The organism is Paenibacillus dendrobii (genome assembly GCF_009807035.1).
GTDB classification, from domain to species: Bacteria; Bacillota; Bacilli; order Paenibacillales; family Paenibacillaceae; genus Paenibacillus_AQ; species Paenibacillus_AQ dendrobii.
Genome location: NZ_WUBI01000002.1, coordinates 281,084 through 1,004,011, shown reverse-complemented (window position 1 = coordinate 1,004,011; position 722,928 = coordinate 281,084). Strand labels below are relative to the sequence as shown.

Here is a 722,928-nt window from a genome sequence, read left to right as displayed (position 1 = left end):
CCCCTCAAGATGAGATTTCCCAGTATGTAAGACCCCTTGAAGACGACGAGGTAGATAGGTTGGAGGTGGAAGTGCAGCAATGCATGGAGCTGACCAATACTAATCGGTCGAGGGCTTATCCTAATAAACTAAAACACAAATTCGTTTCGTATCTAGTTTTCAGGTGATCAAATCGCTTGAATCGTTTGGTGGCGATGGCGGAGGGGTTCCACGCGTACCCATCCCGAACACGACCGTTAAGCCCTCCAGCGCCGATGGTACTTGGACCGAAGGGTCCTGGGAGAGTAGGACGCCGCCAAGCATACATATTCCCTGATAGCTCAGTTGGTAGAGCACTCGACTGTTAATCGAGTTGTCACAGGTTCGAGTCCTGTTCGGGGAGCCATTAAGGCCCGTTGGTCAAGGGGTTAAGACACCTCCCTTTCACGGAGGTAACAGGGGTTCGAATCCCCTACGGGTCACCATTACTATTTAGCTTCGATCGGGGATGAGAATCCATAAGGGTTCGTCGGAGCATGAAGTTCGGTAGCGCTGCTTCGCAGTCTCGAACGAAGTGAGAGTATCCCCTACGGGTCACCATTATCTTTAATAGTATAATCCTATGGAGGCTTAGCTCAGCTGGGAGAGCATCTGCCTTACAAGCAGAGGGTCGGGGGTTCGATCCCCTCAGCCTCCACCATTTTACCCCAAAAAGTGAAGATGAAGCTTTGTAGCTTATTCCGAATACTTTCCGGGGAGCCAAGAACTAAATACTTATTACTGACGCGGGGTGGAGCAGCCCGGTAGCTCGTCGGGCTCATAACCCGAAGGCCGCAGGTTCAAATCCTGCCCCCGCAATTACTTTCTCACATAGAAAGTGCCTCTGTGGAACCGTGGTGTAGAGGCCTAACATGCCTGCCTGTCACGCAGGAGATCGCGGGTTCGAATCCCGTCGGTTCCGCCATTTAAATTTGCTTCAGGGATGAGAATCCGGTTATCGGGTTCGTCGAAGCATAAACCTCGTTAGCGCTGCTTCGCAGTCTCAAACGAAGTGAGAGTATCCCTTCTTATTATTGATTAAGAGCCATTAGCTCAGTTGGTAGAGCACCTGACTTTTAATCAGGGTGTCGAAGGTTCGAGTCCTTCATGGCTCACCAGTTTTATTTTATATGCGGACGTGGCTCAGCGGTAGAGCATCGCCTTGCCAAGGCGAGGGTCGCGGGTTCGATTCCCGTCGTCCGCTCCAATATTTGCGCCCTTAGCTCAGCTGGATAGAGCGTTTGACTACGAATCAAAAGGCCAGGAGTTCGAATCTCTTAGGGCGCGTTTTATATAAGCCGGCGTGGCGGAATGGCAGACGCGAACGACTCAAAATCGTTTGGGAAACCGTGGAGGTTCGAGTCCTCTCGCCGGTACCATAATAATGAACGAACAGTCCATTAGAGTATATCTCTAATGGGCTTTTTTGTTTGGATTTTTGTCCACCGTTCATTGCTTGTCATTGCGTACTCACTGAGACCTAACCCGATTCCTGAACTTCTTTCATGCCTACGCCACTGGCTAAGAGCAGACTCGTGCAGCTATGACGAAGTCCAAGCCGGGGAAGTGGTCGCTAAGGCTTTAATACGACCATCATGGCGCTCTCGCTGTATTGCTTTTGTTTTCCGGAACTAACCAGCGTTTCAACATCAGGAGATGTTAAATGAAAGATTTTTATTAAATTAGGCTACTCAATCAATGGGCAGGACAACAATGGTTTCAAACATTTCTCCAGCGGTTGTGGTAAGATGGCCGCCGTATTTTTCGGTTATGTGCCGGATATTGAGTAAACCGACTCCATGCAATTCGACATTTTTCTGCGATCTCTTTTTATTGTTAGGAATATAAGGATTTTTTGCATGAATGGTCAGCATATGATTGTGCGTGAAAATGCGAATCGATATGAAGCGGCTTTCAGGTGCAGGAAGGAGTTGAGCAGCTTCGATTGCGTTATCCAGGATATTTCCGATTACAATGCACAGGTCATACGAATCTATCGCGTCTATAATGTCTAAGCTCACTTGATGCTTAAATTGAATGTTTTTTTCATTCGAAATGCTTATCGCATTATTTAACAAAGCATCAATGACCAAGTTGCCTGTGGCTATCGTAAAATAAGAGTTTCCCATCTCTTTCAGGGTTTTACTAATATGATTAAGAGCCTTTTCCTGCACTCCTGTTTGAATACAGGCACGAATGTAAACCAAGTGTTTATTTGTATCATGGATAATTCGTTTGGTCATTTGAAAGGAGTTCGAGATTTTCTGATAGCTTGTATTTTGATATTCGTTTTGTTTATGTAATTGATTCAATTCATCCTTTATCTGAAAGCTCTCAATTAATTCATCAAAAAGATAAATGATAGTAACGTTGATCAGCAGGACGCCGATGACTGAAAGAATATACATATTGCTTTCCTTCGCGTAAAAGAAAAGCGTATTTAAGATCAGAAGACTGATTACATGAATGAGTGCCAGGACAATATAATGCCATTTGGTGAGCTTATAATCACACTGCCGCTTGAACATCTTAATCAGCACAATGAATAAGAAATAAAAGAGTGATGAAAGCAGTAAAATGAGCAAGCGTGTTTCTTGATTACTCAAATCCGTGACAACAGGAGCAAGTTTAAGTTGTGAAATAAATCCATATGAAAGTATTTCCGCTACGAAACCTAAAATGACATATAGAATTGAAAAGAATGCTTTCGACTCGATCCGAGCTGAGTAACACCAGGAAATGATAAATGCGCTGCTGAGTGATAATAAACCTGTAATCAAAACAGGAAAAAAGGAAATTGACGATAGATAGATGATCATACCGCTCAGTAAATAATGAACATTCGTATGGAGTCTACTTTTGTGAGAAGAGCCAAGTAAAGCAAAAAAATAACGATTCAGCAGAATGAGCTGCAAGAGAGTCGTTCCTAGAAAAAAGAGAAGGGTCAGTTTCATATGATAAATCTACCTGCCATGTAATGAGTATAAGTATCTTTGATTTGCTTCATTTGAGTGCGGCTTATAGGGAATTCCTGATGATTGCTCATGATGACGGAATTAGCTGTAAACCTGCGAATATAGTCCATATTTACAATGACTGATCGGTAAACGAGCAGAAAGGGTGATCCTAATTTCAACGAATAGGATGAAATCGTGCCTGTCATGAAAAATTCCTGATCTGACGTAATAACCTTCAATTTATTTTGCGCCAAGGCATGTTTCAATTTTAATATTGCGATAATTTCTGATAATGGTACAATGTTTTGCCCTCGTTCATCTTTCAAAAACATGACATGATTATTCGTTGAAGAGAGGTGGTCATAAAGTCGCATCGCTTTAGACTCAAAAACGTCGTACGTCAACGGCTTGAGTAAATATTGGAATGTTAATACGTCGAAGCTGTCCATGACATACTCCGGGTAACTGCTTAAAAATAGGATGATTACTTCTTTATTGGGGAGGGAACGAATGTGTTTGGCTGTTTCCAAACCATTTATACCCGACATTTCAATATCTAGAAAGAGAAAATGAAAGTTTGGCTCATTTTTGCTATGGTAGTGCTCAAGTAACTCCTCGCCCGATGAAAAATGAGTCAAGATAATCTTGCGGTTGATCCTTTTTTCAAAATTAGCAAAGAAACGACTTAATTCTTCGTGAACCTCTTTTTCATCATCGCATACTCCTCCATACAGCATTGCCATTCTCCTCCATATGACTTTACCATTGTAACCCTATTATACCATATATTTAAAGACTAACGAATTCAGGAGACATCGTTCAATACAGGAGCAATCAATAGTGATTAGATCCATCCATACAAGTTACAGAAGAAAGTAAAACACTTTAAAAATTGCAATTCGCATAGATTCTAATACAGTTCGCATAAATTGTATTCCTTTAACCGGTTAATCCTTATATATTGTTTTTTAATGGAGATGGAAAATAATGATAGAATTTCTAGTTGATGCTGCGAGTGATAGGATGATTCGCCACAAGGTGATCATGCAGAAGGATTTACCGGTAGTTCGATATGGGTTACGTGCCATGACCGAAACATTGCTTATTTTCAGTACCATGATCATCGTTTCTATTTTTGGGGGACAAGTACTGGAGGCGCTGGCCTGGATTGGAACGGTCTTCGTAGTAAGGAGTTTGGGGGGAGGGAGACATGCCGGGTCATTTTTACAATGCTATTTCATATCTGTAGGTGTTTTTGTAGCTTGCTTGCTCGGGGTACGATTCGTCGAGGATTCTTTTATTTCATATCTGATATTTTGGGGTTCAGCGCTTTTATTAGTTTGTTCCCAAGTGTCGTTACGTAAAAGAACAAGACAAGGGAAGCTGCAGCAAGTAAGTACGCTGATAACTGCTTTGATGATATTTTTATATGGCATTCTTCTTTGGTTCCAAATCATGAATAGCATAATGCTGTCCAGTTTGTTGGGTTTAATTGCATCACAAATATCCAGTGTATTAGGAAAGGAAAATTACCTATGAATATTGCTCTGATCAAGAGACTTCCATGGAAAGTTATTAGTTTATTAGCTTTTGCTTTTGTTCTGCTACGAATAAACACAATGTGTTGGTGGATTGCTCATGAACCGGAAATGCCGGAGGAAGTCAAAAAAATGAAGTCGTTCTAAGTTATAAAATACTACTTGCATCAAGATTGTTGTTGATATTCTGCGACTATTGAAATAATACAATGGTACTGTTTTTTTAATTGTAAGGGTTGGAAGTAGGTAGCTAAATGGATTGGTATGTGCTCTTTGTAGAAACGGGAAAAGAAGATATCGTACGGACGTTGATTAGCAAATATTTCGATAAATCCGTAATTCGTGCAATTGTTCCTAAACGGAAAATAACGGAGCGAAAGCTAGGTCATTCTTACGAAGTTTGCAAAACGATGTTTCCTGGCTATGTGCTTGTGAATACTCGAATGAACATGACAATCTACTACGGACTTAAGCGAATACCGATGTGCTATCGGCTGCTGAATCGAACTCAGAACCTTTTTGATACGATGGAAAAGAAGAATGTAATCTACAACGAGGAAGATACGTTCGAAACGCACACATTATCCAAAATCGAAGATGAAGAAATAGCATTGATCCTGCAACTCATCGGGAAGGGTGAGGTCATCGACTACTCCACGTTATACATTGAGAACGCTAAGGTGAAAGTATCTAGCGGTCCGTTAAAAGGAAAAGAAGGGATCATTAAAAAGATCGATAAGCGTAAAAGGCGGGCCAGAATCGCGCTCCATTTTATGGGATACGAAAAGCTGCTGGATGTCGGGATTGAACTGTTGGAAACACCGATGGAAAATTAGAATGATCGGCTTTATGAAAAATTCAGAGTGATTCTAATCGATGCTTCGGTACGTTGGCGTAGCTCTGATGTAATATCATTCGCACTAGTAGTGTATATGTTACATATAGACGACCGAGCGAAGCTATGTCTGAATGTCGCCAGAGATCATGCGGAGTACGCTATGGATTTGGAATCGTTAAATGATGTGATTGTTAGAACGCGTTGAATTAGCTCCTTTCATTGATGCAATGGAAGGGCATTTTTTTGTGATAAAACGATACAATATGTATCGTTTTTGTTTTATGTGCAAACAAGGAGGCTATCATCATAACGAAGAGGCATATAGCATTTATGTTTGGCGGACAAGGTTCCCAATATTATCAAATGGGGATTGAATTATACAGGATGCATCCTGTATTTCGGTCTTGGATGAACCGTTTAGACTCACTGGTTTCGGAGATTGCAGGGTTCTCCGTCATTGCCCATTTGTATGACGATCGTAAATCTTTAGTGATGGATTTTGACAATCTTACCCATACGCATCCCGCCATATTCATGATCCAGTATTCGCTCGCACGCACGTTGATGGAGGAAGGAATCGAGCCGGATGTTTTGTTAGGTCTCAGCTTGGGCGAATATGTATCGGCAGCCGTAGCTAATGTGGTTGAGGTAGAGGCTATGCTAGAAACCGTCCTGTTACAATCGGAATTGATTCAATCGGCTTGCGAGAAGGGCGGGATGATTGCGATATTGTCAAATTCGGATTTGTACGATACCTTTCCGCAGCTTCATATGGCGAGCAGTCTTGTGGCTGTCAATTATGATGGCCATTTTGTGATTGCCGGAAAAGAAGCAGGTCTGTCGAGCGTCGAAAGTTGGTTAAGCACAAATGGTATTCTGCACCAGAGGCTTCCGGTCTCCTATGCGTTTCATTCTGCTTATATGGAGCCCATAAAAACCGCATACATGCATCATCTGCGAAGCTTGACATACCAAGCGCCTACTGTGCCGTGGCTGCCCTGTGCATCAGGAGACTTCTGCGAAGCCGCGAATGCCAACCACTTGTGGCAGGCAATACGTGAACCGATGCGATTAGGAGAGGCGCTGAAGATACTGGAGCAACAACAGCAAGATTATATGTATGTGGATTTGAGCCCGTCCGGTACATTAGCGGCAATGGTCACGAAAATCCAGGGACGAAGCGATAATTCCAGGATTCTCCCCATTATCACAAAGTTTAATCAGGATGCTTCTCATTTAAGGCGGGTGATAGACTGGGGCTTGAATGGATTAGCGCGATAAATAGCTTTTTCATTAGAAAGCAGACAAGCTTGGAACATATGTTTTTCGAGGGAAGCTTTGAACCTTGCAGAATGGGCGTCAGCAGAGTTTAAAGCAGCTTACAGAGAGTTAAATGAAATCGTTTTCATTATATAAGAATATATGGAAAATTTTTTTATAATAGTTTAGGATTGGGAAAATAGAGTGTGGAGGGATCAAAGTGAAGGCTCAAGAACAAATGTTTAAAGGAATGTTTGAAGGTCCGATTATTCCAATGATCGTGAGAATTGGATTGCCCATTCTGATCGGTAACCTGCTGAATTACGTTTATCTGATTATCGATACGTACTACATTGCTATGCTGGATCCCACTTCGTCCGCCCTTTTGGCAGGAACAGGCCTGTTATTCCCTCTGTTTTTTATCTTTGAAGCCATTGCTTCCAGTTTGGCAGTTGGTCTCAGTACAGTGACGGGACGCTTGATTGGCGAGAGAAGGTTTGAAGAATGCAAAAGTCTTGGGATCAGCGGCGTAATGATGGCTTTGGTGCTCGGGATACCGTTCATTCTCGTCTGTTATTTGTTCGGGCCTGATTTGATCAATCTGCTCGCGGGAAGCGGGCTTAGTCCGGAGGCCAAGACATACGGGCTCGAATTTTTGTATTCGTTAGCACCAGCGTTGATATTCATGATCTTGATCCAGGTTTATGGAGGAATCCTTCTAGGCGAAGGACTTACCCACGTTCTGGCGATCGCATTTACGCTCATGACGGTTCTCAACCTGATCCTCGATCCGATTATGATTTTCGCTCTGGGCTTGGGAGTGACCGGTGCTGGATTGTCGACGTCGATCGCGATGTGCTTTGCTTTCCTATACGTTGTGCGGTTTCTGCAAAAAGGGAAATCGAGGATTCCTTTAACGTTCAGCCTTTCGCGGTTTAATAAACGAATTGTGAAGGAAATTGTTCGCATTGGGCTGCCGCAGCTGTTAATGACCGTTTCCATTTATGGGATTACCGTTGTTTACAATAAAATCATTACGACCAACTTCAGCGAAAATGCGATGAATGCCTGGACCTTAACGGGAAGGTTCGATCAGATCCTAATTATTCCGGTTATCGCGGTTGCAGGTGCGACGACGGTTTTTGCTTCCCAGAATTTCGGTCGTAACCAACTTGAGCGGATCAAAAAGACGCTGAACGTCAGTACACTCTTCGTTTTCGGGATGTGTACTGTCATAGCGGCTCTCTATGTGTTATTGGCGCCCTGGTTATTCTCAATGTTCACTTCCATACCTGAAGTGGTGGAACTCTCGGTCAGGCAGGCGCTCATCATCTCGTTTACGTTCGGGTTCATGGCCGTAACATGGATCAGCGGCTCCTTCTTTCAAGCGACAGGCCGGCCAATGCCCGCCGTTATTATTCTCTATATCAGGGTGCTCATCATTATCGCGCTAGGCCTGTACTTCATCTATGGGCTGGATATGGGAATGAACGGTATTTTCATCTCCATGGCCATCGGAAATGCATTGTCGTTGCCGATCGCGTTCTTGTGGGTGAAGGGACATCTCAAGAAAGTGAAGTTCACATCCATTTTTGATAAGCATTCCCCGATAGCGAACGAACAGAGGGGATAAATCTTCTGCATAGGTAATTTAGGTGACAGTTTCAGTGCCTCCATGATCCATTGACCGCAGGGCGTAAGCAGGCGGACAGGATCATGGGGGCATTTTTCCCTTTGTGACACTTCTCAGCCTTGATACCCGGGGGATGTTTTACGTCCACTTTTTTGAAAAATATTTTCAATAGAAGGTTGTAGAGCGTTTTCTCCATATCAGGTCTGAGGATGACTCAATATAAACTTATTTATAGGAGGAGAACAAATGAAATTTAGTTTCTGCACGATTGCCTGGAGACATCGGACGTTAAAGTTGGATGATATGGTCTATATTATAAGCTTACTCGGTTATGAGGGGATCGAGATTTGGAGTAAGCACTTGTTCGAATATCAAGCCGCATTGCCTGCTTTGAAGAAGCTGCTTGCTCACAGTAAGCTCAAGGTACCGATGATTACGCCTTATTTTGATTTCACGTCAACCAAAAAGAAATGGAGAGACAGCATTTTGGAAGCGGAGACGTACATCCATTTGGCAAATGAGATCGATTGCCGCATTATTCGCTGTTTTACGGGTAAAGTTGGAAGCGAGTTTGCGACGCAACGGGAGTGGGACAATGGCGTGGAGGGAATACAGGTCATTGCGGATAAAGCGGCTGAATTTAATATCAAAATAGCAGTTGAAACGCATGTGAATACGCTCGCGGACCGCATTGAATCGATCCAGAAGTTATTGAAGGATGTTAACCGGCCGAATGTCGGTTTGGTGCTCGATTTTTATAACCTGTATGAAAATGAAAAAGGAATGGACCCTCTGCTCGTTATTGATGAGCTTTATGAGCATACGATCCATGTGCATGCCAAAAATGCGGAAAGCAACTTAGGGTTAATTACGCCATTCAATTATGTCATGGACAAGGATCGAACCATACTCGGCATTCGGAACCTCAATGACGGCGATCTCGATTATCGGGCCATTCTGCATGAATTGAATCGAAGAGGTTATCAAGGCTTCGTATCCGTTGAATGTTTCGAAACGAACCGCAATCCGATTCGCGTCGCCATGGACGAAATCAAATTTTTAAATCAAACCAAACAGCTGGATTTTCAGCCGATTGTATAAATTAACGAAATCCTAGGAGGTAAGAATGGGAAAAAGAACGCTGAATTTATCGGATGAACTATACGATTATATCCTGGACAATTCGCTCAGAGAGCCTCCGGTTGCATTGGAGCTTCGGGAAGAGACGAATCAAATGCTCATGTCCGCGATGCAAACTCCGCCAGAACAAGGGCAGTTTCTTGCGATGATGGTTGAATTGATGAATGCCAGGCAAATTCTTGAGGTTGGTACATTTACCGGTTACGGCGCTTTATGGATGGCGCTTTCTTTGCCTGAGGGCGGGAAAATTACGAGTCTCGATGTGGATGAGAAATGGAGTGCCATGGCTAGGAAGTATTGGCGTCAGGCAGGGGTAGAAGAGAAGATCGAATTAATCATCGCGCCTGCTTCCCAGTCCATGCGTCAGCTTCTTAACGATCATAAAGCGAATTATTACGATATCATTTTTATCGATGCTGATAAAGAAGGTTATTTGGATTATTACGAATTGGCGATCAAGCTTGTACGAGTCGGCGGCCTGATCTTGCTGGATAATGTGCTATGGGGCGGCAGTGTCATTAACGAGCTCAATCAGGGACGGGACGTTCGCGCCATCCGTGAAGTCAATAATAGGGTTCATCTTGACGATCGGGTTACGATGAGCCTAATGCCTATCGGAGACGGTTTAACCTTTGCTATTCGTAGAAAATAATGAAAGGAGCTACAGAATGGAACCTCTCAAGCTATTGGATACGTTAGCCAGCTGGAACATTCATTATGGATTCCATAAGGGCGAACTCTATTTTAAAAATACTAAATTAGACCAGGATATCCAAGCCTATCTCGTCAATCATAAGGAGCAAATTATCGATTTTATTGAGAGTCGTCAATTCATGGATTTGGCGGCGGGGGATTCGGATACACGCGACAAAGGCGGGGCCGGACTTGATTTTTTATTTGTTGAACCTGGAAACAGTATGCAAAAGGTTCCGATTTTACACCGAAGCTTTCTGGTAACGGATAAGATGTCTGACTGGAATCTTCTTAACTTTGCCGGCATCATGATTGCTTTATTTGTTCGCTATATGGACGACAATGCCACCACTTGGAGCATCGAGTGCAGAGGAACGCGAGTGAAATTGGACACGGCAAACTGCACGAAACAATCCAAGCTTGCAGATGTCGTGAGGAATATGGCCTCCTTGTTGTTGAAGGAACCCTCCGATCCTCACGATTGGGACAGTCTCAATTTGGCAATAAGCAACGCTGACTCCAATCATGTGCTGGCTATCAATATGTCGTTTAACGGAGATAGCGTCATCGCCACGATAAAATATAACGCTCGCATGATCGCTGGAAATACGATCGATCGAATTGTAAATCATTATTCGACCTATTTAACCGGGTTTATCGAAAATCCGGAGGCAGCCCTGTCCGCGCATTCTTATCTTTCGGTAGATGAAATCGACAGGATCAATAGATGGGCAGGCGGAACGGCCCGATATCCATTCCAAGAAACGCTGTATGATGTATTCGAACGACAAGCCCATCAAACTCCAAAGGACATTGCTATTATTTATGACGATCATAAAAGCAATGTTTTTTATATTTCTTTCATGGACTTACTTTGTTCCGTCGATCACTTGGCATTAGAAATTTCGCAATTAAACCTAAACAATCAAGTCATTGGCTATTATGGCGAACGTTCCATTTATACGGTCATTGCGATGCTTGCAGTGTGGAAGTCGGGCAATGTCTATATTCCCCTGGACACATCCTATTCGAAAGAACATCTTCATTACATGATTGAGGACGCGAAAGTCGAATTGATATTTACAACCGAGCATAACGCGAGGGAAATATCGAACGATAAGACATTCGTAATGAGCCAACGTCATATCATGGATGCCGATTCCTACGAGCCAAGCATTTCGGCAAGCAACAACTCCTTGGATCGCGACTGCTTAATTATGTACACATCGGGCTCGACCGGAAAACCAAAGGGTGTTATTCACAAGCAGCAGCAATTGATCAATCGTTTTAACTGGCTCTGGTCCCGATACCCGTTCACAGAGACGTCTTGTATGGGTCAGCGGACGAGCATGAATTTCATGCCCTCCATGTGGGAGTTTCTGGGGGGACTGTTGAAGGGCGTTCCCACCATCGTTTTGGCCGATTCGATTGTAAAAGATCCGAATCAGCTGGTTCGTGCGGTTGGTCGCCATCAGATCTCGCATCTTACCGTCGTCCCTTCGCTTTTAAAACGCATTTTGGAGTCTCCGGAAGATAAGGGATTACTGTCGACGATGCAATTGTGCGTTACCGCGGGTGAACCGCTAACCGTTGATTTACTGAATCAATTTAAAGAAGTTGTGCCTCAGGCCACGTTATTAAATGATTACGGTGCAACGGAGGTCAATGGGATTTTATATGTCGATTCCAAAACCAAAACAGGTAGAAATAATAAATTGCCAGGGTTCAAACCGATCCGGAACGTCAAAGCGTACGTGCTCGATTCGGATTTGAATTTTGCGGGAATCGGAGTTGCGGGAGAACTGCATATCGCAGGAGCGGCATTAGCGACAGGTTATCTTCATGACGATGAAGGCAATGCTGCAAAGTTTATTGAAAATCCGTTCAATGATCATTCAGGTCCCCGGCTATATAAAATGGGCGACTATGGACGTTATTTGCCAGACGGAACGATTGAGCTGTTGGGCCGGCGTGATCATCAAGTGAAGATCAGGGGGATTAAGCTTGAATTGACGGGCATCGAACGGGTAATGGAGCAAAACGATGCGATTGCCGAATGTGCGGTTTTTGTGAAAGAAATCAATCCGGGAGTCAGCCGACTCTATTCGGCAATCGCATTGAAGGATCGGAAATCGGTCACAGACGAGCAGTTGCATGATTTTCTGAAACCCAAATTATCCGACTACATGATCCCTTCTTCATTCATTCGAGTCGATGCATTGCCAAGAACCCCGAACGGGAAAATTAATCGGCAACAATTAGTAAAGCTGACCGAACTACCGGCAAACAATGAAAAAAAGAATCGCATCTCTGAGAGTGACATCAAAGAACAGCTCGTTTCTCTGGCGGCACAAACGTTATCCGTTGAACATTCCTTGATTGAGAGCGGGAAAAAGTTCTATGCATTAGGCTTTGATTCGCTTACTATCGTAGATTTCTTAAACGCTGTTAATAAGAGGTTCGGTATCTCGCTGGCCATCACGGATTTGTATGATCATGCAAGCTTAGACGAGTTAATGACTTTTATCCATTCCAAGGACAATGTGAAGCCGGAATTGCAACCTGAACCTAATATGGCATCCAAACCCGAACCAACCGCTAATGATAAAACCCCGTCTTCTATAGACGGTACAGTCATGAACGATATATTGGCTACGCTAGCGGCTAAAGTTCTTAAAGTTGACCGTTCATTGATTGAAAACGGGAAGAAATACTATGCCTTGGGCTTTGACTCATTGACGATTGTGGACTTTTTGAATGAAGTGAATAAACAATTCGGGACCGAGCTTGCTGTAAGTGACTTATACGATTACTCAAGCATCGATGAGCTGAGCGTATTTTTGACTGGTCAGAAAAGCATCAGCGCAATGCATGAAACTATTGCGTTTGCTAGTCACATTCCGGATCTGCCGAGTACAGTAGCCCGCAATGAACCCAAAGAAGCAGCGAACACGGCGAAAAAAATAGCCATCATCGGATTGGCGTGCAAATACGGCGGTGCTGATTCAGTTGATGAATATTGGAATAATCTCAAAAACGGCATTGATTCGATCCAGATTGTTCCTGAACATCGCTGGTCCGTTGAGAATTATTACGACCCCGACATGAGAGCAGATCACAAAACAATAAGCAAATGGGGAGGATTCGTAGCCGATATCGATCATTTCGATGCCGATTTTTTCTCGATTACACCAGTTGAAGGCGAGAACATGGATCCGCAACAGCGAATTTGTCTCGAAGAGTGTTACCATGCGCTGGAAGATGCGGGATATTCGGAACTTGATCTGAGCAACAAAAATATAGGGGTTTTTATAGGCGCAAGGCCAGGCGATTATATCGACCTCATCAAAGAAGGGGGGCACCCGCCTAATCCATACAGCTTGATGGGCAATGATTTTGCAATTCTGGCGGCGCGGGTTGCCTATTTTCTCAATCTAAAGGGACCTGCGATAAGCCTGGATACCGCCTGCTCTTCTTCGCTCGTTGCCATCCATCTTGCGGCAGAAAGCATTCTAAAAGGCGAATGCCAGATGGCCCTTGCAGGGGGCATCTGCATCATGTCTACTCCAGATCTTTATTTGACGTCTTCCAAGCTGGGCATGTTGTCACCCGATGGCAGATGCAAGGCTTTCGACAACCGGGCGAACGGGTTTGTTCCGGGCGAAGGAGCAGGAATCATTGTGCTGAAGGAGTTGGATCAGGCGATTGCTGACAATGACCATATTTATGGCGTGATCTCCGCTTCCGGCATCAATCAGGATGGCAAGACGAACGGAATTACCGCGCCCAGTGCCATGAGCCAAGTCAATCTGCTCCGAACGATCTATGAGGATAATCAGATCGATCCGGCTTCCATTGATTATGTGGAGACGCACGGAACAGGGACGAAACTGGGCGATCCAATCGAGATCAAGGCGCTCGCCGATGTATTCGGAGAGACTGCGAATGCAAAGCATTCTTGTCCAATCGGATCTGTCAAAACGAACATCGGGCATACGATAGCCGCCGCAGGCGTCGCCGGGTTAATCAAAATCGTCATGTCCCTGAAGCATCAAGCGATCCCTCCGACGCTGCATTTTGAACAGGCGAACGAGCATATCGACTTCAAGAACAGTCCATTTTACGTGAATACGACATTAAAAGAATGGAGACCGAAATCCACCCCAAGAAAAGCCGCGGTCAGCTCATTCGGGTTCAGCGGCACGAACAGTCATCTGGTCATTGAAGAATATAAGGACGGCACGAATCGGCCGGCTACCGGTCAGCCTTATTATTTGATCCCGGTATCCGCCAAGTCGAAAGAGAGCTTATTGCGCAAAATCGAACAGCTTAGTGATTGGTTAAGGGCATCGAACGGACAATCTATAGCGGATATGTCTTATACGCTTAGCGTAGGTCGGAATCATTTTGACGAACGGATCGCTTTTGTAGTGGAGAGCAAGGAGCAGTTGATGACCGCGCTGGAAAAAGGTTATTCGAATGTACAGGCGAAGCTGAGCGATCATCCCGATTCGGCCTCATGCGATACCCTGATCGACCTATTAACGACATCGGAGCTTCATGCTGCCGCGTACAAGGAACAATTGGAATGTTTGAGAGACCTTTATGTCAGCGGAAGCGAGATCAACTGGGCAAAATTGTATGCGAACCGTCGGTATCGGAAAATTTCATTGCCTGTTTATCCGTTCGAGAAGAAACGGTATTGGATCGAGCCCGCGCGCAGCGAACAGGGCTTTTTTGCTGCGCCGATTCGCCATGCTTTTTTTGACGGCATTGTCAGGGAAAGACACAACATGCACTATACGGTGAAGTTGAACCATCAAAGCGAGCTTGTGAAGGATCACGTCATTCATGAGGCGGTGGTCGTTCCCGGTTCCTTTTATTTGGAAATGGTCATGAAAGCATTGGAATTGCGCCATGTCGCCCATGATGAAATCGCAATCGATAACATAAGTTTTCTGCAATCTGTAAGGCTGGGCGAACAAGATACATGCATAACACTTTCGATGGATACGTCTGCCCTGACATTTGTTGTCAGCAACGGGGATGACATCGTGGTAACGGGTGCGTTCAGCACATCGCAGAATCGCATGCCTGAACGGTTCGATGTCGACCATTTTATCAACTATGCCCATGCAAGCTACGATAAACGCGATATTTACCGGCAGCATCTGAGCTCAAAGTGCCAGTATGGCCCGGCGTATCAAGTCGTCCAAACGGTGTATAGTCATCACGATGAACTATTGGCGAGCTTGGATGATGAATCGTCTCCTATTCGTTATGAAAACGGGATCATTCATCCGGTCATGCTTGACGGCGCCTTGCATGCCGTTGTTGGCAGTGATCGCTTGAAGTCATCCAATACGACGTATTTACCTTACTCGATGGGCAAAGTACGTGTTTATCGGAAGCTGTTGGCTCCTTGTTATTCGCGGATCAACATCACCGATCATAACGAAACGAGTCGATATGTGAAATGCCAGATCGCGATTTATGATCAAGACGGCCAGGAGCTGGCGACAATCGAGGATTTCGTACTGAAGGCTCTTCCGGAGAAAGAGCAGCAATTGATGTTTTATACGCCGCAATGGATAGAAAAGCCGCTGCGCACCGGGCAAAGTTACAGGCACGAAACGGTCATTTTAATAGATCGGGATGAATCGAATTACAGGGCTTTAACCGAGTCGGATCTGGTCGGAAGCGTCATTCTGGTCAAAGCAGGCAACCGCTTCAATGCCGCACATCCGATCTATCATATCAATGTCCATGAAGAGCGTGATTATCTTACGCTGTTTGAACATTTCGCATCGCATGCGATTGATTTTACGAATATGCTTATCGTTCCCGATATCCCCAACAGCAGCGAATCGCCATTGGTCCGGGCAAAAGAAGTGGCGCATCCGTTGTTTGTGTTATGTAAAGCACTGATGAACATAGCCGGGGAACGAGATTACAATATCATGGCCCTGATCGACGCTAAAAATCATGAAAACTATCCTTTTTATGCGGGACTCGGATCCATGATGCGAACGATCGGCTTGGAATATCCGGCCCTCCGATTCCGAACACTGGCCCACAACTGGGTGAAAGCGGATGGTCAAAAGGTGATCGGAGAGCTCTTCCATCATGCTTCTTCTTCGGCAGAAATCAAATACGACCAATATATGAGAATGGAACGAGAGCTGAAGAAAGTAGAGGTTGAATCGCCAAGCAACGTTGATTTCAGGGGCGTCTATCTCATTACCGGCGGATTGGGAGGCATTGGCCTTGTTATCGCCCGTTATCTTAGCCGCTATCCTTTAGCTACCATTGTGCTGCTTGGCAGATCCCCGCAAGAGGCGAGTACGGATCGAATACTGGCTTCAATCCCAGGAGGCCGTGTCGTTTATGAAAGCTGCGATCTTGCAGTTGAGAGCGATGTAAAACAGACATTAGATGGAATCAAGCGGAATTTCGGGCCTATCAAGGGTATTTTCCATTGCGCCGGGGTCATTAAGGACCGGCTGTTGTTCCATAAAGAATGGAGCGACTTTGAAGAAGTGATGAAGGCCAAAGTGGCTGGAACATTCTATTTGAAAAAATATGCTGATCGTTTGGACTTCATGGTTTATTTCTCGTCGGTTACCTCTATTTTTGGAAATAAAGGTCAGTCCGATTATGCATATGCGAATGGGTTCATGGATTGTTTTGCCGAATATCGCGATGGCGAATGTCAGAAAGGAGAAGCATCCGGCAAAATCATTTCGGTCAATTGGCCGCTTTGGTTGTCAGGCGGTATGCAATTATCGGATTCGGAGAGACATCGCTTGAAGCAGGAAAAGGGATGGGAAGGTTTACCTGACGGAGTTGCGCTGGATGCGCTCATTTCGATTCTATCAAGCAGCTACCGGAACATCGGCGTTCTCTATGGGAACGGTAAGGATCTTCGTCTTCATTCAAACCGGACTATTACCGATCTCTATGCGGATTCCAGCCATACCCGGAACGAAACGAGTCAGCCAGGGATTGATAAAGAGAAGATAAAAGAAGAAATTGCAGGGATCATTGCCGCCGTTACCAAAATGTCCGTGAAGCAAGTGATCGGCAAAAAGAGCTTTGAGCAGTTCGATTTCAATTCACTCATGATCATGGAGTTGACCGGTCGGCTGGAGAAGGTTTTCGGTTCATTATCCAGCACATTGTTCTATGAGTACAATTCGCTGGATGAACTTGCCGATTACGTTATGAATCATCATCGTGAAGTCTTGAAGGTCAAATATGCAGTAGCAGATCAAGCAGCTAGGGATGAACATGAACTGATTAAGGATCGGACATTACCGGCATCCGAACGGCAATCGGAGATGAGAGAGTTTCCAGCCGCTTTAGACAGTCAGGAAAAAACGAGAGCCGCGAGCATTGGCAGTGATCCCGGCGTACAGGATATTGCCATCATCGGCTTAGCCGGACGTTATCCCGGGGCTAACCATATCGATGCGCTATGGGAGATGCTGAAGAACGGAAAAAGCGGCATTTCCGAAATTCCGAAGGATAGATGGGATTGGAAAACGTATTACACCGAGGATAAAAAGGCATATGGCGGAATTTACTCCAAGTGGGGCGGTTTTATAGAGGATATCGACAAGTTCGATCCGATCTTTTTTGGCATATCGCCAAGAGAAGCCGAGCAAATGGACCCGCAGGAGCGATTATTCTTGGAGACGGTCTATGCGAGCATCGAGGATGCGGGATACACGCCCGATAATTTGTGCGCATCGCGAAGAGTCGGCGTTTTCGTAGGCGCAATGAATGCGGACTATGTTACGGGGGCCTCATTCTGGTCGATTGCGAATCGCGTTTCCTACGTCATGAATTTTCAAGGACCGAGCATGGCTGTCGATACGGCTTGCTCTTCGTCGCTGGTCGCGATCCATTTGGCGGTGGAGAGTCTTTATAACGGAACATGCGAATGCGTCATTTCAGGGGGCGTCAATTTAATTGCAGATCCTTACCATTATGAGCGCTTGTCCGGTAAAACGATGCTCTCTTCAGGGCGTGAATGCAAGGCGTTTGGGGCGGGAGCTGACGGCTTTGTAGACGCGGAGGGAGTCGGCGCCGTCGTCTTAAAGACGCTGTCAGCCGCAGAACGGGATGGCGATCATATCTACGGCGTGATCAAAGGGACGATGATCAATGCGGGAGGAAGAACGAACGGGTATACCGTTCCCAATCCGAATATGCAGCGCCAATTGACCAAGGAGGCGCTGCGGCGAGCCCAAATGGATGCAAGGACGATCAGTTATATCGAAGCACATGGCACGGGCACGGAACTTGGCGATCCGATAGAGGTTGCGGGACTTACAGGTGCATTTGAAGAGAGTACGAGCGATAAGCAGTTTTGCGCGATTGGTTCGGTCAAGTCGAACATCGGACATTTGGAAAGCGCGGCAGGAATCGCAGGTTTGACCAAAGTACTTCTGCAAATGAAACACGGACAGATTGCGCCTTCCTTGCATGCCAGGGAACTGAATCCGCGCATCGATTTCGGCAAAACGCCATTTGTTCTCCAGCAGGAGCTGTCCGAGTGGACGCGGCCGGTTATCGACAACAGGCGTTATCCGCGGCGCGCAGGACTATCCTCCTTTGGCGCGGGGGGCGCAAACGCACACGTCATTATTGAGGAATACGGGATGGTAGAACCAAGAAGTGAGCACTTGACGCATAACGGCCATATGCCGGTCATCATCGTATTATCGGCCAAGAGCGAGGAAAAGCTTCGGGAGCAAGCAGAAAATTTGTTGGTTTGGTTAAGAAAGGGTCAACATGAAAACCGGGATTTGATCGATATCGCGTATACGCTTCAGGTCGGACGTGTGGCAATGGTGGAGCGTTTGGCGATGACAGTGACTTCCCTGGAGCAATTGGAACATAAACTCAACGCATATGTCGAACATCGAAGCGAAACGGAAAATATTCATCGCGGGCATGCGTCGGGAGATAAAGCATTGGGGGCGCTGCTAGGGTTTGACGAAGACATCCAGCTCGCCGTGGAATCGTGGATCAACAAAAGAAAATACGATCGGCTGCTTGATTTATGGGTCATGGGCCTGGACCTCAACTGGGACAATCTGTACGCCCACAGTAATCCCGGAAGAATTAGCTTACCAACGTATCCTTTCGCCCGGGAACGTTACTGGCTGACGGAAAGAGAGACCGAGGCGGAGAATACGAACGCAATGGGCCTGCATGCTGTGGGTTATTTGAATCCGCTGCTCCATCGCAACACATCGAATCTGGAAGAACAGCGATTCAGCAGTATATTTACAGGCAAAGAGTTTTTCTTGAGGGACCATGCCGTGAGGGGCAAGAACATATTGCCCGGAGCGGCATACCTGGAGATGACACGTGCAGCGCTGCGGCAATCCGTGCAATGGGGACAAGATCACGCCATCAAATTAAAAAATATCGTCTGGTCAGCACCATACGCCGCAAACGGACCAAGCCAGGAGTTGCATATCGGAATCTATCCGGAAGAAGAACGGGAAATCGGCTTTGAAATATACAGTACAGGCCCAATTGGGGAAGAAGAGACGGTCATCCATTGTCAAGGACGAGCTGTCTTCATGCCAAGAAGCCATTCCGATCATGCTCAGGGGATCGATATTCGCACAATACAAGCCGAATGCAGTGATCGCATCATCGGCGACGGCGAATGCTACGAGCAGTTTAGCACCATGGGTGTTGAATATGGAAGCGGGCATAGAGCGATTAAGTGCTTATACGTCGGGGAAGGTCAGGTATTGGCAAAGTTGATGATGCCGGAATCAGTAAGCGCGGTGTCGGATGACTATATATTGCATCCAAGCATGCTGGACTCCGCGATACAGGCCACAATAGGCTTGTCCATCGCCAGTGCAGCCAGTTCTGGAATCGCCGGAGCGAAGCCGAGACTGCCTTTTGCACTCGAAGAGCTGGATATCATCGGCCACTGCAGTGAGCACATGTGGGCATTCGTTAGAATGAGCGAAGGCATCACAACTGACAGTCACATGCAAAAGCTGGATATCGACCTGTGCGATGAGGATGGGACGATCCAGATACGAATGAAGAAATTTGCATTCAGAGGGCTGGAAGCGGAAAGCGAGGTCATAGCCTATGTTGGTTAACACGAATGAAGGTAATCACTCCGACGAAGGTTTTCCTGTCAGTGGAGATCAAGCGGCCGTTGGTGCCTTGATGCTGCATCCGGTATGGAAAACGTCGGAACGGGTCCCGGCAGCAAGTACAATGTATGAACGGCACGAAGTCATTCTGTGCGAAGCGGACCATCATATAACCTCGGAACAGGTGGAATCCCAGCTCCAAGGATCGAGATGCCGAATTTTCCGAAGTGAAGCAAAGGATTTGAATATCCGGTACGAACAATACGCGAAACAATTGTTTGTTGCCGTAAAGAGCATGCTTACCCGTAAGACGAAAGGCCATGTTCTCATTCAACTTGTCGTGTTTACAGGCGGCGATACAGAGCTTTTCCGAGGTTTGGGAGGAATCTTGAAGACCGCCCGGCTCGAAAATCCGAAGCTTATCTATCAAATCATTCAACTGCCTGCCGGAAGCAAGATGGAGCAAGTTGCGGAAAGGCTGCGGGCTGATAGCCGAAGCCTCGCTGATCATGAGATTAGCTATGTGGATGACGTAAGGTATACGAAAAGTTTGGAAGAGACAGGTATGCCTGAGAGAACCGGGGAACAAGACATTCCGTGGAAGGAAGGCGGCGTCTACCTGATAACCGGCGGTGCCGGAGGTTTAGGATTAATCGTCGCCGAAGAGATTGCTGGGCAAATCAAGGATGTCACCCTGATCCTGACGGGACGATCGGAGCTTTCGGACGCGAAGCTGTTCCGATTGAACGAGTTGAAGGAAAAGGGAGCCGTCGTTGACTACAGGCAAATGGATATAGCGGACAAAGAGCAAGTGAAGGCTTTGATCACCGGTATCACGGAAGGTTACGGCAGGTTAAACGGAATTTTTCATAGCGCGGGCATCATCAGGGATCAATATATACTTCACAAAACAGAAGAGGAATTCGCCGAGGTGCTGAAGCCCAAAGTAAGCGGCCTGCATTACCTCGATACGTTCACAAGCGGGATGAATATTGACTTTATCCTACTGTTTTCGTCAGGAGCAGGGGAGACGGGGAATCCGGGACAGGCCGATTATGCGGCAGCCAACGCGTTCATGGATGCCTTCGCGAACTACCGCAATCGTTTGGTAGGGAAAGGAGAACGGAGGGGGAAAACCGTTTCGATCAATTGGCCGTTATGGAGGCAAGGCGGCATGCATGTCGACAAGGAGATCGAGCGGCGCATGTATGAGCGTATTGGGATGATCCCTTTAAATACCAATACCGGCATTCAGGCCTTGTATCAAGCATTGGCCCAAGATCATGATCAGGTGATGATCATGGAGGGAGATCGTGAGAAGCTTCGCGGGGAGTTCCTTAACCAGGTTAGTGGGAGCATCGCTTCCGTGGCAACTCTTGAAGACGCAGGAGAAAGCCGTCCTCGGTTTGCGGCTTCGCAAGAAACGCTGCAAGAAAAAGCGGAGAATTATTTCAAGAAATTGCTCTCAACGGTCATTAAGTTGCCGATTAACCGAATCGAATCAGACGCCCCGATGGAGAATTACGGAATCGATTCGTTGGTCATCATGCGAATGACGGATGAGTTGGAGAAAAGTTTTGGTTCGCTCTCGAAGACACTGTTCTTTGAATATCAGGACATCCGATCGATCGCCGGTTACTTTCTCGAATTCCACCGGGATAAACTGATGGATCGGTTGGGCGTGGCATATAAAATCCAGCAGCCCGTCGCCGCCGCTGAATCAACAGCATCTGCAGCCGGTCCGCTGTCTGTGCAACCGCCGACGAGTAGATCGAGACGCAAGCGTCAAAGGTTCGCGTCAGCGAACGAACCGGAAGCTGCTGCACCCGTGAGGGAGGATATCGCGGTCATTGGCATTGGGGGACGATATCCGCAAGCGGGAAATTTGGATGAATTTTGGGCAAATCTGTGCAGCAGCAAGGATAGCATTACCGAAATACCGAAAGAGCGCTGGGATCATCGTCTGTTCGGAGAGGAAAGCAAGAAGAGAAAAGGCAATACGATAGCTCGATGGGGTGGATTTCTGGACGATGTGGATCGGTTTGATCCGTTATTTTTTAATATTACACCGCGCGAAGCCGAATTTATGGATCCTCAGGAACGGTTGTTTTTGGAGTGCGTTCTGGAGACATTGGAGGATGCCGGTTATACGAGAGAAGCGTTAAGCAAAGTTCAAGGTTCCGGCTTGGAGGGGAACGTTGGAGTTTACGTCGGCGTTATGTATGACGAGTACCAGCTGTTTGGCGCGCAGGAACAAGCGAAAGGCCGCATGGTTGCGCTTAGCGGGATAACATCCTCCATTGCGAATCGAGTCTCTTATTTTTGCAACTTTCACGGCCCAAGCATCGGATTGAATACGATGTGCTCCTCATCATTGATCGCGATCCACCTGGCCTGCCAAAGCATCCGGCAAGGAGAATGCGAGCTTGCGATCGCTGGCGGCGTGAATGTCTCGCTTCATCCGAATAAATACTTGGTGCTTGACCGCGGCAATTTTATGTCGAGCAAGGGAAGATGCGAAAGCTTCGGTAATGGTGGCGACGGTTATGTGCCGGGAGAAGGTGTTGGCGCTATTCTGCTTAAACCATTGTCTAAAGCGATCAAGGACCAGGATCAGATTTACGGGGTAATTAAGGGTTCGTCGATCAATCATGGCGGAAAGACGAATGGTTACACCGTGCCGAATCCCAATGCCCAAGCGAGCATGATCCGAAGAGCGATGAAAGAAGCGAATGTCGATGCCAGACATTTCAGTTACATTGAGGCTCATGGCACGGGAACGGCGCTCGGGGACCCGATTGAAATAACGGCTCTGACCAAGGCGTTTGAAGACCATACGGACGACAAGCAATTTTGCGCAATTGGCTCTGTCAAGAGCAATATTGGGCATCTGGAAAGCGCAGCAGGGATTGTAGGCGTGACGAAGGTGCTGCTTCAGATGAAGTACGGGAAACTAGTGCCGAGCCTACATTCCAGCGAATTGAATCCAAACATCGACTTTGAGAAGACGCCGTTCAAGGTGCAGCATGAGCTGGAAGAGTGGAAACGCCCGGTCATCGAGCGGGATGGCGTCAAGAAGGAAGTGCCCAGACTTGCGGGGATATCGGCCTTTGGCGCGGGGGGATCGAACGCTCATCTTGTAATTGAGGAATACATGCCTAGGCACCAACCAGGAGGGGTCCCCGTCATAACGATTGATAAACCCGCAGTCATTTTATTGTCAGGGAAGGAGGAGGAGAATCTCAAAGAACGGGCTAGACAATTATTGCGAGAGATAGGGAAAGGAAGATATGAGGACCAAGATTTGCCGAATATCGCATATACGCTGCAAATCGGCCGCGAAGCGATGGAAGCCCGATTGGGCATGACCGTGACCTCAGTGCGCGAGTTGGAACAGAAACTAAACGGATATTTGGCCGGCCAGGATGACGTGGAAGACTTATACGTCGGTCGTGCCACGAGAGAGAAGGATACGCTGGCTGTCTTCAAAGCGGATAATGACCTGCAGCAGGCGATCGATTCCTGGATTGGCAAAGGGAAGTATGGGAAGCTTCTCGATTTCTGGGTGAAGGGCTTGGATGTGAATTGGGAAAGCCTCTACCCGGGGACAAAGCCTAAACGAATCAGCCTGCCGACCTATCCGTTTGCGAAGGAAAGATATTGGATACCGGGTGTAAATACAAGCGCTGATCTATCCGGAGTACATGTGCCGGAGCGTACGGTGGAAGCCGAGCGTGTGGCACCCGTAATTGAACGGGAAGAACGAATGGCTGTTCACGCGGGCAAGGTACAGCTTACTCCGGCGATAATGAAAGAAAAGACGGTCCAGTATTGCAAGCAACTGCTCGCATGGGTAAGCAGCATTCCTGTCGACCGGATCGAATCGGATGTTTCGCTGGAGAACTACGGCATTGATTCTGTCATGATCAAGCAGCTTGCGGAAGAATTGAAGAATACACTCGGGCCGATTTCAATGACGATCTTCTTTGAATATCAAACGATTCGGGCATTAGCGGATTATTTCACGGAGACCTATAGCGATAAGCTTATGGAAATGTTCGGGTTTCACGCATCGAATGACGAGGCAGTGAACGAGACGGATGAATCACAACGAGCTACCGCAATGATGCCGATTCTTCAAGAGTCCAACGAGTCGGATCGTAAGTGGGATTCGGATCCGGAGCAAGACGGGGGCAATATGGACATTGCAATTATCGGCCTCTCCGGCCGATATCCCCAGGCTAACAACATCCACGAATTCTGGGAGAATCTGAAAGCGGGAAGAGACTGCGTCATCGAAATTCCAGAGGACCGCTGGGATTACAAGCGCTATTACGATGCAGACAAGTTCAAGGTCGGGAAGATCAATAGCAAATGGGGAGGATTTATCGAAGATGTCGATAAATTCGATCCGTTGTTTTTCAATATCTCTCCCGAGGATGCGGAATTCATGGACCCGCAGGAGCGACTATTCCTGGAATGCGTCTATGAAACGATAGAGGATGCCGGATATACAAGAGAGGCATTAAGTCAAATCAGTAGTGATGCGGTGAGAGGCAATGTAGGCGTTTTTGTAGGGGCTACCTTCATGGACTATCAGCTTCTTGGCGTAGAGAGCCAAATGAAGGGCAAGCCTGTCGCGTTATCGGGGATTGCATCCTCCATCGCGAATCGCGTCTCTTATTTTTGCAATTTTAACGGACCGAGCATGGCGATTGACAGCATGTGCTCCTCGTCCTTAACGGCATTGCATGTGGCATGCGATAGTATCATGCTAGGCAGATGCAGGCTTGCCGTCGTCGGGGGAGTCAATCTTTCCTTGCATCCTAACAAGTATTTATTTTTGAGCCGGCATAACTTCATGTCCAGCAAAGGCAAATGCGAAAGCTTCGGCAGTGGGGGAGACGGCTACGTGCCGGGCGAAGGGGTTGGCGCGATACTATTGAAGCCGCTTAAGCAAGCTGTGGCGGACGGCGATCAAATCTACGGGGTCGTTAAGTCGACGGCCGTTAACCACGGCGGCAAGACGAACGGGTATTCCGTACCCAATCCGGCCGCGCATGCCCAAGTCATTCACAGGGCATTCACGGATGCTGGTGTGAACCCGAGAATGATCAGTTATATCGAAGCCCATGGAACGGGAACTTTGTTGGGTGATCCAATCGAAATTGCTGGATTGACGAAAGCGTTCGATGCTTACACGATCGACCGCGACTTTTGCTCCATCGGATCGGCGAAGAGCAACATCGGTCATTTGGAAGCGGCAGCGGGGATCGCGGGGATAACGAAAGTATTGCTGCAGATGAAATATAAGCAATACGTACCGAGTATCCATTCAGAGCTGTTGAATGCCAATATCGATTTCCAGCAAACCCCCTTCAGCGTGCAGCAGAGACTGGAGGAATGGAAACAGCCTATCATCGAGATCGATGGCGAACAGAAGGAATATCCGAGGATCGCGGGAATTTCGTCCTTTGGCGCCGGTGGTTCGAACAGCCACGCCATCATCGAGGAATATGTGCCTAAGAAGAAAGTGGTCGAACCCATTGCGGTAACAGGGCACAACCCCGCGATTATCGTATTATCGGCCAAAAAGGAAAACAGCCTCAAAGAGCAAGCGATGCGGCTGTTGGATGCGATAAATGCTCAGGGCTTGGAGAACAAACATTTGGCAGATATCGCCTACACGCTGCAAGTAGGGCGGGAAAGCATGGAGGAACGGCTGGCTGTCGTCGTAACCTCTATTGAAGATTTATCCGAAAAGTTAGAGGGTTATGTGCAAGGGAAGCATGACATTGCCGATCTTTACAGAAGCCAAAGCAATAAGCAACGAAATATGCTTGCCTTATTTAATTCAAATGAGGAATTGCAGGACGTGCTTCATCTCCTCGTCGAACGGAAGAAATACTCGGCATTGTTGGAATTATGGATTACGGGCATAGACGTTGATTGGGAGCGGTTGTACATCCATCGCAAGCCGAAGCGAATCAGCTTGCCAACGTATCCATTCGCGCGGGAGAGGTACTGGTTTTCGGAGATGCAATCGGAACCACCGGTTAACGTTGCGGCAGATCTAACTTCGGCAGTATATTTGCATCCGCTGCTCCATCGGAATACGTCGAATTTGGAAGGCCAAAAATTCAGCAGCACATGGACCGGGAATGAATTTTTCCTGAGAGACCATGTCATCCTGGGAGAAAAATGGCTGCCCGAAGCGGCATACCTGGAGATGATCCGAGCAGCCATTCTTGAATCTGTACCAGAAGCCGCGGAACATACGATCATGTTGAACAATATAGCATGGTCAAGTCCGGCCGTCGTAAACGGGCACCAACTAGATCTGCATATCGGCATCTATCCGGTGGAAGACGGCGAGGTTGGCTATGAAATCTATAGCGCTGGCCGGGCGGATCGGGAAGAAGCAACCATACACAGTCAAGGCCGGGCGGTACTCGTTCCGAGGAAGGAGTACTCGCAACCGGAGCGTGTGGAAATTAATAAGCTTCAAGCCGAATGCAGCCGTGCCGTCCTCAGCGAAAGCGAATGCTACGGGAAATTAAGCGGCATCAAATCCGAATATGGAAGCGGGCTTCAAGGGATTGAGCGTCTGTACGCGGGAGATGGTAACGTATTGGCTAAGCTCGCGATGCCGGAATCGGTAAGGAATGAGTCGGGATCTTATATTCTGCATCCGACGATGCTGAACTCGGCCATCCAGGCGATGATCGGTTTAGCGATCGGACAAGGTGAGACCCAAAGTCGAGCAATGATACAGCCATGGCTGCCTGTCAGCCTGGAGCAGCTGGAACTGCCGGGCAAGTGCACGGAGAGCATGTGGGCGATGGTACGAACGAGCGAAAGCGTGCATTCCGATCCTACCGTTCGTATCGTCGATATCGACTTATGCGATGAGACCGGAAACATACAGGTGAGAATGAAAAAATTCGCATTCAGAACGCTTCAAGCGGGAGACGATAAAAACACCCGTATCGGGTCGATAATGCTTCATCCCGTATGGGAGAAATCGGCCGTTATTCATGCGGAAAGAACACCCGAATATGTACAGCGCAAGATCTTCCTTTGCGAAGCGGATCAATCACTAACCGCCGAAGCGATCGAGTCTCTGACACAAGGGGCGAGCAGCCAAATATTCCGAAGTGAAGCGAGCAATTTGCATGTTAGATTCGAGCACTATGCCGTCCAATTGTTCCGTGAGGTTAAAAACATGCTTACGAGCAAGCCGAAAGGCCAAGTTCTCGTTCAATTCGTCGTCTTCGCAGACGATGATCGAGAGTTGTTCCGGGGATTGGGAGGGCTGCTCAAGACAGCTCAGCTCGAAAATCCGAAGCTGATAGTTCAGATTATTCAACTGTCTGCCGGATGCAGCGTGGAAGAAATCGCTGCGAGGCTGGAGGCGGACAGTTGCAGACCGAAAGATCGGGATATCAGCTATGTTGCTGGTACGAGATATACCAAAAACTTTGAAGAATCGGGGCTGCCCGATAGAAGCGAGAAAGATGAACTGCCGTGGAAGGAAGGCGGCGTCTATCTGCTGACCGGAGGGGCCGGAGGATTAGGATTCATTTTCGCCGGAGAAATGAGTCGCACGATCAAGGATGTCAACCTAATATTGACGGGACGATCCGCATTGTCCGAGACGAAGCAGGCCCAGTTGAACGACTTGAAGGAAAGAGGGGCAAACGTACAATACAGGCGGGTCGATATAACGGATCGAGAACAAGTCCAGTCCTTGATCGCCGGAATTGTGGAGGACTATGGCAAGTTAAACGGCATTATTCATGGCGCCGGGATTATCCGGGATCAATTGATTATCCAGAAATCCGAAGAAGAGTTTGCAGAGGTATTGGGGCCGAAAGTTAGCGGATTGCTCCACCTCGATGCGTTTACGAGCGGGATGAATCTCGATTTTATGATCCTCTTCTCATCAGGAACAGGAGAGTTCGGGAATCCGGGGCAGGCGGATTATGCGGCTGCCAATGCCTTTATGGATGCTTATGCAAGTTACCGCAATACATTGGTAGCCACAGGAGAGCGCCAGGGGAAAACCGTGTCGATCAATTGGCCGTTATGGGAACAAGGCGGCATGCATGTCGACAAAGAGATCGAGAAGATCATGTTTGACAATGTAGGCATGGTTCCGATGAAGACTGAGACCGGCATAAAAGCCCTCTATCAAGCGCTGGACCAGAAACAGGATCAAGTCCTTGTTATGGAGGGCGATACAGACAAGATCAGAGTGAAAATACGTATGGCCGAATCAGTCGACCATACGCGGCAGCCGAAGAAACAAGCGAAGGAAGTCAATTTCGACGAATTGAAAGAAAAGGTGATCGACAAACTGACGGTCCTATTCGGAGAAAGCATTAAACTACGCAGCGATCAGATTAACGCACAGGAGCCTTTCGAGACGTATGGCGTTGATTCGGTCAAATTGACGCTGCTGAATAGGAAGCTGGCCGATCATTTCAGCGATGTCTCCAATACGATCTTTTTTGAGTACCGGAACTTTGCCGCCTTGTCCGGGTATTTGGCTTCTGAATTCCCTTATGAATGCATGCAGTGGATCGGAGATGACATACCGGCAGAGAATGCTTCCCAGCCTGAACAGTTAATACCGGAAAATCCGGTTGCGAGAAGTGGTGATGTGTTTCAAGCGTTGACGCCGAAGCGGAACAAGCTTGGAGCAGTGAAGAGAATTGGGGAGAGCGCTGATACCGGCCGAAAGGATGATGAGCCGATAGCCGTCATTGGCGTAAGCGGACGTTTTCCGATGGCGAGAAATATTGACGAGTTCTGGGACAATTTGAAAGTCGGTAAAAATTGCATTACGGCGTTGTCTGAAGAACGCTGGCCGCTCGACGGCTTCTTTAATCCTAATCGTGAAGATGCGTTAGCCAAGCAGCAAAGCTTCAGCAAGTGGGGCGGATTCCTGGAAGGGTTCGCCGATTTCGATCCTTTATTTTTTAACATCTCCCCGGCAGAAGCGATGCGGATGGACCCTCAGGAACGCATTTTCCTGGAACAGTGCTGGAAGGCGGTTGAAGACGCGGGCTATGTGCCTTCGAGAATCGATGAAAGCCTCCGCAATCAGATCGGTGTATTCGGGGGTGTGACCAAAACAGGCTTCAATTTATGGAACGGGACTACCCATCAATTTTACAATACGTCTTTCGCGTCCATAGTCAACCGTTTGTCCTACGTTATGGACTTCCATGGTCCGAGCGTTCCGGTTGATACGATGTGCTCCTCCTCGCTTGCGGCGCTTCACCAGGCTTGCGAAGGCATCAGGCACGGGGAAATATCGATGGCTGTCGTGGGAGCGGTAAACTTATATGTCCATCCAAGCAACTATACAAGTCTCGCACAGGGAGGATTGCTCTCCGATCGTTCGAGCAGCACTGTATTCGGCAAGGGCGGCAACGGATTTATTCCGTCTGAAGGCGTGGGAGCGGTGGTCCTGAAACGATTGTCCGACGCGGAACGGGACAACGACCATATTTGGGCGGTCATCAAAGGCAGCGCTGTTTCCCATAGTGGAAGAACGAATGGCTATAATGTGCCCGATCCGGCGAAGCAAGCAGCCGTTATCCAAAAGGCTATGGACGCGGCCGGCATCGATCCGAGAACCATCCGGCATATCGAAGCTGCGGCAAGCGGTTCGGAGATGGTCGATGCAATCGAAATGTCCGCAATCACCAAAGTATTCGGAACATCCCGCGACCGCGAGAACGGGCTCTATACATTAGGTTCAATCAAAGCAGGCCTGGGACATGGGGAATCGGTATCGGGAATGGCGCAGTTTATTAAAGCTCTCTTGCAACTGAAACACAAGCAGATATGCCCGACTTCTTTGCCGGATCAGTTGAATCCGAGCATCAATTTTGACACCTTACCATTCACGGTTGAAACGAAATTGGCGAACTGGCCGGAGATGGAGCTTAGCGGGGAAAGAAGTCCAAGACGTATCGGAATTAACAGTTTTGGAGCCGGTGGCGTCTATGCGCATGTCATCGTGGAGGAATATGATCATTCGGCTGAAGAAGAGGACAGGAGTTATGCAGCCGCCGACGGAGCACCGAAGCTGTTCGTTTTCTCTGCAAAAACGAATCATGCGCTCCGAGATGTTGTGAATATTTGGAAGGCGTACCTGAAAGAACATCCCGGACTGGATTTGCGCCAACTCGCCTATGTACTGCAATTGAAACGTGAACCGATGAAACGACGCTTTGCCGCCATCGCTCACAATGCGGGAGAATTGATTGCCAGCATGGAGCAATTCCTGTTGGAGGAGCCTACCCAGCATGCCGGGTCCGCATTACTTGAGCCGAATCATGACGAGCGAATCAAGCGGCTGATAGCGGAGAAGGATTGGGCAGCTTTAGCACAATTTTGGCTGAATGGCGCCACCATTCCTTGGGAGGATCTTTATCTTGATTATGCGCCGAAGCATATTCCACAACTTCCTACGTACCCGTTCAGACCGAAGTCGTTCTGGCCTAACGAAATGGATCAGCAGTTTCCTAAGCAGACCGAAAACCATTCGTTTATTTCGGTAGACGATATCTTAGGCATTCATCCGGAGCATATGGCGACTTCTCTAGTCACTGAGCCTGAAACCGAGTCCGGATTTATACCTGTGGTAAGCGATGAGGATGACGAAGCGTTGTACGAAGCAGCGGATATCGAACGACGAATCAAGAGCATTTTGGTTGACCTTTTATACTTGGACGAATTCGATGAATTTGATGTGGATGGGAGTTTTATGGAGCTTGGGTTGGACTCGATTCTGGTCGGAAAATTTATCCATGCCTTGAATAGTGAAATGGATCTGTCTTTAAGCGATACGATCGTATTTGATTATTCGACGACTTCCCAGCTCGCTAAGTATATGGCTAAGCATTTGAATTCAAGGAGGTTGAATAAAAATTATGCTTAACATACATGCGAACGAAAAACTGCTGCATGCCTCCGTGCAGCAGTTTTTTCCCGATGTCAGCTTCGAGGGTCCGTTGAAAAGCGGAGAGCATCATAACGATTATTTTGTCAGACGCGATTATCTTGTCCGTTTAGCAACAGCAGGCGATATTGAATCATTAATGGAAATTGAAGGGGAATGTTGGGCGGTTCCTCTCCAAACTGACCGTGAGGAAATTAAGCAGCGATTGATCGATCCGGCTTGCTTCACCTTTGTATTGGAATACGAGGGAATCGTACGAGGTGTTATTTATACGCAGCGTATTCAAAAGGACAAGATCAAACAAATCAAATCGATGACGGTGCCAGCATTTCGGGATTTAAGCGGTTCGGCCATCCAGTTTCTAGCGCTCAATATGATGCCTGTCTATCAAGATCATGGATGGGGCAGCGAACTGATTGAATTTGTCCTCCAGTATTTTTCCTTGCATCCGGAAATCCATCATGTTTATGCCGTTACTCGCTGCCGCGATTTCATGAAATCCAATTGCGCTACCCTTCAGCAATATTTGGTCTACATTCATCGGGACGGCCTGTTCGACGATCCGATATTGAAATTTCATCAATTGCACGGAGCTACGATATTAGGTTTGTTGGAGAATTACAGACCGAAGGATGATGAGAATCAATGTTATGGCGTATTGATTGAATATGACGTCGATCACCGGCCATGGGGCGGGAAATTATTGGCTAGAGGCCCGGCGAAGAAACAACCAGGTGCCGAAAAACAATTATTGGAAATGCTCAACCGAAAATTAAATAGGGCGCATCTGGATGAACGGCAATGCTTGCAAACGCTTGGCCTCGATTCCCTCGATTTCGCTGAAGTGCTGAGCTTCATGCACGACAAACTAGGACTTGCGCTATCGATCCGCGATCTTAACGATCGGAGCCTGGGCGAGATTCTTCGGTTATGCGGTGAAGGGGATAACGCCTCAGCCTCAGCTTCGGCACCCGCCGCGCAACCGTTGAAAGAACGGCTTCGCCAGCTTATCCGGCAATATCCGGAAATCGTGCCTTTATCCGCAAATGGGGACGGACCGTGCACATTCTGGATTCATCCACTGTCTGGGGATGTCGGCATCTATAATCGGATTGCAAACCAAGCGGACGGCGCATTCCGCATCATTGCCATTAAAGCGCGCGGTTTCCTGTCCTATGAGCATCAACCCTTCACATCGCTTCACGACATGGCCCGATACTATTGCGAAATCATTACAGCCGTACAGCCGGAGGGGCCGTACCAATTGGCAGGGTTTTCGTTCGGGGGGACTGTAGCGTATGAAATGGCCCGTCAATTGCAAATGCTGGGTAAACGGGTTGAAACGCTCCTTCTGGTGGAATCGCCCTGTATTTTGGGAGACGAATCCGAATTTTTTCAAACAACGTTCAGAAACAACTTGTTGATGAATGCAAATTTCTTGCTGCTAACGCTCCTGAATCGGAATGAAGCTTTTCTGCAAAAGCGGCCTGACGGAGAGATCGATTGGAATTTCTATCAAATGACGGACGATGATATACGCGATGTTTCGGATTATGCGTTAGTCCCCCATATCGTCAAGCTCTGCAAACAAAAAGGATTGAATCAGTCCGAAGAAGAACTGGCATTCAAATTGAGCTCGATGTCGGAGGTACATCAGTCCAATCTAAACGCTATTCAGAATTATCGGGTACAGAAGCTCCCCCGTCCGAACGAGCTGACAGCCACGTTATTTCGAACCGAATCCGCTGACGCCGTATCGCGTTCTGTCTGGAACCCGGACTATTTGGAGCGCATCCAGCGCGAAATGGGATCATTTTTGCCGCTGCTTGAGGGATGGACATCCTTTTTGCCGAATCTGCAAACGATCATTCTAGAAGGCGACAACCATTTCGATATTTTGCACGCGGATCACAGCATTAAAATTTTCTATGATCATTGCAAAAGCATTTTTACGAATCGCATGCATACCTCCAGGCATGACGGACGATCCGCCGCCGGCAACGATAAGCCGCCTTCATGTCCAGCCATTGCGATTGTCGGGATGTCGGGAAGATTCCCGGATGCGGACAATGTGCAGCAATTTTGGGAAAACTTGAAAACCGGACTCGACAGCGTAAAGGAAACGCCTCGCGACCGGGGCTGGGATATAAACGATTATTACGATCCCAATCCGAAAACACCGGGAAAGACGTACTCGAAACGGGGAGGATTTCTAACGGATATCGATAAATTCGATCCGTTATTCTTCAAAGTTTCGCCGCGGGATGCGGAACTGATGGACCCTAGCGAGCGGCTGTTCATCCAGGAAGCATGGAAAGCGATAGAAGATGCAGGCTATGACCCGGGGGGTCTGAGCGGCAAGTCTTGGGGCGTATTTGCCTGCGCCAAAGGAGATTATTCCATCACCATACAGCAAGAGATCGAGACCTATTACCTTCCGACCGATTCATATTCCGCATGCAGGCTTTCCTATTTGCTAGATTTAGTCGGGCCGGCGATGAGTATCGACACGTCTTGCTCTTCGACCTTAGCGGTTCTGGCGGAAGCCTGCGACAGTCTTGTATTGGGCAACTGTGAAGCCGCGATTGCAGGTGGCGGAGCGGTATATACGACGCCCAATGTTTTAATAGGCTCAAGTCAATCACTTCTCTTGTCGCCCGACGGCCTCTGTTATACCTTCGACGAGCGGGCGAACGGAACCGTAGTGGCTGAAGCGATAGGTGTTGTCGTCCTCAAACTTTTGGATAAGGCGATTGAAGACAACGACCATATCTACGGGGTTATCCGGGGCTGGGGAATGAACCAGGATGGCAGAACGAATGGAATGACCGCTCCCAGCGGATTGGCGCAAAGCCGGCTGCAAACCGGTATTTACGAGAAGTTCGACATCGATCCGGCAAACATCACGATGTTTGAAGCGCACGGGACAGGCACGAAACTAGGCGACGCCATTGAATATGAAGCACTGACGGAATCCTTCCGGAAATTTACGGCAAAGACTGGCTATTGCGCGCTGGGAGCTTTAAAAAGCAATATCGGTCACGCTTTCTTCGGCTCCGGGATCGCGGGTCTAATTAAAGTGCTGCTATCAATCAAGCATGGACACATCCCCCCAACCTTAAATTACGAAAATGGAAGTTCCAACATGTCTGTTGCGAACAGCCCTTTTTATGTAAATACGACGTTGAAACCATGGGAGACGGCTTCGAATCAGCCGCGCTGCGCGGCGATCAATTCGTTCGGGGCAACAGGAACGAACGTGCATCTGGTCGTCGAGGAATTTGCCCATTCGGACAATCAGGATTCTCAAACATGTCAAGCAAGCAGCAGGGTTCAAAATCCCGCCTTGTTCGTCCTGTCGGCGAAGGACGACAGCAGGCTGGACGAGTATGTCCAACAGTATGTCCGAACGTTGGAGAAGGGAGAGTATACGGATCGAGACTTGACGGATATCGCGTATACGATGCAGGTTGGGCGCGGAAGCATGAATGCCCGTTTGGCCATGACGGCAACCTCGATCCAAGAACTGAGGATAAAGATGCACCGTTATTTGGAAATGGGTGCAAGCGGGGAGGGCGTCTATCGCAGTCCGGCCAAACCCAAGAAAGGCGAATCGGCGCGGTCGACGGCAAGTACGGACATTCGGGAAGCGGAGGAGCGATGGCTGGAGCTCGGCGATGCGAGTCAGCTGTTGGATCTATGGGTGAATGGCGCCGTGATCGATTGGGAACGGCTCAACCTTAATGGCAAGTCGAAGCGAATCTCTTTGCCCACGTATCCGTTTGCCAAAGAACGATGCTGGATTCAAGCGAACGCAGCGGAAGGTAAGCATGATACGTGGAAAACGATTGCCAGGTATCGCCCAGATTCCGATACAGAACCGCCGGGTATGAATGATGGAAAGCCGGAAGAATCTCATGAAACGATGATGTTTACAGAGGATTGGGAAGAAACGCCTTTGTCAGATTATCGGGCGATCGAGCTGAACACCATCGTATGCTTTCTCTCTGATCCGACCAATCAGAACAGGGTCAAGAAATACATTCAAACCCGGAATCCGGGATGCAATATTGTGTTCCTATCCCAAAATAATGATTTTCGGAACAATTACGAGCAGACATACTACATGGACAGGCATGCAAAGCGGGCGTATGAAGAGGCATTTCGCAGCATACGGGCCGCACATAACGAAATTTCTGCGGTCCTCTACCTATGGCCGTACGAAGATCGTGCGCTTACCGAAGATTACAGCAGCATCGTCTATATTTTACAAGCGATCGCATCTGCCAAATTGGAACCGGAGAGGCTTCTGTTGGGCGCATCGTATACGAATGAACGTGAACGCTGCTATCTGGAGTCGTGGATTGGCTTCGAACGCTCCATCGGATCAATGGTGTCGAAGACGCGCGTAAAGGCAGTCATCCAGCAGGAAGATGGCGCGAATCCCCAAGGGCTGACGGAAGAAATAACAGCGCGGCTATACAAGGAGCTGGAGGCTGCTGGCAAGATCCAGAGCGTGCTGTACGAAGAAGGACAACGATACGAATGCAACATGAAAGAGACGGGCGCAATTCCGGGGGCAGCTCCGTTGAAAGCGGGAGGCACCTATTTTATAACTGGTGGACTCGGCAAGCTAGGGCTTGTTTTCGCAAGACATCTCGCGCAAAAATACGGTGCCAATCTGATCTTAAGCGGTAGATCGAAGCTGGATGCCAAGAAGCAGGAGACCGTCCGACAAATCGAGCACCTGGGTGGCCGTGTCAGATATATCCAGGCGGATACCTGCGACAGGGAACGGATGAGAGAAGGCCTGGAGTCTGCGAGACGGCAATTCGGGGAGATTGACGGCGTCATCCACGCCGCAGGTCTCGTCGATCCGCAAAGTATTTTCAAGAAAGAGCTCACAAGCTTCGAGCAGGTCATCGCCCCCAAAATTAATGGAACGCTCGTGCTGGACGAGTTGCTGCAGGGAAGAGCTCTTGATTTCGTTTGTTACTTTTCATCGTCTGCCGCTATATTGGGAGATTTCGGCACTTGCGACTATGCTGTGGGGAATCGCTTCCTTATGGCCTATACCCGATATAAAAACAAGCTGGAGGCGAAGCGGGAAACGTTGGGCAAGACGGTTGTCGTCAATTGGCCATTATGGCGGGACGGCGGTATGGGGTTGGATCAGGACAATAACGAGAAATATCTGAAATCCAGCGGCCAGCGTTATTTGGAAACCGAAGAGGGATTATCCATCTTTGAGCGTATCTTGACGCAGCCTCATTCCCAGTACCTGATTATGGCAGGCCAAAGAAGTATGGTGTATCGCTTCTTAAAACTGCAGCAGGAACATGAGCCGGGAATCGTTCCCGCCAAACTTCCAGTCGTTTCAAGCGGCATGGCCGAAGAAGAAGGACCTTTCGATGTGAAGCGATTCGTAGAACGGGATTTGAAGGAGGCAATAAGCCAGCTGCATCATGTGCCTGTCGAGAAGCTGGACGTTGACGAGCATTTGTTGGAGTACGGCTTTGACTCGATCAATTTATTTGAATTTGCCGATAGAATCACGAGCCTATACGGCGTTAATATTACGCCATCCTCACTGCTAGGTTATTCCACAATCGGCAAAATCATTGAATATTTGGTGCAGGATCATGAAGCGACGGTCAAATGGTATTATCGGGGGGAAATGGAGCAGAAGCTTGTAAGTAACGCTGCGACTAACCCAGAGATCGGGCAGGAGAATACTCCGCAAGATCGGGGGAATAAGGGAACGGATATCGACCCCATTCGCACTGAGAAAATAATCGAGCCAATCGCCATCATCGGGATGAGCGGACGATTTCCCCAGGCAGATTCGGTGGAAATGCTTTGGCACAATCTGAAACATCGTAAAGAAAGCATTACCGAGGTACCGCGGGATCGTTGGGATTGGCGGGATTATGATGGAGAAGCACCGGGTGCCGTTGGAACGAGCCATGCGAAATGGGGAGGATTCCTTACTGACATTGATCGCTTCGATCCGTTGTTTTTCAAAATTTCCCCGAAGGAAGCCCGTATTATGGACCCTTGCCAGCGCTTGTTTCTGGAGGAGTCCTGGCATGCTCTGGAAGATGCAGGGTACATGGGCGAGCGGATTAAAGGGAAATCGTGCGGCGTGTATGTCGGGATCGAAGAAGGCGATTATGGATTCATGGTGAAGCAGCAGGGACTTTTTTACAGCAATCAGAATGCTGTCCTATCCGCTCGCATTGCTTATCTGCTGGACTTGAAAGGGCCGAATTTATCGGTTACAGCGTCTTGCTCCTCCGGTCTGGTTGCCCTGCATCAAGCGTGCCAAGCTTTACGACAGGATGATTGCGAAATGGCTTTGGCCGGCGGCATCAACCTGTTTGTCTCGCCATCGGCGCATATCGGGATGAGTATGCTGGATTTGGTCTCTCCTACCGGGAAGTCTTATGTATTTGATGAGCGAGCCGACGGGATGGTGCCAAGCGAAGCCGTTGCCGTCGTGGTGCTCAAGCCTTTATCGAAGGCCATTCGCGATAAGGATCATATCTATGGCTGCATTAAGGGCAGCGGCGTTAACCATAACGGGAAAGGTCATGGCATGATGGCGCCGAATCCGGTCAGGCAGGCGGAGTTGATGCGCGACACGCTCGATAAATACCGAATCGATCCGTCAGGTATCCAATATATGATTTCGCATAGCGTAGGGACGAAACTGGGAGATGCTGCGGAAATGGACGGTTTGCGTAAAGTATTCGGCAGCTCCGCATCCGATAAACCTAGAGGTTATATTGGTTCGATCAAACCGTTAATCGGACATACCTTCGCTGCTTCGGGAATCGTCAGTTTGATGACGATGCTGATGGCGATGAGAGAGCAGACGATGCTGGGCTTGCATAATTTTGAAACGGGTAATGCTGATATCGATTTCTCGAAAGCGCCATTTCAGGCGAGTGAAAGCGACCGGCCATGGATAAGGCAGGATCATCGACCGCGGCTGGGGGCGATCAGCACATCGGCGAATAGCGGAACGAACGCATTCACCGTGATTGAAGAATATGTCGATCCTTCGGCAGAACAGAATCTGCCTGATGTTTCCGATCCAAGCCGGATTTTTGTCTTTTCGGCTACTGACGTCGAAAGGCTGCATGCCGTTGCGAAGGGGATGCGCGATTATATCGCCTCGAACGGTAAGATCTCATTGATCGATCTTGCCTATACGCTTCAAGTCGGAAGGGAAGCGTTGGCGAGCCGGTTAGCCATTGTGGCGAAGCGCAAAGCAGAGCTTATTCAGGGGCTGGACGACTTTTTGCAATCCAAGCCGGACGTTCAACCGGTCGATAGCGCAGTTCCGATGTTTATCGGGAACGCAGAGGGCGGATTGCACGGGAACGCGCTGTCCTTGATGAACGATGAAGAATCGATGGCACAACAGTTTAGGAACAGCCGTGATCTCGACATCATCGCCATGTACTGGGCGAAGGGTGGAAAAGTAGCTTGGAGCCTCTTATTTCAGGAGGCAAAAGGCCGCGTGATCTCATTGCCAAACTATCCATTCAAAAGGGAACGTTACTGGATTCCGGCGGAAACGGATAAAAGCTTAAACGAGATCGTTAAGCAGTATGAGGGAAGAGATTCAGTAAATGAAAAGGCTCCGATAATAATGGGCGCTAAGGAGAATGAAGCGGATTTTGAGAATGGGAATGATCGCGGCGGATCGTTAGTTCAGGAAGAGGTCGAACGATATCTTGTCGGCTTCTTCTCGGAAAAGCTCGAAATGGCTGAACAAGACATCAATGTGTGCCGTGATCTGCAAGACTATGGCGCGGATTCGATCCTGATGATGAAATTGATTCGAGAGGTCGAGCAACGTTACGATCTCAGTATTTCAGGCCGGGAACTTCTCAATTACCCGACGATTCGTTCCATTTCGGCCTTATTGGCCCCGAAGCTGGAAACAGGTCAGTCTGAATACCAAGATCTAAAAGTCATCGAAGCGATGGAGAAGTTTGTCCAAGGCGTTATCAGGCTTGACGACCTAGAAAAAAGGATAGGAGTAGATGGATAATGATAGCGAAAGAGCTGTTGGACAAATATAAGGAAGGCGAATTATCAACATCCGAACTGCGCCAAAAGCTTCAGGAGCTTACCCGTCAATCGTTGGCCAAGAAACCGCTATCCGAAGGGCAGAAAGGCTTATGGATGCTGGAAAAAGTAACGCCCGGCATGAGCGCTTACAATCTGCCGATCTGTTTCCGTATTCGAAAGCACTTGGATGCCGATCTGTTTCAGCAAGCGCTGCAATATATGTTTGAGCAGCATCCGATTTTAAATACCATCATCGAAGAGGAGAACGGCATTCCCTTCCAAATCATTCAACAATCGCAGACGCAAGTATTCACGAGCGAAACTATTTCCCATATGGACCAGGAAGACATTCTTCCATTCATTCAATCCAAGGCCAGCGAGCCTTTCTCGCTTAATGAAGGGCCATTAATACGCGTCCATTTGTTCAAACGATCCGAGACCGAGCACTGGGTGTTAATCAATGTCCACCATATTATTTTTGACGGTAGTTCGATTGCTATTTTCGTAAAGTCCCTATTGGATGCTTATCTTGATCTTGCGAAGGGAAAACCGCTAACAAGCGGTTCTTCCCCTGCAAGCTATCATGATTTTATCGATTGGGAACAAGAAATGCTGGTAGGACGAAGGGGGGAGGCGCATCGTGCTTATTGGAAGCAACAGTTGTCGGGAACGCTGCCGATTCTAGAGCTCCCAACCGATCTGCCGCGTCATTCGGCAACCGCATATAAAGGGAAAACGCATCGTGTATCCATCTCATCCGAGGTTAAGGATACCATCAAATCGTTCTCCAGGCGGCAGCGCATCAGCCTGCCGGCTTTCTTCCTGGCGGTATGGAATGTGCTCCTGCATCAATATTCGAATCAGCGGGAGCTGATCGTAGGGATGGTAAGCCTCGGAAGACCAGCCGATCGGTTCGAGTCATTGATCGGGTATTTCATCAACATGATTCCAATCCGCAGCCGAATCGACGACGAGGAGAGTTTTGCGAAGTTTGTGGAACAATTACAGTTGACGATGCTGGACGGAATGGATCACGCGGACTACCCATTCCCTGCCATGGTAAGAGAATTGAATCTGGCACGCTCATTATCGAACGCACCGGTATTCCAGGTCGGTTATTTCTATCAAAATTTCATATCGTCCAGCCAGATGCAGCAGTTTGCGGAATATCATCACGCCCTTGATTTTGAGCTCGTGGAGGAGGTTCATCAAGAAGGAGAATATGAACTTGCATTAGAAGTCTTTGAGCACGACGATCGGTTCCAAATTAATATGAAATACAATCCTGAACTTTATCACGCTTCCACCATCGAGCGGATGACTGATCATTTTGTTCGGCTAACGGAAGAAGCGATCCGTAATGCGGAGCTCGCGGTGGGCCGTTATCCGCTGCTCTCGGCCGAAGAAGAACGAACGATCCTCGTGGATTGGAATGCAACGGAGGTCGCGTATTCCAAGGGCAAATGTATGCATGAATTATTCGAAGAACAGGTTAAGAAGACGCCTGAGGCGACCGCTGTTATCTATGAGAACGAGTCGCTGACTTACCGGGAACTGAACGAGAGAAGCACAACGCTTGCGGTCTATCTACAGCAGCAAGGCGTGAAGCCGGGCACCCTGGTAGGAATCAGCTTCGAACGGTCGTTACACATGATCGTTGGTTTGCTCGGGATACTGAAATCCGGCGGTGCATACGTTCCTTTAGATCCGGAATATCCCGCCGAACGCTTAAGCTATATGGTCAAAGATAGCAAGATCTCGATTGTCATCAGCCAGTCGGCGTTAATGGAGAAGATGAATGAACTACTAGGCGATGACGTTACAGCCGTTCCTTTGGATACGGATTGGGAGACGATCGAGCAAATGGCGAGCGGGCAGGAGGGACTCCAGAGACAAACAGGAGCGGATCATTTAGCATACGTGATGTATACATCCGGAAGCACAGGGAACCCGAAAGGCGTTATGATTCCGCATGCCGCTCTGACTAATTTCCTGCAATCGATGGGACGCAAGCCGGGCATTACTTCCGAAGATAAATTGCTCGCTGTAACGACGTATTGTTTCGATATTGCCGGTTTGGAGTTGTATTTGCCCCTGATTCACGGAGCCGTCTGTTATATTTGCAGCACAGCGAAGCAGAAGAACATCGAGCTGCTTTGGCGCGAAATCCAAACGATTAACCCGACGATCATGCAAGCGACGCCCGCGACGTGGACGGCGCTTTTTCTTTATGGCTGGCGGAACGAAGAACGAATTAAAATTCTTTGCGGAGGAGAAGCCCTTCCGGAACGGTTAAAGCAGTTCTTTATTGAAACGAATAGCGAAACGTGGAATATGTTCGGCCCGACGGAAACGACGATATGGTCTACGCTCAAGGAAATTAAGCGTCATGAACCTGTCTCAATCGGCAAGCCGATCGCCAATACGCAAATTTATATTCTGAACGACCGGAGGAAGCCGGTTCCGGTTTGCGTCCCCGGTGAGCTCTATATCGGCGGGGACGGATTAGCCAGCGGGTATTTAAATTTGCCCAAATTGACGGCGGAGCGGTTTATCGATAATCCGTTCCAGCCCGGAACCAAGCTATATCGGACAGGAGATTCGGCAAGATGGCTTGCGGACGGCGAAATCGAATATTTGGGACGGATCGACAACCAGGCGAAACTGCATGGATTCCGTATCGAACTGGACGAGATTGAAACGAGACTCAACCTGTATCCAGGGATTCGGGAAAGCGCCGTCGTTATCTACAACCATCAAGAACATGTGCAGTTAAGAGCTTATTATGTGCGCAGCGTTCAGGACCCTCATCGCGCGCTTGGTTCGAAAGAACTGCGCAGCTATATGAAAAAATGGCTTCCTGCCCATATGATTCCGAGCGTATTTACTGAGCTTGATTCGATTCCGCTGACGCCAAACGGCAAAGTTAACCGATTGGAGCTATCCAAACGAAAGGAAGCACAACCTGTGGACCGTGAAGCAAGGAAGGCGATATCGGAGCCTGAAACCGAACAAATCATTATGGGGATTTGGAAAGAAGTCATCGGCGTTGACGAAATTGCCATGGAGGACGGTTTCTTTGATGCAGGCGGAGACTCCTTCACTGCGGTAACGGTAGCGGACCGGATTAGCAGGAAGCTTCACTGCGATGTCAAGGTAACGAACCTTTTCGAGCATGCCAATGTCAGAGAGTTAAGTCGATTTATTCTTGAATTAAAGAGTGAGCGATCGCTTCATGTTAAAGCGAATAGCCTTTCTGATACCATACCCGCTCCTTCGTACCGGACGGACAATAGCCATGAGGACGGGAATCGGCAAATCGACCATCCGGCATACGTACAAGATAGCGTTGCCATCATTGGCATCTCGTGTCAATTCCCCGATGCGAACAACTACCGTCAATTTTGGGAGAACTTGCGGGAAGGCAAAGAAAGCGTCCGGCTTCTATCCGGTGAAGAGCTAAACGAGCTCAACATCGGCAAGCAGCTGATTGATAATCCGGCTTATGTCCCGATCCAATTAACTATAGAAGGTAAAGAATTGTTCGATCCCGAGTTTTTCAAAATCTCGCCGAAGGATGCCGAAATGATGGATCCGCAGATGAGGCTCTTATTGCTTCATTCGTGGAAAGCGGTAGAGGATGCCGGTTATCGTGCCAAGGATATCCCGAACACCGCCGTATACATGTCCTCAAGCAATAACTTCTATCAGGCGCCGGACGATCAGGATCAGGTTCATGTCGTTGATGACGCCGACACGTATGTATCTTGGATATTAGGCCAAGCCGGGACGATTCCGACGATGATTTCCTATCAATTGGGACTCAAAGGCCCGAGCTTTTCTGTCCATTCCAACTGCTCCTCTTCCTTAGCAGGGTTGTATTCGGCGTTTCAAAGCCTGCACTCGGGGGAGAGCGATTACGCATTGGTCGGAGCGTCGACGATTCATGCTTCAACCAGTGCCGGCTATGTCCATATGCCGGGCTTGAATTTCTCGGGCGACGGACATTTGAAAGCATTCGACGCTTCGGCTGACGGGATGATCGGAGGAGAAGGCGCTGCGGTTATCGTGCTGAAGCGTGCGAAACAGGCTATCGAAGAGGGGGATAACATCTACGCGCTGTTAAGAGGCATAAACCTGAATAACGATGGGGCGGACAAGGTCGGATTTTACGCACCGAGCATCAAAGGGCAATCCGATGTCATCCGAAACGTACTGGAATCGACGAAGGTCGATCCGGAAACGATCGGTTACGTCGAAGCGCATGGAACGGGCACGAAGCTGGGTGATCCGATCGAAATTGCCGCACTTAGCCAAATCTATAATCAATACACGTCTAAGAGGCAATTTTGCGGAATCGGGTCGGTTAAGACGAATATCGGACATTTGGATAGCGCGGCAGGCTTGGCGGGTTGCATTAAGGTCGCTTTAAGCTTATATCACAACCAGATTCCGGCCTCACTGAACTTTAAAGAAGCAAATAAGGAGATCGATTTACGTCACTCACCTTTTTATGTGGTAGATCAGCTGCAAAGCTTGGAAGAGCGTCCTCACCCGTACCGGGCGGCGCTTAGTTCATTTGGGATCGGCGGGACGAACGCGCATGCCATTTTCGAGAAATATACGGAGGTGAGCCGACTCGAAAGTTATGCAGAATCCGATAATGGTCGTTCATATTTGATTCCGCTATCGGCCAGAAACGATGATCGCCTCAAAGCGTATGCGCATGAACTCCTTCTCTACTTGAGAAGTGACCATCGCCATCCGAATCTGTCGAACATCGCGTATACGCTTCAGATCGGCCGCGAAAAGATGAACAGCCGCGTCATTTTTCTGGTCCAAAATGCCGACGATTTAATTGGTAAACTGGAGGCTTATGTAGACGGCAAGAAGAACATTGACAATTGTTTTGAGAAGAAGGGCAAGCAGTCCGAAGCATCTGTTCAATGGTTGGATTGGGATGAGGATTCAAGCGAGTTGATCGACAAATGGATCATGAAGGATAAGAAGGATAAGCTGGCTATGTCGTGGGTGAACGGGCTGGAGCTGGACTGGACCTTGCTCTATCCGGAATCGTCTCTCCCACGCCGCGTCAGTCTGCCGACGTATCCGTTTGCGCAAGAGAGATATTGGAAAGCCGAACATACTCGGAAGTCTGCGGTAGTGGCAGAAGCGCAAGATACAGCCGGGAAACTTCACCCGTTCATCGACCGAAACACATCCGATTTCATGGCGCAGAAATATACGACGACACTGACCGGCAACGAATTTTTCCTCCGGGATCATGTCATTCATGATCAGAAGGTCTTGCCGGGCGTAGCTTACATCGAGATGGGCAGAGCGGCCGGCGAGATGGCTGCGAAGCAGAAGATCCATAAGATTAAACATATCGTTTGGTCACGTCCGATCATTGTAGAGACGCCTCGTGATGTGGATATCATGCTTACTCCCCATGAGCATGAGCGGGAGATTGAATTTATAGTATGCTCGTACGACCAGGGCCAGCAAGTCATTCACGCACAAGGAAAACTTGAAGTTCGAGCGGATGCAGCAACGGATATGAATGCCGCGGAATCCCACGAAACCTTTGATATTGAAGACTGTCTTGCAAGATGCGCAGGCCGCATCGAGCATACGGATTTCTATGAATCCGACAGGGCTGCGAATGCCTACCAATACGGGACGACGTTCCGGCCGATCAAGGCGCTTTATTATAACGGTTCGGAAGCGATATCGCGAATCGAATTGCCGGTTGAGAGAGAACGGGATTTTGACGCGTTTACGCTTCATCCGTCCTTGCTGGAAGGTTGCCTGCAAACGATCGTCGGATTGCTTCAAGGAAGAGATACCTCGCCCTTCATGCCGTTCTCGATTGATGAGGTCGAAATGATACGTCCGTTCCCGAAGCAATGCTACGTCTATGCGACACGGGCGGATCAAGCTTCCGACAAGCCGGGCGCTTCGAAGTTCAATTTGAACTTGTACGATCCGCAAGGCCGAACGGTGGTCATCATTCGTAACTATACGATTCGAACCATTCCGGCTGCTACGGATACAGCTTCTTCGGCATCGGAAAAGCTGGAGACCTTGTACTATCACAGCTCATGGGAGAAGGCTAACTTTATGGAGAGCCACGGTGAATTCACGGAACCTCTGCTTCTTTTTACCAACAGCGAACAGACGCGGGATGCCTTCAAATCGGATCGGCCTATCATTCTCGTGACGCCCGGTGAAGAGTTTAAAGATTGTCGCAACGATAACTATGTGATTCATCCGGGGCGGGAGGACGATTATCGTAAACTGCTCGCGGATCTGAAGCAGAAAGATCGACTGCCGAATCAGGTTATCCACATGTGGTCGCACAATTCGTCGTCTTATGAGCTGGATGCGGTAATGGATAAGGGGATATATTCACTGTTTTATTTGACTAAATCTCTCGCGGAAGAGGCTCCGAACGAAAAAGTGAAGCTGCTGCTCATCTACAACGAGGAGGATAACATTGCTTCGGCGCTCAGTGAGGCGATCAGCGGTTTTGCCAAAACCGTCCGGCTGGAGAATCCGAAGTTGGTCTACAAAGTCATCCGGCTTCAATCGGATGCAATTCGTCCTGAGCTTATCGCAGCCGCTGAATTTGAAACAGAGGACGGCGATGAAATTCGTTACACGGAGGAAGGGCGATTCGTGAAACGATTAAAGGAGGGAACCCCAGAACAAGAGACGGCCGATAAGCCGATGCCTTTCCGAAACAACGGCGTTTATATCATTACCGGAGGCATGGGCGGGATCGGGCTTGTCTTGGCGAAGCATCTTGCCAGTACGTTACAAGCAAAATTGGTACTGATCGGCCGCTCGAATCTGAACGACGACAGACAGGCGGTTCTTGCGGAGCTGGAGTCTTTGGGCTCGGAAGTTCTCTATATTCAGGCGGATATGTCTGTGCGCGAAGAAGTCGAAAATGCGCTAGACCAAGTACGAAGCCGATTCCGGACGCTGCACGGTATCATTCATTGCGCGGGAATCCTTGATGACAAGTTGATTGCCAATAAAACTTACGATGAAATGAAGGCTGTCATTGCACCGAAAGTGAACGGCACCATTTGGCTGGATGAAGCTTCTAAGGAGGAAGCGCTGGATTTCTTTATTTTATTCTCGTCCCTGTCGCACTTAGGTAATGCAGGACAGTCAGATTATGCCTATGCCAACAGCTTTCTCAATTCTTTTGCGGAATATCGCGAGAATCTTCAAATCCGTAACAAACGTTCGGGCAAGACAATCAGTATAAACTGGCCCTACTGGGAAGAAGGTGGTGCGCGGAATGCGGTTAAGTGAAGAAACGATCAAGCTGCTCAAAACGACTAAAGGCATTCATCCGATTACGGGCGAAGTGGGGTTGCATGCACTGGAGCAAGCGATGCTGCAAAACAAAAATCAAATTATGGTGTACCATGGCGACCCGGCCAAAATTAGACGCAGTACGGGGTTTCAACCGTCTGAAGCCCAGCCGAAGCAAGCGGAAGCCCGTCCTCCTGTAGTACGAACGGATCATAAAGCATTGTTCGAAAAGGTCAGCCAGGATTTGCTGGAGACGGCTTGCAGATTACTGAAGATTCAGAATATGGATATCGATCATGACATGATGCAGTATGGTTTCGATTCCATCAACATTACCGTATTCACGAATAAAATCAACGATTTGTACGAGCTGGACGTGATGCCGACGATTATCTTTGAACTGGAGCAACCGACGATCCGGTCGTTGACGCTACATTTATGCGAGAAGCATGTCGATCGTCTTCGATACTATTATCGGCATGACCTCATGGACAGGGCGGATACGGCAAGAGCCGATCAAGTTGCGGACGTTGTGCCGAATCCGGTTCTGAAGCCCTCTTATATCGAGGAAGATGACCCGTTCAAAGCAGCCGACTCCAAAGGCCCGATGCGTTTTATTTATTCCGAGCGAAAGGACGACATTCATCGAGACAGCAGGGACGAGGAAGAGCCAATCGCGATTATCGGCATGGACGGAATTTTTCCGCAGTCCGATGATCTCGATGAATTCTGGGAACATCTTCTGCAGGAGAAGCGGCTAATCACCGAAATTCCTGAAGAACGGTTCGATTGGCGAGCATTCGATGACCCGAGAGTAAAATGGGGCGGGTTTATGAAGGAGGTTGATAAGTTCGATGCAGCCTTCTTCGGCATATCCGATCGCGAGGCGGAAGTCATGGATCCGCAGCATAGACTATTCCTTCAAGTAGCTTGGAGCGCGATTGAAGACGCCGGATATAAGGCTTCCGATTTATCGGGATCGGATACCGGAATTTTTGTCGGCATCGGCACCCAGGATTATGCGCAGCTTATCGATCAGCATTTGACCGAACATAACCCGTATGTGCTTACGGGAAGAACGCCTTTCATGCTTGTCAATCGAATCTCCTCCTTGTTGAATTTGCATGGCCCTAGCGAGCCTGTCGATACGGCATGCTCCAGTTCGCTGATAGCGGTTCATAAAGCGGCAGAAGCGATACGCAAAGGCACGTGCAAAATGGCGATCGCAGGTGGCGTTAACGTGATCCTTACGCCTTCGGTTCATCTATACTTCAGCGAGGCGGGGATGCTCAGCGATGACGGTCGGTGCAATGTTTTTGACAAAGATGCAGGCGGGACGGTTCGGAGTGAAGGCGTAGGCGCGATATTGCTGAAAAGAATGAGCGATGCCGTTGCCGACGGGGATCATATCCATGCACTCATTCGGTACTCGGCGCAGAACCATAAAGGCAAAAGCGCCTCCTTGACCGCTCCGAATGCGAACGCGCAGGCGGATCTATTGATTGAGGTATACGACAAGGCGAAAATAGACCCGACAACGATCGGCTACATCGAAACCCATAGTACAGGGACAAGGCTAGGGGACCCGATTGAAATTGCCGGTCTCAAGAACGCCTTCAGCGAACTGTACCGCAGAAATGGTGTTTCATCAGTCCAATCTCATTGTGCTTTAGGCTCGCTGAAAACCAATATCGGACATCTCGAAACAGCCGCCGGGATCGGCGCGGTCATCAAGGTGCTTCTTTCTTTGAAAAACGAAATGATTCCGGGTACGCCCGGATTTAACGAACTGAATCCATATATTAACTTTTCCCAAAGTCCTTTCTACATCAACGAGAAGAGTACGCCATGGAATCGAATTCAGCCGGATATTCCGCGTAGGGCGGGGGTCAGCGCATTCGGTTTTGGCGGCGTAAATGCCCATGTCATGATCGAGGAATATATGGCTCAGCGTTCCGAACGTCCCCAGGAGAAGATCACGCAACAAAATCCCGCTATCATCATGCTGTCTGCAGCCAATATAGGACGTCTAACCGAACTGGCCAAGCAATTGCTGGACGCGACGGAGAAAAGGCAGTTCCAAGATGAGGACTTGCCGAACATTGCCTACACGCTGCAGGTCGGGCGCGAGGCTCACGGAGAACGATTGGCACTAACCGCCGCTTCCATCGATGAGCTTCGGAAGAAGCTTTCGGCATGGCTTCATGGTGATCACACGGTGGGCAAAGCGGTTCACCGGGGGACAGTTAACAAACGCGACGATGTCGTCGCCTTGCTGGCGCAAGATGAAGGCATGGAGGATATTATTGAAGCATGGATCAAGAAGGGCGAGTACAACAAATTATTAAGCTTATGGGTGCGAGGTCTGGCATTGGACTGGAACAGGCTCTATCCAAACGCCAAGCCATGCCGTATATCGCTTCCGACCTATCCGTTTGAACGACAGCGTCATTGGATAAAGATTTCTAATCCAGAGATGCGCCATGCGGAGAAGGAACCCAGCCGCCAGACTGCAAAAATCGCCACAGTGAACGCGAGCGTAAACGGCATTCCAACCGAGGCCTCCATCAGTGACAGAATCGTCAACCTGTTTGCCTCGCTATTAGGCGTCAATGCTTCCGAAATCGATAGAGATCAATCCGTCGTGGAACTGGGAGCAGATTCCATCATCCTGACCCAAGTACTGCAGCAGTTGCAATCCATCGATCCGTCTATTGATTTTGAAACCTTATATCATTGTACGTCGATAAGCGAAATTATCGGCGTTATTCGCATACCGGAAGAATCGAGTACAGAGAAAAGAATTAGGATCGAACAGGAAGCATTAGAAGTCGCCGTTACTCGACCGTCCGTGACTACCGAATTCGACCAGCGGTCCGAATATCCGGAGCTTATCAGATTGAACAAAGCGAATCAGAAAAGACCGGTATTTTGGTTCCACGGCGGTTTTGGCGGCGTTGAAATTTACCGCTTGATCGCGAATAAAATAGTGCGGCCTTTCTACGGCATTCAAGCAAAAGGATATATGACCGAAGATGAGCCGATCGAGGGAATAGAAGCGATGGCCGCCTATTATGTCGAGATGATTCGATCTGTTCAGCCGGAAGGACCGTATGATTTCGGCGGGTTGTCGTTGGGCGGCATGATTGCCTATGAAGTCGCGCGTCAGATGCAAGAGCAGGGTCAGACGGTGAATTCCATCATTATGCTGGAATCGATATATGTAGACGAAATGATGAAAGATTATTGGCTGACAATACCGCAGGCTAACTTAAAGAAAGACCGGATGTTAAGAGCGATTAACCTTCTGCTAGCTTTCTCGTCAGCTGAACAATTGGTGCTTATTGCTGACCATGAAGTCCAAATCGATGTTTCTGACAATGCGTTTCTCGATCAGCTCGTCCTGCTGGCCAAGCAGAAAGGCATCACGAAACCCCCTCATCAATTGCGCAAGTCCGTGATTCAATATGAGAGAATTTTAGATACGCTTGATATGAGTACGACGATTTATGACGGGTTGCCTTTGCTTGATCCGAATAACGTGCCGTGTTATTACTTCTGCAACCCGGAAGGCACATTATTTGGAGAAGACGAATCTTATTTCCGGCTCGTTGATAAAGGTCGCGTCTATGATTACGTAAGTTTTGCTGCGAAGTGGAAGGAAAAGATGCCTGCATTGACAGCCTTAAGGGTAGATGCATCGAATCATTTGACGTTATTGACGGAGCCTGAGTCTCAAGAACGAATAGTTACATTTTGCGAAAAATTATATTCCGATGAACCTTTATCAACCGCCTATTTAAAATCATTGTCGATCGAATAGGATCAGTTCTCTTTTTAATAGAGAGTCGGATTGCCAGCAGATGATGCTCGCAATAGCACGAGGTTAGGATTCATGTGAATATGTCTTTCGCTTACGAGTTTGAAGCCCGCGCCCCTAGTCATTACAGCTGTTTTGCATGAGAAGGGGCAGTGTTAAGACTACGGCTGCGCACACGCACTCATCCACTCATTTCAAGACCGATCCCAAGAAAAAGTTGATTCTTTTTTTAGTATATTGTATACAAGAAATGAAGTATTTTACAGTAATGGGAGATGAAAAGATGAAGAGTATAAACATTAAGGCAGCGCGTGTTCACAACCTCAAAGAAATCGATATCTCCATTCCCAAAAACAAGCTCATAGTCGCGACAGGCGTCAGCGGATCAGGCAAATCCAGTTTAATGTTCGATATCATTTTCGAGGAAGGGCGCAGGGAGTATCTTCAGTCCATCGGGATGTTCGCGGGACTTGAAGACGAACGAAAGTTCGACAGCATTTCAGGCATAGGGCCTACAGTCGCTGTGCAGCAAAGTATCGTGCGTCAAAGCAATCCCCGGTCAACAGTGGGATCAAGGACGCATCTGCTGGGTCTTCTCAGTCTCCTATATTCCAGCGAAGGCCAAAACTCTTGTTCCGAGTGCGGGGCGCTTATCGAGAACGGTTTGACCTGCAGCGAATGCGGAAATGAGGAGGAACGGCTGGAACTCGGTTATTTTTCATACAACAACGCTAACGGGATGTGCATGAAGTGCTCAGGACGCGGCGCTTATTATCATGTCAATATGGAGAAGTTGGTTCCAAATGATAAGACTACAGTTCGCGAAATTTTTAAGTCGATCGGCGTAACACCAGGTATCGGCAGAGTACTGGAACGAAATCTCAAATCCAACATGGATATGCCGTACTCGCAATTGTCAGAGGATATTAAAGATGAAGTCATCAATGGCCATTACATCAATAATAACAGCGCCAACCAAAGTTTCTGCTTGTCCAGAATATTGCAGATCCGTCATAAGAAAGGTGAATACCTGAACGGTCTTTACGAGCTGGTCGCATGTCCCGAATGCAATGGGTTCCGCATTGGAGAAGAAGCGCGCAGAGTATTCATAAACGGCAAGCATATCGGGGAAGTTGGCAAGATGACGCTTGTAGAGGCGAAGACTTTTTTTGAGTCCGCGTTGGAGCAGGGGAGATTTACACAATCCGGAATGAATCTAATTCAGGATATTCTGCGCAAGACAACGTCTTTAATCAAAGCGCGTCTGGGGCATTTGTCGCTCTACAGGGAAATGTCTTCCTTAAGCGGGGGTGAAATTCAACGATTGTTTCTGAATTCTCATCTGGAATCCAAGATGGAGTCGATCATCTATATTCTCGATGAGCCGACGGTAGGTTTGCATGAATCGGAAAAGACCGAGCTGCTCAAATCGATCTATGCACTCAAGGAATTGGGCAACACCGTCATCGTCGTGGAACATGACAAAAGCACAATCGAAATGGCCGACTATATTATCGACATCGGTCCCAAAGCGGGGATCGAAGGCGGGAAAGTGATCTATGAGGGCAGCTATGAGGGGCTGCTGCAATGCGAAAATTCGTTGACTGGCCAGTATCTGTCCGGCAGAGCGAAGATGCCTTCCAGAACGTTGAAAACGGATATCTTCCAGGATGATACGACCCCAAGGCTGACCATCCGGAATGCCAGAACGAATAATCTGAAAGATGTGACTGTATCGGTCCCGCTCGGCGTTATTGTTGGCGTAGCCGGTGTTTCGGGCTGCGGTAAAAGCTCACTCATTTCCGATACGCTAGTCCCTTTCTTACGAAGCTATTTCCGGGATCAATCGAGGAGCAGCAGCGCATCAAGTATCGAAGATGGCCCGAATGACTTCGAAGACGATTCCGCCTTTATTGAAACGATCGCGGAAAGTCTGGACGGCGTAGAATACCTCTCGGGATTCGCGGAAGTCTCGCAAGCGCCGATAGGTAGGAACAATAACTCCAATCCGATCACCTTCATTAAAATCTGGGACAAAATCCGCAAGCTGTTTGCCGAGGAACCGGAAGCCAGACGGCTCCATTTGTCAGCCGGGCACTTCTCGTTCAATTCGGAGGGAGCCTGCTCAGAGTGCGGCGGTAGCGGCCGTAAAGCGATTTTTCCTGGCGCCACGATGAAGATCTATACGACATGCGGAGAGTGCAAAGGCAAACGCTACAATGATGAGGCGCTGAAGGTTCGCTACAAAGGGAAAACTATTTCGGAAATTCTGGATTTACAAGTATCGGAAGCCGTTTCCTTCTTTAAGGAGCATAAGGCGATCGTATCCACCTTGGAAGTTATGGAACGGATTGGTATGGGATATATCACGCTGGGCCAACCGACCTCGACCATGAGCGGAGGAGAGGCGCAAAGGCTCAAACTCGCAAAGGAAATCGGCAAAAAGAGGAATGGCAATATCCTCTATGTGATGGACGAACCGACAACGGGGCTTAGCCTCTATGACACGGCTCAGCTCATTAAGCTGTTGAACGAGCTTGTCGCGAGCGGGAATTCTGTGATCGTCATTGAACATAATCATGAGGTTTTGGAGTCGTGCGATTGGATTATCGAACTTGGTCCTGAAGGAGGAGCGGGGGGCGGAAGGGTTATCGCGGAAGGGTCGCCACAAGCCTTGAAAAACAATCCGGATTCGATCACCGGCAAATACTTGGAACTTCATTCATAAACAGGGGGGATTAGCGAAATGAATCAGGTAATGGAATGGGAGACACGAGATGCCGAATCCGTCGGCATCCGTCCGGAGAAGCTGAAGGAACTAGATAACGGATTGAACTTCCAGCTTGGATTTATTCACAGCGTCGTCGTTGTCAGAAGAGGAAGCATTGCGTATGAGAAATACTTTCACGGCTTCGGACCTGAAGATCCTCAAGATGTGACCTCGGTTACGCAAGGGATTATTTCCGCTTTAATCGGAATCGCGATCGATCAAGGCCATATCCAAAGTGTCGACCAGAAAATTATCGATTTTTTTCCGGAGGCAGCCCCTAGAGCAAGCGATTTATTGAAACGTACGCTGACGATTAAGCATCTTCTCACGATGACGGCGCCATACGCCTGGAAGGGCAGCGATCCTTTGGATCGGCTGCGGAGGCAAAAAAACTGGACGATGTTTATTCTTGAAATGCTAGGTCAGAAAGGAAGAGCCGGCGATTTTCAGTACAGCCTGTCTAGCGCGCATCTGCTTTCGGCTATCCTGACACGAAGCACGGGCGTATCAACACGAGAGTATGCGAACGAACATTTATTTCGGCCGCTCGGGATACGAGAAATTCCGGATCAAAAAATGAAGTCTTTCTCGAAAGACGACGTGTTTGGAAAGAGCATTACCGGCTGGATCAAAGATCCTCAGGATTACAACATTGGTGGATGGGGGCTGACCTTAACGCCTAGAGAGATGGCCCGTTTCGGATATTTATATGTGAATCGCGGCAAATGGGGCGATAAGCAGATTGTTTCGGAGAAATGGATTGAAGAGTCGTTATCGCAGCAACTTGAGGATTATGGTTACTTATGGTGGCTGCGGGAAGATAACGGCATCTTCACTTATATAGCAGTAGGAATAGGCGGTACGTATATTTACTGCATCCCGGAGAAAGAACTGGTTGTCGTCGTTGCATCTAAGATGGACAAAATGATTATCGACCGCTGGGAGCTTCTGGAGGATTACATTATTCCCGGATTAATCGATTAAGGTGCGTTTCGACGATCCGAATATACCAAAATGATAAAGATAAAGGAGAAGTCTATGAAAACCTACGTATTCCCAGGGCAAGGCTCGCAAGCGAAAGGCATGGGGGAAGGTCTCTTCGAAGCATTCCCTGATTTGGTCGAAAAAGCCGATACGATTCTAGGTTATTCGATCAGAACACTTTGTCTCGACAATCCCGGCGGAAAGCTTCACTTCACGCAATATACGCAGCCCGCCTTATATGTAGTCAACGCATTGACCTACTTGAAGAAGCTTAGAGATGGGAGCCCAAAGCCGGATTTTCTGGCCGGACATAGCTTGGGCGAATACAATGCGATTCTGGCTGCCGGTGGTTTCGATTTCGAAACAGGCTTGAGATTGGTGAAGAAAAGAGGCGAATTAATGGGCCGGGCCTCCGGCGGTGCAATGGCAGCCGTTGTCGGACTGACCGAAGATCAAATCAAAGCGGTACTGGGAAACAACGCCTTGACGGATATCGATATCGCGAACTTAAACACAACGACGCAAATTGTAATTTCAGGAAACAAGGACAGTATCGATCATGCTAAGCCTTATTTTGAAAGGGAAGGCGCCGATTATATCCCGCTGAATGTCAGCGCGGCTTTCCATTCCCGCTACATGCAGGAGGCAAAGGATGAGTTTGAACAGTATCTGAAAGAATTCTCCTATTCGGACCTCGCCATTCCCGTGATTTCGAATGTGAATGCCAAACCTTACGATCCTGCTGAGATCGTACCCAATCTGGCCGAACAGCTGCGTTCTTCCGTTAGATGGGCAGATAGTATACGGTACTTGATTCGCCAAGGGGAAATGGAGTTTGAAGAACTTGGTCCGGGCAGCGTGCTAACCAAAATTATCGCGAAAATAAAAGCCGAAGCTCCAGTCGTTCAACAGGGAGTTGCCGTTGGTTCGGTAGGGACGAACGCAATCGATCGCATGAAAGAGGATACGGAAGGCAGAACCGAATTTCAACGGAGAATCAATGCCGCTTATCAGCAAACCGCGGACTGGAATAAAGCCTATCCGATCGGAACGAAGGTAACCTGCAAAGGGTATAAAGATGTATTGATAACAAGAACCGAAGCGATGGTGTTGTTTGGCCACAGGGCCGCTTTATATGTAGAAGGTTATAATGGATATTTTGCCTTGGATGAAATAACGGCTGGATAAAAAGTCTAACGTTTCAATGCAAGAAGCGATCTGCGGCAACGATCCAGATGTAGCGCGTTTCAAAGCCTACATCTGGGGCTGTTTGCGAATCAGTAATTCAGCTAATTGTTCCTTGTGGTCGTCGTTTAGCCTGGATGGCTTTCTGGGTGAAGGTTTTATGAGAAGGCCGTCCAGATTTTTTTCTTGTAAGCGCGTGCTTTTTTTAACTGTCAAAATTTACATTTGACCAAGATAGTTAGCTACTATATAATAGGGAATGTTGAGGCGATTATGAGAATGAAGCAAGTATTGCTTGCTAGAATGATATATTCGTCATACATATTCATTACGGGATGTAGCTCAGCTTGGTAGAGCACCTGGTTTGGGACCAGGGGGTCGCATGTTCAAATCGTGTCATCCCGATTCGAGAACCGTCGGAGGAATCCGGCGGTTTTTTGCTGTATAAATATGTAATCCCCAGGTCACAATAAAAGAAAAAGACAGGGAATAGAAGGGGATTACTGTGAATGCAACCAGAATTAAAAAGAAGCTTCAAAAACAGTGGCGTTGGTGGAAACGGCGGTCTTTGACTTTAGGATTATCTTCGCTTGTCGTCGCGATGGTATGGGGCAGCATGTATTTGCCGGATAAAGTGCAACGCCTGCTCAGCACCAAGCCGCCCGTAGCTATAGAGACGCTCCAATATTACCAGCAAACCGAGGCCATGGACGATTCGAAGGATGACCCGAATTTTTGGAAGGAATTGAATAAGACCAAGCAGGTGGACGAGGTTATTGTCCGGCATAGTTACGTTTGCGGCGAGGAAGAACGCACCCTTGGCAAACTGAATACGGATGAGATCTATAATCTGCTCAATGAGCACCCAAGCTGGAAAGGGCAGTTTGCTGGACAAGGAAAGTTGGTGCTGAACGAAACGATTCTGGACCTATCGCCTACATGTAAAGAACGGGCATATATGAGCCTGGATAAGGACGGGAACTTATCCTTGTTTGACGGGCCGCCTCAGCAGGATAAGGTCATCAAAACATTCTTCCAACTCGACATCAGCTCGATGGAATCTTCCTTGCCTGACGAGGCGCTGAGACATTTTTACGACGGCATTCGAATTCAGGATATAGACGAATATAACAGTGTGTTATCCACATTCAGTGATTATGCCCGTGAGGGCTAATCGAGTTAACAGCAGCTTCCTGGTATCAGCCAGAGAGCCTGCTGTTTTTTTATGTGTTCCTCCAAACAACTAAAAAATGACCGGATAGTTCATGTTTTTATCATATTATTCATATTCAACTCTCCGATTTTCCTTTACGATAGAACCATACGAATAATAGCATAAGCGGGCAGGTTGATTCAGGGGCTGGAATCTGACTTCCTAAACAAGTTGATCGACTACGCACCGCAAAATGAGAGGGAGAAGGAAAATCATGAGCTCAAGTACACATTCGGTAGTTATTGTAGGTTACGGCGGTATGGGCAGTTATCATGCCAAGCTTATATTAGACAACACGCGTCTAAAAGTTACAGGGACGTTTGATGTACTGGCTTCACGCCGGGAAGCATCGCAAAATGACGGATACCCGGCATATGAAAGCTATGAAGCCGTATTAGGCGATCCGGCAGTTGACGTCATTTTGATTGCGACACCTAACGACGTTCACAAAGAACTGGTCATTTCGGCTTTGAAGCATGGCAAACACGTGATTTGCGAGAAGCCGGTGACCATGTATGTGAAGGATTTCGAAGAAATGATGGCGGTTGCAGAAGAAACCGGCCGCGTTCTCATGGTACACCAAAACCGCCGCTGGGACGAAGACTTCCGGATTATTAAAGAGATGTATGATAAAAAAACGATCGGGGATTTGTTCCAGATTGAATCCAGAGTGCATGGGGCCAACGGCATTCCGGGAGATTGGCGTCATCTTGAAGCCTATGGCGGCGGTATGCTGCTGGATTGGGGCGTGCATCTTCTCGACCAGTTCGTATTCATGATAGATAGCAAAATTACAAGCGTAACAAGCCGGCTTAGCTTTATTCTAGGCGACGAAGTGGACGACGGGTTCGATGCGGTCCTGGAATTCGAAAATGGCGTGACGGCCATCGTCGAAGTGGGTACGACCAATTTCATCACCCTTCCACGCTGGTATGTCAAAGGAACCGAGGGCACGGCCGTCATAGAGGATTGGTCGCTGACCGGACGTTCTGTCGTTCAGAACCATGAAGTGGGCAAAATCGAGCCGAAGCCGATCAAAGCCGGAGTCGGGCTGACCAAAACGATGGCTCCGCCATCAGAAGAGGCAACCCTTACCGAAGCGCTGCCGAAGGCATTCGAGCACGAGAGCAGCTTCTATGACAACTTTGCGGCGGTCGTGGAAGGTACTGCCGAACCGATCGTGAAGAATAGCGAGGTCCTGCGGGTCCTGAATCTGATCGAAAATGTATTTAAGTCGGCACGCACCCGCGAAGTGATCAAAGACTTCGATACGTACGAGCCTAAAAAATAAATTGCATCCTTAACACAGAAATAAGAGGCTGTACCCCATCATGAACGCGAAGGGGACAGCCTCTTTCTTTTGCAAAAAGAGAAAGGGATATTCCGCGAAGTCATGGCGACATCGGGAATATCCCTTTTATGGATGCGATTCTATGATTAAAACGTCATGGTCCAGTTCCGCGTATCCTGAAGATGTCCGGATTGCAGCCCTGTAATGGTATCATACAGCTTTTGCGACAATTCGCCGATCTCGCCGTTGTTGACCTCCATCGTGTGCTCGTTCCAGTGAAGCTCGCCCACAGGCGAAATGACCGCTGCCGTACCGGTGCCGAATACTTCCTCCAGATTGCCCTCTTTGTAGGCATCGTAGATTTCTTCAATGGAAAGTTTGCGTTCCTCCACGGGAACTCCCCATTCCTGAAGCAGGGTCAGCACGGAGCTGCGGGTGACGCCTTCGAGGATGCTGCCGTTAATTTCAGGGGTAATGACTTTGCCGCCGATTTTGAAGAAAATGTTCATGCTGCCAACTTCTTCGATGTATTTCTTTTCGATGGCATCGAGCCACAGAACTTGGGAATACCCTTCTTTTTTGGCGTTCTCCTGGGCTTTGATGCTTGCCGCATAGTTGCCTGCCGCTTTGGCAAAGCCGATTCCGCCGCGAACTGCGCGGGTATAGGAGCTCTCCACATTGATTTTAACGGGTTCAAGACCGCTTGAGTAATAGGCGCCAACCGGCGAAAGGATGACCATCAGCTGGTAAGTGTATGAGGAACGTACTCCGAGGCAAGGCTCGGTTGCAATGATAAATGGACGAACATAGAGCGAGGTTCCCTTTTCCGTCGGAATCCAGCTTTTATCCACTTCGATCAATTTCTTGATCGCTTCAATAACAAACTCTCCGTCCACTTCCGGAATCCCCAGACGGTCATTGGAGCGGTTCAGACGCTTCATGTTTTGGTCGGGTCTGAACAGCAGCACTTTACCGGAATCCGTCAAATATGCTTTCATGCCTTCGAATACCGCTTGGCCGTAGTGGAACACCATCGCTGCCGGATCAATCACGATCGGTGCATACGGAACAATGCGCGGATCATACCAGCCCTTGTCCTTGTGATAATCCATAATGAACATATGGTCCGTAAAATATTTGCCGAAGCTGAGATTGTTGCTGTCGGGCTTCTCGCCCGGCTTGGTGGTTAACTGAACTTTGATCTCCTCGCTCATGATCACGCGCTCCCATCGTACGTATATAATATGTTTACTATAGTTAACAAAAAATGATTGGTCAATTCAATGTTATCAATTAAAATAATAGTTATCAACTATGATGGAGGATCGGACCATGGACTTTCGTCTGCTTGAATATTTTATGGCCGTCTGTGAGGAACTTCATTTTACCAAGGCCGCCATTAAGCTTGGAATCAGTCAGCCTACGCTCAGTCAGCAAATACGGTTGTTAGAGGAAAGAGTGGGCACGCCCCTGTTCCGCCGCATAGGTAAACGCAATTATCTGACCGAAGCGGGGCAGACGTTAAAGGAACATACCCAGCATATTTTCCATGAGCTTGAACAGGCGCAGACCGAGATTAACGAGCTAAAAGGAATGGCGCGCGGGAAACTCAGGATCGGATGTTCGGGCAATCATCTGCTGACGCAAACGTTGATATCTTTTCATCAAAAGGCGCCTGGTATTTCCATATCGGTGCATGAGCTAGCAACGGAAGAAACCAAAAACGGATTGCTGGAAAACAAACTGGATCTTGGCGTGGTTTTTCTGCCGCTGGATGATGAGCAGTTGGTCAGCATGGAGCTGTACACCGAGGAGCTCAGTCTTGCCGTGTCCACCTCGCACAGGCTCGCCCGGTGTGATTCGGTCATGCTGGAGGAGCTCGTCCAGGAGCCCTTGGTACTGTTTCCGGAAAAGTTCCTGGTTCGGCAGATGATCGACGGTTACAGCAAACAGGCGGGCATCCGCTTGCAGCCGATCATCGAATTGTCCACAATGGACTCCATGCTTCAGCTCGTCCGGCTTCATGTGGGCGCCACGATCCTTCCCAAATCTTATTTGAATTCGATGGTCCGCCCGGATCTGAATATTATCTCCATTGTGAACCCGGTCCCCGAGAAAAAGGTAGGCATCGTCTACCGGAAACAAAAGTTTATGAATGCCTCGATGCTTGCCTTTATCCGTGAACTCACGCAAACCTTCCAACCGTCCGAACCTGTGGGCCATTCGCTGCCGTAAACGAATCTCCCAAATCATATGTCTACTTCTTTCGAGAGGGTCATAGACTTGATAGGAAGGTTTACATTATAATGAAGAGAACGAATACATATGTTCGCTTTATGGCAAGGGAGAGAAAACATTTGCGTATTTTAGGAATTGACCCGGGGATTGCAATTGTCGGTTTTGGATTCATCGATAAGGCCGGCAGCAAGGTGACTCCGGTGCAATACGGCTGTATCCAGACGGAAGCCCACACACCCGACGAGGAGCGGCTGCTGCATGTGTATGAAGCCATGCTGCAGCTGATCGATAAATATAAACCGGACAGCGTCGCTTTTGAAAAGCTGTTCTTTAACCGGAACGTCACGACCGCAATGTCTGTCAGCCAGGCGCGCGGAGTTTTGATTTTGGCGGCAACCCAGCGCGGTCTGCCTATTGCTGAGTATACGCCAATGCAAGTCAAGCAGGCTGTAGTTGGTTACGGCAAAGCCGAGAAGAAGCAGGTTCAGGAAATGGTACGGATGTACTTGAAGCTGCAGGCCGTGCCGAAGCCCGATGATGTCGCGGACGCTTTGGCGGTGGCGATCTGCCATGCCCATTCGTACACGTTAAATTCCAAAATAAACGAGGTATTGCGAAAATGATCGACTTTTTAAGAGGACCTGTCGTCCATCTGGAGAATGAGTATATTGTGCTTGACGTCCAAGGGGTAGGATACCGCGTATTCTGCCCTAATCCTTTTGTATTCGCCAAAACGGAAGGCCCTGTGACAGTATATACCCATCACCATGTCCGTGAAGACGCGATGCTGCTGTTCGGCTTTCCAAGCCGGGAGGAGCAGAGATTGTTCCGCAAGCTGATCGAGGTGTCCGGGATCGGACCGAAGGTCGCGCTCGGCATTCTTGGCGGAGGCACGCCGGATCACGTGGTCACGGCGATTTATCAGGAGAACATCACTTTCTTGACGAAGCTTCCGGGCATCGGCAAAAAGACCGCGCAGCGCATGATCCTCGACCTGAAGGACAAGCTGGACGGCTTCGGCACGGCTTCACTAGCCACCGGGCTGTTCGCCATGCCGGAGCCACAGGAGGGCGACGGCTCGGCATGGTCGGAAGCGCGCGAAGGACTCAAGGCTTTGGGTTATACCGATACGGAGCTTGACCGCGTATGGCTCAAAATCAAGGATGACACCGCGTTTGGCGATTCAGTGGATATTTTGATGAAAAAGGCGCTTAAGCTGCTCTATGCAGGTTAATAGAGACACACGGCTGCTGAGAAAGGGGCGACACGAATGGATGACCGGATCATATCGGCGAATTTAATGATGGAAGACCAGGCGGTGGAGCTCAGCCTTCGTCCCCGGTATTTGAATGAATATATCGGACAAAACCAGGTCAAGGAAAACCTGAAAATCTATATCGAGGCGGCAAAAATGCGTAATGAAGCGCTGGATCATGTACTGCTGTACGGTCCGCCGGGACTCGGAAAAACTACCTTGGCGAATATTATAGCCAACGAGCTTGGCGTGAATCTGCGAACTACGTCGGGCCCTGCGATTGAGCGTCCCGGTGATCTGGCGGCTCTGCTCACCAATCTGCAGGAAGGCGATGTGTTGTTCATTGACGAAATCCATCGTCTGCACAGGACGGTGGAAGAAGTGCTGTATCCGGCCATGGAGGACTTTGCGCTGGACATTATGATCGGGAAGGGGCCAAGCGCACGCTCCGTACGCCTGGATTTGCCTCCGTTTACGCTAATCGGAGCGACGACGCGCGCAGGTCTGCTGTCCGCACCGCTTCGCGACCGTTTCGGCGTCGTAAGCCGCCTGGAGTTTTATACGGTGGATGAGCTAAGCTACATCGTTTCGCGCGGGGCGGATATTTTTGGCATTGAAATCGTGGGGGATGCGGCCGACGAAATCGCTCTGCGATCGAGAGGAACACCGCGGATTGCCAACCGGCTGCTGAGAAGGGTGCGGGATTACGCACAGGTGCGCGGCGACGGCATGATCACGCCGAACATTGCGGAGGAATCGCTGAAGATGCTTCAGGTCGATCCGCGCGGACTCGACCAAATCGATTATAAAATGCTCACAGCGATGATCAACAGCTTTAGAGGCGGCCCGGTCGGACTCGATACGATCGCGGCTACCATTGGGGAAGAAAGCCAGACAATCGAGGATGTATACGAACCCTATTTGCTTCAAATTGGCTTCCTTCAGCGGACGCCTCGGGGAAGAATGGTGACGGCGGCAGCGTATCAGCATTTAGGACTGCCGATGCCGGAAATCCGTTAACCGAAAGGTTAGCGGATCATCTGCTTTTTTAATGAAACGATTTCTTAGACTTCATGGGATGCAAGGAGGAAAATAGCGAGTGGGAAATATGACGATACCAAAGGTTGTATCCTGGTGCGGTAAAGGGCTAATGACCGTTGCTCTGGCTGCCGGATGCTTTCAACTGTCAGGCACGGCCTCGGCCCTTCCGGTCGATCAAATACGGGTGGGCATGTTCATGGATTTGGGCAGCACCTATAAATCCACGACGGCAGCGGTCACGCTCACTTCCAGTCAGGCATTGACAATCGGATTCAATACTTCGAGCGGGCATTCGTCACTGGTAACCTTGGGAGCTGGCGAAACGGCAAGATTCAGCGTGGACGGCTTCCGCGTCAAGGTATTGGAAACGGCGGACTCGTCTGCGGCAGCAGCTGCTTACAAAAAATTGGCGGCTACGGCAGATAAACCTATTCTATTTACGGCAGCAACTTCCGGTGGTCAGGTCTATCAGTTATATACAGGCAATTATGCCAGCGAGCAGGCTGCTTCCACGGCTGCTGACCGGGTCGCGAAGGCGGTCTCCTCCTTCCTGAACGGACAGACGCCTGCAGTTAAAGGAGCCAAGCATTTATCCGCCGGCACGTATGCATCGGAAGCAGAGGCTGCTGCGGCAGCAACCAGCGTCAAGTCAGCAGGCTTTGATGCGACGTTGGCCTTGGAGCAGACGACTGACGGTGGCAGCCGGTATACCGTATGGATCGGGGAAGCGGCGAATGACGGCGAGTTATCGGCGCTTCGCGGTTCGGTGAGCGCCAAACTCCCGCAGCTGTCTTTATCAGATACGGACGCTAACATCCCGGCCTTCATGGTGCGGCAGGACGTGAGTCTCGGACAGGCAGTGAAGCATTATCAGCTTAGCGGCAATGAAGCCAAAGGCTGGATCGACAGCGGCGGTTCGGATATTAAAGTGCAGGAAAGATCTTCCCGCTCGTACAGGGGCTCCATGGAAATCAGTTCCCTGAGCGGACAATTGGCTTTGGTCAACGTGCTTCCGTTCGAACAGTATCTGTATTCGGTTGTCGGCGGTGAGGTACCGTCTTCCTGGTCGGCGGAAGCTTTGAAGGCACAGGCGGTAGCCGCCCGGAGCTACGCAGAGTTTCAGGCAAGCAGCCAAAGCAGCAGATTTAAAATCGCCGATGTGGTAGATACGACGCTGAGCCAGGCCTACAACGGCATATCCTCCGAAGCCGCCAGCGTGATCCAGGCGGTTGACGCGACGCAAGGCGAGGTCATTCTGAAAGACGGCAAGGTCGTTGAAGCCGTATTCTCTTCCAATGCCGGCGGCGTCTCGGCGGATCCTTCGGAAGTATGGAACAGCGGCGGCGACGCTTTTGCGAGCGTTGCGAGCGAAGGCGATGAAGCTGCGGTAAAAGGTCAAAAAATGTGGTATCATGTTCTTCTGTCGAATGGCGCAAACGGATATGTCCGGGAGGACAACGTGAAGGAAACGGGAACATTCACCGGCGGAGGGCTGGCGAAAATCACTGTGACCGCAAAGGATACGAACGTGCGGCCGCTGCCTCAGATTCAGTCGGACGAGGCTCCGGTTGCAAAGCTGAATCCGGGCGAGACGGCGGTTGTACTGGAGACGGTTCCGGAATCGGGCACCTATGCCTGGGTACGCGGACCTTACACATCAGCCCAGCTCTCGAAGAGCCTCCAGGGCAAGACAGCGACACCGGCCCCTTCTTCAATCCTGACGTTGGAAGTGACCCAACGGGGACCTTCCGGCCGCGCGACTGAAATCAAAGCAAACGGCCAAATTCTTGACGTCAAATACCCGGATTTGTTCCGATCGGCGATGAACGGACTTCCGAGTACTTTGTTTGATATTGTGCAAACAGGGAGCTATACTGTACTGAGCGCTAACGGAACGACATCCAAAATCACCGGTTCCTCAAGCACCACGGTGCTTTCCGCTTCCGGCCAAAGCACATTGCAAGGAGGCGGCACCGTCGTGATGAACGGAGACCGGAATGCGCGCAGCATTGATGCCGGAACGGGCTTTATGTTCCTGGGCCGCGGTAATGGCCACGGCCTTGGACTCTCGCAGTGGGGTGCCAAAGGGATGGCGGATGCTGGGTATGGTTACCAGGAAATATTGAAACACTATTATCAGAACGTTACTATTACTAAGGAATGACGAAATATGAATGTAGATTTGTATGATTTTCATTTACCTGAGGAATTGATCGCACAAACTCCGCTAATGGAGCGGACGGCATCACGATTACTGACATTAAACAAGCAGGATGGGGCCATTGCCCACCATACGTTCAAGGACATCGTGGATCAGCTCCAGTCTGGAGACACGTTGGTGCTCAATGATACCCGCGTCATACCTGCAAGGTTGTTCGGGGTCAAAGAAGATACCGGCGCTAAGGCTGAAGTCCTCCTGCTGAAGAATCTTGGTGAAGACCGCTGGGAGGCACTTGTGAAACCCGGCAAGAAGCTAAAAATCGGCAGCGTCATCGTATTCGGCGACGAATTGAAAGCCGTCATCGAAGAAGAGGGCGACATGGGGGAACGGGTGCTGAAGTTTTCCTATAAAGGAATCTTTCAGGAAATCCTCGATCGACTAGGACAAATGCCGCTTCCTCCGTATATTAAAGAGAAGCTCGATGACAAGGAACGCTATCAGACCGTGTACTCACGGCATGAAGGCTCTGCGGCTGCTCCAACGGCAGGACTGCATTTTACGAACGAGCTTCTTGACGAAATTCGCAGCAAAGGTGTTACGATTGCGTATCTGACCCTTCATGTCGGACTCGGCACGTTCCGCCCGATGTCCGTTGACAAGGTGGAGGATCATGTCATGCACGCGGAATATTACTCCGTTTCGCAGGAGACGGCCGATATATTAAATTCGGCACGCAGCCGCGGCGGACGTGTGATCGCGGTTGGGACCACTTCTTGCCGGACGCTGGAAACGATCGGCAACCGGTTTAAGGGTGGAATGCTTGAACCGTGTAATGGCTGGACGGATATTTTCATTTATCCGGGTTATGAGTTTACGGTCGTGGATGCCCTGATCACGAACTTCCATCTGCCGAAGTCCACGCTGGTGATGCTGGTCAGCGCGCTGGCAGGCAGGGAACATATTTTGCATGCGTACGAGGAAGCCATCAAAGAGCGGTATCGCTTTTTCAGCTTTGGCGACGCGATGTTTATTTATTAAGTCCGGTAACGCGGAATATAGAGGATGGTATATACATGACAGCAGCAGTTTACTACGAACATATTAAAACCTGCAAACAATCCGGAGCGCGTCTAGGTCGCGTGCACACGCCTCACGGCGTGATCGAAACGCCGACGTTTATGCCGGTAGGAACGCAGGCTACGGTGAAAACGATGAGCCCGGAAGAGCTCAAAGCGATGGATGCTCAAATCATTTTGAGCAATACCTATCATTTGTTCCTTCGTCCGGGTCACGATATCGTGCGCGAAGCGGGCGGACTTCACAAGTTCATGAACTGGGATCGCCCGATTCTGACGGACAGCGGCGGCTTTCAAGTGTTCAGCTTGAGCGAAATGCGCAAAATCACCGAAGAGGGCGTGCATTTCCGTTCCCATTTGAACGGCGACAAGCTGTTCTTGTCGCCGGAAGTGGCGATGGAAATTCAGAATGCGCTCGGGTCGGACATTATGATGGCATTTGATGAATGCCCGCCATATCCTGCAGAGTATGACTATGTCAAAAAATCGCTTGAGCGCACAACCAGATGGGCCGAGCGCTGTTTGAACAGCCATGCCCGTCCGCAGGATCAAGGACTGTTCGCCATCGTTCAGGGCGGCATGTATGAAGATTTGCGTAAACAAAGCGCCCGTGATTTGACTTCCATGGATTTCCCGGGGTATGCTATTGGTGGACTCAGCGTTGGAGAGTCCAAGCAGCTGATGTATGAAGTGCTGGATTATACCGTTCCTCTCCTTCCGGACAACAAACCGCGTTATTTGATGGGTGTTGGTTCTCCGGATGCCCTGATCGAAGGCTCGATCCGGGGTGTGGATATGTTTGATTGCGTTCTTCCGACACGTATTGCACGTAACGGGACAACGATGACAAGCCAGGGACGCCTTGTGGTCCGAAACGCTCAATACGCCAGAGACTTTGGCCCCCTTGACCCCGCATGCGATTGTTATACTTGCCGGAACTATTCAAGAGCCTATCTGCGGCATCTGATTAAAGCCGATGAGACTTTTGGCCTGAGATTGACAACGTACCACAACCTGCATTTCCTCATCAATTTGATGAAGCAAGTGCGGCAGAGCATCATGGAAGACAGGCTGCTTGATTTTCGCGATGAGTTTTTTGAAAAGTACGGGCTTCATAACAATGATAAAGGTTTTTAAACAGGGATTTTCTCATTAATCCTGAAACGGCATTTACGGGGTTAGTCCATGAAAGGGGGGAAAGAATATGTTTGAAAGTTTTGAATTAGCAGCAGATGCCGGCGGTGGCGGAGGCAGTATTGTCAGCTTGATTTTGCCACTCGTTCTGATGTTTGCGATCTTTTATTTCCTGCTTATTCGTCCACAGCAAAAGAAACAAAAAACCCGCAATTCGATGCTGGGTTCTTTGAAAAAGGGAGATAAGGTCGTGACGATTGGTGGGCTCCATGGAACCATCATGGAAATTACAGACGACATCGTTGTTCTTCGTGTAAATGATGTAACCAAGCTTACATTTGACCGTAGTTCAATCAGCCATGCGACTAAAGTGAGCGAAGGCGAAGCATAGGTTGAGATTGACATAAAGACCAGACAGCTCACGCTTACTTATAATGAAAAGAGGCAGTTCCTTTGAGGAACCGCCTCTCTTTTATTCGGCAACCATTCTTTTTTATTACAGGCTGTCGTACATGTTGTGGCGCTGGTAAAGCATTGCGCCTTCTTTGCCTCTCAGGGACATCTTCGCAAATAAGATACCAAGGTTGGAAGCCAGAAGGCCCAGGATCGTGCCGGCAACCATATCTGTCAGCCAGTGAATGCCTAGGTAGAAGATGCTGAAAATAATGATGATTGCGCTGATTGTGGTCATGATGCCAAAACGGCGGTTGCCCGACCGCAAACCCAACACCATCATAGTGACCGAAATGGAGGTGTGAAGACTTGGAAAACAATTATTGAGCCCGGATAGGGGCCTGTACTCCTCCTCGAATTTCGGGAAAATATCGAGCATCAGAAACGATACGCCAGAAGGCGGATAAGACCAAACCTCGTTGACGGGGAAGAAAAGATAGAATGGTATGGCAACCGCATAATTAATAATGATGGCGAAACAGGTTGCGATAACGAACACTTTATTTTGATCCGAAATATAAACTCCGACCGAAGCGATCAACAGCGATTGAAATACGATCACATAGAAAAAAACAGAGACTGGCGTGATATAGCTGCTGTGGAAGAAGTCCTGCAAATTCTTTACGAAATGTCCCTCGAGACTATAAACCCAAGGCGTAAAGTCTTTGTGATAATCAAAGCTATTCTCTATTTTCAATTCGTATTTATTGGCCAGGAGAATACATACCATAATGAAAAACAACAGCAAAAATTTGCGTGAGGTCAGCAGTTCCCTAATAAAAAGGTATGCCGCCTTAAACGGATTGCGGAGCGTACCCAGCCAGATCAACAAAATGACGACAACCGTTGATGCGATGGATATACTCTGCATGGATTGAAATAGCAAAGCAGAAAAAGCCTCCTCTTGTAAGAATCACGTGAAATCAGTTTAACACATTTTAAGAGAAGAGACTCTATAAATTATTTCTAATATTCACCCCGAACATGCCCCCGATGGCAGCGGATGCAAATACGGTTCCCAAGAGCAGCAAATCGCCTATGCGGAGGGAGCTGTCCAGCGCGAGAAAACCTATAACTATGATTAGAAGGCCGTATAAAATACCGGTAAGCCCCCCATGATACCAGCCCTTTTTCCCCGAGCGTTTTCCCGCTACCATTCCACCGAATACGGCTGCAATCGCATGAACCACATAAATATAGTGCGATAAGCTCTGCTCTTTCATACCGCTGGACCACAGCAAGAGTGAGAGGATTAGCGCGCCAAGCATCATCCAAAAAAAGGAATAATACAGCCCGGAAAGAATTGGATTTCCGATTCGAAAAGAAAGTACGCGCCGGATCATGTGCATAAAAAGAACCCCCTTAATATTCCATAAGTTATTGTAAATCTATGTCCAAGCTATCCCGGGTAGTACAAGTTTTCCAATAATTAATCGGTACGGAAGTGCATGGGGAAACTGGGTATCGGTCAAAATAGACAGCGAAAGTTGCTCGTGAAAAATGGCGTTAAAAGGAGTGTTTGGCATATGGCATCTCATATCCTGATCCCCGTTTTTCGTACCGTACTCATGTATTTCGTCATCTATTTCACACTCAGAATTATGGGGAAACGTGAAATCGGGAAGTTGTCCATCTTTGATCTGGTCATTTCCATCATGATTGCAGAAATTGGCGTTTTTGTGCTGGAAGACATCAAGCGTCCCATCTATGATGGTTTATTTCCAATGGCTACCTTGGTCATTATTCAGATCACCATCGCTTTTATCAGCCTGAAGAGCCGGAAAGCTCGCCTGCTTTTTGAAGGTAAGCCAAGCATATTAGTCTCAGGCGGCAAGGTGCACAGGGCTGAAATGAAGAAGCAGCGTTATAACCTGGATGATCTGCTGCTGCAGCTTCGCGGACAAAATATTGAAAATATTGCGGATGTGGAATTTGCGATTCTGGAGACATCCGGACAGTTGACCGTAATTCCTAAATCGCAGTCCAATGATCAATCGGGTCAACAGCAAAGCGTAAAGAGCTCTTTGCAGCAGCATCAAAATTCTCCTTCACAGCGTCAGCCGATCACCCAGCCAGGGCTCAAGTCGAAGGGGGACATTCGGTCTTCAGACAGTCAAGGACAGGATGAACCGGGTGGGTCCGCATCTGCAGCCTCCAAGCCTAATAAGAAAATTTTGGTTCCGTCCGGTAAATTCAGCTACGGCGTACTTCCCGTTCCATTGATCATGGATGGAAAGGTGCAGGATGACAATTTGCAAAGACTGAAGAAAAACCGGTTCTGGCTTAAAAATCAAATTCAGGAGCAAGGCGTCAAAGAATTCAAAGATGTTTTCTTATGTTCCATCGATCATAAAGGCAAGGTGTATGTGGATCGGAAATAAGCCGAGCCTGTTAAGCTGCCGGATTTTTCGGTTCAGGGGAGGATGCAAACCATTTGCCGATAAGAGGCATTCTTTTCATGTCACGGCGAGAAACAAGTTTTGCAGAGAAAACAACGATCAGGAAACCGGCAGTGCCGATAAACAGAGCTGCGAAAAACTGAATCCAGCTGGATTGATGAAAAGGCAGATGACGAAAAGCGTAGGTGGTAACGGCTGCCATGATGAGCATTGCGCAAAGCAGCTTCAGCATATCCAGCAGCTTGAAACGGTAAGCTAACATGCGGCTGACGCTGTATCCGTGAAGGAACGTAACGATGATACTGTTGATAATAATCGCGATAATCGCTCCATATATGCCGTATTCGGGCTGGGAAGACAGATACCAGATCAGTGACAGCTTGATGATCGCGCCAACCAGAGTGTTGAATAGGGCTCTGCCGGGACGATCCAATGCCTGCAGTGTTGCCTGCAGCGGAGCCTGTACATACAGAAATAGCGCAAAAGGGGCGAGCATGCGCAGCATTCCCGAGATGTCTGTGTTGTTGTAGAGCAGCTGGCACAGCGGTTCGGCTAGAACATACATAATCACGGAGAAAGGGGCACCAGTCACGAGCGCAAGGCGTATAGTCTGGTTCAGCCGCTTATGGATCGTAAGACGGTCTTTACGCGCCGCAGCTTCAGATAACGAAGGAACCAGAGACACCGCGAGCGAAGAAGTCAGAGCGCCGGGCAGCAGCAGCACGGGGATAATCATGCCTTGCAGCGCGCCGTATTGTGCTGTGGCTACAGAAGTCACGATGCCCGCGATGGCCAAGCTTTGGGCGGTAATGATCGATTCAAACAAATAAGAGAAGGACCCTACAAGTTTACCGGCTGTAACCGGAACGGTGATTCCCATCAAACGCGGGAATAATCCGCGGCTTGCAGCTTCGTGACGGGCGCCCTTCTCTATTCTCGCAGTGCGAGATTGATCCCTGCGGAATTGCCATAACAGCGCCAGCAGGCCTACGAACTCCCCTGCCATGACCCCCAGCATGGCCCCCGCCGCTGCAAAAGCAATCCCCTTAGGCAGCAGCAAATACGAAAACCATAATGTGCATACGATTCTGGCAAATGTCTCCATAATGGAAGAAGCGGCGGAGGGAATCATGTTCTGCTTGCCTTGAAAATACCCCCTATACACGGATGAAACGGCTACAATGACAAGCATAGGGCTCATGCTCACAAAGGTGTAATATACCCGCGAATCTGTCAGGATGCTGCGCGTGACCCAAGGAGCGAGCCAAAGCGAGAGCGCCATGAACAGAATGCCGAGACCAACCGTTAGCATGAGACTGACACGAAGGACAAATCTTGAATTCTGCGGTTTGTTCTCCGTTTCGGCTTCGGATACGAGCTTGGCCACGGCTAGCGGAATTCCCCCCGTAATCAAGGTAACCAGTACCAGAAAAAAGGGATATCCCAGCTGGTAAATTCCGACACCCTCAGCTCCAATGATCCGGGGCAGGGCGATCCGCGGAATAAAGCCTAAAATCCGATTGATGATTCCGGCCGCAAGCAATATCATCGTACCTTGAATAAACGTCTGTTTCGTGGATGTCTGCTTATTAGGCGTTAGCTTGTTCAAATGTCCACTCCCTCTTCCGTGTCGAAGCTCTGTTGCGGCAGTAATTGTGACAGACCTTTTGTATATATGGATATGCTCTACTCGTCCATTCATACCACGACTTTTTACACAAGAAGCTTCGGGCAAAAGAAGGAATGGGAACCGCTTGGGTCGAATGTAGTTTATGAACGCTAAACTTGTTATCAGACATCAGGCAGAGAGGAGGCTACGCATGTGAGCCCGGAGAATATGAGCGAAAGCGAGATGGACGCTACCATTGAGGCTTTGTGCCGAAGCAAGGCGGAGGAATTCAGACTCGTGGGGTACGAACATGTCACGAGCAAAGACGTTTGGAACTGCGTCAGCAGCAAATACGAGAAGGAAGGGATTCCTCCGCTGTACAAGCTGGTAAACGATATTCTCTCTCTAAAGGTGTTGACGTTTATGAACTTTATGACAATATCTGCATATAAAGGTTCCTCTTTCGATTAAGGGAGAGGAACCTTTTCTGGTAAGCTTGTAGAGGGGGAAAAGCTAGCTAAAATATAGAAACGACATATATTGATAAATTGACTGCATTTTGACGCATGGCTATAATAGGAATATTGAGAACGAAAGGGGAACTAGGAACGGCATGAAAAGACTTGCTACTTTTATTATCGTCGTGCTCGTTGCGGTGGGAGTCATGGCCTGGTCCACGCCGGGATTGCTTGACAGCGTCCGGTTAGGCCTTGATCTTAAGGGAGGCTTTGAAATATTATATGAAGCTTCTCCGCTCGAACAGGGACAAAAAGTTACAAAGCAGTCCCTCACACGTACGGCAGAAAGTCTGGAAAAGCGCGCCAATGCGCTAGGTACCAGCGAACCTGAGGTAACCACGGAGGGCACAAACCGGATTCGCCTCAAAATCGCGGGAGTGACGAACGAAAAAGAAGTCAGAGAGAAAATGAAGGAACCTGCTTCGCTGACTTTCCGCAGCGCGGACGGCTGTAAAGCGCCTGCTGCAGACTCGTCAAATCCGGATAAAGATAAATATTGTAAGGTGGAGCTCGTCGGCAGTGATTTTGTCGAGAACGGGGCTTCCGTCGGTTATGACCAACTGAATCGTCCTGTTATTGATATCAAAGTGAAAGACAAGAAGAAATTCGCCGATGTTACGAAACGGCTGATCGGTCAGCCTCTGGCTATTTTCCTGGACGAAACCATGCTGTCTGATCCAACGGTTCAAGCCGAATTGACGGATGGTAAAGCACAGATTTCTGGCGGTTATTCCCTGGATGAAGCCAAGAAAATCAGCGATACCATCAACCTGGGTGCCCTTCCGCTCAAACTGACGGAGAAATACTCCCAGAGCGTAGGCGCGACACTCGGTAAACAATCGCTGGACAAGACCATACAGGCCGGTATTATCGGCTCCATTGTGATTTTGATCTTCATGATTGCGATGTACCGTTTGCCGGGCATTATTGCAAGCTTTGGCCTTATCGTTCATACCTGGCTGTTGATTCTGGTATTCGTATGGGCGGATTTCACCCTGACCCTGCCGGGCGTAGCCGCGTTTATTCTCGGTATCGGTATGGCGGTCGACGCGAATATTATTACCAATGAACGGATCCGGGAAGAAATTCGCAATGGCAGAAGCGTCATGTCTTCAGTTAAAGCGGGTAACAAATCTTCCTTGCGCACCATTCTGGATTCGAATATTACGACCATTATTGTCGGTGCGGTTATGTTCGCTTTTGGTACAGGCGCCGTTAAAGGCTTCGCGCTCGTACTGATCGTGGAAATCGTACTGAGCATTCTGACCAACGTGTATTTCACCCACTACCTGCTTAGCCTGCTGGTCAAGGCTGGCCTGCTTAAAAAACCGAAGCAGTTCGGGGTAAAGGAGAGTGAAATCAATGCACTTTAAAAAGGAATTTAACTTCGTGAAGATGAGCAAAGCTGCCTTTATATTCTCGATCGTGATTACGATTGCGGGTATCATCGCGCTTGCCGCTTTCGGTTTGAACTATAGCGTTGATTTCCGTGCAGGCTCGAACGTGGACGTGAAGCTTTCCCATAACGTAACGAAAGCCGAAGTGCAGCCACTGCTCGATGAGATCGGAATCGGCAAGGATGCTACCGTTTCTCCAGGTGACAACCGCGTGAACATTCGTTTCACGAAAGTATTATCACCGGAACAGGATGACCAGCTCAAAACATCTATTCAAAAGCTGGACAAGACAGCTTCCTTCGAAATCAACACCGTAGATACGGAAATGGCGAAGGAGCTCGGACGGAATGCGATTTACTCCGTGCTCATCTCTTGTATCGGGATCATCATATACGTAAGTATCCGTTTTGAATGGCGCTTTGCATTGGCGGCGATCATCGCGCTGCTGCACGACGCATTTATGGTCGTGGCGATCTTCTCGATCTTCCGTCTGGAAGTCAGCCTGACCTTCATCGTCGCGGTGCTGACCATTATCGGTTACTCGATCAACGATACGATCGTTATCTTTGACCGGATACGTGAAAACCTGCGTTTCGGCAAGCAGAAGACACGCGAGGATTTGGCGAATCTGCTCAATCACAGCGTCAATCAAATGCTGATGCGTTCCTTGTATACCGCATTTACGGTATTCATTGCAGCATTCTTCCTGTTCCTCTTCGGAGGAGAGTCGATCAAGATGTTCTCGCTCGCGATGGTGATCGGACTTATCTTCGGTGCGTATTCTTCGATCTTTATTGCAAGCCCACTGTGGCTGTTCCTTAAGTACAAGCAGAAACCGAAAGGGAAAGCGGTCAAGCCTTCCAAAGCGTAACATAAAGCAGTACGGGTGAAAGCCGCGTCTAATGCGACGCGGCTTTCATTCTGATAATGAACCTTCCAGGTGTTGACTCATCCATGGCTCATTCATCTCGAAGAAGCGGATGTCTTCCATTCAGGAATGACATCCATTCCACAGAAAAGAATCGGCATGTTGGGACTGCCGGAGAGGAGGCAAACATGAGCATACAACGTTCACATTCTTCCGATACCGTCAGCTGGACGGGGATGATCGGAGATTTATCGCTCGCCGTGTTTAAGGGCGCAGTAGGTTATTTCTCCGGAAGCAAGGCCTTGCTGGGCGATGCCTTGTATTCCGCCTCCGATGCTGTCTCTGCACTGAACCGGCTCATTCCGAGGCGCCCGTCCGTGAAAGGATGGGGGACAAGCAAGCAGCCGAGCCGTGCACACCGAACCGAGCCGATCTTCGCGATCCTGTTCGCGGTGCTGGTGTTAATGGGGGGACTGCAAATTGCGGTTGCTTCCATTCGGGAAATTGCATTGGGCAAGATTCATGTACCGGATCAATTTGCAATGATTGCCATCTTCGTATCTTTGGCGGTCAAAGAAGCTATATTTCAGTTTCAGTACCGCTATTCGAAAAAACAGGGAGACGGTCAGTACACGGTTTACGCTGAAGAGCACCGTTTCAGTCTGTACACATCATTAACCGTATGCGTCGGGGTGTTCTTATCCGTGGCAGGCGATTCCCTCGGGTGGAAGGCCATGATGTACATGGATCCGATTTCTGCCTTGATAGTTGCTTGTTTTGTAACCCGAAAAGGGTATCTGCTGATTACGAAATCTGTGTACGGCTCATTGGTTCAGGAAGCAGAGCAGGAGGATGCGATCAGCTTCATTGAGACCGTTCAACGGGTGCATGGAATTATAACCGTCGATGATTTAAAAGCTAGAGAGCAGGGGCATTATGTCACGGTTGATCTTAAAATCAGCGTCAATCCTCGGATTACCGTGCTTGAAGCGAATGAGATCGCCGAACGGGCCAAAAAACTGCTGATGCACCGCTTCGTGCATATCAGTGACGTGAATATTCAAGTCGTTCCTTATGATCCCGGTTATCCGTATAAATCCAATCATCAGCTGACGGATAATGAAATGCCGACACTGCTTCAATAATCATCCATGGGATATTACTCATGATAGGCAGGGAAAGAAAGGTGAACACGATTGTTTGAATCAAAATATACTTGGCAAGCCCCGAAAGGAAACGAAGAGACGGCCCGTAATTTGGCGGAGGAGCTCTCTGTTTCTTCTTTGACCGCTTCGTTGCTGGCCTCAAGAGGGATCAGCAATGCCGAAGAAGCAGGTATGTTTCTGAATGGGAATCTAGAGGCTTTGCATGATCCCTATTTGCTGCTGGGTATGGAGAAAGCAGTACCCCGCATCCGGCAGGCGATTGAAAATGAGGAGCATATCCTGATCTACGGAGATTACGATGCGGATGGTGTTTCCAGCACTTCATTAATGATTTATTTTATGCGCCATTTGGGTGCTTCCTATGATATCTACATTCCACACCGCTCCAATGAAGGCTACGGATTGCATAATCACGCGCTGGATTGGGCGCATCAGCAGGGAGTCAGCCTGGTCATTACGGTAGATACCGGCATCAGCGCAGTCGAACAGATCGCGTATGCCAATTCTTTGGGGCTGGATGTTATTGTCACAGACCACCATGAGCCGCCTGAGATGCTCCCGGATGCTTATGCTCTGATCAATCCGAAGCAACCCGGATGTCCTTATCCCTTCAAGGGCTTGGCTGGAGTTGGGGTAGCTTATAAATTGGCGCAGGCTGTGCTGAAGGATCCGCCGGTGGAATGGACGGAAATCGTAGCCATCGGAACCATTGCTGACTTGATGCCTTTGACCGGAGAAAACCGCATTTTGGTCAGCCGCGGCCTCGAATGCATGCGTCACACAGCATTTCCGGGTATTCAGGCATTAATGGAGGTAAGCGGGATTAAGATGGGAACGGTAACATCCATCAATGTCGCTTTTGGCATGGCTCCAAGAATCAATGCCAGTGGTCGACTGGATCATGCCGGTTCGGCGGTAGCACTGCTGACCACGGAGGATTTGGATGAGGCTCAGAAGCTATCCCATGCGCTGGATGAGCTGAATAAGGAACGGCAACAGGTTGTGGAAGCCATTGTCGAGGAAGCTTTAATCCAGCTCCAATGCAAAATGACTGATGGAGCCGTTCCGGATGTCATCGTCATTGCAGGTGAAGGCTGGAATGTGGGCGTAGTCGGCATTGTGGCTTCGAAAATTCTGGAACGGTATTACCGTCCGGTTATCATCCTTGGCATCGATCCGGCAACGGGCATGTGCAAAGGGTCCGCAAGATCGATTCCAGGACTGGATATTTTCGAAGCGCTGACTTCCTGCAAAGAGCTGATGGATCATTACGGCGGTCATCCGTCGGCAGCAGGCATGAGTCTAAACCGTGAGCAGTTGCCGGCATTTGAGGAAGCTCTCAATCGTTTCGCCGCGCAGGTCATGTCGGAAGAGGACTACATACCCGTTACTTCGACGGACGGGGAGTGGATATTGTCCGATGTACCGCTTGCTGTGATTGACGAGATGGAGATGCTGGCTCCTTTTGGAATGTCCAATCCGGTTCCCAAGCTTGTCTTTCGGGACACACAGCTCGTAGAGCTGCGAAAAATGGGGAAGGAAGGCAAACATTTGAAGCTCGTGGTCCGTCAGGGAGAAGCGCGGATTGAAGCTGTTGCCTTTGGCCGGGGAGAATTGGCTGGTCTGCTGGAACCTGGCATGACGCTAGATATTCTCGGGGAAATTTCCGTCAATGAGTGGAACGGTTCGAGAAAGCCGCAGTTGATGCTGCAGGATATGAAGATCACGGGCCCGCAGGTATTTGATTTACGTGGTTGCAAGGAGCCCTGGGGAGAAATACAGCGGATGGTTGATACCGTTGCTCCGCATATGCGGCTGGACTACAGGCATATCGCAGCCGTGTTCAATCCGAGTCTTGAAAGTTCCCCCAAAATGCATTTGAATGATTGCACCCTTTGGGTATATGATAAGAAGGCTGGAATTTCGGCATTTAACGATGCGGCGAATATGTATGGCAAAGATCAAATCACGACTTTATTTATGGTTCATGTGCCGGATTCTGCGGAACAGCTGGATGCGCTGCTCGCTTCGTTCAAGAATCTCTCGAATGTGTTCCTTCTCCATGCAGGCCGCAGCAAGGGAGAGCAATTGACGATACCGAGTCGCGATCAGTTTAAATTGCTGTATGTTTTATTGATGCGCATGGCTGCAGAGCCAATCAGGGAGCAGGAGGCACTTGCCAGACTTAGCCAGCAATCTTCCTCATCCTTGCGGATGGTTACTATGATGATGGATGTATTTGAAGAGCTTTCGTTTATTGAGCGACGCGACGGGGATATTGTGGTGATTCCTAAACCGCCGAAGCGTGAGCTCAGCAGTTCCATGCATTTTACGAATTTGGGCAGTTTGGCCGAAATGGAACAGCATTTGGTGTATGCAGGCACTCCGCAGTGCACGAGCTGGATCATATCCCGATGGGAAGGCGTCAGCTAAACGCATGACCGTTTTGTATAATTTTTAGGAGGAGATTATGTTGGATTATAAAGAGTACATTCGGGTGATACCTGATTTTCCGCAGCCGGGTATCAGCTTTAAAGATATTACGACTTTGCTTCAGAACGGGGAAATGTACAAAAATGCCATCAATGAGCTTAAGAAGATGGTTTCTGCTCTGAAGATTGATGTCATTGCCGGTCCGGAGGCACGCGGATTTGTGGTAGGAGCTCCTCTTGCTTATGCGCTTGGCGTTGGTTTCGCACCGATCCGCAAAAGCGGAAAGCTGCCTTACGAAACCATCGAGGTTGGATACGACCTGGAGTATGGTAAGGATCGTCTTGCGATGCATACGGATGCCATCCAAAAGGGGCAGAATGTCCTGATTGCGGACGATTTGCTGGCGACGGGAGGAACGATCTCCACCTCGGTCGATCTGGTTCAACAACTTGGCGGCAATGTGGTAGGAGCGGCTTTTCTGATTGAGCTGTCTGCCTTGAATGGTCGTGCTAAACTGCCAGGCGTTGAAGTATTCTCCCTGATGACATACGAAGATTAATAGGAATTGTCATAAAACGGGAAGTTCCGTTTCCCGGGAAATAAAACACTTTTGGGTCCATTCAGACCTGAAGGTGTTTTTTTATTTGTCTTTTTCGTATATTGAAATTCACTATTCCGAAAACCGGCAGGAAATGAAATGAAAAAGGAGGAAAATTCCACGTTAGATAATAAAATAGAAAAATAACTTTTTTATTCATTTCAAATTTGCTATAATTTCCCTTGAAAGCGGTTTAAAAGTGGAAAAATCCGTTTTATGGAACCGCAGCCGTTGGATAAATCTTTTAATAATCATGTAAAGGGAGCCGAGAAAATGAAAAAGAGCAAAAAGGGAATCGTAATCACGTTATTGTCTGTTTTAATGCTGTCCTTCATGTTAAGCGCCTGCGGGGGAGAGAAATCAGATTCTGCAAAAAGCAGCAAAGCCGGTCCCGTCAAGCTTGAATTTTGGACGATTTCACTTCAGCCAACCTTTACCGATTATTTCAACAAGCTGATTGCGGACTATGAGAAAACCCATGAGGGAGTGACCGTTGAGTGGAAGGACTATCCATATGATGCGGTGACCAACAAGCTTTTGACCAGCATTGCCAGCGGCAGCAGCCCGGATGTCGTTAACCTGAATACGGAATTTGCCAGTCAAATGGGTTCCAAGGGAGCGGTTGTGGATCTGAACCAGTTTCTGACTGATGAGCAGAAGCAGTCTTATTTTGACGGGATTTTCAATTCAACGGTGATCGACGGTAAGGCTTATGCATTGCCATGGTACACCGGGACCGAGGTTCTGTTCATGAATACCAAAATCGTCAAGGAAGCCGGTCTTGATCCAGCCAATCCGCCGAAATCACAGGATGAACTTGTGGCATGGGCGAAGCAGATCAAGGAAAAAACGGGAAAAACGGGCTACTCGACGCAGTGGGTATCGAATCTGTTTCCGAAAGAGGGAATCAAGATTTTGAATGACGATAAGACGGCTGCAGCTTTTAATACGCCGGAAACGAAAGCCATTCTGGAAAATACGAAAAAGAAAATTGCGGACGGCGTCATTATGAAAGAGGATGTTCCTTTTACCAAGCAAATCCAATATTACTCCAGCGAACAGGTTGCTTTTGAAATCGCGGGACCCACGTTCATCAACTTCCTGAAAACGTCCGCGCCTGATGTATATAAGAATACAATTGCGGTTCCAATGCCTACAAGCAAAGCCGATGTGCGTTTGTCCAATAGCATGGACGTGGTGGTCCCTGCCAAGTCCAAGCATCAGAAGGAAGCGGTGGAGTTTGCAGCCTTTATTACGAATGCGGATAATCAAACGGCCTTTTCCAAAGCGGCCAACACTCTGCCATCCACGAAAGATTCGATCAAGGATCCGTTCTTTACCCAATCGGACAATACGCTGGAATCACAGGCTAAGATCGCTTCTGCCAACAGTTTGGATAAAGCGGTCGATTATATGGTGGGCGTGCCTAATGCATCGGATATCAATGCTGCCATTGCCAGAGGCCTGCAGAAGATTATGTTGAATGACGCAGACCTCCAATCCACGCTTGACGCGATGGAGCAGGAAGTCAACCAGGTTGTGAAAAAGTAGCTTGCGCTCTTTGAGACCAAGCGGGAGTGCGATTGCATCGATAATCAGATCCTGCGGCTGCGTTTCCCCGTTGCAGGATCCTCGAATAGGACGGTGAGCAGAGCATGAAGAGATGGAGATGGTCAGAATCCATGACAGCTTGGGCTTTTATGGCACCTGGCCTCGCTCTCATTGCCGTGTTTGTGTTTTGGCCGATCATCTACGGGATTCCACTATCTTTTACCGATTATTCCGTTATTTCCGAGACGCACTACATTGGCTTTGATAACTTCGTCACGGCATTTCATGATAAGAACTTCTTAATATCCTTATGGAATTCGCTTCTGTATGTCATCATTGTGCCGATCATCCAGATCTTTTCGATCCTGATGGCTATATTGGTCAACGGCAAAATTCCCGGAGTGAAAATATTTCGGACAGCATATTACATTCCTGTCGTGACGTCCATGGTGGCCGTCGCCCTGATCTGGAGTTGGCTGCTCAGCAGCAATGGGGTCGTGAATTTTTTCTTGCTCAAGCTCGGTTTGATCAACGAACAGATCGCCTGGCTGTCGACGAGCAGTACAGCCTTGTTCGTTCTGATGTTCATTACGATGTGGAAGGGACTCGGCTACTACATGATGCTGTATCTGGCAGGTCTGCAGGGCATTCCTTCGGACTTATACGAAGCAGCCCGAGTGGATGGTGCCAGCCGCTGGCGCGTGATATGGAGCATTACGATTCCGCTGCTGCGGCCGCACATCCTGTTTTGCACTTTGATCTCGCTGATGGGAGCCATTCGAGTCTTCGACGAGGTCTATATCTTGACGAAGGGCGGCCCGGGCACCTCAACTCTGACCTCCAGCGTGTATATTTTTCAAAAGGGCCTGGAGCAGTTTAATTTCGGTTACGCCTCGGCGCTGGGGCTGATCGTCAGCATCCTTATTGGTATCCTCAGCGTGCTGGTATTCCGGTTTAATCAGAAAGGCGGTGTCAATCCATATTGATGACAGCGACCCATCGATCCCGAAAAATGGCTGCAGGCATTCGGCTGACGATCGGCTATGTGCTGCTGCTGGCCCTGGCCCTGTTTATGATGGGACCGTTCTTGTGGCTGCTCAGCGTGTCGCTGATGCCAGGCAAAAACGTGTTCGCTAATCCGCCGGCCATTCTCCCGACGTTTATTGATTTCGACAACTACGTTAAAGTATGGCAGTTTATGAATTTTCCAAAATATATCTATAATACGGTGGTTATCACGGTTATGGGTGTGGTTTTTAACGTCATTCTGGCTGCGTTGACGGCATATCCGCTGGCGACTTTCCGGTTCAAAGGACGAAATCTGGTATTCACGCTGCTGATCGCGACGATGATCATTCCCTCTTCCACAGCCATGATCGTGCATTACTTAACCATTCAGTGGCTGCATCTGACGGGCTCCTTTCTGGGCGTGGTGCTGCCGTCTGCCGTATCCGTATTTAACATCTTCCTAATGCGCCAGACCTTCCTCGGTATACCGCCAGATGTCCGGGACTCGGGCAAAATGGATGGGGCATCGGAATTTAGGATATGGTGGCAACTCGTGCTCCCGCTCGTAAAGCCGGCCATAGCCGTCATTTCGCTGCTTGAAATGATGTCCTTCTGGAATAATTTTCTGTGGCCGATTGTCGTGCTGGACGACCCGCAAAAGTATCCGCTTGCCGCAGCGCTGACCTTTTTGAACGGGCAATTCTCCTATAACTTCGGCTGGATCGCCGCGGGTACGATGATTTCGGTGCTGCCGATTATTATCGTGTTCCTGTTCACCCAACGCTACTATATGGAGGGCATCGCAGGGGCGGTAAAAGGATAATGCCCTAACAGCCGCATACATGGTGATAGACAGCCCAAGCGGTCGCAATGAACAAGTTTATAACGAATTTAAGCATGTTTAAAAAGGAGAGCTGACAACGATGGGGAAGCTGGGGAAAATCGCTTTCGTTCCGCTCGATGAGAGGCCGTGCAATTACGAATTTCCTTATCTGCTTGCGCAGGGGACGGAAATAGAACTGGTGCGACCGCCGATAGAGATGATGGGCCTTAAAAAGAGGCCTGGCGATACGCACAAACTGTGGAGCTGGCTGGAGGAACAGGCGGCGGATGCGGACGGGGCAATCATTGCGCTCGATACATTACTGTACGGCGGCATTATCCCGTCGAGGCTGCACAGTATGGAGCATTCGCAAGTGGCCGAGCGTCTTCAGAAACTTCGGAGCTTGAAAGAACGGAATCCGAACCTCAAAATCTTTGCTTTTCAGCTCATTATGCGATGCCCGCAATATTCGATTGCGGATGAGGAACCGGATTACTATGCCGATTGGGGCCGGGAGATTTTCCGGCAAGGGTATATCGGCCACAAGCGGGAGCTGGGGATTGCATCCGCGGAAGATTTAGAGGAACTGGAAGAGATCGGGCGAAGGCTTCCGTCTGAAATCATGGATGACTACATGCTTCGCAGATCCGTCAATATTGATGTCATTCAAGATGTGCTCGGATGGGTCACCGAAGGTTGGATTGATTTTATGATTTTCCCGCAGGATGATTCGGCACCGTTTGGCCATACGGCCAAGGATCAGCAAAGGGTGAGGGCCATGATATCTGAACTTGATCTTGAGCTGAAAACTTATATGTATCCAGGGGCGGACGAAGCAGGCTGCACGCTTTTAGCCCGCATGATCAATGACGGAAAGGGCAGGATTCCGCTGGTCTATCCGCGGATGGCTGCGGTGCAGGGACCGTTTGTAACCCCGCTATACGAGGATCGCTTTTTCTATGAGAGCCTGAAATATCAAATCCTGGCCGCAGGGGGGCTGATCGCAGCTTCGGCGGAAGAGGCAGATCTCGTTCTGCTGGTGAACACGCCGGGCGAGACCATGATGGAAGCTGATTCACAGGAGCATCCGTTTTTGAGCTATGATGTGTACCGCAATATCATCGAGCTGGTGGAGTATGGGAACTACACGCTGGTCCATAAAGGGAAACCGGTAGCCGTTGCCGATGTTGGATACGCCAACGGTGCAGACCGGAAGCTCGTAAAGCTGCTGAAGCAAAAAGAGATGCTGTTTGAGCTTGCCGGATACGCCGGCTGGAATACCAGCTCGAACTCCCTGGGAACCGTGATAGCCCAATCCATGTTATATTTGCATTATGGCAGGACGGCGCAGCACTTGGATTTCCTTTCGTTGCGTTACGCCGAGGATCTCTGTTATTGTTCGGTTGTCCGCATGGGACTGAATCAAGGCGAGGTTGAAGCCATGGGGTTCAGCAAATTTGAGCTGGATGGCCGGCGGGGAGAGGTTTCCCGTTTGGTGAAGCAGCAGATTGCCGAAGAACTGGATAAACGGATTAACGGTCCTCAAGGGCAAGTTGAAATTACGGATTGCTATATGCCGTGGAACCGGACTTTTGAGGTGGGTCTCAGTGTACGGTATCATTCATCAACATAATCGCTTGCAGCAGAAGTTGTTCATAAAAAAAGAGCCGGCAGCGCTCCCTGACAGGGGCTTGTCCGGCTCTTTATTTGATTTGAGATCAGTCAGGAATTTTTTCGACGAGCTCATCGTTCTTTTCGTTGGAGAGCCCGAGCACCTCGATCAGTTTGAAGAACAGGCTCAGCACCATACCGACGATCGTGGCCAGCGCCATACCTTTCAAATGCACGTTGCCTAAATCGAGCTGCACGCCGCTGATACCTACGACGAGAATGATCGTGGCCAGGATCATATTGGTCGCTTTCGAGAAATCGACCTTCTGCTCAACGAATATCCGCAGACCCGATGCGGCAATGACGCCGAACAATAGCAGGGATACGCCGCCCATGACCGGAACCGGAATGTTCGAGATAATGGAGGAGAAGGTGCCCGAGAAGGATAATATGATGGCGATAACAGCCGCTCCGCCGATCACGAACACGGAGTATACCTTGGTAAGCGCCATGACGCCGATATTTTCACCATAGGTCGTGTTTGGTGTCGATCCGACGAACCCGGAAATAATGGTTGAAATACCATTGCCCAGCAGCGAGCGGTTCAGGCCGGGATCTTTGGAGAGATCCTTGCCGACAATGTTGCTGGTGACAAGCAAATGCCCGATATGTTCGACAATAACGACGAGGGATACGGGAATGATGGTTAGAATGGCGTTCAAGTCAAATTTAGGAGTCGTTATGGTTGGTACAGTCAAGAAATGAGCACTTGCTATAGCTCCCTTATCAATCATGCCCGGCATAAAGTAAGCGATCACGTATCCAGTCACGATCCCGATGAGGATGTGAATGATTTTCGGGAAACCCCGGAAAAGAACGGCTCCGATCACGGTTACGCCAAGCGTGGTCATCGAGAGAATGACCGCATTGGGATTAAACCAATCTGCGGAAGCGCCATCCTGCGGGATGATACCGGCCATACCGGCCGCGGTAGGTACGAGTTCGAGCCCGATCGTTGCTACGATGGCACCCATGGCTGCCGGAGGGAATACGACGTCGATCCATTTGGTTCCTGCATATTGTACGGTGAGCCCGATGGCGATGAAGATAACGCCGGTAACGATGAAGGCTCCGAGAGCAAGAGGGTAATTGTCCGTATTATCAAGCAGAACCATTTGCACGGGGGCAATGAAGGCGAAACTTGAACCGAGATATGCGGGGATTTTTCCGCGACAAATGAGAATGTAGATAAGTGTTCCGATTCCGTTCATGAGCAAAATCATTCCAGGGTCTACATGGAACAAGTTAGGCACCAGCACCGTACTGCCGAACATGGCGAACAGATGCTGCAGGCTGAGAAGGAACCCCGGACCTAGCGGAAGCCTTTCATTTACTTGAATTTCGCGTTGCAATGAGCTCACTCCCAAATCGAATATTTTTCGTATCGAAAATTGCATTCAATCTAGATTAGCCAAGAAACCGACATTTTTCAATCATTTTTTTAATAAATGTTCGGGAATTGCCAAAAAGTGAAGTTTGTTGCCGTCAGCGCTTCCTGATCCTGGCAAGAAATATTGACGTAGAGCCTTTCAAGCGTCATAATTATATAAAATCTCGTTTGAACAATGAACCTGCTAAAGATGGAACGTCGGCGGGTTCTATTTCATATAGAAGGGAAACGGAAACGACTAGAATGGGCATAGAGCGATTACTTGAAAAGGCTGGGGCCTATATAAAAGAGCCAGATTTGGAACGCATCCGGGAAGCTTATCATTTCGCGGATCAAGCCCATCACGGCCAGGTCCGCAAATCCGGTGAACCTTATATTCTGCATCCGCTTGCGGTTGCAGATATTGTCGTGAACCTGATGATGGATACGACATCAATCGTTGCCGCGTTGCTGCATGACGTCGTTGAGGATACAACTGTATCGCTGGAGGAAATACGCGAGAAGTTCGGAAATGCCTGCGCGATGCTCGTTGACGGGCTGACCAAGCTGGAGCGCATCCAGTTCCGTTCCAAGGAAGAGCAACAAAATGAAAACTATCGCAAAATGTTCATCGCCATGGCGCAGGACATTCGTGTGATCGTGATCAAGCTGGCCGACCGGCTTCATAATATGCGTACATTGAAATACCAGTCAGAGGAAAGTCAGCGGCGAATTGCTTATGAAACGCTGGAGATTTTCTGTCCGATTGCAGATCGGCTTGGTATTTCTGCCATTAAGAGCGAAATGGAAGATCTTTCGCTTCGTTACTTGAATCCTCAGCAGTATTACCGTATTGCCAATTTGATTCATAAAAAACGCGCTGAACGCGAGCAGTTTGTCGATATCGTCATATCCCGTATCCGCGAGAAGCTGGATGAAATGGGCATTGAGGGTGATTTGTCAGGCCGACCAAAGCATATTTACAGCGTTTTTAATAAGATGACAACGAAGAACAAGCAGTTCAATGAAATTTACGATCTGATTGCCATCCGCATTATTGTGGACAACATTAAGGACTGCTATGCTACGCTGGGCATTATCCATACCCTTTGGAAACCCATGCCGGGGCGATTCAAAGATTATATTGCCATGCCAAAGGCGAATATGTATCAATCGCTGCATACGACGGTGGTAGGACCGAACGGGGAACCGACGGAAGTGCAAATCCGAACCTCGGAAATGCATCGTACCGCCGAATACGGGATCGCAGCCCACTGGGCATATAAAGAAGGTACGTCTCCAGGCGGCAATTTCGAGAATAAAATGACCTTTTTTCGTGAAATTCTGGAGCTGCAGCATGAAGCGAAGGATGCATCGGAATTTGTGGAATCGCTCAAGATGGACTTTTTCTCCGATCTTGTCTTTGTCTTTACGCCGAAGGGGGAAGTTGTTGAACTTCCGTCAGGCTCCGTTCCTCTGGATTTTGCGTACCGCATTCATACGGAGGTCGGCAACCGGACGATCGGGGCGAAGGTTAACGGCAGGATCGTACCGCTGGATCACCGCCTCAAAACGGGTGATATCGTCGAGATTCTGACCTCCAAGCATTCTTATGGCCCAAGTGGGGACTGGCTGAAAATTGCCCAATCTTCCCATGCGAGAAGTAAAATCAAACAGTGGTTCAAGAAGGAGAAACGGGAAGAAAATGTGGAGAAAGGCCGTGATATGGTCGAGCGTGAGCTCAAGGGACGCGGACTTGATCCTTCCGAATGGACCACGGATGATAAGCTGCTGGAGGTAGCCAAGAAGTTTGCCTTTAATGATGTGGACGATATGTTGTCGGGCATTGGTTTCGGCGGGATTACGGCAGCCCAAATCTGTACGCGTCTAACCGAGCGTCTCCGCAAAGAGCAGGAAGAGGCGAGCTTGCTTGAATTGACGTCGGAGAAAAAGGAAATTAAGCTTCCTTCCGAGAAAAAGTCGCGTCCAACCAATGGCGTTCGCGTCAAAGGCATCGACAATCTGCTTGTCCGCTTTGCCCGCTGCTGCAATCCCGTACCCGGGGATGATATCGTGGGATATGTGACCCGAGGACGCGGCGTTTCCGTCCACCGGGCCGATTGTCCGAATCTGCCGACCTCAGATGAAGGCGAGGAAGCTGCGCGCGTGATTGAGGTGGAATGGGAAACCGAGATCGAAGCGAACTATAGTGTCGATATTGAAATTACCGGCCATGACCGCAATGGTCTACTGAATGAGGTTCTTCAGGCCGTATCGGAGAGCAAAACGAATATGTCAGCCGTTACAGGGCGTTCGGATAAGAATAAAATGGCGCTCATTCATATGACGATCCTGATCCGCAACACGGATCATCTGCATTCTGTCGTGGAACGGATCAAGCGCGTAAAAGATGTGTATACCGTGCATCGGATTATACAGTAAGAAGGAGCGTAGCACATCAGCATGAGAGTTGTCGTTCAACGTTGCAAGGAAGCGAAGGTTACCGTGCATGGGGAAATCACAGGCCAAATCAGCCAAGGGTTGATGGTACTGGTGGGTGTCACTCATGATGATACGGAAAAGGATGCGAAGTATCTGGCCGACAAAGTGGCTGGATTGCGTATTTTTGAGGATAGTGAAGGCAAAATGAATTTCAGCGTCACGGATGTGGGTGGAGCGGTATTGTCCGTTTCCCAATTTACGTTATACGGAGACTGCCGCAAGGGCAAACGGCCTAATTTCATGGCTGCAGCCAAACCCGATGCAGCGCTTGCTCTGTACGAATGCTTCAACCAAGAGTTGACTGCGAAGGGACTAGAGGTGGCCACAGGACGGTTTGGAGAAATGATGGATGTAACATTTACCAATTGGGGACCGGTCACTTTGATGATTGACAGCAAAACGACGGCATAGAAAAGCATTCTGGCGGGAATGCTGTTCATATGAGCTACACTAGTTTTCAGCCGAAGGAGCCGTCATTTTATGCGTCAATCCTCCCATGCGTTTGCACTGAAACAGATCTCATATATGCCGCTTGAATCCGTCAAGGAGGCTGTAAAGCTGGAACGGACGGGCGAAATTCCCTTTCCCTTATGGAACGGATACAGCAAGGGGAAGGGAACTCCTCATCAAATGCGGTAGAACATTTTGCCGTCATCGACTAGAATTGCAGGCTTCCCTTTTGGGGAGCCTCTTTTTTTTGAGATTATACAAATTAATAATTCAATAGACGTCGAGACGTTTTTCTTGTCCCTCAAGAATGGGGCGAAGAAGGTCTAAGTTTTTGCGGCTACTGTTATAAAGGGAGATCATTGGGGTAATAACAAAGCGTGGACAACAACCTGAAAGGAGATCGAAATCCATGAGTAAAGTTGCTTTTTTACTGGCTAACGCATTTGAAGATTCAGAAATGAAGGTACCCTATGATGAAGTGAACAAAGCAGGTCATAAAACGGATATCATCGGCCTCCAGAAAGGCGAAACATTGAAGGGCAAAAACGGCGAGGCAACTTACACCGCTGAAAAATCGATTTCCGAGGTTAATGCTGCCGAATACGATGCAGTCGTTATTCCCGGCGGTTCATCTCCGGAGAATCTGCGTCTGGATCCTGACATACTGACATTCGTAAAAGAAATGAACAGCTCGAAAAAGCCGGTCGCGGCGATTTGCCACGGTCCGCAAATTCTTGCGAGCGCCGATCTGCTGAAGGGCCGGACAATCACTTCGTATCCGCCGCTTCAGGACGATATGGTCAACGCAGGAGCGGAATTCAAGGATGAAGAAGTTGTCGTAGACGGCAACTACATTACTTCACGGACTCCCAAAGACGAACCGGCCTTTGTCCGGGAACTTCTTAAAGTGCTGTAATCCATCATGGAGGAGTGTTTTGAAGCTGAGCCAATGATTCATTATGTGAAAAGGATTTGGCAAAAACCCCAAATTTGAGGAGGTAATGATCATGACAAAGCAAATTCAAGCTTACTTCAAGACCGAGGATGACGCGGAGAGCGCGAAGACCCAATTAATCGGGACCCAAACCGAACATCTTGAGGTCAGCCGTTTAGGAACGACGCTGGATGGAAACAGACATATCCTGCTGCCGATTGCTACCGTAAATATGGTAGGCAATATGAATACTGGCGGTGCGATCGGCGCTGCAGGCGTGCCGGGGATGGGATATGCAGCACCGGTAGTTCCGGTTGAGAATGACGAGAACGACATATATCAACAAAGTGAAGACACCCCGCCGGAGGAACGCGTAACGCGCCGCGGGGTGAACGGGGATGAGACGCTGCTTGGTGTTACCGATGCAAATGCCGATCCGAAAGACTATCAAGACCTGGAATATGTTCTATCTTGCAAAGTACAGGACGGGGACTATTCGAACGTGTTGAACAAGCTGCGCAACAATGGCGGTTACGTCGAAATTTTCGACTGATGTTTAGAGAGCTTTCCAAGAGCGTGCAAAACGTACTTGGAGAGCTTTTTCTTACCCGCATTAATAAAGCGCTTTCCCGTTTGTAATATAACTGTAATATTAGTTTCATCATCCCTTAATATAGCCTGTTTATAATAACAGCATGACCCCCTTTTTTAATATAAAACCTTTTGACCTACAATCCGTATTGTAGGTTTTTCTTTTGTCTGCCACTTGACTTTAGTGTAGCAGTTCATTACAATCTAAAAATAATCTAAATTTGATTCGATGACGGGACCAAGTAGTCCGTGCCCCACCATGCAGAGAGGAATCCCTTAGGCTGGAAGGATTCTATGGATGACCGGATGAATGACTTCCCCGAGAACAGGCGGCGAAAACAGGCAAATCTCCTTTTGGCAGGAGGGCTGTTAGTAGACGTTCTGCGCGGAACGGGCGTTAATCGTATGAAGCGGATGCACGGAGAGTTTGCGGGTATCCGGAATGTGGGTGGCACCACGGGTGATTGATCAAGTACAATCTCTCGTCCCTGTTTGCTTGTTAAAGCAGCAGGGCGGGGGATTTTTTGTTATATCCTGATATGTAAACCCATGCTTTGATAGGTAAAGCTTTTGCATACAGAAGAGATTAATTTTGGATGGGGGTAGAACTATGGCTTACCAAAAACCGACAGGTACACAGGATTTTTTGCCGGGTGTGGTGGAGAAGTGGCAGTTTGTTGAAGAAAAAGCCAGAGACTTGTGCCGGCGTTTCAATTACCGTGAAATTCGTACTCCGCTATTTGAACAGACGGAACTGTTTGAACGAGGCGTTGGCGAAACGACGGATATCGTCGAGAAAGAAATGTATTCGTTTAAGGATAAAGGCGACCGCAGCATGACCCTCCGTCCGGAAGGGACCGCAGGCGTTGTACGTTCCTACGTGGAGAACAAGCTGTACGGAGAGCCTGATGTCAGCAAGCTGTATTATATCGGACCCATGTTCCGTTATGAACGTCCTCAGGCAGGACGTTACCGCCAGTTTCACCAGTTTGGTGTAGAGGCTTTCGGTGCGGTAGATCCGGCAATTGACGCAGAAGTGGTTTCACTTGGCTATCAATTCTGCAAGGAACTTGGGCTGCAGGGCGTTAAGGTGGAGATCAACTCCGTCGGCAATCCCGAGAGCCGCGCGGCATACCGCGAGAAGCTGCTGGAATTCCTGACTCCGATGAAAGACAGCTTGTGCAAAGACTGCCAGTCCCGCATGGAGCGCAATCCGATGCGCGTACTTGACTGCAAAGTCGATCAGGACAAGTTTACGAATGCACCTTCGATTCTGGACAGCCTGGACGAGGAATGCACGAATCACTTCGAGCAGGTGAAAAAATACCTCACGGATATGGACGTGGACTTTGTCGTGAATCACCGCCTCGTGCGCGGTCTCGATTATTACACGCATACTGCGTTTGAGTATAAGGCGCAAGGCATTGGTGCTATCGACACGATTGGTGGCGGGGGACGTTATAACGGCCTTGTCAGCGAAATCGGGGGACCCGAGCAGCCGGGTATCGGACTTGGGCTGGGTCTCGAACGCATCCTGCTCATTCTGGATAAACAAGAAATCGACCTGAATGCGGTCAAACCGCTGGATGTGTATTTTGTTGCTTTGGGCGAAGCCGCTGATCGTGAGATCACGAAGCAGCTGTATCTTGTCCGCAAAGACGGCCTATCGGCAGAACGCGACTATCTGGGGAGAAAAATGAAAGCCCAAATGAAGTCCGCAGACCGGTTTAATGCCAAGGTGACGGCAATCCTAGGTGACGATGAGCTGGAGCGGGGCGAAATTGCTCTGAAATCCATGGCAACAGGTGAACAGCAGACCGTGAAGCTCAGCGAGCTGGCGGCAAAATTAAGGGAATTCGCCGAAAAGGCATAAATCATAGAAAAGGGGTATGAGAAACATGCATAGGACTCATCAATGCGGAAGCCTGACCACAGGCCATATTGGAGAAACCGTAACACTGAACGGCTGGGTACAAACCCGCCGCGACCTTGGAGGCGTATTGTTTATCGATCTGCGCGACCGAAGCGGCATCGTACAGGTTGTATTCAACCCTGCTTACTCCGGTGAAGCTTTGGCCATTGCCGATAAAGTTCGTAGTGAATATGTGCTATCCGTTTCCGGTAAAGTCGTACAGCGCGATGCCGAGACGATCAATCCGAATCTGCCGACTGGCCAGATCGAAGTGCAAATTACCGAGATCGAAGTGCTGAACGCGGCCAAGACGCCTCCATTCTTCATCGAAGATGGCGTGGAAGTGGACGAATCTCTTCGCCTGAAATACCGTTACTTGGACCTGCGCCGCCCGGAAATGCAGAAGACTCTACTGCTTCGTTCCAAAGCGTCTAAAGTGTTCCGTGACTTCCTGGACGGCGAAGGCTTCATCGAAGTGGAAACACCGATCCTGACGAAAAGCTCCCCTGAAGGCGCACGCGATTATCTCGTGCCAAGCCGCGTGCATGACGGCGAGTTTTTCGCTTTGCCGCAATCTCCTCAGCAGTACAAACAGCTGCTGATGGTGGGCGGCCTCGAACGTTATTTCCAAATCGCTCGCTGCTTCCGTGACGAAGACCTGCGCGCTGACCGCCAGCCGGAATTTACACAAGTCGACATCGAGACCTCCTTTTTGAGCCAAGACGAGCTGCTGGGCATGATGGAAAAGCTGGTGGCCCGCCTGTTCAAAGAAACGGTCAATGTCGACATTCCACTGCCGTTCCAACGCCTGACTTATGCCGATGCAATGGACAAATACGGTTCTGATAAACCGGACCTTCGTTTCGGGCTTGAATTGATCCAAGTCAGCGACCTGGTTGCATCCAGCGGTGTCAAAGTGTTTGCTTCCGTCGTCGAAAAAGGCGGAGAGGTCAAAGTGCTGAACGCCAAAGGCTGCGGAACATGGAGCCGCAAGGAAATCGACGATTTGGGTCCGTTTGCGGCCCGTTACGGCGCTAAGGGATTGGCTTGGATCCAAGTGAAGGAAGGCGAATTCAAAGGGCCGATCGTGAAGTTCTTTACGCCTGAAGAAATCGAAGCGCTGAGAGAACGCACTGGAGCCGAAGAAGGCGACCTGCTGCTCTTCTCCGCTGACAATAAAAAGGTTGTGGCCGACGTTCTTGGCGCACTGCGTCTGAAAATCGGTAAACAACTGGGCCTCATCAACGAAAATGAGTTCAAATTCGCCTGGGTTGTCGACTTCCCGCTGCTCGAGTGGGATGAGGATGAGAAACGTTATGTCGCTCTGCACCATCCGTTCACCCGTCCGCGTGATGAAGATCAGCATCTGTTCGATACGGATCCGAGCCAAATTCTGGCTCAGGCTTACGATATCGTACTGAATGGCTACGAAGTAGGCGGCGGTTCCATGCGGATTTACAAACGTGACATGCAGGAAAAAATGTTTGCAGCCCTTGGCTTGTCGCCAGAGGAAGCGAAAGACAAATTCGGCCACCTGCTGGACGCTTTCGAATACGGCACACCTCCGCATGGCGGCATTGCATTTGGGCTTGACCGTCTCGTTATGCTCCTGGCCGGACGCACCAACCTGCGTGAGACCATCGCATTCCCGAAAACGGCCAGCGCAACGGATCTGCTGATGGATGCTCCGTCTCCGGTCGATGCATCGCAGCTTGACCAGCTTCATATTAAATTGGCTAAAAAACCTGAAGATAAAAAAGTGAATGCCTAAAATAAAGGGAGGCCTCCATACATTATGCTCAACCAGTTTTCCCGTACGGAACTCGCGATAGGACCGGAAGGTCTGGAAGCGATGAAGAACAGCACGGTGGCTGTGCTCGGTATCGGCGGTGTGGGCTCCATTGCGGTGGAGGCCCTCGCCCGCACGGGTGTCGGCAAGCTGATCCTGATTGACAAGGATGTCGTGGATATCACGAACATTAACCGTCAGATTCATGCGCTTACCACAACCGTCGGACAGAAGAAAGCCGATCTGATGGTCGAGCGGGTCAAGCTGATCAATCCCGAATGCGAAGCCATCGCGCTGAATATGTTTTATACCGAAGAAACGTATGAGGAGCTTTTTAAATTTGATCTGGATTACGTGCTTGACGCGTCCGATACCGTCTCTTACAAGATCCATCTGATCAAGGAATGCCTTAAGCGTAAAATTCCGATGATCTCCAGCATGGGTGCTGCCAACAAGATGGACCCGACCCGTTTTCAGGTTGCCGATATTTCCAAAACGACCGTCGATCCGATTGCCCGGGTCATTCGCACGAAGCTCCGCAAGGAGGGCATCAAAAAAGGCGTGAAAGTCGTATTCTCGACGGAAGAGCCGATGAAGCCGCGCGTGGACGTAACGGAAAAAATCGTACCCGAAAATGCTCCTGCTATCCGTAAAGCCAAGCAGCCTCCGGCCAGCAACGCTTACGTTCCGCCTGTAGTCGGCCTGATCATGGTCAGCGTGGCCGTGAAGGATCTGCTGAAAAAGGCGGGCATCGAAGTATAAATAACAGCACTGCCTAGAGTTGAAATGTGGTACAATCATATGGCGTGAATGGCCGTATCTAACGGCGGTCACGCCTTTTTGTTTCGGTTCAGCTTGAGGCGTTAGCTGTGCTTATTTGGTGGTAATGAGTTAGAGGAGGATTTCTTTGAAATCAGGTTTTTGGCAGAAAGGTCTCGGACTCAGACCGGGAGATAATTGGAAAAAGGAGCTTATTGCCGGAGCGGTTTCCTATTTTTCCGTTGTTTATATAGTCATGGTCAACGCAAATATCCTTCATGATGCAGGAATGCCGCTGAAAGCGGCTATGATCGGTACGATATTGACTTCCATCGTAGGATGCTTACTGATGGCGTTCGGCGGCAAATCGCCGATCGTGGTTGTACCTGGCATGGGAATCAACGCATTCTTCACCTATACGCTGGTGCATTCCATGAATTTGGGCTGGCAGGAGGCTCTGATGGTCGTAGCCGTTACCGGTGTGCTATTTACGATCGTTACGTTTACGTCATTGTATCGCATCATCAGTGAGGCCATACCGCAAAATCTCCAGCATGGAATTACCGTCGGGATCGGCTTGTTTTTGACCTTCATTGGGCTGCAAAAGAGCGAAATCGTCATCGCGCATCAGACCACCTTTGTTACCATTGGCCATTTCAGTGATCCTGCCGTGATCGTGTCCTGCATCACGCTGCTGCTTGCGCTGGTGTTGTTTATCCGCGGGATTCAGGGTGGGTTGTTGATCAGTATTCTCGCAGGTACGGGACTGGCCTACGTGCTTGGAGCCGTGAAACCGGCTCAACAGATGGAATCCGGCCATGTTTTCAAACAATACGGTTCCATATTCGGACACTTATCCTGGTCGGGCATCGGCAGCCTGGTATTCTGGATTGCCGTATTCCTGCTGCTGCTGATCGTCGTGTTTGAGAATATCGGATTGATCGCCGCGCAGACCCGTATGATCGGCCGTCCTGAGAATTTCAAGGGAAGCTTACGGGCTTTGTCCGTCACCAATATCTTTGCCGGCATCTTCGGCAGCAGTCCGGTCGTGGCTGCAGCAGAGACAACCGCGGGGATCGCGGCTGGAGGACGGACAGGTTTGACTTCACTGGTATCAGCGGTGTTGTTCGGAGCCACGTTCTTCTTCATCCCGCTGCTTGCTTATATTCCGGATAGCGCTATTGCTCCCATACTGATCGTGATCGGTGGACTGATGGTGCAAAATGTAAAGGAAATGGATTTCAGTGATTTGACGGAAGCTTTTCCTGCATTTTTGATCATGGTCATGATTCCCTTCACATACAGTATTGTGGATGGCATGGCTTTCGGATTCATCGCCTATCCCATCGTTAAGCTCGCACGGGGACAAGGCAGCGAGGTATCACCGGTGCTCTATGGCATCGCTGTCTTGTTTGTCGCCAATTTTGTGCTGCATGCACTACTATAGGCAAGGAATTCACGCAACTGAAAATTGTTTTCTTGGAGTGTTATAAGTTTGGGAGAGGAGGAATGACATGACACTCATACAATCATTTACAGAAGGACAGGAAGTTACAGGACATTATCTATTGAAATCTGCATTGGTGAAGCAGACGAATTCTACGCCGCCTAAGGACTATCTGGATCTCATTCTTGCGGACACCAGCGGGGAAATCTCGGCCAAGTTTTGGGACGCTTCATCGGTGGATAAGGAAGCCTTTTTTGCGCCGATGCTGGTCAAGGTGCGTGGTGTGGTACAACTGTACCGCGATCGCCTGCAGTTCAAGATCAATAAAATTCGTCCGGCGACGGATGAAGACGGATTTAATATTACGGATTTTGTACGTGCGGCTCCCGTACCGCCCAATGATCTCGTATACACGATCAAAACGGCCGCTTCAAGCATTGACGATGTGGAGCTGCAGGTCATTATTGAACACTGCTTTGGGAAAGTTGGAGATAAGCTGATGCATTATCCGGCAGCGAAAGGCATGCATCATGCGTTCTACGCAGGCCTGGCTTACCATATGGTCCGCATGCTGGAGCTGGCCGAATTCGTATGCAAACAGCGCCCATTTCTGAACAGGGATCTGCTCGTTGCCGGCATCATCCTGCATGATATCGCCAAGACGGAAGAGTTGACGGCTGAGCTTGGCATTGTGAGCGAGTATAGCTTTACCGGTAAGCTGATCGGACATATCCCGCTTGCTGCAAGCTGGATCACCGAAGCTGCGATTACCCATGGCATGGATGTAAACTCGGAAAAAATCGTGCTGCTGCAGCATATGATTTTGGCACATCATAATTTGCCGGAATGGGGCAGCACCGTCCAGCCGCAAATTCCTGAAGCGCTCGCACTGCATCTGATCGACCAGATGGATGCCAAACTGCAGGCTGCGGAGGATGCCATTTCCATGATGCCAAACACGGAGAATTGGACTACGCCGGTAAGAGCCTTGGAGAACAAAGCGTTTTACCGGGCTAAAGGGGAATAGTCGAATTAACGGTATAGGAGCGAACTCGACAGTGATAGAGAAGCATAACAACGCTCCAAAAGCATCCCGGTTCTCAAAGAGGAACGGCAAGAAAAACGTTGGAAAGGGTACGACGCCCATTGCAGGTTTTCCGCAGCTGGCAGACCAGCTGCAGCACGCCGCCGTGTGGATGCGGGAGATGGAGCAAATCGTTGCATCTCCCGGCTCAATGATCTCTACTGAATGGAGGCCGGGAATACGGATCAGGCATAGGCAGCATCCGGAATACGGAACGGGAATGATCCGGGTGATCATACCTGGCGGTTTGTCCGCCTACTGCAGCTTTGACCGGTTTTCTTTATCGTCCACAGACTGGACGCCTTCCGGCTATTACCGCTTGAGTCAACTTGAGATTGCTGGGGATATTGACAAAGAGCATTGTACTCTTTTATAATGTTTGGCGTAACTATCTATAAAAATTTGACGACATGAGGTGGAAAGGAAATGGAAATATTATCTACTGTTCTTAGAAGAGAATTGTCTTAAAGCGGGAGAAGTCTGCCCTTTTTTAAGCCATCTCGAGAACAGTTGATATGATCCGAATCCTTTCTTACTCTGCTATAGCATCAACGGGTAAGGTGTGTTCGCCTTACCCGTTTTTTGTTGCCCGTAAAAGGTAAGAGAAGCATATACACACCAACATTCTAATTTCATAGCTGCTGATTCTCCGGATGGCCTTCACTTTTACATGAGATGAAACCAAAAGGAGAGTAATAATCATGAGTATTTTACAAGTAACGGATCTGACGCATATGTATGGCGATCAGCTGACGTTTGCACATATGAATTTCCGCTTGCTGCCTGGAGAACATGCCGGGTTGGTCGGTGCTAATGGAGCGGGCAAATCAACCTTATTCCGCTTGCTAACCGGCAGTCTGCTGCCGGACGCAGGCAAAATCGAATGGGCATCGCAAATACAGGTCGGGTTTCTGGAGCAGCATATCGGTCTGCAGGCAGGAACCACCATAAGGCAATACCTCGAACGGGCATTTTCGCAACTGTTTGCGATGGAAAAGGAAATGAACGATATCGCGGAGCGGATGGCGGATGAGGGTGCTGATCTGGATGCTCTTTTGCGAAAATACGGAGAGATTCAGGCGGCGCTTGAGCATCACGAGTTCTATCTGGTCTCCTCCAAAATTGAAGATATCGCTTCCGGCCTTGGCATCACAGAAATCGGACTCGAAAAAGATGTCAGTCTGCTCAGCGGCGGGCAAAAAACGAAACTGCTGTTGGCAAAACTGCTGCTTGAAGAGCCGCAGGTGCTCCTGCTGGATGAACCAACCAACTATCTGGATTCGGTACACATTGAATGGCTGACGGATTATCTCAAACGATACAGGCATGCTTTTATGGTGGTTTCCCATGATGAACATTTTTTGAACGAGATTACGACGGTTATTTTTCATTTGGCCCATCAGAATATCAAGCGTTATGCCGGGAACTACGCATACTTCAAAAAGGAACTGGCACTAGGCCAGGTGCAGCAGCAAACCGCCTATGAAAAGCAGAGCAAAGAGATTGAGAAGCTCGAAGCCTTTATCGATAAAAACCGCATTCGTAAAGCCAAGCAAGCCAAAAGCCGCGAGAAAATGTTAAGCCGGATTGTTCGTGTGGAGAAACCCACGGATGGACCCGAACCGCGGTTCCTATTTTCAATTCCGGGCGCCACGGCAGGGGCAGCGGTTTTTGAGACGAAGCAGCTGATTGTCGGATATGACAGCCCGCTTTTTCAACCCGTATCCCTTAAGGTGCGAAGAGGCGATAAAATTGCGATCGTCGGTGAGAATGGAGCAGGGAAATCGACGCTGGTGAACACCTTGCTGGGCCTCATTAATCCGCTTGGCGGTGAATTGATTGCTCCGGACCAAGTCAAAACCGCTTATTACAGGCAGGAGGACACTGCGCCGGCAGAAACGCCGATGGAAAAAGTATGGGCGCTGCGGCCGGATTTAACGCAAAAGGATATTCGGAAAGTACTTGCCATGTCAGGTCTTACCTCTGAGCATATTCGCAAGTCGATCCGGACGCTTAGTGGGGGCGAGCAGGCTAAGGTGCGATTGTCGGAACTGATGCTTACCCCGAGCCACTTGCTGGTTCTGGATGAACCAACCAATCATCTCGATGTAAGGGCCAAGGAGGCGCTGAAAAAAGGACTGATGGAGTTCAAAGGAACTGTTCTGCTGGTTTCCCATGAACCCGACTTTTATAAGGGCTGGGCCACCGACGTGTGGACCGTTGGGGACTGGCGGCTTAGCGCAAGGTAATATGATTCATACAACCATCCCGCGGCGGCTGCCGTGGGATGGTTTTTCGCATCTTTTAAACCATGACAAAATGTGTTGAATACACGCGCAAATGGGGCATAATATCCGTCATACGAATCAGAGGAGCGGACTTTACAGCGTATGCATCGATATGAATCCCGTATTTTAGTGATTAAAATCTTCATTCTAGTGGCGGGTATCGGATTGATCGTGGGGCTATGGCATCATCAAACGAAGGGCATTCCCCCTGCATCCAGTAAGCAGAGCGCCACCCGAAACTCCGTTGTCGCTGCGCGGAATGAGCTTAATCGAATCTATCCTTTTCATGAGCCGCCTGATCAACGTAGAGCATACTTCGGGGCGGCTGCAGGCTGCCATTTGATCGTTGTACAGCTCGAGTCCTTTCAGAATTTCCTTATGAATGCAGCTCTACAAGGCCAACCGCTAACACCTGCGATGAATCAATTATCCAAGGAAAGTCTTTATTTTCCGCACGTATTTCAACAAATCGGAATCGGTAATACGTCGGATGCCGAATTTCTGAGTAACACATCGATGTATCCCCCGGGAATGTTTCCGTCATCCTCCCAGTATGGAGACCGTAAAATCATGAGTCTGGCGCGAATCCTGCGAAACCGCGGTTATCGTGCAAATACGTTTCATGTGAACGACGTCACCTTTTGGAACCGGAATCAGCTGTATCCCGCTTTGGGCTTTGACGCGTATTACGATAAAGCGTTTTTCCGCCGCGAGAGCTTTAACCGGTTCGGCGCTTCTGATGAGGAGCTGTTCCGGGTAGGCATTGACAAGATGGTAGCCTCCGATGCCTGTCACGAAAAGTTTTACAGCCAGTTCATAACGGTCTCCAGCCATGCTCCCTTTACAATCCCGAAGGAGCATAGACGGCTTAGCCTGCCCCAGGATATTAAGGACCGGAGGTTAGGGGATTATCTTACCGCGGTCAATTATGCAGATCATGCTCTAGGTACCTTTATCCGCAGGCTGAAAGAAACCGGCTTATGGGACAAAAGTGTGCTGGTCGTGTATGGCGATCATTTTGGACTCCATAAAAAATACCACCAGCCCGAAGCCATCAGTGAATGGCTGGGTGTCCCCTACCATAAGCAGATCAGTACCTACAATGTACCGCTTATCATCCATCTTCCGGGGCAGCAGCAGGGCAAGATCATCCGTCAGTCAGGCGGACAAATCGATATTTTGCCGACCTTGGCCAATATTATGGGCATGAAGCCTGACAAGGAAGGGCTGGCCACTTTTGGACATGACCTGCTCAATGTCGAACATAACATCGTGGGCATGCGGTATTATTTGCCGACAGGGTCTTTTATCAATGATGATGTGCTGTTTATTCCAGGCAAGAAAGGCTTCTTAGACGGCGAGGCGGTATTCATCAGGACCTTGAAGCCCGTCCGAGATATTCAGAGATACAAGCTGGAATACGACTATATCATTCAATGGATGAATCTGTCAGACCGGTATGCGAAGCAGCAGCCTGTCCGGAAGGATGCGCAGGGTGGGGGGAAGGCAGAGCCGTGAGGTCCATTCGGGCTTGATTGCAGCAGATGTTTTTCCAATGAAAAATGGGCTCTGGGCAAGTTTCCGAATGGTGCTGTTTTCAAAACCGTTTTTCAAAACGGTCTATGGTGAATACTTCTTCAGTGTGATATACTGAAAATCCTTTCTAAGCGGGCTTAAAGCTCACGACTAAGCATCAGCTTACCAGGGTAGGGACGATTCAGAGATTAATTTGGCGAAACGTATGTTTTGTCAAAAGCTTTGAAGCGGTCTCCAAAACTTTTAGGAGGTAACTGAAATTGGAGCAAACTTTTCAAAGTGCCTATCAAGAGGAAGAACAGAGGCTGAATGCGACGATAGCGGAAATTGATAAACAGCTGGATCGCTTGCGCGGAATCGAGGTCTATACAGGACATGACTTTACGGAGCAGGTGCTGGAGGCTGGGCGTGAAGAGAAAAGGCAGTCGCTGGCCAAAAGTCTGACGGCGCCATATTTCGGAAGGCTTGATTTTCAAGGGGATAGGGACAAAACCCCCAAACCGCTTTACATCGGAAAAATCGGGGTCGATCATGAGGAAGTCGGGGATCAGCCGATGGTGATCGACTGGCGGGCGCCAATTGCCAGCGTATTTTATTCTTTCACCGGGGGCGACGATCCGGCAGCGTATGAAGCACCTGAGGGGACGATAGAAGGGCTGGTGTACCTGAAGCGCAATCTGGTCATCCGGAAACAGATCTTGGAACGGGTATCCGATACATATGACCGCAATAGCGATCAGCCGGCCGTATCGGATGAATTCTTGGTGTACCGGCTCGGCGAGAACAAGGACAACAAGCTGCGCGATATCGTATCCACGATTCAGGCGGAGCAAGACAAAATCATCCGTGCAGCGAAAAATACGGCGCTCATCATCCAGGGGGTAGCGGGCAGCGGTAAGACGACCGTGGCACTGCACCGTCTGGCCTATTTGCTGTATCAGTATAAGGAGCAGGTGACGGCTGAGAAAATGATTATTTTCGCGCCCAACCATATGTTCCTCGATTATATTTCGGATGTTCTGCCCGAGCTCGGCGTGGGCGACATCCAGCAGAACACTTTTGCCGACTGGGCTTTGAAGCTGCTTGATCTCGGGCTTCCGCTTGCGGACGCGTCTGAGACGCTGGATTACTGGTTCGAGTCGGAGGGTGGGATGCCCGAAGTGAATGACGAGGTACCTGGCCGGTTTAAAGGCTCCATCGGATTCATGAATATGATCCGCAGTTGCCTGGAATCCATGGAGGGTGCTTCGGTACCTGAAGCGGACTTTATGCCGTGGGAAGGGGCCGTGCTGAAGCGAAGCATGATTCTTCACTGGTTCAACGAGGAGTACAAACCTTATCCTCTGGCGAAGCGCAAAGAGCGTGTCATGGCAAGGATTCATCGCTGGGTCGAGATGGAGCTGAAGAAATCGCCTTCGGCGGCAGCGCTCAAGGAGCGGAAGAAGAAGGCATCGCAGCGAGAGAAATCCTATGCTGGCAAATGGCCTAAATACGAGCCTTTGGTTCTGTATAAGCAAATGTTCAAAGCTTTGAAGCTGCAGGCAGGATGGCCAGAAGAACTGCTTGAGGGTATTCCGGATGGCGTGTTGAAATCCACCCAAAAGGATTTGAAGAAAGACGTGATCCGTGAAGAAGATCTGCCGGCACTTCTGTATATCCATTATCTGTTGAATGATATCTCGAGTGAACAGCGGTTCGACCACATCGTCATTGACGAAGCGCAGGATTTTTCTCCTTTCCAGGTTGCCGTGCTGGATCTGTTTGTCAAAGGGCATTCCTTTACCATTCTCGGGGATCTCTCCCAGGGAATTCATGCATACAAGGGAGTTCACGACTGGGAAGAGTTGAGTTCGTTGTTTGCGGCGAAGCAGACGGCTTACTTTGCTCTTACCCGAAGTTACCGATCGACGATGGAAATCATTGAGTTCGCAAACCGCATCCTGGAAAAGGGCGTGAACAGCGATCTTCTTGCGGTGCCGGTGTTTCGGAGCGGAAATCCGGTACGAATGATTCCTTACGGCGGTCAAGCGCAGAAGAGGCTGGAGGATCTCCGCCAAGGGATGCACAAGCTGTCCTCTGGAGAATACCGCACGGTTGCCATTTTGACGAGAAATCTTAAGGACGCGAATGAGCTGTACGAACAGCTGCTGCCGGACGTGCCGGAACTTCATCTCATTGACGGCAAGAAACAGGCTTACGAGGGAGGCCTTTCGGTTCTGCCGGTATACCTCTCGAAAGGTCTGGAGTTCGATGCGGTCATTGTGGCGGACGCAGATCCGCAGCATTACGGCGCCTCGGCATGGGATGCCAAGCTGATGTATGTAGGTTGCACGCGTGCACTGCATGAGCTGTGGCTGATGCATGAAGGTCCTGTACCGGAATATTTGCAAAATATGCATGAGGATATAGCGGCCACGGGTTGGTAGGCCTGATCGAAACCAAATGAAAGAACTGTCTTGTACAAGACAGTTCTTTTTTTATCGTGTTTTTATTAATCAATGTGTTTAGTTTGTTGACAAAAGGAAAAAAACGGAATATATTGATTTTAATAATGAATGAATGGTTCATTCAAAATGAGGAGGAAAAACAATATGTTGGATATTCTCGAAGAAACGACGGCTTCTTTACCTTGGACGATTCGGAATAAATATGTGCTTATGACAGGGGCAACCAATGGCATTGGGCTTGCAGCGGCACATGCGCTAGCCAAGAACGGAGCGAGGCTGGGACTCATTGCCCGGAATAAAGACAAAGCTGAGGCATGCGCTGCGCGAATACGGCTGGAAAGTGGACTCAGCCATGCACACATCGATATTTTCATCGCGGATATGAGCTCAATGCATTCGGTACGGACGGTTGCGGAAGAAATCCTCGAGGCTTGCCCGCGCATCGATGTGCTGATCAATAACGCTGGTGCCTTTTATGATCGCAGATACTGGAGTGAAGACCATGTGGAGATGACATGGGCCTTGAATCATCTGGGCCCCTTTCTGCTCACGACACTCCTGCTGAGCCGTTTAAAAGAAAACGTGGAATCGAGGATTATTTTCACTTCCTCTCACGGCCACAAAATGGCGAGAAACGGTATCGGCTACGGGGATTTGGATGGCAGCCGTTTATACGGCCCGTTCAAAAGATTCTTAGGAGGTGCCAATTTACGTTACGGCGAGACGAAACTGGCGAATCTTTTGTATACTGTGGAACTAGCCAAGCGACTTCAGGGTACGGGTATAAGCGCCAACTGCTTTGATCCCGGACTCGTGTCAACGGGCTTTAATATGAACAACGGCATGCTCGCCAAAATGACCATGTCCTGCATGAAACCTTTCTCGCGTATGCCGGAAAAAGGGGCTGAGACGCTGGTGTGGCTGGCGGAATCAACCGAATTAACAGGTCAAAGCGGGAATTATTACAAAGACCTGAAGATCGGGAATCCTTCCAAGGCTGCTCAAGATTTGAGCAGCGCGGCTCGGCTTTGGGAAATCAGCGAGCAGCAGATCAGCCATATCCTGTCCTGAACAAGGTACTTGAAGCTCCGAGGAGGCAGCCATACAATAGAACCATGGGAAAAATGAAGTGATGAAGATTCACAAGAAGAACGGAGTTGAAATAGCCCTTGTCGCCATTAACCGATCATCAGCTTGAACGGATTCATGAGGAACGCAAATTGCAAATCAAGAAAGCGGCGTTGAAGATATTTGCGCTGTATGGCATTACCGGAACGAAGATGAGCTCGATTGCGGCCGCCGCGGGCATAAGCCAGGGACTATCCTACAGGTATTTTTCTTCCAAGGAGGAGCTGTATACCGAGCTTCTGCAGGAAGCGCTCACTGAAGCGGATTCTGCTCTGGACCGGATGGATGAACTTCCGGGCTCGCCTTCGGAACAGCTGGCCGCTTTTACGAGATTGATGCTTGATCCCGAGAACCGAATGTCCTTTTTGTTGATCCGGCAGGTTCAAATAACGGATGATGTTCCCGAAGCGGCTAAGCAACTCATCAAAGAGCATCCCCCGGAGAAGACAGTCGGACGAATGGTTCCCATCTTTGTCAAAGGTCAAGAAGAGGGCGAATTTTTCGAGGGGGAGCCGGTAAGCCTGCTGTTATGTTATTTCTCCGCCATTACAGGATTGATGCTTCAGGAAAGCCCGAATGGCGAAGATTTTTGGGCGAGCCACATAGACGTCTTTATGAGGATGATCAAAAAAATATAGGTAAAGAACATCTATACTTGTTCTTTCGCTTGAAGAGAAGCTCCAAATATGAGTTAATAAAGGTGTCGGACGGCCGACAACTTTCCTAAAGAAAGGAGATGATTCAGTTTTGATCACAAATTACGAGGTGGTTTCCGCCTAAAGCGGAAATCGCAAAGTGCAGGGAGGCCGGCATAGGCCTCCCTAATTACCTTTTTAAAATACATGGTACATAACTAGAAGGGAGGTAACGATAAAATGTTCAACGCAGAAATCGTAGATTGGAACAATCATCCGTCTAAGGAGGACGTTTATCGTGAATTACAGAAACGGGAGGGATGTGCTGCCCCCTAGTCTGCTGAAAGAGCTTCAGAAGCATATTGAGGGTGAGCTGATTTACATTCCCAAGAAAAGCAATGAGCGTGTCGGTTGGGGAGTCAACAGCGGCACAAGACAGATGATCGAACGCAGAAACGAAGAGATTTATAATCTCTACTGCAGCGGTCATTCGGTGGAATGTTTAACGAAAACTTATCACTTATCCGTGGACAGCATCCGGAAAGTGATCTTAAAAAAGCGCACGGAACACGAGGCTGAGGCTTTGAATCAAAAAGTGTCCGCGCAGCGTTAGATTTGTTCTAGGAAGGTTCATTCTCCGTTGAATCGTCAATATCATATCCGTTCAGCTCAACCACAAGCCGTTCAATAGAGAACGGCTGTTTTTTTGGTTGGTTAAGCCTGAATGTATAGGAAATACATATATGGCTTAAGGCTTCTGACATGGAATAATCCCGGTGGTATGAATCCTTAAAGCTGAGGTACAATGGGAGAGAGATATGTTTCAAGCGGTCATGGAACAGCAAGAAACGCTTCATTCGTGATAGCCTTGAACCGTGAGAGGTGAAGAAATGGATTTGAAAGGTTTTACAGTCAGAGAAATGTTGAAGCTTCCTGTCATGGAACAGGCAACGTTGATCAGCGGGGAGGCGGGTCTCGACCGGATCGTGCAATATGTCGACATCTGGGAGGTACCCGATATCGGAAACTGGCTGCGGGAAGGCGAGATGGTGTTGACGACAGGTTATTCAACCCGCAACAACCCATCACTTCTGACGGAGATGATCGAACAGCTCGCAAAAGTCAATGGAGCAGGGGTGGCCATTAAACCGGAACGATTCATCCCCCATATTCCGCAGGAAATGATTGATAAAAGCAATCAGCATCAGGTGCCGATTATTCAGCTCCCTATCGGAATGGCTTATATCGATATAACGTATAATGTCATGGAACAAATTTTAAATAGACAGTCCGTGCTGCTGAAGCGGTCCGAGGAAGTCAACAAAGCACTGACCGGGCTTGTGCTGAACAACAAAGGGATCCAGGTCGTTGCTGATAATGTGTCTGAGCTTATCTCCTCGCCTATCTGGATTATCGATAAAGCAGGCGAAGTGCTGGCCTCATCCCCGGAAGGGTATCCTTTGGGTTCATTGAAGGATTACCGGCAGTGGGAAGTGAATGTAGATAACAAAATATTAGGCAAATTCGTGGTGGAAAAGCGTGAATTCGATGCACTCGACTTGATGCTGATTGAACAGGCACGGTTGGTTTTTTCACTCGAATTAATGAGGGATAAGATTGCTGCAGATACCGAGACCAGGCTGCGGGGAACGTTCTTCGAAGAGCTGATTCTGAATCCGGTCGCGGATGAGAGGATCACAGCTTCAAGAGGGCGCCAGCTTGGACTTGCTCCGGATTGGTCATGGGAAGTCGCCGTTATTGAGGCGGATGAGCCTTTTTATAATGATGAATCCCCGATTGTAGCAGACATTCAAGCGTTCATACGCAAGGCTTCGTCAGATCGCAAGGTCCGTTCCCAGCTTCAGATCCACGGGGGGAGAATTGTATTGTTTCTGCCGTCGTCCAGGTCTGCCCACATGAAAAATCATGCTCGTGACAACCATGCGCCGATTTTTTGGAGCGAAGAGCTTCAGGAACAGGCTTCAGCTTGGGAGTCGGTGCGAATCGGCATTGGCCGGCCTTGTTCGCTATATGAAGCACACCGGAGTTATAACGAAGCCAGGACAGCTGTGTCGATAGGATTCCGTTTAAACCGGGGGCGTCAGCTTTTCAAATACACAGAGGTTGAGATGATTCAACTGCTGCTGGAAACGACGGATCTTGTGCGGCTTGGAAAGTTCGTTGAGGAGAAAATCGGTAAGCTTGCCGAACATGACAAGGAAAATGGAACCAATTACCTGAGCACGCTCTATCATTATTTGGCAACAGGAGGCAGTCTGAACGAAACCTCGAAACGGATGTACATCCATCGTAATTCGGTTAACTACAGGATCGATCGCATCAAAACAATCACCGGATTCGATCTGGGCAGCGCCCAGATTCGGTATGAATTGTATCTGTGCTCTGCTTATTATTTGCTGAATCATTCTTGAGAGGAAGGTTCATGTTGTACTCAAAAGAAGACATATCGTGTAATATATACAGTTTTAATCGCGCCTTCTTGTGCTCCCGGCACAAGGGGGCGTTTTTAGTTTTGGTAAGCGAGTACATTGTTGCCAAACAGGTAAAAGAATAAAATCTTAACTAATAAAAAATTAACATATAAAAAAGGGGCGAAAGGGTGATCGGCTTTGATAGGGTTAATTCGTGTATTTACCGCAAAAGATAATGAAGTGGTTCAATCGCATGGAAAATTGATTCAAGAGAATTACGCTGTTCCTGTGATCAGCAGAAGTATCCCCGATCAACCGTATGGCATCTACGATGATGAAACGGAAAAAACGGCTATTCCCAAAATCGTCGATCTAGGAGTGCAGTTGGAAAAAGAAGGATGCCGCATCCTTATTATCAGTTGTGCCGCCGATCCCGGAATAAACGAACTTCGCGCACGGGTTTCGATTCCGGTCATCGGAGGGGGAAGTTCAGCGTCGCTGGTTGCTCGCTCGCTTGGCCTGCCGGTTGGCCTGATGGGGATTACCGAAGGGGTTCCTCCCGTAATGAGAGAGTTGTTGGGCGAGCTGATTGTCGGCTACATCCGTCCCGATGGAGTAACGAATACGACGGATTTGTTAACGGAAGAGGGGCGCAGAGCGGCTCTTGAAAGCGCACGATCCCTGGTAAACCAAGGTGCAAAAGCAATTGTATTCGCTTGCACGGGATTCTCAACCATTTCGTTTGCGGGCGAGATTCGAAGGGAGTTAGGAATTCCGGTCATCGATACCGTAGATTCAGAAGGCCTAATCGCTGCCAACTTTTATAAACAAACACGCTGATCGGCATGCAGATTAATCATGGATCTACGTCAGACGGCCCTCGTCGTTCTTCTATAGGTCTTCGATTTGAATGTCGTGAAGAAATGCAAAAAGAGAAAACAACTTAGACAAATTGGAGGCAAATGGATGAGCGAAATGAAGAAAGAAGTGGAACAAGCAAGCAAAAAAGAGAAGCACCCCAGCATATTTGAACCATTTGGCTTGATCCTCAATGTGGTTACGGGCGTTCTTGGCGCGATCGTCGGCATTCAGATTGTAACGACGCTTGGCGTAACGCCAAATACAGCGATTATCGGTGCGCTTGTAGCTATGCTCATCGCAAGAATACCGATGGCAGTATTCAAAAAATACAAGTCGGTGCACCGTCAAAACTTGGTTCAAACTTCGATCTCCTCCGCGACGTTCGGAGCTGCTAACAGCCTATTCATTCCCATTGGCATTCCGTTTGTCATGGGTGAGACGAAGCTGATCATCCCCATGCTGATCGGCGCAGCCCTCGCGATGTTCGTGGATTCGGCGCTTTTGTACAAATTGTTTGATTCGAAGCTGTTTCCGGCATCGGGAACCTGGGCGCCAGGCGTTGCAACAGCAGAATCGATCATTGCCGGCGATAAAGGCGGCAAACGTGCAGGTCTGCTCGGCGTCGGGACCGTTATAGGCCTAATCGGTTCCTATTTCCACATTTCCATGTCCGCTTTCGGCGTGGCTTTCATCGGTAATATTTGGGCACTGGGCATGTTCGGAATCGGGCTTTTGATCCGTCAATATTCGATTCCATGGTTCAATATCGACGTTGACAAGCTGTATATCGCGCATGGCGTCATGATCGGCGCGGGTATTGTTGCCTTGGTACAAGCAGCCATTCTGATCTTGAAACGCCCGAAGAAAGAAGATCGGGAAGCAGAAGCCGGCAATTACACCCGTTCGGAAGGCGAAGCGAGACGCGCGCTCGGCTTTGGATTTGTCGCTTATCTGATTATCGCTTTGATCATCGCGCTCATCGGCGGTTTGATCACTAAAATGTCCTTTGGCATGTTGATCGGATTTCTTGTGTTCGCCGCATTTGCCGCGTTCGTCCATGAGCTGATCGTCGGCATTGCAGCAATGCATTCAGGCTGGTTTCCGGCATTTGCCGTCGCTTTCATTACGCTGCTGTTCGGCATGATGATCGGTTTTCCGACGGTTGCGCTTGCTCTCCTGGCGGGCTTTAGTGCCGCAACGGGCCCGGCGTTTGCAGATATGGGCTACGATCTGAAAACCGGATACATCCTTCGCGGTAACGGGGAGGATCCGGAATTTGAACGGCACGGCAGAAGACAGCAGTATATAACGGGCGTGATTGCTTTTGGCGTAGCGGTCGTTGTCGTGGCCTTAACGTATCATTCGTATTTCTCGCAAAATCTGGTTCCGCCGATCGATACGGTTTATGTGTCGACCATTCAAGCGGGAGCTTCACCAGATGTAGCCATGAAGCTGCTGCTGTGGGCGATACCGGGTGCGATCCTGCAATGGGTCGGCGGAGCGAAGCGCCAGGTAGGCGTCATGTTCGCGACCGGTTTGCTAATCCTTACACCAAACGCATGTTGGGCGGTTCTTGCGGGTCTTCTGATCCGGATCGTCGTACTGAAGGTAAAAGGCAAGGAAGCAGAGACTCCAATGAGTATTTTGGCGGCGGGCTTTATTGCCGGCGATGCCATCTACAGTTTCTTTAATTCCATATTTAAAATTAGAAAGTAGGTGCAGATGAATATGGCAACAATCAAATTGGACGAAGGAATGATGAAAAGCGCCGTATTCGGCGGCGCCGTATTGGGCGGTGGCGGCGGAGGCTGGATCGAAGAAGGCCTCCAGATTGGCCGCTTGGCTCTGGAACTGGGAGAGCCGGTACTGCATACGATTGATGAATTTGCGAACGAAGATACATTCGTGACGGTATCTCTTGTCGGAGCTCCCGGAGCGAAGGATAAATATTTGAAGCCTATTCATTACGCGAGATCGTTGGAAATGCTGGCACAGGGGTTGGGCAAGCCAATCTCTGCCATCCATACGAACGAGAACGGGGCAGGAACGACGGTAAACGGCTGGTTGCAATCCGTCATGACCGGCATTCCGCTGGTGGATTTTGCCTGCAATGGCAGGGCTCATCCGACTGGAACGATGGGGGCGATGAACCTGACGGAAGTCGAGGACTACGTGTCCCATCAAACGGCGATCGGCGGCAAGGGCGAGAACTACCTCGAGTTTAGCGTTTCGGGGTCGCTAGGAAAAGCAGCTTCGCTGATCCGCAAGGCCTCCGTCGAAGCGGGCGGCTTGGTTGCGGTAGCGAGAAATCCGGTGACGGCTGCTTATGCCAGAATGAACGGAGCTCCTGGAGCAATCACGCAGGCGATTGAAGTGGGCGAAACGCTGCTCGGCGCACACGGGGAAGCAGCCATCGCTGACGTCGCTACAAAGCTCGGAGGACGAGTTGTGGCGTGCGGGGAAGTAACGGAGTTCGAGCTTGAAACAACCGGGGGCTTCGATGTCGGAACGGTACAGATCGATGGCTTCGAGATGACTTTCTGGAACGAATACATGACCCTGGAAAAGGGCGGAGAGCGTTACGCGACGTTCCCGGATCTGATGATGACGCTTGATGTCAAGACGGCAAAACCGGTCGTTACGGCCGCCCTCGAGAAAGGACAACAGCTTGCAGTCATTGTTGTGCCGAAAGAGAAATTGCTTCTCAGCAGTACGATGAACAACAGAAAGTTAATGCAACCTGTCGAAGATATCATTAAGAAACCGGTGTTGGACTATATTTTCTGACTTATACAGGGCATACGATTTCAGACTAGCTAGAAAATGGAGGTATCGGAAGATATGACACTTAAACAAACGATGATCGCGCTGGACGCGCTGGACGATGCGAATGCAAGCGGAGAAAAGGTAAGGGAGCTCTTTGGCAGCTATCCGGATGTTAGCATCGAAGTCAAAGAAGTGACGGGTGAAAAGGGCAGCACCGATTTTATTAAAATTCTGATCCCGGGAACCGATGGCAAGGCGAAAGGAGGCAGCGCTCCGACCTTCGGTATCGTGGGACGCCTCGGCGGGATTGGTGCCCGTCCGAGCAGAATCGGGCTTGTCTCGGATGCGGATGGTGCGGTAGCCGCCGTTGCTTCTGCCCTGAAACTGGCTGACATGCAGGTGAAGGGAGACCGTTTGAAGGGTGATGTCATCGTAACGACCCACATTTGCCCGGATGCTCCGACCCGTCCGCATGAGCCGGTTGACTTTATGGATTCGCCAGTCGATATCGGCGCGATGAATACCCATGAGGTTCTGCCCGAGATGGAGGCTGTCCTATCCATTGATACGACCAAGGGCAACCGCGTGATCAATCACAAGGGCTTCGCCATCTCGCCTACCGTCAAAGAAGGCTATATCCTGCGGGTTAGCGAAGACCTGCTGCGCATCATGGAAATGACCACAGGACTTTTGCCGGTGACTTTCCCGATTACGATGCAGGATATCACGCCGTACGGCAACGACTTGTATCATATCAACTCGATCCTGCAGCCTGCTGTAGCAACCGATGCACCGGTGGTCGGCGTTGCGATTACGGCGCAGTCTACCGTACCGGGCTGCGGCACGGGAGCCAGCCATGAAGTCGATATTGCGGCGGCAGTCCGGTTCGCCGTAGAAACGTCCAAGGAAGTAACGGAAGGAACATGCGCGTTTTACGATAAAGAAGAATTTGAACGGATTAACAAGCTTTACGGATCCATGAAAACTTTGCAAACCGCAGGTCATGTCCAAGGCAAATAAATAAGAAAGGGAAGGGGCGTAAGTTCTCTTCCCTTTTTGGCAGCTATCCGTATGGAAAAATCGTTCACGAAATGAAAGATTCAAGCTTGCATGGTTCAGTTAAATGAGGGCATGGGGGAGGATCATCGATGACGAAGCTGGGAGTTATCACCATTGGCCAAGCGCCACGTAAGGATGTCACGCCGATTCTGGAGGCGCATTTGCCAAAGCGGGTACAAATCATTCAATCAGGTGTGCTGGATGGGTTGACCAAGGCATATATCGACGCTCATTTACAGCCAGGGGAAGATGACTATACGTTGACTTCACGTTTAACAACCGGTCAATCCGTCAAAATGGGGCGGAATAAAATCCAGCCTATTTTGCAAAATAAAATATTCGAGATGGAAGATCAAGGCGTGAAGCACATTTTGCTGCTATGTACGGGTGTATTTCCGGGTCTACACACGAAAGAGGCCTTTCTGATCGAGCCAGATCATATTATTCCCCCGGTTGTAAAAGCGATGGTGGGAAGCAGGAGGCTGGGCGTCATCGTTCCGCTTGATGAACAAAAGGTAACTTTAAGGCCGAAATATGAGCCGCATGGACTTGATCCACTGTTTGCCGTTGCCTCTCCGTATATATTCAACGAAGGGAATTTTCAAGCCGCGGCAAGCGAGTTGAAGGATAAGGCAGATATTTTACTGCTCGATTGCATGGGGTATACGGAAGAGGCACGGGAGCTTGTCGCCGCAGAGGCGGGCCTTCCGGTCATCTTATCGAATGCTCTTATGGCTAAAATCGTGTCAGAAATGATATAATTCGGCCGGTATCGGATATTTCTTAAATGAAAGGAAGCTAATGAAAAGATGAGCGAAAAAATCATTGAAATAAGCATGAAAACACTGGTGGATTGCCTCGGACTCAAATCCGGAGAAACCTTTTTGGTCGTTACTGACGACACCCGGAAAGAACTAGCAGAATCGCTTTATGAAGCGGGAAAACGCCTGGGGGCAGAGGCAATGCTGATGGTGATGAAGGAGCGCGGCAAGTCCGGAGAGGAGCCTCCTGCGGCCGTTTCTGCAGCTATGGTTAACGCACAGGCCGTCGTGTGCATTACGAAGCATTCGCTTACGCATACACAGGCACGCAAGCAAGCGGCAGCGGCTGGAGCTCGCGTTGCCACGATGCCGGGGATCACGGAGGACATGTTCCTGGAAGGTGCGATTGCCGCCGACTATACGCAGGTTAAGGCGCTCACGGAGAAAGTCACGGGCATGTTAACCCAAGCCCGCAAGGTGCGGATCGAGAAAGAGGGCCGTTCACTGGAGTTTTCCATTGAGGGACGCGACGGCGTGCCAAGCACGGGCATGTATCTGGAACCGGGACAATCTGGAAATCTCCCATCAGGGGAGGCTTATATCGCACCCGTAGAAGGCTCAGCTGCAGGACAGATCGTCGTTGACGGTTCGATTGCCGGCGTGGGCAAACTCGCGGGCCCGATTGTCCTGAGCGTTGAGAATGGGCGGCTTGTGGCTGCCGAAGGCGGCGAAGAAGGAAGCAAGCTGCTGCAGATGCTGGGAGACGGCGATGGCAGATTTCTCGGGGAGTTCGGCATCGGAACGAATGAAAAGGCGAGAATCACCGGCGTCGTTCTGGAAGACGAGAAAGTATACGGCACGATCCATGTGGCATTTGGCAGCAACAACACGTTCGGCGGAACGGTTGCGGCTGGTGTTCACATCGATTGCGTTGTCGGCAAACCGTATGTTTACTTGGATGATGAACTTATCATGAAAAATGGCGAGCTCATCGGAAAATAACAGGTTTGCCGTAATCTGAAAATTTCACTGAATCAGAATAAAGAAACACCGCGGAGCTATATTTTTGTCTGCGGTGTTTTTTTGCCTACTATGGCACTAATGAATTCCAGGGATTGGGATGTTATAATATGAAAAGTAAAATGAAAGCGTTTTATTCAAATTGAAGCTTCCTCTGGGAACGAATGTGCACCATATAGGAAAACTCCCGGAAGAGAATAACCATCATAAGGAGAGGGAGCCGATGCAAAGCCGCAAATGGTTTTATCGCCAGCTTTTTTCGTACATGCCAGCTTTTTTCATTGTCATATCTTTTATTTTTTTCGTGTTTTTTCAGCTCCTGAGCGATCAGAGCCGCAAGGAAGCCGTGAAGGCGAACGAGACCCTTCTATTGCAGGCGATGAGTTCCATTGACGCCTCCCTCAAAACCATTGAGCAGATGTTGATGACAAAAATGCTGAAAAATACGGATATATCCGCTTTTTATAATCGAGGCACGCAAAATGATTACTATATGAATATTAAGCTTGTGGAGTTTATGAATGGCTTCAAGAACGCGTATCCGCTGGTCGACTCCATTTATTTCGTCAGGACCAAGGACAGCTTCATCTTGAGCAGCGCGACAAGCTCGAGCCTACGGGACTATCCGGATTACCCCTTTATTAGGCCGTACATCAATCAAGAGATGAAGGATGTCGGCTGGACCAGTGTCAGGAATTTTGAAGAATTCAGCATCAAGGGACCCAAAAGGGTCGTCACATTGGCGCTAAAAGCCCCTTTTCTCAAAACGGGCCAAGGTTTTTTGGTCGTCAACGTATCTGCCGATGCCATCAATAATTCGATTGCAAGCATGTATAGTCAGGATGTCAGCTATATTCATATTCTTGACGAGAGCGGGAGGGACATTCTTCCCATTAATGAGGCGGCAAAAAAGCAAAATATCGTTTCCAGTGCCATTTCTCCCGTGACCGGATGGGAATATCAGAGTGGTCTGATGAACGGGAAGTGGTTCAGCGTAGCCAATCAGTTGTACAATATTTGGTTCATGCTGGGGATACTGATGATATTAGCCGGAGTTGCCTGGATTGTGTACGCTGCCAAAAAAAACTACAGGCCGATCGAGCAGATCGTTACGCAGGTGCAGAAGTTTTCGCAAAACAAGGCGACGACCCTGTTGCATGGAAACGGCCAGGATGAATTTACTTTTCTCCAGACAGCCATCAATCAGATGCTTGAGCAATCCAACAGCTATCAACGGCAATACCGCGAGGATCTTCACGTGAAGAAAGCGTATCTGTTTCAGCAGTTGATGGAAGGGCAGCATTTCACAAGACCCGAAGAATGGGAAGCCATGCGGAATACGATGCAGCTGAATGATTTTGCGAAGCGCCAGGTTGCTTGCGTCGTCGAAATGGATAAATACGCTCAGTTTTGCAGTTTGTTCACCCAGCAGGATCAGTATTTGATGAAGTTTGCCCTGAAGAGCGTCATTCAGGAAACGGCCCAGGAGCATGGCAGTTTCGCGTGGTCTGAATGGGTTTCGAATGACGCGCTGGGCGTTCTGTTGCAAGTCGAGGAGCCCGGGAATCAGATTGCGGAGATTTTGGATCACGCCAGGAGATGGGTGGAAGAGCATTTGAAGCTCACCGTAACGATTGGTGCGGGGGGCACGGCCTCTAGCTTCTCTGAAATTCCCGATTCCTATGCTCAGGCACAGCAGGCCTTGAAATATAAAATGATTCTGGGGGATAACCGTATTATTTTCTATGATCTTCTCGAGAAGGAAGAGCATGGCGGCATGTTCGATTATTTTCAGCTTGTGCATTCGATAGCCCAATCGTTCAGGCTCGGAAAAGAAGAATGGCGGGAAAAATACAAGACGCTGATCCGCAGCATCGAACAGAATCTATTGAGCAGCGACCATATTTTAAGCCTTGCGGATTACTTGATCTACTCCATCGGGCGGGAAATGAATAAAATGACGAAGGAATACCAGGAGCTGTGGGAACATGCAGGACGGTCTTTATTGCAGGAGGCAGTTCAGGTATCGGATACGCTTGAGCAGGTCGAGACAGGCTTCGAGGAGGCGCTGGGACGGTTTTACGGCGAACTTCAGCAAATCCAGGAGACGCGGAACCATTCGGAGACCATTCGCAGGGTGAGGGAGTACATGGACCTGAATTTTGCGAATCCGGATCTTTGTCTTGATTTGTTAAGCGACCGGTTCAGCCTGCCTTCGAAGACGCTCAGCAAGTTGTTTAAAGAGGAAACCGGACAGAAATTCGTGGATTATCTGATCGAACTCAGAATCGGCTATGCTCAGGATTTGCTGGCTCGAACCGATCTTACGGTGCAGGAGATTGCCGAAGAAGTCGGTTATGTGAATGCCATATCTTTCGGACGCATGTTTAAAAAAATCGTTTGCTTGTCTCCGGGTGAATATCGTGATCAAGTCATCCGGGAAAATCGAGATATGACCGCGCTGTAGCAGCTGGTTGTCTGGGCTGCCGTCTGAATCAGTAAGTCCCGCCGGATGATGTTTCCTGCGGGATTTTTTGCTGTTTTCTCAAGGGGATAAAGGGAATGAAAAAGGTTTGCCTGAGAAAAAAGTTTACCGGGCAGAAGCTGCCAGTGTTCGCTACATCCACGGCTCTCATGGAAATAAGTTGGTTCTGAGAAACATGCATATTGTACGAATGCAATGCCTGCCTATAACATGAAAAGCAACAAAACGCGAAGGAGAGTCGGCAGGTATGGAAGTGACAAGCAGCAAAGCGGTTCCGCCGAATCCGTCTGAACGGATTACCCCGCGGAAGAAGGCGGGGACAAGCGCAGGCCGGAAGATCATGAAGCATTGGCAGTTTTATTTGCTCGTCTTTCTTCCTTTGCTTTACATCATTATCTTTAAGTACATTCCCATGTTCGGCGTGATCATTGCCTTTAAGGAATACAACGTCGTGCAGGGCATACTCGGAAGTCCATGGGCCGGGCTGAAATATTTCAAACAGCTGTTTGAGGTTCCATTCTTCTGGCAGTATTTCAAGAACACGCTGGAAATATCGCTTTACGGCATGGCCATCGGATTTCCCGCACCGATCATCCTGGCGCTTGCCCTCAATGAAATACGAAACGGCATATTCAAAAAATCAGTTCAAATGGTGACCTACGCTCCTTATTTCATCTCGACGGTGGTCATCGTGTCGATCCTGATTGTGAACTTATCCCCGAATGTGGGACTGCTGAGCAATGCTTTCCGGGCGCTCGGGATGGAGCCGGTCGATTTCTTGGGCAAAGCTGGATTTTTTAAAACGATATATGTTTTCTCCGATGTGTGGCAGTTTACGGGTTATGGTGCCATCATCTATATTGCGGCCCTGTCCGGTGTCAATCCGGATTTATACGAGGCGGCTAAGGTGGATGGAGCGTCCCGGTTTCAAAAAATCATCAATATCGATATTCCAAGCTTGATTCCGGTCATCGTTATTTTGCTGATCCTGAACTTGGGGCAGATGATGAGCCTCGGATTCGAGAAAATTTACCTGATGCAAAATCCCCTGAATCAGAATACGTCGGAGGTCATTTCCACTTATGTGTACAAGGTTGGCCTTCTGGGAGCCAATTTCAGCTTCTCGGCAGCGATCGGATTGTTTAATTCTGTAATTAACTTTGTTCTTCTGATCCTGGTGAATTTCATTTCCAAAAAGATTTCATCCAACAGCTTGTGGTAAGGAGGGATATGTATTGAACCAAACATTAATAAAGGAATCGGTCACCGACAAATTGTTTCTTAGCATCGTCTATATTTTTCTATCTATTGTCCTGATCTTGATCCTGTTTCCGCTGCTGCATATTTTAAGCGCTTCCTTCAGTTCGCCTTCGGCGGTCACTTCGGGGAAAGTGTGGCTCTGGCCGGTTGACTTCACCCTTGTAGGCTACAAGGCTGTATTCCAAAATTCGGATATTCTTGTGGGTTTCGGCAATTCGTTTTTCTACACCATTGTGGGTACGCTGGTCAATGTTGCTTTTACCGTGATGCTCGCCTATCCGCTCGCCCGCAAAACTTTCTATGGACGAGGCCTCATCATGATCCTGATCGTCTTCACAATGTTTTTCGACGGGGGCCTGATTCCCAATTATTTGCTGGTCAAATCCCTTGGCATGGTGAATACAAGATGGGCGATGATCATTCCGGGGGCTCTGGCCGTTTTCCAGGTCATTATCGCACGAACCTTTTTCCAGTCGATTCCGGAGGAGTTGGCCGAGGCGGCGGAGATGGATGGCTGCAGCGACATGAGATTTTTCCTGCGGATCGTGCTGCCTCTTTCGAAGCCAATATTGGCTGTGCTGTTTCTCATGTACGCGGTCGGACACTGGAACGCCTACTTTAACGCATTGATTTATTTGAAGGACAGCAGCATGTTCCCTCTGCAAATTTTCCTGCGGAACATTCTGATCCTGAATTCGGAAAATTCCGATATGCTGACGAATGTGAACAGCCTGCTGGTCCAGCAGGGATTGAAGGATCTGCTTAAGTATTCCCTGATCGTCGTTTCGAGCGCTCCGGTTCTGATCATTTATCCGTTCGTTCAAAGGCATTTCGTCAAAGGTGTCATGATCGGATCACTTAAGGGCTGACTGATTTATTCGGGGTGATTTCTTAAAGGAGGTGTGTGCCGGACGTTTTGAAGCGTGAAGTCCTTAATCAGGGGAGTAGTGAGAACATTATTCAATAAGGAGGAGATTCTTTGAAAAAACGGGCATTCATCGGAATCAGTATCATGATGATTTTAACTCTAGTATTATCTGCATGCGGCAGTTCCCAAAAGAAGCAGGAAGATGCCGGGGCTTCTTCAAGCGATCCGAACAAACCGGCAGCGCTGACCGTATTTGCACCGCAAAATGTAGGCATTGAGAACCTGGACGTCAATAAGCTATCCAAGTATATCGAGGAGAAGCTGAACATCAAATTCAACTGGAATACCGTACCGGATGCTGCTTTTGGCGACAAAAAGCTGCTTCTGCTGGCCAGCGGAGATTACCCCGCCGTCATTATGAATGCGGGAATATCCAAAGCGGATCAGATCAAATACGGACAGCAAGGCGCCTTTCTCCCGTTAAACGATTTGATCGACGAGTATGCTCCGAATATTAAACAAGCGATGGAAAGCGTGTCTTACCTGAAGCAAGGAATGGTGGCACCGGACGGCAACATCTACGCGATTCCCAAGCTGAATGAATGTCTGCACTGTACTTATGGACAAAGAATGTGGATCAATACGGATTGGCTGAAAAAGCTCGGGTTGACCATGCCGGCGACCACGGATGAATTTTATAATGTCCTGAAGGCCTTCAAAGAGAAAGACCCGAACGGCAACGGCAAGGCGGATGAGGTTCCTTTTACAACTTCAACTTCGGATAATGTCTGGGGCGGCGGGGTCGATACATTCTTGATGAACGCCTTTATTTATGACAATGGCACGGATTATTTAACCGTAAAGGACGGCAAGGTTATGTTTGCTCCGGCACAGGCGGAATGGAAGGAAGGGTTGAAATACCTGCGGAAGCTGTTTGCGGAAGGACTGATGGACAAGGGCGTCTTTACCCAAAACAACGATGCGGTGAAGCAGATGGCCAATAAGCCGGACGCCGAGGTGGGGGCTGTAGGTTACGCCTTGATCAGCAGCGTTTTCGCGGTGGATGATTCCCATCCAAGGCATAAGGATTACGATGTCGTTCCGCCACTGAAAGGGCCGGATGGCGTGCAGCTTGCCGGATATAGCGTTGGTGCGGGCGACGGGCAGTTCGTGATTACGAACAAGGCTAGCAAGGAGCAGCAGATTGCAGCAATCAAGCTGGCGAATTTCCTCTGGTCTGAAGAGGGGACGGTCATGCAATCCTGGGGCTTTGAAGGGGAAGGCTGGAAAAAGGCTGACAGCAGTCAGCTCGATTATAACGGCAAACAGGCAAAATACGAAGTGGTTTCCAAGCCTGCCTCAGCCAGTGGAGAGACCAAACCGGATGATTACTGGTGGCAGCTCGGCACCATGCAGATGCTGAATTCAATCCGCGAATCCTTTGTGGCGCCAGCCGATCCGCTGGGGAATGGCGCTTATGAATACCGTTTATGGCTGGCGGCCAAAAAATACGAACCGTTCGCCAAACCTGAAGTGGTGTATCCGTCCGACACCTTCGTAGATCCGGCGGATGCGCTTACGGTAGCTCAAATGCAGAAGACGCTTTCGGACTATGTCAAATCGAATCTTGCGCAATTCGTAACGGGCAACAAGGATATCGACAAGGATTGGGACAGCTACCTCGCCGGGTTCAAGGGTCTCCAGCTGGAGCAGTACCTGGCGATTTATCAAAAGGCGCTGAAACAATAATGGATGAAATGAAGGATACCTGCGGTATGCAGCAGGTATCCTGTTTTTCTGGGAGAATGTAAATAAGATACAAACGTGTCAAACACACAATGGGAGGATTCAGCGATGAATGAAAAGATTCAATATGCGGCACAGGTAAAGCCAACGGAAAGACAATTGTCCGTGCAGGAAATGGAGTTTTATTCATTTATTCATTTTACGGTCAATACATATACCGATGAAGAGTGGGGGACGGGCGAGGAAGATCCGGCGATCTTTAATCCTGCTGAGCTTGACGCGGATCAGTGGGTTGCTGCGGTTAAATCGGCCGGGATGAAGGGCCTGATCCTGACCTGCAAGCATCATGACGGTTTTTGCTTATGGCCGAGCAAGTATACAGAGCATTCCGTCAAGAATAGTCCATGGAAGAACGGGCAAGGAGACATTGTCCGGGAAGTATCCGATGCCTGCCGCAGAGGCGGTATCAAATTCGGCATTTATCTATCTCCCTGGGACCGGCATGAGCCTACATACGGCGATTCCGACGTTTATAACGAGTATTTTAAAAACCAGCTGCGCGAGCTGCTGACCGGATACGGAGACATCTTCTGCGTTTGGTTTGACGGTGCATGCGGGGAAGGACCTAACGGCAAACGCCAGGTCTATGACTGGGATGCATACTATGCCTTGATCCGCGAGCTTCAGCCGGGAGCCAGCATTTCCGTATGCGGTCCGGATATCCGCTGGTGCGGGAATGAAGCGGGACACTGCCGGGAATCGGAATGGAGCGTCGTTCCTGCTTCGCTTCAGGACAATGAGAAAATCCACGAAAAATCTCAGCAGGAGGATGACCGTGAATTTGCCCGTAAACACAGTTCCGAAGACGAGGATCTGGGCAGCAGGGAGATCATCCTTGAAGCGCAGAAGCTGATCTGGTATCCGGCGGAAGTGAACACGTCGATCCGTCCGGGATGGTTCTATCATGCATCAGAGGACGACAAGGTGAAATCATTGGAGGAGCTTCTGCATGTGTATGAAGGATCTGTCGGCGGTAATGCGACATTCCTGTTGAATCTGCCGCCGGACCGTCGCGGACTTATTCATGAGAATGACGTACGGAGGCTGCAGGAACTGGGAGATGCCATTCAGCGTCGTTACCGTATCAATCTGGCGGAGAACGCAGCAGCCAGCGCGTCAGAAGCGGCCGAAGGGCATGCAGCGAAGCAGGCAGTGGACAGCAGCCGCGACTCGTTCTGGGCACCGAATCCGGGGACGGAGCAGGCCTCGATTGAGATCGATCTGGGCCAAGAACAGACCATCGACCGCGTGATCCTGCAGGAGTACCGCTACAGCCAGCGGATCGAGCGCTTCACGCTCGAATGCAAGATTGGCGGTGAATGGAAGGTCGTTTATAACGGGACCGTGGTCGGATACAAAAAAATATGTGCCTTCGACACCGTCAGCAGCCGCTACCTGCGCCTGAACATCGCCGAATCCCGGTGGTGGCCGAATCTTTCTGCGTTTGAAGTGTACGGCAGCAATACGAACGCATGATCTGAGCTGGCTGATGTGTTATGATAGGAGGACAAATCATAACGAAATTAGCCAAGGACGTGAATACACATGGACTTATTTTCTTTCCAGCAGGAGTCGGAGCCGAGCAGCAGGCTGCTGGCTGACCGGATGCGTCCGACCAGTCTGGATGAATATATCGGGCAGGAACATATCATTGGCCCCGGCAAGCTGCTTCGCCGGGCGATCGAAGCGGATCAGATATCTTCCATTCTTCTGTATGGTCCGCCAGGATGCGGGAAAACGACGCTGGCGCATATCATATCGCAAAAGACGCAGGCGGATTTTGTTCGCCTGAATGCGGTAGACGCTTCCGTCAAAGACGTGCGCGAAGTGATCGACCGTGCGCAGACGAATAAAGCCATGTATGGTACCAAGACGATCCTCTTTCTGGACGAGGTGCATCGCTTTAACAGCTCGCGGCAGGATGCCCTGCTGCCGGCTGTAGAGAAGGGGACGATTATCTTTATCGGCGCAACGACGGAGAATCCGTTCCATTATGTCAATGGGGCCTTGATGAGCCGCTCGACATTATTCCAGCTGCAGCCTCTGACGAAGGAACATTCCCTGATTGCCATGAAGCGTGCGCTTGCCGATTCGGACAAGGGACTCGGATTCATGAAGCTACAGGTGGATGAAGAAGCCCTTGAGCATATTGCGACAATGGCGAATGGAGATATTCGCAGAGCGCTGAATGCGCTGGAACTTGCGGCCATGACGACGCCGCCGGAAAACGACGGCACGGTTCTTATCACGCTGGAAGTGGCGGAGGAGTCCATTCGCCGTCCCATTGTTCGTGCGGACGAGTCGACGCAGTATGACGTGTTGTCCGCGTTTCACAAAAGCATCCGCGGATCGAGCGACGCAGCGCTCTTCTGGTTCCTTTATGCGGTCGAGAAGCTGGGGATGGACCCGATGGTATTTATCCGACGGCTGATCGCTGCCAGCAGCGAGGATATCGGTCTTGCGAACCCGCAAGCGATGGTACAGGCCGTGAGCGCGCTTGATGCTTACCGGAACAATGGCTGGCCGGAGGCGAAGCTTAATATTGCGCAGGCGATATTGTTTGCGGTCGAAAGTCCCAAATCCAATGCGGTATACACGGCGATTTCACGGGCGATGTCGGCCATTGAAGACATGAAGTCGGCGGAGGTTCCTTTGCATTTGCGTGACACGCACTATAAAGGCGCCGTGAAGCTTGGGCATGAAGGCTACAAATATCCGCATGATTTTCCGGGCCATTACGTCAAGCAGGATTATCTGCCAAAAGAGATTTCGCGCCGGGTATTCTACCAGGCAACCGAGCAGGGGAACGAATCCAAGATTCAGATCAACCAAGAGCGGCGACGCAAACAGTTCCTTTCCGGGGAAGAATAATCGTATTACGGGGAAATATTCGAATTAACGAGCAGGATTCCACCTGTGTCGTAGAGAATCTTTTGCACAGACGAAAAAAGCCACTGCCGCAGATATGCTGGGCAATGGCTTGCGTCTGTGCTTTATTTTTTTTGCAGGGCGGGCAGCTTGTAAGGGATTTTCTCCACTTTATCGATCGTACCGCCGCCAAGGCAGAGATCATCCGAGTAGAATACGACGGCCTGTCCAGGCGTGACCGCCTTCTGCTGCTCTGCAAATTGGACGTGGACGGTTCCATTCTCGAGCCATTCCAAGGTGACCTGTTGATCTGGCTGCCGGTAGCGGAATTTGGCAGTGCAGTTGAAAGGTTCTTTGGGCACATTCCCTTCGCCTGCAATCCAGTTCACGCCTGTGGCAATCAGTCCTGTCGAATACAGGCTTGGATGCTTGTCTCCCTGCACGACATACAAAATGTTCTGTTCCAAATCTTTATCGGCCACGAACCAAGGTTCGCCGTTACCGGAACCACCGATACCCAGACCTTGGCGCTGGCCGAGCGTGTAATACATCAAGCCATCATGACGGCCTTTGATCTCGCCGGTAGCAATATCCACCATATTCCCGGACTTCGCAGGAAGATACTGGCTGAGGAATTCCTTGAAATTGCGTTCACCGATGAAGCAGACGCCGGTGCTGTCCTTTTTCTTGGCCGTATACAAGCCTGCAGCTTCCGCAATGCGGCGTACTTCAGGTTTGGGGAGATGGCCGATCGGGAACATGGCCTTCGAAAGCTGCTCCTGGTTGAGCGCATTCAGGAAGTAGGTTTGATCTTTGTTACCATCAACGCCGCGAAGGAGTTTATAGACTCCGTCTTCTTCCACGACACGTGCGTAATGACCTGTGGCTACATACTCAGCGCCTAGATCGAGCGCTTTATTCAGAAATTCGCCAAACTTGATTTCACGGTTGCACATGACATCAGGATTCGGAGTGCGACCCGACTTATATTCATCCAGGAAATAGGAAAATACTTTATCGAAATATTCCTTTTCGAAGTTGACCGTGTAATAGGGAATATCTATCTGTTCGCAAACGCGGCGCACATCCTCCGCATCCTGCTCGGCGGTGCAAACCCCGAATTCGTCGGTGTCATCCCAATTTTTCATGAAAATGCCGATGACATCATAACCCTGCTCCTTGAGCAGGAGGGCGGTAACCGAGGAATCAACGCCGCCGGACATGCCGACGACTACGCGCGTATTTTGATTGTTGTTTGACAAGAGTAATCACCATTTCTATTTGAAATTGTGCCCATGATCGTATTTTAACACAACCTGAACCGGATCACACCAGAAAAGCTTTGTCCGCGGTAGATGAACATTTTGCAGTTTTGTCATTGTTTATTTACCAAAAAGCTGGCGGATATGTTAACATAAGCAAAGGGTTATGATCGGAATACGCAGATATAGCTTGAGGTACAGATCTGCAAATGGATCCGGACATATAGAAAAACATGAACAATTGAAAGAGGTGCCACCTTTGAAAATATCAACAAAAGGGCGTTATGGCCTGACTATAATGATGGAACTTGCGGCAAAATACGGCGAAGGTCCCATCTCACTCAAAAGCATCGCAGAGAAAAACCAGTTATCTGAACACTATTTGGAGCAGTTGATCGCGCCGCTCCGGAATGCGGGACTTGTAAAAAGCATCCGCGGTGCATACGGCGGCTATATTCTTTCCCGTGAAGCCGGTGAAATTACCGCTGGAGATGTCATCCGCGTTCTCGAGGGACCGATCTCTCCAGTCGATTTTACGGAAGAGGACGATCCAGCCAAGCGTAATTTGTGGCTTCGCATCCGTGACGGCATTGCGACTGTACTGGATTCGACCACGCTGCTTGATTTAATTTCCTATCAAGAACAAGATGCAAAAGACAACTACATGTTTTACATTTAAAAAGGAGATGCAATAATGAATTCCATTTATTTGGATCATGCGGCATCCACACCCGTACATCCAGAAGTAGCTCAAGAAATGATGAACGTGATGACAGGGCAGTACGGCAATGCGTCCAGTGTTCATGCTTTCGGACGTTCCGCCAAGCGTACGGTGAGCAGAGCACGAGACCTTATCGCGAATTCTCTGGGCTGTCAATCCGACGAACTGGTCTTTACCGGCGGCGGAACGGAAAGCGATAATCTTGCCTTGTTTGGCGCTTTATCCGCAATGGAAGGCTCCGGCAAGCATATCATTACTTCATCGATCGAGCATCATGCGGTACTGCATGCCTGCGAAGAGCTAGAGAAGCAGGGATACCGCGTCACCTATTTACCTGTGGATTCCACGGGTAGGGTACGGATCGGGGATGTGGAGAATGCCCTGACGGAAGATACCGTGCTAATCAGCATCATGTATGCCAATAATGAAGTCGGAACCGTCCAGCCAATCGCGGAAATCGGGGAGCTTGCGAGAAGTCGCGGGATTCTTTTTCACGTCGATGCCGTGCAGGCCTTGGGAGCAATTCCGATATCCTGCCGTGATTTGCCGGTTGATCTCATGAGCTTTTCCGCCCATAAAATCAATGGTCCCCAGGGAGTCGGTGCACTATATGTCCGCCGCGGAGTGCATCTTGTACCCAGACTGCATGGAGGACTGCAGGAGAAAAAACGCCGCGCTGGAACTGAAAATATGGCGGGGATTGCCGGTTTCGGCAAGGCCGCCGAGATTGCGACTGCCCATTTGGAGGAACGCAGAGAACATGATCTGATGCTCAGGCATACGTTTATCCGCATGCTGGAACAAGAACTTGGACAAAACTCGTTTATCATCAACGGAAATCCCTCTGAATTTTTACCTCACATTCTGAATATCAGCTTCCCGGACACAGACACGGAGACTCTCTTAATGAACCTGGATATGGAAGGCATCGCGGCAGCCAGCGGCTCGGCGTGCACCTCGGGTTCTCTTGAAGTGTCCCATGTACTTCAGGCTATGAAACTTCCACAAAATGTTTTACGCTCCGCGATTCGTTTTAGCTTTGGTTTGGGTAATACTACTGAAGATATGGAATACACCGCCCAAAAAATTGCAACTATTCTGCGTCGTTTACGTAATAGAAGTTAAGGATTCTCTATGTATGGACAAGGAGGGAAGGAAGTATTCCATACCATCCGGAAATCGAAGGTTGATGCCCCCGGGGCATCAGTCCCGCGCAGGCGGGATTCCTTTGTTTCAATCTGAATAGGATAGGTGGGATCCTCGCCATGAAGTTCCAAGAATTGATCGGACTTGCCGTATTTGATGTGGAGGAAGGCAAGGAGATCGGCAAAATCAGCGATGTTTTGATCAGCGTAGACTGGAAAATTCAAGCCTTGGAGCTAGAAGGCAAAGGATTCTTCAACAGTTCGGCCAAGTCGGTATCCTGGGAGGATATTATGGCTTACGGCGAAGATGCTGTGATGATTCGTAATCAACAGGCTGTTCGAAAGACGGGGGCCGACGACATACAATACACGTATATTCTGGGTAAAAATAAATTAAAGGACTTGAATGTATTGACGGAGGATGGCGTCTTGCTAGGGAAAGTTACGGATGTTTATTTTGACCAGGAAATGGGAAATACAATATTAGGCCTGGAAATCAGCGACGGCTTCGTCTCGGATTTGATGGAAGGCCGCAAATGGCTGCCGCTTACACAGGACATGTCCATCGGAAAAAATGCGATTATGGTCCCTCCCATGAGCGAAGAGCGCTTGGAGAAAACCATTCATTCTGTTAACGGATAGGTGATAAAAGAATATGAGATGTCCCAACTGCAATTCCAAAGATATCGGTAAAATCGGTTCCCACCAGTTTTATTGCTGGGGATGCTTTATCGAACTGACGGTGAACGGAGAAAAAATGTCCGTATACCAAGTAGAGGAAGATGGAACGCTCAGTTCGCTGGATGATCTGTTTTTTGAAGAAATCCCTCAGGATTTCCCGCAGATTCATGCATCCAACTGAAAGTGAACTTATGAACATGCTTTTCGGTTAAAAAAAGAAACCCATCACTAGCGCCCGCTTGCGGCGCACGTTAGTGATGGGTTTCTTTTGGCATGATGACCGTTTTCGTCCTGGACTTGAGGTTAATTTTTTCCTTTCGTACATATAATAACGTGTACAGCAAGTCCGAAAGGAGGAAGAACGCTTTGGAGAAGATGACCGGGAACAAATGGTTCCGTCTCTTAATATGGTTTATTCTAGGTCTTATTGCGCTCTATTTCATATGGCAGCTGCGCCCCATGTTCATGAATATATATCATTTTCTCAAAGCGATTCTGGCCCCGTTTATCGTGGCGATGATCATCTCGTATGTGCTGAATCCCGTCGTTTCCATGCTGGCTGATCGAAAGATGCCGCGGGGAATCGCGGTGCTGCTGATCTACGCCGTGTTTCTGACCTGTCTCGCGGTCATCCTCATCAATATGATTCCTATGCTGCTGGAGCAGATGGAGGAACTCAACGAGCATATGCCGGAGATGACCATGCATGCCCAAAGCCTCATGACGAGACTGGATCAGAAACTGCTGCCCGATGGGGTGATGGCCGGCGTAGATCAGTGGTTTTTGCAGTGGGAAGACAGGCTCGCGAAAGGAATTTCCGATTTTATCGATAACATCGGCACGACGATTAACGTCGTTTTGAATCTTTTCATCATTCCTTTTCTCATTTTCTATATTCTGAAGGACTTTGACGTCTTTGAGAGGGCTATTGTTTCTTACCTGCCACGGTCCCGGAGAAAAGCGACGGTCAGTCTCCTCAAGGAAATCGATCTTGCTCTTGGGAATTACGTCCGGGGGCAGTTTCTGGTTTGTTTAATTATTGGCGTTCTGGCTTATATAGGCTATATGCTGATCGGTATGCAATATGCGCTGCTGATGGCGAGCATTGTTGCGGTGTTTAATATCGTTCCGTATCTGGGTCCGTTTCTGGGAGCGGCACCGGCGGTGGTTATGGCATCGACCATATCCTGGAAAATGGTGCTGCTCGTCATCGTCGTCAACTGGGTCTGCCAGTTGCTTGAGAGTAATGTGATCTCTCCGCAGGTGGTCGGCAAAAAGCTTCATCTGCATCCGATGGTGATCATCTTTGCGCTTCTGGTTGGCGGTGAGCTCGCGGGCATCGTTGGTTTGATTCTGGCGGTACCGTTTTTCGCGGTGCTCAAAGTGCTCCTTCAGCATCTATTCACTTATTATGTGAAGCGTAAAACCGTCTAAGTGTCTCATTGACATTCAATTGCCGCGCCGATATACTTGTTTACATATGAGCAAAATGGACAAAACGGCGATGAAATAGAGTACGGCAGGAAAGCTTCATGTGACAGAGAACGGATTCCTTCGCGTTTAATCGTGTTGGCTGCAAGAATCCGCATGACGGCACTGACCGGAAAGCTGATTTCGGAGTGCGGGCAAACCCCGCCGGCTGGCCCCGTTACAGGCTGTTACGAGGAGATCGCTCCTGAGTTGAAGCGGAAGGGCACGAAATGTGCTGGAATACTGCAGATACAACGAGCGATAACCAGGGTGGTACCGCGATGATATGATCGTCCCTGAAATATTTCAGGGGCGTTTTTATGTTGTTTTTTGGCTCAAAACAGAAATAAGTTCTTGACCGTGTGCAAGGTGGCCGCTGCGGTTACGGATCGTTCTTCCGATCGCTGCCGCTTCTTCCGATCGATTCCGTCTCCTTCGCTACCTTTGCTTTTTGTCAAACAATGTTTATGATGTTGAGCCGTTTTTTGGAAACTAATTTGAAGCTGGAGGCTGAAAATCATGAAAGCAAGTGAAATCCGTTCCAAATGGTTGGAATTTTTCGCAAGTAAAGGACACAAAATCGAACCGAGCGCTCCGCTCGTTCCGCACAATGACCCATCGCTGCTGTGGATTAATGCCGGGATGGCGCCGCTTAAACCTTATTTTGACGGGCGGATCAGCCCGGAGAATCCGCGACTGACCAACTCGCAAAAATGTATCCGTACCAACGACATCGAAAATGTGGGTAAAACCCGCCGTCACCATACGTTTTTTGAAATGCTCGGCAACTTCTCCATTGGGGATTACTTCAAAGAAGAAGCCATTACTTGGGCTTGGGAGTTTCTCACGGGGAAAGAATGGATCGGCTTCGATCCGGAGCGTCTGTCTGTAACGGTATATCCGGAAGATGAGGAAGCTTTCAAACTATGGAATGAAAAAATCGGGCTGCCGGCTGAACGTATCGTGAAGCTGGAGGACAACTTCTGGGATATCGGCGAAGGCCCATGTGGTCCATGTACCGAAATTTTCTATGACCGCGGAGATGCCTACGGCGATCTGTCCGATCCTGAAATGTTCCCAGGCGGGGAAAACGAACGCTTCCTGGAAGTGTGGAACCTTGTATTCTCCCAATTCAACCATAATAAAGACGGCTCTTATACGCCGCTACCGAACAAAAATATTGATACTGGTGCAGGCTTGGAGCGCTTTGCTTCCATTTTGCAAAACGTCGATTCGAACTTTGACACGGATTTGTTCCAGCCGATCATCCAGCAAACAGCGAAGCTTGCCGGCGTGAACTATAACGATAGCGTGGAGAAGGATGTGGCGCTTAAGGTCATTGCCGATCATGCCCGCACAGTAGCTTTTGCCGTTGCGGACGGTGTGCTGCCTTCCAATGAAGGACGCGGTTATGTCATCCGCCGCTTGCTGCGCCGTGCCGTTCGTTACGGAAAAGTATTGGGTCTGGACCGTCCGTTCCTCCATACGCTTACGGAAACCGTTGGCGATATTATGGGCGTGTATTACCCAGAAGTTGTCGAGAAACGCGAGTTCATCGAGAAAGTCATTCGTACAGAGGAAGAACGATTCCATGAGACGCTTTCCGAAGGTCTTGCCATCCTGGAAGACATCAGCAAGAAAGCACTGGAGCACAGCAGCAAAATGATCAGTGGCTCCGATGCCTTTAAACTGTACGACACTTATGGATTCCCGCTGGATTTGACCGAAGACTATGCCATGGAGCACGGACTAACCGTGGACCGTGAAGGCTTCGATGCTTCCATGCAGGAACAGCGTGACCGTGCGCGTGCAGCACGCCAGGATAACGGCGGCATGAAAGTGCAGGGCGGCGTGCTCTCCGACTACACGGTTAAAAGTGAGTTTGTTGGATATAATGACACCGTAATCGAATCGAAAATTTTGGCTATTATTGTGGAAGATGCCATGGTCGACACGGCCGGTGAAGGACAATCCTGTCAGGTTATCCTGGATGCAACTCCTTTTTACGCCGAAAGCGGCGGCCAAGTCAGTGACCAAGGACTTCTGCGCGGCGGCAGCGTAACCGCAAAAGTCGAAGGCCTCTATAAGGCTCCGCATGGTCAGCATGTGCACGTGGTGACGGTAGAAGCAGGTGAACTGAAGGTTGGCGATACGGTGAAAGCCGAGGTGGATCAGGCCAAACGCCGCGATATCGTCAAGAATCACACCGCAACCCACCTCTTGCATAAGGCACTTAAACAAGTGCTGGGCGAGCATGTCAATCAGGCCGGTTCTTTGGTAGAGCCGCAGCGCCTGCGTTTCGACTTTTCGCATTTTGGCAGCATTACGCCGGAAGAGCTTACTGATATCGAACAACGCGTCAACGAACAGATTTGGAACGGTATCCATGTTAATATTGAGCTCAAACCGATTGAGGAAGCCAAGTCGATGGGCGCCATGGCTCTCTTCGGTGAAAAATACGGTGATATCGTGCGTGTAGTTCAAGTAGGGGATTACAGTCTGGAGCTTTGCGGCGGCTGTCATGTCAACAATACGTCGGAAATCGGTATTTTCAAGCTTGTGAGCGAGAGCGGCATTGGTTCCGGCGTCCGTCGTATCGAAGCCGTTACCGGACGTTCTGCATACCAATACATCGAAGGCCAACTGGATCTCCTGAAACAGTCGGCAGAACTCTTGAAATCCAATTTGAATGATGTGCCGAAACGAATCGAAACGGTGCATGCTCAAATGAAGGAGCTTGGACGCGAGAACGAATCGCTGCAAAGCAAGCTGAGCATGATTGAGGCTGGGCAGCTGACCGATCAAGTGAAAACTGTTGGCGGTAAGGAACTCCTCGCAGTTCGTGTCAGCGTTGGCAGCATGGATGGACTACGTACCCTGGCAGATGAGCTGAAGAACAAGCTTCCATCCGCAGTGCTGGTTCTCGGTGCAGCGATTGAAGATAAAGTCAACTTCGTCGTATCCGTGCCTCAGGAACTGATCAAGTCGGGTCTTCATGCAGGCAAGCTGGTAAAAGAGATCGCTTCTGTATGCGGCGGTGGCGGTGGCGGCCGTCCAGACATGGCACAGGCAGGCGCCAAAGACGCAAGCAAGCTGGATGATGCCTTGAAGCTGGCCGAAGAGCTTGTAGCTCAGTCCTAAAATAAATTAATAAAGGATTTTGCAAGCAACCGGATGACGGTCTTGCAAAATCCTTTTGATTAAAAATGAATGGAATGGCATATAATTTCGAATAAATTTCGTTTTATTTGTCCTTGGAGTTTCCTTACTGCGGGATGAGTATGTTATATTATAAGAAGATATGAAGCCTTACGAATCAATTCGTCAAAGGTGCCTTAGGCATCCTTTTGAAGAAGCGAGGTGTCACAAAATGGACTCCATGGATAAGACGATGAAGTTTAATGTTAAGGGCGATGAGAAGGAAGCATCCTCCAAGGATATTCTTCTTACGGTGTATGACGCTTTGGTTGAAAAGGAATACAATCCGATTAACCAGATTGTCGGCTATCTCCTCTCCGGAGACCCGGCGTATATCCCGCGTCATAACAATGCCAGAAGCCTGGTCAGAAAAAAAGAGCGTGATGAGTTGATTGAAGAGCTGGTCCGGTTCTACTTAGCCAATCACCGATAGGAGAGCTTTATGAGAATCATGGGATTGGACTACGGCGACCGCAAAATTGGTGTTGCCGTCAGTGATTTATTCGGATGGACTGCCCAGGGGCTTGAAGTTGTTGAGCGCCGTCGCGATGGTTCTGAGATGCAGCGTATTGCGGATTTGGTCCGGGAGTACGAGGTGGAACAGATCGTCGTCGGCCTGCCCAAGAACATGAACGGCAGCATCGGTCCCCGTGGTGAAATCTGTATTGATTTCGCTGACAAGCTTAAAGAAATGCTGGAATTACCCGTCCACCTGTGGGATGAACGGCTGACAACCGTGTCTGCCGAGCGGACGCTGATAGAGGCTGACGTCAGCCGGAAGAAGCGAAAGCAAGTTGTGGATAAAATGGCTGCAAGCTTGATTTTGCAAAATTATTTGGACTCAAAGACTAAAGGGTGAGGGTGATAACAGATGACCAATGAGCGTAACTATTTTGAGGAAGAACCGGATATTATTTATATTCCAGATGACGAAGGCAACGAGGAAGAATTCGAAGTCATCATGAAGTTCGAGGTCGATGGATCGGACTCCAAGTACATGATGGTAGTTCCGCTGGAAGCAGGGGACGATGATTCCGACGAGGTTTACGCTTTCCGTTATGAAGAAGACGGGGACGATCTTAAGCTTTACATGATTGAGGATGACGCAGAGTGGCAGATCGTGGAGGAAACCTTCAACACGCTGGTCGCTGAACTTGATGGAGGTAATGATCATGAATGATTTTTCTGCAGACCAGGCTGTATGGACTTCCGTACTTAAGGAAGCGTTCGGCCCGACTGTAGAGCTGGAGGATGAAGACGGTTCCACGGAAGTCTATGATCTTTCAGCGGAATTTGAAGTGGGTGGCCAAACCTATGCGGTGCTGCAAAGCCCGGATGAAAAAGACGGAGAATACAATATTCTGAAAGTCGTTAAGGCTGCTGACGGAAATTTGGAACTGGTTACCATCGATGATGACGATGAATGGGAAAACATCACCGAGCTCTATGACGAAATGACGTTTCCTGACATCCAGGAATAATTGACGGATTTACAGCTTCTTAAGGGCAGACAAAAAATTTCAAAATGAATAAACCTTAGAGGGCGGTGCAGACCGTCCTTTTTGGTTGTGAAGGGTTGGATTTTTCTTGAAAGCTGTCAAAGTTGTGATTGTTATACTTGTCATTCTCCTGCTTGGAGCAGGGGGAGGAGCGTATTACATATGGAATGGCCTGCAGCCTGTCAAGGCTGCGGACAAGCCCGTTAAATTTACCATTGAATCAGGTATGGGTACTTCGAAAATTGCAGGGGTACTGCATCAAAACGGTTTGATCAAAAATGAGACGGTTTTCAAAGGGTATCTGAAATGGAAGAATGAAGGTTCCCATTTTCAAGCTGGCGTATATGAAGCGAAGCCTGGAGCAACCTTTGATGAACTGATCGCCAAGTTGAACAGCGGGGAAGTGGTGAAGGAGGCCATGACCCGAATTACGATTCCGGAAGGCTATACCATTGAGCAAATTGCCAAGAAGGTCAGTGAAGCAACAGGGACTGCAGCAGATGAATTCCTGAAGATTGCAGATCACCCGGGGAATGAAGCCATAGCGGCTTTTAAAAATGTCCCCCAAAATGGCGATTTGAAGCATGCGGCAGAGGGATATTTATTCCCGGACACGTATGAGTTCAAAAAAGGAACAAATGACAGTGACATTTTTCATAGAATGATGGAACAAATGCAAAGTAAAATTGACAGTATTCCTGATTTGCAGCAGAAGCTGAAGGACCGGGACATCACACTGCACGAGCTTCTGACCATTGCTTCCCTGATTGAGCGCGAGGTCGTGGTAGATGAGGAGCGGCCTTTGGTCGCTGGAGTCATTTATAACCGCCTGGATAAAAAAATGAAGCTGGAAATCGATGCTACGGTGCAGTATGCGCTCGCTGAACCGAAGGAACGGCTGCTTTATAAAGACCTCAAAGTCGAAAGCCCATATAACACCTATTTGCATGACGGGCTCCCTCCCGGACCCATTTGCAGCCCAAGCCTTGCCTCCATCGAAGCGGCGTTAAGTCCTAAAGCATCCGAGTATTTGTATTATGTCACCAAGAAGGATGGTTCACATGAGCATCTGTTTGCCAAAACGTATCAAGAGCATTTGAAAAACATTAAGAAGAGCAATAGCACGACGAAATAAATGAGGTGCCGTATGACGAAACAACATGAGCTTATGGTTACAGCCGGCTCATTGCAGGAATGTTCTGCATACATGGATGCGGGAGCAAGCGAGCTGCTGATTGGTGATGCACGATTTGGACTTCGATTGCCCGGGCATTTTTCGGAAAAAGATATTCGTGAGGCTGTGCGCATGGGACAGGCTCGCAGCGTTAAAGTGATTCTGAGCCTGACCAATATCATGACCAATGAAATGCTAAGAATGCTGCCGGATTACATTTTGTTTTTGCGTGACGCCGGCGTGAATGCGGTGGAGTATTGCGATCCTTCCGTTCTTGCAGCGGTAAAGACCTATGCTCCTTCTATTAAGCTGCACTGGAATGCGGAGATGATGTCGACCAACTATGCCACAGCGAATTATTGGGGGCGCAAAGGGGCATCGCGCATTGCCGCTGCGAAAGAACTCAGCATGGACGAGATCCTGGAGCTCAAGGCGCACTTGGAGATCGAATCTCAGATTCAGGTGCATGGCATGACGAATATATACCATTCCAAGCGTAGAATGGTTGAAAGTTATATGGTTCACCAGGGGCGACCGGTCAAGGGAGGCAATCTGGGCAGGGAACGCGGTCTGTTCCTTGTAGAGGCGGACCGGGCTCAGGAGAAGTATCCGATCTTCGAAGATGAGAATGGCACCCATATCATGAGTTCGGATGACATCTGTATTCTTGAAGATCTCCATGTGCTGATGAAGGCCGGAATCGACAGCTTTAAAATTGATGGGTTTATGAAATCGCCAACCTATAACGCCGTGGTCATCAATGCCTATCGGACGGCGATGGATGCATATGAGGCAGATCCCGCCAGTTATCGTTTCCGCGAGGAGTGGCTGGATCCGATTCGTGAGCTTCAAGATCCGGAACGGGAGCTCACCTTCGGATTCTTTTATAAGGAACAAGTCTACTAAAATAAATTGAATCAAAGAAAAGATTAACTTTCTCCTGTTGTAACAACATGGGGTCCAGGAGCTGCAGAATAAACTTATATAGAAAGGAAGGTGTCCCCATCGTGGAGAACATCCTTTCCAAGCCCCAATACCTTGGGAAAAGAGTCCGGCTCGAAAAGCCGGAGCTGCTGGCACCTGCCGGTAACCTGGAAAAACTTAAATTCGCCATTCATTACGGAGCGGATGCCGTATATATTGGTGGACAAAAATACGGCTTGCGATCGAATGCGGACAATTTTACATTCGAGGAAATGCGCGAAGGCGTGGAATTTGCGAAAAAGTACGGTGCCAAGGTATTTGTGGCGACGAATATTTATGTGCACAATGAAGATATTGAGGGCATTGAAACCTATTTGCGCAGCTTATACGAAGCCGGCATCACGGCCATTATTGCCGCTGACCCGGCCATTATCGAAGTAGCGCAGCAGACCGTTCCATTGCTCGAGGTACACCTCAGTACGCAGCAGTCCACGTTAAACTGGCAAGCGGTTAAATTCTGGAAGGATGAAGGACTTCCTCGCGTGGTTCTTGGCAGGGAAGCGAGTCTGGAAGAAATCGCGGAGATTAAAAATAAGGTCGAGATTGAAATCGAAGCCTTTATTCATGGTGCGATGTGCTCATCCATCTCAGGCCGCTGCGTGCTCTCCAATCATTTCACAGACCGCGATTCCAATCGTGGCGGATGCTGCCAATCCTGCCGCTGGAAGTATGATCTTTTCGAAGATGGCAGGGGTAGCGAGGGAAATCATGCCGAGGCGGGTCAACCCGAGGCCCTCTTACCTGGAATTACGCAGCTTCCGCTTTTTGAAGAAGAAGACAGCGCGTTTACCATGGGATCCAAAGATTTATGTATGCTGGAGCATATCCCGGATTTAATCGAAGTGGGCATCGACAGCTTTAAAATTGAAGGACGGATGAAGTCCATTCATTATGTGGCAACGGTCGTTAATGTGTATCGTCAGGCCATTGACGCGTATTTTGAGGATCCGGAGCATTATGTTCTTAAGCCAGAATGGTTGGATGAGCTACATAAAGCGGCTAACCGTCCGCTGAATACGGGCTTTTTCTATGATACTCCCGATCACGAGGATCATATCTATGAGCCGGAAAATAAGGCTGCGCCATATGATTTTGCCGGACTAGTGCTTGAGTATGATGAATCTACTCGCATCGCTGTTATTCAGCAGCGCAATTATTTCAAAATAGGGCAGGAGATCGAGTTTTTCGGCCCGAAGGGTACCTTCTTTAAGCAGCGGATAACTGAAATGTGGGATGAGGAAGGTCAGCTTATCGAAACGGCAAGGCATCCATTACAGCAGATTCACATGAAAGTGGATCAGCCGGTTAGCTACTTCGACATGATGCGCAAAAAACATTAGACTCCATCTGACAGGCGAATCCCTTGTGAATCCCTTTTCCTAAGCCGCTGGACTCTCAGAGTCCAGTGGTTTTTAGCACTAAGGACGTATGAATCATACATATTAGGAAAATAGTTATAATTAATTTTGAAAAAAACCAAAGGATAATGGTGGAAAATGTCGAAGAATAAAGTAGGGGATTGCTTACATATTACGTGAAGCAAGAATTTAATGCGGTAGGTGAGGAAATGGGAGAGGTTCAGAAGAAGGATCAACATGAAGGCAAGAAAAATCGTTTTGGGAAACAACGGCGAAAGGAAAAGCAAGAAGCTGGAGCCGTATCCGGACAAGCTGGCGCCAATAAAGATATATTTAACTTGCGCAACGTGGGTTCCCAGTTCAAACGGATGAATCCTGTTAAGTCGGTCGGGGTAAAGCTGTTCTTGATATTTTTTATCGCCATTGTATCTTTTGTCTTAATATTAGGACTCATGTCTTATAATAAGGCCAAGAGCACGATTAAGGAAAATGCAGCATCCGCGAACAAGCAAACCATGATACAAACTTCCCAGAAGCTTGACATTATTCTAAAGCAATTTGAGGATATTTCGCTGCAAATCTTCTTCGACCCGGAAACACAGACGCTACTCGATGATTTGTCCTCATCGCAGACGAGCGCATATGATTTGTTTGTTTTGAATGATAAGATCAGTAAAAAATTGAGCAATCAGATTAACAGCAACAGCACGATTAAAGCAATTTATATGGTTCCTCCACAAGCGGACCAGAATCCGATCATGGCTGGCAGTGCCGGCAGTGACCTGAGCACGATCCGGGATGAAGCCTGGTTCAAGGAAGCCAAAGGACAGAGTAAGGGCTTTTGGGTTTCTTCCGAAAAAGGCAAAGACGGATCCGAAAATTTCAAACTGGTGCGTCCTTTGCAAACCTTAAGCCGCGGTGGTCTTTCCTATGTCATCGTCATCGAATTGAAGACTACATTGATTGAGGAGCAGTTGAAGGCCATCAATTTGGGCGAAGGAAGCAAGCTTCAGTTGGTTACCTCAGACAATAAAGTGGTAGGCTCAAGTCAGGAAGACGAAGCAGGAGCCGTATCCGACCTGACATTCATGAAGGATCAGAAGGATGAGACCAACAGTCTGTACACGAAGGATGCTCAGAAACGCAGTGTTTTGGCTGTCTACAATACACTCGCCACGAACGGATGGCGGCTGGTAGCCGTAACACCTGAAGAATTGCTCATGAAGGACGCACAGGGCATCCTGCTGCTGACCTTGGGGTCTGTATTAGCGGTAGCAATCATTGCCATTCTGATTGGATGGTGGATGGTTCTGCTGATCGCAAGACCGCTGAGCAAACTTAAGGACTTAATGATTGAAGGTTCCAAAGGAAATCTGAAGGTGCGGACAGAGCATAAGTCTTCCGATGAAATCGGCGAACTTGGCAGAAGCTTCAACCTGATGATGGATCAGATTACCAAGCTTGTACAACAAACGAATACCACGGCGCAAGCGGTGCTTGAAACGGCAAGCGAATTGACGGATGCTTCGAAAAAGACGGCTTTATCCGCCAAAGAAATCGCGGTTGCGACCGAAGAAATCGCCAACGGTGCCAGCAGTTTGGCGACCGAAGCAGAGCGAGGCAATGAGCTGACGGATAATATCTCCCGTCAAATGCAGCTGGTCGTAACAGCCAATGAAGAGATGGGCAACGCTGCCCACCATGTTGAACAGTCCAGTGAGCGGGGAACCAAGCATTTAAGCAACTTGATGGACAAAACGCATCAGACGGAAGATATGACTCGTTCCCTGATGCATAAAGTGGACAACCTGAAGCAGACCACCATGTCCGTCAACAAAGTGCTTGAAGTTTTGCAAAATATTACGAAACAGACCAATATCCTGTCACTCAATGCAACGATCGAAGCAGCGCGTGCAGGAGCGGCGGGCAGAGGGTTTATGGTGGTTGCAGATGAAATCCGCCAGCTGGCTGACCAATCCAGACAATCGATCGATATGGTTGGACAGATTACCGAAAAAATTATGGGTGAAATGAACGAAACGGTTGAGGCTCTGCAGGAAGCGAACCCGTTATTCCAGCAGCAAATGATTTCGGTCAAGGAAACCAATGACATTTTTGTATCCGTGCAAGAGCAGATGGCCGACTTTACGCAGCGTCTGGATTCCGTTACGCAATCCATTGAAAACTTGAATCAATCCCAGGAAGTGCTGTCTGACGCCATGAGTAACGTCAGCGCGGTAGCCGAGCAATCCTCCGCTACATCCGAGGAGGTTGCTTCGCTCAGCAACGAGCAGCAAAGCATCGGCAGCCAGCTGGTACAATTGTCCGGCAAACTCGAAAATGTATCCAATGAGCTTAAGGACACATTATCGCGCTTCACGATTTAATCCAGCCTTTCCTTATGGCTGCAAGATTCAGAAAAAAGGGTTGTCCCGAAGGTTTGTAGACCTTCAGGGACAACCCTTTTTCTATTCTGTCCAAGGTTATCCGCCAGAACCGATTGGAAGCTTCATGAATAGGACATAATGGAAAAAAACGTCGAACTAAGGGAACGGTGTGCATTCATGTTTAAGCAGAAGCAGCGGATCTTTTATGGACTGGTCATCATAACTGGCATCCTGACCTTATTAATTCTGAGATTGGCTTATATTCAGCTTGTGTTTCGTGCCACGAAACTGCCGGACAGCGTGTATACCCTTCAGGAAATGTCGGTCCTTCAACGTGAGAGGGGAGTTGTGCTGGATTCCGGGAGAGGGAATATAGTTGACCGGAACGGAGTCCCCATCACGGGAGAGACTGTTTCTGCAGCCGTTTTGTTTCCGATCGATAAGAAAGCTCTAGGTAATGAAGATGGAAGCATCGACAAAGTGGCGGGTGCTCTGGGCATAGAGACGGCGAAGCTGACCACGATGTGGAACAAGCTAAGTGTTCCCGCTTTGTGGCAGGGACCACTCAAAAACACGCCGCTGGCTCTGAGCCCAAGGCAGGCCGGGCGCATTGCCGATCTTCATTTTAGCGGGATTGAAGTCCTGCCTTATACGCAGCGGTATGTGAATAAGGTAAGCGGCATGCAGTGGCTTGGATTTTTGTCCGAACGTCCGGATCAGAAGCACATGCCCCATACCGGTTTCGCCTTCAAGGAAGGAGCTGCAGGCCTTGAAAAGACACTGGAGCCGCTGCTACGAGGGGCGGGGCAGACGACGGCTTATTACTCCGTTGACGGTACGAACCGTGCCATTCCCGGAACCGGCATCCAATTGAAATCACCGAATAATTCTTATTATCCACTGCGTATCCGAACAACCATAGATCTCTCCCTCCAGCAAAGAATCGAAGCCCTGGTTCAAAAGGCGGGTATGAAGGAGGGGGCTGTTGTGCTGCTTGACGCAAACAATGCTGATGTGATTGCAATGGTATCCCGTCCTTTTTATAATCCATTGGATATTCATCCGCAGCAAGGAGTCTGGAATAACAGGGCGGTGCAGGCAGCTGCCCCGGGGTCGATTTTCAAAACTGTAGTCGCCGCAGCTGCGCTTGAAGCCGGGGTGACATCTATTGATGAGCCATTCTACTGCACAGGAAAGTACGGTAAGTACGGCTTATCCTGCTGGAAGCCTTCAGGGCATGGAGCTTTAACGCTGCAGAAGGCTTTCGCCGAATCCTGCAATATCGTATTTGCCGAGTTGTCGGAGCGTTTGACAGGAGAAGAGCTGGAGAGAACCGCCAGTAAAATGGGACTGGGCCGCACCGTAGGTTGGGAAGCAAAAAATGTGGCAGGCATGGCCCTACTGAAGCCGTTTGATCATGAGGAAGCAGGAACCATCTATTCAAGTGATGCCGCTTCGTTGGATGGTGGAACGAGAGCACAGTCGGGGATCGGACAAAGGGATGTGCGAGTAACGCCATTGCAGGCGGCAAATATGGTCGTCACGCTGTTACATGGAGGTCAAGTTCGGGCGCCGCGTATTTTAGAGAGCATTTCTTATGCTAATGGGCAACTCATGGAAGCATTTAAGCCTCATCTTTCTCCTTCTAATGAGGGAAGCATACGGAGGGAAACAGCCCGTCTGATTAGCGGCTGGATGGAAACGGTCGTCACGGAGGGGACAGGGAAACAGCTGCTGAAAGCGAAGTGGAAGCTGGCGGGAAAGTCAGGTACGGCTCAGGTTACGGTTCAGGGACGGCAGCGCAACAACCAGTGGTTTATCGGGTATGGCCCCGTCGACCGGCCGAAATACGCTGTTGCCGTCCTGTTCCAGGATATGCCCACTGAGGGCAGTAACCAAGCTACGGTGTTATTCGGTGAAATTATGAATCTGCTGGCTTCTCAGAAGTCGTAGCTTCCGGAGCTGCCGTCCCGTTGCTCATATCAAAAGGCGATACGTCAAACTCTTCCTGCGGGAGCCGAATCCAGCGCTGTAGATATCCCTGCTGCAAAAGCTCTTTTAACAGAATCAGTAGTACAGGCGAGAGGATCAGGCCTGCAACGCCGAAGATTGAAAGCGAAATAATCATAAAGGATAGCATTAGAAAAGCAGATGAGATGCCGATGGAGTTGCCTGTAATCCGCGGCTCGAGGAGCTGTCTTGTCAATAGGACAACGACCAGGAGTATACATAGTCCGATAGCCAGGCTGATGTTGCCGACAATGAACAGATACACGATCCATGGAATCAGAATCACAGGTACACCAACCAATGGCAGAATATCGAATATGGCGCAAACGAGAGCAAGTGACAATTCGTTGCCTGTCCGCAAAATGAGTAAACCTATGTAAATCAAAACCATTGTGATCAGTACCATAATGAACTGGGCTTTTATGTAGGAACCGATGGCTTTAAGCACGTAAGTTTTTAAAAAGGCATAGGCATTTTTTAAGGTTTTCGGGGACTTGTCCTTCACGATTTTGCGCCATCCGCCTATCTCCGTGCTAAGGAAGAAGGCGAGAATAATCGCTATGCCGAAATTAGCCATAAAAGATGAGAACGAGCTGAACATGGAAACCATATACTTTAAGAAACTGGTTGCCCATCCGGTCGCATAGTCGGTGAAATTCTTGAAGTTTTCGTTCATCTTCTCGGTGATGTTCGGAGGGAGAGCTTCTATTTTATGCTGGAGAAATGCAGTTGTTTTGGTAAATGCCGTTTGTATCATTTGTGTGTATTGGGGCAAATTATCTTGGACCTGGGCGATCTGGGAGACGACAATCAGCCCGATTCCGAACAGGATGCCTAAAATGACCAGGACGAACAACAGGACGGAAATGGCTGCCGCAAGTGTTTTGGGTAAGCCCCTGCGGTTCAGAAATTTAGCCAGAGGCTCGATCATGAAAAAAACGAGAAAGGACAGGAAGACGGGGGCAGCGATTTGGTAGAGCTTGCTGAATACGTACATAATGAGCAGCACGGTCAGCACGATCATCCCGATATCGATGAATGTCCTCCAGTATTTTTTGTACAGCGGCAGCATGAATGAACATCACTCCTTAACGTTTGTATTTTTCATCTGAACTAAATTTATAAAAAAACGCCTATTTCGCGGGAGGCTGTGATAAAATAAAAGATAGCGTCTTTATATTTTTCATCGAACGTTTGATTTTTTATGCAGAAATGAGACGGGTTTCCTATATTGGTAACAGCTTTCCGCTCTTAGTTCATTCTATAGAGTAACCTGCCTTTCGGCAAGTCAAAGTCAATCAGAGAAAAGTGGGGATTATGACATGCAGACTTTGCTGCTTTGGTTGTTTTATATTTCATCGTTTTATGCGTTCATACCCGGACTCATTACCCGTATTTTTGGTTTCCGCGTATTTCGGAGGGGCAGCGGCGAGCATGAATATGCGCTGACCTTTGATGACGGGCCTGACGCGCACTATACGCCACTGCTGCTGGATCTATTGAAGCGTTATGACGCCAAGGCGACCTTCTTCGTTGTTGGCTCGCATGCCGAGCAGAATCCGGAGCTGGTCAAACGGATGCATGACGAAGGACATCTGATCGGTATTCATAATTACGTTCACAAGTCGAACTGGCTGATGCGGCCCGCGACCGTGAGCAAGCAGATCATGAAGACCGACAAGATCATTCATTCCATCACAGGTGAGCGTACGTCGTATTACCGCCCGCCTTGGGGGATCGTCAACCTTTTCGATTTGAAAAAGAGAGGCGGCAAATTCAAGATTGTGCTCTGGTCCGCCATGTTTGGCGATTGGAGGGAAAGAATCGGCGCAGATCGGTTGACGGAGCGGATTCTTAACAAATTGCAGCCGGGAGAGGTGCTGCTGCTTCATGATTGCGGCACGACGGCCGGAGCGAATCCCGATGCGCCGCAGCAGATGCTTATCGCTCTGGAACGAGTACTGGAAGAAGCACAGAGCCGCGGACTGAAAAGCATTCGGGTTGACGAAATGATTAAGGCCAAGGAGAATGCCCCGGAGAAGAAGCTTCCCCGCAGCAAACTGGCGGTCGTGAAGCTGTGGCTGATCTGGGAAACGATTTTCCACAAGGCGTTCCGGCTTAAGACCGTGAATCCGCATGATCCGCTGCTCCATTACCGGCTGCGCAAATACAGCGGCGATACCATCGAGCTGGATAACGGCGAGTTACTGCGGAAGGGCGACAAAGTCGTTGAACTGCATTTTGACAACGAAAGATTGTTCCGCTTCGGAATCAGGTCCCGCTCTACGGTTCATCTGGCGATTCAGATGATCCGATCCATGGAGAAGGAACTGCCAACGCTTGCGCATCAGATGATGGAGAATCCTGCCACCAGAAAAGCAAAAGCGCTATATGGCGTAACCATGGTGAATCGCGGGCCTCAGCAATTCGGCTTCCAAATCGTCGACTTGAAGGACGGGCTCTTTGCAAGATCAACACGTCTTTATTTGAAATTTCTACTCAGCGTTGTTCACCCTTCAGGACAATCCCGTTTGAAAGAACATGCACAGCTGCTGATCCCGAAGATGCTCCTGATGCCAATCAGCGTTTTAATGGAGCGCTATGCAGAGAATGGATCGCATCGTCATCATCAGGAAATGAAGCGTACAAGAAGCGATCAGCCGGAAACGGCTGACAACGGCGATCTCGCACTGACAGCGGCGCAAGGACTGGAAAGCTCAACTCCTGCAATCTAAACATTATTAACTTATACCCAAAGAGAACCCTGTTGGCCAAATGGTCAGCAGGGTTTTTTGGTATTGATAATTTCACCCATTATATAGAAAAAAGTACTTGCATTCCCTTTCTGAATAGCATATTATAGGCGTATAGGAACATTTGTTCTGATATGGTGAGGAGGGGATCATCCGATGTTTAAGAAGCTGGAATGTGTATGTATTCATACAAAGGATATTGATAAATCTTTGTCGTTTTACACCTCGATGGGACTGAAAGAGAACTGGAGAATCGAACGGGTTTTGGACAGTGGTTTTGTATGGACATTGGTCGGATTGATATTCCCTGAGCTGAATAGCTCGGAACTCGTGCTCAGCAACCATCCTCAGAATCAGTCTACAGAAATCGAAATCCTCGTGGATGACGTGCGGGAAGCCTATAATGAGCTGAGCAAACATGAGGAGATAGAATGGATCGGTCTGCCTTTCGAGACCGAGTCGGGGCATGTGGCCATTATGGAAGCGCCGGATGGCAATGTTTTCGTACTGGTTGGGAAATAAATTACCGCTGAATAACAACGCTCGGAGAGGCTCCTACATCCGACGAGCCGTAGATCAGCGTCATATAGGAGGGCGTTTGTTAGCAGATTTTTTATTCTGCTAACAAACGTCCTTTTTATTTATATGGCAAAGGCTTGGAATGGCGGATAATAATGCAGTCAGTTGAAATGCAATGCACAAATCTGAGGCTGTTAATTTTTGCGATGAATGAATAGCGTTTGATGCGACCCTACATGCATGCAGACATGAAGAAAGGGCAGCAGCCCCGATCTTCATCGGTGCGTACTGCCCTCTGGGTATAAATAGAATTAGATCTTCATGACGCCGCCTTGGCTGGCGTTGGTTACAAGCTTGGAATAACGGGCGAGATAGCCTGTTTTTACTTTCGGCTCGAAGCCCTTCCACTCGTTGGTACGGCGGGAAGCCATTTCTTCTTCGCTCACCAGCAGTTCGATCTTCCGGTTGTTCAGGTCCAGCTCGATGATATCTCCGTCATGAACGAAAGCGATCGGTCCGCCTTCAGCAGCTTCTGGAGAGATATGACCGATGCTGATGCCGCGGGATGCGCCAGAGAAGCGTCCGTCTGTGATCAGGCCGACTTTGGCGCCAAGACCCATACCGACGATCTGGGAAGTAGGAGCCAGCATTTCCGGCATGCCTGGTCCGCCTTTAGGGCCTTCATAACGGATAACGACGACCATGCCTTCTTTAACTTTACCGTTTGCGATGCCTTCGAGCGCTTCTTCCTGGGAGTCGAAGCAGATCGCAGGCCCTTTATGATATCCGCCAACCGAAGCGTCCACCGCGCCGACTTTGATAATCGAACCTTCCGGTGCCAGGTTGCCGTACAGTACGGCCAAACCGCCGCGTTCGGAGTAAGGCTGATCGATCGGGTGGATGACGTTTTTGTCCTGAATTTCGCAGCCCGCCACGTTCTCGGCAATCGTCTTGCCGGTTACGGTCATGCAATCACCGAAAAGGGCGTCCGGTTTCTTCAGGAGTTCATGCAGCACGGCGCTGACGCCGCCCGCAATATGAACGTCCTCGATAAAGTAATCGGAGGCAGGTGCCAGCTTCGAAATATGAGGCACGCGGTTAGCTACTTCATTGATCCGCTCGAGCGGATAATCGATGCCTGCTTCTTGGGCAAGCGCTAGCGTATGCAGTACAGTGTTGGTAGATCCGCCCATAGCCATATCAAGAGCGAATGCGTTGTCGATCGATTCGCGTGTTACGATATCGCGAGGTTTAAGATCCATTTTTACGAGTTCCATCAGTTGGCGTGCAGATTGCTTCACGAATTCTTTGCGTTCTTCAGCAACAGCCAAAATCGTACCGTTACCTGGCATCGCGAGGCCAAGAGCCTCTGCCAGGCAGTTCATGGAATTGGCTGTGAACATGCCGGAGCAGGAGCCGCAGGTCGGACAACCGTATTGTTCGAGTTCCATTAGCTCGTCATCGGTGATTTTGCCAACCTGGTGGGCACCGACGCCTTCGAAGACGGACGTAAGCGAAAGTTTGCGGCCTTTGCTGTCTACGCCGGCTTTCATCGGTCCGCCGCTTACGAAGATGGTCGGAATGTTCACGCGAAGTGCACCCATCAGCATGCCTGGAGTGATTTTATCGCAGTTCGGAATGCAGACCATGCCGTCAAACCAGTGAGCCGAAACGACGGTTTCGAGAGCATCCGCGATGATTTCGCGGCTTGGCAGCGAGTAGCGCATGCCGATATGGCCCATTGCGATGCCGTCATCGACGCCGATGGTATTGAATTCGAATGGAACGCCGCCAGCTTCACGAATGGCTTCTTTTACGATTTTGCCGAATTCCTGCAAATGCACATGTCCTGGGACGATGTCGATGTACGAATTGCACACGGCAATAAACGGTTTGCCGAAATCCTCTTCTTTTACGCCTGCTGCACGCAGCAGACTGCGGTGCGGAGCGCGGTCGAAGCCTTTTTTGATCATGTCTGAACGCATTTTATTAGCTGCCATGATGTCTCTTCCCCCTATTAGTGAATGTATAAACCCAACTCGCTTTAGCGCGGTTACTCAAAAAAGTGCCCGAATAAACGATTTTAAATGAGTCTATCACAAAATGAGAGGTTTTTCTAGCGCAGAATCCAAGGCAGGGAGCGGGCAGGCACGGGAAAATGACATAAAAAAGGCATCCCCCGATCCGAATCGTCGGATGGAAGATGCCTTTTTCCGCCATTGTTATGCTTCGTCAAGGTATATTAGTTCTTGCCGCCTTTACGGCCAATTTCTTTATAGAAATCCTTGTCGTGGGAATCGGATGTGGCTTCTCCACCTTTACGGCCGATCTCTTGGTAGAAGTCTTTATCATGCGACTTGGATGTAGCGTCTCCGCCTTTTTTGCCGATTTCCTGATAGAAGTCTTTGTCATGGTTTTTGGCCGTTGCTTCTCCACCCATGCGACCTGCTTCTTCTCTGCTCATTTTACCGTTATTATTACGTGCCATTACAAATCACTCCTTGGTAGTCGTTTTTTGTTATTGTTGCGCGCATCATTTACTTACCACCTTGGAATTGGAGTGAAACAATTAAATTGCATAATAAATGGTAAATAACTTGCTTGAATCTTAAATCTTAGCTGTTTATGCTGTAAAATCTGCTTAAGAAAAAACGTACCAACAACGTCTGGAGCGGGATCGTTATAAGGGTTTGCCTAAAGCCAAGCGTTCCAGGCGCATAATCCAGGTTACCGATGGTTCGACTACTGGATGGGCGAATTTTCTGACGGCAGGCTGGGCCAGCGCAATAGTTAGTAGAACGGCTCCCCCAATAAGCAGAAGAACTGCCGCAGGATGCTGGATATGGCTGTATATTCCCGAAATTGCCGCCAACCGGATGATAAACCCGTGAAGCAAGAACACATACAAGGTACGGCGTCCCAGATCGGTCATATGACTTTCTCGAAAAGGTACCCAGGCGAGGAAAGCAGCACCCGAGATGAACTGTAGTCCGTACAGGGCGATCCGGTATATTCCGGCGTACCATTCCGGATGTCCAAGCTGCATGTATGTCATGCTGCCGAAAAGCCACCCTTCTGGTATACCCAGACCCCATAAAGCGATAATGGCGAAAAGAATGACCGATGCGGCAGCGGCGATGAGCTTCTTTTGTTTGGTGAAAAGTATCACAAAGTTTTCGAACGAAAAATGATAGCCAATGACAAAGAAGGGCAGGTATACAAAGGTCCGGCTAAAACTCAGCCAAGCTCCATCCAAACGGAGATAGCCGACAAGGATGCCCAATACCAGCGACAGAACTATCTGCGCGGCAGGGGGGAATTTATGCATACCGAGTGTCACTAGGCGCCATCCCACATGGCTTGCCAGAAACCAGAGCAAGAGATACGGGGCGAAGAACGAATGGTGGATATGCTGTACCTGAAACACGGTAAGATCCAGAATCGAGTACAGACTTTGAAAAATGATGTACTGCAGCCCGATCTGCAGCAGCGTTTTGCGTCCCGCAGCGCCGCCTAGCGCGCCTTTGGCGAAATATCCGGTCACGAAAACGAACAGTGGCATATGAAAGGTAAAGATCCATAGATATAGCGCATGGATGCTGTCCATCTGCCGGATCAGCGGTTCAATGGCGTTTCCTATAAAAACGGTAAGGATCAATATAAACCGCAAGTTCAAAAAGTAGGTATCTCCCTGTGTGGCTAAAGTCTTCTCCATGATGATTCCCTCCATTTTCCTCACTTCTAAAGTACTACGCATGAAATGCTTACATTGTGATATAAATCACATGGGAAAACGCTAACATTCGCTTTAATTTTGTCGAAGTAATGAAATTGTTGCGTATTGACAACCTATCCCACTCCGCAGACAATAGGAACAGATTCAATTACGGAAAGGGGACTATTATGCAGCAGGACACAGCCATTTTGACACCTGAATTGGTAACCTTCGGCGAGAGCATGGGATTGTTTACGGCACAAGATTCAAGAGGACTTGAGTACGCCTCGACTCTGCATAAGTCGTTTGGCGGGGCTGAGAGCAATGTGGCAATAGGCGTTGCGAGATTGGGACACCGCGCCGGCTGGTTTGGAGCGCTTGGCAGCGATCCGATCGGTACGATGATATATAAAGCGATTCGCGGCGAAGGAGTGGACGTATCGCGTGCAGTGCTCAACAGCGAGGCACCGACGGGTCTGATGATCCGTGAAAATACGGCGGGCAAGTCTTCGGTGTATTATTACCGCAAAACATCTGCAGCCAGCCGAATGCAGAAGGAGCAATTAGACGCTTCGTATATCCAGAGTGCCAAAATTCTTCATGTAACCGGTATTACAGCTGCGATTAGCGCTTCTGCCCTGGAATGCGTAGAGAGTGCGATGGATCTGGCACGCAGTGCCGGAGTCAAGATCAGTTTTGATCCCAATTTGAGGCTTAAACTGTGGACATTGGAAGAAGCACGGGGCGTACTTTTGCGGCTCGCCGAGAAGGCGGATTATTTCCTGCCCGGGCTGGACGAATTGAAACTTCTGTATGACGTGGAAGAGGATGAGGCGGTTTTCGCAGAGCTGTCCCGGTTGAAAGCTGTATCGATTATTAAGGGCGGACCGGATTTGACCTATGTACTCGAGAATGGTACCCTGACGGAAGTTCCATATTTTAAGGCTGAGCAGGTGCTCGATACGGTAGGAGCAGGCGATGGCTTTTGTGCGGGTTTCATTGCAGGACTGCTTAAAGGGCGTTCCACTGTGGAAGCGGTACGTTTGGGCAACCTGATGGGCTCCATGGTCATTCAGGCAGTCGGAGATTGGGAAGCGCTACCAACCTGGGAACAGGTGGATGCTAAATTAGGGCACAAAGTGCACATTGAGAGATAGTTGCAATCATTTATTGAAGTACATAGTTTGGAACTGAAATCCCTGACATTATTGCCCATTGATGGCATCCATAGACATTTTGGCAGGATTTCCATATAATGAGTGAAAAGGAGCATTTATAGTGAAAAAACTCCAGGTAATACAGAAGATTATCGATAACGGTGTGGTGGCTGTCCTGCGCGGGGACTCTGCGGATCAGGTCTTCGCCATGGCCGAAGCGGCCATCGCCGGAGGAATAAAAGTCATCGAGGTTACGTTGACGGTTCCCAATGCGCTGCAGGCGATAGAGAAGCTTAGCCGCATGTACAGCTGGAAAACGGATGACCCGGATAAATTTGCCGTAATCGGCGCAGGTACCGTGCTTGAACCGCAAACCGCGCGTGCAGCGATCATGGCCGGCAGCGAATTTGTGGTAGGTCCATCCCTTAACCCGGAGACCGTTAAAATATGCAATTTATACCGTATTCCCATTATGCCGGGCGTGATGACCATCGCTGAAGTGCAGCATGCATTGGAGCTGGGCGTGGATATCGTTAAACTGTTCCCGGGTAACTTGTATGAGCCGGGCATTATCAAGACCATGAAGGGCCCGATGCCGCAGGCGAACTTTATGCCAACAGGCGGCGTATCCCTGGCAAATCTGAAAGACTGGATCCAGGGCGGGGCTGTTGCCGTAGGCATTGGTTCGGACTTGACGAACGAGGCAGTGAAGACGGGAAATATGGATTTGGTGCGTCATAAGTCAGAGCAATATATGCAGGCTTTCCGCGACGCCAAAAAGTAGTGTCGTATAGTAGCAATAGGCAAAAGCCCCTGCGGGGCTGATAAACGGCCCTTAGACTTTATCAAAGCTGAGGGGCTTGTCGAGACAGCCTGCCATCCCATTGGGAGGCAGGCTGATCACATATCTGCGGTTTCAATAACAGATTCAGAGAGCATGATTTAACATTATATACTTATGGAAACAACCCGATCATATGTGGAGGTGCACGAAGGGTGCAAAAGATTGAAACATTGGCTTCTTGGATTGAGCAGAGTGAAACAATCGTCTTTTTTGGCGGAGCCGGTACCTCTACAGAGAGCGGTATTCCCGATTTTCGCTCCGCCGCAGGGTTGTATCAGACCGAGCAGCATTCTCCTTATCCCCCTGAGCTGATGCTCAGCCGCTCTTTTTTCGTGAAAATGCCCGATATCTTCTTTGATTTTTACCGGGGCAAAATGCTGCACCCGGATGCCAAGCCGAATGGCTGTCACCATCTCCTGGCTAAGCTTGAGGAGCAGGGTAAGGTGAAGGCAGTGGTGACGCAAAATATTGACGGGCTGCATCAAAAGGCGGGGAGCAAGGAAGTTTTGGAGCTTCACGGCTCCGTGCATCGCAATTACTGCATGGGATGCAAGCAGTTCTTTGGACTCGAGCAGGTCATGGCAAGCAAGCATCTCGTACCCCGCTGCCCTTACTGCCAAGGAATTATCAAACCGGATGTGGTCTTGTACGAAGAGCCGCTGGACCAACAGGTTCTGATCAGTTCGATGGATGCGATTGCGAATGCGGATTTGCTGCTTGTCGGCGGAACTTCGCTGACGGTGCATCCGGCAGCAGAGCTTGTATCTTATTTTGAAGGGGAACGCTCCGTACTGTTAAATATGGATCCGACACCTTATGACCGAAAAGCCAGTCTGATCATCAATGATAAGATCGGGGAAGTCATGGATCAGGTTGGAAAGCTGCTTGGCTTTTGAGGGATAGGGAGATCGCTACCCATGCGGCATGTAATCGGTTTCTTGTCAAACGTATCGCAAAAGAGATATGATTCTTTGTAAGCAATGGTACCTTATCATAGAAAGGCGGATTGCAATGGCATACACACCAAGCGAAGCACGTTATGAAGAAATGGTATATAACCGCTGCGGCCGTTCAGGCCTCAAGCTTCCGGCCATATCCCTTGGCCTATGGCATAACTTTGGCGGTGTGACTACGCTCGAGAATGCCCGTAATATGGTTATGAGGGCTTTTGACCTGGGCATAACCCATTTTGATTTGGCCAACAATTACGGTCCGCCTCCAGGCTCTGCCGAGGAAAACTTCGGAAGAATTCTGCAGCAGGATTTGAAGGGCTACCGTGACGAGCTGATTATTTCTTCCAAGGCCGGATATTACATGTGGCCGGGACCATACGGGGAATGGGGCTCCCGCAAAAACCTGATCTCCAGCCTTGATCAAAGTCTGAAACGGCTGGGCTTGGACTACGTGGATATTTTCTATTCGCATCGGTTTGATCCGAACACGCCGCTTGAGGAAACCATGATGGCGCTGGATCATATCGTGCGTTCAGGCAAAGCGCTTTATATCGGCATTTCCAACTATACAGCCGAACAGACGGCTGAAGCCATCTCCATCTTGAAGTCATTAGGCACACCGCTGCTGATACACCAACCTAGCTATTCCATGCTTAATCGTTGGATCGAGAACGGTCTGCAGGATGTTCTTGAGGAGAATGGCGTGGGCAGTATCGCCTTTACGCCACTGCAACAAGGAATGCTTACCAATAAATATTTGAACGGTGTTCCGGAAGACTCCCGGGCTGCAAGCTCATCGGTATTTTTGAATTCCCATGATATTACCCCTGAAGTGCTTCGTAAAATCCGTGCATTGAACCAGCTTGCGGCTGCTCGCGGTCAAAGCTTGGCGCAGCTTGCATTGGCTTGGGCTCTCCGCGGCGGCAAAGTCACTTCAGCGTTGATCGGGGCAAGCCGTGTGAGCCAGATTGAAGATAACGTTGCTGCTCTGAAAAATCTGGAGTTCAGCAGCGAGGAACTGGATCGGATTGAAACGATTCTCAAAACGGAAAACGAGTCATAAATATCCTGATTGTGATTGGATGATAGAAGCCCGCTTGCTCTTGTCTGAGCAGCGGGCTTCTTCTTTATTTAATAGAGGCAGTCATGTTGGAAGGAAGGCGAGGAGGCGACAAGCGAGCGGTAATGGCTCGGCGAATGGCCGCATAGACGTTTAAATTGACGCGAGAAATAGAGAGCATCCGTCAGCCCCACCGATGCCGCGACCTGTTCAATGGACAGCTCGGGACGTTCCCTGAGCAGTTGGCGTGACTTGTCGATCCGCAGTTTCAGCAGATAGGTTACCGGGGACATTCCGGTTTCCTTTTTGAAGATACGGGACAGGTAAGCGCGATTGTAGCCCAAGCTTTCGCACATCTGTTCAATGGAAACGGGATGCGCATACTGGGCGGACATATAGTGAATCATCTGTTTGACAGTCCGCTGAACCTGGGATTCGGTCCCGGTCAGGTGGATTTCGCTCGTCAGGATCTCCCGGGCTTCGGAAAAGATCAGATAGAGGTAACCGAGTGCCGCCATATCTGCGCTTTCCTTTTTACTGTAGAAGGCGTCCGCGATCCGGTTGATGGAGGAAGGGATCAGGCTGCCGCTGTTCGTGAAGAGCACGGATTGACCGCCCGAGAAGCCGGCCGATTCGACAAACGCCTGTGCCTCGCTTCCGGAAAAGGCAGTCCAGCGGTAGCTCCATGGCTCGGCAGCATCCGAAGCATAACTAACAAGCCGGCCCGGATGGATCAGAAAGCAGCTCCCTTCTCCAAGCTCATAGGTATGCTGCTCTGAGCGAAATTGTCCCTTGCCGCTTTCCACATAGTGGAGCAGATAGTAGTCATATATTTTCGGCCCGACGATATGCAGGGGCTTGGTCTGGCTTTCGCCGGCAAAAAGCACATGCAGCGGGCTTTTGTCATGATAAACTGGATTGGAGGCTACGCTGTAGCTTTCCTGAACTGCCATTCTAAGGACTCCTTTCGGGTTCAGATGGGTAATGATAGATATGAGTTAATGCTATTATAATCTTAAAAGTCACATATATCCATATAGAACAAACATAATTGCATTAACGAAAGGCAGGACTGTTTCTATAATGAAGTAAGAAAAACAGATATCTACACTGTAGACAAACCGCTTTCAGATGTAGTTTACAGAACGTAACCATAAGGAAAGGATGGTGCATCGCAAATGAAGATAGATTCCCTTAAACAACAATTTATTGAGAAGTACGGCGACAGCAAGCATGACGTGGAGGTGTTTCTCGCACCGGGACGCGTGAATCTGATTGGGGAGCATATCGACTATAACGGAGGTTACGTGCTTCCGGCAGCGCTTGAATTCGGCACGACGCTACTGGCCCGTCAGCGTGACGATGAGAAGGTTCGTCTTGCTACAACCAATTTTCCATATGAAAAGGAATTTAGTCTCAAAGAGATCGGTAAGGAGAAGACCGGCGAATGGGTGGATTACGCGGTTGGCGTGATGGTCGAAAATAAAAAGGCAGGCTGTCCGCTAACGACAGGGTACGACCTGTTGTACCACGGTGAGATTCCAAACGGAGCAGGCCTATCATCTTCGGCTTCCATTGAAGTGGTCACGGCTTTTGCCCTGCAGACCATGGAAGGCTGCAAGACGGATACCGTAAAAATTGCCTTGCTGGCACAGCGCGCAGAGAACCAATACGTTGGCGTAAACTGCGGCATCATGGACCAGTTCGCGGTGGCGAACGGCAAGCAGGACCATGCGATTTTGCTGATGTGCGATACGCTTGAATATACGCATGTTCCGTTCCAAACGGGAGCCTACAAAATCATTATCGGAAACACCAACAAGCGCAGAGGATTAGTGGATTCAGCTTACAATGAGCGCAGACAGCAGTGCGAAACAGCTTTGGAGATTTTAAAGAAGGATATTCCTGCTTTGAAATACTTGGCACAGCTGAAGCCGGACCAGTTCGAAACACTGCAAAATCATATTCCGGATGAAACGGTGAGACGGCGCGCACTGCATGTCGTGGAAGAGAATCAGCGGGTCCTCGATTCCGTGGAAGCTTTGAAAAACAATAACCTGGAGCAGTTCGGCAAGCTGATGAACGAATCTCATGAGTCGCTGCGGTATCTCTATGAGGTCAGCTGCGAAGAGCTGGACGTGATGGTGGAGGAAGCGCAGCGCATTCCGGGAACGCTTGGAGCGCGTATGACGGGTGCGGGCTTCGGCGGCTGCACGGTTTCTCTGGTACATGAGGATTCCGTGGAGCAATTCGTGCAGCAGGTAGGCCAAGCTTATGAAGAGCGTACAGCTCTGAAGGCGGAATTCTATGTATGTGGTACAGGCGATGGCGTAAAAGAGCTGAAGGAGGAGAAATAAGATGGCGATTCTGGTAACGGGCGGAGCGGGATATATCGGATCTCACACGGTAGCGGCGCTTCTGGAGCGCGGCGAAGAGGTTGTTGTACTGGATAATCTGCAGACGGGACACCGCGATGCGCTGCTTGGCGGCAAGCTATATGAAGGTGATCTGAGAGACAAGGAGCTGCTGGCGAAGCTGTTCAGCGAAAACAGCATTGACGCTGTCATTCACTTTGCTGCCAATTCTCTTGTCGGCGAAAGCATGCAGAAGCCTGTTAAGTATTACGACAATAACGTGTTCGGCACGCTTTGTCTGTTGGAAGCGATGGATGCGGCGAATGTCCGCAGGATCGTATTCTCCTCCACGGCGGCAACCTACGGCGAACCGGAACGCGTGCCGATCATGGAAGGGGACCGCACGCAGCCAACGAATGTGTATGGGGAAACCAAGCTGATGATGGAGCGGATGATGTCTTGGTTCGATCAGGTGCTTGGCATCAAATACGTGGCTTTGCGGTATTTCAACGCAGCCGGTGCGCATGACAGTGGTAAAATCGGTGAAGATCACCGTCCGGAAAGCCACCTGATTCCGCTTGTGCTGCAAACCGCGCTGAAGCAGAGAGAAAGCATTGCGGTATTCGGTGATGATTATCCGACGGAAGACGGCACCTGCATCCGTGACTATATTCATGTGAGCGATTTGGCTGACGCCCACCTGCGTGCCGTGGATTATCTGCGCAAGGGCGAGAGCAGCAACTTCTTCAATCTTGGCATCGGTGAGGGATTCTCGGTCAAAGAAGTGATCGAAACCGCGAAAAAGGTGACAGGTCTGGATATCCCGGTGGTGATGCAACCGCGCCGTGCCGGCGACCCGGCAGTTCTGGTCGCTTCATCGCAGAAGGCAAGAGAAGTTCTTGGCTGGAATCCTTCCCGCGAAAAGCTGGAGGATATCATTCAAAGCGCATGGAGCTGGCATCAGAGCCATCCGCAAGGCTACGGCGAGGAGTAAGGGGGAAGAGCATTGAACACAGCAACGACAACAACCAGAACGCCCCACGAGCAAAAAGCGCTGCAAGCCATCGACCGGCTTGTACGCTTCGCGCAGGAACGCAAATTGATCGAGCAGCTTGACGAAGACTACAGCCGCAACCTGCTGCTGGAACTTTTCAGCTTCAGTGAACCTTATCTTGGGGAAGAGGAACTGGAGGCGCTTGAGGGACCACAGCCCGCTTTGGACGTATTGATTGACTACGGCTGCACCATCGGTCTGATCCCTGAGAATACGGACACCTACCGCGACCTTCTGGATGCCAAGATCATGGGCAACCTCATGGCTCGTCCTTCGGAAATAATCCGGGAATTCAAGAGCCTGGAGGATGCACAAGGTATTGAAGCAGCGACAGACCGGTTCTATCAGTTATCCATAGATACCAACTACATCCGGATGGATCGTGTGAATAAGAACGTATATTGGGAGCATGAATCCGAATATGGGGTTATCGAAATGACGATCAATCTCTCCAAACCGGAAAAAAGTCCGAAGGAAATTGCCATGGCGAAGCTGTTGCCGCCTCCGGTTTATCCGAAATGCCAGCTGTGTCGCGAGAACGTCGGATATGCAGGACGGGTCAACCATCCGGCACGCCAAAACCTCCGTGCAATACCGCTTGAGCTGAACGGCGAGCCGTGGTTTTTCCAGTATTCGCCTTACGTGTATTACAACGAGCATTGCATCATATTCCATCATGATCACGTGCCGATGAAGCTGACAAAAGACAGCCTGCGGCGCCTGCTGGCATTCGTGGATCTCTATCCGCATTATTTTATCGGTTCGAACGCAGATCTGCCTATCGTAGGCGGTTCCATTCTGACTCATGACCATTTTCAAGGGGGGCGTCATACCTTCCCGATTCAAAATGCGCCGAAAGAAGCGACTTTCTCGCATCCGGACTTTGCAGGCGTAACGGTCAGCATCGTCAAATGGCCAATGTCCGTGCTCCGTTTGACCGGAAAAGACAGCGGCGTATTGCTGGAGTTGGCCGATATGATCTATGAATCCTGGAAGCGGTATAGCGATCCGGCTGCGGACATTTTGGCCTTCAGTGAAGAGAACGGGGAAAAGGTGCGGCATAACACGGTCACGCCGATCGTACACCGTACCCCGGATGGAAGCTACGAGATGGACCTGGTGCTTCGCAACAACCGTACCAGCGAGGAGTATCCGGCAGGCATTTTCCACCCGCATGAGGAGATGCATCACATCAAGAAGGAAAATATCGGTCTGATCGAAGTAATGGGACTCGCGATTTTACCGGGAAGGCTGAAGGAGGAGCTGGATCTGACGGCTGACGTTCTTGCTGGCGATAGCGCCCTTTACGATGCCTTGATGAAGCAGGAAGATCATGCCTTAAAACTCCATAAGCCTTGGATCGTTCAGCTTGTTGCGGATTACGGCACGAACCATAGCAAGGAAGAGGCCAAGAAGCTCGTTCAGTCCGAGGTTGGCAACATCTTTGTGGAGATATTGGGCCATGCGGGCGTGTATAAGAGAAACGATGAGGGCAAAGAAGCCTTCCGCCGTTTTGTTTCAAATATCGGATGTAGTCCTGCGCAATAGTGATTTTTATCTGAAGACCGCTTCTGGCCTCTAGGCTAAATTCTTAATAAACCGCTCATTTCCGTGTATTCGGGGAAGGGCGGTTTGTTTCTTGTCAGCGCACAGGGGTATAATAGTTGAGCAACATTTATTTTTTTGACCTGGAGGCGATTTTGAAGTGAATTCTTTTGAATTTTATAATCCGACCAAGCTGATCTTTGGCAAAGGCAAGCTTGATACATTAAAGACTGAAGTGCCGAAATACGGCAAAAACGTTCTGTTAGTATACGGCGGCGGCAGCATCAAACGCAGTGGTTTGTACGATAACGTAAACGCGCTGCTGAAAGAAATCGGGGCAGAAGTGACCGAGCTGAGCGGCGTTGAACCCAATCCGCGTTTATCAACGGTCCATAAAGGTGTAGACCTGTGCCGCGAAAAGAACATCGATCTGATTCTTGCCGTCGGCGGCGGCAGCGTCATCGACTGTGCGAAGGCAATTGCCGTAGGGGCGAAATATGACGGGGATATGTGGGACTTCGTGGAACGCAAAGCGGCTCCGAAGGATGCCCTGCCGCTCGGAACCGTGCTTACGATTGCGGCAACCGGCTCGGAAATGAACGGCGGCTCGGTTATTACCAACGAAAAAACACAGGAAAAGATGGGATGGGGCAGTCCGCATGCTTACCCTGTCTTTTCGATTCTCGATCCGGTAAACACCTTTACGCTGCCTAAAGATCAAACGGTCTATGGCATGGTGGATATGATGTCCCATGTACTGGAGCATTATTTCCATACGGAAGAGAACACGCCGGTACAGGACGGTTTCTGCGAAACGATCCTTCGCACTGTGATGGATACGGCGCCGCGCCTGATCGGAGATCTGGAAAATTACGAGGATCGTTCCACCATCATGTACTGCGGAACGATGGCGCTGAACGGGATGTTGAACATGGGGTATGCCGGCGACTGGGCTACGCACAATATCGAGCATGCCGTATCGGCTGTATACGATATACCGCATGGCGGCGGCCTGGCGATCCTATTCCCGAACTGGATGAAATACAATCTTCCCACGAATCCCGAGCGTTTCCAAAAGCTTGCCGTGAACGTATTCCATATTGATCCAAGCGGCAAAACCGCCGAGCAGGTAGGTGAAGAGGGCATCCAGGCACTTCGCGAGTTCTGGAGCTCCATCGGCGCGCCAAGCCGCCTGGCGGACTATGACATCGACAACAGCCAAATCGACGTCATGGCCGAGAAGACGGTTCGTTTCGGGCCTTTCGGCAAATTCAGAACGCTCCAAAAAGAAGACGTGGTTGAAATTTATAAAATGTCTTTGTAAAAGGAAACGCTCCAAAGGCTTCCCGACGTGGGAAGCCTTTTTTGATGTTTTATTTTAATTTTGATCATCCGTCCAGGTTGCTTCCGCTTTAACGACCATACGGTCAAAATATTGGCCGTCCACGTAGATCAGAAGTCTCCATAATCCGGTTTTGGGCAGTTCCATGGAGCTAGGCAACGATTGATGTTTCTGGCTGCCGCTGAGCTTGGTATCGAGTATGGTAAGGACTTGCGTGGAGTCTTTCTTTACAGCCTTGACGTGCAATTGTCCGGACAAATTCTTCGTATCCCAAAGGTGCCATAGAAGTTTCCTGCGAAATATCATCAGCCGCCTTCTTTTTTTTTCGTGATTAAAAAAGCGAAATGCCAAACATCCTGCCCATAACCCTGCATCAACTCCTGTAGCGCGTCAGATGGATCATCAGAGATCATAACGCCGCCAGCGCTTTCCATACGTATTCCCCCCTCTTGTTGAAGTAGACAATCGACCGGAATTAAAGTTCCCGTGAAATCAAAAGTCGACATTTTCCTTTCCAAGATTTCATCAAGCAGGAAAGATTTGAAACAAGATCGAACCTTAATACGTATATCCTTATATAGACAGTTTGGAACATATTTAGGAGGATGCTACCATGGAAACGCTTTTTTGGAGCTGTCTGGCAGGCGGAATCCTGTTTGCGGTGGTCAGTGTGGTTTTGGGAGACCTGGTCAGTCATGCCCTTGACGGACTGCTCGACTTTTTGTCGGTCGATTTCCTGAAACCGATGGTCATCGCAAGCGCGGTAACGGTGTTTGGCGGAGCGGGCATTTTATTGACGCATTATACCTCTTGGGGCGGCGTGATTGTGGTTCTGCTGTCGGTGGTGATCGCTATATTGATCTCTGCGCTTGTGTACTTTTTTTATGTCAAGCCTATGGACAACAGCGAAAATTCCACCGGGTACTCCATCCGCGAGCTTTCCGGACGCATTGGCGAGGTTACCATACCGATTCCCGAAACGGGCTTCGGGGAGGTTATGATCAAGCTTGGTGCCGGAAATACCGTGCATATCGCCTCCAGTTTTGAGCGTCACCTGCTGTCTGCCGGTACACGGGTCGTTGTCGTCGATGTGCTTGACGGAGTACTGCGTGTCACCAAATTAGATGAGAGAAGAGGAGATGTTGTTTAATGGAATTGCCTGAGTACCTGATGATTCCCATTATTGTCGTAGGGGTTATTATTGTTCTGGGTTTGGCTTTTTGGGCTCGCTACAAGACGGTGGGACCGGATGAAGCCATGATCGTGACGGGGTCCTTCCTCGGCAGCAAAAATATTTCGGAGGATGATTCCGGCCGTAAAATCAAAATCGTCCGCGGGGGCGGCACGTTTATCCTGCCTGTCTTCCAGCAGTCGGAGTTTATATCGCTGCTCTCCCATAAACTGGACGTATCAACACCTGAAGTTTACACTGAGCAAGGCGTTCCTGTCATTGCCGACGGTGTCGCGATCATCAAGGTCGGAGGAACGATTGAAGATGTCGCTACAGCTGCGGAGCAATTTATCGGCAAGCCGATAGAGGCGCTGAAGAGCGAAGCCCAAGAAGTGCTCGAAGGACATCTGCGCGCGATTTTGGGCTCCATGACCGTGGAGGAAGTGTACCGTAACCGCGACAAGTTTGCGCAAGAGGTTCAAGGCGTTGCAGCACGCGATTTGAAAAAAATGGGCCTGCAAATCGTTTCCTTCACCATCAAGGATGTCCGCGACAAACAGGGTTATCTGGATGCACTTGGTAAACCGCGGATCGCAGCGGTGAAACGGGATGCCGAAATCGCTGAAGCTGAAGCCGTGCGTGACGCGCGTATTCAAAAGGCGAACGCGGAAGAACAGGGGCAGAAGGCGGAGCTGCTGCGCGATACGAATATCGCGGAAGCATCCAAGGAGAAAGAACTGAAGATTGCATCATTTAAGAAAGATCAGGATACAGCCAAGGCGGAAGCCGACCAGGCCTATCATATCCAGGAAGCGCGGGCCAAGCAGACCATGGTTGAAGAACAGATGAAGGTGGAGCTGGTCCGTAAAGAGCGGGAGATCGACCTGCAAGAAAAGGAAATCATGGTTCGGCAGAAGCAGTATGACGCCGAAGTGAAGAAAAAAGCGGATGCTGACCGCTACGCAGTCGAGCAGGCAGCGGAAGCAGATAAAGCACGCAGAATGCGCGAAGCAGACGCATTGCAGTACTCGATCGAAACGCAGGCCAGAGCGTCCGCAGAACAGAAGCGTCTGGAAGGCCAGGCGGTTGCCGATGCAGAGCGGGCTAAAGGTACGGCGGAAGCGGAAGTTATCCGCCTGCGCGGTTTGGCGGAAGCGGAAGCCAAAGAAAAGCTGGCGGAGGCATTCCAAAAATTCGGCGAAGCGGCCGTGCTCGACATTATCGTCAAGATGTTGCCGGAGCTGGCAGGGAAAATTGCCGAGCCGATCTCCTCGATCGACAAGCTTACGGTGGTCGATACAGGGAAAGGCGAAGGCGCAGCGCGTGTCAGCAACTATGTGACCGAGCTCATGGCTACGGCGCCTGAAATGCTGAAAAACGTGTCCGGCATCGATGTTGAAAGCCTAATCAAGAGCCTGACAGGCAAATCGAAGGTTGCTCCGGCGGTTGCCCAGCGTACTCCGAGTGAGCATGAACTGGTTAGCCTGGAAGCGGGAGCGGCACAAGAAGACTAATATGTAGTTTGCAGCTTTTTAATCCAGATCGGAGGGCTTGGGAGGAGTTTCATAGGGGTACCCGTCCCATGCCCTCTCACCGAAGTGTGCTGCAAGTGGTATTGAAGTTTGGGAGCTGCCAGCTATTGCCGGAAAGCTTCGCATACTCGGAGTCTCTCTAAGAAAAAGGGGTATCCCTAAGGTCTGTGGACCTTCAGGGATACCCTTTTTTAGATGCAAGCACAATTTGTTCCATTTGTACGATAAGATGCTGTCTAACTAGTCATCAACTTAGCTGCAGGCGCAGTTCAGGACTGGCTTGCGTGCAGCCGTCGTTTCGTCCAAACGGGTGACCGGCGTATCGTAGGGAGCATTCAGCAGCAGTTCAGGCTGCTCCTCGGCTTCCTTGGCAATTTGAATCATCGTATCGATGAAAGCGTCGAGCGTATCCTTGCTTTCCGTCTCAGTCGGTTCAATCATCATGCATTCCTCGACGTTGAGCGGGAAGTAGATGGTAGGCGGATGATATCCAAAATCAAGCAGCCGTTTGGCCACATCCAATGTGCGTACGCCGTATTTCTTCAGCGGCGTGCCGGACATGACAAACTCATGCTTGCAAATGCCTGGATACGGTATGTCAAAGTAAGGCTCAAGACGCTTCATCATATAGTTGGCATTCAGAACGGCGCATTCGGATACGCGGCGCAGGCCTTCCGGACCGTAGCTGCGCATGTAAGTGTAAGCGCGGACCAGAATACCGAAGTTGCCATAATAGGCTTTAACGCGGCCGATGGATTGGTCGCCGCTGTCGTCCAGCGTGAATGATCCGTCCGCGGTTTTCGAAACGAATGGACGCGGAAGGAACGGTACAAGCCGACTTTTAACGCCCACCGGACCGGCGCCGGGACCGCCGCCGCCGTGCGGCGTACTCATCGTTTTATGCAAATTCAAGTGAACAACGTCAAATCCCATGTCTCCTGGACGGGTAATGCCCATAATGGCATTGGAATTAGCTCCATCGTAATACAGCAGGCCGCCGGCTTCGTGTACGATTGCAGCGATTTCCTGAATTTGTTCTTCGAACAAGCCGAGCGTATTCGGATTGGTCAGCATCAGTGCAGCCGTATCGCTTCCGACGGCTGCACGGAGTGCCTCCAGATCGACAAGACCTTTGTCCGTCGAAGGGATGGTAATGGTCTGCAAGCCGGCAACGGACGCACTTGCTGGATTGGTGCCGTGGGAAGAATCCGGCACGATGACCTTGTTACGCTGCTCCCCGCGGCTTTCATGGTAGGCGCGGATCATCATCAGACCGGTCCATTCGCCGTGGGCTCCGGCAGCAGGCTGCAATGTAACGGCATCCATGCCAGTGAGTCCTGCGAGGTCTATTTGCAGCTGATACAGCAGTTCCAATGCGCCCTGGATGCTTTCTTCAGGCTGGTAGGGATGGATCTTCGCAAAACCGGCATAGCGGGCCACGTCTTCATTCACCTTCGGATTATATTTCATCGTACAGGAGCCAAGCGGATAGAATCCGTTGTCGACGCCGAAATTGCGTCGTGAGAGCTCCGTGTAATGGCGGATGACATCAACCTCGTAAACCTCCGGCAGAGCCGCAGGTTCGCTTCTCAGCATGGAGGATGGTATGACGGATTCAGCCTCCACCGCAGGTACGTCGAGCTCCGGCAGGGAATAGGCGATGCGGCCAGGGTGGCTCAGCTCAAATATCAATGCTTTTTCCTGTATCATAAACAGCCCTCCAGCAGTGATGCGAATTGGTCAATTTGTTCTCTGGTTCTGCGTTCCGTCACGGCTACCAACATATGGCCTTCAAGCTCCGGATAAGACCGGCCGAGGTCATAGCCACCGAGGAAACCTTCCTTCAGAAGCTTCGAATTCACTATGGAAGCGGACACGCCGTCAGGAAGCTTGATCACAAACTCGTTGAAATAAGGGGATGTAAAAGGCAGCGTCACACCAGGCACCTTGGCCAGGCGGTCTGCGGCATAGTGGCTCTTTTGCAGGTTCAGACGACCCACATCAATCATGCCTTGCTTGCCCATCACGGACATATATACGGAAGCGCAAAGCGCAAGCAGCGCCTGGTTCGAGCAAATATTGGAGGTCGCTTTTTCGCGGCGGATATGCTGTTCACGAGCCTGAAGCGTCAGCACAAAGCCGCGTTTTCCATTTCGATCTACCGTTTGGCCGACAATTCGGCCCGGCATTCTGCGCATATGATCTTTGGAAACCGCGAAAAATCCGCAAGTTGGGCCGCCAAGCGAAGAAGAGATGCCAAGCGGCTGGGCGTCACCCACGACAATGTCCGCTCCGAGTTTGCCCGGGCCTTCCAAAAGTCCGAGAGACATTGGATTGGTGCTTACGATCATCAGCCCTTTATGACCATGTATCAGATCACCGATTGAAGAGAGATCTTCGATCGAGCCGAAAAAGTTAGGACTCTGCACCAGTACGGCAGCAGTATCGTCGGAAACGGCCTTCGCAAGTTCCTCCAGGTCTGTCACGCCATTGGTTGTGCTTACCTCAACGATTTCAAGTCCCAGTCCATGCGCGTAGGTGTGAAGCACTTGTCTGGATTCCGGATGAACTGCTTTGGAGACTACGAGTTTGCTGCGCTTGGTGGCGGCACTTGCCAGCGAACCGGCTTCGGCTAGCGCCGTTGCGCCGTCATACATGCTGGCGTTGGCGACGGCCATGCCTGTCAGTTCACAAATATAAGATTGGAATTCAAAGATTGCCTGCAGCTCGCCTTGGCTGACTTCAGGCTGATAAGGCGTATAAGCGGTATAAAATTCCGATCTCGATACGACATGATTGATCACGGATGGAATATGATGGTCATACAGGCCGGCTCCCAGGAAACTTGGGTATTGGTCGGTATTGGCGTTTTTGGCGGCAAGCGCGGACAAATGGCTTGTAAGGGCATATTCGTCCAGCCCTTTCGAAACCGGCAGCTCACCCTTAAAGCGGATTTCGTCGGGAATATCTTTGAACAGATCTTCGATGGAATTCAATCCAACGGTTTTTAGCATTTCCTTCTGATCCTGCTCGGTCATGGGCAAATAACGGTGCTTCACTTGGAGTCAGCTCCTTTTCGGGCTCTTTTGTAGAATGGGGCACTTACCACTTCGGCTTTCAAACGTTTACCGCGCACGTCCACCTCAACCTGCGTGCCGATCGCGGCGTAGCTGCTTTCGATCAAGGCAAGCCCCAGATTGCGCTTGAGCGTCGGGGATTGAGTCCCGGTGGTGATTTCACCGATTTGCGTGTCGCCGGCATAAACCGGGTAATGAGAGCGCGGGATGCCGCGGTCGATCATTTCCACGCCGACCAATTTACGCGGAATACCGTCGTTCTTTTGCTGCTGCAGCGCTTCTTTGCCGATGAAATCATCGGCTTGGTTCAACTTCACGAAAAAGCCGATGCCGCCTTCCAGCGGGGAAATCTCCTTGGACAGCTCTTGCCCGTAGAGCGGCAACTTAGCTTCGAAACGAAGCGTGTCGCGGGCGCCAAGCCCGGCAGGCAGAAGTCCGTGAGCAACGCCATGTTCAAGCAATCCCTTCCATACGGCGGGTGCGTTTTCCGATGGCAGGTAAATTTCAAAGCCGTCTTCGCCGGTATAACCGGTTCGCGAAATCAGAACGGATGCTCCGAACAAAGTCACATGTTGTAAGAAGTGAAACGCTCCGAGCTTTGCCAGATCCGCATCAACGAGAGGGGCAATAATATCTTCTGCTTTGGGTCCCTGAAGTGCCAGGAGAGCTGTTTCTTCCGATTGATTGGTCATTTGAACGCCATCGCTCAGATGCTGTTGCAGCCATTCCCAATCTTTTTCGATATTCGATGCGTTAACCACCAGCATGTAGGACTGCTCTTCCAGCTTATAAACAAGCAGATCATCCACGACGCCGCCGTCCGGGTAACACATAGCACTGTACTGCGCCTGTCCGGGGACGAGGGCGGTTACGTCATTGACGGTCACTAGCTGGATAAAGCTTTCGGCTTTCGGGCCGCTTACCATGAATTCGCCCATATGGGATACATCGAATAGACCGGCTGCTTCGCGGACAGCCTCATGCTCTTTATGGATACCGCTGAACTGGACGGGGAGATCCCAGCCGCCGAAATCGATGCAGCGCACGCCGGAAATCTCAGCATACAAAGGATAGAGCGGAGTTCGTTTGAGCTCGGACACGTTAGTCACCTTCTCTTTTATTATTTTTTGATATAAGAATGTTGAAATTTCGAAGAGCTAACAACCTTATACCGCAAGAAAAGCTTCCGTAAAACGCAATCTGTCTTTTGTGAAAGTACGTCGATAGAGTTTTTCTTAACACAAAAAGGACAGGCAGAAGAACAAGCATGCCGTTTTTACGGCATACTGATCTTCATGCTCTGTCCTTGGTACCTGAGAGTTACCTTGCTATCCGGGCCAATAAGGGTTGAAAAGAGGTTCAAACCGTTTTAGCACCGGTCAACAAATTTCCCCTTGGGTGATTCTTCCGTTTAAGAATTCTCTCCAGAGATGCGTCCAATAATGGTCCTTTTGCCTGAGAGATTCACCCTCTTGCAAGGGCTTACTCCTTCGGCGTCACTAATAATCAGTAATCTCTCCCATTACCTTCATCCGCTATTGAATTGTCTTATTATCATTAATACTCAAAGGCCTGGGGAATGTCAACAAGATTATCCGTTGGAGGGCCTGATTCCCGGCAAGGAAGAAGCGCGTACCTACATACGGTTTTTCACTTATTTTTATGTATTGATTACAGTCCGAACGCGCTACAATACTTACAGGATACACCATTACGATCAATTCCAGGAGGTATCAAGCATGGAAAGAGTGGTCGGCGTCGATATCGGTTGCACGAAAATGTATCTGTATGCACAGGTTGACGGGCAGCATGTTGAAAAGAAGGTGCCCACCGGGCTGGATTGTCCGCGGGAGCGGCTGAAGCATGATATCGATACTTTTATTGACGCTCTGCCGTTTGTGCCGGACGGATTAGGCATGGCGGTACCCGGCCTGGTTGAAGGAGATTACCGGGTGAAACTTTCGGATATCGGTTCCCTGAGCGGGATTTCGACCGATTATTTTGGCGAAGGCAGATTTCCGGTACGGTTCATTAATGATGTGAAATCCGCTACCGTGGCCGAAACCGTTCACTACCGGGACAAAGACACCATTGCTGTCATTATGGCAGGCTCGGGCATCGCAATCGGCGTGTACTCGAAGGAACGCATGTTTACCGGAGCCCACGGCTTTGCCGGTGAATTGGGCTATTGTATAACGCAAACCGAACATGGTCCCAAAACGCTGGATAGCCTGGCAGGAGGCATCGGCATTCTCACGCAGGCCAGCTGCGGTATTGACGAATTTCTCGGGCGGATCACCAGAGAAGAGCCGGATACAATGGAGCTGCTGGCTCAAGCAGGTCATCATTTTGGACTTGCGCTGACGAACGTGATCCACTTGTTCAATCCGGACGTCATTGTTATAGGTGGTAGTACCGCCACTTATCCCGGATATATGGAACATGCGCTGGCAACTGCCCAGAAGCATACGATTCCCGAGATGTTCAAGAATTGCCTGATCGCAAAGGCAAGAGACAATAAGCGGATTGTGGCCCTTGGCGCCATGGAATACATACGAAGCGGGATGCAGTTATAGGCTGCTTAAACCATAACGGGAAGTTGGAGCAATCGTGCAGTGAAAACGCGGTGGCGGCAATATCGAGAAAAGGGGTTTCTGTTATATTGACACCGCCGCTTCGTCTGCATTATTCTTAAGGGGATTAGGATTGTAAATGGTTCCAAAATATAAATGATTTCCATATATAGCGGATGAAGGCGAACGGGAGAGACTGCCCTAAAGAAAGGGCGGCACCGAAGGAGCAAGCTGCACGCACGCACATGCTGGCGGCTAATCTCTCAGGTACAAGGAACCGTCGCCGGACGCGGCTCTGGAGAGAGCGTCAGCCACCCAAGGGGAACGCGAAAAAGATGATTTTTCGCTCAAACTCTCAGGTACAAGGGACAGAGAAAAAGGTGCTGCATACCTTTTTGCTGTCTTTTTCTTTTGGAAATTTGTAATGCTGATGGATCTGTTATCGTTATTCCATTTTGAAAACTGTGCAATTTCCTGACATGAATACCTATTACAGGAGCGTGGAAGTTCTTGAGATTCAAAAATGTATTTTCCATCATTGGACCGTCCATGGTGGGACCCTCCAGTTCCCACACTGCCGGCGCCGTACGCATCGGAAGGGTGGCGCGCCAGCTGCTGGGCTGCCAGCCGGAGAAGGCACAGATGACGTTGTTCGGATCATTTGCCGAGACCTACTGGGGACATGGTACGGATTTGGCTTTAACGGCCGGGCTGCTTAATTTTGATACGGATGATGAACGGATCCCGGAAGCGGATCTTGAAGCCGAGAAGGCCGGCATGGAGTTGGAATGGGTACAGGGAAGAGGCAACGGTCCGCATCCGAACTCCGTGAAGATCACGCTGCAGGCTGGTGGATGTAAGGCGGAGATTGTTGCGGCTTCCATCGGCGGAGGCACCATCGCCGTTTACTCTCTGAACGGTTTTGACGTGCAGATTACAGGGGAGTATCCTACGATCGCGGTTACCCACTCCGACAGCCAAGGCGTGCTTGCGAGCCTGACATCCCTGCTAAGCAGTGAGGGCATCAACATCGGCTATATGGACGTGGACCGCAAGGGACGCAGCGGAGCGGCGATGACCGTCTTTGAACTGGATTCGGCTCCGGCGAGGGTCCTGATTGAAGAGATGCTGAGGCTGCCTCATATTTTGGAAGTGACGATGATTGATTTGACCCAAAGGAGCTAGTTGACCTATGAGATTCGAAACGCTGGAACAGCTGGCAGACATCTGCCTGAAAGAGAACAAAACGATTGCCGAAGTGATGCTGGAGGATCAGGCCAAGGAAACGGGCGTCTCCGTTTATGAGGTTTTCCGTCAGATGGCCGAGTATTACAAGGTCATGAAGGAAGCCGTTCAGAAGGGGCTGACCGGCAACACCAAATCCCGGAGCGGGCTGACGGGAGGCGACGCCAAGAAGGTAGCGGATTATATGCAGCAGGGCGAATCGTCTCTTGGAGGACCGTCTGCCACGGCGATGGCCTATGCGCTTGCCGTCTCGGAAGTGAACGCCTCGATGGGCAGGATTATCGCCACGCCGACGGCGGGCTCTTGCGGGATCATTCCCGGCGTGTTCGTCAGCACGCAGGAACGCTTTGGCTGGGATGACGACAAGCTGGTTTACGGCTTGTTCACCGCCGGCGCGATTGGCTATGTCATTGCCAACAATGCTTCGATATCAGGGGCTGAAGGAGGCTGCCAAGCCGAAGTTGGATCGGCAATTGGCATGGCAGCCGGCGCCATGGTAGAACTGAGGGGAGGCTCGCCGCAGCAAGCGGTTCACGCGGTTGGCCTTGCCTTGAAAAACTGCCTTGGCCTCATTTGCGATCCGGTTGCCGGGCTCGTGGAAATCCCCTGTATCGTGCGCAACGGGCTGGGAGCTGTCACCGCGCTGGCTGCCGCCGATATGGCGCTTGCCGGCGTGGGGAGCATCATCCCTGCCGATGAAGTTATCGGCGTCATGCTGGAGGTGGGCAGTGCCATGCCGACCAAGCACCGCGAGACCGGCAAGGGTGGCCTAGCCGCAACACCTACCGGACGCAAGCTGACCAAAGAATTGGTGGAGCAGCGCCGAAGAAAAGCCAAGGAAGCCAAGCAGCCATCGTCAGACATGAATTAATGGGCTCATCCACAGTGAATGTCATCTGATCTTTACACTAATCGAAGGAGAGTTGAAAAAAATGAGCAATGTGAAAGAGAACCGTTGGTACAGCAAGGATCATGAATGGGTTGAAAAAGTAAGCGGAAACGTCGTGCGGATCGGCATTAGTGATTTTGCGCAGCATCAGCTGGGCGATATCGTGTTTGTGGAGCTGCCGGACGAAGGCACGGAAGTCAAAGCCGAGGAAACCATCGGGACGATTGAATCCGTAAAAACTGTATCCGACCTGTTTAGCCCTGTCGGCGGTCAAATCACGAAAATCAACTCGCAATTGAACGATGAACCTGAGCTCGTGAATAGTGAGCCTTATGAAGGCGGATGGATGGCAGAGATCGAAATTCAGGGTGACCTGGAGGAGCAATTGTCGGCACTGCTGAGCGCCGAGCAGTATGAGAAGTTCTTGGAAGAGTAGATTTAGGTAAGCAGAAAGGGCGTGCGGTTGACTCTGTCATCTGGCACGCCGTTTTTTATATCTATAGATCTTCGATAAGGTCTGGCGGAACACCCCCCGTGACCATGACAAGCAGTATTAAGCTAACAGAGGCAGACGGCTTTTCCGGCTGATAAAGCGGCTAAGCCGTTCCGGAGTCGATGACTGCGGGGGTTAATGCTGTAACTCTATTAAGTTTTTTCGTGAATCGATGTGCAATTTTGCTCCCGGACAAGCTTTTTGCTATTCAGCAAGCCGTAATTTGGGCCGATATAACGCATATAAACCCTTGCAAATGGCAACAAAGACACATAGGATGTGTTGAAAGCGATTTTGCATACATCGAATGTCAATTTTATGGTGGTGTATAAATCATGAATGAATGGAATGTTTACTATGATGGCCGAGATCTGGGGTGCAATTACTCCAGGACGGAAAGTATCTTTAAGCTTTGGGCACCGAAGGCAGAGAAGGTTACGCTGGCTCTCTATCAGGATGCGGGAAGCTATAATGCCGAGGGCGAAGTTTCCGTTCACACAGACGGTTTGGAGATCGGCATGAAAAAGTGGAAAGACGGCGTCTGGTTTCTGCGCTTCTACGGTGATTTGGCCGGTCGTTACTATATGTACAAAATCGAGGAGACAGATGGCAGCATCCGCTACGCGGCAGATCCTTATTCACGGGCAGTCAGCGCGAACGGAGCCAGGTCGGCGATCGTCGATTTGAAGGCTTGGAATCCGACAGGCTGGGAGGATGAGAAACGGCCGCCTTTGGAAGGCTCTCAGGACGCCGTGCTGTATGAGCTGCACGTGCGCGATTTTTCGGCAGATCCGACATCGCCCTTTGAGTATAAAGGCAAATTTAAAGCGTTTACGGAAACGGGTCTTCGCGATGGCGAGGGAAACCGTATCGGCATCGATCACCTGCAGGAGCTGGGCGTGACCCACGTGCATCTGCTGCCGGTGTTTGATTTTAAAACCGTGAACGAGCTTCAGGTGGATCATCCGGAATGGACTGGACAGAAGTATAACTGGGGTTACGATCCGCAGCATTTTAACGTGCCTGAGGGATCATACTCGACCGATCCGCAAATGCCGGGGGTCCGAATCCGCGAATTCAAGGAAATGGTGATGGCGCTTCATCAAAAAGGCATCCGTATCATCATGGACGTCGTCTATAATCATACGTTCGGCGTGGATGACGGTCCTTTTGAAGCGGTGGTGCCAGGTTATTACTATCGCAAAGACGCCGAAGGAAAGCTGGCGAACGGTTCCGGTGTCGGCAATGAGCTGGCTACGGAGCGTCCCATGGTCCGGAAGTACATTGTGGATTCGGTGCGTTATTGGGCTGAGGAGTACCATATCGACGGGTTCCGTTTCGACTTAATGGGCTTGATCGATACGGACACGATGACGCAGATTGCCGAGGAGCTTCACCGTGAGGTTGACCGGTCGCTGCTGATCTATGGGGAACCATGGACAGGGGGGAACACGCCGCTGCAGCAGCAAACGCTGAAAGGCAGTCAAAGAAGCCGCGGTTTTGCCGTGTTTAACGACCACTTCCGCGGCGCTATTAAAGGGGACAGCGACGGCGGCGGAAAGGGCTTCGCCACAGGACAGCCGGCGCAGGAAGCGGCGATTGTGGAAGGCGTCAAGGGAGCGGTATCCGATTTTGCGGATTCGCCGCTGGAGACGATTAATTACGTAACGGTCCACGATAATCTGAATTTATGGGATAAGGTTTTGATGACGCAGGGACTTCGCAGCGAAGCCGGATTCCAGGAGATTCGGGACGGCAAGCTCACAGGCGGCGGCGATCTTCGGGAAGCAGTGGAAGGTGCGGATCCGTACCGCAGCGTGGGGAGCGATGATATTTTGCAAAGTGAGACCGTGAAAAGAGCGATTCTTGCCAATGGCATCGTGCTGACCTCCCAGGGGATACCTATGATCCAGGCCGGCGACGAGCTGCTGCGTACAAAGTACGGCGATCATAACAGCTACCGCAGCGGGGATATCATTAATGCGATCCGGTGGGAAAACAAACGGAGATTTAAGCCGGTATTCGACTACTACCGGGGCCTGATTGAACTTCGAAAAAGCCATCCTGCTTTCCGCATGACCTCGAAGGAGCAGGTAGAGAAGCATTTGGAGGTGCTCCGATCTCAGGATAATACGGTAGCGTATATGCTAAGAGATTTTGCCAATGGCGATACGTGGAAAAACATCATCGTCATATACAATGCCAACCCTCTTGACATCCGGATGGGGCTTCCATTCTCCATTACTGGCTGGAAAGTGGCCGTGAATGACAAACATGCCGGGAACAAAGCGCTTGATTTCACGGTGGATGAGCAGGTAAGCGTTCCGGCTTTGTCCATGATGGTGCTGTATGAAGAGGTGGGTGGCACGCCGCGGCCGGCAAAGCGGGTCGAAGTTCAATATGAGCGTCCAGACGGCAAATACGAAGGTTGGAATTTGTGGGTTTGGGGTACCGGACTGCGCGAGCAGCGAGTGGATTTTGAAAGAGTAGAGCACGGCAGGGCTATAGCTTCTTTTACCGTCCCTGTCTATGTGAAGCGAATCGGATATATTGTCCGTCTGAACGATTGGGAGGAGAAGGATGTGGATCAAGATTGTTTCATCGACCTGGGACAGAGTCAAAGCGCCATTTCCGTGCTCATCCGCAGCGGATCGGACGACTGGAAAAAGATCAGCTGATGCCGTCATGACGAAAAAATAGGTTTGACAAGTCCAATCAACAAAGCTAAAGTAAAACGTGAAATTGAACTTTATACGAAATCCACTAGGGGAGCCGCGCCAAAAGCGGCTGAGACAAGGAACGCTTGGACCCTTTGAACCTGATCCGGATCATACCGGCGTAGGGAAGTGGAGACGGACTTCCCATGCTCGGATTGATGTTTTTTCATGATGATTAGGCGAAGCCGCTCCATTTCGGAGCGGCTTTTTTTGTTGCTGCTCCGATGCTCCCTGTTTGGATTTCATCCAAATTTATGCGGAGGTGCATGAGATGACCCGTTTTACCGAAGAATTGAGAATCGCGGCGGATCCGATTTTTAACGCCATTTTTGACCACCCGTTCGTGCGGGGGATTGCGGATGGAACGCTGCGTAAGGAACAGCTGATTCACTATGTTAAGCAGGATTTTGAATATCTGAACGCCTATATCCGGATTTACGGAATGGCCATTTCCAAATGCGATGACCGCGATACCATGGCACTTTTTAATGAACAAATTTCGTTTATTCTGCACAGTGAAACGCATCCTCACCAGAATTTTTGCGAGGTCGCCGGTGTGACGTATGAAGAGATGCAGAGCTTCCCGCTTGCCCCTTCTGCCCATCATTATATCCGTCATATGCTGAATGCCGCTCATGAGGGGAATATGGAAGACATCATAGCAGCGCTCCTGCCTTGTCCATGGACTTATGCTGAAATTGGAAAAAGATTGCTGGAGGAAGTAAAACCGAGCCGGACTCATAAGTTCTATGACTGGATGCACTTTTATGGGGACCGGGAATTCGGGATCACGGAGCAGATGCGCCTGCTGCTGGATAAGTGGGCGGAGCCATTGTCACCAGAGCGGAAAAGGCGTCTCAAGGAGCATTATTTAACCAGCTGCCAGCTGGAATACATGTTCTGGGACATGGCGTACTCGTTAGAAGAGTGGCCGGTTAACGCGATGAAAGCAGAGGGGGTGGGACGATGATGGTTTCACACATGCAGCTGTTGCCTCATTTTATCAAACAGCGGCGACCCTTAGTACATAACATTACAAATGTGGTCGTCACGAATTTTACGGCGAACGGGCTTTTGGCTATTGGTGCTTCTCCCGTGATGGCTTATGCGCGGGAAGAGGTTGCCGATATGGCCAGGATGGCTGGAGCATTAGTGCTGAATCTGGGTACGCTCAGCGCTGAACTGGTTGAAGCCGCGATTCTGGCAGGACGGTCGGCCAATCTCCATGGCATCCCGGTACTGCTCGATCCTGTGGGGGCAGGAGCAACGCCATTCCGGACGAGGTCGGCTCTGGAAATATTGCGAGAGGTCCGGATTGCCATGGTTCGCGGCAATGCGGCCGAGGTGGCCCATTTAATCGGCGAAGCCGCAGCCATAAAAGGAGTTGACGCAGACGGGGCAGAGGAGGAGACACCGATCGATCTTGCTGCGAGGGCTGCTCATCGGATTGGCACGATCGTAGCTATAACGGGTAAGGAAGACGTCATAACGGACGGCACGAAAAGTTATGTTATCCGGGGAGGTCATCCGATCATGACCCGGGTGACGGGCACGGGTTGCCTGCTGACCTCGGTGATGGGAGCTTTTGCTGCGGTAGAGCCTGATTTGCTGACAGCAGGTGCAGCCGCCCTCGCCTTATACGGTGCGGCGGCAACCAGGGCATACGACGCTGCGGGATTCCGTGGTCCGGGAAGCTTCCAAACCGCATTTCTTGATGCCTTATCCGAAATGGACCAAATCCCGGTTGAGGAGGAGGCGGTCATCTGTCACCGGGTTTCAGCAGGAAGAGGATTTTTGCAATGAGCGCTCCAAGAGCTCTGACCATCGCAGGCTCCGACAGCGGTGGAGGCGCCGGTATTCAGGCTGATATTAAAACATTCCAAGAGCTTGACGTATTCGGGATGACGGCGATTACGGCTGTGACGGTCCAAAATACGTTGGGCGTACAAGGCGTATATCCATTGGCCGCCGCCGCCGTTGCGGAACAGATTCAGGCAGTGGGTGAGGATTTGGGGGTCGATGCCCTAAAGACAGGGATGCTGTTCAGCGCGCCTATTATTGATGCGGTGGCTGATTGCATACAAGCCTTCGGTTGGAAAAATGTCGTCGTAGACCCGGTGATGGTGGCGAAGGGAGGAGCGGATCTGCTGCTTCAGGATGCAGTTGATGCATTGAAATATAAGCTGCTGCCACTCGCCCGGATCGTTACGCCCAATATACCCGAAGCAGAAGTCCTTGCCGGAATGGCGATCTTAACACTGGAGGACCGGCGTGAAGCGGCGGTAAGAATTGCCGAATATGGCGCCCGTATGGTCGTCATCAAGGGCGGACACGATCCATCGACCGATCAGGTCGTGGATCTGCTGTACGATGGCCATACCTTCACGCTGCTTGAAGGACGGAGAATTGCCACTAAACATACGCATGGAACGGGCTGTACATTTTCGGCCGCGATTACGGCTGAGCTGGCCAAAGGGAGCGAGGTGCTTGAAGCGGTTGGTACGGGCCGGAAGTTTATTCAGGCCGCGATCGAGGATGCGGTGGAACTTGGAGAAGGGAGCGGACCCACGAATCATTGGGCATACCGCCGCCGAAAGGAGCTTGTCCGATGAGCCGAGTCGATATTGAAAGCTTGAGGAAGTCCTTACGCCTATATCTAGTCCTCGGCAGTGCCAATTGCCATGGTGATCCTGCAGCCGCCGTAGAGGAGGCGGTTCGTGGCGGAGTTACGATGGTACAGTTTAGAGAGAAGGGACGAAACGCCCTGAAGGGGGCTGCTAAGGAGGAGCTTGCCAGGCGTATCTTGGTTATCTGTCGTAGTTTTAGCATTCCTCTGATCATTAATGATGACGTTGACCTGGCGCTGGCCATAGATGCGGATGGCGTTCATATCGGACAGGATGATGAGCCTGCGGAGCGGGTACGAACCCGGATAGGAGACAAGATTCTGGGGCTGTCCGTCCATTCGGTCGAGGAAGCAAAGCGGGCTGAGAACCTGGCGGTCGACTATTTCGGCGTAGGGCCAATTTATCCGACGCAATCCAAGGACGATGCGCGCGAAGCTCAGGGACCAGGGGTCCTGCGGGATCTAAGACGGGAAAACGTATCGCTCCCGCTGGTCGGCATCGGCGGAATTACCGCAGAGCGTGCAGCAGACGTGATTGGTGCCGGAGCGGACGGCATTGCCGTGATATCCGCGATTACCGGGGCGCAAGATCTGCGGCAAGCCGCACAGCAGCTGGCCCATAAGGTTCGGGCCTCGTCGTCCGGACGCATATAGAATGAACGAAAGAACAGGAATACTTTAACGGAGAAGACGGAATTATTCTGAAGAAATGAATGGATCCCAAAAACAGAAATTCGAGGGCAACAGAATTCGTAATAATCATTAGCATGTGAAGTGATGACAGGCTCTCATCTTATTTCGTTAAAGTCATTTCCACCTTCTAAAAGAACCTGTCGTTATCATGGCAGGTTCTTTTTTACGAAGTCAGGTATCGTATGTCGGCTGCTGGAACAGAATTTTAGGAAATCATTTCTTTGGCGCTTGATCGATTTTGATGTAAGAAAGGAGCCAAGGAAAATGAATCTAAAACGTATCTTGACGTGAAATTGGGTTGCCCGTTCAATAATGGTAAAATATAAGCATCAAAGTTACCGAGAGAAAGGATGTCATGAATTGGACGATCTCACTATCCGCATACATAGCGGTCTCATAGAAGGAATCAGACTAAACGGCGTTAAAGCCTGGAAGGGAATCCCTTTTGCGGAGCCGCCCGTTGGAGATCGCCGGTTCCGCAGACCGGCTCCTGTCGAACCATGGACGGGAACAAGGAAAACGCAGGCTCCCGGTCCTCTGGCTCCTCAGCCGGTGGATCCGACAGGGGGAGCTTTTGGGCTCAAACGCGGCGACATTCCTCAGTCGGAAGACTGCCTATATGTTAATGTTTGGGCACCTGAAACGCCGGCGGCATCCTCATTGCCCGTGATGGTCTGGATTCATGGCGGAGCATTCGTAACTGGTGGAGGAGGTCTTCCGATCTATGACGGTGGCAATCTAGCGGACCGCGGCGGACTGATTGTCGTCTCAATAAGTTATCGGCTAGGACCGCTGGGATTTGCGCCTCTAGGTCATTATTCTGAAGGCGATGAGGATGGTTATGTCAGCAATGCCGGCCTCCTCGATCAGATTGCAGCGCTGGAATGGGTTCGTGACAATATTGCCGCATTCGGGGGCGATCCGGGCGACGTCACCGTCTTCGGCGAATCGGCCGGGAGCATGAGCATTGCCGCGCTGATGGCGATGCCGAAGGCGAAGGGCTTGTTCAGGCGTGCCATTATGCAGAGCGGCGCTTCGCAAGCCATTTCGGAACGGCATGGACGTACGCTGGCAAAAGCTTTGCTTGATGAGTTGGGCGTCCGGGAGGACGAACTGGATAAGTTGCTTGCCATACCGGCTGAAGAGATTCTCCGCGCGGGGGACAAACTGAAGCGTGCTGCAGGTGCCGCAGCCGTGATGTTCTTCCAGCCTGTTATAGACGGAACGGAGCTGCCTCGTCCCCCGCTTGTGAGTATCGCCGAAGGTTCGGCGGAAGGGATTCAGGTGGTCATTGGGACCAACCGGGACGAAGGAGCATTGTTTATTAAGGAAGACACGCCGATGCTGCCAGCTGAAGCAAATGCCAAAGCATTCGTTACGGTAACCGGTACGCCTGAAGCTGCTTCCTGGATCGAAGGGTATCCTTTAACGGCCGAGGGCCAGCGCCAAGCCATGACCGATCTGTACTTCTGGAGATCGTCGCTGCAATTTGCCGAGGCTCAACGTAAACATGCGCGTGTGTGGATGTACCGTTATGATTTCGGAATGATTCCAGGACATCCTTTGCTCGGCAAAGCTTTTCACTCGGCTGAAATACCGTTCGTTCTGGGAAATCTGGATCTGCTGCAGGCAGCGGGGATTCCAGTTGATGCGAGAATGCGGCGCATGGCAGATCAGATGCAGGCCGCCTGGATTGCTTTTGCTAAGAACGATAATCCGTCTGCAGAGGGATTGGAGTGGCCTTTTTATGAGAACAATACACGGTGGACGATGGAGTTTGACGAAGAGAGCGGCACTGTCCAGGATCCGGAATCCGGGAAGCGGAAAATGTTAACGGGCGAGCGTTAAGATGTTCCCGCTGACTTTGCATTCAAAACGGGCAATCATAATGAAATGGCATCACAAGCTATCTGCGCTCGGAATCTGATCATTTACAAGGCTGGACAGTATTTGATAAAGTAAATGGCAGATTCCCTTTGTATAAGGTTGTTACAATAGGATTTGTATAATTCCCGATATAGAAAGAAGGATAAATATGAACCAAACGTTGTTGTCTCCCTTGGTGAAAACCTTGGACCTGCAGCCTCATCCGGAAGGCGGTTGGTATAAAAGACTTTGGGAAGCATCATTCGAAATTCCCAAGGAAGTTCTGGATCCGAAATACTCCGGTTCGCGTCCGGCAGCTACATCCATTTATTTCTTGCTTCACCCTGGTGAATTCTCCAAGTGGCATCGTGTATTCTCAGACGAATTGTGGATGTGGCACTCGGGGAGTCCACTGATGTTGGCGCTTGGCGGCGATAGCGAGAATCCGGGAGAACGCACCGAAATCATACTTGGGATGGATATGGAAAAGGGACAGGTTCCCCAAGCGTTGGTTCCCGCCAATGTATGGCAGGAAGCACGACCGCTTGGTGACGAGCCGGTTCTTGTATCCTGCGTCGTGTCACCGGGATTTCACTTCGATGATTTTACGATGATCGATTAAGCTGACAATGATGATAAGTTTTATGAAGAAAACCTGCTGCGGTTCTTTGCGGCAGGTTTCTTAGCGTTAAAAGCAGCCATATGGGGAATACTTCTTAAGGAAACGTTTGTTTTGTCTTCGGAATGGGTAATACATAGATATGCCGTCTAACTTGCGGCTAGAGTAGACAGCAACTATCAAAGGAGGTTATTCAAGATGTCATCACATTCACTTACAGCAGAACGAAGAAGCGACACCAAACATTCAAGCTTGCGCAGCCTTAGAGAAAAAGGTCGTATTCCCGCCGTCGTATACGGGACTCAAACCGAAAACATTCCGCTTAGCGTGGATGCTAAGGAACTCGCAAAGATAGCCAGAACGGGACGTACGGAAATGTTCAAGCTTAAAGTGGAGGGCTCCTCCGATCTTAATGTCATTATTAAGGATTTTCAGAAAAAGGGCGGGGAATGGAGCCACGTTGACTTTTTGCAAATTTCCGCAAACAAACGGTTGAAGGTTCGTGTTCCGATCGAATTCCACGGAACTGCCTTAGGAACCAAATCGGGCGGCGTTCTTCAGCATCAGGAAACAGAGCTTGAGGTCGAAGCTCTCCCTGCGAATTTGCCGGCTTCCATCGAAGTGGACATTTCCCATTTGAATATGGGCGACAAGCTTGTGGCAGCGGATATTAAGCTTCCTGAAGGCGTTACGTTGGTCGCTTCACCGGAAGAGCTGATTGCATCTGTCACAGCTCCGCGTGCAGTACTGGAAGCGGAAGGCGAAGAAACCTCCGAAGAGGATGCGCCGGAAGCATCGCCTGAAGAATCCCAGGAATAATCTCATAGAGATTAACATACATGCATTAAGAAGCCCGGCCAACTATGGCCGGGCTTCTTGATTTGAATCGGTGCTAAGCTTCGGTTTCCAGGATTTCCAGAGCGGAACGGTATCCACTTAGCAATGGGTCAATCTGTGGAATTCATCCAACCCTCATACAGCTGCTGCAGGAGGTCCTTGAGACGTTCGGTTTCGTCATGCAGCTCCGCAAGCCGATTTGCATCACAGGCTATTGCAGGATCCAACATTTGCTCCTCAAGAATTTGGAGTTGTTGTTCGGAGCTTTGAATTTCGTTTTCCCAGGGAACAGATGTCGCTTTTGGCATGGATTGGCGTTGTTTTCTGGAAGCATATGCTGGGACAGGGTTACTCTCGACCTCTTTTGCTTCTGGCAGATTTTCATAGACGGGACGGATTTGGTACTGGTCAAATCCTCCGGAGATGATACTCAGCTTGCCTTGCTCGAGACTCCAAATGGTATCGGCAAGGCGGTTAATGAAGTAGCGGTCATGCGACACCGACAGGATGGTTCCCGGAAATTCCTCAAGCGCTTCCTCAAGCACCTCCCTCGAATCGATGTCCAGATGGTTGGTCGGTTCATCAAGAATAAGGAGGTTTGGTTTCAGCTCCATCAAAACGGCAAATCGCAGACGCGTCCATTCCCCGCCGGAGAGGCTGGAGACGCTTTTGAACACATCGGCTCCGTAAAACAGAAAGCGAGCCAGTCTACCGCGTGCCTCTCCCTCCTCGATGGCTGCCTGCTCGCGGTAGAACTGAAGCACCGTCTGCCGCGCATTTTCCGGGTGCTCCTGCTGGGCCAAATAGCCAATGGAGACACGGGAACCCAGTACAATGGCCCCTTCGGTAACTTCCTCGCTGCCCAAAATCATTTGAAGTAAAGTACTCTTACCGCAGCCATTCGGACCAAGAAGCATGACCGTTTCACCGTATCGTAGGAGCCCATTCACACCGCGGAACAGACTGCGTTCACCGAAAACCTTGCCGACTTGGTCGAAGAGAAGCACCTGTTTGCCGGAGCGGTCATCCTGCTGCAGGTACAGATCCATTTTCTTTCGTTCGAGCACGGGCCGCTTCAGTTTGACCATGCGATCCAGCGCTTTCTGCATTGAGGCTGCGCGGCGGTGGAAGCCCGGATTCGGAGGATTGGCCTCGTTACCCCATTGAATCAGCTGTTTGATGCTTTCCTGCATTTGTTTGATTTTTTTCTGCTGTTCCTGATAATGAGCAAACTGCAGGAGCAGGCGTTCTTCCTTCTCTTTCTGGTAGCCGCTGTAGTTGGTGTGATAAACGAAAGCTTCGCCGTCCTCGATCTCGATCACTTTCGAGACAAGCCGGTCCAGAAAATAACGGTCATGGGATATGGCCAGCACGGTCCCGTCGTATTCGGCGAGAAACTGCTCCAGCCACTGAATGGCTCCCATATCCAGATGGTTCGTCGGTTCATCGAGCAGCAGGACATCGGGTTTTTCAAGCAGCAGCACCGCAAGCCCGACCTTCGTTTTCTCTCCGCCGGAGAGGGAAGTGAAGAGCCTTGAAAATTGAGTGGATGGAATGCCTAGGCCATTGGCGACCCGGGCAACGGAAGATTCGACTTCATAACCGCCAGCTCGTTCGAACCTCTCCTGTACCTTGCCGTATTCCTCAAGCCAGTCTGCAAGGGCATGCGGATCCGCGCTTTTTTCAGGATCTGACATGAGAAGCTCCAGGGTACGCATCCTCTCCTGCCACTCCAGCACATTGGCAAAGGGACGCAATAGCACATCGTATACCATTTCCTCCTCCAATGCCTCCGGGACCTGCGCAAGCAGGCCGATCCGCGCGCCTTTTTGGATGGCAATGCTTCCTTGATCCGGATTTTCTTCACCTTTTAGCAGGTGAAACAGGGTGGTTTTGCCGCTGCCGTTGCGGCCGATGAGAGCGGCTTTTTCTCCATGGGAGATTTCGAGATTAATATCTGACAGCACCAGCTGGGCGCCGTGGTATTTTTGTACGTTTTTGCATTGAATCATCATCATGAATTCCTCCATAGATGCCGGGCCTACAGAAAAAAAGCCGCAGGGAAATGTCCCCGCGGCTGAACGTTCAACGCATAAGTTCCGTTGAAGTTAAGGTAGGAGCGGCATTTCACATTTTTTGAGAACAACCGAATATTGAAAAATGGACAGACGTATCCCGTTCATGGCTGTTTCATGAATAATTCCGGATAATGCCAACGGAAGCTGATCAATCCGGTTGTTCGAAAAATGTTGTGCCACTGCTACCTCACCTCCTGTTGTAAAAAAGTTATATTTATTTTATACATTTTAATGTTGAATAGCAAGAGGGGCAGGCTAATTAATCGGGGAATAGCTGCACTTATATAAAGTCCGCCTGTATAATACAATAGCAACAGGATGTTAAAGGGACTTGCCAACCGTATATCCATTCCGATGGCATCCGCCGTGTGTACGACCTTTCCGGAGACGGGCGAGATCATAGGCAAGGAAAAGACCCATTATGTCGGAGCCGTCATCCGGCAAGAGCTGCAGCGCGGTCATGCGGACCGGGGCAGGGCATTCTGCGGATTTCACAAGAATAAGCCGGTGGTGCTGATCATGGGGGGAAGCCTCGGAGCCCGCAAAATCAATGAGACCGTCAGGGCGGCGCTTCCGGTGTTGGCAGAACATTTCCAGATCGTCCATCTTTGCGGAAAAGGCCAGTTGGACCCTAACATCGGCGTAGCCGGATACAAGCAGTATGAATACTTAAACGAGGAGCTGCCGGATGTTTTGGCCATGTCGGATATTGTCATTTCACGAGCCGGGTCCAATTCCATTTTCGAATTTTTGTCACTTCAAAAACCGATGATGCTCATTCCGCTGACCAAGCAGCAGAGCCGGGGCGATCAAATCCTCAATGCCCGTTCGTTTGAGAAGGCAGGGTACTGCCGGGTTCTGGAGGAGGAAGGATTGAATAGCGATTCCTTGGTCGCCGAAGTGACGGAGTTATACCACAATCGGGAAAAATTCGTTGATCATATGAAAAGCAATAAGCTTTCGGATGCCCTTTCGGCAGTATTCCGACTGATTAAGGAGAAAGCGAAGTAATGCATCGCATTCGCGATTAGCTGGGGTATTTTCCTCGATCATAGGAAGAGCGTGCTCAAAAGATAATTTTTTGGAAATGCGAAAAACAGAGAACAACAGTTCTCTGTTTTTCGCTTCTTTCGTTCTTTTTATGGTATATTGAAAAGACGAATATGGTACTTACGGAAAGGATACAATCATTCATGCTGGCATTCACTGCTCAACGGATCAAGACCCTGTGCGGCGTCACAGGCTTCAAGCGTGGAGAGACGATGGTGGAGCAGGGGCAGGTGATGGTGGTGGAGCGCGATGACGAGGACCGCTGCCGGAGGGCTGTCGTGCAGGACCAGGAAGTCTTCCATGTGCATATCGATATCGACGGAATGGACTTCAGCGCGGAATGCGAATGTGCCGGATACGGCGGATATTATCCATACTGCAAGCATATCGCGGCTGCACTGATCAACATGCTGGAGGAAGAAAAAAACGGCGTGGAGCCTTCGGACCGGCGCAGAGGAGAAGTGGTGCCCCTGCCGACGCCGGGCGTTACCTCGCGCGATATCCGTCTTACGGGCGGCTTGATCGAGTTGTTCGACAAGGCTGCGGACCAGGGACGCGTAAAAGCAGGACAACGGCTTGCGAATGCGTTAAAGGAGACGCTGAGCGTTGAATTCGTTTGTAAAATTACGGACGAGTTCCTGCCCGATCCGAAGTTCAGAATCGAGATGAAGGTCGGACTGAAGCGGCTGTACGTCGTGCAAAACATTCGGCAGCTGCTGCTTCATATTGAGGAAGGCAAGACGCTTCCCTTCACCAAGCTCTTTACCTATGACCCGAGCCAGCATAGCTTTCGCGATGAGGACTGGGCGGTTATCGAGCAGCTGCTGCGCATCGCAGGTAGCGAGTTTGCTTATGACGAAACCGGGAGATTCTATGCCGGATATGCTTCTTCCGGGAATCAGCGTCTCTTGACCGTGCCTCCCCTTGCCTGGGAATCCCTGTTGCCCCGTTTGGTTGCAGCAGGTGCGCTGTTGGAACGAGATCTCGGCGAGCCGGTACTCATGGAAGCATCGGAGGACAAGCTGCCGGTCTCGTTCGAAATCAGCAGCGGGAGCGGCGATGCGTATGGCTTGGAAATCCGGGGATTGAAAAGGGTCATGGTCATGAATGCTTACAAATGCGCCGTGCTGGAAGGGAAGGTATATCTCCTGCCGGAGTCCGAGCTGTATTTGCTCTCGGAAATGAAGTCGCTGCTGTACCGTCATGATCATACGAAGATCCGGGTATCTCCGCATCAAATGGATGCGCTTATGGAAAGGGTGGTTCCTGGGCTCCGCAAAATCGGCAGGGTATCGGTGGATTCCGCCATCCGTGACCGGATCGTTCAGCCCGAGTTGTCTGCGAAGCTTTATCTTGACCGGGATGAAACGGCTCTTTTTGCAAGGGTTGAATTTGTATACGGAGGCATTGTCATCGATGCGCTTGCCGACGACTGGGAAGCGCGTAAAGACAGCGACCTGATCCTGGTCAGGGAAACGGATAAGGAGAAGAAGCTGCTGGATGAGCTGAACGCAAGCGACTTTGTCCGGCTGGATAAAGAATGGTCGCTCGATTTGTCGGAGGAGGACAGCATGTATGACGTACTCTACCACCTGCTGCCACGTCTTGAATCCTGGGTTGAGGTTTACGCTACGGACACCGTCAAGCAGATGATGTATTCGGGGCGCAAAGCACCCAAAATCAAGGCGGATACCGACCAGACCACCAATTGGCTGGAAATCAGCTTTGAGCTAGACGGAATTAAGGAGAAGGAAATTCGCAAAATTCTGTTGAGCATCGTAGAGAAAAAGAAATTCTACCGGCTGCAAGAGGGTTCGTATTTGTCGCTTGAGGGAGAAGCTTTTCAGCTGTTTGCCGAACTGTATGATGAATTGGGCTTGAAAAAGGGAGACGTTACCGGCGGGCAGATGCAAATACCGGTATTCCGGGGACTGCAGCTTAGGGACCGTGACAGCGGCAGTCTTCAGCTTGGCAAATCCTTGCGCGGCTTGCTTGATCATATGATGCGCCCCGAGCATAGGGAATTCCCTGTTCCGGCGGAGTTGTCTTCCGTGCTGCGGGATTATCAAAAGGAAGGCTTTCAGTGGCTGAAAACGCTTGGATCGTACCGCTTCGGTGGCATTTTGGCCGATGACATGGGGCTTGGCAAAACGCTGCAAAGCATTGCCTTTATTCTGTCGGAAACGCGGGAGCAGTCTGCACGCCAGCCTGCGTTGATCGTTGCTCCGGCATCGCTTGTATACAATTGGGAAAATGAGTTTCACAGGTTTGCTCCATCTTTGAAAGTTCAGGTGGCTCTAGGAGCGCGCAAGGAACGCAGCGACATGCTCCTGCGCATGGCGGATATTGAGCCGGGATCGGAGTCAGCCGAGGAAGAACATGCTCCCGATTATGATGCGGATGTCATCATCACGTCCTATCCTTCACTGCGCAAGGATATCCGGATTTACAAGGAGATGGCGTTCAGCACGTTGTTTCTGGATGAGGCACAGGCCATCAAGAATTCTTCGACCCAGACTGCACAGGCAGTGCGGGATATTACGGCAGGACGAAGATTCGCACTGACCGGAACGCCGATCGAAAATTCGGTGGATGAATTATGGTCCATTTTTGATGCCGTATTCCCGGGGCTGTTTGACGGCCTGAAGAATTTCCGCGGTCTTTCCCGTGACCGGATTGCGCGAATCGTCCAGCCTTTCATTCTGCGCCGACTGCGTGCAGATGTGCTCGAAGAGCTGCCTGAACGGATCGAGACCGTGCAGCAGTCCGAGCTCAGCCGGGAACAGAAGAAGTTGTATGCCGCATATCTGGAGGAATTCAAGGAAGAGACGATGCGCGATCTAGAATTCGAGGGATTCCAGCGGAGCCGGATGAAAATATTGGCCGGAATCACCAGACTTCGTCAGCTGTGCTGTCATCCGGCTTTGTTTGTCGACGGCTACGAGGGGGAGTCCGGGAAGCTGCAGCAGCTGCTGGAGGTGGCGCAGGATTGCCTGGAGAGCGGGAGACGGATTCTGATTTTCTCCCAGTTTACCAGCATGCTTCGCATCATACGCAGCGAGCTCGGAAAGCTAGGCATTCCGGTCTTTTATCTGGATGGACAGACGCCGGCCAAAGAACGCGTGGACACCTGTGCACGCTTCAACCGCGGGGAGAATGATGTATTCCTTATTTCACTCAAAGCAGGAGGAACGGGACTGAACCTTACTGGGGCAGATACCGTTATTTTATACGATCTATGGTGGAACCCGGCTGTGGAAGAGCAGGCAGCAGGGCGGGCTCACCGGATGGGGCAGAAGAATGTCGTTCAGGTCATCCGGTTGGTGACGAAAGGTACAGTGGAGGAAAAAATGCTGGATCTCCAGAAGCGGAAAAAAGATCTGATCCGCGAAGTCATGGAGCCTGGGGAAGAGGTGCAGACCGCACTCTCGGAACAGGAAATCCGCGAACTTCTTACATTGTAGGGGATAGGATATATAGATAAGAGAAGAGGAAGAATCCTGTGAAACATAGGGTTTTTCCTCTTTTTTTGCTCATTCGATCATAATTTCTTTTTGGATTTAAGGATTTATGAAGGATTTTCGGAGGGTATGGCGAAATTTAGCTACATAACTCTAGTCTATTTGACCTATGATCTGTGATCGATTCATGGATTTTGATATGAGGAGAAAATGATATGGGATACAGATACCTTGATGGCATGAAAACATCCGTATGGCCAAGGCTGAGCAGCCAGGAAAATGGCGGAAGATCCGTGGAGAACGAGGCTGATGAAGAGCAGCCGGCGGTAGTTCCATCGTTTCATTCGGAGGCAGCTCCAATGGCAGCAGTTTCAGGATTTACATTTATGCAGCCCTTTCACGAACGAAGAATTCAAAGCAGTGCTTGTCTGAAAAGACAGGAGCTGATTGCGAGAAGGAGCACCAGACAGAGGGAGCAAATCGAATGGAGCGATGCGGAAAAATCCGCATTTGAGGCTGAATGGTATCATAATCAATTAGAATGGATCGAATCCATTCATCAAATATGCGGGGAACCTATCGATTGGGAACGGCTTGCTGCTTTGGCATCTCCTTTCCGCAGAGGAGAGATAGGACCTCATGAAAGGCAGGCTGAAGCGGACTTCGCGGATTATAAGCCGACCCGGATGCAGAAGCTGCTGAAGCAGGATGCAGCCGTGAAGCAGGAGCTTCAGGACCAGATTGTTTTGGCAAAAGAAAAGGACCAACAGGAATACACAGAATGGAGACGTCTTACGGATTTTGCGAGGGACATCCTTGAAGGAAACCGTACTGCATACCTTCGAGTTCTTGAGGAAATTGCGCCTCTTGAGGATTTATTAGCCTTAGGTAGCGGATTGGAATATAACGTGCTCAATTCAGCCGCAGTGGAAGTCGAGCTGGATGTGAATTCAGGCGAGATCATTCCGCATGAATCCAAGATTCTGAATGAAACGGGAGAACTCTCTCGCAGCCGCTTAAGTAAAGAGGATTATCATGAACTCGAACGGAAATACGTATGCGGCTCCGTGATACGGATTGGCCATGAGTTGTTCGCTCTGCTGCCGCTGGAAACGGTTCTCATTCATGCGCGCGATACGAAGGTCAACCTGGAAACGGGGCAGGAGGAATACGTGACGGTATTATCAATTCGGTTCGAAAGGAGTGCTGTGCCGGAAATGGATCTGGCTCAGGAGGCTTGTCCGCAGCTTCTGGCACATTTCGAGCATCATATCCGGTACGATGCTTCCACTGGTTTTGATCCGGTCGAGAAGCTGAGCCGTCCATAAATACGATCATGCCGCTATTCCGCGGGGGTTTTGCCTGATGAATGCATTGGAGGCAAAAAGCTGCGGGACAGCGGTTTTTTAACCTATGACCGAGTGCCTAAAGTTCCATTGGAGCAGATCCGCTGCATCGTTAGGAATCCATTCATTGAATAAGCTATCAACCCGCGTCTCTTCACTGTGTATTGGAATAATGCCATGTGTGGGGACTCTTTATTTTTGTGAGGAATGGAGCTTGCAGGTACTCTCATTTTGGTACCTTCTCCTCTTGTTTCACCACAGGTAACATTTGTTAATATATAAAGAAATAGAAAACACTTGATTCACCTAGAGAGAAAAACAACAAGAGTGCCAGGATAGGAGTGAGTGAATGAAGAAATGGATGCTTGTAATCGTAGGTCTTGTTTTCGTATTCATCATGACAGGCTGTGGCGACAAAAAGAGCTTTTCCATGGATCAAGTGGATACGAGAGCTTATATTATGCCTGACGGAGACTTATATGTGGAGGAATTATTCACGTACACCTTTGAAGGCAGCTTTAAAGGGACAACCCGGTATATTGATCAAGGCGAACATAAGGGAGTCGAGTTCTTCGAGGCCTATGTTCCGCCTCCAGGAAAGAAACTCGGCGAGTTTTCCTATGAAAATCTTCAGCGCTTGAATTCGGAATGGGATGGGAAAAACGATACTTACTACATATTCAATAGCGCGAAGGATGAAGTGAAGCAGGTCTATTACCGCTATCGTATTGATCAGGCAGCCATCAGATACAGCGATGCAGGCAAGCTGGATTACAGCTTCTTCGAGCACAGCAATCAGGAGATTCATCATGTGAACGTGGATGTGTTCTTGCCTTCGAACGATACTAAAGCCGATGTGCATGCCTTCCTGCATGACCGTACCGGAGGAACGGTGACGACCGATGGGGAGCCGGCGGTTCATTATGAGAACGAAAAGCTGTCCAAACATGGAAACGCCGAGATGCTGGTGTTTTTCCCGCAGGAGCAGTTGTCCCAAATGAAAGCCAGCCAGAAGGAAATCTCTCTTAATCAGATCTTAGCATCTGAGCAGAATCGGGCGGATCGGCTGCAGCTGCGTGATGGAAGGATGCAGGAAGCCGGGAAAGTGATCCGGATACTGATGGTTGTCTTCCTTCTTGGCGCTATCCTGTGTTTGTTTTCATGGAAAAGAATATCGGCATGGGTCAAAAGGGGAGAGGTTTCCAAGGATGAGTTGGAGCAGCTCGATCCGCTGATCAAAACGTACATTCTCCGAAAAAGCAAATTGAAGCAACAAGATTTTATCGCAGGACTATTGTCTTTGCGCAGCCAGGGATTCGTGACCGTTAAGGAAGTGCCGTCTTCCCCGCGGTTTCTGGAAGAACCAACCGCTCCGGATACCACCCTGCTGTTTACGTTTCAGGGGAATGTGGAGCAGCTGAATGCGGCAGAACGTCAATTGGTTCAGTGGCTGTTTAGTGAAAAGAACGGGGTACTGGAATTCCGAATGGATTCCTTGGCGGGACCGACTTTTAAAGAAAAGCAAGACGACAAGCTCATTGCAACATACCGCCAAAAATCGATGCAGCATGCCGAACAATTTAAAAAGTGGAAAAAAATCCTGACAAACACGGAGCCGTACGCAAATGAGGTCAAGAAAAATGCATTTCTCAAGTTTCTGGTTCCGCTGATGGTGATTGTCCATTATGTACTTCTGCTTTATTTGTACTATGCGGATGTCGCTTCCCGATTAAGCATGATTTTAATTGCGATTTTGCTGGGAGCCGGCGGGTTATTGACTTGTTTCACATATAAATCCAGGTTGTGGATTATGCTCTATCATGTAGCTTGCTTCATAATCGGAAGCCAGATAGTGCATGAGGACGGCGCAGGAAGTTACGTTATTCTCGTTGTCTGCTCTGCACTCTTTGCTGCTGTATTGCCGAGATACCGGATGTCCTTGCAAACGCAGCAGTACCGGTTTGCGCTCAAGCGTTGGAGAAGAGAACTCCGAAACGGCGTTGACGCTACCACAGAGGATCCGGCACGAGCGGAGCGGGATGCGGAGCATGCAGTTTTGCTTGGAGTTATCCCCAAGTATGTTCAGGGGCTGAATCAACATGAACCAAGGGATTCGGAAGCTTACGATGTAGCCATTCCGCTTCTGTTCAGCGCTCCTATATTATCATCCATGCATTACACGCAAAGTCATCTCAGCTTCATTACGGCTGGTTCTTCAAGTAGCAGCTCCGGCAGCAGCTTCAGCGGTGGAGGCGGGGGTGGCGGAGGTACGGGGGCTTTCTAGCCCCTGTATTTTTATGCATAAAGTTTGTGCTTTTCCTCACATCGGATGGCATGTATCAGTAAATCTGTTTATAATAGAAAACAGCAAGAGAAAAGACACTTTATAGATTGCTTTGGGAGGATTATATGAAACAAATTACGGTTGGTATTGTGGGATATGGTAACTTGGGAAGAGGCGTGGAAAAGGCGATTCGCCAGAACCCGGACTTGCAGCTTGAAGCGATCTTCACCCGCCGCGAGCCGAATGGCGTTGAAGCTGGCGTGCCGGTTGTTCATATCTCGGAAGCGGAAAAATACATTGGTAAAATCGATGTCATGATTCTGTGCGGAGGCTCAGCGACGGATTTGCCGGAACAAGGTCCGCAGTTTGCCAAAATGTTCAACACGGTCGACAGCTTTGATACGCATGCGCGTATTCCTGAATATTTCGCGACGATTGACGCTGAAGCAGCGGCTAACGGACATGTCAGTGTCATTTCGACAGGCTGGGATCCAGGTCTCTTCTCACTGAACCGGATGCTTGCCGAAGCCATTTTGCCTGAAGGCAAAGAATATACTTTTTGGGGCCGCGGCGTGAGCCAAGGACACTCCGATGCGATCCGTCGCGTTGAAGGCGTGAAAAATGGCGTCCAATATACCATACCGGTAGAAGAAGCGGTTGCTAAGGTGCGTGCCGGAGAAAATCCGGAACTGACAACTCGTCAAAAGCATCTGCGCGAGTGCTTCGTCGTAACGGAAGAGGGCGCAGACCAAGCCCGCATCGAAAAAGAAATCAAAGAAATGCCAAACTACTTCTCCGATTATGACACCACGGTGAACTTCATTAGTGAAGAAGAGCTGAAAGCCAATCATTCGGCTATGCCTCACGGCGGTACCGTGCTGCGCAGCGGACGTACCGGCGAGAACAGTACCCAAATCATCGAATTTGGCCTGAAGCTGGACAGTAACCCCGAGTTTACGGCCAGCGTGCTGGTAGCATACGCTCGTGCGGCTGCCAAGCTGTCTGCTCAAGGAGACAAAGGTGCCAAAACCGTATTCGATATTCCGTTCGGTTTGTTGTCGCCTAAATCGGCGGAACAACTGCGCAAGGAATTGCTGTAAATTTAATCCGGAACAAGTTGAAAAGAGGCATTATTCCATCCATAATGGGGGAATGATGCCTCTTTTTCTGTAGAAAATACAAGGCGTGAAACGGAAGGAGCTGATCTACTCTTGTTAAACCCGCGTTCTTTATATTTACGGAGTATGATGCTGAAAAGGGAGGAGGTGCCTTCCTTCCGGAGCTATCCCTTTAGTCTGCCGGCAGTTCATGATTTCTATAGTCTTTCATTTCAAAAACCGGTCACCTTCATTGTTGGAGAGAACGGTTCGGGCAAGTCCACGCTGCTGGAAGCGATGGCCATTGCTTGGGGGTTTAATCCGGAGGGAGGCACGAAGAACTTCTCCTTCGAGACCCAGGCATCCCACTCGGAACTGCATCAGTATATACGTCTCGCCCGGGGCGTGATAAGACCAAAGGATGGATTTTTCTTCCGGGCGGAGAGCTACTATAACGTGGCGACGAATATTGACCAGTTAGATGCCGAAGAGGGAGGCCCTCCCAGCCCTGCCATTAGGGACTCCTATGGCGGCAAATCGCTGCACGAACAGTCGCATGGGGAAAGCTTTTTTGCGACCTTTATGCATCGGTTCGGGGGCAGGGGGCTCTACCTGATGGATGAACCGGAAGCAGCCTTGTCGCCGTTGAAACAGCTATCCATGCTGTCCCGTATGCATCAGCTGGTTAGCAAACAGTCGCAGTTCGTGATCGCGACGCATTCGCCGATCCTGATGTCCTACCCGCATGCCGAGATCTGGCTGCTGGACGAAACGGGCATGCGCCAGGTAGAGCTGGAGGATACGGATCATTATATTATTACTAAGAAAATGATGAACGACCGCGAGCAGATGCTGAACATTTTGCTGGAGGAAGACATATCGGAGTAATGCAAAAAAGGCTACTCCAATTGAGGGAGTAGCCTTTTCTCTATTCATAGTATCTTTGGATTAATGGTGAACAAGCGGAGCGCCATCTGTGAGCAACACGTTCACTTTTGATGAAGAACGAACATCCAGAGCAAGCAGCTGGAGGGGTAGAGGTTTCATGATGAACAAGCAGAACACCAGCGGAGAGGACAGACGAATGCGTACAAGCGTCAGCGTTCGCCTTTGGCTCCGAATTTCACCGATTAAAAATAGATCAAAAAAATTTGGAGACAACAGCGATGGGAGCATCGTCTGACCGCGGAGCGCCATCTGTGAGCAACACGTTCACTTTTGATGAAGAACGAACATCTAGAGCAAGCAGCGGGAGATGTAGAGGTTTGAATGAAGAATAAGCAGAACACCAGCGGAGAGGACAGACGAATGCGTACAAGCGCCAGCGTTCGCCTTTGACTCCGAATTTCACCGATTAAAAATAGTTCAAAATAAATTTGGAGGCAACAGCGATGGGAGCATCGTCTGACCGCGGAGCGCTCAAATGCGTCAAAAGTTTATTATCTTTAACACAGTGCTTATCAAATGGTGTAGTAACAAAACAGGCCCTATTCATCCGGTCATCTCGAGACCTTTTGAACAGAGCCTGTTTAGAAATCAGCAGCCTTTATTTACGCATTCACAGCCATAACGGCTTCTCTGCACTCGTCAGAGCAGAAGGATTGATGTTCTTCTTCGCAATCCGTGCAGCAGACATGCTGCTTGTTGCACACAGGATTAGCGCAGTTGATGTAACGGTCTTCAGTAGTTCCACAGTGATGGCACTTCGCGATAACCGTGTCTTCTTCCGTACGGTTGATCGGCACAGAAATGCGCTCATCGAACACATAGCATTTGCCATCCCATAAGTGACCTTGAACCTCAGGGTCCTTACCGTAAGTGACGATACCGCCTTCCAGCTGGGATACGTCCTGGAAACCTTCCTTGATCAGGAATCCGGTCAGTTTTTCGCAGCGGATGCCGCCTGTGCAGTAAGTAAGAACGGTTTTGTCCTTGTACTCGCCCATGTTATTGCGGATCCACTCGGGGAATTCGCGGAACGAACCAACGTCAGGACGGATGGCGCCACGGAAATGACCGATTTCATATTCATAATCGTTACGGCCATCAATGACAACAACGTCATCTCTCTGCAGCATTTCATGCCATTCTACAGGAGATAGTCTTTTGCCGCCAATGACATTCGGATCAAGCTCTTCTTCGTAACGGAATGTGACCAATTCTTTCTTGTAGCGCACAAAAATCTTCTTGAACGCATGTTCTTCCGAATCATCGATCTTGAAGACGGTATCAGCGAACAATGGGTTAGCTTTCAAGTCATTCATGTACTTTTCAGTCTGTTCCACGGTTCCGGACAACGTCCCGTTAATGCCTTCAGAAGCTATCAGAATGCGTCCTTTGACTCCTAGATCCTTGCAGTATTGAAGGTGTTCGGCTGTAAATTGCTCCGGATCAGGAATGTTAACAAATTTATAATATAGCAGAATACGGTAATCATTAGATGCTGTCATTATTTCTTCACCTGTCTTGTAAATTTATCTAATATTTTTGAATGCGTTCATTTCCAAGTGGAGTGAACAAATTCAATAATCGCAAGAAAAAATCCCTCTCAAAGAGTCCTTCTTCCGCGCTGTTACGTCACTGACGTTTTTTCTTCATTTATTGTAGATGAACCTGCCATGCATAGTCAACTTAAAAAGTATGGAATGTTCCCATTATTGGCAACAATTCAGTGAATTAATCGTTTTTGATATGCTTCATGGATAAGAGAATAAATTCGAGAAAATGAAGAAGATAATCCATAGAGTGTCATCGTCAGGACCGATATAGTTAAATTAAATGAACTAATAAAAGGCATCCGTCTCGAATCAGTTCAAATGCTATTGATTTTACCATTTTATATTAGCTGTAAGGTCATATAAGGGGGATAGCCGATGCGAGAGAGATCATTAAGGGAGTCGTTCCGCTGGAACCCGCTGCGGTCCATCGGAACAAAGATTGCATTGATCATGGTCGCTGCCATCATTGCTTTTGTCGCAGTGACCGGAGTGGTATCGTATCAAATCTCGAAAAAAGCGCTGGAGCGTGAAGTCACGAGCGCGTATTTGGAAACTGCTATGCAGACGAGTCAGAAGCTTGATTTTTTGTACAATTCGTTTAATAAACTCCTGCTGCAAATGATGGTAGACAAAACGATGCAGAATACGGTTCTGGAGATGTTCGAACAGAAGGATCATCCATCGGAATATACACAGCTGGCGGACCAGTTGGACACGATCTTGCAGTCCTATATGTTCTCCGATGCGTATATTACTTCCATTGAAGTACTCGATACGGACGGGACAATCGTTCCTACGCTCTCCGGACTGCTCGCGAGCGGAAATTACGGCAATGAAGACTGGTTCAAGACCATAGTACAGAGTGGGGGCCAATCCGTTTGGATTGATCACAACCTGCAAGGAAACCGGAATACGAATCCGACCATTACGCTAGGCAGGGTGATTTCCGGAGAAGGCGTATCCGAGGGATACTGCGTCATACTCATTGATATTGACCTGGCAGCCATTAAGGAACAGGTGGAAAATGTACATATGGGTGAAGGCGGAAGCATCCAGGTCATCAGTCCCCATAATCAGATTATTTACAGCAAGTCATCCTCTCAAATCGGCAAGTTGTCTGACGTGACGCTACCGCCCGAGGGAATGAGCAATCCGAAGTACTCGTTCCGGGCTCCGGATAAATCCGAGCAGGTCGTGATGGCCAAATCAGAAACCAATGGCTGGTTTACGATCGGCATGATTCCGGTAAGCGAAATGCTGAAGGACACGAGGCAGATTTTCCAGGCTACCTTGTGGGTGCTTGCAGTTGCATGTATTCTGGCTATTTTGATCGGATGGTTCGTTGCCCGTATGATCGGCAAGCCGCTGGTTAATCTGCGGAGGCTGATGAAAGAGGGAGCTGACGGAAATCTGCAAGTAAGAACCCATACAACCTCCAAAGATGAAATTGGACAGGTCGGCAGAAGCTTTGACGAGATGATGCAGCATTTGACGGAACTGGTGCATCACACCGGGCAATCTGCTGCTGAGATGCTTGAAATGGCTAGCGAGCTTTCACATGTATCCCTGAACACGGAAGAAACGGCCAAAGAGATCGCCTCTGCCACTTCGGATATTGCCAAGGGCGGTGAAGGCCTGGCAAGTGATGCGGAGCGCGGCAAGATGTTGGCGCAGAGATCCCAAGAACAAACGGAGACGCTCGTTTCGACCAGCAAGGAGATGCACAGTCTCGCTGAGGATGTGAATGCGACCAGCCGTATGGGAACGGAGTATATGCATGAACTGATCCACAAAACCGGGGATATGGAAGAGAGAATTGGTTCGATCACCGGCAAGGTTGGTAAATTGCAGGACAGCACCAAGTCGATCTCTGAGGTGCTGGATATTCTGACCCAATTAATGAAGCAAACGAATGTCCTCTCCCTGAACGCTACCATTGAGGCCGCCCGGGCTGGAAGCTACGGCAGAGGGTTCAGGGTGGTGGCTGATGAAATCCGGGCTTTGTCTGAACAAGCTAAGCGATCGGTAGATGCCGTTGGCCAGATCACGGAGGCGATTCAGCAGGATATTGAGGAGACCGCAATCGTATTAAATGATTCAAGTCCTATCTTCATGCAGCAAATTTCATCAGTGAAAAATGCAGATAAACTCTTCAATCAGGTAGGCTCACAAATGGGCGAGCTCATGAGCCACTTGGCTCTGGTTAACAGCTCGATTCTTGAACTAGAGCAATCCCAGCTGCTACTTTCGGATGCGATGGTGGGAGTAAGCGTAGTATCGGATCAATCATTAGCTACCTCGGAAGAGGTTGCTTCACTCAGTAATGAGCAGCTTGGAATTAGTACAGGTCTGGTCCATCTCTCTAAGAAGCTTCAGGTGCTTTCCGGCGTATTAAAAGACTCCCTATCCCGGTTTAAGATTTAATCCCGGGAGGGAGTCTTTTTTTGTTCTTTTACATCCATATTATAGCGGCATTTGCTTGGTTGCAGCGCCGTGTACCTGATTATGTTTGCTGTTTTCAAGGCCGGCAAGTCTCTGGAAGACAGGAATGGCAAACAAACAGGCAATGGTGATGAATACGATAATGCCAAAGGCCAAACCCTGCATCTCGGTCAGCGTAAAGGTCAGGCTAAGAAGCAGGCAGCGTGTAAACACCAGAATGCATTCGCGCCAGACAAGAAACGTTCGCTTGGTCGCCGGATCCAGGTGTTTGATATATTTGAACTGCTGCGCATTCCATACGATGGAGAAGTAAAACATGCCGATAGAGGTGAGGACGTTCGATGTAATCAGCATCGCGGGATGATGGAGCAATGCGATCACAAACCCGAGCGCAAGCAGCGATGTTCCAATCCATAACCACCACATTTCGTTAAACTTGATCCGTCGGTACAACAAGAGACCAAGCAAGGAGGATAGGGTATACAACAAATTGAGCAAAGCAATCAGCAGTTTATTCTGGGTGACTGAAAAGGTGAACAGAAGGGCAAATAAATTCTGGAACTGCAGGAAGACTCCCGACGCGAGCAGCGACAGCAGAACCCATTTGGCTCCAGGATAGCTGAAGGCAGAGCGGAAACCTAAAGTATAGAAAGGTTCACGAGGCTCTTGGAGAGAAGTAGGGGCAGGCAGGTAGATACGCGGCATTGTTGCTGAGTACGCCAGCATGATTATGATGAAGATGAGCATGGTAATAAAAGATCCCCGGTAACCGAAGCCCTGGATCACAGCAGCGGATAGAATGGGAACGGCCATGTTGAGCGCCTGAGAAGTGATGTTGATTGCGGCAAAATAAGGCGCAAGTTCGTTTTCTTTACCTTGCATGGCTACGCCCAGGTTCTGCGAGGATTGGGAAAAGCCGAACATCATGCCCACAGGGATCCCAAGCAGCGTAATCCAGAGCCAGCGGTTATCAAGATGAACGGTCATCAAATACACGAATGCTGCGGCACCGCATAAAGCCGAGATCGCGAGCAGCAACCTGATGGAATACTTATTGATGAGCTTGGAGGCGAGGGCGAATGTGAGCCCCCAGCATATGTACATGGACAAATTATAAAGAGAGACGTCGCCGATTCCGTTGCCCTCTTCCCAGATATACAGATTGACAAAGATGGCGATATAAATGGAAATAATGGAGCTGATGATGTTCATGATCAGAAGTTTTCGTATATCCTTAGACACGTTGTCCGCTCCCTTTTCGCATTGGAGATAAATGTAAAATGGACTTAAAAAAAACAATAACCTTAGAATGGAAACTCCCAGACTAAGGTTTGTTTGGTTGTGTTTTCGTGGCTAGCCTAGTCAGCCGATGTCGGCTACTTAACGGCGCCTGCCGTAATTCCGCTGGCAATCTGGCGCTGGAAGAACATATAGACAACGAGTACAGGAACCATGGTAATCAGCAGTCCTGCGAAAAGAGGACCCCATTCCGTACGATACTGCATTTGGGCCTGCATCATAGCGATGCCGACTGGCAATGTGTAATGTACCGGATCGTTTACCAGAATGGTACCGATAATATATTCGTTCCAAATGTTCAGCACGTTGACGATTCCGACCGTTATCAGACCAGGCTGAGACAGAGGGAGCATGACCTTGAAGAATATGCCGAAATAGGATGCACCGTCAATTGCAGCGGCTTCTTCCATTTCTTTAGGCAGGCTTTTGAAGAAACCGACCAGAACGAAAACGCCGAAGGCAATCAAGGTGGAGGCATATACCAGAATCAGACCGAAGGAAGAGTTGGTCAAGTGCATGGAATTTAACAAGAAGAATAATGGGATCAGCGCTAAGCTGAAAGGTATCATCATCGATGCGATATAAATCAGGTAAAGGAAATTGCTGCCTTTGAACTGATATCTTGCCAGCACGTATGCTGTAGTCGCGGCGAGAAATAATCCCAGCAAAGTCGAACCGATCGTAACGACGACGGAGTTCATAAAGTATTTATCGAAGCTGAATTCACTCCATACGTACGTAAAGTTGCTCCATAGCAGCGGAATATCCGGCAAAGACCATGGCATTTTACGGAAAAATTGATCATTGTTTTTCAGGGCGTCGAGCAATGTCCAGAGCAGCGGATAGAGCACGGACAAGCCCCATATGATCAGAATAGCAAAGAATATGATTTTGAAAATTGGATTTAAACCGCCTGATTTCATAATTTGTTCCTCCCGTGCTATTTCAAATCAGCTGATTTCAATAGTTTCCTGATGCATTAAGCGTTGCAAAATAACAGTCGTAATGAGTGAAACGATCAAAATCAGTACGCCGATGGCAGCACCATAGCCGAAATGATATTGTGTGAAGGCCATCTGATACAAGTAGGAGCCCATAACCTGCGTGGAGTTGTCGGGTCCGCCGTTCGTCATGATCATAACGATGACAAAGGATCCGTTCAGCGTCGTCATCATGATATTCAGGATGGATACCTTCATTTGTTCCCAGATCAAAGGCAGGGTGATGTAGCGGAACTGCGTCCATTGTCCGGCGCCCTCCAGACCTGAGGCTTCGTAGTAAGATTCCGGAATACTTTGAATGGCTGCAATCAGGAGAATCATGTAGAAGCCGATACCCGCCCAGATCGCCGGAGGAAGAAGCATCCAGATCGTATGACTGGTAAAGCCCAGCCAAGTAATGTCCACTTTGTCTTTGGTAAACAGGGACAGAAAGGAGTTCAAAAAGCCGATCTGCGGGTTATAAATGAAATTCCATAGTACGCCGATAACGACAACGGAGATTACATTCGGAATGAAGAAGATGGAGCGGAAAAAGTTTGATAATTTGAAACGGAACCGGGTTAATGCGATAGCGAAAAAAGTGGCCAAAATCATAATGCCGATAATTTTGCCTACAACGAGAAAGTAGTCGTTGCCCATCGCGTTCCAGACAATCGGGTCATGAATCATTTCTTTGAAGTTGTCCAAACCGATAAACGTTTTATGATCCGAAGAGCCAGACCAGTCGAACAAGGAATAATACATGGCTTGTATGACAGGATAGATCATAAACACGCAGAAGAACAGAAACGTGGGTAGAATGAAAGTTGCGATAAACAGGTTACGCTGCCACTTGGTTGTTCCCAATTTCATCTGGTTAAACCTGCCTTTCCAAAATAATTTAAGGAGGATGACCGAAGAGTATATCCTCGTCATCCTCCGTCTTTATCGTCTGTTGCTATTTATTATTTTGATGCTTTTTTTGCTGCTTCTACTACACGTTCTACCCATTGTTCTGGGGTGATCTTGCTAATGGTCAGGGCGTCTGTGGCATCCTGCATAGCCTTGTCAACGTCGGCGTTGAAAGTAATGGCAGGTACTACGACGGTGTTGGCATCGGTCAGGTATTTAGCTGCGTCTTTAACATGGCTAGGCGCGTTGGAAGCACTGATGTCGCCTTTGATATTGGAAGGAGCGCCGCTAAGCTCTGCCCATTGGGAAGCTTGAGCTTTGGAGAATACGAACTCCAGGAATGCTTTAGCTGCTTCTTTATTCTTCGCGTTTTTCGCGATGGCTACGTTTGCAGTAGATGTGTTCGCAACAACTTTACCGCCGGCATCTTGCGTAACCGATGGGATGAAGCCGAAGGAGAATCCGCCTGGAACGTCTTTAGCCATTTCGTTAGGCAACCAGAGGCCGTTTGGAATAAATGCATCCTTATGTTGCAGGAAGAGCATTTGGGAATCCGTATGGTTGATCTGGATGGAAGCTTTGTCGATGAACCCTTTATCGCGAAGCTCCACGATTTTCTTCAGGGCAGTCATTACAGCCGGTTGTTGGAAGGCTTCAACTTTGGATGCTGCCATGTCCTGAAGGATCGAAATGTCGTTGTTATTCGCAGAAACGATAGCCGGATACAGGATGGCACCGTTAATGTAGTAAGGATATTTACCTGTATGGATGAAAGGTGTCGTTCCAGCGGCTTTGATCTTATCGCTCACAGCCAGGAAGGACTGCCAGTCGGTTGGCTCTTCCCATCCTTTTTCTTGGAAGAGAGCCTTATCCCAGAACACGCCCCAAGAGTTCAGAACGAGAGGGATGTCGTAGACTTTACCGTCAAATTCTTGCGGAGGTTGTGCCAGAATATCGGTGATTTTATCGCCGTCGATATTTTTGGCATCCTTCAGCCAGTCGGTCAGATCTTCGAGCTGTCCGTCTTCAACCATTTGGCGGTCGTTCAGGTTAGGTCCGTCGATGTATACGAAATCCGGCGGATTGCCTCCGACCCAGCGGGGTTTCATTTGATCGTTGATCTTAGGACCGCCGCTTTCTTTAACCTTCAGATCCGGGTTTGCAGCTTGGAAGTCGGCAATGACTTTCTTCCACCATTTGTCGCCGTATCCGCCAACAAAGTATTGGATTTCAAAATCGCCTGTCAATTTCTTCGTTCCGCTGTCGGTTGGTTCTGTTTTAGTGCCTTCATCCGTTTTGGTTGTTGTTTCATCTGTTTTTGCGGGTTCCGGTTGTTTAGCTTCTTCTTTGGAACTGCCGCAACCTGCAAGTGGAGCCACGGCCAACAATGCCGCAATACCCAAAGCAGCCAATCTTGTTTTTGAGACCATAAAGCTAACCCTCCTCAAGAATAATGTTCACGCCATATCGTCTACTGTCTTGAATTACAGCGCCTACATTTATCATAGTGAGATGGGACGTGCGGCTCCATCGAAATTCTTCCACGAATTCTTTATTATTTTCTTTTCTGCAAAAAATGAATTTTCGTCATAACTCTATCTATAACTTATTCGGTCTAATCCAAAATAGAAGGGTCCGCGTAGAAAGGCTGTAAGAATGCACAAGAAGAGCCGGACAATGTCCGGCTCTTCTTGGATCTGATCAAGGTTAATCAAGCTTTGAAGCAAGCTTAGACCATTAATTCCTTATTGGCGTTGATGCTTTTTAAGCTCTTGCTGTTCTTCTTCAGCAAATTTCTGAAGCTGATCCAGCGCCTGCTTGGGGGTAACATCGTCATGAAGCACCGCATCTCCCATTTTACGCGCCGTGTCCATCACGGCTTGCCATTCGGGCTGCTGGATCGGATAGTAGCTCGCCTCGCGCAGCGCGGCAAGGTCTGCCTTCATCTCCTCGTTGGCTGACCCGAGTCTCTCGCCTGTAAGCTCAGTAACGGGCAGGAAGCCCTCCTGCTGGATGATTTCTTCATATACCGGGCTGGAGTAGAGATAATCGAGAAATTTGGAAATGGCCACCTTGTTGGTATGATCGGTTTTGAAGGAAACCAGCGTGTCTTGGACGCCAAAATTAATCGGCTTTACGCCGTCCTTAACCGGTATAGGGCCTTTATCGTATTCCAATTCCGGGAATTCGCGCGGAACGACCAAATTGAAATAGTTGCCTGAGATCATCATGCCAAGCTTGCCGTCTCCAAGCACACGTTGTTTCTCATCCCGGGTGGTCACGGTAGGATCGGAATCGGTCAATCCCTGTAAGTACATTTCTTTAAGGAAAGTCAGCCCCTCCACGTTTTCGGGAGAATTGATGGTCCATTTGCCATCCTTGGTCCAACCGCCTCCGGCGCCAAGGAAAAAGTAGGAAAGGTATGCCTGGATTTCATTGTCTGTCAGATCCACGCCAAAGCCGGAGGCCATGCCGGTATCTTTGATTTTTTGGGCGTCTTGTTTCAGTTCGGACCATGTCTTAGGAGGCGATTCAATGCCTGCATCCCTGAACAATTGCTTGTTGTAATACAACTTTCGTGTCGAGGATACATAGGGAATGGCATACTGTTTTCCGTTCCAGCTGTCCAGCTTCAACAGATCCGGGTAAAACTTTTTCTTGAGCTCCGGTGAGATGAGATCATCCATGTCGTTTAGCAGACCGTCGTTGGCGAAGTGGGTGTATACATTGGTGTTGAGCAGGTCCGGCGGCTGATTTTTGCTGATCAGGGTGGTGTAGATGATATCGAGAATATCCCAGTTGGCCACTTGCAGATTGATGACGATATCCGGATTTTTGAGCATGAAGTCCTGAACTATGTTTTCAAGCAGTGGCCGCGTTTGAGAACTGTACTCCGATGCAACAAAATTAATGACTGCAGCCGGATTATCCTTGGGCTTCGGCATTTGCTTGGGCTCGTTCGTATTGGAGCAGGACAAGAGCAGCGGCGGTATGACCAAAAGGGAAAAAGACAACTTAGCCAGGCTGGTAAGCAGGCGGGAGTTCATCTGGCGCTCACACCTTTCTTTTAGGATCTCTGAAATGGTTATTTATCGATAAAAGGGAATAAGAGTTTCTGATTTTCCGGGGAGTACATGTTTTCTTTCGTGACGACAATCGAATTCGTATAGGTCACAGGCTTGACCTTTTTTCCATCCAATAAGTCCAGCACGGTTTGTACTCCCAAATATCCAATATTGAAAGGCTGCTGTACGACAGTCGCATTCAGCGTTCCTTCTTCCAGAAGCCGGATCTCATATACGGAGGTGTCAAAGCTGATCAGTTTGATGAGACCGGTCTTATTGGCATCTTTAATGGCCTTGGCCGCTCCCAGCGCTGCCGATTCGTTCAGGGCAATGATCGCGTTCAGGTCATTGTGCTCCCTCATAATCGTTTTGGCTATGATGTACGCACGTTCCTCAGAATCCGAATTGTAGTAGGTTCCGTATACGCTTTGCGAGAAGGGGAGAAGCGCTTTTCGTACTCCTTTTTCCCTTTCTGCAGAAACTCCCGAATTGACGAAATCACTGATGATGACGGATTTTGGGCTGTCTTTGGTCTGCTCCAGCGTAACCTTGCCTGCCTGCATACCTGCCGTGAAATGGTCATTGGAGACCAAAGCAGGGGCGGAATTCTGACTTACGGGCGTATCGATGATAACCAGAGGGATTTTGGCCTCTTGAATTTTTTCCATTTCTGCGGTGACCCGGTCATCATTGATGGGGGCGATCACGACTGCTTGGGGCTTTTGCTCCAAGACCTCCTCCAGCAATCGGATTTGCGCATCGATATCGGTTTCCTGGAGCGGTCCGTTAATCGTGATGTTCACCCCGGATTCCTTGGCAGCCGCTTCGGCTCCCGCACTGACGGTCTGCCAAAAATCCGAACGGATATTATGCTCTTTCAGGATCACGGTGATATTGTGCTCCTGCTCGGGCGTTGGGATAAACAGCTTGAAATATAAAATGATATACACAACGGAAGCAATGAAAATGATCGTCATCAGAAGAGTGGCACGTTGTATTCGCATAGGCTGCTACTCCTTTATTTTCGGAATGATGATGGTTACGGTGGTACCCTCTTCCGGCTCGCTTTGGATTTGAATACCGTACATACTGCCAAAAAACAGCTTGACCCGCTCGTTCACGTTTCCGATTCCGATTCCGCTTGTTGTCTTGGTTTTCTGCTGCTTGTCATGTACCGTCCAGATGTCTTCAAGCTGCTCGGGAGTCATGCCCATGCCGTCATCCTCGACTTCAAAAATAATGACCTGGTCCTGCTCGCGCCCGCGGATCGTGATTTTTCCCGGTTCCGGTTTATTGCGGACGCCATGATAGATGGCATTTTCCACAAATGGCTGCAGGAGGATCTTCAGCGTCTTGTAGTGCATGATATCAGGAGATATATCGATCTCGTACTCAAGCTGCTCGTCATATCTCATTTTCTGAATCAAAAGATAGTTGGTGATATGCTCCACTTCCACCCGGATCGGCACTAGCTCCTTATCCTTGGTAATGCTTGCTCGGAACAGCTTGGCCAGGGCGGAGGTCATCAGAACCACCTCTTCGTGCTTTTTCTGCTCACCCATCCAGATAATCGAATCGAGTGTATTGTAGAGGAAATGGGGATTGATCTGTGATTGGAGCAGCATGAGCTCGCTTTTTCTTTTGCTTTCTTGCGTATCGATGATCTCTTCCATCAAATTCTTGATCTGAGCCAGCATCAGATTGAAAGAGCGTCCCAGTTGGCCGATTTCATTAATGGGCTCGATATTGGTTCGGACATCAAAATTGCCGCGTTCCACTTTTTTCATGTCGCGCTGCAAAATGCGCAGAGGTTTGGACATGCGGTAAGACAGGAAAAGAGACAGCAGCAATGAAAAGAGAATCCCGGTAATGGCATAGAGCAAAATCGAATTGCGGATCGTGCCTTCATTGGCAATCAGGTCATCGGTATATGCTACGCCCACGATCTTCCAGCCAAAATTGGTATCCTGAACGGAATAGACACGTTTGCCCTTATCATCATCAACGGTAAAGGAGGTGCCGCTCTGGGCTCCCGCCGCCTTAACAATCGGTTCTGACCGCAAATTGCTGTATAACAGCTGCTGCTGCGGATGATATACAATATTGCCGGAATTGTCGACGATAAAGACGTATCCTTTTTTGCCCATATTGATCTTGCTGCAGATATCGTTAATAATGCTCAAATTCAAGTCAACCAGAAAAATGCCTTCCCCCCGGATTCCATCCGTGCTCTTTAGCTCCCGGCTCAGTGAAACGACCCACCGGTATTCATTTTGGATAATGTTCTGAACGTGGGGAGGTGAGATCACCGATTGGCCGCCTTTGCTCTTGGCCTCTTTGTACCAGGACTGGTTTTCCAGCTTGGTGTAAGGGTTCAGGAGGGTAATTCTCCGGTCAGAAACAGAAAAGCCGTTATACCCAAACACCATAATGGCCGAAATATCCTTGCGCGAGTAAAGAATAGCCTGAAATAAGTCCGAGATACGCTTTTCGTAGGGTCTCCGGTCCCCTTTGCTGATAAAGCTGTTGTTGGAAATATAGTATTTGACGTCTTTATTGGTCATGGCCAGCATACTGATGTTCTCCATATTGTCGATATAGGATTGGATGTTGGAATTGACCTGTTTAATAATTTCCTGCACATAGCTTTGAGAATTCGTCTCCACGGCATCGACCGACAAACGATAGCTGTTTAGACTGATGACCATGACCGTAATCAGAATCAGGCATGAAAAGGTGAAAAAAATGCTCGATTGAATGCTTTTGAACGGCAGGAAGGGAATGAAGGAGGCGCTCTTTCTAGATCTGGACATCAGGCTCAGCTCTCCTTGGCGTGCCGGTCACGATACTCCCTTGGTGTCATGCCGGCATGTTTTTTGAACAGAATGCTGAAGTAGTTGGGATCTCCATAACCGACCTTCCCGGCGATTTCATAAAACTTCATGGTGGTATGCTGAAGCATTTCCTTGGCCTTTTCCATACGGATCCGGGTTAAATATTCCACGAAGGTTTCCCCGGTGTGCTGTTTAAACACGAGACTGAAATAACTGGTGCTCATAAGCACATGACGGCAAAGATCCTGCAGCGAAATTTTTTCTTCGGCATAATGGGTTTCGATATATTCAACCGCTTTGCGGATTTGAGTCAGAGTATAGTGGTTACGATTCTCGGAAATCGCCGTCATGACGGAGGATACCGTTTCTTCTAGCCATGCCTCGATCTCGTCCAATGTTTTGAATCTATACACATCGGTCAGATGGATTTGGCGGCAGTCTTCACCAAGTCCAAGCTCCTGCGTCGTATTCATGAGGGAAAGAATGACTTTCTGGATATGCAGCAGACAGGAATCGAGCGGAACCATGCTTTCTTTGAGCTGTGCCACAAATCCCTGAATAAACTGATGAACCTCCTGTATGGAGCCGGTCTTGACCACGGAAGCGAGCTGGCGGTCCCAGTCGCTTTGCGGCTGATTGCCGTACGACGGCCTGCCTTCGAAATCCAGTATGCTGAGCACGCGGTTCTTGCCAAGCAAGAATCGGTAATCAAGAGCGGACAGGGCGCTTTTATAGGAAAGAGGAAGCTCTTCAGCCGTTCTGCATGCTTGTCCGACACCGATGCTGACGGTGAATTTTAAAAATTTATCGATATAAAAACGCGCTTCCTCCGCAATGCGGTATGCCTGTTCATAAAGAACGGTTTCATCCTCTTCGCCGGAAAATACCAAAACAAGCCGCTCCTCGCGCGTACGGAAAAGCAGCAAATTCTCGCGATTCGCAATTTCCTCAAAAACATTAAATGCCGCATAGCGGAGAATTTCGGTATCGTGACCGGTATCGGTACGGATATTGCGTATGCCAAAATCATCAATGTCGGCGACCGTCACCAGCTGCAGAGGAGAAAGCGGTGTCAGGCCGAAGTATTGAAAGCGTTCGTTGATCTCCGCCGTTCTCAGGCCGTTCACTACGAGACGTTCCAGGAAGCGCTCTTTTAGCAGCGGTAGACTTTGCTTCAGTTGATTGTACAGTCTGCTTAAATCCTCATGCTGCTGGGCAACCTCATCCATTTCACGCTTGACCTTGTGCAGCAAATCTCTCATTTCATGGGCCGTGATCGGTTTCAAAATAAAATCGGAAACCTTGAGCCGAATCGCCTGCTGCGCATATTCAAACTCATCAAAGCCTGTAAGGATAATCATTTTTACATATGGATATTTTTGCGATACGGCGGCTGCCAGCTCCAGACCGTCCATAAAAGGCATGGATATATCGGAAATAATGACATCCGGCACCGTATGTTCCATGACTTCAAGCGCTTCGCGTCCGTTCGGATAGTCTCCAATCAGCTCAAAACCATGCTCTTGCCAATTAATCGTTCGTTTTAACCCATCCCGGACAACCGCTTCATCATCGACGATAAAAACCTTGTACATCGGTGTCCCCCCTTGTCTATTTGCGTCGCCGCAAGGCTATGTTCTGGAATAATTATACTTTAAAAGGAGATTTGTGAACACTGAATTATCCGCTTTTCGGCATCGCAAGCTTCAGCGATATTTGTCTGCGGAGCGCTTTTTTTAAGTGAAATATAATATAAAATAATAAAATGGAAAAGAGGGGGAGCTGCGGGTGGATAGAACTTCATTCGTTCATTTGGATGGAATTCGTTTGTTATATCAATTTTGACAGGATATCGGCACTATGATTTAATTATGTGAATATGTAATCCTATCCAGTAAAATATATTGAAATCAAGAAACTCAGGAGGTGAGCGGATGGCAACAATAAAAGACGTGGCGAAGTACGCGAATGTATCGACGACGGTCGTATCCAAGGCATTGAACGGATATACCGATGTAAGCGAGGAAACGAAGAAGAAAGTGCTGAAGGCCGTGGAAGAGTTGAATTACTCTCCGAATATGCTGGCCAAAAACTTGAAGCAGAAGGTAACCAAATCCATTGCACTTATTTTTTCGAATTTTGAATATTCCAATGGCAAAGACGGCGTTTTGTTCAAAATGATGACAGGTATTTTCGAGGCAGCCTCACATTACAATTACGAGGTTCTTTTATATACCCGGAACTTGTCCGAGCAGCAGGATAAATCCTACTGGCAGTTTTGCAAAGAGCATAAAGTCTCCGGAGCGGTGATTACCGGACTCAAAACGACGGATCCGTATTTTCTGGAGATTGTCGATAGCAACTTTCCCTGCGTCGTCATTGATGCGGATATTACGGGGATGCATACCGGCTCGATTATGACCGATAACGTTGAAGCGGCAAAATGCGCGGTTCAGCATTTAATTAACCATGGCCATAGGCATATCGGTATGGTGAATGGTCACAACTATGCGGTCGTAAGTAAAGAGCGTCAGGAGGGGTATCGTCAGGCGCTGGAACAAAATGGCCTCAAATATGACCCGTCTCTTGTCGTCAACGGCGACTATACCGAGGAATACGCCTACGAATTGGCGGATACCTATTTGCAAGCGCATCCGGAGATGACAGCTGTTTTTTTTGCCAGCGATTTAATGGCGATCGGCTTCATGAGCCGTTGCCGCGAGTTAAATGTCCACATTCCTGCAAAACTGTCCATCATCGGCTTCGACGATATCGTTCTTTCCAGCTATACCACTCCAAGGCTTACGACCGTCCATCAGGATTTTCAACACATGGCTTTTATGGCTTTTGAGCAGGTCATCCGGATCCTGGAAAAGCAGGAAACAGGACAGCATCAAAAAATTTCATTTCATTTGGTTGACAGGGAATCTGTAGCGATGCTATAATCACCTCGGAAGCGCTTTCATATTTTAACAATATTTTTTTGCGGTGTTCGAAATCGATTTCGTTTCAATGCGGATCGGGGATGCCACGGTTGATGTGAAGCTGCTGTCCAAGCAGGGGACATTGCAGGCGGATATTATCAATCCGTCCGGGTATAAGATCATCCTCGAGTGGAAGGGTCAGACACATATTTCCAAAGAGACACAAATATCGATTACGATGTAAAACTGAAGTTACAGATATTTTCATAGATGAAGGTTAGGCGATCAAGGAGGCACAAACATGAAATTGCAGGCCGTACTATTCGATTTGGACGGAGTCATCACGGACACGGCCAAATACCATTTTACCGCGTGGAAGCAGATGGCAGAGCGGATCGGAATTGAGATCGACAGCGACTTCAATGAATCGCTGAAAGGCATTGAGCGCATGCAGTCATTGGAGCGCATCTTGGTTCACGGACATCAGGAACAGAAATATTCACAGGCCGAGAAGGAACGCCTCGCTCAGGAAAAAAACGATGAATATGTATCGCTGCTGGCTGGTCTTACGCCTGAAGATACGTATCCAGGGATTAAGGAGCTGCTGACCGAACTTCAGGAGAACAAGATTCCGGCAGTGATTGCTTCAGCCAGCAAAAATGCTCCTTTGATTCTGGAAGCACTACAGCTGAATACTTACTTTCATGCGATCGTTGATCCGGGCGGCATTCCCGGCAAGCCTGAACCCGATATTTTTGTGAAGGGTGCAGAGCAGGCAGGGGCTGATTCGGTTTATTGTATCGGAATTGAGGATTCCCAGGCCGGCATCGAGGCGATAAAAGCAGCCGGCATGTATGCGGTGGGAATCGGAGAAGAGAGCATTCTCGGACCTTCCGGAGCGGATATCGTGTATCCATCCACAAAGGAGCTCACTCTTCAGCGTCTGCTTACAGCGGCACAGCTGGCATAATAGCATCATCAAAAAGGCAGTTCAAGCCATTCGGCTTGAACTGCCTTTTCTTTGACGGGAGAGCGTCGATCTGAATCGCAATATCGCAACACTTCATTTGAAGTGGATCCATGTCTTTTCGCGGTATTCCATGGGAGAAACGCCTTCCAGCTCACGAAAGACCCGGTTGAATTGTTTGACGTTTTCGAAACCGACCTGATCTGCAATCTCGTAAACTTTCCGGTGCGTTTCTTCCAGCAGGTCTTTGGCTTTGTCAATCCGGACTTTCTTCAGATAGGGAACAAAGCTCATTCCCGTAAAATGTTTAAAAGTTTCACTGAAGTAGGAATAATTCAGCGAGACGTGGTTGGAAACGGTGGCCATATTAAGCGGTTTGTCGTAGTTTTGCCCGATATATTCGATCGCTGCTTTCATTTCAGCATGCCCGATATGGGCTTCTTTAATATCTTTGATGTATCCGTCCAGCCGCAGCAGCAGATCTTCCGCATCATGGATATAGTCGCTGATCGTCTCGCTATGGTACAGATACCCGATTTTTTTGTAGCTTTTCAGAATTTCCACCGAGGCTTCGCCGTAGCTTGTAAACACCTGGTCAAACACCAGCTCATTCACCAGTCTGCTGAGTTGCTCAAGATACGAAATGTTATGGCGTTTGATTGTCTGTACATTAAAAATGCAATGCCACAGCTCTTGTATTTCCTGCTTCCTGCCGGTTCCAAGCAGATTGGCCAATCTGCGGATCTCCTCTTCCGGAAGGCCTTGCGGCATGGTGAGGTGGTTGACATCCTTGTAATAATAGATGGAGGCATCCTTCTTGGCTTGCAGGATTTGATATTTCAGAGCCTGCTTCGCCTGAAAATAACTGTGTTTTACTTTCTCGGGTTCCTTGTTGACGGCGCTGACGCCAATCCCAACATGCAGCCGTTTTTCCTGCGCATATACAATAAAATCTGTGAAAAGACTTTCATCGGAAGTAATAACAACCAGGTTGCGATCCTTATCCGTGAAGGCTATGGAATTCTCGCCGGTGAAATGCTCCGCCCACAACTTTTTAAAATCGGAATCCTGCCTAGGTTCGCCTTGGATCACTCCGGTCACATAGGGCTGAGTCAAGAGATGGAGACCGGCTTTGGCACAGCGGCTGCGGATTTCTAGCTCAGGGATATCCGGATGAAGAAAAATATAGTTCAACTGGTCCGCAGCCTGCTCATCCTTGTACTTATTCAGCTTCTCAAGTTCTTGGTTCACCTCATGCTCCTGCTTCAGATCATCCGTAATACGGTTTAAGGCTTGATATAATTCTTCGCGAACAATGGGTTTGAGCAAATATTCCCTGACCCTGTACGTTATCGCTTCTTTGGCATATTGAAAATCATCGTAGCCACTTAGAATAACGACGGCTGGAGGAAGAGGGGAACGGTTCAATTCCTGGATCAGCTCCAGACCATCCATGCCGGGCATGCGTATATCGGTTATGATCATGTCTGCTCTCTCATCGCGGTACAGTTCAAGTGCTTCCACGCCTCCGGCAGCCAGCCGAATGCTGTACAAGGAAGGATACTCCCTTTCAATCATGGCCTTAAGACCGATTCGTATGTTTCTTTCATCATCAATGATTAGAAGTTTGTACATATCAGGCTACGCCTCCATTCAGGTTGAAGTTGGGGACCTTCATCATGACCCGGGTGTATTTTCCTTCCTCACTTTCGACCCACAGGCCATACTCATGACCATAAAACAGCTGTAGACGCTGGTGAACGTTGCGCAGTCCGATCCCGTTGCCGCTTTGGCCTTCCAGAGGAAGGGCATTGGTTTCAAGACGAGGAGATGCAGATGGGACACCCGTCTCCGGAGAACGTATTTTGAGGTTAAGCTGTTCGGTCCTCTCAAGGGACATTCCCGTCCCGTCATCCTCAACGACAATAATCTGCGTCCGCTTATCCGCAAGAGTCTTCACCCTGATGTTCAGATCGGAATCGCCTGAGGTACTGCTGCGTAGTCCATGCTTGACTGCATTCTCAATAATCGGCTGCAGGGACATTTTCAGAACCTCGAGGTCGAGATCGGGCTCTAGCAGTTCGCTGTGAAAATGGATTCGTTGGTCAAAACGCAAATTCATCAGTGAAACGTAATGCCGGATATGGCTCATCTCCTCGCGCAGCCGCACATATTCGCTGCTCCATCTCAGGTTGTAACGCATCATGCTCCCGAGTGAAGTTAAGGCATCGGATATAGGCTGCTGGTTCTCCACTTCGGCGAGCATCTTGATGTTTTCCAGTGTATTGTACAAAAAGTGGGAGTCGATTTGATTCTTCAGCGTTTTCAGCTCGGCTTCCTTGGAGGCAGCCTGCTTGTTGACCGCATCGGCAATGAGCTCGTTGATTTTATTGATCATTTTCCGGAAATGATGGGTAAGCTCACCAACTTCGCTGCCGCCGCCCACGGGAAGCTGGATGTTGAAATCGCCGAGACGTATTTTTTTCATGGAAAGCGTCAGCTGCCGCAGTTTTTTCAGAATCAGCGAATTGAGAAAAAAGGTGGAGACGGACAAAATAGCAATCAGGATTACATTGACCAGTAAAATGGTGTTCCGCGTTTTATTCAGTTCAGCGAGCACGACCTGCATGGATGTCATTTGCACGACGTATGCGTGGATGCTGTCTATGTAGGTATACACGACAAGGTAAGGCTTGCCGGACAGGTTCAAATTAAAATGGACAAGCGTTTTTTCATCCGTAGGGTGTAGCCTCTCATTAAGCTTTGCATCCGCAAGCTGGTAGACAGAGAGCAGGGGAGCCGTATTGGGATAATACAGCCGGCCGCTTTCATTCATAATTACCATCTGCGATTGCCCGTTGTCTTGGACTTTATATGTGCTGGAAAAGAAGTTGTTTAGCAGCATATCAATTTGAATCAAGCCGACATGCCTGCCTTTCGGATATTCGATCTCGCGCAGCAGGGACATTTTCTGGCGGTATTCCTTTTCATCCAACACAAGATTATGAATCGGTTCCTTGTCCCGTTCGGATATTTGCCATAAGCCTGCTCCGTCCATGCGATTGAGCTCCTCGTACCAAGCCTCGCCCTGCACACGGCTTTCTTTCAAAAAAACGGGCCAGATTTCACTAATGAAAGGATTATCAGAAAAAATGCGGATATGCTCGATATCCGGATTGTTGAATTGAAGCCGCAGAATATTATTCACGGTACTGTTGCTGAACTCGATCAGCTCGGATGTATCCGGATCGCTCGAACGGTCAAGATAATACATGACCTCCCGATCTGAAAGGGCCAGCTGGACCGCTCGTTCCATCGTCTCCATATTGTTCCTGATGTTCGTCTTCTCGATTTCAATCGAGCTCTCGCTTTTACGCAGGACATCCTTCGTGAAGTTTTCGTTTAGCTGCCTGAATATAATGAGCGAGAACACGATGCTCGGGATCAGAATGATAATGATATAGGAGAAAAACAGGCGCTGCTGCAAAGAGTAATGCTCGAGCCTGTGTACGAATTGCTGTACTAGTGTGCGTAAGCGTCTGAGCAAAGGGATCACGTCCGGAATGATATTTTGGAAATACAAGACGAAAATCCAAAAAGCCCACGCAAAAATGGGGCTTTTTGGATATAATTTTGCTGTTATACGGATTACTTCAGGAATTCCTGAAGCTTGTTCACGTTATCCTCAAACTTGGTTTGCTTGAAGGCATCAACCTTGGCGAGTCCTGCTTTATCCCGCTTTTCGAGGAAATCGCTCCAAATCTTATCAAATTCTTCATCCGATTTGCTGAGCAGGAGTTTCGGCAGCGTTTTGCCCCAAGTCTGGGCAATTTTATTGCTGGCGACGCCTTCCTCGGAGTTGCCAGTCGGATTGATGTTATCGTATTGCGAGAAGCTCTTCGTTTTGCCTTTGGTCCAATCCTCCATTTGTTTGAATGGTTCGACACTTGCCGGCTGCCATTGCAGGATCATGTTCGTGTCCTGCATCATCCAGAAGGTAAGAGAGGAGCCGTATTTTTTGTCAAAAGCAGAGCGGTCCTTATTGAGAAGGTCGAGCACTTCCGGTTTAAACTGGTCTTTGCCGTCAATCGTGTCATAGCTGACGCCTTTTTCTCCAAGGAACAGATCCTTTTGTCCTTCTTCGCTGATCAGATACTCCAGGAAGCGAATGGCTCTGGCTTTGTCTTTCACTTTTTTGGAGATCAGCGTTACCGTCCAGCCGGAAATACCTGGTCCCGCCAGCGTCGGAGGATCCAGCTTCGAGTTGGCCGGGCCATCCACGGCGATGTATACGGAATTCGGATCTTTGGCATAAAGCGCATTTTCTTGGGCAGTCATGTCACTGCGCTGGTACATCATGGCGAAATAGCGGCCTTGCGCGATCTTCTCTTCCATCTGCGGACGTTTGTCAATGAATACATCCTTGGCAAGTAGCCCGTCTTGATTGGCCTGGCGGAATGTCTTGAGCCAGCGGAGATATTCAGGATCTGTCGTGCGATCATACAGCTTGCCGTCTTTTTCATACGGGATGGCTAGGAAGTTTTGCAGGTATCCTTCAAGACTTCCATTGCCCACATCGTTAAATTCAGTCAACCCGAACGGAATCAGAGGCTGACCTTCGACTTCAGGGAATTTCTCTTTCGCCAGTTTCAGCGCGTTCAGGAAGCCTTCCGGTGTGCGCATATCCGGTTTGCCGAGCGCTTCATACATATCTTTGCGGACAAGGAAGGTCTGATTAGAGAGATAGTCTCCCGAATATTTCTCGAAATCCTTTGGCGAAGAGGATGAGTTCGGATAGACATAGGTATTGCCGTCATCCTGCTTATACCAGGACATCTTGGCCGGGTCTGCCACTTTCATAAAATAAGGATCATACTCATCCGCCAGCTTGTTCAGCGGGAGCACCAGATCGCCCTCGATCATGGATTTGACGCCGTCTTCCCACCAGCCCAGCGTGATGAAATCGGGAAGGCTGCCGGATGCGATCATCGTGTTCAGCTTCTCGTTTTCATTCCCGGCAGGTACGATAAAGTTGAGGTTGACGCCGGTTTTCTTCGTGACGTATTGGGAAGTCGGATCCACACCCCATTTGTTGGCGAACCAGGAGAAGTTCAAATACCAGTCGAATGTGATCGGCGACGTGTCGGCTTTCCAGCCTGGTTCATCTGCAGATACCGTTTTCGTTTCCGCCGCGGGTTCGGTTTTGCTGCCTTCCGGTTCCGCGTCTTTGGTCTCTGTCCCGGAAGAACCGCCGCATGCGGCAAGCGACAGCATCAGTGTGAAGGCTAGGAGCAGCAGGCTGCTCTTGCGAAATGCGTTTTTTCTCATCATGGTTTACCCCTCTAGATATATTTTGGTGAATCATGTGTTGCCGTCCAGGAAAAAAATTCCTATGCTCCTAACCTTTGATGGACCCGATCATCAGACCTTTCACGAAATACCTTTGCAGGAACGGATAGGCGAGCACGATTGGGGCGGTCGTAACCACCATGGTAGCCAGCTTGATGGATTGGGAGGTCACATTTTTGGATATGCCTCCCGGCATGGCTGAAGCCATCTGGTTGGAGCTGGATTGCGCGACAATCCGGTATAAGTAGGTTTGGATCGGCTGCAGATCCATGTTGTTGATATAGATCATGCCGGTGAAATAATCATTCCATTGATAGACCCCGTGAAAAAGGGCGATCGTGGCGATGACCGGCATGGATACCGGAATGATGACGCGCACGAAAATGGAAAGGTCATTCGCTCCATCGATTTTCGCCGCTTCTTCCAAACCGTCCGGAATTTCCCGGAAGAAGGTCATGAAGATGATCAGGTCAAAAAAGTTGAACATCGCTGGAATGATATAGACCAGAAAATTATCCAGCAGATGCAAATCGCGAATCAAAAGATAGTAGGGAATGAGGCCGCTGTTAAAAAACAAGGTGACGGTACCAAGCAAAATATAAGCCTTTTGTCCGACCAGATCTCTTCGGGAGAAGGCGTAGGCGACCATGGCGGTAAAAAAGACATGTACCACGGTACCGAGCAGGGTCTTGGCGATCGTGATGCCCATCGCTGTCATGATGCCGCTGCTGCGAAAGACGGCTTGGTAGCTTTCTAGGCTGAATATCCGGGGCCACCAATAGATGCCTCCCCGCATGGCGTCCTGTCCTTCGTTGAAGGAGTTCACGAGTACATACCAGATCGGATATAGCGTGATAAAGCAGACGGCAAGCATGATCAGCACGTTGAAGGCGTCAAAGGTCACATCCCCGGCGGTTCTTCGATTTAGTTTAAACATGGGACTTCAACCACCTTTTCATTAGAATAGGGATGTATCGTTGATCTTCTTGGAGACCGAATTGGCAATCAGGAGCAGTATCAGCGCAATCAAGGATTTGATCAAGCCCACAGCCGTGGAATAAGAGAAGCGGTTATTCACAAGGCCTGTCTGATACACATACACGTCGATGACACTGCTGGCGCTCTCATTGAGCGAGTTGCGCAGCACCAGGATTTGATCGAAATTGGAATTCAGAATGCCGCTGACGGCCAGTATGAAAAGAATCGTGATGGTGCTTTTGATGCCCGGGAGCGTAACGTACCACATTCTCTGAAAGCGTCCTGCCCCGTCAATGGTCGCTGCTTCGTGCAGATCAGGGGAGACGCCAGCGATAGCCGCCAGATAAATAATGGCTGACCAGCCCAGTTCCTTCCAGATATCGGATGTGACGATGATGCCCCAAAAATACTTGGGCTCTGCCAGATAGCTGATCGGTTCTTTGATGACATGCAGCGCCATTAGAATATGGTTGATAATCCCTACATCCGCGAGCCAGGTGGCCAAAATCCCCCCGAGAATAACCCAGGACAGGAAGTGGGGCAGATAAGAAATGGTCTGCACCGCTTTTTTCAGCCGGATCGACCTCAGCTCGTTCAGAAATAGTGCAAACAGGATCGGGAGCGGAAAACCGATGATCAACTTAATCAGGCTGATGCCTAGCGTATTCCAGATTACGCCGGGGAGCTCTTCATCCTCAAAAAATTCTTTGAAATTGTCCAGTCCGACCCACGGCGCCTCCGATATGGAGTGGGTGATGACGTACTGTTTGAAAGCAATGATAATGCCGTACATGGGTATGTAGTTGAAAATAATCATCCAGGCGACACCAAGCAGTGCCATCACCTGTAGATATTTCTGGCTGAGCAGCCTGCGCAGCAGTGTTCTCTGCTTGCCTGCTGCCGGTTTAGGCTGCTGGGTAAGCTCTGCGCCGAGTTTGGCACTCATGTGATCCGACCTCCTGTGCTGATTTTGCAAACTTTGATTTGTAAACCGCATTCTGGCATGGTTGCAAAATCCTCGTGTAAGTGCTTTCATTATGCACTTCTAATTGTAGGTTGGGAGGGAAGGAAGAAACAGGTGTGAAATTTCGTTTTTAGGGTTGCGTTTTTCGGGTCTTGCCAAAAAAATATGATACATACGTTATTGTGAAAGGAACGTATGTTTGTTACGATCAAGAAAAAGTCGAGATCATGGACTCGCTAATGATGAGGGAGTGAAGAAAACCATGTTTCAATACACAGACCAGCAATATGAAAAAGTGGATTTTAGTCAACAGGATTTAAAGAATGGGGAATTGAAGGGCTGCACCTTTACCCGCTGCATCTTCCGGGGGACGTCGATGGATGAAATCTGGACAAGCGGCTGCCAGTTTATCGAGTGTGATTTTGGAGGCGCGACTTTTAACGCATCCCTCCATACGCGCTCGGCTTTTACAAACTGCCGATTTGCGGGGACAAATCTTTTCGTGGCGAAATTTGAGGATTGCAAGATGATCGGCAGCGACTTCGCCGGTGCCCTGATGGACGGGATCACGATACAGGGCGGGGACTGGTCATATACGAATCTGCGGCAGGTGAATTTGTCCAAACAGGTGCTAAAGGGCATTCGTTTAGTAGAAGCCGATCTCAGTCAAAGTAATTTTCAGAAGGCGGATTTACGGGAAGCGGATCTTACGGGGGCCAAGCTGACCAAGACCGTATTCAAAGGGGCAGATCTCAGAGGTGCAAAAATGGACCGCATCGACTACAGGGCCTTTGATCTTACGGGCGTGCGGATAGATCTGGAGCAGGCTGTCAACGTTGCCCGCTCCTATGGGGCCAAGGTGGATTAATTATATTTTTTGTACATGCCGACGGATGCCGGAGCGCTGTGTTCAAAGCCGAATTGCTGATATAGCCTGTCGGCTGGGACATCGGCCATCAGGCTGACATAAGCTCCCTTCACGGCATTTCGGTCCAGATAGGCCGTAACTTCGGACATGATTTTTTTGCCGAGACCCTTCCCTTGATGCTCGGGAGAAACGGCAATATCAACGACATGAAACATGCAGCCGCCGTCGCCGATGACCCTGCCCATGCCAATCAGTTCTCCGTGAAGCCGAAGGGTGACGGCGAACAGGGAATTCGCGAGTCCTCTTCGGGAGGCTTCGATGTCTTTCCCGCTTAGGCCAGCCTTCAGGCGCAGGTTTACGTATTCCTCCGCGGCTGGAGGTTCATGAAATACAGTTATGTCATGGATCATCATCATGTTCCTTTCGTATTAGCGTTCGCTCCAACATCATATTATATAATAAAGGATCCTGGCTATTCAATCGCCGGGATCCTTTATTTTGCGTCTCATTTTGGGCTTTAGAGAGGTCGGTGTTAACGCATCATGACGCTTCCGCCGTCAACCATGATCGTCTGGCCAGTCATGAACTTGGCATCTTCGCTCAACAGGAAGGAGACAACACGGCCGATATCCTGTTCCGGATCGCCTAGGCGGCGAAGCGGGATCGCGCTCACCATTTGATCGTAGGCTTCAGCATTATGCTGTCTCCATTCGGCAACACCTTCCGATGCGGCGATCGGGCAGACGATGTTGATGTTGATGTTGTCCGGACCCCATTCATTCGCAGCAACGCGGGAAATACCACGGATAGCTTCTTTGGCGGCAGCGTAAGACGTTTGTGTTAACATGCCTTTCAGTCCGGCACCGGAAGCGAAGTTCACGATGGAGCCTTGGTTTTCCTTCAGGTGAGGGTAGCTAAGTTTCATTAGGTGGAATGTAGGCCAGAAACCTGTACCAAAAGCAAGCTCGAATTCTTTTTCCGTGGTATCCATGAAAGGCACATTTTTGGATGCCTGCGCACAGTTTACGAGACCATGGATGGTCTTGTATTTGTCGATGACTTTTTGAAAGCCGGCAACAACGTCCTCTTTTTCCATCAGGTTGACTTTAACAAACATGCACTCCGAAATTTTGCTGATTTCCTCCTCGGTTGCTTTTCCCTTTTCTTCATTAATATCAAAAAATGCTATGCGTGCTCCTTCTTTAGCCAAAGCAGTAACGAGGCCTTTACCGATTCCGCCTGCGCCGCCTGTAACAAGAAACGTTTTGTCTTTAAATTTCATATATTTAGACCTCCAATTATTAAGTAACTTACATGTTTATTTTAATCCGTTGCTTGTCAACATGCAAATGTGAAAAGTGTGTGACAGTGCTGGACATGGCGATAATAATGTGTCAAGCGCTTTTCCGACATATTCGGCTATAATTCTGCAAATTCTGGATACAATATACATTATCGCGGAGCGCTTGGACCCGGCAAACTTGGCGATCCGGTGCTAGAAGAGGAGGCGGTTCATTGATTAACAGTGATGAGTGGGTCACCCACCTGACGGAGCTTCGCAAACGGCTGATCTGGGTGATGCTCTTCTTTATCCTGACCTTGGCTGCGGGCTTGTACATGTCGCCGAAAGTGCTGCTTTACATTAAGAACAGGCCTGCCGCCGCCGATATTGCGTGGAATGTGTTTTCGCTGACCGACGGCATGTTCATCTACATGAAATGCGGTTTTTTGGTGGCTGTTTTCTTCACCGTTCCGCTTGCGCTGTATCATGTGTGGGCGTTTGTGCGGCCAGGACTGACCAATGATGAAGCGAAAAAAACCTTTTGGTTCGTTCCGATGGCTTTCGTGCTTTTTTCCATCGGAGTGGCATTCAGCTTTTATGTCGCGTTTCCCATGATGGTTTCGTTCCTCTCCAAAATGAACAAAACGGTTGGAGCCGTGGAAACTTATGGCATGGACAGGTATTTTTCATTGATGTTCAGCGTCGTGTTTCCGCTTGCTTTGGCTTTTGAAATGCCGGCTGTCGTCCTGTTTCTGACCCGGCTCGGGATTCTCGGACCGTCTCTGCTGAAAAAAGTGCGCAAGTATGTCTATCTGGCCCTTGCCGTCGTCGGTTCGATGATCTCGCCTCCGGACTTTGTATCTCATCTGTCCGTGACCATTCCACTGATCTTGCTGTTTGAACTCAGCATTCTGGTATCCCGGTGGTATCTGCACCGCAAGGAGCTGGACAACCTACTTATTGACCCGAAGGGAGGCGAAAGCCATGTTTAATAATATTGGATTACCGGGGCTTCTTATCATTTTGATGATTGCGCTGGTCGTGTTTGGACCATCCAAGCTCCCGCAACTCGGACGCGCTGTCGGAGATACGCTTCGTGAATTCCGTTCTTCGACCAAAGGCGTCGTGGAAGAAATTACAAACGAGGCAACGGTTGAACCGGAAAAGCTGGCCGAGAAAAATTAACATGAATCCAAAATCAAAAACACCTCCTTATAACGCTTGTGCGCTTGAGGAGGTGTTCATGTATTTTAAGGTCTAATTTACCGGCTTATGCGCTTGGTGATTCGTCGTGGTATGCAGCTGGGCATTCTTTTTAATGATCTGCATATCACGGTTCATTTGCTTCACGGATTTCCCGGCACGGAGGGCTGTTTTGACCTTTTCAATGGTTTGAATGGCTTTCGGATCATGAACGGTATACAATTTCACCTTTTTGCCGTATACGCCATTGACCTCTTGGTGGATTAAGCTCAGGTTGCTTTCGTTAATGTCGCGCGATCCAATGGAATAACCGGTTCCTTTTTGGCTCATATAACCTTTGCCTGAGGCCCCTTCATTCGGGCTCAACACCTTATGCGGCTGGGGCTTGGAATTATTCGTATGGGTATGCTTCTCTGGGTCGCCGATGTACACCGAGTCACCAAGAGCCAATACTTTTACCCCGGTAATACCCGCTGATTCCAGGCGATTTTCAAGCGTGATCGATTCCGGAGTATCATGCAGGCTGGAAGTGCCGATGCGGCTATAAATTCCGGAGCCCATTCCGCTATAGGTTGTTCCGTTTTTGTTGGTCGTGCGGACTTTATCGCCGTTAAAATGCGGAATCACCTTGATATTGTCTACGTGAGGATGGCTTTCCGTGATGTTCGCATGGTGTGTGCCATGTTGTGTGTCCATATGAGATTGAATTCTGACCGGTTTGGTTTGCGCTTTCTGATGCATGTTAGTGTTACAGCCGGTCAAGGCAATCGCAATGCAGAAAGCAGGAACGGTTATTTTTGCCCAAGATCCTTTCATGGATAATCCCTCCCTAGATATGTTGAACATACAATTATGATTATCTTTCGGAGGATGTATTATTTGTGGGATTTTTCGACAAAATAACAAAAAAATGATGTTTAATCCAATCCATATTGGAGAACATTCACATTCAACAGGAGGTAACTGATATGGCTAACGAAACGGAAGAGCAGGATTTGAAAGACCATAAGGAGCCCGACCAGTCCAGACGGAATTTCTTGAAAAATACGGGATATGCCGTTGGCGGTCTGGTGGTCGGCGGAGTTGTCGGCAGCTTGCTCCGGTCTCCGAATAAATCGACGACTAACAATAATACGGGAAATACAACCGAGAACAAAGCACCAGCAGGCGAGGCAGTTAACTTCAACCAGGCGTTGATGTATTTCACCCAGGAGCAATTTTTGATTACGGAAGCCGCCACCGAACGCCTTTTCCCGGCAGATGATAATGGACCGGGGGCTAAGGAGCTCGGGGTTGCCTATTTTATCGATCACCAGCTTGCAGGCGAGTGGGGGTTAAACGGCAGGGAGTACATGCAGGGTCCTTTCTTTAAAGGGGAGACCACGCAAGGTTATCAAGGCCGGTTGAAACGCAGGGAAATCTTTGATATCGGACTTCAGGAAATGCAGAATTACAGCAATAAGAAATTCCAGAAGAAATTCAAGGACCTCACACCGGAAGAGCAGGATACCGTCCTGAAGGCTTTTGAAACGGATGAGGTAAAGCTTACCACGATTTCCGCCAGCGGTTTCTTCAAAACGTTGTTCGGAAGCACCATGGAAGGGGCATACGCTGACCCGCTCTACGGCGGTAATGGCAATATGGGGGGCTGGAAGCTGAAAAACTTCCCTGGCAACCAAATGTCCTACACGAAGATTATCGAACAGGATAAGTTCGAAAAAATAACACCTGTCAGCCTGAGAGAACATCTTCCACATTCCTAAAATAAATGAAGAGGTGATATGAGATGGCAACCAAACTGCCAAAAACGGATGTCGTTATTGTCGGTGTCGGCTGGGGCGGAGGCATCATTGCGTCGGAGCTGACCAAGAACGGCTTGTCCGTGGTTGGTCTTGAACGCGGCAAGGAACGCAAAACCGAAGATTATTACATGGTCCATGATGAACTGCGTTACGCTTTGCGGTATGAGATGTTTCAGGATTTATCGAAAGAAACGATCACCTTCCGCGGCAATGAGAAGATCAAGGCGCTTCCGATGCGTTCTTACGGTTCCTTCTTGCTGGGCGACGGGCTTGGGGGTTCTGGTGTTCACTGGAATGGACAAACCTTCCGCTTCCTTCCCTATGATTTTGAGATTAAATCCAAAACAATTGAGCGTTACGGGAAAAGCAAAATTCCGGACGGGATGATTATACAGGACTGGGGCATTACGTACGATCAACTGGAACCGTATTTCAACAAATTCGAAAAGACAGCGGGGATATCTGGCGACGAGAATCCCCTTGGTGGCAAACGCTCGGAAAAGTACCCGACGCCTGCGATGAAAACGACGCCGGGCATGAAAATGTTCTCCGATTCCTGCAAAGGACTCAATTATCATCCGTATCATATGCCATCGGCGAATCTGTCGGAGCAATATACGAATCCGGATGGTATCGCACGGGCGGCCTGCCAATACTGCGGTTATTGCGAGCGTTTCGGCTGCGAATACGGCGCCAAGGCGGATCCGGTGGTTACGGTGATTCCGGTAGCCAAAAATACAGGGAAGTTCGAACTGCGTACACACTCCAATGTCAGACGGATCCTACATAAGGGCGGCAAAGCAACAGGCGTCCTGTACACCGACACCACGACCGGTGAAGAATACGAACAGCCTGCCGACATTGTAGTCATGACAAGTTATGTCTTTAACAATACACGTCTGCTGTTGATGTCCAATATAGGGAAACCGTATGATCCCAAAACCGGAACAGGCGTTATCGGTAAAAACTACGCTTATCAGGTGCTTAAGGGTGCGGGCGTTGGTTTCTTCGAAGACAAGGAATTTAATATATTCGCCGGTGCCGGCTCGCTGGGCATGTGCATCGACGATTTCAACGGAGACAACTTTGATCACAAGGACCTCAAGTTTATTCATGGGGCAAACATCTCCTACAGCCAAACCGGCGCGCGTCCGATTCAGAACAACTCGGTTCCGCCGGGTACGCCAACCTGGGGCAAGGACTACAAGGCGGCAACCGTTAAATATGCAAACCGTCATATTAACGTGGGTGCCCAAGGTTCATGCATGCCGTTCCGCCACCATTTCCTTGATTTGGATCCGGTCTATAAGGATGAATTCGGTGACCCGCTCATGCGGATCACATTTGACTTCGAAGATCAGGACCGTGAGCTTGTAAAGTTCATGGGAGCGAAGTGCGGCGATATTCTGAAGAAAATGGGCGCGGATAAAGTGGTTGCCAATACCGAGCTGGCGCCTTATGAAATTACGACCTACCAATCGACCCACAATACCGGCGGCGTTATTATGGGCGATAGCCCGGATACATCCGCTGTGAATAATTACCTGCAAATGTGGGACACCGAAAATCTCTTTGTCATCGGGGCCTCCGCCTTCCCGCACAACAGCGGATACAACCCTACCGGTACCGTTGGTGCTTTGGCCTACCGGGCAGCTGAGGGGATTATGAAGTATCACAAGAAACCCGGGAGCCTCGTTTAAGCTCCGCTAAACCTTGCAGGGACAATAGAAAATCACGATGAGGTGACATGATGGCAACCAAACTCCCTAAAACAGATGTCGTTGTTGTCGGCGTAGGTTGGGGCGGCGGAATTATCGCTGCCGAGCTGACCAAGGCAGGGATGAATGTCGTGGGTCTGGAGCGCGGCAAGGAACGCAAGACCGAAGACTATTACATGGTCCATGACGAACTGAGGTATGCGTTACGATATGAAATGTTTCAGGACTTGTCCAAGGAAACGATTACCTTCCGAGGCAACGAAAAAATCCGTTCGCTCCCCATGCGTTCATACGGTTCCTTCTTACTTGGAGATGGCCTTGGCGGCGCCGGCGTGCACTGGAATGGGATGACCTTCCGTTTCCTGCCTTACGACTTCCAGATCAAGACGCAAACCATTGAGCGGTACGGCAAGAAAAAAATCCCTGATGGCATGACGATTCAGGATTGGGGCATCACCTATGACGAGCTTGAGCCGTATTTTCTGAAGTTCGAAAAGATGGCTGGCATCGGCGGTGAGGAGAATCCACTTGGCGGCAAGCGCTCCGAGAAGTATCCGACCCCTCCCATGCAGGTATCGCCGGTGATGAAGCTTTTTTCGGATGCCTGCAAAGGACTGAAGTATCATCCTTACATTATGCCGTCGGCGAATCTGTCCGAACAGTATACGAACCCGGACGGCGTTGCACGGGCAGCCTGCCAATACTGCGGCTTTTGCGAACGTTTCGGCTGCGAGTACGGCGCAAAGGCGGATCCGGTCGTCACGGTGCTGCCGGTGGCAAAAAACACGGGGAAATTCGAGCTCCGCACCCACTCGAACGTCAGACGGATTTTGCATAAGGGCGGCAAGGCGACCGGCGTCTTATACATTGACACCACCACCGGAGAAGAATACGAACAGCCGGCGGATATTGTCGTCATGACCAGCTATGTGTTCAATAATACGAGACTTTTGCTGCTATCGAATATGGGCAAGCCTTATGATTCCAAGTCTGGAACCGGGGTCATTGGAAGAAACTATGCTTATCAGGTAGAAGCGGCAGCCGGCGTCGGATTTTTTGAGGAGAAGGAATTCAATCTATTCTCGGGCGCAGGCGCCATGGCGATGACCATGGATGATTTCAATGGTGACAATTTCGATCACAAGGACCTGAATTTCATTCACGGCGGCAGTATCAGTTATAGCCAGGGAGGCAACCGGCCGATCCAGAATAACACGGTCCCTCCGGGAACGCCTGGCTGGGGCAAGGACTTCAAAGCCGCCTCGATCAAATATGCGAACCGGAACGTCTCCGTATGGGCAGAAGGATCTTGCATGCCGTACCGGCATCATTTCCTGGATCTGGATCCGGCCTACAAGGATGAATTCGGCGATCCGCTGATCCGGATTACGTTTGACTTCGAGGAACGTGACCGCGAAATGGTCAAATTCCTCGGGGCTAAATGCGGTCAAATATTGAAAGAAATGGGTGCGGATAAGGTTGTAGCTTATACGGAGCAAGGTCCTTATGAAATAACGCACTATCAATCCACGCACAATACGGGCGGCGTGATCATGGGGGATAGCCCCGACACATCGGCGGTAAACAACTATTTGCAGATGTGGGATTTCGATAACTGCTTTGTCGTGGGTGCCTCGGCCTTTGCCCATAATGGGGGCTATAACCCGACTGGCACCGTAGGCGCATTATCCTACCGAGCCGCGGAGGGCATTATCAAGTATCACAAGAAGCCTGGAAGTCTGGCATAAGCAATAAAAAGACCATGAAGGAAGAACTCCCTTCGTGGTCTTTTTTTACGGGGGATATGCGAGACGTATATCACGTCAACCATAAAGTGAACATAGAGAAGACCGGCCATCGGATAATCCATGGCCGGTCTATTATTTTTGTGGACTATCCGCTAATATAATTATTCGTTCCAGGCAGCTTCCGCGCTTTTGCAGGCTTCGCTTTTTTCTTCGCCGGGGCCGAGAAGGGTTTATAGCCGCCCGGATACATCATGCCTATTTTGCAACCCAAAGCCAAAGACAGCTGTTCTGCTGAATTGTGCTCCTCCTTGCGGATCAGGTTGAGCAGCACATGGGCGCAGGCTCTCGCATCATCAAGCGCATCATGGTGATGAAGCGGGATATCGTACCAGTCCGCGAGTACATTCAGCTTATGCGAAGGCATCCAGTTCAGCATTTTTTTACTGAGCAGATACGTGCAGTAGTATTGAAAGCTCGGATAATCAACGGAAACCTTGTCGAGACAATAGCGCAGCACGCTCATATCGAATGAAGCGTTATGCGCTACCACGTTCTTCCCCTCCAGCAGGGGATGTAAGGTAGGCCAAAGCTCGTGGAAAGCGGGCATTCCCTCTACCATGGACTCGGTAATGCCATGAATGAGCACATTCCGATAATCGAAGGGCTGCCCCGGATCGATAAGCCAGGATTGTTCAGATATAATTGCGCCGTCCCGCACTTCTACAAGACCCAGGGAGCAGGCGCTTGAGCGGTTAGCGTTTGCCGTTTCAAAATCGATAGCTACAAAGTCCATATGTAAAAACTCCTTACTGATAGAATCCGTGAGTGATGTTTTCAAGAGGTATCTACCATACTAAAGCAGGAACAAGGGAATTACAATCTTCCATTTCTTTTGCGGGAAGAGTGTTGAAAATGATACAATAAAGCGTAAAAACAAAGTGAAGAGGCGATAACCATATGACAGTTGAAAACCAGCGCATGCTCGTATTCGTGGGTTCGTATGCCGAAGAATCCTCGGACGGCGTGTACGTATATGAATTTGATGAACAACATGGGGACCTTACTCGTCTGGATCAGGTATCCGGGCTTAAAAATCCGACGTTTCTGAACGTAGATGTACCGAAGCGTCGCTTGTACGCCATCAGCGAGACGGTTGCAGAGGATGGGACCAAACGCAGCGATGCCGTATCTTTCAATATTCTTGCAGAGAATGGGAAGCTTGCGGAGACAAGCCGTGCTGACGCGCTCAACGGTCCATCCTGCCACATTCAGCGCAGCGCCAATAACCGCTTTCTGACACTAACGAGTTATCACAAAGGATCCGTGAGTCTTGTGGAACTGAAAGAAGAAGGTACTGTCGGCGGCATACTGGATATCCAGGAGCATAAAGGGCAGCAGCCGGATCAGAAATCACATGTGCATTCCTCCTTTTACAGTCCGGATCAGCGTTTCTTGTTCGTATGCGATTTGGGCCTGGATACGATCTTTACATATCGGATTAATGCAGAAGAAGGCAAGCTGGTTCTTCAAGGAGAAGCGAAAGTTAAGGAAGGCGCGGGTCCGCGACATCTTGTATTCCATCCAAGCGGGAAATTCGCATATGTTATTAATGAATTGCAATCGACCGTAACGGCGTTTCGTTATGATGCAGAGCACGGGGCCCTTACGGAGATCGAAACCGTGTCGACGCTGCCGGCAGATGCTCAAGTCGAAAACGGATGCGCGGAAATCACCATTTCGGAGGATGGAAGGTTCCTGTACGGGTCGAACCGGGGACATGACAGTATCGTCGTGTATGCAGTGAATCCGGAAACGGGAAAACTGGAAACCATCCAGCATGTGTCTGCAGAAGGCAAACATCCGCGTCATTTTTCCATCGTACCGGGTGGCCGTTACGTGCTCACGGTAAACCGGGATACGAACAACTTGGCGGTGTTTACGAGAAATTCGGAGAGCGGTAAGCTGAGCTATACAGGAAAATCGATTGAAATTTCGAAGCCTGTATGCGTATGGGCCGACCGGTTTTAAGAATCATAAGACGGCGCTGCCAGTTAAGCGGGAGATATGTTCCCGTGCACGGGGCGCCGTCTTTTTTGCAATCATTCGGTGAGCAAGCAGGACGAAGGAGGGGAAGCGGTGTTTTTTGAAGAAATCAAGTTAAAAACGGCAGAACTTGTAACCTTGAAACAGTTTTACCAGGATACACTGGGCGTGCCCGTGATAGCAGAGGAAGACGGTTTGTTTTCTTTGCGAATCGGGGACACCTTATTGACATTTGAGCAGGCGGCAGAAGGGCAGCCTTTTTATCACTATGCCTTTAATATCCCCGAGAACCAGTTCAAGGAGGCCAAGGCATGGCTTTCGAATAGGGTAACGTTGAACCGGGAAGAAGGGGAGGACGAGGCGGATTTTGAATCATGGAATGCCTCTGCGGTGTATTTTGAGGACCCGGCTGGTAATATTGTGGAGCTGATTGCGAGGCATAACCTGAACAACGCATCAGGAGAGCCTTTTAACGCCAACAGTCTGCTTTGTGTGAGCGAAATCGGAATTGTGAGGGATGATGTCCGGCTATTTGTAGAGGAATTGCAAAGCAAGGGTTTTCCAAAATGGAGAGAGGGCAATGACGGTTTTGTTCCGGTTGGAGATGAGCACGGGCTGCTGATCGTCGTCAAGAAAGACCGTCGCTGGTTTTTTGCCGAGAAGGATTCGGAGATTTTTCCATTATCTATAAGTATACGGGGAAAAGGCATTATGGAATTTCGCTGAGATGATGAGTTACGCTAAGGAGGCAGAGCATCTTCCGTTTCGGGAAGAAGTGATGTCTCTTTTTTGAAAAGAATATAATCAGCAATCAATACAACAGGATGTCTTCCGTCATAGTACCTTCAGCTGATGGCTGAAGGAGAGTATATTAGCTGAAAAACGATGATGGAATAAACTGTATATACATGTATTGTTATAGAATATTATGATGTAAATATATGTTTGAATATCTGTTATAAAGATGGTATTGTTTCGTGTAAAGGCATTCCCTGAATTGTTAATATTAGGAAATTTATTCGTCAAAAAGGCGGGCGATGGTGTAACTATCATTATGCGATGGGTGGTCATTCTTAAAGTATTAATTTTAACCAGCTTGTGCAATACAAGAGTCTGTTAATATCGGGGGTTCAGATCGTTGAAGACGAATGAAGCGCTACAGCTGCGCGATGCAAAGGTATTAAGGTTGGATTTTATAAGAGAGTTGAAAGTTTATCATGCGGCTCTTTGCATATATTCAAATTCGAGTCAAGAGGTCTTCCCAGAGATGGAGCAAGTACTCCATCCCACGGAGCTTGCGTATGGTTCTACACTTGTCTATGAGAAGAGACGGCAAGATTATTTAATTGGTAGATATGCTGCAAAGATCGCGATCCACGCCTTCGATCCATCCACTGCGATGTACGATGTTCAAGTCGGTCATGGGGTGTTTCGACAACCGATCGTCAGGCATCCCAATGAGTCACGAATAGGGGTATCGATTTCGCACAGCGAGGGGCTTGCTGCGGCAGTAGCATTTGAAGAGGAGCATCCGATGGGAATTGATATCGAGTATGTACCGCGCCTTTTATTGGACACGGTACTTGAGCAACTGACCGATTTCGAAAGAAGGTTATTGGGGAGTGGGCCATGGAGCAAGCAGGATTCGGCAGCGGCGTTATGGGTTTCCAAGGAAGCTTTGTCCAAGACGCTTAAAACAGGTCTTACGACTCCGCTTCATATTTTTGAGATCGAAGAGGCACGATTCGAAAAAGGTCTTCACGGTATCCTATTGATTTGCACGTTTCGTAATTTTTTTCAATATAAATCGGTTGTGTTTAAGTGGGGGGATTACATGTGCTCTTTATGTTTTCCACGCAAATCAGAAATGAGTTATGCAGCGAGAGAGTTGGACGAACCGCCATGTAGATGAAGTGGGCAGACCATAAGCTTCCGATTCTAAGCAGTACAAAAAGATGATTCCTTTTGCATGAATGCGCAAGATTCAGCAACCAAAGGGCTAACCCGGCATCTGTTAAGATACAGAGTCTAATCATTCGAGAAACCCTGTATCTTTTAAAAATATATAGGATTCTCTTACTTCTGAGGTGCTATGTTAAGCACCCTTTTTGTTTCATTCCTCTCGATTATCCACATTCGTGGAGCGTTAAAAGAAGATTCCTACCGAACGAATAATACCACCTGCAGTGTGCTTCCTATCACCAAAATACAATTAAATTCCAGATATCTCCCCGTAGCGTAAATATGCTAAGTTATAAAATCATATTGACACTTTGAGTCAGTTATCATAAATTCTCTTTAGAAAAATTGCTGTCAATGTCGTGTTTGTATAGAAAGTTGGTAACTTTCGCGAGTGTGCATATTAGTCATATCGAGGAATTGATTGATGACAAACCAGTTAGCTGGTGATCTTAAGGAGGAATTCATCGTGCATAGTATGAAATCGCCCGGAGGTTCATTATTCCCTTATTACTACAAGGGTGGAGAATTACACTGTCTGAAATATGGAAGTTTTTTTTCGAATGCGGATGCGTTATTTGCATTAATGAAGGCAGAAGAAGAGTTTATTTCAAGCAGAAATCGCCAGTTAAATATTTGGGTTGATTTTTATGAAACGCAGCTAACGGATTCTGTCTTAATCAAGTTTGTGGAGAATATCAATTGTCTGCAGAACCATACGAAAAAACTAGCTATTGTAGGCTTTACTTTTTGGGACAAGTGGCGATTGCGTCAAAAGATAAAAAAAACCACCGTTCCATTTTCGATGCCGATTAAATATTTTGACGATCCTGAGGTGGCTAAAACTTGGCTTGTAAGCGAGTGAGGTTTAACTAGAGAATTTCGATACCAAAGTCAATTAATAGTTCCGCACCAAGTATCGTGAGTAAGACTTTAGCTCTTTTTTTATGCTTATCGATCTTCTTAATAAAACGTTCCATTCCTTTCAAAGGCCCTGCTCGTACAACAAAATTCGAGTTATCGACACACACTTGGGAATATTCGATGGTATCATCTTGGTTAATGAGATTGAGTACAACGAACATTTCCTCCATTGGTATTTCTTTGAAAAAATACGATTCATCTAGCTTTTCCAATTGGTTATCAATGAGTAGAGTGTCGATGGATTTCATATTTCTATCTTTTAGATTATTATAATTTAATGTTTGGTAGATAAGTGAATTTTCCTTTAACCGGTAATATGTGGAGAAATTCATTTTGGTTTCCACAAATACATAACCTGGAAATAAGGGCTTCACTACATGATATTCTTGACCTCTTTTTTTCTCGGGAACTTTACGTTTAGGAATAATACTATATAACAGGTTTCCATCGAATCTAGCATCAAGCCAATGTTTGACTTGGGATTCGAATCCTGATTTGACAAATAAAACATACCAAGCCACTTCACTTCCACCTCTTCTTTTTTTTTGGATATCTTAACACGGTCGAAATGAAAACGATGTCGAAATATGAAATATGTGTTAAAAAATGTATTATCGATTAGGTAATGGGATAAAAATAAATACTTTACAAATGATTTAAAATATAGTAATTTAATAATCGTAATTTGCTTATTTTAATAATAACTCAAGTGTACTTAATCGGCGTTTAGGCGCGTTAAGCAAGCTTAAGGTTCATAACTTAGCACATGAGAAAGACACCCAATGCTTACGGAACCTCCTCACAAGGGAGGTGCCGTAGGCATTTTTTTGTCTTTTTGAAAAAAATAGTGAGGGGGACTGCAGAGGATCATGCCCGAAGTTTGCAAGGAAATAATCGTTGAGCATTTGACTTTAGGAGAAATGGAAGTTGAAGACCAGGAAGCAGTGTGCGTTTTTCATTTTTTAGCTAAGTCCTGCCGAAAATCGCCTTGGCTCACTTACATCCCCATGAATTAACGTATTATCAATCGCTTAAGTTATGCGAATCTTATATGAAGGATGGTAGAAACGTATGATCACTTACGTATTTCCAGGGCAAGGTGCTCAAAAAAAAGGAATGGGTGAAGGATTGTTCGACGAGTTTCGTGAATTGACGAAGCAAGCCGACGAAGTGTTAGGCTATTCGATTCAAGAGCTTTGCCTGAATGACGCAGGGGGGAACTTGCACCAGACTCAGTTTACACAGCCGGCTTTATACACGGTCAATGCGATGAGCTACCTCAAGAAAATTATTGATACGGGACAACGTCCGGATTTTGTAGCGGGTCACAGTCTAGGGGAGTACAATGCTTTGTTCGCGGCAGGCGCGTTTGATTTCAAGACAGGGTTGGAGCTGGTCAAAAAAAGAGGAGAATTAATGAATCGCGCTACCGATGGCGGTATGGCTGCTGTTGTTGGATTAACTGAAGAGCAGATTCGGGAAGTACTGCATACCAAAGGGCTGTCCGGCATTGATATTGCCAATTTAAATGCTCCAACCCAAATCGTTATCTCTGGAACCAAGGCCGATATTGACCAGGCACAGCCGGTTTTTGAAAGCACAAAAGGGGTCGAGATGTTTGTTCCTTTGAGAACAAGCGGAGCATTTCATTCCCGGTATATGCAAGAGGCCATGCGAGAGTTTGAAAATTTTCTTGAAAATTTTCAATTTCTAGACATGAAGATACCTGTCATTTCCAATGTGCAAGCCCGGCCTTACATCGCTTCTGCATTAAGTGAAAATTTGGTGCGGCAAATTACCCATCCAGTGAAGTGGACAGAGAGTATCCGTTATTTAATGGGCAAGGGTCAAATGGCCTTCGAAGAAATTGGTGTCGGTAAAGTGTTGACGGGTCTTATTGCACGTATCCAAGCGGAGGCTGGGCCTCTCATCGTTACAGAAGAAGAGGTGCAGTCACAACCCATGGAAAGACGAGCAGGTACAAAGGTAGTGACAGCGATGAATACGGAAAGCGAAAGCCCGAAGTCTTCCGTAGCTGTACTCGAGCGAGATGGCCTAGTTCCTGCGGAGAAGAAAAGCCTTATGGCCGCGACTCTAGGAGACGCAACGTTTAAGCAGGATTATAACTTGACGTATGCGTACATAGCGGGTGCGATGTATCGAGGCATTGCCTCGAAAGAAATGGTTATTCGGATGGGGCGAGCAGGAATGCTTGGTTTTTTTGGTACAGGAGGTCTAGGATTTTCAGTCATTGAAGCGGCGATTACGGATATCCAGAAAGAGCTGAATCAAGGACAGGCGTATGGTTTTAATTTTCTCCACTTGCCATCCGATCCCCGAAAAGAAGAACAGTTGGCGGATCTTTTTATTGCCCGTCAAGTCAAGGTGATTGAAGCCTCGGCTTTTTTGAGCGTTACTCCTGCTTTAGTCAAGTATCGTGCGAAAGGATTAGTGCAGGATGAAAATGGCTTATTCTCCAGTACGAATAAAATCATTGCCAAAGTCTCCCGTCCAGAAGTCGCGGAAGCCTTCTTGAGCCCTGCTCCGGAAAGGATCGTAGCCAAACTGCTAGCGGAGCAGTCGATTACGGAGAAGGAAGCACAGTGGCTCATGAAAGTACCGATGGCCGACGACCTGACGGTGGAAGCAGATTCCGGAGGACATACCGACGGAGGTGTGGCTTATGCCTTAATGCCGGCTATGCGAAAATTACGGGATGAGATGATGGTTAAGTATCGGTATCCAAAGCGGATACGGGTGGGGGCGGCTGGTGGTATCGGGACGCCAGAGGCGGCCGCGGCCGCTTTTATTATGGGCGCAGACTATATTGTAACGGGCTCAATTAACCAGTGTACGCTGGAAGCGGCCACAAGTGACGCCGTGAAAGATTTACTCCAGCAAATCAATGTCCAGGATACGGAGTATGCTCCTGCAGGTGATATGTTTGAGATGGGTGCGAAAATTCAAGTTCTTCGCAGAGGTGTGTTTTTTCCGGCAAGAGCCAATAAACTGTACGATTTGTACCGTATGCATGCTTCTTTGGATGACATCGACGAGAAGACGAAGATCCAAATTCAGGATAAATATTTTAAGAAGAGTTTCGACCAGGTTCTCACAGAAATAAAGGCTTACTACACTCCAGAAGAATGGGAACACGCTCTCAATAATCCAAAGCAAAAAATGGCCATGTTGTTCAAATGGTATTTTACGTATTCTAGCCGGTTAGCTTTACAGGGGAGTGAGGAATCCAAGGTAGATTACCAGATCCATTGCGGTCCTGCATTGGGAGCTTTGAATCAGGAGCTGAAAGGAACGACACTGGAAAACTGGAGAAACCGACATGTGGATGAAATCGCGTTGATCTTGCTCAGCGGGGCAGCGCAGTGTCTTAAGGATCGATTGAACGCCATTCTGGGTGCGGACGAACGACGCACTGACATGTGAGGAGAAGGTTGGATGAGCGAAGAACAAGCGGTAAAACGGATTCTGATTTCGGCTACTTTTACAGCAGATCCGGTGTTAAAGACGTTGGATTCTTGGCAAAAGAAGCTTCAGCTGGCGTACACTTCCGAAGTGCTTGCCTACAATCAAGTGTTCCAGGAATGGCTTCAAGCCGAAAGCGCGTTGCGCAAAAATCAAGAAGGGTTGAATGTTGTCATGCTCCGCTGGGAGGATTGGCTGCCATACCAAGGCAAGGAAGCTGTTGATTATGCATCATTGAATCCAGAGGATAAGCCGTTCTTGCAGATGCGAGAGGCTTTATCCACTACCGCAGCCGATGCGGTCCAAGCGCTACGTACTTTCATCGCTCATTCTTCTTGTCAAACTCTGCTGTTGATCTGTCCGTCCTCTCAGGCCTACGAATCGCAACCGCATTGGCGGTCTTGCTTTGCGGAGCTTGAACAAGTGATTCAGGAACAGGCTGATCAATCCGAGCTAATCCACGTCATCAAGGCGGAAACGTATCATGACAAGTACCAAATCGAAGCTATCGATGATCCAGCCCGCAACGAGCTAGGGCATATTCCTTTTGTTGATACGTATTATGAGTTTCTGGGGACTTTGCTGGTACGCTATTATTATTCGCTGCAAAGTCAGCCGTACAAAGTCATCGTGGTCGATTGTGATCACACTTTATGGTCGGGTGTCTGCGGCGAGACAGCTCCAAAGAAGCTGGATGTACAAGGCGCAACGTTAGAATTGCAGCATTTTCTGATCCATCAAAAGGAGCAGGGGATGCTGCTTTGTCTTTGCAGCAAAAATATCGAAGAAGATGTATGGCATGTATTTGACAACCGTTCGGATTTTCCGTTGAAACGGGGGGATCTGACGGACTTTCGCATCAATTGGCAGCCTAAATCGGATAATCTTCGATCGCTGGCCGAGTCGCTGAATGTGGGCTTGGACAGTTTTATTTTTATCGATGATAATCCGATTGAATGTGCTGAAGTTGAGGCTAATTGCCCCGAGGTTCTAACCTTGCAATGGCCTGCGGAGGAAGAGTCAAGATTAGAGCTGCTCCGTCATAACTGGGCGTTTGACCATTTCACCGTTACAGCGGAAGATGCCAAAAGAACGGTGATGACGCAGCAAAATCTACAACGCAAATCACTACTGGAAGAGTCGGCGGATTTTCATGCTTTTTTACATAAGCTGGAGCTTAAAGTTGACATGGCGGACATGGAGCATAAGCATCTGGCCCGGGTGGCGCAGCTGACGAAACGAACCAATCAGTTTAACTTCACAACGATTCGCCGCAGTCAAAAAGATATTCAGATGCTGCTCGATAAAGATGGTTATATTTGCAAAGTGGTGCATGTTAGCGATCGTTTTGGCGATTACGGTCTTGTCGGCATGGTCTTGTATAAGCTAGAGGAAGATAGTCTGAATGTGGACACCTTTATCTTGAGCTGCCGGGTACTGGGACGCGGGGTTGAGCACCAGATGATGCGGACTTTGGGTGAGCTGGCGCTTGAAAAAGGCTTACCTTATGTCGATGTTCGGTATGTGAGCACCAGTAAGAACAAACCGGTCAGCGACTTTATAGAATTTGTGTTGAAATCAATACCGAAGCAGTCACGAGTCAGTCAGTTAGAATCAGGACAAGTATACCGGTTGAAAGCGGCGTTTTTGAACAAAGTCACACTAGTGCCGTCTGGTCCAGACGCCGAGCCCTCGGATCAAATTGCCTCACCGGTTCTGCCGCGGCAGGATTCGTATCTGGATATTCTGGAAGAAGTCAAGGGATTGGTCGGAGGTATCCTTTCGATTGAAGCAGGAAGCATCGACGCAAATGCCGGATTGGAAACTTACGTGCACGATTCGTTTAAAGTCGTGGAACTGACGATTGCGCTGCAGAACCGCTATCCGAACGTATCCGCCACTTTTTTATATGAGTATTCCTCCTTGGCTGAAATTGCAAGCGCCTTGTGCAACGAGGAGGAGCAGCATGCGGCCACCTCAGCGGCATCTGAAAAGGAAGGTGCACACTTGGCATCGGAGCCCGTACATGTTCACTCGGATGATGACAAGATAACCGAACATTCCGGGAATGAGCCTTACGAAGTGGCAATTATTGGGATCAATGGGCGTTTTCCGCAAGCGAACAACGCGGCTGACTTTTGGCAAAATTTATTGAAAGGGACGTCTTGTATCTCGGAAGTTCCTCCGGATCGTTGGGATACGGATTTGTATTATGATCCTGTAAGTGAATCCACGGACAAAAGCCATAGCAAATGGGGAGGCTTTATCGAGGATGTGGACAGTTTCGATCATGCCTTTTTTGGCATTTCGCCGAGAGAAGCTGAGTGTATGGATCCGCAGCAGCGAATTTTTCTGGAAGTTGTGTGGGGCTTGCTGGAAGATGCCTGCCACACAAGAAAAAGTCTTGATGTGAATACGGGCGTGTTCGTTGGCGTGATCTCTAATGATTACAGTTTATACGCCAGTGAAGCTGCCTTGTATGGATTCAGTGCATACCGGGGTGCTGAATTGTATCAAATCCCTAACCGCGTGTCCTATTTCATGAACTTCAGCGGGCCTAGTATGGCCATTGATACGGCTTGTTCGTCATCCGGAACGGCGATTCATTTGGCATACGAAAGTATGCGCAGAGGGGAATGCCAAAGTGCAATCGTTGGCGGCGTCAATTTGTTTTTGCACCCGGGACGTTATATTCAATATTCGCAGATGCAAATGCTTTCCAAAGATAAAGATTGTTGCCCGTTTGGGGCTAATGCGGCGGGTACGATTTTTGGCGAAGGCATCGGAGCTTTGCTGCTGAAACCACTGCATCAAGCCCAATTAGATCAGGATCACATCTATGCTGTAATCAAAGGGACAGCGGTTAATTCTGGTGGCAAGACGAATGGATTCACGGTTCCAAACCCCAATGCCCAGGCGGATCTGATCGCTACAGCCCTAAGCAATGCTTGCGTACCCGCATCAACCATTAGTTACGTCGAGGCGCATGGTACGGGCACGCCCTTGGGAGATCCGATCGAAGTACGTGGATTGATCAAGGCGTTCGAGCAGAATGCGGTGGATTCGGATGTTTCTGTTGCTTCCAAGTCTTGTGCGCTTGGTTCCGTAAAATCGAACATCGGTCATCTGGAGTCCGGGGCTGCGATCGCAGGGATCATGAAGATTCTGCTACAAATGAAGCATAAAACGCTGGTGCCATCATTGAATTCGTCTCAGCTTAATCCATTGATTCCTTTCGATTCCTCTCCATTTTATGTGCCGCAGAAGGTACAAGAATGGCAACGGCCGGTATGGACGGACATGAACGGCATTTCGGGCACGGCACCGCGACGGGCGGGAATAAGCTCGTTTGGAGCAGGCGGTTCCAATGCTCATATTATCTTGGAAGAGTATGAAGATGAAGAAGTGCAACTTACTAATGAGGACTGGGTTCCGATTGTAGTGCTGTCCGCCAAAAGTGAGGCAGCTTTGCAGAGAATGGCCGAACGGCTCAGGGATTATATTGATACTGAAGGGATCCAGGAAGCGGAATTAGGTTCGTTGGCGTATAGCTTGCAGGTAGGCCGGGAGCAGTTCAAATATCGTGCAGCGTTCATATGCGACTCCTTGCAGGATCTTCGTGATAAACTGGAAGACTTTGCTGAAGGGCGCGCAGGCTTTGGAAAAGTCGTTACTGGCGTCGTGCAAAGCCCGCTCTCCGAACAGCTTCAATTTGGCGAAAAAGATGCGGATCAGACATTCCTGCAAAGCTTGCTTCAGGATAAGGACTACACCCGCATAGCGATGCTGTGGGTGATGGGTGCGGAGATCTATTGGCAATGTCTGTACATCCATGGGCGTCCTCGCCGGATGAGCTTGCCTGCATATCCTTTTGCCAAAGATCGTCACTGGCTTCCTGCACGACATGAACTGGCAAAAGGCGGGAACAGGGCAATGCCGCTGCAGCCACTGCTTCATCGCATCGATCCCAAAGAAACGGTCAAAATGGGAACGGGACTTGTTTTTGAAACAACCTTGGATCCGGGACATTCCCTTATCCAAAGTGACGACACATCCGGTAAGCCCAAGCTACCTGCTGCGGCCTATCTGGAAATGGTCCGTGCAGCGATGAATGAAATCGCAGGGGACGATACCATCGTTATCGAGAACATCGATTTGTTGGAACCTCTTGTCGTTGAGGAACAGACTCGGATTTATCTGGTCTTGAGCGCTGTGGATGAACGCCAATATGTGTTCCGTATCCAATCTGGGGGAGCAGAGCCCAAGCTTTACAGCCAGGGTACCGTGAGTCTGGATGAGGATAGGGGTACAGTCTTCGATGTGACAGCGATTTTGCATGATCAAATGTCCCAAGTAGATCCGGAAGTGTTTTATGCAGCATGCGAGAAACATGAAATCCGTCATGAAGGTATATACCGTCAAATGACACGATTGTGGGACAACGGTAAGGACGTATTGGCGGAGCTGCACATGAAGGAGACCGAGTTGGTAAGAGGATACAGTATTCACCCGGCTATGCTGGAGTGCGCATTGCAACTGCGGGCACATTGTTCGGATGAAATCAATGAGATCGCGAGTATGAGAGATGTTAGAATAACGGGCAAAGCGCCGGCTAACTCATATGCGTACGTACAGCGTGACGAGTATGGAAGTAGGAGTCAAGTTTCCTTGCTAGGTCCATCTGGGGAAGTCATTGTCCACGTCGGGCAATTAATGACACGTAAGTTGAAAAAACCGTGGGACGAGCTGATGTACGTGCCGGTGTGGGAAGAGCTGGAACGGCTGCCGGCGCGAACGCATACCCCGCAAACGGTACTGATTGTGGATTCTGAATCTTCGGCATCTCTTAGTGAATCTTTGAACGAATATTATACAAGCGTGCCTAAAGGGTCGCAAATTGTCCATATCCGGTTAAGTGAACATACGGAGAAAATGCAGGGTCTCGAGCATAGCTGGCTTTGCGGAGCGGAGGATATACACGGGTTTGAAATGTGTCTGAAGCAGTATGCTTCCATCGATCGCCTGTATTTTCTATCGGATTGCCGGGCATATGAACCATCGGTTGATTTGAAAGATTTGATTCAGAGCCAACCGAACAATGAAGTTCAACTGCTTCGGCTGATCAAGGCCCTTAGGCAGAAAGAGACGGATGGTAAGAGGATCGACACGTTTATCATTACGCAGGACAGCTACCGGATTACAGATTCAGAGGTTAATCCTTACGGCGGTGGAGTTACAGGGCTGACTTATTCTATCGCGCATGGTGACTACCGGTTTTCGGTAAGAAATATTGATATTTCCGCCGATGATCTGCTAACAAAAGAAAGGCAAACCGCACTGCTGGGAAATATCATCAATGAAGAACCTTCCGATCGCGGAGACGTCGTGAAGTTCCATTTGGGACGCAGATACAAGCAAGTTTTTGTCAAACTAGATACAGACCGGTTTCAGCAAACTCAAGGACTACAAAAGAATGGCGTTTATGTCATTTTGGGAGGCAGCGGATTAGTGGGCGGCATTATGACCCGCTATCTGATGCAGGATTATCAGGCCAAAGTGGTATGGATCGGACGTTCTCCTGAAACATCGCCTGCGATACGAGAAAAATTGGACTCATTCGCAGCATTAGGAGAACCCCCGCTATATATTCAGGCGGATGCAACAAGCCTGGTTCAAATGCAGCAAGCGGTAGCCCGAATCAAAATGCAGCACCCGGTCATCAACGGAGCCATTTTCTCTGGGATTGTGATTTCGTTTGAAAACTCCATTGCCCAAACAACTGAGCGTGAATTTATGGATATTTTAGATGTTAAATCACAAGGCAGCATCCATTTTTATAAAGCTTTTGAACAGGAGAAGCTGGATTTCTTATGTTATTTTTCATCTGGGCAAGCCTTTTCCTTCTCGGGTGCGGCAACGCTGTCGGCTTATGCATCAGGGATTACCTTCGCGGATACATTTGTCCGGTATATGCGGCCGCAGGCAGCTTTTCCTATCGGCATTATCAACTGGGGATTCTGGAAACCTGCAGAGACGAATCCTTCGTTAAGCAAGAATATCGGGTTTTTAGAAGCGCGTGAGGGATTCATCTGTTTTGAACAATTCACGGGGATGCTGCGGATGGGCGCAGTCCAGCAAGTCATGTGCTTAAAAGCGTCGCAGCCCGTTCTCGAATTGATGAAATGCAAAGAGTCGGAGGCTGTGTCGGTCTTGGAGAGGGACTCGGGTCTAAGGGTAGGATCACTATGGAACAAAGAGATTGTGATGGAACATCAATTGCCGGAGTTATATGCGATTAATGATCAAGAAGAGCTTCAGCTTTGGATGCTAAAACTGCTTTACGTGCAGATGCAGGAAATGGGCTTCTTTCATCGTAAAGGAATTCGGGTTGAGACACTCGCGCTGCGCAAAGCCGCAGGTATTCTGGATAAATATGACCGAATGGTCGAGGAGTGCCTGAGTTTGCTGGGAGCAAAAGGTTTCGTCCAGCGCGAAGGGACTGTGGTGATTGCAACGGAACAGTCTGAGCTCGAAAATGGCGCAAGGATATGGAGAATGTGGGAGACGGCGAAGGAGACCTATTTGAACGATGCCAATTGGCAGACAAAAGTGCGTTTGGTAGATGCCTGCCTTCGGAAGTTGCCGGATATCCTGCGCGGCACGGTGATGGCGACGGACATTTTGTTCCCCGATTCCTCGATGAAGATGCTGGAAGGCGTCTATAAAGGAAACGCCCTTTCGGATTACTTCAATAACGTCGTGGCGAATACGATCGCGGAATATGTGCGCAAGCGTATTCAGGAGAACCCTATGGCAAAGGTGAAAATCATTGAGGTAGGAGCGGGAACGGGAGGCACCAGCGCCATGGTGTTTGCCAAGTTAAAGCCTTACAGCGATTCTGTCGAGTACAGCTATACGGATATTTCCAAAGCGTTTTTGTTGTTTGCGGAGGAGAAGTACGGCGTACATCATCCTTATATCGAATTTAAACTGAATAACATTGAGAAGCCGCTGGCTGATCAAAAAATAGAGGCAGGAAGCTATGATATCGCGATTGCTACTAATTGCTTGCATGCGACCAAAAATATGCACCGCACCTTGCGTAATATGAAAGCAACCCTGAAAGCCGGCGGGCTTTTGCTTTTAAACGAAGATACAGACAAGATGATTTTCACAACGCTGACGTTCGGCCTTCTGGACGGATGGTGGCTGTACGAAGATGAGCATTTGCGTATTCCTGGAGCTCCGCTATTGTATCCCGAAACCTGGAAAACCATTTTAGAAGAAGAAGGCTTCTCTCATGTTGGATTTCCTGCAAGTTCAGCTCGCGGGCTGGGTCAACAGATCATCGCAGCCGAAAGCAACGGCGTAATCCGCCAGCCGATCCGCAGCATAACACCGTCACAAAAAACGGAAGCTGCTGCACCTGCGGCACTTTTGGGACCGAAGGTGGAAAAGAGAAGTTCAGGGAGCTATTCGACAAATACGAAACCACAGGTAACCGTGAAAGAAATGCGCAAGCCAGAAATGGTCGTCGCAACGCAGGCAGCCGGGAGCGCGGGAGAAAGTCTCGACACCTACGTGAAGAGCGTGATTCTTGATAAGTTATCGAAATCATTGAAAGTAACGGTGGACAGCATCGACACCGCGGCAGCCTTTTCTGATTACGGGGTCGATTCCATTATCGGAATTTTGTTTGTGAAACAGACCAGTGATGGGCTGGGGATTCCCTTGAATAGTGCGATCTTGTTCGAATATCCAACAGTGGATCGCTTAATTCAGTTTATTGTGAAGAACTACAAAGATCAGTTGCAAGCAAAAGCGACAGTAACCGGACAGCCTGTTACAGCATCCAAATTAACCCGCGATGTTGCTGCAGAGCTGCTAGAGGAACAATTTTGGGCAGATGAAATTTCTATCGAATCGTTAATCCAGAAGATCCAACAATAAACGTGTTGAGAGGTTGCCTATGAACCCTATAAATTTTCAAACCGTTGTTGAAAAGTTGCGGAACAAAGAGATGAGCGAGCAGGAAGCTAGAGAGCTACTGAGCACGTTAAAGAGCCGTAATAGCGACCCATTAGGGAACCCAAAAGAAGAGGAGCCAGCCATGGCTCCTTCTGTGCGGGATTGTAAGATCGAATCATCTGATATCGCTGTGATCGGGATGTCAGGACAGTTTCCTGACGCAGTCAGTGTCGATGAATTTTGGCACAACCTGATCCAAGGGCATGATGCGGTTCGTGAGCTTCCCTCTCATTATTTGAAGCAAAGTCCGCTAATCAAGGACTATAGATGGGGAGGCATTCTGGAAGAGCGGGATTGTTTTGATCCATTATTCTTCAACATATCCCCGCGTGAAGCCGAGTCGATGAATCCTCATCAACGTCTGATTCTTCAAGAAAGCTGGAAAGCATTGGAGGATGCCGGTTATAATCCGAAATCGCTCGCTGAAGCTCAGGTAGGCATCTTTATTGGAGCTGAGCCCACGGGCTACCTCCACGAGTCATTTACAGGCTATTCCGATGCGCTTGTCGCCTCGCGGTTATCCTACTATTTGGATCTAAAAGGGCCGGCGCTTGTCGTCAATACCGGCTGCTCCTCTTCAGCCGTCGCGCTCCATCTGGCATGCGACAGCTTGCGCAGCGGGGAATCAACCGTAGCTCTTGCAGGGGGTGCAGCGACGCTGCTGGATCAGTCGATATTATCCAGACTGTCCGACATCGGTATGCTGTCCCAAACGGGAAAGTGCCACACATTTGACGAAGCGAGCGACGGCACGGTCATTTCTGAGGGCTTGGGCGTTGTCGTTCTGAAAAGGTTGTGTAACGCAATTGCTGATGGCGATCCTATTTACGGTGTGATTAAAGGTTCAGGAATGAATCAGGATGGGGCGAGCAATGGCATTACGGCCCCCAATGGGGTGGCACAAGAACAGTTGATAAGGAACGTGTATGAGCAATTTAACATAGATCCTGAAGCCATCACTTATGTGGAAGCGCACGGTACAGGCACTCAGCTTGGTGATCCCATCGAAACGAATGCGTTGATTCGCGCATTCAGGCATTTTACGGACAAAGAAACCTACTGTGCCATCGGTAGCGCGAAATCTTTTATTGGGCATACAGGAGCGGCCGCAGGTGTCATCGGGCTTATCAAAACCTTATTGTCACTTAAGCATCGGCGTATTCCTGGTTTGATAAATTTTAAGACCTTGAATCCATTTATTGATTTGCATGCTTCGGCTTTTTATGTGAATACATTGGGGACGAGATGGCAATCCGCCACGGGTCAGCCTTTGACGGCGGCTATTAACTCTTTCGGACACAGCGGAACGAACGTTCATCTTGTCCTTCAAGAATACGAGCCACCTCTTTCCGGTATGATGGACAGTCCTATGGCTAGTGGACCTCACCTCATCCCTCTATCGGCTAAAACCCAAGATCGTTTGCTCGCATATGCAGATAAACTGCTGCGTTATCTAAAGGGCCAGAGCGTCCAACCGCTGATCGAACCCCGAACCGCTGCCATCTTGCCTCAAGTGAATACCGATCTGGAGCGGCATATTCGCCGCTTGCTTTCGGATATTCTCCTTGTGCAGGAAAGCGAATTGGAGGACGATTTGCAAGAGTGCGGCATGGAACCTATTCATTTCAAGCAATTGGAACAACAGCTGCACGGTGAACTTGGCATTGAGGTTCCGCTTCAGGTGCTGCGCGAGAACCATTCGATTCAAGCTATTGCTGCGTACGTAGCCGCTTCATCCGGGGGAGCATCAGCATCCCGCGTAGAGAGTTCTCCGAAGACAATAGATCGTTTCGTTGAGGAAGAACAGGGGATTTCGGACATTCAATTAGAGAAGATCGCTTTTACGCTGCAAACCGGGCGGGAAGCGATGGAGGAAAGAGTCATTTTTCTTGTCCAAGATGTAACGGATTTGATCATTGGACTAGAAGCTTTCATTCAAGGGAAAGACGAGCCCGGGAGCATTTGGCGCGGTCAAGTGAAGAAGCAGAAATCGGCCGCAAGCGTTGTTGGTGAGAATCTGAACGAATCCATAGAACGTTGGATGATAAGTGGCAATCGAAAGAAGTTGGCCGAGTCGTGGGTGCAGGGAGCGGATATAAGATGGGAACGACTTTATAAGGATGGAATTCCCGGGAGAATGAACCTTCCGACCTATCCGTTCGCCAAGGAGCGTTACTGGAAACCGGAGGCGGGCTCTGAGAATAATCCTACATGGACAGCTCCGGTGCCGACCGTTATTCATCCTTTGCTGCATACAAACACTTCGGATTTGAACGAACAAAGGTACACTTCCACTTTTAATGGTAACGAATTTTTCCTTGCTGATCATGTGATTCAAGGCCAACGGGTTTTGCCCGGCGTGGCCTATTTGGAGATGGCGCGGATGGCCGTAAACATGGCGGCGGGAGATATAGATCCCGAACAGAACGCGATTTATATGAAGAATATGGTCTGGGCCCGCCCGATCACGATCAGGGATCAGCCTGTTCAAGTGCATATTGGACTCTATCCGGACAATGATGGGGAAATCGCTTATGAAATTTATAGTGATGAAAGTCTAAATGCACAATCATCCGAGGAGCAGATTGTTCACAGCCAGGGCAGCGCGTCAGTGGTTCGACGGACAGATACTCCTTGTGTGAACCTGTCTGATTTACTGGATCATTGTGCGCTATATACGATTTCAGCCCGTGAATGTTACGAAGCCTACAAGGGAATGGGGATTGATTATGGTCCGGGGCATCAAGCGGTTGAATCGATTCGGGTTGGCCAAGGGCAAGCATTGGCGAAATTGAACTTGCCGGCGGGGATCGCTGATACCCAAGATGTATATCAGCTTCATCCGAGTTTGATGGATGCGGCTTTGCAAGCAACGTTAGGCTTGCGGATTAGTCTAGAGGATCCTCATGCAATTATTCCTACAGCACTTCCGTTTGCTATGCAGGAGATGGAGATTCATGGTGAATGTCCTTCATCTGTGTGGGCTTGGGTACGTTATAGTGAAGCAAGCCGGTTATCTGATAGCCTGCAAAAAATGGATATTGATATATTCGATGATCTTGGTAAGGTTTGTGTTCGAATGAAAGGTTTCGCCATGCGGGGGCTGGAAAGAGAAGGATCTTCAACCTCATATGAAACGAATGAAACGTTATTGTTCGAACCTTGCTGGGAGGAACAAGCAGCGGTGCCGGGAACGGCGGCTTATGCGGAGAATTGGGTTCTACTGTGTGACCCCTCCGGCCATCTTAAGCAAGCTCAAATAGAAGCTCAATTAAACGGATTGCATTGCATATGGCTTCAGTCTGATGCAGAAGACACCGGGGGACGTTTTCAACAGTATGCCATTCAGGCATTCGAACACATCCAACGAATCTTGTTGAATAAACCGAAGGAAAGCGTTCTGGTACAAATTGTTACGGTTCATCAGGGTGACTTACTGAGCGCCCTATCCGGCCTGCTCAAAACAGCGCATCTCGAAAATCCGAAGCTGATCGGGCAACTCATTGCGTTTGACACGGAAGAGGATTTGGAGGCAATTGCCGACAGAATTAGGGAAAATAGCTCGAGTAAGCCCGAGCAGCACATTATGTATGATGCCGGGCGGCGGTATGTAGCAGGCTGGAGCGAGATGGCAGTCACGAACAATGCAGATGAAGAGATGCCCTGGAAAGACGGGGGTGTGTATTTAATCACTGGAGGAGCGGGCGGATTAGGCTTGGTATTCACAGAGGAGATTGTGCATAAGTCTAACGGTGCAACAGTCATTCTAACCGGACGCTCACCACTTTCTGATCGTAAATGGAACCGAATGAAGGAATGGGAAGCACTTGGTGCCAGAATTATTTATAAACAAGTCGATGTATCTGATCGGACAGCCGTCGAAGACTTGATGTCTGAGATTCAGACGGAATATGGACAATTAAACGGGATTGTACATAGCGCCGGTGTAATTCGGGATAACTTTATTTTGAAAAAGACAAAAGCCGAAATGTTGGAAGTGATGGCTCCGAAGGTGTCCGGTCTTATAAACCTGGATATGGCGAGCCTAAGCATTCCTCTGGATTTCTTCATCAGTTTTTCATCGGGTTCGGGCGCACTGGGCAATGCAGGACAGGCTGATTATGCCCTGGCGAATGCATTTATGGATGCTTTTACGAAACATCGTCATGGGCTGGTCATCGCCGGAAAGCGCCATGGAAGGTCACTGTCCGTGAATTGGCCATTATGGAGAGACGGTGGGATGCGTGTAGATGCCGCTGTCGAACAACAGATGAAGCGGCAACAAGGCATGGTCGCTATGCAGGCCGATGAGGGCATCCGTGCCTTGTACCTCGCGCTCGCTTCCGGTAAGGACCAAGTGATGGTCATTGCTGGTGAACGGCAACGAATTCTTGATCATGTTCACAGAAGTCCGTATGAGTTAGAGATTAAGAAGGCTGTGGTGACTGACCAAGAGGACAGCCATGTGTTCGCTTCGAATAAGAATCATGCTGCCCTAACGATTAGTGAAGATCAACTGGAGGAACAAGCCGTTCAGTATATCCGACAAATGCTGTCAACCGTGATCCGTTTGCCGGCAAGCCGGATTGAAGCGGAAGCTTCTCTAGACACGTATGGAATCGACTCCATTATGGTGATGAAACTGACGAATGAATTAGAGAAAATCTTCGGTTCTTTGCCGAAAACATTATTTTTTGAATATCAAACGATTACGGCTGTAACCGGTTATTTCCTTGAGTCTTACCGGGATCAATTGATAGATCTGTTAGGTGTGACGTCAGATTCATCTCGCGTGGAAGGCCAATCAAGGATACAAGACGCTGAGAGCAATGGGGAAAGTGAATTGTCGAAAGGGGTTCGGCCCGGGCGTAAACGGTCCCGTTTCGTTCCTCAACGTATCGATAGAAGTCCAGAACATCACGATGAGACCCTTGATATTGCCATCATCGGAGTCTCGGGCCGTTACCCCGGGGCCCGCAACATAGAAGAATATTGGACAAATTTACAGGAAGGCAAAGACTGCATTACGGAAATTCCAAAAGATCGCTGGGATCATAGTATTTATTATGACGCGGATAAGGATAAGCCAGGGAAAACATACAGTCGCTGGGGTGGATTTATAGACGGTGTGGATCAGTTTGACCCTCTATTCTTTCACATATCACCCCGTGAAGCTGAACTCATGGACCCGCAGGAACGGTTGTTCTTGGAAAGTGTATACGAGGCGATGGAAGACGCCGGGTATACACGCCAAACGCTAGGGCAGAAGCACCAGGGATTTGGTCTGGAAGGGAATGTCGGAGTTTACGTTGGAGTTATGTATGAAGAGTATCAACTGTACGGGGCGGAACAGACCTTGCTTGGCAACCCGGTATCACTAGGGGCTAGCCCATCATCGATTGCCAACCGGATTTCATACTGGTGTAATTTTCATGGACCAAGCATGGCTGTAGACACGATGTGTTCCTCTTCGCTGACGGCAATTCATCTCGCCTGTCAAAGTTTGCAGCGGCATGGCTGTGAATTAGCCATAGCAGGCGGCGTCAATCTTACTGTACATCCGAACAAATATTTGATGCTCGCTCAAGGCAAATTTGCTTCCAGCAAAGGTCTTTGCGAAAGCTTCGGCGAGGGCGGTGACGGTTATGTGCCCGGGGAGGGCGTCGGTGCCGTTTTGCTTAAACCTGTGTCCAAAGCGATTGAAGATGGGGACCACATCTATGGGGTTATTAAAGGAAGCTCGATTAACCACGGTGGCAAAACAAACGGATATACGGTGCCTAACCCAACCGCTCAGGCTGCACTCATCACCCAAGCCTATCAATCCGCTAAGATTGATCCAAGGACGATCAGTTATATGGAGGCTCACGGAACAGGAACATCGCTTGGCGATCCGATTGAGATTGCGGGTTTGACGAAGGCATTCAGGGTATACACTCCGGATCAGCAGTTCTGCGCTATCGGTTCAGCGAAGTCCAACATTGGACATTGTGAAAGTGCAGCTGGTATTGCGGGTTTGACGAAAGTATTGTTGCAAATGAAACATGGTCAGTTGGCTCCGTCCTTACATGCAACAACGTTGAATCCGAATATTGACTTCAGTACAACGCCATTCACTGTACAACAGGAGTTGACGGAGTGGAAACGGCCATGGATTCAAATGAACGGCGAGATGAAAGAGATTCCGCGGCGGGCGGGATTATCTTCCTTTGGTGCCGGTGGTTCGAATGCGCATTTGGTCATTGAGGAATATCAGCCTCCTCAGATGGCTAACGTCATTGCAGTCACACCTCAACGTCCGGTGATCATCCTGTTATCAGCGAAGAGCGAGGACCGCTTGCTGGTTCAAGCGGAACGGCTGCTGGGTGCTATCCGAAATCAGCAGATCCCTGAGGATGACTTGCTGAATATGGCTTATACGCTACAAGTCGGTAGGGAAGCGATGGAGGAACGAATGGGCTTCTTAGTCAGTTCATTGAAGGAACTGGAGGAGCATTTGCATATTTTTGTTCAGCAGCAGGACCGAGGATTACAGGTATTCCGGGGACAGGTGAAGCGGAACCAAGATTCGCTGGCTGTTTTTGCGGCGGATGAAGATATGGCTCAAACCATTGAAGCCTGGATTGCAAAGGGAAAATATGCGAAGCTGCTTGACCTTTGGGTGAAGGGACTCGTATTCGATTGGAACAAACTCTATGGCCAGAACCAACCGCGCCGGATCAGCTTGCCAACCTATCCTTTTGCAGAGGAACGTTACTGGGTGCCGCAGACGTCATCTGTTCGGCCTGAAGCACATGCAGCCGAAGCAGTCATTCATCCGCTGGTGCATCGTAATACTTCGGATTTTGCAGGGCAGCGTTATAGTTCGACGTTCACAGGACAGGAATTTTTCCTTCGTGATCATGTGGTACAAGGCAAGCGGATTTTACCTGGCGTGGCACATTTGGAAATGGTTAGAGCAGCAATGACTGTAGCGGCGGGGACCGTCAAGGAGGAACGTATCGGCGTCCGTTTGAAGAATATTGCCTGGGTCCGGCCAGTTGTTTCCGAGGATCGGCCGCTCCACATTCATACAGAACTTTTCCTGGAGGAAAATGGGGATGTTAGATTCGAAATAACCGGCGAAGCGGAGTCGAAAGACGCGGAACCTGTTATTTATAGCCAAGGGATCGCGGTATTGCGTTCGGCTGAGGATACGCCTGTGCTGGATATCGAGATGCTGAGAGCTCGATGCAGCGATCTTGTGCTAGAAGCCGAGTCTGTATACGAGTCGCTGGAACAGATGGGCATCTCTTATGGAATAACGCACCGGGGCATCGAGACGATATATACGGGGTCGGATCAGGTGCTCGCGAAGCTATCGCTGCCTGCGATTGTTCAGAATACATTAACGGATTATATGCTGCATCCGGCTATGGCTGATGCAGCTCTTCAAGCGTCCGCCGGACTCTGGCTGGGGGCTGGGAACATGGGGCCGACGCTACCTTTTGCCTTGCAGGAGTTGGATTGTTGGGGGCATTGCGATGCGGACATGTGGGCCTATATTCGCCGCAGTCCAGGCATCGGGGCCGGAGATTCCGTGCAGAAGTTAGATATTGAGCTATGCGATCTAGAAGGAAACGTCCGCGTGCGGATGAGAGGTTTTTCGTCTAGGGCAGCCGTAGCTGCGGGCGAAGATGCCACTCTTTCCATGCAAAGCGCGCTGCCTCCTGAAGAAGAGGGGGTGTTGCTATTAACACCTTCTTGGAGGGAAGCTCCCGTAGCTGCAGATGCGACGACTCCTGAACTTACGGAACATAAGGTGCTGCTTTGCGAGCTGGACCATGTTACGTCGCAAGCAGTTGAAGCAGAGCTTGGTCGTGTTGTCCGTTGCTCAACGCTGCAGTCCGATGCGGAAGGCGTCGATGCTCGTTATGAAGCATATGTTATTCAGATATTAGGCGAGATACAACGAATTTTGAATATGAGACCTAAAGGTAAGGTGTTGTTACAAGTCGTCGCACCATACAATCAAGAAAATCAGTTATATCGGGGCATCGCAGGCATGTTCAAAACGGCATCGCTGGAAAATCCTCTTTTCCATGGACAATGGCTGGAGGTGGAGGCAGATGAAACCGCTCTAGACATCGCCCATAAGATTCAGGAAAATGCGTGCAGCCCGCTGGACCAGGAAGTAAGATACCAAACTTCCAAGCGGTATGTTGCTGATTGGAGCGACATTGTTTCGGAGAGTGAGCCTGAGGGCACATTGTTGCCATGGAAAAACGGTGGCGTCTATTTAATCACAGGTGGAGCGGGTGGATTAGGAGCAATTTTTGCGGATGAAATTGCTGTAAAGAGTCGAGAAGTGACACTGATCCTAACGGGCAGATCGATTCTGAGCGCGGAGAAGCATGCCGAGCTGGAAGCGAGAATGGCTGCGGGGACGAAGCTGGTGTATAGACAAACGAATGTGGCAGACAAACAGGAAGTACAGGCGCTCATCACGAACGTAAGGCAGGAATTTGGTGCGTTGGATGGGATCATTCACAGCGCGGGAGTCGTCAAGGATAGTTTCATTCTCAAAAAGACGGAAGCAGATGTGCTGGAAGTACTGGCTCCAAAAGTGAAAGGCGTCTTGAATTTGGATGAAGCGAGCGCGGAAGTGCCACTGGACTTCTATGTTATTTTTTCCTCTGGATCAGGCGCAGTTGGTAATGTGGGACAAGCGGATTATGCTGCGGCTAACGCTTTTATGGATAGGTATGCGTACTACCGCAATACGTTGGTTGCAGCCGGGAAGCGTTGGGGACGGACATTGTCGGTCAATTGGCCATTGTGGAAAGAGGGCGGCATGCGGGTCGATGAGGACACAGAACAGCGGATGCAGCAGGCGACGGGCATGGTACCCATGCAGACACACTCAGGCCTGCAGGCATTGTATCAAGCTCTAGCCAGTGGCCATGATCAGGTACTTGTAGCCGAGGGGAATGTCCGGAGGTTGCGAAGCTCATATACAAGCATCGTACATGACCCGCCTCAAGGAGCGGCAAAGCCGCTCTCTGATAAACCAAGCCAGCAAGGAAAGCAAACAGATTCCATTGCTAAACTGCAAATGCTACGCGATAAAGCCATTGTTTTTTTCAAGGAGATGTTGTCCTCGGTCATCAAGCTTCCAGCTCATCGGATTGATGCGGACGCTTCGCTTGATAAATACGGCATCGATTCCGTGATGGTGATGAATATGACGAACCAGTTGGAGAAATCATTCGGTTCCCTATCGAAAACGCTGTTATTTGAATATCAAAGTATTCATGAATTAACGGATTATTTTATGGAAATGCATCAAGTCCAACTCACGCAATGGCTAGGAGTCGAGGATAAAGAAGAGGTACCTTTAACCCGTCATTCTACCTTAGCGAATTCAGCCGAACCGGTAAGTGCTGTTATCGGAACGGGGAGACGGCGTGCTCAAACAGCTCTGCGTGTGGAGGCTCAACCGCAATCCTCCGCACTGGATATTGCGATTGTGGGTATTTCGGGTCGCTATCCAGGTGCTCAGAATATCGAGGCATATTGGGATAATTTGCGTGACGGTAAAGATTGCATCACTGAAATTCCAGCGGATCGCTGGGACTTCAGTCGATACTATGATATCGACAAGAATAAAGCTGGTAAGACGAATAGTAAATGGGGCGGGTTTTTGGATGGGGTGGATCGGTTCGATCCGTTATTTTTCCATATATCCCCTCGGGAAGCCGAGCTGATGGATCCGCAGGAGCGTTTGTTCCTGGAATGTGCGTATGAGACGCTGGAAGATGCAGGCTATACTCGTGAGATGCTCGGATCGCAGCAAGATCCGGGCGGGACGAACAATGTGGGTGTATTTGTCGGTGTCATGTATGAGGAATACCAGCTCTATGGAGCGGCGGCGCAAAGTCAAGGAAGACCCGTTGCTTTACACGGGAATCCTTCGTCCATTGCCAATCGCGTATCCTATTTTGGAAATTTCCACGGTCCGAGTATGGCTATCGATACGATGTGTTCTTCTTCGCTCACCGCGATTCATCTGGCTTGCCAAAGCATCCGGCAGGGCAGCTGTGAGCTCGCGATTGCGGGTGGGGTCAATGTCTCTATTCATCCGAACAAATATTTGCTGTTAGGACAGGGTAATTTTGCCTCCAGCAAAGGACGGTGCGAAAGCTTCGGAGTAGATGGAGACGGCTACGTGCCAAGCGAAGGTGTAGGGGCCGTTCTACTGAAGCCTCTATCTCGGGCAATAGCTGATGGGGATCAGATTTATGGCGTCATTAAAGGGACGGCCATCAACCATGGCGGTAAAACCAACGGCTATACGGTTCCAAATCCGAAGGCGCAAGCGCGAGTAATTGAGCAAGCTTTCCAAGAATCGGGCATCGATCCGAGGACAATCACATACATGGAAGCCCACGGTACGGGCACTTCATTGGGTGACCCGATCGAAATTTCCGGTTTGACGAAAACGTTCAGCGCGTATACGACGGATAAGCAATTTTGTTCAATCGGTTCAGTCAAATCGAATATCGGTCATTGTGAAAGTGCAGCAGGGATTGCCGGATTGACTAAAATATTGCTCCAAATGAAGCATCGCAAGCTCGTTCCGACTCTGCATGCGGAGACGTTAAATCCGAATATTGATTTTGAATCTACGCCGTTTGTCGTTCAGCAGCAGCTCGCCGATTGGAACCAGCCTGCATTCGTGATTGACGGACAATCTCGGACGTATCCGAGACGAGCGGGGATTTCTTCATTTGGCGCTGGGGGTTCCAATGCCCACATCGTAATTGAAGAATATGTATCTAGTGAAGGAGAGCAACCACTTGTTGCGTTCCAATCGGATCATCCCGCTGTCATCGTATTATCTGCAACGAATAAGGAAAGGTTGTATGAGCAGGCCAAAAGGTTAAGGACTGCGATTCAAAGGCGGTCGCTGACGGATGCGGATCTGGCCAATATGGCGTATACACTGCAAGTTGGCCGGGAAGCCATGGAGGAAAGGCTTGCGTTACTGGCAGATTCTATGAAGGATCTTGAACGTAAGCTTGACGATTTCTTAGGCAATCAGGAAGGTTCGATGGATGTATATCAGGGTCAGGTCCGTAATCAAAAAGATCGGCTGGCCTTATTTGATGCGGATGAAGATTTACAAATCGCTATGGAAGCGTGGCTAGATAAAGGAAAATACGCCAAACTACTGAATCTCTGGGTCCATGGCGTACCTTTTGACTGGAACAAGCTGTACGGAGATCATAAGCCACGGCGGATAAGCTTGCCGACTTATGCTTTTGCGCGTGAGCGTTATTGGTTGCCTGAGACAGAAGCCAAGACGCATAACGGGAGCCAGATTGTCAGCGTGAAAAGTCAATTTTCTTTGGACAAAACGTATTTGGACCGTCTCCTTGACGATGTTCTTAATGAAGCGATAACCGTTGATGCAGCATTAATAGAAATGGCCCAAACGAGGAGGGAGCTATGAAAGATTTTCTTCAATACGTTCTGACCGAAGTGAAAAACAAGCGTGTGGACAAAGAGGATGCCATTGCCTGGATTGAACAATTTCAGACCTCGGGTACTGCCCAGGAAAAATGCGATCTTCATCCGCTATTGCACGAGAATACGTCGGATCTATCGGAGCAGCGGTTTAGCTCAGTATTCTCTGGTGATGAGTTTTTTCTGAGGGATCATGTTGTAAATGGTCAAGCTGTCCTTCCGGGTGCTGTTTATTTAGAAATGGCACGTGCAGCACTCGGTTTAGCAACGACGGGCAGAGATTCTGCCTCTGCAGGTGTTCGCCTGACGCATATCGTTTGGGTGCGTCCTCTATCCGTAGGAGATCGGGCTATCCGGGTACACATTGGGCTGTATCCCGAGTCGAATGGACAAATTGCTTTTGAGATTTATAGCGAAACTCCAACACCTGAGGGGGCGCTCGAGTTCGTCGTTCATTGCCAAGGTGTGGCTGAACTATCTTCTTCGGTTGAGCCGGCACAAGTTTTGGAATTACCAGCCTTACGGGATGCCTGCCAAGAACATGTTCTTTCTTCCGCAGAATGTTATGAGCAGTTTCACGATATAGGCTTGCACTATGGTCCGGCGCATCAAGGTATTGAAGAGGTCTATACAGGAAAAGGGCAGGTATTGGCGAAGCTCGTCAGACCGGCTCCCTCAGGGAATACGGATTCACTCTATATTCTGCATCCCGGTTTCATCGATTCGGTCTTCCAGGCAACCGCAGGTCTTGCAGCGGGGAACAGCGTGCTCACTCAGGCGCTTCCCTTTGCTTTGGAAACATTAGATATACTAGGCGAGCTCTCATCAGAGATGTGGGCCTGGATCCGCCCCAGCCGTAGTAACGGAGACAGCCCTCTACAAAAGCTCGATATCGACGTGACTGATGGGCAGGGAAATATCGCGTTGAGGTTACACGGCTTTACAACCCGCAGTTCTCATAACAGGGATACTCACATCGAAAAGGTAACAGATCCCGAAAATGTGATGTTTCGGTCTGATGAGCTGCAAGGACAGGATATTCAGAACGAAGCCATCGATCATGGTCCCCGCGATTATGGATCAGAAAGTGACTATATTCTAGAAGAAAACGCGGTTCATTATTTCAAGAAGCTGCTGTCTTCGGTTATTCATCTGCCTGTTAACCGGATTAATGCGGATGCGCCCCTTGAGAAATATGGTATCGATTCGGTTATGGTGTTACAAATGACCAATGATTTAGAACGCGTATTCGGCCCCTTATCGAAGACTTTATTTTTTGAGTATCAATCGATTCAAGAAGTAACAGATTTTTTTCTTCAATCTTACCGTGAATCCTTGAAACTTTTACTTGGCATTGACGATAACAAGGCCGAAATTGAAGGGCCAGCGATTGCTCCTCAGGCGGCTCCTCAGGAATCTGAAGCGCTGGTTCGTCCTAGAAGGGAGCGCCCCCGGTTCCTATCATCGGGAGACGGGGCTCTAGAGACGGATCATAGGAACGCCAGGGATCAAAAGCCAAGTATGGACATTGCTATTATCGGTTTGTCGGGTCGTTATCCTGGCGCAGACAATGTTGAACATTATTGGAGTAATCTCAAAGAAGGCAAAGACTGTATCACAGAAATTCCGCAAGAACGTTGGGACTATCAATTGTACTATGACTTAGATAAAAATAAATCGGGCAAAACGAACAGCAAATGGGGAGGTTTTTTGCAGGGAGTCGATCAATTTGATCCTCTTTTTTTTCAAATCTCACCTCGCGAAGCTGAAATCATGGACCCTCAGGAACGGTTATTTTTACAATGTGTTTACGGAAGTATGGAGGATGCGGGGTATACCCGTGAAGCGCTCGGCAAACATGGAGGGCAAGTGGGGGTTTATGTCGGTGTCATGTATGAGGAATATCAAATGTACGGGGCTGAGCAGACGCTCCTCGGGAACCCGCTCTCGCTTGGAGGCAGCCCTTCTTCGATTGCGAACCGTATCTCGTATTGGTGTAATTTTCATGGGCCAAGCATGGCCGTGGATACGATGTGTTCCTCTTCCCTCACAGCGATTCATCTAGCGTGTCAAAGCTTAGCGCGAGAAGGTTGTGAACTGGCCATAGCGGGCGGCGTCAATGTATCGGTGCATCCGAATAAATATTTGGCGCTGGGACAAGGGAACTTCGTCTCGAGCAAAGGACGCTGTGAAAGCTTCGGCGAAGGCGGCGACGGTTACGTGCCTGGTGAAGGCGTTGGCGCTGTGCTGCTGAAACCGTTATCTAAAGCAATTGCCGATGGCGACCAAATTTATGGTGTTATCAAAGGCACGGCTGTTAATCATGGCGGCAAAACAAATGGATACACGGTACCTAACCCTCAGTCACAAGCGGACGTAATCGGTCGTGCATTGAACGAAGCCGGGATCGATCCGCGGACGATCAGCTATGTGGAAGCTCATGGAACGGGAACTTCCCTGGGAGATCCGATTGAGATTACGGGATTGACGAAGGCGTTCCAGGCATACACACAGGATCAGCAATATTGTGCCATCGGTTCGGCGAAGTCGAACATCGGTCACTGTGAAAGCGCAGCGGGGATTGCCGGCTTGACGAAAGTATTGTTACAAATGAAATACGGTCAAATAGCTCCTTCTTTGCATGCCCGGACGTTGAATCCAAACATTGATTTCAGTACGACACCATTTACAGTTCAACAGGAGTTAACGGATTGGGAACGTCCATTGATTCAAGTAAATGGCGGGTTGAAGGAATTTCCTCGTCGCGCAGGGCTGTCTTCTTTTGGGGCGGGCGGTTCGAATGCGCATGTGGTGATTGAGGAGTATCGGCCATTGCCGGCGGCATCTGAAGTGGTTGTTACCCCGCAGCGACCGGCTATTATCCTGTTGTCGGCGAAGAATGAAGAGCGCTTGCTGGCGCAGGCCGAGCAAATCCTGGCTGTGATACGGAGGAAGGAACGGGCTGAGACTGACTTAATGGATATAGCTTATACCCTGCAAGTTGGGCGGGAAGCGATGGAAGAGCGGCTGGGCTTCTTAGTCAGCTCCCTGAAGGAGCTTGAGGAGCATCTATCAAGCTTCGTACAGCATCAGGATAGCGGATTACGAATGTACCGTGGACAGGTGAAACGAAATGAAGATTCGTTAGCGGTTTTTGCAGCCGATGAAGACATGGTTCAAGCGATCGATGCCTGGATTGCCAAAGGAAAATACGCTAAACTACTGGATCTTTGGGTGAAAGGGTTGGTGTTCGACTGGAACAGGTTGTATAGCGGGGGAAGACCTCGCCGCATCAGCTTGCCAACATATCCGTTTGCAAAAGAGCGCTATTGGGTGCCACAGAAGACGGCGGAATCGGTAAGAGGAACACGAATGATTGACACGGCGATTCATCCGCTTGTGCATCGTAATACATCCGATTTCGCTGGTCAGCGCTTCAGTACGACGTTCACGGGGCAGGAGTTTTTTCTGCGTGATCATTTGGTGCAAGGCAAGCGTATTTTGCCGGGAGCAGCTCATCTGGAAATGGTCAGAGCAGCGATTGCTTTGGCTTTGGAATATAGGGGCGATGAACGCATTGGCATTCGTCTGAATCATGTAGCTTGGGTTCGTCCCATCGTCGTCGAAGAAGAAGCGATCCAAGTTCATACGGAGCTATATTTAGAAGAAGACGGAGTTATTACCTTTGATATTTGTGGAGAATCAGAATTGGACGACGCTGAACTTATGGTTTACAGCCAAGGCAGTGCCGTACTAAGTCCAGTAGAAGAATCGCCGCTTACTCTCAATTTGGATGAACTACGAGAAGGATGCGTGGAGCGCGTTTTTGAAGCAGAGTCTTGCTACGCTGCATTTGAGCAAATGGGAGCTGCATATGGACCGGCGCAGCGTGGAATCGAAACGATCTATGCCGGGGCGGACCAAGTGTTGGCCAAACTTTCGCTACCTGTAGTAGTCAGGGATACGCTGTCAGACTACATGCTCCACCCGGCGATCGTGGACGCAGCTTTTCAGGCGACGATCGGGCTGAAGCTGGGGACGGGAGAGATTCGTTCAGCATTGCCTTTTGCCCTGGAGGAACTGGTTCTGTATGGACCTTGTACTGCAGAGATGTGGGCGCACATTCGCCGCAGTCCAGGCAGCGGATCGGGAGATCCGGTGCAGAAGCTGGATATCCAGATATGTGATACAGAAGGGAACGTTCGCTTGCGGATGAGAGGTTTCACATCACGACAAGCAGAAATCGGCACTGGAGTCATGCCTGTGGCTAGCCATGCTCAACCCCTGGAACCATCAGAGGTACTTATGCTCACGCCTACTTGGAAGGAAGTGCCTGCAGCGGCGACGTCCACTGCTCCAGAGTTTGTTGAGCATGTGGTGCTATTGTGCGGACTTGCTCACGTATCGCCGGAAGCGGTTGAAGGGGAGCTGGGTGAAGCTGCTCGATGCATCAATTTGCAATCCCGTGTTGAAAATGCCGGGGAGTGCTATGTAGATCACGTCATTCAAGTATTCCACGAGGTACAGCGGATTTTAAAATCGAAACCGAAGGGAAACGTGTTGCTGCAGATTGTAGCCCCGTTTGATAGAGAATACCAGTTAACTCGGGGAATCGCGGCTTTACTCAAAACGGCAGCGCAGGAGAACCCTCTGTTCCATGGACAATGGCTAGAGATTGATATGCATGATAATGCCGCCAGCATCGCCCAAAAGCTCCAGGAAAATATGCGCATTCCCCATGATCGCGAGGTGCGATACATCGAATCCAAGAGGCATATCATCGGTTGGGACGATGTCGTTTCGGAGAAGGGACAGTTCAGTTCCGTAGGGCCATGGAGGGATCGCGGTATCTATCTGATCACAGGCGGTGCAGGTGGACTCGGGGCGATATTTGCGGAGGAAATTGCCACGAAGAGCCGGGATGTGACGCTGATTCTAACGGGTAGATCTTCTCTGAGTGAAGAAAAGTGCGCAGAGCTGGAGACAAAGCTAGCACCTGGAACGAAATTGATTTACAAACAGACGGATGTGACCGACAAGCAACAAGCTCAGGATCTAGTCGCTAACCTACAGCAGGAATTTGGCACCTTGAACGGGATCATTCATAGTGCGGGAATTGTTAAGGATGGTTTTATTTTCAAAAAGACGGAATCCGATGTGCGTCAAGTCCTGGCTCCGAAGGTCAAAGGTGTGCTACATCTGGATGAAGCGAGCGCGAATGTGCCGCTTGATTTCTTTATTTTCTTTTCATCCGGATCAGGCGTTCTTGGGAACGTGGGGCAAGCCGACTATGCGGCAGGTAACGCATTTATGGACATGTATGCGTTCTACCGCAATGATTTGGTGACAGCAGGGCAACGGAGTGGAAGGACACTTTCCGTCAATTGGCCGCTATGGCAAGAGGGCGGCATGCATGTGGATGCGAGCACGGAAAAGCGGATGCAGCAGGCCACAGGCATGTTGCCCTTACGTACTACGGTAGGTATTCAGGCGTTGTACAAGGCAATGACGAGCGGAAAGGCTCAGGTGTTTGTAGCCGAAGGAGATACGTCCCGTATGGAGCAGACATGGTTTCCGGGGAGGCATCGTCCACCAGCGATTCATCTGGTGCGCGATAAGTTGCTCCAGTCGGTGGCTGCGTTGTTGAATGTGAATGCGACTGATCTGGATCTCCATGCAGGATGGGAAGAGTTTGGGTTCGATGCGATGACTTGGGCAGAATTAACGGATACCTTAAATGGTATTTACGGATTGGAGTTTAAACCTTCCGAATTGATGGCTCAAGACAATTTGAGCAGTCTGTCTGATTATGTAGTGCGTCAAGTTGGCGTTGGGACCGGGAAGCCAGAGACCCGGAGAGAGGTGCATGCACCACCAGAAGTCGGACTGAACAAACCATCTACGCATGCAAGCGAATCAGAGCTTCAGCATCAAGCGACGGAGTATTTCAAAAAGGAGATTTCATCCGTACTTAAGCTTCCAGTTCACCGCATCGATGCGAGTATGCCGCTTGAAACCTACGGCATTGATTCGGTTACGATTTTGCAGTTGACGACAGAGTTCGAGAAAACGTTTGGCCCACTGCCTAAAACTTTATTCTTCGAATATCAAAACATTAGAGAAGTAACAAGTTATTTCCTCGAAGGTTATGGGGACATCATACAGCAATTACTGGGTTATAAAGGTAAGGCGGATACTACCGCGGTAAGCGATAAAGGCTCTGTCAGGGAGAAAACAGCAGCAACTTTGCCTCTCTCTACGCAGGCGCGCAAACGTTCAAGGGCCATGCGTACCGTGCAAAAGCAGCCGGAACAGGAGGCTTCCAAAGGGCTGGATATTGCGATTATCGGTCTTTCGGGACGTTACCCCGGCGCGAGAAACATTGGGCAGTTCTGGGATGCATTGAAGAATGGGAAGGACTGTATCACCGAAATTCCTAAAGAGCGCTGGGATCATCGGTTGTATTTTGATGCGGACCAAGATAAGCCTGGTAAGACCTACAGCAAGTGGGGAGGATTTCTCGACGGCGTGGATGAATTCGATCCGAAGTTTTTTAATATTTCGCCGCGTGAGGCCATCTCGATCGATCCGCAGGAACGGTTGTTTTTGGAATGTGTATTCGAAGCTATGGAGGATGCTGGCTATACCCGTGATATGCTTGCCAGAATTTCAGATCATTCGGGGGAGAGCAGTCCAGGCGGCAACGTCGGAGTGTACGTCGGTGTCATGTATGAAGAATACCAGCTTTATGGTCTTCAGGAGCAAATGCAAGGCAAACATGTGGCAATTGTCGGCAATTCATCTTCCATTGCTAACCGGGTTTCGTATTACTGTAATTTCCATGGACCGAGTCTTGCGTTAAATACGATGTGTTCTTCTTCACTTACTACAATCCACTTGGCATCCCAAAGTCTATCCCGGGGCGAGTGCGATGTGGCGATTGCTGGTGGGGTCAATGTTTCGATTCATCCCAATAAGTATTTGGCGTTGGGACAAGGGAAGTTTATTTCAGATAAGGGCCGCTGCGAAAGTTTTGGCGAGGGCGGCAACGGCTACGTGCCCGGCGAAGGCGTTGGAGCAGTGCTACTTAAACCATTGTCTAAAGCGCAAGCGGACGGGGACCATATTTACGGCGTTATTAAAGGCAGTGCGATCAATCACGGCGGAAAAACAAACGGTTACACCGTACCAAATCCTTCTGCCCAATCGGATGTGATTAAAAAAGCTTACGAGTTGGCGGGCGTTGATCCGCGTACGGTAAGCTATATCGAAGCTCATGGGACAGGAACGTCTTTGGGAGATCCCATTGAAATTGCCGGACTGACAAAAGCCTTCCATGAATATTCGAAGGATAACCAGTACTGCGCGATTGGATCGGCGAAGTCCAACATTGGGCATTGCGAAAGCGCCGCTGGCATTGCTGGGATCACGAAGATTCTACTGCAATTCAAACATAAACAAATTGCTCCATCCTTACATTCAAAGGTACTGAATCCGCACATCGATTTCACCCAAACGCCGTTTATTGTTCAGCAGCAATTGGCAGAGTGGAAACGTCCGGTTCTTGGAGGAAGCGAGGTACCAAGACGTGCAGGCATTTCTTCATTTGGCGCTGGAGGATCAAATGCGCACTTGGTGTTGGAAGAGTACGTGCCGAAAACGGATGAGCGTACTAGCGAAAGGGATGTTGCACCAGACAACCCTGTCTTGATCGTGTGGTCTTCCAAGCAAGCGGAGAATCTTAAGGTTCAAGCACAGCAATTATTAGAAGCTATTCAAGACGAGCAGCTGACAGATGCGGATCTCGCCCGTATAGCTTATACCTTGCAGACGGGTCGTGAAGCGCTGGAGGAGCGGGCGGCCGTTATCGTAAGTTCAATCCTCGAGTTATCGGAAAAGCTGCGGGCATTCGCGACTGGGGATGAATACGTATCTAACCTTTATCGTGGTCAAGTCAAGAGTAGCAAAGACGCATTGTCGCTATTTACTATGGATGATGAATTGCAGGAAGCGATCGAGAAGTGGTTGATCCGCGGGAAATTCACTAAGCTCGCAGAACTATGGGTTAAAGGCGTCGATATGGATTGGAGCCCCCTTTATAGTGAGCATAAGCCACGCCGGATCAGTTTGCCGACGTATCCTTTTGCTAGAGAACGATATTGGATTGTGAAGCCGGAAAAGACGGACACTCCGTTATCAGAAACGGCTTCCACGGCGAAACAGGGTACCGTGTTCCCGCGTTCACAGGAAGACCTTGAACAAGTGAGTCCTGAACTAGAGAACACGGTTATATCGGAGCAAGTCTCCGCAGTGAAGAGGAAGCTGGATATTCAGCCAACTTTCTCTATGCGCGAAGAGCCAACGGCTCCAACCAAAATAGTATTAAAAGCACTTGGTGACATGGAGCCTATTGGACTAACAGAGGCGTCTTCGTCTGGGATTCAGTCTCTGCCACAGGCGGAGGCTCCGCAGCGAACAATGATTTCTAATATACAGCTAGAGGGTGAACTCGCAGTTGGCTTGGCGGACATCTTGTATATGCAGGTTGGCGATATTGATGCGGACACTCCATTCATTGATTTGGGCTTAGATTCCGTGGTTGGCGTGGAATGGATCAAATTGCTGAATAAACAATATGGGGTCACATTGGCCGCTACTAAAATCTATGATTACCCTAACCTCCACGAGTTTGCTTTGTTTTTATCGCAACAGTTGGTGCAGGTGGAGAGTGATGACGAGGTTAGCGAGGGGGCACTGGATGTGGTGGATTCAAAACCCATTCAGTCAATCAAGCTGCAAGCGCTGGATGCTCTGGTTACCGATGCCGTTCAGCAAGATAAGCCCAATGAATGGCTAGCCGTTGAATCTATTCCGGTGTTAAAACCAAATGATTCGGCTGCGCTGCCTGACTTAACGGGTTCGGGCTTGAAAGCTGCCGCCGTACCATCGCAGGTCTTGATTGATGAACTGGCTGCGAGCTTGGCGGAAGTGCTATACATGAATCCGGAAGAAGTCGAAGTGGATCAAAATTTTATCGAAATGGGCCTGGATTCCGTGGTTGGCGTAGAATGGGTCAAACTGCTAAATAAACGTTATGGTACTTCGATAGCTGCTACTAAAATCTATGATTATACGAATGTACGCGAGCTGGCAGGATATGTGCTGCTTCAGATGCCAGAGCCAGAACCCGCTGCTGTGCCCGAAATAAAGCCGAAACCCGGGCAACGGCAGGAGGAACTTGGAGAAAGTTATGGTCTCGTACTTTCGACGGTTCATTCAATAGATGAAATTTCGCTCTGCCCATGGGCAGTAGCAAATCCTTCCGAGGCTGAAGTTCAAATTCGAGTAAAGGCATCTGCGGTTAATTTTCCCGATGTGATGTGTGTCCAAGGGCTATATCCAACGATGCCGGCATATCCGTTCGTACCAGGTTTTGAGGTCGCAGGCGTTATTTCGTCGATAGGAGCAGGAGTAACCGATTTCCGTGTAGGCGATGAAGTGATTGCTCTTACTGCTGGGCAAATGGGCGGCCATGCCAGCCATGTCAATGTTCCGGTCGCAAACATGGTACGCAAACCTGCGAATATCTCATTTGAAGAAGCGTGTAGTTTGCCAATTGTGTTTGGAACGGTGGCTCATGCCCTCAACGTCGGTCGTTATATGCCAGGTGACCATATTCTGATCCAAACGGCAACAGGCGGCTGTGGGTTGATTGCAATTCAGCTTGCTAACCTTCAAGGGTGTGTCTGTTACGGCACGTCCAGCAAAGCGGATAAACTGGATATTCTCAAGCAGCTGGATGTTCCGTATGCCATCAACTACAAAGAAGGCGATTTCGATCAAGAGGTCCGGCGGTTGTCGAACAATCGCGGGGTAGACATTGTACTCAATACATTATCCGGTGAAGCCATTCAAAAAGGATTGAATTGCCTGGCGCCTTCTGGTCGTTACCTGGAGCTTGCTGTGCATGCGTTAAAAACAAGTCACAAGTTGGATTTATCTAAGCTCCTGCAAAATCAGTCCATTCACAGCATTGATTTGCGCCGATTAGGTTTGGAAGGCGGTGTTGATGCTAGGAAGATTCTGAATACGATGGTAGAGATGATCGAATCGGAGCAGATCGTTCCGATTGTTTCACGGATATATCCGATCGGCCAAATTCAAGAAGCACTGGATTATGTCGGCAAAGGACAGCATATCGGTAAAGTGGTGATCAGCCATACAAGTCGGGAGATGGTTGATCTGACCGAGCACTGTATTCAGCGTCTGCAAGAGCAGAAGCGCAGATGCGAACAACGTAGTAAAGATATTCCACAGGAGCCGGTTGCGCTCATATCTAACATCGTTAACAGTCCGCAAGCCGACCCTCTGCTTGAAGGTGTTGCCGTTATCGGGATGTCCGGGCAATTCCCCCAAGCGGATTCCCTAGCGGACTTGTGGAACAATTTGGCGCTGGGCAAAGATTGCGTGTCTGAAGTTCCTGCTACGCGCTGGCCTATCCACGAATATTACGATGAAAATCCGGATACTCCGGGTAAAACATACAGCAAATGGATGGGTGTATTGGAGGGAGCGGATCAATTCGATCCGTTATTCTTTAATATTTCCCCGGCCGAGGCCGAACTGATGGACCCGCAACAGCGATTGTTCTTGAAAAATAGCTGGCATTGTATTGAGGATGCCGGCATCAGTCCATCCTCGTTATCGGGCAGCCGTTGCGGTGTGTTCGTAGGTTGCGCAGGCAATGAATACGGCCAGATGGCTCAAGAACAAGGACTAAGCGCTCAAGGCCTGATGGGAGAAGCGACTTCGATTCTAAGCGGTCGTATTTCGTATTTTCTTAATTTGAAAGGACCTTCTATTGCAATCGAAACGGCCTGCTCCTCTTCTCTGGTAGCTATTGCGGAAGCTTGCAACAGTCTAGTATTGCATCATTGTGACTCGGCACTTGCTGGCGGAGTGTATATTACGGCAGGCCCCTCGATGCATATCAAAACAAGCAAGTCCGGCATGCTCTCCAAAGACGGTCGCTGCTTTACTTTTGACACACGGGCTAACGGATTTGTTCCTGGCGAGGGAGTTGGTGTCCTGCTGTTAAAAAGGCTTTCAGATGCGGTGCGGGATGAAGACCCCATCTATGGTGTGATCCGCGGATGGGGCGTGAACCAGGACGGCAAGACAAACGGAATCACAGCGCCGAGCGTCAATTCGCAAATCATGCTGGAAAAGGAAGTCTATGAGCGCTTTCACATCCATCCTGAGACGATTACGTTAGTTGAAGCACATGGCACGGGGACGAAGCTCGGCGACCCGATTGAGGTGGAGGCACTGACCGAATCGTTCCGTGCTTTTACCGATAAGACGTCCTACTGCGCGCTCGGTTCTGTGAAAAGTAATCTCGGCCATTTGATGATGGCCGCCGGAGTAACGGGCGTGATGAAAGTACTGTTGGCGATGAAACATGAGCAGATTCCGCCTTTGGTCCATTTTGAAAAATTGAACGAACACATCCAGTTAGCGAACAGTCCTTTTTACCTGAATACCGAACTGACGCCGTGGGTACCTCATACAGCGGGGCCACGGCGGGCTAGTGTCAGTTCCTTTGGATTTAGTGGAACGAACGCACATCTGGTTGTTGAAGAATATGTACCTGCGCATCATGCGGTTAGGCCTATGACTAACCAACCAGATTGCGGGGTGCTTTTTGTATTATCGGCAAAAAGCAAATCTCAATTGGAGGTTTATGCATTACGAATGGCTCGCTTTTTGACATCCACTGAAGATCTGCAACTCGCAGATATAGCTTATACGTTACAGGAGGGGAGGGATGCAATGAACTTCCGGCTGGCATTCGTTGCATCCTCCCAAGAGGATGCAGTCCAGGCGCTGAAAGCTTTTTCTGAGGGGACGCCACGGGAAGCTTTGCATTCCGGACGGGTCCACAAAAGACGGAGTCCTGCCGACATTCAGTCCGGTAGTGAGGCTGTGCGTGCGGGACTGGCAAATCTACGCTTGGATGAGGTGGCGAGATGGTGGGTACAGGGAGCCGATGTGGATTGGAGCCAGTTATATCCTGGGAACAAGCCGAAAAGGATTCATATGGAGGGGTATCCTTTTGCCGATAAACGCTATTGGATTCCAGAGGTTGAGATCCAGACGGGAACTAATCCTGATCAGGCCACAGCAAGGGAGACTTTGATACACCCGCTGGTACACCGGAATACTTCCAATTTTACCGAACATCGTTATAGCTCGACCTTTACGGGGAATGAGTTTTTCTTAGCCGATCATCAAGTCAATGGCTGCCGCGTGCTGCCGGGAACTGCTTATCTGGAAATGGCGCGTGCTGCTATAATGTCGTCTCTTGACATGAAGGACACGCCAGAAATCATGTTATCTGATGTGATTTGGCTGCGGCCTTTGACGGTTAAGGAGCATCCGGTAGAGGTGCATATCAGGCTATTGCCAGAAGACAACGGGCAGATTTCCTATGAGATCTATACAGAGGATGAGCATGAGCATGAGGGACAGTTGAAACTCATTACGCATGCCCAAGGAAATGCACGAGTTCAAGTGAAGTCTAGCTCCACCGCTGTGAATCTCGAAGATTTGCAAAAGGAATGCTCTCTAAGCATCCTTTCGTCTGCGGAGTGTTATGCCAAATTCAGTGCAATGGGACTGGATTATGGCCCAGGGCATCGTTGTATCGATTATATCAGCGTCGGAGCCAACCAAGTGCTGGCCAAGCTGTCTTTACCGGCTAGCTTAACGCATACGTCTACCCATTTCGGACTGCACCCAGGCTTATTGGATTCAGCGCTGCAAGCTTCAATGGGCTTGCTTTCTGATGGAAACAGTTCCTATACAATGTTGCCTTTTTCGGTGCAACACACGGAAATCGTTGGAACTTGTTCTTCGAATATGTGGGCTTCTGTCCGGTTTGCAGAGGGGAACCGCAGAGGACAGGACAGACAAATCTTAGATATCGATTTGTACGATGAGCACGGGCAATTATGTGTAAGGATGACAGGGCTGTCGCTGCGCCGATTGGAGCGTGAGTCCAGCATCGCGATTGAAGAGACAGAACTGATGCTGTTTAAGCCTCATTGGGAAATGCAGGCGGTAGGAGAACAAGATTCACTTTCATATACGAAGCATTTGGTGATGCTTGTTGAGTTGGATGCGGAGCATCGTGATCAGGTTGCCGCTCAATTGACCAGCGCGCGCTGCGTACCGTTGGAAGCCTCCGCTGAACTCGATATAGCTGAACGATTCCATTGCTATGCGGAACAGGCACTACTTGAAATACAAACGATGCTATCAGAGAAACCCAAGGGTAACGTGCTCATCCAAATCGTCGTTCCTTCGGATGGAGAGCGTTCACTGTTCGCAGGGCTGGCTGGATTACTGAAAACTGTGCGGCTAGAGCATCCCAAGTGCTACGGACAATTGATTGAAACGGATGAGATTGTAGTAAGCGAGCTTGTCCGGAAGCTGCGAGACGAGAGCCGGAACCCTATAGAGCAGGTTGTCCGCTATACGAATAACGAGCGCTGTATCGTCAACTGGCGCGAACTGGAGGTTTCCCGAGATGAGATACGCATCCCTTGGAAAGAGCAAGGCGTATACCTCCTTACGGGTGGCGCAGGCAGTTTAGGTCTTATTTTCGCAAGAGAAATTATCTCACAAGTCTCGAATGTTACGCTGATTCTGACAGGACGTTCGCCGCTGACGGTTAATCAGCAAGAACAGATCGAGCAGTTAAAAAGTCATGGGGCGCAGGTTGTTTATGAGCAAGTGGACGTGTCGGATAAGGAAGCCATTTTTACCTGTACAGAACGCGTTGTGGCACAACACGGCCGTTTAAACGGTATCCTTCACGGGGCCGGGATTCATAGCGACAGCTTCTTGATGACGAAGACGAAGGAAGAACTTCATAGCGTACTTGATCCCAAAGTGAACGGCTTGGTTTATTTGGATCAGGCTACCCAAGGGATAAGACTGGATTTCTTTATTCTGTTCTCATCTCTTGCCGGGAGTTTAGGTAACCCGGGGCAAGCCGATTATGCGGCTGCTAATGCCTTTATGGACTCATTTGCTTCGTACCGCAATGCATTAGTGATGAGGAATGAACGTTACGGACAGACGATTTCCATCAATTGGCCGCTCTGGCAGGAAGGTGGTATGCAAATGGATGAAGCGACGAGCCGACTGCGAATGGAACGGGTTGGCATGGTGAGTATGCAAACGGAAAAAGGTATACGAGCTTTGTACCAGATTGCATCGGCCGGGGCTGGTCAAGCAATGGTCATGGAGGGCAATGTAGCCCAATTAAGAGCATCGATCACCGCGGATCAACGCCCGGCTAAATCGATGAAAAGGAATGCTGTTGTTGATTCCAATGAGTCTGTTTTGTTCGATGATGCATTCTTTTTAAACTTAACGCAGCAGATCAGTAACGGTGAACTATCGGAAAAGCAGTTGATCGAAATTCTGAATGTTCGCCAATGAGAGGGTAGGTAACCCAAATGGATGATCAAATTAAACTGGTGTACAAACGGATTCAAGATGGAATGTTGGACCAGGCAGAGGCAGTGAAGCAATTGAAGTTACTCGCTTCAAAGCATGTTCCCCAAGCTTCCGGCCGATTGCAGAATCAACTGCAAGCTGCTTTAACGGATATCGTGTGTGAGTTGCTAAAGGTGGATATCCAAGATATTGATGCAGACACGGAACTGAGCGAGTATGGATTTGATTCCATTTTAATCACGGATTTTGCTAACGCGCTGAACCGGAAGCTGAAGTTGAACCTGACTCCAGCAATATTTTTTGATAATCCTTCGCTGCAGGCATGTACGCAGTCATTAATGGATCAGTACGAAGAAGAAATTGCATCCTATTTTGCGGTTCAGGCTCCTTCTTTAAAACAGGGCGGCGACGAGGAACAGGGTTTGGCACGGGTGAAAACGGTGTTGCTGCAGGTGGTCTCCAAACTGCTGAAAGTGAGTGTGGACGATCTGGATACAGATACGGAGCTAAGTGAGTATGGCTTCGATTCCATTATGTTAACCGAGCTGGCCAATCGCTTGAATCGTGAATACCAACTGGAACTGACACCGGCCATGTTCTTTGATAACCCAACGATTCACCGCTTCGCTGAATATTTGCTTGAAGATTACGAAGGGGTATTTGCTCTTCCGGCTCAGGTCGAACAGCATTCTGTATTTCATGAAAATCAGACAGTGCATTCCGGATTAGATACAGCTCCGAAGCCGCTGCCCCAACCCCAACCGACTAAGCACGCGGATACCGTTGAACCGATTGCCATCGTCGGCATCAGCGCCAAATTCCCGCAAGCCCAAGACGCGGATGAATTTTGGAACAATATTATAGAAGGAAAAAACTGCATTACGGAAGTTCCGCTTGATCGGTGGAATTGGCAGGATTACCTTGGACTTCGCACAGATCCTTCAGCTGATACAGGCTTGAAGTGGGGCGGGTTTATCGATGGGGTGGATGAATTCGATCCGTTATTCTTTAAAATTTCTCCGCGCGAAGCCGAGATGATGGATCCTCAGCAGAGGCAAATGCTGAGTACGGTTTGGCATGCGATGGAGGATGCGGGCTTGCATCCCGAAGAACTATCCCGGCATACAACAGGCGTCTTTATAGCTGCCGGTCCGGGGGAGTACAAAGAGATCGTTACAATCCCGGCGAGTGACCCGATGGCTCCAGTAGCAATTGTGCCGTCAACGATCCCAAGCCGCATTTCGTATGCTCTGAATTTACGGGGACCGAGTGAATATTGCGAAGCAGCCTGCTCCTCAACGCTGGTTGCTTTGCATCATGCGGTGCAATCCATTCGACGGCAGGAGTGTGAGCAAGCTATTGTTGGCGCGGTGAATTTGCTTCTGTCCCCGATGGGATTTGTCGGTTTCGAGGCCATGGGCAACTTAAGTACAGACGGAAACGCGAAGTCGTTCCAGGCCGATGCTGATGGTTATGCCCGAAGCGAAGGTGTGGGAGCTCTCATTATTAAACCGCTGCATAAAGCTGAGGAGAATGGGGATCACATTTATGCTCTGATTCAAGGGACTGGTGTGGCCCATGGAGGTAAAGGCATATCGATGACTGCTCCTAATCCTGCTGGAATGCAGGCGGCGATATCTCAAGCCTATGAATCCGCAGGTATTGATCCAGTCACGGTGTCCTATGTGGAAGCGAATGGCGTTGCTTCGCCGTTGGGAGACAGTATTGAGATCAATGCTTTGAAGTCGATCGCTCCGCAAGAACGAAGTACAGGATTCTGCCAGGTCAGCAGTCTGAAGCCTTGTATTGGTCATGGTGAAGTCGTCTCCGGGATGGCTCAGCTTATCAAGGCGGTATATGCTTTGCGCCACCGGGTGATCCCGGCGGTACCCGGGTTCACCCGTCTGCACGAGCACATTTCCCTCAAAGGAAGTGCATTGCAGATTAGCGCGGAGAACCGTGCTTGGGAGATTAATACGGATGCGTCCGGACATGTTCTGCCAAGACGGGCCGGGGTTAACAGTTACGGTTTCGGCGGCGTGAACGCTCATGTGGTATTGGAAGAATATATACCTGAGTCAAAACAAGAGGTTGTACATTCCGTTACCCCTCAGCCGCAGATTGTCGTGTTTTCGGCAAAACATCGTGAACGCTTGCAAGCAGTGGTTCGTCGTATGCTTTCTTTTGTGGAAACGCATAGCGACTGGTCTTTACCGGATCTGGCTTTTACGCTTCAAACGGGGCGCCAGGCGATGGAATGCCGAATGGCTGTGATTGCTTCGGATAGGAATGATTTGGTCCAGAAGCTTAGAGCATTTTTGGATGCGGGTTCCCCAGAGCATATGCCAGACTTATCCCTTTCTGTCTTTTTAGGAGAACAGAAAGAGGAGCGCTCTGGCACGAAAAACCTGATCTCAGGAAACATCGAGGAGACCGTGGTTCGGATGCTTTTGGCTGAAAATAACTTGGAAAAATTGGCGCTTCACTGGGTACAGGGAGGCCATATTCCTTGGAAATCACTCCATCCGTCAGGCCAGGTCCACAAATTATCGTTGCCAGTGTATCCATTTGAGCGGAAGAGGTATTGGCTGGAATCGAAATTCCAACACGCCACCAGTTCCGAGTTCCCAGGGGAGCTTGCTGGGGGGCAAAACCTGTCCGGGCGAGATCCGGGTACGATTCTTAGTTGCTTAAAGCAAGGCATTAGTGAAGTGCTGGCTATTCCTGTAGATGAATTGCGGGTAAATCAATCGCTGAGTCATCTGGGATTCAACTCGATCCAAGCCGTTACGCTTCGCTATATGCTGGAAAGAACATTTACTGTAGCTATTCCGATGGGCAGCATTAGCGGTGCTGAGACGATTGGACAAATGGAGCAAAATTTGCGTGATATCGTGGTTCCTGCTCAATCAGAATCCAATGAACTCTTGCGTAAAGATGTAGATTATCCTCAAATTGTGATTCAACCAGAAGGACGATTCCAGCCATTTCCGCTGAGCGACATTCAAGAATCATTTCTGACTGGACGCAAATTACGCATCGGCAAGGATTGGGTCGGCTGTCATATTTATTTGGAACTTGCCGTGAGTGAATTGGATATTTACCGTCTTCAGCAAGCTTGGGAGCGATTGATTGCCTATCACGATATGCTGCGTACGAAAATTATGACGACCGGGCAGCAGCAGGTTCTGAAAGATACGCCGACGTATGTGATTAAAGCCGTTGATCTGCGGTTGAAAACGGAGGCGGAGCAGGAGGTTCATATTAGCAAAGTTCGGGAGACAATGTCGCACAAAGTATACGAAACAGATCAATGGCCGCTTTTTGAAATTCGTGTCAGTATACTTCCTAATAAGAAATATGTCATTCATTTCAGCATCGATGAATTCATTACAGACGCCGGAGGCGTGCATATGCTCTTGCAACAATGGCGGCAGCTGTACGATGATTCGACCCAAGCGTTACCGGAACTGCAGCTTTCTTTTCGGGATTATATCTTAGCAGTCAAAAAGTTTGAGGAGTCGCCTAAATATCATCAAGACTTGGATTATTGGGTTACAAAGTTGGAGCAGATGCCACAGGGGCCTGATCTTCCGAGAGCGACGAAACCGCAGGATAACCGCACCTATGAACGGAAAAGGCTAAGCGGCTCGCTAAGGGAGGATGAATGGATAGCGTTAAAAAAGAAGGCGAAACAATGGAATATATCCTCCACGGTATTAATCCTGACAGTGTTCACCGAATTCTTGCGAGTATGGAGTGACCGTAAAGCATTTTCGTTAATACTCACTTACTATAATCGGCTCCCGCTTCATCCGCAGTTGCATCAGGTGTTAGGACCATTTATATCGTCGACGATTTTTGTGGCTGACGATTGGAAGGAGCAAACGGCAGGCGGGATAGATTCATTGGAGGCAAGAGCCCGGCATCATCAAGTCCGCTTATGGGAGGATTTGGACCATAGCAGCGTCAGTGGGGTCCGGGTGTTAAGGGAGCTTAAATCAAGAAATAAAATGAGCAGCTCCACCACTTTGCCGGTTGTATTTACATCGTTGCTAAACAATGATTTTGAGCTTGCAGACGGTTTAAAACAATCTAGTTTCTTTAACCAGATCAGCTATATGGTGACGCAAACGCCGCAGGTGTATTTGGATCATCAAGTTTTTGAACAGGATGGTTGCTTACATTACAGTTGGGATGTGGCCGAGTCGTATTTTGGAACGAACGTGATTACTGATATGTTTGCAGCTTATAGCCAACTGCTGGAAATGCTTAGCAGGGAAGAGGGGGCTTGGATCGTTGACCAGTGGGCACCTGCCATGTATAAAATTCGGGATGAGAATGCCGCGCAGGAGGGGGTCTCAGCCGAGCTGCCTTCGGGATTGATGATTGAGGCTGCGTCCTCTGAGCGATATCAGGCTTTTCCTTTGACCGATCAGCAAATGGCTTATGCATTTGGCAGAAGCGGTCTGATGGCTGGAGAAGAGAATGGTTGTCAGGTCTACCAGGAGATCGAAGTAGAATCTCTGGATATCTCACGGTTGGAGCAAGCTTGGCAGAAGCTGATTTCAACCCATGACATGCTCAAAGCCGTGATCAAGCGGGATGGCAGTCAGGTTATTTTAGAGGAAACGCCCGCGTTTTTTATCGAGGCCTCAGATCTGCGGGGCGGCCGCGATGAGGAGATTCAGGAGCAATTAAAGCTGACGAAAGATGCTATGGTTGAGCATGTCTACGCGTTGGATCAGTGGCCCTATTTTGACTTGCGCGTATCGGTTATTGACAACCTAAGATCCCGAATTCATTTCTGTATTGATATGCTGATCGCTGACGGCAATAGCATCAATCTATTGTTAACACAGCTTCTGCATACGTATGAACACATGGGAACCGATTTGAAAAAGGCCGAAATCTCCTATCGGGACTATGTTCTTGCGCTACATCGTTACCGGAAGTCAGAGAACTATCAGACAAGCCTGGGCTACTGGATTCAGAAATTTACCGGTATTCCCTCCGGACCGCAATTGCCTACCACCGTTGTATCGAAGGGGAGACAATCGGTTCAGCGTAGGCAGTTGACGGGTGTGATAGAAAAGTGGCAGGTCTTAAAAGAGAAGGCTGCGCTTTTAGGGGTGTCCCCGGGTATGGTTCTACTGACGGCTTATGCTGATGTATTGGCAGCTTGGGGACAAAAGCTTCCTTTCACTATCGTTATTCCAAGCTGGGAGAGGTTGCCCCTTCATCCCGATATCATGGAGGTCGTTGGTGATTTCACAGCGATGAGCTGGGTAGTGGTTCAACCGGAAAACAGAAGCTTTGCACAAAAAGTGCGCGATTACCATGCTGTAGTTCGGGAAGATTTATCGCATATGGCCGTAAGCGGATTGAATGCTTTACGGAGAGTGGCGATGGGTGGCAATAGGAAGCTTACGTTTCCGGTGGTTTTCACAGATTTGTTCACCCCGTCTGAAGCAGCGCTGCCGCGGGGGTTTGAAATCGGAGAAAAACAGAGTAAAACGCCGCAAGTGCATTTGGATCATATTAGTGAGGAACGGGATGGTCAGCTGCATATTTGCTGGGACGTGGCCGAAGATGTGTACCCGAGAGGGATGATGGAGGAGATGTTCGCAGGTTATCAACGGATGATCGAGGCGCTGGCGAATGAGCCGGAATATTGGGATCGTCATCATGTTGACGATTTGATTGGGGCACGCCCTGATCACTATATGTATGATACCGCAAATGACGGGAGGGTTATTTAGAGATGGTTACAGGACTTCCTATATCAAAATTGGACATCCGTCAGGCCGGACACAATGCGGGCGGGAATGATCGGATGCATCCATGTCTGCATCATTATTTTGAAGAACAGGCTGCACGCACGCCCCACCTTCCGGCCGTCCGGTTTAAAGATGAACAGATGAGCTATGGGGAATTAGACGCGCTCACCAATCAATGCGCCCGTTATTTAAGAAGCATCGGCGTTGGCCCGAACCGGATTGTAGGAGTTCTGATGGATAGATCGCCGGAGATGATCATAGCGCTTATGGGGATTTTGAAGGCGGGCGGCGCGTATTTGCCTCTGGATCCGGCTTACCCGGAGGAGCGGCTATTATTTATGCTGGAAGATGCGGGCGTTACGGTCGTCTTGTCGCAAGCCAAGTGGCAGGAAGCGTGGGCCGATTACGATGGCACGTTCTGCTGTTTGGACAGCCATTGGGAACTCGCCATTGCGCCGGAATCCACCGGCAGACTGGACGCTGTAGCGACACAGGATGATTTGGCTTACGTCATCTATACTTCGGGATCGACCGGAAAACCGAAAGGATGCATGCTATCGCACCAGGCCATCTGTAATCGGTTATTGTGGATGCAGGGTCAGTACGAGTTGGATGAACGTGATCGTGTGTTACAAAAAACGCCGTTTACCTTCGATGTATCGGTATGGGAATTGTTCTGGCCTTTGCTTGCAGGAGCTTGTTTGGTTATCGCGAAACCGGGTGGGCATAAGGATAGCCATTATTTGGTGGAGACCATCGTACAAGAAAACATTACAATCTGTCATTTCGTTCCGTCGATGCTCCGCTTTTTTATTCAACATCCGGGTGCTGGCCGCTGCACGGCGCTACGGCATGTGTTCACCAGCGGCGAAGCGCTCCCCTATGATTTGATGATGGAAGCCATGAACAGGTTGCCGGCAAAACTTCATAATTTGTACGGTCCAACTGAAGCCGCAGTGGACGTAACTTATTGGGAATGTGAAGACAGACCGGATAAAAAGGTACCCATTGGGTTGCCGATCACCGGGATTCAGCTCTATATACTGGATGATCAGTTGCAGGAAGTACGGCGCGGGGAAGAAGGCGAATTGCATATCGGAGGACAAGGATTGGCAAAAGGATACTTGAACCGGCCGGAAATGACCGAAGAAAAGTTCATCCGAAATCCGTTTAGCATGGACCAGGACACCAGGTTGTATAAGACGGGCGATAGAGCCAGATTACTCCCTGACGGCACAATAGAGTTCTTGGGACGCATCGACTTTCAGGTTAAATTACGCGGGAACCGCGTAGAACTTGGCGAGATTGAAGAGGTGATCAGAGAGTATGAGGCCGTGAGCGATTGTGTCGTGGCGGTAAAGGAGAGTGTGGCTGACGATCCCAAACTGGTAGCCTACATTGTGGCAAATGGATCCCCGCCTTCGCCCAAACAATTGCGGGATTACGTCCGCAGCAAACTGCCTGAATTTATGGTGCCGAATATCGTTGTGGTATTGGATGGCCTTCCCGTGACGCAGCATGGCAAACTTGATCGGGCCGCATTGCCGTGGCCATTGAAGGAAGAGACGATCTCCCAAGATTCAGGCTTGGAACTTTCGGTTTCGAGTGCTGGCTATGCCCCTATTCAGGATGCCAGACCAACTACGAGTGGGCATGGCAGTGTAATAGCCGACAGAGCCAACCGGATTCAATATCTGCTGACGTATTTGAACGAGTCTTTAGGCCTCGTCGTATCCGGAGAAAACGATGATTTATTCGATGCGGGAGCCACTTCGCTGACCTTGGTCCAGGTGGTGGATAAAGTTCAGCAAACGTATGGTGTACAAATTCCGGTTGATGTCCTATTGGAATCACCTCACGTGAAGGCAATTGTGGATTATGTCGTTGAGCATACGGATGCACGGGAGTTGAAGCAAGAGACGGGTAAAGCGCCACGGACTGTTATTGCTCCATCAAGTGAAATATTGAATAACCGAAGTAAGGTTATTCAACTGACGGATGGTCCCGAAGGGAAACAGAAGTATGTTCAGGATAGTTACATCCGGGAATTCGTACCTTCGGTTATTCCGGTAGACCAGTTTGGACGTTATCTGTCTCTGCTGCGAAGTGAATCTGTACATGGTGAATTGAAGTATCTGTACCCTTCCGCGGGTGGTTTAAATGCGATTCAAACCTATGTCTTTATCAAAGAACATGCTGTGGAAGGCCTTGAGGCGGGTATCTATTATTACGATCCGGACCAACATGCTTTATTTGTAATATCCACTCCGACGGGGTTGGATCGGACGGTGTTTACTATAGATGATCGTGATATGTATGATGACGCTGGATTTGTCTTGTTTTTTATCGCGGAACTTCATGCTATCGTTCCAGTCTACCAAGGAATTAGTTCAAGCCTGGTTACCTTGGATGCAGGGTATATGGGGCAACTCATGGCAGATGGCCTTGAAGAGGTTGGTTTAGGCGCATCACCGACAGCAGGAGTGGATTTTGAGCGTATTCATCATTTGTTTCAATTAAGCTCAAATCACAAATTTATTCATTGCCTGTTGGGGGGCATCCCATCTAAGGATGTTTCGCGAGATCGGGAAGTCGATGCATGGCGATCCACAGGTAAATTGGTCACCGACCATATTTGCGATTATACGGGAGATCGTACATTTGCCTCATTTTTAACGATTGATCTAAAGAATACGTTGCAGAATATGAACCCGCAGGCCAAAGCGAAGCCAGATGAACATCCGGCCCATTTGAGACAGTTCCCCAGAGGAACAAAGACCATTCCGCTGGTCCGTCAATCGTTTGCGCCGAGCCATTATGTGCGGCGTTCCAGTCAACGCGATTATTTGGATAAACCACTGACTTTGCAACAATTGGGCAGTGTATTGTCTTTGTTTATCCAAACCGGTCGGAAAGAGAATAACGGCCATCGAATTATTCCTTCCTTGTCTGGCGCTTATGGCGTTCAGGCTTATTTGTATATCAAAGAAAACGGTGTGGAAAATCTGGAGGAGGGTATTTACCAGTACGACCCAATGACGCATACGTTGATATCGGTATCATCTCAATTGAGTAAACCGATTAAGGGCAGTTACACACCATTCAACCGAAAACAGTTTGGAAAAGCGGCCTTTTGCCTGTTTTTCATCGGGCAGTTGGATCAATTGAAGCCGATGTATGGCAGCGACAGCTTACACGCAGCTTTGTTGGAAGCTGGTTATTGGGGACAACGTCTGATGAATCGGCAGGCTGAATTCGATATTGGCGTTTGTCCCATTGGCGGTCTGGATTTTGAGCGGATCCGCACGGATTTTCATTTGGACAACCATCAGGTGTTGTTACATAGTTTCACCTGCGGCTGCTTTGTGCGTGAACTTTCTGATGAATTATCGGTCCATCCTGCTGCAGGGCCTATATTGGCTGACTTTACGCGTAAAAGAGAAGCGGTTCAACATGATATGGCTATTGTCGGTATCAGCGGGAAATATCCAGGAGCAGAGGATCTGGAAACCTTCTGGGCTAATCTGAAGACGGGCATAAGCAGTTTTCAGACATTGCCTGAGGAACGGAAAAAATGGTGGAAGTCAGGTGGGGATCATCCCCAATCCGCATCGGAAGTTACGGAGCGTGCGGGTTATTTAAATGACATCGATTGTTTTGACAGTCTGCTGTTTCATATTTCTCCGGGTGAAGCGCGAAGGATGGACCCGCAAGAGCGTCTATGTCTGGAAGCTGCTTGGGCCTGTTTGGAAAATGCGGGGTACACCGCTGCCGGCTTGACACAGTCTTGCGGTAAAGTGGGCGTCTTTATTGGCGCAATGTGGAGCGATTACCAAAATCAAAATACGGGGGATTCACTGGGAAACCATGATGTAAAAGCGACTTCTCTGCATTCGTCTATCGCTAACCGGATCTCGTATTTCTTTAATTTTAACGGACCAAGCCTAGCGGTGAATACGTCTTGCTCTTCTGCTTTGACAGCCCTGCACCTGGCGGGTGAAAGCGTGAAGAAGGGGGAGTGTAACGCAGCGATCGTGATTGGCGTGAATCTGATGACTCATGCATATCATTCGGATGTACTGGAGAGTCTGGATTTTCTATCCCAAGATGGAACATGTAGACCATTTGGCGCGGAGGCTAACGGATGGGTGGCTGGTGAAGGCGTAGGGGCTCTTTTGCTGAAACCTATTGAGGAAGCTGAACGAGACAGGGATTATATCCATGGATTGATTAAAGGGACAGCTATAGGGCATACCGGGAAGTCGGCCCGGTTTGGGGCGCCGAAATCGGCTGCGCAAGCGGAATCGATTGAACAAGCTTTAGCAGACGCGAGGGTAGCGCCTGAATCGATCAATTATATTGAGGCCGCTGCACCTGGAGCAGGTCTTGCGGATGCTTCGGAGATGGATGCGATCAAAAAAGTGTTTCAGCACAAATTCAGCGACAATGATCCTTGCTATATCGGCTCGGTGAAGGCGAATATCGGTCATCTGGAGTCTGCTTCAGCCATGTCGCAAATTGCTAAAGTATTGCTTCAAATGAAGTATGGAGCGATTGCACCGACATTGAACACCCAGCCCCGGAATCCGTTCATTCAACTTCAGGGAAGCGGGTTGGACATTGCCGATACCTATATGTCCTGGCCTGTGCAGAAGCAGAATGGTCAGGGTAGCGTCAAGCCGTTCCGTGTGCTTGTTAATGCATTCGGCGCTACGGGTTCTGGCGGACACATTATCATGGAACAGTATATTCCATCTTATGAAGATCGGGTGAGGAGAGCCGGACACATCGTTATCCCTTTATCAGCCGCATCCCGCGAGCAGTTGAACCAGTTGGCTGGCAGACTGTATGCATATCTGTGGAATCATAAACAGGCGAATCTGACAGATATCGGCTACACACTTCAAACGGGCCGGAACGAGATGAGTGAAAGAATGGCTTTCGTGGCAACAAGCACGGAGGATCTGGTTCGTATATTGGATAATTACCTTCAAGGAACCAAAGAGGTATCGGGTCTTTACCAGGGAATTGCGAGCGCTGAGGCTGAATCAGCAGGTCTGCCGGATAAGAAAAAGGCAAATCTAAACGACCCATTTTCAATTGCAGAGCACTGGGTGCGTGGCGAAGAAATTACATGGGAAGCGACTCATCAAGGCAATGAAAGGAGGGTTCCACTGCCAACGTATCCGTTTGCTAAAGAAAGTTATTGGATGGGTATCGATGCCGAGGAATCCGTGCCAACCATCCAACGGCCGAATCTTGCCGTAGAAGTGCCGGGAAGATTAGCGCAACTTGAAGACTACTTAAAACAGCGCTTTTCCGAGGTTTCGGAAATTCCGACAGCAAGAATCAGCGCAAAAGCTGCGCTTGATCAATATGGAATCAGTTCGCTGATGATTACAGCTTTAAATGCGAAGCTGGAGCGGGATTTTGGCGAGTTACCCAAAACTTTATTTTTTGAATATCAGACGCTGCATGAGTTAGCGCAGTATTTGTTAGAGACCTATGCGGCGCAAGTGGATGCATTATTTCCATCAACGGTTTCGGTAACCGATCTTTCAGAAGTCTCAGCCCCCGATCTGGTTGAGCGCCAGGCAGATATGAAGGGGAATAAGACAACTCTCCAAGCCAGCAGTCAGATGGACGTAGCCATTATTGGTGTCAGTGGCCGCTATCCACAAGCGCAAAATATAGCGGAATTCTGGGAGAAACTGAAGCACGGAGTGGACTGTATCACGGAAATCCCTGCAGCGCGTTGGGAGCATGGAAATTATTACGATGAACAGAAATCAGCACCTGGAAAAACGTATAGTAAATGGGGCGGGTTCATAGATGACGTGGATAAATTTGATCCGCTCTTTTTTAATATTTCGCCGAGAGAAGCCGAGCGGCTTGATCCCCAGGAACGTCTGTTTCTGGAAACGGTATGGCACACGATAGAGGATGCCGGATATAACCGCAAAGAGCTAAAGCGGAATTTTCACGACCAGGTCGGGGTTTTTGTAGGCGTTATGTACGGGGAATACCAGCTTTTAAATAACTCCGATACTGGTTCGTCGCTCATTTCTTCTTATGCTTCGATTGCAAACCGGGTTTCTTATTTCTTTGATTTTCATGGTCCTAGTATAGCGATCGATACGATGTGCTCTTCGTCGCTAACGGCCCTCCATTTGGCCGTAGAAAGCATGAGGCGAGGTGAATGCCGGGCGGCGGTCGTAGGTGGCGTTAATCTGTCCCTGCATCCTTCCAAATACATTGCGCATTCGCAGTTAACGATGTCATCCACGGATGGCCGCTGTCGCAGCTTCGGCGAAGGGGGCGACGGGTTCGTTCCCGGCGAAGGGGTCGGCGCGCTGCTTGTGAAGCCACTGGATCAGGCAGTTCAAGATGGAGATCACATTTATGGTGTCATTAAGGGAACTTCCGTCAACCATGGCGGTAAAACCAACGGATATACCGTACCTAATCCGGCCGCACAAAGTGACCTTATAACAGAAGCTCTGGAGAGCTCCGGTATTGATGCAAGGACGATCAGTTATGTAGAAGCCCATGGAACCGGTACCTCTTTGGGTGATCCAATCGAAATTTCAGCGCTATCTAGAAGTTTTGGAGAGCATACGGCTGATCGCCAGTACTGCGCGATTGGGTCGGTCAAATCCAATATCGGTCATCTGGAGGCTGCAGCTGGTATTGCCGGCATTACGAAAGTGCTGTTACAAATGCAGCATAAACAGCTGGTGCCTTCCTTGCACGCTCAAACTCTGAATCCGAATATTTCTTTTGAAAAAACACCGTTTACCGTTCAACAGCAACTTCGCGTGTGGGAGCAACCATCCATCGAAATGAACGATGGAGTGGTAGCAACTTATCCAAGGCGTGCTTCTGTCAGTTCCTTCGGGGCAGGCGGAGCAAATGCGCATGTCATTCTGGAAGAATATGAGGCTCAGCTTACGGACAGCAAAGAAGCGGCTCACCAGTCGGAGGCATATGCGTTCGTTCTATCCGCTAGGAATGAAGAAAGACTTCTGGCTTATGCCCGCGAGCTTAGTGAGGCATGGGAAGACGAGGCATGCGCGGTACCCGTTCTTGCCGATCTGGCCTATACCCTCCAGGTCGGACGGGAGCCGCTTGAAGAACGTTTGGCATTCCTTTTCGGATCTTTCGCGGAGCTGAAGGAAAAGCTGCGAAGCTTTGTAGAAGGTCGAGGTTCCTTTAGCGGTTTGTTCCGTGGACAAACCAAGGAGAATAAAGACGCCTTAGCCGCTTTTACCGATGATGAGGAACTGCAAGAAGCGTTAGACAAATGGTTATCGCGCAAAAAATATACAAAGCTTTTGGAGTTTTGGGTCAAGGGACTGGATTTGGACTGGCAAAAACTTTATACCCGTGAAAGACCGGAGCGTATCTCGCTTCCTGTGTATCCGTTTGCCAAGGAGCGATATTGGATTAAGGTGAATGATACGCCAACCGTGGCTGCATCAGTCGCGGCGTCCTTTCTTCATCCATTATTGCACCGTAATACGTCGGATTTATCCGAACAGCGGTTTAGCTCGACGTTCACAGGCCAAGAATTTTTCCTGAAAGACCATGTGATACATGGCAAATCCGTGTTGCCTGGTGTCGCCCATCTGGAAATCGCCCGTGCAGCGGCTCTATTGGCAACAGGCAGGCAAGTCGATGCTTCGACAGCCATATCTTTGAAGAACATCGTTTGGACGCGGCCGGTTATGGTGGATGTGGAGCCAGCGGAAATTCATATTGGCTTGTATCCAGAGGATACGGGAGAAATCAGCTATGAAATATATAGGATATCAGGAACAGGCAGTAACGAACATGAAGATGACTCTGTAGTGTACAGTCAAGGTGCAGTGTCGTTTATAACAAATCCGCTTCCCTTTTATTTGGATCTGCCTGCTCTGCAAGAGCAATGCCAAGCAAAATCATACTCCCGCGATGTTATCTATGAGACGTTGAGCGCGATGAGTATGGCTTATGGTCCAGCCTTCCAGGGTATCGAACAGCTCCACGTTGGAACCGGTCAAGTGTTGGCTCGGCTTGCGATGCCTGCTGGGGTTGAAGGTGCTGGAGAAGGTCTTGTATTACATCCATCCATCATGGATGCAGCTCTTCAATCCTCGATCGGATTAATGATGGGTTCCATGGAATCCGGATATGAAGGAACTGTACAGGCGCTGAAGCCCGCTGTGCCGTTTGCTCTACAGGAGATCGAAATTTTGTATCCATCTGCAACGGCCGTGTGGGCTTGGATTCGCTATTCTTCAGGAAGCACCGAGGACGATAAAGTGCGCAAATTGGATATCGATTTATGTGATGAACATGGAAGGGTGCAAATTCGCATTCATGGGTTCTCAACTCGAGTATTGGAGGGCGAGGCAAGTGTAGCGAGTTCCACTGAGCATGATATGTTGATGCTCGAGCCGGTTTGGAGCGAGCAGGAGGGAAGTCATGATCTATCATCTTTGGACTATGAGCAACAGATCGTATTTCTATGCGAAATGGAGCACCTGCATCCGACCTCACTGGAGACGATTTTGAAAAACGGTGCACCTACTGCAAGATGCGTGGTTCTGTCCTCCGGGGCTAGCGATATCAGCGAGCGCTTCCAGTCTTATGTGGGCCAGATCATATCTGGGATTCAAGTCGCCTTAAAGGAAAAGCCGCAAGGCAAGATATTCATTCAAGTCGTGTCGTCACGGCAGCAGGAGGGGCAACTATTCTCTGCTCTTTCCGGCATTTTGAAAACGGCGCATTTAGAGCACGCTAGGCTGATCTGTCAGCATATTGAACTTGAAGAACAGGAAGATGCAGAACAGCTGGCGGCCAAACTGAAAATGAATGGGCTGTACCCGGGAGATATCCGCATCCGTTATCAGAACGGCAAGCGCTGGGTAGGCGGCTGGCGCGAAAATGAGCAGCTTCTGGATGACAACAGTGTATCGATGATCCCTTGGAAAGATGAAGGGGTCTATTTAATCACGGGTGGAGCAGGCGGATTAGGGCTTGTTTTTGCGCGGGAAATGGTCTCACGTGCAAAACAAGTGACGCTTATTTTGGTGGGCCGCTCCGAACTTCGTGAGAGCGCAAGAAATATCATCAACGATTTGGAAGCGTTAGGAGCCACGGTAGTCTACAAGCAACTGGACATCACGAAGACTGCCGAGGTGTCACGATTCATTCACGAAATTGTTCAGAACTTTGGAGGACTTCATGGCATTCTTCATGCCGCAGGTCTCATTCGTGACCAACTCATTATCCATAAATCCGCAGAAGAGTGTCGGGAGGTGCTCGGTCCAAAGGTAGCAGGACTCGTGAATCTGGATCAGGCAACCAAAGATCTTAACCTTGATTTCTTTCTGCTTTTCTCCTCCTTGTCGGGTGCGATGGGCAATCCGGGGCAGGCAGATTATGCCTGCGCGAATGCGTTTATGGATGAGTTTGCGGCATACCGCAATTCGTTGGCAGCTTCGTTGAAGCGTACAGGCCAAACGATATCGGTCAATTGGCCATTGTGGAAAGATGGCGGCATGCGTCTGGACGCGGCGTCCGAGAATAACATGTTCCAGCATACAGGAATGGTCAGCATGTCCACGGACAGCGGCTTTTTTGCTCTCTATCGGGCCTTTGCAGCGAAACGTCCGCAGTTCCTCGTAGCCGAAGGCAATGGGGAACGAATCCGGCGGAAGCTTTTACCGCAAGCAGCGGCTTTGATCACCAAGCCTGCGCAGGACGTTGCGACGGCACAACCTGTCATGGTTGCCTCTACAAGAACAGGAATGGATAACCAACATGCGCAAGTTCAAAGCTTGCTTATTCAACAAGTGTCTAAACTGCTTAAAGTAAATCCTCAAGATATTGACGCACACACTGAGCTTAGTGAATACGGATTTGATTCCATCACGTTGACGGAATTCGCCAATTCCTTGAACCAAAGCTATGGAATTGATTTGACGCCAGCACTGTTTTACGAGCATTCGACGCTTCAAAGGGTCGCAGCATATTTGATGGAAGCCTATGCGGATATATTTGCGGTTGCTATGAAGCCCGCAGAAATAGAACCGAAAAGAGAGGAACTGCTGCATCAAGAGATTCATGAACCGTTACCAAGCTTGCCATCTGGAAGAAAGAGCCGTCGCTTTGCAGGAAACAGTGCTGTGCAGTTTACATCTTCGCCCGGAACTCAGGCTGAATCGCCGGCACGTCAGTCAGCACCAGAGCCGATTGCGATTGTAGGGGCAAGCGGTACATTCCCGATGGCTCGGGATTTGGATGAGTTTTGGAGTAACTTGGTACAGGGGAAAGATTGTATTACTGAAATACCTCTAGCGCGTTGGGATTGGCGGGAGTATTACGGCGACCCGACCAAAGAGGCTAATAAAACGAACATCAAATGGGGCGGATTCATAGACGGCGTTGACGAATTTGATCCATTATTCTTCGGTATATCCCCGAGAGAAGCTGAATCCATGGACCCGCAGCAGCGATTGTTAATGACATATGCATGGAAGGCTATTGAGGATGCAGGTTACTCTGCGCAAAGCTTATCCGGTACGAAGACAGCGATCTTCGTCGGGACGACAGCGAGCGGTTACAGCGAGCTGGTTTCCAGGGCGAACGTAGCCATGGAAGGCTATACCTCCACAGGTATGGCGCCATCGATGGGGCCTAACCGCATGAGCTATTTCCTGAATGTTCATGGCCCGAGCGAACCGATCGAAACAGCTTGTTCAAGTTCGCTAGTTGCTATTCACCGGGCTGTAAGCGCGATAGAGAGTGGTTCCTGTGAGATGGCGATTGTCGGCGGGGTGAACACGATCGTCGTCCCATCCAGCCACATGATGTTCAATAAAGCTGGCATGCTATGCGAGGATGGACGCTGCAAAACCTTCTCCAGTGAAGCTAACGGTTACGTAAGAGGAGAAGGCGTCGGAATGCTGTTCCTTAAAAAGTTGAAGGACGCCGAGGAAGCGGGCGACCATATTTATGGTCTGATTCGCGGCACTGCTGAGAACCACGGAGGTCGGGCTACGTCTTTGACGGCACCTAATCCGAGGGCTCAAGCCGATCTATTAGTATCCTCTTATATGAAAGCTGGCATCGACCCACGGACAGTCGGATACATCGAAGCTCACGGTACAGGCACCGAATTGGGTGATCCAATCGAGATTAACGGGCTGAAAGCCGCCTTCAAGGAATTGTACGAAAAGACGGGAGATTCACAGGTGCTGGATGCCCATTGCGGGCTTGGTTCGGTCAAAACCAATATAGGACATCTGGAACTAGCTGCAGGAATTGCAGGCGTGATGAAATGCTTGATGCAGATGAAGCACAGAACACTGGTGAAAAGTTTGCATAGTGAAAACTTGAATCCTTATATTCAACTGAAGGACAGCCCGTTCTATATTGTTCAGGAAGCCCGCGAGTGGAAAGCCATTCAGGATGAAGATGGCAATGAATTGCCTCGTCGTGCAGGAGTCAGTTCGTTTGGTTTTGGCGGTGCGAACGCGCATGTCGTGCTTGAAGAATATATTCCTAGGAACCGGGAAGTGCACAGTGGAGCGATTTCTAGCCGTAACCCTGCGCTTCTTGTCTTATCCGGTAAGAATGAAGCAAGACTTCTTGAACAAGCAAGCCTCCTGCTGCGCACCTTGGAAGAGAAGCGATTCACGGATGCGGATCTGGAGGATATCGCTTATACGCTGCAAGTTGGAAGGGAAGCGATGGATGAGCGTCTAGGCATTATCGCAGAATCGATCCAAGAGCTGGTGCATAAATTACAGTCTGTTGTTGACGGAGAACAAGGCATCGCGGGCGTATACAGGGGACAAATCAAAAGCAGCAAAGAAGCGATGGCGATTTTTGCATCCGATGAAGATATGGGCGGAATCGTGGATGTGTGGATCGCAAAAAGGAAATATGCGAGGATGCTTGAGCTTTGGGTTAAAGGCCTGCAATTCGATTGGAATAAGCTGTATGTAAACCGTAAGCCTTCCCGCGTCAGTCTGCCGACCTATCCGTTTGCCAAAGAGCGGTACTGGGTGAAGCTGGATGATGAGGAGAACAAACCTAATAGAATTAAACATACAACCACACAAATCGTAGAACATGCGAAGGAACCGCAGAATGAAGAATGGTCAGAAGCGGGTCTGGAAGCGCGGTTGACCCAAATTATCGCCGAGCTCGTCCGAATTCCAGAAAGCCAACTTCGAAAAGATGAAGATCTTGCTGCTTACGGGCTCGATTCGATCGGATTCATGGGCTTGATCAACACGGTCCGCGAGTTATATCAGGTGAAGCTCTCGCCTAAACAATTGCTTGCTTACGATACGATAAGTAAGCTTGCGCAATATATTCTTCATGAGATACCTGGGCAAAATCAAGCTTCCGCTGCTTCACGGGAACCGGATAAATTCATGTTGTCCAGTGGGCAAAAGGGACTGTGGTTAATCCATCAGTTAGCTCCTGAGGGTTATGCCTATAACATCCCGAATACGTATCGCATCCGGCAGTATCTTCATATGGACGCGTTGCGCGCTGCATTCAGAGGCATCGCGCTGCGGCATCCTCTTTTGCGTGCAACGATCCGTATGCAAGATCAAGAGCCAGTACATGTCATTGGGTCGGCTGATCGTATTTCGGTGCAGACGGAAAATGTAGCACATCTAACGCAGAGTCAGCTGATGCAGCATGTATCGACGATAGCTCGGCTTCCGTTTGATTTGGAGCAAGGTCCGCTCCTTCGAGTACATGTATTCACTTTGTCGGAGCATGACCATATCTTGTTGATGAATGTGCATCACCTCGTCTTCGATGGAACATCGGTACTCATTTTGCTGAGGGAATTGCTGCAGCTTTATGCGGAAGAAGTAGCAGGCGGAGGTCAAGCCGAATATCTTCCAAACGGGAAATCCTATTCAGATTTTGTGGAGTGGCAGACCCAGTTTTTGCAAAACGATGAAGGGCAGGCAAGCCGGGCATATTGGCAGGAAAAGCTAGCAGGCGAACTGCCTGTGCTGAATCTTCCGATGGCGAAACCACGCAAGGAGATATCCTCTTTTAAAGGGGCGTCTTACAACATCGAGCTATCTTCAGAACTTTCAGCGAGGATTCAATCTGTTTGCCTAGACGAGAGAGTATCTCCTTTTGTGCTGATGCTGAGCGCTTTAAAGGTGCTTCTGTACCGTTATACGAATCAAGAAGATATCATGATCGGTACTGCCGTTGAACGAAGACCGGGTACGGATTTCCAAGATACGATTGGGTATTTCATGAATATGGTATTGATTCGCTCCCATGTGGAAGGTCATTCGACGTTCCGGCATTTATTACAAGAAGTACGCATTAACACACTTGAAGCATTAGAGCATGGGGATTATCCTTTTTCAGAAATCGTCAAAGACATGAAGGGAAACAGGCAGAGAGGAGACTCTCCGCTTATTCAAGTTGCGTTTATTTTTCAAAATTGGTTCCAGTCAACGGATCAACTTGTAACTGGGGAAGCTGACATGAATAGAGGACAGTTACTGCAACTTGAACATGTCAAAGACGTCCACCAGGAGGGAGAGTTCGATCTCACGCTGGAGATTCTCAAGATGGAGGACCGATACCAAGTCTGCTTCAAATACAATCCGGACCTTTTCGAAGGCGGGGCCATAAGCAGAATGTCCGAGCATTATATGGAATTGCTTCGTTTATTTACGGTCGACCACAAGCAAACCATCGGTAAAGTTGATTACCTGACCACAGAAGAAAAAGCGAGTATAGCTGCATGGAACAAAACGGAAGCGGCTTTTCCGCAAGATCGTTGTGTTCATCAGTTATTTGAAGATCAGGTGGAACGCACGCCAGATCAGACTGCCGTCATATTTAAAGATCAGATACTGACGTACGCAGAACTGAATGCGAAGGCCAATCAATTAGCTCGCGTTCTTCGGCAAAAAGGACTCAAACCGAACATGGTTGTCGGCATCATCATGGAAAGATCGCTGGAAATGATGGTGTGTCTCTTTGGTATTTTAAAGGCAGGCGGCGCTTATCTGCCGATTGACAGAGAGTATCCGAAAGAACGGATGGACTACTTGCTGGAGAACAGTAATGCGAAGTTTTTGATTCTTCAACATCAAGGTATTGCACAAATTGAATTCGACGGGCAAATCATTAGCCTGGATCAGCCGGATTCGTTCCATGCAGATGACAGCAATCCTGTGTGCGTGAATAAGCCGAACGATCTTGTTTACGTGATCTACACGTCAGGTTCGACGGGCAAGCCGAAAGGCGTAATGATTGAGCATCATTCGCTCATTAATCGGCTGAAATGGACGCGCAGTGTGTATGCGTTATCGGGCAAAGATGTCCTGCTGCAAAAAACGCCGTATACGTTCGATTGTTCTGTATGGGAGTTGTTCTGCTGGTCGATCGAAGGGGCCCAAATATGTTTCCTGCCGCCACATGCGGAAAAGGACCCTGAGGCAATCATGGAAGCGGTAGAGAACAATCAGGTAACCTTGATCCATTTTGTCCCTTCCATGTTGAATCTATTTTTGGAATATCTCAAAGGAAGCCCATCACTCTCCCGGTTGTCAACGGTGAAACGGGTCTTTACGACAGGCGAAGCATTGACGGTTCCGCAAGTCGGCTTGTTTAACGCAACATTGCATCGTGTGAATGATACACGACTCATGAACTTATATGGACCCACCGAAGCGACGATCGAAGTATCTTATTACGATTGTCCGACTGAAGGGACTATGGAGCGTATTCCCATTGGTAAGCCGATGAATAATGTCAAGTTCTATGTCGTGAATGCATTTGACCAGATGCAGCCTGTAGGCGTGCCTGGCGAATTGTGTATTGCGGGTGTGGCTTTGGCAAGAGGCTACATCAACAATCAGCATTTGACGGATGAGAAGTTCGTAGCAAATCCTTTTGAGCCGGGAAGCAAAATGTATAAGACAGGAGATCTGGCGAGATGGCTGCCTGACGGGAACATCGAATACTTCGGCCGAACGGATCGTCAAGTAAAGATCCGAGGTGTCCGGATGGAATTAGGAGAGATTGAAGCCGCTATTTTGGAACATGCGCTGATTAGTGAGGCTTGCGTGGTCGTGGATCCGGAGAAGGACCGTTCCGGCAACTCCCGCCTTAAAGCTTATATCGTGACCAAAGATGGCAAGAAACTAACGGGTGAGATGCTCAAGAGTTACCTCAAAGGTTCGCTCCCTGAATACATGATTCCATCGGTATTCGTGCAATTGGACGTGATGCCGCTGACGCCTCATGGCAAGCTGGATTTCAAAGCATTGACGGCCTATATAGAGGAAGTAGCTGAACCATTGCCTGACAAGCCGAACAGAGATTCTAACTTACGGAGTCTTATTACCACCGTGTATCAAGAGATACTGGAGTTGGATGAGATTGATCCGCATGCGAACTTCTTCGACCTGGGTGGGCATTCTATGTTATTGGTTCAAGTGGCGATTCAATTGCGAGAAGTTCTTGGGCGAGAAGTTACGCCTGCGGAATTATTCAAGTATCCGTCCATCCAATCGCTGGTGGCGTATTTCGACGAGCCGACAAAACCTTTACCTTTTGAAGGAAGCAAACAAAAAGCCAATCGACAACGCGACATGCTGATGAAGCTGAGTCAAGCAAGAAAATAACAAGGATAAGTCCTCCGACGAATGGATCGGGGGACTTATTTTTGAATGGAATTAAATAGTAAAATATGAAATAATATGAACCGAAAGGAGAACATGACGATGAATAATGAGTTGGATATTGCCATTATCGGAATGTCGTGCAAGTTCCCGCAAGCGAACGATACGGAGCAGTTCTGGAACAATCTGGCGAGCGGGAAAGAGACGGTAACCTTCTTCTCCGATGAAGAATTGGCAGCCAAAGGGGTTTCTGAGGCGCTATTGTCCCATCCAGATTACATCAAAGCAGCATCGGTATTAGACGATCCTGATCAATTTGATGCAGAGTTTTTTGGCTATAATCCGAGTGAAGCGACCTGTATGGACCCGCAACATCGCATTTTCCTGGAGAATTGTTGGCAGACCTTTGAACATGCAGGCTATGATCCGAGCTCTTTTGAAGGGGATATCGGGGTTTTTGCCGGACTCGCCATGAATACGTATTTATCCGACGTTCTGACCCGAAACAGCGACTTCATTCGCTCTGTCAGCCAAGAACAATTGATGATTGGCAATGACAAAGATTATCTCCCGACGATGGTTTCTTACAAGCTGGGCCTGAATGGTCCAAGCATCAATGTCAATACGGCTTGCTCGACCTCCTTGGTCGCTATTCATCTGGCTAGACAAAGTCTGCTTTTGGGCGAATGTGATATGGCACTGGCCGGTGGCGTTTCGATCGTGCTCCCCAACAGCAAAGGGTATATGTATATGAAAGATGGTATACAATCTCCCGATGGCCATTGCCGTGCGTTTGATGCGAGAGCAAAAGGTACGATTTGGGGCGATGGCTGCGGCGTCGTACTCCTCAAGCGGCTTGCTGATGCTCAGGCAGATGGGGATCACATTTATGCTGTCATCAAAGGCTCCGCAGTTACCAATGACGGGTCCAATAAGGTTGGCTATACGGCTCCAGGCGTCGATGGGCAGAGTAGAGCCATCGTAGAAGCGCTGACGGTTGCTGGCTTGTCGCCCGAAGATATTCAATACGTAGAAACGCACGGAACAGGCACGCAGTTGGGCGATTTGGTTGAAATGACGGCTTTGACGCAAGCCTATCAGTTTGGTACGGAACGAACGCAGTTCTGTCCGATTGGTTCGGTCAAAACAAACATCGGTCACTTGAATGCGGCTGCTGGTATAGCTGGCCTAATGAAGACGGTTCTTGCCATGAATCATCAAAAAATACCGCCAAGCATCAATTACGATGAGCCCAATCCTAAAATCAATTTTGAGGACAGTCCATTCTATGTCAATACGCACATGTCTGACTGGAACAACGGCTCTGAACCGCGTCGCGCAGGCGTAAGCTCCATGGGCATCGGCGGGACAAACTGCCATATTGTTGTGGAAGAGGGGCCGGCACCCGTGCAGTCAAAGGTATCCAGTCCGGATGATGTTCATATTCTTATTCTGTCAGCCCGCTCGGAAGAGGCATTGGAAAAACAGATGGATCAATTAGCAGACTATCTCGAAGCGCATCCTTCATTACCGCTTCAAGATGTAGCGTTCACCTTACAATGCGGACGCAGGTCTTTTGCATACCGAAAAGCGCTGCGTTGCTCTTCGCTGCAAGAAGCCGTGGACACGCTGAGAAACCGGACATCTCGCCCATTATTTGATGTTCTTTCTCGAAAAGATATCGTCGGAGAACGACTTTCCTTGTGGCTGTCTGGGGAGGATGCAGATTGGCAGGACGACTGGGTGGGACAGACCGTGCAGCGCATAGCACTTCCAACATATCCATTCCAAAGGAAACGGTTTTGGGTAGACTCCGATCCTGAGGCTCCTTCGACAGATTCTCCCGCTTCAGAGCATTACTATAAGAAACTGGACGATATGGCGGATTGGTTCTATTTGCCGTCCTGGAAAGAAACATTATTGCCATTCGAGGCCCGTAAGAGCGATGCGCAAGTTTACTGGTTATTCGCCGACACTCTGCAGATCGGAACGGGTCTTGCACGGAGGCTGGAAGAAGAAGGTCATACCGTGGTCGTGATGGAAACTGGCGATGACTATGCTTGCTTAAGCCCGAATTTGTTTGTTCTTGATCCCGCTGATCAAGATGGTTACAGGCAAATGATTCGTACGATGCAAGTAGAGAATCTGCTGCCGGACCGAATTTTATTTATGTGGAACTTGGAATATAGCGAGCCGGAGACCGTGGAACTAGATTTGAATGCGTTATTCGAGACACAGAATAAAGGGTTATTCAGCATTCTCTATTTGACGCAGGCCTTGGCTGATTTAAATGTGAAAAAGGCATGTGAATTCATTGCGCTAACCAACAATGTATTTAATGTCATCGGCAATGAGCCTATCAGCATCCATGCAAGTACCATCCCAGGGATGTGTACGGTGATGCAGCAAGAATATGATCATATGCGCTGTAAGGTCATTGACCTGTTGCTTCCTGCACATGGGAGTGTGCCCTATGGGGCGATAGTAAATTCGATAATGAAAGAGCTGGACAGCGATTCTAATGAGTTCGTTTGTGCCTTCAGACATTCCAAACGCTTCGTGCGCAGTTTTGAGCCGGTGCGGATTGAGGAGAATGCTCCGCATCATCGTCCCATACGACAAGAGGGAACCTATCTGGTATTGGGCGGTTTGGAGGCGGTTGGTTATTCTGTATCCGAGTATATTGCCAAGAATAAGGGCGCTAAGCTTTTAATGATGGAAGAAGAAGGATTTCCTGAGCGAGCGGATTGGGAGCGTTGGATCACGCGTTATGGAGAAGAAGATGCGACCAGCGTCAAAATCCAAAACGCGCTGAGGCTCTTGGAACATGGAGCCGTCTACATAGGGACAATCGCAGACCTGTACAATGATGAACGGTATATCGACATTCAGGAGCAGCGGTATGGTCAGATTCGAGGGATTGTCCATGCATCAGGATCCTCCGGCGTTAAGCGGAGAGAATCACTGCGAACGTTCACCCGGGACATGTGGCAAGAACATTTTAAAGCGGTGAACTATAGTTTGATGATTCTGGACAGGGCATTCGCTGATCGGGATTTGGATTTTCGGATCAATATCAGTGGGCTGGTCTCTGTATTAGGCGGATTTGGATCGATCAGTATTGCAACGATATCCAATCATGTGAAAGCCTTTGTTGCCAAGCAAAGCCGAACGGCTCAGCAATCTTGGGTCGTACAATGCTGGGACGCTTCCGAAACGGTGTGGGGAAGAGTCAAGCAATACATGCCAACGACTATGTACGATCGGATCGAGGATGTGGCACTTTCCGACGAGCAGGGCATTCAGTGTTTGGAAAGAACGTTTGCAGCAAGAGATATTCTTGAACTGGAGATATCTGCAACGAATTTAGTCAATCGTTATAATCGCTGGGTCAGATTGAAAGACAGGAAGACATTGGACGAAAATAAAGTCGTAAGTGTGCGACACTCTCGGCCTAACCTGTCGACGGCTTATGCGGCTGCAGCCCAACCCACAGAACAAATGCTGGAGCGCGTTTTTAGCAGTTTGCTGGGTATGGATCAAGTCGGCGTGAACGATGACTTTTTTGAACTTGGGGGACATTCCTTGTTGGGGGTTCAACTGGTGTCCAAGTTGCAAGATTTGTACCAGATTGAGATCGATCTGCCTATTATCTATAGTTATCCAACGATTGCGAGCTTGTCCACCTATCTGGAGTCAACGGGCAAATCAATGGTTACTTCGTAATTCACTTACAAACGATCCCGCTGGGGGAAGGAGATTGACATGGAGAACAATATTCAAGTAACACCTTCGGAGCATGAGACGGTCCTGGAGAAAAACGAGGCTGATACTGAGGGTGTGCTAAGCGGGCCAATTACTCGCACCACAATTAAAATGAGTATCCCGATTTTTATTGCACAAATATTAATTTTTGCCTATGTCATGATCGATACGTTGTTTATTTCAATGATCGATAAAAATTCCTCGGCGCTACTGGCCGGTACAGGTCTGGTGTATCCGATCTATATGGTCGTGTTCAACATCTCTACCAGTTTGTTTGTCGGTTTAAGCTCAGTCGCTGCACGGGTCATCGGACAAAAAAATAACGTAGTGATCAAAAAGATCGCTGATTCTGCCTTCGTCTTATCCCTTATCATAGGCGTAATCACGCTGGTTGCGGGTATTCTGTTTGGCAAACAAGCGCTTCAATTCTTAGCGGGCAGCCAAATCACACCGGAAGCGTTGCAATATGGCGTTGATTTCTTCTATTACATGTTACCTTGCATGGTGCTGCTGCTGTTTTTCAATGCGTTCGGTGGTATTCTGCAAGGGGAAGGGAAAGCGAACCAGGTTGGATTAGCGATGATTTCTTCCCCCGTATTGAATGCGATTTTAAATCCAATCTTTATTTTCGGTTTGGATATGGGCGTAAAAGGCTCCGGGCTTGCCAGTTCGATTGCCACTGCAGTGCCTATCATCTACTTTGTCTTTGTATTACTAAACAAGAAGGCACAAATTCCGCTTACGCTAAACCTTGCTAACAGCAGTAGGAATATTATCACAGAAATATTGCGTATAGGTGTGCCTGCCTCTATTGGTCTATTTCTAATTAACGTATCCACGATGATCTTGAACAACGTGGTGGGATCGATCAGTGAAACGGCGATGAACGCATGGATATTAGTCAGTCGAACCGATCAATTATTTTTGATTCCTGCAACGGCGATTGCCATGGCTACGATACCGATGATTGGACAAAACTTCGGTAGCGGCAATCATCAAAGAGCACGGAATATTTTCAATGCAAACCTGCGATTGTGTCTGGGCGTTTGTATCGTGCTGGCCGTTGTCTATATTATATTTGCTCCCCAGGTGATGGGTTGGTTCACGAACATTCCGGAAGTTATCGATAACAGTGTCCGGCAAGTGAGACTTCTGGCAATTACGTCGGCTGGCGTAGCAGGTATCACGGTCATCGGATCGGCTTTTCAAGCGACGGGTAGACCAGCTCCGAATTTAATCAATGACGTGATTCGAATGGTGATTATATCCACGCCGCTGCTGATGGTCTTTTTCCAAATTACGCTAACGAACATGACACCTGTGTACATCAGTTTAGCGGTGGGGAATCTCTTGCCCTTTGTCATTGCCTATGCATGGGGAAGATATCACTTTAAACATTTGCAAAGTAAGGCGAAATCAATTCAAGTCTAAAAGGGTTAGATGCGCCTCCCTCGATTGAGGGAGGATTTTTGTGCATTCTTATATTGCGATGAAAATGGAGGAGGAACGTTGATGAATACAAACGAGCTGTTTCAAATTATTGTAAGCCATACCCGTGAGGTGCTTCCAGAACTGCAAGACCATCCTATTCAGCCCGAGGATCGCTTGGCTGATCTGGGGGCGAATTCCGTGGACCGTGCTGAAATCATTATGATGACGATGGACACGCTATCATTGCGAATTCCTAGTGTAGAGCTGTTTGGCGTCAATAATATTGGCGAATTAGCTGAGGTACTGTATGCCAAATTACAAACCAGCTGACTTGTTCATGACCGGTCTTGGTGTCACTTCGTCCATTGGACAAGGTGTCGAGAACTTTACCGCTGCGTTATTCGAAGGTAGACAGAACTTTGCGGTGATGCAGCGACCCGGTCGTCAGCATGACAGCTCTTTTATTGGTGCAGAGATATCGGATTTATCTTGCCCAGAGCGCATCCCTGCCAAGTTGTGGCGATCTGCCTCTTTCGCAGGACAGGTTGCGATGGTGACGCTGCAGGAAGCTTGGGAGGATGCCAAGCTGGACCTCGCTGATCCCAAACGCATCGGACTGGTTATTGGCGGATCTAATGTGCAGCAAAGGAACTGGATTGAACTGTATGAACGTTATCGGGATAAAGTTTCCTTTGTCCCTCCCTCATATGGGGTTTCTTTTTTGGACAGCGATCTTTGCGGGTTGTGCACGGAGCAGTTTGGTATCCAAGGTTTTGCATATACCGCCGGAGGTGCGTCAGCCAGTGGTCAAGTGGCCGTCATTCAGGCAATTCAAGCTGTGCGATCCGGTCAGGTAGATATATGTATTGCAATGGGCGCTCTGCAGGATCTTTCCTACTGGGAATGTCAGGCCTTGCGTTCTCTAGGGGCCATGGGTACAGACCGCTATGTCCATGATCCGGCCATGGCTTGCCGTCCTTTTGATCAAGGCAGGGATGGTTTTATTTATGGGGAAAATTGTGGCGTCATCGTCATTGAACGAGCTGAAAGCGCGGAGGCCCGTCAAGCAACCCGGTATGCCAAAGTTTCAGGATGGGCCATGGGCATGGACGCCAATCGCAATCCGAATCCTTCCTATGAAGGGGAGACGCGTGTGATTCGGCAGGCATTGGAGCATGCCGGCTTGTCAGCAGGAGATATCGATTACGTCAATCCTCACGGGACGGGATCTCCAGCAGGTGATGATGTAGAGCTGCGCGCTTTGCGGGATTGCGGACTCGCTCATGCCCACGTGAATGCCACCAAGTCCTTGATTGGACATGGATTAAGCGCGGCAGGCACGGTAGAGCTCATTGCGACTGTTCTCCAGATGAGAGCTTCACGTCTGCACCCGACGCGCAATTTGATCGATCCGATCGATCCCTCATTCCGGTGGGTTCAAGAGAAAGAGATATGCTACGGCATTAACCATGCCATCAGCTTGAGTATGGGATTCGGGGGAATGAATACCGCGATTTGTTTACAGAAAATATAATCCATCGCATAGTGAAGGAGAATGAAAATCATGGCCGTGGGCATTGAAGCGATGAATGTTTTTGGTGGAACCGCCTATCTAGATGTGATGCAATTAGCCAAGTATCGTCAGTTGGATACGAGCCGGTTTGAAAATTTACTAATGAAGGAAAAAGCGGTTGCGCTTCCATATGAGGACCCGATTACGTTCGGGGTGAACGCCGCCAAGCCTCTGATCGATTCCTTATCAGCAAGCGACAAAAACCGTATTGAGCTGTTGATTACATGCACGGAATCAGGCATTGATTTCAGCAAATCGATGAGTTCGTATATCCACCATTATTTGGGTTTGAATCGACACTGCCGCATGTTTGAATTGAAAAACGCTTGTTATTCCGGGACAGCTGGCCTACAGACGGCGATTCAGTTTATTTTGTCACAAACATCGCCAGGCGCCAAAGCGCTTGTTATTGCGACTGATATTTCCCGCTTCATGGCAGCGGAGCGAGGCGGGGCATTGTCTATGGGTGGTGCCTATGCCGAACCGAGCTCCGGTGCAGGTGCTGTCGCACTACTGGTCAGCGAACAGCCTTATGCTTTTCAGATCGATGTGGGTGCTAACGGGTACTATGGGTACGAGGTTTGCGATACTTGTCGCCCCGTTCCGGACAGTGAGGTAGGTGATGCTGATCTATCCTTATTGTCCTACTTGGATTGCTGTGAACAAGCGTATTTGGCATACCAAAATAAAGTGGAAGGGGCCGACTACCGGAAAACCTTTCAATACTTGGCCTTCCATACGCCCTTCGGCGGGATGGTGAAAGGGGCTCATCGCACGATGATGCGGAAAATGGCCAAGGCCGCTCCGCCGGAGATTGAAGCAGACTATGCGCAAAGAGTTGTTCCAGGATTGGTCTACTGTCAGCGTGTCGGCAATGTGATGGGCGCAACGTCGCTGCTGTCGCTGGCGAGTACAATTGATAACGGGCAGTATGGCTCGCCCAAACGAATCGGCTGTTTTTCGTACGGCTCAGGCTGCAGTTCCGAGTTTTACAGTGGCATCGTGACGGCGCAAGGACAGGAACGCCAGCGTGCTTTTGCAATTCAGCGTCATTTGGATGAACGATATCCATTGTCCATGGATGAATATGAGACTCTGCTGACCGGCAGCAGCTCCGTCAAATTCGGCACGCGGAATGTCCAGCTGGACATTGACTTGATTCCGGGAGCAGTTGCTGCTCATGCAGGTAAAAGTCGTTTAGTGCTAGATCGAATCCATGAATTCCACCGGGAATACAGGTGGATTTCATGAGTTATCATACGATTCAGGTCCGCTTTCAAGGACCTGTTTGTTTTATTCGGTTTTACCGCCCGGAGGCGCGCAATACTATCAACGGTCTGTTGGTGAAGGAGTGTCATCAGGTGCTCGATGAATGCGGGCCGGACACCAAGATTGTTGTTTGGGAGGGGCTGCCGGAGGTGTTTTGTGATGGTGTGGATTTCCAGGAGATACATGCGGAGATGGCATCAGGACAGAGCAGCGAAAATAACCCGGAGCTTCTATACGATCTGTGGCTCAGAATGGTCGAAGGGCCGATGGTCAACGTTGCTCATGTAAGGGGGAAGGCAAATGCAGGCGGTATAGGTTTTGTTGCCGCCTGTGATATCGTCCTAGCGGATTCCACAGCACAATTTGGCCTGTCCGAGTTGTTATTTGGGCTGTTTCCCGCTTGCGTGCTCCCCTTTCTGATTCGCCGAACCGGCTATCAGAAGGCTCATTATTTAACGTTAATGACGCGTCCGATTTCCGTGGATCAGGCCCATGCGTGGGGCTTGGTCGATGCATATGAAGCGGAAAGCGGGTCCTTGCTGCGCAAGCACTTGCTTCGTCTACAATGCCTATCGGCACAAGGTATATTGCGATATAAACGGTATATAACAGGGCTGGATTTGTCCCTTCATTCCGCTAAGGCTGGAGCAGTAGCTGCCAATAAGGAAGTGTTCGCCGATCCCCATAACCGGGAGGCGATTTACCGCTATATCGAAAAAGGGATATTTCCCTGGGAAGAGTAACCTCAGATTCGTGTACTTTAACTTTGGGAGGGGTATCATGACAGAATCTGTCGTACAGGTCATCGAAGTCGAACCAGGCATTATACAAGTCACGATGCAGGACCGGGTTCACAAGAATACATTTTCCAAGGCGTTGCTGCAAGGCCTCATAGAGGCTTTCCAGATGATTCAAGCCAATGATCAGTATAAAGTCGTCATTTTAACCGGGTATGACAATTACTTCGCCTCTGGCGGCACCAAAGAGGTGCTTCTGTCTATTCAGGAAGGGAAATCGAAATTTACGGACGGCGGTGACACGAATGTCTACAGCTTAGCTTTGGATTGCCCGATCCCGGTCATTTCGGCAATGCAAGGGCACGGTATTGGTGGCGGCTTCGTCATGGGATTGTTCGCTGATTTTGTGATTTTGAGCCGGGAAAGCATCTATACGACGAATTTTATGAAATACGGATTCACCCCTGGCATGGGAGCGACGTACATTCTTCCCAAAAAACTAGGCATTAGCCTAGCAGAGGAGTTCCTGATTCGGGCCGGCAATTATCGTGGGGCGGAACTTGAGAAACGGGGGATTCCGTTTCCAGTGCTTCCCCGGGATCAAGTGATGGAACATGCCTATACACTCGCACGGGAAATTAATGAGAAACCGAGGATTTCATTGATGACTCTAAAAAAACATTTAGTGGCTTCACTACGGGAAGAGCTGCCTGGCGTCATTGAGCAAGAAGTAGCCATGCATGAGATGACTTTTCATCAAACGGAAGTGAAAGAACGGATTATGTCGTTGTTTGGTCAATAACGGACAAAGCCTGAAGAGAAAGGACGCGAAGATGAAATGGATACTCGTTATACGGTTCATCAACTGAGAACGACTTCAAACGATTTCGTGAACTACTGTTATGTGATCGAGGACTCCTTCACACAGACGGCTTTGATTATCGATCCTTCGTGGGAGCTTGATAAAGTGGTTGATCTGCTAGAGTATCGGGGTCTTCGCCTAACTGCAATTGCCCTGACGCATGCGCACAGCGATCATGTGAACTTGGTAGAACCCTTGGCTGAGCTCTATCATCCTACGGTTTATATGTCCCATATAGAGATCGATTTTTTCGGATATTCATGTGAGAATCTTCACCCTGTCAACGATTTAGATGAAATCATGTTCGGCGACGCGAAATTGCTCTGCATGTGGACGCCGGGACATTCGCCGGGGGGGATGTGTTACAAGTTTTCCGGCCATCTTTTTACCGGAGATACTTTGTTCAGCGAGGGCTGCGGGATGTGCAACCTCCGGGGGGGATCTCCAGAGCAGATGTTTGATAGCATACAGCGAATAGATCGAGATGTACCTCCTGAAACACGCATATACCCAGGGCATTCGTACGGTATAGAGCCAGGTAAAACGCTCGAAGAGATCAAAAGGTACAATATTTATTTTGGACTTAAGCGGGAAGAGTTCATTGAATTCAGAATGAAGAAAACTCAAACGAATCTATTGAAATTCGTTTGAGTTGCTGAAGTATTCAAGGGAATGAAATGTGAGGTAGCTGGATGAGAAAACCGGTTGTATTTATGTTCTCGGGTCAAGGTTCACAGTACTATCAAATGGGTAGAGACCTGTTTCTTGATGATCCGACTTTTCGACACTGGATGTTAACATTAAATGATGTGTACAAGGAATTGAGCGGGGCTTCTATTCTTCATCAGCTATATGGAAGCGAACGTAGAAAGAGCGGGACGTTTGATCGGTTAACGCTTACGCACCCTGCTATTTTCATGGTGGAATTTGCTCTGGCCATGACATTGATGGAACGTGGAATTATCCCGGATTACGTGTTAGGAGCAAGTCTTGGAGAGTTTGTTTCTTGTGCTGTAGCGGGGATCTTTGATTATCATGATGCCTTGGCCTGTGTCGTGAAGCAGGCGGAAATCGTGGAAGCTACTTGTCGTGAAGGCGGAATGTTAGCTGTTCTACAATCTAAGGACCTGTATGAACAAGAGCCCGATTTATACCGGAAAAGTGAATTGGCAGCTATCAATTATTCGTCTCATTTTGTTGTATCAGGTCTTGCCGACGCATTGGCGGAAATCGAAGGTTACCTAAAGGTACATGAAAGCTTATATCAGCGGCTTTCCGTGCGTTATGCCTTTCATTCTTCCTTTATTGATCCCGCGAAGAAGGCATTTACCGCATTTTCGAAATCGCAAACCTTTCGTCGTCCTGAAATGAATCTGATTTCTTGTCTGACTGGAGGTCCAATCCATGAGGTGAATAACGATTTTTTTTGGAACATTGCCCGTGAAAAGATTGATTTTCCGCATGCACTGGAGTACTTATCCTGTACTTGCGACGGATTTGTCTTGCTGGATTTAGGACCGTCTGGCACATTGGCCAATTTTGCCAAACATCATCCGAATGCCGCCCTGAAAGCAGATATCATTCCCATAATGAGCCCTTACCAACATGCCGGGAAGCAATTGCAAAAGTTCACCGGATGTTCGGTAGAAATGGCTTTATAATGGCTGATCCTGTAATCTTTCCCTCTCAAAAACTAGCAATCTTGGTCTGGTGTTCTACCCGGACCAAGGTTGTTTCATTTAACCTGTTCGTGAGTCCATATTTTTGATGATTCACGAGATAACCTCTCTCCTATCTTTCCATGCCTCCTGCGTCACGATTCAAGCCGTTTCCCACCTGATTCGCCCATTTCCTCTATAAGGTTTCTGAAGCTGAAATCATTGTTCGTTCTTTAGATTACTTGCGAAATACTGATATTAAGTAGAAATACATATGTACCTGCAATCGTTAAAAAGGATGTGAAAAGACCTCCCTTTTACGAATTTCGGTCGCGCGTGAAAGGAAATGGAATTACCTGCGGCGTCACGATGGAATCGGATTCTTAAAATCATATTGACACTCTGAGTTAAATGACATAAACTCTCATTATATAATTAATGTCAAAATAATGTTTATGTCGAAAGGTGGCAACTTTCATGAGTGGTCAGGTAAAACAAAGATGGTGGATATTAGGCTCATTAGCGATAGGCATCCTAGCTGTTGGCCTAGACATGACGATTCTAAATTTGGCTCTACCCATACTCGCCATGGATATGCACGCTACGAATGCAGAATTGCAATGGTTCGCGGATGCATACAACTTAGTTTTTGCTGCAGCCTTACTCCCGGCAGGAATGCTAGGTGACAGAGTAGGCAGGAAAAAAATGCTTATTGTAGGTCTGCTTATTTTCGGAGTGTCATCCTTGGCGTGTGCATACGCTGGTTCACCATGGGAGTTGATAACCGGGCGTGCATTTCAGGGTCTCGGTGCTGCATTATTGGTTCCATTGTCGATGTCGATTATCCCGATATTGTTTTCGGAAAAAGAAAGAACCAAGGCAATTTCGGTTTGGATGTTAGCCAATGCCTTCGGAATTCCGCTCGGGCCGGTTCTTGGCGGCTGGTTGCTTGAAAATTATTGGTGGGGTTCCGTGTTTTTAATCAATGTTCCTCTGATTATCATCGCCTTGGTGGCGGTTTCCATTCTATTGCCAGAGTCGAATAATGGAGATAAAGAACGAATCGATATTCTTGGAATTCTTCTTTCCAGCCTGGGACTTGTTACACTAACGTACGGAGTCATCGAAGTTGGTGAAAGAGGTTGGGGAGACGTGGTAACCTTAACGACGATCATTGGTGGATTAGTCATTATAGCTGGGTTTGTTCTTTGGGAAAGAAGAGTCAAGAACCCGTTAATTGATCTGGCATTGTTCCGCTCGGGAAGATTCACATGGGGCACAATCTTAGCTACCGTTATTTCCTTTGCTATGTTTGGCGTATTGTTTGTCTTACCGCAGTATTTTCAAGCCATTGAAGGTGTAAAGGCGCTAAGCGCTGGCCTACGGTTGCTACCTCTTGTAGGAGGACTTTTAGTCGGATCTCAACTTTCTGATGTCCTGCAGTTACGCTTTGGCAACAGAATATCCTTATCTTTTGGTTTTCTCATACTCACAGTCGGCTTGGCGATCGGTGCCAATACCGGCATGGATAGTGGATACGGTTTTGCATCCATATGGATAACGGCTGCAGGCCTGGGAATTGGATTCGCCCTTCCTGCTGCAATGGATGAAGGGATGTCAGCCCTTTCGGCAGACGGAAGTGGGGTAGGATCAGCGCTTCTTATTTCCCTTAGACAGGTTGGAGGCACGATGGGTGTAGCCCTCCTAGGCACTGTATTAAATGCAGGGTACCGGAATCATCTTAATCTGGACGGATTGCCGGGTGAAGCCGCGGACACTGTATCTCGTAACGTATCTGCCGGTATAGCGGTTGCTAAGCAAATGAATTCCAAGGATATCATTGAATCAGTGAAGTCTTCCTTCATTCATGGAATGTCATCCACCTTATGGACATGCGGAGCCATTGCTGTTGCAGGTATCATTTTATCGGTTTGCTTCGTGAAGCGTACAAGGGGAAGTGATCAGGAATTTCAGCAGACCGCAGTCGTTAATGATCTTACTAAATAGCCAGCAATACATAAAAGGTAAACGAAATACTGGATTGCGTGAACGTAAAAAAGCAAAAACGATGGCAAACGTTCAAATGCATGCGATGCGACTTTTTCGTGAACTAGGCTATAATGCTACAACTGTGGAACAAATTGCAGAAGCAGCGGAGATTTCTCCAAGCACATTTTTTCGTTACTTTTCAACAAAAGAAGATGTTGTGATAACGGATAACTATGACCCGCTGCTCATCGCGGCATTTGAAGATCAGCCATCTGATTTGAGTCCGCTTCAGGCCGTGCGAAATGCAATGATATCCGGAATGGACGATATGTCTCCAGATGAGTTGGAAACCATGCGTGAACGAAATCAGCTTATCATGGCAGTGCCTGAATTACGGGGAGCAACATTGAACAATCTGATTCAAACCATGCAGCTACTTACAGAAATTATGGCTAAACGAGTGGGCCGTAAACCGGATGATTTGGCCTTACGTACCTTTGCAGGGGTTGTTGTAGGTGTGAATATTTCAGTCATGTTGTATTATGCGGAAAATCCGGATAAGGATTTTTCAAAATTGATTGATGAAGCTTTCTCAAAACTTGAGGACGGGTTGCTTTTATAAGGGAAGGCACAATAAGAACTGGATGTATGCCAATTCATTTTATAATGATCTATATTATTGAAAACTTCTCTTATGGGAAGTTTTTTTGCGTCAATGGAGGGCTTTTTAGGAATAAGCAGCGAAATGGGTGAATCCGTTTATGCTTCAATTCGGCCAATAAGCTTTTTTCTGTACCGAGCCGAGAATGAAAGTTCAACCCGTTTGGTTTTTTGCCCGTACAGGCACAGTTGGGTCTTCGCCTACATAGAATGAACAGACCGCACTTGTAAGTATGAATCACCCGGAGAAAGCTGCGGTGCCTAGTCATTCAGCAGGAGGTGGCATCTTTGCCTGGATTATTCAGCTTTATTGCCCTGTTTATCAAAGAACTGACGCTGCTGGTTTCATATGTCAAAAATAATGCTTTTCCTCAGCCGCTCACGGAAAAAGAGGAGAGCAAATACCTTCAATTGATGGCTGAAGGTGATGCCCATGCCCGTAACATGCTGATCGAGCATAACCTGCGGCTGGTGGCTCATATTGTGAAGAAGTTCGACAACACCGGCGAGGATCTGGAGGATCTGATCTCCATCGGCACGATCGGTCTGATCAAAGCGATTGAAAGCTTTCAGCCCAATAAGGGCACCAAGCTGGCGACTTTCGCGGCCCGTTGTATAGAAAACGAGATACTTATGCATTTGCGTTCCCTGAAGAAGACGAGAAAAGACGTCTCTCTGCATGATCCGATCGGAACGGATAAGGAAGGCAATGAAATTACCCTGATCGATATCCTCGGCAGCGAGGCTGATGATGTAGCGGATATGGTGCAGCTCAAGATCGAGAAAAGTAAAATATACCGGAATCTCGACATATTGGATGAACGCGAGCAGGAAGTGATTAAAGGCCGCTTTGGACTGGAGTTCGGGGGTGAAGAACGGACACAGCGGGAAATTGCCAAGGAATTGGGGATCTCCAGATCTTATGTTTCCCGTATTGAGAAGCGGGCGCTGATGAAGCTGTACCATGAGTTCTATAAGTCGAAAGGCTAGAAATCTTGATGCGTTGTTCCATACCTTCTTGGTTTACAACCTCTAGTGTTTAATACTTAAGGCTTTACCCCTCAGAGAGATCTCGGAGGGGATTTTTGCAGGTTTTTCGCCGTACTCAGTTCAATATCGCTGTTGCTGCAGTCGGAAAATGAAAATGGACAAGCGCGGCAAGACGGTACCTGAAAGAATCCTTTTTTCGGAAGCTCGGTCTTTTTCAACGACACTTGAAATGGGATTAATTGGGTGATAAGGTTGATATACCAATTTCCTCATGAAGGAATGATGCTCATGGAGATCCCGTTGTATGAACGGATTTATCAATTTATTCTGAGTGAAATTCATAGCGGACGCCTGCTTCCGGGGGAACGGATTCCTTCAGAGAACGAATTGTCCGCCAAGTTCTCGGTGAGCCGGATTACTTCGAAGAAAGCGCTGGAACTGCTGGCACTGGCAGGCTTCATTGTGAGACATCGGGGCAAGGGCTCTTTTGTTGCAGAGAAGCTGTTGATTGGGACGGAATCTGATCGGGGCTTCGAATCGGATATGACAGGCCATTTTTCCAACGAAACCATCAAGATGATCGGCGTGATTATTCCCGACTTTACGGAGTCATATGGCTCCCAATTGATCCGTTCCATTGAGCAGCGCTGTTCCGAATCCGGTTACGGGATGCTGCTAAAGCTAACGCATGACAGCAGAGAAAGCGAAAAAGAGGCGATTCGTTCCTTGGTTCGAATGGGCGTATCCGGACTTATCGTCTATCCTGTGCATGGAGAGCATTATAACGACGAATTACTGCGTTTGGTACTCGAGCGGTTTCCGGTGGTCACTCTTGACCGTTACATGAAGGGGATTGCGGTCTGCTCTGTCTGCACCGACAATCAACAAGCGGGACAGGAATTGACCGATTTTCTTCTGGACAAAGGGCATAAGCATATTGCTTTTTTGTCGACGCCACCAGAGAGCACCTCCGCGATCGAGGATCGGATTCTGGGTTACACGCATGCTCTTGGAAGAAGAAATATGGGGATGCAGCAGCAATATTTGATCAGCAATTTATCCGGCACCCTGCCCAAGTCGAATATAGAGCAGGTGACGGCGGATCGCTTTATTCTTAGGCAGTTTATAGAAGAACACCCGCAGGTTACGGGATATGTGGCTTGTGAATATTTACTTGCCGAGAATCTGCATCAAGTGATTCAGGAGACCAGGCGGGAGCATGATACGGAGATCGTATGCTTTGACGCGATGGATCGTCCTTTCCTGCGACCGTTGTTCACGCATATTCGGCAGCATGAAGCGGAAATGGGTTACACGGCCGTTGAACTCTTGCGGTTGCAATGGGATGGTTCCAACGTGCCGCTGCTCACGAATATTGCCCATACTTTAATTGTGAAATAAGAATGCCACAGCCTTGTTTAATCCAAGCAGATACATGTCTTGGGTTGAGCAAGGTTTTTTGCTGTTCAAACATCTTGACATAATAATATACCAACAAAAATACAATAACGACAAAAGGAGGCGCTTACAAAATAACCACTCAAAAGTGGTTACGTGTACTGCAAGCTTCTTCATCATCCCCGAATTGGCATCCGTGTTCGAGTGAAGCTAGCCCAATGATGCTGCAGATGACAATGTTCAATATTATGGAGGTGTGTGGAAGTGAGTTTGCATCGACGATGGATGAGCAGGAGTATGGCAATCGTTTTATCCTCTTTACTTGTGATCGCGTCTGTTTTCGGGGGATTCCCTGTGCGGTCTGAAGCTTCAGCTTCTGAGAATTTCAATGAAAAGGCGGCACAGGCTGTCGCCATCCTCGAAGGCTCCTTCAGTGCGGTTCCGGACAATCCGTATGGTGCGGGCTGGTGGAACGCGGCCAATATTTTGGAGACGACTCTTGATTATATGCAGCGTTCGGGTTCAAGGGTGTATATGCCCGTGATAGAGAAGGCTTTTAAAGAAAGCAAAGAAGCACACAGCAAAAATTTTATCAATGAGTACTACGATGATGAAGGATGGTGGGCGATTACTTGGATCAAAGCATATGATTTGACGGGTAAAGCTCAATATTTGGATATGGCTAAAACGATCTTCTCCGATATGACGAGCGGATGGGATGATACGGCAGGGGGAGGGATTTGGTGGAACAAGGATCGAGGATACAAGAATGCGATTGCGAATGAGTTATTCCTTGAAGTAGCTGCACGCCTGCATAACCGGACACCCGGTGATGTGACTTATCTCGACTGGGCCAAGAAGGAATGGCAATGGTTCAAGGATAGCGGCATGATTAACGACAAGAATCTTGTGAATGACGGTTTGAAGCTTAATCCAATTACCGGACGTTACGAGAATAACGGCGGCATCGTTTGGACTTACAATCAGGGGGTTATCTTGGGCGGGCTTGTTGCATTGCACGAAGCGACGAATGATCCGGCAGTGCTTATCGAAGCCCAGAAAATTGCCGATGCCGTAATCGGCAGCAGTTCTTTGAATGTTAAAGGCGTTCTTACAGAGCCGTGCGAATCGTTTGCTCAAGGCTGCGATGGAGATCAGACCCAATTTAAAGGGATTTTCATGAAAAATTTGAAAGTCCTTTATGATCAAGTAGGCAAACCTGCATATCAGGAATTTATGCTGAGCAGCGCAAGATCGGTGTGGGCGAACAGCCAGAATCAGACCGGACAATTCGGCGTAAAATGGAGCGGGCCATTCGACCGCTCGAATGCTTCCATCCAGGCTTCGGCGATTGACGCACTCAATACACAGGTGAAACTTATGCCTTCCGTGAATAATTTGGCGCTGGGACGACCTGCTTGGACGACAGGCAGCACATGCTCCGTGACCGAAGGTGCCACCAGTGCGGTCGATGGCAGCCTCGATACCAAATGGTGCATGGGGGGAGGCTCAGGGCAATCGTTAACCATCGATTTAGGCGGAACGAAAGCAGTGAGCCAGTTTGTGGTCTACCATGCGGGCTCCAATAAAGAAAATGCGAATTTGAACGCGAATCTCAACACCAAGGATTTTGATATTTTCACGAGTTTGGATAACATCCATTGGGCACCGCAGACTCAAGTGCGCGGCAACCTAAGCAATATTACAACACATGATATACCCGCTGTTATTGCCAGATACGTCAGGCTATATGTCATCACTTCGCAGTCATCATCAGCTTATCAGGCTACCCGCGTGAACGAAGTCGTGGTAGGCGGAACCGATATTCCAGGAACTGGATTGCTGCTTGATCAAAGCGCAGCGGCCATGAATGTGGGAGAAACCATGCAGTTGACTGCAAGTAGCGCATCGGGAATCGTGTGGAAAAGTGAGCGCGACGCAGTGGCGATCGTAGACGCGAGCGGGAAGGTGACGGGGGTTTCCGAGGGGACAGCTGTCATTACTGCCAAAGCAGGCGACGGACCCACAGCCGCATGTATCGTGACGGTTCAGAACAGTACTCCGCCAACGGGGGATGCGGGAGGGTTCTATTCCGGGCTAGAGGTGTCCGAGCGGCAGCTTACCTGGAGTAACAACGCTGAACTGAAGCAAAATGTCGGCGGTTATGCTGCGGGATTGACGGGTATGGAGACCAAGGTGGTTAATTACGCAGGACCCACCGACACCGGCTTCGGCAATGTATTGTACTATTCGGGCAAAGCCACCGGACCGGCAGGAACGGACTCCTATTCGTATAACCGCATATTTAGCGTGGATATTCCAATGACAGAATCGGTAACCCGTTTAGATTATTGGATCAAACCGAACGAAAACAACGGTAGTTATGCAGGCATTGATCTCGCCTTTAGCGATGGTAGCTATCTGCATGACAAGAACGGAGAATTCTACCGAAATCAAAAGCTGACCGTGGGCCAGTGGAATCACGTCCAGGTGGATCTTTCTGCAGCAACAGGGAAAACGATCAGCCGGATTCTGGTTGCCTATTTCCGGGGTACCGCTGCCGAAGAACAGGCACCGGGTCAGTTTAGCGGCTATCTTGACGATATCCGCATTGGCGGCGCTGAGCTTCCAAGCGTTTCTCCTGCATCAGATCCGAACATGAGCTATGTGGGACGCTGGGATAAGAGCAATCCGGATCGGCCGATTGGGTATTGGGGAGGCACTTATTTCCGCGCCGGCTTCACCGGTACATCCGTGAAGGTCGTCCTGCCCGCGAAGACCAAGATGTACGTTAGTATCGACAATGGTCCGGATGTTCTGTATGACAACGCCTTCGGTCTCGTAAATTTGACAACGAGCCCACTAGTGGACGGAGATCATACCTTGCGCATTGCTACGTCGTGGATGGATCAGTCTCTCGCCGTTCAAGGATTGATCCTGGATCGGGGAGCCATGACGAAAAAGCCGCCGGAACGAACGAAGATCGTTGAATTCATAGGGGATTCCATCACGGCCGGCGTGGTGACGAATGCCGTTAGCGATTACGCTTTTCTGACCGGAGAGAAACTCAACGTCGATCATACTCAAGTCGCTTTCTCCGGCATTTGCCTGGTTGAGTGCGGCCGTAGTACCGCTCCGTTTGGCATGAGCGAGCAATATTTTAAGCAAAAGCCTATATTTAACGCGGCCACACCTACGCCAGATTGGGATTTTAACCAATACACAGCGGATGCGGTTGTGGTGAATCTGGGGACGAATGACAATACGGAGCATGTCGCCAATGATCGTTTCCGGGACACGTATATCCAATTTTTGGAGCGTATCCGGGAGAAATTCCCCAAGGCACAGATCCTCGTAATGCGGAGCTTTGGCGGGTTTATGGCGAGTCCAACGAAAGAAGCGGTCGAAGCGAGGAAGACAGCGGGAGACAATCAAGTACAGTACGTGGATACGACGGGATGGGTGAACGCAGGAACTTCTGATTTCATGGATGAGCTGCATCCATCGGATGCAGGCCACTATAAAATCACGCAAAAACTCGCTCCCGTGATCGGTGCCGCATTAGCCCTCACGACGGACCCCGCACCCGTATCTGACGGCAGGATCATTTGGGCGGATCAATATAGCGAGAATCACGGAGATGCTTATAAGATTCAAGATCCGTCCGTAGGTCCAGCGGTCGCCACCAACAGCGGCGGCAACTGGCTGAAGTACAGCAATATCGATTTTGGCAATGGCGATTACGATACGCTGATGGCGAATCTAGCTGCCTGGAGTACGGGCAATAAAATTGAGATCCGCCTGGATTCCAATACAGGGCAGCTGCTCGGGATTTTGAACACGAAAGCAACCGGCGGCTGGGATATTTATAAAGAACACTATGCTTCCATCTCATCCGTGACCGGTAAACATGATGTAGTTCTGGTATTTCCTTCTCAATATACGGCTAACGTGAACTGGTTCACTTTTGCCAAAAGCCCTCCTGCAAAGGAAACGGAAGCGGAACGCGCTCAAAGAATGCAGTGGTTCGAGGATGCACGATTCGGTCAATTCATTCATTGGGGGGCATACTCTGTCCTCGCAGGAAGTTACAATGGTCAATCCGTGGGATATGCGGAATGGATTATGGATAATCTCCATATTTCCAAAGAAGATTATCGGAACAACGCGGCCAAACGATTCAATCCCAATTTATTCGATGCGAAAAAATGGGTCGATCTTGCGAAGCAGGCAGGTCAGAAATATATGGTTATCACCTCAAAGCATCATGAAGGGTACAGCATGTTCGACACGGAGGTCGGCGATTTCAAACCGTATGGCGTTGTCAGCATGAGTCCTAGCCATATTGACCCGATGGATTCATTATCGAAGGAAGCTAAAGCGCAGGGCATTAAATTCGGCTTCTATTATTCAATCATGGATTGGATGCACCCTCTGAGTCCCCCGAACGGAAATTCGTTCAATCCTGCGGACCAAGCGAAGAAGGATAAATATATTTCGCAGATGAAGGGCCAGCTTCGTGAATTGATCGAGAAGTATGATCCGGATATTCTCTGGTTCGATGGGGAATGGAACGCATGGTGGACGAAAGAGGATGGAAAGGCTTTGTACACTTATTTACGCACGTTGAAGAATGATCTCATCATTAATAATCGGATCGGCAAGCGGGACGCTGATGATGGCGATTTTGGAACGCCGGAGCAAGAGGTGCCTGTGAACGGACTGTCATATCCATGGGAAAGCTGCATTACCATTAATGATACATGGGGCTACAGTTCGAAGGACGTGAATTGGAAGTCGACCTCCACGTTGATACGCACGCTCGTAGAAACGGCATCCAAAGGCGGAAATCTGCTTCTTAACATTGGGCCGACATCACAAGGGGTCACCCCGCAAGCCAGTGTCGACCGTCTGCATGAGATGGGGGCTTGGTTAAATATCTATGGAGAAAGTATCTATGGTACGAAGGCGAGTGTATTCGCGGATAAGCTGCCATGGGGCTACAGCACGACGAAGGATGGCAAAGTTTATCTTCATGTGACGAACTGGCCCGCGAGCGGCCAATTGACCGTTCCGCAATTGACGAATACGATCCGAAACGTGTCCTTGCTCCAGAATCCTGCAGATGTGCTGGATTATAAAATCGTAAAGAACAACATGGTCATCAATCTGCCTTCCAAAATCAATGGAAGTAAGCCAAACGCCATCGACGAAGTCATCGTTCTCGACGTCGAAGGCTACCCGGCATCGGGAACGCATGCGGCAATCAATCTTGCAGCAGGTAAAGCGGCTTCGGCCAGCGATGAATATTCTTCCGACTATGTTGCAGGCAAAGCGGTCGATGGTGATGGCAATTCGAGATGGGCGACAAAGGATGGACTGACGCCATACTGGCTGGAAGTCGATTTGGGAGAGAGCACGACATTTAATAAAATCGTCGTTGACGAATACGGGCACAGAACGGGAAATTATAAAATTCAATACGGGGATGGCACAGAATGGAAAGATGCATACACAGGCAACGGGCTGAATTCAGGTCAGGAAATCCTGTTCACCCCAGTCACAGGAACGAAGGTGAGATTGTATATTACTTCGCTTTCGGTTACGGATCCGCATGGTCCATCCATTTTTGAATTTAAGGTATATAACGATTCTGAAAGTTCGGTCATTCCGCCGGTCATTACCTTGAACGGGGATGCCATCCTAAACCTGGTGGTCGGGGAGTCATTCGCCGATCCGGGAGCAACGGCCAAGGATGCGAGCGGAGCGGATATCTCGTCTGCGATTGTGAGTGAGGGAGACGTAAACACGTCGGTTCCCGGCAGTTATACGGTACGATACGATGTTCAGGATTCGGACGGTATACATGCATTGCAGGCGAAGCGTACTGTCAATGTGAAGCCGCAAGCCGTGACGGCCATCGGCGGCCAAGAGATCGTGACCGTGACGGATGCGACGTATGGCGCAACCCTTAAACTATATAACCCCTCCAATGCAGTAATGGCTGCCAAGATTGCCACCATGAACCGTGTGCAATTCAAATCCGTTCCAGCCGGGGGCATGGGATATTACGTTACACAGACTATTTCCGGCATGGAAAGCGCTCCATCGAATAAAGTGGATATTTCCCCCTATGTGGAGCCGGAGCCGCTCGTGATCAAAGGGGGAGAGGGCGTTGTTACAGTGGTTAATGCAACCTACGGAGCGACTCTGGAGCTCTATGACCATGCAGATCAGTTCGTCATGTCTATGGTTGCCGAGGCTTCGGGCATCGTAGAATTTCAATCGGTTCCGCCTGGTGCAGACTACTATGTCATTCAAACGATTGATGAAATAGTAGGCGTCCCGTCGAATAAGGTTACGGTTACAGGAAAAGATCCTACCGGACCTGTCGACCCTGGAAATCCAAACCCGGGTAACCCCAACCCAGGTAACCCGGATCCCGGTACAAGTGGATCTGGAAGTTCTGGAAGCTCCGGAGGCTCGTCATCTGGTTCAGCCGATGGAGAGGAGGCCGTTATTACAACCGATCTTCAAGGGACTTCCTTGAACTTGCCGGTACCGAAAGTAGACCAGGCAGGAAAAGCATCGTCGGTAATCACGGATAAGAAACTCGGAGCTGCTTTGGATGCCGTCAAAATCGGAGCAGATGGCATAAAGACATTGAACGTCGTCATTCCTGAAGCGAAAAATGCGGATCAATATGAAGTGACGATCCCAGCCGCATTTTTTATGGAAAAGGGAACCAAGCAAAGACTTCATGTGAAGACACCTCAAGCCGTCTTTGATGTCATGAGTGACATGTTCAAACCAGAGGAGTTAACCGGTACGAAGGACGTATCCATCCAATGGATCATTACCAATCGTACGGTACAGTTAATAGTAGGTAAGGATGGAAAAGTCTTCGATTGGAGTCGTCCGATGTCGCCTCTACATGTCAGCATCCCTTATAAGCCAACTTCAGAACAATCACCAAACCTGGATTTGATCGGAGTTTCTTTTACGGATCAAGCGGGGCATACGGCTTTCATTCCAAGCGGCCGATATTATGCAGCGACAGGTCTTCTGTCATTTAACGCCGTGCATACCGGTACTTTCCATATTTCTTATGAACAGAAACTTTTCCGCGATCTGGCAGGTTATCCTTGGGCGATGAATCCTGTTCAAGTCATGGCCTCCAAAGGCATCATTCAAGGAACCTCATCCGATCAATATTCCCCGGGTGCATGGGTGACGAGAGCTGATTTCATCATGATGCTGGTGCGTGGATTAGATTTAACGGCCGAGACCGGAACGAATTTCTCAGATGTTCATCCAGGAGACTATTATTACGACGCAGTAGCCACAGCCAAGGCGTTAGGAATTTCCGAAGGGGCTGGCGGCGATCAATTTTTACCGCGAACGGCCATTACCAGACAAGAGATGATGGTATTTACCGTCAAAGCCCTGCAAGCGGCAAAGAAACAACTCGATCCGGCAACAAGCGCGGTGCTTGCACAATACGCCGACCATGATGCCATTGCCGGCTATGCGGCGGAGAGCATTGCACTGCTGGTGAAAAACGGTATTGTGCAAGGAGACGGGAAAGCCATTCATCCGCTGGGCCATACGACGAGAGCGGAGGCAGCCGTAATCATCTATAAAGCGTATATGAAATAATGAGGAAGACATGGATTAAATCCCCTAGCGATATCGCTAGGGGATTCTTTGTACTGCTGATGATAAAGAATGAATTAACCAAATTTGACTTTTCTTGCCTAGTGAGGCTGGATCAAGGTATAGTATTCTTTGAAAACGCTATCGCTTATCTGAATGAAGAGGTCGGAATCTGCTTTACGAGTAACTATAAAACCCTATAAGGAGGCAGAATATGTCGGAACAATCACAAGCAATAGGGAAGAAAAAAACGGCGCTCGTTACGGGAGGCAGCCGTGGGATTGGTCGGGGAATAGCGCTCGCGCTGGCGGAAGCCGGATATGAAATTATGATTACGCATTATCAGGATGATATGATGGCAGAACAGACCGCGGATGAAATTGCACATTTGTCCGGCGGTGTATGTACGGTACGTGAAGGAGATTTAAGGGAAGCGGCAGAAGCGGAAAGAACGGTCGCCGAGGCCATTCGGGCCATGGGACATATCGATGTGCTCGTGAATAACGCGGGGATCGGCATGTATTCCTCGATAACCGAGCTGCCTCTGGAGCACCTGGATTTCACGATGGAGCTGAATTTCCGTGCGCCGATGCTGCTGATGCGCGAAGCATCCAAGCACATGATCGAGGCAGGACGCGGAGGAAATATTATTAATATTGTATCTACCCATGCCGAACGCGCTTACCCGGGAGATGCCGTGTACGGTGGAATCAAGGCAGCGCTAAAGCGTGCAACAGAATCGGTGGCTTTGGACCTGTCTCCGTATGGTATACGGGTGAACTGCATTGCCCCAGGGGGGATTCTCGTAAGAGAACGCGAACCACTCCATGACGAAGTGGGTTCCATGGTACCGCTTGGAAGAATCGGTATGCCGGAGGATATCGGACAGGCAGCGTTGTGGCTGGTTTCCGAACATGCTTCTTATATCACGGGGATTACGATTCGGATAGACGGTGGCTTGATTCTGCCTGGTATGCCGGAGGACGGCCAAACTTCTTGGGGATACAGGAAAGTCCGGCCGTTCCGGGTCAATTAGAAATTGACAGGACAAAACCATAAAAAGCGGCAGGCGTCCGTATAACCGGGCAGCTGCCGCTTTTTGGCAAACCTCGCTTAAATCATTTGCTCCGGAGACAGAAAGCCGGGAGTGCGAGGCATGCGACGCTTGATTTCTTCGAGGGTTCGCTTAGACACCGTAATGGTGCGAGGATAAGCAAATTCATCACGGAAATGAAGGGTATTGCCGTCGATATTTGTAACTTTGTTCACATTGACGTAGAGGTTTGATTGAGCACGGACAAAATTAGGCAGGGATTTCATCGAGGTTTGTTCGGCGGCGGATAATCTCTTTTTTATAATGTAGTTCCTGCCGTGGAAAATAACCTGTTCCTGACTTCCTGTCTTGAAGAAAAAAGCATCGGTGACCGGATCAAAATTCTGGTACTCATTCATCACCTTATCGGTTTGGTTCATCTTTCAAAAGCCCCCTTTAGAAGATGATTGCTGTTAGCGCTTTCATTTTAACACATTTTAAAGCAGGATATAATGTTTTTTTGTGAAATTTATTAATTTTTTTGTAGGCTTGGACAAAAATCAAAGAGGAGAAGCCGGAATAAGAAGATCAACACGGAAAGCGATGTAACCGGTGAACTGCTAGAAGGGGAAGCTGAAGTCGATGCTAATACGTCTGGAAGAGACTTGTACGGGGTTTAGATTCAGAATGAATGATAGAAAGATAAAAGGCCTGCGAACTTCTCCGATTGTGAGAGGTCAGCAGGCTTTGTAATCTTAGGAGCAAATATTAAGAATTTTCCAAAATCGTATTCAGCGTGGTCCGGTCCAAGCCCTTCACGAGCTTGATCAAAAGCTCTTTGGCTGCGTCATAATCATCGGTGTGGATGATGGAAGACGAAGTATGGATATAACGCGAGCAGATCCCGATAACCGTGGACGGAACCCCGATTCCGCTCAAGTGAACCTGACCGGCGTCGGTGCCGCCCTGGGATACGAAATACTGATATTTGATCTTGTGCGTATCCGCTGTATCCTGCACGTATTCAACCAGCCCGCGATGCGTCAGCATGGAAGGGTCAAAGATGCGCAGCAGCACGCCTTGGCCGATATGTCCGAAGGAGCTCTTGTCACCGGTCATGTCATTCGCCGCACTTGCATCCAAAGCGAAGAAAATATCCGGCTGAATCAGGTTGGCAGAGGTGCGTGCGCCGCGAAGTCCAAGTTCTTCCTGAACGGTGGCACCGCAGTACAAGGTATTCGGAAGCTTTTCGGTGTGGAGTGCTTCCAGCAACTCGACGGCAAGACCTAAACCGTAACGGTTATCCCATGCTTTGGCCATAATTTTCTTCGGATTCGCAAGCGGGGTGAAATCACAAATCGGAACGATTTGCTGCCCCGGGCGGATGCCAAAGGACTCCGCATCTTCGCGGTTATCCGCACCTACATCGATATACATGGCTTTGATATCTACCGGTTTGTTCCGCTGGGACTCATCCAGCAGATGCGTCGGTATGGAGCCGACCACTCCGATCACCGGACCTTTCGGGGTCATGATTTTCAGACGCTGTGCCAGAACAGCCTGGCTCCACCAACCGCCAAGCGGCTGGAAGCGGATCATCCCGGTCTCGGATATCCCCGTAACCATAAAGCCCACTTCGTCAAAATGTCCAGCGACCATGACCTTTGGTCCTTGCTCGTCGCCGCGCAGTACGCCGAACAGGCTGCCCAGACGATCTTGGACGAATTCGTCCGTATATGGTGTAATCATTTCCTTCACATAAGCTCGAAGCTCTTTTTCAAATCCTGAAGCTGCAGGAAATTCTGTCAGCTTGCGGAACATATCCATTGTTTTTTGATCCATGCTTTTAAAATTCTCCTTTGCTGAATTCTAATCTTACGGTATGTAATTCCCACACTATAGTATGAACTCCTAAAGACGGAATGTCCATGTTGGCCGACTGAAGCACCAACCTCCATTTTTGGAATACGATAGGGATAGATGAATGCCCTGTTCAGGTGCAGAAGGGAGCATCATCATGGAGTTCATGTCTTCACACAAAGAAATGATTTTAGTTTGCGTGTTGCTGATTCTGCTTGTGATTGTCCTGATGTGCTTTTTTTAAGATATCAGGATGCATCAGCTTCATGGAGGCGCATTCGAATACCTCAAGATAAACTTCCGTGAAAATGCGTTCTGTCTTTTTGAAAGTACGCCAATCGACGTTTTTATCATCTCTCGAATGGCCGTTTACCTGCTTACTTGAGGCCATTCCAGAACAGCTGCCAGAGCCGATGTTTGTGGCGGCTGTTTGCTGTGTTTGCGAAGGCGTTAATCCATAGATACATAACAATCCTTTGTATGACAAATAATGAAAGGGAATGATGAATAGGAGGTGCTGGAATTGCCTGCGAGCACAAAAAGCAAAGGAGCCAAATTCAAGCTGGATACCCTGACGCATCAGGAATATAAAAGTATTGCGCAGAAGCATGAGCCCACACGGAGCACATTTAAAAACTGCGTGTTTGCTTTTTTATTCGGCGGAGGCATTTGTCTGATCGGACAAGCGATACAGCAGGGATTCATGACCTGGTTTGGTATGTCCGTTAAGGAAGCGGGAAGCCCGACGGTTGCGGTCCTGATCATTATATCCGTTATTCTGACCTGCTGCGGCGTGTATGACAAGATCGCGCAAATCGCCGGGGCCGGAACCGCAGTTCCTGTAACGGGATTCGCCAATTCCATGTGTTCTGCCGCGCTGGAACACAAGTCGGAAGGGTATGTTCTGGGCGTGGGTGCCAATATGTTTAAGCTCGCCGGTTCTGTCATCGTCTTTGGGACCGTTGCTGCCTTTTTTGTCGGGCTGGTGTATGCCATCCTGGGGTTGGAGGGAGTGCATCATCCATGATGCTGAAAGGCCAAACCTGGGAATTCACCTCGAAACCGTCTATTCTGGCCAGTGCCACGGTGGTAGGACCCGAAGAAGGACAAGGACCGCTTTCCGGTGACTTTGACTACATTTACGATAACATTGAAATCAATGAGAAAACTTGGGAAAAGGCGGAGCGCAAACTGCTGGAGCAGGCCTCCCAGTTGGCTGTTGTAAAGGCCGAGCTCACGAAAGAACAGATACAGTTTTTTGTGGGCGGTGATCTGATGAATCAGATCATCAGCAGCACCTTTGCGGCCAGAAAGCTCGGAGCCCCATATATTGGCGTGTTTGGAGCATGTTCCACCTCTATGGAGAGCCTGGCACTGGCGGCGCTGCTCGTGGATACAGGCGCAGCAGAGCGTGTACTCGCAGGAACGGCAAGCCACAACTGTACGGCAGAGAAGCAGTTTCGCTACCCGACGGAATACGGATCACAAAAGCCGCCGACTGCCCAATATACGGTTACGGGATCTGGCTGCGGCGTCGTCGGCAAAGGAGGCAGCGGCCCAATTGTCGCCAGAGCGACAATTGGGAGAGTGATGGATCTGGGAATCAAAGATCCCTTTAATATGGGGGCAGCCATGGCACCGGCGGCAGCGGATACCATTGAGGCCCATTTTCGGGATACCGGCCTTACGCCATCGTATTATGATCAGATCGTCACGGGCGATTTGGCCTCCGTAGGCTTGCCGATAGCCAATGAACTGCTGCAAAAAGCAGAGATTGCCATGGATGAAACGGAATTCACGGATTGCGGCTTGCTGGTTTTCGACTTGAAGCAGCAAACCTATGTGAAAGCGGGCGGCAGCGGTTGCGGCTGCTCGGCTGTTGTAACTTACGGTCATATCCTGAAACGGCTGTTAAATAGAGAACTAAAAAAAGTGCTTGTCGTGGCAACCGGGGCTTTGCTATCTCCTTTGTCCTATCAGCAGGGAGAAAGCATCCCATGTATCGCGCATGCGGTAGCACTGGAAATGGAGGGTTAATGATGCAGTTTCTATGGGCATTCGTCATCGGAGGATTAATATGCGTCATTGGACAAATTATGATGGACCTATTCAAGCTAACCCCGGCGCATACCATGAGTACGTTGGTGGTGGCCGGCGCGGTCGCTGACGGCTTCGGTCTGTACGATCCGCTCGTTAAGTTCGCAGGTGCCGGAGCTTCGGTGCCGATTACCAGCTTTGGCAGCTCTCTCGTGCACGGAGCTTTGTCGGAGCTGCAGCGAGATGGATGGATCGGAATTGTTACCGGGATTTTCGAGGTCACGAGCGCGGGGATATCCGCGGCGATCATCTTCTCCTTTTTGGCTGCCCTTCTCGTTCGTCCACGAGGTTAAGCGAATTTTTTAAATATAAGTGAACCGAACACCCTGATCCCAAGCGGAGCAAGGGTGTTTTTCTGTATTTAATCAATCTATGTCGGTCTATACGAGTAATTTAGGAAGCCTTTACAATGTACTTTATGGGAATAGATCATGTACAATGTAAGATATATGCTTCTTATCTCAGGATTTAACAAAATTCGATATGCAATGCAATTCTTAGCTTCATAAAAATAGCATGATATGAAGGAGGCACGAATTGATGCCCGTAAGCAGTGAATCCCTGCAAACCATCGCAGCCGTAAGAACTAATCTTGAATCTTGTATCTTAGGAAAATCCTTTGAAATCCAGCTATTGCTTACTGCACTCCTGGCAGAAGGGCATATTTTGATCGAAGACGTGCCGGGTACCGGCAAGACGCAAATGATCAAGGCACTGGCCCGGTCCATGAGCGGTGATTATAGACGCGTACAGTGCAATCCCGATATTTTGCCGAGTGACATTACGGGTGTATCTGTATTCCATCCCCGCGAAGAGCGGTTCTTTTTCCGGCCTGGACCCGTGATGACCAATATTTTGCTTGCCGATGAAATCAATCGCGCTACAACGAAAACGCAATCGGCTCTTCTGGAAGTCATGGAAGAAAGAAATGTAACGGTTGACGGGGAAACCTATGAGCTGCCCAAGCCCTTTATGCTCTGCGCGACCCAGAACCCGATCGATTTTGAAGGCACTTACATGCTTCCCGAAGCGCAACTGGACCGTTTCATGATGAAAATCAGCATGGGGTATCCCGACGCCGTTACCGAGAGAAGCCTTTTACAACAGCATAAACAAGGACAGCCTGTAGACCAGCTGAAGCCTGTTACCCACATGGAGCAGATTGCGGAGATGCAGAAGGAAATTCGGAATGTATTTATTGATGACGCCATTACGGATTATCTGCTCAAAATCGTTCGCATGACACGGCAGCATCCTTCCGTTCTTCTTGGCGCGAGTCCGCGTGCCTCGCTGTCTCTGATGATGGCCAGCAAGGCATACGCGTTTATTCAGCAGCGGGATTATGTCCTTCCTGACGATATCAAGGCGCTAGCCCCATACGTTCTGTCACACCGCATCATATTGCGTCCGGAATCCCGTTTGGATAATGTCAGCGCAGAATCCGTCGTTAAAAATATTATGCAGCAGGTGCATGTGCCTGTAGCCTTGGAGCGCTGAAATGATGGCGGCGCCGCTGAAGACAATCAGATCGATTCTCCGGAATCTCCGCTTCTGGATTGTGCTTGCAGTGTGGGCATCCAGCCTGCTGTTTGTATTGTTTCAAGGCGGGAAAACTTCGCTTATGCTGTTCGTGATGATCAGTGTACTGGCCCTCTATTTGATCGCCGGCGGGCTGGGCGGCATACGCCGTGTACACGGTTCCCGCAGCCTCTCATTAGAACAGGAACAGGGAGAAGCCCTGCAAGCAGGGGATCAGGTTAAAGTGAACCTGAATTTTGCGGTACCGGGATTTCTTCCGATGCCTTATGTCATCATACGTGAAGTCATGAAGCGTCATAACGGGGAAACATGGTCCTTCGAAGAGAGTGTGATCCCTGACTTTCGCGGAAGCGGGGAGCTGATGTTTCAAACACCGCCGCTGGAACGCGGGCGGTATTTCTTCACGGAGACGGAGTGCGTGACCGAAGATATTTTCGGGTTCATAGAACATAAAGGGATTTTCCATGTGCCGGGCCAGTTTCGCGTGTTTCCAAGGACCGTATCCATTTCGGACTGGAGGATGATGGACAAGAATTCCAGATTGGCAGGTCCGCAAAGGGCAGCCGTTTCACGGCGTGAAACAACGCAGATTAACGGAGTGCGGGACTATGTGTATGGTGACCGTATCTCACGCATTCACTGGAATGCCACTGCCAAAACGGGGTCCTGGAAATCCAAAGAATTCGAATATGATTCGGTACCCAAAATCATGCTCGTTCTGGATGCAACATCGGCTCACTACGGTTCGGATGCCGAGTTTGAGCTTGCGGTCTCAACCGCTGCCTCGCTGCTGAATTATGCGTCAAAAAAACGGCTTTGCATGGGTCTGGCAACTGTGGGGGAAGAGTTCAAAATGTTTGCGCCGAGTGAACATTACAGCGACCGGCAGCGAATGATGCATCACCTGGTGGATGTCACAGCGAACGGTTACGGCAACATCCTCCCTAAGCTTGAGAAAGGTGGACGCTTTATTCCAAGCGGCTCCATGTTCGTTTTGATCAGTCCCCAAAGCGGCAAGAAAGTTCTCGAGCTTCTACGCTGGGCCGATACCCGGGGGTTTACCACTTCCCACATCATGGTCTCTTCCTCAGAACGGGAGAGCAGTACGAAGCAGGGCTGGGTTTCCATGCTTACAGCAAGGGGGACGTTCGGTTGCTCGGTCTCCAGTTTGCATGATCTGCCTGCTGCGCTGGGAGGAGGAACGATATGAGAACATGGATTTCTTACATGAGAAATTCACTTTTCTATTCCTTGTCCTTATTATGGATATGGATCATCGGAATTCAGTGGATTTCCTTTATGGATTACACATGGTACACCGAAACAAAGACGATCGTATTGATCAGTGGTACTGCTATCATCATTGTGGAGATGCTCCTTCCGGTTAAAAGAGCGTACAGGCTTATTCTTGAAGGAGCGGCTATTTTATACATCATTCATAAAGAACTTGTCAAATATTGGGTCTATATTCCTTCCGGAACCATGGCGAATCGTATTCAGCAGTATATTGAGCATTTGTCGCCTTATGTCTGGTTCGCGGCCGGAGCCTGGATTTTGATTCTGATTAGTGCTGTATTGGTCAGTACGAAACGTAGAATCATTGTTTTTTCCGGGCTTCATGTAATTGCCTTTTGTGTCCTGGATTCTTTTACCACGACTTATCTCTGGAGTGAAGTCGCCTGGACCGTCTTTGCGTCGATGGGCTGGCTGGTCACCGAGCATTTTCGCCGTTTTCAAGCGCGGTTTCCGGCAGGGTGGAGACATCTGCGTAAGGTTCCGCTCAAAATTTTCACGCATGCTGCCGTACTGTTTTCGATTATTTTCATTGCCGGCGTAAGTATGCCGTCCGTGCCTCCGACATTGACGGATCCGTACACCGCCTGGGCTGGAACTTCCGGAGGCTCGTCGAAATCCGAGGATGTAAGCGGCGTACTGACAGATACCAAGATGAAAACCACTTCGGGTTACAGCCGTAATGATAATAACCTGGGCGGGGGCTTTAACTTTGACTATACGCCTGTCATGTCGATCATAACCGACAAGCGCAGCTACTGGCGCGGGGAAACCCGAAAAGATTATTCCGGGAGCGGCTGGTCTGATGATAGCGGAGGAGAAGGCGACTATGAGAATGTGAACGTTGGTTCTGTCCTTCCGAACACAGACGCTTCCCGATCAGGCGAAACGGAGACGTTGGAACAGCAAGTGACGATGCTGAACGATAGCGTGTATCCCGTTCTGTTCGGTGCCTATCATGTATCCCAGGTTAAGCAGATGGAGGATACGGACGACGGGACAATTCTGTGGGAGAGCGACCAATCCGCCTTGCACTGGAATACCGATACTAAGCAGCCGCGGTATCCGAAGTCGTATACAGTGATCTCGGAGATCCCCGTCGTTCCGGAGGATGAAATCCGCGGCAAAACGTTTAAGGATCTCTACAACGGAGACAAAGTGGATAAAGCTTATTTGCAGATTCCAAGGGGTTTCCCCGACAGAACGCGCAAACTGGCCGAACGGGTCACTTCAACAGCGGATACTCCGTATGAAAAAATAGGAATGCTGCAAAACTACCTAATAAACAATTTCAAATACACCAATCAGCCGGATCTTTCCAAAAAAACGAGCGATGATTTCGTGGATAGCTTTCTGTTTGATATCAAGGAAGGCTATTGCGATTATTTCTCCACATCTTTGGTGATGATGGCCCGCTCCTTGGACATTCCTGCACGCTGGGTCAAGGGATATGCTCCCGGCCAACAGCAGATGAGCGCGGATGCAGTGATGGAGAGACAAGGAAGGGATCAATCGGAGCCTGGCGTCTATACGGTGACCAACGCTGATGCCCATTCCTGGGCAGAAGTTTATTTTGGGGAATACGGATGGGTACCTGTCGAAGCGACTCCGGGCTTCAATATGCCTCTCTTAACCCATCAGGAGGACAGCAAGCCTGTTACTGCTCCGGAAGTGGAACAAGAAGAAGAGCCAGAGGTACAACAGGAGCCGACAACGGCCGGCGCAGGCGGGAATGGCGCCTTTCTCACCGGTACGGCGGTTGTCTGGATTACGGTGCTTATTATTCTGCTGTTTGCGGCATACTCCATTTGGGTACTGCGGATCCGAGTGAGATTTTTCCTTGTTGGTTTCCGCAAAGGCGGCAAGATTACTGAAGACCAGAAAGTAATTGTGATGACCGAAAGATGGCTCCGAAAGATGAAGCGCAAAGGCATGCATCGCAGCTCCGACGAAACATTGCGGGAATCCGTCCTTCGATGGGAAAAGGAAAAGCCGGGTTTAGGCCCATTCCTTGAGCCGCTGTTAATGCTGTTTGAAAAAGCCAGATACAGTCCAGCCTCAGTTGCGGAAGCCGAATGGAGAAGCGTATACGCTCACAGCCGCGAGTTGGGAACAGCCTTGAAAAAGGCGGGGGATCGGGCAGCATAACCATCGCTTACGCTTAGCGCCCTCGCGGGCGTTTTCTTTTTTACTAACCACGTAGATTATGGTATAGTTTGTCCTATGAAACTGAGGTGACAACAATTTGTTCGAAATGCTAATCCCTAAATTAAGGGTGAATACGGTATTTGATATCGATTTGGAAGACCTTTACGCAAAGGGTTACCGGGGGATCATCACGGACCTGGACAACACTTTGGTCGGAGCAAAAATGCCGCTGGCAACACCTGAGCTGATCACCTGGTTCGAACGGGTCAAGAAGCTCGGGTTCAAGCTGGTTATCGTATCCAATAACCGCATGGACCGCGTTGCGGCGTTCGCAACACCACTGGATATTGAATATGTGCATCAGGCGCGCAAGCCCCGGAATGCGCCGTTTCGCAAGGCGATGGCGATGATGGGACTCAGCGGCAAAGAAACCATCGTGGTCGGCGACCAAATGATGACCGATGTGTACGGCGGCAACCGAATGGGCCTTTTTACGGTGCTGGTGCTACCGATCTCCATTGCGGATGAGGGCTGGACGACAAGAATCAACCGCCGTCTGGAAAAAATCGCACTGACGCGCTTGCGTAAAAAAGGATTATGGCTTGAGGAGGAAAAACATCAATGAAAGACCCGCTTGAAGGGCAAAGCGTCAAAAAGTGCAGCGGTTGCGGCATTGAGCTGCAGGCGCTAAATCCCGATTTGCCAGGGTATATTCCGGAGAAGTCGCTGGACAGAGAGCCCGTGATTTGTCAGCGCTGCTTCCGTATTAAAAACTATAACGAGGCTTCTTCCGTGACCGTGGATCAGGATGAATTCTTACGGCTCCTGAGCCAAATCGGCGGCAAGAATGCGCTTGTCATTCATATTGTCGATCTGTTCGATTTCGAAGGCAGTCTGATTTCGGGACTTCAGCGTTTTGTGGGCAACAATCCCGTTATTCTCGCCGTGAACAAAATCGATCTGCTTCCGAAAGTTTCGAATTGGAACAAAATCATCAATTGGGTTCAAAAGCAGTGCAAGGAGCAGGGACTCAAAACCGAAGAGATCATTCTGTGCAGCGCCAAAAAGAACCAGGGCTTTGACCGTCTTCTTGAAGCGGTAACCGATTACCGAGGTGATCGTGACGTTTACGTGGTTGGAGCGACCAATGTGGGCAAGTCTACATTAATTAACCGTTTGATCCGCGATTACAGCGATCTGGAACAGGAATTGACGGTATCACGCTATCCAGGAACGACTCTGGATATGGTCAGCATCCCGCTGGATGACGGCCGCCATATTATAGACACTCCGGGGATTATGTATCCTTGGCGCTACAGCGAGCTTGTGAACCGCAAGGATCTGGGAGCCATCATGCCGGAGAATCCCTTGAAGCCGATGGTTTATCAGTTGAATGAAGGGCAAACGTTATTCTTTGGAGGCATGGCGCGTTTCGATTTCATTCAAGGTGCCCGTCAATCCTTTACCTGCTTCTTAAGCAGCCGACTGAACATTCACCGGACCAAGCTTGAAAAGGCTGACGCTTTGTATCAGGAGCACGCGGGTGTAATGCTTGCGCCACCTGACTCAGACAACCTAGGACAGCTGCCGGAATGGACGAGACATGAAATTCGAGTTCCAAAAGGCGCCAAGCTGGATCTATTCATCTCCGGTCTTGGCTGGATTAAGGTGAATAGCGATCAGGGGGCTTTAACAGCCATTCATGCGCCTAAAGGCGTCAAAGTATTATCAAGACCTTCCCTGATCTGATACGTGGCAAGAATATGGGAAAAGGCAGGATATGAAGACATGATAACAAAAACGGACTTACTCAAAAGCACCGGCTCGCTGCTGCTTGGCGTTATCGGTGATCCCATAGGCCATTCCAAATCACCTGTCATGCATCAGGCTGCATTGTCGGCGCTCGGGCTTCCCGGGTCATATGTTCCAATGCATGTCCAGAGCGGGCATGTGGGGGATGCCTTGGCCGGCATCAAAGCATTGGGCTTCCGCGGAATCAACGTTACGATACCGCATAAGCTTGAGGTCATCCCGTATCTGGACCATTTGGATGAAACGGCGCTCCGGATCGGGGCAGTCAATACGATCGTCAACGATCATGGCGTATTGACCGGATACAACACGGATGGAATCGGGTACGTGCGTTCACTGAAGGAAGAGGCAGTTTCGAACCTGAAAGGAAAAAAAATCATGGTTCTGGGAGCCGGAGGCGCGGCGCGGGGGATCGTGTACGCTCTGTCGCTTGAAAGTCCGGACTGCATCTTCATAGCCAACCGTACTGCCGACAAGGCGGAAGCGATGGCCAGTGAATGGAAGGACCTTGCTGATATTCGGGGCATATCCATGTTAGAGCTCCCCGCTCATCTCGGAGATATGGATATTCTCATTAACACGACTTCGGTTGGCATGCATCCGAATGTGGCTGAAACTCCGGTAGACGTAAATCTCATATCGGAAAAAATGGTAGTCAGTGATTTGATCTACAACCCGCTTCAAACCAGACTGCTGGCGGAAAGCGAGCAAAAGGGCTGCAAGGTTCACGGAGGCCTCGGCATGTTTGTGAACCAAGGCGCTTTTGCGCTTGAGTACTGGACCGGTATGCCGGCTCCTGTAGCAGCGATGCGAAGTGCCGTATTGCAAAACATGAACGGCTAACCCCCTAGGGGGAAACGAAATCATATGAATATTAAGGAGTTATGAATATACATGCTAACGGGTAAGCAAAAACGCTATCTTCGATCCCTCGCTCATCATTTGGATCCTATCTTCCAAGTAGGAAAGGGAGGAACCAATGATCAGCTTGTAAGACATATAAACGATGCGATTGAGAAGAGAGAACTCATGAAAATCAGCATTCTGAACAACTGCCTTGAAGATAAAAACGAAATTGCTGAAGAGCTTGCAGAGAAAGCCAATGCAGAACTGGTTCAAATTATTGGCAGCACGATTATTCTTTATAAAGAATCCAAAGATCATAAACAAATAGAATTGCCATAAGCGGGAGGGTTCACCATGAAGGTAGGCATCATGGGCGGTACCTTTGATCCGATTCACATTGGCCATCTGCTGGCTGCTGAAGCGGCAAGGGATTCCTTCGGTCTTGACCAGGTTTGGTTCATGCCAAGCCATATCCCGCCCCACAAGGAACAGGCCGGAGCTTCCGGTGAAGACCGGCTCGGCATGGTGGCTGAAGCGATATCGGACCATCCCTGTTTCCGCACACTCGATATTGAGATCAGAAGGGGCGGCGTTTCCTATACCATCGATACGGTAAAGGATATCCGCAGCTCCTTTGAAGGTATAGATTTTCATTTTATTATCGGAGCTGACATGGTCAATTATCTTCCCAAATGGGAGGGGATTGAGGAACTGGTTGGCATCATGAGCTTTATCGGCGTCGGCCGGCCGGGGTCCGAGCTGGATTTGGAAGTGCTGCCCTCTTACTTAAAGGGGAAAGTGCTTCTTGCCGACATGCCACAGGTCGATATTTCCTCTACCGAAATCAGGGAGAGGCTGACTACCGGTCATTCAATCCGCTATATGGTAACGGACAGTGTCTATGACTATATCAGAAGGAGAGGATTATATGGAATTCAGCCGCGAAGAACTGATTAGCTCCGTTTCGCAGCAAATGCCGGCCATGCGCTGGCAGCATACGCAAGGTGTCATGGAATCGGCGGTGAAGCTGGCTGAGAAATATGGCGCCGATCCCGTGAAGGCGGAGAGAGCTGCAATATTGCATGATGTCGCGAAGTATTGGCCCGTCAAACAGATGGAGTCCGTTATCCGGGAAAATGATTTATCCAAGGATCTCTTGTTCTATGATAAATCGCTCTGGCATGCCGAGGTGGGAGCCTTTGTTGCCAAGCAAGACTACGGTGTTGAAGATCTGGAGGTGCTCGATGCGATCAAGTATCATACCTCCGGACGAATTGGCATGACACTGATGGACAAAGTGGTTTGCCTTGCGGATTATATTGAACCGGGAAGGGATTTTCCCGGTGTGAATAATATTCGTGAACTGGCCAACCATAGCCTTGAAGAAGGGCTGATCGCGGGGTTTGATTCAACCATCAGCCTGCTTGTATCGCGGCGGCAGATTATTTATCCGCTGACCGTGTTTGCCCGTAATGATCTTATTAAACAGTTGGAGGCGAATTCATGACCCTTACGTCAGAACAATTATTGAACATTGCAGTGGAAGCTGCTGAAGATAAAAAAGCAATGAACGTTGTAGCGCTTGATTTGAAAGGCGTGTCCCTGATTTCGGATTATTTTGTGATTTGTCACGGTAACTCGGATGTTCAGGTTCAGTCAATCGCGACTGAAATCCGCAAACGCGTGCAGGAAGCCGGTTCGGAAATCCGCGGCATCGAAGGCATGAACTCTGCGCGCTGGGTGCTGATTGACCTGGGCGACGTGATCGTCCATGTTTTCCACCGGGATGAGCGCGATTATTACAATATCGAACGCTTATGGTCGGATGCCAAGGTTGTGGAATCGGTATGAGTCTGGTAGCAGGAACAATCGAGACTTTTGAAGTGCTGCGCGAAGTGTCGCCTTACGGATACTTTCTGGATGCAGGAGATCAGGATGTTCTGCTGCATTATACGGAATTGACGCGAGAGATCAAACCCGGAGACGAAGTCGAGGTATTTATCTTCTATGATACCGAAGACCGTCTCGCGGCTACGATGAAAAAGCCTTATCTTACACTTGGAGAAATGGCCAAACTGGTCGTTGCCGATGTTCATCCACGGCTCGGTTGCTTTTTGGAAATGGGTCTTGGCCGCCAGCTACTGCTGCCGGTCCGGGAGCTGCCTGAGCTTAAGGAATTGCGTCCGCAGGTGGGAGACTCCGTATTCGTGATTATGGAACATGACAAGCAGGGACGTCTTCGTGCCAAACTGGCCGGAGAACAGGAACTGTCCCGTCATGCCTTCAATGCTCCTTCATCCTGGCTGAACCAGTGGTTCAAGGCTACCGTTTACAGACCATTGCAAATGGGAACCTTCGTTATCGTGGACGGCGGCGTGATTGGACTTGGCGTGATCGGTATGATCCATTCTTCAGAGCGTCTTAACTTGTTAAGACTCGGTGAGGAAGTGGATGTGCGCGTGAGCCATATACGTGAAGACGGACGAGTTAACTTGTCCATGGCCCAGCGCAAGGAAGTCGGCCGGGACCAGGATTCGGAACGGATTCTTACTTTCTTGAAGGAGCGTCCGACCGGGGGAATGCCCTACTCTGACGCAACGCCTCCCGATATCATCAAGCAGCGCTTCGGAATCAGCAAATCAGCCTTTAAACGGGCTTTGGGCAAGCTGATGAAGGAAGGCCTTGTGACGCAGAAGGAAAGTTGGACGTATTTGGTAAAGTCGGATTCCGAGGAACAGGATAAATAACTCTTTACCCTGTATGAATGGATTACAAGTATTCTGTCAACGGAATGCTGAAAGTGAATAGAAAGCGCGGTGGCATCATGTCTTCATACCGAAAATTTGCATATGTCTACGATGAATTGATGGAGGACATGCCGTATCCCGATTGGCTTCGCTTTGCGCGGCAGGCATGGGAGAAGCATGGAAGTATGCCGAAAAGCGTGGTCGAACTGGGCTGCGGAACTGGCAGCATCACCATTCCTCTTGTAAATTCGGGCTTCGAAGTGACGGGCATTGATTTATCCGCGGATATGCTGTCTGTGGCAAGACGGAAGATGGAGAGCACGCCGCAGGGCAGCCGCCTCTACCGCGAAGGTTCCATCCGCTGGGTACAGCAGGATATGCGGGAATGGGAAATTCCGGATCAGGTGGATGCGGTCATTTCCTTCTGCGATTGCTTTAGTTATTTGCTTGAGGAGAGGGATGTCATCTCCGCATTTGCGCAAACGTTCAAAGGACTGAAGGAAGGCGGCATTTTCCTGTTCGACGTGCATCACCCGAACACGATCATCCGTTATGACGAAGAGCAGCCTTTTGTATGGGACGACAGGTCGGTATCCTACATTTGGACCTGTGAGCTGGACGCTCCCCGCTGCGAGATTGAGCATCATTTGAGCATTTTTGCAAAAGAGGAGCAAAGCGATCTGTACCGGCGCTTCGAGGAAACGCATGTCCAGCGGGCGTACGATCCGGAGTGGATGAAGACGGAGCTGGTCAAAGCGGGATTCCGAGATGTGAAATGCTACGCGGATTTTGAATGGGTGGAAGCCGGAGACGATGCTCAAAGACTGTTCTATGTGGCGGTAAAATAGCAGGTTGTTTCCCGAGCTGAAATCAGGTTAAGGACATCTGCAAATGGGAACGATAAAGCCTCGGAACAATGGTTTCCGGGGCTTTTTACCATCTGGGATGATGGGTAAATAGTATGGAGTACCAAAAACAGAAAGGATGGATTTGAAATGAAACTTACCAATCTAAAAGATAAAACGGCCATCATTACGGGTGCCGGAAAAGGCATCGGTCTTGCCATCGCTACGGCACTCGCCAAAGAAGGGGTGCATCTCGGACTGATGGCAAGAACGGCTGCGGATTTGGAAGCCCTTAAGGAATCACTGACGAAGGAGTACGGAGTATCGGTCTACACGGCGACAGCGGACGTATCCTCGCGCAAGGAAGTAGAGGAAGCCGTATCGAAGCTGGGTCAGGAGCTCGGAAGCATCGATATTCTGATCAATAACGCCGGTATTGCTGCTTTCGGCACCGTGGCTGAGATGGAACCAGAACAGTGGGAACGCATAATCCAGGTAAACCTGATGGGTACATACTACGTTTCCCGCGCGGTTCTCCCGACCATGATCGAACAGAATAGCGGCAATATCATCAATATATCCTCGACGGCGGGCGAGAAGGGGTTTGCGACCGGTTCAGCCTATTGCGCGTCCAAATTCGGAATCATGGGGCTGACGGAATCGCTGCTGCAGGAAGTACGCAAAAAGAATATCCGGGTCATTGCGTTGACTCCAAGCACCGTAAATACCGATCTTGCCCGTGACAACAATCTGGGTATCGGGGATGAAGACCGGATGATGCAGCCGGAAGATGTAGCGGAACTGGCTTTGGCCACTTTGAAGCTTCCAGCCCGCGTGTTCGTGAAGTCTGCGGGAATCTGGACGACCAATCCTCAATAAACATGTAAAAATGCATTGAAAACCTGTGATCATCAAAAAGGGCTGGTCTGCCGGAACAAGATTGTTCTGACAGCCAGCCTTTTTTGTTTTTCACCTATCCAAGCTTTTTCTTATCGGTGTTCGATTAAATCGATCGTTCCGAGTACGACATGAGCCAGACCGAATCCTAAAATTCCTGTGGCGGCAAGCTTGTACTTGCTGCCGAGCAGCGCGGCGCCGGAAGCAGATACTACGGTTCCAAGAACGGCAGGAATCAAACCTTCACGCATACGAACACTCCCCCTGGTTCATTAAGTTTGGACGGACAAGGGTTATTTTTGTTTTTGCAGCGTAAATTTATGCATTCAGTTCATAATTTGCGGTTTCTTTAAACGGATATGTATTCTATCAGAGATCATATTTGACATATTATTTATATCCTTGAGATCGGCTATATGGCAAGAAAATGCGGGTATTACAGGCAATTTCGCACTTATATTTAACATATCAAAAATAACATATTTACGTTAATGGAGTGTGTCACTACACTTTTTGTAAACGCTATCATTTTTCCGGGGGTCAGCAGTTGAACAATCTTAGCTTTCTACAATATAGCCCCTACGGAAGGCGTGAAATTTAGGTTGTAGCTCATTTCAAAAGGAGGGAAGTTTCACATCCAAGCCGGGTCACAACGATAAAAGGAGGATTCATCTGATGAGAAAATACTTAAAACCATGGGCCATGTTCTTATGCCTGGCCATGTCCGCTTCGTTCTTGGCGGCATGCGGTTCCGGTTCCAAAAATGCTGGCGACGGCGGACAAGCGTCGAATACGGCGGAAAACGTGCATAAAGAAGGCTTCCCGATCGTTGACAAGCCGATAACATTGTCCGTGTTCGCGCCTGATGTAGGTAGTGCGAAATGGGATACGATGCAAGTATTTAAAGAAATGGAGAAACTGTCGAACATCAAGCTGACCTTCCAGACGGTTCCCGTGGACAGTTTCGAGACGAAGAAGAATCTGATCTTTGCGAGCGGCGATCTGCCGGATATATTCTATGCAGCCAGCCTGACCCCAGCCGAACAGGTAACCTACGGCAGCCAGGGCACGCTCGTTCCGCTGGAAAAGCTGATTGACGAGTACGCGCCTCATATCAAAAAATTGCTGGATGAGAACCCGGAGGTCAGAAAATCCATCACGACTCCGGACGGGCATATTTATGCCCTGCCATATGTTGATAAAGGTGCGGTGTGGTATAAGAGCCCGCTTTACTACAACGGAAGTTTTCTCAAAAAGCTGGGCGTAACCAAGCTTCCGGAAACGCCGGATGAGCTGTATGACTACCTGAAACGGGTGAAGACCGAGGATCCGAACGGTAATGGCAAGGCGGATGAAATCCCGCTGACATCGACCAAGTTGAAGGATATTCGTGTGCAAATGCTCGGATTCTGGGGCATTTATGATGAGGTGTATTATGCGGACAAGCAGGGCAAGGTGCATTATACGCCGCAAGAGGAAGGGTACAAAGAGTATCTTACCTTCCTGAACCGGCTGTGGACGGATAACTTGCTCGACCATGAAACCTTCTCCCAAACCGATGAACAGAAAAAGGCCAAGGGGAAAAACAATCAGGTCGCCCTGTTTAACGACTGGCTTCCGTATTTTATGCTGGGCGGGGAACCGAATACCGCCAACCCTGTCATGGCGCCGCTGAAAACAGGCTTCCCGGATTCACCGGTTGCCGCAAAGTCTTCGGGCATTTCTAAGAACGGCACCTTCGCGATCTCCAGCACGAATCCGGCTCCGGAAGCAACGATGCGCTGGGTCGATTACCAATATGACTATGAAGGATCCACTTTGTTCAACCAAGGGCCGGAAAATCTGCTTTGGAAGTATAAGGACAAAGAAAATCATGTGAAAGAATGGCTGCCTGTTCCGGACGGGGGAGACCGTGAGAACTATCGCGGGAAAATTACCCCGAACTATGGAATCACGACGCCTGGCGTCAGCCTGCCAGAAGTGTCGAAGGGCTTGAGAAGCGACATTGACGAATGGGTCGACAAGGAAAATCAGGAGAAAATTATCCCTTATGCTAAGGTGCCGTATCCGAATGTGTTCCTGACAGAAGCGGAACAAACCGAGGTCACATCGCTGCTCTCCGATCTGAACAATTATGTTGAACAGATGGAAGCGAAATTTGTTACGGGCCAGGAACCGCTGTCAGGCTGGGATAAATACAAAGACCAGCTGAAGAAGATGGGCAGCGACCGGATCGTCGAGATCTATCAGGCGGCATATGACCGCTGGGATCAACAAGGGAGCAAATAATCAAGATCATCGGTGATTTTTGGGGAATACTTGCAGGAAGCGGATCTAGGATGGGAGAAATGTCTTTCCCACCAAGGGATGCTAAGAGAAGGCGGCACCTGTGCAGGACGCAAATTACATTGACTAAGAGCCGATTTTTATATATAATATGGTTCAATGTTTCATCTAAATTTCAAATGAAAGCGATGATGAGGGGTACTAGTTTCAGGGATGTCATTCAGAGAGCCGGCGGTAGGTGCAAGCCGGTTGACGATTTGAGATGAACTCGCCTCGGAGTAATGATGTGAAGCGCTAGAATTTTGCGCGAAGGATCATCGGTTCACCCGCGTTATAGGGTGCAAAGTGAGCGGGGATAAAGCATACTTTCCGCTAACTAGGGTGGTACCACGGGAATCAAACCTCTCGTCCCTAGCGATGATGCGCTATGGATGAAGAGGTTTTTTTGTTTGGAAAAAGATTGCTAAAGCAGGGTCGCCGGGATAAGGAAGGGCGGCATGGGACTGCACAGGAGGCTGGTAGAGCATGAGTGAAAATCAACATCAGGTTCAGGGACAGGGGTATCATCCCCAGGCCATCGAACCGAAGTGGCAAAAGTATTGGGATGAGCATCACACGTTCAAAACCGGAGAAGAGGCGGGCAAGCCGAAGTTTTATGCGCTTGATATGTTCCCGTATCCATCCGGAGCAGGTCTGCACGTAGGACATCCGGAAGGCTATACCGCTACGGACATCGTGTCCCGCTATAAAAGAATGCGCGGCTACAATGTACTTCATCCAATGGGCTGGGACGCGTTCGGCCTGCCTGCGGAGCAGCACGCGCTGGATACAGGCGAACATCCCCGTGACATTACGGTCAAGAATATCAACAACTTCCGCCGTCAGATCAAATCCCTCGGTTTCTCCTATGACTGGGACCGGGAGATCAGCACCACGGATCCGGATTATTACAAATGGACGCAGTGGATTTTCATCCAGCTGTACAACAAGGGGCTCGCATATGTAGCTGAGCTGCCCGTAAACTGGTGCCCGGCATTGGGTACCGTTCTTGCGAACGAAGAGGTCATCGACGGGAAGAGCGAACGCGGAGGACATCCGGTTGTCCGTAAACCAATGAGACAATGGGTACTCAAAATTACCGAATATGCCGAGCGCCTGCTCGAGGATTTGGAAGAGCTGGATTGGTCCGAAAGCATCAAGGACATGCAGCGCAACTGGATCGGTAAATCCGTAGGGGCTGAAGTGGCCTTTGATATTGAAGGGCATGACAGCCAACTGACTGTGTTTACGACACGTCCAGACACCCTCTTTGGCGCCAGCTACTGCGTACTCGCTCCTGAGCATGATCTGGTAGATGGAATTACAACTCCGGATCAGAAGGAAGCGGTAAAAGCTTATCAAGATCAAGCGGCACGCAAGAGCGATCTGGAACGTACCGATTTGGCCAAGGACAAAACAGGTGTATTTACAGGTGCTTTTGCAGTGAATCCGGTCAATGGCGCGAAGCTGCCAATCTGGATCGCTGATTACGTGCTTGCAGGATATGGAACCGGCGCTATTATGGCGGTACCGGGACATGATGCACGCGACTGGGAATTCGCGAAGCAGTTCGGCCTTGAGATTATTGAAGTCGTTAAAGGCGGCAATGTGCAGGAAGAGGCATACAGTGGAGAAGGCGAGCATGTGAACTCCGGCTTCCTGGACGGCATGGGTACGAAAGAAGCAATCGCCAAAATGATCGCATGGCTCGATGAGAGCGGTAAGGGACAAGGTAAAACCACATACCGTCTGCGCGACTGGTTGTTCAGCCGCCAGCGTTATTGGGGAGAACCAATTCCGATTCTGCATCTTGAGGACGGCACAATGAAAACCGTTCCGGAGGATCAGCTTCCTCTGATGCTGCCGGATATCGAGCAGATTAAACCATCCGGAACCGGAGAATCGCCGCTTGCAAATGTAACCGAGTGGGTTGAGACGGTTGATCCGGAAACCGGCATGAAAGCACGCCGCGAGACCAACACCATGCCGCAATGGGCAGGCAGCTGCTGGTACTATCTGCGGTTCATCGATCCTCACAACCAAGAGGAGCTTATTTCGAAGGAGAAAGAACGCGAATGGATGCCGGTAGATCTGTATATCGGTGGCGTCGAGCATGCGGTGCTTCACCTGCTGTACGCCCGTTTCTGGCATAAAGTTCTCTATGATCTGGGCGTGGTCAGCACCAAAGAGCCGTTCCAGAAGCTGGTGAACCAAGGCATGATTCTCGGCACGAACAACGAGAAAATGAGTAAATCCCGCGGCAACGTCATCAACCCGGATGAAATCGTTGAGAATTATGGCGCGGATACGCTCCGCATCTATGAAATGTTCATGGGGCCGCTCGAAGCGACGAAGCCATGGAATGAAAATGGCGTGGAAGGCGCTCACCGCTTCCTCTCCCGCGTATGGCGTCTCGTCGTCAATGAAGACGGCAGCCTGAATCCGAAGATTACGGACCATGAAGGCAGCGATGAATTCAAACGCGTATGGCATAAAACGATCAAAAAAGTGACTGAAGATATGGAGCATCTACGCTTCAACACGGCGATCAGCCAGCTGATGATCTTCATCAATGACGCTTATAAAGCAGATTCGATTCCGCGCCAAGCGATCGAAGACTTTACGCAATTGCTTTCGTCTTTCGCACCGCATATTACCGAAGAGCTTTGGGAGCGTCTTGGACATCAGGAGAGCATCACTTACGCTTCATGGCCTGCTTTTGACGAAGCATGGACCGTAGACGCGGAGGTCGAAATCGTGATCCAGGTGAACGGAAAAATCGTTCAACGCGCCAAGATTGCTAAAGACATGAGCCAGGAAGCCATGCAGGAATACAGCATGTCCCTGGAGCAAGTGCAGCAAGCCATCGCAGGCAAGACCGTACGCAAGGTGGTCGCCGTGCCAGGCAAACTGGTGAATATCGTAGCCAACTAAATCATAAACAGGATCGAAAAGCATTCAATCCCCGTACAATTTATTTTGTACGGGGATTTTTTTTGGAGCAGGCCCTTGATGTGCAACGGCTAAGGTTTGGAATCGCCAAAGAGAATATCACATTTATTCAGATCTTCATCATATTTGGCATGCGTAGTGGAGATAAGCTGATGAAATACACCATCCAGGCTGTGCTTTAGCAAGGAAAGAGCTTCAGCTGTAATGCCGCCGGGAACGGCCACACGCTCCTGAAGCTCTTGAGGCTTGAATCCGCCTTCCGTAAGCAGCTTGCCTGTTCCAAGCAGCATTTCGCTGGCAAGCGCCGTACAATGGTCACGACTTATCCCGGTTTTCTCAACCGCCGCTTCGATCCATTGATCCAAAAAGAAACTGATGAAAGCAGGTCCGCAGCTGGAGAAGTCCGAAGTAATGCGCACATGCGATTCCTGAATCTCCAGTGGCCGGCTGAAGGAGCCCACGAGTTTTTCCAAAAGCAGCCTGTCTTCCGCAGTTATCCGGCTTCCGTACATGCAGAGAGAAGCTCCGCTAAGAGTCAAATGCGTAATGCTTGGAATGATTTTAGCGATTTTACAGGTAAGGGCGCTTTCCAGATGATGAATTTGAACCGGACTGGTAATGGATACGAGGATTTGATCCGGATGCACTTCATCTCCGATTTCATCGATCAAGACTTTATACTGAAGCGGTTTTACGCATAGAAACAAAATATCGCTATTTTTGACATTTTCCACATTACTGCTGCAAACATTCAGTCCGGGATGTCGCTGGGCCAGCAATTCCGCCTTTTCTGCCGTACGGTTGCTGGCGAAGATTTGCTGAGGCTTGAGCGCACCGGAAGTAATGAAGGCATCGAGCAACATGCTTCCCATACTGCCGGTTCCGATGAATCCGACCTTCATATAGGTCCCCTCCTTTCGTGCTTTGCGGTAACGGCGCAATCCTTCTCCTTAATGTATGCGTATGAACCTGCACCTCATGACGGTTTTTCGGCAGGAACAGTCCGGGCGAAGCATTTTATTTTATGAAAGATACACCTAACGCTGGTTGATCCGGGAGAACACATAACGACTGGGAGCGCGCGATCCGGTTTTTTTACAATGGCTGTAACCTGGATGGTCACAATATGAATAGGAAGAAGAGGTGTTTACATGAAACGTTTGTCTCTAGGAATCAGCGTATGCTGTGCCTTACTGGGGAGCGCCGTTATTTTACTCTCGGGCATGAAGCACGGAGACGGAATCCAGGAATGGAAACCGATGAACGACAAGCTCGAAATCGCTCTGGAGGAAGAACATAAGCCTGCGCAGGCAAGCCCGGCAGCAACGGCTTCAACCCATGCGGAGAGTATCGTTCAAGATCATCCTAAGGAACCCTCGGCTGAACCGGCAACGGTCAACCCAACCGCTCAGAATTTACCTGCCAGCCAAGCCGGAACGGCTGCCGGGCTTCCAGAGCCGCAATCCGCCGCTTCTGAACCTTCAACGACCGCTGCTCCCCCGGGACACCAGACAGACAGTAGCCCATCCACTGAAGGCTCAGCAGCCCGGAAAATAAACGTAAACACGGCCCAAGCTGCCGAGCTCATGAATCTTCCCGGGATCGGTGCCAAGAAGGCGCAGGCGATCATCGAATATCGTACTCAGCATGGCCCCTTTCAAAAGGTGTCTGATTTGGACAAAGTGAAGGGTATCGGAGCCAAAGTACTCGAGAAAATGAAGGCCTACGTAGAGCTTTAGTCCGGAGATGTGCTACAATGTTTACAATTATTCTACGAAAAACAGGTGATAAATGTGAACGAAGAAGCGCGCAAGGACTGGGATACATACTTTATGGACATTGCATACATGGTGTCCACGCGTTCCCGCTGCCCTCGCAGACATGTGGGTGCAGTGCTGGTTCAGGGAAAAAAACTGCTGGGAACGGCCTATAACGGTGCTCCGATGGGAGTGCCCGACTGCTCTGAAGCAGGATGCATGATAGCCGAGGAGCTCGAAGTGGTGGAACAGGACGGCAAGCAGGAAATGGTCAAGAAACAGCGCTGCGTACGCACCATCCACGCGGAACAGAACTTGCTGCTGTTTACCGATCGTATTGACCGTGAAGGCAGCTCTGTGTATGTGACGGACGAGCCTTGCTGGACTTGTGCCAATATGCTTGCGAACAGCGGAGTGACGGAAATTGTATTTCATCGTTCGTATCCGAAGGACAGCGATAAAGTGAACGAAATGATGAGCCAAAAAGGGATTGTTTTTCGGAGACTGCAATCGTATGAGCCGCCACGTGAAACGGCAATGACGGTCTCCAATTAATCGTAAATAAAGAGTATCCGGGGAAGGACCTCTGCAGTAGCGGCTTATAGCCGCAAGCAGAGGTCTTTTTTTAGTTTATAGCTACATCCAAAAGCGGTTTGTCTTCTGTGGATGTACGTCGATAGAAGTTGTTCTTAGGATTGGGAGGGAGAAGGATGAAAGGTAGACCTTTGATCGTATGGACGGCCTCATGGCTGGTAGGAAGCAGTATCGGTTACGTATCTTCCGGATTCAGATTATTTATGATCTGGTCGGGAATTACGCTCTTGGTAGGGGCTGCTGGCTTTATGTCTAGAAAAAGAAGTCTGCTGCGAAGCCTATCGATCGCCTGGATCGCACTGACTTTGTCCTGCGTTTACTGGGAGCTGAATGATGCGCGCAATGTGACAGAACTGCCGGAAGCACTGGTCATGGAGGCAGCAGATATCAATGGCATGTCGGTGCATGGCGAAGGAAAAATCGTCTCTTCCGTGAATGTGGATGGAGACAGGGCAGATTTTCAGGTAGATCTGAGTTCGGTATGGATTCGGGAGAACGTCGGCATAGGTGTATCCGCCCCTGAAGAATTAACTCAAATTCACGAACGGGTAATGGTGCAGGTCAAGCTTCAGAGCAAGGAGCAGCAGAAGGCAGCCGGAATCTGGCAGCGGGGAGACCACGTCAAGCTGAGCGGCACGTTGGAACTCCCGTCTACCGCGCGCAACTTCGGCAGCTTTGATTATGGGAAATATTTGAACACCCAACATGTTCACTGGTTATATAAAGTTAAGGGTACACCGAACGTGCAAGCCTCGGCTTCCTCCCTCTGGAGTACACTGACGATCTTCCGCTGGAACGACAAGGTCCGAAACGGACTGGGGAGTAAAATTGAGCAAATATTTCAAGAACCGCATGCGGGATATATGAAAGGGTTGCTGATCGGAATGCAGGATGATATTGATCCGGAGACTTATTCGCAGTTTTCGCAGCTTGGATTGACCCATATCCTGGCCATTTCGGGCATGCATGTCGCTGTATACGTAGCCAGCCTGCTGTTTATATTGTCCCTATGCAGGGTGACGCGAGAGAAGGCTCTCCTCATCGTCATGATATTGATCCCCGTATATGTTCTCCTATCCGGAGTGAGTCCATCGGTCGTGCGGGCAGGCATTATGGGCATGATAGGGCTTATAGCCGCTAGAAAGGGGTGGCTGAAGGACGGTATGAATATTCTTTCAGCGGCAGCGCTCCTGATGATGATGTGGAATCCGTATTATATGCTTAGTGTCAGCTTTCAATTGTCTTTTCTAGTGACGGCCGGTCTGATGCTGTATGTGCCGCTGGTGAATCCTCTCCTTGCCTTTCTGCCCAAACGCTTCGCGGCAGCAGCAGGCGTAACGCTAATTGCCCAGTTAGTTTCCTTCCCGCTTACCATCTATTATTTCAACCAATTTTCACTGCTGTCTTTCGCTGCCAATTTCATATTGGTACCTCTGATTACTTTTCTTACATTGCCTTTAGGTACTGCGGCACTGCTGTTTGGCTGGATCTGGCTGCCGGCGGGAACGACGCTTGGGCGGATCACCGAGTGGCTGAATGACGGCACTTTCTGGCTGGTAAGGTGGATGAACGGATATCCGCAATTCATCACCATATGGCGTTCGCCTTCTTGGATATGGATATGCGCCTACTTTATCCTGCTGTACCTGTTGTTATATTGGGCAAATCGGTATCGGCTTGGCCAAAAAGACAGGTTGCCTGCCCTAAACGGTGACGACACCGTGGAACTTGGTGGGGGGCAGCAGTCTATTCGAGCGTGGCATGTACCCGTGCATCAAAACTACAAATTACCTTCCTTTCTTGCCGCGATTATGCTCGGCCTCGTATTTTTGATATATTGGGAATATCGGCCTGCATCTCTGCATGGTGCGGGATTGATCCAATTCCTCGATGTAGGCCAGGGCGATAGCATTTTGATTACGACGCCGGAAGGGCGCCATATTCTTGTGGACGGAGGAGGCACCGTCAGCTTCCGCAAACCCCAGGATGATTGGAAAGACCGCAAAAAGCCCTTTGAAGTCGGCGCCAAAGTACTGGTGCCGCTGCTCAAGCAGCGCGGAATTCACCAGCTCGACGCGGTTATCGTGACACACGGCGATCAGGACCATGCGGGTGGACTTCAGGCTGTTCTGGACCAGATCCCGGTAAAGGCGCTGCTTTTTAATGGTACTTTGACGGGAACGGCATCCTTTAATAAGCTGATGGATACAGCCCTAGACCGAAGAATTCCTGTATATGCAGCTCACCAGGGCATGGAATTAAGGCCTGATGAACATACCGAACTTCTCTTTCTGTCACCCTCTCTGGTAGAATCAGATGAGGCTCCGGTTCCGATTGAGAAAAATCAAAACCATAGTTCGACGGCATTTGTGCTTACCATGAATGAAGGAAGGTTTTTGTTCACGGGCGATATGGATCAAGCTGCAGAAGAGGATGTTCTTCACTCGCGGGTGCAGCATGCTCAGGCCTCCGGAAAAACGCCCACTGTTGCCGGTGGGGAATTTGAAATGCCTGAGGGAGGCGTGGATGTCATCAAAATTGCCCATCACGGGAGCAAATCGTCGACCGGCGAGGATTGGCTCCATTATTGGCGTCCGAAAGCGGCTGTCATCTCTGCAGGGGTCAATAACTTGTATGGGCATCCGCATGCGGATGTAGTCGAAAGGATTACCGCTGAAAAAATCCAATTATTCCGTACGGATTTGAACGGGGAAGTGCAGGTCAAGGTTACGCCCGGGAAACTGTTAACTCGTTACAAGCTGAACTCGGTCCAATAAATGAGCAGCTTTGGTATAAAGAAATGAAGCCTATGGGCATAAGTTCTTTTTGTTAACAAAATCTTAAAGATTTGACTGAAAAAAACACGTAAAATGGATAAGTTGATATCGATTATAATTGAGGTGACGGCCCCACTAGAATTTGGTATTCTTAATTGGGGTTTACCATCTTGTGGATGGGCAAAAGCCACCCTTAAGTACATAAGATGTCAGGGTATTATATCGGATAAAAAATGTTGGTTACAATTTGCAACAATTTGACACTCTTACACGTCTGTAAGATTGCAGGGAGAGGGGGATCCTTTGTGGTAGAGCAGGGACTCATCAGAGCCGCTCAATCGGGCGATCGCGACGCTCTAATCACCCTATTAAGAGAAATTGAGCATCAGGTGTACCGAACAGCCTATTACATTTTAAATGATGAACAGGATGCCATGGATGCTTCACAGGAAGCGCTGATCCGCATCTATACCAAGATTGGCTCCTATGAAGAAAAGGCACAGTTTAAAACATGGGTTCAACGGATCGTGACCAATATTTGCATTGATAAATTTCGGCGCACGAAACCTACCGTCTCGATTGATGAACACGAGCTCGTTTTTCAAGACAAACAAAATGTGGAACAGGCAGTCATGTCCTCTTATTTGGCGCAGGATATCCAAGAAGCCATTGACCAGCTGCCCGACCATCACAGAACCGTTATTGTTCTAAGGTATTTGCAGGATTTTTCCTACAATGAAATCGCTGACTGCCTGAACCTTCCTCTGAATACGGTGAAGTCTTATTTGTTCAGGGCCAGGCAGCAGCTGCAGAATATGCTCCAAGAGCATCAGAAAGGTGGTGTATCAGGATGAAATGTCCAGAGGTGGTGGAATGGATGCACCGTTATTTGGATTATGATTTAAGCGAGGAAGAGACCGTTCAATTATATGACCATTTGAAACAATGTCCTGAATGTGCGGAAACCTTTCGGATGCTGAAATCATTATCCCGGGATCTCGAAGATTTGCCACAAGTGACTCCCAAATTCAGTATTGTCGATGCCATTATGCCTCAGCTTGATGCCATAGATCAGGCCCGCCAGGAAAAAAGCGCTTCACTCGAGGAGCCTCCAGCCGAAATGGTGCCTGTACCTGCGCGTCCCGTGCGTACAAGCAAATTCCGCAACTCCGTTGCCGGACGTACGGCTATGGGAGCTGTCGCGGCGGTCATTATTTTGGGAGTGGCTATTTATAGCTATACACCGAAGCATTTGTCGACGGCAGAGGAACCGGCTTTTAAAGCTGAGAAAACGGTGGCCGATACCGCAGCTTCTTCCAGTGAAGCCACGAATGGCAGCGGTGGAGTGGAGCAAAATGTAGAGCAAAAATCTTCGGAAAGCATTATCGGAGAATCCAACCAACAGGATATGGCCGACGGCGCTTCGCTGAAAACCGGTAACGAGGAACTGACTCCTCAAAATCATTCCTCAGACGCTGCGACCAAACAGCAGCCTGCGAAGCCGACAGAACAACCTGCGAGTAAGCCGGAGGATAAGGCAGTGACACGGAGTACCGCTTCAGAATCAACAAAACAGGCTCCGGATCAAGGCAAAAGCGACACGGGTACCCCGGCGAAAACTTCCAGCACGGATCAGACTGATCCTGCGGATAGCGGCAACAGCCAGGATAAAGCAGCTGCTGATAACAGCAACACGACAGAGACGCCGCCTTCCGATCCGAAGAAAAGTGATCAGGATCCGGCTTTGAAGGATGATTTTCAATCGATGGGGATTACGACGTTAAAACCAAACCCTCTTCAATTGAACTCCCCTGACGGCAAATATGCCGCTACGGTGGATGAGAACAAGCTGACGATTTACAGCGTTTCCGATAAAGACGGGCAGAAGACGGCCGTGAAGACCATTGATCTGCCGGGAACATGGGTGTCCGGTGTATGGTCCGCGGACAGTACGGTATTTACCTACCAGATGACCGACGACCAAGGGACAACATCGAGCAAAACCTATCAGGTTAACGGCTCGGATTCTTCAAACCCCTGAAACAGGCGAACCGGATAAAATATAAATAGGTTTGCGGCATGCACAAAATGTGGAGATACGGAATACGATATACGGTTAGAACTGTACCAGACCCGCCGAGATGACCGCAGGCAGCAAGGTTTCTAGAGCTTTGCTTCGCCGGTGTTTATCATAGATGAGCTGGGACCAAAGAGACCTTCCCGTGCGGAGGGTCTCTTTGTTTGCTGTTTTACGCTGCTCCGATTTTTGATAAAATATTAAAAGCAGGCCAAATCATTAAAAGGCTACATAGATGAAAGGGGGCCTAAGAATATGGACGTCAAAGCAGCAATCAAGGCAATCAAACAGGGAGAGATCTCACCGTTCTACTTGTTGTATGGTACCGAGAAGTACCAGATGAATGAGTTTGTCACTGTTCTGGAGGATCAGGTGTTGACCCCGGAGGAGCGCGATTTCGCGCTGGTGCATTATGATCTCTCGGACACGCCGCTGCAAGCGGTTGTCGAAGAGGCGGAGATGGTGCCCTTCATGGTACCGCGCAAGCTGATATTGGTGCAAGATGCCTCCGTGTTTACTGCAGGCAAGGATAATGCCAAGATGGAGCATCGGGTGGAATCGCTCCTTGAATATATGAAAAATCCGGCTGAGTACAGCGTACTTGTATTTCTGGTTAACCAAGAGAAGCTGGACGAACGAAAAAAAGTAGTCAAAGAGATGAAAACCAAAGGTACGCTGCTTTCCTTCACGCCCCTTGGCAGCGAGGATCTATTGAAGTGGATCGGCAAGAAGGTGAAGGAACGCGATTGTACGCTCGAAGCAGGAGCGGCGGAGATGGTCGTCCGCAACGCTGGGACACAGCTGCAGACCTTATCGGCCGAGATCGACAAGTTGTGCCTGTATGCGGGCAAAGGCGGAGCGATCAGCATCAATGTCGTGGAGCAGCTGATTGCGCGCAATACGGAGCAGAATGTATTTGCGTTGGTTGAAGATATAGCCAATTTAAGGGTGGACCGGGCGTTAGGAATATTTTATGAGCTGCTGAAGCAGAAGGAAGAACCGATCAAGATTGCAGCCTTGATTGCCCGGCAATTCCGGATTATTTTACAGGTCAAAGACCTCGGAGGGCAAAGCTACTCCCAGCAGCAGATCGCTTCGCAGTTGAGTCTTCATCCCTACGCGGTGAAAATCGCCGGGGAGCAGGCGAGGAAATTCCAGGCTGCACAGTTGAAACAAATCCTGAGCAGATTAGGTACGCTGGACTTCCAGATGAAGACGGGAGCCATTGATAAGGTATTAGGACTGGAATTATTTCTGTTGAGATTAGCAGCTTAAGGAACACGAAATAGGGGGCTGAACGGACCGTAGTCGTATAATGGACTACGATGTACGTGCAGTCCCTTTTTAATGTCCTGAACCTGCCGATCATAAAGCTACGGTTGGCGGAGAGTTAAAAGGGTCAGCTCCGGAACGCTGCCAAAACGGAACGGAAGCCGGGTTGTACCTACTCCGCGATTGACGTATACAGATCTAGGCTTTCGATCGCCATTATGAAAGGTATACAGTCCTTCCGTATATTTTCGGGCAAGCGGCGGAGTATAGAGGGAGCCGTAAGCGGGCAATTGCACCTGACCTCCATGGCTGTGCCCGGAAAGCTGCAAATCCACTTGATATGAACCGAGACGATCGGCGACATCGGGCTCGTGCACCAACAGGAGCACGAAAGAGTCCTGCGGAACTTGCTTGAAGGTTCGTTTCGGATCGGGGGAACCGAGTAGGTAATCGTCCAGGCCGGCGATGATCAGCCGGCTATGTCCCACCTTAACTTCTTCGTGTTCATTGACAAGCACATCGAATCCGCTGTCCGACATCAGACGGAGATACGGCTGCTTGGCTCCCCCGCCCTGATCATGGTTGCCGTATACGGCATATTTTCCATATCTGGCTTTGATTTGCTGCAATATAGGCGCGACCTTGCTTGCATCATGGTACTGCGAAAAATGATCGATCAGATCCCCCGTGAACACGACGAGATCCGGATGTAGCCCGTTGATGCGTGACACCAGCTTTTTGAGCTTGTCCAGGGAATAGAATTTACCGAGGTGGAGATCACTAATCTGAATAATGCTTAGCCCGTTTAGATCGGTTGTGACGGACGGGCTGCTGATATCCACCTGTTCGAGCTGGAGTAGATTTGGCTCGATATGTCTTGCATAATAGTAGATAGAAGCAGCCGCTAGTAGAAGAGCGGCTAGCAGCAAGAGCAGTTTGAAGCTGGCAGGTTTTCTGTGTTTGGGTTTCATAGGAATCCTCCCTTTCGACTTCAACTATACCGGGGCTCCGTTACATGAATGTGACAAGAAGCAGAGGGGCCTTTCGAAAAGGAGATTGCCATGCGGATATTAATTGCTGATGATGAGCCGGATATGCTCCGGATATTGACGGCTTATTTTCAAAAGGAAGGTTATGAGGTATGCACGGCCGTCAATGGCGAGGAGGCTCTCTTGCTCTTTTACCAGGAGAAGATTGATTTGGCCATTCTCGATTGGATGATGCCGAAGCGAAGCGGAATCGAGGTATGCCGGGAAATCAAAGCTCGATCGGATAAGAAAGTACTCATTCTGACGGCGAAGAGCGAAGAAGAGGATGAGCTGAGGGCGCTCCACATCGGGGCGGATGAATTTATCCGCAAGCCGTTTCATCCCAAAATCCTGGTGCTACGGGCCAAAAAGCTGCTGGGCGACGAAAAAAGGCAGATATTTTTTGGAACGATTCGAATTGATATGGAAGGCAGTAAAATCTATAAGGATGGCAAGGATCTGCAAGTTACCAAAACGGAATTCGAACTAATGTCCTGTTTTGTCCGCCACAAGGGTCAGATTCTCTCGCGTCATCAGCTGCTGGATCTGGTCTGGGGACTTGACTATTTCGGGGATGAACGGACGGTGGATACCCACGTACGAAGATTGCGGGAGAAGGTGGGAGAAGATTTGATCAAGACGCACCGCGGGATGGGATATAGCGTAGAGGCCAGTGATGAATAGGCTGGGCCGCAAGCTTTTCCTGAGCATCTCTATTGCCGTTTTGTTTATCTTTGTTCTATTTGTGCTGATGGCTAATCTGCTTCTGCCGAAATATTATATTTACAAGACCAAAGCAAAACTGGTACATGTCGTGGATACCATAGTTGCGATTCCGGCAAATCAGGTTGCCGTCTCCATTCCTGAGCTGGAACAGAAGTATCATGTCACGATCGTGGATGATTCTTTGCAGAAGCGGGAAAACGACTTGAATGAGTCGCTGCTTGCGCAGCTGGCGCAAAAAAAAGTGACACTCAATAAGTTCTGGATCACGGATGAATCCCTGCAAAAGATTAAGTCAGGCAGCCGCGTCAACAAAATATATGATCAAGGCAAGCTCAAATCCAGTTTTTACGCGAGCTTCATCCGCAAGGATCAGAGCGTCGTGCTGATCGGGCTTTCCATGGCGTATCTCAGCGATACGATCCAGATGATCAACGAGTTTATACTCGTGCTTGCCTTAGGCTCCGTGCTGATCATTGTGCTCGTGGTTTGGCTGCTGTCATACCGGATGACCAGGCCGCTCAAGGAGCTGGGCGAGGTCGCCAAGGATATCTCGGAACTGCGTTTCAGAAAGGCCAGGACGAAGACCAGGGACGAGATCGGGGAACTGGCGGAGAGCATCAATGCCATGAGCGACAAGCTAAAGGCCGCACATGCGGAGTTATCCCGGAAAAACCAGAGCCTCAAGCGGTTCATGTCGGATATTACGCATGAGCTGAAAACGCCGGTTTCGCTTATTCAGGCCTATGCCGAGGGGATTCAAGACGGTCTGGATGACGGAAGCTATGCGGCCACGATACTGCGTCAGAACAAAAGTATGGCTAAACTGATCGATGAGCTGCTCCATTTTGCCAAAATCGAGAGAGACGCGCTCGAACGCAGGCCGTTTGCCGTTAAGGACCTGTTTTTTGCATGCGCCGGCCAATTCCGGCTTGAGCTGGAAACGAGGCATTTGGAACTGGTGATCCGTGACGAGCTGCCCGCAAATTCGCTGATTGATGCCGACCCGGATAAAATCCGGATGGTTTTTCATAACCTGCTGAGCAATGCGGTAAAGTATACGGCATACCACCGGATTAATGTGTCATTCAAGGAGCGGGATTCGGAAATCGAGCTGCATATGAGCAACGTCTTTCAAGGAGAGATCACCGATGTGTCCCAGCTTTGGGAGCCCTTTTATGTGCTGGAGAGCTCCCGCACCAAGGAGAACTCGGGAACCGGTCTCGGACTTGCCATCGTCAAGACGATTCTGGAGCAGCATGGATACCGTTATCATGCCGAGGTGCTTGATCAAACCCTCCATTTCCATATCTATTTTAAAAAAGAAAAAAGCCCGCGTTCTGCTTAAGCAGAAGCGGACTTTTTTGTGCGTAATCTTCTATATTAGCATGCGTTCGGACTTTGTGGCGCATAGACAGCCGCTGATTATACGTTTGGTGCATGGAACGTTTGGACCTTGTCTCCGTCATAAATCATCGCCGACTTAGCCGGAACTGTCTGCTTATGATAAGAAAAGTCTTGTGCGGAAAAGTTTACGACGATGCGCAGATCCTCACCATAGGTAGCGGATTGAACAAGGCGGTCGGATGACAGAATTTGATAAGAAGTCATCGGCTTTGTCACCGCCTTTTCATGAAATGGACTCCAGACCTTGAGATAGTCCGTGATGAGCTGCTTGTTCTTGTTCCAGCTGTCCTGATCGAGATGATATAAGGGTGGCACGTTATAGAGAAGCTCAGATAACATGCGGCTTCCGATCTCATCTCTGATCTTGAGGCTTCCCCATTCCCAGTGATGGGTCGTGATCACGGAATCGTTATAGACCAGCTTGTATAAAGGCAGAGAGTAGGCAGGGTCCGTATACACATGCTGATAATCCGGCTTGATCGGAACGGTTTTCGCATATCGATCCGGCGTCCCTCCGCCGGCAGACCAGTATCCGCCGACATAGTAGGGGCTTGTTTTATTCGTACGCATGTCCGGATCGGACCACTGGATCACCGGGGTCTCGATGCCATGGGCAAAGGCGATAGTGGAACTCGCAAAATCGTTGCCTCCCTCGGAACCAATCACCATGTGTTTGTCGTCGCGGATATACTGCATGCGCTGCAGGCGGGCCTGAAGATCCTGCTGCTGGGTTGTCGGATGCGCTTGGGAGTAATCATCATAGATTTCGCCGGTAGCATCACAGTCTATGAACCAGGAGTTAAAAGGAATTCCGTCCTGCAATATTCTGCTGATGCGTTGTTGGACGCTTGGCAGGGACAGTGTGGGGTTCAGCTTGCGTCCTTTGCCCAGAAAACCTTTGATTTTTTGGCCTTCCTCATTTTCGATGGTTGCCGCGTCGTAAAGGGAGGCATCTGTAAAGGAGGCCGTATTCCAGTCTCTGCTGGCCTTCTGCTGGATGGAATGATAGGAATCATACGGTCCGACCAGATAACCAAGCTGTACCGCCTCCTTGACCAAGCCGGGATTCTGCAGGCCATCCGCCCAATTGGGCAGACCGATCCATGCCTTACGGATACCGGCATTATGCATGTCCTTCAGAAGATCGGTAGAAGCTTGGGATGCCCAGTGATCGATTGGATCGACACTGTTGTTCAGTGCGCTCTTCAGCAGTTTTTTGTTTAACGCATACAGCTGCTGTTCGCTTAAACGGCTGATGCCTTGTTCGATCCACGCCTTCGACTCTTCATCCGGAATCGCGAACAAGCCTGGTTTATAGAACTGCGGCATTTTCAAGACGTCATTTAAGGCTTTGGTGATCGTCTGCTTCTGATAATTGTCAATGTAATGCTGCTTGGCAACATCCTTCAGAACCTGCTTGTATTCTCCGGAGCCATCCTCGCTGTATTTCGTCAGTAGCTCCCCGATCCAGCCGGATAAGGGGCCGCCGATGGACTGGATCAAGGTGTTCCAATGGATATTGTCCTTGGTTAAGGCTTGACTGCTCCATAAGTAGATATGCGGTGCGCCAAACAGTTTGTTCACATCCGGATTGCTTGCGGCTTTGGTTTCTAGGGTAGTAAATTGGCCCTTCTCCTGAATGTAGGAACGATAAATCTGCGAGATTTGCACGGGGTCATTGTCCGTAACATAAATTCGGAACCGGTAGGTTTTAGCGGGATTGATCGACGGGAATTGATGCGTGAAGCTCATTTGAATCTCAGGCTCCGCATTGAACCGGATCGTGTCGTTATACATATCGTCTGCGATATACAGAATGGAATATTTCTTCTGATTCACGGCAAAGAAACGCATGGAGAAGCTTTCGATAAAATTCATGCTGCTGTTATCCAAAAATCTCTTCCACACCTTGTCCTCGCTGGGGATATACTTGCCTTCCCCAAGCGGAAGCGTGTAGCTTTCGCCCTGCACTCTGGGCCATTCAAACTCCGAAGCGCCTGTTGAAGTGAGTGAGACTTCGAGGTAGCGGCCCTTTTTCTCCATACGAATATCCATCTGCTTGCGGGGATATGACCACGAGATTGATTTTGGGGATTTCTTGAGATTCGTAAAAGGTTCTTGAGGCATGGGAAGCGAGGCGCTTTCCCGGATTCCGTCTTTTTCAACGAATAATTGGCCGGTCTTGGGGTCGGCGTCAAAATTGAAGTCATGATCAACGGAGTTCATAACTGCCGCTTCAGGCAGGCTACTTGCGTCTTTGGAGTTCATGTCGTGAGCGACGGGCTGTGTGCGCTCTGCAGGCTTCATTACGGCAATACCTGTCAGTAAGGCAGCACCCACGGCGCAGCTGATGAATGTAATGGTCGTTTTATTGTTTTTCAAGTAAAATTCCCTCCTTAAGTCACACTGTAAAGGCTCATTGTGACGCCAATGTGACAAGGAGGGAATAAGTTCATTTAGTGATGGAGCGTTGTAGAGGAGGATTGCGTTTCGGTCTGGCGGCTGAACCGCTGTGACCAGAAGGCGAGACCCATTGTCAGCAGCAGCAGGATGCCTGTAAGCAAAAATACGGTATGGATGCTGAAAACGCCGCTGATCGCGCCGCCTGCAAGCGGACCAAGCATTCCTCCGAGTTGATTGGAGGTTTGGCTTAGGCTGAATGCCCTGCCGCGGAAATCGCTTGAGGTGACGCGGACGATCAGACCGTTGAGAGCCGGGAACACCGCGCAGAAGAAGCAGCCATACAGAAAGCGTACGATCGAGAATGCCCATATGTTGTCAAAAGGAATTTGCAGCAGCGAGCCGATACCTCCTGCAAACAGCCCGATCAGCAGAATTTTCTGGAAGCCGATTTTGTCGGCCAGCTTCCCCCAACGGGGGGCAAAAATGATGCTCGCGATGCCGACAAGCGAAAATATAACACCTGCCAGGATGGAGGCATTGGAAGCCGAATGGCCAAATTGCACAATGTACAGCGGAAGAACCGGTTCGATCGTCATGACGGAGAACTGCGTGAACATGGTTAGCACCAGCACGACAACGAGCATTTTATTATGAAGCGCCAGCTTGACGGTGTTAAACACGGAGACGCGTTCCTTGCCTGGCACGAATTTTTCCTCTTTGACGTAAAAGATGACCAGCATGGTCGCCAGGAAGCACAGCACGCCCGCACTGGCAAATGCAATACGATTATCGAACAGTTTGGCCAGCACGCCCCCGAGAAGCGGCCCCATGATGCTTCCGGTAGCTGTAGCGGTCGACATGGTAGACAATGCATACCCGACTTTATGTTCCGGCGTATTGGTGCCGACGATGGCAATGGCGCCAGGAATAAAGCCGGACAATAGACCTTGGAGAATCCGAAGGATGAGCAGCTGTACGGGACTTGTGACGAAGGAGGTCAGCAGGTAGATTACGCACAGGACGAAGCCGGCGCGAACGATCATGGCCTTGCGGCCGTATTTGTCGCCGACGGAACCCCAAAAAGGAGAGGACAGCGCTCCGGCCAGAAACGCACTGCTGAACAGAATACCGGACCACATTTCAACGTTTTCGGTCATGCCAATTTGAATGAGGAAGATTGGGAGAAACGGAATGACCATGGAGAAGCTTGAAGATACGATAATAGAACCGAACCATAATACCCATAAGTTTTTCTTCCAGATTTCCATTGCTCGTCAACTCCTGACTCGTTATGTAGGGAGAATGATATGATACTGAATTAAAAAGTCCTGACCAGCTTTTCAGCTGTTCAGGACTCCTCTTTTTCATCGTATGGATAGCGCATCTTATGCTTGTGCATTCAGAGCGTTAAGTTTTTTCGCCAAGCGGGATTTCTTGCGGCTCGCTGCGTTTTTGTGTACGAGGCCTTTGCTAACAGCCTTGTCCAGCTTTTGAGAAGCGGCTTGAACTGCAGCTTTTGCAGCTTCAACTTCAGTATTTGCCAGCGCAGTGTCGGCAGCTTTAACAGCTGTACGAAGCGCGGATTTTTGGGAAGCATTAAGCGCACGGCGTTTGTCGTTCGTTTTTACGCGTTTTACGGCGGATTTAATGTTTGGCATTGCATTCACCTCCTGTAAGGCATTCGAATAGATCGAAATGATTCACAACTTAAAATAGTTTAGCATGGGGTACCATAAAAAGCAATACTTAAACACCTTTGCATAATCAGAGACATCCTCCCGCACACTATAACGAAAAGGCAAAGGAGGATGGTTTTCACATGGAATTGGATTTACAGCAGTATTCCGTACGTACGGATTTGGCGGTGGATGCCCGGGAGATGGCTGCCAAACAGTATCCCGGGACGATTCCGGGCGTGGATGAAGAGGTTTCCGACAAGGACGGAATCAAGATAACCCGTTTGAATGTGCTGAATGATGAAGGATCCCAGGCAATCGGCCGCGTAAAAGGACATTATGTCACGCTGGAAGTACCGGGACTCCGCAATGGAGATACCGGATTGCAGGAGCGCGTTACAGAGGCGTTCGCGAGAGAATTCGAGGATTTCCTGACGCTGATCGGCATTCAGAAAAAAGATACGGTTCTGATTGTCGGTCTGGGCAACTGGAATGTAACGCCGGACTCTCTTGGACCGCTTGTGGTGGAGAATGTTCTGGTTACGCGCCAATATTTTGAGCTCATGCCGGACCAGGTTGCGCCGGGTTACCGCCAGATCAGTGCCATTGCGCCGGGCGTTCTTGGTATTACGGGGATCGAGTCGAGTGAAATCGTGCAGGGAATCGTGGAACGAACCAAGCCGGATTTGATTATCGCGATTGATGCGCTAGCGTCCCGGTCGCTGGAGCGGGTCAATACAACCATTCAAATCGCGGATATCGGTATCCATCCCGGATCAGGTATCGGAAATAAACGGAAAGGTCTAACGAAAGAGGTTCTTGGCGTGCCGTGCATTGCCATTGGCGTACCGACGGTATGCTACGCTTCGACCATTGTGAATAACGTGATGGAAATGATGAAGAAGCATTTCGGCCAGGAAACGAATCAGACTCGGGAGATTATGGGGATGCTCGACGATATTTCTGAAAATGAGCGGCTGGCGCTTGTCAAAGAGGTACTGGAACCGCTCGGCCACGACCTCATCGTAACGCCCAAAGAAATCGACGAATTCATCGAGGATATCGCCAACATTGTGGCCAGCGGCCTGAACGCTTCCCTCCATGATGCCGTGGATTCAGGAAATTCGGGGGCTTACACACATTAAAACCACGGGTAAACAGTGAATCTATAAAACTCTCCGGGAAGCTCTGCGAATCTAGCGGGGCTTCTTTTTTTGGCAAACATATCATTTTTGGTTCTAGTGAATCTCTTTTGCTCATAGTTTTGAAGTATAAGAGAGTTCAGGAGGACAACACAATGAAGAGGAATGGGTTTAGGCTATGGAACATCGCCAAATGGAGAGCCAAGCTGCTGCATATGCTGTCCATGGGACGAACATTTTTGCTGATGACGTTAGGGTCGCTTTTGTTTTTCGTACTGCTGGGTCTGGGCGGAATGGCGGAGCATAATTTGAACTCGTCTCCCGTTTCTTCGATGAAGGGATTCGCGGGCTCGCTGTCGAGCAGGTTTTTCATGGACATGCTGGGCATGGAGCTTCCCCATCTGGACAAAGAAAAGGGAACCTCAACTTTTTCTGGTGAAAAAATGACCACATTCGTATTTCAAATGCTTACAAGTGTGAATCCGCGGGACCCGAAGAGCCTGCTTGCCAAGGAAATGCCGGGGATGTCGGCAAATGACCCGGTGCTGCTGAGGAGTGCTGCCGGCAACGAGAACTTGGACCCGCCAGAGGACTTCCATCTGCCGCCGGAAACGGATGAGAAGAACGAACAGCCGGCGAATACCGATCAACCCAAAGAGCCGGACAAAACTCCGGTGAAGGAACCTGAACCAGGGGGCAAAAAGGAGCCGGGGAAACCCGGAACAGCCACAGAAGGAACCAAAGACCAGACACAGACACCCACGCCTCCGGCGAATGCGTCTGGCAAAAAAGTCGTCATGATCTATCATTCCCACCCGCGGGAAGCCTATAATCCGCTGCTGAGCAAAACAAGCTCGAATCCAAGTTCCAAATCTCCTTCGCAAAATGTCATGCTGGTAGGGAAATACCTGGCTCAAAAGCTGGAAAAGCTAGGTGTGGGGACGGTGCATTCGGAGAAAGACTACTCTACGACGGTGAACGACTACAATTACAACTTTTCATATAAATACTCCCGCCAAACGGTAAAAGAGGCCTTGGCTCAGAACAGCGGCTTGGACTACCTGATCGATATCCACCGTGATTCACAGAGACATGCCAAGACGACGACGGTGATTAATGGGGCCAGTTATGCCCAAGTGTTCTTCATCATCGGTCATGAAAATAAAAACTGGCGCAAAAACGAAGCCTTTGCAAGCGCGATTCATGAACAGCTGGAAAAATCGTATCCGGGAATATCACGAGGGATTTGGGGGAAAACTTCGGCACAAGGCAACGGTGAGTATAACCAATCCCTATCTGACAATAGTATCTTAATCGAAGTTGGCGGAATTGACAGCACGAATGAGGAACTGAAGCGGACGGCAGAACTGCTGGGCCAGATCATCGCAGATTTGTATTACAAGGATCAGAAGGTTGAAAAGGCAAGTGTGGACAAGTCGGTATCCGCAGCCAAGGCGGATGCCAAAAGTTAATCCAAAGGAACAGGGAAAAGGGAGGAACCGGCGATGTCAAAATGGAGCAAACGGATCTGGATGGTGGGCATCTGGGCAGGGATTGGCGTGCTGATCGGAATGCAGCTTGCCGGTTCCGGCGGCACGCAGCAGGATTCTGGCAAAAATGCGGTATACACGGATCAACAATCGGTGAGAGCAGCCGCTGCGGCCCAGGTGCCTGTTCCACGTAAGAGCTCGAACCAGTTCAAAGTAGAAGAGCAGCAGCCCGAGCAGGTCGAAGTAAAGGATATGGGCTCCCAAACGCCGGAGGAGATTCTTTCTACTAACACCAATAAGCCTACCGTAGACGTGCTCGCTGACAAAACGGCAGGTCTGCTGCAGGACTTGTCGCAAAAGGGAATTCGAATGGTTGTCTCCCTGTTCGACTCCATCACCGATTAATCCTTTGCCTGTGGGATTGCCCGCCTTTATTTCAACTGCTATAATGAATTGATTGACACATCAGGCTGTTTTGGGGGTAGGGCATGACAGACGTACAAGCTAGGCAAAAAAATATTCGAAATTTCTGTATCATTGCACATATAGACCACGGTAAATCAACGCTTGCCGACCGGATCTTGGAGTATACAGGCGCTTTGACTTCCCGCGAAATGCAGGAACAGGTACTGGATCAAATGGATCTGGAACGCGAACGGGGAATTACCATCAAGCTTCAGGCCGTGCATCTTACATACAAGGCGGATGACGGCGAGGAGTATCTGCTCAATTTGATCGATACCCCGGGGCACGTCGACTTTACCTATGAGGTATCGCGAAGCCTTGCGGCATGCGAAGGCGCGCTTCTTGTCGTAGATGCTGCGCAAGGCATTGAGGCACAAACGCTGGCTAACGTGTATTTGGCACTGGACAACAATCTGGAGATTATTCCGGTTCTGAACAAAATTGACCTGCCAAGCGCTGATCCGGAACGCGTCAAGCAGGAAATCGAAGACGTGATCGGACTGGATGCCAGTGAAGCGGTTCATGCATCGGCGAAGGCAGGCATCGGCATCAAGGAAATTCTCGAGCAGGTTGTAAAACAGGTACCGGCTCCTTCCGGTGAATCGGAAGAACCGCTGAAAGCTCTTATTTTCGACTCTCACTATGATCCATACAAAGGCGTAATCGTATATGTCCGCGTCATCAACGGAAGCATTAAAGCCGGATCGAAGATCAAAATGATGGCGACCGAAAAAACCTTTGAAGTTATCGAGGTAGGTGCCTTCAAACCGCGGATGACGATAGTAGACGAGCTCATGGTCGGCGATGTTGGTTTCATCGTAGCCGGCATCAAGCATGTCGGGGATACCCGTGTCGGGGATACCGTTACCGATGCGAAGAAACCGACCCTGGAACCGCTGCCGGGCTACCGGAAGATTAATCCGATGGTATACTGCGGTCTCTATCCGATCGAAACTTCGGAATACAACGATTTGCGTGAAGCGCTTGAAAAGCTGCAACTGAACGATGCATCGCTGAGCTTTGAACCGGAGACCTCCAGTGCGCTGGGTTTTGGTTTCCGCTGCGGCTTCCTGGGACTCCTTCACATGGAAATCATCCAGGAACGCATCGAGCGCGAATTCAACATTCCGCTGATTACGACCGCACCAAGCGTTATTTACCGTGTCACACTGACCAATGGCGAAACCATTCAGATCGATAACCCGTCCAACTATCCGGAAGTCGGCAAAATCGAATCCGTAGAGGAACCGTATGTCAAAGCGGCTATTATCGTTCCGAATGATTATGTGGGTACCGTCATGGAGCTGTGTCAGAACAAACGCGGCGAATTCGTGAATATGGAGTACATGGACACCACCCGTGTGACGATTACGTATCAAATTCCGCTGTCCGAGATCGTCTATGATTTCTTTGACCAGCTGAAGTCCGGAACGAAAGGCTATGCCTCTTTTGACTATGAAATTTCGGGTTACCGCAAATCGAATCTGGTCAAAATGGATATTCTGCTGAACAACGAGCAGGTGGATGCCCTGTCGTTCATCGTCCACCGGGACCGTGCTTACCAGCGCGGACGCATCATTTGCGAGAAGCTGCGCGAGCTCATTCCGCGCCAAATGTTCGAGGTGCCGATTCAGGCTTCCGTCGGAACGAAGGTTGTAGCGCGTGAAACCGTCAAGGCGATGCGCAAAAACGTGCTTGCCAAGTGTTACGGCGGCGATATTTCGCGTAAACGGAAGCTGCTGGAGAAGCAGAAGGAAGGCAAGAAGCGCATGAAGCAGGTCGGCAGTGTTGAAGTGCCGCAGGAAGCTTTCATGGCTGTTCTGAAAATCGACGACAATTAGGTTACGATATATGGGTGAGCCGCTTGCGGCTTTCCCTCATAAGTATTCGGGGTTTCCGCAAAGTACCTGAATAAGCTTCACAGCAAGCAGCCCCACTTTGTGGGGTTATTTTTAATTAGAGGAGGGAATTGAACCATGACTATCATTCAGCCGCATGCCGCGGATGCCGCAGCGTCTCAAGGGAGCCGGAAACCGCAAGCGGTCTATCTTCACATTCCCTTTTGCACCAACAAGTGCTTTTATTGCGATTTCAACTCGTACGTGCTGAAAAACCAGCCGGTGATGGAATATTTGCAAGGCCTCGAGCGTGAAATGGAGCGGACGGTTAAGGCGGTTCCTCCCGGCGAAATCAAGACGATCTTCGTTGGCGGAGGAACGCCGACAGTCCTGAAGCCGGATGAAATGGAATATTTTCTGAAGACGGTACGTACGTATTTTCCTAATTGGTCCGATTCGATCGAATTCTCGATGGAGGCGAATCCGGGCACGACCGATCTGGAAAAACTGTCAGTTATGCGTGAAGGCGGCGTAAATCGCGTCAGCTTCGGTGTTCAATCCTTCCAGAATGAGCTGCTTCAGGGCATCGGCCGGATCCATGATACGGATGACGTCTACCAGAGCCTGGAAAATGCGCGTAAAGCCGGCTTCGAGAACATGTCGATTGACCTGATGTTCGGTCTGCCGAACCAAACCGTCGAGATGCTCGCGGAGAGTGTGGATAAGGCTTTGGCGCTTGATCTGCCGCATTATTCCATTTACAGCTTGAAGGTAGAAGAGAATACCCTCTTCCATACGATGTATAAAAAGAATCAGCTGCCGCTTCCGAATGAGGATGACGAGCTGCAAATGTACCTGCTCCTGATGGACCGTATGAAAAAGGCGGGGTACGAGCAGTATGAAATCAGCAACTTTGCCAAGCCGGGATATCACAGCCGCCATAACATGGCTTATTGGCTGAACGAGGATTATTACGGACTGGGTGCAGGAGCTCACGGTTATGTGGGGCATCAACGCCATATGAACATCAAAGGCGTTAATCCGTATACGGAGGCCACCAAAGAAGGGTTACCTCGGCTAGAGACCTTCACCGTTCCGAAAGAGGAAGCGATGGAAGACTTTATGATGGTCGGTCTGCGCGTGCTGAGCGGTGTGTCCGAAAGCCATTTTAAAGAACAGTTTGGCCTTGCGATCGAGGAAGTTTTTGCCAAGCCGCTGCATCGGATGCTGGATGCCGGACTGATGGAAAAAACGGGCGAAGGCTATCGTCTGAGCGAACAGGGACTTCTGTTTGGAAATGATGTGTTTGGCACATTTATCGGGTCATTGACGGTAAAAGAATAGCTTGAACTTCTATACGTGATGTTGTATATTTATTCATATTAAAAAACAGCACGTATTGAGGATGCGCAAAAAAGCTCCGGGCAGACGCCTGTTTTGCATCATCCTTACCATAGGAGGAGAAGTAAAATGCCGGCTGTAGTCACATGCAGAATTGCGGTCCCGGAGGATGTTGAGCCGCTCTATCAAATGATCGATGGATATGCGCAAAAAGGGATTATGCTACCACGGTCCCGCAAGGTGCTCGAGAAGCAGCTGGACCAGTTCGTGGTCGCTGAAATCGACGGAACCGTGATTGGCTGCGGTTCGCTTTGCCGATTGGGCAATGATTTGGTTGAGATTCGTTCCCTCGGCATTATGGACGGACATAAGGGACTTGGAATCGGCTCCATGCTGGTCAACAAGCTGACGGAAGAAGCCAGACGTCAAGGCATTCCCAAAATCATGGCTTTAACGTACGAAGTTTCGTTTTTCGTTAAGAACGGCTTTGCCGTCGTGGAAAAGGAAATTTTCCCGGAAAAAGTATGGACCGATTGCGTGAACTGCAGCAAGCAGTCTTGCTGCGACGAAATCGCCGTGCTTAAGATGCTGGATTAGGCGCTAAACCGCTAATTATAACAGGATGATATCAACCATCTTTCCCGCATTGTCTTTATGGTGATGTACGGAAGGATGGTTTTTTTATGAAAGAATAGTTTATTTTTATCATGAGAAAAACTTCACATATTAATCATATATGATGCGTTCGAAGCTGAAAATTCATGTTATCCTAAATTTAGGAAACACCAGCAAGATGGACAACCCACTGAAGCGTGTGACGATTATTCCAAAGGGGATGAACAGCATGAAAGAGGTATTTGTGCTTGGCGGAACGGGATTTCTCGGATATTACACGGTAAAAGAATTGCTGCAGCGCGGTTATGACGTATCGACCATTTCGCTTCCTCCTATGCCGGCTGAAGACCTGTTCCCATCTGGAGTGGACTGTAAGCTCGGGGACTTGAATGAGATGAGTGACGACGAAATTTTGAATCAGTTAAAAGGAAAGTATGCTTTCATATATGCGGCCGGTGCGGATGAGCGCGTTGTTCCCGATGCACCTGCGATGAAATTCTTCTACGAAGCGAACGTGCTGCCTACGCAGCGGTTAGCCCGCCTTGCAAAGGCTGCCGGCGTGAAAAAATTCGTGTTGTTCGGCTCGTACTTCGCGCATTTTACGGAATTGTGGACGGATCTGAACCTGAAGGAACATAACGCCTATCCGCGTACGCGGCTGCTCCAAGAAGAAGTTGCCTATATGGAGGGCGAAGGCGGAATGGACGTCATGACGCTGCGGTTGCCGTATATTTTCGGGGTGATGCCGGGACGGACGCCACTGTGGACCATGTTCGTGGATCGCGTCAAAGACCAGAGTGTCGTACCCGTGCTTGGAGGAGGAACCGCCATGGTGACGGTACAGCAGGTTGCCGAAGCCGCCGTCGGTGCGATCGAGAACGGCAAGCATCGGACAGGTTATGCCATCGGCGGGATTAACATGAAGCATAGCGAATTTCACCAGATCATTGCGGACCTGCTCGGCCAAACCGAAACCAAGGTGGTTGTCATGCCGCTCGAGCAGATGAAACCGGCCATGCAAAAAATGGATGAAGAGGCGCTCGCGCACGGTAAGGAGCATGGCATACACATCGGCGATACGGCGGACGCGCAAGACCGCGATGCCTACACCGACCCGCAGGATACGATGCCTGTTCTGGGTTATAAAGAGTACGATGTGAGAGCCGAGATGATAGAGACGTTGAAAAAATGCATCAAGGCTTAAAGAACAGCCGGAGGCGTGTATCCTATAAGAGGGATGCAGCCTCTTTTTTTGTGACGTGCGTCGATAGACGTTTTTCTTATGGAGCTAATGGTTCAACCACTCTTCTATCAAAGTCATGTATGATGACTGAAGAGAAGTGGTATTTTTTGTATATCGAAAATGAACGATTGCCCGATGTTATCGGTCATATAGTCAACACGCTTATGAAGGAGGTGCAATCCGATTGAATGACCGCGAACTGTTCGAGGCCTATAAGGAACAAGTCTATCATCTCTGCTATTACATGATGCAGAACCGTTCGGACGCTGAGGATCTATGCCAGGAAGTATTCATCAAAGCCATGCTTGCCGACAGGACGCAAGTGCGGGAAGTGAAGCCCTGGTTGCTCAGAATTGCGTCCAACGAGTGCAACAGCGCACTTAGAAGGCGGAAGAACGGCTGGGCCAAGGAATTTAAGGCATATCTGTTGACCCGTACCCGTGCATCCAATCCGGTCGAGGAGATCATGGATCAGCGGGAAATCAAAATGGAGTTCAATCAAATGTACGGGAGACTCCCGGATAAGATCCGTATGGTCGTTACCCTGCGATACGTTCATGACATGACGGTTCCGGAAATCGCTAACGTGATCGACATCCCTGAAGGGACGGTAAAGTCAAGATTGAACCGTGGAATCAAGTTGCTGCAGCACATGGCTGTAAGTCAAAAAAAGGAGATGATCCGAAATGAGTCGTTTTTTTGAAGACAAGGTTCAGGAAAAGATTCAACCTCCTCCACGCCCCGATTATGACCAGATGTGGAACCGAATTGAAAGGGAAGTCACCCTGCGCAGATCGGATACTTCACGACTTGAATCCGCTCCAAGGTCAAGAAGAAAAATCATTCCTGCCGCCATCGTGTTTTCATGTTTGATGGTTGTAGCCGTTCCGGTCTTTGCGGGAGTTACGATGAATTGGGACAGCTTATATGGCGGCCGCAGTGTAACCAATGCGCTGAACAACGGAATCGGACAACGTTATGATCTGAACGTAACAAGCAAGGGGGTTACCATGAGCCTAGAGGGAGTCGTTACCGACGGTGAGAGAATGAAATTGTTGATCTCGATGGATGTCGGTGCGAAGCCTCAGGAAGATGAGTTCATGGAACTGGAGCATATGGTGATCAAGGACGGGGCAGGCAAGGAAGAGCCCGTAAACGGGTATTTGAGATATGACGAGTCGAGCGGTAAGCTGCTGGGAATCTATGAAGCGAAGGATATGCTGAAAAATAGCCGAAATACGTTAACGTTAGAAGCTGGAGACCTTATTTCTTATAGGCCTGTGAACACCGCGCTGAAAAAGGTGCCTAAGGCGGGGGAAACGCTATCGACGGGAGAGAAACTCTATCCTGAACTTCACATCAAGTCGGTGACGGAGTCGAAAAACAGTTTGGCCGTTCGCTATAACGTAACCGTGACGGATTCGAAGGTGCAGGGCCGAGGCGATCCGCATTTAACGATCGATACCGGCAGTGGCAGCAGCCGCGGAGTACTGACACAGCTTCCTCCCGAAGATAGCGGGGTTCTGATCGAGCAGCTTTTCAGCAATATGACCCTTAAAGATTGGGAAGCGTCAAAGCTGAACTTCAATTATATGAAGGAAACCATGCGGACGGAAGGTGCATGGACGTTCCACTTTAAAGCGGACGGCCGGAAGGCAAGCGAAGCGATCTACTCGCAGCCCCTGCAGACCAGTGAAGAATTCAAGGACAAATCGGGAGTTCTGCTGGACCAACTAACCATAACGCCGCTGGAGATTATCGTCGAGATTAAGGATGACAAGCGGATGATTCCTGATTCACAGGGAGATGTCATGTACAAAGATGTCCGATTGATGGTCGGTGACCAGGAGATAACGGGTTCCTATACTATCAAGGGAGATGATCCGAAAAACTATAAGCATGTGTTCGCTTTTGAATCACCAGAATGGTACAAGGACTGGTCCAAGGTTCCGATGAAGCTGATGCTTAAGAACGCAACGGTCATCAAGCGGGATACCACGCGGAATTGGATTGCTCTGAACAAGCCTTCCGCTGTAAAACAGTCGGCAGAACTCAAACTGGAGTCCTTCGTCGTTCATTTCACGTATTATATGAATGGAAAGGATCTGATGGTTGAATCTGACTCGGACTCCGACATGTTCAAGGGAATCAGCCAAACCACGCTGAAGGTGGACGGTGAAACGCTCTTTCCGAAGATTACGCCCAAAGGGCCGGATGCACAGAGCAAGAATATCGAGAGATATCCGGATTTTAACATGAACGATACGCTGGAACTCAATCCGGGGTTCTACAGCTATCATGATTCAAACCGGAATGTAGATACCATTCTTCACTAATCCTACGTATCTCTTCCGGGATTGAGCAACTATGAATCATGATTTCACGAGGCGGCTCCTTACTGCCTTACGAGATCATGGTTCTTTTCTATTGGATCTGGCAAGATTCGACTTAAACAAGGATCACAAAGAAGGATTAGCGAGAACTATATCGAAGAAATAATAATATTGTAAAAAATGTATTAAGGAGGAAAAACAAATCCGATAACGCAACAGTTGGTCAGATCCTTCTTCTCGTGTTGTTTCCACGTTACATGACTTTATGGGTGGAAGGATACAAAGTGAGTGGATCGTTTTTTTAAAATACCAGCACGGATTATGGCTCGATGATGGCCGTCTTTTCCAAGGATATTTTCGTGAGCATGATAGCTCCAACTTGGTTTCATAAAATTCGAAAACAAGTATATTTGAATGCAAAACGGTCGACAGCATCCGTTTTGCATTTTTCCTGATTGAGGTTCGAAAAATGCCGAAGATGCCTATATTGTTCAATAAATCGTTCTCCAATATCGCGGCAACGAGAAATCCGCAGAAAGTCCGCTCTACCTTCTGCAATGGTCCGCTCCGAGGAAAGCAAAATGAGGATGTCTCAACTTGACAATGATCATGCCAGTTTGGTATTTTTGTATTAGCGGTTAGCACTCATCTGAGTCGAGTGCTAACGATGGTGAAAAATCAATGACCAGAGGGAGGGGAAGACATGCTTACCGAACGCCAGAGAATGATACTTAATGCTATTGTTGACGATTATATCCGTTCAGCGGAACCAGTCGGATCGCGCAGCATATCGAAACGGGGAGATGTCGGATTCAGTCCTGCGACCATACGCAACGAGATGGCCGACTTGGAGGATCTGGGCTTTTTGGAACAGCCCCATACATCGGCCGGGCGCATCCCTTCTCATAAAGGTTACCGATATTACGTGGATCATCTGGATCCGATCTATGAAGCTCTCCCTACCGAGCAAAGCACGCTGCGTGCTTTTTTTGCGGAGAAGCTGAATGCGACGGAGCAGGTTATCCAGCACGCCGCGATGATCCTTTCCCATATTACGAATTACACTTCCATCCTGCTGGGGCCGGAAGTTTTTCATACGTCTCTGCGTCATTTCCAGCTGCTGTCTCTCAACGAAACCACGGCGGTGGCGATTATCGTGACCAGTACGGGTCAAGTCGAGAGCAAAACCGTTGCCGTGCCGCCTGGAGTCTCTGTATCCGAAATGGAGAAGGTGGTAAATCTGCTTAACAGCAAGCTGATCAACGTGCCTCTCTATAAGCTGAAGTCCAGACTATACCGCGAGCTTGGCCAGGAAATGCAGCGTCACCTGACCAATTTTGAAGAAATCATGAGCATCCTGGACAACATATTCGTGGATACGGATACTGATCAGCGCGTGTATTTGAGCGGCGCAACCAATATGTTGAACCAGCCAGAATTCAAAGACGTAGATAAGGTTAAGGATATCCTCGATTTACTTGAAGAAACGCCTACCCTTACGAAAATGATGGCCGCCACGCAGGGAGCCGCAGGAATCCAGGTGCGTATCGGCACAGAAAACAATCATGAGGCTTTTGCCAACTGCAGCCTGATTACAGCGACCTACTCGCTGGATGGAGAGGCGCTGGGAACAATCGGCATTCTCGGTCCTACGCGGATGGAATACGCCAGGGTGATGAGCCTGCTGGGGATTCTGTCCAAGGACCTGACTATAATGTTGTCGAAGCTTTACAAATAAGGAGGCTTGAGGACAGATGAGTCAAGGTCAGCAGCCCGTGCGTGAAGGCGAAGAGCGGTACGCGGCACTGCTCAACAACAGCAACGCTGTCCGGGCCATCACCTCCGCGGTCGAAGGAACGCTCGGTCCCAAAGGGTTGGATGTCATGCTCGTAGGTGACCGTGGTGAAGTGATCATTACGAACGACGGAGTTACGATTCTGGATAGGATGGACGTCAGCCATCCGGCAGCCAGGCTGCTGATCCAGGTGGCCCGCTCCCAGCAGAAAAAGGTGGGAGACGGAACAACGACGGCTACGGTTCTCGCGGGTGCGCTCGTTCAGGAAGGGGTTTCCCAGATCGTAAGGGGCGTCCCCGCTTCCAAGGTAGTCGCAGGCATGCAGCAAGGAATTAAGATGGCTGCCGATTCACTCCGAGGCAGAGCCCGGGATATTCAGGATCTGGATGACCCTTTGCTTGCCAAGGCTGTGTATGTAGCCGGCAGGGAGCGGGAAGACATCGTGTCCCTCGTCATGGAGGCTGCTTCAATAATTGGCATCCGCAAGCTCAAGGATCCGTCCTATCTTCTTGCTGATGCGGTTACCGCGCATGAAAAGGGTAATAATGAAGTATTTGAGGGTCTTCTGTTAAGACAGCTGCCGTTATATCCTCATGATGCTCCAGTACTTGAAAATACTCGAATCCTCATCCTGCACGATGCGCTTGAGCCTGAAAGCCTGGATGAAGAAGTGCTGACGACCGAAGCCGGTTTTGGCCGTTATATGGAGCTTCGGGAACGATTCACCCGCGAGCTAAATGTGCTGGCTGATCTCGGTGTAGGACTGATTTTACTGGAAAAGGGTATCCATCCCGATGCCGAGCAGTTTTGCATGGATCATGGGATGATGGTCATTCCGCGGGTAAGCCGTAAAGATTTGGCCCGCGTCAGCTCGATGACAGGCGCCGTGCCGCTTCGGAGGACGGCGTTACATAAAGAGCGGGATTCGCTCGGCAGACTGCTCGGCATTTCCCCAAGGGCATGTTATGATGAAACTTTGGAGCGTGTCCGGATCAGCAGCGGCGGACAAAAGGAGGAGCCTTTTGTCACGCTGATTGTTGGAGCCAGCACAGCCGAAGTGGTGGGCGAATCGGCCCGGATTGCTGCCGACGCGGCCTCGGCGCTTCAGGCGGCGATTGCAGGCGGAATCCTCCCTGGCGGAGGCACGGCCGAGCTTGCCGTTTCCTACGAGCTCGAGCATCGCCGCGAAGCCGTCAAAGGGATGGAGGCGTTCGGCATTGCGGCCGTAGCCGCCGCCCTTCGCAAACCGATGTCGCAGATCCTTCTGAACGCCGGCTATAACCCTCTGGAAAAAATGGAGGAGGCCCGGGCTGCCCAGCTCGATGAGAACTGCGACGGAATGGGCATAGATTGCGATTCCGGCCTTGTGATTCATTATGAGGAGAAGGGCATCGTCGATCCCGCACTCGTTAAAATACACGGCCTGCAGACAGCAGGAGAAGTGGCTGCCGCAGTACTGCGCATTCATAATGTCATTAAAATGAGAAGCGCGCATGGATCTGAAGGATGAGGCGCAAGTTTGGCACAAAAAGATATAGAGCATATTAAGGAGGTGAAGACATCTTGAAAGAAAACCAGGAAATTCAAGACTTGGACAATGAAATGAATGAAAACCGCGAAGACGCGGCAGTGGAACATGCAAACACGGATGCTCATGCAGATGCTTCTTCGGCAGAAGAGGGACATGTAGAGGTGCTAGATACCGCTCATCTGGAAAACGAAGTCCAACGCCTGCAGACGCTCGCCGACGATTATCAGCAGCGCGCACTGCGGACGCAAGCCGATTTTGACAACTTCCGTAAACGGACGCAAAAGGAAAAAGAGGACTTTGCCAAATACGCATCGTCCAAGCTGATCACTGAACTGCTGCCTATCATTGATAATTTCGACCGGGCGATTACCGCCGCAGGCGATATTGCCGATAACGATTCCTTTGCCAAAGGCGTGGGCATGATCTTCCGCCAACTGGAAAGCGTGCTTAAATCCGAAGGACTTGAGCCGATGGATACGATAGGCCAGCCTTTTAATCCTGAATTCCATCAAGCGATTATGCAGGTGGAAAGCGACGAGCATGAAGAAGGCGTCGTGGTTGAGGAAGTGCAAAAAGGCTACATGCTCAAAGATCGAGTGTTACGCCCGGCAATGGTTAAAGTCAGCATGTAATTTCATGGCTGTTTAAAATATATGAACACATTCATTTATTCTGAAGGAGGAAATATCTCATGAGCAAAGTTATCGGTATTGACCTTGGAACCACCAATTCCTGCGTAGCCGTAATGGAAGGCGGCGAAGCCGTTGTTATTCCTAATCCGGAAGGCGCGCGCACAACCCCTTCGGTTGTAGGTTTTAAAAAGGACGGCGAACGTATCGTCGGCGAAACAGCAAAACGCCAGGCCATTACGAACCCGGACCGTACCATCCATTCCATCAAACGCCACATGGGTACAAACCATAAAGAAACCATTGAAGGAAAAGATTATACTCCGCAAGAAATCTCGGCTATGATCCTTCAAAAGCTGAAGTCCGATGCCGAAGCATACCTTGGACAAACGGTTACCCAAGCAGTAATTACCGTACCGGCTTATTTCAATGACTCCCAGCGTCAAGCTACCAAAGATGCAGGTAAAATCGCGGGTCTTGAAGTCCTTCGTATCGTAAACGAGCCAACTGCAGCTGCACTTGCTTACGGTCTGGAAAAATCCGAAGATCAAACCATCCTGGTATATGACCTCGGCGGAGGTACATTCGACGTATCGATTCTTGAATTGGGCGACGGCTTCTTTGAAGTAAAAGCGACAAGTGGTGACAACCACCTGGGCGGCGACGATTTCGACCAAGTCATCATTGATTACCTCGTGAACGAATTCAAGAAAGAACAAGGTATTGACCTGAGCAAGGACAAAGCCGCTGTACAACGTTTGAAGGATGCAGCTGAAAAAGCGAAGAAAGAGCTTTCCGGCGTTATGACAACGACAATCTCCCTGCCGTTTATCACCGTGGTAGACGGGGTGCCTCAGCACTTGGAGGTTAACCTGACTCGTGCTAAATTCGAGGAAATTTCTGCTGATCTGGTTGAGCGTACGCTCGGACCAACTCGTCAAGCGCTTAACGATGCAGGTATGACTCCTAACGATATCCATAGAATTGTTCTGGTCGGCGGTTCCACTCGTATCCCTGCCGTACAGGAAGCCATCAAGAAGTTGACAGGCAAAGATCCTCACAAAGGCGTTAACCCGGATGAAGTGGTTGCCCTGGGTGCAGCGGTTCAAGCCGGCGTACTCACAGGCGACGTTAAAGACGTAGTTCTGCTGGACGTAACTCCGCTGTCCCTCGGTATTGAAACTGCGGGCGGCGTGTTCACGAAAATGATCGAGCGTAACACGACGATCCCAACCAGCAAATCGCAAGTCTTCTCGACCTATGCTGACAACCAGCCAAGCGTTGAGATTCATGTTTTGCAAGGTGAGCGTCAAATGGCAGCCGGCAATAAAACGCTCGGACGTTTTATGCTGGGAGATATTCCTCCAGCACCACGCGGCGTACCGCAAATCGAGGTTACTTTTGATATTGATGCCAACGGTATCGTGAACGTATCGGCTACGGACAAAGGTACCAATAAAACGCAAAAAATCACCATCACTTCTTCCAGCGGCCTCAGCGATGATGAAGTTGAACGCATGATGAAGGATGCCGAGGCTCATGCCGAGGAAGACCGCAACCGTAAAGATCTGGTTGAAGCGAAAAACAACGCTGACCAGCTCGTGTACTCCACAGACAAAACCATCAAGGATCTTGGCGACAAGGTGGATGCGGGTGAAGTCGAAAAGGCGAATGCGGCAAAAGACAAAGTGAAGGCTGCACTCGAAACCGACGATCTGGAGCAAATCCAGAAAGCAACTGAAGAGTTGACTGAAATCGTCCAACAGTTGTCTGTTAAATTGTATGAGCAAGCGGCACAAGCTCAGCAAGGGGCCGAAGGCGCTCAAGGCAGCCAAGAAGGCGCACCTAAAAAAGACAACGTCGTTGACGCTGACTACGAGGTTGTTGACGAGGACAAAAATCAAGGTTAACCTATAGAAAGTTATGTTCAGGAAGGGAAGGTCAAAGCCGGGGCATCCCGATGCTTTGGCTTTCTTTTTTCCATGAGCGGCATACTCTAAAGGAAACAACGGGGGTGGAAGAGTGGCTGATAAGCGTGATTACTATGAGGTGTTGGGCGTAGGCAAAGACGCTTCCGACGATGATATCAAAAAGGCATACCGCAAGCTTGCCCGTCAATATCATCCGGACGTGAACAAAGCGGCTGACGCGGAAACCAAGTTTAAAGAAGTCAAGGAAGCTTATGATGTGCTCAGCGACGGCCAGAAGCGCTCCACTTATGACCAATACGGACATGTTGATCCGAATCAGGGCATGGGCGGAGGATTCCAGGGTGGCGACTTCGGCGGCTTTGGCGATATTTTTGATATGTTTTTCGGAGGTAACGGCGGACGCCGGGATCCAAACGCACCGCAGCGGGGCAATGACCTGCAGTATACGATGACGATTGAATTTAAAGAGGCGGTATTCGGTAAAGAAACGGATATCACCATTCCGCGTACCGAAAACTGTGATACGTGCCATGGTTCCGGCGCTAAACCGGGAACGAAGCCTCAGACCTGTTCCGTGTGCCACGGCTCCGGGCAACAGGAAGTGGTTCAGAATACGCCGTTTGGCCGTATGGTGAACCGTCGCAGTTGCTCAAACTGTAGCGGTACAGGCCAAATTATCAAAGATAAATGCACCACATGCGGCGGCAGCGGCAAATTGAAAAAACAGCGCAAGATTCATGTGAAAATTCCTGCCGGTGTGGATGATGGAGCCCAGCTCCGCATGACCGGTGAAGGCGAAGGCGGCCTCCGCGGTGGTCCATCAGGCGATTTGTATATCGTTATCCGCGTGAAATCGCATGACTTCTTTGAGCGTGAAGGCGATGACATCTACTGCGAGATTCCGCTTACTTTTGCACAGGCGGCTCTCGGGGATGAGATCGAAATCCCTACGCTGACAGAGAAAGTGAAGCTTAAAATCCCAGCAGGTACCCAGACGGGAACCTTTTTCCGTCTGAAGGGCAAGGGCGTTCCTCGCCTGCGCGGTATCGGGCAGGGCGACCAGCATGTGAAGGTCGTCGTGGTGACGCCAAGCAAGCTGAGCGATGAGCAAAAAGACTTGCTACGTCAGTTTGCTTCCATGGATGGGGAGCAAACGCATGAGCATGAGCAGTCCTTTTTCGACCGCATGAAGCGTGCCTTCCGTGGTGACTGAATGATTTTGAAGCAATGCATATGGAAAATCGGCCTGCCCAGGCCGGTTTTTTTGTATTTCCATGCAAATTTTTCTTAATCCTTGGTCAGCGTATATTCATTCCGGCTTCCGCAGAATCTAACGACAGGCGATCGCAGGCCTACAGAACCGTGATCTAGACTAACGATATAAGCAGGTGAACGTGTTGAGCGAAAAAAATATTCTGGCTTACTTTAAAAGCCCGGAGGAAGCTGAGGGCGTGGCCAAGAAGCTGCAGACGCTCCGTGTGGTGGATATGTCCATCGACAGATTCAGCAGATATCCGGGAACCGGGTTGTACGGCTCTGTGCTGCCCTTTGCGGGAGATATGGTCAGCCTGTCGGCTGCAACCTTTGGCACATCGTTAAGCGGCGAATCATCAGCGATTTTGGCTGCGGCAGACCCTTCTTCCAGCGGAATGAGCGATGGTGGTCAAGGCGGACCGACGGGAAGGGATATTTTGCTGACGATCGTGGTGGAGGAAGATTCTTTTGAACGGGCAATGCGGATCGTTGAGGATGCGGGCGGCATGGTGTGAGGCGCTTTATAAGTTGTTCTTGCAAACTGGCTGCTACAAATTCGAAAAGAGGTGCTGATAATGGCAAACCGGGATAAAAAGGGACGTATTATGAGCAAGACGGAAAAGACCCTGAAGCTGATGTCCATGAAGAACGAGGACGTCGAATTCTCAGGCGTTTTGGCTGATCATGATGACGTGGAAGCGATCCGCCGCAGTGAAGCTGCAGATGAGCGCCAGCTGCGCCAGATGGATGACGATAGCTGGAATATAAAAGAATAGATGGCGTTAAGCTTAAACCAAAAACGCGGTTGACCTCGAGGGCGGCCGTGTTTTTGCGTGCGAGGGCAAGAATCAACATTCTCACTCTTTCATCGATTGGAATATCTTAATTACTTAAAATTTTGTACTCGGCTCCTGATGTATAGTACAATAAAACCTATGCACGATGTTGAGGAGGAAGATGAAGAACGATGTTATGGCACGAGATTACAATACATACGACAGAGGAAGCCGTAGAGATGATTTCCAATTTCCTGCATGAAGCAGGTGCGGGTGGCGTTTCGATTGAAGAATCCGGTACTTTAAACAAGAAGCGCGACACCACATACGGAGAGTTGTATGAGCTGCCGCTAAACGATATACCTGAAGGGCAAGCGGAGATTAAAGGTTATTTTTCTCAAGAAACCCCTGTTGAGGATATTCTGGAGGAAGTGAAGCATAGAATCGAAGAGCTGCGGGAATTTCAGATTGATCCGGGCGAGGTCCGTTATGGGATGAAGACGGTGAATGAGGATGAATGGGCTACGGCTTGGAAGCAATATTTCAAACCGCTGCGCGTATCCGACCGGCTAACGATTAAGCCAACGTGGGAGGAGTATACTCCGGAACAAGAGTCGGAGAAAATTATTGAGATTGATCCGGGCATGGCATTTGGCACCGGCACTCATCCGACCACCTCTTTATGCCTGCGCACCCTTGAGAAGGCCGTGAAGGGCGGCGAGGAGATCATTGATGTCGGTACGGGATCGGGTATTTTGGCCATAGGTGCCGTTTTACTAGGGGCAAAGCATGTGCTTGCGCTCGATTTGGACCCTGTGGCGGTATCGATTGCTAGCGAGAACGTGAGTTTGAATGGAATGGATCAGCAGATAACTGTAAAAGAAAGCGACTTGCTTGGACTTCTGAACGGGAATGGCGGGGAAGGCTTAGGAATTACGCTGCCCGTAAATATCATTGTTGCCAATATCCTCGCCGAGGTCATTTTGCTGTTCATTGACGATGTATATCAGGCACTGGAGCCGGGCGGAGTTTACATTGCTTCCGGTATTTATAAAAATAAAGTAGAAATCGTACAGCAGGCACTTGAGGATTCCGGTTTTGACATAGAGGATGTATGCCGTGATGAGGACTGGGTCGCATTTGTAGCTAGAAAGAGGTCATAATGGAGTTCTTGGACAAAATACTCAGCGTTCCGCTTGAACAGCTTCCTTTTTACCTTGTGGTGCTGGTTGTCGCCTTCACGGTGCATGAGTTTTCGCATGCATATTTTGCTAACAAATTCGGAGATCCGACGGCAAAGCTGCTGGGACGGGTTACCTTGAATCCTACGGTGCATTTTGATTTTCTGGGGATTATTTTGCTCCTGATCGCAGGCTTTGGCTGGGCCAGACCCGTACCGGTCAATCGTGATAACTTCAAAAGTCCGCGGTTGATGGGAGTGGTTGTTTCGGCGGCAGGACCGCTTAGCAACTTCTTCCTTGCGATTATCGGAACGTTAATATACGCGGTTCTGATCAGTACCGGAGTATTGGCTTCCATTTCCAATGAAAAGGTGATTGAAGCGATTATCATCTTCTTCCAATTATTTGGAGTGATGAACTTCTTCCTCTTCCTGTTCAATCTGATACCTCTGCCACCGCTGGACGGCTATCGGATTCTGGAAGATTTGGTTCCTCGTCAGATAAGAGCCAAGCTGCAGCAGTTTGAACAGTGGTCGGTGTTTATTTTCTTGCTCATTTTATTCATTCCGGCACTGCGTCAATATACGATTTCTCCGCTCTATAATTTGGCTTATAATTTGTATTATCATTTCATGCAGGTGTTTTTGCATATTTTTTCATAGTCCAAGGCTCTAAGGATGATAAAGATTGCTGGTCATAGCCTGGGCAAATGTTGTATGATGAAGCTTGTGATTTTTTAAAATAGGATGTTGATGAACATGCAGCGATATTTCGTATCGCCAGAGCAATTTAAAGAGAATACAGTAGAAATTTCCGGCGAAGACGCGCGTCATATCTCGAAGGTTATGCGCGGCAAGACAGGGGATAAGCTGATTGTCAGCGACGGTATTTCCCGGGAAACGCTCGTAGAGATTATTGCGATCGAAGCAGGAGCCGTCACCGCGGCGATCGTAGAACAACTTGAAATGACGCATGAGCCTGCCTTGAAGGTGACGATTGCCCAAAGCTTGCCCAAAGGGGACAAGATGGAAACCGTCATTCAGAAGTGCACCGAAATCGGCGCGGTTTCCTTCGTGCCGTTCATTTCGGCGCGGACCATCGTTCAGTATGACGCCAAAAAGGAATCCAAGCGGCTAGAACGCTGGAATAAAATTTCCAAAGAAGCGGCAGAGCAAAGCCATAGGAATACGGTTCCTGAAGTCCTGCAGCCGTTGACGTGGAAACAGTTGCTGCCGACGTTCGAGAGTTATGATGCCGTATATTTTTGTTATGAAAAAGAAGAGGGTCTTCAACTGCGCGATGCACTTAGACCGTTCATGCAAACATTGAGGAGTGACCGTGCGCCGAGTGTTCTGCTCCTTGTGGGTCCAGAAGGCGGGTTCAGTGAAGAAGAATGCCGGCAGGCAGAAGAAGCTGGAGCTGCGAGCGTCGGGCTCGGCAGGCGGATCCTGCGTTGTGAAACAGCGGGAATGGTTGCCCTTGCATGCATACTTTATGAATCCGGAGAAATGGGGGGAGTTTGAAAATGCCATCCGTTGCATTTTACACACTAGGTTGCAAAGTTAATTTTTACGATACCGAAGCCATCTGGCAACTGTTCAAAAAAGAAGGGTATGAGCAGGTGGATTTCGAACAGACCGCCGATGTTTATTTGATTAATACCTGTACCGTTACGAATACGGGGGACAAGAAGAGCCGTCAGATTATCCGCCGCGCCGTCCGCCGCAATCCGGAAGCAATTATCGCGGTGACCGGTTGCTATGCGCAGACGTCTCCGGCCGAAATCATGGACATACCTGGCGTTGACCTCGTCATAGGGAACCAGGACCGCGATAAGATTCTTCCTTTTGTGAATGAAATCCGGGAGAAACGCGAGCCGATCAATGCCGTTCGCAATATCATGAAAAACCGCGTGTTCGAGGAAATGGATGTTCCTGATTTTGCGGACCGCACCCGGGCTTTCCTGAAAATTCAGGATGGCTGCAACAACTTCTGTACCTTCTGCATTATTCCATGGTCCCGCGGGCTGTCCCGCAGCCGTGATCAAAAGAGCATTGTTACCCAGGCGCACCAGCTGGTGGAAGCAGGCTATAAAGAGATCGTTCTTACCGGTATCCATACCGGCGGCTACGGAGATGATCTGGAAAACTACCGTCTATCCGACTTGCTCTGGGACCTGGACAAAGTGGATGGGCTGGAACGGATTCGCATCAGTTCCATTGAAGCCAGCCAGATCGATGAGAAGATGCTGGACGTGCTGAACCGCTCCTCCAAAATGTGCCGGCACCTGCATATTCCGCTGCAAGCGGGAGATGACACCGTCCTGAAACGGATGCGCCGTAAATATACCACCGAGGAATTCTACGGTAAAATGCAGCTGATCCGCCAGGCTATGCCAGATGTCGGAATCACGACCGACGTAATTGTCGGCTTCCCGGGTGAGACCGATGAAATGTTCCGTAACGGCTACGAACTGATGAAGGCGATCAATTTCTCTGAGATGCATGTGTTCCCTTATTCCCAGCGGAACGGCACGCCAGCTTCGCGGATGCAGGATCAGATTGACGAAGAGATTAAGCATGCCCGCGTGCGGGAACTGATCAGCTTATCGGAGCAAATGCAACGGGCCTATGCGGAAAAATTCGTAGGGCAAGTACTGGACGTTATTCCCGAAGGGACCTCCAAAGGCATCCACGGTCCGGGCAAAATGCATGGATTCAGCGACAACTACTTGCAGCTTATTTTTGACGGCTCTGAAGACTTACAGGGTCAAATCTGCCGCGTGAAGCTGACCAAGGCAGGGGTAAACGAATGCGAAGGGCAGCTTGTCCGGGTTCTTGACGGAACTTCCGAAGCTGCGGTTTAATATAGAACAACAGCACCAAACAAGGATTTCATTTCCATGCACACAAGGAGGTGGAGTCCTTGTTGTTATATAAATTGAACTAAAGAAAGGGGTAACAGTTCTCCGGTGTAATCATGTTTAATATGGAGAAACAAGATAATACTTTAGTTCATTTTATACTTGGCGACACAAGGAGGAATCATCATGGCCAGAACCGAGATATCCGCGGGCGGGGTTGTATTCCGCAAAGTGGGAGACCGTCTTGAAGTGCAGTTGATTATGGACCGTTACGGCAAAATATCGCTCGCCAAAGGCAAGATGGAGCCTGGTGAGACCGTCGAAGAAACCGCACTCCGGGAAATTGAAGAGGAAACAGGTATTGTTGGGAAAATTGTATCTCCGGTTGATATTATAAAATATAAGTATATGAATCCGGTTCACGGTGAGGTGGACAAAGAAGTTCATTATTTTCTGGTGGAGGCGCGGGGCGGATCACTGCGTCCCCAGATTGAGGAAATCAGCGGCGTATCCTGGTATGCTCCTGCAGAGGCATGGCTTCAGCAAGAGCAGGAAGGATACGACAACAACGATGTCATTGTCCGTAAAGCCTTGGCCCAACTTGGCATTCACGTTTAGTCATGTATTGGAAGAGCCCTTAATGAAACCGGACTCTTTTCCATATCGGCAGATAACATATCGGAAGAGCCAGTAGGGAACAGATAATATTAAATAAGGTTTGAGCGTGCGCAATCTGGGCTCCGCTGTCCGCTGATATTGCGGCGGTCATCCACTCCAGCAGAGGTATAAAGGGCATGAACAGCAGCGCTCCGCCTACGTTGAGCACAACATGCGTCCAGGCCACGAATTGACCGGATTTCGTACTGCCGATGGCTGCGATCACTGCCGTGACACAAGTGCCTACATTGGCTCCGAGCACGATGGCGATACCGATACCGACCGGTAGAGTGCCAGTGGCTGCCAGCGCGATCGCAAGCCCAATCACTGCTGCACTACTGTGCATGAGTGCTGTAAGGACTGCTCCGGCAGCGATACCCCACAACACATTATGAGCGGCTTGAGCCGTGAACCAGTCGAAGAGTCCGGTGTTTTCCAGTGCGGGGCCGATCATTTGCATGATCCGAATGCCCAGCATGACCAACGCGAAGCCTGCAACGGCAAGGGCCATCAATTGTATGGATTTGAACGGGCGCGGCGAACCTTTTCTTTTGGAAAAAGGCTTGTATTCATCGGCTAGTACCGAGACAACCCACACAATGATGGATACGCCAAGAAGGGGTAAAGCGATTTGGCCTATTTGCATTCCGATAAGCTCGGTGGTAATACAGGTTCCAATATTGCTGCCCAATATGATGCCGAGCGTTCGCTCGTAAGTGAGAAGTCCCGCATTCACGAGGCCCATCGTCAGGACTGTTACGGCAGTACTGCTCTGGAGTACGGCTGTAATGCCCGTACTGAACAACATCCCCTTGAGGGGAGAAGAGGTTGCTTTTCTCAGGAAGGATGAAAGCAGGGGGCCAGCCCAGCTGCTAAGAGCCGCTTCCATCACCTTCATGCCTGCGAGGAAAATGATCAAGCCGTAGATAACGGGAAAAATAATGGTATTGAACATGGTAAAGGTTCTCCTTTAATGAGTTCTTGTCCATGTATTACGTATATGTCTGCTCCTGGACAACCATGACTTGGGAGTACTGCAACGATGACGCGTAAGTATGGAGTTATAAAGTGCTTAATGAGAGAATGCGTAGCGAAGGGAACAGAATCATTCTGAAGAAGCGGCAGCGTTCGGAAGAATGATCTGCTCCCGTAGCGATGTTTCTGCAATGGTTAAGCGCTGGTTTGAAGATAATATATAAAGATAGGTAGGAGTGGACATGTTGGCATCAGTCGTTCTTTCAAAAAGCCGCAAAAAGAGGCTGGAACAGGGACATCCCTGGATATATAAAAATGAAATAGAAACTGCTCAGGGCAATCCGCAGCCGGGAGATCTCGTGCAAGTAGTGAACCACCAGGGACGTTATCTGGCAACGGGATATTACAATCCGGCATCGCAGATCACGGTGCGTGCGGTATCCTATCGCGAATTGGAACGCATGGATCAGAATTTTTTCGCCGAACGTTTTCTCAGCTGCCTTAAACACCGGGAACGTTTTCTGAAAGAAGGGAATGCCTATCGCCTCGTGTATGGCGAAGCTGATTTCCTACCCGGGCTGATTGTGGACCGATTTGACGATGTGCTGGTGATTCAGCTGCTGACGCTCGGCATGGACATGCGCCGCAAGGAAATCGTCGACGCTCTTGTCGAAGTGATGAGCCCGAGAGGCATCTATGAACGAAGCGACGTTCCGGTGCGCGAGCTCGAAGGATTGGAGCAAACCAAAGGGCCGGTATACGGGGAATGTCCCAGATATGTGACGGTTCGGGAAAATGGGCTTCTGGTCCGCGTTGATATTGAAGAAGGCCAGAAGACAGGCTATTTTTTCGACCAGAGAGAAAACCGCGCTTCCATCGAACCTCTAATGACAGGCTGGGGAGACCGCAGCGGCATCACGGTACAGAAGGTCGAAGAAGACGGACAAGCTGTAGAGCGTCCGGTGAACAAAAGCGGCAAGGTTGTTTCGTTTCCATACTGGGACGGCGCGACGGTCCTGGAATGTTTTTCGCATACGGGCAGCTTTACGCTCCATGCGTGCAAGTACGGCGCCAAGAAAGTGACCTGCCTCGATATATCGCAGCATGCGATTGACAGCGCACGGGAAAACGTTGAGCTTAACGGCTTTGGTGACCGCGTGGAATTCGTGGTTGACGATGCGTTTCAATATTTGCGTTCCCAGGTCAAGGGACTGGAGGAAAGACAAAAGCGTTCAGCCATCTCCCCGGATAAAGTGGATACCTCTCAGAAAATGACTGCTGGCGGCGGTAGGAGCTGGGATGTAGTCATTCTGGACCCTCCGGCATTTGCCAAGACCAAAAGCGCCGTGAAAGGTGCCTGCAGAGGTTATAAGGATATTAATCTCCATGGCATGAAGCTGGTTAACGAAGGCGGATACCTGGTGACGGCCAGCTGCTCATACCATATGCGTCCGGATCTGTTCCTGGAGACGATTCAAGAGGCGGCGGCTGATGCAGGCAAGATTTTGCGTCTTGTAGAATGGCGCGCGGCCGGCAAAGACCACCCGCAAATTCTTGGCGTGGATGAAGGACATTACCTGAAATTCGCAATCTTTGAAGTGAGAAGCAGAACGTTCTAACAGATATGAGAGGGCATGGAATGAATCATTCCATGCCCTTTATTGTTGAACAATTTTAAGCAAGCCCGAAGTTGTAATCATATTAGAGCGTGCATTTTATCCTAAGAGAGCGCCGCCCGAGACGGATGCCCTCGCGGACTATGAGCCCTTATGAATTGGGACTGTTTTCCATGATGGATCAAACCAAAGATTACCTTGAAACGATAGCAAAAATTTAGTGGTAAAATAGGATGAGTTGCACATTCGTAGATTCAGAGAATAGTTCGTTTAACAAACGTATGTTCTATTCTTTTTTTGTTATGATATACTGAGTGATATATTTAATGATTGTTTACGGAAGCTATTTTTCATGTCATAGATTCTATCGATTACATAGATTGAAGGAGGAGCATCATGCCGGTTCATTTTCTTATCGGACGTTCCGGAAGCGGAAAAACGACAACTATACTTGAAGAGATATCTCGCAGGCTGGAGGCAGCGCCGCAAGGGAAAGCCATGATTCTTCTGGTTCCGGAGCAGGGATCATTTCAGGCCGAGCACGGTTTGGTCACGGCAGGACGGATCAAGGGGAGCGTCAGGGCACAGGTACTAAGCTTCCGCCGCCTGGCATACCGCGTGATGCAGGAAACCGGGGGCGCAGCCCGGGTTGGCATCAGCGATGAAGGCAAAAAAATGCTGCTATACAAAATTATTCAGCGCCGCAAGGACGAATTGAAGCTGTTTGGGGCTTCGGGAGAGCAGCTCGGTTTTGTCGGACGTCTGGGAGACGTGTACACCGAGATGAAACGGTATTGCATCGATTCCTCTGCACTGAAGCAGGTGCTCGATCACATGGTGGCTGCCTCGTCGGCCACGCCGATTCTGCGTAATAAGCTCGAAGACTTGTGGACGGTGTACCGGGATTTCGAACAAGAAATGTCCCCTTTGTATAGCGATGAAGAAGATCATTTAATGCGATTGACCGACGCGATCCAAGATTCCGAATACTTGAGGGATGCGGAAGTTTGGATCGACGGCTTTCATGGGTTCACTCCCCAGGAGCTCCAGGTCGTAAATCAACTGATGCTGCATGCAGCTTCCGTCACGATCTCGCTGACACTCGACAAGCCTTACGACGGGCTGCGGATGCCGCATGAGCTGGATTTGTTCCATCCGACAGCAACGACCTACGTAAAGTTAAGGGGGATGGCGGAGGAACTTGGTCAGGAGATAAATAACACCGTTCTTGCACCAGATGTGCTGCCGAGGTTTCAGGAGAGCCCGCTGCTGGCTCATTTGGAGCGGGGGTATGACCGGCGGCTTCGTTATTTGCCGACTGGCGGACAATTTGAGGATGGGATATCCGTCCACTCTGCCTCAAGCCGCCGTGCCGAAGTTGAAGGCGCACTGCGGGAGATGCTTCGGCTGGCACGCGACGAGGGTGTGCGCTTTCGCGAGATGGCCATTTTCGTGCGTAATCTTGCCGACTATGAGCATCTTGTCATGCCTCTTTTCCAAGACTACGGCGTACCTTTGTTTCTCGATCAGAAGAGAAGCGAGCTCCATCATCCGCTCGTAGAATTTTTGAGGGCCGCGATGGATGTGATCCGGCGCTTTTGGAGACATGAGGACGTATTTCGTTGCGTGAAAAGTGATCTCCTGCTTCCCCTGGACGGATCGCTGACCCGCGAAGACATGGACAGGCTGGAGAACTATGCGCTTGCCAGCGGAATTCAGGGCTATCGGTGGACGGATGGGCGTCCATGGAAGGGCATTCCAAGCTTGTCCTTGGAAGAAGGCGGTTCGCCACAACGCCAAACCGGTGAAGAACTTCTGGAACTGATGGAACGCTGCAGGGATGCGGTTACCGGCCCTCTATCGGTTTTTGATAAACGGATCAAACGTGCCAAGACTGCGCGCGAGATGAGTACGGCGGTATTCGGGCTGCTGGAGGACGCCGGAATACCTCAGAAACTGGATCTGTGGAACCGTGAGGCTCTGCAGAACGGCCGTCCGGAAGCTGCGAGGGAGCACCGGCAGCTATGGGGCGAGGTTCTGAACCTTCTGGACCAGATCGTTGAAATGATGGGTACGGAGAAGATGACGTTCGAATTATTTGCCGGTATTTTGGAAACGGGTCTCAGCGAGTTGAAATTGGGCCTAGTGCCACCATCTCTCGATCAGGTCCTTGTAGGAACGATGGACCGTACCCGGACGACGGGCATTAAATATGCGTTTTTAATGGGAGTCAATGATGGAGTCATCCCCGCCGTATACCAGGAGGACGGTATTATTACCGAACAGGAGCGGTCGGTGCTTGCGGATACGGGCATGGAGCTTGCCCCCGGAATAGCCCGCAAACTGCTGGACGAACGATTCCTGATCTATAATGCCCTTACTTCCTCGAGTCGGCATGTCTGGATCAGCTATCCTGCCGCAGACGACGAAGGAAAGGAACTGCTGCCATCGGAAGTGGTAAGGCATCTGGCAAGAATGTTTCCGGGACTGAAAGATCAGCGGCTGTCCGCACAGCCCGGAGCCGATCAGAATGCCATAGAGCATGCCATGTATATCGAGCATCCCCGTCAGACGCTAAGCCATCTTATTGTACAGCTTAGAAGATGGAGACAAGGTATGAAAGTGCCTGAAATCTGGTGGAATGTGTACAACTGGTATCTTCAGGATTCGCAGTGGCGAGCACCGATGGATATGCTGCTGCGATCCCTTTTTTACCGGAACGAAACGCTGACGCTGCAGGCAGATACCAGCCGAAGGCTGTATGGAAACAAAGTCCGCACAAGCGTTTCAAGAATGGAGAGGTTTGTAGCTTGCCCATTCTCCCACTTTGCCTCACATGGACTGAAGCTGAAGGAACGCCAGCTATACCGGCTGAAGGCGCCCGATATCGGGCAGCTGTTCCATGCTGCGCTAAGCGAAATGGCGATAAGGCTGAAGGAGCAGCACCGCAGCTGGGGCAGCCTCTCGGCAGACGAATGCCGCAGGGAAGCGGAGATGACGGTAGAGCGCTTGGCTCCGATGCTGCAAGGAGAGATCTTGCTGAGTTCCAAGCGGTACGGTTATATTTCGCGCAAGCTTAAGAATATCGTCGGCAGGGCATCCGTTATTTTGGGTGAACATGCGCGGCGCGGCAGCTTTGAACCGGTTGGCTTGGAACTGGATTTCGGTCCGGGCAAACCGCTGCCTCCGCTGACTTTTGAACTGGAGAACGGCTCGGTGATGGAAGTTGTCGGCCGGATCGACCGGGTGGATATGGCACAAGGGGAAGATGGACTTTTGCTGCGTGTCATCGACTATAAATCCGGACAAAAGGATCTCAGATTGCATGAGGTTTATTATGGCCTTGCCCTGCAAATGCTGACTTATCTGGATGTTCTTCTGACTTATGCGGAACAATGGCTCGGCAGCAAAGCTTTGCCTGCAGGCACGTTGTATTTCCATGTGCATGATCCAATATTGCAGTCTGCAAATGGCATGACTATGGATCAGGCCGCTGAAGAGCTGCTGAAACGATTCAAAATGAAGGGCTTGCTGATGGCCGACCGTGAAGTTGTGTCCAAAATGGATACATCGCTGGATAAAGGTTACTCGTCCATTCTGCCGGTAGCCGTTAAATCGGATGGCAGCTTCTACAGCAGCGCATCGGTGGCTAGTCCGGAGCAGTGGGATCATTTGCTTACCTCCGTAAGGAGCAGCATTGAAACGATCGGAACGAGGATCACGGAAGGCGATGTGCGCATAGAGCCCTACCGCATCCAGCAGGAAACCGCCTGCACCTTCTGTCCTTTCAAGCCGGTGTGCCAGTTTGATGAAACTGTTGAGGGCAATCATTACCATTTGCTGGGCAAGCCGGATAAATCGCAGGTATGGGAAATGCTGTCCCAGAGCAAAGGAGGAGAAACATCTTGAGTCTAATACCGAAACCTGAAGGCAGCATGTGGAGTGATGATCAGTGGAAGGCCATTTCCGAAACGGGTGATCACATTCTTGTCGCTGCCGCCGCTGGATCGGGCAAAACAGCTGTACTGGTAGAGCGCATTATCCGCAAAATTATTGATACCGATCAAGGTTTCAGCGTAGATCGGCTGCTGGTTGCAACATTCACCAAAGCTGCTGCCGCCGAAATGCGAGACCGGATCCGCGAAGCGCTGGACAAGGAGCTCGAAAAGGACCCGGAGAATGTCCACTTGCGCCGTCAGCTGTCGCTGCTCGGAAGGGCTTCAATTACGACTCTCCACTCCTTCTGCCTGGAGGTCATTCGAAGATATTACCAAATGATCCCGATGGATCCCAATTTCCGCATCATCAACGAAAATGAGGCGGAGCTGCTGCGGCAGGAAATCCTGGAGGAGCTGTTTGAGGAAAAGTACGGGATGGAAGGAGAAGGCAGCGACTTTATCCGGCTGGTGGATTGGTTCAGCGGTGAGCGCACTGACGACGCCATGCATCTTCTGGTTCAGAAGCTGTATGATTTCTCGCGAAGCCATGCATGGCCCGATCGCTGGCTAAGGGATACTGCCGATGCCTTTGCGGTTCAAGATACGGAGAGTCTCGGACGGACCGCATGGGTGCAGAGCATCCTGCAAGATGCCCGACTTGCTCTGGCTGGAGCGGAAGGACTTCTGAAGCAGGCCCATGGGCTCGCGATGGCTCCCGGCGGACCGGGTGCATATGCGGATAACCTGAACGCGGATCTAGAGATGATACGCATGCTTCAGGATGCCATGGAACATCGTTCATGGGAAGAACTGTATGACATTTTCCAAGGGATATCCTTCGGCAAATTAAAGAGCGTACGCAAGGATGAGACCGACCCGCAGCTGCAGGAACGCGTTAAGGAATTGCGGGATTCTGTAAAGAAGACGGCTGCCGATCTGCGCGGAGCGTTGTTCGGACGTTCCGCAGAGACTTTTCTTGCCGAGCTGAACGAAGCAGCACCATTGATGAAGGAATTGGCCGAGCTTGTAATCGAGTTCGGAGAACGCTACGACGTGGAGAAACGCAAAAGAGGTGCGGTGGATTTCAGTGATCTGGAACATTATTGCCTGCGAATTCTGCTGCACGGCGATTCGACGCCGGATCATCCGATGCCTTCAGACGCGGCGATGGAATACCGCGAACAATTCGACGAAGTGCTGCTGGATGAATACCAGGATACCAACAGTGTTCAGGAGACCATTGTGAACCTGATATCCAGGGACATGCCGGGAAACCGCTTTATGGTTGGGGATGTGAAACAGAGTATTTATCGGTTCCGTCTGGCAGAGCCGGGTCTGTTCCTGGATAAATACCGCAGATACGACAGCGGCAGCAGCGGGATTCGAATTGACCTTGCACGGAATTTCCGCAGCCGCATGGAAGTGGTGGATGCGGTCAATGTGATTTTCCGACAGATTATGAACGAAACGGTGGCCGAGGTCAGTTACGACCAACGCGCTGAGCTTGTATACGGTGCGTCGTTCCCGAACGCTGGTGATGAAGAAGAAGCGATCTCGTCCAATCCATATGAGCCTGAGCTTCTTTTGATTGACCGCGCAGGCAAGGGATCATCTGCCGAAGAAGAGACCCAAGACGGTGAAGGCGAGGGGCTCTTGCAAGAAAGCGAGATTTTGGAGATGGAAACCGCACAGTTAGAGGCGAGGGCCATCGCCAAAAAGATCCGGAACATGCTGGGCGATACATCCGCGAAACCGCTTCTTGTTTATGATAAGGGACTTAAAGAGATGCGTCCGGTTCAATACGGGGATATGGTTATTCTTCTGCGTTCCGCCTATATCTGGGGACCGCTCATCATGGAGGAGTTGAAGCAGCTTGGGATTCCTGCTGACGGGGAGCAGAGCCGAGGTTATTTTCAAGCCACGGAAGTGGAGATCATGTTGTCCCTCCTGCAAATCATTGACAATCCTCAGCAGGATATCCCGCTTGCGGGTGTATTGCGTTCCCCGATTGTCGGGTTGACGGAAGAAGAGCTGGCACAAATCCGGCTCGTGCAAAGCGGTTCATTCTATGATGCTCTTATTGCCTCTGTGAAGGGGGGAAGAGATGGGGAAAACGAAGCGCTGCAGGAACTCGGACAAGCAATAGCGGAGGCTGCGCCAGCATTGGAGATGACATTCCCTGCTCAAGAGGTTGAGGAACAAGGTCTTCATGACTCAACAGCTGTTCCTGATCCAGTCACTGGCAACGTCCTCTCGCCAGAGCTGACATATAAGATCAACGATTTTGTGAAGCGGTTGTTAAGTTGGCGCGATATTTCCCGGCAAGAGAGCCTAGGCGACTTGATATGGCGTGTCTACAGGGAAACGGGATATCTCGACTGGGTCGGGGGCCTGCCGGGCGGAGCAGAGCGCCAGAACAACTTAAAGGCTTTATACGACCGGGCTGTCCAGTTCGAACAAACGACAGCTTCAAGAGGCCTTTTCCGCTTCCTGACCTTCGTGTCGCGGCTGCGTGACCGGGGCGGGGATTTAGGCGGCGGAGGCAGCACCGAGCATAAGGACAACGCGGTAAGGATCATGACAATTCATAAAAGCAAAGGACTCGAGTTTCCGGTCGTTTTTCTGGCAGGCATGTCCAAGACCTTCAATCAGCAGGATTTGAATGCCTCATTCCTGATGCATAAGGAGCTTGGATTCGGGCCTAAATTTGTGGACGAGGAGAAGCGTGTAAGCTTTCCGACTCTCCCTAACCTTGCCATCCGCCGCAGGTCGCAGTTGGAACTGCTTGCCGAAGAGATGAGAGTCCTTTACGTGGGGCTGACGCGCCCCAAGGAAAAATTATTCCTGATCGCCACCGTCAAGGATCTGGGCAAAAAGGTATCCTCTTGGGCCCAAGTGCAGGAGGAGCCGGAGTATATGCTTCCTGATTATATACTCGCTAAAGGACGCAGCTATATCGACTGGGTAGGTCCTGCACTAATACGCCATCCTGGCGCAGCCAAGCTGAGAGAGATGATGGATCTGGGTACAGCGGTGTCCCCGGTTCTTGCCATGGATTCATCGGTTTGGAAAATATCTGTACAACCTGCCGATGAGCTTACTCTGGCTGCACTCGGGGGTTGGGAGGAAGAAGAAGAGTCAACGCCCGAAAGGAAAAATCGGCTGCAGGCCATCATGAATCGCCAGTCCGTAGACCCGGAGGTCATGGAGAACGGGAACGGTTTGCTGGATGAGCCAGCGATCGGTTTCAGGCTGAACTGGCAGTATCCCTATGAAACAGCCACTAAACTCGCAGCCAAGACCTCCGTGTCCGAAATGAAGAAGCTATTGAGCCTGCAGGATCAGCCATCCGAAAATTGGGTGGAAAATGAACAGCTCCGCAGGGACATGGAAGAACCTGCCCGAAATCTGTCTTTTACACTTCCGCTCCAGCGTCCGAAGTTTATGGAACAGAATGCTTTGACGCCTACGGAACGTGGAACGGTGTACCACACGCTGATGCAGCATATTCCGCTAGGCCAGGGCCATGTAAATGCAGCAGTCGTTGAGGAGACGGTGCAGCGTCTGGTTGAGCGTGAGCTGCTGACTCGGGAGCAGGCGGAAATTATCCGGCCTGAAGAAGTGGGGATGTTTTTCGGCACAGAGATTGGAGAAAGGCTGCAGGCCGCTGAATGGACGACACGCGAAATGCCTTTCAGCTATGGCTTAACTGCTGAGGAGGCACATAACGGACTGTTCTCGAATACGGCAGGCTTGCTGGAAAATCCGGATTTCTTCGAAATGTCTGTGCTAAGCGAGGAAACCGTGCTGATTCAGGGCGTAGTCGATTGTCTGTTCCGACAGGATGGACGGCTGGTGCTGCTAGACTACAAAACGGACCGAGTATTGGAGCACCGCGGCGGTATAAGCACGCTTGCGGAGCAATACCGTTTTCAGCTTCATTTGTACGCCAAAGCATTGGAAGATATATTGCATGAGGAAATCAGTGAGAAGTGGCTTTATTTCTTTGATGGAGGACATGCCGTCCGCTTGTGATTCAAAGCAATGATGCCCTCTCGTAAATGATAGTTTACACATGGGAAAGGGGAGAGTGCGGGATGCGCATACTGCACACTGGAGACTGGCATTTTGGTAAAACGCTTGAAGGCCGCAGCAGGCAAAGAGAGCAGGAGGATTTTGTGGACGAGCTTGTCCGGATCGCGAATGAGCAGCAGGCGGATTTGATCATGATGGCGGGGGATGTGTATGATTCCGTAAATCCCCCGGCGGTTGCGGAGCAGCTCTTTTATGAGGCTTGTGCAAGATTAACCGAGAACGGAAGGCCGCTGGTGGTTATTTCCGGCAACCATGACCAGCCCGAACGTGTTGCTTCGGTGTCACCTCTCGTGGCAAGGCAGGGAATAACGCTGATCGGGCTACCTATAGCGGAAGCGGTAACGGTAGGAACGTCACGTACCGGAGAGATCGCCAAAATCGCTGCGCTCCCCTATCCTTCTGAATCACGCCTGAATGAGCTTTTGTCCGCCGAGGGCAAGGAAGATGAGCTGCGGAAGGCTTACAGCGCCCGCGTAGGCATGCTAATGGGGAAGCTAGCCCGGGAGTTTTCGCCCAAAACAGTCAATCTGGCAATGAGTCATATCTATGTTTTGGGTGGTCTGGAATGCGATTCGGAACGCCCGATTCAGGTTGGGGGAGCCTACACGGTTGATCCCTCGGCACTGTCCGTAGGAGCCCAGTACACTGCTCTTGGACATCTTCACCGCCCGCAGGCAGTTAAAGGGGACGGCGTCATTCGATATAGCGGTTCCCCTCTTGCTTATAGCTTCTCGGAAGCCGGTCAGGCCAAATCGGTCATGATGCTGGATATCGCACCGGGTGGAGCGCCTGTGCTGGAAGAAGTGCATCTGTCCTGCGGTCGTCCGCTGGTACGGTGGAAGGCCAAGGGCGGACTGGAAGAGGTCTATCGTTGGCTGGATGAAGGAAGGGATGCAGAGGCCTTTATTGACCTGGAAGTATCACTTACCGAATCCATGTCGATTGGTGAAATACAGCGTCTGCGCAAAAGCCGGGAAGGATTTGTGCATATCCGTCCGGTTTATCCGGAGATGGAACAGGCAGAACTGCAGTATGAGCGTTCAGGGCTTCCGGTTTCCGAATTGTTCCGCAAATTCTATCAGCGACAAAGCGGAGGAGCTGAACCGGAGGATGAACTCGTACAGCTCTTTCTTGAGCTCGTGGAGGAAGATGGCGAGTCGAAGGAGGGAACTGTGGAATGAAGCCGATTACGCTTAAGCTTTCTGGTCTGCAGAGCTACAGGGAAATGCAGCAGATTGATTTTGAGGATCTGTGCGATATGGGGCTTTTCGGCATTTTCGGTCCGACGGGCAGCGGCAAATCAACGCTGCTGGATGCCATGACGCTCGCCTTGTACGGCAAAGTCGAACGCGCCGTTAACGGGACGCAGGGGATTATGAATCATTCAGAGGATTCGCTGTTCGTTTCCTTCAGCTTCGAGCTGACGTCAGCCGAAAGCAAACACCGGTACCGTGTTGAACGAAGATTCAAACGTACAAGCGAATTGTCTGTCAGCAATACGGTCAGCCGTTTCATTGAGGTAACGGATGAGGGCGAAAACGTACTGGCTGATAAATTGGCTGAGGTTACGCGATGCGTAGAGGACAAGATCGGGCTGAAGATGGATGACTTTACCCGGGCCGTCGTGCTCCCGCAGGGCAAGTTCGCAGAGTTCCTCTCCCTGAAAGGCAGCGAGCGCAGACAAATGCTGCAGAGGCTTTTTCACCTGGAACAGTACGGGGATCAGCTTGGGATAAAGCTCAGCCGCCGGGTTAAGGAAAATGATGGGGCTTTAAAAGCAGTGGAAGCAGAGCAGCAAGGTCTGGGTGAAGCTGGAGAAGAAGCTTTGAGAACAGCAGAGAAGCAGCTCCTGGACACGACTAACCATGCGGAAACCGTCCGCAAGAAGCTTCAAGTTTTGACCTTGGAAGCGGAAGAGAAGGGGAAAATCCGCGAGCGGCAGCTGGAGAAAAGCCGAAAACAGGCCCAGCTGGATCAACTTCAGGCTTCCGAACATGAAATGCTAGGGCTTGAGCAGAGGTTGGAGAAATCCGCCGCTTCCGCCGCTATTTTGCCCTCCCTTGTTTTGTGGCGGGAAAGCAAACAGGAATGGAAGCAGAAAGAGACGGAAAAGGCAGTGCTGCAGGCGAAAGCGGCTGAAGCCGAACAGGCAGCGGAGAAGGCTTGCGCCTCCGATGATGCGGCTCAGGAAGCCCTGGCTCTAGGCGAACCCAAGCTGCTGCAGCGGCAGGAACAGCTGGAGCAGGCGGTTTTGCTGCAGAAGGAAAGGGATGAGATCCAATCTCTTCATGAGCAGTTAGGCATTCAACACAAGCAAGCTTCCGCCAATATGAAAGAGCTTCAGCAGTCGCTCATCAGGGAGCAGGAGCTGTTGAACCGGGGAATTCAGAAGCAGTCGGAACTTCAGGAAAAATTAAACGGGCTGGAGATCACCTCGAAAGAGCGGGACATGCTGCACAAAGCGCTTCAGCTGCGCCAGATGCTTCTCTCAGGGGAAGAGCGTCGGGCGAAGGCTCAAAAGGAGCTCGAACAGCAACAGGAGAAGCTCTCACTGGCTCGGGAGAAGCATGAGCGGAATGCAAGGGAACATCATCAACTGCTGGAACAGGAAAAGAACCATGCCTATAAAGCTTCTGTCATCTTAACGCAGGCAGAAGACCAGGCAAAAATAGCTGAACGGGCGCTCTTTGGGCTCGATCAGGATGAGCTGCGGCTTCGCGAAGAATTGAAGCATCATCAGCTTCGCAGCTTGTCACTAGCGCTTGCAGATGAGCTTCGCGAAGGACAGCCATGCCCGGTATGCGGCTCGCTGGAACATCCGCTTCCTTCCCATTCGGCCGATAACGAATCGGATGAGCAAGAGGAGAAGCTTCGTCAGCTCCAAGAATTCAAGAACCGGCTGCAGGATGTGAAATATGCCCAGCGTCAGCTGATCCATGAGTGTTCCAATCTATGGGACAAGGATCTGTCAGGCGAGTCAGTCCCATCGATCTTGGACCACTCGGCAGCGGGCACCGAGACATTGGAAGCCTTGCCTGAGACTGAAGTCTTCACTGCTGTCGCCTGGGAAGAGCGAATTCACAATCTTGAGACTACCCGTCATGAATTGGCGGGTGAGCTTTCTGACTGGAGAAGAGAATCCTCGGAACTGAGGGAGAAACGCGAGCTCCTGCGGCAGACGGCTGTCAAGCAGGCTGCTGAAACGGAAGCGGGCAGTACTGTACTAGAACAGCGAATAGCTTCGCTTGAACAACTGTCCGGTGAAATCAAGCAGTTAGAAGCCCGGTGGTCCGGGGAATTGCCGGAGATTTTGATGGAAGAGGTTGAGACGCGCTGGTCGCTGATGCAGCAGAAGGACCACGAGGCGGAAGATGTCAAAGAGCGCCTGCGCCGAAGCATTCCCTTTCTTGAAGAAAAGAAAAATACAGTCCAGTCCATGGAGCGCAGCTTAATGGATGCGGAGAAGCAGCTGGTTCAGCTGGATGCCCAGCTTCAAGGCAAGCAGGAACTTCTGGCTGAAAAACAGCGACGCCTGCAGGCCTGGATCGGCGAGAGCCGGGCGGAAACACTGCTTGAAACCTGCATGCGGGAATTGAAGTCGCTCCGCGAGACGGCCGCGAAGGAGAAACAGCTCAGACAATCTGCGGAGCAGGCCAAGCACGAGAGCGCGAAATCTTATGCCATGGCTTCCCAGGCTGCGGATTCGGCAGCTGCCCATCATGATTCTGCGGGCAAACGTTGGGAGAAGCTGCTCGCAGATTCACCATTTGCAGCGGAAGTTGAAGTGGAGGATGCGAACATTCCGCCGCTTGAAGCAGAGCAGTTTGCTGCGAAGGTGCGGATGCACCGGGACGCTGAGAGGGATCTCCGCGCCGCGATCCGGCATATTGATGAACAGCTTCGTGACAGCACGTTGACGGAAGAGCAGTGGCTTCAAGTTACCGGAGAGTTGTCCCTCATCCGCCAAGCTGATGAAGAAGCCCTGCAGGCCAAAGCGCGGGCCGAACGTGATTTGGAGGATATTAAAAAGCGCCATGTACGCTGGACTGAGCTCGAGAAGGTACGGACTGAGCGGCAGCATGAATCGGAGAAACTCTCCAAGCTGCAGTCCTGTTTGCGCGGCAATGCGTTTGTGGAGTATATTGCGGAGGAACAGCTTATGCAGGTCAGTCAGGCTGCTTCGCAGCGTCTGAGATTTCTGACCAAGCAGCGATATGCCCTCGAAGTGGACTCCGGCGGCGGCTTCCTGATTCGCGATGATGCGAACGGGGGCGTTCGAAGACCGGTATCCACACTTTCCGGAGGAGAGACTTTCTTGACATCCCTGTCCCTGGCTTTGGCTTTATCAGCCCAGATTCAGCTCCGCGGACAGTACCCGCTGCAGTTCTTCTTCCTGGATGAAGGCTTTGGCACGCTTGATCCGGATCTGCTGGAGACGGTTATTTCCTCTCTGGAAAAGCTGCATAACGACCATCTGTCGGTGGGTGTCATCAGTCACGTTCCAGAGCTCCGTGCGCGTCTCCCGCGTAAACTTGTAGTGGTACCGGCAGAGCAGGCAGGCGGCGGTTCTAAAATTACGATGGAACAAATGTAGCGTGATGTAATTCACAGTTACAGCTGCAAGCTGCTGTTATAATACAGTCAAGCCGATATTCTTTCATGAAGCACCCCGGCGGACGTATGGCAGGGATATTCACTCCTTAACATACGTCCGTACGAAGCGAAGCTGGATTCAGCGGAGCGGGTGCTTCTTTTTTTGCGCTTTTTGCCCTCGTTTTTCTTAAAAGAGTAGCCATTCGCCCAGTTCTGAATATGATGACCGTGTAACTAGCAGACTGGGGAGGATCACGGAATGGAGAAGTTTGAGGCCAAAGAAGTTTGCAAAAAACATATGTATCGTTATGTCAGAGCTACCATGTCGGACGGAAGCGCCCATGATGGCTTTATTGAGCACGTCGATGAGGAGAATGTTTATCTGGCGGTGCCAGTAGGTCATGAAAATATGCCTTATCACCACGGTCAGGTAAGCCCATATCATCACGGTGGATGCTGGGACCCATGCTACCGGTATTATGAACAAGATACCCGGGCATTTTTTCCGGGATATGGCTTTGGTTTTGGTTCCCCTTACTATGGTTTTCCATATGGACACGGCCGCTTTAACAGATTTGCCTTGCCGCTAATCGCCTTGACGGCTCTTTCACTGCTGCCCTTCTATTAATCGGGACCACCGCATACATCAAGAATCAACTTCCGGGCGGAAAAAAGGGCTTTCTTACGGGAAGGCTCCTTTTTTATGGGAAAATTGGACGGACTCCCCCGGAATCCGTTATGATAATAGCAAAGGAAAAACAATATTACATATCGGAGGCGACGATCATGGACTGTCTCTTTTGCAAGATTACGGAAGGCAGCATACCTTCGCAAAAGGTGTTCGAGAATGAAAGAATTCTGGTTTTCAAGGATATCCAGCCGGCCGCACCTGTGCACGTGCTGATTATTCCCAAGAAACACATCGGCTCTATGAATGATGTAGAGGAGCAGGATCTTCCTCTCATCGCGGAAATGCACCAGGTCGCTCAGCAGGTGGCGAAGGAGCTTGGCGTTGCTGAATCCGGTTACCGCCTCATCAATAACTGCGGACCGGACAGCGGACAAGCCGTGCATCATATCCATTATCATCTCATCGGAGGAGCCAAATTGGGCGCCCTGACAGGCATTTCCGATTCACATGCTTAGAACATTTATCCATAAATTATAGGTGCTTTTTGAAAAAATAGGCGCCGAGGTTGACACCCTATTTCTCTTTCACCTATAATTAAATTTGATGAACCGTGTTATTGCTCTTGGACGGTCTGGTCGGAGGGAGGGAAAACTGGTGTCTGAAACTAAAGTTCGCAAAAACGAGTCTATTGATGCTGCACTTCGCCGCTTTAAGCGCTCCATCGCAAAGGATGGTGTATTGGCTGAGGTGAAGAAACGCAAGCATTATGAGAAGCCAAGCGTGAAGCGCAAGAAAAAGTCCGAGGCTGCTCGTAAGAGAAAGTTTTAGGAGGAACTGAACTATCATGAATCTTAGCGAACGATTGAACGAAGATATGATACAAGCGATGAAGAGCAAGGAGAAATTCAAGCTCTCCACTATTCGAATGGTTCGTTCAACGATCAAGAATCTTGAAATAGATTTGAAAAGAACTTTGGATGACAACGAAGTGCTTGATATCCTCAGTCGTGAAATTAAACAGCGCAAAGATGCCCTCCAAGAATTTAAAAAAGCAGGTCGTGACGATCTTGCAGCAAATGTCGAAGCAGAAATTGAGATTATCGGTCAGTATCTTCCCGAACAGCTTTCCGAAGAAGAAATAAAAGTTATTGTACAGCAGACCATCCAGGAAACCGGTGCTTCTTCGAAAGCGGACATGGGTAAAGTGATGAGCGCGCTGATGCCGAAAGTCAAAGGTCGCTCTGACGGAAAAGTTGTGAACCAAGTGGTTCAGCAATTTCTGCAATAAAACATAATGTGAAACACCCCTTTATAAGGGGTGTTTTTTCATTTTTTCTGAAACGGTAAGCCTTTTCCTGCGTAATAACTAGCATATGCTGGACAATATATTATAATCATGGGGAAGGGAGGGGAAAACATTGGATTTATCGAAATGGACGAAGAGGCTGACCTTGTGGTTTGTTCTGGTTTTACTGGTTGGTTGGACCGCAGCCGTTATTCCGGGTATGGCGAATGCGGAAACGGCAAAAACAGGTCCGGTATACATGATTCCGGTTGATCAAAAAATTGAGACCGGTCTAGAAAAATTTATGAAACGCGGCTTTAAGGAAGCCGGCAAAATGAACGCGGAATTAATCATACTCGAAATCAATACGCCTGGCGGTTTGGTGAATACGGCACAGGATATCGGAAAAATGATTCGGGAGAGCAATATTACAACGGTTGCGTACATACGGGGCAATGCCGCCTCTGCCGGCAGCTATATCGCACTGAATGCGGATAAAATCGCCATGTCACCAGGCAGCATGATCGGTGCGGCGGCAATGGTGGACAGCACGGGCAAGCGGGTAGATGACCCTAAGCTTGTTGCGGCTTGGAAATCAGAAATGGCAGCTGCAGCTGAATCCAGCGGAAGAAAAGGCGAAATCGCGGCAGGCATGGCAGATATAAATGCTGTCGTGGATATGCCCGAGATCGGAGAAAAGAAAGAAAAGGGAGAAATCATTGCCCTATCGAGTGAACAAGCGCTAAAGGTAGGATATGCCGACACGATCGCGTCAACACCGGAGGAAGTCGTTTCCTGGATGGGATATTCCACAGATGATATCTTCCACGTCCAGCACACCGGCGCAGAGAAACTGGCTTCATTTTTAACGAATCCGATTGTGATGACCATCTTGCTGTTTCTGGGGATTGCCGGAATTGTTATCGAACTGATCGTTCCGGGCTTTGGAGCACCAGGCATCATCGGGGTGGCCGCTTTTGTATTGTACTTCTTCGGAAACTACGTAGCGGGATTTGCCGGTAATGAGACTTGGCTTCTCTTTATCGTTGGCCTTGTCCTGATGATCTTGGAGATGTTTGTGCCGAGTTTCGGGATCTTGGGAATTTTAGGCGCTATCAGCCTGGTTGCGGGTGTTGTGCGTGCGGCATATGATACGAGTCATGCGCTGCTATCCCTAGGGATTGCTTTTGCAGCAGCAGCCGTCGTTATTATTATTGTCGCCATTGTTTTTAAAGAGCGAGGTATATGGAACCGGTTTATCCTGAGCGAGTCGCTGACCAAGGAGCAGGGATATGTTCCCACAGACTCGAAGGAAGCTTTGCTTGGCCTGGAAGGCACCAGTGTTACGCCGCTGCGGCCTGCAGGAACAGCTGTGATCGGTCAAGAACGCATTGATGTCGTCACCGACGGCGAGTTCATTCCACGGGATACAGCGGTCGTTGTCGTCCTTGTGGAAGGCGCAAGAGTGGTCGTCAAGCAGAAATAAAACCTGTTCTTTTAACGGGAATCGTGTAACATGGTACTCATAGAACATCATGTAAGACTTTGGGATAATTATAAACATATTGGAGGATTGCTTTTATGACGAGTGCATCGTTGATCTCGATTTTGCTTATTGCTGTCGTGATTATTATCGTGCTGAGCGTGTTCTTCAGCTTCTTTCCGCTCACGCTCTGGATTTCCGCATTGGCTGCGGGCGTCCGCATCAGCATTATTACCCTGGTAGCCATGAGGCTCCGCCGCGTTACGCCTAGCCGGATTGTCAATCCGTTGATCAAAGCGACGAAGGCGGGTCTGGGACTCAACATCAACCAGCTTGAAAGCCACTATCTGGCAGGCGGTAATGTGGACCGTGTGGTCAATGCCCTGATTGCGGCGCAGCGTGCGGATATTCCGCTGGAGTTTACCCGTGCGGCTGCCATTGATCTGGCTGGACGCGACGTGCTGCAAGCCGTGCAAATGAGCGTTAACCCGCGTGTCATTGAAACACCTGTTGTGGCTGCGGTAGCGAAGAATGGTATCGAAGTGAAAGTAAAAGCAAGAGTTACGGTTAGAGCCAATATCGACCGTCTCGTTGGTGGTGCGGGTGAAGAGACGATCATTGCCCGCGTAGGCGAAGGTATCGTTACCACGGTCGGTTCCAGTGACTCGCATAAGGATGTACTGGAGAATCCGGACCGGATTTCGCGTACTGTATTGTCCAAAGGCTTGGATGCAGGTACCGCGTTTGAAATCCTGTCCATTGATATCGCGGATGTGGACGTAGGCAAGAACATCGGCGCCTATCTGCAAACGGAACAAGCGGAAGCGGACAAACGGATCGCCCAAGCGAAAGCGGAGGAACGCCGTGCGATGGCGGTAGCTCAGGAGCAGGAAATGAAGGCACGCGTAGTAGAAATGAGAGCGCGCGTAGTTGAATCCGAATCCGAGGTTCCGCTTGCAATGGCAGAAGCGCTTCGTTCCGGCAAAATCGGTGTGATGGATTACATGAATTTGAAAAATATTGAAGCGGATACCCAAATGAGAGGCTCGCTTGGCAAGATGGGCGAAGGAGACCAAAACGGTCCTCAAAATAACAAGTAGGGAATGATGCTCCATGTGGATCTTGGAAAATTTCTATTGGATCCTGATTGTCGGGTTCGCGGTCATCTCCGCCTTGAGCAAAAGCGGTAAATCGAAGCAACAGCAGAATCGGCGGGGAATGCCGACCTTCGGCGGAGGGGGCGGTATGGACCGCAGGACGCGTTCCGCTGGACAGCAAGCTCCCAGAGCGCACGAAGATAGAAGAGCAGGGGATTTCGAAGCCGAATGGGAGCATGCCGAGAGAGCCGATGAATATAGAGGTTCCGGTCCCGACTACGATACCGGTGAAGGCGTATCAGATATGTGGAAAGAAGAAAAGCCGGAAACACTTGAAGACTATAAAAGAGAGATGGAGCAGCATTTGAATCGGGTAAATGCTTCGCTCGACCGGATCGAAAAAACGGCAACTGGATCACCATCCGGCCACACGCCGGGTACGGAACATGCCGAGCCGGTGTCTCCGCTTGCAAAGGAAGCCAGAAACGGCCTGATATGGGCTGAAATTCTTGGCCCTCCACGCTCTAAACGGCCTTATAACGGCCGTAAGTAACGCCGTAATCATAAGCCTTTTCTGTATGGCTGCAGGTATCCTCGATATCTGTGCGCCCTGCAGGAAGGGCTTTTTTGCTGCATATGGTTAATTCTCCGCTGTGAAATGCGTTGCATGGCTGAAAGCTCTCATAAAACAGCTGGACCGGGCATAAGTTGTAAAGTACAGGAAGGGGGAAGACCTTCGTATGACCCGGATCAGCCGCAGGCTGCGGAAATGGACAAATGAAGTGCTGGATTTGCCGCAGGATGTTCTGCTCGATCTGCCGCGGATAACCTTGGTGGGAAACAAGGAGCTTTCCATTGAAAATCATCGCGGCGTGCGGCATTTTTCAGAGAATAGAATGATTCTTTCCCTGAGCCAAGGATCGCTGGAAGTTGAAGGCACGGGACTCATGATCCGGGCGATTCTGCCGCAGGAAGTCATGATTGAAGGAATCATCACCAATATAAAATATTCAGGAATGGGGGAGAGCTCATGAAAATACCTACACTATCCGGCGTTCGTGGCTGTGTGCTGATTACGGTCAGAGGGGAGCATGTCAATCACCTGATCAATGCATTAGCGGAGTCGGGCATTCCCGTATGGGATATCCGTCCAACCAGTAATCAAACTGCCGATATGAAGCTGCTTTTGAGAGATTTTCATGCTCTTCGCCCTCTCCTCAAACGGACAGGCTGCCGGATGCATGTTGCGCGCCGGATTGGGCTGCCCTTTCGCATCGTTAAGCTGTATAAGCGCAAGTTTTTTGCCATAGGCATGATTGCGTTTTTTATGATGCTGTTTCTGCTCTCCTCCTTGGTCTGGAACGTCAACGTGACCGGGAATGAAAAATTGGCGACGGAAGATATCCTGAAAGTTGCGAAACAGGCTGGCATTCGCCCGTTCCAATGGATTTTTCGATTGGACGAGCCGGACAAGCTATCGCGTGAGCTGAGCATGAAGCTTCCCGGCACCTCCTGGGTGGGGGTAGAACGCAAGGGGACCACGATCACGATCCAAATTGTCGAGGCAGCGGAGCCCCAGAAGAATCCGCTGGTCAGCCCGCGCCATTTGATCAGCCGGACGGATGCGGTAGTGACAAGCATATACGCTGAACAAGGGCGACCTCTGGTTGAAAAAAACACGCGTGTTAAAAAAGGTCAGGTACTTATTTCCGGCATTCTGGGTGATGGAGCGGCCCATTCTCAAAGCGTGGTGGCCAAAGGTGAAGTCAAGGGTCTCGTTTGGCATGAATACAATTTGCAGGTACCGCTCGTCCAAAAGCGAAAAGTATATACAGGCGAACGAAAAAATAAAAGCTACCTCGTTCTCGGAAACCGTGCGATTCAGCTATGGGGATACGGGAAGGAACCTTTTGAAAAATCCAAGACTTTGACCGAGCATGATCCGCTCACCTGGCGTTCCATCGCGCTCCCGATCGGCTGGATGACAGAGAAAGTGATGGAAGTAGCGGAAGCTCAGGAGACGCTGCAGCCCGAAGAAGCCAAAAAACTGGGAATACAAGGTGCAGTTCGCGATATTTTGGCGAAATACGGCAGTGATTCGCAGATCATCAGCCAAAAAATTTTGCATGAGAAGAAAGAGAATGGTAAAGTTTATATGAAAGTGCTTTTTGAGGTGGAGGAAAGAATCGCTGAAGAGCTTCCCCTAGTTCATAGTCAAGGAGAATGAGGCTATTTGTCAGAGAAAAATCACAGTGCGCAAATTTCATTGCAAAGTGCAGGTGAAGGACTGTCCATTTTCGGACCTCAGGATACTTTTTTGAAAATGATTGAAGCTGAGATCCCGGCGCAAATCGATTCTCGGGAAGCTGAAATTACCATACGCGGCAGCCAGCACGACGTTCAGGTCGTGGAGCAGCTGTTTGAAGTCCTCCTGGAGCTTGTTCGTAACGGATATATCCTTTCTGAGCGGGACGTAGCATACGCCATTGATCTGGCCAAGGATTTTCGAGCTGATCAACTGCTAGATCTATTCAAGGGCGAAATTACAACAACGTTCCGCGGCAAGCCGATTCGCGTCAAAACGATTGGACAGAAGCATTATGTAACAACCATACGCAAACGGGATATCGTATTCGGTATCGGACCTGCTGGCACGGGCAAAACGTATCTGGCGGTCGTACTGGCCGTTGCAGCTTTGAAGGATGGTTCCGTGAAGCGGATCGTTCTGACGCGTCCGGCGGTCGAAGCAGGCGAAAGCCTCGGCTTTTTACCCGGTGATTTGCAGGAGAAGGTAGATCCGTATTTGCGTCCGCTTTACGATGCCCTCTATGATGTCATGGGACCGGAGCAAACGGCGAAAGCTCTTGAAAGAGGACTTATAGAAATTGCCCCGCTGGCGTATATGAGGGGCCGTACGTTAGATGATTCTTTTATCATACTGGATGAAGCCCAGAACACGACCCCCGAGCAAATGAAAATGTTTTTGACCCGTCTGGGTTTTGGCTCGAAAATGGTCATTACGGGTGACGTGACCCAGATCGATTTGCCGAAAGGCAAGAAATCGGGTCTGATTGAGGCCAAAAAGATCCTTAGCGGTATTGAAGAACTCGGCTTTGTATATTTTGCCGAACAAGATGTCGTCCGCCACTCTCTCGTTCAGAAAATTATCGTTGCTTATGATAAAGCTGCAGAAAATCAAGATTAGTAGAGGGGATTATCTTTATGACTTCGAAAGAATCGTCATCGGGCAAATCTTTCTCAATAAAAAATGCGGGCTGGAAACATAGCGCTGGGACACGCTATGTTCTCTTTTTATGCCTGGCGGTGTTGTTCTACGTCAGTTTGGCTCCTGATCTGCTCCCTGAGCGTTATAACATTCAGGTAGGGACGCGCAGCGAGAAGGAAATCAGAGCGCCAATGCAGATTCCTAACAACAAGGCGACGCTGAAAGCCCAGGAACAGGAAGCGGAACGGGTTCGGCCGATCTATACGATCGTAACGGTTCCCAATGAGAATTTGGTCGTTTCCATTCTGGACCGGATTGACCGGCTAAATCAGGATGATCAGGTATCGCGGGAAGATAAAATTTCGATTTACCGTTTGGAAATTCCGCAGCGTTCCAGGGATTTTATCCAAAATTTCGTTAACGCCAACCGATCTTCGGCCAATTATTCAGACAAGCTGATGGATGAGATGTTGAATATCACCAATCAACAGACGTATAAAATACCGGAAGAAACGTTCATTAAAATTCCGCGGCTGACGACGCAGGACATTGCGGAAATGAAGCCGGTCGCCCGGGAGATCGTTTCGAGATTGACGAATGACCAGGTGGTTGAAGCACAGGCTGCTCGTGCCAAGGTAGCCGAGCTGGTCAGCGCAAGTACTTTGAACCAGCGCACGGCGCGTGAAGTCGTTCAGGAGCTGTCCAAGCTTGCGATAACGGCAAACAAATTCTACGACGAGGAAGCGACCAAGGAAGCGAAGGTTCAAGCTCGCGAGAATACGCAGACCGTGTATATCAAGCAGGGAGATGTGCTTGTAGCCAAAGGACAGCTCATTACAGAGGATTTGTATAATCTGCTGGATGATAACGGCCTGCTTAAAAATGAGGTGAACTATTGGCCTCAGCTGGGCCTGCTGTTACTGTCGCTGCTTATGACGGGAGGACTCTTCCTCTTTATTCGGCAGTCTGATACCGGAAAGTTTAGATATAACAATTCCCAGATGCTTATGCTGGTGCTTATTTTTATCATTACGATCATTTCCATGCATTTGGCAGGGATTTTGCAGAGCAATGAAAGGCCTTACGTAGGATATTTGGCGCCTGTTGCCATTGGAGCAACCCTGGTAACCTTACTGCTGGATACTTCGCTTGCTTACTTTTGCGCAATGGTGTTCAGCATTCTGTCGAGCGTCATTTTGAATGTTCACCAAGGCCAAATGTTTGATTTCAGCTTCGGATTTTTCGCTTTGGTCGTATCGGCAGTGGCCATATTCACCATACACCGCGCGAGCCAACGTTCTACTCTGCTTAAAGGCGGCATCATGGTGTGCCTGTTCGGATCGCTGTCTGTATTTATCATGACGCTGATCAACAACGGCCAATGGAACCAGATGCAGACGTTGTACGGTATCGGATTTGCTTTTGCCGGAGGTTTGCTAACCGCGATTCTCGCGATTGGCCTCATGCCGTTCTTCGAGGTTACTTTCGGTATTCTGTCGGCCTTGAAGCTGGTTGAGCTGTCCAATCCGAATCATCCGCTGCTGCGGAAGCTGCTCACGGAGACCCCGGGCACATACCATCACAGCGTCATGGTCGGGAATCTGTCCGAAGCCGCCGCGGAAGCCATTGGAGCCGACGGGCTTCTCTGTCGCGTCGGATCTTATTACCATGATATCGGTAAGACCAAGCGACCGAGCTACTTTATCGAGAATCAGAACAATATGGAGAATCCGCATGATTCGATCGATCCGAAGATGAGCAAATCTATTATTATCGCGCATGCAAGAGATGGCGTGGAGATGCTAAAGGAATACAAGATTCCTAAACCGATCCGGGACATTGCGGAGCAGCACCACGGAACGACCTTTCTTCAATTCTTCTACCATAAGGCGCTTCGCTTGGCGGAGGAGCAGGGGAAGGAGCCTGATTTTACCGAGGAAGACTTCCGTTATCCGGGCCCGAAAGCCCAGTCGAAGGAATCGGCTGTTATCGGTATTGCCGATAGCGTGGAGGCGGCCGTACGTTCTTTGCGGAGCCCGACGGTGGATCAGGTGGAAAGCATGATCGAAAAGATCATCAAAAGCCGTCTGGACGATCACCAGTTCAATGACTGTGACCTGACCATGAAGGAACTGGATATCGTTGCGAAGACGCTGAAAGAAAGCGTTATGGGAATCTTCCATTCCAGGATAGAATACCCGGAAGAAATCAAAAAGAACAAAACGAATGATGACACAAGAAGGAGCGGTTAGCATGGGGCTGCAGCTGGCATGGAATAATGAGCAAGAGGAGCTATCAATCAGCGAAGAGCTGATATCAACGCTGGAGCTTCTTCTTCAAAAAGCCGGAGAAGTTGAAGGCGTGGCGGACGGCGAAGTAGCGCTCACGTTTGTCGACGATAAGCAAATACATGAACTGAATAAGGAATACCGCGGAATTGACCGTCCCACCGATGTGTTGTCCTTTGCCATGAACGAGTTTACGGATGAAGAACTGGACATCGTCTATGAGCTGGAGGAAAACGAAGAGCTGACGGACATGCCGGACATGCTAGGGGATATTATTATTTCCGTGAATCGCGCGCAGGCCCAAAGCGAAGAATATGGGCATTCCCTGGAACGTGAAATCGGATTTTTGTTCGTTCATGGTTTCCTGCATTTGCTTGGGTATGATCATCAAGACAAAGATAGCGAAGCCGAAATGATGGGCAAACAGGAAGCCGTACTGGCCGAAGTAGGGCTTACGCGCTAATGCGAAGAGGGTCCCTCATTGCCTCATTTGGCTATGCGGTCCAAGGCGTGTGTTATGCATTCCGCACACAGCGAAATATGAGAATTCATACAGCAGCAGCGGTTGCCGTGATAACAGCGGCAGCGCTGCTGCATTTGTCCTGGTCAAGGTGGGTGGTCCTCCTGCTCGCTATTACGCTGGTGATGGCCATGGAACTGATGAATACTGCGCTGGAATCGGTGGTGGATCTGGCTTCGCCCGAGCTTCATCCATTGGCCAAAGCAGCAAAGGATACGGCTGCTGGCGCTGTGCTGCTGGCGGCCGTATTTGCCGTCGCGGCAGGCATTATTGTATTTTACCGTCCCTTGATGGATTTGCTTGGCTCAGGCGGTTAGTATAATATTGGTTTTACGGAATTTGAGGAGGTTTACTTTTATGGATTCAGCACTTCTATTACAAGAAGCAATCAAAGCACGGGCGAATGCCTATACACCCTATTCCCATTTTGGAGTTGGAGCGGCTCTCTTGGACAAGAACGGTCATGTACATCATGGCTGCAATGTCGAGAATGCAGCATATGGACCGACAAATTGTGCGGAACGGACCGCTTTGTTCCGGGCAATCGCCGATGGACATAAAGCAGGCAGCTTCAAAGCGATGGCGGTGGTAGGCAATACAGACGGACCGATCACTCCATGTGGTGTGTGCCGTCAGGTACTGGTCGAGCTGTGTGATCCCGATATGAAAATCATTATGGGTAATATGAAAGGCGACATGACGGAGACTACCGTCCGCGATCTGCTGCCCGGTGCCTTCGGCCCTTCGGACCTTGAAAGCGGCAAGAGCAAGAACTAATCACGTATTCAACCAATAAACATCTAATCTGGGGCCCGTCTCTGCAGCCGGCATCTTTATCCTTGTGCCGCTTGCGGATTCAGGGCCCCGGGTGGTCTTTCCCAAACGGGGAGGAAACTTGAGGAGGTAATGAACATTTATGGCGAAGTCGTCATATAAATCAGGTTTTGTTGCTATCGTCGGCAGACCGAATGTAGGTAAATCCACATTAATGAACCAGGTTATAGGTCAGAAAATTGCGATCATGTCCGATAAGCCACAGACTACACGCAATAAAATTCATGGCGTATACACGACGGATCAAACCCAAATCGTATTTTTGGACACGCCAGGCATACACAAGAGACAATCCAAGCTTGGCGATTTCATGAACAATACCGCGCTGAATACTCTCAAAGAGGTTGAGGCTGTGCTGTTTCTGGCCGACACGTCAGAGGGCTTCGGCGGTGGCGACCGCTTCATCATCGAACAACTGAAGGGCGTCAAGACGCCAGTCATTCTTGTCCTGAATAAAATTGACAAAATTGACCCCGAGGCACTCCTTCCGATGATCGAGCAGTACAGCAAGCTGCATGATTTCGCTGAAATCGTACCGATATCGGCATTGAACGGAAATAACGTCAACCGCCTTCTGGAGCAGATCGAGAAGTATCTGCCGGAGGGACCTCAATATTATCCTGCGGATCAAATCACGGATCATCCCGAACAGTTCGTCTGTGCAGAGCTGGTTCGCGAGAAAATCCTGCATATGACGCGTGAAGAGGTACCACACTCCATTGCGGTTACGATTGAGGATATGCGCGTGCAGGAAAACGGCGTTGTTCATATTTCCGCGGTTATTTTCGTGGAGAGAGATTCCCAGAAGGGCATCATAATCGGCAAGCAGGGAGCTCTCCTGAAGGAAGTGGGCAAGCAGGCGCGGCAGGATATTCAGAATCTGCTGGGTTCGAAGATATTCCTGGAATTATGGGTAAAAGTAAAAAAAGACTGGCGCAATCAAGACCGCGTGCTTCGTGACCTCGGTTTCCACCGCGACGCCTAAACCGCAATGCATGCCGCTGGCAGGATTTGCTTCACATACAACCGGCGCGTTCGCCACATCCTATTTTTGAAGATGCAGACGTCATTTCCAAAGAAAGGGATGAATACGAATGCGAGATTTTTCGTGGAAGTATTTTGCGATGACTGGAGATGTGGATGCTTATATGCTCTATAAGGAACACGGCGGCATAAGCATGGCCGAAACGGCTGCAGTGCCCGAAACGGCGGCAGCGGAAGAGACGGAAAATCATGAAGAAAACGAATGATCTTTGGCTGCTCCGGGAATGGCTGGGGGAAGAGGCATGCTATACAGGGTGGAAGGGATCGTCATCCGCAGCATGGACTACGGCGAAGGGAACAAAATCATTACGATTTGCACCGAAAACGCGGGCAAAGTAGGGGTTCTGGTCCGCGGGGCGAAAAAAGTCAAAAGCCGCCATGCTGCCTTAACGCAGCTGTTTACGACAGCAGAATATGTTTTTTTCAGAAACGTGACGGGCCTCGGAACGCTGAATTCAGGCGAAATCAGCAGCTCGCATCATGTACTTCGCCAGGATATTGTTCTTGCGGCTTATGCATCCTATGCATGTGAACTGCTAGACCGGGTACTCCAGGACGAAGAGACGGGAAGCTTCTGGTATCATCAGCTAAAAGCTTGTCTGGATGCGCTGGAGGAAGGCAAGGATCCCGGCATCACAATCAATTTGTACGAGATGAAAATTCTTCAGACTGCAGGATACGGACCTGAGCTCCTGTCCTGCATTTCTTGCGGAAGGGATTTGTCGGAGGAAGACAGCAACGTGGCGGTGAGCCCAAGATTGGGCGGCGTATTGTGCCGTTCCTGCAAGCATATGGATCCACCGGCGCTGAAAATATCTCCCAAAAGTCTGAAGCTGCTCCGTTTGTTTGCTCGGCTGGATCTGAGACGAATGGGGCATGTGGATGTAAAAGAAGAGACAAAAGCGGAGCTTAAGGCGGTTATGCGCGCATTTATGGACATGCAGCTTGGCCTGAACTTGAAATCCCAAAGCTTTCTGGACCAGATGGAGAAATATGGACTGTAACATCAATTTGACTTATCGCTGGATATCCAGTAATATAGATTAAGTTTCTTTTTAAATTGTCTGACATGCGTTGATCGGAAGAAGTAGTGAACGTTGATTCCAGCAGCGAGCCGGGGAAGGTGAAAGCCCGGTGGAATGAATTCATGAACATGGCATCCGGGAGCATGATATGAAATCGGAGAAAAGAGGATTGCAGTTTTCCGGCGAATGCTGGGAATGGCAATCAAGTAGGGTGGAACCGCGGGAAATCACAGCTCTCGTCCCTATGTCTGTTCAGCAGGCATGGGCGGGGGTTTTTTGTTGTCCAGGAATCGGCCTGCAGACGGATTAAGCAAGCTGGCAAACGAGCGAAATGCTCATTAAAAGCAAAGGAGAGAGGCGAAAATGAATTTTCAGCAGATGATTTTGACACTGCAGCAATTTTGGGCAGCGCAAAACTGCATTATCGTGAATCCCTATGATACGGAAAAGGGAGCGGGCACGATGAACCCGATGACCTTTTTGCGGTCGCTCGGACCGGAACCATGGAAGGTAGCGTATGTCGAACCTTCTCGCCGTCCTTCCGACGGACGTTACGGAGAAAACCCGAACCGTCTTTACCAGCACCATCAGTTTCAGGTCATTATTAAGCCTTCGCCTGATAATATCCAAGAGCTCTATTTGGAAAGTCTGAAGGCGCTCGGCGTGGATGCATTGAATCACGATATCCGTTTTGTCGAGGACAACTGGGAGAATCCTTCACTCGGCTGCGCAGGTCTCGGTTGGGAAGTATGGCTTGACGGCATGGAAATTACCCAGTTTACGTACTTCCAACAGGTGGGCGGCATTGAGACGCATCCGGTAGCCGTTGAGATTACCTACGGCATGGAGCGTCTGGCTTCGTACATTCAGGAAAAGGAAAATGTGTTTGATTTGGAATGGGTGGACGGAATTTTATATGGCGACGTGTTCCATCAGCCAGAGGTTGAGCATTCCAAATACACCTTTGAAGTCTCGGATGTCAAAATGCTGTTTACGCTCTTTAACATGTATGAGCAGGAAGCGAAGAAAGCGATGGACCAAAACTTGGTATTCCCGGCTTATGATTACGTTCTTAAGTGTTCACATACCTTTAACCTCCTGGATGCTCGCGGCGCGATCAGCGTAACTGAACGGACCGGTTATATTACCCGGGTGCGCAATTTGGCCCGTCAGGTTGCGGCAACCTATGTCGAGGAACGCGAGAAGCTTGGCTTCCCGCTGCTGAAGAAAGGAGACGATCTGCATGTCTAAGGATCTGTTGTTTGAAATCGGTCTGGAAGAGGTTCCGGCGCGTTTCCTGCGTGCGGCAATGAACCAGCTTCGGGATAAGATGGTTCAATGGCTGGAGCAATCCCGCCTGTCTCATAGCGAAGTTCTGTCCTATGCAACCCCTCGCCGCCTGGCCGTACTGGTGAAGGGTGTAGCGGAGAAGCAGGACGACGTGGAAGAAGAAGTAAAGGGACCTTCCCGCAAGATCGCCCAAGATGAGAACGGCAATTGGAGTAAAGCGGCGCTCGGATTTGCACGCGGACAAGGCGTGGAGCCTGAATTGTTCACCTTCAAGGAATTGAACGGCGTTGAATATATTTATGTCACCAAAAGCAGCACGGGCGTTGAAACGGCTTCGATTTTGGCAGAAGGGCTCTTGGGAATCCTATCGTCGATGACGTTCCCGAAAAACATGCGTTGGGGCAGCTATGATTATAAATTTGTGCGCCCGATCCGCTGGATTGTCGCTATGTTCGGATCGGATATCGTTGATTTGGAAGTAACGGGCGTGAAGTCGGGTAATGTAACCCGCGGGCACCGTTTCCTAGGCACGGATGCGGTCGTTTCGGAAGCAGCGGCATATCCTGAAGTTCTGCGCTCCCAGCATGTTATCGTCGACGTGAAAGAGCGCCAAAGCATGATTCTGAAGCAGATCGAAGATCTGGCCGCAGAAAAAAATTGGAAAATCGCAATCAAGGACGATCTGCTGGAAGAAGTGCTATTCCTGGTCGAAACGCCAACCGTTCTATTCGGAACGTTTGATCCATCCTTCTTGAATATTCCTCAAGATGTATTGATCACCTCCATGAGAGAGCATCAGCGTTACTTCCCTGTACTCGATGAACAAGGCAAGCTGCTGCCGTTTTTCGTTACCGTTCGCAACGGGGATAATACCTCGCTGGACGTGATTGCGAAAGGGAATGAAAAGGTACTGCGCGCTAGACTTTCGGATGCGAAATTTTTCTATGATGAAGATCAAAAACTTGAAATCAAGGATGCACTCTCTAAACTGGAAAGCATCGTCTTCCATGAAGAGATGGGAACGGTTGGAGATAAAGTTCGCCGTATCCGCAAAATTTCGGATCAACTGGCTGAAGCGCTGCAAATTTCCGGGACGGACCAGGAATCGGTCAGCCGTGCGGCTGACATTTGCAAATTCGATCTCGTGACGCAAATGGTATACGAATTTCCGGAGCTGCAAGGCGTCATGGGAGAAGATTATGCACGCAAGGCCGGAGAGAGCGAAGCTGTCGCCAAGGCAGTGTTCGAGCATTACCAGCCGCGCTCAGCTTCTGATGACCTGCCATCTTCGCTGGTAGGATCCATTGTAAGTATTGCGGATAAGATTGACACGATTGTGGGCTGCTTCTCCATCGGTATCATTCCGACGGGCTCGCAGGATCCTTACGCTCTTCGCCGACAGTCGCAGGGCATCGTGCAGATTTTGCTGTCCAAACAAATGTCTCTTACGCTAAGTGATGTATTCAATATCGCGATTGACGTTCATGCGCAGTTCCGCGAAATGAAACGTCAAGGCAGCGAGATCCGTAAAGATTTGGAGGAGTTCTTCGGTCTTCGCGTGAAGAAGCTTCTGTCTGAGAATCTTCGCTATGATGTAGTGGATGCGGTCATTGCTGCTGGATATGATGATGTCATGTCCGTCGTATCCCGCGGGGACGCTTTGATGAATGCCGTGAACACCGGTGAAGAATTCAAAACGACCGTTGAGTCCTTCAATCGCGTGAGCAATTTGGCTGCGAAGGCTTCCAAGGCTGCAGTTAGCGAAAGTCTTTTCCAGGAAGAAGCGGAGAAGGAATTGTATGCAGCTTGGCTGGAAGTTCAGAAGCCGTATCATACCGCTCTCGAAGAGAGAGAAGGCGAGAAGGCGCTTGAGCTTTTGAGCAGCATGAAAGCATCGATTACGAACTTCTTTGATTCGGTCATGGTCATGGCTGAAGATGAGAAGATCCGCAATAACCGTTTGGGACTGCTCGCGCAGATGGATCAGGGATTGAAGCAGTTTGCAGATTTTAACAAGCTGGTTTGGTAGGGAAGTGTTTATTTTAGGGTAAAAACATACGGAACGGGATGGACCATGCCGAAGTTCTCCTGCTTCCGTATCTTTTCGGGAACTGTCAAAAGTTGTTATCCCGCAGAAAGAGGATTTTTGGCTCCCTTGCGCGTATATAATAATACGGTAAACCATGATAACAGGGTGATCTTCTGGCTGATATGCATACGATACAGATTGTCGTTGACGGGGATGCCTGTCCCGTGAAGCATGAAATTGGAGTAGTTGCCAGAGCCTTCCGCATTCCTGTGCTGATGGTTTCTTCTTATGACCATTTCATACAGGCTGAGGAAGGTGTGCAGACCGTTCAGGTTGACCGGAGCGACCAAAGCGCGGATATTTACATCGCCAATCATATCAGGCGCGGAGATGTCGTTGCGACGCAGGATTATGGACTGGCTGCGCTTGCGCTTTCCAAGGGCTGTCACGCCATTTCATTTCGGGGACAGAGCTACAATAGCGAAAATATCGAGTTCATGCTTGATCGGCGTCATCATCAGGCCAAAGCTAGGCGAAGAGGCAGCTATGGCAAGGGACCGAAGCCGATCACACAAGAGGACAAGATTTTTTTTCAACAGAAACTGACAAAACTTTTGCAGGGATTGCAGGAGAATGTTTAACGGTAGCGAATAATATTTTACGTGCCAAAAAGAGATGAAGGTGGTTTGGATGAATGCCGGACAAGGTAACATTCCGGAAAAAGTCATCGATGCCGTGCTTGAGCAGCATGATATCGTTGATACGGTAAGCAGGTATGTTCATCTGACCAAGCAGGGGAAATACATGAAAGGCCTCTGCCCGTTTCATTCGGAGAAGACCCCCTCTTTTACGGTTACGCCGGATCGTCAGATTTTCTATTGCTACGGCTGCGGCAAGGGCGGAAATGCCATCAAATTCAGGATGGAAATCGAAGGACTCTCCTTCCCCGAAGCTGTGAAGACCATGGCAGAAGAAAGTCATATTGCGCTCCCGGAAGGACAAGGGGCTGTGGTGATACCTCCGAATCCGGAGAGAGACCGACTGCTTCAGGCCTATGAATGGACTGCCAAATTTTATCACTTTTTGCTCAAAAATACGGAGCACGGCAAAGCGGCGATGGAGTATTTGCGTTCACGCGGCTTTAACGACAAGGTGATCGACCAATTTCAAATCGGCTTTGCGCCGGACCGCTGGGACACACTGGTCCAGTTTTTGACCAAAAGGGAATTTGATTTAAGCGAGATGGAAAAAGGCGGACTTTTGTCCAAGCGGCATGAGAGCGACGATTTTCTCGACCGCTTCCGCGGCCGCGTGATTTTTCCCATTCATGACCGCAATGGTAAAATCATCGCATTTGCGGGAAGGATTCTGGGCGAAGGTCAGCCGAAATATTTGAACTCGCCAGAAAGCAAGCTCTTTAATAAAAGCCGGATACTGTACAATCTGCATCAGGCCAAGGCGTCCATCCGCAAACTGCGGCAAATCGTTTTATTCGAGGGATACGGTGACGTGATATCAGCCTGGGAAGCAGGGGTACAGAACGGTGTTGCCACCATGGGGACGTCCTTGACGGAAAGCCATGCAGCCCTGATGAAAACCATGGCTGATGAAATTGTTATCTGCTATGATGGCGACCGGGCAGGGCAAGCTGCGGTAATGAAGGCTATCTCGCTGCTGGAAGGTGTAGGTCTTAGCGTCAGGGTTTCTGTTTTGATCGAAGGGCTGGACCCGGACGAATTCATCCAGAAATATGGGGCCGACCGCTTTAAGCGGCAAATGATTGACGGTGCGGTTTCCACTACAAAATTTAAGCTTATATATCTGAAAAAAAACCATATACTGCTAGAAGAAGACGGGAAGATTGCGTACACGAAGGAAGTGCTTCCGATTATCGCGGCTCTGCCCTCATCGACCGAGAGAGAAGTTTATTTACGGGAGCTTGCCTCCGAACTTCAGCTTTCTTTTGAAAGCCTCAAGCAGGATTGCAACGAGATCCGCCAATCCATGCAAAAAAACATGCCGGATGGGGATAATAACGACAAAAGGTGGAATAATGGTAGGCATAAAAAAGGGCAGGTTTCTGCTCCTACGTTGCTGCCGGCATACCATACCGGAGAACGGCGCCTTTTGGCTATGATGCTGCAGGATGCCGAAGCCGCCAGCTATGTGGAAAAACGGCTTGGTGACGCATTCAACATTGATGATCATGCAGCGATTGCTGCTTATCTATATGCCTACTACGCACAAGGCAAACCTCCGGATATTAGCCGTTTTATGTCGTCTTTGCACGATGACCGTCTGGAGAAGACCGTCAGTTCGATCTCTATGATGGACACTCCCCCGGAGTGGAACGTTCAAGAGCTGGATGACTGTATTCGGGAAGTGCAGAAAGTTCCGCAGAAGCGGCAGATCGATAAGAAGAAAGAAGAAATGATCATTGCCGAGCGGTCAGGGGACTTTTTGCGTGCTGCACAAATTGCAAGTGAGATTATAGCCCTAGAGAGACAGTAAAGAACAAGGCTTGAATGTTTCTAGGGAGGAGGGAGTCGAGTTATGGCGAATGATCAGCATACTGAACTAGAGACAGAATTTACGCTTGATCAGGTAAAAGACCAACTGATTGAACAGGGTAAAAAAAGATCTTCTTTAAATTACAAAGAAATTATGGAGAAATTATCGCCATTTGATCAAGACCCTGAACAGATGGATGAGTTTTACGAGCATCTGAGTGACCTGGGAATTGACGTGGTCAACGAGAATGACGAAGATGAGGGCGGAATGCATCGTCAATCCGATGATCACGACAACAACGATAATGATGATTTCAGCTTTGACGACGACTTGTCCCTGCCGCCGGGTATCAAAATTAATGATCCGGTACGGATGTATTTGAAGGAAATTGGTCGGGTTCCTCTCTTGTCGGCTGATGATGAGGTTGAGCTTGCAAAACGGATCGAGAACGGAGACGAAGAAGCGAAGCGTCGTTTGGCGGAAGCCAACCTTCGTTTGGTTGTCAGTATCGCCAAACGCTATGTCGGACGCGGCATGCTGTTCCTGGATTTGATTCAGGAAGGCAACATGGGTCTGATCAAAGCCGTTGAGAAGTTTGACCATAAAAAAGGCTATAAGTTCAGTACTTATGCGACTTGGTGGATTCGTCAGGCGATCACCCGCGCCATTGCAGACCAGGCCAGAACCATCCGGATCCCGGTTCACATGGTGGAAACGATAAATAAACTGATTCGGGTATCCCGTCAGCTGCTTCAAGAACTGGGGCGTGAACCGACGCCGGAAGAAATCGCTGCCGAAATGGAACTTAGCGTGGAAAAGGTTCGGGAGATTATGAAAATTGCCCAAGAGCCGGTATCGCTGGAAACACCGATCGGTGAAGAAGACGATTCGCATCTTGGCGATTTTATCGAGGATCAGGAAGCCTTGGCTCCAGCGGATGCTGCTGCTTACGAGCTTCTGAAGGAACAGCTTGAGGACGTACTGGATACATTGACAGAACGCGAGGAGAATGTTCTTCGTCTCCGTTTTGGTCTGGATGACGGACGAACAAGAACGCTTGAAGAAGTGGGCAAAGTGTTTGGTGTAACACGTGAACGTATTCGTCAAATCGAGGCCAAAGCTCTTCGTAAACTGCGTCATCCAAGCCGCAGTAAACGTCTGAAGGATTTTCTCGAATAAAACAGTTGCATCTGACCTTCTGCGGGCTTATCGCAGCAAGGTCTTTTTTTTCACAAAGACGTTAATTTTGGAAATGAGAGATTTCTTTCTTTTAGAATTATTTCCTTTATTTGTTTTTATTTTAGCTCTTTTTTCAGACCATTGCAAATTATTATTGCGTACTTTCAAAAGCAGGAGCCAAGAGCTGGCGTGGGAATTCGAGTTTATTTGCAGTCTCGGACACTAATTTGATACGGTATAGGAAGCATTGGAAAATAATAAGAATACGTGGGTGTATGCATGAAGTTATCAAGAAGGTTAGAAATGATCATGGAGCTTATCCCGAACGGAAGCCGCTTGGCAGATATCGGTTCGGATCATGCGATGCTGCCTGTAGCTGCAGTACAAACTGGCAGGGCAGCACAGGCCGTAGCGGGAGAAGTGAATCCGGGACCTTTCCAGGCGGCTGTTAAGCAGGTGGCAGAAGCAGGACTTCAAGGCCAAATCGCGGTAAGGCGCGGTGATGGACTCGCGGTGATTGAAGCAGGAGAAGTGGATGTCATTACGGTCGCGGGTATGGGCGGGAGCTTAATCGCCAGTATTCTGGATAACGGCCAGGATAAACTGGGTGAAGTGAAGCTGCTTATATTGCAGCCAAACGTTGGTGAAGACATTCTGCGTCGCTGGCTGTTGGAGCATCACTGGCTGCTTACTTCAGAGAAAATTCTGGAGGAAGACGGCAAGATTTACGAAATCCTGACAGCTATTCCCGAGAAGGAAGATGAGCGGATCAGCAGCAGATTATTATATGAAAGTCAGCAATGGCCAAGCAGCAGTGGGGAAGGCACTTTTACAGTTACCACAGAGCTTCTTTTGCGCATGGGTCCATGGCTGCTTAAGGGGCCAACCTCGACTCTGACGGATAAATGGAATGGCGAGTTGGATAAACTCCAAGGCATTCTCAATTCCCTGTCGGCATCGAAGCTGGAATCCGCAGAAATGAAATCGCGTCAACTACGCGAAGAAATGGATCAGATCAAGGAGGTACTCGCATGTTTGCAAAAGGACAGACGGTAATACAGTATATGGAGCTGCTCGCTCCCAAGCATTTGGCGTATCCCGATGACAAGGATAGGATTGGGTTGCAGCTTGGAAGCTTGCAAAAGGAAATTCGAACAGTGCTGGTGGCACTTGATGTGAATGACGAGGTTGTTGATGAGGCCATAACCGCCGGCGCGGATCTGATCATCGCACATCATGCGATTATCTTCCGCCCGCTGAAAACGATCAACACCGATTCTCCGGCAGGTAAAGTTTATGAAAAACTGATTAAAAATGATATTGCCGTCTACATTGCGCATACCAACCTGGATATTGCCGAGGGGGGCATGAATGATTGGATGGCCGAAGCGCTTGGCATTCAACATACGGTGCCGATTGAGGAAACTCAGCGTGAACAGCTGTACAAACTGGTTGTTTTTGTTCCAGCGTCCCATGCCGAGCAGGTGCGTGAGGCTGTCCTCGGTGCCGGAGCGGGTGCCATCGGAAATTACAGCCACTGCAGCTTCAATGCTGGCGGAACGGGAACCTTTTTACCACAGGATGGAACAAAGCCTTATATCGGAACGGCAGGCAAGCTCGAAAAGGTGGAGGAAATCCGCATTGAAACCATCGTGCCTCAGGGAATCCGCAACATTGTTGTACAGGCGATGATCAAAGCTCATCCATACGAGGAAGTTGCGTATGATATCTATCCGCTTGATCTTAAAGGGCGCGCCTATGGCCTAGGGAGAGTCGGTAAACTTGAGCAGGAGTTATCGCTTGCCGATTTTGCAGAGGTTGTTAAAGAGCAGCTGGACGTGCCGTATGTGCGCGTGGTTGGCGATCTGGAACGTGTTATCAAGAAGGCGGCCGTTATTGGCGGGTCTGGAGCACGCTATTATCCGGCTGCACGCTTCCGCGGAGCGGATGTGCTGGTGACGGGAGATGTGGATTACCATACCGCACAGGACGCACTGAATGCCGGCATCACGCTGATCGATCCGGGACATAATGCCGAGAAGATCATGAAGGCAAAGGTAGCGGAATGGATGAGCGCGAAACTGGAAAAGCACCGGTATGAAACCAAGGTAATCGCATCTACTGTCGATACGGAACCTTTCCGTTTTATCTAGTTCTATGATAGCCAAGGAAAATCCAGTTAGTGCTGGAAGGCGATGAGGATTGAAACCTTGCAGGATTCCATGTATACTATACAATGTTGTCCGGAAAGTTTGACAGACAATCGCTGGCGGTGCGTAAGGCGCCGCGAGAGGAAAGTCCGGGCTCCATAGGGCAGGGTGCTGGATAACGTCCAGTCAGCGCGAGTTGAAGGATAGTGCCACAGAAATGGACCGCCGATGGCCGCTGTAACAAGCGGATCAGGCAAGGATGGAACCGAGGTGTAAGAGACCCCGAGGAACGCTGGTGACTTCGTTCCTGGTAAACCCCACCTGGAGCAAGACCTAATGGAACGCAGCTTCCCTGAGAAGCAGCCTTAGCCCGAGGCGCGTTCGGGTTGGTCGCTTGAGCCAATTAGCAATGATTGGCCTAGATAGATGATTGTCGCTTATCCGCGGGAGGGTAGTTCCCATCTGTACCGCGACGAGCACAGAACCCGGCTTACGTAAAACTTTCCTAACTGCAACAGTATGACTGAACAAGATACTGTCAAGGCGGCATCACGGTTTAACCGGCGATGCCGCCTTTTTGCGTGCAACAGCTCCATTAGTTATCTGACGAGCCTGATTTAGTCAAATACCTCTGTACCAAGGACAAACGTACAAACCAAGGCGATCTGACCATAATAAACTGTACTAAATCAACGAAAGGAGCTGCTTGCAAATGTATGATCATTGCTTCCACTGTCCTCCAGCGGACCCAATTTATACAGATCCAACAGTCATTGTTCAGGATTTTTATTATCCACAAATCGTGCCCGTGGTGCACACGGTTCAAGTTGTAAAAAGACATCATTGTGTACCTGTACCGAAACATGTATATAACTACGTTGAAAGTGACCAAAACTGCTCCGTATCTGCTTCCGCCAACAATATGAAACGCGGTGGGCAGGTTTCAAGAGCCAGAGGCAGACGTTAATTCATTCGTTTAGAGTGATGAACTTATTTGTGATTATAGGTATAGAATGATTCAGCTACCTTGCTTATGTAATCTATAAAAAAGCAATCCGCCGCATAGGCCGGATTGCTTTTTTATTGAGACTTATTTGCCTTGCTGGATCACAGAATCCATTTTCTTCTGAACATGTTGCGGCCAGAATTGCAGAGGTGCTTCCGAATTGCCTGCAGCCTGTAACGCTTTATAGATATCGACTTGCCCGTAACCGTAATATTTGTCCTTTCCTTTTGGACCCAAATCTTTTGTGCTGCTTCTCATAATTTCCATGACTTGCTTATTGGAGAGATCGGGATTGCGCGAGCGGATCAGGGCAGCCATGGCTGCAACATGCGGGCTTGCCATGGATGTTCCGGATAACGCGGCATACTGGTTACCGGGGTATGTGCTGGCAATGCTGGTACCTGGGGCCGCGACATCAATGTAATCTCCAAAGTTGGAATAAGAAGCGCGCTTCATATTGGAGTCGGTTGCTGCGACTGCAAGGACCTCGGGATAAGCCGCAGGGAAGCCTGGACGTTCGGTATTATCGTTTCCCGAAGCAGCCACGAGCACGACGTCACGATCGTAAGCGTACTTCACGGCATCATGAAGGAATTGGGAATCGGCATAGTTGCCCAAGCTCATATTGATGACCTTGGCTCCGTTATCGGCCGCCCATATAATGCCTTCGGCTACGGAATAAGTTGTGCCTGAGCCGGATTTATCGAGAGCTTTAACAGGCAGCATTTTATTGTACCAGCTGATTCCGGCAACCCCTTCGTTATTGTTTACGAGCGCTCCGATGATTCCCGAAACATGCGTACCATGTCCGACATCATCCTGCGGATCCGAATCGGGGTTGATCACGTTATAGCCTGAGAGTAGCTGCCCCTGCAAATCGGGATGATCAATATCCACCCCTGTATCGACGATACCAACGATTACGTCGCTGCTGCCTCGGGATAAATCCCAGGCCTGGTTTGTTTCAATGGCAGGCAGGTTCCACTGGTATTTGGCAAACAGCAAATCATTGGGAACGTTGGGCAGACTGCTCGTGGATTCTTTTACCTTATCATTGGTCATATACAAATAATGCGGTTCGACGTACTGTGGATTCCAGTTTTTCATGAAATACGATTTTAACTGACTGTAATCCATACCGCTGGCATGGAAAACATAAGCATACCCAAGTTTTCTTTGGGATTCCGCCCTCAGTTCGTCCATGATTCGGTTCATATCCTGGCGGGACGGATCCTGACGGAAACGGACGACGATTTCATTTTCATAAAAATGGCTCGCTTTCTCATTGTCATGACCGGTGCGTACGGTGATATCTCGGAGTGTATCGGCATGAACGGATTCAACCTTGTATTTTCCTTCTTTCGGATAAGGGATCAGCCGCAGATTTCTTTTTTGGTGATTGGCCACCTCGGTCAATATTCGTTGGTTCATCACGGCAATGACGCCCTGTTTAGGGGTTTTAGCGGAAGGCTCGGCAATAACAAAGTACTGCTTGCCCCCCATTTTAAAAGAAGGGGATTCGTAGGCGCGTTGATGGCTGATGCTTTTCCCGGCCTGATCTAAATATTCTTTCAGTTTTTTTTGGTCGTCAGCACTCCAGTTGTTTTTGGTGATGCTGTATTGCTGTTGTTTCCCTTTTTTGGAATCCTGCCATATAATCATGGTAAAATGATCATGGGATTTCTGAAGCTTCCGTACGTAATCAGAGATCTGGGCAGGGCCGGCCGCTGCAAGCTTGCTGAGCATGGAAGTCAAATGCTGCTTGGCGTCAAGGCGCGTCAAGTGATCGGTGGATTCAATGTCTTGCGCCATCATTCTTTGTTTGGAAATATGCTCTTGCTTTGGATTGGGAATCGCCGGCTCTAAGGCCGACTGTCTGCGGGTATGCGTATCGGCGGAATGAGGCACCTGCATCACGAAGATCAGCGCTGCAGCTGCTGCCGCGATGCCAAGGCCTGCCCATGTGCGACGGGACATATGATAAACCTCCTGATAATGAAATTACCTTTATCGTGAGGAAAGAGGGCCCTTTTTATACCCGTATGGATGGCAAGGATAATAGTATCCAATTTTTGTCCAACGGATTTGAGAAAGGGATACCGCTTCATCTGGTTTTGTGTTAGGATAGTACATGAAAAAATGATGTTGTAAAGCGTTTTAATTGGATGATGTCAACCATCGGACTGAAGGAACCATTAAGGGGGAGCAAATTAGCGATGTCAGCAGGTAATGTTCAAAAATTGTGTGAGACCACGAAAGAGAAGCTGAAATATGCGATCGATAAGCTGGAAGGTTTTCTGAATGAGTATTCGCTTTCGCAGCTCGCAACCGAACCGAATGAAGAAACTTTGCATTTTTACAAAGGCTTTCTTTCGGATTTGCGCCATCTGCTTGTTTTTAGTGAAGTATCTTCGGAAAAGCTTGGAGTTGCTCTGCGCCGTGCCAATTTCGATACTGAATTTGCTGAGAAAGCTCTCTATCATGTATATCACCACTGCGTGAATAACTTTTTCTATCCAAAAAGCGAAAGCTATTCCGAGGATGGCCGTTACGCTTATACCGGACAAGATGCGATTCGGTTCAGAGCGAAACCGGTACGCCCGGTGCGGGATATCATCCTGGACATTACGAAAGTATTTGAAGACCTCAGAGATGACCTTACTTATTATGAAAGCGACTATTTAACGGAGCGTAGAATGCAAAACCAGCGGACTCACGCCTAAACCATACATTCCTGTGAATGACAAAGATGCCCATCCAAGGGCATCTTTTTTGCGTTTACGTATGCTTTGATGATAATGTTTTTGCCACATTTGGTTTGAGATTAAGCAATAATCTTGGATTATGAACTCCCGCCAGCAACTGACAGCTTCCATCGGTATATAGGTCTTCTTACGAGGAGACAATGTTATTTGAGGTGATCCTAAAATGAATGATTCAAGAACCATTGTTAAATGCAGTGTGAGCAATTGCAACTATTGGGGAGAGCAGAATGTGTGCAAAGCGGAACAAATCCTGATTGAAATCGACAAGCATGCTTCTGCCAAATACAGCGAAGAATTCGGAAGCGAGCATTTTGCCGAGCACAAGGATTACGCGAGCACTTCATCTGCCACTTGCTGCCTGACCTTCAAGCCGAAAAATTCTTAAACGAAGTGCATTAATGTTTTGCTTCAGACCATCCAGTTACAGGGAGGTATTCTGATGGACGATTTCCACGAACATGATCAGCAAGAGCGTGAGCATTCGGAAAGAGAGAGACATACACCTCAGCGTATCCGCAGAGATTATCCCCGTCGTGGCGATCACGAGGAGGAGTATGCTGCAGAAGTTGCTCCTCCAAGATCGGCAAGGTACGAGATGGACGATAATGAGGAGCGGGAGAATGGAACTGCCGGTAGAACTGCGGGTTATGTCGGTCTTGCCTTCGGTATAGCGTCCCTGTTTATGTGGTCTATCGTGCTGGGACCCATCGCCGCAGCGACTGGTTATTATGCCTTCAGTAAAGGTAGCAGAGTTTGGGGAGCATGGGGAATGGGACTGGGCATTCTGGCTACAATCAGTTATTTTGTTCTTATTCCTTTTGCCCGGTAACGTCTGGAATGTTGGCGAAAAAGCGTTCTTTCGGCTGCAAAGACAGCGAAAGAACGCTTTTTGCTTTCAAAAAAGTTGCAGGAACATGTATAATATAATTCCATGGATATATGGCGCAAACTCCCATGAACATGTTAAAATGACTGAAATGAAACAAACCATCACTTGTAGAAAATGAGGTTTTATACATGCAGATCGATTCGGCAACCGCGAAGCAGCTGGCATCACTTCAGGATAACAGCCGTATTCAAAATAGAGATGAGCTGCTCCAGGATATTCTGGAGAATGGAAGCAGTTCTGATTTTGGCGTCATTTTACAGCAGCTTGTCAATTCTTCTTCGGATAGCAGTGCCAGTTCGGACGGTTCTGTACTGCCTACAGTTCCCGGGGTATCCTACAGCGATGGTTTACTGTGGCAGCAGCTGGGCGCTTCAGAGAAAACGGAGGCTTCCGGGCTTCAGTTCGTGAACAGCAGTCACTCGACGGGAAAATCCGGCCCAACCGCTTACGATGATTTAATCCAGCAAGCCAGCCGTAAATACGGCATTGACGAATCTTTGATCAAGGCGGTCATTGATACCGAATCCTCCTTTAATCCGAATGTCGTATCATCGGCAGGAGCGAAGGGGCTTATGCAGCTTATGGATGGAACCGCGGCAGGTCTCGGCGTAACGGATCCATTTGATCCTGCACAGAATATTGATGCGGGGACACGTTATCTTTCATACCAAATCAAACGGTTTAACGGTCAGGAGAATATGGCCCTTGCTGCATACAATGCCGGCCCCAACCGGCTTGCGAAGCTTGGCGTTTCCACAGACGAGCAGCTGATGGACAAGCTTGGGATGCTGCCCCTGGAGACAAGAAAGTATATCGGCAAAATTGCAAACGCGCGCTCGAAATATGAAGTTTAACAACTGAAGCATTGGGATCTATATGTAGCTTTGATTAAAGTAGTTTAAGGTATCGTGAAATTATTTCCATATAACTTGATATCAGGGATCAAACGGGGAGAATGGCAACGGATGAAGTTACTTTGACAAGTATGGCCCCCTGTTTGATCTCTTTATATTGTCCGGAATTTGGAAGCGGAAGGATGAGATAAAATGATATATTGGGATCATGCGGCAAGCACACCTCCATATGATGAAGTCATCCAGACGATGGCGGAGGTGATGAAAAAGCACTACGGAAACCCTTCGTCTATTCACAGCATGGGGGAGGATGCGGCCAAGTTAATCAAACGTGCTCGCGAAGTATGCGCTTCTTCCCTTAACGTTAAGCCGTCCGAGGTCATTCTGACATCCGGAGCCACGGAAGGGAATAATATGGCGATCAAAGGAGCCGCCTTACAGTATGAAAGCCGAGGAAAGCATATCATCACGACGCGGATCGAGCATCCATCCGTATATGACAGCTGCTTGGCATTGGAAAAACAGGGATATGAAGTGACCTTTTTACCGGTCGATGGCAAAGGGATGGTGGATCCCTCCGAGCTTGCTTCGGCGGTTCGTAAGGATACCATCCTTGTCAGTATCATGCATGTTAACAATGAAACGGGAGCGGTGCAGCCCCTTGCTGAAATTGGACATGCACTGAAGCAAGCCAATCCTCTGACTGTTTTTCATATCGATGGAGTCCAAGGCTTCGGCAAGCTTCCGGTCCGTCTGGATGAGTGGAAGGCGGATCTCTACACCTTGTCCGCGCATAAAATTCGTGGTCCCAAAGGCACAGGAGTGCTTTACAAGCGGGAAGGCATTATGCTTCATCCGCTACTGTCCGGAGGTAAGCAGGAATCGGGACTTCGGGCGGGCACCGAGAATATTCCCGGGTTCGTCGCGATGTCCAAAGCCATGCGGATGGCTGCTGAACAAACCGACGCGTTCATGAAAGAGGTCGGTGCACTCAAGGCTGGCTTGCTTGCTTGGATCCGCAACACGCCTGGATTAGAGCTGAACAGCTTCGAGGAAGGGGCTGCCCATATCGTCAATGTGTCTTTTCCCGGGATGAAAGCCGAGGTTCTGCTGCATACTTTGGAAGAACATGGGATGCTGGTATCCACTAAATCAGCTTGTTCCTCCAAGACCTCGGAACCAAGCCGCGTACTGCTCGCCATGGGGCGCAGCGTGGATGCGGCTTCCAGCGCCATACGGATCAGTATGGGAATGACGAACACGCAACAAGATTTGAATAAGCTGCAAATGGCGCTTGAAGCGGCAGTAAGCCGACTGCAACCGCTTAGACAGGAAGGAATGAAATGAGCTTGAAATATGATATGCTGCTGCTCCGTTTTGGAGAGTTTACCCTAAAGGGAAAGAATCGCAACCGCTTTGAGAAAACGGTTTTGACGCATGTAAGATCCGTCCTTTCTTCTTTTCCCGCTGCACAAATCCAGAAGGAATACGGCAGGTTATATATTGCCTTGAATGGCGAGAATGCAGACCAATTGATCGCTGAGCTGAAGAAGATATTCGGTATTCACTCGATCAGTCCGGTGGTCGTTTGCGCTTCGCAGCTGGATAAAATCGTTGAAACGAGCGCTTTATTTCTGGAGCAGATGGACCTTAAGAAGGAGACTTCCTTCAAGGTCACAGCCCGCAGGGTATGGAAGGCTTTTCCGCATCCGTCGCAGGAAATGAATCATCTGGTCGGCTCGCCTTTATTAAAAAAGTTCTCCTTGTTAAGAGTAAGCATGAAGGATCCGGAGCTGCAGCTTCGCGTCGAGATTCGAGAACAGGGCACTTATATATACTGCGAGGTTATCCCCGCAGCAGGTGGATTTCCACGCGGAAGCAATGGAAAGGCAATGCTGCTGTTGTCCGGTGGTATCGACAGCCCTGTAGCCGGCTTTACCAGCATGCGGCGGGGATTGGAAGTCGAATGCGTGCATTACTACAGCTACCCGTTCACCAGCCGTAAGGCCAAGGAAAAAGTGATGGAGCTCGCCAAAGTACTGTCCGGATATACGGGTGAGGTCAAACTGCACCTGGTTCCATTTACGGATATCCAGACTTCGTTTACTGGCCAAGGCCAAGATAATCTGATTATTACACTCATGCGGCGTTCCATGCTGCGTATCGCTACCATGCTGGCAGAACGCGAGGGTGCGCAGGCCATCGTCACAGGGGATAGTCTGGGTCAAGTGGCAAGCCAGACGCTTCCAAGCATGAATGTAATCGGACGCGCCACGGATCTGCCTTTACTGCGTCCGTTGATTATGATGGATAAGAGCGAAATTATTGAAATAGCCAAGCAGATCGGCACGTATGAGACATCCATATTGCCGTACGAGGACTGTTGTACGTTATTTGTTCCGAAATCACCTGCGACCAATCCCAATCTGCGCATTGTCGAAAGAATCGAAATGAATCTGGTTCATCTTCAGAAGATGATGGAGGAAGCGGTAGAGCGGACGGAAACCGTGGTCATTACGCCGGAAACTGTCATCGAAGCAGACCGTGAAGACGGAATCGATGAAGCGTGGTTTTAATCCATAAAAAAAGGACTTCCAACCTGACGGGTGGAGGTCCTTTTTCTACATAAATTGAAATAAAGAAGAGACTCATCATCTCTTCAGGCCATCCTAAAGATGGATCACAGCTTTATTTCACTTTATATGGTTGTATGAATTTTCGTTGTTCTTCTTTCGCGAGTCCGAACGCTTTTTCAAATAACCTGCTCCGAGAATCGCAACGATGACGATAACGATAAATACGATTCGGACAGACGGATGTTCTTCGAAGAAGGAATGCAGTCTCTTTTCTTCCGTTATCATATTGGATGCCGTATATCCGAGTACTGCCGAGCCCAAATAAATAATCCAAGGAAAACGGTCGATCAGCTTTATGAACAAGGTGCTGCCCCACACGACAATGGGAACGCTGATCAGCAGGCCAAGAACGACCAGAATTATATTTTGCTGCGCCGCGCCGGCAACCGCGATGACATTATCCAGCCCCATGGCTGCATCGGCCACGATGATCGTCCGTACAGCTCCCCAAAGCGTTCGCCCTGCCTTAACGTCGGTATGATCGTCATTGTCAGCCAGCAGCTTATACGCAATTCCTATGAGCAGGATACCTCCCACAAGCAGGAGCCAAGGAATCTTCAGGAGCCAAACAACGATGATCGTTGCAGCGATACGCAGCAGAACGGCGCCGCCCGTTCCATAAAAAATGGCCTTTTTCTGAGTCGAGGATGGCAAATTCCTCGCAGCAAGGCCAATGACGATCGCGTTATCGCCAGCTAAAATGAGATCCAAAAACACGATATTGACTAGTTTTGCCAAGAAGGCAAAAATGGATGCTTCCACATCAGGTCACTCCTCATCATGACTGTATACGGAGTCTAAGTATAGAATGAACTAACGGTATGATTGATTATTCCTCAATTATTGCAAGAATAACAAGACAATCATTGTTCGTTCAGACAGTGAAGCAAATCGGATTCATTATAGGATAATTTTTCATTGAGAGTCAAGCATAGCCTGGCCGACAGGCGCATAGGAGTAGTAGTGGGGGTGTTGACTGTTGGAATCGATATGGCTTCTGATGCAGATCCTGATGATTAATCTGGTTCTGAGCGGAGACAACGCCGTGGTCATTGCGCTGGCAAGCAAAAATCTGCCGCCGAAACAGCGCAAGCAGGCTGTCTGGTGGGGAGCCTTGGGTGCGGTGGTTCTCAGATGCATACTGACGTTTGCGGCCGTCCTGCTGCTGAAAATTCCATATGTGCAAGCCGCAGGAGGAATCCTGTTGTTCTGGATTGCTTTCAAGCTGCTGGCCGACGATAAGGATGACGTAAGAATGGGCGAGTCGGCTTCCATTTGGAAAGCGGTGCGGAGCATTTTGGCTGCTGATTTTATTATGAGTCTTGACAATGTGTTGGCCCTTGCCGGTGTAGCGAATGGCGATTTGGCGCTGATCGTAATCGGCATCGCGATCAGTATTCCGATTGTCGTATTCGGAAGTAACCTGATCGTGGGCCTCCTTCATCGATATCCTCTGCTCGTTTACTTAGGGGCGGGCATCCTGGGGTACACAGCGGGTGAAATGCTTCTGCAGGATTCCAGAATGGGCATATTACTGTCCTCCATACTGCCGGAGATACATAGGTTCGTTCCCGCGCTGCTGACCGTTCTGGTCATTGCGGCAGGCAGTTTCAAGAAAGTCTCGTTGAGCCGAACATAGTCATGTCACAATAGCCGGTAAAAACCGGCTTTTTTGGCGTTTATGACATGCAAAAAAATTGCGGGATGAATATGGTTTTTTCATTCCTTTTCAGATAAACTAAAGGTGAAAACATGTCGTATCCTGCGGGAGCAGACGTACAAGGTATAGAGGGGAAGAGGGTGGGGAAAAATGTCCTCCAAGAACGATGTAAGGCTGGGTCTGTTTATCGTTGTGGCTGGCGTTGTGATCTTGCTGGGGAAATTGGGTGTGTTCGGATTTTTGGGTCGCACGTTATGGCCGCTTGCCATTCTGGTGGTCGGGCTGCTGATTCATCTGCTGTTTTTCAGCAATCGTGCACGCGCTTATGTACTGATACCGGGAGGAGTTCTAGCGGTTTACGGATTGCTGTTTGAGATCTGTAATCTCTGGGGCTGGGGATTGATGTCGTATTTATGGCCGGTCTTTTTACTCGGATTTGCAGTCGGGGTGTATGAATATCATTTGTTCGAGTCGCCCAAGCCGGAAGGTGTTCTGCTGATTGCGCTGTTTCTTGGACTGGTGTCGCTCGTACTTCTTTTCTTCACTTTGCTGCACACCGGCGCCATTTATGTGCTGGCGGTTCTGCTCATTGCGCTGGGAATATGGTTTATTTCAGGAAGAGGAAAGTCGAAGGGCGGAAAGTGGAATCGCGGCTGGTAAGGCATTCGCCAGCGAATTCTATTTTCTGTAAAAATGCTTGTTTTTTTCTGAAAATTCACTATAATATAAGGGATATGTTGAAGCGTCGTCGGCATTACCGCCCGGCGCTTCTTTTGGTGAAAGATATTGGCATTGATTTGAAAGGGAAAGGATCTGGATAAAAGTCATGCATTCAAGAGATAAAATTCGCAACATTGCGATTATTGCCCACGTTGACCACGGCAAAACAACACTGGTAGACCAGCTTCTGCAGCAATCAGGTATTTTTGGAAAACACGAGCATTTGCAGGAGCGGGCCATGGACTCCAATGACCTGGAGCGTGAGCGCGGAATTACCATTTTGGCCAAAAATACGGCCATTACGTATAAAGACTATTTGATTAACATTTTGGATACACCGGGACACGCCGACTTTGGCGGTGAAGTGGAACGGATCATGAAAATGGTTGACGGCGTTCTGCTGGTCGTAGACGCATATGAAGGCTGCATGCCACAAACCAAATTCGTACTCCGCAAAGCTCTCGAGCAAAACCTCACTCCGATTGTCGTTGTGAACAAGATCGACCGTCCTGCTGCGCGTCCTGCGGAAGTTATCGATGAAGTGTTGGACCTGTTCATTGAACTCGAAGCCAACGATGATCAGTTGAACTTCCCTGTTGTCTATGCATCAGCATTGAACGGAACATCAAGCCTCGATCCAGAGAAGCAGGATGACAACATGCTTGCTCTGTACGAAACCATTACGGAGCACATTCCTCATCCTACTGAAAACGTAGAAGAACCTCTTCAGTTCCTCGTTACCTTGATGGATTACAACGAATATTTGGGCCGTATTGCGATCGGGCGCGTAAACCGCGGCGTGATCAAGCAAGGCCAAGCAGTTACCGTAATTATGCGCGATGGCAAAAGCAAAACAGCCCGTATCGAGAAGTTGTTTGGCTTCCAAGGCCTGAAACGCATCGAGATGGAAGAAGCAGGCGCAGGCGATATCGTTGCTATTGCAGGTATCAAGGATATCAACATTGGTGAAACCATTGCGGATCCGACAAATCCTGAAGCGCTCCCTGTCCTCAAAATTGATGAACCAACACTGCAAATGACATTCCTTGTAAATAACAGTCCTTTTGCAGGCCGCGAAGGCAAATGGGTGACTTCCCGTAAGCTGCGTGAACGTCTCTTGAAAGAGCTTGAAACGGACGTGAGCTTGCGTGTGGATGAAACAGACAGCCCGGATGCTTTCATCGTTTCCGGACGCGGTGAGCTTCACTTGGGCATTTTGATCGAAAACATGCGCCGTGAAGGTTATGAGCTGCAGGTATCGAAGCCTGAGGTTATCGTTCGCGAAGTCGACGGTAAAAGAATGGAACCGATCGAACGCCTCTTGATCGACATTCCTGAAGAGAGCATGGGACCTGTTATGGAAAGCCTGGGAACCCGTAAAGCCGAAATGGTCAACATGGTGAATTCCGGTAATGGACAGGTTCGTCTGGAGTTCCTGATTCCAGCTCGCGGCCTGATTGGATACCGTACGTACTTCCTGACTCTGACTCGTGGCTACGGCGTGATGAACCATGCGTTCGACAGCTACGGACCACTGATCGGCGGACAGGTTGGCGGACGTCACCAAGGTGTGCTTGTAGCAAGCGAAAGCGGAACTAGCACAACTTATGGTATGATGGGAATCGAAGACCGCGGAACCTTGTTCATGGAACCGGGAACCGAAATTTACGAAGGCATGATCGTTGGCGAACATACCCGCGATAATGACATTGTCGTGAATATCTGTAAAGAAAAAGCGGTAAACAATATCCGTTCTGCCAACAAAGAAGAAACGGTGAGAATGAAAACGCCGATTATCTTCTCGATGGAACAGGCGCTTGAATATCTGAACGATGATGAGCTTTGCGAAATTACGCCAAAATCGATTCGTCTTCGCAAGAAGATCTTGAACAAGAGTGAGCGTGAACGCTCAGAGAAGCATCGGAAAATGGCTGAAGCCAATTTGTAATGAACGTACAGGCAAATGACCTGTTACCGAAAGGAGTGTACCGCACGTGCAAGCCTGGTTTGCATCGCATTCGCTTGTGTCTTACATTGTCATTTTCGTGTTGATTACGTATGTATATAACAAGGTATTTCGTGTCAGACAAAAGCTTCCATTGCTAAAAGAAATACTGCTTTATATTTTGATGGCCATTGGTTCCGGGATGCTGCTTATATTTCAGCACGACAAGCTACCGATCATCCAGTGCCTGCTCGTTGCGGTTGCCTTAATGCTGATGGTGCGCGTCCGCTATTTTGTGGAGGCCCGCCAGAAGAAGAAAGCAGAGACAGCAGCTAAACGGGGCTAAGGCCGTACGAATCCGGCTCTTCGCAACTTTTTGACGATTGGCATCGTTTATAGAGAGAATCCTCAAAATAAATGAAAAAGGTGTTTGAGATGAGTTCCAGCAATACCAACCTACCTCCACGATCTCAAAGTGGCAGCAAGCAGAACAAACAGCCGCCAAAGAAGAAAAAAAAGAAGAACGGATTTAAGACATTTTTGAAACTTATATTGATTATCATCATTCTGGGTGTGCTGGCCGTAGCCGGATACCTCGGTTATCTGTATTACAAGGCAGATAGCGGCGTACTGGATACCGGCAACAACAATCCGGTCCCAGCCGAGAAATCGGCAAAAGTGAAGCCTGTGACCATGCTTTTGCTTGGTACGGATTATCGTCCGGAGACAGGCACCCATCTATCGGATGTGATTATGGTAACCGCGTTTAATCCGGATACCAAAACCGTCACGGTTGTATCGCTTCCGCGGGATACGAAGATTGAGCTTAAAGGGTATCGGGAAAATAAAGCAAACGCATATTACCCGATCTTCCTCTCGGAAGAGAAAAAGAGCGGCAAAAAGGCTGAGGATGAGATGAAGACGATGCTCAGCAAATACATGGACATTCCGATTGATTACGCAACGGTCCTTAATTTTCAGGGTTTCCGTGACGCCGTTGACGCTCTAGGAGGCGTCGATATCAATGTGGACATGAACATGTGTTACCGGGACAAGGCTGACGGAACGAATATCAACCTCAAAAAGGGTGAGCAAAAGCTTGACGGTAAGGATGCGCTGGATTACGTGAGATACCGTAAATCCAACTGCCGTCCGAGAACGCAAGGTTCCGACGACTTCGACCGTAACCGCAGACAGAACGAAGTTTTGCATGCGCTCATCGATAAGATGCAATCCTTTAAAGGCGTAACCAGTCTTGGCGGGGTTTTGGATGCCATGGACAAAAACATGGAGACCGATATCGAAAATGATCAGCTCAAGAACATGATTGCGACCTACTGGAAGGTAAACAAAGAAAACGTCAAATTCATGCCGGTAACCGGTACATGGAAGAGCCCTTACGTGTATGTGGATGACGCCGAGCTGGATAAAGCCAAACAGGCCCTGAAGGACGAAATTGCCGGAAAAGGACTGCCGGCTGCGACGGATAGCGCAGAAAAAGCAAATCCTTAAACTTGGGTGCAATATTTGCGAAAACACCTAATATAATAGAGTACACTGGAACCTGTACAGGAGGTCGGGAAGATGTCCGAAGCGGTTGCACCATGCACTCAGCCATTATTTAACCAATTGAATGCTGCAGCTGCCGGCTTGCCGGTTCTTGAACAGGACGCATATCCATGTGTCCGGATGCTGTATGATAAAAAGCCTAGTGAGAAACTCACTAGGCTTTTTATTCATTCTGCGCAAAAAATGTTGAGTTATGTTGAAAATGGGCTGATTGGAATCAATGCTTGGAGGTTGGGGCAGCCGGTGGAACATGGTTCTTGGGTTTTACATCCTTGGGAAGCTGGGGTACGATGCGTCCGACGATATCGGCGAGTTCGGAAGCAAAACCGGATACAGGCTCGCCTTTTTGAATATGCTGACCGATTTCAGCGATTCGGGTGGATAGATCCATGTCAGCTGTCACAAGGGCGTTTTTGCCCCGAGGATCTTTACGGAGCGCCTCGGCTACGGAGTATTTGATAGTTCCGACACGGGAACGGGTTAGCTTGCCATCAACATCGATCCCCACGACAGCGGTATTGCCAAACACGACAGCATGAGCTTTTTTGACTCCTGCCACTCTTTCGGCCAAGGCTTCGAGATGATCCTTGAGGGATAAATCCGTCGTATTCTCCGCTGCACGTACCGCAGAGTTCCCTGTCGATTTTAGCGATATCCGATTGTAATCTTTGGAAGCGGCCGAGGGTCCCTGTTTATTTTGAGGAGAGGGTGATGCGTTTTTGTCTTGAGCCTTGTTGTTACAGCCGCTGATGACAGCTAGTGCCAGCACGACAAGCAGAAGCATTCTCATATGTGATCGTCCTTTCCAGGTCATAGATTCTAATGGCGAATTGTAACTTAGGATGTCCATGACGAAATAATTTATGTGTTCATTATGAGTTAGTGGAGGGAGAAGGTATGAGAAAGATTTTTGTACTGGATACCAATGTGCTTCTTCATGATCCAGGCGCGATTTATGCTTTTGAGGAGCATGAGGTCGTCATTCCAGCCGTAGTTCTGGAGGAGATTGATTCCAAAAAGCGGAATGCCGATGAAATTGGCCGTAATGCGCGTACGGTATCCCGGGTATTGGATCAACTGAGGGAAAATGGGCACCTGCACAGCGGGGTCGTGCTCCATAATGGCGGAAGCCTGAAAGTGGAGCTGAATCATAGAAGTTTCCTCAAGGTACAGGAGATGTTCGGTGAGATTTCCAATGACAACCGTATACTTGCCGTGGCCTTGAATTATCATATGGAAGAAGCGGATAAAGAGGAGCCGGCTCAAGTAGTGCTCGTTAGCAAAGATGTTCTGGTCCGGATCAAGGCGGACGTGCTTGGACTGAATACGCAGGATTATTTGTCTGACCGAACGGCAGGTCCGGATGATCTGTATACGGGAAACCTTAAATTGAAGGTTCATCCAGCCATCATCGATGAATTCTATTCGTACCGTTTTCTGCCAGTCAAGCCGCTCCAGTTATCCTACCCGCTGAATCCCCATGAATTCGTGATTTTGAAGGACGAAATGGGAAGCACCAAGTCAGCACTTCTGAAAGTGAATACGGAGGGATCCAAGCTGGAACCACTGTATTTGAGCAATGATGCCGTATGGGGGATCAACGCGCGTAATGCCCAGCAGCGTATGGCCCTGGAACTTTTGCTGAATGATGATATTCCTCTAGTGACGATTACGGGGAAGGCGGGTACGGGTAAAACCTTGCTGGCGCTCGCAGCGGGATTGCTTAAGGTCGAGGATGAGCATAAGTATAAAAAACTGCTGATTGCAAGACCTGTGGTGCCGATGGGGAAGGATATCGGATATCTGCCCGGAGAAAAGGAAGAAAAGCTCCGCCCATGGATGCAACCGATCTACGATAATCTCGAATTTTTGTTCGACACGAAAAAAGCAGGAGATATCGACAAGATACTGATGGGACTCGGCAGTATACAGGTCGAAGCCTTGACGTATATACGAGGACGGTCGATCCCCGGACAGTTTATCATCGTGGATGAAGCGCAGAACCTTTCTCGACATGAAGTAAAAACCATTGTATCCCGCGTTGGAGAAGGCAGCAAAATAATTTTGATGGGTGATCCGGAACAAATCGACCATCCATATCTGGATGCCACTAGCAACGGTCTTACGTATATTGTGGAGAAATTTAAGCAGGAAGGCATTAGCGGGCATATCACTCTAGAGAAAGGGGAGCGCTCCAAGCTGGCTCAATTGGCCGCTGATTTGCTCTAGATCTTAGATATCTGTAGGGAGTCCTGGATACTTCTGCTCATAACGGGCACTAAGCTTCAGGACTCTTGTCCATGGTCGTAGCAAGATCAAGTTAACTTTTCCAATAAAAAGTAGGACAAGCGCCCTATCCTTTTGATAAAATGATGAATATGGTATGAAGCCATTGCCAGAGGAGGCCGAAAGACGTGAAGCGGAAAAATTATTGGTTTTTGTTTGCTATCCTGCTGCTAGCATTGACCAGCTTGTCCCAAGGCCAAAATTTGACTCCAAACAAAAGCAGCAGCGAGGAAAGAAAAACAATGTCTTGGAATCCGCAGCCCTCCTCTCCGCAGGATACGATCGATCAGCCGATTCGGGTTGTAACACATTTAAATGAATCCGATTACAAGGAACTGCTTGATATAAATCAATCCTTCATCAGTGAAACGGGCATACAGGTTGATATTCGGAATATCCCGGATGCCGATGCTTACCACCAGTTGACTGCAGCCCTTGAGGTAGGGGACGGGCCGGATGTGATGCTTGTCAATAGTCCCTGGATCCGTTCGCTTGCTTCAAGCGGGTACATACTTCCTGCAGAATCTTATCAGAACAGCACAAACGGTAGTGATGTGATCAGCCCGATAATCCAATTGCTGGAGTGGAACGGATATCAGTGGGGAATCCCTCTCGATATGGACCCTTACGTGCTTGTCTGGCAGGCACATGCTTTGCAGACATTGGGTATATCTGATATTCCGCAGGCGGGCAAGGGATGGAAGGATCTGCTGGCCAAGCAGGAGGGCCGGAAGGATAAGAAATTGATTGCTATTCCCGCAGGGGATGCTTTCGCTTTTGCCGCTCTAATGGGTATCGTCGGCACCAATCCTGTATCCCCTACAGATGAGAGCTTGGAATACCTAAGCAAACTCCGGATGGGAATACAGTTCATCGAGCCCGGCGGAACCCGGGAAGCATGGACAAGCTTGAGGAATGATGATCTCGTTATGATGGCGATGCCTGCCTCGGCAGCCAGAAAGGAGACGAACACGAACGGCACGCTGGAGCTACGTCTTCCCGAGCAGCTTTACGCTGAAAATCCGTTTTTGCTCCGCGGAAGATCTTATGCTGTATCTGCCCAAGCACAGCAACCGGAGACGGCTGCAGAATGGATCGCGTATATGACGTCAAATCATTCCCAGCAGCTCTGGTCGGCGGCAACGGGTTATTTGCCAGCCTTGAAGGAGATGTACGAGGAGGGGCATTTTCAATGGATACAGCCACCGATCCACCTGGATCAGCTGCTGAAACCGGCGGAAGATAAGGCAGCGGACAGCCTGCTGCAAACCGAGTGGGAGATCTTTTCGAAGGCGGCGAAGCGCTTTTTATCCGGTAAGATGACGGAACAGGAGTATAGGGAGGCCATGGGAGGCCACCCTAAGGAGTAAACCCTTCATTCCCCACAAACAAGGCGCGGGATTACATGGAGAGCTTCAGCGTAACATGTAGGATCTGATCTCTGCTGGTCACCTCAGTAGCTTTAACGAAGGAAACAATTTGCTGCGGATAGAAGCCAAGGTCAAATTCTTTTTCAAGCTGACGGCAAGTAGTATCCGGCAGTTCCAGCCCATTGAACACGAGCTTGTCGACATGAAATAAAATTGAATTTTCAGGCTCGTTTTCAACACTGTAATGCCCTTCCACCTGTAGGCTTAAATTGCCGCTTTCGCCTGCTGCAATGACTTTGTTGTCACGGAAATGGAAGGCGAAATTATTAAAAAGCTCATTTTTACTCTTTAGAAAATCGTTAAGATCATCTTCCTGAATTTCGATGGAATACGTGGTGCCGTTCGTCCGGATGGCTCCTTTTTTGTTCTGGATGAATTCAGGCAGGTCATCCATAGCCGATGAAAGGGCCGAGAAGTAGCGTTTAACTTCATACATGCCGACGTTCTCCCAATAGTTGGTGAATTCCTGAATCATTTTTTTCATGGCTTCAGGATCGCTGCTGCCGGCAATGCTGGAATCAAGGTCTTTTTGAAGCGCAAGGACTCGTTCTCTTTGCTTAATAAGGCTATTTTTTATCGCTGTGAGCTGCGCATAGGAGTTCTCCATTCTCTGCTGTGTTTCCTTGATGCTTTGATATTGGGACTGATAAGCATTTAGTACTGTCTTGTCCTGATCCATGATCATTTCATAATAGCTGTATATTTCCAGAAGATTGCTCAGGCTTTTGGCTGAAAAAAGCAGCGTAAACAGATTGTCCCTTTCACCCATATAATAGGAACGAACAACGGCCCCTGCATGCTCCTGGCGGTTTTTAATCTGCTCCTGCTTCGCTTCGAGCTGGCTCTGAAGTTTGCCGATTCCAGTCTGCGTATCGTCCTGCTGACGGGTGATGCGGTCGATCTCATGGTCGATTTCAACGATAGAGAGACTTTTCTGCAGCATTTGCTGTTGGTCATCGTTCTCAGGTTTGACGGGATCGGCAAGAAGGTTATGCTGCGGGTGAAGCAGCGAGAGGAGCAGAAGCGGCACAAGCAGATATATCAGGCGCAGGCGTCTTTTTGCGGCCTTCACAGATCCTCCTCCCCTCAAAGGCTAGTCTTGGATAAGGATTTTTTATCAACCCTCATGTAAATATATGCTTGTTTATAAAAAATATCATCCCTCTCTTTTCAACCATGTAAGGATGATCGAAACAAAGAAAAAAGACGGTCCGGCATCGATGTCGGATCGTCTTTTTTTGGTAACTCTTCAAGCTCATTTGATCGGTAGCTTACAGCGGTAGTCCCATTTTAAAGACTGTCCAGTAGCTGAAACCGGTAAAAGTCACGATCATATAGCCCCAGAAGAGAAGAATGTAGGTTTTTTCCGTAAACTTCAGATAACCCAAAATCACGAAAAATGCTGTCTGCAAGAAGAACAACAGAGCCATTTCCACCATGTTCCCGGCAAATGCCATCAAACCGATAGCGAGTGTAAAGAAGCCCAGTACTCGAAACATGCGTGCCACGTAGTATCCCCCTCTCCTTATGTACGGTCGTAGCTTTACTACACATCATTATAACGTTAACCCAAAAATGTGTAAACGAAAAGTCGTGAACAATTGTGAACTTTTTAAGATTATAGATTTTGTGAATTTTTCAGCGTAGCTGAAGTCGTCTATAATCGATGCGGAAAATCGCTTGCATGCATCCGTCCTTAGGGTGGTCACGATGAGGTGCTCATTATTTATTGTGATCAATGTTATTGAAACTATTCAGACGGGAGGTATGCATTTACGGCCGTGTGCGAATATATTGAACTAAATACGATGCTGTTATGCGATATGTTCAATGCTATGGCGTTTTTGCATGCTCTATTTTTTCTTTAGTTCATTTAATGTAGTATGAGCCATTTGAAATTTGGCAATACAAAATAGTATCAAATAGATTCTATGAACTCTATGAGAAGCATAGAAATGAAAATAAGCAGCTGTTATACCTCATTCAAACCCGGCAGAATGCCGGTTATGGAGACGGTTATTTTAGGATGTTGTTAGGAGGGTTTTGTTGCATGACAGCAGTAAGACAAGATGCATGGAGTACAGAGGATGATCTCATTTTAGCGGAGGTGACCTTGAGACATATCCGCGAAGGAAGCACACAACTTGCAGCCTTCGAGGAGGTCGGGGAAAAAATTGGCAGGACATCCGCAGCCTGCGGTTTCCGCTGGAACAGCTGTGTCCGTAAGAAGTATGAGGAAGCGATCAGCCTGGCGAAGACGCAACGTCAAAAGCGAAGTTATTACAAAAAACAACCTTCGAACCCGATGCAGGTGGCTGGTCTCAGCCTAAGCGAAGCGGAAGCCGGATTTTTCAAGGTGGAGGGTGCAACCGAGGAATCGCTGTCCATTGATGCTGTCATACGCTTTTTACGCCAATGGAAAGGGAATTTGCAGGAAAACGGCCGCCAGTTGAAAATGCTGGAGAAGGAACTTCGTGAGAAGGAAGAAGAACTTGCCAGTCTAAAAAGAGTCAATGAGCAGCTTAGCAAGGAAGTCAACGAAGTTCAGACGGATTATCGGGTTGTCAACGACGATTACAAGGCGCTGATTCAAATCATGGATCGGGCCCGCAGGCTTGCTTTTTTAACGGAAGAAGAGGAAGAACTGAAAACTCGGTTTAAAATGGATGCAAACGGAAATCTCGAGCGAATCGAGTAGCAGAACGTAGGTATCTAAAGCCATAACCCGAACACCCGTCCGGATAAGCGAGAGCAAAAGCGCGCCGAACGGGTTTTTCCGTATTTATCTTGGATCTACAGTAATCAAACTTGTGGTCTGGTGCTTGTCAAGCATCAGACTTTTTTCTCGTATCAAGGCGCAAACATGCTATATAATATTTTTAGAATGACAATCACAAGAAAAAAGACAGGTGAACGAAAATGATAATTGATGTGGTTGGAGCAGGCTCTCTAGGCCTTCTATATAGCGGCAAGCTGGCAGCTGCGGACGTGGAGGTACGGTTATGGTGCAGAAGCGTTGGGCAGGCCAAAGAATTGCGAAGCAAAGGCATTACTGTTCTGGATGTCCATGGTGCAATGGAATCAGCCGTCGATCCCGAGGCTTTCTTGACTGGATCGATTGAGGAGTTTTCGAAGCGTTGGAAGCAGGAACCTGGCCAATGGATATTCCTAATGACCAAGCAAAAAGATGCTGAAGCGGTGAGTTCCATGACAGCCGGCCGCCTTGTGAAGGAAGGGATCTCAGTGGAACAGCAGCCCGGGGTGGTTTGTTTTCAAAATGGTTACGGGCATATGGAACGAATAGAAGGTATTTTGCCGGGTTGGCCATTGTATGCAGCGATTACGACAGAAGGCGCGAAGCGGACGAAGCGGCACGAAGTACTGCATGCCGGATCTGGTATGACGTGGATTGGAGTCCCGGAGGCACATTCCAGGGCAAAAGTATCGGTTCATGCTGAAAGATTGGTCAAAATGCTGCAAAAAGCAGGATTTTCAGCCGATTTATCGAATGACATCGATAGCAGAATTTACCGGAAGCTGTTGATTAATGCGGTGATCAATCCGCTTACTGCACTATGGAACATTCCTAACGGCGAGCTACTTGCATCGGACAAGCGTATGCAGACCATGCGAATGCTTTTAGATGAGGCACTTGAGGTATATGATGCATGCGGCATCCCCTATGAGGATGATATATGGGAGCAAATCCTGGAAGTATGCTCTTCGACTGCAGGCAACACATCTTCCATGCTGAAGGATGTACAGGAGGGAGCTGCGACGGAGGTGGATTGGATTAACGGCAGTATTACGGCTCTTGGATTGAAGGCCAACAAGCGCGCTGTAACCCATGAACTGATAACCGGCCTGGTCAAAGGCCTGACGATAAGAGAGGAGTGAGTCATTTGGATTTTTTGAAAAATTCATTTATCTTTCTGAGCATTCTTCCGTTTTTTCCTTTTCTGGCCGTATATTTTATCCATTATTGGTGGAAGCATAACAAGAAGGCATCACTGAAGCTTGCGATGGATGTCACGACGCTGTTCCTAATCATATCGGTATCGGCATTGTTTAATCTTACCTTTGGTTCAAGGTTTGGATTTTATCTGATTTTATTGCTTCTATTGATAGCGGTTGGATTGATTGGCAGTGCCCAAAACCGACTGAAGGGCAGGATCGATGTCCAGAAAATGTCTAAATTGATTTGGAGAATGTCCTTCATTATTATGAGTTTTAGCTACTTCGTTTTTACAATAATTGGTTTGATTAAATACATATTTATGTCAATGTAATAATTAATTATGCAAATGATATTAAGCAGAATATATATACAATTTCAAGCATGTAAGGTTTTTTCTTTGATTAGCTGTGGATTTTTTTGACCACTGGTTGTATAATCATTTAACATACACTACAAACAACCTTAGGGGGATTATCATGAGAAGGAAAACACTTTTAACTCTACTAACTCTTCTCCTTGTAGCAGGAACCGTTCTTGCGGGCTGCGGCTCCAAGAAAGAAGGAGAAGGTAGCGGCTCCAGCAAAGAAAACACTGCAGCTGCGAAAGAGCAAGTTCTGCACATCAATCTCAGCGCTGAACCGCCAACGTTTGATCCGGCTCAAGCGCAGGACAGCCAAGCTCATACCGTTCTGAACATGATGTATGAAGGTCTGGTTCGCCTGGACGAAAACAGTAAACCAATTCCGGGTGTTGCAGAAAAATGGGAGATTTCGTCCGACGGATTGAAATATGTTTTCCATCTCCGCAAAGATGCGAAATGGAGTAACGGTGATCCTGTAACGGCGAAAGATTTCGTCTTTGCATGGCAGCGTGTTCTTGATCCGAATACGACTCCAGCACCTCCTTACGCATATCAACTGTACTACATCAAAGGTGCCGAAGATTTCAACGGTAAAAAGACCACTGATTTCTCTACAGTTGGCGTAAAAGCAACCGACGACAATACGCTTGAAGTTACATTGAACAATCCGACTCCGTACTTCCTGGGTCTGACTTCGTTCTACACTTTCTATCCGGTGCATCAATCCGTGAAAGACAACGCGAAATGGTCTGCTGATCCGAAGACAATGATCACTAACGGACCATTCACGCTGACAACATGGACAACCGGTCAAAAGATCGAAGTTTCGAAAAACGCAAACTATTGGGATAACAAAGACATTAAGCTGAACAAAATCACGATGTCCCTTTCTAACAGCGGTGCAACCGAGCTGTCAAGCTACAGAAGCGGACAATTGGACTTCGCAGGTATGCCAAATGGCGAGATTCCTACGGACCAAATGCCAGCTGTTAAGAAAGAGCTGAAGGACGAGCTTGATCTTAAGGCTGTCGGCAGCATTTATTACTATCAATTTAATGTAACTGCAAAACCTTTTGATAATGCTAAAATTCGTAAAGCCTTTACAATGTCGATTAACCGTCAAGATATTGTTGACAAAGTAACTCAAAGTGAGGAAAAACCTGCATTTGGTTTTGTACCTCCGGGCATCGCCGGTGCCAAGGATGAATTCCGTACCGAACATAAAGACGATTTCTTCACTGAAAACATGGATGAGGCTAAAAAAATGCTTCAAGAGGGTATGCAAGAAGAAGGATATACGACTCTTCCTCCAGTAACCCTGATCTATAACTCCAGTGACAAGCATAAGAAAATTGCGCTTGCAGTAGCTGATATGTGGAAGACAAACCTGGGTGTTGACGTGAAAACCGAGAACCAAGAATGGGGCGTATTCCTCAAAAACCGTAGAAGTCTGAACTACCAAATCGCTCGTGCAGGCTGGAGCCCAGACTACAATGATCCAATGACATTCTTTGATCTGTGGACTTCGAAGAGCGGTAACAATGACGTAGGCTTCAAAAACCCAGATTATGATGCTCTTATTAAGGATGCTTATTCTTCCGCTGACAACAACAAGCGGATGGAAGATTTCACTAAGGCCGAAAATATTTTGATCAAAGATCAACAAGTGCTTATGCCGATTTACTATTATACCAACGTAGCACTGCTTAAACCGAACCTGAAAGGTGTACTTATCGATTATGCAGGTGGGGTTGACTTTACGCGTGCTTACTTCGAGTAAACATCGTGTGTAGATTTGGATAAGTAATTCGGGATATATATGTGGAAACTCCATATATATCCCGTTTTTTTTGCATCTCACACCCTTGTGGTAGATATTTCTTTGATTAGTAATAAATAGATTGGACAAAGGTGCCCTCGATTCATTAAAATCGAAATATGTCGAATATTGTATAAACAAATTAGCGGGGAGGGTAATCGGGCATGGTGCGTTATGTAGCCAACAAGTTTTTTTATATGCTGGTGTCATTGTTTATTCTGATATCAGCCACATTCTTTCTGATGAAAGCCATTCCTGGGGATCCTTTTATGTCCGAGAAAAAGGTTCCGCCTGAAATACAAGCCCGTCTCATGGAGCAGTACGGTCTCGATAAGCCGGTTTACCAGCAATACTTCAAATATCTCGGTGATATCGCGACTGGTGATTTTGGCATCTCCATGAAACACCAAAATCAGGAAGTAACAGGCATTATCCTGCAAACCTTCTCAGCTTCCCTGAAAATCGGATTGATCGCAATCGTCATTTCCGTCTTCATCGGGGTCCTGCTCGGGATGCTCGCGGCTCTTTACCATAGGAAACTGATCGACAATGTCGCGATGATCCTCGCTGTACTGGGAATTGCGGTCCCGAGCTTCGTGCTGGCGTCTTTAATCCAGTTTGTTTTCGGCGAGAAGCTCGGTTGGTTTAACGTTATGGGCTTTGACGGACCGCTGGACTATGTGCTTCCGGTAGCAGCCCTGGCTGCTCAGCCGATTGCTTTTATCGCGCGTCTGACCCGTTCCAGCATGCTTGAAGTGCTGCATGCGGACTATATCAAGACAGCCAAAGCGAAGGGCCTTAACTGGTTCACAATCATGTTCCGGCATGTCATTCGCAACGGCATTTTGCCTGTTGTCACCTATATCGGTCCAATGACGGCCAATATCATTACCGGTTCGGTCGTTATCGAACAAATCTTTAGTATCGGCGGCATAGGCAAAGTGTTCGTTGAATGTATCACAAACCGTGACTATACGATGATTATGGGCGTAACGATTTTTTATGGTATTCTGCTTATGCTTGCTCGTTTTATTACAGATATTGTTTATGTGCTGGTTGATCCGCGTATTAAATTAACCGGCGGGAAGGAGGGCTAACGATGGCAGTTAACGATACAACTTTGCCTAACGCTAATGTAGAGCTGTCGCCCGAGGACTTCCGCAAAATAGGCGTTGATGAGAAGCAGGCTGAAGTCATTCAGCGGGAAAGCCTTTCAGCATGGCAGGACGCTTGGCTGCGACTGCGCAAAAACAAGTTGGCCATGGCCAGCCTGGTCGTACTCGTGCTTATTATTCTCGCAGCGATTATCGGCCCTTTTATTTCTAAGTTTAACTACTACTCCAATGATCTGCTCAATACGAACCAGCCGCCTTCCAAAGAACACTGGTTCGGAACAGATGATTTGGGACGCGATATGTTCGTGCGTACTTGGATGGGTGCCCGCATCTCGCTGATTGTCGGTCTTGCGGCCGCGTTAATCGATCTTATGATCGGTGTTATCTACGGCGGTATCATGGGCTTCTTCGGTGGCCGCGTGGATGCTATCATGAACAAATTTTCGGAGATTTTGTACTCCATTCCTTATATGCTGGTAACTATCCTGCTGCTTGTTGTATTTGAACCAAGCATAGGAACCATCATTTTGGCACTGACCATCACCGGATGGATCAACATGTCCTGGATCGTGCGGGGCGAAATCATGCAGCTCAAAAACAGAGAGTATGTTTTGGCCTCCCGTTCCATGGGTGCAGGCTCCAATCGGTTGTTGTTCCGGCATTTGCTTCCCAATGCAGTAGGTCCAATCATCGTAACGCTGACATTGTCCGTGCCGAATGCGATCTTCTCTGAAGCATTCCTCAGCTTCCTCGGTCTCGGGGTGCAAGCTCCGGTGGCATCACTGGGTTCGATGATCAATGATGCATTGACGGGCTGGATGTATTATCCTTGGCGGATGCTCTTCCCGGCCATTCTGATCAGCTTGACGATGCTGGCATTTAATATTTTCGGTGATGGCCTCCGCGATGCGCTCGATCCGAAACTGAAATAACAGGAGGTGAGATCATGGAACCGATTTTACAAGTAAAAGACCTGCAAGTTTCCTTTCAAGTAAAGGGTGGAGAAGTCAAGGCCGTCCGCGGCATGAACTTTGAAATAGGCAAAGGAGAAACAGTGGCGATTGTAGGTGAATCCGGTAGTGGTAAGAGTGTTACCGCTCAAACGATTATGCGCCTGATCCCATCGCCGCCTTCTCAAATCAAAAGCGGTGAAATTATTTTTCAGGGAGAAGATATCCTGAAAAAATCAAATAAACAAATGGAGCATATCCGCGGTAAAGATATCGGCATGATCTTCCAGGATCCAATGACTTCCCTCAACCCTACGATTAAAGTAGGCAAGCAAATTACGGAAGTTCTTATTAAGCATCAGAAGCTGTCGAAAGCTGAAGCGAAAACCCGCGGCGTTGAAATGCTGAAGCTTGTCGGCATTAAAAATCCGGAAGAACGCTTCGGACAGTACCCGCATGAATTCTCCGGCGGTATGCGCCAGCGTGTTATGATTGCGATTGCTCTGGCTTGTAATCCAGCGCTTCTGATCGCCGATGAACCGACGACAGCGCTTGACGTAACGATTCAGGCTCAAATTATGGATGTCATGAAAGACATGCAGAAGAAGTTCGGCACTTCCATTATTCTGATCACGCATGACCTTGGCGTCGTTGCCGGTATGTGTGACCGCGTAATCGTTATGTATGCAGGCGAAGTGGTAGAAACCGGAACGAAATGGGAGATCTTTAAAAATCCGCAGCATCCGTACACGAAGGGCTTGCTTCGTTCCATGCCGCGTCTGGACCAGAAAAAGAATGAGCCTCTCATTCCGATCATCGGTACGCCGCCAGATTTGATCAAGCCGCCGATCGGCTGCGCATTCTGCGCGCGTTGTGATGAAGCGATGAAAGTTTGCGAACGCATCAATCCAGGCTCCACGGAATTTAGCGATACCCATACGGCTCGCTGCTGGAACCTGCATGAGATGGCGAAGGAGGTACATTCGTCATGAAAGAGAACCATTTGATCGAAGTTGAAGGTCTGAAAAAGTACTTTAACGTAGGCGGAGGCAAAATCGTCAAAGCCGTTGATGACATCAATTTCTTTATTCGTGAAGGCGAAACGCTAGGCATGGTTGGCGAGTCCGGATGCGGAAAATCTACCGCAGGCCGCACCATCCTCCGTTTGTACGAGCCTACCGCAGGCAGCATGCGTTTTAACGGAACCGATATCTACAAACTTCCTCCAAACAAAATGAAAGCCATGCGCCGCGATATGCAGATGATCTTTCAAGATCCGTATGCATCGCTGAATCCGCGTTTTACCGTGTCCGATATTATCGGCGAAGCGCTGGACATTCACAAGCTTGCAGGAAGCCGCAAGGAACGCAAGTATCGTATCGAAGAACTGCTGGACATGGTTGGACTGAATCCCGATCATGCCACGCGTTACCCGCATGAGTTTTCGGGTGGACAACGTCAGCGGATTGGTATTGCGCGGGCGCTCGCGGTGAATCCTAAATTTATTATTTGTGACGAACCGATCTCTGCGCTTGACGTATCCATTCAGGCACAGGTGGTTAACCTGCTCAAAGAACTGCAGGATCGCCTTGGATTGACTTATCTGTTTATCGCCCATGATCTTTCCATGGTCAAGCATATTAGCGACCGTGTCGCGGTTATGTATTTAGGCAAGATGGTAGAGCTCGCGGATAGCGAAGAGCTTTATGCCAATCCGATTCATCCTTATACGAAGACATTGCTGTCTGCGATCCCGATTCCCGATCCGGAAATCGAGGAGAACAAGAAGCGGATCATCATGGATGATGAGCTGTCTGGACCGATCCATTCTGCCAAGGGTGGAAGCGGGATAGAGCAGGAAGACACTCGACTTGTCGAGGTATCGAAAGGTCATTGGGTTGCTGCTCCATACGCATAAGCCTGAAAAGGTGACCGCCGGTTTTTCCGGCGGTTTTTTTCGTTTTGGCATGGCATACTGATACATGAAGCGTTATAATTATAAAACTGTAACTGATTTTGAAGCATTTGAAGACTGGCACAGTGGATTCCCTTGTTTTGCTTTGACGGCAGAGGCAACTTTGGTTACAATCAAGAAAGATTTCCAAGTGAACGCATGAGATTTGAACAGGTACAGAATAGGAGGCATACTTCATGAATGTTGTTTCTGATTCGCTGAAGAGCGGCTCCGCTCTTGCAGATGATTATATAAACCGCTTTTCGCAGGTACAGGACCTGTATGGTGATGATTTTCGCCGGGAAGAGTCATGGAGCAACCGTGCAGCATGGTTAAGTGATTCCGAAGGAACGCGTGTGGATAGAAAAGCCCTGGTAGATTGTCTAAGACAATATAATAGCAAGCACAACGACCATAAAGAGGTACATAACTCGCTTGATTTACTTGCGCAGACAAGTACGCTTGCCGTCGTTGGCGGACAGCAAAGCGGACTGTTTACCGGTTCGCTGCTTGTCGTCTATAAGGCTTTAACCATCATACTGGCCGCCAGGGAAGCGCAGGAAAAGCTGCAGCGGCCCGTTGTTCCGGTATTCTGGATCGCAGGCGAGGATCATGACTGGGACGAGGTTAACCATACCTATGTCATGACACCGGAACTGCAGGTCGCCCGAATAAAAATGGATGCGGTCCCGGGGCCGAAAAGTTCCGTTAGTCATATTCGGGTATCGCCTGAACAATGGAAGCAGGCGCTGGGCCATCTGGCTGCGCTTCTGCCTGACAGTGTGAACAAGCCTGAGATCATGCAGTTGCTGAATCAGGCTGCCGAAGAATCGGGCAACTTGAGTGACGCGTTTGCCAAGCTGCTGGGCATCCTGTTCGGCGAACTGGGACTTATCCTTTTGGATTCGGCGGATCCTGACCTGCGCCAACTTGAAGTCCCTATATTCGAACGTATCATCCAGCAAAATGATGAGCTAGGTCAAACCTATCAAGCATCTGCATCGCGCATAACGGGGCAGGGATATCAACTGCAGGCCGACGTAGCTGAGGACGGCGCAAACCTCTTCTATATTTATGAAGGGAACCGTTTATTGCTCCAGAAGCAGCAGGGAAACTTCGTGGACCGTAAAGGCGTTGTAAACTTTACCAAGGATGAACTTCTGACCGAACTGCGAGATCATCCCGAGAAGTTCAGTAATAATGTCCTGACACGTCCGTTGATGCAGGAATCTCTCTTGCCAGTACTTGGCACGGTTCTCGGGCAAGGGGAGATATCCTACTGGGCGATTACCAAGGATGCATTTCCCGCTTTGGGGCTGAAAATGCCAATTCTACTGCCAAGAATGTCCTTTACACTGGTTAACGGCACGCTGCGGAAATACATGGAGCATTTTGGATTGTCATTCCAAGATGTGCAGCATCGCTTTGACGATGCGCGCCGGAATTGGTTGAACGCTGAAACCGGGCTTCATGTCGACCCGAAATTCGAAGAGACACGCAGTGCTTTTGAAAAACTGTATGAGCCTCTAATCCGTGAACTCGGAACGATTCAGCCCGGTCTGATCCCTCTCGGGGAGAAAAACAAGGATAAGATTCTGGAGCAGATTTCTTACCTTGAACGCAAAACGAAGCAAGCGTTGGAAAAACAACATGAGGCGGCGCTTCGTCAATGGGAGCAAATCTATGTATCGTTATTCCCTATGGGCAAACCGCAAGAAAGAGTTTATAATATTTTCTACTATATAAATCGTTATGGCTTCAGCTGGATCCATGATATCCTGGAAAGCTGTAAAAGCTATACGCCTGAACATCAGATCATTGAAATGTAATAAAATGAAAAAAAGGAGGCTTTTTATGAGTACATTGGCTTTGGAAAACAGCATTGTAAAAGATATGGCACTTGCCCAGGAGGGACATTTGAAAATCGATTGGGTAGAGGCCCATATGCCGGTTTTGAATCAAATCCGCAAGCAATTTGAAGCGGAACAGCCGTTCAAAGGCCTCAAGGTCACCATATCGCTGCATCTAGAAGCCAAAACAGCTTACTTGGCTAAAGTCGTTCAGGCTGGCGGAGCCGAAGTAACCATTACGGGCAGTAATCCCCTATCCACGCAGGATGATGTATGTGCGGCACTCGTAGAAGATGGCGTAACTGTCCTGGCAAAGTACAACCCGGATCCAGTCGAGTACAAAGATTTCCTGATCCGTGCTTTAGAAACAAAGCCTGATCTGATTATCGATGACGGGGGAGACCTCGTAACCATCCTCCATTCAGAGCGTCCGGATCTGCTTGCGACCATTCGCGGCGGAGCGGAAGAAACAACGACGGGAATTATTCGCCTGAAAGCACTGGAAAAAGAAGGTCTCCTCAAGCTGCCGATGGTGGCAGTAAATGACGCGTATTGTAAATATCTTTTTGATAATCGTTATGGGACAGGGCAGTCGGTTTGGGATGCCGTGAACCGTACCACCAACCTGGTTGTTGCAGGCAAGACTGCGGTTGTCGTCGGTTATGGCTGGTGTGGCAAAGGGGTTGCGATGCGTGCCAAAGGCCTCGGCGCCAAAGTGATCGTGACCGAAGTCGATCCAATTCGGGCTGTCGAAGCGCATATGGATGGCTTTGAAGTGATGCCGATGACCGAAGCAGCAAAACACGGCGATTTCTTCGTGACTGTGACAGGAAACCGGGACGTAATTACAGGCGAACATTTCGATGTGATGAAGGACGGAGCTATTCTGTGCAACGCGGGTCATTTTGATGTGGAGATCAACAAAATTGAGCTGTCCAGCCGCGCCTCTTCCATCCGTACGGTTCGCCGCAATATTGAAGAGTATCAACTTCAAGATGGCCGCAAGGTATATATTCTCGCGGAAGGGCGCCTGGTCAATCTTGGTGCAGGAGACGGACACCCCGCTGAAATTATGGATATGACGTTTGCGCTTCAGGCCATGTCACTGAAATATGTGAATGACAACTATGAAACGATTGGCAGCAAGGTATTGAATGTTCCGCTGGAAATTGATCAGCAGGTTGCACGTTATAAGTTGGAAAGCCTTGGCATTCAGATTGATGAACTAAGCCAGGAGCAGATCACTTATTTGGACAGCTGGACAGGACATGAATAGAAGGTAATTTATTGAATCTATTTACTTTCCGAAAAACCCCTTGAATCCATATGGATCAAGGGGTTTCGTGCTGTCTTAGGTTTAGGTGCCTGTATTTAATATCCAAAAAAACACAGTTAGCAGGAAGGATTTTGATTTTGAGTGGCGAATCTAGTATCCTTAAGTGGTGGAAAGTGGTGCAAAGTGGGGATTTAGGGTTAAGGAGTTGAGTGGCCAAATGTTTATGGGTGAGTTTCAGCACAGCATTGATGATAAAGGCCGCTTAATCATTCCTGCTAAATTCCGTGAGCTTCTGGGCTCGTCCTTTGTGATCACCCGCGGCTTAGACCAGTGTCTCTTTGTTTATCCATTGAATGAATGGAGCATCCTTGAGCAGAAGCTGAAATCGTTACCGCTCATGAAATCGGATGCCCGTGCATTTACTCGTTTCTTTTTCTCAGGAGCGACGGAATGCGAGTGGGACAAACAGGGAAGGGTAAATTTACCGGGGAATCTGCGTCAATACGCGAAGCTCGACAAGGAATGTGTTGTTCTTGGAGTATCCAATCGCGTGGAGATTTGGAGCAAGGATACCTGGGAGACCTATTTTCAGGAATCTGAAGGAGCATTTAACGAAATTGCTGAAAAGCTGGTCGATTTTAATTTTGAATTGTAATAAGTCTGGAGGGCTGCAGCTTGTTTCATCACATCACAGTGCTTAAAGAAGAAGCGACAGAAGGGCTGCACATCAAACGAGACGGCATTTATGTCGACTGTACACTTGGCGGGGCAGGACATAGTTCACTGATTGCGTCCAAGCTTGGAGAATATGGCAGACTAATCGCGCTGGACCAGGATGACTGGGCGCTGAATAATGCGAAGGAAAGACTTGCTCCATTTGAGGACAAGATTTCTTTGGTCAAAACGAACTTTCGAGAATTGGAAGAAACATTAAAAGAATTGGCTGTTCCGATGAAAGACGGCATCCCACAGGTGGATGGTATTCTGTTCGATCTTGGTGTTTCGTCACCACAGTTTGATGAAGGAGAACGGGGATTCAGCTACAACCATGATGCACCGCTGGATATGCGTATGGACCAATCCTCCGATCTGACGGCTTGGCATATCGTAAACGAATGGCCGGAGAAAGAAATTGCACGTGTTCTTTTTCAATATGGGGAAGAAAAGTTTTCCCGGCGTATTGCGAAGTTCATTATTGAACACCGGGAGCAGAGTCCTATTCAAACCACGGGAAAGCTTGTCGATATTATTAAGGAAGGTATACCGGCGGCCGCGCGCAGAACCGGGGGACATCCGGCGAAAAGAAGCTTCCAGGCTTTGCGCATAGCGGTGAATGATGAGCTGGGTGCTTTCGAAGAAGCGCTTCATCAGGCTGTTCGCTGTCTGGCTCCGGGGGGGAGAGTATCAGTTATAACCTTCCATTCTCTCGAAGACCGGATCTGCAAGCAGATTTTCAACAGCTACGTAGGGAAATGCACTTGTCCGCCGGACTTTCCGATGTGTGTATGCGGCGGGAAAGGCGATTTAAAGCTGGTGAACCGGAAACCGATTATGGCTGGTGAAGAAGAACTGGCACAAAATCCGCGTGCACGTTCAGCGAAACTGAGAGTCGCGGAGAAAATATAAATTTTTTAACATAACAAATCACTCTATGCTTGCAAAAGTGTAAGACTATGATGAAGGGGAAGAAGACATGGCCTACACCCGTGGTAACTTGGCAGTTAAGGAACAATCACAGTCTGCAAAGCGCACATATCCCGGTTACCGGGAGAAGACGATGGTGGTTACCCGCCGTACATATCTTCCGATCAAAGAGAAGCTTCTGTATCTGCTTACTATTGTGGTATGTGTCATGGTGGCGAGCCTGATCATCTGGCAGAATGCAAACATTTACGGACTGAACAAGGAAACGCAAAAGACGGAGAGACTGATCAAAACTTCCAAATCGGAAATTAGCCGGTTGACACTTGAAAAACAACAGCTTATGAATGGTGTCCGTGATAAGGCAATACAGCTTGGGTACCAAGAACCGACAGATCAACAGATCATCAACGTGGAACGCTCAAAGATATCCGCAAATACAGAGAAGAATACCGCCGAATCGGAGACGGCAAAAAAATAGGGCTTGTGAGGGTTGAAGGATGATAAAAAGAATAAAACTTCGCACATTGCTACTAGGAGGATTTATCACCCTCCTTTTTGTTGTTTTGCTCATCAGAATGTTTGCTCTTCAGATTGTCCAGGGGAACTCATGGCATGAAAAGGGCACGGCAAAATGGGCCAAGGAATCGGTCATTCCCGCCGAACGGGGAACCATTTCGGATCGGAACGGGGATCCTTTGGCGATTAATGCGCCTGCTTATACGGTAGTCATCAGCCCGAAGGTCATCCATGCCAACGAAACGGAAGAAATGGTCGTTCAAGGTCTTCACCAAATCTTAGGCAAGGATGTAGAGGAATTGCGTAAGCTCGTCAATGCTAAAGACGCAAAAACAGGTGAGTATGCCAAAAGCCGTGAGGTCCGCAACGAAGGCTGGAAAATCGATGAAGCCAAAAAGGCAAAGATCGACAAGCTGAACGATCAGCTCAAGGAGCAGTTCAAGAATAAGAAAAAGGTCCAGGAAACGGGTCTTGATACGCTGAAGGAATCAAAACGTTACTATCCGCAGGGATCGCTGGCTGCCCATGTGATCGGTTATACGGACCGTGAAGGTGATGCAGTAGCGGGCCTTGAAGCTTATCTGAATAAATTCCTGGAAGGAACAGACGGACATTTGAACTACGAGACGGATGCCAATGGATATAAGCTGCCAAACGGGACTGAGCTTTATCAGCCGGCTGTCAATGGTATGAATTACAAGCTGACGATCGACGATACGATCCAGTATTATATCGAAGACGCGATGAAAGAAGCGTATGATAAATACAAGCCGATCAGTATGACAGTTATTGCTGCCGATCCGAAAACGATGGAAATACTGGGCATGGCCAATTTACCTACATTTGATCCGAACACGTACTGGAACACGAAAGATCAACAAGACTTTTTTAATTATGCTGTCAAAGCGACTTATGAACCGGGATCCACGTTTAAGATCGTGACGCTCGCCGGAAGCATTCAGGAAAAGTTGTTTAATCCGAATGATAAATACATGTCCGGACAAATCCTGGTAAAAGGAACTCATCAGTATCTTCGTGATATTAAACGCGCGGGCTGGGGTTCGATTACTTTTCTTGAAGGTGTAAAACGTTCCAGTAACGTAGCTTTCGTTAAACTGGGTTCGGAAATGCTGGGCAAAGAGCGCTTGCTGAAATATATTAAGGATTTTGGATTTGGTGAAAAGACGGGAATTGAGCTTCCGGGTGAAATCTCCAAGGGAATCAATCTGCCTGGTCCCGTCGAAGTGGCTACCGCCTCCTACGGCCATGGGATATCCGTTACCCCGATTCAGCAGCTCGTTGCCATCAGCGCCGTCGCGAACGGCGGAAAAGTTTTGGAGCCTCATATCATCAAGGAGAAAATTGATCCGAACAATGGTGATATTCAATCGTATCCACCCAAAACGAAGCGTCAGGCGATCTCTCCTGAAACCGCAAGTGAAACCAGCGGTTACCTGGAACAGGTCGTTGCGGACCAGGTAATCGGTACAGGACGCAATGCCTATATCGACGGATACAGAGTAGCAGGTAAGACGGGAACCGCCGTGAAATACGGTCCTGATAAAAAGCCGGATTATTCGAAATCTGTCGTCTCCTTTATAGGATTTGCTCCGGTTAACGATCCGAAAATTTCTGTCATCGTCATTATGGACCAGCCGAATGATCCGACGGTTGGCGGCGGCTCCGTTGCGGCTCCGGTCTTCAAAAAAATTGTGGAGCAGTCACTTCAGTATATGGGCGTTCCAAGAACGGCGACCAAAGAGGAAAAGGATAAGGGGAAGGACGACAAAAACAATGCCATACAAGCCCAGAACCGTCCGCCCGCACCGGATATGATCAATAAAAGTGTGAAGGATGCCGAGAAACAGCTTCTGAAATCCGGTATTGTGTTCGATACGCTGGGTAAAGGAACGACAGTCATCAAGCAATTCCCGGCAGTCGGAACACCGCTAAGCCCGGGGCAACGGATTTACCTGCTGACCGAAACGGACAAAGCGATGGGGGTGCCTGATCTCACAGGTGAGTCCCTGCGAGATGCACTGGATGTACTGACCCTGATGAAAGTGTCAGTAAATGTCAGCGGTGAAGGATTCGTCGCGAGCCAGAAGGTCACCAATCAGGCCGGTAAACGAACCGTTGAACTGACCTTGAGGCCTGCAAATGATCCCGGCAGTAACAATGACGGCGGCGATGGAAGCACTGGCAGTAACGGAGGCGAAGGTAACAACGGCCAATCCGGCGGAACTAACCAATCTTCCTCAGGCAAAACCAACGGAGAGAAAAACGACCAGTAAACAGCTTGTTCTAGCCCCTGTTTGTCCCGAATATCATGATAGGAATAACGGTCATGATTCTTAGGATAAACAGGGAGGAATAAGAGTGAAAGTTTCGAACGTAACGCGCAGACGCAGACTCCTGGCCAGTTTGATGGTTCTTTGCTTGCTGTTTGTTGCTATAATAGTAAGGCTCGCGTACGTCCAGCTTGGCACGGGGGCGGAGCTATCGGCCAAAGCGGAGGAAAATTGGCGCAGAGAAATTCCCTCGACAGCCAAACGAGGAGAAATCCAGGATAGGAACGGTACGGCTCTGGCATACAATATCAGTTCCCCGACGATTATGGCGGTCCCTGTGCAGGTGAAGGATCCAGATAAGACGGCGAAGCTGCTGGCACCTCTGCTCGGGATGACCGAGGAGAAAATCAAAAGCACGATTACAAAAAGGCAATCAAGCGTGAAACTTCAGCCCGGTGGACGCAAAATTACGATGGAGCTTGCTCAGAAAATTCGTGATTTAAATCTGCCGGGTATCGTTGTTGCGGAGGACAATAAGAGGTATTATCCTTATGGGGATCTTGCCAGCCATATTCTAGGCTTTACCGGCATCGACAACCAGGGATTGACGGGAGTCGAGCGCAAATATGACAGCAAGCTTGAAGGCATCAATGGCAACATCTCTTATTTATCGGATGCAGGCGGCCGCCTTATGCCGGGTTCATCCGAGAAATACGATGCTCCCAAGGATGGACTGAATCTGCAGCTTACCATCGATAAGTCGATTCAATCGATAATGGAACGCGAGCTTGATCAAGCGATGGTCCAGTATCAGGCCAGAGGTGCCTGGTCAATCGCCATGAATCCCAAGACCGGCGAAATATATGCGATGGCCAGCAGACCGGGGTATGAACCGGCGAATTATAAAGAATACGCATCGGAAGTTTACAACCGTAACCTTCCGATCTGGATGACTTACGAACCGGGATCTACCTTTAAGATTATTACGCTGGCTGCGGCACTTCAGGAAAAGAAAGTGGATCTCAAGCACGAGCAGTTTTTTGATCCGGGGTACATTAAAATTGGCGGAGCCACGCTGAAATGCTGGAAGCGGGGCGGGCATGGCAGCGAAACCTTTTTGCAGGTTGTGGAAAATTCCTGCAATCCGGGGTTCGTAACGCTTGGCAACCGGCTAGGCAAGGATTCGCTGTTTCAGTATATCCGCAACTTTGGTTTCGGTTCGAAGACCGGAATTGACCTGAACGGGGAGGAGAATGGCATTCTGTTCAAGCCTTCCCAAGTCGGTCCCGTGGAACTGGCAACCACTGCTTTCGGACAGGGGGTTTCGGTAACGCCGATACAGCAGGTGGCAGCCGTATCGGCGGCCATCAACGGCGGGAAGCTCTATAAGCCATATGTGGCGAAGGCCTGGGTCAATCCGGAAACAGGAGAGACGGTTAGTGAAACCAAACCGCAGCTTGTCAGACAGGTCATATCTGAAGAAACATCAAAACAGGTGCGCGAAGCATTGGAAAGCGTTGTTGCCAATGGAACGGGCCGTCCTGCTTTTATTGACGGCTACCGGGTCGGAGGAAAAACGGGTACCGCGCAGATCGTTGTAAACGGCAGGTATTCGGCAACCGAGCACATCGTTTCCTTCATTGCTTTTGCACCAGCCGACGATCCGCAAATCGTGGTTTACACGGCGGTGGATAATCCGGCAGGCATTCAGTTCGGTGGCGTGGTTGCCGCGCCAATCGTACAGAATATTTTGAAGGATTCCCTTCAGGTGCTGAATGTGCCGCAGCGCAAGGATCAGTTGCCGAAGGTGTATAAGTATGGAGACACGCCGATTGTCACCGTTCCTGATCTGGTCGGGGCAACCGTGCAGGATTTGTACGAAGATTTGAATATGAACTTCATGCTGGCAAAGTCAGGCACCGGCAATACGGTGGTCAGCCAGGCTCCGAAGCCGGGAAGCCGTGTTGAACGCGGCTCAACCATCCGGATCTATATGGGGGTGGATCCCGAATTGAAAGAGCAAACTAAAGCCCCTGATTGACGACTTCATCATGGCAGCGGCGTATGATAATAGAATTAGAGCGAGGGATTATGTTATGAAATTGAACGAACTGGCTTCAACACTAACCATTGCACAAATCACAGGGAGCGGGGATATCACCATTACCGGTCTTCAGACCGACTCGCGAAAGGTTGCTCCGGGTGACCTCTTTATCTGCTTGCCGGGGCATACCGTGGACGGCCATGATTACGCCGCTCAGGCAGCAGATCAAGGTGCTGCTGCGCTCGTTGTCGAGCGTCAGCTTAATATTGATCTGCCGCAAGTGATTGTCAAAGACAGCCGTTATGCGATGGCAGTCATGGCAGATGCGTTTTTTGGATCCCCTAGCACACACATGAAAATGATCGGGGTGACCGGAACCAACGGAAAAACGACCACGACATATTTAATTGAAAAAATGATGAATGATCATGGAGTGAACACGGGCTTGATTGGCACGATCCAAATGCGCTATGGAGGACGTACTTTCCCGATGTCCGGAACGACGCCGGAAGCCTTGGAACTGCAGCGTTCTCTGGATGATATGTCCGCAAATGGCGTGCAATGCTGCGTGATGGAGGTTTCATCCCATGCTCTGGAGCAAGGTCGTGTCAAGGGAACGGATTTCCGCACGGCGATTTTTACGAACCTGACCCAGGATCATCTGGATTACCACAAGACCATGGAAGATTACAAAGCGGCGAAGGGACTTTTCTTTTCTCGCTTGGGAAACAAGTTCGCTCACCAGAGAAATCAGCGGAAATATGCCGTGCTTAATGCGGATGATGAGGCAACCGAATATTTCGCCAAGATGACCGCAGCCGAGGTGATTACATACGGTTTGGCTCATAATGCGGATGTTCGCGCATCGGAAATATCCATTACCGCCCAAGGTACGCATTTCCATGTGGACACCTTCCTGGGCAGCACCGATATCCAGTTGAGTATGGTCGGTAAATTCAACGTGTATAATGCGCTCGCGGCAATTACGGCAGGACTGCTGGAAGGTCTGGAGCTGGAGAGCATCAAGAAGAGCCTGGAGTCAGTTCCTGGAGTGGACGGACGCGTTGAATCCGTGAACGAAGGCCAGCCGTTTGCAGTTATTGTGGATTATGCCCATACGCCGGACGGCCTTGAGAACGTACTTAAGACCGTGAAGGAGTTCGCTAAGGGCCGCGTTATCACCGTATTCGGCTGCGGCGGAGATCGTGACCGTACGAAACGTCCAATCATGGGCAAGCTTGCAGCGAAATATAGTGATGTGGTCATGGTCACCTCCGATAATCCACGCACCGAAAATCCCGATCTCATCCTGAAAGATATTGAAGCGGGACTTCTTGAAGATTCGGTACCGCAGGAAAAGTATCAACTCATCGTGGACCGGCGCGAGGCTATACAAAAGGCTATTGAAATGGCAAGCCCAGACGATGTAGTATTGATTGCGGGGAAAGGTCATGAGACCTATCAAATCCTCGGCCATACAAAACATGATTTTGATGACCGGGTAGTTGCCAAAGAAGCGATAAGGGGTATGAACAAGTGATTACGAAAAAGCTGGGCGAAGTTGCGGTCATGTGCGGGGGAACCCTAACGCATGACCATGATTGTGATATACAGGTAAAAGGTGTCTTTACGGATTCACGTAAGCTGGTCGGCGGCAGATTATTTGTACCGCTTGTCGGAGAGAAATTCGACGGCCATGCCTTTGCTGCTGCAGCGCTTGATGGCGGTGCGAGCGGGGTACTATGGCAGCGAGATCGTGGTATTCCACCGGAAGGGCCTGTCATTGTCGTGGAAGATACGCTTGCCGCGCTTCAGACATTGTCCAAGGCATATCTGGCCGATGTTGGCTGCCGCGTAGTCGGCATCACAGGCAGCAACGGCAAGACCACAACCAAGGATATGATCTATGCGCTTCTGGAGACTTCCTTCAAGGTACATAAAACCGGAGGAAATTTTAATAATCATATCGGTCTTCCGCTTACGATTCTGGAGATGCCGGCTGATACGGAAATCGCCGTGCTGGAGATGGGCATGAGTGGACGCCATGAGATCGAGAGTCTATCGGCCATCGCCAATCCGGAAGTGGCCGTTATCACGAACATTGGCGAAGCCCATCTGCTGCAGCTTGGTTCCAGACATGAAATCGCCCGTGCGAAGCTGGAGATCATCAGTGGAATGAAACCGGGCGGACTTCTGATTTACCACGGTGATGAGCCGCTGCTTCCGCTGGTGCTCAGCGAAACGGAGACGGTGAAGCCTGAAGGGCTTAAGACCTTTACCTTCGGCATGGATCAGGATAAAAACGATGATTACCCGACAGGTATGATGTTCCACGGCAAAGGGATTATTTTTACTTCTCATCTCCATGCTGAGGAAGGGCTCGAACTGCCGCTCCTTGGCCAGCATAATGTCATTAACTGCTTGGCTGCACTGGCCGTGGCGGATTATTTCGGCGTGAGTGGCGGCAAGATTCGTGAGGGGATATCCGGTCTGCAATTAACCGGCATGCGTATTGAACAAATAGTAGCTCCGAGCGGGCTTACCGTCCTTAACGATGCATACAACGCAAGTCCGCTGTCCATGAAAGCAGCGATTGACGCCTTGGACAGCCTAAAGGGCTACCGTCACAAAATTGCCGTGCTCGGGGACATGCTGGAGCTTGGGCCCAATGAGCTCGAGTTTCATGCGGAAGTTGGAGAATATGCTGCGAGTGGCAAAGTGGATATGCTCTATACCTACGGCTCGCTCTCCGCAGAGACGGCAAAAGCCGCTCAGCTGGAGCGTCCGGAGCTCCCTGTGTATCATTTTTCCGATAAAGGGGAACTCGCTTCCCACCTCACCGGTCAGGTGCATCCGAAGGATATTGTACTGATTAAAGCTTCGCGTGGTATGAAAATGGAAGAATTAGTGGATGCTCTTGTCAAGGAAGACTTACACAACTAAACATACGAGGGGGGTGAATCCATGGATTATCAACTGCTTCTACTAACGATAGGTGTTTCTTTTATTCTGGCTGTTATTGCTGCTCCGCTTCTGATTCCTCTATTGAGGCGCATGAAATTTGGACAGCAGGTCCGCGACGACGGCCCGCAAAGCCATCTGAAAAAAGCCGGCACGCCAACGATGGGCGGCGTAGTTATCATTTTGGCGTTTACATTGTCGTTCTTAAAGTTTTCAGTCATTAATACGGATTTTTATGTTTTGCTTGTAGCGACACTGGGCTTCGGTCTCATCGGGTTTCTCGATGATTATATCAAAATCGTATTTAAACGCTCGCTTGGGCTAACAGCCCGCCAGAAGCTATTTGGACAGCTGCTTTTTTCAGCCATCATGTGTATTTTGCTGATCCAAAACGGACACAGCACAGCGATTCACGTTCCGGGAACCTCGTGGTCTTTTGATTGGGGAGGCTGGTTCTACTATCCGTTTATCGTCATCATGATGCTGGCGATCAGTAATGCGGTTAATTTTACCGATGGTCTTGACGGACTGCTGTCGGGTGTCAGCGCTATTGCGTTTGCGGCTTTTGCTCTCGTTGCGATGCAGGCTACGTCGTTATCCGCAGCCGTGTGTGCTGCTGCCATGATCGGAGCGGTGCTTGGTTTTCTTGTGTTTAATGCACACCCGGCCAAGGTATTCATGGGCGATACGGGGTCTCTGGGCATTGGCGGCGCTATCGGCGCTATCGCGATTGTAACCAAAAGCGAACTGCTCTTCATCATTATCGGCGGCGTGTTTGTCATCGAAATGCTGTCCGTTGTGCTTCAGGTGGCGTCTTTCAAAACCAGAGGCAAGCGGATATTTAAAATGAGTCCGATTCACCATCACTTTGAATTGTCCGGCTGGTCGGAATGGCGTGTTGTCATCACATTCTGGGCTGTGGGCATTATTCTTGCAGGCATTGGACTTTACTTGAACAAGGGGTTGTAGAAGATGAAGCATCCAGAGTCTTACAGGGGTCAGGAAGTTATCGTGCTGGGTTTGGCCAAAAGCGGTGTACAAGTAGCCAAAGTTATGCATAGCTACGGTGCAGTTGTAACGGTAAACGATCAGAAAGACAGAGATCAATGCCCCGAAGCCGGGGAACTGGAGTCGCTGGGCATCACCGTCATTTGTGGCGGTCATCCGGAGAATCTGGTTCATCCCGGTATTTCTCTGCTTGTCAAAAATCCGGGTATTCCGTATAAGGTTCAGCCTATACAAAAAGCGCTGGAACTTGGCATTGAAGTCGTAACCGAGGTTGAGGTTGCCTATCATATCTGCAGTGCCCCCATTATTGGGATTACGGGCTCCAATGGCAAGACGACAACGACGACATGGGTAGGCCAAATGCTGGAGGAAGCCGGGATGCGTCCCATCGTGGCCGGAAATATCGGGACTCCGCTTTGCGAAGCTGCCCAGAATGCCGATGCCAGCAATTGGATGGTCACGGAGCTGAGCAGCTTTCAGCTGAAAGGGACCGAGGAATTCAGACCCCGTATCGGTTGTTTGCTGAACGTGGCGGAAACGCATCTGGATTATCATGGAGGCATGGAAGATTACGTTTCTTCCAAAGCCAAAATGTTTGCGAACATGGGAGAAGGAGATACCGCAGTCCTCAATTGGGATGATTCGACCTGCCGCGAGCTGGTTCCTTATATCAAGGCCAAGCTGTTGCCTTTTTCGACAAACGAAGAATTGGCGGAAGGCGTTTATGTCAGCCCCCCTTATGTTGCGGATACAGAGGATAACCTTCCTCGAAAAATCGTGTATCGTGACGAGCAAGGCCGGGTTACGGATATCATCCCTGTGAGGGAAGTCGGTATTCCAGGTCGCTTTAACATCGCAAATGCGGCTGCCGCCTGCGCTATTTCGATTGCTGCCGGCGCGCCTGCTGTTCGTTTGAGCGGCCCATTGTCCTCCTTCCGCGGCGTGGAACATCGTTTGGAATACGTGATGGATCTTCACGGCGTCGCTTATTACAACAATTCCAAAGCTACCAATTCCAAAGCAACCACCATGGCATTGACTTCCTTCCATCAGCCGATCGTATTGATTGCCGGGGGGCTTGACCGCGGTTCGGATTATATGGAACTGCTCCCGGTGCTGTCCGAACGCGTCAAGGCTGTTGTGGCGTTGGGTCAGACCGCGCAAAAAATTGCCAAGGTCTCGGAACTGGCGGGATTAAAGCATATTGTCGTCGTCGATAATGAAGAGGACGCCGCCGACACGCTCCGCGCAGCCGTTAAACAGGCCGCGGCCGCAGCTGGGCCGGGAGATATCGTGCTTCTTTCTCCGGCCTGTGCGAGCTGGGACATGTTTACCTCATATGAGGAGCGTGGACGCATTTTTAAAGAGGCGGTGCATAATCTTTAAGTAGGGGGGTGGATAAGCCCCTACTTTTTTGCAAAAGGTGGCCTCTTCATGAACAAGACACGCCCGGCGCCGGATCTGTGGCTCTTCCTCTGCATCTTGGGCTTGCTCACGATCGGCATGGTGATGGTATACAGCGCAGGCTCTGTACTGGCCTTTCACGATTATGGTGACTCTTTTTATTTCGTTAAACGCCAGCTGCTCTTTGCCGTATTAGGGCTCGTAGCTATGTTCTTCACGGCAAACATTGATTTTCGCGTGTGGAAAAAATATGCAAAACTTGGCTTGATCGTCTGTTTCGTGCTGCTTGTCATCGTATTGATTCCGGGAGTCGGGGTTGTACGCGGCGGCGCGCGAAGTTGGCTCGGCATCAGTTCCTTCGGTATTCAGCCCTCCGAGTTTATGAAGCTCGGTATGATCCTGTTCCTCTCCAAATGGCTCAGCAGCGAAGAATGGGATATCACTTCTTTCGGAAAAGGACTACTACCTCCTCTTGGTCTGATGGGACTGGCTTTCGGGTTGATCATGCTCCAACCGGACCTGGGAACGGGTACCGTAATGATGGGAGCAGCCATGATGATTATTTTCACAGCAGGAGCACGCCTGAGACATCTGGGTTTACTCGGACTAGCCGGAGCCGCCGGGTTTGTCGGACTCATTATTGCAGCACCATACCGCCTTAAAAGAATTACCGCTTTTCTTGATCCATGGTCTGATCCGCTCGGGGCAGGCTATCAAATTATACAATCTCTATATGCCATCGGCCCGGGAGGGCTGGGCGGTTTGGGACTTGGCATGAGCCGTCAAAAGTACAGCTACGTTCCGGAGCCGCAAACGGACTTTATATTTTCGATTCTGGCCGAAGAGCTTGGTTTCATCGGCGGGCTAATCGTGCTGCTGCTATTTCTGATTCTGGTGTGGCGGGGCATGCGCGTAGCCATGACGATTCCTGACCGTTTCGGCAGCTTGCTGGCGGTAGGCATCGTCGGCATGGTGGCCGTTCAGGTTGTTATTAACATCGGTGTTGTAATCGGACTTATGCCGGTGACGGGCATTACATTGCCGCTGATCAGTTATGGCGGTTCGTCACTTACGCTGATGTTGACGGCTCTGGGCATTTTACTTAATTTATCACGTTATGCGAGGTGATCGGCATGCGCGTCGTTCTAACAGGCGGGGGTACCGGGGGACATATTTACCCGGCCGTCGCTGTTGCGAGGCAGTGTGAAGCAGAAGATTCAGATTCTACTTTTTTATATATTGGCGGTACAAGAGGTTTGGAGAGCAAGTTGGTGCCCCAGGAACAAATTCCTTTTCAATCGATTGACATTACGGGCTTTCGCCGCAAGTTGTCTACAGACAATATTAAGACGGTCATTCGTTTTCTAAAGGGCGTTAAGACGTCCAAACGTATGCTCGCCGAGTTCAAACCGGATGTCGTCATCGGTACGGGCGGTTACGTTTGCGGTCCTGTCGTATATGCAGCTGCCAAGCTGGGCATTCCGTGCATTATCCATGAGCAGAATGCCATTCCGGGTCTGACCAATAAGTTTCTCAGTCGATATGTCAGCACCGTGGCCGTGAGCTTTGAAGGCTCGGAGGGCTCGTTTCCCAAAGCCAAAAGGGTCATATACACGGGGAATCCGCGCGCAACAACCGTGCAATCGGCCAACCGGGAACGCGGCTTCGCGACACTCGGCATACCCATGAACAGCTCGGTCGTGCTCGTAGTCGGCGGAAGCCGCGGGGCAAAGGCCATCAATGATGCCATGATTGCAATGGCCCCGCAGCTCGAGCAGATGAAGCATATTCATTTTGTATATGTAACGGGCGAAAATTATTTTGAGAAGACGCGGGAGGAAATCCGCAGCAAATTGGGCAGTATGCCTAATCATTTGCATGTGCTTCCGTATATTCATAACATGCCGGAAGTGCTGGCGGCGACATCCTTAATCGTGAACCGGGCGGGAGCATCCTTCCTGGCTGAAATCACATCACTGGGTATTCCTTCCATTCTCATTCCGTCTCCGAACGTAACCAATAACCATCAGGAGGCCAATGCGAGACAGCTGGAGAAGGCAGGAGCTGCCAAAGTCATTCTGGAAAAGGATTTGACAGGAAAACGTCTCTATCAGTCTATTGAAGACATCATGGGGGATCTCCGTGTGCAGCAGGGAATGTCCGAGCAATCCCGCAGTCTGGGCAAACCCGATTCCGCCAATCTGATTGTTGATGAAATGCGCCGTCTGACGAAGGTCCGTTGAAAGGGCTGGGCGATTGTCACACACCGGGTATGCATGACATAAGATACTCTATAATCGTGACAATCACCATGGAATGACGGCCCTTTGGATGAAGACATTAAGTTACAGCTTGAACCTCATTTGGCGAGGGGAGCTGCTTTAGCGGACGCTCTTACGGTTAAAGGATGAATACGGTCGTTTTTGACCGGGCCGCTTGCCGCGAAAAACTGTATCCATGATTGCCGAAGCCCCTGGTCTGATGTGTCACGCAATAATAAGTCCGCTGACATTGTACTGGATTCACACCGGTCAAACGACAGCAGAGGACGTTCTCATTCCAATGCATTTCCGTATTAAGCAACTTGAAGCACTAAACGGGCATTACGGCTTGTGTCTGTGTGGGAATGCGGAGGATGAGGGGTAAACTCGGAGGTGATACATTGGACAAATTGGTGATTGAGGGTGGCAAATCCCTATCAGGAACCATACGTATCCATGGAGCAAAAAATGCAGCATTGCCTATTCTGGCAGCGAGCTTGCTGGCCGCAGGCAAAGTTCAGCTGAGCAATGTCCCCCGTCTTCTGGATATTGAAGTGATGCTGGACATCCTGGATCGGATCGGCTGCCAGGCTTTGCATGATCAGGAGACGGTTGTTGTGGATACGTCGTCCGCCAATTCGTTTCATGTACCGGAAGACTTAATGAAGCAAATGCGCTCCTCTATTTTTTTGATGGGGCCTCTGCTTGCGAGGTTCGGAGAGGTTGCTGTTTATCAGCCTGGAGGCTGTGCTATCGGCGAACGTAAAATCGACCTTCATCTTCGGGGACTTAAGGCGCTGGGCGCTGAAATTGAAGAGCTGGATCAGCAAATTATTTGCAGGGCAGACAAACTGAAGGGAGCCGACATCCATCTTGATTTTCCGAGCGTAGGAGCTACCGAGAATATCATGATGGCGGCAGCCACGGCAGAAGGTACAACCACTTTAACCAACGCGGCCAGGGAACCGGAAATTCAGGATTTGCAGAACTTCCTGAATGCCATGGGGGCAAGCATTATCGGCGCGGGAACGGATACTATTACAATCCAGGGCGTAAGTCAGCTTTCACCGTGTTCGTACACCATAATTCCTGACCGGATCGTGGCAGGTACCGTTATGATTGCGGCTGCGGCAACCCGCGGCAATGTCACGCTGACACACTGCAATCCGGCGCATTTATCATCCTTGATCCACGTCCTCAAGCGGGCCGGTGTTCAAATTAGCATCTGCAATGATATAATGAATGTAAGCTGCATGAGCCGACCCAAAGCCGTCGAGCGTATCGTAACATCGCCTTACCCGTCGTTTCCAACCGATTTGCAGTCCCAGGTCATGGTGCTGCTATCATTGGCGGATGGTTTCAGTGTCATGAAAGAGACCGTCTTCGAGGGCAGGTTCAAGCATGTGGATGAATTGACCCGAATGGGTGCGGATATCTCCATCGATTTGAACTGCGCATTTATCCGTGGAGTACAGCGTTTATATGGTGCTACGGTTGAAGCAACCGACCTTCGGGCAGGTGCCGCCCTGGTGATCGCCGGACTGGCTGCCCAAGGAAAGACCATCGTAGAACAAGTGCATCACATTGACAGAGGATATGAACATATTGAACAGCTCTTTCAAAAGCTTGGAGCTGAGATTCACCGGTTTTCACCGGTGCCGAAATCACTAGATTTAGCTAATTAACGCCAGGCTTATCCCCTCTGCAAAGAGGGGATAAGAGGTATTTTGTGGAGAGAATCTTATGCCAAAAGCTCAAATTCCCGTTTTAAAAGAGAACAAGCCCAAGAGAAGAGCCAGCCGGAGAATCATTGCTATTCTACTGCTGTTGTTTGTTGCGATCCTGGTCATCCTGTTCTTTCGCTCTCCGGTAAGCCAGGTAACGGAAATCCAGTTTACAGGAGGCACATTTTCCTCAAGGGAGCAGCTTTTGCAGGCCAGCGGTTTGAAGGCGGGGACCCAGTATTTTGGCGTATCACCGTCTAAGGTTGAAAATCAGCTGTTACAGATCAAATCAATACAAAAAGCTGTGGTGGACAAGCATTTTCCCGGTAAGATCAACGTCACGATTCAAGAGTATCCTACGGTTGCTTACGAGCTCGGTGCAGAGGGCAGTCTTGATGCCATTCTCGCGAACGGAACGAAGGTTTCCGTGAATAGCAGCGGCATTGCCGTAGAGAAGCCGATCCTTACAAAATGGAGCGCATCGGATCCGAACAAAGTGGAGCTATGCAAGGTGCTTGGAACCATTCCGAATGAGCTCACATCAGACATTTCGGAAATCATTCCATCGCCGACGGCTTCCTTTCCAGACCGGATCAAGCTGTACACAAGATCCCGTTTTATCGTCATCACCGCGATATCGCTTTTGAGTGACAAGGTGGAGTATTTGAATCAAGTCATCGAGACGGCCCAGCCGGGAACGATCACGATGCTCGAAGCCGATACGTATACGCCTTTTCAGCCCTCTGGGGGTGAAGACGCGGACCAAAATGCTACTACTCACGGCAATTAAAAAATGCTACAATTGATTTTATGGGTTATCCATATAAAATGAACTAAAATTTGTTTGTCGATTTGCCGATAAACGGTATCGTAATGAGAAAAGCAGCAGTTCATTCTATTTTGAAACTCCCTCTTTTTTCTTCTGGTTTTTACCCTGTAATACTAAATGTTGCCAGTCGAAAAATTTGTAGAAAAAAGAGGGAAAGAATCTTCTATGTTGAATATGTAGAATTGAGTGTTTTATCATGTGGAAAGATATTTTATAAAACAGGAGGTGCCACGGTTGAGCAACAATGACATCATTGTTAGTTTGGACATCGGTACATCCAAAGTTCGTGCTATTATTGGGGAAGTGAATAATGGAACCTTTAATATTATTGGAGTTGGATCTGCCGACTCGGAAGGAATTCGCAAAGGTGCAATTGTAGATATTGACCAGACTGTACAATCCATCCGTAGTGCCGTTGATCATGCGGAACGTATGGTCGGTATTCAAATATCGGAGGTTTATGTCGGCATTTCGGGGAATCATATCGGACTTCAATCCAGCCACGGCGTTGTGGCAGTATCGAACGAGGATCGGGAAATTGGTGAAGAAGACATTGAACGTGTGCTTAAGGCCGCAGAGGTTGTAGCGCTTCCGCCTGACCGGGAAATCATTGATGTAGTTGCAAAACAATACGTAGTAGATGGGCTGGAGGGAATTCAAGATCCGCGCGGCATGATAGGCGTCCGTCTGGAAGTGGAAGCCATCATCATTACCGGCGCTAAGACCGCTATACATAATCTTTTGCGCTGTGTTGAGAAATCAGGTCTTAAAATCAAAGATTTGGTTCTCATGTCCTTGGGGGCTGGGCAGCTTGCCTTGTCTAAGGACGAGAAAACAATGGGCTCAGTACTCGTTGATATTGGTGCTGGCTCAACGACAATTGCAATCTTCGAAGGCGGAACCATGGTTTCGACTTCAACCCTGCCTATCGGCGGTGAATTTGTTACCAATGACATCGCATATGGACTGCGGACGCTTACAGATCAGGCTGAGAAGGTCAAACTGAAGTATGGCTGCGCCCTCATGGCAGATGCCGCTCCGGATGTGACTTTCAAGGTTGTCCGCATAGGCAGTAACGTGGAAAAGGAATTTACCCAGGAGGATTTGGCTGCCATTGTAGAGCCACGGGTACAGGAAATTTTCCATTTGATTCGCGAAGAAGTGAAGCGTCTTGGTTACGCTGAGCTTCCAGGGGGTTATATACTTACTGGTGGCACTGTATCCATGCCGGGAGTTTTGCAGGTTGCTCAGGGTGAACTCGCAGCATCCGTCAGAATTGCCGTACCGGATTATATCGGTGTCAGAGACCCTGGTTATACCAGCGGTGTGGGCATTTTGCACAATGTGATCCGCAGTATCCGGGTGCGCAGCGGCAGCAGCGCTAACGTGAGCAATGCGGGCAACAAAAAAACAGTGAACCGCCCTAAAGCGAGTCCTGCTTCGAATCCGGAGGCTGCCCAGAAACCGGGCTTTATTGATCGATTGAAAAATATATTCAGTGATTTCATATAAGCAGGTTCCATATGAATTAGTGGACGGGCCATCCATGCACAATGAGGGGGAGATGGGAAAATATGTTGGAATTTGATTTTGAAATGGAGAGCTTGGCGCAGATTAAAGTAATAGGTGTAGGCGGCGGCGGAAGCAATGCTGTCAACCGTATGATTGAAAATGGCGTTCAAGGTGTGGAATTCATTACCGTGAATACAGACGCCCAAGCTTTGCATATGGCCAAATCGGAACATAAACTGCAAATTGGGGATAAATTGACCCGTGGTCTCGGTGCCGGAGCCAACCCTGAAGTGGGCAAAAAGGCGGCTGAAGAGTCGCGTGATCTGATCATGAATACCCTCAAAGGTGCTGATATGGTGTTTGTTACCGCAGGGATGGGCGGCGGAACCGGTACGGGAGCCGCTGCGGTAATCGCGGAAATCGCCAAAGAATGCGGTGCTTTGACCGTGGGCGTCGTTACTCGCCCGTTTACCTTTGAAGGACGCAAGCGTTCCACTCAGGCCGAGCTGGGGATCGAAAGTCTTAAAGAAAAAGTCGATACACTTATTGTTATTCCGAATGACCGGCTATTAGAAATCGTAGACAAAAAAACACCGATGCTTGAAGCGTTCCGCGAAGTCGACAACGTGCTTCGTCAAGCCGTGCAAGGCATTTCCGACTTGATCAAGGTGCCGGGTCTCATCAACCTTGACTTTGCGGACGTAAAAACCATTATGACGGAACGTGGTTCGGCCTTGATGGGGATCGGTATGGCTACAGGCGAGAACCGTGCGGCAGAAGCTGCACGCAAAGCCATCATGAGCCCGCTGCTGGAGACTTCCATTGAAGGTGCACGAGGCATAATCATGAACATAACAGGCGGAACGAATTTGTCCCTCTATGAAGTCAACGAGGCGGCAGAAATCATTACAGAGGCATCCGACCCGGAAGTCAACATGATCTTCGGTGCGATCATCGAAGAAAGCATGAAGGATGAAATCAAAGTAACGGTTATTGCTACAGGATTTGAACATCGCGGCGCTCCTAGCGCAGCTGCACGCAAGCCGGGTGCTGCTCCGGCAGAACCGGCAGACAACCGCAGCAGCAATACGAATAACCTTCGTCCGTTCGGCAATCAAGCCAGCAGCGATCAACTGGATATTCCGACATTCCTGCGGAATCGTTCGCGTCAGAACAAAGACTAGGTATTGAATACAACACGAATATACAGAAGAAGACCCGCATTCCTTTCGGAATAAGCGGGTCTTTTCTTCGTTAACTTAATCTCCTCTAAAACCCTACGGAACTCGACAAAAAAAGTTGAAGTATCTCCCCCAATTTTAGACAGACTTTGGATCATGATCTTTTTATACTAAATACATCTCCCAAGTAATCAGGCAAATGTCTCAAGTTATTATGTATAGCAAACGTTCCGAAAGATTCCACGACATGACAGGCAGGTGATGAAGCTGGTTGTTTATATTGATCTGATATTCATCACCAATCTGTTGATAGACGGCGCGCTTCTGTGGCTAACGGCCTGGATAAGGAAGCAAAGGCTGAGATGGTGGCGAATTACGGTCTCGGCTGCGGTAGGTGCGTTATATGTTGTCATGATGTTCCTGCCTGAGCTTTCTTTTATGTATACCTTTATCGTTAAATTTGCGTTATCCCTGCTGATGCTCTGGATTGCTTTTGGTTTTGGAAGTCTGCAGAATTACATCCGGAACATGGGGGCTTTTTATATGATCAACTTCGCAGCTGCCGGGGGAATTATCGGAATTCATTATTTGCTTCAAAATACGGGAGAGATTTTTAACGGGATATGGTATACAGCTTCGGGAGGACTCTCGTTTGAGCTGAAAATCGGGTTTTGGTTTACTTTTATTATGTGTTTTGTTGTATTGCTGTGGTTCAAATTTGTTTATTCCACGCGCCGCAAGTTGGAGAGTAGGCAAGAGTATATGGGAGAGGTGGACGTCGAAATTGCAGGATATCACATTAGCTGTACAGGTCTTTTGGATACCGGGAATCAGCTCTCCGATCCGCTCACAAGAACGCCTGTCATGGTGATGGAGGCATCCCTCTGGACGGAGAAGCTTCCTGCAACCTGGCTGGAGCGGCTATCCGAGGGAGAACCGGACAAACTGGTGCTTGAGCTTGATGAAACCGATTTTGAGTGGCGTGACAGGCTGCGGCTTGTTCCTTACCGGGGAGTCAACCGGGGGTCGGCATTTATGCTGGCGATAAAGCCTGATGCCGTGGAAATCCGTATTGGCGATCAGACAAGCCGTGCAGTAAAAGTTCTGATAGGGCTTGACGGAGGGAAACTTTGTGGAGACGGATCTTACCAGGCCATTATACATCCGGACCTAGTACAGGAGCCGGGCAGCGTTACAACAAGCGTGAAAGCGTCGGTAGCCCCTTCCTCTACGATTAGCTCCTAGTGGGATGAGTGGAAGCGACAATAGAAAAATGCTTATGAAGCTAATGCTTACGAAGTCAGTTTCACTTCGTGAAACTAAGTCAATGCTTACGAAGTCAAATTTCCCTTCGGAAAATATGCTTATGCTTACGAAGTCAGTTTCACTTCGTGAAACTTTTAGGAGGACGACAAATGCTAGTTAAATGGCGATTGATAGCGCAGCTGCAATATTACCGATTCCTTTTTCTGCTGGGGTTGAAGAGTGAAGAAATCTACTATATCGGCGGTAGCGAGGCGCTCCCTCCACCGCTGACGCGCGAGGAAGAGGAGTACTTGCTGCAGCGGCTCTCCACGGGAGATGCGGCGATCAGATCCATGCTGATTGAACGCAATCTGCGCCTGGTCGTCTACATTGCCCGCAAGTTCGAGAACACAGGCATCAATATCGAGGATCTCGTTTCCATTGGAGCGATTGGTTTGATTAAAGCGGTGAATACATTTGATCCTGAGAAAAAAATTAAACTTGCCACTTATGCCTCTCGTTGTATTGAAAATGAGATTCTGATGTATTTACGTCGCAACAGCAAAATCCGAAGCGAAGTCTCTTTTGATGAACCTCTGAACATTGACTGGGACGGGAATGAGCTTCTTCTCTCCGACGTGCTTGGAACTGAGAACGATACCATTTATCGTAACATCGAGGAGCAGGTTGACCGCAAACTGCTTCACAAAGCCTTGGAAAAGCTGACGGACCGGGAGCGCACGATCATGGAACTGCGTTTTGGACTTCAGGACGGCGAGGAGAAAACGCAAAAGGACGTCGCTGACATGCTTGGTATTTCTCAATCCTATATCTCGAGACTTGAAAAAAGAATTATTAAGAGACTCCGCAAGGAGTTTAACAAGATGGTGTAGCAATTTTTTTCGAAGGAATAAAATGAGCCCCCAGGGAGATAATGTACATTAATGTTTCTCCTTGGGAGGTATATCATCATGACCCGAAACAAAGTCGAAATTTGTGGTGTGGATACCGCAAAATTGCCTGTGTTAACCAATGTGGAAATGCGGGAATTATTCCATGCCTTACAGCAAAACAACGAACGGTCAGCCAGAGAAAAGCTGGTTAACGGCAACCTGAGACTAGTGCTCAGCGTGATCCAGCGCTTTAACAATCGGGGAGAGTTTGTCGACGATTTGTTTCAGGTAGGCTGTATCGGACTCATGAAGGCCATTGATAATTTTGACTTGTCGCAAAACGTGAAATTTTCGACCTATGCGGTTCCGATGATCATCGGAGAAATCCGCAGGTACCTGCGGGATAACAATCCAATCCGTGTCTCGAGATCGTTGCGCGATATAGCCTATAAGGCTTTGCAGGTACGAGATTCCTTGACGAACCAGAATTCCAGGGAACCGACAATTTTCGAAATTTCAGAAGTTTTGAATGTGCCCAAAGAAGATGTGGTATTCGCGCTGGATGCGATTCAGGATCCTGTATCCCTCTTTGAACCGATCTATCATGATGGCGGCGATCCCATTTATGTCATGGACCAGATTAGCGATGACAAGAACAAAGACGTACTCTGGATTGAAGAAATTGCCCTCCGAGAGGCCATGCAACGACTAGGTCAGCGGGAAAAAATGATTCTTTCCATGCGATTTTTTGAAGGGAAGACCCAAATGGAGGTTGCCGACGAGATCGGCATTTCCCAGGCTCAGGTATCCCGCTTGGAAAAATCAGCGATTCAGCAAATGCAAAAGCATGTGAAGTCGTAAATCAAACTCAAAATTGAATATTAAGGATTTTGTAACCCAGATACACTGGAGCAATCTTAATCCTTTGAAAGCAAAGCGATCCGTAAGGGTCGCTTTTTTAGATTGTACTTTCATCGTGATTTTAACCGGAATCGGTAAAAAGAAGGGCATTTTGCCCAGTCCGCACATATACTTATCATATATGAACAGAGTAGCGGACTACGGGTTGAAAACTCACGAAAAAGGAGCTGCGGCCCTTGATTCCAGATCAGCAGGCGGTGGAGAAGAGTATGAAAATATCCGATTTTCAAACGAAGGATGTCATCAATATTGTGGACGGCAAAAGGCTTGGCCAAATCAGCGATCTTGAGCTGGATCTGCGCCAAGGCCGGATTGATGCGATTGTAGTGCCCAGCTATAGCAAATTTTTGGGATTGTTCGGCGGGGGCGCCGATCTGATCATACCATGGCGGAATATCGTTAAAATTGGTTCAGATGTCGTTTTGGTCAAGATGGAAGAGCTTAAAACACTGCAGGACGAAAAGGATGCTGCCGCTTATGCGGAACGTCAGGAACGCGACCGCCGGAATTACAGGGATTTATGAACAGGTGACGGAACTCGAAATGTTGGATTTTATATGCCTGCAGCTATAATTGTAGCACCCGGTTATGGTACACTGGAAGCTGAGGTGAGAGCATGGAACCGTTTGTTTTAAAAGAGGCCGAGGGGCAGCCCGCACTTTTTATGCTGGAGCCTTGGGCAAGTCAATATAAGGGACTCAGCGCCGGCTTTACCGGAAGAAACGGAGGCGTTGGCCAAACGCCTTATCATACACTGAATTGCGCTTTTCATGTGGGAGACCGCCCAGAAGATGTGATTGCCAATCGCAAGCTTGTGGCTGCCACGCTTGGCTTTACACTGGATGCATGGACATGCGGTGAGCAAGTACACAGCGCCGATATTGCAATCATTGACCGAGACAAGCGGGGGGCCGGAAGCTTGGACCGGGAGTCTGCGATACAGGATACGGATGGACTGCTGACTAATGTGCCGGGAGTCATGCTGACTTCATTTTATGCCGATTGCGTTCCGCTATTTTTCTATGATCCGAAGCAGCAGGTCGTTGGCCTGGCTCATGCCGGATGGAAAGGAACCGTGGCCGGAATTGCCGGTAAAATGGTGGAACGGATGCAGGAGGCCTTCGGCAGCCAAAGCGAAGACATCGTGGCAGCGATTGGTCCGTCGATCGGTTCCTGCTGCTATGAAGTGGATGAAAAAGTCATGACCCATGTGCGCGATTTAGAAAAACATTTCCTGGGTAATGAGCATTATTCCACTTCAGACTGGTACATAGCAAAAGAAGGCGGCAAATACATGCTTAACTTGAAAGAAATGAATCGACACATTATGATTAAAGCAGGAATATTGCCGACTCATATCGAATGTACATCATGGTGTACGAGCTGTCGTAACGATTTGTTTTTCTCATACCGCAAGGATGGGGGAACGACAGGACGAATGGCTAGTTGGATCGGGTTAAAAGAGAGGTGAGCCTTCCATGAATCTGGAAGAGCGTGTACAGCAAGTTCATAAACAGATTGAAGAGGCATGCCTGCGCAGTGGCAGATCCGCTGAAGACGTCAACATCGTGGCGGTGACCAAATATGTATCGACTGCAATGGCAGCCAAAGTACTGGACAGCGGACTGGAGCATCTTGGCGAGAACCGCTGGCAAAATGCAGAGGAAAAATGGAACGCGCTGGGACAGCGGGGAACTTGGCATTTTATCGGCCATTTGCAATCCAATAAAGTGAAGGATGTGATCGGCAAGTTCGAATACATTCATTCATTGGACAGGCTTTCTTTGGCCAAAGAAATGGAGAAATCCGCGGCAGCACAGGGTTTGGTAATAAAAACCTTCGTACAGGTTAATATTTCTGGAGAAGATAGCAAATACGGATTGGCACCTGAGGATACTGCAGATTTTTTGCGAAAAATTCAAGGTTTTTCCCATATTAGGGTGATTGGCCTCATGACCATGGCTCCTTTCGAGGATAGGGCAGAAGATACCCGCATGGTTTTCAGAGGGCTTCGTGAGTTAAGGGATGATTTAAACCTCCAAGGTATAACGAAGGAACCGTTAACGGAGCTTTCCATGGGAATGTCTAACGATTTTGAAGTGGCGATTGAGGAAGGAGCAACTTGGATTCGGTTAGGCAGTGTTTTGGTCGGGAAAGAAGAGGAGGAGTGATGATTGTGATGAACAAATTTATGTCTTTTTTGGGATTGCAAGAGCAGGAGGAAATCGTTGAACGGGAACAGCTCCCCGTTGAAGAAGAAGAATTTGAAACTCCGCCGGTGGAAACACGTAAAAACCAAAGGGGAAATAATGTGGTCAGCATTCACTCGCAAAAAAACGTTAAGGTTATCCTGCATGAGCCGAGATCATATGACGAAGCCCAGGAAATTGCTGATCATTTGCGGTCGCATCGAACCGTTGTGGTGAATTTGCAGCGGGTGCGCACGGATCAGGCGCTTCGGATCATTGATTTTCTTAGTGGAACGGTCTATGCCTTGGGCGGGGGTATATCCAAGATTGGCGGCAATATCTTTTTGTGCACACCGGATACGGTAGAGATTTCAGGCACCATATCAGAAATACTTGGAGAAGAACATGAATACAACAGAATGAGGTGAGCCAATTTTGTACGAAGTTGCAACAATAGTGCATTATCTGTTTCAAATCTACTTTTACATGATTATTGTTTATGTGCTGATGTCTTGGCTTCCAAACTTGCGCGAGAATTTTATCGGAGAGCTGCTTGCGAAGCTGGTGGAACCATATCTGTCTCCGTTCCGTCGTTTCATTCCGCCAATTATGGGAATGCTGGATATTTCGCCGATCATTGCGCTGTTTGTCCTGCAGTTCGCTGAGCAGGGCGTTTACGCGATCCTTCGGTTGTTCCTCTGATCATGAAGCAGGATATTTATGAGCACTTTCACCCCGATGAGCGCGAGTTCGTGGATCGTGCATGGGAATGGATTGTGAACGCAGGTCAATACCATGAAACCAAGCTGACCGATTTTTTGGATCCAAGACAGATCGTCATCGTGAAATCGTTGGCAAACCGCCATCCGGATGTGCATGTGCGCCTGGACGGCGGTTATGAAGGGGCAGAGCGGTGCCGTGCACTCATTGCGCCGGATTACCGGGATTTAGATGGCGAGGACATGAAGCTGAAGGTTCTTAGCATTGACTCCCTTGACCAGAAATTTCTGACACTTGAACATGGGGATTACATGGGGTCCATTTTAGGGCTTGGCATTAAACGGTCCAAAATAGGTGATATCCATGTTCTCGAGAATGGCTGCCATACGGTTGTTTGTGAAGATATTAGCGCATTTCTTGATATGAATTTAAATCAGGTGCACCGTATACACGTCCAGCGTGAGATTTTGCCGATTGAGCAGCTGCGAACGAGCAACGTTTCTTTGGAGACGCTCGATATTACGGTGGCTTCTTTGCGTCTTGATGGCATTGCCTCCGATGTTTATCGTCTCAGCCGGAGCAAGGTGCTGATTCCCATCCGTGCAGGACGCTGCCGCGTAAACTGGAAAACCGTCGAGGACCCCTCATCTCCGCTTAAAGAAGGCGACATGGTCTCGATGCAGGGTTTTGGACGTTTCAAGGTGCTGGAGGCCGGAGATGTTACGAAAAAAGGGCGTTTTCGCGTTAAAATAGGTAAATTTGTGTAGACTCTCAGCAGGAAATAGGTTTTTTCTGTCGAAATGAAATATTTACGAGCAAAGACTAATCTAATGAAAAGCATTTCTTCGGCCGATACATTCCAAGTGGACTGTATCTACAGATCCGTTTGATAACAGGGAGACCTGAACATTCTTAGGAGGTGCACATCAAATGCCATTAACGCCACTGGATATACATAACAAGGAATTTTCCCGCCGGCTCCGGGGTTATGATGAAGATGAAGTGAATGAATTCCTTGATCAGGTCATCAAGGATTATGAGAGTGTAATCCGGGAAAACAAGGAACTTCATAACCAGATGATGTCCTTGCAGGAAAGACTTGATCACTTCCTCAATATTGAAGAGACGCTTTCCAAAACTATTATCGTGGCACAGGAAGCAGCTGATGAGGTTAAGAACAATGCCAAGAAAGAAGCTCAGCTGATCATTAAGGAATCCGAGAAGAATGCTGACCGTATTATTAATGAATCACTTTCCAAGTCGCGTAAAATTGCCATGGAAGTGGAAGAATTAAAAAAGCAGGCTTCGATCTACCGTACGCGGTTCCGGACGCTGGTTGAAGCGCAGCTTGAGCTGTTGAGCCAAGATGGCTGGGAAGCGTTGGAGTCTTCCAGTGATTCCCGGGATACCCGTGAGGCAAATGAAGTATACTAGGCTTCTGCTTGGTTGACTTTTGATACAAAAAGGACTATAACTATAGTCATATCGGTTGTTGTGCGAATGTACAACATCCTAGCGTTATATGTATTCAATGATGGGATAAGTAAGCTTTGGATATGTCCTTCAGAGAGTTGGCGATTTGCTGAGAGCCAATGTTCAGACCAAAAGCCGAAGATCCTCCCGGAGAAGTAAAGCTGAACCGTTAGCTGCTAACGTGCGTAAGCTGAACCGGATTGCCGAACGTTATATCGGCTCCTTGCTGAATCGAGCGTTTCCTAGTGGAAAGCTTTTAGGCGAGGACTTAAGGAGTCGTTCTGAAGAAGCTTTTTTCTTCGTGAACGGAATTAGGGTGGTCACGCGAGCAGAAGCCTCGTCCCTTTGGGGATGAGGCTTTTTTTGTGCTTGGAGAAGCTTCTTTGGATCTTTTTCCGAATCCCCCTAAGTCCCCTTTCCAAGCCTTTGCTTCCGAAGCGAGTTTTCCTTTGGGAAACTTTTAGGGACCCCAGAGGACGCCGCCCTCTGGACACCCGAAAGGTTGGTGGTTTGAGGGGCGGCGGTGATCCAATGTGACGGGTGGTGGAGATGCTCGGTTCTTCCTCAACTTCCCTTCGGATACGTCATCGGGAACCTATCGTGCGTTGAAAATGTTCGAGGCAGGCAGTCACTTTCCAGCCTATAAATCAAGACAGCGCATCCGTAAAGCGTGCCCCGTTCTTTGCGCAAGCAAAGAATAGGGGCGAAAAGCGGGTATCACATACAAAAGTTTCAAAGTACGCACTCTGTTGCACATTCCGATTCATTTCGGGTGTCCAGAGGGCGAGCCCTTGGGGTCCCTCTTACGAAGAGGGATTTAGGGAGATGGGAAATTAACGCATCCGTAAAGCGTGCCCCGTTCTTTGCGCAAGCAATGAATAGGGGCGAAAAGCGGGTATCACATACAAAAGTTTCAAAGTACGCACTCTGTTGCACATTCCGATTCATTTCGGGAGTCCAGAGGGCAGAGCCCTTGGGGTCCCCCTTACGAAGAGGGATTTAGGGGGATGGGAAATTCCTTTGAAGGAAAACGAAAGGTAGGATATTTATGCAAAAAGTCGATATCAAAGAAAAAGCACGCTCCCGCGATTTGCGGGTACTCAAGAAATGGAACGAGGAAGACACCTTCCGCAAGTCCATGGAAAACCGTGAAGGTAAGAAAAATTACGTTTTCTACGAAGGTCCTCCAACAGCCAACGGCGCTCCGCATATCGGGCACGTTCTGGGCCGCGTCATCAAGGACTTTATCGGTCGTTATCAGACGATGAAAGGCTACCGCGTCGTCCGCAAAGCCGGATGGGATACGCATGGATTGCCGGTTGAGCTTGGAGTTGAGAAGCAGCTCGGGATCTCCGGTAAGCAGGAAATTGAAAAATACGGCGTGGAAGAATTTATTAAGAAGTGTAAAGCCAGCGTTTTCGAATATGAAAAACAATGGAGAGAGCTGACGGAAGCCATCGGCTACTGGACGGATTTGGATCATCCGTACATCACGCTTGAGAACAACTACATTGAGAGCGTATGGAACATCCTGGCGACCATCCATGAAAAAGGCCTGCTCTATCGCGGTCACCGCGTAAGCCCGTATTGCCCTTGCTGCCAAACGACACTCAGCTCCCATGAAGTGGCACAAGGTTATGAAGATGTGAAGGATCTCAGCGCAACAGCCAAATTCAAGCTGCATGACAGTGGCGAATATGTGCTTGCTTGGACGACCACTCCTTGGACGCTTCCGGCTCACGTTGCACTCGCGATGAACCCGGATATGGACTACGTACGTGTGGAGAAGAACGGGGAAGTGTACATTGTTGCTAAAAACCTGGTGGAAGACGTAATGAAAGAGGATTATCAGGTTTTGTCCACGCATAAAGGTTCCGAGTTTATCGGAAAAACCTATACACCGCCATTTACGTACACCAAGCCTGAAAAAGGCAACCTGATCGTTGGCGCATCCTTCGTAACGGATGCCAGCGGTACAGGTATCGTTCATATGGCACCTGCGCACGGTGAGGACGACTATAAAACCTGCCGCGAAAACGGCATTAGCTTCATCAGCGTCGTCAATGCACAGGGACGTTATACCGATGAGATCACGGATCTTGCTGGACGTTTCGTGAAAGATTGCGACCTGGATATCGTGAAAATGCTGTCCGAAAAGGGACTTCTTTTCAGCAAGGAAAAATACGAGCACAGCTATCCATTCTGCTGGCGCTGCAAATCTCCGTTGCTGTATTACGCGATGGAGAGCTGGTTCATTGAAACCACAGCCGTGAAGGATCAATTGATCGCCAATAACAACAGCGTGGAATGGTTCCCGGGTCATATCCGCGAAGGCCGCTTCGGCAAATTCCTTGAGGATCTGGTGGACTGGAACATCAGCCGTAACCGCTACTGGGGTACGCCTTTGAACGTCTGGGTCTGCGATTCCTGTAAAAAAGAATACTCTCCGCATAGCTTTGCGGATCTGAGAGAGCATGCAACGACAGAACTTCCGGATGATTTCGAGTTGCATAAGCCTTACGTGGACGGAGTGAAAGTGCACTGTCCGCATTGCGAAGGTGGAGTGATGGAACGCACTTCCGAGGTCATTGACGTATGGTTTGACAGCGGTTCGATGCCATTTGCACAGCATCACTATCCATTCGAAAACGTGGAAAACTTCGAAGATCAATTCCCTGCCGACATGATCTGTGAAGGGATTGACCAGACCCGCGGCTGGTTCTATAGCCTGCTGGCGGTTTCCACGCTCTTCAAGGGAGTAGCGCCATACAAGGCCGTCATCGCTACGGGCCACATCCTTGATGAAAACGGACAAAAAATGTCTAAATCTAAAGGTAATGTCATCGACCCTTGGGAAATCATCAATGAATTCGGTACGGATGCCTTCCGTTGGGCTTTGCTCGCGGACAGTGCGCCATGGAACAGCAAACGCTTCTCTAAAGGCATCGTGGCCGAAGCGAAATCCAAAGTCGTGGATACGCTGGTGAATACTCATTCGTTCCTGACCCTGTATGCGAATATCGATGGATACGACCCTGCAGAACATCCGTACAAACCGTCAAACAATAAGCTGGATCGGTGGATACTTTCCCGTTTGAACAGCCTGATCCAGTTGGTTGACAAAGGATTGGCGGTTAACGACTTCCTGAATTCCGCCAAAGGCATCGAAGGCTTTATTGATGAGCTGAGCAACTGGTACATCCGCCGTTCCCGCGACCGTTTCTGGGGAAGTGGCTTGACCGAGGACAAACTTGCAGCATATGGTACTCTAACGCATGTCCTGCTCACCCTCGCCCAGTTGATGGCACCTTATACGCCGTTCCTGTCCGAAGATATCTATACGAACCTCGGCGGCGGCACAAGCGTGCATCTGGCGGACTTCCCGCAAGCCGACGAGACTCTCATCAATAAGTCGCTGGAAGCGGATATGGAAGCAGCCCGTCAAATCGTTGAACTCGCGCGGAACGTACGTAACGAAACGGGCATCAAAACCCGTCAGCCATTGTCTGAACTGATTATCTCAATGGATCGTCCTTTTGACGTAGAGGGCTACCAAGAAATCGTCAAGGAAGAGATCAATGTGAAGGAACTCGTGCTTGAAACCAGCGACAGCGGGTTTGTTGATTTTACGTTGAAAATGAACTTGAAAGTCGCCGGTAAAAAATACGGTAAAAATATCGGCTTCCTGCAAGGCTTCCTCAAAGGTCTGACTCCGGAGGAAACAAGAGCAGCCGTTCAATCGGGAAGCATCAATGTAACTTCTCCGGAAGGGGAAGAGCTGCAAATCACAGCTGAAGAACTGCTGGTAGATAAGCATGCCAAGAGCGGTTTCGCTTCAGCATCCGGTTATGGCATTACAGTGGCCTTGAATACGGAAATCACTCCTGAACTCGAGCAGGAAGGTTGGGTCAGAGAAGTGGTCCGTGCCGTACAGGATTACCGCAAAAAGCTGGATCTGCCGATCGAAAAGCGTGTTACCCTGGTGCTTGACGCAGACGAAGAGCTTACTAAGGCGATTCAGTCTTTTGACCATGTGCTTCGTGAGAACGTACTCGTCAAAGATCTCATCTTCGGTAAGGTAGCAGCCATGGAAACCGTTGACCTGGCCGGTAAAACGCTGGGCATTCACATTGCTGAATAGTTTTTAGACATGATTCATACTGTGGGAAATTACCCGCATTGAATGAGTGCCGCGTTTTCGGCAAATAATAGCAGTCAAAAGGAATAAACGAGCCTTCAAGCGCAGATGAAAGTCTGCGGCCTTTGGGCTCGTTTGTTTTTCTTCGAGATATGCGGTTATGAATTCAAAAGGGGAAGAACTCATGGTGAATGATCCTAAGAACGGTGAACCAGCTGCAGGCGAAGAGCAGCTGAGCCGGATGTATCAACTAACGGTCCAGATTGCGGATCAGATGGAGAGATCCCGCATTGCCGACTATACCCAGCTCCTGCATAAGCCCTGGCGGCTCATCTGGTTGAATTTGCTCTCCGGAACGGCACGAGGGGTCGGCATTGCGATCGGCTTTACTTTTTTCGCGGCCACTATTATTTACGTTCTGCAGGTCCTTGGAGCGCTTAATCTGCCGATCATCGGCGATTATATCGCGGATATCGTGCGAATCGTTCAGCGTCAGCTTGAGCTGAATACGTATTAAGGTAAGGATCAGAAGAATTCTTCTTCGTCCTCTTCCTCTTCGGCAAGCTGACTCATGTCGATACCTTCGCCTTTATCAATGTATCTGCGGTATTCCTGGTTTCGGACGATATCAATGAGATTGCCGTAAATGTCTGTAGCTACAAAGGCTTCCAGCGGTTCGACGCAGCCTTCCAGCTCTTCCGAGGCTTCGATTTCCATCTCGTTATAGCTGTGGATTTCATTGCCTTCGGCCATGGCCGGGGAATTGGAGGTTCCAAAGTTCTCGAGCACCTGCCAGGCATCTTCGCCATCAAAGCCGTTTTGATCTTCGCGCTCATCGAGGCTAGTGCGGCCGAAAGGTGGCAACAAAAATTCCTCTTCTACCGGGCGGTAATTAGAAACATGCCGTTTGGGCGTATCCTCAATACAATATTCCGTCGTGGGAACGGCTTCGAGACGCTCATAGGCAATGGCTTTGCCGCAAACAGGACATACGCCGTAGGAACCCTGATCCATCCGCGCGAGCGCGTCACTGATAAGATCCATCTGGTGATCGTCATGATCCTGTAAAGTAAGATCGATCTCTCGGTCGTACAATTCGGTTGCGACATCGGCAGGATGATTATCGATATGAGACAGCTCGCCGGTTTCATCACGCATGGATTCATCCAGTCCGTAATGGTCATTGTCCTGATCTTTATGCTGTATGGATTGCTGCTGCTCTTCCAGCAGGGAACGAAGATGTTTGAGCTGTGTAGCGGTAAGATGCTGCATGGATACAGGCCCCTTTCCTTTTTGGCAGACGAACGCCGCTTAAGACGATTCCTTTCATTCTAGAATGCGCGGAAATGATGGGTTTTAGAGAAGGAAAATCTTCTCGTCACTGGACGTTAATGGACGATTTCTGACGTGCTGTGCTACAATATACGAGTCTTTAGTTGACATGAAGCCGTTATATTTTGCCGGCCTAAATGATAAGAACGGAGTGACTTGGTGCTGTGTGGTATTACATACTCGCTTTAATTGCATTTTTAGTGGATCAGAGTACGAAATTCATGATTGCAAAACAATTGGAGATTGGTGAAGAAATACCAGTCATCGGCAATTTCTTTCTGATTACCTCAAGCCGTAACCGGGGTGCTGCTTTTGGGATTCTTCCAAACCAAAGATGGTTTTTTGTCGTCGTCACCGTGGTTGTCGTCATCGCCATTATCTGGTACATGCAAAGAGTGAGGAAATCCTCTTCACGTAAGCTGCTGCCCGTTGCCCTTAGTCTCGTATTGGGAGGTGCCATCGGCAACTTCCTTGATCGTGCACTGAATGGGGAAGTCGTGGACTTTTTGATGTTTAACTTCGGAAGTTATACGTTTCCAATTTTCAACATTGCAGACTCCTGTATTGTTGTCGGGGTCGCGCTCATTATTTTGGATTCGCTGATTGATTTGAATAAAACAACACCAGAGAGCAAGAGCCAGGAAGGGAATGAAATTGTGTGAGTGAAACCGATATCCGGGAGTGGGTGATCGACCGGGAATTTGCCAAGGACCGGATCGACAAGTATATCACTGAATCCTGGGAAGATGAGGTGTCCAGATCCCAGGTACAGTTATGGATCGCTTCGGGCCATGTCAAGGTCAACGGAAATGCGGTAAAGGCCAATTATAAACTGGCGGAAGGCGATCATCTCGAAGTGATGGTCCCGGAACCGTCCGCCGTGGAAATCGTGGCTGAGGATATTCCGCTTGATGTCGCTTATGAGGACCGCGATGTGATCGTGGTGAACAAACCGAGAGGCATGGTTGTGCATCCGGCTCCTGGACATTCATCGGGAACGCTCGTCAATGCGTTGATGTATCATTGCAAGGACTTGTCCGGTATTAACGGAGAGCTTCGTCCCGGTATTGTGCACCGGATCGATAAAGATACCTCAGGCCTTTTGATGGCAGCCAAAAACGACAAGGCGCATGCTTCACTGGCCGCACAGCTGAAGGATCATAGCGTTACACGCCGATATATCGCCCTGGTCCATGGTAATGTGAGCCATGACCAAGGAACCGTGGATGCACCGATTGGCCGCGATCCCCAGGATCGCAAGATGTTTACGGTTTCCGAAAAAAACAGCAAGCATGCCGTTACGCATTTCGTTGTTCTGGAGCGTTTTGGTGATTATACGGTGCTTGAGTTGCAGCTTGAAACGGGAAGAACGCATCAAATCCGCGTTCACATGAAATTCATCGGTCATCCTCTGGTGGGCGATCCTGTTTATGGACGCAGTAAAGGCATCAAAATGGACGGACAAGCGCTGCATGCCAAAGTGCTAGGATTCGTTCATCCGTCGAGCGGAGAGTACATGGAATTTACGGCTCCGATTCCATCTGATATGGAGGAACTGCTGACGAATCTGCGAAGTCGCTGAAGTACAAATGATACGATAATTAATCCATGGCTTTCAGCCATGGATTCCTTCATATTTAGGGTAGAAATTTTGCCTAAATAGGAGATGAAATATGACATGAGTATCGAACAATATCAAAACACGTTTATCCAAAATCATTTTGCGGACCGGATTGGCGGTTCCAATTACGGTAAAGATACGGCGATCTATAAGTTTGAAAAAATCAAACGCGCCAAAGCACAAGCGAAAAAGGATTTTCCTGATGTCGAACTGATCGACCTGGGCGTAGGCGAACCTGATGAAATGGCAGATGCCGGCATTGTCGCGAAGCTTGCCGAAGAAGCGGCCAAGCCTGAGAATCGGGGATACGCTGACAATGGTATTGCTGAGTTTAAAGAAGCGGCAGCGCATTATCTGAAAGAAGTATTTAACGTGGAAGGAATTGCCCCTGAGACGGAAGTGCTTCATTCCATCGGCTCCAAGCCGGCATTGGCGATGCTGCCTTCCTGCTTCATCAATCCGGGAGATGTGACCATCATGACGGTTCCTGGTTACCCGGTCATGGGTACCCACACCAAATACCTCGGCGGGGAAGTTTACAACATTGAGCTCAAAAAAGAGAACAATTTCCTGCCAGATCTGAATTCGATTCCAGCGGATATTGCTAAGCGCGCCAAGCTTTTTTATCTTAACTATCCGAACAATCCGACCGGAGCCAGCGCAACGATGGAGTTTTTTACCGAGGTTGTGAAATGGGCCAAGAAGCATAACGTTGTTATCGTACATGATGCTCCATATGCTGCATTGACGTATGACGGATTGAAGCCGCTTAGCTTCCTGTCCGTTCCCGGAGCCAAAGACGTGGGCGTCGAGCTTCATTCCCTGTCCAAGTCGTACAATATGACCGGATGGCGGATTGGATTTATCGCAGGTAACCCGCTTGTTGTAAAAGCATTCGGCGATGTGAAGGATAACAATGATTCCGGGCAATTTATCGCAATTCAGAAAGCGGCAGCATATGGTCTGTACAATCCGCAAATTACGGAGAAAATCGCCGCCAAATATTCTCGCCGGCATGAAATGCTGGTTGCAGCTTTGAATGAGCTGGGCTTCCAGGCTGAAAAACCGAAAGGTTCATTCTTCCTGTACGTGGAAGCACCTAAAGGGATCAAGGGCGGTATCCGTTTTGAGTCTGGCGAGGACTTCTCCCAGTTCCTGATCAGGGAAAAGCTGATCTCCAGCGTGCCTTGGGATGATGCCGGTCATTTTGTGCGTTTCTCCGTTACGTTTATCGCAAACGGTGAAGAAGACGAACAACGTGTTATCAATGAAATCAAGAGCCGTTTAAGCGATGTGGAATTTGAATTTTAATCGTTGATGATATAGTGGAAACGGGCAGCCGAGGGGCTGCCCATTTCTTTTGTTCTCCAGGCGATTCTTTGGTGAACTTGGTACAGGCTCATGGCGGATGGATGCTCTAGGATTAATTGCGCCATCCGGAATTCTTTGCTATACTTTTCGCATGATTGCGACAGGGGGTCTTATTGATGGCAACGCTGATTTGCTCATTTGCTAGGAAGTCCTCATGCAAAGCCTGATCTAGGGCGATACTTTGCGTGAGGTGCGATAGAATGGATTCAATCGCCCGAACTTATCTTTATCGTTTCTAATAACGGCTTTGCACCTTATACAATTTTCCATCAAAAATAAGGGGCTGAAGAGCTATGAGTACTCCATTTATTAGAAACCATCAATATAATATCATTAAGAAACAAACGGATTTTCTTCTGAAAACACTGCGAACCGTCGCGGATCGAAGGGTTTTAGAGACCGTAAGATACCGTGCTGCGGTGAACGTAACGGAGGCATTTTCTAGCCTGACAGGGGATCAGCAACGGATGCTGGAACAAATTTCGATCTTCGAGACGGCATTTGATTTTCAAAAATATCTTAGTGAAATAGAAGCATACCTAGAGCCGTACCCGCCGATTACGCTGAAACAGATTCAGAAGTTATTTCCTAAACATAAAAAACTGAAAGTTCCCGATCTGCAATCCATCGATTTTCGATTCGTGACATACTTGAGCTGGGTAGATGTGGCCACGAACAGGTTATTCATCATTTATCCGTTCGAAGGACGGTTCATTGGCATTGAAGGAAGAATTACGCCGACGAACAAGAAAGGGTATTGCCTGTTTTGCAATCGTCACCAAGAGCTTGCTTTCTTCTCAGTCAAGACCAAGCCAGCGATCGCATCGCCGGATAACTACGCATCCATTGGTCAATATGTATGTATGGATAACCATGCATGTAATCAGGTCATTACCGATACAGGACCACTCGAAAAGTTCATTCTCTCCATTCGTAAATAACGCAAATTCATAGAAAAAGGCTGCCCGAAGGCAGCCTGGAAATACCGAGAAACCCAGTCAATATGACTGGGTTTCTCACGTGATGGAATGTGATAAAATGCTGCAAGTTCAGCGCTACTCCGAAATAATCCGGTCTGCATATACAGCAACGTTACCGCTGCCATAGCTGCCATAAGTAATTTGCAATTTATAGTAGTCTGCCGGTAGATTGGAAGCCAACAGTACTTTTTCGGTTTTCGTCTCGCCTGGACGCACCGATACGTATGCTGTGCCTACAGAAACATCACCCGTTGGTGTCACTTTAAGCAAGGTCAGTGTGACAGAACCCCATGAATTGAAATTCTGGTTGTAATAAGTAGCCTCGTACGAAACTTTACCAGAGAGGTACAGGGGCACGGAAGTGGAAGCAGATGCTGCCGATGCAAACGTGAACAGCATGATCATGATGATGGCAATGAAGGAAAACTTTTTCATAATAGATCATCACCTTCCCAAATTAAGGTATTAATTCCATTTTATTTTATATATATCTACCAAATGTGTCAATCTATAGAATTGGAATATTTAGGGAATTGACCGAACTCATCGAATTTGAGCGGATTTAAATTTAACATCTACCCACGATGATAATAGCCACCAAAATGACCATGCCGATTATGTTACAAATGACAGGTGGTATCAAAAATAACTATGGTGCAATCTTTGTTAGCACTCTCCTAATTGATTATTCGAAAAAATTTGATTCAGAATTTGCAAAATCCTCATATATCTTATTGAAGCTGCTTCAAAAAAGTGACACTGTGTGAGCATCTACTGTTGAGATAATGGCAACACTCGTTTGAGTTGATGGAAAGGGGCGTTGTAGGTGGCTACCGATGAAGAGCAGATCGAGGTACAAAATAGGCTGGGCCAGTTGATTAAAAAAGAATTAAGGGCCAGGACGCTGTCCATGCGAAAACTGAGCGAAATCATTGGAATGGATACGGCGACCATATCGCGAATTGTAAACGGGAAACAGAAACCTCGTCTTGAGCATCTCAACATGTTCTCGGAGTATTTGGAGATTCCATTGACGGAGCTTTTCGCTGCTGCAGGATTTGAGATCTCGATGCAAAAGGATGGGGTACAAGAGCTCAGAGACGCCATTCAGGGTATCGGAATTAACGTGGAGGATATGGCCATCCAAATCCGCAAGGAATTGCATAAATATGAGGCATATGCAAAAACGGAGGAAGGCAGAGAAATGATCAAAAGGTCTTTCTTGCCGAAACTGGATCAGCTGCGGAGCGCGGGTTATTATATAGACCAATTAAAGGATCTCTACAAGGAATTTGATTCCGGCAACCTGCCTGACTCTGAGCAGCATGTCATTGGCAGCGCGCTTTTGTATTTCGTTCTGTCGGCCGATATTATTCCTGATTTCAGCTTTCCGTTTGGATATATTGATGATGCGATAGCTGTGCGTATTGTGATGGAGCGACTGGAACAAATGAGAAGACCTTCGTGATTTTTAGAGTCAAAGATGGTAAAGTGGTATGTATGGAAATGACATATATGTTTATGAACACGGGAGCTGATGACCCTGCTTAATCGTTTGAACTGGTCTTTGTATGTGGAACATTTATCCGAACTGCGAAAGCGGTTATTTTGGATCCTTGCCGTTTTTCTGGTGTCGATGATTATCGCCTTGTTTTTTACGGGAGATGTGCTTCAATTTCTGAAAAGTCGGCCTCCGGCTTCGCTTGTAGCCTGGAACGCATTCAGTCCCTTTGACGGGATCAAAATTTATATGTATCTGTCTGCGGCGCTGTCGTTGATCGTGGCGGTTCCGTTTACTTTGTTTCAAATATGGGGTTTCGTCAAAAAAGGGCTCCGGAAGGATGAACGCAGGGCTGCGCTCAAATATATCCCGGCCGCCTTTATGTTAGTGGTCGTTGGTTTTGTATTTGCCTATTTCGTCGTGTTTCCTATGGCGTTCCGTTTCACGACGGAAACAACGAAAAATTTGGGGCTGGTCGAGACCTATGGCATTGCGCAGTATTTTTCCTTTCTCACCAATATCGTGGTGCCGGTTTCTTTGGCTTTTGAGCTTCCTGTTATTGCTATGTTTTTGACCAGACTTCGTATATTGAATCCGGCCAAGCTAGGTAAAATGCGAAAAGTGGCTTATATGGTTCTGGTATTTATCGCCTGCATGATATCTCCGCCAGAGTTTTTTTCCCATATTTCCGTCTCTGTGCCGTTTATCATATTGTACGAGATCAGCGTTGTAATGTCCCGAGTGGTTTACCGCAAGCAACAGCGGCTGGATAACGAATACGACGAGCGAATGAACTATGGTGCGGTCTAAGCGATGGACAAGCCATTCCATGATCGTAATCAGGATTAAAGAGGAGTGAGTAATTCCTATGTTAAGCGATATCGGTGTACCGGGCTTTATCCTTTTGGCAGTGCTGGCATTATTGCTGTTCGGCCCGAACAAGCTGCCAGGCCTTGGACGAGCGGCAGGCAAAACGGTGCGTGAGGTAAAAAGGGAGATGAATGAGATTTTCGGTGATGCACCGAAAGCTCAAAACAACGCGCCGGCTGTGCCGCATCAAACTGCAGAGCCTGCGTCGACATCCGTGCAAACCGGGACCCAGCCCCAACGGAATTTACCGGAATAAGTTTCATATCCCAAAAAGGTCGAAGCCTGTTGACTTTTCAAGGCCCGTCTGTCATAATTCTCTGTAGTTAAATATGCACCTTTAATTCAGTCCCGTGAGACTGGCAAGGTAACGTGAATCGAGGTTCACTTTTGCGGCATGCGCATGTTTTTGTGCGGACCGGAAGTTTCCTCATGACCTATTATGTCTAACGACGTTAACTCCTTGCCTTTCGGGCAAGGAGTTTTTTGCGTCTTCACGGGTGATAATGTAGTCAAAATCCCTTAAACAAAGGAGTGTGGAGCATGAGTACTGAAGTGCATGTCATTATGGATGAAACGGCGATCCGCCGCGCACTGACACGGATTGCACACGAAATACTGGAGAGGAACAAGGGGATTGACAACTGCGTTCTGATCGGCATTAAAACGCGGGGAGAGTTTCTGGCAGAGAGGCTTGCCGCGAAAATACTTGAGATTGAAGGAACGCCGGTCGTTTGGGGAGCACTCGATGTGACCCCTTACAGGGACGATCAGAATGAAACGGACCCGAAAGCGGCTATGGATGTGAATAAAGAGCTTAAGGCTCTAAACATAAAAGATAAGAAGGTTATACTCTTCGACGATGTGCTGTACACAGGCCGGACGATACGGGCGGCGATGGATGCACTAATGGATTGCGGCAGACCTCAGATGATCCAGCTCGCTGTACTCGCGGACAGGGGACATCGTGAACTTCCGATCCGACCGGATTATATAGGAAAGAACGTTCCAACTTCCAGACAGGAACAGATTGAAGTCGCTTTGATCGAAACGGATGGCAAGGATGAGGTTGTGATTTTCCAAAACCGGGAGGAGAAATAACATGATGACGATGACGAAGCTCAAGGAACGCAGCTTACTCGGACTTAAGGATCTCAGCCGTCAGGAAATCGAGTCAATACTGGATCGGGCCGCATATTGGGAAGCGCAGCAGGAAAAAGTCGTGCCGGTGCTCAGCACAAGCTTTGTGGCGAACATGTTCTTCGAGAACAGCACGCGGACTCGCTTCTCTTTCGAAATGGCTGAAAAAAGACTTGGAGCCCAAGTCCTGAACTTCTCGGCGGCTGCATCCAGCGTGGAAAAAGGAGAGTCGATCTACGACACAGTCAAAACGCTGGAATCCATGGGAATCGATGCTGGAGTCATCCGTTTGAAGCCGTCGGGCGTGCTTGAAGAACTGGCAGGCAAACTGACGGTCCCGCTCATCAACGCAGGGGACGGTAACAACGAGCATCCGACACAAGCACTGCTGGACCTCTTCACTATGAAAAGAAAATTCGGAACCCTTCAAGGGTTGACCGTTTCGATCATCGGCGACATATCTCACAGCCGTGTGGCAAGATCGGATCTCTGGGCGCTTAAAAAGTTCGGGGCCGAAGTCAAGTTCTGCGCACCCCGCAGCATGCAAGCACCGGAACTTGAGCCTTATGCGCAATATGTCTCCATGGAAGAGGCCATGAAATCGGATGTGGTCATGATGCTGCGGGTTCAACTTGAACGCCATGAAACGGGCATGTTGAAATCGGCAGAGGAATACAGGGCACAATATGGATTAACTGTAGAGCGTGCAGCCAAGCTATCCAAACACACATTGATTATGCATCCTGCACCGGTAAATCGGAATGTGGAAATCGACGATGCTGTTGTCGAGTGCGAGCAATCGGCCATATTCACACAGATGAGCAACGGGGTTCCGGTACGTATGGCAGTGATGGAGAGAGCTTTGAAATAGGCTGAAGCAAGAATTTAGATGTAATTATGCTAATAAATATACACAAATATGAATTAATATTATACAATAGGTTGGAAGCCACGGCGCCAATCGACGAGCGGAGGTAAACAGCGTGCATATTATTACGAATGCTAGCGTGTTGAATGAACAAGGTGAACTGGTCAAAAAACATATCATCCTAGAAGACGGAGTCATCCGGAATCTGATCGACGGGGACTCAGCATGGGAGCCGAAGGAAGGCATCGAAGTAACGGACGCAGCGGGCAAGCTGGTCACGCCGGGTCTGATCGATATGCATGTTCATTTGCGCGAACCTGGCTTTGAACATAAAGAAACCATTGAAACCGGAAGCCGTTCGGCTGCCAAGGGCGGTTTTACAACGATTGCCTGCATGCCGAATACCAAACCGGTAACAGACAATCCGGAAACCGTCAAACAGGTGCTGGATAAGGCACGCGAAGCTGGGATTGTGAAAGTCCTTCCTTATGCAGCCATCACGGTTAGAGAGTTAGGACGGGAACTGACTGATTTCACTGCACTCAAGGAAGCTGGGGCCATTGGATTTACCGACGACGGCGTAGGCGTGCAGAATGCGCAAATGATGAAAAACGCCATGCGGATGGCTGCCGAACTGGATATGCCGGTCATCGCGCACTGCGAAGAGAACTCGCTCGTTGAAAGAGGATGCGTAACGGAAGGGAAGTTTGCCGAGAAGCATGGACTGGTGGGAATTCCGAATGAGTCGGAAGCGATCCATGTCGGCCGGGACATCCTGCTTGCAGAAGCTACAGGGGTTCACTACCATGTATGCCACGTCAGCACTGAGCAGTCCATCCGGTTGATCCGCCAGGCCAAATCCATCGGCATCAACGTGACTGCTGAGGTATGCCCGCATCACCTACTGTTGTCCGATGAAGATATCCCAGGACTTGATGCCAATTGGAAAATGAATCCGCCGCTGCGCTCCCCGCGCGACGTAGAGGCTTGTATCGAAGCCCTGCAGGACGGAACGCTGGATATCATCGTTACGGACCATGCTCCCCATACCGAAGAGGAAAAAGCAAAAGGAATGGAAATGGCGCCATTCGGCATCGTTGGCTTCGAGACTGCATTTCCACTCCTGTACACGAAATTCGTACAAACAGGAAAATGGGATCTCTCCTTCCTGGTGAGTCGCATGACTGCTGATCCTGCCAAGGTATTCGGACTGGAGACAGGGAGATTGGAAGAAGGTGCACCAGCCGATCTGACAATGATCGACCTGGACACGGAGAAAGAGGTCGATCCGAAGGAATTCGCGACCAAAGGACGCAACACTCCGTTTACCGGATGGAAGCTAAAAGGTTGGCCGGTGAAAACTTGGGTGGACGGCAAGATTGTATGGGCTGATTAAACCGGACACTGCCGGCATCAAAAAAGAAACACTTTGATATAGCCAAAAAAAGAAGAATGCTGCAAAGACAAATATCGCTTTTTGCAGCATCCTCAAACATACGTATTTGACAGAGGAGTGAATGGAATGCAAGCAAGATTGCTTCTGGAGGATGGAACGCTGTTTACAGGCAGTGCTTTCGGTGCCGAAGGTGAAAAAACAGGTGAGGTTGTATTCAATACGGGGATTACAGGATATCAAGAGGTATTGTCTGATCCATCCTACTGCGGACAGATCGTGACGATGACTTATCCGTTGATCGGTAACTACGGGATTACCCGCGATGACTTTGAATCTGTAGCGCCATTCGTGCATGGATTCGTCGTGCGCCGCCATGAAACCGTGCCAAGTAACTGGCGTGCGGAATACAGCGTCGATAACCTGTTGAAAGAATATGGCATCGTCGGTATCAGCGGCATCGATACCCGCATGTTGACTCGCATGATCCGCCAACACGGAACCATGAAGGGAATTCTCACGACTTCGGCCCAGTCGGTGGAAGAATTGAGAGAAAGACTGACAGCCAGCCCGATCCTGACGAATCAGGTGGCTACGGTATCCACGAAACATACGTACAGCAGCCCGGGTTCCAAAGAACGGATCGTCCTGGTTGACTATGGAGCCAAAACAGGTATCCTGCGCGAACTGACTGCGCGTGGCTGCGACGTGGTGGTTGTGCCGCAAGACACGACTGCGGAAGAGATCCGCCGGCTGAATCCGGACGGCATTCAGCTGTCTAACGGCCCTGGGGATCCGAAGGATGTACCACATGCAATCCGCACGATCCAAGAGCTTCTCGGTGAATATCCAATCTTCGGTATCTGCCTCGGCCATCAATTGTTCGCACTCGCTTGCGGAGCGGATACGGATAAGCTTAAATTCGGTCACCGCGGTGGCAATCATCCGGTTAAAGATCTGAAAACAAACCGTTGCTACATCACCTCTCAAAACCATGGCTACACGGTAACGGAGGATTCGATCGCAGGCACGGAACTTGAAGTGACTCACATCAACAACAACGACAAAACCATTGAAGGTCTGAAGCATAAAAAGTATCCGGTCTTCACTGTCCAATATCACCCAGAAGCTGCACCAGGTCCATATGACAACAGCTATCTCTTCGATCAGTTCCTGGAGATGATCAGAGAACATAAACAGCAGAATCCGGCGAACCCGCGCCAGGCTGAGCTTGCTGCAGCCGCGAAAGGAGAACGTTAATCATGCCACTTAATAAACAACTTAAGAAAATTCTCGTTATCGGCTCGGGCCCGATCGTAATCGGTCAGGCGGCAGAATTCGACTATGCAGGTACACAGGCCTGCGAGGCGCTCAAAGAAGAAGGCGTTGAGGTTGTGCTGATCAATAGCAACCCGGCAACGATCATGACGGATACCAATATGGCAGACAAAGTCTATATTGAACCGATTACCCTTGACTTTGTGACACAAATTATTCGCCAGGAGCGTCCGGACGGACTGTTGCCGACACTCGGCGGACAAACTGGACTGAACATGGCGGTAGAACTCGCGAAGGCAGGTATTCTGGAGCAGGAGAACGTTAAGCTGCTCGGAACGCAGCTGGATTCGATCGAGAAAGCGGAAGACAGAGACTTGTTCCGTGAGCTGATGCGCGAGCTGGAGCAGCCGGTTCCGGAAAGCACGATCGTTACGACGCTTGAAGAATCGCTGGTGTTTGCGGAAGAGGTCGGATATCCGGTCATCGTTCGTCCGGCTTACACGCTAGGCGGCACAGGCGGAGGAATTTGCGCAACCGAAGAAGAACTGCGTGAAACGGTATCCTCCGGTATCCGCTACAGTCCGATCGGCCAGTGTCTGATCGAGAAGAGCATCGCGGGCATGAAAGAAATTGAATATGAAGTCATGCGCGACGCGAACGATAATTGTATCGTGGTCTGCAACATGGAAAACTTCGATCCCGTCGGCGTTCATACCGGCGATAGCATCGTCGTGGCGCCGAGCCAGACGCTGTCCGACCGGGAGTATCAAATGCTGAGATCGGCATCCTTAAAAATCATCCGTGCTTTGAACATCGAAGGTGGATGTAACGTGCAGTTAGCGCTCGATCCGCACAGCTACCAATATTATGTCATCGAAGTTAACCCGCGGGTAAGCCGCTCTTCGGCTCTGGCTTCGAAAGCGACCGGCTATCCGATCGCCAAAATGGCTGCCAAAATTGCTTTGGGATACACCTTGGATGAACTGACTAACCCGGTGACGGGTCAAACTTACGCATGCTTTGAGCCGACGCTGGATTACATTGTAAGCAAAATCCCGCGCTGGCCGTTTGATAAATTCATTCACGCCAACCGCAAGCTGGGTACGCAAATGAAAGCAACCGGCGAAGTCATGGCCATCGGACGGACCTTTGAGGAATCCATCCATAAAGCGATCCGCTCCCTGGAAATCGGCGTGCACCGCTTGTATCTGAAGGGAACTGACGAGCTGAGCGAAGAGGTGCTGAAAGAGCGTCTAGTCAAGGTGGACGACGAGCGCATCTTCCTGATTGCGGAAGCCTTCCGCCGCGGCTTCGATCTTCAGTCGATCCAGGACCTGACCAAAATCGACTGGTGGTTCCTCGACAAGCTGCAGGGAATGATCGCCTTCGAGGCCCAAATCCAGCAAAAAGAGCTGACATACGATACTCTGTATGAAGCCAAACGCCTTGGTTTTACCGACCGCGCGATTGCCGAAATTCGTGCGCAAGTAAATGCTGACACCTACGCTACGGAAGTGGAAGTGCGTGACTACCGCCTGCAGAACGACCTGCGTCCGGTATACAAAATGGTAGATACATGTGCAGCCGAATTCGAGGCTTCCACGCCTTACTACTACTCTACTTACGAAACAGAGAACGAAGTTACGAAAACGAATAAGGAAAAAGTGGTTGTGCTCGGCTCCGGACCGATTCGGATCGGCCAAGGTATCGAATTCGACTACTCGACCGTACATGCGGTGTGGGCGATCCAAAAAGCAGGATACGAAGCGGTGATCATCAACAACAACCCTGAGACGGTATCGACCGATTTCAGCACCTCGGACCGACTGTACTTCGAACCGCTGTTCTTTGAGGATGTCATGAATGTCATCGAACAGGAGAAGCCGATCGGAGTTATCGTGCAGTTCGGCGGACAAACAGCCATCAACCTGGCAGCACCGCTTAGCGCGGCAGGCGTTCCGATTCTCGGAACCAGTCTGGAGAGCATTGATGAAGCGGAGAACCGCAAGAAGTTCGAGGCTCTGCTGTCCCGCTTGGACATCGCTCAACCAAAAGGCAGCACGGTGACATCGGTTGATGAAGCCGTAGGAACAGCTCAATCGCTCGGATATCCGGTTCTTGTAAGACCATCTTATGTCCTCGGCGGACGGGCGATGGAAATCGTATACTCCGACGCAGAGCTCCTGAGCTACATGGAAGAAGCGGTTAAGATCAACCCGGATCATCCGGTACTGATTGACCGCTACATGCTCGGCAAGGAAGTCGAAGTTGATGCCATCTGCGACGGCGAAACGGTCATCATTCCAGGGATCATGGAGCATATCGAACGCGCAGGAGTTCACTCCGGTGACTCGATCGCGGTATATCCGCCGCAGCACCTGGAGCAGCATCTGAAGGATAAAATCGTGAGCATCACGACCCGTATTGCCAAGGAACTGAAAACGGTCGGTTTGGTCAACATCCAGTTCGTCATCTACAAGGATGAAGTTTACGTCATCGAAGTCAATCCGCGCTCTTCCCGGACGGTTCCGTTCCTGAGCAAAGTAACGACCATTCCGATGGCCAACCTTGCGACGCAAGCTATTCTCGGCAAAAAGCTGAAGGATCTTGGTTACGAAGGCGGCATGTGGCCGGAAAGCGAATATGTATCGGTTAAAGTGCCGGTCTTCTCTTTCGCGAAGCTGCGCAGAGTCGAGCCGACGCTGGGACCTGAAATGAAATCGACAGGCGAGGTTATGGGACGCGATCTGCAGTATGCGAAAGCCTTGTTCAAAGGCTTGATCGGAGCGGGCATGAAGATTCCTTCTACCGGTGCGATCATTATAACCGTAGCCGACAAGGATAAGGACGAAGCTGTAGAACTGATGCAAGGCTTCAGACGCCTCGGATATAAAATCTATGCGACTGGCGGAACAGCACAAGCCCTCAGTGATGCGGGAATACTCGTTACGACAGTACAAAAACTGAGCGACGGCACACCGAATATTCTCGATCTGATCCGCAACGGGGATGCGCAATTCGTCTTCAATACGCTGACCAAAGGGAAAACGCCTGCGCGTGACGGATTCCGGATTCGCCGCGAAGCGGTTGAGAACGGAGTAGTCTGCATGACCTCCCTGGATACCGTTAGAGCACTGCTGAACATGCTGGATACGATCAACTTCCAATCCTCTGCGATGCCGGCCTTTGCTGACCGCTAAGAGGGAGTCAAACATATGAATGAACAATATAAGGAAATGGCGGGCCGCTTAATTGTGGCCCTCGATTACCCTGATGCGAATCAAGCCATGAATCTGCTTCAGGAGCTTGAAGGCATTCCGTGCTATATGAAAGTGGGCATGCAGTTGTATTATGCCGCAGGCCCGGATTTTGTACGGGAACTCAAGACCCGTGGCTACAAAGTGTTTCTTGATTTGAAAATGCATGATATACCCAACACGGTGAAGGGTGGAGCGGAAAGCATCACCCGTCTTGGTGTGGACATGTTTAACGTTCACGCAGCCGGTGGCAAGGACATGATGAAGGCCGCTCTGGCTGGTGTGGATAAGGCTCTGCAGTCCAACAGCTCACTGCAAAAGCCGCTGGTGATCGCAGTGACGCAACTGACGAGTACCGCGCAGGATGTGCTGAATCAGGAGATCGGTATTCCTGGCTCGGTAAAAGATGCAGTCATCCGTTATGCGGAGCTGACGAAGTCCGCAGGGTTGGACGGTGTGGTAGCATCCGCGCAGGAATCCGCCGACATCGTGAACGCCTGCGGCAAGGACTTTGTTACCGTGACACCGGGCATACGCCCAGCAGGAAGCGATCAGGGCGATCAGAAGCGTGTTCTGACGCCGGGAGAAGCCATTCGGAACGGAAGTAGCTACATTGTCGTCGGCCGTCCGATTACGGGCGCTGAAAAGCCGAGAGCAGCTGCAGAACAAATCATTAAGGAGATGTTGGAAGCATGACGAAACTTGCAGAAATCCCTGGGCAAATCGCAGCGTATTTGCTGCAGATCGAAGCGGTGGCGCTGCGTCCGAAGCAGCCTTTTACTTGGACATCAGGCATTAAATCGCCGATCTACTGCGACAACCGTCTGACCATGTCCTATCCCGAAATTCGCGAGTACATCGCAGAATCCTTCGCAGCGGTGATCCGCGATCAATATCCGGACACCGAAGTGATCGCGGGAACGGCAACAGCAGGTATTCCGCATGCAGCTTGGGTAGCACAGAAGCTGAATCTGCCAATGGCATATATCCGCGACAAAGCGAAGGGTCATGGCAAGGAGAACCAAATTGAAGGCATGATTAAGCCGGGACAGAAAGTAATCGTCATTGAGGACTTAATCTCGACCGGAGGAAGCTCCATCAAGGCCGCGCTTGCCATCAAGGATGCGGGCGCTGTGCCTCAAGCCGTTCTCGCTATTTTCAGCTACCAGTTGGACAAGGCTGTACAAGCCTTCAGCGACGCGGGAATTCCGCTTCAGACGCTGTCTAACTACGGAGCGCTCATGGATGTAGCACTCGAGCAAGGCGTGATTCAAGAAGACGATGTAGCCGCTCTGAAAGCTTGGAGAGAAGATCCCTCCTCGTTTGGCGTATAACATAGGTGAAAACATAAAAAGCAGCCTAAGGGCTGCTTTTTTTTTCATTTTATTGAACAGAATGGCTTCTTGTTGTTAGTGAATTGCGCTTTTCTCAAAATTGCCGCCCAAGACATCCGAAACATGCTCGATCGCAATGAATGCTTTGGGATCAATCTCATGAACAACCGATTTCAGCTTCGCTAACTCAAGACGGGTAACGACGCAGTAGATCATCTGCGTATCTTCACCGGAGTAGCCTCCGCGCGCATAAATGAAAGTTGTTGTACGACCGAGACGATCTTGAATGGTTTGGGATATCTCTTCATATTCGCTGGAGATGATCGTGACCGATTTGGACTCGTTCAGACCCTCCACGACGATATCCATGACCTTCGAAGCCATGTAATACGTGAATATCGAGTACATCGCAGAATCCCATCCAAACACGAACCCGGCGATAATGAAAATAAATACGTTCATGACCATGATGATCTGTCCGACCGGCATGCGTGTTTTTTTGGAGAGTAGGATCGCAACGATCTCCGTTCCATCCAGCGAACCGCCATAACGAATCACGAGACCGACGCCAAGACCCAGGATCAATCCGCCAAACAGCACGGCAAGAATTTTTTCGTTCGTAAATGGACTCACATGATGGAGGAGCTGCGTTGTTACGGACATGACGATAATGCCGTATAGAGTGGAGAAGGCAAACGTTTTGCCGATCTGCTTGTAACCCAGGAATAGAAAGGGCAGGTTGATGACAAAGAGGAAGATCCCGAGTGGGAGCGCAGTTATTTTGGATAATACGATGGATATACCGGTAATGCCCCCGTCGATGATATCGTTCGGTACGAGAAATACCTCGAGCGCGACAGCCATCAAGATTGCACCGGCCGTGATAAAAATAAACTTCTTCAATAAATCGACGGGAGAGAGTTTCCTGTGTGTTTTTGCCATTCAAATTCCTCGCTTCCAGAAGGTTTAGATTAAACAACTTAGTTAATATTATAAATTAATTTAGAAATAATCTCAAAGATTATAACAAAATGCATGATGAGTGCCCCTTTAGGCAACAATACCCAACGACACCATTTATCATGCCTGAAGGGGGAAATCATCATGCAATGGGTTTATTTCGGAAAGCTGTACAAGACGAAATTTCAGGCAGGGTGCCTGGCGAAGAGGCTGGAGGAAAATGGTTGGATTTACGGATACGATGACCCTCATCTGGTAGAAATATTCCGTTCACGAAAGGGCCGATATGGTGTGAGGTTTATTCCATAAACCATCTTCAAACGCCTCTCTCATAAAAGATTAAAGGTATCATTATCATGACTTATTCTTATTCCATAAATAAATACTTGACGTAGGGTACATTTATGCTGTATATTAATTCTTGTCGCTATTTACGACAGATTATTGACGCGGGGTGGAGCAGTTCGGTAGCTCGTCGGGCTCATAACCCGAAGGTCGCAGGTTCAAATCCTGCCCCCGCAACCAATTAAACAGCCATTATATTGATCGATAACATATTTGATCAGGGCCCTTAGCTCAGTTGGTTAGAGCGGTCGGCTCATAACCGACTGGTCGGGGGTTCGAGTCCCTCAGGGCCCACCATATTAGTTTCAAACGCATTTGCCGGGGTGGCGGAATTGGCAGACGCACAGGACTTAAAATCCTGCGGTAGGTGACTACCGTACCGGTTCGATCCCGGTCCTCGGCATTTCAAGAACGATACATATGAATATGGCTGCTTTTCGTAAAACCTCTTTTTGATTCTGATGATCGTTATCGGAATTCGAAAAGAGGTTTTTTCATGATTATTTTTAGGTGGAATGAATTAACAATTAATCAAAGATCCATATTTTTGTTTGCCATATACCCATCGAGGGTATTCTATATTTATGCGAGAAATAAATACAAGGAGTGTTTGAGACATGCGAAAACAATGGGCTTTAATCGGTGCGGCCGCAATGATTGCTCTAAGCGGATGTGGAAACGACGCGAAAAACGATGCCCCATCACAAGATGCATCTTCAACCATGGACAACATGTCCATGAACAATGATGAGATGAACCATTCAGGTTCGGGCGAAATGCCGCAAGGGTTAAAGAAAGCGGCGAATCCCGCGTTTAAGGTGGGAACTGAAGCCATGATGAGCGCAGATCATATGCCGGGAATGAAAGGCGCTAAAGCGACGATTGTAGGAGCCTATGACACGATAGCCTATGCCGTAAACTATACGCCTACGACAGGGGGGGACCCTGTGAAGAATCATAAATGGGTCATTCAAGAAGAATTGAAGGATGCGGGCGACAAGCCTTTGGACAAAGGTACCAAGGTTATCTTGGAGGCCGATCATATGAAAGGCATGAAAGGGGCTGAAGCCACGATTGAATCTGCTGAACCTACGACGGTCTATATGGTCGATTATACGCCGACAACAGGCGGAGATCCGGTGAAGAATCACAAATGGGTGACGGAAAGCGAGTTATCCGCTAAATAAGGATGGAATAGACTTTCAGTCCATCCATTGTGAATGAAGAGCCTTCCTTATTGGAGGGCTTTTTTGCGTAATCTGTCGAAAAAGAAAAAAAGAACTTGCAAGCGGAGGATAAACGTGGTAATCTACTTTTTGTCTGCATGCCGGGGTGGCGGAATTGGCAGACGCACAGGACTTAAAATCCTGCGGTAGGTGACTACCGTACCGGTTCGATCCCGGTCCTCGGCATACCATTTTACTTACATATAGAAAAGTCCGGCGCAGATAGTTGCACCGGACTTTTTTGCGAATAATTCCAGTTGCTTGTCTACCTGCGCTTGCTGCGTGAATAGAGCTTGGCTAGGTAACTGGGTATCAAACTCATTTTTAATGCCGCTGGTATCGACTCTAGTTCCATCCTCAACTGGGATAGAAATAGAGTTTGGGTTAATATAATAGAGAGTCGAAAATAGTCACCGGAGAGGAGATTGGACGAATGTTCGATAACGATTGGGACAAGCAGCTGCAGGAGGAAGTGGAGAAGCCGTATTTCAATGATCTGCGCTATGCGCTTGCCAAGGAATATAAATTACATACGATTCATCCTTCCAAGGAGAATTTGTTTCAGGCGCTTAAGCTGACTTCCTATGAGCATACCAAAGTCGTCATATTGGGGCAGGACCCCTATCACGGACCGGGACAGGCACATGGTTTGAGCTTTTCCGTTCTGCCGGGGGTCAGAATACCTCCTTCCCTCGTCAATATCTACAAGGAGCTTCACAGCGATCTGGGAGTGCCGATCCCAAACAACGGTTACCTGGTTCACTGGGCGAAGCAGGGAGTACTTCTGCTTAACACGGTTCTAACTGTCAGGGAAGGACAAGCGAATTCCCATAAGGGTCTTGGTTGGGAGCGATTTAGCGATGCGGTGATCGAGAAGCTGAATGAACGGGACAAGCCGGTTGTTTTTATTTTGTGGGGAAGCCATGCGCAGAAAAAGGGAGCCTTCATTGACCGCAGTCGGCATTTGGTGCTCGAATCCGTGCATCCAAGTCCACTGTCGGTGCATCGGGGATTTTACGGCAGCCGCCCTTTTTCCCGGACGAATGCGTTCTTGGAGTCGCATCATATGGAGCCGATCGACTGGTCCATTCCTAATCTATAGCATACAAAAAAGCGGGCCGAGGCCCGCTTTTTTTATTCCATCATATCATCAATCTTCTCAGAGAGAAAAAGGTTGTAAATCCGTAAAATGATAATCTTGGCTACCATATAGACCGGAATGGCCAGGATGACGCCGAGAATTCCGGAAATATCGCCGCCGATCAGCAGCAAAATGATGGTGGTGAGCGGATGGATATCGAGCTGTTTGCCATAAATGATCGGCGTGAGCAGGTTGTCCTGGATCTGCTGTGCAACCACGATGACCACCAGCGACCAGATGGCTACGGAGGGAGAATCAATAAAGCCGACAATGACAACCGGCACGGCGGCGATGACCGCTCCTACATATGGAATCAGGTTCAGCACAATGGATATAAGGGCCAGCAGAAGGGAGTACGGCAGACCGATAATCAGAAACCCGATATACATGAGCACGCCCAAAATGATATTCAGCAAGACACGGCCCACAATAAAATTGCTGAGCGCAGAATCAATCTCGCTGAGAGCCTCATGCCCTTCCTTGCGGTATTTCCGGGGGAGCAGATTCAGCAGGATCGGCATCAGTTTGCTGCTCTCCTTTAACATGTAGTAGAGCACGATAGGTACGGTTGCGATAATGACAACGACATTGGATACCACGGAAATAAAGTTCGATACTGAATTAGTCACGGTGGTAATCAATTTATTGAGATATTCGCTGATTTTTGCAGTCACATCCGACTCGCTTGGAATCATTTTGGAGATAAAGCGATTTTGCTGGAGCTTCTCGAATTGCTTCTGAAGACCCTCCACGAAATAGGGTGCGTTATCCGCAAAATTGATCAGCTGTTCACGCAGCGTTGGCCATACGAGAATGGAGAATAAGACGAGCAATCCCGTAAAGACCAAATAGATCATCAGAATGGAAATCGGCCGCGGCCAGCGATGCTTTTCCAGAAAGTTCACGACCGGACGCAGAAGGTAGTACATAAAGCCCGCAAGCATCACCGGTATGATCATGATGTTAAACAGCAACACCACCGGATTGAAAATAAAACTGACCTTGGAGCCCAGGTAAATAATCAACAATGCGAAGATAATCCCCAGGCATGTACGAAAATATTTGCTCTGCAGCAAGCGAATCCCCCCAGCTTCTATGTACAACAATCTATTTATTCTTTTATTCTATATATACCCCTTTAACCAATATGCAGACCTATGATTCACCGTGATAGCTGTGAGATCATGGCAAATATACTCCCGGGACCGGAAAATAGTAATTACGTCCAATCACCCGGTTGGAGTACTTCATACGATATGGATGAGTATAGGGCGAAGGAGGGAATATCAATGAGTGAAGTGTTAGGCGGCGTTGGTTATGGATTTCCTGGCGGAGCATTCCGTTCCACAGGAGCGATTCTGGTGCTCTTCATTCTGTTGGTGATTATTACTCGCGCAATTATTTATTAATAACTTCACATGATAATCCACAAACCACCCGTGTGAATTCACATCAGGGTGGTTTTTATTGCCCTGTTAAGGTTTAACCTATTATATAAGGATCATTCGAGCGAGGAGGCAACCCTATGAAACAAATTGTTATGTGTGTTTACCGAAACAGGCAGAATCCTGCGCTTGCGATTAAGCAGCTGCTGGATAAGGGATATGATAAGAAGAGTATTTCCGTACTCGGAAAAAATAAGAAGGAACTGTCAATCATCAGTCAAGATACGGGGCTGAAAAAACCGGAGTCCGGCATTGGCAACACGGGGCTGTTCGGGGAAATTAAAGATATGATTACCAGCATTGAACTTCGATCGGAGATTATATGGGTGATTGGTCCAGCAGCGAGCAAGCTGGCCGGGGCGGAGATTGGAACCGAGACCGACGGGCTCGTCGTAGGTTTGATTGGAATTGGGATACCGGAACAGGACGCGCAAAAATACGAGGATTTCTTGATGGAGGACCATATTATCCTGATGGTGGTATGCGAGCGTAGGGACAGCAGGAGTATTCGGGCGATTCTGGAGGCGCATCACGCTATTGCCATTTAATCTTCTGGATTTTGCGCTACAATGCGATCAGTAAATGATCCGGCGATGTACCTGAACGGGTGTTCCATACAATGCGCTGAGACGGCGTGCTTCTTCGGTTACCTGTGCAAGCATCGCGTGCAGCCGCTGGCTGATAGGTCGAATGGTTTCCTTGACTTCCCCGTGTACGATCATATCAAAAACAATCATGTACTCAGCTCCTACAGTTTATTTTATGGGTTGAACTATATTTATGATAAAATAGGGATGTTAACGGGAGATGAATTGAAACTAAGACGTATGTTAATTTTGCTGTTAACATGGGTTTGACAATTGAAGAATATAATAGCTTTTGAGATGGTACATAAAGGAGGATGCAGAAGTTGGGAAAGGTCATTAATTTTGCGCACAGGGGCTCATCCCAAATTTGTCCGGAGAACACCATGGCCGCTTTCAAAAAGGCTCTGGAACAGGGAGCTACCGGCATTGAGACGGACGTTCAGCTCACCAGTGACGGCCAGATGGTCCTGATTCATGACGAAACGCTCGAAAGAACGACAAGCGGTACCGGTTGGGTCAAGGATCATACCCTGCAAGAGCTAAAGAGCCTGGATGCGGGAAGCAAGTTCGATTCTGCCTTTCAAAATGAGCGGATTCCGCTTCTGGACGAGCTGCTGGAGCTGGTAAAAGACAGCGGGACGATCGTGAACATCGAGCTTAAAAATGGAGTTATTCTCTATGAAGGCTTGGAGCAGAAGGTTATCGAACGCGTCAGAGCCTTTAACATGAGTGACCGGGTCGTCATATCCAGCTTCAATCATTACTCCTTGTTTCTCTGCAAAAAACTTGCGCCGGAGATCCGCACTGGAATTCTGTATATGGAAGGCCTCTACGAGCCGTGGGAGTACGCTAGAACGCTTCAGGCGGACGCTTTGCATGCTTATCATTATGCGGTACTGCCGGAGTTTGTAGCGGGTGCCAAGGCTTCTGGAAAAGCCTATCATCCGTTTACCGTCAATGACGTGAAAGAAATGGAGCGGCTGCTGCAGGCTGGGGTCGATGGGATCATCACCGATTATCCGGACAAGCTCGCAGCACTTCTGGCGGCTAAAGTCTAAGCTGTGCCATACGATCATCACAAAAAACCGGGCCTATTGCAGGGCACCGGTTTTTTGGTATTTCTCAATTTGCGTCAGTGTACATTAGTCTTTGCTTTCCTTGTGTTTATGTGCTTCCTTCGAGCCTTCTTCCAGAATTTCCTCAATCATGCTGGTGGAAGAGGGATTTTCGCTGCCGGGATCAGGAATCGGATCCACTCCGGGAAATCTTTCTTCTTCATCATGCTTATGTTGCTTGTCCATCGCTATCCATCCCTTTCTGCATCAGCTTCATATAGGTTAAGCCAAAGCTTTTTTTCCTATACAAGAAGTTCGGATTTTATAACATAGGATAAACCGGAAAGGGAGGTCTTGAATCAAGCGGCGGGTCAATCATATGCAAGAAAAAAACCGCTGCGGATGCAGTGGTTTCAGTTGACGTTATTATTTAAATGCAATCAGGCGTGATACATAGCTGACTTCCTCCATAGGAATCCAGAAAGATCCTAGAGGAGTGCGCATTTTTAGTTTATCCGGGTCGCTCGATTGTTCCGGGATACCTGTGAGTGTGCTTCCGTCCACGCTTTTGACAAAGACGTGGTGTCCGCGTTTAATGGCAAGTTCAATTTCTTTTTCCATGTGACTATTCTCCTGTATCAAAGACTATAGAATCATTTTATATTCCTATCATACGGGAAATAAAGCCAGATATAAAGTACTTATTTGTTACAATCGTGAGAAAATAGACCTAAATTTTTACAGGGAGTCACTAGATGAGATGAATTCATTGCATGCAGACGAGAGGGGCGATGTGACTAGATGATGTACATGAGCTAGCTTGATGAGATGGATTCGAGTAGTTATGCTGACCATTGCTCTGATTACATTAAATTTTATAACAAGAAAAATCAGCTTGCAAGCGGATACATGAGGAAATTGTTCCCAAACATTTTCTGTTTTGACCCTACGGATTTCGCGTGTTCGTGGATAAATACGTAACAAGCCCATGCATCGTCGCGTGGGCTTGTCTTAAATGGTCTAACGATTTCGATTAAAGAGTCAATCCGCCATCGACCGCAACGATCGATCCGGTCATGTAGCTGTTTTTAGGCGATGCGAGGAATGTCACCACCTCAGCCAATTCTTCTGGCTGTGCATAGCGACCGATTCTCATATTAGGCAATTCCTCAGGAACATATCCGGATTCTTGCAGCATCGTTGGAACGGCTTGCGTCAGCGATGTATCCACGCCTCCTGGACAGATTGCATTCACGCGAATGCCTTTCTTCACATATTCAAGTGCAGCCGACTTTGTAAGCGCCACAACCGCATGTTTGCTTGCCGAATAGGCGGACAGACTATGTTCGCTCCGCAGTCCTGCTGTAGAAGCTGTATTAATAATAACTCCATGGCCTTGCTTCTCCATGACTTTTAATACATATTTCATGCCGAGGAAAACACCTTTAGTATTCACAGAGAAAATCCGGTCAAATTCCGATTCATCAATATCCGAGAACATAGCCATTTTTTGAAGAACGCCTGCGTTATTGAAGAAGACGTCGATTTTTCCGTATGTTTCTACGGCTTTGTTCACATAATTCTGTACATCTGCGCTATTGGAGACATTCGCTTGTACAAAAATTCCTTCTCCGCCTTGTTCCTGCACAAGTTTCAAAGTCTCTTCACCAGTCTGTTGGTTGAAGTCAACCAAGACGACCGTCGCGCCATTTGCGGCGAATTTCAAACTTGTTGCACGGCCAATGCCGCTACCTGCTCCTGTAATGACAACAACTTGTTTTGCTTCCGACATCTTCACCGACTCCTTAGGAATAAAATAATTGATAGTATTAATATCTGACAGATAGTGAGGCTATCACTTACATCGCCGATTATACGCCCATGTATTTAAAAGTTCAACTATTTCATTTTCAAACAGCCTGGATATCCATGTGTTTTGCGGTTGACAGGCCCTAGACCATTTGATAATATCACCAACAAAAAGGAACCGATTTGGAAGGAACGTGGAAGTATTGAATTCAAGAAGCAGATGGAGCCAAGAACGGGAGGATGCGAAGAAGCAGCGGATCACGCTCATGATCGAAGCTGCGGAGCGGGTGTTCAACAGAAAAGGACTCGATAAAGCAACCATGCAGGATATTTCTACGGAAGCCCAAATGGGAGTTGCTACTGTGTTCCGCTATTTTCCCAAGAAGGATAAAATCATCGTCGCTGTGGCTACGAAGATCGTGGAATCGCAGCTTCAGACATTTGAGGAAGTCGTGAGCAGACCTGGTACTTGTTACGAGAAACTTGAAAGAATGCTGGATGTGTTTATCGGTTTCATTGGGAAAGAGCATAGCGAAAACACGAAGCTGATAGAAGCCTTCGAAAGCTATGCCGCTCAATCCCGGGAACCGCTGGAAGACATTTCTATATATAACGATGCCCTTGGCAGAATTAAATCCGCTTTGTCCCGGATCGTGGAGGACGGAGTCAATGACGGCTCCTTGCGATCCGATCTGCCGCTGGACGAAGTCCTGGCCACCATGAACAACGCCTTCGGACTCTTCGCCAAAAAATTATCACTGCAAAGCAGTATTCCGATGCTGGAATCGGATATCGATCCCGCCCGGCAATTGGAAATTCTTAAAGATATGGTACTACGTTACGTACGAGCAAATTGAAGGATAGTTATCGAAAAAAGGAGTCAGACAGGGTCTGAACTCCTTTTTGGTGTCAAATTATGACGATGGAGTAAGATTGTGGGCTAACAATGAGTTGGTTATTGATAATTGGACATAGAGTTCATTATCAGAGTAAAAGGAGAAATTATTCCAACAAGTCCCCACTTACAATATTACGTGATATTTATCTAAAGAGGACGTATGAAACCAAAATCATTGTAGAACTCTTCTTGTTTGATCAAGTGATTTTCAAACAAGAACCTTTGTACTGTCTTTTCTAATGATTCAGGTGAATTCTTCTCTTTACGCGAAAAAAAATGATATCGCTCATTATCAAATATTATATGTTGTTCAAGCCTACTCTTTAGAATTACTAGTGCATCACAAGCTTTATTAGATTCCCAAGATCTTATTGCTCGTAAACACTCGAGAAGTAAGAAAAAGTAATCCGAAAATTTATAGTATATTAAAAGTTGACTGAATTCTAATCTATGCGAAGAATGGGTCATTTTTAAACCTGTCCCTATCATTATTGAATAATCCATGTTTGAAACTTCCTCGACAGCTTGTGGAACAGATTGCCCTCGATTTAATCTTATTACAATTAAATCTATGGTCATCAATACTTGGTAATAATAAATTTCTATTCTCGTTATACTTCCATCATGATTAATCATGCAATATTAACCCCTTATGTCTCCAGATTTTGTATAATCCCTACTTTTACTATAAATCATATGCAGGAAAATTTGTACCAAAATGGGGGTTAGTCGGTTAATAACTAAAATAAATTCGGGAAAGATAGGAGGGTGGTAGTATCTTCCAGTTAGAGAAACTAGGGAGTTCCTTGAATTGTGGTCGAAAATAAACATTTCGCCCCCAAATATAAAAAGAAAAAAGCCCTTGATCATCAAGGACTTTTTCGATATGATCTGCAGTGGGCTCGAACCACTGACCCCTACCCTGTCAAGATAGTGCTCTCCCAGCTGAGCTAGCAGATCATAATATGTATTAAAGGATATTTAATATCATATCAGCGAGAAGAATAGGTGTCAATCATTTTTTTGAGTTCATAATTGAATACATAGCAGCAAGATATTAAGCCCGTGTTACAGGAAATGCAGATTTCGGGTAGAAAGTATTAGAATCATGTAAAAAAGTTAAAAATGGCTGGTATACCGATTAAAGGAGTGGCATGGAATGCCCCAAAAAATGTGGTTTCTAGTCTGCGGATGTTGTCTGCTGTTGATGCTATCTGGTTGTTCGAATGCGTCTGATGCCAATAAAGGCTCGAGTTCCCCAGTCATGAAAGACGTATATAACCAATCGGTTCCCGGCGACGTTTATTCGAAGGGACAAATCTCTCCTCCATGATTACCATGACGACGCCTTATAGAGAAATAGAGCCAGCATTTTGCTGGCTCTATTATTCGTTAGATACACTAAGATCGGCGTTTTCCTTATTCTTCATCCCATTTGCGGGAGTATCCTTTTTTCGTCACATAAATAAAAGAATAGATTAATGCTGCCGCCATGACTGCACATATCACAATTGTGGCTCCCATACCCATCTTGTATCATGGACTCCTCTCCGTGTTAGATCGTTATGCCTAAACTATACATGAAAATCTTTTTTTTGTATAATAATTCAACCGTGTTTTATGGGAATTCAAGCGGCAATACAGATATTGAACAACGAAAGCGAGGGCTTCATCATGGCTGCCGAAATCATCAACGTAACAACGAAAGATCAGCTGCAACAAGGATTGGATATCCGCAAAAAGGTGTTTGTCGAGGAGCAAAAGGTTCCCATGGACCTTGAAATCGATGAGTATGATGTGATTAGCGAGGCTGTCCATCATATTCTGGTGCAGAATGAAAATGGACAATATGTCGCAACGGGGCGGGTCATCTATTACAATAATGAGACTGCCAAAATGCAGCGGATTGCCGTGCTCGAGGATCACCGCAAAGGCGGATACGGACGCATTTTGCTCATGGCTATGGAAAAACGCGCCAGAGAGCTTGGACTGGCCTACTCCATCTTGGATGCGCAGTGCCAAGCAGAGCAATTCTACGCCAAACAGGGTTACGAAACGATCTCGAAAGAGCCTTTTGATGACGCTGGGATTCCGCATGTCCGGATGAAAAAAACATTGTAAGCGAATAACGCCTGTGATGTCAGGGGATGATAACCAAAGCCCATAAGATGGGCATCTCACCTGACAAAGGAGCGGATGACAATGGGAACTGCAGGACGTGAGCAATTTATCGCTGTGCAGAAAAACGGTGATGGGGACTTAACCGCCTTCAAAACTTCTTCGGGTCGAGTACTCGGCTACGATGAAGCGCTGCAGGAAGTCAAAGCCGGTGCGATCGCCGGTGTCAATGTGTTCAAAGGGAGAGACGGTGGCATGTATATCCGCGGTGATGCGGATGGAGATCCTTCGAACAATTTGGATCAGCTGCCCCGTTTTGAATAGAAAGCTAGACAAAACAAAAAGCCTGCAGGAGACCTATTCCTGCAGGCTTTTTTTCGTTGCCGTCGTATTGATACGGACTTACGGGAGCGAATAAGAGCGGCCCTGCTCGATAAAATCCATTCCCCCCGTCCTTCCTTGATACTCGTCCTTATTATCTCCGTAATGCATTAGATATGTAATCCTGCGAATATCTTCTGGCAATTTCATCAGCTCTTCCAGCGTCGTATGAACTTCGCCGCGGCCTTCAAGCTGACAGTCATGAAAAATCATGGAGCAGTTTCGCTCATTTACCAGATATTTCAGCAGATCGGGATCGTAGATCATATCGGCACTGTAGAAGAACCGGTCATTAATATACAAGGAGTAGCTGTTCTTGCCTGGGATGTGCTTGGTAGGGATCAGCTCAACTTGAATATGCTCCGATAGGGTATATGTTTGTTGCGGGGTAAGCGGGCATACCTCGAACAAATCCTCCAGCGAAGTAATTTCACCCTCCTGATATAATCCGCCTTTAAGGGAATGTTCCCAGAGGACCTGCGTCAGGGACTCGGCGATGTAGAGCTTGATTTTGCGGTTAAAGGTGAACTTCATTTTGAAGGCCAGTTCCTCCAGGCCCCCCACGTGATCCGCATGAATATGAGTGATCAGCACCGCATCCACGTCCGCAAAGGATTTGCCCAACTGATGCAGGGCCAGCGGAGCTGTAACTCCGCAGTCGATGAGCAGCGTGAAATCGCCGTCATGCAGCAGGGCATTATTGTTAAAATATTTTTTGGCAAAGGCACTGCCGGTTCCAATCATCCGTAGTTCTAAATTCAACAGAAGCACCTCCTGGTGTGATGTCATAATCATTATATACCACGGTTCCACATTGTCATAAATCTCCATACAATGCAGCATAGGCCTATAGGAAATGGGGATTGAGGGATGGTTAAGTCAAAGGGCAAGAAGCCGTCACAAGCCAAAAGCGAAAAGATGCACAAGGGCATGAGACTGGTTACTTCACAGGTATGCGAGGTATGCAAAACGCCTTGCGCGCGAGGGATGGCTTACGCTGCGCGGATGAGGGAGCCGGGAGCCGTAGGCAAAGGAGTACCCTGTATTTTAACCAAAGTGAATTAGCGTTCTCATAACGTAGAAAGCCAGCTCGAAAGAAGCGGGCTTTTTGCATTTTATTATTGAAAAAAATCGTCAGCGAATGTAACGAAAGACCGCAACTTGCAAACTTACTTTTCGTATATACATACAACAGCATGAAGGAAATGGAGGGAATTTTCGGGTGAGAAATTGGAAAAAGATTCTGGTATGCGTTTTTGCCTTTTCTCTGATGGGCGGCTCCGTCATGTTCGCGGATTCGGTCTCCCAGAAAATCAGAGTTTGGATTAATGGTCAGGAAGTACAGGACGGCGGCTTTGTGATTGATGGCAAGACTTACGTTCCGATCAGAGAGTTTAACGGTTTGGTGGATTGGGACGGTGATGCCAATAAGGTCAATTTCATCAAGCCGAACGTACATATTTTCCTTTTTAAAGGTGATACGGTATTTGGAAATGTGAATAAAGGCAAGCTGAAATTCAACGTGTTTTGTCAGGTGGACAGCCTTACCCAGCACGTGTCGTCTGTAAAAGTCGCAATTACGGATCCGTCAGGGAATGTGAAGGACATTCAATCCCAAGACCTCGGCAGCGATCAGAAGGATAACTTCTGGTTCCGTACGTATGATTTCACGTATGATTTCAAGGCGGCAGGCAAATATAAAGTTGGGTTTTACGTGAAAGCCTCGAAAAACGATGACTATGCACTGGTATCCGAAAAAGTGATTACGGCTCTGAATTAATCTTTGTTTCGCCTGCAGCAGGATAAATTGACCAGACCCACTGTACGTGATACGATACGAAGGTATGACTATATAACCTAAAGCGAGGTTTTTGTAATGAGCGATCACAACCACGTGCATGACGAGAATTGCAACCACGATCACGATCATGAGCATGAGGAATTTGTTCTGACTTTGACTGACGAGCAAGGAAACGATGTGGAAATGGTTCTTGTCGAAACATTTGACGTAGGCGAGAGACTGTACGCATTGTTGCTTGAGCGTGAAAACCCAGAAGCGGACGGCATTATTCTGCGCGTTGAGGAAGAAAACGACGAAATGATGCTTTACAATATTGAGGACGAGCAAGAATGGAACGAAGTGGAAGCGGCTTATAACGAGCTCGTAGCCCAACAAGATTCCGAAGACTAAGATTTCTTAACGCAAAAACCCGGTACCGCCATTGGCGGTGCCGGGTTTTTGTTATTCAAGAGCCATAGGGGATCAGATCGATTAGAAAATCGCATCCGTTTCTACGATCACTTTGACGTTTTTGATGTAGCGGTCTTCGGGGCCTTTTACCGGAAGGCCGACGTCGACGTGGTCGACAATGTAGTCGATATTATCCTGGGAGATAACTTCACCCGGAAGCAGGATCGGGATACCCGGCGGATAGACATAAATGAATTCAGCAATGATCCGTCCGGCCGATTCCTTGAATGGAATGACCTCGGTATCCCCGTAAAAAGCGTCTCTCGGAATGAGGGACAGCTGAGGGATTTCCGGGATTTTGACGATCAGCTCATTGGCGGTGTTGACATTGTAATAGGTCTCGGCAAGCACGCGAAGTGCCGACAGCAGAATCGATACTGTCTCCTCATTATCGCCCGGGGTTACCAGACAGAGGATGTTATACATATCACTGAGTTCCACTTCAAGATTATAATGCTCGCGCAGCCAGTTTTCCGTTTCGTATCCCGTAATGCCCAAATGGCGGACATGAATCGTCAGTTTGGTTGGATCGTAATCGAAGGTTGCTTCGCCTCCGAGAATTTCATCTCCGAAACAGTAGAGCCCTTCGATTTGATTAATGGTACGGCGGGCATTTTGGGCCAGATCAATCGCTTTTTGCGCCATTTCATGGCCGTTAATTGCCAGATTGCGTCTTGAGGTATCCAGCGATGCCAGCAGGATGTAAGAAGTGGAAGTCGTTGTCAGCATGCTGATAATCGTTTGGACGCGCTGCGGGTTCACATATCCATTTTTTGTATTGAGATTGAGCACCGAGCTCTGCGTCATGGAGCCCCCAAGCTTGTGCACGCTGGTTGCAGCCATATCAGCCCCGGCTTCCATCGCGGACATCGGCAAATCCTCATGAAAATGGATGAGTACGCCATGAGCCTCGTCTACTAAGACAGGCACGTGCCGGCTGTGGGCTAGGTCCACGATTTCCTTCAAGTTGGCGCAAACGCCAAAATAGGTCGGGTTGATCACCAGCACCGCCTTGGCATCCGGATGACGGTCCAGAGCACGCTGAACGGATTTGGTTGTAATGCCGTGATCAATACCTAAATTTTCATCACGTGCAGGCGATACAAATACGGGTTTCGCGCCGGAGAAAATAATTGCGGACATGATCGACTTGTGCACGTTGCGCGGCACGATGATTTTATCCCCTGGGGAGCATATGGAGAGGATCATGGTCATAATCGCACCGCTTGTCCCCTGTACGCTGAAATAAGTATAGTCCGCGCCGAAAGCGTCGGCTGCAAGCTTCTGAGCCTCTTCAATGACGCCCGTCGGCTGATGGAGATCATCCAGCGGCGCGATATTGATCAAATCTATGGATAGGGCGTTATCACCTATAAATTCTCTGAATTCGGTGTCGGTTCCCATGCCCTTCTTGTGTCCGGGAATGTGAAATTGTACGGGATTGCTGGCCGCGTGTTCCTTCAGAGCAGTAAATAGCGGCGTACGGCGGTGGTCCATTTTATGCTGTCACAACCTTTCATCTGTTAAAATTACAAGGATGAGTATAGCAAAATGGGGGGCGATTGCAAGCGTGCATTTCGTCAAGGGTGAAAATATGGAAGGAATATGGGGTACATTATAAATAGGCGTCATTCCCCCAAAAAGCATTGTCATTACAAGTAAAGGATGTGAAAAGAGATGCCGCAGGCAACAGGAGCAGCCGCTGCAAGACGGCTCAGATCCCCCTTTTTTATAGGATTGCTCATTATTCTATTTCTCGTTGAATTCATGAAGGGCTCGCTGCTTGTAGCGGTGCTGCCGGTATATATGAAGAATTCGCTCGGTTTGTCGGCGCATACGATCGGCATCGCCTTTTCACTGCAGTACATAGGAGACAACCTCTTCCGGAGTCCCTTCGGCTGGATCGGAGAGAGACTGGGTTACCGGAAGACGATGGCTGGCGCATTGCTGATGACGGTTATTGCCGTATGTATTATCGCGTTTTCCTCCGGTGCCTTCTGGCTGGCCGTTGCCTGTTTTATCCTCGGTCTGGGCACTTCTCCGCTATGGCCGACCGCGATGACGGGTACGACGGAAATTTCCGGTCCGAACAACAGCAACGGCCAAGCGATGGGGACACTGGAGATGGCTTCGCTGGCAGGTACGGGATCCGGGCCGATCGTCATGAACTTTTTAATGGATCGGACGGATAAAAATTATCATACGGCGTTTTTGATTTTAATTGGTGTCGGGGTGATTTTGGTGCTGGTGGCGCTGATGCTGCCTTCCAAAGTCAGAATACCGCTTCAATCGGCTGCCGTATCCGCAGCAGGGGCCGGAAAGGGCTTCTTTGCTGTCATGGGTTACAAGCTAGGTCATTTATGGGGAAGCGTGAAGAAAACGCTGCATGAGGTAAGGCATACGCTGAAGGTAAGCTGGATGGTATATCCCGCGCTGTTTTTGCAGTCCTTTGTCATCGGGCTCCTGAGTCCGGTCATTACGCTTTACGTGCAAAATGAACTCCATATTTCGCCTAATATGTACAGTCTGCTGCTCGTTGCGGGCGGAGGGATTACCGTACTGGCGCTGATCCCTTGCGGGAAGCTGATTGACAAGTTCGGGACCAGACCATTTCTGAATGCCGGATTTTTACTTGCCGCAATCTCGTTAAGCATTTTTTCGATGGTCCATTCCCTGGTCCTGGTGTTTGTGTTCGTGTGTATCGTCGGCGTGAGCTATGCGATGATTTTACCGGGATGGAATACCTTTGTGTCCCAGTTGGTACCGGAAGGCGAGCGCGGGGCGGTGTGGGGCTTTTTTCTTACCCTCCAAGGTTCCGGGATGGTTGTCGGCCCGATCGTGTCCGGCCAGCTGTGGGACCGTCTCGGGCACTCGTCTCCGTTTCTCGCGAGCGCCATCGTCATGGCATTGTTGTTTGTCATCCACTTTATTCTTTCGCGCAGAATGAAGCCGGCGGTTTGAGAAGCCTCGATCCCTTAGTGAACCAAAAAAGCTGTACCCGCAGTGCCGGTGTAGAACCGGCCGGGTACAGCTTTTTCACATTTTAATATTAAAATGCCATTTTATACAGTGGAAGCAGCTTTTCGAACGTAGACTGGATGAGGGAGACAAGCTCAGGTCCATTTTCCAGTACGGCCTCGCCTCGTGGAATGCGCAGCCCGCACAAGACTTCGGATTTTTTCACTTTCTCCAGCTTTTCGGCCATTTGGGTAAAATCCTTGGCGCTCATATCCGCATGCGGCGTAAAGCCTGGATCCATATGATCCATGGACCAATAGAAATCTTCCGGCAGAGTCTTCTTCACCTTGCTGCGGTTTTTCTCCAAATGCTTGGCGAAGACGGCCTTGTTAGAGCTCTCGTAAATGACAGCAAAAATGACAAACAGGTGGGATTCGAACATTCCGACCTGGAAATGCGGCAGTGCCTTATATCCTCTTTTGCTCGCTGCCCAGGCAACCCACGTATCGTTTGGGGGATTGATGGTACGGCGTGCATGCTTGGCTACGTGGGGAAACATTTCTTCGCCGCAAAGCGCGGAGAGAAACGGGGCGATTTCGCCTCCCAGCGTTTCGAGCTTCGGTCTCACGTTAGCTATCAAAGCCTCCATGCGGGGCTCAAGTCCGGGTACGGTAAATACATCGAAATCCTGTGAATGAAAACCTTCAAATGACATGCTGCGGGGCCTCCTCTGTTCAATTACGGTGCGCAAAGTTTGTCCTATTATAGCATATCCTCTCTGCCTGTTTGGCTCAGGGGGGGGAAGGGTAAAAATAGTCAATAAACCAAGTTACCGTTACATAAGATAAAGTATAAAATAGAACAAAGCTGTTAATCAATTTTAATCAGGGCTTTTGCAAATTTCGAACTCATAAGCTCCCGGGCAATTATATAGACGAATGAAGCCGTTTAGGGTCTATATATTTCTTCATGGAACTCGCTCTCATGATTTTTGCAAAATCCTCTAATCGCAGGTTTATTCGCAAAAGCGGTCCATAACTGAAGGAGGGAGTGCCGTGAACAAGAGCTATGAAGTGGAATACTGCAATTTGGAGCTTCGGTTTAACCGGCGGCATATTCAGGACCTGATTAAGGATTTGATTCAGGAGGGATATTCCCTGTACTGGAGCGAGAACGAATCACTATTTATCGTTTCCGTCAGAACGGGGCGCAAACTCGTCAAGCTGCGGTTTAATCGGACCAAAAACGGTTATAAGATGGTTGGAGATTATATTATTCGGGATGCCAAACTGGCAGAGTGGATGGAAAGGCTGATCGAGGATACACGTGGTCATGCGATCGTGAAGCGGTTTAAGGACCGTCAGATTCTGGTGGAAAGCATTTTATTCGGCGAAGTCATCCGTTTGGTTGAAATATCCGGATATCAGCAAAGGGTGCTGTATCAAAAGGGGCCGTTTATGACGGAGCAGGAGATTTCCAAGTTGTATTTTTCGACAGAAGGAGAAATGCGCTTGCTGCTGCTGCGGCTTGAGGTTGATGATGAGCTTGAACGGCTGCATGAAGCGCTCCAAAGCGGAGATCACGAGAAGGCGGAGCTTTGCCGGCAGAAACTCACCGATCTATCCAAACAGCTCCTCATGCTTGAATGGTAAAGTCTCATTTGTATTACACTATACAGAAGTGATGGAAGCACCTCAGCCATAGGCGGGGTGTTTTGTCACGAGATCGATTCAGGACTGAGGGGTTCACTTTCACGCGTAAACACGCTAAAATAGGTGTATTCTTTTTTTTATCAAAATAAAGAGGTAAAGGATGGAGGACCATATGTCGAAGCAACAAATCGGTGTCATCGGCCTTGCGGTCATGGGCAAAAACTTGGCTCTCAATATTGAAAGCAGAGGCTTTACTGTTTCCGTGTTCAACCGTTCATCGGAGAAAACAGAAGCCCTTCTCGAAGAAGCGAAAGGCAAGAAACTGACAGGTACTTTCTCCATTGAAGAATTTGTCGAGTCGCTTGAAAAGCCGCGCAGAATTTTGATCATGGTACAAGCCGGCAAAGCAACAGATGCTACGATTGAACAATTGATTCCGCACCTGGATCAAGGTGATATCATTATCGACGGAGGTAATGCTTACTTCCCGGATACGCAGCGCCGCAGCAAAATGCTTGAGGAAAAAGGATTCCGCTTTATCGGTGCGGGGGTTTCCGGCGGTGAAGAAGGAGCTCTCAAGGGGCCTTCCATCATGCCAGGCGGACCTAAAAGCGCTTATGAGCTGGTTGAACCTATTTTGACTTCGATTTCCGCTAAAATTAATGGTGAACCATGCTGTACATATATTGGCCCTGATGGTGCCGGACACTACGTTAAAATGGTGCATAACGGCATCGAGTACGGCGACATGCAACTGATCGGCGAGGCTTACCACCTGCTGAAGGACGTGCTGAACCTCGGCGCGGACGAATTGCATGAGATTTTCACAGACTGGAACAAAGGTGAACTCGACAGCTATCTGATCGAAATTACTGCCGACATCTTCGCGCAAAAAGATGAAGATACCGGCAAACCGATGGTAGACGTTATTCTGGATGCAGCCGGACAAAAGGGAACAGGAAAATGGACAAGCCAAAGCTCTCTCGATCTTGGCGTGCCCCTGTCCATGATTACGGAATCCGTATTCTCCCGCTTCCTGTCCGCCATGAAGGAAGAGCGCGTAGAAGCGAGCAAAATCCTGAGTGGTCCGCAGGCGGAAGCGTTCCAAGGTGATAAAGCCGAATTCATCGAGAACGTTCGTAAAGCGCTGTTTGCCAGCAAAATCGTATCTTATGCTCAAGGCTTCGCTCAACTGCGCGTGGCTTCCGATGAGTACGGCTGGGATTTGAAGTACGGCGATCTCGCTAAAATCTGGCGCGGCGGCTGCATTATCCGCTCCCGCTTCCTGCAAAACATCACGGACGCTTACGAGAAAGATCCAGGCCTCAAAAACCTGCTGCTTGATCCGTTCTTCAAAGATATCATCGAAAATTACCAAGGAGCATGGCGCGCCACAGTTTCCGCAGCGGTTGGCCGCGGTATTCCAGTACCGGGCTTCTCCAGTGCACTCGCTTACTTCGACAGCTATCGCACAGAAAGACTTCCTGCGAATCTGCTTCAGGCTCAGCGTGACTACTTCGGTGCGCACACGTTCAAACGCGTGGACAAGGAAGGCGTCTTCCACCACAACTGGATTCAGGAATAAGAGGCATTCGCGGTTAAGGTGTATCTTCTGTCTTTTCCAACGGAATGAGGCCGTACATGGCCTCCTGGAGACAGCTGCGAATCCGTTCATCCTGGGTATGGCCGGTCGTGGTCCGGCTTAGCAGCAGCAAAGCCGCCTCGCCGAAAAATTGAAAATTCTGAAGTATCCGTGGCTTAGAGAGCTCCAGCAGCGCTGGTTCTCCCTGAGCCACTTTTTGTTGAACATAATGTAGGACCCACAGCATATCTTCCCGGCACAGAATGTGCCGCGGGTCGGCAATCTGTTTAATCCTGGCGGCGGTTTCCGGCGAATGGGAACGGGATTCTGACATGACGGATATATTCCACTCCTAACGTACTCCTGATTTTTTATAGATGTATATGATAGACTTGCAGGAAATAGACTTCTTCATCTTGAGAGAGTTTGCGAGATTGTCGAAAGTTTTTGGGCTGTGTTATGATATGAAAAAGCTTGAGAATGACAGGAAACAAAAGGGGTGCAGCATTGAATCAGACGAAAGAAAATATCATATTGATCGGCATGATGGGAACCGGGAAATCGACGGTCGGTGAAATTTTGGCCGCGCAGCTAGGCTATGCTCTTGTCGATCTGGATGCCGTTGTTGTAGCCACAGCGGGAATGACAATTCCGGAGATGTTTGAGCTGCATGGCGAAGTTTATTTCAGGGAGGCGGAAACGGCGGCTCTGCGCAGTGTGTTAACATCCGGCGACCGGCAAATCATAGCAACGGGCGGAGGAGCGGTACTGAAGCCTTTAAACTGCGAACTGATGGTTGATGGAGGATATGTCGTTGCATTGACCGCGGAGGCGGAGGCGATTATCGACCGGGTGAAGGGCGACAGCAACCGGCCACTGTTGGCAGGGAATGCAGAGGAACGGATTCGCGCCATACTTGAAGAGCGGAAGCATGCTTATGAATTTGCCCACTGCACGGTGAATACAAGCAGCTTAAATGCAGAAGAAGTCGCGCAGCAAATTTTAACGCATTACCGCGTCTAAGCTTTTGTGGTATGATATATGCATCGATAAGAGGGGAATTATCCGGACAAAAAAAGGCAAGCCATCAAATGGCCTGCCTGTAGATGCAGCTTATGCTTCTTCGTCATTCCATTGAAGCATGCCGCCAGTCATATTGGTGCATTCGACGCCGTGCTGCTGCAGGAATTGGCAGGCTCTCATGCTGCGGCCGCCGCTGCGGCAGATCATGATAACCTCGCCTTCCTTCGGAATCTCATCCAAACGGTCGGGAATTTGTCCGAGGGGAATATGTTTGGCGCCGCTGATCATGCCTTGCGCGACTTCATCGTCTTCGCGTACATCGATCATCTGCAGGGATTCTCCGGCCAGAAGGCGGCGTCTAAGCTCGGATGGTTCTATTTCATGAATGGGTGTCATTTTTGGATAACCTCTTTTCAGATGTTTAATATGCAATTATGTATATGATAACCAAGCTCTAAATGGGCTGTCAAATCAAGGGCGTGCCTGTAAGGGCATGAATATATTAGAGAAGGAGATAAGGGGCATATGGATTTGATTGTAAAACCGACTCCACAATTAAAAGGGGAGATTGGGGCGCTCTCATCTAAAAATTATACGACGCGTTACCTGTTGGTGGCCGCGCTTGCGGAAGGAACCAGTACAGTTTACTTCCCGGCTCACAGCGAAGACAGTGACGCCATGCGCCGCTGCATCCAAGATCTGGGGGCAGTACTCGTAGAGGATGAAGAGAAAGCGGTCATTACCGGCTTTGGACGCCATCCGCGGGATGTTAAAGAACTGAATGTAGGCAATGCCGGAGCCGTATTGCGTTTTTTGATGGGTATAGCCTCGCTTTGTCCTGATGTTACGTTTGTAAATACATACCCCGATTCCCTGGGCAAACGTCCGCATGATGATCTGATCACGGCGCTGGGGCAAATGGGTGTTCAGGTGGAGCATAACAATGGCCGGCTGCCGATCCGAATCCAGGGCGGCGAGCCGAAGGGTGGTCAGATCAAGGTATCCGGTTCCGTGAGCTCCCAGTATCTGAGTGCTTTGTTGTTCTTAACTCCTCTGCTGCAGGAGGACAGTGAGATCGAAGTGCTGGGCGACCTGAAATCCAAGGTTGTCGTCGGACAGACGCTTGAGGTGCTCGAGCAGGCGGGGATCGTGATTCATGCAAGCGACGACTATATGCATTTCCGCGTTCCAGGCAATCAGGCCTACCAGGCGAAGTCATATACCGTGCAGGGCGATTATCCGGGTTCTGCCGCTGTGCTTGCCGCTGCCGCGGTAACGCAGTCGGATGTTTTGGTTAAACGTCTTCCTGTGGAAAGCAAGCAAGGGGAGCGGGCAGTCGTGGATGTCCTGCGCATGATGGAGACACCGCTGACGCACGAGAATGATGAGGTGCACGTTCAAGGCAACGGGAAGCTGAAGGCAGTTGAATTTGACGGCGATGCTGCAACGGATGCCGTGCTGGCCATGGTTGCTGCCGCTGTATTCGCGGAAGGGACCTCACGTTTTTATAATGTGGAGAACCTGCGCTATAAGGAGTGCGACCGCATTACCGACTATCTGGCAGAGCTTCGCAAAGCCGGAGCCAATGTGGAGGAACGTCAGGCAGAGATTATCGTTCACGGCCGTCCGGAAGGCGTTGAGGGCGGTGTCGAAATCAATGCCCACTATGATCACCGCGTCATTATGGCACTAACGGTCGTTGGCCTTCGCGCCAAGCAGCCGCTGAGAATTAAGGACGCGCATCATGTGGCAAAATCGTATCCTCAGTTTTTTGATCACATGCAGGCGCTTGGGGCACAAGTGGAATGGGTAAAATAGTAGGGTAGCGTTATTCGATATGCATATTTTGAAAGGCGGGATGAAGTATGTCTTTTGAAAATCCGACTCGAGATGAAATCAAGAAAATTCTGGTGGGTGCAGGCAATATTGCCGTTGTAGGCCTTTCCGACAAAACGGACCGGACTTCATTCATGGTTGCGCAGGCTATGCAGAGCCGCGGTTATCGAATTATTCCGGTGAATCCGGCTGCGGCTGGCAAGCAAATTCTTGGTGAAACTTGTTATGCTTCGCTCAAGGATATTCCCGAACCGGTAGATATCGTCAACGTTTTTCGCAGAAGCGAATACTGTGCGGACGTAGCCCGGGAAGCTGCTGATATCAAAGCCAATGTGCTTTGGCTGCAGCTTGGCATCGTGAACGATGAAGCGGCGGCGATCGCGGAGCAAAGCGGCATGAGAGCCATCATGGACCGCTGCATCAAAGTCGAAGAGGCCGTAACGCAGCCTAACCGATCAGGAAAAGGTCAAAATTGATTTCATACCCCGAACATCCCCGGTTTGAGAATAGACCGGGGATGTTTTTTAGAATATGGGATGCTTCATGGAGATTGGACATGCTGTGGTTTTTCTTTTTGACAAAATCTTGATGAAAGCTTACCATTTTAATTATGTGCGGATTTTGCAGGAATCGGCGAGCGTGAATTTTGCAAAATTTGATGTGCTTTTTAGAAAGGAGCGTGCCTTTCCTTGAATTGGCTCGGATCTCTGCAGCAGCTCGGAAGAGCGGTAATACTGCCTACGATGGTTCTTCCATCGGCCGCCATACTGCTGAGCGTAGGCAGTCTTCCCTGGGCCGCATGGGGCCTTCCTCACGTCGCTGAGGTGTGCACATGGGCAGGACAGGGCATCTTCTATTTCCTCCCGTATTTGTTTGCTGTCGGCGTAGCCTGGGGACTGGCCAATCAGGCCGGACCGGCTGGTCTTGCTGCGCTTGCAGGCATGTTTATATATGACCAGATTACCAGGCACATGGGCAGCGGGAATATACAGCCAACGACGTTGATAGGGATTATATTCGGGATCCTCTCCGGTGTGGCTTATAACCGTTTCAAGCATATTAAGCTGCCCGAGGTGGTACAATTTTTTGGCGGCTCAAGGTTTGTTCTGCTGTTCATGGGACTTTTTTCGGCGGGCTTCTCCTGGTTATTGCTATTTATCACCCCTTATTTGCAGAAAGGCCTGGATGAACTGACGCTGATGATGAGCCATTTGGGCGGCTTCGGGCTGTTTCTGTACGGTATTCTGTACCGAATACTGACTGCATTTGGTCTTCATCACCTTTTGAATAACATTTTCTGGTTTCAGGTGGGGTCGTATCAGACGCCTACCGGCAACATCGTCCAAGGGGACCTGCCACGCTTTTTTGCGGGGGACCCGACTGCCGGGAACTTTATGGCCGGGCTGTTTCCGATTATGATGTTCGCTCTGCCGGCTATCGCGCTTGCCATCATTCAGGAAGCGCGCGAGGATTTGAAGCCGAAGATTAAGAAGACTTTTTTAACGGCGGCGCTCGTATGCTTTTTAACAGGGGTGTCCGAGCAGATCGAATTTGCCTTTCTGTTCGCAGCGCCGTATCTGTTCATATTGCATTCGGTGCTTTCAGGGGCAGCCATGTGGCTGACTTACGAGCTGGATATCCATCACGGCTTCTCCTATTCGGCTGGAGCTATTGATTTCTTTTTGAATTTGCATTTGTCCCATCACGCATGGCTGCTGATACCGATAGGAATCGGTTACGGCTTTGTATATTACTTTTTATTCAGATGGGCTATCCGCAGGTTCCAGATTCCAACACCTGGACGGGAAGAAGGTTCAACACTTGAAGATTGGGCTGGAGGCATTCCGTATCAGGCGCCGCTCATTCTTGAAGCCCTGGGCGGAAAAGAAAACATCGTTCAGGTAGAATCCTGCATCACCAGGCTCAGGCTGACCGTCAAGAACGACAGGCTTGTAGACGGCAACGCGCTAAAACTGCTCGGCTCGGCTGGCCTTATCAAGCTTGGAGGCGGTAACGTTCAAGTGGTGTTCGGAACATACTCGGAACTGATCCGCGAAGAAGTAAACAAACTGATGCAGCGGGATCTGCCGCAAGTATTATTCAGCGCTCCCGTTCAGGGCAGAATGCTTCCGATCGAAGAAGTTCCGGATCAGATATTTGCCGCCAAATTGGTTGGCGACGGTGTAGCCTTTATGCCGGACCGTGGAGAGCTGGTCTCACCCGTCTTTGGAACGGTCATGCATATATATCCGACCATGCACGCGATTGGCATTACAACGCCGGAAGGGCTTGAAGTGCTGCTCCATATCGGTATTGATACCTCACAACTTAAGGGAGGGCATTTTTCAGCGGTCGTGCAGGAAGGAGATCAGGTAGAAGCGGGACAACTTCTCGTGAAATTTGATCTGGCTTATATCCGGGAACATGCCACGTCCATTGCGACGCCAATGGTTATAACCAATCCGGATCGCGTCAAGTCCTGGAGCTTTGCTCCTTTTAAAGCGGTTAAGAAGGGGCAGACATCAGTCATGTCCGTGGTACTACACGACAGAAATGTTGGAGGTTTGGAATCATGATACAAGGCATCGGAGCATCTGCCGGCATCGCAATTGGAAAAGCATTCGTTCTGCCAAACTGGGAATGGGATCTGCCTGAGACCGGTATAGACGCAGTCGACCTGGCCAATGAATTTGAACGGCTGTATGAAGGGATACGTACCTCCAAAAACGAAATCGAATATATCAAAAATGAATTCCGGGATATGGTCGGAGAAGAGGAATCGAGTATTTTCGATGCTCATCTGGCCATTCTTGACGACCCTGTATTTATGAATGAAATCCAGGGGGTCATTGAACGACAGTACAAGGCTGCCGAAGTGGCAGTTAAGGAAGCGATCGATCACTTTGTGACCATGTTTGACCTGCTGGATGATGAATATATGAAAGAACGTGCCATAGATATCAAGGACGTTGGCAACCGTCTGCTGAAGCATTTGCTTGGCGCGCCAGAAATTACGCTTCCATCGGATACGCAGCCTTATGTGCTTGTTGTGAAGGAGCTGTCTCCGTCACAGTTGGCGCATCTGAATCCTTCCCATGTTCTGGGCGTGGTTACCATGCTTGGTGGCAAGACATCGCATTCCTCGATCATGGCCCGTGCGCTGGGCATTCCGCTTGTGGCCGGCCTTGAAGGTAAACTGGCCGCACCCATTCAGACAGGCGATCTCATCGTCTTGGATGGTGAATCCGGACACATGTTCGTCAATCCGGACAAGCGGATTGTCGAACAGTTTGAATGCACTCGGACCGAGCAGCGGCTTAAGAAGGAACAGCTGGAGCTGCTGTCAACCGTGGAGTCCGTAACCAAGGACGGTACGCACATGCGCCTATCTGCCAATATAAGCTCGGTGAAGGAGCTGGATATGGCGGTGAAGTACGGTGCCCTGGGAGTGGGGCTGTTCCGAACGGAGTTTCTTTACATGGACCGAAGCACCTTCCCAAGTGAAGATGAACAGTTTGAGGTATACAGACAGGTCGTTCAGAAAATGGGAGGGCGTTCAACGGTCATCCGTACACTGGACATCGGCGGCGACAAGCAGCTGGATTATTTTCCGCTTCCACAGGAAGACAATCCGTTCCTCGGGTTTCGCGCGATCCGGATCAGCCTGGAACGGCAAGAGCTTTTCCAGACCCAGCTAACGGCTATTTTACGGGCGAGCGCTTACGGCAAGACCAAAATTATGTACCCGATGATTTCTTCGGTGGAAGAAGTCAGACAAGCGAATCAAATTCTTCGGAGGGCCATGGCGGACTTGGATGCCCGGGGCATCCCTTATGATGCCGACATACCGGTCGGAGTCATGATAGAGATCCCGGCGGCCGTCGTGATCGCGGACTTGCTGGCAGAAGAGAGCGATTTCTTCAGCATTGGCACGAATGATCTGGTGCAATATGTGCTTGCCGTCGATCGAATGAATGAGCAGATTGCCCATATGTACCATCCTTATCATCCCGCTATTTTGCGCATGCTCCGTACGATTGTGGAAGCCGCACGCCATGCGAAAATTCCGGTGAGCGTATGCGGAGAGATGGCCGGAGACGAACGCTCCATACCGCTGTGGCTAGGACTTGGTGTGCATGATTTGAGCATGTCGATCCAGTCGCTACTGCGCGTGAAGCACCGGATTCTGAATACAACAGCAGCAGAGGCCAAATCTGCAGCACAGCAGTGCTATAAGCTGGCAACCAGCACGGAAATCGAAAAACTGCTTACTGATTTCAATGAATCCGGCCGTTCCAATAAGCAAAATAACGAGGATGAGGATAAAGACAGTCACGTTTCGTGAATAAATAGAGCAATCAAGCCCGCAGCATGTGTATGCTGCGGGCTTTTTTTTATGATGTGATACTCAGTGGCGACCCGAAGCAAGAGATGGACATTTTGGTAAATAAAACAGCAGGCTTTCTGAGGAAGGATTCAGGGGAGGTGGAAGCGAATATCAATCAGCAAATGAAATATTGCGCTCATGAGTGCAAACAGATTGAAAGGATCCGAGGTGGTAACATGTCAATGAAATGTAACTGCGAGCAACACTTGAATCTTGAGCTTCGTACGGTCATGTATACACGGAGCGTGATGATTCGTCATGTCCCCGTGCTTGTCTGCGACCACTGTTTAACTTATGAACTCATTCCTTCCATGAGGCCCGATCTGAAAAAATGCGTGGATCTGCTCGGCCCGGATCCCTCGAACACGAGCTTTTCGCTTGCCGACTACCATGAGCTGGCTAATTTGATATATGAAGTGATGACAGAAGCGGATTATTCTGAAGATGGCTTGAAACGGAAATTGGAATACGAAATACAGGAACGAATCAATCTTCTTCTGGATTTATACAAAATGGCAGATCGCATGCATGATATTGCTTGGGTCGGGGAGTTGCGTAATCGGCTTTCGCAGCTGTCTGTAATTTTGCCGGAAATGAATGTATTTCAGCAGATGAATGAAAAATAAATTTGGTTTTCAGAATTATTTTCATAGTAAGTTGGATTTTTCACGAGCTTTTTGATACGATAGAGTAAGGATTTTAATCGAAAAAAGGGGATGTATATCAAATGGCGACGATGACCAAACTGACTACTAGCGAACAGCTGCAGACTGCATTGGAAGCCTCAAAAGATAAACCTCTGCTTCTTTTTAAACACAGCACACGCTGTCCGATCAGTGCCGGGGCCTATCAGCAGGTAATGTCATATTTACAAAACGAGCCAAACGAAGCCGTAGAATACGGTTTAATCCATGTGGTGGAGGATCGTCCCGTGTCGCTTGAAACGGCGGATATTCTCGGCATTCAACATGAATCCCCGCAGGTGATTCTGGTCAAAAATCAGGCGCCTGTCTGGCATACATCTCATTCCCATATTACTGCGGATGCACTGAAACAACATTTAGAAGGATAGTAAAGCGTTATCATTGCAGAATGCGACAATTTGTCGTATCATAATTTTAATGGGTTGACGAATGAAAATTTATTGGCAATGGAGAGAAGGAATTTGACGGTAACCATTTACGATGTGGCGCGTGAAGCAGGCGTATCGATGGCGACGGTATCGCGGGTTGTTAACAATAACCCCAACGTAAAGCCTCAGACCCGGAAAAAAGTATATGAAGCAATTGAACGTTTGGGATATCGTCCGAATGCGGTGGCAAGAGGTCTTGCCAGCAAAAAGACGACAACGGTCGGGGTAGTAATTCCCGATATCTCGAATTCTATTTTTGCAGAAATTGCCCGGGGTATCGAAGATATTGCCAACATGTACCACTATAATATTATTTTGTGTAACGCTGACAAGAAGAAGGAAAAGGAAATTCGCGTAATCAACACCCTGCTCGAGAAGCAGGTGGACGGGCTGCTCTTCATGGGAGGCACGGTTACGGAAGAACATATCCAGGCATTCCAGACGTCTGCAGTTCCGATCGTATTATGCGCAACCCGGGACGAGAACGGAACCTATCCATCCGTAGATATCGACCATGAGTCTGCTGCGTATGATGCGGTTAATACATTGATTCGCCATGGACACCGCGAGATTGCTATGATCAGCGGTACGCTTCAAGATCCTGCGAATGGCTATTCGCGTTTCCAAGGCTATAAGAAGGCATTGGAAAATGCGGGCATCGAATATCAGGAGGACCTCGTCCGCATTGGCAACTATCGCTATGAATCCGGCGTGGAAGCGATGAAATATTTCATTGGACTGAAGAAGAAGCCAACGGCTGTTTTCGCAGCAACCGATGAGATGGCTATCGGAGCCATTCACAGCATTCAGGATGAAGGATTGAAAGTGCCTGACGACTTCTCGGTTATCAGTGTCGATAATACCCGCATGGCGTCCATGGTCCGTCCGTTGCTCACAACGGTAGCTCAGCCGATGTACGATCTTGGCGCGGTAGCGATGCGTCTGTTGACCAAGCTGATGAAAAAAGAAAATGTGGACAACCCTCGGGTAATTTTGCCGCATGAAACCATTCTGCGTTTATCCGTTAGCCATGTGAACGAATAGTCTTAAAGGCGTTTATGCATTCGAGATGAAATGAAATTAAGATATGCTGAAAGAAAGCTCCTTACGGGAGCTTTTTTTCACATGTCGGCCTAAAGACCCAAATGAACTGAAAAAGGAGAATGAAATCATGCCTAGAACGATTGGAATTATCGGGGCAATGGACGAGGAAGTAGAACTGCTCCTAGCCGGAATGCAGAGCACGGAAACCGTAGACAAAGCAGGAATTCGATATTATAAAGGTACATATCATCAGCAAAATATTGTTGTATGCAAATCGGGTGTGGGGAAAGTAAATGCTGCGGTAACGACTCAAATCTTAATCGATACTTTCGATGTGTCCCAAGTGCTGTTCACAGGCGTAGCGGGTGCGGTCCATCCACAGCTGAATATCGGTGATATTGTCATCTCATCCGAATGTCTTCAGCACGATATGGACGTGACTGCACTGGGGTTTGAGCGGGGAGTCATACCGTATCAGGAAGTCTCGGCATTTCAGGCCGACCAGACGCTCGTGGGCCTTGCTGAGAAGGCCTGTGGCGAGCTGGGAGAGGTGAACTGCAGAGTCGGCCGTGTATTGTCCGGGGACCAGTTCATCGCCAGCGTAGAGCAGGTGAATTGGTTCTATGAGCATATGCAAGGAGCCTGCGTGGAGATGGAAGGGGCTTCCGTTGCGCAGGTATGCTATATGAACGGAGTACCTTTCGTTGTCATTCGCTCGATGTCGGATAAGGCTGACGGTTCCGCTCATGCGAACTTTGCCGAATTTACTGTCGCATCCTCGCGCCGTTCCCATGCCATTTTGGATTATATGCTCGAACATATGTAGGCTAGAGTCTGCTAACAATGCCTAAATAATAATACTAGAAGTACTAGAAGTACTAGAAGTACTAGAAGTACTAGAAGTACGAACAACTCCGGATTATTCTCCGGAGTTGTTTTTTATCTATATGGATAAGGGCTTAATACATAAAACGCTGCTGAAAACGAATTCGGTCAAATTGCTCCTTGGAGGAGATAGGGACATCCCGGCCAATTCTTACCATCAGGCAATTCGCCGGATGCGAACAGATTTCGGGATCGTCAGTCGCGTACCAGACCATATCGACAACTTTCATTAACCGCTCCATCATTTTCCGGTAATCCCACACGTTCAGTCCGCTGCTTTTCAAGTCCCAATGCCAGTAGTATTCCGTCGTGAACACGATATATTGTTCCATCTGACCATCCTCAAAGGCTGTCTTGATCATTTTCTGGCCCAGGCCAAGCGAGCGGTAATCATTGGCAACCTCGATCGCTCCCAGCTCCACCAGATCCTCCATATTGCCCTGCGACCAGCGTTCCTGCTCGTCCGGATAGTGGAAGGTCACGTATCCGACGATCATATTTTCCTCACGGGTTATGATGATTCGGCCTTCTTCCAATCCGGCGATCTCGAGGAGCGCTTTATGCTGCTCAGCCGGGCGGCGGAAAGCGTCGAGGTCGGGATGCATGATCAGTTCGGATAGCCTCCCTGGCGGCACGGGTCCTTCAACGACCAGGCAGCGCTCTTCAAGAGGTATGGTTTGTACATGGTACAGTTTAAGGTGTTCCATCTGGACGCTCCTTTCTGCTTCTAACCTACTTATAGCAAAAAAACAAATAAATGAAAAGCGATGGCAGGAACTTTCATCCTATGCTATAATGATTTCTGACATAAAATAGCCACATCTTTTGATCTTTTTAACCATCTGCCAGACCTGCTGTAACATGTGTTTTACGCTTACCTGAATAAGTAGTGCCATTCGTACCTTGAAAATGTAAGGGATTATACTTTGGCTACATTTATTCCAGCAATCATGAGAAACGTTGAGTTTTCCGGACTGAGTTCGTGTGTATGCTGCCATTCAGATGGTATGAAGTCATACAAGATTGTAAGCGTTGCCCTATGAAAGGGAGAAACAGAGGGAGGATGAAAGTATGGATCAAAATCAAAATGAAATCTTACCAAGCGTTGCCGAAACGTCCAACCTGGGCGATTATGAACAGGCCCGTGAGCAGTTTCAGTGGGAAGAGGTAGAGAAGCACTTCAGCTGGTACAAGACAGGCAAAGTCAATATGGCGTACGAAGCGATTGACCGCCATGTCGAAGAAGGCAGAGGAAGCAAGAACGCTCTGCTCTACAGCGATGCAGCCCGTGATGAGAGCTATACCTTCGCCGATTTGAAAGAACAGTCGGATAAATTTGGCAGCATTCTTCGCAATCTTGGCATCAGCAAAGGCGACCGGGTATTTATCTTTATGCCGCGCAGCCCTGAGCTCTACTTCTCTCTGATGGGCATTTTGAAAGTGGGTGCTGTGGTAGGTCCGCTGTTCGAGGCATTTATGGAAACGGCCGTCAAAGACCGTCTGGAAGACAGCGGCGCGGTTGCGCTCGTTACGACGAGTCAGCTTCTCGGACGCGTTAAACGCGACGAGCTGCCTGATTTGAAACACATCATCGTGATAGGCGACGATGTTCAAGAAGATGATCAAGTCATCGACTACAAAAAAGCAATGGCCGGAGCTTCCTCCGACTTGCAAATCGAGTGGCTGGATCGCAATGACGGATTAATTATGCATTATACTTCCGGATCTACGGGCAAACCGAAAGGCGTTTTCCACGTGCAGAACGCCATGGTCCAGCATTATTATACAGGCAAGATGGTGCTTGATCTCCGCGAGGATGATATTTACTGGTGTACGGCCGATCCAGGCTGGGTAACCGGCACGTCCTACGGGATCTTTGCGCCATGGCTGAACGGCGTGACCAATGTTATTCGCGGCGGCCGCTTCAGTCCGCAGGACTGGTACGGAACAATCGACAAATACAAGGTGACGGTATGGTACAGTGCCCCAACGGCATTCCGCATGTTGATGGGGGCTAGCTCGGATGTCATTTCTCAGTTTAACCTCAGCAGCCTGCGTCATGTTCTCTCTGTCGGGGAACCTCTAAACCCTGAAGTGGTACGTTGGGGCCAAAAGGTATATGGCCAGCGTATCCATGACACTTGGTGGATGACAGAAACAGGCGGACATCTGATCTGTAACTACCCATCCATGGCCATCAAGCCAGGCTCGATGGGACGTCCGATTCCGGGTGTGCAGGCGGCGATTCTTGATGACAACGGCAACGAAGTTCCGCCTTACACGATGGGGAATCTTGCCATTAAGACGCCATGGCCATCCATGATGAATCAAATCTGGAAGAATCCTTCCAAGTACCAGGAGTATTTCCGTATTCCGGGCTGGTACGTCTCCGGCGACTCGGCTTACATGGATGAAGAAGGCTACTTCTGGTTCCAGGGTCGCGTCGACGATGTTATTAACTCTTCCGGCGAGCGGATCGGACCGTTCGAGGTCGAGAGCAAACTGGTCGAGCATCCGGCAGTTGCAGAAGCTGGCGTTATTGGTAAACCGGATGCCACTCGGGGAGAGATCATTAAGGCGTTCATCGCGCTTCGTGAAGGTTATGAGGAGTCCGAAGAATTGAAGAACGAAATCTACAAATTCGTGAAGGAAGGGCTCTCGGCACACGCGGCGCCACGTGAAATTGAGTTCCGTGATAAGCTGCCGAAGACAAGATCCGGCAAGATTATGCGCCGGGTACTCAAAGCTTGGGAGCTGAATCTTCCAACAGGCGATCTTTCTACGATCGAAGATTAATATACTTGAAGTTATCTTACAAGGAAGCACCGGGATGATTTATTCCGGTGCTTCTTTTTTTAGATATTAGAGAAATATAAGTTTTATATGACTCTACGCAAGAAACACTTTAACTGAATGAAGTTAAGTTTGTATTCTATAGAAGTACGTCGATGCGGAGAAAGCCTGTTTTTCAGGGAGGATGTAAGCAAGAAAAGACCATCCTGCAGGGATAAGCAGGATGGTCTCCACAATCAATCGAGACTTATTTTTTCTCAAAGAATGAAGCTGCGGATGGCTGCGATTCGCCCAACGCATTGACAGCTGTGACCCTAAAGTAACCCTTGATTGCAGCTGTTGTGGTAAATTTGAAGCTGTTATCCCGGCCGGAGCCGATGACATTGTAAGGACCGCCGGGTTTTTCACTGTAGTATACCGTATATTCCGTAATCATTTCTTCCGCGCTTGCCGGATTCCACTGGAATACAATTCCATTATCCGCAGAGGCAATTTGCAGCCCTGTAGGTGAGGAAGGAACGGATGTAGTCCCTTGCCCCAGGTCTGGGACATCTGGAATATCCGGCACTTCAGTACCTGGATCTCCGATATCACCCGGACTGGAAGGATCATCGATATCACCTGGAATATCGATGATTCCGTTACCCAAACTGCTAACCGTCGCACTTGGTGCAGATTCTTTGCCAGCGACATCCACGGCTGTAACATAGAAGCTGGAGCTGGAATCTGCCGCATTCGTTAGAGCATAGGCTTCACCTGTAAGTACTACCTTTCCAGTATTTTGGAAGGAACCGCCGTTCTGGGAACGATACAGCCGATATCCGACGACGTCCGCCTGACCGGATGGATTGAAGCTAATGGTAGCCTGACTGCCGTTCAGAGCCATTCTGACGTTGCCAGGAGCCCCAGGAGCGCTTCCGTCATCAACCCGCGGATCGATCTGGGTTGGCATATCTTCGCCTGCATCGCGCGGAATATAGAAGGATAACGATTCGTGCCCCCCGCGCATTTTAGAGAAGGCGGCTTCCAGTTCTTTGATCAGATCCTGAATGGGCTTCTCCCGTTTGATGACTACCTTTTCTTTTAGCATATCGTCCGGCGTGCCATCCTTCGGAATATAGTTCACTCCATTAAAGGTGATATATTTGGCTTTGGCGATTCCATCGTCACTGTCTTTCGGAATATATTTAATATTAAAGAGATCCGTTACGAACTTATCCGTCAGTGATGTTGGAAGCTTACCGCTGTAACCGGAGACCGTTTTGGAAACGATGCCGTCAGGTTTCTCAAATTTCGGTGTCTTGAACAAATCGGGTTCTTTCTCTACAACTTCGTTCATGATTAATGTCCAAATGGACTGTGCACGTTTCTTGGCAGGTTTGGATGTCAGGGTGTTCACTGGCTCCTTGTAGCCAACCCATACGCCCAGCGTAACATCTGGCGAGAAGCCCATAAACCATACGTCTGCGTAGTTTTGGGTGGAACCGGTTTTGCCGACTATTGGCACCTTTTTGAAGTGCTTGTAATTATCCCGAACCGTGCTGCCTGTGCCGTCCGTAATGACCGTTCTCAGCATATCCGTCATCAGATAAGCCGTTTGCTTGGAAAATACTTGTTCGGGCTTCGTTTCATGTTGGTACACAATGTTGCCGTTAGAATCTGCGATCTTTTCGATCATGTATGCATCATTAAAACTTCCCTGATTGGCGATAGAGCTGTATGCATTCGTGAGATCTTCTACGGTCACCCCGTATTTCAGACCGCCTAGAACACCTGTCTGAGCTGAGAAATCCGCTTTCTGAATGGTATTAATGCCTAGCTTCTTCGCAAAGGCCCAAGCATTGTCTATACCGACCACATTATTAAACAGCTTGAGCGCAACGGTATTGACTGATTTGTTGAGCGCAGTCCGAGCAGTCATTAAACCGCTGTAGCCGGAGGTCGAGTTCTTGGGAATATGGAAACCCTTCGTTCCGTCTTTTAAAATAATCGGAGCGTCGTCGAGGACGCTTGCAGGCTGAATAGCACCGGATTCAATCGCAGGCAGATAGGCCGCAATCGGTTTCATTGTTGACCCGGGCTGCCGGACCATTTGCGTCGCATAGTTCATCTGCTCTTTGTTGAAATCCCGGCCTTCCAGCATACCGAGGATCGCACCTGTTTTATTATCGATCATCATGGCAGCCGTTTGCTCTGGACCTTTTGTCTTGCTGTCCGGACCGAAGTTATCTTTGTTTTCGCCAATCTTATGCATGGAGTTGTAGACACGCTTATCTATAGTGGTATATACACGATATCCGCCGGTCTTCAATTGCTGATTGGCTGCTTCAAGCAGGTCGCTGTTGTCTTCGTTTTGTGTTTTCGGATTCGCACCTGCTTCCTTCAGATTCAGTTGCATGAGAATCTCGGAAGCCTGGCGCTCCGTTTCCATCATCAGATAAGGATATGTAGCATAGGCCTTATCCATTCGCGGAGCCAGTGCTTTGCGGATATCGAAAGCCAGGGCTTCCTTATACTGCGCATCGGTAATTTTGTTTTCTTCCAGCATACGCCGCAATACGAGATGCTGGCGGTCCAGTGCGCGCTTGAAAGCATCCTGGTTGAACTCGCCATTGGAATTAAACGCGGAATATTTGGTTGGAAGCTGAGGCAGACCGGCGAGATAAGCAGATTCCGCAATATTGAGTTTGCTTAAATCGTTGACGTTAAAAATGCCTTTCGCAGCGGCTTTTATTCCATATAGGTTATATCCGCTAGATCCTTTACCAAAAGGAACCTTGTTTAGATAGGCAGTCAAAATTTCCTGCTTGGTCATGAACCGTTCGAGACGGAGTGAAAGCAGGATTTCTTTGATCTTCCGGTCATCCGTCTTGTCTAAACTTAGGAAGACCCGTCTGGCCAACTGCTGCGTTAATGTACTTCCGCCTGTTTGTACGGATTCTTTTAACAGCTTTTGCTTGACGGCACGCAAGGTGCCTTTCAAATCCACACCATTATGATTGAAAAAGTTGTTGTCTTCTATTGAAACAACTGCATCGATGACTGTCTTTGGAATTTGTTCGTATTCTACAGGACGTCTGTCTTCGTCCGTTCGGATCTGGCCGATAGGCGTTGTCTGATCACGAAAATACGCAAAGCTGGTAATGGAGTTTTCACTCATTTTCTGGTCTATCAGAGCTCTTGGGCGGACTGGATCATCCTTCACAATGGAAGTGACGTAACCCACGGCGGCACCGCCTGCAAACAGGGCTCCCATGAGACCAAAGACAAACAGCCATAGAAAAACAAGACCCGTTGTTCGGGCGTAGGATCGTTGACGCCTTGTGGCAGGCTGTTTATCAGGTTTTTTATTGTTATTTTCAACCATTCGCGTGCGTTCCTCCTTTTAACGGAACTATTATAGCATAATTTGCGGCTTTTGAATGCAGGGAACGAATGAGGGCTTTTTTTTGGGATATTTGACATATTTTAAGCACATATGTTATAAATCATGCTAAAAAATATCGATAAAGGCATTGAAAGACTTCAGTAGGTAGGAAATGAGTTTATCCAGAGAGCCAGTGGATGGTGTGAACCGGCAGCTGTTCCGGTCGAATTACACTCTTGAGCCGCCCGGAGGAACGCGATTTTCCCGTCAGTAGTCCGGCACCGGATGTATAGTCCGTTATAGGAATGAAGTGAAAGCAGCTCTCTGAAAGCTTAAGTGTGCTTAGGGGTTGGCTTTAATTAGGGTGGTAACGCGAGTGCTCCTTCTCGTCCCTTGGGATGAATAGGAGCTTTATTGCTATAACCTCCTTAGACAGCAAAAATCCCGAAGCCAAAAGCTCCGGGATTTGTTCAAAGCAACGATTAACGGTTGTAGAATTCGACGATTTGTTTTTCGTCGATGTCTTGGGAAAGCTCAGCGCGTTCAGGCAAACGAATGAATTTACCTTCCAGAGCTGCTTCATTGTACTCCAGGTAACCTGCAAGATGGCTGCGGTTTTCCAAAGCTTCTTTAATAGAAGAGAGACCGCGGCTTCTTTCACGAAGGCCGATAACGTCCCCAGTGTTTACCATGTAAGAAGCAACGTCAACCTTTTTGCCGTTTACAGTGATATGACCATGGGATACCAGCTGACGTGCACCTGCACGGGAGTTGGAGAAGCCAAGACGATACACGAGGTTGTCCAGACGGCTTTCCAGCAGGAACATGAAGTTCTCACCAGCGATACCTTGCATTTTTTGTGCTCTGTGGAAGAGGGTGCTGAACTGCTTTTCACCCAAACCGTACATATGACGCAGTTTTTGCTTTTCAGCAAGCTGCATACCGTAGTTGCTTACTTTTCTCCGTTGGTTAGGACCATGTTGTCCTGGAGGGAAAGGGCGTTTCAATTCTTTGCCAGTACCGCTCAGGGAGATGCCCAGACGGCGGCTCAATTTAAATTTAGGACCAGTGTAACGTGCCATGTTATAGTAGACTCCTTTATTTTCAAATAGATTGTGAAGTAGGGCTCTATTTGCGCCGGGTAAGTTGATTGTGCTAGCCTTATCGGCAATGGCACCTGATTGAAAAGTTCAGCCGCTGTTCGATCAGTAACAAACCACGTGAGGGTGACACAACGTTACGCCCAAATTTCAGACTGTCTAACAGTCTTGTTCAACAATAGATTTTATACGAAAGCGACGGGTCAAGTCAAGTCCTGAGAAATATCGAGAAACGTCTAATTTTGTCGATAGGGCTTTGGTCCCAAAAAAGTAGGACGAATCTCTGAAATATTGATGCAAAATTAGTTTGAAGAGAGTAGAATAGGGTTATCATAACAGCAATGAAATGAACCCTTTTGAACGTGCAAATGAGGAATCACATATATGAGACTAAAGTCTGCTCGCGGCTGCAATGATTTTTATATTTTATCCCGATCGAACGGTGCCGTGCAAGACACCTTTTAACACGGTGTAAAGGAGCGCCTGCTATGTCAGAACATCAACAGGATTTTACCAGACATCAAAGTCTATTTCAGACAAATATTGAAGTGGCGTCTCCTAGCGAGTCTTCTGATTTGTGGTTGAAGGAGATGGACATTTCCCAATATGATCTTCCATATGTCCGTGAGGTCCTTCAGCAGTCCTTTGAGGATTGGCGGAAGGAAACAGGCCCGCTGCCGCTTTCGAAGCATTCATTCTGGGCAATCATGGATCATGAAGGAGCCTACATCTCGGGAGAGGAAACGGTATTTTCACTGCTGAAAGGACCGCATGACGGGTTACTGCAGCATTGTTTGCTGTCCCATGAACTGGTGTATGACGTCATTGAACATGCGGATTTCCCGATGTATCAGGGACAGGTTCTTTGCTTGGTTCCGATTCTCTCGCGAAGCGGTCAATTAGTCATATCCGTGCTGGCATGTGTGCTGCCGAGGCAAATCTCCGACAGCTCTGGTCTGGATGCGGTTGAAGCAACGGCCCTGCATTATCATTCTTGCTTTTTCAGACGTTATGAATACATATTCGTATCCGATGTAATGAAGATTCAAAAGAATGCCGAGCGAGAGGCAAGCAGACGTTCTATGCTCTTTCAAATTATGCAGCGCATGCATGATCAGATTGATGTGGATACCGTTCTTACGGAAGTGCTGGATAGCATAGCCGTCTTATACCCTTCGATCCAGCTCAGCCTGCTTATGTCCCAGGATCATCAGCACAGCAATCCGAAAGTGAAGCCGCTCGTGTTTCATCCATGGGGTGAGGATATCTGTGTCAGGGCCTTTATGGACGGACGGCTCATAATCCAGGACTACAAGGAAGACGACGCAGAGGATATGGTGGAAATCAGCATTCCGCTTGGAGGAAAGCAGGGGATCTACGGTGTATTCCATTTGAAAATGACGCGTGATCTGAAGGAAGACCTGGATCTGCAGCTCATTACGATGGTGATCGATACGGCCGGGAATGCTTTTGAAAATGCCAAGCTCTATGAACAGTCCAATCTCCTGATTCATGAGCTTCGTCTTATTAATGAACTGACTCAGCGGCTGAATCAGAGTTTGCAGCTATCGGACATCTATCAGTTTGCTAACGAAGAACTGCTGAACATATTCAAAGCAGACTTTTGCTGCTTCCTTCAGTTTAATGAAGAGCGCAATGTTCTGGAGGTCGTGTCCTGCAACGTACCGTCTTTGTCCAAGGATATTTTCAACAAGGATTACGGTTTTGGCGGACTCGTGTTTGAGAAAAGAGAGCCGGTCATTCTATCCGATTACCACTTGAACACCAAGGTATCGTCAAAGTTGATGGAAGTCACTGGATCACAGTCACTCATCGCAACTCCGTTGACCGTTAACGGCAAGGTGATGGGGGCGATTCTGCTGACGCACCGCAGCCCGCATTTCTTCTCCTATGATAATTACCGGCTGCTGCAAACGCTCGCGAGCCATATTGGCTTGTCGGTAAGTAACGCGCTGCTTCATGCAGAACTTCGCCGTATGGCGAACCGTGATATGCTGACGGATATGTATGCCCGTCATTACCTGGATGAAGCGATTCAGGAATATCAATCGAATGACTTCTGCGGGTCTTTGATTGTGGTGGATATTGACCAGTTCAAGCAGGTGAATGACACCTATGGCCATCAAAAGGGCGATAAAATCCTGAAACAAGTAAGCGAGATTGTAAAAACCTCCATCAGGCTGGAGGATATTCCCGCACGTTGGGGCGGTGAGGAGCTTGCTGTTTATCTGCCGCAAATGGGCGTTCATCAGGCCATGAAGGTAGCCGAGGTTATACGGACAAGGGTGGCACAGGAAACGGATCCGGGTGTAACCGTATCCAGCGGGATTGCCGAATGGTGCGTTGTGGATGATAAAGTGAGCGTGGACAGCCTCTTTTACCGGGCAGATATGGCCTTATACCGGGCGAAGAACAGCGGCCGCAACCAGATTCAAATCGAAGACATGAACGAATAAAAGAGTGTCCTGTACTCGCGCGCAGGCGCTCTTTTTTTTGTGGAGAAATCAGAAAAATAGTTAAGGTATTCTTTCGGACAGCAATACATAATTGTGCAAATTGAAGGCAAGCCTAAGGCAAAATGTTTACTGAGAGGTATGCCGATATGAATATACGAAACCTAAGCTGCGGTTTAATCGCATTGTTATGGATGAGCATTGGTTTATCAGGCTGCGGTTTACTGCAAAATCAAAAAAATCCTGAAGCCTGGTTTAAACAAACACTGGCTGGACTGGCCGGGAAGGACACTTTTTCGTTCAATGGAGAAGCTGCAGTACGGACCCAGTCGCAAAAGGGATTCAAAGAGAGCATGGCTTACGAAGGAAGTCTGACCGAACATGACAAGTTGACGATCCGGAGCATGCTTCCTGCGGAAGCGTCCGAGGTGAAGACAACCAAGCCGATGAAAATCAAGGATATGCATGCTGCCGAAGCCGGCTTCCGCCGACAGGATGGCCATTGGGTGCATTTATTTAGTGAAGGGAATACTACGCTCAATTCTTCTCTGGCACGCTTCAACCCGCTGGCACAGCTGGATGCTATCAGTCGGCTCCCTAAGCAAATGAGAGAGGCCTCCGGAGGTGCGCGCGGGACTAAGGTGCTGCGTATTGAACTCGAGCCCGCAGCGGCCAGACAGTGGCTGTCTGAGCAGCTGCAAGGTGAGATGGACATGATCAGGCAAAAGACGATTGCAGAGAACAAGGGACGCTCACCGCAAGAAATGCGGCAGCTATCCGATGTGTGGAACAGAGGAGACACGCAGCTGAAGCAAATGCTGGATCATTCGGAGGTTGCAATGATTTACTACCTGACGATTGATAAAAAAACGGGTTTTCCTGTGAAGCTATCATCGGAAAGCGGCATCCGCTACATGAATCTGCACCAACAGGAGCAGCAGGAGACCCTAGTGAATGATGTTTCCTTTCATCCGTGAGATTTCTTTCTTTTCGGCTGACTGGAACGGGCAGAAAGTGCTACAATAGAAAACGACTAAATTAACCTTTGTTCAAATAAGTTTTTGTGCGGGGTTTGGGAGGAATAGACATATGAGAGATCCAAGAATTCAGAAGCTCGCCGAGAATCTGGTGGGTTATTCAGTCAACGTTCAGCCGGGGGAAAATGTCCTGATCGAAATGATCGGTCCGGAGCGCGATTTGCTGAAGGCCGTTATTGAAGAGGTACATAAACATGGAGGCAATCCGTTTGTCGAGCTGACGGACCGTTCGGTTCAACGCACCATGCTCATGAATGCCACCGAGGAAATGGTGAAGACCTGGGGCGAGTTGGATCTGGAACGGATGAAAAAAATGGACTGCTATATCGGTATCCGTGCAGGCGAGAATGTCAATGACCTGTCCGATGTACCCGATGAGAAAATGCGTCTGTACAATACGTTGTTCAACCATCCGGTTCATAGCGGGCAACGTGTCAATCATACGAAATGGGTTGTTCTGCGTTATCCGAATGCAAGCATGGCGCAATTGTCCAACAAAAGCACAGAAGCCTTCGAAGACTTCTATTTCGATGTATGCAACCTGGATTATGCCAAAATGGACAAGGCTCAGGATCCGCTTGCAGAGCTGATGAGAAAAACGGATAAAGTCCGCATTGTGGGACCTGGAACAGACCTCAGCTTCTCGATTAAAGGCATCGGTGCTACCAAATGCGCCGGCGAGAAAAACATCCCAGACGGAGAAGTATACAGCGCTCCTGTACGTGATTCCGTCAACGGTACGATCAGCTACAATTCAAGCACGGTCTACCAAGGTATTACCTTTGAAAATATTAAGTTTACATTCAAAGACGGCAAAATCGTGGAGGCTACCAGCAATGAAACCGAGCGTCTCAACCAAATTCTCGATTCCGATGAAGGCGCACGTTACATCGGCGAGTTTGCTATCGGCTTTAATCCATATATTTTGCACCCGATGAAGGACATCCTGTTCGATGAGAAAATTGCGGGGAGCATACACTTTACGCCTGGACAAGCTTATGAGGATTGCGATAACGGCAACCGCTCTTCGATTCACTGGGATATCGTGTTGATCCAGCGTCCGGACTACGGCGGCGGCGAAATTTACTTTGATGATGTGCTTATCCGCAAAGACGGTATTTTCGTGATAGACGAGCTGAAAGGCCTCAATCCGGACCAATTGGTTTAATCTACAAAAATAACATAGAAATCCCTTGCGCCGGAAAGCGGATTCAATGTATCATGAAAGTGGTAAAATGAATATTATACCTGATACCAAAAGCTACGGAGGGATCACTATGTCCAGCAATAACGCAGCTGTCGTGGAAATCGCCCAAACAGCGGGCCAATTCACTTCGTCAATCGTGCTTCAGGCTGACAACAAGTACATTGATGTCAAAAGCATTCTGGGTTTGTTTACGACCCTTGTTAGCAATAAAGGCTATGAGCTTCATGTTCATGGACCGGATGCGGATGAGGCTAAAACGGCTATGCAGGAAGTGTTTGCAAAACACGGCCTCAAAGTTGAACTTGTGGAAGACTAAGTTTGAAAAAGCGTCCTGCCGGATATGGCGGGGCGTTTTTTTAGTTGAAGAAAAAGAGTATAAACGTCAAGGACTTGGCATTTACTATAGCAATGAAACATTTTCTCAGCGGTGTTATAGCTCCTGAGTAAATATCAGATAGACGTTTTTCTTCGGGAGGTTCTTGTATTGGGCTCTGATTTCGTCTAATATTAGAGAAGAGAACGAGGGTGTGACTTTTGGACATAGGGGGGAAGATGCATGACTTCTTCTGATCTGCAGGAACAGTTGAACATGAAAGCAGTTAATCTTCTGCAGGAAGATGCAGATAAAATACAGAAGCTGATCGAAGTACAAATGGAGAATCTGGCAACCCGCTATTGCCCTCTCTATGAGGAAGTGCTGGACACCCAGATGTACGGATTTTCAAAAGAAGTTGACTTTGCTGTAAGAGCAGGGCTGTTGCCGGAGCTTACTGGCAAACAGCTTGTCAGCCAGCTTGAACGTAATCTGGCCATCCTTTACGAGGCCTTGAATAACAAGGAAGCATAACAAGCCTGCAATAAGCCGGTTTACATGGTAAAAGCATGAACTCCTTAATGGAGTCCATGCTTTTTTTATAGGCTTTTTAATGGAGTTATGAAAAGCTATACCATGAAAAAGGATACGCCCAGGATCAGATAGACGACCAGCAACAGCAGCCCTTCATACCAGTTGGTCTTACCGTCCTGAATGATCGATTTGGCAATAAAGACGGCAACGCCGATGGCAAGAAGCTCGATGGTGGTAAATACGAGATTCATGGTATTGCCGAAGAAGTAACTGGCAAACACGAGTACGGGAGCCACGAACAGGGCAATCTGCAAGCTGCTGCCTACCGCGATTTCCACGGCTGCTCCGATTTTGTTCTTCATGGCGAGCATAATGGCGGCACTGTGTTCGGCGGCATTGCCGATGATCGCCACGAGGAAGGCACCGACAAACAATTCGCTGAGACCGAAACGTGTCGTGAACGTTTCAAGTGTACCTACGAGCCATTCGCTGACAAAGGCTACCATCACGGTGGCGATGATCAGATACAATATGGACTTACCCTTCGACCACTCTGGAGCATGCTCATGAGGCAGATCTTCATCGGAGTCCTCAGAGACATCGGCCAGGTAATCCTTATGGGTGATCATGGAAAAGATCAACCAGGCAATATAAGCTACAATTAATATACCGGCTACAATCAGACTGAGTGTCTTGGTATCGCTTGTGGTAATGGAATGCGTGTTCAGGAATACCGCAGGAACAAACAAAGCAATGACCGCAACGATCATGAGCGAGCCGTTCATTCCGGCCAGAGACTTGTTAAAGCTCTGGATCTTGAACTTGGCACCGCCCGCGAAAATACTCAAGCCCAGGACCAACAGCAGGTTGCCGATGATGGAGCCGGTTAAGCTGGCTTTTACCATATCGAACAATCCTTCTTTGACGAGAAAGATCGCAATGATCAGCTCAGCCGCGTTACCGAAGGTGGCGTTCAGGAAGCCGCCCAGGCGCTGACCTGCATAATGAGCTACATTCTCGGTTGCTTTGCCTAGAAAACCTGCCACGAAGATGACTGAGATGGCTGCCAGAATGAACTGGACGATCGGATCCCAGGCCGCATAATGCGCTATGGCACTAAGAACGAAAAATGCAATCAGTAAAATAGGGCTCAACCATTTTTTCAATTTTTGACACCTCAGTGTTATGTAGGATAAATATTCTTTCTCAATATACCCAAAACGTATTGGGTTGTAAACAAATCTTGGGTCGAATATTTGCTTTTTGGTCCCTCTAGGATTTACAATAACGGATAATGAGGTGAAGGAGGAAGGGGTATGACTGAACAGCTTCAACTGGAGACGGGAATGATCCGGATATCGGATGATGTCGTATCGAAAATCGCTGGTTTGGCGGCTCTGGAAACCCCCGGCATTGCTGCAATGTCCGGCGGATTATCCGAAGGATGGGCCAAGCGCCTAAGCGGAAAAAATGTACAAAAGGGCGTTACTGTGGAAGTGGGGCAGCTTGAAGCGGCCATCGATCTGCGGATCATCGTTTTGTATGAGACACCGATTCATGAGGTTTGCCGCATGCTGCAACAAAACGTGCGGGAAGCCGTTGAGAGCATGACAGGCCTTCGCGTTGTCGAAGTCAACGTTAAGGTAGAAGGCGTCGCTTTCAAGGATGATGAAATCGAAGATATTCCGTCCAGAGCAAAATAAAACGGGTCTTGACCAAGAAAAACATCAATGAATGTTCAATACGGCAGACAAATGAAAAAAAGAGACTACACGGATCTCCGGTAGTCTCTTTTAATATTTACGGACTTAACAACCTCCTGCTGAACAGGCAAATTGCTTTGTCTTGATATGCTGAGCATGATTCCCATGGCAAACATCATGATGAGCAGGGACGTTCCTCCGTAACTGATAAAAGGAAGCGTCACACCGGTCAGCGGAATGGTCTGCGATACCCCGCCTATGTTGACAAAGGCCTGAATGGCGAAAAGCCCCATGATGCCAATACCAACGAGCGTTCCAAATGGATCGGGACACCTCAGTGCGATGAGGATTCCACGCCATATGAAGTAAATGTATACCAGCAGGAAAATACTCGTTCCAATGAACCCGAATTCCTCCGCCATGACAGGGAAGATGAAGTCATTGTAAGGGTTTTTGATATAGTTAAGCTTTTGAATGCTCTTCCCGAAGCCTGTTCCTGTCAACTGACCATTCCCGATCGCGGTCAAAGACTGGATCAGATTGTAGCCGTCGCCTTTCTCGTCCTTGTACGGATCGATCCAGGCGGTGATTCTACCCATTTTGTAATTGCTGGACTGTGCTTGCGAGTCGTCGCTGTGGGTAATCGATTTGACCAGGTAGTTAGCGCCTAGCACAAGGCTTGCTCCCAGAATCAGAAGTGCCGCCGAGGCAAGGATATGCTTGAGGCTGGCACCCCCTGCATAGATAATGATCGCACTGGTCGCCACGAGAATCAGAGTCGAACCCAGATCCGGCTGCATCATGATAAGTCCTGCCACAAAGCCGACAATCACCATGACGGGAATATAGCCTGTCCGAAGATCCCTGAAACGTTCTCCCTTCTTGACGATCAAGGCGGAGAGGTACAAGATGATCGTGATTTTGGCCAGCTCCGTCGGTTGAATCCCGAGTCCGAATAGTTGCAGCCAGCTGCGCGCACCATTGATGCCCTCGGTAAAGGGCACGAGTATAAGAAGGATCACCGTCACGAAAAACATCGGGACAAAAAGCTTCTTGTACTTGCTGTAGTGAATGTTCATCGCAACGAACATGACGAAGGTGCCGAGCAAAGCCCAAATGAACTGCCTTTTCGTAAAGTAGAGCGCATCATTATGAAATTTACTGCTGGAAATGGTGAGACTTGAACTGGCACTGAACACCATCACCAGCCCAAAACCGACCAACAGAAAAGTAAGGATAAGCAGTTGGAAATCCGGCGTCCCTTTTTTTCTCGGTTGGGGTTTCTCCTGATTCATAAGGGACCTGCCCTAAGCTTCCAGTGTGGATTTAAATTGCTGGATTTTTTTGTTGGCAATGTTAAGAATTTTGGAAGGAACCGGTGTTTCGTATTCCAGACCATGAGGGAACGTCCCTTTTCCCAAGTAAACGGCTTCGATTTCAAGAACGGTATCCGGCTTTTCGAGTTTTCCTTCCACTGCGCGGGTGTTCATGCGCAAGAAGTATTCGGAATGGGTATCCGTATCTTCAATTTTATATTCGTATGTAGCGCGGTAGTATTCCCACTGCCAACGTACAAATCCTGTTTTTTCGGCAACTTCATCCATAAATGCCAAGTCGCTTTTCAGTCCGACAAGTCCTGTATTTTCAAAAATCATCCTATAAAATCCTCCTTATTTAAACGCCTGTAAAGTTCTTTACTCATGATATTATGTTTCAAGCTCTTGTGCAAGCCTTGTCACTCTAGGGGGACATACCCCATTTCCGGCGTTTCTGCTACAATAGATTAAAGGTATTGTGGCCAGGTTGTGGAAAATATGTGATAGACATTCTTAGGCGAGAGGGAAGTGTGTACATGAGAGAAGAGGCATTATTGAATGCACTGCAGCCGCAAATGGTGGAGTGGAGGCGTTATTTGCATCGTCACCCGGAGCTTTCATACCATGAAGAGAAAACATCACGATTCATTGCCGGGAAGCTGAACGAGCTTGGACTTGAAGTAACCACTCGGGTTGGAGGCGGTCATGGCGTCCTGGCGATTTTGAAGGGCGGTAAGCCCGGCAAAACCGTTGCGCTTCGCGCTGATATGGATGCACTGCCCATCCAAGACGAGAAGGGCTGTGAATACTCATCCGAGGTGGACGGAGTGATGCATGCTTGCGGCCACGACGGACATACCTCGACGCTCCTTGCGGTGGCTACATATTTTTGTCAGCGCCGGCAGGATGTACAGGGAGAGATCCGATTTATCTTCCAGCCAGCGGAAGAAGTATGTCCGGGCGGTGCCCGCGGCATGATCGAGGCCGGAGTTCTGCAGGGGGTAGACGTCATTTATGGAGTTCACTTGTGGACGCCTTTTGAGGCAGGTACGGCGGCCAGCGCACCAGGACCTCTGATGGCTGCGGCCGATGAATTTTTTATAGATATTATGGGCAAAGGCGGTCATGGCGGAATGCCTCATGTGACCGTGGACAGCGTGGTAGCGGGAGCAGCCCTTGTCATGCAGCTGCAAAGCATCGTCAGCCGCACAGTTGATCCGCTGAAGCCCGCCGTGGTGACAATCGGAACGATTCAAGGCGGGAGCGCGCAAAACGTGATTGCGGAATCCTGCCGGATTACGGGTACGGTGCGCACTTTTGACGAGGAGACGAGAGAGCTAATCCGAGGCCGGATTGAGGACATCAGTCATATGACTGCCCGGACATACGGCGCAGAAGCCAAGATCGATTATCTGATGGGTTATCCTCCCCTTGTAAATGACGAGGAAGAGACAGGACGATTTTTCCGTGAAGCGCCGAGCGTATTTGGAGCGGATCAGGTAAGCCAATGCGACAAGATTATGCCTGCTGAAGACTTCTCATACTACTTGCAGGAAATCCCGGGCTGCTTTATGTTCGTGGGAGCTGGGAACCCCGATATTCAAGCGATCTATCCACATCATCATCCCCGTTTTGATTTCGATGAAACAGCGATGCTGAGCGCGGCCAAACTATTGGTAACGATGACTCAGTCGTTTCAAGGCTGGGAGTAACCGGAGAAAGCGAATGAAACAGGAGCGTTCGGAGAATGATTTGGCGATCCTTGGGAAAATATAATGATATGAAACACGACATAGAAGTTCATTTCCTGGATCAGGGAATGAACTTTTTTCTCGATATGGAAAGGAGCCGATTATGAACGATCTTAAAGCCTGCATCGTCCAGAGGGACCGGACGGTCTTACTGGAATGCGGCCATCCCGGATTCGAAGCGGCACGGGAGAAGTTGAATCGTTTCGCGGAGTTGATTAAAAGTCCGGCTACATTTCACACATACAGAATCACGCCTCTTTCTTTATGGAACGCAGCAGCACTTGGTTATACTTCCAATGAAATTGCCGATGATCTGAGCTCCATCGCCAAGTGGGGCGTGCCGGCTGGATTGCAGCAGGAGATTGGCGAGCTGGTGTCGCGGTACGGAAAACTGAAGCTGCAGCGGTATGGGGATAACGGGGAAGCACTGGTTCTGGAGTCTACCGATCGCATGATTCTTGACGAGGTGCTTGCTGTTCCGGCAGTAGCCTCACTGCAATGGACACGGCTGTCCCCTTTGGAAGCCAAGCTTCATGCAGCGGCAAGAGGCCGCCTCAAGCAGGAGCTTATGCGTCATGGTTATCCGGTGCTCGATTTGGCGGGCTATCATGAAGGACAGTCGCTTCGGCTGGAATGGAACTCCGGAATTGAAGGCCAAGAATTCGCTTTGCGGAGCTATCAGGAGGATGCGGTTGAAGCTTTTGAAGGAGTGACGGGCAGTGGCGGCAGCGGCGTGCTGGTCCTCCCTTGCGGAGCTGGAAAAACCGTGATCGGACTTGCAGCGCTGGAACGCCAGCAGTGTGAATGTCTCATCCTGACATCGAATACGACTTCTGTAGAGCAGTGGATACAGGAGCTGACGAATAAGACGACGCTGAAATCTTCCGAAGTAGGCCAGTATACGGGCCAGAAAAAGGAAGTGAAACCGGTAACGGTCGCGACATATCAAATTCTGACGCATCGGCGTTCCAAGAATGATGAGTTTGAGCATATGAAGCTGTTTAACGAGCGAAACTGGGGACTCATTATCTATGATGAGGTACATCTGCTTCCTGCACCGGTTTTCAGGGCAACGGCCGATATTCAGGCTACACGCAGGCTTGGACTGACAGCCACGCTGGTCCGCGAGGATGGTTGCGAGCAGGATGTATTTTCACTGATCGGTCCAAAACGTTACGAAATGGCCTGGAAGGAGCTCGAAGCCGATGGCTGGATTGCCAAGGTGGATTGCTGCGAAATTCGGATTCCTATGGATTCGGATTTACGCGAGAAGTATATCTATGCGGAAGGCAAGGAGAAATTCCGGCTTGCGGCTGAAAATCCGGCTAAGACACGTATCGTAATGGATTTGCTAAACAAACACCAATCGGCCGGCATTCTGGTGATTGGGCAATATCTGGACCAGCTGCAAGCCATCGCGGAAGCAATCGGCGCTCCACTGATCAGCGGGAAAATGCCCCAGCAACAGCGGACCGCACTATATGCTTCCTTTAAAAGAGGGGAGACCCCTGTATTGGTTGTGTCGAAAGTGGCTAATTTTGCCGTAGACCTTCCGGATGCATCGGTGGCGATAGAAATATCGGGAAGCTTCGGATCGCGGCAGGAGGAGGCCCAGCGGCTCGGCAGATTGCTTCGTCCGAAGAGTGGCGACAATCAGGCCTATTTTTATACCTTGGTTTCGGAGAGCAGCAAAGAAGAGGAGTTTGCTGTCCGTCGCCAAATGTTTCTTATTGAACAGGGGTATGAATATACGATTCATTCCGTCAAGGAGGCACGATCCGGGACATGAACGATGCAGCGAAATTCGAAGAAAACCTGATCCAGCTAACCGTAACGGATGCCGATCTGCTTAAGTTGCTGATCTGCCGTTTTGGCACTAATTCCTTTAGTGAGCAGGCATGGTCGGGGCTGAGCAGTTTGAACCGCAGCGGAGCGGAACTTAAACTGTCATTCATTCGTTTAAGAAAGCTCGGCTGGGTCCGGGCGGTCAGAAAGTCATGGGGAGAGAGGCTGTATTATATTCCGACAGAGCAGATGGTTCACCTCTTGCCGATTTTTTATGAACCGGCATTGAGCCCCCTGAATCCATCGGAACTTCTGATCCGCAGCGAATCCGGTCCCGGACTTGCGCTGGATTTGCTTCATGCGCTGGCTTACGCAGCAGAACAAGGGCTACCCCTGACAGCGAAAGGGACGGTTCACAAGAAGAGCCTGCAAAGGCTGCAGGAACTCATTTTCCTGAAGGAGGAGCATTTGGAGCGGTTGGCTCTGCAATACGCCCATCAGGAAACGTACGGCCCTGCGGCGGCTGTGATTTTGGACCTGCTCTTATGCTTGGGCTTGCTGACGAAGTCTGCCGGCTCATTGGATATCCAAGCGGAACGCCTGAGGGGGTGGCTGAGCTTGACTGAACAAGAGATGAACCAGATCCTGCTTCGCACGGTTATTGAGCGTTACAGCCCCCATGATACAGGCATGCAGCTGTTCCGCTATTGGATATGCATGCGGGCATTTCAGGAGGGCGTATGGTTTGACGTTTATGGCGTTTTGAGGAAGATGGAAGATGAGGGAATATTGAATGAGGATATTAGCATCGAAATGGAAAAGGCAAGTGCTTGGCTGAACGCTCTGGCCGGTTTTGGCTGGGGGGATGTGGCTGTACGTGACGGGAATTACGCCTTTTGCTGGAATATAGATCCGGGTTCCTTATTGTTCGGATCAGATGACTTGAGTGAACCTTTGAATGAAGGCCTGTATGTTCAGCCTGACTTCGACATTATATGCCCTCCCGGCGTTTCATTTAACCTGCGTTGGAAACTGCTTGCCTGTGCCGATCTGGTCCAGTGCGACCGGATGTCGATATACAAGCTGACAAGGTCAAGCGCCGCAAAGGCAGCAGAACATGGGATGGATACAGCTGGTATCCTTAACTTATTAACATCCAACAGTGTCGGTGAAATCCCGGGTCATGTTACGGCAGCCCTCAAGCAGTGGGGCAGGGAGATTGGGCGGACCTGTTTTGAAGAAGTGATGCTCTTGTCCTGCATGAGTGAAGAAGAGGGGGATGCGATCGCTGCCCATCCGCATTTGAAAAATGAGGTGGAGAGGATCGGCCCGAAATACTTTATCGTTCAATCCTCCAGAACAGCAGCTCTGCGCAAATCTTTGGAGAGCATCGGACTCGCCCCGCTCAAAGCTACTCGAAGCAGAGAACGTGAGAAGCAGGAGTATCCGATGATACATGATAGCGGGATGACATCCAGTGCAGAAAGCCAGCATTTGCTGAATGAAAACTTCTATGAGAATCAGGGCGTGGTCTATAGTGGGCGAAATGTTCATTTCTTCGAACCGGACAACGATATACCCGAGCCTGCGTCCTTGTTCCCTGGATATGAGCAAATCCCTCCAAGATGGCTCCAAGATTACCGAAGCTATCACAGCTCAACCGCGCAGAATATCGTGGAACAGGCTCAGAACTGGCAAACCCGAGTCCTTTTGCAGCATGATGGGAAGAGAGCGGAGTTTGCCCCGGTAACGATTACACGGACTCCTTGGCGTGTCGAAGGTATTCTTCATGATTTGGAGACGGGCAAAATCGAGCAGCTTGAGCTATTTTCCGAAGATTTAGGGGAGCTGAAGCTCATTCTACCTTCCTTTGACTGATATAATCTTGGCAGCAAAGTACTGAAATCCCTCTTCTTAAGGAACAATGGTTATGATATGATAGAAGAGGCCACTCCTAAAGAGTGGAACTTTTATAGAATTGGGATGAATTTCATGAGCGTATCTGAGGTGCAGACGATGGACATGGCTGCCGTACTGATGAACGCCTATGAATTAGGCGATATGATCAATCAGTCCGTCGAAGTGTCTGATTATTTATATTGGAAGCAGTGCGTTGACAGCAATCCTGAAGTGCAGGAACTGGTCCGACTGCTTGCGAAAAAGAAAGAACTCTTTGATGAGACCCAACGGTTCGGCCATTTCCATCCGAATTATCACAGTGCCAAGGATGAAGTAAAGGCCGTTGAGGTACAGCTGGAGCAATTCGAAGAAGTAGCCCGCTTTAAGCAAGCAGAGCTGAATTTGGATGAAATGCTGCACCAAATGTCCGAAATGATCGCTTTTTCCGTATCGGATACCATCAAGGTGCCCAGCAATGATCCAAATCCGAAACGCGGTTGCGGTGGCGGCGGCAAATGTGGCTGCGGCGGTTAAGCGATAAAGAGACAGGGAACATAAAGTGAGGTGGGAAACGATGTTTGCAGAACGCACGGGTTACATCATATGGGTCACGGATGTGAAAGCGGCCAGAAATCTTGAAAAATACGGAACCGTTCATTATATTTCGAGACGTATGCATTATGTGGTAATGTATGTGAATGCGGATCGTGCGGAAGAAGTTGCCAAAAATATTCGCAGACTTTCCTATGTGCGAAAAATTGAGCGTTCTTATCGCAACGAGATTAAAACGGAATATACCAAGGATATTCCCGACAAAACAAGATATTATGGCCTGTAGTCGAACGGGTCCGTTCCTTCTGCCATGATCATGGCTCCCACCCGAACGAATATATCGTTTAAACAGAAGCAGCCTTAGGGCTGCTTTTTTTTTTGCGCTTCCAATCGGTTTCCATCGTAAGCATCCACCGATCATTTGGAGCTGGCAAGGAACCGGTATGGTGAAAATGACCTATTTTTTGGAATCGTCAAGCTAAACGTTTTTTTATATTAGAAATAGGAAAGAATCATAGGGTAGGCGCATATACATAGATTGAAAGAAGATAAGACAGGTCTCCCGAAAACCATCATATAACGGAAATGTTACACACCTAGCGTCAGTTCCAGTTTTGATAGCCTAAGCGATCTTCATGGAAGGTGCGTCTGAGATTCTATTAATTTTAAGACATTTTTGCTTGTGTAAGATGTGGTGATGTTGTAATATAATAGGTAAATATGCTTAGATAAAAAGTCCTATGTAGTGGAGAGTGATGTTCCATGCGCGACAAAGGAATGGAGAGATGGAGCACTTATGAACCATTCTACGTTGTTCTGGGGGATAAAAGGGTCGCTGACATTGTCATAACCAATCATGCAAAGACAAGATATAATGATCGCATTCAAAGCGGAGACCACCAGATCGACGACATCGCGGCGTGGATGTGGGAATGTCTGAAGCAAAACCGCATGGTTCCTTATTACCGCAATGAACAGGACGTATATCTGATCGACGAGGATTTGGTCGTTGTCGCCGAATTTACTGAAATCGAAAGCGAGCGCGATATCAGTGGCAACGCCTTGCATAAAATGATCGTGGTTACTTTTTTGGGGCGTATGTCCGAGACCATCGAGTTGAGAGACTTGAAGTCTTATTATTCCTGGCTTCGCCATTCCCGTAGAATGACTTTGATCAAAAACACGCGTAAGCGCAGATAGCTTTACATAAAATATGATTCTTTTGAGAAGCATGGACATCCGGGTAACGGATTCCGTGCTTTTTTGTATGCCGCCTGCGGATCCGATACAATGAATGGACATGGACATCAGAACAAGGGGGAATAACAATGAATCATCTTGAAGGAAGATGCGACCTGCATACCCACACGCGGGCTTCGGACGGAATGCAGAGTCCTGCGGAGAATGTCAGACTTGCATATGAAAAGGGACTGTCGGCTGTCGCAATCACCGATCATGATACCGTTGCAGGTATCCCGGAAGCGTTGGAAGAGGGTGAGCGCTGCGGCGTGGCGGTGGTGCCGGGAGTGGAAATCAGCACTCGCGCAGGCGGACAGGATATTCATGTTCTGGGGTACTATGTGAATTATCAGGATGAGGCCTTTTTGAAGCGGTTGGCTGATTTAAGGAATACGAGGGAAGAGCGCAATGGCAAAATGATTGCAAAGCTGCAGGAGATGGGCGTCAATATTACGCTTGATGAGGTTATCGCCGGATTGGGCAGAGAACTGAAAGCGGATGAGAGTGTCGGCCGCCCGCATATGGCAGATGTCCTGGTGAACAAAGGTTATGCTCAGGATATGAGGGATGCCTTTAACCGCTATCTGGGAGAAGATGCTCCGGCGTATGTCACGGTACCAAGAATTTCCCCAGAGGAAGCCTGCGAGTGGATACGTGAGGCCGGAGGTACTCCTGTACTTGCGCATCCTGGGATTTATGCTGACGATGACTTGGTAAGAGAAATTCTGGAGCAAGCCAAACCGGCGGGAATTGAAGTTTTCCACTCCGATCATGGAAAGGCTGAAGAGGAACGCTATCAGGCCATGGCGGATGAATATGGATTGATGGTCACGGCAGGATCGGATTATCATGGGGCAAGGCAGGGTGTGGTGTTCCATGGCGATATCGGCAGCCGGTCGGTTCCCGTATCGGTACTGGCGCAGCTGAAGCGGTGTGCAGAGGCGGATTAAATTGCGGTAAGCGGAATCATTGCTGTATCGGAAAAAAAAGCTGCTCGCCTCTGTCCATAACGGACAGGGCGGCAGCTTTTTTGCGGGGGGACCTGATCTATTTCAGAGTACTGGCAAGACCTTTGATCCGTTCATTATCGGGCGTGATGACCAGCGTTTTCTGATGATCATAGATGACGAACCCGGGCTTGGATCCGTTAGGTTTATGAACATGGCGGATCAGAGTATAGTCGACTGGAACGCTGCTGGATTCCTTGGCTTGGCTGTAATAAGCTGCAAGCAGTCCCGCTTCCTCGAGCGTTTGATCACCGAACTCAGTGCTGCGGATGACGACATGCGAGCCAGGGATGTCCTTGGTATGCAGCCAGGTATCGTTCGAACTGGACAGACGGTTGGTTAAATATTCGTTTTGCAAATTGTTCTTGCCGACGTAAATTTCGATACCTTCCGATGACGTGAACACATGCAGCGTAGGGCGGTCGTTCTTCTTCTTTTTCTTGACCTTTTTGCTGCGGTCCCGGAGATATCCCTGCTGGATCAGCTCCTCGCGGATTTCGTCGATATCGCTCATGGAAGCATAGGACAATTGCTGCAGCAATTCATCCATGTAGCGGATTTCCTCCTGCGTTTTCTCGAGCTGCTCCTTGATGACCACCAGACTGTTTTTATACTTGTTGTACTTTTTGAAATAGCGCTGTGCATTGTCCGAAGGCGTAAGCAGCGGATCAAGCGGTATGGTGACCTCCCGTTGATCCTCATCGTAAAAATTGACGAGCACCGCTGTTTTGTCGCCTTTTTGAATGGTATGAAGCGAAGCGAACAGCAGCTCTCCATAGATTCGGTATTGGTCTGCATCATCAGCCTCGGCCAGATCCTCATGCAGATGGTCCAGCTTCTTGATGTTTTTGGATCGTTCGTTTTGCAGGAAGCGAAGCAAATCGCTGACTTTTTGCTTGACGGTGTCGCGCTCCGCCTTCTCTCCGTAATAATCCTCCATGCATGCGCTCATGGAATCATAATGCTTGATGTCATTTTGTAGAAGCGTTAGGTTCACCGCAGAAAATACCATCTTGCCTTTGGCGTTTGCTCCTGTAACCGGCATATATTCGTTATTTCGAACAGGTTCCATGACCGATATGAAAGCATCCCATAACACACCGCATCTTTCATAAAGTTCGTCCTCATTGAGCTGTGGATCATATATCGTTTGGGTCCCGGAGCGGTGAACGATTTCCTGTGCGATAAGCGGACTGACCCCGCTAAAGGTATCTACAATCCAGGGAATAGGTTCCTGGGCTCCCGAGCATTTGACGATAAACTCCTTGCGGTCGGCCATAAGCGGATTGAGCTTGTGCTGCTGCGGCGGTTCGGTATAAGCGAAGCCGGGCATCACGATCCGATAGCTGCTGATGCTTGGCGTGACGTGATGGATTCCATCCAGAATATTTCCGCTCGAAGGGTCCGTAAGAATGATATTGCTGTGGCGGCCCATCAGCTCAATGATAATTTTTTTGGTCGAGACATCCCCAAGCTCATCGCGCTGGCGGACGGTTAAATGGATGATTCTCTCCATTCCCACCTGGCTGATTTCCTCGATAATTCCCCCTTCGCAGTGCTTGCGCATCAGCATGCAGAACATCGGTGCTTCCTGCGGGTTGATGAAACTCCGTTCCGTATAGTGGACACGCGGATAAGTCGGGTTCACTGATAGCAGAAGCTTCCTATTGCCCTCGCGCGTGCGGAGGTGAAACAGAATATCATGATCGTTCGGTTGGTAGATTTTGCTGATCCGGGCTCCCCGGCAGGCCTCGAGCTCGTGCACGATTGCCTTTGTTACGATTCCGTCCAATGCCATTGTTATATATCTCCCATCTTTTAATTACCAAATTTCGTTCATCCTTGCGTAAGTGCTATGGATTGGAAACCCGTCTCTTATATGATGCCATAGTTTGCCCAAAAACTTAAGAGGCGCCTTCTGTGATATTTCAGGTCCTGTCCGAATACATTTACGTTAGAACAGGTGGAAAAGCTGTCGGCACCTCTGGCAGCAGCACAAAGAGCGGGAGGGAAAGGAAAGGATGGAACAAAAAGCATGGCATCAGATGAATGCCGAGGATCTGCAGCAAGTTCTGAGCGTACAGCCGCAGCACGGCCTTACGGAAGAGCAGGCTGACGAACGAAGAAAGCAGCATGGAAGCAATGAGTTGTCTGAAGGCAAAAAGATCTCTCTGTTTGCGCTGTTTTTGAACCAGTTCAAGGATTTTATGGTTCTGGTGCTGATGGGGGCAACGCTGGTGTCCGGACTGCTGGGCGAATATCTGGATGCCATTACAATTATTGCAATCATTCTGCTCAATGGAGTTCTGGGGTTTGTCCAAGAATTCCGGGCTGAGCGTTCCCTGCGGGCGCTGAAGCAGCTGTCTGCCCCATCGGCCAAAGTGCTGAGAAGCGGCAAAACCGTGTCCATTCCGGCTAACATGCTGGTACCCGGAGATATCGTCATCATGGAGAGCGGCGACCGGGTTCCTGCGGATCTGCGCTGGCTGGAGACGAGCAGTTGTTATATCGAGGAATCGGCATTAACCGGTGAGTCGGTCCCAGTAGGCAAGCATAGCCAGGCCATTCTTGAATCGGAAGTTCCATTAGGAGACCAGAAGAACCTCGGATTTATGGGGACCATGATGACCCGGGGAACGGCTAGAGGAATGGTTGTACGTACGGGCATGGATACCGAAATGGGCAAGATTGCCGACCTGATCCAAAATACCGACACTCAGCAAACGCCTCTTCAGCATCGGTTGGAGCAGCTCGGCAAACTGTTGATCATTCTCGCTCTCGGACTTACCGTCATGGTTGTCGTAGCGGGGATTTTACATGGTCAGCCGGCAGTAGGCATGTTCCTTGCAGGCGTCAGTCTTGCCGTGGCTGCTATTCCTGAAGGACTGCCAGCCATCGTAACGGTCGCATTGGCCCTTGGCGTGCAGCGCATGATTAAGAGAAAGGCGATTGTGCGCAAGCTGCCGTCCGTAGAAACGCTTGGCTGCGCTTCGGTAATCTGTTCCGACAAGACGGGTACACTGACCCAGAATAAAATGACCGTTACCCGCCTGTGGATCGGCGGCCGTGATTTGGAAGTTACAGGGGATGGATATGCGCCGACAGGACAGGTTCTGGAAAAGGGGAAATCCATCGACATCAGGAATGATCAGGGACTGCGCCGCCTCCTTCAGATCGGGGCGCTCTGCAACAATGCAGAGATTTTCGAGACGCAGCATGCGGAGCCCAAGGGCAAACGTAAGGGCAAAGAAGAACCGATGGAATCCGTATGGAGCTTAAAAGGAGATCCGACGGAGGGAGCGCTGATTACGCTTTCCGCCAAGATGGGCATGACTTCCGACTCCATGTCCGGATTGTACAAGCGCGATCAGGAATTCCCGTTTGATTCCGAACGGAAGCTGATGTCTGTCGTGGTCAGCCATCAAGGCGGCAAGCTGCTCTGTACTAAAGGAGCGCCGGATGTGCTGCTGAATCAGTGCACTTATATACTCTGGGAAGGCAATGTGGTCCCTTTCACCACTACGCTGAAGCAAAAAGTATTAGCCGCGAATGAGCAAATGGCTTCCGCTGCGCTGCGTGTACTGGGAACGGCATATAGAGATATCCGGTCTCACGATTCATTAAATAATGAGAAAGATGCGGAAAGCCAGCTCGTCTTCGTTGGGCTTGCTGGAATGATCGATCCGCCGCGGCGTGAAGTTCGTGATGCCATCAGTACGTGCCGCCGTGCCGGTATCAAGACGGTCATGATTACGGGAGACCATGGGACAACGGCGGAGGCAATCGCCCATCAGCTGGGCATTATGCCGCGCGGTGGTCTTACGATGTCGGGTCAGGACCTGAACCGGATCAATGACGATGAACTGGATGCGAAGGTAGACAACACTTTTGTTTATTCCCGCGTTTCTCCCGAACATAAGCTGCGGATTGTGAAATCTCTCCAGCGCAAGGGACATGTGGTAGCGATGACCGGTGACGGGGTCAATGACGCACCTGCCATCAAAGCGGCCGATATCGGGATCGCCATGGGTATTACCGGAACGGACGTGACCAAGGAAGCATCGTCGCTCGTGCTCAGTGATGATAACTTCTCCACTATCGTGGCAGCCATCGAGGAAGGTCGGAGCATTTATGAAAATATTCGCAAATTTATACGTTACTTGCTGGCCTCCAATGTAGGCGAGATTTTAACGATGTTCTTCGCGATGATGCTCGCGCTTCCGCTTCCGCTGCTTCCGATCCAGATACTGTGGGTGAACCTGGTTACAGATGGCCTGCCGGCCATGGCGCTTGGTGTGGATCAGCCGGAGAAGGATTTAATGGAACATAAACCGCGCGGCGCGCGCGAGAATATCTTCGCCCGGCGGCTCGGCTGGAAGATCGTCAGCCGCGGTTTCTTGATCGGAATATGCACTCTCGGAGCCTTCTGGCTAACTTTGAGAACCGACCCAGGCAATGCAGGCCAACTCGCCAAGGCACAATCCGTTGCGTTCGCTACATTGGTTCTTGCCCAGCTTATTCATGTGTTTGACTGCAGAAGTTCGCGTTCCATTTTTCACCGCAATCCGCTGCAGAACAAATATCTGGTACTCGCGGTATTATCCTCCGTTGTGCTGATGCTTGGCGTCATGTACATTGATGCACTGCAGCCGATATTCAAGACCGTTCCGCTCGGATTCCGCGAATGGGCCATTTCAATCGTGGCCGCCGGCATTCCAACCTTCTTGATGGGGGCCGGAAGCGTTTGGGGTGGAAGACGCCAAAAGCGCAAAGGCGGCGGTGGACGCTTCGTGGCGAAAAGTACAAAAATTTCGGCATAAAGTTAATACGATTTCAACCTTCCTTACGATATGCTGTATAAAATCGAAATAAAGCTTGTTCTTACATCATCCATAGTGGACCTGCTTACTTTGAGATGATGAGTCGTTCCTTTATTTCATTTTATGATAACGGGCAGTATACAAGCAGATCTAAGGAGTGGCAAAAGCCGATGGAATTTACGAAAATGCATGGTCTAGGCAATGATTTTATTGTGATATATGGCGAGCAGGCTCTGCCTGTCAATGCGGCAGAGCTTGCCGTCAAATGGTGTGATCGTTATTTCGGCATCGGGGCGGACGGACTGGTATATATCCTGCCTTCTGAGCAGGCGGATTACCGTATGAGAATCATCAATTCCGACGGAAGCGAAGCGGAGCAATGCGGAAACGCCATCCGCTGCGTCGCCAAATACGTGCATGATCACGGTTATGTGCAAAGGGAGACGATTACGATTGAAACGCTCGGGGCCGGCGTGCAGAAGGTTTCCATCCAGGCGGATAACGGCAAGGCCGTGACGGTAACCGTTGACATGGGGGAGCCGGTGCTTGAGGGCTTGAAGATTCCCACAACGATTGAGTCCGCATCGGTCGTGGATGTTCCGATTGAGACGGAGGGGACATCGTTCCAATTTACGGCCGTTTCAATGGGCAATCCGCATTGCGTGATTTACGTGGAAGATGCCGTAAACTTCGATTTGGCCCATTGGGGCCCGAAATTGGAGACGCATCCACTGTTCCCTAGAAAAGTGAACGTGGAGTTCGCAACAGTGCTGGACCGTCAGACCATTGATATGCGGGTTTGGGAGCGCGGAGCTGGCCCGACGCTGGCTTGCGGAACTGGAGCCTGCGCCACGCTGGTATCCTCCGTACTGAACGGCAAGACAGGCCGCGAAGCCGAAGTGCGATTGAAAGGCGGCAGCCTCTTCATTCAATGGAACGAACAGGATAACCGCGTTTATATGACAGGCCCTGCGGCATTCGTATACACAGGGAAAGTAACGGTATAAACCAGGAGTCTGAAGAAACGTTGCGAAAGCTTGCTGAGCCACCTGCGGGAGGGTTCGGCAAGCTTTTTTCGGGTCTGTGTAGTACGATCTTAAAATTCTGTTAATTCCGTCCTAACTGGTGGGAATATAAAAAGTTTTGTGGTACATTAGTATGAAACTACGGTCAGGTTGGGGGAATTATGATGAAGCCGGATTTGCGCAAGGCATTGGACACGCAAGTGCTTGTCGGGGATGGAGCGATGGGGACTTTCTTATATCAAATGGGTTTTCCTGTAGGAATATCTTATGAGGAACTGAACTTGGTTTCACCGGAAGTCATCCGGGATGTCCACCGCCGGTACATAGAAGCGGGCGCTCAGATACTCGAGACGAATACTTTTTCCGCTAACTTTGACAAGCTGTCCAAATACGGACTGGAAACCCAAGTAAACGAGATTAACCGTGCAGGCGTAAGAATTGCCCGTGAAGCTGCCGGAGAGAACGGTTATGTGGTTGGGGCTATAGGCTCCATTCGCGGGGGCAAGCGGACGAATGTGTCCACCACAGAGCTGAAAAAGTTTTTCGAGCAGCAGCTCCAGGCGATATTAAATGAGGGCGTGGACGGGATTCTGCTCGAAACCTTTTATGATGTGGAGGAACTCGCGCTTGCTTTGTCTATTACGCGCCGCTTGACCGATTCTCCTGTCATCTGCCAATTCGCAGTTGAGGACGTGGCCAGAACGCTCGACGGATACACGATGCCTGAGGCTTTCCGGATTATGCAACAGGAGGGAGCCGATGTCATCGGCTTCAACTGCCGCACGGGTCCAAACGGTATTATGAGCGCGGTGAAGACGCTTGAGGGGCATCTTCCTGCACCGATGTCCATATACCCGAACGCGGGTGTTGCTGATTATGTGGACGGCGAATACCATTACGGAGCGGGTCCGGAGTACTTTGGCCAAATGGCTGTGAAATTTGCCGACTTGGGTTCCCGGATTATCGGGGGCTGCTGCGGAACCACTCCTGCGCACATTGCGGCAATAGCCGGAGCGCTTGAGAACTACACCCCGCAGCACTTCGTATATGAACCTATTCCGGAGCAAACGGCTCCGCTTGTCATTCATGAACATTTGCAGCAGGATGAGGATAGCCCGGTGGACCGCGAGCCTAACCTAGTCGATTTGGTGAAGCAGCGCCATACCGTTATTGTAGAGCTGGATCCTCCCCGCGATCTGGATATCGCCAAATTCATGCAGGGAGCCGAAAGACTGAAGCAGGCCGGAGCAGATGCGCTCACCCTGGCTGACAACTCCCTTGCCGTTACGCGCATGAGCAACATGGCCCTAGGACATCTGGTTCAAGCCGAGACAGGCCTGAGACCGCTGGTGCACATTGCATGCCGGGACCGCAACCTGATCGGCACGCAGTCTCATATGATGGGATTCGATGCGCTTGGCATCAACCATGTACTGGCCGTAACTGGAGATCCGGCGAAGTTTGGTGATTTGCCAGGCTCAAGCTCGGTATACGATCTCACGTCTTTTGAAATTATACGTATGATCAAACAACTGAACGAAGGAATTGCTTTCTCGGGCAAACCTTTGAAGCAAAAAGCCAAATTCGTGGTTGGCGCAGCCTTTAACCCGCACGGGAAACATTTGCATAAAGCGGTGGCGCGGTTGGAGAGGAAAATCGCGGCAGGGGCGGATTATATCATGACCCAGCCTGTATATGATCCGGAACTTATCCGTGCAGTCGGTGAAGCGACGAGCCATTTGGATATACCTATTTTTATGGGGATTATGCCGCTCGCGAGCGGAAGAAATGCAGAATATTTACACAACGAAGTTCCGGGTATCCAGCTTTCGGACGACGTCCGCGGGCGGATGGCCGGGCTTGAAGGGGAAGAGGGAAGAGCCATGGGGGTTCAGATCGCCAAGGAGCTTCTGGATGTGGCCATGGACCATTTTAATGGTATCTATCTGATGACTCCGTTTATGCTATATGAAATGAGCGCACAGCTTATCGAGCATGTATGGGCCAGATCCGGACGGCAATTGTCCCCCTTGTTTCGTTGATCGTAATCAATTACAATAGTGTAATGGATGTGGTGCCGATGTCTTTTAGCATGACCGGATATGGTCAATCTGCCCTCCAGCATGGAGGGTATAAGGTAGTATTTGAAGTGAAGTCCGTCAATCACCGATACTGCGAAGTTGTGCTTCGTCTGCCGCGTGAGTGGACATGCTTCGAGGACTCTCTGCGAAGAACGGTGCAGCAGTACGTAAAGCGCGGCCGGGTTGACGTTTACGTCAACAAGGAAGAGGGCGACGAGCATACTACACATGCCTTGCTTAATGAGCAAGCCGTTCAGACGTATCTGCTGGCGGCACAGGATCTTTCGCGGAAGCATGGCCTTGATGGAGAGCTGACCGTGAAGGATTTGTTGTCTCTTCCCGGTGTATGGATTGCTCCCGAGCATCGAGCCGTACCGGCTGACTCCGACTTGGACGAATGGGGTCCCGTACTGGAAAGTGGCCTCCGCAAAGCGCTGGAAGGTCTCTCGGCCATGCGAAGCCGCGAAGGCAAGCATCTGGCTGCGGATGTGGAGCAGCGGCTGAGCAAGCTACAGGTTCTGCACGGTGAGATGCTGCAGCTGGCACCAACAGTAGTCGAGGATTACCGCAATAAGCTCAAACAAAGGCTGTCTGATCTTAATGACGGTTCGTTTGCCTTTGATGAACATAAATTTGGCATGGAAGTAGCTATTTTCGCAGACCGTTCCAACATTGATGAAGAACTGATACGGCTGCAGAGCCATTTTGAGCAGTGCAAGGGATTGCTACGTGCGGATGAACCGGTCGGAAGAAAGCTGGATTTTCTGATTCAGGAAATGAACAGGGAAGTCAATACGATTGGATCGAAGGCCAATCATCTGACTCTGGTAAACCGTGTTGTCGAAATGAAGGCGGAACTGGAAAAAATTCGCGAACAATTGGCCAATATAGAATAAACAGGCAATTTCGACAGTAAACAGACAAGAGTCAAATGTATAGGGGGATAAACCTGATTATGGCAATCAAACTCATTAACATCGGCTTCGGGAATATTGTATCGGCTAACCGAATCATTTCCATTGTAAGCCCTGAATCAGCACCCATTAAACGAATCATTCAGGAAGCAAGAGACCGTCATATGCTGATCGATGCGACTTACGGGCGCAGGACGCGTGCCGTGATCATTACAGATAGCGATCATGTCATCCTGTCCGCGGTGCAGCCGGAAACGGTAGCCCACCGTCTGTCGAGCAAAGACGACGATAATGACGAATAACGAGTTGGGGAGTAATATGGCAAAAGGATTATTGTTTATATTGTCCGGACCTTCCGGGGTTGGAAAAGGAACCGTATGTACAGCATTGAGAGGCAAACTCTCGGAACTCGTGTATTCCGTTTCGGCGACTACTCGTCTTCCTCGTCTTGGAGAGGAAGACGGAGTCAATTATTTTTTCAAAACCCGTGAGCAGTTTCTGGATATGATGCAGAACGACCAGCTTTTGGAGCATGCGGAATACGTAGGTAACTACTATGGCACGCCGCGTGATTTCGTGGAAAGAACGCTTGAAAGCGGCAATGATATCATTTTAGAGATCGAAGTACAGGGTGCACTGCAGGTGAAGGAGAAATTCCCGGAGGGAGTTTTTATTTTCCTGCTACCGCCATCGCTGGATGAGCTGAAGGACCGGATCCGCGGACGTGGTACGGAAAATCAAGCTACGATCGATCACCGGATGTCGGTTGCAGTCGATGAGATCAATCTGATGGAGCATTATGATTATGCTGTCGTCAATGATGAGATTGATTCTGCTTGCAAACGAATAGAATCTATTATTGTGGCCGAACATTGTAAGGTGAAGCGATAGGACGAGATTGTGGCTTACAGATTAAAGGATGGATTAGCTTCAGCGAAGTGGATCCATTATTAATCGCAAGAAAAACTTCCGCTGAACCCAAGAGGTTTTTCTTACTTTAGAATAAGAAGAGGTGGCAATAACATGTTGTATCCTTCGATTGATGAAATGATGAATAAAGTTGATAGTAAATATTCGCTGGTGGTCGCAGCTTCGAGACGTGCCAGACAATTGCGCGAAGGCGAGAAAACCGAGCTCAAGCATCCAAGATCGCATAAATACGTAGGCGTGGCTCTGGAAGAAATCTACGGTGATCTTCTTCGTATTATCCCTGAACCTGCTACTGAGAAAGACGAAATCAAGAAACCTTAATTTACGGATTATAGGATCATAAGGCTTCAGCGGTGCTGAACCATTCTATAATCGCAGGAGGAGGCATGCATGTCACAGTGCCGCCTGCTTCCTGTCCATGCGTCAATAGACGCTGTACCGAATACAACCGCAAGGTTGTATTTTTTTCTCTATTTTCTGGGTGAAAGAGGGGATTCGCATTGTTAAGCGGTAAAACGATCGTACTTGGCGTTACAGGAGGGATTGCGGCATACAAAGCCGCCAGTCTATGCAGCAAGCTGGTCCAAAAAGGAGCGGATGTGCACGTGATTATGACATCCTCGGCCAAGCAGTTCATCACGGAGATGACGCTGCAAGTATTGTCCAAGAACGCGGTGTTCAGCGATACCTTTGATGAGAGGGACCCGGCGGTGGTCAACCATATCCGTTTGGCGGATGCGGCCGATCTGGTGCTGATCGCACCGGCGACTGCCAATATGATTGCCAAAATGGCCCATGGGCTTGCCGATGACATGCTCTCTACCACGCTGTTGGCAACAATGGCACCGGTTATGGTAGCTCCGGCTATGAATGTGCATATGTACGGACATCCGGCCGTACAAGAAAATATGAAGGCATTGGAGCAGCGGGGAGTCATGATGATTGAGCCTGGTGAGGGGCTGCTGGCCTGCGGTTATGTGGGCAAAGGGCGTATGGAAGAGCCTGAAAGTATTGTGAACGTGGTGGAACGGTATTTTGCTGGAACAGAGCAAGCTGCGAAACCGGGACTATTGCAAGGTAAAAAAGTCGTGGTTACGTCAGGCGGAACGATCGAGCGGATCGATCCGGTTCGTTATATCACCAACGATTCATCGGGTAAAATGGGCTTTGCCATTGCCGAAGCGGCGCGTGAGATGGGGGCTACGGTTCATCTGATTCACGGTCATACCGATGCACTGCCGCCGGCAGGGATCGATGCTGAGGCGGTCCAATCCGCGGACGACATGTATCAGGCTGTGCTGAAACATTGGCAGGATTGCGACCTTGTCATCAAAGCGGCGGCGGTAGCGGATTACCGTCCTGCCGAAACGGCGAGCAGCAAGATCAAGAAAAAGGGAGACACGATGACGCTCGAGCTTGTCAAGACGGTGGATATACTGGAACAGCTTGGCAAAAGCAAAACGAACCAATTTCTGATCGGATTCGCTGCGGAGACCCACAATGTAGAAGCTTTTGCCAAGGATAAGCTGGTCCGCAAAAATTGCGACCTTATCGTAGCCAACGATGTGACAGCAGAAGGAGCAGGCTTCCGTTCCGATACGAATATCGTGCAGGTGTATGATGCTGAGGGTCTTGTTGAGCAAATGCCCGTAATGTCCAAGGATGAAGTTGCCCGGCGACTGCTGACGATTGCTGCAGTCCGGATGAACGGGGCAGGGAACTGATGATGCAGCCGCAAGTGGCCAAGGTCATCGTTGATGTGCCGGTAAAGGACACTGACCGCCCATTTGATTATCTTATCCCGGAATCCATGCGGGCGTGGATCGAGATAGGAAGCCGGGTCGGGGTGCCTTTCGGCCACAGGACGGTTCAAGGCTTTGTCGTGGGGCTGCAGGATGAACCTTCTACCGGAGGGATTCGCCTTAAAGCTATTCAAGAAGTATTGGATGTGGTTCCGCCGTTATCACCTGAGCTCGTGAAGCTGGCCGAATGGATGAGTCAAAAGTATGCCTGCCGTTTTATTACGGCGCTTCAGGTCATGGTTCCAACGGCGCTGAAAGGCAAGGCGGAACGTTATATCTCGCTTGGGGAAGCGTCTGAGCCTTCGCCGGATGAGGATGAGTACGCGGGATCGCTCGTACGGATTTCATCCGAGCCGACGGAAGAAGTCCGAACGATTACGACTTATGTCGGGCAAAAGGGAGAAGTTCCATTGCAGCAGCTGAGCCGTATTTTTCCTGACAGCGCGGATAACATCAAATCTTTGCTGCGCAAGGGGATACTTCAGGAGAATCAGTCTATTAAAGACAAGCTTCAAAAGAAGACGCTAAAGGCTGTCGATTTGGCCGTTGATGCGAACGAAGCAGAAGCCGCACTGGATGGATTCCCGGCTAAGGCACAGCGTCAGCGCGAGGTGCTGCAGTTTGTTCTCGAAATGAAGGATCTGCTTCCGCTGCCTCTAAAGGAAATCCTTACCTCGCTGCAGGTGTCGGCGGCTACGGTCAAGGGGTTAGCGGACAAGGGCTTTATCTCTATCGAAGACCTGGAAGTGTTTCGTGATCCGTACAGGGGCCGGCGCTTTAAGCCTTCAATGCCGCTGGAGCTGAATGATGAACAGAAGCATGCTTATGATCGCATCGTGGATACGCTAGATGCTTACAGTCATGGAGTTTTTCTTCTGCATGGCGTAACGGGCAGCGGAAAAACGGAGATTTATTTGCAAACGATACAGCATTGTATCGAACAGGGGCGGCAGGCTATCGTCCTGGTTCCGGAAATTGCCCTGACGCCACAGATGGTTGAGCGATTTAAAGGGCGCTTTGGCGACCAGGTTGCAGTGATGCACAGCCGGCTTTCCGGAGGTGAGCGTTACGATGAGTGGCGGAAAATCCGTGAAGGAAAAGTAACGGTGGCGATCGGTGCGCGTTCAGCAGTGTTTGCGCCTTTTGAACATATAGGACTTATCATTATGGATGAAGAGCATGAAACGTCATACAAGCAGGAGGAAAGTCCCAAGTACCATGCAAGGGATGTGGCGGTCAAACGGGCACAGCAGCAGGGTGCGGCCGTTATTTTAGGATCAGCGACGCCTTCATTGGAGAGTTACTATGCGTCTCGTTCCGTAGCCGATGAACAATTTGCGCCCATGTTACTGGAAATGAAGCACCGGGCGCTTGGGAACGAGCTTCCTGCGGTAGAGATCGTCGATATGCGTGAGGAACTGAAGGAAGGCAACCGCTCCATGTTCAGCCGTTCGCTTCACCAAGCCATTGAGGCGCGGCTCGAGCGGCAGGAGCAGACCGTTCTGCTTCTGAACCGGCGCGGATATTCGACCTTTGTGATGTGCCGCAGCTGCGGCTTCGTTGCGGGCTGTCCCGAATGTGACATCTCCTTGACTTATCATCAAAAATCGAATAATCTTCGCTGCCATTACTGTGGGTACGCAGAACCGGCGCCGGAGGTGTGCCCGGATTGCGGCAGTGAGCATATCCGGTATTTTGGGACGGGTACGCAGAGGGTGGAAGAAGAACTGGCCAAGCTATTTCCCGGTATCCGGGTCATTCGCATGGATGTCGACACAACCACGGAAAAAGGTTCGCATGAAAAACTGCTGAAGCAGTTCCGTGATAAGAAGGCGGACGTTTTGCTCGGAACGCAAATGGTTGCTAAAGGACTGGATTTTCCGGATGTGACGCTCGTTGGCGTCATTACTGCCGATTCGGCCCTGAATCTGCCTGATTTCCGCGCCGGGGAGAAAACCTTTCAGCTTCTGACGCAGGTAGCCGGGCGGGCGGGACGCCATCAGCTTCCGGGGGAAGTCATGATTCAGTCCTATACGCCGGACCACTACTCGATTATTCATGCCAGCGGTCATGATTATCTGGCCTTCGTCCGGGATGAACTGAAGCATCGCCGGAATCTTCATTATCCTCCATACTGCCGGCTCATCCTGGTTACGTTAACCCACGAACAGCTTCCTTTACTGGTTCGAATGGCTGAAAATATGGTCTCCGTGCTCCAGGGCAAAGCGAGACAGCGTGGTTGGTTCGGAAGCCTGGATAGACTAACGGCTGATGCTTTTGACGTGTTAGGACCGGTGGCATCGCCCATTCCGCGGATAAAAAATAGATACAGATTTCAATGTATGGTAAAATGGCGTGGGAATATCGATGCCGTGGGGCTGGTGCGGGAAGCGACCGAGCAGCTCGAGGATACGGCTCATAATCAAAAGCTTCAGATCAGTATTGACGTGGATCCGCAAATGCTAATGTAGTCCCGTCAAATGAAATGGAACTACGGATATAACCAAATACATGAGGATTACGCAAAATCCCGACATGAATACCACTTAAGGAAGGTGTCATCATGGCAATCCGCATTATCGTAAAAGAACCGGATGCAGTACTGCACAAAATAGCGAAAGAAGTAAAAGAGATTACACCAAACGTAAAAAAACTATTGAATGATATGGCTGAAACCATGTACGATGCGGAAGGCGTCGGTCTTGCCGCTCCTCAGGTCGGCATCCTGAAACGCCTCATCGTTGTTGATGTAGGTGATGACCACGGCTTGATTAAACTTGTAAATCCGGTGATCCTTGCCAAAGATGGAGAACAATTCGGTCCGGAAGGATGCCTTAGCATTCCCGGCATTAATGGGGATGTGCGCCGCGCCGAACAGGTTACGGTGAAGGGACTGGACGAGAACGGCAAAGAGGTGACCATTACGGGAACCGGACTGTTGTCACGCTGTTTCCAGCACGAAATTGATCATCTGGATGGCGTGTTGTTTACCGATATTGCCGAAAAAGTATACGAGTACGTACCTGAACGTCCCGGAAAGGAGTAATGCTTCATGAATATCGTGTTCATGGGGACGCCGGCTTTTGCGGTCCCCAGCCTGCGGATGCTTCTGGACGAAGGCTACAAGATTGTTGCAGTGGTAACCCAACCGGATCGGCCTCAAGGCCGCAAAAAGGTACTGACACCTACCCCGGTAAAAGAGGTTGCTTTGGAGCATGGAATTCCCGTCCTCCAACCGCAGCGCATGCGTAATCCCGAAGCTGTTGCGGAACTCGCGGCATATAAACCGGATCTGATCGTGACGGCGGCATATGGACAGATTCTCCCGAAAGCCGTTCTGGATCTGCCTGCCAACGGCTGCGTAAACGTTCATGGTTCGCTCCTTCCCCAATACAGAGGTGGTGCACCGATTCAGCGCTGCATCATTAACGGGGAGACCGAAACGGGCATCACCTTAATGTATATGGCTGAGGGACTGGATACGGGAGATATGATCGCCCAAGTGAAAGTTGCGATTGATGAGAATGATACTTCCGGCACGCTGTTCGAGAAGTTGAGCGTTGCCGGAGCTGCGCTGCTTAAAGAACAAATGCCGCGGTTGTCCGGTGGACGGCTTGAAGCTGAAGTGCAGGACGAGCAGCTGGCTACGTATGCGCCAAACTTGAAGCGAGAAGACGAGAAGATCGACTGGAATGCCTCGACCCGTGATATCTATAACCAAATCCGCGGTTTGGTTCCGTTTTCCGGCGCCTTTACCCTTTGGAATGGCGAAGTGTTCAAGGTATGGGCTTCTCAAAAGGCAGATAAAGCCTCCAAGGAAGCAGTCCCTGGTACAGTGCTTCAACTCGCAGCCCAAGGGATTGAGGTCAAAACAGGCGACGCCTCGCTCTGGCTGACCCGAATCCAGCCAAGCGGCAAAAAGCAGATGGATGCTGCTGAATTTGTCCGCGGTAATACCATGACTTCTGGAACGGTGCTCGAATGAGCGGAGGTCATCGCCAAAGCAATCTCCGGACGTCGGCGCGGGAGCTCGCCATGGACGTATTAACACGGGTGGAACAGGAAGGGGCTTACAGCAATCTGCAGTTGAATTCCGCTTTGCAGCGGGCTTCCCTTTCCAGAGAAGATACGGGCCTTGCTACAGAGTTGGTATACGGCACGGTCTCACGCCTTAACACCCTGGATTATTTTCTGGAACGTTTCGTAGCTAAAGGTCTGAAGAAGCTGCAGCCTTGGGTAAGGAGTTTGCTTCGGCTGAGCTTGTATCAAATGATGTACCTGGACCGGATTCCTCCGCATGCCGTGGTCAACGAAGCGGTCAATCTGGCGAAGCGCCGGGGACATCAAGGAATATCCGGAATGGTGAATGGGGTTCTGCGGAACATACTGCGAAACCGTGAGAAGCTGGTCCTTCCTGACGATCTCTTGCCGGCCGAACGTATCGCGCTTAAACATTCCCATCCGCGCTGGCTTGTGGAGCGCTGGATCAGCCAGTATGGCGAGGTTAAGGCTGAAGCGATTTGCTCAGCGAATAACGAGCCTCCTTCCGTAAGCGTCCGGGTCAATAGAACGATGATCAGCCGTGATGAAATGCTTAGCGAAATGAAAGAGACAGGACTTGACGCTGAGCCTTCAACACTTTCTCCGGAAGGGATTTTGGTTTACAGCGGCGGCAATATGGCACTGACGGATTGGTACCGTGACGGGCAAATTTCCGTTCAGGATGAAAGTTCCATGCTGGTAGGAGGTGCCGTCGGTCCGGCTCCTGGTATGAAGGTTCTGGACTGCTGCGCCGCACCGGGCGGCAAAACAGCCCATATGGCAGAGCTTATGAAAGATCAGGGCGAAATCATTGCCAATGATCTGCATGAGCATAAACGGAAGCTGATCGGTGAGCAGGCTGAGAGATTGGGCTTAGACAGCATCCATACCGTAACGGGCAATGCAATGGAACTGGTTCGGAATTATCCTGCCGGTTCATTCGACCGGATTTTGCTTGATGCTCCCTGTTCGGGCCTTGGCGTCATCCGCCGCAAGCCCGACCTGAAATGGACGAAAACGGCTGAGGACATCGGCGAAATCGCCAGTCTTCAGCGAGAACTGCTGGATTCTGTTTCTTCTTTGCTTCGTGTCGGAGGGATTCTGGTGTACAGTACCTGCACCATCGATCCTGAAGAAAATGAAGGAACGGTGCAGCATTTTCTGAAATCCCATCCCGATTTCCGTGTTGCGCAGGATTCCAGCGTAGAATGGGCCAAGCTACACGCAGACAACCAATGCGCTGGAGTGCAAATTCTGCCGCAGGACTATCACAGCGACGGGTTTTACATTGCCAGACTCGAGCGATTCTCCTAAACTATCGCAATACGACATGCAGTGAAACAGCTTAAATGATCCCGCTGGGCCTTTAGCTTTGGCGGGGTTTCTCTTTTACCGCTACTTTTATTTGTGTTAAAATAGGAAGAATGAGAAACAATATGCATATGAATGATAAAAGACAGGTGTGGTGAAATGAAGCCTTTTATATATGATTTGAACCTGGATGACCTCCAGGAATGGGCCAAGGAAAATGGGGAACCCGCATTTCGCGGCGGGCAGATCTTTGACTGGCTCTACGTGAAAAGAGTAGGCAGTTTTCAGGAAATGACGAACTTATCCAAGGAGCTTCGCCAGAAGCTTGAAGATCAGTTTGAGTTCGTAACTCTGAACGAGATTACCAAGCTGGAGTCGAAGGACGGAACGGTGAAGTTCCTGTTCGGTCTACATGACGAGCATGCCATCGAGACGGTAATCATGAAACATAGCTACGGAAACAGCATCTGCGTGACAACACAGGTAGGCTGCCGGATCGGATGCACGTTCTGCGCCTCAACCCTCGGTGGGCTCAAGCGGAATCTGACGGCCGGTGAAATCGTTGCACAGGTGGTTCAATCCCAAAAGATATTGGATGAGAGAGGGGAACGCGTCAGCAGCATAGTCATCATGGGCTCGGGTGAGCCATTCGAAAACTATGAAGCTACGATGAAATTCCTTCGCATTATGATCCATGAAAAGGGCCTTAACATTGGCCAGCGCCATATTACCGTATCCACAAGCGGCATTGTTCCGAATATTTATAAATTCGCGAATGAGGACACCCAGATTAATCTGGCCATCTCCATTCATGCTCCGAATGATATGCTGCGTTCCAAGCTCATGCCGGTGAATCGCCGCTATCCTTTTGAGGATGTCATGGAGGCACTCCGCTTCTACCTGGCAAAAACGGGCCGCCGCATCACCTTTGAATACGCCTTGATCGGAGGAGTGAACGACCAGCCTGAGCATGCGGCCGAGCTGGCAAGCGTTCTGAAGGACATGCTCTGCCATGTCAATTTGATTCCGGTTAACCATGTGCCTGAACGTAAATACGTTCGCACATCGCGCAATGATATTTTCAAGTTTCAGAAAGTACTCGCAGAAAACGGCGTGAATGTAACGATCCGTCGTGAACAAGGCCACGATATCGCGGCTGCATGCGGACAACTGCGTGCCAAGCATATGGAGTTGAGGTGAGGGGAACTTGATCAAAACAGTTCATGCCAGTAATATCGGGCGGGTTCGATCGGTAAACGAGGATTCAGTCTGGATTGGGCAGCTGCCGCAAGGATATACCATCGGCATCGTTGCTGACGGTATGGGCGGCCATCAGGCTGGCGATACCGCGAGCAGGCTTGCCGTGGATACCATTGCGGGAGATCTGTCTGCACTGGAAGAGGGCATGTCCGCCGAAGGCATAAGCGCAGCAGTCAGTGATGCTATTCTGCATGCCAACGACGTCATTTACAGCGAAGCATCCAAAAATGAAAAATATCACAACATGGGAACGACGGTTGAGGTGCTACTGCTGCAAGACGTGTCCGGTATTATCGGACATATCGGAGACAGTCGGGCTTATAAAATCGTGAATGGTGAAGCCATTCAGCTTACGGAAGACCATACACTGGTCAATGAGCTGTTTAAAAGCGGCCAGATCAGTCTTGAGGAAATGAAAACCCATCCGCGCCGCAATGTGATTATGCGCGCTTTGGGCACCGATCCCGAGGTATCTGTCGATTTGTATCCTGTCACACTATCTGCCGGGGAAGTACTCCTTTTGTGCAGCGATGGACTTAGCAGTCTGGTTAGCGGCGAGCATATTGCCCAAATATCCGGAATGCGGGACGTTCCGCTGGATGAAAGGGCGGACCGACTTCTGCAGCTGGCACTTCTCGCCGGAGGCGATGACAACATTACTGTCGCCCTGTTTGAACTTCAAGACGAAGTCGCTGGGCAAAGTATAAAGGAGTGGGATTCATGATCGGACACGAATTGGGCGGCCGTTATGAAATTATTGAACGTATTGGCGGCGGCGGGATGGCTCTGGTCTACAAAGCGCATGATTTGCTGCTCGGCCGGAATGTCGCTGTCAAGGTGCTGCGCCAGCAGTTTGTGCACGATGAGGAGTTTATACGCCGCTTCCGCCGGGAGGCGCAGTCGGCTGCTTCGCTCTCGCACCCGAACGTTGTCAGCATTTATGATGTGGGTCAGGAAGACGAAGTGCATTATATCGTCATGGAGTACGTGGAAGGGCACAATCTGAACGAAATCATCAAGGAACGGGCACCATTGCAGGTCGACGAGGCGGTTCGGATCGCTTCACAGATTTGCGATGCGCTGGATCATGCCCATCAGAATCAGATCATTCATAGGGATATCAAACCCCACAATATACTGATTGGACGCAACGGCAGAGTCAAAGTGACGGATTTCGGGATCGCCCGGGCCGTAACTTCTACGACGATTACTCAAACAGGCTCCGTAGTCGGCTCCGTGCATTATTTTTCTCCTGAACATGCCAAAGGCGTGGTCACGGGAGAAAAATCGGATTTATATTCTCTTGGTATTGTATTGTATCAAATGCTAACGGCACGTCTTCCTTTTCTTGGGGAAAGCCCGATCAGTGTGGCGCTGAAGCATCTACAGGAGGAATTCGAGGAACCGCGTGAAGTGAATCCCCTCATTCCCCAGAGCGTGGAAAATATTATTCTCAAATCCATGCGGAAAAATCCGCAGGAGCGTTATCAGAGCGCAAAGGAAATGCTGCATGATCTGGAAACCTGCCTGCTGCCGGAGCGAAGAAATGAGAAGAAAATAGATTTTGCGGATATCGACGACGAGGATCGCACCCGTGTTATTCCGGCGATTAAGCCTCAGCATATCGGGGCTAGCCCTGTCAGATCAAGGCCTGTGGCGGCAGCTGCAGCTGTTGATGAAGACCGTGACGAACGGCCTGAAGCAGCGGCCAAACCGAAAAAGTCTTGGGGAAGGCCTGCGCTGTGGATCGGCCTGACGCTCTTTCTTCTTCTTGCGATGGGGGGACTGGCTTGGTACGTCAACCACAAGCTTGTCGTTCCGAACGTGACGGTGCCAAACGTCGTAGCCAAGACGGAAGCCGATGCCCGCAAAGAGCTCGGTGCGCTTGGCCTTGAAGTGGATGAAAACGTGATTCGGAAATTCAAGCCGGATTATCCCGAAGGCGTCGTCTATGAGCAGAGCAAACCGGAAGGGACCGAGGTAAAGAAAGGTTCGACCATTCAGCTTTCGGTAGTTGCAGCCAAGCCTCTGATCCCAATGACGGATGTCAAGGGTTCTTCCTTTGAGGACGCGGTAAAAGCTTTGGTCGGTAAAGGATTTAAAGAAGACAACATCAAGCAGAAGTCTGAATTCAGCGATAAACCTGTGAATCAAGTCATCTCCCAGGATCCGGGTGCGAATACCGACGTGGATCCGGATACGGCTCAGGTTACTTTAACCGTCAGCAAAGGGCAGGAACAGGTGAAAATGCCGAACCTCCTCGATTTAACCCAGGATAAAGCAGTTCAGAAGCTGAAATCGAACGGATTCACTGCAGATCCGATTATTGAGCAAGAAGGAAGCTATACCGTCGAAAAAGGCATTGTAATGAAACAGTGGCCTTTCGATCCGGGAACGGATGCCGAACCGGGAAAAACGATCACGCTGACCGTCAGCTCGGGATATCCGTCTGATGCACTGAAATACACGTATAATTTGCCTGTGGCCCCGACCGTCGAAGGGGAGAACAGTAAAATCAGTATTGAATACAGCGATGCCCGTACAAGCGGCCAAAGCAAGGTATGGGGGACGAAAACCATTAAATCGACGCAGGTATTCCCTGTAGACCTGGTGCTTTCGCCAACCATGAACGGGATTGTTACCGTCAAACGTGATGGACAGATCTTCGACACTTACACGGTAACCTATGAAGACGCCAAGAATGGCACGGTACCCGCGATAACTCTTCCGGATAACAGCGGCGGCGATCCGGGATCGCAAGACGGTAACGGAGATGGAAACGAAGACAACGGAGATAACGGAGATAACAATGATACAACCGGCTTTAACTTCCCGGGTAAAGGCAATAAGAATAATCATGGCAATCCGGGAAAAGGGAAGAAAAATAGCGAAACAGTAATATACAAGCAAAACCACTAAAGGTTCGAACCATTCAACTTGTGAACCTGTCGGAGAAAGTGAGGCCTTTCATGTATGCCTGAAGGAGTGATCGTGAAGGCGTTAAGCGGATACTATTACGTCAAGCCGCTCGAAAACGGGATGGCAGCTTCTGGAGGCGGGGACGGCATCCAGTGCAGAGCACGCGGTATTTTTAAGAAAAAGGGCGTAACTCCGCTGGTTGGGGATCATATTATCTATTCCCACACGGAAAACGGGGAGGGCATGGTAGATGAAATACTGCCACGCAGCTCCGAGCTTATCCGTCCTCCCGTGGCCAACGTAGACTTGGCCGTTCTGGTATTTTCGGTCCGTGAACCCGAGCTTAACTTGCAGTTGCTGGACAAATTCTTGGTTCACATCGAGCACTCGGGGCTGGATACGGTCATTTGCTTGACCAAGCAGGATCTTCTGTCGGTAGAAGACCCCCGTGAAGATCCAGCAGCTGTGGTAAAAGAACTGTATGAAAATATCGGTTACCAGGTCATCGTATCAAGTTCGCGCTTAGGGCTGGGAACGGATCTGCTGCAGGAAAGGTTGAAAGGTCAAATCAGCGTCTTTTCCGGCCAGTCCGGTGTAGGCAAGTCCTCGCTACTGAATCGGCTGGTTCCCGGCCTTGCGCTCGAAACCAGCGCGATTAGCATGAGGCTGGGCCGGGGCAAGCACACGACACGTCATGTGGAGCTGATTGAGCTGGAGCAGGGTGGATTTGTTGCCGATACGCCTGGCTTCAGCCAGCTCGATTTCCTGGAGCTCGGGGTAGAAGAGCTGTCCACATGTTTCAGGGAATTCGCCTCGTATGCGGATCAATGCAAATTCCGTGGTTGCAGCCACACTCATGAACCGGGCTGCAAAGTATTAAAGGCAGTGGAAGAAGGAAAGATTGCAGCGAGCCGCTACGAACATTATGTGCTGTTCTTAACCGAAATGAAAGATAAGAAGCGGAGGTATTAACGGAAATGATTAAAATAGCGCCATCGATATTGTCGGCAGATTTCGCCCGATTGGGCCAGGAAATTTCGGAAGTGGAAGCCGCGGGAGCCGACTGGATCCACGTGGACGTCATGGATGGGCATTTTGTGCCGAACATTACGCTGGGACCGCCTATCGTGAGTGCCATTAAACCGCACACGAGCCTGCCTCTGGATGTTCATCTGATGATCGAGCATCCGGAACAATATATCGCTGACTTTGCTAAAGCTGGCGCGAATATGATTACTGTTCATGCTGAAGCCTGCATCCATCTGCACCGGGTCATTCACTTGATTAAGGAACACGGTGTGCAAGCAGGCGTCGTCATCAATCCGGCAACGCCAGCATCTGCCATTCGGGAGATTTTAGGCGATATCGATATGGTTCTCATTATGACGGTTAACCCGGGCTTTGGCGGTCAAGCATTCATTCCGAATGCGGTTCATAAGATACGTCAGGTGCGTCAGTGGCTGAACGAAGCCTCTCTCTTTGATGTTCATATCGAGGTAGATGGCGGTATTACGAGCGAGACGGCTCCTTTGGTTGTAGAAGCCGGGGCTGATGTACTCGTTGCAGGCAGCGCCGTGTTTGGCCAAAAGGACCGCCAAGCAGCGATTCGGGCGATCCGCGCGAGCGTTCAGAACGGATAAAGATATTGGGCGGGCTTCACTTGTCTGCCTGAGTCATAGGTCGCGCATTTTGCGCATACATTGGTTACATGAGCAAGGTTCTCATGTAACCTTTTTTTGTCCGTTTTCTGTAGCAAACACGCTCAGGCATACCATACGCGATGACATGAGAATGATGGGGAGGGTGGAATGGAATATGAAATTTTACACATTTAAGCTGCCAAAGTTTTTGGGAGGATTCGTAAAAGCCATTTTGAACACATTTCATAAAAGCTGAATACTCCTTATGGTATGCCGCTTAGTGCAAAAAACCTCTGACGCAGGCGGCATGAAACCCCACCGAACAGGAACAAAGGCATTAAAAAAAGCACCTGCTGAAAACAAGGTGCTTTTTGCTTATATGCTATTCTTAAGATATAAGAATGTGTAAACGTCCAGAGGCAATTTCTTAAGATTATAGAATCTGTAAGTCCGGTAGGAGCTGAAGAATTCTATAATCGCAAGAAAAACGGCCTCTAAAAGCGATCTGTCTACTCTGAAAGTTCGTCTAAGACGTTTTTCTTATAGCGCAAGAGAAAAACTCCCGCGTAAAACGCGGTCTTTCTACTCTGTAAGTAAAAGTTTTCCTGATTATACGCGGGTAACTTTACCAGCTTTGAGCGCACGAGTGCTCACATAAACGCGCTTCGGTTTGCCGTCAACAAGAATACGAACTTTTTGCACGTTCACACCCCAAGAACGACGGTTACGGTTGTTAGCGTGGGATACGTGGTTACCGCTTCCTGGCTTCTTGCCAGTCACATAACATTTGCGAGACATAGATTACACCTCCTTGTTCCAAACACCTGCATAAAACAATACTTGTATATAATATCACAGCAAAAAATGCTTCGTCAACCGCCCTTCAAAAACATTTATTTCTGGAGCTTCTTATAGTACAATGATGAATAGTCCATAATGGTTTATTATGGAGTGTTCATATGTTTAATATAAGGATATCGCAAAAAATTAATTTAGAACGCAAGTGGCGAAACGAAAACGTAATTGATACGTATGTATATGGACGCCAGTGGCTATAGGATCAAGCTAGGAAGGGGATTTATCATTGAGTAAGCGTTCTTTGAATGGGACAGATTTCACCTCTATGGTTTTGGCCGGAGCGGAGCAGCTGCAGCAGCATGCTGAGCATGTCAATTCTTTAAATGTTTTTCCGGTTCCGGACGGTGATACCGGGACGAACATGAACTTGACGATGAGTGCGGGTGTGACTGAATTAAAACGAAATAATTCCGAATCGATTGGACACAGCGCAGGTGTGTTGTCCAAAGGACTGTTGATGGGGGCACGCGGCAATTCCGGCGTGATTACGTCGCAGCTGTTCCGCGGATTCGGACGTTATGCTGCGCCTTACACTGAACTGAATGCTATGCAATTTGCTTCTGCTCTGCAAACCGGCGTGGATGCTGCATATAAAGCCGTTGTGAAGCCGGTTGAGGGTACAATTCTGACGGTAGCCAAAGAGGCTGCCAAACATGCCTTGTTTTATGCCCGTCGGACAAATGATATTACTGAATTGATGGAGCAGGTGCTGCTTAAGGCACAGGAAACACTTTCCCAAACTCCTGATATGCTCCCTGTATTAAAGCAGGTCGGCGTAGTGGACTCAGGGGGACAAGGGCTGGTTTATATTTATGAAGGTTTCCTTCGCTACCTCCAGGGAATGCAGGCAGCGCCTGAATACTCGTCTCGGCCAGCAGATAGACAAGCATACAACGTAAATCATCAGGAAACGGCTTCTGCCGGTGTGGTGGAATCCGCAGCTCCTGTATTTATGGACCGGCCTGAGCTTGCACAATCGAAAATAGAAACAGAAGACATTGAATTCCTGTACGATATGGAATTTTTTATTAACCGGCAGCTTGGAGGCGTGGGCACAGCGCATTTTGATGAGGATCAATTCAGGAAAGCGTTATCATTGAATGGCGATTCCATTATTATTATTGCCGATGATGAGCTGATCAAAGTGCATGTACATTCCAAGGCTCCGGGCGAGGTGCTGAATCTTGCTCTCCGTTATGGCGAGATCACCCAGATTCATATTCTGAACATGCGTGAACAGCACCGCGATTTGCTGACAACCGGTTTGGATATTGCGCCAATGCCCGAACTTTTTGCTGAAATGCCTGTCGATCCGATCGAGCATTCACGCGAGCAGGCTCCTGCAACGCCGCCGGCAGACGAAATGGCTCCGTACGGGTTTATCGCGGTAGCTTCCGGTCAGGGTATTGCGGACATTTTCAAAAGTCTCGGCGTGGATGCAGTGCTTTCCGGCGGTCAGACCATGAATCCGAGCACCGAGGATTTTGTTAATGCGATTGGCTCCATATCGGCGCAGCACATCTATATTTTGCCGAACAATTCCAATATTGTACTTGCCGCACAACAAGCTGCAGAGCTTCTTGAAGGCGAGCGCAGCGTTACGGTGATTCCAAGCAAGAGCATTCCGCAAGGTATTGCTGCCGCTTTCGCATTCTCCGAGGAGGAAATGCAGGACATCAATACCGATAATATGATGGAGGCCATCGCGCATATCAAGTCAGGCCAGGTGACTTATGCGGTACGTGATACCCAGATTGATAATCTGGATATCAAGGCTGGACAATACATCGGCATTGAGAACTCGAAGATTGTTGCAGCGGCAGAAGGGCTACTGGGCTCGTGCCAGGAACTTTTGTCCAAGATGCTTGTGAGCGGGGACGAGATCGTAACCGTACTTGCCGGTGAAGAAACGCAAAACGAGATGACGGCTGAATTGGCGGATTGGCTTGCGGAGAATTATCCGAACGCAGAAGTGGAAGTACACCAAGGCGGGCAGCCGGTATATTATTATATTTTTTCGGTAGAGTCCTAGCCTACAACATCAATGAAGTCTTTAGATAAAAATGAATGAAGGGAAAGACGGATATTTTCACTAAACCAATAGTATGATGGATTTATGATACCAGCGGAACTGACCTTCATTCATTTTAAATAGTTAAATCAGTCAAAGGAGGCCACTCGCATGACTCATGCGGTAATTGTGACCGACAGCACCGCTGACATACCGGAAGAGCTGGTCAGCAAATATGATATTCACGTCGTGCCGCTTCGCTTGATGTTTGGCGAAGAAACCTTCCAGGACGGCGTAGATATTTCAGCTGAGGTGTTCTACAAACGGCTTGTCCAGTCGGAACAGCTGCCTACGACGTCGCAGGCTTCTCCTGCCGATTATATGCATGTGTATCAGGACATTATGACCATGCATCCTGGCAGTCCGATTATTTCCATCCATATATCATCGGGATTGAGCGGAACGTATCAATCTGCAGTCCTTGCCAAATCACTGATGGAGGACCCGCCGGAAATTACGGTGGTAGACTCCAGATCGGCTTCCTATGGTTTTGGACTGCTGGTTGTCCATGCGGCCCGGTTAGCGTTGGAAGGTAAGAACGCGGATGAGATCCTTTCATCCGTGGAACAGATGCGTCAACAGCGCAAGCTCTATTTTCTGGTGGATACATTGGAATATTTGCAAAAAGGCGGGCGGATCGGCAAAGCGGCAGCCATCATTGGCAACCTGCTGAACATCAAGCCGATTCTGTCCATCGACGATGAAGGCATCATTTATGCGGTGGAAAAGGTCAGAGGCCGCAAAAAGGCAATAGCCCGCATGATTGAACGGTTCCAGGAGGATCTGGGCAGTATTCAAAACATTAACGTGGCAGTAGGTCATACGGCAGACCCGGCTTCAGCCGATCCGGTACTGGAAGAGCTATCCCGGCATTACAGTCTGGGAGAAGTCGTGCTCACCAATGTCGGTCCGGTTGTCGGCAGTCATGTTGGACCCGGGACCCTGGCTGTATTTATATGGCCAACTTAAAATGAGGGATGGAAATGAGTCTTAGTTTGAATCAAATTTCAATCCGTCAGGTGCGCGGCGTGAGTGCTCTCAAAGAAGGAGAGCTTCACGCCTTTGGCATCTCTACGGTTAAAGATTTACTTGAGTATTATCCTTTTCGTTACGAGGATTATCGCCTGCGTTCACTCAGCGAAGTCAAGGATGGGGATAAAGTCACCATCCAAGCCAAAATTATGGGCATTCCCGTACTGCAGCGTTACGGGCGGAAATCCAGGCTAAGTTGCAAAATGATGGCTGAGCAGTGGATGTTTACGGCTACCTGGTTCAACCGTCACTTTCTGCGTGATCAATTAACGAGCGGCAGGGAGATCGTTCTCGTGGGCAAGTGGGATCAGCGCAGAATGCAGATGACGGTGTCCGAATCGGAGTTTCCGGACCAGGGCGCTTGGCGAAGCGGAACGCTGCAGCCGGTATATTCCATCGGAGGCAAAATCACGCAGTCGTGGATGCGCAAGACATTGGGACAGGCACTCACCCAATATGGTGAAATGATCCCGGAGATCCTTCCGCAAACGATTATGCAAAAATACCATTTTATGCCGCGCAAGCAGGCGATTGCTACCATCCATCAACCGAATGATACGCGGGAAGGGCAGCTGGGGCGTGAACGCATGGTTTACGAGGAGCTGTTCCTTTTCCAACTGAAAATGCAGGCTTACCGGGCCTTAAACCGCAGACGAATGGATGGAATCGTGCATACGGTGGACAACAAGACCATGAGGGAATTTGTGCGAAGTTTGCCTTTTGAGCTGACGGATGCGCAGAAAAAGGTGGAACTTGAGATTTTGCAGGATATGCGGTCCCCCTACTGTATGAATCGGCTGTTACAGGGGGATGTAGGATCAGGTAAGACCGTGATTGCAGCCATTGCTCTGTATGGTGCGGTACGTTCCGGTTTTCAGGGGGCTCTGATGGTACCGACTGAAATCCTTGCCGAGCAGCATATGCGCTCTTTGCAAAAGCTGTTTGAGCCATTTGGCATATCGGTAGGCTTGCTGACAGGAAGCGTAAATGGGCGCAAGCGAAAAGATCTGCTGGCATCGCTGCAAATGGGCATGATCGACATTGTGGTGGGAACGCATGCTTTGATACAGGAGGATGTATTCTTCCGGCAGCTGGGTCTTGTGGTGACGGATGAACAGCACCGGTTTGGTGTCAATCAACGCAGCATATTACGGCGAAAAGGCTATAACCCGGACGTGCTGACGATGACGGCTACGCCTATCCCACGGACGCTGGCAATTACAGCTTTCGGGGATATGGACGTCTCGACGTTATCCGAACGCCCGAAGGGCCGGATTCCGATCACGACCTATTGGGTCAAGCATGACATGATGGATCGCGTGCTTGGTTTTATTTCCAAGGAAATAGACCAGGGAAGACAAGCTTATTTGATTTGTCCTTTAATCGAGGAGTCCGAAAAGCTGGATGTACAAAACGCGATTGACTTGCATATTCAGATGCAGCAGGCTTTCCCAAAATACCGGATCGGTTTGCTGCATGGCCGGATGACTCCTGCGGAAAAGGAAGAAGTCATGCGGGCCTTCAATGAAAATGAAGTGCAGCTGCTCGTGTCCACCACGGTTGTGGAAGTAGGTGTAGATGTGCCGAATGCGACGCTCATGGTCATCATGGATGCAGACCGTTTCGGCTTGTCGCAGCTGCATCAGCTGCGTGGGAGGGTAGGACGCGGACAACATGCATCCTATTGCGTGCTCATCGCGGATCCTAAGTCTGAAGTCGGTCAAGAACGGATGAATGTCATGACGGAGACGGATGACGGCTTTGAGGTGTCCCGCCGGGATTTGGAGCTTAGAGGGCCCGGGGATTTTTTCGGAACGAAGCAAAGCGGACTCCCGGAATTCCGTCTGGCGGATATGGTCAGCGACTTTGCCGTACTGGAGAAGGCAAGGGATGATGCATCGCAGCTAGTGGGAGAAAGTGAATTTTGGACCTCTCAGACTTATGGCGCGCTCAGGGATTTTCTGCAGCAGGAACAGATTTTTCAGGGAGATTTGGTAGATTAGGCACATGGGACAGGCACCACGTCATATACTTAGTTGAATTGGAATTTGACGGGAGGTGCCAATGTTTTGGGTTATCAGCAGTATGGAATCAGTCCTGCGTTAGTAGCCAGAATTAAGCAAAAAATGAAGACTCCAGCGACCAAGGAACGGGTAAAGGGAATTATTGAGGGCGTCAGCAAATTTGATCTGCAGGATCCGGCAAAGGTTCAGCGCCTGGTCAAATCGGCGGCGGGAGTATTAAAAGAGCCTTTAACACAAGCCGAAGAACAGCAGATCGTTCGTTTTGTGGTGGCTCAGCGGATTGATCCGAATAATACATTTCATTTAATTAAGCTTTGGGGCATGTTCCGGTAGTGCTGGAGATAAACCATAGCAATACGATTTGGGTGACCTTTTGAGGAATACCGTATCCGGTATTTCCCTGAAAGGTCTTTTTTTTATGCAGGAAGCTTGCATAGTTCGTCTGCTACTGGTCAAAAATAATACAGGTGAAGGGAAGACATCTTACGGTTGAAGTGCTGCTGCCGGGTAAGTCGAATGGATCAAGTGTACATCAGAATTTGATTAGCATGAGGTCAATTGGTTTAAGTAATACGTGTTACATTCATTATTATTTTACTGGGAGGTCTAGACATGAAGAAATGGATGACATTGGGGTTAACTTTGTTGTTGGTATTTGCGCTCAGCGCTTGCGGCAGCAAGACCAATAGCAACACATCGGGCAATACGTCTTCTTCGGGCGGCACAAGCGCTGGAGGAACTCAGGAGATCAAAGTTACGGCGACCAACTTCCAATTTGAGCCTGCGGAGATCAAAGTTAAAAAGGGCGATAAAGTGAAAATTACGCTTGAAAATAAAGAAGGCGCTCACGGTCTCGAAATTTCCGATTTCAACGTGAACCTGCAAAAAGATGGTTCCGCTGAGTTTACGGCTGATAAAGCCGGGGAACATGAATTTCATTGCTCCGTAATGTGCGGCGCCGGCCATGACAGCATGGTTGGTAAAATCATTGTAGAATAACCGGCTTCACATACACGCTAAGGACAGCAAAAATACCGCCTGTTGCAACCTCCTATGAGGGAACAATAAGCGGTATTTTGCGTTGTTTCTTTTGATATCTTGTGACGTTATGTGATGCTCTTTTCAATACAAAGTGGAGAATCATTTTTAACTGAATTCACTTCGGTATTTACGGGATAAGCCTCCATTTCGTCAGCCGGAAAAGGAATCAGAAGCTGCTGCAGCTCTTCCGTATTCGCGGCTCCGCGCCGTACCCAGCGAAGCTCGTCCTCTTGACGCAGAATGACCGGCATACGATCATGAATGGGCTCCATCAGCGAATTAGGACGGGTCGTGATGACGGTGCAGGTAGCAAGCTTGCTTCCGTCTTCCCGTACCCATATATCATACAGGCCTGCCATGCTGAACAGTTCGCTGCTTTTCAGCTTGATTCGGTAAGGGCGTTTCCCGTTTTCTGTCTTTTGCCATTCATAAAACCCGTCAGCCGGGATGAGACACCGTTTCCGTTCGAATGGGAGTCTGTAGGCTGGTTTTTCAAGCAGGGTTTCACTCCGCGCATTGATCATGCGGCTGCCTATGCTGCTGTCTTTGGCCCAAGAAGGAATGAGCCCCCACTTCAGCTCCCCGAGCCGAAGACGGTTTCCGTCATGAATGATGGATAGAACCATCTGCGTCGGCGCAATATTATACTGCGGGCGGTGATAGGGTATGGAGTGTCCGGGATCCATCTCGTATCGCAGCATGAGCTCCTCCAGAGATACAATCAGTGTAAAGCGTCCGCACATTAGGCATCTGCCCTCCTTCCATGGCGGCCCGTATCCGCCCCAGGGCATGATGGGCAGACACAGGCTTGGTTTTCTCCAGTGTAACGCTATATGGAGCTTTCCGCCACTGCATCGATGATTTGGTCAAGACGAATCCACTCGGGTCCCTCGCCTGTATCACCGCCCCAGCGGATCTGCCTCCGGGATGCATCGATTCGAAGCACATGACCGGTAAGCTGCAAATCTTCTGGTTCATCAAACAGTGTTATCGTAATCGGCGAATGGTTATACAACGCTTCTGCCATGACTCGGGCCATTTCCTCTTCAGCCTGCGGGTCGATCAGCGGCGGCTTGCGGTGTACCAGATGCTGCTGGTGCTGGATATAGGCTTCCCGGTGCTCGGGCAGCATCATGCGCGACGATTCGAACAGTCCGTTGCCTTGAAGTTTTTTGCTCATTTATAGTGACCTCCAATCCGAAGAGAGCGTTCCTGCGCCTGCCCGGAATCCTGGAGCGAAGAGGCGCGGAGAATGGCGGTTTCGCCAAACTTGCGCTTGATGCCGTCCGTAGCCCGCTCGAGATCCCGTTTCCGGTCACGGTCTCCGAACAGCGTCAGCTGTACCAGGGAGTCCGGACTGAGGTCGGATAAGGAGACACCGACTCTGCGGACCGGCAGGTTGTTCCAGTGACGGCGGAACAGAAGGCAGGCTGCACCATAAATTTCATCGGTGATGTTGGTGGGATCGGCAAGCTTCATCTGTCTGGAAAAGCCTGTAGGACGGTCATAGTCCGCCCCTTGGCAGCCAACGCTGACAACGCAGCCCATTAGCCCTTTCTCCCGGCAGCGCCGGCCTACCTGTTCGCACAGTTCCAGCAGTACGGCCTGGATTTCTTTCCAGTCCGTATAATCACGCGGCAGCGTCATCTGATGGCCTACACCCTTCTGCTGCTGCAGCTGGCTATGAGGGGTAACTGGAGAAGAATCTATCCCGCGGGCGATGCGCCACAGCACTTCGCCGTTCACGCCCCAGCGATCGGTCAGGCGGGGCAGGGGGGTTCGGGCCAAATCCCCGATGGTGTGGATGCCCATCTTGTACAGATGCCGGGTCATCCTCGAGCCGACCATGAACATTTCATGAACCGGCTTTTCCCATAAGGTTTCTGCCAGTTCTTCGCGCTCCAGCGTATAGATGCCGTCTTTGTTCTTCTTGGCATAGATATCACAGGCGATCTTGCTGAGCACTTTGCAATCGCTAATGCCGACCCGGACATAGACGCCGGTTTCATACAACACGCGGTGCTGAATTCGGCGGGCAATTTCAACCGGATTGCCGAACAAAGCGAGGCTGCCCGTGACATCCAGATGCTGCTCGTCAATGCTGTAGGGCTCCACAAGATCCGTGAAAGACTGCAGAATATCCGTAATATGCAGAGATACGCGGATATATTCGGCCATGCGCGGGCGAACGACGACGAGATGTGGGCATTTGCGAAGCGCATCGCCGAGCCGCTCCGCGGTCGTCACTCCGTATTTCTTGGCAAGCGGGCAGGCGGCGAGGATGATTCCCGAACGCCGGGCCGGATCTCCGGATACGACTAAAGGCTTGCCTTCATATTCGGGATGGGCGGCCTTCTCAACACTGGCGTAAAAGGACTGGCAGTCAGCCAGCATAATGACACGCTTTTTACTCTTGGCCATGGGACTCGCTCCTTATCATTTAAACAGTAGCAGGAACACATGTTCTTATTTTATTAGAATAGCGGAGAAATATTCTATTTTCAACCGGAATTATTTGCAAGAAGTACATACCGGACGTTTGATTTTTATAAATGATCCCCATTGTGCCTAGTTATAAAGGAGCGGAAATCTGCTAGGAGATCACACAAAAATAAACGGATAGTCATACCAATTGTATCCATATATATCCATTTTAAAAACAGTTGGGACTGTTAGTCCCAGCCGGGACTCTCTCCTTATTTTGAGAATCATGCGATTTTCTAAGAATGCTGTAGTGGTGCGGTTTATCGCTGCTGCTTTATCGGACTATAGTATCAATTTTGTAATCTTTATGGATAAAGATGTTAAAACGACCACAACTTTAGCAATTTTTCGACGTATACATAACCAGTTGTCGCTTCGGCCAAGGAAAGTTACAGCTGCTTCACTACTCATGCAGACGTCAGTGCCGAAGAAAAGGCAGCTGCCGTTTTTTGGTTGTTGGAAGGATCGGGATAGGTCGCCAGGTTCTGAAAATTCCTTCCAGCAGCCTAGTTTACAGATTGGTAATCTTCGTTAAAAATTAAGTTATGACAAAAATCGAGAGTGCCGGGCCAAGGCAAGGCCAAGCCAAACCAGAGGTGAGAACTTTCAGGCGATGATCAAACGTAGAACATTAATCATCTGGATCACTGCAGCCGCCGTTCTCATTGCCGGAGGAATTGTTGCAGGTTTTACGGTCAACCATTCTCCGGTGACGGCATACAAGGATCAAGATGGTACCCGGTTCACATTTAAAACCCAGGGCGACCGTTTTATGCGATATGACAAGGACGGAAACTGGAAGGAAGTGTTTGTGAAGGGTGTAAACCTGGGTGCAACGGTACCTGGTCATTTTCCGGGTGAGCTTCCGGCCACCGAAGAGGATTATCTGCGCTGGTTCAAGCAAATCGATGAAATGGGGGCTAACGTTATCCGTGTGTACACGGTGCATCAGCCGGTATTTTATTCGGCGCTTGTGAAATACAACAAGGGTAAAGGCGACGATCCGTTGTATTTTATGCAGGGTATATGGTCCCCGGAGGAAGAGCTGATTGAGCAGCAGGATGCTTATGTGGAAGATATCAGCAAGCAGTTTAGAGCAGAAATTCAGAAGGCGGTAGCCGCTGTATACGGCGATGTTACCGTGCCTCCGAAGCAGGGGGCATCGAGCGGGGAATACACGGCGAACGCCGGTAAATACTTGATGGCCTGGCATGTCGGAACCGAATGGGACCCGGAAATGGTCAAAAACACCAATAAGAAGCACAGCAGTGTTCCGGTATACAAGGGCGCATACTTCTCGGGCACCCCGGATGCTTCTCCTTTCGAAAGCTGGCTCGCAGGACTCTTAGACTACACGGCCCAGCAGGAGAAGCAGTATGGATGGGAGCATCCGGTAACATTCACCAATTGGGTGACGACCGATGTGCTCAGTCATCCCGGAGAACCGCTGTTTGAAGAAGATATGGTGAGTGTGGATGCGAGGCATGTCCAGCCGACGGGCTGGAAAGGCGGATATTTTGCCGCATACCATGTCTACCCGTATTATCCGGACTTCTTCCGGACAGATTCTACGCTGCAGACGATCAAGGACAAGCAGGGCGATTTCAACACCTATAAAGCCTACCTGCATCAGCTGAAGGCCAAGTTCAAGGATATGCCGATTATGGTGACCGAGTACGGAGTGCCTTCATCGGTAGGGGTGTCCCACTTTGGGGCCGGAGGCCGGGACCAGGGCGGGCATAACGAGCAGGAGCAGGGAAAAATCGATGCTTCGCTTACCCAGGATATATACGACGAAGGTTATGCGGGAGCCATCTTGTTCATGTGGCAGGATGAATGGTTTAAGAAGACATGGAACACCATGCCGTTTGAAATTCCTGCCGACCGCCGGGCCTATTGGATTAATGTATTGACCAACGAAAAGATGTTTGGCGTGCTTGGTATGCTGCCAGGCAAAGAAAAGCAGATTACGATCGACGGCAAGCTGAACGATTGGGACGGCTTGGCGCAGAATGAAGTCAAGCACTGGCAGGGAAAGGTTCCTGGCATCCAGGATATGAGAATTACGCATGACGAAGGTTACCTCTACCTGGGAATCCGGCTGGACAAGGACTTTGATCCCAAGACCTCCAAACTGTATATCGGCGCCGATACGATCGCTGGCGGCAACGAACCTTCCGCTGCGCAGCTTCCCGGCAAAAAGCTGGAGGGTGGAGCTCCGGAAGCGCTGATTGAAATCGGCAAAGACAAGGAATCGCAAGTAGAGATCGCGTCCGACTATGATTTTCATGCGAGACTCTACGGTAAGGAAGGCTACTGGATGCTGCCCGAGACGACAAAGGAACAAGAGACTCCGTTCCATCCTTGGAAGCTGGCCATCAGCCTGCAGATGAATCCGCCGGATACGCGCTTTGCGCATCCGTTTATTGACAAGACGATAGGAACTTTGAAAAGGGGGACGACGGACCGCAGCAAGGCCCAGTTCGACTCTCTAACTTCTTGGCAGTACAGCGGTAATGTGATAGAGATGCGCATTCCGTGGATGCTTCTGGGCTTTTCCGATCCGAGTTCTCTTCAGGTTATCGATTACAGTCCGCTGAAGGAAAGACGCGCATTCAGCACGGTCAAGACGGATGGCATCCGGTTGATTCCATGGCTGGTTGAGCAGAATGGCACCCGGGTAAGCTGGCCTGGAGGAACGGCTAATACCTTTGACATCAACGATATTGTTCCTTACAGCTGGCAGCCGTGGGAAACGGTTCAATACAGCGAACAGCTGAAACAAAGCTATTACTCGATGAAGGATGTGTACAGCCAGCTTTCGGACGAGCGAGCCTCTAAATAATGCAGACTTCACGGAAGATAACCCAAAGTCTAGCGGGAATGTTCCCTTGCGATGGATGCATGACTCGTTTCGTCGAAAGCTTATAAATATACGTCTGACAAAACAAACCGGATAGGAAGAAAACATTCGAAGGATCGGGCAGAAGTCCATAGAGCGATAAAAATCGGACGGATGCCGAAATCCCGAAAGGAGGAAACTGCAGCGATGTTCTCGCATTTAATCGTCGCGTATATCTTTATTTATATATGCCTTGGGCTGATTGGCCTCGGAATTATCCTTCTGCTCCAGATGAAAGTATCGCATAACAAAGAACAGCACCGCAGAGAAATGTATGAGCAGAAGCATCATGATTACTTCAAGTATATCCAGGCTCATCTTGAGGAAGAAGGTGCACTGAGGTTACCGCCAGGCAAGCTGAAGCCGCTTGAACGTAAGGTGATCCAGGAGAAGTACATGGAATGGATTGAGCAGTTCAAGGGAGATTACCGCGCAAGGCTGATCCAGCTGTGCAGGGATGCCGGTTTTGTGGAGGCTGATCTGAAGGCGCTCAGCAGCGTAAGTTTCGGCCGCAGACTGGATGCGGCTTATCGTCTCGGAGGCATGCGTGCCGAAGAAGCGGTGCCTGCACTGCTGCAGATGCTTCAAAAGGGCAAATATAACTCGTTGTCCATCATTATCGCGCGTTCTATTGCCAAGAGTGCCCAAAAATCCGAGGATGTGCTTGAAATGTTGCGGATACTGCTGTCCCACGGTAAGCCGATTCATCATTTGGCCGCAGATATAATGCTGGAGTCGGGAATGGATGCGAGCGGTCTTCTCTTGAAGCTGCTGGACGATCCGGACCCGGCGCTCGTCAAGGTCGGCTTGGTGGCGATGTGGGGACAGGCCGTTCCCGAAGTCATGCCGGTTCTCGGCAGACTGGTCGGCTCGGAGGAGAAGGATGTTCGTGCCGAAGCGGTCAAGCTGTATCTCAGCTCGAACCCTGCGCTCAAGGATGAGACGATAGTCCATTTGATGAGCGACCGCAATTGGGAAGTTCGGGCGGCGGCAGCCAAGGCCCTTGGTCCGCTGCATGCTGCGGGAAGCATTCCGCTGCTGGTCAAAGCCTTGCAAGATGCCAACTGGAAGGTGCGGTACAACAGCGCTGAAAGTCTGGCAGCGCTGGGCGAAGCCGGATTTGAAGCACTGTGCCAGGCCGCGCTCAGCGGAGCAGGCATTCAGCGTGAGGCTGCGCTGCAGCGTATTGAGCTTGTGATGGAGTTAGAGCAGGAGCACAGCGCAATCGAGCAGATGGTAGCCTACAACAAGAAGCGCCTGATTCACGACCGTTATTTCGGAGTGAAGCGGAAGCCGGTCAAACGCATGACGGGCGTAGCCGCGGTAGGAGGGGATTACACTGCTTAGAGAAACTTTACTCGTATACGGCATGGTAACCATTTATTATGTCATGATCGTTAATATTTTGTATTTTGCGATTATGGGGTTATCGTACCGTAACATCTTAACCATTTTCAGAAGATCCAAGTATTCGAGCTATAATACGCTTTCCGGCTCCGAGCTGGTGCCATCGGTCTCTCTGCTGGTTCCGGCCTATAATGAAGAGCTTACGATCATCGAGAACGTGTACTGCCTGATGACGCTGAATTATCCGACCTACGAGGTTATTGTCATCAATGACGGGTCGAGCGACAAGACGCTGTCTGTCCTGATCTCGGAATTCGGACTCAAAAAGATGTCCAATCCCGAAATCAGGGGGACCATCGACACGCAAAACATGAGAGGCATTTACCACAATCCCGATTATCCACAGCTGTTTATTATAGATAAAGAAAACGGAGGCAAAGCGGATTCGCTCAACGCCGGAATCAACTTTTCGCATTATCCGCTGATTTCTTCCATTGATGCGGATTCGCTTCTGGAGAAGGATGCCCTGATCCGGATGGCGCGCATGTATATGGAGAACCCGGAGGAAATGGTAGCCATTGGCGGCGACGTCCGCATCGCGAACGGTTGTCTGATCGAGAACGGTGCCGTCCAAAAGGTGTCGCTGCCACGGAAGATATGGCCGATGTTCCAGTCTATTGAGTATCTGAAAGCATTTCTGGGTGGACGGATCGGCTGGAGCCATATGAATGGCCTGGTTATCGTATCCGGAGCCTTCGGATTGTTCCGCAAAGACTATGTAATTGCCGTCGGCGGCTATCGCGGAGGATATCCCGGTGAGGACATGAACATTATTATCAAGCTCCACCGGTACATGCTCAGCCACAAGCTGCCTTACAGAGTGGCCTTTTGCCCCGAGGCGGTCTGCTGGACGCAGGCGCCGGATTCGTACAAGATCATTTCCAACCAACGGATGCGTTGGGGCCGCGGAAATCTCAAGAACATGATCGAGAACCGCGGGATGCTGTTCAATCCGAAGTACAAGGTCATGGGCATGATCACGATGCCTTACAACGTTTTGTTTGAAACACTGAATCCTTATTTTAGAATCACGGGCCTGTTGGCTCTGATGGGATATACGCTTTTGGATATGACGCATTGGCGCATACTGCTTACGTTCTTTCTTCTGAACTTCCTGAGCGGTTATCTGCTGAGTGTGGGCGCCATTATTCTCGAGGAGATCGCCTTCCGCAGGTTCAAGAAACTGTCCGATCTGTGGAAAATGCTTCTCTTCTCAGCGCTCAAATTCGTCGGTTACCATCAGCTTGGCGTTCTGTGGCGCATACAGGGCCATATTCAGTACCTGCGGAAAAATAATTCCTGGGGTGCGATGACAAGACAAAGCTGGAAGGAAGAAAGCGAGGCTGCCTAACTCGGCGTGATTCGTTGAATCAAATACTCTATTATTCTTTGAAAGGTGGGAATTGATAATGCCGGAGTCCGTAACTTTGCAGCGTGAACAGAGCACCGACGTGTATCACAATCTGGGAGAACGCTTCAAGGAAACCTCACGGGAGCTTTGCGGAATCATGTTTTTATATTGCAGCGGTAACCCTCCACAGCTGGAGAGCCGGGTGCGAGACTTTTTACAGCAAGAATCCGGGATGGAATTTGAGGTGCTGAAGGACAGCTCCACGCAGACATTGGCCGTTCTTCTACCGGGATTCACACTGGATGCGACCCATTATCAGGCATTGCTGCTGAAGCAGCATTTGCTGGAAACGATGGAGAATGTTGATCCAAGGATTACGCTGACCGTATTTCCGGGACAAGTCGATCCGACGCCGGGAGTCCTGAAGCAGATGGCCGAGTCCACGAGGCTCAGCGCGTCGCCCGATATTCATATTTTCACCAGAGAGGAAGCCAATCAGGAGCCAGGACGGATTCTGATCGTCGATAATGACGATACCGTCCGTGAGTTTCTGACCATTCGCCTCAAAATGCAGGGCTTCGAGACGCTGGAGGCGCTTGATGGGACGTCGGCCCTGGAATTGATTGAGAAATGGGAGCCGGATCTCGTGCTGACCGAACTGAATCTGTACGGCATTGACGGGCTGCCCTTCATTCACCAGATTCAGCAGCTGCCGGTGGAGAATACGCCGAAAATCGTCGTCCTTACGGAGCAGCGGGTGGAACGCACGATCAGCCAATGTTTCCAAAACGGGGTTGACGATTATGTAACGAAACCTTTTTCTCCGGTAGAGCTGGATGCACGAATACACCGGTGTTTTCACTAAAAGATCATCCGCTTCAAACGCATAACAAATACATCATACGGAGGTTGAATGCTAGTGAATCAGGAATATGAGCAACTGTTGAATGCAATTGAGGATAAAAAAGCTGTATTGGGTGTTGTAGGTTTAGGATATGTCGGACTTCCGCTGGCTGTCGAAATGGTCAAGCAGGGCTTCACGGTCATCGGCATCGATGTGGATCCGTCTAAAATCGAGCAGATTTATCATGGCGATTCCTACATCACCGATATCTCTTCTGAAGAGCTAAAAGCATGCGTGGCCAGCGGCCGCTTCAAGCCGACGACGGACTATAGCATGATCACCGTGATCGACGCGCTCAGCATCTGCGTACCGACACCGCTCAGCGAAAATCAGGATCCGGATACATCTTACATTACCAGTGTGGTCGATCAGATCAAGCTTCACATGAAAAAGGGCCTCCTTATTACGCTCGAGAGCACCACGTACCCGGGAACAACTGAAGAGTTGATTCAGGACAAAATCGAAGCTCTTGGCTATCGGGTAGGTGAGGATTTCTTCCTGTGCTTCTCGCCTGAACGCGTTGATCCGTCCAATACACGCTTTAATACATTCAATACCCCGAAGGTTATCGGGGGAACAACCGAAGCCTGCCTGACACTCGGCACCGCCCTCTATTCGAAATACGTGGAACAGGTCGTGCCTGTCACTTCGCCGAAAGTAGCTGAAATGTCCAAGCTGCTTGAAAATACGTTCCGCAGCGTCAACATCGCCTTCATTAACGAAATGGCCATGATGTGCGACCGCATGGGCATTGATATCTGGGAGGTTATTGATGCGGCAGGAACGAAGCCTTTCGGCTTCATGCCGTTCTATCCGGGTCCGGGCATTGGCGGGCACTGCATTCCGCTGGATCCGATGTATCTGTCATGGAAGGCCAAAGGCTTCCGTTTCTACAGCAAATTTATCGAGCTTGCGCAGTCGACGAATGACAATATGCCATATTACGTGATCAACAAAACGTCCACTATTCTGAACGAATACGCGAAGTCGATCAAAAAATCGAACATTCTGGTACTTGGCATGGCCTACAAACCGGATATCAGCGATCTTCGCGAATCTCCGGCGCTTGAGGTGTACGAGCTCTACAAAGAGAACGGTGCGAACGTGGAGTATTATGATCCGCATGCCGTGAGCTTCCGGGACAAGAACGGGGAGACGGTCTACAGTGTGGATTATGATCTTGCGAAGTTCAAGACCTATGACTGCATCGTTCTGACCACCAACCACAGCGGGCTGGATTATGGCGAAATCGCGTCCATGGGCGTACCGATCCTCGATACACGCAACGCATTCAAAGAATTTAACGAGCCGCATATTTACAAAATCGGGCATTCGGTTCAGCACATCGAAGAGCCGAATATGGCTCTAATCGTATAAAAAAGGAGGAGGAGGATGGGAGACTTACTGGCAAAAGCAAAAGCGAAGCCTCGCATGGTCCTGGTCGTCTGCTGCTTGCTGCTCCTGCCCTTCCTTTTCAAATCTTCTTCTATGGAAGAACATAAAGCTACCTGGCTGTGGGATGCCTCATTGATTGAAAATCCGGGGAAGATTCTGGCCTTCTGCAAGGAGCAGGGAGTCGATGTCATTTTCCTTCAGATTCAAAAAAATGTGGAAGCAGATCAGTACAGGCATTTCATCGCCGCTGCTCAGCAGGAGGATATTTCGGTGCATGCCCTGGATGGCCGGCCGCAATGGGCGTATCAGGAACAGCAGAAGGAAGCGGATGGTTTTATCGAATGGGTTCTCGATTATAATGACAAGGCTTCGCCTGAGGAACGTTTTGCCGGCATTCAGCTTGATGTGGAGCCGTATCAGCTCAGACGCTGGGAACGTGAACAGAGCAGCGTGGTAAGCGAGTGGAGCCGCAATATGGAGAAGTGGACGGATATGGGGCGAAGAGGCGGGCTGTATATGAGTGCCGCAGTTCCGTTTTGGCTGGGTAAGGTGGAAGCGGCAGACAGCAGCGGAAATCTGAGCCGATGGATGCTGGGCAGGTTTGATGCCTTGGCCGTCATGTCCTACCGTGACAGCGGAGAGAAAATGGTGGACTTGTCTAAGGGAATGCTGAGTGAGGCCGATGAGCTCGGGAAATCCGTATGGATCGGTATGGAACTGGGCGATACGGAAGAAGGATCGCATGTAAGCTTCTTCGGCAAACCGCTTCCTGTCATGGAGGAGGAGATGAAGAACGTATACCGTCTCAGCGATTCCTATTCTTCCTTTGCAGGTCTGGCGGTACATCATTATGAAGCATGGCATGAAAAGATGGCTTCGGCAGATCCGAAGCGGAAGCAAAGCAGCATGAGAAATTGACATCAGGACAAATTGCGAAGAGAAGCATTCCATGTAATTCATGGAATGCTTCTCTTTTTGTGCGTATGTCTTCGGTTTTTGATGGATTTCGATATAGAACCGGCCAATCTGATCAGCGAATACATGGCAGCGGATCAAGGAGTCTTTTTCATTGGCTATCACCTGCAGTCAGGTCGATCCCCAAATACGTGCAAAGCTCGGTAGCGGTCTCCGCTTTGATATAGGACCAGAGCATGAAGAAACGCCGCTGATATCCCCGGCATAAATAAAGGGTCTCCACGCCCTGGGTGCTCCGGTTCTCTTCATATATGCGGATGCCGCGCGAACGCATGTCTTTGCGGATAGCTGCAAGCCGGTGCATGGCTTTGTTTTGGACTCCGGACAGGCCGCGGATATAAACGTCAGGCAGCTTGAGCGCAAGCGAATTCATGGTACGGATATCCCGTTCCAGAACATCCAGCAGAATGACGTGCAGGACATAGATTTTAACGAGCAAGGTGTCTTCTTCGGCCGGGGCAGGGGGAAGGGATGATGCTTTCATCGGAGCACTTCACTTCCTTGGATACCAGAAATAAGAACGTGTGTTCTAATTATAATCATGTTACGCCAAAAGTATGCTTGATGGCAAGAACCAATTCACTGGAAAAGTTGCTTGATCTTTCTGGTATAATGGTTGAAGCAGTGGCAGCCTGAGCCAGAAAAGAAAGACTAAGGATTGGGGGAAGATAAAGATATGATTTTACATAAAGGAGAAATATTGTTCCACCAGGGGGACAGCGGAGAATATTTGTATCACATCAAGAGCGGACTTTTTAAAGTCACCCGTCTTCATGAAAACGGAAACGTAGTGCTTTTTAATATATTGTATCCTGGGGAAACCGTGCCTCATCATTCGTTGATTACCCCGAAGGAAACCCATGGGACGGCAATAGCCCTCATGCGCAGCGAAGTGGAAAGAATTCCTGCCGAGGAATGGTATCGCGAGGTTCGCGAGAGTCCGGGGAAGGCATTGGAGATCGCGCTGCTGCTTCAGGAAAAGGTTCGATTCATGCAGAAACGGCTGGATCATTTGACGGTAGGTACACCGGCGGAGCGGCTGGAGCTTTTGTCGGAATGGCTGGATGATTATTCTCATGGCGTTCATTTTACCGAGTTGCTGACGCAAGAGGAAATCGGTCAATTGATCGGCGTACGTCGCGAGACCATTAATCGTTTGCTGAGGGGGCATTAGATTGCTGCATCATGTGGAAATCAATGTATCGGATATTAAGCGCAGCCGGGAATTTTGGGAATGGTTCCTGACCGGTCTGGGGTATGGCATTTTCCAGGAATGGGAAGAGGGCTTCAGCTTCAAGCAGGGCAAGACCTATCTGGTATTCGTCCAGACGGAAGAGCGTTTTATGGATAAGGTATATCATCGAAAAGCAACGGGGCTTAATCATTTGGCTTTTCATGCGGAGTCCCGCAGCCAGATCGATGAGATGGTCAGCACCCTCAAGGATAAAGGAGTACCCATCCTCTATGGAGACGAATATCCATATGCCGGCGGACCGGGACACTATGCGGTGTTTTTTGAAGATCCGGACCGAATCAAGGTCGAGTTGGCCTGCGAAGCCTAATGCCCGCAAGACGATGACAACTGAATCCAACAGATGATAAAATACCAGCCCTGCCGAGCCATACTAGGTACTCGAGACGGGGCTGTTTTTTTTTCATGTCTCGTGTTCAATGGGGATGATCTCACAAAAGCCCATACCGGCACATATAATGGGTTATCTGTACACTGAGAAAGGAGATAACTCTGATGAGTTACCCCCCATATTACGGCTATTACATGATACCTAACGCATATTCCAATACGCATTCGTGGCTCCGTGAGTACCCGCAGGTGAAAACCGATACCTTAAATCAATCGATAGAAGGCTACTACAAGCTGATGGAAGAGGGCTACCGCATTCTCAGCAAGCTGTCAGAGCATTCGTTTGCAGTGCAGGTGATGACAGCCGCCCAAGCCGGCAATAAGCAGGAGGTAGACCGTTTAATGAAGTCGATCAGCACCACGGCAACGATCCAATCTGAGTATTCTCCCAGCGGGATTGGCATAACAGTGGATCCCAAAGTTCAACACGATGCGTGCTGTAAGCTCGCTATGTTTTTGAAATGGGGAAAATAGCTGCTTGTTTTACAGAAAAAGGGATATTCGTCCAGTCTAAGGACGAATATCCCTTTTAAGATATCAGAAAGGTTAGGCCTTATGAAAACCGACCGTTATGCAAGAAAAACCTTTCGCTTCATGCAGTTTGTTTTACAAGCTTCCCGCAGGGCCAAAAAACTCATAGTGGATCCGCTCAGCGGGTACGCCCCATGCCTGCAAAGCCTGATATACGGCGCTCATGAACGGCACCGGACCGCAGAAGTAAAAGTCCGATTCCTTGGAGGTGACCTCTTGCAGCCAAGGAAGATCGATGTAGCCGGTTTTGTGGCAGGTGCATTGACCAAGCGGCTTTTCGTAGCATACATACGATTTGAGCTGGTCATGCGCGGCATCGAGCTGCTCCACATGCTCTCTCATCGCATGAAATCCTTCGTTGATGGCAGCATGAATGTAAGTTATCTCACGCTCAGGCTGCTCTTTCAGCGCGGTTTCCAGCATGCTGATCATCGGAGTCAGGCCGACGCCGCCGCTGATGAGAACCAGTGGAATGTCGGTCTTTGTATCCAGCGTAAACGATCCGGCAGGCGCACTGATTTCAAGCACGTCACCTTCATTGACGGCGTCATGCAAATAGGTGGAGACGACGCCTGCAGGTTTGCCGGGAGTCTCATCTTCACGCTTGACGGAAATCCGGTAGTAATCCTGCCCTGGGGCCGCGGACAAGCTGTAATGACGAATATGAGTATAAGTTTCGCCTTCCGGTTTTACTCTTACGGTAATATATTGCCCTGGGAGATAGCTGGCAATCGCGCCTCCATCCTGAGGCTTCAAATAAAACGAAGTGATAACGTCGCTCTCTTTGATCTTGCGGTCCACCACGAATGGACGGAATCCGCGCCAGCCGCCGGGAGCCTCCTCGGTTTCCCGGTACATTTCGGCTTCGACGCCGATGAAGGCATCGGCAATGACGCCGTAAGCTTTGGCCCATGCATCCAGAATTTCAGGAGTGGCTGCATCGCCAAGCACCTTTTTGATGGCGGCCAGCAGGTTTTCGCCGACGATCGGATAATGCTCAGGCAGAATGTTCAGCGCCCGGTGCTTTTGGCCGATCTGCTTCACGACCGGCAAAATGTCCTCCAGATGATCGATATGGGCGGCAGCCGCATACACGGCGTTCGCAAGCGCCTGCGGCTGTTTGCCTTCTCTTTGGTTGGCGTGGTTGAATATATTAAGCAGTTCGGGATGATTCTCGAACATCATGTTGTAAAAAGCGGTTGTAATGTCTTTTCCGTGAACTTCAAGAACAGGAACTGTCGATTTAATAATGTCAATGGTTTCTTGTGTAAGCATACGAATTCCTCTTTCCTTGGCTAATTTTCGGGATGCTTTCGCTTCCTATTTCAGTATAGGAAACGGGTGATATCGTAATTGTGATTCTCGTCACATTAAAGATATACAATATGTGAACGCTGGGATTTGGCAATGATAGGCTTCACAAAAGCGCTGCTGGATAAGTAGTTTTCATGTTTTTTGCTATGTAAATCTTGGTTCTTTGCCCTTTTCGTCAAGCAACCTGTTTAGCACTCATGAGGAATGTGTTATAATATAAGAAGAAACTAAACAAACAAAGAAAGGATCAGGATACCATGTGTCCCCGAAGGAACAATCCCCAAAGGACGATTTGGAAACGTTATGATCTCTCTTACACTTAGCTCCCTTTCGTAGAGTACAGTCACCATGACACTAACGGACGTTAGACAAACTCTGCGAAAGAAGGAAGCCCAAGATGCGAAGGACTCGGTTTTGCAGGTTTCTGCCTTTTCACAGTGGTTTGTCACATCCCTGACTAACCTACTTTGATGAGAGGGAACCTGTATGAGAAAGAAAGACCATTTTATTTCTAAAATTGCACCAATCGTTATGATGCTGTTCGGAACATTTTTGCTGGCATTCGCGTATTATCACATCAATTTTCAAAATCATTTATCGGAGGGCGGATTCGTAGGCTTGTCTTTGCTCGCGAAGTATGTACTGGGGTTCAACCCGGCGCTGAGCATGTTGATTCTGGACATACCGGTTATTCTGATCGCCATGTTTTTGAAAGGCCGTACTTTTGTGATGAATACACTGCTCGCGACCTTTTCGTTTTCTATTTTTTACGAATTGCTTGAACGTTATTCCGTGCTGGTCATTGACCTGCACAATAATCTGCTGCTGGCGGCGCTGTTGTCCGGACTGGTCACAGGGTTTGCCACAGGACTGGTTCTCCGATTTGGGGGAGCTACCGGCGGAGATGATATTTTATCGCTGCTCATTAGCCGCTGGAGCGGACTGAAGGTAGGTACCGTATTTATTCTCATGGATGCTGCCGTACTGCTGCTGTCTCTGTTCTACCTGCCGCTGAAAGAAACGTTGTTTACGATTCTGGCGGTTGGCATTGCCGGGCAGACTATTACATTGACATTAACATTCCGTAAGGGAAAAGCGAACGTTACCGCAGTACCCGAACCAACTCAATCCCAGAAAGTCGCCTCCAAGACCGTTCATGCGGTACGGAGTGCTCATTAACAGATAACCGCCTGATTCTATATAGGAATCAGGCGGTTTTTTTGTGCAGATTAGCTTTAGGAGCTCTTGGTTGTCTGGATTCGCCCGTCTTCGCCGTGAATGATCGTGTTTACACCGAACTCCGATGCTGTCTTTTTGGCCTCATGCAGTGCTTCTTTTTTGGTATCAAAGGTAGACAGTGGTTTATCGCGACCTTCTTCCTTCAAAGCCCAGCCTTCATCTGCGGAGACAATGTGCAGATTCCCGTGGGAGCTAGAACCTGACGGACCTGATTTCGAATCCCGGTGGTCGGAATCATGAGGCAACCCAGATCTATCGTGGCCGGCCGGATGGTCTTCATTCCACTTTTCGGCCTGGGCTGTCGCAATGGCAATGGCGCGGCCTTCCTCATAACCTTCATCCAGCAGCGCATTTGCTATATCAATGGCTTTGTTCCTTATTCTGGCGTCCAAATTTTTCATGGAAACAGGATAGTCGCTTTTATTCCAAGGCATATTGAATTCCTCCTGAATGGTAATGGTTTGTAACCCTATATTACCCCGGCTATGAGGAATCAAACGCTAGAAATTTCTAACGATTGGTTTATAATGGGAAAATATCCAAAACAAAAAGGAGACTTTCAAAATGATTCAGCTAATGATGATCCTGATGTTTACCTTGGTCATCCATACGGTAGACAGCCTATCTTACGCTTTACGCTTGGGAGGACTCCGCAGCCGTCGAATAACGCTGGCCTTGTCGCTGTCAGGACTTCTTGTTCTGGTGTCGCGGACTTCTAATATTGCCCAAGGACCGATGGTTGGAAATATGGTTGACCAGGCTTTGAGAACGGATTCCTTTCGTCTCGAACCGAGACTTCACGGCATTATCGCTGCCGCAACCGGCGGCACGTTGCTCGCCATGTTTCTGTTCCCGAGTGTCGTTAGATTATGCTCCAGGATGGTGGTACATCTGGAAGCAGCCGGATCGTTTCCCAAAATGGCTCGAAATCTAATGTCCGTCTCCAAGTGGAAAAACGGTATGACATACTTCAAACGACCGACCCTTGGCATGATGAAAAAATTGTTTGATGGTCCATTGCCTAAAAGGTTGATGGTGCTTAATATGGCGGTTACCGCCATTTATACCGTAGGCGTTCTATCTGCGTTGTATGCGGCATATCTATGGCCGGCTTTTCGGTTGACGGCTTCCACCTCTTCGGGACTTATCAACGGACTCGCGACCATTTTACTGACGTTGCTGATTGATCCCCGAATCGCATTATTATCAGATAAGACGTTACGCGGGGAGAGCAGTCTCGGTCGCATGAATCGTGTGTTCGGCCACATGATGATGTCCCGGATGGCGGGGACATTACTTGCTCAGCTGCTGCTGGTTCCTTGCGCATATTGGATCGGTTGGATTATTGGATGACATGGAAACGAGATGAGAAAAAATTTACATATAACAGGGTTGACATAAGCCCGTTAAGCTTTTAATATTTAAACCATTGAAATAATAGTATGCCTTACCATTTTAGGACAGAGAGGGGGAATGGGTTTGGACGCGCTTGCCAGTCGCTTATATGCTGCCGTGAAATCGTTTTGGAGGAGCCTGGAAACGGATATCTGCAAGGAAATGCAGGATTTTTTGACCGGGCCACAATTGTTTATGCTCCATTACATCCATTCACAGCAGAAATGTAATCTTACTCAGGTCGCAGATAGGCTGGAAGTGAAGCCAAGTGCTGTTACGGTGATGGTCGATCGCCTGGAAAAAGCTGGTTATGTTGTGCGTTCCCAGGATCCTGCAGACCGGAGAGTGATTTTGGTGGAGGCAACGCTGCGCGGGGAAGAGGTTCTGTCCCAAGCCGTCCAAAAAAGAGACCAATGCATCAGAGAACATTTATCCCGTCTTGAACCTGATGAGGTGCGTATCGTGACCGAGTTATGCGAGAAAATGATCGGATTGCAGCAAGATAAATAATAACATTCGGGGCCGCATCTCAAGCGAAATAACCACGGCAGCTGAGAAATTACATAATAGAAGTACAAGATAAGTATATTTCCTGAAAACAAGGAGTGGAATACACTTGGAGGATTTATCCCAAAAGAGGAAAGTGACGATCATGATTGCGATTATTGCGGCCATGTTTTTCTCCGCAATCAACCAAACGATCGTGAGTACAGCTATGCCTCGCATTATCGCTATTCTCGGCGGCATGGATTATTATACGTGGGTCATCACCATTTACATGCTGACCTCCACGATCGCAACGGTTCTCGTTGGTAAACTGTCGGATATTTACGGGCGTAAGCCGTTTATATTGGCGGGTATCGTATTTTTTATCATAGGCGCATTTTTAAGCGGTTTTTCCAAGGATATTTTTCAGCTGATTACCTATCGGGGAATTCAGGGCATTGGTGCGGGGATTATTATGGCATCGGCCTTTACGGCTGTCGGCGATTTGTTCTCCCCGCGTGAACGAGGCAAATGGACGGGAATCATGATGGCTGTTTTCGGCTTCTCCAGTGTACTAGGTCCAACGCTTGGCGGCTGGTTGGTGGATCATTTGGCATGGAAATGGTTGTTCTGGATTTTCCTTCCGCTCGGCGTTGTGGCATTCATCATGATTATGATGCTGTTTCCAAAGGGCGTACGCAAAAAGTCCGAAAAAATCGACTATTTCGGCTCTTTGTTCCTGACGCTGACGATTGTTCCGCTGCTGCTTGGATTCTCCTGGGCAGGCACGAAATACGATTGGGGGTCCTGGCAGATCCTGAGCCTGTTCGGCGCGGCGGTCGTATTCCTGATACTGTTTATCCTAGTGGAAAGAGTTGTGAAGAGTCCGGTACTTCCTTTGTCACTGTTCCGCAATGATATCGTAACCATCTCGAATACGATCGGCTTTATTATGAACGCCGGCATGATGGGAGCCCTGATCTATCTGCCGTTCTTCGTGCAGGGCGTTGAAGGTATTTCCCCGACCTATTCGGGTTATGTAACGATGCCGATGTCGATTTCTATGGTGATCGTGAGTACGGTGATCGGTAGAATGATTACCAAAACAGGCAAATATAAAAGATTTGCCCTGGCAGGTATCCCCATCATGATCATTGGTATGCTCATTATGGCTTTCATGAACAGTGTATGGCTCGCAGTCGTGGCGATGATCGTGTTTGGCCTGGGTCTTGGCATCGGTATGCCGGTATTCTCCCTGACCGTACAAAATGCGGTCAGACCTGATCAGCTTGGAGTGGCAACCGCATCTTCGCAGCTGTTCCGGAACCTGGGGGGAACCATTGGTATTGCCGTCATGGGTACGATCATGACCTCCAGCCTTACAAGCAAAATGAAGAGTGCAATGACATCCGGTAATGGCGTTGACATGAAAAATATGGATCCGGAGATCGCGAAACAGCTGGCAGCATTCCAAAATCCGGAGATGCTGCTTGATCAGCCGAAGCTTCACAAACTCCAGGAAACGCTGCCGCAAGAAGTACATTCTGTGCTGACACACATGATCGATACTCTGAGGGATGCATTGAGCTCTTCCTTGACCACGGTGTTTCTGTCGGGAGCCGCGCTTGTGACCGTAGCGCTCGTGCTGACTTTCTTCCTGCGCGAAATTCCGCTGCGGACATCTAACAAGATGCCGGAAACGGCGACGAAGGGACAGCCGGACAAAGCCAAGACAACGGCGTCTTCCGTGTAATCATACAAAAAGCCTGAGGCTTCAGGGGATAGTTCCCATGAGCCTCAGGCTTTTTGGTGTAGCATCAGGTTCTATTGAAGCATACCGCCGAAAGTGGTCTGCATTACATTAAAGGTGCCACGCCGGTCCAGGTTTATGATTGAAACAGTATTTTATATTCACCGTAACCTTGCTGATCCAGCTCTTCCTTCGGAACGAAACGGAGTGCGGCAGAGTTGATGCAATAACGCAGGCCGTTCGGGCCGGGACCGTCATCAAACACATGCCCCAGATGTGAGTCTGAGCCTTTGCTTCGAACTTCTGTCCGGACCATCATATGGCTCAGGTCCATCTTTTCTTTTACGCTGTAATCGCGGATGGGGCGAGTGAAGCTTGGCCAACCGCAGCCGGAATCGTATTTGTCGCTAGAGCTGAAGAGCGGCTCTCCGGACACGATATCCACGTAAATACCTTCTCCGTGATGATCCCAGAAATCATTCTGAAAAGGAGCCTCGGTGGCATTATTTTGGGTGACTTCGTATTGAATTGGAGTAAGACGCTGTTTAAGCTCACTTTTATCCTTCTCCGGCGCCCAAACCTTCTCCAGATAATCATCCCGGCCGGAGCCCTTGCGATAGCGCTTGTAATGGCCCGGATTCTTTTTATGATAATCTTGATGATAATCCTCAGCTGCATAAAAAGGCTTCGCCGGCAGAATCGGCGTTACGATCGGTTTGTTGAAACGTCCGCTCTCCGCAAGCTGGGCTTTGGAGGCCTCTGCCTGCAGGCGCTGCTCTTCCGTATGGTAAAAGACCGCTGTCTGGTAAGAATGCCCGCGGTCATAGAACTGTCCGCCCTCATCCGTAGGATCAATTTGCTGCCAGAACAGTTCCAACAGTTTTTCATATGGGAAAATCTCGGGGTTGTACGTAATCTGAACGGCCTCAACATGACCCGTCGTATCGGAGCAGACCTCCTCATAGGTAGGGTTCTCGGTATGGCCGCCCGTATAACCTGACTCGACCTTGATGATGCCAGGCAGCTCTTCAAACGGGGCTACCATGCACCAAAAGCATCCGCCTGCAAAGGTCGCTTTTTCCTGATGAACCGCTTGTAAATCGCTCATGATATCACTCCGCTTCTTTTATTTTTCTTTTTCATTATAATCGATACGCATGCCGGAACCAAGAAAACGGCTGTTTGGCCGCGAAGGCCCGCGCTTCCGGTAAAGAAACAGTAAGAATCCCAATAGTATAACATAACCGGCCACCACCAGGATGGAAATAACCGGATGTCGTTCGCCCTGACCGCCAAGGAAGGCGTACAGAAAAATGCCGGGAAGCTTGCCTATGCCGGATGCGGCAGTATAAGTCCAAAAAGGAATGGAAGCCACTCCAGCGAATACATTGACCGCCATTTGCGGAATAACAGGAATCAGACGGCCGGCAGCCACGCTGACGAAAGGGCGGGACTCGACCCAAGAAGTAAAGGACTGCAGGGCTTTAAATCTTCCAAGATATCTCCTGCCTTGTTCCCGGAAAACAAATCTGACGAGCGCATAGATCACCGTAGCGGCGATCATGGTGCCCAGCCAGCTGATCGCAGCGGCCCAGAACGTTCCGAAGGAGTAACCCAGCGCTGCAATGACCAGCTTGTATGGAATGATCGGAAAGAGAGCAACCAGGGTTGCAAGCCCGACTAAGACCGGGAAGGAACCATGCTGATGCATATAATCCACAATCTCATTCCGGTAAATAAAAGCAAATGTAAGAGCAGCCGCATACAAGGCGGCAAGCAGCCATTTATTCATACGGTCTCTCCTTTATGTCATCATACATCTAAGGCATATCATACCAAATTCGGAACTAAAAAATAAAACCATGGAAATTTCTAAATGTGTTTGCTATAATGATTTCAATAAGTGAATAGTTCCCAAAGGGGAGTAGCTCATGCAATAAAGTCGTCATTACGGGATCATTATCCCCGGCTTTATTGGCAACTTTAACGTTGTTTTGCGAGACCTTTGCCTGATTTTCATTAGGTAAAGGTCTTTTTTGGTGGAATAAAAGCGCCATTACCTAATGAAGGTAAGGGGCGCTTTTTTTGATGCGGCGGACTAATCATAGCAACCATTTTAACCCGGGAAGACATTCCCGAAAACAGGAGAGGTGGAAGAAAAATGGAGTTGTTAACCATGGCATTTTGGACAGCCTTGCTGTCCATTGTCGTCATCGACCTGGTACTGGCTGGAGACAATGCCATCGTCATCGGTCTTGCCGCACGCAATGTAAGAAAAGAAGATCAGAAAAAAGTCATCTTATGGGGAACGGTTGGCGCCGTCGTCATACGGGTCATTGCAACCTTGCTGGTTGTTCAGCTGCTGCTGATCCCTGGCCTGCGTTTAGTTGGGGGCCTTGCGCTGATATGGATTGCCTACAAGCTATTGATCGATGAGAAAAAACATGATATTTCGGCAGGGAACCAAATCTGGGCTGCCATCCGCACCATTATCATTGCTGACGCCATGATGGGTCTCGACAACGTCCTGGCTGTGGCCGGTGCGGCGCATGGGGACTTCCTGCTCGTTATTATCGGATTGGCGATCTCTGTACCGATCATGGTATGGGGCAGTACGATGATCGTTAAATTGACTGAACGTTTTCCGTTCATTATTACCTTCGGTTCCGCCGTACTTGCCTGGACTGCTTCCAAAATGTTGGTGGAGGAACCATTCATCCATTCATTGTTTACGAATGTGCTTCTGAAGTATGCGTTTGAGCTGGTTGTGGTGGCTGCCGTGGTTTGGATGGGTCTGCGTTCGAAGAAAAAGAAAGCCGAAGCGGCAAAAGGTCAGTTTGTCGGCATGAGCTAAAGCAGGCCTCTATTCAGTTTATCCCTTGAAGAAGGTATAATGTGTATCGATCCTTGCGTACGAAATGAAAGGTGGATTATGCACAATGAATGACAGTATCCGCAAACGGCGGGTTGCCATGGTTGGCATCGGAGATATCGCACAGAAGGTATACCTGCCGCTGCTCGCTCATCACGATCATGCCGAAGTCGTCGGCGTGATGAGCCGATCGGAAGAGACGGTGAGAAGGACTACGGAACGCTTTCGGTTTCAACACGGAACCACAGATTTAAACGCAATGTTATCCTGGAATGTGGACGCGGTATTTGTTCATAGTCCGACGGCTGCCCATTACGGGATCGTAAAAGCATGCTTGGAGAACGGTCTGCCCGTGTATGTGGATAAACCGCTTAGCGATGATTTGTCCGAATGCCGGAAGCTGGCGGCACTAGCGGAAACCAAAGGACAGCTCCTCGCCGTCGGCTTTAATCGGAGATTCGCCCCGATGTACCAGGAAGCCAAAGCATGGATGGAGGCTGCAGGCGGATTCGACCAGATGACGGCGCTCAAGCACCGTACGCGGCAGCAGTCGGGGTCCGGAAGAGATACGGTATTTGATGATCTGATTCATGTGCTCGATCTTTTAGTGTGGCTTGGCGGCGATTATAAGTTGGTGCAGCAGCAGCTCACACAGGACAAAGAAGGGCGGATGCTTCACGCTTCGGGTGTGCTGGGCTTTAAGGATATGCGTTTTGGAAGCTATGGGATGGCTCGGCAAACGGGAACCGATCTGGAAAAACTGGAACTGCATGGCGGGGGACGTTCGGCAGAGGTCGTAAACCTTGAACAGGCTGTCTTTCATGAGAAAGGCGGGCTTCCCGTCACGAAAACCTTTGGCAGTTGGGACACGATTCTGGAGCGCAGAGGATTTGCCGGAGCGGTGAATCACTTTCTGGAGTGTATTGAAACCCCTGAAAGCTGCAGCATTCGAGCGGATCTGGTCATGAACAGCCATGAGCTAGCCGCAAGGATCGCGGACAACAGTTAAAGGGGAAATGAACAATGGATGAACATAATAAAACAATCGAAGAAGGTATCGTGGAAAGTTACCGCCAGGAAGAGGATATGATGATCTTGGTGTTTGCCCAGTGGTGTGTCAATGAAGGGATGAATCCGGAGGAATTGTACATGCAGGCTTATCCGCAGCAGCAGAGCAATGAGCGTCTTCAGCGTGTGCTGGAGCTTACGGTACCCAAGGAAGAGGCAGGTCCGATCCCGGATGAGACGGTTCTCGGCGTGTTATCCCTCTTTGGCAATGAGGATCTGGCTTTCGTAGTGTCCGAGGCAATGTCGAATAGGAGAGAAAAGAAATAACATCAGAAAAAAAGGATTCATCCTTTTCCATTGTCTATACTAAGAACAGTTCATTATGCGTGTAGGTCGAGTTAAGGAGGATTCATCAAATGAAAATTCTTGTTGTAGGTGCAAACGGTACTCTCGGGAGCGCCGTTCGACATGAACTTGCTGCACATCATGAGGTGATATCGGCAGGCCGGAGCAACGGGGATGTCACGGTTGATATCACTTCGGCGGACAGCATCCGGGCGATGTATCAAAAAATCGGGAAAGTCGATGCCGTGATATGTGCCGCCGGAGATGCCTATTTTGGTCCGCTGCTGGAGCTGACACCGGAGAATAATGAGATTGCCGTGCAAAGCAAGCTGAAGGGACAAGTCAATTTGGTCCTGCTTGGACTTGAGCATGTCAACGACCGTGGCAGCTTTACACTGACCACAGGCATCATTATGGATGATCCGATTATCGGCGGAGCATCTTCGGCAATGGCCGGGGGAGCGGTCCGGGCGTTTGTCCAGGCTGCTGCTATCGAACTGCCGCGCGGCATCCGGATCAACAACGTAAGTCCGAACGTTCTGGAGGAATCCATGGATAGCTACGGCCCTTTTTTCCCGGGCTTTGTGCCGGTTCCTGCGGCGAAGGCGGCAAAGGCTTACCGCAAAAGCGTCGAAGGCGCGCAGACTGGACAAACCTATACGGTCTATTAAATCAGTCCGGAACAAAAAAGCAGTCCCCCGTTCATCAGGGGACTGCTTTTTTTATTGGAAAAACAGTGGCAGCACGTAGTAGCCAAAAAAGCAAATGAGGCTGGACTCGTCTGAGTCCGGCATCGTGGTATTTGAAGGAACTAAGTTAAATTTGCTCACGGTTAGCAATGCGGAATTCCTTGGGAGATTTGCCGAAACGGGAACGAAATACGCGGTGAAAATAGGTATAGTTGGCAAAGCCGGAAGTCTCGGCGATATTTTCTAGCGACATTGGGCTGAAAATAATCCGTTCGCGTGCCATTTCCAGTCGGACATCCAACGTGTACTGCATAATGCTGGTACCAAACGCTTCCTTGAAAAGATGGACGGCCCGGGATACGCTGATTCCGACATCGGCGGCCACATCCTCCAGCTTAAAGGAAACGGATGCGTGCTCCTCGATGTAATGCTTGATTTGGTATGCCAAGTACGTTTTGGGTGTCGTAGAAGGATGCTCACGCAGCAAGCGATCCGTTTCCAGGCATAATATCCTCATATAATAACCAGATATCTCCGGAAAGGGATTGGACATTTTACGCTGCTCCAGCACAATTTGCCTGAATAGGCTAAGGATGGTTTCGTTCAAGGGTACCTTGACCCGGGTAGGACGTTTCTGCCCTGCCCACCATTCATCAATCCAGCTTCCTCCAAAAAAAATATGATAATCGCCGCTTTCGACCGAAAGCTCGTTCTGGGCGTTAAGCTCTTCCTCGATCCGGAGCTCATAAGGCTCGTCCGGTGAAAAGATGAGCAGATCTCCCGCCTCGATCCGAACCATCTCGCCGCCGACGCGGGCGCGGCACCTCCCGTCGGTCTGCAGACGCATCAGATAGTTTTTGACGCCGTTCATTTCGGTCATGTAAAAGGGTTTATGGTGATAAGAGAATCCTGCTGTATAAATATGTACTGAATCCTGCGTGGACATGAAACGACTCCTTATATCATGGTGAATGAATAGCAAAATCCGGCTCTTAGAAAAATAATGACCAGATTGTTCATGTTTTAATCATATTCTTCATTTTAATATAAATGAATTCGGAATACCATGGGTACTAGATTGATGATTCCACCTTCGACATCATGATGGAGCGGTTGCATGAATCAGAACATGAAGGCTGGAATTCTCGGTTGTGGATATATCGGTGGTGTTTATATGGGCCATCTAAAAAGAAACGAATTCGTGGAAATGGTAGCCTGTAGCTTGCGCAAAAGGTGCAGGAACATGCTCCGGCGCGGGTGGAGGAATTTGGGGTTGCAAACGCATTCACTGTTAATGGGCTGCTGGAGAACCCGGGATACTCCATTCTATACAAGGGTTCTGTGATGATGTCAAAACCCTACATATCTACTGCATTAATAGATCTTCAATCAACCAAAAATAGGAGTGAGGCAAACATGTTGAAACTGGGTTTGCAATTGTACACGGTTCGCGAACAAGCGGAGCAGGATTTTGAGGGGACGTTGAAGAAGGTAGCTGAACTAGGGTATCAAGGCGTGGAATTTCATACCTTCTTCGGACGTTCTGCAGCCGAAGTCAAGTCATTGCTGGACCAATATGGTCTGGTTGCCCTTGGTACGCATACGTCGTATGAGCGCATGCTGAATGCCCTTGATGAGGAAATTGCCTACAATAAAGAAATTGGAAATTCTAATCTGATCGTCCCTTATCTTGGCGAGGACCAGCGCAAATGGGACGAAGTGTTCGCGAATCTGAATTCGCTCGGCGAACGCTGCAAAGAACAGCAGGCTGCGCTGCTATACCACAACCACGATTTCGAATTCACCGAGAAAATTGGCGACAAAACGGTATTTGACGCGATGTATGAAGCCGTGCCTGCCGATCTGCTCCAAGTCGAACTTGACACTTGCTGGGCACATTTCGCAGGATACAGTCCTGCTGAATATATAGAGGCTTATGCCGGACGCCTTCCGATTGTTCACTGGAAGGATGTGCGCAGACAAGAGGATGGTTCGCCGCTGACGGTTGAATTAGGACAAGGCGAGGTCGATTTGAAGGCCGTAGCTGAGGCAGCGGACAAAGCGGGAGTAGAGTGGATCGTGGTCGAACAGGATTTTTGCCAGAATCCGCCGCTTGAAAGCATTGCGAAAAGTATGGAATGGATCAAAAATTACGCTCAAAACGGAGGACCTGTACATGTCTAACTCGAACCAAACATTGAAAATGGCAATCATCGGCTGCGGAGGAATTGCAAACGGCAAACATATGCCAAGCCTGGCGAAGCAGCCGCAAGCCCAAATGGTCGCATTCTGCGATATCATTCAGGAACGCGCAGAAAAAGCCGCTGCAGAGTTCGGTACCGAGGGTGCTAAAGTATACACGGATTTCCGTGAGCTTCTAAAAGATGAAACGATTGACGTTATCCATGTATGCACGCCGAACGATTCTCACTCGGAAATCTCCGTGGCATCGTTGGAAGCCGGCAAACATGTTATGTGTGAAAAGCCAATGGCTAAAACCGCTGCTCAAGCGCAAGAAATGCTGGATGCCGCCAAACGTACGGGCAAAAAGCTGACCATTGGTTACCAGAACCGCTATCGCAATGACAGCCAGTACCTGAAGCAACTTTGCGAAGCTGGTGAACTGGGCGACATTTATCTGGGTAAAGCATTGGCGATCCGCCGCCGTGCGGTTCCGACATGGGGCGTATTCTTGGATGAAGAAAAACAAGGCGGAGGCCCGTTGATCGACATCGGTACGCATGCTCTTGATTTGACGCTGTGGCTAATGGATAACTACAAACCGAAAAGCGTGCTGGGCTCTACTTTCCACAAGCTTGGACATCGCGAGAACGCGGCCAATGCATTCGGTCCTTGGGATCCGGAGCAGTTCAAAGTGGAAGATTCCGCTTTTGGTTTCATCACCATGGAAAATGGCGCTACCATTATTCTTGAATCCAGCTGGGCGCTGAACGTCGTGGAAACCGGCGAAGCCAAGACGATCCTCGCAGGTACGGAAGGCGGCGCGGACATGAAAGACGGACTTCGCATTAACGGTGAGAAATTGAGCCGACTGTATGATACCAAAGTTGATCTCAATGCGGGTGGCGTTGCTTTTTATTCCGGCGCAGCCGAAAACGAAGCGGATCTGGAGCAAAGATTATGGATTGAAGCGATCCTCGAAGACAAAGAACCTGTAGTCAAACCGGAGCAGGCATTTGTGGTTACGCAAATCCTGGAGGCCATTTACGAGTCCTCCAAAACAGGTAAGGCTGTATATTTCGAGTAAACTTACCGAATACATGATATAAGGAATCATTCACCATCATTCCCCATGCAGCTGCTGTTGTATGGGGATTCGGACTTCAAGCGTTCCTGCACAGGGAACGAATCCCAATCAGATGAAACAAGATTAAGGAGGATTTTTTGATGAAACTCGGCGTATTTATGGTATTGTTTGGTGACCGCAAGTTGGAGGATGCTCTCGATTATGTCGCTTCCAAAGGACTGAAGGCAGTAGAGATCGGAACGGGAGGCAATCCGGGCAAGGCTCATTGCAACCCTGCGGAGCTTCTGGCAAATGATGCTAAACTGAAAGAATTTAAACATGCGGTGGAATCCCGCGGCCTGATGATCAGCGCATTGAGCTGTCACGGTAACCCGCTCCATCCGCAGAAGCATTTGGCACAGGCGGATCATGAGGATTTCGTGAATACAGTGAAGCTTGCTGAAAAGCTCGGCGTTGAAGTGGTTAACACTTTCTCCGGCTGCCCTGGCGATCATGAGAATGCGAAATATCCGAACTGGCCTGTAGCTCCTTGGCCAAACGACTTTCAGGAGATTTTGGCTTGGCAGTGGGAAAACAAAGTGATTCCTTACTGGACGGAGCAGGCTAAATTTGCTGCGGATCATCATGTGAAAATCGGACTTGAACTGCATGGCGGATTCTCGGTGCATACACCGGCAACGCTCCTTCGTTTACGGGAAGCTGCAGGGGAAGCTATCGGCGCTAATTTGGACCCAAGCCACATGTGGTGGCAAGGGATCGATCCGGTTCAGGCGATTCACATTCTGGGCCGCGCAGGCGCGATCCACCATTTCCACGCCAAGGATACCGTTATTGATCCGATTAACGTCAATCGTTACGGTTTGACAGATATGCAGCCATACACCAACATGCTGGATCGTGCATGGCAGTTCCGCAGCGTAGGCTATGGTCATGACGTGAAGACGTGGGCTGATATCATCAGCGCGCTTCGTCTGGTAGGCTATGATTATGCGGTTAGCATTGAGCATGAAGACGGTCTGATGTCCATTGAAGAAGGCTTCTCGAAAGCCGTGTCTAACTTACAGCAGGTACTCATCGAAGAGTCGCTTGGCGACATGTGGTGGGTCTAGGGGGAAGCGAAATTGATTAACGTAACCATTTGGAATGAATTCGTCCATGAGAATATCCATGATGAAGTGAAGGCCGTCTATCCGAAAGGCATTCATATGGCACTGGCAGAAGGCCTTGAGGTGAATGGATTCGCCATCACGACCGCAACGCTGGATCAACCGGAGCATGGTCTGACGGAAAATGTGCTGAATACGACCGATGTGCTGATCTGGTGGGGACATATGGCGCATGATCGCGTCAGCGACGAGATCACGGCCCGGGTCGTCAAACGCGTACAGGAAGGAATGGGGCTCATCGTCCTGCATTCCGGACATTTTTCCAAACCGTTTAAAGCATTGATGGGTACATCTTGCGATCTGAAATGGCGTGAAGCAGGAGAGCAAGAGATTCTGTGGAACGTGAATCCATCGCATCCGATCGCCGAAGGGATCGATACGAAGATCATTCTGGACCATGAAGAGATGTATGGAGAATACTTCGATATTCCAACGCCGGATGAGCTGGTCTTCATTAGCAATTTTGAAGGCGGAGAAGTCTTCAGAAGCGGCTGTACGTTCCGCCGGGGACGTGGAAAGATCTTCTATTTCCGCCCCGGACACGAGACATACCCAACCTACTACCAGCCTGAAATTCTCAAGGTCATTGCCAATGGCGTTACATGGGCGTGCCCGGCTACCGGAAATGCGCTGCAGTTTGGCAACATGGAGCCTGTAAGAGCTTTGGGCGGGGTGCCTTCGGTATAATTGGCGCACTGACATCAGAATATAAAAGGCGGCAGCAAACACTGCCGCTTTTTCCCATTTAGGCGTATCATTCCGTAGATGAGTTTTCTTTTGCATTGAAATGTGTTAAAATGAAACAAACTAACTTAATGTAAGCTTTCATGAGACGTAACTGTTTACATGGATCCTGTAAAGAGGTGAAAGATCATGAACAGTCGAGATTTCGGTATGTGTCCGCGGTTTGAGACTGCTTTTTCCGTTCTGGGTAAACGTTGGAACGGATTAATTATTTACTCGTTGATGAACGGACCGAAAAGGTTCAAGGATATATCCCATATCATTCCTTCCATGAGCGACAAGATGCTGTCCGAGCGTATGAAGGATTTGGAGACCGAGGGTATTCTGGTACGCCATGTGTATCCTGAAACACCGGTCCGAATTGAATACGAATTGACGGAAAAAGGCAAAGCGCTGCAGCCTGTTATGGATCAGGTTCAAAACTGGGCGGAAGATTGGGTTGAACTCGAATAGTCAACTGAAAAAACCAGCTGTATCGAAAGACCTTCCTTGAACTCCAAGGAAGGTTTTTGTTTAAGGTTTTTTTATGCGGATTCAGTCGGAAGAGATGTGCCTTGAGATCATCGATGCGCTGGATGTTTTTGCTAATTATAGGCAAAGACTTGCACTTTACTACAGGTTCTGTAGTATAATTGGTAAAAAACTGCCTTTTCGGCGCTTAAGGAGGCGGATGACAATGAGAAAAAGGGTACTTTCCCAAGAAATCAGATATGGCAAAGAGGACGTCAATGAACTTGAAAGCGCTTCTATCAAAGTTCGTAATATCTATGATAAAGCGATAGCAATGCTAGTGCGCAATTTGCCAGAGTCGATGTGGAAGCTTTGGAATGTCCAGAGGCCTGCTCAGGAGTCGCTTTCTGGAGGCGGGGAATACAGCAGTCCGGTTTTTCAGAAATGGATTCAAAGTCCATCCGGGTGGAAATGTATTGGCTGTGAACGCCATTACGTGGAAAGCCTTAATCCAGCACGCGCGAAGGAAGAGCCCGACAAACGGGAATATATATTTCATAATGGCAGGTTTCAAAGCATGCTCCTGCAGGTTTTGATCTGGTCACAGTTCGAAGAAATTTCCTTGTTCCACCCGTTCCTGGGTGATGCCCCTTTTTATGATGAAGAAGAGATGGCGGTCATCTCCACCTACTTCGTTCCTACCTATGTTAGCCCACTCCCTTTTCAGCAGTCCGGTAAACCCTTTAAGAGGCACGAAATGCGCATTCCCGTTTTTCAAGAATTTATATCTGCTCCTCCTCTTCTAATTCATATGGATGATGAGGTGCTGGAAGGTACCTGGATGACGGGAGTGTACGTGGACCAGAGCCATTTTTTGGGATTGGGACCTTATCTTAAAAATACGGACGGCAGCCGAACATTCATGCAGGCACTCATTAATTGAGATTTTTCGTCAAAACTCGTTCATGTCTGTCGAAAAACCTGCTGCGGCTATGGTAAAATAGAGATCTCAGGTTGAGAGCTCTATTTTTTTTGAAAACTTTCAGAATGTATTGAGAAACTTCAGCTAAAGTCCGTCTGTCAGTATCGCATTAGATATCGTAAACGTTTTTATACCGGGCATCGGCGGGAAATGAATAACTGAAGGTGGTGTTAGGGTGGAGAAAGGATTAAAAAAACTAGTCATTTTGATGATGGCAGTTTCGTTCTTACTGGCGGGCTGCAACGGCGATAAATCCAAAGAAGCTTTGGCCCAGGTAAATTCGGGCGATGTTTCTTCCATTATGATTTCTGAAAAAGATGATTTTTTCTCACCGGATATTATCCGTGATCTTGAGAAATATTTGCAGCAGGGCGAGACAATCCGTGAAGGTTTGAAAAAAAGCGGAATTGTGACTTTTGCCGAAAACGGCGCGATTCAATCGATCAGTCAGGTGTCGCTTTCCTCCGCATTTTCATGGGGGCTTGAGCTTAACAATAAAAAGCTTGGAAAGGACAAGCTGGATACCGTTCTCAAGGAAAACGATGAAATCGGTATATCGATAGAGCCGACCGGGCAGAAAAAGCCGGAAAAGGCGGATCTGGAACCCGAGTATACCGTACTCAAGCTGAACGGCGGAACGATTGAGCCGGGGCTGACGCATACATATATTCTGCCGTTCTCAGAAAATGAGAGCGTACGCGCTATACTGCAGAGTATGGATTTCATCGAACTGACCATGAACAAACGCTTCATCGATTCTGTCAAGGGGTATAGCCCCAAGTCCATCGAGAAGTGGGTTATTAAAGTAAACGGCAAAGAGCTGGGCGAGAATGGTATGGACATGAGGCTTGCGCCTGCCGACGAGATTGAAATCAAATTGGAGAGATCCTAAATTTCACAACCTTCAAAATGACATATAAGCATCGTCAGGAATGAAAAAGGCCGGAAATGAATGCAGATATTTATGAACATTTAAGTGAAATAATTCACAATTAATGTGAACCAAATCACATTTCAAATTTTAACCATCCGATATAATGAAGTTATCCAAACGAAAAGGTTGGAAGGAATGCGCACCGCAAAGGTGCAACGCATATTCAACCTTGGAAGGAGGCCTTCATATGAAAGCAGGCAGAGAGAAATTAATTGTCATCGGTAACGGGATGGCCGGCATGAGCACAGTGGAGCAGATTCTAAAACTTAGCGGCTCCTATGACATTACCGTGTTCGGAAATGAGCCGCATCCCAATTACAACCGGATTATGCTTTCCTACGTGCTGGAGGGCACCAAGACCATAGAAGATATTATTTTGAATGATATGAGCTGGTATGAAGAGCATGGCATTAAACTATACACAGGCACGACCGTAGCAAGGATAGACAGCACGACACGACAGGTTATAACCGAGGATGGGGCATCCGTACCGTATGACAAAGTTATTATTGCTACTGGCTCGAGTCCCTTGATGTTGCCGATTCCCGGCTGCGATAAGAAGGGAGTGGTGGGCTTTCGCAATATTGAAGACTGCAATCGCATGATTGAGGCAGCCCGCGATTACCGGCATGCCGCTGTCATTGGCGGAGGGCTTCTGGGTCTGGAAGCGGCCAAAGGACTGGCCAGCCTCGGCATGGAAGTCACGGTTGTCCATCTGATGGAGGATCTCATGGAGCGACAGCTCGATCATCAGGCGGCGGCAATGTTGAAGACTGAACTGGAGCATCAGGGAATTCGGTTTGCGATGGGCAAGAAAACGACGGAGCTGCTGGGCGGCAATCGCGTGGAAGGGTTGCGTTTTAGTGACGATACCGTGCTGGCATGCGATTTTGTCGTCATGGCGGCAGGGATCAAGCCGAATACAAGTGTAGCCAAGGCCAGCGGCATCGCTGTGAAAAGAGGCATCATCGTAGATGATTATATGCGGACATCCATGCATCATGTGTATGCGGTAGGCGAATGTAATGAACATCGCGGCGTATGTTATGGTCTCGTTGCTCCATTGTTTGAACAAGGGAATGTGCTGGCCAAGCATATATGCGGTGTACCAACACTTCCTTATGAGGGATCTGTAGTATCGACTAAGCTAAAAATATCCGGTGTGGATGTATTCTCAGCCGGTGATTTCATGGAAGGACCCTCGCACACCGTTATTGCAGCGCAAAACGACTGGAAGCACACATATAAGAAAATTCTGCTGCAGGATGGAAAAATTACGGGTGCCGTGCTATTTGGCGATGTTACGGAAGCCGCGCCATTGCAAAAGCTGGTCAAGGATCATGCCGTCATGACAGATGAAATCTATAACGACATCATGGGGGGAGGCTGCTGCGGAAACGGAAGTGCCCAAAAAACGCTCTCAATCGAGACGATGGCGGACGAAGAGATCGTATGCGGCTGTAACGGGGTTACCAAGCAAATGATCGTAGAAGCCGTCACGGAGCAGGGACTGACAACCGTAGACGAGATTAAAGCTTGCACAGGCGCGACTCGTTCGTGCGGCGGCTGCAAGCCCGTGGTAGAACAGATCCTTCAATACGTGCTGGGAGATGGTTTTCAATCGGATAGCAAGCAGGGAATATGCGGGTGCACCAAGCTCAGCCGTGATCAAATCGTTGCTGAAATCCGCGGTAAAGGCCTGAAAACGATCCGGGAAGTCATGAACGTTCTGGAATGGAGCCAGCCTGAAGGTTGTTCGAAATGCCGTCCTGCACTGAATTATTATCTGGGCATGGTCTATCCGGCCGAGCATGAGGATGAAAGAGCTTCGCGCTTCGTGAATGAACGTCTGCATGCCAACATTCAAAAGGATGGCACCTATACCGTCGTACCTCGGATGTACGGAGGGGTGACGACCCCCGAGGTTTTAAAACGCATTGCAGATGTCTCACTGAAGTATGATGTGAAGGTGGTCAAAGTCACGGGCGGACAACGGCTGGACTTGATTGGCGTCAAAAAAGAAGACCTCCCAAGCGTATGGGAAGAGCTTGACATGCCTTCGGGGTATGCCTATGCCAAGTCGCTCCGAACAGTGAAAACATGTGTAGGATCCCAATTCTGCCGATTCGGGACCCAGGATTCGATGACGATGGGCGCACTGCTGGAACGGAAGTTTGAACGTTTGGATTTCCCTGCGAAATTCAAACTGGCGGTGAACGGGTGCCCGCGCAACTGTGCGGAATCCTGTACGAAGGATATTGGCATTGTTGGCAATGACGGCGGCTGGGAGATATTTATTGGTGGTAATGGAGGCATTAAGCCCCGAATTGCTGATTCGTTCTGCAAAGTGAGGAATGATCACGAATTGGTGGATATTTGCGGAGCCGTTATTCAATTATACCGTGAAACCGGTAACTATCTGGAAAGAACCTCGGAGTGGGTGGAACGGATGGGACTTGAATCGATTCGTGCCGCGGTATTGGAGGATGATGGGCAGCGGCAACAGCTTCTTGAACGCGTTGAATTTGCCCTTCAACAGGTCGAAGAACCATGGCACAAGGTATTGACTCAAGATGACACCCGCCGGCTGCTGTACGAAGGGGTGAAAGGGTAAATCTCAAGGATTCCGAATCCTGCAGTCACATGCAAAGGAGGACGTGATAGCATGAACGATACGCTTAATTATTTTCCGGCAGGAAAATTGGAAGATTATACAGCGCAGATGGGCCGGGTAGTTCATATTCAGGGGCTTGAGATCGCAGTGTTTTGTACCAGCAGCGGAGAGTTGTACGCGCTGGACAACCGCAGTCCACATCCCAAAGGGGGGCCTTTAGCGGAAGGCATGGTTTCCGGGCATTTTGTTTATGACCCTCTTTATGACTGGAAAATTGATCTGAGGGATGGACTCGTGCAAGCGCCCGATCATGGTGAAGTTCGAACGCATCAGATACGGGTCCAGGAAGGAACGGTCAGCATTACCTTGAGCAAGTCACCAGAACACTCATGCGATGGCAAGTGCACCTGCGGCCATCATTAGTAAGAGCTTGCATCCGTCATACCGGATGCAAGCTCTTTTTGTGTTTCGATGGAATATGGTATGTTCATGTCCATTTGCGCGTTGTAAAATATGGGTAGACAGGAGTGTATGAAAATGATCATGAATGAGAAAATCAAAGCATCAGAAGTAGAACTAACCGGATTAAATGGTGAAGATCTCGGCATAATGCCGACTTCCGAGGCTCTCGCAATGGCCCGGAAATTAAAGGTTGACCTGGTATGCACGTCTCTGATGAGCAGCCCTCCGCCATGCAAGCTGATAGGAGCGGGAGATGCCAAAAAGGAAAAACAGCAAGCCAAAGCCTCCGAGCGGCAAATGAAAATTAAAGAAATCCGGCTGACTCCGCAGATCGAGGATCATGATTATGACACCAAGCAGCGGCAGGCTGAGAAGATACTGCAATCCGGCGATGCCGTTCTTCTTGTGGTTCGCATCAAAGGCAAAGAGGGTGCCATGGCTAAGGAGCTTTTGGAGCGACTCGTCAAAGATTTGAACCATGCGGGAAGCAAGGTTACAGGAATTCAGCTCAGCGGCAAACAGGCTGCGGTGCAGGTCAATCCCGGAAAATAAGATCTATGCAGCTCGAGCTATCATAAGCAGGAAGGAGCTGTGCAATCGTGAGCGTAACAAAAAAATCGAAAAAGCTAATATGGAGCCTGGGAATCATGGTAATCCTGCTGGTGATCCTGATGATCCCGGTGCCCTATTATTTGTATCAGCCGGGTGACGTTGAACCTCTGTCACCGGTCATAACCGTTGAGAATGGGAATAAATCGGAAAAAGGGAATTTTTATTTAACCACCGTGACTACCATTAAAACCTCGCATTTATATTATCTGATCTACGGCTGGCTCGCGCCGAATACGCAGATCCGCAAACAAGAAAGCGTGAGCGGCAATCTGAGCGCTGATGAGTATGATTTTCTGTTGAGGCATATGATGACCACGTCCCAGCAAAATGCGGTTGTGGCGGGCCTTCGGGCCGCAGGCGAGGTTGTTCCTGTACAGAACAAGGGAGTCTTCGTTACGAATGTCCTGCCAATGTCCAAGGCCAAAGGGGAAATTGCCGTCGGGGATGTTATTACCGAAATCGATGGGCAGCAAATGCAGAAATCATCCGATGTGATCGCCTATTTGAGCGCCAAAAGGGCTGGAGATACCGTTGATATGATATTTTTGCATGAAGGAAAAAAACAGCAGCACACGTTTGAACTGACGGTCATCAACGATCAAGGGAAGGTGGGGCTTGGCATACAGCCGGAAGACGAATACGTCATCCACCCGCCGCGAAAGATCAAAATTGATACAAGTGGTATTGGCGGCCCTTCCGCAGGGTTGATGTTTTCGCTGGAAATATTGAATCAGGTACTGCCGGAGGATTTGACCAAGGGATACCAGATTGCGGGAACGGGAACGATGGATCAGGAGGGGAATGTCGGCCAGATCGGTGGTATCCGCGATAAAATCGTTGCGGCTCATGAAGGCAAGGTAGACATATTTTTTTGCCCGGCCGATGTCCAGCCAGGTGACAGCAATGCGAAAGATATTCTGGACGAGGCGAAGAAAAGGAATTATAAGATCAAGATCATACCCGTCCATACTATTCAGGAAGCGTTGGATTTTTTGAATCAATTGCAACCGAAATAATGCGTATGTCCAAATACAAAACGGTACCCCTCAAGTCTAGAAGACCCGAGGGGCACCGTTTTTTTACTTCAAATCCTTCCAGCCGTCAAAATCATGGATGGCGATGCCTGCATAAGACGGATTCACTTTAGCCAGCTCGTGAAGCTGCACCAGCTGCTCATTCATATAGTCTGCGCCCTTGGCATAAAACGTGATGAAATCACCTTCGTTGCTCGGCTTGGTTTCAACCGCAGCGAATGCCTGCTTGCCAAGCGCGGTAGCGTCCTCAAGCTCTTTCGTTGCGATGCTGTTGATTGCTGTAGCCGAATCCCGGTAAGACATGATGGTTACGGAATCATAATGACTGATCATAAAGCGGCTGAGCGACGTTTTTCCGTCTGCTGCCGTGTAATTGCCGAGCCAAAACGGGATGTCCGCTGAGAGCGGAAGCTTTAGCTTTTCGGCTTCGGATTCCATATACAGGACATTGTTCTGCCATTGGCGGACCACTTCGGCCTGGCTGGTCTTCCACTGGGTTAGCACATGAGGCTCAACATCGACATGAATGCCGCAGAATTTCTCCGCCGCTGCCGCTTCATTTTGATAAGCCTGTACCCAGCTCAAGAAGTTGGTGATTCGATATCGCTCGGATTCCAGACCCCATTGAGGTGCGCCATCGAGCGCCTGTACACGAATGCCGAGCGCGCCGGATGCTTTGATGAAGCTTTTATAGTAAGAGACCGGAATATCGATATTAATCTGCAGATAAACAAGGTTAACTTTATTTTGACTTAGAAAGGACAGGATTTCTTGCGGATTGGTGCGGATTCGTTCGGTATTCCATAGCCATGTAGCCTTTTGATAATATCCTTGGGCCTTTGCCACGTTAGGGGAGAGGAGATTGGTTCCGGATAACATAACACTTAAAAATACGATGAACAAAGAAAAACGTTTAATACAAGTTGCTGCCATATGCTTACACTCCTTAAATGACCTGTACAGGTGTATGATTCATTGTGCCCTTTTTCATGGGAGACAGTAGACTTCAGACCTTTGATGTCAGCGGCAAATTCAATGTGATGTAGTTCTTAGTGGGGAGAAGCCTGACCTCCTCAATACGGCAGTTAATCTATCCTGAACAGTTTATTTAGGAAGATCTGCGCAATATAAATGAGACTTGGGAACGTGTTATAAGATAATATTCGGTTCTTTAATCCGAAAGATTCATAGGACTTTAGTCCCTAAATAAGTAGTTTAAGGTCATTTCTGTGACATTAATAGGTATTTTGAGGGGTGAAAGAAGAAAAAGAACGAAGATGATGCAGAAACGGAAAAGTTTGGGACTATTTGCACGCAAAAAAACTTCCGTAGAACCAGACGTTGGTTACGGAAGTTTTGTGATCGTGACGAGTCTGAGAGAAGGGCGATGAAAAACATCAATCTAGATCCGGCAGATTTCATTTGGGCACATTTCACAGTGGCAGATATCCTGAAGCATTTCAAGGTCTTTAATAACAATCATCCCATTCTCGTATTCCACGGCGTCCTTTTTGCGTAAATCACTGAGCATGCGGTTGACGCTTTCGCGGGTTGCTCCAATCATGTTCGACAGGTCGGTGTGAGTGATTTTTTTGTGAATAAGGATCGTGTCCCCGTGCTTCTCGCCATACGTATTGCCAAGCCGGATCAGAGTCGAGCAGAGCGCACCCGGCTTGCCGTACATCATCAGATCACGGAACTTGGTTTGGGTGAGGCGATGGTGGATGCCCATCCACTTCATAAAATCAATGGCAAAATCACAATGCTGGCAGATCAGGACTTCCAGATCCTTTGTATCAATGACTCCGATTTCACTTTCCTCAAGGACTTCTGCGGTAAAGCTGTGCTTGCTGCTGAAGAATGGATCGGCTTGCCCAACCATATCTCCCGATTGATACATGTACAAGATCAGCTCTTTGCCTTCATCCGTCGATTTGGTCAATTTGATGCGGCCGCGCTTCACATAAAACAGCTTATCGGAGACATCACCCTCCCAGAATAAATGAGAACCTTCAGGCACGATCCGTTCTTTCATCATCACCATCAGCCGATCGATATTTTGGTCTGAAAAACAGCTAGTATTTCCACGGGCATCGATAACATTCAGTTGGTTGCTCATACTCGTTATCCCCTTTGTATCTTCAATTTTCAATAAATTTTGAATTAATTATAACCTGAAAAGCTCTGTTTTTGGGGGGATAAAAGCCTGTAAAAGTGTCGAAATTCCGACATTGTGATTATTTTCACTACATAGTTGATTTCCATATTTAGATTTTTACATAAGCAGGGAAAAAGACGCTAAATGGAAATGTAAGCGTATTGAAAATGAAGATTGGAAATATCCATACTTTGTGAAAGTTTTCACTTTAATTCTTTTCACGGTTGTGTTATGATCGAGTCGAGAGAGAGATAAAACCAAAATTTACCTGAGAGGATGAAAGAGATGGCTGTAAAAAATGAGATGGTTACCGATAAAAAACAGCAGTCAGCCGAAGAGTACATCCAGACCCTGATCAACAAAGCGAACAAGGCACAGGAGAAATTTATGGGTATGACCCAGGAGCAAATCGACGACATCGTTCAGGGCATGGCCTTGGCGGGACTCGACAAGCATATGTATCTGGCTAAGCTCGCGGTTGAAGAAACGGGAAGAGGCATCTACGAAGACAAAATCACCAAGAACATGTTCTCTACCGAGTACATCTACCACAGCATCAAGTATGAAAAAACCGTTGGCGTCATTGAAGATAATCCGTATGAAAGCTATCAGAAAATTGCGGAACCGGTGGGCATCATTATGGGGATAACGCCTGTAACTAACCCGACCTCCACCACCATGTTTAAAGCACTCATATCTATTAAAACACGTAATCCTATTATTTTCGGCTTCCACCCTTCCGCGCAGCAATGCAGCAGAGAGGCGGCGAAGACGTTGCTTGAGGCGGCAGTAAAGCATGGAGCTCCCGCAGATTGCATCCAGTGGATCGAAGAGCCGAACATGGAAAAAACCAACGCGCTGATGAATCATCCGGATGTGGCTTTGATTTTGGCTACCGGCGGATCGGGCATGGTGCGGGCAGCATACAGTTGCGGTAAACCGGCTCTTGGCGTAGGTCCCGGCAACGTTCCGTGCTTTATCGAAAAGTCTGCGGATATCGACCAGGCCGTAACCGACTTGATCCTGTCGAAATCTTTTGATAACGGCATGATCTGCGCATCGGAACAGGCTGTCATCATCGAAGAGTCTATTTTTGACCAGGTTCGCAAGAAAATGATCGCCAATGGCTGTTATTTCGTCAACAAGGATGAAGCGGCAAAGCTGACAGCTGGAGCCATCAACACGGAGAAATGCGCGGTTAATCCGGCAATCGTTGGTCAGTCGGCTGTGAAAATCGCCGAAATGTGCGGTTTCAGCGTTCCGGCAGGCACCAAGATCCTCGTGGCTGAAATCGAAGGCGTAGGCATGAAGTTTCCATTGTCCGCGGAAAAACTGAGTCCGGTACTGGCCTGCTATAAAGTGAAAAATGCGGCAGACGGCATTGAGCGCGCAGCGGAGGTCGTAGCTTTCGGAGGAATGGGGCATTCGTCGGTTATCCATTCGCATAACGAGGAAGTCATCTCGAAATTTGCGGACCGTTTGCAAACGGGGCGGATCATCGTAAACTCGCCATCGACTCACGGCGCCATCGGAGATATCTATAACACGAACCTGCCGTCGTTGACGCTCGGCTGCGGATCGTACGGCCGGAACTCGACGTCGTCGAACGTGACCGCAGTGAACCTTATCAACGTAAAAAGGGTGGCTCGCCGTACCGTGAATATGCAATGGTTCAAAGTACCGGACAAAATTTATTTCGAAAAAGGATCCACGCAATATTTGGCCAAAATGCCGGATATCAGCCGGGTTGCAATCATTACGGATGCGATGATGGTCAAACTGGGATATGTTGAAAGAGTCGAGCATTATCTTCGCCAGCGCCAGACACCGGTTGTCATTGAAGTCTTCTCGGATGTAGAACCTGATCCATCGACTACAACAGTGGATAGAGGCACGGAAATGATGAACCGGTTCCAGCCCGACTGCATTATCGCCCTTGGCGGCGGATCGCCGATGGATGCTGCGAAAGCGATGTGGCTGTTCTACGAATATCCGGATACGGATTTTGAGAACCTGAAGCAGAAATTCATGGATATCCGCAAACGGATCTACAAATATCCGCGTCTGGGACAAAAGGCAAAATTCGTCGCCATTCCAACAACATCGGGAACAGGCTCGGAAGTGACATCCTTTGCTGTTATTACGGATAAAAATCAGGGTAATACAAAGTATCCGCTTGCGGATTATGAATTAACGCCGGATGTGGCGATAGTGGACCCTGAGTTCGTGTACACGCTGCCTAAAACAGCAGTAGCCGATACCGGTATGGACGTATTGACACATGCGATTGAAGCTTATGTATCGGTCATGGCCAGCGATTATACAGACGGGCTTGCGATCAAGGCGATTCAGCTGGTATTCCAGTATCTTGAACAGTCGGCGCTTACCGGCGATAAGCTTGCCCGTGAGAAAATGCATAATGCATCGACTCTGGCAGGCATGGCCTTTGCGAATGCATTCCTCGGCATCAACCACAGCCTTGCGCATAAATGGGGCGGGGAATACCATACGGCGCACGGCCGCACTAATGCGATTTTGATGCCGCATGTCATCCGTTACAATGCGAAGAAACCAACGAAGTTCGCTTCGTTCCCTAAATACTCGCATTTCATCGCTGACGAGCGTTATGCAGAAATCGCACGTATTATGGGATTGCCGGCACGGACAACGGAAGAAGGCGTAGATAGCCTGATCCAGTCGATCCGCAAGCTGAATAAAGCGCTGGGCATCGAGGAATCGTTCCAGGAGCTCGGCTTTGATGCCAAGGATTTCGAAGCCCGCGTTGACTATTTGGCGGACCGCGCATTTGAAGACCAGTGCACAACGGCCAATCCGAAGCTGCCGCTCGTGACGGAACTGGCAGAGGTCTACCGGAATGCCTTCTACGGTCGATTTGACAAATAACATGTAAAGAAAATCATGGATGCTGTGACAAATATCACCCGAAAAGTGATATTTGTCACAGTGATTTTCAGAAAAATCCTGTAAACTGAACATGTAATAAGGACACCGCATTGAGAGCAAATGATGCTAATGGCGCAGGAGATACGGCGTTAACAGAACTATAGTTGTGAAAAAAGTCACAATAATTTAGTTCGAACAGCGGATTTATGCGGGTTCAGGAGATGTGGGATTTCCTTCAAACTCATAGTCTCAATTAAATAGAAAAATGGAGGGATTCAGAATGTCGGTGCTAGAAAAAGACGCGCAAAACATGCAATCAGGCTGGAGAGGTTACAAAAAAGGGAAATGGAGCAAGAAGGTTAATGTCAATGACTTCATTGAGAGCAACATCAGTCCATACCAAGGCAATGAGGATTTTCTGGCAGGACCAACGAACAACACGACGGAGCTCTGGAAAATCGTATCCGAATTAACCAAAAAAGAACGGGATAACGGCGGCGTGCTGGATGTTGACGTGAATACGCCATCGACGATTGTTTCCCACCAGCCAGGATACCTGGACAAGGACAAAGAGCAAATTGTCGGTGTGCAAACCGATGCTCCGTTCAAGCGATCCATCCAGCCATTTGGCGGAATCCGCATGATGATTGATGCTTGCCAGGCTTACGGTTTTGAACTTCCCGAAGAATTGATCAAGACGTTTACGGATATCCGCAAAACCCACAACCAAGGTGTGTTTGATGCATATACAACAGACATGCGGGCTGCGCGCAAAGCAGGGATCATTACCGGTCTTCCCGACGCATACGGCCGTGGCCGGATCATCGGAGACTACCGCCGCGTATCTCTATATGGTATAGACTTTCTGATCCAGGAAAAGAAACAGGAGCTCTTGGAGCTGGAAGTTGACGTTATCGATGAAGACGTGATTCGCCTCCGTGAGGAATTATCCGAGCAAATGCGTGCCCTGGGTGAGCTGAAACAAATGGCAGCCATGCACGGCTACGATATTTCCAAACCGGCGCAAAACGCCAAAGAAGCTTTCCAATGGCTCTACTTCGGTTATTTGGCAGCCATCAAAGAACAAAACGGGGCGGCCATGTCGCTGGGCCGCGTATCCTCCTTCCTCGATATTTACATGGAACGCGATTTGGCGGAAGGCACGCTTACCGAAGAACAGGCTCAGGAGCTTGTGGACCATTTTGTCATGAAGCTCCGAATCGTTAAATTCCTGCGTACGCCGGATTATAATGAGCTTTTCAGCGGTGATCCAACCTGGGTGACGGAATCGATCGGCGGGATGTCTACCAACGGGCAGACCCGGGTGACGAAGAACAGTTTCCGGTTCCTGCATACCTTGTACAATTTGGGACCGGCACCGGAGCCGAACCTAACCGTGCTTTGGTCTGAACAGCTGCCGGAGGCGTTCAAGAAATACTGCTCGAAAGTATCGATTGAGACCAGTTCGATCCAATATGAAAATGATGACCTGATGCGTCCGATCTATGGCGACGATTACGGTATCGCTTGTTGCGTGTCGGCCATGAAGATCGGCAAGCAAATGCAGTTCTTCGGCGCACGTGCAAACCTTGCCAAATGTTTGCTGTATGCGATTAACGGCGGGGTTGACGAAAAGCTCGGAGCGCAAGTGGGTCCGGAGTATCCGGCCATCACGGCCGAGGTGCTGGAATACGACGAGGTTCTCAAACGCTTTAAGCCGATGATGGAATGGCTCGCGAAGCTGTACATGAATACGCTGAATGTCATCCATTTCATGCATGATAAATATTCTTACGAACGCATTGAAATGGCTCTGCATGACCGTGACATCCTGCGGACGATGGCCTGCGGCATTGCCGGCTTGTCGGTTGCTGCGGATTCGCTCAGCGCAATCAAATACGCTCAGGTCAAACCGATCCGCAACGACAAAGGCATCGCGGTCGATTTTGAAATCGAAGGCGAATATCCTTGCTACGGTAATAATGATGACCGCGTAGACAGCATTGCCGTTGAACTGGTGGAAACCTTCATGAGCATGATCCGCAAGCACAAAGCGTACCGGAACGCCATGCCGACCCAATCGGTCCTGACCATCACTTCCAATGTGGTATACGGCAAAAAAACCGGAACGACTCCGGACGGACGCAAAGCGGGAGAACCGTTTGCTCCGGGTGCGAACCCTATGCATGGCCGCGACAAAAAAGGGGCACTCGCTTCGCTCAGTTCGGTAGCCAAACTCCCGTATGAGGATAGCCTCGACGGTATTTCGAACACATTCTCGATCGTGCCAAAAGCCCTGGGTAAAGAGCCTGAGGTCCGTAAATCGAATCTGGTAGCCATGCTGGACGGATATTTCGGAAGCAAAGCGCATCATCTCAACGTCAACGTATTTGACCGCGAGCAATTGTTAGACGCGATGGATCATCCGGAGAACTATCCTCAATTGACTATCCGCGTATCGGGTTATGCCGTTAACTTTGTCAAACTGACCCGTGAACAGCAGCTGGATGTTATCAACCGCACATTCCACGATTCGATGTAACAGAGGCGGGTAATAAAGAGTATCTAGTAAAGTATGGATGATTTAATGAATATACAATGAGAAGCGGATGCGGAAAGGGTGACTTCATATGATCAAAGGACATATCCATTCCATGGAGACCTTTGGAACAGTCGACGGACCGGGCATCCGCTTTGTCCTTTTCATGCAAGGCTGCTTGCTGAAGTGCCAGTACTGCCATAACCCGGATACCTGGGCACTTCATGAGGGCAAAGAGATGACGGTCGAGGAAGTGTTAGCCGAAATTGAGCCTTATCTGAATTACTACCGTTCTTCGGGCGGCGGGCTTACCGTTTCCGGCGGGGAACCGACGCTGCAGTCGCATTTTGTGGCGGAGCTGTTCAAGGAAGTGAAGAACCGCTGGAATTTGCATACAACGCTTGACAGCAACGGCTTTAATGAAGCGGATCGGATCCATCAGCTGCTGGAAGTGACGGATCTCGTTCTGCTCGATATTAAACACATCGACGATGAGAAACACATCAAACTGACGGGTAAGTCTAACGAACGTACGCTTCGCACTGCGCAGTGGTTATCGGAGAATGGTCGTAAAATGTGGATAAGGCATGTGTATGTACCCGGCATACATGATCAAGAGGAGGACCTGATCAATCTTGGCAGATTTATCGGGACTCTGAGCGGGGTAGAGAAGTTCGAAATTCTCCCCTATCATCAAATGGGCATATATAAATGGGAAGCGCTCGGTAAGGAATATCCTCTTCAGGGCGTACCGAGTCCTACCGAAGAAGAAGTCCAGCGGGCATACCGTTTGATAGAAGAAGGACGGAAGCAAACTGCAGTTGTTTCGTAAACCAAAATTCTAAGAGTTCTTTCCTATAGCAGGAAAGAACTCTTTTTAGGTATAAAGAATTACATTTATATGTTATTATTTTCGTGAAAACGCAAGAAATACATCCGATAGAATTATTTTTTTGAAAATAGTAGAGAATTTTATCCCCTAATTAGCAGATTATTGCTCTAACGATGGTGTATACTCATTCTTATAATGAGAATTGTAAGATGTTTCGAGGGGGATCAACAATGAAGATAAAGAGAAGTTTGATTCTTTTGATGTCGTTTTGTTTAGTATCTTCACTAATGTTGACAGCCTGTGAAAGCACACAAACGAATGTAAACGCATCCACAAAAACTAAGGGCGATGAGATCCCAAAAGCGGAGCCCTTTGAATTGACGCTTCGTCATACACAGGTAGGCAAAGATAAAGAAAAGCGTTTTGCCATTTTAAATGATGTGGTAAAAAAGGTGGAAAGCGAGGTCGACGGTCTGACGTTCAGACTGGATGGCGTGGAATCGGATGTGAACCGCAAGGAAAAGCTCCGCGGGGAAATGGCTGCAGGCAACCCTCCCGATATTTTTGATCTGTTCGGCAGTCCGGACTCCAAAATATACGCCAAGGAAGGTAAGCTTTTGGATCTCACACCCATTATTGAAGAACTGGGCATCAAGGACAAATTCTCTTCTCTGGAACCATTTACTTATAAGGGCCAGGTTTACGGGCTCCCGATCGGCGGGTCGGCAGAAGGTTTCTTCTATAATAAAGATTATTTTGATAAGAAGGGCTGGAAACCGCCAACCACATTTCATGAGTTCGAAAAGATGTTGGCCGCCATCAAAGCCGACGGTAAGGTACCGATTGCCGCTGCATCCAAAGATGGCTGGGTACCATTAATGATTACCAATCATTTGTGGTCACGTACTGCCGGACCGGATATAACGGCTAAATTTGCAACGGGCGAAGCCAAATGGACGGATCCCAACGTCATTAAAGCCTTCGCCAAACATCAGGAATGGGAAAATAAAGGCTACTTTAAAAAGGGCGAACTAGGTTTTGAATATCCGGAATATACGACCCAATTCACAAGCGGCGATGCCATTCTGATGTATGACGGTACATGGAAATCCTCCGTATTCAAAAAAAGTGAGTCTGGTGCGAGCATGGTTGGAAAGGTTGGATTTTTCAATATGCCTCCTGTTGAAGGCGGTGTCGGGGACCAAACGGCGCTCATGTTCAATGATAACAACGGATATGGATTCTCGTCTGCAGTAGCCAAAGATCCGCGCAAGCTACAGGCAGTGAAATCATTCATCAAAAATATGTTCAACGAAGACATGCAAATCCGCGGACTTGTCGAAGATGGCGTTCTGCCTGCGATGAAGATGGATGTTTCGGTACTGGCTTCAAGCATCAATGATACTTTGATGAAGGAGATCGTTGAGGTGCTGGAAAAGGCCGAAACCAAGTTTGCGGCATTCGATTCTCTCGTGCAAACGGACGTGACGTCTGAAATCAGCAATGTTCAAATTCAAAAGCTCATCAGCAACCAAACGACACCTGAAAAAATGGGTGAAGCGTTGCAAAAAGTACAAGATGAGGCGAACTCTTTAGCAGAATAAGAAAAACATTGTATATCCATTTCACCATTCCTTATCGCATATGTGATTCCAAGATGTCGCAGCAAGCGTAGAGGATCCAGATTGGAAGAGTGCCAATGAATTTGCGCAATAAGTTATTTACGGCATTTGTGATATTGATCATTGTTCCATTATGCACATTAGGTGTTGTTACCTACATCGTTTCGTCGCATTCTATCGAGGAAAAATACAGCCGCCAGACGGAATATTCGCTTAAGGCCATCAGCTACAGCATCAGTACGGTTCTGAAACAAATGGACAACGTCACAGACAACGGAATTGCGACATCCGTTTTTCATATGGCGCTTGCAGCCAAGGATCCGACCAAGCAGGATTTGAATGCCGAACAGCTCAGCCTGAACAACAGCCAACGGAATTTCCGGAGTTTGCTCTATAATCATCCTGCGATAAGCTATGCCTTTCTCTATAATCTGAACGGTGCGGACAAGTCAAGCAATGTATCTATTTTCACCAAGGAAAATTTTGAAACCATGCCTTTCGAAGATTTTAAAAAGCAGCCCTTATATAAGGAAGTGATCGATCTTAATGGGGTTCCCAAATGGATTGCCCCGCATGAATATCCGGAACTGACGGGAACGGATCCGGTATTCACGCAGATTCGCCTGATCAAAGAGCTTAGCTATTTTAAAAACATAGGCATTCTGGTGGTCCAAATCAAAAATTGGGACATTGAATCGATATTCCGCAATTTATCTCTGTCCCAAAGTATGCAATCTACGAAATTTATGCTTGTCAATGACGAGGGCCTAATCCTGTATGATCCCAATAAGGCATTTGAGGGGCTGCAACTCAGCTCGGTGATGAAAAAACCGGTGGATTTTGGAGGCGATTACCAGAGTATTAAAACGGATTTCAATGATGAGAAAAGCATCGTATCGATATACCATCTCAAGGATTACTCCTGGAATTTGGTTTCGGTAACCTCATGGAAATCCCTTTCAAAGGAAACGCTTTTGTTTGCCCAGTGGTTTATCGGCATTACTCTGCTCTGCCTACTGGCAGCCATCACATTCAATATGGTGTTCATGAGAAGGATTACGGGTTCTATAGCGGTCATTGTCCGCTTTATGAGGAAGGTAGAAGGCGGAGATTTCAATGTCCGGGTAGAGGATCGCGGGAAGGATGAACTTCATATTTTGGCGAAAGGCTTCAACGATTTGGTGGATCAGATCAACAGCCTTTTCAAGCAAATCAATACGAAACAGAAGCAGAAGACCCAAGCTGAGCTGCGGGTGCTGCAAGCCCAGATCAAGCCGCACTTTTTGTTCAATACCCTTGAATCCATCAATGTTCTTGCGATTCAGAATGAAGGGGTCAAGGTCAGTGAAATGGTTCATAGACTAGGAAGTATCCTGAGGATCAGCATCCAAGACAAGGAAGAAATTCCTCTGGATCAGGAAATCGAGCATTTGCAGAGCTATCTGGAAATACAGAAATTCCGCTTTGATGACCTGTTTGATTATGAGATCGATATACCGCCTGATCTACGCAGAAGGAGCGTATTGAAGCTGACCCTACAGCCATTGGTAGAAAATTGCATCCAGCACGGCTTTGAGGGAATCTCATACAAGGGACATATTCATATTTCATGCTGGTTAGACCAGGGCCGCATTATTTTGCAGGTACAGGATAACGGAATCGGAATGGATCCGAAGCAGCTTGCTAAATTTGAATATATGAAGACAGACAACGAAGACGAAGCGGAGCGGAAGGATCAGGTCAGACATCTGTATGAGGAACGGCGGGGTTTGGGTGTGCGGAGCGTGGCTGACCGGATCAGAATTCACTACGGGGAGTATTACGGTTTATTTATCTGTTCTTCACACCTGACTGGAACGATAATTCAGTGTGTTATTCCTGATGCTGAGTGGAGGGAAATGGAATGATTCTTAAGGTGTTGCTTGTAGATGATGAGGCTCCGATCCTGAATAATCTCAAGGCCATCATCCCATGGAAAGAAATGAATATGCAGGTGCTTACGGCTCGAAGCGGGCAGGAGGCCTTGGGGCTTTTTGACATCCATAATCCGGACATTATTCTATGCGATATTCGCATGCCTGTGATGGATGGCTTGACGCTGGTCGGCCAGCTGAGAGACAAAGGGTCCACGGCTGAGATCATTCTGCTGACGGGATATCAGGAGTTTGAATATGCAAGAGCAGGCATTAAGTATAAAGTCAGGGATTATATCTGCAAGCCCATTCATTATAAGGAACTGGAAAATAACATCCGTACTATTGGTGAACAGATCGTGCAAACCCGGCTGAAGGACCCTTTTCAGCAGAAAGTATCGAGGATCCAGGAGACCGAGGATGATCAGACGGTTCGGAAAAACCCTCAGCAGTTGATGGCGGAAGCCGCCCGCTACATTACGGACAAACTCGATAAAGATCTGGGAATCGAGGAACTGGCGGGATATCTGGGTATCAGCTGCAGTTACTTCAGCATGCTTTTCAAAAATCATTTGGGGATGACTTTCGTGGAGTACGTCACGTCCAAACGCGTCGAAGCCGCAAAGTATCTGCTAGCCCACAGCGAGAAGAGCATCACCCAAATCGGTTCGGGTATTGGCTATCATGAGCGACGTTATTTTACAAAAGTGTTCCAGCGCCATACTGGCATGACTCCTTCGGAGTTCCGTGACCAGGCCAAGAATGTTTCAGCGATATAAATGAATCTATAGTAAATCTATACTCCGCCGGTTCTTATCCCGGACCCAATTTGTTTTGTATGGTGGACCGTTGAATCCTTCTTTTCCTTCGTTCTTTTGCGAATGGCTTCTTAGCAATGGTTTTAAGCGAGGATTTTGCAAAGATTGCGTAATTGAATATTTGCAGAATCCCGAACTACATATAAAGGATGTGCAGAGAAATTGGATATTTCTAAACTCTCGCTCGACGAAAAAATCGGACAAATGTTTATTTGCGGATTTCATTCTCTGGTGCCCGATGACCAGATCCGCAAGCTGATCAAGGATTATCATTTGGGTGGCGTCATTTATTTCCGCCGCAATATTGATGAGCTGGAGCAGGTTGCCAGCCTATCTTCTTCCCTTCAGGAACTCGCTGCGGATAACGGGGACTTGCCGCTGTGGATTGCCATTGACCAGGAAGGCGGCATGGTGGCGCGTATCGACCATAAGAAAATGAGCCGGATTCCAGGAAATATGTCACTCGGGGCAACGGACAATCCGGAATACAGCTATGAGGTTTCGCGAATCAGTGCGGAGGAAATGCTGCAGCTTGGCATCAATATGAATTTCGCTCCGTGTCTGGACGTGAATAATAACCCGCGTAACCCGGTCATTGGAGTGAGATCCTTCGGGGAGAATGCGGACAAGGTCGCGGAGCATGGAGCAGCGGTGATCCGCGCTTTTCAGGAAAAAGGGATGTCCGCGGCTGCCAAGCATTTTCCGGGCCATGGAGATACCAGCGTGGACAGCCATATGGGACTCGCGACGGTGGAACATGATTTGGACCGTTTACAGCAGGTGGAGCTGAAGCCTTTCATCAGAGCTATTCAGGAAGACGTGGATGTCATCATGACGGCACATGTAATCTTTCCGGCGATTGAAACTGAACCGATTCCGGCGACGTTGTCCAGGTCCGTATTGAACGGACTGCTGCGCGAGGATTTAGACTATAAAGGCATTATCGTGACTGACTGTCTAGAGATGCATGCCATTGCGAAATTCTTCGGCGTTGGGGAAGGAACGGTCAAAGCTGTGGAGGCAGGCGCGGATGTCGTGCTGGTGAGTCATACGCTCAGTGACCAGATCGAAGCGTTCGAAGCGCTCAAAAAAGCCGTGCAAAGCGGACGAATTAGCGAAAAAACGATTGATCTTGCTGTTGAACGCATTTTATCCCTCAAGCAGAAACGGATCGCGAGTCTCCAGACGTCTGCGAAAGCGCCGGTTTTTCTTGAAAGACATCAGAAGCCGGAGGTGGATCGCCTGCTGAAGGAAGTATCTCTAAATAGCGTGACGCTTGTGAAAGACCAAGGACAACTCCCTCTGGAGACGAGCGAACCGGTCCTGGTGGTTTGGCCGGAGGTGCGTTCAGAAACACAGGTTGACGAGCCTTGGACAGAGGTCGTTACGCTAGGTGATGCGCTCTCAGGCTTCATGGCGAATGTGGAAGAAATCCGAATCAGCGCCGAGCCGAAACAAGCGGAAATCCAGAAGGTCTTGAGCGCTGCAGCTTCCTGCTCGCAGGTTGTATTCGCTACCTATACAGCGGGAAGTTCTCTACCGGAAGGGCAGCGGATTCTCGCGGAAGAACTTCAGAAGCAGAATCACGGCAAGTTAATAGTCGCTTCCACGCGGAATCCATACGATCTTAACGATATTCCCGCCATTCCTGCGTACTTGTGCTGTTATGAGAATACGCCTTATTTCATGGAGTCTCTGGCAGCCATATTGGTTGGCCGCGGCCAAGCGGGAGGTAAGCTTCCGGTCGGTCTGGACGAACCCAATACCGTAGGAGCAAGCTGATAGAATCGGCTTTTTATGTCAAAAATAATCATCACAGTATTAATGGGAGGTTCCTTTATTGTAAAGGAACTTTCCTTTTTTCATATTGATGGAAATAAGAGAGCAACTTTTCGTTGGAATTCGCGTCTAATACTATGTCTATTTGAGGGCGAGATATAAAAATGGAAGCATAAAGGAGTCTGTACATGAATTTCAAAAAATTAACAATGATTGCTGTGTTAGCTGCAGCTCAGACTGCGCTCGTTATTCCGGCCGCCGGTGCGGAAGGCATGAGTGTGGTTCAGCCTGAAACTGTGCAAGGCATTAATGCAACTACAACTGACAGCACAGTGAACACGTCTACGACGCAATCAGGCGGCACGGCAGGATTTGCTGGCAATTCCACGGATGGCGTTGCGAAAAATGGAGCCACCGAGGATAACCAGAACACCACAGGGGGAACAAACGGAGACAACGGGACGACAAGTACGGACAACTCCGGTAAAGAAAACGGCAACACGACGACTGGCACAACAACACCTCCAACGGGAGATCAAGGAACCACGAATGGTACGGATACCACGGGTGACGGAAGCGAGGCCGGGGGAGAGAACGGCCAAACTGAAACAACACCGGGGACAACTACCGATACGGGTTCGACAACAGGTACGGTGACAGCAACGACATATACCCAAGCAGGCTCGGATCAGCTGATCCTGATGATGAACAGCAACAAAATGTATCATAACGGAAAGCTCTATCTGGCCGGTCAACCTATGGCCGTTAAAAACGGTGTTTCTTATGTAGCGATTCGTGCAATGGTGGAACGTGCGGGCTTGAATCTTACATACGACAATAAAACCAAGGAAACGATCATTAACAAGGACGGTAATGAGCTCCGCTTCAAAACGAACAGCAGTGTTTATCGCGTGAATGGTGTCTCTAAATCGATGAAGGGACCTGCTTATCAGAGCAAGAACGTGTTTATGGTTCCATTAACGTCGATCACTCAAGCGCTGAATATTCCATATACGGTGGATCAAGCAAACAAGAGAGTGATTTTGTCGCTTTCGACCAAGCCGGTGGCCGCTTTTACGGTTCAGCCTAACGAGATTTTTGTTGGAGAAACAAACGTGACGTATACAACTCAATCGAAAACCTCGAACGGATTGCAGATTGTTAACGAGCGTTGGGAAGGCAAACAGGATATTTTCCAAGAGGCCGGGACTCATACGATTACTCATTATGTGCAGGATTCCAGCGGTCAATGGAGTGATCCATATACCGTTACCGTCAATGTTCTGAAGCCAAATGAACCGCCAGTGGCTAATTTTACAACCGACAAAGACGAGTATAAAATGGGTGAACCGGTTACGATCACCGATCTCAGTACCGATGATGAAAATGCAATTGTGGATCGCCAGTGGTTGAATGACCGCAAAGCGTTTTTTACCCCAGGGCCTGTAACCATTCGTTTGATCGTTACAGATAAGCATGGTGCGGTCGGCGAATTCCAGAAGACCATTAATATTACGAACGAAACGCTTTATACCGAAGAAGACTTCAATAAGCTGTTCACTCCGGTAGGCGACAAATATACTTTTGAAGGCGGCAAGGTACCTACTTGGCAGAGCGTACCTTTCACGTTGGGATCTGAGCCGGCAACGCTGATCCGCAGTAATAGTCCTGAAACCGTATATTCGGAAGGACTGCTGTACAAGGAGACTGCGCTCGGCAATACGCGCTTCATGATTCATCACGTGAATTCGGCCGGGAAAAATATGAAGTTGTATGTCATCGCGACGAATACGTACACGGATACTCCGGCGCAAATCACGATCAGCAATTTCGGGATGGGCGGTCCTAATCCATACCCAGAATTGACGGGTAAGGTATCCGTAGACCGTTATTTCCAATCGATACAGAATCCATCGGATAATCAAGTGATCAACCTGGCTCCAGGCGAGAGCAAAGTGATCATGACGGATATCAACAAAATCAAGATGAAGCAGGGCGATACGATTTCGGCCAATGCAGATGCATTTAGTGATTTGCCGATTCAATACAGCGTGGTTCTGGTCGATGAGAACAAGGATCCGCTACAATCTTTGCCATACCTGACGAATCTCGAACGCGACGTTCATAATCGCGGTACTTATCCGGATTCCGTTCGTTTGATTCGTTACGACGAGCCTGTAGGCAGCTCGCCTGTCCGATTGGTTCTTGGAGATAATAATCAGGACCCGAACCTTAAAGGTCTGGATGGCATCTATGGAACGGAAGTCTCGAATGCAGGGAACTTTGGCGTCTTGTACAAAATAACGCTTAGCCGCGTTGCTCCGCATACGCTGATTACCCTGAACCCTCGCGGCGGGTTGTACAGCGGCGTAGTGACGGTGAATGGTCAAGTCGTTCAAGTCGCGAAGAATACTTCCGTAAGCGCGCCGAATGAAGCCAGCGTGCTGTACCGTACAGGTGATTTTGAACAAAACGTGGAGATTATGTACACTCCATCGCCAGGAAGCAATCTTCCAATCAATTTGCTGCTGATGCCTTTGCCTCAGCAAAAATAGTTTGAAACGCCATTTGCTCTAGCTAGAAGCTGCCCCTACATCGAATGATGGATGTTGGGGGCAGCTTTTTTTCGAGGTTATAAGTAAAAGGAGCAGGCTATGAATAAACATACGAAAAAAGCGCCCCACCCATTCTAATAAAAGATGGGTGAGGCGCTTTTATATTATTCTCTAGGAGCTTCGGCTGCGCCACAGCAAATAGATGAAGAATGGCGCACCTATCGCCGATGTGAAGACACCGACCGGTATATCCAGCGGACTAAACAAATTCCTTGCGGCCACATCGGCCAATACAACGATAAAGGCTCCGCATAGTCCGCTTGCCGGAAGCAGGGATCCGTAAGAGGAACCAATCAGCTTTCGGGCAATATGCGGGGACAGGAGGGCTACGAAGCCGATGGCTCCACCCACGGAGATACCTGCGCCTGCAAGTCCGACCGCTGTGAAGATCAGAAGGGTGCGATCTCTCTCTACGCGGCTGCCAGCACCGGCTGCCAAATCATCCCCAAGCTGAAGCATATTAATGCGGCGGGCAAATACCAAGCTTAAGCCCCCCAGAACGATAAACCATGGCAAAATCATGTTTACATGCTTCCATGAGCTGCCGTATACGCTGCCCAGCAACCAGTTAAAGGCTTTTTGTGCCACGTCGGTAGGCCCGGTAACAAGCAGCATGGTGGAGAGCGAGGAAGCTACGGAACCAATGCCAACGCCGACCAATACGAGCATTAAAGGATTGATACCCTTTTTCCATGATAGGACATAGATGATCAGTGTTGTCAGCGCGGCACCTATAAAAGCGGCCGGCGGCAGCCAGAACACGCTTGCTGATGGAATCAGCGTAATGATGGCCGTAGCTGCAAGAGAAGCCCCGCTCGTTACCCCCATGACATCCGGGGAAGCAAGAGGATTGCGAATGAGCCCTTGAGTAATAGCCCCGGACATTGCCAGACAAGCACCGACCATTGCGCCAACGAGGACCCGTGGTAGACGAAGCTTCTGTACCACGACCACGTCAAGTGCATTGCCTTGTCCGAAAATCCCTTGCACGACAGCCCATGGATTGACATACTTCGTTCCGAAACCAATGCTTACGATCATAGCTAATAGGAGAAGAACGGCTAATACAACCAGCACGAAAATTTGTCTTTTACTCGTTAAAAAAGAGATTTGGTTTCCTTTTAAACGGACAGCGAATGTTTCTTTGGATTTGGATGAACGGCTCATTTTCTAAGCAGCCCCTTTCTAGCAGCGTGAATAAAGAAAGGAACACCGATAATGGCAGTCATCACGCCGATGGGAATTTCACGCGGCATGGCGATAAACCGGGCCGCGATATCGGCCAGCAGCAACAATATACCGCCCATCACCGCACTATAAGGAATAAGCCAACGGATGTCCTTGCCAACCACCGTCCGGGCAATATGGGGAATCACAAGACCCAGAAAGCCGATAGGCCCAGCTACCGCAACGGAACTGCCTGCAAGAACTACGATCAATACACCCATCGTCAGCTTCAGCAGTAAGGTTCTCTGGCCCAAGCTTTTGGCGACATCGTCACCCAGCATGAGCGTGTTGATGGATGAACTGATGAGCAAAGCAACCAGCCATGCCGCCAGCATATAAGGGAGAAGACTCAGCAAGATGTCCAAGCTTCTGCCTTCGACAGAGCCAGACATCCAGAACAGCACTTCTTCCATGGCACGTCCGCTAATGATGAGCATGCCGTTCGTCATGGAGCTGCAAAAGGCGGTGATGGCTGCGCCGGCAAGTGTTATTTTTAGAGGAGTAAGCCCCTGTCTGCCTGCAGATCCGAGGATGAAAACGAACAGGCAACTGACGCCTGCCCCAAGGAATGCAATCCAGGTAAATGAAGCCAGTGAGCTGACACCGAACAATACGAATGAAGCGACTACAAACAAGGAAGCGCCTGCATTCAAACCGAAAATACCTGAATCCGCCAACGGGTTCTTCGTTAGGGATTGAAGGAGTACGCCGCAAATGCCCAAGCTTCCTCCGACAAAGGCGGCGATGAGGGCTCTAGGCACCCGAACTTCGCGGACAATAATATGTTCGGTACTCCCATTATAGGAAGTGAAAGCCTCCAGAACCTCACGCCAGCCGGTACTATGCACGCCAAATAATACGCTCGCCGCCACACTAAGCAGCAGGATGATGATTCCGGCAATCAGACCCATCCATTTATATGTAGTTTTATGCAGCCATACTGTCTGCACCGTGTATCCCTCATTCCTATAGAGCAAAATAAACAACATATAAAAGTTTAAGGGGAGGGAAAAGGAATGTCAATGAATATCATTCTCAATTAAAGTGACAGAATGATGAGAATTCATAAGGAATATACCGAAATATCTTCAATTTTGTTGACAAGCAAAAGCTTTTTCGATTAGGATTAAAAACGATACTGATAATCATTATCAGAGAATTAAAAGGGGAGACACATACTTATGAAGAAATGGAACGGTATCATACTTATGCTGCTTGCGGCTGTACTGGTATTATCGGCATGCGGCAACGACAGCGGAAGCACCACGGGAAGCTCAGGAAAAGAGAGCGAGAATAAAGAGGCGGCACAAGGTTCTAACGATGCCGACCGTACTATTGATACAATTATGGGCAAAGTGACTGTCCCTGCACATCCGCAGCGTGTCGTCGTATTGACGAACGAAGGCACCGAAGCTCTTTTATCTATTGGAGTTAAACCGGTTGGAGCCGTGAAATCCTGGACAGGAGATCCTTGGTATCCGCATATTAAAGATCAAATGCAAGGTGTGGAAAGTCTTGGTGAAGAAGGCCAGCCGAATGTAGAAGCCATTGCTGCATTGAAGCCCGATCTGATTCTGGGTACGAAAATGCGTCAGGAAAAAATCTACGATCAGCTGACTGCCATCGCACCGACCGTATTCTCCGAAACGCTGCGCGGCGAGTGGAAAGAAAACTTCAAGCTTTGGGCAAATGCGGTGAATGAAGAGTCCAAAGGGAATGATGTACTTGCTGCATACGACAAGCATGTATCCGATTTGAAAGCGGAGCTTGGCGATAAGCTGAACATGAAAGTTTCGATGGTCCGTTTTATGGCCGGAAAAGCACGGATGTATTATAAAGACACTTTCTCTGGACTCATTCTGAGCGAGCTTGGCTTCGCGCGTCCGAAATCCCAGGATAATGCAGGATTCTTCGATGATGTAGGCAAGGAACGTATTCCGGAAATGGACGGAGATATCCTGTTCTACTTCACCTATGAAACCGGCAACGGCAAAGGTAATGAGATGGAAAAGGAATGGACGAACGATAAGCTGTGGAACAACCTTGATGTTGTGAAAAAAGGAAATGCCCACAAGGTTGACGATGTGATCTGGAATACAGCCGGCGGCGTGCTTGCTGCAAACCTGATGCTCGATGATCTGAAAACTTATTTTATCAAGTAAATGTAATGCAGTATCTAGAGAGGGGGCCCGGTTTCGGGTCCTCTCTTGCTTCATTGACTGTCAAATCATTTTGAGGCATTATTAGAAGTATCAGAATGCTGCAAATTTCGATCTTTAATTTACATTTACGTATGTCCAATTCACTAACGCTTTGCGTTGATATAAACGGGAGGATGAGCGTATGCTTTCGACAGAACAGATTATTGACGCTATGTCGGAACAGGGACTGCGCATTACCGACCAGCGGAAGACGCTCGCCAGATTGTTTGGTGAACATTCGGGCTATTTGTCGGCCAAGGATGTTTATGAGTACATGTGCAAAAAATACAGCGGTCTCAGCTTCGATACGGTATACCGGAATCTTAGAGTCATGCAGGAACTTGGAGTTCTTGAACAGGTTGTGTTCGAGGATGGCATGAAATTCAAGGCAAGCTGCAGCGAGGATCATCATCATCACCATATGATCTGCCTGCAGTGCCAGCGAACCTATCCGATTCAGTTTTGTCCGGTTCATTTGGCGGATGCGCCGGAGCATTTCCAGGTTGTGACGCATAAATTTGAAGTATTCGGTTATTGTAAGGACTGCCAGCAATCCGCTTCGGATGAAGAGCAGACAGCTTCCGCGAAAACCGGAAGGGCTTGATCTTATGGGAGTCGCACGTAAAGTCGTAAAAGGTCCCATTGTTTTCTACCGTAAATACATTTCGCCGTTGAAGCCACCGACATGCAGGTTCTATCCGACCTGCTCCGCTTATGCTTTGGAAGCTGTAGAAGTACATGGAGCTCTGAAGGGTTCCTGGCTTGCCGCTAAACGGATTGCCAAATGTCAGCCTTTCCATCCGGGAGGCGTAGATCTTGTGCCACCTCGGAAGGAACCTAGAGGCAAGGAGCCGCATAACGGAAACAGTCGCCTGACTTGACTGGGACGCAGAGGTTCAGTATATTAAGGAATATATGACATTTCCAACGAACGGATGAGTAGGAGAACATAAGCTTAGCTCAGAGAGCCGGGGTAGCTGCAAACCGGTCTAGGCTGGTTCACCGAATATGGTCCGGGAGGAACTGCTTTCGAGCGTCAGCGGGTACATACGTACCTAATGTGTAAGGGAGCGGCGTGATCCAGCGTTAATGGACGGTATCCGGCAGCTTGCCGGGAACCGATGGAGCCTATCTTTCGAGAGAAAGCGGGGAAATTGGGTGGTAACACGTGAGAGAACTCTCGTCCCATTAAGGGGCGGGATTTTTTTGTGTTCAAAAAATGAAAGCATTTCAGGAGGATGAATTCGCATGTCCGAAAAAAAGACGTTTTACCTGACAACACCAATCTATTATCCGAGTGACAAATTGCATATTGGCCATGCCTACACGACCGTTGCCGGTGATGCCATGGTGCGTTACAAGAAGCTCCGCGGCTATGATGTCCGCTATCTGACAGGAACGGATGAGCACGGTCAAAAAATCGAACGCAAGGCTGCTGAAGCCGGCAAGACGCCACAGCAGTTCGTCGACGACATTGTGGCAGGGATCAAAGAATTGTGGAAAAAACTTGATATCTCCAACGATGACTTTATTCGTACGACCGAGCCGCGTCATACCAAGGTCGTTCAGGAAGTGTTCGAGCGCTTGTTGGCACAAGGTGATATTTATAAGGGCGAATATGAAGGCTGGTATTGTACTCCGGATGAATCCTTCTTCCTGGAAAGACAGCTCGTCAACGGGAATTGTCCAGACTGTGGACGTCCGGTGGAACGGGTAAAGGAAGAAAGCTATTTCTTCCGCATGAGCAAATATGTGGACCGACTGCTTCAATACTATGAAGACCATCCGGACTTCATTCAACCGGTTTCCCGCAAAAATGAAATGATCAACAACTTCATTAAACCGGGGCTCGAAGATCTGGCTGTATCCCGCACCACCTATGAGTGGGGCGTGAAAGTCAAAAGCGATCCAAAACATGTGGTTTACGTATGGATCGACGCATTGCTTAATTACATTACGGCTCTTGGCTACGGATCTGAGGACACTTCCATGTTCGAAAAATACTGGCCTGCCGACGTCCATTTGATGAGTAAAGAGATTGTACGTTTTCATACCATCTACTGGCCGATTATTCTGATGGCTCTGGATCTGCCCCTTCCGAAGAAAGTCTTCGCGCATGGCTGGCTGCTCATGAAAGACGGCAAAATGTCCAAGTCCAAAGGCAATGTCGTTGACCCGGTAACGTTGATTGACCGGTATGGCCTCGATACGCTGCGGTATTACCTGCTTCGTGAAGTTCCTTTTGGCGCAGATGGAACCTTTACGCCCGAAAGTTTTGTAGAACGCGTGAATTCGGATCTGGCCAATGACTTGGGTAATCTGTTGAATCGTACGGTAGCGATGGTCGATAAGTACTTTGACGGACTGGTGCCAGCATATCAGTCCGGCGTAACCGCTTTTGATGGAGAGTTGGAAGAAGCGGCGAAGGCGGTCTACGCCAAGGTGGAGGAAGCTATGGAAAACATGGAATTCTCTGTAGCCTTGACGGCTATCAGCCAGTTCATCAGCCGCAGCAACAAATATATCGACGAAACCCAGCCATGGACGCTTGCGAAGGATGAAGCCAAACGCGGTGAGCTTGCTTCTGTGATGGTTCACCTGGTGGAAAGTCTGCGCATCGCTTCGATTCTGCTGCAGCCGTTCCTGACGCAGGCTCCTCGCAGAATTTGGGAGCAGCTCGGCATCGAAGAAGGCGAGTTGACCTCTTGGGACAGCGGTAAAACCTTTGGTTCCATTCCGGAAGGCACCAAATTAGTCAAAGGCAATCCGATCTTCCCGCGTCTGGAAACGGAACCTGAGATTGCTTATATCAAGGAAGCAATGACCGGAGGCGCACCCGCTGCCAAGGAAGCAGAAACGAAAGCAGAAGAAACAGCGATTACCGAAGCTCCAGAATTGAAGGAAGAGATCGGAATCGAGGATTTTGCCAAGGTTGAACTTCGCGTGGCGCAGGTGATCTCAGCCGAGCCGGTTAAAAAAGCCGACAAATTGCTCAAATTACAGCTGGATCTGGGTTTTGAGCAGCGCCAAGTCGTTTCCGGTATTGCAAAATTCTATACGCCGGAGGAACTGGTCGGACGCAAAGTCATTTGCGTAACCAACCTGAAGCCGGTTAAATTACGGGGGGAACTGTCCCAGGGCATGATTCTTGCGGCCTCCCAAGGTGATCAACTGACTTTGGCCACGGTTCCAGACAGCATGCCAAACGGAGCTGTCGTGAAGTAATCAACACCTGTTGGTCTGAACACCTGCAAATATAGCAATAATAAGACGGAATACCTTGTCTAAGAGGTATTCCGTCTTTTCTCTGTTTTTTGACGATACAGATGGTTTTGCGATTCATGCAAGGGCATTTGCTGATTCTGGATGGTTGACAAATTTTCTAAACCCATTCTATAATTTATTAGTAAAAATTACGATTAAGGTGGGTCATTGAACGGTGAAGAAGAAATTGCGGCTTAAAGCCGGAGCGGTATGGTCTGTGATGCTGCTCACGATTCTATTGGCTGCAGGTTGCGGTCCACAGAGTCAGGGGAAAATAGTTGAAGGCAAGGTCAACGTGGTGACCACCTTTTACCCGATATATGAATTTGCGAAGGCCATCGGCGGAGAGAATGCCAATGTCATCAATCTGCTGCCTGCAGGCGTGGAGCCGCATGACTGGACTCCTCGCAGTCAGGATATCGTGAATACTTCCAAGGCGCAGCTCTTTTTTTATAATGGTGCAGGGCTGGAAGGATGGGTCCCTCAGTTTTTGAAGGGCCTGAACAGAGATACCAAGGTTAAATCCTATGAGGTTAGCCGGGGGATCAAGTTGATTGAAGCGGATGAAGACGAGGAGCATCACGACGAAGGGGAAGGCCATAAGCACCAGCATCACGTGGATCCACACACCTGGGTGAGTCCAAAATCGGCCATGATCATGGTTGAAAATATGAAAAACAGCTTTATTGAAGCTGACCCGGCGCATCAAGAGGGTTACACTAGCCGCTATCTGGAGCTCAGAAAAAAGCTAGAGGATTTGGATCAGGAATTCAGTTCGAAGCTTGACGAGATGCCGCGCAAGGAAATTGTTGTATCTCATGAAGCTTTTGGCTATTTGGCTCGGGATTATGGACTGACGCAGCATGCCATTATGGGACTGTCTCCAGACGCGGAGCCGCGGGCTCGGGATCTTCTGCAGCTTTCCACTCTGGTGAAGGAAGAAGGAATTCATTTCATCTTTTTTGAAGAGCTGGTATCGGACCGTCTTGCCAAGACATTGGCTTCCGAGACTGGAGCAGAGGTGCTGGTGTTAAATCCGGTTGAAGGACTGACCGAGGAGCAGCTGAAGCGTGGGGATGATTATTTCAGCCTGATGCGCAATAATTTGACGAATCTGATATTGGCGCTGCAAGAGTAACGAATATGATAGCATTTTAATGAGAAAGGTAGATGTCGCATGTTTACGCCGATTATTGATGATTGCCATCAACCTGTGGTAGAGCTGGAGCAGATCTCGTTCTCCTACCGGGACCAGCAGGTTATCAGCGATCTGAGTTTTACCGTCAAGGAAAGGGATTTTGTAGGCATCATCGGTTCCAACGGTGCCGGAAAATCGACCCTGATGAGGATGATCGTGGGACTCCTGCCTGCTGGAGCCGGAAGCATTCGGCTGTTTGGACAGCCTATCCGCAAATTCAAGGACTGGGAACGGATCGGATATGTTCCGCAGAAAAATTCCTTTAATCCTTTGTTTCCGGCCACCGTCCGGGAAGTCGTCTTATCGGGTCTTTACAACAATAAAAATCTGTTTCGCAGAGTCAGCAAAAGTCAGCAGAAGCAGTGTGATGACGCTCTGGAGGTCATGGGCATTCAAGACATCGCAGGCAAGAGGATCGGAGAGCTCTCCGGCGGCCAACAGCAGCGGGCTTTTCTGGCAAGAGCGATGATCAACCGTCCTGATCTGCTCATATTGGATGAGCCTACGGTCGGAATCGACGCCAAAACGCAGGCGGATTTCTTTGAGCTTATCACACACATGCATGAGCATCATCATATGACCTTCTTGATGGTTTCCCATGATATGGGGATGGTCGAAAGCTACCTGGGCAAACATCCCAAACAGCAAAACGGAAACATTAATTTTTATGTCCGGCATTCACATGAAATTCAAAATTGCGAGGAGCGGGATCTGCAGCATTCGCTGATCTGATCCGTGGCTGTTTTTGCAAAAGGAGTCGTTCTTATTGGCTATTGATATTATGCTAAGTGATTTTTTCCAGCGGGCACTGGCCGGAGGCATTTTGATCGGGATTACGGCACCGCTGATCGGTATTTTTCTGGTACTGCGCAGGCTGTCCATGATTGGGGATACCTTGGCGCATGTGACCATTGCCGGCGTAGCGCTGGGTTTCTTGATCGAGGTCTATCCACTGGGTGCCGGTCTCGTGTTTGCGGTTCTGGCCTCTTTTGCGATAGAAAAACTCCGTAAAGCTTACAAAAGTTATGCCGAGCTGTCTATTGCCATCATTATGTCCGGCGGAGTCGCGCTGGCTTCTTTGTTTTTTACACTGGGTATGGGTTACAATACAGATGTGATGAGTTATCTGTTCGGAAGCATTTATACGCTGGATACGCAGGATTTGTACGTGGTAGGGGCCGTAACGCTGGTTGTGGTCGTGGTGATTACGCTCTTTTTCAAAGAATTTTTCCTGCTCAGCTTTGAAGAGGATGCCGCAAGCGTGAACGGACTGCCCGTACGCATGCTGAACATGCTGATTACCATATTAACTGCGCTTGTCATCAGTACAGCGATCAAAATCGTGGGAGCATTGTTGGTATCGGCGCTGCTGACCATTCCGGTCGCCATCAGTCTGTTGATTGCACGCAGCTTCAAATCTTCCGTCGTATTATCGGTGGTCATTTCCGAAATTGCCGTGATCATCGGGCTCGTCATCGCCGGCATCTGGAACTTGGCGCCAGGAGCAACCATCGTTCTTCTTTTGATTGCACTTCTGATTTTGACCATGGCCGGTAAAAAAGGATTTTCGAATTAATTATAGGGGGTACGGCCTTGTCAAACTTGAATGTTTGGATCGCTTTTTTAGCCGGACTGGCTTCCTTTATCTCTCCATGCTGTCTGCCGTTATATCCGTCTTATTTATCCTATATTACTGGCATGTCGGTCCAGCAGCTGAAAACGGAGCAGAATAAAAAAGAAGTCCGTTTCCGGACCATGACGCATACGCTTGCGTTTATTTTGGGGTTTTCCGCGGTATTTTACACGCTTGGCGTGGGTGCCGGTTTGTTCGGGAACTTCTTTAATAATAACCGGGATCTGATCCGCCAACTGTCTGCGATTTTGATTATTCTAATGGGCTTATTTCTCGTAGGTATCTTTCAGCCGAAGTTTCTGATGAGAGATTTCAAAATGGATTTCAAATTCAAACCTGCCGGCTACATAGGTTCCTTTATTTTCGGAATCGGGTTTTCCGCTGGATGGTCACCGTGCGTAGGTCCTATCCTCGCTGCCATTATTGCTTTGGCGGCAACCGAGCCTGGTGCCTGGTTCCCGTTAATCACGGCATACACACTCGGCTTTGCGATTCCATTTTTCGTACTCGCCTTTTTCATCGGCTCCACGAAATGGATCGTCAAATATTCCGGCATTATGATGAAGATCGGCGGCGCTTTGATGCTATTGATGGGCGTGCTGCTGTTCACGAACCAAATGACGAAAATTACGATTTGGCTGCAGGCGATTACACCTGAGTGGTTAAAGTTCTAGGTGAAATAATCGATGTTTGCCGATGGGAAATGCTCAAAAATCCGCTCTGTGATGAATTCGCGCAGGGCGGTTTGCTGTTCGTCGGGGTATACATATTTGGATTGTCCCCATCGGCCCCATTTCTTTTTGCGTTTTTCGATATCCATTTCGAGCTTGGTTTTCGGGTAACGCTGTTCAATGACGGATTTGGCCGTTTTGGTAAAACGATGTTGGATCAGCTCAAAAGTCAAATCCTTGGTTGCGTCCTTCGGCAATGTCTTCTCCAGACGGGCCAGAAGGTCCGCATAGCCTTCTTCCCAGCCGTCATACCAAATGATCGGAGCAATGATGAAACCAAGTGGATAGCCGGCGTGAGCCACTTTTCCCGCGGCCTCAATCCGTTCCTCGAAGTGGGAAGTGGAGGGCTCGAACTGGCGGATGACATAATCGGAATTGACGCTGAAGCGTATGCGCGTATGACCGTTATGCTTCAATCCCAGCAGCGGATCGACGTGATGGAATTTCGTCACGAACCGGAGCCTGCCGAATTCCTCATCGGCCATGAATGTGATCAAGTCAGCCAGGGAGCCGGTAATATGCTCAATGCCCACGGGATCGGATGTACAAGCGGCTTCAAAACGCGTGATCTCCGGCTTGCGTTCTTCGATGTACCGTTTGGCGGATGCAAGGATTTCATCCGTATTAACGTAGACGCGGACGTACGGCTTCGCTCCAAGCGTGGTCTGAAGATAACAATAATGACAGTGTCCCATGCAGCCCGTGGATATCGGAATGGCATACTCGGCCGAGGGCTTGGACTGATCGAACTCCAGCGTTTTGCGGACCCCGACCACAAGGGTGCGTTTAGCATTTTTATATTTTTCCAGATCGGTCTCACCCGGAAGGTTCGTGATACGGTTATGGGAGGTTGTCATTCGCAGCGGGATATCGTTGGACTTCACCCATTCCATTATTTTTTGGCCTTTGGAATAGTCCAGCGCATCCGGTTCAAAATAAACAAGGTCCGGTACGAACGGTTTGGTGGGTCTTAGTGTTCTTTTCGGTCTCACTTTCATGCCTGTCCCCATCGCTATCAAGCTCCTTTCCGGTTTATTATATGTGGCGGTTTTGTGGCGCAATCATGGGAAAAGAGTGGTTTCCCGGCAGGACTTGCCAAGTCCTCTCGTAAACATGTATCATTACAAGAGCAGGTATTTTGGTTCCATGATTCATGCTTAAAAAGAGAAAAGAGGGAAGAAGATGCCAACGCCCAGCATGGAGGATTATTTGGAGCGCATCTACAAGCTGATTGACGAAAAGGGATATGCTCGTGTCTCGGATATTGCCGAAGGCTTGGAGGTTCATCCTTCATCGGTTACCAAAATGATTCAAAAACTGGACAAAGATGAGTACCTCATCTATGAAAAATATCGCGGACTTGTTTTGACCAGTAAAGGCAAAAAGATGGGGAAACGTCTGGTGGACCGCCACAAGCTTCTCGAGGATTTTTTGACGATGATCGGTGTGTCTGATGAGCATATCTACACGGATGTGGAAGGGATCGAGCATCACCTGAGCTGGGATTCCATCACGCATATTGAAACGCTTGTAGAGTTTTTCCGCCGCGATGAGCAGCGTCTTCAAGACTTGCGGAATATTCACAATGAACTAGTGGGCGATTCGTAAAATAGGCATCTGTCCCTTCCAAGAGACGGATGCCTCTTCGTTTCTCATGAATGACAAGAAAGACCCTTTGGATGCGGCATAACAGCTGCCTTTTCGGGCTGTGGTGCGTTATGCCTGCAAATCTATCAATACTTGGAGGACTCGTAGAATGAGGTTTTGGAAGTTTCACAAATGGATGACCCTGGCACTCGTGTTCCTGTTGCTTTTACCTGTTACCAGTCGTTCTGTTCAAGCGGAAACTTCGAAGCAAGCCATCACGATTACGTTGGATGGAGATCGGATCAGCACAGATGTTGCTCCTTATATCATACCTAAGGTTTATGTCACGATGGTCCCGCTCCGTGTGATAAGTGAAGGACTGGGTGCATCCGTAGATTGGCAGCAGACTACGAAAACCGTCAAGATCGACCGCGACGGTTCATCTATGTCATTGACCAGCGGAAAGAACACGGCTTTCGTGAACGGAAGTTACGTGGATTTGGATGCATCTGTTCAAATCAAGAATGGCAGAATTATGGTGCCACTGCGTTTCGTAGGTGAAAATCTGGGACTGCAGGTACTATGGAATCAGTCGGCTCAGAGCATCGCTTTGTTGTCGGGCTCATACATACCAAACCTGCCGAATCCGGCCGAGCCCAATCAGCCTGGATCGGGGCAGCAATCGCAAGGTCTGCACGGTGCATGGATTTCTACCGTAACCAACCTGGATTGGCCATCCTCGAAAGCTGTCGGAAAAATAGACCAGCAAAAGCAGGAATTTGTCTCGATGCTGGATAAGCTGCAGGCGATGGGAATCAACGCCGTGTTCGTTCAGGTACGTCCTGCAGGGGATGCATTATACCCTTCGGATCTTGTCCCATGGTCCAAGTATTTGACTGGTACACAAGGCAAGGATCCCGGTTATGATCCGCTGGAGTTCATGATCGAAGAGGCTCATAAGAGAGGCATGCAGTTCCACGCGTGGTTTAATCCGTTCCGTGCGAGCATGGATACTGTAAAAAGCAAGCTGGCGGCTAATTCGGTCGCTAATGAGCATCCCGATTGGGTGGTGACGGCTAATAATCAGTTGATTATTAATCCGGGGATTCCGGAAGCCCGTCAGCATATTGTCGATGTCGTGATGGAGGTCGTAAACAAATACAACATTGACGGGGTTCACATGGATGATTACTTCTATCCATCGAGCGGGACCTTTAATGATGATACCACCTATAAAACCTATAATACGTCAGGCCTTTCAAAAGCCGATTGGCGCAGAGATAATGTGAATCAGTTCGTGCAGCAGCTGGGTCAATCGATTCATGCCGCCAAGCCTTCCGTGCAGTTCGGAATCAGCCCGTTTGGTGTATGGCGCAACAAAGCCACGGATGTGACAGGCTCGGATACTAAAGCCGGCGTTACGGCATATGATTCGATGTACGCGGATGTTAGAACTTGGATTCAGCAGCATTGGATCGATTACGTGGCACCGCAAATCTACTGGAGCATGTCCTTTAAAGCCGCACAGTACGACAAATTGGTTGATTGGTGGGCTGCTGAAGTTGCTGGCACTGGCGTAGACCTCTATATCGGTCAGGCTCCATATAAGCTTGGAACAACGGAAGCCGGATGGCAAAGTTCGCAGGAGATCATCAATCAATTGAAATACAATGAAAAGTACGCGGATATTAAAGGAAGCATTTTCTTTAGAGCGATGAATTTGATTAATAATCCTCTGGGTCTTATTCCGGCACTAACCGCATTTTATCAGCAATAACGCATATAACGAGTCATGAATCGACTCCCGTTCTCATACATTATTTTGAATAGATGAGGACGGGGGTTTTTTGTATGCTCATCAATGCGGTTTTTGAAGGCGGCGGTGTCAAGGGAATCTCCTTGGCCGGTGCGGTGAAGGCGGCTGAAGAATCGGGAGTGGTATTTAACAGAGTAGCGGGAACCTCATCAGGCTCGATCGTCGCAGCGCTGCTTGCCGCGGGATTCACAGCCGATGAAATGAGTGAAATTGTCAGAACGACCCCGTTTGAATCCTTTCTCCACAGAGCGCCTCTCTTTAATATCAAAATTATCGGACCGGCGGTACGGCTGTTCATCAAGAAAGGACTTTATTCAGGCGAAGCACTGGAATACTGGATTCATAATATTTTGAAATCGAAGGGGATACGCACATTCTCGGATATTCCGGCCGGAAAGCTCATGATTATTGCGTCGGACATCACCAACGGCAAAATATTGGTGCTGCCTGATGATCTGATCAAGCTGGGCATTAATCCTGCAGCATTCGAGGTATCCAAAGCCATTCGCATGAGCACGAGCATTCCTTATTTTTTTGATCCGGTGATACTGCGAATGTGCGGAGATGCAGCGCGGGGGAAATCTTTTGTAGACCAGTTCGTATACATCGTAGACGGGGGGCTTCTCAGCAATTTTCCTCTATGGCTCTTTGACGACACGAACGCGGAAGCTTCCGGACAGACAGTCATCCAGACGATCGGATTTCAAATGGTTGGACGCAGCTCAGGCATTCCACATGTGATACGAGGTCCCATCAGTATGCTGCAAGCTATGTTCGAAACAATGCTCTCCGCTCACGACGAGCGTTATATTGAGAAGGTGAACCAGTTCAGGACCATTAAAATCCCTACACTTGGCGTCGGGACGACGCATTTTCATATCACCCCGGAAAAAAGCATGGAACTGTACGAATCGGGGGTTGAAGCAGGAAAGAAATTTTTTGCGAGATTTAATGCTTGAACCATGATAAAAGGCGTTTATCACTTCCTGATGGAAGAAATAAACGCCTTTTTCATTCGTTGTGAGTTAGTGATATTTCGGCTGCTGATCATCATTTTTACCCTTGGAGCCTTCGATGACCTGAAAAGGATAATGCTTCCGTTTTCCGCCCGATTGCGATCGTTTGGCCGCCGCAACCTTTTCCATCGTACGTGCCGAAGGTTTTACTTTTACCCTTGGCTTCTTGGTGTATCGGGAGGACGAGTATTTGTAAAGTCCCAGGATGACGACAAACACGAGAATCGGAATAAGCAATTTGGACAGATGTCCGGCTTTAAAGAAGAAAATATCGTCTATAACGCCAAGCACTGCAAGGACCACGGTAATCCAAAAGACTAGAGCATGCCTAATCATCTTTTCCTCATCCTTTCAGGGGATCCAAGACTCCAGTTCTGACAGGCTGATTGGAAGCTGGCGCGTTTTCCATTTGCGCATCAAGCTCAAGCATACGCTTAAAGGAGGCAATCGATACTTCGACCTGATCGTCCTTCGGCTCCTTGGTGGTCAATAGCTGCAGCCACAGTCCGGGATAACCCAGATAACGGAGGACGGGGACATCTCTAAGCGAGTTCGTTATTTTAAGAAATTCAAATGATACGGCGATGACAACAGGTAGCAGTACAATCCGCTGCAGAACGCGCTGCGTCATATTATCCCAAGGAAACAGTGAATATATGAGAACGCCCAGCACGATCGTTAGCATCATGAAGCTGCTGCCGCAGCGATAATGAAGACGGCTGTGCTTCTGTACATTTTGCACGGTGAGTTCGTCGCCAGCTTCATAGGTGCTGATGACCTTGTGCTCTGCGCCATGATACTGGAACAGCCTTTTGATGACGGGAGTTTGGGATATCCCCCACAGATACACAAGCAGCAGGAGCAGCTTGATAACCCCTTCAATTAGGTTATGCAGAATGTAGTTGTCAAACAGCTTTCCAAAGAAAATCTTTTCTAGAAATACGGGCAGGAGTGTGAGCACGAGCTTACCGACCACGAAAGAGAGAACGCCTACGGCAGCAACGCCGATAATCATGCTCAGGCTCCATTTGGATTCTTCCTTCTCTTTCAGTTTTGCGCGCTCTTCGGGTTCAAGCGTGTCGTCTGCATATGCATCAGCAGAATAATTCAAATGCTTCGTTCCCTTGGCGCTCGAATCTATAATACTGACAATGCCCCGCAGCAAAGGAATCTTGCGCAGTTTACGCACCCAATTCTTATCCTGCTTCGGCACTTCCAAAAAGGTTATTTCCTGATTCTTTCTACGCACGGCTGTCACATTGACATATTTGCCGCCAAACATAACGCCTTCAATCACGGCTTGGCCGCCGTAGCTGACAGTTTTTGATTCTTGCGACAACCAGTTCACCTTCCCTGAAAATTAATGTGTTCAGGATTCCTAAGCAGATCCTGTACAGGTTACTTCACTTCCGCAGCATGTGAGTTGCAGTTTGAATATTTCTATTGTATCTAATTTCTGCTTCAATTTCTAGTTGGTTTAGGCTTGGACGAAATGTACATACTAAGGAAAACAAAAGGAGACTTGAGGAAATGACAACACAGGCGGCTGCATATCGCGAAAAGTCGCAGCGGGGACCAACGAATCCGCTTGCATTCGCGCTTGAACTCGGTTTTTTTGCGGGGTTAATCTGGGGGGCCATCCACTGGGTTTTCTATATATTTCATTTTACGAAGGTGATACCGGGATATCTCGGAGAACCATTCTTCAAGCATTCGTTTTTGAAAAGCGGCTCCGGACAGCTGACCGGCTTGCTCCTCTTTATCGTTCTCTCGGCGGTAGCATCCATGATATACGTGTTCCTGTTTCGGAAAATGAAAGGCCCATGGCCGGGAATCCTGTACGGGATCGTATGGTGGTGCATTATATTTGTCATTGCGGGCCCGCCGCTTCATATGCTTAAGCCGCTTCGGCAGCTCGGATGGAACAGCATTGTCAGTGAATTCTGTCTCTTTCTCCTCTGGGGATTATTTATCGGTTATACCATCACCGTGGAATTCACCGAAGAACGTAAGCGCGAACCGAAGCAAGCAAAGGCCTAGGGCGTGCAAAAAAACTTCTCAAGTAGACATCCCCTATGGTAAAATAGCAGATGGTTATTTGACAATAAGGGTGGGAATACCATTTTGAGAACCATTTGGGTGATCAACGGACCGAACCTGAATCTGCTCGGGCTTCGGGAGCCCGGTGTATACGGCTCTCAAAGCCTGCAAGCGATTGAGGAAGGCTTGCTTCAAAAGGCTGAAGCTTTGGGTGTGACAGTTACATTTTATCAATCCAATCATGAAGGCGACATTATCGACCGGATCCATGGCGCTCTTGGCCATGCCGACGGTATCGTTCTGAATCCGGGCGCGCTTACGCATTATAGCTATGCTGTGAGAGATGCGATCAGTTCTGTCCGGATACCTACGGTTGAAGTCCATTTATCCAACATCCATGCACGGGAGGAGTTCCGACATACATCGGTCATTGCTCCGGTTGCTGTTGGACAAATTGCCGGATTTGGTGCTGTCAGCTATGAACTGGGATTGATTGCCCTGCTTCGCCACTTGGAAAGTCAGGGACAATAGGTCGCTGCCTCTTCCGGATGAAGCTGTGAAGAGAGAGGAGACGAATAGCTAGTGAGCAACCATCGTGTACTTAAATTGCGTGAAGCGATGCAGCAAAAGAATGTGGAGGCACTTTTCGTAACAAGTGCGATTAACCGCCGGTATCTGACCGGATTTACAGGTTCCTCAGGTTATGTGCTTGTTACTTTGAACGACGCATATTTGCTGACCGACTTTCGCTATATGACCCAGGCGCCGCAGCAAGCGAAGGATTTCCAGGTCGTCGAGCATGCGCAGCGGGTTACGGATACAGTGAAGGAACTGCTAGCCTCAGCCAATATCGGCAAGGTTGCATTTGAACAGGATGATGTATCATACGCTGCGTACAGCACTTATGCTGAACAGCTTAAGCCAGTCCAAATGGTACCGGTTTCGGGACTTGTGGAACAATTGAGAATGTTCAAGGATGCCGAAGAACTGAAAGTCATGCAAAGAGCAGCAGATCTGGCGGATGATACATTCAAGCATATTCTTGGATTCGTCAAAACCGGGATGACCGAACGCGAAGTCGATCTGGAAATGGAATTCTTTATGCGCCGCCACGGTGCGACTTGCTCCTCGTTTGACACCATCGTCGCCTCGGGAGAACGTTCTGCAATGCCGCATGGCGTAGCCAGTGAACGCGTGATCGCAGGCAACGAGCTCATTACATTTGACTTTGGTGCCCTGCTGGACGGCTATTGCTCCGACTTGACACGCACTATCGCGATTGGCGAGCCGGATGCCAAGCTGAAGGAGATTTATAACATTGTTCTGGAGGCCCAGCTTCATACCCTCGAGAACATTAAGCCGGGTATGACCGGCCGTGAAGCCGATGCATTGGCTCGTGACATTATTACGAAATACGGTTACGGTGACCAATTTGGTCATAGCACGGGTCATGGCCTTGGTATGGAAGTGCATGAAAATCCGCGCCTTTCCAAGCTGAGCGACGATATATTACAGCCTGGAATGGTTGTGACCGTAGAGCCTGGTATTTACATTCCTGGACTTGGCGGCGTGCGTATCGAAGATGATATTGTGATCACGGAGACGGGAAAAACAGTCTTGACGCATTCGTCGAAGGAATTTACCGTATTGCCGGTGTGATTAACGCAATATATATTTTATTTTAGGAGGCATTTTTGTGATTTCAGTAAACGATTTTAAAACAGGCTTGACGGTAGAAGTGGATGGCGATATTTTTACCGTTCTTGATTTTCAACACGTAAAACCAGGTAAAGGTGCCGCATTTGTGCGCTCTAAACTGAAAAACCTTCGTAACGGCAATACCGTAGAGCGTACTTTCCGTGCTGGTGAAACCATTGGCCGCGCGATTATCGAAAATCGTGGAGTTTCGTATCTCTATGCAAGCGGTCAGGAACATACTTTTATGGATAATGAAACATACGACCAGTTCTCGCTGGACAGCGATCAGCTGGAATGGGAACTGAACTTCCTGAAAGAAAACATGAACGTTCACATTGTGAGCTACCAGGGTGAAATTCTGGGTATCAACCTGCCAACAAGCGTAGAGCTGAAAGTAGTTGAAACCGAACCTGGAATCAAAGGCAACACAGCAACGGGTGCAACTAAAAATGCAAAGGTCGAAACTGGCCTGAACGTTCAGGTTCCGCTGTTCATCAATGAAGATGACGTTCTCCTGATCGATACACGTGAAGGAAAATACATCTCCCGCGCTTAGTTCCTTTTTCTGGACGAAAAGCGGTACGAGCATTCCGATTCCCCTCACAATTATGTGAGGGGGATTTTTGCATAAACAGGGAAAACCCTTGATATACATAGCTTCAGCCGAAAAAAAGTCTACCTTTCCGCTGGGCTTTCGTATTATACTAATTTAAAGCGTAAAAATAGACATTTGCATAAATGAGTGGGGAGTGAATCAAGTTGTCACTGTACGTCATGAAATTCGGAGGCAGTTCCGTTGGCGACACGGAGCGAATGAAGCGCGTCGCCAGACGCATCGTTGAGAAGCAGGACGAAGGACATCAATGTGTGGTGGTGGTTTCCGCAATGGGAGACACCACGGACGATTTGATCGATCAGGCGAAGCTTCTAAACCCGGAGCCTCCGGCACGGGAAATGGATATGCTGATGACGACAGGAGAGCAAATTTCCATGTCTTTCTTGTCCATGGCCATTCACCAGCTGGGCCGCAGTGCGGTTTCGCTGACAGGATGGCAGGCAGGGTTCCGTACAGAGCCTGTGCACGGCAAAGCCCGCATCACCAATATCTTGCCTGAGCGCGTTCTGTCTGCCCTGGAAGATAACCAGATCGTTATTGTCGCCGGATTCCAAGGCATGACAAATGAAGGGGAAATAACGACATTTGGCCGCGGGGGATCGGATACAACGGCAGTAGCGCTTGCAGCAGCCATCAAGGCTGATGTGTGCGAAATATATACGGACGTGGATGGCATTTATTCCACCGATCCGCGTATCGTCAAATGCGCCCGCAAGCTGGCGGAAATTTCTTATGATGAAATGCTGGAGCTGGCCAATTTGGGCGCGGCTGTCCTGCATCCGCGGGCAGTCGAGTATGCCAAGCATCACAAAGTACATTTGGTCGTCAGATCCAGCTTTAACTATAACGAAGGAACATCGGTTAAGGAGGAAACAAGCGTGGAACAGGGTGTAGTGGTAAGCGGCATCGCTTATGATAAAAATGTGGCAAGAATCAGTATTCTTGGCGTGGAAGACGTTCCAGGCGTTTTGGCTCAGGTATTCGGCGCTCTCGCCGAGGCTGCTATTAACGTTGATATTATTGTGCAGGGCGGCGTGCAGGACGGCAAGGCGGATTTCTCCTTTACGACATCCCTGTCCGAGAGCAACCATGCGCTGGAAGTCCTTCAGAGCCTCAAGGCAAAACTTCCTTACCGTGAAGTGACCTCAGAGACTAACCTGGTGAAGGTTTCCATCGTTGGCGCTGGTATGATTAGCCATCCTGGGGTTGCCGCTCAAATGTTTGATGTGATCTCCAAAGAGGGCGTCAGCATCAAAATGGTCAGCACCTCGGAAATTAAAACCTCCTGTGTCATCGAAAACGACAATCTGGAGCAAGTGGTTAAAGCATTGCATACCGCCTATAACCTGGATACCGATGTTCAAGTATTTGTCGGTGGACCACAGGACAGACGATAATTCGCCTTTGCAATTTCATATGACGTTAAAAAGCCTGAAGCATGTAGCTTCAGGCTTTTTTTGCGTTCGGTAGCAGTTTATTGATTTCGTAATTTAAAGTCGGACGTTAAGCATCAGTAGAGAGGAGTCAATATAAGGTCGTTTTTCGCTATGGGTACGAGCGGCACGGTATCCGTTCCTGTGCAATATTCCACATCGTGGGCGAATCCAAGCTTGACAAGCTGTTTCGCGGAGGAACCTTCCATCACGGTCTCGTACAAGGAATGACGGCACTGCCTGTAGGCCAGCTTCATGGCCAATCCCAGGTCGTTCAGGCGCAGGGATTGATTAAACTGGGTTTCCATAGCGTCAATGATCATGCCTGCGCATAATCCGTCCTCCAGAGAGAACTCGTTTTTGCATCCGGCACACAGCAGGATGACATCACTTTCAAAGGACGCCAGCGCGGAAGCGCAGGCCGTACCGTTCATGAAAGAGGCAGCCAGCAGCCTGGAAGCGCGTTGTGATTTCAGAAGTCCGCGGGTTCCGTTCGATGTCGTTAGAACCACGAGCTTGCCCACAATATCCCCGGACATATAATCATGGGGGGAATTGCCCGCCTGAAAGCCTGGAATCTTCTTGTAATAGCGTTCCCCGCCGACAAAGGTATGTTCGCTGCGTTTATTTTGGGCCTCAGGGACGGTTTCTACGGGAAGCAGGCCGCGTGCGCCCTTGGCAAGAGCTGTGATCATCGTGCTTGTGGCCCGCAATACATCAATCACAACGGCGCTTTTTTGTACGAAATCCTCCGATCTAATATCGTCCACATTAGCAATCACATCCACCCGCATGGATTAAATCCTCCTTAAGCCACTTTTATGTGCGTATCTCTATCAGACAGAACAAGCCCGCAGAGATTGGTAATTTTACTGCTAATATATGCCACGCAGGCAGAAATGTTCCAGGCTGTTTCTTCTAAAAGATATCTAAAAAGAGAGAAAGGAGCATATCCATATAAAAGATGCACATTTCTTTTGTAAGGAGGTTTCCTTCAGTGGACAAGTTCGTGATCAGTATGGCCACGCTTCGCATGCTTTCGGGGACGATCGAAATTGCTGCTGCCTTGTTTATGCTAAGGCTCATGCAAGTGGATAAAGCGCTCGCCGTAAATTCCCTGCTGGCTTTTGTAGGCCCAACCGTGCTTATTTTAACGACTTCGATCGGACTCATCGGACTCGCCGACAAGCTGTCATGGGGAAAGATCGCATGGATCTTCGTAGGGGTATCCTGTCTCTTAATCGGAATTTTGAAAAAATGATAGATTCGGTCGTCATAAATTTGAAGTACAAGCATAAACATGAGGTATAAAAAACATCCATATGAATTGAACTGAAGAAAGGTAGACCCTTCTCTTTTGCAACAACGAGCCGAGGGGAAAGCAAAGGTGTAACTTTAGTTCATTTTATATCACTAGACTATAAACCACATGGTGCACGCGGATTAAGAGAATCACAGCTTGGGGGTGGTCGTATCACGAATCTAAACTGGCTTGAACTGTTTCCGGATCGGATCAAGTCCATTCTGCTTCAGCTCCCCCGTGATTACCTCGGGAGGCTGGAAGAAATACGCATCCGCGAAGGCAGACCGCTGGAAGTGAATGAATCAGGAGGGTACCACTTCGTAACCGGACAAGGCCTCCTTACCCTGGAAAAGGACAAGGCATTTTGGACAGAGCGAGAAGACAGCCGCAGATTTCTGGATCTGATCAGTAATCATTCCTTATATACCCTGGAAGAAGAGCTGCGGAAAGGTTTTATTACTGTGCCTGGCGGGCATCGCATCGGACTAGCGGGAAGAACCGTTTTATCGGGTGGAAGAGTGGAGCATATCCGGGATATCAGCGGTTTTAATGTCCGGATTGCCCGAGAGATTCAAGGAGCGGCGAATGAGCTCATTCCTTATCTGTACGATGAAAAGGAGCGGCGGATGAAGCATACGCTTATTCTCTCTCCGCCGCAGCATGGCAAGACGACGCTGCTGAGAGATTTGGCAAGACAAATCAGCAGCGGATGTCTGGGGCTGACAACGGCCAGACAATCAGGAATGAAGGTTGGCATTATAGACGAGCGGTCGGAAATCGCCGGAAGCCTACATGGGGTGCCAAGCTTTGATGTTGGGCCGCGCACGGATGTCATGGATGCGTGCCCCAAGGCTGAAGGGATGATGATGATGATCCGCTCCATGTCTCCAGAAGTGCTGATTGTGGATGAGATCGGACGGGAAGAGGATGCAGAGGCGGTGACCGAAGCGCTCCATGCAGGCATTTCTGTTATTGCATCGGCTCACGGCAGCGGCCCGGAAGAGCTGCATAGCCGGCCGGCCATGCATCGGCTCATGGATCAAAGGATGTTTGAGATGTACGTCATTCTGCACCGGAGCAGCGACAGGACGACTTTTCGTCTGATGGACAGGCAAATGCGCGGGCTTCAGCTGCGGGCAAAGGGGGAAGCGTACCATGCTTAAGCTGGTTGGAGCTGTCCTCATTTTACTCTCGGGAACCCTGGCGGGGTTTCATCAGGCAGCCCGGTTTGCAGCCAGGCCGAAACAGATCCGGGAGCTGATTCTTGCGATGCAAAGACTCGAAACCGAGATTTCGTACGGGTTCACTCCCCTCCCGGACGCGTTCAAGAGGATGTCAGAACAGCTGGGAGAGCCGCTAAAGAGTATTTTCGGGAGTGCAGCCAATTATATGGCTTCCGGAGGCGGAATGACCGCTCAGGAGAGTATCCAGCGTTCTCTGCATGAGAACTGGAAGCGAACTTCGATGAAAACGCCGGAGCGAGACATACTCCATCAGCTGAGCTTCACGCTAGGGACCAGCGACAGGCAGGACCAGATCAAGCATATTGCCCTGGCAGCCCAGCAGCTGAAGCATGAGGAAGCCGTGGCTAGAGACGAGCAGGCCAAATATGAAAAAATCAGCAGAAGTCTCGGCCTTTTGATTGGAGCATTGATCGTCATTTTGATCTTTTAGCGAGGTGCCAAGGAATGAACTTTGAAGTGAACGCAATTTTCCAGATTGCGGGAATCGGCATCATCATTGCGATGATTCACACGGTGCTCAAGCAAATGGGAAAAGAGGATATGGCTCATTGGGTGACGGTCATCGGCTTTGTCGTGGTGCTGTTCATGGTCGTCCGGCTGCTCGATAACCTGCTGCAGGAGATCAAAACCATTTTTCTGTTCCAGTAGGGGTTGCATATGGAAATTATACAGGTAGTAGGTCTTGGACTCATAGCTACGATACTGATTCTAGTCGTGAAAGAGCAAAAACCTATGTTTGCTTTTCTGCTGGCTGCAGCAACCGGCGTACTGATCTTCATGTTCCTGATGGGAAAGATCAGCACCGTCATATCGGAGCTCGAGCGCATGGCTAAGTCCTCCGGCGTTGAGATGATCTATCTGAAGACCATTCTGAAGATCATCGGAATTGCCTATATCGCGGAGTTCGGCGCTCAGGTGGTGCGGGATGCAGGGCAGGAAAACATAGCCTCAAAAATAGAACTGGCCGGCAAAATACTGATCATGGTGCTCGCGGTACCGATTATCGGCATCATCATTGAAACAGTGCTCAAATTGCTGCCTTCTTAGAAGGAAGTGGATTACCCATGTTGGGACAACAACGGCGGGATAAACGGCATTTGGTCATTTTTTTAATACTGTTTTTGCTGGTGGGTACCACACGGGTGTTTGCCGCTTCTCCGGCTGACCAGTGGATCAAGCAGCAGGCAGAAGCTCTGCCGAAGGATCAGGTGGAATCCTACTGGGAGAACCTGATGAAAGATTACGGAGGGTTTTTTCCGGATCAGAAAGTGCCTTCCTTTATGGATATATTGCTTCCCGGCGGCGACAGCTTCAATGTCAAAAACGTGTTCTCCGCCCTGGGCTCCTTTATGTGGCATGAAGTGCTCTACAACGGGAAGCTGCTCGTCACCATCGTCATGTTAAGCATCATGAGCATGATTCTGGAGACGCTGCAATCGGCGTTCGAAAGAAAGACAGTCAGCAAAGTGGCTTATTCTCTCTGTTACATGGTTATCATCGTTATGGCCATTAACAGCTTCAATGTTGCCATTGGTTATGCGAAGGAGGCTATTGACCGGATGATCGATTTCATGATGGCCATGGTGCCTCTCCTATTCGCACTTCTTGCTTCGATGGGTAACGTGGTTACCGTCTCGGTCACGCATCCGCTCATTATTTTCATGATTAACACGGTCGGAACGCTGATTCATACGCTGATTTTCCCGCTGCTCTTCTTCTCGGCAGTGCTCCACCTAGTCAGTTCCTTATCCGACAAATACAAACTGACCCAGATGGCAAACCTGCTTCGCAATATTAGCGTCGGATTCCTCGGTGTATTGCTGACGATTTTTCTTGGGGTCATCTCGGTTCAGGGCATCACGAGCTCCGTTACTGACGGCGTCACGATCAGGGCGGCCAAGTATGTATCAGGAAGTTTCATTCCGGTTGTCGGAAAAATGTTTGCAGATGCTACGGATACCGTCATATCGGCTTCGCTGCTCATCAAAAACTCCATCGGGCTCGTCGGTGTCATCATCATTCTCTTCCTGTGCGCCTTCCCGGCGATTAAAATACTGGTTCTCGCTCTGATATACAACGTTTCCGCCGCGATCATGCAGCCCCTGGGCGATTCGCCGATCACCACTTGCCTTGAAACAATCGGTAAGAGCATGTTGTATGTCTTCGCGGCCTTGGCAGCGGTCGGCCTGATGTTTTTCCTGGCGATCACGATCATGCTAACGGCGGGAAATGTGACTGTCATGATGAGGTAAAGAAGGGGGCTGAGTATGACCTGGTTAAGCGGTTGGCTGAAGGAAGTGATCATGGTGGTGCTGCTGGCCACCTTCGTGGATCTTATCCTTCCTAGCCGGTCCATGGAGCGCTACGTCAAGCTGGTTTTGAGCCTGCTGATTCTGCTGACCTTATTGAGCCCGCTGATGAAAATTCTCACGGAAGCGGCAGACGTCAAGCTGGCAGGTGCCTTCAACAAGTTTAATCAACAGACCTCTTCAGCAAGCGGTAAAGGAGGTTTGCAGCAGATCATGGATCAGGCAAAGCAGCTGAAAAACCAGCAGCAGCAACAATCGATGGAGTGGGCCGCACAAGAAATCGCCGCGCAGATGAAAGATCAGATCCGCAAACAAAATGGCTCAAACGCCGCCGAAGTCAAGGTAGTGCTGGGAATGCAGGAGGGAAACGGAATTGACGGTACCGCAGCCCAGAACCCATATATCAAAGGGGTAACCGTGGTGCTAAGGCAGGAGGATGCGGCAGCTTCCCAAAATACGGAAGATGGTACAGATTCATCACAAGATATCCATGTCGAGCCCGTGTCACCGGTGCAGGTTCAAGTCAACATTGATCCAACCCGGAATGATGCGGAAGACAACAGGGATTCAACATCTGCAAAGGCACCGGGCACGAAGGAACAGGACAGCGGTAAGAGCGAAGAAGCCGAGGCGATCAAGAAAATGCTTGGAAATACATGGGGAATCGAGCCGGAAATGGTGATCGTCCAAAACGGCTCTAACGATAGCCGGAAGCTTTAAATAAATCGAGGTGAACAAAAAGTGGGGAAATGGTTCAAAAAACTGGAACAGTGGATCAGTGGCGGCGGGCAGGGGGGCGGAAAAAGGATCAATACCTTTCGCTGGCTCATCATCTTAGGACTTATCGGGGTCGCGATCGTGTTGTTCAACTCCTTTGTCAACGTCAAAAAGCTTGATAACGAAAACATAGGCAGGGAGCCACCGTCACAAGCCACGTCGACATCGAAGGAAACCCTTCAAAACAGCGCCGGCGATACGAACGCTTTTAGCAGCATAGAGGAAGAGGCAGAGGACAAGATGAAGGGGATCCTGGAAAAAATAGTCGGTGTAGGTACGGTCGACATCATGGTAACGGTAGATTCCACAGATGAGATTATCTACCAGCGTAATATCAAGGATTCCCAGCAGCAATCGGATGAAAATGACGCAAACGGAGGCAAGCGCCATACGACGCAGTATACCCGGGACGGGGAAATTGTTACGTACGAACAGTCCGGAACGCAAACGCCGATAATCACCAAAAGAGTAAAGCCGCAAATCCGAGGCGTGCTGATTGTTGCCAAAGGCGCTGAAAACGAAGTTGTCAAACAGCTGATCGTCGACGCGGTCGAGAAAGGTCTTAATGTACCGGGATACCGTATTTCGGTTGTACCGCGTAAGCAGGGGTAAGCTAATTCCAAAAAAATGAGTTCAAAATTGAGGAGGATTTAAGGAATGAACAATAAAAGACAAACGATTTGGTTGGTTTCGATGCTGAGCTTGATGGTTGTGTTATCCGCTTACTACCTGTTTACCGGGGACTCGGGATCTTCCAAAACACCGGTTGCCGACAGCCAGCAGGTAGGAACGGAAGATAAATCAGCGGCTAAAGAGAGTGCTTCCGGAACAAAGACAACGGAAAACGGCGTTGAAGTGACAGAAGTAATCACCGATGGAAAAGTGAATGATTCAGCCGCAAAGGCCGACACGGCCAAAAATGATGCAGCCAATAAAGACGCTTCCAAAGACGCCGCAAAAGACACGACCGCCGACACCGGCAAGGACCCCGCCAAGGATACTGCAGATAAGACGACTGCCAAAACGGATGCCAAAGACCAAGCTTCTACCGACAAGACGGCTTCCGCAGACAAAACAGCCGGAGCAACCGATGGGAAAACAACGGCTCAAAACGGAAAAAGCGACGATGAAGTGCTGAAGGAAGTTGCGGCCCAAACACAAAAAAGCTCCGGTTCGAGCCAGATCGAATCCTATCTGTTCCAACGCACGCAGGATAACCTGAAAAAGCATAACGATTTAATGGCCGCGATGAACGATATGACCAAGGATGCAGCGACATCGGCTCAAGCAAGCGAAGAGCTTACCGCACTGGAAACGAAAGAAAACAAAATTCAAGGAATCGAAGAAGAGCTTGAACAAAAGTATTCTTTCGCCAACGCATTTGTGAAGGAAGAAGATGATAAATACCAAGTGCTCGTCCTCAGCGAAAAATTGGATGTGAAACAGGCTGTCAGCATCGTCGAACTGGTCATGAAGGAACTGAATGTATCGCAGGATAAAGTCAGCGTGAAATACATGGCGCCTTAACCGTGGCGAAAAAAATGGAAAAAAGTCGAAAGAGTCCGGGATGATCTTGGACTCTTTCCATTTCTTTCGTTTGTGATATAATACATATCGTTATGTGTATGTATGTCCGGAAGCCAGGTGCTTCCCTTAAGGAGTGAATTGTGAATGTTGAAGTTAAGTGAAATCAAAGAGTTAATACAATTGGTCGATCAGACCTCTGTGCATGAACTGGATATTGAATTGGAAGGAACACATCTGACGATCCGTAAGGCAAACAAAACCGAAGTGGTTACCAGCCAGCCTGCTACCCAGTATCTTCAGGTTCCTCAGCAAGCCATGCCTCAATATTTGAATCCACCTGCAGAGGCAGTTCAGCAGCCAGTGGCGGGTGGTGCGAGTGCAGCCGACTCTTCCTTACATAAGATTGTGTCTCCAATGGTGGGTACATTCTACAAATCCCCATCTCCAGAAGCAGGAGCTTTTGTCAGCGTCGGTGATAAAGTGAATGAAAAATCCACGGTCTGCATCATTGAAGCTATGAAGCTCATGAATGAGCTGGAAGCCGAAGTGAAGGGCGAAATCGTGGAGATTCTCGTGGAAAACGGACAACTGGTTGAATTCGGACAGCCTCTGTTTCTGGTGAAATCGGAATAAACGCCGCATGTTGAAAGGGAGGTTACTTGCATGAAATTTCATAAAATCCTGATAGCCAACCGCGGAGAGATCGCCGTTCGCATCATCCGGGCCTGCAGGGAGCTTGGCATTTCCACGGTTGCTGTTTATTCGGAAGCGGACAAGGATGCGCTTCATGTCCGTTTGGCGGATGAAGCCTATTGCATTGGGCCGACAGCGTCCAAGGACAGCTATTTGAACATTACCAACATCATGAGTGTGGCAACGCTTACCGAATGCGATGCCGTACATCCCGGATACGGATTCCTTGCTGAGAACGCAGACTTCGCAGAAATTTGCGAATCCTGCAACATTACCTTTATCGGACCATCTGCTGACGCAATTAACAAAATGGGAGATAAAGCCGTAGCGAAGCAAACGATGAAGACGGCGGGAGTTCCGGTTATCCCTGGTTCTGATGGCTTGGTCGAGGATTTGGATGAAGCGGTTATGATCGGCAGAGATATCGGATATCCTTTGATTATCAAGGCTACCGCAGGTGGCGGAGGCAAAGGCATCCGTATCGCTGAGGACGAGCCTGCTCTTATTAAGCAGATTACAGCTGCGCAGCAGGAAGCCCAAAAAGCTTTTGGCAACGCAGGCGTCTATCTTGAAAAGTTCCTTACGGGAATGAAGCATGTGGAAATCCAAATCATGGCCGACAACCACGGCAATGCGGTGCATTTGGGCGAACGTGACTGCTCGGTACAGCGCCGTAGACAAAAGCTCGTCGAAGAATCGCCATGCCCGGTGATATCCCAGGACGTCCGCGAAAAAATGGGTGAGGCAGCTGTACGTGCTGCCAAGGCCGTCCATTACTCCGGCGCAGGCACACTCGAATTCCTGCTCGGCCCAGATGGACAGTTCTACTTCATGGAGATGAATACCCGTATTCAGGTTGAACATCCGGTTACCGAAATGGTAACGAGTGTTGATCTGATCAAGGAAATGGTCTCTGTGGCGGAAGGCAACCCGCTTTCATTCTCGCAAGAAGACATCGTGATTAACGGCAGTTCTATCGAATGCCGTATCAATGCAGAGGATCCGGACCGCAATTTCATGCCTGCTCCGGGTAAAATCCAATTCTATCTTCCACCGGGTGGACCGGGCGTAAGAGTAGACAGTGCGGCCTATCAGGGGTATTCCATTCCTCCGTTTTATGATTCGATGATCGCAAAGCTGATCGTGTGGGCTCCTACTCGTGAAGAGGCCATTGCAAAGATGAAACGGGCATTGTCCGAGTTTGCCGTCGAAGGCATCCATACGACGATTCCTTTCCATCTGAAGCTCTTGGAGCATCCTACGTTCAATAAAGGCGATTTCGATATAAAATTCCTGGAGGAAAACGAGATATAATCTGCAAATGGATGTTTGTCATGATTCACCGATAATGTTATATTATGAGTGAATAAAAGCGTCCTAACGGGTGTATCGGTTATCCATCCTACCTGAAAGGTGTGTTGAATCAGAATGAGCACAGTACCGAGCGAGTCTGAACGTACGGATTTCGGTGAAATACAAATTGCTCCTGAAGTGATTGAGGTTATTGCAGGTCTAGCGACTGTTGAGGTCAAAGGCGTCGCAGGCATGAGCGGCGGTTTTGCCGGCGGAATCGCCGAGCTGCTCGGACGCAAAAACCTGTCCAAAGGCGTAAAGGTGGAAGTTGGCCAGCGTGAAGCTGCTGTCGATGTATCCGTCATTATTGAATATGGTCAGCGTTTGCCGGAAGTGGCTACTGAAATCCAGCGCAACGTGAAACGTTCCATTGAAATGATGACCGGTCTCACCGTGATTGAAGTGAACGTGCAAATTCACGATGTTCATTTCAAGAGCGCGGAAAGAGTGGAAGACGTCGATTTCAGCCAACGAGTGAAATAAAGAGTGATGAATATAGAATGAGCTAAAGATCGTCTTTAGTTCATTCTATTTATAACCCCCGACATGCGTCGAGGGTTTACTCTAATTTAAGGAGGCTGTGCTGTTCGTGGCCAAAATACTGGATAGACTTCTGCTGTTTATCTACAGCTTGAGTATCGGAGTAATTAGTGTATTTGCCATCCTCCGAATGAGTGATTTGGTTCCTCCGCTGGGCGATTACATGGATGGAGCAACGCTTCAAATTACGGTAATTACCGTAGCCGCCATCCTGTTCCTGCTCAGCATACGCTTTTTTTATATCTCCATCCGCCGCGAACGCGTGCATATTCCTTCTATTGATCAGCGAACGGAATATGGCGATATTCAGATTTCGGTGGAAACGATTGAGAACTTGTGCCTGAAGGCGGCTTCCCGGGTAAGGGGGGCGAAGGATTTGAAGGCCAGGATGCGCGTGACGGAGGCTGGACTTGAAATCATGATCCGGGCGGTCGTCGAAGGGGATGTTTCGATTCCGGCGATGACGACGGACATTCAAAAGCAGGTTCATGATTATCTTCAGGAAACAACAGGCATTCCGGTGTCGAATGTGGCCGTATATATAGCCAACGTAGCCCAGTCGACAGCAATTAAGAGTAGAGTGGAATAGAGGTGATCATCCCAATGCTCTGGAAAGAAATATGGGAGAGTCACAGAGGACGGATTATCGGCGTTGCCGGCGGAATCTTTTTTGGTTTTATTTATTTGTTTGCGGGTTTTTGGGATATGTTGTTCTTTGCATTGGTTGTGTTCATAGGATATACTGCCGGCAAAAGGAAGGACTTGCGGTTAGGGTCTTTCTTTCGTTGGAGTGAAGTGGGACAGTGGCTTTCCGAGCGCTGGCGTCCTTTTAAATGAACCCGTGATATGCTTTCTCCGGAAAACAGAGCTGCAAGCTTCATAATGCCCATTTTCTGGTGAAACATGTCGCGGTTTTTTTTGTGAAAATGACCTTGATCTGAGAATGATGCAACAAACCTTATACAGCAATCCATAATAATGAGAAATACACTTATGACTGGTTCAGGAGGAACATAATGAAAAGACGTTTAGCAAGGGAAATCGTCGTGCAAAGCCTTTATCAAATGGAAATGAATGAGGTGGGCAGCGAAGAGGCGGTGAACATGCTGCTGGATGAAGCGGCAGAGGAGAATGATACGGAGCGTGTCATTACAAATGAAATCGAGCTCAAAGCATATGTGCTTGGACTTGTAAACGGGGCTTGGAGTCATAAGCAGGCCATTGACGGGCTGCTCGAAAATTACTTGAAAGGGTGGCAGATCAGCCGTCTGTCGAGAGTCGATCGTCAGATTCTGCGTCTCGCTGCATTTGAACTGTTGTATTCATCGGATGTTCCCGCCAAAGTTGCAGTCAACGAAGCCATTGAGCTATCGAAGCATTTCGGTACGGACGAGTCAGGGAAGTTCGTTAACGGCGTATTGGGGAATATGATTCGTGAACTGGACAAGCTGAAAACAGATCCTTCTTAGGATCTGATTCCGTTTTACCCACTTACTTTTCAATAACAAACCATCATTTCATATACAGGGGAGAGAGTAGAATGACAGCAACCATAATCAGCGGTAAACAAGTATCCGAAGAAATCCGCGGCAGTATTGCAGGCGAAGTGAAGGAATTGGCAGCCAAAGGGGTTGTGCCTGGTTTGGCTGTTGTACTTGTAGGCGAAGATCCGGCATCTCACGTGTATGTCCGTAACAAGGAAAAAGCATGTCATGATTTGGGTTATTACTCTGAGGTTCATCGTCTGCCTGCGGATACTTCGCAAGCCGATTTACTGGCTCTAGTGGACAAGCTGAACCACCAGGACAGCATCGACGGCATTCTGGTGCAGCTTCCCCTTCCCAAGCATATTGATGAAAAGGCGGTTATTAATGCGATTGCCGTGGACAAGGATGTTGATGGCTTCCATCCCGTCAATGTAGGGAATCTGGTGATTGGCGATGACAGTCTGCTTCCTTGTACGCCGGCAGGAGTTATTGAATTGATTAAACGGGCAGGAATCAGCTTGTCAGGCAAGCATGCCGTTGTCATTGGCCGCAGTAATATCGTGGGCAAACCGGTATCGTTGCTGCTCCAGCGCGAGAACGCAACGGTAACGATGTGTCATTCGCGTACGGCGAATATGGCTGAAATTGCCCGACAGGCAGATGTGTTGGTCGTTGCGATTGGACGGGCTAATTTTATTGATGCCAGCTACGTCAAACCGGGCGCGGTAGTTATCGATGTCGGTATGAACCGCCTTGAGAACGGCAAGCTTGCAGGCGATGTCGATTTTGAGAGCGTGAAGGAAGTTTCCGGTCCGATTACGCCTGTTCCCGGCGGCGTTGGACCCATGACCATTACCATGTTGATGCAAAATACACTGACAGCGGCAAAACGCCATCACGGATTGGCGTAAGAGAGGGGTTCTGACATGGAACCGCAACGTGTTTTATCCATCAAGGATTTAAATAAATACATTCGTATGAAATTGGATTCAGATTCACTGCTTTCCGATGTTTGGATTCGCGGCGAGATATCCAATTTCACGCATCATTCCAGTGGGCATATGTATTTTACGCTCAAGGATGAAGGCAGCCGGATTCGCGCCATTATGTTTGCATCTCATAATCAACGGCTCCCCTTCGTGCCGAAGGAAGGTGCGAAGGTGATTGCCAGGGGCAACGTGACTGTTTACGAACGGGACGGACAATACCAGTTCTATGCAACGCACATGCAGCCGGACGGCGTTGGGAGCCTGTATCTTGCATTTGAGCAGCTGAAGAAGAAGCTGGAAGAAGAGGGGCTTTTTGCAGCTGAACGGAAAAGACCGATTCCTGAGTTTCCTGAAACCATTGGAGTGATCACCTCGCCTACCGGGGCAGCTGTGCGGGATATCATGATAACCTTAGGACGGCGTTATCCCCAAGCCAAGATCATCCTTTACCCGGTTCTCGTACAGGGCAAAGGGGCAGCTCCATCCATTGTTCGTGCCATCCGCCAAATGAACGAGATGGAGGAGGCGGATGTCTTGATCGTGGGACGGGGCGGAGGATCTCTGGAGGAATTGTGGGCATTTAACGAAGAAGTTGTCGCCAGGGCGATTCGCTCCTCCTATATTCCGGTGATATCAGCAGTAGGACATGAAACGGACTTCACCATTGCCGATTTCGCGGCGGATCTTCGGGCGGCCACGCCAACGGCTGCAGCCGAGCTGGCTGTTCCGCACATGTCCGAATTGAATGGAAGACTGCAGCAGCGTCAGCGCCTTCTTAAACAATTGCTGCAGGAGCGTGTCAAACGAAGCCGTCAGCAGCTCACTTCGCTTCAGCGGTCACCCGTGCTTGTGCACCCGCGCAGGTATATGCTGCAGCATGCGGAACGTTTGGATATGCTGAAGCAGCGCCTTGGCGGGGGTATGCGCACGAAGCTGAGTCTCAGCCGTGAGAAGCAGAGCAGGATTTATCAGGGCTTAATGCGGTATAATCCGCGCGAACAGCTCACGTATGCGACAAAGCGAAATGAGGTTAGCCGAAAACAGCTGCTCACACTGATGCAGGCTGCTTTGAAGCAAAAACAATCGCAACTGCACTCTTCCTTGAGGCAGCTCGATGCCTTAAGCCCGCTTAAGGTTATGGGTCGAGGCTACAGCCTGATATACGATGAGCAGGAAAAACATCTCATTAAATCAATTCATGACGTACAGCCTGGAGATCTGGTCCAAATCAAAGTGAGCGATGGTCAGCTTTCATGCCAGGTATGGGGACTTAAGGAGGATGGGCAAAATGACGGACAAGGAAAATGAGCTGAAATTCGAGGATGCAATGATCCAGCTGGAGGATATCGTCGGAGAGCTTGAACATGGAGACGTGCCTCTTGAGAAGGCCATCGAGCTTTTTCAGGAGGGCATGAAACTGTCACAGCTTTGCAGTCAGAAGCTGGAGCAGGTGGAGCGGAGAATCGAAATGATTGTCGAGGAAAACGGCGAGCTTCGTAAAAAGCCGTTCGGCAGCGAGCTAGATGTAAATGGCGGTGACGCACTTTGAGAGAAACGGTCTCCTTCAGAGATTATCATCAAAACATCATAGAGCGGGTGACCACGAGACTTGAGGGAAGTATTCCTGCGAGCTGGCACATACCGTCTTCGCTTCGGGAAGCCATGCTGTATTCCTTGATGGCCGGCGGCAAACGCATGCGTCCGCTGCTGGTGATGGCTGCCTGTGAGGCCATGGAAGGAAACGAGGATGCGGCGCTTGATGCAGCTTGTGCTGTCGAGATGGTACATACTTATTCCCTGATCCATGACGATTTGCCGGCAATGGATAATGACGATTACCGTCGCGGCAAGCTTACGAATCATAAGGTATTCGGGGAAGCTGCGGCCATATTGGCCGGCGATGCTCTTCTTACGCATGCATTCTACCTCGTAGCGCAATTGTCAGGCACTTATGGCATACCGGCTGACAAGGTCGTGGAGATTACGTTGGATCTGTCCGAATTATCGGGACCCAAAGGCATGGTGGGTGGACAAGCAGCCGATATGGAGGGGGAACAGGGACTAACCGAATTATCTCAGCTGGAATACATTCATCTTCATAAAACGAGCGATTTGATCATGTTTTCACTGCTTGCAGGCGGCAGAATTGCCGGAGCGGATGCAGCAAGATTGGAAGCACTCCGCATCTTTGGACGCAAGATAGGACTTGCTTTTCAAATTCAGGACGATATTCTGGATATTGTCGGAGATGAGACAAAGCTTGGCAAAAAAACACAAAGTGACATTAAGCAGGAAAAGGTAACATATCCCTATTTTATCGGTCTTGAAGCCTCGAAGAAGGAAGTGGAGCGCCTTACGGAAGAAGCCAAATCGGCCATCTCGAAAGCGGGTTTCACCAATCCTGCGCGACTGCTGGAAATCGCTGACTATTTGATGAACCGGGACCATTAATCGGCATCATTTTATGTTTGCGTAACGTTTTGTGATATAATGACGAAAAGAATCGCTGGTTCTGCAAAGAAAGCGTAATCATAAGAAATGAAAATAGGCTTCACATGAAAGCCAACTTACAAAAAATATCTAATATATCAAGGAAAGCGGGGAGATTGACGTGCTGCTTCCACAAATTAATCAGCCAGAACAAATCAAATCTCTATCGGTTGACGAGCTCACTTCTCTGGCGGCTGAAATCCGTCAATTTCTGATTGAGAAGCTGTCTGTGACAGGAGGGCATCTTGCATCAAATTTGGGAGTGGTGGAACTCACGCTGGCCCTGCATTACTGCTATGACAGTCCACGTGATAAATTTATTTTCGATGTCGGTCATCAAGCCTATGTACACAAAATGTTGACCGGGCGGATGGACCAGTTTGACACCCTGCGTAAATATAAGGGTCTATGCGGCTTTGTCAAAAGAAATGAAAGCGAGCATGACGTATGGGAAGCCGGACACAGCAGCACATCGCTGTCGGCAGCCATGGGTATGGCTCTTGCCCGGGATTTCAAGGGAGAGAAAAATAAGGTTGTAGCTGTTATCGGAGACGGTGCATTAACCGGTGGTATGGCTTTCGAAGCCTTGAATCATATCGGACATGAACAAAAAGACTTAATGGTCATATTAAACGACAACGAAATGTCCATCGCTCCGAATGTAGGCGCGATGCATAACTACCTAAGTAAAATTCGTTCCGACCGCCATTATTTGCGGGCAAAGGATGAGCTTGAAATACTGCTGAAGAAAATTCCGGCGATCGGAGGCAAGCTGGCCAAAACCGGCTCTCGCCTGAAGGATAGCCTGAAATATATGATGGTACCCGGCGTATTGTTCGAGGAACTGGGACTGACATACCTCGGCCCCGTAGACGGACATGATCTCCAAAAGCTAATTGAGACTTTTAAACAGGCTGACAATGTCCGTGGACCTGTCTTTGTTCACGTTTTGACAACGAAAGGCAAGGGCTATAAGCCCGCTGAAGCCGACTCTTATAAATGGCATGGCATTTCTCCGTATAAGATCGAATCGGGTCAAGTGTTGAAATCCGTTGGCAATCCGATGTATACGGAGGTATTCGGCAAAACGCTCATAGAGCTTGGCGAGCAGGATCCGCGCATTGTAGCCGTTACACCGGCCATGCCGAGCGGTTCGGGTCTGATTCCGTTCAGCGAGAGATTTCCGAACCGAATGATTGATGTCGGCATTGCGGAACAGCATGCGGCGACCATGTGCGCAGCGTTAGCTATGGAAGGCATGAAGCCTGTGTTTGCGGTATACTCGACCTTTATGCAGAGAGCATATGATCAGATCGTTCATGATATTTGCCGTCACAATGCTAATGTCATGTTCGCCATTGACCGGGCGGGTTTTGTTGGGGCAGACGGCGAAACTCATCAAGGCGTCTTCGATGTGGCTTTCATGCGGCATATCCCAAATATGGTCATGATGATGCCTAAGGATGAAAATGAGCTTCGCCATATGATGAAAACGGCCCTGGATTATGATGATGGACCGATTGCATATCGCTATCCGCGGATTAACGGACTTGGGGTTTCCCTGGATGAGAAGCTTGTACCGATTCCGATCGGCAAGTGGGAAACGGTACGCGAAGGCGAAGGCTATGCCGTGCTTGCATCCGGGCCTATGGTTCAGATTGCGCTAGAGGCGGCGGAGCAATTGAAACGTGAAGGCATCAACCTCCGCGTCGTCAACGCTCGTTTCTTGAAGCCGCTGGATGAGGAGATGCTTCTTGAGTTGGCTCAAAGCCATACGAATATGATTGTTCTTGAAGAAGTGAGTGAAGCGGGAAGTCTTGGCAGTGCCGTCCTTGAGTTCTACGCCTCCAAGCATATTTTTGATACCAGAGTCTCCTTGATGGGAGTTCCGGACCGCTTTATCGAGCACGGAAGCGTTAAAGAACAACGTGAAGAGACCGGTTTGACGGTTGAAGGCGTATGCGCCGAAATCAAGCAGTTGATGTCACTGCATTCCTTCGGAATCGGTAAAACAGGATTTTCTTCTTAACTTGGGAAACAGATCAGGAGATAAACATGAATTCGCCAAAAGAACGGATTGATATCCTGCTGGTTGAGCAGGGGTTTTACGATAGCCGAGAAAAGGCTAAGGCAGCCATCATGGCTGGGTTGGTGCTAGGTAATGAGGAACGCATCGAAAAGGCAGGCATGAAGGTCCCAAGGGACATCGTGATTCGCGTTAAAGGCGCTGTTCATCCTTATGTCAGCCGCGGTGGATTGAAGCTGGAAAAAGCCATTAACACCTTTGGGATCGAAATGGAAGGCCGAACGATGCTGGACATCGGTTCCTCGACCGGAGGATTTACCGATTGTGCTCTCCAACATGGAGCTAAGTACGTCTATGCCATCGATGTGGGTTCAAATCAGCTGGATTGGTCGCTTCGGAATGATGAACGGGTATGCGTCATGGAAAAAACGAATTTTCGGTATATGACACCTGAGGATTTAAAGGGACCCCAGCCTGATTTTGCAAGCATTGATGTTTCTTTCATTTCGCTGCGGATAATTCTGCCTCCATTAAAAGCGTTGCTGAAGCATCCGGGTGATGTGGCCGCTTTGATAAAGCCGCAGTTCGAGGCTGGGCGGGAAAAGGTCGGTAAATCCGGTGTGGTGCGTGAACCGGCCGTTCATCGAGAAGTATTGATGAATATTTTGAGCTTCGCTCATGATTTGGGATTCGGGCTGAAGGGTCTGACCTTCTCGCCGATTACCGGTGGTGAGGGGAATATTGAATTTCTTGCACATTGGCATTTGAGCGAAGAAGATGACTCTGGAGAAGGGGATTCTTCGGAGGAATTCGATGCCAGACTTCAGGCACTGGTTAACGACGTGGTAGCTCAAGCCTCAAATACCTTTACGGGAAACTCATCCAAAGGATGAGTTTCTTTTCTTTGAGGATTTTTTTCAGCAAGTTAAAAAAGAGATTTGAGGAGAACGTCTGTTTGGGATATAATGGACTTGGAATTGATCTTTATGCAGTAATACGCATGACTTTATATGAAGCATAGCGCTTCATTAATCATGATGAAGCTTGATGTCATTCGAAGCTAAAAAAGGAATTTCTTCCGGTTCTCGCGAATAGAACCATGAGGTGATCGGGATGGAGGAACGGGCAGATTGGCTCGTCATGCTTCTTATTGGATTGCTGCTTTTGGTTTGGTTCGCATATGGGTTAAGGTCCTGGTTGTTCAAGCCGCTGCCTGCCCGTATACCGGAAATGCCGATAAACGAGGATATACCGGATCATCCGGCGGTTGATATGTTGGAGAGAGCAGGTTATGAAGTGCTCGGAGGTAAAATTAAAATTCCCCTCTTATTCGAAGTGGATGGGGAAGACTTTCACAGCCGCCTATTCATTGATTTCATTGTCCGGAACGATGAAAACATATTGTATCTGGTCAAAGTCGCCCGCAGCCGTCTTCCGATGGATTGGACGGGAAGCTCGATCCGGGATCGTTTGCTTCCGTATTTCCTGCTCTATCCGGGCTGCGGAGGTGTATTATATGTGGACGTGGACAAGGATGAGGTTGCTTGCATTCATTTTGATTGGGATGAAGAGGACTCTATTGGATATGATGAATAAATATAAGTTTTTTACAGGAGGTTTCTATGAAGGGACAACGACATATTAAAATTCGCGAAATCATTACCCAGCAGGAAATTGAAACACAGGACGAGCTGGTGGAGGCGCTGCGCGCAGCCGGCTTTCAGGTGACCCAAGCCACCGTCTCCAGGGATATTAAGGAACTCCTGCTTATTAAGGTGCCAATGGATGACGGAAGATATAAATATTCTTTGCCGACCGATCAGCGGTACAACCCGATCCAGAAGCTGAAACGCGCGCTCGTGGATAATTTCGTCCATATCGATTACACCAATAATCTGGTAGTGATGAAGGCTCTGCCCGGAACGGCCAATGCCATTGCGGTACTGTTGGACAACATGGAATGGAATCAGATTATGGGTACGATCTGCGGGGATGATACGATTCTGATGATCTGTCGTACCAATGAAGACAGTGAGAGTCTGGTTAAGCTTATCATGAGTTACATTTCTTAGAATCAGGATTGGCGCATATTTGGGAGGTGGCTTTTTTAAATGCTGATGACATTGAGCATTCGGAATCTGGCCGTTATTGAAGCGGTCGACGTGTCATTCCATGCAGGGTTTCATGTTCTAACAGGGGAAACGGGAGCCGGCAAATCGATTGTTATTGATGCATTGGGGCTTATTGCCGGAGGCAGGGGCTCCGCTGATTTAATCCGTTATGGTTGTGACAAAGCGGAAATTGAAGCCATGTTTGACCTGCATCATAATCATCCTGTTTGGAACGCTTTGGAACAACTCGGCATCAGCGCCGAACCTGACGAGCATTTAATTATCCGACGTGAAGTGACCAGCCAAGGAAAAAGCACGTCGCGCATCAATGGGCAGCTTGTCAATCTGACAATGCTACGGGAGATTGGTGAACAACTGATTAACATCCACGGCCAGCATGAACATCAGAACCTGATGCGCGCTGACCGTCATTTGCATCTTCTCGATACGTACGGCGAAGCGGTAATTGGTCCTGTGAAACGTCTGTATCAGGAAAAGTACGCATCGTTCTCAAGAGTCGAGAAGGAATACAGGGAGCTCATGACCAACAGCCAGAAAACGTATCAAATGCTCGACCTTTACCGTTTTCAACTTGAGGAAATTTCGGCAGCTTCCTTAAAATCCGGCGAGGATGAATGGCTTTTGGAAGAAAGGGTCAAGCTATCCCATAGTGAGAAAATGATGGATTCCGTCTCGGGCGCATATGACCTCATCTATGGCCAGCATGGGTTGGGAACGCTAAGTACAGCGGTGTCCCGGCTTGAAGACGTTGCGCAGTATGATGAAAAGGAACTGAAACCCATTTTGGAACAGCTGCAATCGGCGTATTATCAACTAGAGGATGCCGCATTCCAGCTTCGTGATTACCGTGATGATATCGAGTTTAACCCTGAACGACTCAATGAGGTGGAAGAGCGTTTGGATTTGATCTCTTCCCTGCGTCGTAAGTATGGAGAAAATGTGGATGAAATCCTGGCGTACTATAACAATATTTTTCAGGAAACCCATGCCCTGGAGAATAAGGATGAGCGTCTGGAGGAGCTCAAAGCCCGCCGCGACGATTTGCTCACCGATCTGATTGCGACGGCACAGGAGCTGAGCGAAGCCCGTCAGATGTGTGCTGCGGACCTCGCTGGGCAGGTCGAGAAGGAATTGAAGGACCTTCATATGGAAAGAACGTCGCTTGAGGTGCGGTTGGACCGCTTGGAGGATCCGAAGGGCGCCGAAATCGACGGTAGAAAAATCAGGCTGACGCGTCAAGGAGTCGATATCGCAGAATTTATGATATCTCCAAATCCGGGGGAACCTTTGCGTCCGCTCAGCAAAATAGCATCAGGCGGGGAGCTCTCCAGAATGATGCTGGCCATGAAAAGCATTTTTGCGCGGCATGACCGTATTCCGGTGTTGATCTTCGACGAAGTGGATACAGGCGTAAGCGGACGGGCGGCTCAGTCTATTGCCGAGAAGCTGGATAAGCTGGCGGATCAATGCCAAGTCTTCTCCATTACGCATTTGCCGCAGGTTGCCTGCATGGCAGAGCATCAATATCTCATTGAGAAAAATATTGAGGGCGAGCGTACCATGACGCGTGTGGAGGAACTATCTGACCGTGGACGGATTGAAGAACTGGCGCGAATGCTGGGCGGTGTTGAAATTACCGAGAAAACACTCCATCATGCCCAAGAAATGTTGAAGCTGGCGGAGGAACGAAAAGCTGCCAAAACCGCACCAGAGTAATGATTGACAGTAATAAAAGCCTGGAGGCAGGGTAATCTTAAAGGTACGCAATTGGCGACCACCTTTTTCGTCAAGCGAAAGAAGCAAAAGGGAGCGTGACAGCCATTGAACTCCAGCCTCAGGAATAAAATGCTCGGTCTTTTCATTGTCTTCTTTCTGTTTTTCTTATGCATCACTGCACCAGTGCAAAGTTTTAAGTCCATACCCAGTGAGATCAAAATGTTCGCTGGCGACACGAACTCCGTTCAGTTGGCTATGCCGGTGGGAGCACAGGCAACGGTGGATCGTCCGGATGTACTGCAAATGAATGGTTCTTCTTCCTCGACGTATAAGGTCACACCGCAGCATCCGTTGCAACTGCAGCCACAGCAGAGCGGAAGCGCTAAACTGACGCTGAAGCTGTTCGGCAAAATTCCGTTTAAAACGGTACAGATTCATGTGATTCCTGGCCTTAAAGTGATTCCAGGCGGACAAACGATTGGTGTTAAAGTCAAATCGGCTGGCATTCTGGTGGTGGGTCATCACCTGGTGCATATCGATCCATCAACCCGGGTATCCCCCGGAGAAAATGCAGGCATTCAGTTAGGCGATTTAATGACGCATATGAACGGTGTGCCGCTGCAGGATATTTCCAAGGTAGCTCAAGTGGTGGAGGATGCGGGCAAAAGCAAACAACCGCTGGAGATTACGTTCAAACGCGGGGACAAGACCATGAAGACCAAGTTAACACCTGCATACGACCAAAGCGAAGGGAAATGGAGACTTGGACTTTACATTAGAGACTCCGCAGCAGGTGTGGGAACATTGACGTTCTATGCCCCTGATCAAGGCGTATATGGGGCTCTGGGACATGTGATTACGGATATGAACACGCAGACGCCAATTACAGTTGGCAGCGGGGAAATATTGCAGTCGAGCGTAACCTCCATATCCAAATCGCAAGATGGGGAACCTGGGGAGAAAAGAGCCCATTTTCTGAAGGACAGCAAAATTTTGGGCAGCATAGAGCGCAACACCCATTTTGGCATCTTCGGGAAAATGAATCGGAATCCGGATTACAGCCTTTATAAAGAAGGCATCCCTGTTGCTTTTGCACAGGATGTTAAGGAGGGCCCGGCAGAGATCCTGACGGTTGTAGACGGCCAGCAGGTGGAGAAGTTCAAGGTGAACATCGTCCACGTTGCGAAACAGGATACTCCGGCCACCAAGGGCTTGGTGCTCCGGATTACAGATCCAAGACTGATCGAGAAAACGGGCGGCATTGTACAGGGCATGAGCGGAAGCCCAATCGTGCAGGATGGTAAGCTCATCGGTGCTGTAACCCATGTGTTTGTTAACGATCCGAAGTCCGGCTATGGCTGCTTTATCGAATGGATGCTTCAAGATTCCGGCGTAATACCACAACAGACAGACAACGCATCAAATCTTAAGGCCAGCTGAGCCTTAAGATTTTTTGTCGTATAAGGAAGAAATACATAGGATTTTGAATAAAAATATTTATTATAAATCAACTGCAAAAAAAAATAAACAAAAATAATTTTCGACAGAAGGAATTTAAATTCGGATGTCGAAAACTATTTCAGACAAAAAAAATTGGATAATGATTCTAAGGAGGAAGCAGCCAGTGCAAAAAATCGAGGTTTTGTTGGCGGATGACAACCGTGAATTCACTAATTTGCTTGCTGAGTACATTACGGAGCAAGAAGATATGATGGTTACGGGAATCGCCTATAATGGCGAGGAAGTACTTAATATGATAAGTGAAACACGAAAAATTCCGGACGTACTGATTTTGGATATTATTATGCCACATCTGGACGGCTTGGGTGTTCTGGAACGGTTGCGTGAAATGAATTTGTCACCACAGCCCAAAATCATCATGCTGACTGCTTTCGGACAAGAGAACATCACTCAACGGGCTGTACAGCTTGGAGCGTCTTATTACATTCTTAAACCGTTTGACATGGAAGTTCTTGCGAGCCGAATTCGACAGCTTGTGGGCCAACAAAGTGTAACTGCGGGGAATGTCAGTATGTCATCGTCCATCAAATCCAACGTGGTTCCGATGGCCAAAGGAAAGAATTTGGATGCCAATATCACTTCGATCATACATGAAATCGGTGTTCCTGCGCATATTAAAGGATATCAATATCTGCGCGAAGCAATCACCATGGTCTATAATAACATCGAAATTTTAGGTGCCATCACCAAAACGCTGTATCCGGCGATCGCCGAAAAATTCAAAACCACGCCTTCCCGCGTGGAACGCGCCATCCGTCATGCGATCGAAGTCGCCTGGACGCGCGGCAACATCGACTCCATTAGCCATCTGTTCGGCTACACGATCAATATCAGCAAATCCAAGCCAACCAATAGCGAGTTCATCGCGATGGTCGCAGACAAGCTGAGAATCGAGCATAAGGTGTCCTGAAAGGGTTAGGGGCATTGAGATAGCAAGAATAACCTAAGCTAAACATTGGGTACTTCAAGCCGCTGTGTATTTGGATTCTTTTTGCATCCAATACACAGCGGTTTTTTGATTTTAATAAGAAATTCTACGAGCAGAGCGATTCAGGAGTTGTTTCTAACCAAACTTCAATTAAAAGTTATGCCCGGGCAGCAGTTCTGGGTAGAATCTGAATACAGCGTAGATTGTTTGGTGTGATCTTCTGGGTTCAATGGACCAGGTGACTGTGTTACACTATTCCTATCAAAAATTTTCATGGGAGTTGTGGAGTCCGTGTCACAGTCAGAGAAGATCGTAGGTTACAAAGTAAAGTTTGATATGGGAAAAAGATTCAGGGTCAAGCTTTATATGACCAAGGAATATTATGAGGTTTGGAAGCATATCAGAGATTCTGCCATCAAGGATGTATGGATTGAAGAGGTAGAGCTTGAACAACGATTTTTCATGAAATAAATGAATGAAAGAGTGTTCATTCCAGACCTTTTGTATAGCTGAAGCCAGCGCATAAACAACGGGTTCTATATAGATCAAGGGGCGCATCCCCGGGAAAGGCTTATACTGCCCGGGTATGTGCCTTCATTGTATTCAAGTGCTAAAACTTTCGTATTGCTGCATCTGATATAGTATATGTGAACTGGAATATGTTAGTATATGAATGGATTGGTAGAATAAAGGTTCTAAAATACATAATGAGCAGAACGCAAAAAAATCATTACTTGCAGAAACGTTTCTCGCAAAACATAGGAGGATTGCAGTTGTCGAAGGTTTGGGTGCTGAATATTTTCTTACTTGCAATGGTTGTCATTGCTTTGATTTTCCTGATAGGCAGAAAAGACATTAAAGTGGGTTCGCCTTCCGAGCCGCCGCCAATCGTCAAGCCATCCATTGAGATTGTGGAACAGGGAGAGAGTGTATATGGATATACCAACGATGGGGAAACCGTATCTGGGAAGAGTGAACATGTGTATTTGACCCAAGCGGTGACCATTTATAATCCGCATGATTTCCCAGTCACTGTCGGTGGGGTATATAACGAAGTATACGATACGGCGGATACACGCATAGATTCCGATGAAATTCAGATCATTCGGACCCTTGCACCTGGAGAAGTCGTTCAAATGGCTGGTAACCATTATCTCAGTAGATTGCACTTTCGAGAAGATTACGGATACAGCAAAATTGTAACGGATGTGTCCAAAGGTTTTGATTCCGAGACTCCCTATACCAACCTGGAAACGAAAAACCTTAGTTATCATTTCAAGAATGCAGATCCAGGGAATACCTTTCTACAGATTGAAGCCATATTTGCGAATCATTCAGAACAGAACGTAGACACTACGAAAGTGAATTTTGTGATCTATTTTTACGACAAAACCGGGAAGGTCATTGGCGGGAACACGGCATCTAGTATTACCTTTCAGCCCGAGCGGATTAAACCTGGTGAGGAAAAAAGAATATCTTTTGAAGGTGCACTGATTGGCAGAACATTCTCCAAGAATATTGCTTCGGTTAAAGTGTTCGCCGGCTGCGGCAATTGCAGGTCGTAAGAAAAACCCTCTTTTCAGACTGAAAAGAGGGTTTTTTATAAGCAATTCACGAATTCTAGACATTCGTATTTTGCAAGAATAAACATCCGTTATATGCAATCTTTCCACGATGTGGGCATCTCGATAACGTTTTTACCTCAATGACTTCTTATATTTATGAAAAAAGTGTTGGCAATTAGGTTATAATTGGATAAATAGTAAGGGAGGAATTGGGAAATGGGCCGCGTTTTTGTGATCTCGGATCATCATTTTGGTCATCAGAAAATTATCGATTTTGAATCCAGACCCTTCGCTAATGCAGCAGAAATGGATGAGTATATGATTGAGCAGTGGAACGCCGTGGTGTCACAAGAGGACAAGGTGTTTCATCTCGGGGATTTCTCCTTCTATAATAAAGAAAAGACAAAGGCGATTGTGGAGCGGATGCATGGAACCAAGTCACTCATTCTGGGGAATCATGACCGGGGACGAAGCAAGGCCTGGTGGCTGGATGCCGGCTTCAATGACGTGAGCGAATACCCCATTATTTATCAATCCTTTTTCATTTTGTCCCATGAACCGATTTATATGAACAAACATATGCCATATGTAAATATCCATGGTCATATCCATGGTCAAAAGTATGAAGGCCAGCATTATTTTAATGTGAGTGTGGAGCACTGGGATTACAAACCGGTATCATTTGAAGATATCAAGAATAGTTTGGTCCCAAACGAGGAGCAATAAGGTCTGAACGTTGCGTGAAATCTGATGTGGAGATTCATAGGTAAAAGTTACAAACTTTTGGCTGGATAAGCATCCCTAAAAAACATAGTATGGAGATAGGGTAGGGGCTTATGACAAGCTGTGCCATACGCTGGAAGAGAGGAGCTTCACGTTGGCTTACAAAAAATGGGTTATTGCTGCGTCCGCAGCAGCTGTCGTTTTGTTATCCGGTACATCAATTATGGCCTTCGCGAAGGCTAATCCTATAAAAATCATGTTGAACGGCACGGAGCTCATCACCACCAAAGCGGCGAAGAAGGTGGACGGTGTCGTGATGCTTCCATTAAGGGAATTTGGTGAGTTGTTTGGCAAGGATGTTCAATTGGATGAGAAAAATAATACCGTTTCCATCCATTCAATATCAGGAGTTGTGGTGGGAGAGTCTGAGGATAAGAGTATCCAAATCACAGGTAACAAGACCGAATCAGGCACGTACGATCATCTTCAGATCAAGACCCCTACATTTAGCCGGAGTATTCCGGGTTACAATGTTACGAATCCATCTTATGCACCACTTATAACCGCAGAGGATCTGGATGGAGACGGTTCCAAAGAAATCGTGATTATTCTAACCACAGGTTACGGTACCGGAGTTTACCAATCCAATGTTCTTGTGTATAATGCGGAAGGATCATCGATTCCAGTGGAAGATGCCGAGACCGCCTTTTTGAAGCAGTATAACGGCAATTATACCGCAAAAGGACTTGAAATACTCGTGCAAGACAGCCGTTATATCGTCCCTTACGAGAGCCTGATGTCTGATAAAGAGCATCTCGGAGACCATCCGGGCATCGGTGGTGTGATGCAATATACCATTGAAGACGGAGTATTAACGGCCAAAACTGCGGTTCAGGTCAGTATGTCTGAATTCGTTGGTGATTTAACATTGAAATATTCATTTAAAAACGGCTTGTTTCAAGCCGGGGACGCAAGCTTTGAACTCTACCCGGAATATCGTTCTTAACGTAAGAAAGGAAGTCTATGAAAACATCTAAGAGTACATACACCATGATTGTTTCCATGCTCGCAGCCCTGCTTATGCTGGTGGTTGCAGGCTGCAGCATCGGCGAAATGGCGGATTCGGGAACAACGGAGCCCGCGGATGGACAGAAGTTAAAGGTTTATTTTCTCGATGTGGGACAAGGGGCTTCACAGCTGCTCGTCACTCCCTCTGGAAAAACGATGCTGATCGACGCTGGTAACAACGACAAAGAACAAACGATGCTGGATTATATGAAAAAGTATCATATTTCTAAGCTTGATGTGGTCATTGGTACGCATCCGGATGCAGATCATATCGGAGGGCTTGATAAGGTTATTGATCAAATCCCGGTTGAAACGATATATATGCCGAAGGTGCAGTCCAATACGAAAACCTTTGAATCCTTGCTGAATTCGATCAAAAATAAAGGTCTCAAGGTTAAAACGGCCAAAGCGGGTTTATCATGGGATTTGGATGATCAGGTTCATGTGGATATGCTGGCTCCTAAGGGCACTTATGAGGATACCAATAATATGAGTGCTGTTGTAAAAGTGACTTATGGTCGTCATTCTTTTCTACTGACAGGGGATGCTGAAGCTGAAAGCGAAAAAGCGATGCTGGCCTCTGGAGCTGATCTCCAGGCAGACGTTATGCTAGTTGGTCACCATGGCTCCAATTCATCCACGACATTGAATTTTTTGAAGCAAGTCAATCCGAAATATGCCGTGATACAGGTAGGGAAAGACAATAAGTATGGTCACCCGAAGAGCGCGATTTTGAACCGTTTACAGAAGCAGGGTGTCGAGGTTTACCGTAATGACAAGCAGGGAACCATTGAGATTACAACGGATGGGAAATCAATTCATATTGTCACGGAAAGGTGAGTGGCGCATGTGAAAGGAAATATGGGTTATGTCGAGGGATTCGAAGATGATTATTGCAAAATCGAAATTGACGGCAACGTAGAAGCGATTCCCAAGTCGAAAGTCGATTCCAGGGTGAAGCGCGGAGACGTGGTGGAATGGAACGGAACAGAGTGGATTCCCAATGCCATATTAACAAAGGATCGCAGCAGTGAAATCAAAAAAATGATGGATGATGTGTGGGAAGATTAAAAAAACTCTTCAACTGATATCAGTTGAAGAGTTTTTTTGCTGAATAAAAGATATATAGCAAATATATGGATTATTCCTCTACGATCAGTTGGCCCTTCATATCGCTATGTCCCGCGCCGCACATTACGGAGCAATCGAAATCAAATGTTCCGGCTTTGTCAGCGGTAAATTCAGCGGTACCGTCTTTTTGCAGGTTCACATTGTACTCAGGAATTTCAAGACCGTGTGCACCATCGGTATTTTTAAAAGTCAGCTTTACTTTCTCGCCTTTTTTCACTTTGATTTCAGATGGTGTGAATTCAAAGCTTTTAGCGTTTACCGTAATTTCTTTGGTGTCTCCGCCTGCGGAAGATGAAGAATCAGATGCGCTGCTGGAAGTGGAATCATCGTTGCCGCAAGCAGCAAGTACAGTTGCAGAAAGAGCCGCAACTGCGATCAGAGAAAATAATTTCTTTTTCATTACTATGGTGCCTCCCCTTTTTGTATATGTGGTTAAGTAGTATTAACCGTTACAAAACACGAGTTTACGCTTTCCCTATGAGAGTGTCAACATCAAATTTATTGGAAAAATCGGAACTTTCATTGTAAAAGAGTTGTTTTTGAGTGATTTATCATGTTCATTTCTGGGAAATGATGTACCGTTTATATTATATGAAAATATTGAATATGATCTCAAGTTGATGAAATTTTCGACAAGTAGTAAAAGAGCGCAGAATTTGTTGAATGAAGTGCTTATGAGCCGGACCAATATCCATGCAAAGTAAAAAAAGGAGGGCTCTTCTCAATGAAGAGTCTCCTTTTTCTGCTTCACATATTATTGAACTTTGTGGGGAGGAACAAAGCAGTTCCGGCAGCGGGGCTCATAATCATCTGAATCTCCGATCAGAATAATCGAGCCATGCGGTGCGGGCTTGCCATTCACGATCCGCTGCGTAAAGACGGCCTCGGGGCTTCCGCAAACCGCACAAAAGGCGGTCAGCTGCTGAATGTCATCGGCCATAGCCAGCAGTCCGCCGATAAAACCGAACTCTTTGCCTCTATAATCCATATTCAAGCCATCAACAATCACATGTTTGCCCCGGTATGCCAGCTCTTCCACGAGACCGAGGATGGGCTTGTTAAAAAACTGCACCTCGTCGAAGGCAACAACGTCCGCATCGGCAGTCTCTTTGATTATGTTAGCCACAAGCTCATCCGTGAGATGCTTAGGAATGGAAATGGCAGGCAGACGATAACCGATCCGGCTGACAATTTCGTCCTTGGCATAACGCTGGTCTTCCGCCGGCTTATAGGCGACCAGCTTTTTCCGTCCATACTGCACCAGTTTTTGGCATCTGCGGATCAGTTCACCTGATTTTTCACTAAACATGGGTCCCGTAATTACGGTAATCCGTCCTCTATTCACTTTTATGCTCCTTTCCCACTTGAAGCAGGTCTTTCATAGGATGAAGAATCACGAAAAATGGCGACTTTTATAGAGTACCATAATCTGTTGGGGGTGGCTATAGACATTTGCGTACTGGCTGCGCAGGTCAGAAAGTGGTAAGGTTAGTGAAGGAAACAATGGACTACGGAGGTAAGAAATCATGCTTGAAAAGATAGAACAATATAAGGAAAGAATTACGGAATTGTCAAATGAAATGGAGCAGGCACCAGAGGTCAAAGCACTTGTGGAAGAGCTGCTGGCGGATTTAAACACTTCCATCCTTCAGAATCACTCGCTGCGTAGAACCATTTTGAAGAGTTCTTCCAAGGAATCGAGAATGTCGACCAAATTGCGGGATGCTTTATACGAATAGCAGGCGTAACGCTTATTTTCTAATTAAGATACACCAATTTCACTCTGCCGTTATATGCTGTATCAGTAGTACATCAGATATGGCGGGGTGATGAAGTGGGGCGTCCCAGAAAGAAGCCGCAGCAGAATTACAAAGCTCCTCCAAAAAAGAAGCCGCTTCGGGCTTCGATTACTTCTACGGAATTAAGTCCACAGCAAATTGCAGTTGTGGGAGCACTTCTCTCCGGTTTTTTTGTGGTGGAATCCGTGCTTTATAATCGAAATAACGAGCTAAAAGTGATACTGACCAGTACATCGTTGACCGAGGAGTCGATTCTCGGCAATAAGGAGCGGGAGGAAGAAGAAGATATACCTTTGGATGTGATCGCAAGCGGACCAGATTTGATTCCGCATCTGACAACGCTGTCCCAATCGATGCGAAAAAGCTAAAAAACCCCACCACAATATAAAGCGGCGGGGTTTTCTTGCGTTTATGAAGTTGGCTGAGCCGGCGGTTTGGGCTTGCGTTTTTCCTTAAATCGTGGTCCTACATAATTCCGTTTGCGGTCCCGGTATAGAATCCATCCGCCAAGAAAGCTCATGCCGATCAGGAACATCAGCAAGCCCAGCAGAAAGTGGCTCCAACCGAACGATGGGTTAGCTACGCTCGCGTCCCCGTGAACGGAATAGAAGGCAAATACGGCGTCCTTCATAAATAAAAAACCTGTCATTGCCATCAGTCCTGGCACAACAAGAATAAGAATGGCAATGAAGCGGGAAATCATTAATTTCATCTGAAAAATCCCTTCCTGTCGTTCTTTTTTGCTTATTCCTATCATAACGTTTTCATGATCTTCTGTCCATTTAGGTGGACAATCTAATTTGTAATGAAGGAAAAAGGGAGTACAATAGAAAAGATACGATGAGAGCATCAGAAATGGAGCTTATAGGACTCTTGAATTTTCTAATTAATGATAAATGTGGGGGATGGATATGACAATTTCTTGTGACGTGGCAGTTCTCGGAGGTGGAACCGGTGGTTATGTTGCGGCGATCCGGGCAGCCCAGCTTGGCAAACAGGTTGTAATTATTGAATCGGACAAGCTGGGAGGCACCTGTCTTCACCGGGGATGTATCCCGAGCAAGTCGCTGCTGCGGAGTGCAGAGGTATACGCGGACATCCGCGAAAGTGAAAGCTACGGCATTGAGACTACAGGTGCGACGGTGGTTTTCTCCAAGGTGCAGAACCGGAAATCGGCAATCGTCGATCAGCTGCATCAAGGAGTACAGTATTTGATGCGCAAAAATAAGATTCAGGTCCTGCAGGGCAAAGGGCGCGTTACCGGGCCTTCGATTTTTTCTCCGAAAAGCGGAGCCGTGGCCGTCGAGCTGGCGGACGGCGAAATGGAAACGGTCGTGCCGACGAATCTGATCATTGCCACGGGCTCTCGTCCGCGCACGCTGCCGGGACTCGAACCGGATGGCCGTTACATTTTGACCAGCGATGAAGCGCTTGGCATGGACGAGCTGCCGGAATCGATTATTATTGTCGGCGGCGGCGTCATCGGTGTGGAATGGGCATCCATGCTTAACGATTTTGGCGTTCAGGTGACCATCGTCGAAGCGGCGCAGCAGCTGCTTCCCGCCGAAGACGAGGATGTAGCGCGCGAGCTGCAGAAGCTTCTCGCCAAGCGCGGCGTGAAAGTACATACCGGGAGTACGGTGAAGACGGATACGTACCAAGCGGCGGATGGCCGCGTTAGCATCGATCTTCAGAAGGGGGAACAAACCGAGACTTTGACGGCATCTTGTATTCTCGTGTCGGTCGGACGCCAAGCCAACGTGGAAAATATCGGGCTGGAAAACACGGATGTGAGGGTTGAAAAGGGCTTTATCGCAGTCAATAAGCATCTGCAAACCGGTGAATCTCATATTTACGCGATCGGGGATGTCATCGGGGGGCTACAGCTTGCGCACGCAGCGAGCCATGAAGGCATTGCGGCGGTCAATCATCTTGCCGGCGAAGCCGTTCATCATGTTCCGTCGCATATGATCCCGCGCTGCGTATATACGAGACCGGAAGTGGCCAGCGTCGGACTGACGGAAAAAGAAGCGCGTCAAAAAGGCATGGAGGTCAAGGTTGGCAAGTTCCCGTTCCAGGCGATTGGCAAAGCTTTAGTTCATGGCAGCAAGGATGGATTCGTGAAGGTTGTAGCTGATGCTAAGAGCAATGACATCATTGGCGTGCAAATGATCGGTACGCATGTGACAGATTTGATCAGCGAGGCGGCTCTGGCTCAGGTTCTGGACGCCACTCCTTGGGAGGTTGGACAGATGGTTCATCCGCATCCGACACTCTCCGAAATCGTTGGAGAATCCATGCTGGCCGTGGACGGACTCTCCATTGGGATGTAATCGGAGAAGATAGATTTTGTTGGCAAGTCGGATAGAAAAGTTTGAAAACCTCCTTTTCTTTTTGGTGCAGAAAGGATTATAATAAGGTTAACCCAAGTCTTAGTACCAGGTTTTAATAGCAGGATAAGAATTTGGTCGAAGGCTTTATTAATAAGGAGGTACCTCGCATGAATGAACAAGGTACTGTTGGAACAGGGCATGAACATGAGCAGCTTGGACTCAGCAACGGACAAGTGATCGACATGTACAGATATATGCTGCTCGCACGCAAATTCGATGAGCGTAATTTGTTGCTGCAGCGCGCAGGCAAAATCAACTTTCACGTATCGGGCGTCGGCCAGGAGACCGCTCAGGTCGCGGCAGCGTTCGCTTTGGACCGGGAAAAGGATTATTTTCTTCCGTATTACCGTGATTATGGATTTGTTTTAACCGTGGGCATGACCGCTCGGGAACTGATGCTATCTGCATTTGCGAAGGCAGAGGATCCGAACAGCGGCGGACGCCAAATGCCAGGGCACTTCGGTTCCAAAAAACTGCGCATCGTGACAGGCTCCAGTCCTGTGACCACGCAGGTGCCGCATGCGGTAGGCGTTGCGCTTGCCGCCAAGATGAGAAAGCAGGAGCTCGTATCTTTCGTTACTTTTGGCGAAGGCTCCAGCAATCAGGGCGATTTTCACGAGGGCTGCAACTTTGCCGGCGTGCATAAGCTTCCTGTCATTATCATGTGTGAAAACAACCAATACGCGATATCGGTTCCGCTTCACAAGCAGATCAGCGGCAAGGTGAGTGACCGTGCGCTGGGTTATGGGTTCCCCGGGATCCGGGTAGATGGCAATGATGCGCTTGCCGTGTACCGGGCCGTCAAGGAAGCTCGTGAGCGTGCGATCCGCGGCGAAGGTCCTACGTTGATCGAAGCGATGATGTATCGCTTGTCTCCGCATTCCACTTCGGATAACGATTTGGCATACCGGACCAAAGAAGAAGTGGAAGAGAACTGGAAGAAAGACGGGATTGCCCGGTTTAAAAATTATTTGATGGACTGCGGCATTTGGGATGAGACGAAAGAAGCGGATCTTCTGGAGCAGCTGGCGCTGGAAATTAAGGATGCGACCGAGTATGCGGACAATGCACCTTTTCCGAAGCCGGAAGACACCATGCTGCATGTCTACGCGGATGATCGTAAGAAGGGGGAAACCACATGGCAGTAATGGAATATATCGATGCAATCCGTCTGGCAATCAAGGAAGAGATGGAGAAAGATGAGTCCGTATTCGTCCTCGGCGAGGATGTGGGCGTGAAAGGCGGCGTGTTCACGACGACCAAAGGTCTTCTGGAGCAATTTGGAGAAGAACGGGTAATGGATACGCCGCTCGCGGAATCCGCCATTGCCGGCGTTGCCATCGGGGCTGCCATGGTGGGCATGAAGCCGATTGCCGAAATGCAGTATTCCGATTTCATGCTGCCTGCGACCAACCAGATCATCAGCGAGGCGGCCAAAATCCGTTACCGCTCGAATAACGACTGGAGCTGTCCGGTTGTTGTCAGAGCGCCGATCGGCGGCGGGATTTTCGGCGGTCTGTACCACTCCCAATGTCCGGAATCCATCTTCTTCGGTACGCCCGGCCTGAAAATTGTTGCTCCGTTCACCGCATACGATGCCAAGGGGCTGCTCAAAGCAGCGATCCAGGATCCGGATCCGGTACTCTTTTTCGAAAATAAAAAATGCTACAAAATGATACAAGGCGATGTACCGCTCGATGATTACACGGTTCCGATCGGCGAGGCCAATCTGCTGCGTGAAGGCGCGGATATTACGGTCATCGGATACAGCATGCCGCTGCATTTCTGCATGCAGGCTGCTGAAGAGCTTGAGAAGGAAGAGGGCATTACGTCCCATATCCTCGATTTGCGCACACTGCAGCCGCTCGACCGTGACAGCATTATTGAAGCCGTCCGCAAAACCGGCAAGGTGCTGATCGTTCACGAGGATAACAAAACCGGCGGCGTCGGAGCCGAGGTTGCGGCCATTATTTCCGAGGAATGCCTGTTTGATCTCGATGCACCGATCATGCGCTGCTGCAGCCCGGATGTGCCTGCCATGCCGATCAGCCCGCCGATGGAGAAGTTCTATATGTTGAGCAAGGATAAAGTGAAAGAAGCCATGCGTACATTGGCAATCTACTAGGGAAGCTTAGAGGTGAAAACATGTCAGAAAATCAAAAGTTAACCGATGTGGTGATGCCGCAGCTGGCCGAATCGCTGGTTTCGGCAACCATTGCCAAGTGGCTAAAGCAGCCTGGAGATAAGGTTGAGCAGTACGAGCCGATTTGCGAGGTCATTACCGACAAGGTCAATGCCGAGATTCCATCCACCATCGATGGTGTCATGTCCGAATTGATTGCGGAGGAAGGCCAGAACGTCGCCGTCGGAGAAGTGATCTGCCGTATGGCCGCCGCCGGCCAAACCGCTGCACCGGTTGTGAACCAACAGGCGCAAGAAGTTCCCGCGAGTGCCCCGACTGGCGCTTCAGGCGACCAGTCGATGAGAAGCCGGTATTCGCCGGCGGTACAATCCCTGGCCGCAGAACATGGCGTCAACTTGAACGCCGTACAGGGGACCGGCATGGGCGGACGGATTACGCGTAAGGATCTACTGGCCTTTGTCGAAAACGGCGGTGCAGCCAGCCAGCCGCAGAACACCGAAGTCCAAGGGAATCAGGCGGCGCAGTCTCCGTTCAGGGATCTGCCACATGCCAATCCTGCGGTAACGCCTGAGCAGTATATTTCAAAGCCGCCGGCACCGGAAAGAAACTCGGGTCTGCACATGACAGAAACGCCTAAAATTCCGCCGATTGAGGTGGAAAGAGGCGGCGAGCGTGAGACGCTGATTGATGTGACCCCGCTCCGCAATGCGATTGCGACCAACATGCGCCAAAGCGTGTCCGAAATTCCGCATGCATGGACGATGGTCGAAGTGGACGTGACCAATCTGGTACTGCTTCGCAACAAGCTGAAGGATGAATTCAAGCGCCGGGAAGGTTATAATTTAACGTACCTAGCCTTTTTCCTGAAAGCCGTCGTGAATGCGATCAAGGATTATCCGATCATGAACTCCGTGTGGGCCGTGAACAAAATCATCGTCAAACGCGATATCAACATTTCGCTGGCCGTCGGTACGGAAGATTCGGTTATGACGCCAGTCATTCAAAGAGCGGATCAGAAAAATATTGCGGGACTTGCGCGGGAGATTGAAGAGCTTGCTACCAAAACCCGCCAAGGTAAATTGAAGCTGGAGGATATGCAAGGAGGAACCTTTACCGTGAACAACACCGGTTCGTTCGGATCCATTCTTTCTTATCCGATCATCAATTATCCGCAGGCAGCGATTCTGACGTTCGAATCGATCGTTAAGCGTCCCGTCGTCATCAATGACATGATTGCCGTCCGTTCCATGGCCAACATCTGTTTGTCACTGGATCACCGGATTCTGGACGGCGTTATCTGCGGGCGGTTCCTGCAGCGGGTGAAGGAGAATATCGAAGCCTATACGCTGGATACCAAGGTTTATTAACGGCATCGATTGAAATAAGTTTGCTTCATGGTTTAAATTATATAGGCAGTACATTCATCATCAGGAGAGGGCGTGGACCACTTATGAACAAGGCACTTCATGTTTCCTATACGCCGATGATGGGTTATGATGCAGCATGGGATTTGCAAAAATCGATCGTGAAAAGCATTGACCTTGAAGAGCAGCAGGATACCCTGCTGCTCTTGCAGCATCCGCCAACCTATACCATTGGTTCCCAAAGACATCCGGAGCACCTGCTTTTGAGCAAGGAACAGCTCGAGGAACAAGGCATCGGTTTGTTCGAGATCGACCGCGGCGGCGATATTACATACCATGGGCCGGGCCAGCTTGTCGGCTACCCTCTGCTTACGCTGGAAGGTGCGGGACTCGATTTGCATGGCTATTTGCGCGATCTTGAGCAGGTCATCATCAATTATTTGGATCATTACGGAATCGAAGCGGGACGCAAACCCGAGTATACAGGTGTATGGGTAGGCGATTTGAAGATATGCGCCATTGGCGTAAAATTCAACAAATGCCGAAGCCGGCGGGCGTTCGTGACCAGTCACGGGTTTGCATTTAACATCAAGGCAGGAATAGGTGAGCAGGGTTTTAAAGGAATCATTCCTTGCGGCATTCAGGAGTATGGAGTGACCTCGCTTGAGGAGTGCGCGGGGAGATCCTTTACCGTGGAACAGGTTGCAGAGGAAATCGTGCCGTTCTTTACGAAGGTATTTGACTATGAGGCGAAGCCGATCCCAGATACTGCCCGCTGAATCAGCGGGCGATCAGGGATTCGACCACTCCGAAAATAACGGAGCCGAACATGGCGATGAGCATCAGATAAACGAAAATGCGAAACCATTTTTTATTTTGCATAGCTACTCCTTTATGAATAGAAGATAAATGGAATGCCATAGCGAGTATTCACTAGGCATCTGCTAGGTTTATTGTAACTTAACAATGAGAGAGAGGGAAGTCCAATGATCAGACAAGACCGTTTAGTGGAAGAATTTATGGAACTCGTGAAGGTGGACAGCGAGACGGGACACGAAGAAGAGATTTCCGTCGTTCTGAAAAAAAAGTTCGGGGATTTGGGTCTGCAAGTGGTTGAAGATGATTCCAAGGAAAGAACGGGGCACGGCGCTGGCAATCTGATCGTGACGATGAAAGGAACAGCCGGCTGCAACGCTCCGAAGCTGTTCTTCACCTGTCATATGGATACCGTGACGCCAGGTAAAGGCATCAAGCCGACCCTTCACGAAGACGGATGGATTACGAGCGACGGCACCACGATTCTCGGCTCTGACGATAAGGCAGGACTTGCCGTGCTGCTCGAAACAATTAAAGTACTTCAGGAAGAGAACGTGCCACATGGCCAAATTCAGTTTATCATTACGGTAGGTGAGGAATCCGGCTTGCTGGGAGCACGCTGCATGGATCCGAAATATCTGGATGCGGATTTGGGTTATGCAATCGATTCGAACGGGGAAATCGGCGCCATTGCGGTTGCGGCTCCAACTCAGGCCAAAATGAAAATGAAAATTTTCGGTAAGTCCGCTCATGCCGGCGTCAATCCGGAAGATGGCATCAGTGCCATTCAGGTCGCTTCCAAAGCGATCTCCCGCATGAAGCTCGGCAGACTGGACCATGAAACAACAGCCAACATTGGTAAATTTGCCGGCGGTGGCGCTACGAACGTGGTATGCGACTATGTGGAGCTTGATGCGGAGGCACGCAGTATTGTTCAGGATAAGGTGGATCGGCAAATGGAGCATATGCGTGAAGCGCTGGAAAGTGCCGTTTCGGAATGCGGGGCAACCTGTGAATTTATCGGCGAGATCGTGTATCCTGCGTTTAACTTTGACGAGAACGACGAAGTCGTTAAGCTTGCGCAACGGGCGATTGCTAACATCGGGCTGAGCAGCCGTACCTTCCATTCCGGTGGTGGCAGTGATGCCAATATCTTCAATGGCATGGGGGTTCCGACCGTCAACCTGGCTCTTGGCTATGAAAATATTCATACGACCAAAGAACGGATCCGTGCGGTAGATATGGCCAAGGCGGCCGAAATGGTCACTAGTATTATCCGCGAAACCACCAAGTAATCATAGTTACAGCAAAGGCTATTCAACACCGGCAACCTCTTACCGGTATTGAATAGCCTTTTTTAATATCGTAAAAAATGAATGTGCTTATTAATGAAACATGACGGTAGTGGTCGCCAGCTGATTGCGCTGCTGTGCGGGTGTCCATTCCGTATGCCACTTGGTAATATGAAGGATTTGTAGAGCGCGAGAGATATTGTTAAGATATTGTTCGATTTTGATATACATTTCACTGCCGACGATAATGCCTTCCAGTCTGGCGTTCAGAGATTTCCTGGTTTGCTGCAGATAAGAAGAAGCTGCGCCGAATCTGGCACAAGAATGGTTGGGGTCTGTTAAATAGATAATTTCAAATATGGAAGCCGCTTCTTCATAATTGCCGATATCATATTGAATCTCAGCGGCAATAAAACAGAGCTCCAGCGAAATCTGATTTCGCTCGTGAAGAGGCAAATGTTCCATCTCGGAAATACGCAAAGCGGCCAATTCACGGTAACCCTGCTTGTACATCGTGTAAATTAATTCATTATACTCATGCGTTGTTGGGCTGGACAGGATCGTCAACGCCTCGTCAATTTTTCCTAACGCGATGGCAGTTTTGGCAGTTTCCAAAGCTTCATACCTTGATAAGACAGGCAAAGCAGCTCCCCCTTTCATGCCGTGCAGGCACCATTTGCAAACGTATATGACCTCTGTGGTTCTGATCAGATGTTGGGCAGTCATCAGGAGTACATGTTCTTGATGAACAGCTTTTCTTGATAGCAGAGCCAACGCTTCATTGAATTGATTTATATAAATGAGACATAGTATGTAGTGGACTAAATTCGACTCCGAATAGCTTCGCTCATCCAGACATGAGGCGTATATTTCTGCTGCTGCTGTGTAGGCACCAAGCGTCCAGAGAGACTCTGCAACGATTATTTCAGTATTCGGCATGGATTCGGAAGCAAGATTAGCCAGCTGATGGGCAATTTCAGAGTCGTTCATACCTGCTTGTGAGTGCATCATGCCGATTTCAACCAAGGCTTCCCTGGCGTAACGATTCTGAATCAAACAATGCTGAAAGGCTGCAGCGGCCTGACGGTTTAGTTCCAGAGACCTTAGCAGTTTTCCATACTCCAACCAGCACAAGGTTTCGTCAAAATTCGGCTCTGCATTTCCGTTATTTTGACTTTTTGCGAAGGATAAGGCTTGCTCAAAGCAAGAAACTGCCTCATCCAACATTCCGCGGGAGCGGTACCAGAGTGCTGATTTAAAATGTAATGAAGAAGATTCGGGCTGGGATTTAAGCGGGAATGCGAAATGATCATTGTTCATAATGAAGCCTCCGCTATATATAACAATCTTACCTGTGGTTTGTTATAGAAACCGCATGAAAAAGTTAAAAAAAACGAAAAAACCATGACATTTCTCACAATTATTGATAGATTTACTAAAAATAACGTGCTAAAGGACACTGTCTTGGTTAATTCTATTGTCTTTAGACCCATCCAGAATGGAGGCCAATGGGGTATGAGGTTCGACTTCTTTCATCCATTGTTTGAGCATGATCTTGATTTGCCATGCTTGTCCGACCATATGAAAGGAGTTTCCTGTTCGATAGCTCTTCATTTACTTTCCTTCTTTCCCGTTTGAAGTTTGTTATAATAACACCATATGTGTCAGTTTGGACAAACATGCCTGTTTTTAAAATAAGGAGAGATGAGACGTGAACATCGAAGCGAAGAAGAATGCAAAACTTGACGAGGTAACGGTCTCCACCAAGCCTGTTTTTGAAGGGAAAGTCATATCCCTGCAGATAGATACCGTTCAATTGCCTGACGGGAGCACCGCTTCCAGAGAGATCATCAAGCATCCCGGTGCCGTGGCGGTGCTCGCCGTTCATGCGGGGAAAATCGTTATGGTCGATCAATTTCGACAAGCTATGGGCCGCTGCGAGCTGGAAATACCGGCTGGTAAGCTGGAAAAGGGAGAGGATCCGCTGGAAGCTGCTAAACGCGAACTTCAGGAGGAAACGGGCTATGTTTGTAAAAACATCAGGCTTTTGCACTCTTTCTATACATCACCGGGATTTGCGGACGAGATTATTCATTTATATGTAGCAGATGAGCTTGAGAGCGGGGCAGCTGCTCCGGATGAGGATGAATTCCTCGAGCTGTATGAGCTGACTCTGCCAGAGGCTGAGGCGGCTATCGGATCTGGCCGAATCAGCGATGCCAAGACCATTATGGCTGTGTATGCTTTGAAGCTTAAACAAGTAACAGGGACATATGGACTATGAGACCGGATCATTCAGACATGCAACAGAAGGGTAGCAGCAGTCTTAAAGAGTACTACGTTGATCTGCATATCCATATAGGCCGGACAACGTCAGGCCAGGCTGTTAAAATCAGCGGGAGCAAGGATTTGACCTTTGCCAATATTGCCAAGGAGGCTGCAGAACGCAAGGGGATCGACCTGATCGGAATCATTGACTGCCATTCACCAGAGGTCCAGAAGGATATCATGGACTGCCTGCACACCGGAGAAATGACAGAACAGGATGGTGGAGGTATCGCCTATCGCGGTACGACAATTGTGCTCGGCAGTGAAATTGAAATATACGAGGAGGGCAAAGGGGCGGCGCATCTGCTTGCATATTTTCCGGATCTCTCCGCCATGCAGCACTTTACCGCATGGATGACGAAACATATGAAAAATGTGAATCTCAGCTCACAGCGCATCTATGTACCTGCGCGCAAGCTGCAGGAGGAAATCTACGCCAGAGGCGGCATCATGATCCCTGCGCATGTATTTACTCCTCACAAAGGAATCTACGGGAATGTGGCACCGCGGATGTCCGAGGTGTTAGACCTTTCGATGATCAGCGGTGTCGAGCTCGGACTCAGTGCCGATTCGGAGATGGCCGGATTGATTTCCGAGCTCGACGGCTTCACTTTCGTTACCAATTCGGACGCCCATTCACTTGGCAAAATCGGCAGGGAATACAACCGGATTCGCATGGATAAGCCTAGTTTCAGCGAGCTGGTGCTGGCATTGAATAACTCCGAGGGACGGTCTGTCACTGGCAATTATGGGCTGAATCCGCGCTTGGGAAAATACCACCGGACCTATTGTCTGGGTTGCAACCGCATACTCGATCAGGATGAAGCGATGACGGGAGCATGTCCGCATTGCGGAGGATTGAAGAAAGTGCAAGGGGTTCTAGACCGGATTCTGGATATCGCAGACCGTAAGGAAGCGTTCATCCCGCCGAACCGGCCAGCGTATCATTATCAAGTACCGCTGGAGTTTATTCCGGGTCTCGGAAAGGTTACGATGAGAAAGCTGCTGGAGCGCTTCGGGACGGAAATGTCCATATTGCAACGGGCTTCTGAGGAAGATCTGGCCGGGGTGGTCGGCAGCATCATGGCGAAGCAAATCGTCATGGCCCGCAGCGGCTCGCTGTCCCTCACTTCAGGCGGGGGAGGAACCTACGGGAAAGTGGCTTCGCCTTCTATAGAAAAGTCATAGGATGTGGCTTGTCTTCATAGAGTAGAGGTATGTGATAGGAAGGGGGAAATCCTGTATGCGAACTTTCCGCCATACCTTTAAGGAGCAAACGGTCCTTTATATTTTCGTAGCCGTGCTGTTTCTTGTCGGGGTCATTTTCGGTGCTCTAATGGTAAATGCATTGTCGCTGGAGCAGCAGCAGGACCTGGGGCGGTATTTACAAAATTTTTTCGTCACGGTGGATCAAAGTGACGCCGGGACCGGTTCCGCGGAGTCTTTCTGGAATATCGCAGGGCTGCATTTGAAATGGGTGGGCCTGATTTGGTTTCTTGGATTATCCGTGATCGGCCTGCCGGGAATTCTCATTCTTGATTTTCTGAAAGGCGTGCTGATCGGATTTTCAGTCGGCTATCTAGTCGGTCAATTTTCATGGAAAGGGCTGCTCTTTGCGTTAGTATCAGTCGCACCTCCCAATTTGCTGATTATTCCGGTTCTGATCGTATCCAGCGTGTCCGCCATAGCTTTTTCGCTGCATGTGATTAAGAACAGGGTCATGATGCATAACCGTGTAAATGTCATACGTCCGTTCGCGTCTTATGTCGGCTTGACGATCGTGATGTGTCTGATCATGTTGGGGATTTCCTCTTTTGAAACCTGGGTGACTCCGGCAATGATGAAATGGGTAACACCAACGCTTGTGGAGACTGCGGGACTGCCTGGTATGTAAGTAAAATCGTTTGACTTTGCGACGTAACTCCCCCTATAATGGAAGATGTGATATAGCAAAGGTGCAGTGATTTTCCTGTGGGGAGGGAGAAAATGGAAGCGCGGATCGATAAAATCAAACAACAATTGCAATCCCAGGGCTATAAACTGACACCCCAGCGGGAAGCTACCGTCAGAGTTTTGCTCGAGAATGAAGAAGATCATCTCAGTGCGGAAGATGTTTTCATGCTCGTCAAAGAAAAGGCTCCTGAAATCGGTCTGGCTACCGTGTACCGTACCCTTGAGCTGCTCAGTGAACTGCACGTCGTGGAAAAGATTAATTTCGGCGATGGCGTTGCAAGATATGATTTGCGGACAGATACCGCAAAACACCACCACCATCATCTGATTTGCGTAAAGTGCGGCAGCATGGATGAAATCCGCGAGGACTGGCTGGGACCGCTGGAAGAGCGGCTGGAACGCGAGTTTAATTTTACGGTTTCCGATCATCGGCTTGATTTTCATGGTATTTGTTACCGTTGTAAAGACAAGGAAGAAAAACAGAACAGCGATGACAAGAAGCCGAATCAATAACAATCGGATATGATCCTCCAAGATCACAAGCTCTCGCCGGCATGTTAGCCGGAGAGGGCTTTTTTGGTGGCTTAAGCCAGGAGCTTGTCATACAAAGGGAAGCAGATTCATAGGCTAAAATAGCGAGAAGGCGTTTGTGAGCCATTTTTTATCTTTCGGGGAGTGTGAAGCGAATGATCATATCATTGCGGAAATGCTTGTCATCCTTGAAATTTTTGCTTGTCTTTATGGCGCTTACATATACACTGTACCAGCTGTTCAGCCTTATCGGTGCCTGGATTACGCCTGTAGATCATTATCGGATACCGGAAGGTCACGCCGTCAAGGCATTTCAGCCATCGGACAAGGCTAAAACAGGTGAAATGATGGGAGATCGCCTGCGATTTTTTTACTGGTACGGGGAATAGCGGAGAGGCGGGCAGGGAATTGTTAGTTTCTTGTCGAAATCTTGAAAGGATCGGCTAATTTATCCGAAGGAGCTTTTTCAACTTATGATGCAGTATGTTCAGTCCTTCATTCGTTATATAGGTGATGAGAAGGGTCTGTCACGAAACACGCTCGAATCCTATGAGCGCGACCTGCTGCAATTTTTCGGATATTTGGAAGAGCAGGGGGTAGAGTTGGCAGACCAGATCAAGAAGATTCATATCTCCATGTATTTGAACCATTTGAAAGGCAATGGCTCCGCATCGGCTACCGTCACGCGGAAGCTGGTATCGCTGCGTTCCTTTTTTCATTACATGGTCAGGGAATCGCTGCTTGAGCAGGATCCCACATTGTATCTGGAGTCACCGAAACTGGAAAAGAAAGTACCACAGGTTCTAAGTGTGGAGCAGGTGGAACGCTTGCTGGCTGCGCCAGATATTACGTCCCCGCCCGGTATGAGGGACAGGGCGATGTTGGAGCTGCTATACGCCACCGGAATGAAAGTATCGGAGCTGATGGCGCTCGATTTGGGAGACGTCAATTCGGATATGAAGTTTCTTCGGTGTACAAGCAGTTCAGGGAAAGAACGGGTGCTGCCGATCAGCCGAATAGCGGCTGAAATCGTCGGAACCTACGTGTTGCAGATGCGCCCGAAACTGGCCCGGGATGATCAGGAAAAGGGACTTTTCCTGAATAATCTGGGAAGCCGGCTGACCCGACAGGGATTTTGGAAGATATTAAAGAAGTACGCCGCGGAGTCCGGCATAGACGGGGACATTACCCCGCATACGCTGCGCCATTCCTTTGCAGCTCACCTGCTTGAAGATGGAGCGGACATTCGGTCCGTACAGGAAATGCTGGGGCACAGCGACATGTCAACCACTCAAATTTACGGCGCTCTATCGAAGAAATCGATGAAGGATGTATATGAAAACCATCATCCGAGGGAGCGCATGCATTCTACTCAACCTAAAGGAGAGATCTTCTAATGACAACCATTAATCAGACAGTCATACAAGAGGCGGCAGCCTATATTCAAGGTAAGACTGAGGTAAAACCGGAGGTCGGACTGATTCTGGGTTCCGGTCTTGGTATTCTTGCAGATTTGATTCAAGACGGAATTTCCATTCCCTATCAGGATATTCCGCACTTTCCGGTGTCCACAGTAGAAGGACATGACGGAGAGCTCCTGCTTGGTACGATCGAGGGACGCGCAGTGGTCATGATGAAGGGGCGTTTCCACATGTATGAAGGCTACGGTCCGGAAGTGACCGCGTTCCCTGTGCGCGTGATGAAGGAGCTGGGCGTTACGAGCCTGCTTGTAACCAATGCAGCTGGAGGCGTGAACACGTCATATGAGCCAGGCGACCTGATGGTTATCTCGGATCACCTTAATCTCACTGGCAAAAATCCGCTGATCGGTCCTAATGACGCTGCGCTTGGCGTGCGTTTCCCGGATATGTCCGAGGGCTACAGCCGTCGTCTGCGCAGCCTCCTGAAGGATACTGCTGAATCCAAAGGCATTCATGTACAGGAAGGGGTATACGCAGGACTGCTTGGACCTACCTATGAAACGCCAGCCGAAATCAGAATGCTGCGTACCTTAGGTGCCGACGCTGTGGGCATGTCTACGGTTTCGGAGACCATCGTTGCCCGCCATGCCGGACTTGAGGTACTGGGCATTTCCTGTATCAGCAACATGGCTGCCGGAATTTTGGATCAACCGTTGTCGCATGACGAAGTCATGGAAACAACGGAGCGTGTTCGCGAAAAATTCTTGAGTCTGGTGCTTGCCGTTATTCCTGGCATGTAGCGTGATAGAGGAACCATAATATTGAAATATGAAGTCCGCAGGGAATTGACCTGCGGACTTTTTGTTTTTATATACAAAATTTTCCTGAATAACAAGGCTTTACGTGGAATATTTTTCTGTCAACCTGACGACACTGGAAAACAGCAGCAATATTAGGATTTTGCAAAAGAACATGCGCTATTAGATTTTGAGTTTTTGCAGAATTCTCATATCACTAATGACCAGAGGTCAGGAGGGGACTTATTTTGAAAAAAACGCTATTGGCTGTCGTGCTGTCGATATGCTTATCGGCTGTGGCTTTTCCCCAAGCGGGATCAGCGGAGGAGAAGGCCAAACAGTCGGCTGGGGCCGAGCTTGCGGCTAATGCCAGGTCCGCCATCCTCATGGATGCGGATACCGGAACTATTATTTATGAGAAAAACAGCCATGATAAACTGCCGCCAGCCAGCATTACCAAGATCATGACCATGCTGCTTACGATGGAGGCGATCGACTCCGGCAAGCTGAAGCTAACCGACATGGTCCGGACAAGCGAGTACGCAGCTTCTATGGGGGGCTCACAGATCTTTCTGGAGCCAGGCGAGGAAATGTCCGTCAACGAAATGTTGAAGGGCATCGCGATGGCATCAGGCAATGACGCTTCCGTAGCCATGGCAGAGAAAATTGGCGGAACCGAGGAAGCCTTCGTACAGATGATGAATGACAAAGCGAAGGAACTGGGACTTACGGACACTCATTTTGCCAATTGCAACGGTCTCCCTGCAGAGAATCATTATTCTTCGGCGCATGACATTGCAGTCATCAGCCGCGAGCTGTTGAAGCACAAGGATATCACGAAATATACGGGTTCGTACCAGGATTACTTGCGTAAGGATTCGCAGAAGCCATTCTGGCTGGTGAATACGAACAAACTGGTACGCTTCTATACAGGTGCTGACGGGCTCAAGACAGGGTATACCTCCGAGGCGAAGTTCTGTCTGTCCGCTACAGCCGTCAATGGCAATATGAGAGCTGTGGCGGTGGTGCTCGGCGAGCCGAACACGAAGACACGCAATGAAGAAGTGTCCAAGATGTTTGATTATATGTTTGCGCAGTACAGCATGCACACCATCTTCAAACCGGGCGATACGATCGGAACCGTCAAAATCAACAAGGGCAATGTAAAGGAATTGACGCTGACCGCCGGACAAAACTACAGTGTCCTGATGAAGAAGAATGCCAAGACAGAAGGCGTGCGGCATGAGCTGCAAGTCCCCAAGGAAGTGAAGGCTCCTGTTCAGGCTGGACAGGTACTCGGCAAGCTTGTCGTCTATCAGGGTGATAAAGTTCTCAAGGAATTTGAGCTGAAATCCCCTGAACAGATCGGTAAGGCAGGCTGGTGGAAGCTCTTCAAACGGACGACAGCCAGATTATTTCTTGTAGATTGATAGCAGTTTTCTTCTAGTTTTGTCGGGGGGCAGGAATCTGTTTTTACTGCGTAGAAATCCTTGTTCAAGACAGGAAGGAGAGTGAGCAGGCGTGAATCTGCAAATGGAAATGGAGCATCACCGTAAAACACTGATTGTCCGTCTATCCGGCGAGCTGGATCATCATACCGCCGATCATGTCCGATTACAGCTGGATGAATCCATTCAGAGAGGACAAACGGAGCATCTGGTGCTCAGCTTTAAAAATTTGCAGTTTATGGACAGCTCCGGACTAGGCGTTATTCTGGGGCGGTATAAGCTGATTAAAAGTAAAGGCGGCAAAATGGCGGTATGCGATGTGAATGAAGCGGTATATCGTCTGTTGGACATGTCTGGGCTGTTTAAGATCATGCCTATTTTTGATAACGAGGGTCAGGCGCTCTCGGGACTGGAGGTTGTGTCATGAATGAGGAAAAAGCTCCACAGCGCAATTTCATGACGCTAGAGTTTGCTTCCAAATCGGAAAATGAATCCTTTGCCCGGGTAACTGTTGCCGCGTTTATTTCCCAACTGGACCCGACCATGGATGAGCTAAGCGACCTTAAAACGGTCATCTCGGAAGCGGTCACCAACAGCATTATCCATGGTTATGACAGCAATACGGAAGGCAAGGTAAGAATTCACGCCGAGATTGTTGGAGATACCGTAACGATTACCGTTGAAGACAAAGGTGCCGGCATTGAGGATTTGGATTTGGCAAGGCAGCCTTTGTATACGTCAAAGCCTGAACTGGAGCGGTCAGGGATGGGATTTACGATCATGGAAAATTTCATGGATGAATTTGAAGTTTCCAGCGAACCCGGCTCCGGTACATCGATCAGGATGAAGAAAAGGATTGAATCCAAGAAAGCTTTGTATAATTAGGGGTTGGGCGCATGGATGCTGATGTGAAAAAATCTTCGCAGACCTATCTGGAAGATGCGGAAGTCAAACGTCTGATTGCCCTGAGTCAGACCGGTGACAGCATGGCCCGCGATACGCTGGTAAACTGCAACATCCGTCTCGTCTGGTCCGTTGTACAAAGGTTCATGAACCGCGGCTATGAGCCGGAGGATTTGTTTCAGATCGGCTGTATCGGTTTGCTGAAGTCTGTTGATAAATTTGATTTGAGCTATGATGTAAAATTCTCTACCTATGCCGTTCCGATGATTATCGGAGAAATTCAGCGGTTTCTGAGGGATGACGGTACACTCAAGGTTTCGCGGTCGCTGAAGGAAATGGCCAACAAAGTTCGGAAGAAAAAGGATGAGCTGTCGAAACATTTGGACCGATTGCCAACGATTAAAGAGGTCGCAGATGAGCTTGGCGTTACGCCTGAGGAAGTTGTCTTCGCTCAGGAAGCGAATAAGCCGCCGACATCCATTCACGAGACCGTATTTGAGAATGATGGCGATCCAATCACTTTGATGGATCAGATTGCCGACGAATCGCAGGAGCGATGGTTTGACAAATTGGCATTGAACGAAGCCATAGACGGACTCTCCGAGCGCGAGAAACTGATCGTTTACCTCAGGTATTACCGTGATCAGACTCAATCGGAGGTTGCCGCAAGACTGGGAATATCGCAGGTGCAGGTATCCCGGCTCGAAAAGAAAATATTGCAGCTGATCCGTGATCAGATTGCGCAGTGAAATCAATAGAACCTTGCTAAGGGCGTGCCCTTGGCGAGGTTTTTTGTTGTGTCAGAGAGCAATTTGCCTTTTGCACCCCTCATTCCCCGAATGTCATTTATTGCGAGGTTCCATTTCATGGCTACGCTGCAACACCTGACTAGAAAGCGGTGAATTTTCCTATACTAACGACATTGAAACAGCAAAGGAGTGATAGGAATGTCTTCGAATCCGGCTCCTACGGTGTACCTGCAGCTGCGCAGCCGTGTGCCGATAACGCAGGGAAGGGTCGTGACTCTCGGGCATGTCGCCCGGATATTAAGTGATCCTGAGTGGGAGGCACCTCTTCGCAATCTTGAGCTGGTAGAGCCGCATACATGGGACGGTAACTTGTTACTTATTGATCTTATGCACATTATTCCAAAGGTACAGGAACTGGTTCCAGGGGTCAAAATCGAGCCGATCGGACAGCATCACGTTCTCGTGGAAGTGATCGAAAAGCCCAAAAAGCCTTCGTTACTGTTGTTCCTGCTCGTTTGGCTGCTGCTGTTTTTCGGCTCCGCGCTCACCATTATGAATTTTCACGCGGACGTCAATATGCAGGAGGTTCAAATCCGTACGGTTGAGATGTTGACGGGCAAACGGGATGAGCATCCTTATTTGTTTCAAACAGCCTATTCTTTTGGGATCGGGTTCGGCATGGTCGTGTTTTTCAATCACCTGTTCAAGAAAAAATGGAACGAGGAGCCGACTCCGCTGGAAGTCGAAATGTACCTTTATCAGGAGAATATTGACCAGTACGTCGTTGCCCAGGAATACAAGCGGATGAAATCTTCACAAAATCAGGGGGATGTTCCTTGAACACGATGATGCTGGGATGGATGGTGCAGATTTTGCTGGGCATTGCGGGCGGGATCGCGGTAGGCGGCGGTGTGATCGCGCTTTTTATCGTACTGGATATGATCCCGCGTTTGGCTCAGTTGACCAGATCCTATCACCAGGTTCACTGGTACGAAGGGGCCATGGTCTCAGGGTCGCTGCTGGGAACGGTGTTTGATTTTTGGAATTGGAAAATGTCTTTGGGTGCATGGTCCGGATTTATCGTCGGCCTGTTGAACGGGATCTTCGTTGGCCTATTGGCAGCAGCTCTGACCGAAGTGCTCAATGTGCTGCCCATTTTAGCGAAGAGACTGCGAATGATCCATTATCTGTTTGGCCTGTTGATGGCTATGGTCACCGGGAAGGTGGCAGGCTCTCTGTTTGATTGGTTCGTATACAGAAAGTAAGAAGCGAAAGGTGCGGATGGTTCATGAACAAACACGAGGACGAACTGAACAGCGTAGAGGATCCGTCAGCTCTTGCTATGCTGATGCAATATGGCGATCAGAACAAATCGAAGGAGAAGGAGAAGGAGGAGGAGGGGAGAAACGCTGCAGGAGAGGAAGGCGGATGTGGACACGGCGAACATAGCGAATTAGAGATGTCTCCAGACGAAGGACATTCGGAGAATGGCGGTAATGTAAAGGCAGAGGAGAAAAAACGAGAGGAAGAGAGATCCGACTCGGTTGAAGAGTCCGTCATTTATTGGCAGAAGTCCGATGATGTATCGGAGAGCCTGGACCGGACCAAGGCTACACTGAAAGAAGTCGTCGGTCTGGGATCCTCCTTTGACATCGTTTTTCGCGAGATGACGCTCGCCGGCCAAAGAACGGGATTGTTTTTTGTCAATGGTTTTGCCAAGGATAATATTATGTTGGAGATCCTGAAGCGCCTGACCTACCTGTCTGCAGATCAGTTGTCGACAGATGCGCTCAGATCCTTTTTCGAATGCTATATCCCGCACATTCAGGTGGAAGTCGACAAAAAGCTGAGTTCGACGATCAACAAGGTGCTGATGGGAATGTCCGCCTTATTCATCGAGGGGGAGCATGCTGCCATTGTCATGGATACGCGCACCTTTCCCGTTCGCAGCCCGGAAGAGCCAAGCATCGAGAGAGTGGTACGTGGAGCCAGAGACGGGTTTACAGAAACGCTGCTGAGCAACGTGGCGCTCGTCCGCAGACGCTTGCGCGATCCGGGTCTCAAGAGTGAACTGGTGCAAGTAGGCAGACGTACACGCACAGATGTATGTATCGCATATATTGATGACATCGTTGACAAAGTCCAGGTGGATTCCATCAGGGAAAAGATCAAGGGGTTGGATATCGAGGGATTGCCTCTGGCGGATAAGCAGCTGGAAGAAGCGATTATCAACAAAGGCTGGCATCCGTATCCGCTCGTTCGGTACTCGGAACGTCCTGATGTGGTCGCCTCCCACCTGCTTGAGGGTAGGGTGGCCGTGTTCGTGGATACTTCGCCGAGCGTGATGATCATGCCGACGACGTTCTTCGATTTGTGTCAGCATGCGGAAGAAAACCGGCAAACCCCATTTATGGGAACGTATTTAAGATGGGTCCGCTTCCTCGGCATATTTGCTTCCATGTTCTTGCTGCCGCTCTGGATGCTGATGGTGGTGAATCCGGAACTGAAGCCGCCTTTTCTTGATTTCATCGGACCGCATGATAAAGGCAAAATACCTCTGATTGCCCAGTTCCTCATGGTGGAATTCGGGGTTGACCTCCTCCGTCTGGCTGCAGTCCACACACCAACACCACTGGCGTCGGCTATGGGTTTGATTGCAGCGATATTGGTAGGAGATATAGCCGTCAAGACCGGCCTGTTCGTGAATGAGGTGGTGTTGTATATGGCGGTGGCGGCCATCGGCATGTTTGCGACACCGAGTTATGAGCTTGGGCTTGCGAACCGGATGGTGAGGCTGGTGCTTCTCGTGGCAGTAGCCATCTTCAAGGTACAGGGCTTCGTTGTCGGCACAACGCTCCTGATTCTGCTGTTGACGCTGCACCGGTCATACAATTCTTCGTATTTGTGGCCATTTATACCTTTTAATGCAAAGGCGTTGGCTAGTGTTTTATTACGATTTCCGCTTCTTGAATCCAAGAAAAGGCCATCCTTCAACAAAACACGGGATAATACACGAATGGCGCCCAATCCAGATAATACCGACCAATCGTAGAAAAATACAAATGTTGTGCATAAAAATCCATTCAAACTCTTCCGTTGTCTGTTATACTGATGTAAAAGTTCAGATGGAATCTTTACATGTTCCACAGAAAGCGAAGGGATGCTGAATATGTTCTTACATGGTACAAGTCAAATAAATGCAGCCGGACATCTGGAGATCGGCGGATGCGATGTTACGGATCTCAAGGCCAAGTACGGAACTCCGCTCTATGTCGTGGATGAAGAATTGGTGCGCCAGCGCTGCCAGCAGTACGTAGCCGCTTTTCGCGCATCAGGTCTGAAATTCCAGGTGGCTTATGCGAGCAAGGCGTTCTGTGTTATGGCCATGTGCCGTATTGCCGATCAGGAAGGCATGTCACTCGACGTGGTCTCCGATGGTGAACTGTACACCGCACTGCAGGCAGGTTTTCCAGCCAAACGTATTCATTTTCACGGCAACAACAAGACAATCGAAGAAATTGAAATGGCGATCGATGCCGAAATCGGCTGCTTCGTCGTGGACAACTTGGTTGAGCTTCATCTTCTCAATGCGGTTGCTGCCGAGAAAAATGTGCGCGTTCAAATCCTGCTCCGCGTAACGCCAGGGGTTGAAGCACATACGCATGAATATATTTCCACGGGTCAAACCGATTCGAAATTCGGTTTTGACATTGGGAACGGTTCTGCGTTTGAAGCAGTGAATCTTGCATCCCAGCAGTCCAACCTGGAGCTGCTCGGCGTGCACTCCCATATCGGATCCCAGATTTTTGAGGTAGAGGGTTTTGAGATGGCTGTCCAAAGAGTTGCAGAATTCGCACAGCGGGTGAAGCAGGAGCTTGGAGTACAGTTCAAAGTCGTCAATCTGGGCGGAGGATTTGGTATCCGTTATGTGAATGGCGACACGCCGCTTGAGGTCTCGCAGTATGTCAAGGCGATTACCGATGCCGTCAAAAACCATTTTTCGGAATGGTCTGCCGAGCTGCCTGAAATTTGGGTCGAGCCTGGCCGCAGCATCGTTGGAGATGCCGGCACGACATTGTATACCGTAGGAACAAGCAAGGATATTCCTGGCGTTCGCAAGTATGTGGCCGTTGATGGCGGCATGACGGACAATCCGCGTCCTGCATTGTACGAATCGAAGTACGAAGCGGTGCTCGCTAACCGTGCCAATGATCCTGTCGAAGAGACGGTTTCCATTGCCGGCAAATGCTGCGAAAGCGGGGATATGCTGATCTGGGATCTAGACCTGCCGAAGGTAAGCAGCGGCGATCTGCTGGCTGTTTCCTGCACGGGAGCCTACAACTATTCCATGGCCAGCAATTATAACCGGATTCGCCGACCTGCGGTTGTGTTTGTCAATCAAGGCGAAAGCGATCTGATCGTACGCCGCGAGACCCTTCAGGATATCATTGGCAATGACATGGTACCTGAGCGGATCAGCAAGCAGGCTGTTCTGAAATAAGAGCGGCTGTTTTCCAAGCAAGAATTGGGGAAGAACAAAACACGAAAAGGATCATTTCTGTATTGGGGAATGCGGAAATGATCTTTTTCGTGTGTTCTTCCGGCGTTCCTTTGAAAAAGGCTCAGCATCCCCAGGTAAGAAAGTACGTGAAATAATTGCAAATGAGCCGCAAAGTGAGATACAATCAGAACGTGATGAAAAAGTCGGACATGTCTTTTATGACATTGGTCTATGGACTGAAAATTTTCCAGAGGAAGTGAATATCGATGAAAAAAGGTACGATTGAATTAGAAAATGGTGGAGTTGTTGAAATAGAATTTCTGCCACAAGAAGCTCCAAATACGGTTGCAAACTTCGAGAAGCTTGCAAACTCCGGATTTTATAACGGATTGTCTTTCCACCGCGTTATTCCAGGTTTCGTCGCTCAGGGCGGCTGCCCGAACGGCAACGGGATGGGTGGACCAGGATATACCATCGATTGCGAAACAGCAACAAATACCACGAAGCACACCAAAGGCGTATTGTCTATGGCTCATGCTGGTCGTAACACTGGCGGCAGCCAATTCTTTATCGTGTATGAGCCGCAGCCTCATCTCGACGGTGTACACACGGTCTTCGGTAAGGTTACCAAAGGCATGGAATACATCGATGGCGTGAAGCAAGGCGACCGTATGAAAGAAGTTAAGGTTTGGGACGCTGAGTAAATCATTGACAAAATAACCTCTCCATAAATATGGAGGGGTTTTTATTTTGAATATTATCTTAAAGATATCCTTCCTCAGTTCAAAAACAATTGCACTCTATGATTTGAGGCGTTGAGTAACACGGCGTAAAAAGCCCTCCAGAGGGAATTTTCTTTGGAGGGGTTTTGGCATCCGTTTCGTTGCTGTAGCAACAAAAAACGGCTATGAAGAATTTGAAAATCGGACAGAGGCTGCATATCAGAGGTTGCAATTTAAGAAAAGCGGTGTTAACATTCCATTTAAGAAAGCCACCTGATTTTTCAGAAAAGTTTTCTTCACAATTTCATAAGCAATATTGGTTGATCCTTCGGGGCAGGAAAGAACTTGAATAGTATGAGTTGTTACCGAGTATAGTCTAGAATCCTTGATTTATAAGGGTTTTTAGGGTATACTCTTTTTGTGTTGATTAATAGTTTTGGTAGGTTGGTAGGGAATTTGGTAGGGACTGAATAACATTAAGCAACACTCATCATAACTATTGAGGTGAAAATATTGCCAGTTTATAAGGATAAAAACGCTAAGTTAAATCCATGGTATTATGCTTTTGAGGTTAAAGATGACAATGGAAAACGCAAAACTATTAAGAAACGTGGATTTAAAACAAAAAGAGAAGCTGAAATTTTAGAAGTTGAAGCTAGGAATGAATGGAATAAAGGTTCTTATTATGAACCAATTAAATCAACTTTTGGAGAGTATATTTATCAGTGGATTGATAATAAGCAAAATCTTTCTGAGCAAGCGAGATACAATAATCTCAATCACATCAAACATCATATCATCCCACTCATTGGACATGTGCCTATGTCTAAACTAAATGTATTCATATTAGAGAAATTTGTATCTGATCTTCAGGACCGGAATCTGGCTGAGAGTACTATAAGAAAAATATACAATATCGTTAACACCTCGCTAAACGCTGCTGCTAAAAAAGAATTATTACCTAAGAATCCAATGACATTGCTTGAGTCTGCTCCTAGAGTATCTAAGAAGAAACTTGATTACTGGACAGTTGATGAAGTAAAACAATTCTTAAATGGTTTTGAGCATAGGCAGAAGATCGTATTCCAATTAGCAATTTATACGGGGATGCGCATGGGTGAAATTTTGGGATTGTCGATTTCTGATATAGATTTAGTGAATAAAAGAATACATGTTAGGCAAGTACTTACGTATGATGCAAAACTTAAAGCAGGTGCAAAAACTATTTCTGGCAATAGATCCATTGCAATTCCTGAAAGCTTATTAAATCCACTCTTGGAGCAGATTAGGTCTATGGAGATAGAGATTGAACAATACGGAGAAGAATACAATAAAGATAGATTATTGGTCTGCACCACAACAGGTAAGCCATTAACCAAGCCTAACTTGACTAGTACATGGTATTACTTACTGGGGCTAACAAAGGTTAGAAAGATTAGATTCCATGATTTAAGGCATACATGTGCGTCTCTATTGTTGCAACTTGGACAACATCCAAAAGTGGTTCAGGAGTTATTAGGTCATTCATCAATAAAGGTGACTATTGATTTGTATTCACATATGACACCAAACATGCAGACAGACGCAGTTAATGCTTTAGATAATCTATTAAAGTAAAAAAGCCCCTCAAAAGGAATTATCCTTAAGAGGGGCTTTTTTGTATCTCTATTTCTGTGCAATATTCAGACATTCAGCAATCACAATATTAATCAATTGCTGCTCTTGAATGCTTGGTTTTACTCCGTATTTCTCCAGAATGTTATCGACAATTTTTAAAGAAAGTGTCATTTTATCATCCTTGCTTTGAGCATTGTCTAATTTATCAACATAGTGTACAACGGTGCTTGCGATGTCCAGGGCGAATGTACTTTTCTGCTTATTTAAAGCATCAATATTGGAGACTTGAAGAATAAGATCTGCAACTTGCAATGCTTTTTCTACACCATCGATTCTTTTTTTTGTAAACCAGCCCTTTTTCTTAGCAAAGGGAATGACAAAGAAACCTGCTACAATTACAGCAAGCACTGCGACAATAATATATAGTTCATTCATTAAAATTCTCCTTTAACTGGCTTATGTATTTTTACTTATTAAAGATACCTGTGCGATCAAGTACAGTTGCCGCTTGGTAGAATGCCTCGCTTTTTCCATTCGGTGTATCAACCACGGGTTTACCATTCTTGTCTTTCATACAGGCTAGTTTATCTATGGCTTCCTTGGCATAAGCAGGAACATCCATACTCAATTTAGACTGAAGTTTGAGAATAGTTTGACCCTGCTCCATTATTGTGTTCTTAAGGATGTCTTTACTTTTACTCAAACTTTCTACCTGAGCACAAAGTTTATCAAATGCTAATTTTTCTTCTTTGGTCATTGGTTCATCATCCTTTACAATATTAGTATTTGTGCAATCTTCATACTCAGCAACAACATCCTTGAGCATTTGTTCGTAAGTCCGTTTACTATCAGCTAATCCAGTTCTAGGATCTGTCTTACGTTCTGGATCGAGTATAAAATGCCCTACAATTGATTTCTTGGGGTCAAGGTTGAACTTATAACAGATGTATGCCATTACCCATATGTAACGCTTATACGACTCATTAGAATTGATATTAGAACCATAACAATACTCAACTCCGATTGCTGCGTCATTGGCATCACAACCAAACATTTCATTATCCTTTGGTTTGTTATAAAGAACATGCCAAGCTTTCTCTGGCGTTCCAGTGAGAGCAGGAATACATTCATAAATGTTCTTATCATCCACAAAAAGGTGAGCAGATGCCGATTGCTCATTTTTAGTATTCTCATAATAAGTTACATTGTTTAGTGCGGTTGAACCCTTATTGCCTGTGTCGTGAGCAACAATAAACTTAATACTATGCGCTTTGATACCCGATCTACGTTTTGTACCCGAAGTTAAATACTTGGGCGTAATGTTGTATTTCATTTTAAATGACATTGCTTTAGATCTCCTTTCTTGACGTTGGAGTTTCTGCTATTTCTTATCTTCCTCTTTTGTTTCACTTTTTGCTTTTAACACACTAATAGCTCTTTTAAACTGCTCTGGCATTGGAAGTCCGAGACGGCCATAATTTTCCGCTAAACTAATAAGCTCGTTTGAAATATAGAAATACGTCGCGCCCACTGCTAAACTTAATGTTCCACTGAGACCAAGTAGATTATCGATTCTATATAGGACAGCAATCACAGTAAACATAAGAACTTTCTTGAATATACCTAAGAATCCCTTATTTGAATTCAGCCCCTTGGTTTTATCAGAGGGATTGGCAAATCCTTCACGGAGCGAAGCACTTACACCAGAAAACCAATCTAGAACAACTAAAATAGCGAGTAGGGCAAGCGCTTCATTCCAACCACCAAAGGCGTATGTAGTAATTACACCAAATGAAGCTATAATTGCATTTAAAATTTTGTCATACACAATCTTTCCTCCGATTTATGTTTAATTGTAAAAATAGAATAGGGGAGAGCTGAAAATATAAAAAAGAGAGTTTGAAAAACCCTTATAAAATAAGGACTTTTTAACTCTCTTTTCTTGATGAAATGTCCATTTTATAAGTAATTGCTGTGCAAAATAAAAGCGCCTATTAGCGCTTGTTCTTACTGCGTATTATCATCCTACTCTGTTACATCTGATTCGAGCATGGCCTGTACATCAGCACGCCAGCGAGTTGGAACATCTTCGATTTTTTTCATATTAATCTTGATCAAATCATAATAAATTTTAGCCAACTTGATCACCCCCTACTACGAGTTCAGCCAGTTCTGTAATCGCAAGTTGCATATTCAGTTTGTCGGATTCGTTTGTTTCCGCTAGTTCTGTCAACGCTAGTTTCAACTCAGTATTCTCTCGTTGTAAATTCTCGATTTGCTCAGTCAGCGGCTTTTGGTGCATAGGCGGTTGTTCTGGATCAGGTGTATTTGGATCGGGGTACGAAAATTCTAACTGCCTTGTACCGGGATTGACCCAGTATCCATTTGCTTGTGCGAAATCCTCATCATATTGTCCAAAATCAAGTTCCAAATGTCCGTAAGAATCTCGATCTCTATCGCGAAGCAGAGGGTACATCGAAATATATTCATCAATTGTTTTGGGTTTAAATGGCCCCCTCATCGATGGAATTATTTCAAGAATTTGTCCATTATTTACATCATAAAAAATAACTCTGCCTCGTTCGATGATTTGCTGTGTCTCCAATTAAATCACCTACCATTAAATAAGAATGTAATTCCAGTCACCAGGAAACTTGTTTGCAAGACAGCATACACTTCCTGGATAATAGCTGTTTGTTTGATTGTATAAAGTATCGGTACCTGTTGTACCACCAGTCCCCCAAAAGAGAGTCCCAGTATTAAAGCCATCAATTAGTTTTCCAAACACAACCCCGTTAGTGGTTCCAGAGATATTACTAGTACCTTTCCATAAAATCGCTACCTTTACGGGAAACGAAGTTGGGATAATTAAATTTTTATCTGCGTTCCCGGTAACAACACCCTGAACAGATGCTATTCCAGTATTGATCTGCCCTATCTTGGCCGCTAGTGCTGAAAACTCATCACTTCCTGAAGCCGAAATCCCCTTGCCGCTAATGGCGGAAGCGATACTATTTTTCCCATTAGCGACAGATGTAAAAAGCTCGTTTATTGCTGCGACAAGGTTACTCTTTGCGGATGTATTTAGATTTCCTTTAACTCCGATATCAGTTACTGCATTGTTCCAACTGGTTCGTTCCGCTGCTGTAATGTGCTTCGTGGTATCCGCCAAATGCGCAGTAACTGCGTCGTCCACTTGTTTCACCGTTTTCGTATTCCCAGCGCCACTAAGGGCATCTACTTTTGCTTGAGCCCCTGTTGTTGTTTCAAGATTGGAGGGAAGGGAGAGTTGAGAGGATGGGACATAGCCACTCGAATCAAGGCTTGCATATCCATTGGCTTTGCCCTTCTTTGAGATATCCTCAGGTGTAAATCCTAACGCATCTTGCTTTCCGTTCCATTTTGTACGTTCACCTGTTTGAAGGTGAATATTGGTGTCATTTGTATGAGCGGTTAAATTCGTAGAAGTAGCATACTTGCCATCGGATTCAGCTTTAGAATAAGCGCCTACTTGGGCAGCTGTAACTTTATGAGGATTACTCGTGTTATTAATATGACCATCAACATCTGGTTTACCGACAACACTATCCCACGTAACCGAAGTTGCCGTCTGCATCAAAAGTTGCCAGTAATTTGAGTTAGTAGGGAGAATTCCTTTACATTCTTGGGTGTTTTGATAAACTCCTGAACTGTACACTACAATATTTAAAGGTTTATATGTAATTGAGTTATCGTAGATACCCTTATTAGCTAGTGATGTTCCGATTTCAACCAGTTCATCAGTGCTAGTCTTAGCGTAGTCTCCTTGCTCTTGGGCGTAATTGGCTTTTTGATTCGCATTAGCTGCTGCATCAATAGCCAAGTCGTGAGCTGTATTTGCTGTGGTAGTCGCAAGATTCGCCTTATCTGTAGCTTGATTAGCATTTCCAGTTGCAATAACCGTATCCGAAGCGGACTTTTTCGCTGCATCTCCTTGAGTCTTAGCATAATCACCCTGGTCTTTAGCATACTTACCTTGACTATTTGCCCCTGTCGCAGCTTCGTTTGCTTTAGTTGCACCATCATGGGCTTCTTGAGTAGCTGTGTTAGCATCTACTATTGCCGTCTTTGCATTATTCATTAGCTCGGATAATTCCTGGATGTTGCCTATTGCATCTTTGCCGACTTCTAAAATATCTCCTAAAGTCTCAAGAACCTCACCATCATGCTCTTTAGTCCAAATTCTTGCCGCACTTACATAATGATTTCCTCGACCTTTATAATTCAAATCTAATGTTAATCCTTCGGCAGAAGGGTGAAAGGAGACAATACCTTCAGAGTAATCAACTCGATATTCCTTTTCTTTCAATGTATCAGTGTATGTACTGGGAACTTCAAACATATAATTGATTCTTACTTTATTTAATAAAATGGGTATTTCATTAAGTTGTATCTGACCATTAATAACTTTTTTAGTCTCGATTATATCGATAAATGGATCATCACTAGTACCAGTTCGATATTTTGTGATTGTACTATTCTGGTAATCAAACGATGACATAAGACTCCTCCTTTTCTTAATTCAAGAAAAACGAAAAAGTCGTTCAAAACAGAACGACTTTAAACATTGGTAAATGTATCAATTATTTCTTATAATTGACGATATATATTAGTACATAGTAACCACAAAAGGAAGTGAACAAATTTGAAAAAAGTAGGTTATTTAATCACAGGTTTAGCACTTGGCCTCACTATTTCAGTTGGATCACCTGTAGTAGCGAGTGCAGTGAAGACCATCTCTGCCAAAGTTAACAACACGGTATCTGTTATTCTGAATGGTGAGAAGGTGCAATTGAAAACTCAACCACTTGAATATAACAACCTCAACTATTTACCTGTTGGAGAGATAGGAAGGTCACTTGGACTAGATGTAAGTTATGATAAAACGAATGATGCAATTAATATTAAGAACCCTGAAAAATTTAATGATTCCTCTTCGTCTCAGGCAACAATTACACCATCAACTCCATCCGAGCAAGCTAAATCAGAAGTAGTTCAAAAGCTAAAGCTTGGTGAATCAATCACTAAAGACGGTTTAACTGTAAAAATTGATAAGGTTGAGTATATGCCAGATGGTGAAACAGTAGGGAATTTGAAATTCTCCAAAGGATTTAAAATTCATTTATCTATTTCTAACAACGCTGTAGATAGAGGAATATCTAATCTGGGAAGTTTGTTTACATTTAAAACAGACTCTATTCTAAGTGACAATATAATCAATACTTTAGGTAATACAGTAGTTATGGATGTTGACGGGAACCAATACAAAGGAAGTATTCTAAATAAATCAGAAACAGCTACAGGATACATCTATTATCAGTCAACTCAATCGTTTAAAATTAAAGAAATAGCTTATTATCCAAATGTCGGAACATCGCAAAGCAGTGATGCTTTGGGAAACTGGTTTGTTGATTAAACTATAAATGGTCACGCTTATATAAAAAAGTGTGACCATTTTTTAAGAACCAACAAATGTTCTTACAAACAAACTAGCATTGATTCTACCTAATTGATTAGAAGATAGTTCAATGGTATGCCATCCAGATGTTTGAATCCATTGAGTAATATCTACATTGCTATCGCTGTAGTAAATGGTGCCATTTCGAACAATACCATCTATTTTAATTTGAACACCTGATGCATAGGAACTCTCGAAAATACCATAATCTATGTCATGTGTGTGCGATGGTATGTTGACTTGATGTGTATGATTGGGGATAGAAAGGCCATGTCTATGCTGGGGCATTGAAATACTGTGTGAGTGAGATTGAAGAGAGATTGGGTGAGAATGATTACCAGAAGATACCCATGTCACATAGCCACCACTTGAAGTTGGATGCGTTGCCAACCGCGTTCCTTCGCTGATACCATGATTGTGTCCTCCAGTTCCAGTATAACTCCCCTCAGTTTGAGTGCTTCCAGAAATATTTTGTGGGCCAGTAGTAGTCAAGTTGATCTGTTCAAAATCTGTTGTTGTTAAATCTCCTCCGCCAGATGCCGATGTTGTTGATCCTCCACCGCCAGAGGCAACACTTTTACTATAAGCCCTGAAGCGCTCAAGACTAAAATTCAATTTTACCTTGTCAATTCGCATTGTATTATCATCAATATAGAATTTCAATTTTAGTGAATGAGTGGAATCAACATTATCCGCTAACTGAATAGTGTCAGTCTGTAAAATTCCATCCTCATCTAATACAACCTTTCCGCTCTTACCTACAATTTTTAGCCCATACTTATCTTTTTGATACTCGCCAAGCTGAATCCTAACAGTTCCAGTCTTATCTTTAATGGTTAATAGGTTGCCTTCAATAGTAAATGTCCCATCATCGTCAGAAATAATAAGTTTATTCCCCAATAAGATCTTGCCAACCAATCTCTCGGCAAATACCCCTTCGGGAGTAATGGCAGTTTTCCATGTGTTACCATTATCATTGGAGAGGGCAATTTGTCCATGCTGCATGATCAAAAGTTTTTTGGGGTCTTTTGGATCTCTTATAATGATTCCACGTCTGCTGATGCTTACATCCTCATTAACTCCTGCAGTAATATCCCTTTTAACAGCATCCCATGTGTTATTTAGAATTGTCGATACATCATCAGCAGTTGCTTTGGCATCATCCCATTTGTAATGATTCATGTTGACTGTATTAGATGTACTGATATTATTCTTATGGTCTTTCATAAATTGATCATCCAAAGACAATTCGGCAGCGTTCGAAATAGTTAAATTAATATCGGACTCAGCATAATTAGGATTAATCTCAGTAACATTTGCTTTAATATGTATTCCTAAATCTTCGTGTTCTACAGTAATTACGTCCCCAATGCTTAACTTATCCCAGTTATGTTTTTCAGTCATGATTTCATAAAAGTTAACCAGGGAAACAGTTACAATAATTTTAGGCTCACGTATCTTCTGAAACTTCTTTTTTCCATCTTCATATAAGTCCTTGGCATCTGTGTAATTCTCATCCGACAACTCTTTTTCAATAATGAACTGATTCAACTCGATCAATTGATTAGCGGTTAGATTATTCTCCATTTTCAATGTGTTACCCAATGCTTGAATAGTGGACATAAGAGAATTAATCTGATTATTGACCGAAGTGATTTCGGCTTGTTTAGCATCAATTTGAGCTTGTTTATTATTCTTCTGAGCAATCAAATCACCCGTTGGTTGGCCAGTTCCATTAGCTGTATCTAGCTTGTCAGAAATTATATTAAACTCGGTGTTCAAAGTAGATAGTTCAGTTTGTTTCGCAGCTAGAGTAGTATCTAACTGATTCTTTTGTGTCAATAGATTTGAGAACTCTCCTGATTTACTTTCAACTAGCTTATTATATTTTGTCAAGGCAACACACAATTCATCGCTCATATATAAGCTATGGGATTTGATTTTACCGCTGTTATCCATAGCAAAAGGATACATAAAATAAGAAAAATCCTGAATGAAATTGCTTCCTAAAGGATTGACTGCCTGAATTGACATTCCATCCTTACCGAACAGTTTAAGTCGAGTGCAAAATTCATCAAGATTTAGTTCCTGAGTTACGCCCTTCATAAGCTTGCCATACTTAGTTTTAAACCCTTTGTTCATACCGTATGTATCGGGATTATAAAAACTTACTTCTCTTTTGATGGTATCCCAAATAACTAATGCTTCAAACCTATCGGCTATTTCATAAATCGCTTCCTTAACATTTCCGTTGAAGTCAAAGGATCGGTATTTTAGGTCAAACTGTGCATCTACGTAGCCAATGTTCCAAATGGTTTCCTTCAACATATCCACTAACAATTGAGAGGTATTATACGAAACAACACTATAATTTTTGATCAGTTTAAAGGATAATTCATATGGCAAGCTGTAACATTCAACCGCTACAGAATCGGAATCATCCATTATTTTCGATACTTTATCAATAATGTAATATTCTGTGTCGTTTCCTTTTTCCACTCTAATCAAGAAGTGTTCCTTGATTAAATCAATATTCTTATTTCTCTTTTTGTTTCTCGTATTGTTCATAAAGATCGGAAGAGAAAAATCTAATTGATTCAATCCATTTAATGCAATCTTCTGTGAATCGTGCATCACTTCTTTCAAGTGCGCTATTGTAGTTCGATGCAAGTCAGGTTTACACAAATAATACTTAGGTTTAATTATTTCTCCACTTACAGTTGTAATCAATTAATCAGATCTCCTTTTATCCTATTGTGCAAATTGATAAGTCCATTGAATCTTGCAATTACCATAGACTCTAAGGAAGTTCATACCAGGAACAAAACTCGGATAGTTACCAGTAGCATTATCAAAGTGGTAAGTTAACGGGATATCTGAAGTAATATCTTCTTGCTCACAATCGATATCAACAATCTCACGTTCAACCAAATTGATAATTGAAAAAGTTTCTCCACGATTTGAGTAATTAACGATTTTGATTTCACCTAATCCAACTTTTTCTATTCTGATTAAGGGTTTACAATTAAGTGTTCCAGTATTGTTCAAAACAAACTCTGAACCTTCAGGTACATTGTTTGAATAATCAAAGACACCTGACTGATAAATTGGTGAGTATGTATAAGGGCTAATGTTTCTCATTTCAATTGTAATGTAGCCTTGTTTCAACGCATTATGAAGAAGCTTGGCTTCACCCGTATAAATGGTGTAATACCATTTGTTTAAATTGTCTGAGAAATAAAGTGGCTTATAATATGGCTGATTAGAAAGCCAGTTCACAATGCTCCTAATCTTATCCTCATCAAAAGTATCTTCAAAAGCGAAAGACAAACTAAGGGTAAATGGAGATCTCTTTGTTTCAATAAAATATGGTGTATCTCTTCCTCTAATAGTTACTTCGGTTATGGATTGTTCTGGTAGGAATATTTCCTCAAGCATTCCAGATTGCATGTTTACATTTAAAAGCCCCATCTCATCACTTCGAACTCCGTCATAAACAAAATATAGACTTTCAGCTATTGTCATATTTTCACCTCACAGTAAAAAGCGGCGAGACATAATCCCGCCGCAATACTTTAGTTTCTTTTCATATTCCTCGATACCTCTTTTGCGAATTTCTTATAAATGCTTTCTCCTGATTCTTTGTCATTCGCGTTGATAATAATTTGTTTAATTTCTACTCCACCTGCGAGAGCAGGGGATGGTGATTTTGGCAAAAGCAGAGATGTTAAATTTTTCAGACCGCTAACCATATTCCGTGTAATGTCTACAGCGGTAATTAGATTAGCAGTATCATTTTTGTTTAGCACTAGTTCCTTCTCATGTGCTAAAAGAAACTTTCCACCTGTAAATGCTGGAGTCATACCACCTGTTTCAGCCGAGAAAATATTCTTATTCTTCAATTCATTATAACTACCATCTGGAAACCCATATTGAGTCCGCATAGAATCGTTTTGCTGTTTTAATGTGTCTAACTGAGATTTTAACTTAGCAATTTCTGGTGAGTTAGGGTTAGTTCTATTTAAATTAATAACTTGTTGTGTTATTGATTCTGCTGATTGCTTATTACTCAGATAATTTTTCCATGCTTCTTTGGCTGTATTATTATTGTTGCTACCAGATGAAGGAGTGGAGGATGGGGGAGTATAACCGGATGGGAAGTCATTCTGTTCTGAGTAGTCTCCACCTGAATACTTTTTCAGCATCTCCAAGCTTTGTTGAAGAGTATAGTTGAGATTTTCAAACTCCTGGTTAGTATCAAATACATGATCTTTCAACTGCCCAAAATATGTATCATATCCTAGTTGCAATTCCGCAAGAGTAGAATTAACAACAGACGAATCATTACTTAGCAATCCTTGCTTAAGATCGTAATACTTCTTATCATTCTCAAGAATGTCTTTATATTTCTGCTCAACAGCCTTCTTTTCTTGATCAATGTTATCATTGATTTCTTTGTTTAATTTATCTTCATTGTCAGCAATTTGGTCTGACTGATTCTTATGATCATCTAATTGGTCTTGAAGACTTTGCTTCCGAAGTTCACGTTCACGATCAAGCTTAAACTTAGCGATTTCTTCATCTTTGGCATACAATTGTTCTTGAAGTTGTTTCTTTTTGGCTTTACCTTCAATGGACTCATCCAGTGAGTACTTGTTGATCTCGTCTTGTAACTTCTGACGATCTTTAAGCTTATTATTTAATTCTGATTCGTGATCATCCGAACTGTTCTGTCTGTCTAAAGCTTTTATTTGAGGATTGATGATATCTTCGTAGAGTTTATTTTCTTCTTCAAGATTTTTCTTAATCTGTTCATGACGCTTATCTTCGGCTTCTTTTTGCTGATCAAACGCAGACAATTCAAGGTCTCTCTGTTTTTCAATCATCGCTTTATAATCGCTTATGATTTTGTCAGCTGCGGATTTTCTAAGATCAGCAAGACGTTCGATATTAGACTTAATAGCTGATTCATTATCAAGCCATGCAGCCGTCTCTGTGTGTAGTTGAGTAATTAGTTCAGCTTTTTGTGCAGCGGTAAGCTTATCGCTACTTAGCTGTTTATTAATAAGATCAATTTTCTGTTGATGAAGTTGTTGCTCGTTTCGTAGTAAAGGAATTTGATCTTGAAGGGCATCATTATACTCTTTTGTCCCTTCGGTCATTAATCCCATCTTTGCACTAGCTTCATCAAACTGTGTTTTAACCTTATCAATCTTACCATCGTACTCTTTTAGGTAACTAGAAATAACATTGAATCGCTTCTCTTGAATTTGTTTTTCGTAATCCCACCATTTTTCACTATTGGCGGCTTTCTGTTTATCAAATTCTCCAGAAGTAATCGCGTTCTCTTTGACCAGCTTATCAAGTTGCTTATTCTGATTTTCAATTTCTTTCTGTTGCTCTTGGAGATAGGATGACTGTGAACTTTCTTCTTTTCTCCAGTTAGCCGAATCCTCAGAATATCTCGACTGTCTACCCTGGGATTGAGCTATGAGTGTACTGAATCGATCAATACGATTTTCTGATTCAGTTACAACGTCCTGAATTATATCAATAGTAAGTTGATATATTTTTGCGTTAGCTTCTTCCGTTTTTTGTTTAGCAGTTTCTGCAGCAGCATCCAAGTCGCTTTGAGAGGCGTTTTTGGTAGAAGTTTTAGGCGAAGAAGACGAAGAAGATTTCGGTGTTGTTGTAACTCCACCAGCCGATACACGTCTTGCACCATCGTACTTATACGTCTCTGTCCATGTTTTACTGTCTAAACTCTGTTCACTTAGCCCATGATTACCCATCTGAATAAACTTGCCGTTACCCGTATAAATACCAACATGAGAAGCGGTTTTACCTGTTGTATTAAAGAATACCAAGTCTCCTGCTTGCAGATCGGACTTTTCAACCTTGGTTCCTTTTTTAAACTGTTCAGCTGCTGTACGAGGGAGTTTTACATCTGCAAACTGTTTAAACATCTCTTGAACAAATTGAGAACAATCTGAGAGTGCTCTATTTACGAACTGATCATATGTACCTTTAAACTCTCCAGAGATTTGTTTGTATGTTAGCTTACCCTGAAGACTTTGCGCGTTAGCGATCAAATTGGAAACAGAAGTCGAAGAAGAGGAGGAGGAACCTGTTGAAGATTTAGAAGAAGTAGTGACTTTTGTAGATACTAATTTTTCTGGGTTATTAATACCGTCTTCGTATAAGTTCTTTTGTTCCTTCAGAAGCTTTATCTCTTCTTGCAAAGACTTTCGGTATTCTTCTGAACCCTTTTTAATTTTTGATCGTTTGTTGTTTAACTTTTCGAGTTCGGTTTGAATTTCGCGAAGTCTTTTTTGTGTTGCAGTTAAAATTTCATTTGTTTCGCTAAAGCTATCATTTAGCTCCTTGTTATTTTTTTTGGATTCTTCACCTATCCCGAAATCATCGTTCGACATAGATAATAACAAGTCGTTCATCTGTTTCTCAATTTTCTCTTGAGAATCAACATAGCCTTGCAATAAAGATTTTGCCTCAGAAGCAGACTGCTTTCTAGAATCATTAAGTTGCCTATTCCAATCTGAAAAAGGTGAGCCGTGTTTTGAATTGGCACCAATGTTTTCTAAGCCACCTAGATATGATTCATCTTTTAACAGAGGATTTGTCGTATCGTTTAGTTTGTTTATTTCTTTTTTTGCATCTTGTATATTATTAATTGTTTGTAATTCTAGACCGTATATCTTAATTCTTTTCAAGGATTCATTAAGTGTGTTTAAAGAATTCTTCTTTTGAGCTTCAATGTCTTCATTTGCAAACTTTATCTTATCTTTGCGTAAGTTCTTAATTGCATCAAGCTCAAGCTTCCAGCCTTCGGTTGTTTTCTTAACATGTCCAGCAAGTTCGGGATATTTCTTAACTAAATCGTAAACTTCTTCGCTATTTAAAGATTGGCCTTTGTTAAGCTTATCAATAGTTTGATTAAGCGTTTTGACATCATCAGCATAACCATCTATATTTTCAAATAGTGTATTTATGGCTTCAGCTGCATCGTCTGCATTTTCGGTTACTGTTCCTAATTTGGCGCTTAATTGATCGATTTGATCGCTATTTAATTGTAGTAATTGCTCGTCATAACCTTGCTGTTCTTTTTTTAGAGATGCATACTCGTTTTTTAACTTTTCAAGTTGTTCTTGGAGTTGACGAAATTCTACTCCTTCGCCTCTATATTTGTTTAGCTCTTTGTATTTTGTAAGCTCTTTTTCTTTCTTTAGTATTTCATCGTATTTCGATGCAATACTTTTTTCTCCTTCGGATTGCAGTCTGTTAATCTCTTCTTTGTTGGATTTTCTTTGAGCTTCAGTTTTTTGATTAAGTAAATCTATTTCATTTTCTATTGCTTTTTGATAGTCAACATCAGTTCTATTTAGTTGAGACTTCAGTCTTGATAAGTCCTGATCTGCTAATGTCTCGGTTAAAGCTTTTTCGACTTCAATTAGCTGCTTTTGAGCATCTGCTTGTTGTTTTGCATTAAGAGAACCTTTATTAATCATGTCGTTATAAGCTTTATAAGCCTTAGCAGCTTTAGGAACAAATTCGGATTGTCTTTTATATTGACTAATTAATTGATTGTTTGCAGCTATTTCATCTTTGATGGTCTGCACATTATCCCTATGTTGCTTTTCTGCTTTACCAGCGTTTAATGCAACTGTAACAAAAATACCAGCGAGTACAATAAGACCCCCAGTTAATATAGCCATTGTCGCAGTAGCCGCTGCTGCCGAAGCAGTAAATCCATTCGCGACGGTGGTCGCAGTCGCGGTTGCCGCAGTTTGCATTCCTATCGCAGCGGTTTCTGCTTCTGTCGCCACTGTTTTTTGTACGGTTGCTAAGATTTGTCCTTCAGCAGAGACAATATTGGTGGTGTTAGCAGTAGTTTCTGCAGCAGTTGCAGCGGCACTTGCTACTCTGGCAGTTCTATAGTAATCGATAGTCTTAATTAAATTTAGAACTGGTTGTTTAGCAAGAGCTGCAGCTCCAGCAACACCTGCAAATAAAGCTCCAAATTCAATCAGTCCAGGGGGCATTTTTGTAATGCCGATTAACAAGCGATCAATGATATCTAAAATATTTTTAAGACTACTTCTTAACCCATCGTTTCCAGCAGTGTTAAAAATTTCAAGGAACGATGTTTTTACCTGCGATGATTTTCGCTGAATTGTATCCATTTGAACTTTTAGGTACTCTAAAGTTTCACCTGAAGAGCTTATAGATGCAGCAGTACCACGTAAGATATCCCCAGCGTTCAGAGATGCTGCAAGTTTCGCATATTGATATACACCACGCGAGATGTCGGCATAGGACTTAGTAAGGTCATAGTTCTTGTCGGTGACTGCTATAGATAAATCCAATAGAATATCTTCAGCTTTACGCCATTGTTCAGTACCATCAACAACTTCTTTCGTAGCCACACCAAGTTTTTCAATTTCAGCTACAGCTTTACCGGTTCGAATAGTACCCAGAACGGTCTTCCACATGTTGCCGAGATTTTCGCCTGACAAAGCAGTGTTTCGCATACCCGAAGATACTAAACCATTCAAGAAGTCGAATGAAACGCCAGTTTCAGATGCGATTTTGCCAGTACGTTCAAATGCTGCTCCAAGGTCTCTGGCGGGAGCCATCGTATCGTGAGCCACTTTAGACCAGGAGTCTAGTATTCGGTTTCCGTATAACTGGGCGGCAGCAACGTTCTTCAACTGGACTCCGTATTGTGCGAGAACTGATTCCATTGATTTTGTTGCGTCCTCAAGTGATACAAGGTCAACAGTTGAGAGCATTGTGGATTGACGTACTAGTTCCTGAACTACACCAACGTCCTTATACATTCGCCCCCAGAGACGGGCAGACTCAGTAACTTCGCCAATTTCGGCACCAAGCTCATGAGCAGTCAAAATAAATTGCTGAGTTTGATCATTGATCTTTTTTTGATCCAATCCTTCGCCCGTCAGCGATTTAAAGTATGTTTCGTTGGTTTGGATGTAGCCAGCCATTTTAGCCTCAATGTCAATCATACCCCTGAAGCCTTCAGATATGGCATTAAACACACCATAAATAGCAGTGTGAACCGCCATGAAAACTGGCACATGAGCTGCTAGTTTTCCTGCGCTATCCACAAATGCCCTAAGCCTAGTAGAGCCTTCTTTTGCTGATGCGGATATATCTTTAAATCCATTAGATATATTCCTCATTTTAGAAGTGAGATTAGCATCATTCACATCAAGGCTTCTTACCTGAGCGATAGTGCCATCTAATTTTTGAGCATTGTCTATGGTTAATTTCTGAGAACCGATCTTTGCATATGTTTCTTCTGCTTTACGTTGAAATTCTCTTAATTGGCTTAGCTTTTTGTTATGGGCTTCACGATCTGCGTCTGCACTTTTTTGAATTGCTTTTTGTTGTGCCTCATTGACTTTACGTTCTTCATCGCGAACTCTTAGCTCTGATTTAATCCGAGCATCTTCAATTTTTTGAATATCTCCCATCTGAAGGAGATAATCGCGTGTCTGTGTAGACTTTTTAACGATGCCTTCTGCATCGGCATTGACAGTTAACTGTTGACCTGTTGGACTTACATATGTATTTCTATATCCAGCTATTTCCCCAGCGCCATTCTTTACGGTTTGAGTTTTAAGCTTGTTAAAACCAACAAGTTCTTTTTCAAATTGTTGAATAGTTTTTCTCTGGTCATCATATGCTTGGGTTTCTTGTTTAAGCTTTTGATTATGTTCGTCAATCTTTTTATTGGTTTGAGTGATTATTGTTCCATTTGCTAAATGTTTTTCTCGAACCTTTTCTATTGACCCATCAAGTTTTGCGTATGTAGTAATATTTTCTTTAACAATCTGATTTTGTTGCTGCAAGGCTTGATCTAATTTTTTTGTTACTTCAATGAAACTGTTGATTGACTTTGTAAAGCTTTCGTCAATATTTATCTTTACGTTTAGTTTTTGAAGAGAGGTGTCTTTAGCTAATTTTTCAAGTTCTTTATTAATATCCGTAACAGTAGTTGATTTCAGTCCTACAGATATGAGAATTCTCAAATCTTCATTCAATTGTAATCACTTCCCTTTATAAAATAAAAAAGAAGCGATACAAAATCGCTTCCGATGCATATAGTTAATAAGCAAAACAGCCAACACCTGTTAAGATGTTGACTGTTTTAATGACTAACTATAGAATGAAATTATTATTTGTGACATAATTTTCTAATTGTGGTCGTGCGGTAGATAAGACTCTATGATTAGATTGTTTTACGTGGAGGGGACTCATTGAAGAGCAATAATTTATCGATTGTATTATATCTAACTTTGATTGTTGTAATTTTATCTGGATGCAATAATGTTACTCCAGCGAAGAGTAAAGAGAATGCTCTTGAATATCTAAAGAAGCAAAAATATACAGATGTGATGAAAGTGTTGGATAAAGAAGTAGAAAAATATATCGAAATGTCAAAAGATCCAACGGTTTATAACTATAAACTCGATTTACCTGAAGATTTAAAACAAAAGATCGATTTGTATAACTATGCATCATCATTAAATTCGAAAGAAAATGAAGATTATACATCTGCATTGGATAGTTTAGAATATCTTGATCCAATTCCAGGTATTATTACCAAGGAAGAGTTGGCAAAGTATGAACAAGAACTTCATAAATTGAATCCAAAGTATTTATCTTTTAAGCAAAGAGCTAATGGGGAAGTATATGAAGATCCAATTGAGAAACAAAAGAAGATTGACGAACTGAAACTTAAAGAAGAGAAAGAGCGCGAGGAGAGAGTAAAGGCATCAAATGAAGCTGATAAAAACCCGTACAGTCCTCAAATTGGAATGACTAAAGATCAAGTTCTCGCATCTACCTGGGGCAAACCTAAGAACATCAACCGAACAAAAACGGCCACATTAACACATGAGCAATGGGTGTACGGCAGTAACAGATATCTATATTTCGATAACGGAATATTGACTACGATTCAAGACTAGAGTAGAGAAAGGGAAGGGGATACCCTTCCTTTTTTATGTTGTCTAAATTTTTTTGATGAAAGATGGATTTCACAGAAGTTATCCGAATATTTGATTCTTCTCTTCTTCAAAATCTCGAAGATCGTATATTTGCGTTGTTGAGATATCATTGTGATGAGCTACATATTTAGAGACCAAATGCATCGGAACTCCAGACTCTAGGAGGTAAGTTATACAAGAATTCTTAAAAATATGTACATTGATTCGACGTTCTAACATATCTGAAAGGGTATTTGTACAAAAATCATTTGCCCAGGCAGAAGACATTGCCTTAATATCATTGTCGTATCGAGTAGAGAATACAAATTCGCTTTCATATCCTCTGGATTCAATCCATTTTTTCCAATAAGGCAACACTTCAAGTGGTATCATATATTCCAATTTTTTTCCATCTGTTGATGGTCCCTTTCCACGAACAATATGAGAAAGAACATAGCTTTGACCTTCTGGAACGCTATACTCAAGGATCTCAGTCTTAAATTGAATAATTTCTGAGCGCCTTGCTCCAACTAGAAATGCTGTAGCTAACCAAGCCATTCCTAACAAGTTGCCGTCTTCTTCAAGGAGTTTCATCATCATGTCATATTCATCGCGAGTTACTTTTACTTTTTCGTATACTCGGTTCTTCGGAATAGGAGGGAGGCCACGAGTAAAGTTTCTAAACATCTTGTAATTTCCATCGTCCTCAGCAACTACATTTTCAATATAGTTACATAAACTTGAAACCACCGACTTACGAATGCCGATTGCAGACGAAGACATCTTTCTGTTGTCGCGAATATAACTAAGATATCTCATGAAGTCACGCTTAGATATTTTATAGAAGAATTTGTTGTTCATCGAATCATACATATACCAACCAAATTGACGCAAAACACTTTTGTACTGAGATTTAGAAGCCTTACTCAAGTCCTGGACAGTTAGGAATTCTTCGACAAGAGTTCTATAATCATCGTTTACTTTTAACCACATCTCTTCAGTGACATCTGCAAGTTTCTTTGCGGGTTCACGCAATGTGTTTTTCTTAACATCTTTCTTACTCAATTGAATCACCAACTTGTGTATTTTTATCTTTATGAAATAACTCTTTTATCTAACTTTAACATCAAGGCCCTGCTTCTTTAATCCGCTATATAACGCCGCTATGTGGCTGCCGGTATCTCTTAACTCTTCTCTGGTTGCTTCAGTAAAACGTCTTGGTCTTCCGTTATACTCGAAATCATATTGGTAGCCAACTCCAGATTCAACAATCTCACTAACATTTCGATCTCCGTCCATACGATGACTTTCAACAGATAGTGTGGTATCGCCTATTAATGAGATAAGAATATTCGCATCATCTGTAAGACCACCATTCTCTTTCTCACGTTCGTACATGGTGGGTGAGTAGACGGAATATACGCAGTCATCGATCTTTTCTTTCATGGTATTCTTTGCCCTGGGTGCAACATCAGTCATGAGCGCATTAGATACCTTTTTCTTAATTAATGACTCCAGTTGTTTCATATTCTGAGCCGCCATTAGTCTCAGCTCCTTTGATAAGTTTTTCAAGGGCTACGGATGCTTCCTGTGCTCTGGTGCCTAAATATTCTAACTGATCTTTGGGAAGAGATTCAGTTACTTCTGTTGTGATGCCTTTATTTTTCAACACTTTGGTAATTCTGATAAGCTCATCGATTTCATTAGATTCAGGAATTGGCAAGTCGGTAAAATGACGTAGAATCAGTGTTATATAGAGGGAGGCACTATTCTTCAAATTAGCTTCTGGTGATTTATTGAGTTCCTGTAAAATAGTCATGTAATTGAGAAGCATATCCTCAATATCACTATCCTTAAATACTTTGTGGATGTTGACTTCGTATTTGCCATCCAGAATCTTAATTGTCTCTTTCTGATTTAGTTCGTTTTCCATCTTGTCGAGTTCAGCAATTGTAAGCTTTTTTGTTTTTGCCATTGTAAAACTCACTCCCGTTTTTAAATAGTTGTGTCATAAGACACTTTTTTTGAAAAATCTCATTTTTACAAATGAGTAGAGTCTAAAAATGCCTTATAAATCAAAATAATATATCAAAACACAAAAAAGAGAGGGGGATACCCTCTCTTAATCCATTGAAACGAATTCAACTTTGTCTTCCCAAAATACTAAATCAGGTTCATAGCCACCTCTTCGGCCTGTCCATAATTCAATTGGTTGTATACCATCCCAATAGAAAGGAAGTTCTACCCAATTCCATTCAGTTTTCATCTGACTTGGAGAAAACATTACCTGTTCATTACTTGGCTCACCAGCGCCTTTATATCTCTCAAATATTGTCATTGTATTTAGATTTTGCATACTTAAAACAAAGATAGGAGTTGTAGAAGTTGTAGAAGTTACTTTGACTCTCGCTCTAACAGTATATTGACCTGCTTTGTTGCCCAATATCCCCTCAATCACTCCACCGCTGATTGTAGCTTTACCGTTTCCCTTGTCGCCATATTCAAATTTAACACATGATCCACCCGTTGTTCCTGCTTGCGTTGTATCCAAACTGGCTCCAAATCCAGTGTTCAGAACAAGATCAGTCCCCGCCTTCAATGTACCAAGAGTGCGAGGACTTATGGGTTTGGGATTAGAGCCTCGTCATAAATTGTCATTGTATACATCTCATTACCTTTGGCTGGTTTTAGCATTTCAAGTGGAATATCAAATACGGAAGGGTCACCATCGGCGCTAGTATCGATCTTCCAATTGTCCTCCATTTTTGCTTTGTTGATTACAATCTGGGCTGCATAATCTTCCTCATTTACAGTGTTACGAACCAAGCAATCGAGAACAACTTTATAAGAGCCAGCAAACTTATCTGTAGAAACGGTGATTGTTTTTGCCGTACTATCAGTGGCTACATTATAGTATGCAACGATATCAGATCCGTCTTCGAGATCACTTGCGAAGAATGACAGTACCTTTGCTGCTAGCGTATAGTTAGTTGTTGCTACAGTTCCTTTTGTAAAAGTAATCTCATCGCCATGTGTACCGTCTTCGTTGAGTTTGTATACACTAATCAATCCATTTGTAACATTCACAGGAGTATAATCAAGTGTTGCTTTGTTAGCTACCACTTTCAATTCTTGACGCTGAATTACATTAGTTGCACCTGTTTTAATATCGTTCCCTGTCATCATCGCGATAACTTCATTAGTAAATACACAGTCTTGAAGAGTTACTTTTCCTCCTCGGTTTCCTGAAAACCCTACAACCTTAGTGTTTCCACGACCACCTTGGGCATATTTCGTTTCCCCAGAATTTTCAATTCCCGCTGTTTTCAAGTTTCGAAGTTGAACCTTAGCTTTTTCTGTCTTTAGATCATAAAATGTTGCAAGTGCTACTTCTTTAATTGCCCATACATTTGGTGCACCCATTAATGTATCACTCCTATTAGTTAATTAGATTTATTTGCCCAATGCAAATCAGATATTTTAATATTTTTAGTTTCAATTGTTCCTGCATATATTCCATTTAGAGTATGATGGTAATTATCGATGTTATCGGTAACTTGTAGGCCATTGTAGATTTGATAAATAGACAAATCAAAAACATTTAGAATATTAAGTCCATTGCTTTTCCATGCAAGTCCAGAAATTATGCTATGTAAGTCCATCTTTTCTTTTGGTTTAGGCTGCTTCTTTCTATTCTTGAGAATCATATCTACCATTTCTTGGGCCTTTGAATTGCCGGGTTTAAACTCAGCTTCATTAGATGGTCGTATGTTGTGGGCGGTACTTATCATTTCTTGAAATTCATCGAAATTCGAATGATCTAAATGACCTTTGTCACCAATAGTTATAGAGATACTGTAATCGTCTTGTTCTAAAGAACACTCTGTTGCAAAATATAAACGCAGTAAGTCGAAACTATTAGATCTAAAAGATGTGTTGTGATAGCAGTTAGCGAAGAAGATATCGAAGTTGGAAATATTGTCGATACTCTCTTTTAGGTAGCTCTTGTCGATCAATAAATGGGAGAGTCGAATATTATACTCATTTAGTCCGATATCAATGATTGTTCTTACGGAGGGGATATT

Annotated in this window: 573 protein-coding genes, 15 tRNA genes, 2 rRNA genes, 1 other RNA gene, 3 pseudogenes, 4 riboswitches and 3 other annotated features (1 of these 601 running past the window's edge); of the genes and pseudogenes, 475 read left to right on the top strand and 119 right to left on the bottom strand. The window is 48.7% G+C overall.

Features of this window, described 5'->3' with window-relative positions:
- The 11 genes from GRF59_RS18170 to GRF59_RS18120 form a co-directional block, all read left to right on the top strand.
- Positions 1 to 123 (top strand): 23S ribosomal RNA (locus tag GRF59_RS18170); the annotation flags it as partial.
- Positions 124 to 184: 61 nt separating this feature from the next.
- A 5S ribosomal RNA gene (gene rrf, locus GRF59_RS18165) occupies positions 185 to 301 on the top strand.
- An 8-nt stretch (positions 302 to 309) separates the two neighbouring features.
- Positions 310 to 385, top strand: a tRNA-Asn gene (locus GRF59_RS18160).
- 4 nt (positions 386 to 389) lie between these two features.
- A tRNA-Glu gene (locus tag GRF59_RS18155) sits at positions 390 to 464 on the top strand.
- 139 nt (positions 465 to 603) lie between these two features.
- Positions 604 to 679, top strand: a tRNA-Val gene (locus tag GRF59_RS18150).
- An 84-nt stretch (positions 680 to 763) separates the two neighbouring features.
- Positions 764 to 837 (top strand) — tRNA-Met (locus GRF59_RS18145).
- Between the two features lie 29 nt (positions 838 to 866).
- Positions 867 to 943 (top strand) — tRNA-Asp (locus tag GRF59_RS18140).
- Positions 944 to 1,060: 117 nt separating this feature from the next.
- Positions 1,061 to 1,136, top strand: a tRNA-Lys gene (locus GRF59_RS18135).
- Positions 1,137 to 1,150: 14 nt separating this feature from the next.
- Positions 1,151 to 1,225: transfer RNA gene (locus tag GRF59_RS18130), tRNA-Gly, on the top strand.
- A gap of 6 nt (positions 1,226 to 1,231) precedes the next feature.
- Positions 1,232 to 1,305, top strand: a tRNA-Arg gene (locus GRF59_RS18125).
- Positions 1,306 to 1,315: 10 nt separating this feature from the next.
- Positions 1,316 to 1,397: transfer RNA gene (locus tag GRF59_RS18120), tRNA-Leu, on the top strand.
- Positions 1,398 to 1,709: 312 nt separating this feature from the next.
- Here GRF59_RS18120 and GRF59_RS18115 read toward each other — a convergent pair.
- Positions 1,710 to 2,972 carry a sensor histidine kinase gene (locus GRF59_RS18115; protein WP_160499077.1) on the bottom strand — a complete coding sequence of 421 codons (1,263 nt, stop codon included), beginning with the start codon at positions 2,970 to 2,972 and terminating at the stop codon, positions 1,710 to 1,712.
- Positions 2,969 to 3,718, bottom strand: coding sequence for a LytR/AlgR family response regulator transcription factor (locus GRF59_RS18110; RefSeq protein ID WP_237391870.1), 750 nt, complete (start codon positions 3,716 to 3,718; stop codon positions 2,969 to 2,971). Before GRF59_RS18110 ends, GRF59_RS18115 begins: the two co-directional genes overlap by 4 nt.
- Before the next feature lie 244 nt (positions 3,719 to 3,962).
- On the opposite strand from GRF59_RS18110, the gene GRF59_RS18105 reads away from it, so the two are divergent.
- The 18 genes from GRF59_RS18105 (at position 3,963) to GRF59_RS18020 (ending at position 57,874) form a co-directional block, all read left to right on the top strand.
- The gene (locus GRF59_RS18105; RefSeq protein WP_160499075.1) at positions 3,963 to 4,514 is read left to right on the top strand and encodes an accessory gene regulator B family protein; all 552 of its coding nucleotides are present in this window, start codon (positions 3,963 to 3,965) and stop codon (positions 4,512 to 4,514) included.
- Positions 4,511 to 4,660 carry a cyclic lactone autoinducer peptide gene (locus GRF59_RS30305; RefSeq protein ID WP_160499074.1) on the top strand — a complete coding sequence of 50 codons (150 nt, stop codon included), beginning with the start codon at positions 4,511 to 4,513 and terminating at the stop codon, positions 4,658 to 4,660. The genes GRF59_RS18105 and GRF59_RS30305 overlap by 4 nt, the downstream gene beginning before the upstream one ends.
- Positions 4,661 to 4,779: 119 nt before the next feature.
- Complete coding sequence (gene loaP / locus GRF59_RS18095) at positions 4,780 to 5,349, top strand: antiterminator LoaP (protein WP_423802963.1); 570 nt, start codon at positions 4,780 to 4,782, stop codon at positions 5,347 to 5,349.
- A 332-nt stretch (positions 5,350 to 5,681) separates the two neighbouring features.
- The gene (locus tag GRF59_RS18090) at positions 5,682 to 6,632 is read left to right on the top strand and encodes an acyltransferase domain-containing protein (RefSeq protein WP_160499072.1); all 951 of its coding nucleotides are present in this window, start codon (positions 5,682 to 5,684) and stop codon (positions 6,630 to 6,632) included.
- 199 nt (positions 6,633 to 6,831) lie between these two features.
- Entirely contained in the window at positions 6,832 to 8,244 is a 1,413-nt protein-coding gene (locus GRF59_RS18085; RefSeq protein WP_202128722.1) for an MATE family efflux transporter, read from the top strand.
- Between the two features lie 246 nt (positions 8,245 to 8,490).
- Positions 8,491 to 9,345: a sugar phosphate isomerase/epimerase family protein gene (locus GRF59_RS18080; protein WP_160499071.1), complete on the top strand. Its 855-nt coding sequence runs from the start codon at positions 8,491 to 8,493 to the stop codon at positions 9,343 to 9,345.
- Between the two features lie 25 nt (positions 9,346 to 9,370).
- Complete coding sequence (locus GRF59_RS18075; RefSeq protein ID WP_160499070.1) at positions 9,371 to 10,036, top strand: O-methyltransferase; 666 nt, start codon at positions 9,371 to 9,373, stop codon at positions 10,034 to 10,036.
- A gap of 16 nt (positions 10,037 to 10,052) precedes the next feature.
- Positions 10,053 to 20,219 (top strand): SDR family NAD(P)-dependent oxidoreductase, encoded by a 10,167-nt coding sequence (locus GRF59_RS18070; RefSeq protein ID WP_160499069.1) that lies wholly within the window; start codon positions 10,053 to 10,055, stop codon positions 20,217 to 20,219.
- Entirely contained in the window at positions 20,209 to 31,173 is a 10,965-nt protein-coding gene (locus GRF59_RS18065; protein WP_160499068.1) for an SDR family NAD(P)-dependent oxidoreductase, read from the top strand. Before GRF59_RS18070 ends, GRF59_RS18065 begins: the two co-directional genes overlap by 11 nt.
- Positions 31,166 to 39,259 (top strand): SDR family NAD(P)-dependent oxidoreductase, encoded by an 8,094-nt coding sequence (locus tag GRF59_RS18060; RefSeq protein WP_160499067.1) that lies wholly within the window; start codon positions 31,166 to 31,168, stop codon positions 39,257 to 39,259. The genes GRF59_RS18065 and GRF59_RS18060 overlap by 8 nt, the downstream gene beginning before the upstream one ends.
- The gene (locus GRF59_RS18055; protein WP_160499066.1) at positions 39,259 to 46,608 is read left to right on the top strand and encodes a non-ribosomal peptide synthetase; all 7,350 of its coding nucleotides are present in this window, start codon (positions 39,259 to 39,261) and stop codon (positions 46,606 to 46,608) included. Before GRF59_RS18060 ends, GRF59_RS18055 begins: the two co-directional genes overlap by 1 nt.
- A complete protein-coding gene (locus GRF59_RS18050) occupies positions 46,595 to 50,434 on the top strand; it encodes a beta-ketoacyl synthase N-terminal-like domain-containing protein (RefSeq protein WP_160499065.1) in 3,840 nt (1,279 codons plus the stop codon). Before GRF59_RS18055 ends, GRF59_RS18050 begins: the two co-directional genes overlap by 14 nt.
- Positions 50,435 to 50,714: 280 nt before the next feature.
- Positions 50,715 to 53,159, top strand: a complete 2,445-nt coding sequence (locus GRF59_RS18045) for an excinuclease ABC subunit UvrA (protein WP_160499064.1) — start codon at positions 50,715 to 50,717, stop codon at positions 53,157 to 53,159.
- Between the two features lie 18 nt (positions 53,160 to 53,177).
- Positions 53,178 to 54,185 (top strand): serine hydrolase domain-containing protein, encoded by a 1,008-nt coding sequence (locus GRF59_RS18040; RefSeq protein WP_160499063.1) that lies wholly within the window; start codon positions 53,178 to 53,180, stop codon positions 54,183 to 54,185.
- A gap of 54 nt (positions 54,186 to 54,239) precedes the next feature.
- Complete coding sequence (gene fabD, locus GRF59_RS18035; RefSeq protein WP_202128721.1) at positions 54,240 to 55,373, top strand: ACP S-malonyltransferase; 1,134 nt, start codon at positions 54,240 to 54,242, stop codon at positions 55,371 to 55,373.
- A gap of 328 nt (positions 55,374 to 55,701) precedes the next feature.
- A tRNA-Pro gene (locus GRF59_RS18030) sits at positions 55,702 to 55,775 on the top strand.
- Positions 55,776 to 55,875: 100 nt separating this feature from the next.
- Complete coding sequence (locus tag GRF59_RS18025) at positions 55,876 to 56,544, top strand: BofC C-terminal domain-containing protein (protein WP_341480099.1); 669 nt, start codon at positions 55,876 to 55,878, stop codon at positions 56,542 to 56,544.
- 253 nt (positions 56,545 to 56,797) lie between these two features.
- A complete protein-coding gene (locus GRF59_RS18020; RefSeq protein ID WP_160499061.1) occupies positions 56,798 to 57,874 on the top strand; it encodes a Gfo/Idh/MocA family protein in 1,077 nt (358 codons plus the stop codon).
- Between the two features lie 146 nt (positions 57,875 to 58,020).
- Here GRF59_RS18020 and GRF59_RS18015 read toward each other — a convergent pair whose 3' ends face one another.
- Positions 58,021 to 59,088: a branched-chain amino acid aminotransferase gene (locus GRF59_RS18015; RefSeq protein ID WP_160499060.1), complete on the bottom strand. Its 1,068-nt coding sequence runs from the start codon at positions 59,086 to 59,088 to the stop codon at positions 58,021 to 58,023.
- Between the two features lie 118 nt (positions 59,089 to 59,206).
- On the opposite strand from GRF59_RS18015, the gene GRF59_RS18010 reads away from it, so the two are divergent.
- The 8 genes from GRF59_RS18010 to yajC all read left to right on the top strand — a co-directional run bounded on the left by GRF59_RS18010 (position 59,207) and on the right by yajC (position 67,170).
- Positions 59,207 to 60,109, top strand: a complete 903-nt coding sequence (locus GRF59_RS18010) for a LysR family transcriptional regulator (RefSeq protein ID WP_160499059.1) — start codon at positions 59,207 to 59,209, stop codon at positions 60,107 to 60,109.
- 122 nt (positions 60,110 to 60,231) lie between these two features.
- A complete protein-coding gene (ruvC, locus tag GRF59_RS18005) occupies positions 60,232 to 60,735 on the top strand; it encodes a crossover junction endodeoxyribonuclease RuvC (protein WP_127601966.1) in 504 nt (167 codons plus the stop codon).
- Positions 60,732 to 61,346 carry a Holliday junction branch migration protein RuvA gene (gene ruvA / locus GRF59_RS18000; RefSeq protein WP_160499058.1) on the top strand — a complete coding sequence of 205 codons (615 nt, stop codon included), beginning with the start codon at positions 60,732 to 60,734 and terminating at the stop codon, positions 61,344 to 61,346. Before ruvC ends, ruvA begins: the two co-directional genes overlap by 4 nt.
- Before the next feature lie 36 nt (positions 61,347 to 61,382).
- Positions 61,383 to 62,387 (top strand): Holliday junction branch migration DNA helicase RuvB, encoded by a 1,005-nt coding sequence (gene ruvB / locus GRF59_RS17995; RefSeq protein WP_160499057.1) that lies wholly within the window; start codon positions 61,383 to 61,385, stop codon positions 62,385 to 62,387.
- Positions 62,388 to 62,475: 88 nt separating this feature from the next.
- Positions 62,476 to 64,572 (top strand): SpoIID/LytB domain-containing protein, encoded by a 2,097-nt coding sequence (locus GRF59_RS17990; RefSeq protein ID WP_160499148.1) that lies wholly within the window; start codon positions 62,476 to 62,478, stop codon positions 64,570 to 64,572.
- Between the two features lie 6 nt (positions 64,573 to 64,578).
- Positions 64,579 to 65,607, top strand: a complete 1,029-nt coding sequence (gene queA, locus GRF59_RS17985) for a tRNA preQ1(34) S-adenosylmethionine ribosyltransferase-isomerase QueA (protein ID WP_160499056.1) — start codon at positions 64,579 to 64,581, stop codon at positions 65,605 to 65,607.
- Between the two features lie 35 nt (positions 65,608 to 65,642).
- Complete coding sequence (tgt, locus tag GRF59_RS17980; RefSeq protein WP_160499055.1) at positions 65,643 to 66,782, top strand: tRNA guanosine(34) transglycosylase Tgt; 1,140 nt, start codon at positions 65,643 to 65,645, stop codon at positions 66,780 to 66,782.
- A 67-nt stretch (positions 66,783 to 66,849) separates the two neighbouring features.
- Complete coding sequence (yajC, locus tag GRF59_RS17975) at positions 66,850 to 67,170, top strand: preprotein translocase subunit YajC (protein WP_160499054.1); 321 nt, start codon at positions 66,850 to 66,852, stop codon at positions 67,168 to 67,170.
- A gap of 105 nt (positions 67,171 to 67,275) precedes the next feature.
- Here the strand turns inward: yajC and GRF59_RS17970 are convergent, their stop codons facing one another.
- Positions 67,276 to 68,118 (bottom strand): phosphatase PAP2 family protein, encoded by an 843-nt coding sequence (locus GRF59_RS17970; RefSeq protein ID WP_237391869.1) that lies wholly within the window; start codon positions 68,116 to 68,118, stop codon positions 67,276 to 67,278.
- A 67-nt stretch (positions 68,119 to 68,185) separates the two neighbouring features.
- Complete coding sequence (locus GRF59_RS17965; protein ID WP_160499052.1) at positions 68,186 to 68,581, bottom strand: TIGR04086 family membrane protein; 396 nt, start codon at positions 68,579 to 68,581, stop codon at positions 68,186 to 68,188.
- 177 nt (positions 68,582 to 68,758) lie between these two features.
- Here GRF59_RS17965 and GRF59_RS17960 point away from each other — a divergent pair, with 177 nt between their 5' ends.
- On the top strand, positions 68,759 to 69,613 hold the full coding sequence (locus tag GRF59_RS17960; RefSeq protein ID WP_160499051.1) for a YetF domain-containing protein: 855 nt from the start codon (positions 68,759 to 68,761) through the stop codon (positions 69,611 to 69,613).
- Positions 69,614 to 69,623: 10 nt separating this feature from the next.
- On the opposite strand, the gene spoVB is transcribed toward GRF59_RS17960, so the two are convergent.
- Positions 69,624 to 71,180: a stage V sporulation protein B gene (spoVB, locus tag GRF59_RS17955; protein ID WP_237391905.1), complete on the bottom strand. Its 1,557-nt coding sequence runs from the start codon at positions 71,178 to 71,180 to the stop codon at positions 69,624 to 69,626.
- A 288-nt stretch (positions 71,181 to 71,468) separates the two neighbouring features.
- On the opposite strand from spoVB, the gene GRF59_RS17950 reads away from it, so the two are divergent.
- The 10 genes from GRF59_RS17950 (at position 71,469) to GRF59_RS17905 (ending at position 83,235) form a co-directional block, all read left to right on the top strand.
- Complete coding sequence (locus tag GRF59_RS17950; RefSeq protein ID WP_160499147.1) at positions 71,469 to 71,711, top strand: post-transcriptional regulator; 243 nt, start codon at positions 71,469 to 71,471, stop codon at positions 71,709 to 71,711.
- A gap of 142 nt (positions 71,712 to 71,853) precedes the next feature.
- The gene (gene secD, locus GRF59_RS17945) at positions 71,854 to 73,131 is read left to right on the top strand and encodes a protein translocase subunit SecD (protein ID WP_160499049.1); all 1,278 of its coding nucleotides are present in this window, start codon (positions 71,854 to 71,856) and stop codon (positions 73,129 to 73,131) included.
- Positions 73,121 to 74,026, top strand: coding sequence for a protein translocase subunit SecF (gene secF, locus GRF59_RS17940; RefSeq protein ID WP_160499048.1), 906 nt, complete (start codon positions 73,121 to 73,123; stop codon positions 74,024 to 74,026). Before secD ends, secF begins: the two co-directional genes overlap by 11 nt.
- A 185-nt stretch (positions 74,027 to 74,211) precedes the next feature.
- Complete coding sequence (locus GRF59_RS17935; RefSeq protein WP_160499047.1) at positions 74,212 to 75,168, top strand: cation diffusion facilitator family transporter; 957 nt, start codon at positions 74,212 to 74,214, stop codon at positions 75,166 to 75,168.
- A gap of 51 nt (positions 75,169 to 75,219) precedes the next feature.
- A complete protein-coding gene (gene recJ / locus GRF59_RS17930) occupies positions 75,220 to 77,622 on the top strand; it encodes a single-stranded-DNA-specific exonuclease RecJ (RefSeq protein ID WP_160499046.1) in 2,403 nt (800 codons plus the stop codon).
- A gap of 40 nt (positions 77,623 to 77,662) precedes the next feature.
- Positions 77,663 to 78,181: an adenine phosphoribosyltransferase gene (locus tag GRF59_RS17925; RefSeq protein WP_160499045.1), complete on the top strand. Its 519-nt coding sequence runs from the start codon at positions 77,663 to 77,665 to the stop codon at positions 78,179 to 78,181.
- Positions 78,182 to 78,493: 312 nt separating this feature from the next.
- On the top strand, positions 78,494 to 79,771 hold the full coding sequence (locus GRF59_RS17920) for an ABC transporter substrate-binding protein (RefSeq protein ID WP_160499044.1): 1,278 nt from the start codon (positions 78,494 to 78,496) through the stop codon (positions 79,769 to 79,771).
- 131 nt (positions 79,772 to 79,902) lie between these two features.
- Complete coding sequence (locus GRF59_RS17915) at positions 79,903 to 80,757, top strand: carbohydrate ABC transporter permease (protein ID WP_237391868.1); 855 nt, start codon at positions 79,903 to 79,905, stop codon at positions 80,755 to 80,757.
- Complete coding sequence (locus GRF59_RS17910) at positions 80,757 to 81,602, top strand: carbohydrate ABC transporter permease (protein WP_160499042.1); 846 nt, start codon at positions 80,757 to 80,759, stop codon at positions 81,600 to 81,602. Before GRF59_RS17915 ends, GRF59_RS17910 begins: the two co-directional genes overlap by 1 nt.
- Before the next feature lie 100 nt (positions 81,603 to 81,702).
- Positions 81,703 to 83,235, top strand: coding sequence for a DUF4127 family protein (locus tag GRF59_RS17905; protein WP_160499041.1), 1,533 nt, complete (start codon positions 81,703 to 81,705; stop codon positions 83,233 to 83,235).
- An 85-nt stretch (positions 83,236 to 83,320) separates the two neighbouring features.
- On the opposite strand, the gene uraA is transcribed toward GRF59_RS17905, so the two are convergent.
- Positions 83,321 to 84,625, bottom strand: a complete 1,305-nt coding sequence (uraA, locus tag GRF59_RS17900; protein ID WP_160499040.1) for a uracil permease — start codon at positions 84,623 to 84,625, stop codon at positions 83,321 to 83,323.
- Between the two features lie 281 nt (positions 84,626 to 84,906).
- Between uraA and GRF59_RS17895 the strand changes: the two genes are divergently transcribed.
- From GRF59_RS17895 to GRF59_RS17750, 30 genes are all read left to right on the top strand, one after another.
- Entirely contained in the window at positions 84,907 to 87,084 is a 2,178-nt protein-coding gene (locus tag GRF59_RS17895; RefSeq protein ID WP_160499039.1) for a RelA/SpoT family protein, read from the top strand.
- A 21-nt stretch (positions 87,085 to 87,105) separates the two neighbouring features.
- Positions 87,106 to 87,555 (top strand): D-aminoacyl-tRNA deacylase, encoded by a 450-nt coding sequence (dtd, locus tag GRF59_RS17890; RefSeq protein ID WP_160499038.1) that lies wholly within the window; start codon positions 87,106 to 87,108, stop codon positions 87,553 to 87,555.
- A gap of 69 nt (positions 87,556 to 87,624) precedes the next feature.
- Positions 87,625 to 87,783 (top strand): hypothetical protein, encoded by a 159-nt coding sequence (locus GRF59_RS17885; RefSeq protein WP_160499037.1) that lies wholly within the window; start codon positions 87,625 to 87,627, stop codon positions 87,781 to 87,783.
- A gap of 220 nt (positions 87,784 to 88,003) precedes the next feature.
- A complete protein-coding gene (locus tag GRF59_RS17880) occupies positions 88,004 to 88,510 on the top strand; it encodes a type 1 glutamine amidotransferase domain-containing protein (RefSeq protein ID WP_160499036.1) in 507 nt (168 codons plus the stop codon).
- A 91-nt stretch (positions 88,511 to 88,601) separates the two neighbouring features.
- Positions 88,602 to 89,081: a hypothetical protein gene (locus GRF59_RS17875; RefSeq protein WP_160499035.1), complete on the top strand. Its 480-nt coding sequence runs from the start codon at positions 88,602 to 88,604 to the stop codon at positions 89,079 to 89,081.
- 648 nt (positions 89,082 to 89,729) lie between these two features.
- Positions 89,730 to 90,992, top strand: coding sequence for a histidine--tRNA ligase (gene hisS, locus GRF59_RS17870; protein WP_160499034.1), 1,263 nt, complete (start codon positions 89,730 to 89,732; stop codon positions 90,990 to 90,992).
- Positions 90,993 to 91,017: 25 nt separating this feature from the next.
- Entirely contained in the window at positions 91,018 to 92,802 is a 1,785-nt protein-coding gene (aspS, locus tag GRF59_RS17865; protein ID WP_160499033.1) for an aspartate--tRNA ligase, read from the top strand.
- Positions 92,803 to 92,826: 24 nt separating this feature from the next.
- Entirely contained in the window at positions 92,827 to 93,582 is a 756-nt protein-coding gene (locus tag GRF59_RS17860) for a tRNA threonylcarbamoyladenosine dehydratase (RefSeq protein ID WP_160499032.1), read from the top strand.
- Positions 93,583 to 93,727: 145 nt separating this feature from the next.
- Positions 93,728 to 95,026, top strand: coding sequence for an NCS2 family permease (locus tag GRF59_RS17855; RefSeq protein ID WP_160499031.1), 1,299 nt, complete (start codon positions 93,728 to 93,730; stop codon positions 95,024 to 95,026).
- A gap of 67 nt (positions 95,027 to 95,093) precedes the next feature.
- Positions 95,094 to 96,053: a 3'-5' exoribonuclease YhaM family protein gene (locus GRF59_RS17850; protein WP_160499030.1), complete on the top strand. Its 960-nt coding sequence runs from the start codon at positions 95,094 to 95,096 to the stop codon at positions 96,051 to 96,053.
- 31 nt (positions 96,054 to 96,084) lie between these two features.
- A complete protein-coding gene (locus tag GRF59_RS17845) occupies positions 96,085 to 96,486 on the top strand; it encodes a hypothetical protein (protein ID WP_160499029.1) in 402 nt (133 codons plus the stop codon).
- Between the two features lie 325 nt (positions 96,487 to 96,811).
- Positions 96,812 to 98,359, top strand: coding sequence for an ABC-F family ATP-binding cassette domain-containing protein (locus GRF59_RS17840; protein WP_160499028.1), 1,548 nt, complete (start codon positions 96,812 to 96,814; stop codon positions 98,357 to 98,359).
- Between the two features lie 141 nt (positions 98,360 to 98,500).
- Entirely contained in the window at positions 98,501 to 99,916 is a 1,416-nt protein-coding gene (locus tag GRF59_RS17835; protein WP_160499027.1) for an LTA synthase family protein, read from the top strand.
- A 278-nt stretch (positions 99,917 to 100,194) separates the two neighbouring features.
- Positions 100,195 to 102,360, top strand: a complete 2,166-nt coding sequence (locus GRF59_RS17830; protein WP_160499026.1) for a HelD family protein — start codon at positions 100,195 to 100,197, stop codon at positions 102,358 to 102,360.
- Positions 102,361 to 102,525: 165 nt separating this feature from the next.
- Complete coding sequence (locus GRF59_RS17825; protein WP_160499025.1) at positions 102,526 to 103,452, top strand: SDR family NAD(P)-dependent oxidoreductase; 927 nt, start codon at positions 102,526 to 102,528, stop codon at positions 103,450 to 103,452.
- 98 nt (positions 103,453 to 103,550) lie between these two features.
- Entirely contained in the window at positions 103,551 to 104,147 is a 597-nt protein-coding gene (locus GRF59_RS17820) for a TetR/AcrR family transcriptional regulator (protein ID WP_160499024.1), read from the top strand.
- Between the two features lie 295 nt (positions 104,148 to 104,442).
- Positions 104,443 to 104,757, top strand: a complete 315-nt coding sequence (locus tag GRF59_RS17815) for a CD3324 family protein (RefSeq protein ID WP_160499023.1) — start codon at positions 104,443 to 104,445, stop codon at positions 104,755 to 104,757.
- 262 nt (positions 104,758 to 105,019) lie between these two features.
- A complete protein-coding gene (locus tag GRF59_RS17810) occupies positions 105,020 to 106,576 on the top strand; it encodes a PucR family transcriptional regulator (RefSeq protein ID WP_341480097.1) in 1,557 nt (518 codons plus the stop codon).
- Positions 106,577 to 106,774: 198 nt separating this feature from the next.
- Positions 106,775 to 107,416, top strand: a complete 642-nt coding sequence (locus GRF59_RS17805; RefSeq protein WP_160499021.1) for an aspartate/glutamate racemase family protein — start codon at positions 106,775 to 106,777, stop codon at positions 107,414 to 107,416.
- A 126-nt stretch (positions 107,417 to 107,542) separates the two neighbouring features.
- Positions 107,543 to 109,153: an OPT/YSL family transporter gene (locus GRF59_RS17800; RefSeq protein ID WP_160499020.1), complete on the top strand. Its 1,611-nt coding sequence runs from the start codon at positions 107,543 to 107,545 to the stop codon at positions 109,151 to 109,153.
- A 12-nt stretch (positions 109,154 to 109,165) separates the two neighbouring features.
- On the top strand, positions 109,166 to 110,224 hold the full coding sequence (locus GRF59_RS17795) for a DUF917 domain-containing protein (protein WP_160499019.1): 1,059 nt from the start codon (positions 109,166 to 109,168) through the stop codon (positions 110,222 to 110,224).
- Between the two features lie 54 nt (positions 110,225 to 110,278).
- Entirely contained in the window at positions 110,279 to 111,223 is a 945-nt protein-coding gene (locus GRF59_RS17790) for a DUF1177 domain-containing protein (protein WP_160499018.1), read from the top strand.
- Positions 111,224 to 111,351: 128 nt separating this feature from the next.
- Entirely contained in the window at positions 111,352 to 112,023 is a 672-nt protein-coding gene (locus GRF59_RS17785) for an AroM family protein (protein WP_160499017.1), read from the top strand.
- 48 nt (positions 112,024 to 112,071) lie between these two features.
- Positions 112,072 to 113,025: an aminopeptidase gene (locus tag GRF59_RS17780; protein ID WP_160499016.1), complete on the top strand. Its 954-nt coding sequence runs from the start codon at positions 112,072 to 112,074 to the stop codon at positions 113,023 to 113,025.
- Between the two features lie 241 nt (positions 113,026 to 113,266).
- The gene (locus GRF59_RS17775) at positions 113,267 to 115,510 is read left to right on the top strand and encodes a helix-turn-helix domain-containing protein (RefSeq protein WP_160499015.1); all 2,244 of its coding nucleotides are present in this window, start codon (positions 113,267 to 113,269) and stop codon (positions 115,508 to 115,510) included.
- Positions 115,511 to 115,775: 265 nt separating this feature from the next.
- Positions 115,776 to 116,750, top strand: a complete 975-nt coding sequence (locus tag GRF59_RS17770; protein ID WP_160499014.1) for an ABC transporter permease — start codon at positions 115,776 to 115,778, stop codon at positions 116,748 to 116,750.
- A 13-nt stretch (positions 116,751 to 116,763) separates the two neighbouring features.
- A complete protein-coding gene (locus GRF59_RS17765) occupies positions 116,764 to 117,657 on the top strand; it encodes a carbohydrate ABC transporter permease (protein WP_160499013.1) in 894 nt (297 codons plus the stop codon).
- 143 nt (positions 117,658 to 117,800) lie between these two features.
- Positions 117,801 to 119,405, top strand: a complete 1,605-nt coding sequence (locus tag GRF59_RS17760) for an ABC transporter substrate-binding protein (protein WP_423802966.1) — start codon at positions 117,801 to 117,803, stop codon at positions 119,403 to 119,405.
- A 105-nt stretch (positions 119,406 to 119,510) separates the two neighbouring features.
- Positions 119,511 to 120,938 (top strand): alpha-L-fucosidase, encoded by a 1,428-nt coding sequence (locus tag GRF59_RS17755; RefSeq protein ID WP_160499011.1) that lies wholly within the window; start codon positions 119,511 to 119,513, stop codon positions 120,936 to 120,938.
- 69 nt (positions 120,939 to 121,007) lie between these two features.
- The gene (locus GRF59_RS17750) at positions 121,008 to 122,333 is read left to right on the top strand and encodes a replication-associated recombination protein A (RefSeq protein ID WP_160499010.1); all 1,326 of its coding nucleotides are present in this window, start codon (positions 121,008 to 121,010) and stop codon (positions 122,331 to 122,333) included.
- A gap of 122 nt (positions 122,334 to 122,455) precedes the next feature.
- On the opposite strand, the gene mnmA is transcribed toward GRF59_RS17750, so the two are convergent.
- Entirely contained in the window at positions 122,456 to 123,592 is a 1,137-nt protein-coding gene (gene mnmA, locus GRF59_RS17745; protein ID WP_160499009.1) for a tRNA 2-thiouridine(34) synthase MnmA, read from the bottom strand.
- 259 nt (positions 123,593 to 123,851) lie between these two features.
- Between mnmA and cymR the strand changes: the two genes are divergently transcribed.
- From cymR to GRF59_RS17720, 5 genes are all read left to right on the top strand, one after another.
- Complete coding sequence (gene cymR / locus GRF59_RS17740) at positions 123,852 to 124,271, top strand: cysteine metabolism transcriptional regulator CymR (RefSeq protein WP_160499008.1); 420 nt, start codon at positions 123,852 to 123,854, stop codon at positions 124,269 to 124,271.
- A gap of 15 nt (positions 124,272 to 124,286) precedes the next feature.
- A complete protein-coding gene (locus GRF59_RS17735; protein ID WP_160499007.1) occupies positions 124,287 to 125,438 on the top strand; it encodes a cysteine desulfurase family protein in 1,152 nt (383 codons plus the stop codon).
- A gap of 140 nt (positions 125,439 to 125,578) precedes the next feature.
- Complete coding sequence (locus GRF59_RS17730; protein WP_160499006.1) at positions 125,579 to 126,100, top strand: PRC-barrel domain-containing protein; 522 nt, start codon at positions 125,579 to 125,581, stop codon at positions 126,098 to 126,100.
- A gap of 13 nt (positions 126,101 to 126,113) precedes the next feature.
- Positions 126,114 to 126,320 (top strand): hypothetical protein, encoded by a 207-nt coding sequence (locus tag GRF59_RS17725; protein WP_136606700.1) that lies wholly within the window; start codon positions 126,114 to 126,116, stop codon positions 126,318 to 126,320.
- Between the two features lie 194 nt (positions 126,321 to 126,514).
- Positions 126,515 to 127,573, top strand: a complete 1,059-nt coding sequence (locus GRF59_RS17720) for an AI-2E family transporter (protein WP_423802965.1) — start codon at positions 126,515 to 126,517, stop codon at positions 127,571 to 127,573.
- Between the two features lie 371 nt (positions 127,574 to 127,944).
- Here GRF59_RS17720 and GRF59_RS30025 read toward each other — a convergent pair whose 3' ends face one another.
- Positions 127,945 to 128,067, bottom strand: coding sequence for a hypothetical protein (locus GRF59_RS30025; RefSeq protein WP_272914999.1), 123 nt, complete (start codon positions 128,065 to 128,067; stop codon positions 127,945 to 127,947).
- 61 nt (positions 128,068 to 128,128) lie between these two features.
- On the opposite strand from GRF59_RS30025, the gene alaS reads away from it, so the two are divergent.
- The 10 genes from alaS (at position 128,129) to GRF59_RS17670 (ending at position 140,162) form a co-directional block, all read left to right on the top strand.
- The gene (alaS, locus tag GRF59_RS17715) at positions 128,129 to 130,750 is read left to right on the top strand and encodes an alanine--tRNA ligase (RefSeq protein WP_160499004.1); all 2,622 of its coding nucleotides are present in this window, start codon (positions 128,129 to 128,131) and stop codon (positions 130,748 to 130,750) included.
- 229 nt (positions 130,751 to 130,979) lie between these two features.
- Entirely contained in the window at positions 130,980 to 131,240 is a 261-nt protein-coding gene (locus tag GRF59_RS17710; RefSeq protein WP_127601893.1) for an IreB family regulatory phosphoprotein, read from the top strand.
- A 9-nt stretch (positions 131,241 to 131,249) separates the two neighbouring features.
- Positions 131,250 to 131,666 (top strand): Holliday junction resolvase RuvX, encoded by a 417-nt coding sequence (gene ruvX, locus GRF59_RS17705; protein ID WP_160499003.1) that lies wholly within the window; start codon positions 131,250 to 131,252, stop codon positions 131,664 to 131,666.
- A 12-nt stretch (positions 131,667 to 131,678) separates the two neighbouring features.
- Complete coding sequence (locus tag GRF59_RS17700; RefSeq protein ID WP_160499002.1) at positions 131,679 to 131,987, top strand: DUF1292 domain-containing protein; 309 nt, start codon at positions 131,679 to 131,681, stop codon at positions 131,985 to 131,987.
- Positions 131,980 to 132,288, top strand: coding sequence for a DUF1292 domain-containing protein (locus GRF59_RS17695; protein WP_202128720.1), 309 nt, complete (start codon positions 131,980 to 131,982; stop codon positions 132,286 to 132,288). Before GRF59_RS17700 ends, GRF59_RS17695 begins: the two co-directional genes overlap by 8 nt.
- A 106-nt stretch (positions 132,289 to 132,394) precedes the next feature.
- Positions 132,395 to 133,441, top strand: coding sequence for an endolytic transglycosylase MltG (mltG, locus tag GRF59_RS17690; RefSeq protein ID WP_202128719.1), 1,047 nt, complete (start codon positions 132,395 to 132,397; stop codon positions 133,439 to 133,441).
- A gap of 12 nt (positions 133,442 to 133,453) precedes the next feature.
- A complete protein-coding gene (locus tag GRF59_RS17685; RefSeq protein ID WP_160499001.1) occupies positions 133,454 to 134,386 on the top strand; it encodes a peptidase U32 family protein in 933 nt (310 codons plus the stop codon).
- Between the two features lie 101 nt (positions 134,387 to 134,487).
- The gene (locus GRF59_RS17680) at positions 134,488 to 135,804 is read left to right on the top strand and encodes a peptidase U32 family protein (RefSeq protein ID WP_423802962.1); all 1,317 of its coding nucleotides are present in this window, start codon (positions 134,488 to 134,490) and stop codon (positions 135,802 to 135,804) included.
- A 227-nt stretch (positions 135,805 to 136,031) separates the two neighbouring features.
- Positions 136,032 to 138,209 carry a methyl-accepting chemotaxis protein gene (locus GRF59_RS17675; RefSeq protein ID WP_160499144.1) on the top strand — a complete coding sequence of 726 codons (2,178 nt, stop codon included), beginning with the start codon at positions 136,032 to 136,034 and terminating at the stop codon, positions 138,207 to 138,209.
- Between the two features lie 177 nt (positions 138,210 to 138,386).
- Positions 138,387 to 140,162, top strand: a complete 1,776-nt coding sequence (locus tag GRF59_RS17670; protein WP_160498999.1) for a peptidoglycan D,D-transpeptidase FtsI family protein — start codon at positions 138,387 to 138,389, stop codon at positions 140,160 to 140,162.
- Here the strand turns inward: GRF59_RS17670 and ytvI are convergent.
- Complete coding sequence (ytvI, locus tag GRF59_RS17665) at positions 140,131 to 141,291, bottom strand: sporulation integral membrane protein YtvI (RefSeq protein WP_160498998.1); 1,161 nt, start codon at positions 141,289 to 141,291, stop codon at positions 140,131 to 140,133. The two genes, GRF59_RS17670 and ytvI, sit on opposite strands and share 32 nt — an antisense overlap.
- A gap of 250 nt (positions 141,292 to 141,541) precedes the next feature.
- Here ytvI and GRF59_RS17660 point away from each other — a divergent pair, with 250 nt between their 5' ends.
- Together GRF59_RS17660 and GRF59_RS17655 are read left to right on the top strand one after the other, a co-directional pair.
- Positions 141,542 to 142,954 (top strand): polysaccharide deacetylase family protein, encoded by a 1,413-nt coding sequence (locus GRF59_RS17660; RefSeq protein WP_160498997.1) that lies wholly within the window; start codon positions 141,542 to 141,544, stop codon positions 142,952 to 142,954.
- A gap of 174 nt (positions 142,955 to 143,128) precedes the next feature.
- Complete coding sequence (locus tag GRF59_RS17655; protein WP_160498996.1) at positions 143,129 to 143,494, top strand: VOC family protein; 366 nt, start codon at positions 143,129 to 143,131, stop codon at positions 143,492 to 143,494.
- Between the two features lie 308 nt (positions 143,495 to 143,802).
- Here GRF59_RS17655 and ilvD read toward each other — a convergent pair whose 3' ends face one another.
- The 3 genes and pseudogenes from ilvD to GRF59_RS17640 form a co-directional block, all read right to left on the bottom strand.
- Entirely contained in the window at positions 143,803 to 145,491 is a 1,689-nt protein-coding gene (ilvD, locus tag GRF59_RS17650; protein ID WP_202128718.1) for a dihydroxy-acid dehydratase, read from the bottom strand.
- A gap of 248 nt (positions 145,492 to 145,739) precedes the next feature.
- Positions 145,740 to 145,979: pseudogene (locus GRF59_RS17645) on the bottom strand (KGG domain-containing protein); the annotation flags it as partial.
- A gap of 192 nt (positions 145,980 to 146,171) precedes the next feature.
- Positions 146,172 to 147,206, bottom strand: a complete 1,035-nt coding sequence (locus GRF59_RS17640; RefSeq protein WP_160498995.1) for an acyltransferase family protein — start codon at positions 147,204 to 147,206, stop codon at positions 146,172 to 146,174.
- A 188-nt stretch (positions 147,207 to 147,394) separates the two neighbouring features.
- Between GRF59_RS17640 and GRF59_RS17635 the strand changes: the two genes are divergently transcribed.
- From GRF59_RS17635 to mgrA, 4 genes are all read left to right on the top strand, one after another.
- Entirely contained in the window at positions 147,395 to 148,363 is a 969-nt protein-coding gene (locus GRF59_RS17635; RefSeq protein ID WP_160498994.1) for a sugar kinase, read from the top strand.
- A 121-nt stretch (positions 148,364 to 148,484) separates the two neighbouring features.
- Entirely contained in the window at positions 148,485 to 149,147 is a 663-nt protein-coding gene (locus GRF59_RS17630; RefSeq protein ID WP_160498993.1) for a bifunctional 2-keto-4-hydroxyglutarate aldolase/2-keto-3-deoxy-6-phosphogluconate aldolase, read from the top strand.
- Between the two features lie 212 nt (positions 149,148 to 149,359).
- Positions 149,360 to 150,103 carry an NAD-dependent protein deacylase gene (locus tag GRF59_RS17625; RefSeq protein WP_160498992.1) on the top strand — a complete coding sequence of 248 codons (744 nt, stop codon included), beginning with the start codon at positions 149,360 to 149,362 and terminating at the stop codon, positions 150,101 to 150,103.
- 115 nt (positions 150,104 to 150,218) lie between these two features.
- The gene (mgrA, locus tag GRF59_RS17620; protein ID WP_160498991.1) at positions 150,219 to 151,223 is read left to right on the top strand and encodes an L-glyceraldehyde 3-phosphate reductase; all 1,005 of its coding nucleotides are present in this window, start codon (positions 150,219 to 150,221) and stop codon (positions 151,221 to 151,223) included.
- 68 nt (positions 151,224 to 151,291) lie between these two features.
- Here the strand turns inward: mgrA and GRF59_RS17615 are convergent, their stop codons facing one another.
- Entirely contained in the window at positions 151,292 to 152,173 is an 882-nt protein-coding gene (locus GRF59_RS17615) for an AraC family transcriptional regulator (RefSeq protein WP_160498990.1), read from the bottom strand.
- A 225-nt stretch (positions 152,174 to 152,398) separates the two neighbouring features.
- On the opposite strand from GRF59_RS17615, the gene GRF59_RS17610 reads away from it, so the two are divergent.
- From GRF59_RS17610 to GRF59_RS17595, 4 genes are all read left to right on the top strand, one after another.
- Complete coding sequence (locus GRF59_RS17610) at positions 152,399 to 153,577, top strand: galactokinase (RefSeq protein ID WP_160498989.1); 1,179 nt, start codon at positions 152,399 to 152,401, stop codon at positions 153,575 to 153,577.
- A 1-nt stretch (position 153,578) separates the two neighbouring features.
- A complete protein-coding gene (gene galE / locus GRF59_RS17605; RefSeq protein WP_160498988.1) occupies positions 153,579 to 154,568 on the top strand; it encodes a UDP-glucose 4-epimerase GalE in 990 nt (329 codons plus the stop codon).
- 12 nt (positions 154,569 to 154,580) lie between these two features.
- Positions 154,581 to 156,176 carry a UDP-glucose--hexose-1-phosphate uridylyltransferase gene (locus GRF59_RS17600; protein WP_160498987.1) on the top strand — a complete coding sequence of 532 codons (1,596 nt, stop codon included), beginning with the start codon at positions 154,581 to 154,583 and terminating at the stop codon, positions 156,174 to 156,176.
- A 157-nt stretch (positions 156,177 to 156,333) separates the two neighbouring features.
- A complete protein-coding gene (locus GRF59_RS17595) occupies positions 156,334 to 157,497 on the top strand; it encodes an iron-containing alcohol dehydrogenase (RefSeq protein WP_160498986.1) in 1,164 nt (387 codons plus the stop codon).
- Positions 157,498 to 157,551: 54 nt separating this feature from the next.
- Here GRF59_RS17595 and GRF59_RS17590 read toward each other — a convergent pair whose 3' ends face one another.
- Both GRF59_RS17590 and GRF59_RS30020 read right to left on the bottom strand, forming a co-directional pair.
- Entirely contained in the window at positions 157,552 to 157,821 is a 270-nt protein-coding gene (locus GRF59_RS17590; RefSeq protein WP_272914998.1) for a DUF4871 domain-containing protein, read from the bottom strand.
- Positions 157,821 to 157,949 (bottom strand): hypothetical protein, encoded by a 129-nt coding sequence (locus GRF59_RS30020; protein ID WP_272914997.1) that lies wholly within the window; start codon positions 157,947 to 157,949, stop codon positions 157,821 to 157,823. The genes GRF59_RS17590 and GRF59_RS30020 overlap by 1 nt, the downstream gene beginning before the upstream one ends.
- Before the next feature lie 179 nt (positions 157,950 to 158,128).
- Here GRF59_RS30020 and GRF59_RS17585 point away from each other — a divergent pair, with 179 nt between their 5' ends.
- Both GRF59_RS17585 and GRF59_RS17580 read left to right on the top strand, forming a co-directional pair.
- Positions 158,129 to 158,665 carry an NfeD family membrane protein gene (locus GRF59_RS17585; RefSeq protein ID WP_160498984.1) on the top strand — a complete coding sequence of 179 codons (537 nt, stop codon included), beginning with the start codon at positions 158,129 to 158,131 and terminating at the stop codon, positions 158,663 to 158,665.
- Positions 158,665 to 160,200 carry a flotillin family protein gene (locus GRF59_RS17580; protein ID WP_272914996.1) on the top strand — a complete coding sequence of 512 codons (1,536 nt, stop codon included), beginning with the start codon at positions 158,665 to 158,667 and terminating at the stop codon, positions 160,198 to 160,200. The genes GRF59_RS17585 and GRF59_RS17580 overlap by 1 nt, the downstream gene beginning before the upstream one ends.
- Before the next feature lie 270 nt (positions 160,201 to 160,470).
- Here GRF59_RS17580 and gcvPB read toward each other — a convergent pair whose 3' ends face one another.
- The 3 genes from gcvPB to gcvT are packed head-to-tail and all read right to left on the bottom strand — an operon-like array spanning position 160,471 to position 164,395.
- Positions 160,471 to 161,928, bottom strand: a complete 1,458-nt coding sequence (gene gcvPB, locus GRF59_RS17575; protein ID WP_160498983.1) for an aminomethyl-transferring glycine dehydrogenase subunit GcvPB — start codon at positions 161,926 to 161,928, stop codon at positions 160,471 to 160,473.
- A complete protein-coding gene (gcvPA, locus tag GRF59_RS17570) occupies positions 161,925 to 163,277 on the bottom strand; it encodes an aminomethyl-transferring glycine dehydrogenase subunit GcvPA (RefSeq protein ID WP_341480093.1) in 1,353 nt (450 codons plus the stop codon). The genes gcvPB and gcvPA overlap by 4 nt, the downstream gene beginning before the upstream one ends.
- Positions 163,274 to 164,395: a glycine cleavage system aminomethyltransferase GcvT gene (gene gcvT / locus GRF59_RS17565; protein ID WP_160498982.1), complete on the bottom strand. Its 1,122-nt coding sequence runs from the start codon at positions 164,393 to 164,395 to the stop codon at positions 163,274 to 163,276. Before gcvT ends, gcvPA begins: the two co-directional genes overlap by 4 nt.
- 198 nt (positions 164,396 to 164,593) lie before the next feature.
- A riboswitch (glycine riboswitch) is annotated at positions 164,594 to 164,725 on the bottom strand.
- A 3-nt stretch (positions 164,726 to 164,728) separates the two neighbouring features.
- Positions 164,729 to 164,827, bottom strand: a riboswitch (glycine riboswitch).
- Between the two features lie 207 nt (positions 164,828 to 165,034).
- On the opposite strand from gcvT, the gene GRF59_RS17560 reads away from it, so the two are divergent.
- From GRF59_RS17560 to GRF59_RS17505, 12 genes are all read left to right on the top strand, one after another.
- Positions 165,035 to 165,871: an ROK family protein gene (locus tag GRF59_RS17560; RefSeq protein WP_160498981.1), complete on the top strand. Its 837-nt coding sequence runs from the start codon at positions 165,035 to 165,037 to the stop codon at positions 165,869 to 165,871.
- A gap of 174 nt (positions 165,872 to 166,045) precedes the next feature.
- A riboswitch (glycine riboswitch) is annotated at positions 166,046 to 166,157 on the top strand.
- A gap of 221 nt (positions 166,158 to 166,378) precedes the next feature.
- A complete protein-coding gene (gene sdaAB / locus GRF59_RS17555; RefSeq protein ID WP_160498980.1) occupies positions 166,379 to 167,053 on the top strand; it encodes an L-serine ammonia-lyase, iron-sulfur-dependent subunit beta in 675 nt (224 codons plus the stop codon).
- Positions 167,054 to 167,060: 7 nt separating this feature from the next.
- A complete protein-coding gene (gene sdaAA, locus GRF59_RS17550) occupies positions 167,061 to 167,984 on the top strand; it encodes an L-serine ammonia-lyase, iron-sulfur-dependent, subunit alpha (RefSeq protein WP_160498979.1) in 924 nt (307 codons plus the stop codon).
- Positions 167,985 to 168,045: 61 nt separating this feature from the next.
- Positions 168,046 to 168,438, top strand: a complete 393-nt coding sequence (gcvH, locus tag GRF59_RS17545) for a glycine cleavage system protein GcvH (RefSeq protein WP_160498978.1) — start codon at positions 168,046 to 168,048, stop codon at positions 168,436 to 168,438.
- A 392-nt stretch (positions 168,439 to 168,830) separates the two neighbouring features.
- Positions 168,831 to 171,173 (top strand): type I pullulanase, encoded by a 2,343-nt coding sequence (gene pulA / locus GRF59_RS17540; protein ID WP_160498977.1) that lies wholly within the window; start codon positions 168,831 to 168,833, stop codon positions 171,171 to 171,173.
- Positions 171,174 to 171,250: 77 nt separating this feature from the next.
- Positions 171,251 to 171,357: riboswitch (TPP riboswitch) on the top strand.
- Positions 171,358 to 171,483: 126 nt separating this feature from the next.
- The gene (gene tenA, locus GRF59_RS17535; RefSeq protein ID WP_160498976.1) at positions 171,484 to 172,182 is read left to right on the top strand and encodes a thiaminase II; all 699 of its coding nucleotides are present in this window, start codon (positions 171,484 to 171,486) and stop codon (positions 172,180 to 172,182) included.
- Positions 172,179 to 173,015: a hydroxyethylthiazole kinase gene (thiM, locus tag GRF59_RS17530; RefSeq protein WP_160498975.1), complete on the top strand. Its 837-nt coding sequence runs from the start codon at positions 172,179 to 172,181 to the stop codon at positions 173,013 to 173,015. Before tenA ends, thiM begins: the two co-directional genes overlap by 4 nt.
- Complete coding sequence (gene thiD / locus GRF59_RS17525) at positions 173,012 to 173,824, top strand: bifunctional hydroxymethylpyrimidine kinase/phosphomethylpyrimidine kinase (RefSeq protein WP_160498974.1); 813 nt, start codon at positions 173,012 to 173,014, stop codon at positions 173,822 to 173,824. The genes thiM and thiD overlap by 4 nt, the downstream gene beginning before the upstream one ends.
- Positions 173,821 to 174,492 carry a thiamine phosphate synthase gene (thiE, locus tag GRF59_RS17520; protein WP_160498973.1) on the top strand — a complete coding sequence of 224 codons (672 nt, stop codon included), beginning with the start codon at positions 173,821 to 173,823 and terminating at the stop codon, positions 174,490 to 174,492. Before thiD ends, thiE begins: the two co-directional genes overlap by 4 nt.
- Before the next feature lie 399 nt (positions 174,493 to 174,891).
- Positions 174,892 to 176,379, top strand: a complete 1,488-nt coding sequence (locus GRF59_RS17515; RefSeq protein ID WP_160498972.1) for a carboxylesterase/lipase family protein — start codon at positions 174,892 to 174,894, stop codon at positions 176,377 to 176,379.
- Positions 176,380 to 176,566: 187 nt separating this feature from the next.
- On the top strand, positions 176,567 to 177,019 hold the full coding sequence (locus tag GRF59_RS17510; protein WP_160498971.1) for a cupin domain-containing protein: 453 nt from the start codon (positions 176,567 to 176,569) through the stop codon (positions 177,017 to 177,019).
- A gap of 195 nt (positions 177,020 to 177,214) precedes the next feature.
- On the top strand, positions 177,215 to 177,835 hold the full coding sequence (locus GRF59_RS17505) for a 50S ribosomal protein L25 (protein WP_160498970.1): 621 nt from the start codon (positions 177,215 to 177,217) through the stop codon (positions 177,833 to 177,835).
- 128 nt (positions 177,836 to 177,963) lie between these two features.
- Here GRF59_RS17505 and abc-f read toward each other — a convergent pair whose 3' ends face one another.
- Together abc-f and GRF59_RS29460 are read right to left on the bottom strand one after the other, a co-directional pair.
- Positions 177,964 to 179,865: a ribosomal protection-like ABC-F family protein gene (gene abc-f / locus GRF59_RS17500; protein ID WP_341480092.1), complete on the bottom strand. Its 1,902-nt coding sequence runs from the start codon at positions 179,863 to 179,865 to the stop codon at positions 177,964 to 177,966.
- Between the two features lie 96 nt (positions 179,866 to 179,961).
- Complete coding sequence (locus GRF59_RS29460) at positions 179,962 to 180,111, bottom strand: hypothetical protein (protein ID WP_202128760.1); 150 nt, start codon at positions 180,109 to 180,111, stop codon at positions 179,962 to 179,964.
- Positions 180,112 to 180,249: 138 nt separating this feature from the next.
- Between GRF59_RS29460 and GRF59_RS17495 the strand changes: the two genes are divergently transcribed.
- The 6 genes from GRF59_RS17495 to GRF59_RS17470 all read left to right on the top strand — a co-directional run bounded on the left by GRF59_RS17495 (position 180,250) and on the right by GRF59_RS17470 (position 190,057).
- A complete protein-coding gene (locus tag GRF59_RS17495; RefSeq protein WP_160498969.1) occupies positions 180,250 to 180,942 on the top strand; it encodes a glycosyltransferase in 693 nt (230 codons plus the stop codon).
- A gap of 182 nt (positions 180,943 to 181,124) precedes the next feature.
- Positions 181,125 to 184,445, top strand: a complete 3,321-nt coding sequence (locus GRF59_RS17490) for a DEAD/DEAH box helicase (RefSeq protein WP_237391867.1) — start codon at positions 181,125 to 181,127, stop codon at positions 184,443 to 184,445.
- Positions 184,446 to 184,657: 212 nt separating this feature from the next.
- Complete coding sequence (locus GRF59_RS17485; RefSeq protein WP_237391866.1) at positions 184,658 to 185,770, top strand: hypothetical protein; 1,113 nt, start codon at positions 184,658 to 184,660, stop codon at positions 185,768 to 185,770.
- A gap of 367 nt (positions 185,771 to 186,137) precedes the next feature.
- Positions 186,138 to 188,072: a DUF2207 domain-containing protein gene (locus GRF59_RS17480; RefSeq protein WP_160498966.1), complete on the top strand. Its 1,935-nt coding sequence runs from the start codon at positions 186,138 to 186,140 to the stop codon at positions 188,070 to 188,072.
- A gap of 125 nt (positions 188,073 to 188,197) precedes the next feature.
- On the top strand, positions 188,198 to 189,172 hold the full coding sequence (locus GRF59_RS17475) for a diaminopimelate dehydrogenase (protein WP_160498965.1): 975 nt from the start codon (positions 188,198 to 188,200) through the stop codon (positions 189,170 to 189,172).
- A gap of 147 nt (positions 189,173 to 189,319) precedes the next feature.
- Positions 189,320 to 190,057, top strand: a complete 738-nt coding sequence (locus GRF59_RS17470) for an AAA family ATPase (RefSeq protein ID WP_237391865.1) — start codon at positions 189,320 to 189,322, stop codon at positions 190,055 to 190,057.
- A gap of 60 nt (positions 190,058 to 190,117) precedes the next feature.
- On the opposite strand, the gene GRF59_RS29795 is transcribed toward GRF59_RS17470, so the two are convergent.
- Complete coding sequence (locus GRF59_RS29795) at positions 190,118 to 190,366, bottom strand: hypothetical protein (protein WP_237391864.1); 249 nt, start codon at positions 190,364 to 190,366, stop codon at positions 190,118 to 190,120.
- A 353-nt stretch (positions 190,367 to 190,719) separates the two neighbouring features.
- On the bottom strand, positions 190,720 to 191,619 hold the full coding sequence (trhO, locus tag GRF59_RS17465; protein WP_160498964.1) for an oxygen-dependent tRNA uridine(34) hydroxylase TrhO: 900 nt from the start codon (positions 191,617 to 191,619) through the stop codon (positions 190,720 to 190,722).
- Positions 191,620 to 192,042: 423 nt separating this feature from the next.
- Here trhO and GRF59_RS17460 point away from each other — a divergent pair, with 423 nt between their 5' ends.
- Positions 192,043 to 194,091 (top strand): methyl-accepting chemotaxis protein, encoded by a 2,049-nt coding sequence (locus GRF59_RS17460; protein ID WP_160498963.1) that lies wholly within the window; start codon positions 192,043 to 192,045, stop codon positions 194,089 to 194,091.
- A gap of 39 nt (positions 194,092 to 194,130) precedes the next feature.
- Here GRF59_RS17460 and GRF59_RS17455 read toward each other — a convergent pair whose 3' ends face one another.
- The 8 genes from GRF59_RS17455 to GRF59_RS17420 form a co-directional block, all read right to left on the bottom strand.
- Complete coding sequence (locus tag GRF59_RS17455) at positions 194,131 to 195,351, bottom strand: MFS transporter (RefSeq protein WP_160498962.1); 1,221 nt, start codon at positions 195,349 to 195,351, stop codon at positions 194,131 to 194,133.
- A gap of 134 nt (positions 195,352 to 195,485) precedes the next feature.
- Positions 195,486 to 196,331 (bottom strand): carbohydrate ABC transporter permease, encoded by an 846-nt coding sequence (locus GRF59_RS17450; protein WP_160498961.1) that lies wholly within the window; start codon positions 196,329 to 196,331, stop codon positions 195,486 to 195,488.
- A gap of 27 nt (positions 196,332 to 196,358) precedes the next feature.
- Positions 196,359 to 197,261, bottom strand: coding sequence for a carbohydrate ABC transporter permease (locus tag GRF59_RS17445; RefSeq protein ID WP_160498960.1), 903 nt, complete (start codon positions 197,259 to 197,261; stop codon positions 196,359 to 196,361).
- A 92-nt stretch (positions 197,262 to 197,353) separates the two neighbouring features.
- Positions 197,354 to 198,730, bottom strand: a complete 1,377-nt coding sequence (locus GRF59_RS17440) for an ABC transporter substrate-binding protein (protein WP_160498959.1) — start codon at positions 198,728 to 198,730, stop codon at positions 197,354 to 197,356.
- A 315-nt stretch (positions 198,731 to 199,045) separates the two neighbouring features.
- Positions 199,046 to 200,347 (bottom strand): extracellular solute-binding protein, encoded by a 1,302-nt coding sequence (locus GRF59_RS17435; RefSeq protein WP_160498958.1) that lies wholly within the window; start codon positions 200,345 to 200,347, stop codon positions 199,046 to 199,048.
- Between the two features lie 38 nt (positions 200,348 to 200,385).
- Positions 200,386 to 201,369 (bottom strand): substrate-binding domain-containing protein, encoded by a 984-nt coding sequence (locus tag GRF59_RS17430; protein ID WP_160498957.1) that lies wholly within the window; start codon positions 201,367 to 201,369, stop codon positions 200,386 to 200,388.
- Between the two features lie 6 nt (positions 201,370 to 201,375).
- The gene (locus tag GRF59_RS17425; RefSeq protein WP_160498956.1) at positions 201,376 to 203,178 is read right to left on the bottom strand and encodes a cache domain-containing sensor histidine kinase; all 1,803 of its coding nucleotides are present in this window, start codon (positions 203,176 to 203,178) and stop codon (positions 201,376 to 201,378) included.
- 5 nt (positions 203,179 to 203,183) lie between these two features.
- Positions 203,184 to 204,794, bottom strand: coding sequence for a response regulator transcription factor (locus GRF59_RS17420; protein WP_160498955.1), 1,611 nt, complete (start codon positions 204,792 to 204,794; stop codon positions 203,184 to 203,186).
- Positions 204,795 to 205,133: 339 nt separating this feature from the next.
- Here GRF59_RS17420 and GRF59_RS17415 point away from each other — a divergent pair, with 339 nt between their 5' ends.
- The 3 genes from GRF59_RS17415 to pgmB are packed head-to-tail and all read left to right on the top strand — an operon-like array spanning position 205,134 to position 207,093.
- Complete coding sequence (locus GRF59_RS17415; protein ID WP_160498954.1) at positions 205,134 to 206,144, top strand: LacI family DNA-binding transcriptional regulator; 1,011 nt, start codon at positions 205,134 to 205,136, stop codon at positions 206,142 to 206,144.
- A 43-nt stretch (positions 206,145 to 206,187) separates the two neighbouring features.
- Positions 206,188 to 206,367, top strand: coding sequence for a hypothetical protein (locus GRF59_RS17410; RefSeq protein WP_160498953.1), 180 nt, complete (start codon positions 206,188 to 206,190; stop codon positions 206,365 to 206,367).
- Positions 206,368 to 206,424: 57 nt separating this feature from the next.
- Positions 206,425 to 207,093: a beta-phosphoglucomutase gene (pgmB, locus tag GRF59_RS17405; protein ID WP_202128716.1), complete on the top strand. Its 669-nt coding sequence runs from the start codon at positions 206,425 to 206,427 to the stop codon at positions 207,091 to 207,093.
- Positions 207,094 to 207,186: 93 nt separating this feature from the next.
- Here pgmB and GRF59_RS17400 read toward each other — a convergent pair whose 3' ends face one another.
- The 5 genes from GRF59_RS17400 to GRF59_RS17380 all read right to left on the bottom strand — a co-directional run bounded on the left by GRF59_RS17400 (position 207,187) and on the right by GRF59_RS17380 (position 214,363).
- The gene (locus tag GRF59_RS17400; RefSeq protein WP_160498952.1) at positions 207,187 to 208,725 is read right to left on the bottom strand and encodes a response regulator; all 1,539 of its coding nucleotides are present in this window, start codon (positions 208,723 to 208,725) and stop codon (positions 207,187 to 207,189) included.
- Between the two features lies 1 nt (position 208,726).
- Complete coding sequence (locus GRF59_RS17395) at positions 208,727 to 210,637, bottom strand: sensor histidine kinase (protein WP_160498951.1); 1,911 nt, start codon at positions 210,635 to 210,637, stop codon at positions 208,727 to 208,729.
- 101 nt (positions 210,638 to 210,738) lie between these two features.
- Positions 210,739 to 212,418, bottom strand: a complete 1,680-nt coding sequence (locus tag GRF59_RS17390; RefSeq protein ID WP_202128715.1) for a type 2 periplasmic-binding domain-containing protein — start codon at positions 212,416 to 212,418, stop codon at positions 210,739 to 210,741.
- A gap of 70 nt (positions 212,419 to 212,488) precedes the next feature.
- Positions 212,489 to 213,376: a carbohydrate ABC transporter permease gene (locus tag GRF59_RS17385; protein ID WP_160498949.1), complete on the bottom strand. Its 888-nt coding sequence runs from the start codon at positions 213,374 to 213,376 to the stop codon at positions 212,489 to 212,491.
- A 21-nt stretch (positions 213,377 to 213,397) separates the two neighbouring features.
- Positions 213,398 to 214,363, bottom strand: a complete 966-nt coding sequence (locus GRF59_RS17380; protein WP_160498948.1) for an ABC transporter permease — start codon at positions 214,361 to 214,363, stop codon at positions 213,398 to 213,400.
- 280 nt (positions 214,364 to 214,643) lie between these two features.
- Between GRF59_RS17380 and GRF59_RS17375 the strand changes: the two genes are divergently transcribed.
- Complete coding sequence (locus tag GRF59_RS17375; RefSeq protein WP_160498947.1) at positions 214,644 to 215,249, top strand: pentapeptide repeat-containing protein; 606 nt, start codon at positions 214,644 to 214,646, stop codon at positions 215,247 to 215,249.
- Here GRF59_RS17375 and GRF59_RS17370 read toward each other — a convergent pair.
- Together GRF59_RS17370 and GRF59_RS17365 are read right to left on the bottom strand one after the other, a co-directional pair.
- Entirely contained in the window at positions 215,246 to 215,659 is a 414-nt protein-coding gene (locus tag GRF59_RS17370) for a GNAT family N-acetyltransferase (protein ID WP_160498946.1), read from the bottom strand. The genes GRF59_RS17375 and GRF59_RS17370 overlap by 4 nt on opposite strands.
- A gap of 122 nt (positions 215,660 to 215,781) precedes the next feature.
- The gene (locus GRF59_RS17365) at positions 215,782 to 216,531 is read right to left on the bottom strand and encodes an SDR family NAD(P)-dependent oxidoreductase (protein WP_160498945.1); all 750 of its coding nucleotides are present in this window, start codon (positions 216,529 to 216,531) and stop codon (positions 215,782 to 215,784) included.
- A 233-nt stretch (positions 216,532 to 216,764) separates the two neighbouring features.
- Between GRF59_RS17365 and tatC (GRF59_RS17360) the strand changes: the two genes are divergently transcribed.
- Positions 216,765 to 217,523, top strand: a complete 759-nt coding sequence (gene tatC, locus GRF59_RS17360) for a twin-arginine translocase subunit TatC (RefSeq protein WP_160498944.1) — start codon at positions 216,765 to 216,767, stop codon at positions 217,521 to 217,523.
- Positions 217,516 to 217,716 carry a twin-arginine translocase TatA/TatE family subunit gene (locus GRF59_RS17355; protein ID WP_160498943.1) on the top strand — a complete coding sequence of 67 codons (201 nt, stop codon included), beginning with the start codon at positions 217,516 to 217,518 and terminating at the stop codon, positions 217,714 to 217,716. The genes tatC (GRF59_RS17360) and GRF59_RS17355 overlap by 8 nt, the downstream gene beginning before the upstream one ends.
- A gap of 72 nt (positions 217,717 to 217,788) precedes the next feature.
- Here the strand turns inward: GRF59_RS17355 and GRF59_RS17350 are convergent, their stop codons facing one another.
- Positions 217,789 to 218,550 carry a hypothetical protein gene (locus GRF59_RS17350; protein WP_160498942.1) on the bottom strand — a complete coding sequence of 254 codons (762 nt, stop codon included), beginning with the start codon at positions 218,548 to 218,550 and terminating at the stop codon, positions 217,789 to 217,791.
- A 152-nt stretch (positions 218,551 to 218,702) separates the two neighbouring features.
- Here GRF59_RS17350 and GRF59_RS17345 point away from each other — a divergent pair, with 152 nt between their 5' ends.
- The 3 genes from GRF59_RS17345 to GRF59_RS17335 are packed head-to-tail and all read left to right on the top strand — an operon-like array spanning position 218,703 to position 223,002.
- Positions 218,703 to 219,497 carry a gluconate 2-dehydrogenase subunit 3 family protein gene (locus GRF59_RS17345; protein ID WP_160498941.1) on the top strand — a complete coding sequence of 265 codons (795 nt, stop codon included), beginning with the start codon at positions 218,703 to 218,705 and terminating at the stop codon, positions 219,495 to 219,497.
- A 23-nt stretch (positions 219,498 to 219,520) separates the two neighbouring features.
- Entirely contained in the window at positions 219,521 to 221,236 is a 1,716-nt protein-coding gene (locus GRF59_RS17340; RefSeq protein WP_160498940.1) for a GMC family oxidoreductase, read from the top strand.
- A gap of 50 nt (positions 221,237 to 221,286) precedes the next feature.
- Positions 221,287 to 223,002, top strand: a complete 1,716-nt coding sequence (locus GRF59_RS17335) for a GMC family oxidoreductase (RefSeq protein ID WP_160498939.1) — start codon at positions 221,287 to 221,289, stop codon at positions 223,000 to 223,002.
- Between the two features lie 145 nt (positions 223,003 to 223,147).
- Here the strand turns inward: GRF59_RS17335 and GRF59_RS17330 are convergent, their stop codons facing one another.
- Complete coding sequence (locus GRF59_RS17330) at positions 223,148 to 223,840, bottom strand: 3'-5' exonuclease (RefSeq protein WP_272914995.1); 693 nt, start codon at positions 223,838 to 223,840, stop codon at positions 223,148 to 223,150.
- Positions 223,841 to 223,959: 119 nt separating this feature from the next.
- Between GRF59_RS17330 and GRF59_RS17325 the strand changes: the two genes are divergently transcribed.
- The 4 genes from GRF59_RS17325 to GRF59_RS17310 all read left to right on the top strand — a co-directional run bounded on the left by GRF59_RS17325 (position 223,960) and on the right by GRF59_RS17310 (position 227,869).
- Complete coding sequence (locus GRF59_RS17325) at positions 223,960 to 225,030, top strand: lactonase family protein (RefSeq protein WP_160498937.1); 1,071 nt, start codon at positions 223,960 to 223,962, stop codon at positions 225,028 to 225,030.
- A gap of 78 nt (positions 225,031 to 225,108) precedes the next feature.
- Positions 225,109 to 225,771, top strand: a complete 663-nt coding sequence (locus GRF59_RS17320; protein WP_341480091.1) for a VOC family protein — start codon at positions 225,109 to 225,111, stop codon at positions 225,769 to 225,771.
- 412 nt (positions 225,772 to 226,183) lie between these two features.
- Positions 226,184 to 226,957, top strand: coding sequence for a 4'-phosphopantetheinyl transferase family protein (locus GRF59_RS17315; RefSeq protein ID WP_160498935.1), 774 nt, complete (start codon positions 226,184 to 226,186; stop codon positions 226,955 to 226,957).
- Positions 226,958 to 227,482: 525 nt separating this feature from the next.
- A complete protein-coding gene (locus tag GRF59_RS17310) occupies positions 227,483 to 227,869 on the top strand; it encodes a hypothetical protein (protein WP_237391895.1) in 387 nt (128 codons plus the stop codon).
- A gap of 7 nt (positions 227,870 to 227,876) precedes the next feature.
- Here the strand turns inward: GRF59_RS17310 and loaP (GRF59_RS17305) are convergent, their stop codons facing one another.
- Positions 227,877 to 228,449 carry an antiterminator LoaP gene (gene loaP, locus GRF59_RS17305; protein WP_160498933.1) on the bottom strand — a complete coding sequence of 191 codons (573 nt, stop codon included), beginning with the start codon at positions 228,447 to 228,449 and terminating at the stop codon, positions 227,877 to 227,879.
- A gap of 550 nt (positions 228,450 to 228,999) precedes the next feature.
- Between loaP (GRF59_RS17305) and fabD (GRF59_RS17300) the strand changes: the two genes are divergently transcribed.
- The 21 genes and pseudogenes from fabD (GRF59_RS17300) to GRF59_RS17200 all read left to right on the top strand — a co-directional run bounded on the left by fabD (GRF59_RS17300) (position 229,000) and on the right by GRF59_RS17200 (position 311,954).
- Positions 229,000 to 231,372 (top strand): ACP S-malonyltransferase, encoded by a 2,373-nt coding sequence (gene fabD, locus GRF59_RS17300; RefSeq protein ID WP_160498932.1) that lies wholly within the window; start codon positions 229,000 to 229,002, stop codon positions 231,370 to 231,372.
- Positions 231,373 to 231,384: 12 nt separating this feature from the next.
- The gene (locus GRF59_RS17295; protein ID WP_160498931.1) at positions 231,385 to 239,361 is read left to right on the top strand and encodes an HAD-IIIC family phosphatase; all 7,977 of its coding nucleotides are present in this window, start codon (positions 231,385 to 231,387) and stop codon (positions 239,359 to 239,361) included.
- 19 nt (positions 239,362 to 239,380) lie between these two features.
- Positions 239,381 to 250,765: pseudogene (locus GRF59_RS17290) on the top strand (SDR family NAD(P)-dependent oxidoreductase); the annotation flags it as partial.
- 284 nt (positions 250,766 to 251,049) lie between these two features.
- A pseudogene (locus GRF59_RS17285) lies at positions 251,050 to 265,458 on the top strand (SDR family NAD(P)-dependent oxidoreductase); the annotation flags it as partial.
- A 17-nt stretch (positions 265,459 to 265,475) separates the two neighbouring features.
- On the top strand, positions 265,476 to 271,238 hold the full coding sequence (locus tag GRF59_RS17280) for a beta-ketoacyl synthase N-terminal-like domain-containing protein (RefSeq protein WP_160498928.1): 5,763 nt from the start codon (positions 265,476 to 265,478) through the stop codon (positions 271,236 to 271,238).
- A 2-nt stretch (positions 271,239 to 271,240) separates the two neighbouring features.
- Positions 271,241 to 286,933, top strand: a complete 15,693-nt coding sequence (locus GRF59_RS17275; protein WP_160498927.1) for a non-ribosomal peptide synthetase — start codon at positions 271,241 to 271,243, stop codon at positions 286,931 to 286,933.
- Between the two features lie 99 nt (positions 286,934 to 287,032).
- Positions 287,033 to 290,656 carry a type I polyketide synthase gene (locus GRF59_RS17270; RefSeq protein WP_160498926.1) on the top strand — a complete coding sequence of 1,208 codons (3,624 nt, stop codon included), beginning with the start codon at positions 287,033 to 287,035 and terminating at the stop codon, positions 290,654 to 290,656.
- Between the two features lie 39 nt (positions 290,657 to 290,695).
- Positions 290,696 to 292,126 carry an MATE family efflux transporter gene (locus GRF59_RS17265; RefSeq protein ID WP_160498925.1) on the top strand — a complete coding sequence of 477 codons (1,431 nt, stop codon included), beginning with the start codon at positions 290,696 to 290,698 and terminating at the stop codon, positions 292,124 to 292,126.
- Between the two features lie 81 nt (positions 292,127 to 292,207).
- Positions 292,208 to 292,456, top strand: coding sequence for an acyl carrier protein (locus tag GRF59_RS17260; RefSeq protein WP_160498924.1), 249 nt, complete (start codon positions 292,208 to 292,210; stop codon positions 292,454 to 292,456).
- On the top strand, positions 292,434 to 293,660 hold the full coding sequence (locus GRF59_RS17255) for a beta-ketoacyl synthase N-terminal-like domain-containing protein (RefSeq protein ID WP_160498923.1): 1,227 nt from the start codon (positions 292,434 to 292,436) through the stop codon (positions 293,658 to 293,660). Before GRF59_RS17260 ends, GRF59_RS17255 begins: the two co-directional genes overlap by 23 nt.
- A 27-nt stretch (positions 293,661 to 293,687) precedes the next feature.
- Positions 293,688 to 294,950, top strand: coding sequence for a hydroxymethylglutaryl-CoA synthase (locus tag GRF59_RS17250; RefSeq protein WP_160499137.1), 1,263 nt, complete (start codon positions 293,688 to 293,690; stop codon positions 294,948 to 294,950).
- Positions 294,947 to 295,711 carry an enoyl-CoA hydratase/isomerase gene (locus tag GRF59_RS17245; RefSeq protein ID WP_160498922.1) on the top strand — a complete coding sequence of 255 codons (765 nt, stop codon included), beginning with the start codon at positions 294,947 to 294,949 and terminating at the stop codon, positions 295,709 to 295,711. Before GRF59_RS17250 ends, GRF59_RS17245 begins: the two co-directional genes overlap by 4 nt.
- 37 nt (positions 295,712 to 295,748) lie before the next feature.
- The gene (locus tag GRF59_RS17240; RefSeq protein ID WP_160498921.1) at positions 295,749 to 296,507 is read left to right on the top strand and encodes a polyketide synthase; all 759 of its coding nucleotides are present in this window, start codon (positions 295,749 to 295,751) and stop codon (positions 296,505 to 296,507) included.
- Positions 296,508 to 296,543: 36 nt separating this feature from the next.
- A complete protein-coding gene (locus GRF59_RS17235; protein ID WP_160498920.1) occupies positions 296,544 to 297,218 on the top strand; it encodes an MBL fold metallo-hydrolase in 675 nt (224 codons plus the stop codon).
- A gap of 41 nt (positions 297,219 to 297,259) precedes the next feature.
- Complete coding sequence (locus tag GRF59_RS17230) at positions 297,260 to 298,228, top strand: acyltransferase domain-containing protein (protein WP_160498919.1); 969 nt, start codon at positions 297,260 to 297,262, stop codon at positions 298,226 to 298,228.
- A gap of 474 nt (positions 298,229 to 298,702) precedes the next feature.
- A complete protein-coding gene (locus tag GRF59_RS17225; RefSeq protein WP_160498918.1) occupies positions 298,703 to 300,232 on the top strand; it encodes an MFS transporter in 1,530 nt (509 codons plus the stop codon).
- Positions 300,216 to 300,836, top strand: a complete 621-nt coding sequence (locus GRF59_RS17220; RefSeq protein ID WP_237391863.1) for an acyl-CoA-like ligand-binding transcription factor — start codon at positions 300,216 to 300,218, stop codon at positions 300,834 to 300,836. The genes GRF59_RS17225 and GRF59_RS17220 overlap by 17 nt, the downstream gene beginning before the upstream one ends.
- Before the next feature lie 326 nt (positions 300,837 to 301,162).
- Positions 301,163 to 301,864 (top strand): RNA polymerase sporulation sigma factor SigK, encoded by a 702-nt coding sequence (gene sigK, locus GRF59_RS17215; protein ID WP_160498917.1) that lies wholly within the window; start codon positions 301,163 to 301,165, stop codon positions 301,862 to 301,864.
- Between the two features lie 288 nt (positions 301,865 to 302,152).
- The gene (locus GRF59_RS17210; RefSeq protein WP_160498916.1) at positions 302,153 to 303,265 is read left to right on the top strand and encodes a GntR family transcriptional regulator; all 1,113 of its coding nucleotides are present in this window, start codon (positions 302,153 to 302,155) and stop codon (positions 303,263 to 303,265) included.
- A 294-nt stretch (positions 303,266 to 303,559) separates the two neighbouring features.
- Complete coding sequence (locus tag GRF59_RS17205; RefSeq protein WP_160498915.1) at positions 303,560 to 310,921, top strand: alpha-L-fucosidase; 7,362 nt, start codon at positions 303,560 to 303,562, stop codon at positions 310,919 to 310,921.
- A gap of 211 nt (positions 310,922 to 311,132) precedes the next feature.
- Complete coding sequence (locus GRF59_RS17200) at positions 311,133 to 311,954, top strand: SDR family NAD(P)-dependent oxidoreductase (protein ID WP_160498914.1); 822 nt, start codon at positions 311,133 to 311,135, stop codon at positions 311,952 to 311,954.
- Positions 311,955 to 312,031: 77 nt separating this feature from the next.
- On the opposite strand, the gene GRF59_RS17195 is transcribed toward GRF59_RS17200, so the two are convergent.
- The 3 genes from GRF59_RS17195 to GRF59_RS17185 all read right to left on the bottom strand — a co-directional run bounded on the left by GRF59_RS17195 (position 312,032) and on the right by GRF59_RS17185 (position 314,421).
- Entirely contained in the window at positions 312,032 to 312,391 is a 360-nt protein-coding gene (locus GRF59_RS17195) for a LytTR family transcriptional regulator DNA-binding domain-containing protein (RefSeq protein WP_160498913.1), read from the bottom strand.
- A 328-nt stretch (positions 312,392 to 312,719) separates the two neighbouring features.
- Positions 312,720 to 313,793 carry a M42 family metallopeptidase gene (locus tag GRF59_RS17190; protein ID WP_160498912.1) on the bottom strand — a complete coding sequence of 358 codons (1,074 nt, stop codon included), beginning with the start codon at positions 313,791 to 313,793 and terminating at the stop codon, positions 312,720 to 312,722.
- Positions 313,794 to 314,001: 208 nt separating this feature from the next.
- Complete coding sequence (locus tag GRF59_RS17185; protein ID WP_237391908.1) at positions 314,002 to 314,421, bottom strand: hypothetical protein; 420 nt, start codon at positions 314,419 to 314,421, stop codon at positions 314,002 to 314,004.
- On the opposite strand from GRF59_RS17185, the gene spoVAC reads away from it, so the two are divergent.
- From spoVAC to GRF59_RS17105, 16 genes are all read left to right on the top strand, one after another.
- A complete protein-coding gene (gene spoVAC / locus GRF59_RS17180; RefSeq protein WP_160498910.1) occupies positions 314,335 to 314,838 on the top strand; it encodes a stage V sporulation protein AC in 504 nt (167 codons plus the stop codon). The two genes, GRF59_RS17185 and spoVAC, sit on opposite strands and share 87 nt — an antisense overlap.
- Positions 314,835 to 315,848 carry a stage V sporulation protein AD gene (spoVAD, locus tag GRF59_RS17175; protein ID WP_160498909.1) on the top strand — a complete coding sequence of 338 codons (1,014 nt, stop codon included), beginning with the start codon at positions 314,835 to 314,837 and terminating at the stop codon, positions 315,846 to 315,848. Before spoVAC ends, spoVAD begins: the two co-directional genes overlap by 4 nt.
- A 2-nt stretch (positions 315,849 to 315,850) precedes the next feature.
- Positions 315,851 to 316,201, top strand: a complete 351-nt coding sequence (gene spoVAE, locus GRF59_RS17170; RefSeq protein WP_160498908.1) for a stage V sporulation protein AE — start codon at positions 315,851 to 315,853, stop codon at positions 316,199 to 316,201.
- Positions 316,202 to 316,448: 247 nt separating this feature from the next.
- Positions 316,449 to 317,405, top strand: a complete 957-nt coding sequence (locus tag GRF59_RS17165) for an AAA family ATPase (RefSeq protein ID WP_160498907.1) — start codon at positions 316,449 to 316,451, stop codon at positions 317,403 to 317,405.
- 4 nt (positions 317,406 to 317,409) lie between these two features.
- Entirely contained in the window at positions 317,410 to 318,657 is a 1,248-nt protein-coding gene (locus tag GRF59_RS17160; RefSeq protein ID WP_160498906.1) for a DUF58 domain-containing protein, read from the top strand.
- A complete protein-coding gene (locus GRF59_RS17155) occupies positions 318,654 to 320,888 on the top strand; it encodes a transglutaminase TgpA family protein (protein WP_160498905.1) in 2,235 nt (744 codons plus the stop codon). The genes GRF59_RS17160 and GRF59_RS17155 overlap by 4 nt, the downstream gene beginning before the upstream one ends.
- Before the next feature lie 97 nt (positions 320,889 to 320,985).
- Positions 320,986 to 321,513 carry a YqeG family HAD IIIA-type phosphatase gene (locus GRF59_RS17150; protein WP_160498904.1) on the top strand — a complete coding sequence of 176 codons (528 nt, stop codon included), beginning with the start codon at positions 320,986 to 320,988 and terminating at the stop codon, positions 321,511 to 321,513.
- On the top strand, positions 321,510 to 322,637 hold the full coding sequence (gene yqeH / locus GRF59_RS17145; protein ID WP_160498903.1) for a ribosome biogenesis GTPase YqeH: 1,128 nt from the start codon (positions 321,510 to 321,512) through the stop codon (positions 322,635 to 322,637). Before GRF59_RS17150 ends, yqeH begins: the two co-directional genes overlap by 4 nt.
- A 39-nt stretch (positions 322,638 to 322,676) precedes the next feature.
- Positions 322,677 to 323,543, top strand: coding sequence for a shikimate dehydrogenase (aroE, locus tag GRF59_RS17140; protein ID WP_160498902.1), 867 nt, complete (start codon positions 322,677 to 322,679; stop codon positions 323,541 to 323,543).
- A 51-nt stretch (positions 323,544 to 323,594) separates the two neighbouring features.
- Positions 323,595 to 323,885: a ribosome assembly RNA-binding protein YhbY gene (yhbY, locus tag GRF59_RS17135; RefSeq protein ID WP_160498901.1), complete on the top strand. Its 291-nt coding sequence runs from the start codon at positions 323,595 to 323,597 to the stop codon at positions 323,883 to 323,885.
- Between the two features lie 15 nt (positions 323,886 to 323,900).
- Positions 323,901 to 324,503, top strand: a complete 603-nt coding sequence (nadD, locus tag GRF59_RS17130; protein WP_160498900.1) for a nicotinate-nucleotide adenylyltransferase — start codon at positions 323,901 to 323,903, stop codon at positions 324,501 to 324,503.
- Complete coding sequence (gene yqeK, locus GRF59_RS17125; protein ID WP_160498899.1) at positions 324,475 to 325,053, top strand: bis(5'-nucleosyl)-tetraphosphatase (symmetrical) YqeK; 579 nt, start codon at positions 324,475 to 324,477, stop codon at positions 325,051 to 325,053. The genes nadD and yqeK overlap by 29 nt, the downstream gene beginning before the upstream one ends.
- Positions 325,050 to 325,397 (top strand): ribosome silencing factor, encoded by a 348-nt coding sequence (gene rsfS / locus GRF59_RS17120; RefSeq protein ID WP_160498898.1) that lies wholly within the window; start codon positions 325,050 to 325,052, stop codon positions 325,395 to 325,397. The genes yqeK and rsfS overlap by 4 nt, the downstream gene beginning before the upstream one ends.
- The gene (locus GRF59_RS17115; protein ID WP_160498897.1) at positions 325,394 to 326,293 is read left to right on the top strand and encodes a CvfB family protein; all 900 of its coding nucleotides are present in this window, start codon (positions 325,394 to 325,396) and stop codon (positions 326,291 to 326,293) included. The genes rsfS and GRF59_RS17115 overlap by 4 nt, the downstream gene beginning before the upstream one ends.
- Positions 326,294 to 326,370: 77 nt before the next feature.
- A complete protein-coding gene (locus tag GRF59_RS17110) occupies positions 326,371 to 327,141 on the top strand; it encodes a class I SAM-dependent DNA methyltransferase (RefSeq protein WP_160499135.1) in 771 nt (256 codons plus the stop codon).
- Positions 327,142 to 327,288: 147 nt separating this feature from the next.
- Positions 327,289 to 328,017 (top strand): 3-ketoacyl-ACP reductase, encoded by a 729-nt coding sequence (locus GRF59_RS17105; protein WP_160498896.1) that lies wholly within the window; start codon positions 327,289 to 327,291, stop codon positions 328,015 to 328,017.
- Positions 328,018 to 328,127: 110 nt separating this feature from the next.
- On the opposite strand, the gene GRF59_RS17100 is transcribed toward GRF59_RS17105, so the two are convergent.
- Positions 328,128 to 328,286: an asparagine synthase gene (locus GRF59_RS17100; RefSeq protein WP_160498895.1), complete on the bottom strand. Its 159-nt coding sequence runs from the start codon at positions 328,284 to 328,286 to the stop codon at positions 328,128 to 328,130.
- Positions 328,287 to 328,710: 424 nt separating this feature from the next.
- On the opposite strand from GRF59_RS17100, the gene GRF59_RS17095 reads away from it, so the two are divergent.
- Both GRF59_RS17095 and leuS read left to right on the top strand, forming a co-directional pair.
- A complete protein-coding gene (locus GRF59_RS17095) occupies positions 328,711 to 330,324 on the top strand; it encodes a type 2 periplasmic-binding domain-containing protein (RefSeq protein WP_160498894.1) in 1,614 nt (537 codons plus the stop codon).
- Positions 330,325 to 330,500: 176 nt separating this feature from the next.
- Positions 330,501 to 330,737, top strand: a binding site (T-box leader).
- Positions 330,738 to 330,846: 109 nt separating this feature from the next.
- The gene (leuS, locus tag GRF59_RS17090) at positions 330,847 to 333,294 is read left to right on the top strand and encodes a leucine--tRNA ligase (protein WP_160498893.1); all 2,448 of its coding nucleotides are present in this window, start codon (positions 330,847 to 330,849) and stop codon (positions 333,292 to 333,294) included.
- Positions 333,295 to 333,383: 89 nt separating this feature from the next.
- Here the strand turns inward: leuS and comER are convergent, their stop codons facing one another.
- Entirely contained in the window at positions 333,384 to 334,214 is an 831-nt protein-coding gene (gene comER / locus GRF59_RS17085) for a late competence protein ComER (RefSeq protein ID WP_160498892.1), read from the bottom strand.
- Positions 334,215 to 334,463: 249 nt separating this feature from the next.
- Between comER and GRF59_RS17080 the strand changes: the two genes are divergently transcribed.
- The 6 genes from GRF59_RS17080 to holA all read left to right on the top strand — a co-directional run bounded on the left by GRF59_RS17080 (position 334,464) and on the right by holA (position 341,792).
- Positions 334,464 to 335,051, top strand: coding sequence for a ComEA family DNA-binding protein (locus GRF59_RS17080; protein WP_160498891.1), 588 nt, complete (start codon positions 334,464 to 334,466; stop codon positions 335,049 to 335,051).
- Between the two features lie 54 nt (positions 335,052 to 335,105).
- Positions 335,106 to 335,624, top strand: coding sequence for a deaminase (locus tag GRF59_RS17075; protein ID WP_160498890.1), 519 nt, complete (start codon positions 335,106 to 335,108; stop codon positions 335,622 to 335,624).
- 155 nt (positions 335,625 to 335,779) lie between these two features.
- Positions 335,780 to 338,440, top strand: a complete 2,661-nt coding sequence (locus GRF59_RS17070) for a ComEC/Rec2 family competence protein (protein WP_160498889.1) — start codon at positions 335,780 to 335,782, stop codon at positions 338,438 to 338,440.
- 305 nt (positions 338,441 to 338,745) lie between these two features.
- The gene (locus GRF59_RS17065; protein ID WP_160498888.1) at positions 338,746 to 339,294 is read left to right on the top strand and encodes an RNA polymerase sigma factor; all 549 of its coding nucleotides are present in this window, start codon (positions 338,746 to 338,748) and stop codon (positions 339,292 to 339,294) included.
- Entirely contained in the window at positions 339,291 to 340,481 is a 1,191-nt protein-coding gene (locus tag GRF59_RS17060; protein ID WP_160498887.1) for a zf-HC2 domain-containing protein, read from the top strand. Before GRF59_RS17065 ends, GRF59_RS17060 begins: the two co-directional genes overlap by 4 nt.
- A gap of 291 nt (positions 340,482 to 340,772) precedes the next feature.
- On the top strand, positions 340,773 to 341,792 hold the full coding sequence (gene holA / locus GRF59_RS17055) for a DNA polymerase III subunit delta (protein WP_160498886.1): 1,020 nt from the start codon (positions 340,773 to 340,775) through the stop codon (positions 341,790 to 341,792).
- A gap of 98 nt (positions 341,793 to 341,890) precedes the next feature.
- Here holA and GRF59_RS17050 read toward each other — a convergent pair whose 3' ends face one another.
- Entirely contained in the window at positions 341,891 to 342,760 is an 870-nt protein-coding gene (locus tag GRF59_RS17050) for a metallophosphoesterase (RefSeq protein ID WP_160498885.1), read from the bottom strand.
- Positions 342,761 to 342,850: 90 nt separating this feature from the next.
- On the opposite strand from GRF59_RS17050, the gene GRF59_RS17045 reads away from it, so the two are divergent.
- Positions 342,851 to 343,501, top strand: coding sequence for a response regulator transcription factor (locus tag GRF59_RS17045; RefSeq protein ID WP_160498884.1), 651 nt, complete (start codon positions 342,851 to 342,853; stop codon positions 343,499 to 343,501).
- Positions 343,494 to 344,888, top strand: a complete 1,395-nt coding sequence (locus GRF59_RS17040) for a HAMP domain-containing sensor histidine kinase (RefSeq protein ID WP_160498883.1) — start codon at positions 343,494 to 343,496, stop codon at positions 344,886 to 344,888. Before GRF59_RS17045 ends, GRF59_RS17040 begins: the two co-directional genes overlap by 8 nt.
- Before the next feature lie 77 nt (positions 344,889 to 344,965).
- On the opposite strand, the gene GRF59_RS17035 is transcribed toward GRF59_RS17040, so the two are convergent.
- The 3 genes from GRF59_RS17035 to rpsT form a co-directional block, all read right to left on the bottom strand.
- Positions 344,966 to 347,254 (bottom strand): glycoside hydrolase, encoded by a 2,289-nt coding sequence (locus tag GRF59_RS17035; RefSeq protein WP_423802964.1) that lies wholly within the window; start codon positions 347,252 to 347,254, stop codon positions 344,966 to 344,968.
- Positions 347,255 to 347,403: 149 nt separating this feature from the next.
- Positions 347,404 to 348,618 (bottom strand): MFS transporter, encoded by a 1,215-nt coding sequence (locus GRF59_RS17030; protein ID WP_160498881.1) that lies wholly within the window; start codon positions 348,616 to 348,618, stop codon positions 347,404 to 347,406.
- Positions 348,619 to 348,735: 117 nt separating this feature from the next.
- Complete coding sequence (gene rpsT, locus GRF59_RS17025; protein WP_160498880.1) at positions 348,736 to 349,008, bottom strand: 30S ribosomal protein S20; 273 nt, start codon at positions 349,006 to 349,008, stop codon at positions 348,736 to 348,738.
- 161 nt (positions 349,009 to 349,169) lie between these two features.
- Between rpsT and gpr the strand changes: the two genes are divergently transcribed.
- The 21 genes from gpr (at position 349,170) to GRF59_RS16920 (ending at position 372,071) form a co-directional block, all read left to right on the top strand.
- A complete protein-coding gene (gpr, locus tag GRF59_RS17020) occupies positions 349,170 to 350,171 on the top strand; it encodes a GPR endopeptidase (protein WP_160498879.1) in 1,002 nt (333 codons plus the stop codon).
- Between the two features lie 152 nt (positions 350,172 to 350,323).
- The gene (locus GRF59_RS17015; RefSeq protein WP_160498878.1) at positions 350,324 to 351,640 is read left to right on the top strand and encodes a stage II sporulation protein P; all 1,317 of its coding nucleotides are present in this window, start codon (positions 350,324 to 350,326) and stop codon (positions 351,638 to 351,640) included.
- A gap of 33 nt (positions 351,641 to 351,673) precedes the next feature.
- Positions 351,674 to 352,063, top strand: coding sequence for a hypothetical protein (locus GRF59_RS17010; RefSeq protein ID WP_160498877.1), 390 nt, complete (start codon positions 351,674 to 351,676; stop codon positions 352,061 to 352,063).
- 83 nt (positions 352,064 to 352,146) lie between these two features.
- Complete coding sequence (lepA, locus tag GRF59_RS17005; protein WP_160498876.1) at positions 352,147 to 353,964, top strand: translation elongation factor 4; 1,818 nt, start codon at positions 352,147 to 352,149, stop codon at positions 353,962 to 353,964.
- A 135-nt stretch (positions 353,965 to 354,099) separates the two neighbouring features.
- The gene (gene hemW / locus GRF59_RS17000) at positions 354,100 to 355,305 is read left to right on the top strand and encodes a radical SAM family heme chaperone HemW (protein WP_160498875.1); all 1,206 of its coding nucleotides are present in this window, start codon (positions 354,100 to 354,102) and stop codon (positions 355,303 to 355,305) included.
- 126 nt (positions 355,306 to 355,431) lie between these two features.
- On the top strand, positions 355,432 to 355,899 hold the full coding sequence (locus tag GRF59_RS16995; RefSeq protein ID WP_160498874.1) for an N-acetyltransferase: 468 nt from the start codon (positions 355,432 to 355,434) through the stop codon (positions 355,897 to 355,899).
- A 196-nt stretch (positions 355,900 to 356,095) separates the two neighbouring features.
- Positions 356,096 to 357,121: an NAD-dependent epimerase/dehydratase family protein gene (locus GRF59_RS16990; protein WP_237391862.1), complete on the top strand. Its 1,026-nt coding sequence runs from the start codon at positions 356,096 to 356,098 to the stop codon at positions 357,119 to 357,121.
- Positions 357,122 to 357,344: 223 nt separating this feature from the next.
- Entirely contained in the window at positions 357,345 to 357,863 is a 519-nt protein-coding gene (locus tag GRF59_RS16985; protein WP_160498873.1) for an RNA polymerase sigma factor, read from the top strand.
- Positions 357,847 to 359,496 carry a DUF4179 domain-containing protein gene (locus GRF59_RS16980; protein ID WP_160498872.1) on the top strand — a complete coding sequence of 550 codons (1,650 nt, stop codon included), beginning with the start codon at positions 357,847 to 357,849 and terminating at the stop codon, positions 359,494 to 359,496. The genes GRF59_RS16985 and GRF59_RS16980 overlap by 17 nt, the downstream gene beginning before the upstream one ends.
- Before the next feature lie 700 nt (positions 359,497 to 360,196).
- Positions 360,197 to 361,231, top strand: coding sequence for a heat-inducible transcriptional repressor HrcA (gene hrcA, locus GRF59_RS16975; RefSeq protein ID WP_160498871.1), 1,035 nt, complete (start codon positions 360,197 to 360,199; stop codon positions 361,229 to 361,231).
- Between the two features lie 16 nt (positions 361,232 to 361,247).
- On the top strand, positions 361,248 to 362,798 hold the full coding sequence (locus tag GRF59_RS16970) for a TCP-1/cpn60 chaperonin family protein (protein ID WP_160498870.1): 1,551 nt from the start codon (positions 361,248 to 361,250) through the stop codon (positions 362,796 to 362,798).
- A gap of 53 nt (positions 362,799 to 362,851) precedes the next feature.
- Complete coding sequence (grpE, locus tag GRF59_RS16965) at positions 362,852 to 363,451, top strand: nucleotide exchange factor GrpE (protein WP_237391861.1); 600 nt, start codon at positions 362,852 to 362,854, stop codon at positions 363,449 to 363,451.
- A 59-nt stretch (positions 363,452 to 363,510) separates the two neighbouring features.
- Positions 363,511 to 365,358 (top strand): molecular chaperone DnaK, encoded by a 1,848-nt coding sequence (dnaK, locus tag GRF59_RS16960; protein WP_160498869.1) that lies wholly within the window; start codon positions 363,511 to 363,513, stop codon positions 365,356 to 365,358.
- Positions 365,359 to 365,470: 112 nt separating this feature from the next.
- Entirely contained in the window at positions 365,471 to 366,592 is a 1,122-nt protein-coding gene (gene dnaJ / locus GRF59_RS16955; RefSeq protein WP_160498868.1) for a molecular chaperone DnaJ, read from the top strand.
- Positions 366,593 to 366,776: 184 nt separating this feature from the next.
- A complete protein-coding gene (locus GRF59_RS16950; protein ID WP_160498867.1) occupies positions 366,777 to 367,148 on the top strand; it encodes a hypothetical protein in 372 nt (123 codons plus the stop codon).
- A 60-nt stretch (positions 367,149 to 367,208) separates the two neighbouring features.
- A complete protein-coding gene (locus GRF59_RS16945) occupies positions 367,209 to 367,409 on the top strand; it encodes a YfhD family protein (RefSeq protein ID WP_160498866.1) in 201 nt (66 codons plus the stop codon).
- A 191-nt stretch (positions 367,410 to 367,600) separates the two neighbouring features.
- Entirely contained in the window at positions 367,601 to 368,572 is a 972-nt protein-coding gene (prmA, locus tag GRF59_RS16940; RefSeq protein WP_160498865.1) for a 50S ribosomal protein L11 methyltransferase, read from the top strand.
- On the top strand, positions 368,572 to 369,252 hold the full coding sequence (locus GRF59_RS16935) for a site-2 protease family protein (RefSeq protein ID WP_160498864.1): 681 nt from the start codon (positions 368,572 to 368,574) through the stop codon (positions 369,250 to 369,252). Before prmA ends, GRF59_RS16935 begins: the two co-directional genes overlap by 1 nt.
- A 96-nt stretch (positions 369,253 to 369,348) precedes the next feature.
- Complete coding sequence (locus GRF59_RS16930) at positions 369,349 to 370,113, top strand: 16S rRNA (uracil(1498)-N(3))-methyltransferase (RefSeq protein ID WP_160498863.1); 765 nt, start codon at positions 369,349 to 369,351, stop codon at positions 370,111 to 370,113.
- 2 nt (positions 370,114 to 370,115) lie between these two features.
- The gene (gene mtaB / locus GRF59_RS16925) at positions 370,116 to 371,456 is read left to right on the top strand and encodes a tRNA (N(6)-L-threonylcarbamoyladenosine(37)-C(2))-methylthiotransferase MtaB (RefSeq protein ID WP_160498862.1); all 1,341 of its coding nucleotides are present in this window, start codon (positions 370,116 to 370,118) and stop codon (positions 371,454 to 371,456) included.
- 180 nt (positions 371,457 to 371,636) lie between these two features.
- Positions 371,637 to 372,071, top strand: a complete 435-nt coding sequence (locus GRF59_RS16920; protein WP_160499132.1) for an NUDIX domain-containing protein — start codon at positions 371,637 to 371,639, stop codon at positions 372,069 to 372,071.
- A gap of 19 nt (positions 372,072 to 372,090) precedes the next feature.
- Here GRF59_RS16920 and GRF59_RS16915 read toward each other — a convergent pair whose 3' ends face one another.
- Positions 372,091 to 373,065 (bottom strand): Na/Pi cotransporter family protein, encoded by a 975-nt coding sequence (locus GRF59_RS16915; protein WP_160498861.1) that lies wholly within the window; start codon positions 373,063 to 373,065, stop codon positions 372,091 to 372,093.
- Between the two features lie 265 nt (positions 373,066 to 373,330).
- Between GRF59_RS16915 and GRF59_RS16910 the strand changes: the two genes are divergently transcribed.
- The 30 genes from GRF59_RS16910 to rnpB all read left to right on the top strand — a co-directional run bounded on the left by GRF59_RS16910 (position 373,331) and on the right by rnpB (position 410,427).
- Complete coding sequence (locus GRF59_RS16910; protein ID WP_160498860.1) at positions 373,331 to 374,704, top strand: class I SAM-dependent rRNA methyltransferase; 1,374 nt, start codon at positions 373,331 to 373,333, stop codon at positions 374,702 to 374,704.
- Positions 374,705 to 375,097: 393 nt separating this feature from the next.
- Entirely contained in the window at positions 375,098 to 378,610 is a 3,513-nt protein-coding gene (gene addB, locus GRF59_RS16905; RefSeq protein ID WP_160498859.1) for a helicase-exonuclease AddAB subunit AddB, read from the top strand.
- Positions 378,568 to 382,674 (top strand): helicase-exonuclease AddAB subunit AddA, encoded by a 4,107-nt coding sequence (addA, locus tag GRF59_RS16900; RefSeq protein ID WP_160498858.1) that lies wholly within the window; start codon positions 378,568 to 378,570, stop codon positions 382,672 to 382,674. The genes addB and addA overlap by 43 nt, the downstream gene beginning before the upstream one ends.
- Before the next feature lie 62 nt (positions 382,675 to 382,736).
- A complete protein-coding gene (locus GRF59_RS16895; RefSeq protein WP_160498857.1) occupies positions 382,737 to 383,915 on the top strand; it encodes an exonuclease SbcCD subunit D in 1,179 nt (392 codons plus the stop codon).
- Positions 383,912 to 387,328, top strand: coding sequence for an AAA family ATPase (locus GRF59_RS16890; protein WP_160498856.1), 3,417 nt, complete (start codon positions 383,912 to 383,914; stop codon positions 387,326 to 387,328). Before GRF59_RS16895 ends, GRF59_RS16890 begins: the two co-directional genes overlap by 4 nt.
- A 258-nt stretch (positions 387,329 to 387,586) precedes the next feature.
- Positions 387,587 to 387,955, top strand: coding sequence for a hypothetical protein (locus GRF59_RS16885; RefSeq protein ID WP_160498855.1), 369 nt, complete (start codon positions 387,587 to 387,589; stop codon positions 387,953 to 387,955).
- 158 nt (positions 387,956 to 388,113) lie between these two features.
- Positions 388,114 to 388,473 (top strand): histidine triad nucleotide-binding protein, encoded by a 360-nt coding sequence (locus tag GRF59_RS16880; protein WP_160499131.1) that lies wholly within the window; start codon positions 388,114 to 388,116, stop codon positions 388,471 to 388,473.
- A gap of 139 nt (positions 388,474 to 388,612) precedes the next feature.
- Entirely contained in the window at positions 388,613 to 388,786 is a 174-nt protein-coding gene (gene rpsU, locus GRF59_RS16875) for a 30S ribosomal protein S21 (RefSeq protein ID WP_036712328.1), read from the top strand.
- A gap of 16 nt (positions 388,787 to 388,802) precedes the next feature.
- Complete coding sequence (locus GRF59_RS16870) at positions 388,803 to 389,246, top strand: GatB/YqeY domain-containing protein (RefSeq protein ID WP_160498854.1); 444 nt, start codon at positions 388,803 to 388,805, stop codon at positions 389,244 to 389,246.
- 130 nt (positions 389,247 to 389,376) lie between these two features.
- Entirely contained in the window at positions 389,377 to 390,729 is a 1,353-nt protein-coding gene (locus GRF59_RS16865; protein WP_423802961.1) for an NfeD family protein, read from the top strand.
- A 95-nt stretch (positions 390,730 to 390,824) separates the two neighbouring features.
- Positions 390,825 to 391,826 (top strand): flotillin-like protein FloA, encoded by a 1,002-nt coding sequence (gene floA / locus GRF59_RS16860; protein ID WP_160498853.1) that lies wholly within the window; start codon positions 390,825 to 390,827, stop codon positions 391,824 to 391,826.
- A gap of 13 nt (positions 391,827 to 391,839) precedes the next feature.
- Positions 391,840 to 392,376, top strand: coding sequence for a hypothetical protein (locus GRF59_RS16855; protein WP_160498852.1), 537 nt, complete (start codon positions 391,840 to 391,842; stop codon positions 392,374 to 392,376).
- A gap of 187 nt (positions 392,377 to 392,563) precedes the next feature.
- Positions 392,564 to 392,857, top strand: coding sequence for a sporulation protein YqfC (yqfC, locus tag GRF59_RS16850; protein ID WP_160498851.1), 294 nt, complete (start codon positions 392,564 to 392,566; stop codon positions 392,855 to 392,857).
- Positions 392,854 to 394,050, top strand: coding sequence for a sporulation protein YqfD (gene yqfD / locus GRF59_RS16845; protein ID WP_160498850.1), 1,197 nt, complete (start codon positions 392,854 to 392,856; stop codon positions 394,048 to 394,050). The genes yqfC and yqfD overlap by 4 nt, the downstream gene beginning before the upstream one ends.
- Before the next feature lie 6 nt (positions 394,051 to 394,056).
- On the top strand, positions 394,057 to 395,028 hold the full coding sequence (locus GRF59_RS16840; protein ID WP_160498849.1) for a PhoH family protein: 972 nt from the start codon (positions 394,057 to 394,059) through the stop codon (positions 395,026 to 395,028).
- 17 nt (positions 395,029 to 395,045) lie between these two features.
- Entirely contained in the window at positions 395,046 to 397,301 is a 2,256-nt protein-coding gene (locus GRF59_RS16835; protein ID WP_160498848.1) for an HD family phosphohydrolase, read from the top strand.
- 1 nt (position 397,302) lies between these two features.
- On the top strand, positions 397,303 to 397,800 hold the full coding sequence (gene ybeY, locus GRF59_RS16830; protein WP_160499129.1) for an rRNA maturation RNase YbeY: 498 nt from the start codon (positions 397,303 to 397,305) through the stop codon (positions 397,798 to 397,800).
- On the top strand, positions 397,800 to 398,174 hold the full coding sequence (locus GRF59_RS16825) for a diacylglycerol kinase family protein (RefSeq protein WP_160498847.1): 375 nt from the start codon (positions 397,800 to 397,802) through the stop codon (positions 398,172 to 398,174). The genes ybeY and GRF59_RS16825 overlap by 1 nt, the downstream gene beginning before the upstream one ends.
- 40 nt (positions 398,175 to 398,214) lie before the next feature.
- Entirely contained in the window at positions 398,215 to 398,634 is a 420-nt protein-coding gene (cdd, locus tag GRF59_RS16820; protein ID WP_160498846.1) for a cytidine deaminase, read from the top strand.
- Positions 398,635 to 398,773: 139 nt separating this feature from the next.
- Positions 398,774 to 399,676 (top strand): GTPase Era, encoded by a 903-nt coding sequence (gene era, locus GRF59_RS16815; protein ID WP_160498845.1) that lies wholly within the window; start codon positions 398,774 to 398,776, stop codon positions 399,674 to 399,676.
- 109 nt (positions 399,677 to 399,785) lie between these two features.
- On the top strand, positions 399,786 to 399,941 hold the full coding sequence (locus GRF59_RS16810; RefSeq protein WP_160498844.1) for a YqzL family protein: 156 nt from the start codon (positions 399,786 to 399,788) through the stop codon (positions 399,939 to 399,941).
- Positions 399,942 to 399,977: 36 nt separating this feature from the next.
- Positions 399,978 to 400,739: a DNA repair protein RecO gene (recO, locus tag GRF59_RS16805; protein ID WP_160498843.1), complete on the top strand. Its 762-nt coding sequence runs from the start codon at positions 399,978 to 399,980 to the stop codon at positions 400,737 to 400,739.
- 384 nt (positions 400,740 to 401,123) lie between these two features.
- Positions 401,124 to 402,011 carry a glycine--tRNA ligase subunit alpha gene (glyQ, locus tag GRF59_RS16800; protein WP_160498842.1) on the top strand — a complete coding sequence of 296 codons (888 nt, stop codon included), beginning with the start codon at positions 401,124 to 401,126 and terminating at the stop codon, positions 402,009 to 402,011.
- Entirely contained in the window at positions 402,004 to 404,079 is a 2,076-nt protein-coding gene (gene glyS, locus GRF59_RS16795; RefSeq protein ID WP_160498841.1) for a glycine--tRNA ligase subunit beta, read from the top strand. The genes glyQ and glyS overlap by 8 nt, the downstream gene beginning before the upstream one ends.
- A 182-nt stretch (positions 404,080 to 404,261) precedes the next feature.
- Complete coding sequence (locus tag GRF59_RS16790; protein ID WP_160498840.1) at positions 404,262 to 404,720, top strand: YaiI/YqxD family protein; 459 nt, start codon at positions 404,262 to 404,264, stop codon at positions 404,718 to 404,720.
- 49 nt (positions 404,721 to 404,769) lie between these two features.
- Positions 404,770 to 406,590: a DNA primase gene (dnaG, locus tag GRF59_RS16785; protein WP_160498839.1), complete on the top strand. Its 1,821-nt coding sequence runs from the start codon at positions 404,770 to 404,772 to the stop codon at positions 406,588 to 406,590.
- Positions 406,591 to 406,632: 42 nt separating this feature from the next.
- A complete protein-coding gene (gene rpoD / locus GRF59_RS16780; protein ID WP_160498838.1) occupies positions 406,633 to 407,769 on the top strand; it encodes an RNA polymerase sigma factor RpoD in 1,137 nt (378 codons plus the stop codon).
- 279 nt (positions 407,770 to 408,048) lie between these two features.
- Positions 408,049 to 408,825 carry a tRNA (adenine(22)-N(1))-methyltransferase gene (locus GRF59_RS16775; RefSeq protein WP_160498837.1) on the top strand — a complete coding sequence of 259 codons (777 nt, stop codon included), beginning with the start codon at positions 408,049 to 408,051 and terminating at the stop codon, positions 408,823 to 408,825.
- Positions 408,801 to 409,922 carry a Nif3-like dinuclear metal center hexameric protein gene (locus GRF59_RS16770; RefSeq protein ID WP_160498836.1) on the top strand — a complete coding sequence of 374 codons (1,122 nt, stop codon included), beginning with the start codon at positions 408,801 to 408,803 and terminating at the stop codon, positions 409,920 to 409,922. Before GRF59_RS16775 ends, GRF59_RS16770 begins: the two co-directional genes overlap by 25 nt.
- Positions 409,923 to 410,016: 94 nt before the next feature.
- Positions 410,017 to 410,427, top strand: an RNA gene (gene rnpB / locus GRF59_RS16765) — RNase P RNA component class A.
- A 582-nt stretch (positions 410,428 to 411,009) separates the two neighbouring features.
- Here the strand turns inward: rnpB and GRF59_RS16760 are convergent.
- Complete coding sequence (locus GRF59_RS16760) at positions 411,010 to 412,902, bottom strand: S8 family peptidase (protein ID WP_160498835.1); 1,893 nt, start codon at positions 412,900 to 412,902, stop codon at positions 411,010 to 411,012.
- Positions 412,903 to 413,141: 239 nt separating this feature from the next.
- On the opposite strand from GRF59_RS16760, the gene GRF59_RS16755 reads away from it, so the two are divergent.
- The 6 genes from GRF59_RS16755 to thiI all read left to right on the top strand — a co-directional run bounded on the left by GRF59_RS16755 (position 413,142) and on the right by thiI (position 418,009).
- Positions 413,142 to 413,648, top strand: coding sequence for a YpuI family protein (locus GRF59_RS16755; protein ID WP_160498834.1), 507 nt, complete (start codon positions 413,142 to 413,144; stop codon positions 413,646 to 413,648).
- Positions 413,649 to 413,853: 205 nt separating this feature from the next.
- On the top strand, positions 413,854 to 414,075 hold the full coding sequence (locus GRF59_RS16750) for a DUF1540 domain-containing protein (RefSeq protein WP_160498833.1): 222 nt from the start codon (positions 413,854 to 413,856) through the stop codon (positions 414,073 to 414,075).
- Between the two features lie 54 nt (positions 414,076 to 414,129).
- Positions 414,130 to 414,519 (top strand): SLC5/6 family protein, encoded by a 390-nt coding sequence (locus GRF59_RS16745; RefSeq protein WP_202128710.1) that lies wholly within the window; start codon positions 414,130 to 414,132, stop codon positions 414,517 to 414,519.
- Positions 414,520 to 414,707: 188 nt separating this feature from the next.
- A complete protein-coding gene (locus tag GRF59_RS16740) occupies positions 414,708 to 415,433 on the top strand; it encodes a lytic transglycosylase domain-containing protein (protein WP_160498832.1) in 726 nt (241 codons plus the stop codon).
- 192 nt (positions 415,434 to 415,625) lie between these two features.
- Positions 415,626 to 416,780, top strand: coding sequence for a cysteine desulfurase family protein (locus GRF59_RS16735; protein ID WP_160498831.1), 1,155 nt, complete (start codon positions 415,626 to 415,628; stop codon positions 416,778 to 416,780).
- Between the two features lie 2 nt (positions 416,781 to 416,782).
- Positions 416,783 to 418,009: a tRNA uracil 4-sulfurtransferase ThiI gene (gene thiI / locus GRF59_RS16730; protein WP_160499127.1), complete on the top strand. Its 1,227-nt coding sequence runs from the start codon at positions 416,783 to 416,785 to the stop codon at positions 418,007 to 418,009.
- Between the two features lie 117 nt (positions 418,010 to 418,126).
- Here thiI and GRF59_RS16725 read toward each other — a convergent pair whose 3' ends face one another.
- Positions 418,127 to 418,831 carry a YjbE family putative metal transport protein gene (locus GRF59_RS16725; protein WP_160498830.1) on the bottom strand — a complete coding sequence of 235 codons (705 nt, stop codon included), beginning with the start codon at positions 418,829 to 418,831 and terminating at the stop codon, positions 418,127 to 418,129.
- Between the two features lie 217 nt (positions 418,832 to 419,048).
- Here GRF59_RS16725 and GRF59_RS16720 point away from each other — a divergent pair, with 217 nt between their 5' ends.
- The 5 genes from GRF59_RS16720 to GRF59_RS16700 all read left to right on the top strand — a co-directional run bounded on the left by GRF59_RS16720 (position 419,049) and on the right by GRF59_RS16700 (position 423,906).
- Positions 419,049 to 419,708: a TerC family protein gene (locus tag GRF59_RS16720; protein WP_160498829.1), complete on the top strand. Its 660-nt coding sequence runs from the start codon at positions 419,049 to 419,051 to the stop codon at positions 419,706 to 419,708.
- 171 nt (positions 419,709 to 419,879) lie between these two features.
- On the top strand, positions 419,880 to 420,389 hold the full coding sequence (locus GRF59_RS16715) for a hypothetical protein (protein ID WP_160498828.1): 510 nt from the start codon (positions 419,880 to 419,882) through the stop codon (positions 420,387 to 420,389).
- A 166-nt stretch (positions 420,390 to 420,555) separates the two neighbouring features.
- Positions 420,556 to 422,397, top strand: a complete 1,842-nt coding sequence (gene typA / locus GRF59_RS16710; RefSeq protein WP_160498827.1) for a translational GTPase TypA — start codon at positions 420,556 to 420,558, stop codon at positions 422,395 to 422,397.
- A 46-nt stretch (positions 422,398 to 422,443) separates the two neighbouring features.
- The gene (locus GRF59_RS16705) at positions 422,444 to 422,740 is read left to right on the top strand and encodes a YlaH-like family protein (RefSeq protein ID WP_160498826.1); all 297 of its coding nucleotides are present in this window, start codon (positions 422,444 to 422,446) and stop codon (positions 422,738 to 422,740) included.
- A gap of 89 nt (positions 422,741 to 422,829) precedes the next feature.
- Positions 422,830 to 423,906 carry an LCP family protein gene (locus GRF59_RS16700; protein ID WP_160498825.1) on the top strand — a complete coding sequence of 359 codons (1,077 nt, stop codon included), beginning with the start codon at positions 422,830 to 422,832 and terminating at the stop codon, positions 423,904 to 423,906.
- A gap of 274 nt (positions 423,907 to 424,180) precedes the next feature.
- On the opposite strand, the gene GRF59_RS16695 is transcribed toward GRF59_RS16700, so the two are convergent.
- Positions 424,181 to 424,753: a YhcN/YlaJ family sporulation lipoprotein gene (locus GRF59_RS16695; RefSeq protein WP_160498824.1), complete on the bottom strand. Its 573-nt coding sequence runs from the start codon at positions 424,751 to 424,753 to the stop codon at positions 424,181 to 424,183.
- 107 nt (positions 424,754 to 424,860) lie between these two features.
- Here GRF59_RS16695 and GRF59_RS16690 point away from each other — a divergent pair, with 107 nt between their 5' ends.
- Positions 424,861 to 426,192, top strand: coding sequence for a PhoH family protein (locus GRF59_RS16690; protein ID WP_160498823.1), 1,332 nt, complete (start codon positions 424,861 to 424,863; stop codon positions 426,190 to 426,192).
- A 185-nt stretch (positions 426,193 to 426,377) separates the two neighbouring features.
- Positions 426,378 to 427,619, top strand: a complete 1,242-nt coding sequence (locus GRF59_RS16685) for an extracellular solute-binding protein (protein WP_160498822.1) — start codon at positions 426,378 to 426,380, stop codon at positions 427,617 to 427,619.
- A gap of 31 nt (positions 427,620 to 427,650) precedes the next feature.
- Here the strand turns inward: GRF59_RS16685 and GRF59_RS16680 are convergent, their stop codons facing one another.
- Positions 427,651 to 428,751 (bottom strand): coiled-coil domain-containing protein, encoded by a 1,101-nt coding sequence (locus tag GRF59_RS16680; protein ID WP_341480087.1) that lies wholly within the window; start codon positions 428,749 to 428,751, stop codon positions 427,651 to 427,653.
- A 199-nt stretch (positions 428,752 to 428,950) separates the two neighbouring features.
- The gene (locus GRF59_RS16675; RefSeq protein ID WP_136606519.1) at positions 428,951 to 429,187 is read right to left on the bottom strand and encodes a DUF2626 family protein; all 237 of its coding nucleotides are present in this window, start codon (positions 429,185 to 429,187) and stop codon (positions 428,951 to 428,953) included.
- A gap of 542 nt (positions 429,188 to 429,729) precedes the next feature.
- Between GRF59_RS16675 and GRF59_RS16670 the strand changes: the two genes are divergently transcribed.
- From GRF59_RS16670 to GRF59_RS16490, 37 genes are all read left to right on the top strand, one after another.
- Complete coding sequence (locus GRF59_RS16670; protein ID WP_160498821.1) at positions 429,730 to 430,377, top strand: RsfA family transcriptional regulator; 648 nt, start codon at positions 429,730 to 429,732, stop codon at positions 430,375 to 430,377.
- A gap of 221 nt (positions 430,378 to 430,598) precedes the next feature.
- Complete coding sequence (locus GRF59_RS16665; protein WP_160498820.1) at positions 430,599 to 431,576, top strand: ketopantoate reductase family protein; 978 nt, start codon at positions 430,599 to 430,601, stop codon at positions 431,574 to 431,576.
- Positions 431,573 to 431,968, top strand: coding sequence for a DUF3397 domain-containing protein (locus GRF59_RS16660; RefSeq protein WP_341480086.1), 396 nt, complete (start codon positions 431,573 to 431,575; stop codon positions 431,966 to 431,968). Before GRF59_RS16665 ends, GRF59_RS16660 begins: the two co-directional genes overlap by 4 nt.
- Before the next feature lie 145 nt (positions 431,969 to 432,113).
- Positions 432,114 to 433,778 (top strand): peptide ABC transporter substrate-binding protein, encoded by a 1,665-nt coding sequence (locus GRF59_RS16655; RefSeq protein WP_160498818.1) that lies wholly within the window; start codon positions 432,114 to 432,116, stop codon positions 433,776 to 433,778.
- Between the two features lie 203 nt (positions 433,779 to 433,981).
- Positions 433,982 to 434,914 carry an ABC transporter permease gene (locus tag GRF59_RS16650; protein WP_160498817.1) on the top strand — a complete coding sequence of 311 codons (933 nt, stop codon included), beginning with the start codon at positions 433,982 to 433,984 and terminating at the stop codon, positions 434,912 to 434,914.
- 2 nt (positions 434,915 to 434,916) lie between these two features.
- On the top strand, positions 434,917 to 435,864 hold the full coding sequence (locus GRF59_RS16645) for an ABC transporter permease (RefSeq protein WP_160498816.1): 948 nt from the start codon (positions 434,917 to 434,919) through the stop codon (positions 435,862 to 435,864).
- Positions 435,865 to 435,878: 14 nt separating this feature from the next.
- Positions 435,879 to 436,874 (top strand): ABC transporter ATP-binding protein, encoded by a 996-nt coding sequence (locus GRF59_RS16640; RefSeq protein WP_160498815.1) that lies wholly within the window; start codon positions 435,879 to 435,881, stop codon positions 436,872 to 436,874.
- The gene (locus GRF59_RS16635) at positions 436,871 to 437,800 is read left to right on the top strand and encodes an ABC transporter ATP-binding protein (protein WP_160498814.1); all 930 of its coding nucleotides are present in this window, start codon (positions 436,871 to 436,873) and stop codon (positions 437,798 to 437,800) included. The genes GRF59_RS16640 and GRF59_RS16635 overlap by 4 nt, the downstream gene beginning before the upstream one ends.
- Positions 437,801 to 438,033: 233 nt before the next feature.
- A complete protein-coding gene (gene bshC / locus GRF59_RS16630; protein WP_160498813.1) occupies positions 438,034 to 439,665 on the top strand; it encodes a bacillithiol biosynthesis cysteine-adding enzyme BshC in 1,632 nt (543 codons plus the stop codon).
- A 25-nt stretch (positions 439,666 to 439,690) separates the two neighbouring features.
- Positions 439,691 to 440,962, top strand: a complete 1,272-nt coding sequence (locus GRF59_RS16625; protein ID WP_160498812.1) for an adenosylhomocysteinase — start codon at positions 439,691 to 439,693, stop codon at positions 440,960 to 440,962.
- Positions 440,963 to 441,179: 217 nt separating this feature from the next.
- Positions 441,180 to 441,617 (top strand): division/cell wall cluster transcriptional repressor MraZ, encoded by a 438-nt coding sequence (gene mraZ / locus GRF59_RS16620; RefSeq protein ID WP_160498811.1) that lies wholly within the window; start codon positions 441,180 to 441,182, stop codon positions 441,615 to 441,617.
- 20 nt (positions 441,618 to 441,637) lie between these two features.
- Positions 441,638 to 442,588, top strand: a complete 951-nt coding sequence (rsmH, locus tag GRF59_RS16615) for a 16S rRNA (cytosine(1402)-N(4))-methyltransferase RsmH (RefSeq protein WP_160498810.1) — start codon at positions 441,638 to 441,640, stop codon at positions 442,586 to 442,588.
- Between the two features lie 67 nt (positions 442,589 to 442,655).
- The gene (locus GRF59_RS16610) at positions 442,656 to 443,084 is read left to right on the top strand and encodes an FtsB/FtsL family cell division protein (protein WP_202128709.1); all 429 of its coding nucleotides are present in this window, start codon (positions 442,656 to 442,658) and stop codon (positions 443,082 to 443,084) included.
- Positions 443,085 to 443,103: 19 nt separating this feature from the next.
- Entirely contained in the window at positions 443,104 to 445,416 is a 2,313-nt protein-coding gene (locus GRF59_RS16605) for a penicillin-binding transpeptidase domain-containing protein (RefSeq protein WP_160498809.1), read from the top strand.
- A gap of 85 nt (positions 445,417 to 445,501) precedes the next feature.
- Complete coding sequence (locus GRF59_RS16600) at positions 445,502 to 447,454, top strand: stage V sporulation protein D (protein WP_160498808.1); 1,953 nt, start codon at positions 445,502 to 445,504, stop codon at positions 447,452 to 447,454.
- 55 nt (positions 447,455 to 447,509) lie between these two features.
- Positions 447,510 to 448,997, top strand: a complete 1,488-nt coding sequence (locus GRF59_RS16595; RefSeq protein ID WP_160498807.1) for a UDP-N-acetylmuramoyl-L-alanyl-D-glutamate--2,6-diaminopimelate ligase — start codon at positions 447,510 to 447,512, stop codon at positions 448,995 to 448,997.
- On the top strand, positions 448,997 to 450,400 hold the full coding sequence (locus tag GRF59_RS16590; protein ID WP_341480106.1) for a UDP-N-acetylmuramoyl-tripeptide--D-alanyl-D-alanine ligase: 1,404 nt from the start codon (positions 448,997 to 448,999) through the stop codon (positions 450,398 to 450,400). The genes GRF59_RS16595 and GRF59_RS16590 overlap by 1 nt, the downstream gene beginning before the upstream one ends.
- Positions 450,401 to 450,421: 21 nt before the next feature.
- Positions 450,422 to 451,387 carry a phospho-N-acetylmuramoyl-pentapeptide-transferase gene (mraY, locus tag GRF59_RS16585; RefSeq protein ID WP_160498805.1) on the top strand — a complete coding sequence of 322 codons (966 nt, stop codon included), beginning with the start codon at positions 450,422 to 450,424 and terminating at the stop codon, positions 451,385 to 451,387.
- Between the two features lie 3 nt (positions 451,388 to 451,390).
- Positions 451,391 to 452,812: a UDP-N-acetylmuramoyl-L-alanine--D-glutamate ligase gene (gene murD / locus GRF59_RS16580; protein ID WP_160498804.1), complete on the top strand. Its 1,422-nt coding sequence runs from the start codon at positions 451,391 to 451,393 to the stop codon at positions 452,810 to 452,812.
- A 48-nt stretch (positions 452,813 to 452,860) separates the two neighbouring features.
- Complete coding sequence (gene spoVE, locus GRF59_RS16575; protein WP_160498803.1) at positions 452,861 to 453,958, top strand: stage V sporulation protein E; 1,098 nt, start codon at positions 452,861 to 452,863, stop codon at positions 453,956 to 453,958.
- A gap of 5 nt (positions 453,959 to 453,963) precedes the next feature.
- Positions 453,964 to 455,073 carry an undecaprenyldiphospho-muramoylpentapeptide beta-N-acetylglucosaminyltransferase gene (gene murG / locus GRF59_RS16570; protein WP_160498802.1) on the top strand — a complete coding sequence of 370 codons (1,110 nt, stop codon included), beginning with the start codon at positions 453,964 to 453,966 and terminating at the stop codon, positions 455,071 to 455,073.
- A 392-nt stretch (positions 455,074 to 455,465) separates the two neighbouring features.
- Positions 455,466 to 456,776 (top strand): UDP-N-acetylglucosamine 1-carboxyvinyltransferase, encoded by a 1,311-nt coding sequence (murA, locus tag GRF59_RS16565; protein ID WP_202128708.1) that lies wholly within the window; start codon positions 455,466 to 455,468, stop codon positions 456,774 to 456,776.
- Positions 456,777 to 456,834: 58 nt separating this feature from the next.
- The gene (locus GRF59_RS16560) at positions 456,835 to 457,605 is read left to right on the top strand and encodes a cell division protein FtsQ/DivIB (protein ID WP_160498800.1); all 771 of its coding nucleotides are present in this window, start codon (positions 456,835 to 456,837) and stop codon (positions 457,603 to 457,605) included.
- Positions 457,606 to 457,878: 273 nt separating this feature from the next.
- The gene (gene ftsA, locus GRF59_RS16555; RefSeq protein ID WP_160498799.1) at positions 457,879 to 459,156 is read left to right on the top strand and encodes a cell division protein FtsA; all 1,278 of its coding nucleotides are present in this window, start codon (positions 457,879 to 457,881) and stop codon (positions 459,154 to 459,156) included.
- Positions 459,157 to 459,218: 62 nt separating this feature from the next.
- A complete protein-coding gene (ftsZ, locus tag GRF59_RS16550) occupies positions 459,219 to 460,340 on the top strand; it encodes a cell division protein FtsZ (RefSeq protein ID WP_160498798.1) in 1,122 nt (373 codons plus the stop codon).
- 264 nt (positions 460,341 to 460,604) lie between these two features.
- Complete coding sequence (spoIIGA, locus tag GRF59_RS16545; protein WP_160499125.1) at positions 460,605 to 461,582, top strand: sigma-E processing peptidase SpoIIGA; 978 nt, start codon at positions 460,605 to 460,607, stop codon at positions 461,580 to 461,582.
- A 170-nt stretch (positions 461,583 to 461,752) separates the two neighbouring features.
- The gene (gene sigE / locus GRF59_RS16540; RefSeq protein ID WP_127601666.1) at positions 461,753 to 462,475 is read left to right on the top strand and encodes an RNA polymerase sporulation sigma factor SigE; all 723 of its coding nucleotides are present in this window, start codon (positions 461,753 to 461,755) and stop codon (positions 462,473 to 462,475) included.
- A gap of 78 nt (positions 462,476 to 462,553) precedes the next feature.
- A complete protein-coding gene (gene sigG, locus GRF59_RS16535; protein ID WP_127601665.1) occupies positions 462,554 to 463,336 on the top strand; it encodes an RNA polymerase sporulation sigma factor SigG in 783 nt (260 codons plus the stop codon).
- A gap of 269 nt (positions 463,337 to 463,605) precedes the next feature.
- The gene (locus tag GRF59_RS16530) at positions 463,606 to 463,920 is read left to right on the top strand and encodes a YlmC/YmxH family sporulation protein (protein ID WP_160499124.1); all 315 of its coding nucleotides are present in this window, start codon (positions 463,606 to 463,608) and stop codon (positions 463,918 to 463,920) included.
- Positions 463,921 to 464,012: 92 nt separating this feature from the next.
- Positions 464,013 to 464,867: a peptidoglycan editing factor PgeF gene (gene pgeF / locus GRF59_RS16525; RefSeq protein WP_160498797.1), complete on the top strand. Its 855-nt coding sequence runs from the start codon at positions 464,013 to 464,015 to the stop codon at positions 464,865 to 464,867.
- Positions 464,868 to 464,874: 7 nt separating this feature from the next.
- Entirely contained in the window at positions 464,875 to 465,567 is a 693-nt protein-coding gene (locus GRF59_RS16520; protein WP_160498796.1) for a YggS family pyridoxal phosphate-dependent enzyme, read from the top strand.
- Positions 465,567 to 466,013 carry a cell division protein SepF gene (locus tag GRF59_RS16515; RefSeq protein ID WP_160498795.1) on the top strand — a complete coding sequence of 149 codons (447 nt, stop codon included), beginning with the start codon at positions 465,567 to 465,569 and terminating at the stop codon, positions 466,011 to 466,013. Before GRF59_RS16520 ends, GRF59_RS16515 begins: the two co-directional genes overlap by 1 nt.
- Positions 466,014 to 466,020: 7 nt before the next feature.
- Positions 466,021 to 466,287, top strand: a complete 267-nt coding sequence (locus GRF59_RS16510; protein WP_272914994.1) for a YggT family protein — start codon at positions 466,021 to 466,023, stop codon at positions 466,285 to 466,287.
- 2 nt (positions 466,288 to 466,289) lie between these two features.
- A complete protein-coding gene (locus GRF59_RS16505) occupies positions 466,290 to 467,072 on the top strand; it encodes a YlmH family RNA-binding protein (protein WP_202128706.1) in 783 nt (260 codons plus the stop codon).
- Between the two features lie 163 nt (positions 467,073 to 467,235).
- Entirely contained in the window at positions 467,236 to 467,739 is a 504-nt protein-coding gene (locus tag GRF59_RS16500; RefSeq protein ID WP_160498794.1) for a DivIVA domain-containing protein, read from the top strand.
- An 88-nt stretch (positions 467,740 to 467,827) separates the two neighbouring features.
- Positions 467,828 to 468,126: a binding site (T-box leader), on the top strand.
- 700 nt (positions 468,127 to 468,826) lie between these two features.
- Positions 468,827 to 471,919, top strand: a complete 3,093-nt coding sequence (gene ileS, locus GRF59_RS16495; protein ID WP_160498793.1) for an isoleucine--tRNA ligase — start codon at positions 468,827 to 468,829, stop codon at positions 471,917 to 471,919.
- A 181-nt stretch (positions 471,920 to 472,100) separates the two neighbouring features.
- Complete coding sequence (locus GRF59_RS16490; protein WP_160498792.1) at positions 472,101 to 472,433, top strand: DUF5665 domain-containing protein; 333 nt, start codon at positions 472,101 to 472,103, stop codon at positions 472,431 to 472,433.
- Between the two features lie 8 nt (positions 472,434 to 472,441).
- On the opposite strand, the gene GRF59_RS16485 is transcribed toward GRF59_RS16490, so the two are convergent.
- A complete protein-coding gene (locus GRF59_RS16485) occupies positions 472,442 to 473,188 on the bottom strand; it encodes a TraR/DksA C4-type zinc finger protein (RefSeq protein ID WP_160498791.1) in 747 nt (248 codons plus the stop codon).
- 224 nt (positions 473,189 to 473,412) lie between these two features.
- Between GRF59_RS16485 and lspA the strand changes: the two genes are divergently transcribed.
- The 3 genes from lspA (at position 473,413) to GRF59_RS16470 (ending at position 476,180) form a co-directional block, all read left to right on the top strand.
- Positions 473,413 to 473,910, top strand: coding sequence for a signal peptidase II (gene lspA / locus GRF59_RS16480; protein WP_160498790.1), 498 nt, complete (start codon positions 473,413 to 473,415; stop codon positions 473,908 to 473,910).
- A complete protein-coding gene (locus GRF59_RS16475) occupies positions 473,907 to 474,830 on the top strand; it encodes an RluA family pseudouridine synthase (protein WP_160498789.1) in 924 nt (307 codons plus the stop codon). The genes lspA and GRF59_RS16475 overlap by 4 nt, the downstream gene beginning before the upstream one ends.
- A gap of 96 nt (positions 474,831 to 474,926) precedes the next feature.
- Positions 474,927 to 476,180: an LL-diaminopimelate aminotransferase gene (locus GRF59_RS16470; protein WP_160498788.1), complete on the top strand. Its 1,254-nt coding sequence runs from the start codon at positions 474,927 to 474,929 to the stop codon at positions 476,178 to 476,180.
- Here GRF59_RS16470 and GRF59_RS30015 read toward each other — a convergent pair.
- Positions 476,177 to 476,305 carry a hypothetical protein gene (locus GRF59_RS30015; RefSeq protein WP_272914993.1) on the bottom strand — a complete coding sequence of 43 codons (129 nt, stop codon included), beginning with the start codon at positions 476,303 to 476,305 and terminating at the stop codon, positions 476,177 to 476,179. The two genes, GRF59_RS16470 and GRF59_RS30015, sit on opposite strands and share 4 nt — an antisense overlap.
- A 228-nt stretch (positions 476,306 to 476,533) precedes the next feature.
- Here GRF59_RS30015 and GRF59_RS16465 point away from each other — a divergent pair, with 228 nt between their 5' ends.
- Positions 476,534 to 477,181, top strand: a complete 648-nt coding sequence (locus GRF59_RS16465; protein ID WP_160498787.1) for a FusB/FusC family EF-G-binding protein — start codon at positions 476,534 to 476,536, stop codon at positions 477,179 to 477,181.
- Positions 477,182 to 477,295: 114 nt separating this feature from the next.
- On the opposite strand, the gene GRF59_RS16460 is transcribed toward GRF59_RS16465, so the two are convergent.
- Positions 477,296 to 477,655, bottom strand: coding sequence for a hypothetical protein (locus tag GRF59_RS16460; protein WP_160498786.1), 360 nt, complete (start codon positions 477,653 to 477,655; stop codon positions 477,296 to 477,298).
- A 391-nt stretch (positions 477,656 to 478,046) separates the two neighbouring features.
- Between GRF59_RS16460 and GRF59_RS16455 the strand changes: the two genes are divergently transcribed.
- The 10 genes from GRF59_RS16455 (at position 478,047) to pyrE (ending at position 488,858) form a co-directional block, all read left to right on the top strand.
- Positions 478,047 to 478,688 (top strand): helix-turn-helix domain-containing protein, encoded by a 642-nt coding sequence (locus GRF59_RS16455; protein WP_341480085.1) that lies wholly within the window; start codon positions 478,047 to 478,049, stop codon positions 478,686 to 478,688.
- Positions 478,689 to 478,757: 69 nt separating this feature from the next.
- Positions 478,758 to 479,531 (top strand): twin-arginine translocase subunit TatC, encoded by a 774-nt coding sequence (tatC, locus tag GRF59_RS16450; RefSeq protein ID WP_160498785.1) that lies wholly within the window; start codon positions 478,758 to 478,760, stop codon positions 479,529 to 479,531.
- A 58-nt stretch (positions 479,532 to 479,589) separates the two neighbouring features.
- Positions 479,590 to 479,847, top strand: a complete 258-nt coding sequence (locus GRF59_RS16445; protein WP_160498784.1) for a twin-arginine translocase TatA/TatE family subunit — start codon at positions 479,590 to 479,592, stop codon at positions 479,845 to 479,847.
- A 284-nt stretch (positions 479,848 to 480,131) separates the two neighbouring features.
- Positions 480,132 to 480,689: a bifunctional pyr operon transcriptional regulator/uracil phosphoribosyltransferase PyrR gene (gene pyrR, locus GRF59_RS16440; RefSeq protein ID WP_160498783.1), complete on the top strand. Its 558-nt coding sequence runs from the start codon at positions 480,132 to 480,134 to the stop codon at positions 480,687 to 480,689.
- Position 480,690: 1 nt separating this feature from the next.
- Positions 480,691 to 481,599 carry an aspartate carbamoyltransferase catalytic subunit gene (locus GRF59_RS16435; protein ID WP_423802960.1) on the top strand — a complete coding sequence of 303 codons (909 nt, stop codon included), beginning with the start codon at positions 480,691 to 480,693 and terminating at the stop codon, positions 481,597 to 481,599.
- Positions 481,600 to 481,711: 112 nt separating this feature from the next.
- On the top strand, positions 481,712 to 482,992 hold the full coding sequence (locus GRF59_RS16430) for a dihydroorotase (protein ID WP_160498782.1): 1,281 nt from the start codon (positions 481,712 to 481,714) through the stop codon (positions 482,990 to 482,992).
- 126 nt (positions 482,993 to 483,118) lie between these two features.
- Positions 483,119 to 484,249 carry a carbamoyl phosphate synthase small subunit gene (locus GRF59_RS16425; protein ID WP_160498781.1) on the top strand — a complete coding sequence of 377 codons (1,131 nt, stop codon included), beginning with the start codon at positions 483,119 to 483,121 and terminating at the stop codon, positions 484,247 to 484,249.
- A gap of 2 nt (positions 484,250 to 484,251) precedes the next feature.
- On the top strand, positions 484,252 to 487,467 hold the full coding sequence (carB, locus tag GRF59_RS16420) for a carbamoyl-phosphate synthase large subunit (protein ID WP_160498780.1): 3,216 nt from the start codon (positions 484,252 to 484,254) through the stop codon (positions 487,465 to 487,467).
- Positions 487,468 to 487,482: 15 nt separating this feature from the next.
- Complete coding sequence (gene pyrF, locus GRF59_RS16415; RefSeq protein ID WP_160498779.1) at positions 487,483 to 488,220, top strand: orotidine-5'-phosphate decarboxylase; 738 nt, start codon at positions 487,483 to 487,485, stop codon at positions 488,218 to 488,220.
- Positions 488,217 to 488,858: an orotate phosphoribosyltransferase gene (gene pyrE / locus GRF59_RS16410; RefSeq protein ID WP_160498778.1), complete on the top strand. Its 642-nt coding sequence runs from the start codon at positions 488,217 to 488,219 to the stop codon at positions 488,856 to 488,858. Before pyrF ends, pyrE begins: the two co-directional genes overlap by 4 nt.
- Positions 488,859 to 488,933: 75 nt before the next feature.
- Here the strand turns inward: pyrE and GRF59_RS16405 are convergent, their stop codons facing one another.
- Complete coding sequence (locus tag GRF59_RS16405) at positions 488,934 to 489,800, bottom strand: YitT family protein (RefSeq protein WP_160498777.1); 867 nt, start codon at positions 489,798 to 489,800, stop codon at positions 488,934 to 488,936.
- A 162-nt stretch (positions 489,801 to 489,962) separates the two neighbouring features.
- Between GRF59_RS16405 and GRF59_RS29455 the strand changes: the two genes are divergently transcribed.
- The 7 genes from GRF59_RS29455 to GRF59_RS16375 all read left to right on the top strand — a co-directional run bounded on the left by GRF59_RS29455 (position 489,963) and on the right by GRF59_RS16375 (position 492,491).
- A complete protein-coding gene (locus tag GRF59_RS29455; RefSeq protein WP_202128705.1) occupies positions 489,963 to 490,127 on the top strand; it encodes a hypothetical protein in 165 nt (54 codons plus the stop codon).
- 139 nt (positions 490,128 to 490,266) lie between these two features.
- Positions 490,267 to 490,343 (top strand) — tRNA-Met (locus GRF59_RS16400).
- 40 nt (positions 490,344 to 490,383) lie between these two features.
- Positions 490,384 to 490,460 (top strand) — tRNA-Ile (locus GRF59_RS16395).
- A gap of 20 nt (positions 490,461 to 490,480) precedes the next feature.
- Positions 490,481 to 490,566, top strand: a tRNA-Leu gene (locus tag GRF59_RS16390).
- Between the two features lie 214 nt (positions 490,567 to 490,780).
- A complete protein-coding gene (locus tag GRF59_RS16385; protein WP_160498776.1) occupies positions 490,781 to 491,350 on the top strand; it encodes a YdhK family protein in 570 nt (189 codons plus the stop codon).
- Between the two features lie 139 nt (positions 491,351 to 491,489).
- Positions 491,490 to 491,575 (top strand) — tRNA-Leu (locus tag GRF59_RS16380).
- A gap of 247 nt (positions 491,576 to 491,822) precedes the next feature.
- Positions 491,823 to 492,491: a uracil-DNA glycosylase gene (locus GRF59_RS16375; protein ID WP_160498775.1), complete on the top strand. Its 669-nt coding sequence runs from the start codon at positions 491,823 to 491,825 to the stop codon at positions 492,489 to 492,491.
- 32 nt (positions 492,492 to 492,523) lie between these two features.
- Here GRF59_RS16375 and GRF59_RS16370 read toward each other — a convergent pair whose 3' ends face one another.
- Complete coding sequence (locus GRF59_RS16370) at positions 492,524 to 493,606, bottom strand: AI-2E family transporter (RefSeq protein WP_160498774.1); 1,083 nt, start codon at positions 493,604 to 493,606, stop codon at positions 492,524 to 492,526.
- 213 nt (positions 493,607 to 493,819) lie between these two features.
- On the opposite strand from GRF59_RS16370, the gene GRF59_RS16365 reads away from it, so the two are divergent.
- Both GRF59_RS16365 and GRF59_RS16360 read left to right on the top strand, forming a co-directional pair.
- Positions 493,820 to 493,939 (top strand): dihydroorotate dehydrogenase, encoded by a 120-nt coding sequence (locus GRF59_RS16365; RefSeq protein ID WP_160498773.1) that lies wholly within the window; start codon positions 493,820 to 493,822, stop codon positions 493,937 to 493,939.
- Between the two features lie 116 nt (positions 493,940 to 494,055).
- Positions 494,056 to 494,523, top strand: coding sequence for a general stress protein (locus tag GRF59_RS16360; protein WP_160498772.1), 468 nt, complete (start codon positions 494,056 to 494,058; stop codon positions 494,521 to 494,523).
- A gap of 27 nt (positions 494,524 to 494,550) precedes the next feature.
- On the opposite strand, the gene GRF59_RS16355 is transcribed toward GRF59_RS16360, so the two are convergent.
- Positions 494,551 to 494,712, bottom strand: coding sequence for a mechanosensitive ion channel protein MscL (locus GRF59_RS16355; RefSeq protein ID WP_160498771.1), 162 nt, complete (start codon positions 494,710 to 494,712; stop codon positions 494,551 to 494,553).
- Positions 494,713 to 494,885: 173 nt separating this feature from the next.
- On the opposite strand from GRF59_RS16355, the gene GRF59_RS16350 reads away from it, so the two are divergent.
- Positions 494,886 to 495,620: a glycerophosphodiester phosphodiesterase gene (locus GRF59_RS16350; protein WP_160498770.1), complete on the top strand. Its 735-nt coding sequence runs from the start codon at positions 494,886 to 494,888 to the stop codon at positions 495,618 to 495,620.
- Between the two features lie 84 nt (positions 495,621 to 495,704).
- Here GRF59_RS16350 and GRF59_RS16345 read toward each other — a convergent pair whose 3' ends face one another.
- The 3 genes from GRF59_RS16345 to GRF59_RS16335 all read right to left on the bottom strand — a co-directional run bounded on the left by GRF59_RS16345 (position 495,705) and on the right by GRF59_RS16335 (position 497,409).
- Entirely contained in the window at positions 495,705 to 495,863 is a 159-nt protein-coding gene (locus GRF59_RS16345; RefSeq protein WP_160498769.1) for a hypothetical protein, read from the bottom strand.
- 180 nt (positions 495,864 to 496,043) lie between these two features.
- Positions 496,044 to 496,238 (bottom strand): hypothetical protein, encoded by a 195-nt coding sequence (locus tag GRF59_RS16340; RefSeq protein WP_160498768.1) that lies wholly within the window; start codon positions 496,236 to 496,238, stop codon positions 496,044 to 496,046.
- A 412-nt stretch (positions 496,239 to 496,650) separates the two neighbouring features.
- The gene (locus GRF59_RS16335; protein WP_160498767.1) at positions 496,651 to 497,409 is read right to left on the bottom strand and encodes an SDR family NAD(P)-dependent oxidoreductase; all 759 of its coding nucleotides are present in this window, start codon (positions 497,407 to 497,409) and stop codon (positions 496,651 to 496,653) included.
- Positions 497,410 to 497,629: 220 nt separating this feature from the next.
- On the opposite strand from GRF59_RS16335, the gene GRF59_RS16330 reads away from it, so the two are divergent.
- Complete coding sequence (locus GRF59_RS16330) at positions 497,630 to 498,283, top strand: TetR/AcrR family transcriptional regulator (protein ID WP_237391858.1); 654 nt, start codon at positions 497,630 to 497,632, stop codon at positions 498,281 to 498,283.
- Positions 498,284 to 498,471: 188 nt separating this feature from the next.
- Here GRF59_RS16330 and GRF59_RS16325 read toward each other — a convergent pair whose 3' ends face one another.
- Complete coding sequence (locus GRF59_RS16325; RefSeq protein WP_160498766.1) at positions 498,472 to 498,960, bottom strand: hypothetical protein; 489 nt, start codon at positions 498,958 to 498,960, stop codon at positions 498,472 to 498,474.
- A 251-nt stretch (positions 498,961 to 499,211) separates the two neighbouring features.
- Positions 499,212 to 499,284 (bottom strand) — tRNA-Val (locus GRF59_RS16320).
- A 714-nt stretch (positions 499,285 to 499,998) separates the two neighbouring features.
- On the opposite strand from GRF59_RS16320, the gene GRF59_RS16315 reads away from it, so the two are divergent.
- Together GRF59_RS16315 and GRF59_RS16310 are read left to right on the top strand one after the other, a co-directional pair.
- The gene (locus tag GRF59_RS16315; protein ID WP_160498765.1) at positions 499,999 to 500,445 is read left to right on the top strand and encodes a GNAT family N-acetyltransferase; all 447 of its coding nucleotides are present in this window, start codon (positions 499,999 to 500,001) and stop codon (positions 500,443 to 500,445) included.
- Positions 500,446 to 500,526: 81 nt separating this feature from the next.
- Positions 500,527 to 500,766 carry a DUF3892 domain-containing protein gene (locus GRF59_RS16310; protein WP_136606438.1) on the top strand — a complete coding sequence of 80 codons (240 nt, stop codon included), beginning with the start codon at positions 500,527 to 500,529 and terminating at the stop codon, positions 500,764 to 500,766.
- 78 nt (positions 500,767 to 500,844) lie between these two features.
- Here GRF59_RS16310 and GRF59_RS16305 read toward each other — a convergent pair whose 3' ends face one another.
- A complete protein-coding gene (locus tag GRF59_RS16305; RefSeq protein ID WP_160498764.1) occupies positions 500,845 to 501,585 on the bottom strand; it encodes an MBL fold metallo-hydrolase in 741 nt (246 codons plus the stop codon).
- 108 nt (positions 501,586 to 501,693) lie between these two features.
- On the opposite strand from GRF59_RS16305, the gene GRF59_RS16300 reads away from it, so the two are divergent.
- The 3 genes from GRF59_RS16300 (at position 501,694) to GRF59_RS16290 (ending at position 503,014) form a co-directional block, all read left to right on the top strand.
- Positions 501,694 to 501,888 (top strand): hypothetical protein, encoded by a 195-nt coding sequence (locus GRF59_RS16300; RefSeq protein ID WP_160498763.1) that lies wholly within the window; start codon positions 501,694 to 501,696, stop codon positions 501,886 to 501,888.
- Between the two features lie 205 nt (positions 501,889 to 502,093).
- The gene (locus GRF59_RS16295; protein WP_160499118.1) at positions 502,094 to 502,603 is read left to right on the top strand and encodes a copper amine oxidase; all 510 of its coding nucleotides are present in this window, start codon (positions 502,094 to 502,096) and stop codon (positions 502,601 to 502,603) included.
- Between the two features lie 96 nt (positions 502,604 to 502,699).
- Positions 502,700 to 503,014 (top strand): DUF1292 domain-containing protein, encoded by a 315-nt coding sequence (locus GRF59_RS16290; RefSeq protein WP_160498762.1) that lies wholly within the window; start codon positions 502,700 to 502,702, stop codon positions 503,012 to 503,014.
- An 81-nt stretch (positions 503,015 to 503,095) separates the two neighbouring features.
- Here the strand turns inward: GRF59_RS16290 and GRF59_RS16285 are convergent, their stop codons facing one another.
- Entirely contained in the window at positions 503,096 to 504,571 is a 1,476-nt protein-coding gene (locus GRF59_RS16285; protein WP_160498761.1) for an aminotransferase class I/II-fold pyridoxal phosphate-dependent enzyme, read from the bottom strand.
- 180 nt (positions 504,572 to 504,751) lie between these two features.
- Here GRF59_RS16285 and GRF59_RS16280 point away from each other — a divergent pair, with 180 nt between their 5' ends.
- Positions 504,752 to 506,035 (top strand): MFS transporter, encoded by a 1,284-nt coding sequence (locus GRF59_RS16280; RefSeq protein WP_160498760.1) that lies wholly within the window; start codon positions 504,752 to 504,754, stop codon positions 506,033 to 506,035.
- An 88-nt stretch (positions 506,036 to 506,123) separates the two neighbouring features.
- Here the strand turns inward: GRF59_RS16280 and GRF59_RS16275 are convergent, their stop codons facing one another.
- Positions 506,124 to 506,747: a DUF1054 domain-containing protein gene (locus GRF59_RS16275; RefSeq protein WP_160498759.1), complete on the bottom strand. Its 624-nt coding sequence runs from the start codon at positions 506,745 to 506,747 to the stop codon at positions 506,124 to 506,126.
- Between the two features lie 340 nt (positions 506,748 to 507,087).
- Between GRF59_RS16275 and GRF59_RS16270 the strand changes: the two genes are divergently transcribed.
- Both GRF59_RS16270 and gndA read left to right on the top strand, forming a co-directional pair.
- Positions 507,088 to 507,684 carry a hypothetical protein gene (locus tag GRF59_RS16270; RefSeq protein ID WP_160498758.1) on the top strand — a complete coding sequence of 199 codons (597 nt, stop codon included), beginning with the start codon at positions 507,088 to 507,090 and terminating at the stop codon, positions 507,682 to 507,684.
- Positions 507,685 to 507,856: 172 nt separating this feature from the next.
- Positions 507,857 to 509,269, top strand: a complete 1,413-nt coding sequence (gndA, locus tag GRF59_RS16265; protein WP_160498757.1) for an NADP-dependent phosphogluconate dehydrogenase — start codon at positions 507,857 to 507,859, stop codon at positions 509,267 to 509,269.
- A gap of 13 nt (positions 509,270 to 509,282) precedes the next feature.
- Here gndA and GRF59_RS16260 read toward each other — a convergent pair whose 3' ends face one another.
- Positions 509,283 to 509,600 carry a hypothetical protein gene (locus GRF59_RS16260; protein ID WP_160498756.1) on the bottom strand — a complete coding sequence of 106 codons (318 nt, stop codon included), beginning with the start codon at positions 509,598 to 509,600 and terminating at the stop codon, positions 509,283 to 509,285.
- Between the two features lie 173 nt (positions 509,601 to 509,773).
- On the opposite strand from GRF59_RS16260, the gene GRF59_RS16255 reads away from it, so the two are divergent.
- Positions 509,774 to 510,289 carry a shikimate kinase gene (locus tag GRF59_RS16255; protein ID WP_237391857.1) on the top strand — a complete coding sequence of 172 codons (516 nt, stop codon included), beginning with the start codon at positions 509,774 to 509,776 and terminating at the stop codon, positions 510,287 to 510,289.
- Between the two features lie 90 nt (positions 510,290 to 510,379).
- On the opposite strand, the gene GRF59_RS16250 is transcribed toward GRF59_RS16255, so the two are convergent.
- Positions 510,380 to 510,685, bottom strand: coding sequence for a rhodanese-like domain-containing protein (locus GRF59_RS16250; RefSeq protein WP_160498754.1), 306 nt, complete (start codon positions 510,683 to 510,685; stop codon positions 510,380 to 510,382).
- Between the two features lie 129 nt (positions 510,686 to 510,814).
- Here GRF59_RS16250 and aroA point away from each other — a divergent pair, with 129 nt between their 5' ends.
- The 8 genes from aroA to GRF59_RS16210 all read left to right on the top strand — a co-directional run bounded on the left by aroA (position 510,815) and on the right by GRF59_RS16210 (position 519,514).
- Positions 510,815 to 512,107 (top strand): 3-phosphoshikimate 1-carboxyvinyltransferase, encoded by a 1,293-nt coding sequence (gene aroA / locus GRF59_RS16245; protein ID WP_160498753.1) that lies wholly within the window; start codon positions 510,815 to 510,817, stop codon positions 512,105 to 512,107.
- Positions 512,108 to 512,154: 47 nt separating this feature from the next.
- On the top strand, positions 512,155 to 512,601 hold the full coding sequence (locus tag GRF59_RS16240; RefSeq protein WP_160498752.1) for a CoA-binding protein: 447 nt from the start codon (positions 512,155 to 512,157) through the stop codon (positions 512,599 to 512,601).
- Between the two features lie 213 nt (positions 512,602 to 512,814).
- Positions 512,815 to 514,701 carry a glucose PTS transporter subunit IIA gene (locus GRF59_RS16235; RefSeq protein WP_160498751.1) on the top strand — a complete coding sequence of 629 codons (1,887 nt, stop codon included), beginning with the start codon at positions 512,815 to 512,817 and terminating at the stop codon, positions 514,699 to 514,701.
- The gene (gene ptsP, locus GRF59_RS16230) at positions 514,698 to 516,470 is read left to right on the top strand and encodes a phosphoenolpyruvate--protein phosphotransferase (protein WP_160498750.1); all 1,773 of its coding nucleotides are present in this window, start codon (positions 514,698 to 514,700) and stop codon (positions 516,468 to 516,470) included. The genes GRF59_RS16235 and ptsP overlap by 4 nt, the downstream gene beginning before the upstream one ends.
- Positions 516,471 to 516,688: 218 nt before the next feature.
- Complete coding sequence (locus tag GRF59_RS16225) at positions 516,689 to 517,138, top strand: hypothetical protein (protein WP_237391856.1); 450 nt, start codon at positions 516,689 to 516,691, stop codon at positions 517,136 to 517,138.
- 101 nt (positions 517,139 to 517,239) lie between these two features.
- Complete coding sequence (ytxJ, locus tag GRF59_RS16220) at positions 517,240 to 517,584, top strand: bacillithiol system redox-active protein YtxJ (protein ID WP_160498748.1); 345 nt, start codon at positions 517,240 to 517,242, stop codon at positions 517,582 to 517,584.
- Positions 517,585 to 517,677: 93 nt separating this feature from the next.
- Positions 517,678 to 518,688, top strand: coding sequence for a catabolite control protein A (gene ccpA, locus GRF59_RS16215; RefSeq protein WP_160498747.1), 1,011 nt, complete (start codon positions 517,678 to 517,680; stop codon positions 518,686 to 518,688).
- 127 nt (positions 518,689 to 518,815) lie between these two features.
- Positions 518,816 to 519,514, top strand: coding sequence for a 5'-methylthioadenosine/adenosylhomocysteine nucleosidase (locus GRF59_RS16210; RefSeq protein ID WP_160498746.1), 699 nt, complete (start codon positions 518,816 to 518,818; stop codon positions 519,512 to 519,514).
- 133 nt (positions 519,515 to 519,647) lie between these two features.
- Here the strand turns inward: GRF59_RS16210 and GRF59_RS16205 are convergent, their stop codons facing one another.
- Positions 519,648 to 520,280, bottom strand: coding sequence for a GNAT family N-acetyltransferase (locus tag GRF59_RS16205; protein ID WP_160498745.1), 633 nt, complete (start codon positions 520,278 to 520,280; stop codon positions 519,648 to 519,650).
- Positions 520,281 to 520,644: 364 nt separating this feature from the next.
- On the opposite strand from GRF59_RS16205, the gene acsA reads away from it, so the two are divergent.
- Positions 520,645 to 522,369: an acetate--CoA ligase gene (gene acsA, locus GRF59_RS16200; RefSeq protein WP_160498744.1), complete on the top strand. Its 1,725-nt coding sequence runs from the start codon at positions 520,645 to 520,647 to the stop codon at positions 522,367 to 522,369.
- A gap of 244 nt (positions 522,370 to 522,613) precedes the next feature.
- Here the strand turns inward: acsA and GRF59_RS16195 are convergent, their stop codons facing one another.
- The gene (locus GRF59_RS16195) at positions 522,614 to 525,733 is read right to left on the bottom strand and encodes a penicillin-binding protein 1A (RefSeq protein ID WP_160498743.1); all 3,120 of its coding nucleotides are present in this window, start codon (positions 525,731 to 525,733) and stop codon (positions 522,614 to 522,616) included.
- Positions 525,734 to 525,872: 139 nt separating this feature from the next.
- Positions 525,873 to 526,130 (top strand) — a binding site (T-box leader).
- A gap of 85 nt (positions 526,131 to 526,215) precedes the next feature.
- Complete coding sequence (gene rpsD / locus GRF59_RS16190; protein WP_160498742.1) at positions 526,216 to 526,815, bottom strand: 30S ribosomal protein S4; 600 nt, start codon at positions 526,813 to 526,815, stop codon at positions 526,216 to 526,218.
- A 506-nt stretch (positions 526,816 to 527,321) separates the two neighbouring features.
- Between rpsD and GRF59_RS16185 the strand changes: the two genes are divergently transcribed.
- The 5 genes from GRF59_RS16185 to GRF59_RS16165 all read left to right on the top strand — a co-directional run bounded on the left by GRF59_RS16185 (position 527,322) and on the right by GRF59_RS16165 (position 532,398).
- Positions 527,322 to 529,310 carry a sensor domain-containing diguanylate cyclase gene (locus GRF59_RS16185; RefSeq protein ID WP_160498741.1) on the top strand — a complete coding sequence of 663 codons (1,989 nt, stop codon included), beginning with the start codon at positions 527,322 to 527,324 and terminating at the stop codon, positions 529,308 to 529,310.
- Positions 529,311 to 529,456: 146 nt separating this feature from the next.
- Positions 529,457 to 530,284: a hypothetical protein gene (locus GRF59_RS16180; protein ID WP_160498740.1), complete on the top strand. Its 828-nt coding sequence runs from the start codon at positions 529,457 to 529,459 to the stop codon at positions 530,282 to 530,284.
- Between the two features lie 112 nt (positions 530,285 to 530,396).
- Positions 530,397 to 531,512 (top strand): aminopeptidase, encoded by a 1,116-nt coding sequence (locus tag GRF59_RS16175; protein ID WP_160498739.1) that lies wholly within the window; start codon positions 530,397 to 530,399, stop codon positions 531,510 to 531,512.
- Positions 531,513 to 531,621: 109 nt separating this feature from the next.
- A complete protein-coding gene (locus GRF59_RS16170; RefSeq protein WP_160498738.1) occupies positions 531,622 to 531,867 on the top strand; it encodes an HPr family phosphocarrier protein in 246 nt (81 codons plus the stop codon).
- 240 nt (positions 531,868 to 532,107) lie between these two features.
- Positions 532,108 to 532,398 (top strand): Fpa/YlaN family protein, encoded by a 291-nt coding sequence (locus tag GRF59_RS16165; protein WP_160498737.1) that lies wholly within the window; start codon positions 532,108 to 532,110, stop codon positions 532,396 to 532,398.
- A 95-nt stretch (positions 532,399 to 532,493) separates the two neighbouring features.
- Here the strand turns inward: GRF59_RS16165 and cax are convergent, their stop codons facing one another.
- Complete coding sequence (gene cax / locus GRF59_RS16160; protein WP_160498736.1) at positions 532,494 to 533,564, bottom strand: calcium/proton exchanger; 1,071 nt, start codon at positions 533,562 to 533,564, stop codon at positions 532,494 to 532,496.
- Positions 533,565 to 533,714: 150 nt separating this feature from the next.
- On the opposite strand from cax, the gene GRF59_RS16155 reads away from it, so the two are divergent.
- Entirely contained in the window at positions 533,715 to 534,101 is a 387-nt protein-coding gene (locus GRF59_RS16155; RefSeq protein WP_160498735.1) for an Asp23/Gls24 family envelope stress response protein, read from the top strand.
- A gap of 65 nt (positions 534,102 to 534,166) precedes the next feature.
- On the opposite strand, the gene ftsW is transcribed toward GRF59_RS16155, so the two are convergent.
- Together ftsW and GRF59_RS16145 are read right to left on the bottom strand one after the other, a co-directional pair.
- Positions 534,167 to 535,396 carry a putative lipid II flippase FtsW gene (gene ftsW / locus GRF59_RS16150; RefSeq protein WP_160498734.1) on the bottom strand — a complete coding sequence of 410 codons (1,230 nt, stop codon included), beginning with the start codon at positions 535,394 to 535,396 and terminating at the stop codon, positions 534,167 to 534,169.
- Between the two features lie 12 nt (positions 535,397 to 535,408).
- Positions 535,409 to 535,756 (bottom strand): YugN family protein, encoded by a 348-nt coding sequence (locus GRF59_RS16145; RefSeq protein WP_160498733.1) that lies wholly within the window; start codon positions 535,754 to 535,756, stop codon positions 535,409 to 535,411.
- Between the two features lie 197 nt (positions 535,757 to 535,953).
- Between GRF59_RS16145 and GRF59_RS16140 the strand changes: the two genes are divergently transcribed.
- From GRF59_RS16140 to GRF59_RS16110, 7 genes are all read left to right on the top strand, one after another.
- A complete protein-coding gene (locus GRF59_RS16140) occupies positions 535,954 to 537,129 on the top strand; it encodes a M20 family metallopeptidase (protein ID WP_160498732.1) in 1,176 nt (391 codons plus the stop codon).
- 142 nt (positions 537,130 to 537,271) lie between these two features.
- A complete protein-coding gene (locus GRF59_RS16135) occupies positions 537,272 to 538,957 on the top strand; it encodes a DNA repair helicase XPB (RefSeq protein ID WP_160498731.1) in 1,686 nt (561 codons plus the stop codon).
- Positions 538,954 to 540,831, top strand: coding sequence for a helicase-associated domain-containing protein (locus GRF59_RS16130; RefSeq protein ID WP_160498730.1), 1,878 nt, complete (start codon positions 538,954 to 538,956; stop codon positions 540,829 to 540,831). Before GRF59_RS16135 ends, GRF59_RS16130 begins: the two co-directional genes overlap by 4 nt.
- Positions 540,832 to 540,945: 114 nt before the next feature.
- A complete protein-coding gene (locus tag GRF59_RS16125; RefSeq protein WP_160498729.1) occupies positions 540,946 to 541,386 on the top strand; it encodes a YlbF/YmcA family competence regulator in 441 nt (146 codons plus the stop codon).
- A 40-nt stretch (positions 541,387 to 541,426) separates the two neighbouring features.
- Positions 541,427 to 541,690 (top strand): YlbG family protein, encoded by a 264-nt coding sequence (locus GRF59_RS16120; protein WP_127603044.1) that lies wholly within the window; start codon positions 541,427 to 541,429, stop codon positions 541,688 to 541,690.
- Between the two features lie 476 nt (positions 541,691 to 542,166).
- The gene (locus GRF59_RS16115; RefSeq protein WP_160498728.1) at positions 542,167 to 542,604 is read left to right on the top strand and encodes a hypothetical protein; all 438 of its coding nucleotides are present in this window, start codon (positions 542,167 to 542,169) and stop codon (positions 542,602 to 542,604) included.
- Positions 542,605 to 542,732: 128 nt separating this feature from the next.
- The gene (locus GRF59_RS16110) at positions 542,733 to 543,593 is read left to right on the top strand and encodes a PHP domain-containing protein (protein ID WP_160498727.1); all 861 of its coding nucleotides are present in this window, start codon (positions 542,733 to 542,735) and stop codon (positions 543,591 to 543,593) included.
- A gap of 97 nt (positions 543,594 to 543,690) precedes the next feature.
- On the opposite strand, the gene GRF59_RS16105 is transcribed toward GRF59_RS16110, so the two are convergent.
- Positions 543,691 to 545,448 carry an Rqc2 family fibronectin-binding protein gene (locus GRF59_RS16105; RefSeq protein WP_160498726.1) on the bottom strand — a complete coding sequence of 586 codons (1,758 nt, stop codon included), beginning with the start codon at positions 545,446 to 545,448 and terminating at the stop codon, positions 543,691 to 543,693.
- A 223-nt stretch (positions 545,449 to 545,671) separates the two neighbouring features.
- Between GRF59_RS16105 and GRF59_RS16100 the strand changes: the two genes are divergently transcribed.
- The 18 genes from GRF59_RS16100 (at position 545,672) to spoVM (ending at position 566,649) form a co-directional block, all read left to right on the top strand.
- The gene (locus GRF59_RS16100; protein ID WP_160498725.1) at positions 545,672 to 548,470 is read left to right on the top strand and encodes a calcium-translocating P-type ATPase, SERCA-type; all 2,799 of its coding nucleotides are present in this window, start codon (positions 545,672 to 545,674) and stop codon (positions 548,468 to 548,470) included.
- A 170-nt stretch (positions 548,471 to 548,640) separates the two neighbouring features.
- Positions 548,641 to 549,477: a diaminopimelate epimerase gene (dapF, locus tag GRF59_RS16095; protein WP_160498724.1), complete on the top strand. Its 837-nt coding sequence runs from the start codon at positions 548,641 to 548,643 to the stop codon at positions 549,475 to 549,477.
- Positions 549,478 to 549,659: 182 nt separating this feature from the next.
- A complete protein-coding gene (locus GRF59_RS16090; protein WP_160498723.1) occupies positions 549,660 to 551,537 on the top strand; it encodes a bifunctional homocysteine S-methyltransferase/methylenetetrahydrofolate reductase in 1,878 nt (625 codons plus the stop codon).
- Between the two features lie 38 nt (positions 551,538 to 551,575).
- Positions 551,576 to 552,472 carry a YicC/YloC family endoribonuclease gene (locus tag GRF59_RS16085; protein ID WP_160499117.1) on the top strand — a complete coding sequence of 299 codons (897 nt, stop codon included), beginning with the start codon at positions 551,576 to 551,578 and terminating at the stop codon, positions 552,470 to 552,472.
- A 59-nt stretch (positions 552,473 to 552,531) separates the two neighbouring features.
- Positions 552,532 to 552,792, top strand: a complete 261-nt coding sequence (gene remA / locus GRF59_RS16080; RefSeq protein ID WP_006209218.1) for an extracellular matrix/biofilm regulator RemA — start codon at positions 552,532 to 552,534, stop codon at positions 552,790 to 552,792.
- Between the two features lie 16 nt (positions 552,793 to 552,808).
- Entirely contained in the window at positions 552,809 to 553,381 is a 573-nt protein-coding gene (gene gmk / locus GRF59_RS16075) for a guanylate kinase (protein WP_160498722.1), read from the top strand.
- 132 nt (positions 553,382 to 553,513) lie between these two features.
- Positions 553,514 to 553,741: a DNA-directed RNA polymerase subunit omega gene (gene rpoZ / locus GRF59_RS16070; protein ID WP_127603035.1), complete on the top strand. Its 228-nt coding sequence runs from the start codon at positions 553,514 to 553,516 to the stop codon at positions 553,739 to 553,741.
- A gap of 179 nt (positions 553,742 to 553,920) precedes the next feature.
- Positions 553,921 to 555,144: a bifunctional phosphopantothenoylcysteine decarboxylase/phosphopantothenate--cysteine ligase CoaBC gene (gene coaBC / locus GRF59_RS16065; protein ID WP_160498721.1), complete on the top strand. Its 1,224-nt coding sequence runs from the start codon at positions 553,921 to 553,923 to the stop codon at positions 555,142 to 555,144.
- A 2-nt stretch (positions 555,145 to 555,146) separates the two neighbouring features.
- A complete protein-coding gene (priA, locus tag GRF59_RS16060) occupies positions 555,147 to 557,693 on the top strand; it encodes a primosomal protein N' (RefSeq protein ID WP_160498720.1) in 2,547 nt (848 codons plus the stop codon).
- A gap of 92 nt (positions 557,694 to 557,785) precedes the next feature.
- A complete protein-coding gene (gene def, locus GRF59_RS16055) occupies positions 557,786 to 558,268 on the top strand; it encodes a peptide deformylase (RefSeq protein WP_160498719.1) in 483 nt (160 codons plus the stop codon).
- A gap of 6 nt (positions 558,269 to 558,274) precedes the next feature.
- Complete coding sequence (gene fmt / locus GRF59_RS16050; protein ID WP_160498718.1) at positions 558,275 to 559,207, top strand: methionyl-tRNA formyltransferase; 933 nt, start codon at positions 558,275 to 558,277, stop codon at positions 559,205 to 559,207.
- On the top strand, positions 559,204 to 560,577 hold the full coding sequence (gene rsmB, locus GRF59_RS16045; protein WP_160498717.1) for a 16S rRNA (cytosine(967)-C(5))-methyltransferase RsmB: 1,374 nt from the start codon (positions 559,204 to 559,206) through the stop codon (positions 560,575 to 560,577). Before fmt ends, rsmB begins: the two co-directional genes overlap by 4 nt.
- 156 nt (positions 560,578 to 560,733) lie before the next feature.
- Complete coding sequence (gene rlmN, locus GRF59_RS16040; protein ID WP_160498716.1) at positions 560,734 to 561,774, top strand: dual-specificity RNA methyltransferase RlmN; 1,041 nt, start codon at positions 560,734 to 560,736, stop codon at positions 561,772 to 561,774.
- A gap of 7 nt (positions 561,775 to 561,781) precedes the next feature.
- Positions 561,782 to 562,558, top strand: coding sequence for a Stp1/IreP family PP2C-type Ser/Thr phosphatase (locus GRF59_RS16035; RefSeq protein WP_160498715.1), 777 nt, complete (start codon positions 561,782 to 561,784; stop codon positions 562,556 to 562,558).
- Positions 562,555 to 564,753: a Stk1 family PASTA domain-containing Ser/Thr kinase gene (pknB, locus tag GRF59_RS16030; protein WP_160498714.1), complete on the top strand. Its 2,199-nt coding sequence runs from the start codon at positions 562,555 to 562,557 to the stop codon at positions 564,751 to 564,753. The genes GRF59_RS16035 and pknB overlap by 4 nt, the downstream gene beginning before the upstream one ends.
- Positions 564,754 to 564,807: 54 nt before the next feature.
- Positions 564,808 to 565,725 (top strand): ribosome small subunit-dependent GTPase A, encoded by a 918-nt coding sequence (gene rsgA / locus GRF59_RS16025; RefSeq protein WP_160498713.1) that lies wholly within the window; start codon positions 564,808 to 564,810, stop codon positions 565,723 to 565,725.
- A 5-nt stretch (positions 565,726 to 565,730) separates the two neighbouring features.
- Positions 565,731 to 566,393, top strand: coding sequence for a ribulose-phosphate 3-epimerase (rpe, locus tag GRF59_RS16020; RefSeq protein ID WP_160498712.1), 663 nt, complete (start codon positions 565,731 to 565,733; stop codon positions 566,391 to 566,393).
- Between the two features lie 175 nt (positions 566,394 to 566,568).
- Positions 566,569 to 566,649: a stage V sporulation protein SpoVM gene (gene spoVM, locus GRF59_RS16015; RefSeq protein ID WP_034273235.1), complete on the top strand. Its 81-nt coding sequence runs from the start codon at positions 566,569 to 566,571 to the stop codon at positions 566,647 to 566,649.
- Positions 566,650 to 567,002: 353 nt separating this feature from the next.
- Here the strand turns inward: spoVM and rpmB are convergent, their stop codons facing one another.
- Positions 567,003 to 567,191, bottom strand: a complete 189-nt coding sequence (gene rpmB / locus GRF59_RS16010) for a 50S ribosomal protein L28 (RefSeq protein ID WP_047910965.1) — start codon at positions 567,189 to 567,191, stop codon at positions 567,003 to 567,005.
- Positions 567,192 to 567,477: 286 nt separating this feature from the next.
- Here rpmB and GRF59_RS16005 point away from each other — a divergent pair, with 286 nt between their 5' ends.
- The 5 genes from GRF59_RS16005 (at position 567,478) to GRF59_RS15985 (ending at position 573,377) form a co-directional block, all read left to right on the top strand.
- Entirely contained in the window at positions 567,478 to 569,283 is a 1,806-nt protein-coding gene (locus GRF59_RS16005) for a DAK2 domain-containing protein (RefSeq protein WP_160498711.1), read from the top strand.
- A gap of 150 nt (positions 569,284 to 569,433) precedes the next feature.
- The gene (locus tag GRF59_RS16000) at positions 569,434 to 570,291 is read left to right on the top strand and encodes a DegV family protein (RefSeq protein WP_160498710.1); all 858 of its coding nucleotides are present in this window, start codon (positions 569,434 to 569,436) and stop codon (positions 570,289 to 570,291) included.
- Positions 570,292 to 570,305: 14 nt separating this feature from the next.
- The gene (recG, locus tag GRF59_RS15995; RefSeq protein WP_160498709.1) at positions 570,306 to 572,357 is read left to right on the top strand and encodes an ATP-dependent DNA helicase RecG; all 2,052 of its coding nucleotides are present in this window, start codon (positions 570,306 to 570,308) and stop codon (positions 572,355 to 572,357) included.
- 66 nt (positions 572,358 to 572,423) lie between these two features.
- On the top strand, positions 572,424 to 572,711 hold the full coding sequence (locus tag GRF59_RS15990; RefSeq protein ID WP_160499116.1) for a stage VI sporulation protein F: 288 nt from the start codon (positions 572,424 to 572,426) through the stop codon (positions 572,709 to 572,711).
- A 279-nt stretch (positions 572,712 to 572,990) separates the two neighbouring features.
- A complete protein-coding gene (locus GRF59_RS15985; RefSeq protein WP_160498708.1) occupies positions 572,991 to 573,377 on the top strand; it encodes a cupredoxin domain-containing protein in 387 nt (128 codons plus the stop codon).
- Between the two features lie 107 nt (positions 573,378 to 573,484).
- On the opposite strand, the gene GRF59_RS15980 is transcribed toward GRF59_RS15985, so the two are convergent.
- From GRF59_RS15980 to GRF59_RS15970, 3 genes are all read right to left on the bottom strand, one after another.
- Positions 573,485 to 574,162 carry an SOS response-associated peptidase gene (locus GRF59_RS15980; RefSeq protein ID WP_160498707.1) on the bottom strand — a complete coding sequence of 226 codons (678 nt, stop codon included), beginning with the start codon at positions 574,160 to 574,162 and terminating at the stop codon, positions 573,485 to 573,487.
- 86 nt (positions 574,163 to 574,248) lie between these two features.
- Positions 574,249 to 574,599 carry a YolD-like family protein gene (locus tag GRF59_RS15975; RefSeq protein WP_160498706.1) on the bottom strand — a complete coding sequence of 117 codons (351 nt, stop codon included), beginning with the start codon at positions 574,597 to 574,599 and terminating at the stop codon, positions 574,249 to 574,251.
- Complete coding sequence (locus GRF59_RS15970; RefSeq protein ID WP_160498705.1) at positions 574,596 to 575,840, bottom strand: DNA polymerase IV; 1,245 nt, start codon at positions 575,838 to 575,840, stop codon at positions 574,596 to 574,598. The genes GRF59_RS15975 and GRF59_RS15970 overlap by 4 nt, the downstream gene beginning before the upstream one ends.
- 676 nt (positions 575,841 to 576,516) lie before the next feature.
- Here GRF59_RS15970 and GRF59_RS15965 point away from each other — a divergent pair.
- The 6 genes from GRF59_RS15965 (at position 576,517) to GRF59_RS15940 (ending at position 584,780) form a co-directional block, all read left to right on the top strand.
- Positions 576,517 to 578,748, top strand: a complete 2,232-nt coding sequence (locus GRF59_RS15965) for a hypothetical protein (RefSeq protein WP_160498704.1) — start codon at positions 576,517 to 576,519, stop codon at positions 578,746 to 578,748.
- A 171-nt stretch (positions 578,749 to 578,919) separates the two neighbouring features.
- Positions 578,920 to 580,152 carry a HEAT repeat domain-containing protein gene (locus tag GRF59_RS15960; protein WP_237391855.1) on the top strand — a complete coding sequence of 411 codons (1,233 nt, stop codon included), beginning with the start codon at positions 578,920 to 578,922 and terminating at the stop codon, positions 580,150 to 580,152.
- Positions 580,153 to 580,174: 22 nt separating this feature from the next.
- Positions 580,175 to 581,563 carry a glycosyltransferase family 2 protein gene (locus GRF59_RS15955; RefSeq protein WP_237391854.1) on the top strand — a complete coding sequence of 463 codons (1,389 nt, stop codon included), beginning with the start codon at positions 580,175 to 580,177 and terminating at the stop codon, positions 581,561 to 581,563.
- Between the two features lie 58 nt (positions 581,564 to 581,621).
- Entirely contained in the window at positions 581,622 to 582,428 is an 807-nt protein-coding gene (locus GRF59_RS15950) for a response regulator (RefSeq protein ID WP_160498703.1), read from the top strand.
- A gap of 54 nt (positions 582,429 to 582,482) precedes the next feature.
- Positions 582,483 to 583,844 carry a nucleotide sugar dehydrogenase gene (locus GRF59_RS15945; RefSeq protein ID WP_160498702.1) on the top strand — a complete coding sequence of 454 codons (1,362 nt, stop codon included), beginning with the start codon at positions 582,483 to 582,485 and terminating at the stop codon, positions 583,842 to 583,844.
- A gap of 15 nt (positions 583,845 to 583,859) precedes the next feature.
- Positions 583,860 to 584,780, top strand: coding sequence for a hypothetical protein (locus tag GRF59_RS15940; RefSeq protein WP_160498701.1), 921 nt, complete (start codon positions 583,860 to 583,862; stop codon positions 584,778 to 584,780).
- 148 nt (positions 584,781 to 584,928) lie between these two features.
- Here GRF59_RS15940 and GRF59_RS15935 read toward each other — a convergent pair whose 3' ends face one another.
- On the bottom strand, positions 584,929 to 585,321 hold the full coding sequence (locus GRF59_RS15935; protein ID WP_160498700.1) for a YhjD family protein: 393 nt from the start codon (positions 585,319 to 585,321) through the stop codon (positions 584,929 to 584,931).
- Positions 585,322 to 585,513: 192 nt separating this feature from the next.
- On the opposite strand from GRF59_RS15935, the gene GRF59_RS15930 reads away from it, so the two are divergent.
- From GRF59_RS15930 to GRF59_RS15920, 3 genes are all read left to right on the top strand, one after another.
- Positions 585,514 to 586,011, top strand: coding sequence for a Crp/Fnr family transcriptional regulator (locus tag GRF59_RS15930; protein WP_160498699.1), 498 nt, complete (start codon positions 585,514 to 585,516; stop codon positions 586,009 to 586,011).
- 1 nt (position 586,012) lies between these two features.
- Positions 586,013 to 586,399: a VOC family protein gene (locus GRF59_RS15925; protein ID WP_160498698.1), complete on the top strand. Its 387-nt coding sequence runs from the start codon at positions 586,013 to 586,015 to the stop codon at positions 586,397 to 586,399.
- A 185-nt stretch (positions 586,400 to 586,584) separates the two neighbouring features.
- Positions 586,585 to 586,953: a YuzC family spore coat inner layer protein gene (locus tag GRF59_RS15920; protein WP_160498697.1), complete on the top strand. Its 369-nt coding sequence runs from the start codon at positions 586,585 to 586,587 to the stop codon at positions 586,951 to 586,953.
- Positions 586,954 to 587,085: 132 nt separating this feature from the next.
- Here the strand turns inward: GRF59_RS15920 and hmpA are convergent, their stop codons facing one another.
- On the bottom strand, positions 587,086 to 588,285 hold the full coding sequence (gene hmpA, locus GRF59_RS15915; protein ID WP_160498696.1) for an NO-inducible flavohemoprotein: 1,200 nt from the start codon (positions 588,283 to 588,285) through the stop codon (positions 587,086 to 587,088).
- A gap of 525 nt (positions 588,286 to 588,810) precedes the next feature.
- Between hmpA and GRF59_RS15910 the strand changes: the two genes are divergently transcribed.
- On the top strand, positions 588,811 to 589,503 hold the full coding sequence (locus tag GRF59_RS15910; protein ID WP_160498695.1) for a YitT family protein: 693 nt from the start codon (positions 588,811 to 588,813) through the stop codon (positions 589,501 to 589,503).
- Between the two features lie 56 nt (positions 589,504 to 589,559).
- On the opposite strand, the gene GRF59_RS15905 is transcribed toward GRF59_RS15910, so the two are convergent.
- Positions 589,560 to 589,997 carry a DUF2188 domain-containing protein gene (locus GRF59_RS15905; RefSeq protein WP_160498694.1) on the bottom strand — a complete coding sequence of 146 codons (438 nt, stop codon included), beginning with the start codon at positions 589,995 to 589,997 and terminating at the stop codon, positions 589,560 to 589,562.
- Positions 589,998 to 590,127: 130 nt separating this feature from the next.
- Between GRF59_RS15905 and GRF59_RS15900 the strand changes: the two genes are divergently transcribed.
- The 3 genes from GRF59_RS15900 to GRF59_RS15890 all read left to right on the top strand — a co-directional run bounded on the left by GRF59_RS15900 (position 590,128) and on the right by GRF59_RS15890 (position 593,197).
- Positions 590,128 to 590,916, top strand: coding sequence for a lipid II flippase family protein (locus GRF59_RS15900; protein WP_160498693.1), 789 nt, complete (start codon positions 590,128 to 590,130; stop codon positions 590,914 to 590,916).
- 126 nt (positions 590,917 to 591,042) lie between these two features.
- Positions 591,043 to 591,468 carry a MarR family winged helix-turn-helix transcriptional regulator gene (locus GRF59_RS15895; RefSeq protein WP_160498692.1) on the top strand — a complete coding sequence of 142 codons (426 nt, stop codon included), beginning with the start codon at positions 591,043 to 591,045 and terminating at the stop codon, positions 591,466 to 591,468.
- 106 nt (positions 591,469 to 591,574) lie between these two features.
- The gene (locus GRF59_RS15890; RefSeq protein WP_160498691.1) at positions 591,575 to 593,197 is read left to right on the top strand and encodes an MDR family MFS transporter; all 1,623 of its coding nucleotides are present in this window, start codon (positions 591,575 to 591,577) and stop codon (positions 593,195 to 593,197) included.
- A 133-nt stretch (positions 593,198 to 593,330) separates the two neighbouring features.
- Here the strand turns inward: GRF59_RS15890 and msrA are convergent, their stop codons facing one another.
- The 3 genes from msrA to GRF59_RS29790 are packed head-to-tail and all read right to left on the bottom strand — an operon-like array spanning position 593,331 to position 595,251.
- Positions 593,331 to 594,302: a peptide-methionine (S)-S-oxide reductase MsrA gene (gene msrA, locus GRF59_RS15885; RefSeq protein WP_160498690.1), complete on the bottom strand. Its 972-nt coding sequence runs from the start codon at positions 594,300 to 594,302 to the stop codon at positions 593,331 to 593,333.
- Positions 594,303 to 594,320: 18 nt separating this feature from the next.
- Positions 594,321 to 594,986, bottom strand: a complete 666-nt coding sequence (locus GRF59_RS15880) for a TVP38/TMEM64 family protein (protein ID WP_160498689.1) — start codon at positions 594,984 to 594,986, stop codon at positions 594,321 to 594,323.
- Between the two features lie 55 nt (positions 594,987 to 595,041).
- Positions 595,042 to 595,251, bottom strand: a complete 210-nt coding sequence (locus GRF59_RS29790; RefSeq protein ID WP_237391853.1) for a hypothetical protein — start codon at positions 595,249 to 595,251, stop codon at positions 595,042 to 595,044.
- A 104-nt stretch (positions 595,252 to 595,355) separates the two neighbouring features.
- On the opposite strand from GRF59_RS29790, the gene GRF59_RS15875 reads away from it, so the two are divergent.
- From GRF59_RS15875 to GRF59_RS15860, 4 genes are all read left to right on the top strand, one after another.
- Positions 595,356 to 596,048: a TerC family protein gene (locus GRF59_RS15875; protein WP_160498688.1), complete on the top strand. Its 693-nt coding sequence runs from the start codon at positions 595,356 to 595,358 to the stop codon at positions 596,046 to 596,048.
- Between the two features lie 85 nt (positions 596,049 to 596,133).
- On the top strand, positions 596,134 to 597,075 hold the full coding sequence (locus GRF59_RS15870) for a Gfo/Idh/MocA family protein (RefSeq protein ID WP_160498687.1): 942 nt from the start codon (positions 596,134 to 596,136) through the stop codon (positions 597,073 to 597,075).
- Between the two features lie 14 nt (positions 597,076 to 597,089).
- On the top strand, positions 597,090 to 597,401 hold the full coding sequence (locus GRF59_RS15865; protein WP_160498686.1) for a hypothetical protein: 312 nt from the start codon (positions 597,090 to 597,092) through the stop codon (positions 597,399 to 597,401).
- Between the two features lie 89 nt (positions 597,402 to 597,490).
- The gene (locus tag GRF59_RS15860) at positions 597,491 to 598,090 is read left to right on the top strand and encodes a short chain dehydrogenase (protein ID WP_160498685.1); all 600 of its coding nucleotides are present in this window, start codon (positions 597,491 to 597,493) and stop codon (positions 598,088 to 598,090) included.
- Positions 598,091 to 598,235: 145 nt separating this feature from the next.
- Here the strand turns inward: GRF59_RS15860 and GRF59_RS15855 are convergent, their stop codons facing one another.
- A complete protein-coding gene (locus tag GRF59_RS15855) occupies positions 598,236 to 599,054 on the bottom strand; it encodes an AraC family transcriptional regulator (RefSeq protein ID WP_160498684.1) in 819 nt (272 codons plus the stop codon).
- A 470-nt stretch (positions 599,055 to 599,524) separates the two neighbouring features.
- Between GRF59_RS15855 and GRF59_RS15850 the strand changes: the two genes are divergently transcribed.
- The 11 genes from GRF59_RS15850 to GRF59_RS15800 all read left to right on the top strand — a co-directional run bounded on the left by GRF59_RS15850 (position 599,525) and on the right by GRF59_RS15800 (position 610,356).
- Entirely contained in the window at positions 599,525 to 600,292 is a 768-nt protein-coding gene (locus GRF59_RS15850) for a sugar phosphate isomerase/epimerase family protein (protein ID WP_160498683.1), read from the top strand.
- Positions 600,285 to 601,376, top strand: a complete 1,092-nt coding sequence (locus GRF59_RS15845; RefSeq protein WP_160498682.1) for a Gfo/Idh/MocA family protein — start codon at positions 600,285 to 600,287, stop codon at positions 601,374 to 601,376. Before GRF59_RS15850 ends, GRF59_RS15845 begins: the two co-directional genes overlap by 8 nt.
- 140 nt (positions 601,377 to 601,516) lie before the next feature.
- A complete protein-coding gene (locus GRF59_RS15840; protein ID WP_160498681.1) occupies positions 601,517 to 602,485 on the top strand; it encodes a sugar phosphate isomerase/epimerase family protein in 969 nt (322 codons plus the stop codon).
- Between the two features lie 12 nt (positions 602,486 to 602,497).
- Positions 602,498 to 603,229, top strand: coding sequence for a ThuA domain-containing protein (locus GRF59_RS15835; protein WP_160498680.1), 732 nt, complete (start codon positions 602,498 to 602,500; stop codon positions 603,227 to 603,229).
- 186 nt (positions 603,230 to 603,415) lie between these two features.
- A complete protein-coding gene (locus GRF59_RS15830) occupies positions 603,416 to 603,739 on the top strand; it encodes a winged helix-turn-helix transcriptional regulator (protein WP_160498679.1) in 324 nt (107 codons plus the stop codon).
- A gap of 223 nt (positions 603,740 to 603,962) precedes the next feature.
- Positions 603,963 to 604,679 carry a hypothetical protein gene (locus tag GRF59_RS15825; protein WP_237391852.1) on the top strand — a complete coding sequence of 239 codons (717 nt, stop codon included), beginning with the start codon at positions 603,963 to 603,965 and terminating at the stop codon, positions 604,677 to 604,679.
- 250 nt (positions 604,680 to 604,929) lie between these two features.
- Positions 604,930 to 605,610, top strand: coding sequence for a hypothetical protein (locus GRF59_RS15820; RefSeq protein WP_160498677.1), 681 nt, complete (start codon positions 604,930 to 604,932; stop codon positions 605,608 to 605,610).
- A 229-nt stretch (positions 605,611 to 605,839) separates the two neighbouring features.
- Entirely contained in the window at positions 605,840 to 608,266 is a 2,427-nt protein-coding gene (gene nirB, locus GRF59_RS15815) for a nitrite reductase large subunit NirB (protein ID WP_160498676.1), read from the top strand.
- Between the two features lie 51 nt (positions 608,267 to 608,317).
- Complete coding sequence (nirD, locus tag GRF59_RS15810; RefSeq protein ID WP_160498675.1) at positions 608,318 to 608,689, top strand: nitrite reductase small subunit NirD; 372 nt, start codon at positions 608,318 to 608,320, stop codon at positions 608,687 to 608,689.
- Positions 608,690 to 608,803: 114 nt separating this feature from the next.
- The gene (gene infC, locus GRF59_RS15805) at positions 608,804 to 609,280 is read left to right on the top strand and encodes a translation initiation factor IF-3 (RefSeq protein WP_160498674.1); all 477 of its coding nucleotides are present in this window, start codon (positions 608,804 to 608,806) and stop codon (positions 609,278 to 609,280) included.
- Positions 609,281 to 609,327: 47 nt separating this feature from the next.
- Positions 609,328 to 610,356, top strand: a complete 1,029-nt coding sequence (locus GRF59_RS15800) for a SepM family pheromone-processing serine protease (protein ID WP_341480078.1) — start codon at positions 609,328 to 609,330, stop codon at positions 610,354 to 610,356.
- A gap of 63 nt (positions 610,357 to 610,419) precedes the next feature.
- Here the strand turns inward: GRF59_RS15800 and GRF59_RS15795 are convergent, their stop codons facing one another.
- Both GRF59_RS15795 and GRF59_RS15790 read right to left on the bottom strand, forming a co-directional pair.
- Positions 610,420 to 611,307, bottom strand: coding sequence for a hypothetical protein (locus tag GRF59_RS15795; protein WP_160498673.1), 888 nt, complete (start codon positions 611,305 to 611,307; stop codon positions 610,420 to 610,422).
- 469 nt (positions 611,308 to 611,776) lie between these two features.
- Positions 611,777 to 612,493, bottom strand: a complete 717-nt coding sequence (locus tag GRF59_RS15790; RefSeq protein WP_160498672.1) for a Crp/Fnr family transcriptional regulator — start codon at positions 612,491 to 612,493, stop codon at positions 611,777 to 611,779.
- A gap of 324 nt (positions 612,494 to 612,817) precedes the next feature.
- Between GRF59_RS15790 and adhE the strand changes: the two genes are divergently transcribed.
- The 8 genes from adhE (at position 612,818) to GRF59_RS15750 (ending at position 627,494) form a co-directional block, all read left to right on the top strand.
- Positions 612,818 to 615,436 (top strand): bifunctional acetaldehyde-CoA/alcohol dehydrogenase, encoded by a 2,619-nt coding sequence (adhE, locus tag GRF59_RS15785; protein ID WP_160498671.1) that lies wholly within the window; start codon positions 612,818 to 612,820, stop codon positions 615,434 to 615,436.
- 280 nt (positions 615,437 to 615,716) lie between these two features.
- Positions 615,717 to 617,978: a formate C-acetyltransferase gene (pflB, locus tag GRF59_RS15780; RefSeq protein ID WP_160498670.1), complete on the top strand. Its 2,262-nt coding sequence runs from the start codon at positions 615,717 to 615,719 to the stop codon at positions 617,976 to 617,978.
- 88 nt (positions 617,979 to 618,066) lie between these two features.
- The gene (gene pflA, locus GRF59_RS15775; RefSeq protein WP_160498669.1) at positions 618,067 to 618,807 is read left to right on the top strand and encodes a pyruvate formate-lyase-activating protein; all 741 of its coding nucleotides are present in this window, start codon (positions 618,067 to 618,069) and stop codon (positions 618,805 to 618,807) included.
- Between the two features lie 377 nt (positions 618,808 to 619,184).
- The gene (locus GRF59_RS15770) at positions 619,185 to 620,411 is read left to right on the top strand and encodes an extracellular solute-binding protein (RefSeq protein WP_423802959.1); all 1,227 of its coding nucleotides are present in this window, start codon (positions 619,185 to 619,187) and stop codon (positions 620,409 to 620,411) included.
- A gap of 95 nt (positions 620,412 to 620,506) precedes the next feature.
- A complete protein-coding gene (locus GRF59_RS15765) occupies positions 620,507 to 622,336 on the top strand; it encodes a cache domain-containing sensor histidine kinase (protein ID WP_160498667.1) in 1,830 nt (609 codons plus the stop codon).
- Positions 622,333 to 623,121: a response regulator transcription factor gene (locus tag GRF59_RS15760; RefSeq protein WP_202128703.1), complete on the top strand. Its 789-nt coding sequence runs from the start codon at positions 622,333 to 622,335 to the stop codon at positions 623,119 to 623,121. Before GRF59_RS15765 ends, GRF59_RS15760 begins: the two co-directional genes overlap by 4 nt.
- 201 nt (positions 623,122 to 623,322) lie before the next feature.
- Positions 623,323 to 624,942: a beta-N-acetylhexosaminidase gene (nagZ, locus tag GRF59_RS15755; protein WP_160498666.1), complete on the top strand. Its 1,620-nt coding sequence runs from the start codon at positions 623,323 to 623,325 to the stop codon at positions 624,940 to 624,942.
- Between the two features lie 185 nt (positions 624,943 to 625,127).
- Entirely contained in the window at positions 625,128 to 627,494 is a 2,367-nt protein-coding gene (locus GRF59_RS15750) for a copper amine oxidase N-terminal domain-containing protein (RefSeq protein ID WP_160498665.1), read from the top strand.
- 171 nt (positions 627,495 to 627,665) lie between these two features.
- On the opposite strand, the gene GRF59_RS15745 is transcribed toward GRF59_RS15750, so the two are convergent.
- A complete protein-coding gene (locus GRF59_RS15745; protein WP_160498664.1) occupies positions 627,666 to 628,721 on the bottom strand; it encodes a FecCD family ABC transporter permease in 1,056 nt (351 codons plus the stop codon).
- Positions 628,718 to 629,692, bottom strand: coding sequence for a FecCD family ABC transporter permease (locus GRF59_RS15740; protein ID WP_237391888.1), 975 nt, complete (start codon positions 629,690 to 629,692; stop codon positions 628,718 to 628,720). Before GRF59_RS15740 ends, GRF59_RS15745 begins: the two co-directional genes overlap by 4 nt.
- Before the next feature lie 270 nt (positions 629,693 to 629,962).
- On the opposite strand from GRF59_RS15740, the gene GRF59_RS15735 reads away from it, so the two are divergent.
- From GRF59_RS15735 to GRF59_RS15700, 8 genes are all read left to right on the top strand, one after another.
- A complete protein-coding gene (locus GRF59_RS15735) occupies positions 629,963 to 630,943 on the top strand; it encodes an ABC transporter substrate-binding protein (protein WP_160498662.1) in 981 nt (326 codons plus the stop codon).
- A 181-nt stretch (positions 630,944 to 631,124) separates the two neighbouring features.
- Positions 631,125 to 631,586, top strand: coding sequence for a Fur family transcriptional regulator (locus GRF59_RS15730; RefSeq protein ID WP_160498661.1), 462 nt, complete (start codon positions 631,125 to 631,127; stop codon positions 631,584 to 631,586).
- A gap of 4 nt (positions 631,587 to 631,590) precedes the next feature.
- Entirely contained in the window at positions 631,591 to 631,863 is a 273-nt protein-coding gene (gene yidD / locus GRF59_RS15725) for a membrane protein insertion efficiency factor YidD (protein WP_160498660.1), read from the top strand.
- Positions 631,864 to 632,230: 367 nt separating this feature from the next.
- Positions 632,231 to 634,207 carry a methionine--tRNA ligase gene (metG, locus tag GRF59_RS15720; RefSeq protein WP_160498659.1) on the top strand — a complete coding sequence of 659 codons (1,977 nt, stop codon included), beginning with the start codon at positions 632,231 to 632,233 and terminating at the stop codon, positions 634,205 to 634,207.
- A gap of 259 nt (positions 634,208 to 634,466) precedes the next feature.
- The gene (locus GRF59_RS15715; RefSeq protein ID WP_160499111.1) at positions 634,467 to 635,384 is read left to right on the top strand and encodes a metal ABC transporter substrate-binding protein; all 918 of its coding nucleotides are present in this window, start codon (positions 634,467 to 634,469) and stop codon (positions 635,382 to 635,384) included.
- A gap of 39 nt (positions 635,385 to 635,423) precedes the next feature.
- Positions 635,424 to 636,176 carry a metal ABC transporter ATP-binding protein gene (locus tag GRF59_RS15710; protein ID WP_160498658.1) on the top strand — a complete coding sequence of 251 codons (753 nt, stop codon included), beginning with the start codon at positions 635,424 to 635,426 and terminating at the stop codon, positions 636,174 to 636,176.
- 49 nt (positions 636,177 to 636,225) lie between these two features.
- The gene (locus GRF59_RS15705; protein ID WP_160499110.1) at positions 636,226 to 637,020 is read left to right on the top strand and encodes a metal ABC transporter permease; all 795 of its coding nucleotides are present in this window, start codon (positions 636,226 to 636,228) and stop codon (positions 637,018 to 637,020) included.
- Positions 637,021 to 637,037: 17 nt separating this feature from the next.
- The gene (locus tag GRF59_RS15700) at positions 637,038 to 637,751 is read left to right on the top strand and encodes a cytochrome c biogenesis CcdA family protein (RefSeq protein ID WP_160498657.1); all 714 of its coding nucleotides are present in this window, start codon (positions 637,038 to 637,040) and stop codon (positions 637,749 to 637,751) included.
- Here GRF59_RS15700 and splB read toward each other — a convergent pair.
- Positions 637,748 to 638,806, bottom strand: coding sequence for a spore photoproduct lyase (gene splB / locus GRF59_RS15695; protein ID WP_160499109.1), 1,059 nt, complete (start codon positions 638,804 to 638,806; stop codon positions 637,748 to 637,750). The genes GRF59_RS15700 and splB overlap by 4 nt on opposite strands.
- A 184-nt stretch (positions 638,807 to 638,990) precedes the next feature.
- On the opposite strand from splB, the gene mntR reads away from it, so the two are divergent.
- From mntR to GRF59_RS15680, 3 genes are all read left to right on the top strand, one after another.
- Positions 638,991 to 639,416 (top strand): transcriptional regulator MntR, encoded by a 426-nt coding sequence (gene mntR / locus GRF59_RS15690; protein WP_160498656.1) that lies wholly within the window; start codon positions 638,991 to 638,993, stop codon positions 639,414 to 639,416.
- Positions 639,417 to 639,564: 148 nt separating this feature from the next.
- A complete protein-coding gene (locus GRF59_RS15685) occupies positions 639,565 to 641,172 on the top strand; it encodes a family 10 glycosylhydrolase (RefSeq protein ID WP_160498655.1) in 1,608 nt (535 codons plus the stop codon).
- 74 nt (positions 641,173 to 641,246) lie between these two features.
- Entirely contained in the window at positions 641,247 to 642,170 is a 924-nt protein-coding gene (locus GRF59_RS15680; RefSeq protein WP_160498654.1) for a patatin-like phospholipase family protein, read from the top strand.
- A gap of 66 nt (positions 642,171 to 642,236) precedes the next feature.
- On the opposite strand, the gene GRF59_RS15675 is transcribed toward GRF59_RS15680, so the two are convergent.
- A complete protein-coding gene (locus tag GRF59_RS15675; RefSeq protein WP_160498653.1) occupies positions 642,237 to 642,563 on the bottom strand; it encodes a hypothetical protein in 327 nt (108 codons plus the stop codon).
- Between the two features lie 7 nt (positions 642,564 to 642,570).
- Positions 642,571 to 643,566 (bottom strand): DUF1385 domain-containing protein, encoded by a 996-nt coding sequence (locus GRF59_RS15670; RefSeq protein WP_160498652.1) that lies wholly within the window; start codon positions 643,564 to 643,566, stop codon positions 642,571 to 642,573.
- A 191-nt stretch (positions 643,567 to 643,757) separates the two neighbouring features.
- Between GRF59_RS15670 and GRF59_RS15665 the strand changes: the two genes are divergently transcribed.
- The 5 genes from GRF59_RS15665 to GRF59_RS15645 all read left to right on the top strand — a co-directional run bounded on the left by GRF59_RS15665 (position 643,758) and on the right by GRF59_RS15645 (position 647,978).
- Positions 643,758 to 644,267, top strand: a complete 510-nt coding sequence (locus GRF59_RS15665; protein ID WP_160498651.1) for a YqhR family membrane protein — start codon at positions 643,758 to 643,760, stop codon at positions 644,265 to 644,267.
- An 84-nt stretch (positions 644,268 to 644,351) separates the two neighbouring features.
- A complete protein-coding gene (aroQ, locus tag GRF59_RS15660) occupies positions 644,352 to 644,798 on the top strand; it encodes a type II 3-dehydroquinate dehydratase (RefSeq protein ID WP_136606319.1) in 447 nt (148 codons plus the stop codon).
- Positions 644,799 to 644,849: 51 nt separating this feature from the next.
- Positions 644,850 to 645,926, top strand: coding sequence for a M24 family metallopeptidase (locus tag GRF59_RS15655; protein ID WP_160498650.1), 1,077 nt, complete (start codon positions 644,850 to 644,852; stop codon positions 645,924 to 645,926).
- 37 nt (positions 645,927 to 645,963) lie between these two features.
- On the top strand, positions 645,964 to 646,521 hold the full coding sequence (gene efp, locus GRF59_RS15650) for an elongation factor P (RefSeq protein WP_160498649.1): 558 nt from the start codon (positions 645,964 to 645,966) through the stop codon (positions 646,519 to 646,521).
- Positions 646,522 to 646,724: 203 nt separating this feature from the next.
- On the top strand, positions 646,725 to 647,978 hold the full coding sequence (locus GRF59_RS15645; protein WP_160498648.1) for an aspartate kinase: 1,254 nt from the start codon (positions 646,725 to 646,727) through the stop codon (positions 647,976 to 647,978).
- A gap of 113 nt (positions 647,979 to 648,091) precedes the next feature.
- Here GRF59_RS15645 and GRF59_RS15640 read toward each other — a convergent pair whose 3' ends face one another.
- Complete coding sequence (locus GRF59_RS15640) at positions 648,092 to 648,808, bottom strand: 2-phosphosulfolactate phosphatase (protein ID WP_160498647.1); 717 nt, start codon at positions 648,806 to 648,808, stop codon at positions 648,092 to 648,094.
- Positions 648,809 to 648,978: 170 nt separating this feature from the next.
- Here GRF59_RS15640 and GRF59_RS15635 point away from each other — a divergent pair, with 170 nt between their 5' ends.
- The 32 genes from GRF59_RS15635 to GRF59_RS15480 all read left to right on the top strand — a co-directional run bounded on the left by GRF59_RS15635 (position 648,979) and on the right by GRF59_RS15480 (position 675,476).
- Positions 648,979 to 649,275, top strand: coding sequence for a YqhV family protein (locus tag GRF59_RS15635; protein ID WP_160498646.1), 297 nt, complete (start codon positions 648,979 to 648,981; stop codon positions 649,273 to 649,275).
- Between the two features lie 212 nt (positions 649,276 to 649,487).
- On the top strand, positions 649,488 to 650,480 hold the full coding sequence (gene spoIIIAA / locus GRF59_RS15630) for a stage III sporulation protein AA (RefSeq protein WP_160499108.1): 993 nt from the start codon (positions 649,488 to 649,490) through the stop codon (positions 650,478 to 650,480).
- A complete protein-coding gene (gene spoIIIAB, locus GRF59_RS15625) occupies positions 650,473 to 650,991 on the top strand; it encodes a stage III sporulation protein SpoIIIAB (protein ID WP_160498645.1) in 519 nt (172 codons plus the stop codon). The genes spoIIIAA and spoIIIAB overlap by 8 nt, the downstream gene beginning before the upstream one ends.
- Positions 650,992 to 651,005: 14 nt before the next feature.
- Complete coding sequence (spoIIIAC, locus tag GRF59_RS15620; RefSeq protein ID WP_076170008.1) at positions 651,006 to 651,209, top strand: stage III sporulation protein AC; 204 nt, start codon at positions 651,006 to 651,008, stop codon at positions 651,207 to 651,209.
- Positions 651,210 to 651,218: 9 nt separating this feature from the next.
- The gene (gene spoIIIAD / locus GRF59_RS15615; protein WP_160498644.1) at positions 651,219 to 651,608 is read left to right on the top strand and encodes a stage III sporulation protein AD; all 390 of its coding nucleotides are present in this window, start codon (positions 651,219 to 651,221) and stop codon (positions 651,606 to 651,608) included.
- A 17-nt stretch (positions 651,609 to 651,625) separates the two neighbouring features.
- Complete coding sequence (spoIIIAE, locus tag GRF59_RS15610; RefSeq protein ID WP_160498643.1) at positions 651,626 to 652,813, top strand: stage III sporulation protein AE; 1,188 nt, start codon at positions 651,626 to 651,628, stop codon at positions 652,811 to 652,813.
- Positions 652,814 to 652,828: 15 nt separating this feature from the next.
- Positions 652,829 to 653,590 carry a stage III sporulation protein AF gene (gene spoIIIAF / locus GRF59_RS15605; RefSeq protein ID WP_160498642.1) on the top strand — a complete coding sequence of 254 codons (762 nt, stop codon included), beginning with the start codon at positions 652,829 to 652,831 and terminating at the stop codon, positions 653,588 to 653,590.
- Between the two features lie 21 nt (positions 653,591 to 653,611).
- Positions 653,612 to 654,259, top strand: coding sequence for a stage III sporulation protein AG (gene spoIIIAG, locus GRF59_RS15600; protein WP_160498641.1), 648 nt, complete (start codon positions 653,612 to 653,614; stop codon positions 654,257 to 654,259).
- A 45-nt stretch (positions 654,260 to 654,304) separates the two neighbouring features.
- Complete coding sequence (locus GRF59_RS15595) at positions 654,305 to 655,174, top strand: SpoIIIAH-like family protein (RefSeq protein WP_160498640.1); 870 nt, start codon at positions 654,305 to 654,307, stop codon at positions 655,172 to 655,174.
- A 144-nt stretch (positions 655,175 to 655,318) separates the two neighbouring features.
- On the top strand, positions 655,319 to 655,807 hold the full coding sequence (gene accB, locus GRF59_RS15590) for an acetyl-CoA carboxylase biotin carboxyl carrier protein (protein WP_160498639.1): 489 nt from the start codon (positions 655,319 to 655,321) through the stop codon (positions 655,805 to 655,807).
- A 30-nt stretch (positions 655,808 to 655,837) separates the two neighbouring features.
- Positions 655,838 to 657,181, top strand: a complete 1,344-nt coding sequence (gene accC, locus GRF59_RS15585) for an acetyl-CoA carboxylase biotin carboxylase subunit (RefSeq protein ID WP_160498638.1) — start codon at positions 655,838 to 655,840, stop codon at positions 657,179 to 657,181.
- A 114-nt stretch (positions 657,182 to 657,295) separates the two neighbouring features.
- Positions 657,296 to 657,703 carry an Asp23/Gls24 family envelope stress response protein gene (locus GRF59_RS15580; protein ID WP_160498637.1) on the top strand — a complete coding sequence of 136 codons (408 nt, stop codon included), beginning with the start codon at positions 657,296 to 657,298 and terminating at the stop codon, positions 657,701 to 657,703.
- Positions 657,704 to 657,809: 106 nt separating this feature from the next.
- A complete protein-coding gene (gene amaP / locus GRF59_RS15575) occupies positions 657,810 to 658,349 on the top strand; it encodes an alkaline shock response membrane anchor protein AmaP (RefSeq protein ID WP_160498636.1) in 540 nt (179 codons plus the stop codon).
- A 14-nt stretch (positions 658,350 to 658,363) separates the two neighbouring features.
- The gene (locus GRF59_RS15570) at positions 658,364 to 658,597 is read left to right on the top strand and encodes a DUF2273 domain-containing protein (protein WP_160498635.1); all 234 of its coding nucleotides are present in this window, start codon (positions 658,364 to 658,366) and stop codon (positions 658,595 to 658,597) included.
- 179 nt (positions 658,598 to 658,776) lie between these two features.
- Positions 658,777 to 659,229, top strand: coding sequence for a transcription antitermination factor NusB (gene nusB, locus GRF59_RS15565; RefSeq protein ID WP_160498634.1), 453 nt, complete (start codon positions 658,777 to 658,779; stop codon positions 659,227 to 659,229).
- A gap of 71 nt (positions 659,230 to 659,300) precedes the next feature.
- The gene (folD, locus tag GRF59_RS15560; RefSeq protein ID WP_160498633.1) at positions 659,301 to 660,158 is read left to right on the top strand and encodes a bifunctional methylenetetrahydrofolate dehydrogenase/methenyltetrahydrofolate cyclohydrolase FolD; all 858 of its coding nucleotides are present in this window, start codon (positions 659,301 to 659,303) and stop codon (positions 660,156 to 660,158) included.
- Between the two features lie 15 nt (positions 660,159 to 660,173).
- Positions 660,174 to 661,544, top strand: coding sequence for an exodeoxyribonuclease VII large subunit (gene xseA / locus GRF59_RS15555; RefSeq protein WP_160498632.1), 1,371 nt, complete (start codon positions 660,174 to 660,176; stop codon positions 661,542 to 661,544).
- On the top strand, positions 661,525 to 661,785 hold the full coding sequence (gene xseB / locus GRF59_RS15550) for an exodeoxyribonuclease VII small subunit (protein ID WP_160498631.1): 261 nt from the start codon (positions 661,525 to 661,527) through the stop codon (positions 661,783 to 661,785). The genes xseA and xseB overlap by 20 nt, the downstream gene beginning before the upstream one ends.
- On the top strand, positions 661,782 to 662,687 hold the full coding sequence (locus GRF59_RS15545; RefSeq protein WP_237391851.1) for a polyprenyl synthetase family protein: 906 nt from the start codon (positions 661,782 to 661,784) through the stop codon (positions 662,685 to 662,687). Before xseB ends, GRF59_RS15545 begins: the two co-directional genes overlap by 4 nt.
- Before the next feature lie 160 nt (positions 662,688 to 662,847).
- Positions 662,848 to 664,755, top strand: a complete 1,908-nt coding sequence (gene dxs, locus GRF59_RS15540) for a 1-deoxy-D-xylulose-5-phosphate synthase (RefSeq protein WP_160498630.1) — start codon at positions 662,848 to 662,850, stop codon at positions 664,753 to 664,755.
- 26 nt (positions 664,756 to 664,781) lie between these two features.
- Positions 664,782 to 665,645, top strand: coding sequence for a TlyA family RNA methyltransferase (locus GRF59_RS15535; protein WP_160498629.1), 864 nt, complete (start codon positions 664,782 to 664,784; stop codon positions 665,643 to 665,645).
- Between the two features lie 220 nt (positions 665,646 to 665,865).
- Positions 665,866 to 666,348 carry a hypothetical protein gene (locus GRF59_RS15530; RefSeq protein WP_160498628.1) on the top strand — a complete coding sequence of 161 codons (483 nt, stop codon included), beginning with the start codon at positions 665,866 to 665,868 and terminating at the stop codon, positions 666,346 to 666,348.
- 26 nt (positions 666,349 to 666,374) lie between these two features.
- Entirely contained in the window at positions 666,375 to 666,824 is a 450-nt protein-coding gene (gene ahrC, locus GRF59_RS15525) for a transcriptional regulator AhrC/ArgR (RefSeq protein WP_160498627.1), read from the top strand.
- Positions 666,825 to 666,863: 39 nt separating this feature from the next.
- Complete coding sequence (recN, locus tag GRF59_RS15520; protein WP_160498626.1) at positions 666,864 to 668,600, top strand: DNA repair protein RecN; 1,737 nt, start codon at positions 666,864 to 666,866, stop codon at positions 668,598 to 668,600.
- A 105-nt stretch (positions 668,601 to 668,705) separates the two neighbouring features.
- A complete protein-coding gene (gene spoIVB, locus GRF59_RS15515) occupies positions 668,706 to 670,040 on the top strand; it encodes a SpoIVB peptidase (RefSeq protein ID WP_160498625.1) in 1,335 nt (444 codons plus the stop codon).
- Between the two features lie 184 nt (positions 670,041 to 670,224).
- Positions 670,225 to 671,031 carry a sporulation transcription factor Spo0A gene (gene spo0A / locus GRF59_RS15510; protein WP_160498624.1) on the top strand — a complete coding sequence of 269 codons (807 nt, stop codon included), beginning with the start codon at positions 670,225 to 670,227 and terminating at the stop codon, positions 671,029 to 671,031.
- Positions 671,032 to 671,340: 309 nt separating this feature from the next.
- Entirely contained in the window at positions 671,341 to 671,520 is a 180-nt protein-coding gene (locus tag GRF59_RS15505) for a hypothetical protein (RefSeq protein ID WP_160498623.1), read from the top strand.
- Between the two features lie 302 nt (positions 671,521 to 671,822).
- A complete protein-coding gene (locus tag GRF59_RS15500; RefSeq protein ID WP_160498622.1) occupies positions 671,823 to 672,614 on the top strand; it encodes a hypothetical protein in 792 nt (263 codons plus the stop codon).
- Between the two features lie 216 nt (positions 672,615 to 672,830).
- Positions 672,831 to 673,340: a metallophosphoesterase gene (locus tag GRF59_RS15495; protein WP_160498621.1), complete on the top strand. Its 510-nt coding sequence runs from the start codon at positions 672,831 to 672,833 to the stop codon at positions 673,338 to 673,340.
- Between the two features lie 151 nt (positions 673,341 to 673,491).
- On the top strand, positions 673,492 to 674,343 hold the full coding sequence (locus GRF59_RS15490) for a stalk domain-containing protein (RefSeq protein ID WP_160498620.1): 852 nt from the start codon (positions 673,492 to 673,494) through the stop codon (positions 674,341 to 674,343).
- 17 nt (positions 674,344 to 674,360) lie between these two features.
- Entirely contained in the window at positions 674,361 to 675,245 is an 885-nt protein-coding gene (locus GRF59_RS15485) for a ComEC/Rec2 family competence protein (protein WP_160498619.1), read from the top strand.
- 21 nt (positions 675,246 to 675,266) lie between these two features.
- On the top strand, positions 675,267 to 675,476 hold the full coding sequence (locus tag GRF59_RS15480; protein WP_160499106.1) for a DUF3006 domain-containing protein: 210 nt from the start codon (positions 675,267 to 675,269) through the stop codon (positions 675,474 to 675,476).
- A 70-nt stretch (positions 675,477 to 675,546) separates the two neighbouring features.
- Here the strand turns inward: GRF59_RS15480 and GRF59_RS15475 are convergent, their stop codons facing one another.
- Complete coding sequence (locus GRF59_RS15475; protein WP_160498618.1) at positions 675,547 to 675,936, bottom strand: cupredoxin domain-containing protein; 390 nt, start codon at positions 675,934 to 675,936, stop codon at positions 675,547 to 675,549.
- A 354-nt stretch (positions 675,937 to 676,290) separates the two neighbouring features.
- Positions 676,291 to 676,881 (bottom strand): thymidine kinase, encoded by a 591-nt coding sequence (locus GRF59_RS15470; RefSeq protein WP_160498617.1) that lies wholly within the window; start codon positions 676,879 to 676,881, stop codon positions 676,291 to 676,293.
- Between the two features lie 181 nt (positions 676,882 to 677,062).
- On the opposite strand from GRF59_RS15470, the gene GRF59_RS15465 reads away from it, so the two are divergent.
- A complete protein-coding gene (locus GRF59_RS15465) occupies positions 677,063 to 677,275 on the top strand; it encodes a hypothetical protein (RefSeq protein ID WP_160498616.1) in 213 nt (70 codons plus the stop codon).
- A gap of 95 nt (positions 677,276 to 677,370) precedes the next feature.
- Positions 677,371 to 677,703, top strand: a complete 333-nt coding sequence (locus GRF59_RS15460) for a hypothetical protein (protein WP_160498615.1) — start codon at positions 677,371 to 677,373, stop codon at positions 677,701 to 677,703.
- A gap of 41 nt (positions 677,704 to 677,744) precedes the next feature.
- Here the strand turns inward: GRF59_RS15460 and GRF59_RS15455 are convergent, their stop codons facing one another.
- Positions 677,745 to 678,047 (bottom strand): DUF2627 domain-containing protein, encoded by a 303-nt coding sequence (locus GRF59_RS15455; RefSeq protein WP_160498614.1) that lies wholly within the window; start codon positions 678,045 to 678,047, stop codon positions 677,745 to 677,747.
- A 199-nt stretch (positions 678,048 to 678,246) separates the two neighbouring features.
- Between GRF59_RS15455 and lpdA the strand changes: the two genes are divergently transcribed.
- The 5 genes from lpdA (at position 678,247) to lipB (ending at position 684,014) form a co-directional block, all read left to right on the top strand.
- The gene (gene lpdA / locus GRF59_RS15450; protein WP_160498613.1) at positions 678,247 to 679,668 is read left to right on the top strand and encodes a dihydrolipoyl dehydrogenase; all 1,422 of its coding nucleotides are present in this window, start codon (positions 678,247 to 678,249) and stop codon (positions 679,666 to 679,668) included.
- Positions 679,669 to 679,835: 167 nt separating this feature from the next.
- The gene (locus GRF59_RS15445) at positions 679,836 to 680,876 is read left to right on the top strand and encodes a thiamine pyrophosphate-dependent dehydrogenase E1 component subunit alpha (RefSeq protein ID WP_160498612.1); all 1,041 of its coding nucleotides are present in this window, start codon (positions 679,836 to 679,838) and stop codon (positions 680,874 to 680,876) included.
- Entirely contained in the window at positions 680,867 to 681,853 is a 987-nt protein-coding gene (locus GRF59_RS15440; protein ID WP_160498611.1) for an alpha-ketoacid dehydrogenase subunit beta, read from the top strand. Before GRF59_RS15445 ends, GRF59_RS15440 begins: the two co-directional genes overlap by 10 nt.
- Before the next feature lie 20 nt (positions 681,854 to 681,873).
- Positions 681,874 to 683,238 (top strand): dihydrolipoamide acetyltransferase family protein, encoded by a 1,365-nt coding sequence (locus tag GRF59_RS15435; RefSeq protein ID WP_160498610.1) that lies wholly within the window; start codon positions 681,874 to 681,876, stop codon positions 683,236 to 683,238.
- 83 nt (positions 683,239 to 683,321) lie between these two features.
- Positions 683,322 to 684,014: a lipoyl(octanoyl) transferase LipB gene (lipB, locus tag GRF59_RS15430; protein ID WP_160498609.1), complete on the top strand. Its 693-nt coding sequence runs from the start codon at positions 683,322 to 683,324 to the stop codon at positions 684,012 to 684,014.
- A 1-nt stretch (position 684,015) separates the two neighbouring features.
- Here the strand turns inward: lipB and prli42 are convergent, their stop codons facing one another.
- On the bottom strand, positions 684,016 to 684,117 hold the full coding sequence (gene prli42 / locus GRF59_RS15425; RefSeq protein WP_160498608.1) for a stressosome-associated protein Prli42: 102 nt from the start codon (positions 684,115 to 684,117) through the stop codon (positions 684,016 to 684,018).
- A gap of 104 nt (positions 684,118 to 684,221) precedes the next feature.
- Here prli42 and GRF59_RS15420 point away from each other — a divergent pair, with 104 nt between their 5' ends.
- Positions 684,222 to 685,346, top strand: coding sequence for a M20/M25/M40 family metallo-hydrolase (locus GRF59_RS15420; RefSeq protein ID WP_160498607.1), 1,125 nt, complete (start codon positions 684,222 to 684,224; stop codon positions 685,344 to 685,346).
- 90 nt (positions 685,347 to 685,436) lie between these two features.
- Here the strand turns inward: GRF59_RS15420 and GRF59_RS15415 are convergent, their stop codons facing one another.
- Positions 685,437 to 686,663 (bottom strand): hypothetical protein, encoded by a 1,227-nt coding sequence (locus GRF59_RS15415; protein ID WP_160498606.1) that lies wholly within the window; start codon positions 686,661 to 686,663, stop codon positions 685,437 to 685,439.
- Positions 686,664 to 686,792: 129 nt separating this feature from the next.
- Positions 686,793 to 686,957: a Z-ring formation inhibitor MciZ gene (gene mciZ, locus GRF59_RS15410; protein WP_160498605.1), complete on the bottom strand. Its 165-nt coding sequence runs from the start codon at positions 686,955 to 686,957 to the stop codon at positions 686,793 to 686,795.
- Positions 686,958 to 687,054: 97 nt separating this feature from the next.
- Here mciZ and GRF59_RS15405 point away from each other — a divergent pair, with 97 nt between their 5' ends.
- The 17 genes from GRF59_RS15405 to GRF59_RS15325 all read left to right on the top strand — a co-directional run bounded on the left by GRF59_RS15405 (position 687,055) and on the right by GRF59_RS15325 (position 702,313).
- Complete coding sequence (locus GRF59_RS15405; protein ID WP_160498604.1) at positions 687,055 to 687,627, top strand: NUDIX domain-containing protein; 573 nt, start codon at positions 687,055 to 687,057, stop codon at positions 687,625 to 687,627.
- Between the two features lie 17 nt (positions 687,628 to 687,644).
- A complete protein-coding gene (locus GRF59_RS15400) occupies positions 687,645 to 688,859 on the top strand; it encodes an endonuclease Q family protein (protein WP_160498603.1) in 1,215 nt (404 codons plus the stop codon).
- A gap of 55 nt (positions 688,860 to 688,914) precedes the next feature.
- Positions 688,915 to 689,565 (top strand): stage II sporulation protein M, encoded by a 651-nt coding sequence (gene spoIIM, locus GRF59_RS15395; RefSeq protein WP_160498602.1) that lies wholly within the window; start codon positions 688,915 to 688,917, stop codon positions 689,563 to 689,565.
- 92 nt (positions 689,566 to 689,657) lie between these two features.
- A complete protein-coding gene (gene fur, locus GRF59_RS15390) occupies positions 689,658 to 690,137 on the top strand; it encodes a ferric iron uptake transcriptional regulator (protein WP_160498601.1) in 480 nt (159 codons plus the stop codon).
- Between the two features lie 173 nt (positions 690,138 to 690,310).
- Positions 690,311 to 690,544, top strand: a complete 234-nt coding sequence (locus GRF59_RS15385) for a DUF4227 family protein (RefSeq protein WP_160498600.1) — start codon at positions 690,311 to 690,313, stop codon at positions 690,542 to 690,544.
- Between the two features lie 84 nt (positions 690,545 to 690,628).
- Positions 690,629 to 691,552, top strand: a complete 924-nt coding sequence (xerD, locus tag GRF59_RS15380; protein WP_160498599.1) for a site-specific tyrosine recombinase XerD — start codon at positions 690,629 to 690,631, stop codon at positions 691,550 to 691,552.
- Positions 691,552 to 692,376: a purine-nucleoside phosphorylase gene (locus tag GRF59_RS15375; protein WP_160498598.1), complete on the top strand. Its 825-nt coding sequence runs from the start codon at positions 691,552 to 691,554 to the stop codon at positions 692,374 to 692,376. The genes xerD and GRF59_RS15375 overlap by 1 nt, the downstream gene beginning before the upstream one ends.
- Positions 692,377 to 692,621: 245 nt before the next feature.
- Positions 692,622 to 693,803, top strand: a complete 1,182-nt coding sequence (locus GRF59_RS15370; protein ID WP_160498597.1) for a D-alanyl-D-alanine carboxypeptidase family protein — start codon at positions 692,622 to 692,624, stop codon at positions 693,801 to 693,803.
- A 91-nt stretch (positions 693,804 to 693,894) separates the two neighbouring features.
- The gene (gene spoIIAA, locus GRF59_RS15365) at positions 693,895 to 694,248 is read left to right on the top strand and encodes an anti-sigma F factor antagonist (protein ID WP_160498596.1); all 354 of its coding nucleotides are present in this window, start codon (positions 693,895 to 693,897) and stop codon (positions 694,246 to 694,248) included.
- Complete coding sequence (gene spoIIAB, locus GRF59_RS15360) at positions 694,245 to 694,706, top strand: anti-sigma F factor (RefSeq protein ID WP_160498595.1); 462 nt, start codon at positions 694,245 to 694,247, stop codon at positions 694,704 to 694,706. Before spoIIAA ends, spoIIAB begins: the two co-directional genes overlap by 4 nt.
- Before the next feature lie 11 nt (positions 694,707 to 694,717).
- Positions 694,718 to 695,473 carry an RNA polymerase sporulation sigma factor SigF gene (gene sigF / locus GRF59_RS15355; protein WP_160498594.1) on the top strand — a complete coding sequence of 252 codons (756 nt, stop codon included), beginning with the start codon at positions 694,718 to 694,720 and terminating at the stop codon, positions 695,471 to 695,473.
- 198 nt (positions 695,474 to 695,671) lie between these two features.
- Entirely contained in the window at positions 695,672 to 696,313 is a 642-nt protein-coding gene (locus tag GRF59_RS15350) for a stage V sporulation protein AA (RefSeq protein ID WP_160498593.1), read from the top strand.
- Between the two features lie 5 nt (positions 696,314 to 696,318).
- Positions 696,319 to 696,738 carry a stage V sporulation protein AB gene (locus tag GRF59_RS15345; RefSeq protein ID WP_160499105.1) on the top strand — a complete coding sequence of 140 codons (420 nt, stop codon included), beginning with the start codon at positions 696,319 to 696,321 and terminating at the stop codon, positions 696,736 to 696,738.
- A 194-nt stretch (positions 696,739 to 696,932) separates the two neighbouring features.
- Positions 696,933 to 698,525, top strand: a complete 1,593-nt coding sequence (locus GRF59_RS15340) for a spore germination protein (protein WP_160499104.1) — start codon at positions 696,933 to 696,935, stop codon at positions 698,523 to 698,525.
- 117 nt (positions 698,526 to 698,642) lie between these two features.
- Positions 698,643 to 699,974, top strand: a complete 1,332-nt coding sequence (lysA, locus tag GRF59_RS15335) for a diaminopimelate decarboxylase (RefSeq protein WP_160498592.1) — start codon at positions 698,643 to 698,645, stop codon at positions 699,972 to 699,974.
- A gap of 266 nt (positions 699,975 to 700,240) precedes the next feature.
- Positions 700,241 to 700,678: a peptidylprolyl isomerase gene (locus tag GRF59_RS15330; protein ID WP_160498591.1), complete on the top strand. Its 438-nt coding sequence runs from the start codon at positions 700,241 to 700,243 to the stop codon at positions 700,676 to 700,678.
- A gap of 531 nt (positions 700,679 to 701,209) precedes the next feature.
- Positions 701,210 to 702,313 carry a site-specific integrase gene (locus GRF59_RS15325; protein ID WP_237391850.1) on the top strand — a complete coding sequence of 368 codons (1,104 nt, stop codon included), beginning with the start codon at positions 701,210 to 701,212 and terminating at the stop codon, positions 702,311 to 702,313.
- A gap of 48 nt (positions 702,314 to 702,361) precedes the next feature.
- Here GRF59_RS15325 and GRF59_RS15320 read toward each other — a convergent pair whose 3' ends face one another.
- From GRF59_RS15320 to GRF59_RS29445, 6 genes are all read right to left on the bottom strand, one after another.
- Entirely contained in the window at positions 702,362 to 702,748 is a 387-nt protein-coding gene (locus GRF59_RS15320) for a hypothetical protein (protein WP_160498589.1), read from the bottom strand.
- A 31-nt stretch (positions 702,749 to 702,779) separates the two neighbouring features.
- On the bottom strand, positions 702,780 to 703,658 hold the full coding sequence (locus tag GRF59_RS15315; RefSeq protein ID WP_160498587.1) for a peptidoglycan recognition protein family protein: 879 nt from the start codon (positions 703,656 to 703,658) through the stop codon (positions 702,780 to 702,782).
- 36 nt (positions 703,659 to 703,694) lie between these two features.
- Positions 703,695 to 704,141 carry a phage holin family protein gene (locus tag GRF59_RS15310; RefSeq protein ID WP_341480076.1) on the bottom strand — a complete coding sequence of 149 codons (447 nt, stop codon included), beginning with the start codon at positions 704,139 to 704,141 and terminating at the stop codon, positions 703,695 to 703,697.
- 197 nt (positions 704,142 to 704,338) lie between these two features.
- Positions 704,339 to 704,452, bottom strand: a complete 114-nt coding sequence (locus GRF59_RS29450) for a CD1375 family protein (protein ID WP_202128700.1) — start codon at positions 704,450 to 704,452, stop codon at positions 704,339 to 704,341.
- Complete coding sequence (locus GRF59_RS15305; RefSeq protein ID WP_160498586.1) at positions 704,445 to 704,918, bottom strand: hypothetical protein; 474 nt, start codon at positions 704,916 to 704,918, stop codon at positions 704,445 to 704,447. Before GRF59_RS15305 ends, GRF59_RS29450 begins: the two co-directional genes overlap by 8 nt.
- 15 nt (positions 704,919 to 704,933) lie before the next feature.
- Positions 704,934 to 706,853, bottom strand: a complete 1,920-nt coding sequence (locus GRF59_RS29445; protein ID WP_202128699.1) for a hypothetical protein — start codon at positions 706,851 to 706,853, stop codon at positions 704,934 to 704,936.
- Positions 706,854 to 706,997: 144 nt separating this feature from the next.
- Here GRF59_RS29445 and GRF59_RS15300 point away from each other — a divergent pair, with 144 nt between their 5' ends.
- Positions 706,998 to 707,768 carry a stalk domain-containing protein gene (locus GRF59_RS15300; RefSeq protein ID WP_160498585.1) on the top strand — a complete coding sequence of 257 codons (771 nt, stop codon included), beginning with the start codon at positions 706,998 to 707,000 and terminating at the stop codon, positions 707,766 to 707,768.
- Positions 707,769 to 707,810: 42 nt separating this feature from the next.
- Here the strand turns inward: GRF59_RS15300 and GRF59_RS15295 are convergent, their stop codons facing one another.
- From GRF59_RS15295 to GRF59_RS15285, 3 genes are read right to left on the bottom strand one after another with little or no spacing between them, the layout of a single operon-like run.
- On the bottom strand, positions 707,811 to 710,540 hold the full coding sequence (locus GRF59_RS15295) for a phage tail spike protein (RefSeq protein ID WP_160498584.1): 2,730 nt from the start codon (positions 710,538 to 710,540) through the stop codon (positions 707,811 to 707,813).
- Positions 710,541 to 710,561: 21 nt separating this feature from the next.
- A complete protein-coding gene (locus tag GRF59_RS15290) occupies positions 710,562 to 711,335 on the bottom strand; it encodes a phage tail domain-containing protein (protein WP_160498583.1) in 774 nt (257 codons plus the stop codon).
- A 50-nt stretch (positions 711,336 to 711,385) separates the two neighbouring features.
- Entirely contained in the window at positions 711,386 to 717,895 is a 6,510-nt protein-coding gene (locus GRF59_RS15285) for an NlpC/P60 family protein (RefSeq protein ID WP_160498582.1), read from the bottom strand.
- A gap of 216 nt (positions 717,896 to 718,111) precedes the next feature.
- On the opposite strand from GRF59_RS15285, the gene GRF59_RS15280 reads away from it, so the two are divergent.
- Positions 718,112 to 718,825: a hypothetical protein gene (locus GRF59_RS15280; RefSeq protein ID WP_160498581.1), complete on the top strand. Its 714-nt coding sequence runs from the start codon at positions 718,112 to 718,114 to the stop codon at positions 718,823 to 718,825.
- Positions 718,826 to 718,903: 78 nt separating this feature from the next.
- Here GRF59_RS15280 and GRF59_RS15275 read toward each other — a convergent pair whose 3' ends face one another.
- The 6 genes from GRF59_RS15275 to GRF59_RS15250 form a co-directional block, all read right to left on the bottom strand.
- Positions 718,904 to 719,908, bottom strand: a complete 1,005-nt coding sequence (locus GRF59_RS15275) for a tyrosine-type recombinase/integrase (protein WP_237391849.1) — start codon at positions 719,906 to 719,908, stop codon at positions 718,904 to 718,906.
- Between the two features lie 45 nt (positions 719,909 to 719,953).
- Positions 719,954 to 720,385 (bottom strand): hypothetical protein, encoded by a 432-nt coding sequence (locus GRF59_RS15270; protein WP_160498580.1) that lies wholly within the window; start codon positions 720,383 to 720,385, stop codon positions 719,954 to 719,956.
- On the bottom strand, positions 720,345 to 720,818 hold the full coding sequence (locus GRF59_RS15265; protein ID WP_160498579.1) for a hypothetical protein: 474 nt from the start codon (positions 720,816 to 720,818) through the stop codon (positions 720,345 to 720,347). The genes GRF59_RS15270 and GRF59_RS15265 overlap by 41 nt, the downstream gene beginning before the upstream one ends.
- Positions 720,819 to 720,965: 147 nt before the next feature.
- Positions 720,966 to 721,394 carry a hypothetical protein gene (locus tag GRF59_RS15260; protein ID WP_160498578.1) on the bottom strand — a complete coding sequence of 143 codons (429 nt, stop codon included), beginning with the start codon at positions 721,392 to 721,394 and terminating at the stop codon, positions 720,966 to 720,968.
- A gap of 68 nt (positions 721,395 to 721,462) precedes the next feature.
- A complete protein-coding gene (locus GRF59_RS15255) occupies positions 721,463 to 722,266 on the bottom strand; it encodes a hypothetical protein (RefSeq protein WP_160498577.1) in 804 nt (267 codons plus the stop codon).
- A gap of 20 nt (positions 722,267 to 722,286) precedes the next feature.
- Positions 722,287 to 722,928: the 3' portion of a hypothetical protein gene (locus GRF59_RS15250; protein ID WP_160498576.1), read on the bottom strand. It continues 72 nt past the right edge of the window; only the last 642 of its 714 coding nucleotides appear in the window; its start codon lies beyond the right edge, outside the window — the gene reads right to left on this strand; the stop codon is at positions 722,287 to 722,289.

Excerpts from the sequence above, each read along its gene's own strand:
- GRF59_RS18115 (WP_160499077.1), bottom strand. The coding sequence starts at position 2,972 with ATGAAACTGACCCTTCTCTTTTTTCTAGGAACGACTCTCTTGCAGCTC.
- GRF59_RS18110 (WP_237391870.1), bottom strand. The coding sequence starts at position 3,718 with ATGGCAATGCTGTATGGAGGAGTATGCGATGATGAAAAAGAGGTTCAC.
- GRF59_RS18105 (WP_160499075.1), top strand. The coding sequence starts at position 3,963 with ATGATAGAATTTCTAGTTGATGCTGCGAGTGATAGGATGATTCGCCAC.
- GRF59_RS30305 (WP_160499074.1), top strand. The coding sequence starts at position 4,511 with ATGAATATTGCTCTGATCAAGAGACTTCCATGGAAAGTTATTAGTTTA.
- GRF59_RS18090 (WP_160499072.1), top strand. The coding sequence starts at position 5,682 with ATGTTTGGCGGACAAGGTTCCCAATATTATCAAATGGGGATTGAATTA.
- GRF59_RS18080 (WP_160499071.1), top strand. The coding sequence starts at position 8,491 with ATGAAATTTAGTTTCTGCACGATTGCCTGGAGACATCGGACGTTAAAG.
- GRF59_RS18075 (WP_160499070.1), top strand. The coding sequence starts at position 9,371 with ATGGGAAAAAGAACGCTGAATTTATCGGATGAACTATACGATTATATC.
- GRF59_RS18070 (WP_160499069.1), top strand. The coding sequence starts at position 10,053 with ATGGAACCTCTCAAGCTATTGGATACGTTAGCCAGCTGGAACATTCAT.
- GRF59_RS18065 (WP_160499068.1), top strand. The coding sequence starts at position 20,209 with ATGTTGGTTAACACGAATGAAGGTAATCACTCCGACGAAGGTTTTCCT.
- GRF59_RS18060 (WP_160499067.1), top strand. The coding sequence starts at position 31,166 with ATGCTTAACATACATGCGAACGAAAAACTGCTGCATGCCTCCGTGCAG.
- GRF59_RS18055 (WP_160499066.1), top strand. The coding sequence starts at position 39,259 with ATGATAGCGAAAGAGCTGTTGGACAAATATAAGGAAGGCGAATTATCA.
- GRF59_RS18050 (WP_160499065.1), top strand. The coding sequence starts at position 46,595 with ATGCGGTTAAGTGAAGAAACGATCAAGCTGCTCAAAACGACTAAAGGC.
- GRF59_RS18045 (WP_160499064.1), top strand. The coding sequence starts at position 50,715 with ATGAAGAGTATAAACATTAAGGCAGCGCGTGTTCACAACCTCAAAGAA.
- GRF59_RS18040 (WP_160499063.1), top strand. The coding sequence starts at position 53,178 with ATGAATCAGGTAATGGAATGGGAGACACGAGATGCCGAATCCGTCGGC.
- fabD (WP_202128721.1), top strand. The coding sequence starts at position 54,240 with ATGAAAACCTACGTATTCCCAGGGCAAGGCTCGCAAGCGAAAGGCATG.
- GRF59_RS18020 (WP_160499061.1), top strand. The coding sequence starts at position 56,798 with ATGAGCTCAAGTACACATTCGGTAGTTATTGTAGGTTACGGCGGTATG.
- GRF59_RS18015 (WP_160499060.1), bottom strand. The coding sequence starts at position 59,088 with ATGAGCGAGGAGATCAAAGTTCAGTTAACCACCAAGCCGGGCGAGAAG.
- GRF59_RS18010 (WP_160499059.1), top strand. The coding sequence starts at position 59,207 with ATGGACTTTCGTCTGCTTGAATATTTTATGGCCGTCTGTGAGGAACTT.
- ruvA (WP_160499058.1), top strand. The coding sequence starts at position 60,732 with ATGATCGACTTTTTAAGAGGACCTGTCGTCCATCTGGAGAATGAGTAT.
- ruvB (WP_160499057.1), top strand. The coding sequence starts at position 61,383 with ATGGATGACCGGATCATATCGGCGAATTTAATGATGGAAGACCAGGCG.
- GRF59_RS17990 (WP_160499148.1), top strand. The coding sequence starts at position 62,476 with ATGACGATACCAAAGGTTGTATCCTGGTGCGGTAAAGGGCTAATGACC.
- queA (WP_160499056.1), top strand. The coding sequence starts at position 64,579 with ATGAATGTAGATTTGTATGATTTTCATTTACCTGAGGAATTGATCGCA.
- tgt (WP_160499055.1), top strand. The coding sequence starts at position 65,643 with ATGACAGCAGCAGTTTACTACGAACATATTAAAACCTGCAAACAATCC.
- yajC (WP_160499054.1), top strand. The coding sequence starts at position 66,850 with ATGTTTGAAAGTTTTGAATTAGCAGCAGATGCCGGCGGTGGCGGAGGC.
- GRF59_RS17965 (WP_160499052.1), bottom strand. The coding sequence starts at position 68,581 with ATGCACATGATCCGGCGCGTACTTTCTTTTCGAATCGGAAATCCAATT.
- GRF59_RS17960 (WP_160499051.1), top strand. The coding sequence starts at position 68,759 with ATGGCATCTCATATCCTGATCCCCGTTTTTCGTACCGTACTCATGTAT.
- spoVB (WP_237391905.1), bottom strand. The coding sequence starts at position 71,180 with ATGATATTGCTTGCGGCCGGAATCATCAATCGGATTTTAGGCTTTATT.
- GRF59_RS17950 (WP_160499147.1), top strand. The coding sequence starts at position 71,469 with ATGAGCGAAAGCGAGATGGACGCTACCATTGAGGCTTTGTGCCGAAGC.
- secD (WP_160499049.1), top strand. The coding sequence starts at position 71,854 with ATGAAAAGACTTGCTACTTTTATTATCGTCGTGCTCGTTGCGGTGGGA.
- secF (WP_160499048.1), top strand. The coding sequence starts at position 73,121 with ATGCACTTTAAAAAGGAATTTAACTTCGTGAAGATGAGCAAAGCTGCC.
- GRF59_RS17935 (WP_160499047.1), top strand. The coding sequence starts at position 74,212 with ATGAGCATACAACGTTCACATTCTTCCGATACCGTCAGCTGGACGGGG.
- GRF59_RS17920 (WP_160499044.1), top strand. The coding sequence starts at position 78,494 with ATGAAAAAGAGCAAAAAGGGAATCGTAATCACGTTATTGTCTGTTTTA.
- GRF59_RS17915 (WP_237391868.1), top strand. The coding sequence starts at position 79,903 with ATGACAGCTTGGGCTTTTATGGCACCTGGCCTCGCTCTCATTGCCGTG.
- GRF59_RS17910 (WP_160499042.1), top strand. The coding sequence starts at position 80,757 with ATGACAGCGACCCATCGATCCCGAAAAATGGCTGCAGGCATTCGGCTG.
- GRF59_RS17905 (WP_160499041.1), top strand. The coding sequence starts at position 81,703 with ATGGGGAAGCTGGGGAAAATCGCTTTCGTTCCGCTCGATGAGAGGCCG.
- GRF59_RS17895 (WP_160499039.1), top strand. The coding sequence starts at position 84,907 with ATGGGCATAGAGCGATTACTTGAAAAGGCTGGGGCCTATATAAAAGAG.
- dtd (WP_160499038.1), top strand. The coding sequence starts at position 87,106 with ATGAGAGTTGTCGTTCAACGTTGCAAGGAAGCGAAGGTTACCGTGCAT.
- GRF59_RS17885 (WP_160499037.1), top strand. The coding sequence starts at position 87,625 with ATGCGTCAATCCTCCCATGCGTTTGCACTGAAACAGATCTCATATATG.
- GRF59_RS17880 (WP_160499036.1), top strand. The coding sequence starts at position 88,004 with ATGAGTAAAGTTGCTTTTTTACTGGCTAACGCATTTGAAGATTCAGAA.
- GRF59_RS17875 (WP_160499035.1), top strand. The coding sequence starts at position 88,602 with ATGACAAAGCAAATTCAAGCTTACTTCAAGACCGAGGATGACGCGGAG.
- hisS (WP_160499034.1), top strand. The coding sequence starts at position 89,730 with ATGGCTTACCAAAAACCGACAGGTACACAGGATTTTTTGCCGGGTGTG.
- aspS (WP_160499033.1), top strand. The coding sequence starts at position 91,018 with ATGCATAGGACTCATCAATGCGGAAGCCTGACCACAGGCCATATTGGA.
- GRF59_RS17860 (WP_160499032.1), top strand. The coding sequence starts at position 92,827 with ATGCTCAACCAGTTTTCCCGTACGGAACTCGCGATAGGACCGGAAGGT.
- GRF59_RS17850 (WP_160499030.1), top strand. The coding sequence starts at position 95,094 with ATGACACTCATACAATCATTTACAGAAGGACAGGAAGTTACAGGACAT.
- GRF59_RS17840 (WP_160499028.1), top strand. The coding sequence starts at position 96,812 with ATGAGTATTTTACAAGTAACGGATCTGACGCATATGTATGGCGATCAG.
- GRF59_RS17835 (WP_160499027.1), top strand. The coding sequence starts at position 98,501 with ATGCATCGATATGAATCCCGTATTTTAGTGATTAAAATCTTCATTCTA.
- GRF59_RS17825 (WP_160499025.1), top strand. The coding sequence starts at position 102,526 with ATGTTGGATATTCTCGAAGAAACGACGGCTTCTTTACCTTGGACGATT.
- GRF59_RS17800 (WP_160499020.1), top strand. The coding sequence starts at position 107,543 with ATGAGCGAAATGAAGAAAGAAGTGGAACAAGCAAGCAAAAAAGAGAAG.
- GRF59_RS17795 (WP_160499019.1), top strand. The coding sequence starts at position 109,166 with ATGGCAACAATCAAATTGGACGAAGGAATGATGAAAAGCGCCGTATTC.
- GRF59_RS17790 (WP_160499018.1), top strand. The coding sequence starts at position 110,279 with ATGACACTTAAACAAACGATGATCGCGCTGGACGCGCTGGACGATGCG.
- GRF59_RS17785 (WP_160499017.1), top strand. The coding sequence starts at position 111,352 with ATGACGAAGCTGGGAGTTATCACCATTGGCCAAGCGCCACGTAAGGAT.
- GRF59_RS17780 (WP_160499016.1), top strand. The coding sequence starts at position 112,072 with ATGAGCGAAAAAATCATTGAAATAAGCATGAAAACACTGGTGGATTGC.
- GRF59_RS17775 (WP_160499015.1), top strand. The coding sequence starts at position 113,267 with ATGCAAAGCCGCAAATGGTTTTATCGCCAGCTTTTTTCGTACATGCCA.
- GRF59_RS17770 (WP_160499014.1), top strand. The coding sequence starts at position 115,776 with ATGGAAGTGACAAGCAGCAAAGCGGTTCCGCCGAATCCGTCTGAACGG.
- GRF59_RS17760 (WP_423802966.1), top strand. The coding sequence starts at position 117,801 with ATGATGATTTTAACTCTAGTATTATCTGCATGCGGCAGTTCCCAAAAG.
- GRF59_RS17755 (WP_160499011.1), top strand. The coding sequence starts at position 119,511 with ATGAATGAAAAGATTCAATATGCGGCACAGGTAAAGCCAACGGAAAGA.
- GRF59_RS17750 (WP_160499010.1), top strand. The coding sequence starts at position 121,008 with ATGGACTTATTTTCTTTCCAGCAGGAGTCGGAGCCGAGCAGCAGGCTG.
- GRF59_RS17735 (WP_160499007.1), top strand. The coding sequence starts at position 124,287 with ATGAATTCCATTTATTTGGATCATGCGGCATCCACACCCGTACATCCA.
- GRF59_RS17730 (WP_160499006.1), top strand. The coding sequence starts at position 125,579 with ATGAAGTTCCAAGAATTGATCGGACTTGCCGTATTTGATGTGGAGGAA.
- GRF59_RS17725 (WP_136606700.1), top strand. The coding sequence starts at position 126,114 with ATGAGATGTCCCAACTGCAATTCCAAAGATATCGGTAAAATCGGTTCC.
- GRF59_RS17720 (WP_423802965.1), top strand. The coding sequence starts at position 126,515 with ATGACCGGGAACAAATGGTTCCGTCTCTTAATATGGTTTATTCTAGGT.
- alaS (WP_160499004.1), top strand. The coding sequence starts at position 128,129 with ATGAAAGCAAGTGAAATCCGTTCCAAATGGTTGGAATTTTTCGCAAGT.
- GRF59_RS17710 (WP_127601893.1), top strand. The coding sequence starts at position 130,980 with ATGGACTCCATGGATAAGACGATGAAGTTTAATGTTAAGGGCGATGAG.
- ruvX (WP_160499003.1), top strand. The coding sequence starts at position 131,250 with ATGAGAATCATGGGATTGGACTACGGCGACCGCAAAATTGGTGTTGCC.
- GRF59_RS17700 (WP_160499002.1), top strand. The coding sequence starts at position 131,679 with ATGACCAATGAGCGTAACTATTTTGAGGAAGAACCGGATATTATTTAT.
- GRF59_RS17695 (WP_202128720.1), top strand. The coding sequence starts at position 131,980 with ATGAATGATTTTTCTGCAGACCAGGCTGTATGGACTTCCGTACTTAAG.
- GRF59_RS17685 (WP_160499001.1), top strand. The coding sequence starts at position 133,454 with ATGACGAAACAACATGAGCTTATGGTTACAGCCGGCTCATTGCAGGAA.
- GRF59_RS17675 (WP_160499144.1), top strand. The coding sequence starts at position 136,032 with ATGGGAGAGGTTCAGAAGAAGGATCAACATGAAGGCAAGAAAAATCGT.
- GRF59_RS17670 (WP_160498999.1), top strand. The coding sequence starts at position 138,387 with ATGTTTAAGCAGAAGCAGCGGATCTTTTATGGACTGGTCATCATAACT.
- ytvI (WP_160498998.1), bottom strand. The coding sequence starts at position 141,291 with ATGCTGCCGCTGTACAAAAAATACTGGAGGACATTCATCGATATCGGG.
- GRF59_RS17660 (WP_160498997.1), top strand. The coding sequence starts at position 141,542 with ATGCAGACTTTGCTGCTTTGGTTGTTTTATATTTCATCGTTTTATGCG.
- GRF59_RS17655 (WP_160498996.1), top strand. The coding sequence starts at position 143,129 with ATGTTTAAGAAGCTGGAATGTGTATGTATTCATACAAAGGATATTGAT.
- ilvD (WP_202128718.1), bottom strand. The coding sequence starts at position 145,491 with ATGGCAGCTAATAAAATGCGTTCAGACATGATCAAAAAAGGCTTCGAC.
- GRF59_RS17640 (WP_160498995.1), bottom strand. The coding sequence starts at position 147,206 with ATGGAGAAGACTTTAGCCACACAGGGAGATACCTACTTTTTGAACTTG.
- GRF59_RS17635 (WP_160498994.1), top strand. The coding sequence starts at position 147,395 with ATGCAGCAGGACACAGCCATTTTGACACCTGAATTGGTAACCTTCGGC.
- mgrA (WP_160498991.1), top strand. The coding sequence starts at position 150,219 with ATGGCATACACACCAAGCGAAGCACGTTATGAAGAAATGGTATATAAC.
- GRF59_RS17615 (WP_160498990.1), bottom strand. The coding sequence starts at position 152,173 with ATGGCAGTTCAGGAAAGCTACAGCGTAGCCTCCAATCCAGTTTATCAT.
- GRF59_RS17610 (WP_160498989.1), top strand. The coding sequence starts at position 152,399 with ATGAAGATAGATTCCCTTAAACAACAATTTATTGAGAAGTACGGCGAC.
- galE (WP_160498988.1), top strand. The coding sequence starts at position 153,579 with ATGGCGATTCTGGTAACGGGCGGAGCGGGATATATCGGATCTCACACG.
- GRF59_RS17590 (WP_272914998.1), bottom strand. The coding sequence starts at position 157,821 with ATGATATTTCGCAGGAAACTTCTATGGCACCTTTGGGATACGAAGAAT.
- GRF59_RS30020 (WP_272914997.1), bottom strand. The coding sequence starts at position 157,949 with ATGGAAAGCGCTGGCGGCGTTATGATCTCTGATGATCCATCTGACGCG.
- GRF59_RS17585 (WP_160498984.1), top strand. The coding sequence starts at position 158,129 with ATGGAAACGCTTTTTTGGAGCTGTCTGGCAGGCGGAATCCTGTTTGCG.
- GRF59_RS17580 (WP_272914996.1), top strand. The coding sequence starts at position 158,665 with ATGGAATTGCCTGAGTACCTGATGATTCCCATTATTGTCGTAGGGGTT.
- gcvPB (WP_160498983.1), bottom strand. The coding sequence starts at position 161,928 with ATGATACAGGAAAAAGCATTGATATTTGAGCTGAGCCACCCTGGCCGC.
- GRF59_RS17560 (WP_160498981.1), top strand. The coding sequence starts at position 165,035 with ATGGAAAGAGTGGTCGGCGTCGATATCGGTTGCACGAAAATGTATCTG.
- sdaAA (WP_160498979.1), top strand. The coding sequence starts at position 167,061 with ATGAGATTCGAAACGCTGGAACAGCTGGCAGACATCTGCCTGAAAGAG.
- gcvH (WP_160498978.1), top strand. The coding sequence starts at position 168,046 with ATGAGCAATGTGAAAGAGAACCGTTGGTACAGCAAGGATCATGAATGG.
- pulA (WP_160498977.1), top strand. The coding sequence starts at position 168,831 with ATGAATGAATGGAATGTTTACTATGATGGCCGAGATCTGGGGTGCAAT.
- tenA (WP_160498976.1), top strand. The coding sequence starts at position 171,484 with ATGACCCGTTTTACCGAAGAATTGAGAATCGCGGCGGATCCGATTTTT.
- thiM (WP_160498975.1), top strand. The coding sequence starts at position 172,179 with ATGATGGTTTCACACATGCAGCTGTTGCCTCATTTTATCAAACAGCGG.
- thiD (WP_160498974.1), top strand. The coding sequence starts at position 173,012 with ATGAGCGCTCCAAGAGCTCTGACCATCGCAGGCTCCGACAGCGGTGGA.
- thiE (WP_160498973.1), top strand. The coding sequence starts at position 173,821 with ATGAGCCGAGTCGATATTGAAAGCTTGAGGAAGTCCTTACGCCTATAT.
- GRF59_RS17510 (WP_160498971.1), top strand. The coding sequence starts at position 176,567 with ATGAACCAAACGTTGTTGTCTCCCTTGGTGAAAACCTTGGACCTGCAG.
- GRF59_RS17505 (WP_160498970.1), top strand. The coding sequence starts at position 177,215 with ATGTCATCACATTCACTTACAGCAGAACGAAGAAGCGACACCAAACAT.
- abc-f (WP_341480092.1), bottom strand. The coding sequence starts at position 179,865 with ATGATTCAATGCAAAAACGTACAAAAATACCACGGCGCCCAGCTGGTG.
- GRF59_RS17495 (WP_160498969.1), top strand. The coding sequence starts at position 180,250 with ATGTTAAAGGGACTTGCCAACCGTATATCCATTCCGATGGCATCCGCC.
- GRF59_RS17490 (WP_237391867.1), top strand. The coding sequence starts at position 181,125 with ATGCTGGCATTCACTGCTCAACGGATCAAGACCCTGTGCGGCGTCACA.
- GRF59_RS17485 (WP_237391866.1), top strand. The coding sequence starts at position 184,658 with ATGGGATACAGATACCTTGATGGCATGAAAACATCCGTATGGCCAAGG.
- GRF59_RS17480 (WP_160498966.1), top strand. The coding sequence starts at position 186,138 with ATGAAGAAATGGATGCTTGTAATCGTAGGTCTTGTTTTCGTATTCATC.
- GRF59_RS17475 (WP_160498965.1), top strand. The coding sequence starts at position 188,198 with ATGAAACAAATTACGGTTGGTATTGTGGGATATGGTAACTTGGGAAGA.
- GRF59_RS17470 (WP_237391865.1), top strand. The coding sequence starts at position 189,320 with ATGCTGAAAAGGGAGGAGGTGCCTTCCTTCCGGAGCTATCCCTTTAGT.
- GRF59_RS29795 (WP_237391864.1), bottom strand. The coding sequence starts at position 190,366 with ATGGCGCTCCGCGGTCAGACGATGCTCCCATCGCTGTTGTCTCCAAAT.
- trhO (WP_160498964.1), bottom strand. The coding sequence starts at position 191,619 with ATGACAGCATCTAATGATTACCGTATTCTGCTATATTATAAATTTGTT.
- GRF59_RS17460 (WP_160498963.1), top strand. The coding sequence starts at position 192,043 with ATGCGAGAGAGATCATTAAGGGAGTCGTTCCGCTGGAACCCGCTGCGG.
- GRF59_RS17450 (WP_160498961.1), bottom strand. The coding sequence starts at position 196,331 with ATGAAATCAGGCGGTTTAAATCCAATTTTCAAAATCATATTCTTTGCT.
- GRF59_RS17445 (WP_160498960.1), bottom strand. The coding sequence starts at position 197,261 with ATGAAATTGGGAACAACCAAGTGGCAGCGTAACCTGTTTATCGCAACT.
- GRF59_RS17440 (WP_160498959.1), bottom strand. The coding sequence starts at position 198,730 with ATGGTCTCAAAAACAAGATTGGCTGCTTTGGGTATTGCGGCATTGTTG.
- GRF59_RS17435 (WP_160498958.1), bottom strand. The coding sequence starts at position 200,347 with ATGAACTCCCGCCTGCTTACCAGCCTGGCTAAGTTGTCTTTTTCCCTT.
- GRF59_RS17430 (WP_160498957.1), bottom strand. The coding sequence starts at position 201,369 with ATGCGAATACAACGTGCCACTCTTCTGATGACGATCATTTTCATTGCT.
- GRF59_RS17425 (WP_160498956.1), bottom strand. The coding sequence starts at position 203,178 with ATGTCCAGATCTAGAAAGAGCGCCTCCTTCATTCCCTTCCTGCCGTTC.
- GRF59_RS17420 (WP_160498955.1), bottom strand. The coding sequence starts at position 204,794 with ATGTACAAGGTTTTTATCGTCGATGATGAAGCGGTTGTCCGGGATGGG.
- GRF59_RS17415 (WP_160498954.1), top strand. The coding sequence starts at position 205,134 with ATGGCAACAATAAAAGACGTGGCGAAGTACGCGAATGTATCGACGACG.
- pgmB (WP_202128716.1), top strand. The coding sequence starts at position 206,425 with ATGAAATTGCAGGCCGTACTATTCGATTTGGACGGAGTCATCACGGAC.
- GRF59_RS17400 (WP_160498952.1), bottom strand. The coding sequence starts at position 208,725 with ATGTACAAACTTCTAATCATTGATGATGAAAGAAACATACGAATCGGT.
- GRF59_RS17390 (WP_202128715.1), bottom strand. The coding sequence starts at position 212,418 with ATGAGAAAAAACGCATTTCGCAAGAGCAGCCTGCTGCTCCTAGCCTTC.
- GRF59_RS17385 (WP_160498949.1), bottom strand. The coding sequence starts at position 213,376 with ATGTTTAAACTAAATCGAAGAACCGCCGGGGATGTGACCTTTGACGCC.
- GRF59_RS17380 (WP_160498948.1), bottom strand. The coding sequence starts at position 214,363 with ATGAGTGCCAAACTCGGCGCAGAGCTTACCCAGCAGCCTAAACCGGCA.
- GRF59_RS17375 (WP_160498947.1), top strand. The coding sequence starts at position 214,644 with ATGTTTCAATACACAGACCAGCAATATGAAAAAGTGGATTTTAGTCAA.
- GRF59_RS17370 (WP_160498946.1), bottom strand. The coding sequence starts at position 215,659 with ATGATCCATGACATAACTGTATTTCATGAACCTCCAGCCGCGGAGGAA.
- GRF59_RS17365 (WP_160498945.1), bottom strand. The coding sequence starts at position 216,531 with ATGAAATTTAAAGACAAAACGTTTCTTGTTACAGGCGGCGCAGGCGGA.
- GRF59_RS17355 (WP_160498943.1), top strand. The coding sequence starts at position 217,516 with ATGTTTAATAATATTGGATTACCGGGGCTTCTTATCATTTTGATGATT.
- GRF59_RS17350 (WP_160498942.1), bottom strand. The coding sequence starts at position 218,550 with ATGAAAGGATCTTGGGCAAAAATAACCGTTCCTGCTTTCTGCATTGCG.
- GRF59_RS17345 (WP_160498941.1), top strand. The coding sequence starts at position 218,703 with ATGGCTAACGAAACGGAAGAGCAGGATTTGAAAGACCATAAGGAGCCC.
- GRF59_RS17340 (WP_160498940.1), top strand. The coding sequence starts at position 219,521 with ATGGCAACCAAACTGCCAAAAACGGATGTCGTTATTGTCGGTGTCGGC.
- GRF59_RS17335 (WP_160498939.1), top strand. The coding sequence starts at position 221,287 with ATGGCAACCAAACTCCCTAAAACAGATGTCGTTGTTGTCGGCGTAGGT.
- GRF59_RS17325 (WP_160498937.1), top strand. The coding sequence starts at position 223,960 with ATGACAGTTGAAAACCAGCGCATGCTCGTATTCGTGGGTTCGTATGCC.
- GRF59_RS17310 (WP_237391895.1), top strand. The coding sequence starts at position 227,483 with ATGAAATCGCCCGGAGGTTCATTATTCCCTTATTACTACAAGGGTGGA.
- fabD (WP_160498932.1), top strand. The coding sequence starts at position 229,000 with ATGATCACTTACGTATTTCCAGGGCAAGGTGCTCAAAAAAAAGGAATG.
- GRF59_RS17295 (WP_160498931.1), top strand. The coding sequence starts at position 231,385 with ATGAGCGAAGAACAAGCGGTAAAACGGATTCTGATTTCGGCTACTTTT.
- GRF59_RS17280 (WP_160498928.1), top strand. The coding sequence starts at position 265,476 with ATGGATGATCAAATTAAACTGGTGTACAAACGGATTCAAGATGGAATG.
- GRF59_RS17275 (WP_160498927.1), top strand. The coding sequence starts at position 271,241 with ATGGTTACAGGACTTCCTATATCAAAATTGGACATCCGTCAGGCCGGA.
- GRF59_RS17270 (WP_160498926.1), top strand. The coding sequence starts at position 287,033 with ATGAATAATGAGTTGGATATTGCCATTATCGGAATGTCGTGCAAGTTC.
- GRF59_RS17265 (WP_160498925.1), top strand. The coding sequence starts at position 290,696 with ATGGAGAACAATATTCAAGTAACACCTTCGGAGCATGAGACGGTCCTG.
- GRF59_RS17260 (WP_160498924.1), top strand. The coding sequence starts at position 292,208 with ATGAATACAAACGAGCTGTTTCAAATTATTGTAAGCCATACCCGTGAG.
- GRF59_RS17255 (WP_160498923.1), top strand. The coding sequence starts at position 292,434 with ATGCCAAATTACAAACCAGCTGACTTGTTCATGACCGGTCTTGGTGTC.
- GRF59_RS17245 (WP_160498922.1), top strand. The coding sequence starts at position 294,947 with ATGAGTTATCATACGATTCAGGTCCGCTTTCAAGGACCTGTTTGTTTT.
- GRF59_RS17240 (WP_160498921.1), top strand. The coding sequence starts at position 295,749 with ATGACAGAATCTGTCGTACAGGTCATCGAAGTCGAACCAGGCATTATA.
- GRF59_RS17235 (WP_160498920.1), top strand. The coding sequence starts at position 296,544 with ATGGATACTCGTTATACGGTTCATCAACTGAGAACGACTTCAAACGAT.
- GRF59_RS17230 (WP_160498919.1), top strand. The coding sequence starts at position 297,260 with ATGAGAAAACCGGTTGTATTTATGTTCTCGGGTCAAGGTTCACAGTAC.
- GRF59_RS17225 (WP_160498918.1), top strand. The coding sequence starts at position 298,703 with ATGAGTGGTCAGGTAAAACAAAGATGGTGGATATTAGGCTCATTAGCG.
- GRF59_RS17220 (WP_237391863.1), top strand. The coding sequence starts at position 300,216 with ATGATCTTACTAAATAGCCAGCAATACATAAAAGGTAAACGAAATACT.
- GRF59_RS17210 (WP_160498916.1), top strand. The coding sequence starts at position 302,153 with ATGGAGATCCCGTTGTATGAACGGATTTATCAATTTATTCTGAGTGAA.
- GRF59_RS17205 (WP_160498915.1), top strand. The coding sequence starts at position 303,560 with ATGGCAATCGTTTTATCCTCTTTACTTGTGATCGCGTCTGTTTTCGGG.
- GRF59_RS17200 (WP_160498914.1), top strand. The coding sequence starts at position 311,133 with ATGTCGGAACAATCACAAGCAATAGGGAAGAAAAAAACGGCGCTCGTT.
- GRF59_RS17195 (WP_160498913.1), bottom strand. The coding sequence starts at position 312,391 with ATGAACCAAACCGATAAGGTGATGAATGAGTACCAGAATTTTGATCCG.
- GRF59_RS17190 (WP_160498912.1), bottom strand. The coding sequence starts at position 313,793 with ATGGATCAAAAAACAATGGATATGTTCCGCAAGCTGACAGAATTTCCT.
- GRF59_RS17185 (WP_237391908.1), bottom strand. The coding sequence starts at position 314,421 with ATGCTTCTGCGCAATACTTTTATATTCCTGATGCGTCAGGGTATCCAG.
- spoVAD (WP_160498909.1), top strand. The coding sequence starts at position 314,835 with ATGATGCTGAAAGGCCAAACCTGGGAATTCACCTCGAAACCGTCTATT.
- spoVAE (WP_160498908.1), top strand. The coding sequence starts at position 315,851 with ATGCAGTTTCTATGGGCATTCGTCATCGGAGGATTAATATGCGTCATT.
- GRF59_RS17165 (WP_160498907.1), top strand. The coding sequence starts at position 316,449 with ATGCCCGTAAGCAGTGAATCCCTGCAAACCATCGCAGCCGTAAGAACT.
- GRF59_RS17160 (WP_160498906.1), top strand. The coding sequence starts at position 317,410 with ATGGCGGCGCCGCTGAAGACAATCAGATCGATTCTCCGGAATCTCCGC.
- GRF59_RS17155 (WP_160498905.1), top strand. The coding sequence starts at position 318,654 with ATGAGAACATGGATTTCTTACATGAGAAATTCACTTTTCTATTCCTTG.
- yqeH (WP_160498903.1), top strand. The coding sequence starts at position 321,510 with ATGAAAGACCCGCTTGAAGGGCAAAGCGTCAAAAAGTGCAGCGGTTGC.
- aroE (WP_160498902.1), top strand. The coding sequence starts at position 322,677 with ATGATAACAAAAACGGACTTACTCAAAAGCACCGGCTCGCTGCTGCTT.
- yhbY (WP_160498901.1), top strand. The coding sequence starts at position 323,595 with ATGCTAACGGGTAAGCAAAAACGCTATCTTCGATCCCTCGCTCATCAT.
- nadD (WP_160498900.1), top strand. The coding sequence starts at position 323,901 with ATGAAGGTAGGCATCATGGGCGGTACCTTTGATCCGATTCACATTGGC.
- yqeK (WP_160498899.1), top strand. The coding sequence starts at position 324,475 with ATGGAATTCAGCCGCGAAGAACTGATTAGCTCCGTTTCGCAGCAAATG.
- rsfS (WP_160498898.1), top strand. The coding sequence starts at position 325,050 with ATGACCCTTACGTCAGAACAATTATTGAACATTGCAGTGGAAGCTGCT.
- GRF59_RS17115 (WP_160498897.1), top strand. The coding sequence starts at position 325,394 with ATGAGTCTGGTAGCAGGAACAATCGAGACTTTTGAAGTGCTGCGCGAA.
- GRF59_RS17110 (WP_160499135.1), top strand. The coding sequence starts at position 326,371 with ATGTCTTCATACCGAAAATTTGCATATGTCTACGATGAATTGATGGAG.
- GRF59_RS17105 (WP_160498896.1), top strand. The coding sequence starts at position 327,289 with ATGAAACTTACCAATCTAAAAGATAAAACGGCCATCATTACGGGTGCC.
- GRF59_RS17100 (WP_160498895.1), bottom strand. The coding sequence starts at position 328,286 with ATGCGTGAAGGTTTGATTCCTGCCGTTCTTGGAACCGTAGTATCTGCT.
- GRF59_RS17095 (WP_160498894.1), top strand. The coding sequence starts at position 328,711 with ATGAGAAAATACTTAAAACCATGGGCCATGTTCTTATGCCTGGCCATG.
- leuS (WP_160498893.1), top strand. The coding sequence starts at position 330,847 with ATGAGTGAAAATCAACATCAGGTTCAGGGACAGGGGTATCATCCCCAG.
- comER (WP_160498892.1), bottom strand. The coding sequence starts at position 334,214 with ATGAAGGTCGGATTCATCGGAACCGGCAGTATGGGAAGCATGTTGCTC.
- GRF59_RS17080 (WP_160498891.1), top strand. The coding sequence starts at position 334,464 with ATGAAACGTTTGTCTCTAGGAATCAGCGTATGCTGTGCCTTACTGGGG.
- GRF59_RS17070 (WP_160498889.1), top strand. The coding sequence starts at position 335,780 with ATGAAAGGTAGACCTTTGATCGTATGGACGGCCTCATGGCTGGTAGGA.
- GRF59_RS17060 (WP_160498887.1), top strand. The coding sequence starts at position 339,291 with ATGAAATGTCCAGAGGTGGTGGAATGGATGCACCGTTATTTGGATTAT.
- holA (WP_160498886.1), top strand. The coding sequence starts at position 340,773 with ATGGACGTCAAAGCAGCAATCAAGGCAATCAAACAGGGAGAGATCTCA.
- GRF59_RS17050 (WP_160498885.1), bottom strand. The coding sequence starts at position 342,760 with ATGAAACCCAAACACAGAAAACCTGCCAGCTTCAAACTGCTCTTGCTG.
- GRF59_RS17045 (WP_160498884.1), top strand. The coding sequence starts at position 342,851 with ATGCGGATATTAATTGCTGATGATGAGCCGGATATGCTCCGGATATTG.
- GRF59_RS17040 (WP_160498883.1), top strand. The coding sequence starts at position 343,494 with ATGAATAGGCTGGGCCGCAAGCTTTTCCTGAGCATCTCTATTGCCGTT.
- GRF59_RS17035 (WP_423802964.1), bottom strand. The coding sequence starts at position 347,254 with ATGAAGCCTGCAGAGCGCACACAGCCCGTCGCTCACGACATGAACTCC.
- GRF59_RS17030 (WP_160498881.1), bottom strand. The coding sequence starts at position 348,618 with ATGGAAATCTGGAAGAAAAACTTATGGGTATTATGGTTCGGTTCTATT.
- rpsT (WP_160498880.1), bottom strand. The coding sequence starts at position 349,008 with ATGCCAAACATTAAATCCGCCGTAAAACGCGTAAAAACGAACGACAAA.
- gpr (WP_160498879.1), top strand. The coding sequence starts at position 349,170 with ATGGAATTGGATTTACAGCAGTATTCCGTACGTACGGATTTGGCGGTG.
- GRF59_RS17015 (WP_160498878.1), top strand. The coding sequence starts at position 350,324 with ATGAAGAGGAATGGGTTTAGGCTATGGAACATCGCCAAATGGAGAGCC.
- GRF59_RS17010 (WP_160498877.1), top strand. The coding sequence starts at position 351,674 with ATGTCAAAATGGAGCAAACGGATCTGGATGGTGGGCATCTGGGCAGGG.
- lepA (WP_160498876.1), top strand. The coding sequence starts at position 352,147 with ATGACAGACGTACAAGCTAGGCAAAAAAATATTCGAAATTTCTGTATC.
- hemW (WP_160498875.1), top strand. The coding sequence starts at position 354,100 with ATGACTATCATTCAGCCGCATGCCGCGGATGCCGCAGCGTCTCAAGGG.
- GRF59_RS16995 (WP_160498874.1), top strand. The coding sequence starts at position 355,432 with ATGCCGGCTGTAGTCACATGCAGAATTGCGGTCCCGGAGGATGTTGAG.
- GRF59_RS16990 (WP_237391862.1), top strand. The coding sequence starts at position 356,096 with ATGGACAACCCACTGAAGCGTGTGACGATTATTCCAAAGGGGATGAAC.
- GRF59_RS16980 (WP_160498872.1), top strand. The coding sequence starts at position 357,847 with ATGAGTCGTTTTTTTGAAGACAAGGTTCAGGAAAAGATTCAACCTCCT.
- hrcA (WP_160498871.1), top strand. The coding sequence starts at position 360,197 with ATGCTTACCGAACGCCAGAGAATGATACTTAATGCTATTGTTGACGAT.
- GRF59_RS16970 (WP_160498870.1), top strand. The coding sequence starts at position 361,248 with ATGAGTCAAGGTCAGCAGCCCGTGCGTGAAGGCGAAGAGCGGTACGCG.
- dnaK (WP_160498869.1), top strand. The coding sequence starts at position 363,511 with ATGAGCAAAGTTATCGGTATTGACCTTGGAACCACCAATTCCTGCGTA.
- GRF59_RS16945 (WP_160498866.1), top strand. The coding sequence starts at position 367,209 with ATGGCAAACCGGGATAAAAAGGGACGTATTATGAGCAAGACGGAAAAG.
- prmA (WP_160498865.1), top strand. The coding sequence starts at position 367,601 with ATGTTATGGCACGAGATTACAATACATACGACAGAGGAAGCCGTAGAG.
- GRF59_RS16935 (WP_160498864.1), top strand. The coding sequence starts at position 368,572 with ATGGAGTTCTTGGACAAAATACTCAGCGTTCCGCTTGAACAGCTTCCT.
- GRF59_RS16930 (WP_160498863.1), top strand. The coding sequence starts at position 369,349 with ATGCAGCGATATTTCGTATCGCCAGAGCAATTTAAAGAGAATACAGTA.
- mtaB (WP_160498862.1), top strand. The coding sequence starts at position 370,116 with ATGCCATCCGTTGCATTTTACACACTAGGTTGCAAAGTTAATTTTTAC.
- GRF59_RS16915 (WP_160498861.1), bottom strand. The coding sequence starts at position 373,065 with ATGTTCAATACCATTATTTTTCCCGTTATCTACGGCTTGATCATTTTC.
- addB (WP_160498859.1), top strand. The coding sequence starts at position 375,098 with ATGCCGGTTCATTTTCTTATCGGACGTTCCGGAAGCGGAAAAACGACA.
- addA (WP_160498858.1), top strand. The coding sequence starts at position 378,568 with ATGGGAAATGCTGTCCCAGAGCAAAGGAGGAGAAACATCTTGAGTCTA.
- GRF59_RS16895 (WP_160498857.1), top strand. The coding sequence starts at position 382,737 with ATGCGCATACTGCACACTGGAGACTGGCATTTTGGTAAAACGCTTGAA.
- GRF59_RS16890 (WP_160498856.1), top strand. The coding sequence starts at position 383,912 with ATGAAGCCGATTACGCTTAAGCTTTCTGGTCTGCAGAGCTACAGGGAA.
- GRF59_RS16885 (WP_160498855.1), top strand. The coding sequence starts at position 387,587 with ATGGAGAAGTTTGAGGCCAAAGAAGTTTGCAAAAAACATATGTATCGT.
- GRF59_RS16880 (WP_160499131.1), top strand. The coding sequence starts at position 388,114 with ATGGACTGTCTCTTTTGCAAGATTACGGAAGGCAGCATACCTTCGCAA.
- GRF59_RS16870 (WP_160498854.1), top strand. The coding sequence starts at position 388,803 with ATGAATCTTAGCGAACGATTGAACGAAGATATGATACAAGCGATGAAG.
- floA (WP_160498853.1), top strand. The coding sequence starts at position 390,825 with ATGACGAGTGCATCGTTGATCTCGATTTTGCTTATTGCTGTCGTGATT.
- GRF59_RS16855 (WP_160498852.1), top strand. The coding sequence starts at position 391,840 with ATGTGGATCTTGGAAAATTTCTATTGGATCCTGATTGTCGGGTTCGCG.
- yqfC (WP_160498851.1), top strand. The coding sequence starts at position 392,564 with ATGACCCGGATCAGCCGCAGGCTGCGGAAATGGACAAATGAAGTGCTG.
- yqfD (WP_160498850.1), top strand. The coding sequence starts at position 392,854 with ATGAAAATACCTACACTATCCGGCGTTCGTGGCTGTGTGCTGATTACG.
- GRF59_RS16835 (WP_160498848.1), top strand. The coding sequence starts at position 395,046 with ATGACTTCGAAAGAATCGTCATCGGGCAAATCTTTCTCAATAAAAAAT.
- ybeY (WP_160499129.1), top strand. The coding sequence starts at position 397,303 with ATGGGGCTGCAGCTGGCATGGAATAATGAGCAAGAGGAGCTATCAATC.
- GRF59_RS16825 (WP_160498847.1), top strand. The coding sequence starts at position 397,800 with ATGCGAAGAGGGTCCCTCATTGCCTCATTTGGCTATGCGGTCCAAGGC.
- cdd (WP_160498846.1), top strand. The coding sequence starts at position 398,215 with ATGGATTCAGCACTTCTATTACAAGAAGCAATCAAAGCACGGGCGAAT.
- era (WP_160498845.1), top strand. The coding sequence starts at position 398,774 with ATGGCGAAGTCGTCATATAAATCAGGTTTTGTTGCTATCGTCGGCAGA.
- GRF59_RS16810 (WP_160498844.1), top strand. The coding sequence starts at position 399,786 with ATGCGAGATTTTTCGTGGAAGTATTTTGCGATGACTGGAGATGTGGAT.
- recO (WP_160498843.1), top strand. The coding sequence starts at position 399,978 with ATGCTATACAGGGTGGAAGGGATCGTCATCCGCAGCATGGACTACGGC.
- glyQ (WP_160498842.1), top strand. The coding sequence starts at position 401,124 with ATGAATTTTCAGCAGATGATTTTGACACTGCAGCAATTTTGGGCAGCG.
- glyS (WP_160498841.1), top strand. The coding sequence starts at position 402,004 with ATGTCTAAGGATCTGTTGTTTGAAATCGGTCTGGAAGAGGTTCCGGCG.
- GRF59_RS16790 (WP_160498840.1), top strand. The coding sequence starts at position 404,262 with ATGCATACGATACAGATTGTCGTTGACGGGGATGCCTGTCCCGTGAAG.
- dnaG (WP_160498839.1), top strand. The coding sequence starts at position 404,770 with ATGAATGCCGGACAAGGTAACATTCCGGAAAAAGTCATCGATGCCGTG.
- rpoD (WP_160498838.1), top strand. The coding sequence starts at position 406,633 with ATGGCGAATGATCAGCATACTGAACTAGAGACAGAATTTACGCTTGAT.
- GRF59_RS16775 (WP_160498837.1), top strand. The coding sequence starts at position 408,049 with ATGAAGTTATCAAGAAGGTTAGAAATGATCATGGAGCTTATCCCGAAC.
- GRF59_RS16770 (WP_160498836.1), top strand. The coding sequence starts at position 408,801 with ATGTTTGCAAAAGGACAGACGGTAATACAGTATATGGAGCTGCTCGCT.
- GRF59_RS16760 (WP_160498835.1), bottom strand. The coding sequence starts at position 412,902 with ATGTCCCGTCGCACATGGGCAGGCCTTGGCATCGCGGCAGCAGCTGCA.
- GRF59_RS16755 (WP_160498834.1), top strand. The coding sequence starts at position 413,142 with ATGTCAGCAGGTAATGTTCAAAAATTGTGTGAGACCACGAAAGAGAAG.
- GRF59_RS16750 (WP_160498833.1), top strand. The coding sequence starts at position 413,854 with ATGAATGATTCAAGAACCATTGTTAAATGCAGTGTGAGCAATTGCAAC.
- GRF59_RS16745 (WP_202128710.1), top strand. The coding sequence starts at position 414,130 with ATGGACGATTTCCACGAACATGATCAGCAAGAGCGTGAGCATTCGGAA.
- GRF59_RS16740 (WP_160498832.1), top strand. The coding sequence starts at position 414,708 with ATGCAGATCGATTCGGCAACCGCGAAGCAGCTGGCATCACTTCAGGAT.
- GRF59_RS16735 (WP_160498831.1), top strand. The coding sequence starts at position 415,626 with ATGATATATTGGGATCATGCGGCAAGCACACCTCCATATGATGAAGTC.
- GRF59_RS16715 (WP_160498828.1), top strand. The coding sequence starts at position 419,880 with ATGTCCTCCAAGAACGATGTAAGGCTGGGTCTGTTTATCGTTGTGGCT.
- typA (WP_160498827.1), top strand. The coding sequence starts at position 420,556 with ATGCATTCAAGAGATAAAATTCGCAACATTGCGATTATTGCCCACGTT.
- GRF59_RS16700 (WP_160498825.1), top strand. The coding sequence starts at position 422,830 with ATGAGTTCCAGCAATACCAACCTACCTCCACGATCTCAAAGTGGCAGC.
- GRF59_RS16695 (WP_160498824.1), bottom strand. The coding sequence starts at position 424,753 with ATGAGAATGCTTCTGCTTGTCGTGCTGGCACTAGCTGTCATCAGCGGC.
- GRF59_RS16690 (WP_160498823.1), top strand. The coding sequence starts at position 424,861 with ATGAGAAAGATTTTTGTACTGGATACCAATGTGCTTCTTCATGATCCA.
- GRF59_RS16670 (WP_160498821.1), top strand. The coding sequence starts at position 429,730 with ATGACAGCAGTAAGACAAGATGCATGGAGTACAGAGGATGATCTCATT.
- GRF59_RS16665 (WP_160498820.1), top strand. The coding sequence starts at position 430,599 with ATGATAATTGATGTGGTTGGAGCAGGCTCTCTAGGCCTTCTATATAGC.
- GRF59_RS16655 (WP_160498818.1), top strand. The coding sequence starts at position 432,114 with ATGAGAAGGAAAACACTTTTAACTCTACTAACTCTTCTCCTTGTAGCA.
- GRF59_RS16650 (WP_160498817.1), top strand. The coding sequence starts at position 433,982 with ATGGTGCGTTATGTAGCCAACAAGTTTTTTTATATGCTGGTGTCATTG.
- GRF59_RS16645 (WP_160498816.1), top strand. The coding sequence starts at position 434,917 with ATGGCAGTTAACGATACAACTTTGCCTAACGCTAATGTAGAGCTGTCG.
- GRF59_RS16640 (WP_160498815.1), top strand. The coding sequence starts at position 435,879 with ATGGAACCGATTTTACAAGTAAAAGACCTGCAAGTTTCCTTTCAAGTA.
- GRF59_RS16635 (WP_160498814.1), top strand. The coding sequence starts at position 436,871 with ATGAAAGAGAACCATTTGATCGAAGTTGAAGGTCTGAAAAAGTACTTT.
- bshC (WP_160498813.1), top strand. The coding sequence starts at position 438,034 with ATGAATGTTGTTTCTGATTCGCTGAAGAGCGGCTCCGCTCTTGCAGAT.
- GRF59_RS16625 (WP_160498812.1), top strand. The coding sequence starts at position 439,691 with ATGAGTACATTGGCTTTGGAAAACAGCATTGTAAAAGATATGGCACTT.
- mraZ (WP_160498811.1), top strand. The coding sequence starts at position 441,180 with ATGTTTATGGGTGAGTTTCAGCACAGCATTGATGATAAAGGCCGCTTA.
- GRF59_RS16610 (WP_202128709.1), top strand. The coding sequence starts at position 442,656 with ATGGCCTACACCCGTGGTAACTTGGCAGTTAAGGAACAATCACAGTCT.
- GRF59_RS16605 (WP_160498809.1), top strand. The coding sequence starts at position 443,104 with ATGATAAAAAGAATAAAACTTCGCACATTGCTACTAGGAGGATTTATC.
- GRF59_RS16595 (WP_160498807.1), top strand. The coding sequence starts at position 447,510 with ATGAAATTGAACGAACTGGCTTCAACACTAACCATTGCACAAATCACA.
- mraY (WP_160498805.1), top strand. The coding sequence starts at position 450,422 with ATGGATTATCAACTGCTTCTACTAACGATAGGTGTTTCTTTTATTCTG.
- murD (WP_160498804.1), top strand. The coding sequence starts at position 451,391 with ATGAAGCATCCAGAGTCTTACAGGGGTCAGGAAGTTATCGTGCTGGGT.
- spoVE (WP_160498803.1), top strand. The coding sequence starts at position 452,861 with ATGAACAAGACACGCCCGGCGCCGGATCTGTGGCTCTTCCTCTGCATC.
- murG (WP_160498802.1), top strand. The coding sequence starts at position 453,964 with ATGCGCGTCGTTCTAACAGGCGGGGGTACCGGGGGACATATTTACCCG.
- murA (WP_202128708.1), top strand. The coding sequence starts at position 455,466 with ATGAGGGGTAAACTCGGAGGTGATACATTGGACAAATTGGTGATTGAG.
- GRF59_RS16560 (WP_160498800.1), top strand. The coding sequence starts at position 456,835 with ATGCCAAAAGCTCAAATTCCCGTTTTAAAAGAGAACAAGCCCAAGAGA.
- ftsZ (WP_160498798.1), top strand. The coding sequence starts at position 459,219 with ATGTTGGAATTTGATTTTGAAATGGAGAGCTTGGCGCAGATTAAAGTA.
- sigE (WP_127601666.1), top strand. The coding sequence starts at position 461,753 with ATGCTAGTTAAATGGCGATTGATAGCGCAGCTGCAATATTACCGATTC.
- sigG (WP_127601665.1), top strand. The coding sequence starts at position 462,554 with ATGACCCGAAACAAAGTCGAAATTTGTGGTGTGGATACCGCAAAATTG.
- GRF59_RS16530 (WP_160499124.1), top strand. The coding sequence starts at position 463,606 with ATGAAAATATCCGATTTTCAAACGAAGGATGTCATCAATATTGTGGAC.
- pgeF (WP_160498797.1), top strand. The coding sequence starts at position 464,013 with ATGGAACCGTTTGTTTTAAAAGAGGCCGAGGGGCAGCCCGCACTTTTT.
- GRF59_RS16520 (WP_160498796.1), top strand. The coding sequence starts at position 464,875 with ATGAATCTGGAAGAGCGTGTACAGCAAGTTCATAAACAGATTGAAGAG.
- GRF59_RS16515 (WP_160498795.1), top strand. The coding sequence starts at position 465,567 with ATGATTGTGATGAACAAATTTATGTCTTTTTTGGGATTGCAAGAGCAG.
- GRF59_RS16505 (WP_202128706.1), top strand. The coding sequence starts at position 466,290 with ATGAAGCAGGATATTTATGAGCACTTTCACCCCGATGAGCGCGAGTTC.
- GRF59_RS16500 (WP_160498794.1), top strand. The coding sequence starts at position 467,236 with ATGCCATTAACGCCACTGGATATACATAACAAGGAATTTTCCCGCCGG.
- ileS (WP_160498793.1), top strand. The coding sequence starts at position 468,827 with ATGCAAAAAGTCGATATCAAAGAAAAAGCACGCTCCCGCGATTTGCGG.
- GRF59_RS16490 (WP_160498792.1), top strand. The coding sequence starts at position 472,101 with ATGGTGAATGATCCTAAGAACGGTGAACCAGCTGCAGGCGAAGAGCAG.
- GRF59_RS16485 (WP_160498791.1), bottom strand. The coding sequence starts at position 473,188 with ATGCAGCATCTTACCGCTACACAGCTCAAACATCTTCGTTCCCTGCTG.
- GRF59_RS16470 (WP_160498788.1), top strand. The coding sequence starts at position 474,927 with ATGAGTATCGAACAATATCAAAACACGTTTATCCAAAATCATTTTGCG.
- GRF59_RS30015 (WP_272914993.1), bottom strand. The coding sequence starts at position 476,305 with ATGGCGCAATTAATCCTAGAGCATCCATCCGCCATGAGCCTGTACCAA.
- GRF59_RS16465 (WP_160498787.1), top strand. The coding sequence starts at position 476,534 with ATGAGTACTCCATTTATTAGAAACCATCAATATAATATCATTAAGAAA.
- GRF59_RS16460 (WP_160498786.1), bottom strand. The coding sequence starts at position 477,655 with ATGAAAAAGTTTTCCTTCATTGCCATCATCATGATCATGCTGTTCACG.
- tatC (WP_160498785.1), top strand. The coding sequence starts at position 478,758 with ATGACCCTGCTTAATCGTTTGAACTGGTCTTTGTATGTGGAACATTTA.
- GRF59_RS16445 (WP_160498784.1), top strand. The coding sequence starts at position 479,590 with ATGTTAAGCGATATCGGTGTACCGGGCTTTATCCTTTTGGCAGTGCTG.
- pyrR (WP_160498783.1), top strand. The coding sequence starts at position 480,132 with ATGAGTACTGAAGTGCATGTCATTATGGATGAAACGGCGATCCGCCGC.
- GRF59_RS16435 (WP_423802960.1), top strand. The coding sequence starts at position 480,691 with ATGATGACGATGACGAAGCTCAAGGAACGCAGCTTACTCGGACTTAAG.
- GRF59_RS16425 (WP_160498781.1), top strand. The coding sequence starts at position 483,119 with ATGCAAGCAAGATTGCTTCTGGAGGATGGAACGCTGTTTACAGGCAGT.
- carB (WP_160498780.1), top strand. The coding sequence starts at position 484,252 with ATGCCACTTAATAAACAACTTAAGAAAATTCTCGTTATCGGCTCGGGC.
- pyrF (WP_160498779.1), top strand. The coding sequence starts at position 487,483 with ATGAATGAACAATATAAGGAAATGGCGGGCCGCTTAATTGTGGCCCTC.
- pyrE (WP_160498778.1), top strand. The coding sequence starts at position 488,217 with ATGACGAAACTTGCAGAAATCCCTGGGCAAATCGCAGCGTATTTGCTG.
- GRF59_RS16405 (WP_160498777.1), bottom strand. The coding sequence starts at position 489,800 with ATGGCAAAAACACACAGGAAACTCTCTCCCGTCGATTTATTGAAGAAG.
- GRF59_RS29455 (WP_202128705.1), top strand. The coding sequence starts at position 489,963 with ATGCAATGGGTTTATTTCGGAAAGCTGTACAAGACGAAATTTCAGGCA.
- GRF59_RS16385 (WP_160498776.1), top strand. The coding sequence starts at position 490,781 with ATGCGAAAACAATGGGCTTTAATCGGTGCGGCCGCAATGATTGCTCTA.
- GRF59_RS16375 (WP_160498775.1), top strand. The coding sequence starts at position 491,823 with ATGTTCGATAACGATTGGGACAAGCAGCTGCAGGAGGAAGTGGAGAAG.
- GRF59_RS16365 (WP_160498773.1), top strand. The coding sequence starts at position 493,820 with ATGAGTGAAGTGTTAGGCGGCGTTGGTTATGGATTTCCTGGCGGAGCA.
- GRF59_RS16360 (WP_160498772.1), top strand. The coding sequence starts at position 494,056 with ATGAAACAAATTGTTATGTGTGTTTACCGAAACAGGCAGAATCCTGCG.
- GRF59_RS16355 (WP_160498771.1), bottom strand. The coding sequence starts at position 494,712 with ATGATTGTTTTTGATATGATCGTACACGGGGAAGTCAAGGAAACCATT.
- GRF59_RS16345 (WP_160498769.1), bottom strand. The coding sequence starts at position 495,863 with ATGGACAAGCAACATAAGCATGATGAAGAAGAAAGATTTCCCGGAGTG.
- GRF59_RS16340 (WP_160498768.1), bottom strand. The coding sequence starts at position 496,238 with ATGGAAAAAGAAATTGAACTTGCCATTAAACGCGGACACCACGTCTTT.
- GRF59_RS16335 (WP_160498767.1), bottom strand. The coding sequence starts at position 497,409 with ATGTCGGAAGCAAAACAAGTTGTTGTCATTACAGGAGCAGGTAGCGGC.
- GRF59_RS16325 (WP_160498766.1), bottom strand. The coding sequence starts at position 498,960 with ATGATTAATCATGATGGAAGTATAACGAGAATAGAAATTTATTATTAC.
- GRF59_RS16315 (WP_160498765.1), top strand. The coding sequence starts at position 499,999 with ATGGCTGCCGAAATCATCAACGTAACAACGAAAGATCAGCTGCAACAA.
- GRF59_RS16310 (WP_136606438.1), top strand. The coding sequence starts at position 500,527 with ATGGGAACTGCAGGACGTGAGCAATTTATCGCTGTGCAGAAAAACGGT.
- GRF59_RS16300 (WP_160498763.1), top strand. The coding sequence starts at position 501,694 with ATGGTTAAGTCAAAGGGCAAGAAGCCGTCACAAGCCAAAAGCGAAAAG.
- GRF59_RS16295 (WP_160499118.1), top strand. The coding sequence starts at position 502,094 with ATGGGCGGCTCCGTCATGTTCGCGGATTCGGTCTCCCAGAAAATCAGA.
- GRF59_RS16290 (WP_160498762.1), top strand. The coding sequence starts at position 502,700 with ATGAGCGATCACAACCACGTGCATGACGAGAATTGCAACCACGATCAC.
- GRF59_RS16285 (WP_160498761.1), bottom strand. The coding sequence starts at position 504,571 with ATGGACCACCGCCGTACGCCGCTATTTACTGCTCTGAAGGAACACGCG.
- GRF59_RS16280 (WP_160498760.1), top strand. The coding sequence starts at position 504,752 with ATGCCGCAGGCAACAGGAGCAGCCGCTGCAAGACGGCTCAGATCCCCC.
- GRF59_RS16275 (WP_160498759.1), bottom strand. The coding sequence starts at position 506,747 with ATGTCATTTGAAGGTTTTCATTCACAGGATTTCGATGTATTTACCGTA.
- gndA (WP_160498757.1), top strand. The coding sequence starts at position 507,857 with ATGTCGAAGCAACAAATCGGTGTCATCGGCCTTGCGGTCATGGGCAAA.
- GRF59_RS16260 (WP_160498756.1), bottom strand. The coding sequence starts at position 509,600 with ATGTCAGAATCCCGTTCCCATTCGCCGGAAACCGCCGCCAGGATTAAA.
- GRF59_RS16250 (WP_160498754.1), bottom strand. The coding sequence starts at position 510,685 with ATGACACCCATTCATGAAATAGAACCATCCGAGCTTAGACGCCGCCTT.
- aroA (WP_160498753.1), top strand. The coding sequence starts at position 510,815 with ATGGATTTGATTGTAAAACCGACTCCACAATTAAAAGGGGAGATTGGG.
- GRF59_RS16240 (WP_160498752.1), top strand. The coding sequence starts at position 512,155 with ATGTCTTTTGAAAATCCGACTCGAGATGAAATCAAGAAAATTCTGGTG.
- ptsP (WP_160498750.1), top strand. The coding sequence starts at position 514,698 with ATGATACAAGGCATCGGAGCATCTGCCGGCATCGCAATTGGAAAAGCA.
- GRF59_RS16225 (WP_237391856.1), top strand. The coding sequence starts at position 516,689 with ATGTCAATGAAATGTAACTGCGAGCAACACTTGAATCTTGAGCTTCGT.
- ytxJ (WP_160498748.1), top strand. The coding sequence starts at position 517,240 with ATGGCGACGATGACCAAACTGACTACTAGCGAACAGCTGCAGACTGCA.
- GRF59_RS16210 (WP_160498746.1), top strand. The coding sequence starts at position 518,816 with ATGCCTAGAACGATTGGAATTATCGGGGCAATGGACGAGGAAGTAGAA.
- GRF59_RS16205 (WP_160498745.1), bottom strand. The coding sequence starts at position 520,280 with ATGGAACACCTTAAACTGTACCATGTACAAACCATACCTCTTGAAGAG.
- acsA (WP_160498744.1), top strand. The coding sequence starts at position 520,645 with ATGGATCAAAATCAAAATGAAATCTTACCAAGCGTTGCCGAAACGTCC.
- GRF59_RS16195 (WP_160498743.1), bottom strand. The coding sequence starts at position 525,733 with ATGGTTGAAAATAACAATAAAAAACCTGATAAACAGCCTGCCACAAGG.
- rpsD (WP_160498742.1), bottom strand. The coding sequence starts at position 526,815 with ATGGCACGTTACACTGGTCCTAAATTTAAATTGAGCCGCCGTCTGGGC.
- GRF59_RS16185 (WP_160498741.1), top strand. The coding sequence starts at position 527,322 with ATGTCAGAACATCAACAGGATTTTACCAGACATCAAAGTCTATTTCAG.
- GRF59_RS16180 (WP_160498740.1), top strand. The coding sequence starts at position 529,457 with ATGAATATACGAAACCTAAGCTGCGGTTTAATCGCATTGTTATGGATG.
- GRF59_RS16175 (WP_160498739.1), top strand. The coding sequence starts at position 530,397 with ATGAGAGATCCAAGAATTCAGAAGCTCGCCGAGAATCTGGTGGGTTAT.
- GRF59_RS16170 (WP_160498738.1), top strand. The coding sequence starts at position 531,622 with ATGTCCAGCAATAACGCAGCTGTCGTGGAAATCGCCCAAACAGCGGGC.
- GRF59_RS16165 (WP_160498737.1), top strand. The coding sequence starts at position 532,108 with ATGACTTCTTCTGATCTGCAGGAACAGTTGAACATGAAAGCAGTTAAT.
- GRF59_RS16155 (WP_160498735.1), top strand. The coding sequence starts at position 533,715 with ATGACTGAACAGCTTCAACTGGAGACGGGAATGATCCGGATATCGGAT.
- ftsW (WP_160498734.1), bottom strand. The coding sequence starts at position 535,396 with ATGAATCAGGAGAAACCCCAACCGAGAAAAAAAGGGACGCCGGATTTC.
- GRF59_RS16145 (WP_160498733.1), bottom strand. The coding sequence starts at position 535,756 with ATGATTTTTGAAAATACAGGACTTGTCGGACTGAAAAGCGACTTGGCA.
- GRF59_RS16140 (WP_160498732.1), top strand. The coding sequence starts at position 535,954 with ATGAGAGAAGAGGCATTATTGAATGCACTGCAGCCGCAAATGGTGGAG.
- GRF59_RS16135 (WP_160498731.1), top strand. The coding sequence starts at position 537,272 with ATGAACGATCTTAAAGCCTGCATCGTCCAGAGGGACCGGACGGTCTTA.
- GRF59_RS16130 (WP_160498730.1), top strand. The coding sequence starts at position 538,954 with ATGAACGATGCAGCGAAATTCGAAGAAAACCTGATCCAGCTAACCGTA.
- GRF59_RS16125 (WP_160498729.1), top strand. The coding sequence starts at position 540,946 with ATGAGCGTATCTGAGGTGCAGACGATGGACATGGCTGCCGTACTGATG.
- GRF59_RS16120 (WP_127603044.1), top strand. The coding sequence starts at position 541,427 with ATGTTTGCAGAACGCACGGGTTACATCATATGGGTCACGGATGTGAAA.
- GRF59_RS16115 (WP_160498728.1), top strand. The coding sequence starts at position 542,167 with ATGCGCGACAAAGGAATGGAGAGATGGAGCACTTATGAACCATTCTAC.
- GRF59_RS16110 (WP_160498727.1), top strand. The coding sequence starts at position 542,733 with ATGAATCATCTTGAAGGAAGATGCGACCTGCATACCCACACGCGGGCT.
- GRF59_RS16105 (WP_160498726.1), bottom strand. The coding sequence starts at position 545,448 with ATGGCATTGGACGGAATCGTAACAAAGGCAATCGTGCACGAGCTCGAG.
- GRF59_RS16100 (WP_160498725.1), top strand. The coding sequence starts at position 545,672 with ATGGAACAAAAAGCATGGCATCAGATGAATGCCGAGGATCTGCAGCAA.
- dapF (WP_160498724.1), top strand. The coding sequence starts at position 548,641 with ATGGAATTTACGAAAATGCATGGTCTAGGCAATGATTTTATTGTGATA.
- GRF59_RS16090 (WP_160498723.1), top strand. The coding sequence starts at position 549,660 with ATGAAGCCGGATTTGCGCAAGGCATTGGACACGCAAGTGCTTGTCGGG.
- GRF59_RS16085 (WP_160499117.1), top strand. The coding sequence starts at position 551,576 with ATGTCTTTTAGCATGACCGGATATGGTCAATCTGCCCTCCAGCATGGA.
- remA (WP_006209218.1), top strand. The coding sequence starts at position 552,532 with ATGGCAATCAAACTCATTAACATCGGCTTCGGGAATATTGTATCGGCT.
- gmk (WP_160498722.1), top strand. The coding sequence starts at position 552,809 with ATGGCAAAAGGATTATTGTTTATATTGTCCGGACCTTCCGGGGTTGGA.
- rpoZ (WP_127603035.1), top strand. The coding sequence starts at position 553,514 with ATGTTGTATCCTTCGATTGATGAAATGATGAATAAAGTTGATAGTAAA.
- priA (WP_160498720.1), top strand. The coding sequence starts at position 555,147 with ATGCAGCCGCAAGTGGCCAAGGTCATCGTTGATGTGCCGGTAAAGGAC.
- def (WP_160498719.1), top strand. The coding sequence starts at position 557,786 with ATGGCAATCCGCATTATCGTAAAAGAACCGGATGCAGTACTGCACAAA.
- fmt (WP_160498718.1), top strand. The coding sequence starts at position 558,275 with ATGAATATCGTGTTCATGGGGACGCCGGCTTTTGCGGTCCCCAGCCTG.
- rsmB (WP_160498717.1), top strand. The coding sequence starts at position 559,204 with ATGAGCGGAGGTCATCGCCAAAGCAATCTCCGGACGTCGGCGCGGGAG.
- rlmN (WP_160498716.1), top strand. The coding sequence starts at position 560,734 with ATGAAGCCTTTTATATATGATTTGAACCTGGATGACCTCCAGGAATGG.
- pknB (WP_160498714.1), top strand. The coding sequence starts at position 562,555 with ATGATCGGACACGAATTGGGCGGCCGTTATGAAATTATTGAACGTATT.
- rsgA (WP_160498713.1), top strand. The coding sequence starts at position 564,808 with ATGCCTGAAGGAGTGATCGTGAAGGCGTTAAGCGGATACTATTACGTC.
- rpe (WP_160498712.1), top strand. The coding sequence starts at position 565,731 with ATGATTAAAATAGCGCCATCGATATTGTCGGCAGATTTCGCCCGATTG.
- spoVM (WP_034273235.1), top strand. The coding sequence starts at position 566,569 with ATGAAATTTTACACATTTAAGCTGCCAAAGTTTTTGGGAGGATTCGTA.
- rpmB (WP_047910965.1), bottom strand. The coding sequence starts at position 567,191 with ATGTCTCGCAAATGTTATGTGACTGGCAAGAAGCCAGGAAGCGGTAAC.
- GRF59_RS16000 (WP_160498710.1), top strand. The coding sequence starts at position 569,434 with ATGACTCATGCGGTAATTGTGACCGACAGCACCGCTGACATACCGGAA.
- recG (WP_160498709.1), top strand. The coding sequence starts at position 570,306 with ATGAGTCTTAGTTTGAATCAAATTTCAATCCGTCAGGTGCGCGGCGTG.
- GRF59_RS15985 (WP_160498708.1), top strand. The coding sequence starts at position 572,991 with ATGAAGAAATGGATGACATTGGGGTTAACTTTGTTGTTGGTATTTGCG.
- GRF59_RS15980 (WP_160498707.1), bottom strand. The coding sequence starts at position 574,162 with ATGTGCGGACGCTTTACACTGATTGTATCTCTGGAGGAGCTCATGCTG.
- GRF59_RS15975 (WP_160498706.1), bottom strand. The coding sequence starts at position 574,599 with ATGAGCAAAAAACTTCAAGGCAACGGACTGTTCGAATCGTCGCGCATG.
- GRF59_RS15970 (WP_160498705.1), bottom strand. The coding sequence starts at position 575,840 with ATGGCCAAGAGTAAAAAGCGTGTCATTATGCTGGCTGACTGCCAGTCC.
- GRF59_RS15965 (WP_160498704.1), top strand. The coding sequence starts at position 576,517 with ATGATCAAACGTAGAACATTAATCATCTGGATCACTGCAGCCGCCGTT.
- GRF59_RS15960 (WP_237391855.1), top strand. The coding sequence starts at position 578,920 with ATGCCGAAATCCCGAAAGGAGGAAACTGCAGCGATGTTCTCGCATTTA.
- GRF59_RS15955 (WP_237391854.1), top strand. The coding sequence starts at position 580,175 with ATGGTAACCATTTATTATGTCATGATCGTTAATATTTTGTATTTTGCG.
- GRF59_RS15950 (WP_160498703.1), top strand. The coding sequence starts at position 581,622 with ATGCCGGAGTCCGTAACTTTGCAGCGTGAACAGAGCACCGACGTGTAT.
- GRF59_RS15940 (WP_160498701.1), top strand. The coding sequence starts at position 583,860 with ATGGGAGACTTACTGGCAAAAGCAAAAGCGAAGCCTCGCATGGTCCTG.
- GRF59_RS15935 (WP_160498700.1), bottom strand. The coding sequence starts at position 585,321 with ATGAAAGCATCATCCCTTCCCCCTGCCCCGGCCGAAGAAGACACCTTG.
- GRF59_RS15930 (WP_160498699.1), top strand. The coding sequence starts at position 585,514 with ATGATTTTACATAAAGGAGAAATATTGTTCCACCAGGGGGACAGCGGA.
- GRF59_RS15920 (WP_160498697.1), top strand. The coding sequence starts at position 586,585 with ATGAGTTACCCCCCATATTACGGCTATTACATGATACCTAACGCATAT.
- hmpA (WP_160498696.1), bottom strand. The coding sequence starts at position 588,285 with ATGCTTACACAAGAAACCATTGACATTATTAAATCGACAGTTCCTGTT.
- GRF59_RS15910 (WP_160498695.1), top strand. The coding sequence starts at position 588,811 with ATGAGAAAGAAAGACCATTTTATTTCTAAAATTGCACCAATCGTTATG.
- GRF59_RS15905 (WP_160498694.1), bottom strand. The coding sequence starts at position 589,997 with ATGCCTTGGAATAAAAGCGACTATCCTGTTTCCATGAAAAATTTGGAC.
- GRF59_RS15900 (WP_160498693.1), top strand. The coding sequence starts at position 590,128 with ATGATTCAGCTAATGATGATCCTGATGTTTACCTTGGTCATCCATACG.
- msrA (WP_160498690.1), bottom strand. The coding sequence starts at position 594,302 with ATGAGCGATTTACAAGCGGTTCATCAGGAAAAAGCGACCTTTGCAGGC.
- GRF59_RS15880 (WP_160498689.1), bottom strand. The coding sequence starts at position 594,986 with ATGAATAAATGGCTGCTTGCCGCCTTGTATGCGGCTGCTCTTACATTT.
- GRF59_RS29790 (WP_237391853.1), bottom strand. The coding sequence starts at position 595,251 with ATGGCGCTTTTATTCCACCAAAAAAGACCTTTACCTAATGAAAATCAG.
- GRF59_RS15875 (WP_160498688.1), top strand. The coding sequence starts at position 595,356 with ATGGAGTTGTTAACCATGGCATTTTGGACAGCCTTGCTGTCCATTGTC.
- GRF59_RS15870 (WP_160498687.1), top strand. The coding sequence starts at position 596,134 with ATGAATGACAGTATCCGCAAACGGCGGGTTGCCATGGTTGGCATCGGA.
- GRF59_RS15865 (WP_160498686.1), top strand. The coding sequence starts at position 597,090 with ATGGATGAACATAATAAAACAATCGAAGAAGGTATCGTGGAAAGTTAC.
- GRF59_RS15860 (WP_160498685.1), top strand. The coding sequence starts at position 597,491 with ATGAAAATTCTTGTTGTAGGTGCAAACGGTACTCTCGGGAGCGCCGTT.
- GRF59_RS15855 (WP_160498684.1), bottom strand. The coding sequence starts at position 599,054 with ATGTCCACGCAGGATTCAGTACATATTTATACAGCAGGATTCTCTTAT.
- GRF59_RS15850 (WP_160498683.1), top strand. The coding sequence starts at position 599,525 with ATGTTGAAACTGGGTTTGCAATTGTACACGGTTCGCGAACAAGCGGAG.
- GRF59_RS15845 (WP_160498682.1), top strand. The coding sequence starts at position 600,285 with ATGTCTAACTCGAACCAAACATTGAAAATGGCAATCATCGGCTGCGGA.
- GRF59_RS15840 (WP_160498681.1), top strand. The coding sequence starts at position 601,517 with ATGAAACTCGGCGTATTTATGGTATTGTTTGGTGACCGCAAGTTGGAG.
- GRF59_RS15830 (WP_160498679.1), top strand. The coding sequence starts at position 603,416 with ATGAACAGTCGAGATTTCGGTATGTGTCCGCGGTTTGAGACTGCTTTT.
- GRF59_RS15825 (WP_237391852.1), top strand. The coding sequence starts at position 603,963 with ATGAGAAAAAGGGTACTTTCCCAAGAAATCAGATATGGCAAAGAGGAC.
- GRF59_RS15820 (WP_160498677.1), top strand. The coding sequence starts at position 604,930 with ATGGCAGTTTCGTTCTTACTGGCGGGCTGCAACGGCGATAAATCCAAA.
- nirB (WP_160498676.1), top strand. The coding sequence starts at position 605,840 with ATGAAAGCAGGCAGAGAGAAATTAATTGTCATCGGTAACGGGATGGCC.
- nirD (WP_160498675.1), top strand. The coding sequence starts at position 608,318 with ATGAACGATACGCTTAATTATTTTCCGGCAGGAAAATTGGAAGATTAT.
- infC (WP_160498674.1), top strand. The coding sequence starts at position 608,804 with ATGATCATGAATGAGAAAATCAAAGCATCAGAAGTAGAACTAACCGGA.
- GRF59_RS15795 (WP_160498673.1), bottom strand. The coding sequence starts at position 611,307 with ATGGCAGCAACTTGTATTAAACGTTTTTCTTTGTTCATCGTATTTTTA.
- GRF59_RS15790 (WP_160498672.1), bottom strand. The coding sequence starts at position 612,493 with ATGAGCAACCAACTGAATGTTATCGATGCCCGTGGAAATACTAGCTGT.
- adhE (WP_160498671.1), top strand. The coding sequence starts at position 612,818 with ATGGCTGTAAAAAATGAGATGGTTACCGATAAAAAACAGCAGTCAGCC.
- pflB (WP_160498670.1), top strand. The coding sequence starts at position 615,717 with ATGTCGGTGCTAGAAAAAGACGCGCAAAACATGCAATCAGGCTGGAGA.
- pflA (WP_160498669.1), top strand. The coding sequence starts at position 618,067 with ATGATCAAAGGACATATCCATTCCATGGAGACCTTTGGAACAGTCGAC.
- GRF59_RS15765 (WP_160498667.1), top strand. The coding sequence starts at position 620,507 with ATGAATTTGCGCAATAAGTTATTTACGGCATTTGTGATATTGATCATT.
- GRF59_RS15760 (WP_202128703.1), top strand. The coding sequence starts at position 622,333 with ATGATTCTTAAGGTGTTGCTTGTAGATGATGAGGCTCCGATCCTGAAT.
- GRF59_RS15750 (WP_160498665.1), top strand. The coding sequence starts at position 625,128 with ATGAATTTCAAAAAATTAACAATGATTGCTGTGTTAGCTGCAGCTCAG.
- GRF59_RS15745 (WP_160498664.1), bottom strand. The coding sequence starts at position 628,721 with ATGAGCCGTTCATCCAAATCCAAAGAAACATTCGCTGTCCGTTTAAAA.
- GRF59_RS15740 (WP_237391888.1), bottom strand. The coding sequence starts at position 629,692 with ATGGGTCTGATTGCCGGAATCATCATCCTGCTGCTTAGTGTGGCGGCG.
- GRF59_RS15735 (WP_160498662.1), top strand. The coding sequence starts at position 629,963 with ATGAAGAAATGGAACGGTATCATACTTATGCTGCTTGCGGCTGTACTG.
- GRF59_RS15730 (WP_160498661.1), top strand. The coding sequence starts at position 631,125 with ATGCTTTCGACAGAACAGATTATTGACGCTATGTCGGAACAGGGACTG.
- yidD (WP_160498660.1), top strand. The coding sequence starts at position 631,591 with ATGGGAGTCGCACGTAAAGTCGTAAAAGGTCCCATTGTTTTCTACCGT.
- metG (WP_160498659.1), top strand. The coding sequence starts at position 632,231 with ATGTCCGAAAAAAAGACGTTTTACCTGACAACACCAATCTATTATCCG.
- GRF59_RS15715 (WP_160499111.1), top strand. The coding sequence starts at position 634,467 with ATGCTGCTCACGATTCTATTGGCTGCAGGTTGCGGTCCACAGAGTCAG.
- GRF59_RS15710 (WP_160498658.1), top strand. The coding sequence starts at position 635,424 with ATGTTTACGCCGATTATTGATGATTGCCATCAACCTGTGGTAGAGCTG.
- GRF59_RS15705 (WP_160499110.1), top strand. The coding sequence starts at position 636,226 with ATGCTAAGTGATTTTTTCCAGCGGGCACTGGCCGGAGGCATTTTGATC.
- splB (WP_160499109.1), bottom strand. The coding sequence starts at position 638,806 with ATGAAAGTGAGACCGAAAAGAACACTAAGACCCACCAAACCGTTCGTA.
- mntR (WP_160498656.1), top strand. The coding sequence starts at position 638,991 with ATGCCAACGCCCAGCATGGAGGATTATTTGGAGCGCATCTACAAGCTG.
- GRF59_RS15685 (WP_160498655.1), top strand. The coding sequence starts at position 639,565 with ATGAGGTTTTGGAAGTTTCACAAATGGATGACCCTGGCACTCGTGTTC.
- GRF59_RS15680 (WP_160498654.1), top strand. The coding sequence starts at position 641,247 with ATGCTCATCAATGCGGTTTTTGAAGGCGGCGGTGTCAAGGGAATCTCC.
- GRF59_RS15675 (WP_160498653.1), bottom strand. The coding sequence starts at position 642,563 with ATGATTAGGCATGCTCTAGTCTTTTGGATTACCGTGGTCCTTGCAGTG.
- GRF59_RS15665 (WP_160498651.1), top strand. The coding sequence starts at position 643,758 with ATGACAACACAGGCGGCTGCATATCGCGAAAAGTCGCAGCGGGGACCA.
- GRF59_RS15640 (WP_160498647.1), bottom strand. The coding sequence starts at position 648,808 with ATGCGGGTGGATGTGATTGCTAATGTGGACGATATTAGATCGGAGGAT.
- GRF59_RS15635 (WP_160498646.1), top strand. The coding sequence starts at position 648,979 with ATGCACATTTCTTTTGTAAGGAGGTTTCCTTCAGTGGACAAGTTCGTG.
- spoIIIAB (WP_160498645.1), top strand. The coding sequence starts at position 650,473 with ATGCTTAAGCTGGTTGGAGCTGTCCTCATTTTACTCTCGGGAACCCTG.
- spoIIIAC (WP_076170008.1), top strand. The coding sequence starts at position 651,006 with ATGAACTTTGAAGTGAACGCAATTTTCCAGATTGCGGGAATCGGCATC.
- spoIIIAD (WP_160498644.1), top strand. The coding sequence starts at position 651,219 with ATGGAAATTATACAGGTAGTAGGTCTTGGACTCATAGCTACGATACTG.
- spoIIIAE (WP_160498643.1), top strand. The coding sequence starts at position 651,626 with ATGTTGGGACAACAACGGCGGGATAAACGGCATTTGGTCATTTTTTTA.
- spoIIIAF (WP_160498642.1), top strand. The coding sequence starts at position 652,829 with ATGACCTGGTTAAGCGGTTGGCTGAAGGAAGTGATCATGGTGGTGCTG.
- GRF59_RS15595 (WP_160498640.1), top strand. The coding sequence starts at position 654,305 with ATGAACAATAAAAGACAAACGATTTGGTTGGTTTCGATGCTGAGCTTG.
- accB (WP_160498639.1), top strand. The coding sequence starts at position 655,319 with ATGTTGAAGTTAAGTGAAATCAAAGAGTTAATACAATTGGTCGATCAG.
- accC (WP_160498638.1), top strand. The coding sequence starts at position 655,838 with ATGAAATTTCATAAAATCCTGATAGCCAACCGCGGAGAGATCGCCGTT.
- GRF59_RS15580 (WP_160498637.1), top strand. The coding sequence starts at position 657,296 with ATGAGCACAGTACCGAGCGAGTCTGAACGTACGGATTTCGGTGAAATA.
- GRF59_RS15570 (WP_160498635.1), top strand. The coding sequence starts at position 658,364 with ATGCTCTGGAAAGAAATATGGGAGAGTCACAGAGGACGGATTATCGGC.
- nusB (WP_160498634.1), top strand. The coding sequence starts at position 658,777 with ATGAAAAGACGTTTAGCAAGGGAAATCGTCGTGCAAAGCCTTTATCAA.
- folD (WP_160498633.1), top strand. The coding sequence starts at position 659,301 with ATGACAGCAACCATAATCAGCGGTAAACAAGTATCCGAAGAAATCCGC.
- xseA (WP_160498632.1), top strand. The coding sequence starts at position 660,174 with ATGGAACCGCAACGTGTTTTATCCATCAAGGATTTAAATAAATACATT.
- xseB (WP_160498631.1), top strand. The coding sequence starts at position 661,525 with ATGACGGACAAGGAAAATGAGCTGAAATTCGAGGATGCAATGATCCAG.
- GRF59_RS15535 (WP_160498629.1), top strand. The coding sequence starts at position 664,782 with ATGAATTCGCCAAAAGAACGGATTGATATCCTGCTGGTTGAGCAGGGG.
- GRF59_RS15530 (WP_160498628.1), top strand. The coding sequence starts at position 665,866 with ATGGAGGAACGGGCAGATTGGCTCGTCATGCTTCTTATTGGATTGCTG.
- ahrC (WP_160498627.1), top strand. The coding sequence starts at position 666,375 with ATGAAGGGACAACGACATATTAAAATTCGCGAAATCATTACCCAGCAG.
- recN (WP_160498626.1), top strand. The coding sequence starts at position 666,864 with ATGCTGATGACATTGAGCATTCGGAATCTGGCCGTTATTGAAGCGGTC.
- GRF59_RS15495 (WP_160498621.1), top strand. The coding sequence starts at position 672,831 with ATGGGCCGCGTTTTTGTGATCTCGGATCATCATTTTGGTCATCAGAAA.
- GRF59_RS15485 (WP_160498619.1), top strand. The coding sequence starts at position 674,361 with ATGAAAACATCTAAGAGTACATACACCATGATTGTTTCCATGCTCGCA.
- GRF59_RS15480 (WP_160499106.1), top strand. The coding sequence starts at position 675,267 with ATGGGTTATGTCGAGGGATTCGAAGATGATTATTGCAAAATCGAAATT.
- GRF59_RS15475 (WP_160498618.1), bottom strand. The coding sequence starts at position 675,936 with ATGAAAAAGAAATTATTTTCTCTGATCGCAGTTGCGGCTCTTTCTGCA.
- GRF59_RS15465 (WP_160498616.1), top strand. The coding sequence starts at position 677,063 with ATGCTTGAAAAGATAGAACAATATAAGGAAAGAATTACGGAATTGTCA.
- GRF59_RS15455 (WP_160498614.1), bottom strand. The coding sequence starts at position 678,047 with ATGAAATTAATGATTTCCCGCTTCATTGCCATTCTTATTCTTGTTGTG.
- lpdA (WP_160498613.1), top strand. The coding sequence starts at position 678,247 with ATGACAATTTCTTGTGACGTGGCAGTTCTCGGAGGTGGAACCGGTGGT.
- GRF59_RS15445 (WP_160498612.1), top strand. The coding sequence starts at position 679,836 with ATGAATGAACAAGGTACTGTTGGAACAGGGCATGAACATGAGCAGCTT.
- GRF59_RS15440 (WP_160498611.1), top strand. The coding sequence starts at position 680,867 with ATGGCAGTAATGGAATATATCGATGCAATCCGTCTGGCAATCAAGGAA.
- GRF59_RS15435 (WP_160498610.1), top strand. The coding sequence starts at position 681,874 with ATGTCAGAAAATCAAAAGTTAACCGATGTGGTGATGCCGCAGCTGGCC.
- lipB (WP_160498609.1), top strand. The coding sequence starts at position 683,322 with ATGAACAAGGCACTTCATGTTTCCTATACGCCGATGATGGGTTATGAT.
- prli42 (WP_160498608.1), bottom strand. The coding sequence starts at position 684,117 with ATGCAAAATAAAAAATGGTTTCGCATTTTCGTTTATCTGATGCTCATC.
- GRF59_RS15420 (WP_160498607.1), top strand. The coding sequence starts at position 684,222 with ATGATCAGACAAGACCGTTTAGTGGAAGAATTTATGGAACTCGTGAAG.
- GRF59_RS15415 (WP_160498606.1), bottom strand. The coding sequence starts at position 686,663 with ATGAACAATGATCATTTCGCATTCCCGCTTAAATCCCAGCCCGAATCT.
- mciZ (WP_160498605.1), bottom strand. The coding sequence starts at position 686,957 with ATGAAGAGCTATCGAACAGGAAACTCCTTTCATATGGTCGGACAAGCA.
- GRF59_RS15400 (WP_160498603.1), top strand. The coding sequence starts at position 687,645 with ATGCAACAGAAGGGTAGCAGCAGTCTTAAAGAGTACTACGTTGATCTG.
- spoIIM (WP_160498602.1), top strand. The coding sequence starts at position 688,915 with ATGCGAACTTTCCGCCATACCTTTAAGGAGCAAACGGTCCTTTATATT.
- fur (WP_160498601.1), top strand. The coding sequence starts at position 689,658 with ATGGAAGCGCGGATCGATAAAATCAAACAACAATTGCAATCCCAGGGC.
- GRF59_RS15385 (WP_160498600.1), top strand. The coding sequence starts at position 690,311 with ATGATCATATCATTGCGGAAATGCTTGTCATCCTTGAAATTTTTGCTT.
- xerD (WP_160498599.1), top strand. The coding sequence starts at position 690,629 with ATGATGCAGTATGTTCAGTCCTTCATTCGTTATATAGGTGATGAGAAG.
- GRF59_RS15375 (WP_160498598.1), top strand. The coding sequence starts at position 691,552 with ATGACAACCATTAATCAGACAGTCATACAAGAGGCGGCAGCCTATATT.
- spoIIAB (WP_160498595.1), top strand. The coding sequence starts at position 694,245 with ATGAATGAGGAAAAAGCTCCACAGCGCAATTTCATGACGCTAGAGTTT.
- sigF (WP_160498594.1), top strand. The coding sequence starts at position 694,718 with ATGGATGCTGATGTGAAAAAATCTTCGCAGACCTATCTGGAAGATGCG.
- GRF59_RS15350 (WP_160498593.1), top strand. The coding sequence starts at position 695,672 with ATGTCTTCGAATCCGGCTCCTACGGTGTACCTGCAGCTGCGCAGCCGT.
- GRF59_RS15345 (WP_160499105.1), top strand. The coding sequence starts at position 696,319 with ATGATGCTGGGATGGATGGTGCAGATTTTGCTGGGCATTGCGGGCGGG.
- GRF59_RS15340 (WP_160499104.1), top strand. The coding sequence starts at position 696,933 with ATGTCTCCAGACGAAGGACATTCGGAGAATGGCGGTAATGTAAAGGCA.
- lysA (WP_160498592.1), top strand. The coding sequence starts at position 698,643 with ATGTTCTTACATGGTACAAGTCAAATAAATGCAGCCGGACATCTGGAG.
- GRF59_RS15330 (WP_160498591.1), top strand. The coding sequence starts at position 700,241 with ATGAAAAAAGGTACGATTGAATTAGAAAATGGTGGAGTTGTTGAAATA.
- GRF59_RS15320 (WP_160498589.1), bottom strand. The coding sequence starts at position 702,748 with ATGAATGAACTATATATTATTGTCGCAGTGCTTGCTGTAATTGTAGCA.
- GRF59_RS15315 (WP_160498587.1), bottom strand. The coding sequence starts at position 703,658 with ATGTCATTTAAAATGAAATACAACATTACGCCCAAGTATTTAACTTCG.
- GRF59_RS29445 (WP_202128699.1), bottom strand. The coding sequence starts at position 706,853 with ATGTCATCGTTTGATTACCAGAATAGTACAATCACAAAATATCGAACT.
- GRF59_RS15290 (WP_160498583.1), bottom strand. The coding sequence starts at position 711,335 with ATGACAATAGCTGAAAGTCTATATTTTGTTTATGACGGAGTTCGAAGT.
- GRF59_RS15270 (WP_160498580.1), bottom strand. The coding sequence starts at position 720,385 with ATGGCGGCTCAGAATATGAAACAACTGGAGTCATTAATTAAGAAAAAG.
- GRF59_RS15265 (WP_160498579.1), bottom strand. The coding sequence starts at position 720,818 with ATGGCAAAAACAAAAAAGCTTACAATTGCTGAACTCGACAAGATGGAA.
- GRF59_RS15255 (WP_160498577.1), bottom strand. The coding sequence starts at position 722,266 with ATGGGTGCACCAAATGTATGGGCAATTAAAGAAGTAGCACTTGCAACA.